Origin of the sequence: Rhodopseudomonas palustris (assembly GCF_007005445.1) — a bacterium.
GTDB classification, from domain to species: Bacteria; Pseudomonadota; Alphaproteobacteria; order Rhizobiales; family Xanthobacteraceae; genus Rhodopseudomonas; species Rhodopseudomonas palustris_G.
Genome location: NZ_CP041387.1, coordinates 3965347 through 4876364, shown reverse-complemented (window position 1 = coordinate 4876364; position 911018 = coordinate 3965347). Strand labels below are relative to the sequence as shown.

Genomic DNA, 911018 nt, shown 5'->3' with positions numbered 1-911018 from the left:
GGTGCAATACGGGCCGCCGAGCACGCGGGTGAGATCGATCACGCGCAATCCGGCGATCGCGCCGGGCATCGATGCAGGGGTCATACTGGCTTTCTTGGCGAAGCTTGAAGGGGAGGCGAACTTACCGTCCCCGACCGCATTTTGGCAAATGCCGCTCAGACTTCAGTGCCTGCCACGCGCATGCAGCTTCAGGTGCGGCCTGACCTGCTTGCAGAAGCTGGGCGACCATGTCGCATCAAGCAGATCGGGCGGGGAAGGAGTGGTGGAGCCAGGCGGGATCGAACCGCCGACCTCTTGCATGCCATGCAAGCGCTCTCCCAGCTGAGCTATGGCCCCTTACCCTGGGTGCGCGGCGCAAATCAAATTCGCCGCGCGGCAATCGTTGATCACATATCGGCGACGATCTCAAGTCTCCTCATCGCCAGAAACGTCACCAATGATGTCCGTGACGTCTTCATCCTCTTCTTCTTCATCGGCGATGAAGGTCGAATCGTCGTCATCGTCGTCGATCGTCTCGTCGATTTCGATGTCATCCTCGGATTCCGGCACCACGGCCTTGACCTTGCCGGTGTTCTCCTCGGCATCAGCCTCCTCGAGCGACACCAGCTCTTCGGCCTCCATCGCCTCCGGAGCCTCCGTATCGGCCGGGGCAGCGGCGCGCTGATCGGCACGCGTGCGCGGCGCCACGACCGGAGCGATCGGAACCACCTCGCCGGTATAGGGCGAGATCACCGGGGTCTTGTTCAGATCGTAGAACTTTTTGCCCGTCGTCGGGCAAATGCGTTTGGTTCCGAGATCGGATTTCGCCACTTGTGCAACCTTGGGATTTCTTGAAAAACGGTGCTTCACTTGGCTAGTTGGCACGCCGCTGTCAATAGCGGTTTGTGCCGAAGGCCGCGAAGCGGGACCGTGGCGCCGAGCCGAATCACCCGCAGCCGCAAGGGACCACCATCTTGACTGATTCGAACCAGCCGACGCCGCTGCAGGCGCGCAAGAGCGACGCATTGCGCGGCACCGCACGCGTCCCGGGCGACAAATCGATTTCGCACCGCGCGTTGATTCTCGGCGCACTGGCGGTCGGCGAGACCCGGATCTCGGGCCTGCTCGAGGGCGAGGACGTTCTCAACACCGCCAAGGCGATGCGCGCGCTGGGAGCCAAGGTCGAGCGCACCGGGGACTGCGAATGGTGCGTCCACGGCGTCGGCGTCGCGGGCTTTGCGACGCCAGAGGGCCCGCTGGATTTCGGCAATTCGGGCACCGGCTGCCGGCTGGCGATGGGCGCGGTGGCGGGATCTCCGGTCCTGGCGACGTTCGACGGCGACGCGTCGCTGCGCAGCCGGCCGATGCGGCGGATCGTCGATCCGCTGGAGCTGATGGGCGCCAAAGTGGTGTCGAGCAGCGACGGTGGCCGGCTGCCGCTGACCCTGCAGGGCGCCCGCGATCCGCTGCCGATCCTGTACCGCACCCCTGTGCCGTCCGCCCAGATCAAGTCCGCCGTGCTGCTCGCCGGCCTGTCGGCGCCTGGCATCACGACCGTCATCGAGGCCGAGGCCAGCCGGGACCATACCGAGCTGATGCTGCAGCATTTCGGCGCCACGGTCGTGACCGAACCGGAAGGCGCCCATGGCCGTAAGATTTCGTTAACCGGCCAGCCCGAATTGCGGGGCGCCCCGGTGGTGGTGCCGGCCGATCCGTCGTCGGCCGCCTTCCCGATGGTGGCGGCGCTGGTGGTGCCGGGCTCCGACATCGAATTGACCGACGTGATGACCAACCCGCTGCGCACCGGGCTGATCACGACGCTGCGGGAAATGGGCGCCTCGATCGAGGACAGCGACGTCCGGGGCGACGCCGGCGAGCCGATGGCCCGGTTCCGGGTGCGCGGTTCGAAGCTGAGGGGCGTCGAGGTGCCCCCGGAGCGCGCACCGTCGATGATCGACGAATATCTGGTGCTGGCAGTCGCCGCGGCGTTCGCCGAAGGCACCACGGTGATGCGCGGCCTGCACGAACTGCGGGTCAAGGAAAGCGACCGGCTGGACGCGACCGCCGCGATGCTGCGGGTCAACGGCGTCGCGGTCGAGATCGCCGGCGACGATCTGATCGTCGAGGGCAAAGGCCATGTGCCCGGCGGCGGCGTGGTCGCCACCCACATGGATCATCGCATCGCGATGTCGGCCCTGGTGATGGGACTGGCGGCTGGCCGTCCGGTGACGGTCGACGACACCGCCTTCATTGCCACCAGCTTCCCGGATTTCATCCCGATGATGCAGCGGCTGGGCGCTGAATTCGGCTGAGCCTCAGGTCGCTTCGACCGGCTGAAGGCCGACGATCCGGTCGGTTTCGTTCTGCGCGGCGGTCAGAGCTGCCTGCAGCCGCTCGGCGATCTCTGCGGTCGGCGAGCCGGCCTCGACGGTAATCGGCTCGCCGAACCGGATCGCAACCTTCGCGAACAATCCCGGCAGCATCAGCCGATCCCAGCTCCGAAGCAGCTTGTGACGAGACAGACTGACCGAGACCGGCAGGATCGGCAGCCCGGTCAGCCGCGCCATATCGAGAACGCCCTCGCTGTTGATGCGCATCCGCGGACCGCGCGGGCCGTCGGGCGTGACGAACAGACTGTGGCCGGACTTTCCAAGCCGCATCATTTCGCGCGCCGCCCGCATGCCGCCGCGCGAGGACGAACCGACCGCAGTCTGAATCCCGAACGCGGCCCCGACCCGGGAGATGATCTTGCCGTCGCGATGCCCACTGATCAGCGCGACCAGCGGCTTGCTCTTGGTCTGCAGCATCGGCGCCATGATCAGCCGCCCGTGCCACATCGCCAGAATGTAAGGCTCCGGGATCGGAGCGGCCTGCCGATCGTATCGGCCGGTCCACATCACGAACTTAAAATAGATCTTGGAAAAGTTGACGCCGAGCGACAGGACCGCATCCGATCGCGTAATGCGTTTGACGAAAGCGGGCGTGGCCATCCAGGAAGAGTCCGGGCAGAGATAGATAGGAAATTGCCAACGAGGCTGGCTTCGGCGGATCGCGGGTTTATACCCAGTCGTTCACGGCTGCAAACCACCGCGGGACCTCGTCGGGACGCCCCGCCGCCATACAGGCTCACCAAGCCAATTGGAATGCAAAAGAGAATGATCATCGCAATCGACGGACCGGCCGCATCGGGCAAAGGGACGCTCGCCAAGCGGCTGGCCGCACATTACGGCCTCGGGCATCTTGATACCGGCGTGATCTACCGCGCCGTCGCCAAGGCGATGCTGGACGCTGGCGCCGACCTTGCCGACGAGGCCCGCGCCGCCGAGGTCGCCCGCACGCTCGACCCGGCGCGGTTCGACGACCCGGCGCTGAAGAGTCAAACCGTCGGCGAGGCCGCCTCGGTGGTGTCGGCGCATCCGCGGGTTCGCGCCGCGCTGGTCGAGTTCCAGCAGCGCTTCGCGGCCACGCCGCCGGGCGCCGTGCTCGACGGCCGCGACATCGGCACGGTGATCTGCCCGGATGCCGAGGTGAAGATCTTCGTGGTCGCCTCGCCCGAGGTGCGTGCTCACCGCCGCTTCCTGGAAGCACAGTCCCGCGGCGAGCCCGCCGACGAGGCGGTAATCCTGGCCGACATCCTCAAGCGCGACGAACGCGACCAGAACCGCGCCGCAGCACCGCTCAAGCAAGCACCGGATGCAGTCTTGCTCGATAATTCCTATTTGGATATAGAAGGCGGCGTCCGGGCCGCCATCGACATTGTCGAGGCCGTTCGAGCGGGCCGGCGTCGGGTCTGAGGACCAAAACGGCGCCGTCATTGGAGGTTCGCCCGCTCCACCGCCACCGCCGCGATGGCCGGATGAAGACCGCGAGATCCGCTTCGGATTCATCGCGCCTTTCGCCGCCGGACGATCTGCTGGAATGCCCCAATCTGCGATCCGCTTCACCGCGGATCAACGTCTCGACCGTGCAGGCATGCTGCCGGCCCGCTCCGCACCGATGTGCAGGGCGGTCGTCAGGTTCGCGGACCCCTGACACTGCGCGCACGAGACGGCCCTCAACCGAACTGCCGGCGACATCCGCATCTGGAGAACAAATGGCTTCGACTGACACTTACAACCCGACCCGCGACGATTTCGCCGCGATGCTCGACGAGTCCTTCGCCGGCGGCAACCTGCAGGAAAGCTCTGTTATCAAGGGCAAGGTCGTCGCGATCGAGAAGGACATGGCCGTCATCGACGTCGGCCTGAAGACCGAAGGCCGCGTGCCGCTGCGCGAGTTCGCCGGTCCCGGCCGCGACAACGAGATCAAGGTCGGCGATACCGTCGAGGTGTTTCTCGATCGGATCGAGAATGCGCTCGGTGAAGCCGTGCTGTCGCGCGACAAGGCGCGCCGCGAAGAGAGCTGGGGCAAGCTCGAGAAGGCCTTCAACAACAACGAGAAGGTGTTCGGCGTCATCTTCAATCAGGTCAAGGGCGGCTTCACGGTCGACCTCGACGGCGCCGTGGCGTTCCTGCCGCGCTCCCAGGTCGACATCCGTCCGATCCGCGACGTCGCGCCGCTGATGAACAACTCGCAGCCGTTCCAGATCCTCAAGATGGACCGCCGCCGCGGCAACATCGTGGTGTCGCGCCGCACGGTTCTCGAAGAGACCCGCGCCGAGCAGCGCCAGGAGCTGGTGCAGAACCTCGAAGAGGGTCAGGTGATCGACGGCGTCGTCAAGAACATCACCGATTACGGTGCGTTCGTCGACCTCGGCGGCATCGACGGCCTGCTGCACGTCACCGATATCGCCTGGCGCCGGGTCAATCACCCGACCGAGGTGCTGACCATCGGCCAGACCGTCAAGGTCAAGATCATCAAGATCAACCACGAGACCCACCGCATCTCGCTCGGCATGAAGCAACTGCTGGACGATCCGTGGCAGGGCATCGAGGCCAAGTACCCGCTGAACGCGCGCTTCACCGGCCGCGTCACCAACATCACCGACTACGGTGCATTCGTCGAGCTCGAGCCGGGCATCGAAGGCCTGATCCACGTCTCCGAGATGTCGTGGACCAAGAAGAACATGCACCCCGGCAAGATCGTTTCGACCTCTCAGGAAGTCGAAGTGCAGGTGCTCGAGGTGGATTCGGTCAAGCGCCGCATCTCGCTCGGTCTCAAGCAGACCATGCGCAATCCGTGGGAAGTGTTCGTCGAGAAGCATCCGGTCGGTTCGACCGTCGAAGGCGAGGTCAAGAACAAGACCGAGTTCGGTCTGTTCCTGGGTCTCGACGGCGACGTCGACGGCATGGTCCACCTCTCGGACCTCGACTGGAAGCAGCCGGGCGAGCAGGTGATCGACAACTTCAAGAAGGGCGACATGGTCAAGGCCGTGGTGCTCGACGTGGATGTCGAAAAGGAGCGCATCTCGCTCGGCGTCAAGCAGCTCGAAGGCGACCCCTTCGCCGAGCCGGGCGACGTCAAGAAGGGCGCGGTCGTGACCTGCGAAGTGCTCGACGTGAAGGAATCGGGCATCGACGTGCAGATCGTCGGCACCGACTTCAACACCTTCATCAAGCGTTCCGAGCTGGCGCGCGACCGCAACGACCAGCGCAGCGACCGCTTCGCGGTTGGTGAGAAGGTCGACGCCCGCGTCATCCAGTTCGACAAGAAGGCCCGCAAGGTCCAGGTGTCGATCAAGGCGCTGGAAGTGGCCGAGGAGAAGGAAGCCATCGCGCAGTACGGCTCGTCCGATTCGGGCGCGACGCTGGGCGACATTCTCGGCACCGCGCTCAAGCAGCGCGACAAGTAAGCCTCTCGCTTAACTGACGAAATCGAAGGGCTCCGGCATCGCCGGGGCCCTTTTTCGTTGGCTGTCCGGGCACCACGCCGGCCGCGACGGATTTGCGACCATCCACCACCGATGGAACGGTCCATGTTTTCTTCATATTGGATTGCAATTGATGTAATCCGCTCACGGGACATCAACGATCCCGCCCGACAACCGCATGATGGCCGCCGACCGGAGAACCGCTGATGTCGCTTGATTCCGATGTGATCGTCGATCGCCGCCGGATGCGCAGAAAGCTGACGTTCTGGCGCGTCGCAGCGGTAGCCGTCGCGATCGTTGCGGTGGTGGCGATCGGCGTGATGGCGTCGCCGGCCGGACGCGGCACGCTCACCACCACCGGCTCGATCGCCCGCATCAAGATCGAGGGTCTGATCCGCAGCAACAACGATCGCGTCGAAGCACTCGACCGGCTCGGCAAGTCGTCCTACGCAGCCGTGATCGTGCACATCAATTCGCCCGGCGGCACCACGGCGGGCTCCGAGGAATTGCACGATGCGCTGGTGCGGTTGAAGGCGAAGAAGCCGATGGTAGTGGTCGTCGAAGGGCTCGCAGCCTCCGGCGGTTACATCGCCGCCCTCGCCTCCGAACACATCATCGCGCAGCAGACCTCGCTGGTCGGTTCGATCGGCGTGCTGTTCCAATATCCGAACCTGTCGGAGCTGTTGAAGACCGTCGGCGTCAAAGTCGAGGAGGTGAAATCGTCGCCGCTGAAAGCCGCGCCGAACGGTTTCGAGCCGACCAGCCCGGAGGCGCGCGCCGCGATCGAGTCGCTGGTGAGAGATTCCTACGCGTGGTTCCGCGGCATGGTGCAGCAGAGTCGCAAGATGACCGACGATCAGCTCAACGTCGTCGCCGATGGGCGGGTGTTCACCGGGCGCCAAGCTGTCGGCCTGAAACTGATCGACCAACTCGGCGACGAGAAGACCGCGATCGCCTGGCTGGAGACGGCGAAGAACGTCAAATCCGGTCTGCCGGTGCGCGACTACAAGCTGGCGCCGCAATTCGGCGATCTCACCTTCTTGCGCGCCGCCACCTCGATCGCGTTCGACGCCGCCGGACTGAGTGCTGTGGCGCGCCGTGTCGAACAGACCGGCGCAATGCAGTCGGTCGAACGGCTCGGCCTCGATGGCATGCTGGCGCTGTGGGCACCGTCCGCGGGTCAGTGATCTCTGCCCGCGGGGCGTGCAGCCCTTGCGGTATTTTGACCCTGAAAGCCGGTTCGCTGACGCCGCCAGGGCGCGCTTCCCGGTGCCGTCTGTCCGATTTAGCGTCTTGACAGTTCACGGCATTTTCACGGAAATGGCGGTCCGCACGCACGGACCAAATCCTCGATGATCAAATCCGAACTCGTTCAGCGTATCGCCGAGCACAACCCGCACCTGTATCAGCGGGACGTCGAGAACATCGTCAACGCGATCCTCGATGAAATCGTCGATGCGTTGGCGCGGGGTGATCGGGTGGAACTGCGCGGCTTCGGCGCATTCTCGGTGAAGCATCGTCCGGCACGGGCCGGGCGCAATCCGCGCACCGGGGCGCATGTACCGGTCGAGCAGAAAACCGTGCCGTTTTTCAAGACCGGCAAGGAAATGCGTGAGCGCCTGAACCGCGACAGCGGCGACGGCGCCCCAACCAGCGACACAGCGTAGCGCGACGCCCCATTGCCGAGCCAGGCGAGCGAATGACATGCAGAAATTCCTGACGGCCCTGGTGCTGATCCCGCTCGGTTTGATCCTCGTGGTGTTCGCGGTCGCCAACCGCCACATGGTCGACGTTTCGTTCGACCCGCTCGACCCCACCAATCCGCTCGGCCACATCCGGCTGCCGCTGTTCGTGGTGATCATCGCGGTGGCGATCATCGGCGTCATCGTCGGCGGCATCGCCACCTGGTTCGGACAACGGCGATGGCGTCGCGCCGCCCGCCGGCATCAGGCCGAAGCGATCGAAGCCCAGAACCAGCTTGCCAGCCTGCGCGCCGGCCTCGCCACACCGGCGCAGAGCGAGCCGCGCCGGCTGCTGCTCGAGAGCGGTTCCACCGGCTCCGGGCGCGACAAGTCCCGCGCGACGTTGTAAGACTGCGCATTCTCTGCGGCGCCTTGGCGCGCCGGCAACCCAGACTCAGCGCACACCCATGGCCACAATCGTGAAAATCTGCGGTCTGACGACCGCCGACACCCTTGAAGCAGCGGTCGAAGCCGGCGCCGACATGGTCGGCTTCGTGTTCTTTCCCGCTTCACCGCGCCACCTCGACATCGACTTCGCCGATGCGCTCGGCCGTCAAGTCCGCAGCCGCGCCGCCAAGGTCGCGCTCACCGTCGATGCCGACGACGACCTGCTCGACGCCATCGTCGAGCAGCTTCGGCCGAACTGGCTGCAATTCCACGGCAGCGAGAGCCCGGAGCGGGTGCGTTCGATCAAGCGGATCTACGGCCTGCCGGTGATGAAGGCGATCGCGGTGGCCGGCCCGGACGATCTGGCGGTGCTGCCGGACTACGCCGCAGTCGCCGACCGCATCCTGTTCGACGCACGGCCGCCGAAGGACGCCACCCGGCCCGGCGGTCTCGGCACCGCGTTCGACTGGAAGCTCCTCGACGGCGTCGATCTCAAACTGCCGTTCCTGGTCTCCGGCGGTATCAATGCCGGCAATGTCGCCGAAGCGCTGCGGGTGACGCGCGCCCACGGAATCGACGTCTCGTCGGGGGTGGAAACCTCACCCGGCGAAAAGGACCCGGATCTGATCCGCGACTTCATCCGCGCCGCCCGCGCGGCCTAACCCAAGAGCTGACATGAACCAAGCTTTGCCGAATTCCTTCCGGTCCGGCCCCGACGAGCGCGGGCATTTCGGCATCTATGGCGGCCGCTTCGTCGCCGAGACGCTGATGCCGCTGATCCTCGATCTGGAAAAGGCCTATGCGGAAGCCAAGGTCGACCCGGCATTCCGCGCCGAGATGGACAGCCATCTCAAGCACTATGTCGGACGTCCCTCGGCGCTTTATTTCGCCGAGCGGCTGACCGAGCATTTCGGCGGCGCCAAGATCTACTTCAAGCGTGAAGACCTCAACCACACCGGCGCCCACAAGGTGAACAACGTGCTCGGCCAGATCATGCTGGCCAAGCGCATGGGCAAGCCGCGGGTGATCGCAGAGACCGGCGCCGGCATGCACGGCGTCGCCACCGCGACGATGTGCGCCAAGTTCGGTCTCGAATGCGTGGTGTTCATGGGGGCGGTCGACGTCGAACGCCAGCAGCCCAACGTGCTGCGGATGAAGGCGCTCGGTGCCGAAGTCCGCCCCGTCACCTCCGGCGCCAATACGCTGAAGGACGCGATGAACGAGGCGCTGCGTGACTGGGTCACCAACGTCCACGACACCTTCTACTGCATCGGTACCGTGGCCGGTCCGCATCCCTATCCGATGATGGTGCGCGACTTCCAGGCGGTGATCGGCCAGGAAGTCCGCGAGCAGATCATGCAGGCCGAAGGCCGCCTGCCGGACTCGCTGATCGCCTGCATCGGCGGCGGCTCCAACGCGATGGGCCTGTTCCATCCGTTCCTGGACGATCCGGGCGTCGCGATCTACGGCGTCGAAGCCGCAGGCCACGGCCTCGACAAGCTGCATGCGGCCTCGATCGCCGGTGGCAAGCCGGGCGTGCTGCACGGCAACCGCACCTACCTGTTGATGGATGCGGACGGCCAGATCGAGGAAGCGCATTCGATCTCCGCCGGCCTCGACTATCCGGGCGTCGGCCCGGAGCATTCCTGGCTGAACGACGTCGGACGGGTCAAATTCCTGTCCGCCACCGACACCGAAGCGCTCGACGCCTTCAAGCTGTGCTGTCGACTGGAAGGAATCATCCCGGCGCTGGAGCCGAGCCACGCGCTCGCCAAGGTCGCAGACCTCGCGCCGAAGCTGCCGAAGGATCACCTGATGGTCGTCAACATGTCCGGCCGCGGCGACAAGGATCTCGCCTCGGTCGCCGAACATCTCGGGGGCCAATTCTGATGACCACCCGCATCGACACCCGCTTCACCGAGCTGAAGCAGCAGGGCCGCCCGGCACTCGTCACCTTCGTGATGGCGGGCGATCCCGATCTCGACACCTCGCTGCAGATCCTCAAGGCGCTGCCGGCCGCAGGCGCCGACGTGATCGAGATCGGCATGCCGTTCACCGATCCGATGGCTGACGGTCCGGCGATCCAGGCCGCCGGCCTGCGCGCCCTGAAGGCCGGCACCACGCTGAAGAAGACGCTGGCGCTGGTCCGCGACTTCCGCGCCACCGACAACGCCACCCCGCTGGTGCTGATGGGGTACTACAACCCGATCTACATCTACGGCGTCGATGCCTTCCTGGCGGATGCCAAGGCGGCCGGCGTCGACGGCCTGATCATCGTCGACCTGCCGCCGGAAGAGGACGAGGAGCTGTGCCTGCCGGCGATGAAGGCCGGGCTCAACTTCATCCGCCTCGCCACCCCGACCACCGACGAAAAGCGGTTGCCGGCGGTGCTCGCCAACACTTCGGGCTTCGTCTATTACGTCTCGATCACCGGCATCACCGGATCGGCCGCGGCGGACGCCTCGGCGGTCGGCGCAGCGGTGCAGCGGATCAAGCGTCACACCAACCTGCCGGTCTGCGTCGGCTTCGGCATCCGCACGCCGGATGCGGCGCAGGCGATCGCCGCGCAGGCGAACGGCGCAGTGGTGGGCTCGGCGCTGATCGATGCGCTCAAGGCCAGCCTCGACGCCGAAGGCCGCGCCACCAAGGCCACGGTCGGTGCGGTGGCGGATCTGGTCGCCTCGCTGGCGGCCGGCGTTCGCGGTGCGAAACAGGCTGCGGAATAGCAGCGATCGAAGCAGGACGGTGGTCTGGACGGGGCCGTGCCCCGCCGCCATATCCTGACAACGCCATGAACCCAGGCGGCGCCTTGTGGGCGACGCGCGGAGCACGTCATGAACTGGTTGACCAACGTCGTCCGTCCGAAGATCCGCAACATTCTGCGGCGCGAGACTCCGGAGAACCTCTGGATCAAATGTCCGGATACCGGGCAGCTCGTGTTCTACAAGGACGTCGAGCAGAACCAGTTCGTCATTCCCGGCTCCAACTATCACATGCGGATGGGCGCATTGGCGCGCCTGAAGTCGATCTTCGACAACGAGACCTGGTACGACGTCGCGTTGCCCGAAGTGGTGGCCGACCCGCTGAAATTCCGCGACGAGCGCAAATACGCCGACCGCATCAAGGACGCCCGGACCAAGACCGGCGCCCATGACGCGGTGCGCGTCGGCTTCGGCAAGCTCGAGACTTCGCCGGTCGTGGTCGCGGTGCAGGACTTCGACTTCATGGGCGGCTCGCTCGGCATGGCGGCCGGCGAAGCGATCATCCGCGGCATGGAGCTCGCCGTCGAAAAGCACGCACCCTTCATCATGTTCGCGGCCTCCGGCGGCGCCCGGATGCAGGAAGGCATCCTGTCGCTGATGCAGATGCCGCGCACCACCGTGGCGGTGCAGATGCTGCGCGAAGCCAAGCTGCCCTACATCGTGGTGCTGACCAACCCGACCACCGGCGGCGTCACCGCCTCCTACGCGATGCTCGGCGACATCCACATCGCCGAACCGGGTGCGCTGATCGGCTTTGCCGGCGCCCGCGTGATCGAACAGACCATCCGCGAGAAGCTGCCCGACGGCTTCCAGCGCGCCGAATATCTCAAAGACCACGGCATGGTCGACATGGTGGTGCATCGCCACGACCTGCGCTCCACGCTGGCGCGGCTGTGCCGGCTGCTGACCAAGTCGCCGGCGCTGACCGTCACCACCGCGGTCGAGACGCCGGCCGAAGCCGTCACCCAGGCCGAGCCGGAGGCCGAAGCCCCCGAGCAGAAGACCGCGGCTCCGGCGCCCACCGAGCCGCCGGCCCAGCCGGCCCCGCCGCAGGCGTGAGCGAAGGCACCGCGCCGCCGGCCTCGCTCGGCGAGTTGCGCGCGCGCCTGGCGCGGCTGCATCCGGTCGCGATCGACCTCACGCTCGGCCGGATCGAGCGGCTGCTCGCGGCGCTCGGCCATCCTGAGCGCAAGCTCCCGCCGGTCATCCATGTCGCCGGCACCAACGGCAAGGGCTCGACCGTCGCGTTTCTGCGCGCGATCCTGGAAGCCGCAGGACTGAAGGTCCACGCCTACACCTCGCCGCATCTGGTCCGCGTCAACGAGACCGTCCGGATTGCCGGGCGGCTGGTTCGCGACGACGAACTGCTGGCGGCACTGACGGATTGCGAGCGCATCAATGCCGGTGAGCCGATCACGCTGTTCGAGATCGAAACCGCGGCGGCGCTGCGGCTGTTCGCCCAGCATCCCGCCGATGTCACCCTGCTCGAAGTCGGCCTCGGCGGCCGGCTCGACGCCACCAATGTAATCGAGCATCCGCTCGCTTGCGTGCTGACGCCGATCAGCATCGACCACACCGAGTTTCTCGGGCCGACCGTCGCCGACATCGCGGCCGAAAAGGCCGGCATCCTGCGCCGCGGCGCGCCGGTGATCGTCGCCGAGCAGCGCGACGAGGCGATGGAAGTGATCGAACGTGAGGCCAAGCGGCTGCGCGCCCCGCTGTTCGCCTGCGGCCAGCAATGGCACGTCCAGCTCGAACATGGCCGGCTCGCCTATCAGGACGAACGCGGCCTGCTCGATCTCACCGCCCCCAAACTGTTCGGCCGGCATCAGATCGACAATGCCGGCCTCGCGATCGCGACGCTGCGGGCGCAATCGCACTTCACGATTCCGCAGAGCGCCTACCAGGCCGGGCTGCTGGCGGCGGAGTGGCCGGCGCGGATGCAGCGGATCACGTCCGGCAAACTGCTCGATGACGCACCGGCCGGCTGCGAACTTTGGCTCGACGGCGGCCACAATGCCGACGGCGGACGCGTCGCCGCCGCAGCGCTGGGCGACCTCGAAGAGCGGGTGTCACGGCCGCTGGTGCTGATCGCCGGCATGATGGCCAACAAGGACGCCGCCGCGTTCCTCGCCAACTTCACCGGGCTGACGCGTCACCTGATCGTGGTACCGATCCCGGACCGGGCCGGCGCGATGGCGCCGGAAGCGCTGGCAGACGCCGGCCGCACCCTCGACCTGCGGGTGGATCTCGCCGCCGACGTCCCGGCGGCGCTGCGGCGGATCGCGGCGCTGGCTTACGAACTGCCGCCGCGGATCCTGATCACCGGCTCGCTGTATCTCGCCGGTCATGTGCTGAGCCTCAACGGCACACCGCCGAGTTAGTCCACATCCGTCGTCATGGCCGGTCAGGACGAGTTGAGAAGCCGCTATCGGACCCAACCGCATTGCGAGCAAGGCGCGTACAAAAGCAAAACGGCCGGCGGATGCCGACCGTTTCAGAGCGTTCATCGTGCGCCTGAGTTCAGACCGCAGCGCTGATCCACTGCTGCAGCTTGGCCTTCGGCGCTGCGCCGACTTGTCGCGAGGCCATCTCGCCGCCCTTGAAGATCATCAGGGTCGGGATCGACATCACGCCGTACTTCGAGGCGGTAACCGGGCTCTCGTCGACGTTGAGCTTCACGATCTTGACCTTGTCACCCATCGCCCCGGCGATTTCGTCGAGCGCCGGCGCGATCATGCGGCACGGGCCACACCACTCGGCCCAGAAGTCCACCACCACAGGCCCCTGGGCGTTGAGAACCTCGTTTTCGAAATCGGCGTCTGACACCTTACCAACGGCCATGGGATACCTCGTGAAACCGGATGAAGAGCGGCGGCGGGAATCGCGCCGTGATGACGGGTGAACGTAGGAACGCACCGCGGTGCGGTCAAGCACGGCTCACGGCACCGTCAGATCGGCCTGCTCCGCGTCCAGCGCAGAGGCCGAAATCTCCATGATTTCAGCCGCTTCAGTCCAGAGCAGGGCGGCCCGGACGGTGCGCTGTGGATAGATCGCGCCGAGCACCGCGCGGTAGCGGGCGAGCTGGCGGACGTAAGCGCGCGGCGCCTCGGCCTCGACCCGCGGCGGAGCATGGTTGGTCTTGTAATCGACGATCAGGACCTCGGTCTCGGTCACCACCAGGCGGTCGATCTGACCGGACACCAGCACCGGGCCGCCCCGGCGCTGCAGCCGGCCGACGATCGGCACCTCGGCGCGGCTGCCGGGGCCGAACACTGCCGCGAACCTGGCATCGGCAATCAGCCCGAGCACCTGGGCGGCGAGCGCGTCGCGGTCTTCGCTATTCCAATCGGGTGCGTTGCGGGCGAGGAACCGGCCGGCCGCCGCGGAGCGATCGCCAGCGGCAATGTCCGGCAACGATTGCAGCAGCCGATGCACCAGCGTGCCGCGCTGCAGCGCGCGGCTGCGGCTGGCATCAGACTCCCCTGGGCGCAGCCGGCGCCGATCGTCGTCCTCGGCATCCGAGGGCCGCAGCACCTGCTCGGCGGACGGCAGACCGGGCGCCGGCCGGCGCAGCCAATCGGGCAGCGACGTAACCGTCGCCTCCTGGCTCGGCATCGCAGAGCCGGTTTCCTCGATCACATCCTCCGGGCGGCAATAGCGCTTGATTACGCCGTCCGGCGGGACCGACTGCATCGCCAGCCCGGACGATTCCAGCCCCTTGCTGATCAGGTCGTACCAGGAATGCGGGCGCACCTCGTTGCGGTTGCCCGGCATACAGCCGCCGACGATCAGCCGGTCGGCCGCGCGGGTCATCGCAACATAAAGCAGCCGGCGATACTCGTCCTCGGTCTCCTCGATCATCGCGCTGCGCGCCTGCTCGACGACGCTCGGATCGTCGGCCTTGCGGCCGGCCCACACCATCGCGGCGACCGAGCCCGGCGCGGCGTTGCCGCCGGGCAGCCGAATCAGATTGAGCCGCTGGGTGTCGGCCGGCGACGAGGTGGTGTCGATCAGGAACACCACAGGCGCTTCCAACCCCTTGGCGCCGTGCACCGTCATCACCCGGACTTCGTCGCGGGAGATCTCCATGTCGCGCTTGATCTCGGTGTCGGCCTCGCGCAGCCACGCCATGAAGCCCTGCAGCGACGGCGCCCGCTTCTGTTCGAAGCTAAGCGCCAGTTCGAGAAACTCGTCGAGCGCATCGTTGGCCTCCGGCCCGAGCCGGCGCAGGATTCGGGCGCGGCCGCTGTCGGCGCCATCGCCGCCGAGCAGCCAGGCGTAGAATCCGAACGGCGTTTCGACCTGCGCCCGCGCCGCGTAGCTTTCCAGCCGGCGCTGCACGGCCGCAAACTTCTGATCGCCCGCGGCATGATCGGCGAGCGCGGCACGGAGCGAACCCTTGCGCTGCCAGGCCAGCTTGAACAGGTCGTCGTCGTCGAGCCCGAACAGCGGACTTTTCAGCGCCACTGCGAGCGCCAGATCGTCCTGCGGCAGCAGCAGTGCGTCGGCGAGATTCATCAGGTCGATGATCGCGATGTGCTCGGTCAGCTTCAGCCGGTCGGCGCCCGCCACTGGGATGCCGCCGCGCTTCAATGCCTGGATCACCGCGTCGAACGCCGAGCCGCGCCGCCGCACCAGGATCAGCACGTCGCCGTAGCTCAGCGGACGGCGCTGGCCGACCGGCCCGGTCCGGGTGCCGCGGCCGATCAGTTCGCTGATTTCGCCTCGCACCTTGTCGGCAAGCCGAACCTCGGGACTGGTTTCGGACACCGCGTCGAACGGCGCCTGCCAACCTTCGATCTGCTGACGATCGTCCGGAACTTCCAGTGGCCACAGATCGATCAGGCTCGGTCCAGCATCTGCGAGCGACGCGTGGACTGGATAGTCGATATCGGCGTGGATGCTGCGATAGATCGCCGGATCGCGAAACACGTGATCGACCGACTGCAGGATCGCGGCGCCGGACCTGAACGAGTAGTTGAACGAAACCTTTTCGAAGGTCAGGCCGGCGCCGGTGAACCGCCGCTGCAACAGGTCACGCCACTCGGCGAACTCCTTCGGCACCGCGCCCTGAAAGGAGAAGATCGACTGCTTCTCGTCGCCGACCGCGAAGATGGTGCGTTTGATGCCATCGCGCGCGCCCTCGCCGGCGGTGAATTCGTCGATCAGCCGCGCCACGATCTTCCACTGCTTCGGCGAGGTATCCTGCGCCTCGTCGATCAGCACGTGATCGACGCCGCGGTCGAGCTTGAAATGCACCCAGCCGGCCGCGCCGCTGTCGAGCATTGCCAGCGTCTTGTCGATCAAATCGTCGTAGTCGAGCAGCCCGCGTTCGCGCTTTTCGCGCGCGATGTTGCCGGCGACCTGCGCGGCGATCACCAGCAGCGCCCGTGTGCGCTCGCGCAACGCCAGCGCGCGGCGTCGTTCGAGCAACCCGGCAAGCCGGGCGCCTTCGCGCTGCAGCCTTTCGGCGAGGCCGGGCGCGCCGTCACCGAGCTTCTTGGTAATCAGGCTTTTGCGCAGGCCGCTCTCCTTGGTGAAGAACACCTGGAGATAGGCCTCGATCTGCGCCGTATCCGCCAGCGCCAGCGCGGCGCGCAACCGCCTGCCCTGCGCCTGATCGTTCGCGCTGCCGCCTTCGAAGGTCGCCGCGACCGCAGCCCATTCCGATCGCGGCAGGTTCGGGCCATCGACGATGTCGCGATCGGCCGCCTCGCAGCTATCGTCCGGCGCAACGCCAAGCGTGGCGGACAATTGCGCCATCGCACGCTCGACGCTGCCGGCCTGCGCCACCCACGCCATGAAGCGGTCGCGGCTCATGCAGGCTTCCTGCACCACGTCGCGGAAGGTGACGTCGGCAGCGCTGGTCATCGCAAACGCCAGCGCGCGCCCGGCATCGCTGTCCGGCGCCGCAGCGGCGCGCAGCAGCACGTCGAGGCTGGCGCGCTGCATCAGCTCGGCCTGATCGCGATCGTCGAGCACGCTGAATCGCGCCGGCACGTTGGCCTCGAACGGAAACTGCTGCAGCAGCCGCGTGCACAGCGCGTGGATGGTCTGCACCTTCAGCCCGCCCGGCGTCTCCAGCGCGCAGGCGAACAGTTTCCGCGCCTGCGCCAACAGCGAAGGCCCGACCGTTTTGACCCCGGTAGCCCCGATCGCGGTTGTCAGCGCGTCGTCGTCGAGCTTCACCCAATGGCCGAGCGTGGTGAACACCCGCTCCGCCATGTTGGCGGCGGCCGCCTTGGTGAAGGTGATACACAGGATGCGCTCCGGCGAGACGCCGTCGAGCAGCAGCCGGATCACGCGCTGCACCAACACATGGGTCTTGCCGGAGCCGGCATTGGCGGAGACGAACACCGATGCCGACGGATCGGAGGCGATCTCCTGCCGGGCGCGGGCCTCGTTGGGAATGACGCGGCTCATGACGTCGCGTCTCCGCGACCGCCGGCCGCCGACCATTCCTTGATCCGCGCCAGATCATCATAGGTGCCGTAGCGCTGCGACCACATCGACAGCACCAGCGAACGATAGGGCTGCTTCTCGTCCTCGAAGCGGCGGACCAATCCTTCCAGCTTGGCACGGGCTTCATCGGCGGCATCGTCGGGGTGCTGTGGTTCGTCCTTGCGCTCGATCTTCAGCTCGAGCACGCGCTCATCACCCGGCGGCGTATTACCGCTCAGCTTGACGTAAGTGAGCTCGCTCACCGAGGCGGCCGCCGGAATATCCGCAAAGCCACCGTCGCGCAAAATCGCCGCTTCCAGTGTAAGCTGCGGCGACAGCCCCATCCGCACTTGTTTGCCGGTCGGCGGATGTCCGGTCTTGTAGTCGAGGATCGCGTAGCTGCCGTCATCGCGCCGTTCGATGCGGTCGGCACGCGCCGACAGTTCGAAATTGCGTTCGCCACCAAGCGGGATCGTCAGCGTGCCGCGGCGCTCCGCCTGTACCTGTACAACGCCGGTACGGCGCTGCTGCTCCCACGTAGCGAACCAGGTCGCGATCCGCAGGAAGCGCGGCCACCACAATGCGCGCGCCTCGGCATGCCCCATCAGCGGCGCGAAGTGTTTCTGGCCGATCTCGCGCAGCGCCGTCACCGGATCGTCCGGCAGCGCGTCCTGATAGCGTTCGGTGAATTCGCCGAGCGCCGCATGGATCGCCGAGCCGCGATCGGCACCCGACAGCGGCATGTCGACCGGATCGAGCGGCGACAGCCGCAGGATGTACTTGGCGTAGATCGTGTACGGATCGCGCAGCCAATCCTCGATCGCGGTGACCGGCAGTTTCAGCGGCCGCGCGATCCGCGGCGGCCTCGGTGCAGGCTGCGCGATCGGCGTCACGCTCTCGGGGCGATCGAGTTCGTGCGTGTAATCCAGATAGATCTGCCCGCGCGCCTTCATCGCCTTCCAGCGATCCTCGCCGGCGACCGCTTCGAGCCGGTGCAGGAAGCGCGACGCCACCGCGGGCGCACCGCCGACCTTGGCGGCGTGGGCAATGAACACTTCGTCGGCGCCGAGCGCCTGCGCGAAGTCGTGCGCCGACAGGCCGATGCGGCGCTCCGGCAGATCGAGCCCGAGTTCGTGCCGCATCGGCCGGCTCAGCCACGGGTCGATCCGCGGCGCCGGCGGCCAGACGCCCTCGACCAAGCCGCCGAGCACGACCCGGTCCTGCTGCGTCAGACGGGCTTCGAGCGGGCCATAGATCCGGATCGGCGCCTCGGCGAGTTCGGGACGGCGGACGACGCGATCGCCGAACGCGGTCTCGAACACTTCGCCATAGTCACGCGCAGCGACCAGCACGCCGCTCGCCGGCCCGACCGCGGCGAGATCGTCGAACGCTCGCAGCAGTGCCGAACCTTGCGGGCCTTCGAAGGCTTCGGCGATGCCGTCGTGATCGGCCGTCAACGCCTTCAAGACGTCGCGATGCCGCGCGCCGATCTCGCACAGATCGAGCGGGCTCGGTCCGAACGTCTCCAGCGGTGCGAGCGCGGCCTCGAGCTGCGCGATCAGCGCCTGCGCATCGTCGAGGCTCGGCTCCGACAATCGTGTGCGCGGCTCGGACGGATGCAGCGCGCTGGCCTCGCCGCGCTTCAGCTTGGCGAGTTCAATCCGAAAGATTGCGAACTCCTTGGCGAGCCCGTGGCAGCCGGCAGGCGGCCGCGGGCCGCGCAGCAGCGCCAGCTCCAGGGTTTCGATCGCGCGGCGCCAGCCATGATCAGCGCGGCCGAGCCGGAGCAGCGGATGCTTGAGCAGAGCCAGCAATGTCGCCGGCTCGCAGCCTTCAAGTGCAGCCTCGGCCGCAAGCCGCGCAAAAATGCCGGGCTGCGTCTCCATCAGCGAGTCGCCGCCGGAATCGTCGACCGGAAGATGCCAGCGGCCGAGTGCAGCGACCACGCGGCGCGCCAGCGCGCGATCCGGCGTGACCAGCGCGGCGGTCTTGCCCTGCTCCCGCGCCTCACGCAGCACCACCGCGATCGCCAGCGCCTCGGCTTCCGAATTCGGCGCTTCGATCAGCGTCAGCCCGCCGGTACCTTCGCCGATCAGGCGATCGACGTCGGCATCCTTCAGCCGATCGTGCCATACGGCGGTTGCCGATGACGGCCGCAACGCCTCGGAGGTGAGGAGTTCGCGGCCGTGCCGAGCGGGCGTACCGAGTTGCTGCACATCCCGACGTCCTACGCCCATCCGGTCGAGCAGGCTATGCATGGCGTATTGCGGATGGTTCGGCGATGGCGGTGTGACGAGCTTGCCCTGCCGGTCCCGGCTGCCGCCGATCAGATCCCATGCCGCATCATCGAGATCGACATCGAGGCCAGGCAGCACCACCGCGCCATGCGGCAATCGCGCGATCGCGGTGAGCAGCTTCGCGGTCGCCGGCATCGAGCCGGTCGAGCCGGCGGCGATCACCGGGCCGCTGCGCTGGGTCGCCAGCCGCTGCGCCTCGGCGTCGATCAGCCGGTCGCGGCGAGCCGCCGGTTCGATCCGGTCGGTCTCTTTCAGATGTTGCGGCCAGGTGTGGCCGGCGATCTTGAGGAAATCGAGCGTCAGGCTCCAGTAGCGATCGAACGCATCGGGCACCAGCGTGCCGAGCGCCGACCAATCGACGCCGCGGGTCGACATGTCGTCGATCAGCCGCGCCAGATCGTCGGCGAGCGCCAGCGCCGAGGCCGGTCCGCCGACCACCAGCGGCGCCTGCACCGGATCGTCCGGCTTCAGCCGCGCCGCCCAGCTTGCGATCAGTTGCGCCAGCAGCAGCCGGCGCGGCAGCCCGTCGAGCGCCGGCGGAATCTCGAGATCGGCGAGGCCGGATGCGGCCTGCGAAAACGCCAGCTCGTCTTCGTCGATATCGCCGAGCGCGACGATCCGCGGCAGCAACACCGCATCGGTGCCGAGCACGTCGAGGAAAATCTCGCGCGCCATCCGGCCGGCGCGGCGGGTCGGCAGATACAGCGTGGCGTCGGCGAGCCGCTCCGGCGCGCTACGCGCCTCGAAGCCGTCGACCAGCCGGCCGTCGACCAGGGCCGCGATGACCGTGCGCAGAAACGGCGCCGAAGATGGAACGCTGAAGACGTGCATCGATGTCCTGATTCGCTCGCGCCATCATGACACGGCCAATCCGGCGAAAGGAGGTGGCGGGCTCAGGCCACGCTGGCGAGATACGCCCGTTCCGCCGCCGTCACCGCCTCGGGCGTGCCGACATGCATCCACACCCCGTCGAGCCGCAGGCCGAACAGCCGCTGTTGTTCGGCAGCGCGATCGAACATCCTGGTCAGCGAGAATTCGCCCTGCGGCGCATCCTGGAAGATCGCCGGCGACATGATCGCGGCGCCCGCATAGACGAACGGCACCACCTCGGTCTCTTTCCGCTTGTGCAGGGTGCCGTCCGGGCTCATCGCGAAGTCGCCCTTGCCCGCATAGCCGATGCTGGCCGCAGTCGGCGCCATCAGCAGCAGGATGTCCATCCGTACCGGATCGAACGCTTCGGCGAGGCGCGCCAGGTTCGGCCGGACGCCGTCGATCCAGACCGTGTCGGCGTTGAGATGATAGAACGGCGCATCGCCGAGCAGCGGCAGCGCCTTGACCACCGCACCGCCGGTGCCGAGCACCTGACCGCGTTCGTCGGAAATCATCACCCGCGGGCTCTGCCGTCCCGCAACGTGGTCGATGATCTGGTCCGGCAGATAGTGGACGTTCACCACCGCTTCGGCGACGCCGACTTCGGCGAGCCGGTCGAGCACGTGGTCGAGCAGCGGACGGCCGGCGACTCGCACCAACGGCTTCGGCATGTGATCGGTGAGCGGGCGCATCCGCAGGCCGAGGCCAGCGGCCAGCACCATGGCTTTATGGGGACGAACCGTCATGTTCTCCGACTCGGAACGCGCCAAAACGGCGCGAATCGATTGTATCACGCTGCCCCGATCGGTCTATCGGAGGCGGTCACTGGGTAGTCTGCGATCATGACGACGATACGACGCGGGCGGTCCGTTCCGGCCCGATCGGCGAGCCGGCTCAGGCGTTCTCCACCTGTGCGGCCGGGCGCTTCTTTTTCTTGTCGAGACGCAGGAAGGTGACGCCGATCTGGTCGCCATTGATCCAGCTCAGCTCGCAGCGCCGATACGCCAACCCCGTCGACGACAGCAGCAGGAAGAATTCCTTCAAATTGAGGCCTTCGACCGAGCCTTCGATCGTCAGCTTGGCTCCGAGCTCGGAGACGTCTTCGATCAGACAGGGACGGCGCCAGGTGCCGTCGATCGCCATCATCTGAGCCCGCAACCCGCGATCGAACACGACGCGGCCGTCCTTATTGCGTTCGGCAACCATTCCATCGTCCTGCAGTTCGGTCTTGGCGCCGCTGGGCCGTGCCGCAGCGACCCCGCAACACTACGGGGCCGGCTCTAAAGATGCGTAAAGGAAATCCGCCGAATCAGAGCGGTGGCGGCACCTGGGCGCGGTACCAGGCCCGGACCTCGGCGAGCGCCGGATGGGCCAGCGAGCGTGCAAGATACGCCCACACCCGCGGCTGATGCTTCAGGTAGTGCGGCTTGCCGTCCCGCCGGTTGAGCCGGGCGAAAGTTCCGAGCAGCCGCGTATTTCGCTGCGCCGACATCACCGCATACAGCCGCGCAAAGCCGGCAGCGTCGAATTCAGAATCGGCCGCCAGCCGTGCTTTGACGTAGCGGCCGAGCAGCGACAATTCGACCGCTTCCGGCACGTCGATCCGGGCGTCCTGCAGCAACGAGACCACGTCGTAGGCGGCGGGCCCCAGTACGGTATCCTGAAAGTCGATGATCCCGACCCGCTCGATGCCGGGGCGGTCGCCGAGCCAGATCAGGTTGGGTGAGTGAAAGTCGCGCAGCACCCAGGTCCGTGCTTCGCGGGCAATGTCGGCCAGCAGCTTGCGCCACAACGCGACGAATTCGGCGCGCAGCGCCTCGGTCGGGATCACGCCGCGATCCGGCAGATACCACTCCGGCAGCAGCCCGACTTCGATCATCATGGCGTCTTCGTCGAAGGTCGGCACCGCGTAGCTTTCGCGCGGCGACAGCGGAAGATGATCAGGGAGCGGCTTGGCATGCAGCGCCGCCAGCATGTCGGTGGCGGCCTGATAGCGAGCCACCACCGGCGCCGGCGGATCACCCTCGACCACACCGACGCTGCCGAGATCCTCGGTGATCAGGAAGCCGGCATCGAGATCGGCATGATGAATGGCGGGGGCGGAAAAGCCGCGCTCGCGCAGGCCCTGACCGATCGCGACGAACGGCCGGACGTCCTCGGCCAGATGCACCGCAGCGCTGTAGCTCTTGCCGGCATACAGCGCCGGCCCATCGGGACGGCGCGGCGCGTTCATCAAAATCACGCTTTCGGTGCCGCGCTGCAGCCGGGCGTAGGAGCGCGTCGAGGCATCGCCCGGCATGTGCAGACGCTCGGCCTCGGCATAGCCGGCGGTCTCGATGAAGCTGCGCAGCGCGGCGAGCCGTTCGACCTGCTTCACGGCCTTGCCGTGGCCGGTGATTTCCGCCGCGCGCGCCGATGGGCCGAGCGCCGGACGATGACTGAGCGCGATGTCGATGCGGTCTTCCGGCAGCGCCGCGCCAGCGCGCTCGGGCCATTCGATCAGCGCCACGGTGCCGTCCGGCAGCGGCGACAGGCCGATCTCTTCCAGTTCCGACGGATCCTCGACCCGATACAGATCCGCATGCAGGAGCGGATAAGGCGGCAGATCGTAGGTCTGAACCAGCGTGAAGGTCGGGCTCGGCACTTCGAGCGTGTCGTCGGCCGCGAGATAGCGGATCATCGCCCGCGCCGCAGCGGTTTTGCCGGCGCCGAGATCGCCCGACAGGGTGACGACGTCGCCGGGACCGATCAGCAGCGCGACCTCGGCCATCAGCCGCGTGGTCGCCGCCTCGTTGGCCAGCGCGACTGAGAATGTCGCCGCCGCGCTCATTCGGCCGCGTGGCGTTGGGCGGACTGCTCGAGCGGAAACTCGCAGGTCACCGAGGTTCCGCGGCCGACCGTCGACTCGACTTCGACCTTGCCGCCGTGCAGTTCGACGAACGAGCGCACCAGTGACAATCCGAGGCCTGCGCCGCGATGCCGCGAGCCCTGCGGGTCGCTTTCGAACAGATCGAACATCCTGTCCTTGAACGCCGGCGCGATCCCCGGACCGGCATCTGCGACGGTGAACGCCACCCGGGTTTCGCCCCTGCGAACCGTCAACCGGACCGTCCCCTGCGGCGGCGAGAAGTCCACCGCATTGGCCAGCAGATTGTACAGAACCTGCACGACGCGCCGCTCGTCGCCGACGAAACGATCGATCTCCGGATCGACGTCGATCTGCAGCGCGATCTGGTCGCGGGCCAGTCGATCCTGAATCCCTTCCGCCGCGGCGTCGATCGCCTTGCGGATGTCGATCGGCCCCAGATTGAGCGTCATCGCCCCGGCATCGATGCTGGCGAGATCGAGGATGTTGTTGATGATCGCCATCAGCGCGTTGGTCGAGGTCGTGATGTAGTTCACGTACTCGGCTTGCTTGTCGGTGAGCGGCCCGGTCGAGGAATCGCTGAGGAAATGCGCGAAGCCGATGATCGTGGTCAGCGGCGAACGCAGCTCGTACGAGACGTGGTGGACGAAATCGATCTTGATCCGATCGGCGGTCTCCAGCGCTTCGTTGCGCTCGCGCAGCGCCCGCTCGACGTTCTCGGTGTCGGTGAGGTCCTGGAACGTCAGCATCGTGGCGCCGTCGGGCAGCGGCATCGTCTTGCAGGCCAGCACGCTGCCGTCCTTGCGCTCGAGCTTGAGCAGCACATGGCGGCGATCGTCGATGCCGGTGATGGCGCCGCGCAGCGCCTGCCAGAACACGTCGTCGTCGAACAGCGGCCGGCACCACGTCTCGATCGCCTCGATGTGCGGCTGGCTCTGCATCGCCTCGGCGGACAGGTTCCACATCCGCGCGAACGGCGGATTGAACAACTGCGCGCAGCCGTTGGAGCCGAACACCGCGACCGCCTCGGACAGGTTGTCCAGCGTCTCGCGTTGGACGTCGATCAGACCGCCGTAGCGGCGCTTGAGGTCGAGGCTCTCGGTGACGTCGTCGAACAGATAGGTGACGCCGCCTTCCGGATTGGGCGTGGTGATGATGCTGACGGCGCGGCCGTCCGGCAGATACCAGACGTCCTTGTCGGCCTCGACCGCCCGATAGGCTTCGTGCAGCTTGTTCTTCCACGCCTTGAAGTCACGCTCCTCCGGCAGCTTGCGCTCGGCGCGCAGCCGGTCGAGCACGGTGGAGTCGTCGGGATGGCTATCGAGGAAGATGCGGTCGAGGTCCCAGAGTTTGCGATAGGAGTCGTTGTAGAATTTCAGCCGCCGCTGCGCATCGAACACTGCGACACCGGACGAAAGCTGATCGAGCGTCCGGCGATGTGCATCCGCCATGCGCTCCAGCGCGACACCGAGCGCGGCGGTTTCAGTGGCATCGACCGCAATGCCGGCGCTGCCGCCGGGCACCTTGAGCGCCCGCACGTCGAAATAGCGGCGCTCGCCACCGACCACGATCGGCAACCGGCCAGTGAATTCGGCGCTGTCGCCGAGCGAGCGGGCCAGAGCGGCGCGGTCGCCGGTATCGAGCAGTTCGAGATTGCGGCCGATCGCATCCGCCGCATCGCTGGCATCGGTCGCGCGCGCGTAGGCGGCATTGGCGAAGCTGAGTGTACCGTCGGCGCGGCGGGTCCAGATCGGCCAGGGCGCCGCGGTGGCGAAGCCGCGCAGCATCTCGGTTTCTTCCTGCAGCGCTTTGAAGCGCCGCGTCATGTCTGCGAGCTCCCGGCGGACGCCACTCAGCTCGCGGATGCGGACGACGGCCTGACCGCCCACCGCACGCCCCATCGCCTCGATCGACCGGCCGTTCGAGGTGACGAGTTGCAACAGAAAGCCTTCACCCTTGTCGAGCAGCGCATCGACGGCGTGGTCCATCTGCAACGCCGGCTCCGGCGGCAGCCAGGTTCCGAAGGCGAGGATGCGCTGCGGCTGGCGACTCTGGGGCTCGGCGGGCAGAAACAGTGCGGTGTCGCCGCTGATCCGCGGCCGGCTGTCACCGGCGATCCAGGAGATCAGCACCTGCGGCTCGGCGAACAGCAACGCCTGGAAGCGATCCGACTCGGCCTGCAGTCCCTGCAGGTCGGCCCGCAGCCCGGCCTCGCGCGCCGCCGCGCGTTGCCGCGTCCGCACCAGCATGATCGCCGACATCACCGAAAAGCCGAGCGCCGCGAGCGCGATGATCAGCGTCATCATCTCGTGGCGGTTCAGATCCAGCAGCAGCGACGAGGTGATGGCGGCCAAGTGATCGTCTGCGGCTCGCGCCGGCGACGACGCGACCATCACTGCCGTCCCAGCCAAACCATGCACCAGGGAGGTGCACGACAGACTGGTCCGACGTATGGACCCCAATACGCCTGACATCGATTGCCCCAAACCGCACGGCGCAACTCACAAGCCGCGCCATAGCCGAATCAAGCGACATTATCGCCATCGCGACTCGGCGGGTAAGAGTCCAGACCGTGAACGGAGACGCGACCGTTCGTAAACGGACGGTTTATATTTTCCGACAGCAATTCCGGCCGCGCTTGACACTAAATCTAGTGGAGTCGCGGAAGTAGCACCTCAACGCAAATCGCTACTCAGCGGCCGGTCGAACCGAAACCGCCGGCCCCGCGATCGCTCTCGGGCAGCGCCTCGACCGCGACGAACTCGGCGCGGCTGACCGGCGCGATCACCATCTGAGCGATCCGCTCGCCGCGCCGGATGGTGAACGGCCCGCTGCCGTGATTGATCAGCAGCACGCCGATTTCGCCGCGATAATCGGCATCGATCGTGCCCGGCGCGTTCAGCACGGTGACGCCGTGTCTGGCGGCAAGGCCCGAACGCGGCCGAACCTGGGCCTCGTAGTTTTGCGGAAGCGCGATGGTGAGACCGGTGGGAACCAGTACGTAGCAGCCGGGCTGGAGCGTCAGCGGCGCATCCTGCGGGACGGCTGCGATCAGGTCGAGCCCGGCGGCATGCGCGGTCTGATACTCCGGCAGCGGCAGGCCTTCGCCGTGCGGCAGGTGGCGAATCGAAACGGTGATCACTTGGGTCATGCGGGAACTGCCATGGTTTGGACGATCCGAGCCACCAGCGCGGTCGCGACTTCGTCCTTGGTCATCAGCGGCCACGATTCGAGATCGGTGGCGGCACCGTGGCGTATCAGCAGATGCACGGTGTTGCGATCGCCGCCCATCACGCCGGTGGCCGGCGAGACGTCGTTGGCGACGATCCAGTCGCAGCCCTTGCGGGCCAGCTTTGCGGTCGCATTGTCGATCAGGTTTTCGGTCTCGGCCGCAAAGCCGATCACCAGCGGCGGCCGGCTTTCGGTCAGTTTCGAGATCGTCGCCAGGATGTCGGGGTTTTCGGTGAGCTGCAGCGGCGGCGGCCCGCCGGCGCCCTTCTTCAGCTTCTGCTCGCCTTCGGCCGCAACCCGCCAGTCCGCCACCGCGGCGGCGAAAATCGCCACATCCGCCGGCAACGCGGATTGGACGGCAGCAAGCATCTCGCGTGCCGACTCCACCCGGGTGAGATCAACATCTGCCGGCGCCCGCAATTCGACCGGACCAGAGATCAGAGCGACCTCCGCGCCGGCGGCGGCAGCAGCCGCTGCGATCGCGTAGCCCTGTTTGCCGGACGAGCGATTGGCGATGTAGCGCACCGGATCGATCGGCTCGTGGGTCGGGCCTGCGGTGATCAGCACGCGCTTGCCGAGCAGCGGCTTCGGCGGCCGCGGCCGCCACAGCGCTTCGGCCGCGGCCGCAATCTCGATCGGCTCCGCCATCCGGCCGACCCCCGCCTCGCCGCGCTCGGCCATCTCGCCGGCATTGGGGCCGACCATCGCGACGCCGTCCTGCCTGAGCTGAGCGACGTTGCGCCGGGTCGCGGCGTTGTTCCACATCAGCGGATTCATCGCCGGCGCCAGCAGGATCTGGCGATTGGTGGCGAGCAGGATCGCGGTCGCAAGATCGTCGGCATGGCCGCCGGCGATCTTGGCCATCAGGTCGGCGGTCGCCGGCGCGACGACGATCAGGTCGCAGTCGCGCGCCAGACGGATGTGTCCGGCATCGAACTCGCTCGCAGGATCGAACAGATCGGTGTAGCAGCGCTGATGCGACAGCGCGCTCGCGGTCAGCGGCGTGACGAATTGCTGCGCGGCCTTGGTCAGCACCACGCGGACATCGGCGCCGCGCTCCTTCAGCCGGCGGATCAGGTCCATCGACTTATAGGCCGCGATGCCGCCGCCGACGATCAGGGTCACCCGCGCCCCATCCGGCTGCGACTGGAGACGCGCGCCATCCGGCGGATCATCGGGCGCCGGGGCGGGGGGAACGGACAGCTCGGCGGAGGCGGGCTCCGCGAAGCCGAGCCGCTTGTGGCAGGCATCGCGCAGGATGACCCGAACCTCGTCTTCCATCGAACGGCCGTTGGCGGCCGCGCGCTGGCGCAGTTCGGCTTTGAGGAGATCGTCGAGCTTGCGGATCGTCAGATTGGCCATGGAGGAAGGCTAGTCGACGCTCGCATTGCATTCAAGAGATGAGTGCAATGCGGTCAGATCATCCGCGACAGCGCGATCAGGACGCCGATGAAGGTCGCGGCGATCACCCACAGCGCCACCGTCCGGCCACGGGTGCGCCCCCGCTCGGTGCGGCCGATCGCGGCGATGGTCTCCGGCGCCAGCACCAGGCCGTCCTTGGTCATCACCTCGAGCTGGTTCAGCACGGTGACCGCGCGCGACACGATGGTCGGCAGGCCGCTCAAGGTGTGGCCCAGCTCGCCGGCGCCGGCGAGCGCGCCCTCGACCTTGCCGATCGGACCCAGATTGCGCTGGATCCATTCGCGCACCACCGGGTCGGCCACCTTCCAGATGTCGAGCTTCGGATCGAACGACCGCGCCACGCCCTCGACCACCACCATGGTCTTCTGCAGCAGAATCAGCTCCGGCCGGGTCCGCATGTCGAACAGGCCGGTGACCTCGAGCAGCAGCGTCAGCAGCTTGGCCATCGAGATTTCTTCGGCCGTGCGATTGTGGATCGGCTCGCCGATCGCACGGATCGCTTGCGCGAAATTCTCCACCGAGTGATGCGGCGGCACGTAGCCGGCTTCGAAATGCACCTCGGCGACGCGGCGATAATTACGGGTGATGAAGCCGAGCAGGATTTCGGCGAGGAATCGCCGCTCGTTCGGCAACAACCGCCCCATGATGCCGAAATCGACCGCGACCAGGCGCCCGTCGCTGCCCAGGAACAGATTGCCGGGATGCATGTCGGCATGGAAGAAGCCGTCGCGCAGCGCGTGGCGCAGGAAGCTCTGGATCACCTTGCGGCCGAGCTCGACGGTGTCGACATTTGCGGCCTGGAGGCGGGCGTGATCGTTGAGCGGGATGCCGTCGATCCACTCCATCGTCAGCACGTTGTGGGTGGTGCGATTCCAGTCGACGGTGGGGACGCGGAAGTCCGGATCGTCCTTGGTGTTCTCGGCCATCTCGGACGCCGCGGCCGCCTCCAGCCGCAGGTCCATCTCCATCGCGACCGAGCGCGACATGGTGTTGATGACTTCGACCAGCCGCAGCCGACGCGCTTCGGCCGAATAGATTTCCGCCTTCTCGGCCACATAGAAGAAGTCGGACAGATCGCGCCTGAACCGCGCCGACACGTTCGGCCTCAGCACCTTGACGGCGACCTGCTTGCGCACCCCGTCGACCTCGATCTCGCCGCGATGCACCTGGGCGATCGAGGCGGCCGCGACCGGCGCGCTGAGGCTGACGAACACGTCACGAACCGGGCGTTCCAGCGAGGCGGCGATCGCCTGCTCGGCCTCCTCCTGCGAAAACGGCGGCAGCCGGTCCTGCAGGCTTTCCAGATCGCGCGCCATCGCCACACCGACCACGTCGGGACGGGTGGCGAGGAATTGTCCGAGCTTGAGATAGGCCGGGCCGAGGCGGGTCAGCGCCCGCGACAGCCGCGGCCCGGACTTGGCGCCGCCGCGCTCGATCAGCCGCGCCAGCCGCACCGGCACTTGGCCGGCCGGCGGAATCAAACCCGGATCGACAACGCCGAACACGCCCTCGCGCGCGAACACGAAGGCGGCGCGGCCGAGCCGCGCCAGATGAGTGAGTGCTGCGATCACAAACGCCAGCCCGAATGCAGCGCGACGATGCCGCCGCTCATCACCTGCCAGTTGGCGCGCGCGAAGCCGGCGTCACGCATCATCTCGGCGAAATCATACGGCTTGGGGAATTTGCGAATCGATTCGACCAGATACTGGTAGCTCTCGGCATCGCCGGTGACGACGCGGCCGATCTCCGGGATCACCTTGAACGAGAACAGATCGTACAGCTTCGACAGGCCCGGCACGTCGACCGACGAGAACTCCAGGCACAGGAAGCGGCTGCCCGGCTTCAGCACCCGATAGGCTTCCTTCAGCGCCAGATCGATCCGCGGCACGTTCCGGATGCCGAACGCGATGGTGTAGGCATCGAAGCTGCGGTCGTCGAACTGCAGGTTCTCGGCGTTGCCCTCGACGAAATCGACCTTGTCGTCGAGGTTCCGCTCGACCGCGCGCTGGCGGCCGACTTCGAGCATGTCGGTGTTGATGTCGCAGACGGTGGCGTGAAAGCCGGCGCCCGAGGCCTTGGCGGCACGGAACGAGATGTCGCCGGTGCCGCCGGCAACGTCGAGCAGCCGGAACGGCGTGTCGTCACGCGGCGGGTTGAGGGTCGTGATCATCACGTCCTTCCACAACCGGTGCATGCCGCCCGACATCAGATCGTTCATCAGGTCGTAGCGGCCGGCGACGCTGTGAAACACGTCGTTGACCAGCGTCTGCTTCTCGTCCAGCGGAACGTCGCGATAGCCGAAATGCGTGGTCTCGCCCGGCTCAGTCATGCCTTCAACTCCTGCGCGCGGACGGTTTTTCGGGCCGATTGCCGCCCGAAACACGAAAACGGCGGTCCGCGGCGGACCATATAGCGCGCTTGGTGCGGAGGCGCTATCACCTGAATGCCTTAACTGGCTGACGCCAAATGTAGAATGCAACGACGGCCGGCGCCGGCCGCAATCGCCGGGTTGTCGCCGCCATGCCTGAAATTCAAGCCAATCGAGTGGCTTAAAGCCCTTTCCGAGCGAACCCGATGCCCGAACTCCCCGAAGTCGAGACCGTCCGCCGCGGGCTGCAGCCGGCGATGGAGGGCTTTCGGATCGACCGCGCGGTGGCGCACCGGGAGAATTTGCGGTTTCCGCTGCAGAAGGACTTCGTCGCCCGACTCACCGGCCAGACCGTCACCGGCCTCGGCCGGCGCGCCAAATATCTGCTGGCGGATCTGTCGAGCGGCGACGTGCTGCTGATGCATCTAGGGATGTCCGGTTCGTTCCGGGTGGTCGAGGCGGACGGCGAGACCAAGCCGGGCGAGTTCCACTATCCGCGCAGCGAGGACCGCACCCACGATCATGTCGTGTTCGAAATGGCGTCCGGTGCCCGCATCGTGTTCAACGACCCGCGCCGTTTCGGCTTCATGAAGGTGTTTCCGCGAAGCGAGATCGACGCCGAACCCCATCTGAAGGGCCTCGGCCCCGAGCCGCTCGGCAACGCGTTCGACGCCAGCCTGCTGGCGAAAGCCTGCGTCGGCAAGAACACGTCTCTGAAGGCGGCGCTGCTCGACCAGCGCGTCGTCGCCGGACTCGGCAACATCTATGTCTGCGAAGCGCTGTTCCGCGCGCACCTGTCGCCCAAGCGCAAAGCCGCGACGCTGGCCAATCGCAAGGAGGAGCCGACCGACCACGCGGTGCGGCTGACCGAGGCGATCCGCGAGGTGCTGGGCGAAGCGATCAAGGCCGGCGGCTCGTCACTGCGCGACCATCGCCAGACCAGCGGCGAGCTCGGCTACTTCCAGCACGCGTTCAAGGTCTACGACCGCGAAGGCGAGCCGTGCCCGACCTGCGGCGGCACGGTGCAGCGCTTCGTGCAGAACGGGCGATCGACGTTCTGGTGCCCGAAGTGTCAGAAGTGATAGATATGAAGGGAATTCATTCAATCACTTCGGACGACGCTGGTAGTGAGTCCGCGGGGATTACTTCCGCACGCAGATCACCCGGACGACGCTCGCTTTGGCATCCTTGGCGCTGCCGTCGGCCAGCTTCACGCCGACGCTGGCAAGATAGCCGCGCACGGTGTCGGCCGAGATCAGCGCCGCCTGCGGCGCCGCGGCGCTGTCCGCCGGTCCTGCCACCAGCGGCAGACGCAGCGTCGTCAGTCCTGCGAAGCGCCCGTCCGCATCCCGTGCCGGCGCACCGGAAAAGCCGAGGCTCGGCGCCGGCGTCGCGGCCAGCCCACCGGCGCTGCCGGCCGGAGTGAGTTGGGCCTTGACCGTGGTGACGGCCGCGCCGCCGCCCTGGCTCTGCGGATCAGCAACGCCGGTGATCTCGACCGCTCCGGGCTTGGCGGAACCGCCGATCGGCAGCGGCTTCAGATCGGACGCACCGTAGATCCGCAGCAGCGCCAGCTCGTGCGCCTTGCTGCGATTGGCCAGATCCGCAGGACCGTAGCCGGCAACAACGATCGACAGACAGCCGTCGACCGCCTCGCGATCGGCCAGGATCGCGCCGTCGGCGCCGACGATGGTGCCGGTCGAGTACTCGACCTTCTTGCGCGGCGGCGGGCCGGCCTGCGCACCGGCCGGAAACGGATCGTAGGCACTCGACATCGCCACCACGATCGGCTGCATCGTGCCTTCGGTGGCCTGATCGTACAGCACGGTGAGCAGCCGCACCTCGGCATTCTTGAAGCTGCCGCGGATGTAGAACTTCTTCTGACCCTGGGTGCCCGACAGCACGAAGAAGTCGGGCCGGACCGCGCTGTACTCGATCTTGCGGCCTGGCAGCTTCTTCTCCTGCTCGGCGAGTTTGGCGATCGAGACGTCCGCCTCCTTGCGCCGCGAGGCCGCCACCTGGATCGTGCCGGTGGAGGAACTCCAGCGCGTCCCGCTGGCATCCGATGTCTGCTGCGGCACCAGTTTGCCGGGCACGCCGAGCCGTGCGCCGGTGACCGGATCGGCCACCAGCTTCCAGCCGACGCTGGCCTGCAGCTTGCGCGCCGCCGCGGCGAGTTGCCCGCGCTCCTGCGGATTGAGCACGCCAGTCGGCTTGTGACCCTGGTTGGTCTGGAACTGCTTGATCGCCGCGATCATCCGGTCGGACACCTCGCCGTTGATCAGGCCGTTGTAGTCGCCGGTCCAGGCGAGATCGGACTGGATCGCCTGACGCTCCGCCTGCGCCAGCGTTTTGGCCGTCTCCGCAGGCGTCTGCGGCGCGGGTGGTGCCGCCGTGGTCTGTTTCGGCGCAGCGTGCGCGCCATGCGCCGCCAGGGTGGCGGCACCGGCGACGATCAGGGTTGCAGCCAGCATCGATCTCATGACAATTCCCGAGCAACGTTGCGCCATGCACAAATAACCATAATCGCTTGGTCGGCGCCAACGCGGCGCCGGTTCGAGGCGTGGCACCCGCGCGACGGCTCGCCCGCCGGACAATTGCCCCTGACTGCGGGAAAGGATGAGCCGGATGCGCGTCGTCCAGATGACGGTGCTAACGCGAGCGCTGAAGTGAAGGATACCATCCGATCATGCTGAGTGCCGAAGAACTCGAACGCTATGCCCGCCACATCGTGCTGCGCGATGTCGGCGGTCCCGGACAGGCGGCACTGAAGAGTGCACGGGTGCTGGTGGTCGGCGCCGGCGGGCTCGGCGCGCCGGTGCTGATGTATCTCGCGGCCGCCGGGATCGGCACGCTCGACATCGTCGATGACGACATCGTCACGCTGTCGAACCTGCAGCGCCAGATCATCCACGCAACGCCGGACATCGGCGCCCGCAAGGCCGACAGCGCCGCGAACCGGATCATGGCGCTGAACCCGCACGTCCGCGTGGTGTCGCACCGGGTGCGGCTCGACGGCTCCAACGCGCTGGCGCTGATCGGCGGTTGCGATCTGGTGCTCGACGGCTCGGACAATTTTGCCACGCGCTATTTGGTGTCGGATGCCTGCTATCTGGCGAAAAAACCGTTGGTCACCGCGGCGCTCGGCCAGTTCGACGGATCGTTGACCACGATCCGCGCCCACGAACGCAACGCCGCGGGCGAGCCCAACCCGACCTATCGCTGCCTGTTTCCCGAACCGCCGCCAGCCGGCACGGTGCCGAGCTGCGAGGAGGCCGGGGTGATGGGGGCGCTCGCCGGCATGCTCGGCTCGATGATGGCCCTGGAAGCGATCCGCGAGATCGTCGGCTTCGGCGAGGGCCTGGTCGGACGGCTGGTGATGATCGACGCCCGCGCGATGCGGTTCGAAACGCTGCGCTACAGCCGCGACCCGCAAAATCCTCTGAATGGCGATGCGCCGACCATCGCCGATCTGAGCCAGCACCTTTGAGCTGCTGCTTGGTCTGAGACCTCCACCACGTTGGCTCTGGACAGTGCGAGCGCTTCGCAGGCATCACTGTTTCGAGCGTCGAAGAATCGGCGATGCGGCGAGGACGGCGGAGGGTCAGACCCAGATGGCGGGCACGGCGAAGCGCGGGCTGTTTTCCGGCGACGGGATCGCGGCGCCGCTGCGGCACGCGCTGTTCCGGCGGATCTGGCTGGCGAGCCTGCTGTCCAATCTCGGCCTGATGATCAACGGCGTCGGCGCCGCCTGGGCGATGACGCAGATGACCGCGTCCGCCGACAAGGTGGCGCTGGTGCAGACCGCCCTGATGCTGCCGATCATGCTGGTGGCGATGCCGGCCGGTGCGATCGCCGACATGTACGACCGCCGCCTGGTGGCGCTGGCAGCGCTCGGCATCGGCCTCGCCGGCGCCACCACGCTTGCGGTGCTGGCGCATCTCGGCCTGGTGACTCCGAACATTCTGCTGCTGTTCTGTTTCGTGATCGGCACCGGCATGGCGCTGTTCGGTCCGTCCTGGCAGGCTTCGGTCTCCGAGCAAGTTCCCGCCGAAACGCTGCCGGCCGCGGTGGCGCTCAACGGCATCAGCTACAACATCGCGCGCAGCTTCGGCCCGGCGGTCGGCGGCATCGTGGTGGCGGCGGCTGGCGCAGTGGCGGCGTTCGCCGCCAATGCGGTGCTGTATCTGCCGCTGCTGATCGTGCTGCTGCTGTGGCGCCGGGAGAGCGAACCGCCGCGGCTGCCGCCGGAGCGGCTGAACCGCGCGATCGTCTCCGGCGTGCGCTACATCACCAACTCGCCGGCGATCCGGATCGTGCTGACCCGCACGCTGGTGACCGGCATCGCCGGCTCTTCGGTGCTGGCCCTGATGCCGTTGGTGGCGCGCGACCTTTTGCACAGCGGAGCCGAGACCTACGGGTTGCTGCTCGGCGCCTTCGGCATCGGCGCGGTGATCGGCGCGCTCAATGTCGGGATCGCGCGGCAGCGCATGAGCAGCGAAGCCGCGGTGCGGCTGTGCGCGCTGATCATGGGCGTGGCGATGGCGGTGATTGCGATCAGCCGATCGCCGCTGCTCACCGCCGCCGCGCTGGTGATCGCAGGCGCAGTGTGGATGCTGGCGATCGCACTGTTCAACATCGGCGTGCAGTTGTCGGCGCCACGCTGGGTCGCAGGACGTTCGCTTGCGGCGTTCCAGGCGTCGATCTCGGGCGGCATCGCGATCGGAAGCTGGGGGTGGGGTCACGTCGCCGACTTGTCCGGCGTCGCGCCGTCGATGCTGCTGTCGGGACTGGCGATGCTGGCTTCTCCAGTGCTCGCCTTCCTGCTCCCGATGCCTCCGGTCGGTCCCCGCACCGAGGACGCCGAACTGCTCGCGGATCCGGAAGTCAAGCTGGCCCTGACGCCGCGCAGCGGACCAGTGGTGATCGAAATCGAGTACCGGATCGACGCCGACCAAGCCCGCGCGTTTCACAATTTGATGCAGGAGGTGCAGCTCAGCCGCCAACGCAACGGCGCTTATGGCTGGTCGATCGCGCGGGACATCGCCGATCCCGAATTGTGGACCGAGCGCTATCACTGCCCGACCTGGCTCGATTACTTGCGTCAGCGCAGCCGCTCGACGCAGGACGACCGAATCCTCCACCGCCGTGCGATCGCGTTACATCGCGGACCGGAGCCGATCCGCGTGCGCCGGATGCTGGAACGGCCGTTCGGCTCGGTGAGGTGGAAGGAAGAATCGCCGGACCGCGCCGCCACCGAAGTGCTTCCGGTCGCAGGCGTCAGCGGCGGATCGACGTGATCACAGCCCCGCGACGCTGTGCGAGCGAAGCGCCGCAATCGGTGGCATGCGACGGGGCCTGAATTGCTCCCTCGCGACGCTCTTACAATCCCATGACCGGCTCACTACTGCCCGTGGTCGGCAAGCACCTTGGCGCATTTGGCACTGAGCTTGGCGCGGTTCTGCTGCAGGCAGTTGAGAATCACGCCATCGGACTCGTTCATCACGGCGCGGCACAGCCTTGACACGTCGCGCCCGCAGCCTGGATCCGGCTGCCGTTGCGGTTGCGCTTCTGCGGAGCCGGCAATCAACGCCGCAGCGGCCATCGGGACGATGAACTTGAGCATGTTGGTTTTCCAAATCTGAGCAGATCGTCGAAGCATTTCCTCAATGCCGATCCACGCAACACCGTTCCCGACACGAACTAGCCGTCGCCCGGAACGATCACCTTCGGATGGGTCATCTCGACCACCTCCTTGGCCTGATCCGTCAGCACCCGGAATTGAGTCTGCAAAAACTCGGTCTGGATCCGGACGACGTCCTGGAAATCCTTGGCGTGCAGAAGCTGCTGGGAGAAATCGAACGTCGCCTGAACGTTGCGATCGACATAGCCCTTCAGCGCGGTGGCCTGACTGCTCTGGCCCAGAGGCACCACCGACATGCTCTTGCCGATGAACTCGAGGTAGTTGGTCATCGCGCCGCGCGTCTGCTCGAGGTTCTTGGTCATCATATTCAAGATGACGTCGGACGAGTTCTTGTCTGCCATCGCGACCTCCTAGACGCTCCCCGGCTACCCAAGTGGCAAATGGCGGATCGGCCGAAGCCCATTGCCCACCGTCTGCTCGCCGCAATGATCGCAAAATCTGCAGCGCCGTCCAGTACTAACTGAGCAGCCCTTAAATATGCCTAACCGCGCTCGCGCGAACGGCGGGCGTGGGGCCGCCCCACACCCGCCGTTCGCCGAACATCGTCTCGTGCGCGCGCCGGAAGATCGGCGCGGGCCGAATTAGTTGAACCGCGCGCGGTCGAGCTGATCCATGCCCTTCTGCGACCGGTAGATCTCGAGGCAGTACCATGCCAGCACGACCAGCGTGCCGATCCGCACCACCGAGGTCGGCAGCATCAGGCTGAGCGCGACGATCAACAGCGGCACCGCGGCGGCCTTCATCACCTTGGTCCGGTCGTCGAAGATCGGGAAGAACCAGACCTTGTTCTCCGCCGCCCAGAACGGCGGCTTGACGCGCTGCAGACCGTAGCGCGCCCAGGTGTCCTTGAAGCCGAGGTCGCGGGCCCACACCAGATACAGCGTGACCCAGAATGCCAGGAAGGCGACGACGACGGACATCGGTCCGGCGGCGAAGCCGATGAGCAGCAGCACCGCGACGGCGAGTGCGATGAACCAGTTTTGCATCGGAGAGACCTTTGAGACTGACGGGAGCCCGCGGTGCGTTGTCGGCCGCCGGCTCCCAGAAGCGAACTGCCTGCGTTATTTGCGCGCGCAGGACACCACGATGGTGGAGGAGCGCGGGCCGCAGCTCGCGGTCATCTGCCCGTTCTCCAGGGAAAGGTTGTCGCTGAATTTGGCACTGCTCGGCCCGATGCAGATCGCGGAGATCAGCGCTTCATCCGCTTCGCAGGAGGTCGGGCAACCGTTGGACGCGCAGGTCGACGACGTCACGGTGCGGAACGCGCTGACCGGCGGCGCGACCGGTGTCGCTGCAACGGCTGGCTCGATCAGCGTCGGATGGGGCACACCGCCTTGGTTCACAACCGACAGCGCGGCGACGAACGCGATGGCACCGAGAAGAATCATCGATGAGGAGCGCATACTACCTCCATACCTGTTGGAATGATCACCAGACGGTTGCAACTGCAGCATGTTATCAACGCCCCGGAATTTCAACAGGCGCAAGTTTCAGCACGCTTAAGGACGACGCAACGGCTACTAAGGGAGAGCATCGCGCGACCTCACCTGCGCGGCATCGACGCACCGGCCGCACCGCGAAGATCGCGTGCCCAGTTCCGTCCGCGATCCCGACAGTTTCCCGCGATCTTCAGGCTTAGATGTTACCGTCACGCATCAGGCTGTGCGAGTTGGTGATTTGCCGGACAAACGGAGCACCGAAAGAGCCGGCGGAGAACCGGCGGGCGCGCAGCGCCGACGGCGCGGCAACGCGACGCACCGGCGCATTCACCTCGTGGCGCGTCTGCTTCGGATCACCGATCCGTCGGGCCGTCCTGGCGACGCGCTCAGTGGCCGCACGTGATTCGGGATTTCCCGGACAGAGTGACAGTGCATACGCCGCAAATGGCCCGTCGCGCAGCGCCGAATCACCGAGGAGCGAATCAGACGACCGAACGAGGCAACGGCGCGTCGCCCGGTGGTCTCATCAAGGCGGGGAACGCCGATCCGACGTCGACGAGGCTCACCGTCGTCACGCGGATGGGCCGGGATTGCCCCGTCACCTCCGGGATCGCTGACGGCAATCACCGTGAACGGCACTCAAATACCTGCGGCAACATGGCTTTTAAATAAACTAAACGGTTTAGTTTTGTTGCCGGTCTGTCGGCGAACCGATAGGCTCAGACGGCTACACTCTACCTGTGCCATGCCGCACCCGTTGGTGATGAGTTCAATGCCCCGTCCCCGAAGACACCAAGCCATCGACCCGAGCGGCGAAAACCGGAAACTGCGGCAGGTGCTCGGCGCCGCGCGAAAACTTTTCACGACTCACGGCTTCGACGTCACCAGCATGGATGCGATCGCTCGCGAGGCCGGCGTCTCCAAGGCGACGTTGTACGTCCATTTCGCCAGCAAGGACGCGCTGCTGTCGGCGCTGGTCGACGACGAATGCCGCAGTATCGGGCCGCAGATGCTGTGGCAGCCGGACGGCAGACCAATCGAGCTGGAGCCGGCGCTGCGGGCCATCGCTCGTGACTACACTGCTTTCTTTCTCGACGACCGCGGGCTGAAGCTGCACCGGCTGGTGATGAGCAATGCCGCGCGGTTTCCAAAAATGGCCGAGGTGTTCATGGCGGCGGGGCCGCGCCGCTGCGAACAAGAGGTTGCGACCTTTCTCCGCGCCGCGGTGGCGCAGCAGTTGCTGCGCATCCCGGATATCGGCCTCGCCGCCACCCAGTTTCTCAGCCTCGTCCAGGGCCGGTTGCATTTGCAATGGGAGTTGCAGCTCGGCCGGCCCAGCGCGGACGACGTCGCAGCCCTGATCGACGGTGGAATTCGCGTATTCCTCGCCGCCTATCGCAACCCCGAAATTCGACCATGAACAACGTATTGCTTCTCAAACTGCACCGCTGGACCAGCCTGGTATTCGCGCTGCCGCTGCTCGCCGTCATCGTCACCGGCCTGATCCTGTCGCTCGAACCGATGCTGCAGTCCAGGGGCCTGCCCGCGGGCGTGATCGACGCCGCCCGTCTCACTGAGCTGATCCAACGTCACGATCCGGACGGCAAGGCGCGGGGTCTGGCGATCAACGCCACCGGCCAGCAGATGCGGCTGCTCGGCGTCGGCACAGGGCCGATCGATCTGGCCACCGGCGAAGCGGCGGCGAGCGATCCGACCGGCGACCTGCTGCTGTGGGCGCGGCGCACCCACGAACGGCTGCTCGGCTCCGAATGGCTGGTGATCGCCTCGACGATCGCGTTGACGATGCTGATGGCGATCGGCGTGCTGATGGGGCTGCCGCGGCTGCGCAACAGCGTCGCCGGCTGGCACAAGGGCGCGGCATGGTTCACGCTGCCGTTGCTGGTGCTCAGCCCGCTTACTGGCCTGTGCATCGCGTTCGGGCTGACTTTCAGCAGCGGTCCACCGCCGGCGCGGCTGACAGTCAAGCTGACCGACGCGGTCGAGCGAGTCGCGCAGTCGCACGACGTGTCGCGTCTGACGATGATCGCCAATCGCGGCGGACGGATGATCGCCCGGATCTACCAGGACGGCGAACTGCGCGCCTACACCTTCACGCCGGACGGCGTCACGCCGCTGCCGCGCAACTGGCCGCGGCTGCTGCACGAAGGGAACTGGTCGACCTGGCTGTCGGGCACGCTCAACGTCGTCACCTCGGTGGTGCTGCTCGGGCTGCTGATCACCGGCGTCTGGTTATGGACCCGGCGCAAGCTGCGGCGGCGGCGGCCTCCGTCTAGACACAGCGGCGGTCCGGCTGTCGCTGCACCGCTATAGAGCTCTTCCAATTCGGATCGAATCCGACCGCAGCTCACGTTGCCTATTCTGATGCATTGTCTTCAAGCGAATGGGCGCCTCCTTCGCTCGAAGACGCACTCCTTCCTGCCGCCCGTCCGGAGCTTGTTCATGTCGCCCGTTGTTCGCCGCCCCGTGCTCGCCCTCGTCGCGCTGCTCGCCGCCCCTCCTGCTTTGGCTCAGATGCCGGGCGGCGGGCCGCCGGCGGTCGGCACGATCACAGCCAGGCCGCAGGCGATCACCGAGACCACCGAGATCAACGGCCGGATTCAGGCGATCGGACGCGTCGACCTCACGGCACGCGTCACCGCCTATCTGCAGGAGCAGATGTTCGTCGAAGGCGCCGAGGTGAAGAAGGGCGACCTGCTGTTCCGGCTGGAGCAGCCGCCGTTCGAAGCCGATGCCGAGGCCAAGCGCGCCGCGGTCGATCAGGCCCAGGCCCAGCTCGACTACGCCGACCTGGCACTCGGCCGCGCCGAGCAGTTGCTGAAGAGCAATTCCGGCAGCCAGAGCACCGCCGACAACGCCCGCGCGGCGCAGCGCACCGCCGCGGCGCAGCTCCGCTCGGCGCAGGCGCAATTGCGCCAGGCCGAAATCAATCTCGGCTACACCGAAATCCGCTCGCCGATCGACGGCCGGATCGGCCGCATCCAGATAACGCCCGGCAACGTCGTCGGACCGTCGTCCGGCGCGCTCGCCACCGTGGTCAGCCAGGATCCCGCTTACGTCGTGTTCCCGATCTCGGTGAACCGGCTGCTGCAACTGCGCGAGGAATTCGCCGCGCAGGGCGGGCTCGAGGCGATGAAGATCAGGCTGCGGCTACCCGACGGCCGGCTGTATCGCGAGGTCGGCAAACTGCAATTCGTCGACGTCAGCATCGCCCGCGACACCGACACCATCATCCTGCGCGGCACCATCGCCAACCCGCCGCTGGCCGGCGGTGGCCGCGAACTCACCCACGATGAAATGGTCCGTGTGATTCTCGAAGGCTCCAAGCCGCGAGAGGTGCTGGCGATCCCGCGCGCCGCGATCCTCACCGACCAGCAGGGCAACTACATCTATGTGGTCAACAACAACAACGTCGCCGAGCGCCGCCGCATCAAGCTCGGACAATCGACCCCGCAGACCGCCTCCGTGATCGACGGACTGAAACAGGGCGAGCAGGTGATCGTCGAGGGCGTGCAGCGGGCGCGCCCGAACGCGCCGGTGACCCCGTCGCCTGCCGCCGCCGATGCTCTGCCGACTCCGAGATAAGCCATGATTGCCGATACCTTCATCGACCGCCCGCGACTCGCCGCCGTCATCGCGCTGGTGACCACGCTGGTCGGCGCCCTGGCGCTGCTTCGCATTCCGGTGGCCCAGCTCCCCGACATCGTGCCACCGCAGGTCCGGGTTTCGACCACCTATCCGGGCGCCTCCGCCGACGTGCTGGAAGCCACTGTGGCGCAGCCGATCGAGGCCAAGGTCGTCGGCGTCGACAAGATGATCTACATGAAGAGCTCGAGCGGCAACGACGGCTCCTACACGCTCGACGTCTCGTTCGCGCTCGGCACCAATCCCGACATCAACACCGTCAACGTCAACAACCGGGTGCAGAACGCGCTGTCGCAACTGCCGGCCGAGGTGCGGCTGCAGGGCGTCAACGTGCAGAAGCGCTCGTCGTCGATGCTGCAGGTGATCAACATGTACAGCGTCGGTCAGAAATACGATCAGTTGTTCCTGACCAATTACGGCCTGATCAACGTGCTCGACGAATTGTCCCGCGTCGCCGGCGTTGGCGAGGCGACGCTGTTCGGCCGTTACGCCTATTCGATGCGGATCTGGTTCGACATCGAGAAACTGTCGAGCCTTGGTCTGGTGCCGTCCGACGTCGTCGCGGCGATCAGCGCCCAGAACGTGCAGGCCCCGGTCGGCCGGATCGGCGCCCGTCCGGTGCCCGCAGACCAGCAGTTCCAGTTCAACCTGCAAACCCAGGGCCGACTCACCAAACCCGAAGAGTTCGGCGCCATCGTGCTCCGGGCCAATCAGGACGGTTCGGTACTGCGCGTCGCCGACGTCGCCCGCGTCGAGCTCGGTGCGCAGAACGCCGACACCTATGCGCGGCTGAACGGCGATCCGACCATCGGCATCGGCATTTTCCTGGCGCCGGGCGCCAACGCCATCAACACCGCCGCCGCGATCCGGGCCAAGCTCGACCAATTGCAGTCGCGGTTTCCGGAAAGTGTGGTGGCGCGGGTGGTCTACGACTCCACCGTATTCGTCAACGACACCATCCGGGCGGTGCTGCACACGCTGCTCGAGGCGTTCGTGCTGGTGGCGCTGGTGGTGTACCTGTTCCTCGGTAATTTCCGCGCAAGCCTGATCCCGATCATCGCGGTGCCGGTGAGCCTGGTCGGCACCTTCGCGGTGCTGACCGCGCTCGGCGCCTCGCTCAACACCGTGTCGATGCTGGCACTGGTGCTGGCGATCGGCATCGTGGTCGACGACGCCATCGTGGTGGTTGAGAACGTCGAGCGGGTGATGGAGGAGGAGCCGGATCTGTCACCGGCCGACGCCACCAAAAAGGCGATGGCCCAGGTCACCGCGCCGATCATCGCGATCACCTTGGTCCTGCTGTCGGTGTTCGTGCCGATCGGTTTCCTCCCCGGCATCATGGGCGAGCTGTTCCGGCAGTTCGCGGTGACGATCTCGGCCGCGATGCTGATCTCCGCGATCAACGCGCTGACGCTGTCACCGGCGCTGTGCGCCGTGTTCCTGCGCCACACCGGGCCGCGCCGCGGCTTCATGCAGAAATTCAGCCGCGGCATCGACACCGCACGCGACGGCTACACCTCGACGGTGCGGATCGCACTGCGCCGCCCGGCACTGTCGGTGCTGGCAGTGGCGGCGTGCGGCGCGGGGATATGGGGCCTGTCGTTGACGACGCCTTCGGGATTTCTGCCAGAGGAGGACCAGGGAGCCTTCTTCATCAACGTGCAACTCCCCGACGGCGCTTCGGTGGCCCGCACCGAGGCGACCGTGATCGAGGTCGAAAAGCTCGTCAAGCAGATGCCGGAAGTGCGCGACGTGCTGTCGATCGTCGGGCTGTCGCTGCTCGACAACTACTCGGCCTCCAACAACGCCTTCATGATCGTGCAGCTCAAGCCGTTCGCCGACCGCAAGGCCGCGTCGTCGTCGGCCCAGGCCCTGATCGGAAAGACCTTCGGCGCGACCCAGGCGGTGCGCACCGCCACAGTGCTGCCGTTCAATTTGCCGCCGGTCGTCGGACTGTCCACCGCCGGCGGCTTCCAGTACCAGCTCGAATCGCTGGAAGGCGCCGAGCCGGCGGCGATCGCCGGCGTCACCAACGGGCTGGTCGCCGCCGCCAACCAGAATCCGCTGCTGACGCGGGTGTTCTCGACCTACAACGCGAATGCGCCGTCGCTGTATCTCGACATCGACCGCGAGAAGGCGCAGTCGCTCGGCATCACCGTCAACGACATCTTCTCGGCGCTGCAGATTTCGCTCGGCGGGCTCTACATCAACAACTTCAACCTGTTCGGACGGACCTGGCAGGTCAACCTGCAGGGCGACGCGAGCGCGCGGCGTGACCTGCCCAACCTGTGGGACATCTACGTCCGCAACGCCAAGGGCGCGATGGTGCCGCTGCAATCGATCGCCAGCGTCCGCACCGTCACCGGCCCCGCGGTGATCACCCGCTACAACAACTATCGTTCGGTGACGATCAACGGTTCGCCCGCACCCGGCGTTTCCTCCGGCACGGCGATGGCCGCGATGGCCGAGGTATCGGCCAAGACGCTGCCGCCCGGCTACGCGTTCGAATGGACCGGCACCGCCTATCAGGAGCACGAGGCGGTCGGCAAGACCGGCTACATCCTGGCGCTCGCGGTGATCTTCGCCTACCTGTTCCTGGTGGCGCTGTACGAAAGCTGGGTGATCCCGGTGCCGGTGCTGCTGTCGGTGTCGATCGCAGTGCTCGGCGCCTTCGCCGGCATCCTGGTCGGCCGCGTCACCCTCGATCTCTACGCCCAGATCGGCCTGGTGGTGCTGATCGCACTGGCCGCCAAGAACGGCATCCTGATCGTCGAATTCGCCAAGGAGCAGCGCGAGGCCGGGCTGTCGATCAAGGCGGCGGCCGAGATGGGCGCCAAGCTGCGCTTCCGCGCCGTGATGATGACCTCGATCGCCTTCATCCTCGGCCTGGTTCCGCTGGTGTGGGCCGACGGCGCGGCAATGCTGGCCCGGCGCAACCTGTCGACCCCGGTGTTCGCCGGCATGCTGACTGCCAGCCTGATCGGCATCATCCTGATTCCGATGCTGTACGTGGTATTCCAGTCGCTGCGCGAGAAGGTCGCCGAGCCGGGCGTACTGACGCCGGTGTCGCTGAAACGTCTGCTGAAGCGATGAGAGCTGCGGTCGGCACCGATCCGTCGGGGTTGCGATTTGGTTACCGCGATCCGTCGAAAGATCGGGATGGTGGCAACGAATCGTTGCGGGGTGCGAGCGCTAACTTGAGGCTCGCACCTCGGAGCTCCAAGACCTCATGTCCGCCATCGCGTCGATTGCCGTCTCCGGCCTGAATGCGGCGACCCGCCGGCTGGAAGTCTCCGCCAGCAACATCGCCAATCAGCGGTCGACCGGCGCGCTGCCCGGCGCCAACGGCACGGTGCCGGCAGGTGCGCCGCAGGCCTACAAGCCGCTGCAGGTCAATCAGACCGACACATCGACCGGCGGCACTCAGACCAGCCTCGCCACGACCTCGCCCGCCACTGTTCCGGTATCCGACCCGCAGGCGCCATTTGCCGATGCCGACGGCATGGTGGCGGCGCCCAACGTCGATCTGGCGCAGGAATTCATCGGCCAGATGGTCGCCAAATACAGCTACGCGGCCAACCTCGCCTCGCTGCAGGCCGATCGCGACATGACCAAGGCGCTGCTCGACGCGAAGGTGTAGTCGTTCTGCCACCGACAAATCGCCACCGAGCGAACTAACCGACCGGCCCGTTCGCCACGCGCGGGGTGAAATCAGGTACGCCGATGTCGTCCTTTCGGTGACAGGCGGCGTAATGTTCGTGGCCGACCGCGTCGAGGAACGGCAGTTCCTCCCGGCAGCGATCGACCGCGAACGGGCAACGCTGCGCGAAGCGACAACCCGGCGGCGGATCGACCGGCGACGGCGGCTCGCCCTTGACCAGATACTTAGCCTTCAGCTCGTCACGCAGCGGACCGGGCGGCACCGCCGCCGACACCAGCGACCACGTGTAGGGATGGCGCGGCGCGGTGAACAGCGCCGAGGCTGGTGCCTGTTCGGCGATCTTGCCGAGATACATCACGGCGATCTCGTCGCAGAACTGCTGGATCACGCCGAGATCGTGCGAGATGAAGATGTAGGTGAGCCCGCGCTCGCGCTGCAGCTTCTTCAAGAGGTTCAGGATCTGCGCCTGGATCGCGACGTCGAGCGCGGAGACCGCCTCGTCGCAGACGATCAGCTCCGGCTCCGGCGCCAGCGCGCGGGCGATGCATAGCCGCTGGCGCTGACCGCCGGAGAACTGATGCGGAAACAGGTCGGCGGCTTCCGGCGGCAAGCCGACCTCGGCGAGCAGCTTGCGAACCCGCGCGTCGCGCTCGCTGCGGCTGCCGATCTCGAGCAGATCGAGCGGTTCGCGGATCTGATCACCGGCGCGGCGGCGCGGATCGAGCGCCGAGAACGGGTCCTGGAACACGATCTGCAGATGCTTGCGCGCCTTGCGCAGCGGCTCGCCGGTGAGCGGCATGATGTCCTCGCCGCGGAACACCACCTGCCCGGAAGTCGCCGCGACCAGCCGCATGATCGCCTGCGCGGTGGTGGATTTGCCGGAGCCGCTTTCGCCGACGATGCCGAAGGTGGTGCCGCGCTTGACGCGGAAGCTGACGCCGTCGACCGCATGGACGAACGACGGCTTGCCCCAGGGGCGCTTCCGCTGGGTGCGGAAATGCACCACGAGATCGTTGACGTCGAGCAAATAGGGACTGGCGTCGTCGGGTCGCAGGTCTTCGTGAATCATCATGCCGCGATCTCCTCGGCGCGCCAGCACGACACCGCGTGCCCGGCTTCGATGTTTCCGAGCGGCGGCTGCGGCTTCGAACGGCACAGCTCGGAGGCGTTGGCGCAGCGCGCCAAGAAGGCGCAATCGGGGCCGCGATTGCCAAGCCCCGGCACCATGCCGGGAATCTCGCCAAGGTCCGTCCACTCATCGGGCTTGGCGACGCCGACCGCAAGATGCGGCACGCAGGCGAGCAGGCCGCGCGTGTAGGGATGACGCGGCGCCGCGGCGATCTGATGCGCCGGCCCGGTCTCGATGCAGCGGCCAGCATACAGCACCGCGATTTCGTCCGCGAGCTCGGCGACAGCGCCGAGATCATGGGTGATCAGCACGATCGCCGTTTCGGTCTCGTCCTGAAGCTGGGCGAGCAGATCGAAGATCTGCGCCTGCACGGTGACGTCGAGCGCGGTGGTCGGTTCGTCGGCGATCAGCAGCTTCGGCCGGCACGCCAGCGCCATCGCGATCATCACCCGCTGCCGCATACCGCCCGACATCTGGTGCGGATAAGCCTTGGCACGCTGCTCGGCGGCAGGGATCTGCACCGCCTTCAGGAACTGCACCGCCTGTTCGGCGGCGTCCTTGCGGCTGAGCCGGCGGTGATAATACAGCACCTCGGCGATCTGATCGCCGACGGTGTAGAGCGGGTTCAGCGCCGTCATCGGCTCCTGAAACACCATCGAGATCTTGTCGCCGCGCAACGCGCGCATCCGCTTCGGCCGCGCAGTGAGCAGGTCCTCGCCGTCGAGCAGGATGCGGCCGCCGGTGATTACGAAGCCCTCCGGCAACAGCCGCATGATCGCCAGCGCGGTCATGCTCTTGCCGCAGCCGGATTCGCCGACCAGCGCGATGGTGCGGCCCTTTTGAACCGTGAACGACAGATTCTCCAGCACCGGCACCAGATCGCCGTCGCGATTGGTCATGCTGACGCTCAAGTTCTCGACCGAAAGAACCGGGGTCATCGTCACCTCCGTCGCAGCCGCGGATTGACCGCATCGTTGACGCCGTCGCCGACCAGGCTGACGGCGAGCACGGCCAGGAAGATCGCGGCGCCGGGGAACGTCACCGCCCACCAGGCATCGAGCACGTAGTTGCGGTTCTGGCCGATCATCAGACCCCAGCTCATGGTGTTGGGATCGCCGAGGCCGAGGAAGCTGAGGCCACCCTCGAACAGGATCGCGGTGCCGATTGCCAGGGTCGCCGACACAATGATCGGGGGCAGCGCATTCGGCAGCACCACCCGCAGGATCAAATGCAGATTGCCGGCACCGGCGGCGCGCGAGGCTTTGATGAAGTCCAGATCGCGCAGCCGCATGAACTCGGCGCGCGTCAGCCGCGCCGCCGACGTCCAGCTCACCGCGCCGATCGCCAGCGTGATGGTCGACAGTTTCGGGCCGAACAGCGTCACCAGCACCATCGCGAACAACAGCGGCGGCAGCACCTGGAAGAACTCGGCGATCTTTACCAGCAGAGCGTCGACCCAGCCGCCGAAGAAGCCGCTGAGGGCGCCGACGGTGACGCCGATCAGGATGGTGATCAGCGCCGCCACCGCACCGACCGTGAGCGTCGCGCGGCCGCCGTAGATCAGGCCGGCGAGCACGTCGCGGCCGAGATAGTCGGTCCCGAACAGCGCGTCGGCGTCCGGCGGCGCGAGTGGCATTCCGACGATGTCGAGCGGATCGACCGGATAAAGCCACGGCCCGATCGCGGTGCCGACCAGCAGCACCAGCAGCAGGATCGCGCCGGCGACGCCGGACGGGCTCTTGATGAACTGCCGCAGAGCGGCCTGAGCCGGCGACACCGCCTTCGGAACCTTGGCGACGCTGGGGGCGGGCTTCTGTGCCATCGCGAGCCTGGACTCCATCGTACTCATCGGGCACCTGCGCGGATACGAGGATCGATCAACCGGTACACCAGATCGGTGAGGATGTTGGCGGCGATCACCATCAGGGCGGAAAAGAACAGCACGCCCATCAGCGTCGGGTAGTCGCGGCGCAGGATCGAATCGAACACAAGCCGCCCCATTCCCGGCCAGGAGTAAACCGTCTCCACCAGCACCGCGCCGGCGAACAGATTGCCGAACTGCAGGCCGACGACCGTGACGATCGGGATCAAGGTGTTGCGCAGCGCGTGTTTGACCAGCACCACCGTCTCCGGCAGCCCTTTGGCGCGCGCGGTGCGGACGTAGTCGGCCGACAGCACGTCGATCATGTTGACGCGGGCGAGCCGCGAATATTGCGCGACGAACACCAGCCCCAGCGTCATCGACGGCAGCACCAGATGCTTGGCGACGTCGAGCCCGTAGGCGATGCCGGTCTTGCGGTCGACCACGTCGGTCATGCCGCTGACCGGCAGGATCGGCCACACCGAGCCGAACAGCAGCAACAGCAGCAGGCCGGTCCAGAAGATCGGCGCGGCATGGCCGGCCAGCGACAGCACGGTGACGCCGTGGCTGAGTAGGCCATTCGGTCGCCGCGCGCTGATCACGCCGAGCAGCGTTCCGATCAGAACGGCGAACACCAGCGACGCCGCGGCGAGGTACAGGGTCGCGGGCAGCCGCTGCAGGATCAGATTCAGCACCGGCTCGTTGAAATAGTAGGAATAGCCGAAATCGCCGTGCACGACCTTGCCGAGATAGGTGAACAACTGTTCCAGCAGGGTGTCGTCGAGGCCGTATTTGGCGCGCAGCGCGGCGATCACCTCCGGCGACGCCCCACCCATCTCGCCGGCGATCACCTGCACCGGGTCGCCCGGTGCGAGATGGATCAGGCAGAAATTCATCACCAGCACCGCCAGCAGCAGCGCGACGGCGTTGGCGAGTTTTCCGAACAGATGGGTGAGGAGTGCCATTGATGCTTCGTGCTTCGAGAGTGTCGGGTCAGTTCTTCGGCGGCGTGGCCCAGTGCAGCTCGTCGAGCGGCGAGGCGACACCCCAGATCGAGGTCGGCAGGCTGCCGAGCCCCTTGGCGAACGCGCTGTGGTACGGCGTCACGTTGATGTAGAAGATCGGCGCGTCGGCGACGACGATCTTCTGGAACTCCGAATACAGCGCCTTACGCTTTTCGGGCGAGGTCTCCTTGGCGGCCTGCTCGAGAATCTCGTCGACCTTCGGGTTGGCGTATTGCTGGGTGTTCGACCAGATGATGCCCTTGCGGATGTTGGAGCTGAGATAGGTGCGGTCGACGCCGATCACCGGATCGCCCCAGTTGAACACCGTGTCCATCGTCATGTCGAAGTCGAAATTGGCGACGCGCTGGGCCCAGGTCGGAAAGTCGGGCGCGGCGCGGACTTCGAGATTGATGCCGACCCGCTTCAGCGCCGAGCGCAGATATTCGGCGACGTTGCGCTGCTGTTCGTCGTTGCCGGGGATGTAGTCGATCGTCAGCGTGGTGCGGACGCCGTTGCCGTCCGGCTTCAGTCCGGCCTCGTCGAGCAGCTTGTTGGCCTTGGCGACGTCGAATTTGTACTGCTCGACATTCTTCTCTTCGAGCGGCGAGCCGGGCGCGATCGGCCCGGTCGACGCCATCGCCTTGCCGCCCATCAGCTTCTTGACGATGAACTCGCGATTGGCCGCATAGCCGATCGCCTGGCGGACGCGGACGTCGTCGAGTGGCTTCTTCTTGGTGTTGAAGGCGAGCCAGTTCAGCGCACCGATGCCGGCGAACCCCTTGTCGGTGACGACGATGTTCGGCGCCTTCTCCAGCCGTTCGATGTCGCGCACCCCGGTGAAGTAGGGCACCACGTGAACGTCGCCGCGCTCGGCCGACACCATCAGGGCGCTCGGGTCCGAGATCAGCCGCACCACGATCTTGTCGAGCTTCGGCCGGCCCGGAATGAAGAATTTGTCGAACTTCTCCAGCGTGTAGTAGTCGCCCTGCTTGTATTCGGCGAGCTTGTACGGCCCGGAGCCGACCGGCTTGAGATTGGCGGGGTGGGATTTCACGTCCTGGCCGTCGCCATAGACGTGCTTGGGCAGGATCGGCATCAATGCCGGCGACATCGCCAACAGCAGCGCCGGATGCGGGTGCGCCAGCTTGATCACCACGGTGTGCGGATCGGGCGCATCGACGCTGTCGACCGCCGCCAGCATGGTCTTGAACGGATGATTGGCCTTGATGGTCATGATCGAGAACGCGACGTCCTCCGACGTCACCGGCTTGCCGTCGTGGAAGGTAGCGTTCTTGACCAGCTTCAACGTCACCGTCAGGCCGTCCTTCGACACCTCCCAGGACTCGGCGAGATACGGCTGCGGATTCCAGTTGTCGTCGTAGCGCAGCGGGCTGGCGTAGATCTGGGTGCTCGGCAGCGCCGTTGCGATGCCGGACTGCACCGCGCCGTTGAAGTGCCGCGGCACCTGCGTCGAGCCGATCACCAGCGTGCCGCCGGAGGCGCCTTCCGCCCGGGTTTCGACCGGCAGGCCCATCATGGCGAGGCCGCCGAGGGCTCCGACTACAAAGGATCGCTTCGTCAACATCATCGGTCAGAACTCCGCTGCAGGATAAGGATGGGCGAGGCAGGACGGCGAAAGCCGGCGGCTTCCGCGGGGTGAACATCGCGCGCGGCGATCACGACACCGCTCCGGCGGGCGCGAGGGCGCGGTCGAGGATGGCGTCGAGTTCGGCCGGCGGCGGCATGTCGGCGGTGCCGACCCCGACCAGGACGATACCGGTCTCGGCCTGTGCGATGTCGGCAGGCGACAGGCTCCAGACGCTCTCGACCATCTGAAATACTTTGACGTCGTCTTCGTCGGCCAGCCGGCACGAACCCTTCAGCCGCAGCAATTGCGGCGGCAGCTTGTCGACCGCGCAGGCCAGCCGGGCGCGGTCGAACCGGCCCGCGCGGCGATACGCCCAGCTCTTGAAGGTGGTACTGTGATCGATCGCCGCCTCGACGGCGTCGGCCCGAAAGCCGCTCGCCGCAGCGGCCGTCTCCAGCGTCTCCAGCGTCGCCATCGCGCCTTGCGCGGCTTCGACGATGCGAACGTCCGGTCGCAGCCTCCGCACCGTCGCACGCGCGGCCGCCAGTGTCTCGCCCTCCACCAGATCGATCTTGGTCAGCAGCACGAGATCGCAGCGCTCGAACTGGCTGCGCACGGTGTCGCCGACCCGCGCATCGTCGATCAGTTGCGCGACCCGGCTGGCATCCGCCAGCACGATCACCCGGCCGAGCCGCAGCGACGGTTCGATCAGCGCGATCTCGGCGATCTTCCACGGGTCGCCGACGCCGGAGGCTTCGATCACGATTCGCTCGAACGGCACGGCGGCATCGAGCACCCTGCAGATCGTATCGATGAAGCTGGTGCCGATGCTGCAGCAGATGCAGCCGTTGGTCAGCGTCATCGTGGTGCCGTCGTGGCTTTCGATCAGCGTCGCGTCGACATTGACCTCGCCGAAATCGTTGACCAGTACGGCGGTGCGCGGACCGCCGCTGCGCAGCAGATGGTTGACGAAGGTGGTCTTGCCCGCGCCGAGAAAGCCGCCGATCACCGTGACTGGAATGGTCGCGGACGCTGCCGTCATGCGCGGGGCGCCTCCTTGACAAGCCCGCCGATCACAGTGCCCCAGACCGCGATATCCTTGAGCCGCTCCGGCGCCATAGACAGCGGATCGTCGTCGAGCACGACGAAGTCGGCGAACTTACCGGTTTCGATGCTACCGACCAGATGATCCATCTTCAAAGTATAGGCGGCGCCGATGGTGATTGCAGCAAGCGCCTGCTCTGTGGTGAGAGCTTCGGTATCCCGGCCCAGCACACGACCGCTCGAGGAGACGCGATTGACCGCGCACCAAGCCGTGAACAGCGGCGCCAGCGGCGTCACCGGCGCGTCGGAATGGATCGCGAACGGCACCCCGATCCGCTGCGCGGTCCCGGTGGCATCCAGCCGCGCCGCCCGCTCCGGCCCCATCGTCAGCTCGTAATGCGCGTCGCCCCAGTAGTACAGGTGATTGGCGAACAGATTGGCGCAGACGCCGAGGCTCTTCATCCGTCGGAACTGTGCGGCGCTGGCCATTTGGCAATGCTGCAGGGTGTGGCGGTGATCGGGACGCGGCGCGGCGGTCTGCGCCGCCTCGATCGCATCGAGCGCCACTTCGGTCGCCTCGTCGCCGTTGGTGTGGATGTGAAGCTGGACGCCGGCACGGTGATAAGCCTCCACCAGCCGCGGCAGCTCTTCGGGCGCGATGTACCACAACCCGTTGGCGGCGCCGTTGTGATAGCCGGGCCAGCGCAGCCGCGCGGTGAAGCCCTGGATCGAGCCGTCGACCACCAGCTTGACGATGCCGTAGTGCAGCTTGTCGCCGGCATGGCCGCGCAGGGTCTCAAGCTTGGCGATCGCCTGCTCGGGCGTATGCGACACCGCGGCCAGCGCCGGCACCAGGCGAACGCCGAAATCGGCCTGGCTGGTCACGCTGCGATAGACCTCGATGGTCGGATCGGCGAGATCGTTGTGCAAATCGGTGATGGTGGTGACGCCCTGCACGCAGCACGACGCCGCGTAGCGCCGCACGTCCGCCTCGGTGATGGTACCAGCGAGCGGATTGTGGCCGAGCGCACGGAACAGCCGCATCCGCGCCGGGATGCCCTGCAGCTCACCGCTGGCCAGTCCATCGGACCCGGCGACCACGCCCGAGATATTGGTGGCATGCAGCAGCTCGGCACGTTCCAAAGTCAGCGTATTGACGTTGTTGATATGGAACGAGGCGTGGACGACGAGCACCGGACGCTTGGTCGACACCCGGTCGAGATCCTGCCTAGTCAGCATCTTGCCGCCGATATGCAGCGGATCGAAGCCCCAAGCGTAGAGCGGCGAGCCGTCGTCCGGCATCTCGGCCTCAGCCTGCTGCAGCCGCGCGACGATCGCCTCGATGTCCGGCACGCCGGCGACCACCTTTCCTTCCGGCGACCGACGATCGAATGCGCCGACATAGGGCTGCTTCCACATCAGCCCTTCCATGATGTGGCTGTGGCCTTCGACGAAGCCGGGCATCAGCACCTTGTCGGCAAAGCGTGTATCGAGCCGGGCGCCGCTCACCATCAGTTCGTCGGCGGAGCCGGTGGCGACGATCCGCCCGTCTCGCACCGCAACATGCGTCGCGCTCGGCCGCGACGGGTTCATGGTGATAATCTTGCGGGCGGAATAAACGACCGTTTCAGGCGTCACGCTTAGTCTCCAAGCTTGCGACTGCGAGCGTGAAGCGATCGACCCGGCTGCACTAGCGCCAGATGCCGAGCACGAATGGAGCCAGGGCCATGCGTCAGTCGCGAGTCCTGCTGGCTCGCTTCTTGCAGCTCGGTGGCAAAGGCTTCATGCTTGGGATTACAGCCTTTTCGTGCGGTCGTGTCAGTCAGGGTATAGTCTTGGGAAAGCTAGCACAGCTTACATATCGGGAGTCCACCGTGGCCCGCGCGCCCAAGGCAGGTGCAATTGCCTCCCCGGATGCCGCAGCTTTAGGCAAAGACGAGTTGTTCTGGGGCGCGCTGTTCCGTGGCCTCAATCGCGGCGGCTCGTTTCTGCAACTACAGATCCGCCAGATCATCGTCACGGCGATCGAAGACGGCCGGTTGCCGCTCGGCATGAAGATGCCGTCGAGCCGCGATCTTGCGACCGTGCTGAAGGTTTCACGTAACACCGTGGTGATCGCTTACGAACAGCTCGTCGATCAGAATTTTCTGGTGTCGAGGCAACGCAGCGGTTACTTCGTGGCTGGCCTGCCGAAGAAATTCGCCACCGATCCTCCCGGCCTGCCGGAATTCACCAGCCGCGGCGACGATCACTGGGCCGACCGTTTCGCGGTGCGGCCGTCGGCGCATCGCAACATCGTCAAGCCGCTCGATTGGCAGACCCACCCCTACCCGTTCATCTTCGGCCAGTTCGATCCGAGCCTGTTTCCCACCAACGATTGGCGCGAAAGCGCGCGGGCTGCGCTCAGTGTTCCCGAAATTAACAATTGGGCGCGCGACCTGATCGACGGCGACGATCCGGCGCTGATCGAACAGTTGCAGCTCCAGGTGCTGCCGCGGCGCGGCATCCATGCCCGCGCCGACGAGATCATGATGACGATCGGCGCCCAGCATGCGCTGTATCTGATCGCGACGCTGTTCATCAACGGCCAGACCAAGGTCGGCATCGAAGAGCCCGGCTATCCGGACGCTCGCAACATCTTCCGGATGCTGACGCCCAACGTGGTGCCGCTTTCCGTCGACGCCGAAGGGCTGGTGCCGGACGCCACGTTCCAGAGCTGTGCGCTGGCCTACGTGACCGCCAGTCATCAGTGCCCGACAGCGGTGACGATGCCGCTGCCGCGCCGCGTCGAGCTGTTGAAAGCCGCCGCGGCCGGCGACGTGGTGGTGGTCGAGGACGATTACGAGGGCGAGCTGATGCCGGAGACGGCGACACTGCCGCCGCTGAAGAGCCTCGATCGCGCCAGCAACGTGCTCTATGTCGGCAGCCTGTCGAAGGCGCTCGCCCCCGGTCTGCGGCTCGGCTACGTGGTCGCCCCCGCTCCGGTGATCCGCGAACTCCGCGCGCTGCGCCGGCTGATGCTGCGGCATCCACCGCTCAACAATCAGCGCGTCGCCGCATTGTTCATCGGCCTCGGACATTATCGTGCGCATCTCGCCCAGGTCGGACGGGTCCTGCTCGAACGCGCCAAGCTGCTCGATCATCTGCTGCCGAAGTACCTGCCCGGCTGCAGTTTCTCACGAGGGCCGGGCTCGACCAACTTCTGGGTGAGCTGCCCGACCTCGATCGATGCCACCGCGCTGGCCGAAGCTGCGCTCGAACAGGGCGTCGTCATCGAGCCCGGCGCCGTGTTCTCGATGGACGAAACCGCGAGCCGGCACTGCTTCCGGCTCGGCTTCTCCTCGATCCGTACCGACCGCATCGAGGTCGGCATCGAACGGCTCGGCAAGGTACTGTCACAGCAACTCAAGAGCTGATCGGACGTCGCAGCCTCTCCGCGTCATTGCGAGGAGCGAAGCGACGAAGCAATCCAGAAGCTCCATGCTCGGCATTGGATTGCTTCGCTTCGCTCGCAATGACGGGGAGAGGCGCCTGCCTCACAACAGCTCGGACAGCCCCTTCGCGGCACTGAGCAGTGCGACGGCGCCGAGGCTGGCGATCGAGACCCGGCGATGCAGCCGCTCGCTGCCGCGGCGAAAGCCCTGCTCCCCGATCCAGGTGCCGAACACCATCACCGGCAGCGCCATCGCGGCCAGCCACAGCACGTTCACGGTGGCGAGGCCGACCAGCGCAATGCTGGTGAAACCGGCGATCGAGGTCGCAAGAAAGAACACCAGCAGCGAGGCCCGCACCGCGACCGCGCGGAACGGCCCCGACATGTAGTAAACGATCGCCGGCGGGCTCGGCATCGCGGCGAGGCCGTTGAACAGACCGCACAGCATCCCGACGCCGGTGGTCACAGGTGGCGACGGGATATTCTCGATGGCAAAGCCACGACCGAGTACCACCACCGCCGCCGCCGTAATGGTCGCGATCACGATCCGCGCCACCGGCGCCGGCGCAACGCTGAGCGCCAGCGCCCCGATCGGCGAGCCGATCACCGCGCCGACGATCAGCCAGCGCAGCGACGCCCAGTGACAGTCGCGATGATTGCGGCGGAGATCATTGAGCCCGCCGAGCAGTTGCAGCAGCACGGCGACCGGGACCGCTTTGGCCGGCGGCATGAACATGCCCATCAGCGGCACGGCGGCGAGCGCGAAGCCGAACCCGGTGAAGCCGCGCAGCAGCGCGGCCGCCAGGACCGCGCTGAGCACGCCGGCGATCGCCATCGGCGACGGCAGCGTGGACAGGAAACTCGCAGACGCCTCGGCGATCAGCTCGTGCATCGCCGTCGTTACCGCATATCGATGACGACTGTCTTCTTCTTGGTGAAGTGCTCGAGCATCGCCTCCAGCGACGCCTCCTTGCCGAGGCCCGACTTGCGGAAGCCGCCATAGCTCAGATTCGGCTGGATGGTGAGGTTCTGATTGACCTGGACGTAGCCGGCGTCGAGCCGCTGCACCGTGCGTAGCGCGCTGCGCAGATCGTTGGTCCACACCGTCGCGGCCAGTCCGAAGTCGCTGTCGTTGGCGCGCGCGATGACGTCGTCCTCGTCGTTCCACGGCTGCACGCAGACTACCGGTCCGAAGATCTCTTCGCGCATCAGCGGCGAATCCTCCGGCACGCCGGTGATGATGGTCGGCTGCAGGAACAAGCCGTCCTTCAGATGCGCCGCACCCGGTAGTTCGCCGCAGCGGTCGACCTTGGCGCCGGCGGTGCGCGCGCCGAGATCGATGTAGGACTCGACCTTGGCCTTCTGCCGCTGCGAGATCACCGTGCCGATATCGGTGGCCTCGTCCAGCGGATCGCCGATCTTCAGCTTGCTCACCGCTTCGCGCAGCGCCGCCACGAAAGCGTCGATCAGCTTTGTGTGAACGTAGATCCGGCTCGCCGCGGTGCAGCTCTGGCCCTGACGGGTGAACCGCATGCCGGCGATCGCACCGGCGACGACACGCGCCATGTCGGCGTCGGGATAGACGATCATCGGGCTCTTGCCGCCGAGCTCGAGGCTGACCGGAATGATCTTCTTGGCCGCCATCTGATAGATCAGCTCGCCGACCGCCTGCGAGCCGGTGAACGTGACCTTGGCGACCGCCGGATGCTCGACCAGCGCCGCGCCGCAGTCACGGCCGGTGCCGCAGATCACGTTGAGCACGCCGTCCGGCAGCAATTTCGCCATCAGCCGCGCCATTTCGATAGTCGCATACGGCGCCTCTTCGGAGGCTTTCACCACCACGGTGTTGCCCGCCACCAGAGCCGGGGCGATCTTCAGCATCATCAGCACCAGCGGCACGTTCCACGGCAGGATCGCGGCGACGACGCCGAGCGGCTCGCGGCTGGTGTAGGTGAGAATCTGCGGATCGAACGGCAGCGTCTCGCCCTTCAGCTCCGAAGCGAGGCCCGCATACATCGTGGTGATATCGACCGCGGTCGCGACCTCGCCGCGGCATTCGGTCCGGATCGCCTTGCCGGTTTCGAGCGCCAGCACTGTGGCGATGACGTCGCTCTGCTCGGCGATGGCGCGTGCCGCAGCCGCTATCAGCTTGCCGCGCTGCCGCGCCGGCGTCGCGGCCCAGCCGGGAAACGCGGCCGACGCAGCCGCAACCGCACGGGCGACATCGTCGCCGGTTGCGGCCGGCGCCTTGCCGATCACTTGCCCGGTCGCGGGATCGACGACGTCGAGCGTGGCGCCGGCGACGGACGGCACCAAGGCGTTGCCGATCAGGTGACGGGCCTGAAGTTGCGAGATCACCTCCGACACGGCGGGGGCGATGGCGGGATCGATGCGGGTGGCGATGTTGATCATCGCATCACCTTGGCGATCCCGCGCCCGCCGCGAAGGTCCAGGACGATCCAAGCCATTGGGCCAGACGCTAGTGCTTCGCGTCTGGTCCGCCGAGACCGCGCCATCTGGTTCTAAGGCACCGGCCGCAGCTCGTGACACGCTTCGCACGAAGCTGCCGGTGTGCCCGCGTCAATCACGGTCACGCTCGCGCGCCCACCATGATGGAATCGACATGTCCGATCTCGATACTCAGCGATTGCAGACGCTGCATCAGCTCTTCGATGCGTTCAACCGCCACGACGGCGCTGCGGTGATGGCCGCGATGACCGACGACATCGTGTTCGATGCCGCGGCCGGCCCCGAGGCTTGCGGTCGCCATATCGTCGGCACGGCCGATGTCCGCGCCGCGTTCGAGACGACGTTCGCCACGTTCCCGGATGTGAGCTGGGAGTGCACCCGCCACGCCGTGTTCGGCGACCGCGGCATCTCCGAATGGATCTTCCGCGCCACCACCAAGGACGGCAGCAGGATCGAGGCCGAAGGCGTCGATCTGTTCGGCTTCCGCGGCGACAAGATCTGCACCAAGAGTGCGTTCCGCAAGGATCGCCCGGTGCTGCCGGCGACGGGGGCATCGGCATGAACAAGCCCGTGAAGACTCCGCCGCTCGCCGCCTACGATCCGCACTACGACCCTCTCGTCAGCGAAGGCCCCGGCCGCAACCGCGACTACGCGCCGACCTACTGGACCGCAAATTGCGGTCCGCTCCCCGAAGACGACGGGCCGATCAGCCGCGACACCGACGTCGATGTCGCGATCGTCGGCTCGGGTTTCACGGGGCTCGCGTCTGCGGTGTTCCTGGCCCGCGAGCACGGCATCAAGGCTGCTGTCCTCGAAGCCAACCGTGTCGCGTGGGGCTGCAGCACGCGCAATGGCGGCCAGGGCCAGAACGCCGCCGGCCGGTTGACGCGCTCGCAATGGATCGCGCGCTGGGGCCGCGATGTCGCGCTGAAACTGCACGCCGAAGTCAGCGACGGCTTCGAAACCTTCGAGGAACTGATCCGGCAAAGCCCGATCGACTGCGAGCCGCAGCGCGGCGGACATCTCTACATCGCGCATCGGCAGCGCAATTTCGAGAAGATCTCCGCCGAGGCCAAGGTGCTGAGCGAGGTGTTCGGCGAACCGACCAAGGTGATCTCGGCCGATCAGCTCCGCAGCGATTACCTCAACGAAGCCGAAGCTGTCGGCGCCACGCTGGAGCCGCGCGGCACCGGCGTGCATCCGGCCAAGCTCGCCTTCGGCTATCAGCAGATGGCGCGCGAGCTCGGCGCCACCGTGCATCCGGGCAGCCCTGTGATCGAGATCACCGAGCGGGGCGGCGCGTACTATCTGCGCACTCCGGGCGGCACCGTGAAGGCGCGCGCGGTCGGCATCGCCACCGGCGCCTATACGGCGCCCGGCCTGACGCCGCTGCTGCGCGGCAGGTGCATGCCGATCCTGTCGAACTCGATCGTCACCCGGCCGCTGACTCCGGCCGAACTCGAAGCCACCGGCTTCAAGACCAAGCTGGTGCTGACCGATACCCGCACGCTGCGCTACTACTACCGGCTGCTGCCGGACAACCGCATCCAGATCGGCAGCCGCTCGTCGATCACCGGCGCCGATGCGGATCATCCCAAGCACCTGCAGCTCCTGATCGACGGCCTGCACCGCAAGTTTCCGGTGCTGCAGGGTATCGAGATCGATTACTCCTGGTGGGGCTGGGTCGACGTCAGCCACGACATGATGCCACGAATTTTCCAGCCCGACCCGTCGCAGAAGCTGGTCTACGCACTCGGCTACGGCGGCAACGGCGTGTCGTATTCGGCGCAGGCCGGGCGGCGCATGGCGCAGATGATCGCCGGACAGCGCTTCAAGGGTCAGGATCTGCCGATCTTCACCTCGCCGCTGCCGACCCACACCTTCTCGCCGTTCCGCCGGATCGGCCAGCGCATGCTGTATCGCTGGTATCACTACCGCGACGAAGCGGCGTAAGCCTTAAGGGTGGTGCTTGCCGGCCGGAGGCGAGGCCGAAACCGAACCGAACCGCCACGAAAAAATCCCGACAGGTCTGACCTGCCGGGATTTTTGTCATCAAAACCGAACCGGCATCACTCTGCCGGAGAAGCCGTGAGCCGATCAGGCGGCTTTCTTCAGAGGGCGCACCGTCGCCGGCTTGGCGCGGCGGACGTCGGTCGCGGGCTGCGAGGCTCGCTTGTCGAAAGCATCGCCGGCGGTCAGCACCACCAGGCCGGCGATTCCGGCGAACGCGCCGGCCACCGCCACGGTGATCACCAGCGGATAGCCGAACACGTAGATCAACGCAGCACCCACGACCACGGCGTTGAACAGGAAGAAATACGGCGCCTCCGGGCTGCCATGCTTGGCGTCCTTCACCAGCCAGCCGATCACAGGGATTTGGTAGAAGGCTTTGACCAGGAAGTTCACGGCGCTGCTCCTTTGACTGGATCGCTGCCATCTGGGACGAGGACCGAGAACGCCCTCGCGCAGAGCCCCGCAGCGAGGGCTCCGCACTACGAACTTTAGTCTATCGCAATGCAGAAATTGTCAATCACGAATGCAACGGATTCGCATTACTGCGCGACAGGAACCTGGAAGAATCGCAACTTTTCCGTGAACATACCGCTTTGCGGTATCCGAAGCCCACTTCGAGCACGCCAGCCCAGCTTGTGGGCGGGGCACCGCTGCTGACATCCCTGACCGTTTCAGCCGTATCCTTTGAGGGCGTGGCGATCCATGCGGGGGATCGCCGATTGCTGCCGGTTGCAACCGATCCGATGCTCCCGGCGGACTTGCCTGATCCAGCATAAGCTGCTGATTTCGGCAGCGGGGGCTGCCAGGTTCAGCGAGGACGACTGTCTTGACCGCTCTGCTCGATCGCCTGCGCACCCGGTTGCGCCGCCTGTTCCGGGCGCGCACGGTGCCGTTCGACGGCTTGACGCTGGTCGGCTACCGCCACGGCGTGCCGAAAGGCATGATCCATGCCCTGCTGTCCGGCGATTACGAGGCTCCCGAACGCGCTGCCGTCAAGGCCGTGGTCCGGCCCGGCGACCGCATCGTCGAGATCGGTGCCTGCATGGGCGTGGTGTCGTTGACAGCGGCGCGGATCGTCGGCGCCGCCAACGTCGTCGCGTTCGAGCCGAACCCTGCGGCGGCGGCGGTCGCGTCCGACAATTTCACCCTCAACCGCCTGCCGGTGAGGCTGGAGCGCGCTGCGGTCGGCTCGCAGGCCGGCACCGCGAGGCTGGCGATCGGCGAGGGAAGCTGGCTCGGTGCGGCGATCGGCGGCAGCCATCGAACCACTGTCGAGGTTCCGGTCCGGGCGATCGCGGAAGTGATCGCGACCTGCGACCCGACCGTGCTGGTCCTGGACGCCGAAGGCATGGAGGTCGACATCCTGCCGGCCTGTCCGATGCAGCATCTGCGCGCTGTGATTGCCGAATTTCATCTTGCCGGAGTCGACCCCGGCGTGATTCACGGATTGCGCCTGCATCTCGGCGCGCAGGGCTTCGCGCGCGATGCGGCGTTGAGTACCTGCGGCGAGATGGTCTGCACCGAAGTTTGGACCCGCGCCCAAGCCGCGACAGCCTCTGCCTGAAGCGAGACCGCACTGTGCCGAAGAAGCTCTCCGACTACACCCTCTCCGACTGGAAGCGGCTGCGGCCGCTGTCGCAGGGACTGAAAACCGCCCGCTACAACCGGATCGACCGGCGCTACCGGAGGCAGCCCGCCAAGCTCGGCGATCCTGCCGCGGTGGCGAAGGTGATCATCGGCCGGCGCGCGCTGTTCACCGTGGCATATCAGGACCCGCAGGCGATCGATCTGCAGATCCCGCTGATCCGGCTGTTCGTGCCGGATGCGTTGTACGTCGTGGTCGACAATTCGCCCGACGACGACCGCGCCGCCGAGATCGAACGGATCGCCGGCGACCACGGCGTGCCGTATCTGCGCGCGCCGGAGAATCCGTGGCAGAAAAGCAGCCGTTCGCACGGCATCGTGCTGAACTGGATCTGGCACAACATCATCCGGCCGGGCGCGCCGGAGATGTTCGGCCTGCTCGACCACGATCTGTTTCCGACCGCGCCGGACGATCCGTTCGCGCCGCTCGCCACCCAGAACGTCTATGGCTACGTCCGCACCACCGAACCGCCGAGCGAGCGCTGGTTTCTGTGGGCCGGCTTCACCATGATGCGGTTTGCCGCGGTGCGCGACCTGCCGCTCGACTTCGGCCAGGACTGGTTTCTCGGCCTCGATACCGGCGGCGGCAACTGGGGTCCGCTGTACAGCAAGCTCGACCTCGCCAAGCTCCAGCAATCCCCGTCGCGCTTCGTGCCGTACCGCGAGGGCCTCGCGACCTATGACGGGCCGTTCCAGTGGTGCGGCACCTGGCTGCACGAAGTCGGCCAGATGGGCGAGCCCGAGATCATGCGCGACAAGCGCCGGGTGGTAATGGAGCTGCTGGCGCCGCATCTGGAAGCTGCGCGAAACCTCACGGCCCGCTGAGGCACGTCAGAACGAGGCGCGGTGCAGCGCAACACTGTCGTGCAGCGAGAACAACGGCCCGTCATACATGAACGAGCACTGGTGGATGACGATGCGATCCGCCTCGACGCTGACATGGGCGTAGTCCGGCGGCTCGTGCGAGCCCGGGATGTGGCCCTCGGCGACGAGATCGAACGCGACCTGATGCGCCAGCCCGCGCTGGATGTGATACGGGATGCCGCGCCACACGCCCGAGATCGGCCGGTGCAGATGCCCCATGAACAGATAGTCCGGCTTGCGAGTGCGGGCGATCACCTCCCACTCTGCATCCGGATTGGCGAGACGGATCGTATCCATGTAGCGCAAGCCGGTGTCGAACGGCGGGTGATGCTGGAACAGCAGCAGCGGCCGGTCGGCCGGCGCTTCCGCCAGCGCGTGTTCGAGGAACGCCAGCCGCGCCTCGCACAGCAGGCCCTCGTGGTTCGGCGCGGCTTCATTCAGCGTGTCCAGCGTGACGATCGTCGCCGCCTCGAACACCTGCACGGTGTGCACGAAGCCGTTCGTATCGCGCGGCACGCCGGGAAAAAACTTGGCGAAGGCCTCGCGCTTGTCGTGATTGCCCATCATCAGGATCGTCGGCGCGCGCAATCCCGCCAGCACCGAAGCCAGATTGTCGTAAGCCGGCTCCTCGCCCCAATGCGCCAGATCTCCGGTGACGATCACGAAGGCGATGTCGGGATGCTCACGGTTGATCCGCGCCACCGCGGCGGTGAGCCGTTCGGCCGGATCGAGCCCGTAGATGCGGCGGCCGCGGGCGACGAAATGCGTATCGGTGAGAACGACGAACTTCATCGCAGCATGGTCTCCCTGTTCCAGGCGCTGTAGTCGGGCGAGCCCTCGACCCGGACCTCGCCGGTGTAGCCGAACTCGACCATGTGGACGGTGACGTAGTCGTCGCCGAAGAACACCACGCCGTAGGACTCCGGCAGGTCGGAAGCGCTCAGCAGCCGGCGCTCGGAGAACAGCGGATAGCTGGCATGGTTGGTGCCGCGCAGCGAGCTGACCGGCACGCCGGCGACCGAGCCGGCCAGCGGCAGATGGCAATGGCCGAAGAAGATGTGGCGGATGCGGTCGCGGTGCCGGCCGACGATCTGGCGAAACGCGCCCTCGTCCAGCAGCCCGATCTGGTCCATCGGGCCGAGATGCGTCGGCATCGGATTGTGATGCATGAACAGCAGGAACGGCCCGGGATGTTCGGCGAGCTGCCGGGTCAGCCACGCCCTGCGCGTGTCGCAATAGCGCCCCGCATGGGTGCCGGCCTCGGCCGTGTCGAGCAGCAGGCACCGACCGGCCGGCGTATCGACCACGCCCTGCGCCAGGCCATGCTCGTCGGCATAGTCCGGAAACACGCTGAGGAAATTCTCGCGGGAATCGTGATTGCCAATGCACAGCCGCACCGGAATCGGAAACGCGTCAAGCTGCGCCTTCAGCCAGCGATAGTCGTCAGCGTCGCCCCAATCCGACAGATCGCCGGTGATCACCATCAGTTCGGCATCGTGATGGTCGCGCAAGATATGGGTCAGCGCCCGCTCGAAATTCAGCCGCGGATTGCGGCCGCCGATCGTCGCGCCCGCCGTGGTGAGGTGGATGTCGCTGAGATGGATCAGTTTCATGGCCCGCTCCAGAACGTGACGCGACGGAGCGCGGCAAGCGCTCCGTCGCCGGGAGGTTCTTTCGTTACTTGGCGGCGCCGACGGTCTTCGGCAGCAGGTTCTGGACGTCGCGGGTCATGTCGGCCAGCACCGCATCCGGCTCCTTGGCGCGCGCGCCGGAGACGATCGAGTTGAGATGATCCTTGATCACGTCGGTGATCTTCAGGCCGTTGTCGCCGGGGAACGCATACCACTTGGTCAGTAGCGCAAGTTGGCTGACGGCAGTGTAGTTGTTCGGGTTGTTGGCGTAGAAGTCCTTCAGATAGACGTCATTGGCGACCTTGTTGGGCGGCATGTAGCCGGTGGTCTCGGCCATGATCGCCGCGCCCTTCGGGCCGGTCCAGAACTTCACCACTTGCCAGGCGGCGTCGCGCTTGGCCTTGTCCTTCGCGGTGATCAGCACGACGTTGCCGCCGGCCGGCAGCCGGCCGTTCGGCTTGACGACGTCCGGGAACGCGATCGTCTTCAGCGCGAACTTTCCGCCGATCATGTCGGTGGTCTTCTTCAGGTCGGAGGTCGAGGTGATGTGGATCCCGGTCTTGCCGGCCGCGAAGGTGGCGCGCATCGACGGCTGGTCGAGATTCGGCATGCCGCCCTCGGTGACCAGGCGGGCGATGGTGCGCATCGCGAACTGGCCTTCGGGGCCGTCGAACGCCACCTTGGTCTCGTCGGCATTGAGCATGGTGCCGCCGCGCGCGAACACCGGCGCCTGCCACAGCCAGTTGCCGGTGATGTCCCAGGCGTAGGTGATGCCGTTGGAGTCGGGGCCGAGCGCCTTGACCTTCTTGGCGAGGTCGAGCAGGCCGTCCCAGGTGGTCGGCAGGTTGTTCACATCGCCGCCGGCCTTTTTCACCAGGTCGAGATTGACGTAGACGATCGGCAGCGAGATCGCGAACGGCAGCGCATAGACTTTGCCGCTGGCGGTACCGATATCGTACATCGCCTGGTGGAAGCCCTGCTTGTCGAAGTCCTTCTCGGCCGCGATGTAGCCGTCGAGCGGCGCCGGGATGTTCTTGTCGACCAGCACGCGGATGCGGTTCAGGCCCTGGAAGGTAACGTCGGGCAACTGATTGGTCACCGCCTCGCGCAGCACCTTCTGGGTAGCCTCTTCATACGACTCGTAAGGCGCACGGAAGCTGACCTTGATCTCCGGATGCACCTTGGCGAATTCTTCGGCGATCCGCTTATGGGTCTCGGTGAACAGCTCCGGATACGGGAACTGCAGCACTACTTCGGTCTGCTGCTGGGCGTGGGCGATACCCGCAACCAGCGTCATCGCGGCTGCGGCGAACCATCTCTTCAGCATGTCGATCTCCTGTTGGGTTGGATTACTTGAGTCCGGTCAAAGTGATGCCTTCGATGAAGCGGCGCTGCGCGAGCAGGAAGGCGACGACGAGCGGGGTGATGATCACGATCGCGGCGGCCATCAGCGGGCCGTAGCTGGTGCCGGCCTCGGCGTTGCGGAAATGCGCGACCGCGAGCGGCGGCGTGTAATATTGCTGGCTGTTGAGCACGATCAGCGGCCAGAAATAATCGTTCCAGTGCGCCACCACCGAGAAGATGCCGAACGCGGTGACCGCGGGAATCGCGGTCGGCAGCATCACCCGCCAGACGATCGCGAACTCCGACATCCCGTCCATCCGCGCGGCGTCGAGCAGATCGTCCGGCACGGTCATGAAGAACTGCCGCATCAGAAAGATGCCGAACACCGAGATGGTGAACGGCAACACCAGTGCCGCGTAGCTGTCGAGCGCGCCGAGCTGATGCAGCAGCAGGAACACCGGGATCGCGGTCGCCTGCGGCGGGATCAGGATGCCGAACAAAACCAGCGCGAACAGCGTCTTGCGCCCGACAAAACGCAGCTTGGCGAGCGCATAGGCGGCCGGCAGCGCGATCAGCACCTGCAGCGCGAAGATCGACACCGTGACGATCACGCCGTTGAGCAGGAAGCGACCGAGATCAGCCTTGCCGAACGCGATGCGCAGATTGTCCCACAGCGCGAAATGATGCGGGATCAGATGCAGATCGCTGGAGTAGATTTCGTCCGGTGGCTTCGACGCGGTCGATAGCATCCAGACGAACGGCGCCAGCATCAGCACCGCGCCGAACATCAGAGCGGCGTGGCGGAGGCTGGAGCGGATCAGGCTTCGTCGCGCGGCGATCATGCGTAGTGCACCTGCTTGGCGGCGAGCCGCGACTTCACCAGGGTCAGCAACAGCACCAGGCCGAGGAACACCACCGTCACCGCGGCGGCGTAGCCGGAGCGGAAGAACTCGAAGCCTTCCATGTACATGGTGTGGATCAGCACCTCGGTGGACTTCGACGGCCCGCCCTTGGTGAGGACGTGGACGGTGTCGAACACCTGAAACGACCGGATGCCGGTGATCACCACCACAAACAGCGTCACCGGTCCGAGCATCGGCCACGTTACCAGCCGGAACCGCGACCACGCACTCGCGGCGCCATCGATCTCGGCAGCGTCATAGAGATGCTTCGGGATCGACATCAGCCCGGCCAGGAACAGCACCATGTTGAAGCCGACCGCCTGCCAGATCCCGATCACACACAGCGCGTACAGCGCGGTGCCGCGATCCTGCAGCCACGGATGCGGCGCGAAGCCGACCATCTTGATAAGCCCGTTCACCAGACCGAACTGCGGATGCAGCATGAACTCCCACACGATCGCCATCGCGATCAGGGTCGCCATCACCGGCAGGAAGTAGATGGTGCGATAGAAGCTGCGAAAGCGCGTGCCGCTCTCGATCAGCATCGCCACGCCGAGGCCGAGCGCGACCGAGCCCGGCACCACGATCACCGCGTAAGTCAGCGTGTTGGTGAGCGAGATCCAGAACACCCGGTCGGCGAACAGTTGCTGATAATTGGCAAGGCCGATCCAGGCGAACGACGGTGCGCCGAGCTGATAATCGGTGAACGACAGCGCGATCACGCCGGCGAGCGGCCCCAGCAGCATCAACATCATCAGCGTGAACGCCGGTGCGACCAGACCGTAGGCGACGGTGCCGCGACTACGGCGACGCGGCTTGGTCAAAGCGCGCACAGTTACAGGCGCGTCGAGATCGCGCAGCGCGACGGCGGCGTCGGACATGGTGACCTCAGACATGGGCGACCTCCCGGATCGTCTCGACCGATGCCTCGGCCCGGACCGTGATCCTCTTGCCGGCGGCGTCGAACAGCCGGATCGCCTCGGGCGCGAAGCCGAACCGCTGGGTGCTGCCGAAAGGAGGAAGCCGAAGCGGATCGTCGAGCCGGATCACCAACGGATCGGTCAGCCCTTCGCAGCCGAGATGCACGAAGGCTTCGGCCCCCATGTTCTCGACATGCACCACGACGCCGGACAGATCGCCGCCGCCGAGACTGATCCGCTCCGGGCGGACCGCGACGCGGCAGGGCCCGCCGCTCGCCGCGGCACGCGCTGCCAGCACGCGATCGAGCATCACGATGCGGCCGTCCGCCTGCACCGCGCCGGGCAGCACGTTGATCTTCGGGCTGCCGATGAACTCGGCAACCCGGATGTCGCGCGGATTGTCGTAGACGTCAGCCGGCGTGCCGACCTGAACCAGTTCGCCGCCGATCATCACGGCGATCCGGCCGGACATCGTCATTGCCTCGGCCTGATCGTGCGTGACGTAGACGAAAGTCGCTTTCAGCCGGCGATGCAGCTGCGCGATCTCGGCGCGCATATGCACCCGGAGTTTGGCGTCGAGGTTGGACAGCGGCTCGTCGAACAGGAAGCCGACCGGCTCGCGTACCAGCGCCCGGCCGACCGCAACACGCTGGCGCTGACCACCGGAGAGCTGCCCGGGCTTGCGGGCCAGAAGCGGCGAGATTTCGAGCTGCGACGCGACGCGCTCGACATCGGCACGGATGCCGCGCTCGACATGGTAACGGTTCGGCAGCAGCCGGCCCAGCAGCGGCGCGCGCTCCAGTGCCGACAACCGCTTCATCCGCAGCGGCACCGCGATGTTGTCGAACACCGACAGATGCGGGTACAGCGCGTAGGATTGAAACACCATCGCGAGATTGCGCGAACTCGGCCGGATGTGATCGACCGCGACGCCGCCGATCTTCACTTCGCCGGAGCTCTGCGGCTCCAGCCCGGCGATCACCCGCAGCAGTGTCGACTTGCCGCATCCGCTCGGGCCGACCAGCGACACGAACTCGCCGTCGTGGATCGACAGATCGACGCCCTTCAGGACTTCGGTGTCGCCGAACGATTTGCGGATCGCGCTGAGCTCGATCTTCGCCATCACCTGTCCCCTGACCTGGTTGCGATGCGGCACAGGGTTACGGGCGGCGTCTGACAGTCACATAACGGTCGCCAGCTTTGCTTATGGCTTTCACCAGGTTTCCTGGTGAGGCGGAGCAACGAGCCCGATGGCCCTGACTTCGGCGCGGGTGCGCGCCGTCAACGCCGTGTTCGATGCCGGCAGCTTTGCAGCCGCAGCGCGGCGGATCGGCGTGACGCAATCGGCGGTGGCACAATCGGTGCGCGAACTCGAAGGCGAATTCGGCGTGGCGCTGTTCGAGCGCCACGGCGCCAACCTGATTCCGACCTCGCTGTGCCGGCAGCTCTACGGCGCCACCAGCCGGATGCAGGCGATCGAGACCGACGCGCTATCGATCCTGTCGCAGCGCGAGGAGCTGGCCGGCGGCGAACTCCGCGTCGGGCTCGGCAACTCGATGCCCGGCATGGCGCTGATCGCAACCTTCAAGCAGATGTACCCCAAGGTGCAGATCGCGATCGAAATCGGAAGCTGGTCGGCGATCGTCGCCGCGGTGGTCGATCAGCGCGTCGACATCGGCGTGCTGCCGGACGTGCCGGCCGACCGCCGCTTCCGCCGCGAGATCTGCCTGGAGCAGCGCGTCATGGCGCTGTGCCATCCGAGCCATCCCCTGAAGAAGAAACCGCAGGTCACGATCGCCGAACTGATGCGCTATCCGCTGGTGTTCCGCACCCGCGATTCCTCGACCCAGCGCGCCGTCGATCGTGCATTCCGCACTGCCGGCCTGCGTCCGGTCCCGTCGATCGTGGTCAACACCCGCGAGGGCATGCTGGAGGCAGTCGCCAACCATCTCGGCGTCGGCTTCATGTGGGAGCACGGCTCGAGCAGAGTCGACCGCATCGCCAAGGTGCCAATCGCCGAGCTCGACGCCGAATCGCCGGAGTGCATCTTCGCGCTGGCCGGCAAGAAGGGGCGGCTGGTCGAACTGTTCTTCCTCGCCAATGGCGCGCACTCGCCGCCGCGCGAGTGAGACGGCGGCGGCGTCAACGCTCTGTCGATGCGGCCACGAAGGTTCGCACCACGTCGCTGACGGGATGGTGCGCGATCTCGGCCGGTGTGCCGAATTGCTCGATGTGGCCCGCAGACAGGATAGCGAGACGATCGCATTGCATCGCCTCAGGGCCGTCGTGGGTGACGATCAGCATCGTCAGGCCGCTGCGCGCATGGATGCCGCGCAGGATCCGCCACAGCTCGGCTCGCACCAGCGCATCGAGCGCGCTGAACGGCTCATCGCAGAGGAGCAGATCCGGCTCGACCACCAGCGCCCGCGCCAGCGCCACGCGCTGCCGCATCCCGCCGGAGAGCTGGCGCGGATACTTACCGGCATCGTCGCCGGAGAGGCCGACATTCGCGAGCATCGCCCGTGCGCGGTCGCCGCGCTCGCGCTTCTGCAGGCCGAGCGCGATCAGCGGAAGCGCCACGTTGTCGAGCGCGTTGCGCCATGGCAGCAACGCGGGATCCTGAAACACCATGCCGAGCCGCGTGCTGCGGCGGTGCACCGCGCCGGCGTCCGGCATCAAGAGCCCGGCGGCGAGCGCCAGCAGCGTGCTCTTGCCGCTTCCGGACGGCCCCATCACCGCGGTGATCGAGCCTGCCTCGACGTCGAAATCAATGCCGCGCAGCACCGGCGCCTGATAGCCGAACTGCACGCCGCGGAACTGCAGCAGCGGCCCGCTCATCGGCGACCGCTCCGCTCCTCGTCGCGCCATAGCCACAGCCGGCGTTGCAACGGCTGCAGCACGCTGGCATCGACCACGATCAGCACGCCGACCACGACCACCACCCAGGCCATGGTCTCTGCGGTGTCGACATGGGCGCGCGCGGTGGCCAGACCATCGCCTATCCCGCCGGCGCCGGCGAGCAGCTCGGCCATCACCGCGACCTTCCAGGACATCGCCAGCGTGGTGACCAGCGCGGGGAACAGATGGCTCAGCAGTTGCGGCCCATACACCTCGGTCAACCGCGCCGACAGCGGCACCTGGTACACCTGCGCCATCCGGGCCAGCGTGCCGTCGAGACTGCGCACGCCCTCCAGCGCCGCGGCGAACAGCATTGGACCGGTGGCGGCGGCGACCGTCACCACCACCGCCCAGCGGCCACCGAACCACAGCAGCGCCATCACCACCCAGGCGATCGCCGGCACCCCGAGCAGGATGATCGCGACCGGCTGCAGCGCACGCTGCGCCTCCTCGCGCAGACCCGCGAGCATCCCGGCACACGAGCCGATCAGCACGCCGATGATCCAGCCGACCCCGGCATTGCCGGCGGTCTCGAGCAGCGCCGGCCCGACCTGCCCGGCGCGGATCATCCGCCACAGCGTGGCTGCGGTGTCGCCGAGGCTGGGCAGTATCAGCGGCCCATATGCGCGATGCCCTGCCTCCCACAGTGCAAGCAGCAGCACGATGCCGACCAGGCTCCAGGCCCACGAGATCCGCGCGCTACCCCGCATAGAACGCCGCGTCCGGCAGCCGGCCGCCGACGATGCCGGGATCAAGCTCCATCAGGTTCTTGAAGTACACTTCGATGTCGTCACGCGCCTGTCGCGCCGGAACGACGTCGAGGCGGACATGCGGCAGCGACGCCGCGATCACTTCGGCGGACAGGCCGAGCGCCGGCGCGGCCAGCTCTGCGGCCTCGCGGGGGTGCGCGGCGATCCAGTTACTTGCTTCGACGCAAGCGGCCTGCACGGCGGCGACGACCTCGGGCTGAGTGTTCAACAGCTCGGGGCTGACCGCGAGGCCGACTTGCGGAATCCGAGGCCCGCGCCCGGTGTGGCGACCATAGAGTTCGGCGATATCCAGCACCCGATACACCGGCCTGCCGTCCTGCCTGGCGCGGAGCAGCGCAGTGGTCGCGGCAGGCTCGTGCAACACGGCGACGTCGCTGCGGCCGGCGAGAAACAGCGGCACCGCCTCGCCCGGCGAGCCGACATATTCGCAGCGGACGTCGCGGTCCGGATCGAGCCCGGCCCAGCGCAGCACCATGCGGAACAGCAGATCGGGCGCCTCGTTCTTGTTCGACAACAGTATGCTGCGGCCCGCCAGATCGGCCACGGAGGTGATCGCCAGATCGCGGGCCATCACGTAGAGCACGCCCCAGGTAACGACGTTCAGCATCCGCGTCCCGGCGCCGCGATTGAAGAAATTGGCGGCCGCGTAGGTCGAGGTCGCGAACAGCCGGAACTGTCCGGACGCGATGCCGGCGCGCATCTGGTCGGTGCTCTTCCAGAGCTGAAAGCGCGTTCCGGGCGCGATCTGTTGCAGCCGCTCCGACGTCACCGCGCGGACGAACAGCGCCGACGGCGTCGCCGGAATCCCCCACAGCGTCAGCGGCTCGGCCGCGAACGCCCGCGTCAAGTCCAGCGCCGGCAGCGCCGCCAGGCCGCACACGACCTCGCGACGATTGACCAGCGGGTGCTGAGGCGAAGTCATCACGAGCCCCCGTCAGTACAGGATCGTGCTCATGGTGAGATCGTCCCAGATCTCCTTGACGGTGTGCTGCAGCTCCCGCTTGCGCGAGGCATAGTGAGTGTGCAGCAGCCGGTGCGCGATCTCGGAATTCGGCGCCTGCAGCAGTTCGCGATAGAGCGCCTGGACCTGGGGATTTTTGTGCGACTGCCGGACCTTGGCGGCGCGGTCGACATTGTAGATGGTTTCGCGCCGCTTCAGCGCGAGCGGCAGATACTGCTTCTTCGAACGCAGCGATCCGCCGCCGTCGACGCAGCCGCCTGGGCAGGCCATCACCTCGATGAAATCGTAGTTCGCCTCGCCGCTCAGCACCGATTCCACCAGCCGGCGGGTATCTCCGAGGCCGTGCACCATCGCGACCTTGACCTCGCCGACCGGGCCGCCGAGATCGACACTCGCCTCGCGCAGGCCTTCAAAGCCGCGGAGCTGCATCAGCTCGATCCGGTCCAGCTCGCGGCCGTTGACCAGCGCGTAGATGGTCCGTACCGCCGCTTCCATCACGCCGCCGGTGGTGCCGAAGATCGCACCGGCACCCGAATAGGCGCTGAGGAACGGGCGATCGAACTGCGACGATGGCAGGTCCTTCAGGTCGATGCCCTCGCGCCGCAGCAGCCGGGCGAATTCGCGCGTGGTCAGCACCAGGTCGGTTTCGGGCCACCCGTCATGAACCATCTGCGGCCGAACCGCCTCGTCCTTCTTGGCGATGCACGGCATGATCGAGATCACCCGGATGCGCTCGGCGGGCACACCGAGCTGTTCGGGCAGATAGCTCTTGGCGATCGTCGACAGCACCTGCTGCGGTGACTTGGTCGAGGACAGCAGCGGCAGCACGTCCGGATAATGGATCTCGGCGAAGTTGATCCAGGCCGGGCAGCACGACGTGAAGGTCGGCCGCCGCCCCTGCTTCAACCGCGCCAGCAGCTCCGCGCCCTCCTCCATGATCACCACGTCGGCGGCGAAGTTGGTGTCGAGAACGACGTCGACGCCGAGCTTGCGGCAGGCGGCGATGATCTGGCCTTCGACATTGGTGCCGGCGGGCAGACCGAACTCTTCGCCGAACGCCACGCGTACGGCGGGCGCGAACTGCACCACGGTGACGACGTTAGGATCACAGATGTAGTCCAGCGCCCGGTCGGTCTCGTCGCGCTCGCCGAGCGCACCGGTCGGGCACACCAGCACGCACTGGCCGCAGGACACGCACACCGAATTCGGGTAGCCGTCGGCGTCGCGCAGCGCCACCATCCGCTCCAGCCCGCTGCCTTCGATCGCCAGCGCGTCGATCTTCTGGTGATAGCGGCAGATCGCGACGCAGCGCTGGCAGCGGACGCAGCGCCGCATATCGCGCACCATCGCTGGCGAGCTTTGATCGACCGGGCGCGACTCGGTCCGCTCGCGGTCGAAGAACCGGTTCTGCTGCAGCCCGACGAACTGCGCCAGATCCTGCAGCTCGCAACTGCCGTGGCGGATGCAGGTGGCGCAATCCTGCAGATGGTCGGCCATCAAGAGCTCGACCTGCAGGCGCTGCATGTCGCGCGCCTTCTTCGAGCGGGTCTGCACCTCCATGCCGTCGCGCACCGGCGTATTGCAGGCGGTGACGATCTGCGGCGTGTCCTTGCCGGCCTGCAGGATCTCGACCAGGCAGACCCGGCAGGCGCCGGGGGTGTGATCGATGTCCTCCAGTTCGCACAGCGTCGGGATGTAGACGTCGTAGCGCCGTGCGCAGGACAGGATGGTCTCGTTGGCGAAGCCGGCGCAGGCGACGCCGTTGATCGAGAGCGAGATCGTCGCTTCGTTGGGATCGCGGGCGGACTGGCTGACTTGATCGGACGTGCACATCGCTTCAAGCCGCTCCTTCCGGGATCGGATGCTTGGTGACGACGGAATAGACGCGATAACAGCGCATGCAGCGCTGGGTCTCCGCATAGGCGGCGCGGGCATCGATGGTCTGCTCGACCTCGCCGAACATGTGCTTGCGCAGCTCGGGATCGATTTCGGGATTGTGCACCCGATAGGCGTTGCGCACCGGGGCCGCCACGATCTCGTTGGCCATCATATGGTTGTCGGCGATCAGCTTGCGCATCCGCGAGCGCTTGAAGAACCGCACCGAGCCGCGCTGGATCCAGTCATCGATGTTGCGCGCCGCCTTCAGCCCGGCGGCCATCGCATAGACCAGCGTCGACGGACCGGTGACGCAATCGCCGCCGGCGAACACGCCGGGCCGCGAGGTGGCGAGCACCCGGTCGGTCGCGACGCAGCGCCAGCGGTCGAACGCGATGCCGTCGCTCTCGATCAGCGGCCCGTCCTCGACCTGCTGGCCGATCGCGGCGATCATCACGTCGCATCGCATCGCCGTCTCGCTGCCCGGGATCGGCTTCACCGAGCGCCGCCCGCCTGCATCGGGCTCACTCGCCTGCATCTTCGTCAGCACCACGCCGGTGACCTTGCCGTGCTCGGTGACGATCTCGGCCGGTGCGCTCAGGACATGGAACTCGACGCCTTCAGCGCGGGCGGCCTCGATCTCGGCCGGGTCGGCCGGCATGTCGGCGAGGGTGCGGCGATAGACGACGTGGACCTTGTCGGCGCCGAGGCGGATCGCCGACCGCACGCAATCCATCGCGACATTGCCGCCGCCGACCACCACCACTTCGCCGCTCAGCGCCAATGGCGCGATGCCGTCGACGTGGTCGTGAACCTTGAGCAGGAAATCGATGCCGCTGAAGTAACCGGCGTAGGCACTGTCCTCGCCGGCAACGCCGAGCCGGGCGCCCTGCTGACAGCCGAGGCCGAGGAACACCGCGCGGTAGCCGCGCGCGAACAAATCGTCGATCGAGAAGTCGCGGCCGAGGCGCTGATCGAACAGGAACCGGCCGCCGAGGTCGACAATGATGTCGGTCTCCAGCGCCAGCGTATCCTTGGGCAGCCGGTAGCTCGGGATGCCGATCTGCGCCATGCCGCCGGCCTGGCTGGCTTTGTCGAAGACGTCGACGTGATAGCCGCGCAGCAGCAGGTGATAGGCGCAGGAGATTCCCGCCGGGCCGGCGCCGACCACCGCCACCCGCATGCCGTCGGCGAGCGGCTTGCGGATCATGTCGCGGGTGAATTTCAGCGCGTGCGGACCGCTCTGCTGGTCGGCGACGTAGCGCTTCAGCGTCTTGATGCCGACCGCCTCGTCGACGAATTTACGCCGGCACGCCTGCTCGCAATAGCGCACGCAGACCCGGCCGCAGGTCGCCGCCATCGGGTATTTCTGCAGCAGGACGCCGAGCGAGCTCTCGGGCTTGCCGTCACGGATGTAGTCGATGTAGCGCGGCACGTTGATCTTGGAGGGGCACGCCTCAATGCACGGTGCGGTGACGTAGGCCATGCCGTGCTGAGCCGGGATCGGCCGGTGCGAGCCCAGCTCCCGTTCGACACGCGGCCGAAACTCCCGCAGCGCCGCCAGCAGCGCGACCGCGCAGGTCTGGCCCAGCCCACACAGCGAAGTCTGCCGGATCTGCTCGCCGAGCATCACGATGTCGTCGAGCGTCAGCGCGGCATCCATCCCCCGGCGCATCTGGTCCAGCGCATCCCGCACCAACACCGTGCCGACCCGGCAGGGGGTGCAGGCGCCGCAGGACTGCTCGGCGACGGTCTTTAGGTAGTGATAGAGTGCATCGACCAGCGACACCGTCGGGTCGAACACGAAGAACCCGCGGTCGGCGATGAAGGCGCGGATCGCATTGCCGTCGTCGAACTCATCGAAATTTGCCAACGCGTAGTCCGTGGCCCGTGCCTCGCCACCCTCGTCGGCTCGTGAGTCGTAGGTAACTCCGTCCCAGACCCCGTACACCACCTGCGTCATTCCGACCCCGCCCAGGGTATGCTCGCACCGATCAGCTCGATCAAAGCTGATTTGCGCCAAAGCCGTGATGACACAGATCAGAAATGAGCGATCGGCGGGCGCGGCGTCGCACGCGAGTCTGCTCTGACCGTGACAGATCCGGGGCCAGAGTTATTTGTTTGACGCATTTCCGTCACATGAGCCGGCTTCGACCTCGTTCGAAACGCTCCCTGAGCACTCGAGCGGTCAACTGCGTATCATCCCTCCCTCAGGGCAGCCGCACCCTCGGCAACCAGAGCAAGGGCCCCCCGTCAGCGAGCTTGTCCTCGACGGCCTGCTAAACCGATCGCGCCGAGACGACCTTGCCGGCGATTGCCGGTTCGGCAGCCACCGGCGGCCGCGACGGCTCGGCCTCGTGGTTCGCCAGCGCACGGCGGATCATCCTCGCCAGATCGCTGCGCCGGTACGGCTTCGACAGCAGCAGCACGTCGGAATCGATCCGGTCGTTGTGAATCAGCGCATTCTCCGAATAGCCGCTGGTGTAGAGAACCTTCAGCCCCGGACGCAGCTTGGCCATTTCGGCAGCGAGCTGAACGCCGTTCATCGGCCCCGGCATCACCACGTCGGTGAACAGCAGATCGAACACGGTGTCGCTTTCGCCGATCGAGAGTGCCGCGGTGGCATTGCCGACCGACAGCGTAGTGTAGCCCAGGCTCTTGAGCTGGGCGTTGACGTAGCTGCGCACCATCGCGTCGTCTTCGACCACCAGAATGGTCTCGGTGCCGCCGACAGCACTCTGCTCGATCGCCGGCTCCGCCTCGATGTCGGACTCGGCGCGCGCGCGCGGCAGGTACAGGCGGAACGTCGTGCCCTGCCCCTCCTCGCTGTCCAGGGTGATGTGTCCGCCGGACTGCTTGATGAAGCCGTACACCATGCTGAGGCCGAGGCCGGTTCCCTTGCCGACCTCCTTGGTGGTGAAGAACGGATCGAACACCTTGCTGCGGATCGCCTCCGGAATGCCGGACCCGGTATCGGCGATCGCGATCATCACATAGTCATCAGGCGCCAGATCACCGAGGCGCTTGCCGAGGTCGGAATCCACCACGACGTTGCAGCTCTCGATCGTGAGCTTGCCGCCCTTTGGCATCGCGTCGCGGGCGTTGACGGCGAGATTGACCAGCGCCGATTCGAGCTGACCGCGATCGACATAGATCGGCCAGGTATCAGGTGCGAGCATCGTCTCGACCTCGATCGGCTCGCCCAGCGTCGGACGCAGCAGGCTCTGCAATCCTGCGAGCAGCGCGTTGACGTCGGTTTCATCCGGCCGCAGCGGCTGCTTGCGGGCGAAGGCGAGCAGCAGCCGGGTCAGTTCGGAGCCACGATCGGCGGCCTCGCTGATCAGCTTGGCGATCGCCGCCAGATGCGGCTGATCGGCGACGCCGTCGCTGATGATGTCGATGGTGCCGGTGATCACCGTCAACATGTTGTTGAAGTCGTGGGCAATGCCGCCGGTCAACTGGCCGATCGACTCCATCTTCTGCGATTGCCGGAGCTGCTCCTCGAACGCGATCTTCTCGGTCAGGTCGCGCATGAACGCGTTGACGACGAACCGTCCCTCGACCGGCAGCGCCGCCATCGACACTTCCAGCGAGATCATCGAGCCGTCACGGCGCAGCGCCTCGACCTCGATCCGGTGTCCGTGGATGACCCCCATATCGTGCTCGATGGCGTCGATGAACCGTCGATATCCGGTCTTGATCTCGCTGCTCCGATCGGGTGCCAGGACCAGTTCGCCCAAGTCCTTGCCCAGCGCTTCCGCGCGGCTCCAGCCGAGCAGCGCCTCGGCATGCGGGCTCCAATCCGTAATCCGCCCCTGCACATCGAGCTGCACGAAGGCGTCGAGGGCGGTGTCGATGATCGCACGCGCCATCTGCTGGCTGCGGCGCAAGGCGTCCTCGGCCTTCTTGGTCTTGGTGATGTCGTGATACACCATCACGGCGCCCTGGATTTCGCCGGTTTCGCTGCGCAGCGGTCGCCCGTTGGCGATCAGATGGGAGCTCAGCCCGGAGCCGTTCGGCCGCACGGAGAATTCGAAGTTGACGATAGTTTCTCCGCGATAGGCCCGTAGCAGCGGCGACTGGTCCTGCGGCATCGGATTGCCGTCGGCATCGAACCGATCGAACGAACGGGTCGTGTTGAGGACGCCCACGCCGGACAACTGTCCAAAGATCTCGCGCGCGGCCGGATTGGTCAGGATCACCATGCCGCGGGCATCCGCGACCAGCACCGGATCGACCATGTTGTCGATGGTGTTCTGCAGGACATCGGCGATGCGGCTGCGCTCCTCGACCTCTCGGGCGAGCGCCGCCGCCTTGCGCTGGGATTCGGATGCCATCCGGGTGAAGGCGGCCGCCAGCACGTCGATTTCGTGACCACCGCCGGACTTCACCTCGACCGGCACGCCATTGCTGGCGAAAGCCTCGATCGAATTGGTGATCCGGACCAGCGGCCGGGTGAGCGACCGTGCCAGCGGGATCGCCATCAGCATCGCGACCAGAACCGCCACCGTGCCGCCGACGATGGTGGAATTGCGAACCGCCGTCTTCACCGAGGTCAGCGACGAATAGGGTCTGAGTTCGACAACCGCGATGCGAGGGCCCTGCGGGAGCTGGGCCCAATCCCAGCCGGCTCCAAACCGTTCGCCATTGCGATCGGTCACCAGGGCCGGCTCGGCGCCGGCGACCAGCCGCTCGGCCAGGCCCGGGAAGTCGTCCTGGATGCGGCTGCGCCGACCGAGATCGAAGCCGAACTCGCGCGACCGGTCGGGATGCAGCAAGTAGTCGCCGTCGCTGTTGACGACATAGATGATATTGCTGCCGTCGGCGCTCTCGCGGATCCGGTTCAGCAACGCGCGCAAATCGGTGTTCACCACCAGAAGACCGAGGCGGGTGCCGTCAGCGGCGTCGATCGGCGCCATGGTCCGCACCGTCGGCACATGCGGGGTTTCGAGCCCGGTCGCGGTCTTGTTGAGTTCGACCCTGGACATCGAAGCGCGGTTCGGCGGTAACGCCATGCCTTCCTTGAAGTATGCGCGGTCGCCGCGGCGGGTCAGCTCGTCCGGCGGCACCGCCCGAATGCCGCCGCCAGGACCGAGCCGGTCGACCCGAACCAGCTCACGGCCCCCGTCGTCCGGACTGATCACGCGTAGAATCGCGCAATTCGGCTTGGCAATCATTTCGCCGACGAACCGATCCTCGATCCGCTTACGCCAATCCGGCGGTTCCTGACCGGTGGTTCGGAGACTGTCGCGCCGCGCCGTCAACAGGTCCCGCAACGACGCGGACGATTGCGCCCCGACGGCGTCCGCGTGGGTGCTTCTGAGCGAGGTCTCGATCAGCAGCGCGTTGAGCTGTGCATGGGTGTGAAGCCGCATCAATGCCCGCGGCACCACCAGATCGACCACGTTCTGATAATTGAGAAATCCGAGGACCGCGGTGGTCACCAGGACCAGCGCAACCATGGCGAGGGTCAGCCGGGTCGACAGCTTCATGAAGGCCCCTGCGAAGGCGGCCGCACCGGCGCGCACCAAGGCGTCGGCGGCGGCTTATGCTGCGGCACGCGATCTGTTGGGCGATCCGACCGACGGTGAGAAGTTGTGCGATCCGCCGACCGCCCAGTCACCTCGGGAAAATACGTGATTCGGAAGAAGGTATACTCTTGGTCGCAATCCCGGGCGGCTCACGTGTGGCGACTTGCCCTGGTTTGGTTCGGGCAGGCGCTCGTGACCCGGCGCGGACGCACGACAAAACGGCCGGGTCGAACGACCCGGCCGCCGAGAGAAAAATTCGATCCTGCTGGCCGAGCGGCGATCAGCTCGCCGCGGCAACCGGCGCCGCAGCCGTCTTCTTGGCGATCGCGCGCTTCAGCTCCACCGCCTTCGGCGACAACTCGGCGTCGGAGGCCTTCAGCAGATAGGCGTCGAGGCCACCGCGATGGTCGACGCTCTTCAGCGCGTTGGTCGAGACACGCAGCCGCACCGAGCGACCAAGCGTATCCGACTGGAAAGTGACGTTGACCAGGTTGGGCAGGAAACGCCGCTTGGTCTTGATGTTCGAATGGCTGACCTTGTGGCCGACCTGGGCACCCTTGGCGGTCAGTTCGCAGCGCCGGGACATGGCGAAAAATCCTCTGTCATCCCCCGCCGGCCCACCAGCAGGCACGGGGCTTCATCATTCGTCCGTTTTCAGGAACCGCGGACCTATAAAAGGGCTGGGGCGCAGCGTCAAGCGACCGCCGCTCCGGAACCCGAAAATGGCCGAATCGGGAACCGCTGCAGCGGCCTCCTATGGGGCGCCGATCTGCACGTGCGGCCACGACTCTGGCACCATATAAAGGACGTATTCCGTTCCGACACCAACCGATCGGCACGCCGCACGTTGACCCATCGACGGCGCGACCGGCGCCACGCAGGACCTCGTTCGTGAACACCAGCATCCGCCGCCTTCTGCACAAGGCCGTCCCGACAATGATCCGGCGCGCCGGTTTGATCGGGCTGCTGGCCGGCTGCGCGATGGCTGCGGCGGCTCCTGCGGCGGCGCAGGGCAAACTCGATGCCCGCTACGAGGCGTCGCTCGCCGGCATCGAGGTCGGCAAGGGAGCTTGGGTGATCCAGGTCGACGACGATTTCTACTCTGCCTCGGCCACCGGCACCACGTCGGGCGTGATGCAGGCATTCTCCAGCGGCAACGGCCGCGGCGAGTCGCAGGGACGGGTGATCAACGGCCAGTTGGTGCCGGGCAATTACATGGCGAGCATCACCGGCGGCAAGAAGACCGAAACCATCCGGATGACGCTGGCCAACGGCAATATCAAGACCTCGACGATCGAGCCGGAGCCGCCGCCGGACGATGACCGCATCCCGGTGACCGAAGCGCACCGCCGCGGCGTGATCGATCCGATGACGGCCTCGTTCCTGCGCGTACCGGGGAGCGGAGACCTGCTCAGCCCGGACTCCTGCCGAGTGTCGACGCCGATCTTCGACGGCCGGATGCGCTACGATCTGCGGATGGAGTATAAGCGCACCGAAACGGTGAAGGCCGAAAAGGGCTATCGCGGACCGGCGTTGGTCTGCGCGGTGTATTTCAACCCAGTATCGGGATACATCCCGGATCGCGCCGCGATCAAATACCTGACCAAGCAGCGCGACATGGAAGTCTGGCTGGCCCCCATCGCCGGTACCCGCGTATTGGCACCGTACAAGCTGAAGATCCCGACCCCGGTCGGCAATGCGGTGCTGGAAGCGACCCAATTCGTCACCCTGGTGACCCCGGCAAAGGCGGCCTCCGGGCCGCAGTAATGCGAGACGCAGCGCTTTCGTCGGGCCGCCCGTCCTGAATCATGTTGACTCCGGCCGGAATCGCGGAACGCATGGGCTGGACGGAGACACCCCCGGCAAAAGGATTTCGGCCTGTTTTTTCACCTCATCTTGAGAGCGTGGCGGCGTTCGACACGAGATATTGCGCAGGCAGCATCGGACTCCGGCCGAGTCAGCGATTCGGCCGCGTTTCGTTCCGGACTCGTTCCAGCGCTTAATCGCGATTGCTGCGGCGTCGCAATGTGACACACATCTGACAGCGACCACGCAGAAATCCAGTCGAAATGCCCAACCTGCAATCTGAAGCGTTTACCAATGGCCGCGCGCCCGGTGCCGGCGTCACCGCGGTGCTGGGGCCGACCAACACCGGCAAGACGCATCTGGCGATCGAACGGATGGTCGCGCATCCGTCGGGCTTGATCGGTCTGCCGCTGCGGCTGCTCGCGCGCGAGGTCTACAACAAGATCGTCGATCGGGTCGGGCCGGACGCGGTGGCGCTCGTCACCGGCGAGGAGAAGATCAAGCCGTCGAAGCCGCGCTATTGGGTGTCGACCGTCGAAGCGATGCCGCGCGACCTCGACGTGTCGTTTCTGGCGGTCGACGAGATCCAGATCGCCGCCGACCTCGAACGCGGCCACGTATTTACCGACCGGATTCTGCGCCGGCGCGGTCGGGACGAGACACTTCTGCTCGGTGCCGCGACGATGCGGCCGATGATCGAGCGGCTGCTGCCCGGCGCCAGCATCGTCACCCGGCCGCGGCTGTCGCAGCTCGAATATGCCGGCGACCGCAAGCTGACCCGGCAGCCGCGACGCACCGCGATCGTGGCGTTTTCGGCCGACGAGGTCTACGCCATCGCCGAGTTGATCAAGCGCCAGCACGGCGGCGCCGCGGTCGTGCTGGGCTCGCTCAGCCCGCGGACCCGCAACGCCCAGGTGGCGATGTTTCAGTCCGGCGACGTCGATTACCTGATCGCCACCGACGCGGTCGGCATGGGACTCAATCTCGACGTCGATCACGTCGCCTTCGCCTCCGATCGCAAGTTCGACGGCTATCAGTTTCGCCGTCTCACCCCTTCGGAATTCGGCCAGATCGCCGGGCGGGCGGGGCGCGCCACCCGGGACGGCACTTTCGGCACCACCGGGCGCTGCGCGCCGTTCGAGCCCGAGCTGGTCAACGCCCTGCAAAACCACAGCTTCGAGCCGGTGAAGATGCTGCAATGGCGCAACGCCGAGCTGGATTTCGCCTCGCTCGGCGCGCTGCAGGTGTCGCTGGCCGAGGCGCCGCGGCACGAGGCGCTGACCCGGGCGCCGATCGCCGAGGACATGCGGGTGCTCGACCATGTCGCCCGCGACGGCGAGGTGCGCGAATTCGCGCAGGGCAAAGCCGCGGTCGAGCGGCTATGGGATGTCTGTCAAGTCCCGGACTATCGTAAGATCGCACCGGCTGCCCATGCCGAGCTGGTGATCACGCTGTACCGGTTTTTGATGCAAAAGGGGCGGATTCCAGATAGCTGGTTCGCCGCCCAGGTCGATCAGGCGGATCGCACCGACGGCGGTATCGACACGCTTTCCGCGAGAATTGCGCAAATCCGCACCTGGACCTTCGTCGCCAACCGGCCGGATTGGCTTGCCGACCCCGAACACTGGCAGGGCATCTCGCGCGACGTCGAAAATAAATTGTCAGATGCGTTGCACGAACGGCTCACGGAACGTTTCGTCGATCGCCGGACCAGTGTATTGATGCGCCGCCTGCGGGAAAACACGATGTTGAATACGGAAATTGGCAAGACTGGTGAGGTGATCGTCGAGGGCCACGTGATCGGCCGGCTCGATGGCTTCACCTTTGCGCCCGATTCGGCCGAGGCCGGCTCGGATGCAAAGGCGTTGCAGGCGACGGCGCAAAAGGCGCTGGCCGGCGAAATCGACGCGCGCGCCGAGAAGCTGTCGAACGCCCCGGACGATCAGTTCATCCTGACATCCGACGGGACCATTCGCTGGACCGGCGATGCGGTGGCACGGCTGGTCGGCTCCGACGACGTGCTGCGGCCGCGACTGCGGATCATCGCCGACGAGCGGCTCGCCGGCGCACCGCGCGAGGCCGTGCAGGCCCGTCTCGACCTTTGGCTCAAGACCCACGTCGAGAAGATCCTCGGGCCGCTGTTCGAGCTGGCCAAGGCGGAGGACGTCAGCGGCATCGCCCGCGGCATCGCATTCCAGCTCATCGAGTGCCTCGGCGTGATCGAACGTGCCAAGATCGCCGCCGAGATGAAGGATCTGGACCAGCCGTCGCGCGCCACCTTGCGCAAATACGGCGTGCGGTTCGGCGCCTATCACATCTACTTCCCGTCGCTGCTGAAGCCGGCGGCGCGGGCACTGGCGTCGCTGCTGTGGGCGCAGAAGCAGGACAATGTCGATCTGGCCGCTCTGTCCAGCGCGCAGCATCTGGCCGGCAGCGGTCGCACCTCGTTTCCGGCCGACAAGGCGCTCGACCGTGACGCCTATCGGACGCTCGGTTATCGGCTGTGCGGCGAGCGCGCCGTGCGTGTCGACATTCTGGAACGTCTGGCCGACCTGATCCGGCCCGCTCTGGCCTGGCGCGAAGGCGCCCCCGGCGAGAAGCCGGCCGGCGCGTTCGACGGCCGCAGCTTCGTGGTGACCCAGGCGATGACCTCGCTGACCGGCTCGGCCGGCGAGGACTTTGCTTCGATCCTGCGGGCGCTGGGCTACCGCATGGAAAAGCGGCCGCCGCTGCCGCCCGCCCCCAAGGCCGCGACGCCGGCCATCGCCGAACCGACCGAGTCCGCCGTCGCAACCGAGATGACCGCCGAGGATCAGGCGATCCTCGCCGGCGCGATCGCGTTCGAGCCGGCACCTGCGGCCGAGGCCGACGAAAGTGCCGAAGCCGCTCCGAGCGTCGATGAGCCGGCGCCCGCAGACGAGCCGGCGGCGGCGGCATCCGAGCCAGCACCGGAGTCATCCGCCACTGAGGCATCCGAGCAGCCCGCCGTCACGGCCGATGCGGCGATCGAGACACCCGCGACGGATGGCGAGGCCGCCGAAGCGACCTCCGACACGGCGAATGCGGAAGCCTCCCCGAAAGCGGAGCCGGACCTGATCGAGGTTTGGCGTCCGGGCGGACGCTCCGACGACCAGCGGCCGCGCCACGACCGCAACCGTCATCGCAATCGCCCGCAGCATGGGTCGGCGACCACCGCGACCGAGAGCGAGTCCGGCGAAGCCAAGGGCGACCGCGGCGGCCGCCGTGGCAAGGGCGATTTCCGCCGCGACCAGCGCAGGCCCGACGGCGAAGGCGTCAAGCGCGAGGCGTCCGGCGAGGGTCGCCCGCCGCGCGAACGCTTCAAGGGCCGCGACAAGTTCCAAGACAAGTATCAGGGCGGACCGAAGGGCGGCCGCGACAATCAGGGCGGCGGCTCGCACCGGCAGGTGCATTCCAGCGCCCCGCGCGAACGTGACCGGCCGATGGATCCGAATTCGCCGTTCGCCAAGCTCGCCGCGCTGAAGGAGCAACTCACCGCCGGCCGCAAGGACTAACGCCTGCCGGCACAGCCGATGGTTCGGGTTTGGAGCGTCAGCGTCTCGACAAATGGCTGTGGCACGCCCGCGTGGTGCGTGCGCGCAGCAACGCTGCTGCGCTGGTCGAACGCGGCCACGTCCGCATCAACGGTGTGCGCGAGACTTCCCCCGGACACGGCGTCAAGATCGGAGACGTGCTGACGATTGCGCTGGATCGTGGCGTGCGGGTGCTGAAGGTGGTTGGATTCACAGAGCGCCGCGGCGATGCCGAGTCGGTTACTGGACTTTATGCCGATCTCGGAATGCCACGGGAATAGGCATCTTCACTTGCGGCTGCGGTGCTCCTGCGGTACGCAAACACTCAAAATTAGAACCGTTCCGGAGCGTTGGGATGACTTACGTCGTCACTGAGAACTGCATCAAGTGCAAATACACCGACTGCGTTGAAGTCTGCCCCGTGGATTGTTTCTACGAGGGCGAGAACATGCTGGTCATCCATCCGGACGAATGCATCGACTGCGGCGTGTGCGAGCCGGAATGCCCGGCGGAAGCGATCAAGCCGGACACCGAGCCGGGCCTCGAGAAGTGGCTCGAGCTGAATGCCGAACACGCCAAGACCTGGCCGAACCTGACCCAGAAGAAGGACGCTCCGGCTGACGCCAAGGAGTTCGATGGTCAGGCCGGCAAGTTCGACAAGTACTTCTCGTCGGAGCCGGGCTCGGGCGACTAAGCCGAAGGTCTTGCGAGGCCGGCACTGCCGGCCCCATCCAGCTTAACCCTGTTGACGAGTTGCACCCCGGGGCGCCGCCCCGAATTGGGTGGAATCGTCATAAATCATTGATTTTTGCGGGGAATGTGCTATATTTGGCACATTCGTCAACTCCGGCTTGCCGCTTGGGTAGCCGGGAAGGGTTCCCCGTCAGAAGCAACGAACAGGGGCGTGGCGGTTCCACGCGCAGGCTGTGTCACAGAAAACGCGTAAAACGAGTGTTTCTTCGAAGGGTGCGAAGCGTGCATCCGCGGCCAGCCGCGGAGCCACAAAGAGCCGATCGAAGGCTCCTGTCAAGGACACCCGGACAGCCGCCAAAGCGACCGCCGCAAAGGCTTCTGTTTCCAAGACCCAGACCAAGGCGAGCGCCGGCAAAGCAAGCGCCAGCAAACTCGCTCCCGCAAAGGGGTCTGCTGCGAAGGCTTCGGCCTCCAAAGCTCCGGCCTTCAAGTCCTCGAAAACCAAAAGAAGTGAAATGCCAACCAAGTCTGCGAAAACTGCCGCCAAGCCGGCTGCCTCCAAGACCGCCGCCGCAACCAAGCCGGCGGCGAAGCCCGCCAAGGCTGCCGTCGCACCCCGGACTGAGGTGAAGGCTGAAGTGAAGGCCGCCAAGCCCGAGGTCAAGCAGCCGGCGGCCCCGGTGCAGGCGCGGGTCGAGGAGCCGAAGAAGGCCGTGACCCAGCGCCAGGGCTTCAAGGCCAACGAGTTCGTAGTCTATCCGGCGCACGGCGTCGGCCAGATCCTGGCGATCGAGGAGCAGGAGATCGCGGGCGCCAAGCTTGAGCTGTTCGTCATCAACTTCATCAAGGACAAGATGACGCTGCGCGTGCCGACCGCGAAGGTCGGCAATGTCGGGATGCGCAAGCTGTCCGACCCGGCGCTGGTGAAGAAGGCGCTGGAGACGCTGAAGGGCCGGGCTCGCGTCAAGCGGACGATGTGGTCGCGCCGGGCGCAGGAATACGAAGCGAAGATCAATTCGGGCGACATCGTCGCGATCGCCGAAGTGGTCCGCGACCTGTATCGTTCTGAATCGCAGCCGGAACAGTCCTACAGCGAGCGCCAGCTCTATGAAGCCGCACTCGACCGTCTGTCGCGCGAGATCGCGGTGGTGCAGCACATCACCGAGACCGAAGCCGTGAAGGAAGTCGAGAGCCAGCTCGCCAAGAGCCCGCGGCGCGGCGCAAAGGCCGAAGCGGAGAGCGAGGCCGAGACCGATTCCGACGTCGACGGCGATTCCGACGACGAGTCGGTGACCGACGAAGCTGCATAAGCAACAGCTTCCGGAGCAACAGCTTCCGGTTCGAATTGCGTCCGAGGCCCGGCCATCCAGCCGGGCCTTTTTCGTGGCAGCGATTCCGTTCTGGCGCTCAGTCGACGACGATCTTCACCAATTCGCGCGGCTTGACCTGGGCATGGGCATCGAGACCGTTGAGGATCCGAAACCGCTCCAGCGGCCGGTCCACCCCGGACATCCGCTGCGACAACGATTCCACGGTGTCGCCCGGCTGTACGGTAATCACCTTGATCCGCAGCGGCCGCGCCGCCTGGATTTCGTCGAGCGACAGCCGCCGGAACGAATTCACCGTGTCCCGGGCATTGCGGTCGCTTTCCCCGGTCCGCTGCCGGGTCGCGAAGATGAAGCGATAGACGTCGCTGCCGAACCGCAGCGCATACACCCGGAATTGCCATTGCTCGCCGCGCGCCGTCACCGACGCGGTCGGAAAGCCGTTGACGCTGGTTTCCTCGGTCGAGCTCTTGTCGACGTTCTCCATCCAGCCGGAATTCAGGTAGTCGGCGAGCGACTGCTCGGCCGGCACCCGCACCACGTCGAACCGCATTGCCTGATTGCCGCCCTCGCGCAGTCCGATCACCGCCTGTGCGGTGTTGTCGAGCGTGAACGAGTCCGGCACCTGGAAGGTGAAGCCGAGCTTCGGATGCAGGAACCGCCGGCCACGGACGAATCCCTCGCTCGGGTCTTCGCCGTACACGATGTTGTCGATTGCATTGAGATAGGCCTCGCGGTCGCGTTCGCCGCGTTCGCCGCGCCAGCCACCTTGCGGGGCGGTGTATTGCCGGGCGTTGTTCTGGGCGTTGCTGACGCGCTCCGGGTTCGCCGGATGCGATGACAGAAAGTCGGTGCGGCTGTCGCCGCTGCCGCGATTGGCCTTCAGGGCCGCGTTGCGCTCCATCGCTGAGAGGAAGCGCGCCGCGCCATAGGGATCGAACTGCGCCCGAGCCGAAATCCCGATGCCGATGCCATCGGCCTCCAGCTCCTGCTGCCGCGAGAAGCTCGCCATCGACAGCTTGGTCTTGGCCAGCGCCAGCGCGGTCAATCCGGGATCGTTGCCCATGTCGGTCACGACGCGGGTCACCAGCGCCGCCTGCCGCGCCTGGTCCTCGCGGATCGCGGCGTGCTTGGCGAGCACATGGGCCATTTCATGCGACAGCACCGACGACAGCTCCGAGGTATCGGTGGCGAGCGCGATCAGGCCGCGGGTGACGTAGAGCTGCCCGGTCGGCAACGCGAAGGCGTTGACCGCGCCGGAATTGAGGATCGTCACCTTGTAGGTGAGATCCGGCCGATCGGAGGCGGCGACCAGCCGGTTGACAATGCCGGAGATCAGCCCTTCGAGTTTCGGGTCGTCGTAGGCGCCGCCATAGGTTGCGAGAATCCTCTCGTGCTCACGCTCCGCGGCGGGCGACTGCACCGCAGGCCGCGGCGGCCTGGCCGGGGCCGCAGTCGTGATCGCGCCGGTTTCGAACCGGCTCGGATCGCCGCAACCGGCCAGCGTCAGCGCAGCGCTCAGCAGCAGCCACGCCGCCACCGGGCGGCGGCCCTTTCGCAAGTTGCGCCGTGCTGCACGCCAATTCACCTGAATGCTCTCTTTCGGGCCCTCAATCCCCGCCCGTCCGTTCGATCTGCCCCGCCTCGCGGACCGCGATGCTTGCTCCGGCCCGCTTTTCGACCCAGCCGCGAACCCGAATCCGTTGCCCTGTCAGAGACTTGGGCGCTAGCCCGGCGGCTTCCAAGCCCCCCACCATCCGCCTTGAAATAGTCACCGCAAAGCCACGAGTCCAGCGACCGGCAAAGTTCAGATAGACGGTCGAACCCACCTCCCGCACCGAATTGACCCTGCCCTCGACTACCGTGAACCGCCCGAGACGCGACAAGATATCGCCCGAATTTGCGGCGTTTTTTATGACGTCGATCCCCACCCAGGCACCGGCCGCGGCTGAGCGCCCTGCCGCTTCGGCTGCGCGCAATTGCTGCAGGCATTCCGCGCTCTCAACGCCGAGGCCGACCAGCGCCACGCCGGCGGACAGCAATCGGGCCTGCACCAGCTCGGCGCCGTCCGCCAGCAACACGTAAGCCGGCTGCCGGCCGTAGCGATCCGGCACGTCGTCGGCGCCGCGCAGCACGACGCGGTGGCCGAGCGCGGCGGAGCGCAGCATCGCGGCCCCGGCCTCGCGCTGCTCGTCGATCGGCTCCACGCCGGTGAGCCGGACCTCGCGGCCGTCCGCCAGCCGCAGCGTTCGGGCGTCGACCACCTCGGTCACCACGCCGTCGCCCTGCACCGGCAAGTCGGCGCATCCTGCGGCTTCCGCCCGCCCGTCCGGCATCACACCGAAAGCCACCGCTCCGATCGCCGCGAGCAGACTCCTCCTGAGTCGTCGAAATGACGTCATCGAACCCGCAGCGCTGATTCGCATCCCTGCCGATTCGCCAGAGTAGCGATCGCGGCGCTGCCGGCGAAGCCCGCTGCTGACTGCGAGTGACCAGCCCGTCCGGCAATTTCAACTCCGCGGACGATCAGCCAGCCACAACGCCGCGCCGTCACTCCGTGGCATCACACGATGCCGTGCGACGCGCATTCGGATCGTTCGACAACTAACCGGTCTGCGGCGACGCCGCGACGGCGCGTAGTAAGCCGACCGTGCGCTTCGTTGCGCTCATTCCACTCGCCGGAAATACCACCTCGCTTGCCGCATCGCGGAGGATGCGGCATGATCGCGCGCAATCATCAGAGGCGCCGCGATCAGAATCGGCGCTCGCCAGGGAGGATGTCTTGAAGCCATTCCGCACGACGCTGCTCGCATGTCTGTCGATCGCCGCGATCACCACCGCGAGCGCGCAACCACAGCCGCCGCTCAAACTCGGCGCGATCCTCGACATGTCGGGCCTGTATGCCGACATCACCGGAACGGGCAGCGAGACGGCGGCAAAGATGGCCGTGGAGGACTTCGGCGGCACGGTGCTGGGCCGCAAGATCGAGATCATCGCCGCCGACCATCTGAACAAGGCCGACAACGCCGCCAACATCGCGCGCGACATGCTCGACAACCAGGGCGTCGAAGCGATCATCGACGTCGCCGCCTCGGCTACGGCCCTCGCCGCCGGCGAGATCGCCAAGGCCCGCAACAAGATCATCATGTTCTCCGGCCCGGGCTCGATCCGGCTCAGCAACGAAGCCTGCGGCCCCTACACCGTGCACTACGTGTTCGACACCTTCGCGCAAGCGAACACCACCGGGCTCGCCGCGGTGAAGCAGGGACTCGACACCTGGTTCTTCCTGTCGGCCGACTACGCGTTCGGCCAGGACCTCGAGCGCGACACCACCAATGTCATCAAGGCGTCGGGCGGCAAGGTGCTGGGCAGCGTCAAGCATCCGCTCAACACTTCCGACTTCTCCTCGTTCCTGCTGCAGGCCCAGAGCTCAAAGGCCAAGGTGATCGGACTTGCCAATGCCGGAGGCGACACCATCACAGCGATCAAGCAGGGCGCCGAATTCGGCATCACCAAAGGCGGGCAGAAAATCTCGCCGCTGCTCGCCTTCATCTCCGACATCGACAGCGTCGGGCTGGAGACCGCACAGGGTCTGATCCTGGCGGAAGCGTTCTATTGGGACCTCAACGACGAAACCCGTGCATTCTCCAAGCGCTTCATGGAGCGCACCAAGCGGATGCCGACCTCGGCGCAAGCCGGTCTGTACTCCGAAACGATGCACTATCTGCAGGCCGTCAAGGCGGCCGGCACCACCGACGCGGCGGCGGTGACCAAGAAGATGAAGGAGATGCCGATCAACGACTTCTTCGCCAAGAACGGCAAGATCCGTGAGGACGGCCGGATGGTGCACGACATGTATCTGTTCGAGGTCAAGAAGCCGTCGGAATCCAAGGGCCGCTGGGACTACTACAAGCTGCTAGCGACCGTGCCGGGCGATCAGGCGTTCCAGTCGCTTGAGCAATCACGCTGCCCACTGGTGAAGAAGTAACACACGACAGCACCCTCACCCTGAGGAGCCCGGCGTAGCCCGAAGGGCGCAGCCGGGCGTCTCGAAGGGCGAGGGATGTTCATCCTCATGGTTCGAGACGGCGCTACGCGCCTCCTCACCATGAGGGTGCGGTGGTCGGCTCGGGTTCGATGACCAAAAGAACAACAACAGGGAAACGTTCAATGACCGACATCGTCCTGCAAACCCTCGACCGCGACCTGCTCACCATCACGATGAACCGCCCCGAGCGGCGCAATGCGCTCAATCAGGACATGATCCGCGGACTGGTCGAGGCGGCGCACCGCGCCAAGGACGATCCGGAGGTGCGCGCGGTGCTGCTGAAGGGCGCCGGCGGCACCTTCTGCGTCGGCGGCGACGTCAAGTCGATGGCCGCGGCCGGCGACCCGCCGCCGCTCGAACAGAAGGTGGCGAACCTCCGCCGCGGCATGGAGGTGTCCCGTCTGCTGTATCAGATGCCGAAGCCGGTGGTGGCGCAGATCGACGGCGCGGCGGCAGGCGCTGGCCTGTCGATGGCGCTGGCCTGCGATCTGCGGGTCGCGGGCGCCTCGGCCAAGATCACCACGGCGTTCGCCAAGGTCGGTCTCTCCGGCGACTTCGGCGGCACCTACTTCCTGACGCATCTGATCGGCGCCGCGAAGGCGCGCGAGCTGTATCTGACCTCGCCGGTGCTGACCGCCGAGCAGGCGCAGGCGCTCGGCATCGTCAGCCGGGTGGTGCCCGATGCCGAGGTCGAGGCCGCCACGCGGGAGCTTGCGCTGTCGCTGGCGCAGGGCCCGACCATCACGCTCGGCTACATCAAGACCAACATCAACAACGCCGAAAGCCTGTCGCTCGAAGCCTGCTTCGACGCCGAAGCGCTGCATCACTCGCGCTGCGCCGAGACCGCGGACCACAAGGAAGCAGCCGCCGCCTTCGTCGAGAAGCGCGCGCCGCACTTTCAGGGTCGCTGACGATGGCGCCGTTCCTTCGCCTGCGCCAGATCTGCCTGGTCACCGAGCCGCTTGAGCCCGCCGCGTCGCAGCTCGCCGCGATCCTCGGGCTGAACATCTGCTACCGCGATCCGCATGTCGGGAAATACGGCCTGGAGAACGTGCTGCTGCCGGTCGACACCACGCTGCTGGAGATCGTCGCGCCGACCCAGCCCGGCACCGCGGCAGGCCGCTTCCTGGCGAAGACCGGCGGCCGCGGCGGCTACATGGCGATCTTCTGTTGCAACGACCCCGATGCGCGCGGCCGCCACGCCGCGACCCTCGGCGTGCGCACCGCCAATGTGATCGACCACGCGCCATATCACGGCGTGCAGCTGCACCCGCGCGACTGCCGCGCCGCCTTCATCGAACTCAACCACACGGAAGGCAGCGACAATATCCGCGGCCCTTATCCGCCCGCGGGCCCCGACTGGGCCGCGGCGATCCGCACCGACACCACGCAGGCGCTGACCGCAGTCGAGATGCAAAGCCCCGACCCGGCCGATCTCGCCTCGCATTGGGGCCGGATTCTCGAACTGCCGGTCGATAGGGATGCAGATAGTGTCGCCGAACTCCGCCTGCCGAACGCCACGTTCCGGTTCGTACAAGGCGCGAGCGAAACGATGACGGCGCTGAAGTTCAAAGTGGCGGACGTGAATAAAGTTCGCGCGGCCGCAGAGGCGCAGGGTGTTGGTTGCACCGCCGACGGCTTCAACCTCGCCGGCGTCGAGTTCAGACTCACGAACTAACCGCGAGTCATTCCGGGGCGCTCCGCGAAGCGGAGCGAACCCGGAATCTCGCAGTTGTGGAAACGATTGAGCCGCAGAACGCTTCGTGATTCCGGGTTCACGCGCTACGCGCGTGCCCCGGAATGACCGCCCGGGGCTGGCGACGACTCGGGGCCGACGAGTAGTCGTAGCCCTACCGTCCCTTGAAATGCGCCGCGCGGCGTTCTTCGGTGGCTTTGACGCCTTCCTTGAAGTCTTCGGTGGCGCGCAGGCGGGTCTGTTCGGCGAGTTCGTGCTTGGTCGCCTGCATCACCCGGTCGGCGAGGTTCGCGCGCATCGTGGCACGGGTCGACAGCAGGCCGAGCGGCGAACATTCGGCGATTTCGCGGGCGAGCTTCAGCGCGCCACTGCGTACTTCGTTGATCGGCACCAGCACGTTGGCGAGACCCATCTGCACTGCTTCTTCGCCGGTGACGCGGCGCGAGGTGTAGAACATCAGCTCGGCGTTGTTCTTGCCGATCAGTTCCGGCAGCGTCACGGTGAGGCCGAAGCCGGGATGAAAACCGAGTTTGGTGAAGTTCGCCGAGAACCGCGCCTCCGCGCAGGTGACACGGAAATCCGCCGACACCGCGAGGCCGAGCCCGCCGCCGATCGCGGCGCCGTGCACCGCCGCGACGATCGGCTTCTTGGCGCGGAAGATCCGCACCGCTTCGTAGTACAGATGGCCGATCTCGCCGAGGCTGTCGGCCGGATCGCCCTTCGCGGCCGCCGGGTCGGCTTCCTGCCGGGCCGGATCGCCAAAATTGGCGCCGGCGCAGAACGCCTTGCCCTGCGCCGCCAGCACGGTGGCGCGCACTTGCGGATCGGCGTCGATCTCGTCCAGCGCATCGGCGATCTGCCGGATCAGCGAGATGTCGAAGAAGTTCAGCGGCGGTCGCTGGATCTCGATGGTGGCGACGTGACCGGTCTTCTCGACCGCGATATCGGTGTAGCTGCTCATGATTGATCCTCGATGGTTCGATGCGCGCCGGCGTCAGCGCAGGCCGAGCCCGCGGGCGATGATGCCGCGCAGCACCTCGGTGGTGCCCCCCTGAATGGTCAGCTTCGGCGCCAGCTTGGTGGCAAACGCCGTGAGCTCGTCGAGCGTGGCATGATTCGACGCCTCGCCGTCGACGAAGGCCGCGAGTTCGCGCACCCGGTGTGGCAGTTGCTGCTCCCAGATCGTGCCGATGTCCTTGACGATCGAGGCTTCCACCACCGGCTCCTTGCCGGCCTGCAGCATGCCGGCGACCGACACCGACATCCGCCGCATGGTGTGGAGCTGCGCCACCAGCCGGCCGATGCCCTCGGCGCCGCGGGTGTCCGGATCGGGGCCGAGCGCGCGGACCAGTTCGGTGAGCACGTAGTAGGTCTCCAGAAAACGCTCCGGGCCCGAACGCTCGTAAGCGAGTTCGGACGTCGCCTGCTTCCAGGCGCCGTCGACCTCGCCGAGCAGATGATCGTCCGGCACGAACACGTCGGTGAACACCACCTCGTTGAATTCGTACTGACCGGTGATCTGCGCGATCGGGTTCACCTTGATGCCGGGCGACTTCATGTCGACCAGGAACTGGGTGAGCCCGTGGCGGCGGTTTTCCCTGGTGGGCGGCGAGGTACGGAAAATCGCGATCATGTAGTCGGCGATGTGCGCCGAGGTAGTCCAGATCTTCGAGCCGTTGATCAGATAGCCGCCGTCGGTCTTGGTCGCCTTGGTCTTTGCGGCGAACAGATCGGAGCCGGAATTCGGCTCGCTCATGCCGATCGCGAAGCATAGTTCGCCGCGGCAGATGCGCGGCAGTATGTCCATCTTGATGTGCTCGGGGGCGTATTTCAGCAGCACCGGGCCGCTCTGGCGGTCGGCGACAAAGAAGCGGCGGGTCGGCGCATTGGCGATGCGCATTTCTTCGGTGACGACGTAGCGCTCCAGGAAGGTGCGCTCGTGGCCGCCGTATTGCTTAGGCCAGGTCATGCCGAGCCAGCCGCGCATCCCGACGCGGCGGGAGAATTCAGGCGCGTCGGAATCCTCGCGCTGCGGCTTGTGCGGATCGAAGGTGCCGGCAGCGATCTCTTCGGCGAGGAAGGCGCGGACTTCCTTGCGCAGTTCTTCGCAGACGGGCGGCAGGCGGATCGGATCGAAACGGAGGGCGGCGGTCATCGCATAATCTCGCTACGTTGAGGCGGTCAGCGCGAAGCGACCAGCGGCCACAAATCATCGGCACCACGCTTGGCCACCATGCGGCCGAGCTCGACCGCCCAATGGCTCTCGTTGCCGAAATCGTCGCGCCAGGCGAGCGCGCGCAGGCTGAAGCGATGCAGGATGTGCTCGGCCGTAAAGCCGATCGCGCCATGCACCTGATGGGCGATCGCCGCGCCCTTCTCAGCCGCTTCGGCGCAGCGGATCTTGGCCGCGGCGGCTTCGAGAAACAACGCGTCATCGAAGCCATCAGCGCTACTGATCGCGTCGGCCGCGGAGGTCGCGGCCGCGAGTGCAGCCGAGGTCTCGCCGGCGAGCTTCGCCAGATTGTGCTGCACCGCCTGGAATTTGCCGATCTTCTTTTCGAACGCGACGCGCTCGTTGGCGTAGGTGACGCTGCGGTCGAGCAGCGTTTCGAGCGCGCCGGCGATCTGCAGGCTGCGCGCAACCGCCCCCATCAACATCAGCGAAGTCTGATCGAGCCCCTGTGGCGCAGGCGCCGTGGCGATCGGCGCGACCTTGTCCAGAGTGACGACGTCCGACGCATCGCCGCCGACGCCGAGGCCTTTGTCGATCCGGCAGGCCGATGCCGGCACGAGCGCGATCGTGGCGCCGGCGGCGCTTTGCGCCAGCACGGCGATGTGCCGCACGCCCTGCGCGAACGGCACGCTGCGCGCGCGGCCCGACAACTTGCCGTCCGCATCGAGCGCGATGCGATCTTTCGGATGGGCCGGCGCGATCGTCATGGCGCCTTCGGGTGCCGCGATCTTGCCCTGGGCCAGCAGCCAACCGGCCAGCATAGTCTCGGCGAGCGGCACCGCGAGGCCGGCGCGGCCGGCGGCGTTGAGCACGCCGAAGCCCTCGGCGAGACTCGCGCCCGAGCCGCCGAACTCCTCCGGCACCCAGGACAGCAGCAGCCCGGATTCGCTCAGCGCCTGCCACAGCGGCGCCTTCCAGGTCTCGGCTTTGTCGGCGTTGATGGTTTGCGCATCGGCGAGGTCGGCGAAGATCTTCTCCGCAGTCTCGACGACGATATTGTCGGTCTCCGTCACGGCGTTTCCCGGTTGCGCACTCAGCACCCGGCGGATCGCCAAGCATGCGTGCTGGTCTTGTTGTTGCGCGGCATGATGCGGAAAAGCGGAAACGAACACAAGCGCAGCCGGCACGGGGCGGATTGCTCGCCGGACATGGTCGAAACGACTCACACGGCAGGCTTATTCCGCAACATGGGCTTTGCCGGCTTGCTCTCGATATCGCAACCGATATGGTTGCGGCGACGCGGCGAAGCCGGTTCGATGCAAAGGGAGTGAAGATGTCAGACGGACTGAACGTGATCGTCACCGGGTCGGCCTCGGGCCTCGGCGCCGCAACCGCCAAGATCCTCGCCAAGGACGGCGCGCGGCTGGTGATCAACTACGCATCGAGCAAGGACGACGCAGAAAAGACCGCCGAAGAGTGCCGCAAGCTCGGCGCCGCCGACGTGATCGTGGTGCAGGGCGACGTCGCCAAGGACGAGGACTGCAAACGCATCGTCGAAGCCGCTGCCTCCTGGGGCAAGCTCGACGCGCTGGTCAACAACGCCGGCACCACCAAGCACGTGGCGCATCATCTGCTCGATCAACTATCGGCCGACGATTTCCAGCGCATCTACGCGATCAACACCATCGGCCCGTACCAGATGGTTCGCGCGGCGCGCGAGCTGCTCGTCGCCGGCGCCAAGGCGGCCGACCGCGCTTCAGCGGTGGTGAACGTCTCGTCGGTCGCCGGTATCAGCGGTATCGGCTCGTCGATCGCCTACGCGGCCAGCAAGGGCGCGCTCAACACCATGACGCTGTCGCTGTCGCGCGCGCTGGCGCCGAACATCCGCGTCAACGCGATCTGCCCCGGCTACATCGACACGCCGTGGTTCACCAAGGGGCGCGGCGCCGAGGAAGCCAAGCAGGTGCGCGACATGGTGGTGTCGCGGGTGCCGCTGAAGATCGCCTCCAGTGCCGAAGACATCGCCGAGCTGGTGTGCTTCCTGGCGACGCCGAAATCGGCCAGCATGACCGGCGAGCTGGTGCGGATGGACGCCGGCATGCACCTCGCCGGCTGACTTTTCATCCGTACGATGCAGCATGCGGCCCGGCGACGCCGGGCCGCAAAGTGTCGGCGGGAATGTCAGCGCGGGTCGTATGGATAGCGATTGCCGGGGTCGGAGATCACCCGTCGCGCCACCAGCCGGTTCCAGATGAACAGCACCGCCACCGCGCCGACCGTCGCGGTGATGAAGCCGGCCCCCTGATTGGGGCCGTAGTGCCCGATCATCTGCCCGACCGCGGTAGCCAGAAACGCGCCAGCGATGCCGAGCACCGTGGTCAGAACGAATCCTTGCGGATTGTTCGGCCCCGGCGACAGCACCCGCGCGATGATCCCGGCAACAAAGCCGACCACGAGGATCCAGATCAGTCCGCCCATGTCAGGGTCCTTTCGACCATCAAGCGTTGCAGAACGTGCACGACGACAATTCGGTCGCGGCCGATCAGATCCAGCGCGAGGCTTCGTCGTCGGTGGGCAGTCGGCCGTCCGGCGTGAGCTGATCGACCACATCCGGCAGATACCGGCTGAGACCGTCGAGCAGCTCGTCGCGCGACATCCCGGTCTGGCGGGTCATCGCGTCGATCTGATCGGCGCCCAGCGCGCTGGCGAGGTCGTTCGGGCCGATCTGCTGGTTCGGACCACGGCCGACCCAGGAATCGGCGGCGTCGCCGAGCCCATTGTTCTGAAGCTGCCGCAGCAGATCGCCGAGCCCGCCTGACAGCACACTGCCGACCGCGCCGCCGAGCACCAGGCCTCCGAGACCGCCTTTCAGGAAGTCACCCCAGCCGCCACCGGTGTTTTCCGGCGGAGGCGCCGGCATCGGACGCGGCTGATTGGCGGGCGCGGTCTGCTGCTGGCCGCTGGTCATGTGGTTGTAGGCCTTCCACGCCAGCAGCGCGAGGATCGCCATGGTGAACTTGGACATGCCGCCGCTTTTGTCTTGCGGATCGGCCGGGCCCCGCGGGCCGTTCTGCATGCCGTTGAGGATGTCGAGCAAACCCATCGAGACCTCCTGTGTGGGCCGGCACGGCGCGACAAGGCGCAGGCTTCGGCCGGCATCACAACGTAGGAAGGGGCGATGGAGTTTCCAAGGCGGACCCGGTCGTCAGGCTGCGCCCGAAAGATGGAACGGCCGGTCAGCTCGTGATGCGGGCATCGGCGACCGCTCTTTTGAAAAGCGCGTTCATCGCCTCGGCGATGCCTTGGGTCGGGCTGACCTCGAAGTAGAAGCCCGGCGAGGCGCAGGCCTCCATGTTCTTTGCGATCTCGCTGTTCGCCGACGGGCCGTAGGGGCCGGCATTGAACGGCGCGATCCACTTCTTGTACCAGTCGTTGCTCGGCAGATCGAGATAGGTGGTGTAAAGCACCGCAACCCTGACGCCGCGATCCTTCAGGGTCTTGCACAGCGCCGGATTGATCGGCGATTGGCAGCGGTTGCCGGTCTTCGGCTTCAGGCAGGCGGGATTGTATTCGTCGGCGACGCCGTCCGAGACGAAGAACAGGTACTTCAACGGAGAACCGGCCGCGCCGGTTCCCGGGGCGGCGATCAGTTTGTCGATCGCCGGCAGGATCGCGGTGTATTGCGTGTCCTGATCGTTGTTGTCGTTCTGCCCCTTGACCGTCATCAGATCGATCGCGCCGGCGGCGGTCTTGGCGCTCGACAGACTGGCCGACAGCGCGAACAGATTGCGCAGGCCGGCGGTCTGGGCCGAGGCGCCGAAATCGTAAATCGCCATCCTGAACTGATTGGTGTAGGTCGCGGTGGCGGCGGCGGTGTCCATCAGTTGCTGGGTGGCGCTGCGCAGAACGTCGATCCGGGTGGTGATACCGAGCGCCTTCGCCAGATTGTAGTAGTTGTTCTTGTTGTTGACGTCATGGCAGGCGAACGCGCAGTGGTCGTCTGACGATTTGTTGGCCGTCGCCGCCACCATCGCGGCGACGTCGGTCGGCGTGGCGCCGACGCCCATCGACGGCGAATTGTCGAGCAGCAGATAGAAATCGATGTATTTCGGCATGCTGGCGGTGGCGGTGGAGGCCCCGCCGACGGTCATGCTCGACACCGCGACCGCCTTCATGAACATGGTCGAGATCTGCGCCGAGAACGTCACCTTCGACGTCACCGCCTCGCCGCTCTTGCTGACCGTGGCCGCCACGCTGTCGAGCGTATAGCCGGTGAGATTCGCCAGATTGCCGTTGAAGATCCGCAGCGCGTCGTCCGCGCCCGACGTGATCGCTCCGTCGGTCGACATCGAACCGGCGGCGATGTAGGCCGGCGAGGTTCGCGACACCGCACCGACCGAGGCGGCGTCCGCCGCCGCCTGGAGTTTGGTGCGCAGCGCATTGGCGCGACTGTAGTCGACCGCGCAGCCGATCGCCGAAATCAGCGGGATCAGCACGAGGGCGAAGATCACGGCAATATTGCCGCGCCTGTCACGATGAAACCGAGCAATCGCTTCTGCAAACGCCATGGGTCCGACCGGCCAACACAGTGGGCTGTGAGCCTAGCCGGGACGGCCTAAAGCAAGGTTTAAGGCTGGAACCAAATTGTGCGGCGAAGGCGCCGGCGCCCCGTGAGGTCTGGCACCGGTCCGCTCCAGCCGACTTCCGGGTGGCGATCGGACCGCCGCTCTGCTATGGGAGGCTCCTGCCAGCGGCCCTGCGCCGCAAGCCGGACGGTCCCGTAGCTCAGCCGGATAGAGCGGCGGTTTCCTAAACCGTAGGTCGGAAGTTCGAGTCTTCCCGGGATCGCCAGCTCCGCCCATTCGTCGATCGGACTTTGTCAGCCGAATAGTGTCAGCCGGAGACTCCCAACCGGACGGCGGCGAGCCGGACGACGTCCGGCCAGCCTGAGTGGAAGGCGGGGGACCAAGCCCGGCTCAGCTCATACCTTGACCATCCGCTTGCCACGATTTTCGCCGGCGAGCAGGCCGATCAGCGCGGCGGGGGTGTTCTCCAGGCCGTCGATGACGTCTTCCTGGACCTTGAGCTTGCCGCTGGCGACCCATTCCTGCAGCCTGGCGACCGCCTCGTCGCGCTGATCCATGTAGTCCATCACAATGAAGCCCTGCATGATCAGCCGCTTCACCACGATCAGCCCGGGGATGCCCCGCGGGCCGGTGGCCGAAGGGGTGCGGTCGTATTGCGAAACCGCGCCGCAGCAGGCGATCCGGCCCTTCAGGTTCATCTGCGGCAGGCAGGCTTCGAGAATGTCGCCGCCGACATTGTCGAAATACACGTCGATGCCGTTGGGCGCCGCTGCGCGCAGCGCCTTGAACAGCGCGCCGTCCTTGTAGTCGACCGCCGCATCGAAGCCGAGCTCGTTCACCAGCCAGTCGCATTTCTGCTTGCCGCCGGCGATGCCGACCACGCGGCAGCCCTTGATCTTCGCAATTTGCCCGACGATCGAGCCCACTGATCCTGCCGCGGCCGACACCGCCACGGTCTCGCCGGCGCGCGGCTTGCCGATGTCGAGCAGGCCGAAATACGCGGTCAGGCCGGCGATGCCGTAGACGCTGAGCAGATGCGTCATCGGCTCGACCTTGGGCAGCCTGGCAAGATGCTTGGCCGGCAGCGCCGCATAGTCCTGCCAGCCGGTGTCGGCGAACACCAGATCACCCGGCGACAGCCCAGGCGCCTTGGAACTCACCACTTCGGCGACGCTGCCGCCCGGCATCACGCTGTCGGTCTCGACCGCGGCCCGATAGGTCGCGCCCTGCATCCAGGCGCGGTTGGCGGCGTCGAGCGAAATGTAGCGGACCTTGACCAGCGCCTCGCCGTCCTTCGGCTCGGGCATCGGCGATTCCGCCAGACGGAAATGCTCCGGACCGAGTTTCTCCTTCGGCTTCTCGATCAGCAGGATCTGGCGGTTGACGGTCGCGGTCATGAGCTTCCTTGTTTGTTTGATGGGAATGCGGACGCGACGCGATCTTAGTTGATCCGCGCCGAAAGGAAATCGGCGCGCGCAGGCTGCGCCTTTAAGCCGGCAATGCCTGCATCACGCGGTCGAGCGCCCGGGTGTAGACCTGCTCGGCAAGGTCCGGAAATCGGCGGCTGAGCGATTCGATCATCACGCCGGAGTTGATCTCCAGCACGCGCGGTCCTTGCGCGGTCCACACCACATCGACGGCGCCGAAGCCGAGGCCGATCGCGTCGGCGGCCTCGGCGGCGATCGCCACGCACGCGGTGCGCAGCTCTCCATCGCCGATCAGTTCGGGCTCGGCGCCGAACTCCAGATTGTGCCGCCAGTCGAGCGGGAACTGTGCGCCGGCCGGCACCACCGCATCCAGCGCGGCGTGGCCCGCCGGCAGATTCGCCAGCACGGTGCCGAGCCGGTCCGCCGGCACCGCGCCGATCAGAAGCTGCAGCGCGCTGCGCTCGCCATCGCCGATGATCGCCGGGCGCTTTTTTTCGTAAACCACCAGCGGCGCCCGATCGAGCAGGATCACCCGGACTTCGCGGGCGATGTCGAAATACGGCGCGATCGCCAGATTCTGATTGGCGGCGAAGACCGCGGCCGCGGCGCGCTCCAGCTCCAGCTCGGTCGTCGCCTTGAATACCAGATGGCCGCAGGTGCCTTCGTTCGGCTTCAGCACCAGCCCGGCCGGATGGTCGCGCAGCATCTCCAGCATCGCCGACCAATGGCCTCTGTCCGGCACGTATTTGAAATGCTCGTGATTCATGAACAGCCGGTGCGGCACGCAGGCGATGCCCGCCGCGCCAAGGATGTCGGCGGTCGCCGCCTTGTCGTTGGCGAGGCGATGAGTCACCGAGCTGTTCAGCCCGAAATCGTAGCCATAGATGAAGTGCCGGGCGTCGCCCTTGGCGAGCACGATCAGCCAGCCGTCGAGCTCGAGCGTGACGTCGACGCCGCGCGCGCCGCAATAGGCTTCGACGATCCGGACGATCACGCGATCGGCATATTGCATCGGGGCTCTCGTCAACAGGCGGTGACCGGCGCAGCAAAGGGCCGCCGGCGGGCGCGCGGTGGATCGCTTCGGGGCGGCGAAATGTCAAGCCGAACCGCACCGCGCGGCGGCCCGGCGATAGGATTGCGACGTCTGCGTGACCGGATGATCGCGGAAGGCCCGAGGTTATCGAGGCCACTCGGCCGTGCTATACAGCGCGCCCGGTCGCCGCCGGTCGATGCGCGGGGCTTCCCGCTGCGGCTGATCGGACGTTGCGTCCTGCCGGTCCCGCGGGGATTCCATGGGTTTGCTGCTGCTTCCGCTCTCGCCGCGCTATATCGTTCTCACCGTCTGTTCCGTGATCACCGCGCTGCTCGCCGCGATCGCGGTGATCGACTTCCACACGCCGCTGTTCGCCGTGGTGCTGGCGCCGCTGCTGGTGTTCGGCGCCCTCACCGTTCTCGGCATCCACGACCTCTTGCAGACCAGCCACGCGGTGCTGCGCAACTACCCGATCGCCGCGCATCTGCGCTTCCTGCTTGAGGAGATGCGCCCCGAGATGCGGCAGTACTTCTTCGAGAGCGAGAAGGACGGAAAGCCGTTCAGCCGCGACACCCGCGCGCTGATCTATCAGCGCGCCAAGATGGAGCTCGACAAGCGGCCGTTCGGGACTCAGAAGGACGTCTATGGCGACGGCTATGAGTGGATGCACCATTCGGTGGCGCCGCGGCCGCACGCTGCCGAGCCGTTCCGGATCTCGATCGGCGGGCCGGATTGCGCCAGGCCTTATTCCGCCTCGGTATTGAACATCTCGGCGATGAGTTACGGCGCGCTGAGCCCCAACGCGATCCGCGCCCTCAACGCCGGCGCCCGAAAGGGCGGCTTCGCGCACGACACCGGCGAGGGCGGCGTCAGCCCTTATCACCGCGAGGCCGGCGGCGATCTGATCTGGGAGATCGGCTCCGGTTACTTCGGCTGCCGCACCCGCGACGGACGGTTCGATCCCGAGGCGTTCGCCCGCGTCGCGGCCGACGACCAGATCAAGATGGTCGAGCTGAAAGTCAGCCAGGGCGCCAAGCCGGGCCATGGCGGCGTGCTGCCGATGGCCAAGATCTCCGAGGAGATCGCGCAGATCCGCGGCGTCGGCATGGACGAAGATTGCGTCTCGCCGCCCTATCACAAGGCATTCTCGACGCCGATCGAGATGATGCGGTTCATCGCCGAGATGCGCCGCCTCGCCGGCGGCAAGCCGGCCGGCTTCAAGCTCTGCGTCGGCCATCCCTGGGAGTTTCTGGCGATCTGCAAGGCGATGCTCGCCACCGGAATCTATCCGGACTTCATCGTGGTCGACGGCAAGGAAGGCGGCACCGGCGCCGCGCCGCTCGAATTCATGGACCACCTCGGCATGCCGATGCGCGACGGCGTCAGCTTCGTCCACAACGCGCTGGTCGGGATCGGCGCCCGCGACCGCATCAAGCTCGGCGCCTCCGGCAAGATCGCCACCGGCTTCGACATGGCGCGCGCCATGGCGCTCGGCGCCGACTGGTGCAACTCGGCTCGCGGCTTCATGTTCGCCCTCGGCTGCATCCAGTCGCTGAGCTGCCACACCGATCGCTGCCCGACCGGAGTGACCACCCAGGAGCCGACGCGCTACCGCGCCCTGGTGGTGCCGCACAAGCTGGAGCGGGTTTACAACTATCACCGTGCGACGCTGCAGGCGTTGGGCGAGCTGGTCGCGGCAGCCGGCCTCGACCATCCGCGCGACATCCGCCCGTATCACTTCTCGCAGCGGACCTCGTCGTCCGACGTGGTGTCGCTGGCGCAGCTCTATCCGGCGCTGCGTTCGGGCGAATTGCTGAACGGCACCGACGATGCCCGTTTCAAACGGGCCTGGGCGATGGCCCGGGCCGAGAGCTTTGCACCGGTGTGCTGACCGGGCTCGTTCTACGTCATCGCGCGGAGCGAAGCCACCGACGCAGCATGCGGCCCTGGACTATTTGCCTCGCTCGCAACGCTGCTCAAACGCGCGGCGTGTTGCTGAGTGCGGCGAGGTCGAAGCGGTGGATGTCGTCCAGCAGCTCGCAGAATGCGCGGGCGCCGTGATCGAGCAACTGCCGCCCCTTTGCGGCGGTCGCGGCGGTGGCGTCGCCGATTGCGCCGCCCGGGTGCAGATCTTCGGCCGCCCAGGCGAACGGTGCCGGCCGCTGCGCCGACAACCAGCGATACTGCTGCTCCATCGCGACGCTGGCCGCACGAAACTCGGCGAGCCTGTCGGTGCGGACCAGCGCCGGCGCGTGCGCCAGCATGATCGAGGTCTCGACCGCGCCGCCGTGAATGCCGTGGCGCAGCTCGTCGGCGGTGAACAGTCCGTCCGGCACGCCGAACCGCGCCCAGCCAGTGGTCACCACCAGCATCCGGTGCCGCGCCCGCAGCTCCTGCGCCACCAGGCCCATCGCCGCGCTGTTGCCGCCATGGCTGGTCACCATCACCAGCTTGCGCACCCCGGCGCGGGCGACACTGTCACCGATCTCGGTCCAGACGCGGAGCGCGGTTTCCGCCGACAGCGTCAGCGTGCCGGGAAACGCCAGATGTTCGGTCGACAGCCCGATCGCCTGCAGCGGCAGGAAGCTCGCCGGCAGCTCCGCCGGCAAGAATTCGTGCACCCGCGCCAGATAGGCTTCGGCGATATCGACGTCGGTCGACAGCGGCAGATGCGGCCCGTGCTGCTCGGTCGCCGCCAGCGGCAGCACCGCGATCCAGCGCTCGGGTTGCGAATCGGCGATCTCCGGCCAGCGGATCGCGCACCAGTCACGCGGCGGCAGCGCGGTCATCGGCGGGACGTGACCCGGACAGGGAGTGGTTCAAATGCCCGCATTGTTTCGCTATCAATCCTGAAACGCTCGAATCCGTGCCGCCTGCGGCCGCATCATGGGCCAAAACGATCGAGGGAGTCCAATCATGCCCCCCGCCTTCCTGCTGCGAGCGTTAACCGGGGCTGTCGTCGTGGCTCTGTTGGCGCTGCCGGTCCACGCCTCACCGCCGCCTGCCGCGGAGAAGCCCGCTGCGGAAAAGGCTCCCCCGCCTCCGCCCCCGCCGAAGAAGCCGGCGCCCCCGAAGGTGCAGCCGGTGCGCAAGGTGCCGGAGGGCGGCTTCGACAAGATCTCGTTCGGCACCAACTGGGTCGCCGAGGCCGAGCACGGCGGGTTCTTTCAGGCGGTCGCCGACGGCACCTACAAGGCCTACGGCCTCGACGTGACCATCGTGCCGGGCGGACCCAACGTCAACAATCGCACGCTGCTGATCGCCGGCAAGCTCGATTTCTTCATGACCGCCAACACGCTGCAATCCTTGGACGCGGTCGCCAACAACGTGCCGGTGGTGGCGATCGCCGCGATGTTCCAGAAGGATCCGCAGGTGTTCGTCTCGCATCCGGAGGCGCGGGTCGAGACCATCACCGACCTGAAGCCGCTGACGCTGTTCGTCTCCAAGGAAGGCATCACCAGCTACTTCCAGTGGCTGAAGTCCGAATACGGCTTCAGCGAAGCCAAGGTGAAACCCTATACCTTCAACCCGCAACCCTTCATCATCGACCGGCGCAGCGCGATGCAGGGCTACGTCACCTCCGAACCGTTCACGGTCGAGCAGGCCGCCAAATTCAAGCCGAGCGTGCTGCTGCTCGCCGACTACGGGCTGAACGGCTACTCGACCCTGATCGAGACCCGCCGCGATCTGATCGACAAGAATCCCGACATGATCCAGCGCTTCGTCGACGCCTCGATCGTCGGCTGGTATCACTATTTGTACGGCGATAATTCCGCCGGCAATGCGATGATCAAGCAGCTCAATCCGGAAATGACCGACGAGATGCTGGCCTATTCGGTCGACAAGATGAAAGAATACGGCATCGTCGATTCCGGCGACGCCATCAAGAATGGGATCGGCGCGATGACCGACGCGCGCTACGCGTCTTATTTCGACAAGATGGCCCGCGCCGGGGTGGTGGCGCGCAATCTGGATTTCCGCAAAGCCTACACCCTGCAGTTCGTCAACAAAGGCGTCGGCGTCGATCTGCGCCCGAAGCAGAAATAGCCGGCCAGATGGCCTCGTCGCCGCGATCGTCCGTTGCGGATGCCGACGCCACCGGGCCGGCGATCGAACTTCGCCGCATCACCAAGACCTATCGCAGCGGCACGCTGGCGCTCGGCCCTGTCGATCTCGACATCGGCCGCGGCGAGTTCGTGTCGCTGCTCGGGCCGTCCGGATGCGGCAAATCGACGGCGCTGCGGATGATCGCCGGCCTCACACGCCCTTCTTCAGGGCGGATCGAGGTCGGGACTGCGTCGCCGCGCGGACGCGGCGAACACCCGGTCGGCTTCGTATTCCAGGAGCCGACGCTGATGCCGTGGGCGAGCGTCCGCCACAACGTCGCTTTGCCGCTGAAGCTGGCGCACGTCGCCGGCGCCGAGATCGACCGGCGGGTCGACGAGGTGCTGGCCCGGGTCGACCTGTCCGACTTCGCGGATGCATTTCCGCGTGAGCTGTCGGGCGGCATGAAGATGCGGGCGTCGCTGGCGCGCGCCCTCGTGACCAGACCCGACATCCTGCTGATGGACGAGCCGTTCGCCGCACTCGACGAGATCACCCGATTCCGACTCAATGACGACCTGCTGACGCTGTGGGACGAATTGCAGATGACCGTGGTGTTCGTCACCCATTCGGTGTTCGAGTCGGTGTATCTGTCGCAGCGCGTGGTGGTGATGACGCCGCGGCCGGGCCGGATCGCCGCCACCTTCGACATCGATGCACCGCGGTCACGCGGCGAGGAATTTCGGCTGTCGGCCGATTACGCGGCGCGATGCCGGGAGGTTTCACGCGCGCTGGCGTCGTCGAGCGAGCCCGCGCGGCCTTCCGCGGTGGCGCGGACGTGAGCGCCGTGCCCGCCTCGCGTGACGATGTACAGCCGCTTGGCGCCCGTGCCGGGCTGCGCGTGGTGCTGCCGGTCGTTGTCCTGCTCGCCGTGATCGTGGCGTGGGATCTGGTGGTGCGGCTCAATCAGATCCCGCCTTATGTGTTGCCGGGACCGCTCCTGGTCGCCTCGACGCTGATCCAGGACTGGCCGGTGCTGTTCGGCTCGCTGCTCACCACCCTGCGGACCACACTGGAAGGCTTCGTCGCCGCCGCGGCCGGCGGCATCGCGCTGGGGCTGCTGTTCAACCAGTCCCGGCTGCTCGAATTCTCGCTGTTTCCCTATGCGGTGGTGCTGCAGGTTACGCCGGTGATCGCGATCGCACCGTTGCTGCTGATCTATCTGCCGCAGGAAACCGCGGTGATCGTCTGCGCCTGGATCGTGGCGTTCTTCCCGGTGCTGTCCAACACCACGCTGGGACTGAATTCGGTCGACCGCAATCTGGCCGGGCTGTTCCGGCTGTACGGCGCCTCGCGCTGGCAGACGCTGCTGCGGCTGAAGCTGCCGGCGGCGCTGCCCTATATCCTCGGCGGCCTGCGCATCGCCGGCGGATTGTCGCTGATCGGCGCCGTGGTGGCGGAGATCGCCGCCGGTTCGGCCGGCGCCGGCTCGGGCCTCGCCTACCGGATTGCCGAATCCGGATACCGGCTCAACATTCCGCGCATGTTCGCAGCATTGCTGTTGCTGTCGACGGCGGGCATTGTGATCTATCTGCTGCTGGCGCTGGTGTCGCATCTGCTGCTCCGGCGCTGGCACGAAAGCGCGCTTGGAAAGGATAATTGATGCCGGGGGAAACGGATGCGTCCGGGCCGATCGATCTGCTCGTCTACGGTCCGCGCAAAGAGGTGATCGACCAGGGTTTCCCGGACGGCTATGTGCTGCACAAATGCGAGCGCGCGGACGATCTCGACGGCCTGAGCGAGGAGGTCCGCGGCCGCATCCGCGGCATCGCCGTCACCGGACTGGTGCCGACCGGCGCCGCGATGCTGGCGGGCTTTCCGAAGCTGGAGATCGTGGCGAGTTTCGGGGTCGGCTACGACCACGTCGATGCGGCCTGGGCGGCGCAACACGGCGTGGTCGTCACCAACACGCCCGACGTGCTCACCGAGGAGGTTGCCGACACCGCGCTCGGGCTGCTGATCGCCACCTTGCGCGAGTTCGTGCGCGCCGACAAATATGTCCGCGCCGGCCTGTGGCAGACGCAGGACTATCCGCTCAGCACCGGCTCGCTGCGCGACCGCAAGGTCGGCATCGTCGGGATGGGGCGGATCGGACAGGCGATCGCCCGCCGGCTCGACGCATCGCTGGTGCCGGTGGTGTATCACTCGCGCAATCCGGCGGCCGGCGTCGCCTACCAGCACTATCCGAACCTGATCGAGATGGCCAAAGAGGTCGATACCCTGGTGGTGATCACGCCCGGCGGTCCGGCGACAGCGAAGTTGATCAACGCCGACGTGCTCGACGCGCTCGGGCCGCGCGGCGTGGTGATCAACGTCGCGCGCGGCTCGGTGATCGACGAAGACGCACTGATCGCCGCGCTGAGATCCGGCAGGATCCTCGCCGCCGGTCTCGACGTATTCGCGGCCGAGCCGAACGTTCCGGAGGAGCTGCGGACCATGGCGAACGTCGTGCTGCTGCCGCATATCGGCTCGGCCTCGGTGGTGACGCGCAATGCGATGAACCAGCTCGTGGTCGACAACCTGAAAGCATGGTTCTCGGGCCGGCCGCCGCTGACGCCGGTCGCGGAAACACCGGTGAAAGGCCGCTGACGATGGGACGCGCGATCGGCACGGTGATCCTGACGGCATTGCTCGCGGCGACCGCGACGGCGCAAGACGCATCCAAGATGAAGCAGGACTTGGTCGGGCAGTGGGAGCTGGCGACCGCCGAGCGCAGCAAGACCTGCGTCGTCACGCTGGCGTCCGAACCGGTCGCCAAGGGGCTGAAGCTGACGCTGGAACCCGACTGCGCCAAGACCCTGCCGTTCACCAAGGAGATCGCCGCCTGGGACGTCAAGGGCCTCGACATCGTCCGGCTGCAAACCGCGGACGGCGAGCCGGTGATCGATCTCACCGAGGTCGAGAGCGGGATTTTCGAAGGCCACCGCAACGGCGAGGGGATCTACATCCTGCAGAATCTGGTCGCCGCCCGCTCGCTCGCCAAATCGATGGACCAGATGATCGGCGACTGGACCATGGTGCGCGGCAACGGCCGCCAGATCTGCGCCCTGACGCTGACCAACACCGAGGCCGGCACCGACAACTTCCAGGCGTTCCTGAAGCCGCGCTGCGATCCGCTAGTCTCCGGCTTCGGTCCGACGATGTGGCGGCTGGAGCACGGCGCGATGTTGCTGATCGCGCCGAACGGCACCACCTGGCGATTCGAGGCCGACGACAATGCGCAATGGCGCAGAATGCCCGATAGCGCCGATCCGCTGATCATGCTGCGGCAATAACCTCGTAGTACTACCAGCACTGTTTATCTCGACCGGCAGCGCCGCCGCGGCCAGCGGTTTGACATGCGTCATAGCTCGACGCCGGCCGAACTCAGCATCCTGCCCTCCTACGCAATCTGCGATACGTCGAGGGAGGACGGCACCATGGTTGGGTGGTTGAAGGCGATGTCGGCGGCCGCAACGGCCGCGCTGCTGCTGATGACGGCGCCCGCGCGATGCGAGCCGGCGCCGGTCTCCGACGAAGAGGCGCTGAGCCTCGGAATCGACGCTTACCTGTATTTTTATCCGCTGGTGACGATGGACCTCACCCGCAAGCAATCGACCAATGTCGAGGCCGGCAAGGAGTTCGGCAAAGGGCCGATGAACAGCTTCGTCAGCGTTCCGGCCTATCCGCCGGCCGATTTCAAAACGATCGTGCGGCCGAATTTCGACACGCTGTACTCGATCGCCTGGCTCGATCTGTCGCGCGAGCCGATGGTGGTGACGGCGCCCGACACCAACGGCCGCTACTACCTGCTGCCGATGCTCGATATGTGGACCGACGTGTTCGCCTCGCCCGGCTGGCGCACCACCGGTACCCAGGCGCAGAAATTCCTGGTCACCGCGCCCGGCTGGAGCGGCACGGTGCCGTCCGGGATGCAGCGGATCGAGGCGCCGACGCCGATTATCTGGATCATCGGCCGCACCAAGACCGACGGCCCGGCGGACTACGCCGCGGTGCACCAGATCCAGGCCGGCTACACCGCGACGCCGCTGTCGCAATGGGGCAAGCCGCCGGTACCGGCCCCTGCCTTCGTGCCCGATCCCGCGATCGACATGAAGACGCCGCCGAAGCAGCAAGTCGACGGCATGCCGGCCAGTCAGTTTTTCGCCTACGCGGCCGAGCTCCTGAAACAGAACCCGCCGCATATCACCGACCAGCCGATCATCGCGCGGCTGCGCCGGATCGGGCTGGAGCCGGGCAAGAGCTTCGATCTCGACAAAGCCGCCCCCAACGTACGCAAAGCACTGGGCGCAGCACCGGCCGAGGCGCTGAAGCTGATGAGCTGGAAGATGCCGACCATGGCCCGGGTGACCAATGGCTGGAGCATGAACATCGACACCATGGGGGTGTACGGCAATTACTACCTGAAGCGCGCGATCGTCGCCCAGTTCGGGCTCGGGGCCAACGTGCCGGAGGATGCGATCTATCCGGTCAACTTCGTCGACGACGCCGGCAAGCCGCTCGACGGCACCAGCAACTACGTGCTGCATTTCGGCAAAGGCGCGACGCCGCCGGTCGATGCGTTCTGGTCGCTGACGCTGTACGATCCCGACGGCTTCCCCGTCCCCAACCCGCTGCAGCGCCAGGCGCTGAGTAGCTGGATGCCGCTGAAGCACAACGCCGACGGCTCGCTCGACCTCTTGATCCAGAACGCCAGCCCCGGCACTGCGCACGAATCGAACTGGCTGCCGGCCCCGAAGGGGCCGTTCACGCTGACGATGCGAATGTATGCACCGAAGCAGGAAGCGCTGACCGGCCGCTGGGCGCCGCCGGCGGTGACGCGGGTGCAGCCGCCGATCCCGCTCGGCCAATAGCGAGGCCGAATGACGGCGCGTTATCCGGCGCGCCGTCGTTCGACCAAGCCGCCTCTCAAATCCCCGCCATCATCACGTATTTGATCTCGACATATTCTTCGATGCCGTGGTGCGAGCCTTCGCGGCCGAGGCCGCTCTCCTTGACGCCGCCGAACGGGGCGACTTCGGTGGTGATCAGGCCGGTGTTGACGCCGACCATGCCGCTCTCCAGCGCCTCGGCGACGCGCCACACCCGGCCGAGGTCACGGGCGTAGAAGTAGCTGGCGAGGCCGAACGGCGAGGCATTGGCGAGTTTGATCACTTCGGCTTCGTCCTTGAAGCGGAACACCGGCGCCAGCGGGCCGAAGGTTTCTTCATGCGCCACCAGGGCGTCGGGCCGGACATCGGCCAGCACGGTCGGCTCGAAGAAGGTGCCGCCGAGCGGATGACGTTTGCCGCCGGTGATAACCTTGGCGCCGTTCGACAGCGCATCCGCAATGTGCCGCTCGGTCTTCTCGACCGCGGCCTCGTTGATCAGCGGCCCCTGCGTCACGCCCTGCTCGGTGCCGTCACCGACCTTCATCGCCTTGACCTTGGCGGCGAGCTTCTCGACGAACGCGTCGTAGACGCCGTCCTGCACGTACAGCCGATTGGCGCAGACGCAGGTCTGGCCCATGTTGCGATATTTCGACACCATCGCGCCTTCAACCGCGGCGTCGACGTCGGCATCGTCGAACACGATGAACGGCGCGTTACCGCCAAGCTCGAGACCGAGCTTCTTCACCCCGACCGACGCCTGCTTGTAGAGGATCTTGCCGACTTCGGTCGAGCCGGTGAAGCCGACGAAGCGCACCGCCGGGTGTTCGCACAGCACCTTGCCGATTTCCGGCGCATCGCCGGTGAGGACGTTGAACACGCCCTTCGGCACCCCGGCCTTCTCGGCCAGCGCCGCCAGCGCGAAGGCGCTCAGCGGCGTCTCTTCGGCCGGCTTCAGCACCACGGTGCATCCCGCCGCCAGCGCCGGCGACACCTTGCGGGTGATCATCGAGCTCGGGAAATTCCACGGCGTGATCGCACCGCAGACGCCGATCGGCTGCTTGATGGCGATCAGCCGGGCATCGGGGCGCTGGGTCGGGATGGTTTCGCCGTAAACCCGCCGAGCCTCTTCGGCGAAGAACTCGACATAGGCGGCGCCGATATCGACCTCGCCGAGTGCTTCAGTGAGCGGCTTGCCCTGTTCGGAGGTCAGGATCAGCGCCAGATCCTCGCGATTGGCGATGATCAGCTCGAACCATTTGCGCAAGATATTGGAGCGCTGCTTGGCGGTGAGCTTGGCCCAGGCCGGGAACGCCTGCGCGGCGGCCTCGACGGCCTGGGTGGCTTCCGCGGCGCCGAGATGCGGCACCCTGGCAATCGTCTGCCCGCTCGCCGGATTGGTCACCGCGATCGTCGCAGCGCCCGACCAGGCGCCGTCGATGAAGCATTGCTCGCGCAGCAGCGACGGATCCTTCAGACGGTCGCGCAGCGAGGCGGCTCGATCGGCGGTGCGGGTGGCGGCGGTGGGGGACATCGGATGCTCCGGCATTGCAGGTGGATTGCAGGCGGGGCCGCGATGGCCCCTGTCGCCGGTCAATATAGGCAAAGATCGCGCGGCGCATAGCGCAGGCCGGGTATCGTGTCCTTCGTGTCACCGCGCTGCGGCGCAAATCACGCCCTCGCCGCGCACGATCAGGCCGCGCCTGCGATCCAGGTGCTGCGCAGATTGATCATCCGGTCGGCCGCGGTGCGGGCATGGGCCCGGGAAGCGGTGGCGCAGACCCGGTATTCGAGCTCGGGGAACGGTTGTGCGGCGCGGCGGCCGAACCACGACCCCGCCCGAGACCTCACCGGAAGTTGCGCCAGCGCGACCGCGAGATTGTCGACCGCCTCGAACCCGTACAGCGCGCCGGTCTGCGCGTAACGCACCTCATAAATCCCGGGACTGATCGGCGCCTCGATATTGCCGCCGCGGCCGGGCTGCGGATAGCGTTTCCAGTCACTCCAGGTCGGGATCATCTCGGTGCTCCGGGCGGGGGCGTCGCAACGTTGAATTGGACGTTTGCTGCCGCCGCGAGGTTCAACACTGCGGCGACTTTGTGAACGCCACGCCATACCGTTCGTTCCCGGCCTTTTTGTCGCTGGGCGCGCGCACCAATGCGAGACTTTGTCGCCCGGCCGCCATATCGCTTGCCGGGCGCAGCGTGCCGGTGAACAATCCGCCCGCTTTCAGAAACTGCCAATCAAACAAGGGAGGACGACGATGCAGAGCAGCAGCCAGATCGATCAAAGCTTGCGGCAGATGAGCGAGAACGGCGCCATTCCCGGCGTCGTGGCGATCGCCGGCAATGCGCAGGACGTGTTGTATCAGGGCGCATTCGGCAAGCGTGATCTGTCGAAACCACCGGCGATGACCACCGACAGCGTGTTCTGGATCGCGTCGATGACCAAAGCGATCACCGCCGCGGCGGCGATGCAGCTTGTCGAGCAGGGCAAGCTGTCGCTCGATGAGCCGATCGGCAAAGTGCTGCCGGATCTCGCCGATCCGCTGGTGCTCGACGGCTTCGACGCCGACGGCACGCCGAAGACACGGCCCGCCAAGTCTCCGATCACGTTGCGGCAATTGCTCACCCATACCGCCGGCTTCTGCTACGACATGTGGAACGCCGACATGGTGAAGTACATGGAGCGGCACGGCATCCCCGGCATCATCGGCTGCCAGGAAGCCGCGCTGAAGACGCCGCTCGCCTCCGATCCGGGCACGCGCTGGGAGTACGGCATCAACATCGACTTCGCCGGCAAGGCGGTGGAAGCGGCCAGCGGCATGAAGCTCGACGCGTATGTGCGCGATCATCTGTTCGCGCCGCTCGGCATGACCGACATCGGCTTCAAGATCACCGACGAACAGCGCAACCGGCTGGTCGCGGTGCATGCCCGCGGCGAGGACGGGTCGCTGTCGCCGATCCCGTTCGAGGTTGCGCAGGAGCCGGAATTCCACATGGGCGGCGGCGGCCTGTACGGCACCGCGGCGGACTATCTGAAGTTCACCCAGATGATCCTCAACAAGGGCCGCGGCAACGGCAACCAGGTGCTGAAACCTGAGACCGTGGCGATGATGGGCCAGAACCATATCGGCGATCTCAACGTCACCAGGCTGAACTCGGCGATCCCGTTCGCCACCAACGACGTCGACCTCTATCCCGGCATGGACAAGAAGTGGGGCCTCAGCTTCCTGATCAACACCGAGGCCACGCCCGAAGGCCGCAGCCCCGGCAGCCTCGCCTGGGCCGGCCTCGCCAATACCTATTACTGGATCGATCCGGCGCGCGACGTCTGCGGCGTGATCCTGATGCAGGTCTTGCCGTTCGCCGACGCCAAGTGCCTGGAGGCGTTCGCCGCCTTCGAACGCGGCGTCTATGCCGGCCTCGGCGCCGGCCAGCAGGCGGCCTGACAGGCTCTCGCGCCGCCGGCGGGGTCGCAATGCCTCGCCGGCGGCGTTATGCTTCGTGAAAAAAGGGTGACAAGCCCGCACGACGACGCCCCGGCGCGCAAGACTGTCCGGGCATACAGGCGAGGACCAAGGACGTGACCCCTGCGACCCCCAGCTATGTCTGCGGCGTCTCCGACGCGCCGCTACTTGGAATCACCATCGGCCAGGCACTCGACCGCGCGGTTGCGCTGTGGCCGGATCGCGAAGCCCTCGTCTCCCCCAGCCACGACACCCGCTGGACCTGGCGCAACTTCGCTGAGCGCGTGGATGCGCTGGCCGCCGGCTTTGTTGCGCTCGGACTGGAACGCGGCGCGCGCATCGGCATCTGGTCGATGAACCGGCCGGAATGGACGCTGACGCAGTTCGCCGCCGCCAAAGCGGGGCTGATCCTGGTCACGATCAATCCGGCCTATCGCCTGAGCGAGCTGGAATTTGCGCTCGCCAAGGTCGGCTGCGCCGCGCTGGTGACCGCCACCGCGTTCAAGACCTCGCACTACATGGAGATGCTCAACACGCTGATCCCGGAGTTGGCGACCTCGTCGCCGGGCGCGCTGCAATCGGCCAAGCTGCCGAAGCTGCGTAGCGTGATCCAGATCGGCGGGCCGAAGTGCCCCGGCACGATCGCGTTCGACGAAGTCGCCACGATGGGCGGCGCGCGGCATCGCGACCAGATCGCGGCGTTCGCCCACGAGTTGCAGTTCGACGATGCGGTCAACATCCAGTTCACCAGCGGCACCACCGGTTCGCCCAAGGGCGTGACGCTGACGCACCACAACATCCTCAACAACGGTTACTTCGTCGGTCGCGCGATGAAGCTGACCGAACAGGACCGGATCTGCATTCCGGTGCCGCTGTATCACTGCTTCGGCATGGTGATGGGCAACCTCGCCTCGGTCACCTGCGGCGCCGCCATGGTGTATCCCGGCGAAGGTTTCGATCCGCTGGTGACGCTGCAGACCGCGTCGCGCGAGAAATGCACCGCACTGTACGGCGTGCCGACGATGTTCATCGCCGAACTCGATCATCCGGAATTCGCCGGCTTCGATCTGTCGTCGCTGCGCACCGGCATCATGGCGGGCGCGCCGTGCCCGGTCGAAGTGATGCGCCGGGTCAACGATGCTATGAACATGCGCGAAGTCACGATCGCCTACGGCATGACCGAGACCAGCCCGGTCAGCTTCCAGAGCGCGGTCGACGATCCGGAAGACCGGCGGGTGTCGACCGTCGGCCGTATCCATCCGCATGTCGAGGTGAAGGTGGTCGATCTCGACGGCAAGATCGTGCCGCGCGGCACCCGCGGCGAACTCTGCACCCGTGGCTACAGCGTGATGCTGGGCTATTGGGACGAGCCGGAGAAGACCGCCGACGTGCTCGATGCCGCCGGCTGGATGCACACCGGCGACCTCGCCACCATCGACGACGAAGGCTTCTGCAACATCGTCGGCCGCATCAAGGACATGGTGATCCGCGGTGGCGAGAACCTGTATCCGCGCGAGATCGAGGAATTCCTGTATCGCCACCCGAAGATCCAGGACGTCCAGATCTTCGGCGTCGCCGACGACCGCTACGGCGAAGAACTCTGCGCCTGGGTCCGCCCGCGTCCCGGCGAAAGCCTGACCGCCGACGACGTCCGCGCGTTCTGCCAGGGCCAGATCGCCCACAACAAGATCCCGCGCTACATCGAATTCGTCGACGAGTTCCCGATGACGGTGACCGGCAAGATCCAGAAGTTCATCATGCGCGAGAAGGTCGAGGCCAAGCTCGGCCTGAAGGCGGCGAAGACGGCGTGATCTGTCGTTGCAAGTAACGACGTCATTCCGGGATGCGCGCGACAGCGCGCAGACCCGGAATCCAGACATGTTCTGCGAGACGGCGGTGCGACAAGCAGGAGATTCCGGGTTCGCGAACTTCGTTCGCGCCCCGGAATGACTCGGGGAGAGTTCTTACACCGGCAGCCCGTGCTGCTGCGCCAGTTCCTTCAGCGACACCTGCGGGCGGGCGCCGATGTGCTGGATCACTTCGGCCGCCGCCAGCGCACCGAGGCGGCCGGCGTTTTCGTAGCCGAGATCGCGGACCAGGCCGAACAGGAAGCCCGCTGCGAACAGGTCGCCGGCGCCGGTGGTATCGACCAGCTTTTCGATCGACGCCGCCGGCACCAGGGTGACGCCGTCCTTGTCGACCACCGCGCAGCCCTTTTCGCTGCGGGTGACGACCCCGAGCGCGACGTCCTGGGCAAGTTGGGTCAGCGCCGCGTCGAAATCAGAGGTCTGATACAGCGAATGCAGCTCGGCCTCGTTGGCGAAGATCAGGTCGACGGTCTTGGAGCGCATCAGCTCGAGGAATTCGCCGCGATAGCGGTCGACGCAGAACGCATCCGACAGCGTCAGCGCCACCTTGCGGCCGGCGCCATGGGCGATCTTGGAGGCCTTCAGGAACGCTTCCTTGGCCTGCGGCGGATCCCACAGATAGCCTTCCAGATAGATGATCGCCGACGCCGCGATCTTGGCCTCGTCGATATCGGCCGGCGACAGATCCTGCGCGGCGCCGAGATAGGTGTTCATGGTGCGCTGGCCGTCCGGCGTCACCAGGATGTAGGAGCAGCCGGTCGCCGGGCCGGCGGTCGCCGGCTTGGTGTCGAAGGTGACGCCCGCGGCGCGGATGTCGTGGCTGTAGAGCTTGCCGATCTGGTCGTCCTTGACCTTGCCGAGATAGGCGGTGCGGGCGCCGAACGAAGCCAGCCCGACGATGGTGTTGGCGGCCGAGCCGCCGGACATTTCGGTGGCCTGGCCCATGTCGGCATAGATCGCCGCGGCGCGGGCTTCATCGATCAGCGCCATGCCGCCCTTGGCCATGCCGTGCTTGACCAGGAAGTCCTCTTCGGTGCGGACCAGCACGTCGAAGATCGCGTTGCCGATGGCGAGGACGTCGTATTGGGCTGAGCTCATCGAGTTCGATCCATAGCGGGGAGGAATGAGGAAAATCCCGCGATTGTGCGGGTCGGACCGGTGCATGGCCGGCCGCGCGAAAGGCGCGCCGACCTATCATGTTCGGGTCGGCAGCGGCAAGCGGACCGGCCCGGATCAGCGGGACATCCGGGTTTGCCCGCAGCGCTGGGCCCGATCGACGAAGCGGCGCGGCCGCCGGTCAGGGGCCTCTTTACCACATGGATCAAAAGCTAATCGGCCCAGGCGCTTGAGCGCTCAACCGGGCTATAACCCGGCACATGCTTCGCCCACTGCTCACCGTCTCGGCAGGGACTTTGTCATCACGTTTGTTGGGATTCGTTCGCGACGCGCTGGTCGCGGCGTTGCTCGGCGCCGGCGTGGTGGCGGATGCGTTCCTGCTGGCATTTCAGCTCGTCAATGTGACGCGGCGGCTACTCACCGAAGGCGCGCTCAACGCCGCGCTGGTGCCGGCCTGGCTGAAAGTCCGCGAACACAACGGCGCGGCCGCGGCCGCAGCGTTCGCCGGGCGACTGCTCGGCACCATTGCGCTCGCGACCCTGCTGATGGCGATCCTCCTCGGGGTGTTCATGCCGCTGCTGATCGCCATGCTGGCGCCGGGCTTCGTCGGCCAGCCGGCGCTGCTGATGGCGACCCGCGATGCCCGGCTGATGCTGCCTTATCTGGCCTTCGCCGGTCCGGTCGCGGTGATGATGGGATTGTTCAACGCGCAAGGCAGAGTCGGCCTCACGGCGTTCTCCCCGCTCCTGTTCAACGTGTCGCTGATCGTCGTCACCGCCGCGCTGCTGATCGGACACGACGATCCCGCCACCGCAGCGCTGATCCTGTCCGGTACCGTCGGCGTCGCCGGCCTGTTGCAGCTCTCGATTCTGGCGTTCAACGGCCGCGGCGAGCGGTTGGCGTCGCCGCTGCGCGCCGGCTTCGACGCAGCGATGCGGACGTTCTTTGCCAAGGCGATCCCCGGCATGATCGCCAATTCCGGGCCGCAGCTCCTGATCGTCGCCGGTGCGATCATCGCTTCTGCGCAGCCGGCGGCGGTGTCATGGCTGTACTTCGCCAACCGGCTGATCGAGCTGCCGCTCGGCATCGTCGGCGTTGCGATGGGTGCCGTACTGGTGCCGGAACTGGCGCGGGCGGTGCGCGGCGGCGATCGGACCGCGCTGTCGGACGCCGCCTCGCGCGGGCTGGAACTGGCGGTCGGGGTGGCGCTGCCTGCGACTTTCGGACTGATCGTGCTGGCCGAGCCGACCGTGCGGCTGTTGTTCGAGCACGGGGCGTTCAGCGCCGCGGATTCGGCTGCGACCGCCCAGGCGCTGGCGGTGCTGGCGATCGGCCTGCCGGCGCAGGTGCTGGCGAAGAACTGGTCGGCCGCGTTCTTCGCCCGCGAAGACACCCACACTCCGCTGATGGCGACCCTGATTTCAGTGATGGTGGCGCTCGCAGCCGCGGTGGTGCTCGGGCGGCTGTTCGGGGCTTCCGGGGTTGCGACCGCGATCAGTCTCGGCGCCTGGAGCAATGCAGCCCTGCTGCTGGGACGCGGCGTGCAGCGCTTCGGCGTCACCATCGATGCGCCGGCACAGCGCCGGCTGATGCTGATCGTGCTCGCCGCCGGTGCGATGGGCGCCCTGCTGTGGCAGGCCTCCGGCTTCGTGCTGCCGATCGCGGCCGCGGGCTCCACTTTGGTCCAAGCCGCTGTGCTGGCGGTCCTGATCGGCGGCGGCGTGACGGTCTATGCGACCGCATTGATCCTGCTCGGGGTGGTCCGGCCGAATGCGGCGCTGCGCGCACTGCGGCGGCCGCGCGGCTTGCGCGACTAGCGGAGCTGTGCCACTTCACGGCGCCTTTTCCAGACCAAGCGCGGGAATCACGATCATGGCCATCACGCAGCGGGTATTCTCCGGCATCCAGCCGACCGGCAACCTGCATCTCGGCAATTACCTCGGCGCGATCGTGAACTTCGTGAAGATGCAGGAGACGCACAACTGCGTTTACTGCGTCGTCGATCTGCACGCGATCACCGTCCCGGTGACGGTCTGGGGCGGACCGGACGAGCTGCGCAAGAACATCCGCGAAGTGACGGCGGCGTTCATCGCATCGGGCATCGACCCGAAGAAGCAGATCATCTTCAACCAGAGCCAGGTCGCGGAACATTCCGAGCTGGCCTGGGTGCTGAACTGCATCGCGCGGCTCGGCTGGCTGAACCGCATGACCCAGTTCAAGGAGAAGGCCGGCAAGGATCGCGAGAACGTTTCGGTCGGTCTGTACGACTATCCGGTGCTGATGGCCGCCGACATTCTGGTGTATCGCGCCACCCATGTTCCGGTCGGCGAGGATCAGAAGCAGCACGTCGAACTGACCCGCGACATCGCCCAGAAGTTCAACAACGACTTCGCAGCCTCGATCGCCGCGCAGGGCTTCGGCGACGCTTACTTCCCGCTGCCCGAGCCGGTGATCACCGGACCGGCGACGCGGGTGATGAGCCTGCGCGACGGCACCAAGAAGATGTCGAAGTCGGATCCGTCGGATTACTCGCGCATCAACCTCACCGACGATGCCGACGCGATCGCGCAGAAGATCAGGAAGGCCAAGACCGATCCGGAGCCGCTGCCGAGCGAAGAAAAGGGGCTGGAGCCGCGACCCGAAGCCGACAATCTGGTCGGCATCTACGCCGCGCTCGCCGGCAAGCCGAAGGCCGAGGTGCTGACCGAGTTCGGCGGCGCGCAGTTCTCCGCATTCAAATCAAACCTGGTGGATCTCGCCGTCGCCAAGCTGTCGCCGATCGCCGGGGAGATGAAGCGGCTTTCTGCCGACCATGCGTATGTCGACTCGGTGCTCGCCGACGGCAGCGACCGCGCCCGCGCGATCGCCGCCGAAACCATGGTGGCCGTGAAAGACATTATGGGAATGGTGCGCAAGAAGGGCTGATATCGGTCCCAGCCCTCGTCGTGAGGAGCCCGGCGCACTCGGGCGTCTCGAACGACGAGCTTGTATCGCCATGGTTCGAGACGCGCAGCTTCGCTGCGCTCCTCACCATGAGGCTTGCCCTTGGAGGGCCTGCCCTTGTCCTTCCCGCTGTCGCCATGGCAGCATCGCGTCGGTGCGCGAGCGCGCGCTTGGGGAACTCCGGGGGCAACCATGAGCAGCCAGCGACGGAGCTACGAATCCGGCCACAAGCCGAAATGCCTGGTGATCGTCGACGACACCGCCGAGTGGGATCGCGCGGTGTATTACGGCAGCCGCTGGGCGGTGCGGGTCGGCGGCGGCGTGGTGATGCTGCGGGTGATCGAGATTCTCGACAAGAACCAGCAATGGCTCGGCGTCGCCGACGTGATGCGCGCCGAAGCGATCGAGACCGCCGAGCTCGCGCTCGACCGCGCCTCGGGCCGCGCCAACGGCGTCGCCGGGATTACGCCGGAGCGGGTGATCCGCGAGGGCGACACCATCGGCCAGGTCCGCGAGGCGATCGAGCAGGACGTCGACATCGTGATGCTGGTGCTGGCGGCGGACGACGGGCCGGATGGCCCCGGCCCGATCGTCTCGGCAATGGTCCGTCATCTCGGCACGTTTCCGGTGCCGGTGATGATGGTCGCCTCCAACCTGACCGACGACGACATCGACGCGCTCGCCTGAGCGCCCCCGAAAACGTGAGCGTTGTCAGCGACTTTCGACACCTTCCGGAGGCCCCCGCGGGTTGACCGTGCGTTTCCGGGAGCTATTTGCTAGGACACACCCTACGCACCGGCCTTGAACCGGCGACGATGGAGACATGCGATGTTCATTCAGACCGAACCGACCCCCAATCCGGCCACGCTCAAGTTCATTCCCGGCCGCAGCGTGCTCGACAGCGGCACGCTGGAATTCACCGATGCGGCCCAGGCGGCGCGTTCGCCGCTGGCGGCGCGGCTGTTCGACATCGACGGCGTCAGTGGCGTGTTCTACGGCGCCGACTTCGTGACCGTCACCAAGGACAAGGGCGAGTGGCAGCACCTCAAGCCGGCGATCCTCGGCGCCATCATGGAGCACTACATGTCGGGCGCGCCGATCCTGGCCGACGGCAAGTCGGACGGTGACGACGGCGACGACGACGAGTTCTACGCCGAGGGCGACGCCGAGACGGTCGAGATCATCAAGGATCTGATCGAAACGCGGGTGCGTCCGGCGGTCGCCAATGACGGCGGCGACATCACCTTCCGCGGCTTCAAGGACGGCATCGTCTATCTCAACATGCGCGGCGCCTGCGCCGGCTGCCCGTCGTCGACCGCGACCTTGCAGCACGGCATCCAGAATCTGCTGAAGCATTTCGTCCCCGAAGTGGTCGAGGTCCGTCCGCTGGCCTGAGCCAGCGATTGCCGCAGCGCTAGGCAAGCCCGACAAACAGGCATGACGCACCGCGCCATGCCGCCCATCCGAATAGTTGTCGATCGATCCGACCGGGACATGACGCAACTGTCGCATTGCTGATATGTTAGCCGGATGCTGATCCTCGCCATCGACACCGCTCTCGACGCCTGCGCAGCCGCGGTGCTGGACACCGAGGCCAACCGGCTGCTGGCCGGCGAATCGCAGGCGATGCAGCGCGGTCATGCCGAGGCCTTGATGCCGCTGCTCGGCCGGGTGATGGACGCCTCCGGAATCGGCTTTCTCGATATCGACCGCATCGCAGTGACCACCGGACCTGGTAGTTTCACGGGGCTCCGCGTCGGTCTGTCGGCCGCGCGCGGGATCGCGCTGGCCGCTGCCAAGCCGGTCGTCGGACTGACGACGCTGTCGGCCTTCGCGGCGCCGCTGGTGAGCGAGACCGACGACACCCCGATCCTGTCGGTGATCGACGCCCGGCACGACCACGTCTACTATCAACTCGTCGCCGGCAACGGCACGATGATCGTGCGGCCGCGAGTGGCGCCGATCGCCGAAGCGCTGGAAGCGGCGCGTTACGGCGCGCCGCGACTGGTCGGCAACGCCGCGCAGCTCGTCGCCGAGCGCTGGCCCGCCATGACGCCGCCGCCGCTCGCAGTCGATCAGCGGCCCGCGCCGGATATCGGCTGGCTGGCCTGGCTCGGTGCGGCCGCAACACCGGAAGCCGCGCCTGCCAAGCCGTTCTATCTGCGGCCACCCGACGCCAAACCGAAGCTCGACCCGATCGCGCAATCGGCGCAGCCCGCCGCATGATGCACCGCCGCAACAGCCATCTCCGCATGAACCGTCGCCACATGAGCGGTCGATGATGACGTGGCTGGCCGAGTTCTGGGGTTACGCCGATGCGGTCGTCGAGCAGGCGACGCTACGCGATGCGCCGAAGCTCGCAGAGCTTCACGCAGCCTCGTTTCATCGCGGCTGGGACGAGCAGGAGTTCGCTGATCTGCTCAGCGAGCGTAACACGCTGGTGCACCGGCTCCGGGTCGGCAGGCGAATCATCGGCTTCGTCGCCTCGCGGATCGGCGCCGACGAGGCCGAGATCCTGTCGATCGCGATCGCCGCATCCTATCGCGGCCGCGGCCTGTCGCGCGAAATGCTCCGAACTCACCTCGGCCACCTCGCCGGCCGCGGCGTCGCCACAGTGTTTCTCGAAGTGGAAGAAAACAATCAGCCGGCGCGGCGACTCTACGATCGTACCGGCTTTCGGGTGGTGGGGCGGCGCGAACGCTATTACCGGCAGCCGAACGGGGAACAATTGAACGCAATGATAATGCGTCGCGACTTGTCCTGATCGTCCTGCGGTGGCAGAACAATGCCTAAGAATGTCATTCACCCGCAACCACGTTGACGCCGATGTCCGAACCCAAGGCAACTGAAATCGAAGCCCGCTGCGCCGCCACCGGCATGCGCATGACGGAGCAGCGCCGCGTGATTGCACGTGTCCTCGCGGACTCGCAGGATCATCCCGACGTCGAGGAACTGTACACCCGCTGCGTCGCGATCGACGACAAGATCTCGATCTCCACGGTGTATCGCACCGTGAAGCTGTTCGAGGACGCCGGCATCATCGAGCGGCACGACTTCCGTGAGGGACGTGCGCGCTACGAACAGATGCGCGACAGCCACCACGATCATCTGATCAACCTGCGCGACGGCAAGGTGATCGAGTTCACCAACGAAGAGATCGAGAAGCTGCAGGCGGAGATCGCCCGGCGGCTCGGCTACAAGCTGGTCGATCATCGGCTCGAACTGTATTGCGTACCGCTGGAAGACGAAAAGTCCTGAGCCGCAGCAGCTCCTGCATCCATCGATCCGCCGCGAGCCGCCCGGTTCGCGGCGTTGTTAGTTCGAATCGCAGCCGGCCGCAGACGTGACCCCCGACCTCGTCATCTTCGATTGCGACGGCGTGCTGGTCGACAGCGAGCTGATCTCCTGCCGCGTTCACGCCGAGACCCTGACCCGCTACGGCTATCCGATCACGCCCGATCAGGTCGCGGCGCGTTTCCTCGGCAGATCGGGGCGCGAAGCGCGGCGTGAAATCGAAGCCGAGCTGGGCCGTCCGTTCGCCGACGATCTCGAAACCCATCTGCTCGACGAACTGCTCCGCGCCTTCGCCGAAACGCTGCAGCCGATACCGTTCGTCTCCGCTGCGCTCGACGCCCTGGGACGACCGTTCTGCGTCGCCTCGAGCGGCACGCTGGATCGCATCCGGGTAGCGCTGACCCATGCGGGCCTGCACGCCCGATTCGCGCCGCACCTGTTCTCGGCCGAGCAGGTCGCCCGCGGCAAGCCGGCGCCCGATCTGTTTCTGTTCGCCGCAGCCCGAATGGGGGCGCCGCCTGAACGCTGCGTGGTGATCGAAGACAGCGTGCCGGGGGTGCTGGGGGCCAAGGCGGCCGGCATGACGGTGCTCGGTTTTCACGGCGGCAGCCATTGCGTCGGCGCCACGGCAGCCGCCCTGCGCGCCGCCGGCGCCGACCGCTGCTTTGCCGACATGCGGCAATTGCCTAGAATCATTGAAGAAATCTGATCTTCGGGCGGGCCGGGCGCGGCAAATCGGCGGCCGCGGCTGGATTTCGGCGGGTTTCGCCTATAAGTCAGCAGCGCGCGCCAGACGCGCGTTTTTTGTTCCGGGCTCCCGCACACGATGTCTCCGCCGCGCAAGCTGCACATCAAGTCATACGGCTGTCAGATGAATGTCTACGATGCCCAGCGCATGGTGGACGCGCTGGCGCCGGAAGGCTTTGTCGAGACTGCGAACGTGGATGACGCCGACCTGGTGATCCTGAACACCTGCCACATCCGCGAGAAGGCGTCCGAGAAGGTCTATTCCGAACTCGGCCGGCTGCGGGTCGCGCGCGACGAGGCCGCCAGCCACGGCCGGCGGATGCAGATCGCGGTCGCGGGGTGCGTGGCGCAGGCCGAAGGCGAAGAGATCATCCGCCGCGCGCCGGTGGTCGACGTCGTGGTCGGACCGCAGAGCTATCACAACTTGCCGCAACTGCTGGCGCGGGCGAACCGCGACGGCCGCGCGCTGGAGACCGAGTTCCCGATCGACGACAAATTCGGCGTGCTGCCGCAGCCGGCGCCGGACGCGATCCGCGCCCGCGGAATCTCGGCATTCGTCACGGTCCAGGAAGGCTGCGACAAATTCTGCACCTTCTGCGTGGTGCCCTATACCCGTGGTGCCGAGATGTCGCGCCCGGTGGCGGCGATCATCGCGGACGTCCAGCGGCTCGCCGACCATGGGGTCCGCGAGGTCACGCTGATCGGCCAGAACGTCAACGCCTATCACGGCGACGGGCCGAACGGCGGCGCGTGGTCGCTGGGGCGCCTGGTGCGGCGCCTCGCCGAGATCCCGGGCATCGTCCGGCTGCGCTATTCGACCAGCCATCCCAACGACGTCGACGACGATCTTCTGACCGCGCACCGCGATCTGCCGGCGCTGATGCCGTTCGTGCATCTGCCGGTGCAATCCGGCTCCGACCGCATCCTGGCGGCGATGAACCGCAAGCACACCGCCGACGATTATCGCCGGGTGATCGACCGGTTCCGCGCCGCGTCCGACGCCATCGCGTTCTCGTCGGACTTCATCGTCGGGTTCCCCGGCGAAACCGAGCGGGATTTTTCGGCGACTCTCGCGCTCGTCGCACAAATCGGCTACGCTGGGGCGTATTCGTTCAAATACTCGCCGCGGCCCGGCACGCCCGCGGCGGAGATGCCGGAGATGGTGCCCGCAGCGGTCATGGACGAGCGGTTGGAGCGGCTCCAGCAATTGATCGACCAGCAGCAAGCGGCCTTCAACAAGGCCGCGATCGGACGGACCGTGGAGGTGCTGTTCGAACGCGCCGGCCGCAAGCCCGGCCAGATCGTCGGCCGCACCGCCTATCTTCAGCCGGCGCACGTGATGGCGCCCGACAGCATCGTCGGGCAGGTGCTGCCGGTCCGCGTCGACAGCCTCGAACGCTACAGTCTGCTCGGCGAACTCGCATCCGCAACCTCCCGGCCGGCCGATGCGATGGCCGCCACAGGAGCCTGAGCCCCCTTGGTCAGAAGCGCACCGGAATCGTCCTCGCTCGTTTCCCGCCGCAAACCCGATCGCGACAGCTTGAACCCGCCCGAAACCCAGGTCGTCATCGATTTCGACGACAACCGCGCCGCCTCGGCCCTGGTCGGTCCCTACGGCCAGAACCTCGCTCAGATCGAGCGCAAGCTCGGCGTGGTGGTGGATTCGCGCGGCAATCACATCTCCATCGGCGGCTCGCGGGAAGGCTGCGACGCCGCCCGGCGCGTGCTGGAGACGCTGTATGCGCAGGCGGTGTCCGGCCACGACCTGTCCCAGGGCGACGTCGAAGGCGCGATCCGCGCGGTGATCGCCCAGGGCTCGCTGTTCGAATTCGACACCAAGCAGCCGTCCGGCACGGCGTTCGAGGCGATCAACCTGCGCAAACGCCCGGTGCGGGCGCGCACCGCCGCGCAGGACTCCTACATCCGCGCCCTGAAGCGCCACGAACTGGTGTTCGGCATCGGCCCGGCCGGCACCGGCAAGACCTGGCTGGCGGTCGCCCAGGCCGCGCAATTGTTCGAACGCAAGGAAGTCGACCGCATCATCCTGTCGCGGCCGGCGGTCGAGGCCGGCGAGCGGCTCGGCTTTCTGCCCGGCGACCTGCGCGAAAAAGTCGATCCCTACCTGCGCCCGATCTACGACGCGCTGTACGATCTGATGGATGCGCGGATCGTCGAACGGGCGCTGCAATCCGGCGAGATCGAGATCGCGCCGCTGGCGTTCATGCGCGGCCGCACCCTGACCAACGCGGCGATCATCCTCGACGAGGCGCAGAACACCACCTCGATGCAGATGAAAATGTTTCTCACCCGGCTCGGCGAAAACAGCCGAATGATCATCACCGGCGACCCCAGCCAGGTCGACCTGCCGAACGGCCAGACCTCCGGCCTGTCCGAGGCGGTGCGGCTGTTGTCCGGGGTCGAGGGCATCGCCCAAGTGGAGTTCAGGGCCGAGGACGTGATCCGCCACGAACTGGTGGCGCGGATCGTCGCCGCCTATGAAGGAGCGCCGCAGAAGCCGGCGAATGGTAAGTCGTGATGTCGCACCCCCGCCTGGGCGCCGCCCGGATTGCAACGGGCCGACCCTGGACAGTAACTTCGTTCCAATGACCCGCACCGCCCATCCTGTCACCGAAGTCGTGATCGAAGCCGATTGCTGGCAGGCCGAATCCTCGGCCGAAGCCGTCGTCCTGCGTGCGATCGAAACCGCCGCGGAAGCGATCGATGCCGGGACCGGCGGCGCCGAGCTGGCGGTGATGCTGACCGACGACGAGCACATCCGGGCTTTGAACGCATCGTTTCGCGGCAAGGACAAGCCGACCAACGTGCTGTCGTTTCCGGCGGCTCAGCCCGAAGTACAGCCGGACGGCGCGCCGCGGATGCTCGGCGACATCGCGATCGCGTATCAGACCGTCCGCCGCGAGGCCGACGACGAAGGCAAGCCGTTCGGTCATCACCTCAGCCACCTCGCCGTGCACGGCTTTCTGCATCTTGTCGGCTACGATCACGAGACCGATCAGCAAGCCGACGAGATGGAAGACGCCGAGCGGACCATTCTCGCGCGGCTCGGGATTCCGGACCCCTATGCCGGCCAGGATCGGGTGAACTGACATGCCCGACGGCGACAGAGCCCCATCCGATTCGCAGCCCTCGTTGCAGGACACTGCGCGCGGCCAACTGCCCGCAGTGGTGCATCAGGGCGAGGTGCTGAATCCGCACGGCAGCAACTGGCTGATCCGCGCGATCCGTTCGCTGTTCGGCTGGAAGCCCGGCTCGGTGCGCGACGATCTGCAGGTGGTGCTCGACACCAGCCCGCCCGACGATACCGGCTTCTCGACGCTCGAGCGCACAATGCTGCGCAACATCCTCGGGCTGCACGATCGCCGGATCGCCGACGTGATGGTGCACCGTGCCGACATCGTCGCGATCAAGCAGGACATCCAGCTCGGCGAATTGCTGAGCCTGTTCCAGAACGCCGCTCATTCGCGCCTCGTGGTGTACAACGAGACGCTCGACGATCCGGTCGGCATCGTCCACATCCGCGACCTCGTCGCGTTCATGACCGCCAACGCCAAGGTACCGCCGGAGACCGTGGCCAAGCGCAAGAAGGCGCTGCCGGCCGGGCTGGACCTGCGCGCCATCGATCTGAAGATGCCGCTGACCGAAACCGGCATCATCCGCAAGCTGCTGTACGTGCCGCCGTCGATGCGGGCGATCGATCTCTTGGCACAGATGCAGGCGGCGCGCATCCATCTGGCGCTGGTGGTCGACGAATACGGCGGCACCGACGGATTGGTGTCGATCGAGGACATCGTCGAACAGATCGTCGGCGAGATCGACGACGAGCACGACTCGACCGAGCCGCCGGCGATCGTCCGTCAGGCCGACGGCTCGTTCATCGCCGATGCCAAGGCCAGTCTCGAAGACGTCTGTGCGATGATCGGTGATCAGTTCGTCACCGGCGAAGCAGGCGAGGACGTCGAGACGCTCGGCGGCTATCTGGTCAATCACGTCGGCCGGCTGCCGGTGCGCGGCGAGGTGATCGCCGGTCCCGGCAATTTCGAGTTCGAGGTGCTCGACGCCGACCCGCGGCGGGTGAAGCGGCTGCGGATCGGGCCGCGCAAGGAGCGCCCGGCGCCGCGATCGCGCGACAGCCGCCGCCGCGAGGCGGCAGCGCCGGATTCGATCGCTCAGGCGACCGAGAGCCCCGGCCCGACCCCGCCGACCGGCGACGGAACCGGCTCGCCGTGATGCGTCAGGGCGTGCTGAGCCGGATCGCCTCGGGCATCATCCTGGCGTGGGGCTGGAAGCGTGCGGTGATCGCGCTGCTCGCCGGGGCGCTGTCGTCGCTAGCGATGGCCCCCTTCAACGCCTGGCCGATCCTGTTCGTCACTTTCCCGGTCGTGGTGTGGCTGATCGACGGCGCCGCGGCCGGCAAGCGGCGCGGCGTCCCCGCGGCCGCGATGGCCGGGTGGTGGTTCGGGTTCGGTTATTTCGTGCCCGGCCTGTACTGGATCGGCTACGCGTTTCTGGTCGACGCCGACACCTTTGCCTGGCTGCTGCCGGTCGCGGTTTGCGGGCTGCCGGCCTATCTGGCGCTGTTCACCGCGCTCGGCTTCGCGGTGGCGCGGCTGCTGTGGCGCCCCGATGGTTTACGCATCCTGTCGCTCGCCCTCGGCCTGACGATCAGCGAGTGGCTGCGCGGCCATCTGCTGACCGGCTTTCCGTGGAATGCGTTCGGCTACGCACTGACCGAACCGCTGGCGCTGGCGCAGAGCATCTCGCTGATCGGACTGTGGGGACTGACCCTGCTGGCGGTGGCGATCTTCGCCTCGCCCGCGGTGCTGATCGACGGAGGCCCCGACGCCCGGCGGCGCTGGGCGGCTCCGGTCGCCGCACTGTGCGTGCTGGCGGCGATGACGGTTTATGGCGGCATTCGACTCAAATTGTCGCCGACCCAGCTCGTCGACAATGTCCGGCTGCGGATCATGCAGCCCAATCTGCCGCAGGATGCCCGCTTCAACTACTCCGCCAAGGCGGACGTGATGCAGAAATATCTGTCGCTGTCGGATCGCTCGACGGGACCGAAATCCACCGGCGTGCGCGATGTTTCGTTGCTGATCTGGCCGGAATCGGCGTTTCCGTTCTTCCTGTCGCGGGAAGCCGACGCAATGGCGCAGATCGCCGATCTGCTGCCGAAAGGCACGGTGCTGCTGACCGGCGCCGTCCGCCCGCCCGAGTTACCGCCGGGGCGCCGGATTACCCGCGCCTACAACTCGATCTACGCGATCGATCACGATGGCGGCATCCTGTCGATCTACGACAAGCTGCATCTGGTCCCATTCGGGGAATTTCTGCCGTACCAGAATCTGATGGAAAAGGTCGGCTTCGTTCAGCTCACCAAGGTGCAGGGCGGATTTTTATCCGGTGTGGCGCGTCACAATCTCGACCTGCCCAACGCCCCGCCGGTGCTGCCGCTGATCTGCTACGAGGCGATCTTTCCCGACGAGATCAGCGTCGGCACGCCTCGTCCCGGCTGGATGCTGAATCTCACGAACGACGGCTGGTTCGGCATTTCCAGCGGTCCGTATCAGCATCTGCAGCAGGCGCGGATGCGTGCGATCGAGCAAGGTCTGCCGCTGGTTCGCGCAGCGAACACCGGTGTTTCCGCGGTGATCGATCCGGTCGGGCGGATCGTCGCGGAGCTCGGCCTCGGCATCGAAGGGGTGCTGGATTCGGGGCTGCCGGCGCCGATCGCTCCGACGATCTATGCGCGGGTGGGCGAACTTCCTGCAGCCGTGCTGGTTGCGTTAGTGATGATGCTTGTACTATTACGAAAGCGCCCGGCGGGTTCGTGATAATACGCAGCCCGTTGACGCAACCAGAGATTAAGTTCGAGAAAATTCGCACTCTTGTAGGCCGCGAATTGTCCTCGGCGTAAATTAACGCCGAATCCCCGTCGGATTCCAAAGACATTTGACGACTCCAATATTTGAGGCGTATTCCAACCCGCATACGCTAACTGTTGGCGTATGCACGTGCCTGAGGAGTAAGTGAGATGTCGACTAAAGCGCCCAATCCTGTTGACAAATACGTCGGCAGCCGTGTGCGCATGCGACGCATCATGCTGGGCATGAGTCAGGAGAAGCTCGGCGAAGCGCTGGGTCTGACTTTTCAGCAAGTGCAAAAGTACGAGAAGGGGACCAACCGCGTCGGCGCCAGCCGCATTCAGCAGATCGCTGAAGTCCTGCAGGTCCCGGTATCCTTCTTGTTCGAAGGCGGCCCGAGCGGCGGCCTCGCCAACGGTAGCGGCTTCAGTGAGGCGCCGTCGCCTTCATACGTGTCCGATTTTCTCGCGACTTCCGAAGGTCTGGCGCTGACCCGCGCCTTTACCAAGATCACCGATGCCAAGCTTCGTCGCAGCATCGTCGATCTCGTCGAACGGATCGCCGCGCGCGAAGCGGACGAGACCAACTGATCGACCGACCTTCCATCGCGCCGGCCTCCGCCATGATATAAGCGGGGCCGGTTTTTCGTTCACGGTCGAACAAGACGGCGGCCCTGCATGCAGGGCGGCCTGCTGCAGAAGTGCGAGCACGGTCGCTTGATGTTCAATATTGATCAGCCGGACTCGGCACCAGATAGTGACGATCGCGACGGCGACGTCACAATGCACGATGGCACGATGCACGACGTCACGATGCACGGCCAGGGATCGTTCTTCGGCCGCCGCAAGGGCCACAAGCTGCGCGCCCATCAGGCCGACCTGATCGAGCATCTGCTGCCGCATCTGGCGCTGCAGATCGGCGGGCCGGCTCCCGAACCGCTCACCGCGCTGTTCGATCCGCCGATCGAACATGTTCGCCTCGAGATCGGCTTCGGCGGCGGTGAGCATCTGATCGCCGAAGCGCTGGCCCATCCGGACACCGGGTTCATCGGCGCCGAACCATACGTCAACGGCATGGCCAAGATCCTGGCGCGGATCGAGGCCGACAACATCCGCAACATCCGGCTGTTCGCCGGGGACGCCTCCGAGCTGCTGGCCTGGGTGCCGGCCGGCTCGCTGGCGCGGATCGATCTGATTCATCCCGATCCGTGGCCGAAGCGGCGGCACTGGAAGCGACGCTTCGTACAGGACGGCACCGTCACGGCGATGTCGCGCGCGCTGGCGCCGCACGGCGAATTCCGCTTCGTCAGCGACATCGACGGCTACAACGCCTGGACGCTGGCGCATCTGCTACGCGCACCCGATTTCGACTGGCTCGCCGAGCGCGCCGACGACTGGCGCAAGCCGTGGCCGAACTACACGATGACGCGGTACGGCCGCAAAGCTGAGCGCGAGGGCCGGCGCGCCAACTATCTGCGTTTCGAACGAGCCTGACCCGGCCGGCGATTAGTTCGCCGTCTGCGCGGCGCGACGAGCGTTGCGGACGTCGGTGGCCTCCCACACCATCCGCTTGCCGCGTTCACGGCCGAGCAGTTCGATCGGATCGTGATTGTCGATGTGGCCGAACTGACCTTTGTAGACGCTGTAACCGCACAGCTCCTGCAGCCGCCGCGGGAAGCGCTGCGCGATCTCTCTGGGAATTCCGAGCTGCAGGTTCTCCTGCTGCCGCATCCACCCCCAGCAATAGGCGCAGGAGAACGCAAAGCGGCGCGCCTCCGATGTATTGGGGCCGCCGCCGTGCCACAGCGCGCTGTCGAACAGCATCACGCTGCCCGCCGGCATCGTCGCGGTGATCGCGTCGTAGTCCTGGCCGTACACCGGCGAGGTCTCGTACTTATGACTTCCGGGAATGATCCGCGTCGCGCCGTTAGTTGCGGTGAAGTCCGACAGCGCCCAGATCGCGTTCAGCGTGATCGGAATGTGCGGCCGCGGCAGCGGAATGAGTTGGGTATCTTCGTGGATCGGCTGCGCCTCCTGGCCGGGCCCGAGCACCAGCGAGCAGAACGACGACAGCAGGCACTCCTTGTCGAGCACCGCTTCGACGATCGGCAGCACGCTACCGTGCAGCGGCACCTGCCAGAACACCTCGTCGTAGGTCAGCAGGTTGTTGACCCGCAGCGTCTTGAAGCCTTCGAACGACGTCTTTGCACAATCGAGCTGGTGGTCGCGCTCGATCCGTTCGACCGCCTCGATAAGCGCCGCCACCAATGCGGGATCGGCGGCCCGCTCGATCACGGTGTAGCCGTCATCGCGAATGCGCCGGGCATGCGTGGTGATTTCAGCCTCGCTGAGCATGATCGTCCTCCCTGGCCGGCGCTGTGGCGCGCCGTTGAGGCCAGCATAGGAGGAAATCGGCCACGCTGTCAGCCGGGCGCCGCTTCAGGCGTCGGCCTGCCGCATTTTCCAGAAGCCGAGCACTCGCTGCGCCGTCGACGGCGCCAGCCGCTCGAAATTGTGCTGCGCCTCCTCGACATCGGGGCAGACCACCGAGCGGTCCGGGCCTAGCCGCAGCCCGATCAACGCCCGCACCGTCGCCCAGCCGAACCCGAGCGCCTTGCCGAGGATCAGCACCGGATCGTGGCGCTCGCCCGACATCATTTGATCGAGCGTCGAGATCCGGGTGCCGGTCATCGCCGATAGCGCCGCAACGGTCTCTTCGTACTGATGCTCGCGGGCGAAGCCCAGAACGGTGGCCTCGTTCAGTTCGCCCTTGTTGTGCAGGCTGACCACCAGACGCTGCGCCGTGTCGAATTCGCGCTGGACCGAGGGCTGCCGGGATTCGCCGGCGAGTTCGCGCATCGCGCGGTTGATGGCGATCCGGGCGCTCGGCCGCGCGCTTTCGAACAGCCGGCGCCGCACCAGGTCGGTCGAGCACGCGAGGAGATCCTTCAGCCGCGGAGCCGACAGATCGTCCCGGGTACCGACCGCGATCGCCAGCACGCCGTCCTGCGCGGCGCGGCGGATCAGGCCGTTGAACCCGGTATCGGAGAACTGGGCGCCGAGATTGCTCGCGACTTTGCGCACCACGTCACGGTCGCCGCGCCGGACGATCACATCGGTGACCGGGGGCGCGATGGCGGAACGTTCCGAGATCGCCAGCAGATGGGTCTGGCCACGCTGCTTGGCGAGCTCGACCAGGGTCGAATCGTCGATCATCGCCGAACGCCGCAGCAGCGGCCCGGCAATTCCGATGTCCTGGTCGTGCACCAATTGCCGGATCAGTTGCGGCGGCGCGTTGCCGACTTCCGAGAACCGCCGCGCCAGCTCGCTGCGGACCTCGACGTCGATCTCCGGCACCAGCGTCAGCAGGATGCCGTCGAACAGCGCCACGTGATCGGGCCGAAAGCTGTCGGCTCCGCGCACGTAAAGGTCCGAAATGCGGCGCACGGCATCGGCGCGCCGGACAGGGTCGCCCTGCCTGACGATGTCGTCGAGTTCGGGAAGGAGAGAATTCGCGGCAGACATCCATCGTTCTCGCGGTCAGGCCGCATCGGTACAGCCGGAACCTAAAGACGCGGCGTGAACGAAGGGTTGAGCCGCCGCGTCGCATTTGCGCGGGCCGGACGTTCGCCGGCGGAGCGGCCGGCGCCGCTCGGCTCTTGTCGCTGGGCCCGAAAAGCGCTATATCGGCGTCACTTCGAAATTCTCATACGATCCGTATCGAGAGTGGGCCCTGCGGGACCCGCTCTTTTTTATTACCTGGATCGTCGGACTCGGACCGAAGCGCCGTGGGGCGCACGGCCTCATTCACCACCTAGATACCGCAAATCGGCGAGACTTTAGAACGCTTTGACCCAGGATATGACCGAACCGACCGCCGTAACACCGGACACCGATCTGCTGGCCGAACCGCGCCTGGTGATCGAGCCCGGCGTCGCAGCGCGGTTCTGCGCTGTCGCGGAGCCGGTCTTGTTGGCAATGGGGTACCGCCTGGTTCGGATCAAAGTGTCGGGCGAAGCCGGTTGCACGGTGCAGATCATGGCCGAGCGGCCGGACGGCACCATGTTGATCGACGATTGCGAAGCGGTATCGCGGGCGCTGTCGCCGGTGCTCGACGTCGCCGACCCGATCGACCGCGCCTACCGGCTCGAGATCTCCTCGCCGGGGATCGACCGGCCACTGGTCCGCCGTTCGGATTTCGCCCGCTACGCCGGGCACTTGGTCAAGGTCGAAATGGCCGTGGCGCATCAGGGCCGCAAGCGCTTCCGCGGCCTCCTCGACGGCGTCGAGGGTGACGCGGTGCGGATCCAGCGCGACGAAGCGCCCAAGGGCGAAGACCCGCTGGTGCTGCTGCCGATGCACGACATCGGCGATGCGCGGCTGGTGCTGACCGACGAGTTGGTCGCCGAATCGATGCGCCGCGGCAAACAGGCCGAGCGCGACCTGAAGCAGAGCCTCGGGCTGGCACCGGAGCCGCCGCCGCACGCCAAGCGCAGCGATCCGACTAAGAGCCAGGCACCCAAGCGCGGCGCCAAGGCCGCCAAGGCCGCGGCCAAGCCGAAACCGCAGAACACCAAGCAACACCGCCTCGCCGCCGACAGAGCGCGGCGCGGCGAGATCGACACCTCTGAGGGAGACTGACCATGGCCGTCAGCGCCAATAGGCTGGAACTGCTGCAGATCGCCGATGCGGTGGCTCGCGAGAAAACCATCGACCGCGGCATCGTGATCGCCGCGATGGAGGACGCGATCGCCAAGGCGGCGCGCGCCCGCTACGGCTCGGAGACCGATGTCCACGCCGAGATCGATCCGAAGAAGGGCGAGCTGCGGCTGTCGCGCCACATGCTGGTGGTCGAGCAGGTCGAGAACCCCGCCAACCAGATTTCGCTGAAGGACGCGCAGCGCGCCAATCCGGGTGCCCAGATCGGCGACACCATCGCCGACACCCTGCCGCCGCTCGAATACGGCCGCATCGCCGCGCAGTCGGCCAAGCAGGTGATCGTGCAGAAGGTCCGCGAGGCCGAGCGCGACCGCCAGTACATGGAATTCAAGGATCGCATCGGCGACATCGTCAACGGCGTCGTCAAGCGCGTCGAATACGGCAGCGTGATCGTCGACCTCGGCCGTGGCGAAGCGATCATCCGCCGCGACGAGATGCTGCCGCGTGAGTCGTTCCGCAACGGCGACCGCGTCCGCGCCTATGTGTTCGACGTCCGCCGCGAGACCCGCGGGCCGCAGATCTTCCTGTCGCGCACCCATCCGCAGTTCATGGCCAAGCTGTTCGCCCAGGAAGTGCCGGAAATCTACGACGGCATCGTCGAGATCAAGGCGGTCGCCCGCGATCCCGGCTCGCGCGCCAAGATCGGTGTGGTGTCGCGCGATTCGTCGGTCGACCCGGTCGGCGCCTGCGTCGGCATGCGCGGCTCGCGCGTGCAGGCTGTGGTGAACGAATTGCAGGGCGAGAAGATCGACATCATCCCGTGGTCGCCGGACATCGCCACCTTCGTGGTCAACGCCCTGGCGCCGGCCGAAGTCTCCAAGGTGGTGATCGACGAAGATCGCGAGCGGATCGAGGTTGTGGTTCCGGACACCAATAACCAGCTATCGCTTGCGATCGGCCGCCGCGGCCAGAACGTGCGTCTGGCCTCGCAGCTCACCGGCTGGGATATCGACATCCTCACCGAGACCGAGGAATCCGAACGCCGTCAGGCCGATTTCGAGAAGACCACCCGGGCCTTCATGGACGCGCTGAACGTCGACGAGGTGGTCGGCCAGTTGCTGGCCTCTGAAGGCTTCACCTCGGTCGAGGAACTGGCGCTGGTCGATCCGCGGGAGCTGGCCTCGATCGAAGGTTTCGACGAGGAGACCGCGGCCGAGCTGCAGACCCGCGCCCGTGAATATCTCGACCAGATCGAATCCGAGCTCGAGGCGCGCCGCACGGAACTCGGCGTCGAGGACGCGCTCAAGGACGTGCCCGGCGTCACATCGAAGATGCTGGTCAAATTCGGCGAGAACGACGTCAAGACGGTCGAGGATCTGGCCGGCTGCGCCACCGACGATCTGGTCGGCTGGACCGAGCGCAAGGACGGCGGCGAGCCGGTGAAGTATCCCGGCATTCTCGACGGCATGGAGCTGTCGCGCGAGGACGCCGAGCACCTGATCATGCAGGCCCGCGTCAAGGCCGGCTGGATCGACGAGTCGGAGCTTGCCTCCGACGAGGAACCTGCGGACGACGTGTCCGAAGCCGCGGCGGACTGACCCGCCGATGCCTCGCGACCCGAACCCGCGCAGCATGTGAGATGAAAGGTCCGCTGCACTTATGCTCGCTGCCGCTGCCGCTGCAGATCTCGACGACGGACCGCGGGCCAAAACGCCCGCGACCGAACGGATGTGCGCGGTCACACGGCAGGTCCGGCCGACCGGAGAACTGATCCGGTTCGTGGTCGGCCCGCAGGGCGAAGTGGTGGCCGATCTGAAGCGCAAGCTGCCCGGCCGCGGGCTGTGGGTGACGGCGTCGCGCGCGCTGGTGACGCAGGCGGTCCGCCGCCGCGTCTTCGCCAAAGGATTCAAGCGCGACGTCAAGGCGCCGGCGGATCTCGCCGACGCCATCGAGCGGCTGCTGGTGCGGTCGGCGCAGGATGCGCTGGCAATCACCGCCAAGGCCGGCCAGGTGGTCTGCGGCTTCGGCAAGGTCGAGACCGCGCTGAAGAACCGCGAGGCGGTCGCCCTGATCCACGCTGCCGACGGCGCTGCGGACGGAATCCGCAAGCTGGACGGGCTTTGTCGGCAAATCGACGGAGAGACCGCCGCAAGCCGCGATTTTCCTCGTCTCACCGCGCTCACATCCGAAGAATTGGATTTGGCATTGGGGCGGTCAAATGTGATACATGCTGCCGTGCTTGCGGGCTCGGCCGGACAAACATTCCTGTCGCGCTGCCAGATTCTGGTCCGATACCGGCTGGCGGATGACGGCGATGCCACTGCGGCTATTGCGGGAACGCCGATCAACACGCCGAAAGACGTTGCTGACGACGCCGCTGACGAAAGAGCTGCTGACGAAGTTCGTGCGAACGCGCACGACGTTGAAGGATTGGGACGACTGAATGGTTGATACGAAAACTCCTGGCGACAAGACTCTGACGATGCCGACCAAGACCTTGACGCTGAAGCCGCGCGTCGAGCAGGGCGTCGTGCGCCAGAGCTTCAGCCACGGCCGTAGCAAGCAGGTGGTGGTCGAAAAGCGCGGCAAGCGACGCATCGGCGGCGACGAGCCGGCCGCAGCGCCGGCGGCGCCCGAAGTGGCGAAGAAGCCCGCACCGGCGCCGGCTGCCCCGAGCCGGCAGCAGCAGTCGCGTCCGGCGCCGCAACAGTCGCGCAGCGGCATGGTGCTGCGAACCCTGACCGAGGACGAGCGCACCGCTCGCGCCACCGCGCTGGCCGACGCCCGCGTGCGCGAGATCGAGGAGCGCAAGCAGGCCGAGATCGAGGCGCAGCGCCGCGCCGAGCAGGAAAAGATCGACCGCGCCGAGCGCGAGGCCGCCGAGGCCCGCCGCAAGGCCGAGGAAGAGCGCCATCGCCACGAAGAGGAAGCCAAGCGCAAGGCCGAGACCGAGGCCAAGAAGCGGTTCGGCGACAGCGAGCCGGCCAAGAAGCCGGCCGACGCCACCGCCGCCTCGCCCGCCCGGCCCGCGACGACGACCGCGCGCACCACAACCACCACCACCGCGCGTCCGGCCACGCCGGGCGGTCGCCCGCCGGCGGTCGCCGCCGAAGCCGGCGACGACGACGAAGCGCCGCGGATGATCCGTCGTCCGGGCGGCCCCGCCCGTCCGGCGCCGCCGCCGAAGCAGCCCGCCGCCAAGCCGGGCGCCTCGAAGCAGCGCGGCCGCCTCACCGTCGTCACCGCGCTCAACGCGGACGACGTGCGCGAACGTTCGATCGCCTCGTTCCGTCGCCGGACCCAGCGGCTGAAGGGACACGCCTCGAACGAGCCGAAAGAAAAACTGGTGCGTGAAGTCGTCATTCCCGAAGTGATCGCCATCCAGGAACTCGCCAACCGCATGTCCGAGCGCGCGGTCGACGTGATCCGTCTGCTGATGAAGCAGGGCGCGATGCACAAGATCACCGACGTGATCGACGCCGATACCGCGCAGCTCATCGCCGAAGAACTGGGCCATACGGTCAAGCGCGTCGCCGCGTCCGACGTGGAAGAAGGCCTGTTCGACGTCGTCGACGATTCGACCGACACCGAGCCGCGCTCGCCGGTCGTGACCGTGATGGGCCACGTCGACCACGGCAAGACCTCGCTGCTCGACGCGCTGCGCCACGCCAACGTGGTGTCGGGCGAAGCCGGCGGCATCACCCAGCACATCGGCGCCTATCAGGTGACCTCGCCGGAAAGCGGCAAGAAGATCACCTTCATCGACACCCCCGGCCACGCCGCGTTCACCGCGATGCGCGCCCGCGGCGCCAAGGTCACCGACATCGTGATCCTGGTGGTGGCGGCCGACGACGGCGTGATGCCGCAGACCATCGAGGCGATCAATCACGCCAAGGCGGCCGGTGTTCCGATCATCGTGGCGATCAACAAGATCGACAAGCCGGACGCTCGTCCGGAGCGCGTCCGCACCGACCTGCTGCAGCACAACGTCCAGGTCGAATCGATGGGCGGCGATGTTGTCGACGTCGAGGTTTCGGCCAAGAACAAGATCAATCTCGACAAGCTGCTCGAGATGATCGCGCTGCAGGCCGAACTGCTCGAGCTGAAGACCAACACCCAGCGCCCCGCCGAAGGCACCGTGATCGAAGCCAAGCTCGACCGCGGCCGCGGCCCGGTCGCCACCGTGCTGGTCCAGCGCGGCACCCTGCGGGTCGGCGACATCATCGTGGCCGGCGCCGAGATGGGCCGGGTCCGCGCGCTGATCTCCGATCAGGGCGAGACCGTGCAGGAAGCCGGTCCGTCGGTGCCGGTCGAGGTGCTCGGCTTCAATGGCCCGCCCGAGGCCGGCGACCGCCTCGCGGTGGTCGAGAACGAAGCCCGCGCCCGTCAGATCACCGATTACCGCGCGCACCAGAAGCGAGAGAAGTCCGCAGCCACCACCTCCGGCATGCGCGGCTCGCTCGAGCAGATGATGACCCAGCTCAAGACTTCGGGCCGCAAGGACTTCCCGCTGATCGTCAAGGCGGACGTGCAGGGCTCGCTGGAAGCGATCCTCGGCTCGCTGGAAAAGCTCGGCACCGACGAGGTCGCCGCGCGTATCCTGCACGCCGGCGTCGGCGGCATCAGCGAGAGCGACGTCACGCTGGCGGAAGGCTTCAACGCCGTGATCCTCGGCTTCTCGGTCCGCGCCAACAAGGAGGCCGCTGCGGCCGCCAAGCGCAACGGCATCGAGATCCGCTACTACAACATCATCTACGATCTGGTGGATGATATTAAGAAGGCGATGAGCGGCCTGCTCGCGCCGACCCTGCGCGAAACCATGCTGGGCAACGCGCAGATCCTGGAGATCTTCAACATCTCCAAGGTCGGCAAGGTCGCCGGCTGCCGCGTCACCGACGGCACCGTCGAGCGCGGCGCCAATGTCCGCCTGATCCGCGACAACGTCGTGGTGCACGAAGGCAAGCTGTCGACCTTGAAGCGGTTCAAGGACGAAGTGAAGGAAGTCGTCGCCGGCCAGGAATGCGGCATGGCGTTCGAGAACTACACCGACATGCGGGCCGGCGACATCATCGAGTGCTACCGCGTCGAGACCATCCAGCGCTCGCTGTAAGTCCGATTCTTACAGGCGAGACGTAGCGGCTCATCTTTCGAGACGCCCGGCCGTGCTCTGCGAGCGCCGCCGGGCTGCTCGGGATGGGACAACGGCCTGAGACCAGGTGGCCCGATCCCAGGTGATCGGAGCCTCATCAATCACAGCCCTCATGGTGAGGAGCGCAGTCGTTTCGACTGCGCCTCGCCAGCCATGAGAATATTGGAAATCGAGCAATGTCGCGCCATCACCAGAAGAGCTCCCCGTCCGGCGGTTCGACCCGCTCGCTGCGCGTCGGCGAACTCGTGCGCCACGCCGTGGCGGAGATTCTCAGCCAGGGGGGCGTCCACGATCCGGTGCTTGAAAGCCACCTCGTGACCGTTCCCGAAGTGCGGATGTCGCCCGACCTCAAGCTCGCGACGATCTACGTGATGCCGCTCGGCGGTCGCGACGAGAAGCTGGTGCTGGACGCGCTCGAACACCACAAGCGCTTCCTGCGCGGCGAGATCGCCCACCGCGTCGCCCTCAAATTCGCCCCAGACATCCGCTTCCGCATCGACGAACGTTTCGCCGAGGCCGAGCGGATCGACCGGCTGCTGCGCTCGCCGGCAGTCCAGAAAGACCTCGAACCGGATTCGGACCAGGATTGATGACCGTGACCACCCCCGACGCTTTGCTTGCCCCGCACGACGCGCAGCAGGACGCCGCCGCCACCCCCACCGCGATGCCGGACCGCAAGCCGCGCGACAACAATGACCCGCGCAACGGCGGCCGCGGCGGCGGCAAGCAGCCGCGCCGCGACAAGCGCGACGTTCACGGCTGGGTGGTGATGGACAAGCCGATCGGCATGACCTCGACCCAGGCGGTCGCGGTGGTGAAGCGACTGTTCTCGGCCAAGCGCGCCGGCCACGCCGGCACCCTCGACCCGCTCGCCTCGGGCGGGCTGCCGATCGCGATGGGCGAAGCCACCAAGACGGTTCCGTTCGTGATGGACGGCCGCAAGCGCTACCGCTTCACGGTCGCTTGGGGCGAGGAACGGGATACCGACGACACCGAAGGCCGGGCAGTCGCGACCAGCGCCGAGCGGCCGACCGCAGAGGCGATCATGGCCCTGCTGCCGCGCTTCACCGGGGTGATCGAGCAGATTCCGCCGCAATATTCAGCCGTGAAGATCCAGGGCGAGCGCGCCTACGACCTGGCGCGCGACGGCGAGGTGGTGCCCCTTGTGGCCCGCCCGGTCGAGATTCACGAACTGACCCTGGTCGAGCACCATGATACCGGTCAATCGGTATTCGAAGCGGAATGCGGCAAAGGTACCTACGTCCGCGCGCTCGCCCGTGACATGGGCCGGCTGCTCGGCTGCTACGGCCATATCTGCGCCCTGCGCCGCACCCTGGTCGGTCCGTTCGACGAGGCGGACATGATTCCGCTGGAAGAATTGCAGGCTTTGTGCGATAGAGCCGCGTCCGGCGAGGGTAGCCTCGCCGACGCGCTGCTGCCCGTTGAGACCGCGCTGGACGACATCCCGGCACTGGCCGTCACACGGGCTGATGCGGCAAGACTCCATCGGGGTCAGGCCGTTTTGTTGCGCGGACGGGATGCGCCTCATTGTAGCGGCACAGTCTATGTCACGGTGGCAGGCCGGCTTCTGGCCCTCGCCGAAGTCGGCAATGGCGAGCTCATCCCCAAGCGCGTGTTCAACCTCACCGGGCTGACTGCCAGCCCGAGTCTCAAAGAAAGTCACTGACGATGTCGATTGCCGCAGAACGCAAAGCGGAAGTCATCAAGACCAACGCCACCAAGGCCGGTGATACCGGCTCGCCCGAGGTTCAGGTCGCGATCCTGTCGGAACGCATTGCCAACCTCACCGCGCACTTCAAGACTCACACCAAGGACAACCACTCGCGCCGTGGTCTCCTGAAGCTGGTGTCGACCCGCCGTTCGCTTCTCGACTACGTCAAGAAGAAGGACGAGGCGCGCTACAAGGCGCTGCTCGAGAAGCACGGTATCCGTCGCTGATCGACCGGTCGTCAGGCCGCGGCTGACGGATGCGCGACGACGCGTCCGCCAGCGCCCGGTCCAACTTTTCGTGCCGGCGAGTCTTCGTCCGCCGGTACGCTTTGCCCCAGCCGCACTCCGGCGGTTGGGCACGACACGGGCTCTATGCCCAGCCGCGCGGAATGCGAGACCAAAAAGGTCTGCTTCCGCACCCGGGAGGGTTGAACGCCATTTCCCACCTCGAGACCATGGCAGGATCGCCGGACGCTGCTCGCGCATAAATCGCCAGCGTCTCGCCGTCTTGGCATGGTCTTTTGGTATTTGGCGTCTGCTTTTTCCGGGATCCGATGAAAGAAGGATCCGATGTTCAATATCCATTCCGTGGAAATCGATTGGGGCGGGCGCCCCCTCAAGCTCGAGACCGGCAAGGTCGCGCGTCAGGCCGACGGCGCCGTCGTCGCCACCTACGGCGAGACCGTGGTGCTTGCCACCGTCGTCGCCGCCAAGGCGCCGCGCGAAGGCGTCGACTTCCTGCCGCTGACCGTCGACTATCAGGAGAAGGCCTACGCGGCCGGCCGGATTCCCGGCGGCTATTTCAAGCGCGAGGGCCGTCCGACCGAGAAGGAGACGCTGGTCTCCCGCCTGATCGACCGTCCGATCCGTCCGCTGTTCGCCGACGGCTGGCGCAACGAGACCCAGGTGATCGTGACCGTGCTGTCGCACGACATGGAAAACGATCCGGACGTGCTGGCGATGGTCGCCGCCTCGGCTGCGCTGACGCTGTCCGGAGCGCCGTTCCGGGGCCCGATCGGCGCCGCTCGCGTCGGCTTCATCAACGACGAATACGTGCTCAACCCGGTGCTCGACGAGATGGCCGAAACCCAGCTCGAGCTGGTGGTGGCCGGCACCGCCGACGCGGTGCTGATGGTCGAGTCGGAAGCCAAGGAGCTGTCTGAAGAGATCATGCTCGGCGCGGTGATGTTCGGTCACCGGCACTTCCAGCCGGTGATCGACGCGATCATCGAGCTGGCCGAAAAGGCCGCCAAGGAGCCGCGCGAGCTGATCGAGATCGACAATTCGGCGATCGAGAAGGAAATGCTCGGCCTGATCGAGCAGGAGCTGCGCGCCGCCTACGCGATTCCGGTCAAGCAGGAGCGCTACGCAGCGGTCGGCAAGGTCAAGGAAAAGGCGCTCGCGCACTTCTTCCCCGAAGGCCAGGAGCCGAAATACGACAAGCTGCGCATTGCGGGCGTGTTCAAGGAGCTCGAGGCCAAGATCGTTCGCTGGAACATCCTCGACACCGGCAAGCGCATCGACGGCCGTGACAGCAAGACTGTCCGTAGCATTCTGGCCCAGGCCGGCGTGCTGCCGCGCGCCCATGGTTCGGCGCTGTTCACCCGCGGTGAAACCCAGGCGCTGGTCGTGACCACGCTCGGCACCGGCGAAGACGAGCAGTATGTCGACTCGCTGGCCGGAACGTACAAAGAGACGTTCCTGCTGCACTACAATTTCCCGCCCTACTCGGTCGGCGAGACCGGCCGCCTCGGCGGCACCAAGCGCCGCGAGATCGGCCACGGCAAGCTGGCGTGGCGCGCGATCCATCCTGTGCTGCCGCCGCATCACGAGTTCCCCTACACCATCCGCGTCGTCTCCGAGATCACCGAGTCGAACGGCTCGTCCTCGATGGCGTCGGTGTGCGGCGCCTCGCTGGCGCTGATGGACGCGGGCGTGCCGCTGAAGCGGCCGACCGCGGGCATCGCGATGGGTCTGATCCTGGAAGGCGAGCGGTTCGCGGTGCTGAGCGACATCCTCGGCGACGAGGATCATCTCGGCGACATGGACTTCAAGGTGGCCGGCACCGAGCAGGGCATCACCTCGCTGCAGATGGACATCAAGATCGCCGGCATCACCGAAGAGATCATGAAGGTGGCGCTCGGCCAGGCCAAGGACGGCCGCATCCACATCCTGGGTGAGATGTCCAAGGCGCTCGACCGCGCCCGCGCCGAGCTCGGCGAACACGCGCCGCGGATCGAGACCTTCAAGATCCCGACCGACAAGATCCGTGAAGTGATCGGCACCGGCGGCAAGGTGATCCGCGAGATCGTCGAAAAGACCGGCGCGAAGGTCAACATCGAGGACGACGGCACCGTGAAGGTGGCGTCCAGCGACGGCGAATCGATCAAGGCCGCGATCAAGTGGATCAAGTCGATCGCTTCCGATCCGGAAGTCGGCGAGATCTACGAAGGCACCGTCGTCAAGGTGATGGAGTTCGGCGCCTTCGTGAACTTCTTCGGCGCCAAGGACGGTCTGGTGCACATCAGCCAGCTCGCCGCCGGCCGCGTGCAGAAGACCTCCGACGTCGTCAAGGAAGGCGACAAGGTCAAGGTCAAGCTGCTCGGCTTCGACGACCGCGGCAAGACCCGGCTGTCGATGAAGGTGGTCGATCAGGCCACCGGCGAAGACCTCGAAGCCAAGCAGAAGGCGGAAGCCAAGACCGAAGGCGACGCGCCCGCGCAGGCCGCCGGCGAATAATCGACTGCGGCGCGCTGCGCCGCAGCAGCTCGACCGAGAAGCGCAGGGGCGGCCGCAACGCTGCCCCTGTTTGTTTGTGCGGCCGACATTCTGGTTCGGCGGCCGACTCTGTGCGACTCTGCCGCACGGTAAGGCGTTTGCCGCTGGAACCTCCGCCTGTCCCCGCGCGTAGATTCGGCCGGCGCCGTTGCCGTTACGGAGGATCCCATGTCGTTGCTGTCCCGACGCCGTCTGATGATCGCCGCCACCGGATTGGTTGCAGTTGCAGTGGCCGCCGCCCCGCGGCTGGTGTTCGCCCAGGGTCCGGCCGCCCCCCCGGATGGGCCGTTCAAACTGCCGCCGCTGCCGTATCCGGCCACGGCGCTGCAGCCGCATATCGATGCCCGCACGATGGAGATCCACCACGGCAAGCATCACCAAGCCTACGTCACGGCGATGAACAACTTCGCCAAGGATCATCCCAAGCTGGCCGAAACCCCGGTGCCGGACCTGCTGGCAAGGCTCGGCGACGTGCCGGAGGCGATTCGCGCCGGCGTGCGCAACAATCTCGGCGGCCACGCCAACCACAGCATGTTCTGGCAGATCATGGGCCCGGACGGCGGCAAGCCGGCCGGCGAGGTGCTGGCCGCGATCGACCGCGATCTCGGCGGCATGGAGAAATTCCAGTCCGACTTCAACGCCGCCGGCGGCCGCCAATTCGGCTCCGGCTGGGTGTTCGTCACCGTGACCAAGGACGGCAAGCTCGCGATCGAGGCGCGGCCGAATCAGGATACGCCGCTGATGGACGGCAAGCGCGTGTTGCTCGGCAACGACGTCTGGGAGCACGCCTATTACCTGAACTACCAGAATCGCCGCGCCGACTATCTCAAGGCTTGGTGGAATACCGTGAACTGGACCAAGGTCGGCGAGCGCTACGCCGCCGCCAAAGCGGGCACCCTCGGCATCTGAGTCTCCCGATCGCACCGCCCGAACGGTCGATCCTTGAGGCGGACGCGACAAGAAAGCAGCTCAGGAAGAGGTGGTTCTCATTCCGGTTCCGATTCTATCAGAACAGGAATTCGCCTCTGGGCGGGGACGTTGGGTATGCGGGCGACGCTGGTATTCGGGCGCAAACGGCTCGGCCGTTCTTCATCGCGACTGAGTGTCGCGAATCGGCCTCGTACCATTCCGAGTGAGGGCGCACGCATGGCGTGCATGACCGCGGATGCGGCTGCAAAAATATCCTCGAGGTTGTATAGTCAGGCAGTTCAGTACCGCGAACGTCGAATTACTTAAATCGGCGAAACGGCGATGCGCAAACTGAGCGTCGATCGTGCGATTTGGACTAGCTGAAATTTAAACTTCGGACGTGAGATTGGTGCGGGCAGCGATTGATCTGCATTTGCAGGCGCGTGGCTCTCACACATCTCGTCCTAGTCCGACGTATCGAACCCGAGGTATCCAGCATGTTCTCGTTCTCCCGGCGCAGCGCCAGCACGGCTTCTCCAGCGGCGGTGCTCGATGCTCTGGACCGTTCGCAGGCGATGATCGAGTTCGACCTCGAAGGCAACGTGATCGACGCCAACGACAACTTCCTCGCCGCGCTGGGCTACTCGCTGGCGGAGATCAAGGGAAAACATCACCGGATGTTCGTCGATCCGGCCGAGCAAGGTAGCGCGGCCTATCGCGAGTTCTGGACCGCACTCCGCGCCGGACAGTTCCAGTCCGGCGAATTTCATCGCATCGGCAAGGGCGGCCGCGAGGTCTGGATTCAGGCGTCCTACAACCCGATCCTCGACAAGAGCGGCAAGCCGACCGGCGTCGTGAAGTTCGCAGCCGACATCACCGCAGCGAAGACCCATTCGCTGGAGGATGCCGGCAAGCTCACGGCAATCGACCGTGCGCAGGCGGTGATCGAATTCGCCATGGACGGCACCATCCTCACCGCCAACGACAACTTTCTCGCCGCGATCGGTTACTCGCTCGCCGAGATCAAGGGCAAGCACCACAGCATGTTTGTCGAGCCGGCGGTGCGTGAGAGCCGCGACTATCGCGAATTCTGGGAGCGGCTCAATCGCGGCGAGTACTTCCCCGGCGAATTCAAGCGGATCGGCAAGGGCGGCAGGGAGATCTGGATTCTGGCGTCCTACAACCCGATCCTCGATGCTCGCGGCAAGCCGTTCAAAGTGGTGAAATATGCCACCGATGTCACCGCGCAGAAGCTGAAGAACGCCGACTTCTCCGGCCAGATCGATGCGATCCGCAAATCGCAGGCGGTGATCGAATTCAGCATCGACGGTACGGTGCTGGACGCCAACGACAACTTCCTGCACGCGCTCGGCTACTCGCTGGCCGAGATCAAGGGTGGGCATCACAGCATGTTCGTCGATCCCGCCGAGCGCGAAGGCGCTGCGTATCGGGCGTTCTGGGCGGCGCTCGGCCGCGGCGAGTATCAGGCCGGCGAATACAAGCGGATCGGCAAGGGCGGCAAGGAAGTCTGGATTCAGGCGTCCTACAACCCGATCCTCGACCTCAACGGTCGCCCCTTCAAGGTCGTGAAATACGCCACCGACACCACCCGTCAGGTGCTCATCCGGATGGGCAATGAACGCGTCCGCGCCATGATGGAATCGGTGGCGGCCGGCGCGGAGGAACTGAACGCGTCGGTCCGCGAAATTTCCGAAGCAATGACCAAGTCGCGGCAGACGGCGCTGGCCGCGGTCGGCGAGGTCGACGCGGCCGATGCCCAGGCCAACCAGCTCAACGACGCCGCGCAGGCGATGAGCGGCATCGTCGAACTGATCAATCACATCACCGGCCAGATCAACCTGCTGGCGCTCAACGCCACGATCGAGTCGGCCCGAGCGGGTGAGGCCGGACGCGGCTTCGCGGTGGTGGCCGCGGAGGTGAAGAACCTCGCCAATCAGGCCAAGCAGGCGACCGACAAGATCGGCAGCGAGATCGGCAACCTGACCGGCATCTCGGGGGATGTCGTCGGCGCGCTCGGCAAGATCAAGAGTGCGATCCAGAACGTCAGCGAGTACGTCAATTCGACCGCCGCCGCCGTCGAGGAGCAGAGCACGGTGACCAATGAGATGTCGTCGAGCATGCAGCGTGCCGCCAATGAGGCGGCCGCGATCGCGGCCGGCTGAGCGAAGGACTCAGGCGACCGCCGCCTCGACCTGAGCCTCGCCGCAGATTCCCCGCTTCACCACCTCGCCGAACGCCTCGAAATCACCGCGGCGCGGCGAGGTCTTGCGGAAGATCAGGCCGACGCTGCGGCCCGGCTGCGGCCGCTTCAGCCGGAGGAATTTCACCCGCGAATCGCGCCACTCTACCTCGGCGGCGATCTGCGGGATCAGCGTGATACCATAGCCGCCGGCGACCATCTGGATCACCGTGGTGAGGCTGGAGGCGCCGAAGCTGGCGCTGCCGGCACTTCCCATCTGAATGCCGCGGTTGCGCGCGGTCGCGCAGAACGCCAGCGCCTGGTCGCGCAGGCAGTGACCGTCTTCGAGCAGGATCAGCCGCGACTGGTCGATCTCCTCGACCCCGATCGGCTCGTTTTCGGAGCGCGGATCGTCGGCCGGAACCGCGAGCAGGAATGGATCGTCGAACAGCGGCAGCGCGGCGAGATCGGAATGACCGGCGGGCAGCGCCAGCAGGGCGGCGTCGAGCACGCCACTGACCACGTCGGCGACCAGTTGCCGGGTCTGGCTTTCGCGCAGTTCCAGCCGCAATTCCGGGAAACCCTGCTGCAGCAGCGGCAGCACCTTCGGCAGCAGATATGGCGCCAGCGACGGGATCACCCCGAGGCTGAGCCGGCCGGTGAGCGGCCTGGACCGGTGGCGGGCGAAATCCACCAGGTCGCGGGTCGCCGCCAGCACCTCTTCGGCGCGGCGCGCGATTTCCCGGCCGATATCGGTGAGGAGCACCTCGCCGGGCCGGCGTTCGACCACCTTGATTCCCAGCGTCCGCTCCAGCTCGGCGATCTGCATCGACAGCGCCGGCTGGGTGACCGAGCAGGCATCGGCGGCGCGGCCGAAATGGCCGTGCCGCGCCAGGGCGGAAAGATAGCGAAGCTGACGCAGGGAGATCATACGATCAGTTTATCTGATCGCCTGGCAGAATCAAATCGACTGGACCTGATCGTAGAACTGATCCAAAGTTCGCAAGCCGGCCCGGGACGCAACTTCCGGGTGTGCAACGGCCAACACAACACATTCACCCCAGGAGCAACGCCGCGGGCGACCCCCGTGCCCGCGGCGTTCAACTTGATCGCGGCTCTGCCGGCGTCATGAAACCTTCCCAGGACGCCACCACACTGAGCCGGGAAGAAACTGCAAAGCGAGATCGGAGAAGACACCATGGACGCAAAGACGGATGACAAGGGCGCAGGCAAGTGCCCGTTCTCGGGCGGCAGCCGCGGCCACCGCAACCGTGACTGGTGGCCGGATCAGCTCGACATTTCGGTGCTGCACAACAACTCGAAGAAGTCCGACCCGATGGGTGCGGCGTTCGACTACGCCGAAGAATTCAAGAAGCTCGATCTGGAGGCGGTGAAGAAGGATCTTCACGCGCTGATGACCGATTCGCAGGAGTGGTGGCCGGCCGATTTCGGCCACTATGGCGGCCTGTTCATCCGCATGGCCTGGCACTCGGCCGGCACCTATCGGATCACCGACGGCCGCGGCGGCGCCGGCGCCGGACAGCAGCGCTTCGCGCCGCTGAACTCGTGGCCGGACAACGCCAATCTCGACAAGGCCCGCCGGCTGCTGTGGCCGATCAAGCAGAAATACGGCCGCAAGATCTCGTGGGCCGACCTGATGGTGCTGACCGGCAACGTCGCGCTGGAGTCGATGGGCTTCAAGACCTTCGGCTTCGCCGGCGGCCGCGCCGACGTCTGGGAGCCGGAAGAGCTGTATTGGGGCCCAGAGGGCACCTGGCTGGGCGACGAGCGCTATTCGGGCGAGCGACAGCTCTCCGAGCCGCTCGGCGCCGTGCAGATGGGTCTGATCTACGTCAACCCGGAAGGCCCGAACGGCAACCCCGATCCGGTCGCCGCCGCCAAGGACATCCGCGAGACATTCTATCGCATGGCGATGAACGACGAAGAGACCGTGGCGCTGATCGCCGGCGGCCACACCTTCGGCAAGACTCACGGTGCCGGCGATCCCTCGCTGATCGGACCGGCTCCGGAAGGCGGGCTGCTCGAGGAGCAGGGCCTCGGCTGGACCAGCAAGTTCGGCACTGGCTTCGGCGCCGACGCCATCACCGGCGGCCCGGAAGTGATCTGGACGACCACGCCGACCAAGTGGAGCAACAACTTCTTCTGGAATCTGTTCGGCTACGAGTGGGAGCTGGAGCAGAGCCCGGCCGGCGCCAAGCAGTGGCGCGCCAAGGGCGCGGGCGCGACGATTCCGGATCCGTTCGATCCGGAAAAGAAGCACGTGCCGAAGATGCTCACCACCGACCTGTCGCTGCGCTTCGATCCGATCTACGAGAAGATCTCGCGCCGCTTCATGGAGAATCCTGATCAGTTCGCGGACGCGTTCGCCCGCGCCTGGTTCAAACTGACGCATCGCGACATGGGGCCGCGCGTGCGCTACCTCGGCCCGGAAGTGCCGAAGGAAGAGCTGATCTGGCAGGATCCGATCCCGGCGGTCGACCACGAGCTGGTCAGCGACGCCGACATCGAAGCGCTGAAGGCGAAGATCCTCGCCTCTGGTCTGTCGGTATCACAGCTCGTCTCCACCGCGTGGGCGTCGGCTTCGACCTTCCGCGGCTCGGATAAGCGCGGCGGCGCCAATGGTGCGCGCATCCGGCTTGCTCCGCAGAAGGACTGGGAGGTCAACCACCCGGCCGAGCTGGCGCAGGTGCTCGGCAAGCTCGAAGCGATCCAGGCCGAATTCAACGGCGCGCAGCAGGACGGCAAGAAGATCTCGCTCGCCGACCTGATCGTGCTCGGCGGCGCCGCGGCTGTCGAAAAGGCAGCCAAGGACGCCGGCACCGCTGTCAAGGTGCCGTTCACCCCGGGCCGGATGGACGCCTCGGAGGAGCAGACCGACGCCGAGTCGTTCAAGGTGCTGGAGCCGCGGGCCGACGGCTTCCGCAACTACATCAACACCAAGCGGCACCAGTTCATGCATCCGGAAGAGGCGCTGGTCGACAGGGCTCAGCTCCTCACCCTCACCGGTCCGGAACTGACGGTGCTGGTCGGCGGCCTGCGCGTGCTCGGCGCCAACTACGAGCACTCGACCCACGGCGTGTTGACCGAGCGACCGGAGAAGCTGACCAACGACTTCTTCGTCAACCTGCTCGACATGGGCACGAAGTGGACCAAGGCGAGCGGCGAGGTCGAGATCTACGAAGGCCGCGACCGCAAGACCAACGAGCTGCGCTGGACCGGCACCCGGGTCGATCTGATCTTCGGCTCGCACTCCCAGCTCCGCGCCTTGGCCGAGGTGTATGCGTGCTCGGATGCGCAGGAGAAGTTCGTCGCCGACTTCGTGGCAGCCTGGACCAAGGTCATGAACGCCGACCGGTTCGACATCGTCGCCAACAAGCAGGCGGCCTGATCGACGCCGAGACAGCCATCAACGACCAGGAAAGGGCGCCCCTGGCAGGCTGTGTGAGAACTGAACGAGTCGGTTAGACTGGGCCGCATCGGCAACGGTGCGGCCTTTTCCATGAGCTATGTTCGCGGCGAAGATCGGATGCAGGCGTCGCTTGTGCCTGCGGCGGTGGAAGAATACGTGGCGGCAGACGCGCCGGTCCGGGTGATTGACGCCTTTGTCGACGGGCTGGATGTGAAGGGACTCGGGTTCGGCCGATCGGTGCCGGCGACGATGGGCCGCCCGTCTTACGATCCGCGGGACCTGCTGAAGCTCTATCTCCACGGCTACTTGAATGAGGTCCGCTCCTCGCGCCGGCTGGAAATGCCTGCTGGCAGCCGCCGCCCAGAACATCAAGAAGATTGCCCTCGCACTGACTCCCGGGCCGATTCCGGTGCCAGGCTGACACAGCCGGCGCTGCGCCACTCGCCAAAGACAAAACCCCGCCGAAAATCGACGGGGTTTGTCAGCGGTCTGAGGCTCCGGAAAACCGGAGCCTTCGACTTTTCACACGGCCTGCCGCAGGCCGCCCTTTTCGTTTGCCGTGTTGGCGCCCGGCGCCGGTGATTACTTCAGCGACGCCGTCTTGCCGGTCGCCACGGTCAGCACCGATCCGTCCTCCAGGCTGATCCGATAGATTTCGCGCAGCACGTTGCCGGCGAAGCCGATCTCGACGATCGACACGGTCTTGAAGGTGGTGTCGATGCCGTTCGGAAGGATCTGGTCGAACTCCTTCGCGGCCTGATTCATCTGCGCCTGCAGTTCGGGCGTGAACTTCGCCATGCTGTAAACCAGCGTGGTGTGCGGATTGTGCGAGCGCTGCTCCTTGCCGTCCTTGACGACGTTGACCCCGCTCACACCGACGGTGCGGACCAGATCCTTGGCGGCGTCGCCCATCGCCGCATAGACCGGGCCGGTGCAGCGCGGCAGCGGTCCGTCGCGCAGCGGCGTCAGCGCGGCGGTCGCGGTCGTGTTGAACGCCATCATCTGTTCGAAGCTGTCACCTTCCTTGACCACGCCGAGATCGAGCCACCACGGATGCCCGGCGCCCTTGGCCGCCTCGGTGGTGTAGAACTTCTTCAGCGTGACCTGCAGCACCGGGGGCAGCTTCGGCATCGCCGCCAGCATCTTTTCCGGCGTCGACGGGTCGGCGCTGTGAACGTGCACCACGGTCACGTGCGGGATGTTGAACGTCTGCGCCTCGGTATCGAGCTTGGCGATCAGCAGCTTCTCCTTCAGCGGTCCGCGGATCGTGGCGTCGAGGACGTCGTTGACGCTGGTCGGCAGTGTGTAGACCAGTCCGAAGGTCCGGGCATGGTCGCGGAAGCCCGATTTCGACAGGGAGCTGTTGTCGATCGGGCCGTCGGCCGCGGCCGCGAGGTTGATCGAGGCCGTCACCGCGATCAGAGCGGTGGCGAGCGAGGTCAGCAGGCTGTTGCGCATGAAGAGTTCCTTCGTCTGGTTGAGGCGATCGAGTCCTGCGATCGCAGGCAGCCGGCCGTTGGCCTCAGCCAGCGACCCGCATCGACCGTTGATGTGGATCAATCCAGGGCGGATTACCCGCGCAGCATGACAGGCTTGTTTCACGCCGCCGCCTCGGCGTGAGGCGCACTGTCGCAGTGCCGCGTCGTCCGAACGCGGCTCGCGACCTGCGGGACGGCGCGCCGTCGCGACACCGCCGCTTTTCGTGCCGATACCCATCGGGCCGAGACTGATCGGCGGATCGTCAGCGACGCGGGGGGATGGAATGATCAATCGGCGCACGATGGTTGGAGCGGCGGCCTGTCTGGCCGGCGTCTCGATGATCGGCCGCCGCGCGTCAACGGCCACCGAACCCGGCGATGCGATCGCTGCCAGATTTGCCGAGCTGGAAGCCCGCAGCGGCGGGCGGCTCGGCGTTTGTGTGCTCGACAGCTCGAATGGCCGGATGATCGGTCATCGTCTCGATGAGCGGTTTCCAATGTGCAGTACCTTCAAGGTGCTGGCCGCCGGTCTGGTGCTGGCACGGGTCGACCGCAAGCAGGAAAGCCTCGACCGCCGGGTTAGCTACACCAAGTCGGACCTCGTCACCTATTCGCCGGCGACCGAGACGCGCGTCGAGGGCGGCATGACGATCGCCGAGCTGTGCGAGGCGGCGATCACGCTGAGCGACAACACCGCCGGCAATCTGCTGCTGGGGAGCTTCGGCGGTCCGGCCGGGCTCACCGCGTTCGCGCGCTCGCTCGGCGACCAGACCACGCGGCTCGACCGCATCGAGACCGAGCTGAACGAGGCGCTGCCGGGCGATGCGCGCGACACCACCTCGCCGCGGGCGATCGCACAGGATCTGCACGCGCTGGCGCTCGGCGATGCGCTGACGCCCTCCTCGCGCGCCCTCCTGGTCGGCTGGATGAAAGCCAACACCACCGGGGGCGCACGGATTCGCGCCGGCGTGCCGTCCGGCTGGAGCGTCGCGGACAAGACCGGCACCGGCGAGCGTGGCACCGCCAACGACATCGCCGTGCTGTGGCCGCCGCAGCGCGCGCCGCTGATCGTCACCGTGTATCTCACCGGCGCGACGGTGTCGCGCGACCAGCAGAACAGGCTGATCGCCGCGGCCGGCGCCGAAGCGACGGCCGGTTGAGTCCGCATCGTCGCGCTTTGCCGGCGCTGAGGCCGTGGTGGTGCGGCCAATCCTTAACGATGCTTTAACCCGAAACAGTGTGGAGTGGAGCCGTCGAATTCCCGACGGCATGGAGTGCACGATGGGCGACATCCTCAGTGCAATCGCCACCGGCTACAGCCAGGCGGGGCTGCTCAATCCGTCGAGGACGCCGTACAAGAACGTCGATCCGGAAGCCTACAAAGGCACCTGGAGCGGCACCTATTCGAACACCAAGAAGTTCGCCATCACGGTGTCGAACGTCGAGGGCTTCCGCGCCCAGGTGAAGTATCAGAGCGAAGGCACGATCAAGTACCAGAGCGTGCTGATCAAGGACAACTCGTTCCGGATCGGCGATACCAAGTTCACCCTCGGCAGCAACGGCAGCGCCTCGATCCGCACCGCAGTCACCGATCCTGTGACCAATCAGGTCAGCCTGGTTCAGGGCACCGCCAAGCGTAGCTGAGCCGCGCGCGGTCGCCGCCGACAAAGAGCCCGGGCCAAACAAAAACCCCGCCGAAGCCGGCGGGGTTCGTCGTTATCAAGCCTGGGCGCGCTTGGCGCTCAGTGCGCGGCTTCCAGCGCCGCCTGTTCCTGGCGCGCGATGGTGCCCTTGACGGCGCTCTGCACCTTCTCGAACGCCCGCACTTCGATCTGGCGCACCCGCTCGCGCGACACGCCGAACTCGGCGGCGAGGTCTTCCAGCGTCATCGGCTCGTCGGCGAGGCGGCGGGCCTCGAAGATCCGCCGTTCGCGCGGGTTGAGCACCTGGATCGCGCCGTTGAGCGCGGCCCGGCGCTGGTCGAGCTCTTCGTGCTCGGCAAGCACCGCTTCCTGGCTCGGCGATTGATCGACCAGCCAGTCCTGCCATTCGCCCGGCTCGCCGTCGTCGCGGATCGGCGCGTTGAGCGAGGCGTCGCCGCCGAGGCGGCGGTTCATGTCGACGACGTCCTGCTCGGTGACGCCGAGCCGGCTGGCGATCAGCTTGACGTGATCGGGATGCAGATCGCCTTCGTCGAGCGCCGAGATCTTGCTCTTCGCCTTGCGCAGGTTGAAGAACAACTTCTTCTGGTTCGCGGTGGTGCCCATCTTCACGAGCGACCACGAACGCAGGATGTACTCTTGAATCGACGCCTTGATCCACCACATCGCGTAGGTGGCGAGGCGGAAGCCCTTCTCGGGCTCGAACCGTTTCACCGCCTGCATCAGGCCGACATTGCCTTCCGAGACGACCTCGGAGATCGGCAGGCCGTAGCCGCGGTAGCCCATCGCGATCTTGGCGACGAGGCGAAGGTGGCTGGTGACGAGTTGATGCGCGGCGTCGCGATCACCATGTTCGCGCCAGCGCTTGGCGAGCATGTACTCTTGCTCGGGCTCGAGCATCGGAAACTTGCGGATTTCCGCAAGGTAACGAGCGAGACCGGATTCCCCGTTAAGGACCGGGAGCGTAGCAGCACGGGCCATTCAGCGCCCTCCAATTGGGTTTCAGGCCCCCGATAGCGGGCGGCCAGGCAGGCGGATCGCTGTGTCAAAGCCGACCGGCCTGCGATGTTCCGCGTCGGGCCATCCCAACGCACCTGCAATATACAATACGTTGGTCGCGCAAGTTTAGTTACGGTCTTGTCACGTCGTTGTTACGCCGCAACAACTCGGTGAAATGATTTACGTTTTCTGACTTCGCCGCGTCATTCCGTCGCGATCAGCGCAGCCTGAAGATGGGCCAGATCGGCCGGCAGGGGCGATTCCCAGGTCAGGATTTCGCCGGTCGAGGGGTGCTCCAGTGTCAGCAGATAGGCGTGCAGCGCCTGCCGCCCAAGCTCCGCCAGTGCGGCGCGCGGCGCCGGGGCGAGCTGGTTCGCCTTGGTCTTGAAGTGCGGCCCATAGACGTCGTCGCCCAGCAGGGGGTGGCCGATATGGGCGAGGTGGACCCGGATCTGGTGGGTTCGTCCGGTCTCGAGCTGGCAGGCGATCAGCGCCGCGACCGGCTTGCCGTCCTTGCCGGCAAAGCTCTCCAATACCTCCCAATGGGTGATCGCCTCGCGGCCGCCCTGGCGCACCGCCATTTTCTCGCGCGCGTGCGGGTGGCGGTCGATCGGGGCGTCGATGGTGCCGTATTTGCGGCCCGGCCCCCCCCAGACGAAGGCGAAATAGCCGCGGCGCAGTTCCCCGGTGCGGCCGTGATCGGCGAATTGCGCGCTCAAGGATTGATGCGCCCGATCATTCTTTGCCACCACCATCAGCCCGGTGGTGTCCTTGTCGAGCCGGTGCACGATCCCGGGCCGCCGCACCCCGCCGATCCCGGACAGCGACGCCCCGCAATGCGCGATCAGGGCGTTGACCAGGGTTCCGGTCTCGTGCCCCGCGGCCGGGTGCACCACCAGCCCGCGCGGCTTGTTCAGCACGATGATGTCGGCGTCCTCGTAGGCGATGTCGAGCGCGATCGCCTCGCCGGCCGGCTCCGCCGGCGCCGGCGGCGGCACGTCGATTGTGATCGTCTCGCCCGGGGAGGCGTGATAAGCGGGGTCGCGGACCGGGTTGCCGGCGATCGCCACCCGGCCGTCGAGGATCAGCGCTTTCAGCCGCGACCGCGACAGCTCGGGGCAGCGCGCCGCCAGCACGCGGTCGAGCCGCGCCGAGCCCTCGTCGCCGGCGACCGTCACTTCCACCAGAGTCTGCGCCGAATCGTTCAATTTCGAGCCTTCCCAAAACGCCTTGCCAAGAGCCCTGCATGACCGACACCGCCACGCCCGAACCCACCCCCGAGCAGGCCGCGCTGTTTGCGCGGGTGCGGCGGATGATGCTGATCGCGGGCCTGACCACCACGCTGGCGGTCGCCGCGGTGTTGATCGCCATCGGCTATAAGCTTTTCCGCGCCGAGGGAAGCGCGCCGGCCGCCACCGAGCACACCCTGCGGCTGCCGAAGGGCGCCCGCGTGGTCTCCACCGCCTCGGCCGGCGACTATGTGGTCGTCACCCTCGACATCGGCGGCGCCACCGAACTGCGCACCTTCGAGGCCAAAACCCTGAAACCCACCGGCCGCCTGACCTTCGCGAGCGAGCCGTAGGCGGCGGGGGGGGGGCGTCGTTCGGGCACCGTTCGATTGGTGAGCCGACCGCTGCCCCATCAAAGCCGTCATGGCCGGGCTTGACCCGGCCATCCACGCCCACCCGCACCGCCGCAGACATGGATGCCCGGCACAAGGCCGGGCATGACGCCAGAAATTGCCCGCCCCCGATCTTGCGGCGGCGCGGTTTCGCGGCTATTGGTTCGGCCCTCACGCTCCCTTCGTCTAGCGGTTAGGACGCGGCCCTCTCAAGGCTGAAACAGGGGTTCGATTCCCCTAGGGAGCGCCATTTTGATTGACGTATTTTTGCCGACTTGTTCGTCGAGGGGCGAATTGAATCATAGGCTGGATCTCTCATTGTCCAGCCACCTACGTAGGGCAGCGGTTCGTTCTCGAACTCTCTCTTCTTTCTGCATTGCCCAAACCATAGGATACATCGAGCCGCCTTCTACTTCAGCGGCATGAAAGCTCGCGTCGGCGTCAGCAAAAACCTCCCAAGCTTTCTGAGCCGCGTCAAACTTAGAAGCGTCGCTCTGTTCCATCGGGCGTATTGACGCTAGCAGCTCCTCCAGTTCTCGCATCGCTAGTTCAAGCCTTTCGCCGGCGGTGATATTCATCGTCATCTGACTTCGTGGAACGGGACCTGTGGTTTCGCCGACAAATATCCAATCAGTTGCGGAGATGAAATCCTTAGTCGCTGTGAGAAACTCGGGAATTTCTTCAATCGAATAAGGGCGCTCTTGGGCCATCTCGTGAACTAAAATGTGGCGCACTTCGAAGATGCGTTTGATGGCCTTGAGTACAAGCTCGGCATTGCCAAGTATTGGCGGCGGGAGGCAGGATAGTTCGTGATCCTCGATCCAAAGTTCACGCGAATGAGGCAATTTCTCCCTGAATTTCGGGCATAGCGAATCACAAATGGAAAGGATGTGATCCAAGCTTGAGATCGGGATGGAATGGGAAACGATATCGCCCACGGATACGCGGCGGCCCTGCAAGCTCTTGAACATCACGAAGTCTAGTTTTGTGCCTCGCGTAAGAGACTCCGCCCGATCCAGATATTTTGGATCGGAGTCGATTAGATCTCGAACAGTCTCGCGAATGTAAACTTCCAGAATAGTAGCTAGTCTGATCGGGATGAAATCAGCCAGCTCTTGGGTTTGGGCTCCACATGTCCAGCTTTTAATGAGGTTGTCGACCTTCCACCCCAAGTCTGCGCCAAGCTTCGACTTCCCTTGCCGCTTTTTCAAATCCAGTATTTCATCCACAATGCTGCGCTTCGTCATCATTCGGAGCTCTCAAAAATGTTCTGAGCGGGCTGCATTCGTCGAAACGCCGTGTCTACTATATTTCGTTCAATCTCCCCAGGAGCCATGCTTTGAATCAGCAGGGTTATACTCGTACGGGGGCGTATGAGAATCTCGTTGCCACCGCGCGTCTGACGAGCGGTGCGGCAATTCGTTCTCGATGTTCGACGCATATATAGCCGCGAACTAAGCGCGCCTCGCCATCATCAGCTCAGCCTCCCGCTCGATCCCCTCCGCCACCACCACCGCCTCACCCGCCGCGACCGGCCGTGAAAACACGTAGCCCTGCACGAAATCGCAGTCGAACGCGGTGAGCAGGTCGACTTCGGCGGCGAGTTCGGCGCCTTCAGCCACCACGCTCATGCCGAGGCCGTGCGCCAGCGCGATGATGCCGCCGAGCAGTTTGCGCTTTTCGGGCACGGTCGCGATGCCGTCGACGAAGGTGCGGTCGATCTTCAGGCGATTGAACGGCAGGCGCGTCAGATAGCCGAGCGACGAATAGCCGGAGCCGAAATCATCGAGCGCGAGCTGGATGCCGAGCTTCGACAGCGCCGCGAGCGTGGTGCTGACTTTCTGCTTGGTATGATCGACGAACAGGTTTTCGGTCAGCTCCAGGCACAGCAGCTCGGGCGGCAGGCCGGTGTCGCCCAGCACCGTGGCCACCACCTTCTCGAAATCGCCGTTCCAGATCTGCGCCGGCGACACGTTCACCGAAATGGTCCTGGCCGGCAGTCCGGCGTCGAGCCAGCCGCGCATCTGCTTGCAGGCATCGCGCAGCACCCAATGGCCGAGATCGACGATCAGACCGGTGGTTTCGGCGATCGGAATGAACTCCGCCGGTGAAATCGGTCCGCGCTCGGGATGGCTCCACCGCAGCAGCGCTTCGAAACCGATGACCCGGCCGGTCTTCAGATCGATCTGGGGCTGGTAATGCGTTTCGAGGCCGCCGCTGTCGACGGCGTGGCGCAGGCGCCGGCCGAGGTCGAGCCGCTGGTCGACCGCCTCGGCGTAGATCGGTTCGAACAGCAGCGCCCGGCCGCGTCCGGCTTCTTTGGCCATGTAGAGCGCAAGGTCCGCGTTGCGCGAGGCCTTCTCGGCGGTTGCGCCGTGCTCCGGCAAGATGGCGATGCCGATGGTGGCGCCGATGCAGGCTTCGCCTTCGGCAAGCTCGACCGGGATCGACAGTTTCGCGATCAACCGATCGGCAAGGGCGGTCGTTGCTTCGGCAGACGTCGTTGGACTGTTGGTCAGTACCGCGAATTCGTCGCCGCCGATCCGGGCGATGAAGGCTTGCGGATCCAGCTCCTGCCGCAACACGCCCGCCACATGAATCAGCAAGGCGTCGCCGGTGGAATGGCCGAGGGAATCGTTGACCTCCTTGAATCGGTCGAGGTCTATCAGCAGCAGCGCGTTCTGTTCGCTTTCCGAAATGGGCTTCTCGAACAGATCCACGAGTTGGCGCTTGAACAGCGCCCGATTGGCGAGTCCGGTCAGAGGATCGGTATAAGCGAGCTGCTCCAGCCGCCGCTCGGCCTCCTTGCGCTCTGTGACGTCTTGAGCGGTGCCGATCAGGCCGGTGATCTTGCCGTTGGAGGTCTCGGCCTTGCAGATGATCGCCAGATCGCGCGGCGCGCCGTCGGTGTGCAGGACACGGATGTCCGTGGCTTCGGTCTTGCTGCTGCGCAGAACCCGCTTCTGGATCTTCAGTAACCGTTCGGCATCGTCGTCCAGAAAGTAAGCCTTCGTGCCGTCGTAGGTCGGCTCGAACGCATCAGGCTCCAAGCCGAGCAGTTGATAGAGCTCGGGCGACCAGACGGTTCGGCCGGTGTCCAGCCGATGATACCAGGTCCCAATCTTGCCGAGCCGATGAGCCTCTTCCAGAGCCCCCGTACGCTGGTCGAGCAAGGTTCGAGCAGCCTCGAGCTGGGTGATATCGCTCGCGGTGCCGCGATAGCCGAGGAATCTCCCGTCATCGGCAAAGATCGGCTTGCCGCTGGTGCAGATACTGACACGCGATCCATCGTTTCCAATCGATGTGTAGACAAAGTCACGGAAAGGGCGATGAGCTTCCATGTCCGCCCTGTGCGAGGCCATGGAGTCTTCTTCTTCGGGTGCGTAAGACAGCTCCCATCGCGCCCTTCCGCCGGACGCGACGGATTGCAGGGCTGCATTGCCATCGACTGATTTCGGATAAGGAAGCAGCCGGTGGTCGGGCCCGCTTTCCCAACACCAGTCCGAAGCGGTGCTGACGAAATCCGCCAGACGCTGTTCGCTCTCGGCGAGTTGCCGGAGAGCAGACGTTTCCGGCGTGACGTCCCGGACCACGCCGAACACCCGCTGGACCTGCCCGTTCGAATCGAATTCCGGTTCGCCGTGCACCACGCAATCAAGCGGACTGCCATCAGGCTTCGGAAGTTTCGTCTCCACCGCAAAGGGCCGCCCCTCTGCCCAGCATGCGGCGTAATGGGCCTGCAGAACATCGCGGCTTTCGGTCAGGTCACGTTCACGCATCGCCGCAATCGGAACGGACCCATCGGGCGTTTGGAAGTCGTAGAGGGAGGCGAATTCGGGCGACATCCAGAAGTCGGTCTCGGCGGCGCTGTGCGACTCCCAATACGCGACGCGAGCCATCCGCATCGCCCGGCGCAGCGACCACTCCTGATGCCACCCCCGCGGTTCTCGTGGGTATGGCTGCCGCAATGACGCTCCACGAACGGCCATCTTCCCCACCAAACACCAATCCACACCACGTAAAATGGTAACATGAAGCGGTTGGGTAGCAGAGCGGCAAGTTTCCACGGGATCGGAGCGCGCTGGATCGTGGTATAATTTGCGTGAACCTGAACCGAAACCGGATGGGGCCGCGTCCTGACGAAATCAGAATGCCGCCTCCGATTTCGCCACGTTCGAGTGTGCTTGGCCGGATCGCCCTGGGTCGCGTACTTCACAAAGCCCCCAGCAAATCCTCCCGCAGATCCTCGTAGTCCTCCAGCCCCACCGAGATTCGGATCAGCCCGTCGGTGAATCCGTGCCGGGCGCGTTCGGCTGGATCGTAGGTCGCATGCGTCATGCTGGCGGGATGCTGAATCAGCGTCTCGGCGTCGCCGAGACTCACCGCGCGGGTCGCGAGCTTCACCTTGTCCATGAAGCTGCGGCCGGCTGCTAATCCACCTGTGAGTTCCAGCGCGATCATGCCGCCGGGCTGGCGCATCTGCTGCTGCGCGAGCTTGCGCTGCGGATGACTGTCGAGGCCGGGGTAGTACACCGCGGTGACGGCGGGATGCGCCTCGAGGTCGTGCGCGAGCTTTGCGGCGGTGGCGCTGTGGCGGTCCATGCGGAGGTTCAGAGTCTTCAAGCCGCGCAGGATCAGGAAGGCGTCGAACGCCGAGATGCAGGCGCCGTTCAGCTCCTTGATGCCGACAAAGCGGAGCTGATCGATGATCTCCTTCTGCCCCACCACCGCGCCGGCCAGCAGATCGCCGTGGCCACCGAGATATTTGGTCGCCGAATGGGTGACCAGATCGGCGCCGAGGTCGAGCGGGCGTTGCAGATACGGCGTGCAATAGGTGTTGTCGACGACCAGGCGGATTCCGGCGCGCCGGCAGATCTCCGCGCAGGCGGCGATGTCGACCAGCCGCATGTTCGGATTGGTCGGAGTCTCGGTGAACACCAGCCGGGTGTTGGGCGCGAGCGCGGCCTGCAGGTTGGCGGGCTCGGTCAGGTCCGCGAACGTCACCTGAATGCCGAACCGCGGCAGGTGATGCTCGAACAGCCCGAAGGTGCAGCCATACAGCATCTGGTCGGCGACGATATGGTCGCCGGCCTGCAGCAGCGTCCAGATCAGCGCCGTCAGGGCGCCGACGCCAGACGACGTGGCGAGCGCGGCCTCGCCGCCCTCCAGCGCCGCCAGCCGGCTTTCCAGCACCGCCACGGTCGGATTGCCGACCCGCGAATACACAAAACCTTCGGCCTCGCCGGCGAACCGTGCGGCACCCTCGGCAGCGCTGGCGAAGGCGTAGGTCGAGGTGAGGAACAACGGCGGGTTCAGTGCGCCGTGATGCGCGAGCGGGTCGTAGCCGTGGTGGATCGCGGTGGTGGCAAAGCCGGGCGGGCGCGTGGGTTCGGTCATGGCGGGCTCCTTTGCGCGCAGTATGGCCCGAAACCCGCCGTCGAACTTGCCAATCATGCCACTTCAGGCGTAGCAATTGGCAATCTTCATCACTTTGCTGCGCAACATATGCAGAATTCTGCCAAGATTGCCTTGGACGCGATCGACCTCAAGATCCTCGCCGAGCTGCAGGCCGACGCCCGGATTCCCAACATCGTGCTGGCCGAGAGGGTCGGGCTGTCGCCGTCGCCGTGTTCGCGGCGGGTCAAGCTGCTGGAGCAGGCCGGCGTGCTGGCGAGCTACCGCGCGCTGGTCGACCGTGCCGCGGTCGGGCTGGCGGTCACGGCGTTCGCCTTCATTCGGGTCGAGCGGCATTCCCGCGACAATGCCGAGAGCTTTATTGCGGCGGTGCAGACCATGCCGGAGGTGATCGCCTGCCATCTGGTGTCCGGCGACAGCGACTTCCTGCTCGAAGTGGTGGTGCCGGATATCGCCAGCTACGAGGCCACCGTGCTGCGCGGCCTCCTGGCGCTGCCGACGGTGCGTGACATCCGCACCTCGTTTGCGATGCGCAGCTACAAGCTCAGCGGCCCGCTGCCGCTGCCGGCGGTCTGATCACGCCGGCAGATGCTGCCGCACCCAGCGCACGATCTGCTGTGCCGGCATCGCACCCGAGGTGCGGGCACGCTCGCGGCCGTTCTCGAACAGGATCATGGTCGGGATGCCCTGGATGCCGAGCCGGGCGGCGATCTGCTGCTCGTTGTCGGAGTTCAGCTTGATCAGGCGAACGTTCGGCTCCAGCTCGCGCGCCGCCTGCTCGTAGGCCGGCGCCATCGCCCGGCACGGGCCGCACCACGGCGCCCAGACATCGACCAGCACCGGCACGCTGCTGCGCGATACCTGCTTGTCGAACAGTTCGCCGCTGACGTCGGCCGGGTGGCCTTCGAACAGTTTGGCGCCGCATTTGCCGCATTTGCCGTCGAGCGCCGGGCGCTGCTCCGGCAGCCGGTTGACGCCGCCGCAATGCGTACACACCACCAGATGATCGGACATGATCGGAGCCTCCTCGCCGACAGATGTAGTGGTCGTCTGCGTCATTGCGAGGAGGCGAAGCCGACGAAGCAATCCGGCTCGGCGTGCGCGGCTGCTGGATTGCTTCGCTGCGCTCGCAATGAGGGGCGAGGCGTCGCTACGGCACCAGCACCGCCACACCGAGCAGTTCGCCGGCGCGGAGCTTGGTCAGAACCGCGTTGGCCTCACGCAGCGGAAAGGCGTGAGTCTCGGTCCTGATGCCGGCGCGTGCTGCGACGGCAAGAAAATCGACACCGTCCTGCCGGGTCAGATTGGCGACCGAGACGAGCTGGCGCTCCTCCCACAGCAGATCGTACGGAAAGCTCGGGATGTCGCTCATATGGATGCCGGCGCAGACCACGCGGCCGCCTTTGCGCACCGCTTTCAATGCGGCCGGCACCAAGCTGCCGACCGGGGCGTAGATGAGGGCGGCGTCGAGCGGCTGCGGTGGTAATTCCTCCGAGGCGCCGGCCCATGCCGCCCCTAAGCTGCGGGCGAAATCCTGCGCGGCGACATCGCCGCCGCGGGTGAAGGCGTAAACCTGCCGACCCTGCCAGCGCGCCACCTGTGCCACGATGTGCCCGGCGGCGCCGAAGCCGTAGATGCCAAGCCGCTCCGCCGGTCCGGCGATCACCAGCGAGCGCCAGCCGATCAGCCCGGCGCACAACAGCGGCGCGATCGCGACGTCGTCGCCCTGTTCGCCGAGCGGAAATGCGTAGCGCGCGTCGGCGATGGCGTGGCTCGCGAAGCCGCCGTCGCGAGTGTAGCCGGTGAACAGCGGCGCGTCGCACAGGTTTTCCATGCCGCTGAGGCAGTAGCGGCACACCCCGCAGGTGTGACCGAGCCAGGGAATGCCGACGCGGTCGCCGATCCGGTGGGTCGTGACGCCGGCGCCGACCGCTGCGACGCGGCCGACGATCTCGTGGCCCGGGATGATCGGATAGCGGATGTTGGGCAGTTCGCCGTCGACGACGTGCAGATCGGTGCGGCAAACGCCGCAGGCGCTCACCGTCACCAGCACTTCGCCGTCGCCCGGGTGCGGGGTGTCGCGCTGCTGCCATTGCAGCGGCGTGCCCGGCGCCGTCAGCACCATCGCATCCATCACGGGCCTCCCGGGTCGGAGATCGGATGCGTTCGGTTATATTGCGCTTGCGGGGATCGATCAAAGCGGAGCGGGGTCAGCTCCGCTCGCGTGCCACCCAGTTTTCGCCCTGCTTGCGGTATTGCTTCTTCACCGCGGCCCAGGCGACGCGATGTGCGGTGGCTTCCTGCTCGTCCGGCCCGCGGTCCTGGTATTCGGCGAAGGCGTTGTTGAAGGCCGCGATGTAGATCTCCTGCGCATGCAGCGGCAGCCGCACCTGCAACCCCGGCGGAAGATCGTCGGTGGATCCATAAGGCACGCGCGCCCTCCCTCGCGGCGCTGCTGCGGCGCCACCGATGTCACGCTCGCACCCGATTGCGGCAAGCTCGCGTCGTGTGGGATGACGTTGACGCCGGTCAATCGGTCCGCCGTTGCTCTCTCCTAGACTGCCCGCAGCCCGGCCGGTCAGGCTTGGCCAAGAGCAAGCAGAGGAGATGGCGATGACGTCTCCAGCTTCGGGAATCCCGCCGCCGCTGAACGGGCGATCGTTCGCGGTGCTGCGCGAGCTGATGGTCGAGCGCCAGATCGTTGCGCGCGGCGTGCATGATCCGCGGGTGCTCGCCGCGATGCGCAAGGTGCCGCGCGAAGCCTTCCTGCCCGAACCGATGCGCGATCTGGCGTACGAAGACGCTCCGGTGCCGATCGCCGGCGAGCAGACGATGTCGCAGCCCTACATCGTGGCTCTGATGATGGAAGCGCTGCTGCTGCAGGGCGGCGACAATGTGCTCGAGATCGGTACCGGCTCCGGCTACGCCGCTGCGGTGCTGGGCGAGATCGCCGGACACGTCGCCACGGTCGAGCGCATCGCCACGCTGGCGGATACTGCGGCGGCCAAGCTTGCCGAACTCGGCTACGTTGATGTCCACGTGCATCAGGGCGACGGCACCCGCGGCTGGCCGCCGGACGCCCCCTACGACGCCATCGTGGTCGCAGCCGGCGGACCGCAGGTGCCGGACTCACTGAAGGCGCAACTGAAGATCGGCGGCCGTCTGGTGATGCCGGTCGGAGCCGATCAGCACGCCCAGCAACTGGTACGGCTGACGCGGCTCGGCGAGGCCGACTTCAAGCGCGACCATCTCGGCGACGTCCGCTTCGTGCCGCTGCTCGGCGCCGAAGGCTGGCAGCGGGTCGAGCCCGCCGACAAAACGGCACGCGACAACGGATGACCACCACTGCGGAAGATCAGCATTGCCCGATCTTCATCGGTCTGGAACAAAGGCGGTGCTAAAGTTCGAAGATCGGCCGTCGGCGATCGTCACGGCCCCCTCACGACCAGTTCGAATCAAATCCAACAACAGGCAGCCGGGGAGCGCGACATGATCAAGGATCTCATCGTCAATCTTGAACGTAGCAAGGAGCGCCAGCAGATCACCGAGATTGCGATCGGCCTCGCCCGGATGTTCGACGCCCATGTGGCCGGCTGCTGCTTCGCCTATGATTCGCTGCCGAGCTTCACCATGCCGGACTTCCCGTCCGATGTGCTCAGCAAGATGTTGGCGGCGAGCGAAGAAGCGGCGGCCGCGGCGGTCGCGCAGTTCGAAGCCGCGTGCAAGCGCGAGGGCGTGTCCGCCGAGCATCATCTGCTCGAGACCGCCTACGGCACCTCGGGACGTTTCCCGAAGATGGCGCGACGGTTCGATCTGTCGGTGATCATGCAGTCCGACGCGGAGAACGGCGACAACGACATCCTGATCGAGCAGGTGCTGTTCGACTCGGGGCGTCCGCTGCTGATCCTGCCCTACATCCAGAAGAACCCGATCAAGCTCGACCGCGTAATCTGCGGCTGGGACGGCAGCCGCGCCGCGACCCGCGCCATCAACGACGCCAAGCCGTTCCTGCGCCGCGCCGGCCAGGTCGAACTGGTGATCGTGCGCGACCACAAGGTACGCGACCCCAACGAGCTGCGCGGCATCGAGATCGCCAATCATCTGGCGCGGCACGACGTCAAGGTCGACATCAAGACCATCACGGCGCCGGACATCGGCGTCGCCGCCACCATCCTGTCGCACGCCGCTGACACCTCCACCGATCTTCTGGTGATGGGTGGTTACGGCCACTCCCGCCTGCGCGAATTCGTGCTCGGCGGCGTCACCCGCGAGATGCTGGCCTCGATGACCGTCCCGGTGCTGATGTCGCATTGAGACTGAAACAAGAGCCCTCGCTCTCCGCGTCGTTGCGAGGAGCACTCGGATCGGCGCGTTCCGCGCCGTCCGAGCACAGGCTCCGCGACGAAGCCATTCAAGTCACCGTCATTCCGGGGCGCGCGTGGCGCGAACCCGGAATCCCGAGATTGTTGCGCACCAGGCCGTTTCCACGACGTCGAGATTCCGGGTTCGCGCAGCTTCGCTGCGCGCCCCGGAATGACCGCTTGGACCGCTCCGTCGCTGCTCGCCTCGCAATCACTGAGTGTGCGTGGCGAAGTAACCTACACACACTTTCGAATGTAGGGCCGATTGATCTCCCACAGCTCGTCGAGGATCTTCTCCGCCGCGACTGCCGAGTTGATCACCGGGTCGATCAGCAGCGCCTGCAGCGCCAGCTCTTTGGACGCGTGCACTGCGGCTTCGACGGCGAGTTGCTGGACGCTGGCCTGCATCAGCATCAGCTTGGCGATCGGGTCGGGCAGCGGGCCGAGCGACACCGGGTGCACGCCGGCCGCGTCCACCGTCACCGGGACTTCGACGGCGAGCTCCGCCGGCAGGTTGGGGATCACGCCGCGATTGAGCACGATGCCGGATTCGATGAAGCGCTTCTGGTCGTGCAGCATCGCGGCGATCACCGCCGCGCCGCGTTCGCCGGACGGCTCGGTCCACCATTGCGGGATCGGCATGGTGCCGCCCAGCACGCCGTCGAGCTGATTTAGAAATTCGCCGCGCCAGCGTTCGTCCTGGTCGAAATCGTAGCCGTTCTCGCCGGCTTCCCAGCCGTATGGCAGATACTCGCCGAGATGATCGTCGCTGCAGGTCAGCCAGTAGCCGAAGGCGCGATACAGCCGCCGCGTGAACCGCCAGGCATCCGGATCGAAGCTCTGCTCGGCGGCGCGAAACCGCGGATACAGGTCCTCGCCGGTGTCGCGATGGCGGATCTGCATCAGGCACTGGAAGTGATTGAGCCCGGCGCCCCAGACTTCGATCTCTTCGCGTGGCATCTGCATGATGTAGGCGATCGCGTCGCGGCCCATGAAGATGCCGTGGCACAGCCCGATGTGGCGCACCTTGGTGTAGCGGCCGAGCGCCAGAATGATCCGGCTCTCCGGATTGGAGTAGTTGAGGAACAGCGCGTTGGGGCACAGCTCCTCGATGTCGCGGATGAAGTCGAACACCAGCGGCAGCGTGCGCAGCGTGAAGAACAATCCGCCGGGGCCACCGTTCTCGCCGAGGGTGTGACGGATGCCGTGCTTCTTCGGCACCTCGAAATCCTGCTTCCAGAGCCGGTTGCGATCGATCGCAGTGGCGTTGATGACGAAGCCGGCGCCATCCAGCGCGGCGCGGCGGTCGGTGGTGTGTTCGATCACCAGTCCGGCGCCGGATCGCGCATTCAGGAGTTTTGCCAGCTCCGTCATTCGGCCGAGCGTTGCGGGATTGCGTCCGACCAGCGTCAGCGTCGAACCGGCCAGCACCGGCGATGCGAACAGGTCACGAAACATGCTGAGACCGAACGACGCACTGGAAGCGCCGAGGAAGACGATCTTGGTGGTCCTGGGCATCTGCATCGACTCCACCGGCAGGCGAGTTGCACGCGTTCGACGGGGGCATCAGGGCCGGCGCAACGCACGATGCTTCGTCGGCGCGGGGTGGTGGTCGACGCGACCGACTCGCAGTCAACCGCAACGGTGCGGCGGCGGTCTTGACGCCGATCAACGGCGTCGGCAAACCGCCACGCCAAACTCAATGTCCCGCCCCGCCTTTCGGCACTCCTCACAGCATCAAACCGGAGCGCGCCCCACGATGGCCGACATCGTCACCCTCACGCCCAATCCTGCGATCGACCTGTCGACGTCGGTCGAGCGTCTGGTGCCGAGCCGCAAGCTGCGCTGCGCCGCGCAAAAGCGCGATCCCGGCGGGGGCGGCATCAACGTCGCGCGGGTGGTGAGGCGGTTCGGCGGTGACGTCGAGGCGATCTTCCCGGCCGGCGGCTTCACCGGCAAGCTGCTCAAGCTGCTGCTCGACGAGGAGAGCGTCCCGAGCCGCATCGTCGAAGCGGTGGCGGAGACGCGCGAGGATTTCTCGGTCAGCGAAAACGCCACCGGCGAACAATACCGCTTCGTGCTGCCCGGCCTGCCGCTCGCCGAGCACGAATGGCGCGGCATGCTCGACACCTTGGCGGCGACCTCGCCGGCGCCGAAGATCGTGATCGGCAGCGGCAGCCTGCCGCCGGGCGTCCCGGTCGATTTCTACGCGCAGGCCGCCGCGGTGGCGAAGCAGCTCGGCGCCAAATTCTTCCTCGACACGTCCGGCAAGCCGCTGACCGCGGCGCTTGCCCAGGGCGTCACGCTGATCAAGCCGAACCTGCGCGAGATGCAGGAACTCGCCGGCCGCCCGCTGGGCTGCGAGAAGGAATGGGTCGACGCCGCGCGGGCGCATATCAGCGCCGGTCAGGTCGAGATCGTGGCACTGTCGCTCGGCCATCTCGGCGCGCTGCTGGTCACCAAGGACCAGGCACTGCGATCGCCGGCACTGCCGGTGACCCCGGTGTCGACGGTCGGGGCCGGTGACAGTTTCCTCGGCGCGATTGCGTATCGGCTGGCCCAAGGCGGCTCGATTGCGGATGCGTTCCGGCTCGGCCTTGCGGCAGGCTCGGCCACTCTGACGGTCCACGGCACGCAATTGTGCGGCCCGGATGAGGTCGAGCGGCTTTACGCCCAGGTGATCATCGAGCCGATCTGACGAAGCGCGAGGCCCCGCGCGGGTTTTGCCGCGCGGCACAGGAACTGTTCGCGGAACCCTTGGTTGACGTGCGCTAGGGCTGGCGGCGCGTTGCCAGGGAGTTCGCATGTCCCAAGACGAGTCCCGACTTCACGACACCGACATCCCCGATCGCCCCGACCGCACGGTTGCGTATGACGGCCCGGCCGGCGGCTGGGGCTCGCTGCAGGGGATCAGCCGGATCTTCGGCAAGGAGTGGAGTTCGCCGGCCGCGATCGAAACCCTGATGCGCCAGAACAAGCCGAAAGGCTTCATGTGCGTGTCGTGCTCCTGGGCCAAACCTGCCGACTATCATACCTTCGAATTCTGCGAGAACGGCGCCAAGGCGACGCTGTGGGAGCTGACCAGCGCACGCTGCACGCCGGAGTTTTTCGCCGAGCACAGCGTCACCGAGCTGCGCGGCTGGTCCGACTACGACCTCGAAATGCAGGGCCGGCTCACCCACCCGATGCGCTACGACGCCGCGACCGATCACTACGTGGCGTGCGAGTGGGACGAGGCGTTTCAGGCGATCGGAGAGCATCTGCGCTCGCTCGATCCGAAATCGGTGGTGTTCTACGCCTCCGGCCGGGCCAGCCTCGAGACGTCGTATCTCTACGCGCTGTTCGCGCGGCTGTACGGCACCAACAACCTGCCCGACAGCTCCAACATGTGCCACGAGACCACCTCGGTGGCGCTGAAAAAGCTGCTCGGCGTCGGCGTGGGCACGGTGGTGTTCGACGATCTGTCGAACTGCGATGCGATGTTCTTCTTCGGCCAGAACACCGGCTCGAACAGCCCGCGTTTTCTGCATCCGCTGCAGGAGGCGGCCAAGCGCGGCGTCGAGATCGTGACCTTCAATCCGGTGCGCGAAAAGGGCCTCGAAAGCTTCGTCAATCCGCAGAATCCGGCCGAGATGCTGACGGGACGCGAGACCCGCATCAGCAGCCAGTATCACCAGGTCAAGGCCGGTGGCGATGTCGCGGTGCTGATCGGGCTGTGCAAGCACGTGTTCGCGCGCGACGACGAGGCCAAGCGCGAGGGCCGCCGCGTGCTCGACGTCGATTTCATCGAAGCGCACACCCATGGGCTCGACGAATTCGAGACCAAGGTGCGCGCCACCTCGTGGGAGGAGATCGAGCGCGAGTCCGGTCTCAGCCGCGCGGCGATCGCAGCGGCCGGCGACGTCTATGTGAAGGCCGATCGGGTGATCGGCATCTACGGCATGGGGCTGACCCAGCACGCCCACGGCTTCCTCAACGTGGCGATGTTCGTCAATCTGCTGCTGCTGAAGGGCAACATCGGCCGCGACGGAACCGGAATCTCGCCGGTGCGCGGTCATTCCAACGTGCAGGGCCAGCGCACCGTCGGCATTTCCGAAAAGCCTGAGCTGGTGCCGCTGGACAAGATGGCCGAGCAGTTCGGTTTCACGCCGCCGCGCGACAAGGGCATGAACACGGTCGAAGCCTGCCACGGCATTCTGGAGGGCAAGGTCGGCGCGTTCATCGGCCTCGGCGGCAACTTCGTCCGCGCCATCCCCGAGCGCGACGCGATGGAAGCCGCCTGGACGCGGATGCAGCTCACCGTGCAGATCGCCACCAAGCTGAATCGCAGCCATCTCATCAACGGCAAGTCCGCCTACCTGCTGCCCTGCCTCGGCCGCACCGAACAGGACGTCCAGGCCAACGGCCCGCAGGCCGTGACGATGGAAGATACCTTCAGCCACATCCAGGGCTCGATCGGGCTGCGCAAGCCCGCGAGCGAACATCTCAAGTCGGAGCTTGCGATCGTCGCCGGCATCGCCAAGGCGACGCTGCCGGGCAACCCGAAGCTGAAATGGGACGACTGGGTCGGCGACTATGGCCTCGTCCGCGACCTGATCGAGGAGAGCTACCCGGAGATGTTCGGCGACTTCAACGCGCGGATGTTCACGCCCGGCGGTTTCTACAAGGGCAACGCGGCGCGCGAGCGGATCTGGAAGACCGAGAGCGGCAAGGCGGAGTTTACCACGCCGGACCGGCTGAATTCGATCGGCTTCGACGATGCGCCCGGCCGCTACCGGCTGATCACGATGCGCTCCAACGACCAGTTCAACACCACGGTCTACGGCATGAGCGACCGGCTGCGCGGCATCGAGGGTCGCCGTGACGTGCTGTTGATCAACCCGGACGAGATGGCGAGGGCCGGTCTGACCGAAGGCCAGACGGTTTGGCTCGAAGGTGACGCCGGCGATGGCGTGCATCGCGAGGCCGGGCCGCTTGTCGTGACGCCGTTCAAGCTGCCTGACGGCTGCTTAGGGGCCTATTATCCGGAGATGAACCCGCTGATCCCGGTGTGGCACCATGACGGTCCGTCAAAGACTCCGGCGGCGAAATCGGTGCCGGTGCGGATCAGGATCTGAGGCGGCATTCCGGCTTGATCCACGTCATCGCCTGTTCACGCCGTTCGATTAAGCCGCGGCAGGTGCGTCGTCGCACGCGCGTCATCCTGCCGGCTCGCGGATTGCTGCGATCGAATGATCGGGTTGCGTCTTCGCACGGCGGGGTGGCATTGCAAGCCTTGCACGCGTCGGCCACTATGTGGCGCTGCGACATCGCCGTCGTCTTGCGCAAGACATCGTCGTGCACAGTGGGAATGGCCGGCTTCCGGCCGCTGGAATGAGAGGCCGCATGAGTCAAGGTGTCACCGCTCCGTTCGCCCGTCATGCGATGGCTTACGTGCTGGCGGGAGGACGCGGCAGCCGGCTGATGGAGCTGACCGACTGGCGCGCCAAACCGGCGGTGTATTTCGGCGGCAAGTCCCGCATCATCGATTTCGCGCTGTCGAATGCGCTGAACTCCGGCATCCGCCGCATCGCAGTGGCGACGCAGTATAAGGCTCACAGCCTGATTAGGCATCTGCAGCGCGGCTGGAACTTCTTCCGCCCGGAGCGCAATGAGAGCTTCGACATTCTGCCGGCGAGCCAGCGCGTCTCGGAAGAGATGTGGTACCGGGGCACGGCCGACGCCGTCTACCAGAACATCGACATCATCGAGAGCTACGATCCGAAATTTATCGTCCTGCTCGCGGGCGATCACGTCTACAAGATGGACTACGAGAAGATGCTGCAGCAGCACGTCGAGCAGGGTGCCGACGTCACGGTCGGCTGCCTCGAAGTGCCGCGGGCTGAAGCCACCGCGTTCGGCGTGATGCATATCGACGAGAGCGATCGCATCATGTCGTTCCTGGAAAAGCCGGCCGATCCGCCGGCGATGCCCGGCAAGGCCGACAAGTCACTGGTCAGCATGGGCATCTACGTCTTCGAGACGAAATTTCTGCTCGACGAGCTGCGCCGCGACGCCGCCGATCCGAATTCGACGCACGATTTCGGCAAGGACATCATCCCCTACATCGTCAAGCACGGCAAAGCGGTGGCGCATCACTTCGACAAGTCGTGCCGCCGGTCGAGCTCCGAAGCGATCAGCTATTGGCGTGACGTCGGCACGGTCGATGCCTATTGGGCCGCCAATATCGATCTCACCGACATCGTGCCGGAGCTCGACCTCTACGACCGCGAATGGCCGATCTGGACCTATGGCGAGATCACGCCGCCGGCGAAATTCGTCCACGACAAGGAAGGCCGCCGCGGCGAAGCGGTGTCGTCGCTGGTGTCCGGCGGCTGCATCATCTCGGGTGCATCATTGCGACATTCGCTGCTGTTCACCGGCGTCCGCGTGCACTCGTTCTCGCATGTCGAGAACACCGTGGTGCTGCCTTACGCCGACATCGGCCGCTCGTGCCGGCTGAAGAACGTGGTGATCGATGCCGAGGTCAAGCTGCCGGTCGGTCTGGTGGTCGGTGAAGATCCGGAGCTCGATGCCAAGCGGTTCAGGCGCACCGAAAACGGCATCTGTCTGATTACCCGCGCGATGATCGAGAAGCTCGACGCATGACCACACTGGCGGTTCTCTCTGTTGCGTCGGAACTGTTTCCGCTGATTAAGACCGGCGGGCTCGCCGATGTGGCGGGCGCGTTGCCGGCCGCCCTGCGGGCCAACGACATCGCCGTCACCTCGCTGCTGCCGGGCTATCCGGCGGTGCTCGGCGGTATCGAGGATCCGCAGCAGGTCCATAGCTTCAACGAATTGTTCGGCGGCACCGCACGGCTGCTGGCGGCGCGCTGCGGCGATCTCGATCTGTTCGTGCTCGACGCGCCGCATCTCTATGTCCGGCCCGGAAATCCCTATGTCGGCCCGGACGGCAAGGATTGGCCCGACAACGGCCTGCGTTTTGCGGCGCTGGCGCAGGTCGGCGCCGCGATCGGCCAGGGCCTATTGCCGCACTACAAGCCGGACGTCCTGCATGCCCATGATTGGCAGACCGGTCTGTTGCCGGCCTATCTGAAATACAGCGGCCGGCCGGGACCGAAGACCGTCTTCACCATCCACAATCTGGCGTTCCAGGGGCGGTTTCCCTACGAGCTGCTCGCCAGGCTGGGCCTGCCGGAGCGCGCCTTCGGGCTCGACGGCATCGAGTATTACGGCGGCATCGGCTATCTCAAGGCCGGCCTGCAGCTTGCCGACCGCATCACCACCGTGTCGCCGACCTACGCGGCCGAGATCCAGGGTTCGGAAGCCGGCATGGGCCTCGACGGCCTGTTGCGGCTGCGCTCGAACCGGCTGTCCGGCATCCTCAACGGTGTCGACACCGACGTCTGGAATCCGGCCAACGATGCGTTGATCTCGGCCACTTACGACGTCGAAAGCATCGCAGCCCGCACCCGCAACAAAAAGGTGCTGCAAGCGCGGTTCGGTCTCAAGCCCGAGCCGGGCGCGCTGCTGTACGGCGTGATCAGCCGGCTGTCGTGGCAGAAGGGGCTCGACCTGTTGCTCGAAGCCCTGCCGCAATTGATCGGCGGTGGTGCCCAGCTCGCCCTGCTCGGCTCCGGCGATGCCGAGCTCGAGCAGGCCTACGCGGCCGCCGCCCGGAAATATCCCGGCCAGGTCGGCGCGGTGATCGGCTATGACGAAGGGCTGGCGCATCAGGTCCAGGCCGGTGCCGACGCGCTGCTGGTGCCGTCGCGGTTTGAACCCTGCGGCCTGACGCAGCTCTGCGCCTTGCGCTATGGCGCGGTGCCGGTGGTGGCGCGGGTCGGCGGTCTCGCCGACACGGTGGTCGACGCCAACGAGATGGCGACCGCCACCGGCGTCGCGACCGGCGTCCAGTTCGCACCGGTGACGACCGACGCGCTGATCAAGGCGTTCGGCAAAACCCGCGCGCTGTTCGCCGACGTCGTCGCCTGGCGCAATCTGCAGATCAACGGCATGACCACCGACGTGTCGTGGAAGAACCCGGCGCAGCACTACGCAAAGCTGTATCGCGATCTGGTGGCGGAGCGCTGAGCCGCTCTTCTCTTTTCTCGCAAAGCAACTGTCTTGATCGCGATCGCTGCTCGTGACAGCGATGTCGCATGACGATCCCGCCAAGGGACGCAAGGCGACAACAAAGGGAGAAACCCATGCCCAGCCAGGACACCGTCCGGATCGAGCGCGACGGTCCAGTCACCATCGTGACGATCGATCGCCCCGAACGCCGTAACGCCGTCGACGGCGCCACCGCCAAGAAGCTGTACGACGCCTTCCTGGCGTTCGATGCCGACGAGACCGCCTCGGTGGCGGTGTTCACTGGTGCCGGCGGCACGTTCTGCGCCGGGGCCGATCTGAAAGCGGTGGCGGCGGGCGATGCCGAAAAGAAGCGCGAGATCGCCGGCCACAACACGCTGGCGCCGATGGGCCCGAGCCGGCTGCGGCTGTCCAAGCCGGTGATCGCCGCGGTCGAAGGCTTCGCGGTGGCCGGCGGGCTCGAACTGGCGCTGTGGGCGGATATGCGCGTGGTCGCTGAAGACGCCACCTTCGGGGTTTACTGCCGCCGCTTCGGCGTGCCGCTGATCGATCTCGGCACCATCCGGCTGCCGCGGCTGATCGGCCATTCGCAGGCGATGGATCTGATTCTCACCGGCCGTCCGGTGGCGGCCGACGAAGCGCACCGTATCGGACTTGCCAACCGTCTGGTGCCGCGCGGCGAGGCGCTGCCGCGCGCGGTCGAGCTCGCCAAACAGATCGCGCAGTTCCCGCAGACCTGCCTGCGCGCCGACCGGCTGTCGGCTCTGCAGCAATGGGATCTGCCGGAAGAGGACGCGATCATGAACGAGATGCGCGGCGGGCTGAAAGTGATCCAGTCCGGCGAAACCCTGTCCGGCGCGACCCGCTTCGCGCAAGGCGAAGGGCGGCACGGAGCGTTCACGTCCTGACAACCGATGCCGATCGGCGGGATCAAGCACTTTCCACACGCACTTCGTCATCCTGAGGCGCCGCCGCGTAGCGGCTGCCCCGAAGGATGGGCCGCCGAGACTCGTAGCCGCATCATCCTTCGAGGCTCGCCCTTACGGGCGAGCGCCTTAGGATGACGATTCAACGAAGAAACGGCGTCGCTTCAAATCAGCTTCAGCCCCTTCAGGCTGGCGTGGCCGTTCTTGCCGACGATGATGTGGTCGTGCACCGCGATGCCGAGCGGCTCGGCGATCGCCACGATCGACTTGGTCATCTGGATGTCGGCCTGCGACGGCGTCGGATCGCCGGACGGGTGGTTGTGCACCATGATCACCGCGGTGGCCGACAATTCGAGGCCGCGTTTGACGATCTCACGCGGGTACACCGGCGTGTGGTCGACGGTGCCGACCTGTTGCAGCTCGTCGGCGATCAGTTGGTTGCGCTTGTCGAGAAACAGGATCCGGAACTGCTCCTTGTCGGCGAACGCCATGGTGGTGCGGCAGTAGTCGATCACCGCCGACCACGACGACAGCACGGTACGCTGCTTCACCTGCCCCTTGGTCACCCGCGCGGCAGCCGCGGCAATCAGCTTGACCTCGATGATGGCCGCCTCGCCCAGCCCGCTGACCTCGCGCAGCCGTTCGGCCGGGGCGTGCACCGCCTCGGCGAACGAGCCGAACCTGGCGATCAGCGCCTTCGCCAGCGGCTTGACGTCCCGGCGCGGCAGCGCCCGAAACAGCACCAGTTCGAGCAGCTCGTAGTCGGACAGCGCGTCGGCCCCGGCCTCGCGAAACCGCTCCCGCAGCCGTTCGCGATGGCCGTGATAGTGCGGCGCTTCGGCAAATCCCGGTTGCGGCGATCGCTCGGCGTCGTCCATCGGCAATTCCACCGCCGTGCATGGTCCCGTTGTCACAACCATGCCGCGCTGCGCGGCTTTTGCAACCGGAATTCCGTCGCCCCGCCCGCCGCTTAACAAGCTTTCGGTCGGCTGCTCAATCGGCGCTGGGCAGCCGCCGCATGGTGAATTCGATGGTGTCGCCGGGCAATTCGCGCCAGCTCTCGACGCTGCTCATATAGGCCGCCTTCGGCCACGCCTCGAGAAACGCCTTCGCCTTGGCGCGCGCGTCCGGGCGGGGCAGCACGTAGGTCTCGCGCAGGAAGCCGTCGGCCGGCGTGCTGCGCCGCGCCATCCGCGTCGCAAGATCACGTGGCAAATCCCGGGGACGATCGACCATGGCGGCGGCTCCGCTGCGCTCCTTGTGAGCAAGATAGTCGGTCCGGGGAACGAATCCGAGTCCTTCCGGCTTTGAGTCCGGTTCGAGTAGCAGTGGAGTATGCGTCATGGCCCCTCGCGCCAACTGGAAGGGCTTTCTCAGGTTGTCTCTGGTGACCTGCCCGGTAGCGCTCTACCCGGCCACCTCGGATTCCGAGAAGATCAGCTTCAACCAGATCAACCGCGCCACCGGGCATCGGATCAAATACCTGAAGGTCGATGCCGAGACCGGCGACGAGGTGCCGGCCGACGAAATCATGAAGGGCTACAAGGTCGATACCGACAGCTACATCGAAATCACCAGGGACGAGCTCGACAACATCGCGCTGGAATCCACCCGCACCATCGAAATCGATCAGTTCGTGCCGCGACCCGAGATCGACGATCTGTATCTGGTCCGCCCGTATTACCTGGTACCGGACGGCAAGGTCGGTCACGATGCCTATGCGGTGATCCGCGAGACCATCCGCAGCATGGACAAGGTGGCGCTGGCGCGGGTGGTGCTGACCAATCGCGAGCACGTCATCGCGTTGGAAGCGCGCGACAACGGCCTGGTCGGAATGCTGCTGCGCTATCCCTACGAGGTGCGCGACGCCGGCGATTATTTCGACGACATCCAGGACGTGAAGATCACCAAGGACATGCTCGACCTCGCCAAGCACATCGTCGAGCAGAAGTCCGGCCACTTCCAGCCGGATCTGTTCGAAGATCACTACGAAAGCGCCCTCACCGAACTGATCAACAGCAAGATGGCCGGACAGCCGATCAGGCCGCAGGCCCGGCCGCGCGGCGACAACGTCGTCGACCTGATGGACGCGCTGCGCCGAAGCCTCGGCAACGCGAAGTCGGCGCCGGCTGCTGCGCCCAAGAGCTCGGCTGCGGACAAACCCGCCGCCCCGAAACCTGCGAAGGCCAAGAAGCGCAAGACGGCAGCCGGCCAAAAGGAAATGCTGCTGCCGATCTCCGGCCAGGGTGCCGGCAAAGCGAAGGACGAGCCGGCGAAGGGAAAGAAGCCGGCGCGGAGCGTGGCGGGTAGTAAGGCCCGGAAGGCCGGTTAGTTCACCACAACCTCAGCGCCTGCGAGCACTGAGTTGAATCTCAAGCGTGGGCACGGCGCAAGGCGTCTTTGCCCACCCTACGCTTGCTTCGCGGAGCGAGGTCTCTCAGCGAGTCATTCCGGGGCGCGAGCATAGCTCGCGAACCCGGAATCTCTCTTCGCACCGACACATCAGGATTCCGGGTTCGCGCCTGACGGCGCGCCCCGGAATGACGACTGATCCGCTCAGCTCTGGAACGGCGGCTTGTCGAGGTTCTTCGGCGACAGCGTGAAGATCTCGCAGCCGTCTTCGGTGACGCCGATCGAATGTTCGAACTGCGCCGACAGCGAGCGGTCGCGGGTCACTGCGGTCCAGCCGTCGGACAGGATCTTCACGTACGGTTTGCCGAGATTGATCATCGGCTCGATGGTGAAGAACATGCCGGGCTTCAGCACCGCACCCTGCCCCGGGCTGCCGACGTGGATGATGTTCGGCTCGTCGTGGAACAGCCGGCCGAGACCGTGGCCGCAGAAGTCGCGCACCACGCTCATCTGCTGCGGTTCGACGAAGCTCTGGATCGCATGACCGATGTCGCCGGTGGTGGCGCCGGGCTTGACGGCCGCGATGCCGCGCATCAGCGACTCGTAGGTGACGTCGATCAGCCGCTCGGCTTTGCGGGCGACCGGGCCGACCGGATACATCCGGCTGGAATCGCCGTACCAGCCGTCGACGATATAGGTGACGTCGACATTGACGATATCGCCTTCCTTCAGCGGCCGATCGCCGGGCATGCCATGGCAGACCACGTGGTTCAGCGAGGTGCAGGTCGAATAGCGGTAGCCGCGGTACATCAGCGTCGCCGGATAGGCGCCATGGCTGAAGGCGAACTCGCGCACGAAGTCGTCGATCCGCGAGGTTGGAACCCCCGGCTTGACGATGTCGACCAGTTCGTCGAGGCAGCGCGCCACCAATTGGCCGGCCTTGCGCATCCCGGCGAAGCCGGCAGGGCCGTGCAGCTTGATCTGCCCGGTCTTGCGCAGGGCGGCTTCGGAGGCGTCCACGTAGCTCATAAGGATCGATCTTTTCAGGATGTCGGTGATTTGATCCCAATCTAGTGAGCGCGGCAGCCGGCAGCAAGCGCACGGGCCGGCCGTCTGGGTCGCCGGCCGGACATGGCCGCCGCGAAGGCCATCGGCCGGAATGCTCTCTTGGCGACGCAATCCGGCGACGTTAAGGATGCGGCAAGCGCACCTTCACCAAATCGCAGAGAGGCAATGGAGTCCCTCGACTCGGTCAGCATCGCCATTCTGCTCGGCTCGGTCCTGGTGATGGCGGGGATCCTGTCGAGCCTGCTGGCGCTGCGGTTCGGCGCGCCGCTGCTGCTGGTGTTTCTGGTCGTCGGCATTCTGGCCGGCGAGTCCGGCCCTGGCGGTCTCGCCTTCAACGATCTCGGCACCACCTATCTGGTCGGGTCGGTGGCGCTGGCGCTGATCCTGTTCGACGGTGGCCTGAAGACGCGGTTCTCCAGCATCAAGGCGGTGCTGGCGCCGTCGATGGGGCTGGCGACCGTCGGCGTGCTGCTGACGGCGCTGATCACCGCGCCGGTGGCGAAATACATGCTCGATCTGAGCTGGGTCGAGGCGCTGCTGGCCGGCGCCGTGGTCGCCTCCACCGACGCTGCCGCAGTGTTCCTGCTGGTGCATTCCCAGGGCCTGCGGCTGCGCCCGCGCGTCGGCGCCACGCTGGAGGTCGAATCCGGCACCAACGATCCGTTCGCGGTGTTCCTGACGCTGATGCTGGTCGAGCTGATCACCCATGGCGGTCAGGGCTCGATCTGGGACGTCGTGCTCGAATTGCTGCAGCAGGGCGTGCTCGGCGCCCTGATCGGCGTGGTCGGTGGTCGCATCGTGGTGATGGCGCTGAACCGGGTGGCGTTGCCGCAGGGCCTGCATGCGCCGTTCGTCACCACCGCCGCGCTGGTGGTATTCGGTGCGGCGCAGATCTCGCATGCGTCCGGCTTCCTGGCGGTCTATCTCGCCGGCATGATCATCGGCAATCAGCCGACCCGCGCGCACAATTCGGTGGTGGCGTTTCTCGACGCCGCGACCTGGCTGGCGCAGATCGTGATGTTCGTGCTGCTCGGCCTGCTGGTGTCGCCGCAGCGGCTGATGAGCAGCATCGGCCCCGCCGTGGTGATCGCGCTGGCCCTGATGCTGGTGGCGCGGCCGCTCGCGGTGTTCATCTGTCTGGCGCCGTTCCGGTTCAATTGGCGGGAGCGGCTGTTCATCGCCTGGGTCGGCCTGCGCGGTGCAGTCGCGATCTTCCTCGCCTCGATCCCGATGCTGGTCGGGCTGTCGAACGCTTACCAATATTTCGACGTCGCCTTCGTGGTGGTGCTGATCTCGCTGATGCTGCAAGGCTGGACGCTGGGGCCGGCAGCCCGCAAGCTGCACGTGGCGCTGCCCCGAACCGACCGCGGCCCGCGCCGGATCGAGCTGGATCTGCCCGGCCAGCTCGAGCAGCAGCTCGTCGGCTATGCGGTGCGACCGAAGAGCCTGTATCTGAAGCGCGGCCTGATTCCGTCATGGTCGAAGCCGACGCTGGTGATCCGTGACGAGCGTATCCTGACGCCCGAGGAGGCCGAGCCGGTCGCGCCCGGCGACTATGTCTATCTGCTGGCGCCGCCCGAAAAGGCCGCGGCGCTCGACCGCTTCTTCGTCGACATGCCGCCCTCGACCGCGCCCGACCCGCATCTGCTCGGCGATTTCATCGTCCCGGGCGAGACGTCGCTGGGCGATCTTGCCGCCGCCTACGGCGTCGGCGTGCCGCCCGGCCAGGAGGCGCTGACACTGGCCGATTACTTCGATATCCATCTCGATCAGGCGCCGGTGGTCGGCGCAACGCTGCCGCTGGACTCGATCGTGTTGGTGGCGCGCAGCCTCGGCGGTGGCCGCGTCAATGTAGTCGGCCTGCGGTTGCCGGAGGACGAGGATGACGCGCCGCCGCCGACCCGGTTCGCCAAGCTGAAGGCCAAGCTGTCGGAAATCTGGTCGCTGCTCGCAGGCGTCTAGCCCAGACCCTTTGGGAAACGGTCAGTCCGGCTTCTTGTCGGGCGCGTTCAGCACGGCTCGGCACTCGCCCGGCAGTTCCGCCAGCGTGAGCTGGTGCCGTGGCGGCGGGGGCTTGGTCGGCGGCTTCGGATGCAGCACCGCGTCGCTGAACCAATAGGCGAAGTCGGACGCGCTACAGCCCTCGCCGGAAGGCGGCTCTGGTTGCGATACGCAGCCGTCGACGCCCGGCGGGCAGCGCAGCCGGATGTGAAAGTGATAGTCGTGGCCGTACATCGGCCGCACCTTCTGCAGCCAGCCACGATCGCCTCTGGCTTCGCGGCACAGCGCCTTCTTGATCGCGGCATTGACGAAAATCCGGTCAACCGCCGGCTCCAACGCCGCGGCGCGGATCACCTTCCAATGCGATGGCGTCCAGGCCGAGGGCTCGATATCCAGCCGGTCCTTGCGAACCATCATCACCGCCGACATCTCCTCGCGCTCGTTGCGCGACAAGCGGCGGTCCGGCATCGGCGTCAGCCAGATGTCGGCATCGAGCCCGACCTGATGGCTGGCATGGCCGGTCAGCATCGGCCCGCCGCGCGGCTGCGACATGTCGCCGACCAGAATGCCCGGCCAGCCGGCCTGGGCGTGGGCCTTGTCGGCCAGGATCTGGATCAGCCTGACGGTGTCCGGCAGTGCCCAATTCCGATTGCGGGACAGCCGCATCACCTGCCAGGTCGGGCCGTCGATCGGCAGCGCCAGGCCGCCGGCCATGCAGCCCTTGGCGTAAAACCCGACAGGCTGCGGCAGCAACGCTGCCGGCCGCAGCTTGCGGGCGAACAGCTCGCGGGCCGCGAGCGCCGGGTCGTTCGGGTTGGCCAGCGGCGGCAGTGGCTTGGGATCGAGCCGGCCCTTGTCCTGCGCCTGGGCTACGGCCAGGAACGACACCGTGGTCGCCAGCAAAGCGGCGAACCACATCGGGGCGGCGAGGATCGTGTGGTGCATCTGGTGACTATACCTTACGCCGGCGATCGGCTCGATGGTCTTCACCGGTCGTTCACGGCCTGCCGGTTACCGCGACCCGACTCCTTAAGACCCTGCTAACTCTACCGGATTCTGGCGCAATTTGATGCGCCTTGGGCCGAATCGCTCAGCACTTGGGCAGCAGCCGACAGAATCCTCCGCGAATCCCCGACTCCACCCGCAAGACGGTCATTCGACACCGCGGGGCCTGCGGCGAATGCCTTTCCCGCAGGCAGACGAGGGCGTCGGCCAAGTCTGAGGCAGGCTGCTGGAACCGTGCGGTTATACAATTTTTTCAGACACTTATTGCACAACCAGGGCGTCATTTGCGTGATGAGGCGTGGTGGATGCCGCAAGTTCGGCTGAAGAAAAAGAAGACGGCGCGAAACCGTCCCGGGACCGGCAGCGGCAGGATGCACCGATGCGGCTGGACCGCGCCGAGGCTGGCGTCGAAGCCGCGTCGCCGCGCCAACGCCGCGGAGGTCGTGGCCGGAGAACGCGCCGTCGAAGCCGCGCTCGAAGAAGCCAGGCGGTCGCACGAGCGGTTGCGCGAAGCGATCGACCTGATTCCGCAAGGCATCGTGTTTCTCGATGCCGACGGCCGATACATCCTCTGGAACAAGCGCTACGCCGAGATCTACAAAGCCACGGCCGATCAGTTCAGAGCCGGTGCGCGGATCCAGGACACGATGCGGATCGGCATCGCGCGCGGCGACTATCCGGAAGCGATCGGCCGCGAGGAAGAGTGGATCGCCGAGCGGCTGCAGCGGATGTTCAATCCCGGTCACAGCCACGAACAGGTGCTGGCGGACGGCCGCTGCATCCAGATCGAGGAGCGAACCACGTCCGATGGCGGCATCATCGGGCTGCGCGTCGACATCACCGAGCTGAAGCAGCGCGAGGCGTCGTTCCGGCTGATGTTCGACAGCAATCCTGTGCCGATGATCGTTTGCGAGCTGAACGACGAACGGATTCTCGCGGTCAACGACGCTGCGGTCGAACATTACGGCTATTCGCCGTCGGAATTCGCCTCGCTGACCATCCGCCGGCTGCAGGCGTTCGACACCGAACTGCCGTGGTCCGGCGATCAGACCCACGAGGAGCGCACCGCGCGCACCTGGAAGCACGTCAAGGCCGACGGCTCGCTGATCGATCTGGCGATCTACTCGCGCCAGCTCACTTACAACGGCGAGCCGGCGGTGCTGCTGGCACTGATGGACATCACCGAGCGCAAGCGCGCCGAGATGCGGCTCGCCTTCATGGCGCATCACGACGGGCTGACCGGGCTGCCGAACCGCAACTCGTTGCGCAAGCGGCTGGACGATCTGTTGATCCAGACCCGCCGCACCGGCGAGAAGATCGCCGTGCTGTTCCTCGGCATCGACAATTTCAAGGCCGTCAACGACACGCTCGGCCACGCCGTCGGCGACAAGCTGCTGCGCGGCGTCGCCCGCCGGCTGCGTTCGACGCTGCGCGAGGAGGATCCGCTGGCGCGGCTCAACTCCGACGAATTCGCGGTGATCCAGACCGGCATCAAGCGCCCCGAGGATATCGTGCTGCTCGCCAAGCGGCTGCTGCACGCGGTCGCCGAGCCCTATCTGCTGCAGGGCCATTCGGTGGTGATCGGCGCCAGCATCGGCATCGCGGTGGCGCCGGGTGACGGCGACGATTCCGAGAAGCTGCTGATGAACGCCGACATGGCGCTGTCGCGGGCCAAGAAGGACACCCGCGGCACCTTCAGCTTCTTCGAGGTCGGGATGGACGCGCGCGCCCAGGCGAGGCGCAAGATCGAGACAGATCTGCGCGCGGCGCTGCAGCACGAAGTGCTGCGTCCTTATTATCAACCGCTGGTGCGGCTCGCCGACGGCCGCATCACCGGCAGCGAAGCGCTGGTGCGCTGGCCGCACCCGGAGCGCGGCATGATCTCGCCGGCCGAGTTCATTCCGGTGGCCGAGGACACCGGCCTGATCAATGCCATCGGCGCGCAGATCCTGCGCTCGGCCTGCATGGACGCGGCGCGCTGGCCCGACGACGTCCGCGTCGCCGTCAACCTGTCGCCGCTGCAGTTCCGGGTCGGCAACCTCTTGTCGGTGGTGATGGATGCGCTGAAGCAATCCGGCCTGCCGCCGCGTCGGCTGGAGCTGGAGATCACCGAGACGCTGTTGCTGGAAAAGAGCAGCCAGGTGCTGGCGACGCTGCATGCACTGCGCGCGCTCGGGGTGCGGATTTCGATGGACGATTTCGGCACCGGCTATTCGTCGCTGAGTTATCTGCGCAGCTTCCCGTTCGACAAGATCAAGATCGATCAGTCGTTCGTGCGCGGGCTGTGCGACAATCGCGAATCCCAGGCGATCGTTCGCGCCATCATCAGCCTCGGCAACGGCCTCGGCGTCACCATCACGGCCGAGGGCGTCGAGAGCGAGGCGGAGCTGAGCTGGCTGCGGGCCGAAGGCTGCCAGGAGGCGCAGGGCTTCCTGTTCAGCCACGCACGGCCGAACGCCGAAATCACCGGTCTGCTCGAGCTGCAGCAAAGCGGCGCCTCGGTCGGCACGCCATTCGCGATGGGGTCGGCGCGGGTGGCGTAGGCTCCGCGCCACCGCGGCCGCCTGCTACTTGGCGTCGGCGCCGAGCCCCAGCGCATCGGCCATCACCCGGAACAGGTCGGAATTCTCCAGCGCGCCGTGGACGCGGTCGCTGCCGGGGCCGGCGGCGGTGAGGATCACGTCCTCGCCGGAATGCACGCTGGCGTTCATCATCGCCGGCAGATTGCCGATTCTGAGCACCGCGCCGGGAACGCCCTTGTACTTGTCGTTGGCCTTGAAGGTGCCGGGCTTGTCGCCGGCCTCGGTCGGCTGGTTGGGGCCGTCGAGCTTCGGCCGCAGCGTCTCGTAGTGATCCGGCAGGCTGGCGGAGAAGATCGCGAGACGCCGGCTGACATCGACGCGCTCCGGATAGCCGTCCTGGTCGGGCGCCGGATAGTTCGGGAAGCCGGCGCGGTCGTACACGCCGATCCGTTCGCGCAGCGGCACGTCGTCGCCCTCGGCCAGATCGTCGCGCACCGTGCCGACCAGCGCGTTGGGATGATTGTGATCGGCAACCACCAGGATCAGCGTATCGTCGCCGCGCGCCTTGGCCCAGTCGCGGGTCTGGCGCACCGCGTTGTCGAGCATGATGGTGTCGTAGACCGCGCGCTCCATGTCGAGCGCATGGGCATATTTGTCGATCAGTCCGGATTCGACCATCAGGAAGAAGCCGGCGTCGTTTTTCGCCAGCACCTCGAGTGCGACCGCGACCTGCCGGGTCAGGTCGGGCTGGTCCGGGTTCTTGGCGACGCCACCGCCTTTCAGGAAGCGGCGGTCGAGCACGCCGTCCATGTTGCCCGGCGCGAACAGGCCGAGCAGTTTTGCCGGGCTTTGCTGGCCGACAGCTTCGAGCTCCGTCGCGGTGGTCGCGACCGAATAGCCGGCGTCGCGAAACTTCGCCAGGTAGTCGACATCGTCCTTGCGCTTGCCGCCAGCGCTCTTCGGCAGGAAGTAAGCGGAACCGCCGCCCATCAATACGTCCGGCTGCGCCGCATAGAACTGCGCCACGATGGCATCGTAGGCGGCGCGGCGGCGGGTGTGGGCGATCACCGCGGCCGGGGTCGCGTCCTGGACCTCGGTGTTGGTGACAATGCCGACCGCCAGCCCGAGCTTGCGCTTGGCCAGCGACGCCAGGGTCTCGACCTTGGGATCGTCGAACGGGTCGGGGGTGCGGTCGGCATAGACCCCCATCGCATTGACCGCCGCTTTGTGGCCGGTCGCGTAGGCGCTGGCGGCGTTGGCCGAATCGGTGATGATCGAGTCGCTGCCGGCGGTCGACACCAGCGCCATCTGCGGCATGTCGTCGATCGCCAGCTTGCCGCGGGCGCGGCCTTGGTCGATGCCCTTGGACAGGATGCGGGCGGCGACGCGGTGCGCCGGCGACATGCCGTCGCCGATGAACAGGATGACGTTCCTGGCCCGCCGCGGACCGGTGTCGTACACCGTCCAGCTCACGCTGCGACGCTCTGCGCCATCGCCGGCCTCGATGGTGTAGCGGCCGGGCCTATTCAGCGTCACGTCGCGCAGCAGCAGCGCCGATCGCGGCTGACCGGCCTCGCGCGCGATCAGCTCCGGGGCCTTGCCAAACACGCTCGCGGCGTCGGCTCCGTTGATGGTGAGGCTCGCTGTGTCGGCGGCGACCTCGCCGGCGAACTCGACCTTGAGATCGAACTTGGCGCCGGCCAGAAGCTCGGCGCGATCGATCGGATAAATGGTCTGAGCCGAAGCAGCCGAAACGAACATCAGCGACGCCAACGCCGCCGCGACAACATGCCTGATCATCATCACGGTCCTGATTGATGCGCGGGACCGTATGAGCGGCAAATGACGGTTGGATGACGGAGGCGCCGCGCCGTCATTCCGGGGCGCGCGCAGCGCGAACCCGGAATCCCGAACTGTTCTGCGTCCGACCGCCGGGTGCCCCGAATCTCGGGATTCCGGGTTCGCTCACTTCCGTGAGCGCCCCGGAATGACGTTGAGCTGCTATTAGCCCTTGTCGTTTTCCAGCTTCGGAATCGGGGTGCCTTCGCCGGACGACAGCAGGCCGGTCTTGGCGTAGAGGCCAAGTTTGGCGCGGGTGTCGGTGATGTCGAGGTTGCGCATGGTGAGCTGGCCGATCCGGTCGGCCGGCGTGAACGGCGCGTCCTCGACCTTCTCCATGCTCAGCCGCTCCGGCGCATAGGTCAGGTTCGGGCTGACGGTGTTGAGGATCGAGTAGTCGTTGCCGCGGCGCAGCTCCAGCGTCACCTCGCCGGTGACGGCACGGGCGACCCAGCGCTGCGCGGTCTCGCGCAGCATCAGGGCCTGCGAATCGAACCAGCGGCCCTGATACAGCAGCCGGCCGAGCTTCATGCCGTTGATGCGGTACTGCTCGATGGTGTCCTCGTTGTGGATGCCGGTGACCAGCCGCTCATAGGCGATGTGCAGCAGCGCCATGCCGGGCGCCTCGTAGATGCCGCGGCTCTTGGCCTCGATGATGCGGTTCTCGATCTGGTCGCTCATGCCGAGGCCGTGGCGGCCGCCGATCGCATTGGCCTCGTAGAATAGCGCGACCGGATCGGTGAAGGTCTTGCCGTTGAGCGCGACCGGCTGGCCTTCCTCGAACCGTACCGTGACGGTCTCGGCCTTCACCGCACAATCGTCGCGCCAGAACGGCACGCCCATGATCGGGACGACGATCTTGATGCCGCTGTCGAGGTGTTCGAGATCCTTGGCCTCGTGGGTGGCGCCGAGCAAATTGCTGTCGGTCGAATACGCCTTCTCGGCGCTCATCTTGTAGGCGAAGCCGTGCGAGGTCATGAACGCCGACATCTCGGCACGGCCGCCGAGTTCGTCGATGAACTGCTGGTCGAGCCAGGGCTTGTAGATCCGCAAGGCCGGATTGGTCAGCAGGCCGTAGCGGTAGAACCGCTCGATGTCGTTGCCCTTGTAGGTCGAGCCGTCGCCCCAGATGTTGACGCCGTCTTCCTTCATCGCCGACACCAGCATGGTGCCGGTGACGGCGCGGCCGAGCGGGGTGGTGTTGAAATACGCGATGCCGCCGGTCGAGACGTGGAAGGCGCCGGCCTGGATCGCCGCGATGCCCTCGTGCACGAGCTGGGTGCGGCAATCGACCAGCCGGGCCTTTTCGGCGCCGAACTCCATCGCCTTGCGCGGGATCGCGTCGTAATCGGCTTCGTCGGGCTGGCCGAGATTTGCCGTATAGGCGAACACCTTGGCGCCCTTCTGCTTCATCCACAGCAGCGCCGCGCTGGTATCGAGACCCCCTGAGAAAGCGATGCCGACGTTTTCGCCCTTGGGCAGGCTTTTCAAGATCGTAGTCATGGAAATCCCAATCGGTTGAAGCGGTTCGGCTGGGCGAATAGCAAACTTCGCGCGCCCGGGCACGCGTTTAATCGCGGGCCGAAGCTCGATTGCCGGTCAGGTGGTGGCCGGCGCGGGGCCGACATCGCGGCCGCGCCATTTCGAGCGCCAGCGGTATCCCGGCCAGAACGCCCGGGTCAGCGCGGCGTCGATCGCGGCGTCCGAGGTCCGGCTCCAGGCCCAGCGGTAGATCAGTGCGTAGAGCAGCCAGATCACCAGGAAGGTGACGAGGCCGGCGATCACCACGTCGGTGAAGAAATGCCCGCCGAACGCCATCCGCAGCCCGCTGGTGACGGTGCCGAACACGAAGGCCGCCGCGTAGGCGTAAGGCCGCACCGTGGGCGGCGTCAGCGCCGCCGGCGCGAAGGTCCAATAGGCGGTGGCGCCCTCCCCGGAGAAGAACGAGCAGTTCTTCGGGCAGGCGCCGGAATTGTCCCACCACGCCTTGAACTGCCACGGTCCGTTGAATTCGGTCACCGCGGCCGGCCGCGGCCGGCCCCAATGGCTCTTGAAGGTCATGTTGGTGAGGACGCCGGCCGACAGCGTGATGCTGATCAGCAGGAACGCCACGGTGCGGCCCGGCATCACCAGCGGAAGGTCGGGGCGGATCATCTTGTACACCAGCGCGAAAATCGACGGCGCCGCGATCGCCCAGGCGATCCACATCGCCAGATCGCGCACGAACTCCAGATCATCGACCGAGCGCAGCGGGAAGGTCTTGGTGGCGGAATCGTAGAACAGCCCCGCCAGCCACAGATCGAGCTCCGGAAACAGCCCGAACGTCAGTCCGATGCCGGCGAACAGCGCCAGCGCGATGAGAAGTCCGTTGCGGTTCATGGGGCGCGGTTTACCGGAGGCGGTGCGGGTTGGGAAGGCGGCAACGGCGCGCGCGGGCGCGGCGGATCGCGCCAGGCGCCGGCGTTGCGCCCGGCAATCAGCCAATACACCATGCCGCCGACGATGCCGGCACCGGTCATGATTTCGAGATGGCGGCGGATGATGCCGTCGAAATGCAGCGTCGCGGGGTCGAACGGCACCAGCCCGAGATAGCAGGCGACCCCGACCAGCGCCCCGCCGATCGCATAGGCCAGCGCGCTGCGGATCGAGAACGCCTCGGTGATCAGCACCACCACCAGCGCCGGCAGCAGCGCGAAACCGGATACGAAGATGAAGCCGAAGCCCATCATGATATTCAGCGCATCGGGGTCGATCGGCCCGTCGGCGATCTGGCTGAGCTCCGGAAACAGCAGCATCCCGACCACCACCAGACCGCCGGCGATCGAGGCGAACAGAAAGCCGATCGCGATCACGAACAGGCGGAAAAGCAGCGCCATCAGCGGGTTGCTCCGGAAGATTGCTGCGCCGCCATCCGCGCGCGGGTGTCGGAGTCGAGCTCAGCACGGATCGCACCGATCAGCGGGTGCACCGCGGTCTGCCTGGTGCCGTAGTCGAGATTGAACGCGTAATCGAACTCGGCCGGGTTGAGGCCCTGGGTGTGCTGCAGGATGGTCTCGAGCTTATCGAGCCCCTTGGCGAGCCGCCCTTCCGGCGTGGCTCCGGTCTCGTAGTCGTGCCACAGACCCAGAAGCTCGGCGCGGCGCTTATCGTCGAGCGGCTGCGTCAGAGTTTCGATATCGGCGCGCTCCCGTGCGGCTCTGTCGTCGCCCTCGACTTGTGCGACCGCCGGAACGTCGCCGTGCAGGGCTTCGCCGAGATCGTGGACGATGCAGATCTTCAACAGGCGCGCGACATCGATATCGCCGAGCCCGTCGGCGAGCAGCATCGCCATCAGGCACAGACGCCAGGTGTGCTCGGCGGTGCTCTCGGGCCGGCCGGTCGACGTGTACCCGCTGCGGATCACGCTCTTGAGTCGCTCGGCTTCCCGCAGGAAGGCGAGCACGCCCTGGATCTCGTCGGCGGGCAGCATGGATCAGTCCGTCATTGCCATCGCGCGCAGCGCGTCGCGTTCGCGCACCGAGAGCTTTTCGGTTTCGGATTTGAGCTGGCCGCAGGCGGCCAGAATGTCGCGGCCGCGCGGGGTGCGCACAGGCGACGAGTAGCCGGCGTTGAATATGTATTCCGAGAACTTCTCGATCTGGTCCCAATCCGAGCACTCGTATTTCGAGCCCGGCCAGGGATTGAACGGGATCAGATTGATCTTGGCCGGAATCCCCTTGAGCAGTTGCACCAGCTTGCGTGCATCGTCGATCGTGTCGTTGACGCCCTTCAGCATCACATATTCGAAGGTGATGCGGCGGGCGTTGGATGCGCCCGGATAGTCGCGGCAGGCCTGCAGCAGCTCCTTCAGCGGATATTTCCGGTTCAGTGGCACCAGCTCGTCGCGCAGGTCGTCGCGGACCGCGTGCAACGAGATCGCCAGCATGACGCCGATCTCGTCGCCGGTGCGCTTGATGTTCGGCACCACGCCGGAGGTCGACAACGTGATCCGCCGCCGCGAAATGCCGATGCCCTCGTTGTCGGAGACGATCAGCAGCGCGTCGCGCACCGCGTCGAAATTGTACAAGGGCTCGCCCATCCCCATCATCACGATGTTGGTGATCAGGCGGTTGCCGTTCGGCGTCTCGCGGTCGATCCAGTCATTCAGACGGTCGCGCGCCACCATCACCTGGCCGACGATCTCGCCGGCGGTCAGGTTGCGCACCAGCCGCTGGGTGCCGGTGTGGCAGAACGCGCAGTTCAGGGTGCAGCCGACCTGGCTCGAGACGCACAGCGTGCCGCGATCGGTTTCCGGAATGTAGACGCACTCGACCTCGTGAGCCTTCTGGCCGTCGCCGCCGCTCGGCAGCCGCAGCAGCCATTTGCGGGTGCCGTCGGCAGAAATCTGCTCGGCCACCACTTCGGGCCGGTCGACCGTGAAATGCTCCGCCAGCGTCGCGCGCATCTCTTTGGACACATTGGTCATTTCGGAAAAGTCGCGGGCGCCTCGGACGTACATCCAGTGCCAGAGCTGCTGCGCCCGCATCTTGCGCTGGGGCGGCGCTACGCCGATCTCGCCCAGCCGGTCGCACAATTGCGCCCGCGACAGCCCGATCAGCGACGGCTTGGCCGGCGGCACATAGGTTTCCAGCGGGGTCTTCTCGACCAGGGTCGAGGTGGCAGAAGGCGTCATCGCATCACGTCAGGTTGGTGGCCGGCATTCCGCGCCGGGCATGCAGGGCGGGCGAAAGTCGCCGGTCGCCGTGCATATAGGAACCTGCCGCCCGGTTGTCGCCGGCCGGCGGGTCGTGTCTGGCGGATTGCTTTACCTAACGGAGCGGCCGTCCTCAATAGCGGCGGCCGGTGGAGAGCTCCTTAGCTGCCGCAGGCCTGCGCCACCTTGTCGAGCGCTTGCGACAGGCCCTTCAGCGAGAACACGTCGGTGCTGGCGGTTCCCCTGGAGGACACGCCTTTCACGGTGATCTCGGCGCCTTTGCGCATCGCCTCGACCAGGCGATCCTCCTCGGCGGCGTTCTTGATCCAGATGCCGTCGCCCTGAGAGTACATCGCGAACGAGGCGCTGCCGACGTCGATGGTGGATTCCGAGCCCGGCTTCAGCGGGTAGCCGACCATCACCGAGACCTCGTTCACGACCTTTTCGGCCGGACGGGTGGAGATGAACGCATAGGCCGGATCGCGCGGCCGGTTTGGCGGGTTGGTCTTGGACGACGACGGCTTGGCAAGGGCGAAGCACACTTTCTTGCCCCCGGGCGCAGCCGTATAGGCGCCCCAACTGCCGAACTGGCCGATCAGCGTCGGCTCCGCGCCGCCGGATGCGGCCGCCGGCGTCGCGCCCGCCTTGCCCTTGGCCTCGCGCGCCACCGCAGCGTTGCCCGCCGCAACCAGCAATGAACCCGCCAACGCGGTCATCAGCATTCGCCTCAAGATCATGGGCAAGTCTGGTCCCTCATCATTGTGACTGCAACATGGCTTGCGCGGCTCGCCTGTTCACGCTGCCCGGAATAGCCGGGATGGCCGATTCTGTGAAGGCGTCAAAGCACCCGGCGGGCACCTTCCGGGTGCCGCATGTATCTGCTGTACAATCAGGATTTGGCGCGGGCCGCGCGATGCGCGGTCCATTGCTGATCGCTCCAATGCAGCAGGTCTTCGGCACCGGAACTGCGCAGATGCGCGCCGCCGTCCTGCACCACCATCTCGCCGTTGATGTAGCCGGCGTGATCCGAAATCAGGAAGCTGGCGAGATTGGCAAGCTCGTCGTGATTGCCGACGCGACCGAGCGGCACGCGGGCGGCCGGATCGGCCGCGCGGCCCTCGGGACTGAGCTGCGCGGTTGCGCCCGCGGTCGGAAACGCACCGGGCGCGATCGCCACCAGCCGGATCCGTTTCGGGCCCCACTCCACCGCGAGACTCTTGGTCATCGCCAGTACCGCCGACTTGGCCATCGCCGACGGCACCGTGAAGGCGCGGCCGGTGATCGTCGAGGTCGACAGGATGCTGAGCACCACGCCGGCGCGTCCGCCGTCGATCCAGCGCCGGCCGGCACCGAGCGTGCAGTACATCGCGCCGTGCAGCGTCGGCGCCAGGATCGCGTCGGCGGCGCGCGCCGACAGCCGTTCGGTCTGCGCGATGAAGGTCGCGGCGGCGTTGTTGATCAAGACATCGAGCGGCGCATCACGCCAGATGGCGTCGAGCATGCCTTCCACCGCTTGCGGATCGCGCACGTCGCAAACGATGGCGTCGACTTCGCCGCCATGCGACCGAATTCGCTCTGCGCTGTGCTGCAGCACCTCGGCGCGTCGCCCGCACAGTACCAGCGACGCGCCGAGTTCGGCGAAGCGTGCCGCCATCGCGGCGCCCAATCCGGAACCGCCGCCGGTAATCAGAATTCGTTTGTTCGCGAGCAGACCAGCCTCGAACATCGCACGGCTCCTTGATTGACCGCGTAGCGGAATTCGCGCGGGCGTAGTCCCGCACGCGGCGTCATGCCCGGACCCGATCCGGGCATCCATCATCTTTCGAGAACGGATGGATTGCCGGGTCAAGCCCGGCAATGACAACGCGGCAGAACGCTCGGCCCGAATCCGATTGTCCCTCGCGTGCAAATCCGGCAGAACGGCAGGCAATCACAAACCTCGTACCCGGGTGGATACATGAAGGCCATTCTCTGCCAGCAATATTGCGGTCCCGACGACCTCGTTTACGCCGACGTGCCCGATCCGGTCGCCGGGCCCGGCGAAGCGGTGATCGCGGTCAAGGCGGCGGCGCTGAACTTCTTCGACATCCTGATGATCCAGGGCAAGTACCAGATCAAGCCGCCGTTCCCGTTCTCGCCGTGTGCGGAAGTCGCGGGCGTGATCGAGAGCGTCGGTGAAGGCGTCACTGATCTGAAGGTCGGCGATCGCGTGGTGGCATCGTGCGGTCACAACGGTGCGCGTGAGAAGATCGCGCTGCCGGCGCAACAGATCGTCAAGATTCCCGACAATCTCGATTTCGATCGCGCCGCCGGCATCATCATCATCTACGGCACCGCGCTGCATGCGCTGGAAGACCGCGCCAGCCCGAAGCCGGGCGAGACACTGGCGGTGCTCGGCGCTGCCGGCGGCACCGGCCTCGCCGCCTGCGAACTCGGCAAGCTGATGGGCCTGAAAGTAATCGCCTGCGCCTCCTCGGAGGAGAAGCTCGAATTCGCCAAACAGCACGGCGCCGAGCTGACGCTGAACTACGCGACCGAAGATCTGAAAGAGGGGCTGAAGAAGCTCACGGGCGGCAAGGGCGTCGATATCGTGTTCGATCCGGTCGGCGGCGCTTACGCCGAAGCCGCGCTGCGTTCGATCGCCTGGGAGGGCCGCTTCCTGGTGATCGGCTTTGCGGCCGGCGACATTCCGAAGATGCCGCTCAACCTCGCGCTGCTGAAGGGCTGCGATATCCGCGGCGTGTTCTGGGGGGCGTGGACGCGGATCAATCCGGAGAAGAACCGCGCCAATCTCGAGAAGCTGGTCAAGTGGGCCGCCGAGGGCAAGATCTCCTCGCATGTCGACCGCACCTTCCCGCTGGCACAGACCGCCGACGCGCTGAAAGTGCTCGCCGGCCGGCAGGCTATGGGCAAGGTGATCCTGCATCCGTGAGAATGCTGAATCGCAGCGCGTAACCCACCGTTTCTCGTCGCCGCGCGAAGTGGGTGGGTTACGGCGCAACAGCGCCTAACCCACCCTTGTATCGGCGAGCTACGCGTGATCGCGTTACGCCGGCATCAACTCCGGCCTCGTAGCCGCGGCGGGCTCGCTTGCGGCCGGTTGCGCCCTCGCCAGCACGCCGGGCATCAGCGCCTCGGCGGCGTTGGCGCCGGAGATCACCACCGCTTCGACGCCGGCGCCGATATTGCCGCCGCCGGCGATCACCAGATTGCGCAGCGGCGTTTTCGAGCCTCGAAGCTGTCCCGCGGTCGACATCCCGTAGATCGAACCGAAGCTCGCCCAGTCGTAGCGCGCGTAGGTCACCGGGCTGGCGTCGGTGCGATACACAATGTGCCGCGCCAGGTTCGGGATCACGGTCTCGGCGGCGGCGATCATCCGGTCGCCGAATTCCCGCTTGCGCCGCAGATAGTCGTCCGAACGTCGCCAGACCTTGTAATCGTTGCCGTCGTGGTCGTGCGGAAACCAGCTCCGCGCCTCGGCGTGCGGCACCAGCGCGATCAGCGACAGGATCGCATGGCCCGGCGGCGCGGCGGAGGGATCGAGTTTCGACATCATCGCGATGCCGAGTTTGATCGGAGTCTGCAGATGCGTCGACGGGCCGAGGTCCGACACGCAATCGATCCCGAGATGCACGCTGAAGCACGAATTCGCCGGGGCCGCGTCGGCGACCTGGCTGCGGAACCGCCGCGGCAGCGCATCGGGCGGCACCAGTTCGAGCATCGTGCGCTTGAAGTCGGCATTCGACACCACCGCATGGGCGCGCACCGTCTCGCCGCCAGCGAGTATCACGCCGGCCGCGCGGCCCTGCTCGACCAGGATCTGCCGCACCGCCGTCTTCACCCGCACCTCGCCGCCGCGCGCCTCGATCGCCGCGACCAGTGCGTCGGTCACCATGCTCGATCCGCCTCGCGGATAGTAACCGCCGTGAAAGTAATAGCCGAAGATCGGCACCATCCTGGCGCAGCTCGGCCGCTCGCTGCCGTCGCCGATATAGCCGGACAGCCCGTCGATCACCGCCACCACGGCCGGATCGTCGACATGCGCCGCGACCAGTTCGGCGAACGGACGGTTCATCCATTTGTAGGCGTGCGGGTGCGCGCGCGGAAACGCCAGCAGTTCCTCGATCGTCGCCGGCGGACCGGGAATTCCGCCGCGGCCGGCGGCAGTGGCGAACATGTCGTCGAAGATCGCCTTGATCTCGTCGAACAGCGCCTGAATGCCTGCGGCGCTGCCCGGAAACCGCTCACCGAGCATCCGGACGTAGTCGCGCCAGTCCGGCGCCACGTCGATCACGCCGTGCTCGGTGTGGAAGCTCTGGGTCACCCGCTCCCAGACGATGCGGTCGGCGACGCCGAGCCGCCGCAGCAGCGTAGCGAACGGTCCGCCCGGCTGCACGCCGGAGAAATCGTGCGGGCCGGCGTCGAACCGGTACAGCACCGGCTCGTTCAGGTGATGCGCCTTGCGCAAGTAACTGTGGCAATAGCCGCCGGGAACGACGTGCTGGTCGAACACCTTCACTTTCAGCCCGGCATCGGCCAGCAGTGCCGCGGCGGTGAGGCCGCCGATTCCGGCGCCGATCACCACGACGTCGCAATCCTCTGGCTGGTCGGCAGCAAACGACGGTGCGGGCCAGCGATAGCTCTCCGGCGCATCAGCGAGTCGCTGCATCACGAAACGGATCGCCAGCTTCGGCCCGAAGATCGAGACCAGCGCGCCGACCGTGACGATCGCGCCGATCACTTCCGCCGGTGCGCCCAGATGGCGGCCGGCGGCGATCACCGCGAACAGCACCGCCCACAGCGCCGTGATCGCTGCGTTGATCATAAAGAATTGCGGCGTGCCGGCGTTGTCCGGATGGGCGGCGCGCGAATAGTCTGCGGTCCACGGCCGCCGCGCCGCGAGGCTGAGCACGCTGATGGTCGACAGCCCCGCGAACGACAGCCACAGCGCGTTGGCGACTGCGATCGCCGGTGCGACCAGATGCAGCGCCGCGAGGCCGGCGAACAGCACCAGCCCGCCGGCCTCGAGCACGAACAATTCGCGCCGGTGGCCGCGCCAGGCATTGCCCGCGAGCGACAGACCGAGGCCGAGCCAGATTGCCCAGGCGGGTTGATGGAGCGCCAGCAGGATCCAGAACACCGCAAACGGGACCAGGACCAGCTTCACCGTCAGGAAGGTCTTCATGCTGCCTCCGAGGCCTCCGGTCCGGCGAGCCGTTGCGGCGTTGACGTCGCCCCAGACTGCGGTACCATTCGGTACCAAACCATAGCACATCTGGTACCAATTGGTACCGGAATCTGTGCAGTCTGCGGACCGGCCACTAAGCAATGGACAAAAAACAAGAAAACACCGCCGACCCGCGCCGGGCGGCGATCCTTCAGGCGGCGTTCGAGGTGTTCGTCGAGAAGGGCTTCGATGCGGCGACGACGGCCGAAATCGTGCGCCGCGCCCGGATTTCGAAACGCACGTTGTATGAGTTCTTCGCCAGCAAGCAGGAGATTCTGACCGCGCTGGTGCGCTATGGCGCGGCCAAAATGCAGCCATCGCCCCAGCTTCCGGAGCCGCAGGACAAAGCGCAATTCCTGGCGGTGCTGGAGCAGTTCGGACGGATATTCCTCAGCGAACTGCTGCACGCCGAACGGACCGCGATGTACCGGCTGGCGATCGCTGAGGCGGGGCGCGGCGGCGGTTCGGTCGCCCGCGAGCTCGAGGCCAGCGGCAGGGGGCCGGTGACGCAGGCGGCGACGCGCTTCTTCGAGCACGCCGCGGCGCGCGGCATCATCCGGCGCGACGATATCGCGACGCTGATCAGCGTATTCTTCTCGGTGTTGATCGGCATCGCGCCATTGCAGGCGCTTCTCGGCGAGCCGCCGCTCAGCGCGGAGGCGATTGCGCAGCGGGCAAAGCTGGCCACGCAGGTGATGGCGCGGATGAGCGAGACGGCCTGACGCGCTGGGGCGGCGGCGTTAAGCCTCGTTCCCCAACCCGCGCTGCATCGCGACCCGGGCCGCTTCGCGATGCGGGGGCGTGATGTTGCCCGCCACCATCCTGATCGCGGCCGCCAGGATCGCCGCATCGTCGGTAAAGCCGAGTACCGGCAGGATGTCCGGCGCAAGATCAAACGGCAGGATGAAGTACGCGATCGCGCCGAGCAGCGCGATCTGCACATGTCGAGGGGTCTGCCGGTCAAACGCGCAGTAGTAAGCCGCCAAGATGTCCTCGGCGAACGGCAATCTGGCGGCGACGCCCTTGAGCTTGCGCCAGAACCGGCGGCGCACCTGTTCGGGATCCTGCGCCAGCCTGTCGGCGGGCTCGAACCCTACGCTGTAATCGCTCGTCATCGTCAGCACTCCGGCGAACCGCGGCGGTTCATCATTCGTCAGATCTGGGAATTTGTCGCTCCGCCCGCAAGGTTCTCCGTCATCCGGCGCCGAGCGGCCCTGCGATCGCATCGATGGCTTTCGCCAGTGCGACATCGCGAGCCGTCACGCCGCCGGCGTCGTGAGTCGTCAGCGTCACGTCCACGGTTTTATAGACGTTGCGCCAGTCCGGATGGTGATCGGCCTTCTCGGCGGCGAGCGCGACCCGCGCCATGAAACCGAACGCCTCGCTGAAATCCGCGAACACGAAGCTGCGGCCGATCGCCGCCCGGTCGGTGCATGCGCTCCAACCCGGCAAATCCTGCAATGCGGATCGTAGTTCCCCGGCCGACAACGGTTCCACCATGCGTGCTGTTCCTGCCTTGTCTGTCCTGCGCCTCGGTCCCGCAACCGGCGTCCGCGCCGCCAAGCGCGCTCCGCCGACCATAATGCGGCCAAACCGCTGCGATAGCCATCAGTTTCCCAGCCGTCTCGTCGGCGGAACTACACAGCTTCGATTGGACGGCCAAACCCGATGGGTCCGGATCACGGATGAACAGCGCGCGGCTATTGTCCCGGTCAATGGACGGACCCGATCCGGGGGAGGCCGTGCTGCAACCATCTCCGCGTTCGCCGCGGCGGAGAATGACGCTGATCCTGCTGGCGACGATTCTGGCGCTGATCGGGGCCGTCAGTGCAGGCTATTACTTCGCGATGCGCCCGGTGACCCTGAAAATCGCCGTCGGGCCGCAGACCGGCGACGACTACAAGCTAATCCAGGCGCTCGCCCAGGTGTTCGCGCGCGAGCGCAACACCGTCCGGCTGCGGCCGGTGGTGACCGACGGCCCGGCCGCCAGCGCGGTCGCCTTGAAGTCGGGCACCGTAGATCTCGCGGTGATCCGCGGTGATCTGCCGGTGCCGAAAGTGGCTCAGTCGGTTGCGGTGCTGCACAAGAACGTCGCGGTGCTGTGGGCGCTGGCGAGCGCCGAGCAGAAAGCCAAGCGCAAGTCCGGCAAGAGCAGCGCGATTGCCGGGATCACGGATCTGGCCGGCAAGCGCGTCGGCGTGGTCGGCCGCACCGAGGCCAACGCCGGGCTGCTCGGCGTGATCCTGCAGCAATACGGTGTCGATCCGGCGAAAGTGCAGAGCATTGCGCTGCCGGCCGGCGAGGTCGCCGAAGCGGTCCGCAGCCGCAAGGTCGATGCGCTGCTCGCCGCCGGCCCGCTCAACAGCAAGACGATCGCCGATGCCGTGCTGGCGACCGCGCATACCGGCCGTGAACCTGTGTTCCTGTCGGTCGACTCCGCCGAGGCGCTGGCCGCCAACCATCCGTCCTATGAGGCCACCTCGATTCCGGCCGGTGCGTTTGGCGGTGCTCCGGTGCGCCCGGACAACGAGATCAAGACTGTCAGCTTCTCCCACTACATCGTGGCGCGCGACGGCGCCTCGGACACCACGATCGCGACCTTCACCGAGCAGCTCTTCACCGCGCGGCAGATCGTGATGTCGGAAGTGCCGCTGGCGGCGAAGATCGAAACCCCGGATACCGACAAGGACGCTGTGATCCCGGTGCAGCCGGGCGCCGCCGCCTATGTGGACGGCGAGGAGCGGAGTTTTCTCGATCGCTACAGCGACCTGATCTGGTTCTCGCTGATGGGGCTGTCGCTGATCGGCTCGGCCGGCGCCTGGTTCGCCAGCTATCTGCGCAAGGACGAGCGCACCAGCACGGCGGCGCAGCGCCAGCGGCTGCTCGACATGCTGGCGACGGCGCGGCGGTGCAGCTCCGCCGAGGAGCTCGACACCATGCAGACCGAGGCCGACGCGATCCTGCGCGACACGCTCGACGCCTATGAGAACGGCGCGATCGACAGCGCCGCGCTCACTGCCTTCAGCATCGCGCTGGAGCAGTTCCACAACGCCGTCGCCGATCGCAAGCTGCTGCTGTCCGACGCTTCGCCGTTGCCGCCGGTGCGTGGTGCCCGGCCGCAGGCGGTGTGAGTGTAAGGTTCAACGCACCAGCCGCCGCCAGCCGATCACCACGCCGCTGATCGAGATCACCAGGCCGGCCAGCGACAGCGCGATCACCAGCAGATCCCATGCCGGCCGCCAGGCCAGCAGCACCGGGAAATCGAAACTGTGCAGCGCATTGAACAGCCAGCGATAGCTCCGCGCGCTGGTATCGCTGCGTCCGAGCAGTTCGCCGGTGGCCGGATCGAGGTGAACCCAGGTCGCGGCCGGATCGTTGAACCCGACCCGCAGCACCGGCAGCACGCGCTGGCGATGGTGCTGATACCAATAGACATCGTAGCGATCGAGCCGCTGGCGCAGGACCATCTTGTCATCCGGGAGCAGCCGCGCAGCCGCCGCGACGATCGCCTCCTCGGCCAGCCGCCTGGGTGTGCCGTCTTCCGGATCAGCGAGCGTCTGCCGTCCGTCGCGATGCGCCGCAAGCATCAGCGGTGTGCCGCCGATCCAGACGAAGCGGGCTTCGACGACGTCCGGCATCGCGGTCGCCGGCAGCCTGCCCGCGATCGTCGGGGCATCGTGACCGGCATAGCGTTGCAGCATGTCGCGACTCTCGCCGCGGCGGGCGAAGGCTTCGCCCGGATTCATCGACAGCCAGCCCGAGAACATCCAGGTCAGCACCACCACGCCGCCGATCAGCCCGGTGATGTGGTGCCACGCCATCCAGCCGCGATACGGCGTGATCCGGCCCGATGCGTAGCGCCGCCGCAGGCCGGCGCGCAGCAGGCCGATCCAGATGCCGCTGATCGCCACCAGCATCAGCACGCCCGAAACCCACAGCACCACCTGCCGCCACAGCGGCCCGTCCTGGCGCAGCACCGTGAAGTAGATCCAGTGCGGGATCGCGCCGAGCCAGTTCCAGACCCGCTCGCCCCGCGTGGTGTCGAGCACGATCTCGCCGCCGCGCGACCCGACATAGAGATCGGTCCCGGCAGCATCGCCGAGACCGATCAGATACAGCGGCCTGAACGGATCGTAGCGCGACGTCACGCTCCATTGGTCGCGATCGACCGTCTCGATCAGTCGCGGTGCGGCGGCGGCCGGATGATGCCGCGCGATTCCCAGCGCCTGATCGGCGCTGACCTGATCGATCTTGCGGCCATCGATCGCCGACACAGTGGTGCGCCGGCCGCTCCAGTCGAGCAGCCGGTACACCGGCTCGCTATCCAGCATCACCAGCCGCAGCTCGCGCGGGTAGTGCTGCAAGCCGGCGGCCTGCATCGCCTGGTCGGGTGACAGCGCGACGCTTTGCCAGGCGAGGTCGGGCAACGCCGCCCAGCGCTCCTGTTTGTCGAGATGCGGAAACGCGACGTACATCATCACCACGCCGGAGACGAACCACATCGCGAACAGCAGACACCCGGCGATGCCGAGCCAGCGGTGGCCGAGATACAGCCACCGCTTCGCGCGCCTGACGACGCTTCGCATCGCTCTAGAACTTCACGTTGTAGGACAGTTCCGCGGTGCGCGGCATCCCGAGGATCCACTGCGACGTGCCGCCGGACGTCGCATAGACGGTGTCGAACACGTTGTAGACGCGCAGCGCCAGCGTCTGCCGGGTGTCCGGCTTCCACATCAGGCCGGCATTGACCACGCTGTAGGCCGGCCGCACCAGCGTGTTGGCGTTGTCGGCCCAGGTGTCGCCGACGAGCTGCACGCCGGCGTTGGCCGACCAGCTCGGCGCGAACGCCCAGGTCGCCCAGATGTTGCTGACCACCTGCGGCACGTTGGCCGGAACGTTGCCGGCGTAGTTCACCACCTGTCCGCCGACCACCTGGGTGAAGTCGTCGTATTTGGCCCGCAGCCACGCGACGTTGGCGTCGAGCCGCAGCGTGTCGGTGACCTTGAGGCCAGCCGAGGCTTCGATGCCGCGCGACGATTGCTGGCCGATCTGCAGCGGGTTGGTGTTGGCGGGGTTCTGCGGATCGCGCGCCAGCAGGTTGTTCTTGACGATCTGATACGCCGACAGCGTCCATTCGGCGCGGCCGCCGGCGAGCTGCTGCTTGATGCCGACCTCGACCTGCTTGCCGGTCGACAGCGCGAAGTCGCGGTTCACGCCCGTCATGGTGATCAGGTTGGTGACCGGATCGACCGCGGTCGCATACTGGCCGTACAGCGACAGATCCGGAATCGGATTGTACACCACGCCGACCCGCCAGCTCGGCGCCGAGTAGGTCTTCTCGAAGCTGTTCGCCGGGGTGAGGAAATCGGTGCGCTCGACCGTCGGGTGATCGGAGCGGACGCCGCCGATCACCGCGAGCTGATCGGTCAGGCTGAGACGATTTTCGGCGAACAGGCCGTATTGCGTCGTCTGGGTGTGGAAGCTCGGCCGGGTCGAGCTGACCCACAGGAAGTTGCCCGGATCGAAGCTGTAGGGGTTCACCGACGAATTGCCGGCATAAGGCGAGTTGTTGGTGTGGGTGAAGGTGATGCGGTTGACGTCGAAGCCGGCGACGAACTGGTTGGCGAGGCCGAACAGGTGGCCCTTGAAGGTGGTGTCGAAGCGATTGCCGACCTGCTCCTGGTCGTGGAAGATCTCGATATAGGAGCTGCGGTTGATGTTGCCGGTGGTCGGGCTGTAGGCGTAGCTCTCGACGTCCTTCCAGTGCCGGTGGCTGCTGAGATAATAGGTGACGTTCTTCACCGAGACGCCTTCGGCGACGTCCCACTCGGTCTTGAACTGGGTCCAGTTGTCGCGATAGCGGATGCTGGAGTCGCCGACATTGTAGTTCTTGAAACGCAGCGACTCGTCGATCCGGCCGTTGACCAGCGGCGTGCCGAAATAACGCGACGGGCTGCGGTCGGCGTAGTCTTCGCTCAGCGTGAAGGCGAGATTGTCGGCGGCCTGCACCCGGACCGAGCCCGACACCGCGACGTTCGAGGTGGTGTCGCGATCGACCCAGCCGTCCGACATGTTGCCGATCGCCGCCAGCCTGTAGGTGACGTTCGGGCTGATCGGGCCGCCCGAGTCCACGGCTAGGCGCCGCAGCAGATTGGTGTCCAGCGAGATCTCGGCCTCGTTGCGCACCACGTCGAGCGGCTTCTTGGAGATCACGTTGATGGCGCCGCCGATCGCGCCTTCGCCGTACATCACCGAGGCCGGGCCGCGCAGCACCTCGATGCGCTGTGCCGTCCAGGTGTCGAACGGGAACGTCATGGTGCCCGAGCCGACATACATCCGGGTGCCGTCGTACAGCGACATCACGGTGCCGTTGCCGGTGAAGCCGCGGGTGGCGAAGGACAGGCCGCCATTGCCCGGGGCCGGGCTCGCGGTGAAGCCGGTGGCGTTCTGCGTCACCGCGTCGATCACGTTGTGCTGGCCACGCTCGGCGATGGTCTCGGCGCGAATCACTTCGACGCTGGCCGGTGTCTGCAGCGGCGTCAGACCGAGCCGGCTGCCGGTCGACGACGGCGTGCCGAGGTTGAAGGTGGGGGCAGTCGCCGCCCGGGTTGTGGCGGCTTCAGCCGGTGCGGGAGCGGGCGCCGCGGCGGGACGCGCTGCGGCGCGGCGCTGGCGCGACGATCCGGCATTGGCGGTCGCTCGTGGCTTGGCCGGCCGCGCGGTCTGGCCCTCGACCACGATCGGGTCGAGACCCCGCGGATTGGCCGAGGCGGTTTGAGCCAGGCCGTCGACCGGCCAGAGCAGAGGGACGAGGGCGACAGAGGACAGCAGGCGACGATTGCGCCCGAGAGGCAGAACGGCGGGAGTCATTTTCTTGGCTCGCGGCTAACGTGGCACGTCACCGCGAAACAGGTCTGCCGCAGCCTTCTTGCGGGCTACGGTTCGACACGCACCAGGACACCCCGCCCAATGTGTTCGCGTGTGACCACGACTGACGGCAGGTCTCCTGGCTCGCGGGTCGCCGCCATTCACCGCCTTCCCAGGACCAAAGCCCCAGTGGCGCGTGGCGAATGGCTCGCCGCTTACAGTTGCGGGGGCAGCCGCGGAATAGGGCCCGAAGACCCGCACCGCGTTCCCTATTGATCCCTTTCGGGAACCGTCGCTGAGCACGGTAGAAGACATCGGGCAACGCTGTCAACGAACCGGAAGAAAAAAATCTTATCGATCCGAGGGTTAGCGGCTGCACTATGGAATTACCTGCTCGAGCGACGATGAAGTAACGTTATAACATTACCATTCTGGGTCAAGCCCTCCCGGCTGCTGGTCAGTCAGCCGACGGCCGGTCCTCGACCACGCCCGCATCAAAGACGGTCTGTGCGGCCGCAACCGTCATTGTGATTTCGCGATTTCTGCGTATATTGCGTCGCAACGCGTGCTGGTGCCCGGTCCTGTTCGACCGGGCCTGTTTGTTGCGATTTCAGATTGCGATTGCCCGGCGCGTTTCAGACACAGGCTGGTTGCGGCGCGTCCTTTGGCGCATTCCGCGGTGTGCCTGTATCGCGCTGAATTCAGGCAACGCCCGCAGGACCGACAGAGAGCCATGACACTCCGCAATATTGCCATTATCGCCCACGTTGACCACGGCAAGACCACCCTGGTCGACAAGCTGCTGCAGCAGTCCGGTACCTATCGCGACAACCAGCGCCAGGTCGAACGGGCGATGGATTCGAACGATCTCGAACGCGAGCGCGGCATTACCATTCTGGCGAAGTGTACCTCGGTGGTCTGGGGCGACACCCACATCAACATCGTCGACACGCCCGGACACGCCGACTTCGGCGGCGAAGTCGAGCGCATCCTGTCGATGGTCGACGGCGTGATCGTGCTGGTCGACGCCGCCGAAGGCCCGATGCCGCAGACCAAATTCGTGGTCGGCAAGGCGCTGAAGCTCGGTCTCAAGCCGATCGTCGCGATCAACAAGGTCGACCGCTCCGACGCCCGCGTCACCGAAGTGGTCAACGAGGTGTTCGACCTGTTCGCCGCGCTCGACGCCACCGACGAACAGCTCGACTTCCCGATCCTGTACGGCTCCGGCAAGAACGGCTGGATGTCCGATAAGCCGGACGGCGACCACTCGGAAGGCATGAAGCCGCTGTTCGAGCTGGTGCTCAAGCATGTCCACGCCCCGGTGGTCGAGGAAGGCCCGTTCCGCCTGCTCGGCACCATCCTGGAAGCCAACCCCTATCTCGGCCGCATCATCACCGGCCGCATCGCGTCGGGCTCGGTGAAGCCGAACCAGGCCGTCAAGGTGCTGTCGCGCGACGGCAAGCTGGTCGAGCAGGGCCGCATCAGCAAGATCCTGGCGTTTCGCGGCCTCGAGCGCGTGCCGCTCGACATCGCCGAAGCCGGCGACATCGTCGCCATCGCCGGCCTGACCAAGGGTACCGTCGCCGACACCTTCTGCGACCCGGCGGTCGATACCCCGATCCAGGCCCAGGCGATCGATCCGCCGACCGTGTCGATGTCGTTCATCGTCAACAACTCGCCGCTCGCCGGCACCGAAGGCGACAAGGTGACCAGCCGCCTGATCCGCGACCGCCTGCTCCGCGAGGCCGAGGGCAACGTCGCGCTGCGCGTCGTCGAATCCGCCGACAAGGACGCGATGGAAGTGTCGGGCCGCGGCGAATTGCAGCTCGCGATCCTGATCGAGAACATGCGCCGTGAAGGCTTCGAACTCAGCGTGTCGCGTCCGCGCGTGGTGCTGACCCGCGACGAGAACGGCCAGCTCCTCGAGCCGGTCGAGGAAGTCGTCATCGACGTCGACGAGGAGTTCTCCGGCGTCGTCGTGCAGAAGATGAGCGAGCGCAAGGCCGAGATGATCGAGATGCGGCCCTCGGGCGGCAATCGTCTGCGCCTGGTGTTCTACGCGCCGACCCGCGGCCTGATCGGTTACCAGGGCGAACTGATGACCGATACCAAGGGCACCGCGATCATGAACCGGCTGTTCCACGACTACCTGCCGTATCGCGGCGAGATCCAGGGCCGCCGCAACGGTGTGCTGATCTCCAACGATCAGGGCGAGGCGGTCGCCTACGCGATGTTCAAGCTGGAAGATCGCGGCCCGATGATGATCGAGCCGGGCTGGAAGGTCTACAAGGGCATGATCGTCGGCGAGCACACCCGCGACAACGATCTCGAGATCAACGTGCTCAAGGGCAAGCAGCTCACCAACATCCGCACCACCTCGAAGGACGAAGCGGTGCGCCTGACGCCGCCGATCCGGATGACGCTGGAAAAGGCGCTGGCCTATATCGAGGACGACGAGCTGGTCGAGATCACCCCGAAGTCGATCCGGCTGCGCAAGCGCCTGCTCGATCCCAACGAGCGCAAGCGCGCCGAAAAGAGCAAGCAGGCGGTCGCCTGATCGTCTGCCTCATTCTCTGATTTCCGATGCCCGGCCTTCGTGCCGGGCATCGTCGTTTCAGGGGCCCTGACATCGAACCGCCGTCAGACCCGTGGTAGGATCGCGCATGCCGTCATCCAGCTTTCCGTCCTCGGTCGACATCGCGATCATCGGCGCCGGTGCGGCCGGCCTCGGCGCGGCGCGGGCGCTGGAGGGGGCGGGTGTCTCGGTGCTCGTGCTCGAAGCTCGGGACCGGATCGGCGGCCGGGCCTGGACCCGGATGGTGACGCCGGAGATCGCGTTCGACGTCGGCTGCGGCTGGCTGCATTCGGCCGACGAGAATTCCTTCGTCGGCATCGCCGGCCTGCTCGGCATCGGCATCGACAAGACCCATCCGCCGTGGAGCGAGGCGAGCTTCGGCGACGTGTTTCCGAAGCGCGACCGCGTCGCCTTCGGCAAGGCGCTCGATGCGTTCGACGAACGGGTCTGGCGTGCGGCCAAAAGGAAGAGCGACGTCGCTGCCGCCACCTTGCTGGAGCCGGGCAACCGCTGGAATCCGATGATCGATGCGGTGTCGACCTACGTCAACGGCGCCGAGCTCGATCGCATCTCGGTGCACGATCTCGAATCCTATCGCGACACCGGCATCAACTGGCGGGTCCGCGAGGGCTACGGCACGCTGATTGCGGCTTATGGCGGGCCCTGCCCGGTGGTGCTGACCTGCGTGGTCGAGCGGATCGATCACTCCGGCCGCCAGATCAAGCTGGAGACATCGCTCGGAACGCTGGTCGCCGGTCAGGTCATCGTCACGGTGCCGACCAACCTGATCGCAAGCGAGGCGATCCGGTTCGCGCCGGCGTTGCCGGACAAGCTCGACGCCGCGCGAAATCTGCCGCTCGGCGTCGACGACAAGGTGATGCTGAAGCTGTCGGACCCCAACGACTTTCCTGCCGACGGCAACTTACGCGCCGCCACCATGCGGAGCGCAATGGGGACGTATCACCTGCGCCCGTTCGGCCATGATTGTATTGAGGGTTTCTTCGGCGGCCGCTACGCGCGCGAATTGGAAGACGCCGGCGACGGCGCGTTCGCCGCGCAGGCGATCGACGAGATCGCCGATCTGCTCGGCAACAACATCCGCCGCAAGCTGTCGCCGCTGGCGGAGTCGCGTTGGGCTCACGATCCGTTCGCGCGCGGCGCCTATTCGCACGCGCTGCCCGGCCACGCCGGCGCCCGCGCCCTGCTGGCCGCGCCGGTCGACGGCCGTTTGTTCTTCGCCGGAGAAGCGACCTCGCCGCAGTTCTTCTCGACAGCCCACGGCGCGCGTGATTCGGGCGAGCGTGCAGCGCGGCAAGCGATCGATTGTCGCAGCGATGTCGGTTTCGCGGCGAACTAACCGTGATGACACCTGTCGCGCGTGCAGCAATTCGGTGCGAAAACCCGCAGCTCGGACCGGCGTTTGTCCGATTTCGGCACATTCCTGCCGTGGCTGGTGCAGAAAATCCACACGTTAACCGATAATTAACGTTGGAGCTTGAAGCCGGCGCCGCGACTTGCTTTGATCTGCCTATGAGCACGACCCTGATCGAGGTACGAGCGGCAAAGGCAGCGGATGCGTCCGCGGTCGCGGCCACCCATGACGAAGCCTGGCGGTCCGCTTATCAGGGCATCATCCCCGGCGCGGAGCTGGAAAAGCTGATCAACCGCCGCGGCCCGACCTGGTGGGATTCGGCGATCCGCAAGGGCAGCCGAATCAGCGTGCTGTGCTTCGGCGACAAGATCGCCGGCTACGCCAATTACGGTCGTAACCGCGCCCGCAGCCTGCAGTTCGAAGGCGAGATCTACGAATTGTATCTGCGTCCCGAGTTCCAGGGGCTCGGCTTCGGTCGCCGCCTGTTCGCCGCCGCCCGCCGCGATCTGGTGCAGAGCGGCCTGAAAAGCATGGTGATCTGGGCGCTGTCGGACAACGAGCCGGCGACCGAGTTCTATCGGGCTCTGGGCGGCCGGATGGTGGCGCGCTCGTCGGAGCGGTTCGGGCCGAAGTCGCTCGACAAGGTTGCGTTTGCCTGGAGCAACTGAGCCTTTTTTGCGCTGGCGAACACCGCGAGCGCAGGCTATTCGGGTAGTTCCTGAAATCAACTCACTCTGGAGCTCTTGATGCGCATCGACGCAATCCCCGTCGGCGTAAACCCTCCCTATGACGTCAACGTCATCATCGAGGTGCCGGTCGGCGGTGAGCCGATCAAGTACGAAATGGACAAGGCCGCCGGTACTTTGGTGGTGGATCGGTTCCTCTATACCTCGATGCACTATCCGGGGAATTACGGCTTCATCCCCCACACCCTGTCGGACGACGGCGACCCCTGCGACGTGCTGGTCGCCAACACCCGCGGCATCGTGCCGGGCGCGGTGATGAGCGTTCGCCCGGTCGGCGTGCTGTATATGAGCGACGAAGCCGGTCACGACGAGAAGATCATCGCAGTACCGTCGTCGAAGCTGACCCAGCGCTACGACCGCATCAAGACCTACTCGGATCTGCCGGAGATCACGCTGGCGCAGTTCCAGCACTTCTTCGAGCATTACAAGGACCTCGAGCCCGGCAAGTGGGTCAAGGTGCTGCGTTGGGGCGGCGCCGAAGAGGCCCACAAGCTGATCCTCGAGGGCCTGGATCGGGCCAAGCAGGCCAAGGGCTGAGCGGCCGGGAGAAGCGCCGGCGAACAGGAGTTCCGATGCGCCGGCTGCTTCGATGGATTCGTAACCTGGTCGCGATCGCTGTCCTGGCGGTCGCGGCTCTGGCCGGGGTGCTGGCCTACAACACCTTGCGGCACGGCTCGCGGCAGATCGACGTCGCCGCGGTGCCGCCGATCGCGATCGACGAGCAGGGTGCCGCGCAGCGGCTGTCGCAGTCGATCCGCTTTCCGACCATCTCCAATTTCCTCAATCCCGAGCAGGGCGCCGACGCGCTGCGGGACTTGCGCGCGCATATCGAATCCAGCTTCCCGGCGTTCCATGCCGCGGCGAAGCGCGAAATCGTCGGCGGCCACAGCCTGCTCTACACTTGGGAAGGCAGCGATCCGCAGGCCAAGCCGATCGGGCTATTGGCGCATCAGGACGTCGTGCCGATCGCGCCCAAGACGGAAGCCGACTGGCAGCAGCCGCCGTTCAGCGGCGCGATCGAAGGCGGCTACGTCTGGGGCCGCGGCTCGTGGGACGACAAGGGCAACCTCTACGCCATGCTGGAGGCCGCCGAGCTGATGGCCAAGCAGGGCTTCCGGCCGAAACGCACGATCTATTTCGCGTTCGGTCATGACGAGGAGGTCTCCGGCCTGCGCGGCGCCGCCAAGATCGCCGAGCTGCTCGCCTCGCGCAACGTGCGGCTGGATTTCGTGCTCGACGAGGGGCTGTTGATCACCGACGGGGTGCTGAAGGGGCTCGACAAGCCGGCAGCGCTGATCGGCGTCTCCGAGAAGGGCTACGCCACGCTGGTGCTGACGGCCCGCGGCACCCCGGGGCATTCGTCGATGCCGCCGCGCGACACCGCGATCGGGATGCTGGCGGCGGCGCTGACGCATCTGGAAGACAACCGGCTGCCGATGCGGATCCGCGGCTCGGTGGCCGAGATGTTCGACACCCTGGCGCCCGAGATGAGCGGCTTCAGCCGGGTCGCGCTGTCCAACCTGTGGCTGTTCCGGCCGCTGCTGCTGCGCGAATTCGCCAAGAGCGGCACCACCGCCGCGATGGTGCAGACGACGACGGCGCTGACCGTGTTCAACGCCGGCGACAAGGACAACGTGCTGCCCGGCGTCGCCGAGGCCAGCGTCAATTTCCGCCTGCTGCCGGGCGACACCCAGGCCAGCGTCACCGATCACGTCCGCAGCGTGGTCGCCAACGACAAGATCGCGATCCAGGGGTTCGACGGCAATTTCGATCCGCCGCCGGTGACCGGCACCAAGAGCGCGTCCTATCTGGCGCTGAATCGCACCATTCGCGAGGTGTTTCCGGACGTCATTGTCGCTCCCGGCCTGATGATCGCCGCGACCGACTCAAGGCACTACGCGCAGGTCGCCGACAACATCTTCCGGTTCTCGCCGGTCCGCGCCACGCCCGAAGACCTCAAGCGTTTCCACGGCACCAACGAGCGCATCAGCATCAAGAACTACGCCGACATGATCCGGTTCTACGTGCGGCTGATGCAGAGCACGGCGGGTTAGTGCGCGGTCGCGCGCCCTGGATCAGGCGCACCGCATGGCAGCACCAATAACTGTCGTCACCCGCGAAGGCGGGTGACCCAGTACGCCGAGACGTCTCGAAAACCATCTGCGCGCGGAATACTGGTTCGCCCGGTCAAGCCGGGCGATGACGGCTGGAGAATTAGACGCGCGACATCACACCGCCGGCTTCGGCAGGCCGTGGATCGCGCAGGCGGCGCGGACGGTGTTGACCAGGAGGCACGCCACCGTCATCAGGCCGACGCCGCCGGGGACTGGCGTAATCGCGCCGGCGACCTCCTTGGCCTCGTCGAACGCGACGTCGCCGAGCAGCTTGTCCTTGCCGCCGTCCTTGCCCGGCGTCCGGTTGATACCGACGTCGATCACGGTGGCGCCCGGCTTGATCCAGTCGCCCTTCACCATCTCGGCCTTGCCGACCGCCGCGAACACCAGATCGGCCTGGCGGCACAGCGCCGGCAGGTCGCGGGTGCGCGAATGCGCGATCGTCACGGTGGCGTTCTCGTTGAGCAGCAATTGCACCAGCGGCTTGCCGACCAGATTGGAGCGGCCGATCACCAGCGCGTTCATGCCTTCGAGCGAGGCGTGCACCGTCTTGGCCATGATGATGCTGCCGAGCGGCGTGCACGGCGTCAGCGCGAACAGGCCGGAGGCGAGCCGGCCGGCATTGGTCGGGTTGAGGCCGTCGACATCCTTGGCCGGATCGATGGCGTCGATCACCGCGTTGCTGTCGAGTCCCTTCGGCAGCGGCAATTGCACCAGGATGCCGTGCACCGCCGGATCGGCATTGAGCTTTGCGATCAACGCCATCAGCTCGGCCTGCGGCACGTCGGCGGGCAGCCGGTGCTCGAACGAGGCCATGCCGGCCTCCTGGGTCTGCTTGTGCTTGGAGCGGACATAGACCTCGGAAGCGGGGTCGTTGCCGACCAGCACCACCGCGAGGCCCGGCGTGATGCCGTGGTCGGTCTTCAGCCGCGCGACCTCGGCGGCGACGCGGGCGCGCAGCTCGGCCGAGATGATTTTTCCATCGATGATCCGGGCGGTCATGTCGTCCTCTTTGACTGGTCCAGCCGATGCGTCCGCATCGAAATGAAAAAGCCTCTCCGGAGCGGAGAGGCGAACGGTGGATCGCCCTCGCGGGCCTCCCGGGTGATTATTCGGCGGGCTTGGCCGCCACCAGGCGGCGCAACACCTCGCCGAGCTGTTTTGGATCGCCGTCGATCGCGATCTGCTTCTGCCGCGAGGTCGCGCCCGACAGTAGCCTGACATTGCGCTTCGGCACGCCGACCGCTTTGGCCAGCAGCTCCGTCACCGCCCGGTTGGCTTCGCCGCCATCGGCGATCGCCCGGACCCGCACTTTCAACACCGGCCGGCCGTCGGACAGCGTCTCCAGCCCGTCGATGTCGTCGCGGCCGCCGCGCGGGGTGACCCGCACCGCTACCGCGACGCCCTGAGCTGAATACCGCCAAGCTTCCATCGAAACTATGGAACGTTGGGGTAGATATACTCGACTATGTAGAGCTGGACGATCCAGAGACCGAAAAACACCACTAGCGGTGAGACGTCCAAGCCACCAAGATTGGGAAGTCTCTCGCGAATTGGCCTCAGAACAGGCTCAGTTATGCGATAGAGAAAGTCCGCAATCATGCCCACGAATTGATTGCGCGTGTTTACGACATTGAATGCAACCAGCCAAGACATGATCGCTGATGCGATCAACAGGTACATGTAAAGGTTGATAGCCTGAATCAGGACGAAAACGATAGGGCGCATGGCGACGAAACACTCGCGGGTTCGAGCGCGGGAGGGCTGTGCCGTAAATATCGTTTCGACCCCGCCCAAACAAGGGAACTCAAGGCAATTAAGCCGAGAGACGATGACGTGTTGTCACAATCCGCCATCACGTTCTTGACTTGGCGTTCGCCGGCACTGTAAATGGCGACGTTCGCTGATCGGTGCCCCGCGCACCGACCGCGGAGGGGCCATAGCTCAGCTGGGAGAGCGCGTCGTTCGCAATGACGAGGTCGGCGGTTCGATCCCGCCTGGCTCCACCACCGGAGTGCAAAGCTTCGTTTGGTGATATTTCCTAGGTTCCGCTCCTGCAGAAAAAGTCAGCTCTGTCTTGTATAGAACGTTCCCGGTCGAATGACGACCTTCTGGGATTTGATGTAGCGCAATTTCGACTTGCTGGCGCTTCCCTAATTTCCAACGCAACTCTTTCGAAAAGCTTCTACTGGGGAGCCGTCCCTTTGCTCTACGCTTTGGCTTTTTTCAGCGTCCCGCTCATATTTATCGTTCAGGTCGTTAGAGGCGTAATGTCTGAGCCGCGCACCCTGCACGGTGCACTGACCTCCACTCGATCAATTGCTGTCCCGATGAGCGTCCCGGTCCTTTTTCTAGGTGTTAGTGGACTGCGAGATTACCTTTTGTATGGAAGCATATTGCTAATGTTTGGTCTTGTTGCCAACAATATTATTGATTGGTACGCCGACAGCTCGGATAGTTACCGATCTCTCCGTTGGTGGGCGGGGCGACTAATTGTATGGACCATCGTGCCTTTCATGATCTGGATTGCGTGGATTAGTTTTCAATTTGGTCGGATGGGTTTTCGTCTATGATTTTTGGATTTCTGTACGCCTATCTTGGCATCATGCTTTTGCTGTTATGCGTTGCGCTTGTCGGATTGGTGCTCGCAGGGGTTGAATCGGGAACTTACAGTAGCTTAGCGGTTCTATCGGGCATCGGTTGCATGATAGTGGCGGGAGTGCTGCTCTTTCAAACACCAAGCTATGATGCAATTGATGGCCGTGTATATGTCGCTGCCGGTTTTGGTACATTTCTGTTCGTGACAGCTAAGCTTTCCGACCATTTTTTTCGGCAAGATTTGCGACGAGAAAGGCTCGCGGGAACAATATTTGCCGGCGGGTTGCTAGCTGCAACCCTTTATTTTTTTTGGTAGACGAGAGAACGTCGCTCTCTACGAATCCCATTAGTCCTCCGCTTGGATCCTTTGAGCTCTTAGTCAACACGACATTTTCAACGCCCTTCAGTAGAACGTGCAAGGTGTTGGCCGGAGTCCGACACCGCGGCCGTATTTTTGAGCTCCCGCCGGACGTCACCGTATGAACGACTTTGTCGCTCATGGCGAGCAAGCTGGCGGCACCGCTCGCATCAAGGAACGGTGCAGGCCGGTAAGCCTTCGCGACCATGCATCGAGACACTCGCGCCTGCCCTCGGGCGATCTGGGCACCCAAGATAGAGTTCTTCGGTCACATGCCGACTTCGCGCGACCCTCACGCGCTCTTAAACTGCGGCGGGCGCTTTTCGACGAAGCTGGCAACGCCTTCCTTGAAGTCGTCGCTGGCGAGCGAGATCGCCATCTCGCGATTGGCCTCGCTGGTCGCTTCCGCCAGGGTCTGGAACGGCACCTCGTAGAGCTGCCGCTTGATCACCTGCATCGACTTCGGCGCGACATTGTCGGCGAGGTCGCGGGCGTAGGCGTAGGTCTGTTCGCGGAGCTGATCGGCCGGATACAGCCGGTTCACCAGCCCCATCTGCAGTGCCTCGTCGGCCGAAACCCGGCGCGCCGACAGCAGCAGGTCGAGCGCGTTGGCGTGGCCGACGATCCGCGGCAGCATCCAGGAGATGCCGTGCTCGGCGATCAGGCCGCGCCGCGCAAAGGCGGTGGTGAACACCGCAGAGTCGGCGGCGAAGCGGACGTCGCAATACAGCGCGTGTACCAGACCGATGCCGGCGGTGGCGCCGTTGAGCATGCCGATGATCGGCTTACCAATCGACGGATAGAACGCGTAGCGGGTCTGCCAGTCGGCCCGGCGGTTCATATCGAACGGCGGCAGATCGGCGGCGCGGCGCACATCGGACGGATCGATCGTCTGCAGCACCTGCATGTCGGCCCCGGCGCAGAAGCCGCGGCCGGCGCCGGTCAGCACGATGACGCGGACCTCGCCGTCCGCGGCGGCCTGCTGCATCGCGGTCCGTACCTCGCGTTCCATCACCGGCGTCCACGCATTCATGCGGCCCGGCCGGTTCAGCGTGATGGTCGCGATCCGATTTTCGACCTCATACAGGATGTCCTGATAGCTCAACGGCGTCCTCCCTTTGTTGATTGTTGTTGGGCGCAAAGACTTAGTCCGTGCGCGTTGTCGCCCGCCGCGGGCGATAAATCTCAGTTCCGGCGCGAGCCTTTGGGCCGGGCCAGATAGTCCCGGGTTTCGGGGCGCTGCTGCAGCCAGCCGCTCCACTTGCGGAGGACTTTGGCCATCCGCTCCGGCGCGACGCCGAGCTGCGCCATCGCCACGCCGCCGTTCACAGACTCGCGGTACTCGGCGATCAGGCCGCCGCGCAGGACGAACCGGCTCATGCCGTCGATCACCACGCGTCGGCCTGCAAAGTCGGGCACCGTCGAGGTGAAGCTCGACAGCGACCAGGCGTAGCCGAGGTCGTGGTTGCAGACCGGATCGAACATTTCCCAGCGATAATCGGTCGCGTCGCGATGAAACAGATCCTGCATCATCGAGGCGATCTCGGCGCGGCCGCTGTGCGGGCCGTAGATGTAGTCGTGATACGTCGCGTCTTCGGTGAAATGGCCGGCGAACGCTGCGCCGTCGCCGGATTCCGCCGCGCGGGTCAAGCTCTCCAGCAGCCGCGCGAACTCCTCGCTCGTCATGCATCCCCCTGGCTGCCTCGGTCGTGAGCGCCGAGACTTGGCGGAGAGACTAGAGTGTTTTCGAGCGGGTTGGAAACCGGTTGGTCGAAGAAAACGCGTCGGACAGGTCATCCGGCTCGCCGGTTCTGGCTGTGTCAGAACCGGAGTTCATCTAGCGTCGACGCAACTGGAAGCGGCCGACCGCGGTGGCGATGAAGCCGCGCGGGAAGAACCGCAGCAGGAACGGCACGATCTTGACGCCGAGGCCGGGCAACACGATCCGCTTGTTGTGCATCAGCCCCTGATACGCCTGGCGCGCAACTTCCGCCGGCGAAACATTGAGCACGGCGCTGTCGAAGCCCGGCTCGAAGCCTGCCCGCTGCTGAAACTCGGTCGGCACCGGGCCGGGGCACAATGCGGTCACCCGCACGCCTTTCGGCCCGAGCTCCTGATGCAGCGCCTCGGTCAGCGACAGCACATAGGCCTTGGACGCGTAGTACACAGCCATGCCGGGGCCGGGCATGAAGCCGGCGATCGAGGCGACGTTGAGGATGCCGCCGCGCAGCCCGGCAATGCTGTCGGCAAAGCGGAACGACAGATCGGTCAGCATCCGGATGTTGAGGTCGATCATCCCGAGCTGGTCTTCGCGATCGAGCTCGACGGCGCGGCCGAACAGTCCGTAGCCGGCATTGTTGACGAGGTACTCGACCTCGACGCCGGCTGCTGCGAGCGTCGAGGCGATCTGCTCGGCGGCGTCCGGCTTGCCCAGATCGCAGGCAATCACGATCGGGTCCGGGCCGCCCTTGGCGCGGATGTCCGCCGCGAGGGTCTCGAGCCGCTCGCCGCGCCGCGCCACCAGGACCACGCGATGAGCATTGTCTGCAAAAATTTGCGCCAGTTCGGCACCGATTCCGGCCGAGGCGCCTGTAATCAAAGTCACTCGTTCAGTCACGACAGGAAACTCATGTTTCAGATTGGCCAAACGGCCCTCCGCGGAACAACCAAGGCCTTAGGCGGGAAGCAAGCAGCGTGCAAGACCCATGCTCGTCAGCGCCTCCTCTACCGGCCGTAGCCGGCAGTGGGACGGGTTCGACTGTTACTGCGCGGAACCGGACACCCGGTTAGTTGGCGGGATCGACCTCGGAGACCGTCTGCATGTCGTGCGCCGCGGCGACCTTCTGACGCAGATTGACGCGGTCACGGGTCGAGACGGCAAGCAGATCCGCGGCGCGCCACACTACGTTTTCCTCGAACTCGGTCACGGCGCCGTCGGCATAGACCAGCTCCCACATCATTTCGACGATCCGCAGCCGGCCCTGCTCGTTGACCGAACGCATGATCACGCTGGTGAAATGGTAAAGGTCGACGGCCTCGCCTTCGATCAGCGTCGCCGACGCGATCAACCGGGTCGCGGTCGCCGCATCGAGACCGAAGCGCTGTTCGAGCAGTGAATGCAGCTTCTGCTTTTCCACCTCGGACGGATCGCCGTCGATCGAGATGACATGAATCAGCAGCGCGGTTGCGGCGAGGCGGTAGCCGCCTTCGTCGAGCGTCAGTTCTTCCGGTGCGCTCGGGGCGACGACGTCGGTGATGAATTGGCGCAGTTTGTCCAGCATCGTCTCTCGTCTCTCGATGGGGGGCGACGGCTCGTCGTTCTATGGCGTGGAAAGGGAACGCCCGCAATGCTGACGCGGTTCCGGGGAGTTCCATGACGGTTGGGTAATGAACGACCGGCCTGGAGCCGTCGCCATGCTCAGCGTGGGGTCAGCCGGAACGACGGCGATCGATCCGGCTGGGTAGTGACGACCCCGATCGGCATCACCGGGGTAGTATCGATCAGCTCGATCCGGAACGTGCCGACGATCTTCGCCAGCGCCAGCGTCGCTTCGACCAGCGCGAAATGGGCGCCGATGCAGACCCGGGGACCGAGGCCGAACGGCAGATAGGCGAACCGGTCCGGCGGCGCGGCGCCCGGCAGGAACCGCGCCGGAACGAAGGCATCGGGCTCGTGCCAGAGTTTTTCATGCCGATGCAGCAGCCACGGCGCGATCAGCATCACGTCGTGCTTGCGGACGGCGAAGCCGGCGACCTGATCGGGACCGGCTGCTTCCCGCACGATCAGGAACGCCGGCGGATACAGCCGCAGCGTTTCGTCGAGCACCGCGCGGGTGAACGGCAGGCGCTCGATCTCCACCGCGCCGGGGCCGAGCCGGCGGACTTCCGCGGCGAGCCGGTCCTGCGCTTCGCGGTCCATCGCCAGCAGATACAAGGCCCAGAACAGCGCGGTCGCGGTGGTCTCGTGCCCGGCGAGAATCATGGTGGCGACCTGATCGCCGAGCTGGGCGTCGTTGAACGCCTCGCCTGTTTCCGGGTCGCGCGCCGCCAGCATCAGTTCGAACAGATCGCGCGGCGGCGCGTCCGCCGTCTTGCCCGAGGCGCGCCGCGCGGCGATCAGCTCGCCGACGAACCGGGTCCAGCGCCGGCGAAACCGTGCCCGCGCGATGTCCTGCGGGGTCGGCCAGCCGAGCGGCAGCAGCAGATCGAGAAACCGGGGGCTCGCCAGCCGGGTGCCGTAGTCGATCACGAAGCTGCGCAACGCCCGGCCGTGGGTGCCCATCTCGAACGAGAACATCGTCCGCCCGGCGATCTCCAGTGCCAGATGCTGCATTGCCTCGCGCAGATCCACCGGCGCGCCGGCATTGCGGTGCAGCCCGGCGATCGCCTCCTCGGTCGCGGACAGCATGTGCGGCACCAGCGTGGCGACCGCGCGCGGCGTGAAGGCGGGCGCCAGGGTCCGGCGCTGATGCTTCCAGGCGCGCCCTTCGGCGAGCAGCAGCCCGTCACCAAGCATCGGCCGCAGCACGCGGATGCCGGTCGCGGTGCGGCGATAATTGTCGGCGTTGTCGATCAGCACGTGCCGGATCGCGTCCGGCGCGTTGAGGATGTAGCTGGCGTGGGTGAAGAACCGGCCCTTGACGATATCGTCCTGGTAGGCCCGGTCGCCCCAGCTCGCGATCGCATTGTGACGAATCGCCGCGAGACGACCGAGCGCCGAGATGTCGTCCGGCGCGCGCGGCGGCGTCGGCGGGATCAGCGGCGCACGGGACGCCGGCCTGTCGTCGATGACGGCGATGCTCACTTGGCGCACACTCCCTGATCGTCACCCGACGAAGGTAGTGTGCGAAACGGGCGGCGAGAAGGCGTTGCGCGGAACCGACGCGCGAGGCGTTCGGCCGCAGCAAGGCGGCCGGGAACGCTTCAGAGCATCCCGGGCAGGACGCGATCCGGCGGCTTGTGATTATCCAGGAAGGTGCGGATGTTGATGATCACCTTCTCGCCCATCTCGACCCGGCCTTCGATGGTGGCCGACCCCATGTGCGGCAGCAGCACGACTTTGCCGTGCTTGGCGAGACGCACCAGCTTCGGGTTGACCGCGGGCTCGTGCTCGTAGACGTCGAGCCCGGCGCCGGCGATGTCGCCGCTCTCGATCAGCCGGGTCAGCGTCTCCTCGTCGATCACCTCGCCGCGCGCGGTGTTGACGATGAAGGCGTCCTTGCGGATCAGCTTGAGCCGCCGCGCCGACAGCAGATGGAAGGTCGCCGGCGTGTGCGGGCAGTTGACCGAGATGATGTCCATCCGGGCCAGCATCTGGTCGAGCGAATCCCAGTAGGTCGCCCCGAGTTCGTCGGCGATCCGCGGCGCCACCGGCTTGCGGTTGTGGTAATGGATCTGCAGGCCGAAGGCGCGGGCGCGCCGGGCCACCGCCTGGCCGATCCGCCCCATGCCGATGATGCCGAGCCGCTTGCCGCCGAGCCGGCGGCCGAGTATCCAGGTCGGCGACCAGCCGGGCCAGTCGCCGCCATCGGTCAAGAGCGCGGCGCCCTCGATCAGCCGGCGCGGCACCGCCAGGATCAGCGCCATGGTCATGTCGGCGGTATCTTCGGTCAGAACTTTCGGGGTGTTGGTGACGGTGATGCCGCGCGCATGCGCCGCAGCGACATCGAGATTGTCGATACCGTTGCCGAAATGCGCGATCAGCTTGAGCTGACAATCCGGCTGGTTCAGCATCTCGGCCGTGATGGTATCGGTCACGGTCGGCACCAGCACGTCGGCGGTGCGGGCCGCCTCGGCGAGTTGTTCGGCGGTCATCGGCACGTCGTCGAGATTCAGCCGGGCGTCGAACAGCTCGCGCATCCGGGTTTCGATCGAGTCCGGAAGCTTGCGGGTGACGACGACCAGAGGCTTTTTCTTAACCGACATTCCAACGCTCTCTGACGAGCTCAACGAGATCGTTTAGCCCCCGTTAACTCAGTCTGTTCGACACTCCCGCAGCAGCGTGACCACAGGGGCCGGTCCGACCGTGAGGTCCCTTCCCGTTCCTTGGGTTACCGGATGCCTTCCGGCCTTCTCTAGCAGAAGACCGCGCCAAGACAAGGACCCCTGGGTTTCGCCGGAGACGGCCGCGCCGCAAATCCCGCGACAAGAGGCGTGTCGATGACGATGAAATACCTGATGGCGGTAACGGCGTTCGCAGGTGCGATGACTTGTGCTGCCAGCTTCGCGCAGGCCGGCAAGGACTCGCCGTTGTCTGCGAGTGGACTGCCGGTGCCGCGATACGTCAGCCTTAAGTCGGATCACGTCAATGTCCGCGTCGGCCCGACCAAGGACAACGATGTCGCCTGGGTCTATACCCGGGCCGGGCTGCCGGTCGAGGTCACTGCCGAGTTCGAGAACTGGCGCCGGGTGCGGGATTCCGAGGGGGCCGAAGGCTGGGTCTATCACTCCCTGCTGTCGGGCCGTCGCACCGCGGTGGTAATCATGAAGGACAAGGACGAGCTGGCGCCGCTCTACGAGCGCGCCACTGCGGGCAGCGCCGTGGTGGCCCGGTTGCAGGCCGGCGTCGTGGCGCAGGTCAGGCGGTGCGACATGAAGTGGTGCAGGATCGTCGGCAGCGGCTTCGACGGCTGGATCGAGAAACTGCAATTGTGGGGCGTGTACGCCGACGAGCAGGTCAACTGATCGCGGCCGTGCCGCGGACAACGGCGCCTGCGCGCTGACGCGAAAAAGCCCGGGAGCTCACCGCTCTCGGGCCAAACCGTCACCAAGAATAGCTCCAAGCCGGGGCTTCAGCCGCGCTTACGCAGCCGCACCACGACGTCGACCCGCGCGATCTCGTAGCCGTCCGGAACTTCCGGCGTCGCCTTCAGCTCGAGATCGGCATTCGGAATGTCGATCAGCTCGTGGTTGTTCTCGAGATAGAAGTGCTGGTGCGCCGACACATTGGTGTCGAAATAGGTCTTGGTGCCGTCGACGCTGACCTGCCGCAGCAGGCCGACTTCAGTGAGCTGGTTCAGGGTGTTGTAAACCGTCGCCAACGACACCGGAACCTTGGCCTGGCTGGCCTCTTCGTACAGCATTTCAGCCGTGAGATGGCGGTCGCCCTTACCGAACAGCAGCCATCCCAGCGCCATCCGCTGCCGGGTCGGCCGCAATCCCACAGATTGCAGCATCTCGTTGACATCGTGCCAAGGACAGCCGTTCAGGCGGGGCTCTGCATGCGAATGAGCCTCCTGAGCCGGTTCCTCTCGCAGAAAAGCTACGTGCTCACCAATGTCCACGATTGCGTACCCCTGCTGCGCTACTATTTGCACTGCATCCTGTGATTATAGGAAGCATTCCTCAGTCGTGCAAGCGTCTCGCAACTGGCGGGGCTCGGTCGTTTTGCTTAAGGAGGATCCCGGAGGTGCCGCTAGGCGGGGCAATATGCCTATGTTACAGACCCGCGCATTCACCGGGCGCGCCTCGCGCACGCACTCAAAACCGGTCGCGTGAGGTGGCCAAATCCTCTCGATCGAACCAAGAAAAGGCATCGTCGCATGCGGGACCGTCGCTCCAGCTACGAATATGAAGACTTGCTGGCCTGCGGCCGCGGCGAATTGTTCGGGGCCGGCAACGCCCAATTGCCGTTGCCGCCGATGCTGATGTTCGACCGGATCACCACCATCACGGAGGACGGCGGCGAATTCGGCAAGGGCCACATTCGCGCCGAGCTCGACGTCAATCCGGACCTGTGGTTTTTCGCCTGTCACTTCAAGAACGATCCGGTGATGCCGGGTTGCCTCGGCCTCGATGCGATGTGGCAGATGGTCGGTTTCTTTCTCGGCTGGGTCGGCGGCGAAGGGCCGGGCCGCGCGCTCGGTCTCGGCGAACTAAAGTTCACCGGTCAGGTGCTGCCGCACATCAGCAAGATCGTTTACAATGTCGACATCAAGCGGGTGATGCGCTCGAAGCTGTGGCTCGGCATTGCCGATGGCTGGCTTTCGGCCGACGACGAGATCATCTACCGCGCAAAGGATCTGAAAGTCGGTCTGTTCAAGCAGACGGCGCAGCCGGTTGGTGGCTAGCGAGTTGGGCTGGTCGCGCGCCGTCGCGCCAGCCGCGAACGACCCTGGAATGAACGAGGCGATCACATGAGACGAGTTGTTGTGACGGGGATGGGGATCGTCTCGTCGATTGGTAACAACACGCAGGAAGTTCTGGCGAGCCTGTACGACGCCAAGCCGGGTATCTCTCGTGCCGAGAAGCACGCCGAGCTCGGATTCCGTTCGCAGGTGCAGGGCGCACCGACGCTGAATCCGGCCGATGTGGTCGATCGTCGCGCGATGCGGTTCCTCGGCGAAGGCGCGGCGTGGAACCACGTCGCGATGGAGCAGGCGATCGCCGATTCCGGGCTGGAAGAGTCCGAGATCTCGAACGAGCGGACCGGCATCGTGATGGGCTCGGGCGGCCCGTCGGCGCGCACCATCGTCGAAGCCGCCGACATCACCCGCACCAAGGGCCCCAAGCGCGTCGGGCCGTTCGCGGTACCGAAGGCGATGAGCTCGACCGCGTCGGCGACGCTGGCGACCTGGTTCAAGATCAAGGGCGTCAACTACTCGATCTCGTCGGCCTGTGCGACGTCGAACCATTGCATCGGCAACGCCTACGAGCTGATCCAGTGGGGCAAGCAGGACGTGATGTTCGCCGGCGGCTGCGAGGAGCTCGACTGGTCGCTGTCGGTGCTGTTCGACGCGATGGGGGCGATGTCGTCGAAGTACAACGATACTCCGGCCACCGCGTCGCGTCCGTACGATATCAGCCGCGACGGCTTCGTGATCGCCGGCGGCGCCGGCGTGCTGGTGCTGGAAGAGCTCGAGCACGCCAAGGCGCGCGGTGCCAAGATCTACGGCGAGATCATCGGCTACGGTGCGACCTCGGACGGCTACGACATGGTGGCGCCGTCGGGCGAGGGCGCCGAGCGCTGCATGAAGATGGCGCTGGCGACCACCGGCGGCATCAAGATCGACTACATCAACCCGCACGCGACCTCGACGCCGGCCGGCGACCCGCCGGAGATCAACGCGCTCCGCAACGTGTTCGGCGCCGGCGACAAGTGCCCGCCGATCTCGGCCACCAAGGCGCTGACCGGACATTCGCTCGGCGCCACCGGCGTGCAGGAGGCGATCTACTCGCTGCTGATGATGCAGAACGGCTTCATCTGCGAAAGCGCCAACATCACCGAGCTCGACCCGGTGTTCGCCGACATGCCGATCGTGCGCAAGCGGGTCGAAAACGCCAAGCTCGGCGCCGTGCTGTCGAATTCGTTCGGCTTCGGCGGCACCAACGCGACGCTGGTGTTCAAGCGGCTGGAGGCGTGACTTCTGCGGCTCTCGCCGGCCCGGCGAGATGCCATATCCATGTGCTACGCCCCTCATGGTGAGGAGGCGCCTGTTGGCGCCGTCTCGAACCATGAGTTGTTGACCGCTTCATCCTTCGAGACGCGCGCTGGCGCGCGCTCCTCAGGATGAGGCCCGAACCAGAGAGCGACGACAATGCAACAACTGATGCAGGGCAAGCGCGGGCTGATCATGGGCGTCGCCAACGACCATTCGATCGCCTGGGGCATGGCGAAGACGCTGGCGGCGCACGGCGCCGAGCTCGCCTTTACCTATCAGGGCGAGGCGCTGGCGCGCCGGGTCAAGCCGCTGGCGCAGTCGCTGAATTCCGACCTGGTGCTGCCCTGCGACGTCGAGGACATCGCCAGCGTCGACGCGGTATTCGAGACGCTGAAGGAGAAGTGGGGCAAGCTCGACTTCGTGATCCACGCGATCGGCTTCTCCGACAAGAACGAGCTGCGCGGCCAGTACATCGACACCAGCCGCGCCAATTTTTCGCGCACCATGGTGATCTCCTGCTTCTCGTTCACCGAGGTCGCCAAGCGCGCCGCGGCGCTGATGCCGGACGGCGGCGCGATGATCACGCTGACCTTCGGCGCGTCCGAGCGGGCGATGCCTAACTACAATGTGATGGGTCTCGCCAAGGCGGCGCTGGAAGCCAGCGTGCGCTATCTCGCCTGCGACCTCGGCCCCAAGGGCATCCGCGTCAATGCGGTGTCGGCCGGTCCGGTGCGGACGCTGGCCGGCGCCGGCATCGGCGACTCGCGCGCGATGTTCGGTTTCATGGAAAAACACTCGCCGCTCGGCCGCGGCGTCACGCTGGAAGAACTCGGCGGCTCGGCGCTGTATCTGCTCTCCGATCTTTCGGGCGGCGTCACCGGCGAAACCCACTACGTCGATTCCGGCTACAACATCGTGCTGATGCCGAAGCCCGACGCGCTGAAGGGCGGCGACAAGGCGGGCGAGTAGCTTCCTCGCCTATCGCTGCAGTCCCGCGCACATGCGAAAGGGCGGCCCCTGGCAGGCTGTGTGAGGACTGAACGCGTCGGTTGGACTGGGCCGCATCGGCGCGCCGGCTGGGAATGCGTGCTGGCAGCCGCCGCCCAGAACATCAAGAAGATTGCCCTCGCACTGCCCCCCGGGCCGATTCCAGTGCCAGGCTGACACAGCCGGCGCTGCGCCACTCGCCAAAAACAAAACCCCGCCGAAAATCGACGGGGTTTGTCAGCGCTCTGAGGCTCCGGAAAAACCGGAGCCTTCGACTTTTCACACGGCCTGCCAGGGGCCGCCCTTTGTATTTGAAGCGATCGTCGTCGAGCTTACTCGGCGGCGATCTTGACGTCCGGCGCGGCGGCGCGGACTTCTGCGTCGACCTGCGCTTCGAACTTGGCGAAGTTCTTCTGGAACATGCCGACCAGCTTGCGCGCGGTGGTGTCGAACGCCGCCTTGTCGGCCCAGGTCTTGACCGGGTCGAGGATCTCGCTCGGCACGCCCGGCAGCGCGGTCGGCACCGCGAAGCCGAAATACGGATCGGTGCGGAATTCGACGTTGCGCAAGGAGCCGTCCAGCGCCGCGGTCAGCAGCGCGCGGGTGACCTTGATCGGCATGCGGTGGCCGGTGCCGTAGATGCCGCCGGTCCAGCCGGTGTTGACCAGCCAGCAGTCGACATTGTGCTTGGCGATCAGCTCGCGCAGCATGTTGCCGTACACCGACGGATCGCGCGGCAGGAACGGCGAGCCGAAGCAGGTCGAGAATTCCGGGGTCGGCTCGGTGACGCCGCGCTCGGTGCCGGCGACCTTGGCGGTGTAGCCGGACAGGAAGTGGTACATCGCCTGCGCGGGGGTCAGCTTGGCGATCGGCGGCATCACGCCGAACGCGTCGGCGGCGAGCATCACCACGTTCTTCGGCTGGCCGGCGCGGCCGGTCAGCGACGCATTCGGGATCGACTCCAGCGGATAGGCGGAGCGGGTGTTCTCGGTCTTGGAGCCGTCGTCGAAGTCCGGCTTGCGGTCGATCTCGCCGAGCACGACGTTCTCGAGCACGGCGCCGAAGCGGGTCGAGGCGGCGTAGATTTCCGGCTCGTTCTCGGCCGACAGCTTGATGCACTTGGCGTAGCAGCCGCCTTCGAAGTTGAAGACGCCGTCCTTGCCCCAGCCGTGCTCGTCGTCGCCGATCAGCGTGCGGTTCGGATCGGCCGACAGCGTGGTCTTGCCGGTGCCGGACAGGCCGAAGAAGATCGCGGTGTCGCCGCTCGGGCCGACATTGGCCGAGCAGTGCATCGGCAGCACACCCTTCTCGGGCAGGTAGTAGTTCAGCGTGGTGAACACGCTCTTCTTCATCTCGCCGGCGTACTGAGTGCCGCCGATCAGCACGATCTTACGGGCGAAGTCGATCGCGACGACGTTCTCGGAGCGGCAGCCGTGGCGCGCCGGGTCGGCGCGGAAGCTCGGCAAATCGATCAGCGTCAGCTCGGGAACGAAGCTCTCCAGCTCGGCGCGCTCGGGACGGCGCAGCAGCGTGCGGATGAACAGCGAGTGCCAGGCGAGCTCGGTGTAAACGCGGGTCTTGATGCGGAAGGTCGGATCGGCGCCGCCGTACAGGTCCTGCGCGAACAGCGTCATGCCTTCGGCGTGCTTGAGGAAGTCCTGGTACAGCGTCTCGAACTGGTCGGCGGTAATCGACTGATTACCACCCCACCACATGGTATTTTCGGTGGTAGCGTCGCGGACCGTGAACTTATCCTTGGGGCTGCGGCCGGTGAACACGCCGGTGTCCGCGACCAGCGCGCCGTCCGACGACAACACCGCCTCGCCGTTCTTCAGCGCGTGCTCGTAGAGCTGGGGTGCACCGAAGTTCCAGTACACGCCTGTGAGATTTTTGAGGCCGAATTTGTCGGCGCCGTAAGCACCGTTATGCACGCCCGTCTCTTGCACGAATAGACCCTCCTGAAGAATCCGCGTTGTCTCGATCGCGCGATTGCCGCCAACGCGCATCACCGGCCGCGGTACACATCAGTATATACCTGCCGGCTCCGGTGGGGCGACTGAATAGTGGCGAACGAGGGCTTTGCCAACCCGGCCGGCAGTATTTCGTTTACCGCCGATCGACATTGCGCTGGCTCAAGTCATTCCGCTTTGCGGGCAATGTCAGCCATGCGTTTCAGCATGTCCCGCAATGCAACAGGATTTTCGACGCGGTCCGGAAAGTCGAGCCGCAGTGTCGCACGGCCGCATTGCAGATCGAGGCCTTCGGGATCGATTCCGGTGCACCGCCAGTCGGCTTCGGCGGCGCCGAGTAGCTGGGTGGCATACAGCTTCATCGTACCTGAATGATCCGCGTTGATGTGCGCGACCGCGGAGGCCTCCACGTCGAGCAGCGCTTCGGCACCGCGCAGGTCGGTCAGGTAGCGGTCCGGCGCGAGGTCGAGGATCCGGCCGAACCCGGCGACCAGATGAAGACCCGAGGTTTCGATTTTGAACAGCGAAAAGTCGGCGAAGTCGATGTAGCCCTCCGCCGCCGGATGCGCCGCGAGGTAGCGCCGCCGCCATAGCGGGCCATCGTCGGCGCCGGCCTCGACGGCGGTGCCGAGCAACATGATCCGTGCGCCCTCCAGCGGATCGCCGGCGGCGCGCTCGTCCAGCATCAGCGACACCCGCGGGTCCGCCAACAGGTTTCGGGTGTGAACCGCCAGCCGCGAGATCAGCAGCAATGGCGAGCCATCGGGATGGCTGGCGAGATTGACCAGCGAGCAATACGGCGCACCGCCGGACTGCATCAGCGTCGCCAGCGCCCCCTCGCGGCGGCGGCGCAGCAGCGATTTGGCGAGCTTCGGGGCGCTGAATTCGGAGGTCGGCTGCATCGAAACACCTGTCTGCTGGGGCTTAGTTTCTGCCAATGATTGGCTTCAAGCCCCTTTGCGGTCTGAAAATGCGGCATATATCAGCCCCCGCATGGGCCGATCGCGCGAATTCGGAACCGGCCACATTTCAGCCCAGCTTGCATTGCTGGTTGACTGTGCTTTCTGGGCCACCTCACACCGCGGATCGCCGAATCGTTTCGCTGTCTCGCCACGCCGTTTCGGAAAGAAGCTTCATGCCTACAATCGCTTTGGTCGACGACGACCGCAACATCCTGACCTCGGTGTCGATCGCGCTGGAAGCCGAAGGCTACCGGATCATGACCTACACCGACGGCGCCTCGGCGCTCGACGGCTTCCGCACCACGCCGCCCGACCTCGCCATCCTCGATATCAAGATGCCGCGGATGGACGGCATGGAGACGCTGCGGCGGTTGCGGCAGAAGTCCGATCTGCCGGTGATCTTCCTGACCTCCAAGGATGAGGAGATCGACGAGCTGTTCGGCCTGAAGATGGGCGCCGACGATTTCATCCGCAAACCGTTCTCGCAACGTCTGCTGGTCGAACGCGTCAAGGCGGTACTGCGGCGTTCGGCGCCGAAAGACCCCGCCGCCGCCCCGAAGGAAAACGACGCCAAGGCGCTCGACCGCGGTCCGCTGCGGATGGACCCGGAGCGGCATACCTGCACCTGGAAGAACGAGCCGGTGACCCTCACCGTCACCGAATTCCTGATCCTGCAGGCGCTCGCGACCCGGCCCGGCGTGGTGAAGAGCCGCAACGCGCTGATGGACGCCGCCTACGACGATCAGGTCTATGTCGACGACCGCACCATCGACAGCCACATCAAGCGGCTGCGCAAGAAGTTCAAGGCGGTCGACGACGAGTTCGAGATGATCGAGACGCTGTACGGCGTCGGCTATCGTTTCAAGGAAATCTGATCGGGGCGGCGTGCCGCCGGCGCTGCGGCTGACGATGTCGCCGCATTGCGCTACACTCCGCGACGCGCGCCATGCGCGTGTCGGCAACCATCGGGCTGATGGCCATTGCTAGATCGCACCTCGCCTGATCCAGATATGCGCGACACCGAGGACGCCTCCTCGTCGCGCGACGAGACTCCGGCGCGCGGCCGCCGCTGGCCGCGGCCGCTCGACTGGGTGCGCCGCACCGGGCAGTTCTTCTTCACGCTCAGCTTCTCCAGCCTGACGCGGCGAATTCTGTCGCTGAACCTCGCCGGCCTGCTCGCGCTGTCGACGAGCATCCTGTACCTGTCGCAATTCCGCGCCGGCCTGATCGACGCCCGCGCCCAGAGCCTGCTGGTGCAGGCCGAGATCATCGCCGGCGCGATCGCCGCGTCGGCCACGGTCGAAACCAACACCATCACCATCGATCCCGACCGGCTGCTCGACCTCAAGACCGGCGAAAGCTACGGCCCGCCGGACGAGTACGCGCTGCTGGACTTTCCGATCAATCCCGAGCGCGTCGCGCCGGTGCTGCGGCGGCTGATCTCGCCGACCAAGACCCGCGCCCGGATCTACGACCGCGACGGTGTGCTGATCCTCGACAGCCGCAGCCTGTACGGCCGCGGCGACGTGATGCGGTTCGATTTGCCGCCGCCGACGGCGGAGAAGCCCGGCATCGTCGAGCGGGCGATGATCGCGATCCGAACCTGGTTCAATCGCGGCGACCTGCCGCTGTATCGCGAGCTCGGGCCGGAGAACGGCAACGGCTATCAGGAGGTCGCGCAATCGCTCAAAGGCCACAAGAGCAGCATGGTGCGGATCAACGACCGCGGCGAGGTGATCGTCTCGGTGTCGGTGCCGGTGCAGCGCTTCCGGGCGATCTACGGCTCGCTGATGCTGTCGACCCAGGGCGACGACATCGACCAAATGGTGACCGCCGAGCGGCTGGCGATCCTCAAGGTGTTCGGCGTCGCCGCGGTGGTGATGTTCGTGCTGTCGGTGCTGCTGGCCTCGACCATCGCCGGCCCGGTGCGACGGCTGGCCGACGCCGCCGAGCGGGTCCGGCGCCGCATTCGCGCCCGGGTCGAGATTCCCGACTTCACCAAGCGCCGTGACGAGATCGGGCATCTGTCGGGCGCGCTGCGCGACATGACGGATTCGCTTTACAACCGCATCGAGGCGATCGAGCGGTTCGCCGCCGACGTGTCGCACGAGCTGAAGAACCCGCTGACCTCGCTGCGCTCGGCGGTGGAGACGCTGCCGCTGGCCAAGACCGACAACAGCCGGGCGCGGCTGCTGAGCGTGATCGAGCACGACGTCAAACGGCTCGACCGGCTGATCTCCGACATTTCCGACGCCAGCCGGCTCGACGCCGAATTGCAGCGCCAGGACGCCGCCCAGGTCGATCTGCGGAGGCTGCTGACGACGCTGACGCTGGTCGCCAACGAGACGAGGCTCGGCCACAGCACCATGGTCGAGGTCAAGTTCGACGGTCCGGCCTCCGACCAGTTCTCGGTGCCGGGCCATGACTCCCGGCTCGGTCAGGTGATCTCCAACCTGCTGTCCAACGCGCAGTCGTTTTCCTGCGAAGGCGGCAAGGTCCGCATCCTGTGCCGCCGCCGCAAGGCCGAGATCGAGATCATCGTCGAGGACGAGGGCCCCGGCATCCGCGAGGACGCGCTGGAGAAGATCTTCGAGCGCTTCTACACCGACCGGCCGCACCAGGGCTTCGGCCAGAATTCCGGCCTCGGCCTGTCGATCTCCAAGCAGATCGTCGAGGCCCATGGCGGCAGGATCTGGGCCGAGAACCGCGTCGGTCCGCGCGGCGAAGACGGCGAGCCGACCGTCGCCGGCGCCCGCTTCGTCGTGCGGCTGCCGGCCAAATGACCGCGGCGTCGCCCCGCACCGTCCACGCCTCGGCCGTCAAGGTCGGCGACCACGCCGTGGTGATTCGCGGCGCGTCCGGCTCGGGCAAATCCAGGCTCGCCTGGGCGCTGATCATGGCGGGCCGCGCCGGCCAGATCCCGCCAGCCGAACTGATCGGCGACGACCGGGTGGTTCTGGAGCCGGAGCACGGACGGCTGACGGTTCGTCAGGTGCCCGGGCTGGCCGGGCTGATCGAGATCCGCGGCCTCGGGCTACGACGGACCGCGGCCGCCGCAGCCGCCGTCGCCGGGCTGGTGGTCGATCTTCAGGCTGCGGATGCGTCGCGGATGCCCGAAGCTGCAGCGCTATGGACCGAAATCGGCGGCGTCCAATTGCCGCGGGTCGCGGTCGGCGCCGGCTACGATCCGCTACCCTTGGTGGTGGCCGCCCTGACGACAACCGACGCAACCGGCGACGAAGCCTGATTGCAGGTTTGTTCTCAGCGATTTAGTAACTATATCAGCCCAACAATCGTCACTGAACGGCCTTGCCGCAGCTCCTCAGCGCCTTGCCTTCGTCGGGGAATCGCGCAGACCCCCTTGCATAGGGGCTCTGGATGGTCAAAGTGACCGGTTCGCGCGGTGCACCAAAAGCACCCGCGAGGAGTTTCCGATGATTGGTCTGGTACTTGTGACCCACGGGCGCCTCGCCGACGAGTTCAAGGCAGCGCTGGAACACGTGATGGGGCCACAACAACAAATCGAAGCCGTCACGATTGGCGCCGAAGACGACGCCGATCTGTGCCGCAGCGACATTATCGAGGCGGTCAATCGCGTCGACAGCGGTGAGGGCGTGGCGATCCTGACCGACATGTTCGGCGGAACGCCGTCCAACCTGGCGATTTCCTGCATGAGCCGCCCGAAGGTCGAAGTGCTCGCCGGCATCAATTTACCTATGCTGGTGAAGCTCGCCAAAGTCCGTGAGGAGCGCTCGCTGCCCGAGGCGATCGCGCTGGCTCAGGAGGCCGGGCGCAAGTACGTCACCATCGCCAGCAGGGTGTTGGCCGGAAAATGATCGCGGACGCGCCCCAGCCCGGCTCCGAACCGGACCATGCCGCCGGCGCTTCCGCCGAAAAGATTTCCCGTGAGATTCCGGTCATCAACAAGCGCGGCCTGCATGCGCGGGCCTCCGCCAAATTCGTGCAGATGGCCGAGCGCTTCAACGCCGAGGTCTGGGTCACCCGCAACGGCGAGACCGTCGGCGGCACCTCGATCATGGGGCTGATGATGCTGGCGGCCGGGATCGGCACCACCGTGACAGTCTCGGCGAGCGGCCCCGAAGCCCGCCAGGCGCTGGACGCGATCACCGAGCTGATGGGCTCGAAGTTCGGCGAAGAAGAATAAGCCGCCCCTATTTGGCGCTCGTCCCCGCCGGCAGCACCAGAAAGAATACGTCGCTCACCCGCCCGCCGGGCTGGCCGAACAGCGGCCGGCTGAGCCACACCTTGCCGCGCAGGATCTGCGGCTGGCCGGCGACGATCCGCTCGGCGGTGGCGATGCAACCGCCATTGTCCGCCGGACACACCAGCACGGCACCATTCGCCTCGGCCCGCTGCTTCAGCGCCGCGACATCCGCCGTTTCGAAGCCCTTGGTGTCGGTGCGCAGATAAAAGGCGGTGTTGCCGGCCAGCACGGTTTCGCCTGCGACCAGCGGCACCGGCCGGTCGCTGTTCCGGCGCCATTCGCGCTCGACATGCTCGGCCAGCAGCGAGGCGTATTCGAACGGTCCCGGCGGATCGCTGAGATGAATCACCAGCGCCACCGCCGGCGACAGCGCCAGCGAGCCGAGCGACACCGCGGAGGCGACGATCAGGCCGCGCCGCACCGTCTCTCGCCCGACCGCGATCAGCGGCGAGGCCAACAGCACGATCGGCAGCAGCGTGTAGGCCGGCATCGCCCACAGCGGCACGATGCGGATGCCGGTGACGAGCGCCACCGGCACCGCGGCGACGATCAGCAGCACCTGCGCGATCAGGATGGTGCGACGCTGCGGATCGGCCGGCCAGGCGATGTCGGCCAGCGCCGCGCGCGACGGCCGCAGCAGCAGCGCCGCGACGATCAGCGCCACCGCCGCATAGCCGACGCAGCCGGCCAGATAGCCCAGCGTGTCGCGCAGATTGTCGGCGAAGCTGCCGGCCTCGTGCGCCTCCGCGTAGGACAGCGTCGGGAAGTCGTGGGCGTAGAGCCACCACAGATGCGGCGCCAGCACCGCGCCGCCGCACAGGATCATCAGCCACGGCGCCATTGATCCGAAGAACCGGCCGCGCCGCGGGTCGATCAGCGCCGCCAGCCCGAGCGCGACAACCAGCACGATCGACCAGTATTTGCCGAGCATCGAAGCACCGGCGAACACCCCCGCAAGCGCCGCCCACAGCGCGGCGCGGCCTTCCAGCGCCCGCAGGAAACAATGGATGGTCAGCGCCCACAGCGGCAGCAGCACCGCATTGGCGTTGTATTTCAGCGCAATGAAATTGAAGAACGGGATCAGCGTCAGCAGCGCCAGCCCGAACAGCGACTTGTCGGCGTCCATGTAGCGGCGCATCGTCCGCCAGGCGATGTACAGCGTCAGCGCGATATTGGCGGTCGCCAGCAGGTGAACCGACAGATCGGACGGCGGAACCAGCGTGAACCAGGCGCGCGCCACCCAGGCCGAGAACGGCGGGTGCTTGTCGGTACCGAGCGCCAGATCCCGCGACCAGCCGTACAGCTCGGTCTCGTCGGCATGCAGATCGCGCGGCCAGGTGGCGATGATCCGATAGGCCGTCCAGATCGCCATATAGGCAAGCAGCGTCCAGACGACGGTAAGCTCCTGCCGCTTGGGATCGAGCAGGGCATCGAGCCAGCGCGTCAGCGGGGCGAATGCGCGGCGGGGAGGGGACTTGGCGGACATCCGGGCCCTGGGCTGGAGGCGTAGCGCGGCGGACATCATCCGCTTCGGCCGGCCCCGTCAAGCGCGGCAAAACCGGCGGTTTTTCGGAGCTTTGCGCCGTCCGTTCGCCTTGCCGGGCCGGAGTCCGGGTGCTATCTCGCGGCCATGACCACCGTCCCGATCGACAACATCCGCAACTTCTCCATCGTCGCCCATATCGACCATGGAAAGTCGACGCTCGCCGACCGCCTGATCCAGATCACCGGCGGCATGTCCGACCGTGAAATGGCCGGCAAGGAGCAGGTGCTCGATTCGATGGACATCGAGCGCGAGCGCGGCATCACCATCAAGGCGCAGACCGTGCGCCTGAACTACCGCGCCAAGGACGGCAAGGACTACATCTTCAATCTGATGGACACGCCCGGCCACGTCGACTTCGCCTACGAAGTGTCGCGGTCGCTGGCCGCCTGCGAGGGCTCGCTGCTGGTGGTCGACGCCAGCCAGGGCGTCGAGGCGCAGACGCTCGCCAACGTCTATCACGCGCTCGACGCCAATCACGAAATCGTCCCGGTGCTCAACAAGGTCGACCTGCCGGCCGCCGAGCCGGAGAAGATCAAGCAGCAGATCGAGGACGTCATCGGCCTCGACGCCTCCGACGCGGTGATGATCTCGGCCAAGACCGGCCTCGGCGTGCCCGACGTGCTGGAGGCGATCGTCACCCGGCTGCCGCCGCCGAAGGGCGACCGCGAAGCGACCCTGAAGGCGCTGCTGGTCGATAGCTGGTACGACGTCTATCTCGGCGTCGTGGTGCTGGTGCGCGTGGTCGACGGCGTGCTCAAGAAGGGCCAGCGCATCCGGATGATGGGCACCGGCGCCGCTTACGACGTCGAGCGGGTCGGCTTCTTCACGCCCAAGATGGTCAATGTCGACGAGCTCGGCCCCGGCGAGGTCGGCTTCATCACCGCGGCGATCAAGGAAGTCGCCGACACCCGCGTCGGCGACACCATCACCGACGACAAGAAGCCGATCACCGAGATGCTGCCCGGCTTCAAGCCGGCGATCCCTGTGGTGTTCTGCGGCCTGTTCCCGGTCGACGCCGACGATTTCGAAACGCTGCGCGGCGCGATGGGCAAGTTGCGACTGAACGACGCCAGCTTCTCGTTCGAGATGGAAACCTCAGCCGCGCTCGGCTTCGGCTTCCGCTGCGGCTTCCTGGGCCTGTTGCATCTGGAGATCATCCAGGAGCGGCTGAGCCGCGAGTTCGATCTCAACCTGATCGCGACCGCGCCGAGCGTGATCTATCACATGAAACTCACCGACGGCACCGAGATGGAGATCCACAACCCGGTCGACATGCCGGACGTGGTCAAGATCGCCGAGATTCAGGAGCCGTGGATCGAAGCCACCATCCTGACGCCCGACGAATATCTCGGCAGCGTGCTGAAGCTGTGCCAGGACCGCCGCGGCAATCAGAAGGAACTGACCTACGTCGGCGCCCGCGCGATGGTGAAGTACGACCTGCCGCTCAACGAGGTGGTGTTCGACTTCTACGACCGGCTGAAGAGCGTGTCGAAGGGCTACGCCTCGTTCGACTATCACCTCACCGACTACAAGCCGGCAGATCTCGTCAAGATGCAGATCCTGGTCAACGCCGAGCCGGTCGACGCGCTGTCGATGCTGGTGCACCGGACGCGCGCCGAAGGCCGCGGCCGCGCCATGGTCGAGAAGATGAAAGAGCTGATCCCGCCGCACATGTTCCAGATCCCGATCCAGGCGGCGATCGGCGGCAAGGTGATCGCCCGCGAAACCGTCCGCGCCCTGCGCAAGGACGTCACCGCCAAATGCTACGGCGGCGACATCACGAGAAAGCGCAAACTTCTGGAGAAGCAGAAGGAGGGCAAGAAGAAGATGCGGCAGTTCGGCAAGGTCGACATCCCGCAAGAGGCGTTCATTGCGGCGCTGAAGGTGGATGGGTGAGGACTATTCAAGTTTTCCCACTCCCATCGCGCCAGTTCGTTTTTTGTTCTTGATCGTTTAGCGCGACTCGGCAACCCTTGCTTGCAATGACTAGGTCAACAGCAGGGCAGCGGTCATGTCTAAGTTTCGAATCAAGATGGAATTACAGGGCCTGAAGCTAGAGATAGAAGGTTCACGCGAAGACGCATCGGTTATGAGCCAAGCAATCGGCCAGCAGATTGCAGGGATGATGCGGCCGGTGGGCGCGATCATCGACGGCGAGTCGACATTTGATAGTGCACCATCACCGGTGGCAACCTTACCGACGACCAATCCGGCGCGGAGGGGCCGAAAGAAGGTCAATAGTAGTTCTCAGGCCGCTCCCAGTGAAGCACCTAAGGCAATCGACTTCAGGCATTCACCGGAGCAGTTCGGGAGCCCTAAACAACAATGGAAAACATCCCAAAAGGCGATTTGGCTGCTCTATGTGACTGGGGAAGTCGCGCAACAGAACGAACTCTCGAGCAGAATCATTTCAGAGACCTTCAATAAGCACTTCAAGCAAGCTGGGATGGTCCAAACGGGAAATGTCGGCCGAGATTTGGGCAAGCTAAAGGCGTCATCACCTGCTCCCGTTGGAGAGGACACGACGAAGACTCCCCCCGTTTGGTTTCTGACAGAAGAAGGCCGTCGACAAGCACAGAACTTGGTCGGCGAGGCTCTCGGCCAAACTTAATATCATATGGCATTAATTGAGAAGCAGCGATTACTAGCGGAGCTAAGCCCGCCACTCGATCGCCTGCTTTGCACTCAGTTGTTAGACGAGTTTGTCTCAGCTGAGCGTCGCTTCATTCAGCGTGACTGGGAACCGAGCCAGCTTGATGGCGGACAGTTCGCGGAGGTTGCTGGAAGAATTGTTTATTGTGTGGATTCAGGAAATGTCAGTCTTTCCAAAGGTTTCGACGACTGTGCGAAGTACGTAGAAAACGACACCAACACTCACAAGATCATTCCAAGGCATGACGCCTTGCACGTTATCAGAGTTCTTCGAACTGTTTACAAATTCAGGAGCCAGAGAGGCGCTGTTCATATATCGCCAACATATACCCCAAACCACATGGACTCGAAACTTGTTATCGAGTTAGTTCGTTGGGTAATGAACGAAATGCTGCGCCTTTTCTGGAGAGGCGATCGAGAGGTCGCAGCTAAGGCGATTAGAGAGCTTCTTCAGTTCGACGTTCCCGCCGTCGGTGTATTTGAAGACAAAATCCTCGTCCAACGAACTGACCTCACAGCAGACGAGGAAATTCTTATCATCCTTCACTACGGAGGTGAGCACGGCTTCTCCCGATCCAAAATTGGGCAGGCAGCTCAACTTTCTCCACCGTCAGTCACGAAGTCTCTTCAGAAGCTCTCTGCGCCAGATTGCCGGCAGGTGATTCAGCTTTCTAACGGAAATTACCGTTTAACCGATCTAGGATCGAGGCGAATTAGGGAGAATCTTGCTAGCAAACTCCTTCTTTAGAAGTAGATTTTGCAGCAAGTAGCAGAAAGTAGCCCGCATGAGCGCAGCGACATGCGGGAATGGACGCCCCTCCTATCGCGGTCATCCAGATAGCGGCGCGAGGCCAAGATCATGATTGATTCAAGCTATGATCCCAAGGCCGATGCGGTTTATATCACCGTCGGTAAGGGCACGTTCGCGGAAACGTTGGAAGCCGGGCCTTTCATCTACGACGTTGATGCGGAAGGGCGCGTCCTTGGCATCGAGATCTTGTCCGCCAGCAGGGTATTGGCGCCCGGAGACTGGAAAAAAGCCGGTCTGCCCAACAGATCCCGCAGCGCCGCGGCCGAATAGCCCAAGGTTTTCCGAGAGCGAGCTTGAGGACCTTCGGGCGCAAGCCAAGCTGATGGCGCGGCATCCTGAGAACGATGCGATCGACGACTGGATCGAGGCAAATTGCGACCTCGAGGGTTGGGTGTGGGACGGCGATTTCGACGATCCGCCGTAGCACTCTTGCCACTTTAGCCGCAACGACGCTTGGCGCGCTTCCTGCTATCCGGCGACGGATCGAATCGTTGCATGGTGATTCGTATGGCCAAGCTCGCTCGCTTGCTCGCTCCTGGTATCGTCGCACTCCTGCTCACCGCAACCTCCGCCCTCGCCGATCCGATCGCACCGGCCGGCAAGGCGATCGGCCAGGACGCGGGCGGTCGCACGATCTATCAGGTCGACGCCAACGGCATCTCGATCGGCTACAGGCTGATCGGCCAGGGCGCGCCGATGGTGATGATCATGGGGCTCGGCGGCACCGCCGAGAACTGGCCGCCCCAGGTGGTCGAGGCGCTGTCGAAGAACCATCAGCTGATCCTGATGGACAATCGCGGCATGGGGCACTCGACCGCCAACGACACCACCTTCAGCTATCCGTTGTTCGCCGCCGACGTGATCGGCCTGCTCGACGCGCTCAAGGTCGAACGCAGCGACGTGCTCGGCTATTCGATGGGCAGCACCATCACCCAGGAACTGCTGCTGGAATATCCCACCCGCTTCAACAAGGCGCTGATCCACGCCACCTCGACCGACGGCAGCAACGTCGCCAAGGCGCTGCACGGAAGGGTGCCGGCCGACCCGATCGTGGCGCGGCAGGTCGAAGCCACTACTCACTGGAAGACCCCGCTCGACAAGCTGCCGGCGATCCCCAATCAGGTGATGCTGGTGGTCGGCACCGCCGACGATGTGGTCGGCACCGACAGCTCGAAGACGATCGCCTCCGCGATTCCGGGAGCGTGGCTGGTCCAGTTCAAGGGCGCCACGCACCATCTGATGTACGAGACCCCCGACGGCTTCTCGGCAGCGGCGCTGACGTTCTTCGAGACCAACGAGACCGTGACCCCGAAGATCGAGCCGAACGCCTCCGTCGCTCCGCCACCCGCGCAGCCATGAGGCAGGCTGAAGCGGGGCGACGGCGTCATAGCTGTCGCACCCGGTGATATTGGAAGCCCAAAGACGTCACGCGGGCAGGCTGGACACCGCGCGGTTGCTGGTCCTCTGCCTCACCCGCTGATCGGCCAACCTCGGTCACTCAGACCGCTCGACTGCACGCCTAACCGCCCCGGCAGATTGTCGCATCCGTCTTTCGGCGGGGGGTGTTTTGCGTCAGATCACGCTTTGACGCGCCAAAGTCCCCATGATGGCCCAATCGCCCCGGTGGTTCGGTCCGGCGGCTGGCTGAAATGCTGGCGCCGGCGAGCCACCCGAGGCGCCAGATGACGAGATGCGCTGACCCCGCGACGCAATGACCGCCACCATTTCCCACCCCCGCGCCCGGCCGCTCGGCGCCGCCGAGATCGAGCACGCCACGCGGATCGCCGAGCCGGATTTCGATCTGCTCGACGCGCTGTACCGCACCGACGATCCCGACGATCAGGCGCGCCTCTTGGCGCGCGTGGTGCTGTCGGCGTTCGACAATTATTACGCGGTGTCGCGCCGGATTCCGGCGCTGGCGCAGGCCGCGTTCGAGGCGCGCGACTGGCCGGTGACGGTACGGCTGTCGAAGATCCGGATCGGGCTGTACACCGCCTGCATCGACCAGCTCGTGCCGCTGCTGAAGGCCGGGCTGCCGGAGCTGACCACCGACGAACAACTCTGGCCGGCCGCAGAGGCCGAACTGCTGGCTGCGATCGAGGGCCGCTACGAGGCCGATTTCGCCTTTGCGTTCTGGCAGTCGCTGCGCCGCAAGCTGGTGAGCGACGAATGGCGGCCGGTGTCCTACGACGCCGGCGCCACCGCGCGGCGCACCATTTCAGCCGCCGCGGTGCTGAAGACCACCACCACCACGCTGCCGATCACCGCCGAGGTGATCGCCGGGATTCTCGACGACGCCGGCTTCAGCGTACCGTGGCGCGATCGCGACGGCGACGCCGCGCTCGCCGCGCAGGCAATCGAGACGGCACTGGAGCCGCTCAGCCCGCGGCCCGGCGAGCCGGTCAAGATCGAGATTGCCGACTCCGGTTTCTTCCGCAATCGCGGCGCCTGCCTGGTCGGCCGGATCAAGCTGCGCGACCGCGGCGACATGCCGATGCGCAGCCTGCCGCTGTTGATCGCGTTGCTGAACGAGAAGGACGGGCTGGTCGTCGACGCGGTGCTGACCGACAGCGACGAGCTGCAATATGCGTTCTCGTCGACGCTGGCGAACTACCACGCCACCAATCCGCGCTACCACGAACTGGCCCGGCTGCTCCACGAGCTGATGCCGAAGCGGCCGCTCGGCACGCAATATTCCTGCATCGGCTTCCATCACCTCGGCAAGGTCGCGGTGATGGCCGAGATCCTGGCCGAGCACCGCAAGACCAAGGAGAAGCTCGCCACCGCCCCCGGCTTCAAGGGCACGGTGGCGATCGCCTTCACGATGCCGTCGTCGGCCTACGTGCTGAAGATCATCCGCGACCATCCGACCGACGACTACAAATTCGATTACTTCGACGGCCTCGACGAGGTTCTTCGCAAGTACAATCTGGTGCACGAGATCGACCGCGCCGGCTCGATGCTCGACAACATCATTTATTCCAACGTCAAGCTCGACCGCGCGATGTTCGCACCCGATCTGCTCGACGAACTGCTGGAAGCCGGAATCGGCACGGTGACGCTGGATCGCGGCGCACTGGTGTTTCGGCATCTGATCGTCCAGATCAAGCTGACGCCGCTGCCGCTGTACCTGGCCAACGCGTCCGCGGCCGAAGCCCGCGCCGCGGTGATCAATCTCGGCGACTGCATCAAGAACAACGCCGCGGCCGACATCTTCAACAAGGATCTCGACGGCCGCAATTACGGCGTCAGCCGCATCCGCAAGGTGTATCTGTTCGACTACGACGCGGTCGAACCGCTGACCTCGGTCACGGTGCGGCGCGACGGCGCGATTCCCGGCGAGTTCGACAACGGCATGGTGTTCCGTCCGCAGGAGATGCTGGAGGGGCTGCGGATCGACGATCCCGGCCTGCGCCGCGCCTTCCGCGACGCGCACCCCGAGTTGATGCAGCCCGACTATTGGGAAGGGATGCAGCAAGCGCTACGCGACGGCAAGGTGCCGAAGGTGATGAATTATCCGGCGTCGCGGCGGCTGCGGCGGTAGGCACGCCCGCCCCAGCGTTCCGGCCCTTGCCGAACATCGGTGCGGTCTCTACCTGTGCGAGGCTGTTTTTCCGGGACGAGGACGCCGCCATGCTCGACGCCGCCTTCAAGGCGCTCACCCAAATTCTGTCGCCGCCGATGCGCTCGATCCTGTGGCGCTCGGTCGGCTTTGCGCTGGCGTTGATCGCGGTGGCGGCGATCGGATTGCAGCGACTGCTGAGCTGGGCCGCCACATCGAGCGAGCTCTGGGCCGAGGCGGCGCTGGGCGGCTTCCAGACCCCGCTGAATATCCTGTCATGGGTGCTGTCGATTGCCGCCGGGCTTGGCATCGTGGTCGGCGCGGTGTTCCTGATGCCGGCCGTGACCTCGCTAGTCGCCGGCATCTTCGTCGACGAAGCCGCCGAGCAGGTCGAGCGCGCATCCTATCCGCATGAAGCTCCGGGCGTCGCGCTGCCGATCGGCCTCGCCACCTGGGAGACGGTGAAGACCGCGTTGCTGACCATTCTGGTCTACCTCGTGGCGCTGCCGTTTTTGTTCTTCGCGGGCGCCGGCGCGATCGTATTCTTCGTCGCCACCGCCTGGCTGCTCGGCCGGGAATATTTCGAGCTCGCCGCGATGCGCTTCCGTCCTGCGCCGGAAGCCAAGGCGATGCGGCGCGACAACGCCACCACGGTTTTCATCGGCGGTCTGATCATCGCCGCCTTCGTGTCGATCCCGATCGTCAACCTGGCGACGCCGCTGTTCGGCATGGCCTTCATGGTGCATCTGCACAAGCGGCTGTCGGGATCGCGCCCCGAAGTGATCGCGCCGGATCAGCGCAGCATGCTGCGCTGATCTGCACGGAGAGGCGACGGACCCTATTGGTTCTGCGGCACGTTCCGCAGCTTGCGGCGAACCGCGGACGACACCTCCTGCACCGCGCCGCCGACGATCATCATCAGGAAATTCGCAAGGTGAGACATCTTCATCGCTGAGCACTCCTGAGGGGAACCACGACACCGTGCGGGTCACCGAACGTCCTGAGAGCTGAAACCCGCACCGGATCGCGACGTTCCAAGCTGCGGTGAAGTATCAATTAGTTTGCGCAGCGCGGATACACGAAAGAACCCCTGGCGCGGCGCCGGCGCAGGTCGTGACGGGTATTGGACACGCCGCGGAAATCCGCTTCGCGAGGCGACCAACTGTCGGCCGCGCCTGACACCGGGTGTCAATGCGGTACGACGACCAAGCTGTTAGTTAGGCCCGTTGTCGCGCAGGCTTGACGTATCGACTGTCAACCTGGCATCGGCGCGCGGCCCAACTTGTTAGTTGCACGAGGCGGCCGGCGCCCGACTTATCTGCACCGATTACCTTTATGCAGCGTGGAGTGGTGAAATCCGGTCGGCGAAGGAACTCTTGGGCGGGACTGCGTTTGTCTCAATGGACCGCCATTCCTCGCGGCCCCATGGAGACGATCGGCTTGGTCCCTCATCCGGCGCACGACCCTCGTCAAACCTCGTCGTCGATGGCGACGGCGACAGTCCGGTCCGACCTCGGGCCCGATTGGGAGCGTGACGGACACGATTGGCCAAACCGCCACGGCAGCAGCTTCGTGCGTGCGGCCGGCTTGCGCTGGCACGTGCAGCAGATCGGCCATGGCCCCGCACTGCTGCTACTTCACGGCACCGGCGCGTCGACGCATTCGTGGCGGCACTTGGCGCCGCTGCTCGCCGAGCATTTCACGGTGATCGCGCCCGACCTTCCCGGCCACGGCTTCAGCGAAACGCCCGAGCGCGCCCGGATGTCGCTCGACGGGATGGCGTCGGGTCTCGCCGCGCTGCTGCACACGCTGGGGCACCGTCCGGTGGTGGTGGGCGGGCATTCGGCCGGAGCCGCCGTGCTGGCGCGGATGTGTCTCGACGGCGGCATCGCGCCGGCCGCGCTCGTCAGCCTCAACGGCGCGCTGCTGCCGATCGGCGGGCGCGCCGGGCGCTGGATGCTGCCGCTGGCGCGGCTGCTGGCGGCAAGCGCGATGGTGCCGCGCCTGGTGGCGCGGTTCGCCCGGACGCAGGGCATGGTGGAACGGATGATCGCCGACACTGGGTCGACGCTCGATCCGCAGGGCGTCGAGCTGTATCGCCGGCTGGTGTGCAGTCCGGGTCATGTCGCGGCGGCGCTGACCATGATGGCGGGATGGCGGCTGGAGCGGCTGGCCGCCGAGCTGCCGCAGCTCGCGCCGCGCCTGCTGCTGATCGCCGGCAGCAACGACAGGACCATCGCGTCGAGCGACGCCGAGCGAGTGAAGACGATGGTCCCCGGCGCCCGCACCGTAATCATGCCCGGGCTCGGCCATCTCGCCCATGAGGAACGCCCGCAGGATGTCGCCGGGCTAATCGTCGAGTTCGCCCGCGACCACGGCGCGCTGCCCCCGGAGCTCGCTGCGGCCGAGTGACGACGGCGGCACCTCGCCCGCACCGTCGCCAAACTGACGCAGTCCTGCGCTCAGAGTCGCCTCCGACCATTCGAGCCACCGATGCCCGACGCCGCGACGATGCCGGGCGTCGTCGAAGGAGACGCTGATGCCGCTGTCGACCCGCTCCGCCGTGCCCGCCGCTGTGCTGATCGCGGCGCTCGCGCTGCCGCCGCTGGGCCTGAACGCCGCAATCGCCCAGGAACAGCGCGCGGCGCCGCATGCCGACCGCGCCAAGCCCGGCTCGGAGCAGGCCGAGACCGCTCCCGGCAAAGCCGACGCCTCGCCGGCTCGCGCCGAGCTCAGCAGCCTGCCGCCCGACGTCACCACCAGGCACAGCCTCGTGCTGCCCGGCCGTACCCTGGCGTTCACCGCCACAGCCGGATCGATCCGGCTGTACAACGGCAAAGGCGAGCCGCAGGCCGATATCGCCATCACCGCCTACAAGCTCAACGGCGCCGATGCACGCACCCGGCCGGTGACCTTCCTGTTCAACGGCGGACCCGGCGCATCCTCGGCCTGGCTGCAGCTCGGCGCCGCCGGACCGTGGCGGCTGCCGATCGGCAACAGCGTGGTGGCGTCTTCGCCGCCGGTGCTGCAGGCCAATGCCGAGACCTGGCTGGACTTCACCGATCTGGTGTTCATCGATCCGGTCGGCACCGGCTACAGCCGTTTCGCTGCCAGCGGCGATGAGGTGCGCAAGCAATTCTATTCGGTCGACGGCGACATTTCGGCGATCGCGCTGGCGATCCGGCGCTGGCTGGAGAAGAACGACCGGCTGACCTCGCCGAAATACATCGCCGGCGAAAGCTATGGCGGCATCCGTGGTCCGCGCGTGGTGCGCAACCTGCAGACCAAGCAGGGCATCGGCGTCAACGGCCTGATCCTGGTGTCACCGGCACTCGATTTCCGCGACCTGTCGGGCAGCAGCCTGCTGCAATATGCGGCCCGGCTGCCGTCGCTGGCCGCGGTGGCGCGGCAACAGAAGGGCAAGGTGACCCGCGCCGACCTCGCCGACGTCGAAAGTTACGCGCGCAGCGAATTCATCACCGATCTGATCAAGGGCGAGGCCGACAAGGAAGCCACCACGCGGCTGGCCGACCGCGTCGCCGCGTTGACCGGGATCGACAAGACCGTGAGCCGGCGGCTCGCCGGCCGCTTCGATACCCGCGAATTCCAGCGCGAATTCGATCGCGACCGTGGGCGTGTCACCGGGCGGTTCGACGGCGCCAGACTGGGGCTCGATCCGTTCCCGGATTCAAGCGGCGCGCATTTCGGCGATCCGTCGGCGGATTCCCTGATCGCACCGCTGACCAGTGCGGCGGTCGATCTCACCCGCAACACGCTGAACTGGAAGCCCGACGGCTCCTACGAGCTGCTCAACGGCTCGGTCGCCGAACAATGGGATTTCGGCCGCGGCCGCCAGCCGCTGGAATCGACCACGCAGCTTCGTGAAATTCTCAGCGTCGACCCGAGCCTGCAGGTGCTGGTCACCGGCGGCCTGTTCGACCTCGCCGTGCCGTATTACGGCACGCAGATGATCCTCGATCAGTTACCACCGACGTTGGCGGACAAACGCGTGAAGTACATCGTCTATCCCGGCGGCCACATGTTCTACGCCGACGACACCGCCCGGCGATCGCTGCACGACGAAGTGAAGGCGATGATGAAGTAGTTCGGCGGCGGTCTCGTTATTGCGAAGAGAAAAGCGACGAAACAATCCCGGTCACCCTTCGCGACCTCTGGATTGCTTCGCTTCGCTCGCAATGACGGATAGGGCCCGGACACAGGACAGTCCGAACTAACTCACCGTCTTCTCCGGCCAGCGGCACAGATCGGCGATCAGGCAGACCTCGCAGCGCGGCTTGCGCGCGAGGCAGGTGTAGCGGCCGTGCAGGATCAGCCAGTGATGGGCGTGCTGCATGAACTCGGCCGGGATCACCCGTTCGAGTTCGAGCTCGACCGCGAGCGGCGTTTCGCCGGGTGCCAGCCCGGTGCGATTACCAACCCGGAATACATGAGTATCGACCGCCATGGTCGGCTGACCGAACGCCATGTTCAGCACCACATTGGCGGTCTTTCGGCCGGCGCCGGGCAGCGTCTCGAGCGCCTCGCGGGTGTCCGGCACCTCACCGCCAAAGTCGGTGATCAGTTTTTGCGACAGCGCAATCACGTTCTTCGCCTTGGTGCGAAAAAGCCCGATGGTCTTGATGTACTCGCGCAGCCGGTCCTCACCGAGCGCCAGCATCTTCTGCGGCGTGTCGGCGACCGCGAACAGCGGCCGCGTCGCTTTGTTGACGCCGGCGTCGGTCGCCTGCGCCGAGAGCACGACCGCGACCAGCAGCGTGAACGGGTTGAGGTGTTCGAGTTCGCCCTTCGGCTCCGGGTTGGCCTTGGCGAAGCGGCTGAACGCCTCGTGCACTTCGGCTGCACTCCAGCGGCGCGGGGACTTACCGCGGCGGGGCGCCGCCGGCTTGGCCGCTGGTTTCGGCTTGGCGGTGATGGCGCGCTTGGCGGATTTGGCAGGGGGCGTCGCAGGCGTCCTGGCGGCCGGCTTGGCGGGGCGGCGGGTGGTTTTCGGCATGGGTGAGGTATAATATTCCGCTATGGCGACAGAACCTGATCTTGGTCCGGATTCGAGAGAGCCGAAACTGTTTTCGGCGCGGCTGAAGCCGCACCGTGCCTTGAGTCACAACGGATTTCTGATCCTGATCGGGCTGGTCGGCACCGTGAGCTTCGCGGCCGGGCTGGCGTTCTGGATGATGGGCGCCTGGCCGGTATTCGGATTCTTCGGGTTGGACGTGCTGGCGCTCGCCATTGCGTTCAGGGTGAGCTTCGCCCGCGCCCGGGCCAGCGAGGAGATCTCGATGACCTGCAACGAACTGCGGGTCCGTCGCACCTCGGCGCGCGGCGAGGTGGCCGAATGGGTGTTGAACCCGCTCTGGGTGCGGCTGGAAAAGATCGTCCACCACGAGGCCGGGATCGAGCGGCTGTATCTGGTCTCCTCAGGGCGCCGGCTGGCGATCGCCGGATTCCTCGGTGCCGAGGAAAAGGCCAGCTTCGCCAATGCATTGATGGCGGCGCTGGATGCCGCGCGGCGCGGTCCGCTGTACCAGCCCTGAAGGCCAGGAAATCGGGTGGCGGCGGACGCCGCGATGGGTAACATCGGCGGTATGATGAACCTCGCCCTTGCCGACCACCACCTCGTCAAACCCGGCGCCCGCGATTCCGCGCTGGCCGATTACGACTGCGTGCGGCGCGCCATCGCCTTCATCTCGCAGAAGTGGAAGGCGCAGCCGACCATCGAGGCGATCGCCGACGCCGCCGGCCTGACGCCCGACGAGTTGCACCATCTGTTCCGGCGTTGGGCCGGGCTGACGCCGAAGGCGTTCATGCAGGCGCTGACGCTCGACCACGCCAAATCGCTGCTGCGCGATTCCGCCAGCGTGCTCGACGCCGCGCTGGCATCCGGCCTGTCCGGGCCGGGCCGGCTGCACGATCTGTTCGTCACCCACGAGGCGATGTCGCCAGGTGAATGGAAGGCCGGCGGCGCCGGGCTCGGCCTGCGCTACGGCTTCCATCCGTCGCCGTTCGGCACGGCGGTGATCATCGCGTCCGATCGCGGCCTGGCCGGTCTCGCCTTCGCCGATCCCGGCGAGGAGCAGACGGCGCTGGTCGATCTGCAGCAGCGCTGGCCGCGCGCGGTTTGCGTGCCGGATCAGGACACCACCGCGCCGCTGGCGCAGCGGATCTTCGATCCGGCGCACTGGTGCCCAGAACAGCCGCTGCGAGTGGTGCTAATTGGCACCGATTTCGAAGTGCGGGTGTGGGAGACGCTGCTGAAGATCCCGCTCGGCAAAGCGGTCTGCTATTCGGACATCGCCGCCAAGATCAGCCTGCCGAAAGCCTCGCGCGCGGTCGGCGCAGCGGTCGGCAAGAACCCGATCTCGTTCGTGGTGCCGTGCCATCGCGCGCTCGGCAAAGGCGGCGCGCTCACCGGCTATCACTGGGGCCTGACGCGCAAGCAGGCGATGATCGGCTGGGAAGCGGGACGACTCGGGGGCGAGTGAACCGCAGGGCCGATTGACGGGGGCGGGTGGCGACCATAGGTGTGGGGAGCGCTGAGGCGTCCCCCACATCCAGGAAAGTCGTTGCCATGCAGTCCCGTCGCCCCGTGATGCTCGTGATTCTCGATGGCTGGGGGTGGCGCGAGGACCCGGCCGACAACGCCGTGCTGCAGGCCAAGACGCCGACCTTCGACGCGCTGTGGGGCAACGGCCCGCATGCGTTTCTGCGCACGTCCGGCAAATCGGTCGGACTGCCAAACGGCCAGATGGGCAACTCCGAGGTCGGCCATCTCAACATCGGTGCCGGCCGCGTGGTGATGCAGGATCTGCCGCGGATCAGCGACGCCATCGCCAGCGGCGAGATCGAGCGGGCGCCGGGTTTGGTGACGTTCATCGAAAAATTGCGCGCCAGCGGCGGCACCTGCCACCTGATGGGCCTAGTCTCGCCCGGCGGCGTGCACTCGCACCAGGACCATGCCTGCGCCCTGGCCAAAATCTTGACCAAGGCCGGCGTGCCGACGGTGCTGCACGCCTTCACCGACGGCCGCGATACGCCGCCGAAATCCGCGGTCGACGACATCGTGCGGCTGCGCGCCGACCTGCCGCCGAATGTGCCGATCGCCACCGTCAGCGGCCGCTATTATGCGATGGACCGCGACAACCGCTGGGAGCGCGTGTCCAAGGCCTATGGGGTGATCGCCGATGCCGACGGGCCGCGGTTTGCGAACGCCGACGCGGTGATCGCGGACGGCTATGCGGCCGGGGTGAACGACGAGTTCATCGTGCCGGCCGTCGTCGGTGACTATCAGGGCATGCGCGATGGCGACGGCGTGCTGTGCTTCAACTTCCGCGCCGACCGGGTGCGCGAAATCCTCGCCGCCTTGCTCGACCCCGCTTTCGCCGGCTTCCCACGCAAGCAGGTGAAGAAGATCGCGGCCGCCGTCGGCATGACACAGTACTCGACCGCGCTCGATGCGCTGATGGGTACGATTTTCCCGCCGCAAAGCTTGGTGAATGGCCTCGGCCAAGTGGTCGCCGACGCCGGCCTGCATCAGCTTCGGATGGCGGAGACGGAGAAGTATCCGCACGTCACTTACTTCCTGAATGGCGGGGAGGAAGTGCCTTATCCGGGCGAAGACCGGATCATGGTGCCGTCGCCGAAGGTCGCAACCTACGATCTGCAGCCGGAAATGTCGGCGCCGGAGCTCGGCGATAAGGCCGTCGCGGCGATCGAATCCGGCAAATACGACCTGATCGTCCTCAACTTCGCCAATCCGGACATGGTCGGCCACACCGGCAGCCTGCCGGCGGCGATCAAGGCAGTCGAGACGGTCGACACCCAGCTCGGCCGTATCGTCGCGGCGATCCGCAACGCCGGCGGCGCGCTGCTGGTCACCGCTGACCACGGCAATTGCGAGATGATGCGCGATCCCGAGACCGGCGGGCCGCACACCGCGCACACCACCAATCCGGTGCCGGTGCTGCTGGTCGGCCACGACGGCCCGCTGTCCGACGGCCAGCTCTCCGATCTCGCCCCGACGCTGCTCAAGCTGATGGAGTTGCCGCAGCCGACCGAGATGACCGGCAAATCGCTGATCGGTTAGGATTAATTGAGCACAGCGCGCTGCCGAGGGCGGGCCGAACGGCCCCCTCAGGATGGCTCAACCAATCGGCGCAGACCTCAGATGTCGCCGAGGCCGAGCACATCGGCCATCGAGTACAGGCCGGGCTTCTGACCCCTGGCCCAGCGCGCCGCCGTCAGGGCGCCGTGGGCGAAGATCATGCGGTCTTCGGCCTTGTGGGTGAGTTCGATCCGCTCCGAGGCGCCGGCGAAGATGACAGTGTGATCGCCGGTCACGGTGCCGCCGCGCAGCGACGCGAAACCGATGTCACCGGGCTTGCGGGCGCCGGTGAGGCCGTCGCGGCCGCGCGCGGAGTGAGTGGCGAGGTCGATCTTACGGCCGGCCGCCACCGCTTCGCCGAGCAGCAGCGCCGTACCGGACGGCGCGTCGACCTTGGCGCGGTGATGCATTTCGACGATCTCGATGTCGAAGCTGTCGTCGAGCGACTGCGCCACGCGCTTGGCGATGGCGGCCAGCAGATTGACGCCGAGGCTCATATTGCCGGACTTCACCACCACGGCACGATTGGTGACGCTCTGGATCACCGCGTTGTCGGAGGCCGACAGTCCGGTGGTGCCGATGATATGGGCGATACCGCGCTGCGCCGCGATCGCCACATTGGCGATGGTCGCCTGCGGCACGGTGAAATCGACGATGCCGTCGGCATTCGCCGACAGCGACCACAGGTCGGCCGACAGCAGCACACCGTTGGCCGGCAGGCCGGCGAGGGTGCCGGCGTCCTGGCCGAGCAGCTCGGAATTCGGCGACTCGAGCGCGCCGGTCAGCACCACGCCGTCGGTCTCGCTGATGGCACGGGTCAACGCCCGGCCCATGCGGCCGCCGGCTCCGGCAACGATCAGGCGCATCTCGGACATCGGCTCAGCATCCTCATGTTGAACGCCGCCGTATAGCGGCCGGTCTGTGGCGCGGCAACTCGGAGACGGGCGGACAGCTCGGCTCCGCCGTGGGGATCAGGACGGCTGCGGACCGTCATACCCCTCGACGACGACGATCTCGCCTTCGGAGAATGGCGCCCGCGCTTTGATCAGCGCCTGATACTCCGGCGAGTTGTAGCAGGCCAGCGCGGTCTCGTAGTCCTTGAATTCGATCACAACGTTGCGGGACCGCGCCTGTCCCTCCTTGGCCTCGTAAGTGCCGCCGCGGGTCAGGAATTTGGCGCCGTATTTGGCGAACACCGCGCCGTTGTGGGCGACGTAATCGCGGCGGTAACCGTCGAGATCGTGCACATCGATCCGCCCCACCCAATAACCCTTCGGCATCTCTGAGCTCTCCCTTTGCCGTTCGTTATGATCCGCGTGCAGCGGCGATCTCGGCGACGATCGCATCCGCAGCGGCCTTGGGATCCGGCGCCTCCAGCACTGGCCGGCCGACCACCAGATGGCTGGCGCCGGCGGCGATCGCCCTGGCCGGCGTCATGATCCGCTTCTGGTCGCCCGCCGCGGCGCCGGCGGGGCGAATCCCCGGCGTCACCAGCGCCATCTCAGGCCCGACGATGCCGCGCAGATGGGCGGCTTCCTCCGATGAACACACCAGACCATCGACGCCGATCGCCAGCGCCTGCCGCGCCCGCGCTTCGACGAGATCCCGCACGCCGAACCGATAGCCGGCGTCGGCGAGGTCGTGGTCGTCGTAGGAAGTCAGCACCGTGACGGCGAGGATCTTGACCTTTGAGGAGCCGCGCGCTTCCACCGCGGCCTTCATGGTCTGCGGATAGGCATGGACCGTGAGAAAGCTGGCGCCGAGATGGCTCAGGCTTTCGACGCCGCGTGCGACGGTGTTGCCGATGTCGTGCAGCTTGAGATCGACGAACACTTGCTTGCCGGCGCCGACCAGCGCGCGGGCGAGCGGTAACCCGCCCGCATAAGCGAGCTGATAGCCGATCTTGTAGAAAGTGACGCTGTCGCCGAGACGGTCGACCATCGCCTCCGCAACGCGCAGATCGGGCAGATCGAGCGCGACGATCAGCCGGTCGCGGTCAGGGATGTCGGCTGTCGTCATGAACTCGTTACCTCATCATCTGCTGGGCGAAATCGATCAATTGCCGGACCATCGCCTGCAGGGCAGCGCTGTCGGCGGGGAGCTTGAGCCTGTCGTCGTCGTCGTAGGCCATGTGAGCGAACGACAGCGCGAGCTGATTGGGAATCACCGGTGCGCGGCAGCCGGTCAGAATCAGCCGCAGCGCGGCGAGGCAGCGGGCGCCGCCGAGCTTGCCTTCGGAAGCAGCGGCGAGCGCGAAGGCGCGGTCGCGAAATACCTGCCCCGGGGCTTCGTGCGGATCGGCGACCCGCGACACCCAGTCGATGGCATTTTTCAGCAGCGGCGGCGGCGCCGAATTATATTCGGGACTGACGATCAGCACGCCATGGTGCGCGCCGATCATCCGCTTCAGGCCGACGGCGTTCTTCGGCACGCCGGACTTTGCCTCGAGGTCGGCATCGTAGATCGGCAACGGATAGTCCGCGAGCGACAGCCACGTCGCGTCGACGTCGGCGCGCGCCAGTTCGCGCGCAGCGGCGGCGGCCAGCCGCACATTGTGCGAGCCGGTGCGCAACGAGCCGGGTATGATCAGGATCTTAACCGCGGACATGACCCGGTATCTCCCACTGCAAGCCTTCGATCAAGGCCGCCGGAATGATCTAGCGCCGGATGCTGTCAGGGAATGGAGGGGTAAGAGGAAGCGGAGCTGCCCGCGGCGCTCAGCGCTTGCGGTAAACCCAAACCCGCGCCGGCGGAACATTCATCCAGATCCGCTCGGAGGCTTCGGTGGCGACGCCGGACAGTGATTTCGGAATCGGAGGCGCAACCGAATAGGTGAACTGCACGAACGGCGCGCCGGGTTCGAGCAGATTGAAGGCATCGCGTATCAGTTTCATCCGCGTCAGCATCGGCTTGGTGACGAGCGGCAGCCCGGATACGACCGCAGTGGCGGGCACGTCGAGCGCATCCCACAGCGAGTCGCGCAGCCGATAGGCGTCGCCCTGCACCACCTTGGCCTGCGGAAACCGCTCACGCAGCAGTGCGCAGAACCCGGGATCGAATTCGAGCAGAACCAGACGCTTCTGGTCGACGCCATGCTCGACCAGAGCGCTGGTGATCGCCCCAGTACCCGGTCCGAGTTCGATCACCGGGCCGTTGGAATCGATATCGACGTAGCGCGCCATGGTGCGGGCCAACAGCCGGCCGGATGGCATCACGGCACCCATCCGCAACGGCTTCTCGATCCAAGAGCGCAGAAAGCGGACCTCGTCGTCGAGCGGACGGGCCGGCTTCTTGAACGCGCGAACGGACGACTGCAAAGCCATTCAGCTACCAACCGGGAAAACGCGGCCCAGTGTCAAATTTTTGTTACATCCACAAGTATAGGCCGCTTCCCAAGCGGTCAAGTTAGACGACCGTCAGGGAGCGCTCGCACGCGAGCCAAAGAATTCTTTGACCTTGGAGAAGAAACCCACGGCTTCGGGCTGGGTTTCACCCGACGACAATTTTTCGAACTCGGCCAGCAGTTCTTGCTGTTTCTTGGTCAGGTTCTGCGGGGTTTCCACCACCACCTGGACGTACATGTCGCCGACCTGCCGGGAACGCAGCACAGGCATTCCCTTGCCGCCGATCCGGAAGCGTCGCCCGGTCTGAGTGCCGCTCGGCACTTTGACCTTGGTCTTGCCGCGGTCGATGGTCGGGACTTCGAATTCGCCCCCGAGCGCCGCCGTGACCATCGAGATCGGCACCCGACAGTGCAGATCGGCGCCATCGCGCTGGAAGATGGCGTGATTGGCGAGCGACAGGAAAATGTAGAGATCGCCGGGCGGACCGCCGCGCAACCCGGCTTCGCCTTCCCCGGCGAGCCTGATCCGAGTGCCGTCTTCGACGCCCTGCGGAATGTTGACCGACAACGTCCGCTCCCGCGTGACCCGGCCGGAGCCGGTGCAGGACGGGCAGGGATCCTCGATGGTCTGGCCGCGGCCCTGGCAGCTCGGGCAGGTGCGTTCGAGCGTGAAGAAGCCCTGGGCCTGGCGAACCCGGCCGGCGCCGCCGCAGGTCGAGCAGGTCTTCGGTTTGGTGCCGGCCTTGGCGCCGGTGCCGGAGCAAGCCTCGCAGGTCACCGAGACCGGAATTTCGATCTGCGCGGTCTTGCCCTTGAAGGCATCCTCGAGCGTGATCTCCATATTGTAGCGCAGGTCGGCACCGCGCTCGCGCCCGGTGCCACGGCCGCGCTGGGAGGCCATGCCGAACAGATCTTCGAAGATGTCGGAGAACGAGGAGGCGAACCCCGTACCGAAGCCGGCGCCGCCGCCGAAGCCGCCCTGCTCGAAGGCGGCGTGTCCGTAGCGGTCGTAGGCGGCGCGCTTATCACCGTCCTTGAGCACTTCGTAGGCTTCGTTGATCTCTTTGAACTTGATCTCGCACTGCGGATCGCCCGGATTGCGGTCCGGGTGCCATTTCATCGCGAGCTTACGAAAAGCGCTTTTCAGCGTCGAATCGTCGGCGTTGCGCTCGACTTCGAGGGTTTCGTAGTAGCAACGCTTGGTGGTGGACATCCGTCAAACCTGCTGGAATTCGACCCGTTCAGCGCCGGGCTCGTGCAGCTTTCATGCCGGTGAAAGACGATCCGAGGGAGCGCCCGCCACGGCCGGCGACCAGCCCCGAACCGGGATCGGCACGCCTTACAAGACAACCCCCACCTGATGACCGCGGATGGCGTTCGTCAGATGGGGGCATGGTCCTCGTCGCGAAGTCTCCGTCGGAGGTGACTTACGCCGACTTCTTCTTGTCGTCGTCGACTTCGGTGAATTCCGCGTCGACCACGTCGTCCTTGCCGGCCTGCTGAGCGCCGCCGCCGGCTTCGGCCTGCTTGTACATCGCTTCGCCGAGCTTCATCGAAGCCTGCGCAAGGGTGTTGCTCTTGGCCTTGATTGCCTCGGCATCATCGCCCTTCAGCGCTTCACGCAGATCGCTGAGCGCGTCCTCGATGCTGCGGCGCTCGCCTTCGTCGATCTTCGAACCGTGCTCGGCCAGAGCCTTCTCGGTGGAGTGCACCAGCGCGTCGGCGTGGTTCTTGGCGTCGACCGCCTCGCGGCGCTTCTTGTCCTCGGCCGCGTTGGCTTCGGCGTCCTTGACCATCTTGTCGATCTCGGAGTCGGACAGACCGCCAGAAGCCTGGATGCGGATCTGCTGCTCCTTGCCGGTCGCCTTGTCCTTGGCCGAGACGTTGACGATGCCGTTGGCGTCGATGTCGAACGTCACCTCGATCTGCGGCATGCCGCGCGGTGCCGGCGGAATGCCCATCAGGTCGAACTGACCGAGCATCTTGTTGTCGGCCGCCATTTCACGCTCGCCCTGGAAGACCCGGATGGTGACCGCGTTCTGATTGTCTTCGGCGGTCGAGAACACCTGGCTCTTCTTGGTCGGGATCGTGGTGTTGCGATCTATGATGCGGGTGAACACGCCACCCAGCGTCTCGATGCCCAGCGACAGCGGGGTGACGTCGAGCAGCAGCACGTCCTTGACATCGCCCTGCAGCACGCCGGCCTGAATCGCCGCGCCGATCGCCACGACTTCGTCCGGGTTGACGCCCTTGTGCGGCTCCTTGCCGAACAACTGCTTCACCACCTCCTGGACCTTCGGCATGCGGGTCATGCCGCCGACCAGCACCACTTCGCTGATCTCACCGGCGGTGAGGCCGGCATCCTTCAGCGCCTTGCGGCACGGCTCGATGGTCTTCTGCACCAGATCGTCGACCAGCGCTTCGAACTTGGCGCGGGTCAGCTTCATGGTCAGATGCTTCGGACCGGACTGGTCCGCAGTGATGAACGGCAGGTTGATCTCGGTCTGCGTCGTCGACGACAGCTCAATCTTGGCCTTTTCGGCGGCTTCCTTCAGGCGCTGCAGCGCAAGCTTGTCCTTGCGCAGGTCGATGCCCTGCTCCTTCTGGAATTCGTCGGCGAGGTAGTTGACCAGACGCATGTCGAAGTCTTCACCGCCGAGGAAAGTGTCGCCGTTGGTCGACTTCACCTCGAACACGCCGTCGCCGATCTCCAGGATCGAGACGTCGAAAGTGCCGCCGCCGAGGTCGTACACCGCGATGGTGCCGGTCTTGGCCTTGTCGAGACCGTAGGCCAGCGCGGCCGCGGTCGGCTCGTTGATGATGCGCAGCACTTCGAGACCGGCGATCTTGCCGGCGTCCTTGGTGGCCTGGCGCTGGGCGTCGTTGAAGTACGCCGGAACGGTGATGACGGCCTGATCGACCTTCTGGCCGAGATGGGCTTCCGCGGTCTCCTTCATCTTCTGCAGAATGAAGGCCGAGACCTGCGAAGGCGAATAGGTCTTGCCGTCGGCTTCGACCCAAGCGTCGCCGTTCGAGGCCTTGACGATCTTGTAGGGGACGAGGCCCTTGTCCTTTTCGACCATCGGGTCGTCGTAGCGGCGGCCGATCAGGCGCTTCACCGCGAAGAAGGTGCGCTCGGGATTGGTGACCGCCTGACGCTTCGCCGGCTGGCCGACCAGACGCTCGCCGTCGTCGGTGATCGCGACGATCGACGGGGTGGTGCGCATACCCTCGGCGTTCTCGATGACTTTGGCAGACTTACCATCCATTACGGCGACGCACGAATTCGTGGTGCCAAGGTCGATACCAATGACCTTTCCCATGGTGTTCACATCCTTCTTTTTGCGGCGAGTTGGACGGGCCCTGACGGCGCACCGGTCCAAACCCCCAAGAAAATTCAATTGCTCGCGATTTGGCGGCGGTGAGCCTGATATAGGAGGGGGGGTCGGGTCCGCAAGGACCGTTGCGGCGTTTCGATCACGAAATCATGGGCTTTACGAATCGTTACGAAACACCGCGTTAGCGCGCTGCAGTGCAGCTTGCGGGGTCGGCGCCGGCAGCGCATCATCGAGGTTGCCGACCGACCGATTTGCCGCGCCCCGGCGGTCGATGCCCCACCAAACAACGGCCTCAATGCGGCCTCAGGACACTCGCCATGAGACAGATAGCGCGCCTGTTTGCGATTGCCCTGCTGTCGGTCGCCGCGACCCATGCGGTGGCTGCCGACACGGTCTACCCACGCGGCATCCGGGTCGGCATCGTGCCGATGCCAGGGCTGACCCAATCCAATGCCTTCCTGGGCTTTGAATCCGACGACCACGGCGTCAAGGTGCTGGTCTCGGAGCTGCCGGGCCCGGCCTTCGAAAAGGTCGATGCCGCGTTCAAAGCGGCGCCCGAGGGCTCGCTCGGCAACGTCAAGCCGGAGAAGATCGAGACTCCCGCCGGCAGCGGCTATTTCACCGCCGAGGACGCCGTGATCGGCCCCGACAAGGTCCGTCGCTACTCGATGATCGTGCCGGGCAGCAAGCTGTTTTCCGGGTACGTCGCGGTGCAGGTCGCCGCTGTCAAATCCGAGACGTATTCGGACGAGGCGGTCAAGAAGATGCTGGCATCGGTCTCGGTCCGCCAGCAGGTGCCGGCCGACGAGCAGATCGCCCAGATGCCGTTCAAGGTCCGCGAGCTCGGAGATTTCAAGACGGTGCGGACGCTGGCGCCCGGCGTCGCGCTGCTGCTGACCGACGGCAACGAGGAGGCGGTCGAGACCGGACCGTTCATGGTGCTGGGGTTGATCGGCTCGGTGCCTGAAAAGACCGACGACCGCGCCCGCTTCGCCCAGCAGGCCGCCGAAGCGATTCCCGGACTACGCGACGGCAAGATCACCATGTCGGAGCCGATGCGGATCGACGGCGCCCAGGGATTCGAGACCCGGATCACCGGCGTCAGCGGCAAGGACAATACGCCGGTGACCGTGGTGCAATGGCTGCGCTTCGGCAGCGCCAATGTGGCGATGCGGGTGATCGGTTCGTCACCGAAGGAGCAGTGGGCGGAGGCCTTTCCGCGCTTCCGCAAAGTGCGCGACGGACTGCAGCCGCGCTGATCGGCACCGAACGACGTACGCAACCGCGCGCCGTTTGTTCTCTCAGACCATTTGTTGAGCCTGGCGAGCGGTGCGGCTCCGGCACGGGCCGAAGCCGCGAATCGAATCAGCCGGCGTTGCCGGCCTCGGTGCCGCCGTCGCTTGGCGCAGCCTTGGCGCCGCCCTTGGCCACTCCGACCAGCGCCGGGCGCAGCACCCGTTCGCCGATCGTGAAGCCGGCCTGTACCACCTGCACAACGGTGCCGGCCGGCACCGACGGATCCGGCACTTCGTACATCGCCTGCTGGAAATTCGGATCGAACTTCTGGCCCTTAGGGTCGAACTTCTTGACGCCGTTTTTTTCCAGCGCGTTGAGCAGCGAGCGCTCGGTCAGCTCGACACCCTCGATCAGGGCCTTGAGGCCGGGCTCGGCGTTGGCGCGGGCGTCGGCCGGCACCGCATCGAGCGCGCGCTGCAGATTGTCGGCGATATCGAGCACGTCGCGCGCGAACGACGTTACCCCGTAGGTACGGGCGTCTGCGACCTCCTTCTGGGTCCGCCTGCGCAGGTTCTCCATCTCGGCCAGCGTGCGTAGCATCTTGTCGCGCGCATCCGCAGCCTCGCGCACCAGGGCCTCGTTCGATCCTTCTTCCGGGTCGTCCGGCATGATGTACGGCTTGGAAACGACCGGATCGGCGGCGGCCTGCGCCGTGTCCTGGTTGTTGTCCTTCTGTCCATCAGTCTCGGTCATCACGCTACCTTCTTGAAAAATCTCTGGATCGTTACGGGAGAGCTGGCCGGGATATCGTGGTTTGCGGCGCGAAAATCAAGTTTCGGAAAATCAGCCGCCCAGCATCCGGCTGACGATCCGCGCGGTGTAATCGACCATCGGGATCACCCGCGCATAGTTCAGCCGGGTCGGCCCGATCACGCCGAGCACGCCGACGATGTGGCCGGCCCCGTCGCTGTAAGGCGCGATGATGGTGGACGAGCCCGACAGCGAGAACAGCTTGTTCTCCGAGCCGATGAAGATCCGGACGCCGTCGGCGCTTTCGGCGCGGCCGAGCAGATCGATCACCCCGCGCTTGGTCTCGAGATCGTCGAACAATAGCCGCACCCGCTCCAGATCGTCGAGCGCATGCAGGTCTTCGAGCAGATTGGCGTGGCCGCGCACGATCAATTGCCGGTCGTCGCCGTCGCCGCCCGACCAGCTCGCGACGCCGGCCGCGATGACCTTCTGGGTGAGCTGATCCAGTTCAGCCTTGTTCTGGACCATCAGCGATTCGAGCTCGAGCCGCGCCTCCGCCAACGTCCGGCCCCGGATCCTCGCGTTAAGATAATTGGCGGCCTCCACCAGCGCCGACGACGGCACACCCGGCGGCAGCGTCAGCACACGATTTTCGACCTGACCGTCTTCGGCCACCAGAATCACCAGCGCCCGCTCCGGCTCCAGCCGAACGAATTCGATGTGCTTGAGCCGGACATTGGCCTTTGCGGTCAGCACCACCGCGGCGGCCCGCGTCAGGCCGGACAGCCGTGTCAACGCCTCGCCGAGCGCGGCTTCGACCGTGTGGGCCCGCCCCACTGACGAAAGCTGCGCCTGGATCGACTGCCGCTCCGGCTCGGTCAGGTCGCCGACCTGCATCAGGGCGTCGACGAAGAATCGCAGACCGAGTTCGGTCGGCAACCGGCCGGCCGAGGTATGCGGGGCGTAGATCAGGCCGAGCTGTTCGAGATCGGCCATCACGTTGCGCACCGAAGCCGGCGACAGCGGGACGGAAATCAGACGGGAAATGTTGCGGGAGCCGACCGGCTCACCGGTCGCGAGATAGCTTTCGACGATCTGACGAAATATCTCCCGCGAGCGCTCGTTGAGCTGGGCAAGGCCGGCATTGGGCGCGATCAGGCCGATCGGGTCGTGCTGAACCAAATTCTCCTCCGTGATCCGCTTAATCTGTCGTCGCTTCCGTCGAGTTACAAGCGGTCAGCGCCGGGTTGCCGGCCGCAACCCTTGCCGCTGCGGCTGCGGCCCCCTAAAAGCACCGCAACGTTGATTTTTCCCCCCGCAATAGATGGAGGTCCCCATGCGGCCGAGCCGCCGTGCGCCCGACGAATTGCGCGCCGTGTCGCTGGAACGCGGCGTGGTCAAATACGCCGAGGGCTCCTGCCTGGTGAAGTTCGGCGACACCCATGTGCTGGTGACCGCCACCCTGGAAGAACGGCTGCCGCCGTGGCTGAAGGGCCAGGGCCGCGGCTGGGTGACGGCCGAATACGGCATGCTGCCGCGTGCCACGCTGGAACGCACCCGGCGCGAGGCTTCGGCCGGCAAGCAGAATGGCCGCACCGTGGAGATTCAGCGCCTGATCGGCCGCTCGCTGCGCACCATCGTCGATCTTGAGGCGCTCGGAGAGCGCCAGATTACGGTCGATTGCGACGTGCTGCAGGCCGATGGCGGCACCCGCACCGCCTCGATCACCGGCGCCTGGGTCGCGCTCGCCGACTGCCTGAACTGGATGAAGGCTCGCAACATGATCAAGACCCAGGTGCTCCGCGACAATGTCGCGGCGATCTCCTGCGGCATCTACAACGGCACCCCGGTGCTGGATCTCGACTATGCCGAGGACTCCGAGGCCGAGACCGACGCCAATTTCGTGATGACCGGCGACGGCCGCCTGGTCGAGGTGCAGGGCACCGCAGAGCGCACGCCGTTCTCGCAGGACGAGTTCCTCAAGCTGATGGCGCTCGCCCAGAAGGGCGTCGCCAGGCTGGTGGATCTGCAGAAAATGGCGGTGGGGTGAGTCATTCCTGCAACCTCTTCGCAGCGCGCGCTGAGCTAGGCTGACACCGCTATGCATCGTCGAATCACCGGTAAGCTCATGATCGCCACCCATAATCCCGGCAAGCTGGCCGAGATGCGCGAGCTCTTGGCTCCTTACGGCATCGAAGCGATCTCCGCCGGCGAGCTCGGCCTCGCCGAGCCGGACGAGACCGGCGACAGCTTCCAGGCCAATGCCCGGATCAAGGCCGAAGCCGCCGCCAGGGCCGCGCAACTGCCGGCGTTTGCCGACGATTCCGGACTGGCAGTCGATGCGCTCGGCGGTGCCCCGGGAATATATTCCGCACGCTGGGCCGGCGAGACTAAGGATTTCGGCGCTGCCATGGCGCAGATCGAACGGCTGCTGCAGGAACGCGGCGCCACCGCGCCGGAGCGGCGCACCGCGCATTTCGTGTCGGCGCTGTGTGTGGCCTGGCCTGATGGGCACGTCGAGGAGGTCGAGGCGCACGCCGGCGGTACTTTAGTGTGGCCACCGCGTGGGACAGCCGGGTTCGGCTACGATCCGATTTTCCTGCCCGACGGGCACGACCGAACCTTCGGCGAGATGACCAGCGTCGAGAAGCACGGCCTGCCGCCGCTCGGCCTCGGCCTGTCGCATCGCGCCAAGGCGTTCGTCAAACTGGCGGAGATCTGCCTTGCGGGCTAGCCCCGATCCAGCTTTCGGCGTTTACGTGCACTGGCCGTTCTGCCTGTCGAAGTGCCCGTATTGCGACTTCAACAGCCATGTCCGCCACGCCGCGATCGACGAGGAGCGGTTCGCCCGCGGCTTCGCGCGCGAGATCGCCACCACCGCGGAGCGGATCGGTCCGCGCCAGGTCAGCTCGATCTTCCTGGGCGGCGGCACGCCATCCCTGATGCAGCCTTCGACCGTGGCGGCGATCCTCGACGCCATCGCCCGGCACTGGCACGTCGAACCGGATGCAGAAGTCTCGCTCGAGGCCAATCCGACCAGCGTCGAGGCGACGCGTTTTCGCGGCTATCGGGCGGCCGGCGTCAACCGGGTCTCGCTCGGCGTGCAGGCGCTCGACGACGCCTCGCTGAAGGCGCTCGGACGGCTGCATTCGGCCGAAGAAGCCATCAATGCGGTGGCGATCGCCAAGTCGGCGTTCGACCGCTACTCGTTCGATCTGATCTACGCACGCCCCGGCCAGACCGCGGCGATGTGGGAAGCCGAACTGCGCTATGCGATCGGCGAGGCCGCCGAGCATCTGTCGCTGTATCAGCTCACCATCGAGCCCGACACGCCGTTCTATTCCCTGCACAAGGCCGGCAAACTGCCGACGCCGGACGAGGCCGAAGCACGGGCGTTGTACGACGTCACTCAATCAGTGTGCGCGGAACTCGGCCTGCCGGCCTACGAGATTTCCAACCACGCCCGCCCGGGCGCAGAGTGCCGGCATAATCTGATCTACTGGCGCGGCCAGGAATATGCCGGGATCGGCCCCGGCGCCCACGGCCGGCTCGATATCGGCGCGGTGCGCTACGCCACCGCGACCGAGAAACGCCCCGAGAGCTGGCTGATGCGGGTGGAAGCCACCGGCCACGGGCTGATCGCCGACGAACGCCTCACCAGCGAAGAGCGCGCCGACGAATTTCTGCTGATGGGGCTGCGGCTCGCCGAGGGCATCGATCCGCGGCGCTATCAGGCGCTGTCGGGACGGCCGCTCGATCCATCGCGGATCGCGCTGCTGCGCGAAGAGGGCGCGATCGCGGTCGATGCCGACGGCCGGTTGCGCGTGACGCAAGAGGGCTTCCCGGTGCTCGACGCCGTGGTGGCCGATCTGGCGGCGTAGTCCGCACCCCAGGTGTGGTTCCCGGGGCGCACCGGCGAGGTGCGAACCCGGAACGAGATGAGACCGCGCTACGCTCCAAAACTCTTCGGCGAGCCGGCGACGGCCTGCGCGCCGCCGGTAGCGACCTTCATGACCGCCAAGCCGCGCTCGTTGGTACCGTCGGCCCTGAACCGGAACAGCCCATCGATGCCGGCGAAGCCGGACGGGTTCGTCAGCGTTTCGCTCGAGAACCGCTGCGGACCCTGGGTCCGTGACAGCGCCGCCACCAGCGCCACGCCGTCATAGGCGAGCGTCGCGGTGCGGACCGGATCCTGGCCGTAGCGGGTGCGATACCGGCCCGAAAACGCTCGGAAGCCGGACGGGTCGGGCGCCGCGAACAGGCCGCCCTGCAGCGCCGGGGTCGAGAACACCCGCGGATTGTCCCACAGCCCGGTGCCGAGAAGCTGCACGCGCTTCAAATCGGCCCCGGAGGCGGTCAGCGTCTCAGCGATGCCGGCCAGCGCGTCGCCGTCGTCGGCGAGCAGCAGTGCATCGGCATTGCCGAGCGAGGCGGCGATCGAGCGCGCCGGGCCACTGCGATCGGCGCCGTACTTCTCGAACGCGACGATCCTCCCGCCCTTCTGGTTGGCGATCTGCTTGAAGGCGGCCTCGACCACCGACCCGTAGGCATTGTCCGGCAGCAGCGCCGCGTAGGAACGCTTGCCGATGCTGCCGGCGTAACCGACGATCCGGTTGACGTCGGATTCCGGCAGGAAGCTCAGCAGATAGACGCCGCGGCCGGCAACGCTGGAATCGGTCGAGAACGCGATCACCGTGACGCCACGGGCCCGTGCCGCCTGCGCGGCCGCCGGAACCGATTGCGCGAACAACGGCCCGAGAATGATTTCGGCGCCTTCGTCGAGGGCCTGCTGGGTCGCCGACTGGGCGCCGAGCGGATTGCCGCCGTCGTCCTTGATCAGCAACTGAACGTCGGGATTGTGGAATTCAGCCAGCGCCATCTCGGCGGCATTCTTCATCGACTGGGCGGCGACACCGGCATTGCCGGGTGCCGACAGCGGCAGCACCAGCCCGACCTTGACCCGGCCGTTGCCGACCGCAGTCGGCTGCTGAGCGGGCCCGGTCGCCGGCTGCGACTGGCCGAACCGGTCGCTCAGGGTCTGCTGGACGCCGGAGCAGGCGCTCAGCAGCGGGGCCCCGAGGATCAGGCCCAGTGCGGCGCGGCGTGTGGTTCGCAACGGTTTCGTGTGTGGATCGTGCAAGCTTCCCATGCCATCTCTTGCGGCGGTCCGGCGCAGCGCCGGATCCCGTGTCGTCTTCCGAACGATCGGCCCGCGGGGGCTTTCGCCGGAGATTTCATCACAATGTCGGCCAATGATTAACCGGGCCAATAGGTCTATGCTGGTTAGCGGCGCCGGACAAATCACTGTGCCGTCGTTTTCGATCATCCCGCCTCGTTCATGCCCTCCAGGATGACCATCAAGCCGGTCCGATGCGCGTCAAACCACAGATCTCCGTCCCGTCGTCCGACCCATCGGAGCCCGACGCGCGAACCTTCCTGATCGCCGGGCAGCGTCTGGTCGCACCGCGCGCGACGCCCGGTCTGCATCTGGTGGCGACGCCGATCGGCCATCTCGGCGATATCACCTTGCGTGCGCTGGAAACACTGGCCGGCGCCGATCTGATCGCCTGCGAAGATACACGAATCACGCATCGCCTGCTCGAACGATATGGCATCTCGGCGCGGCTGAAACCGTATCACGAGCACAATGCCGCGCAGGCGCGGCCGAAGCTCCTCGAAATCCTAGGCCAGGGCGGTTCTGTCGCACTGGTGTCCGACGCCGGCACGCCGCTGATTTCCGATCCCGGCTACAAGCTGGTGCGCGACGTGTACGCTGCCGGACACCAAGTAATCAGTTTGCCGGGCCCCTCCGCCGTCATGGTGGCGTTGACGCTCGCCGGGCTGCCGACGGATCGGTTCTTCTTCGGCGGCTTCCTGCCGCCCAAACAGGGCGCTCGCCGCGCCCGCCTCGCCGAGCTTGCGGCGATCGACGCGACCCTGGTGCTGTTCGAAGCCGGCAGCCGGATTCAGAACGCGGTGCGCGACCTCGCCGATCTGCTCGGCGAGGCGCGCGAAGCGGCGATCTGCCGCGAACTCACCAAGCTGCACCAGGAGGTGCGCCGCGCGCCGCTGGCCGAACTCGCAGCGCTAGCCGACGAGATGGAGACCCGTGGCGAGTTCGTGGTGGTGATCGCGCCGCCCGATCCGGCCGCGCAGGTGATGAGCGACGACGCGCTCGATCGCTGGCTGGAGGAGGCATTGACTCGGCACAGCGTCAAGGATGCGGTGGCGCAGGGCGTCGAACTTTCGGGCCGGCCGCGGCGCGACATCTACGCGCGCGCGCTCGCCCTGGCACGACGCCGCGAGACCGACGATGGCTAAGATCGAGCCCTCGCGCCGGTCGGTCCTGGCGCGACTCGCCGCGTTCCGGACCGGGTTGTCGGCCGAAGCCAGCGCGGCCGATTATCTCGAACGGCAGGGCTACCGCATCCTGGCGCGTCGCTTCAAGGTCCGCTGCGGCGAGATCGACCTCGTCGCCCAGCGCGGCGCGCTGGTGGCGTTCGTCGAGGTCAAAGCGCGCCGCAATGTCGACGATGCCGCCTATGCGGTGACACCGCGGCAGCAGGCCCGCATCGTCGCGGCCGCCGAAGCGTGGCTGAGCCGCCATCCCGAACACGCGATGAGCGAGCTGCGCTTCGACGCCATTCTGATCTCGCCCGACACCGCGCCACGGCATCTGCCCGGCGCCTTCGACGCCACGCCGTGAGCCCGGCTGCTTGACCGGATCGCCGCGCCGCCGCATCGTCACCGCCCTGCCAACTCCGGAACACCCGACATGACATTGAAGGTCGCCGTCCAGATGGACCCCATCGCGCGGATCAACATCCGTGGCGATTCGACGTTCGCGCTGTTGCTCGAAGCACAGGCCCGCGGCCATTCGATCTCGTACTTCACGCCCGATAAATTGTCGCTGCGCGGCAACGAGGTGATCGCATCGGTGCAGAGCCTGAAGGTGCGCGATCAGGAGGGCGATCACTTCACGCTGGGCGAGCCTGCGCGCGTCGACATGCGCAGCTTCGACGTGGTGCTGCTGCGTCAGGATCCGCCGTTCGACCTTGCGTACATCACCTCGACGCATCTGCTCGAGCGCATCCACCCGCACACGCTGGTGGTCAACGACCCGGCCAGCGTCAGGAATGCGCCGGAGAAGCTGTTCGTGATGGACTTCACCGAACTGATGCCGCCGACGCTGATCAGCCGCGACAAGGACGAGATCAACGCGTTCCGGGCCGAGCACGGTGCGGTGGTGATGAAGCCGCTGCACGGCCACGGGGGCGCTGCGGTGTTTCGGGTGCTGCCGCAGGACATCAATTTCGGCTCGCTGTACGACATGTTCGCGGTCACCTTCCGTGAACCCTGGGTGATCCAGCGCTTCCTCCCGGAGGTGAAGCACGGCGACAAGCGCATCATTCTGGTCGATGGCGAGTTCGCCGGCGCCGTCAACCGCGTTCCGGCCGCCGACGATCTTCGCTCCAATATGGTCCGCGGCGGCGCCGCGGCGGCCACCGACCTGTCGCCGCGCGAGCAACAGATCTGTGCGGCACTTGGTCCGAAACTGCGCGAGCGTGGGCTGTTGTTCGTAGGTATCGATGTAATCGACGGCTACCTGACAGAGATCAACGTCACCTCGCCGACCGGAATCCGTGCAGTCGCCCGGCTCGGCGGCCCGGACATCGCAGCCAGGATCTGGGACGTCATCGCGGCGAAAAGGGCCTGACGGACCGGCGGGGGTGCGCGGCCTGGTTCGGCCCGGGCGCGCCGAACGTCCCTCTTGCCAGTCGGCCGCACTGGCCGCACAACTAAGCGGCGCGTCCACTATCCGAACAGCCGACGACTGCCGAGGCATCCGGCGCGTGGTGGATACCGCCGCGGTAAGCTATGGTGTGGTCGCTCGGTCGACGGCAGGCGAACCGGCCTCGCGCCCGGCAGTTATCGGATCGGAGGTTGCGGCAGCATGATCGTCGGCGAGGATCAGCTTTGGGGACGGCGCGCGCTCGAATTCGTCGATGCCGTCGAACGGCTGGATGCGCCGGCGCTGGTCAGCCAATTCGAGTCGCTGATCGCGAGCTGCGGCTTCACCGCCTACATCATAGCCGGACTGCCGTCGCGAAATGCCGGACTGCCGGAATTGACGCTGGCCAATGGCTGGCCGCGCGACTGGTTCGACCTCTACGTCAGCGAGAATTTCAGCGCGGTCGACCCGGTGCCGCGCCATGTCGCCAGCACGGTGCATCCGTTCGTCTGGTCGGAGGCGCCATACGACCGCGACCGCGATCCGGCCGCGCATCGGGTGATGACCCGCGCGGCCGAATTCGGCCTGGTCGAGGGCTATTGCATTCCGCTTCACTACGACGACGGCAGCGCCGCGATCAGCATGGCCGGCAAGGATCCTGATCTCAGCCCCGCGGCCCGGGGCGCGATGCAGCTCGTCAGCATCTACGCCCACAGCCGCCTGCGCACGCTCGGCCGGCCGAAGCCCGGCCGCCGCAACAAGCTCACCGCACGGGAATGCGAGATCCTGCAATGGGCCGCCCAGGGCAAGACCGCCTGGGAGATCTCGATGATCCTGTGCATCGCCGAGCGCACCGTGAAATTTCATCTGATCGAGGCGGCTCGCAAACTCGACGCGGCCAACCGCACCGCTGCGGTGGCCAAGGCGCTGACGCTTGGATTGATCCGGCTGTGACCTGTCCGATCGGACAGTAGTTCGGTTCCCGTTCGCACCTGCACAGTTCTCTCCCGCAGACCCCACTGCAGGAGGGAAAATCAGCATGCAGGTTCATGTCATCCGTCGGGAGAACCGGGCGCTCTACGCCGGTCTGCTCGACAATTATTTCCGGATTCGGCACCAGATCTACGTCGTCGAACGCGGCTGGAAAGAGCTGGCGCGGCCCGACGGCCGCGAGATCGATCAGTTCGACACCGAAGATGCGGTGTATCTGCTCGGCGTCGACAACGACGAGATCGTCGCCGGCATGCGAATGGTGCCGACCACCTCGCCCACGCTGCTCAGCGACGTATTTCCTCAACTGGCCCTCGCCGGCTCGGTTCACCGGTCGGACGCCTACGAGCTGTCGCGGATCTTCGTGGTGCCGCGCAAGCGCGGCGAACATGGCGGACCGCGCGCCGAGGCGGTGATCCAGGCGGCCGCGATGGAATACGGACTGTCGATCGGGCTGTCGGCGTTCACCATCGTGCTGGAAACCTGGTGGCTCCCCCGGCTGGTGGATCAGGGCTGGAAGGCCAAGCCACTCGGTCTGCCTCAGGACATCAACGGCTTCTCGACCACCGCGGTGATCGTCGACATCGATGACGAAGCCTGGGTCGGAATCTGCAGCCGCCGGTCGGTGCCCGGCCCAACGCTGGAATGGCGCGGTCTCGAGGCCGTGCGTCGCCAATCGCTTCCGGAATTTCAGGTGATCCGATGAACGCTTCGTCCAAGCCCCGCGCAGCGCGGCCGGTGGTTCTCAATGCGGCCAATGCGCCGATCAAACAGCAGGCGGTCAGCATCGACACGCTGGCGCTGACGATCAACCGCGCGATCGAGCAGGCCGAAGACCTCGGCATCCCTTCGGCCGTCCAGCTCCTGATGATGGCGCGGCTCGAGGTCGATCTGACCGAGATCGCGCTGGAAAGCCGGCACAAGACCAGCGCCTGACCCCGGACCGGCGGGCGATCCCTCGCCGGTTTGTTCTCTTAATGTTCTTGCGCGGGTTCTGCGCCCGCGCTAGCGTTTCGGACCGGGAGAGGCGTCATGGTCCAGCACGTGTCCACCGTGGCTTTTGAGGGCATCGAGGCGCGCAGCGTCGATGTTCAGGTCCAGGTGTCGCCCGGGCTGCCGGCCTTTGCGGTGGTCGGACTCGCCGACAAAGCGGTGTCGGAAGCGCGCGAGCGGGTGCGGTCGGCGTTGATCGCATCCGGGCTGGCGCTGCCGGCACGGCGAATTACCGTCAATCTGGCTCCTGCCGACCTCCCCAAGGAAGGCAGCCACTACGATCTACCGATCGCGCTCGGGCTGATGGCCGCGATCGGCGCCATTCCGGCCGACGCGCTCGAAGGCTTCACCGTGCTGGGCGAGCTCGGGCTCGACGGCTCGATCGCAGCGGTCGCCGGCGTGCTGCCGGCGGCGATCGCCGCCAACGGACGCGAGCACGGCCTGATCTGTCCGGCCGCCTGCGGCTCCGAAGCAGCCTGGGCCAGCCCCGATATCGAGATCATCGCGGCCGGCTCCCTGATCCAGATCGCCAATCACTTCAAAGGCTCGCAACTGCTCGGCCGGCCGCAGCCGCGGGTCCGGGAGGCGGAGCCGTCGAGGATCGACCTGCGCGACATCAAGGGCCAGGAGAGCGCCAAGCGGGCGCTCGAAATCGCCGCCGCGGGCGGACATCATTTGTTGATGATCGGCGCCCCGGGAGCCGGCAAGTCGATGCTGGCGTCGCGGCTGCCGTCGATCCTGCCGCCGCTGTCGCCGGCCGAACTGCTCGAAGTGTCGATGATCGCTTCCGTCGCGGGCGAAATCCGCGACGGCGCACTGACGTCGCGGCGGCCGTTCCGCGCGCCGCATCATTCCGCCAGCATGGCGGCGTTGACCGGCGGCGGCATCAAGGCGCGGCCGGGCGAGATCTCGCTGGCGCATCAGGGCGTGCTGTTTCTCGACGAGCTGCCCGAGTTCGATCCGCGGGTGCTGGATTCGCTGCGGGCGCCGCTGGAAACCGGCGAGGTCGCGGTATCGCGCGCCAATCACCGCATCACCTATCCGGCCCGGGTGATGCTGGTGGCGGCCATGAACCCCTGCCGCTGCGGCCAGGCGTTCGAGCCTGGGTTCGCCTGCAAGCGCGGCAGGATCGAGCGCTGTACGTCCGATTATCAGTCGCGCATCTCAGGCCCGTTGATGGACCGGATCGATCTGCGGATCGAGGTGCCGGCGGTGAGCGCCGCCGACCTGATCCTGCCGCCACCGACCGAAGGCTCCGCCGAAGTCGCCGCCCGCGTCGCTGCAGCGCGCGAGGTGCAGCGCGCCCGCTACGCCTCGATCGGCCTGCCACAGGTCCGTACCAATGCGGAAGCGCCGGCCGCGGTTCTGGAAACCACCGCGCAGCCGGATTCCGCCGGCCTCAAACTGCTGCACGAGGCCGCCGAAACCATGCGGCTGTCGGCGCGCGGTTATCACCGGGTGCTGCGGGTCGCCCGAACGCTCGCCGATCTCGACGGCTGCGACCGGATCGGGCGAGTCCATCTGGCCGAAGCGCTGTCGTATCGCGCGCTGGCCGACGACCTGCGCCGCGCGGCGTGAAAATCGATCGCGGGAGTTAACGCAACATCAACCCTTTTTGCAGCGCGGCTGCCCACCCGGACAGCCTTCAACCTGATTGCAGCACCCAAGGCGCCAGGATCGGCGTTGCCTAGGGCGGCAAATGCAGGAGCTACGATGGCAGGGAAGCTGCGGATCAGGTCGAGGCTGCGCCTGATGGCGCGCCGGCATCCGCGCATCGTGCTGGCGGGCCGGGCCGCCATGGCGTTTTCCGCCGGGTTCGGCGGCGCCTATGGATTGTTGCTCAGCAGCACGCCGGAGATCTCAGGATACGATCCGCACACGTTTGCGATCGGCGCCAGCTTCCTGTTCGCGCTGGCCTGTCTGGCACTCGCGATCCAGACGATGCGGCTGCGCCGGATGCGGAACCGCCTGCGAATGCTCACCGGCTCACATGGCGCATTGCCGGATCGGCCGATCAAGGACGGCAACCGGTCCGGCTCGAATGCGGCAGGCGACGACGATCCGGCAACCGGCGATCCAGCGAGCCGCGCCCGATCGCGGCTGCTGGCGATGGCGTCGCACGAAATCCGCACGCCCCTGAACGGCATCATCGGCATGAGCCGGTTGTTGCTCGACACCTCGCTGACCGCCGAGCAGACGACCTATGCCAGGGCCGTCAAAACCTCGGGCGAAGCACTGCTGGCATTGACCGACGAGCTGCTCGACAACGCGCGGGTCGAGGCCGGCAAGATCGAGCTCGATCGCCGCCCGTTCGTCCTCGGCAACCTGATCGAAGACGTCGTCGAACTGCTGGCGCCGCGGGCGCAGGCACGCGGATTGGAAATCGCGGCCGACATCGACGAGCGGCTGCCGGCATGTCTGATCGGCGATGCCGCCCGGTTGCGACAGGTGCTGCTCAATCTCTGCGGCAACGCCATCAAATTCACCGAAGCCGGCGGTGTGACGTTGACGGCCGAGCCCGGCGATCAAGCTGCCGAATTTCGTCTGATCGTCCGCGACACCGGGATCGGGATCGCGCCCGACGCGCAGGCGCGGATCTTCCGCGAGTTCGAACAGGCCGATGCCGACATCGCCCGTCATTTTGGCGGCACCGGCCTCGGCCTCAGTATCAGCGACCGCATCGTCGCGGCGATGGGTGGGCGGATCGCGCTCGACAGCACGCCGGGCCGGGGAACCACCTTCACCGTCACGCTGCCGCTGGTCGCAGCCGAAGACGCCGGCGCAGCCGCGACCTTGGAGCCGCCGGACCTGCGCGGCGCATCGGTGATGATCGTCGCGCCGCACGCCGTCGAAGCCTCGCTGATCGCCCGTCGCCTCGCGCGCTGGGGCGCAACGACCTGCACCTGCCACGACGCCGATGTCGCTGTCGCGCGATTGGCGGAACGGAGCTGGCACGCGGTGCTGATCGACCACGCGTTCGGTTCGGCGTCCCTCGAGACGCTGGCGCGACAGGCAGCGCTGCATGCGACGCATCGACTGGTGATGCTGACACCCGCGGCGCGGCACGAATTGTTGCCGAGCCTGCCAGCCGCGTTCACCGGCTATCTGGTGAAGCCGCTGCGCGCGGTTTCGCTGGCCACGCGGCTCGGCGCGCTCGCCGAAGTCGCAGCACCGAATATCGCCGATGGCGACCCACCGGACCTGCAGGACGCGCCGCCTGCCGTCCCGCAAGCCCGGCTCGCGATTCTGGTCGCCGAGGACAATGATATCAACGCGCTGCTGATCCGTGCGCTGCTGAGCCGGCTCGGGCATCGCGCCGAGATCGCCCGCGACGGCCGCAGCGCCGTCGCGTCGTGGCGAACCGCGAGGCAGGCAGGTACCCCGTTCGATCTGGTGCTGATGGATGTGCAGATGCCGGTCCTCGACGGGCTCGAAGCCGCCCGGCAGATCAGGCGATGCGAAGCCGGGCAGACGGGAACGCGGGTGCCGATCCTGGCGCTGACCGCAAATACGCTGGCGGAAGATCGCGACGCCTGCCGGACGGCCGGGATGAATGGCGTCCTGATCAAGCCGCTCGATCCCGACAGGCTCTCCGGGATTCTGGCCGACCTGGCGGCCACACGGCAAACTGCCTGACACGGCAAGTAGATACCGAACGACGCTGCTAACAACAAAGTCGGCGGCGATGTCATCGTTCGGCAATCATCGCGTCACACCGCTGTTGAACGGCCATGATTGTTGGTGCGATCAGGCCGCGGCGATTCCGTTCGGGACGGGTGCGGTCGCGAGGACGCCATGCACACCGACCATCTCGCCCGTTCGAAGAAATTCATCAAGCTGCTGCGCCCGGAGACCGCCGGAGCCGCCGCGCAAACCGCGATTACTTGGTTCAAGCCGGCGGCGAAGCTGGCTGAAACCGGCAAGCCACTGGGCTCGCCGTCGCCGGCGACGCTGGGCCGTCTCGGTCCGCTCGAAGTGCGGCTGGCGCAGACCAAGCAGGACGTCAAGCGCGCCCAAAAGCTGCGCTACCGCGTGTTCTACAAGGACGGCACCGCGATCGCCGACGCGCCCACCATGCTGGCGCGGCGCGACAAGGATGCGTTCGATCCGATCTGTGATCACCTCTTGGTGGTCGATCACGCCGCCAAGCCGTCGCTCAGCGGCAAGCAGCCGGTGGTCGGCACCTATCGGCTGCTCCGGCAGGATGTCGCCAACCGCAACGGCGGCTTCTACACCGAGAGCGAATTCGATATCGGCGGACTGATCGGCCGGCATCCGGAGCTGCGCTTCCTCGAACTCGGCCGCTCCTGCGTATTGCCGCCGTATCGCAACAAGCGCACGGTCGAGCTGCTGTGGCACGGCATCTGGACCTACGTGCGGCAACACGGCGTCGACGTGATGCTGGGCTGCGCCAGCTTCGACGGCACCGATCCGGACCGTCTGGCGATGCCGCTGTCGTTCCTGCATCACTACGCGCCGGCGCCGGAAGCCTGGCGCGCGCGCGCGCATCCGTCGCGCTATGTCGAAATGAACCGGCTGCCGAAGGAGGCGGTCGATCAGAAGGCCGCGCTGCGCGAGCTGCCGCCGCTGATCAAAGGCTATCTGCGGCTCGGCGCCACGATCGGCGAGGGCGCGGTGATCGACTATCAGTTCGGCACCACCGACGTGCTGATCATTCTGCCGGTGTCGGCGATCAGCGCCCGCTACATCGAACATTTCGGCGCCGATGCGTCGCGGCACGCGGCGTAGTCGTTCGGATTTCCTACGGTCATTCCGGGGCGCTCGCGCAGCGAGCGAACCCGGAATCTCTCTTCCTAACGACGAGATTCCGAGTCTCCGCGCCGTTGGCGCGGATCCCGGAATGACGGAGAGACTGCCGGCTACAACCTTCGCAGCGCCACCGACTCCACCACGTGATCGGCGCCCTTTTTCAGGATCAGGGTCGCGCGCGGGCGGGTCGGCAGGATGTTGTCTTCGAGGTTGGCCAAGTTGGTGCGTTCCCAGATCGCGATCGCAGTCGCAGTCGCCTCTTCGTCGGACAGCACCGCGTAGCGATGGAAGTACGACCGCGGATCATGGAACGCGGTGTCGCGCAGCGCCAGAAAGCGCCGGACGTACCAGTCGCGCAACACCGGCTCGTCGGCGTCGAGATAGACCGAGAAATCGAAGAAGTCGGACACCACCGGCACCGCCTGGCCGTCGCGCGGCAGGCGGCCGGTCTGCAGCACATTGACGCCCTCGACGATCAGGATGTCGGGACGGTCGATCACCGTGAATTTGTTCGGCACGATGTCGTAGGTGAGATGCGAGTAGATCGGCGCCTTGACCTTGCGGCGGCCCGACTTGATGTCGGACAGGAAGCCGAGCAGCGCCGGCAGGTCGTAGCTCTCCGGAAAGCCCTTCTTCTGCATCAGCCCGGCGCGCTCGAGATAGGCGTTGGGGTGCAGGAAGCCGTCGGTGGTGACGAGATCGACGGTCGGGCGCGGCGACCAGCGCGCCAGCAGCGCCTGCAAAACGCGCGCGGTTGTCGACTTGCCGACCGCCACCGAGCCGGCGACGCCGATGATGAACGGCATCTTGCGCTCGACCACGCCGAGGAAGCGGCGCTGCGCGTAGTAGAGCTGCTGCATCGCGGCGACGTGGATCGACAACAGCCGCGACATCGGCAGATAGATTTCTTCGACTTCGGTGAGATCGAGCCGGTCATGCATCGAGCGCAGCGCCGCGACCTCGGCGGCATCGAGCGTCATCGGCGTGTCTTCACGCATGCTCGCCCATTCCGACCGCGAGAACACCCGGTAGGGGTTGTAGTGATGCAGATCCGACCTTGCGTCCATCTCGCAGTCCCTTCGCCTTGGTTTTGATGGCGGGATTATTGTTGTTGCGGCCGCCGGGCGCGGCCGATGCCGATTCGGTTCAGTCGCGCTTGCGCGACGCCTTTTCCTCCAGGCCCGACATCGAGGTGCGCTGCGCCAGCGCCGCCTCGACCTCCTCGAGCTTCACCTCGCGCGACTTCAGCAGCACCAGCATGTGAAACAGCACGTCGGCGGCCTCCGAGATCAGGTGGCCGCGATCGTTCTCGACCGCTGCGATCACCATCTCGACCGCCTCTTCGCCGAACTTCTTGGCACAGTGCTCGGGGCCCTTGTCGAGCAGCTTCTTGGTGTAGGAGCTGTCGCCGCCGGAGGCCGCGCGGGCATCGACCGTCGCGGCGAGATCGTGGAGGGTGAAACGGGCCATACGCTGACTCTGCCGGTTCGTGGTGCGAGAGTACCGCCCCTCGCCGCGTAACGCTAGGGATCGAGCCGCATCGGCAGCCCGGCCTGGACCATATGATCCTTGGCCTGACGAATGGTGTACTCGCCGAAATGGAAGATCGAGGCCGCCAGCACCGCGGTGGCGTGGCCCTCGCGGATGCCGTCGACCAGATGGTCGAGATTGCCGACGCCGCCCGAGGCGATCACCGGGACGCCGACGCTGTCGGCGATCGCCCGGGTCAGCGGAATATCGAATCCGGACTTGGTCCCGTCGCGATCCATCGAAGTCAGCAGGATCTCGCCGGCGCCGAGCGACACCACTTCCTGGGCGAACTCGATCGCGTCGATGCCGGTGCCCTTGCGGCCGCCATGGGTGAAGATCTCCCAGCGGTCGCGGCCGGGCACGCGCTTGGCGTCGATCGCCACCACGATGCACTGATCGCCGAATTTCTCGGCGGCTTCCTTGACGAACTCGCGCCGCGCCACTGCGGCGGAATTGATCGAAACCTTGTCGGCGCCGGAGCGCAGCAGGGTCTTGATGTCGTCGACGGTGCGGACGCCGCCGCCGACCGTGACCGGCATGAAGCAGGCTTCAGCCGTCCGCCGCACCACGTCGAGCATGATGCCGCGGTTCTCATGGGTGGCGGTGATGTCGAGGAAGCAGAGTTCGTCGGCGCCCGCAGCGTCATAGGCGATCGCCGCCTCGACCGGATCCCCGGCGTCGCGCAGGTCGACGAAATTGACGCCCTTGACGACGCGGCCGTCCTTGACGTCGAGGCAGGGAATGACGCGGACCTTGAACATCGGATCGTCCTCAGGCCGCCTTGGCGGCGCCGATCAGCGCCAGCGCTTCGGCCGGATCGAGCCGGCCGTCGTACAGCGCCCGACCGGCAATCGCGCCTTCGAGTTTTCCGGCACGGGGGCTGAGCAGCGTCCGGACGTCCTCGATCGAAGCGAGGCCGCCGGAGGCGATCACCGGGATCGAAATTGCCTCGGCCAGCGCGATGGTCGCGTCCCAATTGATGCCCTTGAGCAGGCCGTCGCGGGCGATATCGGTGAAGATGATGGCGGCGACACCGGCATCTTCAAAGCGCTGCGCGATGTCGAGCGCGGTCACCTGCGAGCTCTCGGCCCAGCCCTCGACCGCGACGTTGCCATCGCGGGCATCGAGCCCGACCGCGACACGGCCGGGAAACGTCTTGGCGGCTTCCTTCACCAGCGCCGGATCGCGCACCGCAGCGGTGCCGATGATGACGCGGGCGATGCCCTTGGACAGCCAGGCTTCGATCGTCTTCAGGTCGCGGATGCCGCCGCCGAGCTGCACCGGCATCTTGACCACCTTCAGCATCGCCTCGACCGCGTGGGCGTTCATCGGCTTGCCGGCGAAGGCGCCGTCGAGATCGACGACGTGCAGGTACTGGAAGCCCTGGGCCGCAAAGCTCTGCGCCTGCGCGGCGGGATCGAGATTGAACACGGTGGCGCGCGCCATGTCGCCCTGTTCGAGCCGCACGCACTGGCCGTTCTTGAGATCGATCGCGGGGAAGAGAATCACGATGCAGCTTCGCTTTTCAGTTTCAGTTTTGGCCAGCGATTGTATCCAATGGAAGGGTCGTTCGACTTGAAATGTCTGATCCAACAAACTTCCTGCGCACTGACTTCGGCATCAGTAGCATCTTCCGACTTCCACAGGATTTCGCGCCGGATAGCAAAGTCTCGCCGCTGTTCTCGCGTGAAATCGGCGGCAATAAGTGCGCTCGCTGCGCTTCCAAAGTAGTTGATACTATCGGTTAGATCTTTGCCGACGTAGATCTTGCCGTTGGGATAGGTGACTTTGTAGATCACTTTCATCTCACGGCTTCCACTTCAAAAAGTTCGAGATCAGCGCCAGGCCGAAGCGCTGACTCTTCTCGGGGTGAAACTGAGTCCCGATCGCGGTGTCCTTGCCGACGACGGCGGTGACCGGCCCGCCGTAATCGGCGCGCGCCAGCACGTCGCCTTCGTGTTCGGCGGCGAGGTGGAAGGAGTGCACGAAGTAGGCGTGCAGCCCCTTCGAACCGAGCGGCAGCCGGTCCAGCACCGGATGCTCGCGGACCTGATCGAGCGTATTCCAGCCCATATGCGGGATCTTCAGATCGTCGCGATCGGGCGCGATCTTGACGACGTCGCCGGCGATCCAGTTCAGCCCGTCGGTGGTGACGTGCTCCTTGCCGCGGGTCGCCATCAACTGCATGCCGACGCAGATGCCGAAGAACGGCCGGGCCCTGACCCGCACGGTCTCGTTCAGCGCCTCGACCATGCCGTCGATCGAATCCAGCCCCTTGCGGCAGTCGGCGAAGGCGCCGACGCCCGGCAGGACCACGCGGTCGGCCCGGAAGACCTGGTCCGGATCGCGGGTCACCAGGATCGGCTCGGGATTCTCCATGCTCCGCGCCGCGCGCTCGAACGCTTTCGCCGCCGAATGCAGATTGCCGGAGCCGTAGTCGATGATCGCGACACTCACCGCGAACCTCCCGGGTTCGGGAACGAGCCGAAGATGTCGCCGTGGATCGACGAGGCCGGCAGCGGAATGTTGCGAGCCGGCGGCGGCGCGCCGCGGTCGACCGGCAGCGTAAAGCTGATCGGCTGCGGCTGCCCGGCGACCCAGCGATCGAAGAACCGCCGTTCGGCGATCTCGCGATCGTCACCGACCGCGACGCCGATCGGCTGCCAGCCGCGCCGCGCCAGGGTCCAGCGCCACAGGCTGCCGGCTTCCAACCCGAGCAGGCTGGCAAGCAGCAGCGCCACCAGGAAGCGGGTGCCGGCTCCGGCTTGCAGCGCTGTCAGTGCCACCGCGGAGGCGGCAATCACCACCAGATAGCCGAGCGTCGCCAGCCACAGCCGGCGGTACAGCAGCCACAACGGCCCGAACACGAAGGCCCAGACATAAAACCCGTCGCGGACGAAACGAAACTGATCGGGCGCAGCGCGCTGCGGTTCGTCGTCGTCCGCCCGCGGGGCATGAACAGTGAACACCGGCATAGACTTGTCTCCGCCGCCCGACGGCGTTTAGCCGCCGAGCTGACCCTTGGTCGAAGGCACTTCGCCGGCCGTCTTCGGATCGATCGCGACTGCGGCGCGCAGCGACCGCGCCAGTCCCTTGAAGCAGGATTCGGCGATGTGATGGCTGTTCTCGCCATATAGGGTCTCGACGTGCAGAGTCACGCCCGCGTTCATGGCGAAGGCCTGAAACCACTCGCGCACCAGCTCGGTGTCGAACTCGCCGATCTTGTCGCGGGGAAAGTCCGCCTTGAACACCAGGAACGGCCGGCCCGAAACGTCGATCACCACCCGGGTCAGGGTCTCGTCCATCGGCATCAGCACGCTGGCATAGCGGGTGATACCCGCCATATTGCCGAGCGCCTGTTTCACCGCCTGGCCGAGCGCGATGCCGACGTCCTCGGTGGTGTGGTGGAAGTCGACATGGAGGTCGCCCACCGCCTTCACGGTGATGTCGATGCGCGAATGCTTGGCGAGCAGATCCAGCATATGGTCGAAGAAGCCGATCCCGGTCGCGGCCTTGGCCACACCGGTGCCGTCGAGGTCGACCGTGACCTCGATGTCGGTCTCCTTGGTCTTGCGCTTGATCGTTGCCGTGCGCATGAAGCGGACTCTCCGGTAAAAACGCCGGTCTTTTAACAGGCCGGTGACACCTTCGCTACTGCGCCGGGTGCGGAGCGGGGGCGATCTTCGTCCTATGGTGAGCGGATTGGCCGCTGCGGCGGCGGCCCGCTCGGCGATTGCAACGCCGCCCGGCCGTGCCTAGATCAGCGCTCGCGAAAGGAACTCCATGGCACTGCATAGCTCTTCGGGAGACGCCGGACCTCCGGTCTGGCACGGCACCACCATTCTGACCGTGCGCAAGGGCGGCAAGGTCGTGATCGGCGGCGACGGCCAGGTCTCGATCGGACAGACCGTGATCAAGGCCAACGCCAAGAAGGTTCGCAAGCTCGGCAAGGGTGACGTGATCGGCGGCTTCGCCGGCGCCACCGCCGACGCCTTCACGCTGTTCGAGCGGCTCGAGGCCAAGCTCGAACAATATCCCGGCCAGCTCACCCGCGCCGCGGTCGAACTCGCCAAGGACTGGCGCACCGACCGCTATCTGCGCCGGCTGGAAGCGATGATGATCGTGGCCGACAAGGACGTGTCGCTGGTGCTGACCGGCACCGGCGACGTGCTCGAGCCGGAAGCTGGCGTGATGGCGATCGGCTCCGGCGGCAATTACGCGCTGGCCGCCGCCCGCGCGCTGATCGACACCGACCAGGACGCCGAGGCGATCGTCCGCAAATCGCTCGGCATCGCTGCCGATATCTGCGTCTACACCAACGGTAATCTGACGATCGAAACGCTGTGAACGGCTCGTCATTGCCAGCGACGCGCAGCAATCCAGGATCTCTGAGCACCAAGTCTGGATCGCTTCGTCGCGGAGCCTGTCCTCGGACGGCGCGAAAGGCCGATCCGAGCACTCCCCGCAATGACGGGAGCCAACGCCGAAAAAGAGAACCATGACCGACTTCTCCCCCCGCGAAATCGTTTCCGAACTCGACCGCTTCATCGTCGGACAGGCCGACGCCAAGCGCGCGGTCGCCATCGCGCTGCGCAACCGCTGGCGGCGGCTGCAGCTCGAAGGGGCTTTGCGCGAAGAAGTGCTGCCGAAGAACATCCTGATGATCGGGCCGACCGGCGTCGGCAAGACCGAGATCGCCCGGCGGCTGGCGAAGCTCGCCGGCGCGCCGTTCCTCAAGGTCGAGGCGACCAAGTTCACCGAAGTCGGCTATGTCGGCCGCGACGTCGAGCAGATCATCCGCGACCTGGTCGAAGTCGCCATCGCCCAGGTCCGCGAGAAGAAGCGCAAGGACGTCCAGGCGCGCGCCCAGATCGCCGCCGAAGAGCGCGTGCTCGACGCGCTGGTCGGACCCGGCTCGGGCCCGGCGACGCGCGATTCGTTCCGCAAGAAGCTGCGTTCGGGCGAACTCAACGACAAGGAGATCGAGATCGAGACCCAGGCCGGAGCCGGCTCGCCGATGCTGGAAATTCCCGGGATGCCGGGCGCCCAGATCGGCGCGATCTCTCTCGGCGACATCTTCGGCAAGATGGGCGGGCGTACCAAGACCCGGCGGCTCACCGTCGCCGATTCGCACGAAATTCTGGTCAACGAGGAAGCCGACAAGCTGCTCGACAACGATCAGCTCGTGCAGGAAGCGATCACGGCAGTCGAGAACAACGGCATCGTCTTCCTGGACGAGATCGACAAGATCTGCGTCCGCGACGGCCGCAGCGGCGGCGAGGTCTCGCGCGAGGGCGTGCAGCGCGATCTGCTGCCGCTGATCGAAGGCACCACCGTGTCGACCAAGCACGGCGCGGTGAAGACCGAGCACATCCTGTTCGTCGCCTCGGGCGCCTTCCACATCGCCAAGCCGTCCGATCTGCTTCCTGAATTGCAGGGCCGGTTGCCGATCCGCGTCGAACTCAATGCGCTCAGCCGCGACGACATGCGGCGCATCCTCACCGAGCCGGAGGCGTCGCTGATCAAGCAATATGTGGCGCTGATGAAGACCGAAGGCGTGACGCTGGAGTTCACCGACGACGCCATCGACGCGCTCGCCGATGTCGCAGTGGCGGTGAATTCGACCGTCGAGAACATCGGCGCGCGGCGACTGCAGACCGTGATGGAGCGCGTGCTCGACGAGATCTCGTTCGTCGCCCCCGACCGCCACGGCGAGACCTTCCGGGTCGATGCGGACTACGTGAAGACCAATGTCGGCGATCTGGCCAAGAACACGGATTTGAGCCGGTTTATTTTGTGAGCGGCAGTTTAGTTAGTGGCTGTTGATCGCCGTCCGCAAAGACAAGTAGTCCGAGGATGGAACGTATCCTCACACACAGACGTCATGCGCGGGCTTGACCCGCGCATCCATCTTTTCCGAAAGACGATGGATTGCCGGGTCAAGCCCGGCAATGACGGATTCTTATGTATGATACGCCACAAGGAACAACAGTCCTCACCCCATCACCTCACGTCATCGCCCGGCTTGTTGTCCGGGCGACCCAGTATTGCAGAGCGTCCGCGTCCAAGTAACAACCTCTCTGGGATACTGGATCACCCGCATGCGCGGGTGATGACGTTTGGAGACGGGGCCGCGTCGGCCGATGAACACCCCGTGCTTGGCTAACTAACCCCGCGTCCGCCGCACCCGCACATACAACGCGCCTTCGCCGCCGTGGCCGATGTGGGCTTCGTCGAAGCCGACCACATAGGCACGGAATTCGGGGAGCGCGAGCCATTGCGGCACCTGTCGGCGCAGGACGCCACGCTCGGCGTCGCCGCTCTTGCCCTTGCCGGTGATCACCAGCACGAAGCCGAGACCGTCGTGACTGGCGCGCTGCAGGAAGTGCAGCAGCGCGTGATGGGCGCGGGCCTGGGTCATACCGTGCAGATCGATCCGGGCGTCGATATCCTTGCGGCCGCGCGACAGATGCGCCCGCTCGCGCCGACCGAGGCTGGCGAGCGGCGGCGGCGCAACCGACGGCTTTGCGGCGCGCTTGAGCGGTTGCGGCGGCGCGGCCGGCGACGGCTTGATCGACGGAGATTCCGACAGCGGATCGGCGATCTCGGCTTTGATCGGGCGCGGCCGGCCGCGCAGCGGCTTGATCTGACGAGCGACGCCGTCCCACAGCGCCCGTTCGTCCTCGGTCAGACTTCGCTTGCGGCGCGACATCGGCGGGTCGAGCGGCGGGATGATGCGTTTCATCGAGGTCAGTGCGGGCGGCGATGATGCCGGTGGTGATGCGGGTGATGCCGCCGAGCCTGCGGCTGCGACGGCGTCGCGGCAGGCCGGGCCTCCGGCGTCGGGACGATCGCGGCTCCGTCCTTACCACCGGACTTCGCCGGCGTCGCCGCGGGCTTCCGGGCTTTTGCCGGCGGTCGTGGCTCGGGCAGCGGCAAGGTGCGGCCGCTCGCCACCGGATCGAGGCTGGTCGGCACCAGGATTGCAAACCCGATCGGATGGCGGATCCGACCCGCTACCGCACCGGCCTCGGCACCGGCACCGAAATACAAGTCGGCGCGCGCCGGACCGACGATCGCCGACCCGGTGTCCTGGCCGATCATCAACCGCCGGAACGGCGTCCTGGCGTTGACCGATTCGATCGGCAGTTCGCCCGAAATGAAGAACGGCGTGCCGTAGACGTGCAGCCCCTTGTCGACCGCGATCGAGCGCCACGGGGTCAGCGGCACCCCCTGGGCGCCGACCGCTTCGTCGTCATCGTTCAGGTCGACCTGCCGGAAAAACACATACGAGCGGTTCGCCCGCCGCAGCTCCTTGGCGCCGTCGGGATTGGCGTCCATCCATTCGCGGATGCGGTGCATCGACATTTCTTCGCGGGGGATAATGCCGCGTTCGATCAGGATGCGGCCGACCGGGGTGTAGGGATAGCCATTATGGGCGTCGTAATTGATGCGGACGACGCGGCCGTCGGGCAGCCTGATCCGGGCCGACCCCTGAATCTGGGCGAACAGCAGATCGGTCTGGCTTTTCAGCCAGCAGATCTCCAGGCCGCGCCCTTCGATCGCGCCATCTTCGATCGCGCCGCGATCGTAATACGGCACCAGCTTGCGTCGGCCGACCTTGCGAAACACCGGTCCGCCGTTCGGCAGTGCCGCCCCTTGCGTGTAGCCGCGGACGAACAGATTCGACGGGCGGCGATACACCGGCACGGTGTAGTCGTCCGTCTTGACCGGGGAGCCGTCGATCACCGGTTCGTAGTAGCCGGTGACGAAGCCCTGTGTTTCACCGAGCCGCGAAATCAGCAGCGGCACGAAGTGCCGTTCGAAGAACGCGCGGGCCGCCGGTTCTGTCGAGATCGCACTGGCGCGGGCGGCGCGGCACGGCTCGCGGAGCGAATCGCCGAGCGGCTTGGCATCGGCTCGGCCACGACCGGCCAGGATCGGGCGGCAGCTTGCGCGAAAGGTCTTGAACGCGGCCAGGTGATCGTCGTCCTCCCAGCCGGGAAGCTGATCCCAGCCGGCGGGAAGATACTGGCCGTCGGCGATCTGCAAGGGCCACAGCACATGGCGATGCCGCGGATGCGAGCCGGCATGGTGCGAGGATTTGGCGCCGTGGTGATGATGCAGGCTGCGCGCGTCCGATGTCGTGGGAACGAGCATCAGCGCGGCTGCGATCATGCAGCCGGCGATGGCGGCGCGGCGCGCGCCGCGTGCGTCAGGTGCCGCTGCCGGTGCCAACCAGCTTCCAGTTCGGATCGCGCGAGCTGGTGTCGCGGGCGAAGGTCCAGACATCGGTGATGTCGGTGACCTTGTCGGGCGAGCCGTCGACCACCGCACCGGTCTTGTCGCGGGTCGCGGAGATCATCTGCGACACGAATTTCAGCGTCAGCATCGCGGTGCGATCACGCAGCTCCGCGCTGATCAGCTCGGCCTTCTCGATCGCGACGAAGCGGGATTCGACCTTCAGGTCGTTCTTTTCACGATCCTTGATGGCGGCGTCGAAGCTCTCATAGACCTCGCTCGACAGCAGGTCGCGCAGCGAGCGGCGGTCGCCGTTGGCGAACGCCATCACGATCATCTCGTAGGCACTCTTGGCGCCGTCCACGAAGTGACGGGCATCGAACGAGGAATCGTGTTGAGCGATGGCGTTGAGGCCGTGTTCCAGCTCGGAATCCGGCTCGGCGATGCCTTTCCAGCGGTCGGAGGGCGGCACCACGTCGGCATTCGGCGCGATCGGAGCCTGATCGATCACGGTGCCGGGCATCGAAATCACGTTGTTGTCCTGCTTGCCCGAAATCATGTCGCGCGCCGCGGCGCGATCGAACGGGGGCCGTTCGTTGCCGGTGCGCTGGCCGAGCACATTGCGCAGACGCAGGAAGATGAACACCGCGAGCGCCAGGAAGATAATGGTGTAAATATCCACGTCGCATTCACTTTCTGATCGGGCCGGGGCCTGCCGGCGCGGCTTTGGTCTCCGGCCTCGTGGCGCCAACGCGGCAAGGCCGGTTTTCACCATGTAGGCATCAACCGCGGCACGCCAATGGCGCGTTTTGGCACAGCCATTGGGGTTCGCAAGCCCAAGCGCGATCTCTGGAGCAGTCGTCGCGCGAGCTTACGCGTTTCGGGCCGATCCGGAAACCGGGAGCGGCCCGAAACCTGGTCGGGCAACGGTTAACGAATGGTTTATCGATGCGGCCTCGGGAACAAGGCGACCAGATTGCCGGTATCTGACGAAGGGCTGGACCGGGATCCAGCAGAGGCGTCCGTCTACCTTGTGGAACGCCGCAGGCGTATGATAGCCACTCGCCCCAGCACCCGCCCATTGTTGCGACGCTCGCCGCCGGCCGGCGGTCGCCTTCAGTCCGCTTCCAGGAGATTCATCGATGACCAACGGTAACGGCACGCCTCCCGAGGGTGCTCCTCCGCAGCTCAATGTGTTGGCGCAATACACCAAGGATCTGTCATTCGAGAACCCGAACGCTCCGGCGTCGCTCGCGCCGCAGCAGCAGCAGCCGGCGATCAACATCCAGATCAATGTCGGCGCCAACAATGTCGGCGAGAACGAATTCGAAGTGACGCTGTCGATCGAGGGCAAGGCCGAATCGGGCAGCAGCGTGCTGTTCAGCTTCGAACTGGCCTATGCGGGCGTGTTCCGGGTTCTGAACGTGCCGCAGGAGAACCTGCATCCGCTGATCATGATCGAATGCCCGCGGCTGCTGTTCCCGTTTGCCCGCGAGATCATCGCCAGCGCCGTGCGGGACGGCGGGTTCCCGCCCCTGATGCTCGATCCGGTCGATTTCATCGGCCTGTATCGCCAGAACCTCGAGCGCGCCCAGCAGCAGGGCCAGCCGAGCTGATCCGCTCGCCGCTCACGTTCATGACTTCTGCAATGCCCGGCCGACGTGCCGGGCATTGTCGTTTCGGGAAGACAAATAGTCAGGCGCCAGCGGCCAAATAGTCCGGCCAGATCGCCTTCTCGCCCATGGTGGCGATGAAGTCGCGGTGGGCTTCGAGGTCGGCGTCGGTCAGCCGGTTCGGCAGCGGCGCGGGTCGCTGGCGGCGACGGTTCTCGCTGGCAGCTCCGACCACCTCGGCCGGCACATCGGCCAAAATGAGCTGCGACTGCCGGGCACCGATCAGGTCGATATAGACCTCGGCCAATAGCTCGGCGTCGAGCAATGCGCCGTGCTTGGTCCGGCGCGAATTGTCGATCGCGTAGCGCGAACACAGATCGTCGAGCCGGTTCGACACGCCCGGATGCTTGCGGCGGGCGAGCAGCAGCGTGTCGACCAGCCGGTCGCGCGGCACCGGCGCACGCGACAGCCGTGACAGTTCGGCATTGATGAAGCCGATGTCGAATGAGGCGTTGTGGATCACCAGCGGGTCATCACCGATGAATTCGAGGAACTCATCGGCGACCTGGGCGAACAACGGCTTGTCGGCGAGGAACTCGGCCGACAGTCCGTGCACCGCAAAGGCCTCGGCCGGCATGTCGCGTTCGGGATTGAGGTAGCGATGATAGGTGCGGCCGGTCGGCATCCGGTTGAAGATCTCGACGCAGCCGATTTCGACCAGCCGGTCACCGCGCAGCGGGTCGAGGCCGGTGGTTTCGGTATCGAGGACGATCTCGCGCATCGCTTCTGATCAGGTCGTTGTTGTCGGGGATCCGGCGAATCAATCGCGCCGGCGCGGCATTCTAGCAGCCGCCTCGAGGATTTCGCGGATCTGGGCCCGCACCGGGTCGAGTCCGTTGGACGTATCCACGACGAAATCCGCACGCTTGCGCTTTTCGGCATCGGGCATCTGCCGAGCCAGAATGGCGTCGAGCTTGTCGGGGGTCATGTTGTCACGCGCGAGAATCCGTTCACGCTGCACCTCCGGCGAGGTCGTCACCACCACCACCGCGTCGACACGCTTTTCGCCGCCGGTTTCGAACAAGAGCGGCACATCGACCACTGCGACCGCGGCGCCGGATGACTCGGCATCGTCGAGAAACTGCTGGTGATGGGCGCGCAGCATCGGGTGCACGATTGCTTCGAGCCGCTTCATCGCAGCCGGATCATGCACAACCTTTGCCGACAGCAGCGCGCGATCGACCTTGCCGCCGACCGTGGTGCCGGGAAACGCGGCTTCGATCGCCGGCACCGCTTCGTTCTCGTAGATCTTATGCACGGTCGCATCGGCGTCATAGACCGGCACGCCGGCTTCGGCGAACAGCTTGGCGGTGGTCGATTTGCCCATCCCGATCGAACCGGTCAGTCCGAGCACCAGCATTCCGTCGCCTCCGTCTTCGTCGCGAGACATTTCAGATCCGATTCCGATCGGTTCTGAGACTCGCTTTTTTTCTGGTTCGTCGTCCGCGCGTCAGACCGCCAGCAGGTTCTGGCTACGCAGAAAACCGAGCAACGGCAACAGCGGCAGTCCAAGGATGGTGAAATGATCGCCGTGGATGCCGTCGAACAGATGCACTCCGAGACCTTCGATCTGATAGGCGCCGACACTGGTAGTGGCTTTATCACCGACAACGTCCAGATAGGCATCGATCTCGGCTTCGGTCAGCGGCCGCATCGTCATGCGCGCGATCGAGACGTCGGCGAACAGCGTGATGCCGTTGCGCACCATCGCGATCGCCGAATGCAATTCGTGGCGGCGGCCGGCGAGCTCGCGGAGCTGCCTGGCGGCGGCGGCGCGATCGGCGGGCTTGTTGAAGCCGCGCGCACCGAGCGCCAGCGTCTGATCGGCGCCGAGCACCAGACGGCCCGGATGATGATTGCTGACGAACGCCGCCTTCTGCTCGGCCAGCAAAGCGGCGATCTCGCCCGGCGCGCTGAGACCCGACGCATCCGCGATGCCGCGTTCATCGATGTCGGCGGGAATCGCGTCGAACGGAATCCCGGCATTGGCGAGCACTGTCTGCCGGGCGCGGCTTTGCGAAGCCAGCACCAGCGGCTGCGGCCCGAGCCACAGCGTCATTCCGGGCCTCTCTGGCGCTGCCTGTCGGCCAGCAGCTTCATGATCGCCGCGGCGGTCTCCTCGATCGAACGGCGGGTGACGTCGAGCAGTGACCAGCCGTATTTGGCGCTGAGCTTGCGGGCCAGCAGCACTTCGTCGGTGACCGCCTGGCGATCGATATAGGAATCGTTGCCGGCGCCGGCGCCGAGACTCAGAAGCCGGTTCTGCCGGACCTGAATCAATCGTTCGGGCGACGCGTGCAGGCTGACCACCAGCGGCTTCTTCAAGGTCTCGAGCTGGTGCGGAATCGGAATGCCGGCCACCAGCGGCACATTGGCGGTGCGGATGCCGCGATTGGCCAGATAGATCGAGGTCGGGGTCTTCGAGGTGCGCGACACGCCGACCAGAACCACATCGGCTTCTTCAAGCCCTTCGACGTGCTGGCCGTCGTCGTGCATCATCGAATAGTTCAGCGCATCGATGCGCTGGAAATACTCGGCATTGAGGGTGTGCTGGGCGCCGACCCGGCCCATGGTCGAAGCGCCGAGGTAGGCCTCGAACAATTGCATCACCGGTCCGATGATCGACAGGCTCGGGCTGTTGATCTCCTGGCACTTCGCCTCGAGCCGGTTGACGAGCTCGGTCTCCAGCAGGGTGAACAGCACGATGCCGGGGGCTTCCTCGATTTCCTGCAGCACGCGATCGAGCTGCTTCTGGCTGCGCACCAGCGGATAGACGTGCTCGACCGGCGTGACGTTGGCGTATTGCGCGGTGACGGCACGCGACACCGTGATCAGGGTTTCGCCTGTCGAGTCGGAGACCAGATGAAGATGAAAATAGGAGCCGTCGGTCAGCATCGTGGCCCTGTGTAACCTGTGAACAACGGGGCGAGAACCGCACCAGGTCGGCCCCTCGGCCGTCGCGACCGGGATAACCCGGCTTTTTCTTCACAGGCGTCGGGTGAGAAGAGCATTTCGGGATCGGTTCGAGGTTAGCGGGTGAATGTGGATTTGTCTCTCGGTAATGCGGCGGCGAACCGGCGCAACCCTCTGATCCTGCAAGCACGTCCAAGGACGATGTCGGCTGGGGACGGCTGTGCAGATGTGGAGGGGCGCAGAACAACTCGACAATGCCGTTGGGTGAGTCAAATCCACGGCCACTTAGACTCAAACCTTAAGAATCTATAAATATTGATGAGAAGGCTGGCGCTTGCGGAAATCTCCGCATTCGAGCATTCGATCAACGCGCGATGCAGGTCCTGCGTTCCGGATCTCGTTGCAGCGTCTCGGCACAGCGGGATGGAAGTTCGAATGATCGAATGGATCTATGTCTATCCGTGGGTGAAGACCCTGCACGTGGTGGCGGTGATCTCCTGGATGGCCGGCATGCTGTATATGCCGCGACTGTTCGTCTATCACTGCACCGCCGAGGTCGGAACGAAGCAGTCCGAGACCTTCAAGATCATGGAGCGCCGGTTGTACCGTGCGATCATGAATCCGGCGATGCTGGTCGCCTGGGTCGCCGGGCTCGCGATTGCCTGGGAGCAGGACTACTTTGCGTCGGGCTGGTTCCACGGCAAGCTTGCCGCTGTGGTGCTGATGACGGTGATCCACCTGCTGCTCGGTCGCTATGTGCGCGATTTTGCCGCAGACCGGAATACGCGATCTCATAAATTCTATCGCGTTATCAACGAGATACCGACTGTTCTCATGGTTGCGGCGGTAATCTTCGTCATCGTCAAACCGTTCTGAGGGCGCAAATCCTCGTCCGGCACCGGGATCGTCTTGCGTGATTGCGACGGATTTCCTATAGTTGCGTCGTCCCACCTAAAGCAGGCGAATGTGGTTGCGATCTGGCTCCTTTTGGACCGGCCGCCGCATCGGGTCTGAAACCTCCCGCACCTTCCTTGCTCAAGACACCGTCGACCTGAAGACCTGCGGACCTCCGTTATTTCCTCCCGCTTTTTCTTCCGCTGACGAATCCCCAGTCTCGTTTCCACAGGACCACCCCCATGCGGGAAATCAAACTTCAAGACCTGAAGGCCAAGACGCCGGCCGAGCTCGTTTCGTTTGCAGAGGAGCTGGGGGTCGAGAACGCCAGCACGATGCGCAAGCAGGAGCTGATGTTCGCCTGCCTCAAGCAGCTATCGGCGAAGGAAACCGACATCATCGGGGAGGGCGTCGTCGAGGTGCTGTCCGATGGTTTCGGGTTTTTGCGATCACCGGATGCGAACTACCTTCCCGGTCCGGATGACATCTACGTCTCCCCCTCGCAGATCCGCCGGTTCGGGTTACGCACCGGAGACACCATCGAAGGCCATATCCGCAGCCCGAAGGAAGGGGAACGCTACTTCGCGCTGCTCAAGGTCAACTCGCTGAACTTCGAAGATCCCGAAAAGTCCAAGCACAAGGTTAATTTCGACAACCTGACGCCGCTGTTCCCGGACGAGCGTTTCCGGCTCGAGATCGACGATCCGACCCGCAAGGATCTGTCGGCCCGCGTGATCGACATCGTCGCGCCGATCGGCAAAGGCCAGCGCGCCCTGATCGTCGCGCCGCCGCGCACCGGTAAAACGGTGCTGATGCAGAACATCGCGCACTCGATCACTGCGAACCACCCCGAATGCTACCTGATCGTGCTGCTGATCGACGAGCGGCCCGAAGAAGTCACCGACATGCAGCGCTCGGTGAAGGGCGAGGTGATCTCCTCGACGTTCGACGAGCCTGCCGTCCGCCACGTCCAGGTCGCCGAGATGGTGATCGAGAAAGCCAAGCGCCTGGTGGAACACGGCCGCGATGTCGTCATCCTGCTCGACTCGATCACCCGGCTCGGCCGCGCCTACAATACGGTAGTGCCGTCCTCCGGCAAGGTGCTGACCGGTGGTGTCGACGCCAACGCGCTGCAACGGCCGAAGCGATTCTTCGGCGCCGCCCGCAACATCGAAGAGGGTGGATCGCTCACCATCATCGCCACAGCGCTGGTCGACACCGGCTCGCGTATGGACGAAGTGATCTTCGAAGAGTTCAAGGGCACCGGTAACTCGGAGCTGATCCTGGACCGCAAGGTCGCCGACAAGCGCACCTTCCCGGCGATCGACATCTCGCGGTCCGGCACCCGCAAGGAAGAGCTGATCACCGATCCGCAGCTCTTGAAGAAGATGTATGTGCTGCGCCGCATCCTCAACCCGATGGGTACAATGGATGCGATCGAGTTCCTGCTCGACAAGCTGCGCAACACCAAGAACAACTCGGAATTCTTCGACTCGATGAACACCTGAGCGAACCGGCCAACACCAGCGATCAAGGGCGTCCCGCGCGGGGCGCCCTTTTTGTTTGCGTTCGGAACAGCGCCTCGGCAAGACAGCGCCCATGCATCCGAGGGACCAGACCATTTTTGCTCTCGCGACCGGGCCGCTCCCATCGGCGATCGCGATCTTTCGAGTTTCCGGACCACAGGCTGGGAACGTGGTAACGGCGCTGACCGGATCGTTGCCTGCGCCGCGACGTGCGGTGCGTTGTGATCTCAGAAATCGCAGCGGCGAGATGATCGATGACGGCGTGGCGCTGTGGTTTCCGGGACCGGCGTCGGCCACCGGCGAAGACGTCGCCGAACTGCACATCCACGGCAGTCACGCGGTGGCGGCGGCGCTGATCAAGACGCTTTCCGCATTCGAAGGGGTGAGGCCGGCCGAGCCAGGCGAGTTCACCCGGCGGGCATTCGAGAACGGCAAGCTCGATCTGACCGAAGCCGAAGGTCTCGACGATCTGATCCACGCCGATACCGAGGTGCAGAGGCGGCAGGCTCTGCGGCAACTTCAGGGCGTGCTGGGCGACCGGGCGCGGCGTTGGCGCGACCAGATCATCGAAGCGCTGGCGCTGGTCGAGGCCGGGATCGACTTTTCCGACGAAGGTGACGTCGCCGCCGACCTGATGGCACCCGCGCGGGCGAAGATCGCCGCGCTGTCCGCGGAGATTGCGGAGGTCTTGGCCGAGCAGGGCCAGGGCGAAAAGCTCCGCGACGGGATGGTGGTGGCGATCGCCGGCCCGCCGAACGTCGGCAAGTCGACCCTGATCAATCGTCTGGCGCGGCGTGATGTGGCGATCGTGTCGCCTCATGCCGGCACGACCCGGGATGTGATCGAGGTTCATCTCGATCTCGGCGGCTATCCGGTGACGGTGATCGACACCGCGGGGTTGCGCGACAGCGACGATCCGATCGAGCAGGAGGGTGTGCGGCGGGCGCGGGCGCGCGCGGCGGCGGCGGATCTGGTGCTGTGGCTCAGCACGCCCACCGACGCTTCCGATCCGGATCTCAGCGGACCGGAGGTCTGGCGGGTGCGCAACAAGATCGATCTGGCGGAAACGGACGAGGGGCGGAAGAAGCGGTCTTCAGACGCTGATTTTCGTATTTCTGCGTCTAGCGGCGAGGGTGTCGCCGGTTTGCTGCGCGAACTCACGCAGTTTGCCGCGCAATATTTCGGCTCTGCGGAGGCCGGCTTGATCACCCGAGACCGCCATCGGCTGCTGCTTGCCGATGCCGGGGCAGCGCTGGGACGAAGTCTGGCACCGGGTCTGGCCGAGGAAATCGTCGCCGAGGAACTCCGCGCCGCTTGCCATGACCTGGGACGCTTGCTTGGGCGGGTCGATGTCGAGGACGTCCTCGGCGAGATCTTTGGCCGGTTCTGCATAGGGAAATAGGGAGGCCGCAATCGGCCGGCGGGTAAGACTTGGTTAACCATAGTCCTGCGGATGGCCGCTGTTTCACGTGAAACAGCGGAGTGCCTGCTTTGAAACCAAGATCGAAGACCCATTCGGCATCTGGCTATGGGAGGCGCGCCGGACAACGATTTGGTAACCATGCCACACCGATTGCCGCCGCCGCTGTTTCACTTGAAACAATGTGGTGAGCTTTGGCCGGTATCAGATTGGCGCGCCGCCTTCAAAGCTCCAAGGAGCTGAGCTAGAACCCCCTGATGCGCACTTCCTTCGACGTCATTGTTATCGGCGGCGGCCATGCCGGCTGCGAGGCTGCTGCTGCGGCTGCCCGGATCGGCGCCGCAACGGCGCTGGTCACGCATCGCTATGCCACGATCGGGGCGATGTCCTGCAATCCGGCCATTGGTGGGCTCGGCAAAGGTCATTTGGTCCGCGAAGTCGACGCTCTCGACGGCCTGATGGGCCGGGTCGCTGATGCCGGTGGCATCCAGTTCCGGATGCTCAACCGCCGCAAAGGTCCAGCGGTCCGCGGACCGCGGGCGCAGGCCGATCGCAAGTTGTATGCGGCTGCGATGCAGACCGCGATATTCGCCACACCGAATCTGTCGGTGATCGAGGGGGAGGCGGACGTCCTGTTGTGGCGGGACGGTCGGGTGATCGGCATTCGGCTCGGCGACGGCCGTGAGTTGGCTGCTGCTGCGGTTGTCATCACCACCGGAACGTTCTTGCGCGGCCTGATCCACCTCGGCGAGCGAAGCTGGCCGGCCGGCCGGATCGACGAAGCCCCGGCGATGGGACTTTCGGGCTCGTTCGAAGCACTCGGGTTCACCCTCGGTCGGCTCAAGACCGGCACGCCGGCGCGGCTCGACGGACGGACCATCGACTGGGGCGCGGTCGAGATGCAGCCCGGAGACGACCCGCCGGAGCCGTTTTCGGTCCTGACGCCGGCGATCACCACGCCGCAGATCGAATGCGGCATCACCCGGACGACGCCGGATACCCACGAGGTGATCCGGGCCAATGTGCACCGCTCGCCGATGTATTCGGGCCAGATCCAGTCGACAGGACCGCGCTATTGCCCCTCGATCGAGGACAAGATCGTCAAGTTCGGCGACCGCGACGGCCATCAGATCTTCCTGGAGCCGGAAGGGCTCGATGATCCGACGGTCTATCCCAACGGGATCTCGACCTCGCTCCCTGAAGAGGTGCAGCGCGCCATCCTGAAGACCATCCCGGGGCTGGAACTTACCGAAATGTTCCGTCCCGGATACGCGATCGAATACGACCACGTCGATCCGCGGGAATTGGAACCGTCGCTGCAGACCAGGCGGCTGCGCGGGCTGTTCCTGGCCGGGCAGATCAACGGCACCACCGGTTATGAGGAGGCGGCAGCCCAGGGGCTGGTGGCCGGGCTCAACGCGGCATTGGCCGCCGGGGGAGGCGATCAGGCGGTGTTCGATCGCGCCGATGGTTATCTCGGCGTGATGATCGACGATCTGGTGACCCGCGGTATTGCCGAGCCATACCGGATGTTCACCTCCCGGGCCGAATACCGCCTGACCCTTCGGGCCGACAACGCCGACCAGCGCCTCACCGACAAGGGAGTGTCGCTCGGCTGCGTTGGGGCGGAGCGATCGGCGTTCCACCGCGGCAAGATGGCCGCACTTTCCGAAGCGAGGGCGCTCGCCCAGTCGCTGGCGATCACCCCGAACGAAGCCGCCAAGCATGGACTGGCACTGAACCGGGACGGCCAGCGCCGATCGGCGTTCGACCTGTTGTCCTATCCGGAGATCGATTGGGCCCAGGTCCGCGCGATTTGGCCGGAGCTGGGAAAGGTCGATCCGGTGATCGCCACGCATGTCGAGATCGACGCCAAGTACCATGTCTATCTCGAGCGCCAGACCGCGGACGTCGAAGCATTTCGTCGGGACGAAAGTCTCCGGCTGACCGATGTCGACTACGCGGCCGTTCCCGGTCTCTCGAACGAGGCGCGTACCCGCCTCGAACGGCATCGGCCCCACACCGTGGGGCAGGCGGGTCGATTGGACGGTATCACGCCCGCGGCCCTCGGAATTCTCGCCGCCTATCTGCGGCGAGAGGAGCGGAAACGGAAGTCGGCAGGCTAGCGGAGCGGCCGGCGTTTCACGTGAAACAGTCACCTTCGGTTCCGAAAATGTTTCACGTGAAACCGATGCGCTCGATCGCAAAATCCATCGCCGGATTCGATGGCCGGAATCGGTTTGCAAGAATATAATCAATCATGGCCCCAGCCAGGGCCGTCACCGCCATGAAGTTCCATGCAGCGCGCTGCCAAACCTCTCGTTTCTTTCTCTGATCTCGACGCCGACAAAGCGGCGGCGCTGAGGCTCGTCTCGATCTCGCCGGCGCTCGAAGCCCGGCTCGATGCCTACGTCGCGCTGCTGCAGCAATGGCAGGCTAAGACCAATCTGGTCGCGCCCTCGACCTTGCCTCAGCTCTGGACCCGGCACGTCGCGGACTCGCTGCAGCTCGTCGGCCTGGTGCCGAATGCGCGGCGTTGGCTCGATTTCGGATCCGGCGGCGGATTTCCCGGCGTCGTGCTGGCCTGCGCGATGGCGGATGTCGGCGGGCACGTTACGTTAGTTGAGAGGATCGCAAAGAAGGCGGCATTCCTGCGCGAGGCGCTTCGCGTTGCCGGCGCGCCGGGCACAGTGATGCTGGCGGACATCGGGGATAACGTGGATAGATTCCCACAGGCGCTCGATTGCATCACCGCCCGCGCGGTCGCTCCGCTACACCAGCTCATCGGTTTCGCGGAACCTCTGATGACCCTAGGAACAACCAAAGCGTTGTTCCTCAAGGGTCAAGATGTAGAAGCGGAATTGACGGAAGCTACTAAATATTGGAAATTCCAGCCCAAGCTGCATGCCAGCGTGACCGGTGGCCAAGGCTGGATCGTCGAGATCGACCACATCGAACGACGCACATAACGCCACCGCGAGCCAAAGAACCTGCCATGACCGTAATTGACGAGATTTATCAAGGTGATAGGGCGAATTCACAGCCCGGGCGTCCGCGCATCATCGCGCTCGCCAACCAGAAGGGTGGGGTCGGCAAGACCACCACCGCGATCAATCTCGGCACGGCGCTGGCCGCGATCGGCGAGCGGGTGCTGATCGTCGATCTCGATCCGCAGGGCAACGCCTCGACCGGGCTCGGCATCGACCGCCGCGATCGCAACACTTCGACCTACGACGTGCTCGCCGGCGAAGCGCCGCTGCGCGATGCGGTGGTCGCCACCGCGGTGCCGCGGCTGCATATCGCCGCTTCGACGATGGATCTGTCCGGCCTCGAGCTCGAGCTCGGCCATCGCGGCGACCGCGCGTACCGGCTGCGCGACGCGATCGGCGTACTCAACAAGGACATCGATCCGCCGCTCGACTACACCTACGTGTTGATCGATTGCCCGCCGTCGCTCAACCTGCTGACTGTCAATGCGATGGCGGCGGCGGATGCGATCCTGGTGCCGCTGCAGTGCGAATTCTTTGCGCTCGAAGGTCTGTCGCAACTGCTGCAGACCGTCGAACAGGTCCGCGCCAATCTCAACCCAAGCCTGACGATCCACGGCATCGTGCTGACGATGTTCGACAGCCGCAATAATCTGTCGAGCCAGGTCGTCGCCGATGTCCGCCAGTTCATGGGCAAGAAGGTCTACGACACCATGATCCCGCGCAACGTGCGGATCTCGGAAGCGCCGAGCTACGGCAAGCCGGTGCTGGTTTACGATCTGAAATGCGTCGGCAGTGAAGCCTATCTGAAGCTCGCCACCGAAGTGATTCAGCGCGAGCGCGAACTCCGCACCACGCATTGAGGTGCCGGGCCGGCGGCGCGGACCAGGCCTCGTCATTGCGCGCGCAGCAATGCGATCCAGGGCCGGGCAGGGCGCCGGCCTGCTCGCGATGCGGTTCCGCAATGACGACGCGAACTAACAACTTTCATTTCATCAGTGCGGAGTAGCGACGTGAATCCAAGGGAGCTGGCGATGGCCGATGAGCACCGTTCGCGACTGGGACGCGGCCTGGCGAGCCTGATCGGCGATGTCGGCGGCGAAGCGACGCAGGCCGAACGGCCGCGTGCGCAGCGCAAGGTGCCGATCGAATTCATCAAGGCCAATCCGCGCAACCCGCGCCGCACCTTCACCGATGCCGAACTCGGTGAACTGTCCGACTCGATCAAGCAGCACGGCGTGATCCAGCCGATCGTGGTCCGCCCGGTGAAGGGTGCCGCCGATCGCTACGAGATCATCGCCGGCGAGCGGCGCTGGCGCGCGGCGCAGCGCGCCGGTCTGCACGAGGTGCCGATCGTTCCGGTCGACGTGTCGGACGCGCTCGCGCTCGAAATCGCCATTGTCGAAAACGTTCAGCGCGAAGATCTCAATCCGCTCGAAGAAGCGTTGGGCTATCAGGCGCTGGCGGCCGAGTTCAATCGCAGCCAGGAAGAGATCGCCAAGATCGTCGGCAAGAGCCGCAGCCACGTCGCCAACATGATGCGGCTGATCAAGCTGCCCGACGACGTCAAGTCGCTGATCGCATCGGGCGAACTCACCGCCGGTCACGCCCGGGCGCTGATCGGCCTGCCCGATCCGTCGGCGATCGCCAAACGGATCGTTGCCGAAGGTCTCAATGTCCGGCAGACCGAAGCGCTCGCCCATGAAGAAGGCGTGCCGGAGCGCAAGCCGCAGAAGCCGCGCGCCACGGCCGCCGCCAAGTCGGTGAAGGACGCCGACACGCTAGCGCTCGAGAAACGTCTCAGCGACGCACTCGGCATGAAGGTGACGATCGACGACCACGAAGGCGCTGGCGCCCTCCAGATCCGCTACGCCGACCTCGACCAGCTCGATGATATCATCCGGCGGCTCGAGGCGGGCGGTTAGTTCGCGTTATTGGTTGACGCCTTAAGCGGCTATCTCTCGTTCGTCATTCCGGGGCGCGCGTAGCGCGAACCTGGAATGACGAACGAAGGGGTGGCCGTGCTGCGAGATCCGGTTGATCTTCGCTTCGCCCAACACCGCCCCACGGATGGTAACAACTTGACTGGAGCAGTTCTGTTTTTCATAGAACCAGAGCTAGTCCGCACCGCCTGCCATACGCACAACCTCATGGTGAGGAGGCGCGCAGCGCCGTCTCGAACCATGCGCCGCAAGCCATGCGGCTCCTCATCCTTCGAGACGCCCGGCTTTGCCGGGCTCCTCAGGACGAGGACGTTAGGACCCAAGGCCAAGCCCTCTTCAATCAATCGATGAAGCGCTCTAACTCCGCCGCCTTGCACTGACCGCGATCGACAGCAGTGTCCGCTGGGCGATCGCAGCGCCGAGTGTAGCCTGGCGGCGGGTTTCGAGGGCGGCGCTGGCGAGCTGCTCGATGATCTGCGCCAGCCGCGTCGCCGAGAGATTGCGCAGCGCTGTCTCGGCTGCGGCCTTGCGGGAGAAGTGCAGCCGCGGGAATCCGGAATCGAGCACCATCGCGGCCGGCGTGCCGCCTTCGACCGCGAGGCTGGTCTTGTGCAGAAACGCCGCGTGGCGCTGCGCCGCGAGGATGATCTGACCCGGATAGGTTCCGGCCACCATCGCCTTGGCGAATTCTGTCTCGACGATGACGGGCTTGCCGGAAAACGCAGCATCGACGATCGCGTCGAGTTTCAGATCGGACGCATCCGACACGCAAGTGATCACGTCGTCGAGCGTGACTTCGCCTTTGCCATGCGCGTACAGCGCCAGCTTGCGCAGTTCGTTGCGCGACGCCTGGCGATCGCCGCCGAGCAGGGTGGTCAACACAGCCTTCGCGTCCTTGCCGATCTGCAGGCTCGATCCACGCAGCTCGTCGTCGATCAGCCGGGCGATATCGGCTTCGGCGTCCGGGTAGCAGCCGATCGCGACCGCACCGGTGGTCGCTTTTTCGCACGCCTTGCGCAGCGCGTTGTCCGGTTTGATATCGCCGGCCTCGATCACGACGCGGCATTCCTTCGGCGGCGAGGCGATCAAGGCTTCGACGCCGGCGACGAAGCTGCGCGAGCCGGCACGAACCCGGATCGCACGGCGGCCGCCGAACATCGGAATGGCGAGGGCTTCGTCGACCAGCCGCGACGGCTCGGATGCGAGTTCGTCGCCATCGAGCCGCACCAGCGCAAACGGGTCTTTGGCATCGTCGAGCGAGGCGGCGATCAGCGCATCGGCGCGTTCGCGCACCAGGCCGGCATCCGGTCCGTACAGCAATACGATCGGCCGGCCCGGATCCGGGCGGGCCAAAAACGAAGTCGCGTCTTTGCCGCGGAGAGCAACCATTCCTCAGCGCTCACGCCGAATGTGAAACGACACCGCTCGCCCGGCGCGATCGCGGTTCACATGCCGGCGTAGAAGAACGAGGCCAGCCGGGTGTTGATATTCTCGGCGATCTCCTGCACGGCGCGGTCTTCCGCATCGCGGCCGGCACGGGTGCGGGCGAAGCGCTGCGACTGGCCGGGCACGTCGTATTCGACGCGCGAGAAGGTGTTGCCGGTCGTCACGATCTTGCCGGTGGCGATGTCCTTGAGCTGGTAGCTGGCGTCGATCGCATAGTTCTCGATCGTCGGCAGTTGCGTGCTGGGATCGACGATCAGCGACGACCGGGAAGTCGTGATCGAGATCTTCAGCGTGTACAGCGGCGGGACGCCGGTGGCGCTGCCGTACAGCTTGAACATCAGCTTGTTGCGCAGTTCGACGCCGAGGCGGGAGTTGCGCGAGCCGTTCGGGATGTCGAGCGGCGGCACCTCGATGGCGGCGAGCTTGTCGCGCAAGGTCGGCGAACCGTCGCCGCGATCGGCGTACATCGGCTGGAAGCAGCCGGCCACCGGGGCGGCGAGCGCCACGGCGAGTGCCAACCTGACGACGAACTTCCTGAGCTCCGCGGGCTTAGCCGACGACATTCACGATCCTCTGCGGAACCACGATCACCTTGCGAACGGGCTTGTCGCCCAGGGCTTGTTTTACCGTATCGAGCGCCAAAACGGCAGCCTCAATTTCGTCGGTCGGAGCGTCGCGCGGCACCGTCACCTCGCCGCGCTTCTTACCGTTGACCTGAACCGGCAGGGTGATGCTGTCCTCGACCAGCAAATCGCGCTCGATCTGCGGCCACAGCGCCTCGGAGACCAGCCCGGTCTGACCGAGCACCGACCAGCATTCTTCGGCGAGATGCGGCATCATCGGGTGGAACAGTTGCACTAGGATCATGGTCGATTCGCGGATCGCCCAGGCGAGATCGGGGGAGGGCGTCTGTGATCGCGCCAGAACGTCGCCGAGGGTATTCGAGAACTCTCGAATGTGCGCCAGGCTGACGTTGAAGGCGAGCCGCTCGATGCCGGACAGCACCTTGTCGAGCGCACCATGCGCGGCCTTGCGCAAGCCGAGCGCGTCGGCGCCGAAGCTGGCCGGCCGTTCGGCCGGCGCCGCAGCGGCGATCGGGGCGGCATCATTCACCATGCGCCACAGCCGCTGCACGAACCGCGAGGCGCCCTTGACGCCTTCCTCGCTCCAGATCACGTCGCGGTCCGGCGGCGAGTCCGACAGCATGAACCAGCGCGCGGTGTCGGCCCCGTAAGTCCCGATGATGTCGTCGGGATCGACGGTGTTGCGCTTGGACTTCGACATCTTCTCGATCGGGCCGATCTCGACCGGACCGCCGCCCTCGATCAGCGTGGCGCGGCGCTGATCGCCGTCGACGGTGATCGCCACTTCGGCGGGCGAAGCGAAGTGACCATCCGCCTTGCGATAGGTCTCGTGCACCACCATGCCCTGGGTGAACAGGCCTGCGAACGGCTCGTCATGCTGGATGTCGATGTGTCCCGCCGCCTTCATCGCCCGGGTGAAGAACCGGCTGTACAGCAGGTGCAGAATCGCGTGCTCGACGCCGCCGATATACTGATCGACCGGCATCATCCGGTTGACGACGTCCGGCGTGGTCGGCGCTTCGGTGTTCCACGGATCGGTGAAGCGCGCGAAGTACCAGGACGAGTCCACGAAGGTGTCCATGGTGTCGGTCTCGCGCACCGCCTTGCCGCCGCACTGCGGACAGGTGACGTGCTTCCAGGTCGGATGATGGTCGAGCGCATTGCCCGGCTTGTCGAACGACACGTCCTCCGGCAGCACAACCGGCAGGTCGGCGGCCGGCACCGGCACCACGTCGCAGGTCGGGCAGTGGATGATCGGGATCGGGCAGCCCCAATAGCGCTGGCGCGAGATGCCCCAGTCGCGCAGGCGGAAATTGATCTTGCGCTCGCCGACCGGAGCGCCGCCGAGCTGCGCCGTCTCCAGCCGCTTGGCGACCTCTTCCTTCGCCTCGGCGATCGTCATGCCGTCGAGGAAACGCGAATTGATCAGGCGGCCGTCGCCGTCATAGGCGGTGTCGGTGATGACGAAGCTCGCCGGGTCCTGGCCTTCGGGGCAGACCACCGGGGTGTTGCCGAGCTGGTACTTGTTGACGAAGTCGAGGTCGCGCTGGTCGTGCGCCGGGCAGCCGAAGATCGCGCCGGTGCCGTATTCCATCAGCACGAAGTTGGCCACATAGACCGGCAGTTGCCAGTTCGGATCGAACGGATGCACGGCGCGGATGCCGGTGTCGATGCCCTGCTTCTCGGCGGTGTCGATTTCGGCCTGCGCCGTGCCGCGCTTCTTGCAGTCGTCGATGAACGCCGCGACCTTCGGGTCTTTCGCGGCGGCCGCCTGCGCCAGCGGGTGGTCGGCCGCGATCGCCATGAACTTGGCGCCGAACAGCGTATCCGGGCGGGTGGTGAAGATCTTCAGCTCGGTCTCGCCGGCCGGCGTGGTCGCGCCATCGAGCGCGAACCGCACCATCAGGCCCTCGCTGCGGCCGATCCAGTTGCGCTGCATCAGCCGCACCTTGTCGGGCCAGCGGTCCAGCGTATCCAGCGCGTCGAGCAGCTCCTGGGCGTATCTGGTGATCTTGAACACCCACTGGTTCATCTCGCGCAGTTCGACCACCGCGCCCGAGCGCCAGCCGCGGCCGTCGATCACCTGCTCGTTGGCCAGCACGGTCATATCGACCGGGTCCCAGTTCAGCTTGCGCTTCTCGCGCTCGACCAGCCCGACTTTGAGGAAGTCGAGAAACATCTTCTGCTGGTGCTTGTAGTAGGACGGATCGCAGGTCGCGAATTCACGCGCCCAGTCCAGCGACAGCCCCATGGTCTGGAGCTGTTTCTTCATCGCCGCGATGTTGTCGTAGGTCCAAGCCTTCGGGGCGACCTTGCGCTCGATCGCGGCGTTTTCGGCCGGCAGACCGAATGCGTCCCACCCCATCGGGTGCAGCACATTGTAACCGCGCGCCCGCATCGTCCGCGCCACCACGTCGCCCATGGTGTAGTTGCGGACGTGGCCCATGTGGATCCGCCCAGACGGGTACGGGAACATCTCCAGCACGTAATACTTCTTGCGCAGGTCGTCGTTCCGGGTGGCGAAGATCTTGGCCTCGTCCCATTTGGACTGCCATTTCGGCTCGGATTCGCGGGCGTTGTATCGTTCGTTGCTCATGAGATCAGGATTCGAAAGGTCAGAAGACGGCCGGCCGGTTCGAGCGCGGATCGGGGCGAAAAACAGGGCGCGGCCGAGGTCGCCAACCGGTGCGGGGGCTCGGGTCAAATCGCGCGCGAAGCGCGCGGAATAGGCCATGAAACACGGTGTCGGGTCAATGGGATGGCGCAAGCCCGGCGGCCTGCCGAACAGCCCTTCGCCGCGTCAGCTCGCGATCGCGACCGGGCCGTCGGTGACCCGGATGAAGCCGTGCTCGACGACGTTGTTGCGGCCGCGGTGCTTGGCTGCGTAAAGCGCCGCGTCGGCAGCCTCGATCAGCTCGGCAGGCGATGCCTGTTCGCTCGGCAGCGTACAGGCGACGCCGATGCTGACCGTGACCCGCTCGAACGGGCTGGTCCGATGCGGCAGCGTGAGCTGCTCGACGGTGGTGCGGACCATTTCGCCGACCTGGATGGCGCGGCCAATCCCGGCTTCGGGCAGCAGCAGGCAGAATTCCTCGCCGCCGTAGCGCGCCGCGAAGCCGCCGGTCTCGGCGGCGACCGCCGCCAGGGTCTCGCCGATCCGGCTCAGGCAGGCGTCGCCTTCGGGATGGCCGTAGGAATCGTTGAACAGCTTGAAATGGTCGACGTCGATCATCATCAGCGCCAGGCGTTGGCCGGTCTGCTGGCTCTTCATCCATTCGAAATCGAGCCGGCTCTGGAAACCGCGGCGATTGGCGAGGCCGCTCAGAAGGTCCATCGATGCCATGACGCTGAGACGGCTGTTGCTGGCCACCAGCTCCCGCTCGCGCTGGCCGAGCTGCGCCGCCATCGCGTTGAACGCCCGCGCCAGCGGCACGAATTCGGACGGCAGCCGTTTGCGCGCCACCCGCGCCGACCAATCGCCCTCGGCGAACCTGTTGGCGACCGCCGTCAGCACCGAGATCGGCTGCACGATCAGCCGTTCGGCGGCGAACAGCGCGCCGAGCAACACGAACAGACAAACCAGCGCAAGCTGCAGATAGGCGGTGCGGATGTCGTAGTTGATGCCCGCCGACACCTTGTTCTCGTCGACGGTGACGACCAGCCTGGCGCTGGTCCCCGGAATCCGGGTGACGGTCAACAGCCGTCCATCCTCGTCGCGGATACTGGCGGTTTCGCGGCCCTGCGACTTCTGAGCCATCGCCGGCAGCAGCGCCAGACGGTCGAGCTTCTTGCCGACCAGGCCGCGCTCGTCCGGCGGGGTCGCCAGCACGGTGCCTTCGCCGTCGATCAGCGCCGCGCTGACACCCGCCCGACCGGCGAGATTGCTCATCATGTCGGACAGCCAGTCGAGGTTCATGCCGGCGACGATCACCGCGTCTTCGCCGGTGTCGATCGCCGACACGGGGTAGGCGGCCAGGATGGTGCCCTTTTGGGTCTGCCGCCCGACCAGGAAGTCGCTGACGACGAAATCGTGTGTTTCCAATGCCTTGCGGAAATAGGCGCGATCGCTGATGTCGCTTCCGACGAACATCGAGGCGGTCGAGCAACGGACGATGCCGTCCCGATCTGCGACCATCAGCATCCGTATCGACGGCAGGTCGACCCGCAGGCTGGCGCGCAGGATGCTGCAGCTTCGTCCGGCCTGAGCGGCGGCGGCATGCACATAGGCGGCGGATTTGAGCACCGCCTCGACCGAAGAGATCACTTCGCGCTCGGCGTCGGCGGTACGCTGCGCCAGCGTCGACAGCTCGCTGGCCATCGCGGCGAGCTGATCAGTCCGGGTCTGTTCGAGCAGACGCACCCGATCCAGCATCAGCGGACAGACCAGAATCAGCGCCAGCACCACCAGCCGCGCCCGGATGCCCAACATGGCTCTGAGCTTGGCTTTCTTGCGGACGATCGCGATGCGTGACATCGTTGCCCCCTCGGCCCCCCGCAATGATCCTAGGTAGAAGGCTTCAAGAAGCCTTTCCCCGATTCATTACAATTTGAGCGAACCCGGAACCGTGAGCGAACCCGCCCGACATTTCACGTCGTTGACGTCCTCAACACGCCGTTTCTCTCATCTCCGAGCCGTGCCGCGATGAGCTCTGCCGCCAATCTGGCCGCGGTCGAGGCCGAGATCGCGCGCGCCTGCGCGGACGCACGGCGCGACCGGAGCGAGGTGACGCTGATCGCGGTGTCGAAGACCTTCGAGGCGGACGCGATCCGCCCGGTTCTGTCGGCCGGCCAGCGGGTGTTCGGGGAAAATCGCGTCCAGGAAGCCAAGGGAAAATGGCCGGTGCTGGTCGAGGAGTATCCTGGCACCGAGTTGCATCTGATCGGGCCGTTGCAATCCAACAAGGCCAAGGATGCTGTGGCGCTGTTCGATGCGATCCATTCGGTGGATCGCGACAGCTTGTGCGAAGCCTTGAGCAAGGCGCTGCCGCAGGCCGGCCGCAAGCTCGACCTGTTCGTGCAGATCAACACCGGCGAGGAGCCGCAAAAGGCCGGCATCGCCCCGCAGGACGCCGACGCCTTTCTGGTCGCCTGCCGGGAGCGCTGGGGGCTGACGATCTGCGGGTTGATGTGCATCCCACCGGTCGATGAGGCGCCGGCGCCGCATTTTGCGCTGTGCGCCAAGATCGCCAGGCGCAACGGGCTGTCGAAACTGTCGATGGGCATGAGTGCCGACTTCGATATCGCGATTCAGTTCGGCGCCACCCATGTGCGGGTGGGGTCGGCGATCTTCGGTCATCGATAGAGCATTGCGGCTGTCAACCGATTGCGATCCTCGTCCGCGGACCGAGCCGCGCCAGCAGCCGCATGAGGTTCGGCCGGGTCATCGCCACGCAGCCGGCGGTCGGACCGAAATTGTCACGGGCCAGATGCAGGAAGACCGCGCTGCCGCGGCCGGCGATGCGCGGCCGGGTGTTGTGGTCGATCTCGATGATCAGGTCGTAGAGGTGATCGTCGCGCATCAGCCGGTCGCCTTCCCCCGCAGACGACCGCCGGATCGGCCGGTTGTAGTGCCGGCTCGCCGGGTCTTCGCACCAGGCATCATCGGCGGTGATCGCCCGGATCGGCAGAGCGGTGCGCGGCCTGGGTCCACGATCGGCGCGCCACCACAGCCGCAGCGGGCGAAACGTGCCGCGCGGCGTGCCGCCGTCGCCCTCGCGCTTGTTGGCCAGAATGCCGCCGCGGCCGAGCGCGACCGGAATTGCCCTCCCGCCGGCGATCAGCCAGCCGCGGCTGACAGCGCCGGCGGCGCGGCGGACACGGACCAGCGGCACCGCTGCGGGCTGCGTCCATTGCTTCGATGGGGTTGATCTGGCTTGCTTTTTCATGAGTCCCTGGCAACGCTGGTAAGCATCATGGCGGCAAAATTCAGCCGCTGCAGTTAAATTCGGCAGAATCGATCCCTATCTGCTGATCTGCGATACAATCGCGCGTGATTTGCGAGCGCGCCCCGGTCGGGAGCGGCGCATCGCCAGACGACGGAAGGACCGCGCCATGCCGAACGCCCGCAAGATCCTGATCGTGGACGACGACAACGATCTGCGCGATGCCCTGGTCGAGCAATTGTCGCTGCACGAGGAGTTCGAGGCATCCGCGGTCGATACCGGCGCCAAGGGGGTGCAGACCGCCAAGGCGCTGTCGCCCGATCTGGTGCTGATGGACGTCGGGCTGCCCGACACCGACGGCCGCGAAGTGGTGCGGTCGTTGCGCAAGGGCGGCTTCAAGGCGCCGATCATCATGCTGACTGGCCACGATACCGATTCGGACACCATTCTGGGCCTGGAAAGCGGGGCCAACGACTACGTCGCCAAGCCGTTCAGATTTGCGGTTCTGCTGGCGCGGATTCGTGCCCAGCTTCGCCAGCACGAGGCGAGCGAGGACGCGGTGTTCGCGGTCGGGCCCTATTCGTTCCGCCCCGGCTCCAAGATGCTGACCGGCGCCAACGCCAAGAAGGTGCGGCTCACCGAGAAGGAAACCGCGATCCTGCGATTCTTGTACCGGGCCGGACAGGCGCCGGTGTCGCGCGAGACGCTGCTGCAGGAAGTGTGGGGCTACAATTCCGGCGTCACCACCCATACGCTCGAGACCCACATTTACCGGCTACGCCAAAAGATCGAGCGTGACGCAGCGAATCCGGAGATTCTGGTCACCGAGGCCGGTGGCTACAAACTCGTGCCGTGATACCAATAAGGGGCCGATTCACCCGTTGCCCGGTCCCGCATGTCGATCGAAGATGATGTTGCCCTGCTCGCGCGCGTCCCGACGCTGCGGCTGCTCGGCGAGCAGGCGCTGCGGATGCTGGCGATCGGCTCCGAGCAGCGCGACTTCGCCCGCGGCGACGTGATGTTCAATGCCGGCGAGGCCGCCGATGCCGGCTACGTCGTGCAGCGCGGCGCGTTTCAGATCACGATGGAAGACGGCGGGCTCCACGAGATGGTGGCGCGGCCGGGCGATCTGATCGGCGAACTGGCGCTGATCATGCCGATGCCGCGGCCGACCACCGCGGTGGCGCTGGAATATTCCTCGGCGATCCGGATCGCCCGCAGTCTGTTTCAGCGGGTGCTCGAAAGCGATCCCGGCGCGGCGCTGCGGCTGCGCGACGAATTCGCCGCCCGCACCACGCAGGTTGCCAGCGACATCGTCACGGTGGGCAGCAAGCTGACGTCGTAGTTACAGCTCCATCGTCATCGTCACCGGGACGTGGTCGCTCGGCCGATCCCAGCTTCGCGCATCGCGCAGGATCTTGAAGTCGGTGACGCGGTCCTTCAGCGCTTCCGACACCCAGATGTGGTCGAGCCGCCGGCCGCGATCGCCCACCGTCCAATCGGCAGCCCGATAGCTCCACCACGTATAGACCTTCTGATCGAGCGGGATGCGGTCACGCGCGACGTCGACCCAGTTGCCGGCGCGCAGCACCGCGAGCAGCTTGTCGCATTCGACCGGCGTGTGCGACACGACTTTGAGGAGCTGCTTGTGCGACCAGACGTCGTGCTCGTGCGGCGCGACGTTGAGATCGCCGACCAGAATGTGGCGCTGGTCGCCCGCCGGATGCAGCGGCTCGCACGCCTTCATCTCGTCGAGGAACGACAGCTTGTGCTTGAACTTCGGATTGACCGCAGGATCGGGAATATCACCGCCGGCCGGGACGTAGAAATTGTGCAGCACCAGCGGCGGGGCGTCGTCGGCGGTCTTCACCGAGACCGAGATGTGACGGCTGTCGATGATGTCGCAGAAGGTGCGGATGTCGGTGGCGGCAAACGGCAGCTTCGAAATCACCGCGACGCCGTGGTAGCCCTTCTGCCCGTTCAGCGCGATGTGGTCGTAGCCGAGCCGCTTGAATCGCTTCAGCGGAAACGCGTCATCCGGACACTTCGTCTCCTGCAGGCACAGGATGTCCGGGCGCTGGGCTTTGAGGAATTTCGCCACCAGGTCGATGCGAAGCCGCACCGAGTTGATGTTCCAAGTCGTGAGCGTGAGACGCATCTGCGCGACCTAGCGGATCGCAGCCAGAGGAGCAAGCCTGGGTCCGGCGGCTTCAACCGGATTTCGCCAGCCACACGGTGTGGCCGCCGCAGTCTGGATCATCGGCGCGGTGGGCTACGACCGTGAAACCGTGCCGGGCGAGCAACTGCCGATATTCGGCCGGAGCAAGGCTAGCATGATACAGCGGCTCGCCCTGATACGTGCCGATCGCCACGCCTTCGGCCGGACCTGAGGTGAACATCAGCGCCGCGCCGGGAGCCGCATGCGCGCGAAACACCGCGAACATCGCGCGCTGATCGTCGGGGGGCAGATGAAAGAAACTGTCCCAAGCCAGGATGCCGCCGAACCGGCGCTTCAGATCGGCGCGCCGCATATCACCCACGACCCAATGCTGATCTGGAAAGCGCTGCTGGGCCAGCTCGATCAAGCCGGGTGAGGCATCGAGCCCGGTGAGACCATGCCCCGCTGCGATCAAGAATCGGGCGATCGGTTCGCCCGAGCCGCAACCGAGGTCCAAGATGGCGGCGCCATCGCCGGCGCACCGGCGAAACTGTTCGAGCCAGGCGCGTTCGAAAAGTGTCCGGCCGCGCTCACGATCCCATTGCTGTGCGTGTCGTGTGTAAAGACCGATGATCGCATCCGCGGTCATGGTTTGGACGACTAGCCCGGCGGGGTCTGGTAGTTGGTGTAGTCGATCTTGAACATCGACGGGTCCGGCCGCCGGGAGGTGTCGAGATTGTACACCGCCACCGTGGTGTCGTAGCCCTGCGGATCGGTGACGGTCCATTGCTTGAGCTGGCCGTCCTTGGTGCCGAACATCAACAGCAACCGGCTGGTGCCGATGATCGCATTCTTCTCCTCGATGATGATGTTCGAATACAGATCGTCGGAGGTGATGCTGACCACGTTGGTGTCGCGCAACAGGTCGATACGGTCGCTCAGCAGATAGCGCAGCGGTGTCTGCGACAGCGGATAGACGTCCTGCGTCGCCAGCTTGCGATCACGCACCACCACCGATTGTCCATCGGCGATCATCGAGACCGGACTGGGCTCGTCGTACTCGAACCGGATCTTGCCGGGCTTCACGATGTAGAAATCGCCGGTGAGCTTGCTGCCGTCGGGCCCGACCTGGACGAATTGCCCGACCAGCGTTTGCAGCGACGACAGATAGGCGCTGACCTTGGCGGCCTCGGCCTTCTGTGCGGAATCGAAGGTGGTGAAGATCGACGCCGGCACGTTGCGCCGCGGATCGGGGATCACCGGTTCGGGCGGCGCGGTCAGCTTCGCGACCGGAGGCTGCGCCGGAACCTGCGGGTTGCGCTGCTTCGGCTCCGCGGCGCTGAGCTGGGTGGCGCGTGCCGACGGTTTCGGGGACGGGACCGGTTCGGCGCTGGCGGGCTGGACCGCGGCCCCGGCGATCGCGATCGCGGCCGCCGCGCAGAGCTGTCGCAGCCCGGTTCCGGTCATCTCGTTCTGCATCAAGTCGTTGAGTTGTTTGATCAAGCTCATGTCCTGCAAAGCCGGGACAGCTCCGCCGTGTTGCCCGTCTGCCGCTACAGGGACGCTGTGGCGATTTCGCGACCCCGCATCGGACCCCTGCATGACCCTGATCCCGCTCAAAAGTTGGAATCCTCTTCGGCCACCAGGATCTCGCGTTTGCCGGCGTGGTTGGCCTGGCCGACGATGCCTTCGAGCTCCATCCGCTCCATCAGCGACGCAGCGCGGTTGTAGCCGATCTGCAGCCGACGCTGAATATAGCTGGTGGAGGCCTTGCGGTCGCGCTTGACGATCGCGACCGCCTGCTGGAACAGATCGCCGCCGCCGTCGCCGCCCATGCCGGTGGCGTCGAACACTGCGCCATCCTCGCCCTCGGCCGGCTCCTCGGCGGTGACCGCCTCGAGATATTCGGGCGCGCCCTGCGCCTTCAGATGCTTGACGACTTTCTCGACTTCCTCGTCCGATACGAACGGGCCGTGGACGCGGCTGATGCGGCCGCCGCCCGCCATGTACAGCATGTCGCCCTGGCCGAGCAGTTGCTCGGCGCCCATTTCTCCCAGGATGGTCCGGCTGTCGATCTTCGACGTCACCTGGAAGGAGATGCGGGTCGGGAAGTTGGCCTTGATGGTGCCGGTGATGACGTCGACCGAGGGACGCTGGGTGGCCAGGATGACGTGCAGGCCGGCGGCGCGCGCCATCTGGGCAAGGCGCTGCACCGCGCCTTCGATGTCCTTGCCGGCGACCATCATCAGGTCGGCCATTTCGTCGACGATGATGACGATGTAGGGCAGCGGCTCGAGGTCGAGCTTTTCTTCCTCGTAGATCGCCTTGCCGGTCTCCTTGTCGAAGCCGGTGTGCACCGTACGGGTCAGCTCCTCGCCGCGCGCCTTCGCCTCGCCGAGCCTTGTATTGTAGCCGTCGATGTTGCGGACGCCGAGCTTGGCCATGCGCTTGTAGCGCTCTTCCATCTCGCGCACCGCCCATTTCAGGGCGACGACCGCTTTCTTCGGATCGGTGACGACGGGCGTCAAGAGATGCGGAATTCCGTCGTAGACCGACAGCTCGAGCATCTTCGGGTCGACCATGATCAGCCGGCACTGATCCGGCCGCAGCCGGTACACCAGACTGAGGATCATGGTGTTGATCGCGACCGACTTACCCGAGCCGGTGGTACCGGCGATCAGCAGATGCGGCATGCGGGCAAGGTCGACGATGATCGATTCGCCGCCGATGTTCTTGCCGAGGCACAGCGGCAGTTTGTGCACCGTCTCGTTGGAATCTTTGACGCTCAGCAATTCGCGCAGATAAACCTTCTCGCGATGCGCGTTCGGCAGCTCGATGCCGATCGCATTGCGACCCGGCACTACCGCGACGCGTGCCGACAGCGCGCTCATCGAACGGGCGATGTCGTCGGAGAGCCCGATCACGCGCGACGACTTGATGCCCGGCGCCGGCTCCAGCTCGTAAAGCGTCACCACCGGGCCCGGGCTCGCCTTGATGATCTCGCCGCGGACGCCGAAATCCTGCAGCACGCCTTCCAGCGCGCGCGAATTGGCTTCGAGCTCGGACTTGCTGAGCGGCTGCCGGTCCGAGGCCTTCGGGGCAGATAGAACGTTAACCGAGGGCAGGTCGAACCGCGCCTTTTTGGCGGCCGGTTTCGGCGCCGCTTTCTTGCGCGGCGCGCGGGCCACCGGAGGAGCTTCCTCCTCTTCGTCGTCCTCGTCTTCGATCTCGTCGACCGGCTCGGGTTCGTAGTCGTCGCGGTGATCGACCTCGGGAGCGATCGGCGGCGCGGCGCGGCCGCCGAGCCGCGGCTCCTGCCGCTCGAACGTCTGCTTGCCGGCGGCGGGCGCGCTGCTGACCAAGCCGCGATAGGACAGCTTCAGCAGCCGCCACAGCCGCGCCTTGGCGCTCAGCACCGCATGCACCAGCCAGCCGAGCGACACCGAGCCGCGGTCGGTTTCCTCTTCGTCCTCGAGTGGCAGATCGTCGTCGGCGGACGTCTCGTCGGGTTCGCGTTCGCGGGAGCCGAATCCGCTGGCGATCAGAAACGTCGCCAGCGTTGCAACGCCGAGGATGAAGCTGAGGATGACCCGGAAGATCAGGCCCGGGCCGAACACCAGCGACGGCGCCCGCACCAGCGCGTCGCCCACCACGCCGCCGAGCCCGGTCGGCAGCGGCCAGGCGGTGTCGTGCGGAAACGATGAGGCGAAGCCGGCGGCGCAGATCGTGCACAGGAACCAGGTGCCCATCCGCAGCGCGGTGCGATCGAACGGCCGGTGGTTGAGCATCCGCCAACCCCACACCGCGACCGGCATCAACAGTCCGATCGCGCCTAGACCGAGGATCTGCATCGCCAGGTCGGCGCCGATCGCGCCGGGATAGCCCAGCAGATTATGGATGCGCCGCGACGTCGCATGGCTGAGGCTCGGGTCCTGCACCGACCAGGTGGCGAGCGCAGCCGCCGCCACCGCGGCCACTGCGATCAGGCCGAAACCGGCGAGCTCGCGCAGCCGCCTCGCCAGGACCTCGCGTATCGAGGGCGGCAGGTGACCGACCAGGGGGAATGCTCGTTCGATCGCCGGCATGCTCATGGGGCCCTGCGCATCATCCGAGGATCCGCACCAAGCGATGCAGCGCCTCTGCCGTCGTTTCGCTGTCCTGCACCATCGCGATCCGGATATAACCCGCGCCCGGATTGCTGCCGTCGCTCTGCGTCCGCGCCAGATAGCTGCCCGGCACCACGCGGACGCCGCCGTCCTTGAACAGCTTCACCGCTGCGGCTTCGTCGCCGCCATGTGCGGACACGTCGAGCCACAGACAGAAGCCGCCGGCGGGACGCCGATAACCGTAACGTGCGCCGAGGATCTGATCGGCCAGATCGAATTTGAGCCGGTACAGACGCCGGTTCTCCTCGACATGGGCTTCATCGGAGTAAGCGGCGACCGCGACGTGCTGCAGCGGGATCGGCACCTGCGGCGCCGCGACGTTGCGCAGCTCGTGATAGGCTTTGAGAAAGCCCGCATCGCCGGCGACGAAGCCGACCCGCATCCCGGGCAGGTTCGATCGCTTCGACAGCGATTGGAAGACGACGACGTTGGAGAAGTCCGAACCCGCAGCCTGCAGCGCGCTGCAGGGCGCGATCTGGGTGTAGATCTCCGAGTAGCACTCGTCGCTGAGGATCATGAAGCCATAGCGATCGGCGAGCTGCTTCAGCCGCACGAAGTAATCGCGCGAGGCGACCGAGCCTTGCGGGTTCGCCGGTGATGCCAGATAGATCGCCACCGTGCGTTTCAGCGTCGCTTCGTCGAGCCCATCGAGATCCGGCAAGAAGCCGTTACCAAGCGTCGTCGGCAGGAACACCGCTTCGCAGCCGGCGGCGCGGGCGCCCGCCGCATAGGCCGGATAGAACGGATTGGGCATCAGGATCGCCGGCGTGCCGTCGCGCTTGGGCACGTAGCGCGCAGCCGCAATCGCGGCGAGAAACAACCCTTCGCGGCTGCCGTTCAGCACCAGCACTTCGCTCTCGGGATCGGGCGCGCGATCGAGCGCGAAGCGACTCGTCAGCCACGACGACGCAGCTTGTCGGAACGGCTCGATGCCTTTGGCGAGCGGATAGCGGCCGAATTCGGCGGTGTGACGCGCCAGCACCGCGCCGACGAAGTCGGGTACCGGATGTTGCGGTTCCCCGACCGACAGATTGATCAGGCTTTGGCCCGGCTGATACGGCGCCAGCAGTTCGGTCAGCCGCGCGAACGGCGAGCGCTCGCTCTGCCCGGTAGCGTCGACGCTGCCGGCCGCACGCGCCGGTGAGGTGGAAGCGGACAAAGCCATTCGAAATACGCCAGTTTTCACCGCGCCCGATCGGCAAGGCGGATCGAGCGGAAACAGATCAGCCACCATAGATACGGCGAGGTTAAGACGCGATTAACCATCGACGGGCGGCACGCGCTCTTCGATACGGACGCAGCTATACCGAGCGGGCAAGCTCTTCCGCCACCGCAGCTTTCAGCGCCGGCAGACCGCGGTGGATGGTGTCCCAGATCATCTGCGCCGCCACATCCTCGTAATCGTGCCGGTAGACGTTGCCCGATCCTGCAATTTGCTTCCAGGGAACCGAGGACGGTCGCTGCCTGACATCGTCGGATACGCGGCGGGACGCTTCCGAGATGATTTCGAGGCATCGCGTGACGGCATACACGGTCCGCAGATCAGCTTGAATTCAGCCTCCGTCAGACCGCCGGTGAATTCGATCGCGAGCTCGATGTGATGCCGGATGTCGCGAAGAGCAATCTCCGACGCATCAGAACGCATAGATCGCATCCGCCGTCGCGCTGGGCGCGACCCATGGCTTGAGCTGGTCACGATTCACGACGTCGACCGGATGGTCGAACAGGCCGGCGATGTAGTCCCTCAATTCCGTGTAGTCGAACACCGTGATGTGAGCAGCCGGATCGATTTCGACCAGAACATCGATATCGCTGTCGGGAAGGTTGGTACCACGCGCCATAGATCCGAACAGCGCCGCGCGCCGCACGCCGCGCGCACGTAACGGCGCCTCGGAGTTTCTCAGAATGGCGAGTGCGGTGCGGTGGTCCATAACCTCAGTATAGCAGACTTGCACTCGCGGTGCGTGCGTTCTGCTCCATAAAGAAAGGGGTCCCAGCTTGCGCTGGGACCCCTCGACGGTTCGGGCATTGCCGGGTATCTGCCCGAACCGTAGGTCCGGGCGCGGCGGTCAGGAGAACGCCGCGCCTTCGGGAGAACTTACATGTTGTAAGCGCGCTCGGTGTGCTCGACGAGGTCGAGGCCTTCGCGCTCGACTTCGACCGGGGCACGCAGTCCGACGATCACGTCGACGACCTTGAACAGGATCGCCGAACCGATGCCGGACAGCAGCAGCGTGGTGCCGACGCCCCAGCTCTGCGAGATCATCTGATTGGCGAAGTCGTATTCGCCGACCTTGCCGAGCGTGTAGTCGTACACGCCGGTGCCGCCGAGCGCCGGGTTCACCAGGATGCCGGTGCCGAGCGCGCCGATGATGCCGCCGACGCCGTGGACGCCGAACACGTCGAGCGAGTCGTCGTAGCCCAGCGCGTTCTTGATCACGGTGCAGAACAGCAGGCAGACCACGCCGGCGACGATGCCGAGCACGATCGCGCCCATCGGACCGGAGAAGCCGGCGGCCGGGGTGACCGCGACCAGACCGGCGATCGCACCGGACAGCGCGCCGAGAACCGAGGGATGACCCTTGAAGATCCACTCGGCGAACATCCAGGCCAGCGCCGCCGCCGCCGTGGCGACGAAGGTGTTGACCATGGCGAGCGCAGCACCGCCCGAGGCTTCGAGGTTCGAACCGGCGTTGAAGCCGAACCAGCCGACCCACAGCAGCGAGGCGCCGATCATCGTCATGGTCAGCGAGTGCGGAGCCATCAGCTCACGGCCGTAGCCGGTGCGCTTGCCGATCAGCAGGGCGCCGACCAGGCCGGTGATGCCGGCGTTGATGTGCACCACGGTGCCGCCGGCGAAGTCCAGCGCGCCCTTCTTGAACAGGAAGCCGCCGTCCGCCATGACTTCGTCGAGCTTGGCCTGCGCGGCCGCCTTGGCGGCTTCGTCGGTCGCGGCGGCGAGTGCCTTGACGGCGTCGTTGACCGCATCCGGACCGGCCCAGTACCAGACCATGTGCGCCATCGGCAGATAGATCAGGGTGATCCACAGCGGGATGAACAGCGCCACCGCGGCGAACCGGGTGCGTTCGGCGAAGGCGCCGACGATCAGCGCCGGGGTGATGGCGCAGAACGTCATCTGGAAGCAGACGAAGATCAGCTCGTTGATGTTGGCGTCGACGGTGAAGGTGCCGCCCATCGAATCGGTGGTGACGCCCGACAGGAAAGCCTTGGAGAAGCCGCCGATGAACTCCGAGCCGCCGGTGAAGGCCAGGCTGTAGCCGTACAGGGCCCAGATGATGCAGGCGACGCACACGGTGTAGAATACCTGCGCCAGCACCGAGAGCATGTTCTTGGAGCGGACCAGGCCGCCGTAGAACAGCGCCAGCCCGGGGATGGTCATCAGCAGCACCAGCACCGTCGAAGTCATCATCCAGGCGTTGTCGCCCTTGTTGATGGTCGGCGCCGCGAAGGCTGCGGTCGTCGCGAACGTGCCGGCGACGAGCACGGCCAATCCCGCGCCGTAGGGACGTTTGAACGTCATTTGTTGTCTCCTGAGTGAAGCAATGAAGGTGAGCGGGTCAGAGGGCGGCCGCGTCGGCTTCGCCGGTGCGGATGCGCACCGCGTGGTCGAGGCCGAGGACGAAGATCTTGCCGTCGCCGATCTGGCCGGTCTTGGCGGCGCTGGTGATCGCCTCGATGGTCTTCTCGACCTGCTCGTTGGCGATCGCGACCTCGATCTTGATCTTGGGCAGGAAGCTCACGGCATATTCGGCGCCGCGATAGATCTCCGTGTGACCCTTCTGCCGCCCGTATCCCTTCACTTCCGTCACCGTCAAACCGTGAACGCCAATGGCGGTCAGGGCGTCACGGACTTCTTCGAGTTTGAATGGCTTAATGATCGCCATAACAATTTTCATGGGTCCTATCCCCGCTAGGTCCCGACCGAAACGACCGGGAAATGATCTCGACTGAAATTCCCCACGCGGAGAGCATCACTACGCGGGCACAGCCGGCCAGCTAGAATCAAATGCCGTGCCAGTCGGTGCGGGCGTTGGAATCGTTTCGGAATCGACGCCTTTTTCGCCGCGCGGCACTGAGACACCGGCTGCGCTATTCCGTCGCGCCCAACGGATAGGCATATCTGATCAGGAATCGAGCACGCCAGCATCTCGACACAATGATTGCCCATCCCGAGGGCAGTGTGCGGTCCGAATGGCAGGTCGCGCGACGGCTCGCGTCGCGCGGCGCAATGGTTGCGTCAGAGCGCGTCGCTGTCGGTCTCGCCGGTGCGGATTCGCAGCGCGCGGTCGATCGGCGAGACGAAGATCTTGCCGTCGCCGATCTGGCCGGTGCGGGCGCCGCGGGTGATGACCTCGACCGCCTTGTCGGCGAGCGCGGAATCCACCGCGATCTCGATCCGCAGCTTCGGCAGGAAATTCACGATATATTCGGCGCCGCGATAGATCTCGGTGTGGCCGCGCTGGCGGCCGTACCCCTTCACCTCGGTCACGGTCATGCCGTGGACGCCGATCTCGGTGAGCGCCTGGCGCACCTCGTCCAGCTTGAAGGGTTTGATGATGGCGACGACGAGTTTCATGCGTTAGCCCCTGATTCGCGCATAGCTTTCCGACACCGCCGCAGCGGTGCTCTGCTCCCGTGTATATGCCGGGTTTCGCAGCAGCGCGCGCAGAAAATAGGCCGATTGACGGTGCGGAGGAGCGGCCGCGCCGCCACCTCAGCTCTTCGGCGGCTCGCGACGCTCGCGGATCGAGCCCTCCTGCACCACGGAGGCGACCAGGGTGCCGTCGGTCTTGAAGATCTGGCCGCGGGTCAGAGCGCGGCCGCCCTGGGCGGATGGGGAATCCTGCGCGTACAGCAGCCATTCGTCGGCGCGGAACGGGCGGTGAAACCACATCGCGTGGTCGAGGCTGGCCGGCATCATCCGCTTGTCGAACAGGGTGCGGCCGTAGCGCGCCATCGCGGCGTCGAGCAGCGAAAAGTCCGACGCATAGGCCAGCGCGCACATGTGCAGCGCCGGGTCGTCGGGCAGCTTGGCGGCGGTCTTGATCCAGACGTGGATCCGTCCGTCATCGATCTTCTGGCCGAAATAGCGCGACAGCTCCACCGGGCGCAGTTCGATCGGCCGATCCGATTCGTAATAGCGCTTGATGAAGTCCGGCATCTCCTTGAAGAACGGCTGCTTGATGATCTCCTCGGCCGACAGGGCGTCGGGCGGTGGCACGTCCGGCATCCTGTCCTGATGGTCGAAATTGGTCGGCTCGTCGTCATGGAACGACATCATCAGCGAGAAGATCGCATTGCCGTGCTGAATCGCGGTGACCCGCCGGGTGGTGTAGCTCTTGCCGTCGCGCAGCCGTTCGACCTGATAGATGATCGGCACCTGCGGGTCGCCGGGCAGAATGAAATAGCAATGCAGCGAGTGTGGCAGCCGGTTCTCGACGGTGCGGCACCCAGCCACCATCGCCTGGCCGATCACCTGGCCGCCGAAGACGCGCTGCCAGCTCGTCTTCGGGCTGGTGCCGCGAAACAGGTTCACCTCGATCGGTTCGAGATCGAGGATCGAAATCAGGTCGATCAGGCTTTTGGACACCGTGCGCTCCCATCAAGCGCCGGGCCGTGATTTCACACTGCCGGCGATGTCTGTTAGAACCCCCGACGTTCGACGGGGTTGTTCCTGAACCTGTTTCGCCCAGCTCCGACCATGGCGCAAGAGTGAGAAAAATGACGGCACCGCGAAGCATTGTCATCGGAGGCGGCGCGTTCGCCGGTCTGGCGCTGGCGCTGGCGCTTCGCCAGGGGCTCGGGCCGGAGGTGCCGGTGATCGTCGCCGATCCGGCGCTGGCGATGCGGCCGAGCAAGGATCCGCGCGCCACCGCGATCGTGGCTGCGTGCCGGCGGCTGTTCGAGGCGCTCGAGGTGTGGGACGAGGTGGCGCCGACCGCGCAGCCGATCGTCGACATGATCGTCACCGACAGCCATCTCGAAGATGCGACCCGGCCGGTGTTCCTGACGTTTGCGGGCGAAGTGCAGCCGGGCGAGCCGTTCGCCCACATGGTCGAGAACAAATATCTGGTCGAGGCGCTGGCCCGGCGCGCCGAGGCCGAAGGCGTCGAGCTGCGCGCCACGCCCGTCACCTCCTACGATGCGCGCCCCGAAGCGATCGGCGTCACCCTCGGCGACGGCAGCGTGATCGACGCCAGCCTGCTGGTTGCCGCCGACGGCGCCAGGTCGAAGCTGCGCCAGCGCGCCGGCATCGCCACCTATGGCTGGGACTACGACCAGTCGGGTATCGTCGTCACCGTCGAACACGAGCGCGACCACAATGGCTGCGCCGAAGAGCATTTCCTGCCCGCCGGTCCGTTCGCGATCCTGCCGCTCACCGGCCGGCGCTCGTCGCTGGTATGGAGCGAGAGCCGCCGCGATGCCGAGCGGATCGTCGCGCTGCCGGAGAAGGAATTCCAGCGTGAGCTGGAGAAGCGGTTCGGGCTGCGGCTCGGCGACGTCAAGCCGCTCGACAAGCCGAAGTCTTTTCCGCTCGGCTATTTCGTGGCGCAGTCGTTCATCGCGCCGCGGCTGGCGCTGATCGGCGACGCCGCGCATGTGATTCATCCGATCGCCGGGCAGGGCCTCAATATGGGTCTGCGCGACGTTGCGGCGCTGGCCGAAGTGGTGGTGGATGCGGCGCGTCTCGGGACCGATCCCGGGCAGGTCGACGTGCTGGAGCGCTATCAGCGCTGGCGGCGGTTCGACACCATGGCGATGGGCGTCGCCACCAACGGGCTGAATTTCCTGTTCTCCAACAATTCGCCGCTGTTGCGCGGAATTCGCGATATCGGCCTCGGCCTGGTCGACCGTCTGCCGCCGCTGAAGGGCGCGTTCATCCGCCAGGCTGCCGGCCTGACCGGCGAAATCCCGCGGCTGCTGAAGGGCGAAGCGCTGTAACCCGGCGCGGAAGCGGGGTCGACCCGCCACCTCCGCCGTCGTGGAAGGTCATCAGCCTCTCACCGAATCGCAAGCTCGGTCCCTCGCCCGCAGGCGAGCGAGGTGTGCTGTGCTCGGGCTGTCGCCCACCTCACCCGATCTTCCGCGCCTCTTCGGGGAGCATGATCGGGATACCGTCCCGGATCGGATAAGCGAGCTTGGCGCCGCGCGAGATCAGCTCCTGGCGGGCGGCATCGAATTCCAGCGGTCCCTTGGTGATGGGACAGACCAGAATGTCGAGCAGCTTGCGATCGACGGCATCGGGCCGCTCGGACGGCGAAAAGGTCATGGCTTCAGTCTCCAGAACAACGGGCTGGCTCGGGCTTGATCGGACAGCGGCACGGCGGCGTCAACGCGCGCGCGCAAATGCGGCGCCCTACTGCAACGGCGGGTCGCCGCTGGTGCGTTTCTTGGCAAGGTCCATTTCGGTGACGGCGATCAGGATCTCGGCCCGGGTCTTCAGGTCGGGCGCCTCCAGCAATGCCTGCTTCTCCGGCGGCCCGTAGGGCGACATCATCGCCAGCGCGTTGACCAGCGCCTCGTTCGGCGCGCTCTCGACGCCGTCCCAATCGACCTTCAGATTGTTGGCCTTGAGGAAGTCGGTCAGCACCGCGAGCAGCGTCTCACGATCGACCTCGTCTTCGCCCTTGCGCGCCACGAAGTCGTCGACGAACGGGAAATAGTCGACCTTGCACTGCCGGTACGGCGTCAGCACCTGGAGCTCCTCGACCACCTTGAAGCGCGACACCCCGGTCAGCTCCAGGATGTAGCGGCCGTCGCCGGACTCGGCGAGCTGGGTGATCCGCCCGACGCAGCCGACGCTGAACAGCGCCGGCTTCTCGGCGGCTTCCGAGGAATGCGCCGTGTCGGGCTGAATCATGCCGATCAGCCGATGGCCGTCGCGCAGCGCGTCGTCGATCATCGCCAGATAGCGGGGCTCGAAGATGTTCAGCGGCATCTGCCCGCGCGGCAACAGCAGTGCTCCCGGCAGCGGAAACACCGGTATCACCTCGGGGAGGTCGGCTGGACCGCGATAGGCGGCATTGATCGGCATCGCCGGCTCCGCGTTCGAGGATTGCGACTACGAGAACAGGATCGTCGACAGCCGCTTGCGGCCTTCGATGGTGGCGTCGTCGGTCGGACCCCAGGCTTCGAAGAACTGCACGAGCTGCTTGCGGGCGCCGTCGTCGTTCCATTTGCGGTCGCGCTTGACGATATCGAGCAGATGACCGGTCGCCTCCTCGCGCCGACCCGCCGCGTTGAGGGCGACGGCGAGGTCGAATCGCGCCTGATGATCGAGCGGATCGGCGGCGACCTTCTGTTCCAGCTCGGCGATCGGACCGAGCGATTCGGCCTGCTCGGCGAGGTCGATCATCGCTTGGACCGCCTTGACGGCGGCGTCCTCGCGACCGGCCTCCGCGACGAGGGCCAGCGTTTTCTTGGCCTGCTCGGTGGCGCCGGTCTGCATGTAGCAGCGCGCCAGCCCGGCGATCGCCGGAATGTTCGCGGCGTCGGAGCGCAGCACCTCGGCATAGATCGACGCCGCGGTCTGGACGTCGCCCTCAGCCAGGATCGCTTCCGCCTCCTGCAGCAATTCGGCCGCCGAAGGCGCCCCGCCCGGCATGCCGGCAGTCAGCTTTTCGATGAAGGCGTTGACCTGGCTTTCGGGCACTGCGCCCATGAAGCCGTCGGCCGGGCGGCCGTCGACGAAAGCGATCACTGCGGGAATCGACTGAATCCCCATCTGGCCGGGGATCGACGGATGCTCGTCGATGTTCATCTTGACCAGTTTGACCTTGCCGCTCGCGGCGCGGACGGCCTTTTCCAGCATCGGCGTGAGCTGCCGGCACGGACCGCACCACGGCGCCCAGAAGTCGATCAGAACCGGCTGCTGCTTGGATTCCTCGATGACGTCGCGGACGAAGCTCTGGGTCGTGGTGTCCTTGATCAGATCGGCGGCGGCCTGAGACGCCGCACCGCTGCCCTGCTCCATAATCGTCACGTGATCCCCTCGCTGCTGTCGGTCCGGTATTCGCCATTTTAGCACGGCCCCAGCTCTAGATGGCGCAGGAAGTTGGTTTTGCAACGGGAACCGGCCCCGGCGCTGCCGTTGAGATCGGCGCCGGCGCGGCTTCGGCGGCTGTTTCGCTGCGGGCCGCTCGGAGTCGGTCGCATTTAAGCCGAACGTCCCCGGTCCGGTCCTCTGACGGCAAAAAAGCCGGCACATGAAATGTCGAACGGCTGTTGCAATCGCCCGCGGCATTTGGCATAGGACTGCCCACGGTCGTGCCTACGGCGCGCCGTTTCTCGGATGCGGGTGTAGCTCAGGGGTAGAGCACAACCTTGCCAAGGTTGGGGTCGAGGGTTCGAATCCCTTCGCCCGCTCCAGAGACAAGCTGTCCGGTCAGCGTTCCTTTAGCCGACTATACTACCAGCGCAGTGCGGATGCTTGTGTCCGGGGCGACGGATTGTCGTCCGGGAACTTGAACCATTCGCGATTCCGGGGTCCGAAGGACAGCGCGTGTCTCTACAGAGTCGGATCGGCCAGACCTGGCTGGGCGAACGATGCGGAATCTGAAATAGGTCGGCCCCCGATCGCCAAGCAGAGCATCAGGAGCCAGCCGGTCCGCCTATGCTGTTCTACGACCCCCTGTTTCTGACCTGCTTTCCGCTGCTCTACGTGCTGTATTTCGCAGCCGACGCGGCGCGGACCAAGCGCTGGATCCTGCTGATCGGCAGCGGGCTGTTCTATCTCTGGGGCGAGCCGCTGTTCGTGCCGGTGGTGGTCGTCTCGGCGCTGATCGACCATCTGCTGGCGCGGCAGATCGTTCGCACCGAAAGCGCCGCGACCCGGCGCACGCTGCTGGCGCTCGGCGTGGTACAGAACCTCGCGATCCTGATCGTCTACAAATACACCAGCTTCGCGCTGGAGAGCCTGAACGTGCTGCTCGCCGCCGGCAAGCTCGGTGCGCTGCCGGTGTGGCAGATCGCGCTGCCGATCGGGGTGTCGTTCGTCACCTTCGAGAAGATCACCTATCTGGTCGATACCTATCGGGGCGTGTCGCAGCCGGCGCGGCGGTTCTCCGACTACTGCCTGTTCGTGTTCTTCTTTCCCAAGCTGCTGGCCGGACCGATCCTCAAATATCACGAGATCGATCGCCAGATCGCCGTGCCGCGCGGATTCGACTGGAACGATTGCGGCGCAGGCTTGGCGCGGTTCGCCCAAGGCGCGTTCAAGAAGCCGCTGATCGCCGATCCGCTCGGCCACTATGCCGATCAGGTGTTCGGCGCCGATCCGGCGACGCTGTCGATGGGAGCCGCGTGGCTCGGTACGGTCTGTTTCACGCTGCAGATCTATTTCGACTTCTCCGGCTATTCCGACATGGCGATCGGGATCGCCCGAATGCTCGGCTTCTCGCTGCGCGAGAACTTCAACATGCCGTATATCTCCCGCTCGATCACCGAGTTCTGGCGGCGCTGGCACATCTCGCTCACCACCTGGATCCGCGACTATCTGTACATCCCGCTGGGCGGCAACCGCGGCGGCGCGTTTCTCACCTATCGCAATCTCTGGATCTGCTTCCTGCTGTCGGGGCTGTGGCACGGCGCGAGCTGGAACTTCGTGCTGTGGGGCGCCTATAACGGACTGTTCCTGACGCTCGACCGGATGTTCCTCGAACGCTGGCTGCAACGCAGCGGCGCGGTGATCGCCACGGCGGCGACGCTGCTGATCGTGATGCTCGGCTGGGTGATCTTCCGCTCCCCGGATGCGGCGCATCTCGGTGGCTTCTTCGCCGCGCTCGCCGGCTTCGGTCAGGCGACCGCGTGGCTGCCGCCGCCGGTCTCGGTGCTGTGGACGGCGACACTCGGAATAGCGCTGAGCCTGATCCCGGCCCTTCCGGTCTTTGGCTCGCTGTGCGCGGCCTGGCGCAGCGTTAGTGTACTTCGGCTCGCCGGCTATGTCGGACTCGGCGCGCTGGGAACGATCGCGATCGCGCGGGCGGTGGCGATTCCGTTTCAGCCTTTCATCTATTTCCGGTTCTGATCATGGCGGCGCTCACCACATCACGGGGACGATGGCTGCGGCGGCTGGCAGCGGGCGCCTTCCTCGCGATGCCGGCGTGGACGCTGTGGAATCTCGCGGTGCCGTCGCACGCGGTTCGGATCGGGCCGGCGCTGGTCGGCGTCACGCAACAGCGGCCGCTCGACGTCTCGCTGCACGGCTTCCTCGACGGCGCATTGCAGAAGGTGGCGGCGCTGCGGATCGCGGACGCGATGCCGCTGCGGCGTACGCTGATCCGGCTCAACAACCAGATCGCCTATTCGCTATTCGGTGAGATCGTCGCGCCCGGCGTCCTGGTCGGGCGCGATGGCCAGCTCGTGCAGCGCAGCTATTTGGAAGAGTATTGCTCGCGCACGATCGGACAGGCCGACGCGATGGCGGACGCCGCGATTCCGCTGCTACGCGACATCCAGGCGTTTTATCGCGGCCGGGGCGGCGGGTTTCTCTACATCGTGACGCCGTCCAAGGTCGCCGATATGCCGGACAAGTTCACGCATCTGATGACGTGCCCGAGCACGCCCCAGGCGCGCGCCGAGCTCGTCCCCGCTTATGTGGCACGGCTGCGCGCCGCCGGCATCGAGGTCGTCGATGCTGCGTCCTCGACTCATGCGCGCCGGCACGGCGATGCCGTCGAGCCGTTCCCGCGCGGCGGTATCCATTGGAACGAACTGGCAATGGCGCGGGCGAGCCGGCAGATCGTCGACGCCGTCAACGCCCAGGTGGGGCGGGAATTGCTGCCGCCGTTCAGCTTTACCGCGCGGATCGTGCGGCCGGCGGAGGGGCGTGACCGCGATCTGGCGGAGCTTGCCAATCTCTTGGTGGCGCCGATCGATTACCCGGCGCCGAAGCTGACCTACAGCCATCCGCCATGTGCCGGCCGCGAGGCGACGCGAATCGACGCGGCGATCGTCGGCACCAGCTTTGTCGATCCGGTCAGCGAAGTCCTGACCGAACAGGCCTGCCTGACCCGGCTCGGGCAGTACTTCTATCTCAAGCTCGGCCGCTCCCGCGGCGGCGTGCGCCAGGACCATCTGTCCGAGGCCGACCTGCGCGAAGTCCGCGACGTCGATCTGATGCTGCTCGAAGAGAACGAAAGCCTGATCGGACGGCAGCAGTACTTGTCGCTGCTGCACCAGATCGTCACGACGCCCTGAGTTTGATCTTGCCGAAATGAAAGCGGGCCCCGCACGGGATGACGCCGCGCGGAGCCCGCTGCATCGCCGGCGCAGGGACCCGGCGACAACTGGTGGCCGTGCGGGATGCCGCACGACCGTTCCCGATCACTCCTCTCGCGCCCAGCTCGCCCGCCGGACGGCGCGTTCGCACAGGAAGTCGAGGGTGAAGCCGATCAGGCCGATGATCACCACGGTGGCGGCGAGCCGGTCGTATTCGAGCGTGTCGCGGGCGTCGTTGATGGCGTAGCCGAGCCCGGAGGTGACGCCGAGGAATTCGGCCGGCACCAGCACGATCCAGGCGACGCCGACGGCGAGGCGGATGCCGGCCAGCGAATCCTGCATGATTGCCGGCACGATGATGGTGAACAGCATGTGCCAGGGCCGGGCGCCGAGATTGCGCGCGACCTTGAACCAGGCGGGATCGATCCGCCGGAAGCCGTGCGCGGTCGAGAACAGGATCGGCCAGATCGCCGCGACGCCGATCAGGAACACGATCGCGCCGTTCCAGCTCGAAAACGCCATCACGGCGATCGGCATCCAAGCCAGCGGCGAGATCATCCGCAGGAACTGGAACGGCACCGAACTGGCCTGGCGCATGCCCTTGAACCGGCCGACCAGGATTCCCAGCGGCACGCCGAGCACGATTGCCCAGGCGAGCCCGCCGCCGATCCGCGCCAGGCTCGGCAGCGCCATCTTGGCCGCCTCGCCGGAGACCAGCATCGACCACAGCCGTTCGAAGGTGGGCAGCGGCGCGAAATCGGCGAAGCTGGCGGTCCGTGGATTGGCCGCGACGATCGCGCCGCCGATCCACCACACCGCGAGCAGCGTGGCGATGCCGAGCAGCACATAGCCGAAGCTGCGTGCCGGACCGGCGAGGCGTCCGCTCGTCCGCCGCGAAGTCGCGACTGCCGGGGCGTCGTCGAGGGTGAGGTCGAGACTCACAGCGCCAGCACCTCGGTACGGGTGAACGGATCGGCCGGATCGACGCTCGGCGAGGACTTCCAGTCCGGATACTTCATCATCGCCTGTTTGACGAAGTCGTAGTTCACCAGATCCTTGGCGACGAAATCCGGATCGAGCTTCTTCAGGAACGTGGTGTCGCCGGAGACGACGGTGTCGTTCATTGCCTCCACGATCAGCTTGGTGGCGGACGGATACGGCCATGGCTGGAAGTCGATCCTGCCGATCTTCCAATCCGGATGGGTGATGGCGCCGGTCTCGGCATAGGCTTTGTCGTCGTAGTAGGTCATCGCCCGTTCGATCACCGCGGCCGGCAGCGGCAGATAGCCCTCGCCGTCCTTCGAAAGCAGCCTGGCGACCTCCTTCTTGTTGGCGCTGGCGTAGATCTCGGCGCGAACCAGCGCGTTCAACACCTTCTGGGTCCACTCCGGCTTCTTCGTCGTCACCTCCTCGTTCATGCACAGCACGCAGCAGGGATGGTTCTTCCAGATGTCGCCGGTGAAGCGGAGCATCCGGCCGCCGGCCTTGGTCTCGCCGAGCGCATTGAACGGTTCGGCGACGATGTAGGCGTCGATCTTCTTGGCGGCGAGCGCCGGCGGCATGTCGGGCGGCGCCATCACCTGCAGATTGCATTCGTCGGGAGCAAGCTGTTCGCCCTGGCCCTTGATCACCGGCTTGATGCCGGATTTGCGCAGCGCGTATTGCAGCACGATGTTGTGCATCGAGTACCAGAACGGCACCGCGACCTGCCTGCCTCCGAGATCCTTGAACGACTGGATTCCGGTTTCGCCGCCGACCACCAGGCCCGAACCGTTGGTGTGCGCCCAGGCCATGATCTTGACCGGGAAGTTGTTGTTGTAGCGCATCCACACCGGGATCGGTTTGAGCAGGTGCACCAGGTTGAACTTGCCGGCCGCAAAACTCTCGACCAGCGGCGACCAGCCGCGGATCAGGGTCGGGCGCTCGGCTTCCAGCCCTTCGTCCTTGAAGTAACCCATGCCGTGCGCGACCAAGAGCGCGGTGGCGTCGGTGATCGGCAGGTAGCCGATCCGCACCACCTCGTCGTCGGCCGCGCGCGCGGCCTGGCCGAAGCCGCCCAGCATGGTGCCGAGCGCGGCAAGGCCGCCGGCCGCGAGCATATCCAGCGTCTGCCGCCGGGTGATCCTGAAGCGATCGTCTTCCGGGTGGACGACGTCATCTCCGCAATTGATGCACATAAGAGCTCTCCTGTTAGCGGGCGCCGGCGGCGACGATCTTGAGCGGTTCGGGGCGAGACGGTTCGGAAGCGGTCGTGCTGACGCCGCCGTGCAGCGGACGCCCGGTGGCGCGTTCGAACGCGGCTTGCAGTCTGGCCTGCGCGGTATGCACGCCGGCGGCGCGGCGCTCCGGATCGCTGTCGCGGCGGTCGAATTCGATCGCGACGGTTTCGGCGATCCGGCCGGGATCGGACGCCATCACCACGGCGCGATCGGCCATCGCCACCGCTTCGGGGATGTCGTGGGTGACGATCACCAGCGTGATTTTCATGTCTTCGGCGATGCGGCGAACGTCGCGCTGCAACGCGCGGCGCGTGACGGCGTCGAGCGCGGAGAACGGCTCGTCGAGCAACAGTACGTCGGGGTTGACGGCGAGCGATCGCGCCAGCGCGACGCGCTGTTGCTGACCGCCCGACAGCTCCTGCGCGTTACGGCCCGCATAGCCGTCGAGTTCGACCAGGTGCAGCAATTCGTCGACCCGCGCGGCGATCTCTTTTTTCGGACGACCGGCGAATTTCATGCCGAGTCCGACGTTCTGCGCCACGCTCATCCATGGATACAGATTCGGCTGCTGGAACATCACGATCCAGTTCGGCGACGGGCCTTCGACCAGCGCGCCGTCGATCCGGATCTCGCCGGAGGTCGGTTTGGTCAGGCCGGAGATGATGTGCAGCAGGGTCGACTTGCCGCAGCCGGAGCGGCCGACCAGCGCGATCTGCTCGCACGGCCTGATCTCCAGATCGATGCTGCTGAGCACATTGCTGGTGGAGCGGCGGTAGCGGTGGCTTATTCCCTGAATCGCGATGTGCGCCCCGGGCCACGACTTCTTCGACTGATATGCCGGCATGCGGGCCGCTTCTCCTCATATCGTGCTGATGGGGAAGGGACGGCACCGGCCAGCCATGGCGGCCGGTGCCGGGGCTCGATTACTCCGCCGCCATCAGCGGCTGAGCCGCGTAGGGCAGGCCCTGTTCGATCGGCAGCGACGGATCGCGCGACCATTCGTTCCAGGAGCCGAAATACAGGCTGACGTCCTTGATGCCGGCTTCCTTCAGCGCCACCAGCGTGTTGGAGGCGCGGGCGCCCTTGAAGCAGTACAGAACCACGGGCGTATCCGGCGTGATGCCGACGGTGGCGCATTCGGCGAGGATCTCGCTCGGCGACTTGAACATCGGACCGGCCGGCGACGGCTTCATCATGCGGTACCACTCGATCCACACCGCGCCGGGGATGCGGCCTTTGCGCGGGCAGAAATCCTTGCCGTAGGGCGAGGAGCTTTCGCCGACCCATTCGTCGACGTCGCGGGTGTCGAGCTTGACCTTGCTGGAATCGCCGACCGCCGCCTTCATGCCTTCGAGGTCGACCAGGATCGATGCGGCCGCCGGATCGACCTTGAAGGTCTTCGGCATCGGCGCCGGCACCTCTGTGGTGGTCGGCAGCCCGGCGGCGACCCAGGCGCTGGTGCCGCCGTGCAGGATCTTCACCTTCGGATAGCCGAGATAGCTCAACAGCACGTAGCCGCGGCAGGACTGGCCGAAGCCGGTGTTCATCGACTGCTCCGCGATCACCGCGGTCTCTTCGCCGGACAGGCCTGCGGCGCCGAAGATCGCCGCGAACTTGTCGCGCATCTCGGCGACGCCTTCGGGTGTCGAGGTGGCCAGATAGGTGAAGATGTCGTGGATGTTGACGGCGCCGGGAATGTGCCCGGCCGCGTAGGTGGCCGGATCGCGGGTGTCGATCACCACGGTGCCGCCGGCGGTGATCATCTCAGAGAGTTCGGCAGGCGTGACGAGAACTTTGTCGGTCATGGGTCGCTCCAGTGCTCGTTGTTGTTGCAAGACGGTTGGTCCGGCGTATCGCCCAGGGCGGTTCCCTGGGGCCGAGCTTATGAAGGGCGACCGCGACGGATCGCGGCCGCGTTGTTCGTCGTTGCGGCTAATGCGCCATGTCCGCGAGCATCTTGCGGAGCTGCTTGGTGGCCGGGGTGACGATGGCGACGAAGTAAGCCTCGCGCAGCCGCCGCTGTGCGGTGGCGCCGGCCACATAGCCGCGGGCGCCACAATGCAGCATCGCCGCATGAGCCGCCGCGACCGAGGCGTCGCCGGCGGCGAGCCGTGCCTCGATCACCGCACGCCAATAGCCGAGGTCGTCCTCGAACGGCGTGGCGGCGAGGCGGGCGACCTCGACCTCCATCGCTTCGAGCTGTTCGGCGATCGGCTCGGGCTGCACGTCGAGATATTTGTTGACGTGGCCGAGCGGTCCCTTGGTCTGCTCGATCAGCCGCAGGCAGTCGCGGATCAGGCCGAACGCCATGCCGGCCTGCAGCAGGATGAAGCCGGCGCGAATCCGCTTGATGAACGGATCGACCGGATCGGCCAGCACCCAGGCGTCGGGCACGACCACGTCGCGCATCTGCACCGCGAAGGTGCGGGTGCCGTCGAGCGCAGTAAACTTCGCGTTGTCGGCGAGGTTCACGCCTTCGGCGTTGCAGGGAATCACCGCCATCACGTTGCGGGTGCTGCCGCCGTCCTCGACCTCGAAGATCGCGCCGAAGTAATGATCGGCGCCGAGATTGGAGACGTAGGGCAACAGGCCCTTGACGACGTAGCCGCCGTCGCCGCGGCGGCCTTTCAGCCGCATCGGCTCGATTCCGAACAGCGACTTCATCGGGTTCGACAGCGCGGTGCCGCCGAGCGCCGCACCGGTTGCGATCTGCGGGCCGACGCTGGTCCGCAGATGCTGATTGTCGGACGCATAGATGTACCAACCCAGCGCGTCCTGGCACCACATGCAGAACGACGTCGACAGGCAGTGCTCGCCGGCCGCCGCCATCGCGTTGATCGCGGTCATCAGATCGACGTTCGGGCTCATCCCCGGCAGATGGTGCGCGTAGGCGCCGAGGCGCCCGAAGGCCCGCATCTGAGCTTCCGGATAGTGGCCGTCGACATCGATCGTATTGACCAGCGAAGGCAGTTCACGCGCCGCCAGCGCACGGACCGCCTCGACGACTTCGGCGCCGGGAAGCACCGTGCCGTCGCCTTTGCTCACTGACTGGACATCCAACATCGTTGTTCTCGTCCGTTCTGAAGGGGCTGGTCGGTCAGGCCATCGCGACGTCGAGATTGACCGGGCGGGAGAAGGTGTTGGCCACCGGCGACCACAGCCGCGCATGCGCGACCAACGCTTCCAGCTCTTCACGCGGCCGGTCGGCTTCGAAGCTCACCTTGGCGCGCACGTCGGTGAAGCCGACCGGCTTCTCCGACAGGTCGCCGGTGCCCCAGACGCCGGTGATGTTGAGGTCGCCTTCGAGCTCGATCTCGAGCTTGTAGACGGTGATGCCGCGGGCCACCGCGTTGGCGTGGATGCCGACGGCGAGGCAGGAGCCGAGCGCGGCGAGCGAGGCCTCGGACGGGTTCGGGGCGGTGTCATCGCCGAGCAGGCCCGGCGGCTCGTCGACGATGTAGGGCGGCAGCGTGCGGATGAAGTTGAGGTGGCGGAAGCGGCCCTCGGCGACGGTCTTGCACTTCAGCGTCTTGATCACCGTCGGGTCAGCCTTGCCCTTGGCGATCAGATCGTCGAGGCCGGCCTTGTCGATCGGCGCGAGGCAGCCGGTCAGTGCGGTCGGGCTGTCGGGGGTCAGGCAGGCGGTCACGGCGGTGGCGGCTTTTGTCATGGGATCTCCTCTGGCTGCCATTCGGTCGGCAGCGCTTTTGGCTACAGACCGTTCTGTATCAGCACGAAGTGTGCCAGAGTTCTGCATTGCAAAAAGCCGAGCAGATTCAACATCGGCGCCTCGCGCGCCGAGTGCTAGTTTCTTAGGCGTGGCGCAGATGCGATCATGTCGCGCGGCATTTGCCTCCTTCGGCGGCAAACCCGAGGCTGTGAACAGACCATTCGGTTTCCTCGATTGCGGATTTCCGAACGCCGCGGTATGTGCCGAAGCATGGCAGACGCTGCGAACCTCGTGATCGAACATCCCGCCGAGGCGAAGCTGTCGCCGCGCGACCGGCTGATCGACAGCGCCCGCAACCTGTTCTGCCGCTACGGCATCAACTCGGTCGGCGTCGATGCCATCATCGAACAGGCCGGTACCGCCAAGACCACGCTGTACAAGCTGTTCGGCTCCAAGGACGGTCTGGTCGAAGCCGTGCTGGAGCGCGAAGGCCAGAGCTGGCGGAGCTGGTTTCTGGAATCGATCGACGGCCCGGGCGGCACCGCGCGCGAGCGGCTGGGACGGATCGGTCCGGCGCTGAAGGATTGGTTCACCCGCGGCGACTTCTACGGCTGCCCGTTCATCAACGCGGTCGGCGAGTCCGACAAGAACGACGACCGGATGCGCAATCTGGCGATCGCCCACAAGACCATCGTACTCGATCGTCTCACCGCGCTGTGCGCCGAAGCCGGCATCGAGCATCCGACCGAGGTCGCCCATACCCTCGGCCTGGTTATCGACGGCGCGATCGTGATGGCGCTGGTGACGCGCGATCCGTCCGCGGCCGATGTCGCCGGCCGCGCCTGTGCGGCGGTTCTGCCGGCCTGACCGATCAGCGGCCGAGGAGCTCCTTCGCCACTTTCCTCACGAAAAACTGCGACGACGCGATGGTGAGATGGCTACCATCGAACGTCACCGGCGTGCCGTCGCCGGGCACGGCGAGCAGACAGCCCCGATCGTTGCAATAGACCGGTGTCGGGGAAATGAACTCGACGCCTTGCTCGGTGAAGAACCCGCGCAACCGCTCGTTGGCGTCCGCTTCCGAGCGGTCCAATCGCGGCGCGCCGTCTCGTGTGGGAATCTCGGCCGCGGTGATCAGGCCGGCGGCCTCGGCGCGGTAGGCCTGAGCGAGAATGCGCTTCGGCGGCGTTCGCCAGCTCGGAAACTTGCCGACTACCACGATACGTCGGATGCCAATGCTGCGCAGTTCGGCGAGGGTTGCCTTGATCATGGTGTCGATCGCCGCGGGATCACGGTCGGGACCGTCGTAATCGTGCCACTGCCGGGCCACCAGGACGACGGTGTCCGGTTTCAGCGCCTTCAGGCGTTCGCGCGCATTGTCGTTGGCGGCCGTGCAGCCCGGCGTCTGCGTGCTGACGTAACCGAAGATCGGTGGGCAGCCCGCGGTGGTGTATTGCGAAAGGCTGAAGCCGCCATCGCTTTGCTGCACGGCGCGCAAGCCGGGATACAGATGCGCCCCGTGCGAATCGCCCCACAGCGCGACCCGCGGGACACCGGGCGATGGGGCGTCGTTGCACTCGCGCGCGAAGCTCGACCCGGAGCCAAGGAAGCAGCTCCCGAGCCGAAACGCCGGCATCGCCTCGGCCTGGTGATCGCGGGTGACGATCTGCACGCCGGCGCTGAACCGCGACGGCACGCCGCCGGCGACGAAAATGCCGGCGCCGATCAGGCCGACCACGGCGACGCCGGCAAAGGCAGCGGCGGTCTTGGCGCGGGTCGGCCGATAGCGAATCTTCGGTTCGACGAACCGATAGGTGAGATCGGCCAGTGCGAATGCCACCAGCACCGCGATCAGCTTCATCAGCGGCGGCGGTTCCTCGCCGAGCCGAGCGATCCGGATCGCGGCCAGCACCGGCCAGTGCCACAGATACAGCGGGTAGCTGATCAGCCCGACATAGACCATCGCCCGGTTGCCGAGCAGCCGACGCGCCGTCCAGGTGCCGGGTCCGGCGGCGATCAGCAGCGCGGCGCCGAGCACCGGCAGCACCGCCCACCAGCCCGGGAACGCACGGCTGCGATCGATCAGCGCCGCACCGGCTGCGATCAGCGCGATGCCGGCGACGGCGCCGACGTTGCGCAGCGTGGTGGCGTGCCGCGCGAACATCGTGCGCAGCGGAGCATTTCCGCGCCGCGCAGGATCGGCCGCAACGATCGCCAGCAGGCAGCCGGTCATCAGCTCCCAGAATCGTGTCACCGGCAGATAGAACGCGGCGGACGGTTGCGTCGGCGTCAGCAGCAGATTGGTCGCGAACGATGCCAGCAGGATCGCGACCGCAACCACCACCGCGCCGTTCTTCCAGCGCCATGCCAGGATGATCACCGGCGGCCATAGCAGGTAGAACTGCTCCTCGACGCCGAGCGACCACAGATGCAGCAGCGGGTTCAGCTCGGAGGAGGTGTCGAAGTAGCCGGAATCGTGCAGCAGCGCGATGTTGGCCAGGAACGCGGCGCCGAACCCGATCGCCTTGCCGGCATCGCGATAGTCGACCGGAAACAGCAGAAACCAGCCGCCGATCGCGCAGGCCGCCAGCACCAATGCCAGCGCCGGAAAGATCCGGTTGATGCGGCGGGCATAGAAAGTTGCGAAGCTGAAGTCGCCGCGGTCCAGTGCCTGGCAGACGATCGAGGTGATCAGGAAGCCCGAGATCACGAAGAACACGTCGACGCCGATGAAGCCGCCGGTGACCGCCGCCGGAAAGGCGTGGAACCCGACCACCAGCAGCACCGCGATCGCGCGCAGGCCATCGATATCGCTGCGATAGACAGGTCTCATGGGAAATCGTCGTCCTGGTAGGAACAAGGTCGATCTGGACGCTGCGGGCTCCGTCAACGCGCAAAGGACGCAAGCAGCGCGTCATCGCGAAGCCGCCCGGTGCTGTCAAGTTATGGAGGTGCGCCTCTGCAAGCCGATCGCAGATCGCGCCTCGGCCTCGCCTGTGCGTTGCTCCCCGCTGGGCCCCGGGCTAACACTCTCTGGTTCCAGTCAGGACAACGCCATGCAGATTCAACGTCACCGCATCGAACTCGCCACCACCGCTCCGATCCAGCTCATCGACATCACCGATCAGGTCCGTCGCTTCGTCGCCGGCAGCGGCGTCAAGGAAGGTCTGGTCACGGTGAGCTGTCTGCACACCACCGCGCGGATCAACGTCAACGAGCGCGAGGAAAAGCTCGAGCGCGACATGCTGACGTTTCTCAAGCGCTTCGCGCCGCGCGACGGCGACTATCTGCACAATCTCGATCCGGTCGATGGCCGCGACAACGCGCATTCGCATCTGATCGGTCTGTTCATGAATTCGTCGGAGACGATCCCGATCGCGCACGGCTCGATGGTGCTCGGGGAGTGGCAGTCGGTGTTCTTCATCGAACTCGACGGTCCGCGCCAGCGCCGCGGCGTCGAACTGCAGATCATCGGGCAGGGCTGACGCGATGACGCCGGACGATATCGCGGGCTTCTATGCCCGCCGCAGCGAGCTCAATCTCGACGATTACATCGAGCTGGATTTCGATTTCGAATGCGCCGGAGATCCGCGCGAGGCCGCGGCGCATCTGTGCAGTGAGCAGTCGACCGCGCAGTGGCGCCGGGTTGGTTTCGACGAGGACTTCCGCCCGCGCTTCGCCGCCAAGGTGCTGGAGCTGTCGGCCGAGCCGCGCTCCTCGGGCTTCAGCACGCCGGTCGAATGTGCGGCGCGCGGCGAGGTGCACGCCTGCCGCGTCACCATCGCGCATCCGCACGGAAATTTCGGCGCCAAGATTCCGACGCTGCTGTCGGCGGTGTGCGGCGAGGGCGTGTTCTTCTCGCCCGGCATTCCGCTGATCCGGCTGCAGGACATTCGGTTTCCCGACGCCTATCTGGCTGCGTTCGACGGTCCGCGCTTCGGCATCGCCGGCCTGCGCGAGCGGCTGCAGGCGTTCGATCGCCCGATCTTCTTCGGCGTGATCAAGCCGAACATCGGGCTGCCACCGCAGCCGTTCGCCGAGCTCGGCTATCAGAGCTGGAGCGGTGGTCTCGACATCGCCAAGGACGACGAGATGCTGGCGGATGTCGAGTGGTGCCCGCTCGCCGAGCGCGCCGCGCTGCTCGGCGACGCTTGCCGGCGCGCGTCGGCGGAAACCGGCGTGCCGAAAATCTATCTGGCCAATATCACGGACGAGGTCGATCGGCTGACCGAGCTGCACGACGTCGCGGTCGCCAACGGCGCCGGCGCGCTGCTGGTCAATGCAATGCCGGTGGGCCTGTCCGCGGTGCGGATGCTGCGCAAGCACGCCACCGTGCCGCTGATGGCGCATTTCCCGTTCATCGCGGCGTTCAGCCGTCTGGCGAACTACGGCATCCACTCGCGGGTGATGACGCGGCTGCAGCGGCTCGCCGGTTTCGACGTCGTGATAATGCCCGGCTTCGGTCCGCGGATGATGACGCCGGAGCATGAGGTGCTCGACTGCATCCGCGCCTGCCTGGAGCCGATGGGGCCGATCAAGCCATGCCTGCCGGTGCCGGGCGGTAGCGACTCGGCGGCGACGCTGGAGAATGTCTATCGCAAGGTCGGCAGCGCCGATTTCGGCTTTGTGCCCGGCCGCGGGGTGTTCGGCCACCCGATGGGCCCGGCCGCGGGGGCCGCGTCGATCCGGCAGGCCTGGGACGCAATTGCCGCCGGCATCCCGGTCGCCGATCACGCGGCCGGCCATCCGGAGCTGGCGGCGGCGCTGCAGGCGTTCGGCGGGCGCTGACCGGCACCTGCCGCGGTGTGTCGGCGCCTCAGCGCGGCAGTTCGGTGAAGGTGACGATCACGGCGCTGCGCCGTCCCTGGCTCGGCGCACCGTCGCGGTGGATCCCGGCGGGATCGTAGATCGCAGCGTTGCCTTCACGGCTGGTCACCGCGACCTGGCTCTCGGCGATCGCCGCGGTGAAATTGCTGTCGGCGACCAGATCGGCTCCGAACGTCGCCTTGCGCTGCAGTCCGGCCGGCAGGGCGTAGAAGGTCTCGCGCGCGGCCGGCAGTGTCGACGACAGCCCGCACAGATCGTTGGCGCGGCGGATCATCGCATCCCAGAACCGGCGACCGGCGCGGTTGCTGCCCGCCACATAGGTCAGCGGTCCGTTCGCGGCACCGGTCTCGCCGAGATACACCACCATCTTGAGCACGTTGTAGCCGCTGTCGACCTTGAAGCCGTCGCACGGCGAAGCGTCGACGCTGACATCGGCGAACGGGCTCGACAGCGCGCCTCCGGATGCCTCGGTCACTTCGGCGGCGATCCGGCCGATGCCGACAGGGCGTTTCAGATAGCCGCTGGCTGCCTCGGTGACGCCGGCGTCGGCGGCCACCTGATTGAACCATCTGTACAGGTCGGGGGCGGCAGCCGGGTCGATCACCACCCGGGTCGAGTCCGGATCGCCGGGAATCGCGACACGATGTTCCAGCGTCTTGAAGGCGGCATCGAGCTGATTGCGCAGCTCGACGATCTTGTCGGACCCGAGCTGGACGGCGGCGAAGCCGTCGCGGGAGAGCGGTGCGAACACCGCCGAGCCGCGCTCGGTCTTCGGGGCGTAGGCCGAGCCGGCGCTGAAGCGGCCGAGCCGCTGCAACATGATCAGCCGCAGATAGGTCGGCAGGCTGCGCAACACCGCGGCGAAGCGATTGCCGGTCTCGGCGGGCGGCGGCAGATGTTCGGCGTCGATCATTCGCTGCGCGGTGGTCAGGAAGAATCCGTAACCGAAAATCGTGATCGCTTTCAGTCGCGCGCCGAGCATCGGCATCGACATCACGCGCCCATAGGCCGGGTGGGCGTCGTAGTCGATCATCGGCAGGTGATCGAACGGATAGGATTTCGTTTCGGATTGCATGACCAGCCCCTCTGAAGGCATCACCGATATCACGGAAGCAAGATTTGAATATGGCGGCGGTGCGCGAGTCGGGCGAGTTGGCAATCCGGCCAACACGCACCGCAGGCGCGCTCAACGAAACGGCCGCCTCGGGATCCGAAGCGGCCGTGAGATCGCGAACGGTACGGCGAAGATCAGATCCAGGCGAAGTTCGCGGCCGGACGCGCGGTGCGATTGAGCAGCGCGCGCATCAGGCAGCGCTCGATCTGCACCGATGAGATCGTCGCGGCGTCCGCCCCGACGAGAGCGACCGCATCGCTGCGTTCGGCGAACACGCGGCCGCTGGCGACCACCGCCAGCGCCGGATTGCGCGACGCGGCGCGCAGTTTGCGGATCGTCTCAGCGACCCGCGGCAGCCAATGCTCGCGGCGCAGCGACGGCGACAGCGAGATATTGACGGCGTCGAACCAGCCGCTGGCGACCAGATCCGCCAGCGCGCGATCGCTGTCGGGGAACTCGCTCACGGTATTCCAGCCGGCCTGACGCAGCAGCTCGGCATGCAGCGCCGCGCAGAACGAGTGCGGCTCGCCGGGCTGCGACACCAGCAGCACGCTGCGCGGCTGCGAGCGCGCGAGCGGGGCCGACAGCAGATCGAAGCTGATCCGGCGCATCGCAGTTTGCAGGTGGCAGAGCCCGATGGTGACTTCGAATTCGCTGCAGGCGTCTTCGCTCCACAGATTGCCGAGGCTGCGGGCGGTCGGTTCGAACAGGCCGGTGAACAAAGCGGTGGGCGACGCCGCCCGCGCCAGCGATTTGTCGATCAGGTCGAACGCGTCGGCAAGGTTCGGCGCGATCAGCAGCCGGGCGAGTTCCGCAGCCCGGATCTCCGCCGGATCCTGCGCGATGCGCGTCCGGGCGGTGGTGTGCTTGACGACGAGATGCGGAATAACAGTCGAGACAATGCTTTCGGTTTGCACGGCACGCACTCGATCTGGTTGCCCTCGAACATAATGACAGCGTGTTGAACGAGTGCGACGGGACCATGGCCGCTGCCGAGGGGAAAGCAGGGAGTGGATCGCCTCGCGCGACCATTGGCTCACCGGAAACCGGCAGCGCCGTTGCCGCGGTGCGAAGGGAGCCCGGAAACGGGGACTCGTCTTTGCTCTGGATCAAAACGGTGCGTCCGCATCGTCGCCGCAGCGCGGCACTGGCGGCCGATCGCGGACCAATCGCGCCAGCGGCATACGGTCGCGGCAGCCGGCGCGCCGGCCTGCGTGGGCCGTCCCGGCATCACCGCCGTTCGCCCGCGGGACCGACGACGACATCCGAGCTCTCGCGATCGACAAACAGCGAAGCTGCGCGGTTCGGGGCTGTTAGTCCGAGGCCGCCCCCGACCGAACAGGCGGTATCGGCGGACGCCATGCTGGTCCCTGAATTAGTAAACGAACACCGCCGGTTGCGGCTCGTCATCAAAGGACTGAAGCGGGCTTACTCCATTGTCGTAGAGCAAGCGCCGGGCCTGACTTCTCTATATGTTTACAGCCGCGCGAATCGGAGCAAAACTGATTCCAAGGATCGTGATTTGCTGAGCAACTACCTGTTTAATCAAAGAGTTAGACGGCTAATTGGCTCGACGTGATTCGCGATTCTCTAGAACGAGTGTCTGGTTACCAGTCGCTCGTTCACTGTTCCAGCGTGAGGCGTTTTCTTAAGCGTGGCCGAGGCAGGTCCACGCCGGAGTTAGCAAATCGTTAACGTTAATAAGTAAAGCGTTGTTCACGCTGTTCACCTTAGGGGGCAAGCCGCCCCTAATTGAAGAAAGCTGGAGAACTACCATGCAATTCGATCTGTCCAACCGGAACCTAGCCCAGAAGATCTCGATCCTCGTCTTGGGAATTACGCTGTTCGCTTCGGTCGCCATCGGTGGCGTCGGCGAAATGGTCTTGCACAAGGTGACCGATAGCCACGCCAAGCAGTCGGCGCGCGTCGCGTCGCTGGACCGTCTGGTCGGCCAAGGAGGGGCGACGCTGTCGCCGGTCCGTGCCGCCGACGGCAGCATCGTCGGCATGCTGGTGATGCAGCAGGATTCCGGACCCGTGGTGATGCCCGCCTCGTTCGAAGGTCAGGGTCTGGTCGTGCAGGCTTCCGAGACCGTGGTGACGTCCACTCCCGATTACGGCGTCGGCGCCGCTCGCACCATGCTGCTGCTCGCCGGCATCGCCGTGTTCGCGGTGGTCGGTCTGGTCGGCACCCGGATTTCTCGCGGCCTGCTGGCGCCGCTCGGCGAACTGGAAAAGGACGTGGAACGTCTCGCCTCCGGCGACACCAGCGTTCGTATCCACGCGCTGAGCCGCTCGGATGAAATCGGCCGGATCGCACGGTCGATCGCCAAGATCCAGCAGTCGCTGATCGAACTGGCGAAGCTGAAGAGCCATCGCGTACTCGACGGCACCAACGGCATTCTGGCCAATCTCAAGGAAATGTGGATGGATCTGAAGGGGGCGGTCAGTAATGCCCGCGAGATGCTGTTCACGGATGGACGGACGGTCAGCGAGACGCTGTCGAGGTCTTGGAGCAACTGGCTCCACAACGGCCTGGGCGTTCCGAAGCGCGCCTGATCGGCGCCTCGTTCCGCGACCCTGAACGCGCCTCCCGGAGTCATTGAAGGCGCGACGATCGAGACCACGCGTTGAGATCACGACATCGAGGCTCACCCAGGCGGGTGAGCCGGTCACACCAAAAGCCCGCGCATCGTCGCGGGCTTTTCTATTCCGGGCGGGTGAGCCGCTGTCCCGTCGTCTTGGTGTTTCGCTGCCCTGCTCGTTCGCCGAGCGTTGCGGCGCAGGCCGGGCGACCTGGTGCGGCCGATCCCCAATCAGCGGCAACTGATCCCTCCTCATCCCGGCTCGTCCCGGAGACCTCCGTCTCTGAGCCTGAATGGCCTTGAATGTGGATGCCGGCGACGGGCGTGGCCCGACCAGGAGAAGGCCGCGGCCGCTGCGATCGACGCCGCCCCATCAGCCAGTGTGGAGTGCCACCGGAAGCCCGCGGCGTTCGCGGGTAAGCTCGGTTCAGCGCATCATCAATCGACAGCGCGATGACGCATCGGCAAGCCGCGCGAGGCCGGACTGACGGGTGGCGAATCAAGAAGAAAGTGTGGTGCCGCAAGAGGGATTCGAACCCCCGACCCCGTCATTACGAATGACGTGCTCTACCAGCTGAGCTATTGCGGCGACCGCGGGCGCGCTCACGAAGCGACCCGAAAACGTCGGCTTCTGATATCGGGCGGCGGCCCGATTGGCAAGAACCTGAGAGCCGAACCGGCGGCCGGAACGTCCGCCGATCCCGTGTTTGGTAATTCCGAAATCTTGCGTTCCGGTTCAGCGGGGCGGCCGGTAGCCGCGCCAGCCGCTGCCCTGCCCGGCCGGCGCCGGCGTGCGTTCGGTGAACTCTTCGGGCGCGGCGTCGTCGTCGACGCCGGGATCGTCCGGAGCCCGCACGATCGGGATCACCGGGGCGGCTTCCTTGCGGCGGTGGAACAGCGGCGACGACGACGAAGCAGGCGCAGCCATCGTTTCGGCCGGAGCTTCGGCCGCCTTGGCGGGCTTGTCGGGCTTGGCCGGCTCTTCCGCCGCTACGGTCGGTTCCTTCGGTGTCACGATCGGCGCTTCGGGAGCCGCCTCGACCGTCACCGTCACTGCCTCCGACGTCTCGCTGGCGGGCAACGCCTCGGTCGTGGCGGAAGCGATCAGCGCGTCGTGGAACTTATCGTCGATCACCACCGCCTTGCTCGACGGCAGCGCCGACACCGGCACCTGCCACTGGAAGGCGTCGAGCCGGCCGGTGACCGGCGACACCGGCCGCCAGTGATCGGATACGTAGCCGTCGGCGGTCCACACCGGATCGTGCAGCGCGCGCACCGCGCGCAGCGTCCAGGCCCGTGCCTTGGCGGTGTCGCCGCGATCGCCATGTTCGATCTCGGCCATCAGCATCGCCACCCGCTGGGTCGGCATTTCCAGATACGGCTCGAGCGCGGCGCGGGCACGGCCGAAAGAGCCGGCGTCGATCGCGGCGCGGGCGATCGCCACCGCACTTTCGAGCTGCTGCGGTCCCTTGCCGACCAGGTTCTCGACCCGGCCGAGCCGCGCGGTCGCGGTGTCGCCCGGCTTGAGGTTGGCGTAGGTCGACGCCAGCTCGGGATGCGGCTGCGCCTGCCAGGCGGCCTCGATCACCTTCATGGCGCGGCGGACCTGATGTGCTCCGGCCAGATGCTTCGCCGCCAGCACTGCGGCCGGCACCAGGGTCGGCGCCAGCTTGTTGGCTTCCAGCGCGCTGTCGCGGGCGAGGCTCTCGTCGCTTTCTTCCAGATCGATCGCCCGCGCAGTCAGCAATACCGCGCGCTGCCGGCGGAACGCCTTCTTGTCGATCAGGCCGGCCGACAGATTGCGTTCGAGAATCTCCAGCGCGCCGGTCCAGTCCGATCTGGCGCAGCGGAAGCCGAGCACGGCCTGCGAGGCCCAGGCACAGTTCGGCTGCAGCCGCAGCGCCTCTTCGGCGATCGCCAGCGCCGCATATGGATCGTCGGCGCGCTGCGCTTCGATATACAGCCCGCGCATGCCGAGCGACTTGGTGTCCTTGCGGGAGGCCATCGCCAGGAAGGCGCGGCGTGCGCCTTCGCGATCGCCTTCGAGCTGCGCCGACTGCGCCTGCAGCAGCAGCGCCAGCGGATCGTGCGGCGCGTGCCGTCGCGCCGCATTGGCGTGAGCGCGGGCGGCGGCGCTGTCGCCATGGCCGACCGCGAGCAGGCCCTGAGTAATGGCGTTGCGGGCGCGCTCGCTGCGCCGCGAGCTGCGGCCGCGCTTCATCCAGCCGGGTGCCCGCACCGCCCCGAGGACGATCGCCCAGGCCAGCATTACGGCAACCACGCCGGCGCCGAGCGCCGCCGCGAACACCGGCAGCGTCATCGACGCCCGCCAGTCGTTCCAGGACAGCACCACCTCGCCGGGCTGTTCGGCCACCCAGGCAGCGCCCGCCGCCGCGAGCGCGATGATCACGAGAAACAGGACGATGCGCAGCATGGGCAGACCTATGGCGACGGTTTTTGCAGCGCCCCGAGCGCTGCGGTGGCGAATTGATGCGACGCGGCGAGGGCTTGGTCGCGCGCCTCGGCCTTGTCGATCCAGGATTGAACAGGAGCCCGGTCACCCGGCGCAAGCGCTTTCAGCTCCTTCAGCGCCGCGGCGATATCGCCCTGCTTGCCGGCTGCGGTCAGACGGCCGACGATCGCGGTGCGATCGATGCCTTCGACCGCGTCGGAGCGCTGGATCTTGACCAGCCGCTCGGCATTGGCCTGGAACCGGTCGAGGAAATTGGCATTCGCGCTGGTCTTGTCGGGCAGCAGCTTCGGCAGCAGATCGACGAGCTCGTGGCCGAGCGCGTGGGCGCTCGGGACGCCGGTGGCGGCGAACCGATCGAGCGGTTTCAGCGCTGCGGCATCGGGCGCCAGCGGGGTGGCGGCCTTCAGCAACGGCTGGAACGGTTGGCCCTGGGTGACGGCGAGGTCGAGCAAGGTGGCGGCGACCGCGCGGCGCAACGCGCTGTCCTCGGCGGGTGCCGGCTTCGGCGCCGGTTTCTCAGCCTCGGCTTTGGCGGCGGTCTCCAGGGCGCCGAGCCGCCGATCGATCGCGGCGAGTGCCGCGGTGGTCTGCTCCAGCGCGGCCGCGTTGTCGGGACCGGCGGCCGTGCCGGGCTTGGTGTCGTCGCTGCCCGCGCCGTTGGCCGGCAGCGTCTTCAGGTCTTTCACCGTCGCGGCGAGCTGATCGGCCTGGCCGCGCAGCGCCGTCAGATCGTCCCGCAGCGAAGCCACGGTCTTTTCCAGCGCGTCGATCGGGCCGGCGTCGGCGGGATCCGCCGCGGTTGGTGTACCGGCTGCTGGCTTCGGTTGGGCTTCGAGATTGGTGATCCGGATCGCCAGCGCTTCCAGCGCTGCGCTGTCGCCCGGCGTCGTGGCCGTTGCGCCGCCAGCCGCGGGAGCGGCTTCGAGCTTGGCGATCCGGGCGTTCAGCGCATCGAGTGCCGCAGGATCGGTCTGCGGAGCGCTGACGCTGGTCGACGACAGGAACTGCGGCAGCAGGCCCAACTGGGCGGCGCCGACGACGAGGCCGGTGGCAATCGCGATCGTCAGAACCGGCGGCAGCATCAGCGACGCGATGCTGCTCCGCGGCGGCGTTGAGCTTTGAGAAGTTGCCGACGCATCGGCCGTGGCGGTGGTGGTGGCGAATTCCGGCTCCGGCAGCCCGGCGGCCTGTTCGGCCTGCTCGCGCTGGTCGGCAGCGATATCGAACGCCTGCTCCGGTCCGCGTGCCGGCTCGGCGTCGGGTGTCGTTTCCGCCGGCGCATCCGCCTCGGTCCCGGGAGCCGCAGCGCTCGTCTCCTCGCCCGCGGGTTTGGAATGCCCGGCCGGTTCCGCAGCCTGTTCGTGTTCGGGCCTGTTCTCGACCATCCTTGGATTTTCCTCGTCGTTACCTGTCGGCGCCGGCGGTCCGGCGCCGCATCAATTCACTTTGGCCGGGCCGAGTGCCCGATCCAGCGCTTCGAGCAGCGCCTTTTCGTCCGGCTTGCGCGCCACCATCACCTGGTTGGCGCCGGCCTCGCGCACCACCTCGGAGACCGCCTCCGACAGGCAGCATTGCGCAATCGCCAGCGCCGAGATCTCGATGCCGGAGGTCCGCGTCGCGTCGATGAACGCCCGCGCGCTGCGCCGCGAATAGTGCAGCACCGCTTCGATCCGGTTGGCCGCGAAGGCCTCGCACACCTCCGCCGGCAGGGTCGGCACCGGCGCCATCCTGTAGGCGGTCTGCATCACCACCTCGAAGCCATCTTCGCGCAATTCGCCGGCGAGATCCCGCGACAGATCGGCGCCCGCCAGATACAGCAACGCGCCGGCCCGCTTGTCTGTCCCGCGCAGGCTGTCGCCGATCTTGATCCTGAGTCGGGCGGCGTCGCCATCGGCCACGATGATGTCGTTGAAACCGGCGTCCTGCGCCTTGCGGGCGGTGTGCTTGCCGACCGCGAACAACGGCAGCCCCAGAAGACGCGCCAGCACCGGCTGGTCCTCCAGTGCACGCAGCGCGTTGGCGCTGGTGACGATCACCCCGGTGTAGCGTGCGTCGGGATCGTCGGGGAACGGCACCGGCTCGAACCGCAGCATCGGCGCCAGCAACACGTCGTAGCCCTTCGCGCGCAGCGCCTTTGCGGTCGCGTCGCCGTCGGGTTGCGGGCGGGTGACGAGCAAAGCCACGCGTTACGTCCTCGCCTGTCGATTGATCAAAATGAATCCGAAGTAGCCCGGCCGCATGACCCTGAGCCGGCTGATCCTGGGCTGCGTGATAACCGGCCGCGTCCCAGCTCCCCGCATCGGTGCTCCCACGCAATCTGCCGGGGCCGCAGGGCGCCAAGGGGATGATTGCATTCCAAGACCCCGCAATGCTACGCGAGGCAAGGAGAACGCCGGTTCGGGCGCAAACGCAAGGGCTCAATTTGACTAGTGAACAAGCCTTGCTGGTGCTGGGGATCGAGACCACCTGCGATGAAACCGCAGCCGCCGTGGTCGAGCGCCGTGCCGACGGCAGCGGCAGGCTTCTCTCCAATATTGTGCGCTCCCAGACCGACGAACATGCGCCGTTTGGGGGCGTCGTACCGGAGATCGCCGCGCGCGCCCATGTCGATGTGCTGGATGGCATCATTGCGGCGGCGATGAACGAAGCCGGCGTGGCGTTCGCCGGGCTGTCCGGCGTCGCCGCGGCCGCGGGGCCGGGACTGATCGGCGGCGTCATCGTCGGGCTGACCACCGCCAAGGCGATCGCGCTGGTGCACGGCACCCCGCTGATCGCAGTCAATCACCTCGAAGCCCATGCGCTGACGCCGCGGCTGACCGATGCGGTCGAGTTTCCATATTGCCTGTTCCTCGCCTCCGGCGGCCACACCCAGATCGTCGCGGTGCTCGGTGTCGGTAACTACGTCCGGCTGGGGACCACGGTCGACGACGCGGTCGGCGAGGCGTTCGACAAGATCGCCAAGATGCTCGGCCTGCCATACCCCGGCGGCCCGCAGGTCGAACGTGCGGCCGAAGCCGGCGATCCCAACCGGTTCGCGTTCCCCCGCCCGATGCTGGGGCGGCAGGACGCCAACTTCTCGCTGTCCGGTCTGAAGACCGCGGTGCGCAACGAGGCCGGCAAGCTGACGCCGCTCGATCCGCAGGACATCGCCGATCTGTGCGCCGGCTTTCAGGCCGCGGTGCTGGACTCGGTGGCCGACCGGCTAGGCGCCGGCTTGCGGCTGTTCAAGGAGCGGTTCGGCCCGCCGAAGGCGTTGGTCGCGGCCGGCGGCGTCGCCGCCAATCAGGCGATCCGGCGGATGCTGCGCGAGGTCGCCGCGAAAGCGCAGACCACGCTGATCGTGCCGCCGCCGGCGCTGTGCACCGACAACGGCGCGATGATCGCCTGGGCCGGCGCCGAACGGCTCGCGCTCGGCCTCACCGACCCGATGGATACCGCGCCGCGCGCGCGCTGGCTGCTCGACGCTGGCGCCACCGCGCCGGCCAAATTTGCCAACACGCGCGCCGGCTTCTAAGGCCGGGCTCAAGTCGGTCGCTTGGATGATGTTGCGATGAGTTCGTTGAAATCGATTGCGGTGCTCGGCGGCGGCGCCTGGGGCACCGCGCTGGCGCAGACAGCCGCCCGCGCGGGCCGAAACGTGATGCTGTGGGAGCATGATGCCGGCAATGCCGAGCATCTGATCGCGGCGCGCGAGAGCCGGTTTCTGCCCGGCGTGCGGCTGGAGCCGTCGATCCAGGTGACGCGCGACCTCGCCGAGGCGGCGCGCGCCGACGCGCTGTTGCTGGTGGTGCCGGCACAGGTGCTGCGTCAAGTCGTGACCTCGCTGCAGCCGCTGATCGCGCCGAAGACGCCGCTGGTCGCCTGCGCCAAGGGCATCGAGCACGGCACCCACCGGTTCATGACCGAGATCATCGCCGAAGCGGCCCCGGCCGCGATCCCGGCGATCCTGTCGGGGCCGAGCTTTGCGGCGGACGTTGCGCGCGGCCTGCCGACCGCGGTGACGATCGCCGCCACCGATGCGGCCTGCGCGCAGGCGCTGGCGCAGGCGATGAATTCCGGCAGCTTCCGTCCTTATCATTCGACCGACGTGCGCGGCGTCGAACTCGGCGGCGCTACCAAGAATGTGCTGGCGATCGCCGCCGGCATCGTCGAGGGCCGCCAGCTTGGCGCGTCCGCGCTGGCGGCGATGACGACGCGCGGCTTCGTCGAACTGGTGCGATTCGGCAAGGCCTATGGGGCGCGAATCGAAACCATGCATGGCCTGTCGGGACTCGGCGATCTGACGATGTGCTGCTCGACGCCGCAGTCGCGCAATTTCTCATTCGGCATGGCGCTCGGCCGCGGCGAGCAGATCGAGACCGCCGCGCATGGCAAGCTCGCCGAAGGCTACTACACCGCGCCGGTGCTGCTGGAGATGGCGCAGGCCAAGGACATCGACATGCCGATCTCGACCGCGGTGGCGGCGGTGCTCAGCGGCAAGCTCAGCGTCGATGCCGCGATCGAAGGGCTGCTGACGCGGCCTCTCAAGGCGGAGGAATAGACGTGGCGTACTGGCTGGTGAAATCCGAACCGTCGGTGTGGTCGTGGGATCAGCAGGTCGCCAAGGGCGCCGCCGGCGAAGCCTGGACCGGCGTGCGCAATCACTCCGCCAAGCTCCATATGGTGGCGATGCGGCGCGGCGACCGCGCGTTCTACTATCACTCCAACGAGGGCAAGGAGATCGTCGGCATCGCCGAGATCATCCGCGAGGCCTATCCGGATCCGACCGATGCCAGCGGCAAGTTCGTCTGCGTCGACATCAAGGCCGACAAGCCGCTGAAAACCCCGGTGACGCTCGCCGCCGTCAAGGCCGAACCCCGCCTTGCCGAGATGGCGCTGCTGAAGTACTCGCGGCTTTCGGTGCAGCCGGTGACGGCCGAGGAATGGAAACTGGTCTGCAAGATGGGCGGGCTTTAGGGGACGGACAGCAGGACAGATCATGGTTCGAGACGCCCGGCTCCGCCGGGGTCCTCACCATGAGGGCCTTGCCTGGAGCCTAGGCACCTCATCCTGAGGAGCGGCCATTTGGCTGTGTCTCGAAGGATGAGGATGGTGATCGCTTTACATCTGTCCACCGCTCGCCCATCACCGCGCGATGAGCACCTCCGCCATTACCGATCCCGTCGCCTTCATCCATGCCAACACGCGGCTCCGCGCCGTGCCGCTGGTGCCGGAGGTGATGCTGCATGTCGCCGACGAGGCGCTGCCGCTGTGGAGCAAGACCGAAGAAGAGCTCGGCGAAGCCGGGTTGCCGCCGCCGTTCTGGGCGTTCGCCTGGGCAGGCGGACAGGCGCTGGCGCGCTACGTGCTGGATCATCCGCAGGACGTCGCCGGCAAGGACGTGATTGATCTCGCCTCCGGCTCGGGGCTGGTGGCGATCGCGGCGATGAAGGCCGGCGCGCGCAAGGTCACCGCGTTCGATATCGATGGTTTTGCCCGCGAGGCGATCCTGGTCAATGCCGCGGCCAATGGCGTCGCGATCGAGGTCTGCGACCATGATCTGCTCGCCGGGCCGCATCCGCTGCCGGCGCAGGCCGTGCTCGCCGGCGATATCTTCTATCAGCAGGACATCGCCGGGCTTGCGTTTGCGTTTCTGAAAAGCCGGGTGGCGCTAGGCGCGCGGGTGCTGATCGGCGATCCCGGCCGTTACTATCTGCCGAAGGACCAGCTCGTGCAGCTCGCGACTTATGGCGTGCCGGTGACGCGCGAACTGGAAGATTCCGAAATCAAACACACCGGGGTTTGGACGCTGAAGTAATTGGCGTCGCTATACGGTCAGCCGCGTGCCGTCGTGTCCGGTGATCCGCAAGCTCTGCACGTCGCCCGGCGTCGCGCCTGAAATCGCGACCGGGAGGAAGTGTTCGGTGCGGCCCTGCGTCGGGCTCTCGATCAGCACCGCGCGGGAGGCGCCGGTCTCCGCATCCAGCCGCCGCTGCAGCGCTGCATCGCCGGCTGCGCGCAGCCGGGCGGCGCGGGCGCGGATCACGCGGCCATCGAGCTGCGGCATCCGCGCCGCCGGCGTGCCGGGCCGCGGCGAATACGGAAACACATGCAGAAACGTCAGGCCGCACTCCTCGACGAGGTCGAGCGAGCGCTGAAACATCTCGTCGGTCTCGGTCGGGAAGCCGGCGATCAGATCGGCGCCGAGCGCGATGTCCGGCCGCAGTCGCCGTGTCTCGGCGCAGAACGCAATCGCATCGGCGCGGGCGTGCCGGCGCTTCATCCGTTTGAGGATCAGATCGTCGCCGGCCTGCAGTGACAGGTGCAGATGCGGCATCAGCCGCGGCTCGGTGGCGATCGCATCGATCAGGTCGCGATCGGCCTCGACCTGATCGATCGACGAGATCCGCAGCCGCTGCAGCTCCGGCACATGCCGTAACACTTTCTTAACCAGGGTGCCGAGCTTCGGCGTGCCCGGCAGGTCGGCGCCGTAGCTGGTGAGGTCGACCCCGGTCAGCACGATCTCGGCGTGGCCGCGCTCGGCCAATCGCCGCACCTGCTCGACCACTGCGCCGACCGGTACCGAGCGGGAATTCCCGCGGCCGTACGGGATGATGCAGAACGTGCAGCGATGGTCGCAGCCGTTCTGCACCTGCACGAACACCCGCGGCAGGCCGCTCTGGTAGCCGTCCAGCAGATGCGGCGCCATTTCGCGCACCGCCATGATGTCGGCGACCGCGATCTTCTGTTCGCTGTCGAGCCCGAAGCTCGGGCCTGCGTCGAGCGCGCCCTTGGCGGCGTGCCAGGCGTGGCTGCGGGTCTTGTCGTCGTTACCGATGACGCGGTCGACCTCTTGCATCGCCGCGAACGTCGCCGGCTCGGTCTGGGCCGCGCAGCCGGTGACGATGATCAGGGCCTCGGGGCGCGCGCGTTTCAGCTTGCGGATCTGCTGCCGCGCCTGGGCCACCGCCTCGTTGGTTACCGCGCAACTGTTGACCACGATGGTGTCAGCGAGGCCGGCGCCTTCCGCCTCGCGCCGGATCAGCTCGGACTCGAACGCGTTGAGGCGGCAGCCGAAGGTGACGACCTCGACGGCCATCAGGCGCCAGTCGGGTCGAGCGCGCCGGTGAACAGCGCCGGATCGAACCGGCCTTCGAACTCGAATTCGGCGCCGCCGGTCATCAGCACGTGGTTGTCGCTCTCGCGCCACTCGATGGTGAGCCGGCCGCCCGGCAACGTCATGTCGACCGTCCGTTCGGTGCGCTTCAGCCGCGCCGCCGCGACCGCGGTCGCGCAGGCGGCCGAGCCGCACGCCTTGGTCAGCCCTGCTCCGCGCTCCCAGGTCCGCATCGTGATGTGCTGACGATCGACGATATGGGCGAGCGTGATGTTGGCGCGCTCCGGGAAGATCGGATGGTTCTCGAGCAATGGTCCGAACCGGCCGAGATCGTAGGCGTTCACATCGTCGACCCAGAAGATCGCGTGCGGGTTGCCCATGCTGACGACCGACGGCGTGTGCAGCACCGGCGCGTCGATCGGACCGATCTGCAATTCGATCATCCGGGTGTCGCGGAATTCCTCGGCGAGCGGAATATCCTGCCAGCCGAACTTCGGCTCGCCCATATCGACGGTGTAGAAGCCATCGGCCGGGCCGCGCCAGCAATTGAGCAGGCCGGCGCGGGTCTCGAACGTCAGGCCGTTCTGGTCGCTGCCGGCGAACATCTGGCGCGCGACGCAGCGCATGCCGTTGCCGCAGGCGCCGGATTCGGAACCGTCATTGTTGTAGATCCGGACGAAGGCTTCGGTGCCGGGCAGCCGGGCCGGCTGCAGCAGCATCAGTTGGTCGTAGGGCACGTGCGCCGCCACCGCCCGCGCATCGGCCGGCGTCACCGGCGCCGGCTGGTCGCGCAAATCGACCACCACGATCTCGTTGCCGATGCCGTTCATCTTGGCGAACAGGCGGTTGTCCAGCGCGCTCATGCTCTCGTCCTCGCCGCGCCTATATGGCGAACCCCGCTCGGTTTGGCCAGTCTGCCGCCCACGCCGGCGCACGGCCACAGGGAAGCCACACCGCCATCGCATGGCTCGCCGGGACGGGACGAAATCCCGGATCGGATGTTATGAGAGGCCGCTCGACTCGGTGACTCGCGCGAAGTCCGATGCTGCGCCACGCGGGAAGGTCGGGCGAGGTTCGCGCTGGCCTTGGGAGAGATGGAATGGAACGCCCCTGCCTGTTTGGTCTTATGCGTGTCGGGCTGGTGCCGGCGCTGGTGCTGACGCTCGGCATCGCCGGTGCATCCGCCCAGACCGCCCCAGACGCCAGCAAGGACGCCAAGGACAAGCCGCTGGCCGCAGCACCGGCGCAGGCTCAGACACCACCGGCACAGCCGGCCCCGGCCCCGGCTCAGGCCGCGCCGACGCCTGCCACCGCTGCCCCAGCCACGCCCCCGGCCGCAAGCGAAACGCCGGCTGCGTCGCCTGCTCCCGCCACGCCCCCGGCTCCGTCAGCGACCCAGACCCCGGCGGCGCCGGTCGCTCCGGCGCCGGTGCAGACCGCCGATCCGTTCGGAGAAGAGAGCACGCTGGAGCCGAAGACGGTGGTGATCCTGAAGGGCAAGGCGAACTGGGACAACGCCTTCGACAGCCTGATGGATGCGTTCAAGGCGCTGACCGCGCTGCTCGACAAGCAGGGCATCGCGCCGAACGGCAACCCGATGATCGTCTACACCTCGACGGATGATTCCGGCTTCACCTTCCAGGCCCAAATTCCGGTGCCGCAGGAGCCGAAGAACCTCGCCAAGTCGATGAGCATCGGCAAATCGCCCGACGGCAAGGCGCTGAAATTCGTCCACCGCGGCTCCTACGACAACATGGACAACACCTACGAGGCGATCACCAACTTCCTCGACGACAAGAAGCTGGAAGCCAAGGACACCTTCATCGAGGAGTACGTCACCGACCCGCTGAAGACAGCCGAAGACAAGCTGGTGATCAACGTTTACGTGCCGATGAAATGAACATGCTCCGCTCGCTCTCCATCGCTGCTGCCTGCTGCCTGATCGTCGCGCTTCCGGCCCGCGCTCAGGACGCCCCGCCTCCGGGCATCGTCGTGCGCGGCGAAGCCCACAAATCGGTCGCGCCCGACACCGCCCTGATCGAAGCCGGAGTGTCGAACTTCGCCAAGTCGGCCCGCGCCGCGGCGGAAGCCACCAATCTGGCGATCGGCAAGGTGCTGCTGGAGTTAAAGAACGCCGGCATCGACGGCAAGGACATCCAGACCTCGCAATTGTCGCTGCAGCCGCAATATGCCGACCGTCCCGGCCCGAGCGAGGTCACCGGCTATGTGGCCAAGAATATCGTATCGGTGCGGGTCCGCGACATCGCGGCGGTGGCGGGCATTCTCGATCGGCTGGTGACGGCCGGCGCCAACGAGGTCCGCGGCATCAGCTTCACGGTCAGCAACGCATCGAAACTGCTCGATGAAGCGCGGACCGAAGCGGTCGCCGATGCGCGCCGCAAGGCCGAGATCTACGCCCGCGCCGCCGGTCTCGCGCTCGGCGCGCCGCAGTCCATCGCGGAAGATTCCGGCCCCGGCGTGATGCCGATGCGCAAGATGGCGGCCGACTTTGCCGCCGGTGCTCAGGTCGCGCCGGGCGAGCAAACCCTGAACGTGTCGGTCACGGTGAACTGGGGCATCAAGGCGCAGTAAGCGCGGCGCTCAAAGCTGGAACACCTGCCCCGGCTTCAGCACCGGAAACCGATCGCGCGGGATGCCGCCGGCGTCGAGCACCGCATACAGCGCCTGCTCGGGGGCATCGATCGCCTCGTCGGTGAGCTGGAAGGTGCCATGGTGATTGGCGAGCGCGCGTTCGGCGCCGCAATCGGTCAGTGCCTTCACCGCATCGGCCGGGTTCATGTGCTGATCCTGCATGAACCAGCGCGGCTCGTAGGCGCCGATCGGCAGGATCGCCAGCTTCAGCGGCGCATGAGCGTCGCGAACGCGGCGGAAATGCCGGCCGTCGCCATAACCGGAATCGCACACCACGTAGATCTTGCCGGCGGGCGTTTCGAGCACGAAGCTCGCCCACAGTGCGCGGTTGCGGTCGAACAGCCCGCGCGCGGTCCAGTGCCGGGTCGGCACCAGCGTCACGGCGACGCGATCATTCAGTTCGACGCGGTCGCTCCAGTCGTAGGCTTCGGCGCGGATCGTGGCATCGTGCGCCGTCATCGTCAGATCGTTGCCGAGCGGCGTGATCACCCGCGGCCCATGCGCAGCGGCAAGCCGCGACAGCGTAGCCAGGTCGAGATGGTCGTAGTGGCCGTGCGACACCAGCACCACGTCGATCTTCGGCAGGCGGTCGAACGCGACGCCTGGATCGTTGTGCCGTTTGGGCCCGGCGAAACTGACCGGCGACACCCGCTCCGACCACACCGGATCGATCAGGATGTTCAGGCCGGCGGTCTGGATCAGCCAGCTCGCATGGCCGACATAGACCAGTCTGACGCCGGCGCCGTCGACACGCGGCGGCGGAGTGTCGGCGAACGGGCTCGGAGCCCATTCGGGCCATTGCGCCGGCTTGTGGCTGAATCGCCAGCGCATCACCTCCCAGAAGCTCTTCGGCGGCGCCCCATCGGGATCGAAGAAGCGCGTGCCATCGAAATGGTCGGTGACCGGGCCTTGGTAGTAGCTCATGCGGAAGGTCCAGAAGGAGGAAAGCCCGGCCGTGGCGGCGAGGCCGGCGGCTGTCGCCAGCAGACGGCGGCGCGTGATCAGACTCATCCGCTCATGCGCCGACCAGGGCAACGCCTTCGGCGCTCGCCGCCCGGACCAATGCCGCGTCGAGCGTCGCAAGCCCGATCCGCTCGCGCTGCGCCAGCTCAAGATAGGCGGCGTCGTAGAAGCTGAGTTGATGGCGCCGCGCAAGCTGCATGACTGCGTCGCCGACAGGCAACGGCGCAACGCGGAGCGGGAGACTATCGAGGAATGCCAGGAATTGAGCCGACTGTTCCGGACTCGTTCGGCCGCGGCGCTCACCCTTCAAGAGCACCTGGCGGACCTCGAACCACCAGATTAGCGGGACAACCGCGCCCTCGTGCTCGAGCCTCGCAAGCGCCGCATCGGCGGTCGAGTTTCGCTCGTCCGGGAAATGCCAAACGGCCATGAGCGAGACATCGATCACGAATGGCATCGCTATTCGCGACCTTCATTCTTCCAAGCAATGATCTCGTCGATCGTCGCCCCAGCCGCGCCGCTCCGCAATGCGCGGATGCCTTCAATCGCTTGGCGAGCTGCCTCTCTTCGCTTCTCGTCGAACGGTGGCGCCAGTTCGGCCTCGCTGACACCCTCGCGGCTGATCGTGACGGTTTCGCCACGCTCGACCTCATCGAGCAGTTTCGCGATATTGGCCCGCGCATCTGCCAAGCTGACGTGCTTCATGACCTTGGACCTCGTTAAGCTCTCGAAATATAGCGTCTTTCCGCGTAGTCGGGAGTCCCACCAAGGCACCGGAGCGCCGGATTTCTTGACTTCGGGGGCCTCCGGCGTCTAGATGCGCGCGAAATCTCGAAAAGTGCTCTTTTCGATCCGCCGCCCGGTCCTGTGAGGCCGGAGGTCAACGTCCGACAGCGCGATGCGCCCTCGGGCGCCATAAGTGTTTGGTTTTGTAGGCCTTTCGCCGGAAGGCCGTCGCTGGAATTGGGCCGATGTTCGACAATCTGTCGGAAAAGCTGGGTGGCATTCTCGATCGGCTGACCGGGCGCGGTGCGCTCAGCGAGGCCGATGTCGACGCGGCGATGCGCGAAATCCGCCGCGCGCTGCTGGAAGCCGACGTCGCGCTCGAAGTGGTGCGCTCGTTCACCGAGCGGGTCCGCGAGCAGGCGGTCGGCGCCACCGTCGTCAAATCGGTCAAGCCCGGCCAGATGGTGGTCAAGATCGTCAATGACGAACTGATCGCCACGCTCGGTGCCGAGGTCCAGTCGATCGATCTGAACGCCGTGCCGCCGGTTCCGATCATGATGGTCGGTCTGCAGGGCTCGGGTAAGACCACCACCACTGCCAAGCTGGCGCGCCGCATGACCGAGCGCGACAAGCGCAAGGTGCTGATGGCCTCGCTCGACGTCTATCGCCCGGCCGCGATGGAGCAGCTCGCGGTGCTCGGCCGCGATCTGTCGATCGACACGCTGCCGATCGTCGCCGGTCAGCAGCCGCCGGATATCGCCCGGCGGGCGATGGAAGCCGGCAAGCTCGGCGGCTACGACGTCGTGCTGCTCGACACCGCCGGCCGTACCACGCTCGACGAAGAGATGATGACCGAGGCGGCCGAGATCAAAGCCGCCGCCAATCCGCACGAAGTGCTGCTGGTTGCCGACTCGCTGACCGGTCAGGACGCCGTCAACCTGGCCCGCGCGTTCGATCAGCGTGTCGGCCTCACCGGCATCGTGCTGACCCGAATCGACGGCGACGGCCGCGGCGGTGCCGCGCTGTCGATGCGCGCCGTCACCGGTAAGCCGATCAAGCTGATGGGCACCGGTGAAAAGACCGATGCGCTCGAAGACTTCCATCCGAGCCGGATCGCCAGCCGCATCCTCGGCATGGGCGATATCGTCTCGCTGGTCGAGAAGGCTGCGGCGACGCTGGATGCCGAAAAGGCCGCCGCCGTCGCCGAGAAGATGCGCAAGGGCAAGTTCGACCTGACCGACTTGCGCGATCAGTTGCTGCAGATGACCAAGATGGGCGGCATCGGCGGGCTGATGGGCCTGATGCCCGGCATCTCCAAGATGAAGAACCAGATCGCCGCCTCCGGGATCGACGACAAGGTGCTCAAGCGCCAGGTCGCGATCATCGATTCGATGACCCGCGAGGAGCGCAAGAACCCCGACATCCTCAAGGCCAGCCGCAAGAAGCGGATTGCCGCCGGCGCCGGCATCAAGGTCGAGGACGTCAACAAGCTGCTGAAGATGCATCGCAACATGGCCGACATGATGAAGGCCGTGGGTCGCGGCAAGGGTGGCCCGATGGCCGGCTTCGCCAAGGCGATGGGCTTCGGCGGCGGCCTGCCCTCGCCGGACGAGATCAAGGCGATGCAGGAAAAGATGAAGAGCGGCGACATGCCCGAGGGCCTGCCGGAGCTGCCGAAGGACCTGCCGGCCTCGCTGCGCGGCGGCATGCCCAATCTGCCCGGCCTCACCGGCCTGTCCGGCAAGCCGACGCTGCCCGGCCTCGGCGGCTTCCTCGGGAAGAAGAAATGAGCCCGAGCACTCCCTCGCTTTTGTCGTTCCGGGGCGCCGCGCAGCGGCGAACCCGGAATCTCTCTCGCAGAACAGCTCGGGATTCCGGGTTCGCGCTTCGCGCGCCCCGGAATGACGAACTAATCATTTAGTCACAATCACACACGAACCCCACCTAGGAGATCCGCAATGTCCGTCGTCATCCGCCTCGCGCGCGCTGGTACCAAGAAGCGCCCGTTCTATCACGTCGTCGTCGCCGACTCGCGCTTTCCGCGCGACGGCCGCTTCATCGAGCGTCTCGGCTACTTCAACCCGCTGATGGCGAAGGACAACGAAGCCCGCCTCAAGCTCGACCTCGACAAGGTCAAGGACTGGCTCGCCAAGGGCGCGCAGCCGTCGGACCGCGTGGCCCGCTTCCTCGACACCGCCGGTGTCCGCAAGCGTGAAGCCCGCAACAACCCCGAGAAGGCGGTGCCGCGCAAGGAGCGCAAGGCCGCCGACGGCAAGTAAGCGGGGCGGCTGATGCCGTCCGGGCTCACCTGCGTCGCCCGGCAAGTCTGCGTCGCCCGGATCGGCGCGCCGCATGGCGTGCGCGGTGCGGTGCGGCTGTGGAGCTTCACCGCCGATCCGTTCGCCGTCAGCGACTACGGTCCGCTTCTGACCAAGGACGGCGCGCGCCAGTTCGAGATCGCGAGCGCGCGCGAGGCCAAGAGCCATCTGGTGGTGACGCTGAAAGGCGTCACCACGCGTGACGAGGCCGAACGGCTCAACGGCGTCGAGCTCTATGTGGCGCGTGACAAGCTGCCGCCGACCGAGGCCGACGAGTATTACCACGCCGACCTGATCGGGCTCGCCGCGGTCACCACGACGGGCGATCCGCTCGGCAAGGTGGTGGCGATCCATAATTTCGGCGCCGGCGACATCATCGAAATCGCGCCGCCGTCAGGTCCGACGCTGCTGCTGCCGTTCACCAACGCCGTGGTGCCGACCGTCGACCTCGCCGCCGGCCAGGTGGTGATCGAGCCGCCGAACGAGATCGAAGGCGACACGCCGAACCATCCGGAGGCGTGAGCCTCCAGTCACAGCCGTCATGCCCGGCTTGTCCCGGGCATCCACGTCTGTGTTCGTCGCTATGCTGCAGAGTCGTGGATGGCCGGGACGAGCCCGGCCACGACGACGCATTGCCGAGATCATGACCTGGCGCACCACCGTCCTCACCCTGTTTCCGGAGATGTTTCCCGGCCCGCTCGGCGTCAGCCTGGCGGGGCGGGCGCTGGCGTCCGGGCTGTGGGGCCTGGAGGCGCGCGATATCCGGGACTCGGCCACCGACCGGCACCGCAGCGTCGACGACACTCCGGCGGGCGGTGGCCCCGGCATGGTGCTGCGCGCCGACGTGCTGGCGGCCGCGATCGATGCTGTGGAGGCTGCGGCGGACCGCCCGCGCCTCGTCATGAGCCCCCGCGGCCGGCCGTTGACGCAAAGTCGGGTTGCCGAGCTCGCCGCCGGCCCCGGGCCGCTGATCGTCTGCGGCCGGTTCGAAGGCATCGACCAGCGGGTGATCGACGCGCGGAGGCTCGAGGAGGTCTCGATCGGCGATTACGTGCTGTCGGGCGGCGAGATCGCCGCGATGGCCCTGATCGACGCCTGCGTCCGGCTGCTGCCGGGCGTGATGGGCAAGCTGGAATCCTCGACCGACGAGAGCTTTTCGGCCGGACTGTTGGAATATCCGCAATACACCCGGCCGCAGAGTTTCGAAGGGCGCCCGATCCCCGAGGTGCTGCTGTCGGGCGACCACGCCAAGGTGGCGGCGTGGCGGCTCGGCGAAGCCGAGGCCCTGACCAGGGCCCGGCGGCCGGATTTGTGGGCCGCCAGGCCGGCGCAAACCATTCGGGCAAAGGGCGAATCGCAAAAAACGCCAAAAAACAAGACGGACGGGTGACAAACCCCCAGGATTGCCGTATAGCACCGCCAAATCCGTGCAATGGCAGGACAATGGATCTTTGCGCAGCCCGCGCCGGGATGGTCGGGCGCGCCGCCGATGGAGAATTATCGATGAACCTGATTCAGACGCTCGAAAAAGAGCAGTTCGACAAGCTGTCGGCCGGCAAGACGATTCCGGAGTTCGGTCCCGGTGATACCGTGATCGTCAACGTGAAGGTCGTCGAAGGCGAGCGTTCGCGCGTGCAGGCCTACGAAGGCGTCTGCATCGGCCGCTCGGGCGGCGGCATCAACGAGAGCTTCACGGTGCGCAAGATCTCGTACGGTGAGGGCGTGGAGCGCGTGTTCCCGCTGCTGTCGCCGATGATCGACTCGATCAAGGTTGTGCGCCGCGGCAAGGTGCGTCGCGCCAAGCTGTATTACCTGCGCAACCTGCGCGGCAAGTCGGCCCGCATCGTCGAGAAGAAGCAGGACCGCACCGCTGCGGTTGCTGCCGCCGAGTAATCGGCTTCGACATTTCGGATTTCGAAAGCGCGGCCTTCGGGTCGCGCTTTTTTGTTGCGCCTGCGCTGTGCGCCTGTCTGCTCGGCGAAGCGTTGTGGCCCTGCCGTGACGTGCTATATGGATGGAATGTTTCCAAACCGCCGCCGCGCCTCGAAGATTGTGCTCGACGACCGCAGCCGCCTGCCGTGGCGGTTCTTCGGCCGGTTGACCACGGCCGCGCTGATTAGCTGATCGGCCGACGGCGCATTCGCGCCGCGCGATCCTGCTCACTTCGACAATTCAAAGATCCTTCCGAAGGACCGACACCATGTCCGCCAAGCCCACTACGCTGTACGACAAGATCTGGAACGACCATCTGGTGCACGAGGCCGAAGACGGCACCTGCCTGCTGTATATCGACCGCCATCTGGTGCACGAAGTCACTTCGCCGCAGGCGTTCGAAGGTCTGCGCACCGCGGGCCGCAAGGTGCATGCGCCGGAGAAGACGCTGGCGGTGGTCGACCACAACGTGCCGACCACGGATCGCTCCAAGCCCAATCCGGATCCGGAAAGCGCCGAGCAGATCGCCGCGCTGGCCGAGAACGCCCGCGACTTCGGCATCACCTACTACAACGAGTTCGACAAGCGTCAGGGCGTGGTGCACGTCATCGGCCCAGAGCAGGGCTTCACGCTGCCCGGCACCACCATCGTCTGCGGTGACAGCCACACTTCGACCCATGGGGCGTTCGGCGCGCTGGCGCACGGCATCGGCACCTCCGAGGTCGAGCATGTGCTTGCGACCCAGACGCTGATCCAGAAGAAGGCCAAGAACATGCGCGTGACGGTCGACGGCAAGCTGCCGGACGGCGTCACCGCCAAGGACGTGATCCTGGCGATCATCGGTGAGATCGGCACCGCGGGCGGTACCGGCTACGTGCTGGAATATGCCGGCGACGCGATCCGGTCGCTGTCGATGGAAGGCCGCATGACGGTCTGCAACATGTCGATCGAAGGCGGCGCCCGCGCCGGCCTGATCGCGCCGGACGAGCGCGCCTATGAGTTCCTGAAGGGCCGTCCGCTGGCGCCGAAGGGCGAGGCCTGGGACGCGGCGATGCGCTATTGGGACACGCTGCGCTCCGACGACGGCGCGCATTTCGATCACGAGCTGAAGCTCGACGCCGCTGCGCTGCCGCCGATCGTTACCTGGGGCACCAGCCCTGAGGACGTGATTTCGGTCACCGGCCGCGTGCCGAACCCGGCCGACATCGCCGATGAAGCCAAGCGGCTCTCCAAGGAGCGCGCGCTGGCCTATATGGGCCTGACTCCGGGCACCAAGATCACCGATATCAAGATCGACCGGATGTTCATCGGCTCCTGCACCAACGGCCGCATCGAAGATCTGCGCGCCGCCGCCAAGGTCGCCGAGGGCAAGACCGTCAACGCCAACGTCAACGCCATCATCGTGCCGGGCTCCGGCCTGGTGAAGGAGCAGGCCGAGGCCGAGGGGCTGGACAAGATCTTCATCAATGCCGGCTTCGAATGGCGCGAGCCGGGCTGCTCGATGTGTCTCGCCATGAATCCCGACAAGCTGGCGCCGGAAGAGCGCTGCGCTTCGACCTCGAACCGCAACTTCGAGGGTCGTCAGGGCTTCAAGGGCCGCACCCATCTGGTGTCGCCGGCGATGGCCGCCGCCGCCGCGATCGCCGGCCACTTCGTCGACATCCGCGACTGGCGCTGACACGATCCTCTCGCCGGCTGCGGGCGAAGGCCCGCGAGCTGGTTGGTGAGCAGCGACGCGCCGCCGGATGACGTCCGGCGGTGCTCAGCACCGTGCCGCGCTTACCACGACGGCCCGAGGCCCCAGCCGTAGCTGAACGGGAAGAACGGCGACACCGGGTCGGGCCGGTACCAATGCGGGTGGGCATTGTAGTCGTAGGCGCCGCGCGGCGCGTAAACATGGGTCCGGCGCGGTGCCGGAGACCGCCGGGCGTGGCGCCGCTGTTCGACCCGATGCCGCCGCTGCCGCGCGCCGACGTCGGTCGGTTGCGAGGCCGTCACCACCGGCACCTGGTCCGAAACCGATGGGCTTGCGTCGGCCGGGCTTGCCGCCCCGAGCGCCGCCGCCATAATGGCCGCTCCGATCCATGCTCGCATCGTCACCTCCATCGGTCGCAGGTGCGGATGATGCCGGCCTCCGCGGCGGAATTGCAACCTCCCCGACGACAACGGGCCCGTCCTGCGGGCCCGTTGGTAACTGTTCGGTGTCAGCGCCAGTGCCGGTGATGACGGTAGTGGTGGCGGTGATGCCGGTAGTGCCGCGGCGGAGCGTAGTAGCGCCGAACGTGATGGTGACGGTACGCGCGAGGGTGGTGCCGGTGGTAGTGACGATGGCGGCGGTACTGTACCTCGGTCACCTCCGGCATCGCGCCGCGTTGGACTGCGGTGGCAATGCCCGGGGTCGCCAGCGGCGCCGCCTGCGCGCGGTCGCCGGACGCCGCGATCAGCAACAGGCCGGCGATTGCAGCCAGGCCGGCGAATTTCCAGATTTTCATACGTGACTCCTTGGTTGGCGACGTGCGTCCTCCCGCCGGGCGGTCGGCGTGCGTGCCGCGAGGCATGACCCCCTGACGATCAGGCTGAAGGGCGCGACGTGAATGCGGAGTGAATGCGTCCCCGCGCGACGGCAATGCGCGATGTGCAGCCGGAGTTCCGAGCCGCGAGCGGCTTTGCTTGGTGCCTGGCGTACCGAATGACGGCTGGGATTGTGCCGCCGTCAGGAACCTGCGGCGCTCAGCCGCGCCGCCAGAAACAATTCATCCGCGGCACGATGACGGTGCCGCTCGGCCGATATTCCTGCACATAGGTGGCGCTGCAGTCGCGCACCGCGTTGCGGCCGGGATCGTAGCGCGGAATCACCCCGTCGCCGTCGTCGCGCGGATAGATCGGCAGGCGCCGCGGTGGCCGGGCACGCTCCTGCGCCGAAAAGTCGGTCGAGCGCTCGGCACGTGCCGGAGCGGCCTGTTGGGCCTGCGCCGAGGCGACCGTCGGCAGGCCCAAAGCCAGCGCCAGCCCGAGCGTTGCCGCCGCGATCGTGACCCGCTCCATCTCCACCCGATACATGCTGCCATCCGCCCCTTCGAAGCCCCGCGGCAACGTCCCCGATCGCGGCGCCGTCGTCAACCGCAAGCCGCTTGCCGCCCCCGGCCGATCGCGTACAACGGCGGTCATGTGGATCGCCGCCAAAGCCCCGTCGCTGGCCGAACTGGAACAGATGGCGCACGAGATGTTCGCCAAGCTGCCGGCCGAGTTCCGCTCGCTGTGTGAGGACGTCGTCATCAGAGTCGACGATTTCGCCACCGAAGAGGTGCTCGACGAGCTGGGGGCGGAAAGCGAATTCGATGTGCTCGGCCTGTTCCAGGGCATCGGCCTGCCGCAGCGTTCCAGCCAGGACGTCGCGCCGATGCCCAACATGATCTGGCTGTACCGCCGGCCGATCCTGGATTATTGGGCCGACCACGACGACAGCCTCGGGGAGATCGTCCGCCACGTTCTGGTGCACGAGATCGGCCACCATTTCGGCCTGTCGGACGACGATATGGAAGCGATCGAGGCCAATGCCGAAGGCTGATGGCGCCGGGCAGCATACCGTATCCGACGCTTGACCGCCCGTGACGGGGCGCTATGACCTTCCTCCAAATCCCGGAGACCTCACGATGGACAAGTTCACCACGCTGGAAGGCGTCGCGGCGCCGCTGAAGATCATCAATGTCGACACCGACATGATCATTCCCAAGCAGTATCTGAAGACCATCAAGCGCACCGGTCTCGGCAAGGGCCTGTTCTCGGAGCAGCGCTACAAGGACGACGGCAGCGAGAACCCGGATTTCATTCTCAACAAGCCGGCCTATCGCGGCGCCAAGATCCTGGTCGCCGGCGACAATTTCGGTTGCGGCTCGAGCCGCGAGCACGCCCCCTGGGCACTGCTCGATTTCGGCATCCGCTGCGTGATCTCGACCTCGTTCGGCGACATCTTCTACAACAATTGCTTCAAGAACGGCGTGCTGCCGATCCGTGTGTCGCAGGCCGATCTGGACAAGCTGTTCGACGACGCCGAGCGCGGCGCCAACGCCACGATGACGATCGATCTGCCGGCTCAGGAAATCCGCGGCCCGGACGGCGGTGCGATCAAATTCGAGATCGACCCGTTCCGCAAGCACTGCCTGATCAACGGCCTCGACGACATCGGCCTGACGCTGGAAAAGAAGCCGTCGATCGACGCCTACGAGACCAAGCTGAAGACCGAGCGCGCCTGGGCGTAACGCCTCGGTTCTCCCCGCCCGGTGTGGGAGACGTCCGCGGCGAGCCGCTGCGGCCGCTTTTGCTCGGTAGGACTGGTCGCGGATCAAGCTTTGTGATGGCCGGGCTCGACCCGGCCATTTTCGTCTTTGTCCGAACGTCGGACTCGAGGCGTGGAGTCTCGGGTTCAGGCAGCACCATCGAGTTGGTCTGTGCTCGACATCGTTGGTTGAGTTTCAACCAGGCCCTTAGGCTCCCTGGAGCGGCACGGCGCCGGCTAACCTGCGCGCTACGCGACCACGCAATTGCGTCTGCGCTTACTTCAAGGTTCTTCCGCGACGCCGACGACTGCATCGGACTGAGGCGCTGCCTCGATTCTGATCGTTTGCAATGACGATGCCATGTGTGACGCGGATTCGATTCGCGATCGTGCCACGATGGTCGTATGGACTCCCGCGCCGCATCGTCGCAATCCATGCCGTGCTACGCGGCTCGAAGGCCGCAAGCGGCGGCGCGCGCGTGACCCGATCTCGCCGGGAACTAATCGCTCGGAAGTATGCCGCAACTCTTGCGAACTAGAAGTAATCGAACGGCGACGCCGCATCTTCGATGCGGCCCTGTTCGTGCGCCTGTGACATGAGGAAATCTGTCGGTCGCACGTAGAATCTTCGCGTCTCGATTTGGCTTGGCGTAACGTCGTCTTAAGCCGGCGGAACTAATCCGATCGAAATCCGATCCTCCCGAGACGAACGTCATGAAAATCCGTCTGTCGATCACGACGATGATCGTCACTTTCGCCGTGGTTGTTCTGGTCAGCATCACGGCGATGCTGTCAGTCAATCTGCTGGCGCTGAATCAGTTACGTATCGGCGGGCCGCTGTATTCGCAGATCAAGCTCGGCAACGATCTGGTCGCCGACATCCTGCCGCCGCCGGCCTATGTGATCGAAGCCTATCTCGAAACGACGCTGGCGCTGCGCCGACCGGCCGAATGGAGCGCGCATGCGTCAAAGCTCGAACAGCTTCGCCGCAATTATCTGGACCGGCACAGATACTGGTCGGCCTCCGGGCTCGAACCTACGGCGAAGGCACGGCTGACCGTCGATTCCGACGCCGAGGTGCAGAAGTTCTGGACGGTGGCCGAGCAGGAGCTGATCCCGGCGCTGCGCGCCGGCGACCAGGCGGCCGCGGAAGCCGCCTATGCGAAGCTGGAAAAGGCCTACGCGGCTCACCGCGCCATCATCGACGACATCGTCGAGCGCGCTCACGCGGCAAATGCCGAACTGGAAACCGAAGCTGCTCGCCAGGTCGGGAGTTACTCGACCATCGTTTGGAGTCTGTCCGGCTTTGCAGTGCTGCTGATCGGGCTCGGGGTCGCCGGATTGGCGTTCGGCATGGTCCGGCCGCTGGTGCGGCTCACCGCCGCCATGCAGGCGATGGCTGCCGGCGTCCGCGATGTGGTGATCCCGGGTGCCGGGCGCAGCGACGAAATCGGCGGGATGGCAAAGGCGATCGCCGCGATCAAGACCAACGCCGAGCACAAGGCCGGCGAAGAGGCCGCCGAAAAGAGTCGGCAGGAGCACCTTGCCGCCGAGCGGCGCAGGGCCGATATGGCGCGGCTCGCCGACGGCTTTGAAGACGCGGTCGGCGAGATCATCAAGACGGTGTCGGCTGCCGCAAACGAGCTGGAGGCGGCTGCGCACTCCCTGTCCTCCACTGCGGCGCGCTCGCTCGATCTCGCGGCCGGCGTCGCGGAGTCGTCGCAGGAGGCGTCCGCCGGCGTGCAGTCGGTGGCGTCCGCCAGCGAGGAACTGACCGCGTCGGTACACGAGATCGGGCGGCAGGTGCAGACTTCTGCCACGGTAGCCAATGAAGCCGCCGATCAGGCGCGCCGGACCAATGAACGGGTCGGCGAATTGTCGGCGGCCGCGGCGCGGATCGGCGACGTCGTCGAGCTGATCAGCACGATCGCGGGCCAGACCAACCTGCTGGCGCTCAATGCCACCATCGAAGCGGCGCGGGCCGGCGACGCCGGCCGTGGCTTCGCGGTGGTCGCGGCGGAGGTCAAGGCTCTGGCCGAACAGACCGGCAAGGCGACCGGCGAGATCGGCCAGCAGATCACCGGCATTCAGGCGGCGACCGGCGAGTCGGTTGCGGCCATCAAGGAGATCTGCTCGATCATCGGCCAGATGTCCGAGATCTCCTCCTCGATCGCGTCCGCGGTCGAAGAGCAGGGCATGGCCACCAAGGATATCGCCGTCAACATCCAGCACGCGGCCCACGGCGCTTCGCAGGTCGACGCCGATATCGCCCGCGTTCAGGCCGGCGCCCGCGAGACCGGCGCGGCCTCGGTCCAGGTGCTCTCCGCGGCGCAATCGCTGTCGAGCGAAAGCAGCCGCCTGCGCGCCGAGGTCGGCAATTTCCTGGCCTCGGTGCGGGCGGCCTGATCTGAAGCCTTTGCCACGCACTCCGTCATTCCGGGGCGCCGCGCAGCGGCGAACCCGGAATCTCGAAATGCGGGGCACGAGCTGACCGCAACAATCTCGGGATCGTAAGTCTCGGGTGACCTCGGGATAGTCTAAGAGGTCATCGGGGCGGGCGTAACGAGTTCTCGGGAAGGTCGTTGGCGACCGTCGGAATCTCGTTCCCCGCCTCGTTTGGTCGAAAAGGCCGGACACCCGGACGGTAGTAAGTGCTGGCCGCACGATAGACGATCCAGGCGCCGGCCTTGCCTCGTGGAACAAGGCAGGGACATCATGACAGCCTCCTCTTCGTCGGACAACATCTTCATCGGCATCGACGTCGGCGGCGCGAGCCTCGACGTGGCATGGCATCGAGGCGGTCGCGCTCATTACGCGAACCGCCCGGACGCGATCTCAGAGCTGGTTCAGCGTCTTGGCGCCGGGCCGCAGTTGACGCGGATCGCGGTCGAACCGACCGGCGGCTATGAGAAGCCGCTGGTCAAGGCGCTGCGCCAAGCGGGTCTGCCGGTCGAGATCGTGCACACGTCGCGGTTCGCAGCCTATCGCACGCTGATCGGCCAGAACGCCAAATCGGATACGTCGGACGCGCGCCTGCTCGCGGCATATGCGGCGAGCCCCGACGAAATCCGAGGCCGCAAGCCCGATCACGTCGAACTCGAGGAAAATCCGGTCCGGGAGGCGCTTCATGAATGCGCCAGCCGCCGCGACCAGCTCAAACAGATGATCCACGCCGAGAGTTGCCGGCTGGCGACGACGCGGCTCGCCGAGATCCGGCAGGCGATCGAGCAGCACCTCGACATGCTTCGGGCCGAAGACAAATCACTCCAGCAGAGGATGCAGACCCTGCTCCGCCAGAGCGCCGACCTGGTCGCGGCCCAACGCCTGCTCACCACCATCAAAGGCATCGGCGTCACCTCGGCGATGACCCTGATCGCCATGGTGCCCGAGCTCGGCCGCGTCGACAACAAGGCCGCCGCAGCGCTGGTCGGCGTGGCGCCGTTCGTTCGCCAAAGCGGTACGATGACCGCTCCGGCCCGCATCCGCGGCGGCCGTGCGGCCGTCCGACACATCCTCTACATGGCGGCCGTCGCCGCCAGCCGGCACAATAAAATCCTGCGACCGTTCTACGAACGCCTGATCGCCGACGGCAAGCCAGTGAAGGTTGCACTCATCGCTGTGCTCCGCCGGCTCGTCGTGTTCGCCAATGCTGTTCTGAGGTCCGGACAGCCCTGGAAAGGCGCATCACTGACTTGACAGGAGACACGGTAGATTCCGGGTTCGCGAGCTATCGCTCGCGCCCCGGAATGACCATCAGCTATATGAGCCGCTCGCGGCCTTAATGGCCCGCCGTTTCGATCGCATCCGCGATCGCAATCGTCTTCCTGGCGATCTCGGCGTGCAGCCGTTCGACCATGCGGCCGTCGAGCTGGATCGCGCCGCGGCCCTGGTTCTCCGGGCGCTCGAACGCGGCGAGGATCTTGCGGGCCTGCGCGACGTCTTCCGCCGGCGGCGTAAAGGCGGCGTTGCAGGCGTCGATCTGGCCGGGATGGATCAGCGTCTTGCCGTCGAACCCGAGATCGCGGGCCTGCGCGCACTCTTCGGACAGGCCGTCGACATTGCCGATGTCGCTGTACGGACCATCCAGCGCGATCAGGCCGTGAACCCGGGCGGCGAGCACGCAACGCGTGATCATCGGCAGCATGGTGGAACGCCCGGGCAGCATCCGGATGCCGGTCTCGCGCGAGATGTCATTGGGGCCGAACACGAAGCCTTCCAGCCGGGACTTGGCATCGTGCTTCTGCGCCGCCAGTTCCTCGGCGTGCAGCACGCCGCGCGCGGTCTCGATCATGATCCAGACCCGGATCGACGGATCGGCGCCGAGTTCGGCGAGCCTGTTGCCGACGGTGGCGATGTCCTCGATGGTCGAGACCTTCGGCACCAGAATGCCGTCGGGCCCGGCCTTTGCGGCCATCGCGACGTCGTCCTGCCACCACGCGGTGTCGAGCGCGTTGATCCGCACCAGCACCTCGCGCTTGCCGTAGCCCTTGGCCGCCACCGCAGCGGCGATCTGGTCGCGCGCGACATCCTTGGCGTCCGGCGCCACCGCGTCTTCGAGGTCCAGGATCAGGCCGTCGGCGGGCAGCAGCCGGGCTTTTTCGAGCGCTCGCGCGTTCGATCCCGGCATGAACAACAGGCTGCGGCGCGGTCGGATCATGGTTCCCCCCTGGCGATACGAAAATCGCCCGAGGCGATAGCATCCCGGCCGCCGGGCCGGAAGGCTTGTTCGCGGTCGCATCCTGTGATTATCGGTGCGGGATCAGGCGCGCGCGTATCCTGGTCGCATCGCATCCCGCTCGCATACGCGCCATTGTCCACCATGGAGAGACCGCGCCGATGACCTCTTTTCCGACGTCCCTGATCTCGGGCTACGAAGCGTTCCGAAGCCAGCGGCTGCCGACCGAGCAGAGCCGCTATCGCGAACTCTCCGAGCGCGGTCAGTCGCCGGAGGTGATGGTGATCGGCTGCTGCGACAGCCGCGTCTCGCCGGAGGTGATTTTCGACGCCGGGCCGGGCGAGATCTTCGTGGTCCGCAACGTCGCCAATCTGGTGCCGGTGTACGAGCCCGACGGCGGCGCCCACGGCGTTTCGGCGGCGCTGGAATTCGCCGTGCAGGTGCTCAAGGTGAAGCACATCGTGGTGCTCGGCCACGCCCAATGCGGCGGCATCAAAGCCTTCACCGACAAAACCCCGCCGCTGACCGAGAGCGATTTCATCGGCCGCTGGATGCAGATGTTCACCAAGCCCGGCGAAGTCGTCGAAAAGCGCGACCACGAAACCGTGCAGGACTTCCGCACCCGGATCGAGAAGGCCGCGGTGTTCCGCAGCATCGAGAATCTGATGACCTTCCCCTGTATCCAAATATTGGTCGAGCGCGGCCGGCTGCAGCTCCACGGCGCCTATTTCGGCGTCGCCGACGGCGAGCTCTACGTGCTCGATCAGGACAGCAAGCAGTTCGTGCCGGTCGTGAAGGTGGTGTGAGACGGAACGCGACGTCATTGCCGGGCCTCGACCCGGCAATCCCTCACCCTTCGCAGAATGTCCGCCGCGCGCTGAGACGCGCAGGATGGATGCGCGGATCGCGCCCGCGCAAGAGGGTTCGAGCGCGAGCATGCTCGCGTCGGCGGCCTAGTGGCCGCCCTTGTCGTCGCTGTGACCCCAGCGGTCGGACAGCGCCATGATCAGGGTCGAGATCACGAACACCAGATGGATGCCGATCAGCCAGGCCAGCTTGGTCTGGTCGTAGCTGTCGATGTTCATGAACGCCTTCAGCACCTGGATCGCCGAGATCGCCACGATCGAGGCCAGCAGTTTTTGCTTCAGCCCGGCGAAGTCGACCTTGGTCATCCATTCGGGCCAATCGGGGTGATCGCCGGGGTCGATCCGCGACACGAAGTTTTCGTAGCCGGAGAACACCACGATTAGTACCAGATTGCCGGTCAGTGAGACGTCGATCAGGCTGAGCACGCCGAGGATGATGTCGGATTCCTTGGCGAGGGTGGCGTGCAGGATCAGTTCGGCGAGCAGCACCACGAATTTGTACAGCAGCACCAGCAGGCTGATCACCAGCCCGAAATAGAACGGAGCCATCAGCCAGCGGCTGTTGAACAGCACGGTCTCGAAGCCGCGCTCGACGCGCTTGGTGGCGGAGGACGAGGTCGGCGGATCGGGCTGGTCGGTCATGGCAGGTCCGTCGGCGATGGAGCTGCGTCAGCCTAGCGCGGCTGCGGCCTTTCGTCAGTACCATTGCGCACCATGAACGCAAATGGCCGGGGACGAGCCCCGGCCATCAGCAATCAGTACCGATCTGCGGCGGACTATGCCGCCTGCTTCTTGGCGGTGATCAGCTTGCGGTTGATCAGCGCCTCGGCGATCTGGATCGCGTTCAGCGCCGCGCCCTTGCGCAGGTTGTCGGACACGCACCACAGCACCAGGCCGTTCTCGACCGTCGCATCCTCGCGGATGCGGCTGATGTAGGTGGCGTCTTCGCCGGCGGCTTCGTACGGCGTGACGTAGCCGCCCGGCTCGTGCTTGTCGATCACCAGGCAGCCCGGCGCCTTGCGCAGGATTTCGCGCGCCTCGTCGGCGGTGATCGGGTTCTCGAACTCGATGTTGACCGATTCCGAATGGCTGACGAACACCGGCACCCGCACGCAGGTCGCGGTCAGCTTGATCTTGGGGTCGAGGATCTTCTTGGTCTCGACCATCATCTTCCACTCTTCCTTGGTAAAGCCATCTTCCATGAAGACGTCGATCTGCGGGATGAGGTTGAAAGCGATCCGCTTGGGGAACTTCTTATTCACCAGCTCGTCGTTGGTGTAGACGGCCTTGGTCTGCGAGAACAGTTCGTCCATCGCGTCCTTGCCGGCGCCCGACACCGACTGATAGGTCGACACCACCACGCGCTTGATCTTGGCGTGATCGTGCAGCGGCTTCAGCGCCACCACGAGCTGCGCGGTCGAGCAGTTCGGATTGGCGATGATGTTCTTCTTGGTGAAGCCGGCGGCGGCCGCGGCGTTCACTTCCGGCACGATCAGCGGCACGTCCGGATCCATCCGCCACGCCGACGAATTGTCGATCACGACCGCGCCCTGCTGGCCGATCTTCGGCGACCACTCCTTCGACACCTCGCCGCCCGCCGACATCAGGCAGATGTCGACGTCGCTGAAGTCGTAGTGCTCGAGCGCCTTGCATTTCAGGGTTTTGTCGCCGTAGCTCACCTCGACGCCGACCGAGCGGCGCGATGCCAGCGCCACCACCTCGTCGGCCGGGAACTTGCGTTCGTCCAGAATGGCGAGCATCTCACGCCCGACATTGCCGGTCGCACCCACTACCGCGACTTTGTAACCCATCGTTCACTCTCCGAAGGAATTTGCTCCGCTGCGGCAGGCCGCAGCAAGGAGAAGTCAGCGCTTCTATGCGAGAAACGCCGCTGACACAACGTATTACCCTTTCGAGCCCGCGCCAATGCGAAGCAACCCGGCCCTCCGCGCCGCTGCCCATCCGTCCCGGATTCACCCGGCGCTGCGCAGTTTCGCCGACGAATGCCGCGACACCGTGCTGCGGATGCTGGCCTATGTCGGCGCGCTGGCGCTGATCGGCCTGATCGTGTTCTACAGCGCCAATCCGTTGACCGACGCCGCGATCACCGCGGCGGTCACCGCCGAGCCTGAGCCGGGCTGGAGCGTGGCGCCGCGCTCCTCTCCGGCGTTCGCGGTCAGCCAGCTCGATTGGCCGGGAAAATCCGACAGCACCGAAATCCTTCGCCACCCCGACGGCGGCCGCAAGGACGTGGTGCGGATTGCAGCGCCCGGCGAGCCGGTGGCGGCCGAGATCGAGGTCTACCGGATCGGCAGCGAGGCATCCCGGCTGGCGCCTGAAGTGGAGCTGGCGGCGCGGATGGACCCGGGCGGCACCGCCGCGCTCGAGGCCGCCGGGGTGATCGAAACCAAATTCGGCCCGGTGCCGCTGTTCGGAACGGCCGGCGGCGATCGTCCGGCTGGCGCCTGTCTCGGCTTCGTCAAGCCGATCGAGACGGCCGGCCTGCGGATCTCGGGCTTTTCCTGCCGTGGTGACACCGGGCCGCAGCGCCGGGCCGCGGTTGCCTGCCTGCTCGACCGGCTGGTGCTGCTGAGCGGGGACGCCGCCACCGCGGCCGCGTTCGCGCAGGCCGAGCTGCGGCGGGAACGCTGCGCGCCGAATCAGCTTCCGGCCGCGTCGGCCTCCGCCGATTGGGTGACCGGCGTGCAAGACCCGGTGCTGCGGGGGCGGCTGTGATCGCCGGGGCCGCTCCGTGCCGGCTAACGCGCTGGAGTTGATGCAACATTTCGGCCTCGCGCGGATTGAATGATTGTCACGCGGTGTTGCCGGATTGACCTTGTGGCCGGCGTGCGGCGACGGCTACAAAGGACGAACCTGGAATGCGCCTGCCGATGGGGACCCCGATGCTCGTGAAATCCACTGCCGCCAGACTGTTGCCGGTGCTGCTCGCGGCAGCCGCCGTTGCCTTGATCGGCACCAGCACTGCCGATGCCGCGCCGAAGAAGAAGCGGGTTTACAGCACCTCCGACCAGATCCGCTACGGCGCCCGCGGCCCGAACGTGGTTTATCAGTCCGGTCCGCGTACCCGGGTTTACGTCACCAAGCGGTCCTGGCTCGATGCCGGCACCGAGGTGCTGCCGGGCGACCGCAAGTTCAGCGACTACGCTTTCCCGCCGGGTTATTCGTTCGCCCGCGAGAACGGTCAGCGTCCGCTCGACCGCTGGCCGCTCAACCCGGCGTCCGACCTCGGCGGCTATCCGACCGCTTTCCCGCTGTACTGATCGGCGCGTCCTGTCAGAAACACGAACGCCCGGCGTGAGCCGGGCGTTTTGTTTGAGCCTTAGCCGGCGATCAAAGCGCCCGCCGGCGCCCGATCCTGAGGCGCCGGGCGAGGCTCGAAGAGCCTGGCCGCGGCGTCTCGAAGGATGCGGCAACACCTCAGCCGTGCAGCGCCTGCATCTCGGCGACGATCGCTTCGCCCATCTGCGAGGTCGACACCACGGTGGTGCCTTCGCTCTTGATGTCGGCGGTGCGCAGGCCCTTGGCCAGCACCGCGGCGATCGCCTGATCGAGCTTGTCGGCGAGCGCGCCCATGTCGAGCGAATAGCGCAGCGCCATGCCGAACGAGGCCAGCATCGCCACCGGATTGGCCATGCCCTTGCCGGCGATGTCCGGGGCCGAGCCGTGCACCGGCTCGTACATCGACTTGCGCTTGCCGGTCTTGGTGTCGACCGCGCCGAGCGAGGCCGACGGCAGCATGCCGAGCGAGCCGGTCAGCATCGCGGCGATGTCGGACAGCATGTCGCCGAACAGGTTGTCGGTGACGATGACGTCGAACTGCTTCGGCCACTTGACGAGGTTCATGCCGCCGGAATCGGCGAGCTGGTGCTCGAGCTGCACCGACTTGTATTCGCGGTCGTGCACCTGGGTCACCACCTCGTTCCAGAGCACGCCCGTCTTCATGACGTTGCGCTTCTCCATCGAGGTCACCTTGTTGCGGCGTTTCTGCGCCAGGTCGAAGGCGACGCGAGCGATGCGCTCGATCTCGTAGGTGTCGTAGACCTGGGTGTCGATCGCGCGCTTCTGGCCACCTCCGAGGTCGGTGATGGTCTTCGGCTCGCCGAAATACACCCCGCCGGTCAGCTCGCGGACGATCATGATGTCGAGGCCCTCGACCACGTCGCGCTTCAGGCTGGAGGAATCCGCCAGCGCCGGGTAGCAAACCGCCGGGCGCAGATTGGCGAACAGGCCGAGATCCTTGCGCAGCCGCAGCAGGCCGGCCTCGGGGCGGGCGTCGTACGGCACGCCGTCCCACTTCGGACCGCCGACCGCGCCGAAGATCACCGCGTCGGAGGCGTGCGCCAGCGCCATCGTAGCGTCGGTGATCGCCACCTTGTCGGCATCATAGGCGGCGCCGCCGACCAGCCCGTGCTCGGTCTCGAAGCTGGCAATGCCGGCCTTGTTGAGCCAGTCGATCAGCCGGCTGACCTCGGCCATCACTTCGGTGCCGATGCCGTCCCCGGGAAGAAGAAGCAGTTTGTGCGTTGCCATATGAGCCTCGATATCAATGGAGGTCGTCATGCCCGGGCTTGACCCGGGCATCCATCCGTCTCGCAAGAAGCTGGATTGCCGGGTCGAGCCCGGCAACGACGCCGTGAGGAATTCGCGGGGCCGAGTGCTAGATCGCCGGTGCGGGCTTGGCAAGACAGTGTTGCGCAGCGGCTGCTTGCCGGTCGGGCGGGGCGGCTGCCAGAATGGCGGCGGGAGAAACGCTTGACACTGCTCGACCGCACCGAGGCGGCGCCTGCTCATCCGGCGCGCCTGATCCTGATCCTGTCGCTTGCGCCGACCGTGGGGCTGGGCATCGGCCGCTTTGCCTATTCGCTGCTGCTGCCGGACATGCGCGACAGCCTCGCCTGGTCGTATTCGGCGGCAGGATTCATGAATACCATCAATGCGGCCGGCTATCTCGTCGGCGCGCTGGTGACGTCCCGGCTGGTCGCGCGGTTCGGCATGGCGGCGATCGTCCGGGCCGGGACGCTGGCCTGCGTGCTTTCGCTGGCCTTGTGCGCGATCTCGGGGAATTTCGCGGTGCTGTCGGGAGCCCGGCTGATCGCCGGGGTCGGCGCGGCGCTGGCATTCGTGGCCGGGGGAGCGCTCGCCACCACGATCGCCCAGGCGCAGCCGGCGCGCTCGGCATTCCTGCTCAGCCTGTTCTACGCCGGCCCCGGCATCGGCATCCTGTCATCGGGGCTGATCGCGCCGTTTCTGCTGCAGGCGGCCGGACCGGGCTCGTGGTGGCTGGGATGGCTGGTGCTTGCCGCGCTGTCGGCCGCGATGACGCTGCCGGTGCTGCTGGCGCCGATCGGGGTCGATGCCGGGCTCGGCGGCGGCCGCGCCGCGCCGTTCCGGATCGCGCCGGTGCTGATCTATCTGGCCGGCTACTTCATGTTCGGTGCCGGCTACATCGCCTACATGACCTTCATGATCGCCTATGTGCGCGACGCCGGCGGCGGCGCAGCGGCCCAGAGCGCGTTCTGGTGCCTGATCGGGATCAGCGCCTTCGTCACGCCCTGGGTGTGGCGCCGGGTGATGGCGCTGCATCGCGGCGGGCTGTCGACCACCATCATCCTGGCGGTCAATGCGGTCGGCGCGGTGCTGCCGCTGTTCAGCCTGTCGCCATTGATGCTGGCGACCTCGGCGCTGGTGTTCGGGGTGTCGTTCTTCGCGGTGGTGGCCTCGACCACCGCCTTCGTCCGCTTCAACTATCCGCAGGCGGCCTGGCCCGGCGCGATCGCCGCGATGACGATCGCGTTCGGCATCGGTCAGACCCTCGGCCCGCTGGTGGTCGGCGCCATCACCGACGCGATCGACTCGCTGTCCTCGGCGCTCGCCGTCTCGGCCGCGACGCTGGCGCTGGGGGCGCTGCTGTCGGCGTTTCAACGACCGCTGCGGTGCGCGAGTTGATTCCACGAGGTGTCATTCCGGAGCGCGGGCGCAGCTCGCGAACCCGGAATCCCGACGTTCAGGGCACCCGGCGGGGCCGTTCGCAGGGCTGCTCTGGATTCCGGGTTCACGCGCTTTGCGCGTGCCCCGGAATCACCGGCGAGGGGAGAGTGCGCTACAATCCGCTGAACGAGTTGTAGCCCTGGTCTTCCCAATAGCCGCCCTTGTAGTCGTTGGTGACTTCCATCGACACGACGTATTTCGGATTCTTGAAGCCGAGCTTGGTCGGGATCCGGATCTTCATAGGGTAGCCGTAGGCGCGCGGCAGCATCTCGCCGCCGAACTTGAAGGTCATCTGGGTCTGCGGATGCAGCGCGGTCGGCATGTCGATCGGCGAGGTGTAATCGTCGGCGCAGCGGAACCAGACGTAGTTCGCCTTGGTGTCTGCGCCGATCAGCTCGAGGAAATCGCGCAGCCGCACGCCGCTCCACTGGCCGATCGCGCTCCAGCCTTCGACGCAGACGTGACGGGTGATCTGCGACACCTCGGGTAGCTGCGTCAGCTCCTGCAGCGTCCAGCTCTTGTTGTTCTGGACCAGGCCGGACACTTCCAGCTTCCAGTCGCCGCCGTCGATCGTGGGCGCCTGGTCGAGCGCGTAGTAGGCGTTGAACGGGAACGGCCGGGTGATGTCGCTTTCGCTGAAGGTCGGCGCCAGCGTGTTCGGATTGAAGATCGCTGCCTGCACGGCGTCGTTGAACTTCGACACCTTGGCGAGCAGCGTCTCGGCCGAGGCGCCATCGACGACGTCGCATCCGGTCAGCAGCGTCAGCGCGCCGAGGCTGGCGCCGCCGGCGAGGAAGCGTCGCCGCGACACGTCGGGCATCAGCCTGGCGGCGTCGCGAACCAGCAGCTTCTTGTCGACGCCCGGGATCAGCAGTCTGTTGATGCGCAGCATGGGAGAGATCCTGGTGTCGTCAGCGTCCGATAATCATCGCCCGCAGTGCCTTGGGCACGAGGGCGGCGAGCACGATGTGGATCGCCGAGAACGCGACAATCGCGCTCATCGCGAAAAAATGCACGTAGCGTGCGGCATCGTAGCCGCCGAGCAGCGACGTGAGGGTCTGGAACTGCACCGGCTTCCAGATCGCCAGCCCCGACGCCACCGATACCAGGCCGACCAGCAGCACGCCGACATACAGGAGTTTCTGCACCGAATTGTAGCGGCCGAGATCGTCGTGCGACAGCCGCAAGCGGACTGCCTGCGACAGGTCGGAGACTACACCCGACAGCGTGATCGGCCACAGCCTGCGCCGGAATCGGCCGGTGGCGAAACCGAGCATGACGTACAGCACGCCGTTGATCACCAGCACCCACATCGCCGCGAAGTGCCACAGCAGGCCGCCGCCGAGCCAGCCGCCGAGCGTGATCGTGCGTGAAAACTGGAAGTCGAACAGCGGTGCGGCGTTGTAGATCTGCCAGCCGGACATGATCATCGCCAGCAGCGCGGCGGCGTTGATCCAGTGCATCACCCTCACCCACAGCGGCTGCAGCACGGCGCCGGTTTCGGCGAGCGCTGGAGTGGCCGGGGCAGGATCGGTCAGGGTGGTCGCCATCGGCCCTCTTCCTGAAAGACAGCGGTTGCACCGGACATTACGGGCAATGCGCCGATTTCGTTACTGCCGATTATCGATCGTCTGTCGACCGACGCGCAACTGCGCGCGAGAGCGGGATCACGAAAGCGCGAGCCGGTCCCCGGCCCGCGCCTTCGTTCGCGGCAGCTTGCCGCAGCCTTCGCCGCGCCTGGGGGACATCAAGCGCCGCGGAGGCGAGTCGCCGTTACGACGGCATCAGCACGGTATCGATCACGTGGATCACGCCGTTGGACTGGTTGACGTTCGGAATCGTCACGGTCGAGCTGCCGCCCTTGGTGTCGATCAGCATCACCTGGTCGCCCATCCGCTTCACCGTCAGGGTCTCGCCTTCGACGGTCTTGAGCTTCTTGCCATCGGTGAGATCGGCGGCCTCGAGCTTGCCGGGCACCACGTGGTAGGTGAGGATCTTGGTGAGCTGCTTCTTGTTCTCCGGCTTCACCAGCGTGTCGACGGTGCCGGCCGGCAGCTTGTCGAACGCCATGTTGGTCGGCGCGAACACGGTGAACGGGCCCTTGCCCTCCAGCGTCTTGACCAGGCCGGCGGCCTTCACGGCGGCCACCAGCGTGGTGTGATCCTTGGACTTGGCGGCATTCTCGACGATGTTTTTCGACGGATACATCGGCGCGCCGCCGACCATCACGGTGTCGCCGGAACTCTTCATCATCTTGCCGGATTCGGCGGAGGCGGGGGCCGTCACGGTGCCGGCGAGCGCCAGAGCGCTGAAGGCGGCGGCGGTCAGCAGAGCAATTCGCTTCGTCATGGTTGGTCTCCCGAGAGTGATGGCTGCCCGCGATCGCCGCGGGCGAGGTTGAGTGACGCTGGCGTGCACCTTCGAGGGCTCGGCGCCTCGTCGCGGCGAGCTACGGGAGTTTTTCGGCGCCGTTTCAGAAATTCTTTTTTGTCGCAGGGTGAAACCGAAACCGGTTCTGTTCGTTCAGGCGCGCCGCGGTCCGGTTCTGGCGTTGCGCTGGCCTGAGCGTTCTTGCTAATCAACGGCGCTTTCCCGACAACCTGATGCGCCCGGAACACCGACATGAACGCCAATCTGTTCGCCCGCCTGTTCGACAGCCTCGACGACCCGCACAAGCTCGCGATCGAAACCGCGGCCGGCGACAAGATCAGCTACGCCGATCTGGTGGCGCGGGCAGGGCGCGTCGCCAACGTGCTGGTGGCGCGGGGGCTGAAGGTCGGCGACCGTGTTGCGGCGCAAACCGAGAAGTCGGTCGAGGCGCTGGTGCTGTATCTCGCCACGGTGCGGGCAGGCGGCGTGTATCTGCCGCTCAACACCGCCTACACGCTGCACGAGCTCGATTACTTCATCACCGACGCCGAGCCGAAGATCGTGGTGTGCGATCCGTCCAGGCGCGACGGCGTCGCGGCGATCGCCGCCAAGGTCGGCGCCACGGTGGAGACGCTCGGGCCGGACGGGCAGGGCTCGCTCACCGACGCGGCCGCCCAGGCCAGCGAGGCGTTCGCCACGGTCGAACGCGGCGACGACGATCTCGCGGCGATTCTGTACACCTCGGGCACCACCGGCCGCTCCAAGGGCGCGATGCTCAGCCACGACAATTTGGCGTCGAACTCGCTGACACTGGTGGAATTCTGGCGCTTCACGCCGGACGACGTGCTGATCCACGCGCTGCCGATCTATCACACCCACGGGCTGTTCGTGGCCAGCAACGTCACGCTGTTCGCGCGCGGATCGATGATCTTCCTGCCGAAGTTCGATCCCGACAGGATCCTCGACCTGATGGCGCGCGCTACCGTGCTGATGGGCGTGCCGACGTTCTACACCCGCCTGCTGCAAAGCCCGCGGCTCACCAAGGAGACCACCAGCCATATGCGGCTGTTCATCTCCGGCTCGGCGCCGCTGCTCGCCGACACCCACCGCGAATGGTCGGCGAAGACCGGCCACGCCGTGCTCGAACGCTACGGCATGACCGAAACCAACATGAATACCTCGAACCCGTATGACGGCGACCGCGTCCCCGGCGCGGTCGGCCCGGCGCTGCCCGGCGTGTCGGCGCGCGTGACCGATCCGGAAACCGGCCGCGAATTGCCGCGTGGCGAGATCGGCATGATCGAGGTGAAGGGCCCGAACGTGTTCAAGGGCTATTGGCGGATGCCGGAGAAGACCAAGTCGGAGTTCCGCGACGACGGCTTCTTCATCACCGGCGACCTCGGCAAGATCGACGAGCGCGGTTACGTCCACATCCTCGGCCGCGGCAAGGATCTGGTGATCACCGGCGGCTTCAACGTCTATCCGAAGGAAATCGAGAGCGAGATCGACGCCATGCCGGGCGTGGTCGAATCCGCGGTGATCGGCGTGCCGCACGCCGATTTCGGCGAAGGCGTCACCGCCGTCGTGGTGCGCGACAAGGGCGCCAGCATCGACGAAGCGCAGGTGATCAAGGGGCTCGACGGCCAGCTCGCCAAGTTCAAGATGCCGAAGAAGGTGATCTTCGTCGACGACCTGCCGCGCAACACCATGGGCAAGGTCCAGAAGAACGTCCTGCGCGAGACCTACAAGGACATTTACAAGTAATCGCGCGCCGCGCCGTCACTTTCCACTCGCGCCGTCATTCCGGGGCGCGCGCAGCGCGAACCCGGAATGACAGTCGATGGCGGCCGAACTAACTACGGCTTTGATGGTGCGAGGCGCTGATTGAGCCCCTCCCCCTTGCGGGGAGGGTCGGCCGAGCGCAGCGGAGGCCGGGGTGGGGGTGCCGCGAGCACAGTGCCCGTGGCCCCCCACCCCCGACCCCTCCCCGCAAGGGGGAGGGGAGCTACGGGCTCCTTGCCTCACAAATGGTCCCGATCAGCGACGACGTCGTTTGCAGGGATCTACACCACGTGATCCGGCGCCAGCGCACACACGGTGTCGGGGTCGGTCTCGATCTGCACCGTGGTGTGGGCGATGCCGAAATCGTGCTGCAGTTCGTGGGCGAGGTCGACCAGGAACGGATCGCCCGGCGCGCCGCCGGGCATCACCAGATGGCAGGTGAGCGCGACTTCGGTGGTCGACATCCCCCAGATATGCAGGTCGTGAACCTGCGTCACGCCGGGGAGCTTCGACAGGAAGGTGCGTACCGCCGCCGGATCGATGCCGCGCGGCACCGCGGCGAGCGACAGCGCGGTGGAGTCGCGGAGCAGCCCCCAGGTGCCCCACACGATCACCACGGCGACCAGCAGGCTCACAGCCGGATCAATCCAGTACCAGCCGGTAACCAGGATGATCACGCCGGCCACCACCACGGCGGCCGACACCGCGGCATCCGCCGCCATATGCAAGTAAGCGCCGCGGATGTTGAGATCGCTGTGGCGGCCGGACGCGAACAACCAGGCGGTGGCGGCATTGATGACGATGCCGATCCCGGCGACGATCATCACCGTAGTACCTGCGACCGGCTCGGGTGCGAACAGCCTTACGATCGCCTCCCAACCGATCGCGCCGACTGCGAGCAGCAGAAAGATCGCGTTGAACAGCGCCGCCAGGATCGAGGAGCCGCGCAGGCCGTAGGTATAGCGCGCCGACGGCGGACGCTTCGACAGCCCGGCGGCGATCCACGCCACCACCAGCCCGGCGACGTCGGACAGATTGTGGCCTGCGTCGGCGATCAGCGCCATCGAGTTGCTGAAGTAACCGAATGCCGCCTCGGCGATCACGAAGCCGACGTTGAGCGCGATGCCGATCGCGAAAGCGCGGCCGAAATCCTTCGGCACGTGGTCGTGACCGCCGACGTCGTGAGCCGCGCCCGGCCCGTGGTGGTGGTGGTGGTGGTCGTGACTCATTGCAACAGTGCGGTGGTGGACTGCGGAATCAAAAATACTGGCGAGGCCGGCCAAACTGTCGCACGCTGCCAAAAGTCGCGAAAGTCGCGCCGCGGGTTGTCGATCAGAATTCGTCCAGTTCGCACCAAGCCGGCACCGCCGGTCTTGGCGACAGCCGGCGGACAGGGTCCGCTGGTTGTGAATCGAACTTCAGCGCCGAACCCGCCCCGGTCGCCGGGGATGGCTCGCAAGGATTTGCATCGACGGGACTTCAAGAAATGAATTCAACTTCTGTCAATGTCATTTCATCGTTGCGCTGATTGAACGGGCTTCGTAAATAGAGGCACCTTCGCGAGCCTCTCCCCGGGGCCCTGTCCGCTCGCCGCCAACCGATTGAGCCGATGACCGCCAGGATCGAACGACCACTTTCGCCCCACATGCAGGCTTACCGCTGGAGCCTGACGATGACGATGTCCATCGTTCATCGCGCCACCGGCATTGCCCTGTATTCCGGAACCCTGTTGCTGGCTTGGTGGCTGATCGCCTGCGCCGCCGGCCCGGCGGCCTATGCCAACGTCCAAGCCTTTACCGGGAGCTGGATCGGCCGGCTCATCGTGTTCGGCTATACCTGGGCGCTGATGCACCATCTGCTCAGCGGCGTACGGCATTTCGTCTGGGACCTCGGCTACGGCTTCAAGACCGCCGACCGCGAATGGCTGACCTGGGCGGCACTGATCGGCGGCATCGTACTGACGGTGCTGCTCTGGGTGATCGCCTACTCGATGGGGGTGGCGCGATGAGCGGCGACGCGCACGGCGCGCGCAAGCCGACCTCGATGCGGACCCCGATCGGCAAGGTGCGCAAATTCGGCCCCGCCGGTTCCGGAACCTCGGATTTCTGGCGCCAGCGCATCACCGGCGTGGCGATGACGCTGCTGATCCTGCCGACCATCGTGGTGATCATGATGCTGCTCGGCCGTAATCAGGCCGCCGCCGCCCAGATCCTCGGCTCGCCGCTGATCGCGCTGGTCATGATCCTGTTCATCATCGCCTCTGCGATCCACATGAAGATCGGCATGCAGGTGGTGATCGAAGACTATATCCAGAACGAAAAGCTCAAGCTGGTCACGGTGATGGCCAACAACTTCTTCTCGATCGCCGTGGCGCTCGCCGCGATCTTTGCGATCTTCAAAATGGCATCCGGAGTTTAAGGCATGGCGGTGAGCGGCAACGGCGCTGCGGCGGCGGGCGGTACCGCCTATCCGATCGAGGACCACACCTACGACGTCGTGGTGGTTGGCGCCGGCGGCGCTGGCCTGCGCGCGGTGGTCGGCTGCAGCGAGGCGGGACTGCGCACCGCCTGCATCACCAAGGTGTTCCCGACCCGGTCGCACACCGTGGCGGCGCAAGGCGGCATCTCGGCCTCGCTCGGCAACATGCACAAGGACGACTGGCGCTGGCACATGTACGACACCGTCAAGGGGTCGGACTGGCTCGGCGACCAGGACTCCATCGAATACATGGTCCGCAACGCGCCGGAAGCCGTGTACGAGCTCGAGCATTGGGGCGTGCCGTTCTCGCGCACCGAGGACGGCAAGATCTATCAGCGGCCGTTCGGCGGCATGACGATGGAATTCGGCAAGGGCCAGGCGCAGCGCACCTGCGCGGCTGCCGACCGCACCGGCCACGCCATGCTGCACACGATGTACGGCCAGGCGCTGCGGCATTCGGCGGAGTTCTACATCGAGTTCTTCGCCATCGACCTGATCATGGACGATCAGGGCTGCTGCCGCGGCGTCGTGGCGCTGAAGCTCGACGACGGCACCATCCACCGCTTCAAGGCGCAGACCACGATTCTCGCCACCGGCGGCTACGGCCGCGCCTACGCCTCCTGCACCTCGGCGCACACCTGCACCGGCGACGGCGGTGCGATGGCGCTGCGCGCCGGCCTGCCGCTGCAGGACATGGAGTTCGTCCAGTTCCACCCGACCGGCATCTACGGCTCGGGCTGTCTGGTGACCGAAGGCGCCCGCGGTGAGGGCGGCTATCTGGTCAATTCCGAGGGCGAGCGCTTCATGGAGCGCTATGCGCCGTCCGCCAAGGATCTCGCCTCGCGCGATGTGGTTTCGCGGGCGATGACCATCGAAATGCGCGAAGGTCGCGGCGTCGGCAAGAAGAAGGACCACATCTTCCTGCACCTCGACCATCTGGCGCCGGAAGTGCTGCACGAACGACTGCCGGGCATCTCGGAATCGGCGCGGATCTTCGCCGGCGTCGACGTCACCCGCGAGCCGATCCCGATTCTGCCGACCGTGCACTACAACATGGGCGGCATCCCGACCAACTTCCACGGCGAGGTCGTCACCAAGAAGGATGGCGACGACAACGCGGTGGTGCCGGGCCTGATGGCGATCGGCGAAGCCGCTTGCGTGTCGGTGCACGGCGCCAACCGCCTCGGCTCCAACTCGCTGATCGACCTCGTGGTGTTCGGCCGCGCCGCGGCGCTGCGCTGCGCCGAGAAGCTGGTGCCGAACGGCAAGCAGCCGGAGCTGCCCGCGGACTCGGCCGAGATGTCGCTGGGTCGCCTCGACAAGTATCGCTACGCCAAGGGCGGCACTCCGACTGCCAAGCTGCGCGAGCGGATGCAGCACGTGATGCAGAACAACTGCGCGGTGTTCCGCACCGGCGAAGTGCTCGCCGAGGGCAAGGAGCTGATCGCCAACGTCTATGGCAGCGTCGGCGATGTCGGCGTGTCGGATCGTTCGCTGGTGTGGAATTCGGATCTGGTCGAGACCCTGGAATTCGACAATCTGATCGTCCAGGCGGTGGTGACGATGAACTCGGCCGCCAACCGCACCGAGAGCCGCGGCGCTCACGCCCGCGAGGACTTCCCGGACCGCGACGACGCCGCCTGGATGAAGCACACGCTGGCCTGGATCGGCGACAAGGGCGACGTGACGATCGATTACCGGCCGGTGCACGACTACACGATGACCAACGACGTCCAGTACATCCCGCCGAAGCCGCGGGTGTATTGAGACGACTACGCTAACATGCCCCGTCATTCCGGGGCGTGCGCGGCACGCGCACGAGCCCGGAATCCCGAGCGGCACCGACGGACCGAGATTCCGGGTTCGCGCTTGGCGCGCCCCGGAATGACGAGAGGGTGAGACGAGATGGTTGAATTCGCACTTCCGAAGAATTCGAAGATTGTCGGCGGCAAGACCTGGCCGAAGCCGGAAGGCGCGACCGAGGTTCGTGAGTTCCGCGTCTATCGCTGGAATCCGGACGACGGCAAGAACCCCAGCGTCGACACCTACTACGTCGACAAGCACGATTGCGGCCCGATGGTGCTCGACGGCCTGATCTGGATCAAGAACAACATCGATCCGACGCTGACCTTCCGCCGCTCCTGCCGCGAAGGCGTCTGCGGCTCGTGCGCGATGAACATCGACGGCGAGAACACCCTGGCCTGCACCAAGGCGATGGACGACGTGCGCGACGACGCGGTGAAGGTGTCGCCGCTGCCGCACCAGCCGGTGGTCAAGGATCTGGTTCCCGACCTCACCAATTTCTACGCGCAGTACGCTTCGATCCAGCCCTGGCTGCAGACCGTGACGCCGACCCCGCAGAAGGAATGGCGGCAGAGCCACTCCGATCGCGAGAAGCTCGATGGCCTGTACGAATGCATCCTGTGCGCCTGCTGCTCGACCTCGTGCCCGAGCTACTGGTGGAACTCGGACCGCTTCCTCGGCCCGGCCGCGCTGCTGCAGGCGACCCGCTGGGTCGAAGACAGCCGCGACGAAGCCACCGGCGAGCGGCTCGACAATCTCGAGGATCCGTTCCGGATTTATCGCTGCCACACCATCATGAACTGCGCCAAGGCCTGCCCGAAGGGTCTCAACCCGTCGGAAGCGATCGCCAACCTCAAGCTCAAGCTGGTCGAACGCCAGATCTGACGCGCGCAACTCGGCGCTGATACCAACGGCCGGGCTTTCGCCCGGCCGTTTTGTTTTGACTACCGATCTCACCCCGTCATTGCGAGCGAAGCGCAATCCAGCGACGCGTGCACCGAGCACGGATGGCTTCGTCGCTTGCGCTCCTCGCATGACGGTGCAGGCCTCATTGCCTCGCCGCCCGCGGAACATCGCCGCAAAGCGATCGTTATCGCCGCTGACGAACACGGGAGAGCGACATGGCGGTGACGAGGAACGAGGGCAATGCGCAGCACGCCTGGGATCTGATGAAGAAGATCACCTTCGCGATGCTGGCGACGCGCGACGGCGAAAAGATCCGCTCCCGGCCGATGGCCGCCTATGTGCGGCCCGAGGAAGAGGCGATCTATTTTCTGACAGACGCGCGCCGGCACAAGGACGAGGAGATCGCCAACGATCATCACGTCAATCTCGGCTTCGCCAACGCCAGCGCGCAAAAATACGTCTCGGTCACCGGCTATGCGGCGATCAGCAACGACCGCGCCAAGATCAGGGAGCTGTTCGGCACCGAAGCCAAGGCGTGGTGGGACAGCCCGGATGATCCGAATATCCGCGTTCTTAAAGTAACACCCGAGGAAGCCGAGTATTGGGACTCGCCCGGAACGCTGGTGAGCTACGCCAAAATGATGGTCGCTGCCGCGACCGGAGGCCGGCCCGACCTCGGCGACAACGCCAAGGTGGCGATCTAGATGTCGCCCGGCGAGCCCCAAGAGGTGCCGAACGATCCGGGTCCGTCGACGCCGCCGCCGGAGGTGCCGCCGAGCACGCCCGGCACGCCGACCGAGCCGCCGCTGGAGCAGCCTCCCGGCAATCCCAATCCCGACATCCCGCCGCCGATCGAGGAGCCGGGCGCGCCGCCGCAGCCGAACGAACTACCCGGGCAGACGCCGGATGAAGTGCCGGTGCGGTCGCCGCCCGGGCCAGGAGCTCCCAATCCCGGCGTGGCATGAACTCGGCGTTCGATGCGAGTCAGGTCGTCACGGCGCGCGTGTTAGTACGCGGCGTACCAACACGACGTCTGTCGCCGTATTGCTTGTCCCGGTCCTGAACCGGTGATGAATACCGCCGCGTTCGACGCTCGAACGCGGCGGAATTATTTCTCCTCGGCTGAAGCCGGTTGCCACAATTGAGCCTCACGCCTTGTCGTTGATCGGAACACGGCGGATCAACGTTCGACTGCGTCGCGCGACATCCGCCTGCTCCATTGAGGGTCTGTTTGATGACGAAGCTGAATGTTGCACTGCTCGCGACCACGGCGCTAACGCTCGGGTCGCTGATCGGTCATCCCGCGGCGGCCGAGAGCGCGTCCGCGCCGATGCTGCTCGCGCAGGCGGTGCAGGGCGGCCCAGCGCCGGCCCCGTCCGAGGAAAAGAAGAAGGAAGCGCCGCCGCCCGGCCCGCGCCCCGCGCCAGCGCCGCCCAAGGCCGCTCCGCCCCCGCCGCCACCTCCACCGGCTGCCGCTCCGCCCCACGCTGCTCCGCCGCCCCCGCCGCCGCCCGCCCCGCCGAAGGCTGCGCCGCCGCCGCCTCCTCCTCCGCCGGCTGCCGCCCCGGCGCCCGCGCCCAAGCGCGCCGAGCCGCCGCCGCCTCCGCCGGCTCCGAAGCCCCTGGCGCCGCCCGCGGCCGCGCCGGCAGAGCGTCCGGCTGCGCCGCCGCCCGCCGCTGCTCCAGGCCGTCCGCCGGCACCGCCCGCCGGGGAGGCTCCGCAGCGTCGTGGCCCGCCCCCCGGTGCGACACCGCCGAACGCGGCTGCGCCGGATGCCGCCAAACAGACTCCGGGCGAGGCCCCGCAGCGCCGTGGTCCGCCTCCCGGTGCGCAGGGCGCGACGCGACCGAATGCGGCTGCGCCGGGCATGACCCCGCCGCCGGGCGAAGCGCCCCGCCGTGGCCCGCCGCCACCGCCCGCTTCTGCCAATCCGCCGCCGCCCGCTGCGCCGGCGCAGGCTCCGTCGGCTCAGCCGCAAGCAGCGCCGACATCGCCGAATCCGTCGGGTCCAGCCGTTGCGCCGGGCGCTCGTCCGCCGGGAGAACGAGGCCCGCAACCGGGCGCCCCCGCAGGTGGTCCGCCGCCCCGGCCGCAAGCCGGTCCCGGTGCCGGCCCGGCTGTCGCACCGCCGCCAAGCCAACCGCAGCCAGGCCAACCGCAGCCGGCCCAGCCGCCAGCCGGGCCCGCGGTCGCTGCGCCCACACCGCCCCCGCCTCCGCCCCCGGCCGTGACTGCGCCGATCCCGCCGGCGCCTCCGCCGCCGCAGGCGTTGACCCCGCTTCCGCAGGGCGCAGCGCCACAAGGGCCGCGTAACATCTCGGACTTCCGCAACCAGCGGCGCGAGGTGCAGCAGAACGGACGGATCGTGATCACCGAGCCGGGTCGCATCATCGTCCGCGATCCGAGCGGGCAGGAGTTCATCCGCCACAACGAGGTGGATCGCTTCCGCTATGGCGCGCGCGACATCCGGGTCGACGATCGCGGCGACGAACGCCGCACCATCGTGATCCGGCCCGACGGCAGCGAGATCATCAATGTCACCGGGCGCGACGGTCAGTTGCTGCGGCGGATCCGCCGCGACCGCGACGGCCGCGAGATCATCATCATCGACAACAGCTACGGTCCGCGCGACCGGGCGAATTTCTACGTCGACCTGCCGCCGCCGGTGATCCGGATTCCGCGCGATCGCTACATCGTCGATTACGACGATGCCTCGCCGGAGCTGATCTACGAAACCCTGGAAGCTCCGCCGGTCGAACGGATCGAGCGTCGCTACACCATGGACGAGATCCGCTACAGCCCGGCAGTGCGGCAACGGATGCCGTCGATCGATCTCAACACCATCAACTTCGACACCGGCTCATGGGACATTCCCCCGGATCAGGCGGCGAAGCTGCAGGTGATTGCGGATGGTCTCAACCGGGCGATCCAGCGAAACCCGCGCGAGGTGTTCCTGATCGAGGGACACACCGACGCGGTCGGCAACGACACCGACAACCTGTCGCTGTCGGACCGGCGCGCCGAATCGGCCGCCGCTCTGCTCACCCAGCAATTCGGAGTCCCGGCTGAAAACCTGACTTCGCAGGGTTACGGCGAGCAGTATCTGAAGGTGAACACCCAGGCGGCGGAACGGCAGAACCGCCGTGTCACCATCCGCCGCATCACCCCGCTGCTCAATGGCGGTCAGGCGTCGCTGCCGCCGCCGCCCCCGGGCGTCGCGCCGCCCCGCTGAGCGGACTTCGCTTTACCACGACAACAAGAAGCCGCGGCCCCCTCCGCGGCTTTTCCTTTGCAGATGCGGCATCGATGTGGATGCGGCCCGATGCCGTCAGCGCATCACCACCACCTGAGTGCCGACCGGGACGCGCTCGTACAGATCGGTGATGTCGTCATTCAGCATCCGGATGCAGCCGTAGGACACGAAGCCGCCGATCGACTGCGGCCGGTTGGTGCCGTGAATCGCGTACTCGCCGCCCTCCAGCGTCATCGCCGCCACGCCCATCGGATTGGCGGGCGATCCGCCCGGAATCACGTCCGGAATCGCGGGGACATCGCGTTTGACGTCGGCCGGCGGCGCCCATGCTGGATTGCGGTATTTGCCGTCGATCTTGGTGATCCCGGCCCATTGCTTACCGGCCTTGCCGACGCCGACCGGATAACGCACCGCGTGCCCCGGCTCGACCACCAGATACAGCTGCCGCTCGGCGGTCCTCACCACGATCGTCCCCGGCGAGTAGTCGCCGCGGAAGACAACCAGGTCGGGCCGCGCCTCGGCCCGCGGCGCGGTCAACACGCCGGCGCCCGCCAAAGCCGCGACCGCCATCGCCCATTTCGCCGAACGAAGTCCAAAAGACATTCAGTCTCTCCAGTTTCCTCGCACCGGTCAGCTTCGCTCCGGCGCCCTCAGCGCCCGCGATGGTCGCAGCGTGAACTAACCAACCGGTGTGTGCTGGACGACCGAAGTGAACGCGGGCGTACCATTGAAGGAAAATCCGGGGAACAAAGTAAATGTCCGCCAAACAACACCAGCCGGCAAAACCGTCCGACAGCCCTGATCGTCCTCGGATGTGATCGAATCAGCACAGCTCACGGACGAAGGCGGCAAGCCGCAGGCAACCTCGTAGCAACGAACAGGCGACGGCGGGGCGTGGTGCGCGTCAAACGCGAAGGGCCCCGCCTCCGTTTCGGAGGCGGGGCCCTCAGACCGCTGACAAACCCCGTCGATTTTCGGCGGGGTTTTGTTTTTGGCGAGTGGCGCAGCGCCCGGTGTCTCAGCCTGGCGCGGGAATTGGCCCGGTGGCCAGTGCGAGGGCTATCTTCTTGATGTTCTGGGCGGCGGCTGCCAGCAGGCACTGGCATTTGACGGCCACCAGGCCTCTGAAGCGCGCGTAGCGGTGGCCATGGAGCTGTTTGGCGTCGGCAAAGGAACGTTCGACCGTCTCCTTGCGGCGTTTGTAGATGCGCTTGCCCCAGGGCGTTAGACGGTTGGCGTCGGTGCGCTCGCGGGCCTCGGCCCAGACGTGGCGGGTGATCAGACGAACCGCGTTGCGGCTCGACGTGCACGAGGCGAGCAGCGGACAGTCTTTGCAGATCGCAGGATCGCTCTTGTAGTGGCGGTAGCCGGTGCGATCGGTGGTGGAGTAGCTGAGTAACTGTCCCTGCGGGCAACGATAGCTGTCCAGCTCCGCTTCATAGGCGAAGGCCTTGTTCGGCATCATGCCGGGCCGCGGCGGGGTTGGCCGGCGATAGCCGATGACGCCCGGAATGTTGCGCTGTTCCAGGCCGTGGGCGATTCCTGAGGTGGCATAGCCGGCGTCGAGGCCGACGGCGGCGACATCAAAGCCGAAGCGTTGCCGTTGGCGATCGAGCCGGCCGAGATAGACGATCGAGTCGTGGACGTTGGCCGGCGTGGCGTGTGTATCGGTGATGATCCCGAGCCGGCCGTCGACGGTGCGGTGGTCGAGGTAGAAGAATCCCTTCGGCTTGCCTTCGCGCACCATGTAGCCGGCATCCGGATCGGTCCGCGACACCTTGGTCTCCTTCTCGACCGGCTGTCGCTCTTTCTCCGGGAGGGGTTTCTTGCCGTGGGCCGCGCGATCCGCCTCGATCGCGGCGTCCAGATCATCCCAGTAATCGGCCCGCGATTTGGCGACCACTGCGGTGTCGTAGCGGTTCTTGTTGGCGTTGGCCTTCAGATGCGTGGAATCGGTGTAGAGCACCGTGCCATCGACCAGCCCCTTGGCGATCGCCTGGGTCACGATCGCGTCGAAGATGTCCTGCGCGACCGCAGTGTCGTTGTAGCGGCGCCGCCGGTTCTGGCTGAGCGTCGAGGCGTCGAACACCGGATCGGTCAGCTTCAACCCCAGAAACCACCGATAGGCGACGTTGACCTCGATCTCGCGCACCAGCTGCCGCTCGGAGCGGATGCCGAACAGGTAGCCGATGAACAGCGCCTTGAACATCAGCGTCGGATCGAGCGGCGGCCGGCCGTTGTCTGGGCAATACAGCCCGGCGACCCGATCGTGGATGAACGAAAAATCGATCACCGCGTCGATCTTGCGAAGCAGGTGATCCTTCGGAACCAGACCGTCGAGACTGACCATCTCGATCGAAGTCTGTTGCGGTGAGGGTTTGCGAAGCATCACCCATGGAATCAAAACTCCCCGCCAATGGCGAGGAGTTTGTCAGCAGTCTGAGGGCCCCGCCTCCGTTTCGGAGGCGGGGCCCTGGAGGATGCTCACTGGCCGCGGCTGGACTGCGATGGCGCCCTCGGGCCGGCTCAGCCCGCCTTGTGGTGCTTGTTCTGGCGATGCTCGACCAGATCGTCGACCACCGCGGGATCGGCCAGCGTCGAGGTGTCGCCGAGCGAGGACGGCTCGTCCTCGGCGATCTTGCGCAGGATGCGGCGCATGATCTTGCCGGATCGGGTCTTGGGCAGGCCGGGCGCGAACTGGATCAGGTCGGGCGAGGCGATCGGACCGATGTCCTTGCGGACCCAGGCGACCAGCTCCTTGCGCAGCTCCTCGGTCGGCTCCTCGCCGGCCATCAGGGTCACATAGGCGTAGATGCCCTGGCCCTTGATGTCGTGCGGATAGCCGACCACGGCCGCCTCGGACACCTTCGGATGCGCCACCAGCGAGGATTCGACCTCGGCGGTCCCCATGCGGTGGCCCGAGACGTTGATGACGTCGTCGACCCGGCCGGTGATCCAGTAGAAGCCGTCGGCATCGCGCCGGCAGCCGTCGCCGGTGAAATATTTGCCCTTGTAGGCCGAGAAGTAGGTCTGCTCGAACCGGGCGTGGTCGCCGTACACGGTGCGCATCTGGCCCGGCCACGAGCGGGCGAGGCAAAGATTGCCGGTGCATTCGCCGTCCAGCACGTTGCCCTCCGGATCGAGGATCTCGGGCACCACGCCGAAGAACGGCCGGGTCGCCGAGCCGGGCTTCAGCTTGGTGGCGCCGGGCAGCGGCGTGATCAGGATGCCGCCGGTCTCGGTCTGCCACCAGGTGTCGACGATCGGGCAGCGGTCCTCGCCGACGACGCGGTGGTACCACTCCCAGGCTTCCGGATTGATCGGCTCGCCGACCGAGCCGAGCAGGCGCAGCGACTTGCGCGAGGTCTTCTTCACCGGCTCGTCGCCGGCCTGCATCAGCGCGCGGATCGCAGTCGGCGCGGTGTAGAAGATGTTGACCTTGTGCTTGTCGATCACTTCCCAGAATCGGGAGTTGGTCGGGTAGTTGGGCACGCCTTCGAACATCAGCGTGGTGGCGCCGTTGGCGAGCGGGCCGTACAGAATGTAGCTGTGGCCGGTGACCCAACCGACGTCGGCGGTGCACCAGTAGATGTCGCCGTCGTGATAGTCGAACACGTACTGGTGGGTCATCGACGCGAACACCAGGTAGCCGCCGGTCGTGTGCAGCACGCCCTTGGGCTGGCCGGTCGAACCCGAGGTGTAGAGGATGAACAGCGGGTCTTCGGCGTTCATGTGCTCGACCGGGCACTCGGTCGTCACCATCTCGGCCGCTTCGTGGTACCAGAAGTCGCGGACGTCATCCATCTCGACGGCGGCGCCGGTGCGCTTCACCACCATCACCCAATCGACACCGTCGCACTTCTTCAGCGCCGCATCGACATTGGCCTTCAGCGGCACCTTGCGGCCGCCGCGCAGACCTTCGTCGGCGGTGATCACGATCTTGGACTGGCAGTCGTTGATGCGGCCGGCGAGGCTATCTGGCGAGAACCCGGCGAACACCACCGAATGGATCGCGCCGATCCGGGCGCAGGCCAGCATCGCAAACGCAGCCTCCGGAATCATCGGCAGATAGATGGTGACGCGGTCGCCCTTGCCGACATTGCGGTTGCGCAGGATGTTGGCGAACTTGCAGACCTCGTCGTGCAGCTCCCGATAGGTGATGCTGCGCGACTGCGAGGGATCGTCGCCTTCCCAGATGATCGCGACCTGGTCGCCGCGCTTGTCGAGGTGGCGGTCGATGCAGTTGTAGGCGGCGTTGAGGACGCCGTCCTCGAACCATTTGATCGAGACGTTGCCCGGGGCATACGACCAATTGTCGATCTTGGTCGGTGCCTTGATCCAGTCGACGCGCTTGGCGTGCTCCGCCCAGAACCCTGTCGGGTCCGTCACCGAGCGATCGTACATCTGCCGATATTTGGCATCGTCGACGAAGGCGCGGCTCGCCCATTCTGCGGGCACGTCGTAGATCTTGTCGGACATTCGTTCCTCCACAAAAACGCGGCCGATGCCGCACCCGCCGTCGGTGCTCGACCGCAACCCCGCTGCAACCGGCGACTCACCCGCCAACGAGTTTGTCTCCGCCCGATCGTTGATCCTGCGATCCGGGCGAAGTCATGGAAACGCTGCGGGGGAGCATCGCCGGTGAAGAGACGTGCGAGCGTCCCAGCCTCCGGCTGTTGTTGTTGGCGCAATTATGCGTCGGCCCGGCCGGCCACGACAAGCGGTGCGGTCATCCGACTTTCGGCGCTGATCGCGCGCATGTGCAGGGCTGTGATCGCGGTGCGTGCGCTGCGGCGAACCGGCGAAGAACGCGTTCGGCGCCGGCTCCGCCGTCAGGCGGCGCCGGTCCAGCCGCAGGCCGAAAGCCGCGGGTGCATATGCGCCGGCGGCGGTGCGGTCACCACCACCGGCGGCTTGTTGCGCGATAGCGGGATGACGATCTCGCGGGCATGCAGATGCAGCCGCGGCTCGCCGAACCGCGGACCGTTGCCGTAGATGTTGTCGCCGAAGATCGGCCACCCCATCGCGGCGCAATGCACGCGGAGCTGATGGGTCCGGCCGGTGATCGGCTCGAGCGCCAGCCAGGTGAGCTGCGCCGGCGGCGGCGCGCCGGATTTGGCGCCCGGCTTTCGAGCCAGATCGTCACACTCTCCCCCAGCACTGAGAACCCCCTCTTCCGCTTGCGGGAGAGGGGTGGGGTGAGGGCGCCCCAAGGATGGCGTCCCGTTATGGACCCCCACCCCCGACCCCTCCCCGCAAGCGGGAGGGGAGGACCGCCCCATCACCCGCCATTTCGTCAGCGACGGCAGCCCGTCCGGATCGACCTTTTGCCACCAGCCACGTTCGGCATTGAGGCGGGCGATCGGCAGGTCGATCTCACCTGAGTCTTCGATTGGGCCGCCCTCGACGATCGCCCAATAGGTCTTGGAAATCCGTGAGTGCTTGAACAGCAACCCGAGCGTGGCGGTGGCCTTGCGATGGCGGCCGAGCACCAGGCAGCCGGAGGTGTCCCGATCGAGCCGATGCGCCAGCACCGGGGGGCGCGGCAATCCGTAGCGGAGCGCGTCGAACGAGGCTTCCAGGTTCGGGCCGCCCTTGGGGCCGCGATGCACCGGCAAACCGGGCGGTTTGTCGATCACCAGCATCAGCCCGTCGCGATACAGCACGCGCGCCTGGATCTCGTCCGCGGTCAGTTCCGGCACGTCGAATTGATCGGGGTGGCTTTCGTTCATGGCACGAAACGGCTAACACAGCGCCCTGATGAGCGACACTCCGGAAAATTCGAAACAGAGCTGGTGGCGGCGGCTGTCCAGCGGCTTGAAGCGCACCTCGAGTTCGATCGGGACGGCGCTGTCGGAATTCGTTTCCAAGCGCAAGCTCGATCGGGCGATGCTCGAGGAGATCGAGGACGTCCTGCTGCGAGCCGATCTCGGCGCCGAGGTAGCGTCGCGGATCGCCAGCGCGGTCGGCGAGGGCCGCTACGACAAGATGATCTCGGCCAGCGACGTCAAAGAGATCGTCGCCGCGGAGGTCGAGAAGGTGCTGGCGCCGGTGGCGCAGCCGCTCGTCGTCGATGCCGGGAAGAAACCGTTCGTGGTGCTGATGGTCGGGGTCAACGGCTCCGGCAAGACCACCACCATAGGCAAGCTGTCGGCGCGGTTCGCGTCCGAGGGCCACAAGGTGATGCTGGCCGCCGGCGATACCTTCCGGGCTGCGGCGATCGATCAGCTCAAGGTCTGGGGCGAGCGCACCGGCACGCCGGTTGTGGCGGGCGCGCAGGGCTCCGACGCGGCCGGTCTGGCCTTCAACGCGCTGACGGCGGCGAAGGAGCAGGGCCGCGACGTGCTGCTGATCGACACCGCCGGGCGGTTGCAGAACCGCACCGAGCTGATGAGCGAGCTCGAAAAAGTGGTGCGGGTGATCAAGAAGGTCGATGCGACCGCGCCGCACGCGGTGCTGCTGGTGCTCGACGCCACCGTCGGCCAGAACGCGCTGTCGCAGGTCGAAGCATTCACCAAGACCGCCGGCGTCACCGGGCTGGTGATGACCAAGCTCGACGGCACCGCCCGCGGCGGCATCCTGGTGGCGATCGCCGAGAAGCACAAACTGCCGGTGCATTTCATCGGCGTCGGCGAAGGGGTCGACGACCTGTCGCCGTTCACCGCGCGCGATTTCGCCAAGGCGATCGCCGGCACGGAGGCCGCATGAGCGACGAGCTCCTCGAGAAGAACCGGCCGCATCCGCTGTTCAAACTGGCGACCGAGCTCGGCCCGCTGCTGGTGTTCTTCGTCGTCAACGCCAAGTTCAATCTGTTCGCCGCCACCGGCGCCTTCATGGTCGCGGTGGTGGCCGCGATGATCGCGTCCTATGCGGTCACCCGGCACGTTCCGGTCATGGCGCTGGTGACCGCGGTGGTGGTGCTGGTGTTCGGCACCCTGACGCTGGTGCTGCACGACGAGACCTTCATCAAGATGAAGCCGACCATCGTGTACGCGCTGTTCGCTGCGGTGCTCGGCGGCGGCCTGCTGTTCGGCCGCTCGTTCATCGCCATCATGTTCGATCAGGTGTTCAACCTGACGGCGCAGGGCTGGCGCAAGCTGACGCTGCGTTGGGCGTTGTTCTTCTTCGCCATGGCCCTGCTCAACGAAGCGGTCTGGCGGACGCAGTCGACCGACTTCTGGGTCAATTTCAAGGTATTCGGCATGGTGCCGCTGACCATGCTGTTCGCGATGACGCAAATGCCGCTGATCAAGCGCTACGCGGCCGAACCGGCGACGCTCGAACAGAGCGCCGCCGGCGAAGGCGACGTGTCGGGGCGCTGACCGCGATCCCCTCTTCCCGGCTTCGCCTCGCTTACTTCTGCTTGGCGATGATCTTGTCCTTGATGCCGTCGTAGGTCTTCTGCGGCACGATCTTCTTGTGCACCAGTTCGTCCTTGCCCTTGTAGGGCCGGCCCTTGATGATTGCGGCCGAGTACGCCTTGCCGACGCCGGGCAGTGCATCGAGCTGTTCGGCGGTCGCTGAATTGATGTCGAGGGGCTCGGTCTTCTCGGACTTCGCCGGGGCTGCCGCCTTGCTGTCGGCTTTCGGCGGAGGGGTCATCTTGTCGGATTTGGCGGTCGGCGGCGTGGCCGGCTGAGGCGCCTGCGCCATCGCGGGCGCGGCGGCGAACAGGCCGAGCGCGACGGCGGCGGCGAGCGGGGCGAGCGTGAGACGACGCAAAGTCGAAATACTCATCGGATGTCCCTCCAGAGGACGTTGTTAGTAACGTCCGAAAGCTCATCCGGATTCGTGGCGCCGCAATGGCGCTGCGATGAACGGCCGATAAACGGTCCGATTTATTTCTCGGAGGGTATTCGGCCGTGCTAACAGGCCGATCAGCTCTGCGGCGCCGCGAGCGCCTTGGCGATCTCGGGCTTCAAGACCTTCTCGAGGTTGTCCGGAGTGATCGGGCCGACCAGCTTGTAGGCGATCCTGCCGTCGCGGCCGACCACGAAGGTTTCCGGCACGCCGTACACCCCCCATTCGATCGCGGCGCGGCCGGAGACGTCGACCCCCACCGCGGCGAACGGGTTGCCGTAGCGGCCGAGGAAGCGGCGGGCGTTGTCCGGCTTGTCCTTGTAGTCGATCCCGACGAGCTGAATCCGGCTGTCTTCCGCCAGCGTCATCAGCAGCGGCGCCTCGTCGTGGCAGGGCACGCACCAGGACGCCCAGACGTTGACGACGCTGACCCTGCCCTTGAACATCGCCGGATCGAGACCGGCGACCTGGGTGCCGTCGCGGCTCAGGCCTTCCAGCGGCGGCAGCGGGGTCTGCGGCGCCGGCCGGCCGATCAGCGCCGACGGGATCCGCGATACGTCGCTGTCGCCGAGCCGAAACCAGAACAACACCGCCAGCCCGGCGAACAGCAGCGCCGGCAGCACCACCAGCCAGGAACGGCGCTTCGACGAGGCGGGGTCGAGGGTGTCGGTCATGATGATCCGTCGGGTTCAGTGGTCGGTGGCGCTGCGGCCGGAACGGCGCACGGCGCCGCGCGCTTCGAGGTCGCGCAGCCGCGCCTTCTGCTTGCGATAGTCGAGCACCACCCAGCCGATCAGCAGCAGCACCACGATCGCGGTCGCGGCGTAGGACGAGACGATGAAGTCCGCGTATTTGCCGAACATCACGCCGCCTCGGCCCGGCTGGCCTGCAGCATCTGCAGCGAGCGGACTCGCCGTCGCAGGATTTCGTTGCGCATCGCCGCCAGATGCAAGGTCAGAAACAGCAGCGAAAATCCGATCGCGGTGACCAGCAGCGGGATCAGGAACGCCTTGTCGAGCGTCGATCCGCCCATCCGCACCACCGAGGCCGGCTGGTGCAGCGTATTCCACCAGTCGACGGAGAACTTGATGATCGGCAGGTTGATGGCGCCGACCAGGGTCAGCACCGCCGCGGCGCGCGCCGCGCGCGACGGATCCTCGACCGCGCGCCACAGCGCGATCAGGCCGAGATACATCAGAAACAGCACCAGCATCGAGGTCAGCCGGGCATCCCATTCCCAATAGGTGCCCCACATCGGCCGGCCCCACAGCGAGCCGGTGACCAGCGCCAGAAACGTGAAGGCCGCGCCGATCGGCGCCGCAGTCTTGGCGGCGACGTCGGCGAGCGGATGCCGCCACACCAGGGTGCCGAGCGCGGCGATGCTCATCACCCCCCAGACGGCCATCGCCAGCCAGGCGTTCGGCACGTGCACGAACATGATCTTGACGGTGGCGCCCTGCTGGTAGTCGTCCGGCGCCAGCATCGCCTGGGTGAGGCCGGCCGCCAACGCCAATGCGGTCGCGGCCGCCAGCCACGGCAGCAGGCGCCCTGCCAGCGTCAGGAACCGGGTCGGATTGGCGAGTTCGGTCAGCTTCATGACGTCCCTGATAATGTCCGGGACCGGCGCAGGCAATGACGTGGGTCAGATCAGGGGCGACTTCCGAAGGAGTTGATCGGCGGTGAAGCGCCTGCGCGCGGGTGCGAATCCGGCGTGTCGCGGGTCCGAACCGACGGCATCGGCACCGAACCAACGACGCTGCGCCTGTTCTAGTCCAGGCCCTGCCTCAGGCTGGCGGCAGCGGCGAACGGGCCGATCACCAGGCTGAGCAGCGAGATCGCGCACAGGATCGAAAACGGCGTGCCGAACGACACCGGGCCGACGATCGCCGCCTGGGAGGCCGAAACGCCGAAGATCAGCACTGGGATCGACAGCGGCAGCACCAGAACGGCCAGCAGCAGGCCGCCGCGGCGAAGCGTCACCGCCAGCGCGGCGCCGATCATGCCGGTGAAGGTCAGCGCCGGGGTGCCGGCCAGCAGCGTCGCCATCACGGCCAGCGATGCGCTGCCGTCGAGGTTGAGCAGCAGGCCGAGTACCGGGGTCGCGACGATCAGCGGCAGCCCTGCCGCCAGCCAATGCGCCAGCGCCTTGGCGGCGCAGGTCAGCTCCAGCGGCGTGCGGCTCATCACGATCAGGTCGAGAGAGCCGTCCTCGGCGTCGGCGGTGAACAGCCGGTCGAGCGTCAGCAGGCTGGCGAGCAGCGCGCCGAGCCACAGGATCGCCGGCCCGAGCCGCTTCAAGAGCGCAAGGTCCGGGCCGACCGCGAACGGCATCAGCACCACCACGGTGAGGAAGAACAGCACCCCGATCAGCGCGCCGCCGCCGACCCGGAGCGCGATCCTGATATCGCGGCGAATGATGGCGCCGAGCGCGGTCATGCAGAGGCTCCGATCCGCTGCTCGCGCACCGGAATGCCGAGAGGCGTGTGGGTGGCGGCGACGATGATGCCGCCGCCGGCGAGGTGATCCTGCATCAAGCCGACAAACAGCTCCTGGCCTTTGACGTCGAGCGCGGAGGTCGGCTCATCCAGCAGCCAGATCGGCCGCCGGACCACCAGCAGCCGGGCGATCGACAATCGCCGCCGCTGCCCTGCGGACAGATACGCCGCCGGCAGCTCGGCCGCGTGGCCGAGCCCGACCGCCTTGATGGCGGAGCTGAGGTCGGTGCGGTCGCCGCCGAGAAAGTCGCGCCAGAACCCGAGATTTTCGGCGACGCTGAGCGACGGCTTGAGCGCGTCGCGGTGGCCGAGATAGTGCGCCTGTTCGGCGACCGGCGTATCCGGTTCCCCGCCGTCGAGCGTGATGGTTCCGGCCTCCGGTGTCAGCAGCCCGGCGATCAGCCGCAACAACGATGTCTTGCCGGCGCCGTTGTGGCCGACCAGCGCCAGTGCCTCGCCGCCGCTTGCATCGAAGGCGAGCCCGGCGAATACCTCGCGGCCACCTCGTACACATCGTAAGTCGCGCCCCGACAGCCGCATGCATCCCAACCTGTTCCGCCCCGGGATCGGAACGGCCTGCTCACAAATCGATGCGCTCGCCTGTCATTGTCGAACTGGCGGCGCAATTGGAAAGGTTCTATAAGCCGGAACTTGATGCAGCACACGATCGGCGCCTGCAAGCCGGACGGCCTGCCCCTCCGGAGCCAGCATACAAGCTCGCCCCATCGACAACGATAATCTGGGACCCGCCTTACATGACCTCGCTCGACAGCTTCAAATGCCGGAAGATCCTCAAGGTCGGCAGCAAGTCTTACGTCTATTACAGCCTGCCCACCGCCGAGAAGAATGGTCTGAAGGGGATTTCCCGTCTGCCCTATTCGATGAAGGTGCTGCTGGAAAACCTGCTGCGCAACGAGGACGACCGCACCGTCAAGAAGGCCGACATCATGGCGGTCGCCAAGTGGATGCGGAAGAAGGCGCTGGAGCACGAGATCGCCTTCCGCCCGGCGCGCGTGCTGATGCAGGACTTCACCGGCGTGCCGGCGGTGGTCGATCTGGCGGCGATGCGCAACGCGATGCAGAAGCTCGGTGGCTCGGCCGAGAAGATCAACCCGCTGGTACCGGTCGATCTCGTCATCGACCATTCGGTGATCGTCAACTTCTTCGGTAACAACCAGGCTTTCAAGAAGAACGTTGCCGAGGAGTACAAGCAGAACCAGGAGCGCTACGAGTTCCTGAAGTGGGGTCAGAAGGCGTTCTCGAACTTCTCGGTGGTGCCGCCCGGCACCGGCATCTGCCACCAGGTCAATCTCGAGTACCTGGCGCAGACGGTCTGGACCAAGAAGGAGAAGATGACCATCGGCCGCAAGACCGGCACCTTCGAGGTCGCCTATCCGGATACGCTGGTCGGTACCGACTCGCACACCACCATGGTCAACGGTCTCGCCGTGCTCGGCTGGGGCGTCGGCGGCATCGAGGCGGAAGCTGCGATGCTCGGCCAGCCGCTGTCGATGCTGTTGCCCGAAGTGGTCGGCTTCAAGCTCAAGGGTGCGCTCAAGGAAGGCGTCACCGCCACCGATCTGGTGCTGACCGTCACCCAGATGCTGCGCAAGCAGGGCGTGGTCGGCAAGTTCGTCGAGTTCTTCGGCCCGGGCCTCGATCATCTCTCGGTCGCCGACAAATCGACCATCGCCAACATGGCGCCGGAATACGGCGCGACCTGCGGCTTCTTCCCGGTCGACAGCGAAACCCTCGACTATTTGAAGACCTCCGGCCGCGCCTCGGCGCGCGTCGCGCTGGTCGAGAAATACGCCAAGGCGCAGGGCCTGTTCCGCACCGCCAAGTCGCCGGACCCGGTGTTCACCGTGACGCTGACGCTCGACCTCGCTGACGTGGTGCCGTCGCTGGCCGGACCGAAGCGTCCCGAGGGCCGCGTCGCGCTGCCGGCGGTAGCGGAAGGCTTCACCACGGCGATGGACGCCGAATACAAGAAGGCGCTGGACGGCGCCCGCTACAAGGTCGAAGGCCGTAATTTCGACCTCGGCCACGGTGATGTGGTGATCGCAGCGATCACGTCCTGCACCAACACCTCGAATCCGAGCGTGCTGATCGGTGCCGGCCTGCTGGCGCGCAACGCCGCCGCCAAGGGCCTCAAGGCGGCGCCGTGGGTGAAGACTTCGCTGGCGCCCGGTTCGCAGGTCGTCGCCGAGTACCTCGCGAATTCCGGTCTGCAGAAGGATCTCGACAAGGTCGGCTTCAACCTCGTCGGCTTCGGCTGCACCACCTGCATCGGCAATTCCGGCCCGCTGCCGGAGGAGATCTCGAAGTCGATCAACGACAACGGCATCGTCGCTGCGGCCGTGCTGTCGGGCAACCGCAACTTCGAAGGCCGCGTCTCGCCCGACGTGCAGGCGAACTACCTCGCTTCGCCGCCGCTGGTGGTGGCCTACGCGCTGGCCGGTTCGGTCACCAAGAACCTCGCGGTCGATCCGATCGGCACCGGTCGCGACGGCAAGCCGGTGTACTTGAAGGACATCTGGCCGACCACCAAGGAGATCAACGCCTTCGTCAAGAAGTACGTCACCTCCAAGGTGTTCAAGGCGCGCTACGCCGACGTGTTCAAGGGCGATACCAACTGGCGCAAGATCAAGACGGTCGAGAGCGAGACCTACAAGTGGAACATGGGCTCGACCTACGTGCAGAACCCGCCGTATTTCGAGGGCATGACCAAGCAGCCCGAGCCGATCACCGATATGGTCGACGCCCGCATCCTTGCGCTGTTCGGCGACAAGATCACCACCGATCACATCTCGCCGGCCGGTTCGATCAAGCTGACCTCGCCTGCCGGCAAGTACCTGACCGAGCATCAGGTGCGTCCGGCCGACTTCAATCAGTACGGTACCCGCCGCGGCAACCATGAAGTGATGATGCGCGGCACCTTCGCCAACATCCGCATCAAGAACCACATGCTGAAGGGCGCCGACGGCAACATTCCGGAAGGCGGCCTGACCAAGCACTGGCCGGACGGCGAACAGATGTCGATCTACGACGCCGCCATGAAGTACCAGGAAGAGAAGGTGCCGCTGGTGGTGTTCGCCGGCGCCGAATACGGCAACGGTTCGTCGCGCGACTGGGCCGCGAAGGGCACCCGGCTGCTCGGCGTCCGTGCCGTGATCTGCCAGAGCTTCGAGCGCATCCATCGCTCCAACCTCGTTGGTATGGGCGTGCTGCCGCTGACCTTCGAAGAGGGCACCTCCTGGGCCTCGCTCGGCCTCAAGGGCAACGAGAAGGTCACGATCCGGGGGCTCGAGGGCGACCTCAAGCCGCGGCAGATGCTCGAAGCCGAGATCACCTCGGCCGAAGGCAAGCGCAAGCGCGTGCCGCTGCTGTGCCGCATCGATACGCTCGACGAGCTCGATTACTATCGCAACGGCGGTATTCTGCACTACGTGCTGCGCAAGCTCGCGGCCTGAGCCAGGATCGCGGCCGGCGCGATCTCAGCCAATAGGCGCAGAAGCCTCACTGCGAAGTGAGTGGTAGGTGAACGGAAGGCGGCCTATGCAAAGGGCCGCCTTTTCGTTTTAAGGCTCCTCGATGGACGGCGGCGTGCTGCCGTCCCGAAGCACTCGGCAAAGGCGGTTCGGCAAACGACGATGGATGGTGTTGGTGGATTTTCGCGGTGGTCCGGCGCACTCGGCTTGTGCGTGACGATCGCGACGGCGAACCTTGCTGCCGCCGAGCCGCGCGCCGTGGTCGAACTGTTTACTTCGCAAGGCTGCTCGTCCTGTCCGCCCGCCGACAAGATCATCGGCGAACTCGCCCGCGATCCGTCGGTGATCGCCCTCAGCCTGCCGATCGACTATTGGGACTATCTCGGCTGGAAGGATACCCTGGCCGACCCTCGCTTCAGCGCCCGCCAACGTGCTTACTCGCAAGTGCGGGGCGATCGCGACGTGTTCACCCCGCAGGTCGTCGTCAACGGTTCGGCGCATCTGGTCGGCAGCAATCGCGCCGGCATCGACGCGGCGATCAGGACCACCGACAAGTTGGCGGGCGTGATGGCGGTGCCGGTGTCGCTTGCGGTCGAGGGCAACGAGATCAAGGTCTCGGTTGCGGCCGCGCCTCGAGGTCAGACCGCCAAAAGCGGTGAGGTCTGGATTTGTGCGGTGTCAAAAGCGGTCCCGATCGAGATCGGGCGCGGCGAGAACCGCGGCCGGCAAATCACCTACCACAACGTGGTGCGCAATCTGCTGAAGGTCGGCGACTGGAGCGGCGCGGCGGAGCATTGGGCGGTGCCGCTCGAGAACGTCGTCGGCGACGGCGTCGACGCGGCTGCCGTATACATCCAGAACGGTACGCGGGAGAAGCCGGGCGCGATGCTCGGCGCCGCGTTCACCTCCCTGAACTGACCCCTCCCCAACTCGATCAAGTTCGGTGGCGGGCGAAGTTCCAGCGCCGGGCGGCGAGAACCCGCCACGATGGCCGTGCGACGCGGACCCCAATCGAGGCGGCGGCACAAACAAAAAAGGACCAACTTGCGTCGGCCCAGGAGGGGGATTGAGGTTCTGCGTACAGGCCCGATCCCAACTGCTTCGGGGGGCTGGGGGCTGAGGAATCCGAAACCGAGGGGACCGGGCCAACGCAGTGATGGTGTTATCGCAACCGGGCTTGGCGCGCGGTTGGCGAAAATCGGGCGGCAATAAGAATTCGGCTAACGAAGCCGTGAGATCGGTTCGGCGATCGGCTGGTTTGCGAGCGTGCTGCTTTCGATCCCCTTGCGGCCGTGCGCGGCCGGCGCAATCATGTCAGCGTCGTGACAGGAGGCGCCGATGGATCTGATTTCCGGGGAGGCTGATCCCAGCGAGAGCCGCGCAGCGGAGCGCTCAGGCGCAGCTCCGCTGCAGGGACGGGTGACCTTCAACCGCCTGGAGCTCAATCGCATCCTCAATCTCTACGGCCGGATGGTGGCTGCGGGCGAGTGGCGCGATTACGCCATCGACTTCCTGAAAGATCATGCGGTGTTCTCGATCTTTCGGCGCGCGTCGGAAGTTCCGATCTACCGCATCGTCAAGGATCCGCGGCTGGCACGCAAGCAGGGGGCCTATTGCGTGATCGGCGCCTCCGGCCAGATCCTGCGCCGCGGCCACGAACTCGATCGCGTGCTGCTGGTGATCGATCGCAAGCTGGCGCTGGTGTGACCTCCCTCCGTCATTCCGGGGCGGAGCGTAGCGGCGAACCCGGAATCTCGATCGTTGCTGACAACCTCTGGATTCCGGGTTCGCTCACTTTCGTGAGCGCCCCGGAATGACTCCCTTGGATCAGGCTTCCGGCACCGTCCTGCCGCCGTCCCCCAGCGTCCGCTGCATCAGCACCGAATCCAGCCAGCGACCGAACTTGAACCCAACGTCGGTGTGGGTGCCGATCGGCACGAACCCGGCCTTGCGGTGTAGCGCGATCGAGGCCGCATTGGCGGAATCGCCGATCACCGCGATCATCTGCCGGAAGCCGCGGCTGGTACAGATCGCGACCAGATCGTCCAGCAGCGCGCTGCCGATGCCGCGGCGGTGCGCCGCCGGCTCGAGGTAGATCGAATTCTCCACCGTGAACCGATACGCCGGCCGCGGCCGGTATGGCCCCGCATAGGCGTAGCCGGCGATCGCGCCGTCGGCTGCCGCAACCAGATAGGGAAAGCCGGCGCCGGTCAGGGCTTCGAACCGCCGGGTCATCTCGGCGAGGTCGGGCGGCGTCAGTTCGAAGGTCGCGGTGCCGAACCGGACGGCCTGCTCGTAGATCGCAGTGACGGCGGGCAGGTCGGCGGACGTCGCCGGGCGGATCAGGACATTGGACATCGGCTGTCTCGGGCGGTCGCGACAGGGTGAGGCGGCGCCGTCATACGCTCCGTGCGGGCGCGTGGCCACCGTCTCTCGCGCAATGCTTATCGTCCAAAACAAAAGCCCCGGCGCAGGGCCGGGGCTTCGATCCGTCGGGGTCTCCGTCGGAGACCGTTATTCCTTCTGTCCGAGCAACTGCAACAGCAGCGTGAACAGGTTGATGAAGTTCAGGTACAGCGACAGCGCGCCGGTGATGGCGGCCCGCTCGGCGACTTCTCCGCCCATCGAGCCCGCGCCGTAGATGTAGTCGTTCTTCAGCCGCTGGGTGTCCCAGGCGGTCAGGCCGGCGAACACCAGCACGCCCACCACCGACACGATGAACTGCAGCATCGACGAGGCGACGAACAGGTTCACCAGGCTGGCGATCACGACGCCGATCAGGCCCATGATCAGGAACGAGCCCATCCCGGTCATGTCACGCTTGGTGGTGTAGCCGTAGAGGCTCAGCGCACCGAACGCCGCCGCGGTGATGAAGAACACCCGGACGATCGAGGTGTGGGTGTAGACCAGGAAGATCGACGACAGCGAGATGCCCATCAGCGCCGAGAACGCCCAGAACAGAAGCTGTGCGGTCGCCGGCTTGAGCCGGTTGATGCCGAAAGAAATGACGAACACCATCGCAAGCGGGGCGAGGATGAACACCCACTTCAGCGGGCTGACGAACATCGCCACGCCGAACGAGGTCAGCATGGTGTTGCCGACACGGGCGGCGGCTGCGCCGGCGTCCGTGGTCACTGCGCCCATATAGACGCCGAGCGCGGCCAGACCGGTGATGGCCAGGCCGATCGTCATGTAGTTGTAGATGCGCAGCATGTAGGCGCGCAGGCCGGCGTCGACGGTCGCGGTTTCGACGCGTCCGGCGGCCCGGCCGAAGGGAGAAGCGTAGTTGCGGTCCAAGTCCGACATGGTCGAGATCCCGAGTTTTGTCTGGCCGGTCGCGAAGGGTGGCGAGCGCCAGTACTAATTTATCCCGGACGGCGATCGAGCAAACTGCGCGGACTTCGAGGTCGACCCAAAATCGAGGTTGAACCCAAAATTAACGCCTGTTCATCGGGCCGTCCGACCCATGCTGATATGTGGGAAACTAACACGGACCGGGCAAGCTTTAATGCGCGGCTGAATGTCGCTCCGCTCCGGAGGGTAAAGAAAACGGCGTCCGACCTTGGTCGAAAGTGGCCGTTTCAAGCCTGTTACAGGCCGCCCGGAGCGGTGCGCCAGCGCGCCGCGCAGCCCGATGCCGCGCCGCTGCATACTCACAAATTTCGCAAAACGGAAGCTGGTTTCTGGTTGAGGGCCAGCAGCGTCCCGATCAGTCCCAGACCGACGGTGACGACCAGCGCCGCCGCCACCACCCCGGCGGCCGATCCGGCCTGCCAGACGAAGCTGAGCGTCATCAATCGTGTGACAATCAGCCACGCAGCCGCCGACCCGGCGATCACCGCAAAGCCCGCGGTGGCCAGCCCGATCAACGCATATTCGAGCGCGAAGGCCCCGATCAGACGTGCCCGGGTGGCTCCGAGCGTCTTCAGGATCACCGCGTCGTAGACCCGATGGCGATGCCCGGCGGCCAGCGCCCCGCCGAGCACCAGGATCGCCGAGATCAGGGTCACGGCGCTGGCGCCCCGCACCGCCAGCGCCAGATTGGACACCACCCCGCCCACCGTCTCCAGCGCCTCGCGGACCCGGACGCTGGTCACCATCGGGAATTTGTCGGCGACCTGCTTGATCAGCGCAGCGTCGCTCTGCGGCGTGCTCCCGGTCTCGGTCAGCGTGGCGACGTGGGTGTGCGGCGCGCCGCGGAAGGTGTCGGGCGAGAACACCAGGACGAAGTTGATCCCGAGGCTCTGCCAGTCGATGCTGCGCAGGTTGGAGATCGTGGCGGTGATGTCACGCCCGAGCACGTTGACGGTGACCTTGTCGCCGATCGTCAGGCCGAGGCCCTGCGCCAGCTTCCTGTCGAACGACACCAGCGGCGGGCCGCCGTAGTCCTTCGGCCACCAGCGCCCTTCGACCACCTTCGAGCCGGCCGGGATCTCGGTCGCATAGGTCAGGCCGCGGTCGCTTTGCAGCACCCATTCGGCGTCGGCCGCCGGCTTCAGCTCCTCGGCGCGGACGCCGCGCGCCGCGACGATCCTGCCACGGAGCATCGGCACGTCCTCCAGCGTCGCGCTCGGGGCGATCTGGCGCAGGAAGGCGCTGAACGCCTCGGTCTCGCCGGAAGGGATATCGATGAAGAAAAAGGTCGGTGCCTTTTCCGGCAGCGCGGCGCTGAACTGCCGCCGCAGGTTGCCGTCGATCTGCGACACCGTGACCAGCACCGCCAGCCCCAGGCCGAGCGACAACACCACCGACGGCGTCAAGGCGCCGGGGCGATGGATGTTGGCGACCGCCAGCCGCAGCATGGTGATGCGCGACCTCGGCAGCCGCCGGGCGATCGCCATCAGGGCGGCGGCGACGCCGCGCAGCAGTACGAATACCGCGAGCGTCGCACCGACCACCGCAACGGCGACCCGCTTGTCGTAGGCCAGGCCGATCACCAGCGCCAGCAGCGCAGCGATCACCACCCCCATCCAGGCCATGTGGGTCCAGCGCGGCCAGTGGCCGGCTGCGGTCGACGCCTCCCGGAACAGCGTCGCCACCGGAACGTCGCGGACCTGGGCCAGCGGCCACAGCCCGAACGCCAGCGCGGTCAGCAATCCGTACATCAGCGACAGCGCCAGTTCGCCGGGATGCAGTGCCGCGACCACCGGCAGCGGCAGCATCTGGCCGAACAGGCCGACGATCGCGAACGGGATCGCAGCGCCCAGCGCCAGTCCGATCACCGCGCCGATCGCGGCCAGCACGATGACCTGGGTGAGATAGATCGCGAACACGTCCCCGCCGGTCCCGCCGACCGCCTTCAGCGTCGCGATCACGTCGCGGCGGCGGTCGATATGGCTCTTCACCGCGTTGGCGACGCCGACGCCCCCGACCACCAGGGCGGCGAGCCCGACCAGGGTCAGGAACTGGGTGAACCGCGTGATGCTGCGTTCGAGTTGCGGCGAGGCGTTGCTGCGGGTCCGGATTTCCCATCCGGCTTGCGGCAGCGCCGCGCGGGTGTCGTCGGCCAGGCGCTGCGCTGCGCGGTCGTCGGTGCCGTTGTCCGGAAGCCGGACCCGATAGGTCCAGCGCACCAGGCTGCCGGGCTGCAGCAATTGCGTGGCGCGCAAGCCGTCCTCGCTGATCAGCAGCCGCGGACCGAAGCCGATATTGCCGGACAGCTTGTCCGGCTCGGCGGCGACTGCGCTGCGGATCTGCAGGTTGACGCTTCCGACCTGGATCGTGTCGCCGATCTTCAGATCGAGCCGCGCCAGCAGCGCGGCGTCGGCGGCGGCGCCATAGGTGTCGCCGCGCCGGGCCAGGACGTCGGCGAGCGGCAGCGACGGCTCGAGCTTCAACTCGCCGAGCAGCGGATAGGCGCTGTCGACGGCCTTGAGCTCGACCAGCGCCGAGCGACCGTCGTCGGTGCGGGCCATCCCGCGCATCGTGGCGGCGACCGAGACCTCGCCGCGGCTGCGCAGGAATTCCACTTCGTTCGGGGCGGCTTCGCGTTGGATCAGCGCGAACGCCGCATCACCCCCCAGCAGGGTCCGGCCCTCGCGGGCGAGACCGTCGCCGAGACTGGCGGCGACCGAGCCGACGCCGGCGATCGCCATCACCCCGAGCGCGATGCAGGCGATGAACACGTAGAATCCGTTCAGCCCGCCGCGCATCTCGCGCAGCGCGTAGCGCAGCGGAAGCATCCGGGAGCGTGCACGGGCAGGGCGCCCGGTGGCGAGGGCGGTCATCGATCAGGCCGATCGCGCGCGGGCGGCGGCGCCCGGCTGCATCGTGTCGATCCGCCCGGAACGCAGCCGCACCACCCGGTCGCAGCGTTGCGCCAGCGCCGCGTCATGGGTCACCAGCACCAGCGTCATGCCGCGCTCGACGTGCTTGGCGAACAGCAGGTCGACGATCTGCTTGCCGGTGGCCTCGTCGAGATTGCCGGTCGGTTCGTCCGCGACCAGGATGGCCGGGTCGGGCGCCAGCGCCCGGGCCAGTGCCACCCGCTGTTGCTCGCCGCCGGAGAGCTGCGCGGGATAATGATGCAGCCGTTCCCCGAGCCCGACCGACGCCAGTTCGCGGGCGGCGCGATCCGCGGCATCGGCCTGGCCGGCCAGCTCCAGCGGCACCGCCACGTTTTCCAGCGCCGTCATGGTCGGAATCAGATGGAAGGACTGAAACACGATTCCGATCTGCCGGCCGCGGAAGCGGGCCAGCGCGTCCTCGTCCAAACCATTGAAAGCGGTGCCGTCGACCACCACCTCACCGCTGTCGGGCCGCTCCAGCCCGGCCATCACCATCAGCAGGGTGGATTTGCCGGAGCCGGACGGGCCGATCAGCCCGATCGCTTCGCCGCCGGCGACGCTCAGGCTGATGTCCTTGAGAATGTGCACCCGCGCGGCGCCGCTGCCCAGCGACAGGTTGACGTTGGAGATCGCAATGGTGTCCGGCGCGCCGCCGGCCGATGACGAGGGTTCAATGAGACTGTCCATGGCTGCCTCATATGGCTATTCATTCGCGGCGGTCGAGGGGTGGGCGCGCAGGATCGCGCTGGTACTGGGCGTCTGTATGATAACGGCGCTGATCCCGGGCCAGGGCGCGCAAGCGGAAGCGACCATCAAGCCGCTGAAGGTGGTGGTGCTCGGCGATTCCCTGACCGCAGGCTACGGTCTGCCGGCCGCCGACGCGTTTCCGGCCAAGCTGCAAAAAGCGTTGAAGGCCAAAGGCATCGAGACCGAGATGGTGAATGCCGGGGTGTCCGGCGATACCGCCAGTGGCGGGCTCGCGCGGCTCGATTGGTCGGTGCCGCCCGATGCCGATGCGGTGATCGTCGAGCTCGGCGCCAACGATGCGCTGCGCGGCACCGATCCCAAAGTCCCGCGCAAGGCGCTCGACGAGATTTTGAAGCGACTGCAACAGCGCAAGATGCCGGTGCTGCTCGCCGGCATGCTGGCGCCGCCGAATTACGGCAAGGACTATGCTGCGCAGTTCAACGCGATTTATCCGGAGCTCGCCGCGACATACGACGTGCCGCTGTATCCGTTTTTCCTCGACGGGGTCGCGGCAGTTTCGAACCTCAACCAGCCCGACGGTATTCACCCCACCGCCGCAGGGGTCGACGTCATCGTCGAACGCATTCTGCCCATGGTGGAGGCGTTGCTCCGCCCGCTCCTCGGGCAGCGAAGCTGAGAAAACGGCAATTCGAACCTAAGGGCCGGATTGCCCTCAGCTTTTTGGATCCTGCGCGGGCTCCGCTGTAGCGCTGTTACACAAACGCGCTACACAATCGTATCGTTGATTCGCCGGACGTTTTGCGGACTGCCGTGTCCCGCGCGGGACGGTCCCACGATCGGGGCAGGCAGCCGCAATCGGGCCTCAGGTTCGAGGGTGTGCCGATGCCGCGTTTGTTTACGGGACTGGAGATTCCGGCCGAGATCAGCCAGACCCTGTCGAGTTTACGTGGTGGACTACCAGGGGCGCGCTGGGTCGATCCGGACGACTATCATCTCACCTTGCGGTTCATCGGCGACATCGACGGCGTCACCGCCAACGAGATCGCCTCGACGCTTTTCCGGGTCAATCGCAAGCCGTTCGAAGTGACATTGCAGGGCCTGTCCAGCTTCGGCGGCAAGAAACCCCGCGCGGTGGTCGCTTCGGTGGTACCGTCGAAGCCGCTGATCGAGCTGCAGGCCGAGCTGGAGCGGCTGATGCAGCGTGTCGGGCTCGATCCCGAGGGGCGGAAATTCACCCCGCACGTCACCCTGGCGCGGCTGCGCGGCGACGTCTCAAGCCGGGACGTGGCGGACTATCTGTCGATCCGCGGCTACTTCCCGTCCAAGGTGTTCAGGGCGGAGCGGTTCGTCCTCTACTCCGCGCGCGCCTCGACCGGTGGCGGTCCCTATATCGTCGAGGCGCCCTACGAGCTGACCCCCTGACCGGGTAGCTCCTCCGCCGCCACGCATGGCCCTCCGTCTGATTCTCGGCTTGCATTTTGCCGCCCGATCAGGCGGTAAAAGGTCGCATGTCCTCGCCGCTCTCGCTCCGCCAGCAATATCAATCCCTGATCGCCTCCGGCAGCATCGAAGCCGACCCGGCGCAGGCCCGCGCGGTGCAGGCCTTCACCCTGCTCAACGAGACGCTGGAAGGCTACAAGCCACCGAAAAAGCAAGGCTTTTTTGGCCGTCTGTTCGGCGGTGGGGATGCCGTCCAACAGCCTCCGCAGGGGCTGTACATCCACGGCGAGGTCGGCCGCGGCAAGACCATGCTGATGGACCTGTTCTTCGACGCGAGTCCGATCGCGCTGAAGCGGCGGTCGCATTTCCACGAGTTCATGGCCGAGACTCACGATCGCATCAACGGCTTTCGCCAGGCGATCAAGCGCGGCGACATTCCGGATTCGGACGTGATGGAGCTGACCGCGGCGTCGATCCTCGACGACGCCTGGCTGCTGTGCTTCGACGAGTTTCACGTCACCGACATCGCCGACGCGATGATCCTCGGCCGGCTGTTCACCAGGCTGTTCGAACTCGGCACCGTGGTGGTGGCCACCTCCAACGTCGCTCCCGACGATCTTTATAAAGGCGGCCTCAACCGCTCACTGTTCATGCCGTTCATCGGCCAGGTGAAGCGGCATATGCGAGTGCTGCGGCTCGACGCGCGAACCGATTACCGCCTGGAGAAATTCGCCGGCATGAAAGTCTGGCTGACGCCCGATGATGCCGAAGCGACCGCGACGATTGATCGGGCCTGGCAGCGGATCACCGGCACCAGCCGAGGCGAGCCGCGCGATATTTCGATCAAGGGGCGTATCCTGCATATTCCGCAGGCCGATCATCACGTCGCCAGGTTCTCATTCGCCGATCTGTGCCAGAAGCCGCTCGGCGCCGGCGATTACCTGCGGCTCGCACATGAATACCACACGCTGATGATCGACCATGTGCCGGTGATGGAATATGCCGATCGCAACGCCGCCAAGCGTTTCATCGCGCTGATCGATACGCTGTACGACAACTCGGTGAAGCTGATGGCTTCCGCCGCGGCCGAGCCTGCACGGCTCTACCGCGCCACCGACGGCTTCGAGGCGATGGAATTCAATCGCACCGTGTCGCGGCTCACCGAAATGGGCTCTGAATCCTATCTGGCGCTGCCGCACGGCCGGCGCGACTCCACCGCGACCGGCGAAACCACCGGACTGGTCGAAACCTAGGTCTGTTCCCGGCCCCCTGCGTTCGCAGGATAGCCGGCCCAACAAATGGGCGTTCGCCGACTTGAACGCATGGGGCGAAAGCGATAACCACCCAAGCGGATTTCCCACCCTCCCCACCCACGGGCTCAAAGGACTGCTTTCCCATGGCGCGCGATAAGATTGCTTTGATTGGCTCCGGCCAGATCGGCGGTACGCTGGCACACATGATCGGGCTGAAAGAGCTCGGCGACGTGGTGCTGTTCGACATCGCCGAGGGCGTGCCGCAGGGCAAGGCGCTGGACATCGCGGAGTCCTCGCCGGTCGACGGTTTCGACTCCAAGCTGACCGGTGCCAACTCCTACGAGGCGATCGAAGGCGCCCGCGTGGTGATCGTCACCGCCGGCGTGCCGCGCAAGCCGGGCATGAGCCGTGACGATCTGCTCAGCATCAACCTCAAGGTGATGGAGCAGGTCGGCGCCGGCATCAAGAAGTACGCGCCCGATGCGTTCGTGATCTGCATCACCAACCCGCTCGACGCGATGGTGTGGGCGCTGCAGAAGGCCTCCGGCCTGCCGGCCAAGAAGGTCGTCGGCATGGCCGGCGTGCTCGACTCGGCGCGGTTCCGTTACTTCCTGGCCGACGAATTCAACGTCTCGGTCGAAGACGTCACCGCCTTCGTGCTCGGTGGCCACGGCGACACCATGGTGCCGCTTGTGAAGTACTCGACCGTCGCCGGCATTCCGCTCCCCGACCTGATCAAGATGGGCTGGACCTCGCAGGCCCGCCTCGACGAGATCGTCGACCGCACCCGCAACGGCGGCGCCGAGATCGTCAACCTGCTGAAGACCGGCTCGGCGTTCTACGCCCCGGCGGCGTCGGCGATCGCGATGGCCGAGAGCTATCTGAAGGACAAGAAGCGGGTGGTGCCGGTCGCGGCTCACCTCAACGGCGAATACGGCGTCAAGGACATGTATGTCGGCGTGCCGGTGGTGATCGGCGACAAGGGCGTCGAGCGCATCGTCGAGATCGAACTGGCCGGCAAGGACAAGGAAGCGTTCGACAAGTCGGTCGCTGCCGTTCAGGGCCTGGTCGACGCCTGCAAGAAGATTGCACCCGATCTGCTCGGGCGCTGAGGAACGTCTAACCCAACTGGCTGCGCCGGCCCGGCGAGGGTCGGCGCAGCGTCGCGGTTCAACCGGCCGGAAGCGATCTGGCGAGGGGCAATTCCATGAATATTCACGAATACCAGGCCAAGGCGGTGCTGCGCGAGTTCGGCGTCCCGGTGGGGCACGGCTTCCCGATCTTCAAGGCGTCCGAGGCGGAAGCTGCCGCCAAGCAGCTCGGCGGTCCGGTCTGGGTGGTGAAAAGCCAGATCCACGCCGGTGGCCGCGGCAAGGGCAAGTTCAAGGAAGCCTCCGCGGGCGACAAGGGCGGCGTCCGCCTCGCCAAGTCGATCGACGAGGTCAAGGACTATGCCAAGCAGATGCTCGGCGCCACGCTGGTGACGGTGCAGACCGGAGCCGACGGCAAGCAGGTCAATCGCCTGTACATCGAGGAAGGCTCCGACATCGACAAGGAATTCTACCTGTCGCTGCTGGTCGATCGCGCCACCTCGCGGATTTCGTTCGTGGTCTCGACCGAGGGCGGCATGTCGATCGAGGACGTCGCCCACGAGACGCCTGAAAAGATCGTGTCGTTCACTGTCGATCCGGCGACCGGCATCATGGGTCATCACGGCCGCACCGTCGCCAAGGCGCTGAATCTGAAGGGCGATCAGGCCAAGCAGGCCGAGGCGATGGTGGCCAAGCTGTACGCCGCGTTCGTCGCCAAAGACATGGACATGCTCGAGATCAACCCGCTGGTGCTGACCAAGCAGGGCGATCTGAAGTGCCTCGACGCCAAGATTTCGTTCGACGGCAACGCGCTTTACCGCCACATCGACATCCAGGCGCTGCGTGACGAGACCGAGGAAGACGCCAAGGAGATCGAGGCGTCGAAATACGACCTCAACTACGTCACCCTCGACGGCACCATCGGCTGCATGGTCAACGGCGCCGGCCTCGCCATGGCGACGATGGACATCATCAAGCTGTACGGCATGGCCCCGGCCAACTTCCTCGACGTCGGCGGCGGCGCCAGCAAGGAGAAGGTGACGGCGGCGTTCAAGATCATCACCGCCGATCCCAACGTGAAGGGCATCCTGATCAACATTTTCGGCGGCATCATGAAGTGCGACGTGATCGCCGAGGGCGTGGTCGCGGCGGTCAAGGAAGTCGGCCTCGACGTGCCGCTGGTGGTCCGTCTCGAAGGCACCAACGTCGAAGCCGGCAAGAAGATCATCAAGCATTCCGGCCTCAACGTGCTGCCCGCCGACAATCTCGACGACGCCGCCCAGAAGATCGTCGCCGCCGTGAAGGGAGCCTGAGGCCGCTTCTCGGCCTCTCCGCCGCCTCCGACCATTCCGTTCGACCGCGAAAGCATCACCGACCATGTCCATTCTGATCGACAGCAACACCCGCGTTATCTGCCAGGGCTTCACCGGCAAGAACGGCACCTTCCATTCCGAGGCGGCGATCGCCTATGGCACCAAGATGGTCGGCGGCACCTCGCCGGGCAAAGGCGGCTCGACCCATCTCGGCCTGCCGGTGTTCGACACCGTCCGTGAGGCGCGCGAGAAGACCGGTGCCGACGCCTCGGTGATCTATGTGCCGCCGCCGGGCGCTGCGGACGCGATCTGCGAAGCGATCGACGCCGAGATCCCGCTGATCGTCTGCATCACCGAGGGCATCCCGGTGCTCGACATGGTGCGGGTGAAGCGCTCGCTGAACGGCTCGAAGTCCCGGCTGATCGGGCCGAACTGTCCGGGCGTGATGACCGCCGGCGAGTGCAAGATCGGCATCATGCCGGCCAACATCTTCAAGCCGGGCTCGGTCGGCATCGTGTCGCGCTCCGGCACCCTGACCTATGAGGCGGTGTTCCAGACCTCTGCCGAAGGCCTCGGCCAGACCACCGCGGTCGGCATCGGCGGCGACCCGGTCAAGGGCACCGAGTTCATCGACGTGCTGGAGATGTTCCTGGCCGACGACAAGACCGAATCGATCATCATGATCGGCGAAATCGGTGGCTCGGCCGAAGAAGACGCCGCCCAGTTCCTGATCGACGAGGCCAAGCGCGGCCGCAAGAAACCGACGGTGGGATTCATCGCCGGCGTCACCGCTCCTCCCGGCCGCCGCATGGGCCACGCCGGCGCGATCATTTCGGGCGGCAAGGGCGATGCAGCCTCGAAGACCGCCGCGATGGAAGCGGCCGGCATCACCGTGTCGCCGTCTCCGGCGCGGCTCGGCAAGACGCTTGCCGAAAAATTGAAGTCATAATTCAGACCTTGTGTCGTTCCGAGCTTACATTTCCCTAGAATAGGATAAAAGGTGCACTATGTTGCTGATCCGGTAACCGGATCAGCTTATCGCGACTAAGTCGCGATCTCATAATCAGGAAGCAATCATGTCTCGCCAGGACGCGAATGCCGCTTTCGCCCTGTCTTCCTTTCTACAGGGCGCCAACGCCACCTATATCGACGATCTGTACTCTCGGTACGAAGCTGATCCGTCCTCGGTCGATGCCGACTGGCAGGCATTCTTCCAGAGCCTGAAAGACACTCCCGGCGACATCCAGAAGAACGCCGAGGGGCCGTCCTGGGAACAGGCGAACTGGCCCCTGACCCCGCAGGACGAGCTGACCTCGGCGCTCGACGGCAACTGGAACCAGGTCGAGAAGGCGGTCGGCCAGAAGCTGCAGGCGAAGGCGCAGAGCCGCGGCGTCGCGCTGTCCTCGGCGGATGTCCATCAGGCCACCCGCGACTCGGTCCGCGCCCTGATGCTGATCCGCGCCTACCGCATGCGCGGCCATTTCCACGCCAAGCTCGACCCGCTCGGCCTGTCGCCGGCGAAGGACCACGAGGAACTCGACATCCGGTCCTACGGCTTCACCGAGGCCGATCTCGACCGCAAGATCTTCCTCGATCACGTTCTCGGCCTCGAATACGGCTCGCTCCGCGAGATCGTCGCAATCTGCGAGCGCACCTACTGCCAGACCATGGGCATCGAATTTCTGCACATCTCCAATGGTGCGCAGAAGGCGTGGATCCAGGAGCGGATCGAAGGTCCGGACAAGGAGATCAGCTTCACCCGCGAGGGCCGTCGCGCGATCCTGATGAAGCTGATCGAAACCGAGGGATTCGAGAAGTTCTGCGACCTGAAGTTCACCGGCACCAAGCGGTTCGGTCTCGACGGCGGCGAAGCGCTGATTCCGGCGCTGGAGCAGATCATCAAGCGTGGCGGCAATCTCGGCGTCCGCGAGATCGTGCTCGGCATGCCGCATCGCGGCCGTCTGAACGTCTTGACCCAGGTGATGGCCAAGGCGCACCGGGCGCTGTTCCACGAGTTCAAGGGCGGCTCGGCCAACCCCGACGAAGTCGAGGGCTCGGGCGACGTCAAGTATCACCTCGGCGCCTCGTCGGACCGCGAATTCGACCACAACAAGGTCCACCTGTCGCTGACCGCCAACCCGTCGCATCTCGAGATCGTCGATCCGGTGGTGCTCGGCAAGGTGCGCGCCAAGCAGGACCAGCACGGCGATCTGCCCGAGGAGCGGGTTTCGGTGCTGCCGCTGCTGATGCATGGCGACGCCGCGTTCGCCGGCCAGGGCGTGGTCGCCGAGTGTTTCGCGCTGTCGGATCTGAAGGGCTACCGCACCGGCGGATCGATCCACTTCATCGTCAACAACCAGATCGGCTTCACCACCTATCCGCGCTATTCGCGCTCGTCGCCGTATCCGTCGGACGTGGCGAAGATGATCGACGCGCCGATCTTCCACGTCAACGGCGACGATCCGGAAGCGGTGGTGTTCGCCGCCAAGATCGCGGTCGAGTACCGGCAGAAGTTCCACAAGCCGGTGGTGATCGACATGTTCTGCTACCGGCGGCACGGCCACAACGAAGGCGATGAGCCGTCGTTCACCCAGCCGCTGATGTATCGCAAGATCGCCGGCCATCCGACGACGCTGGAGATCTACTCCAAACGCCTGATCGCCGATGGCGTCATCACCGAGGGCGAAGTCGAGAAGGCGCGGGCCGACTGGCGCGCCCGGCTCGATGCCGAGTTCGAGGCGGCGTCGAGCTATCGGCCGAACAAGGCCGACTGGCTCGACGGCAAGTGGGCCGGCTTCAAGTCGGCCGACCAGGAGGAGGAGCCGCGCCGCGGCATCACCGGCGTCGACCTGCCGTCCCTCAAGGAGATCGGCCGCAGGATCACCAAGGTTCCGGAAGGCTTCAGGCTGCACCGCACGGTGCAGCGCTTCCTCGAAAACCGCGCCAAGGCGATCGACAGCGGCAACGGGATCGACTGGGCGACCGGCGAGGCGCTGGCGTTCTGCACCATGCTGCTGGAAGGCCATCGCATCCGACTGTCGGGTCAGGACTCCGAGCGCGGCACCTTCTCGCAGCGCCATTCGGTGCTGATCGATCAGGAAGACGAGACCCGCTACACCCCGTTCAATCACCTCTCGCCGGATCAAGGCCACTACGAGGTGATCAACTCGCTGCTGTCCGAAGAAGCGGTGCTCGGATTCGAATACGGTTATTCGCTGGCCGAGCCGAACGCGCTGACGCTGTGGGAGGCCCAGTTCGGCGACTTCGCCAACGGCGCCCAGGTGCTGTTCGACCAGTTCATCTCGTCCGGCGAACGCAAGTGGCTGCGGATGTCCGGCCTGGTCTGCCTGCTGCCGCACGGTTACGAGGGGCAGGGGCCGGAGCACTCCTCGGCCCGGCTCGAGCGCTATCTGCAGATGTGCGCCGAAGACAATATGCAGGTGGTGTATCCGACCACCCCGGCCAACTACTTCCACGCGCTGCGCCGTCAGCTGAAGCGCGAGATCCGCAAGCCCTTGATCCTGATGACGCCGAAGTCGCTGCTGCGCCACAAGCGTGCGGTTTCGCGGCTCGACGAGCTCGGCCCCGATACCAGCTTCCACCGCGTGCTGCTCGACGACGCGCAGACGTTGCCGGAGGAGAAGATCAAGCTGGTGCCGGATGCCAAGATCCGGCGCGTCGTGGTGTGCTCCGGCAAGGTCTATTACGACCTCTACGAGGAGCGCGAGAAGCGCGGCATCGACGACGTCTACCTGCTGCGCATCGAACAGCTCTATCCGGTGCCGCTGAAGACGCTGGTGCACGAGCTGTCGCGCTTCAAGGATGCGGAGCTGGTGTGGTGCCAGGAAGAGCCGCGCAACATGGGCGGCTGGCACTTCATCGAGCCGTATCTGGAGTGGGTGCAGAACCAGATCGAAGCCAAGCATCGCCGGCCGCGTTACGTCGGCCGCGCCGCCTCGGCGGCGACCGCGACCGGCTTGATGTCGAAGCACCTGGCGCAGCTCAAGGCCTTCCTCGACGACGCGTTGCGTTGACGCATCGGCCGCCGCATGGCGGCGGCCTTCGTTTTTCCTGAGTTTGGATCACGGGCGGGCGCCGGCGCGACAGCCGCGACGCCGAAGAGGACGAAAACGATGACTGAAATTCGCGTTCCGACGCTCGGCGAATCGGTGACCGAGGCGACCATCGGCCGCTGGTTCAAGCAGCCGGGCGAGGCGGTGGCGGTCGACGAACCGCTCGTCGAGCTCGAGACCGACAAGGTGACCATCGAGGTGCCGGCTCCGTCGGCCGGCACGCTGGGCGAGATCGTCGCCAAGGACGGCGAGACCGTCGCTGTCGGCGCGCTGCTCGGCCAGATCACCGATGGCGCCGCCCCGGCCAAGCCGGCGGCTGCCGCTCCCGCCAAGGCCGCGCCGGCGCCCGCCGCGCAGGCTCCGGCGCCCGTTGCGCCCGCCGCCAAGACCCCGCCGTCAGATGCGCCGCTGGCGCCGTCGGTGCGCCGGCTGTCGACCGAAAGCGGCGTCGACGCATCGACCGTGCCGGGCTCGGGCAAGGACGGCCGCGTCACCAAGGGCGACATGCTGGCGGCGATCGAGAAGGCGGCGTCTGCGCCGACCCCGGTCAATCAGCCCGCGGCCGCCGTACAGGTCCGGGCGCCGTCGCCGGCCGACGACGCCGCGCGCGAAGAGCGGGTCAAGATGACCCGGCTGCGCCAGACCATCGCGCGCCGGCTGAAGGAAGTGCAGAACACCGCCGCGATGCTGACGACCTTCAACGAGGTCGACATGACCAACGTCATGGCGCTGCGCGCGCAGTACAAGGACGTGTTCGAAAAGAAGCACGGCGCCAAGCTCGGCTTCATGGGATTCTTCACCAAGGCTTGCGTCCAGGCCCTGAAGGACATCCCGGCCGTCAACGCCGAGATCGACGGCACCGACCTGATCTACAAGAACTACTACCACGTCGGCGTCGCGGTCGGCACCGACAAGGGTCTGGTGGTGCCGGTGGTGCGCGACTGCGACACCAAGTCGATCGCCGAAATCGAAACCTCGATCTCCGACTTCGGCCGGCGCGCCCGTGACGGTCAGCTCAAGATCGAAGAGATGCAGGGCGGCACCTTCACCATCACCAACGGCGGCATCTATGGCTCGCTGATGTCGACCCCGATCCTGAACGCGCCGCAGTCCGGCATCCTCGGCATGCACAAGATCCAGGAACGCCCGGTGGTGGTCGGCGGCAAGATCGAGGTGCGGCCGATGATGTATCTGGCGCTGAGCTACGACCACCGCGTCATCGACGGCAAGGAAGCGGTGACCTTCCTGGTCCGCGTCAAGGAAAGCCTGGAAGATCCGGCCCGGCTGGTGCTGGATCTCTGATACCAAGCAATCCGGCGGCGCGGCACGGGCGCGCCGCCGCCTAGTTCACGGGAGGCGATGCCGCGATGCCGGTCGAAATCACGGTGCTTGGCTGGGGTGTGGTGCTGCTGATCGTGCAGATGCTGCTGGCCTCGATTCCGACCACGATGGAGCTCGGCGGCGACTATCAGGCCGGTCCGCGCGACGAGCCGCGGGCGCCGAAAGGCCGCTTCGCCGGTCGCGCCGGCCGGGCCTACCGCAATCTTCTCGAGACCTTTCCGGCCTATGTGGCGATCGCCCTGGCGTTGGCCGTCACCGGCAAGACCGGCGGCTACGCGGCCACCGCCGCGATCGTCTGGCTGGTGGCGCGGGTATTGTACGTGCCGCTGTACATCGTCCACATCCCGTTTGCGCGCAGCATCGCCTGGCTGGTCGCCCTGCTGGCGCTGGTCGCGATGCTGGTCAGGCTGCTGAGCTGAGAGCCCCATGAGCGACCGCGTCGTCATCATCACCGGAGGCAGCCGCGGCATCGGCCGTGCCACCGCGCTCGCCTGCGCCAGGCGCGGCTTCAAGGTCGTGATCGGTTACGCCAGCAACGCCGCCGCGGCGAGCGAGGTGGTGGCGGAGATCGAAGCCGTCGGCGGCAAGGCGATCGCGGTGAAATGCGACGTCGGCCTCGAGGCCGAAATTCTGTCGCTGTTCGCCGCCGCGGACGCCTTCGGCCCGCTCGGCGCGCTGGTGAACAATGCCGGCATCGTCGGCCCGACCGCGCGCGTGGACGAGATGTCGGCCGAACGCATCCAGCGCATCATGGCGGTCAACGTCACCGGCAGCATCCTGTGCGCCCGCGAGGCGGTGAAGCGGATGTCGACCCGGCACGGCGGCCAGGGCGGCGTCATCGTCAATCTGTCGTCGGTCGCGGCCAAACTCGGCTCGCCGAACACCTATGTCGACTATGCGGCCTCCAAGGGCGCGGTCGATTCCTTCACAGTCGGGCTCGGACACGAGCTCGCCGGCGAAGGCATTCGGGTCGCGGCGATTCGGCCGGGGCTGATCGACACCGAGATCCATGCGTCCGGGGGTGATCCGGAACGCGCCCATCGGCTGAGCGTCAACGTGCCGATGAAGCGCGTCGGCCGCGCCGAAGAAATCGCCAACGCCGTCGTCTGGCTGCTGTCCGACGAGGCCTCCTATGTCACCAGCGCCATCCTCGACGTGTCGGGGGGACGGTAGTCGCGCCGGCGCCAACTCACAGGATTGATCTATGGCCACCTACGATCTCGTCGTCATCGGCACCGGCCCCGGCGGCTACGTCTGCGCGATTCGCGCGGCTCAGCTCGGACTCAAGGTCGCGGTGGTCGAGAAGAACGCCACGCTCGGCGGCACCTGCCTGAACGTCGGCTGCATGCCGTCCAAGGCGCTGCTGCACGCCTCCGAACTGTTCGAGGAAGCCGGGCACTCTTTCGCCAAGATGGGCATCGGCGTCCCGGCGCCGAAGCTCGATCTGCCGGCGATGATGAACTTCAAGCAGCAGGGCATCGACGGCAACGTCAAGGGCGTCGAATACCTGATGAAGAAGAACAAGATCGACGTGCTGGCCGGCAGGGGCAAGATCCTCGGCGCCGGCAAGGTCGAGGTCACCGGCGCCGACGGCAAGGCGCAAACCGTCGACACCAAATCGATCGTGATCGCCTCGGGTTCGGCGGTGGCGCAGCTCAAGGGCATCGAGATCGACGAGAAGCGCGTGGTGTCGTCGACCGGAGCGCTGTCGCTCGACAAGGTGCCGGGCAAGCTGATCGTGGTCGGCGCCGGGGTGATCGGGCTCGAGCTCGGCTCGGTGTGGCGCCGGCTCGGCGCCGAGGTCACCGTGGTCGAATTCCTCGACCGCATCCTGCCGGGCATGGACGCCGAGGTGGTCAAGCAGTTTCAGCGCATCCTCGAAAAGCAGGGCTTCGCGTTCAAGCTCGGCGCCAAGGTCACCGGCGTCGACAGCTCGGGCGCTAAGCTCGCCGTCAAGGTCGAAGCGGCGGCCGGCGGCAATCCGGAGACGCTGGAAGCCGACGTCGTGCTGGTCGCGATCGGCCGCGTCCCCTACACCGAGGGGCTGGGGCTGAAAGAGGCCGGCATCGCGCTCGACGAGCGTGGCCGGGTGGTGATCGACGATCACTTCGCCACCAGCCTCAAGGGCGTCTACGCGATCGGCGACGTGGTGCGCGGCCCGATGCTGGCCCACAAAGCCGAGGACGAAGGCGTTGCGGTCGCCGAGCTGATCGCCGGAAAGGCCGGCCACGTCAACTACGAGGTGATTCCGGGCGTGGTCTACACGACGCCGGAAGTGTCCTGCGTCGGCAAGACCGAGGAAGACCTCAAGCAGGCCGGCGTCGCCTACACGGTCGGCAAATTCCCGTTCACCGCCAACGGCCGCTCCAAGGTCAACCAGACCACCGACGGCTTCGTGAAGATCCTGGCCGATGCCAAGACCGACCGCGTGCTCGGCGTCCACATCATCGGCCGTGAGGCCGGCGAGATGATCCACGAAGCGGCGGTGCTGATGGAGTTCGGCGGTTCGGCCGAGGATCTGGCCCGCACCTGCCACGCCCACCCGACCCGCTCGGAAGCCATCAAGGAAGCCGCCCTTACGGTCGGCAAGCGCGCCATCCATATGTGACGGAAGGCCGGCGTGAGGTCGGCGTGATGGATGGTGGCGTGATGAAGCGTCGGCTGTTGCAGCCCCTGTGGGTGCTGCTGGCGGTTCTGTTCCTGATCGAGGCGTGGTTCTGGGACCACGTCGAGCCGCTGGTCGCGCGCATCGTCGCGCTGATTCCGCTGCGCGAGCTCAAAGAGCGGCTGGCGCGCTGGGTCGAGCATCTGTCGCCGGCGATGACGCTGCCGGTGTTTCTGGTGCCGGTCGCGCCGCTGTATCCGCTGAAGCTGTTCGCGCTGGCGCTGCTCGCGCAGGGCCACTGGATCGCCGGACTTTGCATCTTTGCGGCCGCCCAGGTGTTCGGCCTCGGCGTCGCGGCCTTCATCTTCGACGTCACCAAGCCCAAGCTGCTGCAGCTCCGCTGGTTCGCCGCGACCTATCGCTGGGTGATCGAGCTGCGCGCCAAGGCGCACGCGATCGTCGCGCCGATCATGGCCCGCATTCGAGCCAGGCTCGCCGAGCTGCTGAAGGGGGACGGCGACGGCTGGGGTGCGAAGATGCTGCGCCGGATCGGCGCATTGCGACGGCGAATCCGCGCGGCGCGCTGATCCGTCCGCGGCCCCGGCGGACGACCGAGCGAAGGCGCTTGATCGCCGTCATGGCGGCGCGCGGCTGCGCCTAGGACACCAGCACAGGCAGGCGGGGAACGGCGGATGCGGTGGGACGCGATCGACTGGCGGCGGCTCGGCGCCATTCTGTTCGGCTTCGCGCTGCTCGCACTGACATTGGTGATTCCGCCACCCGCCGGCATGAAGCTCGAGGCGTGGCGGGTCGCCGGCGCCGCCGCGCTGATGGCGACCTGGTGGATCAGCGAAGCGGTGCCGCTGCCGGTGACCGCGCTGCTGCCGCTGGTGGCGTTCCCGCTGCTCGGCGTCGTGCCGATCCGCGAGGCGGCGGCGCCCTATGCCGACCCGATCATCTTCCTGTTTCTCGGCGGCTTCGTCCTTGGAGTCGCGATGCAGCGCTGGTCGCTGCACAAGCGCATCGGATTGGGCGTCGTCGCACTCGCCGGGGTGTCGCCGGCACGCCTGTGCGCCGGTTTCCTGCTGTCGACCGCGCTGCTGTCGATGTGGATCAGCAATTCGGCCACCGCGATCATCATGCTGCCGGTGGCGACCTCGGTGCTGGCGCTGCTCGATCGCGACACAGGAATCGTCCCACACGCCCGGCGTCACCTCGGCCTCAGCCTGATGCTGTCGGTGGCGTATGGCGCCAGCGTCGGCGGCCTCGGAACGCTGATCGGCACCCCCGCCAATGCGATGCTGGCTGCCTATCTCCGGCGCGAACACCAGCTCGACATCGGCTTCGCAGAATGGATGGCGATCGGGGTGCCGATGGCCGCCGTGCTGCTGCTGGCGGCCTGGCTGCTGCTGACCCGGATGTTTCCGGTGCCGGTCGCGCTGACCGAGCGCGCAGCCGACACCGTCGCCGCAGAGCTGAATCGGTTGGGCCCGATCAGCGGTCCGGAAGCGCGGGTTGCGGTGGTGTTCGGGCTGACCGCGGCGGCGTGGATGCTGCGGCCGCTCTACGCCGCCTGGGTGCCCGGCATCGACGACACCTCGATCGCGGTCATCGGCGCACTGCTCCTGTTCCTGCTGCCGTCGGGCGACGCCGACAAAGGACGGCTGCTCGGCTGGGCCGACTTCAGGTCGTTGCCGTTCGATGTCCTGATCCTGTTCGGCAGCGGGCTCAGCCTGGCCGCCGCCATCAGCGTGTCGGGTCTGGCACAGTGGATCGGCGAGGCTCTGGGTGGGCTGGCCGCCTGGCCGCCGCTGCTGCTGGTCGTGACCGCGACCTTCGCGATGCTGTTTCTCACCGAACTGACCAGCAACACCGCCAGCGCCGCGACCTTCATCCCGATCGGAGGTGCGATCGCGGTCGGGATCGGACTCGATCCGGTGCTTCTGGCGTTGCCGCTGGCGCTGGCAGCATCCTGCGCCTTCATGCTGCCGGTGGCGACGCCGCCGAACGCGATCGTGTTCGCGTCCGGTCACATCACCGTCCGGGAAATGGCTCGGGTCGGATTATGGATGAACCTGATTTCGGGCGTCGTGATCGTGGCGCTGACCTATGCGCTCGCAGGCATGCTGCGCTGATCAGATCAGAACAGATGCACCGCATGCGGCGCGAACAGGCCGATCGCCATGAAGCCGAGCCCGCCGACTGCGAGCAGACCGGAGATCCAGGCCAGCACGATCATGCCGGTGATGATCGTCGCCGATGCCAGCACGATGCCGATCTGGAAGGCAGCCGAAGCGACTTCGTAGTGATGGTAACGAGCCATCGCCAGATCGCGGTCGTGTTCGGCGTGCTTGGCGCGGGCGGCGAGCTGTTCGGAGCCTTCGCCGGTTTCCGGCTCCGAGCGATAGCGGGCCGCGGTTTTCTGCCAGTCTTCGATCTGCTTCTGCAGCGCCGCCTTGGTGGCCTCGTCCGGCACGGTGCCGAGACTGAGCTTGGCGTGTTCGGAGACGGCCTGCACGGTGGTGCGGCGGATGCTCTTGGCCTGGAAGAACGCCCACAGATTCGAGGCCTCGACGTTCTTGGCGAGTGCTTCGGTCTGCGCACCTTTGCCGAGCGTTTCAGAGAACGCCAGGAACAGCGCGATCACTGAAATCAGCAGCGCGATGCCCTTGTTGGAGCCCGATGCATGCTCGGCATGCTCCGCGTGCTCCATGCTTTCGTGCGCCCCCATCGTCCGGAATCTCCTGTCACCGCAATCATCGCGCCTGCGTCGCGCAGACCTTGTAGCACCGCGATCTTGTCAGTTGGATAAATGGCGGGGTCAAGGCCGCCGGCACCGGACTAACAGCTTAGCCGGCGCGTTTCCGCTGCTCAGGCCCGGGGATGGGCGCTGTTGTAGACCTCGAGCAGCCGCTCGGTATCGATGCCGGTATAGACCTGCGTGGTCGACAGCGAGGCGTGACCGAGTAATTCCTGGATGGCGCGCAGGTCGCCGCCGCGACTCAGCAAATGCGTCGCAAACGAATGCCGCAGCGCGTGGGGCGTCGCGCTGTCGGGCAGGCCGAGCCCGCCGCGCAGCCGCTCCATCGCGAGCTGAATGATTCGCGGGCTGAGCGGCCCGCCGCGTGCGCCGACGAACATCGGTCCGTCCGGCGGCAGGTTGTAGGGGCAGGCTGCTGCATATTCGGCGATCTGCTCGAGCACGTTCTGCAGCACCGGCACCATCCGGGTCTTGTTGCCTTTGCCGTGTACGATCAGGGTGTCGCCCTTGCCGGGCGCCGGCACGTCACGGCGCTTCAGGCCGAGCGCTTCGGAGATGCGCAGGCCCGAGCCGTACAGCAACGCCATCACGGCGGCGTCGCGAATCAGCACCCAGGTCTCGCGCTCCTCGCCGGCGCGCTCGTCGGCATCGGCGAGGCGTTTGGCGGCCGCGATCGGCAGCGGCTTCGGCAGGCTCTTCCTGATCTTCGGCGCCCGCACCGAGGCCAGCGCCCCGACCCGGCCCTTGCCTTCGCGTTCGAGAAAGCGCCCGAACGAACGCAGCCCCGCAAGCGCGCGCATCAGCGAGCGCCCCGCGATGTCGTCCGCCCGCCGCGCCGCCATGAAGGCGCGGACATCGGTCGCCTCCAGCCGCGCGAACCGGCCGAGCGTGACTTCGCCGCCCCAATGCCCGGCCAGGAATTGCAGAAACTGCCGGACGTCGCGCGCATAGGCTTCCAGCGTCTTGCCGGACAGCCGCCGCTCCGCCCGCAGATGCGACAGCCATTTCGCCATCTCGGCGGTGAGATCGGCGGCCGCGCCGGCGAGTTCGAGAGGCGGAGGCGCGGGCTTGGAAGAGACCATTGGCAGTTCATCTTCAGTGGATGATGAGCCACCGCCGTCATTGCGAACGAAGCGAAGCAATCCAGGAGCTCAGCGCATCGGGCCGCTGGATTGCTTCGTCGCTTCGCTCCTCGCAATGACGCGATGAGGATCCGGCAATCATAGCCGATTTCCTTTCCCATTGATGAAAGCCGGCTTTGGCGGCACACCGGGGCGATGGATGAGTTTCCGACCAGCCGCCCGGCCGCCAACGGCCCCGCCAGCGTCGTCGACGTGCTGGTGCCGGTCGCGATCGATCAGGCCTATTCGTACCGGGTGCCGCGTGGGCTTGCGCTCAAGCCCGGCGACGTCGTCGCGGTGCCGCTGGGGGCCCGCGAAGTTCTCGGCGTGGTCTGGGCGGAGAATCCCAGTCCCGATCCGCGGCTGCACAACCGGCTCAAGGACGTCGCCGAAAAGCTCGACGTGCCGCCGCTGCGCGACGAGCTGCGGCGGATGGTCGACTGGGTCGCGACCTACACGCTGTCGGCGCGCGGCATGGTGCTGCGGATGTGCTTGCGGATGGGCGAGCATCTCGGCCCGGAACGGCAGCGCATGGGGGTGCGCCTCGTCGGCCCGCCGCCGCAGCGGATGACGCCGGCCCGCCGCCGCCTGCTCGAGATCCTGTCGGACGGCCTGCTGCACGGCAAATCCGATGTCGCCAAGGAAGCCGGCGTCAGCCCCGGCGTGATCGACGGCCTGGTCGACGAGGGTACCCTTTCGGTCGAGCCGATGCCGCGCGAAAGCCCGGCGCCGGAGCCCGACCCGGATTTCGCGCCGGCGGATTTTTCGCCGGAGCAGGCCCGCGCGGCCGAGACGATGCGCGGCCTGGTGACCGCCGGCGGCTTTCAGGCGGCGCTGATCGACGGCGTCACCGGCTCCGGCAAGACCGAAGTGTATTTCGAGGCGGTCGCCGAGGTGATCCGGCAGGGCCGGCAGAGCCTGATCCTGATGCCGGAAATCGCGCTGACCGGGCAGTTTCTCGATCGCTTCGCCCAGCGATTCGGGGTGCGGCCGCTGGAGTGGCACTCCGAACTGACGCCGCGGACCCGCGCCCGCAATTGGGCGGCGATCGCCGCGGGCGAGGCCCGCGTCGTGGTCGGCGCGCGCTCGGCGCTGTTTCTGCCCTATGCGGATCTCGGGCTGATCATCGTCGATGAGGAGCACGATCAGGCCTATAAGCAGGAAGACGGCGCGCATTATCACGCCCGCGACATGGCGGTGGTGCGGGCGTCGATCGCGAAAATTCCGATCGTGCTGGCGTCGGCGACACCGTCGGTCGAGACCGAGGTCAACGCCCGCAAGGGCCGCTATCAGCGCATCCCGCTGCCGTCGCGATTCGGCGGTCAGCACATGCCGCAGATCGAGGCGATCGATCTGCGGCGCGAGCCGCCGATGCGCGGCCGCTTCATTTCGCCGCGGCTCGCCGAGCAGATCGGTTTTGCGATCGAACGCCGCGAACAGGCGCTGCTGTTTCTCAATCGCCGCGGCTACGCGCCGCTGACGCTGTGCCGCGCCTGCGGCCACCGCTTCGCCTGCACGATCTGCGACGCCTGGCTGGTCGATCACCGCTTCCGGCAGCGCCTGGTGTGCCACCATTGCGGGTTCTCGATGCCGCGGCCGCCGGCCTGCCCGCATTGCGGCGCCGAGGGCTCGCTGGTCGCGGTCGGTCCCGGCGTCGAGCGGCTGCAGGAGGAGGCGGCGAGCCTGTTTCCGAACGCCCGCACCATGGTGCTGTCGAGCGACCTGATCACCTCGATCGAGACCATGCGCAGCGAGCTGAACGAGATCGCCGAGGGCCGGGTCGACATCATCATCGGCACGCAACTCGTGGCCAAAGGCCACAACTTCCCGCGGCTCAATCTGGTCGGCGTGGTCGACGCCGATCTCGGCCTGTCCAACGGCGACCCGCGCGCCGCCGAGCGGACCTTCCAGTTGCTCAATCAGGTGATCGGCCGCGCCGGTCGCGAGCAGGGCCGTGGCGTCGGCTTTCTGCAAACGCATCAGCCCGAGCATCCGGTGATGAAGGCGCTGGTCGCCTGTGACCGTGAGGCGTTCTATGCCAGCGAGATCGATATCCGCGAGCGCACGCTGTATCCGCCGTTCGGCCGGCTCGCGAGCCTGATCATCTCGGCCGGTGATCGGCCGACCGCCGAGAGCTTCGGCCGCCAGCTCGCCGGCGCCGCGCCGTTCGACGAGCGCGTGCAGGTGCTGGGCCCTGCCGAAGCGCCGCTCGCGGTGATCAAGGGACGCTATCGATTCCGGCTGCTGGTGAAATCGGTCCGCGGCTTCGATCTGTCGAATTACTTGCGCTCATGGCTGGCGCGCGGCCCGAAGACCAAGGGAAATCTCAAGCTCGAAGTCGACGTCGATCCGCAGAGCTTTCTGTGACTGTCGATCGTCGCCAGGCGCACAAAAGAAAAGCCCGCCGTCGCGCTCAACGGCAGGCTTTGTCAGGACGTGGGAGCGGCTCGCGTTTTTGTTGGCGAACCAAATCCCAGGTCAGGCGTTGATCGTCAGCAGCGGAAACGAGGACTGCTGAGGGTGGACCGCCGAGGCGGTCACATCACTTCCGCGACCACTCGTCCGACGCCGCGGCTGGTGAGGCCGATCGCCTGCGCGGCGCCGCGCGAAAGATCCAGTACTCGGCCCCGGATGAACGGGCCGCGATCGTTGATGGTGACGACGACGCTGCGGCTGCCATGGGTGACGCGCAGCTTGGTGCCGAACGGCAGAGACCGGTGTGCTGCGGTCATCGCGTGCTGGTTGAAGCGCTGGCCCGAGGCGGTGCGGCTGCCGGATTCGTTGCCGTAGAACGACGCCATGCCCGAGAAGCTGCGGCCACTGCTGCGATCGACCGACGCGTTGGCGGAGCGCCAGTCGCTCTGGTGGCTATGGTGATGGTGGTGGTGGCGTTGCTGCCGGCTCTTCGCGGAGGCTTCGCCGACCGATCCACCAAGGAAGACAGAGGCGACGATCATCGCCGCGGCCGTGGCCGGCCCGGTGGTGAGCAGCGCCGGTGTTTTCTTTCGAACCATATCCTATCCTTAAGTCGAGTATTGCCTCACATGCGGCAAGTGGAACCCCCGTCCCTGTGTCCGTGTCCGAACGAGTGGTCTTGTAATGAGGCTGAATATTGACGGTCAATCCGCCGAATTTCGCGCTGCAATATTAGGTGATCTATCCGGGTATAGGATGGTATCCCGATATTAACAGAAATTTTACTTCATTATTACTTTGTGAGACTAGCCATTACTGTATTGAGAAGGTTTCGTGATGGCCGCGCGCGAATCGGCCAAGTAATCATTTGTTAAGCTGGCGCGGCTGTGGCCGGCGGCGTTCTGCAACTAAAAGCCGAGGAGCTGCGACCTGTGCGACTGGCGCCATGCGCAGCGCGAAGGGGCGCGGGCGGCCGGTTCGCGGGGCTTGGCCGCGACGCGAGGGGTGCGGCGGGCGGTCGCGGCCCGTGAGCCCGGCGCCTGAATCCGGCAAGGGTGATGTCTGCAGAATCTGTCCGGCGATGCGTTTGCTACGATCTGCAACAAGGCGCCGCGGGCTCGTGCCATCGTGTTGCACCTGCGCGCGCGCTATGTTAGCAAAGCCGCGATTTTAAGGGCCGCCGGACCATCGTGCCGGTCAGAAATCGAAGTCCAGCTTGAATTCCAAGGGCTTAAATCGGGGGCGCCGCGTCGTGGCGACGGTTTTTTCCTTGGCCGTTCGACAGCAAGAAGAGCGCACTCGTGGCATCTGAAGATCCATCGGTTTCCGGAGTCTCCGGTCGTTACGCGACCGCTTTGTTTGAACTGGCCCGCGACGAAAAATCCATCGATGCGGTCACTGCCGATCTCGACAAGTTCAGTGCGATGCTGGCGGGCAGTCCGGACCTGGTTCGTCTGGTCCGCAGCCCGGTGTTCGCCTCCGAGGTGCAGGGCAAGGCGCTGGCCGCGGTGCTCGACAAGGCGGGCATCACCGGCATCAGCGCCAATTTTCTGAAGGTGCTTGCGGCGAACCGCCGTCTGTTCGTGGTCGCGGACGTGATCCGCGCCTACCGTGCGCTGGTCGCCAGGTTCAGGGGCGAGGCGACTGCCGACGTCACCGTGGCCGAGCAGCTCAGCGACAAGAATCTCGAAGCGCTGAAGGCGGCGCTGAAGTCGGTCACCGGCAAGGATGTCGCCCTCAATATCAACGTCGATCCGGCGATCATCGGCGGGCTTGTCGTCAAGCTCGGCAGCCGCATGGTCGACAGTTCGCTCCGCACCAAACTCAATTCGATCAAGCACGCGATGAAAGAGGCAGGCTGATGGACATCCGCGCCGCGGAAATTTCCGCGATCCTCAAGGACCAGATCAAGAATTTCGGCCAGGAAGCCGAAGTCTCCGAGGTCGGACAGGTGTTGTCCGTCGGCGACGGTATCGCCCGCGTCTATGGCCTGGACAATGTGCTCGCCGGTGAAATGGTCGAGTTCGAGAACGGCACCCGCGGCATGGCGCTGAACCTCGAAACCGACAACGTCGGTGTCGTGATCTTCGGCGCCGACCGCGAGATCAAGGAAGGCCAGACCGTCAAGCGCACCCGTTCGATCGTGGACGCGCCGGTCGGCAAGGGGCTGCTCGGCCGCGTCGTCGACGCGCTGGGCAATCCGATCGACGGCAAGGGGCCGATCCAGGCGGTCGAGCGCAAGCGCGTCGACGTCAAGGCGCCCGGCATCATTCCGCGCAAGTCGGTGCACGAGCCGATGGCCACCGGCCTGAAGTCGATCGACGCGCTGATCCCGATCGGCCGCGGCCAGCGCGAGCTGATCATCGGCGACCGTCAGACCGGCAAGACCGCGATCGCGCTCGACACCATCCTGAACCAGAAGCCGCTGAACGTCGAAGGCGCGCCGGAGAGCCAGAAGCTGTACTGCGTGTACGTCGCGGTCGGTCAGAAGCGCTCCACCGTCGCCCAGTTCGTGAAGGTTCTGGAAGAGCAGGGCGCGCTGGAATACTCGGTCGTCGTCGCCGCCACCGCGTCGGATCCGGCGCCGATGCAGTACATTGCGCCGTTCACCGGCTGCACCATCGGTGAGTACTTCCGCGACAACGGCATGCACGCCGTGATCATCTACGACGACTTGTCCAAGCAGGCCGTCGCCTACCGTCAGATGTCGCTGCTGCTGCGCCGCCCGCCGGGCCGCGAAGCCTATCCGGGCGACGTGTTCTACCTGCACTCCCGCCTGCTCGAGCGCGCCGCCAAGCTCAATGACGACCAGGGCAACGGCTCGCTCACCGCGCTGCCGGTGATCGAAACCCAGGCCAACGACGTGTCGGCCTACATTCCGACCAACGTGATCTCGATCACCGACGGTCAGATCTTCCTGGAAACCGACCTGTTCTTCCAGGGCATCCGCCCGGCCGTGAACGTCGGTCTGTCGGTGTCGCGCGTCGGTTCGTCGGCGCAGACCAAGGCGATGAAGAAGGTCGCCGGCAAGATCAAGGGCGAGCTCGCGCAGTACCGCGAAATGGCGGCGTTCGCGCAGTTCGGCTCCGACCTCGACGCCGCGACCCAGCGCCTGCTGAACCGCGGCTCGCGCCTGACCGAGCTCCTGAAGCAGCCGCAGTTCTCGCCGCTGAAGATGGAAGAGCAGGTCTGCGTGATCTGGGCCGGCACCAACGGCTATCTGGACGCGCTGCCGCTGAACAAGGTGCGCCTGTTCGAGGACGGCCTGCTGGCGCTGCTGCGCGGCAAGGAATCGGCCATCCTGGAGGCGATCCGCACCAGCCGCGATCTCTCCGACGACACCGCCGCCAAGCTCAAGGCGGTGGTCGAGAGCTACGCCAAGACGTTCGCTTGATGCTGTCATGGCCGGGGTCTTCCCCGGCCATCCACGTCCTCGACGTGGCTATTCGACATCGTGGACGCCCGGGACGAGCCCGGGCGTGACGAATGTGAGGTTTGCGGTCGGATCGTGGATCGGATCGCCGGGGTGGACTGAGAATGGCTTCACTTAAAGACATGCGCGTCCGCATCGCCTCGACCAAGGCGACGCAGAAGATCACCAAGGCGATGCAGATGGTGGCAGCCTCGAAGCTGCGCCGCGCCCAGATGGCGGCGGAAGCCGCGCGGCCCTACGCCGAGAAGATGGACGCGGTGATCTCCAATATCGCCGGTGCCGCGGCGGGCTCTCCCGGCGCGCCGGTGCTGCTCGCCGGCAACGGCAAGGATCAGGTTCATCTGCTGCTGGTGTGTACCGGCGAGCGCGGCCTGTCCGGTGCGTTCAACTCCTCGATCGTCCGTCTCGCCCGCGAGCGCGCATACGAGCTGATGGGGCAGGGCAAGACCGTCAAGTTCTTCTGCGTCGGCCGCAAGGGCTACGAGCAGCTCCGCCGCAACTTCGAGAAGCAGATCATCGACAATGTCGAGCTCCGCTCGGTGCGTCAGATCGGCTTCGTCAACGCCGAGGACATCGCCCAGAAAGTCATCGCCCGCTTCAACGCCGGCGAATTCGACGTCTGCACGCTGTTCTATTCGCGCTTCAAGTCGGTGATCTCGCAGATCCCGACCGCCCAGCAGCTCATCCCGCTGGAAGTGACGGCGCCTGCCGCCGGCACTGTGGCGACGTCCTACGAATACGAGCCGGAAGAGGACGAGATCCTTTCGGGCCTGCTGCCGCGCAATCTCGCGGTGCAGATCTTCCGCGCGCTGCTCGAGAACAACGCGTCGTTCTACGGCGCGCAGATGAGCGCGATGGACAACGCCACCCGCAACGCCGGCGAGATGATCCGCAAGCAGACGCTGGTCTACAATCGCACCCGCCAGGCGATGATCACCAAGGAACTGATCGAGATCATCTCGGGCGCCGAGGCGATCTGACGACGTTACACAAGTTTACATCCGGTCGACCGACCGTGGTTTGGATTTCGGACTTCAGGGAGACAGTTTAAATGGCTACACCCGCCAATCAGACCGGACGCATCACGCAGGTCATCGGCGCCGTCGTCGACGTTCAGTTCGAAGGGCACCTGCCGGCCATTCTGAACGCCATCGAAACCAAGAACGGCGACAACCGCCTGGTGCTCGAAGTCGCGCAGCATCTCGGCGAATCGACCGTCCGCACCATCGCGATGGACACCACCGAAGGTCTGGTCCGCGGCCAGGAAGTCACCGACACCGGCGCGCCGATCTCGGTGCCGGTCGGCGACGGCACGCTCGGCCGCATCATGAACGTGATCGGCGAGCCGGTCGACGAGCAGGGCCCGATCAAGTCGGAAGGCCTCCGCGCCATCCACCAGGAAGCCCCGGCCTACACCGACCAGTCGACCGAAGCGGAAATCCTCGTCACCGGCATCAAGGTCGTCGACCTGCTGGCGCCTTACGCCAAGGGCGGCAAGATCGGCCTGTTCGGCGGCGCCGGCGTCGGCAAGACCGTGCTGATCCAGGAGCTGATCAACAACGTCGCCCGCGCCCACGGCGGTTACTCGGTGTTCGCCGGCGTCGGCGAGCGGACCCGCGAAGGCAACGACCTCTATCACGAGTTCATCGAATCCGGCGTCAACAAGAAGGGCGGCGGCGAAGGCTCCAAGTGCGCCCTGGTGTACGGCCAGATGAACGAACCGCCGGGCGCCCGCGCCCGCGTCGGCCTGACCGGTCTGACCGTCGCCGAGCACTTCCGCGATCAGGGCCAGGACGTGCTGTTCTTCGTCGACAACATCTTCCGCTTCACCCAGGCCGGCTCGGAAGTGTCGGCGCTGCTCGGCCGTATTCCGTCGGCGGTGGGTTATCAGCCGACGCTCGCGACCGACATGGGCGCGCTGCAGGAGCGCATCACCACCACCACCAAGGGGTCGATCACCTCGGTGCAGGCGATCTACGTGCCGGCCGACGACTTGACCGACCCGGCGCCGGCGACCTCGTTCGCGCACTTGGACGCCACCACCGTGCTCAACCGTGCGATCTCGGAAAAGGGCATCTACCCGGCGGTGGACCCGCTCGACTCGACCTCGCGCATGCTGTCCGCCTCGATCGTCGGCGAAGAGCACTACACCACCGCGCGCATGGTCCAGCAGATCCTGCAGAAGTACAAGTCGCTGCAGGACATCATCGCCATCCTGGGCATGGACGAACTGTCCGAAGAGGACAAGCTGACCGTGGCCCGCGCCCGTAAGATCGAGCGCTTCCTGTCGCAGCCGTTCTTCGTCGCCGAAGTGTTCACCGGCTCGCCGGGCAAGTTCGTCGACCTCGCCGACACCATCAAGGGTTTCCGCGCAATCTGCGAAGGCAAGTACGACCACCTGCCGGAAGCGGCGTTCTACATGGTCGGCACCATCGAAGAAGCGGTCGAGAAGGGCAAGAAGCTCGCCGCCGAGGCGGCCTAACCAAACGAACCTCACCCTGAGGAGCCGGCCGCAGGCCGGCGTCTCGAAGGGTGTCGACCATCATCTCATCCTTCGAGACGCGCGTAATCGCGCGCTCCTCAGGATGAGGGCAGCGGATGAGACGAGATATGTCCACCTTCCACTTCGATCTGGTTTCGCCCGAAATGGTCGCCTTCTCCGGTGAAGTCGATCAGGTCGACATTCCGGGCGCCGAGGGTGACTTCGGTGTGCTCGCCGGCCACGCGCCGGTGGTGGCGGTGATCCGTCCCGGCATCCTCACCGTGACGGCGGGTGCCGCCACGCAGAAGATCGTGGTGCTCGGCGGCATCGCCGAAGTGTCCGAGAAGGGCCTGACGGTGCTCGCCGACGTCGCCACCCCGGCGCCGGACGTGGACCTGCAGGACTTCGCCGCCACCATCCAGACCATGGAGCAACAGCTCCCCGGCAAGGTCGGTGACGAACTCGACAGCGCCATCGAGCGCCTGGATCACTTCAAGAGCATCCAGCAGCAACTCAACACCACGGCGATGCACTGACGCCGCAGTCAGGTGTTCTGAGGTTTCGATTGGCCGGGCATTGTCCCGGCCATTTGTTTTTTGAGTCTCCGCAGTCATTCCGGGGCGCGGGCGAAGCCCGCGAACCCGGAATCTCGTCGTTGCTGGCCTTCATCCAATCACCTCTAGATTCCGGATTCGCGAGCCGATCGCTCGCGCTCCGGAATGACGCGTGGAGGCGACTACACGAACCGAGCAAACCGCCGGGCAACCTCGCGATACACCTCGCGCCGGAACGGTACGACGAAGTCCGCGACCCGGTCGAGGCGCTCCCAGCGCCAGGCGTCGAATTCCGGCGGCATGCCGTTGCGGACGGCGAGCGGGTCGATCTCGGCGTCGCTGCCGGTGAACCGCAGCGCAAACCACTTCTGGCGCTGGCCGCGAAACACCGCGAGGCGATGGGCAGGGCCGTCGTATGGCGGGAAGTCGTAGCTGACCCAGTCGGTCTCGCCGAGGATCTCGGCGCTCGTGACGCCGGTCTCCTCCCACAGCTCCCGCATCACCGCGATCCGCGGCTCCTCGCCTTCGTCGATGCCCCCTTGCGGCATCTGCCATTCGAGGCCCGGCAGAATGATCTCGGGGCCGTCGTCGCGAAACCGCCGCCCGATCAGGATGCGGCCATCGCCGCCGAACAGCGCGATGCCGACGTTGCGGCGATAGGGCAGCGTTTCGAGGGGCGGGCGGGCGGTCACGACGCCATCAGGGTGCGGAAGTAACCGATGGTCTCCTTAAGACCGTCGGCGAGCGGCACCTTCGGCTCCCAGCCCAGCTCGCGCCGCGCCAGCGAGATGTCGGGCTGGCGCTGCCGTGGATCGTCCGACGGCAGCGGCATCAGCACCAGCTTCGACTTCGAATCGGTCATTTCGATCACCATCTCGGCGAGCTGGCGGATAGTGAACTCGACCGGATTGCCGAGATTGACCGGACCGATGAACTCGTCCCCGGTCGCCATCAGTTTCGCGAAGCCGTCGAGCAGGTCGGTGACGTAGCAGAACGAGCGCGTCTGGCTGCCGTCGCCGTAGATGGTGATGTCGTTGCCGGACAGGGCCTGGACAATGAAATTCGAGACCACCCGGCCGTCATTGGGATGCATCCGCGGCCCGTAAGTGTTGAAGATCCGCGCGACCTTGATCTTCACCTTGTGCTGGCGGTGATAGTCGAAGAACAGCGTCTCCGCGGCGCGCTTGCCCTCGTCGTAGCAGGCGCGAATCCCCAGCGGATTGACGTGGCCCCAATAGCTCTCCGGCTGCGGGTGCACGTTCGGGTCGCCGTACACCTCGCTGGTCGAAGCCTGGAAGATCTTGGCGCGGGTACGCTTGGCGAGACCGAGCATGTTGATCGCGCCGTGCACGCTGGTCTTCAGCGTCTGCACCGGATCGTGCTGATAGTGCACCGGCGAGGCCGGGCAGGCGAGATTGTAGATGTCGTCGACTTCGACATAGAGCGGGAAGGTGACGTCGTGGCGCATCACCTCGAAGCGCGGGGTGCCGACCAGATGTTCGATGTTGCGCCGCCAGCCGGTGAAATAATTGTCGACGCACAGCACTTCGTGGCCTTCGGCGAGCAGCTTGTCGCAAAGGTGCGAGCCGATGAAGCCGGCGCCGCCGCTCACGAGAATTCGTCGGGACAATCGCATTGCTGGGTCCTGGACAGGGGCGGGTTCGGACGCGCCTCAGTCGCGGGAACGGGTGCCCATTTGGGTCGAACAGACGGCCGCGCGCCATCGCGGCGGCCGCTCTCCGCCGCATTGAATGGCAAGAAACCCCATGCTAGGCAAGCGCCGAAACCGGCCCTGCGCCGACGTCCGGGGCGCCTCGCGCCTGCCCGCGATCCCACGCCAGGCGATTTCGCCCCATGACCGCGCCCGTCGATACCTCCAAGCTCCGCATTCTCGAAATCGGCGGCGGCTATTTCAAACTGCAATATCCCGAGCGAACCACCTGTCTGTGGACCTGGACCAAGCTGACCGGCGATTTCGGCAAGCTCGACGGCTTCTCGACGCCCGACCGCGTGCTGCGCGAATTGCGCGCCGCCGACCGCGGCGAATACGATGTCGTGGTGGTCAACAGCCTGCGCTACTCGCCGTGGCATCCGCGCTATTGGGCGCGCGGCATCTTCTACACCCCGGCCAATCCCTGGGCGGCGCTGACCCGGCAGTTCGGCCCCAGCATGTTCCGCTGGGTGAAGTCGCCGGTGCCGCTTGTCGCGGTCGAGATGGACGATCACTTCGCGATCTCGAAGAGCAGCGTCTTCCTGCTCGACAAGGCCCAGGCGTATTTCAAGCGCGAGCTGCCGTGCGACAAATGGCAGGCGCTGGCTGGCACGGTGCATCCGCATCTGCCGACGCTGCGCTATCGCCGCAGCGAGAAATGGCAGCGACGGATCGACAGGCTGCAGCCGATCTCGTTGCCGCAGTTCCGGTTCGACGCACGCTGGCGCGACGCGCCGTTTCCCGAGAAGACCCACGACATCTTCTTCATCGGCTCGGTCGACGGCAATTCGACGGTGCGGCGGGACGGCCTGCCGGAGCTGGAGCGGCTGCGGGCGGCGGGGGTGCGGATCGATCAGCCGACCGAGCGGCTGCCCTACGACGCCTTCATGGAGCGGATGTCGCATTCCTGGCTGGCGTGGTCGCCGGAAGGCATGGGCTGGGACTGCTACCGGCACTACGAAGCGCCGATCGTGCAGTCGGTGCCGCTGATGAACAACCCGACCATCCTGCGCTACGCACCGCTGCTCTCCGGTGAGCACGGCGTGTACTACGACATCGAACCGGGCGGGCTGGAGCGTGCCGTCACCTCAGCGCTGGCGGACAAGGGCAAGCTGCGCCGCATGGCATTGGCTGCCCGCGACCACGTCTTCGCCCATCACACCGTGAAGGCGCACTGCGACCACATCCTGCAGGCCGCGATCGCGGCGAGGTGACGGCCCCGCTGCCGCCGAGCCCTGGATTGCTGCGCTCGCAATGACGAACGAAGGTCGTCGGTCGCCTCACACCGCCGCGGCGAGCTGGGAGAATTCCTTGACGACGCGCTCATAGACCGGGCGCTTGAACGGCACGATCAGCTCCGGGAGATTGTGCATCGGCTCCCAGCGCCAGCTCGTGAACTCCGGCTTGTGCCCGCCGCCGGGGTGGGCGACGTTGATTTCGGAATCCGTCCCGATGAAGCGAGCCGCGAACCATTTCTGGCGCTGACCGCGGTAGCGCCCCTTCCAGGCGCGGCCGGCCACGGTGCGGGGGATATCGTAGATCAGCCAATCCGGCACCTCGGCGAGTTTCTCGACCGAATGGACGCTGGTCTCTTCGTACAGCTCGCGCTTGGCGGCTTCCCAGGTGTCTTCGCCCGGATCGACGCCGCCTTGCGGCATCTGCCAGACATGGGTGTCGTCGACGTGTTCGATGCCGCCGGCGCGGCGCCCGATGAAAACGAGACCCTCCCGGTTGATCAGCATCACGCCGACGCAGGTTCGATAGGGCTGGTCTTCGTAGCGGGCCATTCCGTCAGTGCCTTCCGCATCCCCAAGAGCAGGGTGGTCTCAACTTGATTTTGATTTCAGCATCGCTGTTGTCAATGGCACCAGGACGATGCCCCGACTCTCCAAGCTCTTGCTCCAGTTGACAATTCGTTCAATCGTCACGGGAAGCGCAGAAGCCATGCCGATGGCGCTGCCGCGCTCCTTGGCGATGCTCTCAAGCCGTGTCAGCGCCTTGTCGATGTCGGCGCCGGCGGGTACCTGATCGATCGTGAGGTCGGCCCTCGCGAACGGGATCGCCAGCGAGTTCGCCAAGGTTCCGGCGACGCTGCGCGGAGCGGTGCCGTCGTCCAGATAGCCGAGGCCGCGTTTGGCGGCGTCGCGAATGATCGCCTGCATCGCCGGCTCGGTGGCGACGAACCGCGCGCCCATGAAATTCGACAGGCCGACATAGCCCTGGATCCGGCTGAGATGCCAATTCAGCCGGTCGAGATTCTGCTCCGGCGCGCTGGAGGTCAGCAGCGTCTGCGGTCCGGGGTCGTTGTCCGGATAATCGAACGGCTCCATCGGGATCTGCAGAATGATCTCGTGACGCTTGGCCCGCGCCTCGGTCGCCAGCTTCCCGGGATCGGAGCCGTAGGGCGTGAAAGCGAGCGTCACCGGCGCCGGCAGCTTCATCACCGCGTCGTTGGTGCGCGCCGCGCCGATCCCCAGGCCGCCGACCACGATCGTCACCGTCGGCATCCGCTCGGCCTTGGCGCGCTCGGCGTCCGTCGCCATGGCGTAGGCATTGAACGGCTTCAGGCCCCCGGCCATCACCGGGATCATGCCGTAGCGCGACTGTTCCAGCAGTTTCGGGTTGATGCCGTCGGCCGCAACCGCGCTCGCGCCGCCCGGCGGCTCCGATTTGTCCGCCGTGTCGGCTCCGACCACGACGTCCTGCCGGGTGCCCTTGGAGCCGTCGATGATGGTGATGGTCTTCTGCCCCGGTGCGGCTTGCTTGCCGCCGTGCTGGTCCGGGCCGGCGGCGGGGGCGTTCTCCGCCTTGCCGTCCGGGGCCTTTGCCGGCGCGGCGGCCGCCTGCTTCGGGGCATCGGCCGCAGGCGGGATCTCGAGGCGGACCACCGGCTCGCCACCGAGCGGATCGTGGCTGAAGATCGCGAAGCCGAGGAAGGCGAGGACAAAGACGCCGAGCAGCGTCGCGATCGCCTGCGTCGCGTTGAACGGCAGCCGATAGTGGCGCAGTCGCTGCCAGCGGCTGCGCTTCTGACCCAGCGGGGTGCTCAGTTCGTCCGCCGCCACTACCAACGATCTCCCGAATCAGTCGCTGCGACGATAGCACGACACGGCGGCGCTCGACGTCGCCCGCCGCCGGCACGCGAGCCGGGCAGCAAAAAGGGGGACCGAGGGGGACGATTCCTCACCCGGGGCCGCCAAAAGGTCAGCAACGAAGCCGCCCTCAGCGTCCTCGCCTACAATATCCTGCGCGCCATCAATCTCGTCGGCGCCGCCACTTTGCGAACCAGCCTCGCCTGAGCCAACAACCATCTCGCCAAAGAAAAAGGCCCCGGAAAACCGGAGCCTTCGACTTTTCACACGGCCTGCCAGGGGCCGGCCTTTCAGCAAACGAATGAAGCCGGAAACGCCGACCGATCAGTTCGCCGCCTTGTTGCCGGCCGGCTTGTCGACCGCGGCCTTGTCGCCGTTGGTCTGCTTGTCCGCCACCGGCGCGGTCGCGTTGACCTTGATGCCGTGGAGCATGTCGGCCGCGGCCTTCAGCGCCTTGTCGTCCTTGGCTTCCGGCGGCACGTAGGATTGCGAGCCGGTCTTCTCGTCGCCATCGGCGCCCTTCAGGTGGCCGCGCAGCGAGGCTTCGCCCTTGGTGTCGGTCCGCGCCTTGATGTCGGCGGGCACGTCCTGCATCACCTCGATGTCCGGGGTGATGCCCTTGGCCTGGATCGACTTGCCCGACGGCGTGTAGTAGCGCGCCGTGGTCAGCCGCAGCGCGCCGTTGCCGGAGCCGAGCGGAATGATGGTCTGCACCGAGCCCTTGCCGAACGACCGGGTGCCGACCACGGTGGCCCGCTTGTGATCCTGCAGCGCGCCGGCGACGATTTCGGAAGCCGAAGCCGAGCCGCCGTTGATCAGCACGATCACCGGCTTGCCCTTGGTCAGGTCGCCCGCATGGGCGGAGCGGCGCTGGGTTTCTTCGGCATTGCGGCCGCGGGTCGAGACGATCTCGCCGCGATCGAGGAACGCGTCGGAGACGGTCACCGCCTCCTCGAGCAGGCCGCCCGGATTGTTGCGCAGATCGAGGATGAAGCCCTTCAGCTTGTCGGCACCGATCTGATTGGTGAGGTTGGTGATCTCCTTCTTGAGCCCCTCGGTGGTCTGCTCGTTGAAGGTGGTGATGCGGATGTAGCCGATGTCGCTGTCCTCGACCCGGGCCCGCACCGAGCGGACGCGGATGTTGTCACGCACCAGCGTCACTTCGATCGGAGCGTCCTGGCCCTTGCGGACGATCTTCAGCCGGATCTTGGTGTTGACGGGGCCGCGCATCTTCTCGACCGCCTGGTTCAGCGTCAGGCCCTGCACCGCTTCGTCGTCGAGATTGGTGATGATGTCGTTGGCCAGGATGCCGGCCTTGGATGCCGGGGTATCGTCGATCGGTGATACCACCTTGATCAGGCCGTCTTCCATCGTGACTTCGATGCCCAGACCGCCGAACTCGCCGCGGGTCTGCACCTGCATGTCACGGAAGCTCTTGGCGTCCATGTAGCTCGAATGCGGGTCGAGTCCGGTCAGCATGCCGCTGATCGCGGATTCGATCAGTTTGGAGTCGTCGGGCTTTTCGACGTAGTCGCTGCGCACGCGCTCGAACACGTCGCCGAACAGGTTGAGCTGGCGATAGGTGTCGGAGGTGGCGGCACGGGCGCTGGCGCCCATCAGCATCGTGCGCGGCTGGGTCACGAAGAGCGTCAGTGCGGCACCGGTGACGGCACTGAGGAGGATTACCGAAGTCTTGCGCATCATCCGCGAACCTTCTCGCCTTCATTTGCGGCCCACCATGGACCTGGATCGATGGGAGTGCCGTCTTTACGGAACTCGACGTAGAGCACGGGCTGACTGGCGTTGGCTGCGAGGATCGAGGCGACCCGCGAGGTCGACCCCATGGTCGCGACCGGCTCTCCCGTGAGCACGAACTGGCCGATATTGACTGAAATGCGCTCCATCCCGGCGATGAGGACATGATACCCGCCACCGGCATTGAGGATCAAGAGTTGTCCATAGGAGCGAAATGGGCCGGCATAGACCACCCAGCCGTCGCAGGGTGTGGTGATCTGCGCGCCCGGCCGCGTCGACAACGAGATCCCGCGCTCGACGCCGCCGACCCCGTCCGGGCGTCCGAAATCACGGATCTTGGCGCCGTTCACAGGAAACGGCAGCATGCCCTTGGCCGAAGCGAAGGCGATTGCCGGGCTGAGCCGGCCCGGATCCTTCAGCGCGGCGAGATCCGGCTTGCCGCCCGGCGAGGTGGGGGCGCCCTTCTGTCCGGCGACCGCTGCGGCCTTGGCGGCGCTCTTCAGGTCCTGTTCCATTTTGGCGATCAGGCCCTGCAGGCTGTCGACCTGGCGCGACAATGTCAGCGCCCGGCCGCGCTCGGCGTCGATGTCCCTTTCGACCGCGCTCTGCTGCCGCTGTCGTTCCTCGACCAGCGCGGCGAGGCGGGTCTGGTCCGAGCCCAGCCGGCTGCGGTCGGCGGCGAGCTGATCGCGTTCGGCGGCGATCTTCTGGCGCACGGCGATCAATTCGCCGAGGTCGGTGGCGAGCCGTTCGGCACGGGTTCGCAATTCCGGTACTACGGCACCTAACAGGATCGCGGTGCGCAGCGACTCCAATGCATCCTCCGGCCGCACCAGCAGCGCCGGCGGGGCGCGTCGGCCGGCGCGTTGCAGCGCCGCCAGCACTTCCCCGATCTCGTCGCGGCGCTGATCCAGGGAGCTGCGGATCTCGTTTTCGCGGGCGTCCAGCGGCCGCAACCGGGCTTCGGCGTCGCTGATCCGGGTTTCGATCGTGCGTACCTTGGCGGCGACGTCGATCAGTTCCTGATTGAGCTTGGTGCGGTCGGCCCCGATCGCGGCGAGATCGGCCTTGAGCCGGTCCTGCTGCTCGGCTGCGCTCTTCTGCTGCGCCCGCGCCGCCTCGAGTTCCTGTTCGTGCTGCTTGATCAGGTCGGCCATCGAGGGCGAGGCCGTGGTCGCGGCCGGTGCCGTCTGTGCCTGGGCTGCGGCGATCAACGCGGCCTGCCGGGGCGCAAGGCCGTGCGCGAGCAGGCCGCCCGCCGCAAGGCCAGCAGACAACAGCGCCGCTCGTCCCCAGGGGCCGGCAGCCGATCTGTCCCTCGCAGCCCTGTGGCGCGGTGCATGCATCGGTTCACTACGGCGTCGATTACGCACGATGATAAGGATGTCCCGCCAAGATCGTCGCGGCCCGATAGATCTGCTCCAACAGCAGCACGCGGACCAACTGGTGCGGCCAGGTCGCAGCGCCGAACGACAGGCTCAACTTTGCCTTGCGCCGCAATTCGGGCGAAAGTCCGTCCGCACCGCCGATCACGAAAATAGTACCGGGCACCTGCTCGTCCCGCCACCGCCCGAGCTGGGTGGCGAAGGCCGTGCTGCCGAGGCTCTGGCCACGCTCGTCGAGCGTCACCAGCACGGCGCCGTCGGGGACATGGCCGGTGATTGCCGAGGCTTCCTCCGCCATCCTGGCCGGCGCCTCGCGGGCGCGGCTTTCAGCGATTTCATGAACATCGAGGCCACGGAAGCCGAGCTTGCGGCCGAGATCATCGAACCGCGCGCGATAGCGTTCCGCCAGCTCCCGCTCCGGCCCCTGTTTCAGTTTTCCGACCGCAAGGATCATCAGTCGCATCGGCTCACGCGCCCCTTGCGCGAGAGCCGCGCTCCTCATCCGTCAGACACCCGTCGTCAGCCGCGCCGCCCCCCAAAAGAGGGGGTGCGATGGCTACAGCGTCTTGGCCGGCGCCGGTCCCTGAGTCCACAACCGCTCGAGGTTGTAGAATTCGCGGACCTCGGGACGGAAGACGTGCAGTACGACGTCGCCGCTGTCGATCAGCACCCAATCGCAATTCGGCAAGCCTTCGACGTGCGGGGCGGCGATGCCGGCCTGCTTGAGCGCCTTGACGACGTTCTCGGCGATCGCGCCGACGTGACGATTAGCTCGCCCGCTGCTGACGACCACGTAGTCGAACATCGCGGATTTGCCGCGGAGGTCGATCGTTACCGTTTCTTCCGCCTTCATGTCGTCGAGGCGGGAGAGGATCAGTTTCAGCGTCGCTTCCGCATCCGGCGCAGCCTTGACTGGCGCCGCATCCGAAAGGATCGCCTCGGGGATCGGTCCTGGCGCAGTCCTGGTTGACGCGGACCGCGATGCCTTTGCCGCGACCGATTTCGGCAAAGCCGACGTGGACAATACAGACGTGGTCAGGGACCTTTCCTTTCACTGTATCGTGGGTGCCGACTCCCGGTGCCCACAGGTCATTCTAGAGCAATTTCCAGCAAAGTGGAATCGGCGCAACCGTAAGCACCCGCAGCGCCGCCGCGCAGTCGCGCAAATGTCACACGTCCGATGTGGGGAGCGCCGCGCCTGGAGTCCAGCGGGCGCGGTCATCATGCTTTCCAGCTTCCATCGGGGTTCCGCAACGCCGTCGATGACACCGGCGATTTCAGCCCGGTGAGAAACACCCAGGCTGGAGGCGGATGATCGGCCAGCGTCGTTGCCGCGTCGGCAGGAAGTCGCATGCGCATCAGACGCTGCGCAGCGGGAGCCGCCAGGGCGCGCAGGCTGGTCGGCGGACGGTCGATCACCGCAATCGGAATCTCGGCGGCGATCTGCTGCCACTGCTGCCAGCGATGGAACTGAGCCAGATTGTCGGCGCCCATGATCCAGACAAAGCGAGCGCCGGGACAATGCCGGCGCAGATAGCGAAGAGTGTCGGCAGTGTAGCGGGTGCCGATGACGGCTTCGAGACGGCTGACCTGGATCCGCGGATCGTCCGCGATCGCCTGCGCGGCGGCCACGCGGGCGTCGATCTCGCGTAGCCCGGAGACGTCCTTCAGCGGATTGCCGGGCGACACCAGCCACCACACCCGGTCGAGCCCCAGCCGCTTGATCGCGAACTGGCTGATCGCGCGATGCGCCAGATGCGGCGGATTGAACGAGCCGCCGAGCAGCCCGATCCGCATCCCGGGCGTGAACGGCGGAATCGCGCGGCGCGCCGCGGCGAGATCCGGCGTCACCTCAGCCTCGGCGGCGCGGCGGCATCACGGCCGGGTCTGCCCGCTGCCGTGGATGCGATACTTGAAGGTGGTGAGCTGCTCGGCGCCGACCGGCCCGCGGGCGTGGAATTTGCCGGTGGCGATTCCGATCTCGGCGCCGAAGCCGAACTCACCGCCGTCGGCGAACTGCGTCGAGGCGTTGTGCAGCACGATCGCAGAATCGACCTCGCTGAGAAACTTCGCGGCGGCCTGCGTATCCTCGGCGACGATCGCGTCGGTGTGGTGCGAGCCGTGATCGTGGATATGGGCGATCGCCGCATCGACGCCGTCGACCAGCTTGGCGGCGATCACTGCATCGAGATACTCGGTGTCCCAGTCCTCGTCGCTCGCCGGCTTCACCCGGGGATCGACCTGTTGCACCGCCTGATCGCCGCGCACTTCGCACCCTGAGTCGATCAGCATCGTCACCAGCGGCGCCAGATGCGTCGCAGCGCCGGCGCGATCGATCAGCAGCGTTTCGGCCGCGCCGCAGACGCCGGTGCGGCGCATCTTGGCGTTGAGCACGATCGCCTTGGCCATCGCCGGATCGGCACTGCGATCGACATAGACGTGATTGACGCCTTCGAGATGCGCGAACACCGGCACCCGCGCCTCGCTTTCGACGCGCGCCACCAGACTCTTGCCGCCGCGCGGCACGATGACGTCGACCGCGCCATCGAGGCCGGCGAGCAGCAGCCCCACCGCGGCGCGGTCGCGGGTCGGCACCAAACTAATCGCCGCGTCCGGCAGCCCGGCTTCGCGCAGGCCCTGCACCAGGCAGTCGTGAATCGCACGGCCGGAGCGGAAGCTCTCGGAGCCGCCGCGCAGGATCACGGCATTGCCGGACTTCAGGCACAGCACGCCGGCGTCGGCGGTGACATTGGGGCGGCTCTCATAAATCACCGCGACGACGCCGAGCGGCACCCGGACGCGTTCGATGGTCATGCCGTTCGGCCGCTGCCAGCTCTCGGTGACGGCGCCGATCGGGTCGGGGATGCCGCGCACCACCGCGATGCCTTCGGCCATCGCCTCCACCCGCGCGGGCGTCAGCGTCAGACGGTCCAGAAATGCCGAGGTGGTACCGGCCGCTTTGGCGTCGGCGACATCCTCGGCATTCGCCGCCAGGATCTTGTCGGCATGGGTGCGGATCGCCCGCTCCATCGCTTCCAGCGCGCGGTTCTTCTGCTCCGGCGGCGCCAGCGCCAGGATCCGGGCCGCGGCGCGGGCCCGGCGGCCCAGGTCGGTCATCAGCGTCGTCAGTTCGGCGCTGCCGTCGATGGCTTTGAGCGAGGCGGTCATGGGCTGGAGCCTGAAAAATCCGAGTTACGTCATGTAAATAGGAGGAAAATGCCGGTACGCCAAGCCGGTTGCAGGGAAACCGGGTGATCCCTATCCTTCTGAAATCTGCTCAAGGAGGCTCCCATGGCCGGCAGCTACACCCTCGACGAGCACTCCGCGGCGTTCGTCGACAGCCTGGTCGAAAGCGGTCGCTACGAGACCGCGGGCGACGTCGTGCGGGAAAGCCTGCGCCAGATGCAGGCGCGCGAAGCCAAGCTCAAGGCGCTCCGGGCGGAGATCCAGAAGGGGCTGGACAGCGGGCCGGGCGAGGAGTTCGACGCCAAGACCTTGGCTGAGGATGTGAAGCGACGTGGACGGGAGAGGCTCGCTGCTGCGCGCGCAGCAGCCTCCAAAGGTGTTTCTTAATCGTCGCCTAAGTCCACGCGCGCGCACCGACCTCGACCAGATCTGGTCATTTATTGCAACTGATAACGAACACGCTGCTGATGCAGTGATCGAATTGATCACCCAAACGTTCGACCTGCTCACGCCGAATCCTGGTGCAGGTCGGCGGCGCCCGGAACTGTCACCAACGGTCCGGAGTTTTCCTGTCGGTAGTTACCTGGTCTTCTACGGCCGAGGCGGGAGCCATTCGGATTGCGCGTGTGCTGCACGGGCGCCAGGACATTACGCCCAAGGATATCGCGCCCTGATCACGCCGGCGCCGTCCCGACCACCAGGTCGTCGCGATGGATCATCTCGGCGCGGCCGGTGATTCCGAGAATCATCATCACGTCGGGGGACGACCGGCCTTTGATCTTCTCGGCATCCTCGGCGTCGTACGCGACCAGGCCGCGGCCGATCTCGTGAGTATCCGGCCCGCGCACGATCACCGCATCGCCGCGCGAGAACTGGCCGTCGACCCGGATCACGCCGGCCGGCAGCAGGCTCTTGCCGGCACGTAGCGCGCTGACCGCGCCGGCGTCGATCGTCAGCGTTCCTTTCGGCTCCAGCGATCCGGCGATCCAGCGCTTGCGCGCCGTGACCGGATTGGCGGGGGTCAGGAACCAGGTGCACTTGCCGCCCTCGGCGATCGCCTTGAGCGGGTGATCGATCTTGCCGGAGGCGATCAGCATATGCGTCCCGGCGGAGGTCGCGATCTTGGCCGCCTCGATCTTGGTGCGCATGCCGCCGCGCGAAAGCTCCGAACCGGCCGCCCCGGCCATCCCTTCGATCTCGGCGGTGATCGCTTCGACCACCGGGATCAGCGTGGCGTCGGGATCACTGCCGGGCGGTGCGGTGTACAGCCCGTCGATGTCGGACAGCAGGATCAGCAGATCGGCGCTGGCCATCGTGGCGACCCGGGCCGCGAGCCGGTCGTTGTCGCCGTAGCGGATTTCGGTCGTCGCGACGGTGTCGTTCTCGTTGATCACCGGCACCGCGTGCCATTCCAGCAGCTTGCCGATGGTCGAGCGGGCGTTGAGGTAGCGCCGTCGCTCTTCTGTGTCCTGGAACGTCACCAGGATCTGGCCGGCGCCGATGCCGTGGGCGCCGAGCACTTCGGACCAGGTTCGTGCCAGTTCGATCTGGCCGACCGCGGCGGCGGCCTGGCTTTCCTCGAGTTTCAGCGGGCCGCGCGGCAGCTTCAGGCGGCTGCGGCCCAACGCGATCGAGCCGGACGATACCACCATCACGTCGCGGCCGCCGCGATGCAGCTCGGCGATGTCGGCGGCCAGCGCCGCCAGCCATCCGGCCCGCACCTCACCGGCGGCAGAATCGATCAGCAGCGACGAGCCGACCTTGACGACGATACGGCGGAAATCGCGAAGTTTGGGGCTGGCCATGGGAGTATATCGATCACAGCGTCGCGGGGCGCTAAAGCGCGGCGACTGGCGGGAAGAGGCTCGTTTTGCAGCACGGCGCCGGCTCGCGCAAGCCGTGCGAACGGACCGGCAGAGCTGTCGTCACCGGGGCTTGCGGTGGTCCGGATGGCGGGGCCGCTCAGGCGTCCTGGGGCGCCCACGGTTTGGCTTCGGCCGGATTGTCGGCGGTGCCGATCGCCTTGTCGGAGACCGGCGCTTCGCCGATCACCGCGACCAGCGCCCGCAGCGCCTCCGGCACGCCCCGGCCGGTGACGCCGGACAGCAGCAGCGGCGTCTTCTTGGCGGCCCGCTTCAGCCGGTCCTTCTGCTTCTTCAATTCGTCCGGATCGACCGCGTCGATCTTGTTCAGCGCGACGATCTCGATCTTGTCCGTCAGCGCGTCGGCATAGGCTTCCAGTTCGCCGCGCACCGTCTTGTAGGCCTTGCCGGCGTGTTCGCAGGTGGCGTCGATCAGGTGCAGCAGCACCCGGCAGCGCTCGATATGGCCGAGAAAACGGTCGCCGAGGCCGGCGCCCTCATGGGCGCCTTCGATCAGGCCGGGAATATCGGCAAGAACGAATTCGCGGCCGTCGCTGTTCACCACCCCAAGCTGCGGATGCAGCGTCGTGAACGGATAGTCGGCGATCTTCGGCTTGGCGGCGCTGACCTTGGACAGGAAGGTCGATTTGCCGGCATTCGGCAGGCCGACCAGGCCGGCATCGGCGATCAGCTTCAGCCGCAGCCAGATCCAGCGCTCCTCGCCGGGCAGGCCGGGGTTGGCGTGGCGCGGCGCGCGGTTGGTCGAGGATTTGAAATGGGCGTTGCCGAAGCCGCCATTGCCGCCCTTCGCCAGCACGAACCGCTCGCCGACCTTGGTGAAGTCGTAAATCAGCGTTTCCTTGTCCTCGTCGAAGATCTGGGTGCCGACCGGCACCTTCATCACGACGTCCTTGCCGCCGGCTCCGTGGCGGTCGCTACCCATGCCGTTGCCGCCTTTCGGCGCCTTGAAATGCTGCTGGTAGCGGTAGTCGATCAGCGTGTTGAGGCCGTCGGCCGCCTCGACGATGATGTCGCCGCCGCGGCCGCCATTGCCGCCATTGGGGCCGCCGAACTCGATGAACTTCTCGCGGCGGAACGCCACGCAGCCGTTCCCGCCGTCGCCGGAGCGAATGTAAACCTTGGCTTCATCGAGGAATTTCATGGGCCATCCGTATCGTAAGGTCGGGGGGCGCGGCAATACTTCGATCATCGCCGGCCGCTGCCGCAGTCTGAAAGTCGAAGCGACGCTGCGACGCCTTGCGTCGGTTCGCGCAGCGGCGCGATAAGCGCCGGTCATGACCGACAGGGCAGATATGGGGCTGTTCGCCAAAATCACCACCGCATCCGATCCGCGCACCGCGCGGATCGCCGGCATCCTGCTGATGCTGCTGGCGATGCTGGCGTTCTCGTTCTCCGACGCGGCCGGCAAGACCGTGGTGGCGACCTATTCGGTCGGACAATTGCTGCTGCTGCGGGCGCTGGCCGGGCTGCTGGTGCTGTCGCCGCTGATCTGGCGTCAGCGCAAGGCGTTCGCGCGGCTGGAGCGGCCGGGCCTGCAACTGGCGCGGACGTTGATCGCCGCCTGCGAAGTCGCGGTGTTCTATCTGGCCACCGTCTATCTGCCGCTCGCCGACGTCATCACCTTCTATCTCGCCTCCTCGCTGTTCGTCTCCGTCGGCGCTGCGCTGTTTCTCGGCGAGCCGATCGACAAGCCGCGGGCGATCGCGATCGTGATCGGCTTCGTCGGCGTGCTGATCGCGCTGCAGCCCTCGGCCCAGACCGTGAGCTGGCCGGCGCTGATCGCGATCCTCGCCAGCGTGCTGTTCGCAGGGCTGCTGCTGCTGACGCGGTTCTTGCGCCAGACCCCGGACATGGTGCTGGCCTCGCAGCAATTCGCCGGAACGCTGCTGCTCGGCCTCGTTCTGGCTCCGTCGGGCTGGATGACGCCGCCCCCCGGCGATCTGGTCTGGTTCGCGATTTCGGGTGCGGTGTCGGCGGTCGGTCTGCTGTGCGTCAACCGATCGCTGCGGCTGGCGCCGGCGAGCGTGGTGGTGCCGTATCAGTACACGATGATCATCTTCGCCGCCGCGTTCGGCTGGCTGCTGTTCGGCGATGTCCCGTCGCATGCGCTGATGGTGGGCGCGGCGATCATCGTCGGCTCCGGGCTTTATCTCGGCTGGCGCGAGCGTGCGGCCCGTCCGCCGGCCGTGTGACTACTCGCTGACGCGCAGCGTCAGGCCGTTGAACCTCTCGCTGAGCACGCGCGCACGTTCGCGGCGCTCCTCGATCAACAGCTTGCGCTCGGTCGCCTCGAACGCGTCGAGGTCGGCACGGAATTCGTCGCGCACGTCGCGGACGGCGACGGCCTGGTCGGGCGAAACGGGCATCTGGACCTCCCTGGTCGAACTGACGCCTGACTACACGTAGTTGATGAAGATCGCGTATGCGTGAAGTTGGAGGCGGCGCGATCAGCCGGCGATGGTTAAACGCCGATTGAACGCGCCCTGTCCGCCAGGATCAGATACCGAACCGGCGGTCTAGATCGACGAAGCGGAAGCTGAGCTGTTCGGTCCGCTCGCGATGCTGATCGGCCTCCGCGGCGCGGTCGGCGGCGCGTTCGATCTGATCGATCGTCGCGGGCGCGAGCGGCTTGATGTCTTCGGCGAGGTCGCGGGCGAGGACGGCTTGGATGTAGCGATGAGCGGACATTTGGAACTCCCTGTTTGGAAGTCCGTCCTACGCAGCTTGCCCGCCCCGCTGAACTCGGTTCCGACCGAGGTCGGTTGCTTCTCCTCCGGCGGTGGTTAAGCGGTGGGTAACAGCAAAGGTGAGGCTTGATACGACTGTCTCGGAAACAGCATCGGCCGGGGCGCGGCCCGGCCGATGCGTACACTCTCCCGACGACGTCTGCGTCAGCACCGCCGCTTGGTCGTGCCCCACTTCTTCAGCGACGACCACACCCCGCGGGTCAGGCGGAAGCAGTCGACGGGGCTCGATGACGCGATCGCGTCGAAGCGGTGCAGCTCGACACCGGTCCATTGAAAGCCGCACTTCTCCAGCACGTTGCGCGACGCCGGATTGATGACGCGGGCACCGGAGATCATCTGCCTGGCGCCGTGCACTTCGAACGTGAAGTCGATCACCGCTCGTGCAGCTTCAGTGGCGTAGCCGTTGCCCCAATGCTGCACGCCGAGCCAATAGCCGAGCTCCGGCGCATCGCGGTCGCTCCAGTCGACGCCGACCAGGCCGATCGGCTCCAGGTCTTCGGCCTCGATCAGGAACACGCTGTCGTTGCCCTTGGGCAGCGCGGTGACGAAGCGCGCGGCGTCGTCGCGGGTGTACGGGAACGGCATCCGCCGGGTCATCTCGACGACACGGCGATCATTGGCGAGCGAAGCGATGGCCTGAACGTCCGCGAGCACCGGTTTGCGCAGCGTCAGCCGCTCGGTCTCGAGGACGCAAGGTCTCGCCTCGCGCAACGAGGGCGTGGTGGTCGGGATCTCCTGCAACATGGCGGGCTCCTGAAGATGCGCCGTAGAACTACGCAAAGAAAAAGGGGAGGCCGGTTATCCCGCCTCCCCTGGAGCCCTTAGGTGTGCTCCGCCGGTTTGACAGGACCCGGCGGACACATATTTTCGGTCCACCGTCTATTCGGCCGCCTGCATCGCAATCGGGAGTACCGATACGTAGGTGCGGCCGTTGGCTTTGGCGCGGAATTCGACGTGGCCTTCCACCTTGGCGAACAAGGTATGATCAGTGCCCATGCCGACGTTGAGGCCGGGATGCCACTGGGTGCCGCGCTGACGCGCAATGATGTTGCCGGGAATCACGCGCTCGCCGCCGAACGCCTTGATGCCAAGACGCTTGCCTGCGGAATCACGTCCGTTGCGCGAGGAACCGCCCGCTTTTTTATGAGCCATGGCTCGTCTCCAAAATCCGAAATGCCTTTTAGATGAATCCCGTTACGGAATCATCCCGCTTTTTTGTCACGCCTGCTGCGCGCCGACTTACTCGGCAGCTTCCGCAGCCGGGGCCGCCTTGGCGCGCTTGGGGCGGGGACCGACCGAAGGCTGCTTGCCGTCGGCGAGGATCTCGGTGATCCGCAGCACGGTGATTTCATCGCGATAGCCGCGCTTGCGCTTGGAGTGCTTGCGGCGGCGCTTCTTGAACGCGATCACCTTCGGACCGCGCTTGTGGTCCAGCACTTCGGCCGCCACGGTGGCGCCGGCCACGGTGGGCGCGCCGAGAACCGGGGTGTCGCCGCCCAGCACCAGCACTTCGCCGAGCTGGATGATGGTGCCGACGTCGCCGTCGAGCTTGCCTACTTCGAGCACATCTTCCGGAACGACACGGTACTGCCGGCCGCCGGTTTTGATGACTGCGAACATCTTTTTGTTCCTTCGTGTTCGAACCCGGCCTCGGGTGAACCCGGGCCGGCTTTTTGGTCAGTCGATGACGGGGTGCGACGACGAAAGCGCCGCGGCTTCGGTGCGGACGGACTTGAGCCGGGCGAAAACACGCCTCTGGCCGCACAAAAACAATCCGGCGCGAGACCTGCCCGCGCCGGTGCGTGACTTATACCCGCCGGGTCACTGCCGTCAAGGCGGCGCGGCCGCGAATCTGCCGGCGGCGGACGGCCCGGCAGGCGGAGCCGGAGCGGGCATGCAACCAACCGGTTCCGGGATCGTTGTCGATCGGTTCGAACGGGGGGCTCCAGATGGCTGAGGATACCGCCACCAATGCCGGCATCGCCGGGCATGGCGCGACGCGCCTGCCTTCGGTCGAGATCGACAGCTACAATATCGAGATCAAGGACGACGACGGGTTTCTCGGCGACCGCGCGTGCCGGGGCGCATTCCAGCGCCTGCTCGACGATTGGCGCAAGCCGCTGCGCGAGGCGGGCGACGATCCTTTTGGTCGGCGGGACACCAAGAAGATCGCCAAAGGCGCGCTCGACGAGGCTCTGACCAGCGACGACGTCGCCGCCGCGGCGGTGGTGCACAGCGCGATCGAGGATTTCGCCCAGGAGCTTGCCTATGTCACCAAGCGCTTCCTGCGCACCAAGGCCTGGGCCGACACCGAGTGTATCGTGGTCGGTGGCGGCTTCCGCCAGAGCCGGGTCGGCGAATTGGCGATCGCCCGCACCGACATTCTGCTGAAGGCGGAGGGCCACGCGGTCGATCTGGTGCCGATCCGGTTTCATCCCGACGAGGCCGGGCTGATCGGCTGCCTGCATCTGGCGCCGTCGTGGATCTTCGAGGCGCACGACAGCATCCTGGCGGTCGATATCGGCGGCTCCAACATCCGCTGCGGCGTGGTCGAGACCGCCTGGAAGAAGGCGCCGGACCTGTCGAAAGCCTCGGTCTGGAAGTCCGACCTGTGGCGCCACGCCGAGGACGAGCCGACCCGTGAGGGCGCGGTGAAGCGGCTGACGCGGATGCTGAAGGATCTGATCGCGCAGGCCGAAGACGAAGGCTTCAAGCTGGCGCCGTTCATCGGCATTTCCTGTCCGGGCGTGATCAACGCCGACGGCAGCATCGAAAAGGGCGCCCAGAACCTGCCCGGCAATTGGGAGAGCAGCAAGTTCCACCTGCCGCGCAGCCTGCTCGAAGGCATCCCGATGATCGGCAAGCACGACACCGCGATCCTGATGCACAATGACGGCGTTGCCCAGGGCCTCAGCGAAGTGCCGTTCATGCAGGAATTCGAGCGCTGGGGCGTGCTCACGATCGGCACCGGCCTCGGCAACGCCCGCTTCACCAACCGCCGCGACAAGGACAAGGCGAAGAAGGAACGCGAGAAGGACAAGGAGAAAGACAAGGACAAGGGCAAAAAAGACAAGGATAGCAAGGAGAAGGCCTGATCTCCCGCGGCTCCCGGCGCCGCGCGGGGGCGGCGATCTGGCGTTCTCCGGTCGATTCCGGAGAGAAATCCGCCGCACCCCGCCTTGTCTATCCGCCGCTCCTCGCCTAGAACACGCCCCAACCACCGGGCGTGAATCGCCCGCTTTGGCACCAAGGAGAGGTGGCAGAGTGGTTGAATGCACCGCACTCGAAATGCGGCATAGGTGCAAGCCTATCGGGGGTTCGAATCCCTCCCTCTCCGCCATCGCCCTTATAAGCTATTGAAACTGCTCAAATCATTGAGCTGTAAGGACTTTTAAATCGCCGATTGGTACACAACGGCGGTACATATGGTCCTTCGCATGTCGCGTCCAATTCGTCATTCCTCTGGCATCTACTGGTATCGAAAGCGCGTTCCGAAAGCGCTCCGATCACTCGTCGGCAAACTGGAAGAGAAGATCTCGCTGAGAACCCGCGATCCCGCGGAGGCCAAGATCGCCCATGCGCGAGTGTCGGCAGAGGTCGAGGAACGATGGCATCGGCTCCGTCAGGGAACGCAATCTCTGTCTCATCGGCAGGCCGAAGCTATCGCAGGTGAAATCTATCGATCGCTGATGGATGAGCACCACGATGATCCGCAGAATGCGAGCATCGGCCCGCTTCTCATCGACCAAGCTTTCCACGGGAAGGCAAAGATGGCTTTCGCAGGCAAAGACCAGAAGGCGACCGCGGCTCTCATCGAGAAGTTGCGGACCTCGCGCAATGCCAAGCGCATCGAGGGATGGTTATCCGCCCACGGCTATATCCTGACACTCGAAAGTCGGGAGCTGGTTGGAAAGGCCGTGGATAAGGCCGTCCTGCAGGCCCGCGAGCAGCTCCATCGCATGCGTGATGGCGACTATCGCCCCGATCCGAACGAAGGTCGATTTCCTCCTTTGGAAATCCAAACGGCGTCAGTAGCGCCAGCCGGCGACTTTCATCTGCTCAAGGTTTTCGACAGATATGCGAGCGAAGCTAACCTAGGCGCGGGTACAATCAAGAAGTGGCGGCCCATCATGGCGAAGATCGCTGATGAGGTGCCAGATATCCGGAATTTGACGCGTACATGGTGCATCGCTTGGAAGGATCGCCAGGTCGCCCGTGGCATAGCGATGAAATCGGTCAGGGAGACGTATATCGCCTCTATTAAAGCCGTGTGCGAGTGGGCTATCAGCAATGGCATACTGGATGAGAATCCAGCATTGCGGATCAAGGTCAAAGTCCCGAAAGAAACAGGTAAGAGAGGGTACACGGAAGGCGAAGCCACGCTGATCTTGCGTGCATCGTTGATCCCCATGTCTGATCGAGCAGGAGCTGAGCACCGCGCCGCGCGGCGATGGATTCCGTCGCTGTGTGCGTATACCGGTGCCAGAGTCGGTGAAATGGCTCAGCTTCGCAAGCAGGACGTCCGCAAAGTTGACGGCGTTTGGATGCTGCGAATAACGCCAGACGCTGGCACTGTTAAGGGAGGCGGCGAGCGCGAAATCGCAATCCATCCTGAGCTAGTCCGCCAAGGCTTCGTTGATTTTGTACTGAAATCCTCGGGGCCCTTGTTCTGTGCGAAGAAATCCCCGCGTAAGGGATCAGATCAGAACCCAACTTTTCGGAAGGTGGGCGAGCGGATCGCGGCATGGGTCCGTCAGGAAGTTGGGATCAAGGACAAAAACATCAGCCCGAATCACGCATGGCGGCATCGTTTCCGCACCATCGCGGAGGAAGTCGATATGAGAGAATCGATCCTCGACTATGTTCTAGGTCATGCGCCGGCCACCGTTGGAAGGAAGTACGGAGAAAGAAAACCTCAGTCGCAGTATCGCGAGATATCGAAAATTCCAGTGATAGATATCGGGGCAGGGAAGAATCCAGGGCACTGGTTGACCAAAAAGCCGAAGGCTCCAGCGATCGTCACCCCCGCAGGGGAACGTAAACCTGCTCGAAGGAATATGGTGGCGTCGTCGATGTGAAATGTCGGAAACGCTCCCTCCATTGCAGCTACGTTGGCCTACGCGGCGATTGCCTCAATATCCAAATCGGCCGCGCGCCGTTTTGCCTGCCGCTCCTTGGCATACGATTGCCACTCTCGATACAGATGCAGTGCTTTCCTCAGATCAGATCTCGTTCCTGTCGGAAGACATAAGAACCCTTCAGTTGCTTCCAACATTGCAATTTCTATTGAAGCATTCGCAAAAGTTCTTCCGTCGAGCAAGCGACGGGCACGATTGAGTCTCGTCTTCGCGTTCCGGACGACGGCCTTTGAGAAACCATGCTGCTGGCGGAGCCATTGCCCGAACTGCCCCTGTATTTCAGGAATCGTGTCTCCCGCCTCGCGCGCGAGGATAACCCGGCCAATGGCCTCCGCGAGCGGAGCAGGCACTGCGTTCGCGATCATCTGATCGGTGTCTCGTGACCCTGCCGAAGACCAGTCCCACTCGATGGGAAATCCCTGGATTCTCGACACCTGCTTTTGCGTCAGAACTGCAGCCGTCGCAGCGGGCACAGGATCGGCAGGATGAGGATTTGCGAGATAATGCGGACGCGGACGTTCGCGCGTTGTCCGGATTACGGCCGGCGCAGGCTCGTCGAGTGTCCGCACCCCTCGACCCTCGTAGTAGGGTCGCGTGTAGAATGCCCCCGCTTCGATCAGTACGGAATCGGTTGGATGCGGTCGATAATTCGGCGGGATCGACCGTCTCGAATCACGGCAGATCGTCGGTGCGGGGCCATCCGTAGTCCAGATTCCACGGGTTCCCGATACGCAGGGTTGGAAATGGCAGGCATCGCCGAGCGCGTCTCCAATCATATCCCTGATCGTCATCGACCTTGGCGATCGCGCAGCCGCCAATGCGGATTCGAGAAAGCCATCCTGTTCGCCAAGCCGACCAATCACGAAAAGACGCCGTCGGCGCTGCGGGACACCATAATAGCTGGCGTCGAGTTTTGCCTCGGTCAGACCGTACCCCGCTTTCACTAGCATCGCGCGGGCGTCTATCCACGCCTGCGAACGGGCGGCAAGTGGGACATTCTCCATGACAAACCATCGAGGTCGGACGATCGCGACGAGCATTGCAAATGCCCTCGTCAACGCTGCCCGCTCCCCTTCGACACGCTCACCGGCTGCAGAGAAATCCTGGCACGGCGGGCCTCCTATCAGGATGTCGGGCGCGAGCGTCGCCAGCATCGGGCCGATCCGGAAGATATCCTTCAGGTCCGCCTGCCAGACACTGCCGCCGAGGTTTCGACGATAGATCTCCACCGCCTTGTCCCAGGAATCGTATGCCTGAACCAGCTCAAAACCGGCACGTTTGAAACCGAGGGACATGCCGCCAGCACCGCAAAAAAGTTCAACAGTCCGCACTTCAACCATTCCAAAACGTAACTGACTTCTCAGTTACGTTTTGAGGGGTTGAAAATTGGTTATGGTGGGTCGTTTCGAGACCGCATGACGCTCGAGGGGCTCCTGTCTCGGCAGCGGGGATGTAGCACGCGTCTTGTCACCCGCAAGTTCTCGACCGAGCATTTTCCATGCGGCCGTTAGCACGGGTGCCATGGAGAGATGCAGTTGAACGCGATGTCTGGAGGTCTGAGCGCGCCGAAACCGTCGCCGACAAAGGCGGCGAAGGCCATTGCTGGCCGGCTGCAGAGGCTTGGCTTCGAGCCCTTTCAGTCGGATCGTGAGCGATATCTCGTCCGGCTCGACGACCATTCTGGCGAGATCGTCGAGCTTGGTCGTCCGCTGCGCACATCTCGGCTGTTCAAGAAGTCAGTGCTTCCTCGCGATATCGAGACCGTCCGCAATATCGAAGCGTTCGTGAAAGAATCTGGATACGACGATTTGCTGTACTGGGGAGTCGGGCTGACAGGGGCGAAAGCCGACGTCGGTGGTCTGGTCGAAGCGAATGTCGAGTTCAATCGCCTCATCAACATTCATTTCAGCGAGATGCGGCGCCGCAATCGGTTCGAATTGATCCTTTTGGTCATCCATCCGAGGTTCGATCCAGTTAGCCGTCGTTTTGATCTCCACGCCCATTTCATCTGCCGTGTCCCGCGCGAACACAGGGAAGCCGCCAGCCGGCGGCTTCTCACCGCCTTCTCGAAAGCCCACGTTCCGCAGGAGCCTGTTCGCAAAGTAGCAGCGTGCGCCACTTACATGTTGTGGGGCATCTGCCCTCCCGAAGAAACCGTCCTACTTCCCGACGAGGCTCTGTCGGACCTCTGGCGCCTGTCTCAATCGAAAGCGCGTCTCGTCCGAAAAGGTCGCCTGTTTGGGAAATGGACCCGCCAAGACGTCGTAACCATCGACGAACACGAACGCGAGCGGCGTGAACGCATCAAAAAGAACAGGTTGGAGACCGCAGACCCGCGTCCGCAGCCTGCGTGGCGGGACCGTCTGCTTGCAAGGGTGAAGGCCACCATCAACGGAAGCAAGATTTCCGCTCTGTTGTTTGAAGAACGACGGGGGATGTCGGAGGACGGTGCTAAGGAGGAATCCAGAAGTCGAGTAGACTCGTCTTCAGCGACTGTCGCCACAATTCAGGACTCGGCAGACGGCACCATCTTCGATGCCGCCGAGACGATCGATGTGCCGGAAACGGACGCCCCCGCCAAAGCGCCAGAACGGGCCAAGGACGGGGGACAATGGGATGGCGCGAGAAAGTTGGTCAGAGCGGCAACCGCGATCGTAGCACGTGCGCTCCGTGTTTCTACGATGCGGCTTGGCGAATTCGCACGTCGCCTGTCGTGTCGGTGCCGCGGATCGCCTGGATGATCCTCTGGCCGTCAGGGCGAACCGATCCATCTGGACCAACATGGCGATACAGCGTCTGACGGGAAACACCGAGCTCACGGCACAAATCGGCGACGTTGGTCTCAGGCTTGCCCATCGCGGCCTGTGCGAGGCGGACCTTCGCGCATGTCATCGCCGCTTTCCGTCCGCCAACACGTCCACGGGCACGCGCCGACGCCAATCCGGCAATAGTCCTTTCCCGGATCAGCTCGCGTTCGAACTCGGCCAGCGTGGCAAAAATGCCGAACATCAATTTGCCCTGCGCCGTCGTCGTGTCGATGGCGCCGTGGCCTGTCAGCACGCGAAGACCCACACCACGTCGAGCCAGATCATCGACGGTGGTCACCAGATGTCGGAGATCGCGGCCGAGACGGTCGAGTTTCCAGATCACGAGCGTGTCTCCGGAACGCAATGCCTTCAGGCAATGCTCCAGGCCGGGACGGTCATCACGGCTTCCAGACACGTGATCCTGATAGATCATTTCAGGACTGATGCCCGCAGCCATCAACGCATCGCGCTGCAGATCGACGACTTGCGATCCGTCTGCTTTGGAAACACGGACATATCCGATCAACTCACCCATGGTCTTCTCCCCTGTCACGCAAACGACCGTTTGCGTGACAAATGGTGAGTCGAGGATTCACCGGCGGCAAGGCGTCACTTAATCCGTCACGAATTCTTTGTGTCGCAAACCATCGCCGACCGAGATTCGAGACACGAGGGTGGAAGTGCCGATCCCCGAATTGGGCAGCATCACTCCCCGTTGATCAGACTTGTCGTATTTCCGCCGGCGCCAGAACAATTGAGAGCCAGCAATAGTTTGTGGCTCCGCACAAACAACTGGCCAAGGGCTTTGCCCCGTGGAACCCATGGAGACATCGAATGTCTAGCTCGAACGTTCGGCAGAAAACCACGACCACGACATTCCGGATGACGCCTGTCGAGCGCGCAGCCGTCGTTGCGGCTGCGGATGCCGTCGGCATGGGACCATCAACCTTTGCCCGCACTACCGTTCTTCGTGCCGTTGGCCGTGACGCCCCCGTCCGTAAACGCCGCGACGCCATTGCCGTCGTGATCGCACCGGCCCTGGGTCAACTCGGCAAGATCGGCAACAACCTGAACCAATTGACGCGGCATGCCCATGTCGGAGGCCGCGTGGACTCGGAATCCCTGGTCGATCTTCGCGACGAGACCGAGCGCCTAACACTTGCGGTACTCGCTCTCCGGAACGAGCCGCCCGCATGATCGTCACCACCAGGCGACACGGCAGGACACGCCGAGATATCCGGAAGCTACTCCAGCACCTCGATAAGCAAGCCGGGCAAACGTCCCGCGTCGTCACCATCGGCAATGTGCCGCTCGGCAGCGTCGATGACGTCATGCACTACATGGAGACTTTGCGCGATGCGTCTCGGGCAACAGTTTCCTGCCACCATATCTCCCTCTCGCCGAGGAATCGATTGTCGGATGCGCAGCGCGACGAAGCCGTCCGCCGGATCCTCGTTGCGATGGGAGCCGAAGATCATGCCTTCACTGTCTGGGAGCATTCCGGGAAACCCCGCGCCGACGCCGACGTCGCCGATGATCATTACCACGTCGTTGTGGCGCATGTCGGTCCCAATGGCCGAGCCCTGTCGGATCGGAACTCCTATGTCCGCCTTGAAGCTGCTGCGCGAACCCTGGAAGCCGACTTCGGGGAGCAGATCACGCATTCCCGGAAAACGAAATCGGTCGCGGACGAACTTTGCAGAATTGGACGCGGTGATGTCGCCGCGATGATGACCGTGCCGGCGATACCGCCCATGAGTGCGATGTCATCGGAAACGCGCGCCCGAGCCGAACGCGCGGGACTAGATCTTCCAAAGATACACGCTGTCGTCCGTACGGCGTGGACCAACTCTGGCGGGGGAGCGGCGTTCAGGAGCGCGCTCCAGGATGAAGGGTTCGAACTCGTTCGCGGAAAAAAGCCCGGCGTCTTCATGGTGACGACATCGGGCATCGAGATCGGCGCACTCGACAGGATCGTTCGCGAAAAACGCGCAGACGTCGCAGCGCGCATGACACAGGAGGAAGACAATGACCGACAATCACAAGAAGGCCCGCTCTCCGGGAGAAGCGATCTATCTGGAAGCGCGAGGAGCCAGAACAACCTCAGAACAACTCCTGCCTCTGTTGGCCCTGCTAAAAGAGAACGAGACCGAGGACCGTCGGCCGTTGGACGAATTGATGGACGTTCTCCATGCGATCATCGAGGGATTGCGATACCAAAACGGAATCCTCGAACGGCTCGACGCCGCGTGCGTGAGCGCGTCGTCGTCGCCGACCTCGGGCGTCTCGACCTCAACCGACTGATGGCGGCGGCCCATGCGGTGGCCGCCGGCGGCGGTTCGATTCATAGTGATCGAGGTTCACTACGGGGACGACGCGGCATGACCAAGAAATCGGACGATCAGAGCAAGATCGATTTCAAGAGTAAATTAGTCTGCGCAGCGGCACCGCAAGGCTTCAACATCACGCCGTTTGCGGCCGATCTTCGGATGATAGAGGTGCCGACCCCCACGAATCCCGTGACCAAAATTCTCTTGCGCGACGGCGGTTGGGTCGAGATCGACCCACGGACGCGATCCGTTCGCTTTTGGGGCACGCCTGGTCGCGCAATTATGCTTGCCTCAGCTATTTCGGATGCAGGAGGTTGGCAAATAAGCGAACTGAAACACACAGCAACCTTTGTTCGGAAGGCCACCGCCTCGCCTGCCGGCCGTCACGTCGATAGTCATAAACCCGATCTCGTCACGTGGTGGCAGGAACGGGGATACACCGCGACGGCTGCCCCTGATGGAACGTGGGTTCACGTCGGTGGCGCTCGAATCCGAGACATGGGCGATCTGATGGAGGTCCACGGTCCAGTGTCGGGCGATATCGCCATTGCGATCATCACCAAGGCTAAGCTTGCTTGGGATGGTGGTGTCCGTCTTCATGGGGAATGGACCCAGATTGAAAAGGACATGGTCTGGCTCGAAGCAAAGCGGCAGGGCGTGGCGGTCGAGAACTGCGAACCGTCCTCCGTTGCCATCGATCTTTGGAAGAAGGAAAAGGAAAAGTCCGTCCGTCGTGTCGAAACCGTCGGAAAGATCCGGTCGGCCGTTCAGGATGCCGCCGATCTGCTTGGTGCTGCGCGAGGTAATCAGGAAGCGCTTATCCGTCTTCCGGAAGATCTCCGGATGTTCGTGATGTCGTATCTGGACGATAATCAACGGGCCGAATTCTCGACATACGACGTCGTTAACGTAATCCCGGAATTGGCTCGCTTCCGGAAACTGGGAGCGGCCGAAATTGCCAGGATCAAGGGAATGGGTGGGCCGCTGCCAACGCCCCCTGTTCCAGAAACTTCGCTTACGCCCAGCGATCCCCAGAATCCGAAACCCACCTGAAGATGACACTGTCTCCAGCAGTCGTCTTGCTACGGCGATACGTTCTCGAACGCGCCTCTGAACGCTTCCCGTGCAAGGAATTTGCGCGGTATGACTTCAATATCGGGGCGTGGGTTCGTTGTGACGAGGCTACGGCCCGCGCCTCGGAGCATTGGCGCCGCCTTCGTCGGTCGTCGGCAGCGTGGTGCCCCGTTCTCGGTTCTCGAACCGACGTCTTAACCGACGATGCTTTACAAGCCTTCTTCCTCACGATTTCGGAGGACGAATGGCAGCGTCTTGCCACCCGAGTGGGAAAACGGCCAAAGGCGTGCCTGCGGGACTGGAGGGAAGCTGGCCGGCGCATCCTCAGTGCAGTCTCGAACGATCATCCTGAAAGTGGGGCGTCTCCCGGAAAACTCGCAGGATGGCCCACAGCGCGCGGAACGGGGCGTCGCGGCCTTCAGGCGTGCTGATGTAGGGGGGCTTTCTTGGCGCGGACAAGCTTCCGAGCCACATCAATCAAGGGTTTAAAACCACCGCGCGAACGCGAAATCCTATTTCAAGCTTTGCGAGGCGCCCCCGCATCGACCGATATCGGGCAGGTTTCCACTTCACCAATATGCCGATTCCCTAATCCTCAGGGCATTGGCTTCGTCTGAAAAACACCTCCTTTCGCGGGGCTTGCTGTCCCATTGCCGCGGGTATAGTCAGGGTTATTAAGACTTTGGATTGAATACTGCCGATGGACAATTGGGCGTGGTCGTTAGGAGACATCGAACGGCGTGGATCGTTGCCGTCCCGACGGCGAAGGTCATGACATTATCGGCTGATGCCGACTGCGACGTTCGGAGCGTTTGAAGATGCCTGGTGCCCGGAGGTCCCAAGCTCGTGGCGGTCGTCCGGTCGCGTTGAGCGGGGTCCCGTTTCAAACGCGCGCGCGCACAATCGATCACTTGGGAAGGGGCCAGATTGCAGATGCGCCAACTGCGGTCAGCGAGCTCTGGAAGAACTCTTACGACGCATACGCGCGCGACGTGGCGCTCCACATTTTCGACGGTCATCCGGAGATAGGTCTCGTCACGGATGATGGCGGCGGAATGTCAATCGCCAACTTTCGGGAGCGATGGCTGGTCATCGGTACGGAGTCGAAGATTGAGTTCGGCGAGGATGAGAAGCCAGAGACGTTCGGGCTGAGCGAGCGCGTCCGACAAGGCGAGAAGGGTATCGGCCGATTGTCCGCGGCGTTTCTCGCGCCGATCTCCTTCGTCGTTTCGAAGACGACCAAGGACAAGTTCGCTGGCGTACTTGTCGATTGGCGCCTATTCGAGAATCCTTTTCTGCTGATTGAAGACATTCGAATTCCTACCGTTGAATTCGATCGGGCGGACGACATCCTCGAATTGACCGACGGGATGATCGAAATCATCTGTTCGAACTTCGGCGTGTCGAAGGCGGAGGCCCGGCGCGATCCCGACTCGCGCGTTGCCCGGCTCTATGAAGGTTGGCGCCGCTTTTCCGAGTACGAAGAGGCACAGAAACTCACCACGACCACGCACGACGAGATCCAAGCGTCTTGGACCGGCGGACTGGCGATTGAAGAGCGCCACCTCGCAGAGTGGCCAGTCTATTCCGGTCTCGGGAAGCACGGCACCGCTCTCTTCATGGTCGGACTTCATCACGACCTTGCGCACTGGGTTCGCCCAGGGCCGAAGGAGGACAGCGCAAAGGAAGATCCGGCGGAATTGCTGCGGCGGACGTTGACCGGATTTATCGATCCGTACAGCAAGAGACCCATCGACTTCAACTATGAGGTGCTACTCCACAACGAAGGCCGAACGTCGAGAATCATCTCCTCGCAGGACGTTTTCGGCTATGACGAGCTTCTCGGACTGGAGCATGTAATCGATGGCGCCTTCGATGCTCGCGGAAGGTTTAAGGGCAGGGTTATCGCCTTCGGGAAGGATCTCGGCATCCAAGAATACGCCCCGCGGCGCCCGCCGCCAGCTTCTGGACGCGACCACGTCGGTCCTTTCCGGTTTTGCATAGGCACATTCGAACAGTTGGAAAAGAACACTACCCACTCCGATCGTCAGCTCGACGGTCTTTTCGAGCGGGCGAAGATGTACGGGGGGCTAGCGGTTTATCGGGACGGTCTGCGCGTCATGCCGTATGGAAGGCCCGACAGCGATTTCTTCCGATTGGAGGAGCGGCGGAGCCAACATGCAGGGCGGTATTTCTTTTCGTTCCGGCGCGTATTCGGACGCGTCGCAATATCCAGAAACACAAATCCTTATCTAAAGGATAAGGCAGGCCGCGAAGGGCTCGTCGAGAACCGGGCGAGGGCAGAACTTCGTACGTTGGTCATAGATCTATTGATCGAGTTCGCGGCTCGATACTTCGGATCGGATGCTCCTTTACGCCAAGATCATCTTGCGGAGATCGAGAAGCGCGCCGCAAACGCCCGTGAAACGACCGAAAAGATTCGCGTCGATCAAAGGAGTGCCGTGCGCTCCTTCGTAAAGAACAACACGAAGGCAGTCGCTGCTGCAAAGAAGCGTGTAGAGCAGTTACGCTCACGCGTCGCGGAGATCGTGAAGAAGAGGGATCGCGCCGAGGTATCGGTCGTGACTTCAATCGTTCGTAACATGCACCGCGAGCTGGAGGAACTTCGACCGCCGCCACCTCCGCGAAAGCTCGGAAATTTCGAAGACGATTACCGACAGTATCGCGATGCTTTCTCGGAGGTGTCGGAGTCGGTCGAGAAGCTTCGTGCTGACTTGGCCGATGCCGAAGCCAAATTCGGCGCGGAGTCGCCGCAAGTGCTCGTCAAAAAACGCGCCGAAGCCAATTCCGCCGCGATCGCCGAATTTCTGAAGGAGATGCGCGTCAAGCTATCAAGCCGCTTCGGTGCCCTTCAATCCGAGTGGACGAATGCGGTCCATGCCGATTTCGGACGATACGATGAAGCGGCTGCGCCCCTCATCAAGGGGAAGACGAGCGAGATTGCGCTCGCCTCGACCTTGAATCTGCTCGACATGAAGCGGTCCGACATTGAAGGCGACCTCCGCAATCGATACGGGGCGCTGATTCGGGCGCTCGACCGCCTGAAGGAAGGCCTCGATCTCGAAGAAGCGCTGTCGGTGATCGACGACGATCGCGCTGAACTGGAAGACCGTCTGAAGGACATCTATCAGGTCGCTCAGCTCGGTATCGCCGTCGAGATTATCGGTCACGAACTGGAAACGCTCGATGCGGAGGTCCGGCGCAATCTAAGCAAGCTGCCGGAGGAGGTGAAGGCACTGCGGGCGTTCAAACTCGCATTTGACGCCCATGCCGCGCTGACCGACAAGCTGAGGTTCCTCTCGCCGTTGAAAGTTGCGGGCTACAGGAACCGAGAGGTCATCACGGGAGCCGAGATCGCCGACTACGTCGAAGAGTTCTTTCGCCGCCGTTTCCGTCAAGAAAAAATTTCGTTCACTGCCACGAAGCAATTCAGAGCGATTTCGTTCAACGACCTCAGATCGCGTATCTATCCAGTTTTCATTAATTTGATGAACAACTCGCTGTACTGGCTTTCGTTCGTGAACGACCGCCGTGTCATTTTCGATTTCGTTGATGGCAAAGTGGTCATCGCGGATTCTGGGAAGGGCGTCGATCCGGACGATGTCGGCCGGCTGTTCCAACTGTTCTTCACCAAGCGATCGAAAGGTCGAGGCCTCGGCCTGTTTCTCAGCCGCGCCAATCTCGCCGTTGCCAGACATCAGATCAGGTACGCGTCAGGTGCCGACCCCCGCGTGCTCGACGGAGCCAATTTCATTATCGAGTTTCAGGGCTTGAGCAAATGAGTGCAGTTTACGACAAGGCGGTAGGGAAGACGTTTGTGGATGGCCTGCGCAGCGTCTTTCTGGTGGATGATGCCTTTCCGAACTTCGGGGACATGTTCAAAAGCGAGCGGACTCTCAGGCGGTTCAAGGAGAAGGAGCGAGCTGCCGCGCTTTACGGCGAGTTCAGGAAGCGGCAGCTTCCGTGCGACATCGAGAACACTTTCCGCAAGGGCGACATCAAGATGGTCGAGCGTATGCGAAAATGTGATCTCATCGTTCTCGATTTCCATCTTGATGCCGATGATTTGGACAATACGAAGTCGATCGAGATACTTCAGCGTCTGGCCGAAAGCCGTCATTTTAACACCGTGGTCGTCTACACGAAGGCCGACGACCTCGTAGATGTTTGGTTGGACATCGCCGCCAATCTGCGGTCCGATCTCGCCTTTGACGGGTTCCTGGACGGGCATGAGGCGGAGCTCGATTGGTGGAAGGCTGCTGACTCAAAGGATTGGGATCGACCGACCGCCGAGGTCATGGCTCAGTTCATGACGGGCGGGCTGGCGGGAGTTTCCAAAGATGCCAGGACCGAAATCATCAAGGGGCTCTCGATCAAGGGCGGCGGGATAGATCGCGACCTTCTGGCGGAAGCTTGGCTCAGGCAAAACGTCGCGAAGAGACAGAATCCTCCGACCGAAGAGCTTGAGACTGATCAGGGTGGCAATCACGGATTACAAGGGAAGTTCACCAGGAATGGTCCTCACTGGATCCAATGCCGCGGATGCTTCATCGCGATCATCAAGAAGCAGGATGCCAACGAAGTTCGGCACTTAATGTCCGGACTACACGCGGCGCTGCTCGACTGGAAGCCGAACTTTCTTCAGCTGCTTGTGTCCGAAATTCAGAATAACCTCGAATTAGAGTCGTTCGCCGCCGATCCCAGATTGTTTTCGGATTTGGAGAGACAAATCGGCCTCAGTCACTACCTCCTCTCCGAGCTCGAAGAAGACGGCGATCAGACGGCCGCGGTCGAGTCCGTCATCGACCGCATGGTAGAGACGCTCCGGCATCGAATTTCCAGCGACACGCAGCTTCGAGGATTCGCAGGAAAGGTGCTTACTGACATCAGGGCCGATCTCGGCGATGGGATCAAGTCTGCGGACACGCTGGAAAACGCTCGTGTGCTTGCCCATACGGACCTCAAGTTTGATCCCACGCGCGTGATGTTCCTGCTGAACTCCTTTCTTTCGACGGAGCATTTTTCCAAATCTAGAATCACGACCGGCACCGTGTTTCGTGACGGAGCGGATTATTGGATGGTTACGTCTCCTGCATGCGATCTCACCGCCAGGAAGGCAGGCTCCGCCTCTACGTGGGCGAGCAGTTTGCATCCTGTTAAGGCGATGATGGCTATCAAGCTCGATCTTGTTGACGAAGCGAAGTCACTCAAGAACGCGACACAGGGTAGGCACGCCTTTATCGTGAAGGATAAAGAGTTCTTTCCACTCCGGATTTTCGACGAGCAGACCTCCCAACCCGCTCCGGAAATGTTCTTCACGCTCGATGCCGGCAAGACGCGATTCGTGCCGGGGAAAATGGCAACCTTCAAGGCGGTTCGCATCGCGCGTACCGATTTGACGAAATTTCCGAAGCTCGTCGGCCAGCAGGAATTCGCTGTCGTTGGCCAGCTACGCGCGAATTATGCCAGCCGTGTCCTTCAATTGACCGGGGCGCATTTCGCACGTATCGGCATCGATTTCTTTAAGGGAGCTTGACATGGCGCGAGCAATTTCCACACGCGTCAACGGCCCAACGAGAAAGTCGATTGCCTCGAAGTCCGCGATCAGGATGCCCGCATTCCTCGCGATCGACATGTTCTGCGGTGCAGGCGGAACCACGCGCGGACTGCTGGACGCTGGCGGATACGTCATCGCCGGGATCGATAAGGACCCGAAATGCGAGCGGACGTACACGGAGAACAATGGCAACTTCACGTTGGACCGGAAACCGCCGTACTTCTTCTGCCGAGACATCTTCCCTAAATCGGAGCAGCACCCGGAGGGGCAGCAACTGAAGCTCAGAAAGGAACTGGGTGCGCTCATAGAACGCTATCGCCGCCTTGCGCCAGGCGTCCCGTTGATGTTCGCGATCTGCGCTCCATGCCAGCCGTTCACGACGCTTGCCCGCAAGGAACTTTCGCAATCGCGTATTGCGCGTCGGCGCAACGACAGGAATCTTCTCTCAGAAGCGCTCAAGTTCGTGCGCGAATTCTCGCCGGACATCGTCTTGTCTGAGAACGTGGCTGGGATCTCCGATCCCAAGTTCGGAGGCATCTGGGCCGACTTTTCCTCGGGGCTACGAAGGGCGAACTATGCGGTCGGTAGCGAAGTCGTTTGCGCGTCTCGGTTCGGAGTCCCACAGTACCGAAAACGGTCCATCCTTGTGGCGGTACGGAAGGACAAGGCCAAGTGCGGATTGGCGAAGGAGCTCACATTGAGGCTTCCGACATCCGATCCTCTTCGGACTGAGGTCGCGGTCAAGGCCGCCATTGGCCATTTTCCAAGTCTTGAGGCTGGGGAGCTTCACGATCGAATTCCGAATCATCGCGCGCGCGCTCTCAGTCCAGTGAACCTCCAGCGGATCGCTTCGGCCCCGCCGGGCGCGAGCAATAGCTACCTAGCGACGACCAAATTCGGAGACCTTTCGCTCCCCTGCCATCGCAGGGCTGCGAAGAAACTAAAGGTCTCGTGCTTCACGGACGTCTACACACGGATGAGCCCCGACAGGCCGTCGCCGACCATTACGACGAAATGCCATTCCATTTCCAATGGCCGCTTCGGTCACTACGACGTATCGCAGAATCGCGGGATCTCGCTCCGGGAGGCCGCAGTGCTTCAGTCGTTCCCGGAAGACTACGTCTTCCATCCTATGCATGAAGTCGAAGGAGTGGCCAGGATGATAGGAAACGCGGTCCCGCCGCTGCTGGCGCGTTCGTTCGCGGAGTTTAGCCTGAAGCTGCTGGACCGACGATCATTCCGGGCTAGACTAAGAAGCCCCGCCTGAACGCCTCGACGCGAAACGCCGAAGCGATGGAATCCGCGATACGGCCTCTGTAGCCGCGCGCAGGTCGGGGATTTGACATTGCCACACCACCGCGACGTGCCACCCCCCTCGCTCCAACGCTTCTTGGTTCCGCCGATCCCGTTCGACATTTCCCTTGAGCTTCTGGGACCAGAATTCGAAGTTGGACGACGGCAGCTTCGCTCGAGAGCAGCCCGCGTGGCCATGCCAGAAACAACCATGAACAAAAACCGCGGTGCGATACCTTGCAAACGTGAGATCTGGTCGTCCTGGAAGATCCTGCTTGTGAAGCCGAAACCGGAGCCCCATCGCATGGGCGGCGCGCCGAACCAGCATTTCCGGACCCGTATCCTGGCTTTTTACCGCTCTCATGTTTGCCGAGCGTTGAGCCCTTGAAATTCTGTCCATTTGGGATTTCGCGATCGTTTTGAAGTTCGAAAACTCAAGCTTCTATTGACAGCGCTACGGAGGCATTTTTAGGTACACGAGATTGGTACACACAACCGATGGGTGATTGCTAGAAGTCCTTGTTTATCAAGCGCTTATATAGCGAATGGGCGGAATCCCTCCCTCTCCGCCATTAGACCTGAATAGCGAAAAATTCTTCAAATTCCGTCGGTTTTCGGTCCGTCGATGATGCCCCTTGTCGAAGGGGCTGGCTGCGGGTCGCCGGCGATGGCCGGGGGGCGGTCCTGCCAACCGGCTCTTATTCGGCTGTCACGAAGCTCGGCACTTCGGCTATCACCTGCTCATAGCGAGGCCTTACTTGACCCCAGCGTCAAGAAGCAGGCGAACACGCGTCTGGACGGCCGATTGAACGGAAGCAGCGACTTGCTCTGGAAAGCCGGTGGGCAGCTTCGCTAGCAGGGCATCGGTTGTTGCCACCGCACGAGCCGCGATCTGCTCGAACAGACCGCGCATCAGCCGGGCGCCGACACCGGCAAGGGCCGCAGTCTGCATGAAATGACGCGGCACGATCTCCTTGACGTGATAGCGGCGGTTCTTTCCGACCGACATTGCGAGCTTGAAGGCCTTCTGCTGGACCTGACCCGCGTCGAGGCTGGGTTGGGCGCTCAGCACGTCATAGAGTGGCGTGAGACGGAAGCGCCCACCGGGGCTGATGGCAATACTGAAGTTCTTGGCGTGGCCGTCGGTGGCGCCGAACATCCAGAACAGGATGCAGGCGCGCATGAAGGTGGCGATATCCTCGTCCGGTTTGTCGCTGCCCTTCAGCAGTTCGATGATATCACGCATACTGGGACCGCCGTCGGATTGATACTTGCGCGTGGGCGGCACCGAGAGGGCCTGGCACATATCCTCCTGCGGCAGCCGCAGCAGGCGCCCGTCCTTGGTCCAGCGCCGGTCGAACCGTTCGACGACCAGCGTCCGCCGTCCCCCGAAATCAGCGATCTCGGCGTGGGCGGTCGGCACGTCGAGGGCGGCGAGCAGCTTGAGGCAGAGGTATTCATTCTCGACGCTGTTCGACAGATCGACGCCGTTCGGCAGTCGCCCGATTTGGGGCTTGAGGATGTGGGTGGTGGCCGCGGCGCGGTGCGGTTTGAGCCACTGGCCCTCGACGCGTAGCAGTGCGGTCTTCTCCTGAGCGCCAGCGATGGAGATGCGGAAGTCCTCATCCTCCCCCATGCCGAGCGGCGAGCTGGCCAGATTGTTGATGATGGTGGCCACTTCGTCATCGCTGACGGGAGTGCCGTTGGTGGCGCCGGGCGAACCCGGATCGACGCCGTCGGGCAGGAATTGCAGCGCGCCCACACAATCATGGCCCAGCGCGGCCAGCAGGCTGTAGGCGTCGATTCCGTCGACGCCGACGCGCTCGGCGACGCGCCTGCGGATCGCGTCGCTGTCGGGGAGCAAATTGTCGAACACATTGATCGCCGGCGCGCCGATATAGCGGTCTTCCCGCAGCGGAAGCGACAGCGACACCGGAAACGTGTTGTCCCAATCCAGCCATTCGCGCCCGTATTGGAAGTCGATGGCGCCCGTCGAATCGCGACGCAGGATGCCGACGAGACGGCCGTTCAGGAAAACGTTGAGCGGCACATGCGTGCGGCTTCGCGCCATCTCAGAACAGATCCTCGATGTCCGCGGCCGCGGCCTTGCTCCGGGGCCGGACGACGAGTTCGAGATCAAGGGCAGACAGCGCGGCCATCAGGGTGCGTAGCTGGATCGCGGGTTCTCCGGCCTCGAGGCGGGACACCGTGGCTTGGCGCAAATGGATATGCTCGCCGAGCGAGCCCTGGGTCAGGCCGGCCTGTTTTCTGGCGCGGCGCAGGATGGCGCCAAGTTGCTTCTCGTTGCGAGCGATCTGGTCGGGCATCAGGATCTCTCCAGAGAGTCAGAGAGATACGCGATAGCGTGTATTCTGTCAATATACTCACTTGCGTATATGTCAGTCTTATACCGCATTGCGTATAATACAAAATTATACGGCTTCGCGTATGCCGAAAGGGCAAAAAGTTCGTGCTTGCGGCCGGTCCGCGACCGTCCCTAGATTCCGGGGCAACGACAACTGAAATGCAAAAGGGGGGCATCGGCATTGGGCACCTTCGACGTGCTGTGGCTGCAGGCGGCGAGTTGCGGCGGCTGTACCATGGCCGCCCTGGAGGCCGGACATGCCGGCTGGTTCGCCGAGCTTGCCCGGTTCGGCATCGATCTGATCTGGCATCCCTCGGCGAGCGAAGAGACCGGCGGTCAGGCCGTCGCGATCCTGGATCGCCTCGTCGCCGGCGAGCAGCGGCTCGATGCGCTGGTCATCGAAGGCGCGTTGCTGTGCGGGCCGAACGGCACCGGCCGCTTCAATATGCTCGGCGGCACGGGCCGCCCGGTGCTGCACTGGGTCGAGGCCCTCGCGCGGCGCGCCGGCTACGTCGTCGCGGCGGGAAGCTGCGCCGCTTTCGGCGGCGTGCCGATGGCCGGCGACAATCCGACCGATGCGACCGGCCTGCAATTCGCGGGGCCGGCCCGCGGTGGAGCGCTCGGCGCCGAGTTCCGCTCCGCCGCCGGATTGCCGGTGATCAACATCGCCGGCTGCGCGCCGCATCCCGGCTGGATCGTCGAAACGCTGGCGTCGCTGGCGCTCGGCGGACTGGGACCGGACGGGCTCGATCGCTACGGCCGGCCGCGGTTCTTTGCCGATCACCTCGCCCATCACGGCTGCGCCCGCAACGAGTTCTACGAGTACAAGGCCAGCGCCGAGGAGCTGTCGCAACAGGGCTGTCTGATGGAACATCTCGGCTGCAAGGCGACCCAGGCGGTCGGCGATTGCAACCAGCGCGGCTGGAACGGCGGCGGCTCCTGCACCAGCGGCGGCTACGCCTGCATCGCCTGCACCTCGCCGGGCTTCGAGACCTCGCAGGGCTTCATGGAGACAGCCAAGCTCGCCGGCATCCCGGTCGGCCTGCCGCTCGACATGCCGAAAGCCTGGTTCGTCGCGCTCGCGGCGCTGTCGAAATCGGCGATGCCGAACCGGGTTCGCGCCAACGCGGCGGCCGATCACATCGTGGTGCCCCCGCGCAGCTATCCCGGCCGCCGGCCATGACGAGGCGGATTACGGTCGGCCCGTTCAATCGCGTCGAGGGTGATCTGGAAGTGCGGCTCGACATCGACGGCGGCGTCGTAGTGTCGGCTGAAGTCACCGCACCGCTGTATCGCGGCTTCGAGCAGATCCTGCGCGGGCGATCGGCGATGGATGCGCTGACGCTGGTGCCGCGGATCTGCGGCATCTGCTCGGTGTCGCAGTCGATGGCCGCAGCGGCCGCGCTACGCGCGGCTGGAGGCGTGCGGCCGGCGCGTAACGGCGTGCTCGCCGCCAATCTGGCGCATGCGGCCGAAAACGCCGCCGATCATCTGACGCACTTCTATCTGTTCTTCATGCCGGACTTCGCGCGCGATGCCTATGCGGAGCGGCCGTGGCATCCGGAGCTCGCGGCCCGCTTCAAGGCGGTGCAGGGCAGTGCGGCGCAGGCGATGCTGCCGGCGCGGGCGCGATTGCTGCAGATCATGGGCCTGCTCGCCGGCAAATGGCCGCACAGTCTGGCGTTTCAGCCGGGCGGCACGACCTGCGCGATCGATCTCGGCGAGCGGGTGCAACTGCTGTCGATCATCGGCGACTTCCGCGACTTTCTCGAACGCACCGTGTTCGGCGACAGCCTCGACAACGTGCTGGCGGTCGACAGCGCTCGAGCACTCGAAACCTGGCGCGATGGCCGCGGCGGCGATTTCGCCCGCTTTCTCGCGGTGGCCGACGATCTGGCGCTGCATCGGCTCGGGCGGATCGCGCTGCCGCTGATGAGCGTCGGCGCCTATCACGGCGACGACGCGCCGCTGTTCGCTGCCGGCGTGTTCGATCCATCCAGCGCGGAGCGCGCTGCATTCGATCCGGCCGCGATCACCGAGGACGTGGCTCACGCCTGGATGCGCGACACTGCATTGTCGCCGATGGAAGCCGACACCGTCCCCGATGCGGACAAGCCGGCCGGCTATAGCTGGTGCAAGGCGCCGCGGCTCGGCGGCGGCCCGGCCGAAGTCGGCGCCCTGGCACGACAGGCGGTCGACGGCGATCCGCTGATCCGCGATTGTCTCGGCCGCTTCGGCCCCTGCGTCACCACGCGGGTGATCGCGCGGTTGCGCGAGACCGCGCGGCTGGTGCTGGCGATGCAGCAATGGGCGCGGCAGCTCGATCTTGCCGAGCCGTTTTTGGAGCGGGGCGAGCGCGGCCGCGACGGAAGCGGCATCGGCCTTGTCGAAGCCGCCCGCGGCAGCCTCGGTCACTGGATCGAACTGCGCGGCGACAGCATCCGCCGCTACCAGATCATCGCGCCGACCAGTTGGAATTTCTCGCCGCGTGATCAGGGCGGCGTTCCCGGCCCGCTCGAACAAGCGCTGGTCGGCACGCCGGTCGGCGATTCCGGCGCGCGAGCGGTCACCATCCAGCACGTCGTGCGCTCGTTCGATCCCTGCATGGTGTGCACTGCACACTAACTGCTTCGCTGATCGCACCTGCGGTCACTCGGTTGTCAGCGCCGCAACCGGCTTATCACCTCGTCGTTTCCCGAAGCTCACGGGCCTCACCCGAGCGCGTCGCGCTTTACCGTTCGTATCAAGCACTTGGTGCACCGCATCATTCCTTCGCGTTGCTGGCATGGTTCTTGCGAACTCTCGTGAAGTTGCGAAGTCCGTCCAGAGACTTCGAGAGGGCGGGACACCGGGAGCCATCATGGGTGCAGTGACGGAAACCTTTTACGAGGTGATCAGGCGGCAGGGCATCACGCGGCGCAGCTTCGTGAAATTCTGCAGCCTCACCGCCACCAGTCTCGGCCTCGGGCCGATTGGCGCCACCCAGATCGCGCAGGCGCTGGAAACCAAGCCGCGCGTGCCTGTGATCTGGATGCACGGGCTGGAATGCACCTGCTGCTCGGAGAGCTTCATCCGTTCGGCGCATCCCCTGGTGAAGGATGCGGTGCTGTCGATGATCTCGCTCGACTACGACGACACCATCATGGCGGCGGCCGGCCATCAGGCCGATGCGATCCTCGAAGAGACCCGCAAGAAGTACAAAGGCCAGTACGTGCTGGCGGTCGAAGGCAATCCGCCGCTGAACGAAGACGGCATGTTCTGCATCGACGGCGGCCGTCCCTTCGTCGAGAAGCTGAAGGAAATGGCCGAGGACTCGATGGCGGTGATCGCCTGGGGGAGCTGCGCCTCGTGGGGCTGCGTGCAGGCCGCCAAACCGAACCCGACCAACGCCACCCCGATCGACAAGGTGATCCGCAACAAGCCGGTGATCAAGGTGCCGGGCTGCCCGCCGATCGCCGAAGTGATGACCGGCGTCGTCACCTACATCATCACCTTCGGACGACTGCCCGAGCTCGACCGCCAGGGCCGGCCGAAGATGTTCTATTCCCAGCGCATCCACGACAAATGCTATCGCCGGTCGCATTTCGACGCCGGTCAGTTCGTCGAGGAATGGGACGACGACGGCGCCCGCAAGGGGTATTGCCTGTACAAAATGGGCTGCAAGGGGCCGACCACCTACAACGCCTGCTCGACGGTGCGCTGGAACGGCGGCGTGTCGTTCCCGATCCAGTCGGGCCACGGCTGCATCGGCTGCTCGGAAGACGCGTTCTGGGACAAGGGGTCGTTCTACGACCGGCTCACCACCATCAATCAGTTCGGTATCGAGGCCAACGCCGACCAGATCGGCGCCACGGTCGCGGGCGTGGTCGGCACCGCGATCGCCGCGCACGCCGCGGTGACCACCGTGCGCAATCTGTCCCGCCGCAAGGAAGTCCCGAACGGCAACGGCACCTCCAACGGCAAGTCGGCTTAAAGCCCAGGACGCAGCATCATGACCAACGTCACGACTCCCAACGGCTTCAAGCTCGACAATGCCGGCCGCCGCGTCGTCGTCGATCCGGTGACCCGGATCGAAGGGCACCTGCGGGTCGAGGTCAATGTCGATTCGAGCAACGTGATCCGCAACGCGGTGTCGACCGGCACGATGTGGCGTGGCATCGAGGTGATCCTCAAGGGCCGCGATCCGCGCGACGCCTGGGCGTTCACCCAGCGGATCTGCGGCGTCTGCACCGGCACGCACGCGCTGACCTCGGTGCGCGCGGTCGAGAACGCGCTGAACATCAGCGTGCCGGAAAACGCCAACACCATCCGCAACATCATGCAGCTCGCGCTGTATGTGCACGACCATCTGGTCCACTTCTATCATCTGCACGCGCTCGACTGGGTCGACGTGGTGTCGGCCCTGAAGGCCGATCCGAAAGCCACCTCGGCGCTGGCGCAGTCGATCTCGTCGTGGCCGATGTCGTCGCCCGGCTATTTCAAGGATCTGCAGATCCGCCTGACCAAATTCGTCGAGAGCGGCCAGCTCGGTCCGTTCAAGAACGGCTATTGGGGTCATCCGGCCTACAAGCTGCCGCCCGAAGCCAATCTGATGGCGGTGGCGCATTATCTCGAGGCGCTCGATTTCCAGAAGGAAATCGTCAAGATCCACACCATCTACGGCGGCAAGAACCCGCATCCGAACTGGCTGGTCGGCGGCGTGCCGTGCTCGATCAATGTCGACGGCACCGGCGCGGTCGGCGCGATCAACATCGAGCGGCTAAATCTGGTGTCGTCGATCATCGACCAGACCGTCGCCTTCGTCGAGCAGGTCTATGTGCCGGATCTGGTGGCGATCGCCGGGTTCTATAAGGACTGGCTGTACGGCGGCGGCCTGTCGTCGAAGTCGGTGATGTCCTATGGCGACCTGCCGGAATACGCCAACGACTATTCCGACAAGAGCCTGATGCTGCCGCGCGGCGTGATCATCAACGGCAATCTGAACGAGGTGCTGCCGGTCGATCTGAGCGCGCCGGACCAGATCCAGGAATTCGTCACCCACTCCTGGTACAAATACGCCGACGAGGGCAAGGGCCTGCATCCCTATGACGGCGTCACCGAGCCGAACTTCGTGCTCGGCCCCAACACCAAGGGCACCCGCACCAACATCGAGGCGCTGGACGAGTCCGCCAAATACTCGTTCCTCAAGGCGCCGCGCTGGAAGGGCCACGCCGTCGAGGTCGGTCCGTTGGCGCGCTACATCATCGGCTATGCCCAGGGCAAGCCGGAGTTCAAGGAGCCGACCGAAAAGCTCCTGAAGACGCTCGACGTGCCGGTCACCGCGCTGTTTTCGACGCTGGGCCGCACCGCGGCGCGCGGCCTGGAATGCCAGTGGGCGGCGCGCAAGCTGCGCGCGGCGCAGGACAAGCTGATGGCCAGCATCAAGGGCGGCGATCTGTCCACCGCCAACACCGACAAGTGGCACCCGTCGAGCTGGCCGAAAGACGTCAAGGGCGTCGGCTTCACCGAGGCGCCGCGCGGCGCGTTGGCGCACTGGGTCAGGATCAAGGACACCCGGATCGACAATTATCAGTGCGTGGTGCCGACCACCTGGAACGGCAGCCCGCGCGATCCGCAAGGCAATATCGGTGCATTCGAGGCGGCGCTGCTCGACACCCCGATGGCCGATCCGAACCAGCCGCTGGAGATCATCCGCACGCTGCATTCGTTCGATCCGTGCCTCGCCTGCTCGACCCACGTGATGAGCGAGGACGGTCAGGAAATGGCGCGGGTCAAGGTGAGCTGACGCAACGGAGGCGACGATGACCACGGAAATCGCGCGAGTCCAGGGCGCCATCGACTCGGCCGGAGAACGCGCCCGGTCGTTGCAGACGGTCTATGTCTATCAGGCGCCGGTGCGGCTGTGGCACTGGGTCAACGCGCTGCTGATCGTGGCGCTGTGCGTCACCGGCTATCTGATCGGCTCGCCGCCGCCCTCGGTGCCGGGCGAGGCGATCGCCAGCTTCCAGATGGGCTACATCCGCTTCATCCATTTCGCGGCGGGGCAGACGCTGCTCGTGTTCTTTCTGCTGCGGGCCTATTGGGCGATCGTCGGAAACAAATATTCCAAGCAGCTCTTCTACATGCCGGTCACCAACCGGACCTGGTGGTGGGGCATGTTGTACGAGTTCAAATGGTACGCCTTCCTGGTCAAGGATCCGAAAAAATACATCGGCCACAATCCGCTGGCGCATGTGGCGATGTTCACCTTCATGCTGTTCATGATCTTCATGATCTGCAGCGGCATGGCGCTGTACGCCGAGGGTCAGGGCATCGATAGCTGGCAGTACAAGCTGTTCGGCTTCATGTTCTGGATCTTCCCGAACAGCCAGGATCTGCACACCGTGCATCATCTCGGAATGTGGGCGATCGTGGTGTTCGTGATCGTGCACATCTATGCCGCGGTGCGCGAGGACATTCTCAGCCGTCAGAGCATGATCTCGTCGATCGTCTCCGGCGAGCGCCTGTTCCGCGACGATCTGCCGGATTGAGGTTGGTTGAAGTGGGTTTCTCCCCGTCATTGCGAGCGCAGCGAAGCAATCCAGAGGTGCGGTGCATGGAGCTGGATTGCTTCGTCGCTTCGCTCCTCGCAATGACGCATTGAAACGTGAGAACTCCATGACAGATGCGCCCCGCGTCCTGATCCTCGGTATCGGCAACATTCTGTGGGCCGACGAAGGCTTCGGCGTCCGCGCCGTCGAGGCGTTTCATCGCGCCTACGACGTGCCGGCCAACGTCACCGTGCTGGATGGCGGCACCCAGGGGCTGTATCTGGTCAACTTCCTGCAGGACCACGACCACCTGCTGGTGTTCGACGCGATCGACTACGGCCTCGAGCCCGGCACCCTGAAGCTGGTGCGCGGCGACGAGGTGCCGAAATTCACCGGCGCCAAGAAGATGAGCCTGCATCAGACCGGGTTTCAGGAGGTGCTGAGCGCCGCCGATCTGCTCGGCGCGGCGCCGCGCGAGCTGGCGCTGATCGGCTGTCAGCCGCTCGATCTGGAAAACTGGGGCGGGGCACTGACCGAGCCGGTGCGCGCCCGTATCGCTCCGTCGCTGGCGATGGCCTGTGCTATTCTGGCGGAGTGGGGCATCGCGGTGGCGCGTCGCGCCGAACCGCTGCCGGAGGGCGCCGCGCTGCTGGCCAACGATCTCGACCACGACCATTACGAACGGCGCGACGCCGCCGCATCTCCCACGATCTGAGCGAGGAAACCGCATGACCCATCTGCTCCGCGCCGGTGCCGCCCTGATTGCGCTGCTCGGCCTGTCCGGCTTCGCCGAGGCTCACACCGGCGTCCACCCGATGGCGGCGGACGGCTTTGCCGCCGGCTTCGTGCATCCGTTCAGCGGCCTCGATCATCTGCTGGCGATGGTCGCGGTCGGCCTGTGGGCGTGGTCGCTCGGCGGCGCGGCGCGCTGGAGCGTACCGGCGAGCTTCGTGGCGCTGCTGGCCATTGGCGCGACGCTTGGCGCGTCCGGCGTCTCGCTGCCGGCGGTCGAGCCGATGATCGCGCTGTCGGTGATCGCGCTCGGCGTGCTGGTGGCGCTGTCGGTGCGGGTGCCGACGGCGGCCGCGGCCGCGATGGTGGCGCTGTTCGGCCTGTTCCACGGCTATGCCCACGGCGCCGAAATGCCGGCGCTGGCGCAGCCGCTCGCTTATGGGGCCGGCTTCGTCGCCGCCACCGCGCTGCTGCACGGGCTCGGCCTCGCGCTCGGCGCCACTCTGCCGCGGTTCGCGCCGGCGCGGTCGCTGCGTTTTGCCGGCGGCGCGATCGCGGCCGCCGGTGTCGCGCTCGCTCTGCCGTTGTGATCGCTCGGCGAGCTTGCTGCGATGTGCGTCGGTCTTCCCATGACGGTGATTTCGACCGAGGAGGGCAGCGCGCTGTGCGTGCGCCGCGGCGAGCATCGCAGCGTCTCGACCATGCTGATCGGCGAGGTCGCGCCGGGTGATCAGCTTCTGGTGTTCATCGACAGCGCGATCCGCCGGCTCGACCCCGAAGAGGCGCGGCTGATCGACGACGCGCTGGACGGCGTCGCCGCCGCGCTGGAGGGCAGACCGTTCGAGCATCTGTTCGCCGACCTGATCGATCGCGAGCCCGAACTGCCCGCACATCTGCGCCGCGACCCGCAGTAGTTGCGATCCGTTCGCGCAGCAATGCGCGTCATCTGCAAGTCTACTTCCCGTCTGCCGGTTACTATGTTTCCATAGGCCCACCTCGGCAGCGGGCGATTGGTCAGAACCGATCGCAAAATGGTTAGTTTGCTGCCAATTCGAGGCAATCTCCGGCTGGCACGTCGCTTGCTCAATCAGCGACGGCGATAACAACAAGCGCCGGAACGGGAGTGGAGGAAACATGAGCGGCTCGCTCGCGCACGCGGCTGCGCGGCCAAATCCACCGGCATTGGTGGACGAAGCCGGCGTCGACGACTTCATCGCCCGCTCCGGCAGGATCGTCGTGCTGTTCTTCCGCGGCGATGCCGCGCGCTTTCCGGAGGCCGCGGATCTCGCCGTGGTGCTGCCGGAACTGATCAATGCGTTTCCGGGCCGGCTGGTCGCGGCCGAAATCGCCGCCGAGGCCGAACGCGGCCTGATGGCGCGGTTCGGCGTCGCGGTGTGCCCGAGCCTGGCGGTGGTGCAGCCGGGGCGCACCCTCGGGGTGATCGCCAAGATCCAGGATTGGTCCAGCTATCTGGCGCAGATCGGCGCGATGCTGGCCGAGGTCGATCGGCACGGCGAAGCGGAGCTGCGGTCATGAGAGTGGGCTACTCGGCCAAGCCGGACAGCGACGACATCGAAATGACGCTGCTGCCGATCGGCGCGGGCGACGCCGGGCGGTTCGGCGTCACCGGCGCCGGCGCGATCGCCGCATTGGCGACCCGCGGCGGCGAGGAATTGACGCGGCAATGCCCGCTGCTCGCCGGCACGCTGACGCAGCTCGCCGAGGCGCTCGCGGCGCAGCGCGTCGAAGGCCCGACCACGCTGCTATCGATCGATCATCTGTCGCAGGCCGAGCGCAGCCTGCTCGACGACATCCTCGGCGAAGGTGAGGTCTCCGGCATCGTCGCGCTGCCCGATCGCCGGGTCGCGCAGGTGCAGGAATCGGTGCTCGCCGGGCTGTGGCGGGTGCGGATCGAGGGCGACGCCGACGGACCGGCGCGCGATTACCTGGAAATTGGCTCGATCCCGGCGATCGTCAGCCGTGCCGCGCAGGATTTCCCGGCGACCGACATCGCCATCACCGCGCCGCCGGCCGGCGCGATGAACGTGCAGCCGGTGCTGGCGGAAATCCGCGAGCGGATGGCGGCGCACCAGATCGGCCAGCCGTCGCACGTCATCAACTTCACGCTGCTGCCGATGAACGAAGCCGACATGGATCACCTCGCCACCACACTCGGCAATGGCGCGATCCAGCTATGGTCGCGCGGCTATGGCAGCTGCCGGGTGCTGGCGACCGGCGCGCGCCATGTCTGGTCGGTGCAGTTCCTCAACGCGATGGACACGCCGATCCTCGACACCATCGAGATCGGCGACGTGCCGGCCGCGGTGCGGGCCGCCGACGAAGACTTCCACGACTCCGCCGAACGCCTCGGCGAGATCATCGAGGCGTATTTCCGATGACCGAGTTCGCCACGTCGCACGACAGCGAAACAGACCCGCGCACCCGGATGGAATGCGGGGTGTGCTGGACGGTGTACGACCCGGCCGAAGGCGATCCGCTCGGCCGCGCCGCGCCGGGCACGCCGTTCGCGGCGCTGCCCGACGACTGGTGCTGCCCGACCTGCGATGCGCCCCCGGCCAAATTCCTGAGGCTGGACGATGACCACTGAGCCGACCGAGCCGCGCGATGCCGAAGCCCGCGCCGCCGGCGAGGCGGTGGCGGCGATCTACCGCGCGGCGGTGCCGGCGATGCGCGACCTGCCGGTGTTCAATCCCGCGCTCGACGTCGCCGCGATCGGTTTTCGCGCCCGCCGAGACGTCGCGTTCGGGGTGATCGTCACGCCGTGGTTCATGAATCTGGTGCGGATGCCGCTCGATCCCGGGGCTGCTGCCACACAAGGCCAGGGCGAGGCGGTGACGCACGTGCTGCCGGTCGGCGCGCTGGAGTTCACCATCGGACGCCTCGACGGCTTCGGCGGAATCGAAAGCTGCTCGCTGTTCTCGCCGATGTTCGGCTTCGCCGATCAGGCGGCGGCGGAAGCGGCTGCGGCGGCCGCGCTCGCCGCGGTGCTCGAGCCCGAACAGGCCGCTGATGAGACGCCGCCGCCGCAAGCTCCGGGCAAGATGGCGACGACGCTCGATCGCCGCGGCCTGCTGCGCGGGGCCTGGATGGAGCGGCGGCCATGACCGCGGCGCCGGGCGAGGATCGCATCGAGGTCGGAATCGTCCGCCGCGGCGATCGCGTCGTTCGGCTCGACATCACCGCGCGGCGACCGATCGGCATCGGCCGGCTGGCGCAGGGCAAATCCGGCGAGACGGTCGTCGCGCTGGTGCCGCGGCTGTTTGCGCTGTGCGCATCGGCGCAGGGCGTCGCCGCGGCCCAGGCTCTCGCGGCGGCACGCGGCATTTCGCCGTCGCCGGCGATCGTTGCGGCGCAGGCCAGCGCGGTGCTGGCGGAACGCATGATCGAGCTGTTGCGCGGCACCGTGCTGCTGCTCGGCGGCGGCGGATCGCTGTCGCTGACCCATCACCTGCGCGATCTGACGATCGCGGCGCGGCCGCGCGATCCGGCCGCTCCGCTCGACGACGACGCGATTAGCCGCATCGCGCAGGGACTCGAAGCACTCGGGCTGGCGCCGCGTTCGTTCGCCGATGCTGGCGCCTGCCGGCGCTGGCTCGGATCGGACGCATTGCTGGCCAGGCTGCACCGGCCGTTGCTCGCCGCGGCCGAATTCGGCATGGCGGTGATCGATCCGCTCACCGCAGCGGACGATGCGGCGATCGGCGAGCGGCTGATCGCGTTGGGACCGTCCTTCGCGGTGCGTCCTGATCTGGCGGGCCGTGTACCGGAGACCGGCGCCGTCGCGCGCAACGCGGATCACCCGGTGATCGCTTCGTTCGGCGGTGGCCTCGGCGGCCGGCTGCTGGCCCGGCTGATCGAGATCGCCGCGACGCCCGAGCTGCTGCGCGCGGTGCGGCGCGGGAACGTGGACACCGCCACCGTCGTGCAGAGCGCGCCACTCGGCGCAGGCATCGGCCTTGCCGCCGTCGAATCTGCCCGCGGCCGCCTGCATCACCTGATTGCGCTCGATGCCGGCGGGGCGATCCGGCAGTTCGACATCCTGGCCCCCACCGAGTGGAATTTCCATCCGGAAGGTCCGCTCGCTCGCGGGCTCGTCGGCACGAATCTGCGAGCCACCGAGCCCGACCGGCAGCGCGTCGCGGCGCTGGTCGCGGCATTCGATCCTTGCGTCGGCTACGACGTGCGCTTCCGCGAGGCCGCCGATGCATGAAATGGCGCTGTGCGAAGGGCTGATCGAGATCATCGAGCGCGAGGCGCGCGCGCAGAATTTTGCGCGGGTGCGGACGGTCTGGGTCGAGATCGGGGCGCTCAGCCATGTCGAGCCGGAGGCGATGCGGTTCTGCTTTTCTGCGGTCGCCGATGCGGGGATCGCGGCCGGTGCGCGCTTCGAGGTCGTCACCGTGCCGGGCGAAGCCTGGTGCATGAGCTGCGCCAAGACGGTGCCGCTGGCGCAGCGCGCCGAGCCGTGTCCGGACTGCGGCGGTTATCAATTGCAGGTCACGGCGGGTGACGAGTTGCGGATCAAGGAATTGGAGGTCGATTGATGTGCACGGTTTGCGGATGCGGAGACGGCAGCGTGGCTCCCGGCCAGGCGCACGGCCATGCCCACCATCACGGTCATGACCACAGCCACGATCAAAGTCATGATCACAGTCACGACCATGATCATGCGCACGATCACGATCATCATCACGATGATCACGGTCATGGCCACCACCACGCGCATCACCACCATGATCATCATCATGATCATGGTCATCACGACCACGATCAGGCCCCTGCGGCCGCGGATGGCAGCATCGATTTCGGCGGCGGCATCGCCGGCGTCCATGTGCCCGGCCTGACGCAGGCGCGCGTGGTGCAGATCGAGCGCGATATTCTGTCCAAGAACGACGGCTATGCGGCCGAGAACCGAGCCCGCGTCGCCGCCGCCGGCTGTTTCGTGCTCAATTTCGTCTCCAGTCCCGGCTCCGGCAAGACCACGCTGCTGGTGAAGGCCATCACCGATCTGAAGGATCAGCATCCGATCGCGGTGATCGAAGGCGATCAGCAGACCGCCAACGACGCCGAGCGGATCCGCGCCACCGGCGCACCGGCGATCCAGATCAACACCGGCAAGGGTTGCCACCTCGACGCCCATATGGTCGGCCATGCGCTCGATCAGTTGCCGCCGGCGCAGGGCGGCCTGTTGTTCATCGAGAACGTCGGCAATCTGGTCTGCCCTGCGGCGTTCGATCTCGGCGAAGCTCACAAGGTGGTGGTGCTGTCGATCACCGAGGGCGAGGACAAGCCGCTGAAATATCCGCATATGTTCGCGGCGTCCGATCTGTTGCTGTTGAACAAGATCGACCTGCTGCCGCATCTCGATTTCGATCTTGCGGCGACGATCGAATACGCCCGCCGCGTCAATCCGAGGATCGAGGTGCTGACGGTGTCGGCCAGGACGGGCGAGGGGATGCCGGCGTTCTATGCCTGGATCGCCAAGCGCGCCGCGGCCGCCCGCGCTGCCGCGACCGCGGCCGAGTAGTTGCAATGCAGCCGGCCATGCCTGTTTCCGCTTCGGCCGCGCGCGCCCGGGTGCGCGTGCGCGGCGCGGTGCAGGGCGTCGGCTTCCGTCCGTTCGTGTACCATCTGGCGCAGCGCTACCGGCTCGGCGGCTTCGTCGCCAACGACGCCGAGGGCGTGCTGATCGAGGTCGAAGGCGCGGCGCTGCCGGAGTTCATCGCGGCGCTGCGCAGCGAGGCGCCGCCGCTGGCGCGGGTCGACGCGATCGAGACCGAAGCGCTGCACGCCCGCGGCGACCGCGATTTCGACATCGCCGAAACCCGCGGCGGTGCGGTGACGACGCGGATCGGCGCGGATGCGGCGACCTGCGAGGCGTGTCTCGACGAGCTGTTCGATCCGGCGAGCCGCTTCCACCTCTATCCGTTCGTCAACTGCACCCATTGCGGGCCGCGCTACACGCTGACGCAGCGCCTGCCTTACGACCGTGCCAACACCTCGATGGCGAAATTCGCGCTGTGCGCCGATTGCGCGCGCGATTATCGCGATCCGGCCAACCGCCGCTTCCACGCCGAGCCGGTCGCCTGCCCGGCCTGCGGGCCGCGGCTCGATCATTCGATCGCCGGGATCGTCGCGCGGCTGCGGGCCGGCGGCATCGTCGCGCTGAAGAGTCTCGGCGGCTATCATCTGCTGTGCGACGCGGCCAACGAGATGGCGGTCGCCGAGCTGCGCCGCCGCAAGGGGCGCGACGCCAAGCCGTTCGCCGTGATGGTGGCCTCCGAGGCGTCGCTGGATCGTCTCGTCGAGGCGAGCGCCGCCGAGCGGGCCTTGCTGAGTTCGGTCGAACGGTCGGTCGTGCTGATGAAAAGCCGCGGCGTCCTGGCGCCGTCGGTGGCGCCGGGGCTCGGCGCGCTCGGCGTGATGCTGCCATATACGCCGCTGCATCATCTGATCTTCCACGCTGCCGCCGGCTCGCCTGCCGGGCGTGACTGGCAGCGCGCGCCGGTCGATCTGGTGCTGGTCGCGACCAGCGCCAATGGCGGCGGGGATCCGATCGTGATCGACGATGCCGAACGCAAGCTCGCCGGCGTCGCCGATCTGATCGTCGGGCATGACCGCGCCATCGTGGTGCGCGCCGACGACAGCGTTGCGGCGATCATTGACGGCGCGCCGTCCTTCGTGCGCCGGGCGCGCGGCTTCGCGCCGCAGCCGGTCGCGCTGCCGCACGCGGTGCCGCCGGTGCTGGCGGTCGGCGCTTACTTGAAAAATACGGTTTCGCTGACGCGCGGCCGCGAGGCGTTCGTATCGCAGCACATCGGCGATCTGGCGACCGCCGACACCGTGCGGTTCTTCGAACACACTGTCGAGCACCTGACGGATCTCGTCGGCGTGACCCCTGCGGCGATCGCCCATGATCTGCATGCCGATTTCGCCTCGACCCGCTTCGCCGAGAGTCTCGGATTGCCATTGATCGCCGTGCAGCATCACCACGCCCATGTCGCATCGATCGCGGCCGAGCATGGCGTTGCCGCGCCGCTGCTCGGGATCGTGCTCGACGGCCACGGCGCCGGCAGCGACGGCGGCAATTGGGGCGGCGAGCTGCTGCGCGTCGACGGCGCGCGCTTCGCCCGGCTCGGCCATCTCCGGCCTTTGGCACTGCCGGGCGGCGACGCCGCGGCGCGCGAGCCGTGGCGGATGGCGGCGGCGGCGCTGCATGCGCTGGGGCAGGGCCGGGAGATCGCCGCACGCTTCGCCGATCAGCCGCGCGCGGCGGCGCTGGCCGCGATGCTCGCCAATCACGGTTGCGCGACCACCACCAGTGCCGGACGGCTGTTCGATGCCGCCGCCGGCCTGCTCGGGGTCTGCGCGACGCAAAGCTACGAAGGCCAGGCGGCCATGCAGCTCGAAGCGCTGGTGAAATGCCCGCGCGTGCTGGGCGGCGGCTGGGAGATCGGCGCCGGCACGCTCGATCTCTCGCCGCTGCTCGCGCACCTCGCCGGGCGGCCGGCCGCGCAGGACGGCGCCGAGCTGTTCCACGGCACGCTCGCCGCCGCGCTCGCCGACTGGGCCGTGCAGGCCGCGGAGCAGACCGGACTCACCACGATCGCGCTCGGCGGCGGCTGTTTCCTCAATCGGGTGCTGAGCGAGGATCTGGCCGCGCGGCTGCGTGCAAACGGGCTGGTGCCGCTGCTGGCACGGCAGGTGCCGCCGAACGACGGCGGCCTCAGCCTCGGCCAGGTCTGGATCGCCGGCCAATTGATGGCCGAAAGGGAGCTGCGCTGATGTGCCTTGCCATCCCCGCCGAAGTGATCGAGCTGCTGCCGGACCAGATGGCACGGGTGTCGCTGGGTGGTGTCGGCAAGGTGATCTCCGTCGCGCTGGTCGAGGGCGTGGCGGTCGGCGACTACGTCGTGGTCCATGTCGGCTTCGCGCTGACGCGGATCGATCCGGAGGAGGCTAGGCAGACGCTGGCGCTGCTCGCCGAGATGGGGCAGCTCGCGGAGGCGGCGCGATGAAATATGTCGACGAATATCGCGACGGCGCGGTCGCGCGAAGGATCGCCGCCGCGATCGCCAAGGCGGCCGATCCGGCGCGCAGCTATCACTTCATGGAGTTCTGCGGCGGCCATACGCACGCGATCTCGCGCTACGGCCTCGAAGATCTGCTGCCGGCCAATGTCCGAATGGTGCACGGCCCGGGCTGTCCGGTCTGCGTGCTGCCGGTCGGCCGCATCGACATGGCGATCCAGCTCGCGCTGCGGCCGGAGGTGACGCTGTGTACTTACGGCGATCTGATGCGGGTGCCCGGCTCGCACGGCGCCTCGCTGCTGCGCGCCAAGGCGGCCGGCGCCGATATCCGCATGGTGTATTCGACGCTGGATGCGCTGGCGATCGCTGCAGCCGAGCCGGAGCGCGAGGTGGTGTTCTTCGCCATCGGGTTCGAAACCACCACGCCGCCGACCGCGCTGGCGATCAAGCTGGCCAGGGCGCGGGGGCTCGCCAATTTCACCGTGTTTTGCAACCACGTGCTGACGCCGCCGGCGATCCGCGGCATCCTCGAACATCCCGATCTCGACGGTGTGCCCGGCCCGCGGCTCGACGGCTTCGTCGGCCCGGCGCATGTCAGCGCGGTGATCGGCTCGGAAGCGTTCGCGCCGTTCGCCCGCGAGTTCGAACAGCCGGTGGTGGTGGCCGGCTTCGAACCACTCGACGTGATGCAGGCGATCCTGATGCTGATCCGCCAGGTCAATGACGGTCGCCAAGAGGTCGAGAACCAGTACATCCGCGCGGTGACGCCGGAGGGCAATGTGATCGCCAAGGCCGAGGTCGCCGAGGTGTTCGAACTGCGCGACAGTTTCGAATGGCGCGGCTTCGGCGCAGTGCCGCTCAGCGGACTGCGGCTGCGCGACGCCTATCGCGATTTCGACGCCGAGCAGCGCTTCGCGATGGCGGAGATCTCCGCCGCCGACAATCCGGCCTGCGAATGCGGCACCATCCTGCGCGGCATCAAGCGGCCGACCGACTGCAAATTGTTCGGCACGCTGTGCACGCCGGAGACCCCGATGGGCTCCTGCATGGTGTCGTCGGAAGGCGCCTGTGCGGCGCACTGGACCTATGGCCGGTTCCGCGACCATGCGCGGAGGAACGTGGCATGAGCAGCGAAATCCGGCGGCGCAAGCTCGACCTCAAGAACGGCCGGGTGGATCTGTCGCACGGCGCCGGCGGCCGGGCGATGGCGCATCTGATCGGCGAGATCTTCCACGCCGCGTTCGACAATCCGATGCTGCGCGCCGGCAACGATCAGGCGGCATTCGACGTCGATGCCGGCCGGATGGTGATGACCACCGACGGCTACGTGGTGTCGCCTCTGTTCTTTCCCGGCGGCGACATCGGCTCGCTGGCGGTGCACGGCACCATCAACGATGTCGCGATGGCCGGCGCGCGGCCGCTGTATCTGTCCGCCGGCTTCATCGTCGAGGAGGGCTTTGCGCTGGCCGATCTGAAGCGGATCGCCGACAGCATGGCGGCGGCGTCCCGCGCCGCCGGCGTGCCGATCGTCACCGGCGACACCAAGGTGGTGGAGCGCGGCAAGGCCGACGGCGTGTTCATCACCACCACCGGCATCGGCGTCGCGCCGCGCGATCTGGTGCTGTCGTCCGATCAGGCGCGCCCCGGCGACAAGGTGCTGCTGTCCGGCTTCATCGGCGACCACGGCGTTGCGGTGATGTCGCAGCGGCAGAACCTCGCGTTCGAAACCACGGTTCAATCGGACAGCGCCGCGCTGCACGAACTGGTCGCCGCGATGGTGGCGGCGGCGCCGCAGGGCTTGCGGGTGATGCGCGATCCGACCCGCGGCGGGGTGGCGGCGACGCTCAACGAACTGGCCCAACAATCCGGCGTCGGGTTCCGGCTCGACGAGGATGCCGTACCCGTCCGGCCGCAAGTGGCGGCGGCGTGCGAACTGCTCGGGCTCGATCCGCTCTATGTCGCCAACGAAGGCAAGCTGATCGCCATCGTCGCGCCCGAAGCGGCCGGGACCGTGCTGGCCGCGATGCGTGGGCATCCGCTCGGGCGCGACGCGGCGCTGATCGGCGAGGTGATCCTCGACGATCATCACTTCGTGCAGATGATTACCTCGTTCGGCGGCGGGCGGATCGTCGACTGGCTGGCCGGCGAGCAATTGCCGCGTATTTGTTGAAGGCGCTAGATTGATCGTGGGTGTGATGGGACGAGGTCGATGAGCGGTCAGGCGACGGTTTTGGTAGTCGATGACGAGATCCGGTCGCTGGAGTCGCTGAAGCGCGTGCTGAGCGACGAGTTCGAGGTGATCTGTGCGCGCGACCCCGGCGAGGCGCGGCGCGTGCTGGAAAGCGAGATCGTCCACGCCATCCTGTGCGATCAGCGGATGCAGTACGAGACCGGCGTCGACTTCCTCAAGCATGTCCGCGAGACCTGGCCCGATCCGGTGCGGATGATCATCTCCGGCTATTCGGACTCCGAGGACATCATCGCCGGCATCAACGAGGCGGGGGTGTATCAGTACATCGCCAAGCCGTGGCATCCCGACAAGCTGCTCGACACCGTGCGCGGCGCCGTCGAGCTGTTCCGGCTGCAGAAGGAAACCGAGACCGCCAATATCGACGTCAAGCTGACGCCGGAGCGGGTGCAGCGCGTCGTCACCGAAAAGCGCGGCGCGGCCCGCAAGCTGTACGATTTCGACCGCATCGTGCACGCGCCCGACAGCCCGCTCGCCGAGGTGATCGAACTCGGCAAGCGTGCCGCCGAATTCGACATCTCGGTGCTGATCACCGGCGAGAGCGGCACCGGCAAGGAGCTGCTGGCGCGTGCGATCCACTACGGTTCGGCGCGCAACGGCAAGGCGTTCGTGGTCGAGAATTGCGGCGCGCTGCCGGACGAGCTGCTCGAAAGCGAATTGTTCGGCTGCAAGAAGGGCGCCTTCACCGGCGCTTATCAGGACCGCGTCGGATTGTTCGAAGTCGCCGATGGCGGCACGATCTTTCTCGACGAGATCGGCGAGACCTCGCCGGCGTTTCAGGTCAAGCTGCTGCGCGTGTTGCAGGAGAGCGAGATCCGTCCGCTCGGCGCGCAGCGCGTCCGCAAGGTCGACGTCCGCATCGTCGCCGCCACCAATCGCGACCTCGAAGCCGAGGTCCGCGCCGGCCGCTTCCGCCGCGATCTGTTCTATCGGCTGGCGGCGTTCCCGCTGCACATGCCGTCGCTGCGCGAGCGTCCGATGGACGTGCCGCTGATTGCCGCCAAGGTGCTGGCCGACGTCGCCAAATCCTACGGCCGCGCCGTCAACGGCTTCACCCCCGGCGTGCTGGCCCGGATGCGGCATTATGACTGGCCCGGCAATGTTCGCGAACTCCAGAACGAAATCCAGCGTATGGTGGTGCTGACCCAGGACGGCTGGTTGCAGGAGGCCGATCTGTCGGCGCGGATCCGGCAGGGCAACGAGCCGATCCGGCTGCAATCCTCGCATCACGGCAGCGCCACCCTGAAGACCAATATCGAGGCGCTGGAGCGGCACATGATCATCGAGGCGCTCGATCGCCACGGCGGCAATATCAGCCGCGTCGCCGGCGAACTCGGCCTGTCGCGCGTCGGCCTGCGCAACAAGCTGGGCCGCTACGATCTGCGCAAGGGCCTCGACGACGATGCCTGATCGCATCGCCCCCGGCGAGCGCCTGATCGACCGCGTCGGTTCGCATCTGCTGTCGCCGCTCGAAGGCGATCAGGAGGCCGCGTGGATCGAAGTGATCCGCAAGATGGACGAGGTCTATGCCGACCTGCTCCGCTACGAGACCGACCTCGAAGAGAAGAACACCGCGCTGGAGGAAGCGCAGGCCTTCATCTCCAGCGTCATCGAGTCGGTTTCCGATATCCTGATCGTTTGCGACCGCAACGGCATCGTACTTCAGATCAATCCGGCCGCGGTGCGGCTGCTGGCGACGCCGGCCGCCGCGGTGGTCGAGCGCCCGCTCGGCGAACTGGTCGATGCCGCCGACCGGGCCCGGATCGAGGAGCTGCTGCGGGCGCCGTCGTCCTCGGAGATCGCGCTGGAAATCCGCTTCGTCACCGCGCACGGTCTATCCGATCTCTACGCCATCAACGGCGCGACGCGCTGCGATCAGGCCGGCCATCGCGTCGGCACGGTGCTGACCGGCAGGCCGATCGGCGAGCTGCGCCGCGCCTACGAGGCGCTGCACACCGCGCACAGCGAATTGCAGCGCGCCCAGCGCCAGCTCGTCGAGCAGGAGAAGATGGCGAGTCTCGGCCGCCTGGTCGCCGGCGTGGCGCACGAACTCAACAATCCGATCAGCTTCATCTACGGCAACATCCACATGCTGGACCGCTACCGCGAGCGGATGGCGGCGTATCTGGCGGCGATCCACGGCGGCGCCGATCCGGCCGAGATCGATGCGCTGCGCCGGCGATTGAAGATCGACGCGCTGCTCGCCGACTACGCGTCGCTGATCGAGGGCACGCTGGAAGGCGCGATGCGGGTCTCGGACGTGGTGAAGAACCTGCGTCGCCTGAGCTTTCCGCGAACCGGCGAGACCCAGCCGATCGACGTCGACCGCATCGTGCGGACGGCGGCGCGCTGGGCGGTGCGCGCCAAGCCCGGCCATGTCGATCTCGCCTTCGACATCGTGCCCGACCTCACGGTGGTCGGCAATGAAGGCCAGTTTCATCAGATCATGGTCAATCTGGTCGACAACGCGATCGATGCGGTGCGCGGCCGGCCCGAGCCGCGGATCGAGATTTCGGCCAGGCGGCAGGACGGCGAGGTGACCATTACGGTCGCCGACAACGGTCCGGGTTTGCCCGACGGCATGATCGACAAGATCTTCGAGCCGTTCTTCACCACCAAGCCGGTCGGCGAAGGCACCGGACTCGGCCTGTGGATCAGCTACGGCATCGTTCGCGAGCACGGCGGCACGCTCGCGGCGGCGAACCGCGACGAAGGTGGCGCAGCGTTCACCGTGACGCTGCCGGCGTCGTAGGCCCCGCTCGTAAGCCGCAAGCCGAGACCTGCGGCATCATCGAGACCGCGGCCTGCCGTCCCGCTGCGATGATCCAGCTCCCGCTCCGCCATCCTGCTCGTCCGCGATCGGGATGAGGAAACGCACGGCGCGTGCCGCGTGGCTCAAGACATCAGGTTGCGGCTGTCGTGGCATCGGGCGGCGCGGTCCTGATCCATCACGGTCCTGATCCATCAAGACCGGCGCTGCTTCAAAACAGCTCGAAGTCGCAATCGCTTGCAACGGGCGCCTGCTGTTTGGCGGCGAGCCCGAACTGCTGCAGGAAGCGGCGATGGACGTCGCGCTCGCGCTCCATCGTGTAGCGCGCGTAGAGTTCGTCGAGGACGGCTTCGTCGTGGGGGCCGACAGCCGTGCGTCCGAGGTCTCCGCCGGCTTGTTCCAGATCCTTCGCCACGGCCGGGAGCGCCGAGGCGCTGGATTCGAGCGAGGTCATCTGCTCGCGGGCGCCGTTCATCACGGCGTCGAACTTGGCGCCTTCGTCGATAAGGCGACCGATCAGTCCGCCGAGCCGGTCGTTGCCGGCCTCGACGTGCTGCAGGGTTTGCAGGATCGACGCCTCCATGCCGGACAGCGTCGCCGGATCGCTGCTCTCCCGTGTCTTGCGCAGATCGTCGCCGACCTTGCCGATCTCGGACAGCAGCGGCCTGAGCCGGGACGCGGCTCCGGTCATCTGATCGGCCGTGACCTTCATTTCATGAGCGATCACCACGAAGGCGCGGCCCTTGGCGCCGAGATGGCCGGCGCGGAGGCCGGCGTTCATCCCGATCAGCGAGATGTCGACCACCGAGTCGGACAGGTTGGCGATGGCGTCTCGGAATCGTTCCAGCGTGTTCTCGACCACGCTCAGGGCTTCGTCGATCGAGCGGCCGCCGTCTTCGCACATCCCGATCAGGCTGGACGCCTGCGCCAGGGTCTGTCTCACCTGGAACAGAAACGACGACGAGCCGCCCTCGCGGCCGCCGTGCAGCGAACGGCCCTTTTCGACCAGCGTTGCCACCTCGGCCAGAATCGTCGACAGCGCGCGGACGACGTCACCGATGTCGCTGTTGAACTCCTGCTGCGCGTCGCGCAGTTGCACCGCTTCGAGATGGACCAGAAGCTGCGGCAGCGCGCCGGCCTCGCCGATTTCCGGCACCAGGCTCGGCTCCGGAACGGCGGCGCGCCGCAGTCCTTCGCAGACGTGCTCGAGCCGCTGCCGGGTGCTGTCGCCGGCCTGCAGCGACACGATCGATCGCCCGACCACTTCGCTGATCGTCCGGGCGCTGCTGCCGGCCAGTTCGGCGACGCCGACGCTGTCGTTGCGCTGCCGGCCGAGATCGGCGAACGCCGTCATCAGGGCGGTCCCGGAGGCGCCGAGCTGCGGCCGGTTGCGGCGTTCGAATTCGCTCTGGCGGCCCCAGGTGGTTTCCACCGCGGCCGCCAGCAATTGCTGATCCCGGACGCAGGCTTCGATCGAGGCCTGGACCGCCTTGCCGAGTTCATAGGCCTCCCGCGTGAACGCGATGAAGCCCTCGCGGTCGCCCTCCAGCGAGGCGGATTCGATCCGCGCGCTGCGGGCGATGGTGGTGATCATCTCGACGTGCTTGAGGAGCTGCTTCAGCAGCGAGCCGGCCTCGGCGACGTTGCGGCGGAGCTGGTCGAGCAGCGCGCTTTCGGCCGGCAGCGCGTCGGCGAGGCTGTTCAGCCGGCCGGCGATGTCGCGCAGCGCGCCGGACGCGCCTTCGATCTGCGCGGAGGACAATTCGCGGGCGAGATCGGCGAGGGCTTCGTTGAGCCCCTGGAAGATGCCGTGGCCTTCGCCGAGCTGACCGCCGACCTGGGCGAAGCTGGCCTCGATCCGCGACGCGACCAGTTCGATCGACGCGACGGCGTCGGCAATCGGATGTTTCAATGACGACACGACGCGATCAATCCGCTGCGACCGGTTGCTTGGCCTGCTGCCAGGCCATGATCTCGCGCGGGATCTGGGTCAGCGACACCACCTTCTCGACCGCCCCGCAGGCGATCGCTTCCTTCGGCATGCCGAACACCACGCAGCTCTCCTCGTCCTGCGCGCAGGTGGCGGCGCCGAGCTTGCGCATTTCAAGGAGGCCGCGCGCGCCGTCGTCGCCCATGCCGGTCATGATGATGCCGAGCGCGTTGGCGCCGGCATATTGCGCGGCCGATCGAAACAGCACGTCCGCCGACGGGCGATGCCGCGACACCGGCGGGCCGTCCTTGATGGCGATCTGATAGCGCAGGCCGCTGCGCACCAGCAGCATGTGCCGGGCGCCGGGCGCGATATAGGCCCAGCCCGGCAGCACCGGATCGCCGTCCTCGGCTTCCTTGACGTTGATCCGGCAGCCGGCGTTGAGCCGTTTGGCGAAGGCGGCGGTGAAGCCCTGCGGCATGTGCTGGACGATCAGAATGCCGGGGCAGGTCGGCGGCAGCACTTCGAGCACGTCGTACAGCGCCTCGGTGCCGCCGGTCGACACGCCGATACACACGATCCGCTCGGTGGTCGGGCGCGAGCGTCCGGCGACCGGCGGCGGGATGATGGCGTCGGCGGTCAGCTTCTGCTCGATCACCTTGCGGGCCGCGCGCGGGCGGACCCGGGCGCGCGCCGCGGACTTGATCGCTTCGCGCAGCCGGCCGGAGCTCTCCATCAGCGCCTGCCGGGTATCGACCCGCGGCTTCGGCACGATGTCGACGGCGCCGGCCTCGAACGCCTCGAACATCAGGTCCGAGCCCTCCGGCGTCAGCGACGAGCAGATCACCACCGGGATCGGATGCTGCGCCATGATCTTGCGCAGGAAGGTGATGCCGTCCATCCGCGGCATCTCGATGTCGAGCAGGATGACGTCGGGCAGTTCGTTCTGCAGCCGCTTGGCCGCCACGAACGGATCGGACGCGGTGGCGATCACCTCGATCTCGGGGTCTTCGCCCAGGATGGTGCCGAGCACCTGTCGCACCGAGGCGGAGTCGTCGACGATCAGGACCCGGACCTTCTGCTTCGCCATCTGATGCGCTCCGATCATCCCTACAGCTTAAAGACGGTTGGTTGAACCTGCCTTAACTTCGGCAGGGCGCTGTGGATCATCGATTCGGAGTGGCCGACCAGCAGGTAGCCGCCCGGCCGCAGATGCGAGCACAACTGCTCCACCACTTTGCGCTGGGTGTCGCGATCGAAATAGATCAGCACGTTGCGGCAGAAGATCACGTCGACGTCGCGGTCCACCGGATAGGACGCGTCCATCAGGTTCATGCGGGTGAAGTTGGTCAGCCGCCGCAGCTCCGGCACCACCCGCACCTCGCCGCGGCTGCGGTCGCGCGAGGTCAGGAAGTAACGGCCGACGAACGGCGCCGGCACCGGCGCGATCGCCTCGCGATTGTAGATCGCCGACTTGGCGAGCCGCAGCACGGCGGTCGAGATGTCGGTGCCGAGAATCCGGAACTGGAACCGCGACCCGGACTGCACCATGTCGTCCAGCACCATCGCGGTGGTGTAGGCTTCCATGCCGGTCGAGCAGGCGGCGCTCCAGATCTTCAGATCGTTGGACTTGCGGTCGGGCAGCTTCAGCAGCTCCGGCACCGCCACCGTTCTGAGAAATTCGAAATGCTGCGGCTCGCGAAAGAAGTCGGTCTTGTTGGTGGTGACGACGTCGATCAGATGGGTGAGCTCGTCGTCGAGGATCTGCCTGTCGAACAGGTGATCGACGTATTCGGTCACTCCGGAGAAATTCAGCGCCCGGACGCGCTTGTGCAGCCGTCCTTCCAGCATCACGCGCTTGGCGCTCGGCATCTTGATGCCGACCTGGCCTTCGATCAGCTCGGCGATCGAACGGAATTGCCTGTCCGATAGCTGGCGGCTGGACGGCTGGCGATTGGCATGGACCATGAGGATACTCGTCGTTCGGGCCCGTCGGACCGCGTCGCGCAGTCTACGCCGGCCCCGCCGCGGTGTTTCGCGACGGACCGGCGTCCGTGAAGGCGAACGCCGGTCGCCGGCGTTCCCTGGTTTTGCAGGGGGCGCGGATTCGTCCCGCGCGCTCAGCGCTGGAAGTCGGCGTCGCGATCGTCCTCGCCGTCGCCGAGCGCGAAGGCGAAGCCGCCGCCGCCGCCCGCCGCCTTGAGCTGGCGCTGCGGCTTGGCAGGTGCCGGCCGCTTGGCGCCGCGATCGATCGAGGCCATCTGGGAGGCCTTGGCGCGGAGCTGGCCGACCGCCTTGTCGAGCGGCGCGGCATGCGGGTTCGACGCCCCTTCCTCGATGCGGAAGAACGCGATGGTCGACTGCAACTGCTCGGCCTGCGAGGCGAGTTCTTCGGAGGTCGAGGAGACCTGCTCGGAGGCGCTGGCGTTCTGCTGACCGACCTTGTCGAGCTGCTGGATCGCCTGGTTGACCTGCGACGATCCGACGTCCTGCTCACGGCAGGCCGACGAAATCTCCTGCACCAGCTCGGCGGTGCGCTTGATGTCGGGCACCAGCTTGGCGAGCATCTCGCCGGCTTCCTGCGCGACCTTCACGGTCTCGCCGGACAACTCGCCGATTTCCGTCGCCGACGCCTGGCTGCGTTCGGCGAGCTTGCGGACCTCGGAGGCGACCACCGCAAAGCCCTTGCCGTGTTCGCCGGCGCGGGCCGCCTCGACCGCGGCGTTGAGCGCCAGAAGGTCGGTCTGCCGTGCGATTTCCTGCACGATGGTGATCTTCTCGGCGATCGTCTGCATCGCCTGCACGGCGCGGCCGACGGCGGTCCCGCTGGCTTCGGCGTCCTTGGCCGACTGCGCGGCGATCTTCTCGGTCTGGCCGGCGTTCTCGGCGTTCTGCTTGATGTTGGCCGCCATCTCTTCCATCGACGAGGAGGCTTCCTCGGCCGACGACGCCTGCTCGGTGGCGCCCTGCGAGAGCTGTTCGGCGCTGGCCGACAGTTCCTGGCTGCCGGCGGAGACGTTCTGCGCGGCGGTGAGCGCTTCCGACACGATCTGCCGCAGCTTGTGGATCATCTGCTCCAGCGCGATGCCGAGAGTGTCCTTGTCGGACAGGCGCTTGGCGTCGGCGGTGAGATTGCCCTTGGCGATCTCGTTGGCGACCGCCGCCGTGGCGTTGAGGTTGGCGGTCATCGCATTCAGCGACTTCACCAGGTCGCCGACCTCGTCGTCACTGGAGACGTCGATGGTCTGGCTGAGATCGCCGATCGCCACCGCGTCCGCGAGGCCGACCGCGCGGGCCAGTCCGCGGCTGATGTTGAGCGCGATCCAGATCGCAGCGATCAGCGCGATCACCAGCGACGCGACGACCAGACTGATCATCATGAGCTGAGCGCGCGCACCGTCCTCCTTGGCCTGCTCCGACCGGTCGTACATCACCTTTCGGACATAGGTGACGTACTCGTCGAGAGCGGCCGTCGCCTCGCCGACCTCCTTGCGAACCTCGGTGGCCGACAACTCGGTCGCCTTGGCCTTGTCGGACTTCGCCAGACGGAGAGCCTGGTCTTCGCTGGCGTTGACGCGCAGATACACGCCCTGGAACTTGTCCAGGATCCTCTTGCCGTTCTCGGTGGCGACGGCGTGGATCTCGTCCCGCGATCGCATCAGATTGGCGCGTATGCCGGCGATTTCCGCAACATAGCGGTCCACCTCAGTCTCGGAGACCGACAGAATGGCGTTCTTTTCGGCGCGAACCTGCTGCAGCAGAAACTCTTTGAGATGACTGGCCTTGTCCATCCGCTCCGCCGCTTGCGACAGAACCGACGTCGTCGCGGCCATTTCGTTCAGCTTGAAGTATCCGAGCGCACCAGCGACAGCGGACAGCAGGATCACGACGCCGAAGGCGCCGGCCAGCTTTGCTTTGACAGTCAGTCTCATTTCGAGATTCCTTAGGATCGAAGGTTTGGGCTTAACTCACGCAACAACAGGTTCGGATCGGGCGGTTCAGGCCGCCAACTCGTTGGATGGGGCCGCGCCGGCCGAAACCTCGGTGCCGGCCATCAGGCGCGCCAGATCGAAGATGATGACGAAGCGATCGCCCTTGCGGCCGATTCCGGCGATGTAGTCCGACTTCCATTTGCCGCCGACATCGGGCACCTGCTCCAGCGAGCTCTCCTCGATATCGGTGACCTCGTAGACGCAGTCGGCGACGAAGCCGACGCCGACGACGCGGTCTGCGACCGGCACGTCGAGAATGATGATGCGGGTCGCCTCGGTGGCGGGCACCGCCGGCAGATCGAGCTTCAGCCGCAGATCGAGAATCGGATAGCCGGTGCCGCGCACGTCGATCATGCCGAGCATGAACTCCGGGGCGTGCGGCAGCCGGGAGATCGGCCGCATGTCGAGGATTTCCCGCACGTTGCGGATCGACATGCCGAACGTCTCGCCGGCGAGCCCGAGCGTCAGATATTGCGCCGTTTCGGCCATGTCTTCCTCACTTCAGCGTAGGTTGGCGGCAGGCACTGCCGGATGTCGGACCGGGGACGCTCAATTCAGAATCCGTTCCATGTTGGGGACGACGACGAACTCGTCGCGCCATTTGGTGATGAAGCGGATGTATTCCGGCTTCCAATGCATGCCGACGCGCGGCGTCTGCTGGACATCGGTGCGGGAGATCTCGGTGACCTCGTAGACCTTGTCGGCGCTGACCCCGACCAGCACCGGATCGCCGTCGATCCGGACCTCGACCACGACGATCCGCGTATCGACGGTTTCGCACGCCGCCGGCATCCCGAAGCGGATCCGCAGATCGGCGTAGGGAATGACGTTGCCGCGGACGTTGATCACGCTCGGGACGAACGCCTTGGCGCCCGCCACCTTGGTGGCCGGAATCGGATCGATGATCTCGCGCACCAGACCGGCGTCGAGCGCGAATTTCTCCTCGCCCAGCCCGATCATCACCACCTGCATCGCGCTGCCGCCGTCAGTCGTGTCTTGAACCCGATCGCTGCTCATCAGGCCGCCTCGCTCATCTGTTTTTCCGCTTGCGCCTGGGCGAGGCCGACGAGCTGCACCACGTCGAGGATCAATGCGGCGGTCCCGTCGCCGAGGATGGTGGCGCCCGAGAACGTCGTGACGTTGGAGTGCAGCTTCGACAGCGACTTGATCACGGTCTGGTGGTTGCCGATGATCTGATCGGCCACCAGGCCGACGCGGGTCTCGCCGGTCGAGATGATGATCGTCTTCTGGTGCTGGTCCGGCTCGCCGTCGGCATCGAAGATGTCGCGCAGCCGCAGGAACGGCACGAGGTTGCCGCGGACGTTGAGGAAGTTGCGGCTGCGCGAGCGCTCGTCCTCAGCGGTGAGTTCGACGCATTCTTCCACCGCCGACAGCGGAATGATGTAGCGGCCACTGCCGACCCGGATCAGCAGGCCCTCGATGATCGCCAGCGTCAGCGGCAGACGCAGCGTGACGGTCGCGCCCTCGCCGGGCACGGTGGACAGCTCGATCGAGCCGCGCATGTTCTCGATGGTGCGCTTGACCACGTCCATGCCGACGCCGCGGCCGGACAGCGCCGAGATCGTCTGCGCGGTCGAGAAGCCGGGGTGGAACAGAAACTGATGGATCTCCTGGTCGGACGCCGAAGCGCCCGGTGCGATCAGCCCCTGTTCTTCGGCCTTGGCGCGGATCCGGGCGGTGTTGAGCCCGCCGCCATTGTCCTTCACGGTGACCAGAACCTGGGCGCCGCAATGCTGTGCCGCCAGCTCGATGCGGCCCTGTTCGGGCTTGCCGGCGGCGATGCGCGCGGACGGCGGCTCGATGCCGTGGTCGATGGCGTTGCGGATCAGGTGAACCAAAGGATCGGCGAGGCACTCGATCATCGTCTTGTCGAGTTCGGTGTCCTCGCCGACGGTGATGAATTCCACCGGCTTGCCGAGGTCGCGGGACAGATCGTGCACCAGGCGCCGGAAGCGGCCGAACAGCGAGCCGATCGGCACCATCCGGGCGCCCATGGTAGTGTCGCGCAGGCTGGAGGCGAGGCGTTCGATCTCTTCGGCGATCAGCTTGATCGAGATGTCGGTGCCGGAAGCGGCGAGCTGGGAGAGGCGGGCCTGGGCGATCACCAGTTCGCCGACTCGATCCATCAGTTCGTCGAGTCGCTCGGCCTGAACCCGGACCGTGGCGATGCCACGGTCTTCGGCGCGGCGCGGCTCGCCGCTGCGGCGCTCGGCGGAAGCCGCGGCCACCGCCGGTGGCGCGGAGCTCGTCTCCTCCACACTCTGCGGCGGCTCGGGCGGCAGGATCGAAACGTCGGGCAGCTCCAGCATCGGCACCGGCTGCGGAGCCTCGCCCTCGAACAGCGGCTCCAGGGAGAGCTGCATCTCGTCCTGGACGAACATGAAGACGTCGTCGATCGCGTCCTTGTCGCAATCCGAATGCAGCGAGACGTCCCATTTCAGGTAGCAATCCTCGGGCACCAGTTCGTCGAGGAACGGGATGCCGTCGGTCAGCGGCGTCGCGAAGCAGGAGCCGAGCTTGGCGAGGTCGTCGAGCAGGTCGAGCGGGTTGGATCCGTTGCGCAGGATCTGGGAGTCGAATTCGAAGCGGAGGTGCCAGCCGACCCGGCGGCGTTCCTGGGACGGTGCGTCCATGGTCTCGGTGGTCGACACGAACCGGCTGAGGTCGGCCAGGATCGCCTCGCCGATGATCGCGTCGGTGTCGTCCGGAGTCTCGATCAGCGCGCGGATGAAGTCCTTGGCGGCGAGCGCCACCGAGACCAGATCCAGCGTCGGCCTGATCTCGCCCTTGCGGACCCGTTCGAACGCGGTCTCGAATTCGTGGGTGAAGCTGGCGACCTTGTCGAACCCGAACATCGCGCCCGATCCCTTGATCGTGTGCAGGGCGCGAAACGCGGAGTCGACCAGTTCGCGGTCGTCGGGGTTTTGGCCGAGGTCGAGCAGCGCCGCTTCCAGCACCTCGAACAGTTCGGCCGCTTCCTGGCGGAAGACTGCTGCCGGATCGATCGTGGTCATGACCGCACCAGCTTGCTCACCACTGCGAGCAGTTGCTCAGGCTTGAACGGCTTGGTGATCCAGCCGGTGGCGCCGCAGCTCTTGGCTTCCTGCTTGACCGCGTCGTTGGACTCGGTGGTCAGGAACACGATCGGCAGGCCGACCAGGTTGGGCTGCTTGCGCAGCGCCTTGATCAGTTCGAGCCCGTTCATCACCGGCATGTTGAGGTCGGTGATGACGAGATCGACCTTGGTGGCCTGGGCCTTCGACAGGCCCTGGGCGCCGTCGCCGGCCTCGAGCACGCTGTGGCCGGCCGGCTCGAGCGTCACCTTGATCATCTGGCGAATGCTCGGGGAATCGTCGACGGTGAGGATCGTGGCCATTACGAGCCACCTTTCTTCTGCGGGAAATGCTTGTCGATCATCGCGTCGCCGGCGAAGCCGGCGCGCTGCAGGGTGTCGCGGAGGACGTCGGAGAGCTCGGTGAGCACCACCGGGCGGCCCTGGGCCTCGCCGGTCTTGGCGGTCGACAGCAGGAGCTGAATCGAGGTGAGATCGGCCCTGTTCACGTTTGAACAGTCGATCTCCAGTGGGCCTTGGCGGCCGAGCGCGTCCTGAATGGTTTCGTGGATGCTGCGGATGGAAGAGATACTACAGTCGGAGGGAAGCCGAAGCGCGGCTCCCGCTTCGGTGGGATCAAACGTCATTGCAGTCCCCAGTCGCGAGGCGATCGATCGTCGCGGCGCGAATAACTTGGCGATACGGGAAAGCGTGACGTTCAAACATTAAGATAGTGTACTACGCGTCGCTAAACTGCTTATCGGCAAAGCCCCGAGCCGGAATCGCATAGCTCGGTCGTGCTGATAGGGTGAACTACCCGGCAATTCCTCATTTTAGCATTAGATCAAATGATATGACGGCCCACAGGCCTTAGTTCAGATTTAATAGGTAGCTGTTAGCGTCGGCTTTTGGCGGACTCACTAAGAGTTGTGCAGAATGTTGATTCAAGCATTGGTTGTGGACGACAGCCGGTCGGCTCTGGATTACTTGACGCGGACGATCGAGGCAGACGGTCAGGTGCACGTAATCGCGTTCACCGAGCCGGTGCTGGCGCTGGCTTCGGCCCGCAACCTCGATATCGACATCGTCTTCGCCGACTACGAGATGCCGAACATGGACGGCATCAGTCTGATCCGGCGGCTGCGGTCGCTGCCGAAGTTCTCCGACATCCCGATCGTGATGATCACCTCGGTCGAGAGCGACGAGGTTCGCCTGCGTGCCCTCGACGCCGGCGCCACCGACTTCCTGCCGAAACAGCCGAAGAGCCTGGAGACCCAGGTCCGGCTGCGCAACATGATCCGGCTCGGCCTCGCCGTGCGCAAACTGAACGACCGCGCCGCCCTGTTGGCGAGCGAAGTCGCGCGCGCCACCCACGAGCTGCAGGAGCGCGAGGAGGAGATCATTCTGCGGCTCGCGCTGTCGGTCGAGTATCGCGACAACGACACCGGCGATCATACGCTGCGGGTCGCCAAGTACAGCCGGATGATCGCCGAAGGTCTGGGACTGCCGGACCGGCTGTGCCGCGACATCTATCTGGCGGCGCCGCTGCACGATGTCGGCAAGGTGGCGACGCCCGACCATATCCTGCTCAAGCCCGGGCGGCTGACGCCGGACGAGATCGCGATGATGCAGACCCACACCACGGTCGGCGGCTCGATCCTGGCCGGCAGCCGCTGCGAACTCATTCAACTCGCCGCCGATATCGCCATCGCCCACCACGAGCGATGGGACGGCACCGGCTATCCGAACCGGCTGAAGGGCGAGGCGATTCCGGTCGCGGCACGGATCGTCGCGGTGGCCGACGTGTTCGACGCGCTCGCGACCAAGCGGCCGTACAAGGAGGCGATGCCGCTGCCGGTGGCGCGCAAGCACCTCGAGGACGGCCGCGGCCAGCACTTCGATCCGGCCTGTGTCGATGCCTTCCTGGCCCGATGGGACCAAGTCGTGGCGATCGCGACGGATCGAATTCTGGGCTCCCGGCAGGACGCCGCGCCGCTGCAGCCGCAACTCCAATCGGAAGCCGCGCGGTCCGCAGTCACGGCGCCGAGCGCCTGACGGATCGCCGCGGAGCCGTCCTCACAGGCACGGCGTCACGGCCGGGATCGCCACTCCGGTCCAGACGGTGGCGGCCAACGCAGCGACGGTCGATCCGATCGCCGCCCGCCGCAGAAAGCCGAAGGTCCGGTCGGCGGAGCGGTGCCTCAACTGCACGCAATAGATCAACAGCACGATCAGCGCTGCCAGATGCACCAGCCAGACCGCGAGAAGAACCAGCCGCACCAGCGTCATTCCGGCGATCACTTCGCTTTGCCACCCGGCGACGCAGCCGAGCGACAGCACCGCATACAGCAGGGTGAAGGCGGACGCCCAGATCACGAAGCCGGCGGGGATCAGGAGCAGCGGGAGCCGGGGCTTCATCGCACCGTTCCCATCACCAGCGGCAGCCCGAACACCAGCAGCAGCGCCGCAGCACCGAGCGCAGCGGTGTAGCTCGTCCAGATCGCCCCGAGCCTGAGATCGATCCGGCGGACCGGGGAGACGAAGCCGGCGCGGCTGCGCCAGATGCCGAAGCCGGCGAACACCAGCCCGATCGCCACATGCAGGCCGGCATACAGCAGCATCACCAGCACCACCGCCGCATAAGCGTGCCGCGTCGGAGCGGGCGTCACCAGGACGATCGCCCCGATACCGGTCAGCGCGACGATGTGGCCCGACGCTGCGATCGCCAGCAGCGCTTCCCGCCACGGCGCGCGGGCGACGACCCTCCGCATCGCCGCCACATTGGCGGCCAGCAGCGCGATGGCCAGACCGGCCGCGGTCAGCGCGGCGCCGAGCGGCGACCATTGCAGCCATTCGGGCGGCGGCCAGTTCGGCGCCACGACCCACAGGAACAGCAGCCCGAAGCCGAGCGACGCAAACGCGGTCGCATCGGCGGCGAGCGCCAGCCAGATCGCCCACAACGACGGCGGCGACGCGGCTTCGCTGTGCAGCACCGCCGACTCGCCGTTGCCGATCGGCAGCGCGCCGCGATCCTGGCGTTCGCCGGAGTCCGGGGTCCACATCAGCGCCGCCGCCACCACGGCGACCAATGCGATCAGCGCCAGAACGTAGAGTTTGAACAGCACCGCGACGAAGAACAGGCCGGTGATCACCGCCGTCACCAGCGGAATGAAAGTGCGGTTCGGCAGCCGGACGATCTGTTCGACCCGGCCGGTCACGGCCTCGACGCCGAGCGTTTCCAGCCATTGGTGACGGACGAAGCCGAGATAGCCGTCGCCTGCGGCGAGCCGGTTGCCGAGATCGGGGCGGTCGGCGAGCGGAGCGCGCGAGGCGATCTGCGGCAGCGACGCGAAATTGTAGCTCGGCGGCGGCGTCGCGGTGGCCCATTCCAGCGTGCTGGCGCCCCAGCGGTTGCGGTCGCAGCGCTTGCCGTGCCGCCAGTGCATCAGGACGTCGATGGCGAACAATGCGAAGCCGATCGCCATGGTGAAGCTGCCGATCGACGACAGCAGGTTCGGCCATTCCCATCCGGTCTCGGGCCCGTATCCGGTGATCCGGCGCGGCATGCCGAGCAGCCCGGTCCAGTGCATCACCAGGAAGGTGAGATTGAAGCCGATCATGATCAGCCAGAACGCGGCGGTGCCGAGGCTGTGGCGCGGCACGCGGCCGGTGAAATGCGGCAGCCAGTAATACGCCGCCGCCAGCATCGGAAACACGAAGCCGCCGACCAGCACGTAGTGCAGATGCGCGACCACGAAATGGGTGTCGTGCGCCTGCCAGTTGAACGGCACGATCGCCAGCATCACGCCGGTCAGTCCGCCGATCACGAACACCGAGAAGAAGCCGAGCAGGTACAGCATCGGCAGTTTGAGCTGCGGCCGCCCAGCCGCCAGGGTGCCGATCCAGGCGAAGATCTGCACCGCGGTCGGCACCGCCACCGCCGTACTGGCCGACGAGAAGAACGCCAGAGCGAGGTGCGGAATTCCGACCGTGAACATGTGGTGCACCCACAGCCCGAAGCTGAGGAACGCCAGCGCCACCACGCTGACCACGATCCAGCCGTAGCCGATGATCTCGCGCCGGGCGAGCGTCGGCAGGATGGTCGAGACCATGCCGGCGGCCGGAAGGAAGATAATGTAGACTTCGGGATGGCCGAACAGCCAGAACAGGTGCTGCCACAGCAGCGAGTCGCCGCCGCGCGTCGGGTCGAAGAACGGCAGCGAGAACGCCCGCTCCAGTTCGAGCAGGACCGAGCCGAGGATCAGCGGCGGGAAGCCGAACAGCATCATGAAGGCGGTGACCAGCAGATACCAGGCGAGCAGCGGCATCTTGTCGATCGACATGCCGGGCGCGCGGGTCTTCAGCACCGTGGCGATGATCTCGATCGCCGCCGAGATTGCCGACACTTCGACGAAGGTGACGCCGATCAGCCAGATGTCGGCGTTGATGCCGGGGCTGTAGGTCTTCGAGGTCAGCGGCGTGTACATGAACCAGCCGCCGTCCGGCGCCAGCCCGAACGCCAGCGCGATCAGCAGGATCGACCCGCCGAACAGGTAGCACCAATAGCCGTAGGCGCCGAGCCGGGGAAACGCCATGTCGCGGGCGCCGAGCAGCTTCGGCAGAAGATAGATCGCAAAGCCCTCGAACATCGGGATCGCGAACAGGAACATCATCACCGTGCCGTGCATGGTGAAGATCTGGTTGTAGATCTCCGGCCCGAGGAAGGCGCTGCGCGGCGTCGCGAGCTGGGCCCGAATCAGCATCGCCAGTACGCCGCCGATGCCGAAGAACACGAATGCGGTCAGGATGAAGCGGCGGCCGACCACGTTGTGGTTCACCGCCGACAGCCGCGCCCAGCCGGGCGGCGTGCCCCATACGGCTTCCAGCCGCTTGTGCAGTCGGATCGCGCTGACCGGCGGATGGCGGGAATCCGGGGTGTCTGTCGTCATGGCCGGTCCCGCGGCAGCTCGCGCAGCCGGTCCTCGTAGCTGTCGTCGGAATGCGCCTCGACCCGGAAGTCCATCGCGGTATGGCCGCCGCCGCAGAATTCGGCGCAGACGCCGCGATACACGCCGGGCCGATCGGCGCTCAGCCGGATCACGTTGATGTGCCCTGGAATGGCGTCGATCTTGCCGCCGAGCCGCGGAATCCAGAAGCCGTGGATTACGTCGGCGCTGCCGACGTGAAGATCGACCGGCCGCCCCGCCGGCAGATGCAGTTCATTGACCGACATCCGGGGGCCGCCGGCTGCGGCCGGATAACGAAAATTCCATTGCCACTGCCGGGCCTCGACCTCGATCCGCGTCACCTCGGCGGCGCGCGGATGCGCCAGCAGCCGCTCGCCGGTCAGCAGCCCGTAAGCGAGCAGCGGCGTCAGGACCAGCGCCGGCAGAACCAGTCCGCCGCCGGCGAGCCACAGCTTCGGCCGCGGCGACGACGGGTGCGCGTTCGCCCGGAGGAACGTCCACAGCAGCAGCGTCATCACCAGACCGAACAGCGCAATCGATCCGGCGAGCATCGCCCACCACAGCTCCGCGATCGCGGCCGCCGATGGGCCGGCGGGATCGAGCGTCGACAGCGGCCCGCTGCACCCGGCCAGCGGCATCGTGACGACGGCCGCGATGCAACCGGCCCGGCCTCGCCGCATTACCGAGCGAAGAGGTGCGCAATGCCGAAGACTGTCATCGAGGAAATCAACGAATACGACACCAGTTCGGTGGTGGCGTTCGCCGGCCATCCGGTCCACGCGATGCTGGTGTCGTTTCCGATCGCGCTGGTGATCTCCACGCTGGGCTGCGACGTGTTCTATTGGTGGAGCGCCGATCCGTTCTGGGCGCGCGCCGGACTGTGGGCGAGCGGCTTCGCGTTCTGGTTCGGCGTCGCCGCCAGCATCGCCGGGACGGCGGAGCTGCTGCTGGTCGAGGGCATCCGCCAGCGCACGACGAGCTGGACCCACGCGGTCGCCGGGGTGACGCTGGTGTCGATCGCCGGCGCCAATTGGGGGTGGCGGCTGGTGCAGGACGATCCGGTGCTGCCGGTCGGGCTGATGATCTCCGCCCTCGGCACCGTGTTCGTCGGCCTGGCCGGATGGCACGGCGGCAAGCTGGTGTTCGATCACGGCGTCGGCTTGATGGTCTCGACCAAGGAGTGAAGCCCGCCCGGCCGGGTCATCCAGTCCGGCAGGTTCAGCGGCGCCAGCACCGGCTTGGCCAGCACCAGCGTCAGGATACCGGCGATGGTGCACAGGGTCGCGGCCGTCATGGTCCAGCGCCGCCAGGCGGCGTAGTGCCCCTCGGGTCCGAACAGGTTGAGGATCTGGTGACCGCCGCGGACATGGATCACCACCAGGACGCCGACCACCACCAGCTTCAGCATCATCCAGGTGGTGAAGACATCGCGCATGAACAGCAGCACGGTGCCCGCCACCACCGCCACGAACGCCGCCGGCGAGGTGATCTTGATGAACAGCGTCCGGGTCAGCCGGTGCAGTTCGGCCGCTTCGGCATCCGCCAGCCGGCTGCGGTGGACGAACAGGCCGGGCAGCGCCAGCAGCCCCGCGCACCACACCATCAGCGCCAGGATATGAACGAGTTTCAGCCACGCGATCATCGGACCGGTTCATTGGCGGCGATCGGCCGGTCGAGCCGGCGCCCGAGCAGCACCAGCGCCACCGCCAGGTAGGGCAGCGCGCCCGGAACCCACATCACCAGGCCGGCGAGCTGCTGGTCCTGAAGCGCAGACAGCCCCCAAGCCGTCGTCACCCCCAGATGGGCATCGTACAGCGGCGCACGGGCGAAAGTGATCACCGCGCCCAGCATGCCCATCTGCACCACCGACCCCAGCAAAAGCGCCAAACTCCGCCCAATCGCCCCGGCCGGGGCGAGAACGGCGAGCCATAGCGCGACCGCGCTGCCGAGCAGGCTCAGTTCCATCGCCCAGAACACAGCCGGATCGGCGAGCGCCGCCGCATAAGGTGCGGGCGCGTGCCATAGCCACAGCAGCACGGTGTGCACCATGAACATCGCCGAGCCGGCGCGCGTGAGTGCGGAGGCCGTCGCGGTGCGGCGCAGCGACAGCGCCAGCAGCGGCGCCGCGACGGCCACCATCACGACATGGTGGCCGACCCGCACCGAAAACAGCGCCGAGGTCAGCGCGCATAGCGGCGACACGAACAGCACTGCCAGAATCGCCCATCCCAGCGCAGCCGCCCAACACGCACCACGCCGCGCCACCCAAACCCCACCCCCCACCGCCAACCCGACCAGCAGCGCCGGATCGAAATTCCAGCGGACGAACAGGTCCGCCGGGAGCGGTGCCGATCCGCAATACGGCTCAATCATCGCGTCTCCCCAGGACTGCAGTCGAACGTTCCGGCCGGAACTGGTGATGGCCCGGGCGGAACGGGCCATCATGTCGCAAGGCAACCCCGCTGCCCTGCCGGCTTCGATCGAGGCAACGTGCTGGTTCGACCAGAGATGCTATCGGGCCGCGGCGGCAAATCGCCACGCGGGCGGTTCGGCAGTGGCGATGTAGTGCCGGGTCGTCCGATGCAGGCCTCGCTCCGGCGAAGCGAAACTGCTCAGGCGCGTGAGGAAGGTTGTCGTGATCACCGGAGCATTTCCGGCTCTGATTCGATCAAACAGGACTAATCTCGTGTCGATGTGTGCGTCACACGAACGGTGCCCGATTTGCCCGGCACGCTCCATGTTCAGGTTGTCCAGGCTCAATCCGGGATCAGGCTGAACTGCAGCAGCAGCGTTCGCTGCAGCATCGAGAAATTGTCGTCCGACAGCATCGTCAGCACGATCGCGCCCTCTTCATCGAGATGGACGTCGAGGGCCTCCATGTTGTCGATCTCATGGCCGAGATCGGCTTCAAAGATCGCGGGCCCGTCGACTGTTGCCCCTGGTACGATGGCGCGAAGCGCGATCCGCCGAATCCGAATATGGACGCCTTCGATCCAGGAGAATTTGCGCTCCAGGATCAGCAAGTCGCCGTCGGGCAGCAGCGCCGCGTCGGCGATGTCGTAGTTCGCGGTGCGATGGATCGCGAACTGGCCGGGCGTTCTGCCGCCGATCAGGAAGCCGATGGTGTTGCGCGCCGCATCCAGGCCCCGTTCCGAGACGGCGATCAGCGTCCCGCTGAGCGGATGTGGCCTCGGCACCATGACCAAGGCCTCGATACCCTTGTTGTTCGGGAGTTTGCGCAGCGCCGGCGGGATGGCGATCGGCTGCCCGCGGGATCGCACCCCGCCGTGGCCGAACTCGAATTTGACGATCTGGTTGACGCGCTCGAAGCCCACATAGGCGGTGCCGCCGTCGAACGCGAGCGACTCACTATCGTACCATTTTCGGGCGCGGAACGGTGCCCCATCGGCAGCCAGCAGCGGCGCGGCCTCGACGTCGGCAAGCCCGGTCATGACCGATCCGGCATAGACGATGCGGCCGGTGAACCAGGTTGCCTTATCGCTGATTGCGACGAAGCGTTCGCCGCGCGGATCGAGCCGTAGGCCGGATAGCCCGCCGAAGCCGCGGGAGGACGAGGTCAGGATCAGGCCGCTACGAAACTGCAGCACGCCGAACTGGCGGCGGGCACGGTCTCGCAGATCGAAATGCTCGATGGGGCGTGCTCGTACTTCGATCGAGCGAGGCGCCGGCGGCGTCAGTTCGTCGGCTCCTGGCTGTCTGCCCTGCGCCAGTGCGTTCGCCGGCGCGAACGACGCCAGCGCCGCGGCGGCGCCGAACGACAGGCCACCCGCGATCAGGCGGCGGCGCGTCGTGGCGCCGACGTCCGGTGGGGACGCGCACGCGTCGACCGTGTGGTCGCGCTGCTGTCCAGCATCGCCCCGCAGAGCGCTCATCGGCTCATCTCAGCCTGAAGCGCTCACGAATGCAGCCGGCGGCGATGCGGACCCGGCGCGGCGGCGGGCGCCGCGGTTTCGCTGAACAGCTCGGCGAGCTTTTCGGTGATCGCGCCGCCGAGTTCTTCCGCATCGACGATTGTAACAGCACGGCGATAGTAGCGCGTGACGTCGTGGCCGATGCCGATCGCGATCAGCTCGACCGGCGAGCGGGTCTCGATCTCCTCGATGATGTGGCGCAGATGCCGTTCGAGGTAGTTGCCGGGATTGACCGACAGCGTCGAATCGTCGACCGGAGCGCCGTCCGAGATCATCATCAGGATCTTGCGTTGCTCGGGGCGGCCGAGCAGCCGCTTGTGCGCCCAGTCCAGCGCTTCGCCGTCGATGTTTTCCTTGAGCAGGCCCTCGCGCATCATCAGCCCGAGGTTCTTGCGAGCCCGGCGCCACGGCGCGTCCGCCGACTTGTAGATGATATGGCGAAGGTCGTTGAGCCGGCCCGGGTTGGCCGGCTTGCCGGCAGCGAGCCAGGCCTCGCGCGATTGTCCGCCCTTCCAGGCACGCGTGGTGAAGCCGAGGATCTCGACCTTGACGCCGCAACGCTCCAGCGTGCGCGCCAGAATGTCGGCGCAGGTCGCCGCCACCGTGATCGGACGGCCGCGCATCGAGCCGGAATTGTCGAGCAGCAGCGTCACCACGGTGTCGCGGAAGGTTGCTTCCTTCTCGCTCATGAACGACAGCGGATGGAACGGGTCGATCACCACGCGCGACAGACGCGCCGGATCGAGAATGCCTTCTTCGAGGTCGAAGTCCCAGGCGCGGTTCTGCTGCGCCATCAGCCGGCGCTGCAGCCGGTTGGCGAGGCGGGCCACGATCCCCTGCAGATGCGCCAGCTGCTTGTCCAGATAGCTGCGCAGCCGCTCCAGCTCGTCGTGGTCGCACAAATCTTCGGCGGCGACGATCTCGTCGAACTTCGGCGCGAAGGCGTGATATTCCGGGCCGCGCGGCTCGTTGGCGCCGCGATTGTGCGGCCGAGTCGCTTCGCCCGGCGTCTCGTCCTCGCCCATTTCGGAATCGTCGAAAGCGTCGGAGGCGGAGGCCTGAGCGCTTTCCATCTGGCTGTCGCTGACGTCGTCGGTGGTTGCCTCGGCCTGCTCCGCGCTCATTTCTTGCGCGGATTCGCCTTCCGGCTGCCCCTCGGCGCCGCCCTGGTCGTTTTCGCCTTCCTGCTTGTCGTCCTGGTTGTCTTCCTCGTCGGTCTCGGTGTCGCGGTCGTCACCGAGCTCGAGCGCGTCGAGCATGTCGTGGATCACATCGCCGAACTTCGCCTGATTGTCCGCGAAGCGTTCGATCTGATCCAGCCGCGGCCCGAGCTTGTCTTCCAGCACCGGTCGCCACAAGTCGACCAGCTTCTTGGCGGCCGTGGGTGGCGCCAGCCCGGTCAGCCGTTCGCGCACCAGCATCGCCAGCGCGTCCGACAGCGGCGCGTCGGCACGGTCGGTGATTTCGTCGAACTTGCCGCGATGGAAATGATCGTCGAGCATCGCGGTGAGGTTCTTGGCGACGCCGGCCATCCGCCGCGCACCGAGCGCTTCGACCCGCGCCTGCTCGACCGCCTCGAACACGCCGCGCGCCTGCGGATTGCCCGGCATCAGTTTGCGATGCACTTTCGGATCGTGACAGGCGAGCTTCAGCGCGATCGAATCGGCGTGGCCGCGCACGATCGCAGCGTCGCGCTTGCTCATCTTCCGGGCCGGTTCGGGGAGCCGCGCCTTGCCCGGTGCAAGGCCTGGGCGCTCGGCCGCGAAGCTGACTTCCAGGTCCGGCGCCTTGGCGATCGCGCGCAAGCACGAGGTCACCGCGCGCTTGAACGGCTCGGTCGGTGCTTCCTTCGATCCGGTGCGGATTTTGGTGTTCTGGGTGGTCATGCTGATCAATGCCGGCGTGGTGATTGCAGTTCGTCGTGCTCGATCACGCGTTCTACGATGGCGCGCCAATCGTAGGGACAAGTCGCGGGAAAAGCCGTTTCGGTCAGTCCTGTTTCCTTCACGGCATCGTCCATAGCGTCCTCATAGGCCTCGGCGATCCCGTCGGATATGCGCGGCTGCAGGCTTGGGTTGTCCCGCAAGAGACGCCCAATCCGCCTGCGATGCTCCCGGACGGACAGCACCCAGCTCCGGGATCGCCGTTCCGGTTGATGGTCCCACTTCAGCAGATGCAACAGGACGACTCGGATGGCGCTTTGCAGCTTGTCGTACTCTGTCCTGCCCACGTCGCCCAACTCGTCCGCGATGTTGACTGCGTCGATTTCCGACAGCCGCCCCGCTTTGAGGAGAGCGACTTGATCCTGGACCCAGCCGTACAGATCTTCCCGGTGCCGCCGCGACGGCTTTGGCGTCGCCGGCTCGATCGGATCACTGCGCAGCTTCGACTTGGTCGTTGTCATCGCCTGCCTTCCGCCTCTCCTCGCGCGCAAGGAGAGGCTGTTGGGGTCAGCTCATCGCGATGTTGACCGAACTCTCCGGCAGCTCGGCGTTGAAGCAGCGCTGATAGAATTCCGCCACCAGCGGGCGCTCCAGCTCGTCGCATTTGTTGAGAAAGGTGACGCGGAACGCGAAACCGATGTCGCCGAAGATCTCGGCGTTCTCCGACCAGGTGATCACCGTGCGCGGGCTCATCACCGTCGACAGATCGCCGTTAGCGAAGGCGTTGCGGGTCAGATCGGCGAGCCGCACCATCTTGTTGACGGTGTCGCGGCCTTCGGCGTTCCGATAGTGCTTCGCCTTGGCGAGCACGATCTCGACTTCCTCGTCGTGCGGCAGATAGTTCAGCGTGGTGACGATCGACCAGCGGTCCATCTGGCCCTGATTGATCTGCTGCGTGCCGTGATACAGGCCGGAGGTGTCGCCGAGGCCGATGGTATTGGCGGTGGCGAACAGTCGGAACGCCGGATGCGGCTTGATGACCTTGTTCTGGTCGAGCAGCGTCAGTCGTCCGGAGATTTCCAGCACGCGCTGGATCACGAACATAACGTCGGGACGGCCGGCGTCGTATTCGTCGAACACCAGCGCGACATTGTGCTGCAGCGCCCAGGGCAGGATGCCGTCGCGGAATTCGGTGACCTGCTTGCCGTCGCGGACCACGATCGCGTCCTTGCCGACCAGGTCGATTCGGCTGATGTGGCTATCGAGGTTGACGCGGACGCACGGCCAGTTCAGCCGCGCCGCGACCTGCTCGATATGGGTGGATTTACCGGTGCCGTGGAAGCCGGTGACCATGACGCGGCGGTTCTTGGCGAAACCGGCCAGAATGGCGAGGGTGGTGGCGCGATCGAAGCGGTAATCCGGATCGACGTCCGGTACGTGGGGGTCGACCTCGGAATAGGCCGGAACTTCAAGATCGCTGTCGATGCCGAAGACCTGCCGGACCGACACGTTCATGTCGGGAAGGCCGGCGATCTCCGGAGCAGTGGTCGTAGCGGCGGTCATCAATCCTCCGTGGTCCCGGACGCGCCCGAAACCCGATCTTCGTGGTGGATGCGGTTGAGTGCGGAATTGAACCTAGCAGACAGCCGCGATCCGCAGAAGCCCGCCGCGCGATCAAAGTTCCGTCGATGTTTCATTGAGATAAGAGCGCGGCGCGGTTTTGGGAAGGCAGCGTTGCGAATCCGGCGGGCGAACCGGCAAGCCGCGCAACTTTTCAGCAGGTACAGGCGCCGTAAGCTTGCCGCCATCGTCGACCGATCAGCCGGAGCAAGACGCGCCTTGAGTTCATTCCTCGATTCGCTGGTCGCATTCGCTGCGGCCCATGCCGGCTGGGCCTATCTGGTGTTGTTCCTGGCTGCGCTGCTGGAAGCGGTACCGGTGCTTGGCTCGCTGGTGCCGGGCTCCACGGTGATTCTGGCGCTGAGCGCGCTGATTCCCGGTGGCGAGCTGAATCCGGTCGGCGTTCTTGCCTCGGCGATCGCCGGCGCGCTGATCGGCGACGGCGCCGCATACTGGACCGGCCACCGGGCGCAGCGCCGGATTCTCAGTGCCTGGCCGCTGTCGACCTATCCAGATCTGGTGGCGCGGGCCGAGAGCTTCTTCCGACGCTGGGGAGTCTGGGCGGTACTGTTCGGCCGCTTTGTTCCGCCGATCCGGGCGTTCGTGCCGGTCACCGCGGGTGCGCTGCAGATGACGCCGCAGCGCTTCTTCGCGGTCGACGTGCCGGCGATCCTGATCTGGGCGCCGGCTCACGTGCTGCCGGGCGTGCTGGCGGCCACCGTGCTCGAGCGCGACCATGCGACGCTGCATCACTGGCTGCCGGTGGTGGCCGGTGTCGCCGGAATGGCGGTGCTGGGCGTTTGGGCGTATCGGCGCCGGCGCTCCGGCACACAAGCCCGTTAGAGTAGAGAGCTTCATCGATTGGTTGAAGCGGACCTGACCGTTCGGGAGCCCGCAGCCCGGATCCTGAGGATCGGGTGTGATCCTGATCCCGTCAAAAACAAACGGCCGTAGCGCCGCATCAGCTCCGGACCACCGTCTTCAGATAGTTGTAGGCCTTGATGATTTCGATCAGGCGGTCTTCGGTCGAGCGGTCGCCACCATTGGCGTCGGGGTGATGCTGTTTGACCAGCGCCTTGTACTTGGCCTTGACCACTTCGAGCGTAGCGTCGCTGTCCAGGCCCATCACCTGCAGCGCCTTGCGTTCGGCGTTGAACACCTTGCGCGGCTCGGCGCGCACCTCCTCGGCGGGATCAGGTCCGCGGCGCCGGCGGCGGCTGCCGGTGAATTCGTTGAACACGTTGAACGGATCGGCGGCGCCTTCGAGATCCTCGGGGCTGCGCGCGCGGCTGCGGGCACCGTTCTGCCCCATCTTCCAGGTCGGGCGATGGCCGGTCAGCGCGTCCTTCTGGTAGCGGGCGACGTCATCAGGATTCATCCCTTGGAAGAAATTATAGCCCTGGTTGAATTCCCGGACATGATTGAGACAGAAATGCCAATAGTCCTTTTCGTGGCCGCGCCCCTTCGGCGCGCGGTGCGCGGCGCGGCTGGTGCAGCCCGGCGCATCGCACATCCGCACCTGTTCGCGCGCGGCTTCGCGCGCCACTTCCGCGGCCCGCGGCTTGACGCGGATCTTGTCGAAGAATTTGGACGAGTCGATTGGCATGGGCGGACTTTGACTACGCAACGCTTCGGGCTTCAAGTCTTGACATTCCGAGCGACCCCCGGGTTGATGCGTCGCAGACGTGTTTGACGAAATAACGGCCGACGGTGGGCATCGGGCATGGGCACTCAGGACACTATCACGCAGAAGTTGCGCGAAGCTTTCACGCCGGAAAGCCTCGACGTCGTCGACGAATCCAATCTGCACGAAGGGCACGCGGGGCACGCCGGCCGCAGCGAGACTCATTTCCGGGTCAATATCGTGTCCGCCGCGTTCGCCGGCAAGAGCCGGCTCGATCGCCATCGCATGATCAACGAACTCCTCGCCGCGGAACTGACGGGCGGCGTCCACGCGCTGGCGATCAAGGCCAAGGCACCCGGCGAAGCCTGAAGCTCACACCCGGTCGAGCTGTCTCCGTCGACGCGTCTTCTTCACGCGCACCGGCCTCCTCGTCGCTCGAAAATGCTCCGAGCGCAGCGCCGGCCTACGCCGATCCGGCCCGTGTCTTCCGGTTGCTCGTTTCGATCAGTTCGGCCTCGCCCTCGCGCGGCACCGGGGAGATGCGTAGTGCGGTGATGCGGTTGCGCTCGCGGCGCAGCACGCGAAACCGGAATCCGTGGAAGGTGAAATTCTGGCCGCGCTCCGGAATCGACCGTGCCTCGTGGATCACAAGGCCGGCGACGGTGGTGGCTTCCTCGTCCGGCAGGTTCCAGTCCATCGCGCGGTTGAGGTCGCGGATCGGCACCGAGCCGTCGACCACGACCGAGCCGTCCGGCTGGGTACGGACGCCTGCGACCACGACGTCGTGTTCGTCGGAAATATCACCGACGATTTCCTCGAGGATGTCCTCGAGTGTCACCATGCCTTCGACTTCGCCGTATTCGTCGACCACCAGCGCGAAGTGAGTCTTGCGGGTGCGGAACGCCTTGAGCTGTTCCGAGACCGGGCGCATTTCCGGTACGAACCACGGCGGAAGCGCGATCTTGCCGACCTCGATCTTGGATGCGTCGCCGTCGGCGGCGCGCAAAGCACGCAGCAGATCCTTGGCGTGCAGCACGCCCATGATGTTCTCCGGCTTGTCGCGCCAAAGCGGAATCCGGGTGTATTCGGTGGCCAGAACCTCGCGGACCAATTCGTCGGGCGGCAGGTCTGCGTTGACCATCACCATCTCGGTGCGGTGAACCATCACGTCGGAGACCTGCAACTCATTGAGGTCGAGCAAGCCGCCGAACATGTCGCGATCGTGCTTGGCGACGCCGCCCTCGTGGTGAATCAGCTCGACCGCGCCGCGCAGCCGTTCGGTTGCCGACAGCAGCGACTGGTTGGCGCCGAGCTTGATGCCGAGCAGCCGCATCAGCACACGCACCAGGGCCTCGATCACCACGAGCACGGGACCGAGCACCAGCACCATCAGCCGCATCGGCTTGGCGACCAACAGTGCGAAGCGATCCGGTGCCGAGATCGCGATGGTCTTCGGCATCACCTCGGCGAAGATCACCACCAGCGCGGTCATCACCGCGGTGGCGTAGAGCACGCCCAGCTCGCCGAACCATGCGGTGAACAGGCCGGTCGCCAGCGCGGACGCGCCGATATTGAAGACGTTGTTGCCGAGCAGCAGCGCGCCGATCATCCGCTCGCGCATCCCCAGGAGCCGGCCGACGATGCCGGCGTTGCTGCTACCCTGCTTGGCCAGCCGCATCATGTTGGCGCGCGAGGCTGCCGTCAGTGCGGTCTCGCTGGCCGAGAAGAACGCCGAGCCGAACAGGCAGGCGATCACGATGCCGAACGTGACCCACTCCATGAGGTCGCGCTCGCTCACGATCTGTGCGCGAGCTGGCTGGCGAGGAAGTCGCGCACCGGCGCAGGTTCGACCTTGTTGGCGATCACTGCGCGGCCGATGCCTTCCATCAGGATGAAGGTGAGTTCGCCGCGCTTGACCTTCTTGTCTTGCGCCATCAGCGCCATCAACTGGTCGGCGTCGGCAAGGCCTTCCTGGATGAAGCCGGCAATGTCCTGCAGCCGCGTCGGCAGGCCGACGTCGGCGAGATGCTTGGCCAGCCGCTGCGCGTCGGCCGCCGGCATCATGCCGCGCTCGACGGAGAATTCCGCTGCCAGCACCATGCCGATTGCCACGCCCTCGCCGTGGAATAGCCGGTCCGAGAATCCGGTCGCCGCTTCCAGCGCGTGGCCGAAGGTGTGGCCAAGATTGAGCAGCGCGCGGTCGCCGGTCTCGCGTTCGTCGCGGGCGACGATCGCGGCCTTGGCCCGGCACGAGGTGGCCACCGCGTGCTCGCGCGCGGCGCCGCCGCTGAACAGCTCGGCATGGTTGGCTTCGAGCCAGGCGAAAAACGCCTCGTCGCCGAGCGCGCCGTATTTCGCCACTTCGGCATAGCCGGCGCGGAATTGCCGCGGCGACAGCGTATCGAGGATTGCGGTGTCGGCCAGCACCAGCACCGGCTGATGGAACGTGCCGATCAGGTTCTTGCCCTGCGGCGAGTTGATGCCCGTCTTGCCGCCAACCGAGGAGTCGACCTGCGCCAGCAGTGAGGTCGGAACCTGCACGAAATCGACGCCGCGGCGCAGCAGCGAGGCCGAGAAGCCGGCAAGATCGCCGATCACGCCGCCGCCGAGCGCGATCACCAGATCATTGCGCTCGATCTTGGCGGCGATCAGCGCCTCGCACACCTGCTGGAGCCCCGCATAGCTCTTGGAGCTTTCGCCTTCGCCGACGATCACCGAGGCATGTGCGATGCCGGCCTGGTCGAGCACCTCTTCGGCGCGTTTCAGCCAGGTCTTCGCCACGGTGCGATCGGTGACGATCGCGGTGCGTGCGCCGGGGCGCAGCTTGGCGATCCGTTCGCCCAGCGAGGCGATCACGTCGCGGCCGATCACGATGTCATAGGCGCGGTCGCCGAGGGCGACTTCGACGGTGATCGGGGCGGAGTGTTTCTGCGGGGCGTTCATGAAGTCTCGCTCATGGTTGGGGCGGGCGCGCCGCATAGATAGTGGTGGAGCGCGGCGACGCATTCGTCGACGATCTTCTCGTGTGGCACGTCGCGCGATGCGATGGTGATGTCGGCTTCGCGATACAGCGGATAGCGCTCGGCAATCAGCCGGGCGATGGTGCCGGCCGGATCGGGGGTCTTCAGCAACGGGCGATCAGCACGGCGCTTGACCCGTCGCAGGATCACGTCGGCCTCTGCTTCCAGCCACAGCGAGATTGCCTTGTCGCGAATCCGGTCACGCGTCTCCTCGCGCATGAATGCACCGCCGCCGGTCGCCAGCACCTTGGTGCCGCCGTCCAGCAGCCGGGCGATCACCCGCGCCTCGCCGTCGCGGAAATGCGGCTCGCCGTGGGTCTGGAAGATCTCCGGAATGGTCATCGCCGCGGCTGTTTCAATCTCGGTGTCGGCATCGAGAAACGGCAGCCCGAGCCGTAGCGCCAGACGCCGTCCGACGGTGGATTTGCCAGCACCCATCATGCCGATGAGCACGACCGGGCGATCGCCCAGCGCCGCGACGATCGCGGCTTCCTCGGGCGACCTGCCGGCAGCAGCCGTCGGTACGGTTTCAGACATTCGCGGCATCCGTGGGACTGAAAGGGCCAGCTATACTACCCCGGTCGCCGCGCAGGCCAGTGTCTCTTGCAAGGACTCGGCGAACATGGTCGTAGTCCCCCGTCCGATTGCAACGCCGCCGCCGAGATCCGCGCATGCCCACCTTGTTTCGGTTCCTCACGGTGATCGCCGTGGTCGGCGGTATCATCTACGGGACGATCTTTGTGCTGGCGCATTTCGTCAGCCCGAACACCCGGGAAATGACCGTGACCATCCAGCCGGACAAGTTTCTCAAGAAATAGACGCTAGGCTGGTCGGATGCGACGACCGCGAACCATCTCCAGGACCACCGTGCAGCCCGAGTCAGAAGCTCAGGCCGCTCCGCTCCGCCCGACCTCGTATTCCGACGCCGGGCTGACCGAGCTGTTCCTCGACATGATCGCGGCCGAGCAGGGCGCCTCCGCCAACACGCTCGACGCCTATCGGCGCGATCTGGCCGACCTGTCGCACTTTCTCTCCCGCCGCCGGCTCAGCATCGGGGCTGCCGACACCTCGGCGCTGCGCGGCTATCTGGCGGACCTCGACAAGCGGGGCTTCGCCACTTCCAGCGTTGCCCGTCGGCTGTCGGCGCTGCGGCATTTGTTCCGGTTTCTGCTCAGCGAGCGGATTCGCGCCGACGATCCGGCCGCGATCCTGGCCGGGCCGAAGCGCGGTCGCAGCCTGCCCAAGGTGCTGTCGATTGCCGATGTCGACCGGCTGCTCGCTTGCGCCCGCCAGGAGGCCGACGCCGCACAGGGAGCCGCGCGGCTGCGTGCGGCCCGGCTGAATTGTCTGCTCGAAGTGCTGTACGCGACCGGCCTGCGTGTCTCCGAGCTGGTCGCGCTGCCGCTGTCGGCGGCCCGGCGCGACGCCCGGATGATCGTGGTACGCGGCAAGGGCGACAAGGAACGGCTTGTGCCGCTCAATGCCGGTGCCAAGCAGGCGATGGCGCGCTATCTCGAAGAAGTCGCGGCTGTCGCCAAAGACCCCAAGAACGCCTCCTCGAAATGGCTGTTTCCGTCCTTCGGCGACAGCGGACATCTCACCAGGCAGCATTTTGCAAGGGATCTGAAGGATTTGGCAGCGCGCGCCGGGCTGTCGCCGCGGCTGGTCAGTCCACACGTGCTGCGCCACGCCTTCGCCAGCCATTTGCTGCACAACGGCGCCGATCTGCGCATCGTGCAAACGCTGCTCGGCCACAGCGATATCTCGACCACCCAGATCTACACCCACGTGGTCGAGGAGCGTTTGAAGAGTCTGGTGCGCGACCTGCACCCTTTGTCCAACCGGTCCTGACTAGACGAACCGACGGGCCTGTCTTGTGGGTCCAAGATATATCATGGACGATCTTGATGCGGTCCATTGATGATATATCTTGAGTGTGTCTTAAGCGATGAGGCTGACACGAATGTTTGGGTTTCACAAAGAGATGCAGTTTTCTGGCCGGCACGGCCGTTCCGGCCGCGGTCACGGCCATCATGCGCAGGCGTTCCACGCTGGACCGCGCCGGGGCGGCGGATGGGAGGACGAGATCGGCGGGTTCGGTCATCCCGGACATGGTCGCCGGGGCGGCGGCCGGCGGATGTTCGATGGCAGCGAATTGCGGCTGCTGCTGCTCAAGCTGATCGCTGACAAGCCACGTCACGGTTACGATCTGATCCGGGCGATCGAAGAGCGCACCGGCGGTGCCTATGCGCCGAGTCCGGGTATCGTCTATCCGACGCTGACGATGCTCAGCGAAATGGGATTGATCGAAGAGCAACTCACCGAAGGCGCTCGCAAGCAGTTCGCCGCGACGGCGGAGGGCGCCGCGCATCTCGCCGCCCACGCCGCCGAACTCGCCGCGATCATCGCCCGGCTCGATGCGTTGGGCGCGATGCGCGAGCGGATCGATGCGGCTCCAGCCCGGCGTGCGATGCAAAATCTGCGCAGCGTGCTGCAGAACCGCCTTGGCGAAGGTCTCGACAAGGCCAAGCTGCACGAAGCGGTGGCCCTGATCGACGAGGTCGCCAGCCGGATCGAGCGGCTGTAATCATCAAGCCGTGAGGCGGTGCCGGCGGCGGATCGGCCCGCCATGCCGGCCGTCGGGCTCATGCTCGTGTCGCCGGCGACGCGACGCATTCGCATCCGCCGCGCCGGTGGATGCGAAGCGCGGCTTGTCCCATCCGCTTGACTTGGCTCCCGGATGGCTTGAAAAGCCGGGCGGCCCCTATCGGCCGCAGCTTTCCTCCCCATATCGCTCTAGTCATGTCCGGGCCCATGCGCAGCTATCTCGACTTCGAAAAGCCGGTGGCGGAACTCGATTCCAAGATCGACGAACTGCGGACGCTTGCGGCCTCAGGCAGCGACATCCACGAGGAAGTCGAGAAGATCGAGGAGAAGGCGCAGCAGGCGCTGCACGATCTCTACGCCGCGCTGACGCCCTGGCAGAAGACTCAAGTGGCTCGCCATCCGCAGCGGCCGCATTGCGTCGACTACATCGAAGCGCTGATCACCGAATTCACGCCGCTCGCCGGCGACCGCAAGTTCGGCGATGACGAGGCGCTGGTCGGCGGCTTCGGCCGCTTCCGCGGCGAAAGCGTCTGCGTGATCGGCCAGGAGAAGGGGTCGACCACGGAGACCCGGCTACGGCACAATTTCGGCATGGCGCGGCCGGAAGGCTATCGCAAGGCGGTGCGGCTGATGGAAATGGCCGACCGGTTCGATCTGCCGGTGCTGTCGCTGGTCGACACCGCGGGCGCCTATCCGGGCATCGGCGCCGAAGAGCGCGGTCAGGCCGAGGCGATCGCGCGTTCGACTGAGGCCTGCCTGCAGCTCGGCGTGCCCAATGTCGCCGTAGTGATCGGCGAAGGCGGCTCCGGCGGTGCGATCGCGATCGCCACCGCCAACAAGGTGCTGATGCTGGAGCACGCGGTGTACAGCGTGATCTCGCCGGAAGCGGCATCTTCGATCCTGTGGCGTGACGGCACCAAGGCTCAGGAGGCGGCGAACTCGATGAAGATCACCGCCCAGGACCTGCTGAAGTTCGGGGTGATCGACCAGATTCTCGCCGAGCCGAAGGGCGGCGCCCATCGCGATCCGGCGGCGATGATCGCCACGGCGGGCGACGCCATCGCGGCGGCTTTCGCCGAGCTGAAGGGGCAGGGCCGCGATGCGATCCGCGCTCATCGCCGGCAGAAATTCCTCGACATCGGCCGAAAACTGGCCTGATCGCGTCCTCGCTGCGAGGGTCGACGAATTGGTCAAATCTTAACCAAGTCAGCGGCGCTGGTGCGAATTTCGGCGGTCGGCCGCAGTTTCGCCGCGGCCCGGCGATTCAATGTTCCTTGACCATGATGTCTGGAGCGCCCCATCGCTGCCCTCATCGGCTTGCGACCCCAAGGGCTTAAGGATAATCTTGTAACAATTCCGCGGTGCCGAGGCCTTGGCGCCGATGGCTCGCAGAGTTTGGTAAATGCGAACGGTCGAATCCGCTGGAAGTCGCAAGATTTTCGGTCGTGGATGCGCTGTCGCGGAAGCTGGACGGCCGGGGTGACTCGAATGTGGGGTGCGGGTTGGCCTGTCGTCGGGGGAGCTTCGTGGTGACGAAAAGCCCGCTTGTACGCGCGTTGCTTGTGACGGCTGCGCTGGCGACGATGCCGCTGCTCGCCGGCTGCAACAGCGATCAGATGGCGCTGGCGACCAATGCAAAGGCCAGCCAGCCGGTGCCGCCCAAGTTGGTTGCGGCGATGCAGGAAAAGAACATGGACCTGCAGTCGCCGATCCTGGTGCGGCTGTTCAAGCAGGAAGCCGAACTCGAGGTCTGGAAGCAGGACCGAACCGGCATCTTTCAATTGCTGAAATCCTATCCGATCTGCCGCTGGTCCGGCGATCTGGGTCCGAAGATCCGCGAAGGCGACCGGCAGGCGCCCGAAGGGTTCTATTCGATCTCTCCGGGTCAGATGAACCCGCAGTCCTCGTACTATCTGTCGTTCAACACCGGCTATCCGAACGCATTCGACAAATCGCTCGGTCGGACCGGCTCGCAACTGATGGTGCACGGCGACTGCTCGTCGCGCGGCTGCTACGCGATGACCGACGAGCAGATCGCCGAGATCTACGCGCTCGGGCGCGAGTCGTTCTTCGGCGGCCAGCGCGCCTTCCAGCTCCAGGCCTATCCGTTCAAGATGACGCCGGCCAATTTCGCCAAGCACCGCAACAATCCGAACATGCCGTTCTGGAAGATGCTGAAGCAGGGCTACGATCATTTCGAAGTGACGCGGCAGGAGCCCAAGGTCGATTTCTGCGAGCAGAAGTACGTGTTCGACGCGGCGCCGCCGCCGGGCTCGACCAAGCCGTTGCAGTTCAACGCCTCGGCCAAATGTCCGGCCTACGAGGTGCGTCCCGACATCGCCCAGGCGGTGCGCGAGAAAGACAGGCAGGACAGCGTCAAGATCGCCGAGCTGATCGCCAAGGGGACGCCGGTGGCGCGCCTCAATACCGGCATCGACGGCGGCATGAACCACGTGTTCGCATCGAAGATTCCCGAGGCCTCGACCGGCCTGTCCGACACGCCCGAATCGACGACGCTGGCGTCGTTCGATCGTGCGCCCGGCACGATCCCGCCGACCGTCAACCCGCCGCGTCCGTCCGACAATCTGCTGATTGCAGCTCCGGCTGAATCGAGCGGAGGCGCTGCGAAGGCGCGTGTCGCCTCGGCGTCCAAGGACGATATCGGCAGTCTGCTCGCCGGCAGCCACAAGCCCGGCAACGAGTCGGCCACGTCCGCCCGGCCGGTGCCGTCGGCACCGGTCAGCACCGCGACGCGCCACGAGCCAGCGCCGCGTCCGCAAGGCGCCGCGCCGAAGGCTTCCGAGACCAAGCAGGCCGCTGCGTCGCGTCCGCCGTTGAAGCCGAGCGTCGATGCCGCCGAAACCACCTCGTCGGCCTCAGCCAGGCCGTCCGGCATGATCTCCGGCGGCGCCCCCGTGGTTTCGTCGAATTCGTTCGACAGCCGCTTCTCGGCGTTCCGCTGAGGCGGCGCGCTCTTTCTTCGGAGAGCTATCATTCAGTCATTCCGGGGCGCAGGCGCAGCCTGCGAACCCGGAAATCTCGCCGTTCGGGACCCCAGCAGGATTTCAACAATCCCGCGATTCCGGGTTCGTGCAGCATTGCTGCGCGCCCCGGGATGACCGCTGCGGGTTCGAATTCCAGACAGCAAAATGCCCGGCCTGAGGCCGGGCATTGCGAGTGTCTTGATCAGGCCTGCAGCTCTTTACGCGTAGCGGCCGTGGCAGTGCTTGTACTTCTTGCCGGAGCCGCAGGGGCAGTCCTCGTTGCGGCCGACCTTGCCCCAGGTCTCCGGCTTGTTCGGATCCCGAGCGGCCTTGTCGGCCGCCTGGGCCGGAGCAAGCGAGACGCTGGCAAGCGCCATTTCGTCTTCGCCCGTATCGGGGTCCATTTTATGGACCTCCATCGGCGGCAGCTCCTGCGGCTGATCCGGCGGAATGATCTCGACCCGCATCAGTTGTGCGGTCACCGCCTCGCGCAGGTGTGAGCTCATCTCCTGGAAGAGATTGAACGCTTCGGATTTGTACTCTTGCAGCGGATCGCGCTGGCCGTAGCCGCGCAGGCCGATCACCTGGCGCAGATGGTCGAGCATCACCAGATGCTCGCGCCACAGATGGTCGAGCGTCTGCAGCAGGATGCTCTTTTCGGCGTAGCGCATCACGTCGGTGCCCCACTGCCCGACCTTGGCGGCCATGTGCTCGTCGAACACCCGTTCCAGCCGGGTCATCAGCTCCTCGTCGGCGATGCCTTCTTCCTTCGCCCATTCGTCGACCGGAATGTCGAAGCCGACCACGCGCTGCAATTCCGCCTTCAGTCCGGCGACGTCCCACTGCTCGGCATAAGCGTGCTCGGGCACGTACTTGGAAACCAGATCCTCGATATAGGTGTGGCGCATGTCGGTGACCGTCTCGGCCACGCTGTCTTCTTTCATCAGCTCGACGCGCTGGTCGAAGATCACCTTGCGCTGGTCGTTCTGGACGTCGTCGAACTTCAAGAGGTTCTTGCGGATGTCGAAGTTGCGCGCCTCGACCTTCTGCTGCGCCTTTTCCAGCGCCTTGTTGATCCAGGGATGGATGATCGCCTCGCCTTCCTTCAGGCCGAGGCGGGTCAGCATGGTGTCGAGCTTGCCGGAGCCGAAGATCCGCATCAGGTCGTCTTCCAGCGACAGGAAGAACTTGGAGCGACCCGGGTCGCCCTGACGTCCGGAACGGCCGCGGAGCTGGTTGTCGATGCGGCGGCTTTCGTGGCGCTCCGAGCCGATAATATACAGACCGCCGGGGCGTTTGGCGGTCTTGGCCGGCTTGTTGCCCTTGGCGGGCTCGATCTCGATCTCGTCCTCGGCGTTCAGCACCATGGTGCGGAAGCGCTCGATGTCGGCCTTGATCTCGGCAATCTTCGCCGCCTTCTCGGCTTCGTCGGTGATGTGCGCGGCTTCCTGCTGAATCCGCATCTCCAGCGATCCACCGAGTTTGATGTCGGTGCCGCGACCCGCCATGTTGGTGGCGATGGTGATCGCGCCCGGCACGCCGGCTTCGGCGACGATATAGGCTTCCTGTTCATGGAAGCGCGCGTTCAGCACTGCGAACAGCTTTGCCGGCTTGCCCGCGCGCGCCGCCGCATACAGCTTGTCCATTCCCTTCGGGTCGGTGAAGTCGATCTGCTTGTACCCGTTCTTCTTCAGATACTCGGCCAGCACCTCGGACTTTTCGATCGAGCCTGTACCGACCAGCACCGGCTGCATCCGCTTGTTGGCGCGCTCGACCTCGGCCAGGATCGCGGCGTATTTTTCTCCCTGGGTACGATACACCTCGTCGTCTTCGTCGAGACGGGCGATCGGCAGGTTGGTCGGGATCTCGACCACTTCGAGCTTGTAGATGTCGAAGAACTCGTCGGCCTCGGTGGCCGCCGTACCGGTCATGCCGCCGAGCTTGTCGTACATCCGGAAATAGTTCTGGAAAGTGATCGAAGCGAGCGTCTGGTTTTCCGGCTGGACGGTGACGTGCTCCTTGGCTTCCAGCGCCTGGTGCAGGCCTTCGGAATAGCGCCGGCCCTGCATCATGCGGCCGGTAAACTCGTCGATGATCACCACCTCGTCGTTGCGAACGATGTAGTCCTTGTCGCGGTGGAACAGGGCGTGGGCGCGCAGCGCCTGGTTGACGTGGTGCACCACCGAGACGTTCTCGATATCGTAGAGCGACTCGCCCCGGAGCTGGCCGGCGTCACGCAGCAGCGTCTCGATCTTCTCCATGCCGCCTTCGGTCAGCGTCACGGTGCGCTGCTTCTCGTCGACGTCGTAATCCGACTTGTCGAGCCGCGGGATGAAGGTGTCGATGGTGTTGTAGAAGTCGGAGCGGTCGTCGAGCGGGCCGGAGATGATCAGCGGGGTGCGGGCTTCGTCGATCAGGATCGAGTCGACTTCGTCGACGATCGCGAAATGATGCCCGCGCTGGACCATGTCCTCCAGCCGGTACTTCATGTTGTCGCGCAGATAATCGAAGCCGTATTCGTTGTTGGTGCCGTAGGTGATGTCGCAGGCATAGGCGGCCTGGCGCTGGCTGTCGTCGAGACCGTGCACGATCACGCCGGTGGTCATGCCGAGGAAGCCGTAAATCTGGCCCATCCAGCCGGAGTCGCGGGTGGCGAGGTAGTCGTTGACTGTGACGACATGCACACCCTTGCCCGGCAGCGCGTTGAGATAGACCGCCAGGGTGGCGACCAGCGTCTTGCCTTCGCCGGTCTTCATCTCGGCGATGTCGCCCTCGTGCAGCACCATGCCGCCGATCAACTGCACGTCGAAATGGCGCTGGCCCAGCGTGCGCTTGGCCGCCTCGCGGACGGTGGCGAAGGCAGGGACCAGGAGGTCGTCGAGAGTCTTGCCGGCGGCCAGCTCGGCGCGGAATTCGGCCGTACGGGCGCGCAGCGCCTCGTCCGAAAGCTTGGACAATTCCGGCTCGAGCGCATTGATTGCGGCGACCCGCGACTGGTAACCCTTGACCCTGCGGTCGTTAGCGGAGCCGAAGAGTTTGCGGGCGAACGCGCCGATCATGCCAGCTTCCTGTTGTTGCGGTGTGACTTCGCAGCCGTAATGCCGTTCGCTCGAGCCACTATCAACTCATCGTGACGCTCGGGCACCTATCAGAATACAGGTGCTCGCGCGAAATGATTGGTAATCCAGCAATCCGAGGGCCGGCTGCTCGGGGCGCGGTCGCGCGACGACCGCCCGACCCGAGCCTGTGGCGGCACAGATATGGCTGGGCCTGGGGGTTGTCAACGCGCCGACCTTTCAGGGATTTCATCATTTTGACAGAGTTTTCGCGTTGCCAAGGTGCCGCGATTGGGTGACTCTCCGGGCGCCCCGACACCCCGGCTTTCAAGACAAGGATTTTCCATGACACCTGCGTCCAACGCAGTCTCATCCGGCCTGCGCGCCGGCCTCCTCAGCGCGGCTGTGACAGGTTGTCTCGCATTTGCGCTGCTGGCCGCCCCCGCGGTGCGCGCCGAAGATGCCAACCCGGTCCTCGCCAAGGTCAACGGTGCCGAAATCCGCCAGAGCGACGTCGATCTCGCCGAGCAGGAGCTCGGCCCGAGCCTCGCCCAGATGGATCCGGCGAGCAAGAAGGAAAACGTGCTCGCCTTCCTGATCGACATGAAGATCGTCGCCAAGGCTGCCGAGGACAAGAAGATCCAGGACAGCGCCGATTTCAAGAAACGGCTGGATTTCGCCCGCAATCGCCTGCTCATGGACGACGTGCTCGCCGCCGAGGGCAAGGCCGCGACCACCGACGAGGCGATGAAGAAGGTCTACGAGGAGGCCGCCAAGCAGATTTCCGGCGAGCAGGAAGTCCACGCGCGGCACATTCTGGTCGAGACCGAGGACGAGGCCAAGGCGGTCGCCGAGGAGCTGAAGAAGGGCGCCGATTTCGCCGAGCTGGCGAAGAAGAAGTCCAAGGATCCGGGCGCGTCGGATGGCGGCGATCTCGGCTTCTTCACCAAGGACCAGATGGTGCCGGAATTCTCCGCGGTGGCGTTTGCGCTGGAGCCGGGCAAGATCTCGGACCCGGTGAAGAGTCAGTTCGGCTGGCACATCATCAAGGTCGAAGAAAAGCGCAACCGTAAGCCGCCGAGCTTCGACCAGGTCAAGGCTCAGATCGAGCAGTACGTCGCCCGCAAGGCGCAGTCGGATTACGTCAGCAAGCTGCGCCAGGCCGCCAAGGTGGAGCGGATGGACCAGGCGCCGGCGAAGCCGGACGCGGCCAAGCCGGCGGATGCCGCCAAACCGGCCGCCCCGGCGCCGGCGAAGAAATAAATTTTTCAAAGAGTTATGTGTTGAAATGGCCGGGGCTCGCCCCGGCCATTTTGCTGTCCGTCCCGATTGAGCGCCTGACGCAGGCCGGACGTCAGTTCGCGCTCGGCAGCTTGGCCTTGAGCGCATACAGCGCGTCGAGCGCTTCGCGCGGTGTCATCTCGTCGGGGTGTAGCGCCTTGAGCGCCTCGATCAAAGGCTCCGCCTCGCTCGGCGGGGCGGCTTCGGCCGGCGCGAGGGCGGTAATGGCGAACAGCGGCAGGTCGTCGATCAGCGTCTTTGGCTGGCCGCGATCGTTGGCCTCCAGCTTGGCCAGTACCGTCTTGGCCCGCGCCACGACGCTCGCCGGCAGGCCGGCGAGCTTAGCGACCTGGATGCCGTAGGAGCGGTCGGCCGAGCCCGGCAGCACTTCGTGCAGGAATACGACCTCGCCGCGCCATTCCTTGACCCGCACCGTGGCGTTGAACAGCCGCGGCAGCTTGGCCGACAGCGCGGTCAGCTCGTGGTAGTGCGTCGCGAACAGCGTGCGGCAACGATTCTGTTCGTGCAGATGCTCGATCGCCGCCCAGGCGATCGATAGGCCGTCGAAGGTCGCGGTGCCGCGGCCGATCTCGTCGAGAATTACCAGCGCCCGCTCGGAGGCCTGGTTGAGGATGGCGGCGGTCTCGACCATCTCGACCATGAAGGTCGAGCGGCCGCGGGCGAGATCGTCGGCGGCGCCGACGCGCGAGAACAGCCGGTCGACCACGCCGATCCGGGCCCGGCTCGCCGGCACGAAGCTGCCGACCTGGGCGAGCAGCGCGATCAGCGCGTTCTGGCGCAGGAAGGTCGACTTACCGGCCATGTTCGGGCCGGTCAGCAGCCAGATCTGGCCGTTCTTCTGCGCCGGCCCGGGCGACAGATCGCACGCATTGGCGATGAACGGCTCGCCGGCGCGCTTCAGCGCCTGCTCGACCACCGGATGCCGGCCGCCTTCGATGGCGAAGCTCAGCGACTCGTCGACCTCCGGCCGCACGTAGTTGTCGTCAGACGCCAGCTTGGCCAGCGCGGTGGCGACGTCGAGCAGCGCGAAAGCGTGCGCTGCGGCGCGCAGATCGTCGCCGGCGGCATCGATCATTGCTGCCAGCCGGTCGAAGATTTCCAGCTCGAGCCCGAGCGCGCGGTCGCCCGCATTGGCGATCTTGGCCTCGATCTCGCCGAGCTCGGCGGTGGTGAAGCGGACCTGGCCGGCCAGCGTCTGGCGATGGATGAAGGTGGCGTTGAGCGGCGGCGCCATCAGTCTGTCGCCGTGCTGCGCCGAGACTTCGACGAAGTAACCGAGCACGTTGTTGTGCCGGATCTTCAGACCTTTGATGCCGGTGTCGTCGGCATAGCGCGCCTGCATCGAGGCCACGACAAGACGCGAGGCGTCGCGCAGCTTGCGGGTCTCGTCGAGCGCCGGCTCGTAGCCGTCGCGCACGAAGCCGCCGTCGCGCTTCAATAGCGGCAGATCGTCGGCGAGCGCGCGGCCGAGCTCGGCGCACAGCTCGCGCGAGGGGCGCTGCAGCGCCGCGATCGCGGCCGAGATTTCCTGCGGCGGCGTGGCGAGCTGGCCGAGCTGCGTCAGCACCTCGTCGGCAGCACGGATGCCGTCACGCAAGTTCGCCAGATCTCGCGGCCCGCCGCGGCCGAGCGACAGTCGCGCCAGTGCACGCGCCATGTCGGGCGCCGCGCGGAGCGAGCTGCGGATCTGTTCGCGAAGCCCGGAATCTGCCGCGAAAGCCTCGACCGCATCGAGCCGGCGCGCGATCGCAGCCGCATCGGTCAGCGGCGCGGCGAGCCGCTGCGCCAGCAGCCGCGACCCGGCGGCGGTGACGGTGCAATCGATCGCGTCGAGCAGCGAACCTCGGCGTTCGCCGGCAAGCGTGCGGGTCAGTTCGAGGTTGGCGCGGGTCGCCGGGTCGATCGCCATCGTGGTGCCGGAGGCTTCGCGCGCTGGCGGCGACAACGGCGGGCGCTTGCCGAGCTGGGTGCGGTCGACATAGGTGACGCAGGCCGCCGCCGCGGTCGCCTCCAGCCGTGACAACGCGGCGAGGCCGTCCATGGTGGCAACGGCGAAGTAATCGCACAGCCGTCGCTCGGCGGTGGCTGAATCGAACACGTCGCGGGTCAGCGGCGTGACGGCGGCGAGCTCGCGCAGGGTCGGGGCGAGTTCAGCGTCGCCATAGAGCGCGTCCGGCACGATCGCTTCGTTCGGATTGATCCGCGCCAGCGTCGCGGCGAGTTCGCCGGTCGAACACTCGGTGACGCAGAATTCGCCGGTCGAGATGTCGATCCAGGCGAGACCGATGCGGTCGGCACCGGACGAGCCGCGCGCGCGGGCGATCGCCAGCAGATAGTTGTTGGCGCGGGCGTCGAGCAGGGTGTCTTCGGTCAGCGTGCCGGGCGTGATCAGCCGCACCACGTCCCGCCGCACCACGCTTTTGCGGGCGCGGGCCGCGGCCGGATCCTCGGTCTGTTCGCACACCGCGACACGGTGGCCGAGTGCGATCAGCCGGTGCAGATAATCGTCGGAGCGCTCCACCGGCACGCCGCACATCGGAATGTCGGCGCCCAGATGCTTGCCGCGCTTGGTCAGCGTGATGCCGAGCGCCCGCGAGGCGATCTCGGCGTCCTCGAAGAACAGCTCGTAGAAATCCCCCATCCGGTAGAACAGGAGCAGGCCCGGATTGGCGGCCTTGATCTCGTGGTACTGCTCCATCATCGGCGACATTTTGGCCGGCGCCTCGGCGGGCAATGCGGGTTCGGGCGGCGGAGCGATGTCGGGTCGGATGGTCATGGCCGATGCATAGCAAAATTCGCCCCGGGCTTCCTACCGCGCGGCGCCGGCCATGCACGGGTTTCGCGTATGCCGCGCACATTGACCGCGCCCGGCCGGCTTCCTACAACTCGCCCCCAAGTCCGGCACTCAGCCCGGGTCATGCCAACAAGGGAGAATCTGATGGCCGACGTGTTCATCTGCGACGCTGTGCGCACCCCGATCGGCCGGTACGGTGGGTCGCTCGCCAAGGTTCGGACCGACGATCTCGCGGCGGTGCCGATCAAGGCGCTGATGGCCAGGCACCCCGACATGGACTGGAGCGCGGTCGACGAGGTGTTCTTCGGCTGCGCCAACCAGGCCGGCGAGGACAACCGCAACGTCGCCCGGATGGCGGCGCTGCTGGCCGGCCTGCCGGATTCGGTGCCCGGTCAGACCCTGAACCGGCTGTGCGCCTCCGGGCTCGATGCGGTCGGAGCCGCGGGCCGTGCGATCCGCGGCGGCGAAATCGATCTGGCGATCGCCGGCGGCGTCGAGTCGATGACCCGCGCGCCGTTCGTGCAGGGCAAGGCGACCGAAGCATTCGCCCGCACCGCCGACATCTTCGACACTACGATCGGCTGGCGCTTCATCAATCCGCTGATGAAGCAGCAATACGGCGTCGATTCGATGCCGGAGACCGGCGAGAACGTCGCCGAGGAGTTCCAGATCTCGCGCGCCGACCAGGACGCGTTCGCGATCCGCTCCCAGCAGCGCGCCGGCGCGGCGATCGCGGCCGGCTATTTCGCCGAGGAGATCGCGCCGGTGACCTATACGGGCGGCAAGGCCGGGCCGATCACCGTCGACAAGGACGAGCATCCGCGCCCCGAAACCACACTGGAAGGCCTCGCCAAGCTGAAGCCGATCGTGCGCAATCCCGGCACGGTGACGGCCGGCAATGCCTCGGGCGTCAATGACGGCGCTGCGGCGCTGCTGATCGCCTCCGAAGCCGCCGTCAAGAAATACGGCCTGACGCCGCGCGGAAAAATCCTCGGTCTCGCCTCCGCCGCTGTGCCGCCGCGGATCATGGGCATCGGCCCGGTGCCGGCCACCAGGAAGCTGATGGAACGGCTCGGGCTCAAGATCAGCGACTTCGATCTGATCGAGCTGAACGAAGCGTTTGCCTCCCAGGGCATCGCCTGCCTGCGCCAGCTCGGCGTCCAAGACGACGCCGACCTCGTCAATCCGCACGGCGGCGCGATCGCGCTCGGCCATCCGCTCGGCATGAGCGGCGCCCGCCTGGCGCTGACCGCGGTGCACGGCATGGAGAAGCGCGGCGGCAAGCTCGCGCTCGCCACGATGTGCGTCGGCGTCGGCCAGGGCGTCGCGATGGCGATCGAGAAGGTGAATTAAGGATCACCCGGTCATTCCGGGGCGCTCACGCCAGTGAGCGAACCCTGAATCTCGATCCGTGTACATCACCTCGGGATTCCGGATCGCCGCTGCGCGGCGTCCGGAATGACGGCCGGGTTCAATTGCTCGGCCATCCGGCCTCTTCCCGCGCGGGGAGAGCTGAATAAGCTACTCCATCACCGCCGCATGATCCGCTGCGGCTTCGCCCTGCTTGCGCAGCGCGGCCTTAGTCGAGCCGATGATGATTGCCATCGGCACCGCGGCGGCGGTCAGGAACATCACCATCGCGTAGTCGTGCGAGAACGCGATGATCTGCGCCTGCATGGTGACGATCGCGTCGATCGTCGCCTTGCCGGTGGTGGTCGACAGGTCGATCATGCCGGTGACGTTCGGCATCTGGAGCGCGTCGTTGAACGGGTTGATATGCTCGGACAGTATGGCGTGTGCCGTGGTGGTGCCCGACGACAGCTTGGCGATCACCACCGAGATCCCGACCGAGCTGGCGACGTTGCGCACCAGCGTCAGCATCGCGGTGCCGTCGGTGCGCAGATGTCCGGGCAGCGTCATGAACGCCACCGTCGACAGCGGCACGAATACCAGGCCGAAGCCGAAGCCCTGGATGATGCTGGTGACGACCACGGAGGGCACGCTGGTCTGGTCGGTCCAGCCGGTCATCACGTAGAGCGACGCGCAGGTCAGCGACAGGCCGGTGGCGATCAGGGTGCGCGCCTCGATGTGGCGCATGATCCGGCCGACGATCATCATCGCCACGAAGGTGCCGCAGCCGCGGGAGGCGAGCAGCAGGCCGGCGGTCATGATCGGATAGCCCTCGACATTCTGCAGGAACGGCGACGACAGCGCCATCGTCGAGAACAGCACCAGCCCCATCACCGTCATGAAGATCACGCCGCCGATGAAGTTGCGGTCTTTGAAGATCGCGAACTGGATGAACGGACGTTCGGTGGTGAAAGAGTGCGCGAAGAAGTAATAGAACCCGACCACGGAGACGATCGACTCGATGACGATCTCCGGCGAATTGAACCAGTCGAGCTGTTCGCCGCGGTCGAGCGCGAGCTGCATCGCGCCGATACCGACCGCGAGCGCTGCGAAGCCGAACCAGTCGAACTTGAGCTCCTGGTTCGTGTCGGTCTCTTCCATGAACATCGCCAAGCCGAGCACCGTGATGGCGCCGAACGGCAAATTGACGAAGAACACCCAGTGCCAGGAGTAGGTTTCGGTCAGCCAGGCGCCGAGCGACGGGCCCATGATCGGTCCCATCATCACGCCCATGCCCCAGATCGACATCGCCTTGGCGCGCTCGTGCAGCGCGTAGCTGTCGAGCATCACCGCCTGCGACAGCGGCACCAGCGCGGCGCCGAACACGCCCTGCAGCAGTCGGAACGCCACCATCTGGGTGATGTCCTGGGCGAGGCCGCACATCACCGAGGCGACGGTGAAGCCGGCCGCGCAGATGATGAAGATGCGCTTGCGTCCGAATCGGTTGGCGATCCAGCCGACCGGCGCCGTCATGATCGCGGCGGCCACGATATAGGACGTCAGCACCCAGTTGATCTGGTCCTGCGACGCCGACAGCGAGCCCTGCATATAGGGCAGCGCGACGTTGGCGATCGTGGTGTCGAGCGCCTGCATGATCGTCGCCGTCATGGCGCAGATCGTCACCATGTTCCGGCGGAAGCCGGGGACCGCGTGGGATTGTGCGGCGCCCGCCATCGGTCAGTGGTGCTCCGGCTGGGCCGCGGCGGCGCGGCCGAAGCCGAGCAGGCCTGCCAGCGAACGCCGGTGATTGGTGTCGATCGACACGTTCACGCTCATGCCCGCCTTCAACCGGCGCACCATCGCGTCGGTTTCGTCGAACGCGATCCGCAGCGGCACGCGCTGCACCACCTTGACGAAGTTGCCGGTGGCGTTCTGCGGCGGCAGCACCGCGAATTGCGCGCCGGTGCCCGGCGACAGCGACGTCACCCGGCCCTTGAACGGGTGATCCGGGAAGGCATCGACGTCCAGCGTCACGGTCTGACCCACCGCCACATAGGTGAAATCGCTTTCCTTCGGATTGGCGTCGACCCAGGGCTGCGAGGTGTCGATGACGCTGAACACCGGCGTGCCGGCGGCGACGAAGCGGCCGAGCTGAATGTTGTCCACCTGGGTGGCGGTGCCGCGCATCGGCGCCCGCACCGTGGCCAGTCGCAGGTTGCGTTCAGCGTCTTCGAGCGCCGCCTTGGCCTGGGCGTAGGCGGGAAACTTCTCCAGCGGCAGTTCGGGATCGCCGAGCAGTTGATTGAGCGCGGTGGACTGTTGCTGTTTGACGAGTTGCAACTGCGCCTGCGCCGTCACCAGCGCGGCGGTGGAGTTGTCGAGGTCGAGCTGTGAGCCGGCGCGGCTCTGCACCAGCGAGGTCTTGCGTTCGACGTCGCGCTGCTTCAGCGCGATGCCGGCGTTCACCAGCTCGATGGTGTGGCCGTACAGCTTGACGTTGGCCACCAGATTGGCGTGGCTGGTCTTGGCGTCGGCGAGCTTGGCCTGGGCCTGGGCCACCATGAGACGGAACGGCACCGGATCGATCTGGAAGAGCTCGTCGCCGGGCTCGACATGCTGGCCTTCCTTCACCGTCACCTCGACGATCTTGCCGGCGACGTCCGGCGTGATCAGCACCTTCTGAGCGCCCACATAGGCGTCGTCGGTGGTGACGTAGCGGCCGCCCTCTAGGTAGAAGGTGATGCCGCCGATCAGCGCCACCAGCGGCAGCACGATCAGCAGCAGCGGCCGGCGATAGCGGCGCAGTCTCGCTCCGAGGCCGCGCGGTCCGCCAGCGGCAGCGAGGGCCGGACCGGGCGATGCATCCTTCTGTTCGGTTGGGAATTTCAGGGCCGGTTCAGCCATAGCGTTCCTCCCGTTTGTTATTGTTCGCGGTGGCAATTGTGCTGGATGGCGCCGCGCAGATTTTCCTTGATGATTTGCATCTGCCCCACCAGGCGCTGCGCATCGTCCGGAGCGAGCCCGGCGAGCGCAGTGGCGGTGAGTTCGGCGCGCAGGCCGGCGAGTTCGGCGAGCAGCGGCCGCGCCGCTTCGCGCAAATGAAGGCGCTTGCAGCGGCGATCGGTGTCGTCGTTGCGGCGTTCGAGCCAGCCGCGGTCGCACAGCTTGTCGATGAGCCGGGTCAGGGTGATCGGCTGTAGCTCCATCATCTCGGCGAGTTCGGATTGCTTCAGCCCTTCGGCGCGCTCCACCTTGGCGAGCACGGCCCATTGGGCGCGGGTGATGCCGTGCCGCGCCGCCTGCCGATCGGCATAAGCTCGGATCAGCCGCTGCACCTCGGCGAACACGAAGATGAAGTCCTGGTCAGGCTGACCGGAGGTCATGGGCGTCTCCTAAGCATGGGATAAGATAAGCTTGCTTATTATTATGCAAGCTACGGGAACTGCATGCGACCGATCCAAATGCGCATGCCTCGCAAATCCAAGCCGCCCGCAAGACTTGACCGACCCGTCGTAGTAGAGTGGCGGCTCGCACAAGCAGGCCGGCCTCATAGGGTCTGCTCCTCACAGGTGACGATTGACCGGATGACCGCACTGAAGCCGACATTCCCTGCGCCGGGTCACGACCACGACCGCTGCACTGCCGAAGGAATTGCGCATGCCGAGCGGGTCTGCGCCGGCCGTTCGCAGAATCTGACTCCAATCCGGCGCAATGTGCTGCAGGCGTTGCTGTCCAGCCACCGGCCGCTCGGCGCCTACGAGGTGATCGAGGAACTGGCCCGGGTGATGCCGCGGCCGGCGCCGATCACGGTGTATCGAGCTCTGGATTTCCTGATGCAGAACGGGTTGGTGCACCGGATCGAGAGCCGCAACGCATTCCTCGCCTGCGGCCACGACCACAGCGACACCGCAACGGTGGCGTTCCTGATCTGCGAGTGCTGCGGATCGGTCGGGGAAGTGTCGGCGTCGGAAGTGACGGAAATCCTCAACGAGGCGGCGCGTCAAACCGGCTTCACGCCGAAGATGTCGGTGGTCGAGATCACCGGCGTGTGCGGGCATTGCCAACCCGCCTGACGCGGTTTACGCCTTGAAGGATGGGAGGAGCGAGGCGCGCCAGCGCCCGCCACAACACGGCGAAAAGCCGGAGGCAATAATGTCGAGTCTGCCGTTCCGCCCGCGTGCGCCGGGCAGTTCCAACCCGCCGAATCAGTCGTCGCGACGGCCGCGGTGAGCGGCACCATGGGGCGTTCGCTGAGCGCCGGCGCGATCGCGCTGATGCTGCTGTGCTGTCTGTCGTGGGGCTTCAACCAGATCGCGGTGAAGCTGGTGCTGCCGGACATCCCGCCGTTCCTGCAGGCGGCGATCCGCTCGGCCGGCGCGCTGATCGTCATCCTGATCATCGCCAGATCACGCCGGGTCAAGCTGTTCCAGCGCGACGGCACGCTATGGGCCGGGCTGTCGGCCGGTGTGCTGTTCGGGCTCGAATTCGTGCTGATCTATCGCGGCCTCACCCTGACCACTGCGTCCCGGGCGGTTGTGTTCCTGTACACCGCGCCATTCTTTGTCGCGCTCGGCTCGTACCGGTTGCTCGGCGAGCGGCTGCGCAGGCTGCAATGGGCCGGGCTGGGGCTGAGTTTCGCCGGGGTGGCGTTGGCGATCGGGGTGCCCCAGGCCGATGTCGACACCAGCGTCCTGGTCGGCGACCTGATGCTGGTCGGCGGGGGAGCGCTGTGGGCCGCCACTACCCTGATCGTCAAGTCGACCCGGCTGCAGCGTGCCCCGGCCGAGAAGGGGTTGGCCTATCAGGTGGCGGTTTCGGTCCCGATCCTGGCCGCCGCGGCCGCCCTGTCAGGCGAGACCATCACCAAAATGCCGTCTCCGTTGTCGCTCGGTCTGATGGCCTATCAGACCATCTGGGTGGTCGGCCTGACGTTCCTGCTGTGGTTTGGGCTGGTGAAAACCTACTCGGCCAGCAAATTGTCGGCTTTCACCTTCATTACCCCTTTATTCGGGGTGGCGGCCGGTTATCTGATCATGCACGACCCGCTGACCCCGGCATTCGGCGCCGCGGCGGTGCTGGTGATCGCCGGCCTTTATCTCGTCAACCGGCCGGCTCCGGTTCCTGCACCCAACGATCCATTGCTGAATGTCACAAAAACCTGATATTCGGACCGCCATGAACAAGCTCGAAAATCCGCTGCAGGACGACGTCGCCGGCCCCGCGCCGCGGCACCAAACCACCCAGGTCATGGTCGGCGATGTGGCCGTCGGCGGCGGCGCGCCGATCGTCGTGCAGTCGATGACCAATACCGACACCGCGGATGTCGAGGGCACCATCAAGCAGATCGCCGCGCTGGCCCGGGCCGGTTCGGAGATGGTCCGGATCACCGTCGACCGCGAGGAGGCGGCCGCCGCCGTCCCGCACATCCGCGACGGCATCCGCAAGCTCGGCCTGACCACGCCGATCATCGGCGACTTCCACTACATCGGCCACAAGCTGCTCGCCGAGTACCCGGCCTGCGCCGAGGCGCTCGACAAGTACCGGATCAATCCGGGCAATGTCGGCTTCAAGAACAAGCGTGACACGCAGTTCGCCGACATCGTCGAGATCGCGATTCGGAACAACAAGGCGGTCCGCATCGGCGCCAATTGGGGCTCGCTCGACCAGGAGCTGCTGACCAAGCTGATGGACGAGAACGCCGCCAGCGCCTATCCGCGCGACGTCCGCGCCGTCACCCGAGAGGCGATGGTGCAGTCGGCACTGCTGTCGGCGGCGCGCGCCGAAGAGATCGGCTTGCCCAAGAACAAGATGATCCTGTCCGCCAAGGTCTCGGCGGTGCAGGACCTGATCGCCGTGTACCAGGATCTGGCCTCGCGCTCCGACTACGCGATCCATCTCGGCCTCACCGAAGCCGGCATGGGCAGCAAGGGCATCGTGGCGTCGTCCGCGGCGCTCGGCATCCTGCTGCAGCAGGGCATCGGCGACACCATCCGGATTTCGCTGACCCCCGAGCCGGGCGGTGATCGCACCCGTGAGGTCCAGGTCGCGCAGGAACTGCTGCAGACCATGGGCTTCCGCACCTTCGTGCCGCTGGTCGCGGCCTGCCCCGGCTGCGGTCGCACCACCTCCACGACCTTCCAGGAGTTGGCGCGCTCGATCCAGGACTTCATCCGCGACGAGATGCCGGAGTGGCGCAGCCGCTATCCGGGTGTCGAGAACCTGAACGTCGCGGTGATGGGCTGCATCGTCAACGGCCCGGGCGAAAGCAAGCACGCCAATATCGGTATCTCGCTGCCCGGCACCGGCGAGTCGCCGGCCGCCCCGGTGTTCGTCGACGGCCAGAAATTCCGCACCCTGCGCGGCGACACCATCGCGTCCGACTTCAAGGCGCTGGTGATCGACTACATCGAGCAGCGTTACGGCGCGACGCCGAAGCCCGGCGCCGCCCAGATGGTGCCGGCGGCGGAGTAAGTCCCGGCCTGCGGCACGCGCTCTCATTCGGAGCGCGTGGGATCGCGTCCTGCTATGCGTCTGACGCTGAGGATGACGACTTCATCCTTGGCTTCATCCACCCTGTGAAAGATAGCGCTCGTAAGCTCGTCAGAGCGGTGGCGTGGCCGGCGGGAGGAAACTCGTCCAGCATCCGCGTTCGTTCCCAGAGCAGATTCGCAATCGCCTGAGCGGCGGATCAGACGCGAGATTAAAACGCTTCGCTGGCCCGCAGCATGCAGGGCAGCAGCATTGGCGCGGCGGGTCAGACGCGACGCGCATCTTTGCGGAAGTCCTGATCGGAAAGGCCTTAGCAGAATACGCATCAGGCGCCGTGCTTGGTGGAAATACGTTCGACTTTCGTCTCAAACGCCTGCCATTCAACTAACCAGCGATTTACCGTCGCTGCGGCGGTCTGGTGGTAATTATGCATTTGGCAATACTCCCGGCGTCTTGTTCACGGTTATGGGGGTAGTCTCAGTCATTCGGACGGTCGATCTGCTGGAGCCACAGGTGAGCGGGAGCGCTCCGGGGGGGGCGGTGGATCACGATCCGTCGCAGCGCACCGCGCAGTTGACGCTGTCGGCGTTCATGGCGATCGACATCGGGCTGGCGCTGATCTCGCCGGACGGTGAGATCGCGCTGACCAATCCGATGTTCGACCTGGCGTTCGGCGCGATTCCCCGCGAACAGCTCCTGTTGCGGTTCGGTTTCGATCCCAACCGCGAGGGCGGCAAGGCGTCGCGCCCGATCATTTTCCCGGACGAACGGATCTACTGGATCGACATCACGGCATTTCCGGGCGGCTGGCTGATCAGCGCCGCCGACATCAGCGAGCGTCTGCGCCAGGGTATCGTCGGCGCCGAGCTTGTGCGCACCGATCGTCTGACCCAACTCCCGAACCGACTGGTGTTCCGCGAACGTCTCGGCGATCTGCTGGCGCAGCCTCTCGATATCCGCCGCGATGCCGCGGTGCTGACGGTCGATCTCGATCGCTTCAAGGCGATCAACGACACGCTCGGGCGAACCATCGGTGATGCGCTGCTCTGCTTGGTCGCCAAACGCATCAGCTCGGCGCTGACGCCGAGCGACGTGCTCGCCCGGCTCGAGGCCGACGAATTCGGCGTGATCCAGACCGGGCGCGATCAGCCCGAAGCCGCGGTGATGCTGGCCAAACGCCTGGTCGATCTGCTCGGTCGGCCGTATCTGCTCGAAGGTCAGCTCATCAATGTCAGCGCGTTCGTCGGCATCGCGCTGCTGACCGACGACGACCTCGACGTCGACGCCGTGTCGAAGAACGCCGATCTGGCGCTGCACCGCGCCAAGCAGGAGCGCTACGCCGGCTATCGCGTGTTCGAATCCGCCATGGACGAGAGCATGCGGGCGCGACGCGCGCTCGAAACCGATCTGCGGCGGGCGTTGGCGCTGCGCGAGTTCTCGCTGGTGTATCAGCCGCAAGTGAATCTGCAGAGCCGGCGGGTGAGTGGCTTCGAGGCGTTGCTGCGCTGGCGCTGCCCGACGCGGGGCCCGGTGTCGCCGCTCGACTTCATTCCGATCGCCGAGGAGACCGGGATCATCGGTCCGATCGGCGAGTGGGTGCTGCGCACCGCCTGCCGCGACGCTGCCGCCTGGCCGGGCGACTACATGGTCGCAGTCAACATTTCGGCGATCCAGTTCGCCAACCGGTCGCTGGTGGCGACCGTCGTCTCCGCGCTCGCCGACAGCGGGCTCGACCCGCGGCGGTTGGAGCTGGAGATTACCGAAAGCGTGATGCTCGATTCGCGCGGCAATGCGCTCGCGGTGCTGCAACAACTCCGCGGCCTCGGCGTCCGGGTATCTCTGGACGATTTCGGCACCGGCTATTCGTCTCTCGGTTACTTGCGCAGCTTCCCGTTCGACAAGATCAAGATCGATCAGTCGTTCGTGCGCGCGGCATCGGAAGATCCCGGAAACCGCGCGATCGTGCGGGCAATCGCCTCGCTCGGTGCCAGCCTCGGCATGGCGACGGTGGCTGAAGGCGTCGAAACCGAGGACCAGCTCGCGCGGGTCGCGGCCGACGGCTGCACCGACGTGCAGGGCTATCTGATCAGCCGGCCGATCCCGCCCGGAGACATCGAGCACTTCCTCGCCGAAAGCCGCAACGTGATCGACGCTGCGACTGAAGTCAGCCTCTGACCTGGAATCGTCCGCCGATGTCGAGCCGGCTCTTCCGCTGCGTGTACTACAGCAAGAATCTGATCGCCGGCGGTCCGGTTCGGATCGCCGAGGAGGTCGATTCGATCCTGGCGGCCGCGCGCCGCAACAATCCGCCGCTTCAGATCACCGGCGCGCTGGTGTTCAACCGCGGCCTGTTCGCCCAGGTGCTGGAAGGCCCATGCCCCTCGGTCGAACGGCTGTTCGAGAAGATTCTGCGCGACGAACGCCACGGCGATATTCAGGTGCTCGCCTTCGGCGCAGCCGAGGCGCGGCTGTTCAGCAACTGGTCGATGGCGTTCCTCGGGCGATCGCGCGAGGACGAGAATCTGTTCGGCCATATCGGCCGGCAGACCGGCTTCAGTGCCGAGCGGATCGAAGGTGATCGCCTGCTCGACATCGTCCGCAACCTCGCATTCGAGGAAGAAGCCCGCGCGGCATGAGCCGCCCGGATCAGTTCTTCCGCTCCGCCACGAAGCGGGCGGCGGCGCGAAGTACGTCGCCGCGTTCGCCGAACGGCGCCAGCGCCTGATCGGCCCGCGCAATCAAGTCGCGCAGCCGCTGCTTGGCGCCGTCGATGCCGAGCTGGGTGACGAAGGTGGTCTTGCCGAGCGCGGCATCGGCGCCGGCCGGCTTGCCGAGCGCTTCCGCGTCGCTCTCGACGTCGAGCAGGTCGTCGGCGATCTGGAATGCCTCGCCGAGCGCACGGCCGTAATCGTCGAGCGCGCGATACTGCTCGGCGTTGGCTTGGCCCAGGATCGCGCCGGCGACGCAACCGTAGCGGAGCAGGGCGCCGGTCTTCATCTGTTGCAGCTTCGCGACGTCGACCGGCTCGCGGTCACCGAACCGGCCTTCTCCGGCGAGATCGAGCATCTGGCCGCCGACCATGCCGCCGAGCCCGGCGCAGCGCGCCAGTACCCGCGTCAGCATCAGCCGCACGGTCGGATCCGTGTGCACCTCGTCGCGAGTGACGATATCGAACGCGAAGGTCAGCAGCGCGTCGCCGGCGAGGATTGCGGTGGCATCGTCGTAAGCCTTGTGCAGCGTCGGCCGGCCGCGACGCAGGTCGCTGTCGTCCATCGCCGGAAGGTCGTCGTGGATCAGCGAGTAGCAGTGGATGCACTCCAGCGCGGCGCCGACCAGAAGCGCGGCGTCGCGATCGATGCCGAACACCGCCGCGCTTTCGACTGCGAGAAATGGCCGCAGTCGCTTGCCGCCGCCGAGAGTAGAGTACCGGATCGCCTCCATCAGCCGGCGCGGCCGGGCGATCTCGTCCGTCATCAATTCGTCGGACAACAGTCGGCCGAGCAGCGCTTCGGTGTCTTCGGCGGTGCTATCGAGCCGCTTGGCAAAGTCGATCGTGGACGTGGCGGTGGCCATTCGGAAGTGCTCCAGATAAAATTCGGCCGGACCATTCATCATGGCACCGGCTTCGTCAATTCGGCGGAGGGCAAGGGGGCCGCCATCACCGGGAGCGATCGTGTCTGATCCCGTTGCGTCTCCGCTTCGCGCCAAGCGCGTGGTTCGCATGGTCGTTCTGGCGGTGCTCGCACTGCTGGCCCTGCCTTATCTGCTCACCGTTCTCTATGCGGCCGGAGGTCAGCCGGGCTCGACCCTGATGCTGGGGCGCTGGCTCACCGGCGCCCCGGTGAGCCGGAGCTGGATCGATATCGAGACGATCTCTCCGGCGCTGCCGCGCTCCGTGGTGGCCGCCGAAGACGCCAAGTTCTGTAGTCATCGCGGCATCGATTGGGATGCGGTGCGCGATGTCCTCGACGACGACAGCACCAGCCGCGGCGGCTCGACCATCACCCAGCAGGTGGCGAAGAACCTGTTCCTGTGGCCGGGCCGCAGCGTGATCCGCAAGGCGCTGGAGGCGCCGCTGGCGTTATGGATCGATCTGGTGATGTCGAAGCGTCGGATCCTCGAAATCTACCTCAACATCGCCGAGTGGGGGCCGGACGGCCAGTTCGGCGCGATGGCCGGCGCCGACTACGCCTTCGGCCGCTCCGCGGCTCAATTGTCGGCCAAAGAGGCAGCATTGCTGGCGGCGATTTTGCCGAACCCGCGGATTCGCAGCGCCAAGGCGCCTGGTCGCGGCGTGCGGCGGCTTGCCGCGACCTACGTCGCCCGCGCCCGCTCGGCCGAGCTGCGGCAGTGCTGGCAGCAAAATCGCGAATCCTGACCGCGGGTTGGGGCGAAATTTGCCGATCCGTTGCCCTAGCATTCCGGTCCGGCTTCCGTTATAAGCCCGGCCTTACGCATTTCGCCTGCGCGCAAGCGGGCCGTCCCAGTGTGGACGCCGACACCGATTTCGCCAGGGAACCTCCGTCAAGGATTATCGATATGGCCGTTCCGAGAAGAAAAACTTCGCCCTCGCGGCGTGGCATGCGTCGGTCTGCGGACGCGCTGAAGCGTCCGACCTATGCCGAGGACAAGGACTCTGGCGAACTGCGCCGTCCGCATCATCTCGATCTCAAGACCGGGATGTACAAGGGCCGTCAGGTGCTGAAGAAAAAGGATTCCTGAGCGCTCCGCTCGGGTCCTGTCGGCGCGGCACGCCCGCGTGTTCGGTGAACACGCCGCCGCCGCGCCAGATCTTACGGGATGGACGCGATCGTCGGCCGCACGGATGCGGCGCTCGGTGCGAACGCGTTCCGGCACGGCTGAAGTCGTGAGAAGTCCTGATTTCGTGCCAAGTGTTGCGTTAGCGAGTTGACGTCCGCGTCCGGACGATCGCAGGGACGCATCTGTTTGTCGTGAACCACAGGCTTCACCGATGTCGATTATCGGTTTCCCGCTGCTGCTGATCCCCGTCGCGATCTGCAACATCATCGTCTTCCTGATGCCGGGGCTGGGGTTCGACGCGGCGCTGGCTCGCGTGGCGCTGCCCTCCGGGGCGACCTGGACGATCGCGCTCGGCGACGTGCTGATGGCGCTCGGCGTTCTGCTGCTGTTGCCCGAGGTGATGAAGGCGGCGCGGCCCGGCGCCAAATATCTCACCGATCATCTGCTGTCGCTTCTGGTGCTCGGCGGAACCGTGGCGGAATTCGTGATGCTGCCGCAGTTCGCCAACCAGACGGTGTTCGTGCTGGCGATGTTGGCGCTGGTCGATTTCCTGAGCGGCGTTGCGCTGCGCAGCCGGCACCAGAGTGCGGCAAGGGCCGGTCAGCCGGCGAAGCGTCGCGGCAAGGCCGTTCAACCGATCGCTCTGCCGGAAGACACGACGGAAGCGCCTGCGCCCGCGCTGCCGGCTAGCGAACTGTCGCCCCAAACCGCAGAGCCGACCTCGGCCGCGACGACCGCGGCCTCGATCGCCGAAGCGGTTCTGCTCGATCGCCCCGAGCCGGTGAAGGCCGCCGGGTCGCAGGCCGTCGCCGAATTGGCGAAGGCAGAGGAAAAGTCGCCAGCGCGTTGAGAGACGTCGACCGGGGGCGATCAGGACATTCGCTGGGTGCGAAGGCCAGACGACGGTGCCGCGTAGGCGTGACCGCCGGTCGAGCGGTAGGCGGCGTTGGCTTGTCCGGGCTCGGCGCGATTGCAGTCCCGGGTCTGCGGATAGCCGCCGTCGATCGCCATCAATTGTGCCACGAAGTTCGAGGATGGCCGAACCTGACGGTCGGTGTAGCGGGTTCGCATCGGCGGCGGCGTCACCGGGACCGGCAGAGGCTCGATCAGCTCGGCCTCGGCGCAATCCGGCTCCGCTGAGGCGCCGTGGAGATCGCTTCCGTCCTCGATCCAGACCTTTGCCATAATCGCACCCACGTTCACTTGTCTCGTTTCGGGACGGGTTGCCCTGTCCTGACGGCGTCGTCGCAAGTCGTGTGCCGGAAGGCTTGCCTAGTAGTATGCCGAGGCCGGGGCTTCCGTTCCTGTCCCGAAATCGGAATTGGTTTCCAATTTCTTAATATTATCGACCTAGCGTGTGGAGGGTCGGCCGACCTATCCTGCACAGGAGAATCACCTGACAGCGTCCCGAAACGAGGCAGTCGTGTCGTCCGCCGCTCCTGCGCCCCGCCCGTCGACCGCGCAGACCGCGACCGCGTCTGATCCGTCGCTGCTGTCGCTGCTCGGCCAAGCCACCTTTGTCTGGGATCTCGCTTCGGATGCGCTGAACTGGACCGGCCGGATCGCCGAGCTGTTTCAGGATATTCCGGCCGAAACGCTGGCCACCGGCGCGAGCTATGCGGCGATGCTGGAGCCGTCCCGTGCCGTCCGGTCCGAAGCGCTGCTCAACGCCGCCGCCGCGGCCGGGCCCGGCTGCGTACCGTACCGGATTGAATACGGCATCCGCGCCTCGACCTCGGCGCCGGTATGCTGGATCGAGGAGACCGGGGTCTGGTTCGCAGGCCTGGATGGCCGGCCGGCGCGGGTCGAGGGCATCGTCCGCATCAACAACGAGCGTCACGCCCGCGACGAGCAGCTCCTCAAACTGTCGCAACATGATCCGCTCACCGGTGAACTCAACCGCACCCATCTGATCGCCGCGCTGGCAGAGGCGATCGAGGAGGCGTCACGGTTTCGCACCAGCCTGTCGTTCATGCTGGTCGGTCTCGACCATCTGTCGCGCGTCAACGATTCGTTCGGCTTCGACGTTGCCGACGAGGTGATTTCGACCATCTCCGGCCGGATCCGCAGCCGGCTGCGGTCCGGCGATCAGCTCGGCCGGTTCTCTGGCAACAAATTCGGTCTGGTGCTGAAGAACTGCACGGTCGACGACGCCCATATCGCGGCCGAGCGGTTTCTCGCCGGGGTTCGCGACGAAATCGTGCCGACCAAGTCGGGCCCGGTGTCGATCACCGCCTCGATCGGCGCGGTGAGTGCGCCGCGCCACGCCCGCACGGCGGATGAAGCCATCAACCGTGCCCAAGAGGCATTGGCCGCCGCCAAGCATCGGCGCAGCGGTTCGTTCTCGATGTGGCGCCCGAATGTCGAGCGCGACACCCAGCGCCGGGTCAACATCCGGGTCACCGACAAGATCGTCACCGCGCTGAACGAGCGTCGCATCGTGCTGGCCTACGAGCCGGTGGTCGCGGCGGCGTCGCGGGCGCCGGCATTCCACGAATGCCTGGTGCGGATGAAGACCGACGACGGCCAGGTGCTGCTTGCGCCCGACATCGTGCCGGTGGCCGAGCGGCTCGGGCTGATCCGTCTCGTCGATCATCGCGTGCTCGAACTGGTGGTGGCCGAACTCGCCGCAGCGCCGGGCGTGACCCTCAGTCTCAACATCTCGCCCGACACCACGATCGATGCCGATTGGTGGGCCGGAATCGAATCCTTGATGCTGGCGCATCCCGGCATCGCCGAACGGTTGATCGTCGAGATCACCGAGACGGTGGCGATCCCCGACCTCGATGAGGTGCGCGGCTTCGTCAACCGGCTGAAGACGCTCGGCGCCAAGATCGCGATCGACGATTTCGGCGCCGGCTACACCTCGTTCCGCAATCTGCGCGCGCTCGGCGTCGACATCGTCAAGATCGACGGCGCCTTCGTGCAGAACATCGTGCGCTCGGCCGACGACCGCGCTTTCGTGCAGACGCTGATCGATCTGGCGCGCCGGCTCGGTATCAAGACCGTGGCCGAATGGGTGCAGGACGAAGACTCCGCGCAGCTCCTGTGCGACTGGGGCTGCGATTACATTCAAGGCCGGCTGATCGGCCTGGCGTCGCAGCAGCGGCCGTGGCCGCTCGCCGCCGGGGCGGCGGCTGCGAGCGCCCTCGGTCAAGGCGCTCAGTAAGATGGCCGGGACGAGCCCGGCCGTCACGACAGCGGTGAACGAACCTCGCGACTAACGAAATGATCACTGCGCCTGAACCAATTATCGCTCAGGCTCCGAGAAGCTCGGTAAAGCCGGGCGGCCCGAAGGAGGAGCAGCCGTAGCGGCTGCGGCGCATGGCTGGAGACTGCGCTTCGCGCATCCTCACCACGAGGTTCTGCCTGTGGTGAGCGAGTGCGTCGAAGCGCGGCCGAGATTCCATCAACGCAGAACCGCTCTATTCGTCCTTCTTCGGCTGCTCGAGCGACATCCGCTCCAGCCGGTCCTGCATCTCTTTCATCTGCCGACGCAGATCGTCGATGCTGTCCGCGCTGCCGCTCGTTTCTGCCGGTGCATCGTCGGGCGATTCGTGGCCCGGGTTGCGCGGCACGAACATCGAGAAGGTCTGCTGAAACAGCTCCATGTTGCGGCGGACGGTTTCCTCCAGCGGGGCGAACGGCGTCATGCTGAAGGTCGACGCCATCTGCTTGCGGAATTTTTCCTGCTCGCGCGTCAGCGAATCGATCGATTGCTCCAGATACTTCGGCACCACCATCTGCATGCTGTCGCCGTAGAAGCGGATGAGTTGCCGAAGGAAGGTGGTCGGCAGAAGATTCTGCCCGGCCTTGTTCTCTTGCTCGAAGATGATCTGCGCGAGCACGCTGCGGGTGATGTCGTCGCCGGTCTTGGCGTCGTAGACGAGGAAATCCTCACCGTTCTTCACCATCGCGGCGAGATCTTCGAGGGTCACGTAAGTACTGGTGCCGGTGTTGTAGAGTCGCCGGTTCGCGTATTTTTTGATCGTGGTCGGTTGGTCTGATTTCGCCATGTCACCCACACACACGGAGGATAAGGAACCCGCCGCCTCCCGACAGCAGGCTGAGACGCAATGCAATAAAGTAAGCACTTTCAATGCACCTCGGCTACCGTTTTGTGCGTTGCCGCCGGCCAGGGTGAATTTAGCGCCATCGCAGCACCAAGATGCGTGTGCCGGATTGACACGCCGCCGCCGGCTTCACAGGATGTGCGCCGACACCGGCACGCCAACCCAGGCCCCGCCGTCCAAGAGCCCGTCAAAAACCCAAGCCCAGGAGATGTCCATGTCGGACGATGTCGTCATCGTCAGCGCTGCTCGCACCGCTGTCGGAAGTTTCAACGGCGCCTTCGCCACCACCCCGGCGCACGAGCTCGGCGCTGTCGCGATCAAAGCCGCGCTGGAGCGCGGCGGCATCGATCCGGCGCAGGTTTCTGAAGTGATCATGGGGCAGATCTTGACGGCCGGCCAGGGCCAGAACCCGGCGCGGCAGGCGTCGATCGCTGCCGGTATTCCGGTCGAAAGCCCGGCGTGGGGCATCAACCAGCTTTGCGGGTCGGGTCTTCGCTCGGTCGCGCTCGGCTACCAGGCGCTGATGAATGGTGACTCCGACATCGTCGTTGCGGGCGGTCAGGAATCGATGAGCATGGCGCCGCATGCGCAATATTTGCGCGGCGGCGTGAAAATGGGCGCGGTCGAACTGGTCGACACCATGCTCAAGGACGGCCTGTGGGATGCCTTCAACGGTTACCACATGGGCAACACCGCCGAGAACGTTGCGCGGCAGTGGCAGATCACGCGCGCTCAGCAGGACGAATTCGCCGTCGCTTCGCAGCAGAAGGCCGAAGCTGCGCAGAAGGCCGGCAAGTTCAAGGACGAGATCGCGCCGGTGACGATCAAGACCCGCAAGGGCGACATCGTGGTCGACACCGACGAGTATCCGCGCCACGGCGCCACGATCGAAGCCATGGCCAAGCTGAAGCCGGCGTTCGAGAAGGACGGCACCGTGACGGCCGGTTCTGCTTCGGGCATCAACGACGGCGCCGCTGCGGTGGTGCTGATGACCGCCAAGCAGGCCGAGAAGCTCGGCAAGAAGCCGCTGGCCCGAATCGTGTCGTGGGGCCAGGCCGGCGTCGATCCGAAGATCATGGGTAGCGGTCCGATTCCGGCGTCGCGTGCGGCGCTGAAGAAGGCCGGCTGGTCGGTCGGCGATCTCGATCTGATCGAAGCCAACGAAGCCTTCGCGGCGCAGGCCTGTGCGGTGAACAAGGATCTCGGCTGGGATACTTCTAAGGTTAACGTCAATGGTGGTGCGATCGCGATCGGTCATCCGATCGGTGCGTCGGGCGCGCGCGTCCTTGTGACGCTGTTGCACGAGATGCAGAAGCGCGATTCGAAGAAAGGTCTTGCCACGCTTTGCATCGGCGGTGGCATGGGCATTGCGATGTGCCTCGCGCGCGATTGATCGCGCGTGTCGCGACGATGTCGCGATACACGGACTGATCAGTTGCAGTGCAAGAACGATTGTTCAAACGCCCGGCAGATTGCCGGGCGTTTTTGCTTGATGTTCACGAGCGGCCATCCTTTTATTCGAAAAGACACAATCGCGTTCTAGACAAAAAAGGAATTGTGGGAGGAGTTTTGCAATGGCGCGGGTGGCGTTGGTGACGGGGGGAACGCGTGGAATCGGTGCAGCAATCAGCAAGGCGTTGAAGGCGGCGGGCAATGAGGTTGCTGCGTCTTATGCCGGCAACGATTCGGCCGCGGAGAAGTTCAAGAACGAGACGGGTATTCCGGTATTTAAATGGGACGTGAGTTCGTTCGATGCCTGCGCCGAGGGCGTCAAGAAGGTCGAGGCCGAACTCGGGCCGGTCGACATTCTGGTCAACAATGCCGGCATCACCCGCGACGGCGCCTTTCACAAGATGACGCTCGAGCAATGGAATGCGGTGATCAACACCAATCTCGGCTCGCTGTTCAACATGACTCGGCAGGTGATCGAAGGCATGCGTGCGCGCAAGTTCGGCCGCATCGTCAACATCTCGTCGATCAACGGTCAGAAGGGACAGTTCGGCCAGGTCAACTATTCGGCCGCGAAGGCCGGCGACATCGGTTTCACCAAAGCGCTGGCGCTGGAGAATGCCCGCGGCGGCATCACGGTGAATGCGATCTGTCCCGGCTACATCAACACCGAGATGGTGCAGGCGGTGCCGAAGGACGTGCTGGAAAAAGCGATCCTGCCGCTGATCCCGTGCAACCGGCTCGGCGAAGCCGAGGAAATCGCGCGCGCGGTGGTGTTCCTCGCCGGCGACGAGGCCGGCTACATCACCGGATCGACCCTGACCATCAACGGCGGTCAATACATGGTGTGAGGCGCGGTGCGTTGGCCGTGGTCGTGCGGGGCGATTGCGGCGGCGTCGCGATGTGCCGTAGCTGCGGAGCGCTGCAGTGACGCCGCGCGTCGCCACGCTGATCGGGCTGTCGGCGATCCTGATGTGGTCGCTGCTCGCGGTGATGACGGTCGCGACCGGCACCATTCCGCCATTCCAGCTCGCCGCGATGACGTTTGCGATCGGTGCGGCTGCCGCAGCGGTGGGATGGATCGCGCGGCCGCAGGCGGTGCGCGCGTTGCGCCAGCCGCCGCTGGTGTGGGCGGTCGGTGTCGGCGGTCTGTTCGGCTATCACGCGCTGTATTTCGTTGCGCTGCGGCTGGCGCCGCCGGCCGAGGCGGGGCTGCTGAACTATCTGTGGCCGCTGCTGATCGTGCTGTTCTCGTCGCTGCTGCCGGGCGAGCGGCTGATGCCGCATCACCTGGCCGGTGCGCTGCTGGGGCTCGCCGGTACCGTGCTGCTGTTCACCGGCAACGGCGCGGCGCTCGAGCGGGCCTATCTGCCGGGTCTCGCCGCCGCTTTCGTCGCGGCTTTCGTTTGGGCGAGCTATTCGGTGCTGTCGCGCCGGCTGAGTGCGGTGCCGACCGATGCGGTTGCCGGTTTCTGCTTCGTCACTGCGCTGCTCGCCGCGGCGGTCCATGTGCTGATCGAAGCGACGGCGTGGCCGGAAACTGCCCTGCAATGGGTCGCGATCGTGGCGCTCGGCATCGGTCCGGTGGGGGCTGCGTTCTATGCCTGGGATATCGGCATGAAGCGCGGCGACATTCGCGTGCTCGGGGCTGCGTCCTACGCCACGCCGCTGCTGTCGACCGCCTTTCTGATCGTCGCCGGCTATGCCCGGCCGACCGCGACGCTCGCGGTGGCGGCGCTGCTGATCGCCGGCGGCGGATTGCTGGCAGCCAAGGACATGCTGAAACGCGGCTGAGGGTGCTTGCGCCGGAACGGTAGAGTTTGCCGGGAGCCTATTGCTCGAGCACCATCCGGCCGTCCGCATAGGCGAACCGCTTCAGCCGCGACAGATACGACAGACCGAGCAGATTTTCCGACAGCGCCTCGTCGGGTAGCACCAGCGCATCGACGTCGCGCACGATCAGTCCGCCGATGTCGAGCATCGCGATCCGGGCGCGCGCGGCTTTGACCTGGCCGTTCGCCGTCGACACCTGCGTGGTGTAGTCGCCGCGCGACGGACGCAGGCCGAACCGTGCCGCCGAGCTCTCGTTCAACGCCACCGCAGATGCGCCGGTGTCGACCATGAAGGTCAGCCGCTGCCCGTCGATTCGTCCGTCGGTGCGGAAATGGCCGCGCGGATCGCGGGCGATGCTGAGGTTGCGGCGACCGCCGTCGGAGGCGGCCAACATGCCGATGGTGCCGGGGGGCGCGGCGTGCGCCTGCGCCGGGGCCGGAGCGATCCGGTCGGCGATTTGGGCCATCACGGTGCCGAGCACCACGAGAGCCGCGGCGAAAATCAAAATGCTACGCATGACGCCTACTCACACCGTCCGTCACCGCGCCGATTGGATCACGCGCGGATGCCGAGCGCGACCGAGGCGCCCGATGCATCAGGCTGTTTTTAGCCAAAACGGTGAGCGAAGGATTAATGCCGGCGCCGGCTCAGGTGCCTTTCGGCTTGGCTCGGCGGGTCGGCGGCGCCGAGGCCGGGTCTTCCGGCCATGGATGGCGCGGATAGCGGCCGCGCAGATCGGTCCGCACGCCGGCGTAAGAGCCGCGCCAGAAGCCGGGCAGGTCGCGCGTGACCTGCACCGGGCGATGCGCCGGCGAAAGCAGCTCCAGCACGAGCGGCACCGCGCCGCCGGCGACCGAGGGATGGATGGTCAGCCCGAACAATTCCTGCAGCCGCACCGCGATGGTTGGGCCCTGTTCGGCCTCGTAATCGATCGGCAGCTTCGAGCCGGTGGGCGCCTCGAAATGCGTCGGCGCCTCGCGCTCGAGCCGGACGCGCAGGTCCCACGGCAGCAGGTTCATCAGGGCGTCGGACAGGTCGGAAGCGGAAAAATCCTTCAGCCCGGTCTTGTCGAACAGCGCAGGCACCAGCCAGTCTTCCCGCGTGTCGGCGAGGGCGGCATCCGACAAATCAGGCCAGGGTTCGCCCTCGGCCTTGCGCAGGAACATCACCCGGCCGCGCCATTGCTGAAGCTGCTTCGACCATGGCAGCCGGTCGAGCCCGGCGGCAATCAAACCATCGGCCAGCACCCGGGCGGTGCCCTCAGACGGCGCCAGCGCCAGCGGCGCTTCGGACAGCGTGATGGCGTGCAGCGCCCGGCGGCGCCGCGCCCGCAGCGTCATCGCGGAGCGGTCGAAACTCACCTCGTCGGCATCGGTGATCTGATCGCCGAAATGCAGCTCGATCTCGGAAAGCGTGATCGGCGCAGCCAGCAGAATCCGTCCCTGCGCCGCAGTACCGGTGAGTTCGCCGACCGCCAGATACGGCGCACGCGCCAGCCCAGAGGTCTGCTCGATCGCGGCGCCGCGGCCGTTGGCGAGCGTGAAGCTGCCATTGCCGCGGTTCTTGGCGACGCGATCGGGGAAGGCGAAAGCGAGGAGGACGCCGGTACTTAGCTCCCCTCCCCCTTGCGGGGAGGGGTCGGGGGTGGGGGTGCTCCGAATCGCAGCCGTGCCCGTTGCCCCCCCACCCCGACCCTCCCCCGCAAGGGGGGAGGGAGAAGACGGGGCTGCGTTTTGCGGCGAAGCGGGTGAAGGCGTGCCGCGATTGTCCGCCTGCCGCGCCCATCGCTCCGTCATCTGCCGCGCGCTCATCGCGCGCTGCGAGCGGTCGCGGCGGAAATTGTCGCGGCGGGCGTCGAGGTCGGCGCTGTCGCCGCCGAGCCCGCGTTCGGTCAGGATCGCGGCGATTTCGGCAGCGTCGTCGGCGCAGCCGTGGCGGGCGGCATCGACGATCATTCGCGCCAGCCGCGGCGGTAGCGCCATCGCCCGCAGGCTGCGGCCCTCGTCGGTGATGCGCCCGTCCGGGTCGAGCGCGCCGAGCTCGCCGAGCAGCTCGCGGGCTTCCTTCAGCGCCGGCTGCGGCGGCGGATCGAGGAAGGCCAGTGACGACGGATCGGCGACGCCCCATTGGGCGAGATCGAGCAGCAGTGACGACAGATCGGCGGACAGGATCTCCGGCTGCGTATAGGGCGGCAGCGATGCGGTCTGCGGCTCGTCCCACAGCCGGTAGCAGACGCCGGGTTCGATGCGGCCGGCACGGCCGCGGCGCTGGTCGACGGCGGCGCGTGATGCCCGCACCGTCTCAAGCCGGGTCAGGCCGAGATCCGGCTCGTAGCGCGGCACCCGCGATAGCCCGCAATCGACCACGATGCGGACGCCTTCTATGGTCAGCGACGTTTCGGCGATCGACGTCGCCAGTACCACCTTGCGCTTGCCCTTGGCTGCCGGCTGGATGGCGCGATCCTGAACCGCGGCGTCGAGCGCGCCGAACAGCGGTACGATCTCGACCGAACGGTCCTGCACCCGCTCGGCCAGCATCGTCTCGGTGCGGCGGATCTCGGCTGCGCCGGGCAGAAACGCCAGCACCGAACCGGGCTCGCCACGCAGTGCCTGTGCGATCGCCTCGGCCATTTGCCGCTCCAGCGGCGCATCGGCCTTCCGGCCGAGATAGCGGGTTTCGACCGGAAATGCCCGGCCGAGACTTTCGACCACCGGCGCATCGCCGAGCAACCGGGCGACGCGGGCGCCGTCGATGGTTGCCGACATCACCAGAATGCGCAGGTCTTCGCGCAGGCCCTGCTGGGCGTCGCGGGCCAGTGCAAGGCCCAGATCGGCGTCGAGCGAACGTTCATGAAACTCGTCGAACAGCACCGCGCCGATGCCGGTCAGTTCCGGATCGTCGAGAATCTGGCGGGTGAAGATGCCTTCGGTGACGACCTCGATCCGGGTCGTACGCGACACCTTGGAGCCGAACCGGACCCGGTAGCCGACCGTCTCGCCGGCGTTCTCACCCAGCGTCCTGGCCATCCGCTCCGCGCTGGCGCGGGCGGCGATCCGCCGCGGCTCCAGCACGATGATCTTTTGGTCCTTCAGCCACGGGGCGTCGAGCAGCGCCAGCGGCACGCGGGTGGTCTTGCCGGCGCCGGGCGGCGCCACCAGCACCGCAGTATTACTCGCCTCGAGCGCGCCGGAGAGATCGTCCAGCGCGTCATCGATCGGAAGCGGAATGTCGAAAGTGCGGGTCAAAAGGCGGCTCGAACGGTGCAGGGCGCGGATGGTTAACAGAAACCATACCCAGCGGCAAAACGGCTCACCGGTGCTCACAATTCCGAAAATGCGGCACATTCGGTGCTGAGGGCAACACTAACGCAACCGATCTGGCGGAAGATGATGCCGTCCGCATCAGACGGGAACAACCATGACGGCGAACGGCACACACGTTCCGCGTATGCACGCCGGCCGGGTCGATTGGGTCGACTACGCCAAGGGCATCTGCATCATCATGGTGGTGATGATGCATTCGGTGCTCGGCGTCGAGGCCGCCGCCGGCCAGATCAGTTTCATGCACTACGTGGTCGAGTTCGCTCGGCCGTTCCGAATGCCCGACTTTTTTCTGATCTCCGGCCTGTTCCTGGCGGTGGTGATCGACCGTGATTGGCGCACCTATCTCGACCGCAAGGTGGTGCATTTCGCCTACTTCTATGTGCTGTGGGTGACGATCCAATTCGCCTTCAAGGCGCCTAGCTTCGCGGCCGAGATCGGCTGGGCGGGGGTCGCCAAACTGTACGCGCTGTCGTTCATCGATCCGTTCGGCACGCTGTGGTTCATCTATCTTTTGCCGATCTTCTTCGTCGTCACCAAGCTGACAAGGCGCGTCCCGTCGCTGCTGGTCTGGGGCATCGCGGCGGTTTTAGAGTCGCTGCACATCTCCACCGGCTGGATGGTGCCCGACGAGTTCTGCAGCAAGTTCTTCTATTTCTATACCGGCTATCTGTTCGCCCGGCAGGTGTTCGCGCTGTCGGACGCGGCGCGCGGGCGGCCGGTGCTGGCACTGGCCGGGCTGGCGTCGTGGGCGGTGATCAACGCCGCGGTCGTATTCCTCGGATGGGCGGACCTGCCGTTGGTGTCGCTGCTGCTCGGGCTCGCCGGTGCCTGCGCCATCATCACGGCGGGCACTCTGCTGGCGGAGAAGCGCTGGCTCGACGGCGTGCGGTTCTGCGGCGAGCATTCGATCGTGATCTATCTGGCGTTCTTTCTGCCGATGGCGATCAGCCGCACGCTGCTGCTGAAGTTCGCACCGTTCCTGGACCTCGGCGTGATCGCGATCCTGGTCAATGTCGCCGGGGTGATCGGCGCGCTGATCGTCTGGAAACTGGCGATGAAGAGCGGCGCGACGTTCCTGTTCGAACGCCCCGACGCGTTCTGGATCGCCCCGCGCAAGAAGGCCGCGCGGCTGCAGCCGGCGGAGTGATCGCCGCTTCGTAACGGGCACCTCCTCATTCTGAGGAGCCGCGCATCGCACGGCGTCTCGAAGGATGGGCCACGATCACCTGACAGCTCATCCTTCGAGACGCGGCCTCACGGCCGCTCCTCAGGATGAGGGGCCGGATTCGGTTATCTGCTCACCGCCAGGCGTCGGCCTGCACCACCGCATCGTCGCGCCAGGCTTCGCGCGCAGCCTTGTTGGCCATCCAGTTCGGCAGGAAGGTCAGCGCTTCGTCGAGAATATGCGGGGTGTGCAGGCCCGGCGAATATTCCAGCGCGCGCTTGAAGTATTCCTTCAGCGCCGGCCGGAAGGTCGGATGCGCGCAGTTCTCGATGATCACCTTGGCGCGCTGCTTCGGCGACAGGCCGCGCAGATCGGCGAGGCCCTGCTCGGTCACGATCACCTGGACGTCGTGCTCTGTATGGTCGACATGCGAGGCCATCGGCACGATGCAGGAGATCTTTCCGCCCTTCGCCGCCGACGGCGTCATGAAGAACGACAGATAGCTGTTGCGGGCGAAGTCGCCGGAGCCGCCGATGCCGTTCATGATGCTGGTGCCCATCACGTGGGTCGAGTTGACGTTGCCGTAGATGTCGGCCTCGATCATGCCGTTCATCGCGATCACGCCGAGCCGCCGGATCACTTCCGGGTGGTTGGAAATCTCCTGCTGTCGCAGCACGATGCGCTCGCGGTAGAAGTCGAGATTACGCAGGAATTCGTCGTAACCGTCCGGCGACAGCGACAGTGCGGTCGCCGACGCATGGGTCAGCTTGCCCTTGCGCAACAGGTGAAGCATGCCGTCCTGCAGCACTTCGGTGTAGGCGGTGAGGTTGTCGAACGGGCCGTCTTCGAGGCCGGCCATCACCGCATTGGCGACGTTGCCGACGCCCGATTGCAGCGGCAGCAGATTGTGCGGCAGCCGGCCCTTCTTTACCTCGTGGCCGAGAAAATCCAGGATGTGCCCGGCGATCGCCTGCGAGGTGTCGTCTGGCGGCGAGAACGCCGAGTTGCGGTCGGGCAGGTTGGTCTCGACGATGGCGACGATTTTGGCCGGATCGCAGCGCAGATACTGTTCGCCGATCCGGTCGCCGGACGCGAGGATCGGGATCGGCTTGCGGTTCGGCGGCAATTGAGTGCCGTAGTACACGTCGTGCATGCCTTCGAGGCGGATATCCTGCCAGGCGTTGACTTCGAGGATCACCTTGTCGGCGAGGTCGAGCCAGGTCTTGTTGTTTCCGATCGACGATGACGGGATCAGGCTGCCGTCCTCGCGGATGCCGGCGACCTCGACCACCGCGATGTCGAGCTTGCCGAGGAAGCCGAACCAGGCGTGCTGCGCGACGTGCGACAGATGGATGTCGATGTACTCCATCCGCCCGGCATTGATGCGCTTGCGGCAGGTCGGATCGGATTGATACGGCAGCCGCATCTCGATGCCGTCGACCTTGGCGAGCGCACCATCGAGCTCGGGCGCCGTCGAGGCACCGGTCCAGACGCTGACCTTGAACTTCTGTCCGCGCGCGTGATGCGCATTGATGCGCTCGGCAAGCGCCAGCGGCAGCAGCTTGGGATAGCCGGCGCCGGTGAAGCCGCTCATGCCGACATGCGCGCCGGACGGAATCAGCGCGGCAGCGTCGGTTGCGGTCATGACCTTGGAACGGAGGGAGGGAGCAAGGATGCGGTCGGCGTTGACCATCAACGGCTCTTTCTTGCTAGGAGCGGCGGGAAAATGATGCGATTCGTCTAGTCGCTGGGCGGTAGAGAGCCCATGCAACCAATGGCGAAGGAGGTATGCGGCCCGCGCCGCCAGCCTCGTCCCGGCCGCATCCGATTGCGTCACCGCGATCGGATCGTAGCGCCAGATGATTGATTTCTCAACGAATCCAAGGAGCAACCGGCAGGATCGCACATCTGCTTGCGGGCGATCGCCGGACGGGGGTGTCCGGCATGCTGGTTTTGCAGGGCAGGGTCGCGATTATTCCGTCTCACGGTACGGGCGGCGGGTCGGGTGGTTCATGCCTCGAGTGCTTCGCCGGCGTCCCCGAAAAACGAAAACCTCCGGCAGGGCATTGCCGGAGGTTTTCTGGAGGTTGTCCATGAAGGAAACCGAAATCTCTTTCCTCTCCTTCGGGCCACCGACGGTCACCCGCTGACCCTGAACGGAAGTATATGAGAATTTTTCCTGACTACAACAGGTAATTTACTCAGTGAATTGGGTGCGACGATCGCGAATCCGAGGCCGCGCAGCTCCGCTGCTGCCGCAGTTTCGGGCGATGCCGATTGTTACCATGTGAGGCATGCGATCTGCTGCATCGTTCGGTCGGAGCCGCGGATCCGTCAGTCCGTTGCGCCCTCAACCAGCACTCCGAAATGAAAACCCCGGCGGTTGCCCGCCGGGGTTGATCAGATACTCGCTTACGAAGCGAGGATCAGAAGTTGCGCTGAACGCGGAGGTTGCCGCTCCAGACGCCCTGGTCCTTGAACTCGTAGAACGCGGCCGGCTTGGTTCCGGCGGCGGTCAGCGGCAGGATGCCCGAGGACGCCTGATCGAGATAGGTGTACATCACTTCGCCCGACAGGGTCAGACCCTTGACCGGAGTCCATCGGGTGACGGTACCGACCTGCGCGATCGCGAAGTCCGGGTTGCAGGTGAAGCCGGCCACATTGGCGCCGAGACCTGTGCAGATCAGAGCGGTCGCAGTGCCGTTGTAGTCGAGCTTGGTGTAGGCGCCGAACAGCGAGGTCGACCAGTTCGGGTTCCAGTTGTGGTTGAACGCACCACGGACGCCCCACGCAGAGGTCTTCTCGATGCCGGTGCCGTTCAGGTTGTTGGTGCCGGCGAACACGCCGTCGGCCGCAACGCCGAACGCGACGCTCTGGTAGGTGCCCGGCACCGAGTTGTTGCCGTAGATTCCGAACGAGTTCGGGCTCACGCCGCCGAGCACGTAACGAGTCGCGCCGTTCGAGTAGGTCGCCGTGATGTTGATGCTGTCGCCGGGGCCGGTCGGCAGGTTCTTGAGCGACAGAGCGCCCTGGACCGCGTAGCCCCAAGTGTCGCTCGGATGACCCGAGGTCTCGAGAGCCTGGTTGTAGTAGCTGGCGCGAACCTGATGCGCGGCGGCCGAAACCTGGAACAGACCCCAGGCCTGATCGACGCGGATCTTGCCGACGATGTCGGGGATCGAGGTGCCGGCGTAGGAGTTGGTGCCGTAGGCCAGGAAGGTCGAGGCGCCGGAGGTGTTGTACAGCGCCGACTGCAGGTAGGACGACTGATCTTCCAGCGAGATCGAGGCCGACACGCCGTTGCCGAATTCCGCGGTGTACGAAACCTGGTTGATGCCGGTGACGTCGTCGTAGCCGCCGAGCAGGAACGAGGTGTTGTTGCCCGGATAGCCGGTCCACGGCGTATCGAACTGCGACACCGCCTTACCGAAGGTGAAGCCGGCGAACTGGATGAACGCGTAGTACACGCCGAGCGAACCGTTGGCGATCGTATCGCTGCCGGTGGTCCAGTTGAAGGTCGCATCGAAGAAGGTGCGGACCACGCCGTACTCGGTCGCGGTGCGGGTATCGATGTTGATGTCCTGGCGAGACCGGAAGATGTAGTCGTTGGTAAGCCGGTTCTTCTGGCCGGAATTGCCGTTCCACGCCGGCATGTTATAGCCGCCGCCGCCACCGATCGTCACGTCGGCGCGCAGATAGCCGCCGAGCTTGATGCAGGTGTCGGTGCCCGGGATGTAGTAGAAGCCGGCGCCGTAGATCGAGCAGACCTTCACGTATTCGACGGCTTTCGCCTTCAACGGCAGGTCAGCGGCCTGGGCGCCGCCGACGGCGATCACCGCCGCAGCCGTTCCCAGTGCCAGTTGCTTGATGATGTTCATTGCAACCCTCCAAGGTCAACAAAGTGGATGGAGCCGGTTCCTGCGGGGCGTTTGCCCGAGGTGGCCCTGTGACGCGAAGTTCGCCGGCGCCGCGGCGCGACAGACCTCTCGACGGGACGACTTGTGTTGCCCCACCCCGTCTGCCGCGGATCATGGTTGATTTCATCACGTTAGCAAATTCATTTATCTACTCAGCAATATGATTGCCGTCCTACGTTGCATTTGTGCAACAAGTTCATGGCAGCGCACAATTCGAGAGGAATTCCAGATCGTCGGGTGTTGCATGGGAAGCCCAGCGGTGTGCCGACGCGCCGCACGTGCGCACGCCGCGGCGATGCCCCGAGCCTGAGCTGGGGCACCGGGCCGGGCGGGGCTTCTGCCGTTTTGGCCCGACGGCCCGGGCGTTTCGCGGCTCATGGCCGAACTATGGGTTTTTTACGGCCGGCGCGCGGATTCGGGGCCGGCGCTTCGAGCGAAGCTGATGTCGGCTCGCATGAAGAAGGCAAGCCGAAACAGAGAATTACAGCGCGGCCTCCGGTTCTTTCGAAGCCCTGCTGGTCCAGGATGACGTGGCCGGCCCGGCGACAGCCGAACTCCGGAGCTGGTCCGTGTTTTGGACACGTTTCTTCATCAGACAATGTGTCCAAGAGGCTCGAAAACGCTCTATATGTCTGGATATGTCGGGTGTCGCCGGGCCGGAGACTGGCCGCTCCGGAGCGCGCGACACGCCGGGATGTATATGATCGATTGAGCAATCGGTGTACACTGGCGCACTGGTTGCACGAACAGCTATGCACGAGCAGCGGCGCTCGTGCGGGATGCGTACCGAACAATGCAGACGAAGAGCAAAGCCGAAAGCCGCACGTCGCGGAATTTGGCGATCGATCCCGATATCGCCAGGCGGTTCGCGGCGACTGTGGCCAGCGTTGCGGTCTTTCTGGACGACATCAGGCAGTTCAGGGCGAAGGCGATGGGCATCAGCGGACCGCAGTTCGCGCTGTTGATGGCGGTGATGGATCTCGAGCAGGGTGACGGCGTCTCGGTTCGGCACGTCGCCAAGGCGGTTCACGTCGATCCCTCGTTCATCACCACGCAGTCGAAGCTACTGGAGAAGAAGGGGCTGATCCGACGGCAGGTCGACGACCACGACGCACGGGTGGTGAAGCTCTCGCTGTCCGACAAGGCCTACAAGCAGATCGCAGGCCTGGCGCACGATGAGCGGGATCTGAACAGCTTCATCTACGAACAGATCGGCGGCGACGGTCTCGAGCGTTTGACTTCGCAGCTTGCCGATCTGAAGGCGCGGCTCGAAAAGGCGACCGTCAAGCTCGCCAGCGGCCTATAGCCGCGAGCCGAGGCGGCGAATGCCGGCTTCCGCGCAGTCGGCCGCGAGGCGCCCGGCGAGCCAGTCGAACACGAAGTCCGCCACCAGGATCGGGTCGTAGCCGCCGACGCTCCAGGGCGCGTTGCCGTTTTCGCCGAACACCTTCAGCAGAATGTCCCGGTTGCCCGGATGGTGCTCGGCCAACAGGTCGCGGGCGTGGGCCGGCTCGATGCCGTCGCCCGCCAGCAGCGGCACCAGCAGCGGACAGGCGACCGCCGGCGCGCGGGCACAACCGTGCATCATACCGAGCGCGGCGCCACGAGCGCCGGTCTGCCGCGCTTCCCAAAGATCCCACAGCCCGCCATCACAGACGGCGGCTGCGGCCCGGCCGTCGAGCGCAACGCCGCAGGCGACCACCGAGGACGGGCTGCCGTCACCAATGACGGCGATCCGCGCCGGATCGACGCCGCGGGTGTCGATCAAGTAGTCGAGGATCGCGGCGATTCCCGTCTCCGCCCGGATTCGGCCCAGCGACTGATCGTCGCCCGAGCCGGGCAAGCCGACGCACAGCAGGGCCATTCCGCGCTCGCGGGCGGAGCGCAGCACCAGCGAGAGAAGCTCCTCCTTGGTACGCCGGGTTTCGGCAATGCACACCACCACCGGCGCTGGGACGCCGCCGCGCGCCGCGATCGGCAGGTAGACCCCTTCGAGCGAACGATGCTCGAGCCACGGGATCGTGACCCTCTCGCCCCGCGGGTCCAGATTCTCCAGATAGTGGTGAAGGCAGGTGCGCGCCAGAAAACCCAGCGTCGGCTCTGCGCCGTCGGGACAGCTTTCGATCGCCGCGGCCATGAAGTAGTTCGCCGCGTGCAGCCAGCTCTTCTGAGCCTTGGCGTGATTGCCGGATCGGCGCGCCTGCTCGGCGCGGTGCAGGTGCGATCGTGCCAGGTCGTCCCAAGTGCGCCGCCAGCCAGGCCCGCCGCTGGAGCGGATCCGACCCGCCGCCGCTACACATTCGGAAAAGGTGACGCCGTCGCTCTGCGCGACGCACAGCAATCTGCTGAATTCGGCACTGTACTCGTGGTGGTCGAGCAGCCCTCGAACGTCGCGATGATCCTGAATGCCGTTGTCCAGCCGCAAGACCGCCAGCCCCCTTCCTGATTCTCCCGATCGACTTCGTTTAACTACTAAGCTGATTCAATAACGGAACCGCCGCCGAGTGTCACTCGCGAATAAGTCCGATCAGCGGAAGTTGCATGGTGCGTCGCACGCCGGATGCTGCAGCGCAGGTTGCGCCGCGCGCGGGCCGCGCCGCCAAATTGGTGCCCCTGGCCGGGATCGAACCAGCACTCCTTGCGGAACTCGATTTTGAGTCGAGCGCGTCTACCAGTTCCGCCACAGGGGCCCGCGCGGCTTTGGTGTTCCGGCCGCGAAGCGCGCGGACTATAGCGCCCCGGGAATCGGGGTCAACCCGACACCGGGCGCGATGCCGCCACACCACTGTTTGATCGGATGGCGTCTCGACAGCGCCTCGGCCGCGCGATACGACCCCGCCGCATCCTGGAGACCGACGTGACCGCCGATCCGATCAACCATCGAGGCATCGCTTCCGAGCCGGGCCGTCCGGCGCGGATCGCCGGAGGCGTGGCGTTGACGGTGGTCGTCGTCGCGCTCGTCGCGCTTGCCGCCGGCTGGTTCGCCCAGCTTGTGCTGGAAATGGCGCCGTGCAAACTCTGTCTGGAGCAGCGCTACGCCTATTATCTCGACATCCCGATCGGCCTTCTGGTGGCGTTCGCCGCTTGGCGCGGTGCGCCGGTCTGGCTGCTGGCGTCGGGGCTGGCGGTGCTGGGGTTGATGGCGTTCGGCAATGCCGGGCTGGCCGCCTATCACGCCGGCGTGGAATGGCAATTCTGGGCGGGGCCGTCGGATTGTTCGGGGCCGATCCTCGACCTCAGCAAAGCCGGCGGCCTGCTGGCCCAGCTCGACACGGTCAAGGTGGTGCGCTGTGACGAGGTGCAGTGGCGGTTCCTCGGCCTGTCCTTCGCCGGCTACAACGTGCTGATGTCCCTGGCGCTCGCCGGACTCTGCGGCTGGGGCCTCGCGCGGATCCGTCGCTGAGCAGGCCGCACGCGAGCGCCAAACCCCGCTAGCGCTCGGGGAACCAAACTCCATCCGGCGCGTTGTCAGGTGTCGTCACTCAGGCGGTTGGTACGAAAGCTCATCACAGCTTTCGTGTATGGCTGACAACTTGCGCCCCGTGACCGCTCCAGAATCGACAGCTACATGCCTACCGAACAGAGGCCGGTTTATCCGACAGCCTCCGATATCTCGCACGATTATCTCCAAGACGAACTTCCCTACCGTCGGCGTCAGCAAGCTCTCTTGCGCGAATTCGGAACGGCCGCGCTTCAGACGCGCGATTTTCAGCAGATTCTGCAGCAGGCGGCCAATCTCAGCGCGCGTGGCCTGGGATGCGCCTACGCAAAGGTTCTTGAATACGATCCGGGCGGAAAGCGTCTGGTGGTGCGTGCCGGGATCGGCTGGCCCGCCGGCACGATAGATCACGTGTCGCTCGGCGCCGACATCGAGTCGCCCGCCGGCTACGCGTTCCAGACAGGGCAGTCGGTTATTTCCAATCATCTGCAGAAAGAGACGCGTTTCCGGACGCCGAAACTTTTGGCCGACCACGGCATCCGGCGTGCCATCAACGTGCTGATCCGACGGGGCGGCGAGGGCAACACGCCGTTCGGGATTCTCGAGGCCGACAGTCCCGATCCGGGGCAGTTCGACGATGCCGATGCAGATTTTCTCGCCGGCTTCGCCGGTCTGCTCGGCATTGCCATCGAACGCCAGCATGCCGATGCCAAGCTTCAGGCCGCGCTCGACCACGAGGCTTTGCTGACGCGCGAGATGAGCCATCGGGTAAAGAACAGCCTGACGTCGGTGGTCGGCCTGCTCCGCGTCCAGGCCCGCAGCTCGGACTCGGCCGACGTCAAAAGCGCGCTGGAAAATGCAGCCATGCGCGTCGCCTCGATCGCGGAGGTGCACGATCATCTCTGGCGGGGCAGCAAGGTCGGCTTCGTCGATCTATCCGATTTCGTCGGCCATCTTTGCAAGAATCTGCAGAATTCAGCGCCGGAACATACGCTTCAATCCCGGTCCGACCCGATCATCCTGTCCGCCGACAAGGCGATTCCACTGGGTCTGCTGGTCAACGAGCTGGTCACGAACGCCGTCAAATATGCCTATGTCGACGGGCCGGGAGTGATCCGGATGGACGCCCGCGAGATCAACGGCCACCTGCTCGTCGAGATTTCCGATGAAGGCGCCGGTCTGCCCGACGGATTCGACATCAATCAGCCGCGCAAGAGCCTCGGCTTCCGGGTCATCATCGGCCTGGTGCGGCAATTGATGGGCGAACTCACGATCTCGAAGAACATCCCCCAGGGTGCGCTCTTCACAATCAAATTTCCACTCGACCCGCCGTGAGGAACACGTGATGCGCGAACGCACTTTACTTCCGAGGCCGAGCCATCCGCCAATTCTTGTGAGTCCCCATTTGATGCCTTTTAGCCCACCCAGAATCCGCATTCTCGTCGTCGAAGATGAAACGTTCATTCGTATGGACGTAGTCGAGATGTTGATCGAGGCGGGGTTCGACGTCGTGGAAGCGGTCAGCGCGGACGAAGGCATCCGCACGCTCGAGCGCGATCCCGATATCCGGCTGATGTTCACCGACATCGATATGCCAGGCGCCATGAACGGGCTGAAACTCGCCGCCGCGGTTCGGGAACGGTGGCCGCCGATCAGGATCATCGCGACGTCGGGACAGTTCAAGCTGCAGGATGGGGATCTCCCGCCGGACGCGCGGTTCTTCGTCAAACCCTGTCAACCGGCGCAGATCATCGACGCCATTCGCGAGCTGACCGGCGGTACTTGACGCCCCGCCGCCTCGCCGGATCTCGGCCGCGCGCTGCGCAGCCTCCGCTGCCATGCCCGAAGCTCGGGCTAGAAAGAACGGCTCTCCATGACGATCGGACGAATAATGATGGCGGCTGCGATGTTCAGCGCCGTCGGCATGACGCAAGCGCTGGCCGAGTGCGAACTCGCGGATGCCCGGCTGGAGGAAGCAATCCAGAACAATCCGCGACTTCGGGGGCCGGCGAATAGTCAGTCGGTCCGCGATCTGAGGAGTCTGCGCGACGCCGCCCTGACGCTTCGGTCCTATGGCCGCCACGAAGACTGCGAGCGTCTCCTCGCCAATATTCGCGAACTCATCGCCGGACCGCCGATGGGATCGCTGGGCGACAATGACGAGGAGCAGGCCGATATTCAAAATGCCGCACGCGAGCCGAAGGTCCGACACGGTGCGCCGTTGGGCAGCCGTGACAAGAAGGGCGCCAAACCGCTGGTCCGGATCGACCAGCTGACGCCCGGATTGCGAACTGATCAGATGATCGGGGCGGAAGTCCGCAGCGCCGACGACAAGATCGTCGGCGAGGTCCGCAACATCGTGTTCGGCACCAAGGACGGCCGGGACTACGCGATCGTCGCGTCGGGCGGTTTCTTCACCACCGGCAAGGACAGCATCGTCGTCCCGATCAAGTCACTCAAGGTGACGCAGGATCGATTGAGCTTCTTCCTGCCAATAGCCAAGGACGTCATGCAGAAGGTGCCGCTGATGCCCGATCAGGACTACAACTGGCTCTCCGATCAAGCTTGGCGCACCCGCAACGACGCATTCTTTGCTACGCCCTGAGCGGTCGTGTCGCTGTGCTGAACCCGGCGCCGGCGCTGATCGTCAGTCGTCGACGTCGTCCGGACTGCGCCCGAACCAGTGCACGATCCCGGGCGTCACGATCGAGACGTAAATGAAGCGCGACAGATGATGCGCGCCGACGAACACCGGGTCGATGTGCAGGGTCAGCGCCAGCGCCATCATCGCGTCCATCGCGCCTGGCGAGAACGCCACCACCAGGTCGTTCAACTTGACCGGCGTGGTCAGCATGATGGCGACCACGAACACCGCCGAAATTGCGATCGCGACCGCGAACGATCCGAGCGCCGCCCCGATATAGCTGACGATGGTGCGCGGCTTGATCGCGCCGAATCGCGCACCGATCAGCGTCCCGATCCCGACCAGGGCTGCCAGATAGGCCCATTCCGGCAGGGTGCCTTCGACCCAGCCGGTGCCGTGCAGCACCGACGAGCCGAGCATCGCGCCGAACATCCAACTCGCCGGGAAGTTCACCAGCCGCAACAGGAAGGCGACGCCGACCGCGACCGCGATCAGGATCGCCAGAACCAGCGGGGTCGCTTCGGGTCCGCGCGACGGCAGCGCGCCGTGGCCGGCCATGCCGATCAGCGCCAGCACCATCGGCACCGCGCTGGTCAGAATGATCACCCTCATGACCTGGACGACGGCGATCCCCGGCACGTCGGCTTTGCGCTCGGTGGCCAGCATGATGATCTGAGACAGCGCGCCGGGACTGCCGGCGAGCAGCGCCGAGGTCCGGTCCCAGCCGTGGACCCGCTGCAGGTAGATGCTGCTGCCGAAGGTGGCGCAGAGCGTCGCCACCGCGAGCAGCCCGATCGTCACCGGATAGGAGGAGAGATTGTGCACCATGGCGGGCGACACCACCGAACCGAGCGAGACGCCGAGCGCCATCAGCACGATGTGCGACAGCGGCGGCGGCAGCCCCATCTTGCGGCCAGCCAGACCGGCGGCGCCGACCGCGATCATCGCGCCGGTGATCAGGCCGCCCGGAAGCTGCGCCCAATAGAACAGCGCACCGCCGGCACAGCCGATCGCGATGGTCTCGACGACATGGAGGGTGGTGGGCAGCCAGCTCGTGGCGGCCGGCGCTGAATCTGTAGGCACGTGATCTTATTGCAAATCAATATACCGTCGGCAATTGCGCCCGGCGCGCGGCGCCATGCCGGCGACGCCTGCGCTGATCGCCCCGGAGTCACTGGTAATCGGATCGCAATTGTAAGTTGTAAGTCGCGAGATACAATGCCGCCGGTTGGCACACCAGGGAGACGGGACATGAGGGTTCTGAAGTACGAGACCGGTGCGGCGCTGCTGACGGCCGCGGCTCTATTGACATGGTCCGCCGCAACGCCCGCACAGGCGATGACCGCGCAGGAGTGCAGCGCCAAGTATCAGGCCGCCAAGGCCGACGGGACCTTGGACGGGCAGGGCTGGAACGACTTCCGCAAGGCACATTGCGGGGCGGCAGCGGCGAGCGGCGACAGCGCGGCGGCGGAGGCCAAGCCGTCAGACGCCAAGCCGGCAAACGCAAAGCCAGAAACAAAGCCGGATGCCAAATCTGATGCGAAATCCGGTGCAAAGCCCGAGAGCAAATCCAGAGCCAAGGCCGCCGCCGCGCCCGCGGTGCAGCAGGGCCCCGCCGTGTATCCCACCGCGATCGACGCCAAGTTTGCCCAGGAGAAGCCCACGCGCGCGAGGCTCCACACCTGCGCCCAGCAATGGAAGGCCAACAAGGCGGCCAACACCACCGGCGGTCTGCGCTGGATCCAGAAGGGCGGCGGTTACTGGAGCGAGTGCAACAAGCGTCTGAAGGGCTGATCAAGGATCGGCCGGCAACGTCGCGGCCCGACCGCTACCGCCTGATGGCGACGGTACTGGCCGCATGGCAGCCGCTCTGCTGTTGCGATTGACAGGTTCCGGCGGAGTCCGCATCGGTGCGCGCGATTTTTCCGCGTGAGGGAACCTATGATCGCCAGTATCGGCCTGATCCTGCTGTGCCAGCTCGCCGGAGAAGTGATCGCCCGCGGGCTCGGTCTGCCGCTGCCGAGCCCCGTGCTCGGATTGTTGCTGCTGTTCGTCCTGTTGGTCGCGCGCGACTACATCAAGCCGCTGGCGCGCGGACCGCTCGGTAACGGCGGGGTGGAGGAGGCGTCCAAGGGCATGCTGGCGCATCTGTCGCTGTTGTTCGTCCCGGCGGGGGTGGGGGTGATCCAGCAGCTCGACATGATCACCGCCCACGGCGTCGCGATCATGCTGGTGCTGGCCGGCTCGGTGCTGATCACCCTGGTGGTCACGGTGGTGACGTTCGTGGTCGTGGCGCGGCTGCTGTCGATGTGGGTGCCGCGATGAACGCCGATCCGTTCTCGCTGTGGGTGTATCTGTCGCAGACCCCGCTGCTGTGGCTGACCGTGACATTGCTGGTCTATGCGGCGACCGATGCGGTGTCGCAGGCGACCGGGCGCAATCCGCTGGTCAATCCGGTTCTGCACGCGATGTGGATCATCGGCGTGTTCCTGTGGGCGACCGGAACCTCCTACACCACCTATTTCGGCGGCGCGCAGTTCGTGCATTTCCTGCTCGGCCCCGCCACCGTGGCGCTGGCGGTGCCGCTGTACGAGAACCGCAAGCTGGTACTGGCCGCGATCCTTCCGATGGCGCTGGCGCTGGTCGTCGGCTGCGTCACCGCGATCGTCTCGGTGGTCTGGCTGGCGCAGCTCGCCGGGCTGCCCGAAACCGTGGTGCTGTCGCTGGCGCCGAAATCGGTCACTGCGGGCGTCGCGATGGGTATCAGCGAATCGCTGCGCGGCGATCCGTCGCTGACCGCGGTCGCCGTGATCCTGACCGGCATTCTCGGCGCCATCATCGTCTCGCCGCTGATGAACCGGCTCGGGATACGTGACTACCGGGCTCGTGGCTTCGCGGTCGGTTTGGCTTCGCACGGCATCGGCACCGCGCGAGCGTTCCAGGTCGATGCCATCGCGGGCGTGTTCGCCGGCATCGCGATGAGCCTGAACGCCCTGATCACCGCGCTGCTGGTCCCGGTCCTGGTCACTCTGCTGGTGCGCTGAGCTCGGCGCGCGCCGTCGCCGCAGTGTGATTTGCCGTCGTCACAACCGCCGCGTTACGCTTGTGCGCCAATCATCCGCCGAGGAGGTCGCCGATGTCCGATGTTTCAGTTGGGCCAGCCTCGTATGTCGTGGTCCCGCCGCTGCCCTGGTCGATGCCGCGCCCTGTCGTGGCGATTGCGGCCGCGCTGATCGCGGTTGCGGCGGCGGTCCTCACCGCGCCCGATTCGGCCACCGCCGCGCGGGCCCAGAGCGATGCCGAACTGGTGCTGCTGCTGCGCTTCATGGCCGGCGTGAAGGCTTTGATGGCGCTGGCCGCGCTTGCCGCGGTGCTGTGGCGGCTCGGCTATCCTGTTTCGCCGGTGTTGAGTGCCGCCTACGTGCTGGCGCCCGCACTGATGGTCGCGGCGCCGCTGCTGATCTGGCAGATCGCCCCGACCGCGCTCGGCGCCGGGCTGTTTCATGGCGGCTTGGCGCTGTTGCTGCTGGCTCTGTTCGCCGACCGCAGCCAGACTTCGAAGCTGATCCGGAGCAAACTGTCGGCTCGGCGTTCGGCCTGAGCGCTACGCCGCCGGCACCTTCAGCCAATCCAAGAGAGCGACATTTGCCTCGCGTGGGTAGCTGTGACTGAGGTCGGCGATCTCGCGGTAGCTGACGTCAGCGCCGGCCGAGACCAGCGCCTCGTGGGCCTGCCGGGCCACCTCCACCGGAAACATCCAGTCGTGGCGGCCGTGCACGATCTGGATCGGCAGCCCGCGCAGCCGCGCGGAATCCGCCGCGCCGGCGAGCAGCGGATGAAAGCTCGCGGCGATCGGCGCCAGATGGGTGAACGGCGAGTCGCTGGCCAGGCCCGAGACATAGCAGAAGGTGCCGCCGTCGCTGAGCCCGGTCAGCAGCAGCCGTGACGGATCGACCCGCCAATGCCCCCGCACCTCGTCGAGGATGCAGGCCAGATTGGGCGAATCGACATCCTCGCCCATCAGCGCCCAGGTTCGTCCGGTCGCGGTCGGCGCCACCACGATGGCGCCGCGGGCGCGGGCGTCACGCAGCCAGCTCCACAGGAACAGCCGGCCGTGGCCGCTGCCGCCGTGCAGCGCCATCACCAGCGGCCACTCCCGGTCGGGGTCGTAGTACTCCGGCACATAGAGCGAATAGCCGCCATGGCTCGCTGCCTCGTTCAGGCGGTGGAACACGCCGCTGTCCGGATGTTTCGGCTGCGCCAGCCGAGCCAGCAGCGCCTCGTCCTGCTGGGTTTCGGGGGCGAGGAAGAAGCTCGACACCGGCGGCAGTGTCGCGGCCAGCGGATACAGCGCTTCCAGCGCCTGCGGCAGATGTCGCAGTGCGCGAAACACGTCGGTCAGATCGCCCTGGCCGGCCTCCACCGCTCGCAGCGCCGCAAATGCAGCGAGCGCCTGATCGCTCGCGCCTCGCAACGGCTCGCGCAGATGCGCGAATGTCTCCGGCCAGCCCGCCAGTCGCGGCAGTTCGGCACGCAGCGCCTCGTCCGGCGTGCCTGTGAGCTGCATCAGCGCACCAAATTCCGGCGGATGCAGATAGCGCGCGACGAAGCCGACCGACTCCAAGGTCTGCAGCAGCGGCGGCAGCAATGCCACGATGTCGTCGACGACCGCTTCGCTCATCGTGTTCCTTTCCGGCTTCCCGCGCATCGTCGGACAGTGTCAGGGATCGGCACGGCCGCAAACCGCAAACAGCATCGACTCTGCTGCGGCGGGGCTCGAATTCGCCCGAAAACCCTTTACTGTGCCGAGGAGCCAAAGCCCGGCGGGATCGTTGCTGCTGGTGAGGCAGGGGGAACTGGATGCCGGCATCCGAGAACAAATTCTTCATTCTGCTGCTGGTGACGGTGACCGGCCTGTTCGGATGGATCCTGTGGCCGCTGTACAGCGCGGTGCTGTGGGGCATGGTGATCGCGATCCTGTTTGCGCCGCTGAACCGCTGGCTCAATCAGGCCTTCGGCTTCCGGCGCAATCTGGCGGCGTTGACGTCGGTGACGATCATCGTGCTGATGGTGCTGTTGCCGCTGTCGCTGCTCGGGGCCGCGTTGGCGCGGGAAGCAGCGGGGATGTACACGAAAATCGAGTCCGGCAACCTCGATCTGCTCAATACGCTGCGCGAACTGCTGGCGGCGCGGCCGGACTGGATCGGCGATCTGCTCGGCCGGTTCGGGGTCGGCAATCTGGCGGACCTGCAGCAGCGGCTGTCGGCGGTCCTGCTGCGCGGCAGCCAGTATCTGGCGGGGCAGGCGCTCGGCATCGGTCAGAGCACCTTCGACTTCACCGTCAATCTGTTCGTGATGGTGTATCTCTTGTTCTTCCTGCTGCGTGACGGCGATCTGGTCGCCGGGCGGATCCGGCGAGCGACGCCGCTCGGCGTCGATCATCAGACCCGGCTGCTCGACAAGTTCACCGTGGTGATCCGTGCGACGGTGAAGGGCAACATGTTGATCGCCCTGATCCAGGGCTCGCTCGGCGGCCTCGCCTTTTACGTGCTCGGCATCAGCGGCGCCCTGATGTGGGCGGTGGTGATGGCGTTTCTGTCGCTGCTTCCCGCAGTCGGTGCCGGTCTCGTCTGGCTGCCGATGGCGCTGTACCTGATCTTCACCGGCTCGATCTGGCACGGGATCGGACTGATCGTCTGGGGCGCGCTGGTGATCGGCATGGTCGACAATGTCCTGCGTCCGATTCTGGTCGGCAAGGACACCCGGATGCCGGACTACGTGGTGCTGATCTCGACCCTCGGTGGTCTCGAAGTGTTCGGGCTCAACGGCTTCGTGGTCGGGCCGGTGATTGCCGCGATGTTCATCGCCGCCTGGGACATCTATTCGACCTCCCGAGAGGAAGCCGGCGACACGCCGCCGATCGGCGCCAGTGCCGGCCCGGTGGAGGTCGAGCCGCCACCTGCGGCGGCGGCCCGTAACGACCGCGGTGTACCGCCCGCTGCCTAGATCCCGAACCAGGGCTGCAACAGCCGGGCGAGCCTGCTCTTGAATCGCAGCGGGGCGTCGGTGACGGCGAGGCAGATGCAGTCGCCGTCCGGGCCGGCCTGGGGTTGATGCTCGGTACGCTCGTCGGTTTCCGCGACGTCGCCGCGGCGCATCACCGCCGTGCCGTCGCACAGCGTTCCGTGCAGCACCAGCGTCAGCTCGCGCCCGGAATGGCCGTGCTCCAGCACCCGCGTGCCGGCCTCGAACCGCAGCATTCGGGCGCGAGGGCCGCAGCCCGGTATATCGATGCTGATCTGCTGGACCCACGGCGCCAGCCGAGTCCAGCGCAAGCCGGCCAGATCGGTACCGAGATAGCTGCGCAGCGGCTCGGGAATCACGATGTCGGAGCGAGGCCGCAGCGCAGATGCGGGCATGGCCGAGGCCAATTCCGGCTCGGTCTGGGTCCGTGCCACTACGTTTCGCCACAGGTCAGGCGTCACCTCCGCGGCCGGCAGCGCATCGAGCATCTGTCCGCCGAGCGCATCGGCGGCCGCGGCTCGGATGCGGCAATGCGGACACAGCGCCAGATGGGTAGCGACCAGCAGGCTCGAGGCTTCGTCCAGCGTGCCGGCGGCGTAGCTCAGCAGCAGATCGTCGCTGATGTGATGGCGGACCGTCATCGCAGGTCTCCCGCCGGCAGCTCCAGCGCCGCCCGCAGCTTGCCGAAGGCGAGCCGGATCCGCGACTTTACCGTGCCGACCGGCAGGCCGAGCTGTTTGGCGATCTGGCCGTGGGATTGGTTTTCGTAGAACGACAGCATCAGTACGCTCTTCTCGTTGGACGACAACGTCTCCATCACCTCGCGCACGCGTTGCTCGGTCTCGGTGCGCTCCAGCCTGCGGTCGGGCGGCTCCTCTTCATCGGGCACAAATGCCGGATCGTGCGGGTCGAAACCCGGCCGCTTCGCCTGCCGCAGCCGGTCGATCCCGAGATTGCGCGCGATGGTGAAGATCCAGGTCGAGGCCGACGCCTTTGCCGGATCGAACTGCGCAGCGTTGCGCCAGACCGAGACCAATGTCTCCTGGGTGATCTCTTCGGCCAGCACCGGATCGCCGCAGCGCCGGGCAAAGTACGATTTCAGCCGCGGCGCGAAGTGTCGGAACAGAGTCTCGAACGCGGCACGGTCCTGCGCGGCCGCGATGCGGACAATACAGTCCGACATCTCCGCCGACGGCGGAGGTGGACCGTCGCGCAGTTGATCCATGACGACCGCTCCGTGTCCGGGCGAGTATCGATCCGGCGCATCGCCGTGATGCACGCACTCCGAGCCGCGCAGCCTAGCGCGCGACCTCATGATCCGCAGCACGCCATCTGTCGCGCTCACATGCGCGCGAGTAGTAATCAGGTAGTCGCAGTTGGGGACTGAGTCGGGTGTGCGGAGGATCATGACGAGCCAAAGCGCGATCGGATCGATTGCATTTTGTCTGATACGAACCAGCCGACCATTTGGATCACATCGTCGCCGCAGAAATGCCTTGCGGCAATTTGCGCAGCAGGTCGATGGCGAATCACGCGGCTGTGATGATGCGGGTGTGATCCGACGCGTCCGGTGCGTCGTAAACAGCGTGCTAACAGCCAACGGGAGGTCTGGTGATGTCGATGTTTCGGAAGTTGAACGGGATGGAAGCTGCTGCGATCGGCGGTGCGCTGCTGATGACGCTCGCCCCGCTGGTGCCGTACGCGATGCTCGGCTGATCGTCGGGCAAGGAAAGCGACGGATCGCACGCGAGTCCAGCGATGGTCGTGGGGCCTGCCGGCTATGTCGGCGGGCCTCCGGCTATATTTCCATCGACTGGCAATCAGTTTCTGCGCCGAAACGTCGCGAACTGAAAACGCTGTTCGGCGCCCCACGGCGTTGCATGAATGTCGCGGCGGCTGTCGGTCATCTCGAACTCCGGCGCAAACTGACTTTGCAGACCGTCGGCGTCGTAGCGCGCCACGGGCAGGCCGCTGCAACGCTCGGGGCCGTCGAACGCGAAGGTGCCGACGACCGCATAGCCATCCGGCGCCACCGCGCGGAGCAGCCGGTCTCGGTAGGCCGCGCGATCGGCCTCAGCGGTGAGAAAGTGGAAGGCGGCGCGGTCGTGCCACACCGCGTAGCTGCGCTCCGGCGTCCATCGGGTGACGTCCGCAACGATCCATCTGATTGCTGCGGCACGCGGGCCGAGCCGGTCACGCGTGGTCGCGAGCGCGGCCTCGGACAGGTCGAGCACCGTCAGGTCGCGGCGGCCGAGATCGAGCAGATGATCGACCAGCCGCGACGCACCGCCGCCGACATCGAGGATCGCCGCTTCCGGCGGCAACGACAGCGCTGCGATCAGGTCGAGCGAGATCGTCGGCGTATCCTGGAACCACGATACGTCCTGCTCGCCCTTGGTGGCGTAAACGTTCTGCCAGTGGTCTGTCATCAGGTCTCCTTGCCGGACAGCGTCTGCACCAGGGTGATGAACTGATGCGCCAGCGGGTTGTTGGCGCCCGTCGACAGCGCATGAACATCGGCCGAAATCGGCTGCCCCGCAATCGGCCGATACACGACGTCGGGGTGCGCCAGCTTGCTGACGAATTCCGGGATGATGGCGATGCCGAGACCCGCGGCGACCAGGCTCGTCAGCGACGTCGACTCGATCGTCTGATGGGTGACGCGCGGCGCGTAGCCGGCCTCGAAACAGCACTGCCACAGGTACTTCGCAAACAGCGAGTCCTCGAGCCGCAGAAACACGAAGCTCTCGTTCCGGAGATCCGCCAGCGTCACTTTCCTGGCCGCCAGCGGATGACCTTTCGGCAGCACCAGCCGGACCGATTCCCGCCACGCCAGTTCGCTGGCGATCTCGGCATCCTGCGGCGGACAGCGCAGGAAGCTCACATCGGTCTGGCCGGATTTCAGCGCCGCGATCTGTCGGTCGGGCGACATTTCGTGGATGCGCAGATCGACGTTCGGATAGTTGAGCGCAAACTGCTGGATCGCCCGTCCGAGCGGGCCGGTCAGCACTGACCCGGTCAGCCCGACATTGAGAATGCCGGCGGTGCCGGCGCCGATCGAGCGGGCGCGCTGCACGGCGGTTTCGGCTCGCTCCAGAATCGCGAGCGCCTGTTTCAGAAAATCCTCACCGGCGCGGGTCAGCGCGACGCGGCGCGTCGTCCGCTCGAACAGCGGGGTGCCGATTTCGGCTTCCAGATCCCTGATCTGCTGGCTGAGCGGCGGCTGGGCAACGCCGAGGCTGTCGGCGGCCGCGGTGAAATTCAGGTGCCGCGCCACGGCGGCGAAGTAGCGGAGATGGCGGATTTCCATCCTCAAATCATATGCCAAACGTATCAATCGAGACATATGAAATATTTGACGTCTAGAAACTCAGCAGTGATTGTTTCTCAGGCTCCAGATCCGGGAACATTCCGATGAAGCGGTTTTTCGCATCGCTGTTTGGGCAGGTGGTCACCGCCCTCGTGCTTGGTGTGGCCCTCGGTGCGCTGTGGCCCGAGGTCGGGGTCGCGCTGAAGCCGCTCGGCGACCTGTTCATCAAACTGATCAAGTTCGCGATCGCCCCGCTGGTGTTCGGCGTGGTGGTCAACGGCATCGTCGGCGCCGGCGACCTGAAGAAGGTCGGGCGGGTCGGGCTGAAATCGCTGATCTACTTCGAGGCAGTGACGACGGTCGCGCTCGCGCTCGGCATCGTGCTGGCCTACGTGTTCCAGCCCGGCGCCGGCATGAATGTCGATACCGCGACGCTCGATGGCTCGGCACTCGCCGGCTACAGCAGCCACGTCAAGGAAGTCACCGGCTTCACCGACTTCATTATGCGGCTGGTGCCGACCACCTTCGTCGACGCCTTCGCCAAGGGCGACGTGCTGCAGGTGCTGATCATCGCGATCCTGTTCGGCGCCGGGCTGTCGCTGCTCGGTGAGCGCGGCAAGCCGCTGGCCGACAGCATCGAGCGCATCACCGAGGTGCTGTTCAAGATCATCGGCATCATCGTCAGGCTGGCGCCGCTCGGCGTGCTCGGCGCGGTGTCGTTCACGGTCGCCAAATACGGCATCGGATCGCTCAAGCAGCTCGGCCTGCTGGTCGGCCTGTTCTATGCCGGCGTTGCGCTGTTCGTGTTCGTGATCCTCGGCGGCATCATGCGGCTGGCGGGCTTCAGCCTGTTCAAGCTGCTGGCCTATTTGCGCGAAGAACTGACAGTGGTGGCCGGCACGGCGTCGTCGGACAGCGTACTGCCGCAGGTGATGCGCAAGCTGGAGCGGCTCGGCATCAAGGACTCCACGGTCGGTCTGGTGATTCCGACCGGCTACTCGTTCAACCTCGACGCGTTCTCGCTGTATCTGACGCTGGCGACGGTGTTCATCGCCCAGGCCACCAATACGCCGCTGTCGTTCGGCCATCTGCTGGTGATCCTCGGCATCGCGCTGCTCACGTCGAAGGGCGCCCACGGCGTTCCCGGATCGGCGATCGTGGTGCTGGCCGCGACGCTGTCGGCGGTGCCGGATATTCCGCTGATCGGCCTGGTGCTGGTGTTGTCGGTCGACTGGTTCGTCGGCATCGCCCGGGCGCTCGGCAATCTGGTCGGCAACTGCGTGGCGACCGTGGTGATTGCCGCATGGGAGGGCGATATCGACCGGGCCCAGGCGAAACGCGTGCTGAACGGCGAAGTGACCACCGACACCGCGGCGATCCTCGACGCGCCGATCGCCGAAGCCTCTGCCTGACCGCCTAGCCTGATACCAAGAAACGCAGGGAGACCGCGATGAACGCCCCGATCTACAACCCGGCTTGCGGCGGGCTGCCGCCGCAGAGCGCGCTCCACACCGGCCGCGCGGTGTTCACCGAGGCCTATGCGGTGATCCCGCATGGCGTGATGAGCGACATCGTCACCAGCCTGCTGCCGGGCTGGACCAAGACCCGTGTCTGGATTCTGGCGCGGCCGCTGTCCGGTTTCGCCGAGACCTTCGCGCAATATCTGGTGGAGGTCGCGCCCGGCGGCGGCAGCGATCATCCGGAGCCGGATCCGCAGGGCGAAGGCGTCGTCTTCGTGGTCGGTGGTACGCCGAGCCTCGAGCTCGACGGCAAGTCCCATGCGCTGCGCCCCGGCAGCTACGCCTATCTGCCGCCCGGCTGCGGCTGGCGGTTGCACAACGCCGGCAGCGAGCCGGCGCGCTTCCACTGGATTCGCAAGGCCTACGAACCCGTCCCCGGTCTTGCTGCGCCTGACGCCTTCGTCACCCATGAGTCCGAGATCGAGCCCGCCGGCATGACCGGCACCGGGGGCGCCTGGGCGACGACGCGGTTCGTTTCCCCAGAGGATCTGCGCCACGACATGCACGTCAACATCGTCACCCTGCAGGCCGGCGCCTCGATTCCATTCGAGGAAACCCATGTGATGGAGCACGGGCTGTTCGTGCTCGAAGGCAAGGCGGTGTATCGGCTCAACCGCGACTGGGTCGAAGTCGAGGCCGGCGATTTCGTGTGGCTGCGCGCGTTCTGCCCGCAGGCCTGCTACGCCGGCGGTCCCGGCCGCTTCCGCTATCTGCTGTACAAGGACGTCAACCGCCACCCGGCGCTCGGCCGCCGCGGGCTCGGACGATGACCGCGACCGCGCGAAAGATCGTGGCGCAGCCGCTGAGGACGGCGGCGTTCGCGCCGTTCGGCCAGGTGATCGATACGGCGCAGGCCTCTTCGCGTCCGATGAATGCCGGCATGGCAAGGCGCTTCCACGATCTCGCCGAGATCGAGGTGATCGGCGACGGCGCGCGCGTCGTGGTCGGCCTGGTCGAGGCACAGCCTTACGCGATGCCGCTGTGGCTCAATCTGGTCGAGCGCCATCCGCTCGGCGCCCAGGCGTTCGTGCCGCTGAACGCCGCGCCGTTTCTGGTGGTGGTCTGCCCGGACGAGGACGGCAGGCCCGGCGCGCCGCAAGCCTTTGTCACGGCCCCGCATCAGGGCATCTGCTACGCCCGCAACGTCTGGCACAGCGTGCTGACGCCGTTCGGCGCAGCGCAGGATTTCGTGGTGATAGATCGTGGCGGGCCGGGGGTGAATCTCGAAGAGCACGTGTTCGACGAACCTTGGACCGTGCACCTTCCTGCGGGCCGCTGACGACCTGCCGCTCGGCGATCGCCACGCAGTCTCCGCAACCGGACTAGGGCCGTTCAAACGTGATGCTGTAGCCGAAGACGTTGCCGACGCAGCGCAGCTCACGAAATCCCGCGGCCGAGACCTGCTGGCGCACGCGGCGGCGGGAGACGTAGTGCGGATCGAAGATGCTCTCGGCGACCAGCAGCCGGCCGCCGGGGCGCAGCATGCGATGCACCGACGGAAAGATCTCGGTGCCGCGCGGAAATTCGCCGAGTGCCATCACCATGACGGCGGCGTCCAGCGCGCCCGCGGGGATCGCCGCGTTCCGCACGTCGGCGCGAAGCGGCTGAATATTCGTCAGCGCTTCGGCCTCAGCCTTGGCGGCCACCTTCGCCAGCATGCCGTCCTGAATGTCGAGCGCGGTCACCCGGCCATGCGCTCCGACGGCGCGCGCCAGCGGGATCGTCACCCGTCCGGGACCGCAACCGATGTCGATCGCATGGTCGCCCGGCCGCAACTGCAATTGCGCCACGACCTGTTCGGAGCGCGTGGCGCGCGCCAGCGGGTTTTCCATTTCCACCAGCCAGGCGATCTCCGACGGGCACGGCAGCACCGTCCGCCTGGACGCCATACGCCAGCCGATCCAGACGGCCGGCGGCAATAGTAGAAGAAAATAACCCGACATCACCGATCCATTCGCGAGCGACTTCGAACGCAGCAGTGCAGCCTGTCGGAGGCGGTGTAAAGCGAGCAGGGAAGCTGTGGCGAGGCGACGAGACGGAGTGGTTTCGCCGCGGGTGGACTATGGATCCAGCTCGGTGTCCCAATACAAATAATCGAGCCAGCTCTCGTGCAGATAGTTCGGCGGGAACAGCCGGCCGTTGCGGTGGAGCTCATGGACCGTGGGGGCGAAGGCGGTCTGGCGCGGGAACATCCTGGCCTGTTCGGGCGTCAGGTTGCCCTTGCGCAAATTGCACGGCGAGCAGGCGGCGACGACGTTCTCCCAGGTGGTCTGGCCGCCCTTCGAGCGCGGAATGATGTGATCGAAGGTGAGATCGTCCGGCGCGCCGCAATATTGGCAGACGAACCGATCGCGCAGGAACACGTTGAACCGGGTGAAGGCCGGATGCGTGGTCGGCTTGACGAAAGACTTCAGCGACACCACGCTCGGAAGCTGGAAGTCGAGGTTCGGACTGTGGACCGCGCGGTCGTAATGGGCGACAATATTGACGCGATCGAGGAACACCGCTTTGACCGCGTCCTGCCACGACCAAAGCGATAGCGGATAGTAACTGAGCGGCCGGAAATCCGCGTTGAGCACCAATACCGGCCAACCGCCATGCGAGACATGCGCGTTCAAGAAACGCTCCTGACCCCCGTCGATCGACGCTGCGAAGCAGCATGCGAAGGCATACTACAGTCAGCGTGACGGCCTTGTGAAGGGCGATGCAGAAATGTCCGCTCCGCAAGGTGGGATTTTCGCCCAAGCCAGCACGTTGGCACAGCAAGCGTATTCCAGAAACCCGGCGCTTCGGAGGTGATTGTTCCATTTTTACCAGCCGCGTTGACGGGGTCGCGGCGGGCTAGCAGATTGACCCGGACAGTTCCCTGAAATCCGCCAATCCAAGTGAGGAGGCGTCATGTCCAGCACAGCAACCGCATCGATCAAAGCCGTCGCAGATGCGCCCGCCCATCGTCCCGGCCGCGGTCGGGTGTACGAGTCGATCGCCGACGCGTATGGCGATACGCCGCTGGTACGTCTGAACCGGCTGCCGCAGCAGCACGGTGTCAAAGCGACGATCTACGCCAAGCTCGAATACTTCAATCCGGCCAGCAGCGTGAAGGATCGTATCGGAGCGGCGATGATCGCGGCGCTGGAGCAGGAGGGGATCATCAAGCCGGATACCGTGCTGATCGAGCCGACCTCCGGGAACACCGGTATCGCGCTGGCGTTCGTGGCCGCTGCCAAGGGCTACCGGCTGAAGCTGGTGATGCCGGAATCGATGTCGGTCGAGCGCCGCAAGATGCTGGCCTTCCTCGGCGCCGAACTGGTGCTGACCGAAGCCGCCAAGGGCATGAAGGGCGCGGTCGCCAAGGCCGAAGAGCTGGTCGCGGCGACCCCCAATGCGGTGATGCCGCAACAGTTCAAGAATCTCGCCAACCCGGCGGTGCATCGCCGCACCACCGCGGAAGAGATCTGGAACGACACCGACGGCGCGGTCGATATCTTCGTCGCCGGCGTCGGCACCGGCGGCACCGTCACCGGCGTCGGCCAGGTGCTGAAGCCGCGCAAGGCGTCGCTGCAGGTAGTGGCGGTCGAGCCGGAGGAAAGCCCGGTGCTGTCGGGTGGTGCGCCCGGCCCGCACAAGATCCAGGGCATCGGCGCCGGCTTCGTGCCGGACATCCTGGATCGGTCGGTGATCGACGAAGTGGTCAAGATCCCGAGCGCCACCGCGATCGAAACCTCGCGGGCGCTGGCCCGGCACGAAGGCATCCCAGGCGGCATCTCGTCGGGCGCGGCGATCGCCGCGGCGATCGAACTTGGCAAACGGCCGGAAAACGCCGGCAAGACCATCGTGGCGATCGTGCCGTCGTTCTCGGAGCGCTACCTGTCGACGGTGCTGTTCGAAGGCGTCTGATCGGCCGGGCCGCGACGCTACAGCCGGATTGCGGGAGCGTGCCCGCGATCCGGCGCGGAGCGGCTTGAAATTATGTCACCACCAGCTCGGTGCCGGTGAGCAGGCGGTAGGCCTTGAGATAGCGCTTCGAGGTCGCCTCCACGATCTCGGCCGGCAGCTTCGGCGGCGGTGCTTCGCCGTTCCAGCGGCCGGCGCGGCGTTCGGCGTCGAGATAGTCGCGCAATGGCTGCTTGTCGAATGACGGCTGCGGACGGCCGGGGGTGTAGGTATCGGCTGCCCAGAACCGCGAACTGTCCGGCGTCATCACCTCGTCGATCAGGATGATGCGGCCGTCTTGGTCGCGGCCGAATTCGAATTTGGTGTCGGCGATGATGATGCCCTGCTCGCGGGCGATCTCTTCGCCCTGGGTGTAGACCGCGCGCGTCATGCTCTCAAGCGTGTAGGCGTCGTCGTCGCCGATGATCTCGCGCATCCGCGCGATCGTGATGTTCTCGTCGTGGCCGGTCTCGGCCTTGGTGGCCGGCGAGAAGATCGGCGGCACCAGCCGCTCGCTCTCCGTCAGCCCCTCGGCCAGCTTCTCGCCCGCCAGTGTGCCGGAGGCGGCGTATTCCTTCCAGGCCGAGCCGGTGATGTAGCCGCGGATCACGCATTCGATCGGGAACACGGTGGTGCGCCGGCACAGCATCGTCCGGCCTGCGATCACGGCGCGATGCTCGCTCAACGCCGGGACTGCGGCGATGATCTCGTCGGTGTCGGCGCTGATCATGTGATGCGGCACCACGCCGCCGAGCTGATCGAACCACCACGCGCTGATCTGGGTCAGCACCGCGCCCTTCATCGGAATGGTCTCGCCCATCACCACGTCGAAGGCGCTGATCCGGTCGGTGGTGACGAGCAGCAGCCGGTCGTCGTCGACGGCGTAGATGTCGCGCACCTTGCCGCGGCCGATCTTGGTCAGCGGGAGGTCGCTCGAGAGCATCGTGGTCATGGGCGGTGTTCCAGGCAGAGGTGGCCGTCGGCGCAGCCGGCAGCACAGGTCGATTTGAGCCCGCAGTCTATCATTCCGGCAGCGGAATGAACTCGCTCTCGTTCGGGACCGCGTCAAAACGGCCGGTTTTCCAGTCCTGTTTGGCCTGTTCGATGCGCTCTTTGCTGGACGAGACGAAATTCCACCAGATGTGACGCGGTCCCTCCAGCGCGTCGCCGCCGAGCAACATCATCCGCGTGTCCGTCTTCGCCCGGACAGTGATGCGGTCGCCGGGGCGGAAAATCAGCAGGGTCGGGCCGACATGGCGGTCGCCGGCGATCTCGACCTCGCCGTCGACCAGATAGATCGCCCGCTCCTCGTGGTCCGGATCGAGCGGCACCGCGGTGCCGGCCTTGGCGTTGACCTCGACATAGAACCACGGCGACACCATCGTCACCGGCGAAGTCTTGCCGAACGCCGAGCCGGCGATCACCCGGGCGGTGAAGCCGGTGTCCTGCACCATCGGCAGCGTCGCCGCGGCGAAATGCTGGAAGCTCGGCGCGATCTCTTCGGAAGCCTGCGGCAGCGCGATCCAGCTCTGCAGGCCGAGCATCGACTGGCCGTCTTGGCGCTCGACGTCGGGCGTGCGCTCGGAATGCGCGATGCCACGGCCGGCGGTCATCAGGTTCATCGCGCCCGGAGCGATCTCCTGAATATTGCCCTCGCTGTCGCGGTGCATGATCTTGCCGTCGAACAGATAGGTGACGGTGGCGAGCCCGGTATGCGGATGCGGCCGCACGTCCATGCCCTTGCCGGCGATGAACTGCATCGGCCCGAAATGATCGAAGAAGATGAACGGGCCGACCATCTGCCGTTTGCCGTGCGGCAGTGCCCGACGCACCGCGAAGCCGTCGCCGAGGTCGCGGGTCCGCGGCACGATGATCAGGTCCAGCGCGTCGCAGGTGGTCGGATCGCCGAGCACCGGATCGTTAGTTGGCATCCAGCTCATGAGACGAACTCCTCCACGTTTGAGACCGTCATTGCGAGCGAAGCGAAGCAATCCAGGAGCCTCGTGTACCAAGCTGGATGGCTTCGTCGCTTCGCTCCTCGCAATGACTGGGTGAGGCCAATGCAAGATGCGGCAGGCATGCCGTCGTTCCTCACGCCGTCGGCGCGGCCTGCGGGGCGCTGGCAGTTTTTCCGTTGCTCTTGCGCGGCTCGCTGGTCACCGGCTTGGTCGGAACCAGCTTGCGCACCGCGGAGGCGGCGGCGATCTGGCCGCGTTCGAACAGCGCCTCGTGGTTGGCCTCGATGTCGCCGAGTGCGTACAGGTAGTTGACCATCAGGCCGTGCGACTGGCGCATGCCGTTCGGCGAACGATCGCCGAGGAAGTTCAGCCGGTCGAGCCGCGCGCCGTTGCCGAGATGGAAGCGCGCCACCGGATCAAGCGGACGGCCATTCGGACCCTTGGCCTGCAGGAAGTAAGCGGCCGCGAGCTGCATGACGATCGGCTTCAGCCGATCGGCGGTGTCCGCATCGTCGAACCAGTTCTCGGTTTCGAGCACTTCGAGCGCGTCGCGGGCGGAGGCATCGAGCAGCGCCGAGTCCGGATTGTCGCGCTCGCGTTTCAGCCATTTGGCGAAGCCCGGCACCGGCGACAGCGTCACGAAGGTCTGCACGTTCGGCAGTTCGCGTTTGATCTCCTCGACTACCTGCTTGATCAGGAAATTGCCGAACGAGATCCCGGCGAGACCTCGTTGGGTGTTGGAGATCGAGTAGAACACCGCAGTGGTGGCGTCGCTGGCCGGCATCGGCTCGCGGTCGAGATCGAGCAGCGGTGCAATCGCGGCCGGACTGTCCTCGGTCAGCGCGACCTCGACGAAGATCAGAGGCTCGTCGATCAGTCGCGGATGGAAGAAGCCGTAGCAACGCCGGTCGGGAGGCGCCAGCCGTGCGCGCAGATCGTCCCAGTCGTGGATGGTGTGGACCTGCTCGTAGCGGATGATTTTTTCCAGAATATTGGCCGGCGTGGTCCAGTCGATCCGCTGCAGCACGAGGAAGCCCCGGTTGAACCACGAGGTGAACAGATGCACGAAATCGTCGTCGACGTGGCGAAGCTGAGGGTGGTCGCGCAGATGCGACAGCACCGCTTCGCGCATCTTCACCAGCGCGGCGGTGCCGCCCGGCGCATGGTTGAGGCGGCGGATCAGCTCCTGCCGGCGCGGTTCGGCGGCGTGCATCAGTTCGCCGGTGGCCTCCGACGTGGGGTCGGCGCGGAACGCCTCGATCGCGGCGTTGAGTTCGGCGAGGTCGGGCCCGAACTGTTCGGCGAGCGCATCGAGAAACGCCAGCCTGTCGTCCTCGGCGGCAGCCTCGTAGCCGTCCAGTAGCGACGCCGCCAGTGCGACTCCGGAGGCTTCACCGCGCCGGGACAGCAGCGTCTCGCCGAGCCCGATCAGTTCGTCTTTGGTCATCGGCTGAGTGCCGGCCCGGCCGAACAGGCTGCGGCCGCGCTCGGTCAAGCTGTTGAACAGGCCGCCGAGAAACTCCGAGGCGCGGTCTACGGTGGCTGTCGGCATCGCTCATCCCCAGGCTTTTGGAAACCGGCTGCTTTGCGTGCCCGCGCGGCGTGCGGTATTTTGGAACCATAGACGTTCCAGGCGACGCCTTCCAGACGCACGAGCGGGCGGATGGTTTCTCCACGGCTTCGTGACCGGGGCCGAGGGTCGCCGAAAGGTATTTGAATGGTGCGGTGCGCGCCTAAGGTGCACTGACGCGGGTGCGTCAATCCGCCAGCACTTCGGCGGTGACGTCTTCGATGGTGTGCAGCAGGCAGATCAGGCGGCCGTCTAGATCCTGCACCGGCGTGCTGATCGATTGCCAATAGCGTTCGACGAACACCCCGTCGGCGTTGCGAACGTCGTAGCGCTGCACCGCGAGGGCGTGCGGCTGGCCGGTCTCAACCACGGTCCGCAGCGATTCGTAGAGGTTGCTGACACCATCGGCCGTCACGATGGCCGGATTGTCCGGAAAGATCTCGAACAACGACATGCCGACGACGGTGTCGCGCGTCGTGAAGGTGGCGCGCGCATAGGCGTCGTTGATGTCGAAGATCTTCAGGCCGGGGCCGGGGTCGATCAGCAGGCAGGGATGATCGGATGCGTCGAAGCTGGCTCGAAGCCGCGCAAGCGCCGCTGCGATATCGCCGGCCGGCTTGCGATACCCCAGCGGCGACAGATCGGCGCCGGAAATCTGCGAATTCAGCAGCGCCAGCTCGCGCTTGGCGGACGACAACAGGCCGAGCAGCGTGCGGCGCAGCTTGTCGTCCTCTGCGGTCTCCAGCAGGCGCTGGAAATGAGCAATGTTCTGTTCGCAGACGAAGCGTTGCATCGGTCGCCCCGTTTCTGGAGAAGATCGGCTCATCTGCTACGTCAGATTGCAAGTATGTCAATACCGCAGATCGTCCCGGTCAGCGCCCGAGTGCGGTGACCTCGCTCACCTTGGCGAAACGCTCCAGCGTCAGCACCGCATCGGCAAAGCTCTGCGCCCGGCCGTCCAGCACCGGGCTGGCGAGTTGCAGGAATTTCTGCGCCATCGCCTGGTCGCTCGGGAACGAGGTTGGCTCGCCGGACGGATCGGCGTAAATCCGCTCGTGCACACCGTCCTCGGTGGTGATCGAAACGCGGGCGCCGAACGGGTGAGTTTTGCCTTCCAGCCGTTCGTCCCGCACCACGTCGAACTTGTCTGCGAGAGCATCGATCGCCGGATCTCCTAGCCGGGCGTAGTCGTCCCAGCCGAAGCTGCCCTGCTCCAGCGCCAGCCCGCCGGTGAAGAACATCGAAAACTGGCCGCCGACGATCGAGCGCGGATGCCGCTTGGTCGATGCATCGCCGGTCAGCGTAATGCCGTTCTGATGCAGCCCGACCTCGACCCGCTTGATCTGCGCCGGTGTCAGATTGTGCTCGCGGCGCATCGCGATCAGCGCGTCGATCGCAGCGTGGGTGTAGCGGCAGCTCGGATACGGCTTCACGCCGATCTTCATGGTCTCGTAGACCTTGCCGAGGTCGGCGACCGCTTTGTCGTGATGCGGGGTGTCGGTGTAGCCGACCAACAGGCCATGAATGCCTTCGACCGACTCGGTCGAACCGACGAAGCCGTTCTTGGCCAGCGTCGCGGCGATCACGCCGTTCATCGCGGCAGCGCCGACCTGATAGCGCTTATTCCACGCACCGTTGACCAGGAATTGCAGGGAGCCCGCGGCCTGGCTGCCGGAGACGCCGAACGCCGCGACGATCTGGTCCTGCGACAGGCCGAACAGTTTGGCAGCGGCCGCTGCGGCGCCGTAGGTGCCGGCAGTTGCGGTCGGGTGGAAGCCGCGCGCGTAGTGCGAGGTCGGATCGAGCGCGTTGCCGAGCCGGCAGCACACTTCATAACCGGCGACGATCGCAGTCAGCACGTCGCGGCCCGAGGCGCCGACCAGTTCGCCGACCGCGAATGCGGCCGGCACCACCGGCGCGGATGGATGCAGTGACGAATCCGCGTGAGTGTCGTCGAAATCGAGCGAGTGACCGAGCGCGCCGTTGAGCAGCGCCGCCACCGCCGGGGTCCAGCGCTTGTCGTCGCCGAACACCGTGGCTTCGCCGGCCGCATCGAGCGACAGCGCCTGCAGCGTCTGCAGGATCGCCGGTGTCGATTCGGCCTCGCGCCGGGCGCGGATCGCGCTGCCGAGGAAGTCGAGCGTCAAGAGCTTGGCGCGCGCCAGCACGTCCTGCGGAATGTCGGTGAATTGCAGCGCGGCGACGTAGCCGGCGAGCGTGGCGGTTTCGTTGGCCATTAGGGCTCCCTCTTTTGCGCCGCACGTTAGGCGGGGCACGCACACGGTTCAAGCCGCGCTGCCGCAGGCCCCACCCGCATCGATGCGGATTTGCGCGGTTCGCAGCGCCGTGCTCTCTGACGCCGACGATTCCGCGCCAGACGGTGCAACCTCAACGATTGCGGCCGCCGATGACATCCCTCAGGACACGCTTACTCTCGCAATGGAAACCGCGCCGGCCGCATTGGGGGCTGGCACTGCGGATCACGCTCGCGGCGCTGCTGGCGCTCGGCTTCGCCCAGAGTCTCCATTTGCATCTGCCGCTATGGGCCGTGCTCACCGCGATCATCGTGACGCAGACCAGCGTCGGAAGGTCGTTGAAAATGGCGGGAGACTATTTCGTCGGCACTATCGGCGGGGCGATCTACGGCGGCGCCATCACCATTTTCGTGCCGCATCACAGCGAACTGGCGCTGCTGGGTGCGCTGGCGCTGGCGGTTGCGCCGCTGGCGCTGCTCGCCGCGATCAAGCCCAGCCTCAACGTCGCCACCGTCACGGCGATCATCGTGCTGCTGGTTCCGACCATCACCAAGGTCGAACCGCTGGCGTCGGCGATCGATCGCGTGCTCGAAGTCGCGGTCGGGGCGGCGGTCGGGCTGGCGGTATCGTTCGTGGTGCTGCCGTCGCGGGCGCAGGGGCTGGCGCTGGCTGCGGCGGCGCGCTCGCTCGAATTGATGGCGGACGCGCTCGGTGCGCTGCTCGCCGGCTTGACGAAGGGACTCGACAACGACGCGCTGCACCGGCTTCAGGACGGCATCGGTGCCTCGCTGGTGACGCTGGCGGAGATCGGCGCCGAGGCGCAGCGCGAGCGCAACGCCGGGCTGTCGCGCGGCCCCGATGTTGCGCCGCTGGTGCGCACCCTGCTGCGGCTGCGCCATGATCTGGTGATGGTCGGTCGCGCCGTCACCGCGCCGTTGCCGCCGACGCTGCAGGACCGGCTCGGCGGCACCGTGGACGCACTGCGGGGCGCAGCAACGTCGCATCTGTCCGCTTGCGCTGCGGCGCTGCGTGGTCGCCACGCCCCGCCGCCGCTCGGGCCGATGGAACAGGCGCTCGCCGCTTATGCGGCCGAGGTCGCGGCGGTGCGACGCGACGGTCTGATCCGAGCGTTGCCGGGCGATCAGGCCGAGCGGTTCTTCGCGCTCGGCTTTGCGATGGAACAGTTGCACCAGAATTTCCGCGACCTCGAAATGCGGGTTACGGAATGGGGACTGCCCGGAAAGCCGACCGCACGGGTCGCGTAGTGCCCGATCAGATCTTGTAGACCATCACGAACACCGCCGCGACCAGCGGGACGGTGGCGATGATGCCCCAGATCAGCCAGGTCTTGGCGTCGCGCCAGTATTGTGCCGGGATCTCGCTGCTCTCGGCGAAGCTGCGGGCAAGACGTGCCTGCCGGATTTGTAGTGGTATCAAAATGCCGAGCCACATCAGCCCGGAGATCACGAACAGGATCTGCCCCGCCACCAGCCAGAACGAGCCGAACAGTGGAATGTCCTTGATCAGCGCGGCCCCGTAGCCGCCGATGATGATCAGCGCAATACCGGTCAGTGTGAAGATGAAGTCCGACACCGTGACGCCCCGCTGCGCGTGCGCTACGATCTTCGGATCGCGGGTCATGTCGGAGAACGCTTTCCAGAAGGCGGTGATGGTGACGTTGCCGACCAGCACGACTACGCCGACAACATGGAGGAATTTGAACACATCATACATCGGGTCTGTTCCGCGCCTGTGCCGTCGTGACCAGCACTCCGCCGCGCCACTGCTCGATTTTTCGCTTTGTGCTCGGGGTTTCGTCGGGGTTTGTCAAATCGACCTTGGTCGCTGTACCGCCATTGCGGGTCGGCGTTGACGACCGCATCTGCCAGACCCGCACGCTGCGCAGCGGTCCGGACCTACCATATTGCGATGCAGCAATTATATGCCGGGTGCGGGCAGGGGCCCAGACCAGGAGCGACCGTGTCACTGAAAGATCAAATCGATTTCCTCGGGCAGCTCCGAAAAATGCACGCTTTCAACGGCTTGGGCCACAACGAAGGCACCGCCGACAGTCGCCTGACCGAGACTGCCGGGTTCGGTCCCAACCCGGGCGCTCTGCGGATGTTCTCGTTCGTGCCGGATGGGATCCCGCAGAGAATGCCGCTGGTGGTCGTTCTGCACGGCTGCACGCAGAATGCCGCCGGCTACGAGATCGGTGCCGGCTGGTGCACGCTGGCGCAGCGCTATGGCTTCGCGCTGCTGCTGCCGGAGCAGACCCGCGCCAACAACCCCAACACCTGCTTCAACTGGTTCGCGCCCGATGACATCCATCGCGGCAGCGGCGAGGTCGCCTCGATCCGGCAGATGGTCGCGCACATGGTGGACCACCACTCCATCGACCGCGCTCGGATCTTCGCTACCGGCCTGTCGGCCGGCGGGGCGATGACGGCGGCACTGCTCGCCAGCTATCCTGAGGTGTTTGCAGGCGGCGCCGTGATCGCCGGACTGCCCTATGGCGTCGCGCTGAATGTGCGGCAGGCGCTCAAGGAAATGCGCCACGCGTCGCCACGCACCGGCCGTCAGCTCGGCGACCTCGTGCGCGGTGCGACCGCCCACAAGGGGCCATGGCCGAAGCTGGCGGTGTGGCACGGCGATGCGGACCGGACCGTCGATCCGGCGAACGCCGATGCGCTGGTGCGGCAATGGTTAGATCTGCACGGCCTGCCAGAGGCGCCAATGGCGCAAAACAGGGTCGACGGCTATCCACGCCAGGTGTGGCGGAATTCGAGCGGTGAAACCGTGGTGGAATCCTACACGATCACCGGGATGGCGCACGGCACGCCGCTCGGTGCCGGCGCCGGCGAGCAGCGCTACGGCGTCGCCGGTGCTTATCTGCTCGATGTCGGGATCTCGTCGTCCTATCACATCGCGCAGTTCTTCGGCCTGACTGGCCGGGTTTACCAGCCGCGGTCGGCCCACCACACTGCGGTGTCGAGACGCGCCGCGGACGCAACTCACGGCGCCGCTCCCAAGTCCGGCCAGGAGGGAGCCTCCGCCGAATCCCGCTCCGGCAAGCGCGGGCTGGACGTCGGCGCGGTGATCACACGCGCCCTCACGGCTGCTGGATTGATGAAGTAGGCATCCGGTTCCGCCGGCGTCCTGCAAGGATCATCAGCAAGCCTCGGTGCAGCGGAGTACGGAACAGATCGCCGAATTCGGCTTTGTCAGACCACCTTTCATCACACGGGAGTCTGACCATGATCAATCGCTTCGCTGGAACCGCCATCGTCGTCCTGGCGCTCGCCGCGCCCGCCGTTGCCAACGCCCAGGGCGTTCCCGGCGGGATCGAACGCGGGGCGCGGGATGGGGAGCGTGCGGCCGGACCGGTCGGAGCGGTCGTCGGCGGCACGATCGGCGGCGTTGTCGGCGGCGTAGCCGGCATCCTGGGTGTCGATGACCGACCGCAGTTCCGTCACTACGTCGTCGAGCAGCGCCATCCGTCGTACCGCTACCGCGACGAGGTTCGCGTCGGCGTGGTGCTGCCGTCCGACGGCGTGACCTATTACGAGGTGCCGGATCGCTTCGGCCGGGCCAGCGAGTATCGCTACACCGTGGTCAACGACCGGACCGTGCTGGTCGACCCGCGCACCCGCAAGGTCGTGGAAATCATCGAGTAACCGATCGGCCTCGGCCGTCCCGGTCTGAACGACGGGCCGTCCCGGCAACGGGGCGGCCCGTTCTCCGTCGGCTCAGGGCCGTGAGCGTTGCAGCGTCTCGGACGGCTTCTCGCCGAACATGTCGCGATAGTCCCGGGCGAAATGCCCCAGGTTGGAGAAGCCGCAGGACAGCGCCGCCGCCGTCACGGTGGTCGGGGCCGCACCATCAGCCAGCAGATTGTGGGCGTGCTGCAGCCGAACCCGCTTGGCGAAGGCCATCGGCGAGTAGCCGCGGCTGCGCTGGAACGCCTTGAAGATGCCCCGCGAGCTGATCCCGGTGAGCGCCGTCAGCTTCTCGATGGTGATCGGCCGCATCCAGTTGGCCTCGATGTATTCCTCGACCTGCCGGACGTGCTTGGGCGCGATGCCGTGCGATTCCCGCTCAAGCTGCCGGCTGTAATTGTGCCGGAAAGCGTTGAGAAACAACAGCGTGATCGCCTCCTGCAGCTCCGCCAGCACCACGTGCGGCAGCGGGCTGCAATTGAGCTGATTGGCCAGGAAACACAGCAGGCGCCGCAGATTGACCACCTGCGGCGCCTCGTTGTTCGCCGCCGGCTCGAACTCCAGCGCGGCTTTCGGCTTGCAGCCGAGCAGCGAGCCCAGCTTGCGCTCGAGCGCGCTGCTCTGCACGCGCAGCAGGCTGAACTTGTAGGTCTGCCCATACTCGGTGCGGGCGCTCCGCCCCGGCGAGATGATGCCCGACTGCCTGGCATTGATCGCGGTGGTCGATCCGCCACTGCGGGTGACGAACTGGCCGGCCAGCGCGATCTGCAGCCGCGCGCATTCGCCTTCAGGGAATTCCACGGTGATCGCGCCGATCCCGACCCCGAAGCCGAGCGCGACGTCTTCGAGCTGAACGAAGTTGCTGCGAACCTGAAAATCGGCCGCCGCCGGGGCGTCCACCAGCCGGGCTCCATAGACGGCCTGCAGGGCCTGTCTCAGTTCTTCGGGATCAGTGGTGTCGAATGCGGGGTAACGGGAGAGAGGTTCGTTGAGAAGCTCGACTGTCATCTCTGATCACGCCTCCGGTCCCACACATTACGCGGCCGATCCTGGTATCAGAACGAGGGAACCAGATGTCACTCGTAGGATTCCGAGGTATTGTCCGAAAATTGGACGCATCAGAGAGCAATTGGTTCAATGCAATGATCAGGACACCGCCCGCCCATGGGTGAGCGGCACATCGCCGAGCGGCGTGCGGTCCGGCAGGTGATCGAAGGCGGAGCAGGTGAGGCGGAGGCGCGGTCAGGCTTCGCCGGTCAGGAACGGGTTGGTGAGCCGCTCCTGACCGAAGCTGGAGCCGGGGCCGTGCCCGCAGATGAAGCCGATGTCATCGCCGAGCGGCAGCAGCTTCCGGGTGATCGAGTCGATCAGCGTGGCGTGGCTGCCGCCGGGCAGGTCGGTGCGGCCGACCGAGCCGGCGAACAGCACGTCGCCGACCAGCGCGAACCGCATCGCCTCGCTGAAGAACACCACGCTGCCCGGCGAGTGACCCGGGCAGTGCAAGATCTGGAAGGTCAGCTCGCCGACGCGGACGCTGTCGCCGTCGTCGAGCCAGCGGTCGGGGGTGACGTCGCGCACGCCGCCGATACCGAAGCTGCGGCCGGAGTTGACGACGTTGTCGAGCAGAAACTGATCGTCGCGGTGCGGCCCGATGATCTCGACCTTGAGGGCGTCGCGCAGGTCTGCGGCGCCACCGACATGATCGATATGGCCGTGGGTCAGCCAGATCGCCTCGACCGCGACTTTGGTGTTTTCGATCGCGGCCAGGATCTCCGGGACGTCGCCGCCGGGGTCGACCACCACCGCCTTGCGGGTGGTGTCGCACCACAGCAGCGTGCAGTTCTGCTGAAACGGCGTGACGGGAATGATCGCGGCGCCGGCTTTCGCCTTGCTCTCGGTCTGGGTATTCATGGCCTCGACAATGCCGCGTCCGCGAGGACGAGTCAAAGCGCTGTTCGCCCTCGCGGATGTTGTCGGCGCTACCGTTTCAACTGCGCCTTCAGGGTCGCTTCGACCTCGCGGTCGAACGAGGAGGCCGGCTTCGGCTGTTTGTCGCGCTGCGCGGTCAGATAGGTGTCGCGCTGCTTCACCAGCGCCGCGAGCCTGTCGTTGAGCGCCTTGCGCGCGATCATCTGCGCTTCCAGTCGGGCGGCGCGCTGCTCGGCCGGCAGCGCGCGCAGCTCCTGCGGCAGGTCCTCGTCCTTGACCCGGTCGAGCTTCTGCCGGCCGGCCAGCACGTCGCTGACCAGATCACCGCCGCCGGTCACCGCCTCGGACGAATTGCGGGCGCGCTTGTTGATGTAGCTCGCCATGTCCGATGCGGCCGCCGGTGCCGAGGCAGCCACCTTGGCGAGCTGCCCGGTCTTCTCCTCGGTGCGGCGCTGCAGCGGGGCCGGCCCGTAGGGGATCACCGTGCCGTTGATCTGCTTCTGCAGGATGATGATGTCGTCGTCGTAAGGCGTCTCGATCACCACCACCTGTCCGCCGTCCTGCGGAATCGGGATGTAACGGCCGCGGCCGCCCTCGGCGATCTCGTGCCACACTCGCGCAGTATCGCGGGCGCTGCCGGCCTGCACGGCGTTGACGATGATGTCCTTCTGCCGCGCCACCGCGAGGGTCTCGGGATACTTGGTATCCTGCGCGTAATCCATGTGCGGCGGCGCATCGCCGACGACGAACACGATGCGGCGGCTGTCGCCGCCCTGCCGCCACTGCAGCTTGTTGATCGCGGTATCGAGCGCCTCGTTGACGCTCTCCGGCCAGTCGCCGCCGCCGCGCGCCTGCAGTTGCAGGAGCTGACCGTAGAGATCCTGGATGTCGGTGGTGAGATCGACGCTGCGGACCACGTAGTCGTCGCCGATGTCCCGATAGGCGACCAGCCCCATCCGGATTTCGGCGTCGGGATTGTCGTCGAGGATCGCGGTGGCGATCGACCAGATCTTGCGCTTGGCGCCTTCGATCAGGCCGCTCATCGAGCCGGTGGTGTCGAGCACGAAGGCGACTTCGACGGTCGGCCGTGCATGCGCCGCCGGCGCGAGGGGGAGCGAAAGCGCCAGCGCGGCGACAGCCAGCGCGCTTGTGATGGTGATACGTTTCATCGTGATGATCTCCGGCGCCCCCGCCAAGCCCACGCTCAATGCTCCGCCTTGCGGCACCCGACCGAGGTGCCCCCGCAACGGTTCTGCGGCCGCGCTCGGAACCGCGTGACCGCTTGGGCACCTGCTCCGACTTCGGCTAGACTTGGACGCGATGGAAACGAATGCCGTTCAAATGATTCTGCCGCGCGATTTGCGGCAGTCGGAGACCGCGCTGAACATTGCGCGCGGCACGCAGCGGCTGCTGCGTTCGCTCGGCTTCGCCTGCGTCAGCGAACTGCCGCTGCCATCCGGCCGGCGCGCCGATCTGGTGGCGCTGAACGAGCGCGGCGAGATCTGGATCGTGGAGATCAAGTCGTCGGTGGAGGATCTGCGGGCCGATCACAAATGGCCCGACTACCGGGCGCATTGCGACCGGCTGTTCTTCGCCTTCACCCAGGATCTGCCGTGCGAAATTTTTCCGGCCGATACCGGGCTGATCGTGGCCGACGGTTATGGCGCCCACCTGCATTGCGAAGCGCCGGAACACAAGCTGCCGGCGGCCACCCGGAAGCTGATGCTGCTGCGCTTCGCGCTTGCCGCCGCCCAGCGCCTCGGCCGCCTCGGCGACCCGCAGGGATTTTCCGAAGGATAGTCGGTCCGGGGCGCCGCGTAGCGGCGACCCGGACTCGCGATGGATTGTTCGCGTGTCGGATTCCGAGTTCGCGAACTTCGTTCGCGCCCCGGAATGACCGCTGATAGTCAGAAGGGAGAGCTGTGCTTACCGCGGGGCGCGCTTGGCGAGGATCCGCTGCAGGGTGCGGCGGTGCATGTTGAGGCGGCGCGCAGTCTCCGAGACGTTGCGGTTGCACATCTCATAGATGCGCTGGATGTGCTCCCAGCGCACGCGGTCGGCCGACATCGGGTTCGGCGGCGGCTCGGATTTTTCGCTGTCGGTCGACAGCAGCGCGGCAACGACGTCGTCGGCGTCGGCCGGCTTCGACAGATAGTCGACCGCACCCATCTTTACTGCCGTCACCGCCGTGGCGATGTTGCCGTAGCCGGTCAGCACGATGGCGCGGCAATCCGGGCGCTCGCGCTTCAGCGCAGAGACCACGTCGAGGCCGTTGCCGTCGCCGAGCCGCAGGTCCACCACCGCGAAGGCCGGCGCCGCCTTGCCGATCTGGGCAAGTCCGCTGGAGACGCTGTCGCAGGCCGTGACGGCAAAACCGCGGGTTTCCATCGCCCGCGCCAAGCGGTCGAGAAACGGCTTGTCGTCCTCCACGATCAGCAGCGAGCGATCGGTATGGTCGGTCAGTTCGGGAATGACGTTCACGGCGGGGCTCCTCGTCGAGTGCATCAAGATATGGGGAGGCGGCGCCGTGCTGCCAAGGGAGGTGACCTGCGACCGGACCGCGCGCCCCGGCCTAACCCTCTGCCTTTTCGGTATTTTCGACCATCTCGAAGCGGTTCCTGGGCCAGCTCAGTTGCACGATGGCGCCATGGTCGGGGAAAGTCTTGTTGCGAAACTCGACCTTGGCGCCGGTTCGCTCCAGCAGCGTGCGGGCGATGAACACTCCGAGGCCGAGCCCGGAACGCTCACGGTTGGGGTCGTCCGGGCTGCGGCGGCGCGACAGATACGGCTCGCCGATCCGGCGCAAAACGTCGGGCTTGATGCCCGGCCCGTCGTCGGAAATCACGATCTGCACGGTGTCGGCGTTCCACCAGGCGTTCACCTCGACCGCGGTGCGGGCAAAATCGACCGCGTTCTCCAGGATGTTGCCGATGCCGTAAAGGATCGCGGGATTGCGCATCACCACCGGCTCGGGCTCCCCCGGCTGGGCCAGCCGGATCTTGATCGCGATGCCGAAATCGCGATGCGGCGCGACGGCCTCCTCGATCAGCGTCGACAGCGGCATGCGGTCGAACGGCGCCCCGGCCGACGAGAGCTGGGCGATCTTGCCGAGGATTTCGCGGCAGCGCTTGGCCTGCTCGCGCAGCGTCCGCAGGTCGGAGGCCATCTCCGGCGGGGCACTCTTTTCCAATTCGCGCGAGATCAGGAAGATGGTCGACAGCGGGGTGCCGAGCTCGTGGGCGGCGGCGGCGGCGAGGCCGTCGAGTTGGGTCAGATGCTGTTCGCGTTCCAGCACCAATTCGGCGGCGGACAGCGCGTCGGCGAGCTTGCGCGCCTCTTCGGTGACCTGGAACGTGTACAGGCTGGTGACGCCGATCGCGAGTAGGATCGAAAGCCAGACGCCGACCAGATAGATCTGCGGCAGCGCCACCGGCTCGTCGCCGGCCCAGGGCAGCGGCAGATGGCTGTAGCCGAGAAACGCCGCGCAGCCGGTCGCAAAAATCCCGAGCGAGATCGTCATGCGCGTCGGCAGCGCGGTCGCACTGATCAGCACCGGCCCGAGGAACAGGAAGGCGAACGGATTCTGCAGCCCGCCGGTGAAATACAGCAGTCCGGCCAGTTCCGAGATATTGAGCGCGAGCAGCAGGGCCGCGTAGATCGGCTCCATCCGCTGCATCGGGTTGAAGGCGATCTGCAGTGCCAGGTTGACCAGCCCGGACGCCGCGATGATGACGATGCACGGCATCACCGCGAAATCGAATCCGAGCCCTTCCGAAACCACGAAGATCGCGGCGAGCTGGCCGAGTGCCGCAAGCCAGCGCAGCCGCAGGATGGTATCGAGACGGACGTGACGGCGCGGATGGCGGAAGTCGGCGGAAATCAGATCGTCGGACATGCGCCGGACAGTAGCGTCGGCCGCCGAAGATCACAATTCGGCCGGCCGCGGCGGATTGCGCCGGCCACGCGCCCACGGTCACGCTGTGGCTCGCGTTCTGTTTCGCACTTTAGAGCATTTCCGATTCGGGGCGCAGAACAGCCGGATCTCGATCTGTCCGATGTTTGATGGGGATTCTTCAGGCCAACCGGTATCAGGTTCGCGTAGCCGCGCCCGCGCTCCCAGTCGGGCCCGCACTTGCACTTGCGCCCCGCAATCGTCAAACAGGCGCCCATGACGGTGATCGACAGCCTCGACCGGCCGGATGTCCCGGCGATGCAAGCGTCCGCGTCCGCGGCGATCGAGGTCTCGCATCTCGTCAAGGTCTACAAGACCGCCCGCGCCGTCGACGACATCTCGTTCGCGGTGCCGCGCGGCAGCGTCACCGGGCTGCTCGGCGGCAACGGCGCCGGCAAGACCACGACGATCGCGATGATCATGGGGCTGGTGCTGCCCACTGCGGGGCGGATCAGCGTTCTCGGCCATCCGATGCCGCAGCAGCGCGCCGACGTCCTCGGCCGGATCAATTTCGAGAGCCCCTATGTCGATATGCCGTCGCGGCTGACGGTGCGGCAGAACCTCACGGTGTTCGGCAGGCTGTATGCGGTGCCGGACCTGCAGGGCAGAATCGCCGAGCTCGCCGCCGATCTCGATCTGACCGACTTTCTCGATCGGGCGTCCGGCAAGCTGTCGGCCGGCCAGAAGACCCGCGTCGCGCTGGCCAAGGCGCTGATCAACCGCCCCGAATTGTTGTTGCTCGACGAGCCGACCGCCTCGCTCGATCCCGACACCGCGGATTGGATCAGGTCGCACCTGGAACGTTACCGCAAGCGACGCGGCGCCAGCATCCTGCTCGCCTCGCACAACATGCTCGAAGTCGAACGGATGTGCGACCGGGTCGTGATCATGAAGCGCGGCCGGATCGAGGACGACGACACTCCGGCCGCCATCATGGCGCGCTACAACCGCGAGTCTCTCGAGGAGGTGTTTCTCGATGTCGCCCGCGGCCGGGCACGGGATGCTGAATCATGAGGAGTTTGATCGTCGGCCTAGAACTCGGTCACGGCATCGCCTGGCACCGGATCAGCGCGATGGTGCTGCGCTATTGGTACCTGCTGCTGTCGTCCTGGCCGCGGCTGTTCGAGCTGGTGTACTGGCCGGTGCTGCAGGTGATCACCTGGGGCTTCCTGCAGAGCTACGTGGCGCAGAACGCCGGCTTCTTCGCCCGCGCCGGCGGCACGCTGATCGGCGCGGTGATTCTATGGGACATCCTGTTCCGCGGCCAGCTCGGATTTTCGATCTCGTTCCTGGAAGAGATGTGGGCGCGCAATCTCGGCAACCTGATGATGAGCCCGCTGAAGCCGATCGAGTTCCTGATCGCGCTGATGATCATGAGCCTGATCCGGCTCGCGATCGGTGTGGTGCCGATGGTGCTGCTGGCGATGATCTTGTTCGACTTCAATCTGTTCGGGTTCGGCCTGCCGCTCGGCGCGTTCTTCTGCAACCTGATCTTCACCGCATGGGCGCTCGGCATCTTCGTCTCCGGGCTGGTGCTGCGCCACGGCCTCGGCGCCGAGAGCATCGTCTGGAGCCTGATGTTCGGCGTGATGCCGCTCGCCTGCGTGTACTATCCGGTCTCGGTGCTTCCGCACTGGCTGCAACTCGTCGCCTGGACGCTGCCGCCGACCTACGTGTTCGAAGGCATGCGGGCGTTGCTGATCGAGCAGCAGTTCCGCGCCGATCTGATGCTGTGGGCGCTGGCGATCAACGTGGTGCTGTTCGCGGCCGCGTTCGTCAGCTTTCTGGCGATGCTCAATAGCGCCCGGCGGCACGGCTCGCTGATTCAGAGCGGCGAGTAGGTCGTTTCCCGGACGCGCCTGTGGGACGTCCGTGCTTACTTTTTACGCGGCGGAGCGCATATTTCGATCTTGTGATTGACGCGCCATGACCCAGCCGCCAGTATATTGCGCTGCACGGGGTACGAAGGACACAACGCGATGCCGGTCGTCATTGGTGAATTTGGTCGCCCGCCGGAGATGCCTGCGGAAGTCAGTCCGGCGCTGACCACGCCGATGTACTGGTTCTACGAGATGGCGCACGCCTCGCTCAATCCGGCGCGGGCGATGTCGGATGCGACCAAGCTCGCGTTCAAGAATCCGCTCAACCCGTGGAGCCACACCGAGTTCGGCAAGTCGGTGGCTGCTGCCTGCGAAGTGTTCGAACGCACCACCCGGCGCTACGGAAAGCCCGAATGGGGGCTGGACGACACTGAAGTCAACGGCATGCGGGTTCCGGTCGAAATCCACAGCGTGTGGGAGAAGCCGTTCTGCCGCCTGCTGTATTTCGAGCGCAAGCTGGAGCATCCGCTGCGCCATCCGCATCCGCGGCTGCTGATCGTGGCCCCGATGTCGGGTCACTACGCGACGCTGCTGCGCGGCACCGTCGAGGCGTTCCTGCCGACCCACGAGGTCTACATCACCGACTGGTCCGACGCACGGATGGTGCCGGTCGCCGCCGGCCGGTTCGATCTCGACGACTATGTCGATTACGTCATCGAGATGCTGCAGATGCTGGGCGGCAACGTCCACGTCATGGCGGTGTGCCAGCCATCGGTGCCGGTTCTGACCGCGGTGTCGGTGATGGAAGCCAATGGCGATCCCTTCGTGCCGCTGTCGATGACGCTGATGGGCGGCCCGATCGACACCCGCCGCAACCCGACCGCAGTCAACAATCTGGCCGCCGAGAAGGGGATCGACTGGTTCCGCAACCACGTCATCACCAAGGTGCCGTTCCCGCACCCCGGCTTCATGCGCGACGTCTATCCGGGATTCCTGCAGCTCAACGGCTTCATCAGCATGAATCTCGATCGGCACATGGACGCCCATCGCAACCTGTTCAACCATCTGGTTCAGGGCGACGGCGATCTCGCCGACAAACACCGCGAATTCTATGACGAGTATCTGGCGGTGATGGACCTGACGGCGGAATTCTATCTGCAGACGGTCGATCTGGTGTTCGTCAAACACGCGTTGCCGAAGGGCGAGATGACCCATCGCGGCAAGCTGGTCGAGCCTTCGAAAGTCACTCGCGTGGCACTGATGACGGTCGAGGGCGAGAACGACGACATCTCAGGTCTCGGACAGACCGAAGCGACGCACGGGCTGTGTAGCTCGATCCCCGACCACCGCCGCGTTCACTACGTCCAGAAGGGCGTCGGTCACTACGGCGTGTTCAACGGCTCGCGTTTCCGCTCCGAGATCGTGCCGCGGATCAGCGATTTTCACGCCTCGGCGGCGAGCGACGTGCCGGCGCGCGCGGCGGAGTAATTAGTACGCGTCGTCGGTCGGCGTCTGCTGTGGATGATGCGTCGGCTGATGATGAGTTTGTGCTGCGGAATCAAGCGCAAGCCGAGTCGTCAGAGGTGCAGGAGCGCTGGGGGAATCTGGATTCACGGGTTCCACAAGTAGTGAGGACTGAGTCACCTCTCAGGTCATGCTTTTGAATCAAAATTCGCGGAATTTTCGGGTTCCGGGGCCCATCACTTAGGGGTGCGACACGCGCTTTGCCCTGTATATTGGGCAAATGATTTGTTTTTGCGCCGAGCGCTTCCCATGGCGGCGGTTATGGCAGATTCCAGGGGACCTTCTGTTTCCTGGACCTGCAGACATGGCACGCGCACTTCTCTATCGGCGGCCCACCGAGCCGTCGACGATCCCTGTTCGGCACGGCTCACAGTTCTTTGCCGTTCGCATCCGGCGTCACCGCCGGGCCCGACGATACACCTTGCGGATTCATCCGAGCGATCGCGAGGCGATCCTGACGATGCCGCCGCGCGGGACGCTCGCCGACGCCAAGGAATTCGCCCAGCGTCATGGTGCGTGGATCGCGGCGCGTCTCGGCCGGCTGCCGAAGGCGGCGCCGTTCCTGCCCGGCACGGTGCTGCCGTTGCGCGGCCAGGACCACAAGATCGTGCACCGCGCCGGCCGCGGGACGGTATGGACCGAGGTGCGCGACTCCGGCGAGAAGATCCTGTGCGTCGCCGGCGAAACGCAGCACATCGAACGCCGGGTACTGGATTTTCTGAAGCGCGAGGCGCGCAAGGATCTGCAGAAGGCGTGCGATCGCTACGCCCCGGAACTGGGCGTCAAGGTCACCCGGCTGTCGCTGCGCGATCAATCGAGCCGCTGGGGATCGTGCACTTCGGCGGGCTCGCTGTCGTTCTCGTGGCGACTGATCCTGGCGCCGCCTTACGTGCTCGATTATCTCGCCGCTCATGAAGTCGCGCATCTGGTGGAGATGAACCATTCGGCGCGGTTCTGGCGGGTCGTAGGCCGGATCTGCCCGCAGATGGAGCGCGCCAAGACCTGGCTCGACACCTGTGGCAACGACCTGCACCGGTACGGCATTAGCGACTGAACGCTTTGATTGCGAGCGCGCCTGCACGCGTCGCCCTCTCCCCGACCCTTCCCGCAAAGCGGAGAGGGGATCGTCTCCCGCTGGTTGAGGTCGCACCCTCACAGATGTCGACGCTCACAGAGCCGTCGTCGGATGACGAGGCGCGCTGTGTGACCCGCAGCGGCGCGACGAGTGCGGCTCGCTCCCCTCTCCCCGCTTGCGGGAAGGGGTGAGGTGAGGGCTGCCGCGCATCCTGAGGCTTGCTACCAACCGCTCAGATCAGTGCGAGCCATTACCGTCCGAACAGCCGGTCCATCAGCCAGCCATCCAGTCCCGCGTCCGCTTCTGGCCGTACATTGGCGCGCGTCGGGGGCGGCATGCGACCCGCGCCTGGTGGTGGAGGCATGTCGGTGACCTGAGCTTCGCCGCGCGGGCCGGGTTGGGCGATAGTGCCGCCTGTCGGCGCCGCGCCGCTGAGGAAGCCGCCGATCGCACCGCCGATGCCGGAGCCCGATGCGGCGCCGGTGGCGCCGCTCGTCACCAGCGGGCCGCCGCTCCCGCCGCCGGGGAGCGGCTGCGGGGTGGTGCCTTTCAGCGCTTCGCGCATGAACCGCGTCCACACTTCGACCGGCAATCCGCCGCCGGTCGCCTTCCTGGTCGGCGAATTGTCGTCATTCCCGAGCCAGACCCCGGTGACCAGCGTCCCGGTGTAGCCGAGGAACCAGGCGTCGCGGAAATCCTGGCTGGTGCCGGTCTTGCCGGCGGCGATCCAGCCGGGCAGATCGGCCTTCTGCGCGGTGCCGGAGCGCAGCGTCTCCTGCATCATCGCATTCATCATCGCCGCCGCCCGCGGATCCATCACGCGGCTGGCGGTCTCGTTGCTGCGGGCGTACAGCAACTTGTTGCCTTGCGCGGTGCGGATCCGCTTCACCACATGGGGCGACGCCAGCAACCCGCCATTGGCGAATGCGGCGTAGGCGCCGACCAGCTCGGTGAGCGTCACCTCCGAAGTGCCGAGCGCGATCGACGGGTTCGCGTCGAGCTTGGAGGCGATGCCGAGCCGGTGCGCGGTCCGCACCACGTTCTTCGGCCCGACCTCGAGTCCGAGCCGCACCGCCACGGTGTTCAGCGACATCGCCAGCGCCTGTGTCAGCGTCACCGCGCCGAAATATTCGTGGGAGTAGTTCTCCGGCTTCCAGCCCTTGAGGTCGAGCGGGGCGTCCTGTCGAATCGTCTCCGGCGTCATCCCGGCCTCGACCGCTGTCAGATAGACGAACGGCTTGAACGCAGATCCCGGCTGCCGCTTGGCGGTCACCGCGCGGTTGAACTGGCTGTCCGCGTAGTTGCGCCCGCCGATCATCGCCCGCACCGTGCCGTCCGGCGTCATCGCCACCAGCGCGCCTTGCGTCACTTTGTACTTGACGCTCTTGGCCGCCAGCTCGTCGATGATGGCTGCCTCGGCGACCGACTGGAGCCTCGGATCGATCGAGGTTTCGACGATGATCGACTGGTCGATCTGCCCGACCAGATCGTCGAGCACTTCGCCGATCCAGTCGGCCACGTAGTTGATGGTGCCGGCGCCGGTCGGTTTGACGGTGTAAACGGGGTTGGCGATCGCGGCCTGGGCCTGCTTGGCGGTGACGAAGCCGGCTTCCGCCATCGCCGCCAGCACGATCTGAGCGCGCTTCTCGGCGCCTTCCGGATTGCGGTTCGGCGCCAGCCGCGACGGCGACTTGACCAGACCGGCCAGCATCGCGGCCTCGACCAGGGTGACCTCCTTGGCCGATTTGCCGAAATACTTCTGCGCTGCGGCCTCGACCCCGTAGGCACCGGAGCCGAAATACACCCGGTTGAGATACAGTTCGAGGATCTCGGCCTTGGAGTGCTTGCGCTCCAGCCACAGCGCCAGTTCGACCTCCTGCAGCTTGCGGGTCAGGGTGCGGTCCTGGGTCAGAAACAGGTTCTTGGCGAGCTGCTGCGTCAAGGTCGAGCCGCCCTGAGCCACGCCCCGGTGCAGCACGTTGGCGACCGCGGCGCGGCCGATGCCGAGCGGATCGACGCCGAAATGCGAATAGAATCTTCGGTCCTCGATCGCGATGAACGCTTTCGGCAGATATGGCGGCAGATCCTTCAGCGCCACATTGGTTCCGGCCTGCTCGCCGCGCACCGCCATGGTCGAGCCGTCGTCGGCCACGATGGTGATGGTCGGCGGCCGTTTCGGGATTTCCAGCGACTGGATCGGCGGCAGATGCGCACCGACCCAGACCATGACGCCGACCACCGCAAGCACCGCCCAGATGCCGGCGACCGCGCTCCAATACACCACGCGGCCGATCGCCCGGCGCACCGACGCGATCACGCCCTTGCGCGGCTTGCGCTTGCTCCGCGCCCCGCCGCCGGGCTTGCCGGCGGACTTCTTCTTCGGCTTGTCGTCGGCCAAATTCACCCGATCCTGCGGCGTCAGGCGCATGTCGGTGAGCGATTCACCGGCGCCGAATGTAGGCTCTCGCCTTTCGCCGGCTGTTTTCCTGCCCCACGCCATCGCATCGTCCACGCCGACCGTTGCGGCGGACGCTAGCGGAGCCGGTTTAAGGCCCGGTAAAGCGAAGGTTAAACCGCGGTTCCCAATTTGCCGAAAACGTCGCAGCTTGAGCCGCCGCGATCCATCGGGCTACACACTGTCGGCGCGGGATGCGGTTGCCGGCAGTTCGGAAAGGATCGGGCGATGACCAGGGTGTTGAGGACGGTGGCGGAGATCGAGGCGCTGCTGTTGCAGGACGTCCGCGGTCAGCGTCATTGTGACAAGGTCGAGGCGATCCGGATCCGGGCCTGCCAGCCCAGCGACGACAGCAACGGCGCCAACTGGAAGGTCGCCACGGTCGACCCGGGCCAAGCCAGCCGCGAATTCGCCGGCGCCGCGGTGATGACCGCGATGGATCGGCTGCAGCGCGAAGTCAGCGCCGTCTCCTGGGAGTGAGGGCGCAGCCCGTTCCGGCGCCCGGCGATCGGCGTCAATGATAGTCGCGTCGATGCGGCGCCGCGCCGATCTCGCCCATCAGCCAGCTCTTCATCTTGGCTCGGCTGGCAAACCGCTTGGCCTCTTCGAGCAGTTCGTCGCGCTCCTCGCCGGCCGGGGTCAGCGCCGCCTCGATGTATTTGGCGACCGCCAGCTCCTCGAGCTGTTCGACGGTGAAATAGCGATTGCTGTTGTGGTCTGCTCTCATGCTGATCCGCCGCCGCCGGCAGCGCCTCCACTCAACGGCCTTCACTCCCGTCTCCTGCCCGCATTCGATCCCGATTCGGGCATACTGTCTGTGCAGAATTGGTCGGTCCCCGGCGACGTATCAGGGTGTGCACGCGACCGCCGCGACGGCGGCGGCCGCTCCAGCTACCGACTGATCGGGGTCGTTACATCGCGGCGTCGTCCTCGATGATCGGGCCGAACAATTCCCAGCGCTCGCCGTTGAACTTCATCATCCGGAGCTGCTTGTTGACGCGGAAATCGGTCGGCGAGGTGTTGACCGACATGCCCGGCAGCGACAGGTCGCCGACGACGTTCTTCAGGCTGGCGGCCTGCTTCATGACGTTGTCGCGAGTGAGGTTGTCGCCGCACTGCTTCAGGATGGTGACCAGCAGCTCCGCCGTGGAGTAGCCGTAGCTGTTGACGGTGTTCATCTTGTCGCCTTCCGGATAATATTTGTCCATGAAGGCGAAGTACTTTTTCACGCCGGGATCGTCGGCCCATTGCGGATCGGCGGGATCCTTGCCGTAGTTGACGCTGATGATCCCCTTGGAGATGTCGAGGCCGGCCGGCTTCAGCGTCGCCGACACCGGGCTGGCGTTGATGTCGAGGATGTGCACCGGATTCCAGCCGAGATCGGCGACCTTCTTGATCGCCTGTGCGGCGAAGCGCGGCGTCGAGGCGTTGTACAGCAGCGTGGCGCCGGCGGACTTCAGCTTGACGATCTGCGAATCGACGGTCGGGTCGGTGAGTTCGTAGGACGCCTCCGCGACGATCATCTTGTCGGCCTTGTCGCCGAGGCCGGCCCTGAGCCCGGTGACGTAGTCGCGGCCGAGATCGTCGTTCTGGAACAGGATCCCGATCTTGGCGTCGGGATGGTTCTGCAGGATGTAACGCGCGTAGATCCGTCCCTCGGTCTGGTAATTCGGGTTGTAGCCCATCGTCCAGGGGAAGTTCTTCGGATCGGTGAAGCGCGTCGCGCCGGTGGCGGCGAGAAGCTGCGGGACTTTCTTGGCGTTGAGATATTTCTGCACCGCGGCGTTGGACGGCGTGCCGATGATCTGGAAGGTCAGCAGCACCTCGTCGCTTTCGACCAGCTTGCGCACCTGCTCGACCGCCTTCGGCGGCGAATAGGCGTCGTCGTATTGAATGAGGTTGACCTTGCGGCCGTTGATGCCGCCCTGGTCGTTGATCATCCGCATATAGGCGGCCTGGGTCTTGCCGATGCCCGCATAGGCCGACGCCGGACCGGAGAACGGCACGGTCTGGCCGATCTTGATCTCGGTGTCGGTGGCGCCGGTATCGTATTTCTTCTGTGCCGCGGCCGGGGCGGCAGTGAGCGCAATCGCAGTAACAGCCGCCGCGGCGGCCTGAACCAGGCTCTTCATCGGTCGTCGACTCCCTGTGGCTCGTGACCGGCGGTCTTCGCTGAGCCGCCGTTAGCAGGGAGTGTGGATCAGCACCGCGGCTCTGGCAATGGCGCTGCGGCGCCCGCCCTGTGTGCGGCGCAACCGGCCGGATATCAGGCCAGCCGGGCGACGATCAGCGCCAGCAGCGCCGGCACGGCCTGCACGAACAGGATGCGGCGGCTGACGCTCCAGGCGCCATACAGGCCGGCGACGATCACGCAGCCGAGGAAGAAGGTCGCGAGCTGGCGTGCCACCGCGGCGTCGGGATGCAGCAGGCTCCAGATCAGGCCGGCGGCGAGAAAGCCGTTGTAAAGCCCCTGGTTGGCGGCCAGCACTGCGGTAGAGGCGGCCTTTTCCGGCGTGTTGCGGAAGGTCTTCAGCCCGAGCGGTTTCGTCCAGAGAAACATCTCCAGCATCAGGAAATAGACGTGCAGCGCAGCGACCAGCGCGATCAGCGTGTTGGCGACAGCGTTCACGGGGCTCCTCCGGATGCAGACACCAGCGTCGGCCGTGTGATAGTAGCACGGGTAATCAAGATCAACGCAATGGGGGACGCATGACCGGGCATATCGATCCGACCAAGGAGGTGTTCGCGCAGTTCCGCGCCAACGATCGCGAGGGACCGATCCACATGCTCAATCTGGTGCGGCTGAGGCCGCGCGCCGCGTATCCGGACGGTCGCGAAGCGACCGGCGCCGAGGCCTATGCGGCGTACGGATGTGAATCCGGGCCGGTGTTCGAACGGCTCGGCGGGAAGGTGGTGTGGCAGGGCCGGTTCGAACTGATGCTGATCGGTCCGCAGGACGAGCATTGGGACCACGTGTTCATCGCCGAATACCCGAGCGTTGCGGCATTCGTGGAGATGATTCGCGATCCGGTGTATCGCGAGGCGGTGAAACATCGTCAGGCTGCGGTCGAGGATTCCAGGCTGATCCGGCTCGCGCCGCTGAAGCCCGGCAAGGGCTTCGGCGAGATCCCGACGTGATTGCGCTGCATCGGCCCTGGTGACCGCGGTGGCGCGGCTTCAACGCTTCCTATAGGTTGGAAATCCGTCCGCGTTCCTTCCCGGAGATTCGATCGATGCGCTTGTCGGTGCGCCTGACCCTGGCGATGACCGCACTGGTGGCGTGTACGGTGGCGGCGATCGGAGTGCTCGCTTACTACAATATCGGCCGGGCGGTGGTGCCGTCAGGTCTGACCCGGCTCGCTTATCAGGCCAAGGCGCGGCTCGGCGCCTACGAATCGGTGCTGCGCATCGTCCGCAACGAGGTGCTTTCGGCGCGGCTGCTGCCGGCCCACAGCGGTATCATTCGCGCGCAGCGCAACGGCGGCATCGACCCCGCGGGCGGGCTGTCCGAGGCGCAATGGCGGCAGCATCTGGCCGAGGCCTATGCCGGCAGCATGCAGGTCAAGCCCGGTATTCTCGCCTATCGCCTGGCCAGCCTCGCCGGCGACGGCCGCACGCTGATCGAGGTCGCCCGCAGCGGCGCGGGCGGCGCCATCCGCGTGATTCCGGATGCCGAACTGCCGCGCGCCGCCGACCGGGCGTTTCGCGGGGCAGTCGATCTGACCGGGGACGCCGTGTACTTCTCCCCGCTTCGTATCGTGCAGGGCGATGATCGCGACGGCGGCGTCTCGTATCCGCAGATCATGGCCGCGGCGCCGGTTCGCGACGCGGGCGGCACGGTGTTCGCAGTGCTGACCATCGAGCTTGACCTGCGGCCGGTGTTCGAACGCATTCGCGACGTTCTGGACAACGATACCGACGTGTATTTCGTCGATGCCGATGGCGGCTATCTGATGACCTACATGGCTGGACGGATCGTGCCGGCGGAACCCGAACGGCGCTGGCACGATGATTTTCCGGGGCTGGCGGCCGCGCTCGGCGACAAGCCCGGGACCGCCACCGTGATCTCCGGGCCGGACGGGCGTCGCTTGGCGGTGGCGATCGTCGTGGCGCCGCTGTCGAGCGGCGTGCGCACCGGGGTGATCGAAACCGAGCCGCTGGAACGGATCATGGCGCCGGCGACCGCGCTGCAAACGCCGGGCCTGATCGTCGGGCTCGCTGCGCTGCTCGGCGCGGTGCTGCTGTCGGCCCTGCTGTCGCGCTCGCTGGCCAAGCCGATCGCGCAGCTCACTCGCGCGGTGACGGCGTTCTCGCGCAGCGGGCGGCTGGTGGTGCCGGCCGGGCTGCACGGCGAAAGCCGGATTCTCGGCGACGCTTTCGTCGAAACCGTCGCCAGGATCGATGCGGCCAATGCGGCGCTGCGCAGTAAGTCCGAACTGCTCGACAAGACCATCGCCAGCATGGCGGACGCGGTCGCGGTGCTCGACGCCCATGGCAAGCGGGTGTTCGCCAATCCGACCTGCGTGGCGCTGTTCGGCGCCGCCGAGGAGATCGGCTCCGATCCCTGGAAGCTGAAATACAAGCGCTTCCTTGCCGACGGCGTGACGCCGATGCCGGACTACGACAGCCCGGCCGCGCGCGCCCGCCGCGGCGAGAGCTTCGACAACGTCGAACTCGGCATCCGTCGCGGCGACGATCCGGTGGTACAGCTCGCCGCCAGCGCGCGGCGGATCGAGAATCCCGACGGCTCGTTCGCCGGCGCGGTGATCGTGTATCGCAACGTCACCGCGTTCAAGGAGTCCGAACGCCAGCTTCGCCAGGCGCAGAAGATGCAGGCGATCGGCCAGCTCACCGGCGGCGTCGCGCACGACCTCAACAACATCCTCACCGTGATCACCGGCGGCATCGAGATCATCGCAGACGGCGTCGCCGACCGGCCGGCGCTGAAAGATGTCGCGGCGATGATCGACCAGGCGACGATCCGCGCCTCGGACCTCACCCACAGTCTGTTATCGTTTTCGCGCAAGCAGCCGTTGCAGCCGCGCAGCATCGACGTCAACGCGCTGATGCTCGACACCGTCAAACTGTTGCGGCCGACGCTCGGCGCCGGCATCGAGATCGATGTCGAGCCTGCGCCCGATCTGCGGCCGGCGCTGGCCGATCCGTCGCAGCTCGGCAGCGCGCTGATCAACCTTGCGATCAATGCCCGCGACGCGATGCGCGGCAACGGCAAGCTGCTGCTGGAGACCGGCAACGTCGATCTCGATCAGGCCTATGCGGCACAGCACGACGAAGTCAGCGCCGGACGCTACGTGATGTTGGCTGTGAGCGACACCGGCTGCGGCATTCCGGCGGCGATCCGCGACCGGGTGTTCGAGCCGTTCTTCACCACCAAGGCGGTCGGCGAGGGTACCGGGCTCGGACTCAGCATGGTGTACGGCTTCGTCAAACAATCGGGCGGTCACATCGAGCTGTACAGCGAGGAGGGCCATGGCACCACCATTCGGCTGTATCTGCCCTATGCTGCCGCGACAGTCGATGCCGGGCTCGACAGTGCCGCGCCGCCGCTGGCGCAGGGCGGTCGCGAATCGGTGCTGGTGGTCGAGGACGACACGCTGGTGCGCAGCTACGTGATGACGCATCTGAAGGCGCTCGGCTACACCGCGCATTCGGCGGCCTCCGCCGCGGAGGCGATGTCGATGGTGTACGACGATGTCGAGTTCGATCTGCTGTTCACCGATGTGATGCTGTCCGGCGGGATGAACGGGCCGCAGCTCGCCGACGAGCTGCGCAAGTACAAGCCGGATCTGAAGGTGCTGCTGACCTCCGGCTATACCGAAAACGCGATGCAGCATCACGGCCGGCTCGATCCGGCCATGCAGCTACTGCCGAAGCCGTATCGCCGCGCCGATCTGGCCCGGATGCTGCGCCGGGTGCTCGACGCCGAAGTCGCTGCTCCGGCGAAATAAACCGGCGTTTTCAACAGGGAACACGACGAATCGATTTGGTCCGGTGCCGTGCTCCGGGGGTTATGCACACGTGGTCCTCCGGCCGGTCATGCGTGCTGCATCTCGGCCGCAAGATCGCGTAGGTTGCCTTCGATTCGCCGCGCCGCCGTGGCCGAGTCCCCTCCTTCGAATCTGCCAAAGAGACTCCCAGTGCCGAACATCGCGTCCGTCATCGCATCCGAACTCGCCGTCCGTGAGCAGCAGGTCCAGGCCGCCATCGACCTGCTCGACGGTGGATCGACCGTGCCGTTCATCGCCCGCTACCGCAAAGAGGCGACCGGCATGCTCGACGACGCCCAGCTTCGCACGCTCGAAGAGCGGCTGCGTTACTTGCGTGAGATGGAAGCGCGCCGAACCGCGATCATCGACAGCATCAAGCAGCAGGGCAAGATGACGCCGGAGCTGGAAGCGGCGCTGCTGAAGGCCGACAGCAAGGCGCGGCTCGAGGACATCTATCTGCCGTTCAAGGAGAAGCGCCGGACCAAGGCGCAGATCGCGCGCGAGGCCGGGCTCGAACCGCTCGCCGACCTCCTGCTGCAGAACCCCGACAAGGATCCGCAGGCCGAGGCGGCGGCCTATGTGAAGACCGATGGCGAGCATCCGGTAGCCGACATCAAGGCCGCACTCGAAGGTGCCCGCGCCATCCTGGTCGAGCGCTTCTCCGAACACGCCGATCTCACCGGCTCGCTTCGTGAAGCGATGTGGAGTCGCGGCGCTCTGAAGGCGAGCGTGCGCGAGGGCAAGAATGCCGCGGGCGCCAAATTCGCCGATTACTTCGACTTCTCCGAGCCCTACGAGAAGTTGCCGTCGCACCGTATTCTGGCGCTGCTGCGCGGCGAGAAGGAAGAGGTGCTCAGCCTCGATTTCGGCGACGGCGAAGATCCGGAGTCGAAGGAGCCGACGCAGTACGAGAGCCGCATCGCCGCCACCTTCGGCATTTCCCGCAAGGGTCGGCCGGCCGACGGCTTCCTGTCAGACTGCGTGCGCTGGGCATGGCGGACGCGGATCAAGACGGCGCTGGCGCTCGATATGCGGATGCGGCTGTGGCAGCAGGCCGAGGTCGAGGCGGTGCGGGTGTTCGCGGCGAATCTGCGCGATCTGTTGCTCGCCGCGCCGGCCGGCGGCCGCGCCACGCTAGGGCTCGATCCGGGCTACCGCACCGGCGTCAAGGTCGCGGTGATCGACCGTACCGGCAAGCTGGTCGACCACGCCACGATCTATCCGCACGAGCCGGCGCGCAAATGGAACGAGAGCATGCTGACGCTGGCGCAGCTCTGCGTGAAGCACCGCATCGAGCTGGTGGCGATCGGCAACGGCACCGCCTCGCGCGAAACCGAAAAACTGGTCGCCGATCTGATGAAGGCCAAGCCCGATCTGAAGCTGACCAAGGCGATCGTGTCGGAGGCCGGCGCGTCGGTGTACTCGGCCTCGGAATTCGCCTCCAAGGAATTCCCCGATCTCGACGTCTCGATCCGCGGCGCGGTGTCGATCGCGCGGCGGCTGCAGGATCCGCTCGGCGAACTGGTGAAGGTGCCGCCGCAGTCGATCGGCGTCGGCCAGTATCAGCACGACCTCAATCAGCACGCGCTGGCGCGTGCGCTGGACGCCACGGTCGAAGACTGCGTGAACGCGGTCGGCGTCGATCTCAACACCGCGTCGGCGCCGCTGCTCGCCCGGGTGTCGGGTATCGGCGAGACGCTGGCGACCAACATCGTGGCGCATCGCGACGCCAACGGTCCGTTCCCGAGCCGCGACAAGCTGAAGGAAGTGCCGCGGCTGGGGCCGAAGGCGTTCGAGCAGTGTGCCGGCTTCCTTCGGATTCGCGATGGCGACAACCCGCTCGACGCCTCCGGCGTGCATCCGGAATCCTATCCGATCGTCAAGAAGATCCTGGCCGCCACCAAGAGCGACATCAAGGCGCTGATCGGCCAGACCAAGGTGCTGCAGGGGCTGAAGCCCCAGGCGTTTGCGGACGAGAAGTTCGGTATCCCGACCGTCAGCGACATCCTGAAGGAGCTGGAAAAGCCCGGCCGCGACCCACGCCCCGAGTTCAAGACCGCGACCTTCCAGGAAGGGGTCGAGAAGATCACCGATCTGAAGCCCGGCATGATCCTGGAAGCGACGATTACCAACGTCGCGGCGTTCGGCGCCTTCGCCGACATCGGCGTGCATCAGGACGGCCTGATCCACATCTCGGCGATGTCGGAGCGCCGCATCAACGATCCGCGCGAAGTGGTGAAGCCGGGCCAGGTGGTAAAGGTCAAGGTGCTCGAGGTCGACGTGCCGCGTAACCGCATCGGCCTGACGCTGCGGATGTCCGACCCGATCCCGGCCCCCGGCGAACGCCGCACCGGCGGTGGCGGCGGCGGTGCCAGCGCCAAGCTGGTCGACCGCTACAAGCCGAAGCAGGAAGCTCCGAGCGGCGGCGGCGCGTTCGCGGCGGCGCTGGCCAAGGCCGCGGAGAAGGGCCGCAGCAAGGGGCGGTGAGCGCGCTTTCGATCCAAGAGCAGCCCGGCCGAGCCGGGCGTCTCGAGGATGAGAACGCCCATGGTCCGGGTTGATGGTGGCTGCGCCGCTCCGGCGGCGTCGGTCGTTGCCTGGATATCGATTTCTCGTGCTGAACGAGGCTGTCCAAGGTTGATCGGCGGAAGGGACGGCCGTTCCTGTCCCTGCCCCATGCCGTGCTGGCGAAGGCTGCGGAAGCCAGGCACGGACCCGGCAGGTCGTTGCCGCCGCGGCGTGCGTCACGAAATCAGTCGTGCGCCGCGCTGGTAGGTCATGTACTCCCACATCCAGTTCGCCAGGACGGCAATCCGGTTGCGGCCCCCCATCATGAAGTAGACGTGAACGAGGCCCCAGAACATCCAGCCGGGAAAGCCCTTGAGCTTCAGTCCGCGAACCGACACCACGGCGGATTTCCGCCCGATGGTGGCGAGGTCGCCCTGGTGACGATACACGAACGGCTTTTCGACCGCTCTCCCGGCGGTCTCGGCGGCGATCAATGCGCCGACGAATCGGCCCATCTGCTTGGCGGCGGGAGCGAGGCCCGGAACCGGTTGTCCATCGCTCTGCGCCGCGGCGATATCGCCGATCGCGAACACGTTGCGGTGCGACGGCACCCGCAGGAATTCATCGACGATCAGCCGCCCGGAGCGGTCGGCATCCGCCGCCAGCCACTCTGCGGCCGGCGTCGCGCGCACGCCTGCCGCCCACAACATGCAGCCGGTCTCGATCCGGCGCCCGTCGGACAGCGTCACCGCGTCACGGGCGCAGTCGGCCACCGACACCCCGGTCAGCACTTCGACACCCATCCGCCGCAGCGATCTCGCCGCATAGTCGGAGAGCTGGGCATCGAACGTCGGCAACATTCGTTCACCGGCCTCGATCAGCACGATTCCGGCGGCGCGTGGATTGATCCGGCGAAAGTCGCGCGCCAGCACATTGTGAGCGATGTCGGCGATCGAGCCGGCGAGTTCGACCCCGGTCGGCCCGCCGCCGACGACCACGAAGGTCATCGCGCTGCGCCGCGCGGTGTCGTTATCGGCGCATTCGGCCTGCTCGAAACAGGTCAGGATCTGCGTCCGGATTCGCGTCGCGTCTTCGATCGTCTTCAGACCAGGGGCGACCGCAGCCCACTCGGGATGGCCGAAGTAGGAGCTGTTCACGCCTGCGGCGACGACAAGATAGTCGAACGGCACCGTCGGACCATTGCGGGTCAAGACCCGCTTGCTCTCGACGTCCACGCCCTCGACCTCGGCCATCAGCACGGTGACGTTGTCCTGATCGGACAGGAGCGACCGGATCGGCCAGGCGACGTCCGCCGGTGACAGGGCCGCGGTCGCGACCTGATACAACAGCGGCTGGAAACAATGATGATTCCTGCGGTCGATCAATGTGATATTGACCTCGGCGTGCGCCAGCGCGCGCACCGCTTCAAGGCCGCCGAAGCCGGCACCGATCGCCACGACCGAAGGGCGCCGCACCTCGGACGCCATCACTCAGAGCCCGCATAACAGCGTGCCGGCCAAGCGGTTGTACGCACGTCCTTGGCTGCTCCGCATTGCTTTTGCCTCCTTCGCCCGGCCGACCGGCTGAACGCCGCTCCGGTCAACGAAGGACTCGCAAATGCGGCGTCGCGTTCCCGAGGCAAATCCGCGCGCGCCACGATCTCGTTCTTAGCGCAGCAGTGCGCCGGTCACCCCCGCCGCCGCGCTGAACGCTACTACCAGCAGCGGCGGGGCGCGCCAGATCGTCAGCAGCGCAAAGCCGGTCAGCGCGATCGCGACGTCGGCGGTGCCGTGAATCGTGCTGGTCCACACCGGGTTGTACAGCGCGGCGCCGAGCAGTCCGACCACCGCGGCATTGACGCCGCGCATCATCGCCTGCGCGGCCGGATAGTGCCGCAGCCCGTGCCAGAACGGCAGAACGCCGAGCAGGATCAGGAACCCAGGCAGAAAGATGCCGATCAGGCCGATCGCGGCGCCTGTCAGCCCTGACGCAGGCGCGGCGATTGCGCCCAGATAGGCCGCGAAGCTGAACAGCGGTCCCGGCACCGCCTGGGCCGCGCCGTAGCCGGCCAGGAACGCGTCGTCGCTGACCCATCCCGGTCCGACGAAGCCATCGCGCAGCAGCGGCAGCACCACATGGCCGCCGCCGAACACCAACGCGCCCGCACGATAGAACGCATCGAACGCCGCAATGATCGAAGAGCCGGTGATTGATCCGAGCAGCGGTAGGCCGAGCAGCAGCACCACGAAGCCGAGCAGCGCGGCGATGCCGGCCGGCCGCGACACCCGCGCGCCGACGTCGCCGAAACGCTGCAGCGCATCGCTGCGGCACCATACGAGGCCGGCGAGCCCGCCCAGCGCGATCGCCCCGAGCTGGGCCATCGGTTCCGAGCTGAGCAGCACCACCAGCGCCGCCGCCACCGCGATCGTGGCGCGCTGGCGATCCGGACAGAGCTGCCGCGACATCCCCCACACCGCCTGGGCGACGATTGCCACCGCCGTCAGCTTCAATCCGTGCAGCAGGCCGGCGCCGATCGGACCGTCGAGCGCCGCGGCCCCATAGGCGAACAGCACCAGGGCGGTCGCCGACGGCAGCGTGAAGCCGGCCCATGCCGCCAGCGCACCGAGATAGCCGGCGCGCTGCAGCCCGAGCGCGAAGCCGACCTGGCTGCTGGCGGGACCGGGCAGAAACTGGCACAGCCCGACCAGGTCGGCATAGGCCTGCTCGTCGATCCAGCGGCGTCGCACCACGAACTCGTCGCGGAAATAGCCGAGATGCGCGATCGGGCCGCCGAAGCAGGTGAGCCCGAGCCTGGAGAAGACCTGCAGCACTTCAAGGGGCGTGCCGCCGCTCGGGCGCTCCACGGTCGATGGCTCGGTCTGTGTCGTCACGGTGCCTCGCCGCCAATGCTGGCTTGTGACTGCGCCAGCCCGGTCATCCGCTCGCTGATCGCCCATAGTCGCCGGTTCGCCTCCGGGTCGCGCGCCTGCGCCGGCGCGGGAATCGTCTTGCGGTCGGCGAAATACTTTCCGCTCACGCCCGCCAGCTCCGGGGCGTTCGCCAGATACAGCACGCGCCGGGCAGCGCTCTCGGCCGTCGGAATCGCCCAGCCGCCGAGCTTGATCAGCAGCTTCCAGAACAGGCCCTGGGCGCCGTCGGTGCCGCCGAGATTGGACTTGAAGACGCCCGGGAACACGCAATTGACGGTGACGCCGCTGCCTTCGAGGCGACGCGCCAGCTCGAAGGTGAAGTGCAGGTTGCCCAGCTTGGACTGGCCGTAGCCCTTCATCATGCCGTAGGGCCGCTTGTCCCAGGCGAGGTCGTCGAAATCGATCGCGGCCTCGATCCGGGTGCCGACATTGACGATCCGCGCCGGTGCACTGGCTTTGATCAGGTCGATCAGCAGATTGGTCAGCAGAAACGGGGCGAGGTGATTGACCGCGAGCGCGCATTCGATGCCCTGCGGGCTCAGCCGCCGCTCCGGGAAGGCGGTGCCGGCGTTGTTGAGGAGCAGATGCAGCCGGTCGAACCGATCGTGCACCGCCTGGGCCAGCGCCCGGACCGAGACCTGATCGGCGAGGTCGGCGACGAACAGATGCAGGTCGCCATTGCCGGTCGCTGCACGAATTTCGGCCAGCGCCGCTTCGCCGCGGCTGCGGTCGCGCGCCACCAGACCGACGCGCAGGCCGTCCGCCGCCAGCGCGCTGACGATCGCCTTGCCGAGGCCAGAATTGGCGCCGGTGACCAGCGCAGTACGTTTGCCATCGGCGGTCGTGCTCATCGGGGCGTCCTCCTGGCCACACGCCGAATGTGGCCGATCCTGTCCGCGCGTCAAAGGGCGGTCGAGGCGATTTCGATCGTTGGCCCGCTTTACCGTCCGCATCGTCTCGCCGTGATGACGGCGATACCGAAAGTTGAGGATGAGCTAGCGCCTGCCGAGGGGGCGGCGATTGTCGGGTTCTTTCGCGCCGGCCTCCGCCCGGGCCCGCATCGGGGCTGCGAGGCAAGCAAGTGTGGTTCGCACCAGTTCGTCGCGCAACGCGCCGAATCCCGCCGGCGGCATGCCACGGATCAAGGCGTGGGCGAACATGCCGTACAGCAGTGTGAAAACCGGCAGGGCGGCGTCGGCGGCGGAGCGGTCGGCCGGCCAGTCGGAGGCGTCTTCGAGCAGCGCCTCCCATTCCTTCAGGAACAGGTCATAGGCCTCGAGATAGTGGCTGCGCTCGCTCTTGTGCCGTTCCAGCATGAAATGCTGCATCCATTCGCGCGGCGCTTGCGCATAGATTTCGGCCTGCGCGGTTATCGCAGCCCTGACGCCGGTGGCGAGGTCGTAGCTGCCGAGCGCGGTGCGGCGGCGGCGCAGCGCCAGCAACAGATCCTTGGTCCGCAGATGCACGCAGGCGCGTGCCAGCTCGTCCTTGCTGGAGAAATATTCGTAAAAGGTGCCGAGCCCGACGCCGGCGACCAGCACGATCTCGCGGATCGTCACCTCACTGAACGGCTTTTCGTCGAGAAGCCGAACAAATGCGTCGCGGATCGCCCGCGAGGTTTCGTGCGAGCGCGGCTGCACCGGCCTTCGCCGTGATTTTGCTGGAGTTTCCGCGCGCTTCGCCATCCAGGCCCAATCCGAACACCTGCCCGATGCAGCTTGCCTATGATGCCTCCTGAACCATCGCAAGCGCCACAGGCGCCGCTCCGGGAGGACTGAAATTGCTCAACGCCGCCATCGCCGACAGCTACGGCGCCGTCACCCATGAGGTGATCAACCAGCCGGTCGAACTCGCCGACTACAATCTGTTCAGCGCCGACCGGCCATTGGTCGAGGCGGTGACGCGCGAGGGCGCCGGATGGGCCGCCAACGATATCGCCGATTTCGGCGCCCGGATCGGTACCGCCGACTATCTCGAACTCGGCGCGCTCGCCAACCGGCATCTGCCGGAATTCGACACCCATGATCGCTACGGCCGCCGCACCGATCTGGTTCGCTTCCACCCCGCCTATCACCGGCTGATGCAGACCTCGATCGAGCAGGGCTTGCATTCCTCGCCGTGGACCGATCCGCGCAAGGGTGCGCACGTCGCCCGCGCCGCGCGGTTCTATCTGCACAGCCAGATCGAGGCCGGCCACGGTTGCCCGATCAGCATGACGTTCGCGGCGGTGCCGTGCATAAGCCTGCAACCCGACGTCGCCAAACAGTGGCTGCCGAAGATTCTGGCGCGCAGCTACGATGCGCGCAACGTGCCGGCCGAGCAGAAGCAGGGCATCACCATCGGCATGGCGATGACCGAGAAGCAGGGCGGTTCGGACGTTCGCGCCAACACCACCCGGGCGATCCCGATCGGCGCCGGCGGCCCCGGCGGCGAGTACGAATTGGTCGGCCACAAATTCTTCGTCTCGGCGCCGATGTGCGATGCCTTTCTGGTGCTGGCGCAGGCGCCGGGCGGGTTGTCGTGCTTCCTGGTGCCGCGCTGGAAACCGGACGGCACCAAGAACCCGCTGCAGGTGCTGCGGCTCAAAAAGAAGATGGGCAACGCCTCCAACGCCTCCAGCGAGACCGAACTGCGCGGCGCGCTCGGCTGGATGATCGGGCCGGAAGGCCGCGGCGTCGCCACCATCATCGAGATGGTGGCGATGACCCGGTTCGATTGTATGATCGGCTCGTCGGCGATCATGCGGGCGGCACTGTCGCAGGCGATCGACCATTGCCGGCAGCGCAAGGCTTTCGGTCGGCTGCTGATCGATCAGCCGATCATGCAGAACGTGCTGGCGGATCTTGCTCTCGAAACCGAGGCGGCGCTGGCGCTGACGATGCGGATCGCCCGCGCGCTCGATCACCGCGGCGACGAGCACGAGGCGCACTTGATCCGGATCGGGTCGGCGATCGGGAAGTACTGGATCTGCAAGCGCACGCCCGGTCTCACTGCCGAGGCGATGGAATGCATCGGTGGTTCCGGCGTGATGGAGGATGGGCCGATGCCGCGTCACTTCCGCGAAAGTCCGGTCAATGCGATCTGGGAAGGCTCCGGCAACGTGCAGTGCCTCGACGTGCTGCGGGCGATGACCCGCACGCCGGAGACGCTCGAGGCGTATTTCGCCGAGGTCGAGCAGGCCAAGGGCGCCGACGTCGCGTTCGACCGCCACATCGCGGCGCTGAAGGACGACATGCGCGATGCATCGGACTTCGAGGAACGCGCCCGCGATCTGGTCGACCGTCTCGCGACCGGGCTGCAGGCCAGCGTGCTGATCCGGCACGCGCCGGACGAGGTCACCGAAGCGTATTGCGCATCACGTCTGGCGCAGCGCGGCGCGCATCATTACGGCGCGCTGCCCAAGGGGATGAATTTCGCCGCGATCATCGACCGCGCCCGGCCGCGGTGATCGTCGATGCCGGGTGAGAGCGGCGGACGTCCGCCGCTCTCACGATCGGTGGCAGCCTGGTGCGCTTACTGCACCTGGCCCTTACTTCGGCGACGCATCCTTCTTCAGGTAAGCGAACGCGGCGTTGAGCTGGGCGTCTTCAGGCTTGCCGATCAGGTCGGCCTTGATCGGCGCGGACGTGGCGGCCTTGGTCTTGTCGTCGGTAGGCTCGCCGGTCTTCGGCGTCGCCTTGGTGGCGCCGGCGTCCGTCTTGCCGAGCTGGCCCGGATTGGCGATCGCGCCGTGCAGCGCGCTTTCGCGGATCAGCGGGCCGCCGCTGATCTGCTGATCCTTCGGCGCCTCCTCGATCACGTCCGGCACGATGCCTTCGTCCTGGATCGAGCGGCCGGCCGGCGTGTAGTACAGCGCCGTGGTCAGCCGCACCGCGCCGTGGCCCTTGATCGGGATCACCGTCTGCACCGAGCCCTTGCCGAAGCTGGTGGTGCCCATCACGGTGGCGCGCTTGCGGTCCTGCAGCGCGCCGGCGACGATTTCCGAGGCCGACGCCGAGGCGCCGTTGATCAGCACCACGATCGGCACGCCGGGCAGCTTGTCGCCCCGCGACGGCGCCGAGAACACCCGCTGGTCATCAGCCTGGCGGCCGCGGATCGACACCACGGTGCCGCCGTCGAGCAGGTCGCCGGCGACCGAGACCGCGGCATTGAGCAGCCCGCCCGGGTCGTTGCGCAGGTCGATCACCAAGCCCTTGAGGCCGTCCTTGGCGTCGCCCTTGAGCTTCTTGAGCGCGGCGGTGAAACCGTCGGAGGTGTCCTGGCCGAACTGGCTGATGCGGATATAGCCCATACCGTCCGGCTTCATCTCCGATTTGACCGAGGCGACCTTGATGATTTCGCGGGTGAGGGTGACGTCGAATGGGTCGTCCTTGCCGCGCAGGATGGTGATGGTGACCTTGGTGCCGGGGGAGCCGCGCAGCATGTCGACGACATTGCGCAGGCTCATGCCCTGTGTGCTGGCGGTGCCGACCTTGATGATCAGGTCGCCGGGCTCCAGCTTGGCGCGCGCCGCCGGGGTGCCGTCGATCGGCGATACCACCCGCGGAATCCCGCCCTGGGCCGAAATCTGCATGCCGAGGCCGCCGAACTGGCCCGACATGTCGGTCTGCATGTCGTTGAATTCCTTCTCGTCCATGTAGTCCGAATGCGGATCGAGCCGGTTCAGCATGCCCTTCAGCGCATCCTTGGTCAGCGCGTCCGAGGCGATCGGATGGACGTAGGCGCGCTGCACCAGTTGGATCACGCCGCCGATCAGGCCGAGGTCGGCTGGCGCGGTCTGCTCGCGCTGCAATGCGAGCGCGGAGACTACAGGAACCGCGACGATGCCGAGAACGGCAAGGGAGCGAACGACGACTTTGCGCATGGGCGAACTCATATGAAGAGGCGGATGACGGCCGCCGTGGCGTTGCGGAACCAGAACCGACCGCGGTCGCGATCGGTTCCTGCGAGGGGGACACCGGCGCCCGGATAGGACGCCTGATCAGATACGCGCGAAGCTGGCGCGATCAAGGCGCCGAAGCCTTTCACGCGGCCGGCTTTTCGGCGGCGTCGCCGTTGGCGAGCAGGTGCACCAGCGCACGCTTGATCGCGGCCTGCCGGGTCGGGGCGGTGATCTGCGCACCTAACAGATCGGTCACGTAGAACACGTCGCGGGCACGTTCGCCGAAGGTCGCGACGTGCGCCGAGGCGATGTTGAGGTTGAGCTTCGAGATCGCCGTGGTGAGCTGGTACAGCAGACCCGGCCGGTCGAGTCCGCTGACCTCGATCACGGTGTAGCGGTCCGACCAGTTGTTGTTGATCTCGACCTCGGGCTCGACCACGAAGGCGCGCAGCTTGGCCTTGCTGCCGTTGGTCGCCCGGCGCGCCACCGCTTCGGGCAGCCGTAGCTTGCCTTCCAGCACTTCTTCGATGGTTTCGCCGATCCGGGTGGCCCGGCGGCCCTCGTCCTCGTCGCGATCGTATTCGCGGCTGATCGAGATGGTGTCGAGCGCGCGGCCGTCGGTGGTGGTGTAGATCTGGGCGTCGACGATGTTGGCGCCGGCGGCTGCGCAGGCGCCGGCAATCACCGACAGCAGCCACGGATGGTCGACTGCCAGGATCGTCAGCTCGGTGACGCCGCGGGCCTCATCGAAGCCGACATTGATTGCGAGCTTGTGGCCGGCCTGTTCGGACGCCCGCAGGAAGCGGGCTTGGCGGATCTTGCGCTGCAGATCGACCTTCAGCCAGTAGGCCGGATAGTGCCGCGCCACATAGGCGTTGAGTTCTGCCTCCGACCATTCGGTGAAAGCGGCGCGGAATTCGGCTTGGGCGGCACGGATCCGCTCCGCGCGGTTCACTTCCGAGAAGCCGCCGGTCAGCACCGGCTCGGTCTCGTAATACAAGGTGCGGATCAGCTGCGCCTTCCAGCCGTTCCACACGCCCGGACCGACGCCGCGAATGTCGGCGGTGGTGAGGATGGTGAGCAGCTTCATCTGCTCGACGGTCTCGACCACCGCGGCGAAGTTCTCGATGGTCTTGCGGTCGGACAGATCGCGCGACTGCGCCACCGTCGACATGACGAGATGCTGCTCGATCAGCCACGCCACCAGCTCGGTGTCGGCGGCGCTGAATCCGAACCGTGGGCACAGCCGCCGCGCCACCTTGGCGCCGGCGGTGGAGTGATCCTCGGGCTGGCCCTTGGCGATGTCGTGCAGCAGCACCGCGACGTACAGCACCACGCGATGATCGGGGCGGATCTTGCGCATCAGTTCGGACGACAGCATGAACTCGTCGTTGCCGCCGCGCTCGATCTCCTGAAGATTTCCGACGCAGCGCAGCAGGTGCTCGTCCACCGTGTAGCTGTGGTACATGTTGAACTGCATCATCGACACGATGCGGCCGAAGGCGCGGATGAAGCGGCCGAGCACGCCGGTCTCGTTCATCCGCCGCAGCACCGGCTCGGCGTTGTCGGAGGTCAGGATCTCGACGAACAGCCGGTTGGCTTCGGGATTGTCGCGGAGCTGCGGCGTGATCAGCGACAGCGAGCGCGTCACGATCCGCATCGCGTCCGGGTGGAACGCGAGGCTGTTCTTCTGCGCCAGCCGGAATATCCGGATCAGATTGACCGGATCGTGCTTGAACACGTCCGGCACCGCCAGATTGATGCGGTTGTTGTCGACGACGAAGTCGTCACTCTCCGGCACCCGGCGGCGCTTGGCGGCGGGGCGCAGCCGCGCCATCATCCGGCTCAGCGCCGGCGCCGCCTTGGCCTGCTGATCCTCCAGCTTGGCGCACAGGATCGCGGTGAGGTTGCCGACTTCCTTGGCGATCAGGAAGTAGTGCTTCATGAAGCGCTCGACGTCCTGCATCCCCGGATGCGACGTGTAGCCGAGCCGCACCCCGATCTCGCGCTGCAGGTCGAACGACAGCCGGTCCTCGGCGCGCTTGGTCACGAAGTGGATGTTGCAGCGGACCGACCAAAGGAAGTCTTCGCAGCGGCGGAAGGTGCGGAGCTCGGCCGGGTCGAACACGCCGCGCTCAGAAAGCTCGCTGGTCTCGCGCACCCGGTAGACGTATTTGGCGATCCAGAACAGGGTGTGCAGGTCGCGCAGACCACCCTTGCCGTCCTTGACGTTGGGCTCGACCAAATAGCGCGACTGGCCGGAGCGGCGATGGCGCTCCTCGCGCTCGGCGAGCTTGGCGGCGACGAATTCGGCCGCCGTGCCCTCGACCACGTCCTTGTCGAAGCGCTCGACAAGTTCGGCGTACAGCGCCTCGTCGCCGGCCAGAAACCGCGTCTCCAGGATCGCGGTGCGGATCGTCATATCGGCGCGGGCCTGGCGGATACACTCGTCGACCGACCGGGTGGCGTGGCCGACCTTCAGCCCGATGTCCCACAGGCAGTACAGGATGACTTCGGCGACCTGCTCGCCCCAGGCGGTCTGCTTGTAGGGCAGGATGAACAAGAGATCGATGTCGCTCTCCGGCGCCATCAGACCGCGTCCGTAGCCGCCGGTGGCCACCACCGTCATCCGCTCCGAGCTCGACGGCGTTGGGCTGTTGTATAGGTATTCAGTTGCGGCGTTGAACAGCAGCCGGATGATCGCGTCCTGCACGAAGCACAGCCGTTCGGCGCAGCGCCGGCCGTGGCGGTCGCGCAGCAACTGCGCCTCGGCCTCGGTGCGGGCCTTCGCCAGCTCCGCCTTCATCAGCATCGCCAGCGCGGTGCGGAACGCCGCGTCGTTGCCGGCGTGCTGCTCCGCCAGCGTTGCGATCTCGGCGGTGACCCGGGCGCTGTCGAAGCGCTCGTCGGCGGCGGGGCGGGAAGGTGACACGACTTTGTCCATGGCTGTTTCCGGATATCGGACGGCACCGCGACTGTCACGGAATTCTGCGCAAAGGGTGACCAAGGAGAGATGCCGGTCCGGCCAGCATAGGCCCCCGCAACGGTTTGTGACGATGGGATTTTCGTCAGTTGTCCGCGAATTCTCCTTCTCATCGTCGCGAGCTTGTGAGACAGGGGAACGCCGCTCCCGCGCCGGCGGGGGTACAACCTGCCGAAAGCGCACGATGTCCAGCAAAGTCTCCCCGCTCGCCCCCACCGACGTTCCCGCCATGCCGATGATCGCCGGCGTGCGCCTCGCCACCGCCGCGGCCGGCATCCGCTACAAGGGCCGCACCGACGTGTTGCTGGTGGAGATGGAGAAGGGCACCACGGTCGCCGGGGTGTTCACCACCTCGAAATGCGCCTCGGCGCCGGTGGAATGGTGCCGCGACAAGCTGAAGGGCGGCAGCGCCCGTGCGCTGGTGGTCAATTCCGGCAATGCCAACGCCTTCACCGGCAAGACCGGCAAGCAGGCCACCGCGCTGACCGCCCAGCTCGCCGCCAAGGCGATCGGCTGCAAGCCGGCTGAGGTGTTCCTGGCTTCGACCGGGGTGATCGGCGAACCGCTCGACGCCACCAAGTTCGACGGCGTGCTCGACGCGATGGCGCTCGACGCCGGACCGGACGGTTGGCTGGACGCCGCCAAGGCGATCATGACCACCGACACCTTCCCGAAGGTCGCGACCGCCACTGTCAAGCTCGGCAAGGCCAAGGTGACGATCAACGGCATGGCCAAGGGCGCCGGCATGATCGCGCCCGACATGGCGACGATGCTGTCGTTCATCTTTACCGACGCGCCGCTGTCGGCCTCCTGCCTGCAGGCGCTGCTCAAGGCCGGCGTCACCGACACCTTCAACGCGGTGACGATCGACGGCGATACGTCGACCTCGGACACGCTGCTTGCCTTCGCGACCGGTGCGGCGGCCGAGAACGGCGCGCCGAAAATTTCGCGCGCCTCGGACCCGCGGCTGAAGGCGTTCGTCAAAGCGTTCAACGCGGTGCTGGCCGACCTGTCCGAACAGGTCGCGCGCGATGGTGAGGGCGCCCGCAAGCTGGTCGAGATCATCGTCGAAGGCGCCAAGACCAAGGTGTCGGCTCGCAAGATCGCGCTGTCGATCGCCAATTCGCCGCTGGTCAAGACCGCGATCGCCGGCGAGGACGCCAATTGGGGCCGGGTGGTAATGGCGGTCGGCAAGGCCGGCGAGCCGGCCGATCGCGACAAGCTGTCGATCTCGTTCAACGGCATCCGCGTCGCCAAGGCCGGCGCGCGCGATCCGTCCTACAACGAAAAAGAAGTTTCGGCGCAGATGAAGAAGCCGGAAATCCAGATCAAGGTCGCGCTCGGCCTTGGTAAAGGCCGCGACCGCGTGCTGACCTGCGACCTCACCAAGGAATACGTCGCAATCAACGGCGACTACCGGTCGTGATCGGCGGGGCCTTCAGGCGGTCGAATGTGAAAGCGGCGTCGCCACACCTCCAGCCGTCATCGCCCGCGCAGGCGGGCGACCCAGTACGCCGTGCCGCCGGTTGTTTGGCCGAAGCGCTCTGGAATACTGGGTGCCCCGCCTTCGCGGGGCATGACGTTGTTAGTGGGAAAGTCGCCGTGCGTCCCATCGGGGGCGCGGCATGAACCTCCTGCTCGTCGTCGCCGTGGCGCTGATCGATGCCGATAATCGCGTGCTGATCGCGCAGCGGCCGAAGCACAAGCAGCTCGGCGGCTTGTGGGAGTTTCCCGGCGGCAAGCTCGATCCCGGTGAGCGCCCGGAGGCGGCGCTGATCCGCGAGCTCGACGAAGAGCTCGGCATCACCGTGAAAGAAGCGTGCCTCGCGCCGCTGACCTTCGCCAGCCATGCCTACGAGGACTTTCACCTGCTGATGCCGCTCTACGTCTGCCGGCGCTGGGAAGGCCTGGCGATGCCGCGCGAGGGCCAGGAGCTCGCCTGGGTCCGCGCCAACAAGCTGCGCGATTACCCGATGCCGCCGGCGGATCTGCCGCTGATCCCGCCGCTGATCGAATTGCTGATGTAGGGCGCCGGCCAAATTCGATGTGTCATGCGCGGGCTTGACCCGCGCATCCATCGTCCCGACGTCATTCCGGGATGCGCCGCGCCTGCGGCGCAGACCCGGAATCCAGAGGTTCAGGGCACCTCGAGATTCCGGGTTCGCGCGTTCCCGCGCGCCCCGGAATGACTGATCCGCGTCAAGGCCCGGGCAACGACGGATGAAGCTCGCGCAGTTCAGCGCTTCCCCTTGATCGCCTCTTCCAAACTCGCTTTCGCCGAGCCCGGCTTCAGCGGCTGCTGCTGGCTTTCGTGCGGGGACCAGCCGGACAGCCAGACGATCTCGAAGGTGGCGCGGATGCGGCCGTCGGGATCGCTGAAGCGGTCGGCGTAGATCTGGGCCATGCGGCTTAGCGTGGCGCGGCGCAGCGGCGTCTTGCGGCGTTCGATCAGCAGATTAGTGGCGCCCATTCGCCGCAGGTCTTGCATCAACGCGAACGCATGATCGTAGCGCACCACCACGCGGTCGACGTCGGTGACCGGCAGCGCGAAGCCGGCGCGTTGCAAGAGTGCGCCGAGGTCGCGCAGATCGGCGGCCGGTGCAACGCGAGGCGACACCCCGCCTTCGATCTCGGTCTCGGCTTCGGCGAACGCCTGGCGCAGCTCGGTCAGGGTGTCGCCGCCGGTCAGTGCGGCGAGCAACAGGCCGTCCGGTTTCAGTGCGCGGCGGACCTGCGCCAGCACGCCCGGCAGGTCGTTGGCGAATTGCAGCGCCAGCGCCGAGACCACCAGGTCGAGCGAGCCGGGCGCGAACGGCAGCGTTTCGTCGCCGGACGAAGCGACGGCGATATGTTGCAAGTTGGGGAACCGCGGCAGGTTCAGCCCGCCGGGCGTCCAGAGATCGGCGACGTCGCCGAACTCGCGCAGCACGGCGTGCAGCCGCTCGTCGATCTCGTCGGCGACGCGGTCGAGCAGGAAGCTGGCGGGGCCGAGCAGGGCGGCGCGCTGCAACCGCGCCGCCAGCAAGGTGCGATCGAACAGGATCGGCGTGGAACCGTTCATGGCCAATTCGAAGTCGTCTGCGTGATCAGTTCAGCTTGGAGGCCGCGGAGGACGGCCCCTGCTGCGAGGCTTCGAACATCTTCAGCACCGCATCCAGCGCGTTGCGCAAGTGTAGCGCGCCGGCCTGGCTGCAGCGCAGCCGCGCGGTGGTGACGAATTTGACCTCGACCGAACCATCAGCCAGCGGGTTCAGCGTGCGTGCCGCCAGTTCGACCTCGACGCCGTTGGCGATCACCCCGTGCGCCGGAGCGATGTCGAAATACAGATGCGGCGCGGTCGGAATATCCAAGTAGGTAATGTCGGTGGATTTGTCGGTGGGTTCGGACACGGCGATCTCCCGAGTAAGGACTGGCGGTGTTGTGCGCTTTTTCAGCGGCCGGCACTACCCGGCCGGTCTTGACGGTTGTGGATCCGGCGCTAGCCTCGCGCCATGCGTGCAGGGGCGATCGGACGGACCAGGGGGCAGGCGGTCGGCGGTGCGACCGCCGCGCTCGGCGGTCTGCGCCGGGTCTGGACCCGAGCTGCCCAGGCCGTGCTCGATCTGGCGCTGCCGACGCTGTGTGTCGCCTGCCGCGAGCCGGTCGCCGGCGACGGGTTGTGCGCGCGGTGCTGGTCGCAGCTCTCGTTCATCGCCCCGCCCTATTGCGAAAAGCTCGGGATTCCGTTCGTCTACGATCCGGGGCCAGGGATGCTGTCGATGCAGGCGATCGCCGATCCGCCGGCCTATTCCCGCGCCCGCGCCGCGGTGCGTTACGACGAGATCGCAAAAGCGCTGGTGCACGGCCTCAAGTTCCACGACCGCACCGATCTGGCGCCGACGATGGGGCGGTGGATGGCTCGTGCCGGAGCGCCGTTGCTGACGGACGCCGATCTGCTGGTGCCGGTGCCGCTGCATTGGCGGCGCGGTTTCTCGCGCCGCTACAATCAATCCGGCGTGCTCGCGCAGGTGATCGGCCGGCAGGCCAAGCTGCCGGTGGCGGTCGAGGCGCTGCAGCGGGTGCGGCCGACCGCGCATCAGATCGGGTTGTCGCGGTCCGAGCGAGCCGCCAATGTGCAGGGAGCGTTCAAGGTTCCGAAGCACCGTAAGGCCGAGATTCACGGGCGGCGGATCGTGCTGATCGACGACGTGCTGACCTCGGGCGCCACCGTCGATGCCTGCGCCCGCGCGCTGCTCCGGGCGAGGGCGGTCTCGGTCGAGGTGCTGGTCTTCGCGCGGGTTGTCGATACGCTGAAATCCCCCATATAATCCGCTCCTTGCGCCCATCCTCGGCAACCAACGGAGCCTGAATGCCCGCAGCGATCGAAATCTTCACCCGCCCCGGCTGCGGCTATTGCAGCGCTGCCAAGTCGTTGCTCGACCGCAAGAAGGCGGCCTTCACCGAGTACAATGTCGCGGCCGATCCGGGCTACAGGGTGAAGATGGACGAGCGCGCCGGCCCCGGCGCGACCTATCCGCAGATCTTCATCGGCGACACCCACGTCGGCGGCTGCGACGATCTCTACGCGCTCGATCGCGAGGGCAAGCTCGATGCGCTGCTCGCCGGCGAAAAGGCAGCGACATGACCGAAGCGGTGCCGTTCAATGCCGCCCTGGTGCAGATGCGCAGCGGCCTCACCCCCGAGCCCAATCTCGAGCAGGGCATCCGGCTGATCCGCGAGGCGGCCGCGGCCGGCGCCGACTACGTGCTCACCCCCGAGGTGAGCAACATGATGCAGCTCAACCGTGAAGCGCTATTTGCCCAGCTCGCTGACCAAGACAGCGACGCTTCGTTGAAGGCGTATCGCGAGCTGGCACGCGAGCTGAACATCCATCTGCACATCGGCTCGCTGGCGCTGCGCGCCTCGCCGGAACGCGCGGTCAACCGCTCGTTCCTGATCGGCCCGGACGGCACGATCCTGGCGAGCTACGACAAGATCCACATGTTCGACATCGATCTCGGCAATGGCGAGAGCTACCGGGAGTCGGCGAACTACCAGCCCGGCGAGACCGCGGTGATCTCCGATCTGCCGTGGGGCCGGATCGGCCTGACGATCTGCTACGACGTGCGGTTTCCAGCGCTATACCGGGCGCTGGCGGAAGCCGGCGCCTCGTTCCTCACGGTTCCGGCGGCGTTCACCAAGCCGACCGGCGAGGCGCATTGGCACGTGCTGCTGCGGGCCCGCGCGATCGAGAACGGCTGCTTCGTGTTCGCCGCGGCGCAGGGCGGCCTGCACGAGAACAAGCGCGAGACCTTCGGTCATTCGCTGATCATCGATCCGTGGGGCGTGGTGTTGGCCGAAGGCGGCATCGAGCCCGGCTTCATCATGGCGCGGATTGATCCGGCCGAGGTGACGAAAGCGCGCGGCAAGATCCCGTCGCTGCAGCACGGCCGCCGCTTCACCGTCGCCGATGGCAATGCGGGCACCGGCCATCTGCATCTGGTCCGGCAGTCATGATCCGCTACAGCCTGCGTTGCGACAAAGGGCATGTGTTCGAGAGCTGGTTTCAGAGCTCGTCGGCCTACGATTCCCAGGTTCGGCGCAAGCTGGTGAGCTGCCCGCAATGCGATTCGGTGAAAGTCGAAAAGGCGATCATGGCGCCGCAGATCGTCGGCAAGAAAGGCCGCGGCCGCGCGCCCGAGCCGGCTGCCGCCGACCCCGCCGCGACCAACCTTCCGGCCGAGGCCGCTTCTGCAAATTCGCCGACGCCGCTGCTGATGGCGCAGGAGCGTGAACTGCGCGCCAAGCTGAAGGAACTCCGCGACCACATCGTCAAGACCGCCGACAATGTCGGCGAACGCTTCCCCGAGCAGGCGCGCGCCATGCACTACGGCGATATCGAGCACCGCCCGATCTACGGCGAGGCCTCGCCGACCGAGGCCAAGGCGCTGATCGACGAAGGCATCGAGGTCGCGCCGCTGCCGGTGCTGCCGGACGATCGGAACTAACCGCAATGAGGTGCGCCTCTCGCCAGGAAGGCGCGCGACTTAACCTCTCCCCGCGTGCGGGGAGAGGTCGGTTCGCATCGTTAGATGCGGACCGGGTGAGGGGGCGTCTCCGCATAGTCGAGAGACAGCCATGCGTGTCGCCCCTCACCCCAGCCCTCTCCCCGCAAGGGCGGGGCGAGGGAGCGCGCTCCCGACGTGGCATGTGCACCGAACGATTTCGCCGATGAATCCCGACACCCTCCTCTCCTGGCAATTCTGGGCGGTGCTGTCGGCGGTGTTCGCGGCGCTGACGGCGATCTTTGCCAAGGTCGGCGTGGCGGACATCAATTCGGATCTCGCCACTTTCATCCGGACCGTGGTGGTGCTCGTGGCACTCGGCGGGTTGCTGGCGGCAACCGGAAAGCTGGTCACGGACGGGCCGATCAGTGGCAAGACCTGGCTGTTCCTGATCCTGTCCGGGCTGTGCACCGGGGCGTCGTGGCTGTGCTACTTCCGGGCGCTGAAGCTCGGGCCTGCCAGCCTGGTGGCGCCGATCGACAAGCTCAGCGTGGTGCTGGTGGTGGTGTTCGGCGTGCTGTTTCTCGGCGAGCGGCCGTCCGGCACCGAATGGATCGGGATCGTGCTGATCGCCGCCGGCGCGGTGATCATCGCGCTGAAGTAATCACACCGCGACCAGCAGCGCGACGCCGAGCACGATCAGGACGATGCCGATGATCTCGCGTGGCGCTGCCGGCTGCTTGAACGAGTAGTAGGCTACGGCCTGCGCGAACAGCACCTCGATCAGCGCCAATGTGCGGACATTGGCGGCGGCAGTGAGCGCAAACGCCAGGAACCAGAACTGCGACGCTGCCGCGCCAATGAAGCCGGCCAGCATCGACGGTCGCCACAATCTGAGGATGTCGCGCAGCACCTGCGGCGCGCGCGCCAGCAGGTAGATGGTCAGGACCAGCGTCTGGACCCCGAGCGCGAACACCAGCGTGAAGGTCGCGGCGGTGACGAAGGTGACATTCGGCACCACGATGATCGCGCCGCGAAACCCGACTGCCGACAGCGCAAAGGCCGCCGCAGCGCCCAGCCCGAGCAGCGTCGGCCGCAGGCTGACGAGGCCGCGGGCGGCGCCCGGGCGCAGCGCTGTGACGACGACGCCGACGGTCGCGATCAGGATCGCCACGACCTTCCACAGGTTCAGGTGATCGCCGAGAAACACGAAGCCGAAGATCGCGGTCTGGATCGCCTCGGTCTTCAGATACGCGGTGGTGACCACGAACGAGCGCTCGTTCATCGCCGCCAGCATCATCCCGGTGGCGGCAATCTGCGACAGTGCGCCGAGCAGCAGCCATGGCCAGAAATCGAGGCCCGGCCACGGCATCGCATCGCCGGTCGCCGCCAATACGCCGGCGAAGAACAGCAGCGAGAACGGGAAGCCGAACAGGAACCGGATATTGGTGGCGCCCCAGGTGCCGAGCGGTCCGGTCAGCGAACGCTGCATCGCGTTGCGCGCGACCTGGCCGAGCGCAGCGACGAGCGTGAAAGGAATCCAGAGCGAGACGACGGTGAACATGGCACGGGTGGCAGGAGGGACGCCGCACCCTCGGCGATCCGGTCCGCAGCGGTCAACCGGAACCCGCTCATGCCTGCATTGCGGGATGCCGGTTTGCCGCTACACTCCGCGAGCAGGTCGCAAGGACGATCGTCGCAACGGCTTCCGAGGGAGCATCGCATGACGCGGACCTTGAAGTGGATCGTGGTCGCGCTGGTTGCCGCCTTGGGATCGGCGGTGGCCGCTTCGGCGCAGGACGGCTTTCGCGGCAGCGAGTGTCTGGCGATGGCGCAGGCGCCGCTGCGGGCGACACCGGTCAGTCTACGGCGGGCCGCATCGGCCGAGCAGGTGCTGATCACCTATCGCGGCCATTCGACCTACACGATCGAGACCCCGGGCGGGGTGATGGTCGCGACCGACTACAGCGGCAGCTACGATACCGGGCGCACTCCCGACGTCGTCACCATGAACCGGGCGCATTCCACCCACTACACGCTGACCCCTGATCCGGCGATCACCCACGTGCTGCACGGCTGGGGCGAGAACGGTCAGGCTGCAAACGTCCGGCTGCGGGTCGGCGACATGCTGATCCGCAATGTGACCACCGACATCCGCCGCTTCCGCTTCGACGACGGTTCCGGCGGCATGATCAAGGACGGCAATTCGATCTTCATCTTCGAGGTCGCCGGGCTGTGCATCGGCCATCTCGGCCATCTGCACACCACGCTCGACGACAGCCACATCGCCGCGATCGGCCGGCTCGACATCGTGATGGTGCCGATCGACGGCAGCTACACGCTGTCGCTCGAAGGCATGTCGGAGATCACCCGGCGTCTGCGCGCCTCGGTGGTGCTGCCGATGCACCGCTTCATGACGCCGCTGGAGGACTTCGTGCAGCGGATCGGCGGCTCATTCGCGATCGATCAGCGCAGCGAACGTAGCTTTCGGATCTCGCGCGACACGCTGCCGGGCACGCCGACAGTGATCATCCTAAAGGGTGTGTGAGGATCGTAGGGTGGGGCAGGCGCGTAGCGCCGTAACCCACCCTCTTCGGATCGCGGTGTGGAATCGGTGGGTTACGCGCTGCGCGCTAACCCACCCTATGGTTTCTACGGCGCCGGCTCGGCGACCATCATGTAGTTCACGTCCATGTCGGGCGACAGCTTCCAGCGGTCGGCGAGCGGATTGAAGACCAGGCCGGACTGTTCGGTGACGGTGAGCTTGAGCCGGTTGAGGTGCTGCTCCAGTTCGGCGGGAGTGACGAACTTGTCCCATTGATGGGTGCCGCGCGGCAGCCAGCGCATCACATATTCGGCGCCGACGATGGCGAGCGCGAAGCTCTTCCAGTTGCGGTTCAGCGTCGCCACCACCATGATTCCGGTCGGCTTCACCAGCGCGGCGCAGCGCGACAGGAACGCGCCGACGTCGGTGACGTGCTCGATCACCTCCATCGCCAGCACGATGTCGAAGCGCTCACGCGGGTCGATGTCCTCGACCATGACGTTGCGGTAGTCGATCGCCAGATGCGACTTGTCGGCGTGCAGTCTGGCGGCCGCGATATTGGTGGCGGAGGGGTCGATCCCGATCACCTGGGCGCCGAGCCGGGTGAACGGTTCGCAGAGCAGGCCGGCGCCGCAGCCGATATCCAGCATCCGCAGCCCCTCGAGGCAGCTCAGGCTCTTGGCGTTGCGCTCGAATTTGCGGCAGGCGGCGTCGCGGATGAAGCTGATCCGCAGCGGGTTGATCCGGTGCAGCGGCGCCATCCGCCCCGTGGGGTCCCACCACTCGGCCGACAGTTTTGAGAATTTCGCGATCTCGGCCGGATCGACGGTCGAGGCCGGCTGGCCGGTGGACTCGGGTTGCAGTGCCATGGGGTGCGCGGTGCTCCTCAATGTCCGTGCCTGTATGTCCGTGCCTGTCCGCCCCCGGCAGACGCCCGGGGCGGGTTGCGCAGGTTCCGCGGCTGCAATGCCCTTGCTTGCCCGAAACCGCGCCGCTGTGTATACGCGCCACGCGGCTCCCGCCTGACGGATTCCGCGCCATCAATACTCGTTGTCTGCAAGGATTGCACTATTCGTCATGGGCCGGCTGGTGATGAAATTCGGCGGCACGTCCGTCGCCAATATCGAGCGCATCCAGAACGTCGCGCGCCATGTCAAACGCGAGGTCGACGCCGGCCATGAGGTGGCCGTGGTGGTGTCGGCGATGTCCGGCAAGACCAACGAGCTGGTGGCCTGGTGCACCGAAGCCTCGCCGTTGCACGACGCCCGCGAATACGACGCGGTCGTGGCGTCCGGCGAACAGGTGACGTCGGGGCTTCTTGCAATTGCGCTGCAATCGCTCGGTATTCAGGCCCGGTCCTGGCAGGGCTGGCAGATCCCGATCCGCACCAGCGACGCCCATGCGTCGGCCCGGATCGTCGAGATCGACGGCAGCGAAATCATCAAGCGCTTCACCGAGCGCAAGGAAGTGGCGGTGATCGCCGGTTTCCAGGGCATCCACGCCGAAACGTGCAGAATCACCACCCTCGGCCGCGGCGGCTCCGACACCTCGGCGGTGGCGATCGCGGCGGCGCTGAAGGCCGATCGCTGCGACATCTACACCGATGTCGACGGCGTCTATACGACCGATCCCCGCGTGGTGCCGAAGGCGCGCCGGCTCGACAAGGTGTCGTTCGAAGAGATGCTGGAGTTGGCCTCGCTCGGCGCCAAGGTGCTGCAGGTCCGCTCGGTCGAGCTCGGCATGGTGCACAACATGCCGATCTTTGTCCGCTCCAGTTTCGACAAGCCCGAAGATATCGATCCGCACGGCACGCCGCCGGGCACGCTGATCAGCAGCGAGGAGGACTCCATGGAGAACCACGTCGTCACCGGCATCGCCTTTTCCAAGGATGAGGCGCAGATCTCGGTGCGCCGGATCGAGGACAAGCCGGGCGTGGCGGCGTCGATCTTCGGACCGCTGGCGGATGCCAACATCAACGTCGACATGATCGTCCAGAACGTCTCCGAAGACGGCAAGACCACCGACCTGACTTTCACGGTGCCGGCCTCCGACTTTGCTCGCGCCAAGCAGACCATCACTTCGGCGCAGGACAAGATCGGCTACGCCCGATTCGACAGCGAGACCGACGTCGCCAAGGTGTCGGTGATCGGGTCGGGGATGCGCAGCCATGCCGGCGTTGCCGCCCAGGCGTTCGCGGCGCTCGCCGCCCGCAACATCAACATCCGCGCCATCACCACCTCGGAGATCAAATTCTCGGTGCTGATCGACGCCGCCTACACCGAACTGGCGGTGCGGACGTTGCATACGCTCTATGGGTTGGATCAAGCTTAGAATAATTTTTCGGTGATTTAGAAGCGCGTGCGGCGGTTTTGTCGGGCGCGGCTGGCAGGCGTTTTGCTTGGCAAATCAAGCCTCAATTCGCTATACGGCCTGAACGGCGCGTGCGCCGACGGGGCGGCTGGCAGAGCTGGTCTTGTTGCGTTTGCGAAGGCTCGGCGGCGGCTGTCCGAATGTCGGGTTCGGCCGTTCGTGCGGGTTCGGCCGGGGCCGGGGCGATCGGCGACCGGCCCGGCCCGACATCGGGCGGTGAATATCTTTAGAGCTTTTCCGCTGGCGCTGCGGCGCGCCCGAGGGCAAGGCTCGCAGAGGAGATTGCGACACATGCGGAGCACGTCGGGTGGTCCCCGCGTCTTGCTGAGACGGCTCCGCGAAACCATGGCGGAGCAGGTCTCCGCGCAGGAACGCCTCGACAAGATCGTGGTGCTGATCGCGGCCAACATGGTGGCCGAAGTGTGCTCGGTCTATGTGCTGCGCATCGACAACACTCTCGAGCTCTACGCCACCGAAGGTCTGAACCGCGAAGCGGTGCACCAGACCGTGCTGAACGCCCACGAAGGTCTGGTCGGCCTGGTCGCCTCGGAGGCGACGCCGCTCAACCTGTCGGATGCGCAGAGCCATCCGGCGTTCTCGTTCCGACCGGAGACCGGCGAAGAAATCTACCACTCGTTCCTCGGCGTGCCGATCCTGCGCGCCGGCAACACCCTCGGCGTGCTGGTGGTGCAGAACCGCGCCAAGCGCACCTATGTCGAGGAAGAGGTCGAGGCGCTGCAGACCACCGCGATGGTGCTGGCGGAGATGATCGCCTCGGGCGAACTCTCGGCGCTGGCCCAGCCCGGCGCCGAGCCGGCCGCGCGGCACTCGATCCACAAGACCGGGGCGGTGCTGTCCGACGGCATCGCGCTCGGCCATGTCGTGCTGCACGAGCCGCGCGTGGTCATCACCAATTACATCGCCGAAGACCTGCCGAAGGAGATCAAGCGGCTCGACACTGCGCTGGCGAAGCTGCGCGCCGACCTCGACCGGATGCTGGAGCGCGGCGACTTCGCCGAAGGCGGCGAACATCGCGACGTGCTCGAAGCCTATCGGATGTTCGCCAACGACCACGGCTGGTCGCACAAGCTGCACGAGGCGGTCGCCACCGGCCTCACGGCCGAAGCCGCAGTCGAGCGCGTGCAATCGGACACCCGCGCGCGGATGCTGCGCTCGACCGATCCGTATTTGCGCGACCGGCTGCACGACCTCGAAGACCTCGGCCACCGGCTGATGCGCCAGCTCGTCGGCCAGGATCATGCGCCATCGCGCGAGCAGCTTCCCGACAACGCCATCCTGATCGCGCGCTCGATGGGCCCGGCGGCGCTGCTCGACTACGACCGCAAGCGATTGCGCGGCCTGGTGCTGGAAGAGGGGACCGCCAACTCGCACGTCTCGATCGTGGCGCGTGCCCTCGGCATCGCCGCGGTCGGCGAGGTGCCGAACGCGCCGGGCATCGCCGACCCGGGCGACGCCATCATCGTCGACGCCACCTCCGGCTCGATCTATGTGCGCCCCTCGGCGGAGATCGAATCGGCCTATGCCGAGCGGGTGCGTTTCCGGGCTCGGCGTCAGGCGCAGTATTCGGCGCTGCGCGATCTGCCCTGCGCCACCAAGGACGGCCAGCCGATCGACCTGATGATCAATGCCGGCCTGACCATCGACCTTCCGCATATCGAAGACACCGGCTCGTCGGGCATCGGCCTGTTCCGAACCGAGCTGCAATTCATGGTCGGGCAGAGCCTGCCGCGCTCATCCGATCAGCTTGCGCTGTATCGCGCCGTGCTTGACGCGGCCGGCACCAGGCCGGTGACTTTCCGCACCCTCGACATCGGCGGCGACAAGGCGCTGCCCTACATGGAAACGGTGGTCGAGGAGAACCCGGCGCTGGGCTGGCGCGCGATCCGGCTCGGGCTCGACCGGCCCGGCCTGCTGCGCAGCCAGATTCGGGCGCTGCTGCGGGCCGCCGCCGGGCGTTACCTGCGGGTGATGTTCCCGATGATCTCGGAGGTCGCCGAGTTCGACGCCGCCAAGAGCATCGTCGAGCGCGAGCTGACCTATCTGCGCCAGCACGGCCATACGCTGCCGGAACGGGTGGACGTCGGCACCATGCTGGAAGTCCCGGCACTGCTGTATCAGCTCGACGAGCTGTTCAAGCGCGCCGACTTCGTCTCGGTCGGGTCCAACGACTTGTTCCAGTTCCTGTTCGCGGTCGATCGCGGCAATTCGAAAGTGTCGGAGCGGTTCGACACGCTGTCGGCGCCGATTTTGCGGGCGCTGCGCGATATCGTTCGCAAGGCGCGGGCCGCGAAGCGCTCGCTGTCGCTGTGCGGCGAGATGGCGTCGCAGCCGCTGGCGGCGCTGGCGCTGATCGCGATCGGCTACCGCTCGCTGTCGGTGTCGGCGCTGGCGCACGGCCCGGTCAAGGCGATGATCCTCGGCCTAGACCTCGCCAAGGCGGAGGCGATGATCGGGCCGCTGCTCGACGCGCCGGCCGGCAGCGTCTCGATCCGCGACAAGCTCGTCGAATTCGCCGAGGCGCATCAGCTCGCCTTGTAGCGAAGCGGCGTCCGCCGCCGCTTTGTCGTCTCACGCGTTGATCCGAGATCGTCCATGTCCTCACTGCCCGAAGCCAAGCTCGACGTCCTCCTCGCGCATCACGCCGCGCTCGAAGCGCAGTTGATGGCGCAGGTCGGCGCCGAGGATTACGTCCGCATCACCCGCGAATTGTCCGAGCTCAATCCACTGGTCGAGGCGGTGAAGAGCTATCGCCAGGTCCGCGACGAGCTCGGCGAGATCGACGAATTGCTGGAAGACCCGGCGACCGAACCGGAGATGCGGGCGATGGCCGAGGCCGAGCGCGACGCGCTCGACGCCCACCGCGACGAACTGATTCAGCAAATCCGCATCGCGCTGTTGCCGAAGGATGCGATGGACGAGCGCAACGTGATGCTGGAAATCCGCGCCGGCACCGGCGGCGACGAGGCCTCGCTGTTCGCCGGCGACCTGTTCCGGATGTACGAAAAGTTCGCCGCGCTTCAGGGCTGGAGCGTCGAAGTGATCTCGGCCAGCGAAGGCACTGTCGGCGGCTTCAAGGAAATCATCGCCGAGGTGAAGGGCCGCGGTGCGTTCGCCAAGCTCAAATTCGAATCGGGCGTGCACCGCGTGCAGCGCGTGCCCGATACCGAGACCCAGGGGCGCATTCACACCTCCGCCGCGACCGTCGCGGTGCTGCCGGAGGTCGAGGACGTCGACGTGGACATCAAGCAGGAAGACCTGCGGATCGAGACGATGCGGGCACAGGGCGCCGGTGGTCAGCACGTCAACAAGACCGAGTCGGCGATCCGCATCACCCATCTGCCGACCGGCATCGTGGTGATGATGCAGGACAGCCGATCCCAGCACAAGAACCGCGCCTCGGCGATGAACATCCTGCGGTCGCGGATCTACGACGCCGAGAGACAGCGCGTCGATGCGGCGCGCTCGGCCGAGCGCAAAGAAAAGGTTGGCTCCGGCGATCGCTCCGAACGGATCCGGACCTACAATTTCCCGCAGGGCCGCGTTACCGATCACCGCATCAATCTGACACTCTACAAGCTGCCGCAAGTGATCGCCGGCGAAGCCCTTGGCGAACTGATCGACGCGCTCACCACCGAGCACCAGGCGGCGCAGCTCGCCGAGCAGGGCGCCGCGGCGTGAGCGACGCACCGACGATCACATCCGCGCGTCGTCGTCTGGCCCGGCAGTTTCAGGATGCGGCGTTGGAATTCGCCGCGCTCGACGCCCGGCTGCTGGTCGGCGAGGTCACCGGTCTCGATCTCACAGGGCTCCTCGTCCAGGCCGAGCGACCGCTGACGAAGGACGAAAGCGAGCGGCTGCGGACGTTCGCGGCGCGGCGGCTCGCCGGCGAGCCGGTGGCGCGCATCCTCGGGGTGCGTGAGTTCTGGGGACTGCCGTTCGAGCTGTCCGCCGACACGCTGGTGCCGCGGCCGGATACCGAGACAGTGGTCGATGCGGCGCTCGCCGTCCTGGGCGAGCGCGATGCGCCGGCTCCGCGGATTCTCGACATCGGCACCGGCAGCGGTGCGATCCTGCTGGCGCTGTTGTCCGAGCTGCCCGGCGCGGGCGGCGTCGCCACCGATATCAGCCTCGGCGCACTACGCACCGCGCGCCGGAACGCGGAGCGTCTCGGGCTCGCCGGCCGTGCCCGCTTCGTCGCTTGCGACTACGCTTCGGCGCTGCGTGGCCCGTTCGACCTGATCGTCTCCAACCCGCCTTATATTCCAGTTACTGAGATTGCGGAGCTTGACCGCGAGGTTCGCGAGCACGATCCGCGCCGAGCGCTCGACGGCGGTGCCGATGGGCTGGACGCCTACCGGAAAATTATCCCCGAATCGGCCGGGTTGCTGCAACCAGACGGTGCGTTGGTGGTTGAAATCGGACAGGGCCAGGAGACCGATGTGAGTGCCCTGATGCAGGCTGCCGGGTTAACCGTATCCGACCCGTTCCGGGCTGATTTGTCAGGGATTTTCCGGGCGGTGACAGGGCGGCTCGCGCCCCGGTGACGTCGGAACAAATTGCAAAAAACCGCTTGGAATATCGACCGAGAGCGACTACGTTCCGCTCCAGATGTCGGTCGGGACGGTCGGCCCCGCGGAAGTGCGGGGAGTATATGTTCTCCACGAGAGCCCCTGACTGAAAAGGTTCCATACGGCGGTTTCGATCAAGCGCGACAGGCTGGGACAGCCGCGCAGCTTTCGACCGCGAAGCGAACGAAAGCCTGACGATTCACGCTTGAAGAATTCACGCGCGAGAAGCTGAGCCTCGTTGCACAGGCTCGTTGATTTGGTCCGGCCAGCGGCGCGACCGCCCGCCGGGGTTGGGGAACGCGTCTTTGCTGAGCGCGACACACGGCAATAGCGGCAAGAGACTAAGGGACTGGTCGGACGGGCACGGAGACGCCTGCGTCAGGCGCAGCCATGCCTTGCAAAATGAGGTTCGGTAAGAAGGTAGGACATGAGAAACGGGCAGAACAACAAGCGGCTGCGTAACCGGAACAACAACAGCGGCAATAACAACAATAATCGGCGCGGCCAGAACCCGATGACCCGGGTGTTCGAATCGAACGGCCCCGATATCAAGATCCGCGGTACCGCCTCTCACATCGCTGAGAAATACGTCCAGCTCGCTCGCGACGCCCGTTCCTCGGGCGATCCGGTGGCGGCCGAGAACTACTACCAGCACGCCGAGCACTATTTTCGTTTGATCGCGGCTGCCCAGGAGCAGTTCCGGCAGAATCAGCCGCAGCCGCGGATCGACAACGACACGTTGGACAACACCGACGACGGCGAGGACGGCGAGTTCTCCAATTTCGGCGCCGAGCCCGGCCTGGTGCCGGTGCAGCAGCCGCAGCCTTATCAGCAGCGCGAGCAACCGCAGCCCTATCAGCCGCGCGAACAGCCGCAGCCGCGTGAGCACCGGCCCCAGCCGCAATTCGTGCCGCGCGAGCAGCCGCAGCCGTCGTCCGAGGGAGTCGACCGGCTGCCGTCCTTCATCACCGGCCCGCAGCCGCAGCTCGGACCCGGCGCGTTCGAGGGCAATACCGGCGGCGGTGAACGTTTTCCGCCCCGCCGTCGGCGCCGCCCGCGTGGTGAGCCTGCGGCCGCTCAGGCCGCTGCCGCTCCGGCCCCGTCTGGCGAGGATGCCGGCGCTGGCGATTGAACCGGTGTCCAGACGCCGGTTCGAGATGCCCTACAAAAATACCTACTAGAACAAGGCCGCGCCCGGTGGGTGCGGCCTTGTCGATTCAGGGGCCTCTGACGATTCAGGGCGTCCGCCGTCTTACTGTGTGCTGGCTCGGTCGTGCCGGTTCAGCGCGCCAGCGGCGGCGCATCGGACTCGTCGGCCTGCAGCGGCGTCGGCGACGGGACCAGCGATGGCTCCAGAGCGGGGATCAGCCGGGTGCGCTCACGTTTGACCGTCTGCGGCCGCACCACCTGTTTGGTGGCCTCGACCATGTGCACGCCGGCGAGCGGCAGCGAGGCGGCGGCGCCGACCCGCTCCCAGGCCGGGGCCGAACGCAACAGCCAGCCCTGCGCCAGCGGCGGTACGAACAGCGCTTCGCCCCAACCCGTCGGCGTGAACCAGGTTCGCCGCAGCAGATCGGCGATCTGCGGCCGCGAATAGGGCCGGCCATGGCCGAACGGGGTGTTGTCCAGGCGCGCCCACACCCCGCGCCGGTTCGGCACGATCGCCAGCAGTCGGCCCGCCGGCGCCAGCACCCGCCACACTTCGCGCAGCAGCCGTTCGGGATCGTCGGACATCTCCAGCGCGTGGACCAGCAGGATGCGGTCGACAGCGGCGTCCGGTAGCGGCAGCGCGTGCTCGTCGACCAACGTCGACAGGGTCGGCCGCGCCGTCGGCCATTTCAGCACGCCCTGAGCCGCCGGCATGAACGCGATGCAGCGCTCGCTGCTGTCGCGGAACAGGCCGAGATAGGGTGTCGGATAGCCAAACCCGAGCACACGGTCGCCGCGCGCATCCGGCCATCGCCTCTGGATGCTGCGATTGATCAACCGGCGCGCCACGATGCCGAGCCGGCTACTGTAGAACCCCCGCAGATCCACGACGTCCATCATCATGATCGACATTTACCACGGCGCCGCACCGTCCGGCAAAGCCACAACCTGCCTGGTTTACGGGGACGTGACCGCTTCATTTCGTCCCGGTCGGCCACCATGTTAGAATTCAATCTGCGCGACGCCGTCGCCCGAAGCGGCGCGCGCTCTTGCCGCCTTCAAGTCCCGGAGATCTCATGCCCGCCGACATCCGCATCGTTCCGTGCCTCACCGACAATTTCGGCTATCTGGTCCATGATCCGTCGACCGGCGCGACCGCCTCGATCGACGCGCCGGAGGCCGCGCCGCTGATCGCCGCGCTGGAGAAGGAAGGCTGGAAGCTGACGGACATCCTCGTCACTCATCATCATGGCGACCACGTCGGCGGCATCGCCGAGCTGAAGAACAAGTATCATTGCCGCGTCCATGCACCGCACGACGCCAATGCCAAGATCGCCGACGCCGACGTCAGGGTGGAGGAGGGCGACGTGGTGCGGATCGGCAGCCTCACTGCGCGGGTACTGGAGACCCCCGGTCACACCCTCGACCACGTCTCCTATGTGTTCGACGACGATCGCGCACTGTTCGCAGCCGATACGCTGTTTTCGATCGGTTGCGGCCGCGTGTTCGAAGGCACCTATCCGATGATGTGGGAATCGCTGCTGAAGCTGCGGGCTCTGCCGGACGACTTCAGACTGTATTGCGGACATGAATACACCGCCTCCAACGTCAAGTTCGCGCTCGGGATCGAACCCGGCAACGCCGATCTGCAGGCCCGGGCCAAGCAGGTCGAAGCGCTGCGCGCCGACGGCAAGCCGACGATTCCGGTGACGCTCGGCGAAGAAAAGAAGGCCAACGTGTTCCTGCGTGCCGACGTGCCGTCGGTCGCAGATGCGGTCGGATTGTCGGGTGCGCCCGCGGCCGAGGTGTTCGGCGAGATCCGCGAGCGCAAGAACAACGGGTGAGCGCCGTGTCTCTCAACGCCGCCGAGGTGATCGCGCGGCTCGGCCTGCAGCCGCATCCTGAAGGCGGACACTATCGCGAGACGTTTCGCGATCCCCGCTGCGACGCCGGCGGCCGCAGCTATTCGACCGCGATCCACTTTCTGCTGCGTGCGGGCGAACGCTCGCATTGGCACCGGATCGACGCGGCCGAGGTTTGGCACTACTACGCGGGCGCCGCCTTGAGGCTGGAGATCGCCGGCGACGACGGTCGCCGCGCCGCTACGCTCGGTCCCGATCTCGGCGCCGGGCATATGCCGCAAGCGATCGTTCCGCCGCACGCCTGGCAGGCGGCAACGTCGACCGGCGAGTGGACGCTGGTCGGCTGCACCGTGGCGCCAGGCTTCGATTTCGTCGGCTTCGAACTCGCGCCGCCCGGCTGGGAGCCTTAGAAATGAAGCTGTCGCGGGGCTGGTTTCTGCCGATGCGGAGCTGATCGCCGGCGCGCCCAATTGGTTCGCAGGACGGTCGAGCCGAAGGCGAAACCCCGTCGATGGCGACGGCAGAGCGATGGGTTACGGCGCAAGAGTGCCTAACCCATCCTCCCCCCCCCCCACCCATCTCCAGACTCAGAGCGCGCCCACCGGGGATTTCGCCAGCAGGTCGTCGACTTCGGCGCGGGTCGGGCAGGCGAAGGCGCCGCCCGGGCGGGTGCATTTCAGGGCCGCCGCTGCGGAGGCGAAGCGTAGCGCGTGGGCGATGTCCTGGCCTTCGCCGAATGCCACCGTGAAGCCGCCGTGGAAGATGTCGCCGGCGCCCAGAGTGTCGACCGAATGCACCGGAAATGCCGGGGTCTCGCGGAACTGCTGCTTGTCGTCGAGCCACAGCGTACCTTTCGGGCCGCGCGTCACCGCCACGAACGCCTTGGTCAGCCGAGCAAGCTTTTTCAGCGCCTCTTCGTCGTCCTGGGTGCCCGCGGTGGCGTGCAGGGCCTCGGCCGAGCAGATCAGATGTGAGGCTGCTGTCAGCAGCCCCTCGTTCATCGCCATTGCGTTGTCGACGTCGACCACCACCGGAATTCCCCGTCGCGTCGCCTCGGCGCACAGCGGCGTGACGAAGCTGGAGCAGCGGCTTTCGGTGAGGATGGCGTCGCAGTGCTGCAGCAGCATGTCGGCGTCCGGCAGCGCGACCTTCCACAGACCATGATCGCGGAAGGTGACGATGGTACGCTCGCCGGTCGGATCGACCAGCACCGCAGAAATCGGCGTCACCAGCCCGGGCATGTGAACGAGGTGATCCGAGCCGATGTTCTCTTCGGCCAGCTTGTCGAAGATGAACCGCGCCGCGGCCTCTTCGGCGTCGCCCATCGGGCCGCACATCTGCGCCTGACCGCCGAGCCTGGCGATGCCGATCGCGGCGTTGAGCGCGTTGCCACCGCAGATCTCGCCGAAAGCGCTCGCGGGCACCTTGTTGCCGCGGCCCGGCACCGCCTCGACCCGGAAAGTAAGATCGCGCACCGGAATCCCGACGCACAGCACACGCGGCGCGTGCTTGGCAGTGTCGCTCATGATTGTTCCTCCAACCAGCGGCCGAGCAGATGGTGCGCGATCGCGAACGGATGCGGTCCGACCAGCCCGTCCGGATGCGCGCGCTTCAACATCTGCGCCGCCTCGTCACGGGAAAACCACCGCGCGTCTTCCAGTTCCGTGAGATCCACGGTGATGGCCTCGGTGGTGGCGATCGCGGTGCAGGCGATCATCAGCGACGACGGATACGGCCATGGCTGCGTCATGTAGTAGCGCACGTCGCTGCACAGAATGCCGGACTCCTCGACGATCTCGCGGCGCACCGCGTCTTCGATGGTTTCAGCCGCCTCGACAAAGCCGGCGAGGCACGAATACATCCCGGTCGGGAATTGCTTCTGCCGGCCGAGCAGGCAGCGATCGCCGTGCGTCACCAGCATGATCACCACAGGGTCGGTGCGCGGGAAGTGCTCGGCCTTGCAGGACGGGCAGTCGCGTTTCCAGCCGCCCTGCGCCATCGCGGTGCGGGCGCCGCAATTGGCGCAATAGCCGTGGCGCTGGTGCCAGTTGACCAGCGACTTCGCCATCGCGATCGCCGAGAGTTGCTCGACCGGCAGAACTCCCTGCATCGCAAGACCGCGCAGCTCGGCGAGACCGGCGTCCGGCCGCCCCGCGAGCCTGTCTGCGGCCGGGGCGCCGATCCCCATGCCGAACACGGCAGCGCCGTTGCGCAGGCCGAGGAAGATCGTGCCGGGGTTGGCGCCGAGTGCCAGCGCCTCTTTGATCGTCAGCTCGGCCCGCGGACCGGCGGGTTCGTGCTTGACCAGCAGCGAATCGCGATGAACCACAAAGGCGCGGGTGTCGCCACGCTCCTCCATCGCCATCAGCTTGGCGTCGTTGCCGCGCAGATGCGCGGCGCGGTCGAGCACGTGAGTGACGAAAGCGGGCTGGCCGAGCGGAAACGAGGTGCTCATCGGCTCAGCTCAGCCAGATCTTGCGGCGGAGCAGGTTGATGAACTGCTGCACCTCTTCGGGATCATGCGCCAGAGGCGGCATCACGCCCCACACCGGCCGTGGCCAGGCGGCGTCGCTGGAGCGGCGTGCGATGATGTGAATGTGGAGCTGCGGCACCAGATTGCCCAGCGCCGCGACATTGAGCTTGTCGCATTTGGAGACTTCCTTGAGCGCGCGGCTCACGCGGGAGATCTCGGTCATCAGTTGCGCCTGCGCCACCTCGTCCAGGTCGATGATCTCGCTCGCGCCTGCCCGCCGCGGTACCAGCAGGAGCCACGGATAATTTGCGTCCTTGATCACCAGCACGCGGCTGAGCGGCAGATCGCCGATATTGATGGTGTCTTGTTCGAGCCGGGAGCTCAGCGACCAGTCGGAGGGGGACATTGCGGTTCCATCGGCCCGTTAGCGGAGCGTGGGCTCTTGTCTGTGGCGGGGACGGCCGCGAGGCCGCCTCGCAGTCATACCAAGCCGTCCGGACCGGCGGAAGCGCCAGCTAGCCGAAGGTCCAAGGCGGCGACCTGCGACTTGCATTCGGTTCGGTTTGGCGCCAAATAGGCACCGGGAGATTGGCGGTGGACGAGCCTCTCGCCAACCGGGTCAGGTCCGGAAGGAAGCAGCCCTAACGAGGTCTGGATCGGGTCGCTCGTCAGTCTCCTACCTTATCTTTCGGCCGTGCTGCCCTCGGATATGGGGCGCTGCGGCCGGACCAGGGTGGATCAGGACCGGCGGATGCCGGTCCGGTGCGAGGGGTGTTCCGGGCCAGCCGCATGATCCTGCCCCGTCCCCAGCGCCCCGTTTGTTTCCGCAATCCGGCGCCACAGACACAGCATTGCGGACCGACCGATGAGTGACACTGGCCTTTCTGCGAGGCCGCCCGCCGCTCCCGAGCAGCCGGCCAGCGTGAGCACGCCGGGCGGTGCCTATCGGGTGCTGGCGCGGAAATATCGCCCCAACAGCTTCGAGGATCTGATCGGCCAGGAAGCGGTGGTCCGCACCGTCTCCAACGCGTTCGATACGGGCCGGATTCCGCAGGCCTGGATTCTCACCGGCGTCCGCGGGGTCGGCAAGACCACCACGGCGCGCATCCTGGCGCGGGCGCTGAACTACGAATTGCCGGACGGCTCGGTGAAGGGGCCGACCATCCACATGCCGGTGCACGGCGTGCACTGCAAGGCGATCATGGAAAGCCGGCACATGGACGTGCTGGAGATGGACGCCGCCTCGCACACCGGTGTCGACGACGTCCGCCAAATCAACGACAGCGTGCGCTATGCGCCGGCTTCTGCGCGCTACAAGGTCTACATCATCGACGAAGTTCACATGCTGTCGACGGCGGCGTTCAACGCCTTCCTGAAGACGCTGGAGGAGCCGCCGGAGCACGCCAAATTCGTGTTCGCCACCACCGAGATTCGGAAAGTCCCGGTGACGGTGCTGTCGCGTTGCCAGCGCTTCGACCTGCGCCGGGTCGAGGCCGATGTGCTGATGAACCACCTGTCGAACATCGCCCAGAAGGAAGGCGTCGAGGTCGAGCCGGAAGCGCTCGGCATCGTGGCCCGCGCCGCTGAAGGCTCGGTGCGCGATTCGCTATCGCTGTTCGATCAGGCGATTGCGCATGCCGCGGGCGTGGTGCGGGCGGATGCCGTGCGGCAGATGCTCGGGTTGGCCGACCGGACGCGAGTGATCGAATTGTTCGATGCGCTGGCGCGCGGCGACATCGCTGCCGCGTTTGCCGAATTCCGCGACCAATACGACACCGGCGCTGACCCGGTGGTGGTGCTTTCCGATCTCGCTGAGTTCGTCAATTTCGTCACCCGCGTGAAGATCGTGCCGGCGATCGCCGACAATGTCGCGTTCGGCGAAACCGAGAGGGTGCGCGGGCGCGAGTTCGCCGCCAAGCTGTCGATGCGGGTGCTGTCGCGGATGTGGCAGATGCTGCTGAAGGGTGTCGCCGAGGTGCAGGGCGCGACCCGCCCGGCCGCCGCCGCCGAGATGGTGCTGGTGCGGATCGCCTATGCGGCCGATCTGCCGACCCCGGAGGAAGCGCTGCGGATGTTGCAGCAGAGCGGCGGCGGCGATGCGCCGGCGATTCCAGGCGGTGGCGGCACGCGCGGCGGCTCGTCCGCGCCGGTGGCGTCGGCGGCCTCGCTCTCCGCCCCGAGCGCGGCGGCGTTGCCGCGCAGCGCCCCCACGATGAGTGTGGGTGGTGCGCCGACGATGCTGCGCGGCGGTCTCGACAATGCGGCGCGCTCCCCGGTCAGCGCGCCGGCGCCCGAGCCCGAACCACCGGCGCTGAAGATCACCACGTTTCCGCAGCTCGTCGCGCTGGCGTCGGAGAAGCGCGATGTGATGACCCGTCTGGCGCTCGAAGCCGACGTGCGGCTGGTGCGGATCGAGGACGGGCGGCTCGAACTGGCGCTGGAGCCCACCGCGTCGCGCAGCCTGATCAACGAACTCGGGCGCAAGCTCGAGCAATGGACCGGCCGGCGCTGGACGGTGATCGTCTCCAACGCGCCCGGCCAGCCGACGCTGCGCCGGCAGAGCGAGGCGCAGCAGAACGAGCGTGAGCGGGCGGCGGAGAACGATCCGCGGGTGCAGGAAGTCCTGGCGCGGTTTCCCGGCGCCAAACTGACGGTGCGGCGGCTCGCCTCCGAGCCGGTGGAGATCGAGTCTGATATGGACGATCCCTCCGAGCGAATCGACGAAGACGACTAGCGATCTGAAAGGAATCCGATCATGGCTGACTTTCTCGGCATGATGAAACAGGCGGCGCAGCTTCAATCGAAGATGAAGGCGATGCAGGCCGAACTCGACCAGATCGAGGTCGAAGGGCTGTCCGGCGGCGGCCTCGTCAAGGTGCGGATGAGCGCCAAGATGGAGGTGCGTGGCATCTCGATCGACCCGTCGCTGATCAACCCCGAGGAGCGCGAAGTCCTCGAAGATCTTCTGGTGGCGGCGCATGGCGACGCCCATCGCAAAGCGGAAGCGGCGATGCAGGAGAAAATGCAGGCGCTGACCGGGGGCCTCGGCCTGCCGCCTGGACTCGGCCTGGGTTAGTCTTTTCCGGCCTTTCGATTCGCCCCACCAAACGCCCGTCTCCGTGACGAGACCGGCGGAAGCCGTGCGTCGCGCGTCCGACCACCGAACGGAGACGAATTCCCGATGGCCAGTTCGGTCGCAGGCCCCGAGATCGAACGTCTGATCCAGTTGCTGGCGCGGCTTCCCGGATTGGGGCCGCGGTCGGCGCGCCGCGCCGCGCTGCATCTGATCAAGAAGCGCGACGCGCTGATGGCACCGCTCGCCGCGGCGCTCCAGGTCGCGATCGACAAGATCCAGGTGTGTACAACCTGCGGCAACATCGACACGCAGAATCCCTGCACGGTATGCACCGATCCGCGGCGCGATTCCTCGATCATCGTGGTGGTGGCCGACGTCGCCGATCTGTGGGCCCTCGAACGCGCGTCCGCCACAAACGGCCGATACCACGTTCTCGGCGCGACGCTGTCGCCGCTCGACGGCGTCGGCCCGGATGATCTGACGATCGACGCTTTGGTGAAGCGCGCGCACGATCCCGGCGTCGCCGAGATCATCCTGGCGCTGAACGCGACTGTCGACGGCCAGACCACCGCACATTACGTCACCGACCTTTTGCAGGACGCAGGCGTCAAGGTGACCCGGCTGGCTCATGGCGTACCGGTCGGCGGTGAACTCGACTATCTCGACGAAGGAACGCTGTCGGCGGCGATGCGACAGCGTACCTTGTTCTGACCTAACCGGATTGGACCTAATGACTCGATTCCGCTTCCCGTTCTTGACGATCGCCGCGCTCGCCGTCACGCTCGCCGCCCCCGCGGCATCGGCGAATGATGCGCCACAGGGCGGCCAGGCGCAGGCGGCGCTGCCGAAGCCCACCGCGCTGCGGATCGGCGACCTGCTCAGCGGCGAACTCAACGCGCTGAAGACGCGGGCGAGGGGCAAGGCCGGCCCGGTTTATCAGCTCGTCAGCGATCCGCGTCGGCTGCCGGCGCCGTCCGGGCTCTGCAACCTCGAAAACGGCCCCGAGACGTTCCAGATCGTTCCGGCGGACGAAGCCCAGGCATCGCAATTGAAGTCTCACCGCGGCAAACAGGTCGCGCTGAAGGTCGGGTCGGTGGCGTGCGCCAGCGAGCCCGGCCAGATCAGCGAAGCGGTCGTGACCAAATGGAGTCTGGTGAAGTAAGCCGCAGCCACTCGCGTTCGTGGGGAGCGAGCGTTTGCTACGCCTTCGCCGGCCGGAGCGTGGCGAAGTGGTCGCGGCGTTGCAGAAAGGCCAGCAGCACCAGGCTCGGGACGGCCACTGCGACGCTGATGATGAAGAATGCCGGCCAGCCGGTCGCCTGTGCCACGTAGCCGGCGCCGGCGGACAGATAGGTGCGACCGACCGCGGCCAGCGCGGTGAGAAGCGCGTACTGCGTTGCGGTATGTAGCGGGTTCTGGCACAGCGCCGACAGGTACGCGACGAAGATCACCGTGCCGATCGCGCCGGTGAAATTCTCCACCGAGATCGCCATCGCCAGCGCCCATTGATTGACGCCGACGGTCGACAGCCAGGCGAACGCCAGATTCGACACCGCCTGCAGCACCGCCCCGATCCACAGGCTGGTGACCAGCGAATAGCGCCGGGCCAAATAGCCGCCGGCGAAGCCGCCGATCAGCGTTGCCGCCAGCCCGACTCCCTTGACGATCGCCGCATAGTCGTTGCGCGAATAGCCGAGATCGATCACGAACGGCGCCGTCATGGTGCCGGAGAACGCGTCGGTGAACTTGAACAGCACCACGAAGGCGAGGACGGTGAGCGCATCCTTGCGGGTGAGAAATTCGGTGAAGGCGCCGAGCGCCGCGTGGAACACCCGCTTGAAGCTGCTTTCGCCGCTGGTCGCCGCTTCGGCGCGGCGTGACTGCTCCGGCTCGGTGGCGACCAGCGCCGTGACGGTGCCGATCAGCACCATTGCGGCCATCGTCACATAGCCCCACATCCACGCGGTGTTGCGCGTCAGTCCAGTGCTCTCATAAGCGCTGACCAGGAACAGCACGCCAGCGGTCGAGATTAACATGCCGATCCGGTAGGCGGCCACATAGGACGCCATACCGGCAGCCTGCTCGTCTTCCGGAAGGCTCTCCACGCGGAAGGCGTCGATGACGATGTCCTGGGTCGCCGAGGCGGCGGCGACCAGCAACGCGCCGATTGCCACATACAGCGGCGACTTCGCCGGATCGGTGAGCGCCAGCAGCAGGATTGCGGCGATCAGCAATAGCTGCGCGAACACCAGCCAGCCGCGACGGCGGCCGAAGGCGCGCGTCAGCAGCGGGACATGCAGCGCATCGACCAGCGGCGCCCAGATGAACTTCAGCGTGTAGGGCGTGCCGACCAGCGCGAACAGCCCGATGGTGCCGAGATCGACGCCGGACTCCCGCATCCAGACCAGCAGCGTCGAGCCAGACAGTGCCAGCGGGAGCCCCGACGCGAACCCGAGAAACAGCACCACCAGCACGCGGGGCTGCAAATACACCGCCATCGCGTCGCGCCAGCCCGGCTTGGCGGGACTCTGCGGAGCGGCGGGATCGGCCTGTGGCAGGCCGGAAGCGGGGCTAGTCATGGGGTGAATCTATCCGATTCGGCGGCGCCAAGCGGGCGGCCGCGGTGATGATGGCCGGAGCCCTGCTTCGTCAGCTCCGCGTCATTTCGTCGATGCGGAAGCTCGCTGCGGCGAACAGGTCAGCGCGGTCGGGCGCCAACGGCGCTTCGGGCGCGGAAGCCGCTGCAGGGGCGGCCGGGTCGCTGAAGTCCAGCTCCTCGATCCGAGCGGCGCGGCGCTCGATCTTGTCGGCCGAGATCAGGATCTGGCGGACGTCGTCGTTGACCTGGCCGAAATGGGTCTGCAGTTTGGTGACGCGCTCGCGCAAGCGAGCCAGATCGTCGGACAGGCTGAGCACTTCGGTGCGGATCTGGTCGGCGGCGTCGCGCATGCGCGCGTCCTTCAGGATCTGCTGCATCACCTGGATCGCCAGCATCAAGAGCGACGGCGACACCAGCACGACGCGGGCACGATAGGCCTTCTGAATCACGTCGTCGAAACCGTCGTGGATTTCCGCATAGACCGACTCCGACGGCACGAACATCAGCGCGGTGTCCTGGGTCTCGCCCGGGATCAGATATTTCGACGCAATGTCGTCGACGTGGCGCATCACGTCGATGCGCAGCCGCTGCGAAGCGGACTTTCTCTCCTCGTCGGTCCGCGCCTCGCGCAGCGCTGTGACGGCTTCGAGCGGGAACTTGGCATCGATGCACAGCGGCGGCTGATCCGGCATCAGCACCACGCAGTCCGGCCGCTTGCCGGTCGACAGCGTGTATTGGAACGCGAACGAGCCCTTCGGCAGCCCGTCCTGCACGATCGTTTCCATCCTGGCCTGGCCGAACGCGCCGCGCGCCTGCTTGTTGGCGAGCACGTCGCGCAGGGTCGTCACCTGATCGGTCAATTCGGTGAGGTTGTCATGGGCACGGTCAATGATGCCGAGCCGCTCGTGCAGCGCCTGCAGGCTCTGCATGGTGTAGCGGGTCGACTGGGTCAGCGACTGGCCGAACCGGTGGGTGACGCTGTCGAGCCGTTCGCTCATCGCCCGGGCCATCTCGGCCTGGCGGCCGGCGAGCGCCCGGCCCATCGCATCGACCCGGCCGTTGGCCTCGTGCTGGGCCCGCATCAACAGTGCCAGCCGCTGGTCGATCTCTGCGGTCCGCCGCGCGGCGCTGCCCCGGGCCACCAGCACGGCGATGATCGCGAGCAGCGCCAGTGCCACGACTGCAATAGCCCCGCCGGCCATTCCGACGCTGACCGGGAGGTCGCCGAACCTGAACAGGATCTGATCCATCGCCGCCGGTGTCGCAGATTGCACACTCATGGGGAACGAAGATAGAACAGGGCGCTGAACAGACCTTTAAGCCCGAACGCGCCGAAAGTGGCAGAGGCTCCGTTCGGTCCCGGATTGACCGCAACGTCGGCGCCGCTTAAATCGCCGCCATGGCCCTGCGCGAAATCATCATCCTGCCCGACAAGCGGCTACGTGAAATCTCCAAGCCCGTCGCCGAGGTGACGACCGAGATCCGCAAGCTCGCCGACGATATGTTCGAGAGCATGTACGAGGCCCCCGGAATCGGGCTGGCGGCGATCCAGATCGCCGAGCCGGTGCGGCTGATCACGATGGATATCGTCCGCAAGGAGGGCGACGGCAAAAGCGATCCGCGCGCCTTCATCAATCCTGAGATCGTCGGCGCGTCCGCTGAGATGAACGTCTATGAGGAAGGCTGCCTGTCGATCCCGGAATACTACGCCGAGGTCGAGCGCCCGAAGACGGTGCGGATCCGCTACACCGATCTCGACGGCAACGTCCGGGAAGAGGACGCCGACGGTCTGTTCGCGACCTGCATCCAGCACGAGATCGACCACCTCAACGGCGTGCTGTTCGTCGATCACCTGTCGAAGCTGAAGCGCGCGATGGTGATTCGCAAGTTCGAGAAGGCTGCCAAGCGCGGCATCAAATACGTCTGAGCGCTCGCGCAGGTGACCGGCGGGCGCGTTGCGGCCGCTCGGCCTCCATCGCCAGATCTGTCCAGGACTTATGTCATGCCGCTTCGCCTCGTCTTCATGGGCACGCCCGAATTCGCGGTGCCGACGCTGCTGGCGCTGTCGGCCTACGGGCACGACATTGCCGCGGTTTACACGCGCGAGCCGAAACCGGCCGGTCGCGGCATGAAGCTGCAGGAGACGCCGGTGGCGCTCGCGGCACATCGGCTGCAGGCGCCCGTGCTGACGCCGAAGACGTTGCGCACCGAGGAGGCGCTGGCGAATTTTCGCGCCCACGAGGCGGATGCGGCCGTCGTCGTCGCTTATGGCATGATTCTGCCGCAGCCGATTCTCGATGCGCCCGCACTTGGCTGCTTCAATCTGCACGGCTCGCTGCTGCCGCGCTGGCGCGGCGCCGCGCCGCTCAATCGCGCCATCATGGCGGGTGACGCCGAAACCGGCGTGATGGTGATGAAGATGGACGCTGGCCTCGACACCGGCGACGTCGCGATGGCCGAGCGGATCGCCATTACCGACGCCATGACGGTCACCGACGTGCACGATCAGCTCGCCCGGCTCGGCGCCGACCTGATGGTGCGGGCGATGGCGGCGCTGGAGCGCGGCGGGCTGCAGCTCACCAGGCAGCCCGAAGATGGCGTCACCTACGCGGCCAAGATCGACAAGGCCGAAGCCAGGATCGACTTTTCGCAGCCGGCGCGCGCGGTGCTGCGCCACATCCACGGCCTGTCGCCGTTCCCGGGCGCGTGGTGCGAATTGCCGATCGAAGGTCAGCCGGTGCGGATCAAGGTGCTGCGCTGCGCGCTCGCCGAGGGCCGCGGTACGCCGGGCGAAGTGATCGGCGATGATCTCACGATTGCTTGCGGCGACGGCGCGATCCGGATCGCGCAATTGCAGCGCGCCGGCAAGCAGCCGATGACCGTCGAGGAGTTTTTGCGCGGCACCCCGATCGCGAAGGGCGTGCGGGTGGCTTAGGGTTCTATCCGAGCCGCTACCCCAATCGTCGGCCGTCACCACCCGCGCATGCGGGTGGCCCAGTATCCCAGAGCGTTCGTGATCTGTTACTGACGCTCTGCAATACTGGGTCGCCCGGTCGAGCCGGGCGATGACGACAGAATTCGGGGCTACGCCGCGCCCTAAAGATGAGTCGCATGCCCCGCTACAAACTCACCATCGAATATGACGGCGCGCCGTTTTGTGGCTGGCAGTTGCAGCCGAAGCTTCCGTCGGTGCAGGGCGCGCTGGAGGCGGCGGCACTAGCGACGTGCGGCGAGGCGGTGCGGGTGCACGGCGCCGGCCGCACCGACGCGGGCGTCCACGCGCTCGGGCAGGTGGCGCATCTCGACATCGCCAAGCCGTTCCGCGCCGACAAACTCCGCGACGCGCTGAACGCCCATCTGCGGCCCAATCCGGTCGCGGTGCTGGCGGCCGAGATCGTGCCGGAGACGTTCGAGGCGCGGTTCTCGGCAGTGCGGCGGCACTATCGCTATCGCATCGCCAACCGCCGCTCCAACCTGGCGCTCGATCTCGGCAAGGTGTGGCGGGTGCCGAAGTCGCTCGATACCGACGCGATGCACCGCGCCGCGCAGGTGCTGATCGGCAAGCACGACTTCACCACATTCCGCGACACCGAGTGCCAGGCGGCCTCGCCGGAGAAGACCCTCGACCTGCTCGACGTGATCCGCGACGGCGACGCCGTCGATATCGTCACGAATGCGCGCTCCTACCTGCACAGCCAGGTCCGCTCGATGGTCGGCTCGCTGGTTTGGGTCGGCGAAGGCCGCTGGACCGCAGATGATCTCGCCGCCGCACTTGCCGCGCGTAAGCGCTCCGCCTGCGGCCCGGTCGCACCGCCGGAGGGGCTGTATCTGGTGCAGGTGGATTACTGAGCGCCCACACTCGTCATTCCGGGGCGCGCGTAGCGCGAACCCGGAATCTCGATGTTGTAGCGAACGCAGCGGTGAACTGAATCTCGAGATTCCGGGTTCGCTCGCTTTGCGAGCGCCCCGGAATGACGGGTCGTTGTGATTACTTGAAATACCGCTCCAGCACGCCACGATAGATCGCGGTCAGCTTGTCGAGGTCGCTCACCGGCGTGCGTTCGTCGATCTGGTGCATGGTCTGGCCGACCAGGCCGAATTCGACAACCGGGCAGAACTTGGCGATGAAGCGCGCGTCGGAGGTACCGCCGCCGGTGTTGAGATTGGGCGTCCGGCCGGTCACTTCCGCGATTGCGGCGCCGACCAGATCGGTGAAGGTGCCGGGCTTAGTGACAAACACATCGGCGTTCGACGGCAGCCACTCGATCCGGGCGCGGATGCGGTTGCCGCACGCGGCCGCGAGCCGCTGCTCGACCAGCGCCTTCAACGTGTCTTGCGTGTGGTGATCGTTGAAGCGGATGTTGAACTTGGCACGGGCCTGCGCCGGGATCACGTTGGTGGCCGGATTGCCGACGTCGACCGAGGTGAATTCGAGATTTGACGGCTGGAACTGCGCCGAGCCGGCGTCGAGCGGCTCGTCGTTCAGCGCGGTGATCAGTCTGGCAATGTCCGGCACCGGATTGGCGGCGCGGTGCGGGTAGGCGACGTGACCCTGCGTGCCGTCGACGATCAGCACGCCGGATTGCGAGCCACGCCGGCCGATCTTGATGGTATCGCCGATCGCCTCGACATTGCTCGGCTCGCCGACGATGCAGTGATCGAATTGCTCGCCGCGCTCGGCCGCCCATTGCAGCAGCTTGACGGTGCCGTTGACGGCGACGTCTTCCTCGTCACCGGTGATCAGGAACGAGATCGAGCCTTTGGGCTTGCCCTCGTTCGCCGCCAGATAGTCCAGCGTCGCCGCCACCGCGCAGGCGATTCCGCCCTTCATATCGACCGCGCCGCGGCCGTACAGCAGGCCGTCCGCGACGTCACCGGAAAACGCGTCGTGAGTCCATGCGCCCGTATCGCCCGCCGGCACCACGTCGGTGTGGCCGGCGAAGCAGAGATGCGGCGCGCTGGTGCCGATCCGTGCATACAGATTGTCGATGTCGGCGGTGCCCGGCTCGCTGAATGTGACGCGATGCACGTCGAAGCCGGCGCCCGTCAGCAGCGTTTCCAGCACGCCGAGCGCGCCGGCATCGGCCGGCGTCACCGACGGACAGCGCAGCAGCGCCTGCGCGATCTCGAGCGCGGTCGCGGTCACGGTGCGGTCAGTCCCGCAGCAGTTCGTTGATCGAGGTCTTGGAGCGGGTGCGCTCGTCGACGCGCTTGACGATCACCGCGCAGGCGGTCGCCGGGCCGGGAGCGCCGTTCTTGAGCGGCTTGCCGGGCAGCGTGCCGGGTACCAGCACGGCATATTCGGGCACTTCGCCGATGAAAGTTTCGCCGGTCTCGCGGTCGACGATCTTGGTCGAGGCGCCGAGGAACACGCCCATCGCCAGCACCGCGCCCTTGCGCACGATCACGCCTTCGGCGACCTCGGAGCGGGCGCCGATGAAGCAGTCGTCCTCGATGATCACCGGGCCGGCCTGCAGCGGCTCGAGCACGCCGCCGATGCCGGCGCCGCCGGAGATGTGGACGCGCTTGCCGATCTGGGCGCAGGAGCCGACGGTGGCCCAGGTGTCGACCATGGTGGATTCGTCCACATAGGCGCCGAGATTGACGAAGGACGGCATCAGCACCGCGTTCTTGGCGATGAAGGCGGAGCGGCGGACGATCGCACCCGGCACCGCGCGGAAGCCGGCCTCACGGAAGCGGTTCTCGCTCCAGCCTTCGAACTTCGACGGCACCTTGTCCCACCAGTTGGCGCCGCCGGGGCCACCGGCGATCACGCCCATGTCGTTGAGCCGGAACGACAGCAGCACCGCTTTCTTCAGCCACTGATTGACCGTCCAGGCGCCGGAGGCGTCGCGCTGCGCCACCCGCACCTTGCCCTGGTCGAGCAGATCGAGCGCATCGTTGACCGCCTCCCGAACCTCACCCTGGGTCGCAGGCGTGACGGTGTCGCGGGCGTCGAAAGCGGCGTTGATGGTAGATTCCAGGGCAGTGAGCGGCATCGACGGGTCCTTGGACGGATTTGTTCGGGGAATTTCGTGCAGTGTTTGTCCGGATTCGGCCCAGGAGAGTCAAGGCGGCGCCGGCCGCGTCGTCCGGGCGATCCCATATTCAATAGCATTGGATGGATCGCGGACGCCCCGGAATACTGGTTCGCCAGCCTGCGCGGGCGATGACGGCTGTGGATGTGGTGGCGCCGGTTTCCATTCTCTCGCGTCATCGCCCGGCTCGTCCGGGCGATCTAGTATCCCAGAGCGCTCGACTATTGGGGAGGCCGCCGATGCCGCGGCAGTTCTACGTCTATATCCTCGCCAGCCGGATAGGTGGCACGATCTACGTCGGCGTCACCAACGACCTCGTCCGCCGCATCGCCGAACACAAATCCAAGGAGGTCGAGGGTTTCACGCTGCGCTACGGCGTCGATCGGCTGGTGTATTTCGAGGTGTTCGACGATGCCGAGAATGCGATCCGCCGTGAGAAGCGGCTGAAGAAGTGGCCGCGGGAGTGGAAGGTCAGGCTGATCGAACAGCACAATCCGGATTGGAATGATCTGTACCCGGAGATCGCCGGTCCTGCCTAACTGGCGCACTGGAATACTGGTTCGCCCGCCTGCGCGGGCGATGACGGCTGGGGAGTGGCCGCGGCGTCGCTCCCACCCTCCCACGTCGTCGCCCGGCTTGTCCGGGCGATCCAGTATGCCAGAGCATAGGAGGGGAGGTCGCGGCCTCTCTGGAATACTGGATCGCTCGCATGCGCGGGCGATGACGTCGTTATTGGGGAGGCGCGGTGCCTTGCTTCGCGGCGCTCAGCGTCTTCAAAAATCCCGTCAGATCGTCCGTGACGTGATCGACATAGGCGGCGTCGCGGCCTTCCAGCTCCCAGTCTTCACGCACCACCTCCTGGCTTCCGTCGGGCACGACCAGCACGGTGGTCATGCCGAGCTGGTGCGGCACCGTGAGGTTGCGGGCGAGGTCTTCGAACATCGCGGCGCGCGCCGGGGCGACGCCGTGGCGGTCGAGGAAGCGGCGGTAGGTCTGAGGCGCCGGCTTCGGCTCGAGGTCGGCAGCGACGATGTCGAACACCGCCTCGAAATGATGCCCGATGCCGAGCCGCTCCAGCACCTTGCCGGCGTGCGCCACCGAGCCGTTGGTCAGGATCAGCTTGCGCCCCGGCAGCCGCTCGATTGCGTCGCCCATCGCCGGATTGGGCTCGAGCGGCGAATGGTCGATGGCATGAACGTAAGCGAGGTAGTCGTCGGCATGGACGCCGTGCTCTGTCATCATCCCGCGCATCGTGGTGCCGTAGCGCTTGTAGTAATCCTTCTGGATGCGGAAGGCCTCCTCCGGAGTCACTTTCAGCCAGGCGGCGACGAAGTCGCGAATCCGCGCATCGACCTGCTGCCACAGATTGAGGTGATGCGGATACAGCGTGTTGTCGAGGTCGAACACCCAGGTTTCGACGTGGTCGAAGTTGCGTTTACCGAGCTGCATCATGGTGTCGTGAACCTGAGTGGCTTGCCGTCGGAAAGATCGACCGCAGCAAAACCTGTGGCGGTGAGGCCGCGCCCGGCGCAGTCACCCTGTTCGCCGATCTCGAACTTGCTGTCGCGGGTGCACAGCAAGGTGCCGCCTCCCCAGTTCAGTGCGCGGCCCTTGATGCTGACCGGGCGGCCGCTGCCGTCGACCGCTTCGGCAAAGCTGAACACCCGTTTCGGCTGCGTACCGAGATCGGGACGCTGACATTGTCCGGGCGCGATGCCGTACCAGCCGCGGCTGGTGATCGTCTTGCCGTCGTCCTCGGCAACCGCCGCCATGATCTTGTACCTGGTGTCGTTGCACCAGGTCAGCCCGCCGCCGGACGGCTGCTGTACCGCCTTGATGATCACGTCGAAGAAATCCGGAGCGTCGACGATCTCCGGTTTCAGCCCCCGGCTTTTGAGGAAGGCGGACAGCGCCGCTCGCGTCTTCGGGCCGTCGACGCCGTCGATCGGCGAGGCATCGTAGCCGGCGATCAGCAGCAGCCGTTGGATCGCGGCCAGCTTGGCCTGCTCGTCGTCGTAGTCGGAATCCTCGGCCAGATACGCGATCTTGTTGCCGTCCTCGGTGTCGGTCGGCTTGATCTCGGTGAAGGCGGCGAGCGTCTGGCTGCCGCGGCACTGACGGGCGGCGGCGATGACGAAATTGTCCTCGGCGACGCACAGGCGGTCGGTACCGTTCTGCGGCAGCGGCGAGGCGCCGTACAGCGGCAGCACGCGTGCGTTCAGCATGATGCGGTCGGCATTGAGCGCGCCCGGCACCACGACGCGACATTGCGCCGGATCGATCCGCAGCCAGCCCCGCGTCGCCGTGGCGCCGCTCGAATCCACCCCGATCGCCGCCTCGACCACGTAGCTCATGCGGTTGCAGATCTTGAGGTCGGCGTGGGCGGCGGAGGTGAGGGCGAGGGTGGTGACAAAGGTGGCGAGGGCGCGCGATCTCCACCCCGTCATGCCCGGCCTTGTGCCGGGCATCCACGTCTTGCTGAGAAAACCGCCGGAAAGACGTGGATGGCCGGGACGAGCCCGGCCATGACGGATGTTATCGCCGCCGCCCCGCATCACTTGTGGATCAGCGTACCGGTGCCCTGGTTGGTGAACAGTTCGAGCAGCACCGCGTGCGGCACCTTGCCGTCGAGGATGACGACGCCTTCGACGCCCTGTTCGAGCGCGTAGATGCAAGTCTCGACCTTCGGAATCATGCCGCCCGAAATGGTGCCGTCGGCGATCAGCTTGCGGGCGTCCTTGATCGACAGTTCGGGGATCAGCTTCTTGTTCTGGTCGAGCACGCCGGGCACGTCGGTCAGCAGCAGCAGGCGCTTCGCCCGCAGAGCGCCGGCGACCGCGCCCGCGAAGGTGTCGGCATTGACGTTGAAAGTCTGGCCCGAGGCGGAGGTCGCCAGCGGCGCCAGCACCGGGATCAGCTCGTGCCCGATCAACTGGTTGAGCAAGGTCAGGTCGACTTTCTCGGGCTCGCCGACGAAGCCGAGATCGATCACTTCCTCGATCCGTGAATCCGGATCGACCATGGTGCGGGTCGCCTTGCTGGCGGACACCATGTTGCCGTCCTTGCCGCACAGGCCGACCGCCTTGCCGCCGGCTTCGTTGATGTAGCCGACGAGCTGCTTGTTGATCGAACCGGCCAGAACCATCTCGACGATCTCGATGGTGGCTGCGTCGGTGATGCGCAGCCCGGCGGCGAATTCCGACTTGATCCCGAGGCGCTTGAGCATCTGCGCGATCTGCGGCCCGCCGCCATGCACCACCACCGGGTTCACCGCGGTCTGCTCCAGGAGCACGATGTCGCGCGCGAACGCCTTGGCGGTGTCCTCGGCGCCCATGGCGTGGCCGCCGTACTTGATGACGATGGTTTCCTCGTCGTAGCGCTGCATGTGCGGCAGCGCTTCGGACAGTATCCGGGCCTGATCGAGCGGGCTGATGACGGGCGCGTCGGTCATGAAGCGGTCTTTCGAGCTGAAGGGACGGTCTGAACGAGCAATTCCGGGGCCGTTGCGGCGGGACAGATCGCTAGCACTTCGGCGCGGCCGATCCTAGAGGCCGCGGCCGCGGATCAGGGCCTGCGCCGCGGCCACAGCGCGGCGACCGCCAGCAGCAGCCAGCTCCCGATCAGGATCGAGCCGCCGGTCGGCGCGGCCATCGGAAACAGGCCTTGGCCGGTAAACTGTAGCATCGTCAGCGCGCCGGCAAACAGCGCGGTGCCGAACACGAAGCCGAACGTCGCCGCCAGCCCGGGAATCCGGTGAGCGATGCCTCGCTCGGTCAGCAGCACCGCCGCCGCGATTGCGCAGGCGTGAAACAGCAGCATCGACGATGCCGGGCCGAGCCGGCCGGCGTCCGGCACATGGGCGGCCGCGGCGGCGAGCGCCACGCCGGCGGCCCCGTACAGGCCGGCGATCGCAATCAGGAGGCGGAGGGCGGCGTGCATCAGCGGCGCTCGTCGAGCAGGCGGATCATCGCGGCGCGCAGCTCCGGCATTCCGGCGCCGGTGCGCGAAGAGGTGGTCAGCACCTCGGGGAATGCGGCCGGATGCTTGGTCAGTGCCGCGACGGTCGCGGTCACCCGCTCGGAGAGCTCGGCGGCTTTGACCTGGTCGGCCTTGGTCAGAACGATCTGGTAGCTGACCGCGGCCCTGTCGAGTGTCTTCAGGATGTCGAGGTCGACATCCTTCAGACCATGGCGGCCGTCGATCAGCACATAGACCCGCGCCAGCGTGGCGCGGCCCTGCAGGAAATGATGGATCAGCGAGGTCCAGGACGCCACCTTGGCCTTGGAGGCGGCGGCGTAGCCGTAGCCCGGCATATCGACCAGCCGCAGCCCGGCATTGGGCGGACCTTCGAAGAAGATCAGCTCCTGGGTACGGCCCGGCGTGTGCGAGGTCCGAGCCAGCGCATTGCGGCCGGTCAGCGCGTTGATCAGGCTCGACTTGCCGACATTGGAGCGGCCCGCGAACGCGATTTCTACGCTGCCCATCGGCGGCAATGTCTCGATCGACGGCGAGGCCCAGATGAAATGCCAGTCGCCTGCGAACATCTTGCGGCCGCGTTCGATCAGAGCTGGATCGATGGTGTCGGTCATTGAGCTTCCAAGTCCGGGGCACGGCCGCGCCCCAGGCACGGTCGTCATTCCGGGGCGCGCGCGCTTGCGCGCGAACCCGGAATCTCTGTGCGCGACAACCTCTGGATTCCGGGTTCGCCAGCTAGGCACGCGCCCCCGGAATGACGGCCCGTGTGAAAGGTCAGGCCGTCTTTTTCTTTTTACTGAACGACGATTTCAGGTTGTCGAACAGCTCCACCTTCACGCCGTTGCGACGCATGATGTAGGCCTGCTGGATCACCGACAGCAGGTTGTTCCAGGCCCAGTAGATCACCAGACCGGCCGGGAAGTGCGCCAGCATGAAGGTGAAGATCACCGGCATCCAGGCGAAGATCATCTGCTGGGTCGGATCCGGCGGCTGCGGGTTCAGCTTCATCTGGAACCACATCGTGAAGCCCATCACCAGCGGCCAGGCGCCGAGCACCAGATAGTGGCCGAGCACCGGGATCGCGGTCGGATCGTAAGGGATCAGGCCGAACAGGTTGAACAGGTTGGTCGGATCCGCCGCCGACAGGTCGTGAATCCATCCGAAGAACGGCGCATGCCGCATTTCGATGGTGACGAACAGCACCTTGTACAGCGAGAAGAACACCGGAATCTGCAGCAGGATCGGCAGACACCCGGCGACCGGATTGATCTTCTCCTTGCGGTAGATCTCCATCATCTCCTGCTGCTGCTTCACCTTGTCGTCGGGGTGACGCTCCTTGAGCGCGAGAAGCTGCGGCTGGATCGCCTTCATCTTCGCCATCGAGGCGTAGGATTTGTTGGCGAGCGGCAGGAAGATCAGCTTGATCAGCACCGTGACCAGCAGAATTGCGACGCCGAAATTTCCAACCAGATGGAAGAAGAAGTCGAGCGCCAGGAACATCGGTTTGGTGATGAAGTAGAACCATCCCCAGTCGATCAAGAGGTCGAAATGGTTGAGGCCGAGCTGGCGGTCGTATCCGCCGAGGCCGGCGAACGGGAAGTTGATGCCGACCACGCGGGCTTCCTTGGCGCCGGCGAACAGCCGGGCGTTGGCGCTCACCGTCCCGCCGATCGGAACCGTGCGGGCGTCTTCGAGATAGTCGGTCTGATAGGTGGTGACGTTGCCGGCCTTGTTGGCCGAGAACCGCGCCTGAAGCTGCGCGGTGTTGTCGGGCAACAGCGCCGAAGCCCAGTATTTGTCGGTTATGCCGAGCCAGCCGTTGGTCGCCTTGAAGCCGACTGACTTGGCTTCGTCGATCTTGCTGTAGCTGTATTCCTGCAGGCCGTGCTCGCCGAGATAACCGATCAGGCCTTCATGGAGGATGTAATAGCCCTCGACGTGGGGCGTGCCGTGGCGCGAGATCAGTGCGAACGGATACAGCGTCACCGGGGCGGCGCCGGTGTTGGTGACGTCGTCCTTGACGGTGAACAAATAGCGATCGTCGACGGCGATCTGGCGGCGGAAGGTCAGGCCCTCGCCATTGTCCCATTTCAGCGTGACCGGATTGGCCGGCGTCAGCGCGCCCGAGCCTTCCTGGGTCCAGACCGTGTTGTGGTCCGGCAGCTTGACGTTGGCGCCGGCTGCGCCGACCCAGCCGAACTCGGCATAATACGGCCGGGCGCTGCCCGACGGCGAGAACAGCTCGATCGGCGGCGACTTCGGGTCGACCGTTTCGCGATACTGCGTCAGCGCCAGATCGTCGATCCGTGCACCCTTCAGCGCGATCGAACCGGATAGCTGCGTGGTTTCGACCTTGATGCGCGGGGTGGCGGCAAGTGCGGCTTCGCGGCTGACGGTCGGGGTGGCAGCGGCCTGAGGATTGGCCGGAGAGGGCGCGCCCGGGGCCGACGGAGTGCCCGGCGCAGGCGTGGCAGACGGCGTTCCCGAGGGCGCAGTGCCGGGAGAGGTGGTCTGGGGCTGCTGCTGGGCCTGCTGGGCCTGTTGGGCGGCGCGCTGCTTTTCCATCTGCGGGATATTGATGAAATATTGCCAGCCGAGCAGCACGAGGCCCGACAGAACGACGGCGAGAATGGTGTTGCGATTGTCGGACATCGTCGGTTCTCGTCACTCACGCGGGTTTGGGCGATCGCCGCGCCGCCCGCTCGAGCGCGGTGCGCAGATCGCCGAGCATGACGGCAAAGTCGCGGCTCAGCGCCGCGCGGCGTCCGACCAGCACATAGTCGCTGTGCGGCAGCAGAAAACCGCGATCCGTCCGCTTCACCAATTCGCGCAGTCTGCGGCGAATTCGATTGCGTTCGGTCGCGGTGCCGATCTTCTTGGTCACGGTGAAGCCGACCCGGATCGGGCCCTGATCTTCGCGCCGCAGGCTCTGCAGCACGAAGGCAGGTCCGTTGATCCGCAGCCCGCCGGCAACGGCGATGAAATCCGCCCGCTGCCGCAACCGCTCCATCAACAGGTCCCGGGCGAGCCCGCTCAGGCGCTCAGACGCTTGCGTCCGCGAGCGCGGCGAGCCGCCAGCACCTTGCGGCCGCCGGTGGTGGCGAGACGGGCACGAAAGCCGTGACGGCGCTTGCGCACCAGTTTGCTGGGTTGATAAGTCCGCTTCACGGGCCGTTCTCCGTTGCCGGGTCAGTTATTCATTAAGTGGTGGGTAAGCCCGGAGATGTCGGCTCACAGATGAGCCGGATGCAGCCCAAAAATGAACCGCCCCGGGCAAAGCCGGGTCATCGCGGACAGTTGGCGCGGCTTATACGGGAGCGTCTTGGTCTCGTCAATTGCGCGCGGCGGCGGTTTTGCGCCGCGCCGGCCGTGTCGAATCCGCGCGCTCGTCTTCACGGATGAGAAAACGGTAATTTGACCTGCTTCTCGCAAAGGAGCATCTTGACATTAGATAATGTCGCGATTCCGGCCCGGGGGCCGGCGGTGAGGAGCGGACCGGAGCGAGGCGCGGTGCAGACAGCGGACAAACAGCCGGAAACGCACGCCTGGCGGCGCGGTCTGGAGCCCAAGATCGGGCTGTCCGGCAAGCTGTTGCTGCTGACGATTCCGCTGATCCTGATCGCCGAAATCCTGATCTACGTGCCGTCGATCGCCAATTACCGATTGAACCGGCTGAACGACCGCCTCGCGGCCGCGAACACCGCCGTGCTGGTGCTGGATGCGTCTCCGTCGGGCCGGGTGCCCGATTCTCTTGCGCAGCAGATCCTGGATTCGATCGAGGCCCGCGCGGTGGCGATCAAGATGGGGCAGCAGCGCCGGCTGCTCGCCAGCTCCAATCTGCCGACCACGATCGATCACGTCGTCGACATGCGCAAGGTCACGCCATGGGGCGCGATTCTCGATTCCTTCGTGGTGATGCTGGAGAGCGGCAATTCGGCGATCCGGGTGGTCGGCCCGGGCGAGGGCAATGCCGAATTCATCGAGGTGGTGATCGACGCCGCGCCGCTGCGCATTGCGATGTACCGGTTCTCCAGCAATCTGTTGCTGGTGTCGCTGACCATCACCAGCCTGACCACGGCGCTGATCTATCTGGCGCTGCATTTCCTGTTCGTGCGGCCGATGCGGCGGCTGACCGCCAATATGGTGAATTTCCGTCGCGATCCGGAAAGCCCGGCCTCGATCGTGGTGCCGGGGCCGCGCGGCGACGAAATCGGCCTCGCCGAGCGCGAATTGTCGGACATGCAGCGCGATCTGGTGTCGATGCTGCATCAGAAGAGCCGGCTCGCCGCGCTCGGCCTCGCGGTGTCCAAGATCAACCACGATCTGCGCAACCTGCTGGCGTCGTCACAGCTTCTGTCGGACCAGCTCTCCAGCGTGCCGGACCCGCGGGTGCAGCGCTTCGCGCCCAAACTGGTGCGCTCGCTGGAGCGGGCGATCGCGTTCTGCCAGTCGACGCTTTCTTACGGCCGCGCCCAGGAGGCGGCGCCGGATCGCCGCAGCATCCTGATCGAGCCGCTGGTCAACGATGTCCGCGAAACCGCCGGGCTCGCCGATGATGCGTCGATCACCTGGGTGGCGGCGATCGAGCGCGGCCTGACCATCGATGCCGACCCCGACCAGTTGTTCCGCGTGCTGCTCAACCTGGTGCGCAACGCCGCGCAGGCGCTGGAAAGCCTGCCGCGCGGCGATGCCAATCTGCTGCAGATCCGCATCACCGGCCGCCGCGAGGGATCGGTGACGGTGCTCGAAGTCTCCGATACCGGCCCCGGCGTGCCGCAGAAGGCCCGCGACCACCTGTTCGAGGCGTTTCACGGCTCGGTCCGCGCCGGCGGTTCGGGACTCGGCCTCGCCATCGCGGCCGAGCTGGTGCGGGCCCATGGCGGCGACATCAAGCTGGTCGAGGGCACCATCGGCGCGACCTTCCGGATCTCGATCCCCGACCGCCCCGTCGATCTGCACAGCCTGCGCAGCGAACGCGCCCGCGCCTGACCCCGGCCTGCCTTTTCGAGCTGAATCGCCGTATCCGTGCGGAATCCAAGCTGTTCGCGCCGGCAAGCTGCGCCGTCGCGATCCGGAGCCGCCTCCGCACCGGCAGTTTAGCGCACGGTGCGGGCCACCTCCGGCGCCGAGGCCGGCGGGTTTTCCCCGCGGGAATCGCGGCGCGGCGGGCGTCGTCGTCGATCCGTCAGAAAAGAGCATCCGCGGCGCTTGCCAATCCGGATCGGAGCCGCTAGCTATGGCGGCCTTCGCAGCGCTTCGCCGCTGCGGACCGCCGGCGGCTCAGGGCTTGACCCGACGAGACCCGCGGCAGACGCGCCCGTAGCTCAGCTGGATAGAGCACCAGACTACGAATCTGGGGGTCAGAGGTTCGAATCCTTTCGGGCGCGCCATTAGCATATTAATTCTTCAGACGTTTTCGTTTATCATTCTCAATGAGAATGCGTCCGCCGCCCTCAATAACAGTCCCATACCAATCACATACCATCCCGCAGCTTCTGATTGGAGGAAGCGGTGGAGCGTTCGCCCCGGCCCCGATTGGAAGTCGGCTTCCTAGCTTTCGCAATCCGCAAGCCCACGTTTTTCGTTGGTTGATCCGCTTTGACGGAGTCCAGAATGTCGACGCGACCTTCCAACAAGTGAACGATCACTGGGAGCGCGCCCGCGACAAGTTCGACCTCTCAAGCTTGAACCGGTACCTGCAACTCGTGAAGCTGCGGCAGCCTACTGCGCTCTGAAGCAAATAGGCCGCATAGGCTGGGCCGAATTGTTAAGCCCAAACACGATCATCTGCATTGAACGCGCGGGCATATAGTAGCAACATTTCACTCTCGATGCCGTCGCGCACTCTTTGCTCACTCATGTCAGCCCCCAAATCAGCCAACGATCGGTGGGGCAACAATCAAGTCCATCGTAATAGCCAAACTGCACTTTGGTTTGAACGAACATGACTACACCTGCAGATAACGAGCCGTTTAGCAGAATACTCGACGAAATCGTGCGCGTCCGAGAAAAGGTAGCCATTCTTGCGGATGGCGCCGAAAAGGAGCAGGCGCGTCGTTCCACAAAAGCTTACAGTATCATCTGCAAGCTTCGGGACCATTGGGTCACACAGGCTGTTCTTTTATCTGGCGCAATTGGCGGGATTCTCTCTGTATGGAATTACTTAAGAGAAACCGATAATAGGCATATCGACAGAGTAGTGAGCGCTTGGCAGCTCTTAGCTCAGCCCGGCGGGGGCAATCTTGGAAAGAAGGATGCGCTCGAATATCTAAATACACATGACTGCTTGCTTGGTCGCGCCTTTGGATCGTCGTCCTGGCTGTCTAAGCTAAGTTACTGGGGTTCTGCACCACGGTGCATCTACAATCTAACTTCTACACCTGATCAAATCAGCAAGACGGATTTTTCGGGGCTTGATCTTGCGCCGAAGCAAAAAGGCGCCTTCGTAAGCTTAGCTGGCGCGACTCTTCACAGTCCGATGTTTGACCGGTCTGATCTGTCGGCGGTTGATTTCGGTGGCGCAACTCTGGTCGATGCTCGCTTTGAGAACACCATGCTCAGCGGCGCATCCCTCAGCTCATCCAATCTGAAGAATTTATTTTTCAGCGGAGACGCGAACTGCCTAGCCTTAAACGGGGCCACAGTTCTCGACTCTTCGTTCTTTGGAAGCCTGAGGCGCGCCGAGATACTTGGAACCAATTTCAAGAACTTCCAACTATCTCGCATGGACGCGCAACGTTCCTTAGTATCTGAATCCCGCTTCATTAAGGGAGAGCTATTCTTCGTAGACCTTACGTCAGCTGTGATTGACCGAACTAAATTTGAGAATGTGCGGATTATCAACTCCGCTTTTACCGCGGCAGACTTGTCAGGATCCTCGTTTTTACGTGCTCACTTCGGCGTTCTAGATCGAGAAAAATACGGCTGGAAGGCATCACACAGTCATCCCTTTCGTGATGCAAATTTGACCAATGCGCACTTCGAAGAGACGAGCTTTGATGATGTCGACCTTGAAGGCTCCTACTATTGCTTGAATGGCTCTCGCCCGGTCATTCCCGCTTCGTACTCTGGACCGATGCCGCAGCCAAGAGACTGCTCTGTCGTCACCCCTTCGATCTCCTACGAACGATGGCACGCCCCAGAGGGGGCGACATACTTAGATGGGACGAAAGCTGAAGATTGGCTAACTCGGAAGTGGCAAGATGAAGATTACAAAGACTGCAGGATTGAAACTATTGTGTCAGCCAAGACCAAATGGCGAGGATAAAGCGCTTCTCTCAAGGTAGATATCGCGGATGAAGCCGAGAGGACGGCGCTAGATCGCCTCCGACCATCATCAGTCAAGTCGGGACGATCCTGTCCTTTTCGCCGCCGCGCCGCGTGAGAAAGAGGAAGGATAGCGAGAAGGAGACCGAAGCGGACTACCGCTTCGGTTTTTTCGCGTTCAAATATGCGAGGGTGATTTCGCCCACGATTAACAGCGCGAGAGCCGCAAGGCTCCAGATGTCGTTCACAGCAATGATGATGGCGGCCCAGGTTGCGGACTTCATAGACGATCCCTGCCGGCCAGTGGCTGGCCGTTGCGAATTGCGGGGATCGCTTTGCGTCGCCTAGGCCCGCGGCGCGGTGCTTGTCACGGCACCAGAGATCATGTCGCCATTTAACGTCCGGCAGGACGGGGCATCACCCCAGTAGATTCTTTGATCCTAGACCCAAGTCCCGTAATCGGCGTCGTGGGCGCGCGCCGGGTGACTGGCTATATACATATGACTGTCGTGCCAGACCGCAAGGCGTTCTTTCAACCGAGAGATTTCAATGACCAATGTCCATATCGACCTGCTCGGCCCTACCGGAATGACCGAAGCCCGAACCGCCGCGATCAGCGCCTACGGCTGGTTCACCCATGCCCGGACCTCGGATCAGTTTGCGACGATCCAGACGGACGGCCTGAAGCCGACGTGGCCGCAGTCGCACATAACGCCGCAGGAGGTGATCGACGCCATCGGCGACGACGGCAAGAACATCATTTGCCTATCGTCATATCCCAAAAAGACGCCCCTCCTACTGAACAAGGGCGGCAAGTCTGCGTTCAAGCTCGCAGTGCACGCCAACAAGCTGCCCGCGCGCGTCGGCGTTGACTGGTCGTTCGGTGGTACCTGGGATTTGACCATCAGCAATCACCGACACATGAATGGCGCGCCGCTCGGACAGGTCTTCCTCTCGGTCCTTCGAAGCCGCGAGGTGATCATTTCCTACGACGCCATCCCGGCAGCGGATCTGAAGGTCTGTACCGAGGCGCTGCGTGACAAGCCGCCGTCCGACTGGCCCGATCTGGTCGACACAGATTTCACGCACGTGGCAATCTTCGGGCCAGACGACTTCGGCAACATCGCACTTTAGGCGGCGGCTAGGCGCGTCCGGGTATCGCCGCAGCAGGCCCTCGTGAACCGAGCCCGCGGCGTCTCGACCATCTGGCTTCGATTCCAAGCGCAACACAATGTCTCAAAAGGTCCTCTGGGCCGAGCGAGATGGACTCTCGCCGCTCAGAGTTCATGCAACATCGACCTGGCTCACCAATGGCGGGGCAACGCGTCCCGGATATTTATATTGCAATTTCAATTACATAAGAGTTCGCAGTTTTATTCTGAATGGCGCGCCATTTCAACGGACAGGCTTGGAGATTGGGCGGCCTCATCGCGCGACCTCGCGCTGAGCCGGTTTGCGGGTCCGACGCCGGCGCCTTGCCGATGTCTGGCCAGTACAGCGCATCGCTGGTCGGGCGCGGTCCGAAGATCGCCTGGCCGACCCGCACCACGTCGGCGCCTTCCTCGATCGCGATCTCGTAGTCGCCCGTCATGCCCATCGACAATTGCGTCACGCCGGGATGGACCGCCGGCCGCGCGGCCGCGCAGCTCGCGCAACAGCCGGAAGCAGTTCCGCACCCGCGGCGGATCGGGGCTCAGGATCGCCAGCGTCATCAGTCCGCGCGGCTTCAGCCGCGGGTAGTCCGTCAGGCGCTCGACGAACGGGATCAGCTCGTCGGGCTGCAGGCCGTATTTGCTGGCTTCGCCGGAGGTGTTGACCTGCACGAAGACGTCGAGATCGCGGCCCTGGGCGTCGAGGCGCCGGTTCAATTCCTCGGCCAGCCGGACGCTGTCGAGCGCATGAAACTTCGAGGCGAGCTGAACCAGATACTTCACCTTGTTGGTTTGCAGATGGCCGATGATGCTCCAACTGATCGCCAGATCAGCGAGGGCGGCGCGCTTGTCGCGCGCTTTTTCTCGCCGAAATCGGTGATGCCCGCGGCGAACGCCAGCCGCAGCACCTGCGCCGGGACTGTCTTGGTGACGGGAAGCAGCCGCACGTCTTCCGGCCGGCGGCCTGATCGACGGCAGGCGGCCGCAATGCGCTCCTGCACGGTCCGCAGGTTGGCGGCGAACATGCGCGCCGGATCGCTGCCGAACCGTGCGATGTCGTCGCCCGTCAGTCGATCTGCGACAGCCATTCCTCGAACATCCGCTGCGCGGCGAGATGCGCTTCACGTGGGATGCTCATCGCCTGCGCCCTCAATGCGCGCGGATCGATGCCGGCTGCCGACAGCTCCGCCGCGTGTCCGGTGAGCCAGCGCTCGATGCCGCGATCGACCTCGACTTCCGGGTGAAACTGCAAGCCCAGAACGGTGCGGCCGATCGCAAAGCCCTGAGTGGCGCACAGCGCCGTGGCGGCGAGGTTTTCGGCGCCGGCGGGAATCTGGAAGGCGTCGCCGTGCCAATGCAGCACCGGGACGCCGTCGAGATGCCGGAGCGGCCCGCGCCGCCCCGCATCGGTCAGCGTCAACGGCCCGAACCCGATTTCCTTGTGGCCCATCGGCGCGACGTCGGCGCCGAGCGTCGCGGCGATCAGTTGGGCGCCGAGGCAGATGCCGAAGGTCGGCCGATTCGCGGCGAGACGCGCCGCCAGAATCCGGCGCTCGTCGAGCAGATACGGATAGGCCTCCACTTCGTAGACGCCGATCGGTCCGCCGAGCACGATCAACAGATCCGGCTGTTCGGGACTCAGCGCCGATAGCGGTGCCTGATCGAGATCGACATAGCGGATGTCGTAGCCGGCCGCGGTGAGCACAGGTGCGAAGTAGCCGAGATCTTCGAAGACGACGTGCCGGATCACGACAGCGGTCTTCGAACGGGGCGGGTTGGTCATCGTGCACTCCGCACCACGTCTCGTACGAGTGACGCGTGCTGATCGAATGATTGTCCGAAACGGACATGTCGTCGCTCAGCATCACGCCATCGGCGGCCCCGATGTCAAGCCGCCGCGGCCATTGCGCTGCGCCGGCCGCGGTGAGAAATGCTGCCGGTTGAATGAGATCACTTCAGTTTCATGACGCGAAGCGCCGCGTATGATCGGAGTCAGGCGGGCACCATGGCACCAGTGATCATCCTTCCGGGTATCAGCGGCTCCGGAGAGTCGCACTGGCAAAGTCATTGGCAGTCCGCCACCCCCTCCTTCACGCGATTTCGCCCGGCGGATTGGGACGCGCCCGATCTCGCCGACTGGACACGGGCGCTGCGCGCCGCGCTGGCCAATGCGCCGCAGCCGGCGGTTCTGGTCGCCCACAGTCTGGCCTGCCTGCTGGTCGCGCATGCGGCCGAGCAGATCCGAGACCGTGTGCGGGGCGCATTTCTGGTCGCGGTGCCTGATCCAGACGCTGCGGCGTTTCCGGCCGAAGCCGCGAGCTTCGGCAATCCGCCGGCGCGGCCGTTGCCGTTTCCGGCGCTGATTGTCGCCAGCGCCGACGATCCCTACGGCTCGCTCGACGACGCACGGCGACGAGCCCGCGAATGGAACGCCGGCTTGGTGATCGCCGGCGCTCACGGCCACCTCAACGGCGCAAGTGGTCTCGGTGAGTGGCAGCAGGGGCGGCTGCTGTTCGATGCGTTCTGCGCCGGCTTGGGAGTTTGAGATGGATTGGGTGTCTGCGATCGCCGCGTTTTCCGTCGCCGCCGCACTGCTGACCATCACGCCGGGGCTGGATACCGCGCTGGTGCTGCGGACCGCCACGGTCGAAGGCGGTGCTCAGGCGATGAAGGCGGGCGCCGGCGTGGTGAGCGGGGTGCTGGCGTGGGGACTGCTGGCATCGGTCGGCCTCGGCGCCGTGCTCACCGTGTCGGAGATCGGCTACCGAATTCTTCAGTATGCCGGAGCCGCCTATCTGGTCTGGCTCGGCGCCCAGATGGTCCGCGCCGCCTTCCGACCGGCGGCGGTGCCGGAGCCGGCCGCGGATGCTGCGCTGCCGGAACCTTCAGCGAAACGTTCGTCCGGCTGGTTCGTGCGCGGCCTGATGACCAATCTGCTCAATCCGAAAGTCGGCGTGTTCTACGTCAGCTTGCTGCCGCAGTTCATTCCGCAGGGCGCTCCGGTGGTGGCCTTCAGCGTCGGCCTCGCCGGCATTCACGCCGCGATGGGCCTGATCTGGTTCGCGGCGATCACGGCGGCGACGCGGCCGCTCGCCAGGCTGGTCCGCAATCCCGCGTTCACGCGCGGGATCGACGGCCTGACCGGTTCGGTGCTGATCGCCTTCGGGGTGCGGCTGGCGTTCGATCAGCGCAACTGAACGACGTCGGCGCAGGATCAGCGCAGCGCCGACGAGGTGTCGCCGCTGCGGACAGCTATCCGGGCGATGATCGCGTTGATGGCGCTGAGTGCTTTCTCGAGATCCGCCCGTGGCGGCGCGCCGATACACAGACGAATGCCGGCGCTGATGCCGCCCACCGAGGTCGAGGACGGCGGCGTCACCAGAATGCCGATCGCCTTGGCGGCGGCATCGACTGCTTCTGCTTCCGCGGACGAAAGCGGAAGCCAGACGTGGTAGCCGATATGCGCGGGTTGATGCATCGCGGCGCCGAGCAACTCTGTCGCGATGATGCGGCGCCGGCCGGCCTCTTCCTGGATCGCGGCGCTCACCGCGTCGGCGGTGCCGTCGAGCAGCCATTGCTCCATCACCGAGCAGCTCAGCGGACTGATCATCAGCCCGCTGGCGTGCAATGCCGCCTCGGCGCGGGCGAACCAGGCGGCGGGCACCACCAGGCCGCCGATCCGTAGCGCCGGGTTCAGCGTCTTCGACAGGCTGTTGATGTAGAACACCCGATCGGGCGCCAGACTCGCGATCGGCGGATAGTCCGGGTCGGGACGCAGCGCATAGACGTCGTCTTCGATCACCACGATGTCGTGCCGGCGGCAGACCGTGGCGATCACCTCGCGCCGGCTCCTGCTCATCGAGCCGGTGGTCGGGTTCTGCATCGTCGGCGTCAGATAGACCGCGGCGGGGCGGAGCTGCTGCGTCGTCAGCTCGCGGTCGAGTGCCTCCGGCAGCATCCCTTCCTGATCCATTGCAACGGGGATGAGCGTCACGCCGAGATGACGGGCGAGGCCGATGATCCCCGGATAGGTCTGCTGCTCGACGAACAGCGTGCCGGCCGGGCCGCACAGCGTCGACAGGCTGACGGCGAGCGCGTGCTGGGCGCCGTTGGTCAGCAGCAGATGCGCCGGGTCGGCGTCCATCCCGAGCCGGCGAAACCATCGCGCCAGCTCGTTGCGGAATCGGATGTGGCCGATCACCGGCGGATAGGCGTTGAACACGTCGGCGTCGACGCGTTTGGCGATCGCGGTCAGCGACCGCGCGATCAGCCGTTCGCTCACAGCCGACGGCGGGGCGTTGCGCGACAGGTCGATCACGTCGCCGGTGCGGGACTCGGTGACGGCTACGAAGGTGCCGCGCCCGGTGACCGAGCGGACCAGCCCGCGCCGCTCGAGGATGCCGTAAGCCTTGGTGACCGTGCCGAGCCCGATACCGAGCTTCCAGGCGAGGTCGCGGTGTGCCGGCAGCCGGGCGCCGACCTCCAGCCGCCCAATCCCGATGTCTTCCGACAACGCCGAAACCAGCCGGTCGCACGGCGACTCGGCGCCTTCGGCCAGGCGAGGGTGCCACGGGGACTGCAGACGCATGCGTTCGCCTCGAAGTGTAATGTGACGCTTTATATTTTGCGTAAAGTGTCACGTCCACTAGGATCGGAGCCGGGAAGACACTCTGTTCCAATGGTAGGCATGGACGAGAATCGACCAGCTTTCGGGGGCGCCGACCGGAGCGCTGCCGCAGCAGCGCCGCCGCCGTCGGTCGCCGCTGCATTGTCGCCAGATCGCGTCGTGGCGCGATTGAACAAACGTCAGGCCAGATTGCGATCGGTTCGGCCGGGCTGCGACGAGCCGATCGCCAGCCCGAACCCTGCCGCCATCCCGGGCCGCGAGGCGAGCGGCGTGACCGAAGCGAGGCGGCTCGGCGTTCCGTTGAACGCGCTGCGGGCGTTCGAAGCGGCGGCGCGCCACATGTCGATCAAGGAGGCGGCGGTCGAAATCGGCGTGACGCCGTCGGCGGTCAGCCATCAGCTTCGCATCCTGGAAGAGCTGCTGGGCGTCGAGCTGATGCGCCGGATCGGGCCGCGGCTTGAGCTGACGGAAACCGGCAGGCTGCTGTCGCCGGAATTGACCGCCGGCTTTGCCCGGATCACCGGCGCAGTCGGGCGCCTCAAGAACGACCGCAAGCTCGGTCCGCTGCGGCTGTCGATGCTGCCGACCTTCGCGGTGCATTGGCTGTCGCCGCGCCTGACGTCCTATCCGTTCGCACGGGCGGGATTCGAACTCTTGATCTCGACCACCCAGTCGGTCGTCGATCTCGGCGCCGGTGTGGCCGACGCTGCCGTTCGCCACGGCCGCGGAATCTGGCCGGGCGTTCTGTCCGAGCTTCTGTTCGAGGAGAACGTCGCCCTGCTCGGGCGGGCAGCCGACTGGCAGTCGGGCGATGAAGCGGGTTCACGAAAGGCGATCTCTCGCACGAATCTGTTTCTGTCGCAGCACCGGTGGGAGAATTTCAAGCGGTGGAACGACAGCCTGCCCGGCGGTCCGATCAAGCCGGCGGCGATCACCATGGTGGATACGTCCGGGCTCGGGCTGAAGGCCGCGATCGACGGAGCGGGCATCACCTTCGCCGGCGTCGAGATCGCGGCTTGCGACATCACGTCGGATCGTCTGGTGCCGATCCTCGGCCATCACGTCCCGGCGAATGCCGGTTACTATCTCTGCTATCCTCCGGCGCTGGAACGCGACCGCCGGATCAGGAACGTTCGCGCCTGGATGCTGAGCGAAGCCGCACGACCGGCCGGACCGGCCTGACGACAGCGTCCTTGGCGACTGCCGAGCCGTCACGGCTCGCCGTCCCAATAGTCGACCGCGCCGGCTTTCTTCACCGTCAGTTCGAGCCGCCGTGCGGCCTTGTCGCCGCCGGGGGCGGCCCCGACGAACACCGCCACCTTGCCGCCGTCGGGATACTCCAGAACATCGGGCTCGTGCATGCTGCCGACAGCAAGATATCTCAGCGGCTCGTCGCCCTCGGCGATGAGCTGGTGTGCCGTCTCCTCGCCGCCTGCAGGGCAGACCACGACGTCTCCGGACTGCACCGGATGGCGTTGCTTCCCGTAACGCAGCACGCCGCGGCCGCCGAGAATTACGAACAGCTCATCGTTGGCATGGTGGCAATGGTGCGGCCATGCCTTCTTGCCGGGCGGGACTTCGACATAGCGGGCACCGATGCGGAGTGCCCCGAGCGGCGCGGCGACGGCCGCGATCCGCGCCTCGAAGGACTCGCCATGGGATTGGGTCTGGAGCGAAAGCTCCTGCAGGCGGATGATCGGTCGCATCGCGTCAGCCGAGCCCTTGGATCAGTACGACGTTGCCTGTCGTCGCGGCGCGCCGATCGACCGCGATGGTCTCGTAGTCGGGCGAGGTCTCCCAGGCCCGGAACGTCGCCTCGTCGGGAAACGCCAGCAGGATCACCTTCTGGCAGGTCGGCGATCCCTCCACCTGCCGGGCTTCTCGTCGGCGGCGAGCAGCCGCCCGCCATACGGCTGCAACGTCGGCAAGAACCGCGCGGCGTAGCGTTCGTAGCGAGCGCGGTCGTGAATCATGATCTGGGCGATGGCATAGACCGTCATCGTATCGCTCCTTTGCAAGCGGCGGCACCGGCGCTCGTAGTTTCGACCGCGCTCATGCGGGCACCTGCGACACGTCGGCACCATAGAACGCCTCGCCGTAGACCTGCCGGCCATTCTCGAACCGCATCAATTCGCAGGCGCGCAACGTCCGTCCGCCGGCGTGTGACACGTAGTGGACGAGTACAGTTTGGGCGGCTTCGTCGCAGACCGCGGATTCGAACTTGAAGACGAGATCCGGGACCGCATCGAGCGCCTTGATCCAATAGGCGTAGAGCGCGTCGCGGCCCTGCACGGTGGCGTCGCCGGTCACGGTCGCGGCGCGCGGGCTGACGAACACCGCGTCCGCCGCGAACGGCTCGATCACAGCGCCGACATCGTGACGATTCCATGCCTCGATCCAGGTCGTCGCGTGATGCTCGAGGTCGCTGCGAGACAGACGTGTCATAGCCAGAACAAATCCTCCTCAATGGCCGAAAGGGCCGTCATGGTTCGGTCGATGAAGCGAGCATCGCCGATCATCCCGGCGCGATGCACATCACGAAAGCGTAGAGCGCGAGCGCCGTCAGCGTCTTGGTCTCCCTCGCCCGCGATCCCTCATGGCTGCGCACGCCGCGTCAGAATTGCCACGGTGACGGCGGCGGCGCTGCTGAGATTTCATCAGGCGAGGATGAGTCCGGCTCCGGCGAGGACGAGAATTTCTCAACGTGGTGCAGCAGTTTTTCACTCCGGCCACGGAGCCTGCTCCCGCTAGACTCGGCGGCAGAGCGAACAGAAGCGACGAGTCAGGGAGAGACGATGAAGGGCAAAATCGGAACAGCGGTCGATCCGGCGCTGGAACGGCGGATCCGCGACAGCTTCGGCCGTCAGGGCTTGATGCAGCATCTCGGCGCAGCCATTCACGAGGTGCGGCTCGGACTGGTGACGATCCGGATGCCGTTCCGGGCGGAGCTGTCGCAGCAGCACGGTTACTTCCACGCCGGCGGCACCTCGGCGATCGCGGATTCGGCCGGCGGCTACGCCGCCTATACGATGTTCCCGGAAGACAGCTCGGTGCTCACCGTGGAGTTCAAGGTCAATCTGCTCAACCCGGCGCGCGGCGACGCGCTGGAAGCGATCGGCAAGGTGGTGAAATCGGGCAGGACGCTGACGATCTGTCAGCTCGAAGTATTCGCCGATGGTTCGGAAGGCCGCTCGCTGGTTGCGATCGGTCAGGCGACGCTGATCTGCTTGGCGGGCCGGCCCGATACGGCGGAGACCGCGCGCTGACTCGCCGTCGATGCGGCACGGCCCGGACGCCCGATTAGTTCGACGTGACGTTCCCATTAGACCTTTGTCGGAGGCTGCCCGCCGCAAAGCCGGGCGGCCGTCGCATGTCGGCCATGCGCGGGCCTCGCGTGCGCCCACAACCGGACATTTCTACGTGATCGGGCGTGCGGCGCCGGACCGGACATGACCGAAGTCAAATCAATTTGGCGCTCCTTGGCTATTTTGAGCCGCTTTCCCGTCATCTCTCGATGCCGCCCGCCGGCCTCGAACCAATCTGTGCTGACATCATGTATCGTATTGTGCGACGCGAGCAGTTCTCGGACGCGACTTTCCTGTGGGACGTCGAGGCACCGGATATCGCCGCTTCCGCCGAGCCCGGCCATTTCGTGATGCTCCGTCTCTACGACGGCGCCGAGCGCATTCCGCTCACCGTCGCCGATTTCGATCGCGACAAGGGGCTGGTGACCGTCGTGGTCCAGGCGCTCGGCAAGACCACGCGCGAGATGCGCGACAAGTTCAAGGAAGGCGAGGCGTTCGAGGACTTCGTCGGTCCGCTCGGTTTGCCGCAGCACATCGACAAGGTCGATCACGTGGTGTTCGTCGGCGGCGGCCTCGGCGTCGCGCCGATCTTCCCGCAGCTTCGGGCGTTCAAGCAGTCCGGCGCGCGCACCACCGCGATCATGGGTTTCCGCACCAAGGATCTGGTGTTCTGGGAAGACAAGTTTCGCGAATTCGCCGACGAACTGATCATCTGCACCGATGACGGCAGCTACGGCGAGCCCGGCCTCGTCACCGCGGCGCTGGAGCGGGTGATCACGCAGCAGAAGCCCGACAAGGTGGTGGCGATCGGCCCGATGCCGATGATGCACGCCTGCGTCGAGACCACCCGCCCGCACGGCGTCAAGACCATGGTGTCGCTCAACACCATCATGGTCGACGGCACCGGGATGTGCGGTTCGTGCCGGGTCACGGTCGGCAATGAAGTGAAGTTCGCCTGCGTCGACGGCCCGGATTTCGACGGCCACAAGGTCGACTTCCACGAGCTGCACGCCCGCCAGAAGCGTTTCAAGACCGAGGAAGACAAGGCGAACGAACACTTCGCCCATGTCTGCAATCTCGAAAAGCAGCTCATCGTCGAGGGCAAGCGCAACTACAAGAAGCTGGCGACGCTGCCGCCGCATCAGACGCCGATGCCGGAGCGCGACGCTCACGAGCGCGCCACCAATTTCAAGGAAGTCAATCTCGGCTATTCGGTCGAGGAGGCGCTACAGGAGGCCGAGCGCTGCATCCAGTGCATCACGCCGACCTGCGTCGCCGGCTGTCCGGTCGGGATCGACATTCCGGTGTTCATCCGCAACATCCTGTTCCGGGACTTCGATGCTGCGCTGGAGACGATCTATCAGTCGAGCATCTTCCCGTCGATCTGCGGCCGGGTCTGCCCGCAGGAGACGCAGTGCGAAGCGCAGTGCATCATCCGCAAGTACAAGAAGCACGAGCCGGTCGCGATCGGCCGCCTCGAGCGCTTCATCGGCGACAATGCCAGAGCGCCGAAGAGCAAGCCGATCGATCTGTCCAAGACGATCGGCAAGGTCGCGATCGTCGGCTCCGGCCCGGCGGGCCTTGCCGCCGCGGCCGATCTCACCCGCTACAATGTTGAGACCACGGTGTACGAGGCGCTGCACGTGCTCGGCGGCGTGCTCCAGTATGGCATTCCGTCATTCCGGCTGCCGCGCGACATCATCGACCGCGAAATCCAGCGGCTGAAGGACATCGGCGTCAAGTTCGAGACCAACAAGGTCGTCGGCAAGACTTTCACGATTGAGCAGTTGATGAACGGCCGCGGCTTCGATGCGGTGTTCGTCGCGGCCGGCGCCGGTGCGCCGACCTTCCTGGGTATTCCCGGCGAGTTCGCCGGCCGGGTCTATTCGGCCAACGAATTCCTCACCCGCATCAACCTGATGGGCGGCGATCGCTTCCCGTATCTCGACACGCCGGTCAGCGTCGGCAACAGCGTGATCGTGATCGGCGCCGGCAACACCGCGATGGACTGCCTGCGCGTCGCACGCCGTGTCGGCGCCGAGACGGTGCGCTGCGTCTATCGCCGGTCGGAGGCAGAAGCGCCGGCGCGCATCGAGGAAATCCGCCACGCCAAGGAGGAGGGCGTCGATTTCTTCTTCCTGCATTCGCCGGTGGAAATTCTCGTCACCGAGAGCGGCGACGTCCGCGCGGTGCGGCTGCAGAAGATGGAGCTCGGCGAGGCCGACGAGCGCGGCCGCCGCAAGCCGGTGCCGCTCGACGAGTTCATCGAGCTGGAATGCGATACGGTGATCTACGCGCTCGGCACCAAGCCGAATCCGATCATCGGCCAAGCGACGCCCGGCCTCGCGCTCAACAAGTGGGGCAACATCGCGGCCGACGACGACACCCAGTCGACCAACATGCCGGGCGTGTTCGCCGGCGGCGACATCGTCACCGGCGGTGCGACCGTCATCCTGGCGATGAGCGCGGGCCGTCGCGCCGCGAAATCGATCGCCGCCTGGCTGCGGCTCAACAAGGCCAAATGGCCCATCACGGCGCAGGATGCCGACGATTTTGTCGCCGGCAAGCTGGCGCCGCCGATCGAGGAGGATGGCGTGGCGCATTGCCCGAAGTGTCACCAGCCGCTGGAAGGCTCGGAGGAGTACATCTGCTGCGCCGGCTCGGAGCTGCAATGGCGCTGCGACGACTGCGCCAAGGTCAGCGAAGGCTTCGCGTTCCCCTACGGCATGTGCCCGCACTGCGGCGGCAAGCTGCAGCCGCTCGACCGCGCCGGCGTCAGCGACGAGGCCGGGCTGGCGGCGATCCGTACCGCATTCGAGATCGAGCTCGGCGGCCGCGCGTTCTATGCCCGCGCCGCCAAGGAGACCTCCGATTCCACGTTGCAGGAACTGTTCCTCAGCTTCGCCGAGATGGAAGAGGAGCACATGACGACGCTGGCCAATCGCTATCACGTGGCGATTCCGCAGGCGACCGAAGGCTTCCACCTCGGCACCGCGGCGATCATGGCCGGCGTCAAAGGCCGGATCGGCGATCCGACCACGCTGTTCGAAGCCGCGATCGAGTTCGAGCGGCGTGCCGCCTCGTTCTTCAAGACCCGGGTCGGCGAGACGCCGGACGGATCGGTCGAGCGCCAGCTCTATCGCGAACTCGCCGCCGAAGAGGACGAGCACGTCTCGGTGCTGCAGACCGAATTCGCGCGCTGGAAGGAAGGCAAGCGCGGGCTGCTGACGTAAGCTCGCGACTTGCTGCGGCGGCGGTTATTTGACCAGCCGCACGCCCTTGGTGGTGAAGCGCTGCGGCTTCGGTCCGTCGCCGCGAATGGGGCGGCGGGTGCCGGCGGCTTTGCCGGTGCCGGGCGGCTGATGCGCCGGCACGAGCTGATCGGGGCGCGAGCCGATCAGGTCGGCGCGGCCCATCGCTTTCAACGCCTCGCGCAGCACCGGCCAGTTGTCCGGATCGTGATAGCGCAGGAACGCCTTGTGCAGCCGGCGCTGGCGCAGGCCCTTGATCGCCTCGACCGGCTCGCTGGCGCCGTGGCGCACGCCGCGCAGCGGATTGACGCCGCTGTGATACATCGCAGTCGCGGTCGCCATCGGCGACGGCAGGAAGGTCTGCACCTGGTCGGCGCGGTAGCGATTGCGTTTCAGCCACAGCGCGAGGTTCATCATGTCCTCGTCGGACGTGCCCGGATGCGCCGCGATGAAGTACGGGATCAGATAGTACTGCTTGCCGGCCTGCTTGGCGGCCGCCTCGAACATCTGCTTGAAGCGGTGATAGGTGCCGATGCCCGGCTTCATCATCTTGTCGAGCGGGCCGCGCTCGGTGTGCTCCGGCGCGATCTTCAGGTAGCCGCCGACGTGGTGGCTCACCAGCTCCTTGATGTAGGCCGGGCTCTTCACCGCGAGATCGTAGCGTACGCCCGACGCCACCATCACCTTCTTGATGCCCTTGACCTCGCGCACCTTGCGATACAGCCGGATCAGGTCGTCGTGCGAAGTATTCAGGTTCGGGCAGATGTCGGGAAACACGCAGGACGGCTTGCGGCACGAGGACTCGATGTTCGGATCCTTGCATGCCATCCGGTACATGTTGGCGGTCGGCCCGCCGATGTCCGAGATCACGCCGGTGAAGCCCGGCGTCTTGTCGCGGATCTTCTCGATCTCCTGCAGGATCGAGGCTTCCGACCGGCTCTGGATGATGCGGCCTTCGTGCTCGGTGATCGAGCAGAAGGTGCAGCCGCCGAAGCAGCCGCGCATGATCGTCACCGAAGTCTTGATCATGTCCCACGCCGGGATCTTGGCGTCGCCATAGGACGGATGCGGCGCGCGGGCGTAAGGAAGATCGTAGACCGAATCCATCTCGTCGGTGGTGAGCGGGATCGGCGGCGGATTGAGCCACAGGTCGCGGTCGCCGTGGCGCTGCACCAAAGGCCGCGCGTTGCCGGGATTGCTCTCCCGGTGCAGCACGCGCGAAGCGCGGGCATAGGCTTCCTTGTCCTGCTCGACCTGCTCGCAGGAGGGCAGCCGAATCACGACGTCGCCCGCCACCTGCCGCGCGCCTTCGTCGGCGGCATCGAGGTCGTCGGCGTGTAGTTCCGTGTAGTTCTCCGGTACGCGGCGGAACAGCGCGACGCCGCGGATGTCGTCGAGTTCGCGCGGTGCCTCGCCGCCAGCCAATCGATGCGCGACTTCGACGACAGCGCGTTCGGCATTGCCGTAGAGCAACAGGTCGGCCTTGGCGTCGGCCAGCACCGAGCGGCGCACCTTGTCGGACCAGTAGTCGTAATGCGCGATCCGGCGCAGCGAGGCTTCGATGCCGCCGAGAATGATCGGCACGTCCTTGAAGGCTTCGCGGCAGCGCTGCGCATAGACCAGGGTGCAGCGGTCCGGCCTTTTGCCGCCTTCGCCGTTCGGCGTGTAGGCGTCGTCGTGGCGCAGCCGTCGGTCCGCGGTGTAGCGGTTGACCATCGAGTCCATGTTGCCGCCGGTCACGCCGAAGAACACCCGCGGCTTGCCGAGCGCACGGAACGGCTCGGCGGACTGCCAATCCGGCTGCGCGATGATGCCGACGCGGAAGCCCTGGGATTCGAGCAGGCGGCCGATGATCGCCATGCCGAAGCTCGGATGATCGACGTAAGCGTCGCCGGTCACCAGGACGATGTCGCAGGCATCCCAGCCGAGCTTGTCCATCTCGGCGCGGCTCATCGGCAGGAACGGCGCAGGCTTGCGCGGCGCCGCAGCGGGGCGGAACCGGGTCATCAGCGGCGGGATGGTATCGATGGTGGTCTGCATCGCCCAGCCATAAGACCGGGGGGCGGTAAGTTCAACGGCAAGGGCCGTGCCGTCTCGCCGCTGTGATCACTCCGGCAGCGGCGGCAGATCGCCGACCGCAAGGTTCCGTGCTTCCTCGCGCGACACCCCGAGGCCCACCAGCACCCATTCCACAGTCTCGGCAGCCGCGTCGACCCAAGTGCGGTGGCCGTCGAGACTTGTAAAGATGGCGCCCAGGATCGCGCCCGAGATGAAATTAGCAGCCGAGGCGATCTGAGCGGGATCAAGGCTGTGGCCGCGTTGCGACAGGCCGGAGGCGAGGTCGTCGAGCGGCCGTCCGTCCCAGACCACCCGCAGCGTCGTCGGGCTCATACCGAACCGGCAGACGAACCGCCCGAGCCGCGGTTCCTCATGAGCCTGACGGATCAATAGCCGCATCCAGGTGGCGAGCCGCCGCACCGGCTCGTGACTATCCGCCAGCGCCACGGTCAGCCGCGGATTCAGTTCGGTGGCCAAATTGGTAACCACCAGGTCGAACAGGCCGGTGAGGTCGCCGAGGTTATTGTAAACTGTGCCCCGCGCGACACCGGCCGCCTGGGCCAGATCGGTTACGCTGATCTGCGTCAGGCCGCGCTCAGCGAACAATTGCATCGCCGCCAGATAGATCTGCCGTTGCGCCGGGCTGGACACAATCTTGGACACACTTGATCTGATTTGAACAATTGTGTTCAATACCGCGAACGAGCTTCGCGGACAATCCGTTTCGACGCGGAATTGGCCTTTAACGAGCGGAGGGATAGCTGAGGCGGGGGCGCTCACTGTTCAGTCCGTGATTCCGGAGCCGTATGATGACCATCTTCCACCCGACCCGCCGTGGTGTCCGGCTGTTCAGCGCCCTGTGTCTCGGAGCCGGCATTTTGGTCGGCCCGCTTCCGGCACACGCCGACGATAAATTCGACAAGCTGATCCAGAAGCTGATGCCGAAGCGGTTGCCCGAGGGCTTCGCCTCGGCCAACGGCCGGCTTGAATCCGAACAGGTCGAGATCGCCACCAAGCTGGCGGGCCGGATCGCCGAAGTGCTGGTCAAGGAAGGCGACGAGGTCGAGAAGGGCCAGCTTCTGGTGAAGATGGATGTCTCGGACATTCAGGCCCAGCTCCGCGCCGCGGAAGCGCAGGAGCGCCGCGCCGTGCAGAGCAAGGCGGTGGCTGAGGCGCTGCTGCTGCAGCGGGAGAGCGAGCAGAAGCTCGCCGCGCAGCAGCTAGGCCGCGCCGAAGCGCTGTTCGAGAAGGGCTTCTCGACCGCGGAAATTCGCGACCAGCGTCAGGCTGCGCAGAACGTCGCCGATGCCGCGCTGATCGCGGCGAAGGCCAACCTCAACGACGCGGCGGCGGCGATCGACGCGGCGCGGGCCGAGGTGGCGCGGATCAAGACCGTGCTCGACGACATGGAGCTGAAGGCGCCGCGGCGCGGCCGCATCCAATACAAGCTGGCGCAGGCCGGCGAAGTGCTCGGTGCCGGCTCGCGCGTGCTGACTCTGGTCGACCTCACCGACGTCTACATGACCGTGTTCGTCCCCGCCAAGGTCGCCACCTATCTCGCCTATGGCGACGACGCCCGGCTGATTCTCGACGCCATTCCGCAATACGTCGTGCCCGCCAAGGTCACTTTCGTCGCCAGCGAAGCGCAGTTCACCCCGAAGGCCGTCGAAACCAAGGACGAGCGCGAGAAGCTGATGTTCCGGGTCAAGCTGACGCTGCCGCCGGACCTGCTGCGCAAATACGAGCGCGAGGTGAAGACCGGCGTGCGCGGCATGGCTTACTTGCGCACGCTGCGCGACAAGCCATGGCCGAACAATCTGCAGGTGAAGCTGCCGCAATGACCGGCTTCGCCGCGCGCCTGACGCATGTCACTCACGCCTATGGCAAGACACATGCGCTGGACGACGTCACGCTGGAATTGCCCGCCGGCAAGATGGTCGGACTGATCGGCCCCGATGGCGTCGGCAAGTCGACGCTGCTGGCGCTGATTGCCGGCGTCCGCCGGATCCAGAGCGGCGAGGTACTGGCGCTGGACGGCGACATGCGCGACGCCCGCCACCGCGCCGCCAGTGCGGCGCGGATCGCCTATATGCCGCAAGGGCTCGGGCGCAACCTCTACCCGACGCTGTCGGTGTTCGAGAATCTGGATTTCTTCGGCCGGCTGTTCGGTCAGGGGACGGCCGAGCGCAGGGCGCGGATTGGCGAACTGCTGCGCGCCACCGGGCTGTCGCCGTTCGGCGATCGGCCGGCCGGCAAACTGTCCGGCGGCATGAAGCAGAAGCTGTCGCTGTGCTGCGCGCTGATTCACGATCCGGACCTGTTGATCCTCGACGAACCGACCACCGGCGTCGATCCGCTGTCGCGGCGTCAGTTCTGGGAACTGATCGACCGCATTCGCGGGCGCCGGCCGCAGATGAGCGTGCTGGTCGCCACCGCCTATATGGAAGAGGCCGAGAGGTTCGACTGGCTCGCCGCCCTCAACGACGGCAAGATCATCGGCGCCGGGACGCCGGCCGAACTGCGGGCACAGACCAAGCAACCGACACTCGATGCCGCCTTCATCGCGCTGCTGCCGGCCGAGATGCGCGGCGACTACGCCGACGTTGTGTTGCCGCCGCTGCCGGACAGCGGCGACGGCTACGCGATCGAGGCCGAGAACCTGACCTGCCGGTTCGGCGATTTCACCGCGGTCGATCACGTCAATTTCCAGATCAAGCGCGGCGAGATATTCGGCTTTCTCGGCTCGAACGGCTGCGGCAAGTCGACCACGATGAAGATGCTGACCGGGCTGCTGACTCCGACCGAAGGCGAGGCGCGGCTGTTCGGCGAGGTACTCGACGCCTCCGACATGACGACCCGCAAGCGCGTCGGCTACATGTCGCAGAGCTTCTCGCTGTATTCCGAATTGACGGTACGGCAGAATCTGCTGCTGCACGCGCAATTGTTCGAGCTACCGAGCGCGCAGATCCCGGATCGGGTCGCCGAGATGCTGGCGCGGTTCGATCTCGCCGACGTCGCCGATTCCCGACCCGAAAGTCTGCCGCTCGGTCTGCGCCAGCGGCTGCAGCTCGCGGTCGCGGTGATCCATCGCCCCGAGGTTCTGATCCTCGACGAGCCGACCTCCGGCGTCGATCCGGTGGCGCGGGATTCGTTCTGGCGGATGTTGATCGCGCTGTCGCGCGAGGACGGCGTCACCATCTTCATCTCGACCCACTTCATGAACGAGGCCGAGCGCTGCGATCGAATTTCGCTGATGCACGCCGGCAAGGTGTTGGCGGTCGGCGCGCCGCACGAGCTGGTCGAGCGCCGCGGCGCCGCCGATCTCGAACAGACCTTCATCGCCTATCTGGAGGAAGCCACCGGCGCGCAGCGCGACGGTGACGAGACCAGCCTGGCGGCGCCGCGTGACGCCGCGACCAGGCAGCGCCGGTTCGATCCGGCGCGGCTGTGGGCCTATGCCCGCCGCGAGACCATGGAGATTCTGCGCGACCGGCTGCGGCTCGCGTTTGCGATTCTCGGACCGCTGGTGCTGATGATGACGTTCGGCTTCGGTATCTCGTTCGACGTCGAAAACCTGACCTATGCGGTGTACGATCAGGACAACACGCTGGAGAGCCGCGAACTGCTGGAGAGCTTTTCCGGCTCGCGCTACTTCAAGCAGGCCCCCGACATCGCCTCCGCAGCCGACATCGACCGGCGTCTGGCCAGCGGCGAACTCAAGCTGGTGATCGAAGTACCACACGGTTTCGGCCGCGACTTGCTGACCAGCAAGTCTCCGGAAGTCGCGGTGTGGATCGACGGCTCGATGCCGTTCCGCGCCGAGACCATCCGCTCCTACGTCACCGGACTGTCGCAGGCCTATCTCGCCGAGCAGTATCGGCGCCATGCGATGGCCTCGCCGACGTCGCCGATCAACATCGAAACCCGGTTCCGCTACAATCAGGCGTTCAAGAGCGTGTATTCGATCATCCCGGGTGTGATCACGCTGATCCTGATGCTGATTCCGGCGATGCTGACCGCGGTCGGCGTGGTGCGCGAGAAGGAAGTCGGCTCGATCACCAATTTCCGTTCGACGCCGGTGACCGCGACCGAATTCCTGCTCGGCAAGCAGGTTCCTTACGCGCTGCTGTCGTTCTTCAGCTTCGTACTGCTGCTGATCGGCGCGATGGTGATCTTCGGCGTGCCGGTGCGCGGATCGTGGACGGCTTTGATCGGCGGCGCGCTGCTCTACGTGTTCTCGACTACCGCGCTCGGCGTGCTGTTCTCCTCGTTCCTGCGCACCCAGATCTCCGCGATCTTTATCGTCGCGATCATCTCGATCATCCCCGCGGTGAATTTCTCCGGGCTGCTGGTGCCGGTATCGTCGCTGTCGCAGACCGGGCGGGTGTTCGGCGAGGCGTTTCCCGCCGCCTGGTTCCAGGAGGTCAGCATCGGCGCCTTCACCAAGGGCATGAGCTTCTGGATGCTGGCGCCGAACCTGTTGGTGCTGTTCGGTTTCGGTCTGATCTATCTGATCGGTGCGATCTTGGTGCTGCGCAAGCAGGAGGCGTGACGATGGGCTCGATGCTGCGACACATCTATCGTCTGACCGGCAAGGAACTGCGGAGCCTGTGGGCCGACCCGATCCTGCTCGGCTTCATCGTCTACGTGTTCAGCGTCGCGATCTACACGATCGCGACCGGCGCCAAGCTGGAAGTCGAAGCCGCGCGGGTCGCGGTGGTGGACGAGGATCACTCCGAGCTGTCGCGCCGGATCGCCGCCGCGATGCTGCCGCCGCTGTTCCGCGCCGCCGAGCAGATCACTCCGTCCGAGATCGATTCGGCGATGGACACCGGCCGCTACGTGTTCGTCGTCGAGATTCCGCCGAAATTCGAATCCGACGCGCTCTCCGGCAAGACCCCCACGATCCAGGTCAACGTCGACGCCACCGCGATGGCGATCGCCGGCAACGGTGCGGTCGACATCCAGAACATCGTGCTGCGCGAGACGGCCGCTTACCTGCGCAAGGATTCCGGCACCAGCGCCACGCCCGTCAACCTGGTGATGCACGCCAAGTTCAATCCGAACCTGAACTCGGCCTGGTTCACCTCGGTGATGCAGGTGATCAACAACATCGCGACGCTGTCGATCATCCTGACCGGCGCCGCGCTGATCCGCGAACGCGAGCGCGGGACTATCGAGCATCTGTTGGTGATGCCGGTGCGGCCGCTCGACATCATGCTGTCGAAGATCATCGCCAACGGCGCGGTGATCGTGGTGGCGGCGCTGTTGTCGCTGCAGTTCATGGTCAAAAGCGTGCTGGGGGTGCCGATCATCGGCTCGGTGCCGTTGTTCACCTTCGGGATGGTGCTTTTCATGTTCTCGGTGACGGCACTCGGCCTGCTGCTGGCGACCTATGCCCGCACCATGCCGCAGTTCGGCTTGCTGGCGATCCCGGTGATCGTGATCCTGTATCTGCTGTCCGGCGCCAGTACCCCGATCGAGACCATGCCGCAATGGCTGCAATTCGTGATGCAATTCACGCCGAACACGCAGTTCGTCGCGTTCGCCCAAGCCGTGCTCTACCGCGGCGCCGGTGTCGATCTGGTGTGGCCGCAACTGCTGGCGATGCTGGCGATCGGCGGCGTGACGCTCGGCATCTGCCGCGTCCGCTTCGCCAAGACCATCTCGGCGCAGGACTGAGCGTCGTTACTCCGCCGGAGCCAGTCGGGCGCCGGATGCGGCCTGCCGGCTGCGCTTGGTCGCGAGCCGCGCGCGGCGCTTGCGCGCCCAGATCACCACGCCGGTGACCGACAGCGCCGCCACCACCAGGCCCATCGCCGAGATCAGGATCCGGCCGGGCAGGCCGAGGATGCGGCCGGAATGCAGCGGAAGCTGCATCTGCACGAACACGTCCGCGGCGGTGCCGACCCAGGGCAGCCGATCGCCGAGATAGCGGCCGTCCTCGCTGTCGTAATAGAGCTGCGCCGGGCCGACCCCGGCAGCGCCGTGCTCTTCGCCCGGCTTGAAGAACGCCGCCGCGAACACGCCGTGCGCCGGGCCGTAGAACAGCGAGCCGAGCGGCTCGGTGAAGCCGCGCGCCTTGCCGTCCGCGGTGGCGCGCGCCGCGATCTCGGCAAAGCTCATCTTCGGCTCGATCGGGTGGTCGAGGTCACGATACGGGCGCTGCTCGTAGGGCGTCGGCGTGTAGTTCGACACCGTCTTCATCAGCGGCGAAAACACCTCGAAATACAGGTTCAGCGAAAACGCCGTGAATGCGACGATGAACAGCACCCCCCAGGTCCACAGGCTGAAGGCGCGGTGAATGTCGAAATTGATCCGGTAGGCGCTGCCCGAAGTCTTGATCTTCCAGGCCGGCGCCCACCGCGCCCAGAACCCCTTGCCGAGCTGGCGCTTCACCGCCGGCGCCTGTCCGCCCCGGAGCAACTTTCGCGCCGGCAGCGTCAGGTAGAAGCCGACGAAGCAATCGATCGTCCAGATGATTGCGACGATACCGAGCAGCCGCGCACCCCAGCGATCGCTGCCCCAGAACTCGGGCACGTGCATGGTGTAGTGCAGCTTGTACAGAAACGAGACGAAGTTCTCGCGCGTGATCGGCCACACCGCGCCCCAATAGCGCCGGCCGAGTTCCGCGCCGGTGTTGGGGTCGAGAAACACCTGATTGTAGTCGAGCGTGTAGCGCTTGCCTGTCGCCGGATCGATCCGCGGCAGCACGAAGAACGACAGCGAGTGGCCTTGTTCCGGCGTCATCGAGAAGAAGATGACGCGGGCTCGCGGATCGCGGTGCTCGATGCGCTGGGCAAGCTCGATCGAGGGAATCGCCGGTCCGGTGGTCGCGACGTCGAACAGCCGGGCGTTGATGGTCTCGTCGATTTCGTGATCCCACGAGATCACCGCGCCGGTGACGCCGGAGAAAAACAGAAATGCCGCGGTAATCAGCCCCGCCCAGCGGTGAAGGCGCCCAAACATCAGTCTCATGACTATCCGTGTACCGCGTGGAATGCGCGATGCCAGAGGGCGCTTTTTGGAATCGTTTCAAACTGACGCGGCGCGGGCTTTGATCCCGCCTAGCTCACGGTTTATCGCGATGCCCGCCACCCGCTGCGGCAATCTGCCTCGCGCGGTGCTCGGTTCCAAGAACCGTGGCGAAGTCGCGAGTTCACGCCGACCAGCAGTCCTGCTCTTCGCGGTACGCCTGTTCGTTGAGCCGCTGGGCGATCTCGTCGGCGAGCTTCCTGGTCTTTGCTTCGGCGATGGTTTCCCCATCCGTTGTCTTCAGCGATTTGCTCTCCGCCTCGATCGGGAAATCGGTCGGATGCAGATGCTCGTCTTTGCGGTCGGTCATGGCGGGGTTCCTCCAATTGAACGACAACGCGCGAACTGGGCTGGCGGTTGCCCGGGCCCGGAACACCGCGTCCACATATTGGACGATTATTTGCGGCGGCTGCAATTTGTTGGACAGGGTCGGAATTATTCCCGCATAATTCGATGATGACCGGCGCAACTCGGATCCGTCCGACCTTCATGCCCACCCCGTCTGCGGAGGCTGTACTGGCCGACAGTGCCGGCGACGCCGCGTTCGCCACGACTCTGGCCAAAGGGCTGGTGGTGCTCGAGGCGTTCGAAGGCGCGAAGCTGTTGGGCAATATGGAGCTCTCGGTCCGCACCGGACTTCCGCGACCGACCGTCGCGCGGCTGACCCACACGCTCGCCGAGCTCGGCTATCTGACCTACGACCCCCGCGTCGCCAAATACGCGGTCGGCGCCCGCGCGCTGCGGATGCTGCACCCGCTGCTCGCCGGCATGCCGTTCCGCCAGCTCGCCCGGCCGCTGATGCAGGATCTCGCCTATAGCGTCCGCGGCACGGTCTCGATCGGTCTGCTCGACGGATCGTCGATGGTGTATGTCGAGACCGCGCGCTCCGGCGACGTCGGCCCGCATACGCCAGACATCGGCATGCCGATTCCGGTGGTTCGTACCGCGATGGGGCGCGCTGCGGCGTCGATGCTGCCGGAAGCGGAAGCCGCACGGCTCGAACGGCAGCTCGAGGCTGCCGACGGCGCGATGTGGAGCGGCTATCGCGATCTGTATCGCGACGGCCTGCGGCAATGCGCCGAGCGCCAATTCTGCACCTGCTTCGGCGACTACATGCCGGCGATCCACGCCATCGCCGCGCCGCTGTTCCGGCTGCGCGAGCGCTGCTTCGCGATCAATTGCGGGATTCCGGCGTTTCGATTGCAGCAGGGGCAGCTCGAACACGGGATCGGCCCGCGCGTTCGTGCGCTGGCCGAGAGCATTCGTGTGCTGGTCGCGCGCCCCGATTCCGCCGAGCCAGGAAGCCGAGGGGCCAAGACACAAACGAGATGACAGGCTGCGATCGTGGGGCTGCATGCGCAGCACCAGCCGGGGCGGCGACGTCACTTTGCAGGGGAGAGACCAATGGCGCCGCCGAGCGATCGAAGCCGGCTGCGCCCGTTGTCGGGCCGACGCCGCGTTTGGCGGCACTGGAGCAACAGGAGGACGCCATGCCGATCACCCGCCGCATGCTGCTCGCGAGCGCCGCTGCCGCTTTCGCGGCGCCGTCGTCGAATCTGGCCGCAGCCGACGATTGGCCGGTCCGCGTCGTCAAGACGGTGTCGCCCTACGGCGCCGGCGGTGCCAACGACATCTCCTTGCGGATCCTCAACGAGTTCTTCGAACGCGAGCTCAAGCAGCAATTCATCGTCGAGAACAAGCCGGGTGCCGGCACCCGCATCGCCAACGAGATGGTCGCGCGAAGTCAGCCCGACGGTTACACCTTCCTGTACGCGGCGGCGCCTTACGCTACGGCGGAAGCGTTGTTCGGCAAGCTGAACTATCAGCGCAGCGAGCTGCGGCCGGTGGCGATGGCGGCGTTCGCGCCGATCTTCCTGATCGTGAACGCCAAGTCCGAATTCAAGACGCTGCCGGAGCTGATCGCCTATGGCAAAGCGAAGCCGGAGGGGCTGACATTCGGCTCGCCCGGGCCGGGCTCTCAGCCGCATCTGGCCGCCGAGCTGCTGTTCAAGATCGCGGGCGTCAAGGGACTGAACGTACCGCTACGCGGCGATGCGGCCGCCTACACCGAACTGCTCGCCGGCCGCGTCGACGCCACGTTCACGGCGATCAGCTCGGCGCTGCCGCACATCAAGGCGGGCAGTTTCCGCGTGCTCGGCTCCGGTTCGGCGCAGCGGAGTGCGATCTACCCCGAGGCGCCGACTCTGGCCGAACTCGGCTATCCGCAGATCGTCGCCGCCGGTTGGTACGGCTTTATGGCGCCGGCCGCGACGCCATCGCCGATTGTCGAGCGGCTGCAGGATCTCGTGCTGCGCGCACTCGGCGATTCCAACGTGAAGAACAAGCTGCTCGCCCAGGGCCTCGAAGCGCACGGGCTGAAGGGCTCCGAATTCGCGGCCTTCATCGACGCCGAAACCGCGAAGTGGAGCCGGGTGATCGAGGATGCCGGGCTGCGAGAGAAGTGATCCGAAGTGCCTCGCGCGGCGTCGGAGCGTCATGTTCGGGTGTTCGCGCGCCGATGACTGCGATCGTGGAGCCTACCACATCGACGCCTTGGCGCGTTCCGGCCAGGCGCGGTCGTAGTCTGCGCCGCCGACGCGGCCTTCGGTCATCGCAGCGAGGATTTCGCCGGGCGTCGGCAGCGTCTCCTGTGCGACCTGCTTGCTCGGATCCCACAGGCCGGAGCGGATCAGCGCGCGGCCGCATTGGAAATAGATTTCCTCGACCGTCATCACGATCACGGTGCGCGGCGCCTTGCCTTCGACGTCGAACGACATCCGCAAGGCCTCGTCGGCGGTGACGTAGCCGCGGCCATTGATGCGCAGCGCGTTGATCGAGCCGGGGATCAGCAGCATCAGCGCGACCCGCGGGTCGCGCACGACGTTGCGCAAGGAGTCGATCCGGTTGTTGCCGCGGCGGTCCGGGATTAGCAGCGTAGTGTCGTCGTGGACGCGGATAAAGCCCGGCACGTCGCCGCGCGGCGAGCAATCGAGTCCTTCAGGCCCGACGGTGGCGAGCGCGGCGAACGGCGATTTCTCGATCAGCGTGCGATACGGCGGCGTGATCCAGTGCGCCACCTTCTCGGTCGACGCATCGTTCGGCACGCCGTAGATCGCCTCCAGCGCCTCGACAGTGTCGAGCGCAGGGAAGGCGGTGCGGGGATCGTCAGGGCTGCGGGCGTCCATGGCGGATGATCTCCAACAAGTTTCGGGCGTGGGCGATTGGGTCGCCGACATTGCTCACGGTGAAGTTCGGAGTTGCGTCGACGCTGCGCCCGACGCGGTCGGTGATGCTGCCGTCGCTGGCGCGAGCCCGCGCCGCGATCCGGGCCGCCAGCACCTCGGCGGGCGCCGTGATCAGCACGACGACGACATTGGCATAAGCGCTGCGCGCGGGCTCGATCACCATCCGCGACACGTTCGCCACCACGGTGCGTCCGGCACGGATGTCGTCGTCGAGGCTGCGCGGCAGACCGTAGGCGTGGCCATGGGCACGCCAACACAGGGCGAAGTCGCCGGCTGTCTCCAGTCGTTCGAATTCCGCCGGCGTCACCGAAAGATTGTCTTCCGCCGCTGAGGCTTCGCGGGTGACGACGCGGCGCGCAAACACGATCGCCGGATCGCCGGCACAGAGCGAGCGGGCGGCATTGATCAGCGTGTCCTTGCCGGCGCCGGACGGGCCGACCACCAGCACCAGCCGACCCGGGCCGATCAGTTTCGTCGTCTGCTCCGCCACCGCGATATCGGTCATGCCACGCGCTGTCCTTCGCGCCAGACGCTGCGCACCGCCGGCACGTCGTGCGCGACGTGGACGCGGATCAGGTCGGCGCGCTTGCCCTTGGAAATTTCGCCGCGATCGTTGAGGCCGACCGCCTCGGCCGGTGCCTTGGTCACGGTGCGGATCGCCGCGGCGAGGTCGATCGCCGGCGCGCGCGTCGGCAATTGCAGCGCGGCGATCAGCAGGCTCGACGGGATGTAGTCCGACGACAGGATATCGAGCAGGCCCTCGTGCGCCAGATCGATCGCCGCGATGTTGCCGGAATGCGAGCCGCCGCGCACCACGTTGGGCGCACCCATCAGGATGTCGATGCCGGCCTGGTGCAGTTCGCGCGCCGCTTCCAGCGTGGTCGGAAACTCGGCGACCGCAACCCGGTCGCGGACCGCGTCGGCGACATTCTCCGGCGTAGTGTCGTCGTGGCTCGCGAGCGGAATCTCGTAGCGGTGCGCCAGTTCGACGATCGCCCGCATATTGGCGTCGGCGTAGGTTTCCTTGCAGTACAGCCGGCGAGCGAACATCACGTCGAGATCGGCATCGGTCATGCCGGCGCCCTTGCCGCGGTAGTAGTCGCGCAGCTTCTCCTCGTCGCGGAACTGGCGCTGGCCCGGCGTGTGATCCATCAGCGACATCAGCCGGATGTCGGGGCGGTCGATCAGCTCCTTGGCCTCCGCCACCACGTTCGGCATCGGGATTTCACAGCGCAGATGCAGAAAGTGATCGGCGCGCAGCAGTTGCGCGTCGCGCGCCGTCGAGATCGCGCCGGCCAGTACGATCGCCTGGCCGTCGACCTCCTCGGCGCCTTCCTCGCGCCACACCCGGAGCGAGTCGAGCACCGTGGTGATGCCGCAGGTCGCGAGCTGGCCGTCATACGACACCACGGCGGCGACCGGATTCCACTGCACCTTCGGTCGCGGCGTGTAGTGCGCTTCGAGGTGGTCGGTGTGCAGCTCGACGAGGCCCGGCATCACCAGATCGCCGTGCATGTCCTTGGCGCCGTTCGGCGCGTCGCCTTCGCCGATTTCCGCGATCACACCGTCGGCGATCGCGACCCAGCCGTGCTCGATCACCCGGTCGGCCAACACCAGCCGGGCATTGCCCAGCACCATCTCCTGTGAATCGTTCATGGTCTCGTTCATTCTGTTGGTCATGCGGCGGCGGCAAACGAGGTCACGTCGACGATGCGGTCCGCGATGATCTCACGGATCTCGTCGTCGTGCACGATGGCGATGATCGCGGCGCCCTGCGCCTTGGTCTCCGCGATCAGCTCGACCACCACGGCGCGATTCTTGGCGTCGAGCGACGCGGTCGGCTCGTCGAGCAGCAGGATCGGCGTGTGCGAGATGAAGCCGCGGGCGATGTTGACGCGCTGCTGCTCGCCGCCCGAGAAGGTCGCCGGAGGCAGCGTCCACAGCCGCTCCGGAATGTTGAGCCGGCGCAGCAGCACGCCGGCCTGTTCGCGCGCCGCCTCGCGAGCCGTGCCCTGCACGATCAGCGGCTCGGCCACGACGTCGAGCGCGGCGACGCGGGGGACGGCGCGCAAGAACTGGCTGACGTAGCCGATGCTGGCGCGGCGCGCGGCGAGGATCTGCCGCGGCTGCGCGGTGGCGATGTCGAGCGTCGTGCCCTCATGGGCGATACAGATCGCGCCGGAGTCGCAGCGATAATTGCCGAATATCATTTTCAGGATCGACGATTTGCCCGCGCCGGAGGGGCCGGACAGCACGACGCATTCGCCGGGCTGAACACGGAAACTGACGCCGCGCACCACCGGCAGCGTCACGCCGCCCTGCAGGTGCATGACGAAACTCTTTTGCGCATTGTCGACGACGAGAGCGGGAGCTTGGGTCATGGTCATCACGCCGGCAGGATCGAGGAGACGAGCAGTTGCGTATAGGGTTCGCGCGGATCGTCGAGCACTTGGTCGGTCAGCCCGGTCTCGATGACGCGGCCGGATTTCATCACCAGGATGCGATGCGACAGCAGCCGCGCCACCGCCAGATCGTGGGTGACGACGATCGCGGCGAGCCCAAGTTCGGCCACCAGGCTGCGGACCAGATCGAGCAGCCGCGCCTGCACCGAAACGTCGAGTCCCCCGGTCGGCTCGTCCATGAAGACGAGGCGCGGATCGGTGACCAGGTTGCGAGCGATCTGCAGCCGTTGCCGCATGCCGCCGGAATAAGTGCGCGGCGCATCGTCGATGCGGCCGGTGTCGATCTCGACGCGCTCCAGCCAGTCGCTGGCGACGCTGCGGATCTTGCCGTAGTGATTCCAGCCGATTGCCATCAGCCGTTCGCCGACATTGGCGCCGGCCGAGACCGCCATGCGCAGCCCCTGTGCGGGATCCTGATGCACGAAGCCCCAATCGGTGCGCAGCAGCAGCCGGCGTTCGGCTTCGCCGAGTTCGGCGAGATCGCGCAAGATGCCGTCGCGCATCCGGTAGGACACGCGACCGGCGCTCGGCGTCATCTGTCCCGACAGCATCTGCAGCAGGGTCGATTTGCCGGAGCCGGATTCGCCGACGATCGCCAGCACTTCGCCAGGGAAGAGCTCGAACGACACGCCGCGGCAGGCATCGATCCGGCCGTAGCGTTTCGACAGGCCATCGGCGATCAGCAGCGGCTGATCGGCCGCGGTGAAGGCGTCCGGTGCGGTGGACGAGACGCGATCAAGCATGGTCGCTCTCCATCGGTGCGGTTTCGCTGCCGGTGTGACCCTCGGCGCGGCGGCCTTCGCAGTAATCGGTGTCGGAGCACACGAACATCCGGGTGCCGGCGTTGTCGGTGACGATCTCGTCGAGATAGGAATCATCGGCGCCGCACAGCGCGCAGCAGCCGTCCTGGCGATAGCGCGTGAACGGATGGTCCTCGAAATCCAGCGACACCACCTGCGTATAAGGCGGGATCGCGTAGATCCGTTTCTCGCGGCCGGCGCCGAACAGTTGCAGCGCCGGGCAATTGTCCATCTTCGGATTGTCGAATTTCGGCGTCGGCGACGGGTCCATCACGTAGCGGCCGGCGACCTTCACCGGGTAGGCATAGGCGGTGGCGATGTGGCCGAACTTGGCGATGTCCTCGTACAGCTTGACGTGCATCAGGCCGTATTCGGCGAGCGCATGCATACGCCGCGTCTCGGTCTCGCGCGGCTCCAGAAAGCGCAGCGGCTCCGGGATCGGAACTTGATACACCAGCACCTGGCCTTCACGCAGCGGCGTCTCCGGAATCCGGTGCCGGGTCTGGATCACGCTCGCGTCCGGCGTTGCCGTCGTGGTCGCGACGCCGGCCGTCTTGGCGAAGAATTTCCGGATAGAGATCGCGTTGGTGGTGTCGTCGCTGCCCTGGTCGATCACCTTCAGCGTATCGTCCGGGCCGAGGATCGACGCCGTCACCTGCACGCCGCCGGTGCCCCAGCCATAAGGCATCGGCATCTCGCGGCTGGCGAACGGCACCTGATAGCCGGGGATCGCGATCGCTTTCAGGATCGCCCGGCGGATCATCCGCTTGGTCTGCTCGTCGAGATAAGCGAAATTGTAGGTCGCCTCGGTCATTCCGCAGCCTCGCGCAGTTCGGGTTGGTCCTGGTTGAATTCGGCGCGCAGCTTGCGCAGCAGGCCGAGCTCGGACTGAAAGTCGACGTAGTGCGGCAGCTTCAGGTGCTCGACGAAGCCGGTCGCCTGGACGTTGTCCGAATGCGACAGCACGAACTCCTCGTCCTGCGCCGGCGCCTTGACGTCCTCGCCCAGCTCTTGGGCGCGTAGCGCGCGATCGACGAGTGCCATCGACATCGCCTTGCGCTCGCTCTGGCCAAAGGCGAGGCCATAGCCTCGGGTGAAGCGCGGCGCTTCGGTCGCCGAGCCTTTGAACTGATTGACCATCTGGCACTCGGTCAGCGCCACGCTGCCGAGCGGCACCGCGAAGCCGGCATCTTCGGCCTCGAAGAACACCTCGACTTCGCCGAACCGGATTTCGCCGGCGAACGGATGGTTGCGGCCGTAGCCGCGCTGAGTGGAATAACCGAGCGCCAGCAGGAAGCCCTCGTCGGCGCGGGCGAGATTTTGCAGCCGCAGGTCGCGTCCGGCCGGAAAGTTCAGCGGCTCGCGGGTGAGGTCGCCGACCGCGCTGTCGTCCTCGGCAACCGGCGACTCTTCGATCAGCCCGTCCTGCCGCAGAATGTCGGTAACCCGCGGCGTCGGCGCGTCATTGGCTTCCGCCGTCGCCGGCTCGGCGGGATCGCCGCCTTCGGCAAGCTGCGGATCGAGCAGCCGGTGGGTGTAGTCGAAGGTCGGGCCGAGGATCTGGCCGCCCGGAATGTCCTTGAAGGTCGAGGAAATGCGCCGGCGGACCGCCATTGCGCCGGTGTCGACCGGCTCGGATGAGCCGTACCGCGGCAGCGTGGCGCGGAATGCCCGTACCAGGAAGATCGCTTCGATTAGATCGCCGCGTGCCTGCTTGATCGCCAGCGCCGCAAGCTCGCGATCGTACAGCGAGCCTTCGCTCATCACCCGATCGACGCCGAGCGCGAGCTGCTCGGAAATCTGGTCGAGCGTCAGCTCCGGCACGCTACGATCGCCGCGGCGGGCATCGGCGAGCAGCCGGTGGGCATTGTCGATGGCGCGTTCGCCGCCTTTGACTGCGACATACATCGGTCAGCTCCCTTGGCTGAGGCGCGTGGTGCGCGGGATCGCCACCATTTGATCGCCGCTTACCAGCACCACGTCGAGGCCGCGTGGAAACAGCGCTGCGTTGATACTCAGGCGATCGAACAGGTCGGCGGGCTGCAGCGATGCCTGCAGCAGCGTCTCGCCATCGATGCCGGGTCCGTGCAGCCGGAAGCCGTCGCCGGAGCCGAGCGCCTGCACTTGAATAATGAGTGTGGTCGACCGGTCCGGATATTCTGGCGTGCCGAGCGCGAACCGGTCGAGCGGCAGCAACGCCGAGCCGTCACCGATCAGCGCGAATGCCGCGGAGGAGGGATCCCCGGTCAGCGGCGCGCCTGTGTGAAATTTCAGCCACTGCGCCACGGTGCCGTCCGCCGCGATGGTCTCGTCGAGCCAGATCGGCGTGTCGTGATCGAACAGCGTCAGCGCCAGTGCGGCGCTGCCGTGCATCAGCGGCGCCGGTGTGCCGGCTTCGACGCTGATGCGTTGGATGCGGCCGGGCCGCGCCATCGCTTCCATCACGGCGCGGAAGGTCGATTGCGCCCCGAGCACCTTGTCGGCAAAGCCGGCGGCAAGTTCGGTGGTGGTCATGGTCAGCCCTCGCCTCGCACCAGCGTGTAGAAATCGACCTTGGTGGCAGCCGTCTGGGCGGCCTTTTCGGCGCGTGCCGTCTCGACCTCAGTGCGCAGCGGCGCGATCACCTCGGCCTCGACCGCAGCCGAATAGTCCGCCGATTGCAGCATCGCGTCGCACAGCGCGATCAGCTTTGCTTTGGTACGATCTCGGCCCAGCGTGTAGCCGAACCCGACCTCGCCGCTGGCGAGCCGCACCGCGGCGCGCGACACCGTCGCCTCGCCGACATTGAAGGCAGCGCCATCGCCGCCGATCCGGCCCCGCAGCATCACCAGTCCCTGTTCCGGCTCACGGAGCAACGTGAACGGCGGCGGCGCCAGGGCACCGACGCGCGCGTCGATCGCTGCGGTATCCGACGCAGCCAACACCGCCATCGCGGCGCGACGGCGCGCGATCGCGGCTTGTTCGGGGAGGTTCGTGGTTTCGGCGTGCATCGCCATTGCCCAGTTCAAGTTGTCTATGTTAATAGACAACTTGATAGAGGCACAATGTGAAAACTCGATGACGACGAATTCCGTGGCGATGATCACGAAAGCGTTCCTGTCATGACCGCCGAGGCACTCTCTTCAGGCGTCGCGCTGTGGCGTCAGGTTGCCGACGGCATCGAGCTGGCGATCGCCGACGGCCGCTATCTGCCCGGCGGCAAGCTGCCGGGGGAGACCGAGATCGCCGAGAACTACGGCGTCAACCGCCACACCGTGCGGCGCGCGCTCGCGGCGCTCGCCGAGCGCGGACTGGTGCGCGCCGAGCGCGGCAGCGGCACCTTCGTCCGCAGCCGCCGCATCGCCTATCCGCTGCGGACCCGGACGCGGTTTTCCGAGATCATCAATGCCGGTGGCCGCGAACCGCGCGGGCAATTGATCGTCGCCGAGCGTGAGGCTGCGACCGGCGCGCTGGCTGGTCAGCTCGATCTCGAAATCGGCGCACCATTGTTCAGGATCGAGGCGTTGCGATCGGCGGACGGCGTGCCGATCAGTCGCGGCACCACCTGGCTGTCGGCGGCGCGGTTTCCCGATGCGCCCAAGGTGTTCGCGGCGAAACGCTCGATGACCAAGGTGCTGGCGCACTACGGCATCAGCGATTATCGCCGGCTGTCGACCCGGATTACCGCCTCGGTGGTCGATGCCGCCGATGCGGCCCGGCTCGATCTGGCGGCCGGGCGGCCGGTGTTGGTGGTCGAGAGTATCGACGTCGCCGCCGACGGCACCCCGCTGCTGACCTCGCGGGCCCGCTTTGCGGCAGAGCGGGTCGAGTTCGTGATCGAGCCGGATTAGGGCCCGCCCTGCGCTCACGTCATCGCCCGCGCAGGCGGGCGAACCAGTATTGCAGAGAGTTCGCGGCAGAGCACGGACGCTCTGGAATACTGGATCCTCCGCTTGCGCGGAGGATGACGGTTGAGAGTGCGATGATCGCCGCGCCTTAAGCGACCGCCTTTCGCCCAATGATCGCAAACCGCAGCTTGCTGGAGATCCAGTCGATCGCCGCCACGGTGACCAGGATCATCAGGATCAGGAACGACACCTTCTGCCACTCCAGCACCCGGATCTGCTCGGCGAGCTGCAACCCGATGCCGCCGGCGCCGACGATGCCGATGATGGTGGCGGAGCGGGTGTTGGATTCGAAGAAGTACAGCACTTGGCTGGCGAGGATCGGCACCACTTGCGGCAACATGCCGAAGCGGACGCTGTGCAGATGCGAACCGCCGGTCGCCTTGACGCCTTCGCTCGGTTTGTCGTCAGCGGCCTCGAAGGCTTCGGAGAACAGCTTGCCGAAATTGCCGAAGTCCGAGCACATCACCGCCAGAATGCCGGCGAACGGGCCGAGACCGACGACGCCGACCCAGATCAGCGCCCAGATCAGGGTGTCGATGCCGCGCACCGCGTCGAGCAGGCGGCGTGTCAGCAATTGCAGCGGACGGATGCGTAGCACGTTGCGGGCCGCCAGGAACGATACCGGAAACGCCAGCAGCGCGCCGCCGAGCGTGCCGAGAAACGCGATTGCCAGGGTTTCGCCCATCGCATGCAGATAGATTTGGGCGAGCTGCCACGACCCCGGATCCGGCGGCAGCATCAGGCCGAGAAATTCGATCAGCCGTCCAGTGCCGCTGAACAGCCGGTCGAACGGGATCTCGAGCCGGATCAGGCCGAATAGGAAGATGGCTGCAGCCAAAGTCAGGCCGCCGATCAGCTTTCCGCGCCTGACCCAGTCGGCGCGGAACTGTTCGGGGAAGCGGGCGACGATGCCGGCCTCGTCGCCGAAGCTCAGGGTGCGGCGGGCGGTACTCATCGTCGCTCCTGACCGATCAGGCGGCGGCGCACGCCTTCGGTGAAATAGTCGATCGCCATCACGGTGACGATGATCAGCAGCAGGATGGCGCTGACGTCGCTGTAGTAGAACTTGCGCACCGCCTCGATCAAATCCTGGCCGATGCCGCCGGCGCCGACGAAGCCCATCACGGCGGCGCCGCGGACGTTAACCTCGAACCGCAGCAGCGCGTAGCTGACGAAGTTCGACAGCACCTGCGGCACGACCGCAAACCGTACCATCTCGAGCCAGTCGCCGCCGGACGACACCACGCCTTCCAGCGGCCTGTCGTCGATGTTCTCGACCACCTCGGCGAACAGCTTGCCGAGTGCGCCGGTGGTGTGGATCGCGATGGCCAGCACGCCCGGCAGCGGGCCGAGCCCGAACGCCAGCACGAACAGCAGCGCGAACACGATCTCCGGCACGGTGCGGCAGAATTCGAGGAAGCGGCGGGTGACGAACACCAGCGTCTGCGACTGCACCAGATTGGCCGAGGCGAGAAAGCACAGCGCGAAGCCGGCGATCGCGCCGAGCAGCGTGCCCACATAGGCGATCAGGATGGTGTCGAGCAACAGCCCGGTCCAGCGCTTGATGCCCCAGAACCAGTCGGAGAGGTCCGCCCACAGCGTGGCCAACGCCAATTTTGGCGTGATCGAGATGAAATACGACGGAAACCGCCAGAAATTCTCGGCGAACTTCTTCGGATCGACCTCGCCCATCCAGGCCGCTGCGGCGATCGCGGCGATCAGGATCGCGCCGCCCAGCGCCAGCCGCCGCCGCTTCGCCGCCACCGCCGCGTCGTAGTGATCGGCGAGGGCGCGGAGCTGGGGCTCGGGAAGTTCTGTGACGGCTGCCTGCATTCGATTGTCCGACATGACGACGTGGGCGGCCGTTAGGTCGCCCACGTCCGATGAGGTGCGGTGATGGATCAGGACTTCGACTTGCGCAGGCTGTCGACGAACTTGATCAGCTCGACGACCGGCTCGTAGTCCTTGTGGCTGGTCGCGGCGTAGGGCAGGGCCTTGCCTTCATAGATCTTGTTGAAGGCTTCCGGATCGTTGGTGGCGAGATCGAGCACTGCCTTGCGGATCGCCGCCTTGAGGTCGTCCGGCAGGTCCGACAGATAGGCCATCGGCGAGTTCACGATCAGGTCCGACTTCAGGATGATGCGGAAGTCGGCGGCCTTGGCCATGCCCTTGCGATCCATCCGGAGCAGGTTGCTCTCGTCCTCGGTGTTCCACCAGTTGAATGCCGCGTCGCAAGTGCCCTGCGCGACGCCGATCACCGCGTTCTCGTGGCTGCCGGCGTAGATCACCTTGGCGAAGAACTTGTCGGGATCGATCGACATCTTGTTCATCATGAAGCGCGGCACGTTGTTGCCGGAGGTCGAATTCGGATCGACCAGGCAGAGGTTCTTGCCCTTGAGATCTTCGATCTTCTGGTAGGGCGAGTCCTTCTTCACATACAGCACCGAGTGATAGCCCTTGGAGCCGTCGCCGTTGACCTCGATCGCGAACGGCTCGACCTTGGCGCCGACCAGATAGGCGCGGGCGTAGGACGCCGGCCCGTACATGCCGATGTGGATGTTGCCGGCGCGCTGACCTTCGATCACCGCGGCGTAGTCGTTGGCGATGCGGAGCTTCACCGGAACGCCGAGCTGCTTGGTGAGGTAGTCGGTCAGCGGGGTCCAGCGGGTGGTGGTGCCCGAGGCGTTCTCGTCCGGGATCTTGCCGAACACCAGCTCGGGATATTTCGCTTTCCAGTCCTGCGCCGGCGCGGCGTGCGCAGTGAACGCCAGCGCGGCAGCGGCGGCGACGAGGGTACGGAGCTTGATCATGACGGTTCCTGTCTCTTCAAGTCGATGAACGGTCGGAACACGGCAACCGCGCGCGGGCGAGCCGCGGGCGGTGCCGGATAGGGAAGACGGCGAACGATTGCCGTCGGGATCAGGCCACGGCGACGCTCGCCAACGCGGGCGCGGGAAGGCCGTGCGGCACGTGCGGCGCGGCCCCGAGCACTTCGTCGGCTTCGAGGTCGTAGAGTTCTCGGGCGATCTGGTCGGTGAGCGCGGCCGGCGCGCCGTCGAACACCACCCGCCCCGAGGCCATGCCGATCAGCCGATCGCAATAGCTGCGGGCGAGATCGAGCGAGTGCAGATTGCACAGTACGGTGATGCCGAAGTGCTTGTTGATGCGCAGCAGCGCGTCCATCACGATCTTGGTATTGCGCGGATCGAGCGAGGCGATCGGCTCGTCGGCGAGCACGATGTCGGGCTGCTGCACCAGCGCACGGGCGATCGCGACGCGCTGCTGCTGACCGCCGGAGAGCTGGTCGGCGCGCTGCGCCGCGTAGGACGCCATATCGAACTGATCGAGCGCCGAGATCGCGAGCGCGCGATCCTGCTCAGGCCACATCTGCACCAGCGAGCGCCACGACGGCACTTCGGACAGCCGGCCCATCAGCACATTGGTCAGCACGTCGAGACGGCCGATCAGGTTGAACTGCTGAAAGATCATCGCCGAGCGTGCGCGCCATTGCCGCAATTCGCGGCCCTGCAGCGCGGTCACATCGACGCCTTCGAACAGGATGCGGCCTTCGGAGGGCTCCGCCAGCCGGTTCAGCATTCGCAGCAAGGTCGATTTGCCGGCGCCGGAGCGGCCGATCACCCCGACGAAACTGCCGCGCTCGACCGAAAATGACGCGTCGTCGACCGCGGCTTTGCTGCCGAAACGGCAGGTCAGACCTTCAACTACCAGCATGCGCTGCTCCCGAAACAGGTTCGGGGGAATCGCTACCGCCGTTGTTTTGCAGCCGTGTGACAGAGCGTGTAGTTCTGCCGCCACATCAAGGTGTTCGCTCCGTCATCGATGCGTCACGATGACGTCATGAACGGCGTCGATGACAGGCCTCACACCCATCACCGCTCGTGAGAATCCCACCCATGGCCGCGAAATTGCTATCGGTCGCGCCGACCGTCGATCCGACCGCCAAGCTGCACGACGTCACGCTCGGCGCCTATTGCGAAGTCGGTGCCCGCACCATCCTGAACGAAGTGGCGATTGGCGACTACTCCTACGTCGTCAACGACTCGCAGATCACCTACACCGGCATCGGCAAGTTCTGCTCGATCGCGGCCATGACCCGGATCAACCCCGGCAATCACCCGATGCAGCGCGCCACGCAGGCGCACTTCACCTACCGGGCCAGCACCTATTTCGAGGGCGAGAGCGACGACGCCGAGTTCTTCGCCTGGCGGCGGTCGCATCACGTCGAGATCGGCCACGACGTCTGGATCGGTCACGGCGCCATCGTGCTGCCGGGCCGCAACATCGGTACCGGTGCGGTGGTTGCAGCAGGCGCGATCGTCACCCGGGACGTGCCGGCCTACACCATCGTGGCCGGCAATCCGGCGCGGCCGATCCGCCGCCGCTTCTCCGAGGCGGTGGCCGAGCGGCTGGTCGCGCTGGCGTGGTGGGACTGGAGCCACGACGCGCTGCGCAATGCACTGCCGGACTTCCGGAAACTGTCAGTGGAAGACTTCCTCGACAAATATGAAGCCACGGCCATGACGCAACGGGCGGCGGGCCGGGAGCCGGCAGCAGAACAGCAGGTGACGGGATGAGCGAGATCGCGATCGAAGGCGGCCGGACGCTTATTGGCGACGAGATTGCCGAGGCTTCGCTGCAGATCGCTGGCGGCGCCATCGCGGCGGTCGGCTCCACCAGCGGCAACGCCGCGATCCGGATCGATGCGCGCGGCCTGCTGGTGCTGCCCGGTATCGTCGATCTGCACGGCGATGCGTTCGAGCGGCAGATGATGCCGCGGCCCGGCGTCGATTTTCCGATCGACGTGGCGCTGATCGACAGCGACCGTCAGGCGATCGCCAACGGTCTGACCACGGTGTTTCACGCTGTCACCTGGTCTTGGGAGCCCGGCCTGCGCAGCGCCGAGAACGCCCGGCGAATGCTCGACGCGATCGATCTGACCAAGCCGCGACTGTCGGCCGACACCCGCATCCATCTGCGCCACGAGACCTTCAATCTCGATGCGGTCGACGAGATCGCGCAGTGGATCGGCGACCGCCGCATCGACCTGTTCGCTTTCAACGATCACATGGATTCGACGCTGGCCAATCTCGCCAAGCCGCAGAAGCGCAACCGGATGGTCGAGCGCACCGGCCTCAGCGACGAGGCATTCGACCGGTTGGTCGAGCGCATCGCGGCGCGCGGCGACGAAGTGCCGCAGGCCAATCGGCGTCTCGCCGCTATCGCGCGCGAGGTGTCGATGCCGATGCTGTCGCACGACGACGATACTCCGGCGATGCGGCAGGGCTATCGTGATCTCGGCGTCGGCATCGCCGAATTTCCCACCACCGAGGAGACCGCGCGCGACGCAGCGCTGCACGGCGACTTCATCGTGTTCGGCTCGCCGAACGTGGTGCGCGGCGGCAGTCACACCGGCTGGACCAAGGCGGCCGACATGATCGCCAAGGGGCTGTGCTCGGTCCTGGCCTCCGACTACTACTATCCGGCGCCGCTGCTCGCCGCGTTCCGCCTGGTGCATGACGGCATCCTGCCGCTGGAACAGGGCTGGAAGCTGATCTCGGAGAATCCAGCGCGCGCCGCCGGGCTCGCCGAGCGCGGCACGATCGCGAGCGGCCAGCGCGCCGACGTGCTGCTGGTCGACGATCGCGTCGCGCTGCGGCCGCGGATCGTCGCGGTGATCGCCGGCGGCCGGCTGGTGCATGTCGACGATCCGGAGCGGTTCGTGATCACGCGCAAACTGCCGCACCCGGCTGGCGTCGCCGCATGATCTGACGCTATCATCATTCCCGATGTCGAATTTTCCACGCTACGCGATTTATTATCTGCCCGCCGCGGGCAGCGCTCTGGCGCAGTTCGGGGCGGCGATGCTCGGTTACGATGTCGTCTCCGGCGAGGACGTGCCGTTCGCTGCGCCGACTGCGGCGATCACGGACTGGCGAGACGTCACCGCAGACCCGAGGGGCTACGGCTTTCACGCCACCCTGAAGGCGCCGTTCGGGTTGATCGGTGGCCGCAGCGAGAGCGAATTGCTGTGGGCCTGTGCGACCTTCGCCGAAACGCCGCGGGCGATTCCGCAGATTGCCCCGGTGATCAGGTCGATCGGTGGGTTCATCGCGCTGGTGCCGGAAGCGCCGTCCGAGTCGCTGCAGCAGCTCGCGGCCGATTGCGTGCGCGACTTCGATGAATTTCGGGCGCCGCTGTCGGCGGAGGATCGCGCCCGGCGCAAGCCGGAACGGCTGACGCCTGCGCAGGTCGGGTATCTCGACCGATGGGGCTATCCCTATGTGATGGACGAGTTCCGGTTTCACATGACGCTGACCGGTTCGCTCGATCCGGCCCGCCACGACGAATTGCTGGCGCTGCTGCGCGAGCAGTTCGCGGCGACCGGCATCGACCGCATCGCGATCAATCGGATCGCGGTGCTGCGCCAGGACGCGCGCGGGGCGCGGTTCAAGAGCATTGCGCAGTTCGAACTGCGCAGCGCCGACTATTAGCCGCTGACTATTAGCCGCCGAGGATTGAGCCGAGCCAGTCGCTGACCGCCTCGGGCATCGCGGTGACCCGGCCCGGCCACGGACCGGTGGCGAAGCCGACATGACCGCCTTGCTCGGGCTGCCATAGCGTCACCATCGCGCCGGCTTCGTCCGGGGTCGGCAGCGAGGCGGCCGGCACGAACGGATCGTTGCGCGCGTTCACCACCAGCGCCGGGATCTTGATCGTGTGCAGATGCGGCTTGGAGGAGGCGCGGGTCCAGTAGTCGTCGACGCCGGCGAAGCCGTGCAGCGGCGCAGTGAAGGCGTCGTCGAATTCGCGCAAGGTCGTGGCACGCTGAACCCGTTCGCGATCGAACAGTCCGGGGTGCTGCTGCCATTTCGCCAGCGCATTCGGGATCATCGTGCGCAGGAAGTGCCGGGTGTAGAGCAGGCGGTTGATGCCGCTGTCGATCGCTGCACCGGCGGCCACGAGATCGAGCGGCGCTGAGACCGCCGCCACTGCGCGTGCGATCTCTGCAGCGCCGCTGCCGGCTTCTTCGGCCCAGCGCAGCAGCGCGTTGCCGCCGAGCGAGACCCCGGCGGCGAGTACCGGCGCGTCGGCGCGGTCGCGAATTCGCGCCAGCAGCCAGCCGACTTCCTGAAAGTCGCCGGAGTGGTACGAGCGTGGCGCCAAATTGAGTTCGCCCGAGCAGCCGCGGAAATGCGGGATCGACAGCCGCCAGCCGCGCGCCACAGCGCCCTGCGCGAACGCGATCGCGTAGCGGCTCGTCGACGATCCTTCGAGTCCGTGAAACAGCACCAGCCACGGCGCATGATCGGGCCCCGGCAGATGATCGATGTCGATGAAGTCGCCGTCGGGCGCCCGCCAGCGTTCGCGGATGAGCTTGATGGCTTGCGAGGCCCGCGGCTGCGCGAACAGCGTCGGCCAGATGGTTTGCAGATGGCCGCCGGGCAACCACCACGGCGCGCGATAGGATCGCAGGTCAGTCATGTCGAGCAGAATCGAAGGAGGGATGAATACACACAAAGCTAGGACGAGCGACACGCAGCTATCCACCGCGATGGTGTCCACTGCAACCGAGCGCGTCAACATCGCATTGGCGTTGCATTTGCAACTAGCGTTTTGCGATGGCCGCATATGTCGCAGTTGTTGTCGGGCCGGCATCGCCCTAAGCTGATCTCCATAACGACAAGCGATCGAAGCCGAAGCAGCCGGATCGCCCCTATGAGGAAATCGCCATGAAGGTCGCCGACCCAGCTCCCTTCCGCAACCTGTCGCCCGACGAGTTGGAATGGCTCGCCGCCGCCGAATGGGCACACGCCGAATCCCTCAGCGACACGCCGAAGGGATTGGTGATGCAGTCAGCTACCGAGATGCACGCCCGCGCCAAGCTGAAGCGCATGCTGCTCAGTCAGGTTCCGACCAAGCATTAGCGAAATCCATCACGTGCACACTTGACCTGCTCGAACTGGCGGGCGCAGATCGGAGGCGATGACCGTCGCCGCGCACACCGCCTGTCCGCCCGGCCCCGGCGCCTATGTGGTGGCGATCGCGGTCGCGGCGCCACTCGCGGTCCGGCTCGGCGGCGGGGTATCTGCCCGGCTCAGGCCGGGCCGCTATCTGTATTGCGGGTCGGCCTATGGGCCGGGCGGTCTGCCGGCGCGGCTCGGCCGGCATTTCCGCAAGGACAAATCGATCCGCTGGCACGTCGATCAATTGACCACGGCCGGCGAGGTCAGAGGCGCCTGGGCGATCCCGGGCGGCGACGAATGCGAGATGGTGGCACGGCTTGGGTTTCTCCCGCTGCCGATCGAGGGATTCGGCGCCAGTGACTGCGCGCACTGCCGCAGTCACCTGCTGCGCTGGCCGTCGCGCGTATCAGCGCGCGCCATTCGTGCCGCGCTCGCCGCGGACGGCGAACCGCCGGTGTGGCTACGGGGAAGCGCTACGCGCCGGTCTCCCGCCTGATCCAGCCGAGATATTTCTCGGCGCCCGCGGTCACCGGGAGCTGGATGATCTCCGGGGTATCGTAGGAGTGCAGCGAGGTGATCAGGTCGCGCAAGGCAGCGAATTTCGCCGGCAGGGTCTTGAACAACAGCAGTTGCTCGGTGTCGCTGGTGATCTTGCCGTCCCACCAATAGTGGCTGGTGATGGCCTGGATTTGGACGCAGGCGGCGAGCCGGGCCTCGAGTGTTGCGACTGCCAAGCGTTCCGCTTCCTCCTTGCTCGGCGCGGTGACCATAACCACGCAGGCCTCGCCCTGATCCATCGCGTCGCTCCTTGGCTTCGATTTGATCCGACGCGTTGCAGGCCGCGCCGGTTGTTTGCTAGGCGCAAGTGGTTCCCAGTCAGCTTCGGAAGGTCCGTCATGCCGATTTACGGCTTCGTCTGCAACAAATGCGGTCACCAGTTCGAGACCCTGCTGTTCTCCGGTGACACCGCGGTGTGTCCGGCCTGCGAAAGCACCAGCCTCGACCAGCAATTGTCGCTGATCGCCAAGCCGGCCAAGGGCGGGCCGGAAGCTCCGATGTGCGACGGCAAGGGTGGCTGCGGCGGCTGCTGCATGCCGGACGTCTGCGCATAGGACTGCGGCCTCACTGCCTGCCACCGCGACCGTTCCGCAAGGAACGATCGCGCGTCTCGCGTCGTTTGCCCGCCAACGAGCACTCTTTCGAGGCAGGCGAGACATGACGCAGATTTCCCGGACCTTCGACAGCGCCGCACAGGCCAAGGCCGCAGTCGCCGAACTGAAGCAGGAAGGCTTGCACCGGGTCGAACTGATCGAGGTGCCCGACCGCCGCGGCCCGAGCGGCGGCGGCGCGGTGGTGCGGGTCGAGCCGCCGTTCGGTTCGGCGCTGGCCGCCACGGCCATTCTGGATCGCCATCGCGGCAAGGAGGCCGCAGCCGGCGCAGCGAAACCGCAACCCGTTCCGGCAGCCTCGCCGCCGCAGCAGCCGGCGAAGGCGGACACTCCGTCGGCGCCCGGCCCCACCAGACAAGCCGCCCCGTCTGCTGCGGCGCCGTCGCGCGCCCCGTCGCCCCAGGAACCGCGTCAGGAATTGCGCACCGGCCCGCGGACCCTGTCGGAATGGCTCGGCATTCCGCTACTGATCGACTCCAACACGTTCTTCTCGGGCTTCCCGCTGCTGCTGCGGCCATCCCGCAAGACGCCGACAGCGAAGCCCGAGTGATCGGGCGGATTTGCCGCCAGAATCTGGCGGTGCCGCCGCTTCCGTCTGTCTGTCGGGCTTGCTAGCATCCGGCCGCCACGCCGATCGGCGAGGACCACGACATCAGCGACCCGATGACGTGCCCTGCGCGCCAGCCGGCGTGCGGCGCGCGCATGCGGCAGGAGTGCAGGCCATGAAGCTCACCAGTCCCGACATCGCCGAAGGCGCCACCATTGCGCACGAGCAATTGTTCAACAGCTTCGGCTGTACCGGCGCCAACGTGTCGCCGGCCCTGAGCTGGAGCGATGCGCCGGCCGGAACCAAGAGTTTCGCGGTGACGATGTACGATCCCGATGCACCGACCGGCAGCGGCTGGTGGCACTGGGTGGTTTTCAATATTCCGGCCACGACGACGTCGCTGCCGAAAGGCGCGGGCGATGTCGCGAAGGGGTTGATGCCCGAAGGCGCGATCCAGGGGCTGACGGATTTCGGCGTGCCCGGTTACGGTGGTCCATGCCCGCCGCCGGGCGACAAGCCGCATCGCTATCAGATCACCGTGTTTGCGGTCGACGTCGAAAAGCTGCCGAACGCCGGCGCGGCCGCGATGCCGGCGCTGGTCGGTTTCGATCTCAATTTCCACACCCTGGCAAAGGCGACGATCACCGGTCTGTTCGGACGCTGAGTCCCGGACGTTCAGCCCGGGATCTCGCCCCCGTCGCGAAGATGGCCGATTCGGTCTGCCATCTGTCGCGGCGGGCGTGGTCGGGGATCGTACCCGGCGGCGCTGGCGTTGTGATTAGTTGCTGGCTTCGGCGCTCTGCGGCGCACGCCGCGCCGGCATTGATGCAGCGCCCGCCGAGACGCAAGGGATCGGGCGCCACGAGCCATCGGGCGCGCGCTCATACGACGTGCATCCCGAGCTGGCTGCGGTTTCGCTGGCGTTACGCTGGTCCTGCTGGCCGCGAGCCAGTGCCGGTGCGGCAGCGAAGCTCGACGCGATCAACGCACCGGCAACCACAGCAGTCGTCAAAGAGTTGATCATTCGCATGTCCGGTCCTCCATTTTCGGAAACGCGGACGGAGTCCTGACGGGCGAATGTGACGATTTCTTGCAAATTGTGGCTGTTGCCGCGATCTTGCCTTAACGATCCGCAAACGGCGTCATCGTGAGTACGTTCACGCACATTGATGCAGGATTTCAGCGCGACAACACGATCCGGCCCGCTGCGGTGCGGTCCTGCCAATGATGCCGCACCAGTTCGGGATCGACGTGATGCTCGACCGGCCAGCCGACGCACAGATAGGCGATGAACTTCCAGTCCGATGGAACTTCGAGATCGGTGCAGATCGACTGCGGATCGAGGATCGACACCCAGCCCACCCCGAGCCCGAGCGTCCGCGCGGCGAGCCAGAAGGTCTCGATCATCGCCACAACGGAATAATCCAGCGCTTCGGGCATGGTCTGGCGGCCGACGCCGAGGCCCTGTGCGGTCGCGCGATCGCAGAACAGCGCGAACTGCCGCGGCGCGACGTCGATGCCTTCGAGTTTGAGTTTAGCGTACAGCGCCGCACGGTCGCCCTGATACGCGCTCGCTGCCACCTCGTTGCAGCGCAGGAAGTTGGCGCGGATCCGCGCCCGCGTCTCGGCCGAGTCGACGCTGATCCAGCGCCAAGGCTGGCTGTTGCCGACCGAGGGGGCAAGCTGGGCCAGATCGAGCAGTTGTTCGATCAGCTCCGGCGCCACGGAATCGGTCTTGAAGCGGCGGACGTCGCGGCGCCACGCGATCAGTTCGGCGAATTTGTCGCGAAACGCTTCATCGAACACCGGCGGATTGGCGTTGGCGGCGGCGATCTCGGCCGGATCGGTCATCGCCACCAGTCTGTTCAGCGTCGAGCTCATAGTTTGCCTGCGAGCACGTCGGAGAGATCGGCGACGTCGGTGAGCAGCCGCGAAGCGGCGCGCAGCAGCGGCACCGCAAGGATCGCCCCGGTGCCTTCGCCGAGCCGCAGCCGCAGATCGAGCAGCGGCGCGGCATCCATCGCCTGCAGCGCGAGATCGTGGCCGCGCTCGGCGGAGCGGTGGGCGAATACGCAATAGTCGCGGGCTTCCGGCGCCAGCCGCACCGCGACCAGCGCCGCGGCGGTGGCGATGAAGCCGTCGACGATCACCGGACGGCGCTGGGCGGCGGCGCCCAGCACCGCGCCGGCCATCATGGCGATCTCCAGCCCGCCGAATTCGGCCAGCACTTCGAGCGGTGCGGTGGCGGTGCTGCGCATCGCCGCCTTTTCGATCGCCGCCTTCTTCTTGACCATCCCGTCGGCGTCCTGGCCGGCGCCGATGCCGATGCTCTGGTCGAGCGGGGCCGGACCGAGCCGATGCAGCAGCAACGACGATGAAGCCGTATTGCCGATCCCCATTTCGCCGAGCGCGATCACGTCCGCGCCCGCAGCGATCTCGGCACGCGCCAGCTCGGCGCCGCGATCGAGCGCCTGGCAGGCCTCCGCGATGCTCATCGCCGGCTGACGCGCCGCGTTGGCTGTTCCCATCCGGATCTTGGCGTCGATCAGGTCGGGATGTTTCGGCAGTTGGGCGGCGACGCCGGCATCGATCACCCGGACATCGACATGGTTGGCCGCCGCGAACGCATTGGCGGTGGCCTTGCCGGCCAGATAGGTCATCACCATCGCCACCGTCACGGCGGACGGATATTGCGACACGCCTTCTTCGGTCAGGCCGTGGTCGCCGGCGAACACCATCAGCACCGCGTTGTCGGCGCGCGGCGGCTGCGGATGTCGCATCAAAGCCAGCTCGATCGCGAGGTCTTCGATCCGCCCGAGCGAGCCGAGCGGTTTGGCCTTGCCGTCCACCCGCGCCCGCAAGGTTGCTTTCAGCGTCGGGTCGACCGGGGTGATCGAGGGCGGCTGCCAAGTGACGAGGGTGTCGGTCGGCATCGGATGGTCCTTTGGTTCGGCAAGGCGCGCAACTGACGTAACCGCGCAAGCCCGGTCAACACCACCTTCGCGTTGTTGACCCGCAACAGCGTCGCAGCTAGCGTGCGCCGCGATGGTCCTTCCGTAAGGAAGGTGAAAAGGGAAGCCGGTGGGAGACGCGGTGCGTCTCGATCCCGGAGCTGCCCCCGCAACTGTAAGCGACGAGCCATCGCCGAGGCCACTGGGAAATCCTGGGAAGGCGGCGAATGGCGGCGACTCGCGAGCCAGGAGACCTGCCATCGCGTATTGTGCTTTGAAGGCGTCGTCGGGGCGGGGTGCACCGGACGGAAGCAGTGCGGACGGCAAAGGCCTCTCCCGCGCGTTCCGACAAAGCTCGATAGCTGACGCGATGATTCGAGCCCGATGGATTCCGAGCCCCATGCCGATGTGAGCGCCGATCCGCCGCGCGTGCTGCCTGGCGCGCCGGTGATGGTCAGCGTCTGCACCACCTGCAAGACGATCGACGGCGTCGCCGTCGGTGCGCCGATGCTGGAGGCGGTCCGCGCCGCGCTGGCGGACGCCGGTTCGGTGCAGGTGCGCGCCGTGCAGTGTCTGTCCGCGTGCAAGCGCGCTGCGACCGTCGCGGTGTCGAGTGCGGGCGGCTACACCTTCGTGTTCGGCGATCTCGACGGTACCAGCGGCGCCGACGCGGTGGCGGCGTTCGTCGCCTCCTATCAAGACAGTCACTACGGTCTGGTGCCGTGGCGGCAGCGACCTGAAGTCCTGCGCAAGGGCACCGTCGTCCGCCTGCCGCCGCCGCAATGGACTCCCGACGATGGGCGGGCGCCGGCATGAGCGCGCTGATCTCCACCCTGGTGCTTGGCGGCGCGCGCTCCGGCAAATCGGTGTTCGGCGAACGGCTGGTCGCCGAGAGCGGCTTGGCCAGGATCTATCTCGCGACCGCCACCGCCAGCGACGACGAAATGTCCGATCGCATCGCGCATCACCGCGCCCGCCGCGGCGAGGGCTGGACCACGATCGAGGAGCCGCTCGGCTTGGTCGATGCGCTGACCCAGCACGCTGGCCGCGGCCGCGCGGTGCTGGTCGATTGCCTGACGCTGTGGCTGTTCAACCTGATGGAAGCCGGTCGCGATCCCGAGGTCGAGGCGAGGCGGCTGGCGCGCTTTCTCGGCGTCGCCGCCGGCCCGATCGTGCTCGTCTCCAACGAAGTCGGCCTCGGCCTAGTGCCGGAGACGCCGCTCGGCCGCGCCTTCCGCGACGCGCAAGGCCGCCTCAATCAGACTATCGCTGCCGCCGTGCCCAACGTCGCCTTCATCGCCGCCGGCCTGCCGCTGTGGCTGAAACGCCAGACAGGAGAGTAGTTCATGACCGCTCGCGTTCCCGTCACGGTGCTCACCGGTTTTCTTGGCGCCGGCAAGACTACGCTGCTGCGCGCGCTGCTCAATCAGTCGAGCGGCCGCCGCATCGCGGTGATCGTCAATGAATTCGGCGATGCCGGTTTCGACGGCTCGCTGGTCGAGGATTGCGGCGCGTCGGTGTGCGCACCGGGCGACATCGTCGAGCTGACCAACGGCTGCATCTGCTGCACCGTGGCCGATGATTTCATCCCGACCATGGAGAAGCTGCTGAACCGAGACACGCCGCTCGACGCGATCGTGATCGAGACCTCCGGACTGGCGTTGCCGCAGCCTCTCCTCAAGGCGTTCGCCTGGCCGGCGGTGAAGACCCGCGCCACCGCCGACGGCGTCGTCACGGTGGTCGACGCGCTGGCGCTCAGCGAAGGCCGGGTGCCGCTCGACGACGATGCGGTGAAGGCGCAGCGCGACGCCACGCATGACGACCCGATCGAGGAAGTGTTCGAGGATCAGCTCGCCTGTGCCGATCTGGTGGTGCTGTCGAAGAGCGATCTGGTCGCTCCCGACGAGCTCGCCGCGCTCGAAGCCAAGCTGGCGAGCCGGGTGCGGCCGAACGTCCGCATCGTGCGCTCGCACGGCACGCTGGCGCCGTCGGTGCTGATCGGGCTCGATGCCGAAGCCGAGAATGATCTCGCGTCCCGCGCCGGCCATCACGCCGAAGGCGAGGAACACGATCACGATGATTTCGACTCGTTGGTGATTACCCCACAGCCGGCGGAGACGCTCGACGCCATGAAGGCCCGCGTCGGCGATGCGCTCGGGCTTGAGGGCGTGCTGCGCGTCAAGGGCCATGCCCGTGTCGCCGGCAAGCCGGCCCCGGTCGTGGTGCAGGCGGTCGGCTCGCGCATCGATCTCGCCTTCGCCCGCCCCGATGCTGAGCGTCCCGACCATCTGGTGGTAATCGGCCTCAAAGGCTTCGACGCCGCCGCCGCGCGGCGCGCACTGGCGGGTTAGCCCTATGCCCCTCCCCGTCATTGCGAGGAGCGAAGCGACGAAGCAATCCAGGAGCTCCGGACCGGGAGCTGGATTGCTGCGCTTCGCTCGCAGTGACGTTGAGAGGTCGGTCGTGCAGCAACGGTGCTGCAGATGCACCTGAAGCTCGACACCAGCGTCAGCATCGACGACGGCGACGTTGCACGCGATCTCGGGCAAGCGACGGCCGATATCGTGGTGCTGTCGGCGGCCGACAGCGATCTCGCCGCGTTCGGCGCGGCGCGCGCCGCGATGCCGGACGACTATCCGACCCTCCAGCTCACCAATTTCCTGGCGCTCGGCCATCCGGCTTCGGTTGATCTGTATGTCGAGCGCACGCTGGCGAAGGCCAAGCTGGTCATCCTGCGAATGCTCGGCGGCGAAGCCTATTGGCCGCACGGCGTCGACAGCCTGCGGCGCGACGCGCTGGCTCGCGGCGCGCAGTTCGTCTGCGTTCCGGGCGAGATGGAGTGGAACGCGGAGCTGGCGGCGCGCAGCACCGCCGATCTCGACGACGCCCACGCGCTGTGGCGCTATTGCAGCGAGGGCGGCACCGACAACATCCGCCTGGCGCTGCGCTACGCCGCATGGATGATCCTGCGCGACGACTGCCCGCCGCCGCCGCGGCCGATGCCGGCCGCCGGGTTCTGGCCGGCCGAGTCTCGGTCCTCGCAAGGCCGACGCGCGCTGGTGATCTTCTATCGGGCCCTGGCGGCGAGCGGCGACACCGCGGCGATTGCGGCGCTACGCGATGCGCTGGCCGCGCGTGGGCTCGATCCTGTTTGCATCTTCGTCACCAGCCTTAAGGACGCGCGCTCGATCGCGTTCCTGCGCAGCGTGCTGGCGGCGACGCCGCCGGAGGTCATCGTCAATGCCACGGCGTTCGCGACCGCCACCGCGACCGACGAATCCGGCGTGCTGGCGTCTGCCGATTGTCCGATTCTGCAGGTGGCGCAGGCCGGGGTGACGCGCGAGCATTGGGAGCAATCCGGCCGCGGTCTCAATCCGCGCGACCTCGCCATGCATGTCGTGCTGCCCGAGGTCGATGGCCGTGTCTTCGCCGGCGCGGTGGCGTTCAAGCAGCGCGGCGGCGACGCCGAATTCGCTCCCACCGTGTATCAGCCGCTGCAGGACCGGATCGACGCGGTGGCGGACCTGGCGCAGGCCTGGGTGCGGCTGCGGCACCTGACGCGCGACCGGCGCCGCGTCGCCATCGCGCTCGCCAACTATCCGAACCGCGACGGCCGGCTCGGCAACGGGGTCGGCCTCGATACGCCGCAATCGCTGCAGGATCTGCTGGTCACGTTGCGGGCCGAGGGCTACGCCACCGGGGAACTCCCGGCCGATACCGCAGCGCTGATGGAGCGGTTGCAGAGCGGCCCGACCAACGAGCTGGACGACCGTGCCACGCGGGTCGGAGGTGTGAGCTGGCCGGTGGCAGACTATGCGGCGGCGTTCGCCGAACTGCCGCAGGCGGTGCGCGAGGCGGTGACTACGCGGTGGGGCGCGCCGGAGCACGATCCGCATGTCGCGTACGGCGCTTTCCGTCTCGGCCTGCATCGCTTCGGCAACATCCTGGTCGGCGTGCAGCCGGCGCGCGGCTATGCGATCGATCCGAAATCCAGCTTCCATGATCCGGAGCTGCCGCCGCCGCACCACTACGTGGCGTTCTATCTGTGGCTGCGGCAGGCATTTGGCGCCGATGCGGTGATTCATCTCGGCAAGCACGGCAATCTCGAATGGCTGCCGGGCAAGAGCGCCGGGCTGTCCCGCGACTGTTTTCCCACCGCGCTGCTCGGGCCGCTGCCGCATCTCTATCCGTTCATCGTCAACGATCCCGGCGAGGGCATCCAGGCCAAGCGGCGCACCGCCGCGGTGATCGTCGATCATCTCACGCCGCCGATGACCCGCGCCGAACTGCACGACGAGATGGCGCGGCTGGAAGCGCTGGTCGACGAATATGCGATGGCGGCCGATCTCGATCCGACGCGCGCGGACGCGATTGCTGAGGACATCATCTCGCTGGCGCGGGCGACGCGGCTCGATGAAGATGTCGCGATCGACCGTGATACCGCGACGCTCGACGCACTGCGGGCGATCGACGCGCATCTGTGCGATCTGAAGGAAATGCAGATCCGCGACGGCCTGCACGTGTTCGGCCGTTCGCCGCTGGCCGCGCAGCGCGATGAGCTGCTGGTGTCGATCGCGCGGCTGCCGCGTTCCGAGCTGAAGCCACAGGACGCGTCGCTGCATCGCGCGCTAGCGCGCGACCTCGGACTAATCAACCCCGACGGTACCGAATTCGATCCGCTGACCCGCGATCTGGCTGCGCCCTATGCCGGCCCGCGCCCAGCCATCCTCGCCGCGCTGAGCGATCGGCCGTGGCGGACGAGTGGCGACACCGTCGAGCGCCTCGAAGCGCTCGCGTTGCGGCTGGTGGCGGGCGACTCTGCGTCCTCCGAATGGCCCCAAGCGGGCCCGGTGCTCGACTGGATCGCGACGTCACTCCGCCCGGCGATCGAGGCGTCCGGCGGTGCCGAGCGCGACGCGCTGCTGCGCGGGCTCGACGGGCGGTTCATTCGGCCGGGGCCGTCCGGCGCGCCGACCCGCGGTCGTCCCGATGTACTGCCGACCGGGCGCAATTTCTTCGCGGTCGATGTTCGCGCGGTGCCGACGCCGTCGGCGTGGCGGATCGGCCAGCTCGCCGCCGAGCGGCTGATCGAATCCTATTGGCAGGAAGCCGGCGAATGGCCGCGCTCGATCGCGCTTTCGGCGTGGGGCACCGCCAATATGCGCACCGGCGGCGACGACGTGGCGCAGGCGCTGGCGCTGATCGGCGCGCGGCCGACCTGGGAGGACGCCACCGGCCGCGTCACCGGTTTTGCGATCGTGCCGCTGTCGGAGCTGCGCCGGCCACGTGTCGACGTCACGTTCCGCGTCTCCGGGCTGTTCCGCGACGCCTTCCCGGTGCAGATGGATCTGATCGCCAGCGCGGTGGCGGCGGTGGCGGCGCTCGACGAACCTGCCGACGCCAATCCGATCGCCGCGCAGGTGCGGGCCCGCAGCGAACAATTAGTTCGCGCTGGCGTCGATCCCGAGCTGGCGACCAAACAGGCCGGCGCGCGGGTGTTCGGCGCGAGGCCCGGCGCTTACGGAGCCGGGCTGCAGGCGATGATCGACGACGGCGGCTGGAATAGCCGCGATGATCTCGCGGGCGCCTACCTCGCTTGGGGCGGCTATGCCTATGGGGCAGGGCAGGAGGGGGCCGAGGCGCGTGACGAATTCGCGGCGCGGCTGACGCAGATCGATCTGGTGGCGCAGGCGCAGGACAATCGCGAGCACGACATTCTCGATTCCGACGATTACTACCAGTTCATCGGCGGCCTGTCCGCGACGGTCGAAAACCTGCGTGGACAGGCGCCGCGGATCGCCCATGTCGACACGTCGCGGCCCGAAGCGCCGCTGCCGCGGACGCTGGCGCACGAGATCTCGCGCGTGGTCCGGGGCCGCGCCGCTAATCCCAAGTGGATTCAGGGCGTGATGCGCCACGGCTACAAGGGCGCCTCCGAGATTGCCGCCACGGTGGACTATCTGTTCGGCTTCGCGGCCTCGACCGACGCCGTCGGCAACCGCCATTTCGATTTGCTGTTCGCCGCCTATCTCGAGGACGATGCCGTGCGCCAGTTTCTGCAGGACGCCAATCCGGCGGCGCTGCGCGACATCGTGGCGCGGTTCGACGAGGCGATCCGGCGCGGGCTGTGGATGCCGCGCTCTAACCGCGCCGCCGATCTACTCGCCGAATTTCTCACTCCGAAGGAAGCTGCATGACCGATCCATTGTCCGACCGCGATGAAAACGCCCGCCACGCCGAGAAGGCGAAGAAGCGGAAGGCCGCGCACGACAAGAAGCTGTCAGGCATGACCGACAGCAAGGGCCTGATCATCGTTCACACCGGCACCGGCAAGGGTAAGACCTCGGCGGCGCTCGGCATGGTGTTCCGCCACATCGGCCACGGCATGCCGGTCGGCGTGGTGCACTTCACCAAGTCGGAGAAATGGAACACCGGCGAGGCCAAGCTGCTGGCGAAATTTCCCGAGCTGGCGACGCTGCACATCATGGGCGAGGGCTTCACCTGGGAAACCCAGGACCGCGAACGCGACATCGCCGCGGCGCGCGCCGGCTGGGACCGCGCCAGGGAGTTGATCCGCGACGATCGTCATCGCATGGTGCTGCTCGACGAATTGAACATCGTGCTGCGCTACGACTATCTGCCGATCGAGGAAATCGTCGCGGTGCTGCTCGACGAGAAACCGGCCGACAAGCACGTCGTGATCACCGGCCGCAACGCCCACCCGGCGTTGATCGAAATTGCCGACCTGGTGACCGAAATGACTCTGGTGAAGCACCCGTTCCGTTCCGGCGTGAAGGCGCAGAAGGGTGTGGAGTTTTGATGCCGACCTCAGCGTTTGTCATTCCGGGGCGCCGCGCAGCGGCGAACCCGGAATCTCGACATTTTAAAACACCTCGGGATTCCGGGTTCGCGCCTGTCGGCGCGCCCCGGAATGACGGCCAAGTGGTGAGCAAGGCGCGATGACTGTGACCCCCGCCCTGATGATCCAGGGCACCTGCTCCAATGCCGGCAAGTCGACGTTGGTGGCGGGGCTGTGCCGGGCGCTGGTGCGGCGGGGGCTGAAGGTCGCGCCGTTCAAGCCGCAGAACATGTCGAACAACGCCGCAGTGACAGTCGATGGCGGCGAGATCGGCCGGGCGCAGGCGGTGCAGGCGCGCGCCGCGAAGCTGCCGCCCACCGTGCACATGAACCCGGTGCTGCTGAAGCCGGAGACCGACACCGGCGCGCAGGTGATCGTGCAAGGCAAGCGTTTCGGCCGGCTCGGCGCGCAGCACTTCCTCGACAAGAAAGCGGCGCTGCTGCCGCACGTGCTCGACAGCTTCGCGCATCTGGCGCGCGAGGCCGACATCGTTCTGGTCGAAGGCGCCGGCTCGCCGGCCGAAATCAACCTCCGCGCTGGCGATATCGCCAATATGGGTTTCGCGCAGGCCGCGAACGTGCCGGTGGTGATCGCCGGCGATATCGAACGCGGCGGCGTGATCGCGAGCCTCGCCGGCACGCATCTGGTGCTCGACGAGGCCGAGCGGGCGCTGATGCAGGGCTATCTGATCAACAAATTCCGCGGCGACGTGCGGCTGTTCGACCATGGCCTGACGGCGATCACCGAGCTGACCGGCTGGCCGTCGCTCGGCGTGGTGCCGTGGCTGCCGTCCGCCGCCTTGCTACCTGCCGAGGACGCGGTCGATCTCGACCGGGCGCAGGCCTCGGCGGCAAAGCGCATCATCGCCGTGCCGATGCTGGCGCGGATCGCCAATTTCGACGATCTCGATCCGCTCGGGATGGAGCCCGGCGTCAAGCTGGTGTTCGTGCCGCCGGGCACGCCGATCCCGGCTGAGGCCGACGTGGTGATCATTCCCGGCAGCAAGTCGACGATCGGTGATCTTGCGTTTCTGCGTGCACAGGGCTGGGATATCGATATCGCCGCGCATGTCCGCCGCGGCGGGCATCTGCTCGGGCTGTGCGGCGGCTATCAGATGCTCGGGCGCAGCATCGCGGATCCGGACGGCGTCGATGGCGCGTCCGGCACGGTCGAAGGGCTCGGTCTGCTCGACACGGTCACCATCATGCGGGGCGACAAGTCGACCACGCTTGTCCGCGGCGCTCATGTTGCCACCGGCGCGCCGGTCGATGGCTACGAGATTCATCTCGGCCGCACCGAGGGACCGGACTGCGCGCGGCCGGTGGTGACGATCGGCGGCCGGCCGGATGGCGCGATCTCGCGCGACGGCCGGGTGCAGGGCACTTATTTGCACGGCCTGTTTACCAACGACGAGTTTCGTCGTGCCTGGCTCGCCGGTCTCGGCATCGCCTCGCAGCTCGCTTACGAATCCCAGATCGAAGCCGCTCTCGATGCGCTGGCCGATCATCTCGAAGCGCATCTCGACGTCGAGCGGATGATTGCAATCGCGCGCAGCCGTCAGAGCACCAATGCCAGCGCCGCGTAGATCGCCGCCTGCAGAGCACAGGCTGCGATCATCACCCGCAGTGCGCGGCCGATATCGGCCGGCGTCGCCTCGCTGCGCGCTTCGGCGTTGAGATAAGGATCGTCCGTGATCTTGCCGCCGTAGCTGCGCGGGCCGGCGAGCGCGACGCCGATCGCCGCAGCCATCGCCGATTCCGGCCAGCCGGCATTGGGCGAACGATGCTTGCCGGCGTCATGCCGCATCACCGTGATCGCTTGCCTGACCGAGCCGCGGACGATCGGTGCGACCAGCGCGATCAGCAGACCCGACAGCCGTGCCGGAATCAGATTCAGCACGTCGTCGAGTCGCGCTGCGGCCCAGCCGAACGAACGGTGCAGCGGCGTCAAATGGCCGATCATCGAATCGGCCGTATTGATCGTCTTGTAGATCAGCAGGCCCGGCAGCCCGAGAAGCGCCAGCCAGAACACCGGCGCGACCACGCCGTCGGAAAAATTCTCGGCACTGGATTCGATGGCGGCGCGGCAGACACCGGCTTCATCCAGCGTCTGCGGATCGCGGCCGACGATCAGTGACACTTTCTCGCGGGCTTCCTTCAGGCTGCCGGACGCGAAAGCGTCGCGGACGCGTGCGACGTGATCGTACAGGCTGCGCTGTGCGATCAGCGTCGCGGCCAGCACGGCCGCGATCACCCAGCCGCCGGGCAGTTGCTGCAGCGGCGCTTCGAGCAACATCCCGACCAGTCCTGCGACCGCGATCAGGAACAGCACCGCGACGATGCCGGCGATCTTCTTGGTCCGCTCCGACCAGTCGTCGCGATTGAGCGTGCGGTCGAGCCAGCCGATCATCGTGCCGAGCAGCACCACCGGATGCGCCAGCCGCTTCCAAAGCCAGTCAGGATCGCCGATCAGCGCGTCGAGCACGAGTGCGACCACGACGATCAGCAGCGCGTGGGAATCCAACAGCATGTCATCGCTCCACGCGGGTGAGTTCTTCGGTCAGCCGGTCGAGTGCGTCCGCGAGCATCGGCCCGCCGCACACGGTCAGCCGCTCCGGCACCGTAATGCGCTTCGACGGCGGATAGAAGCGCTGCAGCGCCGGATGCAGCACGAAGGCGCGGCCCTCGTCCTCGGCGAAATCGCTGTCGTCCGTGATCAGCAGAAAGTCCGGTCGTAGCGCCACCACCGCTTCGAGCGAGGTGAAACCGCCGTTTCTGAATCCGAGCCCGCCGGCGGCGTTGCGCAGACCGACGATGTCGAGCAGCGACGAGATCAGGCTGTCACGGCCCGACACCCAGCCGCGCCGCGCCAGCGGCAGAACGGTGAGTCGCGTCCGCGACGCGGCCTGTTTGGCGCGCGTCACCGCAGCGTCGATGCGGGTGATCGATGCCTCAGCCCGCTCAGGATGGCCCAGAAGATCGGCCATCTGCCGGATCTGCGCTTTGGACTCCTCGATCGTCTTCACCGAATCGAACTCGACGATGCGCTGGCCCATCTGCTTCAACAGCTCGCGCGTCGCGCGTTTGGTGTATCGGCCGCCGACCACGAAGTCAGGCTTCAGCATCAGCACCTCTTCGGCCTCGCCCGACAGTTGCGGAAAACGCGCCGCCGCGGCGGCGAGGAACGAGCGATCGGCATCGCGTGCATAGGGGCTCAGCCCGAGGATCTGATCGGGATCTGCGAGCGTCAGCAGCAATTGATCGGTGCAGGCGTTGATCGACACCACCTTGGGTGCCGCGGCTGCGCTCGCAGCATTTGCGACACTGGCAACTAACAGTATCATCAATCCGGCTAAAACACCGCCGAGCCTCTCGCGCTTTGGTCGCGATGGTGGCAAGACACGGTGATGAAGCACGGCGGCGATCTCACAGCGGCGATGGCACGGCACGGCGGCGATGCTGCCGACTGGCTCGATCTCTCCACTGGCATCAATCCGCGTCCCTGGCCTATCCCAGACGTTGCCGCGGATGCTTGGGAGCGTCTGCCGTCGCAGGCCGACGAGACCGCGCTGTACGACGCAGCCCGCCAAGCCTACGAGGTGCCCGATGAGTCCGGCATCGTCGCTGCCGCCGGCACCCAGGCACTGATCCAATGGCTGCCGCATCTCGCCGCACCGGGCGGCGTCGCGATCGTCGGGCCGACTTATGCGGAGCACGCCCTGGCCTGGCGTAACGCCGGGCGCGAGCTGGTCGGCGTCGCTTCGCTCGATGACATTCCGGAGCAAGCCCGCCACGCGGTGGTGGTGAATCCGAACAATCCCGACGGCCGCGTCGTCGAACCAGAGGCCTTGCGCCGCGCCGCGGCGGAACTGCGCCGGCGCGGCGGTTGGCTGGTGATCGACGAAGCCTTCGCCGATGTCGATCCGTCGTTGACTGCGGCAGCGCTCACGCCCGAGCTGCCGATCGTGGTGTTGCGCTCGTTCGGTAAATTCTACGGCCTTGCCGGCGTGCGGCTCGGATTTGCGATCGCGGGTGAGGCGACGGCGCGGCGGATCGCATTGGCGCTCGGGCCGTGGAGCTGTTCCGGGCCGGCGCTGCGGATCGGCGCCGCGGCGCTGCGCGATCGGGCCTGGGCGATCGAGACCCGCGACGAACTGCGCGAGCAGGCGGCGCGGCTCGACGAGGTGCTGCGCGGCGCCGGCCTCGACACCGTCGGCGGCACGCCGCTGTTCCGGCTGGCGCGTCACCCCGAGGCGCATCGGTTGCATGAGGTTTTGGCGGAGCAGCGGATCTGGTGTCGAAGGTTCGACTGGGCGGACGATCTGCTCAGGTTCGGCCTGCCCGCCGATACCGCCGGGCTCGATCGACTCGCCGCGGCGCTCGCCGCACCGCTGTAGTGGCGGCACCGTCAGGTTCCGGACCACGGCAGGATCACGCCAGTGTCCTGATACTGTGCCCGGTAGGCGCTGACGCGAAACACCTGCTGCATGATCTCGTCCGACAAGGCTTCGCTCGGCGCGCCATGGGCGGCGAGCCGGCCGCTCGCCATCACCAGCACGGTATCGGCAAAGCGCGCGGCGAGGCCGAGATCGTGGGTGACGACGATCACCAGCGTGCCGGCGTCGGCGGTGCTTCGCAAGGTCTGCATCACGTCGAGCTGATAGCGCGGGTCGAGCGAGGCGGTCGGTTCGTCGGCGAGCACCACCGGCGCCTCGACCGCCAGCACCCGGGCGAGCGCGACGCGGCTGCGCTCGCCGCCGGACAGCTCGGTAACGATGCGGTCCGCGAACTGGGCGACGTCGGTTTCCGCCATCGCCCGCGCCACCGCCTCGGCGTCATGCGGCGACAGCCAGGCCGGATCGGTGGCGCCGTGCGGAAACCGGCCGAGCGCGACGACGTCGCGCACCGGCAGCGGCCAATGCACCAGATGGCCCTGCGGCAGATAGCCGAACCGTTTGGCGCGCTCGCGCAGCGGCATCGTCGCCAGCGCCTCGCCGCCGATGGTGATCTCGCCCCGCGCCTCGACCAGGCCGGCGAGGGCGCGCAGCAGCGTGGTCTTGCCGGCACCGTTCGGGCCGACCAGCGCCACCAAATGCCCGCGGGTCAGCGACAGCGACACCCCACGCAGCACTTCGCGGCCGGAGAGCGAGACGGCGAGGTCGTGCGCGGTGAGGAAGGCGGCACTCATGCGACGCCTCCACCGAGCGCGCGACGTTCGCGCACGATCAGATACAGGAAGAACGGCACGCCGATGATCGAGGTCAGCACGCCGACCTTTATGTCGGTGCTGGCCGGGATCAGCCGCACCGCGATGTCGGCGGCGAGCAGCAGCGCCGCGCCGGCGAGCGCGCTCGGCAGCAAGACGCGGGCCGGATCGTGGCCGATCAGGGGGCGCACCAGATGCGGCGCGACCAGGCCGATGAAGCCGATCGTGCCGGACACCGAGACGGCGCCGCCGACGCCGAGCGCGGTGCCGGCGATCACGATCAGCCGCAGCCGGCCGACGTCGATGCCGAGGCTCTGCGCTGTCTCCTCGCCGAGGCTGAGGGCTCGGAACGCGGCACGCTGGCTGAACAGCAGCACGCCGCCGGCGACGATGAACGGCAGCGCCAGCATGACGTGACGGAAGCTGCGGTCTTCCAGCGAGCCGAGCAGCCAGAACGCGATCTCGAGGCTGGCGAACGGATTGGCCGACAGGTTCATCACCAGCGCGGTGGCGGCGCCGGCGAGGGCGGAGATCGCGAGGCCGGCGAGGATCAGCAGCAGCAGGCTGGCATTGCGGCCGGCCACCGCGAGCAGCACGAACACCGAGACGAACGCCATCGCGATCGCCGCCACCGGCAGCGCGAACGAGCGGACGTCGGCGAGCCCGAGCGCGATGATCAGCACCGCGCCGAACGCGGCCGATTGCGGCGCGCCGAACAGCGACGGCGACGCCAGCGGGTTGCGCAGCAGGCCCTGCAGCGCCGCGCCGGACAGTCCCAGAATGCCCCCGATCGCCAGCGCCAGGATGGTGCGCGGCAGCCGGATCTCCTGCACGATGATCTGCTGCACCTCGCCGCCGAGCCCGACCAGCGCCTGCACCACGGTGAGCGGCGACAGCTTGACCGGACCGACCGCCAGCGATCCGATCGCCAGCACGGCGACGAGCACCGCCAGCGCAGCGGTCACCGCGGCTGCGCGCGCATTCGGTCCGGAACGTTGGGTCATGCCAGGCTCATTTCTGCACGGCCGCGGCACCCTGGTCGAGCCGGTGATAGCCGTTGAGGCGATAGATGATGGTGGAGACGATCCAGCTCGCCACGAACAGCGCCACGATGCCGTAGCCGAGCGCGCCGAAATTCTCGTTGAGGTCGGCGATCCACTCCCAGAACGCGCCCTCGAGATGGAAGCGCCCGGCGAGCAGCCCGAGCGTCTCGATGCCGCCGATCAGCAGCGCCACCAGCACCGAGACCGTCGTGATGGTCATGTTGTAGTACAGCTTGCGCACCGGGTTGCGATACGCCCAGCCATAGGCGCCGAGCATCAGCACGCCGTCGAGGGTGTCGACCAGCGTCATGCCGGCGGCGAACAGCGCCGGGAACACCAGGATCGACCAGTGCGAAATGTTTCCAGACGCGTTCGCGGCCAGCCCGAACAGGCTGATCTCGCTGGCGGTCTCGAAGCCGAGCGCGAACAACAGCCCGATCGGAAATAGCTGCCAGCTCTTGGAGACGAAGCGGAACAGCGGCCGGAACAGCCGCGCCAGCCAGCCGCGCTGCTGCAGCAGCTCGTTGATGTCGTCGTCGTGCACGATCTCGCCGGCCTTGGCCTTCTTGAACGCGCGATACACGCCGCTCAGCACCGACAGATTGGCGATGGCGATCGCGAACAGAAACAGCGCCGACGCCGAGGTGCCGATCACGCCGCCGATCTCGCGATAGCCGGAGAACCGCTCGGTCAGCGAATTGGCCGCGATCGCGATCGCCAGCGACGCCACCAGCACCACGGTGGAATGGCCGAGGGCAAAGAACAGCCCGACCGTGACCGGCCGCTTGCCCTCCTGCATCAGCTTGCGGGTGACGTTGTCGATCGCCGCGATGTGGTCGGCGTCCAGCGCATGGCGCAGGCCGAGACTGTAGGCCAGCACCGCTGTGCCGATCAGCACCGGCTCGCCCGCGAACGCAGTCAGCGCCCAGGCCCAGGCGGCGATATTGGCGAGCACCAGGCCGCCGAGCACGGCGATCAGGCGGAAGCGGAATCCATCGGAAGAAGCGGGCAGAACGAGTTCGGTCATGGCGGTCTCCGGCCGGTGAGCAGCATCCTGTCACCTGTGCGGCGGACCGCTCCAGCCGCGCGCGCCGCACGGTGGAAGATGACGCGCTCAGGCCGGTCTCCTGGCTCACGGGTCGTCGCGATCCTTCGCCTTCCCGGGCAAGTGCCGCCCAGTGGCCGATTGAAGGATCGCTCGCCGCTCACAGTTGCGGGCGCAGCGCCGGATTTGGGTTTGCGGCCATAAGCTTGGGCCCGCACCGGCTTCCCTGTGCCGGACGATTCCCGGCACACCTGAACGGGCGCGATCAAATGGAAGCGGGTGGGCTTTGTCAATCGCCGCCTTGGTCGGGCGGTATGCTGTTCACGCCGGCGTGCTGAGCTTCAGCCCGATCATGCCGGCCACGATCATCGACAGGCACAGCACCCGGACGCCGCTCGCCGGCTCGCCGTACAGCGTCATCCCGACCACAATGCTGCCGGCAGCGCCTATTCCGGTCCACACCGCGTAGGCGGTGCCGAACGGCAGCGATTTCAGCGCGATGCTCATCAGCCAGAAGCTGGCCAGGATGGCCGCCAGGGTCACGACCGCGGGCCAGAACCGGGTGAAGCCCTCGGAATGCTTCAGCCCCAGCGCCCAGACGATCTCCATCAGGCCCGCGGCAAACAGCGCGAGCCAACCGGTCATGGCTTGTTGCGCGGCGGCAGCGTCAGCACGGCGGCTTGCGCATAGCCGCGATACGGCCGCTCGAACCGCAGGCCGGCGCCGGTGCGGGTCGCGACCTGCATCAACACGGCTTCCAGGCTGTCGCGCGGGGTGACGTCGAACAGCGTCAGCCAGCGCCGCAACAGGTTGCGCGCCACCGAAGGCAGGCCGCGCTGGTCGCCGAAATCGACGATGTGCAGCTTGCCGCCCGGCTTCAGATTGGCCACGGCGCGATCAATCACCGCGGTCCAGTCCGGGATCATCGACAGGCTGTAGGAGATCATGACGTGGTCGAAGGCGACCGCCTGGCCGAACACCGCCTGTGCGGTGAACGCGGTGGCGTCGCCATGCGCGACCTTCACCCGCGCCATCAGCCCGGCGCCTTCGATCGAACTGATCGCCGAGGTCAGCATCTCGGTCGAAACGTCGAGGCCGAAGAATTTCGCCTCGTGGTATCGCGTCGCCGCCTGGATCAGGTTGCGGCCGGTGCCGCAGCCGACCTCAAGCACGGTTTCGCCCGCCTTCGGTTGCAGCTCGGCGATCAGTTGGTCGCGGCCGAGAAGATAATACCGGCGGGTCAGATCGTAGATGTGGCGCTGATAGCGGTACATCCGATTCATGCGCGAGGTCGCGTCGACCGGCCACGCCGGATCGGCAATGAGTTCGGGGTGCGTCAGCTCGGTGCGCGGAAGATCGGTGCGAGTGAGCGTCGTCATGGCCTGCCACCCTGGTTCGGCATCATCCGCCTTCCATCGCGATTTCAGGCGACAGGGTGATGACAAAGGCGGCGGCACTGATCAGTTCCACGCTGTCGCAAAACTGCAGTGTTGCGCAGCTAATTTGGATCGATTGCCGAGTCGAGGATTTGATGAACACGCAGCAACTGATCGCGGACGCCGTCCGCAACAGCAAGGATCGCAGCGAGTCGACGCTGTGGGACGCTTTGTTTTCGATCTGGTTTCGCCGCCTGGTCTATACCCAGATCTGGGAAGATCCCGAGGCCGACCTCGCGGCTCTGCAATTGCCGATCGGCTCGACCATCGTGACAATCTCGTCGGGCGGCTGCAACGCGTTGTCCTACCTCACCGCCAAGCCGGCGCAGGTGTTCGCGGTCGATCTCAACGAGGCGCATCTGGCGCTGCTCGAGCTGAAGCTCGCAGGCCTGCGCGCGCTGCCGGACTACGCGTCGTTCTGGCAGTTCTTCGGCGAAGGGACCGCGGCCGACAATGCCGATGTGTATCGCCGGCGGCTGCGCCCGGCGCTCGACCGCGACGCGCGCGGCTACTGGGACGAGCGCGATTTTCGCGGCCGGCCGCGCTACCGCTATTTCACCGACGGGTTCTATCGCCACGGCGCGCTCGGCCATTTCATCGGCTTCGCGCATCTGCTGGCGCGTCTGGCCAAGATCGATCTCGACGTGCTGCTGAAGGGCGCGCCGGATTCGCCGGAGCGGCAGGCGGCGCTGCAGCGCGTCGACCGGCTGTTCCATTCGCGATTCGCCCGCATGCTCACAGGGACGCCGGCGTTGCTGTTCAGCCTCGGCATTCCGCCGCAGCAGCGCGAACTGCTCGGCGGCGACCAGCCGCTCAACGAAGTGCTGCATCAGCGGCTGCTGCGGCTGATCGACGTCTATCCGAACGAGACCAATTACTTCGCCTGGCAGGCGCTGAGCCGGAGCTATCCCGGCCCCGGCGACCGCTGCCTGCCGCTGTATCTGCAGGAGAGCCGCTATCAGCAGATGCGCGCCGGCGCCGGCCTGGTGATCCCGGTGCACGAAAATCTGCGGGTGTTCCTGGAGAGCCTGCCGGCCCGCCAGATCGACGCCGTGGTGCTGCTCGACTCGCAGGACTGGATGGCGCCGGACGAAATCCGCGCGCTGTGGGATGCGATCGATCGCGCCGGCAAGGAGCAGGTGCGGGTGATCTTCCGCACCGCCGGAGCCGAATCCCCGCTGGAGACCGAACCGCTCGCCCCGCTGCAACAGACCTGGCAGCGCGACGCCACCCGCAGCGCCATCGGCTTCGACCGCGACCGCTCGGGGATCTACGGCGGCTTCCACTGCTACATGCGGCGGAGCGGCAGCGTCGGCTGAACCGCCGCCGGTGTGTTCGCGCGCCGGTTCGCTCAGCTTGATCCATCTCAATCCGCATCCCCGCCAATCAGTTAGCGTGCTGATGACGAAGCGTGGTGCGGATGGTTCGTGCTTCCCGCGCCGGCAGCGTCTCTCCCCAGACTGGCCCCGCGCTCCCGATGCGCAACCGGGAGGCGGGGTTATTGTTGCCTGAGAGCCCGCAACGGCGTGGCCGCCAGGCCGCCTTGCCGATTGCGTCCTGATCGGGCAAGACTCTCGAAATTCACCAGAGTTTCCAAGAGGCCGGTTTGATCGACAAGTTCGAGCTGCTACTCGCGCTCGCCAAGGAGCGGCATTTCGGCCGAGCCGCGGAAGCCTGCGGCGTGACCCAGCCGACGATGTCGACCGGCATCAAGCAGCTCGAAGAGATTCTGGGCGTGATGCTGGTGCAGCGCGGCTCGCGGTTTCTCGGCTTCACGCCGGAGGGCGAGCGCACGCTGGAATGGGCCCGCCGCATTGTCGGCGACAGCCGCGCGATGCGCCAGGATATCGGCGCAATGAAGGGCGAATTGTCCGGGGAACTGCGGATCGCCGCGATCCCGACCGTGCTCGGCATGGTGGCGCAGCTCACCACACCGTTCCGCGCCAGGCATCCCAACGTCCGCTTCAGCATCCTGTCCTGCACCTCCTCGGAAGTGCTCGGCCTGCTCGAAAACCTCGAAGTCGACGCCGGGCTGACCTACACCGAGAACGAGCCGGTCGGCAAAGTCCGCAGCGTGCCACTGTATCAGGAAAGCTACCGGCTGATCACGTCGCCTGACGGGATGTTCGGCGATCGCGATCAGGTGACCTGGCGCGAGGTCGGCCAGGTGCCGCTGTGCTTGCTGACGCCCAACATGCAGAATCGCCGCATTATCGACCGGGCGCTTCGCGCCGCCGGCACCAGTGCGCAGCCGACGCTGACCTCGAATTCGATCATCGTGCTGTACACCCACGTCAAGACCGGGCGCTGGGCCAGCGTGATGCCGGCCAAGCTCGCCGAGACGCTCGGGCTCGGCGACGAAGTTCGCACCATTCCGATCGTCGAGCCGATGGTCGCCTACAGTATCGGCCTCGTCGTGCCGCCGCGTGAGCCCTACACGCCGCTGGTCGCGGCCCTGATGCAGGTGGCCCGCGAAGTCGCGCCGACGCTGCAGAGCTGATCGGCGTCCGGTTCGTTGTTGCGAGGCGCGAAGCGCCGAAGCAATCCAGAAGCTCAGTGCAAACCGACCGGTTTGGCGTGCAGTCGCCTCCACGCGTCATTCCGGGGCGCTCACGAAGTGAGCGAACCCGGAATCTCCTGGCGCAAACAACCTCCGAATTCCGGGTTCGCCGCTGCGCGGCGCCCCGGAATGACGGAGAGGGCGATGGCTGCACCTTGTGGTTATGACTGGCCCTTGTCGTTGCGAATTCCTTATCGCAGCATTGGACAGCTTTATTGATCTTTTGAACAATTCTTATTCTCATCCGGCGATCCACGACGACGAAGAGCGCCGATGCAATACGAACCATGGGAACCCGCCCGCGCGAGCGAGATCATCGCCGGGCTGACGCACAAGGAAGGCGCGACGCTGCTGATGCTGCAGGCGTTGCAGGAAGCGTTCGGCTATGTGCCGCAGGGCGCCGAGCCGATGATCGCGCAGGCGCTGAACCTGTCGCGCGCCGAAGTCCACGGCGTCCTGACCTTCTATCCGGATTTCCGCCGCGCCCCGCCGGGCCGCCATGTGCTGAAGCTGTGCCGCGCCGAAGCCTGCCAGGCCGCCGGCGGCGACGCGCTGGCGGCGCATGTCGAGACCCGGCTGGGCGTCACCTTCGGCGCCACCACCGCGGACGGCGCGGTGACGCTGGAGCCGGCCTATTGCCTCGGCCTGTGTGCCACGGCGCCCTCGGCGATGATCAACGAGCGCGTGGTCGGCCGGCTCGATGCCGGCAAGCTCGATGCTCTGTTGGCGGAGGCGCAGCGATGAGTTTGCGCGTCTTCATCCCGCGCGATTCCGGTGCGCTCGCGGTCGGCGCCGACGAAGTCGCGGCCGCGCTGCTCGAACACGCGCATGCGCGCGATCTGCCGGTCGATCTGGTCCGCCCCGGTTCGCGCGGGCTGTATTGGCTCGAACCCATGCTGGAGGTGGACACGCCCGAGGGCCGCGTCGCCTACGGGCCGGTGACGCCGGCCGATGTGCCGGCGCTGCTCGATGCGATTCTGAGCGATGGTACGCATCCGCTGAAGCAGGGGCTCACCGAACAGATCCCGTGGCTGAAGCGGCAGACCCGGCTGACCTTTGCGCGCTGCGGCATCGTCGATCCGCGCTCGATCGACGATTATCGCGCTCATGGCGGCTATCGCGGGCTCGAACGCGCGCTGAAGATGAGCTCGGACGCGATCATCGACGACGTCGTCAAGTCCGGCCTGCGCGGCCGCGGCGGCGCGGGCTTTCCGACCGGCACCAAATGGCGCACCGTGGCCCAGGCCGGGCGTGGCCAGAAATACATCTGCTGCAACGCCGACGAGGGCGACAGCGGCACCTTCGCAGACCGGATGCTGATGGAGGGCGATCCCTTCATGATCATCGAGGGCATGACGATCGCCGGCATCGCGGTCGGCGCCACGAAGGGCTACATCTACATCCGCTCGGAATATCCGCATGCGGTCGAGGCGATGAACGCCGCGATCGAGGCGGCGCGGCGCACCGGCTATCTCGGCGAGCACATCTGCCACTCGACCGATTCGTTCGACATCGAAGTCCGGGTCGGCGCCGGCGCCTATATCTGCGGCGAAGAAACCTCGATGCTGGAAAGCCTCGAAGGCAAGCGCGGCACGGTGCGCGCCAAGCCGCCGCTGCCGGCGCATAAAGGCCTGTTCGGCCGGCCGACGGTGATCAACAACGTGCTCACCTTCTCGGCGGTGCCCTACATTCTCGACGGCGGTGCGCAGGCCTATGCGGATTGCGGCATGGGCAAGTCGCGCGGCACCAAGCCGATCCAGCTCGGCGGCAACGTCAAGCACGGCGGGCTGTTCGAGGTGGCATTCGGTATCACGCTCGGCGAACTGGTCGACGAGATCGGCGGCGGCACGCTGAGCGGCCGGCCTGTGCGCGCGGTCCAGGTCGGCGGCCCGCTCGGGGCTTACTTCCCGCGCGCGCTGTTCGATACGCCGTTCGACTACGAGGCGTTCGCCGCGCGGAGCGGCATGGTCGGGCATGGCGGCGTCGTGGTGTTCGACGACACTGTCGACATGGCCAAGCAGGCGCGGTTTGCGATGGAATTCTGCGCCCACGAATCCTGCGGCAAGTGTACGCCGTGCCGGATCGGTTCGACCCGCGGCGCCGAGACCGTCGACAAGATCATCACCGGCGACCGGCCCGCGGCGAACATCGCCGTGCTGGAAGACCTCTGTAACACCATGAAGTTCGGCTCGCTGTGCGCGCTGGGCGGCTTGACGCCGATCCCGGTGCTGAGCGCGCTGACGCACTTCCCTGAAGATTTCGGCCTCGCGCCGCGCCGCCTGCAGGCCGCGGAATAAAGGACGATCGATATGGCTCTGGTCCAGGAAACCGACTACGGCACGCCGCGCTCGCTGTCCGAGAACACGGTGACGCTGACGATCGACGGCCGCAGCGTCTGCGTGCCCGAGGGCACCTCAATCATGCGCGCCGCGATGGAGATCGGCACCGCGATCCCGAAGCTCTGCGCCACCGACATGGTGGACGCGTTCGGCTCATGTCGGCTGTGCCTTGTCGAGATCGACGGCCGCAGCGGCACGCCGGCGTCGTGCACCACGCCGGTTGCCGACGGTCTTGTCGTCCATACTCAGACCGAGCGCCTGAAGCAGATCCGCAAAGGCGTGATGGAGCTGTACATCTCCGATCACCCGCTCGACTGCCTGACCTGCTCGGCCAATGGCGATTGCGAGCTGCAGGACATGGCCGGCGCGGTCGGCCTGCGCGACGTGCGCTACGGTTACTCCGGCGAGAAGCATCCCAATCCGGGCCTCGACGAGTCCAATCCGTACTTCACCTACGATGCGTCGAAGTGCATCGTCTGCTCGCGCTGCGTCCGCGCCTGCGAGGAAGTGCAAGGCACCTTCGCGCTGACCATTGCCGGCCGCGGCTTCGACTCTGTCGTGTCGCCTGGCATGCAGGAGAGTTTTCTCGGTTCGGAATGCGTGTCCTGCGGCGCCTGCGTGCAGGCGTGTCCGACCGCGACGCTGAACGAGAAGAGTGTGATCGAGATCGGCACGCCGGAGCGCTCGGTGGTCACCACCTGCGCGTATTGCGGCGTCGGCTGCACCTTCAAGGCCGAGATGCGCGGCGAAGAGCTGGTCCGCATGGTGCCGTACAAAGACGGCAAGGCCAATCGCGGCCACTCTTGCGTCAAGGGCCGCTTCGCCTGGGGCTACGCCAACCACAAGGAACGCATCCTCAACCCGATGATCCGCTCCAGCATCAGCGAGCCCTGGCGCGAAGTGAGTTGGGACGAAGCGTTCAGCTACGCGGCCTCAGAACTGAAGCGCATCCAGGCCAAATATGGCCGCGACTCGATCGGCGGCATCACCTCATCGCGCTGTACCAATGAGGAAACCTTCCTGGTGCAGAAGCTGATCCGCGCCGGCTTTGGCAACAACAACGTCGACACCTGCGCCCGCGTCTGCCACTCGCCGACCGGTTACGGCCTGTCGACCGCGTTCGGCACCTCCGCCGGCACGCAGGATTTCGACTCGGTCGAGCACGCCGACGTGGTGATGATCATCGGCGCCAACCCGACCGATGGTCACCCGGTGTTCGGTTCGCGCCTGAAGAAGCGGCTGCGACAGGGCGCCAAGCTGATCGTGGTCGATCCGCGCCGGATTGACCTCGTTCGCTCGGCCCATATCGAGGCTGCGCAGCATCTGCCGCTGAAGCCCGGCACCAACGTCGCGGTCCTGACCGCGCTGGCCCACGTCATCGTCACCGAAGGCCTTGCTAATGAGGCCTTCGTGCGCGAGCGCTGCGACTGGAGCGAGTACGAGCACTGGGCTGCGTTCGTGTCCGACGAGCGCCACAGTCCGGAAGCGACTGCCGCCTTCACCGGCGTCGATCCGCACAGCCTGCGCGAAGCGGCGCGGCTGTACGCCACCGGCGGCAACGGCGCGATCTATTACGGCCTCGGCGTCACCGAGCACAGCCAGGGCTCGACCACCGTGATGGCGATCGCCAATCTGGCGATGGCCACCGGCAATCTCGGCCGGCCGGGCGTCGGCGTGAACCCGCTGCGCGGCCAGAACAACGTGCAGGGCAGTTGCGACATGGGCTCGTTCCCGCACGAATTGCCGGGCTATCGGCATATCTCGACGGATTCAGTGCGCGAGAGCTTCGAGGCGTTGTGGAACGTCAAGCTCGACAACGAGCCGGGCCTGCGCATCCCCAACATGCTCGACGCCGCGGTCGACGGCTCGTTCAAGGCGCTGTACGTGCAGGGCGAGGACATCCTGCAGTCCGACCCCAACACCAAGCACGTTGCCGCCGGCCTCGAAGCGATGGAATGCGTCATCGTCCATGACCTGTTCCTCAACGAGACCGCCAACTACGCCCACATCTTCCTGCCGGGCTCGACCTTCCTGGAGAAGAACGGCACCTTCACCAATGCCGAGCGCCGCATCCAGCGGGTGCGCAAGGTGATGTCACCGAAGAACGGCCTTGAAGATTGGGAAGTCACGCTACGGCTCGCCGAGGCAGTCGGCTACACCATGAACTACACGCATCCGTCGCAGATCATGGACGAGATCGCCGCGCTGACGCCGACCTTCACGGGTGTGTCCTACGACCGGCTCGAACAACTCGGCTCGATCCAGTGGCCGTGCAACGAGCGCGCGCCCGAAGGCACGCCGGTGATGCATGTCGATCACTTCGTCCGCGGCAAGGGCAAGTTCGTCATCACCGAATATGTCGCGACCGACGAGCGCACCGGACCAAGATTCCCGCTGCTGCTGACGACGGGGCGTATTCTGTCGCAATACAATGTCGGGGCGCAGACGCGGCGCACCGCCAATACGGTATGGCACGACGAGGACCGGCTGGAGATCCATCCGCACGACGCCGAGCAGCGCGGCGTGCGCGACGGCGATTGGGTGCGGCTCGCCAGCCGTGCCGGCGAGACCACGCTGCGGGCGCTGATCACCGACCGCGTCGCGCCGGGCGTGGTCTACACCACGTTCCATCATCCGGATACGCAGGCCAATGTCGTCACCACGGAGTACTCGGACTGGGCCACCAACTGCCCGGAATACAAGGTGACGGCCGTGCAGGTGGCGCCATCGAACGGCCCGTCGGAGTGGCAGCGCTCCTACGAGCAGCAGGCCACCGCGGCGCGGCGGATCGCGGCGCCGGCCGAAGCGGCGGAGTGACGATGAAGCCGACGGTTCACACCGGCAACACCAAGGTCTGGCGCAACGGCCGGATGCAGGATGGCACGCGTGCGATCCCCGAAGAGACGCCGGTCGCGATCAGCTACAACGGCTCGACCCAGGCGGTGATGATGGCGACGCCGGCTGATCTGGAAGACTTCGCGATCGGCTTCAGCCTGAGCGAGGGCGTGATCGAACGGCCTGAGCAGATCGAGAGCGTCGAGATCGTGCCGCATGATGACGGCGTCGAGCTGCGGATGTGGCTCGGCGGCGATGTCGCCGCACGCTTGCAGCAGCGCCGCCGCCATATCGCCGGGCCGACCGGCTGCGGGCTGTGCGGCGTCGATTCGATCGCCGAGGCGGTGCGTCCTGTCGCCACCGTCGGCAAGGGCCGCAGCTTCTCGCCGCAACAGATCATTGCCGCGATCGAGGCGATGCCGCCGCTACAGACCCTCAACGTCGCGACCCGCGCGGTGCACGCCGCTGCTTATTTCACGCCGGAGCGCGGCATCGTGCATTTGCGCGAGGACGTCGGCCGCCACAATGCGCTCGACAAGCTCGCCGGCGCGCTGGCGCGCGATCGTATCGCTGCAGCAAACGGCATCGTGCTGCTCACCAGCCGGGTCTCGGTCGAGATGGTGCAGAAGACCGCGGCGATCGGCGCGGCGGTGCTGGTTGCAGTCTCGGCGCCGACCGCGCTGGCGGTGCGGATGGCGGAATCCGCCGGCATCACGCTGGCGGCGATCGCCCGCTCGGACGGCTTCGAAATCTTCACGCATCCGCAGCGCATCGTCGAGACCGATCGCAACGGAGCTGCCGATGTCGCCTGACCGGCTGGTGTACATGGCCAATCAGATCGGCGCGTTCTTTCGCAGCCAGGGGCCGGACAACGCGGTGCCGGGAATCACCGAGCATCTGAAGAAATTCTGGGAGCCACGGATGCGCCGGGCGATCATCGCGCATCTGGACGCCGGAGGGGACGGGCTCGCGCCGGAGGTGCGGGCCGCAGTGGAGGCATTGAAAACGGCAGCTTAGCAAGCGCAGGCGACGACGGTCAGTCCGAAAACGGACGACCGCAACAGGGGAAGGAAACCACATGACCACGTTGGATGGTGCCGGACGGCTGTCCGGCGCACGGCCGGGTATTTTCGATCGCGAACGGATTATCGCCACTGCGGGCTACAATCGATGGCTGGTGCCGCCCGCCGCACTGTGTATTCACCTCTGCATCGGCATGGCCTACGGCTTCAGTGTGTTCTGGCTGCCCCTGTCGCGCGCGGTCGGACTGTCGGCGCCGAAAGTCTGCACCGACATGACGATCGTGCAGGAGCTGTTCACCACCACCTGCGACTGGCGCGTCGCCTCGATGGGCTGGATGTACACGCTGTTCTTCGTGCTACTCGGCGCTTCGGCCGCGGTGTGGGGCGGCTGGCTGGAGCGGGTCGGCCCGCGCAAGGCCGGCTTCGTCTCGGCGGTGTGCTGGTCGGGCGGTCTCGTGCTCGGGGCTCTCGGCATCTATCTGCATCAGCTCTGGCTGCTGTGGCTCGGCTCCGGCGTGATCGGCGGCATCGGGCTCGGGCTCGGCTACATCTCGCCGGTGTCGACCCTGGTGAAGTGGTTTCCGGACCGCCGCGGCATGGCGACCGGCATGGCGATCATGGGCTTCGGCGGCGGCGCGATGATCGGCGCCCCGCTCGCCAACATGCTGATGAACTACTTCCGCACCCCGACCGATGTCGGCGTGTGGCAGACCTTCCTGGCGATGGGGCTGATCTACTTCGTGTTCATGACCATCGGGGCGTTCTCCTATCGGCTGGCGCCGCCGAACTGGCGGCCGGACGGCTGGACCCCGCCTGAGAAGAACAACGCTTACATCACAGCACATCAGGTGCACCTGAAGGACGCCCACAAGACCAGGCAGTTCTGGCTGATCTGGGCGGTGCTGTGCCTCAACGTCTCGGCCGGCATCGGCGTCATCGGCATGGCGTCGCCGATGTTGCAGGAGATCTTCGGCGGCAAGCTGATCGGCCTGCCGGACCTGTCGTTCAATCAGTTGTCAGCCGAGCAGAAGACCGTGATCGCCGGCATCGCCGCCGGCTTCGCCGGGTTACTGTCGCTGTTCAACATCGCCGGACGGTTCTTCTGGGCGTCGCTGTCGGATCACATCGGCCGCAAAAACACTTATTACGTGTTCTTTCTGCTCGGCATCGTGCTGTATGCGCTGGTTCCGACGCTCGCCGCGATGGGCAGCAAGGCGCTGTTCGTGCTCGCCTTCGGCGTCATCCTGTCGATGTACGGCGGCGGCTTCGCCACGGTGCCGGCGTATCTGGCCGACATCTTCGGCACCCAGTTCGTCGGCGCAATCCATGGTCGGCTGCTGACCGCCTGGGCGACCGCGGGCATCATCGGCCCGGTGGTGGTCAACTACATCCGCGAGGCGCAGATCGCGGCCGGCGTCGAGCGGGCGCAGGTCTACGACTTCACCATGTACATCCTCGCCGGGATGCTGGTGATCGGCCTGATTTGTAACGCGATGGTCAAGCCGCTCGCCGACAAATGGTTCATGAAGCCGGAGGAAGTGGCGGCGCTGCAGGCCAAGGGCGCCGCCGCCAATGCCGGCGGCGGCTCCTACGGCATCGGCAAGGGTGGCCTCGACGCCCGCGCCGCGGCGTTCTGGCTGTTTGTCGGCATTCCGCTCGCCTGGGGCGTTTGGATCACGCTGCAAAACGCTGTGAAGATCTTCTGAGCCGCGCCAACTGCGATACTAAGTTGGGGGACTCTCCACGTCATGCCCGGCCTCGTGCCGGGCATTGTCGTTTTCCGACCGAAGCCTCTCAACAGGCACGGACTCCTCGTCCTTAGGAGCCCGGCGAAGCCGGGCGTCTCGAAGGATGAGGAGCCACATCGCCTGCGGCGCATGGTTCGAGACGGCGCTTTGCGCCTCCTCACCATGAGGTTGGGTTTGTGACTGCCGTGATGGCTCTGAGTAAGCGGCTTGACTGCATTGCGCCGCATCGATTGCAGCGCAGCGAACTGATCGCGTCGCCTCTATTGCGATTCATCATCAATCATCTTCTCTCCTGCCGCGGTTGTGTTAGCCTTTGGCCGCTGGCGCACGAACGCCGCTGACGACGCATCAGACGTCGCATAACGAAATAGCGGCTGCGTTGACGGCCGCGGCGAGGGAGTGAACGCGATGAAGTCGGTCTTCATACGATCCGTTGGTGCCTGCGCCATTGCATTGGCGGCCGCCGCGATTTCGCAAGCCGGCGCGCAGGGGCTGAAGAAGTACGAATCCGGCACCAAGGAGTTCTGGACCAACCCGCCGTCCGACTGGTTCCTCGGCGACGAGACCGAAGCGCAGAAGGGCCTGGCGCCGCCGGCCGGTCCGCCGACCGGCTCGTCCGACGCCGAACTCGCGGCGATCATGAAGAAGATCAAGCTGCCGCCCGGCTTCAAGATCGAGGTCTATGCCTCCGGCGTGCTGTCCGCGCGGCAGATGGCCTGGGGTGACAACGGCACGCTGTTCGTCGGCTCGTTCGGCGTCGGAAGCGTTTACGCGATCACCGACAAAGACGGCAAGAAACAGGTCAGGACCATCCTGAAGGGCCTGAAGATGCCGACCGGCGTCGCGTTCCGCGATGGTGCGCTGTATGTGATCGATATCGACAAGCTGATCCGCTACGACAATGCCGAGGCCAATCTCGACAATCTCGGCTCGGGCAAGGTCGTGTACGACGACATGCCGCCCTACGTCGCGCATGGCTGGAAGTATCTGGCCGCCGACAAGGACGGCTGGTTCTACGTGCCGTTCGGCCCGCCCTTCAACATCGGCATCCCTCCGACCTCGTTGTCGCAGATCCGCCGCGTCGATCCCAAAACCGGCAATGCCGAACTGGTCGCCCTCGGCGTCCGCAACTCGGTCGGCGGCGACGTCGATCCGCGTACCGGCAAATACTGGTTCACCGAGAACGCCCGCGACTGGGTCAGCGACGACTTGCCGAGCGACAAGCTCAACATGATCACGAGGCTCGGCGAGCATTTCGGCTATCCGTATTGCCATCAGGGCGACATGCCGGATCCGAAATTCGCGATGGGCCACAAGTGCTCGGAATTCACCCCGCCGGTACTGAATCTCGGCGCCCACGTCGCGCCGCTCGGCATGAAGTTCTACACCGGCGACCAGTTTCCGGCAGAATACAAGAACAACATCTTCATTGCCGAACACGGCTCGTGGAACCGGCACAAATATCAGGGCGGACTGATCAAGCGGGTGATCGCCGATCCGGACGGCAAGAACGCCAAGCAGGAAGATTTCGCCACCGGTTGGATCGAAGGCGGCCAGGGCTATCTCGGCCGACCCGCCGACATCGTGCTGGCCAAGGACGGCTCGATGCTGGTGGCCGACGACTGGGCCGGTGCGATCTATCGCATCAGCTACAGCAAGTGAGCCTGTGCTGAGCTCACGCACTCCACGTTCGTCATTTCGGGACGCCGCGCAGCGGCGAGCCCGGAATCCATACTCCCGGGGCCCGTTGTCAGGCACGACCACCGTCTTGGCGATTCACCGCGAGCACAGTGGTTATGGATTCCGGGCCTTCGTTCCGGCCGGCTGCGCCGACCGCGACGAATCCCGGAATGACGAACTCCAATCATAACTCTGAGCCAACAGAGGCCCCTTGCATGACTCGCCTGCTTGCCGCGCTGTCGTTCTGCTTCAGTCTGTTTGCGTCTCCGCTTCTCGCCGGCGACATTCAGGCCGGTAAGGCCAGGGCCGGCGTCTGCTCGTTCTGCCATGGAGCCGACGGTGTCTCCAAAATGGAGTACACGCCGTCGCTCGCCGGCCAGCCCGACCTCTACATCCAATGGCAGCTTGTGTTCTTCCGCGCCGGAACCCGGGAGAACGCCAATATGAAAACCATCGTCGAAGAACTGACCAACGAGGACATCCGCAATCTCGGCGCCTATTACGCCTCGCTACCGCCGATGAAGAACCCGAAGCCGGACGAAAAACCGGAGCTGTCGCGCAAGGGCGCCGAGGCCGCCGTGGGGCGGCGCTGCGCTTCGTGCCACACCGACAATTTTGCCGGCACCAAGGCCACCGCGCGGCTCGCCGGTCAGCGCGAGGAATACCTGATCAAGGCGCTCAACGAATACAAATCCGGCCAACGCTCCGGCGGCGCGATGGCGGCGATGGCCGACGTTGCCTATCAGCTCAGCGAAGAAGAGATCTACGCGCTGGCGCATTATCTGGCGCATTTGAATTAGGACCGGATTGGGAGACGGCCAAGCAGGCCTTCTCACCGTCGTTGGGAGGCCGAGTACGCGCCAAAATGGTCATTCCGGGGCGCGCGTGAAACGCGCGAACCCGGAATCTCGATTTAGCGGATCCACCCCACGATAACCTCTGGATTCCGGGTTCGCTCACTGGCGTGAGCGCCCCGGAATGACGGGTGTGGGCGCTGACCTGCGACTTGATGACAGAACAGGATCACGACCTCTTCTGCCCGCTCGTTTCATCCCAGGAACCAATCCGCGTTCACGCCGTAGTCCAGCGGCGGACGGCTCTCTCGCATCAGTTGGAACGATACGGCAGCGATGGTTTCGATCGCCGCGAGGGCTGCGCCGCTCGTCACTCTGTCCTACTGCGCGCGAGGTTCCATGGCCGACAAGCATCCCGAACTGAAATCCGCCAAGCTGGCCGACGCATCGATCCATCGCGGGCCCGGCGGCGAAACCCATCAGGTTGCCAGCGGCGATATGCCGGCGCTCACCAGCCGCCAGGGCATTCCGATCAGCGACAACCAGAACAGCCTGAAGACCGGCCGGCGCGGGCCGACGCTGATGGAAGATTTTCTGTTCCGCGAGAAGATCTTCCACTTCGACCACGAACGTATTCCGGAGCGCGTCGTCCACGCCCGCGGTTTCGGCGCGCACGGCTTCTTCGAAACCTATGAGTCGCTGTCGGACATCACCGCCGCCGATATCTTTCAGCGCGCCGGCGAGCGCACGCCGGCTTTCGTGCGATTTTCCACCGTCGCCGGCAACAAGGGCTCGTCGGATCTGGCGCGGGACGTCCGCGGCTTCGCCGTCAAGCTCTATACCCGCGAGGGCAACTGGGACATCGTCGGCAACAACATTCCGGTGTTCTTCATCCAGGACGCGATCAAGTTTCCAGACCTGATCCATGCCGCCAAGCAGGAGCCGGATCGCGGCTTCCCGCAGGCCCAGACCGCGCACGACAATTTCTGGGACTTCATCTCGCTGATGCCGGAATCGATCAACATGGCGCTGTGGATCATGTCGGATCGGACCATCCCGCGCTCGTTCCGGTTCATGGAAGGCTTCGGCGTCCACACCTTCCGGCTGATCAATGCCGACGGCAAATCGACCTACGTCAAGTTTCACTGGAAGCCGAAGCTCGGCATGCAGTCGGTGGTGTGGAACGAGGCGGTGAAGATCAACGGCGCAGACCCGGACTTCCACCGCCGCGATCTGTGGGATGCGATCCAGGCCGGCGACTATCCGGAATGGGAGCTCGGCCTGCAACTGTTCGACGACGCCTTCGCCGACGAATTCGAGTTCGACATTCTCGACGCCACCAAGATCATTCCGGAAGAGCGCGTGCCGATCCGCCGCGTCGGCCGGCTGGTGCTCGATCGAACCGTGGATAATTTCTTTGCCGAGACCGAGCAGGTGGCATTTCACACCGCCAACATCGTGCCTGGCGTCGATTTCACCAACGACCCGCTGCTGCAGGGGCGCAACTTCTCGTATCTCGACACCCAGTTGAAGCGGCTCGGCACCACCAATTTCACCGACCTGCCGATCAACGCGCCGAAATGCCCGTTCCACAGCTTCACGCAGGACGGCCACATGGCGTTCAACAATCCGCGCGGCCGCGTCAACTACGAGCCGAACAGTTGGGGCACAGGTCCGCGCGAGACGCCGAAAGGCTTCCGCAGCTTCCCGGCCGAAGACGCCGGCGAGAGGCGCCGCGCCCGCGGCGAGCTTTTCGCCGATCACTACAGTCAGGCGCGGCAGTTCTACGTCAGTCAGAGCGAGATCGAGCAGACCCACATCAAGGACGCGTTTGTGTTCGAACTCAGCAAGGTGGAGACGCCGGAGATCCGCGCCCGGGTGGTGTCGCATCTGGTCAATGTCGAAAAGACGCTGGCCCAGATGGTCGCCGACGGCCTCGGCATCAAGCTGCCGACGGCCGCCGAGCCGGCCCGCAAGGTGATCACAGATTTGCCGCCGTCGCCGGCGCTCAGCATCGTCAAGAATGCGCCGGGCAGCTTCAAGGGGCGCAAGCTCGGCATTCTGGTCAGCGACGGTGCCGACGCCAAGTTGCTGGCGGCGCTGGAGGCTGCCGCCATACAGCAGGGCGCAATGGTCGAACTGATCGCCCCGAAGGTCGGCGGCTTCACCGCGTCCGATGGTAAGCAGCGGCCGGCGAAGCAGAAGGTCAATGGCGGTCCGTCGGTGCTGTACGATGCGGTCGCGGTGCTGCTCTCACAGGAGGGGGCACTTCAACTGCAGCAGGAGGCGACCGCGCGCGACTTCGTCGCCGACGCCTTCGCCCATGCCAAGTTCATTGCAGTTACTAAGGATGCGGCGCCGCTGCTGGAGAAGGCCGGCGTCGAACCCGACGGCGGTGTGATGAGTCTCGGCGGTCCGAAGGACGCCGAGCGCTTCCTGGAGCTGTGTACCCAATTGCGGTTCTGGGAGCGCGAGCCGAAGGTTCACGCAGTTTAACTACGCGGGATACGGTGATCGGCCGCTTCGGCGCAGATCTGGTCTCGATGATAGGTGGCGCGCGGCGAGGTTGGCTTCGCCGCGCGCCGCATTCCATTTGCCGGAATACAACAAACACTCGCCGCCGCCGCGGGCTTGTTCTACACACGGAGCCATGAGTGAGCTTCGAACACCGGGCGCGCCAGGCGCGACCCTCGGGACGACAGAGGCGGCGACAGCGGCGGTCGCCGAACGCATCGCGCGCTGGCGGGCGCTGACCGCGGATCGACCCGGCGACGATCCGTTTGCGCCGATGGCGCAGGCCGGCCTGTTCGAGATCGGCCTTCCCGGCTGCGATGGGCGGCTCGACAGCTATGGGGCGATCGCGCAAGCCGAGCAGGCGATCGCAGCGGCGACCGGCGAACTCGGCCTCGCCACGGCGTTCGCCGGCCGGCAACTGATCGCGCGTTTCTTCATCGCCGGCTTCGCGGATGCTGCGCAGCGCGGCGAGCTGTTGCCGCGGATCGCTTCGGGGCGCGGCTGGGCCGCGGTGGCGATCTCCGAGCCCGGCGCCGGCGCGCATCCGAAACATCTGCAAACGACTGCCGAACTGCAGGGCGACGGTTACGTCGTCAACGGCCGCAAGGCGTGGATCACCAACGGGCCGGTCGCCGATCTGTTTCTGGTGCTGGCGATCACCGATATCGATCAGGGGCGCAAGCGCTATGGCTTGTTCCAAGTGCCACGCGACACCGCGGGGCTGACGCTGACCCCGATGCCGTCGCTCGACGTGCTGAAGCCGGCGTCGCATTGCGAACTGAGCTTCGAGAACTGCGTCGTGCCGGCCTCGGCGCGGATCGGCACGATACCCGACGCCTATCCGGCGATGGCACTGCCGTTCCGCGACCTGGAGGACACGGTCGCGACCGCGACCACTGTCGGCTACCTCGATTGGCTGCTGCACACGGTCGCGGCGCGGGTCGAGCGCAGCGAGGATCACGCGCTCACGCTCGGTCGCCTCGCCGGGCTGTTGTCGCTGGCGCAGGCGGCAAGCGCCGCCGCGGTGCGGGCGCTGGACAGCGGCGAGCCGCCCAATGGCGCGCGCGTGATCGGCGTCCGCAGCCTGGCGCGTATGCTCGTCGAAGAGTTGCGCGCGCTGTTGCCGCTGGATCGGATCGACGATCAACTCACCCGATCGCTGGCGGCGTTCGATGTGCTGGCTAATGTGGCGCGCGAGCCGCGCAAGCAGCGGCAGATCGCCCTCGGCCAATCTCTCTGGAGCACTCAACAGCAATGACCGCGAATCTGCCGATGCAATCCATCGAGGCCGTCACCGCTGGGCTGGCGTCGGTCGGCTATATCGCCAGCCGCCAGATCGCCACAGCGGTGTATCTGGCCGAAAAGATCGAGAAGCCGATCCTGGTCGAAGGCCCCGCCGGCGTCGGCAAGACCGAACTGGCCAAAGCGCTGGCGAGCTGGCGCGGCCTGCAGATGATCCGGATGCAGTGCTACGAGGGGCTCGACGAAGCCAAGGCGCTGTATGAGTGGAAATACGCCAAGCAGCTTCTCTACACGCAGATCCTCAAGGACAAGCTCGGCGAAGTGCTCGGCGGCGCGCAGACGCTGACCGATGCGCTCGGCCGGCTGCACGATTTCGGCGACGTGTTCTTCTCCAAGGAATTCGTCGAGCCGCGACCTCTGCTCAAGGCGCTGGAGCAGCCGCAGGGCTGCGTGCTGCTGGTCGACGAGATCGACAAGTCGGACGCCGAATTCGAATCCCTGCTGCTCGAAATCCTGTCCGACTATCAGGTGACGATCCCCGAGCTCGGCACCATCAGCGCCACGGTGAAGCCGCTGGTGCTGCTGACCTCGAACGGCGAACGCGATCTGTCGGACGCGCTGAAGCGGCGCTGCCTGCACCTGCATATCGGCTTCCCCGAACAGAAGCTGGAGGAGCGCATCGTCGAGAGCCGCGTGCCCGGCGCCGGCGAGACGCTGCGCAAGCAGATGGTCGGCTTCATCAACCAGATCCGCGCGCTCGATCTGAAGAAGCTGCCATCGGTCAGCGAGACGATCGACTGGGCACGGGTGCTTGTGCTGCTGCAGGCGAGCGAGCTCGACCACCAGACCGTGAAGGACACGCTCAACGTGCTGCTGAAATACGAGGCCGACATCGAAACGGCGCTGCCCCAGGTCGCCGGCTTCGTCGCCAAGTCCGGGCGCGAGGGTGTGTTCGGCTGATGCGCGAGGAGCTGCACCGCTTCTTCCGGGCGGCGCGCGGCGCCGGCGTGCGGGTGTCGCCGGCCGAGAGCATCGACGCGATGCGGGCGGTGTCGGAGGTCGGCTTCGCCGATCGCGGCCTGCTCCGCGACACCCTTCTGGTGACGCTGGCCAAGACCCAGGACGAGAAGCAGGCGCTGGCGCAGTGTTTCGATCTGTTCTTCAGCCGGCCCGAACCGAAGAGCAATGCGGATGCCGCCGACGCCGCCGATCAGCAGGCGGACAGCGGATCTTCGCCGTCGCAGCCGAGCGGCAGCGGCGCGCCGGGGCAGGGTGGCGGCGAAGGCTCGGCGCCGCCGGAGCTCGGCGAGTTGGCGCAGATGCTGCTGGCGCAGGATCGCAGCGCGGTGGCCGCGGCGCTGGCCGGTGCGGCGAATGAAGCCTCGCTGTCCAACATCCGGTTCTTCACCCAGCGCGGGCTGTTTCAGAGCCGGATGATGGAGGCGCTCGGCATCGGCCGGTTGCGCGACGATCTCGACCGGCTCAAGGCCGATGATCCGGCGCAGGCCGAACGGCTCGCCGCGGCGCTCGACGGGCTGCGCGACAGCGTGCGCGAAATGGTGGCGCAGGCGCTGCTGCTGTACGGCCGCGAGGAGGCGGAGAACCTGCGCCACGAGGTGCTGCGCAACGCACCGATGATGCGGTTGGAGCGACGCCAGGTCGAGCAGATGAAGGAGCTGATCCGCGCCATCGCGCGGCGGCTGCGCGAGCGCTACAGCAAGCCGCGCAAGCGGCAGCGCCGCGGCCATCTCGACGTCCGCCGCACCATCCGCCGCAACGCCGCCTGGGGCAACATCCCGTTCCTCACCGCCTGGAAGCGCCGGCACCGCGACCGGCCGCAGATCGTGGCGCTGTGCGACGTCTCCGGCTCGGTGGCGCAGGTGTCGGATTTCTTCCTGCTGCTGATCCACAGCCTGCACGAGGTGGTCGACGACGTCCGCTCGTTCGCGTTCTCCGGCCACCTGATCGAGGTCAGTGATATCCTCGCCAAGCAGGAGCCGGAAGCTGCGATGCGCGAGATCATGTCCAAGGTCGGGTTCGGCTCGTCCGACTACGGCGCGTCATTCGCCGACTTCGAGAAGCGCTGGCTGCGCAGCGTGACGCCGAAGACCACGGTGATCGTGCTCGGCGATGCCCGCAGCAACAATCTCGATCCGCGCACCGACATCCTGCGCACCATCTCGGAGCGCGCCAAGCGCGTGGTCTGGCTCAATCCCGAAGGACGGATGGGTTGGGGCTGGGGCGATTCGGAAATGTTCCGCTACGCGCCGTTCTGTAATTTGGTCAGGCAATGTTCGAACGCCAAACAGCTCGAGCGCGCGGTCTCGGACATCGTCGCCGCCTATCAGTAGCGGCTCTGTCTTGCGCCGAGCGGCCGCGCGCAAGGCTCAATTTCGCGGCAATTAGTTGCGCCGCACAAGATGCGGCGATTGACTTCCCGCCGGGCCGCGCCTTCACTCCCCTGGTCGAGACGGCCGTCAAGAGCCGCCGACCTTCCGAGGGAGAAAACCGATGAGCTTCGCTTACTTCGACTGGATCGCCCATCACGCCGAGGTCCGCCCGGAGCGGATCGCGGTGGTTGATCTCGCCACCAGCCGCAACATCAGCTACCGGGCAATGGACGGGCGGGTTGACCGGCTGGCGGCGCATCTGTCGACCCTCGGCGTCGGCCGCGGCGACCGCGTCGCGGTGCTGGCGCTGAACACGGTGGAGACGCTGGAGGTGCAGTTCGCCTGCTTCCGGCTCGGCGCGGTGTTCGTGCCGCTCAACGTGCGGCTCACCGTACACGAACTGTCCTACATCGTCGGCGACGCCGCACCGCGCGTGCTGGCGCATGACGATGAGCTGGCGCCGATGGCGGCGGAGTTGAAGGCCGCCTGCGGCGTGCCGCATCTGCTGGCGTTCGGCCCGGCCTATGAGGCGGCGCTGGCCGCATCGCCGCGCCTCGGTGCCGCCGAGCCGGTGACGCTCGATGACGTCTCCACCATCATGTACACCTCCGGCACCACCGGAAAGCCGAAGGGCGCCATGATCACCCATGGCATGACCTTCATCAACGCGGTCAATCTCGGCATCCCGATCTTCGTGTCGCAGCGAACCGTGTTTCTCTGCGTCCTCCCGCTGTTCCACACCGGCGGGTTGAACTGCTACACCAACCCGGTGCTGCATGCCGGCGGCACCACGCTGCTGATGCGAACCTTCGATCCGGGTATCCAGTCTTGCAGTGAGGCTGCGGTGAATAACGGGCGCTCTGGAGTCCTGGGTCGCCCGCCTCCGTAGGCGATGACAATCTCGCGCGGTGGCGCAGCGTGGCCTGCGCGAACGGTGATTACCGCGTCGTCTTCGGAGCGGAGCGGCGGCGATCGCCGACCGGCTGATAGGCGATGCGCGAGTGATGCGCGCAGTACGGCAGACCCGGCAGCGACTTGCCGCCGCAGAAGAAGAATTCGGGGCTCGACGGATCGCCGACCGGCCAGTGGCAGGTGGCTTCGTTGAGTTCCAGCAGCGACAGCCGCTGGTTCATCGGCACCACGTTGTCGAACGCGATCGGATCTGGCTCGGCCTCGACCTCGAAGGCGTGCGCCAAAGCGGTGTTGCCGCGCGCGACCGGGCGCGTGACCCTCATCATCTGCTGCACAGGGCGGGCCTTGCGCTGCCGCGGCGCCGCCGAGGTCGGGCTCTTGGCCCGGCCCGACAGGCCGAGGCGGTGGACCTTGCCGATCACGGCATTGCGGGTGACGTTACCCAGCTCAGCGGCAATTTGACTCGCCGACAGCCCGCCCTCCCACAATTTCTTCAACTGCTCGACGCGCTCGTCGGTCCAGGTCAATGCCGTCATAGTTCTATCCCTTCCTGCCAGCGGGCGCCGAGACTGGGGCGCGGAACCGCGGCTGTGAGGTCGTCAAAATCTCTGCTGTCAGAATCCCTTAGCGCTCGCCGGACGACCCCTGCCGCCCCGGCGTTACGCCTCGTTCGAGAACACGAAATGGATTACAAACCGCGCACGAGATGTCGTACCCGACAGGCAAAAGGCTACAATATGCCGTGACTCGGGCGCAAGAGTCCGACCCGGTGCGTCCACACCTTCTCCTGTGAGTGAGTCCGCGAAGCCACAACAAACAGCAGCGCTGATGCTTTCCGGCAGCACTTCGTCGAAGCTCCGTGTTGACAGTGAGTTCGACGCTTCTAGAATAATCCCACGTGCCGCCTGGAAAGGCGGCACGTTTCGTTTCCGGGGTACGTTGTCCCAGACTGCGTTCGTGTCATGCGCGTGACGCGTCCGGCCGGCGGCCCGTTTTTTCCGATCGGATCGGCCATGTCTCAGAGCGCTGCAACGTCCCATCTCCTCCCGGTTTTCGCCAGAGCGGATGTCGCGTTCGAGCGCGGCGAAGGTGTCTGGCTGCACGGGACCGATGGTGAGCGCTACCTGGATTTCACCAGCGGCGTCGCGGTCAACGCGCTCGGTCATTGCCATCCGCATCTGGTCGAAGCCTTGCAGCAGCAGGCGACCAGGCTGTGGCACATGTCCAACCTGTTCAAGAGCCCGGACGGCGAACGGCTGGCGGCTCGACTGTGCGAGCACAGCTTCGCCGACATGGTGTTCTTCTGCAATTCGGGCGCCGAGGCGGTGGAGTGCGCGCTGAAGATGGCGCGGCACTATCACTTCTCCAAAGGCGCGCCGGAGCGCACCCGGGTGATTACTTTCGAAGGCGCGTTCCACGGCCGCACCCTCGGCACCCTCGCCGCCACCGGCGCGGCGAAATACCTGGAAGGTTACGGCCCCCCGCTCGAAGGCTTCGATCAGCTCCCGCTCGGTGATCTCGACGCGGTGAAGACTGCGATCGGTCCGCACACCGCGGCGATCCTGATCGAGCCGTTGCAGGGCGAGGGCGGCGTGCGGTCGCCGGAGCCGTCGTTCTTCCGCGCCTTGCGCGAGCTGTGCGACGCCCATGGCCTGCTGCTGATTTTCGACGAGGTGCAGACCGGGATGGGCCGCACCGGCGAGCTGTTCGCTCACAATCGGTTCGGTGTCGCGCCCGACATCATGGCGCTGGCGAAAGCGCTCGGCGGCGGCTTTCCGATCGGCGCCTGCCTGTCGACCGCGGAAGCCGCCAGGGGCATGGCGCCGGGCGCGCACGGCTCGACCTTCGGCGGCAATCCGCTGGCCGTCGCGGTCGCCAATGCGGTGCTCGACGTGATGCTGCAGCCGGGCTTCTTCGACGACGTCAAACGATCCTCGCTGCTGCTGAAGCAGAAGCTCGCCGGAGTGGTCGACCGCCATCCGCAAGTCCTCAGCGAGGTGCGCGGCGAGGGGCTGCTGCTCGGCCTCAAGGCGGTGGTGCCGTCGCCGGAGCTGATCGCGGCGCTGCGGGCGGAAAAACTGCTCACCGTCGGGGCCGGCGACAACGTGGTGCGGCTGCTGCCGCCGCTGATCGTCAGCGAGGCCGAGATCGACGAGGCTATCGGGCGGCTGGAGCGCGCCTGCGTCGTGCTTGCCGGTCAGGCGGCGCAGAAGGAGGCGGTGTGATGAGCAGCGCCATCAAGACGCCGCGGCACTTTCTCGACCTCACCGAGCTGCCGACCTCTGAGCTGCGCAGCATGCTGGCCGCCGCCGTCGCCATGAAGGCGAAGCGCAAGGCCAATGCCGAAGCCGACAAGCCGCTCGCCGGCAAGACCCTGGCGATGATCTTCGACAAGCCGTCGACCCGTACCCGGGTGTCGTTCGACGTCGGCATGCGCCAGCTCGGCGGCGAGTCGATCATGCTCACCGGTCAGGAGATGCAGCTCGGCCGCGGCGAGACCATCGCCGACACCGCGCGGGTGCTGTCGCGCTTCGTCGACATCATCATGATCCGCATCCTCAATCACGAGGCGCTGCTGGAGCTCGCCGCCAACGCCACCGTGCCGGTGATCAACGGCCTGACCCGCAAGTCGCATCCGTGCCAGGTGATGGCCGACGTGATGACGTTCGAGGAGCATCGCGGCCCGATCAAGGGCCGCACCATCGCCTGGACCGGCGACGACAACAACGTGCTGGCGTCGTTCGCGCATGCCGCGGCGTGCTTCGACTTCAAGCTCAACGTCGCCACCCCTCCGCAGCTCGCGCCCAACAAGGCGCTGCGCGACTGGATCAAGGCCAGCGGCGCCGCGATCACCATCGGCACCGATCCGGAGCAGGCCGTTCGCGGCGCCGACTGCGTCGTCACCGACACCTGGGTGTCGATGGGCGACAAGGACGGCGAGCATCGCCACAATCTGCTCAAGCCGTATCAGGTTAACGCCAAGCTGATGTCGCTCGCCCACAAGGACGCGATCTTCATGCACTGCCTGCCGGCGCATCGCGGCGAGGAGGTCACCGACGAGGTGATCGACGGCCCGCAATCGGTGGTGTTCGACGAAGCCGAAAACCGCCTGCATGCGCAGAAGGGCATCCTGGCCTGGTGCCTCGGCGCGGTGGCGTAGTTACTCCTCCATTTTGAGCGGAGCGCTCGCGATCCCCCTCCCCCTTGCGGGGAGGGTCGGCCGAGCGAAGCGGAGGCCGGGGTGGGGGTACCCCGAGCACTGAGCGTGTGGCTACCCCCACCCGACCGGCCTTACGGCAAAGCCGATGCAAAGCATCGGCGTGTCTTTCTTAAGACGGCGGCCGGAGGCCGCCTTTGCACCCTCCCCGCAAGGGGGAGGGGGATTAAAGCCTGCCCCTTGGCATCGCTGCCATTCGCCTTCCAGCCCGGCCCTTTCTATCTTCGCCCTTGGCCCCCAGATAAGCGCTCATGACCTCACACAGCCCTGATCTCCGCATCACCGACAATCCTCCCGAGCGCGCGCCGTCGGCGGTGCCGATCGACGACAGCGTGCTGCCGTTCGAGGTCGGCGCGCTCGATCTGCGCGGCCGGCTGACCAAGCTCGGCCCGGCGCTCGACGCGCTGCTCGCCAAGCACGCCTATCCGGCACCGGTCGCCAAGCTGCTCGGCGAGGCGATCGTGCTGGCGACGCTGCTCGGCTCGTCGCTGAAGTTCGACGGCCGCTTTATCCTGCAGACTCAGACCGACGGCCCGGTGTCGTTCCTGATCGTCGATTTCCAGGCGCCCGATCGCCTGCGCGCCTACGCGCGCTACGACGCAGCCCGGCTCGAACCCGGGCTCGGCTCCGGCGCGCTGCTCGGCAACGGCCATCTGGCGATGACGATCGATCAGGGGCCGGACATGCGCCGCTATCAGGGCCTGGTGGCGCTCACCGGTGCCGGTCTGGAGGAGGCTGCGCACGAATACTTCCTGCGCTCCGAACAGATCCCCACCCGGGTTCGTCTCGCGGTCGGCGAGGAATGGCGCGGCGGCGAGGGCGGCCGGCATCACTGGCGCGCCGGCGGCATGCTGCTGCAATTCCTGCCGAAGTCGCCGGAGCGCGCGCGCCAGGCCGATCTGCATCCCGGCGACTCGCCGGAAGGCACCCAGGCCCACACCGTCGATGAGGACGACGCCTGGGTCGAAGGCCAGTCGCTGATCGCCACCGTCGAGGACGTCGAGCTGATCGATCCGGATCTGTCCGGGGAGCGGCTGCTGTACCGGCTGTTCCACGAGCGCGGCGTCCGGGTGTTCTCGTCGCTGCCGATGCGCGCCGAATGCTCGTGCTCGCGCGAGGCCGTCGCCGGCATGCTGTCCCGCTTCGCTCCCGCCGACCGCGCCGACATGGTCAAGGACGGCAAGGTCGTGGTGACCTGCGAGTTCTGCTCATCGGTGTACGAGTTCACGCCGGAGGAGGCGGGGGTGGAGTGATCGTAGGGTGCGTCGAGCCGAAGGCGAAACGCACCTTCCTGCGCAGCCTTCCCGGTTTTCGCTGCGCTCATCCCAGGCTACGAACTGTCGATTAGTTCAACGTCCGTTTCCCCTCCGGGCTGTCCAGCGAGAAGGTCGGGACGTCGATCTCGAAGGTCTCGCCGGTTTCGCTTTCCATCTGGTAGCGGCCGGCCATGAATCCGGAGGCGGTGGGGAGGGGGACGCCGCTGGTGTATTCGAACCGCTCGCCGGGCGCGAGCACCGGCTGTTCGCCGACCACGCCTTCGCCGCGCACTTCCTGGGTCCGACCGGAGGCGTCGGTGATCACCCAATGCCGGGTGCGGAGTTGGACGGTTTCCTCGCCCGAATTGGTGATCACCACGGTGTAGGACCAGAAATACTGCCGGTTCTCCGCCGAGGAGCGCTCGGGCAGATAATTCGGCTCGACGGTCACTTCGATCCGGCGGGTGACGGCACGGTACATGGCTCGATTTCCAGCTCTTGGCCTAAATATAACGAAAATCAGCGTTGAAACCAGTCGTTCGGAACGAGTTTCAGGTTGTCGCGCCGGCGTCTCCGCGGTTTCAACATAGTTCGGGGCTAGCCATCCTCGGCTTCGAACAGCGCCTTTGGGGGCTGCGGCAGAATGCCGGCCGTGCCGCCAGCCGCTTCGCCGGTGGCGCGCCGGCTGCTATAGCAACGACGAGCGTGCAGTGCGCCATCGCAGAGCCACATGACTCCTCCCGTCACCACCATTGCCGAACCGGTCACCGGCGCGCCGCCCGCAGGCGGGCCGCCGACCGAGCCGGCTGCGCCGCCACCGCGGACGGCCCCCCCGCCGCCGCGCAAGCCGGCGCCGAAACGGGAATTGCGGCTGGATCTGTTCCGCGGCCTGGCGCTGTGGCTGATCTTCATCGATCATCTGCCGGCCAACGTGCTGACCTGGTTCACGCTGCGGAATTACGGCTTCTCCGACGCCACCGAGATCTTCATTTTCATTTCCGGCTACACGGCGGCGTTCGTCTACGGCAGGGCGATGACCGAGCTCGGCTTCGTGGTAGCGGCGGCGCGCATCCTGAAGCGGGTCTGGCAGATCTACGTCGCCCACGTGTTCCTGTTCACGATCTTCCTGGCCGAGATCTCCTACGTCGCCACCAGTTTCCAGAACCCGCTGTATTCCGAGGAAATGGGCATCCTCGACTTCCTCAAACAGCCCGACGTCACCATCGTCCAGGCGCTGCTGCTGCGGTTTCGTCCGGTCAATATGGACGTGCTGCCGCTGTACATCGTGCTGATGTTCTTCCTGCCGCCGATCCTGTGGCTGATGCGGCGCTGGCCGGACGTGACGCTCGGGCTGGCGACCCTGCTCTATGCCGCCACCTGGCAGTTCGACCTTCACCTCACCGCCTATCCGAGCGGCGCCTGGGTGTTCAATCCGTTCGCCTGGCAGCTTCTGTTCGTGTTCGGCGCCTGGTGCGCGATGGGCGGGGCGGAACGGCTGTCGCGGGTGCTGGCCTCGAAGCTGACGCTGTGGCTGGCGGCGATTTATCTGGTGGCCGCATTTTATGTCACACTGACTTGGTACACCCCGCAATTGTTCCACACCCTGCCGAAATGGCTCGAGCAGTGGATGTATCCGATCGACAAGCCCAACCTGGACGTGTTGCGGTTCGCGCATTTTCTGGCGCTGGCGGCGCTGACCGTCCGGTTCATCCCGCGGGACTGGCCGGCCTTGAATTCGCTCTGGCTGCGACCGCTGATCCTGTGCGGCCAGCATTCGTTGGAGATCTTCTGTATTGGTATTTTCCTTGCTTTCGCCGGATACTTCGTGCTGGCGGAGGTTTCCGGCGGCGCCTTGATGCATTTCTTCGTCAGCTTGACCGGTATCTTCATCATGTCGGCCGCCGCTTGGCTGTTCTCGTGGTACAAAAATGTGGCGAGCAAGTCCGGGTCGCGGCCACCGCCCGACGCCGACCTCGCGGGGGGCGATGCATGAAGGCCACGGCGATGGCCGGGTTGGGTCTGGCACTGGCCGTGGCGCTGCTCACGGCGATCGGCCTGTCGGCGCCGGCCGCGGCCGAGCAGAACGGCCAAAGCTGCGTCCCGCCGGCCTATCTGCTGGCGACCGAGGCCAGGCTGAAGGGCGTCGCCGCCGCGATCAAAACCAGCCGCAAGATCGACGTTCTGGTGGTCGGCAGCCGCTCCTCGACCATCCTGTCGGCGGAAAACAGCGCCTATCCCGGACGATTGCAGGCGCTTTTGCGCGACAAGCTGCCGGGCGTCGAGGTCAACGTCATGGTCGAGATGCGGTCGAAGCGGACCGCCGCCGATGTCGCCGCCGGGCTCTCGGCCCTGGTCGCCGAGCGCAAGCCGGGGCTCGTAATCTGGCAGACCGGAACCTTCGACGCGATCCGGTCGATCGATCCGGACGAGTTCCGCACCGCCCTCGGCCAGGGCATCGCCGCCGTGAAGCAGGCGGGTGCTGACATCGTGTTGATGAATTTGCAGTATAGTCCCCGCACGGAGACGATGATCAATCCGGCGCCGTATCTCGATGCGATGCGGGTCGTCGCGCAGGAATACGAAGTTCCGCTGTTCGACCGCTTTGCGCTGATGCGCCACTGGAACGAGACCGGCGAGTTCGATCTGTTCAGTCCCGCGCCAGGGATCGATATGGCGTTGCGGATGCACAACTGTCTGGCGCGGGCGCTGTTGGCGTTCGTGATGGAGGCGGCGCAGATCGACCCGGCGGAGGTGAGGAATAAGCGTTGATGAGAGTATCCGACCGCTCCAAATCCGCCGCCGCGGCGCTATTGGCGACGACATTCGTTCTGTCTGCTGCTCCGGACGAGAGGGCGCAGGCCCAGACCGTGCAGACCCAGACTGTGGAGGCTCAAACTGTGCAGGCTCAAACTGCGCAGACCCAGGCCGGGCCTGCAGCCGGGGAGGCCGCGCCCGGCGAAGCCGAGCCCCACATCGTTCCGGCCGATCGCAGCAAGACCGTTGCCGGCACCGCCCTCGACAAGATCAAAGGCGTCGCCAAACAGGCCGGCGACATCCTCGGCCGGGTGCCCTGCTTGCCGCCGAAGGGCGGCGCCAAGTCGATCGGTTCGCTGCCACGCGTCGCGCGCAAGCTCGCCGACCGCCGGCCGGTGGTGATCGTCGCGTTCGGCTCGTCCTCGACCCAGGGCTATGGGTCGAGTTCGCCGGCGTTCACCTATCCGAACCGGCTCGCCGCGATGCTGAGGCGCCATTATCCGCACTCCGACATCACCGTGGTCAACAGCGGCAAGGGCGGCGAGGACGCGCCCGAAATGATGCAGCGGCTGAAGACCACCGTGCTCGACGCCCAGCCCGATCTGGTGATCTGGCAGGTCGGCACCAATGCGATCCTGCGCGACCTCGATCCGGCCGACACCGGCAGGCTGGTCGACGACGGCATCAGGGCGATCCAGTCCGCCGGGGCCGATATCGTGCTGGTCGATCCGCAATACGCGCCGCGGGTCAACGAGCGGCCCGAGCATGCCGGCAAGATGATCAAGGCGCTCGGCCGGCTCGCTGAGCTGCGCCATGTCGGCATCTTTCCGCGGTTCGAAGTGATGAAGGAATGGCACGAGCAGCAGGCGATTCCGTTCGACAAGTTCGTCATCGCCGACGGGCTGCACATGAACGATTGGGGCTACGCCTGCTTCGCGCAACTGCTCGGCGACGGCATCATCCGCTCGGTCGATCAGGTTCGGCTCGGCACCGCCGGACCGGGCGACGTCACGGCATTTCGGCCGATGTAGTCATCGCACCACCACCTTGGCGCCTTTCGGCACGCGGGCGTAAAGGTCGATCACGTCCTGATTGAGCATCCGGATGCAGCCTGACGACACCGCCTTGCCGATCGTCTCCGGCTCGGTGGTGCCGTGAATCCGGAACAGCGTATCCTTGCCGTTCTTGTACAGATACAGCGCCCGGGGCCCGAGCGGATTGGTCTCGCCGCCCTCCATGCCCCTGGCCCATTTGCCGTAACGCTCCGGCTCGCGCGCGATCATGTTCCGCGTCGGCGTCCAGTGCGGCCACTCGGCCTTGCGGCCGACCTCCGCCGTGCCGGTGAATTCCAGCCCGGCCTTGCCGACCCCGACGCCGTAGCGCAGCGCCTTGCCGCCTTCGAGCACCAGATAGAGAAACCGGTTGCGCGGATCGACCACCACCGTCCCCGGCGGCTCGGCGGTCCGGTAGTCTACCAGTTGCCGGACGTAGGCGGGATCGAGCTGTTCGGCTTCGACGGCGGCGATCGGGTGTCTGTCGGTGTCGATCGCGGCGTAGCGCGCAGCAACTGCAGGAGCGACCGTCGCTGCCGGTCCCTTGATGTCGGTCGTCGAGTTGGTGACGCAGCCGCCGAGCGCGAGCGCGGCAGCCGCAAGAACGAGGATCGGGCGGATCGTCATCGGATGCAACGGACGCCGGCTCACTTCGCGCCCTGGGATCCGCGCACCTGCGCCACCACCTTCCTGAACGCGTCGGCGTCGAGCGCCGCGGCGACCTTGTAGGGCCCGACCAGATAGACCGGCGTACCCTGCAGGCCGATCGCTTCGGCCTGCGATTGCGTCCGCCGCATCAGCGCGGTGATCGCATCGCCATGGGTATCGAGGTCGCTTTGCAGCTTCGCCATGTCGACGCCGGAGGCCGCGACCGCATCGCGCATCTGGTCCTTCGAGATGCCGCGTCCGGGGATCGCCATCAGGGCGTCGTGGGCGATCTGATACTTGCCCTGATACTTGGCGCCGAGCGCCATCTGCGCGCCGTACACCGACGCTTCGGTCAGGATCGGCCAGTCCTTGTACACCAGCCGGATCTTGCCGTCGCTGCGGACCACCTTCTTCAGGTCCGGTTCGGACTTCTTGCAGAACGGACAATTGTAATCGAAATAGGTGACGATGGTGACGTCGCCCCTGGGATTGCCGGCCTCCGGAGCGTCCGGATCGCGCAGGATCGCATCGACATCGACGCCTTCGGCCCAGGCCTGCGGCGCGCCGAACGACCTCAGCAGCGGCACGGCGGCGATCGCGCCGAGGATCAGAAGGGATTGTCTGCGGTTCATCGTCATTCTCCAGTCTGGCGGTGATCAGGACCGCGCGTCCAGGCGCTTCAGGGTCAGGGTGCGCGGGCGTCGAGAAACACCATGGTCGGCGGGCCGACTACGTCGAAGCGCTGCATCAGCGCCGCGGTCTCGGCATTGGTGGCGGTGACGTCGGCGCGAATGACGGTGAGGCCGGCGAGACGGCGCTGCACTTCCGGCGCGGCGAACACATTGCGCTCCATGGTCTTACAGGCGGTGCACCAGTCGGCCGAGAAGTCGATCATGATCGGCTTGCCGCGATCGCGGCCGTCGGTGATCGCCGCATCCAGTGCGGCGACCGACGTCACCGTCCGCGCGTCGTGCAGAGGCTGCGCGGTGCGGCTGCTGCTACCGAACACCGCGAGCGGCCGCAGCGGATCGTCGGCTCCGCCGGCCGCGCCCACGATCAGGGCGCCGCCGTAGACGAACAGCGCCAGCCCGGCCGCCTTGCCGAGCCGCGGCACCGCTCCGCCGGGCCGGCCGATCCGGTCGAACGCGCCGAAGAACACCGCGGTCCCGATCGCCAGCGCGGCCCACAGCATCATGCTGACCGAAGCTGGTACGAGGCGCCCGAGCAGCGCCGTCGCGATCGCCAGAAAGACGACGCCGAACAGCTTGCGCACGCTCACCAGCCACGGGCCGGAGCGCGGCAGGACGCCGCCGCCGAAGGCGCCGACCAGCATCAGGGGAAACCCCATGCCGAGGCCGAGCGCGAACAGCGCCGCAGCGCCGCGCGCGGTGTCGCCGGTCTGCGCGGCATACAGCAGAGCTGCGGCGAGCGGCGGCGTCACGCACGGGCCGACGATCAGCGCCGAGGCGAAGCCGAGCGCCGCGGCTCCGAGCAGCGGCCCGGCACGGCTGCTGATCCGGCCGGTCAGCGCATCGCCGAACCGTGCGGCGGGAAGCTGAAGTTCGAACAGGCCGAAGCTCGACAGCGCCAGCGCGACATACACCGCCGCCATTGCTGCGAGCGCGGCCGGCATCTGCAGTACGGCTTGCAGGTTCTGTCCGGACCAGGCCGCGGCGATGCCGAGCGCCGCATAGGCCGTCGCCATGCCCAGCGTGTAGATCAGCGCCAGAGCGAAACCGCGGACCGGCGTGATGTCGCGGCCCGCGCGGGTGAGCATGCCGGCGACGATCGGCACCATCGGCAGCACGCACGGCGTGAACGCCAGCAGCAGACCGAATCCGGCAAAGGCGAGCAGCAGCGGCAGCCAGGCCTGGGTCATCGACGGCAACACCGACGCGGCGGACCCGCCGATGTCCGGCGACGCTGCGATGCTGCGCGGCTCGGCGCCCGGCAGTGCCGGCGGCAGATCGGGCCAGGCGATCTGCGGCGTGGCGCCGGCGGTGCCGGCGATCGTCACCGCGGCGCTGCCGAGGTCGACGGCCGCGGTCACCGGCGGATAGCAGATGCCGCGTTCGGCGCAGCCCTGGTAGCCGACGCTGAGCCGCGCGACGCCGTTCAACGCGCCCGCCGGGATCGTGACGGCGAGGCTGCGGTGATACACTTCGGTGATGCCGAAGTTGGGATCGTCCTTGGTGGTGCCTTGCGGCAGTTCCGGGCGCAGCCGGGTGCCGTCCAGTGCTCGCACCACGATCTTGTCGCGGTACAGGTAGTTGCCCGGTGCAATCGTCCAGTTGAGGATCACGCCGTCGGCGGCGGGATCGACCGTAAGCCGGAACGGCTGTTCTCTGGATGCGGCAGTTGCGGTGTTCCCCGCGGACATTCCCGCCCCCGCCACGACCAGCAGGGCGATGATACGTAACAGACGAATGGCCATGATTCCCCGGCGCTTGCGAACCGGGGGCAGTCTGGCCGCCCAGCTTAAGCCAGCCTTAAGCCTGAGGCAGCAAGCCGTGATGAGGAGGTGACGGGCCGATGCGAATTCTGGTGGTCGAGGACGATGCGATGATCGCGGACGGCATCCGTGCCGGGCTGTCGCTCGCCGGCGCCAGCATCGACTGCGTCAGCGGTTGCGAAGACGCCCGTGCGGCGCTGGCGGCGAACGAATTCTCGGCCGTCGTGCTCGACATCATGCTGCCGGACGGCAGCGGCGTCGATCTGCTGCGCGCCATCCGTGCCGCCGGCGACACGACCCCGGTGCTGCTGCTGACCGCGCTCGACGAAACGCCCGACCGCATCGCCGGTCTCGACGCCGGCGCCGACGATTATCTCGGCAAGCCGTTCGATCTCGATGAACTGTCGGCGCGGCTGCGCGCGATCATCCGCCGCCGCGACGGCCGCGCAGCCACCTGCCTCGAACACGGTCCGGTCCGGCTGTATCCGGCGGAAGGCAATGCCACGCTGGACGGCGTATCGGTGGCGCTGTCGCGCCGGGAATTTGCCGTGCTGCACGCGCTGATGGAGCGGCCCGGCGTGGTTCGCTCGCGCGCCGAACTCGAGGAGCGGCTGTACGGTTGGGGCGACGAAGTCGACAGCAACGCGATCGAGGTCCACATCCACAATCTCCGCGCCAAGCTCGGCCGCAGCGCGATCGAGACGATGCGCGGCCTCGGCTATCGGATGGCGCCGCGATGATCGGCTCGCTGCGGCTGAGGTTGTTCTTCGTGCTGCTCGGCGCCACCGGCGCGGTGTGGATCGCCGCGGTGGCGTGGATCTATGCGTCCAGCCAGCGCGAGCTGGAACACGTGCTCGACACCCGCCTGCAGGAAGCCGCGCGGATGGTGGTGTCGCTGGTCGGCAGCATGGAGGGCCGGCTGCCCGAAAAGCTGCCGAGCCTGCGGCCTGCGGCCACGGGCGGCAACTACGAGCGCCAGCTCTCCTGTCAGGTATGGTCGCTGCAAGGGACGATGATCGCACGGTCGAGCGGCGCGCCGGAGCAGCGGCTCAGCGACCAGCCGAGTGGGTTTTCCGAACGCCTGATCGACGGCGAGGTCTGGCGGATCTACGCGACGGAGGACGAAGCCAAAGGCTTCAGGGTGCTGGTCGGCGATCGACTCGGTCTGCGCGACCGCCTGGTCACCGACCTGATCAAGGGACTGCTGTGGCCGGCGCTGCTGATCGCGCCGCTGCTCGGGGTGCTGATCTGGGTCAGCGTCCGCCGCGGCCTGCGGCCGTTGCAGGCGATCGCGTCGGATCTGGTCGGCCGCGGCGCCGACGATATGCGGCCGGTCGACGCCAGCCGCGCGCCGTCGGAGGTGAAGCCGTTGACGCTGGCGCTCAACGCGCTGTTCGAAAAGGTCGCGCTGGCGCGCCGGCACGAGCGGGAAATCACCGCATTCGCCGCGCACGAGCTGCGCAGTCCGCTCACCGCGCTGAAGACCCAGGCGCAGGTCGCGCTCGCGGCGAACGACCCGGTGGTGTCGCGGGCGGCGCTCCAGCAGATTCTGCTGGCGGTCGATCGCGCCACGCGGCTGGTGCGGCAATTGCTGACGCTGGCCCGGCTCGACGCGCATGCCGAGATCGACGATCGCACCCGCGTTCCGATGCGCCCGCTGATCGAGGAGGTGGTTCGCGCCACGCCGCGGGCCGGCGGCATCGAGGTGACGATCGGCGACGATCTCCGCGACGTGGTGTGGAATGGGAATCGCGAGTGTCTCGAGCTCGCGATCCGTAATCTGCACGAGAACGCGGTGCAGTACATGCCGGGCGGTGGCGAAGTCCGCTGGCGGACCGGGGAGTCGCCGCGCGACATCGTGGTCGAGGATACAGGACCAGGAGTCGCGGCGGACGAGCTCGACAAGATCGGTCAGCGCTTCTTCCGCGGCCGCAACAAGTCGGTGGTCGGTAGCGGTCTCGGTCTCGCGATCGCTTCGCTCGCGGTCGAGCGCAGCGGCGCCGGCCTGCATCTCGGCAACCGCACCGACCGCTCAGGCTTCCGCGCCGAGATCAGGCTCCGGTCCGATCGATAGTTTCGCGCCGAGCTCCACGCAATGACGACACGGGGCCTTGATCGCTCATACCTTCTCCAGCGCCGCGACCAGATCCTCGATCAGATCGTCTTTGTGTTCGAGGCCGGCCGACAGCCGGATGAAGCCTTCGCTGATGCCGAGCTCGGCGCGGGCTTCCGGTTTCAGCCGCTGATGCGTGGTCGTCGCCGGGTGGGTGACGAGGCTCTTGGCGTCGCCGAGATTGTTGCTGATCTTCACCAGCCTCAGAGCGTTGAGGAAGCGGAACGCTTCGGCCTTACCGCCCTTCACTTCGAAGCCGACCAGCGTCGAGCCGGCCCCCATCTGCTTCTTCACCGTCTCGGCCTGCGGATGGTCGGCGCGGCCGGGATAGACCAGCCGCGGCACCTTCGGGTGGCCGGCCAACGCATCGGCGATCGCGGCGGCGTTGGCGGTCTGCTTCTCGACCCGGATCGACAGCGTCTCCAGACCCTTCAGCAGCACCCAGGCGTTGAACGGCGACAGCGACGGCCCGGTTTGGCGCAGGAAGATCTGGATGTGCTCTTCGATGAACGCCTGCGACGACAGCACCACGCCACCGAGGCAGCGACCCTGGCCGTCGATGTGCTTGGTGGCCGAATACACCACGACGTCGGCGCCGAGCTGCAGCGGGCTCTGCCAGATCGGGGTGGCGAACACGTTGTCGACCACGAGGCGCGCGCCGCCGGCATGGGCGACTTCGGCGATCGCGCCGATGTCGAGCACGTCGAGCGTCGGGTTGGTCGGGCTTTCCAGGAAGCAGGTCCTGGTGTTCGGCCGCATCGCGCGCTGCCACTGGCCAAGATCGAGACCGTCGACCAGCGTCGACTCGATGCCGTAACGCGGCAGCAGATCCTCGACGATGTAGCGACACGAGCCGAACATCGCTTTGGAGGCGACCACGTGGTCGCCGGCCCGCAAGGGCGCGAGAATCGCGGCGGTGACCGCCGCCATGCCGGTCGCAGTGGCGCGCGCCGATTCGGCGCCCTCAAACTCCGCCATCCGCTGTTCGAAGCTGAACACCGTGGGGTTGGAGAACCGCGAATATTGGAAGCCGGCGTCATCGCCAGTGAAGCGCGCCTCACACTGCTCGGCGCTGTCGTAGACGAAGCCTTGCGTCAGAAACAACGCCTCGGAGGTCTCGCCGAATTGCGAACGCAAGCTGCCGGAATGCACCAGCCGGGTCTCGCGGCGGAAGTGAGCGGTGGCGGGAACGGGAATCGTCGGTTTGGACTCGGACATGTGGTCTCCAGCGCGCCCACATCGGACGATGCGGGCACAAAAAAACCGGCCTGGGGATCAACCCTCGGGCCGGGACCACAACGTCCCCGGCCTGTTTAGCGACTTGTTTAACGTGGCTGCAAGCCGGCCGGCTCAAATCACCACGGGATAAGTCGGGCTCTTAATCCTCCGTACTCTTCCCGTCAAGCCGGGCTTCGGCTAGCGGTGAACACTCGTATCTGAGTTTCCCGGAGGGCATGGCTGCGCTCCGAAGGATGACACCGTGCCGTTCACCCTGCCGCCCGACGCCGACGGAATTCTGCCCGACCGCATGATCGCGGCGATGACGGAATCGGGCCTGATCCTGCCGGAATATCCGTTCGTCGAGAGCCAGATCCAGCCGGCCAGCCTCGACCTGCGGCTCGGACCGATCGCCTATCGGGTGCGCGCCAGCTTCCTGCCGGGGCCGGACTGCACCGTGGCGGAGCGGATCGACGAGCTGAAGCTGCACGAGATCGACTTGTCGGACGGCGCGGTGCTGGAGACCAACTGCGTCTACATCGTGCCGCTGCTTGAGAGCTTGGCGCTGCCGCGCCATATCGTGGCCGCCGCCAATCCGAAAAGCTCGACCGGCCGGCTCGACGTGTTCACCCGGGTGATCGCCGACGGCACCCGCCGCTTCGACATGATCGGCGCCGGCTATCACGGCCCGCTCTATGCCGAGATCAGCCCGAAGACTTTCCCGGTGCTGCTGCGCGAAGGCTCGCGGCTGTCGCAGGTCCGTTTCCGCGTCGGCCAGGCCACGCTGGAGCAGGACGAGCTCGACGCGCTGCACGACGCCGAGCGGCTGGTCGATGCCGACGACGCCGACCTCGCTGGCGGCGTCGCGCTCAGTGTCGATCTGTCGGGCGAGAACTCCGAGGGCTTCGTCGGCTATCGCGCCAAGCGCCACACCGGCGTGGTCGATATCGATCGTCGCGGCGGCTATGCGGTCGGCGAGTTTTGGGAGCCGATCGCGGCCCGCCCCGACGGCACGCTGATCCTCGATCCCGGCGAGTTCTACATCCTGGCCTCGAAGGAAGCCGTCCAGGTGCCGCCGGACTACGCGGCCGAGATGGTGCCGTTCGATCCTTTGGTCGGCGAATTCCGCGTGCACTACGCCGGCTTCTTCGATCCCGGCTTCGGCTACGAAGGCGCCGGCGGCTCGGGCGCCCGCGCGGTGCTCGAAGTGCGGTCGCGCGAGGTGCCGTTCATCCTCGAGCACGGCCAGATCGTCGGCCGCCTGATCTACGAAAAGATGCTGTCGCGCCCCGACGCGATGTACGGCCAGCGCATCGGCTCGAACTACCAGGCCCAGGGCCTGAAGCTGAGCAAGCACTTCAAGGCGTGAGGCGGACTATCCCGCTCCTTCACCGCCTTGGCGGTGTTCGAGCCGGATGCTATCGTTCTGGCATGAAGACATTGCCGGTCACGCAGGTCAGTGCCGAGCAGTTTCTCGCCTGGGTGGCCGGGCAGGAACAGCGCTACGAGCTGGTCGAAGGCGAAATCGTGGCAATGGCCGGGGCTGGCCGTCGCCACGACGCAATCGTCGTGAATCTGACGGCCGCGATTCATGGTCAGGTGCGCGGCGGTCCCTGCCAAACCTTTACGGGTGACACTTACGTCGCGACCTCGCCGTCGACCCGCCGAATGCCGGATCTCGGCGTCGACTGTGGCCAACCTGTCGAAGAGTCGCTGGTCGCCGATCAGCCGTTGCTCGTTGTCGAAGTGCTGTCGCCGACAACGAGTGGTTTCGACGTGACCGTCAAGCTTGCGGAGTACCAATCACTTGTGTGCCTCGAGTATATTCTGCTGATCGACACCGAGATGGCGAGTGCGCATCTCTATACCCGGGGCGAGGACCGGCAGTGGAGCAACGAGGTTCTGAAAGGCCTCGGCGCCGAATTTGAATTGCCGAAGCTGAAAGTGCGGTTGTCCTTGGCCGAGGTGTATGACGGCCTCCAGTTTCGGGAGCGTCCACGATTGGTCGCGCAGGACTCCAGTCTCTCCGAATGACCGCGATCGAACCCGCTCCAGTCGATTTGCGGCTGTTCAATTGGACGCTGCCTCAGTACCCGCCGGGGTCACCCGCCAGATCGCGTTGCCGACGTCGTCGGCGACCAGCAGCGCGCCGCGCTGGTCCAGCGCGACACCGACCGGGCGGCCCTGCGCCTGTTGGTCGGCGTTGAGGAAGCCGGCCAGAACGTCGCGCGGCGGCCCGGACGGTTTGCCGCCTTCGAACGGGATGAAGATCACCTTGTAGCCGGAGTGCGGCTTGCGATTCCACGAGCCGTGCTGGCCGACGAAGGCACCGCCCTTCATCGCGTCGGGAAACAGATCGCTGGTGTTGAAGGCGAGTCCGAGCGAGGCCGTGTGGTTGCCCAGCGCGTAGTCCGGCACGATCGCTTTCTCGACCAGATCCGGCCGCGGCGGCTTGACGCGGTCATCGACGTGCTGGCCGAAGTAGCTGTACGGCCAGCCGTAGAACCCGCCGTCCTTCACCGAAGTCATGTAATCGGGCACGAGGTCGCTGCCGATCTCGTCGCGCTCGTTGACGACGACCCACAATTCGCCGGTCTCGGGATGGAAAGCCGGACCGTTGGGATTGCGCAGCCCGGATGCGAACAGCCGCGTCGCGCCGCTCTGCCGGTCGACCTCGATCACGGCGGCGCGGTTTTCCTCGACCGCCATGCCGTGTTCGGCGGCGTTGCTGTTGGAGCCGGAGGTCGCGTACAGCTTGCTGCCGTCCGGGCTGGCGACGAGATCCTTGGTCCAGTGATGATTGAGCGGGCCGGCCGGCAGATCGGCCAGCTTTTCGCCCGCTGCGGTGATCCGGGTGTCGCCCGGATTGTAGGGGAAACGCACGATCGCGTCGGTGTTGGCGACGTAGAATTCGTTGCCGACCAGCGCCATGCCGAACGGCGAATTGAGACCCTCGAGGAACGTCTCGCGGATCTCGGCGACGCCGTCGCCGTCGGCATCGCGCAGCAGGGTGATGCGGTTTGCGCTCGGCGTTCGGGCGCCGGCTTGCCCCATGACGTACTCTGCGACCCGGCGCTTGAGGCCCTTGCCCTCTTCGGGGCGTTCCGGCGCGTTGGTTTCGGCCACCAGCACGTCGCCGTTCGGCAGCACGTGGATCGTGCGCGGGTGATCGAGCCCCCTCGCGAACGCCGTCACCGCAAGTCCCTCGGCCGGTTTCGGCGTGGCGCCCTCCGACCAGCCCACCGCCTTGGCGATGTTGACCGTCGGCAACAGCGTGTTCGCCGGCTCCGGCAGCTTCGGCGAGGGGCCGAAATCCTCGCCCTGTGCCAGATTGGACTGATCGCCGCAGGCCGCGAGCGGCAGCACCAGGGCGAGGCACAGGGCGAGCCGGCTGGTCGGAAGCGATCGGCGCATCGACAAATCTCCACTGGAGGAACTGAACAATGGCAATGTCGGAAGCGGGGTTGTGTTCAATTCCCACCCGTGAAAATCAGTGAGACGGCTGGTCGCAGGGCGGCCGCGGCAGAAACCACGAACAAGAACGACAACGGGAAGAGAGCCCATGGGAGAAGCGTCCGAAGCCGGGCAGGCGGCGCCGTCGCGCGCGTGGCGCGGCGTTGCCGATCTGTATCATGCAGTGTTCACCGGCCTGGTCCTGACGCTGGTCAGTCGCCGCGGCACGGCCGATGCCGCCGAATTCGTGTTCCGGGTGTTTCGTCGCCAGCAGCAGGAACGCTTCGTCGCCGGGCTCGCCAAGCTCGGCCTCGATCATCTGCCGCCGGCGGTGGCGGCGGCGCAGTATCACTATCTGTCGAACTGGATCGGCGGCGTGCACGTCGAATACATGTACGAGAACGATCGCAAGGCGTGGATCCGCTATCCGCCGCCGCGCTGGATCTGGCGCGGCACCGCGATCTGCGGCGTCCCAGGCGAGGTGTCGAAAGCGATGCTGCGCGGCTGGCATGCCAACAACGGCGTCGCGCTCGGCAATCTCAGGCTCGGCTTCGTCTGCACCAAGCAGAGCGTCGACGGCCAGGACGGATTGGAAGGCTACTACTACGAGGCCGATGACGTCCTCGAGCCGGATCAGCGGCTGCAATTCGCCCGCCACCTCGATGCGCCGCTGTTCGATCCGGCGGCGGCGCCGGCGCTGCCGGTCGAGAGCTGGCCGAAGCGGCGGCTGGAGAAAGCCCACCGTAACTACGCGATGGAATATGTTCGCACGGCGGCGCCGGTCGTGGTGCAATTATTCGGCCCGCTCGACGGCGGCCATCTGCTGCATCTCACCGGCAAGTTGATCGGGATGCAGTCCTATGACGATCTAGCGCCGACGCTCGGTGCGACCGGCCGCGACGCCGCCGGTTTCGCCGCCTTGCTGCGGGCGCTGCTCGCGGCGCAGGATGACGACGCCGGGCTGCGCGAGACCGGCGGCGGATACGAGCTGCGGCAGATCGGCTGGAAGCTGATGGATGGCGTCGCCGACGCCCACCCGGCCTGCGTTCGCGTGCTCCAAGGACTGGTCGAGGGCCTCGCTGCCGGCTGCGGCCGTCGCATCGCGGTCAGTCTGGCCGGCGATCACCACGCAGCGCCGCTGGTTTGGACGGTGCGCTGACCTTCCGGTCGGTGCGCTCCGATCTGCCCGCGGGCGGCCATGCGTGGCGCGGGCATCGCGTCCCTCTGGAACGGTGATAGAGACAGGGACGCTCGGCCGAGATCGGGCCTCGGGGGAAACGCATGTCCGATATCGCCGTGGCGGAGCTGCCGCCGGTCGCGCAAGGCGCACCGGCTCCGCCTGCCCCGTCACCGCCCCCTCCGAAGAATCCGCTGCTCGACGACGGCATCCTGCGCACGCTGCTGCGGCTGTCGTGGCCGAACGTGGTGGCGCTGACCGCCGGCACCTGCGTGGCGGTCGCCGAGACGTCCTATGTCGGACGGCTCGGCACCGAAGCGCTGGCCGCGATGGCGCTGGTGTTTCCGTTCGTGATCCTGACCATGACTATGTCGGGCGGCGCGATGGGGGGAGGCGTCGCCTCGGCGATCGCGCGGGCGCTCGGCTCCGGCGACGACGAGCGCGCAGCCGCGCTGGCGATGCACGCGCTGCTGATCGGGCTGTGCTTCGGTCTGATGTTCACGGTCGGCATGCTGATTTTCGGAGAGCGGGCGCTGGAACTGCTGGGCGGCCGCGGTGCGGTGCTCAGCCAGGCAGTCGGCTACACCCACATCTTCTTCGCCGGCGCGGTGGTGCCGTGGCTGATGAACACCTTCGCGGCGATCCTGCGCGGCACCGGCAACATGAAGCTGCCGTCGCTGATGATCCTCAGCTCGGCGATGCTGCAGATCGTGCTCGGCGGCGTGCTCGGCCTCGGCTTCGGGCCGATCCCGCGGTTCGGCATGCCGGGCGTCGCCGCCGGCACATTGGTGGCGTTTTCGATTGGTGCTGCGGTGATGGCCTGGGTGATCTTCTCCGGCCGCGCCGGGGTGACGCCGCGTCTGAAAGGACTGCGGATCGAACGTGGGATGTTCTTCGATATTCTCAAGGTGGGTGCAGTGTCGTGCTTCTCGCCGCTGCAGTCGGTGCTGACCATCACCATCTTCACCCACATGCTGGCGCATTTCGGCACCGCGGTGCTGGCCGGCTACGGCATAGGCGGGCGGCTCGAATTCATGCTCACCTCGATCGCTTTCGCAGTCGGCATCGCCTCGGTGCCGATGATCGGCATGGCGATCGGCGCCGGCCGGGTGAAGCGGGCGCGGCGGATCGCCTGGACGGCCGGACTGGTGTCGTTCCTGTTTGTCGGGGTGTTCGGCACCGGGATCGCGATCATGCCGCATCTGTGGGTCGACCTGTTCACCGACGATGCCGCGGTGCGGCTCGCCGGCGAGCAATATCTGCGCGCCGCGGGGCCGATGTACGCGTTCATCGGGCTGGCGATCTCGATGTATTTTTCGGCGCAGGGCGCCGCCAGGGTGCTGGGGCCGGTGCTGGCCCAGACCGGACGGCTACTGTTCGTCGTCGTCGGCGGCTGGCTGCTGATCGAGCACCACGGCAGCGTCGGCAGCTTCTATCTGCTCGCCGCCGGCTCGATGGTGCTGCTCGGGCTGACGTCGGCGCTCAGCGTGCTGGTGACGCGCTGGGGGCCGAAGCCGCCGGCCGTGCCGGTGGCGCGCTAGCGGTCGGCCTGCCTCGGGGCAAACGGCAGCAGCACATCCAGCAGGGTCGGCCCGCTGGTCGCCAATGCGCCTTCGAGCGACAGCAGGCGCCGCCGGGTAATGGCTCCGCCGTTGGCGCAGGTGCCGCCGGCGTCTCCGGCGGTGGCCAGGGCGCGATGGCAGGGAACGATCAGGGCGAACGGATTGCGGCGGATCGCCTGCCCCACGGCGTGGACCGCGCCCGAGCTGCGAATCTGCCTGGCGATGTCGGCGAAGGTTGCGGTCTCGCCCCGCGGAATCGTGCGAACCGCCGCATAGACCCGGCAGTCGAATGTCGGAATACCGCCGAGATCGAGCCCGACATCGGAGAAATCCCACGGCTCGCCCGCCAATGCTGCGACGATGCCGTCGATCACCGGCTCGATCCAGACCGCGGGTTTGCTCTCCCGGGCGTCCGGGCACAGCCGCAGCAGCCTGCGGCGGGTGTCGATCTCTCGGCCTTCGGCAAGCTGCACGGCGAGCACGCCCCCGACGTCCCATGCGATCCCGCATCGGCCCATCATGGTGTCGAAGATCGTGTAGGCAGCCCCCGCCATAGGTGAACTATACCAGCGAAACTACGCTTGGCATTCAGAAAGTAAACAGCCTGTTAACGGGACCGTGGCGCATGTTGCGATGCAGTAAACTGCGGCGTCGTGCGCCGTCCGTTTCCGAGATGGCCTCTTGGCGGATCGCGCCGTCTCGGCTAGATCAAGGGACGCCGCCGCGTCGTCGCGGCCCGGCGCGGGCGTAGTTCAATGGTAGAACGGCAGCTTCCCAAGCTGCATACGAGGGTTCGATTCCCTTCGCCCGCTCCAGATCTCCCGCTCAGCACGGCGAGCTTCAGACTCTCTCGCCTTCGCCTTCGCGCCTGCTCTGCGCGGAGCGCAATGCTGTCCGCTCCGGGCGGGTGTTGCGGTTGATCGGCGTCAACGCCGCCTCGTGGCTTCGGCGCGAAGCTTACTCACTGCTTCGCTGCAGGGGGATATGGCGATGACGAGCACCATGATGACTTTCGACATCCTGCTGTTGGCTGCGGCCGCGGCGTCGACGGTGCTGATCCTGTTCGGCGTGGTGATCGCGAGCGGTCACCAGGGCGCGCACCAGCACGCCAAAGCCAGACTGATCCCGCGTCACCACGACTGAGCACGAGCCTGGAGCATTTCCGGTCTGATGGATCCGGAACCGGCGCTCCAGTTGTTAGTGGCAACGCGCTCGCTTCACGCCGGCTCCCGCTTCGCTCGGCAACGCTTCAGCGTCCGAGCGCCGCCATGGCGCCTTTCAAGGCTTGCCAACCGAGTCGTTGAGATCGCGCTTGATGGTCTCCAGGAGCGATGCCAGCGCGTCGTGGCGCGTCGCCGCGGCGGCCGGCGCATGACGCGGGCTAGCCGTTGCGGAATCCGCAGACGGCAGCTTGATGCCGGGCGCCGCCGTGATGGCTGCCGGCACCGCGCTCTGTGCCGGCATGGCGGCGGTTGCGGTTGGTAGTCGCGAAAGGGGCGATGCATCCGGCAGGAAGGTTGTCCTTGCGGGTGTCTTCCGCGCGGCAGTCTTCCGCGGCGCAGTCTGCAGCATAGACTTGATATCGACCGGCGGTCCCTGCGCCGGCTCGACGCTCGTTCGCGGCGCGGCGCTGTCGGAGGGGTTGACGAAATGGCCGTACAATACATCCTCATGCCGGCCCATCCACCACAGCGCCGTCCAATACAGCGCCGCAAGTCCGATCACGCCGATCAGGCTCAGCTCGAGCATCACCTGCCCCCGAGTTCAGGGGCGTAGGCAAGGGCGACGTAAGCAAGGGCGGCACAAGCAAGGGTGACGTAAGCCGGCAAGGCAGCAGCGGGCCTTGCCGTGACGAAGCCCCGCTCGTGGAGCGTCTCAGTGATCGGCAATTCACCAAGGACGGTCAATCGGCGCATGACCCGCATCGCAGTCTCCGGAACTGATCGATTGATTCCGGAAGCTCACTGTACGCGCAAGTCGCTTCAGCGCACTCGCAAGTGGCGACGCAAAAAGGGCGCCGGCAAAGCCGGCGCCCTCGACGCGAACGATCAGTGAGGAGAAATGCTCAGCGGCCGGCGAGCACCGGCAGCCCCAGCATCGACGAGAACGGCGCCGGATTGTTGATCAGTTGCGCCGACGCCTTCTGATTGCTGGCCAGCGACGACCAGGCGTCCTGGCTCTTGGCCAGGCTCGACCACGGCTTCTGGCTCGACGCCAGCGATGACCACGGCTTCTGCGACGCCGCCAGCAGCGGGCCGAACATCGACGACAGGAAGAAGTTCGGGCTGGTCAGCTCCGGGAAGATGCCGCCGAGCGTGGTGCGGGAGTCGGTCAGACGCGGCGCGCCGGTCAGCCGGGCGGACGAGTCCGTCAGCGAGGCGCTGCCATAGCCGCTGGTGTCACGGCTCGGACCGTGGCGGTTGAGAATGGCGTCGGCCTGGCCGCCCTTGCCGAACGGCGGGTCGACCGTGACCACGGTCCCGTCCTTGCTGGTGGAGGCGATCGCGGCGTTGCTGAACGAGGCGGCTTTCAGCTCCGCGACGGCCGCCTGAGCCTTGCCGGCGTCCTGATAAACCTTGGTGATCTGCGTCATTCTTACCTTCCTCTATAGCGATGTGTTAGTTTGAATTTCAGTCTTTGACCGACAATTCTTGGCAACCCACCCGGTTCCCAGCTTGGCATAGTTTTGCAGCGCGACAAGTCTTTGAACCACCAGGCTACCGGCGGCATCGCGCCGCAGCAGAACCTGCGTTCCTGCAGTAAATAATCACTTGCGATCAAGACAGTTCGAGGGGCTTCGGCCGGCTTGGTCATTCACGAATGCGTGGATGGTAGCTTGGTGTGGTCTGTCGGTCGAGATCGCTGTGCCTGCGCGACCCTCGGGCGCGCGTCCGGCCATCGCCGCTGCCCGACGCCAGGCGCCGATTTCCGCTTCGGTCAAGCGGGCACGAGTCCCGCGCGGTGCTTCACGGCGCTGACGCATCCTTGTGCGACAGCGTGGTCTATTCGGCTGCGCCCGGAACAAAGCCGCGCACTGTCGCGTCTGAGACCGAAATGGGAAAGGCGAGAACTGATGCAAACCGTTGCGAGCGTGTCGTGGTGGGCGGCGGGTGTGCTGTACCAGATCTATCCGCGCTCGTTTCAGGACAGCAATGGCGACGGCATCGGCGATCTGCGCGGCATCATCGACCGGCTGGGCTATCTGTCCGATCTCGGGGTCGATGCGATCTGGCTGTCGCCGATCTTTCCGTCCCCCATGGCGGATTTCGGCTACGACGTTGCCGACTATGTCGGCATCGACCCGATCTTCGGCACCATGGACGATTTCGACGCGCTGGTGCTCACCGCGCATGCCCGCGGTCTCAAGGTCATTCTCGACCTGGTGCCGAACCATTCGTCCGACCAGCATCCCTGGTTCATCGAGAGCCGGTCGTCGCGCGACAATCGGAAGCGCGACTGGTACATCTGGCGCGATCCTGCACCGGACGGCGGGCCGCCGACCAACTGGCTGTCCGAATTCGGCGGCAGTGGCTGGGAGTACGACGAAGCCACCGGCCAATATTACTATCACGCCTTCCTGAAACAGCAGCCCGACCTCAACTGGCGCAATCCGGAGGTGCGAGCCGCGATCTGCGAGGCGATGCGGTTCTGGTTGCGCAAAGGCGTCGACGGCTTTCGCGTAGACGTGATCTGGCACCTGATCAAGGACGACCAGTTCCGCGACAACCCGCCCAATCCGGACTTCCGCCCCGGCATGCCGCCGCACGCGGCGCTGATCCCGCAGTATTCCGCTGACCGGCCGGAGACGCAGCAGGTCGTCGCCGAACTGCGCAGCGTGATCGACGAATTCGATCACCGTCTCCTGATCGGTGAGATCTATCTGCCGATCGAGCGGCTGGTGGCTTATTATGGGGCCGACCTGAACGGCGCACAATTGCCGTTCAATTTTGCGCTGTTGTCGACGCCCTGGCACGCCCGCGACATTGCCGCCCTGATCGATCGCTACGAGCAGGCGTTACCCGCCGGTGCGTGGCCGAACTGGGTGCTCGGCAACCACGATCGCCCGCGGGTGGCGAGCCGGGTCGGACCGGCGCAGGCACGCGTCGCCGCAATGCTGCTGCTGACGCTGCGCGGCACACCGACCATGTATTACGGCGACGAACTCGGCATGGAGCAGGTCGAAATCGCGCCGGAGGACGTGCAGGATCCGTTCGAGAAGAACGTGCCGGGCATCGGTGTCGGCCGCGACGGCTGCCGCACCCCGATGCAATGGGACGCCTCCGCCCATGCTGGCTTCTCCGACGTCCGGCCGTGGCTGCCGCTGGCGCCCGACGCGATCCAGGACAACGCCGCCAATCTGCGGGCCGATGCGCAGTCGATCCTGAACCTGTATCGCGCGCTGCTGCGGCTGCGGCGGCAGTTGCCGCAGCTCTCGGTCGGCGACTATCAGCCGCTCGCCGCGGACGGCGATCTGCTGCTGTATCGCCGGCACCATCGGGGGCAATCGGTGCTGATCGCGCTCAATCTCGGGTCCGATCCGATCTCGGCGGCGTCCGACGCGATCGGACTCGACGGCGAGGTGCTGCTGTCGACGATGCTGGATCGCGCCGGCGAACGCATCGGCGCAACGCTCGATCTGCGCGGCCACGAGGGCATCATCGTCGGCCGCGCGCCGGAAGAGGTCGTCTAGTGGGCGGGGCGGGGGCGCCCCCGCCTTACGTCAGCGCCACGCCGTAGTAGTCGTCGACCTTGTTGGCGCCGCGCCAGTCCCATTCGGAGCCGCGGCCGTATTTCGGCGCGCGCTCGAGCTGATCGACCGTGACCATCACCTGATAGCCACCGAGGTCGACATTGTACTTCAACGCCGGCCAGGGCAGCGGATAATGATCGTCGCCGATGCCGAGGAAGCCGCCGAACGACAGTACCGCGTAGGACACCCGCCCGCTCACCTTCTCGATCATTACCCGTTCGATCGAACCGATCTTCTCGCCGTCCGGCCCGTACACCGCGGTTCCCTGCACCTTGTCGCTGCCGATCAGCTTGAGGGTCTCGTTGGCTTCTGGGTTCATGCTGGTCTCCCTGTAAAGCAGGGCCAACGAGCGGAGCGAGAACCTGTTCCGCCCCCGAGTGCCGGTCGTAGGCTCTTCACAAACTGCAGAATCGTACTTATCCTCTCTTCATCGGAAACAACGGAAGGAGGTGATCCAGTGTCTCACTCGAAACGCTGTCACCTCGCTGGGGACGCCCGCTGAGGTTGGCTGACTGAGCATCATTGCGGCGGGCACTAGACCGCTCGTCGTGGATGATGCACCCAGCAGTGAGCCGCTCGGCCGAGGCGCCCCTCAGCGCCTGGGAACCAGCGAGTTACGAGGCGCGCGTCGGCGGTCAACGTCGGCGCGCGTTTCTCGTTATGGGCTATCACTCATTCTGGGCTATCGCTCGGTCTGGGCTATCATTCGTTGTGGGCTGTCGGTGGTCGTGGCGCGGCGACGCGACATCCGGGATCTTTTGAAATCCGGGATTTTCTCGGATCGTTCCGGAACGTCGCCGCTGCATGCGTGCCAAATGTCGTACGATCAGAACGTCCCTGCCAATGTCAGCCGCACAGCCAGCGGTTCCACCGGATGGACGTGGCGGTCGCCGACACCGCCCAGCGGCTCGCCCGGCAATCGGGACAGGTAGTAGTATTCGATCTGATTGGTCTTGGCGTCGAACAGGTTCAGCACGTCGAGCTGCACCCGCACGCCGTTGTCGAAGCGATAGCCGGCGCGAGCGTTGAAGATCAGCGACGACAGCGAGCGCACGCTGTCGTCCTCGATCAGCGGCCGCGGGCCGAAGTAGCGGCCTTTCAGCGCACCGAACCAGCCGCGCTGCTCGCCGAGCGTGATGCCGGCGCTCGCCACCCAGGCCGGTGCGCCCGGGATGAAGTCGCCGGCCGGGTCGAAATCCGTGAACCGCGCTTTCGTATAAGCAACGTCGAGATCGACGCCGAGCCAGGATAGCGGCCGATACTGGCTGGTCCATTCGACGCCGACCCGGCGGCTCGGCCGGCTCGCTTCGGTGGTGCCGGCGTCGCCGACGAACAAAAGCTCGGAGTCGAAATCGAGCAAGAACACCGCCAGCGATGTCGTCAGCCCGGGGATCGATCTGTTGCGGATGCCGAGTTCGGCGCCCTTGGAGCGCACCAGCAGCGGCACGCGGCTGACCGGATCGCCGCTGTTGGGGTCGACCGTGATGGTGGCGCCGCGGATGTCGTTGCTGTGCAGCCCGGTGCCGGCATTGCCGTAGAACTCGGTGCCGATCCACGGGCCGAGCACGATGCCGGCCTTCGGGCTGGTCATCGACGCCGAGGCGTTGCCAGAATTCGCCGGATTGTCGCTGATCACCCGGCCGGTGAAGAAGTCCTGCCGCACGCCGGCGGTGGTGCGCAGCCAGTCGGTCCAGCGCACCGTGGTGTCGGTCCACAGCCCGAGCGACTGCTCGGAGACATCGTCGGCCCGCACCGTCGACAGCCAGTCGCGTCGCAGCGTCTTGTCGAGGCCGAGATCGATATTGTCGGCGCGGCTCTGCAGCCCAATTCGTGTCTCGACCGGCAGCCCGGCGAACCGATAGTCGAAGCGCTGCGTGCCGTTCAGGCCGAGCACGGTGCGGCGGTCGTATTGGTTGAACTGGTCGCCGTTCACCGGATCGTCGAGGAAGTAGGTGAAGTTGTTGTAGAGCTGCAGCGACGAGCGGATCACATAGGCATTGACGTCGGTCTGGCCGATGTCGCTGGATTGCGCGAAGCGGCCGGACAGGCTGTAGCGGCTGGAAATGCCGCCATCGGTCGGATCCAGCGAGCCGTAGCGGCCGATCAGGCCCTGGTCGATCGCGCGCTGCGCCACCTGATCGGTCGAGGTCCAGCGGTTGGAATAAGCCATCCCGGTCAGCGAGAAGCCGTCGGTCGCGGTGCCCTGGCTGTAGCGCAGCACGCCGTTGAGCTTGCTGACGTTGTCCGGCACGTCCCAGGGGCCGTTGTAGGTGCTGGCCTCGAACGCGGCCAGCCAGGTGCCGTCGCCGACGCGGGTCGAGCCGGCGCCGAGCAGCCGCCGATAGCCGAAGCTGCCGACGGTTACCTGAGCGAGGTTCTGGGGCATCGCCCGCAAGTACTCGATGCCGAGCGCGCCGGCCGAGCCGAAGTCGCCGACGTCGGCGAAATACGGCCCCTTGCGCACCGTCATGGTGCTGATCAGCTCGGGAATCAGGAAGTTGACGTCGGCGTAGCCCTGGCCGTGGCCGTGGGTCGGCATGTTCACCGGCATGCCGTCGATGGTGATGGCCAGATCCGTGCCGTGGTCGAGGTTGAAGCCGCGCAGGAAATACTGATTGGCCTTGCCTTCGCCGGAATGCTGGGTGACCACCAGCCCGGGTGCGGCTTCCAGCGCCTCGCCGGGCCGCATGAACGGCAGTGCGTTGATCTCGGCGCCGGTGATGACGCGGCTGCTCGCGGTCTGGTTCTGCGCCGCGCTCATCGCGGCCGCGGACGGGCTCGCGCTCGGTGCAGTTGAGGGCGAGGAGGCGTCAGGTGCCGGCGCCGGGACTGCCCGGCCCTGACGGGAGCTCGCCTCGCGGCTGTGATGCGGCTTCGGCTTTGCCTGCGCCGGGGCATCGATCGTGACCTGCGGTAGCGCCTGCTCGGCCCGCGCCGTCCCGATGACCGCAACAAAATTCAACACGATGCAGCCGGCCGCACAGCCGCGCATCACCTCTCGCCGGACACTCGTCACGCACACCCCCTCGTGTCCTGCATCGCTGCAAGACGCGTCCACCCTGAATCTGTTATCGCAGGCGGTCCCGGCAGAGCGCCAACCATCGCAGCGTGCCCGGTGAGTATGATGAAGTCAATCAAACTTCATACTGACAACCCGGTAACCAGCAAGAGGGCTTTCGATGCACCGCGTCACCATCACGCTCGACGACGATCTGATGGAGAAGCTCGACGCGATCATCGCGGCGCGCGGCTACCAGAACCGCTCCGAGGCGATCCGCGATCTGGCGCGGATCGGCATCCAGCAGACCGCGGCGGAGACCACCAGCGGGCATTGCGTCGGCGCGATGGTCTACACCTACGATCACGCCAAGCGCGACCTGCCGCGCAAGCTGACGCAGAGTTTCCACCATCATCACGATCTGTCGCGGGCCACGATGCACGTGCATCTCGACCACGATCAATGTCTTGAAGTGACGATCCTCGACGGCAACGCCAGCGAGCTGCAACACTTCGCCGACCACATCTTCGCCGAACGTGGCGTCCGCTACGGAAGGCTGGTGACGATTCCGGCGGAGCCGCCGGCAGAGGATCGCGAGCATCCTCATGAGCACGACTCGTGATCTGAAAGGCGGGTCAAAAGTCCGCTCCTGACAGGAAAGACTCTCGACGTCATTGCGAGCCGAAGGCGAAGCAATCCAGGGGCTCCGTGCACCTACCCCTGGATTGCTGCGTCGCTTCGCTCCTCGCAATGACGGAAGCTTTCAGCGCGAGGGTGACTTCCGGGCGCGAGGCGTCTTTGCCGCGGCTTTCTTCGTCACGACTTTCGCCGCCTTGTCGTTGCCGATCACGCCCTCGCGCCGCTTCACCGCGTGGTAGTAGGCCCACCACAGATGCGCGGCGGCGCCGCGCAGCGGGCGCCAGGGTTCGGCGAGCGGCGCCATCTGTTTCACGGTCGGGCGCGCTTTGAGGCCGAGGCCGATCCGCATCGCCTCCTGCACCGCGAGGTCGCCGGCCGGCCAGGCATCGCCGTGGCCGAGGCAGAACAACAGATAGATGTCGGCGGTCCATGGCCCGATGCCGTGCAGCGCGGTCAGCGTGGCGTGCGCGGCGTCGGCGTCTTCTTCGGCCAGCACATCGAGGTTGAGCCGTTCGGCGGCGAGCTCCTTGGCGAGCGCCTTCAGCGTCTTGATCTTCGCGGTCGACAGCCCGAGCCGCGCCAGCCGGTCGGCCCGCGCCCGCTTGATCGCGCCGTGCTCGAACGGATCGAACGCCGCCGACACCCGGCCCCAGATCGCCGCCGCCGAGGCAGTCGAAAGCTGCTGGCCGCAGACGATTGCGGCGAGCCCGGCAAAGCCCGGCTCGCGCCGGCGCAGCGCCGGCATCCCGGCCACCTCGAGCACCGGCTTCAGCCGCGGGTCCCGCTTCACCAGCGCGGTGATGGCGTCGTCGAGGTCGGCCTGGCTGTCGAGATGAATGGTCATCAGGTGGTTCGGCTTTCCGGCGTCATGCGCGGGCTTGACCCGCGCATCCATCCGCTATCGTAGAAGAGTCTCTCATCCGATGGATTGCCGGATCAAGTGCGGCAATGACGTCAGGGGTTCAATGCCGCCACCCGTTTTCCGATTTGCCCCGAGCCCGAACGGCTATCTGCATCTCGGCCACGCTTTCTCGGCACTGCTGAATGCCGATCTGGCGCGGGCGAGCGGCGGCAAGCTGCTGCTGCGCATCGAGGACATCGATCGCACCCGATGCCGGCCGGCGTTCGAACAGGCGATCTACGAAGATCTGTCCTGGCTCGGCCTCGCCTGGGACGGCGAGGTGCGGCGGCAGTCGGACCATCTCGCGCTGTACCACGGCGCGGTCGAGCGGCTGTCCGCGCTGGGGCTGATCTATCCGGCGTTCGAAAGCCGCGCCGAAATCGCCCGGCTGGTCGCCGTGAAGGAAACCGCGGCGCCTTGGCCACGCGATCCCGACGGGGCGCCGCTGTATCCGGGGCTCGGCAAGCAGCTTTCCGCGACGAAACGGGCCGACCTGATCGCCGCCGGCGTGCCGTATGCGCTGCGGCTCGACATGACGGCGGCGATTGCGCTGGCCGGCGAGCTGAGCTGGCAGGAACTCGGCAGCGGCCCGGACGGTGAGACCGGCTCCATCGCGGCGCGCCCGGAGGCGTGGGGCGACGTGATCATCGCGCGCAAGGAAACCCCGACCAGCTATCACCTATCGGTGGTGATCGACGATGCGCTGCAAGGCATCACCGAGGTGGTGCGCGGCGCCGACCTGTTCTGGTCGACCTCGGTGCACCGGCTGCTGCAGCACCTGCTCGGCCTGCCGGCGCCGGTGTATCGGCACCATGCGCTGCTGCGGGACGCGGAGGGCCGCAAGCTGTCGAAATCGACCGGCTCGACCGGCCTGCGCGAGCTGCGGGCCGCGGAGGTGTCGCCGGCCGACATCCGGACGATGGTGGGGCTTGGCTCCGCGCTCTGAGCGCTGCTTGATGCAGGCGTTTTTGCTACGGCCGTGGGGCTTCCCGGCGTGACTCGGTCGCCTCGGGCGTGGCAATGTGGACCGGACGGCTCGGGGGACACATGGCGGTGAAATCGCGCGCGTTGCGCAGCGGGCGGACGCAGGTCAAGCGGACGCCGCCGAAGCGTGTCCGCCGCAAGAAGCCGGCCACGCCGGGCATGATCGAGACCGTGCTGGCGACCTTCGCGCACGAGGTTCGCACCCCGCTCACCGGTATCCTGGCTGTCAGCGAATTGCTGGCGACCTCCGACCTCGGCGAGCGCGAGCGGCGCTGGGTCGACACCATCAAGGCCGGCGCCGAGCACCTGTCCGGCCTCGCCACGCTGTTCGTCGACGCCGCGCGGCTCGGCACCACCGGGCTCGGGCTGCGCTCGGAATTCTTCGATCTGCGGGCGCTGGCCCGCCATGCCGGGGACTCGCTGTCCGGCCGGGCCGCTGCCAAGGGGCTGCATGCCACGGTGACGATCTCGCCGCGGCTGCCGGGGTTTGCGATCGGCGATGCGGTGCGGCTGCGCGCCGCGCTGGAGAACCTGATCGACAACGCGGTGAAATTCACCGAACGCGGCGACGTTTCGCTGAAGGTCGCCGCCGCGGCCGCAGGCCGCGGCAAGGCGCAGGTGTCGTTCGCGGTGTCCGACAGCGGCATCGGTCTGTCGCTCGCCGAGATCAAGCGGCTGTTCCGGCCTTTCTCCCAGGCCAATGTCAACATCGCGTCGCGGTTCGGCGGCGCCGGGCTCGGATTGTCGTCGGTGCGTCAGATCGCCCGGGCGCTGGGCGGGGACGTCACGGTGGCGCAGCGGCCGCGCGGCGGCACAGTGTTCACCCTGACGGTGACGCTGGACCGGGCCAAGCCGCCGCAGATGGCGACGTCGGACGGCGCGGTGCGCGCCACCGGCGGCGGGCGGCTGCGGATCCTCAGCGTCGAGGACAATCCGTTCGGGCGGGTGGTGCTCAACGCCATCCTCACCGAACTCGGCCATCAGTGCGATTTCGTCGGCAGCGGCGAGGCGGTTGCGGAGCGGCTGGCCAAGGCCGAGTTCGACGCGGTGCTGATGGACATGGTGCTGCCCGGGATAAGCGGGGTCGAGGCGATCCGGCGGATTCGGGCGCTGCCGCGACCGCTCGGCAAGATCCCGGTCATCGGCGTGTCGGGACGCGATCAGGATGAGCCGGCGGCGCGCAAAGCGGGAGCCGACGCCTTCCTACTCAAGCCGGTTTCGCCCCGGGCGCTCGCAACTGCGCTTCTTGCAGCGTCGTCCCCTCGGGCAGCCGCGACTTGATGATCGCGGCGTTGAGTTCGCCGCCGTAAACGAAGATCGCGGCGATGAAGTACAGAAACACCAGGGCGATGATCACCGAGCCCAGCCCCGCATACATCGTCACGTAGTTGTTTGCGAAGCGCGCCAGATACATGCCGAACGCGACGCCCGAAATCAGCGAGGCCGCGATGGTGAAGACGATGCCGGGCAGGATCTGCTTGAACGAACGCCGCCCCGCCGGCAGGTAGGCGTGCAGCAGGAACAGCGCCACGGTCAACGCCGTGATGGCGATGCCGTAGCGGGCGATCGTCAGCAGCGGCTCGTTGTTCTGGACCAGCACCGGCACGTAGTGTCGGGCCGTGGCCAGGATCAGCGGTCCGAGCACGATCAGGAACCCCATCGCCAGCGCGGTAAACGCCGCCACCAGGGTGTAGCCGATCGACTCCAGCCGCAGCAGGTACCACGGCCGCGGCTCGACCACCGCGTAAGCGCGGTTGAGGCCGACCCGCAGACTCTCGACGCCGTTGGAGGCGAAATACAGGGCCAGCAGCAGGCCGATCGTCAGCACGCCGCCCCGGGTGGTGGTCAGCACGTCGTGGATTTCACCCGACAACGTGCTGGCGACCTGGGCCGGCCAGACGTCGAGCAGCAGCTCGGCGGCCTGGTCGGCCAGCTCGCGCGAGCCGATGAAACCGGCCAGCGACGTCAGCACGATCAGGAACGGAAACAGCGCCATCAGCGTCGACAGCGCGATATGGCTGGCGATCGCCCATCCATCGTCCGCCAGGAACGTATAGAACGCGTCGACTGCGACCGCATAGGCGGTGCGGATCTGCCTCACGGGTCACCTTGTCACGAGTTGCTGCCGACGGGCACGGTGGAACCATAGCATCCGCTACTAACCGGCTCCACCCGGGTTCGTTGCGCCGGGCGCCGCCACGGGGATAGCGCGGGATCAGCAGCGGTGCTATGAAACCTAGATGGCAACCTTCCTCAGTTCAATCGCCCTGCCGGTCGCGCTCTGCGCCGTCGCTGTTGTGCTGATGCTCGGGCTGATCAACATGATGCGGGGCGGCTCGCCGAACCGGTCGCAGACCCTGATGCGCTGGCGGGTGTTGCTGCAATTCGTCGCCATCGTCATCACCATGCTTGCGATCTGGGCGCTGGGTCGTTAGCTGCCAAAAAGCCCGATTTCACCTGATCTTTCCGCCGCAGGAATCCCGCGCGATGGTCGTTCTCAATCGAATCTACACCCGCAGCGGTGACGACGGCACCACCGCCCTCGGCACCGGCGAGCGGCGGCCGAAATCAGATCTGCGGATCGCGGCTTACGGCAGTATCGACGAAACCAACGCTGCGCTCGGCGTGGTGCGGCTGCATCTGTCCGAGCTGCCGGATCTCGACGCCATGATTGGCCGGATTCAGAATGATCTGTTCGACCTCGGCGCCGATCTCGCGGTGCCGGAGCGCGACGGTAAGGCCGAGCGGCTGCGGGTGCTGTCGAGCCAGGTCGAGCGCCTCGAGCGCGAGATCGATCAGCTCAACGACCGCCTCGCGCCGCTGACCTCGTTCGTGCTGCCTGGCGGCAAGCCAGCAGCCGCTTACCTGCATGTGGCGCGGACAATATGCCGCCGTGCGGAACGCGCGATGGTGGAACTCGCCGCCCGCCCGCACGAGAAGGTCACTCCGGCGGCCGTCCAGTACGTCAACCGTCTGTCCGACTTCCTGTTTGTCGCCGCCCGCACGGTAAACGACGGCGGGCAAGGCGACGTGCTTTGGGTGCCCGGCCAGAACCGCTAGGGCTTTTCGAGCCAACTGAAAGCCGGTTCGCGTCGAGAACACGGGTCAGAAACAAACAGCCGCAGCTCCGGTTCTGATCTGATGAGAACTGGAAATGCTCCCGGGAACCGGGCGGTTTTTGGCTTTGCCGCGTTGACCCCGGTTAGGAGGGGCTTTAGGTTCCGCCGCCAACAAACGATTACCCACCGCAACACGAAAGAGGATCGATGAAGGTTCTGGTGCCGGTCAAGCGCGTGGTCGACTACAACGTCAAGATCCGCGTCAAGAGCGACGGGTCGGGCGTTGAACTCGCCAACGTCAAGATGTCGATGAATCCGTTCGACGAGATCGCCGTCGAAGAAGCGCTGCGCCTCAAAGAGGCCGGCAAGGCGACCGAAGTCGTCGTCGTCTCGATCGGACCGGCGCAGGCGTCGGAAACCCTGCGCACCGGCCTCGCCATGGGCGCCGACCGCGGCATCCTGGTCAAGGCCGACGGCGTGGTCGAGCCGCTGGCGGTCGCCAAGATTCTCAAGGGCGTGGCCGACGAAGAAAAGCCCGGACTGATCATTCTCGGCAAGCAGGCGATCGACGACGATTCCAACCAGACCGGCCAGATGCTGGCAGCGCTGCTCGGCTGGGCGCAGGCGACCTTTGCCTCGAAGCTCGAAGTCGACGGCTCCGACTTTACCGTGGCGCGTGAAGTCGACGGCGGTTCGCAGACCGTCAAGCTGAAGGGCCCGGCGATCGTCACCACCGATCTGCGGCTGAACGAGCCGCGCTACGCCAGCCTGCCGAACATCATGAAGGCCAAGAAGAAGCCGATCGCGGAGAAGACCGCGGCCGACTACGGCGTCGACGTTTCGCCGCGCCTGGAAGTTCTGAAGACCGTCGAGCCGGGCGGCCGCAAGGCCGGCGTCAAGGTCAAGGACGTCGCCGAACTGGTCTCGAAGCTCAAGAACGAAGCGGGTGTAATCTGATGACCACGCTGCTGATTGCCGAACACGACAACGCTCAGCTCAAGGACGCCACCAACAAGGCGATGACCGCCGCCGCCGCGCTCGGCGGCGAGGTGCACGTGCTCGTCGCCGGCCAGGGCTGCAAGGCCGCGGCCGATGCCGCCGCCAAGCTGCAGGGCGCCGCCAAGGTGCTGCTCGCCGAAGCGCCGGCCTATGAGCACGATCTCGCCGAGCCGCTGGCCGCGCTGATCGTCTCGCTCGCCGGCAGCTACGACGCGATCGTCGCTCCGGCCACCTCGCGGTTCAAGAACGTGATGCCGCGCGTCGCCGCGCTGCTCGACGTGATGCAGGTGTCGGAGATCATCAAGGTGGTGGCGCCCGACACCTTCGAGCGTCCGATCTATGCCGGCAACGCGATCCAGACCGTGAAGTCCAAGGACGCCAAGAAGGTCATCACCGTCCGGACCTCGACCTTCCAGGCGGCCCCGGGCGAGGGCGGCAGCGCTGCGATCGAGACCGTCGCTGCGGCGGCCGATCCCGGCCTGTCGAGCTTCGTCGGCGAGGAAGTCGCCAAGAGCGACCGTCCCGAACTGGCCTCCGCCAAGATCATCGTGTCGGGCGGCCGTGCGATGCAGAGCCGCGAGAACTTCACCAAGTACATCGAGCCGCTTGCCGACAAGCTCGGCGCCGGTGTCGGCGCCTCGCGCGCCGCGGTCGATGCCGGCTACGCCCCGAACGACTGGCAGGTCGGCCAGACCGGCAAGGTTGTGGCCCCGGAGCTGTACGTCGCGATCGGCATTTCCGGCGCGATCCAGCATCTCGCCGGCATGAAGGACTCCAAGGTGATCGTCGCGATCAACAAGGACGAAGACGCGCCGATCTTCCAGGTTGCGGATTACGGTCTGGTCGCCGACCTCTACCAGGCGGTGCCGGAGTTGACCGAAGAGCTGGGCAAGCTCGGCAAGTAAACGCCTTCGCGGGCGGACGAACCCGGCCCGAGGGCCGGGTTCGTTGCAGAAGCCTTAAGCGTTCACCGGCTAACTGTCCGGGCGCCGGACACGGACAGCGGCGCGGGAATGTGCGAAGATGCACCGGCCGCGCGACGCGGCTGTGCTCCGAACGAGATGAGAGATGGCGGCAGCAATCAAGAAAGTCGGCGTAATCGGCGCGGGGCAGATGGGCAACGGCATCGCCCATGTGATCGCTCTCGGCGGGATCGACGTGGTCCTGAACGATCTCTCCGCCGACCGGCTGAAGTCGGCGATGGCCACCATCAACGGCAATCTCTCGCGGCAGATCGCCAAGAAGATCATCACCGAGGACGCCCGCAAGGCTGCGCTGGCGCGGATCACCGCGACCGAGAAGCTGGACGGACTGTCCGACTGCGACCTCGTGATCGAGACCGCGGTCGAAAAGGAAGAGACCAAGCGCAAGATCTTCAACGAGCTGTGCGCATCCTTGAAGCCGGAGGCGATCATCGCCTCCAATACCTCGTCGATCTCGATCACCCGTCTGGCCGCCTCGACCGACCGGCCGGAACGCTTCATCGGCATTCATTTCATGAATCCGGTGCCGGTGATGGAGCTGGTCGAGCTGATCCGCGGCATCGCCACCGACGACGCCACCTTCGAGACCGCCAAGGCGTTCGTCACCAAGCTCGGCAAGCAGATCGCTGTGTCCGAGGATTTCCCGGCGTTCATCGTCAACCGCATCCTGTTGCCGATGATCAACGAGGCGATCTACACGCTGTACGAAGGCGTCGGCAACGTCGAGGCCATCGACATGGCGATGAAGCTCGGCGCGCATCATCCGATGGGCCCGCTGGAGCTTGCCGATTTCATCGGCCTCGACACCTGTCTGTCGATCATGCAGGTGCTGCACGAAGGCCTCGCCGACTCCAAGTACCGGCCGTGCCCACTGCTGGTGAAATATGTCGAAGCCGGCTGGCTCGGCCGCAAGACCCAGCGCGGTTTCTACGACTACCGCGGCGACAAGCCGGTGCCGACCCGCTGATCGGATCGCTCGACCGTTCTCATTCGATCCCCGGCACGGTCCGGATCTGCTCCGCCAAAAAATCGATCAGCAGCCGCACGCGCGCGATCCCGGCGCGCTCCGGCACGATCAACAGATTGAGCGGCACCGGCGACAGCCGGTACTCCGGCAGAATGATTTCGAGCCTGCCGGCGGCCAGCAGATCGTCGACCAGCCAGCGATGGGCTGCGGCGATGCCGCGGCCGGCGATCATCGCCTCGCGTGCTGCCAGCCCATGATCGACCCGGAGCCGGCCGCCGAACGGGACGCGGTGGGTCTGCTGATCCGGTCCCTGGAGCATCAGCATGTCGCTGCCCGCCACATTGACCATGCGGATACCCTGATGGCTCGACAGATCCTGCGGGACCGCCGGCCTGCCGTGCACCGATAGATAGTCCGGCGAGGCCACCAGCAGGCGCTGGCTGTCGCCGAGCGGTCGCAGTTTCAATGTGCTGTCAGTCAGCGGAGCCAGCCGGATCGCCAGATCGACGCCCTCGCGCACCAGATCGACCCGCTGATCGGTCAGGCCGAAGTCGATGCCGATCTCCGGATAGCGGTCCTGAAACGCGAACATCAGCCGGCTGGCGTGCAGCACGCCGAACGAGGCGGTGCAGGAGATTCGGATGGTGCCGGCGGGAGCCCCGGAGGCGCCCAGCGCTTCGTCACCGGCCTGGTCGAGCAGCCGCAGGATCTGGACGCAACGCGCGTAATAGCGGCTGCCTTCCGCGGTCAGGGTCACCCGGCGGGTGGTGCGGCTCAACAGCGGCGCGCCGATCGCGGTCTCGAGCTCCTGCAACTGGCGGGTGACGGTGGACTGGCCGACATTGAGATCGCGCGCAACCGCCGACAGGCTGCCTCGCTCGGCGATACGCACGAAGGTCCGGATGCGTTCGATCGTGACTGCTGATCTATCCATTCTACAGAACAATCATATCGAAGATCGATGTCTACCGGAATAATCGGGGCAGGGATAGCAGAAGACTCTGATCCATTTCAGGGAGTCCGACCGTGAAAGTCCTTCTGGTATTCGCCCATCCCGAGCCGCGCTCGCTCAACGGGGCACTGCGCGACGTCGCGGTCGCGGAACTGCGAGGCCTCGGCCACGAGGTCCAGGTCTCCGACCTCTACGCCCAGGGCTGGAAGCCTGCGGTCGACCGCGCCGATTTCCCGGGACTCGCGTCCGGCGAGCGGCTGCTGCCTTCGGTCGCATCCAAGGCGGCGTTCGACGCAGGAGAGCTGACCCAGGATGTCCGCGACGAGATCGACAAGCTGCTCTGGGCCGACGCCGTGATCCTGCAATTCCCGCTGTGGTGGTTCACCATGCCGGCGATCCTGAAAGGCTGGGTCGAGCGGGTGTTCGCCTGCGGCTTCGCCTATGGGGTCGGCGAGCACAGCGACAAGCGCTGGGGCGATCGCTACGGCGAGGGCCGTCTGGCCGGCAAGCGCGCGATGCTGATCGTGACCACCGGCGGCTGGGAGCAGCACTACGGCCCCCGTGGCATCAACGGGCCGATCGACGACCTGCTGTTTCCGATCCATCACGGCATTCTGTTCTATCCGGGCTGCGAGGTGCTGCCGCCTTATGTGCTGTATCAGGCCGGCCGGCTCGATTCGGCCGGGTTCGAAGCGGAGGCCGAGCGGCTCCGGGCTCGGATGCGAACGCTCGCCGAGACGCCGCCGATCCCGTATCGGCGCCAAAACGGCGGCGACTACCTGATCCCTGCGATGGAGCTGCGGCCGGAACTCGGCGATCCGAACGGAACCGGCTTTGCGGTCCATCTCAGCGACGCTGCGGGCTCCAGGGTTTAAACGCCGCCGTCTGTCTCGACGGCGGCTCTCACAGGCGGCGGTGCGATCGATGCTATTTCATCGAATGCGCCCGCCTTGCTCCGGATTGTTAACGATTTGCTGCCAGACTGCGGCGATGGACATGAGCATGATCAGCGCGGCGCTCGCCATGCAGGCCAGCAGCACGCAGATGCAGATCGCGACGACGATTCAGGCGTCGGCTTCGCGCATGGAGCGCGACACGGTGCAGACGCTGCTCGGCACCGGACAGGGCGGCTCGGCGTCGCTCGCCAATGTCGGCCCCGGCGTCGGCGGCAATCTCGACATCAGCGCCTGATCGCCGGCCCGCCGCTACACCAGCTTCTTGAACCCGCCGTAGAACATCCGCTTGGTGTCGAACGGCATCGTCTTGGGGTCCATGCCGTTCAGTCGCGGGTCCTGCATCGCCTTCGCCATCACCTTGTCGCGCTGCTTGCGCGATTTGTAGACGATGTAGGCGAACACCACGACCTCGTAGGGCTTCAGCTTCACGCTACGCGGAAACGAGGTCCGCTTCCCGGGCGAGACGTCGTCGGCGACCCACTCGCGATAATCGACGGCGCCGTGCTCGCGAAACACCTTGTCGGCCTTGCGCGCCAGCTTGAGGTAGTCGGCGAGCCGGGCCTTGGGCACCGGCACCACGAATCCATCGACATAGGACATCCGTCGTCTCCCCCGTTGATCGGCCGGCACATCATGCGGCTTTCCGGAGGACGGTCGAGCGGTTCGCGCGCCGACATCCGGCGACGGGTCCATTTGTCGCGGCGGCTATTTGGGCAGCGCGCCCTTCACCAGCGCCAGTGCGTCGGCGCTGTCCCATTCGGCCGGACCGGCAATGGTGCCGATCTCGCAGCCGTTGCCGTCGACCAGCACCGAGGTCGGCATGCCGAGCGCGCGCCCGACCGATTTGAGATCCTGAAACACCTTGGCGGTGGCGTCGGCGAAATAGCTCAGCCGGGTCAGCTTCTCCTCGTCGAGAAATTTCTTCGGCTTGGCGGGATCGCGGGTGTCGATGTTGATCGCCACCACCTCGAACCGGTCGCTGCCGAGCTGCGCCTGCAGATTGTCGAGCGCCGGCATCTCCTTGCGGCACGGCACGCACCAGGTCGCCCACAGGTTCACCAGCACGGTCCGGCCGCGGAAGTCCGACAGTCTCTTGGGCTCGCCGGCGCTGTCGGTGAAGGCGAGGTCCGGCAGTCGCAGCGGCGACGACGCCATCGTCACCGCCGCCACCTCGCCGCGCACCAGCGGCTTGAGCTGCTGCGCCAGTGCCACCGCCGGCCGGCACACCGGATCGCCGCCCGCATTGCGCTGCAGCCCGCCAATCCCGTATATCCCGGCGGCGCCAGCGACGACGAGCACGGCAATCGTGGCCAGCAGGATGGTCAGGCGGCCGGCACGGCGCGGCGGGGCGGAATTCGGCTGGGATTCGGTCATCGAACAATCTGGGATCGGCAGGCCGCGCAGGTTCGCGGGCGGCTGCTGGTGATGAAATGTGATTGAGACGCGAGCATGATCGTGAGCGGCGACAGATGAGCAACAAAATGTGGGGCGGCCGATTCACCGATCGCCCCGACGCGATCATGGAAGAGATCAACGTCTCGATCGACGTCGACCGCCATCTCTACGCCCAGGACATCACGGCGTCCAAGGCGCATGCGGCCATGCTGGCCGCGCAGGGCATCATCACCGCGAACGATGCGAAAAATATCGGCAAGGGTCTAGACACGATCTTGTCAGAGATCGGTGCCGGCAAATTCACCTTCAAGCGTGCGCTCGAGGACATTCATATGAATGTCGAGAGCCGGCTCGCCGAGCTGATCGGCCCGGCCGCCGGGCGTTTGCACACCGCGCGCTCGCGCAACGACCAGGTCGCGACCGATTTCCGGCTGTACGTCCGCGATGTGTTGGACGAAACCGATGCGGCGCTGGCGGCGCTGCAGCAGGCGCTGGCAGAGCGGGCGCTCGAGCAGGCCGATACCGTGATGCCGGGTTTCACCCATCTGCAGACCGCGCAGCCGGTGACCTTCGGTCATCATCTGATGGCCTATGTCGAGATGGTGGCGCGCGATCGCGGCCGGTTCCAGGATGCCCGCAAGCGGCTCAACGAAAGCCCGCTCGGCGCCGCGGCGCTGGCCGGCACCTCGTTCCCAATCGACCGCCACGCCACCGCCGCCAGGCTCGGCTTCGACCGGCCGATGGCCAATTCGCTCGATGCGGTGTCGGACCGCGACTTCGTGCTGGAGACGTTGTCGGCGGCGTCGATCTGCGCCGTGCATCTGTCGCGCTTCGCCGAAGAGATCGTGATCTGGACCTCGCCGCTGGTCGGCCTGATCCGGCTGTCGGACAAGTTCACCACCGGCTCCTCGATCATGCCGCAGAAGCGCAATCCGGACGCTGCCGAGCTGGTCCGCGCCAAGACCGGCCGGGTGATCGGCGCGCTGAACGGCCTGTTGATCGTGATGAAGGGCCTGCCGCTCGCCTATCAGAAGGACATGCAGGAAGACAAGCAGGGCGCGATGGAAGGCTTCGCCGCGCTGTCGCTGGCGATCCGCGCGATCACCGGCATGGTTCGCGACCTCGAGCCGGAGCCGGAGCGGATGAAGGCGGCCGCGGGCGAGGGCTATGCCACCGCCACCGATCTGGCCGACTGGCTGGTGCGGACGCTGAAGATGCCGTTCCGCGAGGCGCACCACGTCACCGGCCGGATCGTCGGCCTCGCCGCCAAGAAGGGGGTGGCGCTGCACGAACTGCCGCTCGCCGAGATGCAGGGGATCGAAAAGCGCATCACCAAGGACGTGCTGGCGGTGCTCAGCGTCGAATCCTCGGTCAAGAGCCGCACCTCCTACGGCGGCACCGCGCCGAAGAACGTCCGCAGCCAGGCCAACGCCTGGCTCAAGCGGCTCGCCAAGGGCCGCAAATCTCGCTGAGGCGGCGGCCGTCCGGCGGTTTTTCGGGGGCTCGCCAGCGCGGCGCAATCTCGGTATGGTGCCGCGCCAATTGGGGATATTCGACGTGAATCGCGTGACCAGCCCATCGCGATGGGCGCTTCTGGTGATTGTGGCGGCGACGCTGGCATTGTCGGGCTGCGGCCGTAAAGGCGGCCTCGATCTGCCGCCGGGCGCGGCCGACACCCCGTCGGCGGCGCCGGCGAGCACGCCGGAGGCCAAGGGCGACGTGTTCGACTCGTCCTACGGCACCAACGCGCCGCCGTCCGCCGCCAAGGGGCGGAAGCGAAGCACCATTCTCGATCCGCTGCTGGACTAAGCGCCAAGATGCGTCATTTCGACTATCGCGACGGCGTGCTGCACGCCGAAAGCGTCAGCCTTGCGTCGATCGCCAAGGACGTCGGCACGCCGTTCTATTGCTACTCCACCGCCACGCTGGAGCGACACTACCGGGTATTCACCGAGGCCTTCGCCGGCCTCGATGCGCTGGTGTGCTACGCCATGAAGGCGAATTCCAATCAGTCGGTGCTGCGCACGCTGGCGAGGCTCGGCGCCGGCGCCGACGTGGTGTCGGGCGGCGAATTGCAGCGCGCGCTGGCTGCCGGGATTCCGCCGGGCAAGATCGTGTTCTCCGGCGTCGGCAAGACCGAGGCCGAGCTGCGCGCCGCGCTCGCCCACGACATCAAGTGCCTCAACGTCGAATCCGAACCCGAGCTCGAACTGCTGTCGCGGCTCGCGGTCGAGACCGGCCGCACCGCGCGGATTTCGCTGCGGGTCAATCCGGACGTCGATTCCGGCACCCACGCCAAGATCTCGACCGGCAAGTCCGAGAACAAGTTCGGCATCCCGATCCGTCACGCCCGCGAAGTCTATGCCCGCGCCGCCAGGCTGCCGGGCATCCAGGTCACCGGCGTCGATGTCCATATCGGCAGCCAGATCATCGATCTGGCGCCGATGGAAGCGGCGTTCCGCAAGGTCGCCGAATTCGTTCACGTGCTGCGCGGCGACGGCCACACCGTCAGCCACGTCGATTTCGGCGGCGGGCTCGGCATCCCGTACTACGAGGACCGCGACGCGCCGCCGGAGCCGTTCGCCTATGCGGAGATGGTCAAGCGCGTCACCCACAATCTCGGCTGCGCGCTGCTGTTCGAGCCGGGGCGGATGATCGTCGGCAACGCCGGCATCCTGGTCGCACGCGTAATCTACGTGAAGCACGGCGACGGCAAGACCTTCGTGATCATCGATGCGGCGATGAACGACCTGATCCGCCCCACATTGTACGAGGCGTATCACGAGATCGTCGCCGTGCAGCAGCCGGCGCCCGGCGCAGCCAGCATGGTGGCGGATGTCGTCGGCCCGGTGTGCGAGACCGGTGATTACCTTGCGCTCGACCGCAAGCTGCCGGAGCTGAAGGCCGGCGATCTGATCGCCATCATGACCTCGGGCGCCTATGGCGCGGTGCAGGCGTGTACTTACAACACCCGTCCGCTGGTGCCGGAAGTGCTGGTGAAGGACGATCAGGTCGCGGTGGTGCGTCCGCGCATCACGGTCGAGCAACTGATCGCGATGGACCAGCCGGCACCTTGGCTGTGAGTTGGCCTCTCGCCGGAGAGAGGGGTGGGACCGCCAGACGCGGCGTACAAAAATATCCTGGCGGTCCCGATCGCGCTTGAAATCCGCGGCGGTGAACATGCGGCTTCACCGACCGACGCGCGCGACGGGTCGACCGTAGCGATCCGGTGAATTCGAGCAATTTGAACTGTTTTTTAACCTAACCACTCAACCTTAACGCGGCGATCCGCGCCGCCGCGCCGGTTGGCGAGTACCAATTATCCGGCTCAACCCTTGTCGATCTCTGCGAATACTTCGCGGGCGATCCGGAAGCTGTCGACGCCCGCCGGAATTCCGGCGTAGCAGGCGACCTGCATGAAGATCTCGCGGATCTCGTCCTTGGTGACGCCGTTGGTGAGCGCGCCTTTGATATGGGCGCGCAGCTCGTGCGGGCGGTTGAGGATCGCGATCATCGCCAGGTTCAGCATGCTGCGGGTCTTCTTCGGCAGCCCGTCGCGCCCCCAGATCGCGCCCCAGCAATATTCGGTGACGAGTTCCTGGAACGGCTTGTTGAAGTCGTCGGCGTTGTTCAGCGCGTTCTCGACATAGGCCTCGCCCAGTACCGCCTTGCGGATCTCCAGGCCCTTGTCGTGCGTCGTCTTGTCCATTGCGCGTCCTCTGCTGGGAAGTTCGCCGGAACACTACGGGCAGTGGCCATCGCCGTCACGCGTTCGTGTCGCAGCGTGATGCGCGCCGCGCCACGCCAGGGCGGTGCCTCATTGCCGCCGCTGTGCTACGCTGCTGTGAGCAGCAACCCGGAGAGACGGTTGAGCCGCAGCATTCCCGATCCGTCGCAGGCCCCGCTCGATGAAGAGGCGGTCGCGCGGCTGCACCTGGACAAGGCGATCCGGCGCGCGGCGCTGGCGATCGGCTGGGAACGGGCGTGGCCGCATCTGGCCCGCGTTATCAGTGTCGTCGGGCTGTTCCTGGCGCTGTCCTGGGCGGGGCTTTGGCTGGCGCTGCCGTTTTCGGGGCGGATCGTCGGCCTGATGGCGTTCGCGGCGCTGGCGCTCGCCGCGCTGATCCCCGCCCTCCGCTTCCGTTGGCCGAGCCGCGACGATGCGCTGGCGCGGCTCGACCGCAATACCGGCCAGAAGCACCGCCCCGCCACGGCGCTCGGCGACACCCTGGCTTCCAGCGATCCGGTCGCCCGGGCGTTGTGGCAGGCGCAGCGCGAGCGCACCCTGGCGACGATCCGCGGGCTGAAGCCCGGACTGCCGTCGCCGCGGCTGCCGATCCACGATCCCTGGGCGTTGCGGGCGCTGGTGGCGATCTTGTTGGTCGCGACCTTCATCGCCGCCGGCGAGGAGCGCACCCCGCGGGTGATGGCGGCGTTCGACTGGAACGGCGCGATGGCGCCCTCCAATGTCCGGGTCGATGCCTGGGTGACGCCGCCGCTCTACACCAACAAGCCGCCGATCATTCTCACCGCCGCCAACAACCGGGATCTCGGCACCCCGGGCAGCGGTGCGCTGCCGGTGCCGGTCGGCTCGACCCTGCTGGTGCGCTCCAGCGGCGGCGAGCTCGACGTCACGGTCGGCGGCGGTCTGGTCGAGATCAAGCCGGACAGCGAAGCCCCGAGCGGCACCAGCGAACGGCATTTCCGCATCACCGCCGACGGCACCGCGCGGGTGCGGGCGCCGTCCAGCGAGGCGCCGTGGAGCTTCACCGCGACGCCGGATCGGCCGCCGGGCATCGCCCTCGCCAAGGAGCCGCAGCGTCAGGCGCGCGGCTCACTGCAACTGTCCTACAAGCTCGAAGACGATTACGGGGTGACCGAGGCCGAAGCGCAGTTCGCCGCGGTTCCCGCCGCCAAGCCCGGCGCCGCCGCAGCGGAGGCGCCGCGACCGTTGTTTGAGCCGCCGCAGGTCAAGCTGGTGCTGCCGAATGCCCGTACCCGTGCCGGCGTCGGCCAGACCGTCAAGGACTTCAGCGAGGATCCTTATGCGGGTGCCGAGGTGACGCTGACGCTGACCGCCAAAGACGAGGCCGGCAACGAAGGCCGCAGCGAGCCGTTCGCGATGCGGCTGCCGGAACGGCTGTTCACCAAGCCGCTGGCGCGGGCCCTGATCGAGCAGCGCCGCATTCTGGCGCTCGATGCCGGCGCCAACAAGCAGGTCCACACCGCACTCGACGCGCTGCTGATCGCCCCCGAAGTGTTCGCGCCCGACGCCGGGCAGTATCTCGGTCTGTACACCGTCGCCGATCAGCTCGAACGCGCCCGCACCGACGAGGCGCTGCGCGAGGTGGTCGGCAATCTGTGGTCGCTCGCGGTATCGATCGAAGACGGCGACGCATCGGACGCCGAGAAGGCGCTGCGCGCCGCGCAGGACGCGCTGAAGGATGCGCTGGAGCGCGGCGCGCCCGACGACGAGATCAAGCAGCTCACCGACAAGCTGCGCGCGGCGCTCGACGCCTATATGCGCCAGCTTGCCCAGCAGCTCCGCAACAATCCGCAGCAGCTCGCCCGCCCGCTCGATCCGAACACCAAGGTGATGCGCCAGCAGGATCTCGAGGCGATGATCCAGCGGATGGAGCGGCTGTCGCGCTCCGGCGACAAGGATGCCGCCAAGCAACTGCTCGATCAGCTCGCGCAGATGCTCGAGAACCTGCAGATGGCGCAGCCCGGCCAGGGCGGCGGCGACAACGACATGGAGCAGGCGCTGAACGAGCTCGGCGACATGATCCGCAAGCAGCAGCAGCTCCGCGACAAGACCTTCAAGCAGGGCCAGGATCAGCGCCGCGACCGAATGCGCGGCGACGACGGCGAGCCGAATCTCGGCGATCTACAGCAGGATCAGCAGAGCCTGCACGACCGGCTGCGCAAGCTGCAGCAGGAACTCGCCAAGCGCGGCCTCGGCCAGAGCCCGCGCGGCGAAAAGGGGCAGCAGGGCCAGCAAGGCCAGCAGGGCGAGGGCGGCCTCGATCAGGCCGATTCGGCGATGGGCGATGCCGAAGGCCGTCTCGGCGAGGGCAATGCCGACGGCGCGGTGGATTCGCAGGGCCGTGCGCTGGAGGCGCTGCGCCAGGGCGCGCAGAAACTCGCCGAGGCGATGCAGCAGGGCGATGGCGAAGGCGACGGCCAGGGCAACCGTCCCGGCCGCCAGCAGAGCGGCGCCAACCAGACCGATCCGCTCGGCCGCCCGCTGCGCGGCCGCGATCTCGGCGACGATCTCACCGTGAAGATCCCCGGCGAAATCGACGTCCAGCGCGTCCGCCGCATCCTCGAGGAACTCCGCCGTCGCCTCGGCGATTCGGCCCGGCCGCAGCTCGAACTTGACTACATCGAGCGGCTGCTGAAGGATTACTAAGCGATCAGCCTGCCCCGAGCACGGCGCAACCTCGCCCGCCTGCGGGAGAGGTCGACGCGCGTAGCGCGGCGGGTGAGGGCACTCCTATCAGCGACGAGCTAACTCACTACCCGTGTCGCCCTCACCCCAGCCCTCTCCCGCAGGCGGGAGAGGGGGCGCGCAGCGTCTTGGGGCAGGCGTCGATCTTCCGTCGCGAAGGGGGTCAACTACTACTCTTCTTCGCCGACAGCGCGTCCGCGACGGCGGTGCGGATGTCGGCGACCGAGAACGGCTTGGTGACGACGTCGTGGACGATGGCGTCGAGGCCGAAAGCGCGTTCGCGCTGATCGGCGAAGCCGGTCATCAACAGGATCGTCAGCTCGGGGAAGTCGCGCGCGACCGCCAGCGCCAGCGCGATGCCGTCCATGATCGGCATCTTGATGTCGGTCAGTAGCAGGTCGAACTTGCCGTTCTGGCTGGTGAGGATCTCCAACGCTTCGCTGCCGTCTTCGGCCGTGACGGTCTCGTGGCCGTCCAGGCCGATGGCGCGCGCCACCAGAAGGCGCATCGATTCTTCGTCGTCGGCGATCAGGATGCGCGCCATCGTCTCACTTCCCTCGTCGCGGCTGGCGCCGGGCCGCGTCCGGCCGCAATCATCATGGCTTCAGGCACCACCGGCGGCAATGTCGCGCCGGTTGAAGAAGCGCACGTCGATCGCGCGCGCCTCCGCCGGAGGCGAGGCCAGTCGCGTCCGGAACCAGGCGGCTTCCCCGAGCCGCAGCACCTGCTGTTCCAGCACGGCGTTCCAGGCGTAGATCTCGGTGCCGCTGCCGTCGCGTAGCGAAAACCGCAGCCGCGGCAAGTCCACGGCTCGGTTGACTTCACCGACCACGACGCCCTCGATCACCAGGACCGGCTTCGCATCGACGGTCTCGCGCATGAGCTTGACGTTCCGGATCGCCAGCCCGCGCAGGTTCACGTCAAATCCGATCGTCCGGTAGAACGCGGCGGTCTGCGGCATCAGCCGGACGATCTCGGCACGCCAGATCAGCAGGCCGAGTGCCACCGAGCCGAACACCGCGACGGCCATTTGGGCGGTCAGCAGCGACTTGACGGTCTTGATCGGATCCTGGCGCAGCGCCGCCAGCCGTTCCTTGAAGCTCGGCCGCCGCCGCCGGGCACCGAACGAAGTCTTGCGCTTGCGCCGTGGCGGCAGTTCGACATCTTCTCCGGGCTCGGGTTCGGCCGCGAGCGCGCGTGCGAACGGATCGTGGTCGCCTTGTCCCGGCAGGTCGGCGGTGATCGGCGGGCTCTCGACGACCGGCGTGTCCTGTTCGTCCTCGGTGACGCCCCAGCCTGGATCGTTGGCGAGATCGCTACCGGCCGGCTGTTCCTCGACCGTCATCGCCGCGACGCGGACGTCGCTCTGCACGTCTTCGGGCCGGGCGAGCCAGACTTCCTTGCAGCGGGAACAGCGCACCGTCCGGCCGGAATCTCCCAGTTTGGCCGGATCGATCGCATAGGATGTCGTACAATGCGGGCAGACGATATGCATGGCGAATCGCTGACTAGAAGGTTCGTCCGATCGTACCGTCCGTCCGTTAACGAATCGGAAACCATAGCCGCCTCACAACGGCGGCACGGGCAGATGGCGTGGCGTGCCCTTTCTCCCCGCGCCGATCGAAATCGGAGCTGAACGTGGTCCGCTTCGAAAATGTCGGCCTGCGCTACGGGCTCGGTCCGGAGATCCTCCGCGACCTCAATTTTGCAATTCCGGCGCATTCGTTCCAGTTTCTCACCGGCCCGTCCGGCGCAGGCAAAACCTCGCTGCTCAGGCTGCTGTTCCTGTCGCTGCGGCCGACCCGCGGCCTGGTCAATCTGTTCGGCAACGACGTCTCGCTGCTCGGCAAAGAGGAGATCGCGGCGCTGCGGCAGCGCATCGGAATCGTGCTGCAGGACTTCCGCCTGCTCGACCACATGACCACCTATGAAAATGTGGCGCTGCCGTTCCGGGTCACCGGGCGCGACGAGTCGAGCTATCGCAAAGAGGTGATCGACCTACTAAAGTGGGTCGGGCTCGGCGACCGGATGGACGCGCTGCCGCCGGTGCTGTCGGGCGGCGAGAAGCAGCGCGCAGCGATCGCCCGGGCGGTGATCGGCCGGCCGCATTTGCTGCTCGCCGACGAGCCGACCGGCAATGTCGATCCGACGCTCGGACGCCGGCTGCTTCGGTTGTTCATCGAACTCAACAAATCCGGGACCGCGGTGGTGATCGCGACCCACGACATCAACCTGATGGATCAATACGAAGCGCGCCGGCTGGTGCTGCACCAGGGACGGCTGCACGTTTATGAATAGGCAGGGGCCGTTGCGCAGAGCCGACGAACGCGACGTCATGGTCGACCTCGGGCACGAACGCCCGCAGGTGCCGCCGAAGGCGCGCAACGCCTCGCCGATCGTGCCGCGGGCATCGATCTCCGGTCGCGCGCTGGTCGCCGTGGTGGCGATCATGACGTTTCTGGCAGCGATGACCACCGGCGTGGTGATGCTGGTCAGCGCATCGGCGGCGGAGTGGCAGTCCGAGGTGTCCAGCGAGCTGACCGTGCAGGTTCGCGCCGGCCGCGGCCGCGACCTCGATCGCGATGCCGACCGGGTCGCCGAGGTGGTGAACAGCCAGCCCGGCATCGTCGAGGTCCGGACTTTCACCAAGGAGGAATCGGCGCGGCTGCTGGAGCCGTGGCTCGGTACCGCGCTATCGCTCGACGACCTGCCGGTGCCGCGGGTGATCGTGGCGCGCAGCGCGCCCGGACGTGGGCTCGACCTCGGCGAACTGCGCCGCCGCGTCACCGAGGCCGTGCCGAGCGCGACGGTCGACGACCACCGGGCCTGGATCGAACGGATGCGGTCGATGACCGGCGCCACCGTGGTGGCCGGCATCGGCGTGTTGGCTCTGGTGATCGTCGCCACCATCATTTCGGTGTCGTTCGCCACCCGCGGCGCGATGGCGGCGAACCGGCCGATCGTCGAGGTGCTGCATTTCGTCGGCGCCAGCGACCGCTACATCGCCAACCATTTCTTCCGGCACTTCCTGCTGCTCGGCCTGCAGGGCGGCCTGATCGGCGGCGGCGCGGCGATCTTCGTGTTCGGCTTTTCGGAATCGGTGGCGATGTGGTTTTCCGGCACGCCGGTCGGCGACCAGTTCGCGGCGCTGCTCGGCACCTTTTCGCTGCGCCCGACCGGCTATCTGGCGCTCGCCGGCATGGCGGTGCTGATCGCCGGCATCACCGCGCTGGCGTCGCGCCGCACCCTGTTCAGCACGCTGAACTCGATCGAATGAGCCGCACATGACCGGAGCGTTACCTCCGCACCGCGCAGGGCGTTCGACCATCCGGCGGACTCCCTTTCGCCCGAAATCGCATTAGAGTCCGGGGCGTCTTCCGCCGCCGCTGCCGACGGCGGAACGCGCGTCAATCGAGGTCAATCGCAGTCCTATGGAGTCGTCTTCCGATCGCAGCCCGATCTCCCCGTCGCCGGACCGTCCGGTCCGACGACGGGGACGGCTGCGCGCCACCATCGTGGCGGTGCTGGCGCTCGGCTTCGTGGCTGTGGCGGGCGGGTTCGTGGCGTTTCTGGCGCAGCTCCATAGTGCCGAGCTGCAGCCCCGCCGCAATGCCGAGGGCATCGTGGTGCTGACCGGCGGCTCGTCGCGAGTGTCGGACGCGGTCGAATTGCTGGCGGCGGGCTATGGCCGGCGGCTGTTGATTTCCGGCGTCCACCGCACCAACGGAGCCCGTGACATCTCGCGCTCGGTGCCGGAGAGCAGCGACTGGTTCAGTTGCTGCGTCGACCTCGATCGTTCGGCGGTCGACACCCGCAGCAACGCCGCTGAAACCCGGCGCTGGGTGCGGGAGCGCGGCTTCCGCTCGCTGATCGTGGTCACGTCGAATTACCACATGCCGCGGGCGATCGCCGAAATGTCCGATGCCATGCCGGATGTCGAATTGATTCCGTTCGCGGTGATCGGCGACAAGTGGCGCGACGAGCCGTGGTGGACCAGTGGCGGAACGCTGCGGCTCTTGCTATCCGAATACGCCAAATATCTCGCGGTCGAGCTGCGGGTGCGCCTGTCGAAGCTCGGCATCGAGCTGATGCCCGAACCGGCCGAACAGGCCGACCCGACCGGCGCCCGCAAACCGGCGACCGCCCTCGTCAATTGATCGGACCAGCCCGATGTTCGTGATCTTCCTGCGTTCGTTGATCTTCAACGTGCTGTTCTACGTGGTGCTGGTCGGCTGGGTGCTGGCCGCCACGGCGGCGGCGCTGTTTTCCGGCCGGGCTGTGGTCAAGGTCGCCAAGCTGTGGGGCCAGAACAGCATCTGGCTGATGAGGGTGATCTGCGGCACCAAGGTGGAGTTTCGCGGACTGGAGAAGATCCCGGAGGGACCGCTGATCGTCGCGCCCAAGCATCAGTCGATGTGGGAGACGTTCGCGCTGCTGCAGTTCTTCGACCAGCCGCTGTACATCCTCAAGCGCGAGCTGACCTGGATTCCTGTGTTCGGCCAGTTGCTGCTGCGCGGCGGCATGATTGCGATCAACCGCGCGGCGGGCGTCAAGACCCTGGTGGAGATGGCGCGCCGCGCCCGCGAGGAAGTGCGCCGCGGCCGGCAATTGATCATCTTTCCGGAAGGCACCCGGACCCCGGTCGACGCCCCGCCGAACTACAAGACCGGCGTCGGCCAGATCTACGTCGATTGCGGCGTGCCGTGCCTCCCGGTGGCGCTGAATGCCGGGCTGTTCTGGCCGCGGCGCCAGTTCATGCGCTATCCCGGCACGATCGTGGTCGAATTCCTCGATCCGCTCCCGGCCGGCCTCGACCGCCGCGAGTTCCTCCGGCAGCTCAGCGGCGTGGTCGAGACCGCCACCAACCGCCTGGTCGCCGAGGCGCGCCAAGAGCAGGCGGAGCTGTTCGGCCGGGTGCCGAGCGCCAAGCCGCATCGCGTCAAATCTGCCGCCAAGCCGGAAAGCGGCAAGGCCGGCTGATCGGCTGCGACTTCCGCGTCAACGCGGCGCCGGCGCCTCATCGCGCAGCGCTTCGGCGAGTTGGTGCAGCGGCACGTCGCGGCAGCCCTGGGTTTCCAGCGCCTTTACGGTGGCGATCACGTAATCGCGGTTCGGGCCGGAGCGGCCGTGGCCCTGGCGCACGTGGCGCAGCCGTTCGGCGTAAGACAGCCGGCCGGCATATTGCGCGTGGCCGCGGTCGACCACGTAAGTGAGCGCGCTGATCCGGCGCCGGGCGTCGTCCTCCAGCCACACCGAGCGCTTGACCTCGCGATACACGCTGGTGACCTGCTCGCGTTCACGCAAGTAAGCCACCGTCGCCATCCGGTGCGCATCGGCGACGCGGAACGCGATGCCGCGGCAGGCGCCGCCGCGATCGAGCCCGAGCACCAGGCCGGGCTGTTCCGGCGTGCCGCGGTGGACGAACGAATACACGCACAGCGCCCGGTGCTCGCCGATCAGCCGCGCCGGCACCCGCTCGACGAAGTCGAAGCCGGGATTCCACATCAGCGAGCCATAGCCGAACACCCAGAGGTCGCCCTGGGTCAGGTCGGAGTCGGTGAGCGTTTTGGCGGACATGCGTGCAGGCGGGGCTATCGTGCAAATGACAAATTCAGTCCTTACCGCATCACGCTACGAAGCGTGAGCGGTTTGCCGCGCGGGTCGGCCGCGTTCGCGGCATGGCGTGCGGCAGCCGGTCGCGGATTCCCTTTTCGGGCTTCTCCCCTTAAGTAGGCGCGATGGCAGATTCCCCAATTTCCCCCCGCCGCCCGCTATGGCCGGTGCTGTTGCTCCCCGGCGTGGTGGTGCTGGCGGCGCTCGCCTGGAGCGCATTCTGGCTGTTCTCGGCAAGCCAGGTCGACCGCATCGTCGATGAATGGCGGGCCCGCGAAGCCAAGGCCGGCCGCAGCTATGATTGCGGCCAGCGCTCGGTGGCGGGCTTTCCGTTCCGCCTCGAGGTTCGCTGCGAGAATGCCAGCGTCGCGCTGACCTCGCAGACCGCGCAGCAGGCCGCGACCCAGACCCCGGTGACCGCCAAGCTCGGCGAGATCCTGGTGGTGTCGTCGCTGTATCAGCCGAGCCTGCTGATTGCCGAGTTCAAAGGCCCGGCGAGCTTCGCCGATCGCGGCCAGCCGGTGTCGATGGAGCTGAACTGGAAGACCGCGCGCAGCAGCGTCGCCGGGCTGCCGGCCGCGCCGGAGCGCGTCGCGTTGGTGTTCGACGAGCCGGTGCTCGACGGATTGAGCGGCGCGACCCGTGTGCCGCTCGCCCGTGCCCGTCATGCCGAGCTGCACGGCCGGCAGCGCGAGGCCGCCGGCGCCGAGCCGCGCCAGCTCGAAGTCGATCTCAAGCTCGACGGCACTTCGGTGCATGATCTGCACCCGCTGCTCGCCGATCCGTTCGACGCGCATCTGCGCCTCTTGCTCAGCGGCCTGAAGGATTTCCGCCCCAAGCCGTGGCCGCAGCGCTTCCGCGAGATCCAGGCCGCCGGCGGCCGCATCCGGTTCGAGCAGGCGCGGATCCAGCAGGGCGACATGGTGGCGGTCGCGACCGGCTCGCTTGGGCTGACGCCGCAGGGCTATGTCGACGGTGAATTGCAGATGGTGGCCACCGGGCTCGACCAGGTGATCCCCAAGCTCGGCATCGACAAGATGCTGGAGCAGGGCGTGTCGCAATCGACGCTCGACCGGCTGGCGCCCGGCGTCCGCGCCAAGGATGTCAACAATGTGCTCGGCGCGCTCGACCGCGCCATTCCGGGCCTCGGCCAGGTGGTGCGCAAGAACGCCAATGTCGCGGCCGTCGCCGGCATCGACGCGCTCGGCCAAGAGACCACGCTGGAAGGCCGTCCCGCCCGCGCCTTCCCGCTGCGCTTCGTCGAAGGCGCCGTGATGCTCGGCCCGCTGAAGGTGGGGCAGACCAAGCCGCTGTTCTGAGGCGACGTGGCTCCATATCGCTAAGCGTCATGGCCGGGCGCGACCCGGCCATCCATCGTCTTTGCAACGACTGTTTGAAGACGCGCGCGGCGCTTGATGGATGCGCGGGTCAAGCCCGCGCATGACGGCGTTGTTGGGGCGACTGCTTAATGCAGCCCCGGCGCCTCGTGCCCGGTGCGGGCAACGTATTCGGTGTAGCCGCCGCCGTATTTGTGGACGCCTTCGGGGGTCAGCTCCAGCACGCGGTTCGACAGCGCGGCCAGGAAGTGGCGGTCGTGCGACACGAACAGCATGGTGCCTTCGAAGTCGGCGAGCGCCTTGATCAGCATTTCCTTGGTGGCGATGTCGAGGTGGTTGGTCGGCTCGTCGAGCACCAGGAAGTTCGGCGGGTCGTACAGCATCTTGGCCATCACCAGCCGGGCCTTCTCGCCGCCGGACAGCACCCGGCACCTTTTCTCGACGTCGTCGCCGGAGAAGCCGAAGCAGCCGGCGAGCGCGCGCAAGCTACCCTGGCCGGCCTGCGGGAACCACTCTTCCAGCGACTGGAACACGGTGAGTTCGCCGTCGATCAGATCCATCGCGTGCTGGGCGAAGTAACCCATCTTGACGCTGCCGCCGATGGTGACGCTGCCGTCGTCGGGCGCGGTGGCGCCGGCGACCAGCTTGAGCAGCGTCGACTTGCCGGCGCCGTTGATCCCCATCACGCACCAGCGCTCGCGGCGGCGGATCGCGAAGTCGAGATCCTCGTAGATCACGTGATTGCCGTAGGCCTTGCGGACATGGCTGAGGCTGGCGACGTCTTCGCCGGAGCGCGGCGCCGGCAGGAAGTCGAACGCGATGATCTGGCGGCGGCGCGGCGGCTCCACCTTCTCGATCTTCTCCAGCTTCTTGACCCGGCTCTGCACCTGGGCGGCGTGCGAGGCGCGCGCCTTGAAGCGCTCGATGAACGCCACTTCCTTGGCCAGCATCGCCTGCTGCCGTTCGAATTGCGCCTGCTGCTGCTTGTCGGCCAGCGCGCGCTGCCCCTCGTAGAACTCGTAGTCGCCGGTGTAGCTGGTCAGCGTGCCGGCATCGATCTCGACGATCTTGTTGACGATGCGGTTCATGAAGGCGCGGTCGTGCGAGGTCATCAAGAGCGCGCCCTCGAAGCCCTTGAGGAACTGCTCGAGCCAGATCAGGCTTTCGATGTCGAGGTGGTTCGACGGTTCGTCGAGCAGCATCACGTCCGGCCGCATCAACAGAATGCGGGCGAGCGCCACGCGCATCTTCCAGCCGCCCGACAGATTGCCGACGTCGCCGTCCATCATCTCCTGCGAGAACGAGAGACCTGCCAGCACCTCGCGGGCGCGGCCTTCGAGCGCGTAGCCGTCGAGCTCCTCGAAGCGGTGCTGGACCTCACCGTAACGCTCGAGGATCTGCTCCATCTCGTCGGCGCGGTCCGGGTCGGCCAGCGCGTGCTCCAGTTCCTTCAGCTCGGCCGCGACCTCGCTGACCGGGCCGGCGCCCTCCATGGTCTCGGCGACCGCGCTGCGGCCGCTCATCTCGCCGACGTCCTGGCTGAAATAGCCGATGGTCAGGCCGCGATCGACCGACACTTGGCCCTCGTCCGGCTGTTCCTGGCCGGTGATCATCCGGAACAGCGTGGTCTTGCCGGAGCCGTTCGGCCCGACCAGCCCGATCTTCTCGCCCCGCAGCAGCGTCGCGGAGGCTTCGATGTAGAGGATCTGGTGGCCGTTCTGCTTGGAGATGTTGTCGAGACGGATCATGGGCTCACGCGGGGGGAGAAATGCTGCGGCGCGTTTAGCGGAAACAGACGCAATGCGCCAGACACGGCCAATCCAAGCCGGTCATTCCGGGGCGCGCAGCGAAGCTGCGCGAACCCGGAATCCCGAAGAGTTCTGCGATTCTGTCGTTCCACAACTGCAAGATTCCGGGTTCGCTTGCTAGCGCAAGCGCCCCGGAATGACGAACGCGGAGAGGGCTCTCACCCCGGAATGACCATCGCGGGGAGGGCCCTCATCCCTCCGGCAGCACCGCGTTGGTCGGGGTCACCCGGTCGGTGATCTGCATGCCGAACAGGCTGCCGATGAGTTCGACCGCGACGCGGGCGGTGCGACCGCGTTCATCGAGGAACGGGTTGAGTTCGACGATGTCGACCGAGCGGACGAGGCCGGAGTCGTGCAGCAGCTCCATCACCAGATGCGCTTCGCGATAGGTGGCGCCGCCCGGCACGGTGGTGCCGACGCCGGGCGCGACCGCGGGATCGAGCACGTCGACGTCGAACGACAGATGCAGCACGCCGCCGGCTTTGCTGACGCGGTCGATGACGCGGCGGATCAGCACCCCGACGCCGAATTCGTCGATTCCCCGCATGTCGACGATTGGAATCGTGCGCGCGCGCACCAGCTCTTTCTCGAGCGGATCGATCGAGCGGATGCCGAACAGGTCGAGCCGGCTCGGCGGAACAGAGACCCGCGGCTCTTCGCCGAGCAGATGGTCGAGCCCCGGCTCGCCGCACAGGAACGCCGCCGACATGCCGTGCATGTTGGCGGTCAGCGTCGTCGCCGGGGTGTTGTAGTCGGCATGAGCGTCGAACCACAGCACGAACAGCGGCTTGCTTTGCTCTTGCCAGTAGCGCGCCACGCCGTTGACCGAGCCCATCGACAGGCTATGATCGCCGCCCATGAACAGCGGCACCGCGCCTGATCTCGCCAGCTCATAGGCGCGCGCCGAAATCGCGCCGACCCAGCTCTTCACCTCGCTGTAGTAATTGGCGTTGGCCGGCACCGGATCGTTGCCGCCATCGAATGCAGGCCGCGTCATGTCGCCGTGATCCTCGACCGCAAAGCCGAGCTGATCGAGCACGCGGCCGATACCCGCGGTGCGCAGCGCGGCGGGTCCCATCAGCGTGCCGCGCAGGCCGGCGCCGATCTCGATCGGCACGCCGAGCAGCGCGACGCGCCGTGCGGACTCGCTGTGAGCGGCTTCGGTCTGCGACATGGCGGTGACGCCCCTTCAAACGCGCGCGACGCGCGCCGGAGCGCTGCGCCAACTCAGGCCTTGAAATAGGTGATCTGATGCGTGGTCGCCAGCAGCCGACCGCTCGGCGACCACAATTCGCCGGTCTGGTCGGAGAAGCTTTTGTGAAACACGTTGGCGTCGGCGACGCCGAGCACCGCGGTGATCGACTCGGCGGCGAGATCGGCGGCGTCGACGTGGAAATACGTCGTCATCGACACCGTGCCGATCGGCAATAATTCGCCGCGGACGTGGAAGATCCGCGCGAAGAACGCATCCGCGATCGCCGACAGCGACAACAAATCGAGCGTGCGCGGCACGGCGTGGCCGATCCACGCCTTGGTGTGCGGGCTTGCCGGTTCCGGCAGCGGGCCGCCGCCGAAGTTCGGCTCGTTCTCGACGAAGCGAAACTCGAACTGACGGATCCATGACGCCGCCACGCCGCCGCGTACATAGACCGGGGCTTCGTCATAGGCCGCAGTCTTCGGCATCTCGGCCGGGCGGTGCGTCCAGGTCTCGCGACGCTGCGCAAACACCGCGGTGGCGAATACTTCGACGCCGGCGTCGCCTTGGCTGAGTTCGATGCCCCAATGCTGGGTCGAGCGCGTCGCCTTGATCAGCCGCGGCGTCAGCTCGAAGCTGCCGGCGCTGATCGGCGCGCAGAAATTGACTGTGAAAGCCAGCGGATCGCCGGCGCGCTCCGGCTGCTGCATCAGGGCGCGCAGCAGCGTCGCCGCGGTGGCGCCGCCGAACTGGCCGACGAAGGCATGGTAATCGTCGCTGGTCGCGCCCTGCCAGCGCCCGCCATCGAAATCCACGCGCGTCGCGGCGTCGAACGGATGCGGCGTGTGCTCGACCTTGGCGTCCATGGTGCGCTTCCCGTGTTGTTGCTCTTGTTGTGGCGCCGCAAGCTTGCACTGCGGCGAGGCCATGCGCAATGGCTGTCGGCCATCATGTGATGGTGCCGAGCCGGCCCACGGCCCGCACGCACGTCATTCCGGGGCGCGCGTGAAACGCGCGAACCCGGAATCTCGCAGGTGTTGGAAAACAGTGCCCTGAATCTCGGGATTCCGGGTTCGCTCGCTGGCGCGAGCGCCCCGGAATGACGGGCTTGGGGCGGAGTGCGCGCGCTCCGCAGTGTGTCGGCTATCCCGCCTGCCGCGCCGGCGACGGCTGCGTCGCGGGCTTGGTCGGCACGTTCCAGATCTCTTCGGCGTATTCGCGGATGGTGCGGTCGGACGAGAACCACGCCATCCGGGCGACGTTGAGGATGCCGGCGCGGGTCCAGGCCGGGCCAGCGCGCCAGCGCGCGTCGATGCCGCGCTGGGCTTCGTAGTAGCTGTCGAAGTCGGCGCTGACCATGTAGTGGTCGAGATGCCGCAGCGCATGCGCGACAGACGCGAACCGCGCCCGGTCGTCGGGCGAGAACGCGCCGGAGTCGATCGCGCGGATCGCGTTGGCGAGCGCCGGCGAGCGGTTGATGACGTCGGTGGCATCGAGCCCCTGGGCACGGCGCGCCACCACTTCCAGCGCTTCCATGCCGAAGATCGCGATGTTCTCCGGGCCGACCAGATCGCGGATCTCGATATTGGCGCCGTCGAGCGTGCCGATCGTCAGCGCGCCGTTCAGCGCCAGCTTCATGTTGCCGGTGCCGGAGGCTTCCATGCCGGCGGTCGAAATCTGTTCCGACAGGTCGGCGGCCGGAATGATCACCTCGGCGAGGCTGACATTGTAGTCGGCGAGGAACACCACTTTCAGCTTGCCGCCGATCGAGGCGTCGTTGTTCACCACCTCGGCGACGTCGTTGATCAGCTTGATGATCAGCTTGGCGTAGCGATAGCTCGCTGCCGCCTTGCCGGCGAAGATCTTGACCCGCGGCACCCAGTCGCGGTTCGGCTCGTCCTTGATCGCCTGGTACAGCGCGATGGTCTCGAGCACGTTGAGCAGTTGCCGCTTGTATTCGTGGATGCGCTTGATCTGGACGTCGATCAGCGCGCTGGGGTCGATCCGGATGTTGTTGCGCTCGCCGATCAGCCGCGCCAGCGCCACCTTGTTGCGATGCTTGACGGCGCGGAACTGCTGCTGGAACGCGCTGTCGCCGGCGAAGGCTTCGAGCCGCTCCAGCCGGGTCGGATCGTCCAGCACCTCGTCGCCCGCGACCGAGCGGATCAGATCGGTCAGGCCCGGATTGGCCAGCGTCAGCCAGCGCCGGAAGGTGATGCCGTTGGTCTTGTTGGTGATGCGGCCGGGGTAGAGGAAGTTGAGATCGTGGAACACGGTCTCCTTCATCAGGTCGGAATGCATCGCCGAGACGCCGTTGATGCGGTGCGAGCCGATGAAGGCGAGGTGACCCATCCGCACCCGGCGGCCGGCCTTCTCGTCGATCAGCGACACCGAGGCGCGGAATTCGATATCGCCGGGGCTGCGCGCCTCGGCGAGGCCGAGATGCGCCTCGTTGATCCGGTAGATGATTTCGAGGTGGCGCGGCAGGGTGCGCTGGAACAGGTCGAGCGGCCAGGTCTCCAGCGCCTCGGGCAGCAGCGTGTGGTTGGTATAGCTCAGCGTCGCCACGGTGATCTGCCAGGCGTCGTCCCAGCGCAGGCCGTGGACGTCGACCAGGAGCCGCATCAGTTCGGCCACCGCGAGGCTGGGGTGGGTGTCGTTGAGCTGGATCGCCGCCTTCTTGGCGAGGTTGCGGATCTGGCCGTCGGAATCCAGGTGCCGCTTGATCAGGTCCTGCAGCGAGGCGGAGACGAAGAAATATTCCTGGCGCAGCCGCAGCTCGCGGCCCGCAGGGCTCTCGTCGTTCGGATACAGGAATTTGCAGATCGCCTCGGCGCGCGCCTCGTGCGCGGTGGCGCCGAGATAGTCGCCGGTGTTGAACACGTCGATCAGCAGCGGGTCCGGGGCGCGCGCCGACCACAGCCGCAGCGCGTTGACGTGCTGGCCGCGCCAGCCGACGATCGGGGTGTCGTAGGCGATCGCCTGCACGGTCTCGCCCGGCGTCCACACCGCGCGGGTGTAGCCTTTGCCATCGGTGACTTGGTCGACATGGCCGCCGAACTTGACCTGATAGACGACTTCCGGCCGCTGCAATTCCCACGGGTTGCCGAAGCTCAGCCACTCGTCGGGGAATTCCTGCTGCCAGCCGTGATTGATGATCTGGCGGAACAGACCGTAATCGTAGCGGATGCCGTAGCCGTAGGCCGGGATCTCCAGCGTCGCCATGCTTTCCATGAAGCAGGCGGCGAGCCGGCCGAGGCCGCCATTGCCGAGCGCGGCGTCGGGCTCGCATTTGCGCAAGTCGTTGAGGCCGACGCCGAGATCGCCGAGCGCGGCGGCGAACTGCGCCAGCAGGCCCATATTGTTCAGCGAGTCGGTGAACAGCCGGCCGATCAGGAATTCGAGCGACAGGTAATACACCCGCTTGCGGCCGGCGTCGTAGCTCTCCTTCTCGGACACCAGCCAGCGGTGCACGATCCGGTCGCGCAGCGCCAGCGCCGACGCCTTGTACCAGTCGTGCTTGGTGGCGTGCGCCGCCTCCTTGCCGATCGCCAGCGTCAGCTTGGCGAGGATCGCGCTCTTGATCTCGGCGAGCGCCAGCTCATCCAGATGTGCCGGCTGGGAGGAATTTTTTTCTGGCAACGACTGCACGGGCAAGTGACCATTCCAAGCGGATCGGACCGCAACCATACAAACAATAGTCCCGGATCGAAACCCATGACGAGGGCATCGTTGCGGCGCGATGCCCGGCTTTTGTGCAAAAACGCGCGAACCAGGGTGCCTGCCCGCGAGGCGGCGTGGCGGTTTCTGGAGCGGAACCGCCGGATTGGAGCCGGTTGCGCCGGATCGCTACAGGAGTTCGGCAGGCCCGATAAGAACAAATTTAGAACATTGTGCAAGGTCTTGAGTTATCATTCCGATTCGGCGCGGCGCGCCGTCTATATCTATGGTCTGTGCAAGCTTCCGAGGACGAGATGTCCACCATCGCCTTTGATCAGACGGCGCTCACCCGGATCGCCGATTTCGCCCGCTCGCTGTCGCGGCTGCATCAGCTAGCTCGCCGGCAATGGATCGATGACGACCAGCTCGACCGCGAGTTCAACGCGGTGTGCGTGTCGATCTGGGGTTACTGCCCGGACGATCTGGTCGACGAGATGTTCGATCCTGCTGATCTGAGCTGGCTCGATACGCTGGATGAGGGAACCGCGCGGATCTTCGCGGCCGAGCACGGCTACGATCTGGTCGACGACACCGGCATGCTCACCGACTGGTGGGGCTATTGCTGGATGATCCTGGCCGAAGCCCGCGGCCTGCTGACCGCCGAAAACCGCGCCGCCGCCCGCGCCCACCTCGAAGAATCCTACCGCGCCGCCCCGAACGTGATCGGGGTGATCGTCGGCAGGTAGGCGTCGAGGCTCCTCGTCGTCCGAGTCTCTCCGGCGCGCGAATCCCTCAAGCCCCAAGATGTCATTCCGGGGCGCGAGCGACAGCTCGCGAACCCGGAATCCCGAAGTTATTTGGCCGAGAAGTCTCCCCGATCTGCGCTCCGAGGTGCCCCGAATCTCCGGATTCCGGGTTCGCGCTTTCGCGCGCCCCGGAATGACGGTGGGGCGTCAGAACGGCGGGTGCTTGAGAGAGGCTCACTCGATCCCGGCGCGGCGGCCGTGGGGGATGGGCTTTGGGGTCTCGACCGGCAGTGAGACGTCGCGGCCGAGCGCCGGGGGCGCCTGTTCGGCGATCTGTTCGTTGACCGGCGCGACCTTCATCTCGCCGAGGCGGGCGCGCAGGGTGGGAGTCAGGCCCGGATAGTCGGCGACCGGGGTGAAGTCCGGCGTCTGCTCGACGCCGAGACGCACGCCCGTATAGGCGGCGAGGCCATCGGCGGTGGCGACGATGTCGCCGGCACGCAGCGAGGTGTCCTGCGACAGGTCGATCTGCGCGAGGCCGGCCGGATCGCGGCCGTTGCAGGTGCAGTCCGCCTTCAGCGCCTTGCGATAGGCGAACGCATTCGGCGAGTCGGCATAGCGCTCGCCGCTCGCCGAGCGGGCGCCGTCGATCTGGCTGCCGTAGTACACCTTGGCGTTGCCGGCCGGGCAGAACGCCTGGCACATCTGCGCCGGGCTGGCGCCGGCGCGGAGCTGCAGCGGGAAGTACTTGCCGTCGCAGCTGCGCACGCAGAACGCCGGGCCGCCGCCGGCGGAAGCCTGGCGCTGCGGTTGCGGCTGCTGGTTTTGCTGATTGAGGCCGAACGGGTCGGCGAAAAAGTTGGCCTGGGCCGGGGCGCCGTGCTGCGGCCGTTGTGGGCCGGCGCCGCCGAACAGGAACTCCAGCAGGTTCTGTGCCGAGGCGATCTCAGGAGCGGCGAGCAGCGGCAGCGCCAGCACCGCGCCGAGAGCGAGAACGCGGCGCCGCAGGCGTGAACTGGTAAGCACTTGACGCAAACGCCCACTCCACCGACGCAACCACCCGCGGCAAGCCCGCTGTTGGTCGCGACTTTAGGATGGGATGGTAAACGCCGGGTTTCCGGCGGCGTCCGCGGCGCTCAGGTGTTGAGGAACTCGCTGGCCTTGTACAGCGACCGGAACGGCAGCCCGGCCTCGGCGAAAGCTTCGGTGGCGCCTTCCTCGCGGTCCACCATGGTCAGCACCAGCACGATCTCGGCGCCGGATTCCTTCACCGCCTCGACCGCCTTGATGGCCGAGCCGCCGGTGGTGGTGACGTCCTCGACGATGACGCAGCGCTTGCCGGCCAGGCTCTCGCCCTTGGCCAGACCTTCGACCGACAGCCGCGCGCCATGCTCTTTCGGCTTCTTGCGCACGAAGAACGCCGCGATCGGATGGTTCTTCAGCCATGATAGCTGCGCGATCGCGCCGGCCAGCGGCACCGCGCCCATCTCCAGCCCGCCGACATAGTCGACCTTCTCGTCGCGCAGCGCCTCGTAGGTCAATTCGGCCAGCAGCGCCGCGCCTTCGGGATCGAGCATCGTCGGCTTCAGGTTGAAGTAGAAGTCGCTCTTGCGCCCCGACGCGAGCGTGATCTCGCCCCGGCCGAACGAACGGGTGCGGATGATGTCGGCAAGGCGGGCGCGGGACGCGGATTTGGACACGGGCGAACTCTCTGGCTGTCGGAAGTTGCTGCAATCTAATCGCCTCGCCGCTGCGATTCCAGCGGTGCGGTGATGGTATTATCGATCGCTCAGTGCGCCTCGTCCCAATTGTCGGCGGCGCGGGCGTCGACTTGCAGCGGGACGTTGAGGATCACTGCCGGGAACGGCGCGTCCTGCATCACGCTGCGCACGACCGGCAGCGTCGCTTCGACCTCGGCTTCCGGCACTTCGAAGATCAGTTCGTCGTGGACCTGCAGCAGCATCTGGGCGCTGAGCTTCTTCTCAGCCAGCGCGTCCTCCATCCGCACCATGGCGCGGCGGATGATGTCGGCGGCGGAGCCCTGCAGCCGGGCGTTGATCGCGGCGCGTTCGTTGAACGCGCGGATTGACGGGTTCGAGGCCTTGATGTCCGGGTAGTGGCATTTGCGGCCGAACAGCGTGGTGACGTAGCCGTGGGTCCGGCAGAAGTCGCGGGTCTCGTCCATATAGGCGCGGATGCCCGGGAAGCGTTCGAAGTAGCGCTTGATGTAGGCGCCGGCTTCCTCGCGCGGGATGCCGAGCTGATTGGCGAGGCCGAACGCCGAGATGCCGTAGATGATGCCGAAATTGATCGCTTTGGCGCGGCGGCGGATTTCCGACGGCATGCCTTCGACCGGGACGCCGAACATCTCCGACGCGGTCATCGCGTGAATATCGATGCCGTCCTGAAACGCTTTTCGCAAAGCCGGGACGTCGGCGACTTCGGAGAGCAGGCGCAGTTCGATCTGCGAGTAGTCCGCCGACACCAGTTTGTGTCCCGGCGTCGCCACGAAGGCGCGGCGGATTTTTCGCCCGTCCTCGGTCCGCACCGGGATGTTCTGCAGGTTCGGCTCGTTCGACGACAGCCGCCCCGTCGTGGTGGCGGCGAGCGCATACGTCGTGTGGACGCGGTGGGTCTGCGGATGCACGTAATTCGGCAGCGCATCGGTGTAGGTCGAGCGCAGCTTGCTGACCTGCCGCCACCCCAGAATCTTCTTCGGGAATTCGTGGCCCTGCTCGGCGAGCTCGTCGAGCACCTGCGCCGAAGTCGACCACGCGCCGGTCTTGGTCTTGCTGCCGCCCGGCAGGCCCATCTTGCCGAACAGGATGTCGCCGAGCTGCTTCGGGCTGCCGATGTTGATGTCTTCGCCGGCGAGCTCGCGGATCTCGGCCTCGATCCGCGCCGCGGTCTGGGCGAAATCGGATGACAGCCGCGACAGCACCTGCCGGTCGATCGAGATGCCGCGCCGCTCCATCCGCGCCAGCACGCCGACCAGCGGGCGTTCGAGCGTCTCATACACCGCGGTCATGCCGCCGGCGACAAGGCGCGGCTTCAGCACGCGCGCCAGCCGCAAGCTCACGTCGGCGCGTTCGGCCGCATAGGCGGTGGCGCGATCGATTCCGACCTGATCGAAGCCGATCTTGTTTTTGCCGGTGCCGGTCAGCTCGGTCAGCGTGTGCAGCGTATGGCCGAGATTGCTCTCGGACAGCGCATCGAGCCCATGGCTGCCGCGGCCGGCATCGAGCGCGTAGGACATCAGTTGCGGATCGTCGATGTTGCGCAAGGTCAGGCCATGCTGCGCCAGCAGCACTGCGGCAAACTTGATCGCGAAGCCGACCTTGGCGATTCCTGCGGATTCGAGGACCGGCTTCAACGCATCGAGCGCGTCGCGGGTGCCGAGCTGATCGGGCGCGAGGCCGGCGGCGAACAGACCGTCGCCATCGCCGGCCTGCTTATGCGCGAGCGGGATATAGCAGGCATCATTCGGGCCGAGCGCCAGCGCCAGCCCGATCAGCTCCGCCTGCATCGGATCGATCGAGGTTGCGGCTGCCTCCAGCGCCACCACGCCGGTGTCGTGGATGCGGGCGATGACAGCGTGGAGCTCGTCCAGCGTGCGCAGCGTCTTGTAGGCGGTGCGGTCGACCGGGACCTTGCGGGCGGCTTCCGCCCGCGCGGCCACCAGCGCTTCCGGCGACAGCACGACGCCCGGCTTGCCGTCGCGCCCGCGGCCCGCATTCAGCGGACCACTTTGCCCCGCTTGCGGCGCGCTTCCTCCCCCGCTTGCGGGGGAGGGCTGGGGTGAGGGCTCTTGCCCCGCAAACAAATCGCCGCTCGTGGCAACGCCGCTCCTCGCCAGCGGCGGAATGGCCGACTTGAGCGCCGTCTCCGCCTCGACATCCGACGGATCGATCTGCGCATATTCGGCAACGCGCCGCGTCAGCGTGGTGAACTCCATCGCCTTGAGGAACGCCACCAGCTTGCGCGCGTCCGGCTCGTGCACCGCGAGCTCGGCGAGCGGCACGTCGAGTTTCACATGGTCGTCGAGCAGCACCAGCTTGCGCGAGATCCGCGCCTTCTCGGCGTTCTCGATCAGCGCCTCGCGCCGCTTCGGCTGCTTGATCTCGGCGGCGCGCGCCAGCAGCGTGTCGAGGTCGCCATATTCGTTGATGAGCTGCGCGGCGGTCTTGATGCCGATGCCCGGCACGCCCGGCACGTTGTCGACGCTATCGCCAGCCAGTGCCTGGACCTCGACGACCTTGGCCGGCGGCACGCCGAACTTCTCGATCACCTCGGGCACGCCGATGCGGCGGTCCTTCATGGTGTCGTACATCACCACGCAGTCGGTCACGAGCTGCATCAGATCCTTGTCGGACGACACGATCGTCGCCGTGGCGCCGGCCTCGCAGGCCTCGCGCACGTAAGTGGCGATCAAATCGTCGGCCTCGAAGCCGGACTGTTCCAGGCACGGCAGATCGAACGCCCGCACCGCTTCGCGGATCAGGGCGAATTGCGGGATCAGATCGTCCGGCGCCGGCGGCCGGTGCGCCTTGTATTCGGGGTAGAGCGCGTTGCGGAAGGTGACTTCCGACTTGTCGAAGATGATGGCCAGATGCGTCGGCCGGTTCTCCGGCGGCATGTCGCGCAGCAGCTTCCACAGCATGTTGCAGAAGCCGAGCACGGCATTGACCTGCAGCCCGTCGGATTTCCGGTTCAGCGGCGGCAGCGCGTGATAGGCGCGGAAGATGTAGGACGAGCCGTCGACCAGGAACACATGGTCGCCCTTGCCGGGCGGCTTGACGCCGACCGGGGCAGGGGACGGGACGGACGAAGCGGCAGGCGTCGCGGCTGCGGACTTGGGCGTTTTCGGCATGGCCGCAACTTAAGGGGTCCGGAGGCGTTTGGCACCCCTTTCGACGGCTCCCATTCATGGGGCTTCCAGAATTGAGCCGTCATGGCCGGGCTTGTCCCGGCCATCCACGCCTTAGCACGCGACGAAGTCCAAAAACGTGGATGCCCGGGACGAGCCCGGGCATGACGTGGTTGGGGATGCGTAGAACGGCGCGCTTACGCGAACCCGTGCTTCTTTTTGCTCTCCAGCTCCTGCGTCTTGAACTGGTTGAAGCGGGGCAGGAACTTGTCCCAGTCGATGATGTGGGCGTCGATTTCCGGGCCGTCGATGCAGGCGTGCTTGCGCACCATCTTGCCGTCGATGGTCACCGGCACCATGCAGGCGCCGCACATGCCGGTGGCATCCACCATGATCGAGTTGAGACTCGCCACGGTCTTGACGCCATAGGGCTTGGTGAGGTCGCTCACCGCCCGCATCATCAGCGGCGGGCCGATCGCCACCACCTCGGCGATCTTGCGGCCTTTGCCTTCCTGGTTGGCCTTCATCATCTCTTCGAGCGGGCCGGTGACGAAGCCTTTGACGCCGTAGGAGCCGTCATTGGTGGTGTAGATCAGCGAGAGCTGGTCGCCGAATTCCTGCTTGAGCTTGCCGACGCGCTCGTCGTCGCCGGTCCAGAACAGGAACTCCTTGGCGCGGAAGCCGGAGATCAGCGTCACGTGGTTTCCGAGCCGCAGATGCTCGCGCATGATCGGATACACCGGCGGCAGGCCGACGCCGCCTGCGCAGAACACCACGGTCTGGTTGCCCTCGTAGCGGTGCAGCTCGCTGGCGCGGCCGAGCGGGCCGGCGATGCCGGAGAACGCATCGCCGATCGCCATCCGGTTGATCTCGAGCGACGAGGTGCCCATGCCCTGCACCACCAGGTCGATGGTGCCTTTGTCCGCGTCCCAATCGGCCAGCGTCAGCGGGATCAGTTCGCCCTTTTCCCACGGCAGCACGCGGACAAACTGTCCGGCCTGCGCCGAGCGCGCCACCATCGGGGCCCGCACGGTGAACTCGACGATGCCGCCGGCGAGCGGCACCTTGTTGACGATGGTCTGCGCCACCTGGCCGAGCTCGGTGTACTTAGCGGCGCGTTCGACGCGGTCCTTGATCTCGGCCGGCGTGAACGGAATCTCGCCGACGATTTCGCGCGCCGCCGCCTGGCCGTCGCCGGCCGCACGGATCGCGGTGGAGCCGCCGCGGGCGGCGTCGCCGCCGGTGTAGACGTCCTTGATCGAGGTTCGCTGCGAGCCTTCTTCGACCTCGATGGTGCCCCATTTGTTGGTCTTCAGGCCGGGCTCGGCGTCCTTCATGATCGGGTTGGCGGTGTTGCCCAGCGCCATGATCACGAGGTCGACCGGCACCCGCTCGATCTGCCCGGTCGGCTTCGGGCTGCGGCGGCCGGACTTGTCCGGTTCGCCGAGCTCGTTGACGTCGAGCAGCGCGTGGGTGACGAAGTGGGTGTGGTCGTCGCCGATGAATTCGCGCGGCGCGCGCAGCACCGCGAGATTGATCTCTTCTTCCAGCGCATGATGCAGTTCCTCGACGCGGGCCGGCATCTCGCTCTTGGTGCGGCGATACACGATGGTGACGTTGCCGCCGAGCCGCTTGGCGGTGCGCGCCGCATCCATCGCGGTGTTGCCGCCGCCGATCACGAACACGTTCTTGCCCTTCACCTCAGGCAACGGCGTCTCGTAACGGTCGTCCAGCCCGCGCATCAGGTTGACGCGGGTCAGGAACTCGTTGGCCGACATCACGCCGAGCAGATGCTCGCCGGGCACGTTCATGAAGGTCGGCAGGCCTGCGCCGGTGCCGACGAAGATCTTCCAGAAGCCTTCGGCCTTGAGGTCTTCGAGCGTCGCAGTCTTGCCGACCACGAAATTCTTCACGAAGCGGCCGCCGAGCAGGATGATCTTTTCGACGACGTCGTCGATCAGCGTGTTGGGCAGGCGGAATTCCGGAATGCCGTAGCGCAGCACGCCGCCGAGGTCGTGGAATGCCTCGAAGATCGTGACCGGGAAGCCTTCGACCGCCAGCAAGTACGCGTTGATCAGGCCGGACGGGCCGGAGCCGACCACCGCGATCGGCGGCTTCACCGCCGCGGCCCACGGTGAAATCCGGCCGGCGAACCGCTCATTGGCGTTCGGGTTGGTGAGCTTCTGATGCTCGGGCAAATACCATTCGAGCTGACCGATCTCGATCGGCCGCTTGGTATGGGTGCAGACGCCTTGGCACTGCAGTTCTTGCGGGCAGACGCGGCCGGTGACGTTCGGCAGCGGGTTGCAGCTCTCGATCAGCTCCAGGGCTTCGCGATGCTTGCCGTTGCCGAGCAGGTCCAGCATCTCGGGGATGTGGATCTTCACCGGGCAACCGCCCTTCGGCTCCTTCTTGCCCTGGATCAGCACGCCGAGTTCGCACGGCTTGTCGTCGCACTGCTTGTCGCGCATCACCTCTAGCCAGACGAACAGCTCGCACTCGCGCAAGGAGTAGCCGATCGACTGGTAGCCGAGATAGCCCTGGTTCACGAGTTCGAAGTCGATCGCGCGCTCTTCCGCCGGACGGATGTAGGGCGGGATGAACGCTTCGCCGGGCCAGCCTTCCGACAGGTTCTCGAACATCGGGTAGCGACCGCGCAGGTGCACGTCGATCGCCTTGATGAACTTGCGCTTGAACTTCAGCGGCAGCGCCCAGATGAAGCGCTGCAGAATCGTCGACATGTCGTCGCCGCGGGCGAGCAGATTCCACAGCGTGGTGGTGAAGGCTTCACCCAGCTCCGGCTGCTGGAATTCCCAGATGATGGCCTGGGTGCCGTCGGCGATGAACATGTTGCGCAGTGACGCCGGGTCGTTGACCAGGCGCTTCTGCAGCAGTGCGAGCTGCTTCTGGAAGACGCCGACAGCCTCGCTGTTCTGCAGCTCTTCCAGTTCGCTCTTGGAGCTTTCCAGCGTGCTGCGCGCCTGCTGGTAGCGCAGCACGTCGCTGGAGACCGTTCCGGTGACCTCGCTCATCGAATGATCTCCGCATCGCAGTTGGCCGCCGCGCGGCTCAGTTTGGCCGACAGTTCAGGCGTCACCTTGAGTTTGCTGAACACGCCCGGGATGACGTGGGCGACGTCCTTCGGGGCGCCGTCGACGACGATCTTGGTGAGTTCGAACACTTCCGGCACGTCCTGGTAGCAGCTCTTGCAGTTGGTGCATTTGCCGAGGTCCGCATCGTCGATGTGGATCGGCTCGGCGCCGTTGCCGCCTGCCGCCTTTGCGCCGTTGGTCGGCGCTGCAGCCGCCGGAGCCGCCGCAAAGCCGTTCATCAGCGCGCCGAAGCCGCCTGTCGCCGGCGCGTTGGACGAGGCCGCCAGTTCGCTCATGCCGCGCGCGATCTGATCGAGCGAGCTTTCGCGAGCCTTGACCTGTTCGTCGTACTGGTGCTGCAGCGCCTCGAGTTCGGCGCGGTGGCTGTCGTCGAGCGCACGGACGTCGAATCCGGCCAGCACCTGCAGGGTGCGCCAGTATTTACGCCGCTCTTCCACCAGCGCCACCACGGTCTCGCCGACCGACAGCTTGATCAGCTTCTTGTCGGTGTCGGTGGCGTAGATGAACGGCGTCTTGCCGGCACGCGCGGCCGGATCGAGCGCGACGTATTCGTCGATCGGCAGCGCGCCGTCGTCCTTGTTCAGCGGCTTGAACTGCTTGCGGAAGCGGACCTCGGTATGGGCGAAGTCGGCCGGCGTCTGCTTGGTCTTCAGAAGCTGCAGCTTGCCGCCCTCGTCGACATATTCGATCGTCTTGGTCGCCCAGTCCTGATCGGCCTCGGGGTTGCCGTCGAGATTGAAGGCGCGTTCCAATTTGCCGACCTTGCGCGGGTCGTGGACGAACACCGGATTCATCCGGCTTTCGACCGCAAGACGCGCCTGGCGGTTGGCGACGGCGTCGCCGATGCCGTGCTCGGCCTGGCACGGCGTGTAGACGTCGAGCACCGCCGGCGACGAGGTGTGGTTCAGGAACTCCATCACGTTCTTCAGGAAGTGGCCCTGCAGCGCGGTCGCGGTCTGCACCACGAACACGCTCGGATGGAACGAGGCGATCAGGCCGAGTTCCTTGCGGGATTCCTGCTTGCCGTGCTGGGCGATGCCGAACCGCGACAGGTCGCTGTCCTGGCCGGTGAGGCTCGCCGTCGAGGTCTGGCCGCCGGTATTTGAATAGGCGCCGGTGTTCAGCACCACCACCTTGATCGGGGTCTTGGTGGCGAGCAGACGCGACAGCGCGCCGAAGCCGATGTCGTAGGTGGCGCCGTCGCCGCCCATGCTCAGCACGGTCGGCAGCATCGCCCGCTCTTCCGGCGTGAATTCGCTCCAGCCGAAGTAGCGGAAGTAGCCGTCGTGCCTGGCCGCATCATAGGCGTCGGCCAGTTCGAGCTTGGCGATGCGCAGCGCCCGGAAGTCCTCGGACGCTTTGGCGGTGAGACCTTCGAAGATGCCCTTGGCGACGGCAGGCGTGTCCTGGAACAGGCTGTTCACCCACGGATCGGTGTAGGGGTTGAACGGGAAGGTCGACGCATAGACGCTCGAGCAGCCGGTGGCGTTGGCGATCACCATGCCGGACGGACCGTTGCCGGTCGGGCCGCTCTCATAGAGATACAGCCGCTTCTCCAGCGTCTTCAGGGTCTGGTCGATCCGGGCGGCGCGGGCATCGTCGCCGGCGACCAGCGCCCGCTTGGCGTTGAGCTGATCGATCAGGGTCTCCAGCTCGCGGATGTGGTCCTTGCGGCGCTTGTCGTGGATGGCGTGGTTGGTCGAGGTGACCAGACGGATCGCGGTGACTTCGCCGCAGCCGCGGCAGGCGCCGTGGCCGCCGGTGGTCGCGTAGTAATTGGCGCGATCGAGCATCAGGCGCTTGGTCTCGCCTTCCGGCTTGGTCGCGCTTTCGGTGAACCGCGCCGGGGTGTTCGGGGTGCGGCTGAGGAATTCGAACCGCGCCTGGAGCTGCTCCAGCATCGGTTCGTCCTGCTCACGATCGATCAGCGCGCCGGGGCCGCAGACGTCGATACATTCGAGACAGCCCGAGCACTTCCACGGGTCGACGCTCACCGAATACAGGCCGCCGGTGCCCGGCTGGCTCTTCTCCATTGCGTCGAAGAACGGCCGGGTGCGGGCCACCGGATACACCGACAGCGCCGCCGACAGCTTGCCGAAGTTGCGGTTCAGCGTCGCATTGTCGAGCTGCAGCGCCTCCGCGGCCTGCGCGACGATGTCAGCGAACGGCTTGTCGTCCTTGCCGCCGCGATAGACTTCGCGGATCGCTTCGGTCAGCGCCGGCACCTTCTCCCGCAGCGCGTCTTGCTGAGCGGGCGCGATGTCGAGCTGCTTGATCGCGGTCAGCAGCAGTTCATGGATGTCGTGCACCGCGTTGGGGATCGCGGCATCGGGGCAGACCAGCGCGCATTCCATACAGCCGGTGCAGAGGTCGGCGTTGAACTCCGGCACGTTGCGGCGGAACAGGCCCTTGTCCTTGGCGGCGGCGGAGCCGGCCGGCATGAACATGCCGATGCCCGGCAGCACCGGCGCTTCCGCAATGGTGCCGTCGCGGAACGGGCCGGCCAGCACGTCGTCGTAGTACTGCGGATCGAGGAAGCCGGACGCCGAGGCCGGCGCGGCGGCGCGGCACATCGATGCCGAGATCGAAGCGTCGCGCTTGGCCTTCGGGGCGGCCTTGATGGCGTCCTCGCTGAATTCCGGAGCGTCGACATCGACCTGGTGGGTGGCCTCCAGACCCTCGCGGATCACCGCCATGTTGCCTTCGACGATGTCGCCGCCCTTGGCGCCGAACTTCTTGCTGATTTGCTGGCGGATCTTGTTCAGCATCGCCTCCTGCGAGGCGTCGGCGACCACGCGGTCGACATTGCCGCAGACCGCGCCGATGAAGGCGATGCCCATCATCCGGGTTTCGAGTTCGGCGGTCGGGGCGTGGCGCTTGGCCACCGCGAAGGCGTCGATCACATAGAACTTGATCTTCTTGTCACGGATGGTCTGGCGGGCCTTCGCCGGCAGATCACGCCAGGCTTCGAGCGGCGTCAGGTTGGTCTGCAGAATGAAGGTGCCGCCCTCGACCAGGCCGCGCAGCGGGTTGGTGTGCACGAACACCTTGTGGTCCGGCGAGATCACGATCTCGACGTCTTCCAGCTCGGCGTTGGTGATCTTCACCGGCTCCGGCGACAGCGTGATGTAGTAGTTGGTCGGCGCGCCGCTCTTCTCCGAACCGTATTTCGGCGCGGACTTGGAATGCATGTCGAGCGCGCCGGCCAGGATGTCGGTGAGCAGCTTGCCCGACGCGATGGTGCCGTAGCCGCCGATCGAGTGGAAGCGGATGCGGAACGCCGACGGCGGCAGCAGGTTCGGGTTCTTGCCGGTCTCCAGCGCCATGAACTGGGTTTCCGGATACGCCGCCTTCAGCCGGTTCTGCAGCGCTTCCATGCGCGGCGACGGGGTCTCGGTGAAGAACTTGGTGCCGAGATACACGAACGGTGCCGAGTCCTGCTTCTCCATGTTGGCGTAGCAGGCGATCAGGTCGCGCGGCTGCAGATCGTGGCCGCCGAGACCGAAAATCGCGGTGGTGATCTTCGGCAGCTTGGCGAGCGCCGGGATACCGGCATGACGGATGCCGGCGTCGCCGTTTTCGCGCGCCTTGCACAGCGCCTGGGTGACCAACTGAGTCAGCGCGGTGACGTCCGAGCGCTCCAGCACGGTGACGGCGGTCTTGCCGGCCAGCGCTTCGACCAGTTCGGCTTCCGGGAACGGCTGCAGCATCTTGATCGACACCACGCCGACCTTCTTGCCCTGCGAGCGCAAATACGCCGCGACCGCTTCGGCATCGTCGGTGACCGAGCCGAGGCCGACCACGACGTGCTCGGCATCGTCGCACATATAGGTCATCACCGGCTTGTATTCGCGTCCCGTCAGCGCGGCGTATTCGGCCATCGCTTCCTTGACGAAGCGCGGCACCGCATTGGCGAAGTGGGTGCGGTGATCGACCGCGCCGGCCTGGAAGTCGGGCTGGTTCTGCACGCCGCCGGTCAGGCCCGGATTGTCGATGTCGACCAGCGCCGGCACGAGCTGCCGGGTGCCCTTCTCGGGCGCGTTGATCCACTGCCGCTTCCACTGTCCGCGCAGTTCTTCCGGCACGTAGGCCAGCGTCTCTGCCACGATGGTGCCGGCGTTATCGGTCTCGATCGTGTCGGCGTTGTCGTCGAGGAACTTCTTGAGCGAGGCGAGGTCGGCGGGCATGAAGTCGGCCTCGTGCCGCAGCAGATACTGCTTAAGCTGGAAGACGCGGCCCTTGGCGCCGAACAGCATCTCCTGCGCCACGGTCGGGCACTTGATGCGGCCGGCCGGGTCGCCGAGGAATTCGCGCAGCAGCTCCGGCTCCGGCATCAGCGCTTCGGACAGCATGTGCGAGGTCGCAAAGCCGTCCATCGCATTGGCGACCGGGATCAGCGAGGTCGCGGCGACTTTATAGGAGATCGCCGCGAGGTCGGCGGCTTCCTGCGGATTGGAGCCGAACAGGATGGTGTAGCCCGACGACAGCAGCGCATAGACGTCGTCATGGCCGGCCATCACGTTGAGCGAATGCTTCGACACCACGCGGGCGGCGACCTGCAGCACAAAACCGCCGACCTTCTTGCCGACGGTGACGTAGTGGGACTCCAGGCCGTACAGGATGCCCTGGCTCGACGAGGCGTTGGAGATGAACTTGCCACCGGTCAGCGCCGCGCCGAGCGCGCCGGACTGCGCCGAGTGCTCGCCTTCCGGCTCGAAGAAGAACGGGTGCTTGCCCCAGACGTTGCAGCCGCCGGACGAGCGGAACGCCTCATAGATTTCCGAGATCTCGGTCGAAGGCGTGATCGGGTAGCCGATGACGCCGCCGCAGACATGCCCCATCACCTGCGCCACCGCGCCGTTGCCGTGGATCACTGAGGGAATGCCAGGATATTTTGCGTTCATGGGGTCCGTCCGTTCTTGCGTGTCTGCGTTGGATCGGCGGAGCGAACCCGCCGTGTTGTGTGGCCATGTCTGGGGAAAGGTGTGTCGATGCCGGGCGGCTGCTGAGCAGCGGCCGGGCAGAACCTCCTCGTGGCCTTTAGATTGACTGCTCGCGAGGTATCGGGGGCCTCGCCGGCAGAGACGTTGCGTTGTGTGCGGTGCAGTAGCACGCAGGGGGAACCCCTGATTTGACGCGCATCAAAGCGCAAAAAATATGGATCAACGAGCAATAAAATTACGCATCGCTCAAAGAGTAGGCGGCGATAGTTGCTTTTGCATACGATCTTCGATCGCATCCTCTCCATTGGTCCGAAAGCAAAATTTCTGCTGGCGCGGGCTCGTTGTATACTATCATATACAACGATAGCGGAGCGCAGAGGTGTCTGCCCGCCGCTCGTGCTCACTCGACAGCGGAGCGCCGCCAGACTGCGGCGATGGGCCGATGACCTTCGACTCTCAATGCGATCTGGCTGCTCTGGTCTATGAGCGCGGCGAGGACCCGGATCGGGTGCTAGGCGAATTCGCCGCCGATCTCAATTCGCGGGGATACCGCGCAGTCGGTCTGGTCCAGATCGGGCCGCGCGGGGACGACACCCGCGGGCTGTCCGCACGGCTTGTGCATTCCGGCGAGCAAGTGACGTTGTATCAGGATCTCGGGCCGCTGGCGCAGGGTTGCCGGCTCGATCCCGGGCGGCTGCTGGATGCGGGCGCGCGCGTGGCGGGCGCGATGGCCGGCGGCGCCGATCTGCTGATCATCAATCGGTTCGGCCAGCAGGAAAGCGAAGGCAAAGGGCTGTTGCACCTGATTGTCGAGGCGCTCAGCGCCGACATCCCGCTGGTGATCGCGGTGCCGAGCCATCGCTTCGACGCCTGGATCAGGTTCGCCGACGGCATGAGCGTGCGGCTACGCTGCGATCGGCGTGCGCTCGATCTCTGGTGGGAGAAGCTGCACGGCCGCGGCTTGCGGCGCGGAGCCCGCCCCCCTGTCAGCGTCTGCGAGGCGCTGAAATGAGAGGCGGGCGCGACGTGATGTCGCTGTGGTCGCCCCTGGAGGCGTCAGTCGACGGCGACCAGGACGTCCGAAGCCTTGATCACCGCCACCGCCGCCTGACCCTTGGCGAGCTTCAGTTCATCGGCGGATTCGTTGGTGATCGAAGCCGTTACGATCGCGCCGCCGCCGATGTCGATGCGGACATGCGAAGTGGTCGCACCCTTCACGACGTCGACGATGGTGCCCTTGAGCTGATTGCGGGCGCTGATTTTCATAGCTGTGGTCTCCTTAGTTGAGGTTGGCCGGATCAGTTTTACCGTTATATAGTTCTGACACATGACGACTAGCTCGACGAAATGACGAGGGCGTTTGGAATGTCGATCGAGGCCACTGTCACGCTGAAGACGAAGGAGATCTCCGGAGTCGGGCGCGACCGTATTCGGCTACTCCAGGCCGTCGCCCGCGAGGGCAGCATCACGGCTGGCGCGAAGGCGGCGGGCCTCAGCTACAAGGCGGCCTGGGATGCGCTCGACGCGATGACCAACCTGTTCGGTCGTCCGCTGCTGGAAACCCGCACCGGCGGCAAGGCCGGCGGCGGCGCCCAGCTCACGCCGACCGGCATCAAGGTGATCGAAGCGTTCGGGCGGCTCGAAGCCGAGATGACCCGGGTGTTCCGCAACCTCGAACCCGAACTCGCCGGCAGCGGCATCACCCCGATCAATCTCGTCTCCGGATTCTTCATGAAGACCAGCGCCCGCAACGCCCTCCGCGGCGTCATCTCGGACATCAAGGCCGATACGCTCAGCGCCGAAGTCGCCGTAACGGTGTCGCCCGACACTACGATCTATGCACTTCTGACCGCAGAGAGCGTGCGTAGCCTCGGCCTCGTGGTCGGCCGCGAAGCGATCGTGCTGATCAAGGCGCCGTTCGTGATGATCGCGCCCGGTCACCAGCCGCCCCTGGTGTCGGCGCGCAATTGCGTGTGCGGCATCGTCCGCCGCGCCGACGTCTCGGCCGTCAATGCCGAGATCGTGCTCGACATCGGAGGCGACAAGACGCTCGCGGCCTCGGTCACCGCGCGCAGCGCCGGCGACCTCAAGCTGGCCCCCGGTGATCCGGCCTGCGCGGTGTTCGACGCTGCGCACGTCATCGTCGCCATCGACTGAGCGCGCGCATGATCTATCCGGCATCATTGCGAGGAGGCGAAGCCGACGACGTCGCGAAGCGCCGATCCGGGTGTTCGCAATGAAGAAAACCAATTGAGCAACTAATAGGAGTCATCCCTTGAAGACCATCGTCACTCTCAGGCTCGCCCTGTTCGGCGCAGCTTTCGCCGCCGGCCTCGCATCTACCCCGGCGTTCGCCGATTCCGCCAAGGTGGCGGTCGCCGCGAACTTCACCGAGCCGGTGAAGGAGATCGCCGCTGCGTTCAAGGCCAAGACCGGCCACGAGCTGGTGCTGTCGTTCGGCGCCAGCGGCCAGTTCTACACCCAGATCACCCAGGACGCGCCGTTCGAAGTGTTCCTGTCGGCGGATTCGGCGCGGCCGAAGAAGCTCGCCGACGAAGGCTTCGGCGTGAAGGACACCGTGTTCACCTATGCGGTCGGCAAGCTGGTGCTGTGGAGCAAGTCGCCGGGCGTGGTGAAGGGCGAAGAAACCCTCAAGCAGGCGACGATCGCCAAGGTGTCGATCTGCAATCCCACCGCCGCGCCCTACGGCGCCGCCGCGGTCGAGACCATGCAGGCGCTGAAGCTGTACGACGAGCTGAAGCCGAAGCTGGTCGAAGGCGCCAACATCACCCAGGCCTATCAGTTCGTGCAGACCGGTAACGCCGAGATCGGCTTCGTGGCGCTGTCGCAGGTGATCAATGACAAGGACGGCTCGCGCTGGATGGTGCCGCAGAATCTGTACAAGCCGATTACCCAGGACGCGGTGCTGCTGAAGAAGGGCGAAAACAGCGCCGCCGCCAAGGCGTTCCTCGACTTCCTCAAGGGCCCGGAGTCGCGCGCGATCATCGAGAAGTTCGGCTACGAAGTCACCACGCCGAAGGCGAGCTGACGTTCGCAATGCGCTCTCTCCCGTCATTGCGAGCGCAGCGAAGCAATCCAGCTCCAAGCACGGGGCTGGATTGCTTCGTCGCTTCGCTCCTCGCAATGACGGTTGGATAGGCCATGACCAATCTTCCCCCCGACATCTGGCAGCCGGTGTGGCTCACCATCGAGCTGGCGGCGATCACCACGGTGATCCTGCTGATCGTCGGAACGCCGATCGCATGGTGGCTGGCGCGCTCCAAGGTGTGGTGGAAGGAAGGCGTCGCCGCGGTGGTGGCGCTGCCGTTGGTGCTGCCGCCGACCGTGCTCGGCTTCTATCTGTTGGTTTTGATGGGGCCGGACGGGCCGGGCGGCGCGCTGGCGTCGCTGTGGGGCGGCCGCACCCTGGCGTTCACTTTCGGCGGTCTGGTGTTCGGCTCGGTGATCTATTCGATGCCGTTCGTGGTGCAGCCGATCCGCAACGCGTTCGATGCGATCGGCGATCGTCCGCTCGAAGTCGCCGCGACGCTGCGGGCCTCGCCGCTGAAGGCGTTCTGGACGGTGGCGGTGCCGCTGGCCCGGCCGGGCTTTCTGGCCGGTGCGGTGCTCGGCTTCGCCCACACCGTCGGAGAGTTCGGTATCGTGCTGATGATCGGCGGCAACATCCCGGGCAGCACCAAGGTGCTGTCGGTGGCGATCTACGATTACGTCGAGACTTCGCAGTGGCGCGAGGCCAACATCCTGGCCGGCGGTATGGCGGCGTTTGCCTTCGTGGTGATCCTCACCATGATGATGCTGGAAAAGCGAACCGCACGGATCAGAGGATGAGGGTGCTGTCACCTCCCAGCATTCGGGCGGCGTTTCACGGCCAGCTCGGCGGCTTCACGCTGGATGCCGCCTTCACGGTGCCGGCCACCGGAATCACCGGACTGTTCGGGCCGTCCGGCTGCGGCAAATCCAGCGTGCTGCGCTGTCTGGCCGGGCTGCAGCATCTGCCCGGCAGTCGCTGCGAAGTCGGCGGCGAAGTGTGGCAGGACGACGCGACGTTCCTGAAGCCGCATCACCGGCCGATCGGCTACGTGTTTCAGGAAGCCAGCCTGTTTCAGCATCTGTCTGTCAAGGCCAATCTGCTCTACGGCGCGCCGCCGGAATTCGGCAAAGCTCACGTCGGCGCGGTCGGCTTCGACGAGGTGATCGAGCTGCTCGGCCTGGCGAAGCTGCTCGAACGGTCGCCGCGCAATCTGTCCGGCGGCGAGCGCCAGCGCGTCGCGATCGGGCGGGCGCTGCTGTCGCAGCCGAAACTGCTGCTGATGGACGAACCGCTGTCGGCGCTCGATCGGCTGACCAAGGACGAGATCCTGCCGTTCCTGGAGCGGCTGCACGCACGGCTGTCGCTGCCGGTGATCTATGTCAGCCACGACATCACTGAAATCGAACGGCTCGCCGATCATCTGGTGCTGATGCAGTCCGGCAAGGTCATGGCGGTCGGCCCGCTCACCGAGCTGCAGAGCGATCCGAAGCTGCCGCTGGCGGTCGCGCGCGATGCTGCGGTGAATTTCGACGCCGCGGTCGAGAGCTACGACACCGACTACGGCTTGGTGACGCTGCGGATCGCGGGCGCGCGGCTGCTGGTGCCGTCGCCGCCGGTCTCGCTCGGCGAAAGACGGCGGGTGCGGATCGCAGCCAGCGACGTCAGCCTGGCGCGCCAACCGCCGCAGGCAAGCTCGATCCTCAATGCGGTCGCGGCGCGGATCGTGGACACCTCGCCGATCGGCGGCAATGAAATGCTGGTGGTGTTGATGCTCGGCCGGGACGGCGACGGCGGCCGGTTACTGGCCCGGCTGAGCCGGCGGTCGTGGGACCAGTTGCGGCTCGCCGCAGGCGTCGATGTCTATGCCCAGATCAAGGGCGTTGCGCTCGCGCCGGGGCGCGACGGCCACGCGTAGTCGGCGGCGATGACGTGCCGCGAGCCGGCACGAACTTCGCATTCTTTCTTACGATCGCTGCAAAGGCGGCGCTGGAAACTACGCGACTACCAGTCGTGTCGGGTCAGCGACCACGTGCGTCCGCATCCCCTGAAGGAGAATCGACAATGTCGTTCGAAAGTAATCAATCGATGCCGATCGCGGCGCTGCGCGGCGGACCGGGCACGCCGGCCGCCGACGTGCTGACGGCGTTCGCGCTGCGCCGCAAGGCCGAAGGCGTCGATGTCGTCGGCGTGGTCGTGCCGCTGGAAGACAGCGGCCATCACGGCCATGGCGGCGGCCATGAAGGCTGCGAATGCCGCAGCGAGCTGATCGATATCGCCACCGGCGATCGCTATTCGATGCACCAGGATCTGGGCTCGGGGTCGCAGGCCTGCAATCTCAACTCGTCGTCGCTGGCGCTGGCCGCGGGCGCGGTCGAGCGGGCGGTGGCACGCAAGCCGGCGCTGGTGGTGCTGAGCCGGTTCGGCGGCCAGGAGGCGGTGCGCGGCGGGCTGATGTCGGCGTTCCAGGCGGCGATCGCGGCCGGCGTGCCGGTGGCCTGCGTGGTGACGCCGAAGGCCGAAGACGTCTGGAACGACTTCGCCCAGGGGCTGTCGGTGTCGCTGCCGCCGGAGGCGGAGGCGCTGGAAGCGTGGTGGCGCGATCACGCCCGGGGACGGAACGCGGCGTGATCCGACCGGATCGCGCCCGCCTGGGCGCGATACCAGGTTTCGAACAGGCTGGACGCGTAGGCGCCCTCGTAGCGCCCGGTGAGGTAGGCGGCTGCCGTCTCCAGGCTCTTGCGGCCGGTCCAGGTCGCCGGGTATCCGGATCCGCCGAGCGCGCCCCGCGGGGTCGCGGTCATCCGGATCGCCTCGGCGACGGCGCCGGGATCGCGCGCTCTGCCCGCCCGGTACAGCACGCCCAACAGCACCGCAGCCACCCCCGCCACCATCCCCGCCGCAACATTCGGGCTGCTTCGCTGTACGATCCTTCCCTCCAGGGCGGCGCCCGTCACGCTGGTGCCGGGAATGGCGATTCCAATGTCACCGAGGTCGCGGCACTGGCCGCCGAGGAGCTGGCCGACGCTGTCGAGGGCTGCGACCGGCAGCAAGTTCGAGGTGCCGCAACGGCGCAGCAGCGTGGTGCAGCCCTGGCTGCCGGCGCTGGTGACGATCAGCGCTTTGCGGGCATTACACTTGGCGACTGCGTCCGCCAGAGCGGGGCCCGGATACCAAGGGCGTTCGAACGATCCGTCACCAATCAAGATGATGTCGGCGCCATGATCCAGTGCCCGAGCGATTGCGTCGGCAAGATCGGCTTGTCTGCACGCCTGCCGACCACTGCTGAAGATCGGCGCCAGCAAACCGCTGCACATCGGTGCGATGCCCTCGACGGACCGGCAAGGCTGCCCGAAAAGGAGACTGGCCAAATGGGTGGCTTGCGCGCTCGCGGGGGCGTCTTCGCCGGCGCGCTGGGCTGCTGCGGAGTTGAGGGGCTTGAGGGGCGCGCCGATGAAACAGTCATGGGTGCGGTCGACCAATCCGTCGAGCAGCGCCACGGTAACATCGCGCTCGCCGCCGCCGAACGCGAACAGAAGCTCCTGGTGGAGCTCGCTTCCAGACACGCCAACCATAACCCCGCCCGCATCTTCCGTCAGCCACATGCGATGCGTTCGCATGTCGTTGCCTGCACTGCCCGTTGCAACTGACGGTTTATGCCTCGTTATTTCTCGATTTTTCAATCGGTCAAGAGGCATCTCGCATAATCCCTTATTGGGTCTGGTTCCGCTCCCTTATCGATGGGTCTCCAGCGTGAAAATGGCGTGATAGCACCGTGAAAAGTGCTATTTTGAGCGCAGCGACAGGAAGGACACGGGATGACGGCGGCGGCACATTCGGAGCGATATGCGCTTCGGCTGCTCGGCCCCTTCGAGTTCACCGCGCCGGGCGGGCGCCGGATCGAGATCACCAGCAAGAAGGGCATTGCCGTTGTCGCAATGCTCGCTTTGTCGCGTGATGGCGCGCGGACCCGCGGCTGGCTGCAGGATCGGCTGTGGGGCAGCCGGCGCAAGGCCGAAGCCGCCGGCAGTCTGCGCCGCGAGCTGTCGAATCTGCGCAAGCTGCTGAACGCGGACGCCGCCGAGCTCTTGCTCAGCGATCGTGATCGTGTGCGCCTGCGGACCGATTTGATCGACATCGACCTGTTTGCCGCGCGCCCGGGCCGGGCGGTCGGAGAACTGCTGGAAGGCCTCGAAATTCCAAGTGAGCGAGGCTTCGGCGAATGGCTGCGTGAACAGCGCGGCGCGCTGGTGCCGCCTGCCAACGACATCTCGGCGGTGGCAGGTGGCGGAACGACGCTCCCGACCCATATCGTCGACACTTCGGCGCCGCCGGTAGGGTTTGCAGGCCGGCCGGCGATCGCGGTGCTGCCGTTCGCCAACGCCACCGGAGACGAAACGCTGGACTACGTCGCCGAAGGCATCGGCGAGGAGCTGATCGTCGGGCTATCGCGGATCCGCTGGCTGCCGGTGATCTCGCGCAATTCCAGCTTTTCATTCAGTGAGAGCGACGATCGCAAACTGATCGGCCAGCGCCTCGGCGCGCAGTACCTCGTCGACGGCCGGCTGTATCGCGCCTATCAATCCTATGGCGTGTCGGCGTCGCTGGCCGAGGCGGTGACCGGCTATTCGCTGTGGTCGCGACGATTCACGCTGCAATCGCCGGCAGCGCGCGACGAGCTCGAGCAGTTCGTCAATGAACTGGTGGCGCAGCTCGAAAGCCGGATCGAACACGCCGAGCAGATCCGCATCCGCGGCAAGCGACAGGATCGGCTCGGCGTTTCCGATCTGATCTGGCGTGGGCGCTGGCATCTCAACCGGCTGACGCGCGCCGATTCCGAGATGGCGCAGAAGCTGTTTGCCGAAGCGCTGGCGCTCGATCCGGATTCGCCCGAAGCGCTGATTCAGGCGACGGCGGCACTGGCCTGGTCGATCTGGGCCGGACGCCAGCCGCAGGATCAGATCCTGCGGATGCGCAAGCTGGCGCAACAGGCGATGCTGGCCGATCCCGACGACGGCCGTGGCTTCATGCTCGCTGGGATCGCCGAGATGTGGCTGCGGCATCCGCTCGAAGCGAAGGGCCTGCTGAAGCAGGCGATCGCGCTCACGCCGAGTCTGGCGCTGGCGCACGCTCAACTCGGCGGCTGCTTCAATCTCGCAGGTCAGCCCGATCAGGCGATCGTGCACCTCAAGACCGCGCTGCGGCTGTCGTCGAACGATCCCAACATTTTCTATTCGCTGGGCGAACTGGCGCTCGCCTATACCCAGCTCGGGCAGTGGCCCGACGCGATCGAGCACGCCACGCTGGCACTGGCGCGCCGCCCGGCCTATTGGTACGCGCACGTTCTCAAGGTCAACGCGTTGGCGCGGATTGGCCAGCTCGATGCCGCGCGCCTCGCCTGCGACGAGTTCGTCGCCGCCACGCCGCATTTCTCCAAACGCTTTCTGGATTGGCTGCCGTTCGTCGACCGCACCTGGATCGACCACCTCGTCGGAGGGCTGAAGATGGTGCCCGGTCGGCCGCAGGATTGGCCGGAGCGGGACAGTCAGGAAACCGCCGCTTAGGATCAGTCGAATCGGGCGTCGCTATCGGATGCGCGGCCAACGGTCCGGCTTCCCCCGTCAGATCTGCTGTGCGACCTGTTCCAGGCCCATGGTGCGGGCGAGCTTGCGTACTTCCTGCTTCTGGTCCTCGCGGAGCTGGAACAGCAACGGCATCGCGGCGAATTTGAGCTGCTGCACTTCGGCGCTGTCGGGATCGATCGGCGGCGCGCCATCGCCGCGGCCGCGCGACGCCGCATGCAGCTTGCGGCCGATCGCGCGGAGCGCCTGCTCCACCGACGGCCAATAGTATTCTTGCGACGACGACAAATTGAGCCGGGTTTTGATCTGCGCAATTTGGCCGTCGCTGAGCAGGGCTTCCTTCGCGGCAGGCTTTGGCTTCGGCTTCTGAACCGGCGTGGTGGCAATCACCGGTGGCAGCTTGGTCACCGGTTTTGCCGCCGAGCTCGGTCCCGACGGGGACGCCTCGGGAATCGCCGCGACCGGTGGTTCGTCGGTCGCATAGGCGAGCCGCACAGGCCCGGTCGTCGTCGTGGTGTCCGCAGCATCGGCTTCGGAAAGCGCTGTCGCTCGATCGGTGGCCTCGAAGTCGGCGGCCTCGAAGTCGCCGAGCTCGGGCTCGCTCGCAGCGAGCTGTGGCCGGGCTATGCCGAGCTTGTCGGCCTTGACATCGCGATTGGCGACCGGGCGCTCGATCGCAGCGGCACCGGCAGAGCCCGCCGCCGGGACGCTGGCGCGGGATAGAATGCTGGCCGCAGACGCGCTCGCCAGGAGCACACACGCCAGCGCAGAAAGGGTGATGGCCTTGGTCAAGCTGGTCTCCGTCGGCGACGAACGGCTGCTGGTATCGCGCAAGAATGCAGACGAAATATGGCTGTTAGTGGTAACTATAGTCGGTTCCTCGGGGCGTTCGGTTCCGCGCCCAAGGCCGCACGTTCAGGCTGTCTGTTCAGGCCGCCGCGTACATCTGTATCTCGGCCAGCTCGTAGGCTTCCTGGATGTCGGCGATGATCTCGGAGGCTTCCCACAGTGCGTCGGGCGCGACCGACTGGATACTAATCGTCCAGTTGCCGCCTTTGCGGGTGCGCGGCGTCGCGACGATCTCGAACCGGACGTCGCGGCACAGCGGATTGCGCTGCAGCGCGCGAGCGACCCGGATGCGGAGTTCCTGGAGAGTCGCGGAAGTCTTTTCGACATGCAGCATGGCGACGTCCACTTCGGCTGTGGTGTGCGCCTACGATGCAGGGGCGGTCGTCGAGAGAGCCCCGCGTCGCGGCGGCCCTATTGATGTGCCGAGGATGGTTAATGGGGTATTAAGCGGCTCCCGCGTCTCGACCGCCAGGTACAAATACGTGGAGTGATCCCTGCTATCCACAGCCCCGAGCTCTCCGGCTCAGCGCTGCTCGACCACCAGATTCTGGATCGCGCGACCGAAATAGCCGTGCACATCCGCCAGCTTCGACGACGCGATGCCGGCACCGTCGGGCCCCAACCACATTTCGGAATTCAGCAGCACCCAGTCGCCGACCGGCTGCCGCGCGAAGAACACGTTGAGGTCGGCGTTGATGAAGGTCCAGTGTTTGAAGTCGAGGATCGACGATGTGGCGTTGCTGAAGTCTGCGGCGACCACTGCGCGCATCGCCTGCGATGTCGGCTGCCCTTCGACAAGCGCGCGGTCGGCGCGATACCAGGTTGCGCCGGGACCAATCTCACCGAAGCCGCCATAGACCTTGCGCAGCGACATTCCACCGACGAACGGATTGCGGGTGAAGCCTGGGTCGAGCACCGGGCAATCGTCGGGATGCGGTACGTCGAGCGGCGGGTGCTCGATATCGTCGGGCAGATCGGGCGGGGTGATGCGAATCTTCAGCACCGTGGCGCCGACCACGACGACGCCCTTCGACAGCAGCCGCACGGCGCAGAGCTGGATCTTGCGGCCCTCGCGCAGCACCTCGGTCTGGTAGGTCAGCGGTCCCACCGGCACCGGACGCAACAGATCGACGGTGACGCGCGCGATCTGCATCGGCGATGGCGTTGGGACCTGCTCGGCCAGATAGGTCACGAGCGCCGACGGCGGCGAGCCGTGCTGCATCGTCGGATCCCACGGCCCGGCCGCGTTCGGACTGGTTTCGATATCGGTGCCGTCGATACGGTAAATGGAGTCCATGAGGCGGCGTCCAGAAATTGAGCTGACGAGATCGGAGCGTTCCCCCTCATTGCGAGCGAAGCAAAGCAATCCAGGGCCGGCGCACGGAGCTGGATTGCTTCGTCGTTGCACTCCTCGCAATGACCGGGTGAGCAGAGGAGACGACGGTTATCGCCTCACAGCGGCGGGTCGATCGCCTCGTCGTATTCCTTCTTGAAGCGGGCAATCAGTTCGCCGGCGGGCAGCACTTCGTTGATGCTGCCGATGCCCTGGCCTGCGCCCCAGATCTCCTTCCACGCCTTCGGTTTGGCGCGTTCTCCGGCTTCGTCGGTGCCGAAGTTCATCTTCGACGGATCGGATTGTTCGAGGTTGTCCGGGTCCATCCCCGCCGCGACGATCGACGGCTTCAGATAGTTGCCGTGCACGCCGGTGAACAGGTTCGAGTACACGATGTCGTCGGCGCCGGAGGTGGTAATCATCTCCTTGTAGCGCTCGACCGCGTTGGCTTCCTTGGTGGCGATGAAGGCCGAGCCGATATAGGCGAAGTCGGCCCCGAGCACGCGGGCGGCACGGATCGCGCGGCCATTGGCGATCGCGCCCGACAGGGCGATCGGACCATTGTACCAGGCGCACGTCTCGGTGACGAAGGCGAACGGCGATTGCGTACCAGCATGGCCGCCGGCGCCCGCCGCGACCAGGATCAGGCCGTCGGCGCCTTTCTCGACAGCCTTGTGGGCGAACTTCTGATTGATGACGTCGTGGAAGACGATGCCTCCCCAATTGTGCGCGGCCTGGTTCAGCTCCTCGCGGGCACCGAGCGAGGTGATCAGCATCGGCACCTTGTGCTTTTCACACAGCGCGAGGTCGGCATCGAGCCGGTTGTTGGATTTGTGCACGATCTGGTTGACGGCGAACGGCGCCGACGGACGCTCCGGATGAGCCTTGTCGTAGGCGGCGAGTTCTTCCCTGATCTGGTGCAGCCATTCGTCGAGCAGCGCGGCCGGGCGCGCATTCAGCGCCGGAAACGACCCGACCACGCCGGCCTTGCATTGTGCGATCACCAGCTCGGGACCCGAGATGATGAACAGCGGTGAGCCGATCACCGGAACCGACAGGCGGCCCTTGAACAATGCAGGCATGGGCATTCGAGTTTCTCCTTGTTTGTTGTGTTTGGCGGCGCGGCCGCGGCGACACAAAAGCAAGCGAGGAACCGGCCTGCAAGCTACGATTTGCCGAATTCGCAGCGTTTCGACGCAAGCGTGCGTTTCGTCGCAGGAATCGGGCGCCGCCTATTGGCACCATGCCCGTGTGACGAAATTTTCGGTGCGGCAATCGCCCGGCTCGCGCGGCCGTCCGGGGATCAGCACCTTAGCCGAGCACTTCTCTGTGGAATCGACGCCGAGGCTGTTGCCGAGGCGATAGCCCTTTGATCGGCACAGGATGTCGGCGGCCGCTTGGCAGTTTGGTCCGCTGCCAGGGACCACCGGACAGACCTGATGCCCGCTGACCATCGCCGGCACCATTGGCGAGGATTGTGTTGGGGGCGGTGTCGGCGAAGCCGAGGGCGCGGAAGCTGAAGGCGGCGGAAGTGATGGCGGCCCTGCTTGCGGCGGCGAACCTGGCGGACTCTGCTGGGGCGCCGGACTGGCGGGCGCCGGCTGCGGCGAGTCTTTGTTGTCGCTTCCAAACGATGGCAGCAGCGAGGTCGACGGCAGGAGCGACGAGGGAGCCTTCAGGAGCTTTTGGATTTCGTCGACCAGACCGGGATTGTCCGACTGCGACGGAGGAGACGGTGGCGCCCGGTCGGCTGGCGGCGCCGCGGAAAGCTGCGCCGCTGCGGGCGCGCTGGCGAGGGTCGCGAGCAGCACCGCGGCTGCGGCAACGCAGATGCATCGCGCCGCCAGACGCCGGCGCAACATGCGGTTCAATACAAGCATGTCCCAGCCTACGCCGATGTGCCGGCGGAGAGAAGACGGGTCACCGGAACCGTTGCTAGACCAGCTTGAGAGCGACCACGAAGCCGAGCACCAGCACGACCGCGCCGATCGTCACCCACAGGCCGAGCCGCTTTTCGATCTGCTCTCGGATCACCACGCCGTAGCGGTTCAGCACGATGGCCACGACGAAGAACCGGCCGCCGCGAGCGATGATCGAGAACAGGATGAACGACCAGATGTCGTAGCCGGCGAAACCGGAGGTGATCGTCACCAGCTTGTAGGGGATCGGTGTCAGGCCCTTGAGCAGGATGATCCAGGCGCCCCATTGCGCATAGCCGGCGCGAAAGGCCTCGACCTTGTCGCCGTAGCCATAGAGCTGGATCAGCCAATGGCCGACCGAATCGTACAGCACGGCGCCGATCAGATAGCCGACCACGCCGCCCGCGACCGAGGTGATGGTGCACAGCCCGGCGTAAAACCATGCCCGTTCCGGCCGTGCCAGCGACATCGGAATCAGCATGACGTCCGGCGGGATCGGGAAGAACGAACTCTCCGCGAAGGAGACCATTCCGAGGATCCACAGAGCGTAGGGCTTGTGGGCGGCGTCGATGCACCAGTCGTAGATTTTGCGCAGCATGACGCGCGATCAACCACTCCATCGACCGTTTGTCCATGGCGCAAAAAGCACAGATGCTGGAGAACGGTTTTAGCGGCGCTTGCGCACCGCCTGCTGGGCGACGGGACGGCGGGGCGGGCGGGCGATCGGCGGCTTGGCGATCTCGACCCGCGACTTCGGCAGCTTCTCGGCGATGCCGAGCAGATTCTCCCGGCGCCGCATTTCGTCCCAGACGTCCTCGGGGCGGACGCCGGCCGAAGCCCACAGCACCGTGAGATTGTACAGCAGATCCGCGCTTTCGCGGATCACTGCCTCGCGATTGCCGTTGACGGCGTCGATCACCACTTCGATCGCCTCTTCGGCCAGTTTCTTGGCCATCTTGCCGGAGCCGCGCTGAAACAGCCGAGCCGTTCGCGACGTCGCAGGATCGAGATCCCGCGCCGCCAGCACGGCCTGATACAGGCGCTCGAGCGAATCAGTCATTGAAACAGCCTAGTTCAAATCGATGTCAGACGTGTAAACGCAACTCGGCTGCGCCGTCCCTCTTTAGAAGGGACGGCGGCGTCATCGGTCTGCGTCAAGTCTGCTCAGTAGCCGTAATAGTACGGTCGTGGGCCGTAGGGTGCGCCATATAACGTGGCCCCCCATAGTAACCCGGCCCGCCATAGTAGGCCGGACCTGGGCCATAGTAATAGCGGTAGCGGCTCTCATAGGCGTCGCGCCTGGCCTGAGCAGCGGCGATTGCGCCGATGGTGCCGACAATCCCGACAAAGGCCGCGGCAGCGGCCGCATTGCCACTGTTTCCGCCGCGCCGGACATGGCGACGCTTCTTGGCGGCACTGAAGTCGGTGAGCGGTTCGGCCACGGGGAAGGCGGTCTGCAATTTGGTGGGAGTCGCGGCCAAGGCCGCCGCGGGCTGCAGCGTCGGGACCGCCATCGCGACGGCAACCAGAATCGCAACGGCACGGCCGCCCAACGGCAACAGGGATTTGCGCTTGTGCATCGTCATCCTCCGCCTGACGGGTTGTCTGGTCGATCGGCGAGACAACCGCTGCCATTCAACTAAGGTTCCGCCTCGGAAACACAAGGGTCGGCGGCTCGCTGCGGCGCAGGGATGCTCGCGCGGAAAAAGCAAATGGCCGGGGTGGGCCCGGCCATTCGGTCGCGAGGAAGCCGACAGGGCGGCAGCGGAATCAGCCCTTGGCGAGATGCTGATCGAGATCGTGCAGCACCTGGTAGCACGGCAGCACCTGGGCGACGCTGGCATTGGGTTCACGGCCTTCGCGGATCGCGGCGAAGAACTCGCGGTCCTGCAGCTCGATGCCGTTCATCGAGACGTCGACCTTGGAGACGTCGATCTTCTCTTCCTTGCCGTTCACCAGATCGTCGTAGCGGGCGATGTAGGTGCCGTTGTCGCAGATGTAGCGGAAGAAGGTGCCGAGCGGCCCGTCGTTGTTGAACGACAGCGACAGCGTGCAGATCGCACCGTTTTCTGCCTTGAGCTGGATCGACATGTCCATCGCGATGCCGAGATCGGGATGGATCGGGCCCTGCACGGCGTTGGCCTTCACGATCTTTGATCCGGCCTGATAGGCGAACAGATCGACGGTGTGGGCGGCGTGGTGCCACAGCAGGTGGTCGGTCCAGCTCCGCGGCTGGCCGAGGGCGTTCATGTTGGTGCGGCGGAAGAAGTAGGTCTGCACATCCATCTGCTGGACGTTCAGCTCGCCGGCCTTGATCTTGTTGTGCACGTATTGATGGCTCGGATTGAACCGCCGGGTGTGGCCGCACATCGCCACCAGCCCGGTCTGCTTCTGCAGATCGACCACCGCCTGCGCGTCAGCCAGCGAATCCGCCAGCGGGATTTCGACCTGGACGTGCTTGCCGGCGCGCAAACAGTCGATGCCCTGCTGCGCATGCATCTGGGTCGGCGTGCAGAGGATGACGGCATCGACCTCTTTGATCGCCAGCGCGTCGGACAGTTCGGTCGAGACGTGCTCGATGCCGTACTTCTTGGCGACTTCCTGGGTCGGCTCCAGCCGGCGGCCGATCAGCGACACCACCTCGACGCCGTCGATGTTCTTGATGCCGTCGAGATGCTTGATGCCGAACGCACCCGCTCCCGCGAGGGCGACCTTGATCGTCTTTGCCATGTCAGGCGTTCTCCAGAATGAGGTGGCCGACCGCAGTGTTGCTGGCCGGGACGTGGTAGAAACGGTGGGCGACCTTGGGTTTGGGGCCGCCGGCGACATCGCTCATCGCGCCGCGCGCGATCAGCCACATCACCAGCTCGATGCCTTCGGAGCCAGCCTCGCGGACGTAGTCGATATGCGGCTTCTTCGACAGCCCATCGGGGTCATTGATCAGCAGATCGAGGAAGGCGTTGTCCCATTCGCGGTTGATCAGGCCGGCGCGCGGCCCCTGGAGTTGGTGACTCATGCCGCCAGTGCCCCAGATCTGCACGTTGATGTCTTCGTCGTAGGACCGGATGGCGCGGCCGATCGCCTGGCCGAGCATGTAGCAGCGCCGGCCCGACGGCACCGGATATTGCACGACGTTGACGGCGAACGGGATCACCGGGCAGGGCCAGGCCTGCGGCTCGCCGCACATCAGGCTGAGCGGGACGGTGAGGCCGTGGTCGACGTCCATCTTGTTGACGATGGTGAGATCGAAATCGTCCTGGATCACCGACTGGGCAATATGCGCGGCGAGCCGCGGATGGCCGATCACCTTCGGCACCGGGCGCGGCCCCCAGCCTTCGTCAGCCGGTTGATATTCCGTCGCGGTGCCGATCGCGAAGGTCGGGATCAGGTCGAGGCTGAAGGCGGTGGCGTGATCGTTGAACACCAGGAAGATCACGTCGGGCTTCTGATCCTTGAGCCACTCTTTGGAGAACTCGTAACCCTTGAACACCGGCTTCCAGTAGTCTTCGCCGGTCTTCTGCATGTCGATCGCGGCGCCGATGGCCGGGACGTGCGAGGTGTAAACGCTGGCGGTGATGCGGGCCATTACTTCTTCTCCCCGACGTAGCGGTTGCCGTCGATCGGACGGCCGCCGCCGACCATCATGTTGCGATATTCCTCTTCGGTCATCCCGGTCATCGAGCCGGCCATCTGCTGGAAGCTCTTGCCGTCGGTCGCGCCGATCTTGGCGAGGAAATAGATGTTGCCGCCGAGCGCGATGCAGCGGTTGAGATCGCGATCGAGCACCGCCTGTTTCTGCTCCTCGGTCATCGGCCACTCGTCGAGATAGGCGCGCTCGTCCGCCTTGAAGCGGGTGCGGTTCTCGGCCTTCATCAGCGACATACAAAACTGGTTCAGATGATAGCCCTGGCGCGACATGTCGGCATCGAAGATCGTGGTGCCGGGCACATCCTTGTAGGGTTTTTCGAGGGGCATGGCGGGGTCTCCTCTGTGTTCCATGTTATTAGCTCGTCATGGCCGGGCTTGTCCCGGCCATCCACGTTCTTGTTGCGGAGCGTCCGCTTTCGTGGATGCCCGGGACAAGCGCGGGCATGACGGTGTTACTTCTCCTCCGGCCAGTATAGCCGCATCGGGTTGTCGACCAGTAGTTTGCGTTGAAGTTCCGGCGTGGTCGCGATGTGCGGGATGAAGTCGACCAGCAGGCCGTCGTCGGGCATGTGGTCCTTCAGGTTCGGATGCGGCCAGTCGGTTCCCCACAGCACGCGATCCGGGAAGGTCTCGACGATGCGGCGGGCGAACGGCACCACGTCGCGATAGGCGTTCTGTTGGCCGTGCAAAGCCGGCGGGCCGGACACCGACAGTCGCTCCGGGCAGCTCACCTTCGACCAGACGTTATGGTGCTCGCGCATGAAACGGACGAACAGCTCGAACTCCGGACCGTCGACCGGCTTGGTGACGTCCGGCCGCCCCATGTGATCAACCACCACAATGGTCGGCAGCGCGGTGAAGAAGTCCCACAGTTCCGGCAGGTCGATCGCCTCGAAATAGATCACGACATGCCAGCCGAACTGCTTGATCCGCTCGGCGATCTCGATCAGTTCGTCCTTCGGGGTGAAGTCGACCAGCCTTTTCACGAAGTTGAAGCGCACGCCGCGCACGCCAGCATCATGCATCGATTTCAATTCGTCGTCGGTGGCGCTGCGGCGAACCGTCGCGACACCGCGGGCCTTGCCGTTCGAATGGATCAACGCGTCGACCATCGCCCGGTTATCGGCGCCGTGGCAGGTCGCCTGCACCACGACGTTGCGGGAAAAGCCAAGATGGTCGCGCAGCGCATAGAGTTGTTGCTTCGACGCATCGCACGGCGTGTATTTGCGCTCCGGCGCGAACGGAAACTCGTCGCCCGGCCCGAACACATGGCAATGCGCGTCCACTGCGCCCGCCGGCACCTTGAAGGTCGGCTTCGAGGGGCCTTGGTACCAGTCCAGCCATCCCGGGGTCTTTTCGAATTTCATTCCGTTACTCGTCTCAATAAGCGTCGGTTCGAGTCAGCGCTATTCAAGTGAGCGCTCGTTGAAGTCATTGTGTGTTCAGCCTCGGCCTCTCATCTCCCCTCCCCCTTGCGGGGAGGGGTCGGGGGTGGGGGTCCACGAGCACTGCGACTCGTGGACCCCCACCCCGGCCTCCGCTTCGCTCGGCCGACCCTCCCCGCAAGGGGGAGGGGGACCAGGAGCGCTTCGGTTAATTAGTAAGACCGCTTCGCCGCCAATCCTGCGGAATTACGTCTTCGTCTCGTTCTTCGCCTTCGCCAGAATCCGATCAGCCTCGATCCGCCAGTCGCTACTTCGCGCGAACGCCTTATCCCCGCGCGCACCAAACAGACCTTCATCCGCCAGATCCGCCACCCAGGCCTGCCGCTCTGCGGTGCCCTGCGCCGACCACGGCGTCAGGCCGGCCTCGCGCACTGTCTCGGCGACCTCGCGGACTTCCTCGGCGCGGCGGCGTCCGTGTTCGATGACGCGCTGGAAGAAGTAGGCACCCTGCTTCTCCCAATCGATCTGCGGAAACGTCTCGGCAAGCGAAGCGATCACCGCGTCCTCGACGCCGTAGGCGCGGGCGGTGGTGAAGCTCTCGATCACCATGGCCTCCAGCCCCTTGATCATGATGCTGCGGCACATCTTGGTCGCCGAGGCGACGCCGAGTTGGTCGCTCGCCGGCGTGGCGGCGAAGCCGAGCGCGCCCAGCAGCGGCGCCAGTTCGGCCGCATGCGCGCCGCCGAGCAGCAGCGGCACCTTGATCCGATAGGGCGGCACCGAGGTCATCACTGCGCCTTCGACGTAGCGGCCCTGTTCGCCGTCGATCAGCGCCGCTGCGCGCTGCTTGGCGCCGGGCGACGCCGAGTTGAAGTCGAGAAACCAGGTGCCTTGATTGAGCGCCGCCGCGCAGGCTTCAGCGACCGCCACCGTTTGGCTCGCCGTCACGGCGGAGATCAGGAAGTCGGTGCGCGCCGCCAGATCGGCGTGCGACGTCGTCAGCGTCACGCCGTGGCGGCTGGCATGCTCGCGCAGCGGCCCGCCGCGGTCGTCGGCGAGCTTGACGTCATAGGCCGCGACCTTGACGCCCTGGGCGCGCAGATCCTCGGCGAGAATCTTGCCGACCTCGCCATAGCCGACGATCCCGATGCGCCACTGTTTCGGATCGCTGCTCATCAGTCGATGTACTTCAGGCCGGCTTGTTCCAGCGGTTCGCGCATTTTGTACATGTCGAGGCCGAGCACGCCCGACGCCAGCTTGGCGCGCTTGTCGGCTTCGTTGGCCTCGCGGGCTTCGGCGGCGTCAGCCGCCATCTGCGCGACCGCGGCCGGCACCACCACGACGCCGTCGTCATCGGCGATCACCACATCGCCCGGCGTGACATGCGCGCCGGCGCAAACCACCGGAATGTTGACCGAGCCGAGCGTCGCCTTGACGGTGCCCTTGGCGTGGATCGCCTTCGACCAAACCGGGAATTTCATTTCGGTGAGATCGCGGACGTCGCGCACGCCGGCGTCGATGATCAGGCCGAGCGCGCCGCGGGCGCGGAAGCTGGTGGCCAGCAGGTCGCCGAAGAAGCCGTCGGTCGAATCCGCCGTGCAGGCCGCGACCACGACGTCGCCGGGCTGAATCTGTTCGGCGACGACGTGCATCATCCAGTTGTCGCCCGGCTGCAGCAGCACGGTGACGGCGGTGCCGCAGATATGCGCGCCGGAATAGATCGGGCGCATGTACGGTGCCATCAGGCCGACGCGGCCCATCGCCTCGTGCACGGTAGCGACGCCGAAGCGCGACAGCTTCGTGGTCGCCGCCTTGTCGGCGCGGCCGATGTTGCGCTTGACGATGCCGAGATCGTTCATCCGCATGGTCATTGTTACTTACCCTTCGCCTTGAGCGCGGCATCGAGCCGCGGATAGACGCGGCGGGCGTTGCCTTCGTAGATCTGCTGCTTCTCTTCCGGCGTCAGAATGGTCGACGCCTCGATGTAGCGCTTGGTGTCGTCGTAATAGAAGCCGGTCCGCGGATCGATGCCGCGCACCGCGCCGATCATCTCCGAGGCGAACAGCACGTTGTCGACCGGAATCACGGTGTTGAGGAGGTCGATGCCCGGCTGGTGATACACGCAGGTGTCGAAGAAGATGTTGTTGAGGACATGGTCCTCGAGCAGCGGCTTCTTCATCTCCTGCGCCAGGCCGCGGAAACGGCCCCAGTGATACGGCACCGCGCCGCCGCCGTGCGGAATGATGAATTTCAGCTCCGGGAAATCCTTGAACAGGTCGCCGGCGACGCACTGCATGAAGGCGGTGGTGTCGGCGTTGAGATAATGCGCGCCGGTGGTGTGGAAGCAGGCGTTGCAACTTGTGGAGACGTGGATCATCGCCGGGATCTGCAGCTCGACCATCTTCTCGTAGATCGGATACCAGACACGGTCGGTCAGCGGCGGCGAGGTCCAGTGCCCGCCCGACGGATCGGGATTGAGGTTGATGGCGACGAAGCCGTACTCCTTGACGCACTTTTCAAGCTCGGGAATGCAGGTCTTCGGGTCCACGCCCGGCGACTGCGGCAGCATCGCGGCGCCGATGAAGTTGTCGGGGAAGAGTTGCGAGACGCGGTAGCACAGCTCGTTGCAGATCGCCGCCCAGGTCGACGAGACGTTGAAGTCGCCGATGTGGTGCGCCATGAACGAGGCGCGCGGCGAGAACACCGTCAGGTCGCTGCCGCGCTCCTGCATCTTCTTGAGCTGGTTGTCTATGATCGAGGCGCGCAGCTCGTCGTCCGAAATCTTCAGCTCGGACACTTTCGGCATCACGGACGGATCCTTGATGCCGGCGATCTGCCGGTTGCGCCAATCCTCCAGCGCCTTCGGCGCGGTGGTGTAGTGGCCGTGAATGTCGATGATCATCGGGTGTCCTAACTGCTTGTTCTTCGTCATTGCCGGGCTTGACCCGGCAATCCATCGCTCTTCTGAAGATGGATGCGCGGGTCAAGCCCGCGCATGACGCCTGTTGTTTATGCCCCGCTCGCTAACTCAGCGAGCATCGATACGCGTTCCAGTTTCGTCGTTGTTTCACCCCGCGCGCCGCAGCGCTGCGTCGCTGGTCTGCGTCCCGCCCCACACCGAGCCCGGCACCATCGCTTCGCCGCGCATGATCAGACGTGCGGTGCGCAGCAGGGCGGCGCGGGTGACGTTTTGCGGATTGTCCGGATCGACCTCGATCTCGACCGAGAACTCGCCGGTCGGATGCTCGACCGAGATCTGCTTGACGCTGCCGTCGGGTACCTGCGCGATGCCTTCGGTGACGCTGCCTTTCAGCACGCAGGCGGTCGCCACCGTCACGGCGGCGAGCACGCCGATCGCGTCGTGGCAGACGTGCGGGATGAAGCTGCGGGTCGAGATGCTGCCGCCGGCGCGCGGCGCCGAAATCAGCGTCATCTTCGGATAGTTCTTGGACGTGACGTCGCCGAGCTGCATCGCGTGGCCGCAGGCGATCCGCAGCTTCTCCAGCCGCGCCTTGAGATCGGTGTCGGCGTTGAGCTGGGCGACGCCCTCATAGCCGGTGCGGCCCACCGCTTCGGCCCGAAACATCACCAGCGGCATGCCGTTGTCGATGCAGGTCACTTCGACGCCGTCGATGACGTCGCGGACATTGCCGGTCGGCAGCAGGCCGGGCGCGACCGAGCCCGCGGTATCGAGAAAGTTGATCTTGATCGGCGCCGAGGTGCCCGGCGCGCCGTCGATCCGCGCATCACCGTCGTAGGAGACGTGGCCATCCGGGGTCTGCACCGTGATGTCGCACTGCATGTCGGTGTTCAGCGTCAGCACCCGCAGCGTGGTGGTGTCTCCCTGCGGCTTGATCATGCCGGTTTCGAGCGCGAATGGGACGACGGCGGCCAGCATGTTGCCGCAGTTCGGCGTGGTATCGACCGTGTCTTTGTCCGGCTGCAACTGTGCGAAAAGGAAATCGAGATCGACGCCGGGCTTCGATCCTTTGGAAACGATGCCGACCTTGCTGGTGAGCGGATGGGCGCCGCCGAGCCCGTCGATCTGACGGCGATCGGGCGAGCCCATCACCGCGAGCAGCACCTTGTCGCGGGAGGCGATGTCGTTCGGCAGGTCGGCTGCATTGAAGAAGGGGCCGCGTGAGGTCCCGCCGCGCATGAACAGGCAGGGAATGGCGGTTTGCATTCGTTTCCTTCCGGATTGTTGTTGCTATTTTGGCCGGGCGGCCTGACCGGCGCCACGGCGGGTGGTCTATAACAGCTATCGGCTTCCGGCATGGCAAGCGTCCGCGCCGAAAACCGTGAGCCGAAATCAGGTCGGCAGCGCCCGCACCAGATCGGTCAGCACCCGCATGGCGTGCTGCGCGAGCGGAGTCGGCCGCCGCGTCGCCGATACCACCAGGCACAGCGCGCTTGCCGGTGCCGGATCGACCAGCGGACGCATCACCAGTTCGGCCGCGCGCGGCGAGGCCGCGACGCCGCTCCGTGTCAGCACCGCGTGTCCGTGCCCGGCGCACACCAGCTCGATGATCGACGGCACGCTCGACACCTCCCAGGCTATGTCGAGCTTGACCCCTGCGAGCGCCGCCTCGTTCTCCAGCAGCCGGCGCATCGCGTGCACCCGTTCGGGGACGATCAGCGGATATTTCGACAGATCCTCGAACGGAAGCGGTGCCGCGGCAATGCGGCGCTTGCCGGCCGGCGCGTAGCTGACCAGCCCGAGCGGTTCCTGCAGCAGGGGCGTGATCTCGATGCCGGATTGGGCGTCCGGATTGTAGACCAGACCGACATCGGCGCGGCCGGTGGTGACCCATTCGATGATGTGCGACGACAGTCCCTCGACGATCGCCAGCCGGGCCGCCGGCAGCGCGCGTTTGAAATGCTCGATCAGGGGCAACGTGAGCTGGCGGGCGATCGAGGGAGGCAGACCGATGGTGACGCGGCCGACCGGCGCGTCGCGGCTGGCGCCAAGGTCTTCGCGCGCGTGGGCGACCATCTGCATGATCGCGACCGAATGGTCGAACAGCCTGCGCCCGGCTTCGGTCAGCGCCACGCCGCGGCCGTTGCGCAAGAACAGTTGCTGGCGCAGCTCGGTCTCCAGCCCGCGCACCTGCCTGCTCAGCGCCGGCTGGGCGACGTCCAGCACCATCGCGGCCTTGCTGAACGAGCCCAGCTCGGCGACGTGCATGAAATATTCGAGCTGCTTGAGGTTCATCGCCTGATTGCGGGCCCCGCCGCTATTGCCGTTCGATCCCCGACTGCTCGATCACCACGCGCCATTTGTCTATATCGGTGCGCAGCCGTGCCGCGAGCTGCTCCGGCGTCGAGGGCTTGGCGTCGATGCCGAGCTCGAGCAGCTTCTTCTTCAGGGCCGGCTCGGCCAGGATTTCCTGGAGCGCGGTGTTCAAGGCGCTGATCACCGCAGGCGGCGTTCCGGCCGGCGCGAACAGCCCGTTCCAGGATTCGATGCTGGCCTCGATGCCGCTTTCACGCAACGTTGCGATGTCGGGCGTGATCTTGGAGCGCAGCGGTCCGGTCGCCGCCAGCGCCCGGATCTTGCCGTCGGCGAGGTTGCCCTTGAGTGCCGAATAGCTGTCGATCGTCAGGTCGACGGAGCCTTGCAGCAGCGACACCATCACGTCGGGAGTTCCGCGATACGGCATGATCATGAAATCTGCACCGGCTGCGGTCTTGAACAGCTCGGCGGCGAGATTTTGCGTGCTGCCGGCGTTGATGATGCCGACATTGAGCGCGCCAGGTTTCTGCTTCGCCGCCTTGATGAACTCGTCCAGCGTCTTGAACTTTGAATCGGCGCGGACGGCGAACAGGAAATCAAACGTTCCCAGCGTGGAAATCGGCACGAAATCCTTGATCGGGTCGAACGGCAGCTTCTTGAACAGCGACACGCTGATCGCCGTGCCGTTCGACAGCAGCGCCAGCGTCGTGCCGTCCGGCGGCGCCGAGATCACCGTGCGTGCCGCGGCGATCCCGCCCGCGCCCGGCTGGTTCTCGACGTAGAACCGCTGGCCGAGCTTGGTGCCGAGCCGATCGGCGATCAGCCTGGCGGTGATGTCGGCGACGCCGCCGGCGGCGAACGGCAGCACGATCCGCACCGGGCGGCTCGGATACAAGCCTTCGGCGCCCACAGCCGGTGCAGCCAGCGGTGCGGTCAGAATGCCGACGGCGACCGTCAGGACAGCCCGGCGGGACAAAACAATGCGACGGATCAAGCTCATGGCGCGACGATAGTCCAAACGCGCGGGATTTCACAGCGGCCACCGGCAATTGACCTGATCCTGCCGGATCGTCAGAATCGATCCCAACGAACGGGACGGTCCGGCGCTGAGCCGTGAAGCCGCCCGACTGAAGAAGTCTTTCGAGGAACGTTGTGGAGTCCTGATGTCATTGCCGCCGCTGTTTCGTCCGATCACCCTGCGCGGCATCACCGCGAAAAACCGCATCCTGATCTCGCCGATGTGCCAGTACTCCGCGGTCGATGGGGTGGCTAGTGATTGGCATCTGGTGCATCTGGGCAAATTCGCCCAGGGCGGCGCCGGAATCGTGATGGTCGAGGCCACCGCGGTCACCGCCAACGGCCGCATCACCCACGGCGATCTCGGGTTGTGGAACGACGACCAGATCCGGCCGCTGGAGCGCATCGCCGCCTTCCTGCGCGACAACGGTGCGGTGCCGGCGATCCAACTCGCCCACGCTGGCCGCAAGGCGAGCATGCAGCGGCCGTGGTACGGCAACGCCGCTCTGACCGCCGAGGACGCCGCCCGCGGTGACCAGCCGTGGGATATCGTGGCGCCGAGCGCGATCCCGATGGACGACGGCTGGCTGACGCCGCAGGAGTTGACTGATCGCGATCTCGATCATCTGCTCGACGCCTGGCGCAGCGCGACCCTGCGGGCGGTCGAGGCTGGGTTCGAGATGCTCGAAGTGCATTGCGCCCACGGTTACCTGTTGCACTCGTTTCTGTCGCCGTTGTCGAACCAGCGCACCGACGCCTATGGCGGCGATCGCGCCGGGCGGATGCGGTTTCCGCTGGAAGTGCTCGGGACGGTGCGGGCCGCCTGGCCCGACACGCTGCCGCTGGCGGTGCGGGTATCGTCGGTCGACGGCGTCGAAGGCGGCATCGAACTGCAGGATTCGGTGGTGTTCGCGCGCGAGGCCAAGGCGCGCGGCGCCGACATCATCGATTGTTCGTCAGGCGGACTACTCGGATCGGCGACCGCCAACCGGATTCCCCGCGGCTACGGCTTCCAGGTGCCGTTCGCCGAAACCATCCGGACCGAGGCCGAGATCCCGACCATCGCGGTCGGGCTGATCGTCCATCCGGATCAGGCGGAGAATATCGTCGAGCAGGGGCAGGCCGATCTGATCGCGATCGGCCGCGAGGCGCTGTTCGACCCGAATTGGGCGCTTCACGCCCAGCTCGAACTCACCGAAGGCGACGAGGCGTTCGCCGACTGGCCGAAGCAATACGGCTGGTGGCTGGAACGGCGCGAGCCGGGGCTGCGCAGGCTCGACGGACCGAAGCTGCCGTTCCGGCGAAGCTGAGAGAGCGGGCGGGCCGGCTCGCACGTCAAGGGCCGGGGCTCGTTGTCCCGGCCGCGACATTGCGATTGCGAGTGCCGCGGCGCGTAGCGCTAGTCGCTACGACATCACCGCGAGCCGTTACCAGCCGCAGCCGCCGCAGCGCGGGCGCACCGGCGCGTAGTAGCTGTAGCCCGGCGACACTATCTCGACCCGCTCGCGGGTTGCGAATTGCGGCGGAATGCGTTCGTAGGCGACACCGCCGGGCGACACCATCACGGTCTTCGGCACCATCACGGTGCGGTACTGCGGCGGGACGCGATGAGCGACGACGCGGCCGGGCGCCACCATCACGGTCTCCTCGACGGTGCGGTACTCCGGAGCTACGTATTGCTGCTGATAGCAGCCGTAACACGGCGGGGGCGCGCAGCCGTAGCAAGCGGAGGCGGCGGTCGGGAGCGCGACGGCCGCGCCGGCGACGACGGCGGAAGCGAGTAAAGCGGCGGACAAGCGAGACATTGACGTTCCTCAGCGCCTGAAATGACTATCGCCGGATGATTGGTTGCAATCGCGACGCCCGTCAACGACCGAGCAGAATCAACCTTTACGAAGTTCATTAACGCCGCGGCGTGGTAACCACTTGGTCATCAATCGGCAGTGCGGCGTCGACTACGCCGCTCGCACCGTTCGGAGGAAGCGGGCGACCTCGTCCTTCAGCCGGGTGCTGTCATGGGCCAGCGATTGCGCTGCCGTGAGCACTTGCGCCGAAGCGGAGCCGGTGGCTGTGGCGCCGTGCTGGACCTCGACGATGTTCACCGACACCTGATGGGCGCCTTCGGCGGCGTGATGCACGTTGCGCGAAATCTCCTGGGTCGCGGCTCCCTGTTCTTCTACTGCGGATGCGATGGTCGCGGCGATTTCCGACATCCGCGCGATGGTGTCGCCGATCTGGCGGATCGCGGTCGCGGACTGATCGGTTGCGCTCTGGATGCCGCCGACCTGCTGACTGATCTGTTCGGTGGCCTTGGCGGTCTGTTCGGCGAGTTGCTTGACCTCGGCCGCGACCACGGCGAAGCCGCGGCCGGCCTCGCCGGCGCGCGCCGCCTCGATGGTGGCATTGAGTGCCAGCAGGTTGGTCTGCGAGGCGATCGAGTTGATCAGTTCGACGACGTCGCCAATCCGCGCCGCGGCTTCGGACAAGTGGCTGACCCGTTCATTGGTGGCCTCGGCCTGGGTGACCGCCTCGCTGGCGATGCGGGCCGATTCTTGCACCTGCCGACTGATCTCGTTGACCGACGACGCCATTTCCTCGCTCGCCGAGGCGACCGATTGCACGTTGGTGGACGCCTCTTCGGAGGCCGCGGCGACCAGGTTGGTGAATTGCTGGGCGTGGTCGGCGGTCGAGGTCAGCGTCGTGGCCGAGGCTTCGAGTTCGGTCGAGGCCGACGACACCGTCTCGACGATTTCGCCGACCGCGCTTTCGAACTGGTCGGCCAGCGCGATCATCTCGCGCTTGCGCTGCTGCGCCGCCAGCCGGTCCTGTTCGGCCTGGGCTGCAGCCTCGGCTGCGGCACGCTCCTGTGCCTTCAGCTTGCAGGATTCCACTGCGCGGGCCATGTCGCCGATTTCGTCGCTGCGCTGCAGGGCCGGCAACACCAGATCGAGTTCGCCGTCGCCGAGCCGGCGGATGCCAGTGTTCAGCCCGCTGAGCGGCTTGGTTATCGAGCGTGCGATCCAGATGCCGAGCACCATCACGGCCAGGATGATGGCGATGATCGCGAGCTGCATCCGGTGTTCGGTCGTCTGGCGCGCCGTCAGCGCCATCGTCTTGGCGCGTTCGGCCTGCTGCCGCACCGTGCTGAACAGGTCGTCGAGCGCCGGCTGCAGCGATCGATAGGTCTTCACCATTTCGTTCTCGGCACGATCCAGCGCGAGGGCGCCCTCCATCCAGGACGAGAAGTCGCGCTGATATGCGGCGAGCTTCCTGGCGATCTCTGCCTTGGCCGCCTCGGGCAGATCGGAGGCCGCGAGCTCCCTGGTGAATTCGGCGGAGCGCTTCTTCATTTCGTCGCCGTATTTCGGGTTGCGGCGAAGCATGAAGTCCTTTTCGTGCCGGCGCATCATCAGCATCGTCACCATCAGCGACGGCGAGTCGAAGCTGCCGATCGCCTTTTCGACGTCATGGACCGAGCTCCGCAGGCTGCCCTCCAGACCAGCGTCTTCCTTGAGGCCGAGCTTCACGGTCGCATCGGCGAGTGTGCCGAACTGGCGCTGATACGTCTCGAACCCGGCCTGCACCGCCCGCAAGCTCCGGGTCAGCTCGCTCTGGCCGGTCGCCTCGGTCTGCCGGATCATGTCGGCCAGCGTGTCGGCGGCGGCCCGCCCGCTCTGCTGAAACAGCCCGAGATATTGCTCGTCCTTGCGCAGCATGAAGTTCTTCTCGGCGCGACGTTGCTCGAGCAGGGCGATCTGCAGTTTCGCGTTGCTGTCGCCGAGCGTGCGCGCGCGTTCATCAATCAAGTTGGCGGCATCCTGCGAGGACGTCCCGACCATATACAGCACGCCGAAGGCGAGAACGCCGGCGATGCCGACCAGGGCGATCGAGTTGATCTTGGGCGTGAGACCGAGACGAAGAGACATGGAGAATCCCGAGGGTTCGATTGTTGGAGAACGATGATCTGAGATGTTGCGGTGGCTGGCCAACAGCGAGCCGCTGTATGGCGTTTGGTCTGTGTCGTCGCGGCGCTGTCGGATGGCTGTCGACCGCTCCGTCCGAAGTCTCTCCGGATTCGAATACCGTCCTGTCGTAATGAACTAAGCATGGACCACCTGGTGCTAAGGTTGCCTTAAATTCTCACGCAATACGGGAATTCCGGTAGTTGTCCGAAGTCGGACGATTAGTTTTCGCGAGAGCGTCGCAACAGCCATTATGACGGTTCCATGACCGTGAACTAATTGGCCTCCCTTCGACGCAAGTGTCGGGCTCCGCCGCGCTACTAACTCAAATCGGGTGGTGGCTCGTCGGGCGGGGACGGGATCGGATCGAGCGGACGTCGGGGCCGCGCGCTGCCTTCCCCGCCGGTCACCTGTTCAGGCCGGTCCCGGATCTGCTCATTCGGATTCGGGCTGGATGGACCGACGACTCTTCCGAGGCCGCGCGACGCCGAGACGGAACCTTGGGGGGCGTGTTCCATGCCCGGGCTTGCGCTGTTTCAGTTTGGGACCTCGCGAAGCCTCAGTGCATCCTGCGGGCAACACTCGTTCTGAAATTGCCCCCGAGTCCGCCGTCGATCTGGACAAAGCTCTGATCGGAAATCACCCTGCCGTTGTTGCGAGGTCGCGCGGTCTGCGGGTTCGTGGCGGGGATCGGTGGGGGAGCCATGAGACTGTTCACGGGGATGCTCGCGGCCGTGCTGCTGCTGGCCGGCGTGGCGTCGAGCCAGGCGATGGTGCGAATCGCCGACGATCGTGGTGGCCGAATCGGAACCTATGTCGACAAATACCAGTCGCTGCGCAGCTCCGGCGAAACCGTCATGATCGACGGGCTCTGCGCGTCGGCCTGCACCATCGTGCTAGGTGCGGTCCCGCACGATAAGATCTGCGTGACGTCTCGGGCCAATCTCGGTTTCCACGCGGCATGGGATCTCGGCTCCAACGGCAACGCCGTCACCAACGCCGAGGCGACGCAGATGCTGTACACGATGTATCCGGTCAACATCCGCCGTTGGATCTCGAAGCGGGGCGGCCTGACGCGCCACATGATCTTCCTGCGCGGCAAGCAATTGATGTCGATGTACCGCCCCTGTTACATGGACGCGCAGGCGCAAGCCGGCCGCTGACGTCTCTGCGCCGACGCCCCTTTCTCGTCCCCTCCGGCCGTGGCGGCTCGTTCTCCGCATGACGTGATCTGCGCGGCGGGGCGGCGGCTTGCCCGCCGCTGCCGGGCGCTCTATTGGGGGCAGCAGTGCGGTTCGATCCGCACCTCGCTCCGGCCCGGCAGGCACGCCGCCACCTCGGCCGGTCCGAGTTCGGAAGGACACTGCCGATGTCTGCACAAGCCAAATCCATCCGTCCGCTCGTGATCGTCGCCGCCTTCGCCGGCAGCCTGATTGTCGGTCTCGTGGTCGTGCTGTGGCTGCTCGGTGGCTTGCAGAAGATTTCGGCGCCGGCGACGATCGGCGGCCCATTCCGGCTTACCGATCACAACGGCCAGATCGTCACCGAACAGAGCATGAAGGGTAAGCCGACGCTGATCTTCTTCGGTTTCACCCGCTGCCCCGACGTCTGTCCGACCTCGTTGTTTGAACTGTCGCAGGTACTCGCTGCGATGGGCAGCGACGCCGATCGAATCAACGCCTATTTCGTCTCGGTCGATCCCGAGCGCGACACGCCACAATCGATGAAGGACTATCTGTCGAGTTTCGATCCGCATCTGAAGGGGCTGGTCGGAACGCCGGAGGCCATCGAGAAGATCGAAAAGGGCTATCGGGTCTATGCCAAGAAAGTTCCGCTCAAGGACGGCGATTACACGATGGATCACACCGCGCTGATCTATCTGATGGACAAGTCCGGCAATTTCGTCGCGCCCTTCAACATCAAGCGCAAGCCCGAGGAGGCTGCGGCCGATCTGAAGCGGTATCTGTAGCGGCCTCTGAACGCCGCCATCGACGCCGCCAGGCAGATGCCTTCGGTGCCAGCGGGTGCGGACGGCTGGCGACGCCATGTTGGGTCTTGTCCCATCGGTATGGGCACCAGACGTAGTGCGCGAGCGCCCGCCAGGCGGCGATCGACAGGCACAGCCAGTACAGCGGCGTCAACATCAGCACGCCGGCATGCCGCCATTGTCGCCGACGCACCAGACCGAGCAGGCCGACCACGATAGTCGATGCCACGCCGGACGAGATTGCAAGCCAGTGCAATGCCGTGGGCGTGTCCGCAGCCAGCCAGTTCGGCGACGAATCCGCCCAATCTGCCGCAGGCATCAGCCCGATCATCAGGAGCAGCGGATAGGCCAGCGCCGACAGCACGTTGCCGCCGAGCAGCAGGTTGAGGGCGAGGACGCCGCGGATGCCGGTCTCGCGCCACAGCCGCAGAGGGTGGCGCATGTGCACCTCCCAGGTCTGGATCCAGCCCTTCATCCAGCGCGAGCGCTGCCGAAGCCAATTGCCGAACGTGAGCGGCGCCTCTTCATATGTGGTCGATGCGAAGGTGCCACAGCGATAACCGAGCCGGGCGAGCCGGAATCCCAGATCGGCGTCTTCAGTAACATTGTGCGGATCCCAGGCACCGATGGCCCGCAGCACGTCGGTGCGGAAATGATTCGAGGAACCTCCGAGCGGCAGCGGCAGGCCGAGCGCGGCGAGGCCGGGCAGAAACAGATCGAACTGGCCGGCATATTCGGCCAGAAAGGTGCGCGACAGCCAGCTATGGGTTAGATTGTCGATGCACAGGCTGGCCTGCACGCAGGCGGTCTCGCGGCCGGCGCCGTCGAACGCTGCGAGTGCCGCACGCAACTGACCCGGGTCCGGTCGGTCCTCGGCGTCGAACACTGCGATGAAGCTGCCGCGCGCGAACGCCAGCGCATAGTTGAGAGCCTTGGGTTTGGTCTTTGGCTCGACCGCAGGCGCGATGAGCACCCGCAGATGCGGTCGCGGCTTTAGCCGTGCCAGAGCCGCACGAGTGAAAAGGTCGTCGGGCTCGATCACCAGAATCAGATCGAGCTTTTCGGGCGGATAGTCGAGCGCTTCGAGTGCCTCGACCAGCGGTCCGACCGAGTCGGCCTCGCGATACAGCGCCGCCACCACGGTGTAGACCGGCAGGTCGGCGTCGGGGCGCCGCACGGAGATCGGCGGAGCCCGACGCGGCCACAGGCTGGCCAGCAGCCGCAGGCCGGCGAAGCCGATGAACCAGATTGCCAGAAAAGCCGTGGTGACCTCCGGGTCCAGGCACAGCGGCAGGACCATCACGGCGGCCACGCAGCCGCCGCGTTGCAGGCGCTGCCGCCACAGCGGTGTGTGCGGCGGCGCTGCCGACAGGGCCGGAAACCGCCGCTGCAACTCGGCACAAGAAGTTTCAGTCAGCGCCGATGCGCCGTACTTGGCGAGGAAGTTCTGTTGGGCGACGGCCGAGGATAGTCGCAGCCTCGGCCGCGTTTCCGGAAACCTCGCCAGCAGCAGGCACAGTCCGCGGCTCGTCAGGCGCTGCGGAGCCAGCACCCAAACCAGATCGCCGTTCAGGCGCAGCGGAGTGATCCCGGCGGCCGCCGCGGCGGGGATCTGTGCGTCGCTCAGCGGGCAGTCGGCGCGGCGGCGCTCGTCGAACTCCTCGATATCGAGGCTGAGCGCGTGGGACAAATGCCGCAGATACGATCCCTCGTCGATCAGCCCGTGGTGGATCAGAACGCGATCGGCACCGATCTGGAGATCGTATCCGCGCCGCGCCGCCGCTTGCAGCAGCGCAGGGGCCAGCACGTGGCGCAGGCAGTCGAGTTCCGGCGTCGTATCGTCCCGCGAGCCGACGCTGTCGGTCGGGCCGCCGCCGCGATCATCGCGGTGATCACCACCGCAATCGTTGCCGGGATCATCATCATGCCCGCTGAATCCGGTCGGCCGGGCCACCGGGAAGCGGAGCCGTTCGGGCCATGACGGCGTCGCCCCATCATCGCCGCGCCGCCCCGTCATCGTATCGTGCAGTCCGGCGCGGTCGGTCACGACCATGGCACGCCCTTACGCAAACGACACTCGCCTCCCGCGTCGGATGGTCTATAAGACCGCCGGTGCGGAACCCTTGATTATGCAACCACAGATTGTTTTTTTCGGCAATAGTCGACTCGCCGCATCGCGCACGCGCCTTGCGGCGCTGGCGTATGCCGTGACGATCGCGTTGCTGGCGCCGATGCCTGCGCGTGCCGCCCAGACCAGTCCGGAGGCGAAGGCGGTTGCCAACGCCACCGCCCATGCGGTGCCGGGGTTCTGGGATCCGCGCCGGCGGCCGGAGCGGCCGGACATGTCGCGCCTGACCATGATCCGGTTCCTCACCGAGGTCGACTACCCGCCGTTCAACTTCACCGGGGCTGACGGCAATCCGGCGGGGTTCAACGTCGATCTGGCGCGCGCGCTGTGCGAGGAGATCAAGGTCACCTGCACGGTGCAGATGCGCAAGTTCGAGACCCTGCTGGACGCGCTTTCCAGCAACCGCGGCGATGCGATCATCGCGTCGCTGGCGGTGACGCCGCAAACCCGCACCAAGCTGGATTTCACCGATCCGTATTATCGCACGCCGGCCCGGTTCGTCGCCCGCAAGGACGCGGTGATTCCGGAGATGCGCCCCGAATATCTCGAGGGTCGCAAGATCGGTGCGGTCGCGGGCTCGGCGCACGAAGCCTATCTGAAGGCGATGTTCACCGACGCCGAGCTGCATTCCTATCAGAATGCCGAGGCGCTGCGCGCGGCGCTGAAGCGCGGCGAGGTCGACTTCATCTTCGGCGATGCGATTTCGCTGGCGTTCTGGATCAACGGCACCGATTCGGAGAATTGTTGCGCCTTCGCCGGCGCGCCGTTTCTGGAAAGCCGCTATTTCGGCGAAGGCGTCGGCATCGCTGTGCGCAAGGGCAACGACACGTTGCGCCAGGCGCTGAATTGGGCGCTGTTCCGGGTTTGGGACAAGGGCCAGTACACCGATCTTTGGTTGCGGTATTTTTCCGTCAGCCCGTTTTGAAAGACCCGCCTTCAAAGGCGGCTGGAGACCCGAATGACCACGATCGACCTTCCGAGCGCTTCCGAGCTGCGCACCCTCGCCGAACAATCCAACGCCTGGCCGTTCGAGCAGGCGCGCGCGCTGGTGAACCGGCTGAAAAAGCATCCGAAGGACGAGGTGCTGTTCGAGACCGGCTACGGACCGTCGGGCCTGCCGCACATCGGCACCTTCGGCGAGGTCGCGCGCACCACGATGGTCCGCCACGCCTTCCGGGTGCTGACCGACGACAAGATCAAGACCAAGCTGCTGGCGTTCTCGGACGACATGGACGGTCTGCGCAAGGTGCCGGACAACGTGCCGAACAAGGAGCTGCTGGAGAAGAATCTCGGCAAGTCGCTGACCAGCGTGCCGGATCCGTTCGGCACCCACGATTCGTTCGGCGCCCACAACAATGCGCGGCTGCGCGCCTTTCTCGACACTTTCGGATTCGACTACGAATTCGCCTCGGCAACCGACTACTACAAGTCCGGCCGGTTCGACGCGACGCTGCTCAAGGTGCTGGAGCGGCTCGACAAGGTGATGGCGATCATGCTGCCGAGCCTGCGCGAGGAGCGCGCCGCCAGCTACTCGCCGTTCCTCCCCGTCTGCCCGCGCACCGGGATCGTGCTGCAGGTGCCGATCGTCGAGCATGATGTCAAGGCCGGCACGGTGTCGTACGACGATCCGGAAACCAGCGAGCGCGTCACCGTTCCGGTCACCGGCGGGCATTGCAAGCTGCAATGGAAGCCGGACTGGGCGATGCGCTGGACCGCGCTCGGCGTCGACTACGAAATGGCCGGCAAGGATCTGATCGACTCGGTCAAGCTCTCAGGCAAGATCGCCCAGGCGATCGGCGGCACGCCGCCGGAGGGCTTCAACTACGAGCTGTTCCTCGACGACAAGGGGCAGAAGATCTCCAAGTCGAAGGGCAACGGCCTGACGATCGAGGAGTGGTTGCGCTACGCCTCGCCGGAATCGCTGTCGCTGTTCATGTACCGCGAACCGAAGGCGGCGAAGCGGCTTTATTTCGACGTGATTCCGCGCAACGTCGACGACTATCAGCAATTCCTCGACGGCTACGCCCGCCAGGATCTGAAGCAGCGGCTCGCCAACCCAGTCTGGCACATCCATTCCGGCCAGCCGCCGAAGGCCGACATGCCGGTGACGTTCCAGCTCCTGCTGACGCTGGTATCGTCGTCCAATGCCGAGAACGCCGAGACGCTGTGGGGTTTCATCGGCCGCTACCGGCCGGGCGTCACCCCCGAAACGCATCCCAAGCTCGACGCGATGGTCGGCTACGCGATCAACTACTATCGCGACTTCGTGGCGCCCACCAAGGTGTTCCGCGATCCGACCGATCAGGAGCGCGCGGCGCTGCAGGACCTGCGCGATGCGCTGTCGCAATTGCCGGCGGACGCCACCGCCGAGGCGATCCAGGACGTCGTCTACGAGATCGGCCGCCGCGAGCCGTTCCTCGATCACAAGAAGGCCGCCAAGGACGGCAAGCCAGGCGTGTCGCTCGACTGGTTCAACATGCTGTACCAGGTGCTGCTCGGCCAGGAGAAGGGGCCGCGGTTCGGTTCGTTCGTGGCCGTCTACGGCGTCGGCAATGCGGTGGCGATGATCGACGGCGCGCTGGCGCGCAGCGCGTAACTCACAGTCGCCACCCGGATCATTCATTGCATCATCAGTGCGCTATTCACGATACTGATCGTGAGTGGCGCGCTGATACCTGTTATCGACGTGATCAACCCTGATTGCGTCCCCGCCGCGTTGAAATGACGCGGCCTTTCGCGTTGCACTCTTGATTTCAAACAAAGTTTGTTGCGCCGCGTCTTCCGCACAGTTCACGCAACGATATTCCCTCGTCGGGTCGCCGCTCGAACGGCGCCGTGAGTTTGCTCGTCAGCTCCAAAGGGAAAGACAGTGCCATTTCCCACATCAAGTCTCATGGAGGAAAGACATGTCCGGACTGGCTGGGCTGCCCTACGACGCCAATATGCAGGTGATCGTCTGGTCGATGTATCTGGTTGCCGCTGTGCTGTATTGCGCGCCGATGCTGATCGCGTTTGCGCGCAACGTCGAATACAAATGGGGACTTTATGCCGGCAATCTGTTGCTCGGCTGGACCGGGGTCGGCTGGGCCTACGCGTTGTACTACGCGGTCTTCGCCGACAAGGAGGGGACGCATCGGGAGCGTCTGTCGCTGGCGCGGGTGGCTGGACCGCACAGCGCCCGCGGCTGATCGTCGGGGCGTCCGATCGCCGAGGGCGCTTCGGCTGCTATTTGGTCGAAGCGCCGGAGGTCAGGACCGGCCGCACCGCGTCGCCTTCGCGAAGCTGGGCGCCAGCACGCTCCACCACGATATCGCCTTCCTTCAGGCCGTCGCGGATCTCGACATTGCCACCCGCCATCAGCCCGATCTCGACCCGTCGGGTTTCAACGGTTTGACGCCGGACGACCTGCACGACGGTGCCGACAGGGTCGTAGATCACGGCGGTGAGCGGCACCGAAATGCCGCAGCTCTCACCGGTCTTGATGGCGGCACGGCCGGATGCGTTGGCGAGCAGACGCTTGTCCGAACCGATGCCGACGAACACGTTGCCGAGCTGGGTCTTCGGCTCCACCGTCGCGGAAACGCGGCGCACCTTGCCCTGCATCTCGTTGGCGTCGCCGACCACCTTGACGGTCGCGGCCTGTCCGGCCGCGAGGCGCGGCATGTCGCGGGTCGGCACCTGGCCGACCAGATCGAACTCACCCCGGGTGACGATGGTGAACAGCGCTTCGCCCTTCGACGACGCCGGCGCACCGATCATGGCGGTCGACGCCGACACCAGCCCGGCGACCGGCGCCTGCACGGCGCTGCCGCCCTCCAGCCTGGCCAGTGTCTGGCCCTGGGTTACGGTCTCGCCGGCGTCGATCAGGACGTCCGTGATCTTGGCGTTCGGCCGGTCCGGGCGCACCGAGACTTCGTCGCGCGGGATCAGGAAGCCGGAGACTTCGACGATGGCCGGAAAGCAGGCCTTGGCGGCCACCAGCACCGTCACGGCCTGGGCGCCGACCTCACTCTGCTGAGCAACGGCCGGCTGCACCTGCCCGCAGGCCGCCGCCAGCATCAGGAGCGCTGTTGCGAAGCGCGGCCGTTGTCGGCCGTGCCGAGGCAGAGCGAGGCTCGCCGTCATTGTCGCTCCTCGTCCAGACCGCGATCGCTCACGGGCACGGCGCGCCGGTCCGATCCCCGTATTATTTCGATCCCCGTATGATGTATCTGCTATCTGCTGCATCGGATCGTCACCGTCCGAACAATTGCTTGATGATCGCATTCGCGGCGGCGCCGGGGTCGTCGCCATGAGGATCGGTTGCGTCTGCGGCGCCATGATTGGGTGGGCTGCTCCCGAGCAGACCGAACAGACCACTGCCGATCCGGCGCAGGCGCTGGTACGCGGCGTCCGGATCGTCGAGCATTCCGGCGATGTCAGGGAAGATTCGCGGCGCCGTCCAAGGCCCTTCGATCTTCACCGGGACACCGAGGCCGATCGGTTCCGCGCCCGGTCCGCCGGCGCCTCGCGTCAAGCTGTTCTGGCCTGGGGTCGCCAGCACCAGTTTCGGTTCGGCCGCGAGTGCCAGCGTCTTGGCGGGCAGGTCGATGGTGCCCGCGCCGGTCATCCGCACCAGCGGACCGGCGAACTGGAGGTCGGAGGTCACGGCCTGACCTTGCACGATCCGGAACGACGCCGCGAACTCGCTCAGATCGGTGGCGTCGGTGGGAGCGGTCTGCCAGCCGTCCTGCGGGTGCGCGGTCAGGTTGCGGATCATGCGGGTGATGTCGATGCCGCGGATCGCGCCGTCGCGGAGTCCGATCGCGGCGCTGCCGTTCAGGCCGGATGCGATCGCGCGGGCGCTGCCGCCGCTGCTGCGCAGCGCCAGCTTCGCCTGCATCTTGCCGTCGAGCCGGTCGAAATCGGTCAGCCCGTCGAGCAGCGGTAGGGCCTGAACACCATCGATGTCGCATCGCAGATTGAACGACGGCTCCGTGTTGGATGCGTCGATCGTCAGCGTCCCGGTCGCTTCGCCGCCATAGGCGCCGAGACGGCTCGCCCGCACCGACAGCACGCCGCTGGCCAGCCCGGCGTCGGCGGACGCCGGCGCGATCCGCGCCGGGCCGATGTTCAGCTCGGCGGCGGACAGCCGGATCTCTGCATCGACGTAGTTCAAGCCGACGAAGTCGAGCGGCGCCTCGCTCCACGGTGCGCCCGGCGGGACGGAGCGGGTGATGGCGACGAGATCGAGACGCCGGAAATCGAGATCGAGCTTCACCCGCGGCTTGCCGGCAACGTCGACCGCCGCCCAGCCGTTGAATGGGGCGTCGCCGAGTTTGCCGCTGATGCCGTTGATCGACAGCGTGGCGTCGCGCAGCCTGGCCTCCGCTCTCGCTCTCAGCCGCGACGTCAGCAGCCCCGGTGCGTCGAGCGTGACGTCGACCAATATCGGCTGCCGGTCGTCGGATGGCGGCGTCGCGGTCAGTTCGAACGACAGCGGCGACCGGCCCAGCGCCGCCGAGCCGCTTGCGGTAATCGGACCTCTGGCGTCGTCGCGCTCGACGTCGGCCTGAATGCCGCCGATCCGTCGCTCGATGCGATCGGCAGCGCTGGTCATCACCACCGCGCCGTCCTGGATGACGATGCGTTCGATCTCGGCCAGCCCGGCGTCGGCCTTGCGCGCGGACGCAGGCGTGGCTGCCGCGTCGCCGCGCCGGCGCAGCAGCGGCAGGTGGAGCTCGGGACTGATCAGCGTCAGTTCGGTGATGCGCGGCGTCGCGGATACCAGGCTGGTCAGCGGCAATTCGGCGCGGACGGTGGCGATCTTCAGCCTCGGATCCGCTGGGCCGCCTTCCGGCGTTTCCGCGGTCACATCGTGCAGAGTGAGCGCCACTGCGGGGAACAGCCGCACCGTCCCGGTCCCGGCGATCGTGACCCGGTAGCCGGTGTCGCGCTCGATCCGACTCTGGATTGCTGTGGTCAGTGCACCGGCCGGAATCCCGATCGCGATCAGCAGCGCGGCCGCGACGACGAGCAGGGCCGCAATGGCGCCTGCGATCCTGATCGGCTTCATCTCGGCTCCTCACTCATGCGGCGAACCCATCTGGTCCTGCGGCCACAATGTCATTCGCGCCGGAATGACGGCTTGTCGGCGGGCGGCGTGGGCTCCGTACCGGCGGATGGTGCGGGCGCCGCCTCGGCCGCCTCGCGGGCGCTGCCGCTCAGCAGCTTCTTGCCCACGGCCCAGAAGCCACGGCCGACGTCGTCCATCATCATGAACACCGCCGGCACGAAGATCAGCGACAACACCGTGGAGAAAATCAGGCCGCCGATCACCGCCAGCGCCATCGGCGAGCGGAACTCGCCGCCGGCTCCGAACGCCAGCGCGCTCGGCGTCATGCCGGCCACCATCGCGATCGTGGTCATCACGATCGGGCGGGCGCGCTTCTGGCCGGCGTCGATGATCGCGGCGTCGCGGCTCTTGCCGTCACGCATCGCCTCCATGGCGAATTCGATCAGCATGATGGCATTCTTGGTGACGATGCCCATCAGCATCAGGATGCCGATCCAGACCGGCGTGGTGAGCTGCTTGCCGGCCAGCAGCAGCGCGGCGATCGCGCCGCCGATCGACAGCGGCAGCGAGAACAGGATGGTGATCGGCTGCAGAAAGGTGCCGAACAGCAGCACCAGCACCGCATACACCATCATCAGTCCGCCGCTGATTGCAGTGGCGAAGCCGTCCGACAGTTCGGCGAGGTTCTCGGCATCGCCCGAGGGGCTGACCTTCACGCCCTTCGGCAGTGACTTCATCACCGGCAGCTCGTTGATCTGCTTGGTGGCGTCGCCGAGCGCCGAATTGCCGACCAGATCGGCCGCGACGGTCGCCTGGCGCAGCCGGTCGTAACGATTGATGCTGGTCGGGCCCTGATCGAATTTGACGTCGGCGACCACCGACAGCGGCACCGCGCCGCGACCGCCGTAGATCGGGACTTGAAGCTGTTCGAGAGTGGCGAGTTCGCCGCGCGCGGATTCTTCGAGCTGCACCCGGATCGGCACCAGCCGGTCGCCGGCGTCGAACTTGGCGAGCGCCGGGCCGACGTCGCCAATGGTGGCAACGCGAATGGTCTCGGACAGGCTCTCGGTCGAAACGCCGAGCCGGGCGGCGAGATCGGCGCGGGGCCGGATCCGCAGCTCCGGCCGGTCCAGCGCAGTCTCCGAAATGACGTTGGAGATCAGCGGAATCCGCTTCATCTGCGAAGCCAGCTCCTGGGCGACGTTGTCGACCACGGCGCTGTCGTTTCCGGTCACCACCAGCGCGATCGCCCGCAGGCCGTTCTCGTCGAGGAACCAGTAGCGAATGTCCGGCACCTGATCGAGCTGCTTGCTGATTTCATGCTCGAGCTCACGCTGGGTGATCGAGCGATCGCTCTTCGGGGTGTAGTTGATGATGAGCGAAGCGCGGCGGACTTCCTGCACGCCGGGCGGCACCCGGCCGCCGTCGACGAACACGCTTCGGACCTCGGGCCGTTCGCGCAGCAGCTTGACGATCGCCTCGGTGGTCTTCTCGGTTGTCCCGATCTGGGTGCCGGGCGGCAGTTGCATCGCCAGCACCGAGCGCGCGGTGTCCTGCGCCGGCAGGAAGCCCTGCGGCAGCAGCACGATGCTCCAGATCGAGGCGGCGAAGGTGCCGAGTCCGATCAGCACCGTGATGTAGTAGTGCTGCACCGACCAGGTGACGATGCTCGTATAGGTCCGGAGTATTGTGCCGGGCGGCTTTTCGACGTGCGGGTGGTCCTTGAGGAAATACGCCGCCAGTACCGGCGTGACGAACCGCGCCGCCAGCAGCGAGAAGAACACCTGCACCGAAACCGTGATGCCGAACTGCTTGAAGAACTGCCCGGCGATGCCGGACATGAAGCTTGCGGGCGCGAAGATCGCGATGATGGTCAGCGAGATCGCGATCACCGCCAGCCCGATCTCGTCGGCGGCCTCGATCGCCGCCTGATACGGCGACTTGCCCATCCGCATGTGGCGGACGATGTTTTCGATCTCGACGATGGCGTCGTCGACCAGGATGCCGGTCGACAGCGTGATGGCGAGGAAGCTGACTAGGTTCAGCGAGAACCCCAGCATGTCCATCGCCCAGAACGCCGGGAAGATCGACAGCGGCAGCGAGATCGCCGCGATCACGGTGGCGCGGAAATCACGCAGGAACAGGAACACCACGATCACGGCGAGGATCGCGCCCTCGAACAGGGTCGAGATCGCCGCCTCGTAATTGCCTTTGGTGTAGTCGACCGAAGTGTCGATCAGCTTCAATTCGACATCGGGATATTGCGCGGCCAGCGCATCGATCCGCTTCTGCACGGCTTCGGCGACCACGACGTCGCTGGCGCCCTTGGAGCGCTTGATGCCGAGTGCGACCACCGGCTCGCCGTTGAAGCGGGCGAAGGTGCGCCGCGCCGCGATGGTGTCGGTCACGGTGCCGAGATCGTCGAGCCGCACCTCGCCGCCAGCGTTCAGGCTGATCATGGTGCCGGCGAGGTCGTTCAGCGCCCGGGCGCCGGCCAGCGTGCGGATCGCCTGATCGTTGTTGCCGATCTCCGCGCGGCCGCCGGCGAGATCGACATTGGTGCCGCGCAGCCGCCGCGAGACGTCGAGCGCGGTCAATCCCGCCGCGCGCAGCCGGTCGGGATCGAGCGATACCAGGATCTCGCGTTCGACGCCGCCGATCCGCTCGACCTGGGCGACGCCGCGCACGCCCTGCAGGGCACGTTTGACCACGTCGTCGACGAACCAGGAGAGCTGCTCCGGCGTCTTGCCGGGCGAGATCGCCGCATAGGTGACGATCGGCAGGCCGATCACGTCGACGCGCTGGATCAGCGGCTCGTTGATGTTCTGCGGCAGGTTGGCGCGGACCCTCGTCACCGCGTCCTTGACGTCATTGAGTGCGCGGTCGGTGTTGGTTTCCAGCGCGAACTGGATCGTCGTCACCGACAACCCGTCGGTGATCGAGGAAGCGATGTGGCGCACGCCTTCGACGCCGGAGACGCCGTCCTCGATGGTCTTGGTGACCTGCGCTTCCAGCTCGGCCGGCGCCGCGCCGAACTGCGACACCGCCACCGAAATCACCGGGATGTCGGCGCTCGGCAGCCGCGTCACCGCCAGCTTGGTGAAGCTGATCCAGCCCAGCGCCAGCAGGATGATCGAGAACACGATCGAGGGCAGCGGGTGCCGGATCGACCAGGAGGAAACGTTGAGGCCCATCAGCGCGCTTTCGATCGCTCGGTGTCGTCGGGGAATATCGGCTTGACGCGGTCGCCGTCCTGCAGCGAGGTGCCGGCGTCGGCCACCACGATTTCACCCTCGCGCACCCCTTCGACGATCTCGATCGCGCTATCGGAAGTCAGCCCGACCTTGACCGAACGGGTTTCGACGACGTTGTCCGTCACCACCTGTACGGTGGAATGGTCGATCGCCGACCGCGGGATCGCGACGCCGCAGCTCCGCCGCGCGTCGATGGTGATGCGGGCAAACATCCCGACCTTGAGCGCGGGCGACGCGGCGAGCGCGATCCGCACCTGACCGAACTGGGTCTTGCGGTCGATCTGCGGCGCGCCGAGCCGCACCGTGCCGGTGAGTTCGGTGCCGTCGTCGCGGCTGATCCGCGCCGCGGCACCGGGCCTGACCTTGAGGGCGTGAATGCTCGGCACTTCGGCGTCGATCTCGAGTTCATTGCCGACGGCGATCCGCAGCATCGGTCCGGCCAGCGGCGAGGCCGGCGCGCCGGCGGCGGTCCGCACCTCGGTGATCAGCCCGGCCGCCGGCGCCTTCAGCGTCCTGCTGCCGCCGGGTCCGCTGACGCGGATCAAATCCTGATTGTCGGTGACGATGTCGCCCTCGCGCACCAGCACGTCGGTGACGCGGCCGTCGCTGTCGGCGATCACCACCGCATCCCTGCGTGGCACCACGAAGCCGGTGACCCGGACCATGTCGGAGAAGCAGGCGTTGGCGGCTTTGGCGACCACGACCTGAACGCCTGCATTGGTCGCGGCCTGATCCGCGCGGACCATCGTGACCATGGTGCAGAGCAGCCCGGCGACGATCGCAGCGCGTGCCGGCAACAGGTTCGGGCGGGTCCACGCATCGATCATCTCTGTACTCGCCGAACTGTCGAAATGCCTGACGTCACCCCGGTTCTCGCGCTCGCGCACGCCGGGGATTCTATACACCGCCCAATAGTGACAAAACAGCGAAGGCGTCCCGCGGAGCGGAACGCCTCGAAGCATAGCCGGTATCGGTTGGAATGCCGATCATTTGGCAGAAGCGCTCTGGTCCGACATGTTGACCACCTGCACCCGGCGATTGACGCCGCTATCGGGGTGCGCCGGATCTTTCAGCCGGCTCTCGCCGTAACCGACGGTGACGAGGTCGGCGCCCGCAATGTCGTACTTTTCGACCAGTACCCGCTTGATGGTATCGGCGCGGCGTTCCGACAGCTCCTGATTGAAGCCTTCGCCACCGACGCTGTCGGTATGGCCGGCGACCACGAAGGTCGCTCCTTTGAGATCGGGACTGGACAGCGCCTTGCCGAGCGCTTCGACTGCCGGTGCCGCCTGACGGCTGATATTGGCGGAGTTGTATTCGAAGGTGATTTCGAGATCGATATTCGGCTTGTCCTTGGTGATCTCGGCGATCTGGGTCCGTTCAGCGGACGACAGTGACCGGGTCGGCCGGTTGCGCAGGCCATCGACGAACTTGGCCTGAATTGGGTCGGCGGCCGTGGCGGCCGGCTGAGCGGCCGACAGGCTGCGGGTCAGCGGCTTGTTCGGTGTCAGCGCCCGCACGATCTGGTCGGATGTGACCTCACCGGCCGATGCGGCGACGAACGGGAGGACTGCGCTGAGGCCGAGGATGAGGGCGCCGAGCACGGCGCGGTGTTGGGCTGCGGGCATCCAGGTCATCGTTCGTTCTCCTGCGATTGGGCGACCGCTTTGCTGGCGAAGGATCGGCATCGCCTCGTCGTTCTGATCGTCGCGCCATCGCGGCGGCAGGTTCAACGCGGCGCGACGTGACCGTCACGCCTATTGCACGCCGTAGCCGGCGAACTCTTTGCCGATGTTCGGATCGAGCTTTCTGGCGGTGGTCAGGTCGATCTCGCCCTCGGAGGCCAGCCCGATCCGTTTGCGCGCCAGTCCGCGGCCGTACAGCGACGAAGTCAGCCGCGGATTGATCTCGAGCGCGGCGTCGAAGTCGGTGATCGCCGCCTTGTCGCGGCCGCTCTTCAGGTGCAGCAGACCGCGGCTGTCGAGCGCATCGACGAAATTGGGGCGGAGCTGTAGCGCCTGGTCGCAGTCAGGCAGCGCGGACTCCAGCTCGCCGATGACGGTGCGAACCCAGCAGCGATTGTTGTAGGCTTCGACGTCCTTGGCGTTCAGGCGGATCGCTTCGTCGAAGTCCTTGATCGCGGTCCGATATGCGCCCTTGCTGGCATAGACCTGACCGCGCCGGTAATACGCATTGCCGTCGGACGGCTTGTCCGCAATCTGAGCGCTCAGCGATTTCACCGTGGGATCGCCGGCGAGCGCCAGCGCCAGTCTGTCGTCGTCGCGGCCACCCGCCGGCTTCGCTGCCGCGGCCTCCGGTGGCTTGGTTTCGGGCGGCGCTGTCGCCGGTTTTGCGATCTCCGCAGGAGCGGCGGCGGCTGGTTTCGCCGGCCCGGCAGCAGCGATCGGCTTGTCCGCCTCGGCCCCGGGGACGAAGACGAAGTCCTCGGCCAGAGAGGATGAGATCCACGGTACCTGCTCGCCGCCCGAGGCACGGGTGACGGCGGTCCGGGTGCGATTGAGCGCCTCCTCGGCGGATATGCCGGGTGCGCGGATCTCGCCGCGCAAAGCATCGGCGAATGGGCTGCGCGCGCGCGTATTATCTGTGACGACGGCGCTCAATGCGGCGGCGTACATCACCAGCGAGCCGTTCGGCGCGATCACCGGTGCGAGGCCGGCGGAGAAACTGCGAAAGCGTCGCTCGAACGGATTGCGGCGCGAAGCGTCGATCAGGGCAATCTTGACCGATGCGCCACGACTGTTCAGCTCATTGAGAACGGTCTCGAGCGCGATGCCGTCTCGCCGGACGTCAGGCTCGGTCCAGATCTGCGCATCGACCGGGATCAGGTAGCTCTGCCGTCCCGACTGGATGCCGAAACCGCTGAAGAACACCAGCGCGGCTGCGCCTGGTTTGGTCCGCTGATACAGCCGGTCGAACGCGCGGCGCATCGCATCGCCGCTCAGGTCCTCGCCGAGCTCTGCATCGAAGCCGGCGCGCTTCAGGTCGTCGGCGAGTTCGCGGGCATCGCTGACCGCCTGACTGAGCGGCTTGTCGGCATCGGGATATTTACTGTTGCCGATCACCAGCGCGACCCGTGGCGCCGACCTATCTGCGGCATGGGAATGCGGCGCCGCGACGATCGCGGCGAGCACGAGCACGAGCAAGCCGAGACGGACCTTCATGCGATGCCGGACCTGCAGAGGCGGGGCCCTGGAGCTGGGCCGATCAACTCAGACTTTGTGCACCGCATCTCACCCCGCCGTCGTCGTACCTGTCAATCGCCGCCCGCTGCGGCGCCTATCGTGGTAGCATTCCCGAGTTTCCGGCTCGCGACTCGGCGCCGAACGACCGACTACCCGATGGAAGCCGGCGCCTTCGCCGGTGCCGTCTCGGAATGGTCGTGGCTGGCCTGGATCAGGTTCAGATGTCGCTCGATCTTGCCGAGGGCGGCGGCCAGTTGCTCCCGCTCCCGCTCCGTCAGGCAGGACAGGATCTCCTGTTCCTTGCGCTTCAGCCGCGGCACCAGCTCGTGATATAGATTGCGACCCTTCTTGGTGAGCCGCAGCCGAAACTCGCGGCGATCGTCCTCGTTCTCGACCCGTTCGATCAGTTCGCGCTCGAGCAGGCCGGTCACTGCCCGGCTGATGGTCGATTTGTGCGTGCGTGTGCACTGCGCAATGAACTGCGCCGTGCAGGCGTCGTTGCGGAAGCCGAGCGTGGCGAGAATGCGCCAGCCCGGAATATCCAGCCCGTAGCGCTGCTGATACTCCTCCGACAGAGCGGCGCTGACTTCCGCGGCCAGCCGGTTGAGCTGGAACGGCACGAACGAGAACAAATCGAGCTTCGGCAAAAATTTCTCCAGGGCCGGGTTGCGCGGCGCGACGATCGCGGCTTAGATAGTTGCAAATGAAACTATCACGCAGGAGGACGCCTTGACCAGCGCTTTGCACGGGACGGGTCGGCAGGGCTGAGGCCGATGGCCCATCAGGAGCATTTTCAGTTCGGCTATCGCCGGCACGCGGATCAGGATCGTCAGGAACCCGCGCGCCATCCGGTCGTGGTGGTCGGCGCCGGTCCGGTCGGGCTGTCGCTGGCGATCGATCTGGCGCAGCGGGGCCAAAACGTCGTGCTGCTCGACGATGCCGATCGGATCGGCGAAGGCTCGCGCGCGATCTGCTTCTCCAAGCGCGCGCTTGAAGTCTGGGACCGGCTCGGCGTCGGCACGCAGATGGTCGAGAAGGGCGTCGTCTGGCAGGTCGGCAAGATCTTTCGCCGCGACGAGATGGTGTACCGCTTCGACCTGCTGCCGGAGACCGGCCACAAGATGCCGGCCTTCATCAATCTGCAGCAATACTACGCCGAGGCGTTCCTGGTCGGCCGGGTGCAGCAACTGCCGGGAATCGACCTGCGCTGGCGCAACAAGGTGACGGCGCTCGCCCAGCACAACGATCATGCCGAGCTGACGATCGAGACACCGGATGGGCCGTATCGGCTGGCGGCCGACTATGTGGTCGCCTGCGACGGCGCCCGCTCGGCGCTGCGCGGCATGGTCGGCGCCGAGTTCGCCGGCGAGGTGTTCGAGGATCAGTTCCTGATCGCCGACGTGAAGATGACGGCGGAGTTTCCGACCGAGCGCTGGTTCTGGTTCGATCCGCCGTTCCACTCCGGCCAGTCGGCATTGCTGCATCGCCAGCCCGACGATGTCTGGCGGATCGACCTGCAGATCGGCCCCGAGGCCGATGCCGCGGTCGAGCGGCAGCCGGAGCGGGTGCGGCCGCGGATCGAGCGGATGCTCGGCCATGGCGATTTCAGCTTCGAGTGGATCTCGATCTACAAGTTCCAGTGTCGGCGGATGCAACGCTTTCTGCACGAGCGGGTGATCTTCGCCGGCGATTCGGCGCATCAGGTATCGCCGTTCGGCGCGCGCGGCGCCAATTCGGGTCTGGAGGACGGCGAGAACCTCGCCTGGAAGCTCGATCTGGTGCTGCGCGGGCAGGCAACGGCGAGCCTGCTCGACAGCTACGATATCGAGCGCAGCCAGGCCGCCGACGACAACATCCGTCACTCCACCCGCTCGACCGATTTCATCGCGCCGCATTCGAAGCAGGAACGCCGGCTGCGCGACGCGGTGCTGGCGCTGGCGCACGATGTCGAGTTCGCCAAGCGGATGGTCAATGCCGGCCGGCTGTCGACGCCGTCGGTGTACGATAGCCCCCTGTCCACGCCGGATGTCGATGGCTGGGCCGCCGGTCCACGCCCAGGCGCCGCGCTGATCGATGCGCCGCTATGTTCCGCCGAAGGTGAGCCGCTGTTTCTCACCGATGCGTTCACACAGGCGGGCCGTAATTTCGTGCTGCTCGAAAGCGCCAATGGCGTGCGCGCGCCGCTGCCCGACGGAGTCGCAAGTCTGCGCATCGGCGACGACGCGCCGCTGCGCGACCAGCAGGGCGCCTTCGCGCAGCGCTACGATGCGGCGCCGGGCTCGGCCTATCTGCTGCGCCCCGACGGCTACGTCGCCGCGCGCTTCCGGCACCCGACGACAGATGCAATCGATGCGGCGCTGGCGCGGGCGTGCGGGAGGGCTGCGCCATGAGTGCCGTGCTGTCGACCAAAAGCAATTTCGCCGATCCCGATGCTGCCTACCGGCTGATCGTCGAGACGCATCGCGGGCTCAGCGACGAACAGAGCGCGGCGCTCGACGCGGCGCTGGTGCTGATCCTCGCCAACCACATCGGCGACCTCGACCTGCTGCGCGAAGCGACGGCGCTGGCGAAGCGGAGCGTGGTGGAGGGGCAACGGGAGTGACCGGCGTCAACGAAACCGCGCGGCGCAAGCACATCGTCCCAAGGTTCGTCATTCCGGTGCGCGCCGCGAGGCGCGAACCCGGAATCTCGAAGTGATGGTGCGAAGCGGCGGTCGCAGAACAGCTCGGGATTCCGGGTTCGCTCGCTGCGCGAGCGCCCCGGAATGACCAACTAAAAACAGAGTAAGGAATACACATGGCCAAAGGCTTCGCCTCCACCACCGACCTCGCCGAGAAGAAGGTGACGTTTTCCGAGATCGGTCCCGATCTGTACGCATTCACGGCGGAGGGTGATCCGAATTCGGCGGTGATCGTCGGCGACGATGGCTGTCTGGTGTTCGACGCGCAGGCGACGCCGGCGATGGCCGGCAAGGTGATCGAGCGCGTCCGCAGCGTCACCGACAAGCCGATCAAATACGTGGTGCTGTCGCACTATCATGCGGTGCGCGTGCTCGGCGCGTCGGCCTATCAGGCGCAAGGCATCATCGCGTCGCAGGAGACCTACCGACTGATCGAGGAGCGCGGCCAGCAGGATTGGGATTCGGAATACGGCCGGTTTCCGCGGCTGTTCCAGGATGCCGAGAGCATTCCGGGGCTGACCTGGCCGACGCTGGCGTTCGACGGCGAGATGTCGGTTTTCCTAGGCAAGCGTGAGGTGCGGCTGATGCAGCTCGGCGCCGGCCACACCTCGGGTGACATCGTCGCCTGGGTGCCGGACGCGCAGGTGATGTTCACCGGAGACCTCGTCGAGTATCACTCGGCCTGCTATTGCGGCGACGCGTATTTGCGCGAATGGCCGGCGACGCTGAATGAGATCCGCGAGTTCAATCCGAAGGCGATCGCGCCCGGGCGCGGCGACGCGCTGAAGGGGCTGGAGACCACGCGCGAGGCGATCGCGATGACGCGCGATTTCGTCGGCACGCTGTACGGCGCTGCCGAGGTCTCGGTCGCCAAGGGCCGCAGCCTGAAGGAGACCTGGGACGCCACCCGCGAGGTGATGGACCCGAAGTTCGCGTCCTTCGCGATCTACGAGCACTGCCTGCCGTTCAACGTGTCGCGGGCGTTCGACGAAGCCTCGGGCATCGATGATCCGGTGATCTGGACCGCCGAGCGCGATCGCGAAATGTGGGCCGCCCTGCAGGGCGGTTAGTCCGAACCGCGAGCGCGGCTTCGGCCGCGTCCCTCGCCAACCGATCGGAGGACGACCATGAACATCAATGCCGCGCCGCAGATCATCGGCAACTCCTCGCAAGGCATCACGCCCGGCTACATGTCCGGCTTCGGCAATTCGTTCGAGACCGAGGCGCTGCCCGGCGCGCTGCCGGTGGGGCGCAACTCGCCGCAGCGCTGCGCCTATGGTCTCTACGCTGAGCAGTTGTCCGGTTCGCCCTTCACCGCGCCGCGCGGCGCCAACGAGCGATCGTGGCTGTATCGCATCCGTCCCTCGGTGAAGCACTCCGGCCAGTTCGCCAAGGCCGAGATGGGCCTGTGGCGCTCGGCGCCGTGCTTCGAGCACGACCTGCCGATCGCGCAACTGCGCTGGGATCCGCCGCCGATGCCGCAGGACAAGCTGACCTTCCTGCAGGGCGTGCGCACCATGACCACCGCCGGCGACGTCAACACCCAGGCCGGGATGGCGACGCATCTCTATCTGATCACCGAGTCGATGGTCGATCAGCATTTCTACAATGCCGACGGCGAGATGATGTTCGTGCCGCAGCAGGGCAGCCTACGCCTCGTCACCGAGTTCGGAATCATCAGCATCGAGCCGGCCGAGATCGCGGTGATCCCGCGCGGCGTCAAATTCCGGGTCGAGCTGGTCGACGGCCCGGCGCGCGGCTATCTATGCGAGAACTACGGCGGCGCCTTCACGCTGCCGGAGCGCGGCCCGATCGGCGCCAACTGCCTCGCCAATTCGCGCGACTTTCTCACCCCGGTCGCCGCTTACGAGGACAAAGACACGCCGACCGAGCTGTATGTGAAATGGGGCGGCGCGCTGTACGTGACGCAGCTTGCGCATTCGCCGATCGACGTCGTCGCCTGGCACGGCAATTACGCGCCGTACAAATACGATCTGCGGACCTATTCGCCGGTCGGCGCGATCGGCTTCGATCATCCCGATCCGTCGATCTTCACGGTGCTGACCTCGCCGTCCGAGACGCCCGGCACCGCCAATATCGACTTCGTGATCTTCCCCGAGCGCTGGATGGTGGCCGAGAACACCTTCCGGCCGCCGTGGTATCATATGAACATCATGTCGGAGTTCATGGGGCTGATCTACGGCGTGTATGACGCCAAGCCGCAGGGCTTCGTGCCCGGCGGCGCATCGCTGCACAACATGATGCTGCCGCACGGGCCTGACCGCGAGGCGTTCGATCATGCCAGCAACGGCGAGCTGAAGCCGGTGAAGCTGACCGGCACGATGGCGTTCATGTTCGAGACCCGCTATCCGCAGCGCGTCACCGAATATGCGGCGAACTCGGGCCTGCTGCAGGACGACTACGCCGACTGCTGGAACGGCCTCGAAAAGCGCTTTGATCCGAACCGGCCATGACCAAAGCTCAGGATCACGACGCTGCGGTGCTGTACGGCTATTTCCGTTCCTCCGCGGCCTATCGGGTCAGAATCGCGCTGAACCTGAAGAACATCATCGTGGCGCAGCGCTACGTGCATCTGCGCGACGGCGAGCAGAACCTCGAGGCCTATCGGTGGATCAATCCGGCCGGCCTGGTGCCGTACTGGAGCGAGGGCGAGTTCAACCTCGGCCAATCGCTGGCGATCATCGAATATCTCGACGAGACTCATCCCGAGCCGCCGCTGCTGCCGAAAGATCCGAAGGCTCGCGCCATCGTCCGCGAGATCGCCTATGCGGTGGCTTGCGATATCCATCCAATCGGTAACCTCCGAATCCTGAAACGGCTGAGCGAACTCGGCGTCGACGAGATCGACCGCGCCCGTTGGTCGAAAGAATGGATCGAACAAGGTTTTGCGGCGATCGAGGCGCGGCTGGCGCAGACGCCGGGGCCGTTCGCCTACGGCGACCGGCCGACGCTCGCGGACATCTGCATCGTGCCGCAGGTGTTCAACGCCCGCCGCTTCGACGCCGACCTCGCCCCGTTCGAACGCATCCGCCAGATCGAAGCCGAAGCAATGAAGATCGACGCTTTCGTCGCCGCGGAGCCGGGCCGTCAGCCGGATGCGGAGTAGTATCTTCGTCATTGCGAGGAGCGGAGCGACGAAGCAATCCAGCTGTTTTGGTACGACCCATCAACCTGTCATGCCCGGGCTCGTCCCGGGCATCCACGTCTTGCTGCATAGATCGCGAGGAAGGCGTGGATGGCCGGGACAAGCCCGGCCATGACGAAGTTCGAGTACGACGGCATCGAAGCTAACGAAATCCAGGACCCTTAATGCACCCCAACGACCCGCGCCTGCGCTCCTTCATTGAGGTGAAGGCTGACTCCGACTTCCCGATCCAGAACCTGCCTTACGGCGTGTTCTCGACCGCAGATCATCCATCGCCCCGGGTTGGTGTCGCGATCGGTGAGCTCGTGCTCGATCTTTCAGCATTGCAGGCTGCGAAGCTGCTCGATCTGCCGGAAGGCGTGTTCGCGCAAGGCTCGATCAATGCCTTCATGGCGCTCGGGCCGAACGTCTGGCGCAGCACGCGGGCGCGGATCAGCGCGCTGCTGCGGCACGACAATCCCGAGCTGCGCGACAACGCGGAGTTGCGCGCCAGGGCGCTGCTGCCGATGCGCCGGGTGAAGCTGCATCTGCCGCTCCGCGTCGAAGGCTTCACCGATTTCTACTCGTCGAAGGAACACGCCACCAATGTCGGCACCATGTTCCGTGACAAGACCAATCCGCTGCTGCCGAACTGGCTGCATATCCCGATCGGTTACAACGGCCGGGCCTCGACTGTCGTGGTCAGCGGCACCAAGATCCACCGCCCCCGCGGCCAGCTCAAGCCGCCGTCGGCGGAGCTGCCGAGCTTCGGACCTTGCAAGCGGCTGGATTTCGAACTCGAGATCGGCGTGGTGGTCGGGCAGTCCTCGGTGATGGGCTCGATGCTCACCGAAGCGCAGGCTGAAGACATGATCTTCGGCTTCACGCTGCTCAACGACTGGAGCGCGCGCGACATCCAGCAATGGGAGTACGTGCCGCTCGGGCCGTTCCAGGCCAAGGCGTTCGCGACCTCGATCAGCCCGTGGATCGTCACCCGCGAGGCGCTGGAGCCGTTTCGCGTGACCGGGCCGGTGCAGGACCCGGCGCCGCTGCCGTATTTGCAGCAGAAGGGCGTCAACAATTACGACATGGCGCTGGAAGTCGCCTTGCGGACGCCAGCGATGCAGCAGCCGGCGCGGATCAGCGCCACCAATTTCAAATACATGTACTGGTCGTCGGTGCAGCAGCTCGTGCACCACGCCTCGAGCGGCTGCGCGATGAGCGTCGGTGATCTGCTCGGCTCCGGCACGGTGTCGGGCCCGCAGAAGGATCAGCTCGGCAGTCTGCTGGAATTGAGCTGGAACGGGACGGAGCCGCTGCAATTGCCCAGCGGCGAGAGCCGCAGCTTCCTCGAAGACGGCGACAGCCTGGTGATGCGCGGCTGGTGCCAAGGCGACGGCTACCGCGTCGGCTTCGGCGAAGTCGAGGGCACGGTGCTGGCGGCGAGCGAGTAGTTCCTTGCACCGTCATTCCGGGGCGCGAGCGTAGCTCGCGAACCCGGAATCCCGAGGTGCTCTGAACTGCTGGATTCCGGGTTCGCTCGCTGCGCGAGCGCCCCGGAATGACGTGACGACTTGTTAATTCCCGCCCCAGGCCTTCACCACCTCGCCGATCTGCGAATGCACCGGCGGGCGGGCGGCCGAGGGGGTGCGGGAGAAGCGGGGGGCGGGGGCCGGCTGGGTGTGGCCCTCGTGATTGATGAACACCTCGCGCGCCACCATGTGCGGATGCTTGGTGGCTTCGGACATCGTCAGCACCGGGGCGAAACAGACGTCGGTGCCTTCCATCAGCTTGCACCATTCGTCGCGGCTCTTGGTCTTGAACACCGCGGCGAGCTTCTGCTTCAGCGCCGGCCATTGCTTGATGTCCATCTGGGCGTCGTAGTCGGCGTCGGTCAGCCCGGCGATCTGGCGCAGCAGAGCGTAGAACTGCGGCTCGATCGAGCCGATCGAGATGAACTGGCCGTCGGCGCATGCATAGGTGCCGTAGAAGTGCGCGCCGCCATCGAGCATGTTGCTCTCGCGGCCTTCCTTCCAGCGGCCCGCCGCGGTCATGTCGAAGAACATCGTGATCAGCGAGGCGGCGCCGTCGCACATCGCGGCATCGACCACCTGGCCCTTGCCGGACTTGGAGGCTTCGAGCAACGCGGCGAGGATGCCGACCACCAGATACAGCGAACCGCCGCCGAAATCGCCGACCAGATTGAGCGGCGGGACCGGCTTGTCGGCCGGGCCGATCGCTGCGAGCGCGCCGGTGATCGAGATGTAGTTGATGTCGTGGCCGGCGGCCTGCGCCAGCGGGCCGGTCTGGCCCCAGCCGGTCATCCGCGCATAGACCAGCTTCGGATTGCGCGCCATCACCACGTCGGGGCCGAGGCCGAGGCGCTCCATCACGCCGGGGCGATAGCCTTCGATCAGCGCGTCAGCGCCGTCGAGCAAATTCAGCACCTCGGCGACCGAGGCCTTGTCCTTCAGGTCGACGGTGACGACGGTGCGGCCACGCGCGGCGGCGCCCTGCGGCTTCTGGCCGGCGCGCACCAGCGTGATCACCTCGGCGCCCATGTCGGCGAGCAGCATCGAGCCGAACGGGCCGGGCCCGATGCCGGCGAATTCGACGATGCGGGTACCGGAGAGCGGGCCGCTGACGTTGGCTTTCGTGGTTGGCTTGGGGGAGGCGGTCACTGTGTCTTGCACCTTGGGTGTCCATTGTTGTTGTCCGCGCGCGGCGCGGAGCGGTTGTTGTCAGGATCAATCATCATGCCCGGTGTGCTCCGGGCAAGTGACTTTTCGTCCCAGCGCCGCATGCCGCCATGCTGCGGCACCGCACAAAAACAAAGCGGCGCGCCACCGGCGCGCCGCCTGCCGTGGAGTGGAATTACTCAGCCTGCGGCCTGGACCGCGCGCTGCGCCATCACCTTGATCAGGTTGGCGCGGTAGTCCGAGGTGCCGTGGATGTCCTCGATCAGGCCATCGTCGGATACCTTGATGCCGTCCAGCGCCGACGCCGACCAATTCGCCTTCAATGCGTCTTCGATCACCGGCACCCGCATCACACCGTCCTGCGAGGCGCCGGTGGCGGCGGCGCGGATCTCGCCGCTCTTCAGCTTGGCGACGAACACGCCGGTCAGCGCGAAGCGCGATGCCGGATTGCGCATCTTGGCGTAGCCGGCCTTCTCCGGCACCGGGAACGAGATCGCGGTGATCATCTCGTTGTCGTCGAGCGCGGTCATGAACAGTCCCTTGAAAAACTGATCGGCCGGGATTTCGCGCTTGTTGGTCTTCACCGTCGCGTTCAGCGCCAGGATCGCGGCCGGATAGTCCGCCGCCGGATCGTTGGTGGCGACCGATCCGCCGATCGTGCCGCGATAGCGCACCGCCGGATCGCCCAGCACCGAGGTGAGATGCGCGATCGCCGGGATCATGCGCTTCACGTCGGCATTGTGCATGATGTCGTAATAGGTGGTCGCCGCCTTGATGGTCAGCGTTTCGCAGCTGGCCTCGATCCCGATCAGCGCCGGGATCTTGGCGATGTCGACGAGATCGCCCGGCGCTGCGAGCCGCTGCTTCATCACCGGCAGCAGCGTGTGGCCGCCGGCCAGGAATTTGGCGTCGCTGCCCTTGGCGATCAGCGCCACGGCTTCGTCGACCGAGGAGGCGCGGTGATAGTTGGTGGAATACATGGGTATCTCCTGTCAGAGATCGATTGTTTGTCTGTCCAACAAGCTCTCCGCCATTGCGAGAAGCGAAGCCTCTGGATTGCTTCGCGGAGCCTGTGCCCGGACCGCGCGACGCGCGGATCCGGGTGCTCGCAATGACGGTCTTATTCGGCCGCCTGTTGCAGTTGCATCGCGTGCCACACCCGGTCCGGCGTCGCCGGCATTTCCAGCCGGTTGTTGCCGATCGCGTCGGTGATGGCGTTGATCACCGCTGCCGAAGCACCGATCGCGCCGGCCTCGCCGCAGCCCTTGACGCCGAGCGGATTGCCCGGACACAGCGTCGTGGTGTGCGAGATCTGGAACGATGGCACGTCGTCGGCGCGCGGCATCGCGTAGTCCATGAACGACGCGGTCACGAGCTGACCGCTGTCGTCGTAGATCGCGTTTTCCAGGATCGCCTGGCCGATGCCCTGCACCAGGCCGCCATGCACCTGGCCCTCGACGATCATCGGATTGATCAGCCGGCCGAAGTCGTCGACCGCGACGAAGTTGACGAACGAAGTCTTGCCGGTGCCCGGATCGACCTCGACTTCGCAGATGTACGAGCCGGCCGGGAAGGTAAAGTTGGTCGGATCGTAGAACGCGCTTTCCTTCAGGCCGGGCTCCATGCCGTCCGGCAAATTGTGCGCCGTATAGGCGGCGAGCGCGACCATCGGCAGCGCGATTGCCTTGTCGGTGCCGGTGACTTTGAATTCGCCGTTCTCGATGACGATGTCGTTCTCGCTCGCTTCGAGCTGATGCGCCGCGATCTTCTTGGCCTTGGCTTCGACCTTCTCCATCGCCTTGAAGATCGCCGACATGCCGACCGCCGCCGAGCGCGACCCGTAGGTGCCCATGCCGAACTGCACCTTGTCGGTGTCGCCGTGCACGATCGACACATGGTTGATCGGGATGCCGAGACGGTCGGCGACCAATTGGGCGAAGGTGGTCTCGTGGCCCTGGCCGTGGCTGTGCGAGCCGGTCAGGATCTCGATGGTGCCGACCGGGTTGACGCGCACTTCAGCAGATTCCCAAAGGCCGACGCCGGCGCCGAGCGAGCCGACCGCCTTGGACGGCGCGATGCCGCAGGCCTCGATGTAGCAGGACAGGCCGATGCCGCGCAGCTTGCCTTCGCTCTTGGCCTTGGCCTTGCGGCTTGCGAAGCCGGCGTAGTCGATCGCCTTCAGCGCGGCGTCGAGCGACGCGTTGAAGTCGCCGGTGTCGTAGGCCATGATCACCGGGGTCTGATGCGGGAACTGGGTGATGAAGTTCTTGCGCCGCAGTTCGGCCGGATCGACCTTGAGCTGCCGCGCCGCGGTCTCGACCAGTCGCTCCAGCAGATAGCAGGCCTCGGGCCGCCCGGCGCCGCGATAGGCGTCGACCGGCGTGGTGTTGGTGTAGACGCCCACCACCTCGGTGTAGATCGCCGGGATGTTGTACTGGCCGCTCAGCAGCGTCGCGTACAGATAGGTCGGCACCGACGACGAGAACAGCGACATATAGGCGCCGAAATTGGCGTAGGTCTTGACCCGCAGCCCGAGCATCTTGTTGTCGGCGTCGAACGCCATCTCGGCTTTCGACAGATGATCGCGGCCGTGCGCGTCGGTGACGAAGGCTTCGTTGCGGTCACCGGTCCACTTCACCGGGCGGCCGGTTTTCTTCGAGGCCCACAGCGCCACCATCTCTTCCGGATAGATGAAGATCTTGGAGCCGAAGCCGCCGCCGACATCGGGCGCCACCACCCGCAGCTTGTGCTCGGGGGCGATGTTGTAGAACGCCGACAGCACCAAGCGCGCGACATGCGGGTTTTGCGAGGTGGTGTAGAGCGTGAAGTGCTCTTCGGCCGGATTGTATTCGGCGACCGCCGCGCGCGGCTCCATCGCGTTCGGCACCAGCCGGTTGTTGGTGAGCTCGATCGAGACGACGTTGGCGGCCTTGCTGAACGCCTCGTCGGTTGCCTTCTGATCGCCGATCTCCCAGTCGTACACGATGTTGCCGGGCGCTTCGGGGTGAAGCTGCGCCGCACCATCCGCAATCGCCGCCTTGATGTTGGCGACCGCGGGCAGCTCTTCGTAGTGCACCACTACGGCCTCGGCGGCGTCGCGGGCGAGGTTCTTGCTCTCGGCGATCACCACCGCGACCGCCTGGCCGACAAAGCGCACTGTCTCCGGCGCCATCGCCGGCCACGCGCCCATCTTCATCGCCGAGCCATCCTTGGAGTGGATCGCCCAGCCGCAGATCAGGTTGCCGACCTTGTCGTCGACGATCTGCTGGCCGGTGAGCACGTCGATCACGCCCGGCATCGCCTTGGCTGCGTCGAGCTCGATGCCGGTGATCTTGGCGTGCGCGTGCGGGCTGCGCACGAAATGCGCGTAGGTCATGCCCTGCAGCTTGATGTCGTCGACATAGCGGCCGCGGCCGGTGATGAAGCGGCGGTCTTCCTTGCGCGCGACGCGCGCGCCGATACCCTCGATGCCCATGTGCAATTCTCTCCCTTCGACTGCTTCAGCCGCGCGGATTCGGAACGTCGCGGCTCGCAGCCATCATTCAGCAGCCATCATTTAGACGTGTGGTCGGCGACGAAACGGCGGGCGGGCAGGCGGCCTATTCGGCGGCCTGCGCCACATTCATGCGGGAGGCGGCGTCGAGCACCGACTTGACGATGTTATGATAGCCGGTGCACCGGCAGATGTTGCCTTCGAGTTCGTGGCGCACGATCTCTTCGTCGAGGTTGCCGCCGTAGCGGTGCACGATGTCGATCGCCGACATGATCATGCCGGGCGTGCAGTAGCCGCACTGTAGACCGTGATTGTCGCGGAACGCCGCCTGCATCGGATGCAGTTCGTCGCCCTTGGAGATGCCTTCGATCGTGGTGATGTTGGCGCCGTCGACCTGGCCGACCAGCGTCGTGCACGACTTCACCGCACGGCCGTCGATATGCACCACGCAGCAGCCGCATTGGCTGGTATCGCAGCCGACATGGGTTCCGGTCAGGCCGAGGTGATCGCGCAGCAGATGCACGAGGAGCGTTCGATCCTCGACGTCCGCCGTCACGAGTTTTCCGTTGACGGTCAGTGAGACTTTGGACACGCGTCAGTCCTCCCGATGAATTTTTAATTGTTCCAATTAGAAGCGCGGCAGCCGGACTTTGCAACTGGGATTTTCGAGGCTTGGATGGCCGCGACTGTCAATCGTTGATGACGGTTTGGTGACCGACTGAACTAAGCAGTCTGCCGCGGGGGCTGGAATGCCCTGGCAATGCGGCTCTCTCCTAAATCGAAAGCAGTTTCCGATCGGCAGGTGTTACGTTGCGGCGCAGCAGCGAGGATCCGGAACTTGCGTCGGCGCTGGTGGGGATTCAGCCCGACGCCGCTCTTCAGCGTCCAAGGTCGGGCCTTGATCGCCACGTGCAGAAGCGCACGACCTTCATGCGGCGCGATTTCAACATGAAACGGGGGCTGAGCTTCGTTCGCCGGCGCCAGCAACCACGCCTGTTGCGAGCCTTGTCGCTGCCGGCCGAAGGCAATCGATTTAGAAATGTGGCGCTGGCCTGCGGCCATGCCAGTCCGAGTGCCGTTTCGGCGATTTACCGGCGCATCTTCGGAAGATCACCAACTGAGTACTTCGGGCCTGTTGGACTAAAGTCGGCACTTCGAATTCCGCTCCCCGGTTTACGCAGCTTTAGACAATGCCGCGTAGTTTTCGAGTACCCGGTTCGGTTCCGGGATTGGCGCTTGGACGGGGTACATCAAGTGAACATGACGACTGCCGCCGCAGCGCGGGCCAAATCCGCGGCGCTGCCGGCTTTGCGTTTTCGCGGCAAGGTCACGCTCGGCTTTGCAGTGGTGCTCGGCATCACGGCGATCAGCATGGGGCTGGCTTACCTCGGGTTTGAGCAAGTTTCGGACGGCGTGGTCGCCTACCGCGACGGGGTTCGGCAGTCGGATCTCGCCCGTAATATCGACCGCGAGATGGTCGGCTACGAGGCGCGGGCGCGCTATTACGTGCTCACCGGCAAGGACGAGGACGCCAAGGCTGCGCTCGCGGCTGAAACTCGGCTTAAAGGTGCGATTGCCGAATCCCTGCAGGGCGCCACCAAGCCGGCGCAGCGCGAGGCGCTGACCCGGCTGTCGGGCGAATTCTCGACCTTCACCAACCTGTTCGCCGATATCGTGGCGCTGAAAACCAACAGCGCCCTGGTGATTCAGAACGGGTTGACCCGCGGCGGCCTCAACCTGCGCTACAAGTTCGACGATCTGGTGAGCACGGCCAGCGACCGCGAGGATTCGAGCGCCGAACTCGGCGCGAAGCGCGCCTCCGAGCAGTATGCTGCCGCGATGACGTTGGCGAACACCTTCGCGCTCAATTCCAGCGTTCCTGTCGCCGACAACGCCCTGGCGCGTCTCAAATTCGTCGAGAACTCGCTGAACATCGTCAAGTCCGGCGACGCCGAGATCTCGGCTGCGGTGAAGGAAATCTTCACCATGCTGGAGGCGTACCGGCAGGCGTTGATCAAGCTCTCGGACAACGTCAAGGCGATCGACGCCAAGGTCACGACCATGATCGGTGCTGCGGCGGCGATCGTCCGCGATTCCGAAGCGATCAAGGCCGACCTGCTGTCCGATCAGCAGCGGCTGGAGCGCGAATCCGACGCCACCGTCACCGCCACCGAACGGATGGTGGCGGCGCTGGGAATCGGCGGCTTCCTGCTCGGCGCGGTGCTGGCGGGGTTGCTCGGCCGCGGCATCTCGCGCCCGATGCTGGCGATGTGCGCCGCGATGCGCAGGCTGGCCGGCGGCGATTTCAACGTGGTCCTGCCGGGACTCGGCCGCCGCGACGAAATCGGCGAGATGGCGGCTGCGGTCGAAGAGTTCAAGGTTCAGGCGGCCCGCAAGGCCGAGCAGGACGCGATTGCCCGCGAGGCCGAGGCGGCCGCCGGCCGCGAGGCGAGGCGCGCCGAACTGATCGGCTTTGCCAGCGAGTTCGAGACCGCTGTCGGCGCCATCGTGGCGCACGTCTCGGATGCTGCGGCGCAGCTCGAAAGCGCCGCTGCGACGCTCACTCGCACCGCAGAGACCACGCAGGGGCTGTCGGGACAGGTTGCCGGCGACTCGCAGCAGGCGTCGTCGGGGATGCAGGCGGTCGCCTCCGCCACCGAGGAACTGTCCGCCTCGGTCGGCGAGATCGGCCGCCGGGTCGGGCAGTCGAGCGAGATCGCCGAAGCCGCAGTCGAACAGGCTCACGAGACCGACGGCCGGATCGGCAAGCTGACCCAGGCGGCGCAGCAGATCGGCGAGGTGATGCAGCTCATCACCACGATCGCCGAGCAGACCAACCTGCTGGCGCTCAATGCCACTATCGAGGCGGCGCGGGCCGGGGAGGCCGGTCGTGGCTTCGCGGTGGTGGCCGCCGAGGTGAAATCGCTGGCGACCCAGACCGCGAAGGCGACCGACGAGATTTCGTCTCAGGTCGCCGAGATGCAGGAAGCGACCCGCGATTCGGTGACCTCGATCCAGAAGATCGGCAGCACGATTTCGGAGATTTCGACGATCTCGGCCTCGATCGCGAGCGCCGTCACTCAGCAGGAGGCCGCGACGCGGGAGATCGCTGCCAGCGTGCAGAGCGTCGCCCAGGGAACTCACCGGGTCGCGGGCAACATCGCCGAGGTCAATCGCGGTGCGGCCGAGACCGGCGCCGCCTCGGCGCAGGTGCTGCAATCGGCCCGCAGCCTGTCGGCCGAGAGCGCGCGGCTTCGTACCGAGCTCGATCGTTTCATGGCGAACATCCGCGCCGCCTGAGCGTGCACCGCCGCATTTCGCGGCGGCGGTCGAACGGAACCACGATGTCCGGCCGCGGGGTTGGCACGCCAGGTGGAACCGATCGGGGTCCCGGCCCGTTAGGCTCACTTAATTCGGTCCGTCTGTTGTCGATGGATCGCCACGATCGGCGCCGGCTGCGTGACAGCGCAACCGGAGTGGGAGTCCCATGGCCGACAGCGTCAGTGCCGAAACGTCCGAACCGCCGCGGTCCCGGATCATGGTGGACCGGGATGGCGGCGCGCGAGTGATCGAAACCGATATCCCGGCAAGACTCGACGGGCTGCTGTGGAGCGGGTTCCACACGCGGGTCGTCACAGCGCTCGGAATCACCTGGATTCTGGATGGTCTCGAAGTCACCCTTGCCGGCGCTTTGGCGGGGGCGCTGAAGGACAGTCCGACCCTGCGGTTTTCCAATCTCGACGTCGGCCTCGCCAACAGCGCCTATCTGGCGGGCGCCGTGATCGGGGCGCTCGGGTTTGGTTGGCTGACCGATCGGATCGGCCGCAAGAAACTGTTCTTCATCACCCTTTCGCTGTACCTCACCGCCACTGCGGCGACCGCGCTGTCCTGGGATCTCGCCAGCTACGCGCTGTTCCGATTCCTTACCGGCGCCGGGATCGGCGGTGAATACACCGCGATCAATTCGGCGATCCAGGAGCTGGTGCCGGCGCGCTATCGCGGCTGGACCGATCTGGTGATCAACGGCAGTTTCTGGATCGGTGCGGCACTCGGAGCGGTCGGGGCGATCGTTCTGCTCGATCCGTCGGTGATCGACCCCGATTCCGGTTGGCGCCTGGCCTATCTGACCGGTGCGATCCTCGGTCTGGTGGTGTTCGCGATGCGCTGGTGGATTCCTGAGAGCCCGCGCTGGCTGATGATCCACGGACGGCCCGAGCGAGCCGAAGCGATCGTCGCTGAAATCGAGCGAAGCGCGCGCCATGCCGCCGACCGCCCGCAGCTACTGCCGAAGATCCGGCTGCGCATGCGCAGTCACACCCCTTTGCTGGAGGTGGCGCGGACGCTGCTGGCGACCTATCGACGGCGCTCGCTGGTCGGGCTGGCGCTGATGGTCGCGCAGGCGTTCTTCTACAACGCGATCTTCTTCACCTACGCGCTGATCCTGACCGACTTCTTCGGTATCCCCGCCAATCATGTCGGCTGGTACATCCTGCCGTTCGCGGCCGGCAACTTCCTCGGGCCGCTGCTGCTCGGGCGGCTGTTCGATACGCTCGGCCGCCGCACCATGATCTGCTTCACCTACGGTGTGTCGGCGATCCTGCTGGCGCTGTCCGGCTATCTGTTCTCGATCGGCGCGCTCAGCGCGCAGACCCAGACGATCGCCTGGATGGTGATCTTCTTCTTCGCCTCGCCCGCCGCGAGCGCCGCTTATCTCACCGTCAGCGAGACGTTTCCGCTCGAGGTGCGGGCGCTGGCGATCGCGATCTTCTATGCGATCGGCACCGGCATCGGCGGTGTGGCGGGCCCGGTGCTGTTCGGCGCGCTGATCGATACGGGGTCGCGTGGCAGCGTGTTCGCGGGTTATCTATTCGGATCGTTCCTGATGCTGGCCGCTGCGGTGATCGGCTGGCGGTACGCCGTCGCGGCCGAACGTCGGTCGCTGGAACACGTCGCGCGGCCGCTGGCCGCAACAGAGGATCATCGATGACCACCAAGCTTGTTCAACCCTCATCGCAAACCATCGCTTCGTCGGTTCCGGTGCCTAAAGCGCTGGTGCCGCATCTCGATCAGTGCGCGCTGCTGCTCGACATCGATGGTACGCTGCTGGACCTCGCGCCGACACCGCGCGAAGTCTGGGTGCCGCCGGAACTGGAGCAGACTCTGAAAGACCTTCTGATCAGGACCTCCGGCGCGCTCGCCCTGGTCAGCGGCCGGTCGATCAACGACATCGACCTGATCTTCGCGCCGCTGCGGCTGCCGGCGGTCGGCGGTCATGGCGCCGAGATGCGGCTGGCGGGCAGCGGCGAAGCGGTGGCCACCCATGCGCCGCCGCTCGATCCCGAGCTCAAGAGCCGGCTGGCGGCGATCGCCCGCATCAGCCCCGGTATTCTGCTGGAGGATAAGGGTTACTCGCTGGCGCTGCACTATCGTCTGGCACGGCACACTGAGAAGGCGATCTACGAATCGGTTGCGGCGATCCGCGCCGAACATCCCGATGCGCCGTTGGAAGTCCTTCCCGGCAAATCAGTCTGCGAGATCAAGCATGCCGGCTTCACCAAGGCGACCGGCGTTCTGGAGCTGATGAAGCACACGCCGTTCCGGGGACGGCGCCCGATCTTCCTCGGCGACGACGTCACCGACGAGACGGTATTTGCAATCATGCCGGATCTCGACGGGCTGGCGTTTTCGGTGGGGCGGCACAGCGAACTCACCGCCGGCCACTTCGACGAGCCGCGTGATGTTCGCAACTGGCTTGCCGGGCTGCTTGCGCCACCGCTTAGTTGAGTACGGTTCCGGACGAAAAACCCAACGAAACGCCTTGTTCCCGGAAAAGTTCCGAAGTTGCCATGGAACGATCACGATGAATGGATGTTAATCTCCGCAGCGTCGAACAGACGCACCAGACAATGGGGAGTCGGAGGGAGACGTGAACCTGATCGTGGTTTCGAACCGAGTTGCCCGGGCGTCGGGGAACGAGCCGATGACGGGCGGATTGGCGGCAGCGCTGCTGCCGGTGGTGGAAAAATCCGGGGCGATATGGGTCGGGTCGAGCGGCCGGGTTCGTGACGGTGTCCATCGCGAACCTTTTGCCGAGATCGAGCCGCTCGGCGCCGGCGCGCTCGCGATGCTCGATCTGCCCGCCGCACATTACGGCGGTTACTACGAGGGCTTCGCCAACTCCGCGTTGTGGCCTGCGCTGCATTCCCGCCCGGATCTGATCCGGGTCTCGCACGACGATTATCGCTCCTATCGCGAAGTCAACGCGTTCATGGCGCGGGCGCTGCTGCGCTTTCGCAAGCCGGACGCCGCCTTCTGGATCCAGGACTATCACTTCCTGGCGCTCGGCGCCGAGCTTCGCCGGCTCGGCGTCGATCATCCCCTCGGGTTCTTCCTGCATACCCCGTGGCCGTCGCGCGCCACCATCGGCTGCGTGCCGCATCACCGCGAACTGATCGAGGCGATGCTGGCCTACGACCTGATCGGATTCCAGACCGAAGAGGATCGTGGTAATTTTCTCGGCTACGTCGCCTCCGAACTCGGCCTGAAGGTCGCCGATGGGGTGGTCTCGACCGGGCATGGAGCGACCCGCTGCGAGGTGTTCGCGATCAGTATCGACGCCGGCGCATTCGCCCAGCAGGCCCAGAAGGCGATGACCCATCCGGAAGTGTCGCGCCTGCGCAAGAGTCTCAATGGCGAGAAGCTGGTGATCGGCGTCGATCGGCTCGACTATTCGAAGGGACTGATCAATCGGGTCAAGGCGTTCGACAAGATGTTGTCGGACCGGCCCGCATTGCTGCGGACGGTGTCGCTGTTGCAGATCGCGACGCCGTCGCGCGGGACCATCGAGGCTTACGGCAATCTGCAGGGCGATCTCGCCAAGCTGGTCAGCGACGTCAACGGCCGGCTCGGCGAGGTCGACTGGACCCCGATCCGCTATCTCAACAAGGGCTATCGCCAGAGCGTGCTGGCCGGGCTGTACCGGTCGGCGCAGGTCGGGCTGGTCACGCCGCTGCAGGACGGCATGAATCTGGTGGCGAAGGAATACGTCGCGGCGCAGAATCCTGTCGACCCGGGCGTACTGGTGCTGTCGAAGTTCGCCGGCGCCGCCAACGAGCTGGACACCGCCCTGCAGGTCAATCCGCACGACATCGACGGCATGTCGCGGGTGATCGCCGCCGCGCTGGCGATGCCGCTGACCGAGCGGCGGCTGCGCTGGGAGGCGATGATGGCCAGGCTGCGCGACAACAGCATCCAGCGCTGGTTCGGCGATTTCGTCGCGGCGCTGGAGCGGGCTCATGCCGGCAATCGCAGTGTCGGTCCGGTCCAGCTTGCCCCCCCGGCGCAGCCATCGACCATCATGCTGGCCGGCGGCTGGTCGCGCCGGTCACCCCGGGCTGCAGGCGGCGCGGTGCTTCAGTAAGGCGCCGGACTTCGGACGGCCGGGCTGCCGATCGGCCGTCGGCGGCCGGTCAGGCCCGGCGGTCGCCCGCCAGAAGCCGAATCCGGGAGGAATTTCCCCAGCGGGCGGCGCAATCGCTTGCCAAATCCGCTCGACGCGGTCATGAGAGGGCTACCCGGAGAGGTGGCCGAGTGGTTGAAGGCGCACGCCTGGAACGCGTGTGTGCGGGAAACCGTACCGTGGGTTCGAATCCCACTCTCTCCGCCAGACCTGACCGAAATGTCGCGGTCGGTATTTCGGTGCGTTCCAAGAACAGCAAAATCGACGCGAAACGGCTTCACCGAAGTCGCTGCACCGAACCTCGGGTCGATCTCATCGCCGAGCTTTGTTCTTGATCGACCTATGGCAAGCCGCCCGGCCGCAATGCCGGCAATGGAAACGGTGCCGGACGCGCGGCCGCCTCAGCGCTGGAGAGGACGGCGGATGAATGGGCCGAGCCCATATTGGCTCCACCTGGCCTGGGCGCTAATCGCTGCGCTGAAGAGACCGGCGACTGAGCCGCGTGCCGAAACGTCGAGCGAACAGGCGGCGCGGGTTCGCTCTGCAAGGCGGACGAAGGTGTCCGAGGGAAAGTATCCATCCGTCGCCGCCGGCACCACCCAGCCCTCGTCGTAGCTCGCCATCAACTGACTCATCTCGGCAGTTTCTTCGCACAACACCAATTCCAACTGTGCGAACCCGCCCGAGTCGGCGGCGAATGCCGACGCGAGCGACTGGAGCGCGGCACAGGCGCTGCCCTGTGGCGCGTCGCGGTGCGCGGAAATCACCACGATGACTGGCTGCCGGCGCGGCTCAGGGCTCTTCATGATCAGTGCGGGCTCCGGCGCCCGCGGCCGGCCGAACCGGTGAGCGATCCGCGGATAGCGCCCCGCGCAGATCACGGTATCGTCGAAGACAGGCGGCACTCTGAGCGTAGCGGCACGTATCGTCGGATCGGCTTCGCAGTAGCTTTGCGGCAGCGATGCCGTCTCCAGCGGGGTCTGCGCGGTGGTCAGGATCCAGGCCTGATCGAACACGAAGCTCTCGGGAAGATCGGGACAGGCAAGACTCAGCTTGCGCCATACCTGCAGCAGAGCGCGCGTCGCCTCGGTCGGGCGAAACACCATCACCCGTGGGTCCACGACGCCGTTCGCGCGCCGATGAAACGCCAAGTCGCAATCGAGCGCCTGCGCCAGAACCGGGTATCGCTTCACCGAGACGTCTGGCGCCAACCACAGCAGCGGCAGATCCCGCTCGTCGAGCTGGTCGATAATGAAATCGATCTTCCAGGTGCCGTAACCGACCTCTGCGCGCGGCAGCTCGGCGACCATTCCCGTCAGCCCGAACAGGTCGATTTCCGACCGCAGCCGCGCCAGCGTGTCATCGGGTTGCGTCCCGGCCAGGCAGCAGGACGCCAGCACGATGCCATCGGGTCGGTAGATGCCGGTCTGCGGTGCGAGCGATCTGCGACCGCCCCACCAGAATTGATGCGGCGAGGCGGCTCCGTCGGTCCCGATCACGCCGTGCGCTTTGAGCCTCGCCTTGAGCGGGTCGAATGCAGGGCTGGCGCCCGTGGGAATAACGACGACCGACGTCTCGTCCAGTGAGTCGACCAGCGTTTCGGCGCGAAGCGCGTCGATCGGCTCCGGCACGATCACCAGTGTGCCCGGCGCCACGGTCGTGGTGGCCTTGTCCCAAAAGACCGTCCCGGTGCAGCGCTCCGCGAGCTGCCGGAGGCGCGCACGCTGTGCTTCACCCAGACGCGGCATCGCGGAGTAGGAAGGCAACTCATTCACAAGGATCATCGCCGAGTCTTTCAGACTATGTCGACAATGGTACGGCCGAACGCTCGATTTCGGGCGGCGATGTTGTGGAGCGAGCCGTCGTTCGACGACGATCACTTCGATTCGTTGCTGAGTTTGTCTGTCGTATTTCTGGTCGTTACCACATCTGCGTTGAACGCAACCCGCGCTCGCGGCGTCACGACATAATGCATGACTGGTCCTTTCTCTTAACTATCGATCGGTGCATCTGCGATAGCGTCGACCACGTCGAATCGGAAAGTACTCCCGAGTGCCGCGCGAGACAGTGATCGCAACGATGAGAACGATCTGGAGCGACCGGTCCGGTCGCAGACGCGGACGGTGGATGACGTTCGATGGATTTCAGTGGTGGTTCCGTCACCGCTCGTTCGTCGTCGCCACGGTCGACGTTTCAGGTTACGCCAACGCTCCTGCGCGGCACCTTGGAGTCGGCAAATATTGCCGCCGACCCGGCAAAATATTCCGCCTAAGTCATTGGTCAATCGATGAAATTCGTCCGCCTGGTTTCGCCCGCGAGCCCGTTTCAATCTTCGACGCCGTCATAAGCTCGGCACAACGGGTCGGGAGATAGGAATGGCCTATGCGCTCGATATCAGCATTCCGGTCGAGGTCGCACAGCAGATGACCTCGCCTGCGATCGACATGCCGATCACCGGCGCGCGCCCGCGCGACGAAGACGACGAACTGCTCGATAGGCTCGCGAACGACGACGAGGGCGCGTTTCGCCGTCTCGTCGAGCGCCACATCGATCGAGCTTTCAGCGTTGCGCTGCGGATTCTGGGCAATCGCGACGATGCCGAGGACGTCGTGCAGGACACCATGCTGAAAGTCTGGACGCGGCGCGGACAGTGGGAGCACGGCCGCGCCAAGTTCTCCACCTGGCTTTATCGCGTGGTTACCAATCGCTGCATCGACCTGCATCGCCAGCCGCGCACCGACAATGTCGAAGCCGTGCCAGAGCCCGCCGACACCCAGCCCGACGCGGTCTCGACGATCCAGCGCGACGAGGTCACCATCCTGCTGGAACGCGCGATGCAGCAGCTCCCCGAGCAGCAGCGCATCGCGGTGATTCTTTCGTACCACGAGAACATGAGCAATCGCGAGATCGCCGACGTGATGGAGACCACGGTGTCCGCGGTGGAGTCCCTGCTCAAGCGCGGCCGACAGCAACTACGCGATCTGCTGCGCCGGAACGAACGCGACATTCGGCACATCTTCACCGATTACTAACCATACTTCGTCCGCCGTCATCGCCGTCCGCCTGATCGGCGGGGGCCGTCCGTTGTACGCAGCGGACGAGGGGCGCCCCGCGTCCGGGAGTGTCCCCGACAGGCGGCAGGCGCCGCCGCATCATCCGAAGGAGCGAGCAGATGCCCGTCATCTCCACCAACACAGCCGCCAACACCGCGGTGCGTTTCCTCAACGTCAACTCCGCACAGGAGTCGAGCTCGCTGGCAAAGCTGTCGAGCGGCTCGCGGATCAACAAGGCTTCCGACGACGCCGCAGGCCTCGCAATCTCGACCCGAATCTCTTCCGACATCACCACGCTGCAGCAGGCCGCCACCAACGCCTCGCAGGCCACCTCGATCCTGCAGACCGCCGACGGCGGCGCCTCCAACATCAGCGACATCCTGGCGCGCATGAAATCGCTGGCGACCCAGGCGTCGTCCGGCAACGTCACCGATGACAGCCGCGGCTACATCCAGTCGGAATTCTCGCAGTTGATCTCGCAGATCGACAGCATCGCCAGCGGCACCCGCTACAGCGGGACCAGTCTGCTCAACGGTGACTTCACCACCACCTCGATCATGGTCGGCACCTCGACCACGGACACTATCTCGGTGTCGCTCAGCGACCTCACTTCGGCGACGCTCGGCGTCAACGCGCTGAGCGTGGCTACCCAGGCCGGCGCCACCACGGCGCTGACCGCGCTCGACGCCGCGATCGACACCGTGTCCTCGGCGCGGGCCTCGATCGGTGCGCTGGAGTCGCGCTTCAATTTTTCGTCGGACTCGATCTCGACCCAATCGGAGAACCTCGAAGCCGCCAATTCGGCGATCGCCGACGTCGACATCGCCTCCGAGCAGGCCAAGCTGGCTTCGGCCGAAGTCAAGGTCCAGGCTGCGGTCGCCGCCGAGTCCGCAGCCAACCAGATGCCGCAGTATCTGCTCAAGCTGCTCAACTGATCGCAGCTCCACGACCGAAAGCGGGCCGCCCGGTGCGGTCCGCTTCACTCCAGCGGAGCATCATCGCATGACGTCCGTCAGCAGCAGCACCAGCAGCGCCGCTTCGATCGCCAACTCCGCCACCATCACCACCACCGGGACCAGCAACTCGACCAGCATCAATTGGGACACGCTGATCGAAGCCGCTGTCGGCGCCAAAACCGCGCGGGCGGACAGCATCGAAACCAAGATCACCGCCAACGAGGCCAAGGTCACGGCCTATCAGGAGCTCCAGGGTCTCCTGGACACGCTGGCGACCAACACCAAGAGTCTCGCCAGCTCGATCATCAATTCGCTGTCCGGCAGCGCGTTCGCCGCGCGCGCCGCCACCATCAGCACGACCGGCGACGTTTCTGCCAGCTCGGTGTTGTCGATGTCGATCGACGACGGTGCAGTGACCGGCGATCACACGCTGACCATCACTCAGGTCGCGACCGCCCACAAGGTGCTCGGCACCAGCGTCGCCGACAAGACAGTAGCTCTCGGCTACAGCGGCGTGTTCTCGATCGGCGTCGAAGGCGGAGACAGCGTCGACATCAGCGTCACCGAGGGCATGTCGCTGGCCGACATCGCCAGCGCGATCAATGCCCAAAGCGCGACCACCAACGTCCAGGCCTCGGTGATCAAGGTGTCGAGCACGAGCTACGAGTTGCTGCTTTCGGCCTCGGTCGACAACGCGGCGATCGAGACCAGCGTGGTGTCCGGGACCGACGCGATGACCGCGCTCGGGATCACCGACGAGTCCGGGGCGTTCGCCAACGAGATCCAGCAGCCGCAGCCGGCGATCATCACCCTCGACGGCATTACGATCAGCCGCGACAGCAATGATATCGACGACGTGCTCGACGGCGTCACTTTCAATCTGTTGCAGGCTACCCCGAGCGGAGCGTCGATCAACTTCGACATCGAGCCGGACGCCGACGCCATCGTCGCAGCCATCGAACAATTCGTCACTGACTACAACGCCGTGCGCGAATTCATCGTTGGACAGCAGGCGACCAGTAGCGACGGCACCGCCAGCGACGAAGCCGTGCTGTTCGGCGATAGCACACTGCGCGATCTGATGACGCAGATCTCGGCGGCACTGAACGCGACGGTCGGGGGGCTGTCCCTGGCCGATCTCGGCCTGACGTTCGACAGCAGCAACGAATTGTCGCTGGACAGTTCGACGCTGGCCTCGACGCTGTCGAGCAACCTCGACGGCGTGATCGCGCTCCTGAGCACGCAGTTGACACCGTCATCCAGCAGCCTGAGCGTGATCAACACCAATGTCTCACCGCCCTCCTCGTTCACGCTGGACATCGAGGTCGACAGCAGCGGGGCAGTGAGCTCGGTCTCGGTCAACGGCGACAGCAGCCTGTTCACCATCAGCGGCAAATCGATCATCGGCGCCGCCGGCACCGACTACGCCGGCATTGCGTTCACCTTCCGGGGCACCAGCTCGGAGTCGATCACGGTGACCGCCTCGACCGGCATCGCGGCGATGCTGACTTCGATCGCCAGCAACGCCTCGAACAGTACATCGGGGAGCCTTCAGACGCTGATCAGCGATCTGCAGAGCCAGAACGATACGCTGCAGGAACGTGCCGATACCATCAAGTCGGCCGCCGCCACCTTTGAAGAGAACCTCCGGCTCCGCTACGCCAAGTATCAGGCTGCGATCGAGTCCGCGAACTCCACGTTGGACTACCTCAAAGCCCTCCTCAACGCCAGCAGCGACTGATTATGGCCTATCCGAACACACAACTCGCCACCCAGCTCTACCAGCGCGCCGCAGTGACGGTTCCGCCGCTGCAGGCCGTGATCATGCTGATCGACGGGACGATTCTGTCGTTGCGCCGGTCCGTGCTCGCCGCGGAGCAGAAGCGTTTCGAGGAATGCCACGCGCATTTGATGCGGGCGGTCACGATCCTGCGCGGGCTCAGCCATCACCTCGACCTGAACCGCGGCTCCGCGGTGGGCGAGCGGCTGTTCACCGCCTATCACGCGCTGATCATGGCCAGCCTGACGTCCTACGGCCGTCCCGACGCCAAGGCGCGCTACGATCGGATCATCACCGGACTCACCGAGCTTCGCGATGCGTGGCGGGCGGTGGCGGCCGGCCCCGACCGTGCGCCGCCGCAGCGCTGACCCCGTGGAGGTACGGACTTTTTTCGCGGCCCGGCTTGCTTAAGATTCCGTCAATCGCGATCTGCTAAATCTCTGCACATTGGTGACCCGAACCGGTCACAAATCCTCCCCAGAATGGGATGCAGATGATGGACGCTGCGGATTTCCAGAATCTGCTCGATCGACTTGGCGATGATCTGTCGCGCTGGCCCGACCAGCAGCGTCAGGACGCCGAATTGCTGCTGCGCGACTCTGAACCCGCCCGCGCCGCGCTCGCCGATGCGCAGCGGCTGCGACGCCTGCTGAGCCCCTCGCCGGTCGCCGCGCCCGACGGTCTGGTCGACCGCATCATGGATCGCGTTCGCCGCGAACGCAGCGATTCGTCCGCAACCCCGAATGCGCTGTCGCCGCGCCGCACCGATCGGGATCCGGGTTGAGCGGTTCCGACACTTTCCCAAAGCAACGTTTCTGAATCGATCGCCGCCGCGCTGCCGTGAGGCATCGCGCGAGGCGCCGGGCGTGCAGCGCCGGATGTCGCCGCTCGCAATTTCCCGGCGGCCGGCGCGCAGAAAACCTGCCTGATCTCGCGCGCCCATCCGTTTCAATCTCGAACGGGTTCTCCATTCACGACATCAACCGATTGCCGATCCGGCACAGCGTGCCGGTGCGCGCCGGAGCTTGCCATGAGCGTCGCTGCCACAACCTCGTCCGCCTACGCGAGCACGAGCGCCACCACGACATTGTCATCGACCGCCTCGTCGACGCTGACCTCCAATGACTTCCTCACTCTGCTTGTGACCCAGCTACAGAATCAGAATCCGCTGGAGCCGACCGATACCAACGATTTCGTCTCGCAACTCACATCGTATGCTAATTTCGAACAACAGCAGGCCCTGAACAGCAATCTCAGCTCGCTCACGGCATCGTTGAACAGCCTGCTGACGCTGAATTCGTCGAACTACATCGGCCAGACGGTCACCGCCAAGGCGGACTCGGGGACGTTGGAGAACGGCTCGATCACCTTCGGCTACTCGCTGAATTCGGCGGCCTCCAGCGTCAAGCTCCAGATATCGGACTCCTCCGGCAACGTCGTCTGGTCCGGCGACGGCACCACTGCGGCCGGTAGTAACAGCTTCACCTGGGACGGCACCACGACGTCCGGCACGCAGCTCGCGGACGGAGGTGCGTACTCGCTGGCGGTGACCGCCACCGATTCATCCGGCAACTCGGTCTACGGCTACACCACCGTGACCGGCACCGTCACCGGGATCGACAGCTCGTCCGGCACCGCGATGCTGAAGATCGGCAACACCTCCGTCGCCGTCTCCAGCGTCATCGGCGTCTCCTCGTAATCAGTTCGGAGTCTCGAGATGAGTCTGACCGGAGCCCTGTCGTCCGCAATCTCCGCGCTCAACGCGCAGAGCCAGTCGCTGGCGATGATCAGCGACAACATCGCCAATTCCCAGACCGTCGGCTACAAGACGACCTCGGCGTCGTTCAGCCAGTTGGTCACCGCCGCGTCCGGCGCCAGCACCTATTCGTCCGGCGGCGTCACGGTGTTGGCCAGGTCCAACATCACCACGCAGGGGCTGCTCACCACCACCACCAGTTCGACCGATATCGGCATTTCCGGAAACGGTTTCTTTCCGGTGACGACGGCGGTCACGGGCGGCACCACGCTGTACACCCGCGGTGGCTCGTTCACGCTCGACAACAGCGGCTATCTGGTCAACGCCTCCGGCGCTTATCTGCTTGGCTGGCGCACCGACGCCGACGGCAACGTGGTGGGCGGCGCCAGCGCCGACACGATGGTGCCGATCGACACCAGTGTCGCAGCCACCAGCGGCAGCGCCACCACGACGACCACCGTCGCCGCCAACCTTCCGGCCGACGCCGCGGTCAACGACACCTTCACCACGTCGATGTCGCTGTACGATTCGCTCGGCACGGCGAATTCGATGCAGATCACCTGGACCAAGACGGCGGAGAACAGCTGGACGGCGACCTTCGCCAATCCCACCCTCGCCTCGAACACCGCGACCGCGACCGGAACGGTGTCGGGATCAATCGCCGTCAGCTTCAACAGCGACGGCTCCTTGGCGAGCACCAACCCGAGCCCGGCGACGATCAGCGTGACCGGCTGGACCAACGGCGCGGCCGACAGCGTCATCACCATGGATCTCGGCACTGCTGGTGGCACCGACGGTCTCACTCAGTACTCGTCCGGTGCAACCACCCCGGCCGTCGACCTCACCAGCATCGAATCCGACGGCATGGCTTACGGCAAGCTGTCGAGTATCGCGATCGGCGACGACGGTACGGTCAGTGCAACCTACTCAAACGGCAAGACCACCACGATCTACAAGGTGCCGGTCGCCACCTTCGCTGCGGCTGACCAGCTCGAGGCCAAGGACAACGGCATGTACGCTGCGACTCTGGCGTCGGGGACCGCCGTGGTTCAGCTTTCCGGGACCAACGGCGCCGGCAGCATCGAGGGCGGCGTGCTGGAAGCGTCGACGTCCGACACCAACACCGAATTCAGCAGCATGATCTCGGCGCAGCAGGCGTATTCGGCAGCGTCGCAGGTGATCTCGGCGGTGAACGAGATGTACGACACCCTGATCTCGGCCATAAGGTGAGGCATGTTCGCGCGCGAAGACGACGATCGGTTGCTGCGACGATTGCGGCGCGCCACCACCGCAGCAGCAGCGATGACGCGCGATGACGACCAGCGCCTGCTTCTGGCGCTGGAAAGCGAGATCGGCGGGCTCCGCGCCGCCATCGTCGCCCGCCGCGATCATGTGCTGGCCGAGATCAACGGCGCCCGCGCCCGATCCGGCGCCGTCACCGCCTATGCGCGCTGCGCCGCACTGAGGCCGCGCCACGCTCCACAAGCAAACGCCAGGACAAGTGAGGACGTGACATGACGCCGGAACAAGTGCGGCTGACCAGCGACGCCGAGAGCGCGCAACGGATCGAGGAACTGATCGAGCTGATCGATGCTCTGATCGACGTGATCGCCGCCGAGAACACCGCCCTCGCGATCGGCCTGCCGGCGTCGCAGTCGCGCCACACCGAGGTGAAAACCCGGCTCGCCGATTATTTCGAGCTGTGGGTGGGCGAAGTCGCGGCGCGGCGTCTCCGGCTTCCGGCGAACAATGCGGCACTGCAGGCGAAGTTCACGGCGCGGATCGAATGCCTGCGGCAATCGATGGACGAGAACTTGATCCGGCTGCGCGCCGCGATCGAGGCCAGCCAGCACCGCATCGAGATGGTGATGTCCGCGATCCGCGAGCAGATGGCCGGGACGTCGCCCTACGGAGCCGGCGGCCGCGTCGTCCAGCGCAGCGCCTCCTGCGGCACCAACATCCGGGCCTGACGCCCCGAAGGTGAGGTCGACGTGTCGCTCAATATCGCAAGCAGCATCGCACTCGGCAGCCTGATGACGACGCAGGTGCAGATCAGCGTCACCTCGTCGAACATCTCCAACGCGTCGACCACGGGCTACACCGTCAAGACCGCGAATCAGTCCGCCACCGTCACTGGCGGCGTCGGCACCGGCACCACGATCACCGGGATCACCAGCACCGTCGACAAGCTGCTCTTGAAGTCGCTGGTCCAGGCGACGTCGGCACTCGGATCGGCGACCACCACCAACAGCTATCTCGACCAGTTGCAGGCGCTGTACGGCACCAGTGGCGACAGCTCCAATACCTCGCTGGCCGACACGCTGACGACGCTGGAGCAGGCGCTGTCGTCGCTGAGCAGCGATCCGAGCAGTTCGTCGCTGAAGGCCAACGTGATCAGCGCGCTGGACACGCTCGCCACCCGGCTTCGCGACACGTCGAGCGGTATTCAGGATCTGCGCAGCGACGCCGACCAATCGATCGACGCTGCGGTCGACGTCGTCAACGAGCAGCTCAATCTGATCGCCGGCCTCAACGCCCAGATCAGGCTCGCCGCCGCGTCCGGACAGGCCACCGGCGACCTCGAAGACCAGCGCAACACCGCGGTGCAAGAGATCGCCAGCCGGATGAACGTCAGCTACTTCATCTCGTCGAGCGGCGACATGCAGATCTACACCGGGTCCGGTCGGGCGCTGCTCGACAGCACGGTGCACGAATTGTCGTACACGCCGGCCGCGACGGTGACGTCGTCAACCACCTACAGCGCATCGTCGGCGGGCGGCTTCTCCGGCATCACCGTCGACGGCGTCGATGTCACCGGCCAGATCTCGTCCGGATCGATCGGCGCACTGATCGTGCTGCGCGATACGACACTGCCGGCGGCCCAGGCGCAGCTCGATCAGCTCGCCACCGAGCTGGCCGACAGCCTGAACGCGGTTTCTAATCTCGGCTCCGCGCTGCCGCCGAAATCGACGCTGACCGGCACCACGGCGGTCACGGCGTCGGATGCGCTGAACGGCACCGGGACGGTGCGCATCGCGGTGACCGATCAGAAGGGGGCGCTGGTCAGCTACGGCGACCTCGATCTCGCGAACTATGCGACGGTCGGCGATCTGGTCAATGCGGTCAACGGTATCTCCGGCCTGTCGGCGTCGATCGACTCGTCCGGTCACGTTGTGATCGTGGCCTCCAGCTCCAGCAACGGCATCGCGATCGCCAATATGACCGGATCGGTCGGCGACGACAGCCTCGGCCTGTCCGACTACCTCGGCCTCAACGACGTCGTGACCGCAACCAGCGCCGCGGACTTCAAGGTCGCGGCGGGACTTCTCGCCGACTCCTCTAAACTGCCGACCTCGTCGCTGTCGTCGGCCTCCAGCCTGACGGCGGGGAGCACCGTGCTGAGTGCCGGCTCGTCGACCGTCACCGACGCGCTGTATTCGGCGCTCACGGGGACGACCAGCTTCGCGGCGGTTGGCGGGCTCGGAGCCAGCGACAGCTCGTTCGCCGACTACGCCGCAGAAATCATCGCCCACGTCGCCACCATCGCCAGCGCTGCGGAGGACGCCTACACCGCCAAGCAGACCGCGCAGTCGACGCTGTCGAGCGCGCTGTCGTCGCAGAGCGGCGTCAACGTCGACGAGGAGACCGCCAAGCTCAGCAATCTGCAGAACCAGTATGCGGCGGCCGCGCAACTGATCCAGGCGATCAACGAGATGTTCGACGCGCTGCTCTCCGCGGTGCAGAGCGCGGGCTGAGGGAGACCGCCATGACGATGCGTGTCGCCACCTTCGCGGCCAGCCAGCAAATGATCGCCGCTGCGCTCAAGGGTCAGGCGACGATGACCACGATGCAGATGCAGGAGGCGTCGGGCGTCGTTTCCACCGATTTCGGCGGCTACGGCTCGGGGGCCAAGCAGATCGTCAACCTGCAGGTCTCGGTCGCCCGCGCCCAGACCTATATCGACACCGCGACCCAGGCCGGCAGCAAGATCGAGGTGATGTATGCGTCGGTGAATTCGATCGCCGACCTGCTGTCGAGCTTCCGCAGCACGTTGACCGCGGCGAGCAACACCGCCAGCACGGATTCATCCAGCGTGATCCAGTCCGCACAGGACGCGCAGAATCAAATGGCCGCGCTGCTGAACAGCAAATACGGCGCTCAATATCTGTTCGGTGGCGCCCGCACCGATACCGCCCCGGTCGACGTGTCCAGCGCCACCTACCCGGCCGCGACGACGCCGTCCAGCGCCGACACCTCGTACTACCGGGGCGACGACGAACGGGCGTCGGCGCGGGTATCGGACACCCAGACGGTGACCTACGGCGTCACCGCGGACGATCCGGCGTTCGAGCAGGCGATGCGGGCGATGAACCTGATCGCCAACGCTTCGTCGCTGTCGTCCGACACGCTCGAGGAGGCGCTCGATCTGGTCACCAGCGCCACCGATGCGATCGGCATCGTGCAAAGCCGGATCTCCAATTCGGCGGCATCGATCGAGCGCGCCAGCACGGTCCAATCCGACTATCAAGCGTTCGCACAATCGCTGGCCACCGACCTGACCAGCGTCGACGTCGCGGCGGTCACCGCCGCGCTGTCGACCTATCAGGCGCAACTGACGGCGTCATATTCCGCGATTGCCACCGTGCAAAGCCTGAATCTCGCGAGTTACCTGAGATAGAACGTCGGCTGCTGATACCGAGCGCCCCCCTGAAACGAACGGCGATGTCGACAAACCCGGAGTCGGGGGAAAGCTGCGCGGCTGGATCTGTCGCCGCGCGATCATTCGGGTCGCGCGGCCTCGGCCCGATCACGCCTGATCCTCACAGATTCCGCTGCACGAAGCCGTCGATCTCGGCGGCGATCAGATCCTTGTCGTTGTCGATCGTGGCGACGTGGTAGGAGTTGTCCAGCCACCGCAGTTCGATCCGGCTGGAGCCGACATGGCTCGCGATGACGGTGGCGTTGGTCGGCGACAGCACGTGGTCGACGCGCGAATTGATCACCAGGGTCGGGCACTTGATCTTCGGCAGCAGCGCGCGGGCGGTGGCGGCCAGCCCCATCACTTGCTTGACGCAGGTCACCGGCACCTGGTCGTAGGCCAGCTCCTTGGTGGTGGTGTCGACCATGTCCGAGCCGATCCCGGGGACGAATTCCGGCAGGCCGCGGGCGTAAGCCAGCCCGGCGAGGTCGGGCGAGTCGATCTGCACCGCGGCGTTGATCGGGATCACGCCGGCGACCTTGTCCGGATGCAGCGCCGCCAGATACAGCGACAGCGTGCCGCCCATCGACAGCCCGGCCACGAAGGTCTTGTCGCATCTGGCGGACAGCTCGAGCAGTGCGTCCTCGGCGCAATCGACCCAGTCGCTCGCGGTGGTCTCGGCCATCGCGGCCGGGGAGACCCCGTGTCCGGGCAGCCGCGGGCCGAGAATCGAATAGCCGCGCTCCCCGAGCCGTTCGCCGAGATAGCGCATGCTCTGCGGGCTGCCGGTAAATCCGTGCACCAGCAACACGCCGGTCTTGCCGCCGTCGAACGCGAACGCCTCCGCGCCGGCCATCACTGCTTCGCTCATGTGGTTTCCCCCGGTAAAATGGCGGCGCCGTCGCGCGCATCGCTCCGGTCGCTCAACCATCTGTTTTGGTTCAGTTTTCCTATGTCCCCAGAAATCGCCGCGAGCGTCAAGAGAGCCGCGATGCGCGTTTTCGCGCCTCGCGGCAGCGGCAAAGACCCGCTAGGGCTGTGGATGCCCTGCTGTTCTAAAGTATAAGAATGGCGAGTCTCCTGCCCGATGGGAGCCAAATCCTCCGATCGGAGGCTTCCACTTCTGATCTAAATCACGGCGGCCTTCGACTAATTGTGCAGAATGCACGCCGCGCCGCCATTATCCGGTAACCAAATACAGGGTAGCGGCGCTCTATATAAAAATTCCTTTGGTGGTACCAAGGAAAATGCAATTTCTCTTATGTGATCGATCGGCTCACAAGCTCCGCGCAACGGAGCCCGCGAGAGCCAATCGGCCGCGCTGCGTTGTGGGGGAGTCATCATGGATCAGGGCCAAACGCTCTCAGTTCTCTTGGATTCATACGCGGTCGATCCGCAGCGAAAGGCTGTCGCCGCCGCGGTCGGCGCGATCGCCGCGGCGTCGGTCGAAATCTCCGAGCTGATCGGGCAGGGGGCTCTGGCCGGGATCACCGGCGCCGCGCACGGCGGCAGCAATGCCGACGGCGACGTGCAGAAGGATCTCGACGTCAAGGCCGAACAGATCATCGTCGCGTCGCTGAAGGACGTGCCGTATGCGTCGCTGGCCTCCGAGGAGTCCGACACCCTGCTCGACGGCGATCCGGATGCGCTGATCTCGATCGCATACGACCCACTCGACGGCTCGTCCAACATCGACACCAACATGACGGTCGGGACGATCTTCTCGATCATCCCGAACCAGCCCGGCGTGAAGCCGTTCACCGCCCCCGGCTCCTGTCAGATCGCGGCGGGGTTCGTGGTGTACGGGCCGCAGACCTCGCTGGTGCTGACGCTCGGAGACGGCGTCGACATCTTCACGCTCGACCGCAAGGCCAAGGTGTACCGGCTGATCCGCGAGCGAGTCACCGTGCCGGCCGACACCGCCGAATACGCCATCAACGCTTCCAATCATCGCCATTGGGAGCAGCCGATCCGCGACTTCGTCGACGAGTGCATCGCCGGCGCCGACGGCCCGCGCGCCAAGGACTTCAACATGCGCTGGATCGGCTCGCTGGTGGCCGAGGTGTATCGCATCCTCACCCGCGGCGGCGTCTTCCTGTATCCGGGCGACAACCGTCCCGGCTACGGCAACGGCCGGCTCCGGTTGCTCTACGAAACCCATCCGATGTCGTTCGTGATGGAGCAGGCCGGCGGCGCCGCTTCGACCGGGCGCGAGCGGGTACTCGATCTCACCGCCAAGACGATCCACCAGCGCTCGCCGCTGATCATGGGGTCGATCGACAAGGTCAAGCGCATCGAACTGCTGCACACCGATCCGAGTGCGGCCTCGCGTTCGGCGCCGCTGTTCGCCCGCCGCGGCCTGTTCCGCGTCTGACGTCGTCTCCCCCGGTTGGAATTGGAAGTACCTCCTCATGTCCCGTAAGCATCCGATCATCTCCATCACCGGCTCCTCCGGCGCCGGCACCACTTCCGTGAAGAAGACGTTCGAGCAGATCTTCCGCCGCGAGAACGTCAACGCCGCGTTCATCGAGGGCGATGCGTTTCACCGCTACAATCGCGTCGACATGCGCAACAAGATGGCGGAGGAAGCCGAGCGCGGAAACCGCCACTTCAGCCATTTCAGCCCCGAGACCAACCTGTTCGAGGAGCTGGAGCAGACCTTCAAGAGCTATGCCGAGACCGGCACCGGCCGCACCCGCAACTACGTCCACGACGACGAGGAAGCCGCGCTGCACGGCGTCCCGCCCGGCAATTTCACCGGCTGGCGCGACCTCGATCCGCAGTCCGACCTGTTGTTCTACGAAGGCCTGCACGGCGCGGTGATCACCGAGAAGGTCAACGTCGCCCAGCACGCCGACCTCAAGATCGGCGTCGTGCCGGTGATCAACCTCGAATGGATTCAGAAGCTGCACCGCGACCGCGCGGCGCGCGGCTATTCGACCGAGGCGGTGACCGACACCATCCTGCGCCGTATGCCGGACTACGTGCACTACATCGTGCCGCAGTTCGCCGAGACCGACATCAACTTCCAGCGGGTGCCGACCGTCGACACCTCGAACCCGTTCATCGCGCGCTGGATCCCCACCGCCGACGAATCGATGGTGGTGATCCGCTTCAAGAACCCGCGCGGCATCGACTTCGCGTATCTGCTGTCGATGATCCAGGGCAGCTTCATGTCGCGCGCCAATTCGATCGTGATCCACGGCGCCAAGCTCGATCTGGCGATGCAGCTCATCCTGACGCCGCTGATCATGCAACTGATCGACCGCAAGCGAAGCGTGAAGTAATGCCCAACATCTGTAGAAATCTGGGGAGGCCGGTTTGAACGTTCCCGCACGCGACATCCACGACAAGGTCACGCATCGCGACATGGCGAATGCGATCCGCTTTCTCGCCATCGACGGCGTCGAGAAGGCGAAGTCCGGCCACCCGGGCATGCCGATGGGTATGGCCGACGTCGCCACCGTGCTGTTCACCCGCTTCCTGAAGTTCGATCCGGCCGATCCGGCCTGGGCCGACCGCGACCGCTTCGTGCTGTCGGCCGGCCATGGCTCGATGCTGCTGTACGCGCTGCTGCATCTGACCGGCTATCCGGAAATGACGATCGATCAGCTGAAGTCGTTTCGGCAGTGGGGCTCGAAGACTCCGGGCCATCCGGAATACGGCCACACCCAGGGCGTCGAAACCACCACCGGCCCGCTCGGCCAGGGGCTTGCGACCTCGGTCGGCATGGCGCTCGCCGAGCGCATGATGAACGCGCGCTACGGCGATGCGCTGGTCGATCACTATACCTATGTGATCGCCGGTGACGGCTGCCTGATGGAAGGCGTCAGCCACGAGGCGATCTCGCTGGCCGGCCACCTCAAGCTGAGCAAGCTGATCGTGCTGTGGGACGATAATCACATCTCGATCGACGGCGACACCTCGCTGTCGTGCTCGGACGATCAGCTCGCGCGCTTCGCCGCGTCGGGCTGGGCTACCACCCGCGTCGACGGCCACGATCCGGAAGCGGTCGCGGCTGCGATCGAGCAGGCCAAAAAGAGCGACCGTCCGTCGCTGATCGCCTGCCGCACCACCATCGGCTTCGGCTCGCCGAAGGTGGCGGGCACCGAGAAGGCGCATGGTGCACCGCTCGGCGCCGAGGAGGTCGAGAAGACCCGCGCTGCGCTGAACTGGCCGTATCCGCCGTTCGAGATCCCGGATGCCATCCTGGCGCGCTGGCGTGAAGCCGGCGGCCGCGGCAAGGCGGCGCACGAGGCCTGGACCCAGCGGCTGGCGGCGGCCGACGCTGCGACCCGCACCGGCTTCACCGATGCGCTCGCCGGCAAGCTGTCGGCGGACTACGAAGGCGCGCTGCAGGGCCTGATCGCCAAGTTCGATGCCGACAAGCCGACCATCGCCACCCGTCAGGCGTCGCAGCTCACCATCGATGCGATCGTGCCGGCGTCGCCGAACATCCTCGGCGGCTCGGCCGACCTGACGCACTCCAACCTGACCCACGCCAAGGGCACCACGTCGGTCAAGCCCGGCGCGTTCGGCGGCAACTACCTGCACTACGGCATCCGCGAATTCGGCATGGCGGCGGCGATGAACGGCATCGCGCTGCACGGCGGCTTCGTGCCGTTCGGCGGCACCTTCCTGGTGTTCGCCGACTACAGCCGTCCGGCGATCCGCCTCGCGGCGCTGATGGGCGTGCGCGTCATCCATGTGATGACCCACGATTCGATCGGTCTCGGCGAAGACGGTCCGACCCATCAGCCGGTCGAGCACGTCGCCTCGCTGCGCGCGATCCCGAACCTGCTGGTGTTCCGCCCCGCAGACGCGATCGAGACCGCGCAGGCCTGGGACTGCGCGCTGAAGCAGACCTCGCGCCCTTCGGTGCTGGCGCTGTCGCGTCAGGGCCTGCCGGCGCTGCCGCGTCCGAACGGTGCGGCCGGCAATCCGGTCGCCCGCGGCGCCTATGTGGTCATCGATCCGCCCAAGCGTGACGTCACCCTGATCGCCACCGGCTCGGAAGTGTCGCTGGCGCTCGAAGCCGCCAAGAAACTCGGCGAAGCCGGCGTCAAGGCGGCGGTGGTTTCGGCCCCGTGCTTCGAACTGTTCGCCGAACAGGACGACGCCTACCGCGCCAGCGTGCTCGGCACCGCGCCGCGGGTTGGCATCGAAGCGGCGCGCGACATCGATTGGCGCCGCTGGATCGGCGATACCGGCGCGTTCGTCGGCATGACCGGGTTCGGTGCCTCGGCGCCGGCGCCGGTGCTGTACCAGAAGTTCGGCATCACCGCGGATGCGGTGGTGGAAGCTGCCAAGGGCGCGATCGCCCGCGGCAAGCACTGAGCCCGATTTTTGAACATCAGGACGACCCTGTCGTCACACAGTCAGTTTGAGGAGACATCATGGCGCGTATCACCCTGAGGCAATTGCTGGATCACGCCGCCGAGCACGGCTACGGCGTGCCCGCGTTCAACATCAACAACATGGAGCAGGGCCTCGCGATCATGGAGGCGGCGGCTGCGGTCGACGCGCCGGTGATCATCCAGGCGTCGCGCGGCGCCCGCTCCTATGCCAACGACATCATGCTGGCGAAGATGATCGACGCGCTGGCCGAGATGTATCCGGACATCCCGCTGTGCATGCATCAGGACCACGGCAACGACGAGGCCACCTGCGCCACCGCGATCAAATACGGCTTCACCTCGGTGATGATGGACGGCTCGCTCAAGGCCGACGCCAAGACCGCCGCCGACTACGAGTACAACGTCGACATCACCCGCCGCGTCGTCGACATGGCGCACTGGGTCGGCGCCTCGGTGGAAGGTGAGCTCGGCGTGCTCGGTTCGCTGGAGCATGGCGGCGGCGAGCAGGAAGACGGTCACGGCGTCGAGGGCAAGGTCAGCCGCGAGCAGCTCCTGACCGACCCGGACCAGGCGGTCGAGTTCGTGCGCGCCACCAAGGTCGACGCGCTGGCGATCGCGATGGGCACCTCGCACGGCGCCTACAAGTTCAGCCGCAAGCCGGACGGCGACGTGCTGGCCATGAAGGTGGTCGAGGAGATCCACCGCCGTCTGCCGAACACGCACCTCGTGATGCACGGCTCGTCGTCGGTGCCGCAGGATCTGCAGGACATCTTCAACGAGTTCGGCGGCGCGATGCCGCAGACCTTCGGCGTTCCGGTCGAGGAAATCGTCCGCGGCATCAAGCACGGCGTCCGCAAGGTCAACATCGACACCGACTGCCGTCTGGCGATGACCGGCGTGTTCCGGAAAGTGGCGACCCAGAACAAGGCGGAGTTCGATCCGCGCAAGTTCCTGAAGCCCGCGATGGATGCGATGCGCGACATCTGCAAGCTGCGCTTCGAGCAGTTCGGTACCGCCGGCAATGCCGGCAAGATCAAGGTCGTGCCGATGTCGGAAATGGCCAAGCGCTACAAGTCCGGCGCACTCGATCCGCAGATCGGCCAGGTCGCCCGCGCCGCGGAGTAACCGGGATTAATCCGCGGCGGCCAGCGCGCCGCCGCGCCTCGCATTGCAGGAGATCACCATGGACCAGTCGAACCGCTACGCCAACCTCAACCTCAAAGAGAGCGAGCTGATCGCGGGCGGACGGCATGTGCTGTGCGCCTACATCATGAAGCCGAAGGCCGGCTTCGGCAACTTCATCCAGACCGCCGCGCACTTCGCCGCCGAATCCTCGACCGGCACCAACGTCGAAGTCTCCACCACCGACGACTTTACCCGCGGCGTCGATGCGCTGGTGTACGAGATCGACGAGGCCAAGGGCCTGATGAAGATCGCGTACCCGATCGAGCTGTTCGATCGCAACGTGATCGATGGCCGCGCCATGATCGCCTCGTTCCTCACCCTGACGATCGGCAACAACCAGGGCATGGGCGACGTCGAATACGCCAAGATGTACGATTTCTACGTGCCGCCGGCGTATCTCAAGCTGTTCGACGGCCCGTCGACCACGATTCGGGATCTGTGGCGCGTGCTCGGCCGGCCGGTGATCAACGGCGGCTTCATCGTCGGCACCATCATCAAGCCGAAGCTCGGCCTGCGTCCGCAGCCGTTCGCCAATGCCTGCTACGATTTCTGGCTGGGCGGCGACTTCATCAAGAACGACGAGCCGCAGGGCAACCAGGTGTTCGCGCCGTTCAAGGATACGGTGCGTGCCGTCTCCGAGGCGATGCGCCGGGCGCAGGACAAGACCGGCGAGGCCAAGCTGTTCTCGTTCAACATCACCGCCGACGATCACTACGAGATGCTGGCGCGCGGCGAGTTCATTCTCGAGACCTTCGCCGACAATGCCGACCACGTCGCCTTCCTGGTCGATGGCTACGTCGCCGGCCCGGCGGCGGTGACCACCGCACGCCGCGCGTTCCCGAAGCAGTACCTGCACTATCATCGGGCGGGCCACGGTGCGGTGACCTCGCCGCAATCGCAGCGCGGCTACACCGCCTTCGTTCTGTCCAAGATGTCGCGACTGCAGGGCGCCTCGGGCATCCATGTCGGCACCATGGGGTTCGGCAAGATGGAAGGTGAAGCCTCCGATCGGGCCGCGGCCTTCATGATCACCGAGGATGCGGCCGACGGTCCGTACTTCCACCAGGAGTGGCTCGGTATGAACCCGACCACCCCGATCATCTCCGGCGGCATGAACGCGCTGCGGATGCCGGGCTTCTTCGACAATCTCGGCCATTCCAACCTGATCATGACGGCGGGCGGCGGTGCGTTCGGCCACGTCGATGGCGGCGCGGCGGGCGCCAAGTCGCTGCGTCAGGCCGAACAGTGCTGGAAGCAGGGCGCAGACCCGGTCGAGTTCGCCAAGGATCACCGCGAGTTCGCCCGCGCGTTCGAGAGCTTCCCGCAGGACGCCGACAAGCTGTATCCGAACTGGCGCGCCAAGCTGAAGCCGCAGGCGGCGTAAGCTTCTCGCAGACCGACACGATCTTCTCACGGCCCGCGCTCCGGCGCGGGCCGTTTGCTTTGGCCTCGCAGTACGTCGAGCCTTGGGATGACGAATTCGTAGATCCGTTGCATTCGCCGTTGAATTGATCTCAACCGCACCGGAAGCATCAACTGAAAAGAAACGATCGGCGCCGGTTCGGCGGTGACGGCTTGCGTTTCCGGCCGCCCGTGCAATGCTGGGCTGTAGTCACGGGTCAATTCGCGTCGGCGTTCTGCTGGTTTCGGCGGGCGCCGTAACGTCGGAGAACACAGATGACTCACACTCGCTCCGGTCCGTATCAGTTTCAGATCGCCGTCAACGGTGTGAACTACGCGAGTACGTTCGTGCTGATCGACAACCGTCTGATCACCGTGACGGCGGCGGGCCTGAAACGCACAGCGCTGCTCGGCATGATGCCGCCGCTGGCCCTGGCGGAGTTCCTTGCTGGCGAGCTCGTTCGTGACCATCTCGCCCGCGCGGCTGCGGCGGCCGCCCATCCGCATCTTGAAGAAGACGACGAATCGCCGGCTTCCGCCTCGGAAGCTGCCGAAGTCGGGGAGGCAGCGCCTCCCCCGGAACCACACGAGGCGCACAGGGGGTGGTTCGGCAGGCACCTGTTGCGCTGGGTCGGTGCTGATTCCGTGCATCCGGGCGCGGAGTTCTCCCGTCGTTAGGACGTTGGCGACAATTCTACGTAGTTGTACGCATCGCCAAATTAAGAAACCCGCAAGCGGCGAGACTCAGAGTGGCCGCGGTGCAGGAGCGCAGTCTTATCGGCTGATTCACTGATTGCGAATCCGGTTCGACGCCTGGACTTCGTCAGGTGACGGTGTGCGCCGTGGTCTTTCTCACAGGATGATGTCGATGCTCGCCAAGCTGTCCATTCGTATCAAAATCGTGACGCTCGTCGCCATGCTGCTGATCGCGCTGTCGGGGCTCGGTGCCCTCAGCGTATTCAAGCTGAGCTCGATGAACGCCAATACCGTCGAGATCACCACCAACTGGCTGCCGACGGTGACGGCTCTGGGCGAGATGCGGGCGCAGGTCCTGTCCTATCGAATGAAGCTGCGCGATCACCTTCTTGAAACCAGCGACGACCGGATGGTGGCTATCGAAAAGCAGATCGAGGCGATCGATGGCAGGATCAAGGACGCCCAGAAGCGCTACGAAGTCCTGATATCCTCGCCCGAGGAGAGGCAGATCTACCAGAGCTGGGTCGCGAACTGGGACAAGTACAGGGCCGTTGTGCCGAAGCTGATTGAGCTTTCGCGCAAGGCCAACAGCGGGCAGATCTCGGTCGAGGGAGCGAGCTTGCTCGCGGGGACGTTGACGCCGCTCGCCGATCAGATGGACACTTACCTTCAGAAAGACATCGACCTGAACAACAAGGGGGCGGCCGACGCCAGCAGCGCGGCGGCTGAGACTTACAGCTCTGCGTTCTTCATTGTCGTCGCGATCCTGGCTCTTGCGATCGTGGGCGGTGTCTTTGCCAGCGTGCTGGTGATCCGCGACATCACCCTGGCGATTGCGTCGATCATCGCGCCGATGCAGGACCTCGGCAAGGGCGATCTCGCCGCCGACGTGCCGCATCGCGGCGAGGCGACCGAAATCGGCCGGATGGCCGACGCGCTGCAGATCTTCAAGGAGGCGTTGATCGCCAAGCGCGACGCCGATGCCGCCGCGGCCAAGGAGGCCGAAGAGAAGATCGCCCGCGCCCAACGGGTCGACAGCGCAACCCGGCAGTTCGAGCGCGCCATCGGCGAGATCGTCGACACTGTGTCCTCGGCGTCCACCGAGCTCGAAGCCTCGGCCAGCACCCTGACCTCGACCGCCGAGCGATCCCAGGAACTTGCGACGTCGGTCGCCGCAGCCTCCGAGGAAGCCTCGACCAATGTGCAATCGGTGGCGTCGGCGACCGAGGAGATGACTTCGTCGATCACCGAGATCAGCCGTCAGGTTCAGGAGTCGGCGCGCATCGCCAACGATGCGGTCGATCAGGCCCGCAAGACCAACGAGAGCGTCAGCACGCTGTCGCACGCCGCGGCGCGGATCGGTGACGTCGTCGAACTGATCAACACCATTGCCGGCCAGACCAACCTGCTCGCGCTGAACGCCACTATCGAGGCGGCGCGCGCCGGTGAGGCCGGACGCGGCTTCGCCGTGGTCGCTGCCGAGGTCAAGGCGCTGGCCGAGCAGACCGCAAAGGCGACCGGCGAGATCGGCCAGCACATCGCCGGCATCCAGAGTGCGACCGGCCAGTCGGTCGATGCCATCAAGGAGATCGGCCAGACCATCGGGCGGATGTCGGAAATCGCATCGACGATCGCATCTGCGGTCGAAGAGCAGGGCGCCGCGACCCAGGAAATCTCGCGCAACGTCCAGCAGGCGGCGCATGGCACTCAGCAGGTGTCATCCAACATCACCGACGTTCAACGCGGCGCCACCGAAACCGGCTCGGCGTCCTCGCAGGTGTTGTCGGCGGCGCAATCGCTGTCGCAGGACAGCAACCGGCTGAAAGTCGAAGTTACTAGATTCCTCGACACGGTGCGGGCCGCCTGAGCGGCGGCCGAACGTGTGCGGTGTCGCCTGAGCGGCTTGCGGCGCAAGGCTCCCGCCCTTGAGGCTCCCGCCCTTGAACGCAATTTCTTCCTGGCCGGGCGCGTCCCGGTGAGCGACGATCTGCGTGCGGTGCAAGACGCAGTCCGGAGTTGAATGCTCCATCGAGCGCTACCAAGACGGGCGCTGGTAGTTCGACGAATTCGGTAGTTCTACGGGGCGGCGCTTTAACACCCTCTCAATACGCATAGCTGCAAGTTGGTTCCACCGATCGTTCCTTCGTCCGGCTCCATCCCCCTGCGGGATGAATCGGACGCGACGGCCACAACCTGTCCGACCATCTTCCCTCAGGCGAGTAGAAGCCGATGTTGTCCAGTCTCTCGATTCGTACCAAGATCATCGCGCTTGTGGCGCTTCTCCTCGTGGCGACGGCGGGAATTGGCGGCCTCGGCCTGCTCAAGATGCGAACCTTGAACAACTCGACGGTCGACATCGCCACCAATTGGCTGCCGAGCGTGCGTGTCCTCGGTGATATTCGCACCACCATGGCGATGTACCGGGTGACGCTGCGCGCCCACGCGATGGAAGTGACGGCGGAAGGCAAGGCCACCGCGGCGAAGCGGATCGCAGGCGTCGAAGAGGTGCTGAACAAGCAGATCGCCAGCTATCAGAAGATGATCACGTCGCCTGAAGAGAAGGCGCTGTATGATCAGCTCGACAAGGAGCTGAAGGTCTATCTCGACGGCGCCAAGAAGGCGGTGGAGATGTCGCAGCAGAGCCTCGGGCAATCGACCGCGGAACTGGGCGTGTACCTCACCAAGACGCTCGGGCCGATCGGGGGGCGGGTCGATGCCGTGCTCCAGAAGAGCGTCGACCTGAACAACAAGGGCTCCGATCAATCCACAGCCGCGGCGGAGGCTGCCTACAGTTCGGCGACCATGATCGTGGTCGGCATTCTGGCGCTGGCGGTCGCCTTCGGGGTCGTCGCGAGCTATCTGGTGATTCGCGACATCAGCCGCGGCATCGCCTCGATCATTTCGCCGATGCAGGCCCTTGGTCGAGGCGATCTGGCGGCCGAAGTTCCGCACCGTGGCGAGTCGACCGAGATCGGCGCGATGGCCGATGCGCTGCAGATCTTTAAGGAGGCGCTGATCGCCAAGCGCGACGCTGACGCGGCCGCGGCGCGCGAGGCCGAGGAGAAGATCGCGCGCGGTCAGCGTGTCGACGCCGCGACCCGGCAGTTCGAGCGCGCGATCGGCGAGATCGTCGAAACGGTATCGTCGGCCTCGACCGAGCTCGAAGCCTCGGCCGGTACCCTGACCTCGACCGCCGATCGGTCCCAGCAATTGGCGACCTCGGTTGCTGCCGCGTCCGAGGAAGCGTCGACCAACGTTCAGTCGGTCGCCTCGGCGACCGAGGAAATGTCGTCTTCGATCACCGAAATCAGCCGTCAGGTGCAGGAATCCTCCCGGATCGCCTCGGAGGCGGTGGAGCAGGCCCGCAAGACCAATGACAGCGTCGGCGATCTGTCGGAGGCTGCCAGCCGGATCGGCGACGTGGTCGAGCTGATCAACACCATTGCCGGCCAGACCAATCTGCTGGCGCTCAACGCCACGATCGAGGCGGCTCGCGCCGGCGAGGCGGGGCGTGGTTTTGCGGTGGTGGCCGCGGAGGTCAAGGCGCTGGCGGAACAGACGGCGAAGGCAACCGGCGAGATCAGCCAGCATATTACGGGAATTCAGTCGGCCACCAACGAGTCGGTCGATGCGATCCGTGAGATCGGCCTCACGATCGGCCGGATGTCGGAGATTTCGTCCGCCATCGCGGCCGCTGTCGAGGAGCAGGGGGCCGCGACCCGCGAAATCTCCCGCAACGTCCAGATGGCTGCGCGGGGAACCCAGGAAGTGTCGTCCAACGTCACCGATGTGCAGCGCGGCGCCACCGAAACCGGCTCGGCGTCGTCTCAGGTGCTGTCGGCCGCGCAGTCCCTGTCACAAGAGTCCAGCCGCCTGAAGATCGAAGTCGCCAACTTCCTCGATACGGTTCGGGCGGCCTGATCGGGTCTGCCGCAAGCGCCCGCCGCGAAGGCGGCGGGCACGAGGCCCCGCGAATGTCGCTGATGTGGCCGGCGTTCCGATCGTAGCGCTGCTTCGTTCGGTCAGACGAACCGTTTGGCGATCAGCAGGCAGAGCAGCACCGATCCCGATGAAGCCAGCACCGTCGCCATATTGGTCAGGTTCCGGGTCAGCACCCTGAACCACGAGTCGCCGGCCGAAGCGGCCGGCCTCCGTCGTTTTGTCTTGGTGGTCTTGGCTGACATCGTGCTTTCCGGTGGGAGCTGCGATCGTCTCTCGCGATTCGGCCGTGAAGCGATCGGGGGAGATTTTGTGCTGATTGTCGCGCGCGGCGTTGGCTGAAGCCTTAACGGGACATGTGGGCGACCGTCGATCGCGCTCCATGGTTACGGATCCCGGCACCGCCCGCGCTCCGGGCTTTTGCTCAAGGCGAGGCAATACGCACCGGCGTGCTCGGCCTTCGCCGATTGAATCGGCCGTCGCGGCCGCCGATTTGTGCGAAATCAAACCAATTTCCGGCGCTTTCTTGTTAGATGCGAATGATAGCGCCTGTTACAATCGTTCTAAATTCCCAACGGCGCCGGCTTCACTGTCTTGACCTTCGCGGCGCCGATTGGAAAAACAAATAATGACCAACAGTCCCTCTCAGAACGGCCACAGCCTCAACCAGCCCATCCTGCTGGGGAATGCGCGTCGCGGCGATCGCGGCGTCGTGCAGGCGATCGATCCGCAGCGTGGAACGTCGTCGTTGCAGCCGATCGAGCTGGAGAGCCGACTGATCGAGTTCGGCTTCGTCGAGGGCGCCAAGGTCGAGGTTCTGCACGAGGGTATCATCGGCCGGGATCCGATCGCGGTCCGGGTCGACAACATCACCATCGCCGTCCGCCGGCGCGAGGCGATGGCCGTCGTGTTGATGTGACGCGCTGATTGCAGATTGATGTGGCGATTGCGCGATGAGTTCTATCGAATCCCAGCCGTTCAACCTTGCGTTGGTTGGCACGCCGAATAGCGGCAAGACCTCCCTTTTCAATGCACTGACGGGTAGCCGCCAGAAGGTCGCGAACTACCCGGGCGTGACGGTCGAGCGCAAAACCGGCCTGTTCACGACCCCCGGCGGTCGTGTCGTCAGCCTGGTCGACCTGCCCGGCACCTATTCGTTGCGCGGGCGCAGCCCGGACGAAGAGATTACCCGCGACGTCGTGCTCGGCCGCAAGCCCGGCGAGACGGTGCCCGATCTGGTGCTGTGCGTTGCCGACTCAACCAATCTGCGGCTGACCTTCCGGCTGATGCTGGAACTGAAGGCGACCGGCCGGCCGCTGATGCTCGTGCTCAACATGTACGACATCGCGATGCGCCGCGGCGTCACGGTCGATGTCGAAAAGCTGTCGGCGCAGCTTGGTGTTCCGGTGGTGACCTCGATCGCGGTCCGCAAGGGCGGGACCGCGGAGCTGCTGAAGCGGACCGATGAATTTGCCGCCCAGGCGCCCGCGCCCTCCGTCGGGGATCACTGGCGACCGCTGACCACCAGCGAGCTGCGCGCGTTGCAGCGCGAGGCGGACCGGATCATTGGCGAATGCGTCAGCCTGCCGGCGCGGCCGCATACCCTCACGGCCCAGGTCGACCGTGTCGTGCTGCACCCGGTGGCCGGTCTGTTGATCCTGATCCTCATCCTGTTCGTGATGTTCCAGGCGGTGTTTTCCTGGGCGCAGCCGATCATGGAACTGATCTCCGGCGGGTTCGAGGCGCTCGGCGCGTTCGTGCAGGCCAACATGCCCGAAGGGCTGTTGCAGAGCTTCCTGCAGAACGGCGTGATCTCCGGCGTCGGCAGCGTCATCGTGTTCCTGCCGCAGATCATCATCATCTTCCTGTTTATCCTGCTGCTGGAAGATCTCGGCTACATGGCCCGGGCCGCATTCCTGATGGATCGCATCATGGGCGGTGCCGGGCTGCACGGCCGCGCCTTCATTCCGCTGCTGTCGAGCTTCGCCTGCGCGATTCCGGGCATCATGGCGACCCGGGTGATCGACAACAAGCGCGACCGCCTGACCACCATCCTGATCGCGCCGCTGATGACCTGCTCGGCGCGCATCCCGGTCTACACCCTGATCATCTCCGCCTTCGTCCCGGCCGAACAGGTGTTCGGCTGGGTCAATCTGCAGGGGCTGGTGATGTTCGGCCTCTACACCGCGGGTATCGCCAGCGCGCTGGCGGTGTCGGCGCTGGTCAAGTTCTTCATGTGGCGCGACTACGAGCCGGCACCGTTCATGCTGGAACTGCCGGACTACAAGATGCCGCGGCTGAAGAGCGTGGCGATCGGCATCTACACGCGCGCCAAGATGTTTCTGCAGCGCGCCGGTACCACCATCTTCTCGATGATGGTGCTGATCTGGTTCCTGGCGTCGTTCCCGCGTCCGCCGGCCGGGGCGACGGAACCGGCGATCGACTACAGTCTGGCGTCGATCATCGGTCACGCGATCGAGCCGGTGCTCGCGCCGCTGGGCTTCAACTGGCAGATCGCGGTCGCGCTGATCCCCGGCATGGCGGCGCGCGAAGTAGCGGTGGCAGCGCTCGGCACCGTCTATGCGATCGAGGGCGGTAAGGAAGCCGCCGAGCAGATCGGCCAGGTGCTGGCCTCGAAATGGAGCTTTGCCACCGCGCTGTCGCTGCTGGCTTGGTTCGTGTTCGCGCCGCAATGCGCCTCGACGCTGGCGGTGATCAAGCGCGAAACCGGAAGCTGGCGCTGGATGGGCGTCACCTTCATCTACATGTTCGCCCTCGCCTATATCGCCAGCCTGATCACCTACAACGTCGCAGTCGCGCTCGGCGCCGGCTAGCGCCGGCGCCGATCCGGGCGTGACAATCCGGAACCGATAGCGGCCAGTCGCTCGGCCTAGAACGCTGAGAGCGGCTGCGCAGTGCGGTTGGTGCGGGCGTCGATCTGCGGCTGCACGGCGCGCAGGACCGCATTGGCAATCCCACGGCCGCGATCGTCGATCCCGGTCCATTGCGCATGGCGGCCGCGGGAGTCGACTTCCATCAGCTTGACGCCTTGCGGCACGTCCTGGCCGTCGCGGACCACGCCACGCAGGATGCCGTCGCACGGCGCGCGTACCGGGATGCCGCCGAGATGGCCGACCGGAAAGCCGTTGAACACTCGGCTGCCGATCTCGACCGCGGTTCGCCATTTTCCGCCGGCCTGCGAATACTGGAAGCGTTCGGCGCCGACGCCGCCCAGCGGACTGGCGATGCCGTCGGCCGCATCGGTCCAGCCGGCGCCGATGACGACGCCGCTGCGGCCGGGGCGGGTTTCGATCGCGACGTCGCAATTCGCGGACGTCGAGAAGCCGGGGCCGAGGCCGACGCTGACGCGCGCCAGCCGCCGCAGGTCAGGGGTAACGCGGTGCTTCTGCATCCGCGCGTCGACAAGGATGTCGATCGGGCCGATCGGCAGCAGGTCGGCAAGTGCCAGCCAGGTCACCAGCACGCTGTCGGACTGCCGCAGCGCCTGGAAGATCTCGGTGCCGTGGTCGACGCGTGCGCCGCGGACGCCTTCGATTGTGACCTCGTCGCCGTACAGTGCGTCGTGGAACGCCATCTTGCGGCGGATCACAGGCGGAAACGGATCGTGGGACATCACCACACAGCGGCCGGCGCGATGCAGATGAACCGCCACGGCGGAGGCGATCTCGTTGGTCCCGAGTACGACCGCAAAGCCGCCGGCGCCGAGCTGGAGAAACTGCGTCATCACCACCACGCTGTGTCCATTGTTCGGAATGGCTTGAAGCAAGAGCCGGACCAGAGCGGTGGATCGCTGTCAGTGGTACCCAGTAGCGGGATGTGATGTCGGAAAGCCAACGTTGTGTCGGATGCGCGGCGCGGCTGGTGTCGCTCTGATGACATCCCTTGGCAACTGGACGTGATCTATCAGCCTAAATCAAAGGTCGTAGCGGTTGGCCCGGTTCATGCAAGCTCAACTGCAACGAAATCACTGGAGACCGTCCCGTGCACCCAGAACCACTGCACGCCGAGCGGCCCGATTCCGCACCGTCATCGCATCCAGCTACGCGTCCTGCCGAGATGCCGCCCGGTATGCCGGCAGGAATGCCGGCCGCCGCCGGCGGCGCCTGCCCGTTTCACAACGATCAGCGCGAGGCGCGTACCGGTAAGCAGAAGACCCTGGTGCTGACCGGCGCATCGCGTGGCATCGGCCATGCCACCGGCAAGCTGTTCTCGGACGCCGGCTGGCGCATCATTACCTGCTCGCGGCAGCCGTTTGCTGATGATCGCTGCCCGTGGGCGACCGGCCTCGAGAACCACGTCGCGGTCGAGCTTGCCGATCACCGCGCCGTGCCAAGGGCGATCGACGAACTGAAGGAGAAGCTGGCCGGCGGTCCGCTGCATGCGCTGATCAACAACGCCGCAATCTCGCCCAAGAGCGCCGAGGGCGAACGGCTGACCTCGTTGAACACGCCGGTCGGCACCTGGATGAGCGTGTTCCACGTCAACCTGCTGGCGCCGGTGATGCTGGCGCAGGGACTGTTCGACGAACTGCGCGCCGGCCAGGGCTCGATCGTCAACGTCACCTCGATCGTCGGTTCGCGGGTGCATCCGTTCGCCGGCAGCGCCTATGCGACTTCGAAAGCGGCGCTGACCTGTCTGACCCGGGAGATGGCGCACGACTACGCGCCCTACGGCATCCGGGTGAACGCTATCGCGCCCGGCGAGATCAAGACCGACATTCTGTCGCCGGAAACCGAGGCGATGCTGGCGCCGACGATTCCGATGCGGCGGATCGGAACCCCGGAGGAGGTCGCCAAGGTGATGTTCTTTCTGTGCTCCGATGCGGCCAGCTATGTCACGGGCGAGGAAATCCATATCAATGGCGGGCAGCATGTCTGACACGTCAGCCGTGGCGAGTAGTCAGCCGTTAGTCTGCAACTGATTGGCAATCACTCGCGCCGTGTGCCGGCTGCCGATCTTTTGGTCGATCTATTTTGCGCTGCGTCAATGCGGTACCGGCGCCGGACTGGTGCTAGAGTAGTAATCAGTTGATTATCAGCATTTTCGCCGGTGGTAACGAACTAAGCAGAGCTAGCCATAACTTCCGCAGCGATGCAGCCAAGATGAGCACGACATCTGGTTGGAATTCATCCACAATCTCGAAACGCTCCGGATCTGACGGGGGAAGGCTCGGGAGCGATGGAGACGAGCTATGGCTCAGCGCGAAATCCGCCTTGTCGAAAACGAGTATCCGTCGCAATCGATGACCCATCCCCCAATACCGCTGAGTGATATCGCGCTCACCGGCATTTTCGAGATTTCGAAAATCCTCACATCCCCGGCGCGGCTGGAGATTACTCTCGCCAACGTCGTCAACCTGCTGCAGTCGTTTTTGCAGATGCGTAATGGCGTGGTGTCGCTGCTCGCCGACGATGGCGTGCCCGATATTACCGTCGGCGTCGGCTGGAACGAGGGCAGCGACAATCGCTACCGCGCCCGGTTGCCGCAGAAGGCGATCGACCAGATCGTCGCGACCGCGGTCCCGCTGGTCGCCGACAATGTCTCCAGCCACCCAATGTTCACCGCCGCCGACGCGCTGGCGCTCGGCGCCACCGACGAGATCCGGGTGTCGTTCATCGGGGTGCCGATCCGGATCGATTCGCGGGTGGTGGGCACGCTGAGCATCGATCGCGTCCGTGACGGCCGGTCGCATTTCCGGATGGACGCCGACGTCCGCTTTCTCACCATGGTGGCCAACCTGATCGGCCAGACCGTGAAGCTGCATCGGGTGGTGACGCGCGATCGCGAGCGGCTGATGGCGGAAAGCCACCGGCTGCAGAAGGAACTGTCCGAGCTGAAGCCCGAGCGCGAGCGCAAGCGGGTCAAGGTCGACGGTATCGTCGGCGAGAGCCCGGCAATCAGGAAGTTGCTGGCCAAGGTCAGCATTATTGCGAAGTCGCAGTCACCGGTGTTGCTGCGTGGCGAGTCCGGCACCGGCAAGGAGCTGATTGCCAAAGCGATCCACGAATTGTCGGCGCGCGCCAACGGTCCATTCATCAAGATCAACTGCGCGGCGCTGCCGGAATCGGTGCTGGAATCCGAACTGTTCGGTCACGAGAAGGGGGCGTTCACCGGTGCGATCGCCTCGCGCAAGGGGCGGTTCGAACTCGCCGACAAGGGCACGCTGTTTCTCGACGAGATCGGCGAGATTTCGGCCTCCTTCCAGGCCAAGCTGCTGCGCGTGCTCCAGGAACAGGAATTCGAGCGGGTCGGCGGCAATCAGACCATCAAGGTCAATGTCCGGATCGTTGCCGCCACCAACCGCAATCTGGAAGAAGCGGTGGCGCGCAAGGAATTCCGCGCCGACCTGTACTACCGCATCAACGTGGTGCCGATGATCCTTCCGCCGCTGCGCGACCGGCCCACCGACATTCCGCTGCTGGCGACCGAATTCCTGAAGAACTTCAACAAGGAGAACGGGCGCGAGCTGTCTTTCGAGCAGCACGCGCTGGATCTGCTGAAAGCCTGCTCGTTCCCCGGCAATGTCCGCGAGCTGGAGAACTGCGTGCGCCGGACTGCGACCCTCGCAGTGGGCCCCGACATTCGCGACAGCGATTTCGCCTGTCATCAGGACGAATGCCTGTCGGCGATCCTGTGGAAGGGGCACACCGAGCCCGTGCCCGAACGCCCCCGCCCGGAGATTCCGTTGCAGGTATTGCCGCGCAAAGCTCCGGTGGAGATCGTGCATCCGCGCGAGCCGGTCGCATCAACGGATGATTTTGCGCCGACGCCGGTCCGCTCGGAGATGCCGTCCGACGAATCGAACATGTCGGAGCGCGAGCGGCTGATCAATGCGATGGAGCGTGCCGGCTGGGTGCAGGCGAAGGCCGCCCGCATTCTCGGCCTCACGCCGCGCCAGATCGGCTACGCGCTGAAAAAGCACAACATCGAGCTCAAGCACTTCTGACGCGCGTTCCACGCGATCATCGGCTGAACGCGCGACGCTCCTCAGCGCCGCGCGTTTGTCTGTCCGTGCCCATTTCAGCGCGGACCTCTGTCGCGTGAGACGCGGCCCGAAGACGGGTCAGGATGCCTGTCAGACTTGCGACAAGTGTCGGGGGCCTTACACCGGCACGGCCTTCAGGGGCGCGAAAAAATCCTTTAAAATCAATCGTCAGGCATCTGGCACGCGGCTTGAAAGACAACCTGTCAGCAGCACTCTGCGAACCAGGAGCCGACCATGGCCTACAAGATTGTTACCTCCCAGTGCACCGTCTGCGGTGCGTGTGAATTCGAATGCCCGAACGCCGCGATCAGCATGAAGCGCGGCACCTATGTGATCGACGCGACCAAGTGCACCGAGTGCGAAGGTCAGTTCGACAAGCCGCAGTGCGTCTCGGTCTGCCCGGTCGACAACACCTGCGTGCCGGCCTGACGCGTGGTCTTGCAAGGCGGCCGACGCCTTGACCGTCGGATACCGTCTTCAACGGATCGCCGCGCCCGCGGATTATGTCTGATCTTCGCCGGCTCGGTTGCAGCACCATCACCCACCGCCAAGCCGCCTGTCGTGCGGCGATCGAACGAGGCCCGGATATGAGCAAGCTGCTGCAACTCCATGATTTCGGTGCGCCGGGAGCGACTTCGTTCGACGAACTGCGCAAGAGCGCGGCGTCGTCTGGCTGCAGCAGCAAGGGCGGCGCCGGCAAGACCGGCTGCGGCTCGGCCGCGGGCCCCAGTGATCTGCCGCCGGAAATCTGGGAGAAGGTTAAGAACCATCCCTGCTACAGCGAGCAGGCGCATCATCACTTCGCCCGTATGCACGTCGCGGTCGCGCCCGCGTGCAACATCCAGTGCAATTACTGCAATCGCAAATACGATTGCGCCAATGAATCCCGCCCCGGCGTGGTCAGCGAGAAGCTGACCCCGGAGCAGGCGGCGCGCAAGGTCGTCGCGGTCGCCTCGACCATCCCGCAGATGACCGTGCTCGGCATCGCCGGCCCGGGCGATGCGCTCGCCAATCCGGCCAAGACTTTCAAGACGTTCGAGCTGGTCACCGAGACCGCGCCCGACATCAAGCTGTGCCTCTCGACCAACGGCCTGATGCTGCCCGACTATGTGGAGCAGATCGCCGCCATGAAGGTCGATCACGTCACCATCACCATCAACATGATCGACCCCGAAGTCGGTGCGAAGATCTATCCGTGGATCTTCTACAATCACCGCCGTTACACCGGCGTCGAGGCCTCGAAGATCCTCAGCGAGCGGCAGTTGCTCGGCCTGGAGATGCTGGTCGCGCGCGGCATTCTGGTGAAGGTCAACTCGGTGATGATCCCGGGCATCAACGACCAGCACCTGATCGAGGTCAACAAGGCGGTGAAGTCGCGCGGCGCCTTCCTGCACAATATCATGCCGCTGATCTCGGAAGCCGAGCACGGCACCGCGTTCGGCCTGGCGGGACAGCGCGGTCCGACCGCGCAGGAGTTGAAGACGCTGCAGGACGCCTGCGAAGGCGAGATGAACATGATGCGGCACTGCCGGCAGTGCCGTGCCGACGCGGTCGGCCTGCTCGGCGAGGACCGCAGCGCCGAGTTCACCACCGAAAAGGTGATGGCGATGGACGTCGAATACGATCTCGCCGCGCGCCAGGCCTACCAGGCCAAGGTCGAGGCCGAGCGCGACGCGATCGCGGTCGCCAAGCAGCGCGAACTGGAGAAGCTCGAAGGCGAGACGGCGACCATCAAGATCCAGGTGGCGATCGCCACCAAGGGTGGCGGCGTGATCAACGAACATTTCGGTCATGCCCACGAATTTCAGATCTACGAAGTGTCGACCGCCGGTGCGAAGTTCGTCGGCCATCGCCGCGTCGATCTGTATTGCGAAGGCGGCTACGCCAGCGAGACCGGCATCGATCCGATCCTGCAGGCGCTGAACGACTGCACCGCCGTGCTGGTCGCCAAGATCGGCATGTGCCCGAAGGATTCGCTCGCCGGCGCCGGCATCGAGGCAGTCGAGACCTACGCGTTCGAATACATCGAGCAGTCGGTGATTGCCTACTTCAAGGACTACCTCGAGCGCGTCGGCAAGTCGGAGATCCGTCACGTCGCCCGCGGCGACGCCACGATCCGCCAGGGCGCTTTCACCGAGGCATAGGACGAGGCGACGAAGGGGAACGGCCATGGCCTACAAGATCGTCGCATCGCAATGCACCGGCTGCTCCGCTTGCGAGCCGCAGTGCCCGAATGTCGCGATCTTCGAGAAGGCCGGAACCTTCGCGATCGACCCTTCGAAATGCTCGGAGTGCACCGGCCACTACGACGAGCCGCAATGTGTCGCGGTGTGTCCGGTCGACGGTACCTGCGTGATCGACAACTCGGTCCCGCGCTATCAGGCTGCATGAGGCGATTCCGATGGATATGAGCTTCACCCCCTCGGCCGAAAAGTTCATTCGCCGCATGCTGCGGTTCAGCGGCGGCGCCGGTGGTTTCCGCCTGGTGGTCAGCGCCGGCGGCTGTTCCGGCTTGTCGGCGCAGTTCGATATCGCCGGCGCGCCGCACACCGGGGACGCGGTGGTCGACCGCGGCGACTACAAGCTGTTTCTGCCGGAATCGAGCCTGAAACTGCTCGAAGGTGTGGTGATCGACTTCATGGAGACGCCGACCTCCAGCGGCTTCCTGTTCCACGATCCGAAGGCGTCGAACTGCCAATGCGCCGGCGACGGCCCCAAGCCGTCCGCCGGTCTGCACCAGTTGCGGGAGCTGTGAACCATGCCCGACCTGATGCACAGCGAACTGACGATGTCCGGCCCGGAGCAGTCGCTTCTGACCGGAGCCCTGCTCGGCGCCGGTCTGCCGGCGGATGCGCATCGGCATCTCGAACTGGCGGGACGCGACTATCAGAGCGAGGCGCTCGCCGAACAGCACCTGCGCGAGGCTCATCTGCTGGCGCCCGACCACGCCGCAGTGCTGATCGGGCTGTACCGGTTCTATTTCTACAAAGGCCGACTCGGCGAGGCGCTGGAAGTGGCCCAGGCCTGTCTGTGCAAGGCTGCGCGCGACAATGGCCTCGTCGCCGATTGGCGCAAGGTGCGGCGCAGCGATGCCGAATTCTCCAGCTATTCGGCGGTGCTGCCGCGGTTCTACCTGTTCGCGCTGAAGGCCTACGCCTATTTGCAGATGCGGCTCGGGCAGCTCGACGAAGGTCATGCGGCGGTCGAAAAGCTGCTCGAGCTCGATCCGACCGACAAGGTCGGCGCCGCCGTGCTGCTCGACGTGTGGCGGCGGATAGGGCAGGACGATGACGACTGACATCGACGAAGCCCGCGATTGGCAGGGCAACGAGGTCGATTGCGCGTCGTGCCCGCATCGCGAGTTGCTGTCCGCCGGGCTGTGCGAATTGAAGAAGGCTTGCGTCCAGGACCGTTATGCGCGGCGGCTGGAACGGTTCTTCCGGCAGAATCGTGCGCTGGCCGACGGCTATCTCGACCATCCGTATTTCGAGACGCGTGCGGTCGCTGCCGGCTACGCCACGGTGTTCCTGTTGCCGAAATTGCTGCAGGACACCGACGAGACGGTGCGCTGGAGCGCGGCGCGGCGGCTGCCGAAGCGCTATCTGCTGGGGCTGCGCACTGACCCGCATCGCGAGGTGCGGATCCGTGTCGCCTCGGTGCTCAGCGACGACGAACTGCGCCCGATGGCGAGCGACGAGGACTACTATGTCCGCCAGATCGTGGCGCGGCGGGCTTCGCCCGGCCTGCTGCCGCTGTTGGTGCTCGATCCCGATCCCGGCGTGCGCCGGGAGGTGGCGCGGCGGATCGGCCCGGAATGGCTGGCGCAGATCGCGATGGACAAGGACGGCGAGGTTCGTCTCGAAGCCGCCAGGCGGATGACGCCCGGCCGGCTGCTGGCGATGCTCGGCGATGCCGATTGGCGGGTTCGCTACGAAGTCGCCAGCCGGGTCGACGCCTACGAACTGGCGCCGCTGCTCGACGACCCCGATCCGCTGGTGCGCGAGCTTGCGCGCAGCCGCAGCGGCTTCACCGAACCTGCCCAGCTCAAACCCGCAACGGAGCCTTCCCCATGAACATCG

General features: G+C 66.2%; 830 protein-coding genes, 11 tRNA genes, 1 other RNA gene, 5 pseudogenes and 4 riboswitches (2 of these 851 only partly in view). Of the genes and pseudogenes, 447 read left to right on the top strand and 400 right to left on the bottom strand.

Annotated elements, in window-relative coordinates; all coding sequences use genetic code 11:
* From FLL57_RS22475 to FLL57_RS22465, 3 genes are all read right to left on the bottom strand, one after another.
* On the bottom strand, window positions 1-84 hold the beginning of the coding sequence (locus FLL57_RS22475) for a CaiB/BaiF CoA transferase family protein (protein ID WP_047307637.1). The gene continues 1122 nt to the left of window position 1, outside the view; 84 of the gene's 1206 nt are visible here — the first part of the coding sequence; the start codon lies at window positions 82-84; the stop codon falls past the left edge of the window.
* Window positions 85-260: 176 nt separating this feature from the next.
* A tRNA-Ala gene (locus tag FLL57_RS22470) sits at window positions 261-336 on the bottom strand.
* 69 nt (window positions 337-405) lie between these two features.
* Window positions 406-810 (bottom strand): TIGR02300 family protein, encoded by a 405-nt coding sequence (locus FLL57_RS22465; RefSeq protein WP_013499908.1) that lies wholly within the window; start codon window positions 808-810, stop codon window positions 406-408.
* A 143-nt stretch (window positions 811-953) separates the two neighbouring features.
* Between FLL57_RS22465 and aroA the strand changes: the two genes are divergently transcribed.
* Window positions 954-2291 carry a 3-phosphoshikimate 1-carboxyvinyltransferase gene (aroA, locus tag FLL57_RS22460; RefSeq protein WP_142884063.1) on the top strand — a complete coding sequence of 446 codons (1338 nt, stop codon included), beginning with the start codon at window positions 954-956 and terminating at the stop codon, window positions 2289-2291.
* Window positions 2292-2294: 3 nt separating this feature from the next.
* Here aroA and FLL57_RS22455 read toward each other — a convergent pair whose 3' ends face one another.
* A complete protein-coding gene (locus FLL57_RS22455) occupies window positions 2295-2969 on the bottom strand; it encodes a lysophospholipid acyltransferase family protein (RefSeq protein ID WP_047307638.1) in 675 nt (224 codons plus the stop codon).
* 165 nt (window positions 2970-3134) lie between these two features.
* On the opposite strand from FLL57_RS22455, the gene cmk reads away from it, so the two are divergent.
* From cmk to FLL57_RS22405, 10 genes and pseudogenes are all read left to right on the top strand, one after another.
* Window positions 3135-3773 (top strand): (d)CMP kinase, encoded by a 639-nt coding sequence (cmk, locus tag FLL57_RS22450; protein WP_142884268.1) that lies wholly within the window; start codon window positions 3135-3137, stop codon window positions 3771-3773.
* Window positions 3774-4072: 299 nt separating this feature from the next.
* Entirely contained in the window at window positions 4073-5770 is a 1698-nt protein-coding gene (gene rpsA, locus FLL57_RS22445; RefSeq protein WP_013499912.1) for a 30S ribosomal protein S1, read from the top strand.
* A 224-nt stretch (window positions 5771-5994) separates the two neighbouring features.
* Complete coding sequence (sppA, locus tag FLL57_RS22440) at window positions 5995-6975, top strand: signal peptide peptidase SppA (protein ID WP_142884062.1); 981 nt, start codon at window positions 5995-5997, stop codon at window positions 6973-6975.
* A gap of 162 nt (window positions 6976-7137) precedes the next feature.
* Window positions 7138-7455: pseudogene (locus FLL57_RS22435) on the top strand (integration host factor subunit beta); the annotation flags it as partial.
* Between the two features lie 37 nt (window positions 7456-7492).
* The gene (locus FLL57_RS22430) at window positions 7493-7879 is read left to right on the top strand and encodes a lipopolysaccharide assembly protein LapA domain-containing protein (RefSeq protein ID WP_013499915.1); all 387 of its coding nucleotides are present in this window, start codon (window positions 7493-7495) and stop codon (window positions 7877-7879) included.
* Window positions 7880-7937: 58 nt separating this feature from the next.
* Window positions 7938-8579 carry a phosphoribosylanthranilate isomerase gene (locus tag FLL57_RS22425; protein ID WP_142884061.1) on the top strand — a complete coding sequence of 214 codons (642 nt, stop codon included), beginning with the start codon at window positions 7938-7940 and terminating at the stop codon, window positions 8577-8579.
* Between the two features lie 13 nt (window positions 8580-8592).
* The gene (gene trpB, locus FLL57_RS22420; RefSeq protein WP_013499917.1) at window positions 8593-9807 is read left to right on the top strand and encodes a tryptophan synthase subunit beta; all 1215 of its coding nucleotides are present in this window, start codon (window positions 8593-8595) and stop codon (window positions 9805-9807) included.
* Window positions 9807-10643 carry a tryptophan synthase subunit alpha gene (gene trpA, locus FLL57_RS22415; RefSeq protein WP_013499918.1) on the top strand — a complete coding sequence of 279 codons (837 nt, stop codon included), beginning with the start codon at window positions 9807-9809 and terminating at the stop codon, window positions 10641-10643. The genes trpB and trpA overlap by 1 nt, the downstream gene beginning before the upstream one ends.
* A 108-nt stretch (window positions 10644-10751) precedes the next feature.
* Window positions 10752-11738: an acetyl-CoA carboxylase, carboxyltransferase subunit beta gene (gene accD, locus FLL57_RS22410; protein WP_142884060.1), complete on the top strand. Its 987-nt coding sequence runs from the start codon at window positions 10752-10754 to the stop codon at window positions 11736-11738.
* Entirely contained in the window at window positions 11735-13063 is a 1329-nt protein-coding gene (locus tag FLL57_RS22405) for a bifunctional folylpolyglutamate synthase/dihydrofolate synthase (RefSeq protein ID WP_047307643.1), read from the top strand. Before accD ends, FLL57_RS22405 begins: the two co-directional genes overlap by 4 nt.
* Window positions 13064-13202: 139 nt before the next feature.
* Here FLL57_RS22405 and trxA (FLL57_RS22400) read toward each other — a convergent pair whose 3' ends face one another.
* From trxA (FLL57_RS22400) to ubiE, 11 genes are all read right to left on the bottom strand, one after another.
* Window positions 13203-13523 carry a thioredoxin gene (gene trxA / locus FLL57_RS22400; RefSeq protein ID WP_011155644.1) on the bottom strand — a complete coding sequence of 107 codons (321 nt, stop codon included), beginning with the start codon at window positions 13521-13523 and terminating at the stop codon, window positions 13203-13205.
* A 96-nt stretch (window positions 13524-13619) separates the two neighbouring features.
* A complete protein-coding gene (addA, locus tag FLL57_RS22395) occupies window positions 13620-17105 on the bottom strand; it encodes a double-strand break repair helicase AddA (protein ID WP_047307656.1) in 3486 nt (1161 codons plus the stop codon).
* The gene (addB, locus tag FLL57_RS22390) at window positions 17102-20251 is read right to left on the bottom strand and encodes a double-strand break repair protein AddB (protein ID WP_047307644.1); all 3150 of its coding nucleotides are present in this window, start codon (window positions 20249-20251) and stop codon (window positions 17102-17104) included. The genes addA and addB overlap by 4 nt, the downstream gene beginning before the upstream one ends.
* A 62-nt stretch (window positions 20252-20313) precedes the next feature.
* On the bottom strand, window positions 20314-21036 hold the full coding sequence (locus tag FLL57_RS22385) for a nucleotidyltransferase family protein (RefSeq protein ID WP_047307645.1): 723 nt from the start codon (window positions 21034-21036) through the stop codon (window positions 20314-20316).
* Between the two features lie 148 nt (window positions 21037-21184).
* Window positions 21185-21496: a hypothetical protein gene (locus FLL57_RS22380; protein ID WP_013499924.1), complete on the bottom strand. Its 312-nt coding sequence runs from the start codon at window positions 21494-21496 to the stop codon at window positions 21185-21187.
* Window positions 21497-21599: 103 nt separating this feature from the next.
* Window positions 21600-23120, bottom strand: a complete 1521-nt coding sequence (gene tsaE, locus FLL57_RS22375; protein WP_047307646.1) for a tRNA (adenosine(37)-N6)-threonylcarbamoyltransferase complex ATPase subunit type 1 TsaE — start codon at window positions 23118-23120, stop codon at window positions 21600-21602.
* The gene (locus FLL57_RS22370) at window positions 23117-25630 is read right to left on the bottom strand and encodes a sensor histidine kinase (protein WP_047307647.1); all 2514 of its coding nucleotides are present in this window, start codon (window positions 25628-25630) and stop codon (window positions 23117-23119) included. Before FLL57_RS22370 ends, tsaE begins: the two co-directional genes overlap by 4 nt.
* Window positions 25631-25848: 218 nt before the next feature.
* Complete coding sequence (dut, locus tag FLL57_RS22365) at window positions 25849-26307, bottom strand: dUTP diphosphatase (RefSeq protein ID WP_047307648.1); 459 nt, start codon at window positions 26305-26307, stop codon at window positions 25849-25851.
* Window positions 26304-27749, bottom strand: a complete 1446-nt coding sequence (gene coaBC / locus FLL57_RS22360) for a bifunctional phosphopantothenoylcysteine decarboxylase/phosphopantothenate--cysteine ligase CoaBC (RefSeq protein ID WP_047307649.1) — start codon at window positions 27747-27749, stop codon at window positions 26304-26306. The genes dut and coaBC overlap by 4 nt, the downstream gene beginning before the upstream one ends.
* Window positions 27750-27802: 53 nt before the next feature.
* Window positions 27803-29380 carry a 2-polyprenylphenol 6-hydroxylase gene (gene ubiB / locus FLL57_RS22355; protein ID WP_047307650.1) on the bottom strand — a complete coding sequence of 526 codons (1578 nt, stop codon included), beginning with the start codon at window positions 29378-29380 and terminating at the stop codon, window positions 27803-27805.
* On the bottom strand, window positions 29377-30138 hold the full coding sequence (ubiE, locus tag FLL57_RS22350) for a bifunctional demethylmenaquinone methyltransferase/2-methoxy-6-polyprenyl-1,4-benzoquinol methylase UbiE (RefSeq protein WP_013499930.1): 762 nt from the start codon (window positions 30136-30138) through the stop codon (window positions 29377-29379). Before ubiE ends, ubiB begins: the two co-directional genes overlap by 4 nt.
* A 245-nt stretch (window positions 30139-30383) precedes the next feature.
* Here ubiE and mutM point away from each other — a divergent pair, with 245 nt between their 5' ends.
* Window positions 30384-31259, top strand: a complete 876-nt coding sequence (mutM, locus tag FLL57_RS22345; RefSeq protein ID WP_142884059.1) for a bifunctional DNA-formamidopyrimidine glycosylase/DNA-(apurinic or apyrimidinic site) lyase — start codon at window positions 30384-30386, stop codon at window positions 31257-31259.
* Window positions 31260-31319: 60 nt separating this feature from the next.
* Here the strand turns inward: mutM and FLL57_RS22340 are convergent, their stop codons facing one another.
* A complete protein-coding gene (locus tag FLL57_RS22340; RefSeq protein WP_142884058.1) occupies window positions 31320-32660 on the bottom strand; it encodes a peptidoglycan-binding protein in 1341 nt (446 codons plus the stop codon).
* 206 nt (window positions 32661-32866) lie between these two features.
* On the opposite strand from FLL57_RS22340, the gene FLL57_RS22335 reads away from it, so the two are divergent.
* Complete coding sequence (locus tag FLL57_RS22335) at window positions 32867-33667, top strand: HesA/MoeB/ThiF family protein (protein WP_013499933.1); 801 nt, start codon at window positions 32867-32869, stop codon at window positions 33665-33667.
* Window positions 33668-33791: 124 nt separating this feature from the next.
* Window positions 33792-35477 (top strand): MFS transporter, encoded by a 1686-nt coding sequence (locus tag FLL57_RS22330; protein WP_142884057.1) that lies wholly within the window; start codon window positions 33792-33794, stop codon window positions 35475-35477.
* A gap of 104 nt (window positions 35478-35581) precedes the next feature.
* Here the strand turns inward: FLL57_RS22330 and FLL57_RS22325 are convergent, their stop codons facing one another.
* From FLL57_RS22325 to FLL57_RS22310, 4 genes are all read right to left on the bottom strand, one after another.
* Complete coding sequence (locus FLL57_RS22325; protein ID WP_013499935.1) at window positions 35582-35803, bottom strand: hypothetical protein; 222 nt, start codon at window positions 35801-35803, stop codon at window positions 35582-35584.
* A 77-nt stretch (window positions 35804-35880) separates the two neighbouring features.
* Complete coding sequence (locus FLL57_RS22320; protein ID WP_013499936.1) at window positions 35881-36222, bottom strand: phasin family protein; 342 nt, start codon at window positions 36220-36222, stop codon at window positions 35881-35883.
* Between the two features lie 240 nt (window positions 36223-36462).
* Window positions 36463-36867 (bottom strand): hypothetical protein, encoded by a 405-nt coding sequence (locus FLL57_RS22315; protein WP_013499937.1) that lies wholly within the window; start codon window positions 36865-36867, stop codon window positions 36463-36465.
* A 75-nt stretch (window positions 36868-36942) separates the two neighbouring features.
* Entirely contained in the window at window positions 36943-37284 is a 342-nt protein-coding gene (locus tag FLL57_RS22310) for a hypothetical protein (RefSeq protein ID WP_142884267.1), read from the bottom strand.
* Window positions 37285-38092: 808 nt separating this feature from the next.
* On the opposite strand from FLL57_RS22310, the gene FLL57_RS22305 reads away from it, so the two are divergent.
* From FLL57_RS22305 to FLL57_RS22285, 5 genes are all read left to right on the top strand, one after another.
* The gene (locus tag FLL57_RS22305) at window positions 38093-38740 is read left to right on the top strand and encodes a TetR/AcrR family transcriptional regulator (protein WP_041806916.1); all 648 of its coding nucleotides are present in this window, start codon (window positions 38093-38095) and stop codon (window positions 38738-38740) included.
* A complete protein-coding gene (locus tag FLL57_RS22300; protein ID WP_142884056.1) occupies window positions 38737-39651 on the top strand; it encodes a PepSY-associated TM helix domain-containing protein in 915 nt (304 codons plus the stop codon). The genes FLL57_RS22305 and FLL57_RS22300 overlap by 4 nt, the downstream gene beginning before the upstream one ends.
* 129 nt (window positions 39652-39780) lie before the next feature.
* Window positions 39781-40923 (top strand): efflux RND transporter periplasmic adaptor subunit, encoded by a 1143-nt coding sequence (locus FLL57_RS22295; RefSeq protein WP_142884055.1) that lies wholly within the window; start codon window positions 39781-39783, stop codon window positions 40921-40923.
* Between the two features lie 3 nt (window positions 40924-40926).
* Window positions 40927-44076 carry an efflux RND transporter permease subunit gene (locus FLL57_RS22290; protein WP_142884054.1) on the top strand — a complete coding sequence of 1050 codons (3150 nt, stop codon included), beginning with the start codon at window positions 40927-40929 and terminating at the stop codon, window positions 44074-44076.
* Window positions 44077-44212: 136 nt separating this feature from the next.
* On the top strand, window positions 44213-44623 hold the full coding sequence (locus FLL57_RS22285) for a flagellar basal body rod protein FlgC (RefSeq protein ID WP_142884053.1): 411 nt from the start codon (window positions 44213-44215) through the stop codon (window positions 44621-44623).
* A gap of 34 nt (window positions 44624-44657) precedes the next feature.
* Here FLL57_RS22285 and FLL57_RS22280 read toward each other — a convergent pair whose 3' ends face one another.
* The 7 genes from FLL57_RS22280 to FLL57_RS22250 all read right to left on the bottom strand — a co-directional run bounded on the left by FLL57_RS22280 (window position 44658) and on the right by FLL57_RS22250 (window position 52908).
* Window positions 44658-45716: an ABC transporter ATP-binding protein gene (locus FLL57_RS22280; RefSeq protein ID WP_142884052.1), complete on the bottom strand. Its 1059-nt coding sequence runs from the start codon at window positions 45714-45716 to the stop codon at window positions 44658-44660.
* The gene (locus FLL57_RS22275) at window positions 45713-46711 is read right to left on the bottom strand and encodes an ABC transporter ATP-binding protein (RefSeq protein WP_142884051.1); all 999 of its coding nucleotides are present in this window, start codon (window positions 46709-46711) and stop codon (window positions 45713-45715) included. The genes FLL57_RS22280 and FLL57_RS22275 overlap by 4 nt, the downstream gene beginning before the upstream one ends.
* A 2-nt stretch (window positions 46712-46713) precedes the next feature.
* A complete protein-coding gene (locus tag FLL57_RS22270; RefSeq protein ID WP_142884050.1) occupies window positions 46714-47622 on the bottom strand; it encodes an ABC transporter permease in 909 nt (302 codons plus the stop codon).
* The gene (locus tag FLL57_RS22265; protein ID WP_047310115.1) at window positions 47619-48599 is read right to left on the bottom strand and encodes an ABC transporter permease; all 981 of its coding nucleotides are present in this window, start codon (window positions 48597-48599) and stop codon (window positions 47619-47621) included. The genes FLL57_RS22270 and FLL57_RS22265 overlap by 4 nt, the downstream gene beginning before the upstream one ends.
* A gap of 28 nt (window positions 48600-48627) precedes the next feature.
* Window positions 48628-50226 (bottom strand): ABC transporter substrate-binding protein, encoded by a 1599-nt coding sequence (locus FLL57_RS22260; RefSeq protein WP_142884049.1) that lies wholly within the window; start codon window positions 50224-50226, stop codon window positions 48628-48630.
* A gap of 88 nt (window positions 50227-50314) precedes the next feature.
* Complete coding sequence (locus FLL57_RS22255; protein ID WP_142884048.1) at window positions 50315-51268, bottom strand: CobW family GTP-binding protein; 954 nt, start codon at window positions 51266-51268, stop codon at window positions 50315-50317.
* Window positions 51265-52908, bottom strand: a complete 1644-nt coding sequence (locus tag FLL57_RS22250; protein WP_142884047.1) for an amidohydrolase — start codon at window positions 52906-52908, stop codon at window positions 51265-51267. The genes FLL57_RS22255 and FLL57_RS22250 overlap by 4 nt, the downstream gene beginning before the upstream one ends.
* 236 nt (window positions 52909-53144) lie before the next feature.
* Here FLL57_RS22250 and FLL57_RS22245 point away from each other — a divergent pair, with 236 nt between their 5' ends.
* Complete coding sequence (locus FLL57_RS22245; protein WP_142884046.1) at window positions 53145-54686, top strand: PLP-dependent aminotransferase family protein; 1542 nt, start codon at window positions 53145-53147, stop codon at window positions 54684-54686.
* A gap of 120 nt (window positions 54687-54806) precedes the next feature.
* Here FLL57_RS22245 and FLL57_RS22240 read toward each other — a convergent pair whose 3' ends face one another.
* Together FLL57_RS22240 and FLL57_RS22235 are read right to left on the bottom strand one after the other, a co-directional pair.
* The gene (locus FLL57_RS22240) at window positions 54807-55595 is read right to left on the bottom strand and encodes a sulfite exporter TauE/SafE family protein (RefSeq protein WP_142884045.1); all 789 of its coding nucleotides are present in this window, start codon (window positions 55593-55595) and stop codon (window positions 54807-54809) included.
* An 8-nt stretch (window positions 55596-55603) separates the two neighbouring features.
* Window positions 55604-57115, bottom strand: coding sequence for an aldehyde dehydrogenase family protein (locus FLL57_RS22235; RefSeq protein ID WP_142884044.1), 1512 nt, complete (start codon window positions 57113-57115; stop codon window positions 55604-55606).
* Window positions 57116-57326: 211 nt separating this feature from the next.
* Between FLL57_RS22235 and FLL57_RS22230 the strand changes: the two genes are divergently transcribed.
* On the top strand, window positions 57327-57734 hold the full coding sequence (locus FLL57_RS22230) for a nuclear transport factor 2 family protein (RefSeq protein ID WP_142884043.1): 408 nt from the start codon (window positions 57327-57329) through the stop codon (window positions 57732-57734).
* Window positions 57731-59125, top strand: coding sequence for an NAD(P)/FAD-dependent oxidoreductase (locus FLL57_RS22225; RefSeq protein ID WP_142884042.1), 1395 nt, complete (start codon window positions 57731-57733; stop codon window positions 59123-59125). The genes FLL57_RS22230 and FLL57_RS22225 overlap by 4 nt, the downstream gene beginning before the upstream one ends.
* 144 nt (window positions 59126-59269) lie before the next feature.
* Here FLL57_RS22225 and FLL57_RS22220 read toward each other — a convergent pair whose 3' ends face one another.
* The gene (locus FLL57_RS22220) at window positions 59270-59578 is read right to left on the bottom strand and encodes a hypothetical protein (protein WP_013499958.1); all 309 of its coding nucleotides are present in this window, start codon (window positions 59576-59578) and stop codon (window positions 59270-59272) included.
* A gap of 433 nt (window positions 59579-60011) precedes the next feature.
* Here FLL57_RS22220 and FLL57_RS22215 point away from each other — a divergent pair, with 433 nt between their 5' ends.
* Both FLL57_RS22215 and FLL57_RS22210 read left to right on the top strand, forming a co-directional pair.
* Window positions 60012-60749 carry an FkbM family methyltransferase gene (locus FLL57_RS22215; protein ID WP_013499959.1) on the top strand — a complete coding sequence of 246 codons (738 nt, stop codon included), beginning with the start codon at window positions 60012-60014 and terminating at the stop codon, window positions 60747-60749.
* Window positions 60750-60763: 14 nt separating this feature from the next.
* Window positions 60764-61654: a hypothetical protein gene (locus FLL57_RS22210; RefSeq protein WP_142884041.1), complete on the top strand. Its 891-nt coding sequence runs from the start codon at window positions 60764-60766 to the stop codon at window positions 61652-61654.
* A gap of 6 nt (window positions 61655-61660) precedes the next feature.
* Here the strand turns inward: FLL57_RS22210 and FLL57_RS22205 are convergent, their stop codons facing one another.
* The 6 genes from FLL57_RS22205 to FLL57_RS22180 all read right to left on the bottom strand — a co-directional run bounded on the left by FLL57_RS22205 (window position 61661) and on the right by FLL57_RS22180 (window position 67613).
* Window positions 61661-62485: a phosphodiesterase gene (locus FLL57_RS22205; protein ID WP_142884040.1), complete on the bottom strand. Its 825-nt coding sequence runs from the start codon at window positions 62483-62485 to the stop codon at window positions 61661-61663.
* Window positions 62482-63306, bottom strand: a complete 825-nt coding sequence (locus tag FLL57_RS22200; RefSeq protein WP_142884039.1) for a phosphodiesterase — start codon at window positions 63304-63306, stop codon at window positions 62482-62484. The genes FLL57_RS22205 and FLL57_RS22200 overlap by 4 nt, the downstream gene beginning before the upstream one ends.
* Window positions 63307-63370: 64 nt before the next feature.
* Complete coding sequence (locus FLL57_RS22195; RefSeq protein ID WP_142884038.1) at window positions 63371-64651, bottom strand: ABC transporter substrate-binding protein; 1281 nt, start codon at window positions 64649-64651, stop codon at window positions 63371-63373.
* A 22-nt stretch (window positions 64652-64673) separates the two neighbouring features.
* Window positions 64674-65510, bottom strand: coding sequence for a carbohydrate ABC transporter permease (locus FLL57_RS22190; RefSeq protein ID WP_047310126.1), 837 nt, complete (start codon window positions 65508-65510; stop codon window positions 64674-64676).
* On the bottom strand, window positions 65507-66466 hold the full coding sequence (locus tag FLL57_RS22185) for a carbohydrate ABC transporter permease (RefSeq protein WP_013499967.1): 960 nt from the start codon (window positions 66464-66466) through the stop codon (window positions 65507-65509). The genes FLL57_RS22190 and FLL57_RS22185 overlap by 4 nt, the downstream gene beginning before the upstream one ends.
* Window positions 66459-67613, bottom strand: coding sequence for an ABC transporter ATP-binding protein (locus FLL57_RS22180; protein WP_142884037.1), 1155 nt, complete (start codon window positions 67611-67613; stop codon window positions 66459-66461). Before FLL57_RS22180 ends, FLL57_RS22185 begins: the two co-directional genes overlap by 8 nt.
* A gap of 127 nt (window positions 67614-67740) precedes the next feature.
* Here FLL57_RS22180 and FLL57_RS22175 point away from each other — a divergent pair, with 127 nt between their 5' ends.
* Entirely contained in the window at window positions 67741-68619 is an 879-nt protein-coding gene (locus FLL57_RS22175; protein WP_142884036.1) for a LysR family transcriptional regulator, read from the top strand.
* A gap of 13 nt (window positions 68620-68632) precedes the next feature.
* Here the strand turns inward: FLL57_RS22175 and FLL57_RS22170 are convergent, their stop codons facing one another.
* The 6 genes from FLL57_RS22170 to FLL57_RS22145 form a co-directional block, all read right to left on the bottom strand.
* Window positions 68633-69328, bottom strand: coding sequence for an ABC transporter ATP-binding protein (locus tag FLL57_RS22170; RefSeq protein WP_142884035.1), 696 nt, complete (start codon window positions 69326-69328; stop codon window positions 68633-68635).
* Window positions 69325-70098: an ABC transporter permease gene (locus tag FLL57_RS22165; protein ID WP_142884034.1), complete on the bottom strand. Its 774-nt coding sequence runs from the start codon at window positions 70096-70098 to the stop codon at window positions 69325-69327. The genes FLL57_RS22170 and FLL57_RS22165 overlap by 4 nt, the downstream gene beginning before the upstream one ends.
* Window positions 70088-71080: an ABC transporter substrate-binding protein gene (locus tag FLL57_RS22160; protein WP_142884033.1), complete on the bottom strand. Its 993-nt coding sequence runs from the start codon at window positions 71078-71080 to the stop codon at window positions 70088-70090. The genes FLL57_RS22165 and FLL57_RS22160 overlap by 11 nt, the downstream gene beginning before the upstream one ends.
* A 12-nt stretch (window positions 71081-71092) precedes the next feature.
* Entirely contained in the window at window positions 71093-72952 is a 1860-nt protein-coding gene (locus FLL57_RS22155; RefSeq protein WP_142884032.1) for a 2Fe-2S iron-sulfur cluster binding domain-containing protein, read from the bottom strand.
* 4 nt (window positions 72953-72956) lie between these two features.
* Window positions 72957-74957 (bottom strand): FAD-dependent oxidoreductase, encoded by a 2001-nt coding sequence (locus tag FLL57_RS22150; RefSeq protein WP_142884031.1) that lies wholly within the window; start codon window positions 74955-74957, stop codon window positions 72957-72959.
* 316 nt (window positions 74958-75273) lie between these two features.
* The gene (locus FLL57_RS22145; protein WP_142884030.1) at window positions 75274-78486 is read right to left on the bottom strand and encodes a PAS domain S-box protein; all 3213 of its coding nucleotides are present in this window, start codon (window positions 78484-78486) and stop codon (window positions 75274-75276) included.
* On the opposite strand from FLL57_RS22145, the gene FLL57_RS23425 reads away from it, so the two are divergent.
* Window positions 78485-78634: a hypothetical protein gene (locus tag FLL57_RS23425; RefSeq protein ID WP_155413361.1), complete on the top strand. Its 150-nt coding sequence runs from the start codon at window positions 78485-78487 to the stop codon at window positions 78632-78634. The two genes, FLL57_RS22145 and FLL57_RS23425, sit on opposite strands and share 2 nt — an antisense overlap.
* A gap of 171 nt (window positions 78635-78805) precedes the next feature.
* On the opposite strand, the gene rpmB is transcribed toward FLL57_RS23425, so the two are convergent.
* Window positions 78806-79111, bottom strand: a complete 306-nt coding sequence (rpmB, locus tag FLL57_RS22140) for a 50S ribosomal protein L28 (protein ID WP_013499976.1) — start codon at window positions 79109-79111, stop codon at window positions 78806-78808.
* A gap of 350 nt (window positions 79112-79461) precedes the next feature.
* On the opposite strand from rpmB, the gene FLL57_RS22135 reads away from it, so the two are divergent.
* The 5 genes from FLL57_RS22135 to FLL57_RS22115 all read left to right on the top strand — a co-directional run bounded on the left by FLL57_RS22135 (window position 79462) and on the right by FLL57_RS22115 (window position 85885).
* Window positions 79462-80292, top strand: coding sequence for a DUF3108 domain-containing protein (locus tag FLL57_RS22135; protein ID WP_047310142.1), 831 nt, complete (start codon window positions 79462-79464; stop codon window positions 80290-80292).
* A 302-nt stretch (window positions 80293-80594) separates the two neighbouring features.
* Window positions 80595-83864 carry a helicase-related protein gene (locus FLL57_RS22130; protein WP_047310136.1) on the top strand — a complete coding sequence of 1090 codons (3270 nt, stop codon included), beginning with the start codon at window positions 80595-80597 and terminating at the stop codon, window positions 83862-83864.
* Between the two features lie 29 nt (window positions 83865-83893).
* Window positions 83894-84163 carry an RNA-binding S4 domain-containing protein gene (locus tag FLL57_RS22125; protein WP_047310137.1) on the top strand — a complete coding sequence of 90 codons (270 nt, stop codon included), beginning with the start codon at window positions 83894-83896 and terminating at the stop codon, window positions 84161-84163.
* 74 nt (window positions 84164-84237) lie between these two features.
* Window positions 84238-84576, top strand: coding sequence for a ferredoxin FdxA (gene fdxA / locus FLL57_RS22120; RefSeq protein WP_013499980.1), 339 nt, complete (start codon window positions 84238-84240; stop codon window positions 84574-84576).
* Between the two features lie 232 nt (window positions 84577-84808).
* Entirely contained in the window at window positions 84809-85885 is a 1077-nt protein-coding gene (locus FLL57_RS22115; protein WP_142884028.1) for a CarD family transcriptional regulator, read from the top strand.
* 97 nt (window positions 85886-85982) lie between these two features.
* On the opposite strand, the gene FLL57_RS22110 is transcribed toward FLL57_RS22115, so the two are convergent.
* Together FLL57_RS22110 and FLL57_RS22105 are read right to left on the bottom strand one after the other, a co-directional pair.
* On the bottom strand, window positions 85983-87440 hold the full coding sequence (locus FLL57_RS22110) for a M48 family metalloprotease (protein ID WP_013499982.1): 1458 nt from the start codon (window positions 87438-87440) through the stop codon (window positions 85983-85985).
* A gap of 70 nt (window positions 87441-87510) precedes the next feature.
* Window positions 87511-88302 (bottom strand): thermonuclease family protein, encoded by a 792-nt coding sequence (locus FLL57_RS22105; RefSeq protein WP_013499983.1) that lies wholly within the window; start codon window positions 88300-88302, stop codon window positions 87511-87513.
* A gap of 380 nt (window positions 88303-88682) precedes the next feature.
* On the opposite strand from FLL57_RS22105, the gene FLL57_RS22100 reads away from it, so the two are divergent.
* From FLL57_RS22100 to FLL57_RS22090, 3 genes are all read left to right on the top strand, one after another.
* Entirely contained in the window at window positions 88683-89888 is a 1206-nt protein-coding gene (locus FLL57_RS22100) for an ABC transporter substrate-binding protein (RefSeq protein ID WP_013499984.1), read from the top strand.
* 182 nt (window positions 89889-90070) lie between these two features.
* Window positions 90071-90859 carry an enoyl-CoA hydratase gene (locus FLL57_RS22095; protein WP_142884027.1) on the top strand — a complete coding sequence of 263 codons (789 nt, stop codon included), beginning with the start codon at window positions 90071-90073 and terminating at the stop codon, window positions 90857-90859.
* A gap of 2 nt (window positions 90860-90861) precedes the next feature.
* The gene (locus FLL57_RS22090; RefSeq protein WP_142884026.1) at window positions 90862-91626 is read left to right on the top strand and encodes a hypothetical protein; all 765 of its coding nucleotides are present in this window, start codon (window positions 90862-90864) and stop codon (window positions 91624-91626) included.
* 172 nt (window positions 91627-91798) lie between these two features.
* On the opposite strand, the gene FLL57_RS22085 is transcribed toward FLL57_RS22090, so the two are convergent.
* Genes FLL57_RS22085 through FLL57_RS22075 form a run of 3 tightly spaced genes read right to left on the bottom strand, consistent with a single transcriptional unit; the run spans window position 91799 to window position 94890 of the window.
* A complete protein-coding gene (locus FLL57_RS22085; protein WP_047309514.1) occupies window positions 91799-92605 on the bottom strand; it encodes an enoyl-CoA hydratase/isomerase family protein in 807 nt (268 codons plus the stop codon).
* A 33-nt stretch (window positions 92606-92638) separates the two neighbouring features.
* The gene (locus tag FLL57_RS22080; RefSeq protein ID WP_142884025.1) at window positions 92639-93799 is read right to left on the bottom strand and encodes an acyl-CoA dehydrogenase family protein; all 1161 of its coding nucleotides are present in this window, start codon (window positions 93797-93799) and stop codon (window positions 92639-92641) included.
* 26 nt (window positions 93800-93825) lie between these two features.
* A complete protein-coding gene (locus tag FLL57_RS22075; protein WP_142884024.1) occupies window positions 93826-94890 on the bottom strand; it encodes an acyl-CoA dehydrogenase family protein in 1065 nt (354 codons plus the stop codon).
* 260 nt (window positions 94891-95150) lie between these two features.
* On the opposite strand from FLL57_RS22075, the gene FLL57_RS22070 reads away from it, so the two are divergent.
* Window positions 95151-95933 (top strand): SDR family NAD(P)-dependent oxidoreductase, encoded by a 783-nt coding sequence (locus tag FLL57_RS22070; protein WP_142884023.1) that lies wholly within the window; start codon window positions 95151-95153, stop codon window positions 95931-95933.
* A gap of 65 nt (window positions 95934-95998) precedes the next feature.
* Here the strand turns inward: FLL57_RS22070 and FLL57_RS22065 are convergent, their stop codons facing one another.
* The 3 genes from FLL57_RS22065 to FLL57_RS22055 all read right to left on the bottom strand — a co-directional run bounded on the left by FLL57_RS22065 (window position 95999) and on the right by FLL57_RS22055 (window position 98385).
* The gene (locus FLL57_RS22065; RefSeq protein ID WP_013499991.1) at window positions 95999-96295 is read right to left on the bottom strand and encodes a GlsB/YeaQ/YmgE family stress response membrane protein; all 297 of its coding nucleotides are present in this window, start codon (window positions 96293-96295) and stop codon (window positions 95999-96001) included.
* Window positions 96296-96359: 64 nt separating this feature from the next.
* Window positions 96360-96920, bottom strand: coding sequence for a YidB family protein (locus tag FLL57_RS22060; RefSeq protein ID WP_142884022.1), 561 nt, complete (start codon window positions 96918-96920; stop codon window positions 96360-96362).
* 133 nt (window positions 96921-97053) lie between these two features.
* Window positions 97054-98385 carry a TadE/TadG family type IV pilus assembly protein gene (locus FLL57_RS22055; protein WP_142884021.1) on the bottom strand — a complete coding sequence of 444 codons (1332 nt, stop codon included), beginning with the start codon at window positions 98383-98385 and terminating at the stop codon, window positions 97054-97056.
* A gap of 206 nt (window positions 98386-98591) precedes the next feature.
* On the opposite strand from FLL57_RS22055, the gene FLL57_RS22050 reads away from it, so the two are divergent.
* Window positions 98592-98668, top strand: a tRNA-Arg gene (locus FLL57_RS22050).
* 130 nt (window positions 98669-98798) lie between these two features.
* Here the strand turns inward: FLL57_RS22050 and FLL57_RS22045 are convergent.
* Both FLL57_RS22045 and FLL57_RS22040 read right to left on the bottom strand, forming a co-directional pair.
* Window positions 98799-99800, bottom strand: a complete 1002-nt coding sequence (locus FLL57_RS22045) for an NADP-dependent oxidoreductase (RefSeq protein WP_142884020.1) — start codon at window positions 99798-99800, stop codon at window positions 98799-98801.
* Window positions 99801-99891: 91 nt separating this feature from the next.
* The gene (locus FLL57_RS22040) at window positions 99892-100842 is read right to left on the bottom strand and encodes a hypothetical protein (protein WP_142884019.1); all 951 of its coding nucleotides are present in this window, start codon (window positions 100840-100842) and stop codon (window positions 99892-99894) included.
* Window positions 100843-101122: 280 nt separating this feature from the next.
* Here FLL57_RS22040 and FLL57_RS22035 point away from each other — a divergent pair, with 280 nt between their 5' ends.
* Window positions 101123-102754, top strand: coding sequence for an FMN-binding glutamate synthase family protein (locus tag FLL57_RS22035; protein WP_142884018.1), 1632 nt, complete (start codon window positions 101123-101125; stop codon window positions 102752-102754).
* 85 nt (window positions 102755-102839) lie between these two features.
* On the opposite strand, the gene FLL57_RS22030 is transcribed toward FLL57_RS22035, so the two are convergent.
* Window positions 102840-103652: a creatininase family protein gene (locus FLL57_RS22030; RefSeq protein WP_142884017.1), complete on the bottom strand. Its 813-nt coding sequence runs from the start codon at window positions 103650-103652 to the stop codon at window positions 102840-102842.
* A 127-nt stretch (window positions 103653-103779) separates the two neighbouring features.
* Here FLL57_RS22030 and FLL57_RS22025 point away from each other — a divergent pair, with 127 nt between their 5' ends.
* The 6 genes from FLL57_RS22025 to FLL57_RS22000 all read left to right on the top strand — a co-directional run bounded on the left by FLL57_RS22025 (window position 103780) and on the right by FLL57_RS22000 (window position 109820).
* Entirely contained in the window at window positions 103780-104910 is a 1131-nt protein-coding gene (locus tag FLL57_RS22025) for an ABC transporter substrate-binding protein (protein WP_142884016.1), read from the top strand.
* Window positions 104911-104918: 8 nt separating this feature from the next.
* Complete coding sequence (locus FLL57_RS22020; protein ID WP_142884015.1) at window positions 104919-105749, top strand: ABC transporter ATP-binding protein; 831 nt, start codon at window positions 104919-104921, stop codon at window positions 105747-105749.
* Window positions 105746-106570: an ABC transporter permease gene (locus FLL57_RS22015; RefSeq protein WP_041807605.1), complete on the top strand. Its 825-nt coding sequence runs from the start codon at window positions 105746-105748 to the stop codon at window positions 106568-106570. The genes FLL57_RS22020 and FLL57_RS22015 overlap by 4 nt, the downstream gene beginning before the upstream one ends.
* The gene (locus tag FLL57_RS22010) at window positions 106570-107556 is read left to right on the top strand and encodes a 2-hydroxyacid dehydrogenase (protein ID WP_142884014.1); all 987 of its coding nucleotides are present in this window, start codon (window positions 106570-106572) and stop codon (window positions 107554-107556) included. The genes FLL57_RS22015 and FLL57_RS22010 overlap by 1 nt, the downstream gene beginning before the upstream one ends.
* Window positions 107557-107558: 2 nt before the next feature.
* The gene (locus tag FLL57_RS22005) at window positions 107559-108242 is read left to right on the top strand and encodes a protease inhibitor Inh/omp19 family protein (protein WP_142884013.1); all 684 of its coding nucleotides are present in this window, start codon (window positions 107559-107561) and stop codon (window positions 108240-108242) included.
* A gap of 144 nt (window positions 108243-108386) precedes the next feature.
* The gene (locus FLL57_RS22000) at window positions 108387-109820 is read left to right on the top strand and encodes a DUF1254 domain-containing protein (protein ID WP_142884012.1); all 1434 of its coding nucleotides are present in this window, start codon (window positions 108387-108389) and stop codon (window positions 109818-109820) included.
* 55 nt (window positions 109821-109875) lie between these two features.
* Here FLL57_RS22000 and FLL57_RS21995 read toward each other — a convergent pair whose 3' ends face one another.
* Both FLL57_RS21995 and FLL57_RS21990 read right to left on the bottom strand, forming a co-directional pair.
* Window positions 109876-111369: an NAD-dependent succinate-semialdehyde dehydrogenase gene (locus FLL57_RS21995; RefSeq protein WP_142884011.1), complete on the bottom strand. Its 1494-nt coding sequence runs from the start codon at window positions 111367-111369 to the stop codon at window positions 109876-109878.
* 158 nt (window positions 111370-111527) lie between these two features.
* Complete coding sequence (locus tag FLL57_RS21990; protein ID WP_013500005.1) at window positions 111528-111854, bottom strand: hypothetical protein; 327 nt, start codon at window positions 111852-111854, stop codon at window positions 111528-111530.
* 244 nt (window positions 111855-112098) lie between these two features.
* Here FLL57_RS21990 and FLL57_RS21985 point away from each other — a divergent pair, with 244 nt between their 5' ends.
* A complete protein-coding gene (locus tag FLL57_RS21985) occupies window positions 112099-113286 on the top strand; it encodes a serine hydrolase domain-containing protein (protein WP_142884010.1) in 1188 nt (395 codons plus the stop codon).
* Between the two features lie 134 nt (window positions 113287-113420).
* Window positions 113421-115115, top strand: coding sequence for an AMP-binding protein (locus FLL57_RS21980; RefSeq protein WP_142884009.1), 1695 nt, complete (start codon window positions 113421-113423; stop codon window positions 115113-115115).
* Window positions 115116-115268: 153 nt separating this feature from the next.
* Here the strand turns inward: FLL57_RS21980 and FLL57_RS21975 are convergent, their stop codons facing one another.
* Window positions 115269-116270 (bottom strand): adenosine kinase, encoded by a 1002-nt coding sequence (locus tag FLL57_RS21975; RefSeq protein WP_142884008.1) that lies wholly within the window; start codon window positions 116268-116270, stop codon window positions 115269-115271.
* 278 nt (window positions 116271-116548) lie between these two features.
* On the opposite strand from FLL57_RS21975, the gene murJ reads away from it, so the two are divergent.
* The 15 genes from murJ to FLL57_RS21900 all read left to right on the top strand — a co-directional run bounded on the left by murJ (window position 116549) and on the right by FLL57_RS21900 (window position 130650).
* Window positions 116549-118105 (top strand): murein biosynthesis integral membrane protein MurJ, encoded by a 1557-nt coding sequence (murJ, locus tag FLL57_RS21970; protein WP_142884007.1) that lies wholly within the window; start codon window positions 116549-116551, stop codon window positions 118103-118105.
* A 55-nt stretch (window positions 118106-118160) separates the two neighbouring features.
* The gene (gene trpS / locus FLL57_RS21965) at window positions 118161-119213 is read left to right on the top strand and encodes a tryptophan--tRNA ligase (protein WP_013500010.1); all 1053 of its coding nucleotides are present in this window, start codon (window positions 118161-118163) and stop codon (window positions 119211-119213) included.
* A gap of 210 nt (window positions 119214-119423) precedes the next feature.
* Window positions 119424-119918, top strand: coding sequence for a universal stress protein (locus tag FLL57_RS21960; RefSeq protein ID WP_013500011.1), 495 nt, complete (start codon window positions 119424-119426; stop codon window positions 119916-119918).
* Between the two features lie 141 nt (window positions 119919-120059).
* The gene (locus FLL57_RS21955; protein WP_142884006.1) at window positions 120060-120626 is read left to right on the top strand and encodes a NifU family protein; all 567 of its coding nucleotides are present in this window, start codon (window positions 120060-120062) and stop codon (window positions 120624-120626) included.
* 135 nt (window positions 120627-120761) lie between these two features.
* Complete coding sequence (gene tsaB / locus FLL57_RS21950) at window positions 120762-121457, top strand: tRNA (adenosine(37)-N6)-threonylcarbamoyltransferase complex dimerization subunit type 1 TsaB (RefSeq protein ID WP_047309131.1); 696 nt, start codon at window positions 120762-120764, stop codon at window positions 121455-121457.
* Window positions 121458-121509: 52 nt separating this feature from the next.
* Window positions 121510-121995 carry a ribosomal protein S18-alanine N-acetyltransferase gene (gene rimI, locus FLL57_RS21945; protein WP_013500014.1) on the top strand — a complete coding sequence of 162 codons (486 nt, stop codon included), beginning with the start codon at window positions 121510-121512 and terminating at the stop codon, window positions 121993-121995.
* A gap of 62 nt (window positions 121996-122057) precedes the next feature.
* Window positions 122058-122489: a Fur family transcriptional regulator gene (locus FLL57_RS21940; protein WP_013500015.1), complete on the top strand. Its 432-nt coding sequence runs from the start codon at window positions 122058-122060 to the stop codon at window positions 122487-122489.
* An 85-nt stretch (window positions 122490-122574) separates the two neighbouring features.
* Window positions 122575-123234, top strand: a complete 660-nt coding sequence (locus FLL57_RS21935; RefSeq protein ID WP_013500016.1) for an HAD family hydrolase — start codon at window positions 122575-122577, stop codon at window positions 123232-123234.
* Between the two features lie 117 nt (window positions 123235-123351).
* Entirely contained in the window at window positions 123352-124743 is a 1392-nt protein-coding gene (gene miaB, locus FLL57_RS21930) for a tRNA (N6-isopentenyl adenosine(37)-C2)-methylthiotransferase MiaB (protein ID WP_013500017.1), read from the top strand.
* A gap of 69 nt (window positions 124744-124812) precedes the next feature.
* Window positions 124813-125808, top strand: coding sequence for a PhoH family protein (locus tag FLL57_RS21925; RefSeq protein WP_041806924.1), 996 nt, complete (start codon window positions 124813-124815; stop codon window positions 125806-125808).
* Window positions 125809-125875: 67 nt separating this feature from the next.
* On the top strand, window positions 125876-126379 hold the full coding sequence (gene ybeY, locus FLL57_RS21920; protein ID WP_013500019.1) for an rRNA maturation RNase YbeY: 504 nt from the start codon (window positions 125876-125878) through the stop codon (window positions 126377-126379).
* A 1-nt stretch (window position 126380) separates the two neighbouring features.
* On the top strand, window positions 126381-127520 hold the full coding sequence (locus tag FLL57_RS21915) for a hemolysin family protein (RefSeq protein ID WP_142884005.1): 1140 nt from the start codon (window positions 126381-126383) through the stop codon (window positions 127518-127520).
* Window positions 127517-129127: an apolipoprotein N-acyltransferase gene (lnt, locus tag FLL57_RS21910; RefSeq protein ID WP_041806926.1), complete on the top strand. Its 1611-nt coding sequence runs from the start codon at window positions 127517-127519 to the stop codon at window positions 129125-129127. Before FLL57_RS21915 ends, lnt begins: the two co-directional genes overlap by 4 nt.
* A gap of 200 nt (window positions 129128-129327) precedes the next feature.
* On the top strand, window positions 129328-129747 hold the full coding sequence (locus tag FLL57_RS21905; RefSeq protein WP_047309128.1) for a helix-turn-helix domain-containing protein: 420 nt from the start codon (window positions 129328-129330) through the stop codon (window positions 129745-129747).
* Between the two features lie 192 nt (window positions 129748-129939).
* The gene (locus tag FLL57_RS21900; RefSeq protein ID WP_041807609.1) at window positions 129940-130650 is read left to right on the top strand and encodes a tRNA (guanine(46)-N(7))-methyltransferase TrmB; all 711 of its coding nucleotides are present in this window, start codon (window positions 129940-129942) and stop codon (window positions 130648-130650) included.
* Window positions 130651-130662: 12 nt separating this feature from the next.
* On the opposite strand, the gene FLL57_RS21895 is transcribed toward FLL57_RS21900, so the two are convergent.
* Together FLL57_RS21895 and FLL57_RS21890 are read right to left on the bottom strand one after the other, a co-directional pair.
* Complete coding sequence (locus tag FLL57_RS21895; protein WP_047309127.1) at window positions 130663-131511, bottom strand: phytanoyl-CoA dioxygenase family protein; 849 nt, start codon at window positions 131509-131511, stop codon at window positions 130663-130665.
* 84 nt (window positions 131512-131595) lie between these two features.
* The gene (locus FLL57_RS21890; protein WP_013500025.1) at window positions 131596-132681 is read right to left on the bottom strand and encodes a DUF2336 domain-containing protein; all 1086 of its coding nucleotides are present in this window, start codon (window positions 132679-132681) and stop codon (window positions 131596-131598) included.
* Window positions 132682-133017: 336 nt separating this feature from the next.
* On the opposite strand from FLL57_RS21890, the gene rimP reads away from it, so the two are divergent.
* The 10 genes from rimP (at window position 133018) to FLL57_RS21840 (ending at window position 146565) form a co-directional block, all read left to right on the top strand.
* Window positions 133018-133797 carry a ribosome maturation factor RimP gene (gene rimP / locus FLL57_RS21885; RefSeq protein ID WP_047309126.1) on the top strand — a complete coding sequence of 260 codons (780 nt, stop codon included), beginning with the start codon at window positions 133018-133020 and terminating at the stop codon, window positions 133795-133797.
* A 2-nt stretch (window positions 133798-133799) separates the two neighbouring features.
* Window positions 133800-135413, top strand: a complete 1614-nt coding sequence (gene nusA, locus FLL57_RS21880; protein ID WP_142884004.1) for a transcription termination factor NusA — start codon at window positions 133800-133802, stop codon at window positions 135411-135413.
* Between the two features lie 61 nt (window positions 135414-135474).
* Window positions 135475-136266 carry an RNA-binding protein gene (locus FLL57_RS21875; protein WP_142884003.1) on the top strand — a complete coding sequence of 264 codons (792 nt, stop codon included), beginning with the start codon at window positions 135475-135477 and terminating at the stop codon, window positions 136264-136266.
* Window positions 136259-138925: a translation initiation factor IF-2 gene (infB, locus tag FLL57_RS21870; protein ID WP_013500029.1), complete on the top strand. Its 2667-nt coding sequence runs from the start codon at window positions 136259-136261 to the stop codon at window positions 138923-138925. Before FLL57_RS21875 ends, infB begins: the two co-directional genes overlap by 8 nt.
* Before the next feature lie 215 nt (window positions 138926-139140).
* Window positions 139141-139554: a 30S ribosome-binding factor RbfA gene (rbfA, locus tag FLL57_RS21865; RefSeq protein WP_013500030.1), complete on the top strand. Its 414-nt coding sequence runs from the start codon at window positions 139141-139143 to the stop codon at window positions 139552-139554.
* Window positions 139554-140651 (top strand): tRNA pseudouridine(55) synthase TruB, encoded by a 1098-nt coding sequence (gene truB / locus FLL57_RS21860; RefSeq protein ID WP_013500031.1) that lies wholly within the window; start codon window positions 139554-139556, stop codon window positions 140649-140651. The genes rbfA and truB overlap by 1 nt, the downstream gene beginning before the upstream one ends.
* A gap of 2 nt (window positions 140652-140653) precedes the next feature.
* The gene (gene rpsO, locus FLL57_RS21855) at window positions 140654-140923 is read left to right on the top strand and encodes a 30S ribosomal protein S15 (RefSeq protein WP_013500032.1); all 270 of its coding nucleotides are present in this window, start codon (window positions 140654-140656) and stop codon (window positions 140921-140923) included.
* 342 nt (window positions 140924-141265) lie between these two features.
* Window positions 141266-143434 (top strand): polyribonucleotide nucleotidyltransferase, encoded by a 2169-nt coding sequence (gene pnp / locus FLL57_RS21850; RefSeq protein ID WP_142884002.1) that lies wholly within the window; start codon window positions 141266-141268, stop codon window positions 143432-143434.
* A gap of 207 nt (window positions 143435-143641) precedes the next feature.
* A complete protein-coding gene (locus tag FLL57_RS21845; protein WP_142884001.1) occupies window positions 143642-144382 on the top strand; it encodes a superoxide dismutase in 741 nt (246 codons plus the stop codon).
* 497 nt (window positions 144383-144879) lie between these two features.
* Window positions 144880-146565 carry a methyl-accepting chemotaxis protein gene (locus FLL57_RS21840; protein WP_142884000.1) on the top strand — a complete coding sequence of 562 codons (1686 nt, stop codon included), beginning with the start codon at window positions 144880-144882 and terminating at the stop codon, window positions 146563-146565.
* A 9-nt stretch (window positions 146566-146574) separates the two neighbouring features.
* Here FLL57_RS21840 and FLL57_RS21835 read toward each other — a convergent pair whose 3' ends face one another.
* Entirely contained in the window at window positions 146575-147513 is a 939-nt protein-coding gene (locus FLL57_RS21835; protein ID WP_142883999.1) for a LysR substrate-binding domain-containing protein, read from the bottom strand.
* A 267-nt stretch (window positions 147514-147780) separates the two neighbouring features.
* Here FLL57_RS21835 and katG point away from each other — a divergent pair, with 267 nt between their 5' ends.
* The gene (katG, locus tag FLL57_RS21830) at window positions 147781-149991 is read left to right on the top strand and encodes a catalase/peroxidase HPI (protein WP_142883998.1); all 2211 of its coding nucleotides are present in this window, start codon (window positions 147781-147783) and stop codon (window positions 149989-149991) included.
* A 111-nt stretch (window positions 149992-150102) separates the two neighbouring features.
* Window positions 150103-150312, top strand: a pseudogene (locus FLL57_RS23710) (IS5/IS1182 family transposase); the annotation flags it as partial.
* 282 nt (window positions 150313-150594) lie between these two features.
* Here the strand turns inward: FLL57_RS23710 and FLL57_RS21820 are convergent.
* On the bottom strand, window positions 150595-151470 hold the full coding sequence (locus FLL57_RS21820; RefSeq protein ID WP_013500038.1) for a hypothetical protein: 876 nt from the start codon (window positions 151468-151470) through the stop codon (window positions 150595-150597).
* Window positions 151471-151792: 322 nt separating this feature from the next.
* On the opposite strand from FLL57_RS21820, the gene bla reads away from it, so the two are divergent.
* Together bla and FLL57_RS21810 are read left to right on the top strand one after the other, a co-directional pair.
* Complete coding sequence (bla, locus tag FLL57_RS21815) at window positions 151793-152650, top strand: class A beta-lactamase (RefSeq protein WP_433962623.1); 858 nt, start codon at window positions 151793-151795, stop codon at window positions 152648-152650.
* A gap of 121 nt (window positions 152651-152771) precedes the next feature.
* A complete protein-coding gene (locus FLL57_RS21810) occupies window positions 152772-153134 on the top strand; it encodes a hypothetical protein (RefSeq protein WP_013500040.1) in 363 nt (120 codons plus the stop codon).
* A 98-nt stretch (window positions 153135-153232) separates the two neighbouring features.
* Here FLL57_RS21810 and rpoH read toward each other — a convergent pair whose 3' ends face one another.
* Window positions 153233-154132 (bottom strand): RNA polymerase sigma factor RpoH, encoded by a 900-nt coding sequence (gene rpoH, locus FLL57_RS21805; RefSeq protein WP_013500041.1) that lies wholly within the window; start codon window positions 154130-154132, stop codon window positions 153233-153235.
* Between the two features lie 221 nt (window positions 154133-154353).
* Window positions 154354-155358, bottom strand: coding sequence for an RluA family pseudouridine synthase (locus FLL57_RS21800; protein WP_235677180.1), 1005 nt, complete (start codon window positions 155356-155358; stop codon window positions 154354-154356).
* A gap of 38 nt (window positions 155359-155396) precedes the next feature.
* Here FLL57_RS21800 and FLL57_RS21795 point away from each other — a divergent pair, with 38 nt between their 5' ends.
* Both FLL57_RS21795 and FLL57_RS21790 read left to right on the top strand, forming a co-directional pair.
* Window positions 155397-155732 (top strand): hypothetical protein, encoded by a 336-nt coding sequence (locus FLL57_RS21795; protein ID WP_142883995.1) that lies wholly within the window; start codon window positions 155397-155399, stop codon window positions 155730-155732.
* A 214-nt stretch (window positions 155733-155946) separates the two neighbouring features.
* A tRNA-Glu gene (locus FLL57_RS21790) sits at window positions 155947-156021 on the top strand.
* 49 nt (window positions 156022-156070) lie between these two features.
* On the opposite strand, the gene FLL57_RS23575 is transcribed toward FLL57_RS21790, so the two are convergent.
* The 3 genes from FLL57_RS23575 to megL form a co-directional block, all read right to left on the bottom strand.
* Complete coding sequence (locus FLL57_RS23575; protein WP_142883994.1) at window positions 156071-157021, bottom strand: lysozyme inhibitor LprI family protein; 951 nt, start codon at window positions 157019-157021, stop codon at window positions 156071-156073.
* A gap of 204 nt (window positions 157022-157225) precedes the next feature.
* The gene (locus FLL57_RS21780; protein ID WP_235677179.1) at window positions 157226-159670 is read right to left on the bottom strand and encodes a sensor domain-containing protein; all 2445 of its coding nucleotides are present in this window, start codon (window positions 159668-159670) and stop codon (window positions 157226-157228) included.
* Window positions 159671-159983: 313 nt separating this feature from the next.
* A complete protein-coding gene (gene megL, locus FLL57_RS21775) occupies window positions 159984-161168 on the bottom strand; it encodes a methionine gamma-lyase (protein WP_013500052.1) in 1185 nt (394 codons plus the stop codon).
* A gap of 108 nt (window positions 161169-161276) precedes the next feature.
* Between megL and FLL57_RS21770 the strand changes: the two genes are divergently transcribed.
* A complete protein-coding gene (locus FLL57_RS21770) occupies window positions 161277-161762 on the top strand; it encodes an Lrp/AsnC family transcriptional regulator (protein ID WP_013500053.1) in 486 nt (161 codons plus the stop codon).
* Here the strand turns inward: FLL57_RS21770 and trxC are convergent, their stop codons facing one another.
* From trxC to FLL57_RS21755, 3 genes are all read right to left on the bottom strand, one after another.
* Window positions 161763-162200, bottom strand: a complete 438-nt coding sequence (gene trxC / locus FLL57_RS21765; RefSeq protein WP_142883992.1) for a thioredoxin TrxC — start codon at window positions 162198-162200, stop codon at window positions 161763-161765.
* A gap of 136 nt (window positions 162201-162336) precedes the next feature.
* On the bottom strand, window positions 162337-163320 hold the full coding sequence (locus tag FLL57_RS21760; RefSeq protein ID WP_142883991.1) for a zinc-dependent alcohol dehydrogenase family protein: 984 nt from the start codon (window positions 163318-163320) through the stop codon (window positions 162337-162339).
* A 76-nt stretch (window positions 163321-163396) separates the two neighbouring features.
* The gene (locus FLL57_RS21755) at window positions 163397-163618 is read right to left on the bottom strand and encodes a ChaB family protein (RefSeq protein ID WP_047308573.1); all 222 of its coding nucleotides are present in this window, start codon (window positions 163616-163618) and stop codon (window positions 163397-163399) included.
* A gap of 181 nt (window positions 163619-163799) precedes the next feature.
* Here FLL57_RS21755 and FLL57_RS21750 point away from each other — a divergent pair, with 181 nt between their 5' ends.
* Together FLL57_RS21750 and FLL57_RS21745 are read left to right on the top strand one after the other, a co-directional pair.
* Entirely contained in the window at window positions 163800-164525 is a 726-nt protein-coding gene (locus FLL57_RS21750; RefSeq protein ID WP_142883990.1) for a protein-L-isoaspartate(D-aspartate) O-methyltransferase, read from the top strand.
* A gap of 150 nt (window positions 164526-164675) precedes the next feature.
* Window positions 164676-165500 (top strand): universal stress protein, encoded by an 825-nt coding sequence (locus FLL57_RS21745; protein WP_142883989.1) that lies wholly within the window; start codon window positions 164676-164678, stop codon window positions 165498-165500.
* A gap of 284 nt (window positions 165501-165784) precedes the next feature.
* Here the strand turns inward: FLL57_RS21745 and FLL57_RS21740 are convergent, their stop codons facing one another.
* Window positions 165785-167065 (bottom strand): alpha-glucosidase/alpha-galactosidase, encoded by a 1281-nt coding sequence (locus FLL57_RS21740; protein ID WP_142883988.1) that lies wholly within the window; start codon window positions 167063-167065, stop codon window positions 165785-165787.
* 241 nt (window positions 167066-167306) lie between these two features.
* Here FLL57_RS21740 and FLL57_RS21735 point away from each other — a divergent pair, with 241 nt between their 5' ends.
* The 5 genes from FLL57_RS21735 to FLL57_RS21715 all read left to right on the top strand — a co-directional run bounded on the left by FLL57_RS21735 (window position 167307) and on the right by FLL57_RS21715 (window position 174551).
* Window positions 167307-168245, top strand: a complete 939-nt coding sequence (locus tag FLL57_RS21735) for a 1-phosphofructokinase (RefSeq protein WP_013500060.1) — start codon at window positions 167307-167309, stop codon at window positions 168243-168245.
* A 106-nt stretch (window positions 168246-168351) separates the two neighbouring features.
* Window positions 168352-170664: an FdhF/YdeP family oxidoreductase gene (locus tag FLL57_RS21730; RefSeq protein ID WP_142883987.1), complete on the top strand. Its 2313-nt coding sequence runs from the start codon at window positions 168352-168354 to the stop codon at window positions 170662-170664.
* Between the two features lie 268 nt (window positions 170665-170932).
* Window positions 170933-172195, top strand: coding sequence for a glucose-1-phosphate adenylyltransferase (glgC, locus tag FLL57_RS21725; protein WP_107353943.1), 1263 nt, complete (start codon window positions 170933-170935; stop codon window positions 172193-172195).
* Window positions 172192-173643: a glycogen synthase GlgA gene (gene glgA, locus FLL57_RS21720; protein WP_142883986.1), complete on the top strand. Its 1452-nt coding sequence runs from the start codon at window positions 172192-172194 to the stop codon at window positions 173641-173643. Before glgC ends, glgA begins: the two co-directional genes overlap by 4 nt.
* 116 nt (window positions 173644-173759) lie before the next feature.
* Complete coding sequence (locus tag FLL57_RS21715) at window positions 173760-174551, top strand: crotonase/enoyl-CoA hydratase family protein (RefSeq protein ID WP_013500064.1); 792 nt, start codon at window positions 173760-173762, stop codon at window positions 174549-174551.
* Window positions 174552-174733: 182 nt separating this feature from the next.
* Here FLL57_RS21715 and radC read toward each other — a convergent pair whose 3' ends face one another.
* Both radC and FLL57_RS21705 read right to left on the bottom strand, forming a co-directional pair.
* A complete protein-coding gene (gene radC, locus FLL57_RS21710; RefSeq protein WP_013500065.1) occupies window positions 174734-175447 on the bottom strand; it encodes a RadC family protein in 714 nt (237 codons plus the stop codon).
* Between the two features lie 115 nt (window positions 175448-175562).
* Complete coding sequence (locus tag FLL57_RS21705; RefSeq protein ID WP_142883985.1) at window positions 175563-175805, bottom strand: hypothetical protein; 243 nt, start codon at window positions 175803-175805, stop codon at window positions 175563-175565.
* Between the two features lie 106 nt (window positions 175806-175911).
* Between FLL57_RS21705 and FLL57_RS21700 the strand changes: the two genes are divergently transcribed.
* Window positions 175912-176901 (top strand): Ku protein, encoded by a 990-nt coding sequence (locus FLL57_RS21700; RefSeq protein WP_142883984.1) that lies wholly within the window; start codon window positions 175912-175914, stop codon window positions 176899-176901.
* 224 nt (window positions 176902-177125) lie between these two features.
* On the opposite strand, the gene map is transcribed toward FLL57_RS21700, so the two are convergent.
* Window positions 177126-177950, bottom strand: a complete 825-nt coding sequence (gene map, locus FLL57_RS21695; RefSeq protein WP_047308176.1) for a type I methionyl aminopeptidase — start codon at window positions 177948-177950, stop codon at window positions 177126-177128.
* Window positions 177951-178154: 204 nt separating this feature from the next.
* Between map and FLL57_RS21690 the strand changes: the two genes are divergently transcribed.
* Window positions 178155-179951: a potassium/proton antiporter gene (locus FLL57_RS21690; protein WP_142883983.1), complete on the top strand. Its 1797-nt coding sequence runs from the start codon at window positions 178155-178157 to the stop codon at window positions 179949-179951.
* 21 nt (window positions 179952-179972) lie between these two features.
* Here FLL57_RS21690 and mepA read toward each other — a convergent pair whose 3' ends face one another.
* Window positions 179973-180935: a penicillin-insensitive murein endopeptidase gene (gene mepA, locus FLL57_RS21685; RefSeq protein WP_142883982.1), complete on the bottom strand. Its 963-nt coding sequence runs from the start codon at window positions 180933-180935 to the stop codon at window positions 179973-179975.
* 365 nt (window positions 180936-181300) lie between these two features.
* On the opposite strand from mepA, the gene FLL57_RS21680 reads away from it, so the two are divergent.
* Window positions 181301-183538, top strand: coding sequence for a putative bifunctional diguanylate cyclase/phosphodiesterase (locus tag FLL57_RS21680; protein ID WP_142883981.1), 2238 nt, complete (start codon window positions 181301-181303; stop codon window positions 183536-183538).
* Between the two features lie 24 nt (window positions 183539-183562).
* On the opposite strand, the gene FLL57_RS21675 is transcribed toward FLL57_RS21680, so the two are convergent.
* The 8 genes from FLL57_RS21675 to FLL57_RS21640 form a co-directional block, all read right to left on the bottom strand.
* Entirely contained in the window at window positions 183563-185320 is a 1758-nt protein-coding gene (locus FLL57_RS21675; protein ID WP_013500072.1) for an alkaline phosphatase, read from the bottom strand.
* Between the two features lie 201 nt (window positions 185321-185521).
* Window positions 185522-186859: an argininosuccinate synthase gene (gene argG / locus FLL57_RS21670; protein ID WP_013500075.1), complete on the bottom strand. Its 1338-nt coding sequence runs from the start codon at window positions 186857-186859 to the stop codon at window positions 185522-185524.
* A gap of 96 nt (window positions 186860-186955) precedes the next feature.
* Window positions 186956-187735, bottom strand: a complete 780-nt coding sequence (locus FLL57_RS21665) for a phosphatase PAP2 family protein (RefSeq protein WP_013500076.1) — start codon at window positions 187733-187735, stop codon at window positions 186956-186958.
* A complete protein-coding gene (locus FLL57_RS21660) occupies window positions 187732-188232 on the bottom strand; it encodes a hypothetical protein (protein WP_013500077.1) in 501 nt (166 codons plus the stop codon). The genes FLL57_RS21665 and FLL57_RS21660 overlap by 4 nt, the downstream gene beginning before the upstream one ends.
* Window positions 188232-188825 carry an HD domain-containing protein gene (locus FLL57_RS21655; protein WP_142883980.1) on the bottom strand — a complete coding sequence of 198 codons (594 nt, stop codon included), beginning with the start codon at window positions 188823-188825 and terminating at the stop codon, window positions 188232-188234. The genes FLL57_RS21660 and FLL57_RS21655 overlap by 1 nt, the downstream gene beginning before the upstream one ends.
* Before the next feature lie 3 nt (window positions 188826-188828).
* Window positions 188829-190028 carry a 23S rRNA (adenine(2503)-C(2))-methyltransferase RlmN gene (rlmN, locus tag FLL57_RS21650; protein ID WP_047308009.1) on the bottom strand — a complete coding sequence of 400 codons (1200 nt, stop codon included), beginning with the start codon at window positions 190026-190028 and terminating at the stop codon, window positions 188829-188831.
* Window positions 190029-190210: 182 nt separating this feature from the next.
* Entirely contained in the window at window positions 190211-190786 is a 576-nt protein-coding gene (locus tag FLL57_RS21645; protein ID WP_041806933.1) for an invasion associated locus B family protein, read from the bottom strand.
* A 152-nt stretch (window positions 190787-190938) separates the two neighbouring features.
* Window positions 190939-191775 carry an SDR family oxidoreductase gene (locus tag FLL57_RS21640; RefSeq protein WP_142883979.1) on the bottom strand — a complete coding sequence of 279 codons (837 nt, stop codon included), beginning with the start codon at window positions 191773-191775 and terminating at the stop codon, window positions 190939-190941.
* A gap of 231 nt (window positions 191776-192006) precedes the next feature.
* Here FLL57_RS21640 and FLL57_RS21635 point away from each other — a divergent pair, with 231 nt between their 5' ends.
* The gene (locus FLL57_RS21635; RefSeq protein WP_047308006.1) at window positions 192007-192981 is read left to right on the top strand and encodes an NADPH:quinone oxidoreductase family protein; all 975 of its coding nucleotides are present in this window, start codon (window positions 192007-192009) and stop codon (window positions 192979-192981) included.
* Window positions 192982-193095: 114 nt separating this feature from the next.
* On the opposite strand, the gene FLL57_RS21630 is transcribed toward FLL57_RS21635, so the two are convergent.
* Window positions 193096-195234 (bottom strand): phytoene desaturase family protein, encoded by a 2139-nt coding sequence (locus tag FLL57_RS21630; protein ID WP_142883978.1) that lies wholly within the window; start codon window positions 195232-195234, stop codon window positions 193096-193098.
* A gap of 143 nt (window positions 195235-195377) precedes the next feature.
* On the opposite strand from FLL57_RS21630, the gene FLL57_RS21625 reads away from it, so the two are divergent.
* Entirely contained in the window at window positions 195378-195998 is a 621-nt protein-coding gene (locus FLL57_RS21625) for a TetR/AcrR family transcriptional regulator (protein ID WP_013500084.1), read from the top strand.
* Window positions 195999-196016: 18 nt separating this feature from the next.
* Here FLL57_RS21625 and FLL57_RS21620 read toward each other — a convergent pair whose 3' ends face one another.
* Entirely contained in the window at window positions 196017-196391 is a 375-nt protein-coding gene (locus FLL57_RS21620; RefSeq protein ID WP_142884265.1) for a YkvA family protein, read from the bottom strand.
* Between the two features lie 79 nt (window positions 196392-196470).
* Window positions 196471-196773 (bottom strand): 4a-hydroxytetrahydrobiopterin dehydratase, encoded by a 303-nt coding sequence (locus tag FLL57_RS21615; RefSeq protein ID WP_185966229.1) that lies wholly within the window; start codon window positions 196771-196773, stop codon window positions 196471-196473.
* 188 nt (window positions 196774-196961) lie between these two features.
* Here FLL57_RS21615 and FLL57_RS21610 point away from each other — a divergent pair, with 188 nt between their 5' ends.
* Complete coding sequence (locus FLL57_RS21610) at window positions 196962-198407, top strand: TAXI family TRAP transporter solute-binding subunit (protein ID WP_142883977.1); 1446 nt, start codon at window positions 196962-196964, stop codon at window positions 198405-198407.
* A gap of 9 nt (window positions 198408-198416) precedes the next feature.
* Here FLL57_RS21610 and FLL57_RS21605 read toward each other — a convergent pair whose 3' ends face one another.
* Window positions 198417-199862 (bottom strand): PepSY domain-containing protein, encoded by a 1446-nt coding sequence (locus FLL57_RS21605; protein ID WP_142883976.1) that lies wholly within the window; start codon window positions 199860-199862, stop codon window positions 198417-198419.
* A 4-nt stretch (window positions 199863-199866) separates the two neighbouring features.
* Complete coding sequence (locus tag FLL57_RS21600) at window positions 199867-202146, bottom strand: TonB-dependent receptor (RefSeq protein WP_142883975.1); 2280 nt, start codon at window positions 202144-202146, stop codon at window positions 199867-199869.
* A 109-nt stretch (window positions 202147-202255) separates the two neighbouring features.
* Window positions 202256-202452: riboswitch (cobalamin riboswitch) on the bottom strand.
* 424 nt (window positions 202453-202876) lie between these two features.
* Here FLL57_RS21600 and typA point away from each other — a divergent pair.
* From typA to FLL57_RS21575, 5 genes are all read left to right on the top strand, one after another.
* Entirely contained in the window at window positions 202877-204700 is a 1824-nt protein-coding gene (gene typA, locus FLL57_RS21595; RefSeq protein ID WP_013500090.1) for a translational GTPase TypA, read from the top strand.
* Between the two features lie 106 nt (window positions 204701-204806).
* Window positions 204807-206075, top strand: coding sequence for a flavin monoamine oxidase family protein (locus tag FLL57_RS21590; protein ID WP_142883974.1), 1269 nt, complete (start codon window positions 204807-204809; stop codon window positions 206073-206075).
* A 173-nt stretch (window positions 206076-206248) separates the two neighbouring features.
* Complete coding sequence (locus FLL57_RS21585) at window positions 206249-206758, top strand: GNAT family N-acetyltransferase (RefSeq protein WP_013500092.1); 510 nt, start codon at window positions 206249-206251, stop codon at window positions 206756-206758.
* A 78-nt stretch (window positions 206759-206836) separates the two neighbouring features.
* Window positions 206837-207373, top strand: coding sequence for an inorganic diphosphatase (gene ppa, locus FLL57_RS21580; RefSeq protein WP_013500093.1), 537 nt, complete (start codon window positions 206837-206839; stop codon window positions 207371-207373).
* Window positions 207370-208890, top strand: coding sequence for a M20 family peptidase (locus FLL57_RS21575; RefSeq protein ID WP_283811145.1), 1521 nt, complete (start codon window positions 207370-207372; stop codon window positions 208888-208890). Before ppa ends, FLL57_RS21575 begins: the two co-directional genes overlap by 4 nt.
* Before the next feature lie 174 nt (window positions 208891-209064).
* Here FLL57_RS21575 and folD read toward each other — a convergent pair whose 3' ends face one another.
* The 3 genes from folD to FLL57_RS21560 form a co-directional block, all read right to left on the bottom strand.
* The gene (folD, locus tag FLL57_RS21570; RefSeq protein ID WP_047307998.1) at window positions 209065-209952 is read right to left on the bottom strand and encodes a bifunctional methylenetetrahydrofolate dehydrogenase/methenyltetrahydrofolate cyclohydrolase FolD; all 888 of its coding nucleotides are present in this window, start codon (window positions 209950-209952) and stop codon (window positions 209065-209067) included.
* Window positions 209953-210058: 106 nt separating this feature from the next.
* Entirely contained in the window at window positions 210059-210382 is a 324-nt protein-coding gene (locus FLL57_RS21565) for a DUF167 domain-containing protein (protein ID WP_142883972.1), read from the bottom strand.
* Window positions 210383-210387: 5 nt separating this feature from the next.
* Complete coding sequence (locus tag FLL57_RS21560; protein WP_142884264.1) at window positions 210388-210678, bottom strand: YggT family protein; 291 nt, start codon at window positions 210676-210678, stop codon at window positions 210388-210390.
* Window positions 210679-210883: 205 nt separating this feature from the next.
* Here FLL57_RS21560 and FLL57_RS21555 point away from each other — a divergent pair.
* Together FLL57_RS21555 and FLL57_RS21550 are read left to right on the top strand one after the other, a co-directional pair.
* A tRNA-Ala gene (locus tag FLL57_RS21555) sits at window positions 210884-210959 on the top strand.
* A gap of 560 nt (window positions 210960-211519) precedes the next feature.
* Window positions 211520-211864, top strand: coding sequence for a hypothetical protein (locus FLL57_RS21550; protein WP_142883971.1), 345 nt, complete (start codon window positions 211520-211522; stop codon window positions 211862-211864).
* A 334-nt stretch (window positions 211865-212198) separates the two neighbouring features.
* On the opposite strand, the gene FLL57_RS21545 is transcribed toward FLL57_RS21550, so the two are convergent.
* The 6 genes from FLL57_RS21545 to FLL57_RS21520 all read right to left on the bottom strand — a co-directional run bounded on the left by FLL57_RS21545 (window position 212199) and on the right by FLL57_RS21520 (window position 217831).
* Window positions 212199-213011, bottom strand: coding sequence for an enoyl-CoA hydratase (locus FLL57_RS21545; protein ID WP_142883970.1), 813 nt, complete (start codon window positions 213009-213011; stop codon window positions 212199-212201).
* Window positions 213012-213091: 80 nt separating this feature from the next.
* Complete coding sequence (locus FLL57_RS21540) at window positions 213092-213592, bottom strand: nuclear transport factor 2 family protein (RefSeq protein WP_142883969.1); 501 nt, start codon at window positions 213590-213592, stop codon at window positions 213092-213094.
* 151 nt (window positions 213593-213743) lie between these two features.
* On the bottom strand, window positions 213744-214523 hold the full coding sequence (locus FLL57_RS21535) for an SDR family NAD(P)-dependent oxidoreductase (RefSeq protein ID WP_047308014.1): 780 nt from the start codon (window positions 214521-214523) through the stop codon (window positions 213744-213746).
* A gap of 169 nt (window positions 214524-214692) precedes the next feature.
* A complete protein-coding gene (locus FLL57_RS21530) occupies window positions 214693-215187 on the bottom strand; it encodes a TerB family tellurite resistance protein (protein WP_013500101.1) in 495 nt (164 codons plus the stop codon).
* Between the two features lie 137 nt (window positions 215188-215324).
* Window positions 215325-216710 carry a cytochrome P450 gene (locus FLL57_RS21525; protein WP_142883968.1) on the bottom strand — a complete coding sequence of 462 codons (1386 nt, stop codon included), beginning with the start codon at window positions 216708-216710 and terminating at the stop codon, window positions 215325-215327.
* 119 nt (window positions 216711-216829) lie between these two features.
* The gene (locus tag FLL57_RS21520) at window positions 216830-217831 is read right to left on the bottom strand and encodes a 2-hydroxyacid dehydrogenase (protein WP_142883967.1); all 1002 of its coding nucleotides are present in this window, start codon (window positions 217829-217831) and stop codon (window positions 216830-216832) included.
* Window positions 217832-218083: 252 nt separating this feature from the next.
* On the opposite strand from FLL57_RS21520, the gene FLL57_RS21515 reads away from it, so the two are divergent.
* Window positions 218084-218590 carry an SH3 domain-containing protein gene (locus tag FLL57_RS21515; protein WP_085977246.1) on the top strand — a complete coding sequence of 169 codons (507 nt, stop codon included), beginning with the start codon at window positions 218084-218086 and terminating at the stop codon, window positions 218588-218590.
* Between the two features lie 107 nt (window positions 218591-218697).
* Here FLL57_RS21515 and irrA read toward each other — a convergent pair whose 3' ends face one another.
* Complete coding sequence (gene irrA, locus FLL57_RS21510; RefSeq protein WP_283805243.1) at window positions 218698-219162, bottom strand: iron response transcriptional regulator IrrA; 465 nt, start codon at window positions 219160-219162, stop codon at window positions 218698-218700.
* A 285-nt stretch (window positions 219163-219447) separates the two neighbouring features.
* Here irrA and fabA point away from each other — a divergent pair, with 285 nt between their 5' ends.
* The 3 genes from fabA (at window position 219448) to fabI (ending at window position 222255) form a co-directional block, all read left to right on the top strand.
* Window positions 219448-219975 carry a bifunctional 3-hydroxydecanoyl-ACP dehydratase/trans-2-decenoyl-ACP isomerase gene (gene fabA, locus FLL57_RS21505; RefSeq protein ID WP_013500106.1) on the top strand — a complete coding sequence of 176 codons (528 nt, stop codon included), beginning with the start codon at window positions 219448-219450 and terminating at the stop codon, window positions 219973-219975.
* Between the two features lie 66 nt (window positions 219976-220041).
* On the top strand, window positions 220042-221268 hold the full coding sequence (gene fabB / locus FLL57_RS21500; protein WP_013500107.1) for a beta-ketoacyl-ACP synthase I: 1227 nt from the start codon (window positions 220042-220044) through the stop codon (window positions 221266-221268).
* 174 nt (window positions 221269-221442) lie between these two features.
* A complete protein-coding gene (gene fabI / locus FLL57_RS21495) occupies window positions 221443-222255 on the top strand; it encodes an enoyl-ACP reductase FabI (RefSeq protein ID WP_013500108.1) in 813 nt (270 codons plus the stop codon).
* A 350-nt stretch (window positions 222256-222605) separates the two neighbouring features.
* Here the strand turns inward: fabI and FLL57_RS21490 are convergent, their stop codons facing one another.
* Together FLL57_RS21490 and FLL57_RS21485 are read right to left on the bottom strand one after the other, a co-directional pair.
* Window positions 222606-224219: a phosphoenolpyruvate carboxykinase gene (locus FLL57_RS21490; protein WP_013500109.1), complete on the bottom strand. Its 1614-nt coding sequence runs from the start codon at window positions 224217-224219 to the stop codon at window positions 222606-222608.
* Between the two features lie 191 nt (window positions 224220-224410).
* Window positions 224411-225145, bottom strand: a complete 735-nt coding sequence (locus FLL57_RS21485) for a HugZ family protein (protein WP_013500110.1) — start codon at window positions 225143-225145, stop codon at window positions 224411-224413.
* Between the two features lie 233 nt (window positions 225146-225378).
* Between FLL57_RS21485 and FLL57_RS21480 the strand changes: the two genes are divergently transcribed.
* The 5 genes from FLL57_RS21480 to FLL57_RS21460 all read left to right on the top strand — a co-directional run bounded on the left by FLL57_RS21480 (window position 225379) and on the right by FLL57_RS21460 (window position 229370).
* On the top strand, window positions 225379-226080 hold the full coding sequence (locus FLL57_RS21480) for a response regulator transcription factor (RefSeq protein WP_011155926.1): 702 nt from the start codon (window positions 225379-225381) through the stop codon (window positions 226078-226080).
* A 105-nt stretch (window positions 226081-226185) separates the two neighbouring features.
* Entirely contained in the window at window positions 226186-227988 is a 1803-nt protein-coding gene (locus FLL57_RS21475; protein ID WP_080964180.1) for a sensor histidine kinase, read from the top strand.
* Window positions 227985-228452 (top strand): HPr kinase/phosphorylase, encoded by a 468-nt coding sequence (locus FLL57_RS21470; protein WP_013500112.1) that lies wholly within the window; start codon window positions 227985-227987, stop codon window positions 228450-228452. Before FLL57_RS21475 ends, FLL57_RS21470 begins: the two co-directional genes overlap by 4 nt.
* A gap of 187 nt (window positions 228453-228639) precedes the next feature.
* Window positions 228640-229041 carry a PTS sugar transporter subunit IIA gene (locus FLL57_RS21465; RefSeq protein WP_011155923.1) on the top strand — a complete coding sequence of 134 codons (402 nt, stop codon included), beginning with the start codon at window positions 228640-228642 and terminating at the stop codon, window positions 229039-229041.
* Complete coding sequence (locus FLL57_RS21460; protein WP_013500113.1) at window positions 229038-229370, top strand: HPr family phosphocarrier protein; 333 nt, start codon at window positions 229038-229040, stop codon at window positions 229368-229370. Before FLL57_RS21465 ends, FLL57_RS21460 begins: the two co-directional genes overlap by 4 nt.
* Window positions 229371-229377: 7 nt before the next feature.
* Here the strand turns inward: FLL57_RS21460 and FLL57_RS21455 are convergent, their stop codons facing one another.
* A complete protein-coding gene (locus tag FLL57_RS21455; RefSeq protein ID WP_142883966.1) occupies window positions 229378-230916 on the bottom strand; it encodes a glycosyltransferase family 39 protein in 1539 nt (512 codons plus the stop codon).
* Between the two features lie 144 nt (window positions 230917-231060).
* Here FLL57_RS21455 and lepA point away from each other — a divergent pair, with 144 nt between their 5' ends.
* The 9 genes from lepA to FLL57_RS21410 all read left to right on the top strand — a co-directional run bounded on the left by lepA (window position 231061) and on the right by FLL57_RS21410 (window position 242106).
* Window positions 231061-232872 carry a translation elongation factor 4 gene (lepA, locus tag FLL57_RS21450; protein ID WP_142883965.1) on the top strand — a complete coding sequence of 604 codons (1812 nt, stop codon included), beginning with the start codon at window positions 231061-231063 and terminating at the stop codon, window positions 232870-232872.
* A gap of 115 nt (window positions 232873-232987) precedes the next feature.
* Window positions 232988-233587 (top strand): hypothetical protein, encoded by a 600-nt coding sequence (locus tag FLL57_RS21445; RefSeq protein ID WP_142883964.1) that lies wholly within the window; start codon window positions 232988-232990, stop codon window positions 233585-233587.
* A 6-nt stretch (window positions 233588-233593) separates the two neighbouring features.
* Window positions 233594-234376 (top strand): hypothetical protein, encoded by a 783-nt coding sequence (locus FLL57_RS21440; RefSeq protein ID WP_142883963.1) that lies wholly within the window; start codon window positions 233594-233596, stop codon window positions 234374-234376.
* Window positions 234377-234487: 111 nt separating this feature from the next.
* Window positions 234488-234709 (top strand): DUF2283 domain-containing protein, encoded by a 222-nt coding sequence (locus FLL57_RS21435; protein ID WP_185966169.1) that lies wholly within the window; start codon window positions 234488-234490, stop codon window positions 234707-234709.
* Window positions 234710-234946: 237 nt separating this feature from the next.
* Entirely contained in the window at window positions 234947-235798 is an 852-nt protein-coding gene (locus FLL57_RS21430) for an alpha/beta fold hydrolase (protein ID WP_235677178.1), read from the top strand.
* 352 nt (window positions 235799-236150) lie between these two features.
* Window positions 236151-237983, top strand: a complete 1833-nt coding sequence (gene aceK / locus FLL57_RS21425; protein ID WP_142883961.1) for a bifunctional isocitrate dehydrogenase kinase/phosphatase — start codon at window positions 236151-236153, stop codon at window positions 237981-237983.
* Window positions 237984-238072: 89 nt separating this feature from the next.
* Window positions 238073-238816 carry a sulfate transporter family protein gene (locus FLL57_RS21420; RefSeq protein ID WP_142883960.1) on the top strand — a complete coding sequence of 248 codons (744 nt, stop codon included), beginning with the start codon at window positions 238073-238075 and terminating at the stop codon, window positions 238814-238816.
* A gap of 670 nt (window positions 238817-239486) precedes the next feature.
* Window positions 239487-240413 carry an alpha/beta fold hydrolase BchO gene (gene bchO / locus FLL57_RS21415; RefSeq protein WP_185966168.1) on the top strand — a complete coding sequence of 309 codons (927 nt, stop codon included), beginning with the start codon at window positions 239487-239489 and terminating at the stop codon, window positions 240411-240413.
* Window positions 240414-240540: 127 nt separating this feature from the next.
* Complete coding sequence (locus tag FLL57_RS21410; protein ID WP_142883958.1) at window positions 240541-242106, top strand: S10 family peptidase; 1566 nt, start codon at window positions 240541-240543, stop codon at window positions 242104-242106.
* A gap of 126 nt (window positions 242107-242232) precedes the next feature.
* Here FLL57_RS21410 and nth read toward each other — a convergent pair whose 3' ends face one another.
* Window positions 242233-243015: an endonuclease III gene (gene nth, locus FLL57_RS21405; protein ID WP_047308257.1), complete on the bottom strand. Its 783-nt coding sequence runs from the start codon at window positions 243013-243015 to the stop codon at window positions 242233-242235.
* 22 nt (window positions 243016-243037) lie between these two features.
* Between nth and FLL57_RS21400 the strand changes: the two genes are divergently transcribed.
* The 3 genes from FLL57_RS21400 (at window position 243038) to gpmI (ending at window position 246102) form a co-directional block, all read left to right on the top strand.
* Window positions 243038-243553 carry a DUF2244 domain-containing protein gene (locus FLL57_RS21400; protein WP_047308258.1) on the top strand — a complete coding sequence of 172 codons (516 nt, stop codon included), beginning with the start codon at window positions 243038-243040 and terminating at the stop codon, window positions 243551-243553.
* 51 nt (window positions 243554-243604) lie between these two features.
* Complete coding sequence (locus tag FLL57_RS21395; protein ID WP_142884262.1) at window positions 243605-244501, top strand: methylated-DNA--[protein]-cysteine S-methyltransferase; 897 nt, start codon at window positions 243605-243607, stop codon at window positions 244499-244501.
* Between the two features lie 86 nt (window positions 244502-244587).
* On the top strand, window positions 244588-246102 hold the full coding sequence (gpmI, locus tag FLL57_RS21390) for a 2,3-bisphosphoglycerate-independent phosphoglycerate mutase (protein WP_142883957.1): 1515 nt from the start codon (window positions 244588-244590) through the stop codon (window positions 246100-246102).
* 77 nt (window positions 246103-246179) lie between these two features.
* Here gpmI and dapB read toward each other — a convergent pair whose 3' ends face one another.
* The 7 genes from dapB to dnaK all read right to left on the bottom strand — a co-directional run bounded on the left by dapB (window position 246180) and on the right by dnaK (window position 252786).
* Window positions 246180-246995, bottom strand: a complete 816-nt coding sequence (dapB, locus tag FLL57_RS21385) for a 4-hydroxy-tetrahydrodipicolinate reductase (protein ID WP_013500129.1) — start codon at window positions 246993-246995, stop codon at window positions 246180-246182.
* 96 nt (window positions 246996-247091) lie between these two features.
* Entirely contained in the window at window positions 247092-247400 is a 309-nt protein-coding gene (locus FLL57_RS21380; protein ID WP_013500130.1) for a DUF1330 domain-containing protein, read from the bottom strand.
* 25 nt (window positions 247401-247425) lie between these two features.
* Window positions 247426-248139, bottom strand: coding sequence for an orotidine-5'-phosphate decarboxylase (pyrF, locus tag FLL57_RS21375; RefSeq protein ID WP_013500131.1), 714 nt, complete (start codon window positions 248137-248139; stop codon window positions 247426-247428).
* Window positions 248140-248146: 7 nt separating this feature from the next.
* Window positions 248147-248728 (bottom strand): NADPH-dependent FMN reductase, encoded by a 582-nt coding sequence (locus FLL57_RS21370; protein WP_047308261.1) that lies wholly within the window; start codon window positions 248726-248728, stop codon window positions 248147-248149.
* A 109-nt stretch (window positions 248729-248837) separates the two neighbouring features.
* Window positions 248838-249443, bottom strand: a complete 606-nt coding sequence (locus FLL57_RS21365; protein WP_013500133.1) for a class I SAM-dependent methyltransferase — start codon at window positions 249441-249443, stop codon at window positions 248838-248840.
* Window positions 249444-249536: 93 nt separating this feature from the next.
* Window positions 249537-250676 (bottom strand): molecular chaperone DnaJ, encoded by a 1140-nt coding sequence (gene dnaJ, locus FLL57_RS21360; protein ID WP_013500134.1) that lies wholly within the window; start codon window positions 250674-250676, stop codon window positions 249537-249539.
* A 214-nt stretch (window positions 250677-250890) separates the two neighbouring features.
* Complete coding sequence (dnaK, locus tag FLL57_RS21355; RefSeq protein ID WP_013500135.1) at window positions 250891-252786, bottom strand: molecular chaperone DnaK; 1896 nt, start codon at window positions 252784-252786, stop codon at window positions 250891-250893.
* 332 nt (window positions 252787-253118) lie between these two features.
* Between dnaK and FLL57_RS21350 the strand changes: the two genes are divergently transcribed.
* Window positions 253119-254060, top strand: a complete 942-nt coding sequence (locus FLL57_RS21350; protein WP_013500136.1) for a hypothetical protein — start codon at window positions 253119-253121, stop codon at window positions 254058-254060.
* Window positions 254061-254166: 106 nt separating this feature from the next.
* Here FLL57_RS21350 and grpE read toward each other — a convergent pair whose 3' ends face one another.
* Window positions 254167-254790, bottom strand: coding sequence for a nucleotide exchange factor GrpE (gene grpE, locus FLL57_RS21345; RefSeq protein WP_013500137.1), 624 nt, complete (start codon window positions 254788-254790; stop codon window positions 254167-254169).
* A 90-nt stretch (window positions 254791-254880) separates the two neighbouring features.
* Window positions 254881-255969: a heat-inducible transcriptional repressor HrcA gene (gene hrcA, locus FLL57_RS21340; RefSeq protein ID WP_013500138.1), complete on the bottom strand. Its 1089-nt coding sequence runs from the start codon at window positions 255967-255969 to the stop codon at window positions 254881-254883.
* Window positions 255970-256123: 154 nt separating this feature from the next.
* Between hrcA and rph the strand changes: the two genes are divergently transcribed.
* Genes rph through hemW form a run of 3 tightly spaced genes read left to right on the top strand, consistent with a single transcriptional unit; the run spans window position 256124 to window position 258668 of the window.
* Window positions 256124-256837: a ribonuclease PH gene (gene rph, locus FLL57_RS21335; protein ID WP_047308263.1), complete on the top strand. Its 714-nt coding sequence runs from the start codon at window positions 256124-256126 to the stop codon at window positions 256835-256837.
* Window positions 256838-256888: 51 nt separating this feature from the next.
* Entirely contained in the window at window positions 256889-257521 is a 633-nt protein-coding gene (rdgB, locus tag FLL57_RS21330; RefSeq protein WP_142883956.1) for an RdgB/HAM1 family non-canonical purine NTP pyrophosphatase, read from the top strand.
* Window positions 257511-258668 (top strand): radical SAM family heme chaperone HemW, encoded by a 1158-nt coding sequence (gene hemW, locus FLL57_RS21325; protein ID WP_142883955.1) that lies wholly within the window; start codon window positions 257511-257513, stop codon window positions 258666-258668. The genes rdgB and hemW overlap by 11 nt, the downstream gene beginning before the upstream one ends.
* Before the next feature lie 68 nt (window positions 258669-258736).
* Here hemW and FLL57_RS21320 read toward each other — a convergent pair whose 3' ends face one another.
* Window positions 258737-259936 (bottom strand): penicillin-binding protein activator, encoded by a 1200-nt coding sequence (locus tag FLL57_RS21320; protein WP_142883954.1) that lies wholly within the window; start codon window positions 259934-259936, stop codon window positions 258737-258739.
* 221 nt (window positions 259937-260157) lie between these two features.
* Here FLL57_RS21320 and rsmI point away from each other — a divergent pair, with 221 nt between their 5' ends.
* The 9 genes from rsmI (at window position 260158) to FLL57_RS21275 (ending at window position 269251) form a co-directional block, all read left to right on the top strand.
* Complete coding sequence (rsmI, locus tag FLL57_RS21315; RefSeq protein WP_142883953.1) at window positions 260158-261108, top strand: 16S rRNA (cytidine(1402)-2'-O)-methyltransferase; 951 nt, start codon at window positions 260158-260160, stop codon at window positions 261106-261108.
* Window positions 261101-261493, top strand: coding sequence for a YraN family protein (locus FLL57_RS21310; protein WP_013500144.1), 393 nt, complete (start codon window positions 261101-261103; stop codon window positions 261491-261493). The genes rsmI and FLL57_RS21310 overlap by 8 nt, the downstream gene beginning before the upstream one ends.
* 69 nt (window positions 261494-261562) lie before the next feature.
* The gene (gshB, locus tag FLL57_RS21305) at window positions 261563-262504 is read left to right on the top strand and encodes a glutathione synthase (protein WP_142883952.1); all 942 of its coding nucleotides are present in this window, start codon (window positions 261563-261565) and stop codon (window positions 262502-262504) included.
* 237 nt (window positions 262505-262741) lie between these two features.
* Window positions 262742-263473 (top strand): LuxR family transcriptional regulator, encoded by a 732-nt coding sequence (locus FLL57_RS21300; RefSeq protein ID WP_013500146.1) that lies wholly within the window; start codon window positions 262742-262744, stop codon window positions 263471-263473.
* An 85-nt stretch (window positions 263474-263558) separates the two neighbouring features.
* The gene (gene rpaI, locus FLL57_RS21295) at window positions 263559-264215 is read left to right on the top strand and encodes a 4-coumaroyl-homoserine lactone synthase (RefSeq protein WP_142883951.1); all 657 of its coding nucleotides are present in this window, start codon (window positions 263559-263561) and stop codon (window positions 264213-264215) included.
* Window positions 264212-264445: a hypothetical protein gene (locus FLL57_RS21290; RefSeq protein WP_013500148.1), complete on the top strand. Its 234-nt coding sequence runs from the start codon at window positions 264212-264214 to the stop codon at window positions 264443-264445. Before rpaI ends, FLL57_RS21290 begins: the two co-directional genes overlap by 4 nt.
* Window positions 264446-264541: 96 nt before the next feature.
* The gene (locus FLL57_RS21285; RefSeq protein WP_142883950.1) at window positions 264542-266080 is read left to right on the top strand and encodes a YifB family Mg chelatase-like AAA ATPase; all 1539 of its coding nucleotides are present in this window, start codon (window positions 264542-264544) and stop codon (window positions 266078-266080) included.
* 135 nt (window positions 266081-266215) lie between these two features.
* A complete protein-coding gene (locus FLL57_RS21280) occupies window positions 266216-268138 on the top strand; it encodes an ATP-binding protein (RefSeq protein ID WP_142883949.1) in 1923 nt (640 codons plus the stop codon).
* A 159-nt stretch (window positions 268139-268297) separates the two neighbouring features.
* Complete coding sequence (locus FLL57_RS21275) at window positions 268298-269251, top strand: GNAT family N-acetyltransferase (protein WP_013500151.1); 954 nt, start codon at window positions 268298-268300, stop codon at window positions 269249-269251.
* Window positions 269252-269382: 131 nt separating this feature from the next.
* On the opposite strand, the gene coaA is transcribed toward FLL57_RS21275, so the two are convergent.
* The 8 genes from coaA to hisB all read right to left on the bottom strand — a co-directional run bounded on the left by coaA (window position 269383) and on the right by hisB (window position 274398).
* A complete protein-coding gene (coaA, locus tag FLL57_RS21270) occupies window positions 269383-270339 on the bottom strand; it encodes a type I pantothenate kinase (protein ID WP_013500152.1) in 957 nt (318 codons plus the stop codon).
* A 79-nt stretch (window positions 270340-270418) separates the two neighbouring features.
* Complete coding sequence (locus FLL57_RS21265; RefSeq protein WP_142883948.1) at window positions 270419-270742, bottom strand: phosphoribosyl-ATP diphosphatase; 324 nt, start codon at window positions 270740-270742, stop codon at window positions 270419-270421.
* A 53-nt stretch (window positions 270743-270795) separates the two neighbouring features.
* Complete coding sequence (hisF, locus tag FLL57_RS21260; protein ID WP_011155881.1) at window positions 270796-271563, bottom strand: imidazole glycerol phosphate synthase subunit HisF; 768 nt, start codon at window positions 271561-271563, stop codon at window positions 270796-270798.
* Window positions 271564-271573: 10 nt separating this feature from the next.
* A complete protein-coding gene (hisA, locus tag FLL57_RS21255) occupies window positions 271574-272311 on the bottom strand; it encodes a 1-(5-phosphoribosyl)-5-[(5-phosphoribosylamino)methylideneamino]imidazole-4-carboxamide isomerase (protein ID WP_142883947.1) in 738 nt (245 codons plus the stop codon).
* Window positions 272308-272607: a GIY-YIG nuclease family protein gene (locus FLL57_RS21250; RefSeq protein ID WP_142883946.1), complete on the bottom strand. Its 300-nt coding sequence runs from the start codon at window positions 272605-272607 to the stop codon at window positions 272308-272310. Before FLL57_RS21250 ends, hisA begins: the two co-directional genes overlap by 4 nt.
* A gap of 1 nt (window position 272608) precedes the next feature.
* Window positions 272609-273259 carry an imidazole glycerol phosphate synthase subunit HisH gene (gene hisH, locus FLL57_RS21245; RefSeq protein ID WP_142883945.1) on the bottom strand — a complete coding sequence of 217 codons (651 nt, stop codon included), beginning with the start codon at window positions 273257-273259 and terminating at the stop codon, window positions 272609-272611.
* Window positions 273256-273777 (bottom strand): DUF2628 domain-containing protein, encoded by a 522-nt coding sequence (locus FLL57_RS21240; protein ID WP_013500158.1) that lies wholly within the window; start codon window positions 273775-273777, stop codon window positions 273256-273258. The genes hisH and FLL57_RS21240 overlap by 4 nt, the downstream gene beginning before the upstream one ends.
* A gap of 27 nt (window positions 273778-273804) precedes the next feature.
* Entirely contained in the window at window positions 273805-274398 is a 594-nt protein-coding gene (hisB, locus tag FLL57_RS21235; protein ID WP_013500159.1) for an imidazoleglycerol-phosphate dehydratase HisB, read from the bottom strand.
* Between the two features lie 187 nt (window positions 274399-274585).
* Between hisB and hslV the strand changes: the two genes are divergently transcribed.
* Both hslV and hslU read left to right on the top strand, forming a co-directional pair.
* Window positions 274586-275149: an ATP-dependent protease subunit HslV gene (hslV, locus tag FLL57_RS21230; RefSeq protein ID WP_013500160.1), complete on the top strand. Its 564-nt coding sequence runs from the start codon at window positions 274586-274588 to the stop codon at window positions 275147-275149.
* Window positions 275150-275300: 151 nt separating this feature from the next.
* Window positions 275301-276602 (top strand): ATP-dependent protease ATPase subunit HslU, encoded by a 1302-nt coding sequence (gene hslU, locus FLL57_RS21225; RefSeq protein WP_013500161.1) that lies wholly within the window; start codon window positions 275301-275303, stop codon window positions 276600-276602.
* A 366-nt stretch (window positions 276603-276968) separates the two neighbouring features.
* Here hslU and FLL57_RS21220 read toward each other — a convergent pair whose 3' ends face one another.
* The 3 genes from FLL57_RS21220 to FLL57_RS21210 are packed head-to-tail and all read right to left on the bottom strand — an operon-like array spanning window position 276969 to window position 279725.
* On the bottom strand, window positions 276969-277547 hold the full coding sequence (locus FLL57_RS21220; RefSeq protein ID WP_142883944.1) for a Smr/MutS family protein: 579 nt from the start codon (window positions 277545-277547) through the stop codon (window positions 276969-276971).
* A gap of 5 nt (window positions 277548-277552) precedes the next feature.
* Complete coding sequence (gene mltA, locus FLL57_RS21215) at window positions 277553-278980, bottom strand: murein transglycosylase A (RefSeq protein WP_142884261.1); 1428 nt, start codon at window positions 278978-278980, stop codon at window positions 277553-277555.
* A 37-nt stretch (window positions 278981-279017) separates the two neighbouring features.
* The gene (locus FLL57_RS21210; RefSeq protein WP_041806945.1) at window positions 279018-279725 is read right to left on the bottom strand and encodes a Tim44/TimA family putative adaptor protein; all 708 of its coding nucleotides are present in this window, start codon (window positions 279723-279725) and stop codon (window positions 279018-279020) included.
* Window positions 279726-280185: 460 nt separating this feature from the next.
* Between FLL57_RS21210 and secB the strand changes: the two genes are divergently transcribed.
* Window positions 280186-280659: a protein-export chaperone SecB gene (secB, locus tag FLL57_RS21205; protein ID WP_013500165.1), complete on the top strand. Its 474-nt coding sequence runs from the start codon at window positions 280186-280188 to the stop codon at window positions 280657-280659.
* 79 nt (window positions 280660-280738) lie between these two features.
* Here secB and dnaQ read toward each other — a convergent pair whose 3' ends face one another.
* From dnaQ to FLL57_RS21185, 4 genes are all read right to left on the bottom strand, one after another.
* Entirely contained in the window at window positions 280739-281437 is a 699-nt protein-coding gene (gene dnaQ, locus FLL57_RS21200; RefSeq protein ID WP_142883943.1) for a DNA polymerase III subunit epsilon, read from the bottom strand.
* 39 nt (window positions 281438-281476) lie between these two features.
* A complete protein-coding gene (gene coaE / locus FLL57_RS21195; RefSeq protein WP_013500167.1) occupies window positions 281477-282076 on the bottom strand; it encodes a dephospho-CoA kinase in 600 nt (199 codons plus the stop codon).
* A 90-nt stretch (window positions 282077-282166) separates the two neighbouring features.
* Window positions 282167-282775 (bottom strand): Maf family protein, encoded by a 609-nt coding sequence (locus tag FLL57_RS21190; protein WP_142883942.1) that lies wholly within the window; start codon window positions 282773-282775, stop codon window positions 282167-282169.
* On the bottom strand, window positions 282772-283611 hold the full coding sequence (locus FLL57_RS21185) for a pyruvate, water dikinase regulatory protein (RefSeq protein ID WP_013500169.1): 840 nt from the start codon (window positions 283609-283611) through the stop codon (window positions 282772-282774). The genes FLL57_RS21190 and FLL57_RS21185 overlap by 4 nt, the downstream gene beginning before the upstream one ends.
* 453 nt (window positions 283612-284064) lie before the next feature.
* Here FLL57_RS21185 and hemJ point away from each other — a divergent pair, with 453 nt between their 5' ends.
* The 7 genes from hemJ to FLL57_RS21150 all read left to right on the top strand — a co-directional run bounded on the left by hemJ (window position 284065) and on the right by FLL57_RS21150 (window position 292381).
* Window positions 284065-284505 carry a protoporphyrinogen oxidase HemJ gene (hemJ, locus tag FLL57_RS21180; protein ID WP_142883941.1) on the top strand — a complete coding sequence of 147 codons (441 nt, stop codon included), beginning with the start codon at window positions 284065-284067 and terminating at the stop codon, window positions 284503-284505.
* Window positions 284506-284765: 260 nt separating this feature from the next.
* Entirely contained in the window at window positions 284766-286031 is a 1266-nt protein-coding gene (rho, locus tag FLL57_RS21175) for a transcription termination factor Rho (protein ID WP_013500171.1), read from the top strand.
* 91 nt (window positions 286032-286122) lie between these two features.
* Window positions 286123-287451 carry a tRNA uridine-5-carboxymethylaminomethyl(34) synthesis GTPase MnmE gene (gene mnmE / locus FLL57_RS21170; RefSeq protein ID WP_142884260.1) on the top strand — a complete coding sequence of 443 codons (1329 nt, stop codon included), beginning with the start codon at window positions 286123-286125 and terminating at the stop codon, window positions 287449-287451.
* A 275-nt stretch (window positions 287452-287726) separates the two neighbouring features.
* A complete protein-coding gene (mnmG, locus tag FLL57_RS21165; protein ID WP_142883940.1) occupies window positions 287727-289595 on the top strand; it encodes a tRNA uridine-5-carboxymethylaminomethyl(34) synthesis enzyme MnmG in 1869 nt (622 codons plus the stop codon).
* A gap of 171 nt (window positions 289596-289766) precedes the next feature.
* A complete protein-coding gene (rsmG, locus tag FLL57_RS21160) occupies window positions 289767-290438 on the top strand; it encodes a 16S rRNA (guanine(527)-N(7))-methyltransferase RsmG (protein ID WP_142883939.1) in 672 nt (223 codons plus the stop codon).
* A gap of 26 nt (window positions 290439-290464) precedes the next feature.
* Window positions 290465-291319, top strand: a complete 855-nt coding sequence (locus tag FLL57_RS21155; RefSeq protein ID WP_013500175.1) for a ParA family protein — start codon at window positions 290465-290467, stop codon at window positions 291317-291319.
* Between the two features lie 171 nt (window positions 291320-291490).
* Entirely contained in the window at window positions 291491-292381 is an 891-nt protein-coding gene (locus FLL57_RS21150; protein WP_013500176.1) for a ParB/RepB/Spo0J family partition protein, read from the top strand.
* Between the two features lie 375 nt (window positions 292382-292756).
* Here FLL57_RS21150 and holA read toward each other — a convergent pair whose 3' ends face one another.
* From holA to FLL57_RS21125, 4 genes are all read right to left on the bottom strand, one after another.
* Window positions 292757-293788 (bottom strand): DNA polymerase III subunit delta, encoded by a 1032-nt coding sequence (gene holA, locus FLL57_RS21140; protein WP_047307981.1) that lies wholly within the window; start codon window positions 293786-293788, stop codon window positions 292757-292759.
* 56 nt (window positions 293789-293844) lie between these two features.
* Window positions 293845-294408 (bottom strand): LPS assembly lipoprotein LptE, encoded by a 564-nt coding sequence (gene lptE, locus FLL57_RS21135; RefSeq protein ID WP_013500179.1) that lies wholly within the window; start codon window positions 294406-294408, stop codon window positions 293845-293847.
* Complete coding sequence (gene leuS, locus FLL57_RS21130) at window positions 294395-297025, bottom strand: leucine--tRNA ligase (protein ID WP_142883938.1); 2631 nt, start codon at window positions 297023-297025, stop codon at window positions 294395-294397. The genes lptE and leuS overlap by 14 nt, the downstream gene beginning before the upstream one ends.
* Before the next feature lie 204 nt (window positions 297026-297229).
* On the bottom strand, window positions 297230-298903 hold the full coding sequence (locus FLL57_RS21125; RefSeq protein ID WP_013500181.1) for a diguanylate cyclase domain-containing protein: 1674 nt from the start codon (window positions 298901-298903) through the stop codon (window positions 297230-297232).
* A 168-nt stretch (window positions 298904-299071) separates the two neighbouring features.
* Between FLL57_RS21125 and FLL57_RS21120 the strand changes: the two genes are divergently transcribed.
* Window positions 299072-299731, top strand: coding sequence for a YggS family pyridoxal phosphate-dependent enzyme (locus FLL57_RS21120; protein WP_142883937.1), 660 nt, complete (start codon window positions 299072-299074; stop codon window positions 299729-299731).
* Window positions 299732-299744: 13 nt separating this feature from the next.
* Here FLL57_RS21120 and FLL57_RS21115 read toward each other — a convergent pair whose 3' ends face one another.
* On the bottom strand, window positions 299745-300314 hold the full coding sequence (locus tag FLL57_RS21115; RefSeq protein ID WP_013500183.1) for a L,D-transpeptidase family protein: 570 nt from the start codon (window positions 300312-300314) through the stop codon (window positions 299745-299747).
* A gap of 166 nt (window positions 300315-300480) precedes the next feature.
* On the opposite strand from FLL57_RS21115, the gene FLL57_RS21110 reads away from it, so the two are divergent.
* Window positions 300481-301167: a response regulator transcription factor gene (locus FLL57_RS21110; protein ID WP_013500184.1), complete on the top strand. Its 687-nt coding sequence runs from the start codon at window positions 300481-300483 to the stop codon at window positions 301165-301167.
* A gap of 39 nt (window positions 301168-301206) precedes the next feature.
* On the top strand, window positions 301207-301656 hold the full coding sequence (locus FLL57_RS21105) for a cyclic nucleotide-binding domain-containing protein (protein ID WP_013500185.1): 450 nt from the start codon (window positions 301207-301209) through the stop codon (window positions 301654-301656).
* On the opposite strand, the gene FLL57_RS21100 is transcribed toward FLL57_RS21105, so the two are convergent.
* The 11 genes from FLL57_RS21100 to tesB form a co-directional block, all read right to left on the bottom strand.
* Entirely contained in the window at window positions 301657-302469 is an 813-nt protein-coding gene (locus FLL57_RS21100) for an exodeoxyribonuclease III (protein ID WP_142883936.1), read from the bottom strand.
* A gap of 52 nt (window positions 302470-302521) precedes the next feature.
* Window positions 302522-303118, bottom strand: a complete 597-nt coding sequence (locus FLL57_RS21095; RefSeq protein WP_013500187.1) for a class I SAM-dependent DNA methyltransferase — start codon at window positions 303116-303118, stop codon at window positions 302522-302524.
* An 11-nt stretch (window positions 303119-303129) separates the two neighbouring features.
* Window positions 303130-304071: an outer membrane lipoprotein carrier protein LolA gene (locus tag FLL57_RS21090; RefSeq protein WP_013500188.1), complete on the bottom strand. Its 942-nt coding sequence runs from the start codon at window positions 304069-304071 to the stop codon at window positions 303130-303132.
* Window positions 304072-304085: 14 nt separating this feature from the next.
* A complete protein-coding gene (locus tag FLL57_RS21085) occupies window positions 304086-306560 on the bottom strand; it encodes a DNA translocase FtsK (RefSeq protein ID WP_013500189.1) in 2475 nt (824 codons plus the stop codon).
* A gap of 13 nt (window positions 306561-306573) precedes the next feature.
* The gene (locus tag FLL57_RS21080; RefSeq protein ID WP_013500190.1) at window positions 306574-307800 is read right to left on the bottom strand and encodes an aminotransferase class I/II-fold pyridoxal phosphate-dependent enzyme; all 1227 of its coding nucleotides are present in this window, start codon (window positions 307798-307800) and stop codon (window positions 306574-306576) included.
* Window positions 307801-307936: 136 nt separating this feature from the next.
* Window positions 307937-308167, bottom strand: a complete 231-nt coding sequence (locus tag FLL57_RS21075) for a HepT-like ribonuclease domain-containing protein (RefSeq protein WP_185966167.1) — start codon at window positions 308165-308167, stop codon at window positions 307937-307939.
* Between the two features lie 102 nt (window positions 308168-308269).
* Window positions 308270-308566, bottom strand: coding sequence for a nucleotidyltransferase family protein (locus FLL57_RS21070; protein WP_142883935.1), 297 nt, complete (start codon window positions 308564-308566; stop codon window positions 308270-308272).
* A 167-nt stretch (window positions 308567-308733) separates the two neighbouring features.
* Window positions 308734-310176 carry an ammonium transporter gene (locus tag FLL57_RS21065; protein ID WP_013500193.1) on the bottom strand — a complete coding sequence of 481 codons (1443 nt, stop codon included), beginning with the start codon at window positions 310174-310176 and terminating at the stop codon, window positions 308734-308736.
* Window positions 310177-310213: 37 nt separating this feature from the next.
* Entirely contained in the window at window positions 310214-310552 is a 339-nt protein-coding gene (locus tag FLL57_RS21060) for a P-II family nitrogen regulator (protein ID WP_013500194.1), read from the bottom strand.
* A 341-nt stretch (window positions 310553-310893) separates the two neighbouring features.
* Entirely contained in the window at window positions 310894-311232 is a 339-nt protein-coding gene (locus tag FLL57_RS21055) for a P-II family nitrogen regulator (RefSeq protein ID WP_013500195.1), read from the bottom strand.
* 138 nt (window positions 311233-311370) lie between these two features.
* Entirely contained in the window at window positions 311371-312246 is an 876-nt protein-coding gene (tesB, locus tag FLL57_RS21050; protein ID WP_013500196.1) for an acyl-CoA thioesterase II, read from the bottom strand.
* Between the two features lie 131 nt (window positions 312247-312377).
* On the opposite strand from tesB, the gene FLL57_RS21045 reads away from it, so the two are divergent.
* The gene (locus tag FLL57_RS21045; protein WP_142883934.1) at window positions 312378-313598 is read left to right on the top strand and encodes a ubiquinone biosynthesis hydroxylase; all 1221 of its coding nucleotides are present in this window, start codon (window positions 312378-312380) and stop codon (window positions 313596-313598) included.
* A gap of 130 nt (window positions 313599-313728) precedes the next feature.
* Here FLL57_RS21045 and FLL57_RS21040 read toward each other — a convergent pair whose 3' ends face one another.
* From FLL57_RS21040 to trxA (FLL57_RS21030), 3 genes are all read right to left on the bottom strand, one after another.
* The gene (locus FLL57_RS21040) at window positions 313729-313926 is read right to left on the bottom strand and encodes a Trm112 family protein (protein WP_142883933.1); all 198 of its coding nucleotides are present in this window, start codon (window positions 313924-313926) and stop codon (window positions 313729-313731) included.
* 87 nt (window positions 313927-314013) lie between these two features.
* Entirely contained in the window at window positions 314014-314691 is a 678-nt protein-coding gene (locus tag FLL57_RS21035; RefSeq protein ID WP_013500199.1) for an LON peptidase substrate-binding domain-containing protein, read from the bottom strand.
* 27 nt (window positions 314692-314718) lie between these two features.
* Window positions 314719-315639, bottom strand: a complete 921-nt coding sequence (trxA, locus tag FLL57_RS21030) for a thioredoxin (RefSeq protein WP_142883932.1) — start codon at window positions 315637-315639, stop codon at window positions 314719-314721.
* A 311-nt stretch (window positions 315640-315950) separates the two neighbouring features.
* On the opposite strand from trxA (FLL57_RS21030), the gene FLL57_RS21025 reads away from it, so the two are divergent.
* From FLL57_RS21025 to FLL57_RS21015, 3 genes are all read left to right on the top strand, one after another.
* Window positions 315951-316025 (top strand) — tRNA-Gly (locus tag FLL57_RS21025).
* Window positions 316026-316269: 244 nt separating this feature from the next.
* Complete coding sequence (locus FLL57_RS21020; protein ID WP_142883931.1) at window positions 316270-317682, top strand: MBOAT family O-acyltransferase; 1413 nt, start codon at window positions 316270-316272, stop codon at window positions 317680-317682.
* 2 nt (window positions 317683-317684) lie between these two features.
* Entirely contained in the window at window positions 317685-318854 is a 1170-nt protein-coding gene (locus tag FLL57_RS21015; protein ID WP_142883930.1) for an alginate O-acetyltransferase AlgX-related protein, read from the top strand.
* A 126-nt stretch (window positions 318855-318980) separates the two neighbouring features.
* Here the strand turns inward: FLL57_RS21015 and FLL57_RS21010 are convergent, their stop codons facing one another.
* The 6 genes from FLL57_RS21010 to FLL57_RS20985 form a co-directional block, all read right to left on the bottom strand.
* Window positions 318981-319817, bottom strand: a complete 837-nt coding sequence (locus tag FLL57_RS21010; protein WP_142883929.1) for an ABC transporter permease — start codon at window positions 319815-319817, stop codon at window positions 318981-318983.
* Window positions 319814-321052, bottom strand: coding sequence for an ABC transporter substrate-binding protein (locus tag FLL57_RS21005; protein ID WP_013500204.1), 1239 nt, complete (start codon window positions 321050-321052; stop codon window positions 319814-319816). The genes FLL57_RS21010 and FLL57_RS21005 overlap by 4 nt, the downstream gene beginning before the upstream one ends.
* A gap of 13 nt (window positions 321053-321065) precedes the next feature.
* The gene (locus tag FLL57_RS21000) at window positions 321066-321938 is read right to left on the bottom strand and encodes an ABC transporter ATP-binding protein (RefSeq protein WP_142883928.1); all 873 of its coding nucleotides are present in this window, start codon (window positions 321936-321938) and stop codon (window positions 321066-321068) included.
* A gap of 79 nt (window positions 321939-322017) precedes the next feature.
* On the bottom strand, window positions 322018-322899 hold the full coding sequence (locus tag FLL57_RS20995) for a sulfurtransferase (protein WP_047309995.1): 882 nt from the start codon (window positions 322897-322899) through the stop codon (window positions 322018-322020).
* A gap of 127 nt (window positions 322900-323026) precedes the next feature.
* Window positions 323027-324157, bottom strand: a complete 1131-nt coding sequence (locus tag FLL57_RS20990) for an acyl-CoA dehydrogenase family protein (RefSeq protein ID WP_142883927.1) — start codon at window positions 324155-324157, stop codon at window positions 323027-323029.
* 34 nt (window positions 324158-324191) lie between these two features.
* Complete coding sequence (locus FLL57_RS20985) at window positions 324192-324764, bottom strand: OsmC family protein (RefSeq protein WP_114360451.1); 573 nt, start codon at window positions 324762-324764, stop codon at window positions 324192-324194.
* 270 nt (window positions 324765-325034) lie between these two features.
* Here FLL57_RS20985 and FLL57_RS20980 point away from each other — a divergent pair, with 270 nt between their 5' ends.
* Window positions 325035-325631 carry a TetR/AcrR family transcriptional regulator gene (locus FLL57_RS20980; RefSeq protein ID WP_041806948.1) on the top strand — a complete coding sequence of 199 codons (597 nt, stop codon included), beginning with the start codon at window positions 325035-325037 and terminating at the stop codon, window positions 325629-325631.
* 4 nt (window positions 325632-325635) lie between these two features.
* Here FLL57_RS20980 and FLL57_RS20975 read toward each other — a convergent pair whose 3' ends face one another.
* Entirely contained in the window at window positions 325636-327597 is a 1962-nt protein-coding gene (locus tag FLL57_RS20975; protein WP_142883926.1) for an acyltransferase family protein, read from the bottom strand.
* A gap of 223 nt (window positions 327598-327820) precedes the next feature.
* Between FLL57_RS20975 and FLL57_RS20970 the strand changes: the two genes are divergently transcribed.
* On the top strand, window positions 327821-328249 hold the full coding sequence (locus tag FLL57_RS20970; protein ID WP_013500211.1) for a secondary thiamine-phosphate synthase enzyme YjbQ: 429 nt from the start codon (window positions 327821-327823) through the stop codon (window positions 328247-328249).
* 4 nt (window positions 328250-328253) lie between these two features.
* Window positions 328254-329552 carry a RuBisCO large subunit C-terminal-like domain-containing protein gene (locus FLL57_RS20965; protein ID WP_142883925.1) on the top strand — a complete coding sequence of 433 codons (1299 nt, stop codon included), beginning with the start codon at window positions 328254-328256 and terminating at the stop codon, window positions 329550-329552.
* Between the two features lie 28 nt (window positions 329553-329580).
* Here FLL57_RS20965 and FLL57_RS20960 read toward each other — a convergent pair whose 3' ends face one another.
* Window positions 329581-330666 (bottom strand): hypothetical protein, encoded by a 1086-nt coding sequence (locus FLL57_RS20960; protein WP_142883924.1) that lies wholly within the window; start codon window positions 330664-330666, stop codon window positions 329581-329583.
* Window positions 330667-330839: 173 nt separating this feature from the next.
* On the bottom strand, window positions 330840-331622 hold the full coding sequence (locus FLL57_RS20955; protein WP_234713417.1) for a cobalamin B12-binding domain-containing protein: 783 nt from the start codon (window positions 331620-331622) through the stop codon (window positions 330840-330842).
* Between the two features lie 858 nt (window positions 331623-332480).
* Between FLL57_RS20955 and FLL57_RS20950 the strand changes: the two genes are divergently transcribed.
* The gene (locus tag FLL57_RS20950) at window positions 332481-333263 is read left to right on the top strand and encodes a HAMP domain-containing protein (protein WP_013500215.1); all 783 of its coding nucleotides are present in this window, start codon (window positions 332481-332483) and stop codon (window positions 333261-333263) included.
* 539 nt (window positions 333264-333802) lie between these two features.
* On the opposite strand, the gene FLL57_RS20945 is transcribed toward FLL57_RS20950, so the two are convergent.
* From FLL57_RS20945 to FLL57_RS20930, 4 genes are all read right to left on the bottom strand, one after another.
* Window positions 333803-333878 (bottom strand) — tRNA-Thr (locus FLL57_RS20945).
* A 147-nt stretch (window positions 333879-334025) separates the two neighbouring features.
* Complete coding sequence (locus tag FLL57_RS20940; protein ID WP_142883923.1) at window positions 334026-335723, bottom strand: heme biosynthesis protein HemY; 1698 nt, start codon at window positions 335721-335723, stop codon at window positions 334026-334028.
* Window positions 335724-335731: 8 nt separating this feature from the next.
* Window positions 335732-337147 (bottom strand): COG4223 family protein, encoded by a 1416-nt coding sequence (locus FLL57_RS20935; protein ID WP_142883922.1) that lies wholly within the window; start codon window positions 337145-337147, stop codon window positions 335732-335734.
* Between the two features lie 51 nt (window positions 337148-337198).
* Window positions 337199-337945: a uroporphyrinogen-III synthase gene (locus tag FLL57_RS20930; protein WP_142883921.1), complete on the bottom strand. Its 747-nt coding sequence runs from the start codon at window positions 337943-337945 to the stop codon at window positions 337199-337201.
* 257 nt (window positions 337946-338202) lie between these two features.
* Between FLL57_RS20930 and tsaD the strand changes: the two genes are divergently transcribed.
* The 4 genes from tsaD to FLL57_RS20910 all read left to right on the top strand — a co-directional run bounded on the left by tsaD (window position 338203) and on the right by FLL57_RS20910 (window position 341559).
* On the top strand, window positions 338203-339276 hold the full coding sequence (gene tsaD, locus FLL57_RS20925) for a tRNA (adenosine(37)-N6)-threonylcarbamoyltransferase complex transferase subunit TsaD (RefSeq protein WP_041806951.1): 1074 nt from the start codon (window positions 338203-338205) through the stop codon (window positions 339274-339276).
* Window positions 339277-339312: 36 nt separating this feature from the next.
* Window positions 339313-340302 carry an NAD(P)H-dependent glycerol-3-phosphate dehydrogenase gene (locus tag FLL57_RS20920; RefSeq protein ID WP_142883920.1) on the top strand — a complete coding sequence of 330 codons (990 nt, stop codon included), beginning with the start codon at window positions 339313-339315 and terminating at the stop codon, window positions 340300-340302.
* A 2-nt stretch (window positions 340303-340304) separates the two neighbouring features.
* Window positions 340305-340718, top strand: a complete 414-nt coding sequence (locus FLL57_RS20915; RefSeq protein ID WP_013500221.1) for an EVE domain-containing protein — start codon at window positions 340305-340307, stop codon at window positions 340716-340718.
* A gap of 178 nt (window positions 340719-340896) precedes the next feature.
* Window positions 340897-341559, top strand: a complete 663-nt coding sequence (locus tag FLL57_RS20910; protein ID WP_142883919.1) for a class I SAM-dependent methyltransferase — start codon at window positions 340897-340899, stop codon at window positions 341557-341559.
* A 9-nt stretch (window positions 341560-341568) separates the two neighbouring features.
* Here FLL57_RS20910 and mtaB read toward each other — a convergent pair whose 3' ends face one another.
* A complete protein-coding gene (gene mtaB, locus FLL57_RS20905) occupies window positions 341569-342840 on the bottom strand; it encodes a tRNA (N(6)-L-threonylcarbamoyladenosine(37)-C(2))-methylthiotransferase MtaB (protein ID WP_142883918.1) in 1272 nt (423 codons plus the stop codon).
* On the bottom strand, window positions 342840-343721 hold the full coding sequence (gene dapF / locus FLL57_RS20900) for a diaminopimelate epimerase (RefSeq protein ID WP_142883917.1): 882 nt from the start codon (window positions 343719-343721) through the stop codon (window positions 342840-342842). Before dapF ends, mtaB begins: the two co-directional genes overlap by 1 nt.
* Before the next feature lie 236 nt (window positions 343722-343957).
* Between dapF and FLL57_RS20895 the strand changes: the two genes are divergently transcribed.
* Window positions 343958-344758, top strand: a complete 801-nt coding sequence (locus FLL57_RS20895; protein ID WP_142883916.1) for a GyrI-like domain-containing protein — start codon at window positions 343958-343960, stop codon at window positions 344756-344758.
* A complete protein-coding gene (locus tag FLL57_RS20890) occupies window positions 344755-345450 on the top strand; it encodes an SIMPL domain-containing protein (protein ID WP_142883915.1) in 696 nt (231 codons plus the stop codon). The genes FLL57_RS20895 and FLL57_RS20890 overlap by 4 nt, the downstream gene beginning before the upstream one ends.
* 9 nt (window positions 345451-345459) lie before the next feature.
* Here FLL57_RS20890 and FLL57_RS20885 read toward each other — a convergent pair whose 3' ends face one another.
* From FLL57_RS20885 to FLL57_RS20875, 3 genes are read right to left on the bottom strand one after another with little or no spacing between them, the layout of a single operon-like run.
* A complete protein-coding gene (locus FLL57_RS20885) occupies window positions 345460-346521 on the bottom strand; it encodes an MBL fold metallo-hydrolase (protein WP_047309982.1) in 1062 nt (353 codons plus the stop codon).
* 4 nt (window positions 346522-346525) lie between these two features.
* The gene (locus FLL57_RS20880) at window positions 346526-346930 is read right to left on the bottom strand and encodes a type II toxin-antitoxin system VapC family toxin (RefSeq protein WP_142883914.1); all 405 of its coding nucleotides are present in this window, start codon (window positions 346928-346930) and stop codon (window positions 346526-346528) included.
* Window positions 346931-346932: 2 nt separating this feature from the next.
* Window positions 346933-347178 carry a type II toxin-antitoxin system Phd/YefM family antitoxin gene (locus FLL57_RS20875; RefSeq protein ID WP_013500229.1) on the bottom strand — a complete coding sequence of 82 codons (246 nt, stop codon included), beginning with the start codon at window positions 347176-347178 and terminating at the stop codon, window positions 346933-346935.
* Between the two features lie 266 nt (window positions 347179-347444).
* Here FLL57_RS20875 and ffh point away from each other — a divergent pair, with 266 nt between their 5' ends.
* The 6 genes from ffh to leuC all read left to right on the top strand — a co-directional run bounded on the left by ffh (window position 347445) and on the right by leuC (window position 353127).
* Window positions 347445-348989, top strand: coding sequence for a signal recognition particle protein (gene ffh / locus FLL57_RS20870; RefSeq protein WP_142883913.1), 1545 nt, complete (start codon window positions 347445-347447; stop codon window positions 348987-348989).
* A gap of 168 nt (window positions 348990-349157) precedes the next feature.
* A complete protein-coding gene (gene rpsP / locus FLL57_RS20865; RefSeq protein ID WP_011155812.1) occupies window positions 349158-349478 on the top strand; it encodes a 30S ribosomal protein S16 in 321 nt (106 codons plus the stop codon).
* A gap of 12 nt (window positions 349479-349490) precedes the next feature.
* Window positions 349491-350039, top strand: a complete 549-nt coding sequence (gene rimM / locus FLL57_RS20860) for a ribosome maturation factor RimM (RefSeq protein WP_142883912.1) — start codon at window positions 349491-349493, stop codon at window positions 350037-350039.
* Window positions 350040-350160: 121 nt separating this feature from the next.
* Entirely contained in the window at window positions 350161-350907 is a 747-nt protein-coding gene (gene trmD / locus FLL57_RS20855; RefSeq protein ID WP_142883911.1) for a tRNA (guanosine(37)-N1)-methyltransferase TrmD, read from the top strand.
* A 113-nt stretch (window positions 350908-351020) separates the two neighbouring features.
* Entirely contained in the window at window positions 351021-351410 is a 390-nt protein-coding gene (rplS, locus tag FLL57_RS20850; protein WP_011155809.1) for a 50S ribosomal protein L19, read from the top strand.
* A gap of 307 nt (window positions 351411-351717) precedes the next feature.
* On the top strand, window positions 351718-353127 hold the full coding sequence (gene leuC, locus FLL57_RS20845) for a 3-isopropylmalate dehydratase large subunit (protein ID WP_142883910.1): 1410 nt from the start codon (window positions 351718-351720) through the stop codon (window positions 353125-353127).
* Window positions 353128-353228: 101 nt separating this feature from the next.
* Here leuC and FLL57_RS20840 read toward each other — a convergent pair whose 3' ends face one another.
* The 3 genes from FLL57_RS20840 to FLL57_RS20830 form a co-directional block, all read right to left on the bottom strand.
* The gene (locus FLL57_RS20840; protein ID WP_041807637.1) at window positions 353229-353543 is read right to left on the bottom strand and encodes a hypothetical protein; all 315 of its coding nucleotides are present in this window, start codon (window positions 353541-353543) and stop codon (window positions 353229-353231) included.
* A gap of 110 nt (window positions 353544-353653) precedes the next feature.
* Window positions 353654-353941, bottom strand: a complete 288-nt coding sequence (locus FLL57_RS20835) for a hypothetical protein (RefSeq protein WP_142883908.1) — start codon at window positions 353939-353941, stop codon at window positions 353654-353656.
* A gap of 238 nt (window positions 353942-354179) precedes the next feature.
* Complete coding sequence (locus tag FLL57_RS20830) at window positions 354180-354509, bottom strand: hypothetical protein (RefSeq protein ID WP_142883907.1); 330 nt, start codon at window positions 354507-354509, stop codon at window positions 354180-354182.
* 106 nt (window positions 354510-354615) lie between these two features.
* Between FLL57_RS20830 and FLL57_RS20825 the strand changes: the two genes are divergently transcribed.
* The 4 genes from FLL57_RS20825 to FLL57_RS20810 all read left to right on the top strand — a co-directional run bounded on the left by FLL57_RS20825 (window position 354616) and on the right by FLL57_RS20810 (window position 359421).
* Complete coding sequence (locus FLL57_RS20825) at window positions 354616-355017, top strand: metallopeptidase family protein (protein WP_013500237.1); 402 nt, start codon at window positions 354616-354618, stop codon at window positions 355015-355017.
* Between the two features lie 85 nt (window positions 355018-355102).
* A complete protein-coding gene (leuD, locus tag FLL57_RS20820) occupies window positions 355103-355708 on the top strand; it encodes a 3-isopropylmalate dehydratase small subunit (RefSeq protein ID WP_013500238.1) in 606 nt (201 codons plus the stop codon).
* A gap of 731 nt (window positions 355709-356439) precedes the next feature.
* A complete protein-coding gene (locus tag FLL57_RS20815) occupies window positions 356440-358131 on the top strand; it encodes a methyl-accepting chemotaxis protein (RefSeq protein ID WP_142883906.1) in 1692 nt (563 codons plus the stop codon).
* Between the two features lie 309 nt (window positions 358132-358440).
* Window positions 358441-359421 carry an IS110 family transposase gene (locus FLL57_RS20810; protein WP_142884228.1) on the top strand — a complete coding sequence of 327 codons (981 nt, stop codon included), beginning with the start codon at window positions 358441-358443 and terminating at the stop codon, window positions 359419-359421.
* A gap of 82 nt (window positions 359422-359503) precedes the next feature.
* Here FLL57_RS20810 and FLL57_RS20805 read toward each other — a convergent pair whose 3' ends face one another.
* Window positions 359504-360382 carry an HpcH/HpaI aldolase/citrate lyase family protein gene (locus FLL57_RS20805; RefSeq protein WP_013500240.1) on the bottom strand — a complete coding sequence of 293 codons (879 nt, stop codon included), beginning with the start codon at window positions 360380-360382 and terminating at the stop codon, window positions 359504-359506.
* A 179-nt stretch (window positions 360383-360561) separates the two neighbouring features.
* Between FLL57_RS20805 and FLL57_RS20800 the strand changes: the two genes are divergently transcribed.
* Complete coding sequence (locus tag FLL57_RS20800; protein ID WP_013500241.1) at window positions 360562-361206, top strand: carbonic anhydrase; 645 nt, start codon at window positions 360562-360564, stop codon at window positions 361204-361206.
* 147 nt (window positions 361207-361353) lie between these two features.
* On the opposite strand, the gene FLL57_RS20795 is transcribed toward FLL57_RS20800, so the two are convergent.
* Entirely contained in the window at window positions 361354-361908 is a 555-nt protein-coding gene (locus FLL57_RS20795; RefSeq protein WP_047310020.1) for a TIGR00645 family protein, read from the bottom strand.
* 134 nt (window positions 361909-362042) lie between these two features.
* Entirely contained in the window at window positions 362043-363077 is a 1035-nt protein-coding gene (locus FLL57_RS20790) for an aspartate-semialdehyde dehydrogenase (protein ID WP_142883905.1), read from the bottom strand.
* 115 nt (window positions 363078-363192) lie between these two features.
* Here FLL57_RS20790 and FLL57_RS20785 point away from each other — a divergent pair, with 115 nt between their 5' ends.
* Both FLL57_RS20785 and FLL57_RS20780 read left to right on the top strand, forming a co-directional pair.
* Window positions 363193-364002: a hypothetical protein gene (locus FLL57_RS20785; protein ID WP_142883904.1), complete on the top strand. Its 810-nt coding sequence runs from the start codon at window positions 363193-363195 to the stop codon at window positions 364000-364002.
* Between the two features lie 143 nt (window positions 364003-364145).
* Complete coding sequence (locus FLL57_RS20780; RefSeq protein ID WP_013500245.1) at window positions 364146-364547, top strand: hypothetical protein; 402 nt, start codon at window positions 364146-364148, stop codon at window positions 364545-364547.
* A 157-nt stretch (window positions 364548-364704) separates the two neighbouring features.
* On the opposite strand, the gene leuB is transcribed toward FLL57_RS20780, so the two are convergent.
* A complete protein-coding gene (leuB, locus tag FLL57_RS20775; RefSeq protein WP_047310023.1) occupies window positions 364705-365817 on the bottom strand; it encodes a 3-isopropylmalate dehydrogenase in 1113 nt (370 codons plus the stop codon).
* A 222-nt stretch (window positions 365818-366039) separates the two neighbouring features.
* On the opposite strand from leuB, the gene FLL57_RS20765 reads away from it, so the two are divergent.
* Window positions 366040-367233 (top strand): YbfB/YjiJ family MFS transporter, encoded by a 1194-nt coding sequence (locus FLL57_RS20765; RefSeq protein WP_142883903.1) that lies wholly within the window; start codon window positions 366040-366042, stop codon window positions 367231-367233.
* A 154-nt stretch (window positions 367234-367387) separates the two neighbouring features.
* Here the strand turns inward: FLL57_RS20765 and FLL57_RS20760 are convergent, their stop codons facing one another.
* The 3 genes from FLL57_RS20760 to FLL57_RS20750 form a co-directional block, all read right to left on the bottom strand.
* On the bottom strand, window positions 367388-368167 hold the full coding sequence (locus FLL57_RS20760) for a molybdopterin-dependent oxidoreductase (protein WP_142883902.1): 780 nt from the start codon (window positions 368165-368167) through the stop codon (window positions 367388-367390).
* A 19-nt stretch (window positions 368168-368186) separates the two neighbouring features.
* The gene (locus FLL57_RS20755; RefSeq protein WP_013500251.1) at window positions 368187-368825 is read right to left on the bottom strand and encodes a cytochrome b/b6 domain-containing protein; all 639 of its coding nucleotides are present in this window, start codon (window positions 368823-368825) and stop codon (window positions 368187-368189) included.
* Window positions 368826-369048: 223 nt separating this feature from the next.
* Window positions 369049-369624 (bottom strand): fasciclin domain-containing protein, encoded by a 576-nt coding sequence (locus FLL57_RS20750; protein ID WP_013500252.1) that lies wholly within the window; start codon window positions 369622-369624, stop codon window positions 369049-369051.
* 273 nt (window positions 369625-369897) lie between these two features.
* Between FLL57_RS20750 and FLL57_RS20745 the strand changes: the two genes are divergently transcribed.
* On the top strand, window positions 369898-371409 hold the full coding sequence (locus tag FLL57_RS20745; RefSeq protein ID WP_142883901.1) for a malonate--CoA ligase: 1512 nt from the start codon (window positions 369898-369900) through the stop codon (window positions 371407-371409).
* A 299-nt stretch (window positions 371410-371708) separates the two neighbouring features.
* Here the strand turns inward: FLL57_RS20745 and FLL57_RS20740 are convergent, their stop codons facing one another.
* Window positions 371709-372656 carry a cation diffusion facilitator family transporter gene (locus tag FLL57_RS20740; RefSeq protein WP_142883900.1) on the bottom strand — a complete coding sequence of 316 codons (948 nt, stop codon included), beginning with the start codon at window positions 372654-372656 and terminating at the stop codon, window positions 371709-371711.
* 380 nt (window positions 372657-373036) lie between these two features.
* Here FLL57_RS20740 and sdhC point away from each other — a divergent pair, with 380 nt between their 5' ends.
* From sdhC to FLL57_RS20705, 7 genes are all read left to right on the top strand, one after another.
* Entirely contained in the window at window positions 373037-373435 is a 399-nt protein-coding gene (sdhC, locus tag FLL57_RS20735) for a succinate dehydrogenase, cytochrome b556 subunit (protein ID WP_013500255.1), read from the top strand.
* Window positions 373432-373845: a succinate dehydrogenase, hydrophobic membrane anchor protein gene (gene sdhD / locus FLL57_RS20730; protein WP_013500256.1), complete on the top strand. Its 414-nt coding sequence runs from the start codon at window positions 373432-373434 to the stop codon at window positions 373843-373845. Before sdhC ends, sdhD begins: the two co-directional genes overlap by 4 nt.
* Before the next feature lie 3 nt (window positions 373846-373848).
* Complete coding sequence (gene sdhA, locus FLL57_RS20725) at window positions 373849-375672, top strand: succinate dehydrogenase flavoprotein subunit (protein ID WP_013500257.1); 1824 nt, start codon at window positions 373849-373851, stop codon at window positions 375670-375672.
* A 138-nt stretch (window positions 375673-375810) separates the two neighbouring features.
* Window positions 375811-376593, top strand: coding sequence for a succinate dehydrogenase iron-sulfur subunit (locus FLL57_RS20720; RefSeq protein ID WP_013500258.1), 783 nt, complete (start codon window positions 375811-375813; stop codon window positions 376591-376593).
* 236 nt (window positions 376594-376829) lie between these two features.
* Window positions 376830-377318, top strand: a complete 489-nt coding sequence (locus tag FLL57_RS20715) for a pyridoxamine 5'-phosphate oxidase family protein (protein WP_142883899.1) — start codon at window positions 376830-376832, stop codon at window positions 377316-377318.
* Complete coding sequence (locus FLL57_RS20710; protein ID WP_142883898.1) at window positions 377319-377579, top strand: hypothetical protein; 261 nt, start codon at window positions 377319-377321, stop codon at window positions 377577-377579.
* Between the two features lie 269 nt (window positions 377580-377848).
* Window positions 377849-379846, top strand: a complete 1998-nt coding sequence (locus FLL57_RS20705) for an OmpA family protein (protein WP_142883897.1) — start codon at window positions 377849-377851, stop codon at window positions 379844-379846.
* 96 nt (window positions 379847-379942) lie between these two features.
* On the opposite strand, the gene FLL57_RS20700 is transcribed toward FLL57_RS20705, so the two are convergent.
* From FLL57_RS20700 to FLL57_RS20685, 4 genes are all read right to left on the bottom strand, one after another.
* Entirely contained in the window at window positions 379943-380470 is a 528-nt protein-coding gene (locus tag FLL57_RS20700; protein WP_142883896.1) for a L,D-transpeptidase, read from the bottom strand.
* 415 nt (window positions 380471-380885) lie between these two features.
* Window positions 380886-382256, bottom strand: a complete 1371-nt coding sequence (locus FLL57_RS20695) for an IS1182 family transposase (RefSeq protein WP_142881867.1) — start codon at window positions 382254-382256, stop codon at window positions 380886-380888.
* 137 nt (window positions 382257-382393) lie between these two features.
* On the bottom strand, window positions 382394-384346 hold the full coding sequence (acs, locus tag FLL57_RS20690; protein WP_047309371.1) for an acetate--CoA ligase: 1953 nt from the start codon (window positions 384344-384346) through the stop codon (window positions 382394-382396).
* A gap of 353 nt (window positions 384347-384699) precedes the next feature.
* Window positions 384700-385599, bottom strand: coding sequence for an RluA family pseudouridine synthase (locus tag FLL57_RS20685; RefSeq protein WP_142883894.1), 900 nt, complete (start codon window positions 385597-385599; stop codon window positions 384700-384702).
* Between the two features lie 28 nt (window positions 385600-385627).
* Here FLL57_RS20685 and ftsY point away from each other — a divergent pair, with 28 nt between their 5' ends.
* Together ftsY and FLL57_RS20675 are read left to right on the top strand one after the other, a co-directional pair.
* A complete protein-coding gene (ftsY, locus tag FLL57_RS20680) occupies window positions 385628-386575 on the top strand; it encodes a signal recognition particle-docking protein FtsY (protein ID WP_013500266.1) in 948 nt (315 codons plus the stop codon).
* The gene (locus FLL57_RS20675; RefSeq protein ID WP_013500267.1) at window positions 386572-387189 is read left to right on the top strand and encodes a septation protein A; all 618 of its coding nucleotides are present in this window, start codon (window positions 386572-386574) and stop codon (window positions 387187-387189) included. The genes ftsY and FLL57_RS20675 overlap by 4 nt, the downstream gene beginning before the upstream one ends.
* Before the next feature lie 31 nt (window positions 387190-387220).
* On the opposite strand, the gene FLL57_RS20670 is transcribed toward FLL57_RS20675, so the two are convergent.
* The 6 genes from FLL57_RS20670 to ccmA all read right to left on the bottom strand — a co-directional run bounded on the left by FLL57_RS20670 (window position 387221) and on the right by ccmA (window position 390702).
* On the bottom strand, window positions 387221-387604 hold the full coding sequence (locus FLL57_RS20670; protein ID WP_185966166.1) for a ComEA family DNA-binding protein: 384 nt from the start codon (window positions 387602-387604) through the stop codon (window positions 387221-387223).
* A gap of 140 nt (window positions 387605-387744) precedes the next feature.
* Window positions 387745-388341, bottom strand: a complete 597-nt coding sequence (locus FLL57_RS20665; RefSeq protein WP_013500269.1) for a DsbE family thiol:disulfide interchange protein — start codon at window positions 388339-388341, stop codon at window positions 387745-387747.
* Window positions 388342-388356: 15 nt separating this feature from the next.
* The gene (ccmD, locus tag FLL57_RS20660) at window positions 388357-388530 is read right to left on the bottom strand and encodes a heme exporter protein CcmD (RefSeq protein ID WP_013500270.1); all 174 of its coding nucleotides are present in this window, start codon (window positions 388528-388530) and stop codon (window positions 388357-388359) included.
* On the bottom strand, window positions 388530-389264 hold the full coding sequence (locus FLL57_RS20655) for a heme ABC transporter permease (protein ID WP_013500271.1): 735 nt from the start codon (window positions 389262-389264) through the stop codon (window positions 388530-388532). The genes ccmD and FLL57_RS20655 overlap by 1 nt, the downstream gene beginning before the upstream one ends.
* A gap of 170 nt (window positions 389265-389434) precedes the next feature.
* The gene (ccmB, locus tag FLL57_RS20650) at window positions 389435-390103 is read right to left on the bottom strand and encodes a heme exporter protein CcmB (RefSeq protein ID WP_047309608.1); all 669 of its coding nucleotides are present in this window, start codon (window positions 390101-390103) and stop codon (window positions 389435-389437) included.
* Window positions 390100-390702: a heme ABC exporter ATP-binding protein CcmA gene (gene ccmA / locus FLL57_RS20645; protein ID WP_142883893.1), complete on the bottom strand. Its 603-nt coding sequence runs from the start codon at window positions 390700-390702 to the stop codon at window positions 390100-390102. The genes ccmB and ccmA overlap by 4 nt, the downstream gene beginning before the upstream one ends.
* A gap of 215 nt (window positions 390703-390917) precedes the next feature.
* On the opposite strand from ccmA, the gene acnA reads away from it, so the two are divergent.
* The 3 genes from acnA (at window position 390918) to FLL57_RS20630 (ending at window position 395360) form a co-directional block, all read left to right on the top strand.
* Window positions 390918-393635: an aconitate hydratase AcnA gene (acnA, locus tag FLL57_RS20640; protein ID WP_013500274.1), complete on the top strand. Its 2718-nt coding sequence runs from the start codon at window positions 390918-390920 to the stop codon at window positions 393633-393635.
* Window positions 393636-393815: 180 nt separating this feature from the next.
* Window positions 393816-394571, top strand: coding sequence for a DUF1223 domain-containing protein (locus FLL57_RS20635; RefSeq protein ID WP_142884258.1), 756 nt, complete (start codon window positions 393816-393818; stop codon window positions 394569-394571).
* A gap of 420 nt (window positions 394572-394991) precedes the next feature.
* Window positions 394992-395360, top strand: coding sequence for a DUF2794 domain-containing protein (locus FLL57_RS20630; protein ID WP_013500276.1), 369 nt, complete (start codon window positions 394992-394994; stop codon window positions 395358-395360).
* A gap of 120 nt (window positions 395361-395480) precedes the next feature.
* Here FLL57_RS20630 and FLL57_RS20625 read toward each other — a convergent pair whose 3' ends face one another.
* The 4 genes from FLL57_RS20625 to FLL57_RS20610 all read right to left on the bottom strand — a co-directional run bounded on the left by FLL57_RS20625 (window position 395481) and on the right by FLL57_RS20610 (window position 400627).
* Window positions 395481-396011, bottom strand: coding sequence for a GNAT family N-acetyltransferase (locus tag FLL57_RS20625; RefSeq protein ID WP_142883892.1), 531 nt, complete (start codon window positions 396009-396011; stop codon window positions 395481-395483).
* A gap of 156 nt (window positions 396012-396167) precedes the next feature.
* Complete coding sequence (locus FLL57_RS20620) at window positions 396168-396959, bottom strand: Bax inhibitor-1/YccA family protein (RefSeq protein ID WP_013500278.1); 792 nt, start codon at window positions 396957-396959, stop codon at window positions 396168-396170.
* Between the two features lie 347 nt (window positions 396960-397306).
* Window positions 397307-399880, bottom strand: a complete 2574-nt coding sequence (locus FLL57_RS20615) for an ABC transporter permease (RefSeq protein WP_185966165.1) — start codon at window positions 399878-399880, stop codon at window positions 397307-397309.
* Window positions 399881-399883: 3 nt separating this feature from the next.
* On the bottom strand, window positions 399884-400627 hold the full coding sequence (locus FLL57_RS20610; RefSeq protein ID WP_142883891.1) for an ABC transporter ATP-binding protein: 744 nt from the start codon (window positions 400625-400627) through the stop codon (window positions 399884-399886).
* Window positions 400628-400703: 76 nt separating this feature from the next.
* Between FLL57_RS20610 and FLL57_RS20605 the strand changes: the two genes are divergently transcribed.
* From FLL57_RS20605 to FLL57_RS20545, 13 genes are all read left to right on the top strand, one after another.
* Complete coding sequence (locus FLL57_RS20605; protein ID WP_142884256.1) at window positions 400704-401324, top strand: arylesterase; 621 nt, start codon at window positions 400704-400706, stop codon at window positions 401322-401324.
* Between the two features lie 206 nt (window positions 401325-401530).
* Entirely contained in the window at window positions 401531-402070 is a 540-nt protein-coding gene (gene thpR / locus FLL57_RS20600) for an RNA 2',3'-cyclic phosphodiesterase (RefSeq protein WP_013500282.1), read from the top strand.
* 86 nt (window positions 402071-402156) lie between these two features.
* Entirely contained in the window at window positions 402157-403341 is a 1185-nt protein-coding gene (gene zapE, locus FLL57_RS20595) for a cell division protein ZapE (protein ID WP_013500283.1), read from the top strand.
* A 143-nt stretch (window positions 403342-403484) separates the two neighbouring features.
* Entirely contained in the window at window positions 403485-404453 is a 969-nt protein-coding gene (gene mdh / locus FLL57_RS20590; protein ID WP_142883890.1) for a malate dehydrogenase, read from the top strand.
* Window positions 404454-404548: 95 nt separating this feature from the next.
* The gene (sucC, locus tag FLL57_RS20585; protein WP_047307247.1) at window positions 404549-405745 is read left to right on the top strand and encodes an ADP-forming succinate--CoA ligase subunit beta; all 1197 of its coding nucleotides are present in this window, start codon (window positions 404549-404551) and stop codon (window positions 405743-405745) included.
* Between the two features lie 64 nt (window positions 405746-405809).
* Window positions 405810-406694, top strand: coding sequence for a succinate--CoA ligase subunit alpha (gene sucD / locus FLL57_RS20580; protein ID WP_013500286.1), 885 nt, complete (start codon window positions 405810-405812; stop codon window positions 406692-406694).
* A 127-nt stretch (window positions 406695-406821) separates the two neighbouring features.
* Window positions 406822-409779 carry a 2-oxoglutarate dehydrogenase E1 component gene (locus tag FLL57_RS20575; RefSeq protein ID WP_013500287.1) on the top strand — a complete coding sequence of 986 codons (2958 nt, stop codon included), beginning with the start codon at window positions 406822-406824 and terminating at the stop codon, window positions 409777-409779.
* Window positions 409780-409878: 99 nt separating this feature from the next.
* Complete coding sequence (gene odhB / locus FLL57_RS20570) at window positions 409879-411120, top strand: 2-oxoglutarate dehydrogenase complex dihydrolipoyllysine-residue succinyltransferase (RefSeq protein ID WP_142883889.1); 1242 nt, start codon at window positions 409879-409881, stop codon at window positions 411118-411120.
* Between the two features lie 65 nt (window positions 411121-411185).
* Window positions 411186-411578 (top strand): MAPEG family protein, encoded by a 393-nt coding sequence (locus FLL57_RS20565; RefSeq protein WP_047307246.1) that lies wholly within the window; start codon window positions 411186-411188, stop codon window positions 411576-411578.
* A 7-nt stretch (window positions 411579-411585) separates the two neighbouring features.
* Complete coding sequence (locus FLL57_RS20560; RefSeq protein WP_142883888.1) at window positions 411586-412332, top strand: SDR family oxidoreductase; 747 nt, start codon at window positions 411586-411588, stop codon at window positions 412330-412332.
* Window positions 412333-412363: 31 nt separating this feature from the next.
* The gene (lpdA, locus tag FLL57_RS20555) at window positions 412364-413767 is read left to right on the top strand and encodes a dihydrolipoyl dehydrogenase (RefSeq protein WP_013500291.1); all 1404 of its coding nucleotides are present in this window, start codon (window positions 412364-412366) and stop codon (window positions 413765-413767) included.
* 41 nt (window positions 413768-413808) lie between these two features.
* Entirely contained in the window at window positions 413809-414351 is a 543-nt protein-coding gene (locus FLL57_RS20550) for a hypothetical protein (protein ID WP_142883887.1), read from the top strand.
* A 105-nt stretch (window positions 414352-414456) separates the two neighbouring features.
* On the top strand, window positions 414457-415899 hold the full coding sequence (locus tag FLL57_RS20545; protein ID WP_142883886.1) for an SLC13 family permease: 1443 nt from the start codon (window positions 414457-414459) through the stop codon (window positions 415897-415899).
* Window positions 415900-415904: 5 nt separating this feature from the next.
* Here the strand turns inward: FLL57_RS20545 and FLL57_RS20540 are convergent, their stop codons facing one another.
* Window positions 415905-416495 carry a DUF4337 domain-containing protein gene (locus FLL57_RS20540; RefSeq protein ID WP_013500294.1) on the bottom strand — a complete coding sequence of 197 codons (591 nt, stop codon included), beginning with the start codon at window positions 416493-416495 and terminating at the stop codon, window positions 415905-415907.
* A gap of 140 nt (window positions 416496-416635) precedes the next feature.
* A complete protein-coding gene (locus tag FLL57_RS20535; RefSeq protein WP_013500295.1) occupies window positions 416636-417607 on the bottom strand; it encodes a tyrosine recombinase XerC in 972 nt (323 codons plus the stop codon).
* 195 nt (window positions 417608-417802) lie between these two features.
* On the opposite strand from FLL57_RS20535, the gene FLL57_RS20530 reads away from it, so the two are divergent.
* Complete coding sequence (locus FLL57_RS20530; RefSeq protein ID WP_142883885.1) at window positions 417803-420013, top strand: primosomal protein N'; 2211 nt, start codon at window positions 417803-417805, stop codon at window positions 420011-420013.
* 170 nt (window positions 420014-420183) lie between these two features.
* Here the strand turns inward: FLL57_RS20530 and FLL57_RS20525 are convergent, their stop codons facing one another.
* Window positions 420184-420660 (bottom strand): septal ring lytic transglycosylase RlpA family protein, encoded by a 477-nt coding sequence (locus tag FLL57_RS20525; RefSeq protein ID WP_013500297.1) that lies wholly within the window; start codon window positions 420658-420660, stop codon window positions 420184-420186.
* 702 nt (window positions 420661-421362) lie between these two features.
* Here FLL57_RS20525 and FLL57_RS20520 point away from each other — a divergent pair.
* The 5 genes from FLL57_RS20520 to FLL57_RS20500 all read left to right on the top strand — a co-directional run bounded on the left by FLL57_RS20520 (window position 421363) and on the right by FLL57_RS20500 (window position 426512).
* Entirely contained in the window at window positions 421363-421923 is a 561-nt protein-coding gene (locus FLL57_RS20520) for a F0F1 ATP synthase subunit delta (protein ID WP_013500298.1), read from the top strand.
* Window positions 421923-423455: a F0F1 ATP synthase subunit alpha gene (gene atpA, locus FLL57_RS20515; protein WP_047307241.1), complete on the top strand. Its 1533-nt coding sequence runs from the start codon at window positions 421923-421925 to the stop codon at window positions 423453-423455. Before FLL57_RS20520 ends, atpA begins: the two co-directional genes overlap by 1 nt.
* A gap of 143 nt (window positions 423456-423598) precedes the next feature.
* Window positions 423599-424474, top strand: a complete 876-nt coding sequence (locus FLL57_RS20510; protein WP_013500300.1) for a F0F1 ATP synthase subunit gamma — start codon at window positions 423599-423601, stop codon at window positions 424472-424474.
* A 71-nt stretch (window positions 424475-424545) separates the two neighbouring features.
* Window positions 424546-425976: a F0F1 ATP synthase subunit beta gene (gene atpD, locus FLL57_RS20505; RefSeq protein ID WP_013500301.1), complete on the top strand. Its 1431-nt coding sequence runs from the start codon at window positions 424546-424548 to the stop codon at window positions 425974-425976.
* A gap of 128 nt (window positions 425977-426104) precedes the next feature.
* Window positions 426105-426512: a F0F1 ATP synthase subunit epsilon gene (locus FLL57_RS20500; protein ID WP_047307240.1), complete on the top strand. Its 408-nt coding sequence runs from the start codon at window positions 426105-426107 to the stop codon at window positions 426510-426512.
* Between the two features lie 200 nt (window positions 426513-426712).
* Here FLL57_RS20500 and FLL57_RS20495 read toward each other — a convergent pair whose 3' ends face one another.
* Both FLL57_RS20495 and FLL57_RS20490 read right to left on the bottom strand, forming a co-directional pair.
* On the bottom strand, window positions 426713-427222 hold the full coding sequence (locus FLL57_RS20495) for an RNA pyrophosphohydrolase (RefSeq protein WP_142883884.1): 510 nt from the start codon (window positions 427220-427222) through the stop codon (window positions 426713-426715).
* Window positions 427219-428166 carry a UDP-glucuronic acid decarboxylase family protein gene (locus FLL57_RS20490; RefSeq protein ID WP_142883883.1) on the bottom strand — a complete coding sequence of 316 codons (948 nt, stop codon included), beginning with the start codon at window positions 428164-428166 and terminating at the stop codon, window positions 427219-427221. The genes FLL57_RS20495 and FLL57_RS20490 overlap by 4 nt, the downstream gene beginning before the upstream one ends.
* Before the next feature lie 218 nt (window positions 428167-428384).
* On the opposite strand from FLL57_RS20490, the gene FLL57_RS20485 reads away from it, so the two are divergent.
* On the top strand, window positions 428385-429455 hold the full coding sequence (locus FLL57_RS20485) for a glycosyltransferase (RefSeq protein ID WP_142883882.1): 1071 nt from the start codon (window positions 428385-428387) through the stop codon (window positions 429453-429455).
* Between the two features lie 66 nt (window positions 429456-429521).
* On the opposite strand, the gene FLL57_RS20480 is transcribed toward FLL57_RS20485, so the two are convergent.
* The 8 genes from FLL57_RS20480 to FLL57_RS20445 all read right to left on the bottom strand — a co-directional run bounded on the left by FLL57_RS20480 (window position 429522) and on the right by FLL57_RS20445 (window position 437641).
* Window positions 429522-430028: an RNA pyrophosphohydrolase gene (locus FLL57_RS20480; protein ID WP_142883881.1), complete on the bottom strand. Its 507-nt coding sequence runs from the start codon at window positions 430026-430028 to the stop codon at window positions 429522-429524.
* Window positions 430029-430067: 39 nt separating this feature from the next.
* Complete coding sequence (locus FLL57_RS20475; RefSeq protein WP_013500307.1) at window positions 430068-431306, bottom strand: divergent polysaccharide deacetylase family protein; 1239 nt, start codon at window positions 431304-431306, stop codon at window positions 430068-430070.
* Between the two features lie 351 nt (window positions 431307-431657).
* The gene (locus FLL57_RS20470; protein WP_013500308.1) at window positions 431658-433037 is read right to left on the bottom strand and encodes a S41 family peptidase; all 1380 of its coding nucleotides are present in this window, start codon (window positions 433035-433037) and stop codon (window positions 431658-431660) included.
* A complete protein-coding gene (locus tag FLL57_RS20465) occupies window positions 433034-434434 on the bottom strand; it encodes a murein hydrolase activator EnvC family protein (RefSeq protein WP_013500309.1) in 1401 nt (466 codons plus the stop codon). The genes FLL57_RS20470 and FLL57_RS20465 overlap by 4 nt, the downstream gene beginning before the upstream one ends.
* Window positions 434435-434453: 19 nt before the next feature.
* Entirely contained in the window at window positions 434454-434936 is a 483-nt protein-coding gene (gene rlmH / locus FLL57_RS20460) for a 23S rRNA (pseudouridine(1915)-N(3))-methyltransferase RlmH (protein WP_041806963.1), read from the bottom strand.
* Between the two features lie 93 nt (window positions 434937-435029).
* Entirely contained in the window at window positions 435030-435419 is a 390-nt protein-coding gene (gene rsfS, locus FLL57_RS20455) for a ribosome silencing factor (RefSeq protein ID WP_041807647.1), read from the bottom strand.
* A gap of 275 nt (window positions 435420-435694) precedes the next feature.
* The gene (locus FLL57_RS20450) at window positions 435695-436324 is read right to left on the bottom strand and encodes a nicotinate-nucleotide adenylyltransferase (RefSeq protein WP_013500312.1); all 630 of its coding nucleotides are present in this window, start codon (window positions 436322-436324) and stop codon (window positions 435695-435697) included.
* Window positions 436325-436348: 24 nt separating this feature from the next.
* Entirely contained in the window at window positions 436349-437641 is a 1293-nt protein-coding gene (locus FLL57_RS20445) for a glutamate-5-semialdehyde dehydrogenase (RefSeq protein ID WP_142883880.1), read from the bottom strand.
* 123 nt (window positions 437642-437764) lie between these two features.
* Between FLL57_RS20445 and FLL57_RS20440 the strand changes: the two genes are divergently transcribed.
* On the top strand, window positions 437765-438046 hold the full coding sequence (locus tag FLL57_RS20440; protein WP_142883879.1) for a type II toxin-antitoxin system ParD family antitoxin: 282 nt from the start codon (window positions 437765-437767) through the stop codon (window positions 438044-438046).
* Window positions 437991-438395 (top strand): type II toxin-antitoxin system RelE/ParE family toxin, encoded by a 405-nt coding sequence (locus FLL57_RS20435; RefSeq protein ID WP_349627444.1) that lies wholly within the window; start codon window positions 437991-437993, stop codon window positions 438393-438395. The genes FLL57_RS20440 and FLL57_RS20435 overlap by 56 nt, the downstream gene beginning before the upstream one ends.
* Here the strand turns inward: FLL57_RS20435 and proB are convergent.
* On the bottom strand, window positions 438334-439464 hold the full coding sequence (proB, locus tag FLL57_RS20430; RefSeq protein WP_013500315.1) for a glutamate 5-kinase: 1131 nt from the start codon (window positions 439462-439464) through the stop codon (window positions 438334-438336). The two genes, FLL57_RS20435 and proB, sit on opposite strands and share 62 nt — an antisense overlap.
* A gap of 157 nt (window positions 439465-439621) precedes the next feature.
* Window positions 439622-440683: a GTPase ObgE gene (obgE, locus tag FLL57_RS20425; protein WP_013500316.1), complete on the bottom strand. Its 1062-nt coding sequence runs from the start codon at window positions 440681-440683 to the stop codon at window positions 439622-439624.
* Between the two features lie 151 nt (window positions 440684-440834).
* Between obgE and FLL57_RS20420 the strand changes: the two genes are divergently transcribed.
* On the top strand, window positions 440835-441734 hold the full coding sequence (locus tag FLL57_RS20420; protein WP_047308173.1) for a DMT family transporter: 900 nt from the start codon (window positions 440835-440837) through the stop codon (window positions 441732-441734).
* On the opposite strand, the gene FLL57_RS23420 is transcribed toward FLL57_RS20420, so the two are convergent.
* The 5 genes from FLL57_RS23420 to rplU all read right to left on the bottom strand — a co-directional run bounded on the left by FLL57_RS23420 (window position 441735) and on the right by rplU (window position 443909).
* Window positions 441735-441908, bottom strand: coding sequence for a hypothetical protein (locus FLL57_RS23420; RefSeq protein ID WP_185966164.1), 174 nt, complete (start codon window positions 441906-441908; stop codon window positions 441735-441737). It abuts the gene before it with no gap.
* Window positions 441909-442038: 130 nt separating this feature from the next.
* Entirely contained in the window at window positions 442039-442230 is a 192-nt protein-coding gene (locus FLL57_RS20415) for a hypothetical protein (RefSeq protein WP_142883878.1), read from the bottom strand.
* 203 nt (window positions 442231-442433) lie between these two features.
* Window positions 442434-443033, bottom strand: a complete 600-nt coding sequence (locus FLL57_RS20410; RefSeq protein ID WP_142883877.1) for a GNAT family N-acetyltransferase — start codon at window positions 443031-443033, stop codon at window positions 442434-442436.
* A gap of 135 nt (window positions 443034-443168) precedes the next feature.
* Window positions 443169-443441, bottom strand: a complete 273-nt coding sequence (gene rpmA / locus FLL57_RS20405; RefSeq protein WP_013500321.1) for a 50S ribosomal protein L27 — start codon at window positions 443439-443441, stop codon at window positions 443169-443171.
* An 87-nt stretch (window positions 443442-443528) separates the two neighbouring features.
* Entirely contained in the window at window positions 443529-443909 is a 381-nt protein-coding gene (gene rplU, locus FLL57_RS20400; protein WP_047308166.1) for a 50S ribosomal protein L21, read from the bottom strand.
* A 329-nt stretch (window positions 443910-444238) separates the two neighbouring features.
* Here rplU and FLL57_RS20395 point away from each other — a divergent pair, with 329 nt between their 5' ends.
* The 3 genes from FLL57_RS20395 (at window position 444239) to FLL57_RS20385 (ending at window position 447367) form a co-directional block, all read left to right on the top strand.
* Window positions 444239-445384, top strand: coding sequence for an ROK family protein (locus tag FLL57_RS20395; protein ID WP_047308165.1), 1146 nt, complete (start codon window positions 444239-444241; stop codon window positions 445382-445384).
* A 155-nt stretch (window positions 445385-445539) separates the two neighbouring features.
* Window positions 445540-445629: transfer RNA gene (locus FLL57_RS20390), tRNA-Ser, on the top strand.
* 97 nt (window positions 445630-445726) lie between these two features.
* Window positions 445727-447367, top strand: coding sequence for a DUF6538 domain-containing protein (locus FLL57_RS20385; RefSeq protein ID WP_185966163.1), 1641 nt, complete (start codon window positions 445727-445729; stop codon window positions 447365-447367).
* A gap of 38 nt (window positions 447368-447405) precedes the next feature.
* Here the strand turns inward: FLL57_RS20385 and FLL57_RS20380 are convergent, their stop codons facing one another.
* Window positions 447406-448767, bottom strand: a complete 1362-nt coding sequence (locus tag FLL57_RS20380; protein WP_142883875.1) for a DNA cytosine methyltransferase — start codon at window positions 448765-448767, stop codon at window positions 447406-447408.
* A 189-nt stretch (window positions 448768-448956) separates the two neighbouring features.
* On the opposite strand from FLL57_RS20380, the gene FLL57_RS20375 reads away from it, so the two are divergent.
* A complete protein-coding gene (locus FLL57_RS20375) occupies window positions 448957-450168 on the top strand; it encodes a hypothetical protein (RefSeq protein WP_142883874.1) in 1212 nt (403 codons plus the stop codon).
* Here the strand turns inward: FLL57_RS20375 and FLL57_RS20370 are convergent.
* Window positions 450104-450769: a recombinase family protein gene (locus FLL57_RS20370; RefSeq protein ID WP_142883873.1), complete on the bottom strand. Its 666-nt coding sequence runs from the start codon at window positions 450767-450769 to the stop codon at window positions 450104-450106. The genes FLL57_RS20375 and FLL57_RS20370 overlap by 65 nt on opposite strands.
* 299 nt (window positions 450770-451068) lie before the next feature.
* Between FLL57_RS20370 and FLL57_RS20365 the strand changes: the two genes are divergently transcribed.
* The 5 genes from FLL57_RS20365 (at window position 451069) to FLL57_RS20340 (ending at window position 460483) form a co-directional block, all read left to right on the top strand.
* A complete protein-coding gene (locus FLL57_RS20365) occupies window positions 451069-451431 on the top strand; it encodes a plasmid mobilization protein (protein ID WP_142883872.1) in 363 nt (120 codons plus the stop codon).
* Window positions 451428-453617 (top strand): relaxase/mobilization nuclease domain-containing protein, encoded by a 2190-nt coding sequence (locus FLL57_RS20360; RefSeq protein WP_142883871.1) that lies wholly within the window; start codon window positions 451428-451430, stop codon window positions 453615-453617. The genes FLL57_RS20365 and FLL57_RS20360 overlap by 4 nt, the downstream gene beginning before the upstream one ends.
* 839 nt (window positions 453618-454456) lie before the next feature.
* Entirely contained in the window at window positions 454457-457441 is a 2985-nt protein-coding gene (locus FLL57_RS20350) for an ATP-binding protein (protein ID WP_142883869.1), read from the top strand.
* Window positions 457438-459195, top strand: a complete 1758-nt coding sequence (locus tag FLL57_RS20345) for a response regulator receiver domain (RefSeq protein ID WP_142883868.1) — start codon at window positions 457438-457440, stop codon at window positions 459193-459195. The genes FLL57_RS20350 and FLL57_RS20345 overlap by 4 nt, the downstream gene beginning before the upstream one ends.
* Before the next feature lies 1 nt (window position 459196).
* Window positions 459197-460483 carry a DNA cytosine methyltransferase gene (locus FLL57_RS20340; RefSeq protein ID WP_142883867.1) on the top strand — a complete coding sequence of 429 codons (1287 nt, stop codon included), beginning with the start codon at window positions 459197-459199 and terminating at the stop codon, window positions 460481-460483.
* On the opposite strand, the gene FLL57_RS20335 is transcribed toward FLL57_RS20340, so the two are convergent.
* The 3 genes from FLL57_RS20335 to FLL57_RS20325 all read right to left on the bottom strand — a co-directional run bounded on the left by FLL57_RS20335 (window position 460466) and on the right by FLL57_RS20325 (window position 462836).
* Entirely contained in the window at window positions 460466-460909 is a 444-nt protein-coding gene (locus tag FLL57_RS20335; protein ID WP_142883866.1) for a very short patch repair endonuclease, read from the bottom strand. The genes FLL57_RS20340 and FLL57_RS20335 overlap by 18 nt on opposite strands.
* 354 nt (window positions 460910-461263) lie before the next feature.
* Window positions 461264-462580 (bottom strand): type II toxin-antitoxin system HipA family toxin, encoded by a 1317-nt coding sequence (locus tag FLL57_RS20330; RefSeq protein ID WP_013500324.1) that lies wholly within the window; start codon window positions 462578-462580, stop codon window positions 461264-461266.
* A 1-nt stretch (window position 462581) separates the two neighbouring features.
* Window positions 462582-462836 (bottom strand): helix-turn-helix domain-containing protein, encoded by a 255-nt coding sequence (locus FLL57_RS20325; RefSeq protein ID WP_013500325.1) that lies wholly within the window; start codon window positions 462834-462836, stop codon window positions 462582-462584.
* A 219-nt stretch (window positions 462837-463055) separates the two neighbouring features.
* Here FLL57_RS20325 and FLL57_RS20320 point away from each other — a divergent pair, with 219 nt between their 5' ends.
* The 21 genes from FLL57_RS20320 to FLL57_RS20220 all read left to right on the top strand — a co-directional run bounded on the left by FLL57_RS20320 (window position 463056) and on the right by FLL57_RS20220 (window position 483187).
* The gene (locus FLL57_RS20320) at window positions 463056-464057 is read left to right on the top strand and encodes a HupU protein (RefSeq protein WP_142883865.1); all 1002 of its coding nucleotides are present in this window, start codon (window positions 463056-463058) and stop codon (window positions 464055-464057) included.
* Entirely contained in the window at window positions 464054-465499 is a 1446-nt protein-coding gene (locus FLL57_RS20315) for a nickel-dependent hydrogenase large subunit (protein WP_142883864.1), read from the top strand. The genes FLL57_RS20320 and FLL57_RS20315 overlap by 4 nt, the downstream gene beginning before the upstream one ends.
* Window positions 465500-465734: 235 nt before the next feature.
* Complete coding sequence (locus FLL57_RS20310; RefSeq protein WP_142883863.1) at window positions 465735-466847, top strand: hydrogenase small subunit; 1113 nt, start codon at window positions 465735-465737, stop codon at window positions 466845-466847.
* Between the two features lie 18 nt (window positions 466848-466865).
* On the top strand, window positions 466866-468659 hold the full coding sequence (locus FLL57_RS20305; protein WP_142883862.1) for a nickel-dependent hydrogenase large subunit: 1794 nt from the start codon (window positions 466866-466868) through the stop codon (window positions 468657-468659).
* 16 nt (window positions 468660-468675) lie between these two features.
* Window positions 468676-469404 carry a Ni/Fe-hydrogenase, b-type cytochrome subunit gene (cybH, locus tag FLL57_RS20300; protein ID WP_013500330.1) on the top strand — a complete coding sequence of 243 codons (729 nt, stop codon included), beginning with the start codon at window positions 468676-468678 and terminating at the stop codon, window positions 469402-469404.
* 127 nt (window positions 469405-469531) lie between these two features.
* On the top strand, window positions 469532-470119 hold the full coding sequence (locus FLL57_RS20295) for a HyaD/HybD family hydrogenase maturation endopeptidase (RefSeq protein WP_013500331.1): 588 nt from the start codon (window positions 469532-469534) through the stop codon (window positions 470117-470119).
* Between the two features lie 13 nt (window positions 470120-470132).
* Complete coding sequence (locus FLL57_RS20290) at window positions 470133-470726, top strand: HupE/UreJ family protein (RefSeq protein ID WP_142883861.1); 594 nt, start codon at window positions 470133-470135, stop codon at window positions 470724-470726.
* 21 nt (window positions 470727-470747) lie between these two features.
* A complete protein-coding gene (locus tag FLL57_RS20285; protein ID WP_013500333.1) occupies window positions 470748-471050 on the top strand; it encodes a HypC/HybG/HupF family hydrogenase formation chaperone in 303 nt (100 codons plus the stop codon).
* 220 nt (window positions 471051-471270) lie between these two features.
* On the top strand, window positions 471271-471672 hold the full coding sequence (locus tag FLL57_RS20280) for a hydrogenase accessory protein (RefSeq protein ID WP_142883860.1): 402 nt from the start codon (window positions 471271-471273) through the stop codon (window positions 471670-471672).
* Complete coding sequence (locus tag FLL57_RS20275; RefSeq protein ID WP_142883859.1) at window positions 471669-472535, top strand: hydrogenase expression/formation protein; 867 nt, start codon at window positions 471669-471671, stop codon at window positions 472533-472535. Before FLL57_RS20280 ends, FLL57_RS20275 begins: the two co-directional genes overlap by 4 nt.
* Complete coding sequence (locus FLL57_RS20270; protein ID WP_142883858.1) at window positions 472532-472744, top strand: rubredoxin; 213 nt, start codon at window positions 472532-472534, stop codon at window positions 472742-472744. Before FLL57_RS20275 ends, FLL57_RS20270 begins: the two co-directional genes overlap by 4 nt.
* Entirely contained in the window at window positions 472734-473261 is a 528-nt protein-coding gene (gene hybE, locus FLL57_RS20265; protein ID WP_142883857.1) for a [NiFe]-hydrogenase assembly chaperone HybE, read from the top strand. Before FLL57_RS20270 ends, hybE begins: the two co-directional genes overlap by 11 nt.
* On the top strand, window positions 473258-474367 hold the full coding sequence (locus FLL57_RS20260; RefSeq protein ID WP_142883856.1) for a nickel-dependent hydrogenase large subunit: 1110 nt from the start codon (window positions 473258-473260) through the stop codon (window positions 474365-474367). Before hybE ends, FLL57_RS20260 begins: the two co-directional genes overlap by 4 nt.
* Entirely contained in the window at window positions 474360-474701 is a 342-nt protein-coding gene (gene hypA, locus FLL57_RS20255) for a hydrogenase maturation nickel metallochaperone HypA (protein WP_142883855.1), read from the top strand. Before FLL57_RS20260 ends, hypA begins: the two co-directional genes overlap by 8 nt.
* A complete protein-coding gene (gene hypB / locus FLL57_RS20250) occupies window positions 474701-475684 on the top strand; it encodes a hydrogenase nickel incorporation protein HypB (protein ID WP_142883854.1) in 984 nt (327 codons plus the stop codon). The genes hypA and hypB overlap by 1 nt, the downstream gene beginning before the upstream one ends.
* Window positions 475685-475689: 5 nt before the next feature.
* Window positions 475690-477942, top strand: coding sequence for a carbamoyltransferase HypF (gene hypF, locus FLL57_RS20245; protein ID WP_142883853.1), 2253 nt, complete (start codon window positions 475690-475692; stop codon window positions 477940-477942).
* Window positions 477942-478175, top strand: a complete 234-nt coding sequence (locus tag FLL57_RS20240; protein WP_142883852.1) for a HypC/HybG/HupF family hydrogenase formation chaperone — start codon at window positions 477942-477944, stop codon at window positions 478173-478175. The genes hypF and FLL57_RS20240 overlap by 1 nt, the downstream gene beginning before the upstream one ends.
* A complete protein-coding gene (gene hypD / locus FLL57_RS20235; protein ID WP_142883851.1) occupies window positions 478172-479314 on the top strand; it encodes a hydrogenase formation protein HypD in 1143 nt (380 codons plus the stop codon). Before FLL57_RS20240 ends, hypD begins: the two co-directional genes overlap by 4 nt.
* Complete coding sequence (gene hypE / locus FLL57_RS20230) at window positions 479311-480357, top strand: hydrogenase expression/formation protein HypE (RefSeq protein ID WP_047308151.1); 1047 nt, start codon at window positions 479311-479313, stop codon at window positions 480355-480357. The genes hypD and hypE overlap by 4 nt, the downstream gene beginning before the upstream one ends.
* A 39-nt stretch (window positions 480358-480396) precedes the next feature.
* Window positions 480397-481845: a sigma-54-dependent transcriptional regulator gene (locus tag FLL57_RS20225; protein WP_142883850.1), complete on the top strand. Its 1449-nt coding sequence runs from the start codon at window positions 480397-480399 to the stop codon at window positions 481843-481845.
* A complete protein-coding gene (locus tag FLL57_RS20220) occupies window positions 481838-483187 on the top strand; it encodes a sensor histidine kinase (RefSeq protein ID WP_013500346.1) in 1350 nt (449 codons plus the stop codon). The genes FLL57_RS20225 and FLL57_RS20220 overlap by 8 nt, the downstream gene beginning before the upstream one ends.
* Window positions 483188-483416: 229 nt before the next feature.
* Here the strand turns inward: FLL57_RS20220 and FLL57_RS20215 are convergent, their stop codons facing one another.
* The 9 genes from FLL57_RS20215 to FLL57_RS20175 all read right to left on the bottom strand — a co-directional run bounded on the left by FLL57_RS20215 (window position 483417) and on the right by FLL57_RS20175 (window position 492847).
* Complete coding sequence (locus tag FLL57_RS20215; RefSeq protein ID WP_013500347.1) at window positions 483417-485126, bottom strand: methyl-accepting chemotaxis protein; 1710 nt, start codon at window positions 485124-485126, stop codon at window positions 483417-483419.
* 7 nt (window positions 485127-485133) lie between these two features.
* On the bottom strand, window positions 485134-486225 hold the full coding sequence (locus FLL57_RS20210; protein ID WP_013500348.1) for a protein-glutamate methylesterase/protein-glutamine glutaminase: 1092 nt from the start codon (window positions 486223-486225) through the stop codon (window positions 485134-485136).
* A 20-nt stretch (window positions 486226-486245) separates the two neighbouring features.
* Complete coding sequence (locus FLL57_RS20205; RefSeq protein WP_142883849.1) at window positions 486246-487103, bottom strand: CheR family methyltransferase; 858 nt, start codon at window positions 487101-487103, stop codon at window positions 486246-486248.
* A gap of 152 nt (window positions 487104-487255) precedes the next feature.
* Window positions 487256-489067: a methyl-accepting chemotaxis protein gene (locus FLL57_RS20200; RefSeq protein WP_142883848.1), complete on the bottom strand. Its 1812-nt coding sequence runs from the start codon at window positions 489065-489067 to the stop codon at window positions 487256-487258.
* A 66-nt stretch (window positions 489068-489133) separates the two neighbouring features.
* On the bottom strand, window positions 489134-489616 hold the full coding sequence (locus FLL57_RS20195) for a chemotaxis protein CheW (RefSeq protein WP_013500351.1): 483 nt from the start codon (window positions 489614-489616) through the stop codon (window positions 489134-489136).
* A gap of 60 nt (window positions 489617-489676) precedes the next feature.
* Window positions 489677-490144: a chemotaxis protein CheW gene (locus FLL57_RS20190; RefSeq protein ID WP_047308145.1), complete on the bottom strand. Its 468-nt coding sequence runs from the start codon at window positions 490142-490144 to the stop codon at window positions 489677-489679.
* Window positions 490144-492162 (bottom strand): chemotaxis protein CheA, encoded by a 2019-nt coding sequence (locus FLL57_RS20185; RefSeq protein WP_142883847.1) that lies wholly within the window; start codon window positions 492160-492162, stop codon window positions 490144-490146. The genes FLL57_RS20190 and FLL57_RS20185 overlap by 1 nt, the downstream gene beginning before the upstream one ends.
* Window positions 492159-492524 (bottom strand): response regulator, encoded by a 366-nt coding sequence (locus FLL57_RS20180; RefSeq protein WP_013500354.1) that lies wholly within the window; start codon window positions 492522-492524, stop codon window positions 492159-492161. Before FLL57_RS20180 ends, FLL57_RS20185 begins: the two co-directional genes overlap by 4 nt.
* Window positions 492524-492847, bottom strand: a complete 324-nt coding sequence (locus FLL57_RS20175) for an STAS domain-containing protein (protein WP_142884255.1) — start codon at window positions 492845-492847, stop codon at window positions 492524-492526. The genes FLL57_RS20180 and FLL57_RS20175 overlap by 1 nt, the downstream gene beginning before the upstream one ends.
* A 289-nt stretch (window positions 492848-493136) precedes the next feature.
* Here FLL57_RS20175 and FLL57_RS20170 point away from each other — a divergent pair, with 289 nt between their 5' ends.
* Complete coding sequence (locus tag FLL57_RS20170) at window positions 493137-494255, top strand: HD-GYP domain-containing protein (RefSeq protein WP_142883846.1); 1119 nt, start codon at window positions 493137-493139, stop codon at window positions 494253-494255.
* A gap of 21 nt (window positions 494256-494276) precedes the next feature.
* Here the strand turns inward: FLL57_RS20170 and FLL57_RS20165 are convergent, their stop codons facing one another.
* Genes FLL57_RS20165 through coxB form a run of 3 tightly spaced genes read right to left on the bottom strand, consistent with a single transcriptional unit; the run spans window position 494277 to window position 497847 of the window.
* Window positions 494277-494618, bottom strand: coding sequence for a hypothetical protein (locus FLL57_RS20165; protein ID WP_142883845.1), 342 nt, complete (start codon window positions 494616-494618; stop codon window positions 494277-494279).
* Complete coding sequence (gene ctaD, locus FLL57_RS20160) at window positions 494615-497149, bottom strand: cytochrome c oxidase subunit I (RefSeq protein ID WP_142883844.1); 2535 nt, start codon at window positions 497147-497149, stop codon at window positions 494615-494617. Before ctaD ends, FLL57_RS20165 begins: the two co-directional genes overlap by 4 nt.
* Window positions 497146-497847 carry a cytochrome c oxidase subunit II gene (gene coxB / locus FLL57_RS20155; protein ID WP_142883843.1) on the bottom strand — a complete coding sequence of 234 codons (702 nt, stop codon included), beginning with the start codon at window positions 497845-497847 and terminating at the stop codon, window positions 497146-497148. Before coxB ends, ctaD begins: the two co-directional genes overlap by 4 nt.
* Before the next feature lie 21 nt (window positions 497848-497868).
* Between coxB and FLL57_RS20150 the strand changes: the two genes are divergently transcribed.
* Window positions 497869-498351, top strand: coding sequence for a DUF2231 domain-containing protein (locus FLL57_RS20150; RefSeq protein ID WP_013500360.1), 483 nt, complete (start codon window positions 497869-497871; stop codon window positions 498349-498351).
* Here the strand turns inward: FLL57_RS20150 and FLL57_RS20145 are convergent.
* From FLL57_RS20145 to cobS, 6 genes are all read right to left on the bottom strand, one after another.
* Window positions 498315-498809: a CopD family protein gene (locus FLL57_RS20145; RefSeq protein WP_013500361.1), complete on the bottom strand. Its 495-nt coding sequence runs from the start codon at window positions 498807-498809 to the stop codon at window positions 498315-498317. The genes FLL57_RS20150 and FLL57_RS20145 overlap by 37 nt on opposite strands.
* Window positions 498806-499540, bottom strand: a complete 735-nt coding sequence (locus FLL57_RS20140) for a cytochrome c oxidase assembly protein (protein WP_142883842.1) — start codon at window positions 499538-499540, stop codon at window positions 498806-498808. Before FLL57_RS20140 ends, FLL57_RS20145 begins: the two co-directional genes overlap by 4 nt.
* Before the next feature lie 383 nt (window positions 499541-499923).
* Window positions 499924-501060 (bottom strand): esterase-like activity of phytase family protein, encoded by a 1137-nt coding sequence (locus FLL57_RS20135; RefSeq protein WP_142883841.1) that lies wholly within the window; start codon window positions 501058-501060, stop codon window positions 499924-499926.
* 23 nt (window positions 501061-501083) lie between these two features.
* Entirely contained in the window at window positions 501084-502985 is a 1902-nt protein-coding gene (cobT, locus tag FLL57_RS20130) for a cobaltochelatase subunit CobT (RefSeq protein ID WP_142884254.1), read from the bottom strand.
* A 5-nt stretch (window positions 502986-502990) separates the two neighbouring features.
* Entirely contained in the window at window positions 502991-503503 is a 513-nt protein-coding gene (locus tag FLL57_RS20125; protein WP_013500365.1) for a DUF29 domain-containing protein, read from the bottom strand.
* Window positions 503504-503549: 46 nt separating this feature from the next.
* Entirely contained in the window at window positions 503550-504545 is a 996-nt protein-coding gene (gene cobS, locus FLL57_RS20120; protein WP_013500366.1) for a cobaltochelatase subunit CobS, read from the bottom strand.
* 276 nt (window positions 504546-504821) lie between these two features.
* Here cobS and FLL57_RS20115 point away from each other — a divergent pair, with 276 nt between their 5' ends.
* Entirely contained in the window at window positions 504822-505445 is a 624-nt protein-coding gene (locus FLL57_RS20115; RefSeq protein WP_142883840.1) for a DedA family protein, read from the top strand.
* A 118-nt stretch (window positions 505446-505563) separates the two neighbouring features.
* Here FLL57_RS20115 and FLL57_RS20110 read toward each other — a convergent pair whose 3' ends face one another.
* The gene (locus tag FLL57_RS20110; RefSeq protein ID WP_013500368.1) at window positions 505564-506208 is read right to left on the bottom strand and encodes a J domain-containing protein; all 645 of its coding nucleotides are present in this window, start codon (window positions 506206-506208) and stop codon (window positions 505564-505566) included.
* 117 nt (window positions 506209-506325) lie between these two features.
* Here FLL57_RS20110 and FLL57_RS20105 point away from each other — a divergent pair, with 117 nt between their 5' ends.
* Window positions 506326-506595, top strand: a complete 270-nt coding sequence (locus tag FLL57_RS20105) for a BolA family protein (RefSeq protein ID WP_013500369.1) — start codon at window positions 506326-506328, stop codon at window positions 506593-506595.
* Between the two features lie 94 nt (window positions 506596-506689).
* Here the strand turns inward: FLL57_RS20105 and FLL57_RS20100 are convergent, their stop codons facing one another.
* The 3 genes from FLL57_RS20100 to FLL57_RS20090 are packed head-to-tail and all read right to left on the bottom strand — an operon-like array spanning window position 506690 to window position 509783.
* The gene (locus tag FLL57_RS20100) at window positions 506690-508006 is read right to left on the bottom strand and encodes an HlyC/CorC family transporter (RefSeq protein ID WP_013500370.1); all 1317 of its coding nucleotides are present in this window, start codon (window positions 508004-508006) and stop codon (window positions 506690-506692) included.
* A gap of 14 nt (window positions 508007-508020) precedes the next feature.
* Window positions 508021-509169, bottom strand: a complete 1149-nt coding sequence (gene aroB / locus FLL57_RS20095) for a 3-dehydroquinate synthase (RefSeq protein WP_013500371.1) — start codon at window positions 509167-509169, stop codon at window positions 508021-508023.
* Complete coding sequence (locus tag FLL57_RS20090) at window positions 509166-509783, bottom strand: shikimate kinase (protein WP_047308142.1); 618 nt, start codon at window positions 509781-509783, stop codon at window positions 509166-509168. Before FLL57_RS20090 ends, aroB begins: the two co-directional genes overlap by 4 nt.
* Before the next feature lie 134 nt (window positions 509784-509917).
* Here FLL57_RS20090 and FLL57_RS20085 point away from each other — a divergent pair, with 134 nt between their 5' ends.
* The 5 genes from FLL57_RS20085 to FLL57_RS20065 all read left to right on the top strand — a co-directional run bounded on the left by FLL57_RS20085 (window position 509918) and on the right by FLL57_RS20065 (window position 514816).
* Window positions 509918-510064: a hypothetical protein gene (locus FLL57_RS20085; protein ID WP_013500373.1), complete on the top strand. Its 147-nt coding sequence runs from the start codon at window positions 509918-509920 to the stop codon at window positions 510062-510064.
* 16 nt (window positions 510065-510080) lie between these two features.
* Window positions 510081-511097 (top strand): site-specific tyrosine recombinase XerD, encoded by a 1017-nt coding sequence (gene xerD, locus FLL57_RS20080; RefSeq protein ID WP_142883839.1) that lies wholly within the window; start codon window positions 510081-510083, stop codon window positions 511095-511097.
* Window positions 511098-511230: 133 nt separating this feature from the next.
* Complete coding sequence (locus FLL57_RS20075) at window positions 511231-511833, top strand: PadR family transcriptional regulator (RefSeq protein ID WP_235677176.1); 603 nt, start codon at window positions 511231-511233, stop codon at window positions 511831-511833.
* 215 nt (window positions 511834-512048) lie between these two features.
* A complete protein-coding gene (locus FLL57_RS20070) occupies window positions 512049-513011 on the top strand; it encodes an acetyl-CoA carboxylase carboxyltransferase subunit alpha (protein ID WP_142883837.1) in 963 nt (320 codons plus the stop codon).
* Window positions 513012-513382: 371 nt separating this feature from the next.
* Window positions 513383-514816, top strand: a complete 1434-nt coding sequence (locus FLL57_RS20065; RefSeq protein ID WP_142883836.1) for a L,D-transpeptidase family protein — start codon at window positions 513383-513385, stop codon at window positions 514814-514816.
* Between the two features lie 239 nt (window positions 514817-515055).
* Here the strand turns inward: FLL57_RS20065 and secA are convergent, their stop codons facing one another.
* A complete protein-coding gene (gene secA / locus FLL57_RS20060) occupies window positions 515056-517896 on the bottom strand; it encodes a preprotein translocase subunit SecA (RefSeq protein WP_013500378.1) in 2841 nt (946 codons plus the stop codon).
* Window positions 517897-518238: 342 nt separating this feature from the next.
* Between secA and FLL57_RS20055 the strand changes: the two genes are divergently transcribed.
* Window positions 518239-519156 (top strand): peptidylprolyl isomerase, encoded by a 918-nt coding sequence (locus FLL57_RS20055; RefSeq protein ID WP_013500379.1) that lies wholly within the window; start codon window positions 518239-518241, stop codon window positions 519154-519156.
* Between the two features lie 91 nt (window positions 519157-519247).
* Here the strand turns inward: FLL57_RS20055 and mutS are convergent, their stop codons facing one another.
* Window positions 519248-521971, bottom strand: coding sequence for a DNA mismatch repair protein MutS (mutS, locus tag FLL57_RS20050; RefSeq protein WP_142883835.1), 2724 nt, complete (start codon window positions 521969-521971; stop codon window positions 519248-519250).
* 162 nt (window positions 521972-522133) lie between these two features.
* Between mutS and pcaF the strand changes: the two genes are divergently transcribed.
* Window positions 522134-523342 (top strand): 3-oxoadipyl-CoA thiolase, encoded by a 1209-nt coding sequence (gene pcaF, locus FLL57_RS20045; RefSeq protein WP_142883834.1) that lies wholly within the window; start codon window positions 522134-522136, stop codon window positions 523340-523342.
* 168 nt (window positions 523343-523510) lie between these two features.
* On the opposite strand, the gene FLL57_RS20040 is transcribed toward pcaF, so the two are convergent.
* From FLL57_RS20040 to FLL57_RS20030, 3 genes are read right to left on the bottom strand one after another with little or no spacing between them, the layout of a single operon-like run.
* Window positions 523511-525073: a DHA2 family efflux MFS transporter permease subunit gene (locus FLL57_RS20040; RefSeq protein WP_142883833.1), complete on the bottom strand. Its 1563-nt coding sequence runs from the start codon at window positions 525071-525073 to the stop codon at window positions 523511-523513.
* A gap of 3 nt (window positions 525074-525076) precedes the next feature.
* Window positions 525077-526243: an HlyD family secretion protein gene (locus tag FLL57_RS20035; RefSeq protein ID WP_142883832.1), complete on the bottom strand. Its 1167-nt coding sequence runs from the start codon at window positions 526241-526243 to the stop codon at window positions 525077-525079.
* Between the two features lie 17 nt (window positions 526244-526260).
* Window positions 526261-526722 (bottom strand): MarR family winged helix-turn-helix transcriptional regulator, encoded by a 462-nt coding sequence (locus tag FLL57_RS20030; RefSeq protein ID WP_013500384.1) that lies wholly within the window; start codon window positions 526720-526722, stop codon window positions 526261-526263.
* 201 nt (window positions 526723-526923) lie between these two features.
* On the opposite strand from FLL57_RS20030, the gene FLL57_RS20025 reads away from it, so the two are divergent.
* The 5 genes from FLL57_RS20025 to FLL57_RS20005 all read left to right on the top strand — a co-directional run bounded on the left by FLL57_RS20025 (window position 526924) and on the right by FLL57_RS20005 (window position 532464).
* Window positions 526924-527412: a Fur family transcriptional regulator gene (locus FLL57_RS20025; protein ID WP_013500385.1), complete on the top strand. Its 489-nt coding sequence runs from the start codon at window positions 526924-526926 to the stop codon at window positions 527410-527412.
* Window positions 527413-527577: 165 nt separating this feature from the next.
* Window positions 527578-528501 carry a DMT family transporter gene (locus FLL57_RS20020; protein ID WP_142883831.1) on the top strand — a complete coding sequence of 308 codons (924 nt, stop codon included), beginning with the start codon at window positions 527578-527580 and terminating at the stop codon, window positions 528499-528501.
* Window positions 528502-528514: 13 nt separating this feature from the next.
* Window positions 528515-529810 carry a flavodoxin-dependent (E)-4-hydroxy-3-methylbut-2-enyl-diphosphate synthase gene (gene ispG, locus FLL57_RS20015; RefSeq protein ID WP_047309688.1) on the top strand — a complete coding sequence of 432 codons (1296 nt, stop codon included), beginning with the start codon at window positions 528515-528517 and terminating at the stop codon, window positions 529808-529810.
* Window positions 529811-530293: 483 nt separating this feature from the next.
* Complete coding sequence (locus FLL57_RS20010; protein WP_142883830.1) at window positions 530294-532003, top strand: putative bifunctional diguanylate cyclase/phosphodiesterase; 1710 nt, start codon at window positions 530294-530296, stop codon at window positions 532001-532003.
* Between the two features lie 17 nt (window positions 532004-532020).
* Complete coding sequence (locus FLL57_RS20005) at window positions 532021-532464, top strand: BLUF domain-containing protein (protein ID WP_013500390.1); 444 nt, start codon at window positions 532021-532023, stop codon at window positions 532462-532464.
* 10 nt (window positions 532465-532474) lie between these two features.
* On the opposite strand, the gene FLL57_RS20000 is transcribed toward FLL57_RS20005, so the two are convergent.
* Window positions 532475-533401: a polyprenyl synthetase family protein gene (locus FLL57_RS20000; protein ID WP_013500391.1), complete on the bottom strand. Its 927-nt coding sequence runs from the start codon at window positions 533399-533401 to the stop codon at window positions 532475-532477.
* 100 nt (window positions 533402-533501) lie between these two features.
* On the opposite strand from FLL57_RS20000, the gene mtgA reads away from it, so the two are divergent.
* The 3 genes from mtgA (at window position 533502) to FLL57_RS19985 (ending at window position 535439) form a co-directional block, all read left to right on the top strand.
* Window positions 533502-534206 carry a monofunctional biosynthetic peptidoglycan transglycosylase gene (mtgA, locus tag FLL57_RS19995; RefSeq protein ID WP_013500392.1) on the top strand — a complete coding sequence of 235 codons (705 nt, stop codon included), beginning with the start codon at window positions 533502-533504 and terminating at the stop codon, window positions 534204-534206.
* Between the two features lie 161 nt (window positions 534207-534367).
* Window positions 534368-534550 carry a 50S ribosomal protein L32 gene (rpmF, locus tag FLL57_RS19990; RefSeq protein ID WP_013500393.1) on the top strand — a complete coding sequence of 61 codons (183 nt, stop codon included), beginning with the start codon at window positions 534368-534370 and terminating at the stop codon, window positions 534548-534550.
* Window positions 534551-534800: 250 nt separating this feature from the next.
* Window positions 534801-535439, top strand: a complete 639-nt coding sequence (locus tag FLL57_RS19985) for a hypothetical protein (RefSeq protein WP_047308902.1) — start codon at window positions 534801-534803, stop codon at window positions 535437-535439.
* Between the two features lie 20 nt (window positions 535440-535459).
* On the opposite strand, the gene FLL57_RS19980 is transcribed toward FLL57_RS19985, so the two are convergent.
* A complete protein-coding gene (locus tag FLL57_RS19980) occupies window positions 535460-535774 on the bottom strand; it encodes a hypothetical protein (RefSeq protein ID WP_142883829.1) in 315 nt (104 codons plus the stop codon).
* A gap of 238 nt (window positions 535775-536012) precedes the next feature.
* Between FLL57_RS19980 and FLL57_RS19975 the strand changes: the two genes are divergently transcribed.
* Complete coding sequence (locus FLL57_RS19975; protein ID WP_142883828.1) at window positions 536013-537758, top strand: bifunctional diguanylate cyclase/phosphodiesterase; 1746 nt, start codon at window positions 536013-536015, stop codon at window positions 537756-537758.
* Window positions 537759-538014: 256 nt separating this feature from the next.
* On the opposite strand, the gene phaR is transcribed toward FLL57_RS19975, so the two are convergent.
* Window positions 538015-538605 carry a polyhydroxyalkanoate synthesis repressor PhaR gene (phaR, locus tag FLL57_RS19970; RefSeq protein ID WP_013500397.1) on the bottom strand — a complete coding sequence of 197 codons (591 nt, stop codon included), beginning with the start codon at window positions 538603-538605 and terminating at the stop codon, window positions 538015-538017.
* Between the two features lie 271 nt (window positions 538606-538876).
* Between phaR and FLL57_RS19965 the strand changes: the two genes are divergently transcribed.
* From FLL57_RS19965 to yddG, 3 genes are all read left to right on the top strand, one after another.
* Window positions 538877-540055 (top strand): acetyl-CoA C-acetyltransferase, encoded by a 1179-nt coding sequence (locus tag FLL57_RS19965; protein ID WP_013500398.1) that lies wholly within the window; start codon window positions 538877-538879, stop codon window positions 540053-540055.
* A gap of 181 nt (window positions 540056-540236) precedes the next feature.
* Window positions 540237-540962, top strand: a complete 726-nt coding sequence (gene phbB, locus FLL57_RS19960; RefSeq protein ID WP_013500399.1) for an acetoacetyl-CoA reductase — start codon at window positions 540237-540239, stop codon at window positions 540960-540962.
* A gap of 76 nt (window positions 540963-541038) precedes the next feature.
* Complete coding sequence (gene yddG, locus FLL57_RS19955) at window positions 541039-541905, top strand: aromatic amino acid exporter YddG (protein ID WP_142883827.1); 867 nt, start codon at window positions 541039-541041, stop codon at window positions 541903-541905.
* Between the two features lie 37 nt (window positions 541906-541942).
* Here the strand turns inward: yddG and FLL57_RS19950 are convergent, their stop codons facing one another.
* Both FLL57_RS19950 and hrpB read right to left on the bottom strand, forming a co-directional pair.
* Entirely contained in the window at window positions 541943-542461 is a 519-nt protein-coding gene (locus FLL57_RS19950) for a TIGR02281 family clan AA aspartic protease (RefSeq protein WP_047308905.1), read from the bottom strand.
* A 130-nt stretch (window positions 542462-542591) separates the two neighbouring features.
* Window positions 542592-545189 (bottom strand): ATP-dependent helicase HrpB, encoded by a 2598-nt coding sequence (hrpB, locus tag FLL57_RS19945; protein WP_142883826.1) that lies wholly within the window; start codon window positions 545187-545189, stop codon window positions 542592-542594.
* 172 nt (window positions 545190-545361) lie between these two features.
* Here hrpB and FLL57_RS19940 point away from each other — a divergent pair, with 172 nt between their 5' ends.
* On the top strand, window positions 545362-546414 hold the full coding sequence (locus tag FLL57_RS19940; RefSeq protein ID WP_142883825.1) for an acyltransferase family protein: 1053 nt from the start codon (window positions 545362-545364) through the stop codon (window positions 546412-546414).
* A 151-nt stretch (window positions 546415-546565) separates the two neighbouring features.
* Here FLL57_RS19940 and FLL57_RS19935 read toward each other — a convergent pair whose 3' ends face one another.
* Window positions 546566-548125: an acetyl-CoA hydrolase/transferase family protein gene (locus FLL57_RS19935; protein WP_047308489.1), complete on the bottom strand. Its 1560-nt coding sequence runs from the start codon at window positions 548123-548125 to the stop codon at window positions 546566-546568.
* 733 nt (window positions 548126-548858) lie between these two features.
* Window positions 548859-550310, bottom strand: coding sequence for a porin (locus tag FLL57_RS19930; protein WP_142883824.1), 1452 nt, complete (start codon window positions 550308-550310; stop codon window positions 548859-548861).
* 832 nt (window positions 550311-551142) lie between these two features.
* On the opposite strand from FLL57_RS19930, the gene FLL57_RS19925 reads away from it, so the two are divergent.
* A complete protein-coding gene (locus FLL57_RS19925) occupies window positions 551143-551655 on the top strand; it encodes a MarR family winged helix-turn-helix transcriptional regulator (RefSeq protein ID WP_142883823.1) in 513 nt (170 codons plus the stop codon).
* Here FLL57_RS19925 and FLL57_RS19920 read toward each other — a convergent pair.
* Window positions 551650-552690: an alpha/beta hydrolase family protein gene (locus FLL57_RS19920; protein WP_235677175.1), complete on the bottom strand. Its 1041-nt coding sequence runs from the start codon at window positions 552688-552690 to the stop codon at window positions 551650-551652. The two genes, FLL57_RS19925 and FLL57_RS19920, sit on opposite strands and share 6 nt — an antisense overlap.
* Before the next feature lie 264 nt (window positions 552691-552954).
* Window positions 552955-553039 (bottom strand) — tRNA-Leu (locus FLL57_RS19915).
* Window positions 553040-553206: 167 nt separating this feature from the next.
* Between FLL57_RS19915 and FLL57_RS19910 the strand changes: the two genes are divergently transcribed.
* The 4 genes from FLL57_RS19910 (at window position 553207) to FLL57_RS19895 (ending at window position 556393) form a co-directional block, all read left to right on the top strand.
* Window positions 553207-553752, top strand: coding sequence for a disulfide bond formation protein B (locus tag FLL57_RS19910; protein ID WP_013500417.1), 546 nt, complete (start codon window positions 553207-553209; stop codon window positions 553750-553752).
* Between the two features lie 165 nt (window positions 553753-553917).
* A complete protein-coding gene (locus FLL57_RS19905) occupies window positions 553918-555123 on the top strand; it encodes a sensor histidine kinase (protein ID WP_013500418.1) in 1206 nt (401 codons plus the stop codon).
* 73 nt (window positions 555124-555196) lie between these two features.
* Window positions 555197-555574 carry a response regulator gene (locus FLL57_RS19900; RefSeq protein WP_013500419.1) on the top strand — a complete coding sequence of 126 codons (378 nt, stop codon included), beginning with the start codon at window positions 555197-555199 and terminating at the stop codon, window positions 555572-555574.
* An 87-nt stretch (window positions 555575-555661) separates the two neighbouring features.
* Complete coding sequence (locus tag FLL57_RS19895; RefSeq protein WP_142883821.1) at window positions 555662-556393, top strand: PRC-barrel domain-containing protein; 732 nt, start codon at window positions 555662-555664, stop codon at window positions 556391-556393.
* Window positions 556394-556435: 42 nt separating this feature from the next.
* Here the strand turns inward: FLL57_RS19895 and FLL57_RS19890 are convergent, their stop codons facing one another.
* Window positions 556436-557515, bottom strand: a complete 1080-nt coding sequence (locus tag FLL57_RS19890) for an AbrB family transcriptional regulator (protein WP_142883820.1) — start codon at window positions 557513-557515, stop codon at window positions 556436-556438.
* 168 nt (window positions 557516-557683) lie between these two features.
* On the opposite strand from FLL57_RS19890, the gene FLL57_RS19885 reads away from it, so the two are divergent.
* From FLL57_RS19885 to FLL57_RS19870, 4 genes are all read left to right on the top strand, one after another.
* Window positions 557684-558226: a hypothetical protein gene (locus FLL57_RS19885; RefSeq protein ID WP_142883819.1), complete on the top strand. Its 543-nt coding sequence runs from the start codon at window positions 557684-557686 to the stop codon at window positions 558224-558226.
* 147 nt (window positions 558227-558373) lie between these two features.
* Complete coding sequence (locus FLL57_RS19880; protein ID WP_013500423.1) at window positions 558374-558757, top strand: CidA/LrgA family protein; 384 nt, start codon at window positions 558374-558376, stop codon at window positions 558755-558757.
* A complete protein-coding gene (locus tag FLL57_RS19875; RefSeq protein ID WP_142883817.1) occupies window positions 558754-559476 on the top strand; it encodes an LrgB family protein in 723 nt (240 codons plus the stop codon). Before FLL57_RS19880 ends, FLL57_RS19875 begins: the two co-directional genes overlap by 4 nt.
* A gap of 92 nt (window positions 559477-559568) precedes the next feature.
* Entirely contained in the window at window positions 559569-560033 is a 465-nt protein-coding gene (locus tag FLL57_RS19870) for a hypothetical protein (protein ID WP_142883815.1), read from the top strand.
* A gap of 3 nt (window positions 560034-560036) precedes the next feature.
* On the opposite strand, the gene FLL57_RS19865 is transcribed toward FLL57_RS19870, so the two are convergent.
* Complete coding sequence (locus FLL57_RS19865; RefSeq protein WP_142883814.1) at window positions 560037-561113, bottom strand: phospholipase; 1077 nt, start codon at window positions 561111-561113, stop codon at window positions 560037-560039.
* Window positions 561114-561292: 179 nt separating this feature from the next.
* On the opposite strand from FLL57_RS19865, the gene FLL57_RS19860 reads away from it, so the two are divergent.
* Entirely contained in the window at window positions 561293-562438 is a 1146-nt protein-coding gene (locus FLL57_RS19860) for an AI-2E family transporter (protein WP_013500427.1), read from the top strand.
* Here the strand turns inward: FLL57_RS19860 and FLL57_RS19855 are convergent.
* From FLL57_RS19855 to FLL57_RS19840, 4 genes are all read right to left on the bottom strand, one after another.
* Window positions 562435-563097 carry a ChrR family anti-sigma-E factor gene (locus FLL57_RS19855; RefSeq protein ID WP_142883812.1) on the bottom strand — a complete coding sequence of 221 codons (663 nt, stop codon included), beginning with the start codon at window positions 563095-563097 and terminating at the stop codon, window positions 562435-562437. The two genes, FLL57_RS19860 and FLL57_RS19855, sit on opposite strands and share 4 nt — an antisense overlap.
* Window positions 563094-563681, bottom strand: coding sequence for a sigma-70 family RNA polymerase sigma factor (locus FLL57_RS19850; RefSeq protein WP_142883810.1), 588 nt, complete (start codon window positions 563679-563681; stop codon window positions 563094-563096). Before FLL57_RS19850 ends, FLL57_RS19855 begins: the two co-directional genes overlap by 4 nt.
* A 595-nt stretch (window positions 563682-564276) precedes the next feature.
* A complete protein-coding gene (locus tag FLL57_RS19845) occupies window positions 564277-564885 on the bottom strand; it encodes a class I SAM-dependent methyltransferase (RefSeq protein ID WP_142883808.1) in 609 nt (202 codons plus the stop codon).
* A complete protein-coding gene (locus FLL57_RS19840; protein WP_142883807.1) occupies window positions 564885-565766 on the bottom strand; it encodes a LysR family transcriptional regulator in 882 nt (293 codons plus the stop codon). The genes FLL57_RS19845 and FLL57_RS19840 overlap by 1 nt, the downstream gene beginning before the upstream one ends.
* Before the next feature lie 104 nt (window positions 565767-565870).
* Between FLL57_RS19840 and FLL57_RS19835 the strand changes: the two genes are divergently transcribed.
* Genes FLL57_RS19835 through FLL57_RS19825 form a run of 3 tightly spaced genes read left to right on the top strand, consistent with a single transcriptional unit; the run spans window position 565871 to window position 568565 of the window.
* Window positions 565871-567178 (top strand): dicarboxylate/amino acid:cation symporter, encoded by a 1308-nt coding sequence (locus FLL57_RS19835; protein ID WP_142883805.1) that lies wholly within the window; start codon window positions 565871-565873, stop codon window positions 567176-567178.
* A 38-nt stretch (window positions 567179-567216) separates the two neighbouring features.
* Window positions 567217-568056, top strand: coding sequence for a bifunctional allantoicase/(S)-ureidoglycine aminohydrolase (locus tag FLL57_RS19830; RefSeq protein ID WP_142883803.1), 840 nt, complete (start codon window positions 567217-567219; stop codon window positions 568054-568056).
* A complete protein-coding gene (locus FLL57_RS19825; RefSeq protein ID WP_142883801.1) occupies window positions 568053-568565 on the top strand; it encodes an ureidoglycolate lyase in 513 nt (170 codons plus the stop codon). Before FLL57_RS19830 ends, FLL57_RS19825 begins: the two co-directional genes overlap by 4 nt.
* A 43-nt stretch (window positions 568566-568608) precedes the next feature.
* Here the strand turns inward: FLL57_RS19825 and FLL57_RS19820 are convergent, their stop codons facing one another.
* Complete coding sequence (locus tag FLL57_RS19820; RefSeq protein ID WP_235677174.1) at window positions 568609-569175, bottom strand: class I SAM-dependent methyltransferase; 567 nt, start codon at window positions 569173-569175, stop codon at window positions 568609-568611.
* 171 nt (window positions 569176-569346) lie between these two features.
* Window positions 569347-569904 carry an HNH endonuclease gene (locus FLL57_RS19815; protein ID WP_013500437.1) on the bottom strand — a complete coding sequence of 186 codons (558 nt, stop codon included), beginning with the start codon at window positions 569902-569904 and terminating at the stop codon, window positions 569347-569349.
* A gap of 280 nt (window positions 569905-570184) precedes the next feature.
* On the opposite strand from FLL57_RS19815, the gene cysK reads away from it, so the two are divergent.
* Window positions 570185-571183 carry a cysteine synthase A gene (cysK, locus tag FLL57_RS19810; RefSeq protein ID WP_013500438.1) on the top strand — a complete coding sequence of 333 codons (999 nt, stop codon included), beginning with the start codon at window positions 570185-570187 and terminating at the stop codon, window positions 571181-571183.
* 70 nt (window positions 571184-571253) lie between these two features.
* Here the strand turns inward: cysK and FLL57_RS19805 are convergent, their stop codons facing one another.
* The 5 genes from FLL57_RS19805 to FLL57_RS19785 all read right to left on the bottom strand — a co-directional run bounded on the left by FLL57_RS19805 (window position 571254) and on the right by FLL57_RS19785 (window position 576984).
* Window positions 571254-572171, bottom strand: coding sequence for a phosphoribosylaminoimidazolesuccinocarboxamide synthase (locus FLL57_RS19805; RefSeq protein WP_142883797.1), 918 nt, complete (start codon window positions 572169-572171; stop codon window positions 571254-571256).
* A gap of 70 nt (window positions 572172-572241) precedes the next feature.
* Window positions 572242-573159, bottom strand: coding sequence for a pirin family protein (locus tag FLL57_RS19800; RefSeq protein WP_142883795.1), 918 nt, complete (start codon window positions 573157-573159; stop codon window positions 572242-572244).
* 151 nt (window positions 573160-573310) lie between these two features.
* The gene (locus FLL57_RS19795) at window positions 573311-574729 is read right to left on the bottom strand and encodes a malonyl-CoA decarboxylase (protein WP_142883793.1); all 1419 of its coding nucleotides are present in this window, start codon (window positions 574727-574729) and stop codon (window positions 573311-573313) included.
* A gap of 205 nt (window positions 574730-574934) precedes the next feature.
* Window positions 574935-575540 (bottom strand): PAS domain-containing protein, encoded by a 606-nt coding sequence (locus FLL57_RS19790; protein ID WP_013500442.1) that lies wholly within the window; start codon window positions 575538-575540, stop codon window positions 574935-574937.
* A 79-nt stretch (window positions 575541-575619) separates the two neighbouring features.
* A complete protein-coding gene (locus FLL57_RS19785) occupies window positions 575620-576984 on the bottom strand; it encodes an MmgE/PrpD family protein (RefSeq protein WP_142883791.1) in 1365 nt (454 codons plus the stop codon).
* 170 nt (window positions 576985-577154) lie between these two features.
* Between FLL57_RS19785 and FLL57_RS19780 the strand changes: the two genes are divergently transcribed.
* Window positions 577155-578267, top strand: coding sequence for an FUSC family protein (locus FLL57_RS19780; RefSeq protein ID WP_013500444.1), 1113 nt, complete (start codon window positions 577155-577157; stop codon window positions 578265-578267).
* Window positions 578268-578274: 7 nt separating this feature from the next.
* Here FLL57_RS19780 and FLL57_RS19775 read toward each other — a convergent pair whose 3' ends face one another.
* The gene (locus FLL57_RS19775) at window positions 578275-578736 is read right to left on the bottom strand and encodes a DUF2269 family protein (RefSeq protein ID WP_013500445.1); all 462 of its coding nucleotides are present in this window, start codon (window positions 578734-578736) and stop codon (window positions 578275-578277) included.
* 246 nt (window positions 578737-578982) lie between these two features.
* On the opposite strand from FLL57_RS19775, the gene FLL57_RS19770 reads away from it, so the two are divergent.
* On the top strand, window positions 578983-580140 hold the full coding sequence (locus tag FLL57_RS19770; protein ID WP_142883790.1) for an extracellular catalytic domain type 1 short-chain-length polyhydroxyalkanoate depolymerase: 1158 nt from the start codon (window positions 578983-578985) through the stop codon (window positions 580138-580140).
* Window positions 580141-580259: 119 nt separating this feature from the next.
* Window positions 580260-580679, top strand: coding sequence for a DUF1236 domain-containing protein (locus FLL57_RS19765; RefSeq protein WP_013500447.1), 420 nt, complete (start codon window positions 580260-580262; stop codon window positions 580677-580679).
* 72 nt (window positions 580680-580751) lie between these two features.
* On the opposite strand, the gene FLL57_RS19760 is transcribed toward FLL57_RS19765, so the two are convergent.
* The 3 genes from FLL57_RS19760 to FLL57_RS19750 form a co-directional block, all read right to left on the bottom strand.
* Window positions 580752-581729, bottom strand: a complete 978-nt coding sequence (locus FLL57_RS19760; RefSeq protein WP_013500448.1) for an AraC family transcriptional regulator — start codon at window positions 581727-581729, stop codon at window positions 580752-580754.
* A 234-nt stretch (window positions 581730-581963) separates the two neighbouring features.
* A complete protein-coding gene (locus FLL57_RS19755) occupies window positions 581964-582632 on the bottom strand; it encodes an MBL fold metallo-hydrolase (RefSeq protein ID WP_047307391.1) in 669 nt (222 codons plus the stop codon).
* Between the two features lie 68 nt (window positions 582633-582700).
* A complete protein-coding gene (locus FLL57_RS19750) occupies window positions 582701-583819 on the bottom strand; it encodes a vWA domain-containing protein (RefSeq protein ID WP_142883789.1) in 1119 nt (372 codons plus the stop codon).
* 151 nt (window positions 583820-583970) lie between these two features.
* Between FLL57_RS19750 and FLL57_RS19745 the strand changes: the two genes are divergently transcribed.
* On the top strand, window positions 583971-584450 hold the full coding sequence (locus FLL57_RS19745; protein WP_142883788.1) for an MmcB family DNA repair protein: 480 nt from the start codon (window positions 583971-583973) through the stop codon (window positions 584448-584450).
* Between the two features lie 126 nt (window positions 584451-584576).
* On the opposite strand, the gene FLL57_RS19740 is transcribed toward FLL57_RS19745, so the two are convergent.
* Window positions 584577-585131, bottom strand: coding sequence for an ActR/PrrA/RegA family redox response regulator transcription factor (locus tag FLL57_RS19740; protein ID WP_013500452.1), 555 nt, complete (start codon window positions 585129-585131; stop codon window positions 584577-584579).
* Between the two features lie 91 nt (window positions 585132-585222).
* Entirely contained in the window at window positions 585223-586545 is a 1323-nt protein-coding gene (locus FLL57_RS19735; protein ID WP_013500453.1) for an ActS/PrrB/RegB family redox-sensitive histidine kinase, read from the bottom strand.
* Window positions 586546-586818: 273 nt separating this feature from the next.
* Between FLL57_RS19735 and FLL57_RS19730 the strand changes: the two genes are divergently transcribed.
* The 4 genes from FLL57_RS19730 to FLL57_RS19715 all read left to right on the top strand — a co-directional run bounded on the left by FLL57_RS19730 (window position 586819) and on the right by FLL57_RS19715 (window position 591000).
* Entirely contained in the window at window positions 586819-587616 is a 798-nt protein-coding gene (locus tag FLL57_RS19730; protein ID WP_142883787.1) for an ABC transporter ATP-binding protein, read from the top strand.
* Window positions 587613-588443, top strand: coding sequence for an ABC transporter permease (locus tag FLL57_RS19725; RefSeq protein ID WP_142883786.1), 831 nt, complete (start codon window positions 587613-587615; stop codon window positions 588441-588443). The genes FLL57_RS19730 and FLL57_RS19725 overlap by 4 nt, the downstream gene beginning before the upstream one ends.
* A 138-nt stretch (window positions 588444-588581) precedes the next feature.
* Window positions 588582-589910: a polyhydroxyalkanoate depolymerase gene (locus tag FLL57_RS19720; RefSeq protein ID WP_013500456.1), complete on the top strand. Its 1329-nt coding sequence runs from the start codon at window positions 588582-588584 to the stop codon at window positions 589908-589910.
* A 256-nt stretch (window positions 589911-590166) separates the two neighbouring features.
* Window positions 590167-591000, top strand: a complete 834-nt coding sequence (locus FLL57_RS19715) for a M48 family metallopeptidase (protein ID WP_013500457.1) — start codon at window positions 590167-590169, stop codon at window positions 590998-591000.
* Between the two features lie 271 nt (window positions 591001-591271).
* Here the strand turns inward: FLL57_RS19715 and FLL57_RS19710 are convergent, their stop codons facing one another.
* Window positions 591272-593521: a transglycosylase domain-containing protein gene (locus FLL57_RS19710; RefSeq protein ID WP_142884253.1), complete on the bottom strand. Its 2250-nt coding sequence runs from the start codon at window positions 593519-593521 to the stop codon at window positions 591272-591274.
* 183 nt (window positions 593522-593704) lie between these two features.
* Between FLL57_RS19710 and FLL57_RS19705 the strand changes: the two genes are divergently transcribed.
* Window positions 593705-593956: a hypothetical protein gene (locus tag FLL57_RS19705; RefSeq protein WP_013500459.1), complete on the top strand. Its 252-nt coding sequence runs from the start codon at window positions 593705-593707 to the stop codon at window positions 593954-593956.
* Window positions 593957-593990: 34 nt separating this feature from the next.
* On the opposite strand, the gene FLL57_RS19700 is transcribed toward FLL57_RS19705, so the two are convergent.
* The 3 genes from FLL57_RS19700 to FLL57_RS19690 all read right to left on the bottom strand — a co-directional run bounded on the left by FLL57_RS19700 (window position 593991) and on the right by FLL57_RS19690 (window position 596105).
* Window positions 593991-594203 carry a hypothetical protein gene (locus tag FLL57_RS19700; protein WP_013500460.1) on the bottom strand — a complete coding sequence of 71 codons (213 nt, stop codon included), beginning with the start codon at window positions 594201-594203 and terminating at the stop codon, window positions 593991-593993.
* Window positions 594204-594387: 184 nt separating this feature from the next.
* On the bottom strand, window positions 594388-595608 hold the full coding sequence (locus FLL57_RS19695; RefSeq protein WP_013500461.1) for an ABC transporter substrate-binding protein: 1221 nt from the start codon (window positions 595606-595608) through the stop codon (window positions 594388-594390).
* 134 nt (window positions 595609-595742) lie between these two features.
* Window positions 595743-596105: a DUF1304 domain-containing protein gene (locus FLL57_RS19690; RefSeq protein WP_142883784.1), complete on the bottom strand. Its 363-nt coding sequence runs from the start codon at window positions 596103-596105 to the stop codon at window positions 595743-595745.
* Between the two features lie 80 nt (window positions 596106-596185).
* Here FLL57_RS19690 and FLL57_RS19685 point away from each other — a divergent pair, with 80 nt between their 5' ends.
* From FLL57_RS19685 to FLL57_RS19675, 3 genes are all read left to right on the top strand, one after another.
* Window positions 596186-596614, top strand: coding sequence for a DUF1330 domain-containing protein (locus FLL57_RS19685; protein WP_142883782.1), 429 nt, complete (start codon window positions 596186-596188; stop codon window positions 596612-596614).
* 95 nt (window positions 596615-596709) lie between these two features.
* A complete protein-coding gene (locus FLL57_RS19680; RefSeq protein WP_142883780.1) occupies window positions 596710-599445 on the top strand; it encodes an ATP-binding protein in 2736 nt (911 codons plus the stop codon).
* A gap of 189 nt (window positions 599446-599634) precedes the next feature.
* Window positions 599635-601971 (top strand): Tex family protein, encoded by a 2337-nt coding sequence (locus FLL57_RS19675; RefSeq protein ID WP_142883778.1) that lies wholly within the window; start codon window positions 599635-599637, stop codon window positions 601969-601971.
* A 257-nt stretch (window positions 601972-602228) separates the two neighbouring features.
* Here the strand turns inward: FLL57_RS19675 and FLL57_RS19670 are convergent, their stop codons facing one another.
* From FLL57_RS19670 to FLL57_RS19655, 4 genes are all read right to left on the bottom strand, one after another.
* Window positions 602229-603479 (bottom strand): NAD(P)/FAD-dependent oxidoreductase, encoded by a 1251-nt coding sequence (locus tag FLL57_RS19670; protein WP_142883777.1) that lies wholly within the window; start codon window positions 603477-603479, stop codon window positions 602229-602231.
* 180 nt (window positions 603480-603659) lie between these two features.
* On the bottom strand, window positions 603660-604883 hold the full coding sequence (chrA, locus tag FLL57_RS19665) for a chromate efflux transporter (protein WP_142883776.1): 1224 nt from the start codon (window positions 604881-604883) through the stop codon (window positions 603660-603662).
* Complete coding sequence (locus FLL57_RS19660; RefSeq protein ID WP_142883775.1) at window positions 604880-605773, bottom strand: SDR family oxidoreductase; 894 nt, start codon at window positions 605771-605773, stop codon at window positions 604880-604882. The genes chrA and FLL57_RS19660 overlap by 4 nt, the downstream gene beginning before the upstream one ends.
* Before the next feature lie 144 nt (window positions 605774-605917).
* On the bottom strand, window positions 605918-606562 hold the full coding sequence (locus tag FLL57_RS19655) for a TetR/AcrR family transcriptional regulator (RefSeq protein WP_235677173.1): 645 nt from the start codon (window positions 606560-606562) through the stop codon (window positions 605918-605920).
* Window positions 606563-606702: 140 nt separating this feature from the next.
* Here FLL57_RS19655 and FLL57_RS19650 point away from each other — a divergent pair, with 140 nt between their 5' ends.
* Window positions 606703-608370, top strand: coding sequence for an isovaleryl-CoA dehydrogenase (locus tag FLL57_RS19650; protein WP_142883773.1), 1668 nt, complete (start codon window positions 606703-606705; stop codon window positions 608368-608370).
* A gap of 81 nt (window positions 608371-608451) precedes the next feature.
* On the opposite strand, the gene FLL57_RS19645 is transcribed toward FLL57_RS19650, so the two are convergent.
* Both FLL57_RS19645 and FLL57_RS19640 read right to left on the bottom strand, forming a co-directional pair.
* Window positions 608452-609786, bottom strand: a complete 1335-nt coding sequence (locus FLL57_RS19645) for a S41 family peptidase (protein ID WP_142883772.1) — start codon at window positions 609784-609786, stop codon at window positions 608452-608454.
* Between the two features lie 160 nt (window positions 609787-609946).
* Window positions 609947-612748 carry a [protein-PII] uridylyltransferase gene (locus FLL57_RS19640; RefSeq protein ID WP_142883771.1) on the bottom strand — a complete coding sequence of 934 codons (2802 nt, stop codon included), beginning with the start codon at window positions 612746-612748 and terminating at the stop codon, window positions 609947-609949.
* 223 nt (window positions 612749-612971) lie between these two features.
* On the opposite strand from FLL57_RS19640, the gene argJ reads away from it, so the two are divergent.
* Together argJ and FLL57_RS19630 are read left to right on the top strand one after the other, a co-directional pair.
* Window positions 612972-614213 (top strand): bifunctional glutamate N-acetyltransferase/amino-acid acetyltransferase ArgJ, encoded by a 1242-nt coding sequence (gene argJ / locus FLL57_RS19635; protein WP_013500472.1) that lies wholly within the window; start codon window positions 612972-612974, stop codon window positions 614211-614213.
* 199 nt (window positions 614214-614412) lie between these two features.
* Window positions 614413-614814, top strand: a complete 402-nt coding sequence (locus tag FLL57_RS19630; RefSeq protein ID WP_011156162.1) for a (deoxy)nucleoside triphosphate pyrophosphohydrolase — start codon at window positions 614413-614415, stop codon at window positions 614812-614814.
* A gap of 209 nt (window positions 614815-615023) precedes the next feature.
* Here the strand turns inward: FLL57_RS19630 and FLL57_RS19625 are convergent, their stop codons facing one another.
* Window positions 615024-615848, bottom strand: a complete 825-nt coding sequence (locus FLL57_RS19625; protein ID WP_013500473.1) for a methyltransferase domain-containing protein — start codon at window positions 615846-615848, stop codon at window positions 615024-615026.
* A 25-nt stretch (window positions 615849-615873) separates the two neighbouring features.
* On the bottom strand, window positions 615874-616176 hold the full coding sequence (locus FLL57_RS19620; RefSeq protein ID WP_013500474.1) for a hypothetical protein: 303 nt from the start codon (window positions 616174-616176) through the stop codon (window positions 615874-615876).
* A gap of 102 nt (window positions 616177-616278) precedes the next feature.
* Here FLL57_RS19620 and FLL57_RS19615 point away from each other — a divergent pair, with 102 nt between their 5' ends.
* From FLL57_RS19615 to FLL57_RS19595, 5 genes are all read left to right on the top strand, one after another.
* Complete coding sequence (locus tag FLL57_RS19615; protein WP_013500475.1) at window positions 616279-617094, top strand: ComF family protein; 816 nt, start codon at window positions 616279-616281, stop codon at window positions 617092-617094.
* A gap of 41 nt (window positions 617095-617135) precedes the next feature.
* On the top strand, window positions 617136-617411 hold the full coding sequence (grxC, locus tag FLL57_RS19610) for a glutaredoxin 3 (RefSeq protein ID WP_013500476.1): 276 nt from the start codon (window positions 617136-617138) through the stop codon (window positions 617409-617411).
* On the top strand, window positions 617408-618283 hold the full coding sequence (locus tag FLL57_RS19605) for a carbon-nitrogen hydrolase family protein (RefSeq protein WP_142883770.1): 876 nt from the start codon (window positions 617408-617410) through the stop codon (window positions 618281-618283). The genes grxC and FLL57_RS19605 overlap by 4 nt, the downstream gene beginning before the upstream one ends.
* On the top strand, window positions 618280-618774 hold the full coding sequence (locus tag FLL57_RS19600) for a DUF1178 family protein (RefSeq protein ID WP_013500478.1): 495 nt from the start codon (window positions 618280-618282) through the stop codon (window positions 618772-618774). Before FLL57_RS19605 ends, FLL57_RS19600 begins: the two co-directional genes overlap by 4 nt.
* A gap of 223 nt (window positions 618775-618997) precedes the next feature.
* Window positions 618998-619435, top strand: coding sequence for an EamA family transporter (locus tag FLL57_RS19595; RefSeq protein ID WP_041807002.1), 438 nt, complete (start codon window positions 618998-619000; stop codon window positions 619433-619435).
* On the opposite strand, the gene FLL57_RS19590 is transcribed toward FLL57_RS19595, so the two are convergent.
* Complete coding sequence (locus FLL57_RS19590; RefSeq protein WP_013500480.1) at window positions 619436-620335, bottom strand: EamA family transporter; 900 nt, start codon at window positions 620333-620335, stop codon at window positions 619436-619438.
* A gap of 159 nt (window positions 620336-620494) precedes the next feature.
* On the opposite strand from FLL57_RS19590, the gene FLL57_RS19585 reads away from it, so the two are divergent.
* A complete protein-coding gene (locus FLL57_RS19585; RefSeq protein WP_142883769.1) occupies window positions 620495-621319 on the top strand; it encodes an MBL fold metallo-hydrolase in 825 nt (274 codons plus the stop codon).
* A gap of 104 nt (window positions 621320-621423) precedes the next feature.
* Here FLL57_RS19585 and ubiG read toward each other — a convergent pair whose 3' ends face one another.
* Window positions 621424-622185, bottom strand: a complete 762-nt coding sequence (ubiG, locus tag FLL57_RS19580; RefSeq protein WP_013500482.1) for a bifunctional 2-polyprenyl-6-hydroxyphenol methylase/3-demethylubiquinol 3-O-methyltransferase UbiG — start codon at window positions 622183-622185, stop codon at window positions 621424-621426.
* 208 nt (window positions 622186-622393) lie between these two features.
* Between ubiG and FLL57_RS19575 the strand changes: the two genes are divergently transcribed.
* From FLL57_RS19575 to FLL57_RS19555, 5 genes are all read left to right on the top strand, one after another.
* The gene (locus FLL57_RS19575; protein WP_013500483.1) at window positions 622394-623647 is read left to right on the top strand and encodes an aspartate kinase; all 1254 of its coding nucleotides are present in this window, start codon (window positions 622394-622396) and stop codon (window positions 623645-623647) included.
* 330 nt (window positions 623648-623977) lie between these two features.
* Window positions 623978-626245 (top strand): phosphoenolpyruvate--protein phosphotransferase, encoded by a 2268-nt coding sequence (gene ptsP, locus FLL57_RS19570; protein ID WP_013500484.1) that lies wholly within the window; start codon window positions 623978-623980, stop codon window positions 626243-626245.
* Between the two features lie 54 nt (window positions 626246-626299).
* Window positions 626300-627385, top strand: a complete 1086-nt coding sequence (gene prfA, locus FLL57_RS19565) for a peptide chain release factor 1 (RefSeq protein ID WP_013500485.1) — start codon at window positions 626300-626302, stop codon at window positions 627383-627385.
* Window positions 627382-628251, top strand: coding sequence for a peptide chain release factor N(5)-glutamine methyltransferase (gene prmC / locus FLL57_RS19560; RefSeq protein WP_047307363.1), 870 nt, complete (start codon window positions 627382-627384; stop codon window positions 628249-628251). Before prfA ends, prmC begins: the two co-directional genes overlap by 4 nt.
* Window positions 628252-628702: 451 nt before the next feature.
* Entirely contained in the window at window positions 628703-629407 is a 705-nt protein-coding gene (locus FLL57_RS19555) for a DUF4167 domain-containing protein (protein WP_013500487.1), read from the top strand.
* 149 nt (window positions 629408-629556) lie between these two features.
* Here FLL57_RS19555 and FLL57_RS19550 read toward each other — a convergent pair whose 3' ends face one another.
* Window positions 629557-630327 carry a class I SAM-dependent methyltransferase gene (locus tag FLL57_RS19550; protein ID WP_041807660.1) on the bottom strand — a complete coding sequence of 257 codons (771 nt, stop codon included), beginning with the start codon at window positions 630325-630327 and terminating at the stop codon, window positions 629557-629559.
* A 173-nt stretch (window positions 630328-630500) separates the two neighbouring features.
* On the opposite strand from FLL57_RS19550, the gene gloB reads away from it, so the two are divergent.
* Together gloB and FLL57_RS19540 are read left to right on the top strand one after the other, a co-directional pair.
* Window positions 630501-631268: a hydroxyacylglutathione hydrolase gene (gene gloB, locus FLL57_RS19545; RefSeq protein WP_013500489.1), complete on the top strand. Its 768-nt coding sequence runs from the start codon at window positions 630501-630503 to the stop codon at window positions 631266-631268.
* Window positions 631265-631696 (top strand): cupin domain-containing protein, encoded by a 432-nt coding sequence (locus FLL57_RS19540; RefSeq protein WP_142883768.1) that lies wholly within the window; start codon window positions 631265-631267, stop codon window positions 631694-631696. The genes gloB and FLL57_RS19540 overlap by 4 nt, the downstream gene beginning before the upstream one ends.
* Before the next feature lie 177 nt (window positions 631697-631873).
* Here FLL57_RS19540 and FLL57_RS19535 read toward each other — a convergent pair whose 3' ends face one another.
* The 3 genes from FLL57_RS19535 to FLL57_RS19525 are packed head-to-tail and all read right to left on the bottom strand — an operon-like array spanning window position 631874 to window position 634165.
* Window positions 631874-632812, bottom strand: a complete 939-nt coding sequence (locus tag FLL57_RS19535) for a sugar kinase (RefSeq protein ID WP_047307360.1) — start codon at window positions 632810-632812, stop codon at window positions 631874-631876.
* Window positions 632809-633741: an NAD(+) diphosphatase gene (nudC, locus tag FLL57_RS19530; protein ID WP_142883767.1), complete on the bottom strand. Its 933-nt coding sequence runs from the start codon at window positions 633739-633741 to the stop codon at window positions 632809-632811. The genes FLL57_RS19535 and nudC overlap by 4 nt, the downstream gene beginning before the upstream one ends.
* A gap of 4 nt (window positions 633742-633745) precedes the next feature.
* A complete protein-coding gene (locus tag FLL57_RS19525) occupies window positions 633746-634165 on the bottom strand; it encodes an HIT domain-containing protein (protein ID WP_142883766.1) in 420 nt (139 codons plus the stop codon).
* A gap of 177 nt (window positions 634166-634342) precedes the next feature.
* Between FLL57_RS19525 and ffs the strand changes: the two genes are divergently transcribed.
* The 5 genes from ffs to FLL57_RS19500 all read left to right on the top strand — a co-directional run bounded on the left by ffs (window position 634343) and on the right by FLL57_RS19500 (window position 637997).
* An RNA gene (ffs, locus tag FLL57_RS19520) (signal recognition particle sRNA small type) lies at window positions 634343-634439 on the top strand.
* Window positions 634440-634624: 185 nt separating this feature from the next.
* On the top strand, window positions 634625-636493 hold the full coding sequence (locus tag FLL57_RS19515; protein WP_142883765.1) for a DNA polymerase III subunit gamma/tau: 1869 nt from the start codon (window positions 634625-634627) through the stop codon (window positions 636491-636493).
* A gap of 21 nt (window positions 636494-636514) precedes the next feature.
* Window positions 636515-636835 carry a YbaB/EbfC family nucleoid-associated protein gene (locus FLL57_RS19510; RefSeq protein ID WP_013500495.1) on the top strand — a complete coding sequence of 107 codons (321 nt, stop codon included), beginning with the start codon at window positions 636515-636517 and terminating at the stop codon, window positions 636833-636835.
* Between the two features lie 105 nt (window positions 636836-636940).
* A complete protein-coding gene (gene recR / locus FLL57_RS19505; protein WP_047307357.1) occupies window positions 636941-637546 on the top strand; it encodes a recombination mediator RecR in 606 nt (201 codons plus the stop codon).
* A 19-nt stretch (window positions 637547-637565) separates the two neighbouring features.
* Entirely contained in the window at window positions 637566-637997 is a 432-nt protein-coding gene (locus FLL57_RS19500; protein ID WP_013500497.1) for a hypothetical protein, read from the top strand.
* A gap of 37 nt (window positions 637998-638034) precedes the next feature.
* Here the strand turns inward: FLL57_RS19500 and FLL57_RS19495 are convergent, their stop codons facing one another.
* Together FLL57_RS19495 and FLL57_RS19490 are read right to left on the bottom strand one after the other, a co-directional pair.
* Complete coding sequence (locus tag FLL57_RS19495) at window positions 638035-639414, bottom strand: AmpG family muropeptide MFS transporter (protein ID WP_047307355.1); 1380 nt, start codon at window positions 639412-639414, stop codon at window positions 638035-638037.
* Between the two features lie 70 nt (window positions 639415-639484).
* Complete coding sequence (locus FLL57_RS19490; protein WP_142884252.1) at window positions 639485-640684, bottom strand: DNA recombination protein RmuC; 1200 nt, start codon at window positions 640682-640684, stop codon at window positions 639485-639487.
* A gap of 149 nt (window positions 640685-640833) precedes the next feature.
* On the opposite strand from FLL57_RS19490, the gene def reads away from it, so the two are divergent.
* From def to truA, 3 genes are all read left to right on the top strand, one after another.
* Window positions 640834-641361, top strand: coding sequence for a peptide deformylase (gene def / locus FLL57_RS19485; protein ID WP_047307353.1), 528 nt, complete (start codon window positions 640834-640836; stop codon window positions 641359-641361).
* 75 nt (window positions 641362-641436) lie between these two features.
* Complete coding sequence (gene fmt / locus FLL57_RS19480) at window positions 641437-642369, top strand: methionyl-tRNA formyltransferase (RefSeq protein WP_142883763.1); 933 nt, start codon at window positions 641437-641439, stop codon at window positions 642367-642369.
* A 176-nt stretch (window positions 642370-642545) separates the two neighbouring features.
* Window positions 642546-643283, top strand: a complete 738-nt coding sequence (gene truA, locus FLL57_RS19475; protein WP_142883761.1) for a tRNA pseudouridine(38-40) synthase TruA — start codon at window positions 642546-642548, stop codon at window positions 643281-643283.
* A gap of 139 nt (window positions 643284-643422) precedes the next feature.
* Here the strand turns inward: truA and dapE are convergent, their stop codons facing one another.
* Together dapE and dapD are read right to left on the bottom strand one after the other, a co-directional pair.
* Window positions 643423-644580 (bottom strand): succinyl-diaminopimelate desuccinylase, encoded by a 1158-nt coding sequence (dapE, locus tag FLL57_RS19470; RefSeq protein ID WP_142883759.1) that lies wholly within the window; start codon window positions 644578-644580, stop codon window positions 643423-643425.
* A 7-nt stretch (window positions 644581-644587) separates the two neighbouring features.
* Window positions 644588-645433 carry a 2,3,4,5-tetrahydropyridine-2,6-dicarboxylate N-succinyltransferase gene (dapD, locus tag FLL57_RS19465; RefSeq protein WP_142883757.1) on the bottom strand — a complete coding sequence of 282 codons (846 nt, stop codon included), beginning with the start codon at window positions 645431-645433 and terminating at the stop codon, window positions 644588-644590.
* Between the two features lie 278 nt (window positions 645434-645711).
* On the opposite strand from dapD, the gene FLL57_RS19460 reads away from it, so the two are divergent.
* The gene (locus FLL57_RS19460; RefSeq protein WP_142883755.1) at window positions 645712-646011 is read left to right on the top strand and encodes a GIY-YIG nuclease family protein; all 300 of its coding nucleotides are present in this window, start codon (window positions 645712-645714) and stop codon (window positions 646009-646011) included.
* Between the two features lie 190 nt (window positions 646012-646201).
* Here FLL57_RS19460 and FLL57_RS19455 read toward each other — a convergent pair whose 3' ends face one another.
* The 8 genes from FLL57_RS19455 to rpmH form a co-directional block, all read right to left on the bottom strand.
* Entirely contained in the window at window positions 646202-646924 is a 723-nt protein-coding gene (locus tag FLL57_RS19455) for a pyrimidine 5'-nucleotidase (RefSeq protein ID WP_142883753.1), read from the bottom strand.
* Window positions 646921-647940, bottom strand: coding sequence for a DUF1036 domain-containing protein (locus tag FLL57_RS19450; RefSeq protein ID WP_433962605.1), 1020 nt, complete (start codon window positions 647938-647940; stop codon window positions 646921-646923). The genes FLL57_RS19455 and FLL57_RS19450 overlap by 4 nt, the downstream gene beginning before the upstream one ends.
* 86 nt (window positions 647941-648026) lie before the next feature.
* Window positions 648027-648923, bottom strand: a complete 897-nt coding sequence (gene argB, locus FLL57_RS19445) for an acetylglutamate kinase (RefSeq protein ID WP_011156197.1) — start codon at window positions 648921-648923, stop codon at window positions 648027-648029.
* 113 nt (window positions 648924-649036) lie between these two features.
* Entirely contained in the window at window positions 649037-649411 is a 375-nt protein-coding gene (locus tag FLL57_RS19440) for a DUF423 domain-containing protein (RefSeq protein ID WP_013500507.1), read from the bottom strand.
* The gene (yihA, locus tag FLL57_RS19435) at window positions 649411-650061 is read right to left on the bottom strand and encodes a ribosome biogenesis GTP-binding protein YihA/YsxC (protein WP_047307140.1); all 651 of its coding nucleotides are present in this window, start codon (window positions 650059-650061) and stop codon (window positions 649411-649413) included. Before yihA ends, FLL57_RS19440 begins: the two co-directional genes overlap by 1 nt.
* 160 nt (window positions 650062-650221) lie before the next feature.
* Window positions 650222-652099, bottom strand: a complete 1878-nt coding sequence (gene yidC / locus FLL57_RS19430) for a membrane protein insertase YidC (protein WP_013500509.1) — start codon at window positions 652097-652099, stop codon at window positions 650222-650224.
* Between the two features lie 16 nt (window positions 652100-652115).
* On the bottom strand, window positions 652116-652457 hold the full coding sequence (gene rnpA, locus FLL57_RS19425; RefSeq protein WP_013500510.1) for a ribonuclease P protein component: 342 nt from the start codon (window positions 652455-652457) through the stop codon (window positions 652116-652118).
* Window positions 652458-652480: 23 nt separating this feature from the next.
* On the bottom strand, window positions 652481-652615 hold the full coding sequence (gene rpmH / locus FLL57_RS19420) for a 50S ribosomal protein L34 (protein ID WP_006609582.1): 135 nt from the start codon (window positions 652613-652615) through the stop codon (window positions 652481-652483).
* 342 nt (window positions 652616-652957) lie between these two features.
* Between rpmH and FLL57_RS19415 the strand changes: the two genes are divergently transcribed.
* The 3 genes from FLL57_RS19415 to FLL57_RS19405 all read left to right on the top strand — a co-directional run bounded on the left by FLL57_RS19415 (window position 652958) and on the right by FLL57_RS19405 (window position 656714).
* A complete protein-coding gene (locus FLL57_RS19415; RefSeq protein ID WP_013500511.1) occupies window positions 652958-654436 on the top strand; it encodes a sensor histidine kinase in 1479 nt (492 codons plus the stop codon).
* Between the two features lie 324 nt (window positions 654437-654760).
* A tRNA-Arg gene (locus tag FLL57_RS19410) sits at window positions 654761-654837 on the top strand.
* A 554-nt stretch (window positions 654838-655391) separates the two neighbouring features.
* Window positions 655392-656714 (top strand): pentapeptide repeat-containing protein, encoded by a 1323-nt coding sequence (locus FLL57_RS19405; protein WP_013500512.1) that lies wholly within the window; start codon window positions 655392-655394, stop codon window positions 656712-656714.
* 154 nt (window positions 656715-656868) lie between these two features.
* On the opposite strand, the gene FLL57_RS23640 is transcribed toward FLL57_RS19405, so the two are convergent.
* A complete protein-coding gene (locus tag FLL57_RS23640; RefSeq protein ID WP_013500513.1) occupies window positions 656869-656997 on the bottom strand; it encodes a hypothetical protein in 129 nt (42 codons plus the stop codon).
* A 265-nt stretch (window positions 656998-657262) separates the two neighbouring features.
* Here FLL57_RS23640 and FLL57_RS19400 point away from each other — a divergent pair, with 265 nt between their 5' ends.
* Entirely contained in the window at window positions 657263-657847 is a 585-nt protein-coding gene (locus tag FLL57_RS19400; RefSeq protein WP_013500514.1) for a hypothetical protein, read from the top strand.
* A 346-nt stretch (window positions 657848-658193) separates the two neighbouring features.
* Here the strand turns inward: FLL57_RS19400 and FLL57_RS19395 are convergent.
* Window positions 658194-658952 (bottom strand): annotated as a pseudogene (locus FLL57_RS19395) (YggS family pyridoxal phosphate-dependent enzyme); the annotation flags it as partial.
* Window positions 658931-659647, bottom strand: coding sequence for a glutamine amidotransferase (locus tag FLL57_RS19390; RefSeq protein ID WP_013500515.1), 717 nt, complete (start codon window positions 659645-659647; stop codon window positions 658931-658933). The pseudogene FLL57_RS19395 and the gene FLL57_RS19390, both read right to left, overlap by 22 nt.
* Window positions 659648-659869: 222 nt before the next feature.
* Between FLL57_RS19390 and FLL57_RS19385 the strand changes: the two genes are divergently transcribed.
* Together FLL57_RS19385 and FLL57_RS19380 are read left to right on the top strand one after the other, a co-directional pair.
* On the top strand, window positions 659870-660409 hold the full coding sequence (locus FLL57_RS19385; protein ID WP_142883749.1) for an RBBP9/YdeN family alpha/beta hydrolase: 540 nt from the start codon (window positions 659870-659872) through the stop codon (window positions 660407-660409).
* Window position 660410: 1 nt separating this feature from the next.
* Window positions 660411-661061 carry a LysE family translocator gene (locus tag FLL57_RS19380; RefSeq protein ID WP_013500517.1) on the top strand — a complete coding sequence of 217 codons (651 nt, stop codon included), beginning with the start codon at window positions 660411-660413 and terminating at the stop codon, window positions 661059-661061.
* A 17-nt stretch (window positions 661062-661078) separates the two neighbouring features.
* On the opposite strand, the gene FLL57_RS19375 is transcribed toward FLL57_RS19380, so the two are convergent.
* Complete coding sequence (locus FLL57_RS19375; protein WP_013500518.1) at window positions 661079-662452, bottom strand: PLP-dependent aminotransferase family protein; 1374 nt, start codon at window positions 662450-662452, stop codon at window positions 661079-661081.
* A 309-nt stretch (window positions 662453-662761) separates the two neighbouring features.
* Here FLL57_RS19375 and FLL57_RS19370 point away from each other — a divergent pair, with 309 nt between their 5' ends.
* A complete protein-coding gene (locus tag FLL57_RS19370; RefSeq protein WP_142883748.1) occupies window positions 662762-663673 on the top strand; it encodes a LysR family transcriptional regulator in 912 nt (303 codons plus the stop codon).
* A 29-nt stretch (window positions 663674-663702) separates the two neighbouring features.
* Here FLL57_RS19370 and FLL57_RS19365 read toward each other — a convergent pair whose 3' ends face one another.
* From FLL57_RS19365 to FLL57_RS19355, 3 genes and pseudogenes are all read right to left on the bottom strand, one after another.
* Window positions 663703-664197, bottom strand: coding sequence for a cupin domain-containing protein (locus tag FLL57_RS19365; protein ID WP_142883746.1), 495 nt, complete (start codon window positions 664195-664197; stop codon window positions 663703-663705).
* A 4-nt stretch (window positions 664198-664201) separates the two neighbouring features.
* Window positions 664202-664464, bottom strand: a pseudogene (locus FLL57_RS19360) (DUF1330 domain-containing protein).
* Between the two features lie 79 nt (window positions 664465-664543).
* A complete protein-coding gene (locus FLL57_RS19355; protein ID WP_142883745.1) occupies window positions 664544-664936 on the bottom strand; it encodes a nuclear transport factor 2 family protein in 393 nt (130 codons plus the stop codon).
* A 350-nt stretch (window positions 664937-665286) separates the two neighbouring features.
* On the opposite strand from FLL57_RS19355, the gene FLL57_RS19350 reads away from it, so the two are divergent.
* Both FLL57_RS19350 and gltA read left to right on the top strand, forming a co-directional pair.
* Entirely contained in the window at window positions 665287-665757 is a 471-nt protein-coding gene (locus FLL57_RS19350) for a PaaI family thioesterase (protein WP_142883743.1), read from the top strand.
* A gap of 287 nt (window positions 665758-666044) precedes the next feature.
* Entirely contained in the window at window positions 666045-669029 is a 2985-nt protein-coding gene (gltA, locus tag FLL57_RS19345) for an NADPH-dependent glutamate synthase (protein ID WP_142883741.1), read from the top strand.
* A 24-nt stretch (window positions 669030-669053) separates the two neighbouring features.
* Here gltA and FLL57_RS19340 read toward each other — a convergent pair whose 3' ends face one another.
* A complete protein-coding gene (locus tag FLL57_RS19340; protein WP_142883739.1) occupies window positions 669054-671087 on the bottom strand; it encodes a YgiQ family radical SAM protein in 2034 nt (677 codons plus the stop codon).
* A gap of 66 nt (window positions 671088-671153) precedes the next feature.
* Window positions 671154-671768 (bottom strand): TetR/AcrR family transcriptional regulator, encoded by a 615-nt coding sequence (locus FLL57_RS19335; protein WP_235677172.1) that lies wholly within the window; start codon window positions 671766-671768, stop codon window positions 671154-671156.
* A 146-nt stretch (window positions 671769-671914) separates the two neighbouring features.
* On the opposite strand from FLL57_RS19335, the gene FLL57_RS19330 reads away from it, so the two are divergent.
* Genes FLL57_RS19330 through FLL57_RS19320 form a run of 3 tightly spaced genes read left to right on the top strand, consistent with a single transcriptional unit; the run spans window position 671915 to window position 676787 of the window.
* The gene (locus FLL57_RS19330; protein ID WP_013500527.1) at window positions 671915-672946 is read left to right on the top strand and encodes an HlyD family secretion protein; all 1032 of its coding nucleotides are present in this window, start codon (window positions 671915-671917) and stop codon (window positions 672944-672946) included.
* Window positions 672943-675657, top strand: a complete 2715-nt coding sequence (gene rbbA, locus FLL57_RS19325; protein WP_142883737.1) for a ribosome-associated ATPase/putative transporter RbbA — start codon at window positions 672943-672945, stop codon at window positions 675655-675657. The genes FLL57_RS19330 and rbbA overlap by 4 nt, the downstream gene beginning before the upstream one ends.
* 2 nt (window positions 675658-675659) lie before the next feature.
* Window positions 675660-676787, top strand: coding sequence for an ABC transporter permease (locus tag FLL57_RS19320; protein ID WP_013500529.1), 1128 nt, complete (start codon window positions 675660-675662; stop codon window positions 676785-676787).
* A gap of 6 nt (window positions 676788-676793) precedes the next feature.
* Here the strand turns inward: FLL57_RS19320 and FLL57_RS19315 are convergent, their stop codons facing one another.
* Both FLL57_RS19315 and FLL57_RS19310 read right to left on the bottom strand, forming a co-directional pair.
* Complete coding sequence (locus FLL57_RS19315) at window positions 676794-678083, bottom strand: PepSY-associated TM helix domain-containing protein (protein WP_142883736.1); 1290 nt, start codon at window positions 678081-678083, stop codon at window positions 676794-676796.
* 181 nt (window positions 678084-678264) lie between these two features.
* Window positions 678265-678450, bottom strand: coding sequence for a hypothetical protein (locus tag FLL57_RS19310; RefSeq protein ID WP_142883735.1), 186 nt, complete (start codon window positions 678448-678450; stop codon window positions 678265-678267).
* Window positions 678451-678629: 179 nt separating this feature from the next.
* Between FLL57_RS19310 and FLL57_RS19305 the strand changes: the two genes are divergently transcribed.
* Window positions 678630-679472, top strand: a complete 843-nt coding sequence (locus FLL57_RS19305) for an IclR family transcriptional regulator (protein ID WP_433962604.1) — start codon at window positions 678630-678632, stop codon at window positions 679470-679472.
* A gap of 158 nt (window positions 679473-679630) precedes the next feature.
* Complete coding sequence (locus FLL57_RS19300; protein WP_142883733.1) at window positions 679631-680605, top strand: Bug family tripartite tricarboxylate transporter substrate binding protein; 975 nt, start codon at window positions 679631-679633, stop codon at window positions 680603-680605.
* A gap of 72 nt (window positions 680606-680677) precedes the next feature.
* Here the strand turns inward: FLL57_RS19300 and FLL57_RS19295 are convergent, their stop codons facing one another.
* From FLL57_RS19295 to phnG, 9 genes are read right to left on the bottom strand one after another with little or no spacing between them, the layout of a single operon-like run.
* Window positions 680678-681325, bottom strand: a complete 648-nt coding sequence (locus FLL57_RS19295; protein ID WP_013500534.1) for a pyridoxamine 5'-phosphate oxidase family protein — start codon at window positions 681323-681325, stop codon at window positions 680678-680680.
* Window positions 681306-681890, bottom strand: a complete 585-nt coding sequence (phnN, locus tag FLL57_RS19290) for a phosphonate metabolism protein/1,5-bisphosphokinase (PRPP-forming) PhnN (RefSeq protein WP_013500535.1) — start codon at window positions 681888-681890, stop codon at window positions 681306-681308. The genes FLL57_RS19295 and phnN overlap by 20 nt, the downstream gene beginning before the upstream one ends.
* Window positions 681887-683041 (bottom strand): alpha-D-ribose 1-methylphosphonate 5-triphosphate diphosphatase, encoded by a 1155-nt coding sequence (locus FLL57_RS19285; protein WP_142883732.1) that lies wholly within the window; start codon window positions 683039-683041, stop codon window positions 681887-681889. Before FLL57_RS19285 ends, phnN begins: the two co-directional genes overlap by 4 nt.
* Before the next feature lie 20 nt (window positions 683042-683061).
* Window positions 683062-683772, bottom strand: a complete 711-nt coding sequence (gene phnL, locus FLL57_RS19280) for a phosphonate C-P lyase system protein PhnL (protein WP_047307126.1) — start codon at window positions 683770-683772, stop codon at window positions 683062-683064.
* Entirely contained in the window at window positions 683772-684590 is an 819-nt protein-coding gene (gene phnK / locus FLL57_RS19275; RefSeq protein WP_142883731.1) for a phosphonate C-P lyase system protein PhnK, read from the bottom strand. Before phnK ends, phnL begins: the two co-directional genes overlap by 1 nt.
* The gene (locus FLL57_RS19270; RefSeq protein ID WP_142883730.1) at window positions 684583-685461 is read right to left on the bottom strand and encodes an alpha-D-ribose 1-methylphosphonate 5-phosphate C-P-lyase PhnJ; all 879 of its coding nucleotides are present in this window, start codon (window positions 685459-685461) and stop codon (window positions 684583-684585) included. The genes phnK and FLL57_RS19270 overlap by 8 nt, the downstream gene beginning before the upstream one ends.
* Window positions 685458-686555, bottom strand: a complete 1098-nt coding sequence (locus tag FLL57_RS19265) for a carbon-phosphorus lyase complex subunit PhnI (RefSeq protein ID WP_142883729.1) — start codon at window positions 686553-686555, stop codon at window positions 685458-685460. Before FLL57_RS19265 ends, FLL57_RS19270 begins: the two co-directional genes overlap by 4 nt.
* Window positions 686556-686558: 3 nt before the next feature.
* Window positions 686559-687161 carry a phosphonate C-P lyase system protein PhnH gene (gene phnH, locus FLL57_RS19260; protein ID WP_047307123.1) on the bottom strand — a complete coding sequence of 201 codons (603 nt, stop codon included), beginning with the start codon at window positions 687159-687161 and terminating at the stop codon, window positions 686559-686561.
* 2 nt (window positions 687162-687163) lie between these two features.
* Window positions 687164-687637 carry a phosphonate C-P lyase system protein PhnG gene (gene phnG, locus FLL57_RS19255; protein ID WP_047307142.1) on the bottom strand — a complete coding sequence of 158 codons (474 nt, stop codon included), beginning with the start codon at window positions 687635-687637 and terminating at the stop codon, window positions 687164-687166.
* Between the two features lie 111 nt (window positions 687638-687748).
* Here phnG and phnF point away from each other — a divergent pair, with 111 nt between their 5' ends.
* Complete coding sequence (gene phnF / locus FLL57_RS19250; RefSeq protein ID WP_047307122.1) at window positions 687749-688477, top strand: phosphonate metabolism transcriptional regulator PhnF; 729 nt, start codon at window positions 687749-687751, stop codon at window positions 688475-688477.
* Window positions 688478-688622: 145 nt separating this feature from the next.
* Here phnF and phnE (FLL57_RS19245) read toward each other — a convergent pair whose 3' ends face one another.
* The 4 genes from phnE (FLL57_RS19245) to phnC all read right to left on the bottom strand — a co-directional run bounded on the left by phnE (FLL57_RS19245) (window position 688623) and on the right by phnC (window position 692266).
* Complete coding sequence (gene phnE, locus FLL57_RS19245) at window positions 688623-689489, bottom strand: phosphonate ABC transporter, permease protein PhnE (protein ID WP_013500544.1); 867 nt, start codon at window positions 689487-689489, stop codon at window positions 688623-688625.
* Complete coding sequence (gene phnE / locus FLL57_RS19240) at window positions 689486-690367, bottom strand: phosphonate ABC transporter, permease protein PhnE (RefSeq protein ID WP_142883728.1); 882 nt, start codon at window positions 690365-690367, stop codon at window positions 689486-689488. The genes phnE (FLL57_RS19245) and phnE (FLL57_RS19240) overlap by 4 nt, the downstream gene beginning before the upstream one ends.
* Window positions 690368-690435: 68 nt before the next feature.
* Window positions 690436-691344 carry a phosphonate ABC transporter substrate-binding protein gene (phnD, locus tag FLL57_RS19235; RefSeq protein ID WP_013500546.1) on the bottom strand — a complete coding sequence of 303 codons (909 nt, stop codon included), beginning with the start codon at window positions 691342-691344 and terminating at the stop codon, window positions 690436-690438.
* A 109-nt stretch (window positions 691345-691453) separates the two neighbouring features.
* Window positions 691454-692266 carry a phosphonate ABC transporter ATP-binding protein gene (gene phnC, locus FLL57_RS19230; RefSeq protein ID WP_013500547.1) on the bottom strand — a complete coding sequence of 271 codons (813 nt, stop codon included), beginning with the start codon at window positions 692264-692266 and terminating at the stop codon, window positions 691454-691456.
* 182 nt (window positions 692267-692448) lie between these two features.
* Here phnC and FLL57_RS19225 point away from each other — a divergent pair, with 182 nt between their 5' ends.
* Genes FLL57_RS19225 through FLL57_RS19215 form a run of 3 tightly spaced genes read left to right on the top strand, consistent with a single transcriptional unit; the run spans window position 692449 to window position 695046 of the window.
* Window positions 692449-693129, top strand: coding sequence for an acetyltransferase (locus FLL57_RS19225; RefSeq protein WP_013500548.1), 681 nt, complete (start codon window positions 692449-692451; stop codon window positions 693127-693129).
* On the top strand, window positions 693126-694319 hold the full coding sequence (locus tag FLL57_RS19220; protein ID WP_142883727.1) for an alpha-D-ribose 1-methylphosphonate 5-triphosphate diphosphatase: 1194 nt from the start codon (window positions 693126-693128) through the stop codon (window positions 694317-694319). The genes FLL57_RS19225 and FLL57_RS19220 overlap by 4 nt, the downstream gene beginning before the upstream one ends.
* A 22-nt stretch (window positions 694320-694341) precedes the next feature.
* Window positions 694342-695046 carry a DUF1045 domain-containing protein gene (locus FLL57_RS19215; RefSeq protein WP_142883726.1) on the top strand — a complete coding sequence of 235 codons (705 nt, stop codon included), beginning with the start codon at window positions 694342-694344 and terminating at the stop codon, window positions 695044-695046.
* Window positions 695047-695056: 10 nt separating this feature from the next.
* Here the strand turns inward: FLL57_RS19215 and FLL57_RS19210 are convergent, their stop codons facing one another.
* Window positions 695057-696037 carry a YheT family hydrolase gene (locus FLL57_RS19210; protein WP_142883725.1) on the bottom strand — a complete coding sequence of 327 codons (981 nt, stop codon included), beginning with the start codon at window positions 696035-696037 and terminating at the stop codon, window positions 695057-695059.
* Between the two features lie 248 nt (window positions 696038-696285).
* Here FLL57_RS19210 and FLL57_RS19205 point away from each other — a divergent pair, with 248 nt between their 5' ends.
* Window positions 696286-696480: a hypothetical protein gene (locus FLL57_RS19205; RefSeq protein WP_047309930.1), complete on the top strand. Its 195-nt coding sequence runs from the start codon at window positions 696286-696288 to the stop codon at window positions 696478-696480.
* A 58-nt stretch (window positions 696481-696538) separates the two neighbouring features.
* Entirely contained in the window at window positions 696539-697015 is a 477-nt protein-coding gene (locus FLL57_RS19200; protein WP_142883724.1) for a GIY-YIG nuclease family protein, read from the top strand.
* Here the strand turns inward: FLL57_RS19200 and cutA are convergent.
* Complete coding sequence (gene cutA, locus FLL57_RS19195) at window positions 696993-697316, bottom strand: divalent-cation tolerance protein CutA (RefSeq protein ID WP_142883723.1); 324 nt, start codon at window positions 697314-697316, stop codon at window positions 696993-696995. The two genes, FLL57_RS19200 and cutA, sit on opposite strands and share 23 nt — an antisense overlap.
* Before the next feature lie 99 nt (window positions 697317-697415).
* Between cutA and FLL57_RS19190 the strand changes: the two genes are divergently transcribed.
* From FLL57_RS19190 to FLL57_RS19180, 3 genes are all read left to right on the top strand, one after another.
* Entirely contained in the window at window positions 697416-697631 is a 216-nt protein-coding gene (locus FLL57_RS19190) for an FmdB family zinc ribbon protein (RefSeq protein ID WP_013500555.1), read from the top strand.
* A 103-nt stretch (window positions 697632-697734) separates the two neighbouring features.
* Window positions 697735-698238 carry a hypothetical protein gene (locus FLL57_RS19185; RefSeq protein ID WP_047309927.1) on the top strand — a complete coding sequence of 168 codons (504 nt, stop codon included), beginning with the start codon at window positions 697735-697737 and terminating at the stop codon, window positions 698236-698238.
* 172 nt (window positions 698239-698410) lie between these two features.
* On the top strand, window positions 698411-698899 hold the full coding sequence (locus FLL57_RS19180; protein ID WP_142883722.1) for a YbhB/YbcL family Raf kinase inhibitor-like protein: 489 nt from the start codon (window positions 698411-698413) through the stop codon (window positions 698897-698899).
* A 515-nt stretch (window positions 698900-699414) separates the two neighbouring features.
* Here the strand turns inward: FLL57_RS19180 and bluB are convergent.
* A complete protein-coding gene (bluB, locus tag FLL57_RS19175) occupies window positions 699415-700086 on the bottom strand; it encodes a 5,6-dimethylbenzimidazole synthase (protein ID WP_425327021.1) in 672 nt (223 codons plus the stop codon).
* 26 nt (window positions 700087-700112) lie between these two features.
* Window positions 700113-701168 (bottom strand): nicotinate-nucleotide--dimethylbenzimidazole phosphoribosyltransferase, encoded by a 1056-nt coding sequence (gene cobT, locus FLL57_RS19170; protein WP_142883721.1) that lies wholly within the window; start codon window positions 701166-701168, stop codon window positions 700113-700115.
* Between the two features lie 96 nt (window positions 701169-701264).
* A riboswitch (cobalamin riboswitch) is annotated at window positions 701265-701462 on the top strand.
* 108 nt (window positions 701463-701570) lie between these two features.
* Between cobT (FLL57_RS19170) and FLL57_RS19165 the strand changes: the two genes are divergently transcribed.
* The 6 genes from FLL57_RS19165 (at window position 701571) to FLL57_RS19140 (ending at window position 709630) form a co-directional block, all read left to right on the top strand.
* On the top strand, window positions 701571-702002 hold the full coding sequence (locus FLL57_RS19165; RefSeq protein ID WP_142883720.1) for a DUF1636 domain-containing protein: 432 nt from the start codon (window positions 701571-701573) through the stop codon (window positions 702000-702002).
* Window positions 701999-702529 carry a bifunctional adenosylcobinamide kinase/adenosylcobinamide-phosphate guanylyltransferase gene (gene cobU / locus FLL57_RS19160; protein WP_142883719.1) on the top strand — a complete coding sequence of 177 codons (531 nt, stop codon included), beginning with the start codon at window positions 701999-702001 and terminating at the stop codon, window positions 702527-702529. The genes FLL57_RS19165 and cobU overlap by 4 nt, the downstream gene beginning before the upstream one ends.
* A gap of 3 nt (window positions 702530-702532) precedes the next feature.
* Window positions 702533-703537, top strand: a complete 1005-nt coding sequence (cobW, locus tag FLL57_RS19155; protein ID WP_142883718.1) for a cobalamin biosynthesis protein CobW — start codon at window positions 702533-702535, stop codon at window positions 703535-703537.
* A gap of 132 nt (window positions 703538-703669) precedes the next feature.
* Entirely contained in the window at window positions 703670-707383 is a 3714-nt protein-coding gene (gene cobN, locus FLL57_RS19150; RefSeq protein ID WP_013500563.1) for a cobaltochelatase subunit CobN, read from the top strand.
* Window positions 707380-708006: a cob(I)yrinic acid a,c-diamide adenosyltransferase gene (gene cobO / locus FLL57_RS19145; RefSeq protein WP_013500564.1), complete on the top strand. Its 627-nt coding sequence runs from the start codon at window positions 707380-707382 to the stop codon at window positions 708004-708006. The genes cobN and cobO overlap by 4 nt, the downstream gene beginning before the upstream one ends.
* 139 nt (window positions 708007-708145) lie before the next feature.
* A complete protein-coding gene (locus FLL57_RS19140; RefSeq protein WP_142883717.1) occupies window positions 708146-709630 on the top strand; it encodes a cobyric acid synthase in 1485 nt (494 codons plus the stop codon).
* On the opposite strand, the gene cbiB is transcribed toward FLL57_RS19140, so the two are convergent.
* Window positions 709603-710574: an adenosylcobinamide-phosphate synthase CbiB gene (cbiB, locus tag FLL57_RS19135; RefSeq protein ID WP_142883716.1), complete on the bottom strand. Its 972-nt coding sequence runs from the start codon at window positions 710572-710574 to the stop codon at window positions 709603-709605. The two genes, FLL57_RS19140 and cbiB, sit on opposite strands and share 28 nt — an antisense overlap.
* 1 nt (window position 710575) lies before the next feature.
* On the bottom strand, window positions 710576-711388 hold the full coding sequence (locus FLL57_RS19130; protein ID WP_142883715.1) for an ABC transporter substrate-binding protein: 813 nt from the start codon (window positions 711386-711388) through the stop codon (window positions 710576-710578).
* A gap of 63 nt (window positions 711389-711451) precedes the next feature.
* Here FLL57_RS19130 and cobD point away from each other — a divergent pair, with 63 nt between their 5' ends.
* Window positions 711452-712441, top strand: coding sequence for a threonine-phosphate decarboxylase CobD (gene cobD / locus FLL57_RS19125; protein WP_142883714.1), 990 nt, complete (start codon window positions 711452-711454; stop codon window positions 712439-712441).
* An 11-nt stretch (window positions 712442-712452) separates the two neighbouring features.
* On the opposite strand, the gene FLL57_RS19120 is transcribed toward cobD, so the two are convergent.
* The 5 genes from FLL57_RS19120 to FLL57_RS19100 all read right to left on the bottom strand — a co-directional run bounded on the left by FLL57_RS19120 (window position 712453) and on the right by FLL57_RS19100 (window position 716717).
* Window positions 712453-713232, bottom strand: a complete 780-nt coding sequence (locus tag FLL57_RS19120) for an ABC transporter ATP-binding protein (protein ID WP_142883713.1) — start codon at window positions 713230-713232, stop codon at window positions 712453-712455.
* A complete protein-coding gene (locus FLL57_RS19115) occupies window positions 713229-714254 on the bottom strand; it encodes a FecCD family ABC transporter permease (RefSeq protein WP_142883712.1) in 1026 nt (341 codons plus the stop codon). The genes FLL57_RS19120 and FLL57_RS19115 overlap by 4 nt, the downstream gene beginning before the upstream one ends.
* A 7-nt stretch (window positions 714255-714261) precedes the next feature.
* Window positions 714262-715320, bottom strand: a complete 1059-nt coding sequence (locus FLL57_RS19110; protein ID WP_142883711.1) for a HoxN/HupN/NixA family nickel/cobalt transporter — start codon at window positions 715318-715320, stop codon at window positions 714262-714264.
* A 73-nt stretch (window positions 715321-715393) separates the two neighbouring features.
* Window positions 715394-715608, bottom strand: a riboswitch (cobalamin riboswitch).
* A 51-nt stretch (window positions 715609-715659) separates the two neighbouring features.
* The gene (locus FLL57_RS19105; protein ID WP_142883710.1) at window positions 715660-715983 is read right to left on the bottom strand and encodes a DMT family transporter; all 324 of its coding nucleotides are present in this window, start codon (window positions 715981-715983) and stop codon (window positions 715660-715662) included.
* A complete protein-coding gene (locus FLL57_RS19100; RefSeq protein ID WP_142883709.1) occupies window positions 715980-716717 on the bottom strand; it encodes a class I SAM-dependent methyltransferase in 738 nt (245 codons plus the stop codon). Before FLL57_RS19100 ends, FLL57_RS19105 begins: the two co-directional genes overlap by 4 nt.
* 152 nt (window positions 716718-716869) lie before the next feature.
* Between FLL57_RS19100 and FLL57_RS19095 the strand changes: the two genes are divergently transcribed.
* The 15 genes and pseudogenes from FLL57_RS19095 to FLL57_RS19025 all read left to right on the top strand — a co-directional run.
* Window positions 716870-718093, top strand: coding sequence for a DUF3419 family protein (locus tag FLL57_RS19095; RefSeq protein ID WP_142883708.1), 1224 nt, complete (start codon window positions 716870-716872; stop codon window positions 718091-718093).
* A gap of 287 nt (window positions 718094-718380) precedes the next feature.
* Window positions 718381-719274 carry a LysR family transcriptional regulator gene (locus tag FLL57_RS19090; protein WP_142883707.1) on the top strand — a complete coding sequence of 298 codons (894 nt, stop codon included), beginning with the start codon at window positions 718381-718383 and terminating at the stop codon, window positions 719272-719274.
* A gap of 333 nt (window positions 719275-719607) precedes the next feature.
* Window positions 719608-720078: a formate dehydrogenase subunit gamma gene (locus FLL57_RS19085; protein WP_142883706.1), complete on the top strand. Its 471-nt coding sequence runs from the start codon at window positions 719608-719610 to the stop codon at window positions 720076-720078.
* Complete coding sequence (locus FLL57_RS19080; protein ID WP_142883705.1) at window positions 720075-721631, top strand: formate dehydrogenase beta subunit; 1557 nt, start codon at window positions 720075-720077, stop codon at window positions 721629-721631. Before FLL57_RS19085 ends, FLL57_RS19080 begins: the two co-directional genes overlap by 4 nt.
* A gap of 12 nt (window positions 721632-721643) precedes the next feature.
* Complete coding sequence (fdhF, locus tag FLL57_RS19075) at window positions 721644-724490, top strand: formate dehydrogenase subunit alpha (protein ID WP_142883704.1); 2847 nt, start codon at window positions 721644-721646, stop codon at window positions 724488-724490.
* 2 nt (window positions 724491-724492) lie between these two features.
* Window positions 724493-725320 carry a formate dehydrogenase accessory sulfurtransferase FdhD gene (gene fdhD / locus FLL57_RS19070; protein ID WP_142883703.1) on the top strand — a complete coding sequence of 276 codons (828 nt, stop codon included), beginning with the start codon at window positions 724493-724495 and terminating at the stop codon, window positions 725318-725320.
* Window positions 725310-725525, top strand: a complete 216-nt coding sequence (locus FLL57_RS19065) for a formate dehydrogenase subunit delta (RefSeq protein WP_013500579.1) — start codon at window positions 725310-725312, stop codon at window positions 725523-725525. The genes fdhD and FLL57_RS19065 overlap by 11 nt, the downstream gene beginning before the upstream one ends.
* Window positions 725526-725586: 61 nt before the next feature.
* Window positions 725587-727236 carry an OFA family MFS transporter gene (locus FLL57_RS19060; RefSeq protein WP_047308328.1) on the top strand — a complete coding sequence of 550 codons (1650 nt, stop codon included), beginning with the start codon at window positions 725587-725589 and terminating at the stop codon, window positions 727234-727236.
* Window positions 727237-727686: 450 nt separating this feature from the next.
* Window positions 727687-728940 carry a PQQ-dependent sugar dehydrogenase gene (locus FLL57_RS19055; protein WP_142883702.1) on the top strand — a complete coding sequence of 418 codons (1254 nt, stop codon included), beginning with the start codon at window positions 727687-727689 and terminating at the stop codon, window positions 728938-728940.
* 233 nt (window positions 728941-729173) lie between these two features.
* Window positions 729174-729758 carry a c-type cytochrome gene (locus FLL57_RS19050; RefSeq protein WP_047308326.1) on the top strand — a complete coding sequence of 195 codons (585 nt, stop codon included), beginning with the start codon at window positions 729174-729176 and terminating at the stop codon, window positions 729756-729758.
* Window positions 729759-730151: 393 nt separating this feature from the next.
* Window positions 730152-732248, top strand: a complete 2097-nt coding sequence (locus FLL57_RS19045; protein ID WP_142883701.1) for a catalase — start codon at window positions 730152-730154, stop codon at window positions 732246-732248.
* A 70-nt stretch (window positions 732249-732318) separates the two neighbouring features.
* Window positions 732319-733524 (top strand): acyl-CoA dehydrogenase family protein, encoded by a 1206-nt coding sequence (locus FLL57_RS19040; RefSeq protein ID WP_235677171.1) that lies wholly within the window; start codon window positions 732319-732321, stop codon window positions 733522-733524.
* Window positions 733521-734468, top strand: coding sequence for an AAA family ATPase (locus tag FLL57_RS19035; protein WP_142883700.1), 948 nt, complete (start codon window positions 733521-733523; stop codon window positions 734466-734468). The genes FLL57_RS19040 and FLL57_RS19035 overlap by 4 nt, the downstream gene beginning before the upstream one ends.
* A complete protein-coding gene (locus FLL57_RS19030) occupies window positions 734468-735859 on the top strand; it encodes a vWA domain-containing protein (protein ID WP_142883699.1) in 1392 nt (463 codons plus the stop codon). Before FLL57_RS19035 ends, FLL57_RS19030 begins: the two co-directional genes overlap by 1 nt.
* Window positions 735860-736019: 160 nt before the next feature.
* Window positions 736020-736718 (top strand): annotated as a pseudogene (locus tag FLL57_RS19025) (AMP-binding protein); the annotation flags it as partial.
* Window positions 736719-736836: 118 nt separating this feature from the next.
* Here FLL57_RS19025 and FLL57_RS19020 read toward each other — a convergent pair.
* Window positions 736837-737346: a GcrA family cell cycle regulator gene (locus FLL57_RS19020; protein WP_142883698.1), complete on the bottom strand. Its 510-nt coding sequence runs from the start codon at window positions 737344-737346 to the stop codon at window positions 736837-736839.
* Between the two features lie 477 nt (window positions 737347-737823).
* Here FLL57_RS19020 and FLL57_RS19015 point away from each other — a divergent pair, with 477 nt between their 5' ends.
* From FLL57_RS19015 to FLL57_RS19005, 3 genes are all read left to right on the top strand, one after another.
* Window positions 737824-739035 (top strand): aspartate aminotransferase family protein, encoded by a 1212-nt coding sequence (locus FLL57_RS19015; protein ID WP_142883697.1) that lies wholly within the window; start codon window positions 737824-737826, stop codon window positions 739033-739035.
* Complete coding sequence (argF, locus tag FLL57_RS19010; protein WP_013504593.1) at window positions 739035-739970, top strand: ornithine carbamoyltransferase; 936 nt, start codon at window positions 739035-739037, stop codon at window positions 739968-739970. The genes FLL57_RS19015 and argF overlap by 1 nt, the downstream gene beginning before the upstream one ends.
* Window positions 739971-740278: 308 nt before the next feature.
* A complete protein-coding gene (locus tag FLL57_RS19005) occupies window positions 740279-741280 on the top strand; it encodes an Hsp33 family molecular chaperone (protein WP_142883696.1) in 1002 nt (333 codons plus the stop codon).
* A gap of 91 nt (window positions 741281-741371) precedes the next feature.
* On the opposite strand, the gene apaG is transcribed toward FLL57_RS19005, so the two are convergent.
* A complete protein-coding gene (apaG, locus tag FLL57_RS19000; RefSeq protein WP_047308973.1) occupies window positions 741372-741764 on the bottom strand; it encodes a Co2+/Mg2+ efflux protein ApaG in 393 nt (130 codons plus the stop codon).
* Window positions 741765-742013: 249 nt separating this feature from the next.
* Here apaG and FLL57_RS18995 point away from each other — a divergent pair, with 249 nt between their 5' ends.
* The 3 genes from FLL57_RS18995 to FLL57_RS18985 are packed head-to-tail and all read left to right on the top strand — an operon-like array spanning window position 742014 to window position 745068.
* Window positions 742014-743276 (top strand): OpgC domain-containing protein, encoded by a 1263-nt coding sequence (locus tag FLL57_RS18995; RefSeq protein WP_142883695.1) that lies wholly within the window; start codon window positions 742014-742016, stop codon window positions 743274-743276.
* Complete coding sequence (locus tag FLL57_RS18990; protein ID WP_142883694.1) at window positions 743273-744052, top strand: SGNH/GDSL hydrolase family protein; 780 nt, start codon at window positions 743273-743275, stop codon at window positions 744050-744052. The genes FLL57_RS18995 and FLL57_RS18990 overlap by 4 nt, the downstream gene beginning before the upstream one ends.
* A complete protein-coding gene (locus tag FLL57_RS18985) occupies window positions 744052-745068 on the top strand; it encodes an SGNH/GDSL hydrolase family protein (RefSeq protein WP_142883693.1) in 1017 nt (338 codons plus the stop codon). The genes FLL57_RS18990 and FLL57_RS18985 overlap by 1 nt, the downstream gene beginning before the upstream one ends.
* On the opposite strand, the gene FLL57_RS18980 is transcribed toward FLL57_RS18985, so the two are convergent.
* The 3 genes from FLL57_RS18980 to dsbD are packed head-to-tail and all read right to left on the bottom strand — an operon-like array spanning window position 745069 to window position 748171.
* Window positions 745069-745716: a L,D-transpeptidase gene (locus FLL57_RS18980; protein ID WP_013504586.1), complete on the bottom strand. Its 648-nt coding sequence runs from the start codon at window positions 745714-745716 to the stop codon at window positions 745069-745071.
* Between the two features lie 20 nt (window positions 745717-745736).
* Window positions 745737-746369 (bottom strand): DsbA family protein, encoded by a 633-nt coding sequence (locus FLL57_RS18975; RefSeq protein ID WP_047308977.1) that lies wholly within the window; start codon window positions 746367-746369, stop codon window positions 745737-745739.
* A 53-nt stretch (window positions 746370-746422) separates the two neighbouring features.
* Complete coding sequence (dsbD, locus tag FLL57_RS18970) at window positions 746423-748171, bottom strand: protein-disulfide reductase DsbD (protein WP_235677170.1); 1749 nt, start codon at window positions 748169-748171, stop codon at window positions 746423-746425.
* A gap of 98 nt (window positions 748172-748269) precedes the next feature.
* Between dsbD and FLL57_RS18965 the strand changes: the two genes are divergently transcribed.
* Window positions 748270-748929, top strand: coding sequence for a response regulator (locus FLL57_RS18965; protein ID WP_013504583.1), 660 nt, complete (start codon window positions 748270-748272; stop codon window positions 748927-748929).
* A complete protein-coding gene (locus tag FLL57_RS18960) occupies window positions 748926-750263 on the top strand; it encodes a sensor histidine kinase (RefSeq protein ID WP_013504582.1) in 1338 nt (445 codons plus the stop codon). The genes FLL57_RS18965 and FLL57_RS18960 overlap by 4 nt, the downstream gene beginning before the upstream one ends.
* Before the next feature lie 45 nt (window positions 750264-750308).
* Here the strand turns inward: FLL57_RS18960 and FLL57_RS18955 are convergent, their stop codons facing one another.
* A complete protein-coding gene (locus tag FLL57_RS18955) occupies window positions 750309-751520 on the bottom strand; it encodes an O-succinylhomoserine sulfhydrylase (protein WP_142883692.1) in 1212 nt (403 codons plus the stop codon).
* Window positions 751521-751594: 74 nt separating this feature from the next.
* Window positions 751595-751674, bottom strand: a riboswitch (SAM riboswitch).
* 108 nt (window positions 751675-751782) lie between these two features.
* Here FLL57_RS18955 and FLL57_RS18950 point away from each other — a divergent pair.
* Together FLL57_RS18950 and FLL57_RS18945 are read left to right on the top strand one after the other, a co-directional pair.
* A complete protein-coding gene (locus tag FLL57_RS18950; protein ID WP_142883691.1) occupies window positions 751783-752889 on the top strand; it encodes a 2'-deoxycytidine 5'-triphosphate deaminase in 1107 nt (368 codons plus the stop codon).
* Between the two features lie 62 nt (window positions 752890-752951).
* Window positions 752952-753554 carry a Uma2 family endonuclease gene (locus tag FLL57_RS18945; protein WP_047308968.1) on the top strand — a complete coding sequence of 201 codons (603 nt, stop codon included), beginning with the start codon at window positions 752952-752954 and terminating at the stop codon, window positions 753552-753554.
* 36 nt (window positions 753555-753590) lie between these two features.
* On the opposite strand, the gene FLL57_RS18940 is transcribed toward FLL57_RS18945, so the two are convergent.
* Complete coding sequence (locus FLL57_RS18940) at window positions 753591-754934, bottom strand: PQQ-dependent sugar dehydrogenase (RefSeq protein ID WP_047308967.1); 1344 nt, start codon at window positions 754932-754934, stop codon at window positions 753591-753593.
* A gap of 148 nt (window positions 754935-755082) precedes the next feature.
* Between FLL57_RS18940 and FLL57_RS18935 the strand changes: the two genes are divergently transcribed.
* Window positions 755083-756132, top strand: a complete 1050-nt coding sequence (locus FLL57_RS18935) for a hypothetical protein (RefSeq protein ID WP_013504577.1) — start codon at window positions 755083-755085, stop codon at window positions 756130-756132.
* A 122-nt stretch (window positions 756133-756254) separates the two neighbouring features.
* Entirely contained in the window at window positions 756255-757691 is a 1437-nt protein-coding gene (locus tag FLL57_RS18930; RefSeq protein ID WP_142883690.1) for an MATE family efflux transporter, read from the top strand.
* On the opposite strand, the gene FLL57_RS18925 is transcribed toward FLL57_RS18930, so the two are convergent.
* Complete coding sequence (locus FLL57_RS18925) at window positions 757688-758266, bottom strand: methylated-DNA--[protein]-cysteine S-methyltransferase (protein WP_047308964.1); 579 nt, start codon at window positions 758264-758266, stop codon at window positions 757688-757690. The genes FLL57_RS18930 and FLL57_RS18925 overlap by 4 nt on opposite strands.
* A 187-nt stretch (window positions 758267-758453) precedes the next feature.
* Here FLL57_RS18925 and FLL57_RS18920 point away from each other — a divergent pair.
* Both FLL57_RS18920 and FLL57_RS23415 read left to right on the top strand, forming a co-directional pair.
* Window positions 758454-758527 (top strand) — tRNA-Gly (locus tag FLL57_RS18920).
* Between the two features lie 175 nt (window positions 758528-758702).
* Window positions 758703-758855 (top strand): hypothetical protein, encoded by a 153-nt coding sequence (locus FLL57_RS23415; protein ID WP_013504574.1) that lies wholly within the window; start codon window positions 758703-758705, stop codon window positions 758853-758855.
* Between the two features lie 135 nt (window positions 758856-758990).
* On the opposite strand, the gene FLL57_RS18915 is transcribed toward FLL57_RS23415, so the two are convergent.
* Window positions 758991-759461, bottom strand: coding sequence for a hypothetical protein (locus tag FLL57_RS18915; protein WP_142883689.1), 471 nt, complete (start codon window positions 759459-759461; stop codon window positions 758991-758993).
* Window positions 759462-759777: 316 nt separating this feature from the next.
* Window positions 759778-760305, bottom strand: a complete 528-nt coding sequence (locus tag FLL57_RS18910; protein ID WP_013504571.1) for a hypothetical protein — start codon at window positions 760303-760305, stop codon at window positions 759778-759780.
* A gap of 480 nt (window positions 760306-760785) precedes the next feature.
* Between FLL57_RS18910 and FLL57_RS18905 the strand changes: the two genes are divergently transcribed.
* Window positions 760786-762402: an alpha-amylase family glycosyl hydrolase gene (locus FLL57_RS18905; protein WP_013504570.1), complete on the top strand. Its 1617-nt coding sequence runs from the start codon at window positions 760786-760788 to the stop codon at window positions 762400-762402.
* Window positions 762403-762427: 25 nt separating this feature from the next.
* Here the strand turns inward: FLL57_RS18905 and FLL57_RS18900 are convergent, their stop codons facing one another.
* Complete coding sequence (locus FLL57_RS18900; protein ID WP_013504569.1) at window positions 762428-762781, bottom strand: PRC-barrel domain-containing protein; 354 nt, start codon at window positions 762779-762781, stop codon at window positions 762428-762430.
* 507 nt (window positions 762782-763288) lie between these two features.
* The gene (locus FLL57_RS18895; RefSeq protein ID WP_142883688.1) at window positions 763289-765454 is read right to left on the bottom strand and encodes a TonB-dependent receptor; all 2166 of its coding nucleotides are present in this window, start codon (window positions 765452-765454) and stop codon (window positions 763289-763291) included.
* 187 nt (window positions 765455-765641) lie between these two features.
* Between FLL57_RS18895 and nikR the strand changes: the two genes are divergently transcribed.
* The gene (nikR, locus tag FLL57_RS18890) at window positions 765642-766082 is read left to right on the top strand and encodes a nickel-responsive transcriptional regulator NikR (RefSeq protein WP_013504567.1); all 441 of its coding nucleotides are present in this window, start codon (window positions 765642-765644) and stop codon (window positions 766080-766082) included.
* Between the two features lie 141 nt (window positions 766083-766223).
* On the opposite strand, the gene FLL57_RS18885 is transcribed toward nikR, so the two are convergent.
* A complete protein-coding gene (locus tag FLL57_RS18885; protein WP_142883687.1) occupies window positions 766224-766943 on the bottom strand; it encodes a DNA-3-methyladenine glycosylase family protein in 720 nt (239 codons plus the stop codon).
* Between the two features lie 121 nt (window positions 766944-767064).
* On the opposite strand from FLL57_RS18885, the gene gluQRS reads away from it, so the two are divergent.
* Window positions 767065-767946 (top strand): tRNA glutamyl-Q(34) synthetase GluQRS, encoded by an 882-nt coding sequence (gene gluQRS, locus FLL57_RS18880; RefSeq protein ID WP_142883686.1) that lies wholly within the window; start codon window positions 767065-767067, stop codon window positions 767944-767946.
* A 101-nt stretch (window positions 767947-768047) separates the two neighbouring features.
* On the top strand, window positions 768048-769265 hold the full coding sequence (locus FLL57_RS18875; RefSeq protein ID WP_142883685.1) for an ATP-binding protein: 1218 nt from the start codon (window positions 768048-768050) through the stop codon (window positions 769263-769265).
* Here FLL57_RS18875 and FLL57_RS18870 read toward each other — a convergent pair.
* Window positions 769192-770085 (bottom strand): YihY/virulence factor BrkB family protein, encoded by an 894-nt coding sequence (locus tag FLL57_RS18870; RefSeq protein WP_013504563.1) that lies wholly within the window; start codon window positions 770083-770085, stop codon window positions 769192-769194. The two genes, FLL57_RS18875 and FLL57_RS18870, sit on opposite strands and share 74 nt — an antisense overlap.
* A gap of 139 nt (window positions 770086-770224) precedes the next feature.
* On the opposite strand from FLL57_RS18870, the gene FLL57_RS18865 reads away from it, so the two are divergent.
* From FLL57_RS18865 to FLL57_RS18845, 5 genes are all read left to right on the top strand, one after another.
* Complete coding sequence (locus tag FLL57_RS18865; protein ID WP_013504562.1) at window positions 770225-770419, top strand: twin transmembrane helix small protein; 195 nt, start codon at window positions 770225-770227, stop codon at window positions 770417-770419.
* A gap of 52 nt (window positions 770420-770471) precedes the next feature.
* Window positions 770472-771044 (top strand): cob(I)yrinic acid a,c-diamide adenosyltransferase, encoded by a 573-nt coding sequence (locus FLL57_RS18860; protein WP_013504561.1) that lies wholly within the window; start codon window positions 770472-770474, stop codon window positions 771042-771044.
* A gap of 206 nt (window positions 771045-771250) precedes the next feature.
* Window positions 771251-772000 carry an electron transfer flavoprotein subunit beta/FixA family protein gene (locus FLL57_RS18855; RefSeq protein ID WP_013504560.1) on the top strand — a complete coding sequence of 250 codons (750 nt, stop codon included), beginning with the start codon at window positions 771251-771253 and terminating at the stop codon, window positions 771998-772000.
* A complete protein-coding gene (locus FLL57_RS18850) occupies window positions 772000-772947 on the top strand; it encodes an electron transfer flavoprotein subunit alpha/FixB family protein (RefSeq protein WP_013504559.1) in 948 nt (315 codons plus the stop codon). The genes FLL57_RS18855 and FLL57_RS18850 overlap by 1 nt, the downstream gene beginning before the upstream one ends.
* Window positions 772948-773110: 163 nt before the next feature.
* Complete coding sequence (locus FLL57_RS18845) at window positions 773111-773992, top strand: 3-hydroxybutyryl-CoA dehydrogenase (RefSeq protein WP_013504558.1); 882 nt, start codon at window positions 773111-773113, stop codon at window positions 773990-773992.
* A gap of 19 nt (window positions 773993-774011) precedes the next feature.
* On the opposite strand, the gene FLL57_RS18840 is transcribed toward FLL57_RS18845, so the two are convergent.
* Window positions 774012-774926: a LysR family transcriptional regulator gene (locus FLL57_RS18840; RefSeq protein WP_142883684.1), complete on the bottom strand. Its 915-nt coding sequence runs from the start codon at window positions 774924-774926 to the stop codon at window positions 774012-774014.
* A gap of 92 nt (window positions 774927-775018) precedes the next feature.
* Here FLL57_RS18840 and FLL57_RS18835 point away from each other — a divergent pair, with 92 nt between their 5' ends.
* A complete protein-coding gene (locus FLL57_RS18835; protein WP_142883683.1) occupies window positions 775019-775819 on the top strand; it encodes an NAD(P)H-dependent oxidoreductase in 801 nt (266 codons plus the stop codon).
* A gap of 115 nt (window positions 775820-775934) precedes the next feature.
* A complete protein-coding gene (locus FLL57_RS18830; RefSeq protein ID WP_185966160.1) occupies window positions 775935-776135 on the top strand; it encodes a hypothetical protein in 201 nt (66 codons plus the stop codon).
* A gap of 14 nt (window positions 776136-776149) precedes the next feature.
* Here the strand turns inward: FLL57_RS18830 and FLL57_RS18825 are convergent, their stop codons facing one another.
* Window positions 776150-776500 carry a DUF1428 domain-containing protein gene (locus FLL57_RS18825; protein WP_142883682.1) on the bottom strand — a complete coding sequence of 117 codons (351 nt, stop codon included), beginning with the start codon at window positions 776498-776500 and terminating at the stop codon, window positions 776150-776152.
* A gap of 105 nt (window positions 776501-776605) precedes the next feature.
* A complete protein-coding gene (tlpA, locus tag FLL57_RS18820; RefSeq protein ID WP_013504553.1) occupies window positions 776606-777274 on the bottom strand; it encodes a thiol:disulfide interchange protein TlpA in 669 nt (222 codons plus the stop codon).
* 95 nt (window positions 777275-777369) lie between these two features.
* On the opposite strand from tlpA, the gene argH reads away from it, so the two are divergent.
* Genes argH through lysA form a run of 3 tightly spaced genes read left to right on the top strand, consistent with a single transcriptional unit; the run spans window position 777370 to window position 780378 of the window.
* Window positions 777370-778767: an argininosuccinate lyase gene (gene argH, locus FLL57_RS18815; RefSeq protein ID WP_142883681.1), complete on the top strand. Its 1398-nt coding sequence runs from the start codon at window positions 777370-777372 to the stop codon at window positions 778765-778767.
* Window positions 778768-778822: 55 nt separating this feature from the next.
* Window positions 778823-779104 (top strand): LPS translocon maturation chaperone LptM, encoded by a 282-nt coding sequence (lptM, locus tag FLL57_RS18810; protein WP_013504551.1) that lies wholly within the window; start codon window positions 778823-778825, stop codon window positions 779102-779104.
* A gap of 8 nt (window positions 779105-779112) precedes the next feature.
* Window positions 779113-780378, top strand: coding sequence for a diaminopimelate decarboxylase (lysA, locus tag FLL57_RS18805; protein ID WP_142883680.1), 1266 nt, complete (start codon window positions 779113-779115; stop codon window positions 780376-780378).
* Between the two features lie 245 nt (window positions 780379-780623).
* Here the strand turns inward: lysA and FLL57_RS18800 are convergent, their stop codons facing one another.
* Window positions 780624-781004: a carboxymuconolactone decarboxylase family protein gene (locus FLL57_RS18800; protein ID WP_142883679.1), complete on the bottom strand. Its 381-nt coding sequence runs from the start codon at window positions 781002-781004 to the stop codon at window positions 780624-780626.
* 159 nt (window positions 781005-781163) lie between these two features.
* On the opposite strand from FLL57_RS18800, the gene FLL57_RS18795 reads away from it, so the two are divergent.
* Window positions 781164-783707 carry a TIGR02302 family protein gene (locus FLL57_RS18795; protein ID WP_142883678.1) on the top strand — a complete coding sequence of 848 codons (2544 nt, stop codon included), beginning with the start codon at window positions 781164-781166 and terminating at the stop codon, window positions 783705-783707.
* Between the two features lie 202 nt (window positions 783708-783909).
* On the opposite strand, the gene FLL57_RS18790 is transcribed toward FLL57_RS18795, so the two are convergent.
* Both FLL57_RS18790 and FLL57_RS18785 read right to left on the bottom strand, forming a co-directional pair.
* Window positions 783910-784290, bottom strand: a complete 381-nt coding sequence (locus FLL57_RS18790; RefSeq protein ID WP_142883677.1) for a response regulator — start codon at window positions 784288-784290, stop codon at window positions 783910-783912.
* A 60-nt stretch (window positions 784291-784350) separates the two neighbouring features.
* On the bottom strand, window positions 784351-785241 hold the full coding sequence (locus FLL57_RS18785; RefSeq protein WP_013504546.1) for an MJ0042-type zinc finger domain-containing protein: 891 nt from the start codon (window positions 785239-785241) through the stop codon (window positions 784351-784353).
* Window positions 785242-785384: 143 nt separating this feature from the next.
* On the opposite strand from FLL57_RS18785, the gene ftsE reads away from it, so the two are divergent.
* The 4 genes from ftsE (at window position 785385) to FLL57_RS18765 (ending at window position 788726) form a co-directional block, all read left to right on the top strand.
* Window positions 785385-786044, top strand: a complete 660-nt coding sequence (gene ftsE / locus FLL57_RS18780; RefSeq protein WP_013504545.1) for a cell division ATP-binding protein FtsE — start codon at window positions 785385-785387, stop codon at window positions 786042-786044.
* On the top strand, window positions 786037-787023 hold the full coding sequence (locus FLL57_RS18775; protein WP_013504544.1) for a cell division protein FtsX: 987 nt from the start codon (window positions 786037-786039) through the stop codon (window positions 787021-787023). Before ftsE ends, FLL57_RS18775 begins: the two co-directional genes overlap by 8 nt.
* 154 nt (window positions 787024-787177) lie before the next feature.
* The gene (locus FLL57_RS18770; RefSeq protein ID WP_013504543.1) at window positions 787178-787903 is read left to right on the top strand and encodes a YdcF family protein; all 726 of its coding nucleotides are present in this window, start codon (window positions 787178-787180) and stop codon (window positions 787901-787903) included.
* 13 nt (window positions 787904-787916) lie between these two features.
* Window positions 787917-788726 carry a lysophospholipid acyltransferase family protein gene (locus tag FLL57_RS18765; protein WP_142883676.1) on the top strand — a complete coding sequence of 270 codons (810 nt, stop codon included), beginning with the start codon at window positions 787917-787919 and terminating at the stop codon, window positions 788724-788726.
* A gap of 18 nt (window positions 788727-788744) precedes the next feature.
* On the opposite strand, the gene FLL57_RS18760 is transcribed toward FLL57_RS18765, so the two are convergent.
* Complete coding sequence (locus FLL57_RS18760) at window positions 788745-789323, bottom strand: gamma-glutamylcyclotransferase (protein WP_142883675.1); 579 nt, start codon at window positions 789321-789323, stop codon at window positions 788745-788747.
* A 161-nt stretch (window positions 789324-789484) separates the two neighbouring features.
* Here FLL57_RS18760 and FLL57_RS18755 point away from each other — a divergent pair, with 161 nt between their 5' ends.
* Window positions 789485-790678 (top strand): DUF2125 domain-containing protein, encoded by a 1194-nt coding sequence (locus tag FLL57_RS18755; RefSeq protein ID WP_142883674.1) that lies wholly within the window; start codon window positions 789485-789487, stop codon window positions 790676-790678.
* Window positions 790679-790824: 146 nt separating this feature from the next.
* Here the strand turns inward: FLL57_RS18755 and FLL57_RS18750 are convergent, their stop codons facing one another.
* The 4 genes from FLL57_RS18750 to FLL57_RS18735 all read right to left on the bottom strand — a co-directional run bounded on the left by FLL57_RS18750 (window position 790825) and on the right by FLL57_RS18735 (window position 797389).
* The gene (locus tag FLL57_RS18750; RefSeq protein WP_011160262.1) at window positions 790825-792444 is read right to left on the bottom strand and encodes an ABC-F family ATP-binding cassette domain-containing protein; all 1620 of its coding nucleotides are present in this window, start codon (window positions 792442-792444) and stop codon (window positions 790825-790827) included.
* Window positions 792445-792694: 250 nt separating this feature from the next.
* Window positions 792695-793678, bottom strand: a complete 984-nt coding sequence (gene rocF, locus FLL57_RS18745) for an arginase (protein WP_142883673.1) — start codon at window positions 793676-793678, stop codon at window positions 792695-792697.
* Window positions 793679-793731: 53 nt separating this feature from the next.
* Window positions 793732-794565: an acyl-CoA thioesterase gene (locus FLL57_RS18740; RefSeq protein WP_142883672.1), complete on the bottom strand. Its 834-nt coding sequence runs from the start codon at window positions 794563-794565 to the stop codon at window positions 793732-793734.
* A gap of 277 nt (window positions 794566-794842) precedes the next feature.
* A complete protein-coding gene (locus tag FLL57_RS18735) occupies window positions 794843-797389 on the bottom strand; it encodes a glycogen/starch/alpha-glucan phosphorylase (RefSeq protein ID WP_235677169.1) in 2547 nt (848 codons plus the stop codon).
* A gap of 284 nt (window positions 797390-797673) precedes the next feature.
* On the opposite strand from FLL57_RS18735, the gene FLL57_RS18730 reads away from it, so the two are divergent.
* The gene (locus FLL57_RS18730) at window positions 797674-798105 is read left to right on the top strand and encodes a hypothetical protein (protein ID WP_142883670.1); all 432 of its coding nucleotides are present in this window, start codon (window positions 797674-797676) and stop codon (window positions 798103-798105) included.
* Window positions 798106-798339: 234 nt separating this feature from the next.
* On the opposite strand, the gene FLL57_RS18725 is transcribed toward FLL57_RS18730, so the two are convergent.
* The 5 genes from FLL57_RS18725 to FLL57_RS18705 all read right to left on the bottom strand — a co-directional run bounded on the left by FLL57_RS18725 (window position 798340) and on the right by FLL57_RS18705 (window position 810989).
* Entirely contained in the window at window positions 798340-799140 is an 801-nt protein-coding gene (locus tag FLL57_RS18725) for a DUF2865 domain-containing protein (protein WP_433962603.1), read from the bottom strand.
* Between the two features lie 101 nt (window positions 799141-799241).
* Window positions 799242-799805 (bottom strand): orotate phosphoribosyltransferase, encoded by a 564-nt coding sequence (pyrE, locus tag FLL57_RS18720; RefSeq protein WP_013504533.1) that lies wholly within the window; start codon window positions 799803-799805, stop codon window positions 799242-799244.
* An 89-nt stretch (window positions 799806-799894) separates the two neighbouring features.
* Window positions 799895-802975 (bottom strand): DNA polymerase I, encoded by a 3081-nt coding sequence (gene polA, locus FLL57_RS18715; protein ID WP_142883669.1) that lies wholly within the window; start codon window positions 802973-802975, stop codon window positions 799895-799897.
* Between the two features lie 194 nt (window positions 802976-803169).
* Window positions 803170-806004 (bottom strand): sulfide/dihydroorotate dehydrogenase-like FAD/NAD-binding protein, encoded by a 2835-nt coding sequence (locus FLL57_RS18710; protein ID WP_142883668.1) that lies wholly within the window; start codon window positions 806002-806004, stop codon window positions 803170-803172.
* On the bottom strand, window positions 806001-810989 hold the full coding sequence (locus tag FLL57_RS18705; protein ID WP_142883667.1) for a 2-oxoacid:acceptor oxidoreductase family protein: 4989 nt from the start codon (window positions 810987-810989) through the stop codon (window positions 806001-806003). The genes FLL57_RS18710 and FLL57_RS18705 overlap by 4 nt, the downstream gene beginning before the upstream one ends.
* Before the next feature lie 481 nt (window positions 810990-811470).
* On the opposite strand from FLL57_RS18705, the gene FLL57_RS18700 reads away from it, so the two are divergent.
* On the top strand, window positions 811471-812040 hold the full coding sequence (locus tag FLL57_RS18700; RefSeq protein WP_013504528.1) for a DUF2478 domain-containing protein: 570 nt from the start codon (window positions 811471-811473) through the stop codon (window positions 812038-812040).
* Between the two features lie 44 nt (window positions 812041-812084).
* Here the strand turns inward: FLL57_RS18700 and FLL57_RS18695 are convergent, their stop codons facing one another.
* The gene (locus tag FLL57_RS18695; protein ID WP_013504527.1) at window positions 812085-812294 is read right to left on the bottom strand and encodes a TOBE domain-containing protein; all 210 of its coding nucleotides are present in this window, start codon (window positions 812292-812294) and stop codon (window positions 812085-812087) included.
* A 99-nt stretch (window positions 812295-812393) separates the two neighbouring features.
* Between FLL57_RS18695 and FLL57_RS18690 the strand changes: the two genes are divergently transcribed.
* The 5 genes from FLL57_RS18690 to FLL57_RS18670 all read left to right on the top strand — a co-directional run bounded on the left by FLL57_RS18690 (window position 812394) and on the right by FLL57_RS18670 (window position 816708).
* Window positions 812394-813185 (top strand): TOBE domain-containing protein, encoded by a 792-nt coding sequence (locus FLL57_RS18690; RefSeq protein ID WP_013504526.1) that lies wholly within the window; start codon window positions 812394-812396, stop codon window positions 813183-813185.
* A gap of 118 nt (window positions 813186-813303) precedes the next feature.
* Entirely contained in the window at window positions 813304-814077 is a 774-nt protein-coding gene (modA, locus tag FLL57_RS18685) for a molybdate ABC transporter substrate-binding protein (RefSeq protein WP_047308878.1), read from the top strand.
* 113 nt (window positions 814078-814190) lie between these two features.
* Window positions 814191-814877: a molybdate ABC transporter permease subunit gene (gene modB, locus FLL57_RS18680; RefSeq protein ID WP_047308885.1), complete on the top strand. Its 687-nt coding sequence runs from the start codon at window positions 814191-814193 to the stop codon at window positions 814875-814877.
* Window positions 814874-815995: a molybdenum ABC transporter ATP-binding protein gene (gene modC, locus FLL57_RS18675; protein WP_047308886.1), complete on the top strand. Its 1122-nt coding sequence runs from the start codon at window positions 814874-814876 to the stop codon at window positions 815993-815995. The genes modB and modC overlap by 4 nt, the downstream gene beginning before the upstream one ends.
* Window positions 815996-816141: 146 nt before the next feature.
* The gene (locus tag FLL57_RS18670) at window positions 816142-816708 is read left to right on the top strand and encodes a DUF2478 domain-containing protein (protein ID WP_047308887.1); all 567 of its coding nucleotides are present in this window, start codon (window positions 816142-816144) and stop codon (window positions 816706-816708) included.
* Here FLL57_RS18670 and FLL57_RS18665 read toward each other — a convergent pair.
* Window positions 816681-817682: a S8 family serine peptidase gene (locus FLL57_RS18665; protein ID WP_234713362.1), complete on the bottom strand. Its 1002-nt coding sequence runs from the start codon at window positions 817680-817682 to the stop codon at window positions 816681-816683. The two genes, FLL57_RS18670 and FLL57_RS18665, sit on opposite strands and share 28 nt — an antisense overlap.
* Window positions 817683-817895: 213 nt before the next feature.
* Between FLL57_RS18665 and FLL57_RS18660 the strand changes: the two genes are divergently transcribed.
* Window positions 817896-819641 (top strand): tetratricopeptide repeat protein, encoded by a 1746-nt coding sequence (locus FLL57_RS18660; RefSeq protein WP_013504520.1) that lies wholly within the window; start codon window positions 817896-817898, stop codon window positions 819639-819641.
* A gap of 57 nt (window positions 819642-819698) precedes the next feature.
* On the opposite strand, the gene FLL57_RS18655 is transcribed toward FLL57_RS18660, so the two are convergent.
* The 17 genes from FLL57_RS18655 to FLL57_RS18570 all read right to left on the bottom strand — a co-directional run bounded on the left by FLL57_RS18655 (window position 819699) and on the right by FLL57_RS18570 (window position 835029).
* On the bottom strand, window positions 819699-820451 hold the full coding sequence (locus FLL57_RS18655; protein ID WP_142883666.1) for a hypothetical protein: 753 nt from the start codon (window positions 820449-820451) through the stop codon (window positions 819699-819701).
* 136 nt (window positions 820452-820587) lie between these two features.
* On the bottom strand, window positions 820588-820842 hold the full coding sequence (locus tag FLL57_RS18650) for a hypothetical protein (protein ID WP_013504518.1): 255 nt from the start codon (window positions 820840-820842) through the stop codon (window positions 820588-820590).
* A 189-nt stretch (window positions 820843-821031) separates the two neighbouring features.
* Window positions 821032-821805, bottom strand: coding sequence for a thioesterase family protein (locus tag FLL57_RS18645; RefSeq protein WP_142883665.1), 774 nt, complete (start codon window positions 821803-821805; stop codon window positions 821032-821034).
* Between the two features lie 155 nt (window positions 821806-821960).
* On the bottom strand, window positions 821961-822929 hold the full coding sequence (locus tag FLL57_RS18640) for an NAD(P)H-dependent flavin oxidoreductase (protein WP_142883664.1): 969 nt from the start codon (window positions 822927-822929) through the stop codon (window positions 821961-821963).
* A gap of 847 nt (window positions 822930-823776) precedes the next feature.
* Window positions 823777-824358 (bottom strand): YqaA family protein, encoded by a 582-nt coding sequence (locus FLL57_RS18630; protein WP_013504514.1) that lies wholly within the window; start codon window positions 824356-824358, stop codon window positions 823777-823779.
* 69 nt (window positions 824359-824427) lie between these two features.
* Window positions 824428-824820 carry a phosphoribosyl-ATP diphosphatase gene (gene hisE / locus FLL57_RS18625; protein WP_047308892.1) on the bottom strand — a complete coding sequence of 131 codons (393 nt, stop codon included), beginning with the start codon at window positions 824818-824820 and terminating at the stop codon, window positions 824428-824430.
* 94 nt (window positions 824821-824914) lie between these two features.
* Window positions 824915-825340, bottom strand: coding sequence for a hypothetical protein (locus tag FLL57_RS18620; protein ID WP_235677168.1), 426 nt, complete (start codon window positions 825338-825340; stop codon window positions 824915-824917).
* 190 nt (window positions 825341-825530) lie between these two features.
* Window positions 825531-826490 carry a Gfo/Idh/MocA family oxidoreductase gene (locus tag FLL57_RS18615; RefSeq protein WP_142883663.1) on the bottom strand — a complete coding sequence of 320 codons (960 nt, stop codon included), beginning with the start codon at window positions 826488-826490 and terminating at the stop codon, window positions 825531-825533.
* Between the two features lies 1 nt (window position 826491).
* Window positions 826492-827346: a class III extradiol dioxygenase subunit beta gene (locus tag FLL57_RS18610; protein WP_142883662.1), complete on the bottom strand. Its 855-nt coding sequence runs from the start codon at window positions 827344-827346 to the stop codon at window positions 826492-826494.
* Window positions 827346-827735 carry a protocatechuate 4,5-dioxygenase subunit alpha gene (ligA, locus tag FLL57_RS18605; protein ID WP_142883661.1) on the bottom strand — a complete coding sequence of 130 codons (390 nt, stop codon included), beginning with the start codon at window positions 827733-827735 and terminating at the stop codon, window positions 827346-827348. The genes FLL57_RS18610 and ligA overlap by 1 nt, the downstream gene beginning before the upstream one ends.
* Before the next feature lie 125 nt (window positions 827736-827860).
* The gene (locus tag FLL57_RS18600) at window positions 827861-828775 is read right to left on the bottom strand and encodes an amidohydrolase family protein (protein ID WP_142883660.1); all 915 of its coding nucleotides are present in this window, start codon (window positions 828773-828775) and stop codon (window positions 827861-827863) included.
* Window positions 828776-829039: 264 nt separating this feature from the next.
* The gene (locus tag FLL57_RS18595; RefSeq protein WP_142883659.1) at window positions 829040-829969 is read right to left on the bottom strand and encodes a DUF1932 domain-containing protein; all 930 of its coding nucleotides are present in this window, start codon (window positions 829967-829969) and stop codon (window positions 829040-829042) included.
* Window positions 829969-830664, bottom strand: coding sequence for a 4-carboxy-4-hydroxy-2-oxoadipate aldolase/oxaloacetate decarboxylase (gene ligK, locus FLL57_RS18590; RefSeq protein ID WP_142883658.1), 696 nt, complete (start codon window positions 830662-830664; stop codon window positions 829969-829971). The genes FLL57_RS18595 and ligK overlap by 1 nt, the downstream gene beginning before the upstream one ends.
* Before the next feature lie 2 nt (window positions 830665-830666).
* A complete protein-coding gene (locus FLL57_RS18585) occupies window positions 830667-831695 on the bottom strand; it encodes an amidohydrolase family protein (protein ID WP_142883657.1) in 1029 nt (342 codons plus the stop codon).
* A gap of 165 nt (window positions 831696-831860) precedes the next feature.
* Complete coding sequence (locus tag FLL57_RS18580; protein WP_142883656.1) at window positions 831861-832979, bottom strand: 4-oxalomesaconate tautomerase; 1119 nt, start codon at window positions 832977-832979, stop codon at window positions 831861-831863.
* A gap of 126 nt (window positions 832980-833105) precedes the next feature.
* A complete protein-coding gene (locus FLL57_RS18575; RefSeq protein ID WP_142883655.1) occupies window positions 833106-834008 on the bottom strand; it encodes a LysR family transcriptional regulator in 903 nt (300 codons plus the stop codon).
* 22 nt (window positions 834009-834030) lie between these two features.
* Window positions 834031-835029, bottom strand: a complete 999-nt coding sequence (locus FLL57_RS18570) for a Bug family tripartite tricarboxylate transporter substrate binding protein (RefSeq protein WP_142883654.1) — start codon at window positions 835027-835029, stop codon at window positions 834031-834033.
* A gap of 163 nt (window positions 835030-835192) precedes the next feature.
* Between FLL57_RS18570 and FLL57_RS18565 the strand changes: the two genes are divergently transcribed.
* Complete coding sequence (locus FLL57_RS18565) at window positions 835193-836356, top strand: NADH:flavin oxidoreductase/NADH oxidase (protein WP_142883653.1); 1164 nt, start codon at window positions 835193-835195, stop codon at window positions 836354-836356.
* 117 nt (window positions 836357-836473) lie between these two features.
* On the opposite strand, the gene FLL57_RS18560 is transcribed toward FLL57_RS18565, so the two are convergent.
* Both FLL57_RS18560 and FLL57_RS18555 read right to left on the bottom strand, forming a co-directional pair.
* Window positions 836474-836851 (bottom strand): hypothetical protein, encoded by a 378-nt coding sequence (locus FLL57_RS18560; RefSeq protein WP_142883652.1) that lies wholly within the window; start codon window positions 836849-836851, stop codon window positions 836474-836476.
* 150 nt (window positions 836852-837001) lie between these two features.
* A complete protein-coding gene (locus FLL57_RS18555) occupies window positions 837002-838972 on the bottom strand; it encodes a methyl-accepting chemotaxis protein (protein WP_142883651.1) in 1971 nt (656 codons plus the stop codon).
* A 740-nt stretch (window positions 838973-839712) separates the two neighbouring features.
* On the opposite strand from FLL57_RS18555, the gene FLL57_RS18550 reads away from it, so the two are divergent.
* Window positions 839713-840171 (top strand): hypothetical protein, encoded by a 459-nt coding sequence (locus FLL57_RS18550; RefSeq protein ID WP_013504498.1) that lies wholly within the window; start codon window positions 839713-839715, stop codon window positions 840169-840171.
* A 206-nt stretch (window positions 840172-840377) separates the two neighbouring features.
* On the top strand, window positions 840378-840977 hold the full coding sequence (locus FLL57_RS18545) for an SCO family protein (RefSeq protein WP_142883650.1): 600 nt from the start codon (window positions 840378-840380) through the stop codon (window positions 840975-840977).
* Here the strand turns inward: FLL57_RS18545 and FLL57_RS18540 are convergent.
* Window positions 840928-843048 (bottom strand): glycosyltransferase family 2 protein, encoded by a 2121-nt coding sequence (locus FLL57_RS18540; RefSeq protein ID WP_142883649.1) that lies wholly within the window; start codon window positions 843046-843048, stop codon window positions 840928-840930. The two genes, FLL57_RS18545 and FLL57_RS18540, sit on opposite strands and share 50 nt — an antisense overlap.
* 76 nt (window positions 843049-843124) lie before the next feature.
* Between FLL57_RS18540 and FLL57_RS18535 the strand changes: the two genes are divergently transcribed.
* The 3 genes from FLL57_RS18535 (at window position 843125) to FLL57_RS18525 (ending at window position 846311) form a co-directional block, all read left to right on the top strand.
* Complete coding sequence (locus tag FLL57_RS18535; RefSeq protein ID WP_433962602.1) at window positions 843125-844048, top strand: transporter substrate-binding domain-containing protein; 924 nt, start codon at window positions 843125-843127, stop codon at window positions 844046-844048.
* Window positions 844049-844081: 33 nt separating this feature from the next.
* Entirely contained in the window at window positions 844082-845719 is a 1638-nt protein-coding gene (locus tag FLL57_RS18530; RefSeq protein ID WP_013504494.1) for a lysine--tRNA ligase, read from the top strand.
* A 310-nt stretch (window positions 845720-846029) separates the two neighbouring features.
* Window positions 846030-846311, top strand: a complete 282-nt coding sequence (locus FLL57_RS18525) for a superinfection immunity protein (protein WP_013504493.1) — start codon at window positions 846030-846032, stop codon at window positions 846309-846311.
* Window positions 846312-846348: 37 nt separating this feature from the next.
* Here the strand turns inward: FLL57_RS18525 and FLL57_RS18520 are convergent, their stop codons facing one another.
* From FLL57_RS18520 to FLL57_RS18490, 7 genes are all read right to left on the bottom strand, one after another.
* Complete coding sequence (locus tag FLL57_RS18520) at window positions 846349-847248, bottom strand: efflux RND transporter periplasmic adaptor subunit (RefSeq protein ID WP_142883647.1); 900 nt, start codon at window positions 847246-847248, stop codon at window positions 846349-846351.
* 109 nt (window positions 847249-847357) lie between these two features.
* A complete protein-coding gene (locus FLL57_RS18515) occupies window positions 847358-849178 on the bottom strand; it encodes an AsmA family protein (protein ID WP_142883646.1) in 1821 nt (606 codons plus the stop codon).
* Between the two features lie 50 nt (window positions 849179-849228).
* A complete protein-coding gene (locus tag FLL57_RS18510) occupies window positions 849229-852372 on the bottom strand; it encodes an efflux RND transporter permease subunit (protein ID WP_142883645.1) in 3144 nt (1047 codons plus the stop codon).
* Complete coding sequence (locus FLL57_RS18505; RefSeq protein ID WP_013504489.1) at window positions 852372-853259, bottom strand: efflux RND transporter periplasmic adaptor subunit; 888 nt, start codon at window positions 853257-853259, stop codon at window positions 852372-852374. The genes FLL57_RS18510 and FLL57_RS18505 overlap by 1 nt, the downstream gene beginning before the upstream one ends.
* Before the next feature lie 159 nt (window positions 853260-853418).
* Window positions 853419-854069 (bottom strand): OmpA family protein, encoded by a 651-nt coding sequence (locus tag FLL57_RS18500; RefSeq protein ID WP_013504488.1) that lies wholly within the window; start codon window positions 854067-854069, stop codon window positions 853419-853421.
* Between the two features lie 120 nt (window positions 854070-854189).
* The gene (locus FLL57_RS18495) at window positions 854190-855614 is read right to left on the bottom strand and encodes a caspase family protein (protein ID WP_142883644.1); all 1425 of its coding nucleotides are present in this window, start codon (window positions 855612-855614) and stop codon (window positions 854190-854192) included.
* A 170-nt stretch (window positions 855615-855784) separates the two neighbouring features.
* Entirely contained in the window at window positions 855785-856282 is a 498-nt protein-coding gene (locus tag FLL57_RS18490; RefSeq protein WP_142883643.1) for a MarR family winged helix-turn-helix transcriptional regulator, read from the bottom strand.
* Window positions 856283-856408: 126 nt separating this feature from the next.
* On the opposite strand from FLL57_RS18490, the gene FLL57_RS18485 reads away from it, so the two are divergent.
* The 6 genes from FLL57_RS18485 (at window position 856409) to fahA (ending at window position 862914) form a co-directional block, all read left to right on the top strand.
* The gene (locus FLL57_RS18485) at window positions 856409-858025 is read left to right on the top strand and encodes an FAD-dependent oxidoreductase (protein ID WP_142883642.1); all 1617 of its coding nucleotides are present in this window, start codon (window positions 856409-856411) and stop codon (window positions 858023-858025) included.
* Complete coding sequence (locus tag FLL57_RS18480; protein ID WP_142883641.1) at window positions 858022-858237, top strand: DUF2783 domain-containing protein; 216 nt, start codon at window positions 858022-858024, stop codon at window positions 858235-858237. The genes FLL57_RS18485 and FLL57_RS18480 overlap by 4 nt, the downstream gene beginning before the upstream one ends.
* A 194-nt stretch (window positions 858238-858431) precedes the next feature.
* Window positions 858432-859385 carry an MBL fold metallo-hydrolase gene (locus FLL57_RS18475; protein WP_142883640.1) on the top strand — a complete coding sequence of 318 codons (954 nt, stop codon included), beginning with the start codon at window positions 858432-858434 and terminating at the stop codon, window positions 859383-859385.
* A gap of 57 nt (window positions 859386-859442) precedes the next feature.
* Window positions 859443-860789 carry a homogentisate 1,2-dioxygenase gene (gene hmgA, locus FLL57_RS18470; RefSeq protein WP_142883639.1) on the top strand — a complete coding sequence of 449 codons (1347 nt, stop codon included), beginning with the start codon at window positions 859443-859445 and terminating at the stop codon, window positions 860787-860789.
* Entirely contained in the window at window positions 860786-861442 is a 657-nt protein-coding gene (gene maiA / locus FLL57_RS18465; RefSeq protein WP_142883638.1) for a maleylacetoacetate isomerase, read from the top strand. Before hmgA ends, maiA begins: the two co-directional genes overlap by 4 nt.
* 203 nt (window positions 861443-861645) lie before the next feature.
* A complete protein-coding gene (gene fahA / locus FLL57_RS18460; protein WP_142883637.1) occupies window positions 861646-862914 on the top strand; it encodes a fumarylacetoacetase in 1269 nt (422 codons plus the stop codon).
* Between the two features lie 123 nt (window positions 862915-863037).
* Here fahA and FLL57_RS18455 read toward each other — a convergent pair whose 3' ends face one another.
* The 4 genes from FLL57_RS18455 to FLL57_RS18440 form a co-directional block, all read right to left on the bottom strand.
* Window positions 863038-864153, bottom strand: coding sequence for a CaiB/BaiF CoA transferase family protein (locus tag FLL57_RS18455; RefSeq protein ID WP_142883636.1), 1116 nt, complete (start codon window positions 864151-864153; stop codon window positions 863038-863040).
* Window positions 864154-864338: 185 nt separating this feature from the next.
* The gene (locus FLL57_RS18450; protein ID WP_142883635.1) at window positions 864339-865139 is read right to left on the bottom strand and encodes an FAD binding domain-containing protein; all 801 of its coding nucleotides are present in this window, start codon (window positions 865137-865139) and stop codon (window positions 864339-864341) included.
* A 140-nt stretch (window positions 865140-865279) separates the two neighbouring features.
* Window positions 865280-867634: a xanthine dehydrogenase family protein molybdopterin-binding subunit gene (locus FLL57_RS18445; RefSeq protein WP_142883634.1), complete on the bottom strand. Its 2355-nt coding sequence runs from the start codon at window positions 867632-867634 to the stop codon at window positions 865280-865282.
* A gap of 124 nt (window positions 867635-867758) precedes the next feature.
* Window positions 867759-868244 (bottom strand): (2Fe-2S)-binding protein, encoded by a 486-nt coding sequence (locus FLL57_RS18440; RefSeq protein ID WP_142883633.1) that lies wholly within the window; start codon window positions 868242-868244, stop codon window positions 867759-867761.
* 218 nt (window positions 868245-868462) lie between these two features.
* Between FLL57_RS18440 and FLL57_RS18435 the strand changes: the two genes are divergently transcribed.
* From FLL57_RS18435 to FLL57_RS18415, 5 genes are all read left to right on the top strand, one after another.
* Window positions 868463-870952, top strand: a complete 2490-nt coding sequence (locus tag FLL57_RS18435; RefSeq protein WP_142883632.1) for a methyl-accepting chemotaxis protein — start codon at window positions 868463-868465, stop codon at window positions 870950-870952.
* 187 nt (window positions 870953-871139) lie between these two features.
* Window positions 871140-872639 carry an MFS transporter gene (locus tag FLL57_RS18430; protein ID WP_047308405.1) on the top strand — a complete coding sequence of 500 codons (1500 nt, stop codon included), beginning with the start codon at window positions 871140-871142 and terminating at the stop codon, window positions 872637-872639.
* Window positions 872636-873436 carry a trehalose-phosphatase gene (gene otsB, locus FLL57_RS18425; protein WP_142883631.1) on the top strand — a complete coding sequence of 267 codons (801 nt, stop codon included), beginning with the start codon at window positions 872636-872638 and terminating at the stop codon, window positions 873434-873436. Before FLL57_RS18430 ends, otsB begins: the two co-directional genes overlap by 4 nt.
* 142 nt (window positions 873437-873578) lie before the next feature.
* Window positions 873579-875072, top strand: coding sequence for an alpha,alpha-trehalose-phosphate synthase (UDP-forming) (otsA, locus tag FLL57_RS18420; RefSeq protein WP_047308403.1), 1494 nt, complete (start codon window positions 873579-873581; stop codon window positions 875070-875072).
* A gap of 156 nt (window positions 875073-875228) precedes the next feature.
* Window positions 875229-875318: transfer RNA gene (locus tag FLL57_RS18415), tRNA-Ser, on the top strand.
* Window positions 875319-875512: 194 nt separating this feature from the next.
* Here the strand turns inward: FLL57_RS18415 and FLL57_RS18410 are convergent.
* Window positions 875513-876895 (bottom strand): hypothetical protein, encoded by a 1383-nt coding sequence (locus FLL57_RS18410; RefSeq protein WP_047308388.1) that lies wholly within the window; start codon window positions 876893-876895, stop codon window positions 875513-875515.
* Between the two features lie 591 nt (window positions 876896-877486).
* Here FLL57_RS18410 and FLL57_RS18405 point away from each other — a divergent pair.
* From FLL57_RS18405 to FLL57_RS18355, 11 genes are all read left to right on the top strand, one after another.
* Entirely contained in the window at window positions 877487-878143 is a 657-nt protein-coding gene (locus tag FLL57_RS18405; protein ID WP_013504470.1) for an RNA polymerase sigma factor, read from the top strand.
* Window positions 878144-878283: 140 nt separating this feature from the next.
* A complete protein-coding gene (locus FLL57_RS18400; protein ID WP_013504469.1) occupies window positions 878284-879099 on the top strand; it encodes a flagellin in 816 nt (271 codons plus the stop codon).
* A 67-nt stretch (window positions 879100-879166) separates the two neighbouring features.
* Entirely contained in the window at window positions 879167-880861 is a 1695-nt protein-coding gene (gene fliD / locus FLL57_RS18395) for a flagellar filament capping protein FliD (protein ID WP_142883630.1), read from the top strand.
* Window positions 880862-880863: 2 nt separating this feature from the next.
* Window positions 880864-881268 carry a flagellar export chaperone FliS gene (gene fliS, locus FLL57_RS18390; RefSeq protein ID WP_142883629.1) on the top strand — a complete coding sequence of 135 codons (405 nt, stop codon included), beginning with the start codon at window positions 880864-880866 and terminating at the stop codon, window positions 881266-881268.
* Between the two features lie 128 nt (window positions 881269-881396).
* On the top strand, window positions 881397-881684 hold the full coding sequence (locus FLL57_RS23445; protein ID WP_235677167.1) for a hypothetical protein: 288 nt from the start codon (window positions 881397-881399) through the stop codon (window positions 881682-881684).
* A 246-nt stretch (window positions 881685-881930) separates the two neighbouring features.
* Window positions 881931-882599: a flagellar hook assembly protein FlgD gene (locus FLL57_RS18380; protein ID WP_047308385.1), complete on the top strand. Its 669-nt coding sequence runs from the start codon at window positions 881931-881933 to the stop codon at window positions 882597-882599.
* Window positions 882600-882617: 18 nt separating this feature from the next.
* A complete protein-coding gene (gene flgE / locus FLL57_RS18375; protein ID WP_142883627.1) occupies window positions 882618-883886 on the top strand; it encodes a flagellar hook protein FlgE in 1269 nt (422 codons plus the stop codon).
* 3 nt (window positions 883887-883889) lie between these two features.
* Window positions 883890-884174, top strand: a complete 285-nt coding sequence (locus tag FLL57_RS18370; RefSeq protein WP_047308383.1) for a hypothetical protein — start codon at window positions 883890-883892, stop codon at window positions 884172-884174.
* Window positions 884171-884626 carry a flagellar protein FlgN gene (locus FLL57_RS18365; RefSeq protein ID WP_142883626.1) on the top strand — a complete coding sequence of 152 codons (456 nt, stop codon included), beginning with the start codon at window positions 884171-884173 and terminating at the stop codon, window positions 884624-884626. The genes FLL57_RS18370 and FLL57_RS18365 overlap by 4 nt, the downstream gene beginning before the upstream one ends.
* Window positions 884627-884647: 21 nt before the next feature.
* Window positions 884648-886411, top strand: coding sequence for a flagellar hook-associated protein FlgK (gene flgK / locus FLL57_RS18360; RefSeq protein ID WP_142883625.1), 1764 nt, complete (start codon window positions 884648-884650; stop codon window positions 886409-886411).
* Window positions 886412-886422: 11 nt separating this feature from the next.
* Window positions 886423-887334 carry a flagellin gene (locus FLL57_RS18355; RefSeq protein WP_142883624.1) on the top strand — a complete coding sequence of 304 codons (912 nt, stop codon included), beginning with the start codon at window positions 886423-886425 and terminating at the stop codon, window positions 887332-887334.
* A 142-nt stretch (window positions 887335-887476) separates the two neighbouring features.
* On the opposite strand, the gene FLL57_RS18350 is transcribed toward FLL57_RS18355, so the two are convergent.
* Window positions 887477-888226: an alpha/beta hydrolase gene (locus tag FLL57_RS18350; protein ID WP_013504460.1), complete on the bottom strand. Its 750-nt coding sequence runs from the start codon at window positions 888224-888226 to the stop codon at window positions 887477-887479.
* A gap of 471 nt (window positions 888227-888697) precedes the next feature.
* Between FLL57_RS18350 and FLL57_RS18345 the strand changes: the two genes are divergently transcribed.
* The 8 genes from FLL57_RS18345 to FLL57_RS18310 all read left to right on the top strand — a co-directional run bounded on the left by FLL57_RS18345 (window position 888698) and on the right by FLL57_RS18310 (window position 899915).
* Complete coding sequence (locus FLL57_RS18345) at window positions 888698-889729, top strand: class 1 fructose-bisphosphatase (RefSeq protein WP_047308378.1); 1032 nt, start codon at window positions 888698-888700, stop codon at window positions 889727-889729.
* 37 nt (window positions 889730-889766) lie between these two features.
* Window positions 889767-890642, top strand: coding sequence for a phosphoribulokinase (locus FLL57_RS18340; RefSeq protein ID WP_013504458.1), 876 nt, complete (start codon window positions 889767-889769; stop codon window positions 890640-890642).
* A gap of 34 nt (window positions 890643-890676) precedes the next feature.
* Complete coding sequence (gene tkt, locus FLL57_RS18335) at window positions 890677-892692, top strand: transketolase (RefSeq protein WP_142883623.1); 2016 nt, start codon at window positions 890677-890679, stop codon at window positions 892690-892692.
* 59 nt (window positions 892693-892751) lie between these two features.
* Window positions 892752-893837, top strand: coding sequence for a class II fructose-bisphosphate aldolase (gene fba, locus FLL57_RS18330; protein ID WP_047308376.1), 1086 nt, complete (start codon window positions 892752-892754; stop codon window positions 893835-893837).
* Window positions 893838-893895: 58 nt separating this feature from the next.
* Window positions 893896-895281, top strand: coding sequence for a ribulose-bisphosphate carboxylase (locus tag FLL57_RS18325; protein ID WP_047308411.1), 1386 nt, complete (start codon window positions 893896-893898; stop codon window positions 895279-895281).
* Between the two features lie 293 nt (window positions 895282-895574).
* Entirely contained in the window at window positions 895575-895976 is a 402-nt protein-coding gene (locus tag FLL57_RS18320; RefSeq protein WP_013504454.1) for a hypothetical protein, read from the top strand.
* 190 nt (window positions 895977-896166) lie between these two features.
* A complete protein-coding gene (locus FLL57_RS18315; RefSeq protein ID WP_047308410.1) occupies window positions 896167-897861 on the top strand; it encodes a methyl-accepting chemotaxis protein in 1695 nt (564 codons plus the stop codon).
* A 362-nt stretch (window positions 897862-898223) separates the two neighbouring features.
* Window positions 898224-899915 (top strand): methyl-accepting chemotaxis protein, encoded by a 1692-nt coding sequence (locus FLL57_RS18310; RefSeq protein WP_013504453.1) that lies wholly within the window; start codon window positions 898224-898226, stop codon window positions 899913-899915.
* 101 nt (window positions 899916-900016) lie between these two features.
* On the opposite strand, the gene FLL57_RS23405 is transcribed toward FLL57_RS18310, so the two are convergent.
* Window positions 900017-900178 carry a hypothetical protein gene (locus tag FLL57_RS23405; RefSeq protein WP_013504452.1) on the bottom strand — a complete coding sequence of 54 codons (162 nt, stop codon included), beginning with the start codon at window positions 900176-900178 and terminating at the stop codon, window positions 900017-900019.
* A 383-nt stretch (window positions 900179-900561) separates the two neighbouring features.
* Between FLL57_RS23405 and FLL57_RS18305 the strand changes: the two genes are divergently transcribed.
* Together FLL57_RS18305 and feoB are read left to right on the top strand one after the other, a co-directional pair.
* Window positions 900562-900852: a FeoA family protein gene (locus FLL57_RS18305; protein WP_013504451.1), complete on the top strand. Its 291-nt coding sequence runs from the start codon at window positions 900562-900564 to the stop codon at window positions 900850-900852.
* A 34-nt stretch (window positions 900853-900886) separates the two neighbouring features.
* Window positions 900887-902767 (top strand): ferrous iron transporter B, encoded by a 1881-nt coding sequence (feoB, locus tag FLL57_RS18300; protein ID WP_047307722.1) that lies wholly within the window; start codon window positions 900887-900889, stop codon window positions 902765-902767.
* Between the two features lie 56 nt (window positions 902768-902823).
* Here the strand turns inward: feoB and FLL57_RS18295 are convergent, their stop codons facing one another.
* Window positions 902824-903678, bottom strand: coding sequence for a xanthine dehydrogenase (locus tag FLL57_RS18295; protein WP_142883622.1), 855 nt, complete (start codon window positions 903676-903678; stop codon window positions 902824-902826).
* A gap of 344 nt (window positions 903679-904022) precedes the next feature.
* On the opposite strand from FLL57_RS18295, the gene FLL57_RS18290 reads away from it, so the two are divergent.
* The 9 genes from FLL57_RS18290 to FLL57_RS18250 form a co-directional block, all read left to right on the top strand.
* The gene (locus FLL57_RS18290) at window positions 904023-904832 is read left to right on the top strand and encodes an SDR family NAD(P)-dependent oxidoreductase (RefSeq protein WP_013504448.1); all 810 of its coding nucleotides are present in this window, start codon (window positions 904023-904025) and stop codon (window positions 904830-904832) included.
* A gap of 313 nt (window positions 904833-905145) precedes the next feature.
* The gene (gene nifA, locus FLL57_RS18285; protein WP_047307720.1) at window positions 905146-906900 is read left to right on the top strand and encodes a nif-specific transcriptional activator NifA; all 1755 of its coding nucleotides are present in this window, start codon (window positions 905146-905148) and stop codon (window positions 906898-906900) included.
* Between the two features lie 273 nt (window positions 906901-907173).
* Entirely contained in the window at window positions 907174-907368 is a 195-nt protein-coding gene (locus FLL57_RS18280; RefSeq protein ID WP_011160163.1) for a 4Fe-4S binding protein, read from the top strand.
* A 158-nt stretch (window positions 907369-907526) separates the two neighbouring features.
* Window positions 907527-909083 carry a nitrogenase cofactor biosynthesis protein NifB gene (gene nifB, locus FLL57_RS18275; RefSeq protein ID WP_047307719.1) on the top strand — a complete coding sequence of 519 codons (1557 nt, stop codon included), beginning with the start codon at window positions 907527-907529 and terminating at the stop codon, window positions 909081-909083.
* A gap of 25 nt (window positions 909084-909108) precedes the next feature.
* On the top strand, window positions 909109-909330 hold the full coding sequence (locus tag FLL57_RS23675; protein WP_013504445.1) for a 4Fe-4S binding protein: 222 nt from the start codon (window positions 909109-909111) through the stop codon (window positions 909328-909330).
* Between the two features lie 10 nt (window positions 909331-909340).
* Entirely contained in the window at window positions 909341-909694 is a 354-nt protein-coding gene (locus tag FLL57_RS18265; RefSeq protein WP_013504444.1) for a HesB/IscA family protein, read from the top strand.
* A 3-nt stretch (window positions 909695-909697) separates the two neighbouring features.
* Window positions 909698-910237, top strand: a complete 540-nt coding sequence (locus tag FLL57_RS18260; RefSeq protein WP_013504443.1) for a hypothetical protein — start codon at window positions 909698-909700, stop codon at window positions 910235-910237.
* A complete protein-coding gene (locus FLL57_RS18255; protein WP_013504442.1) occupies window positions 910227-911012 on the top strand; it encodes a 4Fe4S-binding leucine-rich repeat protein in 786 nt (261 codons plus the stop codon). Before FLL57_RS18260 ends, FLL57_RS18255 begins: the two co-directional genes overlap by 11 nt.
* Window positions 911009-911018, top strand: partial view of a nitrogen fixation protein NifZ gene (locus tag FLL57_RS18250; protein WP_013504441.1) — the beginning only. The gene runs 290 nt beyond the window's last position; only the first 10 of its 300 coding nucleotides appear in the window; it begins with the start codon at window positions 911009-911011; the stop codon falls past the right edge of the window. The genes FLL57_RS18255 and FLL57_RS18250 overlap by 4 nt, the downstream gene beginning before the upstream one ends.

Bases quoted from the DNA above. Each gene is read 5' to 3' on its own strand.
- FLL57_RS19790 (WP_013500442.1), bottom strand. From the start codon at position 575,540: ATGCAACGCTTCGTCTGCGAACAGAACATTGCTCATTTCCAGCGCCTG.
- FLL57_RS20985 (WP_114360451.1), bottom strand. From the start codon at position 324,764: ATGACAAAAGCCGCCACCGCCGTGACCGCCTGCCTGACCCCCGACAGC.
- FLL57_RS22030 (WP_142884017.1), bottom strand. From the start codon at position 103,652: ATGACCGCGCTGCCGCCGCGTGACTGGTGCGCGATCCGCTGGCCGGAG.
- FLL57_RS21715 (WP_013500064.1), top strand. From the start codon at position 173,760: ATGCCCAGCCAGGACACCGTCCGGATCGAGCGCGACGGTCCAGTCACC.
- FLL57_RS20825 (WP_013500237.1), top strand. From the start codon at position 354,616: ATGTGGATCGCCGCCAAAGCCCCGTCGCTGGCCGAACTGGAACAGATG.
- FLL57_RS19355 (WP_142883745.1), bottom strand. From the start codon at position 664,936: ATGACACGTCTGTCTCGCAGCGACCTCGAGCATCACGCGACGACCTGG.
- FLL57_RS20325 (WP_013500325.1), bottom strand. From the start codon at position 462,836: ATGCCCGACCAGATCGCTCGCAACGAGAAGCAACTTGGCGCCATCCTG.
- FLL57_RS18475 (WP_142883640.1), top strand. From the start codon at position 858,432: ATGGCCAAAGGCTTCGCCTCCACCACCGACCTCGCCGAGAAGAAGGTG.
- FLL57_RS22035 (WP_142884018.1), top strand. From the start codon at position 101,123: ATGGGTTTGCTGCTGCTTCCGCTCTCGCCGCGCTATATCGTTCTCACC.
- FLL57_RS22135 (WP_047310142.1), top strand. From the start codon at position 79,462: ATGATCCGGCGCGCCGGTTTGATCGGGCTGCTGGCCGGCTGCGCGATG.
- FLL57_RS21110 (WP_013500184.1), top strand. From the start codon at position 300,481: ATGCCGAACGCCCGCAAGATCCTGATCGTGGACGACGACAACGATCTG.
- FLL57_RS19405 (WP_013500512.1), top strand. From the start codon at position 655,392: ATGACTACACCTGCAGATAACGAGCCGTTTAGCAGAATACTCGACGAA.
- FLL57_RS20225 (WP_142883850.1), top strand. From the start codon at position 480,397: ATGAGCGGTCAGGCGACGGTTTTGGTAGTCGATGACGAGATCCGGTCG.
- FLL57_RS20410 (WP_142883877.1), bottom strand. From the start codon at position 443,033: ATGTTGCAGGAGATCCCGACCACCACGCCCTCGTTGCGCGAGGCGAGA.
- rpsP (WP_011155812.1), top strand. From the start codon at position 349,158: ATGTCCGTCGTCATCCGCCTCGCGCGCGCTGGTACCAAGAAGCGCCCG.
- FLL57_RS20125 (WP_013500365.1), bottom strand. From the start codon at position 503,503: ATGACAACGACCAAGTCGAAGCTGCGCAGTGATCCGATCGAGCCGGCG.
- nikR (WP_013504567.1), top strand. From the start codon at position 765,642: ATGCACCGCGTCACCATCACGCTCGACGACGATCTGATGGAGAAGCTC.
- FLL57_RS19015 (WP_142883697.1), top strand. From the start codon at position 737,824: ATGTCTCAGAGCGCTGCAACGTCCCATCTCCTCCCGGTTTTCGCCAGA.
- FLL57_RS18990 (WP_142883694.1), top strand. From the start codon at position 743,273: ATGAAGGCCACGGCGATGGCCGGGTTGGGTCTGGCACTGGCCGTGGCG.
- maiA (WP_142883638.1), top strand. From the start codon at position 860,786: ATGACCAAAGCTCAGGATCACGACGCTGCGGTGCTGTACGGCTATTTC.
- FLL57_RS20885 (WP_047309982.1), bottom strand. From the start codon at position 346,521: ATGAGTCTGATCACGCGCCGCCGTCTGCTGGCGACAGCCGCCGGCCTC.
- FLL57_RS18575 (WP_142883655.1), bottom strand. From the start codon at position 834,008: ATGAACCTCAAGCAGCTCGAATATTTCATGCACGTCGCCGAGCTGGGC.
- rplU (WP_047308166.1), bottom strand. From the start codon at position 443,909: ATGTTCGCAGTCATCAAAACCGGCGGCCGGCAGTACCGTGTCGTTCCG.
- FLL57_RS18710 (WP_142883668.1), bottom strand. From the start codon at position 806,004: ATGAGCGAGGTCACCGGAACGGTCTCCAGCGACGTGCTGCGCTACCAG.
- bluB (WP_425327021.1), bottom strand. From the start codon at position 700,086: ATGACCGATCCGGCCGAGATCGCCGCCGCCAACGCCAATCCGCCGGTG.
- fba (WP_047308376.1), top strand. From the start codon at position 892,752: ATGGCGCGTATCACCCTGAGGCAATTGCTGGATCACGCCGCCGAGCAC.
- FLL57_RS20800 (WP_013500241.1), top strand. From the start codon at position 360,562: ATGACCTCTTTTCCGACGTCCCTGATCTCGGGCTACGAAGCGTTCCGA.
- FLL57_RS20975 (WP_142883926.1), bottom strand. From the start codon at position 327,597: ATGAGACCTGTCTATCGCAGCGATATCGATGGCCTGCGCGCGATCGCG.
- FLL57_RS20360 (WP_142883871.1), top strand. From the start codon at position 451,428: ATGATCGTCACCACCAGGCGACACGGCAGGACACGCCGAGATATCCGG.
- FLL57_RS22370 (WP_047307647.1), bottom strand. From the start codon at position 25,630: ATGTCAGGCGTATTGGGGTCCATACGTCGGACCAGTCTGTCGTGCACC.
- FLL57_RS18355 (WP_142883624.1), top strand. From the start codon at position 886,423: ATGACGATGCGTGTCGCCACCTTCGCGGCCAGCCAGCAAATGATCGCC.
- FLL57_RS22130 (WP_047310136.1), top strand. From the start codon at position 80,595: ATGCCCAACCTGCAATCTGAAGCGTTTACCAATGGCCGCGCGCCCGGT.
- FLL57_RS18960 (WP_013504582.1), top strand. From the start codon at position 748,926: ATGATCGGCTCGCTGCGGCTGAGGTTGTTCTTCGTGCTGCTCGGCGCC.
- FLL57_RS21705 (WP_142883985.1), bottom strand. From the start codon at position 175,805: ATGGTCGATCGTCCCCGGGATTTGCCACGTGATCTTGCGACGCGGATG.
- argF (WP_013504593.1), top strand. From the start codon at position 739,035: ATGAGCAGCGCCATCAAGACGCCGCGGCACTTTCTCGACCTCACCGAG.
- ppa (WP_013500093.1), top strand. From the start codon at position 206,837: ATGCGCATCGACGCAATCCCCGTCGGCGTAAACCCTCCCTATGACGTC.
- hisE (WP_047308892.1), bottom strand. From the start codon at position 824,820: ATGACTGATTCGCTCGAGCGCCTGTATCAGGCCGTGCTGGCGGCGCGG.
- FLL57_RS18570 (WP_142883654.1), bottom strand. From the start codon at position 835,029: ATGAGCTTGATCCGTCGCATTGTTTTGTCCCGCCGGGCTGTCCTGACG.
- FLL57_RS19845 (WP_142883808.1), bottom strand. From the start codon at position 564,885: ATGACAGACCACTGGCAGAACGTTTACGCCACCAAGGGCGAGCAGGAC.
- FLL57_RS18905 (WP_013504570.1), top strand. From the start codon at position 760,786: ATGCAAACCGTTGCGAGCGTGTCGTGGTGGGCGGCGGGTGTGCTGTAC.
- nusA (WP_142884004.1), top strand. From the start codon at position 133,800: ATGGCCGTCAGCGCCAATAGGCTGGAACTGCTGCAGATCGCCGATGCG.
- pcaF (WP_142883834.1), top strand. From the start codon at position 522,134: ATGGCCGACGTGTTCATCTGCGACGCTGTGCGCACCCCGATCGGCCGG.
- mnmE (WP_142884260.1), top strand. From the start codon at position 286,123: ATGCATCCGAGGGACCAGACCATTTTTGCTCTCGCGACCGGGCCGCTC.
- FLL57_RS20940 (WP_142883923.1), bottom strand. From the start codon at position 335,723: ATGCTGCGCATCGTCCTGTTTCTCGTGATCATCGCGCTCGCGGCGGCG.
- FLL57_RS22000 (WP_142884012.1), top strand. From the start codon at position 108,387: ATGGTTGGGTGGTTGAAGGCGATGTCGGCGGCCGCAACGGCCGCGCTG.
- FLL57_RS18535 (WP_433962602.1), top strand. From the start codon at position 843,125: ATGCAACCACAGATTGTTTTTTTCGGCAATAGTCGACTCGCCGCATCG.
- FLL57_RS19515 (WP_142883765.1), top strand. From the start codon at position 634,625: ATGAGTGACACTGGCCTTTCTGCGAGGCCGCCCGCCGCTCCCGAGCAG.
- tsaB (WP_047309131.1), top strand. From the start codon at position 120,762: ATGCTGATCCTCGCCATCGACACCGCTCTCGACGCCTGCGCAGCCGCG.
- FLL57_RS19080 (WP_142883705.1), top strand. From the start codon at position 720,075: ATGAGTTTGCGCGTCTTCATCCCGCGCGATTCCGGTGCGCTCGCGGTC.
- FLL57_RS18825 (WP_142883682.1), bottom strand. From the start codon at position 776,500: ATGTCCTATGTCGATGGATTCGTGGTGCCGGTGCCCAAGGCCCGGCTC.
- argG (WP_013500075.1), bottom strand. From the start codon at position 186,859: ATGACTACGATCTTGAAAAGCCTGCCCAAGGGCGAAAACGTCGGCATC.
- FLL57_RS19030 (WP_142883699.1), top strand. From the start codon at position 734,468: ATGCGCGAGGAGCTGCACCGCTTCTTCCGGGCGGCGCGCGGCGCCGGC.
- FLL57_RS20190 (WP_047308145.1), bottom strand. From the start codon at position 490,144: ATGAGCAGCGATCGGGTTCAAGACACGACTGACGGCGGCAGCGCGATG.
- FLL57_RS19390 (WP_013500515.1), bottom strand. From the start codon at position 659,647: ATGACCAACCCGCCCCGTTCGAAGACCGCTGTCGTGATCCGGCACGTC.
- FLL57_RS21565 (WP_142883972.1), bottom strand. From the start codon at position 210,382: ATGGAAGCTTGGCGGTATTCAGCTCAGGGCGTCGCGGTAGCGGTGCGG.
- FLL57_RS19840 (WP_142883807.1), bottom strand. From the start codon at position 565,766: ATGGAAATCCGCCATCTCCGCTACTTCGCCGCCGTGGCGCGGCACCTG.
- rpmB (WP_013499976.1), bottom strand. From the start codon at position 79,111: ATGTCCCGGCGCTGCGAACTGACCGCCAAGGGTGCCCAGGTCGGCCAC.
- FLL57_RS20465 (WP_013500309.1), bottom strand. From the start codon at position 434,434: ATGCATGCACCGCGCCACAGGGCTGCGAGGGACAGATCGGCTGCCGGC.
- FLL57_RS20575 (WP_013500287.1), top strand. From the start codon at position 406,822: ATGTCTCGCCAGGACGCGAATGCCGCTTTCGCCCTGTCTTCCTTTCTA.
- FLL57_RS23640 (WP_013500513.1), bottom strand. From the start codon at position 656,997: ATGAAGTCCGCAACCTGGGCCGCCATCATCATTGCTGTGAACGACATC.
- FLL57_RS20000 (WP_013500391.1), bottom strand. From the start codon at position 533,401: ATGGCCACCGCCACGTCCACGATCGACTTTGCCAAGCGGCTCGATAGC.
- FLL57_RS20605 (WP_142884256.1), top strand. From the start codon at position 400,704: ATGATAACGGCGCTGATCCCGGGCCAGGGCGCGCAAGCGGAAGCGACC.
- FLL57_RS20100 (WP_013500370.1), bottom strand. From the start codon at position 508,006: ATGGAGTGGGTCACGTTCGGCATCGTGATCGCCTGCCTGTTCGGCTCG.
- FLL57_RS21400 (WP_047308258.1), top strand. From the start codon at position 243,038: ATGGCGACAGAACCTGATCTTGGTCCGGATTCGAGAGAGCCGAAACTG.
- FLL57_RS22290 (WP_142884054.1), top strand. From the start codon at position 40,927: ATGATTGCCGATACCTTCATCGACCGCCCGCGACTCGCCGCCGTCATC.
- FLL57_RS19550 (WP_041807660.1), bottom strand. From the start codon at position 630,327: ATGATGATGGACGTCGTGGATCTGCGGGGGTTCTACAGTAGCCGGCTC.
- FLL57_RS18345 (WP_047308378.1), top strand. From the start codon at position 888,698: ATGGATCAGGGCCAAACGCTCTCAGTTCTCTTGGATTCATACGCGGTC.
- trxC (WP_142883992.1), bottom strand. From the start codon at position 162,200: ATGTCCGATCATCTGGTGGTGTGTACGCATTGCGGCGGCGTCAACCGG.
- aroB (WP_013500371.1), bottom strand. From the start codon at position 509,169: ATGAACGCCCCGCAGAAACACTCCGCCCCGATCACCGTCGAAGTCGCC.
- FLL57_RS20995 (WP_047309995.1), bottom strand. From the start codon at position 322,899: ATGACCGACAAAGTTCTCGTCACGCCTGCCGAACTCTCTGAGATGATC.
- FLL57_RS19625 (WP_013500473.1), bottom strand. From the start codon at position 615,848: ATGAACGGTTCCACGCCGATCCTGTTCGATCGCACCTTGCTGGCGGCG.
- FLL57_RS20705 (WP_142883897.1), top strand. From the start codon at position 377,849: ATGACGAAGCTGAATGTTGCACTGCTCGCGACCACGGCGCTAACGCTC.
- cmk (WP_142884268.1), top strand. From the start codon at position 3,135: ATGATCATCGCAATCGACGGACCGGCCGCATCGGGCAAAGGGACGCTC.
- lepA (WP_142883965.1), top strand. From the start codon at position 231,061: ATGACCACCGTCCCGATCGACAACATCCGCAACTTCTCCATCGTCGCC.
- FLL57_RS19320 (WP_013500529.1), top strand. From the start codon at position 675,660: ATGGGCTCGATGCTGCGACACATCTATCGTCTGACCGGCAAGGAACTG.
- FLL57_RS19460 (WP_142883755.1), top strand. From the start codon at position 645,712: ATGCCGCGGCAGTTCTACGTCTATATCCTCGCCAGCCGGATAGGTGGC.
- FLL57_RS20030 (WP_013500384.1), bottom strand. From the start codon at position 526,722: ATGACCTCCGGTCAGCCTGACCAGGACTTCATCTTCGTGTTCGCCGAG.
- FLL57_RS18940 (WP_047308967.1), bottom strand. From the start codon at position 754,934: ATGCGCCGATCGCTTCCGACCAGCCGGCTCGCCCTGTGCCTCGCCCTG.
- FLL57_RS18510 (WP_142883645.1), bottom strand. From the start codon at position 852,372: ATGGGCCTCAACGTTTCCTCCTGGTCGATCCGGCACCCGCTGCCCTCG.
- FLL57_RS19735 (WP_013500453.1), bottom strand. From the start codon at position 586,545: ATGTCCGACGATCTGATTTCCGCCGACTTCCGCCATCCGCGCCGTCAC.
- FLL57_RS20830 (WP_142883907.1), bottom strand. From the start codon at position 354,509: ATGTATCGGGTGGAGATGGAGCGGGTCACGATCGCGGCGGCAACGCTC.
- cobT (WP_142883721.1), bottom strand. From the start codon at position 701,168: ATGCCGACCGACACCCTCGTCACTTGGCAGCCGCCCTCGATCACCCCG.
- aceK (WP_142883961.1), top strand. From the start codon at position 236,151: ATGACCGCCACCATTTCCCACCCCCGCGCCCGGCCGCTCGGCGCCGCC.
- phnE (WP_013500544.1), bottom strand. From the start codon at position 689,489: ATGAGTACCGCCCGCCGCACCCTGAGCTTCGGCGACGAGGCCGGCATC.
- FLL57_RS20010 (WP_142883830.1), top strand. From the start codon at position 530,294: ATGGGGGTAGTCTCAGTCATTCGGACGGTCGATCTGCTGGAGCCACAG.
- FLL57_RS20395 (WP_047308165.1), top strand. From the start codon at position 444,239: ATGGCTGAGGATACCGCCACCAATGCCGGCATCGCCGGGCATGGCGCG.
- FLL57_RS19895 (WP_142883821.1), top strand. From the start codon at position 555,662: ATGACGATCGGACGAATAATGATGGCGGCTGCGATGTTCAGCGCCGTC.
- FLL57_RS18565 (WP_142883653.1), top strand. From the start codon at position 835,193: ATGTCATTGCCGCCGCTGTTTCGTCCGATCACCCTGCGCGGCATCACC.
- hmgA (WP_142883639.1), top strand. From the start codon at position 859,443: ATGAACATCAATGCCGCGCCGCAGATCATCGGCAACTCCTCGCAAGGC.
- gluQRS (WP_142883686.1), top strand. From the start codon at position 767,065: ATGCCGCCACCCGTTTTCCGATTTGCCCCGAGCCCGAACGGCTATCTG.
- FLL57_RS19820 (WP_235677174.1), bottom strand. From the start codon at position 569,175: ATGGCGTCCAGGCGGACGGTGCTGCCGTGCCCGTCGGAGATCGCCTGG.
- FLL57_RS19825 (WP_142883801.1), top strand. From the start codon at position 568,053: ATGACCGCGACCGCGCGAAAGATCGTGGCGCAGCCGCTGAGGACGGCG.
- secA (WP_013500378.1), bottom strand. From the start codon at position 517,896: ATGATCGGCGCGTTCGCCCGCAAACTCTTCGGCTCCGCTAACGACCGC.
- FLL57_RS20720 (WP_013500258.1), top strand. From the start codon at position 375,811: ATGGTTGAATTCGCACTTCCGAAGAATTCGAAGATTGTCGGCGGCAAG.
- FLL57_RS21900 (WP_041807609.1), top strand. From the start codon at position 129,940: ATGCACGATGGCACGATGCACGACGTCACGATGCACGGCCAGGGATCG.
- FLL57_RS19660 (WP_142883775.1), bottom strand. From the start codon at position 605,773: ATGAGCACGACCGCCGATGGCAAACGTACTGCGCTGGTCACCGGCGCC.
- lptE (WP_013500179.1), bottom strand. From the start codon at position 294,408: ATGTCGTCGGCTAAGCCCGCGGAGCTCAGGAAGTTCGTCGTCAGGTTG.
- hslU (WP_013500161.1), top strand. From the start codon at position 275,301: ATGACCGACTTCTCCCCCCGCGAAATCGTTTCCGAACTCGACCGCTTC.
- ctaD (WP_142883844.1), bottom strand. From the start codon at position 497,149: ATGACGACAGACACCCCGGATTCCCGCCATCCGCCGGTCAGCGCGATC.
- FLL57_RS22150 (WP_142884031.1), bottom strand. From the start codon at position 74,957: ATGACGCAGGTGGTGTACGGGGTCTGGGACGGAGTTACCTACGACTCA.
- FLL57_RS18775 (WP_013504544.1), top strand. From the start codon at position 786,037: ATGAATAGGCAGGGGCCGTTGCGCAGAGCCGACGAACGCGACGTCATG.
- FLL57_RS19700 (WP_013500460.1), bottom strand. From the start codon at position 594,203: ATGAGAGCAGACCACAACAGCAATCGCTATTTCACCGTCGAACAGCTC.
- FLL57_RS22330 (WP_142884057.1), top strand. From the start codon at position 33,792: ATGGCGGGCACGGCGAAGCGCGGGCTGTTTTCCGGCGACGGGATCGCG.
- FLL57_RS20070 (WP_142883837.1), top strand. From the start codon at position 512,049: ATGTCCGGGCCCATGCGCAGCTATCTCGACTTCGAAAAGCCGGTGGCG.
- FLL57_RS18800 (WP_142883679.1), bottom strand. From the start codon at position 781,004: ATGGACAAGACGACGCACGACAAGGGCCTGGAGATCCGCAAGGCGGTA.
- lpdA (WP_013500291.1), top strand. From the start codon at position 412,364: ATGGCCACCTACGATCTCGTCGTCATCGGCACCGGCCCCGGCGGCTAC.
- FLL57_RS20295 (WP_013500331.1), top strand. From the start codon at position 469,532: ATGACAGATGCGCCCCGCGTCCTGATCCTCGGTATCGGCAACATTCTG.
- FLL57_RS20510 (WP_013500300.1), top strand. From the start codon at position 423,599: ATGGCTTCACTTAAAGACATGCGCGTCCGCATCGCCTCGACCAAGGCG.
- nifA (WP_047307720.1), top strand. From the start codon at position 905,146: ATGGCTCAGCGCGAAATCCGCCTTGTCGAAAACGAGTATCCGTCGCAA.
- FLL57_RS18755 (WP_142883674.1), top strand. From the start codon at position 789,485: ATGGCAGATTCCCCAATTTCCCCCCGCCGCCCGCTATGGCCGGTGCTG.
- FLL57_RS18650 (WP_013504518.1), bottom strand. From the start codon at position 820,842: ATGCTGCATGTCGAAAAGACTTCCGCGACTCTCCAGGAACTCCGCATC.
- FLL57_RS18405 (WP_013504470.1), top strand. From the start codon at position 877,487: ATGGCCTATGCGCTCGATATCAGCATTCCGGTCGAGGTCGCACAGCAG.
- FLL57_RS20805 (WP_013500240.1), bottom strand. From the start codon at position 360,382: ATGATCCGACCGCGCCGCAGCCTGTTGTTCATGCCGGGATCGAACGCG.
- FLL57_RS20055 (WP_013500379.1), top strand. From the start codon at position 518,239: ATGACACCTGCGTCCAACGCAGTCTCATCCGGCCTGCGCGCCGGCCTC.
- rlmN (WP_047308009.1), bottom strand. From the start codon at position 190,028: ATGACGCCTTCTGCCACCTCGACCCTGGTCGAGAAGACCCCGCTGGAA.
- FLL57_RS18915 (WP_142883689.1), bottom strand. From the start codon at position 759,461: ATGCTCGAGCTGAGCCTGATCGGCGTGATCGGACTTGCGGCGCTGTAT.
- FLL57_RS18765 (WP_142883676.1), top strand. From the start codon at position 787,917: ATGTTCGTGATCTTCCTGCGTTCGTTGATCTTCAACGTGCTGTTCTAC.
- FLL57_RS20965 (WP_142883925.1), top strand. From the start codon at position 328,254: ATGACGCCGGACGATATCGCGGGCTTCTATGCCCGCCGCAGCGAGCTC.
- trpA (WP_013499918.1), top strand. From the start codon at position 9,807: ATGACCACCCGCATCGACACCCGCTTCACCGAGCTGAAGCAGCAGGGC.
- FLL57_RS19900 (WP_013500419.1), top strand. From the start codon at position 555,197: ATGCCTTTTAGCCCACCCAGAATCCGCATTCTCGTCGTCGAAGATGAA.
- phnN (WP_013500535.1), bottom strand. From the start codon at position 681,890: ATGACCGATATCGCGGTGGCGGAGCAGACGACGAAACTGATCGGCCCG.
- mnmG (WP_142883940.1), top strand. From the start codon at position 287,727: ATGCGCACTTCCTTCGACGTCATTGTTATCGGCGGCGGCCATGCCGGC.
- FLL57_RS22165 (WP_142884034.1), bottom strand. From the start codon at position 70,098: ATGCGGGGTAGCGCGCGGATCTCGTGGGCCTGGAGCCTGGTCGGCATC.
- ptsP (WP_013500484.1), top strand. From the start codon at position 623,978: ATGCGGAGCACGTCGGGTGGTCCCCGCGTCTTGCTGAGACGGCTCCGC.
- FLL57_RS18370 (WP_047308383.1), top strand. From the start codon at position 883,890: ATGTTCGCGCGCGAAGACGACGATCGGTTGCTGCGACGATTGCGGCGC.
- murJ (WP_142884007.1), top strand. From the start codon at position 116,549: ATGCTTCGCCCACTGCTCACCGTCTCGGCAGGGACTTTGTCATCACGT.
- FLL57_RS19780 (WP_013500444.1), top strand. From the start codon at position 577,155: ATGACATCCCTCAGGACACGCTTACTCTCGCAATGGAAACCGCGCCGG.
- FLL57_RS20280 (WP_142883860.1), top strand. From the start codon at position 471,271: ATGAGCGGCTCGCTCGCGCACGCGGCTGCGCGGCCAAATCCACCGGCA.
- FLL57_RS21905 (WP_047309128.1), top strand. From the start codon at position 129,328: ATGTCGACTAAAGCGCCCAATCCTGTTGACAAATACGTCGGCAGCCGT.
- FLL57_RS21605 (WP_142883976.1), bottom strand. From the start codon at position 199,862: ATGCGAAGCGTCGTCAGGCGCGCGAAGCGGTGGCTGTATCTCGGCCAC.
- FLL57_RS19585 (WP_142883769.1), top strand. From the start codon at position 620,495: ATGACGCGGACCTTGAAGTGGATCGTGGTCGCGCTGGTTGCCGCCTTG.
- FLL57_RS22380 (WP_013499924.1), bottom strand. From the start codon at position 21,496: ATGGTTGCCGAACGCAATAAGGACGGCCGCGTCGTGTTCGATCGCGGG.
- FLL57_RS21620 (WP_142884265.1), bottom strand. From the start codon at position 196,391: ATGACGAGCGATTACAGCGTAGGGTTCGAGCCCGCCGACAGGCTGGCG.
- typA (WP_013500090.1), top strand. From the start codon at position 202,877: ATGACACTCCGCAATATTGCCATTATCGCCCACGTTGACCACGGCAAG.
- FLL57_RS18485 (WP_142883642.1), top strand. From the start codon at position 856,409: ATGGCCCATCAGGAGCATTTTCAGTTCGGCTATCGCCGGCACGCGGAT.
- FLL57_RS21240 (WP_013500158.1), bottom strand. From the start codon at position 273,777: ATGCCGGTGTTCACTGTTCATGCCCCGCGGGCGGACGACGACGAACCG.
- rnpA (WP_013500510.1), bottom strand. From the start codon at position 652,457: ATGGAGCGGTTGCGGCAGCGGGCGGATTTCATCGCCGTTGCCGGCGGG.
- FLL57_RS19685 (WP_142883782.1), top strand. From the start codon at position 596,186: ATGACCGGGCATATCGATCCGACCAAGGAGGTGTTCGCGCAGTTCCGC.
- FLL57_RS22060 (WP_142884022.1), bottom strand. From the start codon at position 96,920: ATGGGTTTGCTCGACATCCTCAACGGCATGCAGAACGGCCCGCGGGGC.
- FLL57_RS20615 (WP_185966165.1), bottom strand. From the start codon at position 399,880: ATGACCGCCCTCGCCACCGGGCGCCCTGCCCGTGCACGCTCCCGGATG.
- dapD (WP_142883757.1), bottom strand. From the start codon at position 645,433: ATGCCGCTCACTGCCCTGGAATCTACCATCAACGCCGCTTTCGACGCC.
- FLL57_RS21380 (WP_013500130.1), bottom strand. From the start codon at position 247,400: ATGCCGAAGGGTTATTGGGTGGGGCGGATCGATGTGCACGATCTCGAC.
- FLL57_RS20810 (WP_142884228.1), top strand. From the start codon at position 358,441: ATGACAGCCTCCTCTTCGTCGGACAACATCTTCATCGGCATCGACGTC.
- fabB (WP_013500107.1), top strand. From the start codon at position 220,042: ATGAGACGAGTTGTTGTGACGGGGATGGGGATCGTCTCGTCGATTGGT.
- ligK (WP_142883658.1), bottom strand. From the start codon at position 830,664: ATGACCATGCGGATGAACGATCTCGGCATCGTCAAGCGCAACATCGGC.
- FLL57_RS18665 (WP_234713362.1), bottom strand. From the start codon at position 817,682: ATGTGGCTGACGGAAGATGCGGGCGGGGTTATGGTTGGCGTGTCTGGA.
- FLL57_RS19305 (WP_433962604.1), top strand. From the start codon at position 678,630: ATGCCCACCCCGTCTGCGGAGGCTGTACTGGCCGACAGTGCCGGCGAC.
- FLL57_RS19705 (WP_013500459.1), top strand. From the start codon at position 593,705: ATGACCAGGGTGTTGAGGACGGTGGCGGAGATCGAGGCGCTGCTGTTG.
- FLL57_RS18280 (WP_011160163.1), top strand. From the start codon at position 907,174: ATGGCCTACAAGATTGTTACCTCCCAGTGCACCGTCTGCGGTGCGTGT.
- hypB (WP_142883854.1), top strand. From the start codon at position 474,701: ATGTGCACGGTTTGCGGATGCGGAGACGGCAGCGTGGCTCCCGGCCAG.
- FLL57_RS20420 (WP_047308173.1), top strand. From the start codon at position 440,835: ATGGGGCTGTTCGCCAAAATCACCACCGCATCCGATCCGCGCACCGCG.
- ispG (WP_047309688.1), top strand. From the start codon at position 528,515: ATGAACAAGCTCGAAAATCCGCTGCAGGACGACGTCGCCGGCCCCGCG.
- FLL57_RS21410 (WP_142883958.1), top strand. From the start codon at position 240,541: ATGCCGCTGTCGACCCGCTCCGCCGTGCCCGCCGCTGTGCTGATCGCG.
- FLL57_RS18865 (WP_013504562.1), top strand. From the start codon at position 770,225: ATGGCAACCTTCCTCAGTTCAATCGCCCTGCCGGTCGCGCTCTGCGCC.
- FLL57_RS20610 (WP_142883891.1), bottom strand. From the start codon at position 400,627: ATGGACAGTCTCATTGAACCCTCGTCATCGGCCGGCGGCGCGCCGGAC.
- FLL57_RS20445 (WP_142883880.1), bottom strand. From the start codon at position 437,641: ATGACCGCCTCGCTCAAAGCCATCGACGGCAGCGCCGAACTGACGACG.
- FLL57_RS21190 (WP_142883942.1), bottom strand. From the start codon at position 282,775: ATGACGCTGTGGCTCGGGCCGCAGCCGCTGGTGCTGGCTTCGCAAAGC.
- sdhC (WP_013500255.1), top strand. From the start codon at position 373,037: ATGACCGCCAGGATCGAACGACCACTTTCGCCCCACATGCAGGCTTAC.
- FLL57_RS21630 (WP_142883978.1), bottom strand. From the start codon at position 195,234: ATGAAGACCTTCCTGACGGTGAAGCTGGTCCTGGTCCCGTTTGCGGTG.
- fahA (WP_142883637.1), top strand. From the start codon at position 861,646: ATGCACCCCAACGACCCGCGCCTGCGCTCCTTCATTGAGGTGAAGGCT.
- FLL57_RS20165 (WP_142883845.1), bottom strand. From the start codon at position 494,618: ATGAAGCCCCGGCTCCCGCTGCTCCTGATCCCCGCCGGCTTCGTGATC.
- FLL57_RS19630 (WP_011156162.1), top strand. From the start codon at position 614,413: ATGAACCTCCTGCTCGTCGTCGCCGTGGCGCTGATCGATGCCGATAAT.
- FLL57_RS20195 (WP_013500351.1), bottom strand. From the start codon at position 489,616: ATGGCCGAAACGGCGCAATATCTGACGCTCGGGCTCGCCGGCGAGACG.
- FLL57_RS20260 (WP_142883856.1), top strand. From the start codon at position 473,258: ATGACCGCGGCGCCGGGCGAGGATCGCATCGAGGTCGGAATCGTCCGC.
- FLL57_RS20210 (WP_013500348.1), bottom strand. From the start codon at position 486,225: ATGGCGAAGCAGAAGGTCCGGGTCCTGATCGTCGACGACTCCGCCTCG.
- FLL57_RS18980 (WP_013504586.1), bottom strand. From the start codon at position 745,716: ATGACGATCCGCCCGATCCTCGTTCTTGCGGCTGCCGCGCTCGCGCTC.
- FLL57_RS20440 (WP_142883879.1), top strand. From the start codon at position 437,765: ATGGCCGGCAGCTACACCCTCGACGAGCACTCCGCGGCGTTCGTCGAC.
- FLL57_RS21730 (WP_142883987.1), top strand. From the start codon at position 168,352: ATGTCCCAAGACGAGTCCCGACTTCACGACACCGACATCCCCGATCGC.
- hypF (WP_142883853.1), top strand. From the start codon at position 475,690: ATGCAGCCGGCCATGCCTGTTTCCGCTTCGGCCGCGCGCGCCCGGGTG.
- FLL57_RS22335 (WP_013499933.1), top strand. From the start codon at position 32,867: ATGCTGAGTGCCGAAGAACTCGAACGCTATGCCCGCCACATCGTGCTG.
- FLL57_RS23405 (WP_013504452.1), bottom strand. From the start codon at position 900,178: ATGTCAGCCAAGACCACCAAGACAAAACGACGGAGGCCGGCCGCTTCG.
- FLL57_RS19605 (WP_142883770.1), top strand. From the start codon at position 617,408: ATGACCGAAGCGGTGCCGTTCAATGCCGCCCTGGTGCAGATGCGCAGC.
- FLL57_RS19105 (WP_142883710.1), bottom strand. From the start codon at position 715,983: ATGACCGGTTGGCTCGCGCTGTTTGCCGCGGGCCTGATGGAGATCGTC.
- FLL57_RS21460 (WP_013500113.1), top strand. From the start codon at position 229,038: ATGATCGCGGACGCGCCCCAGCCCGGCTCCGAACCGGACCATGCCGCC.
- FLL57_RS18515 (WP_142883646.1), bottom strand. From the start codon at position 849,178: ATGAAGCCGATCAGGATCGCAGGCGCCATTGCGGCCCTGCTCGTCGTC.
- hypE (WP_047308151.1), top strand. From the start codon at position 479,311: ATGAGCAGCGAAATCCGGCGGCGCAAGCTCGACCTCAAGAACGGCCGG.
- FLL57_RS18735 (WP_235677169.1), bottom strand. From the start codon at position 797,389: ATGGTTGCGGTCCGATCCGCTTGGAATGGTCACTTGCCCGTGCAGTCG.
- FLL57_RS19065 (WP_013500579.1), top strand. From the start codon at position 725,310: ATGTCGCCTGACCGGCTGGTGTACATGGCCAATCAGATCGGCGCGTTC.
- FLL57_RS19350 (WP_142883743.1), top strand. From the start codon at position 665,287: ATGAAGGGCAAAATCGGAACAGCGGTCGATCCGGCGCTGGAACGGCGG.
- FLL57_RS18785 (WP_013504546.1), bottom strand. From the start codon at position 785,241: ATGCATATCGTCTGCCCGCATTGTACGACATCCTATGCGATCGATCCG.
- proB (WP_013500315.1), bottom strand. From the start codon at position 439,464: ATGGCCAGCCCCAAACTTCGCGATTTCCGCCGTATCGTCGTCAAGGTC.
- FLL57_RS22200 (WP_142884039.1), bottom strand. From the start codon at position 63,306: ATGAAACTGATCCATCTCAGCGACATCCACCTCACCACGGCGGGCGCG.
- FLL57_RS22325 (WP_013499935.1), bottom strand. From the start codon at position 35,803: ATGCTCAAGTTCATCGTCCCGATGGCCGCTGCGGCGTTGATTGCCGGC.
- FLL57_RS19190 (WP_013500555.1), top strand. From the start codon at position 697,416: ATGCCGATTTACGGCTTCGTCTGCAACAAATGCGGTCACCAGTTCGAG.
- odhB (WP_142883889.1), top strand. From the start codon at position 409,879: ATGACTGAAATTCGCGTTCCGACGCTCGGCGAATCGGTGACCGAGGCG.
- sdhD (WP_013500256.1), top strand. From the start codon at position 373,432: ATGAGCGGCGACGCGCACGGCGCGCGCAAGCCGACCTCGATGCGGACC.
- FLL57_RS18645 (WP_142883665.1), bottom strand. From the start codon at position 821,805: ATGGACTCCATTTACCGTATCGACGGCACCGATATCGAAACCAGTCCG.
- FLL57_RS22230 (WP_142884043.1), top strand. From the start codon at position 57,327: ATGTCCGATCTCGATACTCAGCGATTGCAGACGCTGCATCAGCTCTTC.
- FLL57_RS22385 (WP_047307645.1), bottom strand. From the start codon at position 21,036: ATGACGGTTCGTCCCCATAAAGCCATGGTGCTGGCCGCTGGCCTCGGC.
- atpA (WP_047307241.1), top strand. From the start codon at position 421,923: ATGGACATCCGCGCCGCGGAAATTTCCGCGATCCTCAAGGACCAGATC.
- FLL57_RS19115 (WP_142883712.1), bottom strand. From the start codon at position 714,254: ATGACCCAACGTTCCGGACCGAATGCGCGCGCAGCCGCGGTGACCGCT.
- FLL57_RS22055 (WP_142884021.1), bottom strand. From the start codon at position 98,385: ATGGCGTTTGCAGAAGCGATTGCTCGGTTTCATCGTGACAGGCGCGGC.
- FLL57_RS18995 (WP_142883695.1), top strand. From the start codon at position 742,014: ATGACTCCTCCCGTCACCACCATTGCCGAACCGGTCACCGGCGCGCCG.
- FLL57_RS20875 (WP_013500229.1), bottom strand. From the start codon at position 347,178: ATGAAGCACGTCAGCTTGGCAGATGCGCGGGCCAATATCGCGAAACTG.
- FLL57_RS18860 (WP_013504561.1), top strand. From the start codon at position 770,472: ATGGTCGTTCTCAATCGAATCTACACCCGCAGCGGTGACGACGGCACC.
- FLL57_RS21610 (WP_142883977.1), top strand. From the start codon at position 196,962: ATGAACAGCGCGCGGCTATTGTCCCGGTCAATGGACGGACCCGATCCG.
- ffh (WP_142883913.1), top strand. From the start codon at position 347,445: ATGTTCGACAATCTGTCGGAAAAGCTGGGTGGCATTCTCGATCGGCTG.
- FLL57_RS22175 (WP_142884036.1), top strand. From the start codon at position 67,741: ATGGCCCTGACTTCGGCGCGGGTGCGCGCCGTCAACGCCGTGTTCGAT.
- FLL57_RS20675 (WP_013500267.1), top strand. From the start codon at position 386,572: ATGAGCGACGAGCTCCTCGAGAAGAACCGGCCGCATCCGCTGTTCAAA.
- sucC (WP_047307247.1), top strand. From the start codon at position 404,549: ATGAATATTCACGAATACCAGGCCAAGGCGGTGCTGCGCGAGTTCGGC.
- FLL57_RS22160 (WP_142884033.1), bottom strand. From the start codon at position 71,080: ATGACTTCGCCTCAGCACCCGCTGGTCAATCGTCGCGAGGTCGTGTGC.
- FLL57_RS19285 (WP_142883732.1), bottom strand. From the start codon at position 683,041: ATGAACGATTCACAGGAGATGGTGCTGGGCAATGCCCGGCTGGTGTTG.
- argJ (WP_013500472.1), top strand. From the start codon at position 612,972: ATGTCCAGCAAAGTCTCCCCGCTCGCCCCCACCGACGTTCCCGCCATG.
- FLL57_RS19055 (WP_142883702.1), top strand. From the start codon at position 727,687: ATGAAGTCGGTCTTCATACGATCCGTTGGTGCCTGCGCCATTGCATTG.
- FLL57_RS21395 (WP_142884262.1), top strand. From the start codon at position 243,605: ATGATGAACCTCGCCCTTGCCGACCACCACCTCGTCAAACCCGGCGCC.
- FLL57_RS18700 (WP_013504528.1), top strand. From the start codon at position 811,471: ATGACCTTCGACTCTCAATGCGATCTGGCTGCTCTGGTCTATGAGCGC.
- FLL57_RS21995 (WP_142884011.1), bottom strand. From the start codon at position 111,369: ATGTCCCCCACCGCCGCCACCCGCACCGCCGATCGAGCCGCCTCGCTG.
- FLL57_RS22080 (WP_142884025.1), bottom strand. From the start codon at position 93,799: ATGACCGCCGCCCTCCGTTTCGATCCGATCCGCCTGCCGCCCGTCTGC.
- FLL57_RS19880 (WP_013500423.1), top strand. From the start codon at position 558,374: ATGATCGCCAGTATCGGCCTGATCCTGCTGTGCCAGCTCGCCGGAGAA.
- mepA (WP_142883982.1), bottom strand. From the start codon at position 180,935: ATGCACCACACGATCCTCGCCGCCCCGATGTGGTTCGCCGCTTTGCTG.
- ubiE (WP_013499930.1), bottom strand. From the start codon at position 30,138: ATGACTGAGCCGGGCGAGACCACGCATTTCGGCTATCGCGACGTTCCG.
- FLL57_RS20175 (WP_142884255.1), bottom strand. From the start codon at position 492,847: ATGACGTTTGATCCCACCGAAGCGGGAGCCGCGCTTCGGCTTCCCTCC.
- FLL57_RS20200 (WP_142883848.1), bottom strand. From the start codon at position 489,067: ATGAGACTGACTGTCAAAGCAAAGCTGGCCGGCGCCTTCGGCGTCGTG.
- FLL57_RS20180 (WP_013500354.1), bottom strand. From the start codon at position 492,524: ATGGCCACGATCCTCACCGTCGACGATTCCCCGAGCATTCGCCAGATG.
- FLL57_RS20110 (WP_013500368.1), bottom strand. From the start codon at position 506,208: ATGCCAATCGACTCGTCCAAATTCTTCGACAAGATCCGCGTCAAGCCG.
- FLL57_RS21795 (WP_142883995.1), top strand. From the start codon at position 155,397: ATGACCGACACCGCCACGCCCGAACCCACCCCCGAGCAGGCCGCGCTG.
- fdhF (WP_142883704.1), top strand. From the start codon at position 721,644: ATGGCTCTGGTCCAGGAAACCGACTACGGCACGCCGCGCTCGCTGTCC.
- pyrF (WP_013500131.1), bottom strand. From the start codon at position 248,139: ATGACGACAGCCGACATCCCTGACCGCGACCGGCTGATCGTCGCGCTC.
- cysK (WP_013500438.1), top strand. From the start codon at position 570,185: ATGTCCAGCACAGCAACCGCATCGATCAAAGCCGTCGCAGATGCGCCC.
- FLL57_RS18340 (WP_013504458.1), top strand. From the start codon at position 889,767: ATGTCCCGTAAGCATCCGATCATCTCCATCACCGGCTCCTCCGGCGCC.
- FLL57_RS20880 (WP_142883914.1), bottom strand. From the start codon at position 346,930: ATGCCATTCGTGATCGATGTCTCGCTCATGGCCGTTTGGCATTTCCCG.
- FLL57_RS20780 (WP_013500245.1), top strand. From the start codon at position 364,146: ATGCGCCTGCCGATGGGGACCCCGATGCTCGTGAAATCCACTGCCGCC.
- FLL57_RS18895 (WP_142883688.1), bottom strand. From the start codon at position 765,454: ATGCGCGGCTGTGCGGCCGGCTGCATCGTGTTGAATTTTGTTGCGGTC.
- FLL57_RS22285 (WP_142884053.1), top strand. From the start codon at position 44,213: ATGTCCGCCATCGCGTCGATTGCCGTCTCCGGCCTGAATGCGGCGACC.
- FLL57_RS18670 (WP_047308887.1), top strand. From the start codon at position 816,142: ATGTCGTTCGAAAGTAATCAATCGATGCCGATCGCGGCGCTGCGCGGC.
- FLL57_RS20150 (WP_013500360.1), top strand. From the start codon at position 497,869: ATGCCGAAGACTGTCATCGAGGAAATCAACGAATACGACACCAGTTCG.
- FLL57_RS20145 (WP_013500361.1), bottom strand. From the start codon at position 498,809: ATGATCGCGTGGCTGAAACTCGTTCATATCCTGGCGCTGATGGTGTGG.
- FLL57_RS20185 (WP_142883847.1), bottom strand. From the start codon at position 492,162: ATGACCACGATCGATCCGGCAGCAGTCTTCCGCCAGGAAGCGGCCGAA.
- FLL57_RS21655 (WP_142883980.1), bottom strand. From the start codon at position 188,825: ATGCTGCCCGCCGACGAGATCCAGGGCGTGCTCGCCTTCCTGCGGGAA.
- acnA (WP_013500274.1), top strand. From the start codon at position 390,918: ATGACCTCGCTCGACAGCTTCAAATGCCGGAAGATCCTCAAGGTCGGC.
- FLL57_RS19165 (WP_142883720.1), top strand. From the start codon at position 701,571: ATGGATTCCGAGCCCCATGCCGATGTGAGCGCCGATCCGCCGCGCGTG.
- FLL57_RS20630 (WP_013500276.1), top strand. From the start codon at position 394,992: ATGGATCTGATTTCCGGGGAGGCTGATCCCAGCGAGAGCCGCGCAGCG.
- FLL57_RS19180 (WP_142883722.1), top strand. From the start codon at position 698,411: ATGAAGCTCACCAGTCCCGACATCGCCGAAGGCGCCACCATTGCGCAC.
- mutM (WP_142884059.1), top strand. From the start codon at position 30,384: ATGCCCGAACTCCCCGAAGTCGAGACCGTCCGCCGCGGGCTGCAGCCG.
- otsB (WP_142883631.1), top strand. From the start codon at position 872,636: ATGACCACCAAGCTTGTTCAACCCTCATCGCAAACCATCGCTTCGTCG.
- infB (WP_013500029.1), top strand. From the start codon at position 136,259: ATGGTTGATACGAAAACTCCTGGCGACAAGACTCTGACGATGCCGACC.
- megL (WP_013500052.1), bottom strand. From the start codon at position 161,168: ATGACCGAACCCACGCGCCCGCCCGGCTTTGCCACCACCGCGATCCAC.
- ccmB (WP_047309608.1), bottom strand. From the start codon at position 390,103: ATGACCGCGCTCGGCGCCATCATTCGCCGCGATATCAGGATCGCGCTC.
- FLL57_RS18845 (WP_013504558.1), top strand. From the start codon at position 773,111: ATGGCGGCAGCAATCAAGAAAGTCGGCGTAATCGGCGCGGGGCAGATG.
- FLL57_RS21115 (WP_013500183.1), bottom strand. From the start codon at position 300,314: ATGAAAAAGCAAGCCAGATCAACCCCATCGAAGCAATGGACGCAGCCC.
- FLL57_RS19310 (WP_142883735.1), bottom strand. From the start codon at position 678,450: ATGACCGACCGCAAAGACGAGCATCTGCATCCGACCGATTTCCCGATC.
- dnaK (WP_013500135.1), bottom strand. From the start codon at position 252,786: ATGGGAAAGGTCATTGGTATCGACCTTGGCACCACGAATTCGTGCGTC.
- FLL57_RS21985 (WP_142884010.1), top strand. From the start codon at position 112,099: ATGCAGAGCAGCAGCCAGATCGATCAAAGCTTGCGGCAGATGAGCGAG.
- FLL57_RS20135 (WP_142883841.1), bottom strand. From the start codon at position 501,060: ATGAGCGCTCTGCGGGGCGATGCTGGACAGCAGCGCGACCACACGGTC.
- FLL57_RS19045 (WP_142883701.1), top strand. From the start codon at position 730,152: ATGGCCGACAAGCATCCCGAACTGAAATCCGCCAAGCTGGCCGACGCA.
- FLL57_RS19835 (WP_142883805.1), top strand. From the start codon at position 565,871: ATGAAGCGGTTTTTCGCATCGCTGTTTGGGCAGGTGGTCACCGCCCTC.
- FLL57_RS22270 (WP_142884050.1), bottom strand. From the start codon at position 47,622: ATGAGTACGATGGAGTCCAGGCTCGCGATGGCACAGAAGCCCGCCCCC.
- FLL57_RS21285 (WP_142883950.1), top strand. From the start codon at position 264,542: ATGGTCCAGCACGTGTCCACCGTGGCTTTTGAGGGCATCGAGGCGCGC.
- FLL57_RS19600 (WP_013500478.1), top strand. From the start codon at position 618,280: ATGATCCGCTACAGCCTGCGTTGCGACAAAGGGCATGTGTTCGAGAGC.
- fdxA (WP_013499980.1), top strand. From the start codon at position 84,238: ATGACTTACGTCGTCACTGAGAACTGCATCAAGTGCAAATACACCGAC.
- phnD (WP_013500546.1), bottom strand. From the start codon at position 691,344: ATGATCAAGCTCCGTACCCTCGTCGCCGCCGCTGCCGCGCTGGCGTTC.
- FLL57_RS20275 (WP_142883859.1), top strand. From the start codon at position 471,669: ATGAGAGTGGGCTACTCGGCCAAGCCGGACAGCGACGACATCGAAATG.
- FLL57_RS21645 (WP_041806933.1), bottom strand. From the start codon at position 190,786: ATGATCTTGAGGCGAATGCTGATGACCGCGTTGGCGGGTTCATTGCTG.
- hypA (WP_142883855.1), top strand. From the start codon at position 474,360: ATGCATGAAATGGCGCTGTGCGAAGGGCTGATCGAGATCATCGAGCGC.
- FLL57_RS18530 (WP_013504494.1), top strand. From the start codon at position 844,082: ATGACCACGATCGACCTTCCGAGCGCTTCCGAGCTGCGCACCCTCGCC.
- FLL57_RS18875 (WP_142883685.1), top strand. From the start codon at position 768,048: ATGGCGGTGAAATCGCGCGCGTTGCGCAGCGGGCGGACGCAGGTCAAG.
- FLL57_RS19375 (WP_013500518.1), bottom strand. From the start codon at position 662,452: ATGCGTCTGCAGTCCCCGTGGCACCCTCGCCTGGCCGAAGGCGCCGAG.
- secB (WP_013500165.1), top strand. From the start codon at position 280,186: ATGACCAACGGTAACGGCACGCCTCCCGAGGGTGCTCCTCCGCAGCTC.
- FLL57_RS19315 (WP_142883736.1), bottom strand. From the start codon at position 678,083: ATGAGACTGATGTTTGGGCGCCTTCACCGCTGGGCGGGGCTGATTACC.
- FLL57_RS19535 (WP_047307360.1), bottom strand. From the start codon at position 632,812: ATGAGCGACACTGCCAAGCACGCGCCGCGTGTGCTGTGCGTCGGGATT.
- mtaB (WP_142883918.1), bottom strand. From the start codon at position 342,840: ATGGCCGTCGAGGTCGTCACCTTCGGCTGCCGCCTCAACGCGTTCGAG.
- FLL57_RS18615 (WP_142883663.1), bottom strand. From the start codon at position 826,490: ATGGCAAAGACGATCAAGGTCGCCCTCGCGGGAGCGGGTGCGTTCGGC.
- FLL57_RS19855 (WP_142883812.1), bottom strand. From the start codon at position 563,097: ATGACGGTCCGCCATCACATCAGCGACGATCTGCTGCTGAGCTACGCC.
- dnaJ (WP_013500134.1), bottom strand. From the start codon at position 250,676: ATGTCCACCACCAAGCGTTGCTACTACGAAACCCTCGAAGTCGAGCGC.
- gpmI (WP_142883957.1), top strand. From the start codon at position 244,588: ATGCAGTCCCGTCGCCCCGTGATGCTCGTGATTCTCGATGGCTGGGGG.
- FLL57_RS19095 (WP_142883708.1), top strand. From the start codon at position 716,870: ATGAACACGCAGCAACTGATCGCGGACGCCGTCCGCAACAGCAAGGAT.
- FLL57_RS21820 (WP_013500038.1), bottom strand. From the start codon at position 151,470: ATGCGCAACAGCCTGCTGACCTCGCTCGCCACCGCTCTGATCGCGGTG.
- FLL57_RS21090 (WP_013500188.1), bottom strand. From the start codon at position 304,071: ATGCAGGGGTCCGATGCGGGGTCGCGAAATCGCCACAGCGTCCCTGTA.
- FLL57_RS20315 (WP_142883864.1), top strand. From the start codon at position 464,054: ATGACGAGGCGGATTACGGTCGGCCCGTTCAATCGCGTCGAGGGTGAT.
- FLL57_RS21320 (WP_142883954.1), bottom strand. From the start codon at position 259,936: ATGGGAAGCTTGCACGATCCACACACGAAACCGTTGCGAACCACACGC.
- FLL57_RS18965 (WP_013504583.1), top strand. From the start codon at position 748,270: ATGCGAATTCTGGTGGTCGAGGACGATGCGATGATCGCGGACGGCATC.
- FLL57_RS18265 (WP_013504444.1), top strand. From the start codon at position 909,341: ATGGATATGAGCTTCACCCCCTCGGCCGAAAAGTTCATTCGCCGCATG.
- FLL57_RS19670 (WP_142883777.1), bottom strand. From the start codon at position 603,479: ATGGCGTCCGAGGTGCGGCGCCCTTCGGTCGTGGCGATCGGTGCCGGC.
- nth (WP_047308257.1), bottom strand. From the start codon at position 243,015: ATGCCGAAAACCACCCGCCGCCCCGCCAAGCCGGCCGCCAGGACGCCT.
- FLL57_RS18290 (WP_013504448.1), top strand. From the start codon at position 904,023: ATGCCGGCAGGAATGCCGGCCGCCGCCGGCGGCGCCTGCCCGTTTCAC.
- FLL57_RS21045 (WP_142883934.1), top strand. From the start codon at position 312,378: ATGACGGCACCGCGAAGCATTGTCATCGGAGGCGGCGCGTTCGCCGGT.
- FLL57_RS21250 (WP_142883946.1), bottom strand. From the start codon at position 272,607: ATGAAAGTGATCTACAAAGTCACCTATCCCAACGGCAAGATCTACGTC.
- cutA (WP_142883723.1), bottom strand. From the start codon at position 697,316: ATGGATCAGGGCGAGGCCTGCGTGGTTATGGTCACCGCGCCGAGCAAG.
- feoB (WP_047307722.1), top strand. From the start codon at position 900,887: ATGAGTTCTATCGAATCCCAGCCGTTCAACCTTGCGTTGGTTGGCACG.
- sucD (WP_013500286.1), top strand. From the start codon at position 405,810: ATGTCCATTCTGATCGACAGCAACACCCGCGTTATCTGCCAGGGCTTC.
- FLL57_RS21665 (WP_013500076.1), bottom strand. From the start codon at position 187,735: ATGAACCGCAACGGACTTCTCATCGCGCTGGCGCTGTTCGCCGGCATC.
- FLL57_RS19455 (WP_142883753.1), bottom strand. From the start codon at position 646,924: ATGATGCAGCTCGGTAAACGCAACTTCGACCACGTCGAAACCTGGGTG.
- FLL57_RS23675 (WP_013504445.1), top strand. From the start codon at position 909,109: ATGGCCTACAAGATCGTCGCATCGCAATGCACCGGCTGCTCCGCTTGC.
- FLL57_RS19575 (WP_013500483.1), top strand. From the start codon at position 622,394: ATGGGCCGGCTGGTGATGAAATTCGGCGGCACGTCCGTCGCCAATATC.
- FLL57_RS21550 (WP_142883971.1), top strand. From the start codon at position 211,520: ATGATTTTTGGATTTCTGTACGCCTATCTTGGCATCATGCTTTTGCTG.
- FLL57_RS23415 (WP_013504574.1), top strand. From the start codon at position 758,703: ATGACGAGCACCATGATGACTTTCGACATCCTGCTGTTGGCTGCGGCC.
- leuB (WP_047310023.1), bottom strand. From the start codon at position 365,817: ATGGCAACGCACAAACTGCTTCTTCTTCCCGGGGACGGCATCGGCACC.
- cobO (WP_013500564.1), top strand. From the start codon at position 707,380: ATGACCGATCCATTGTCCGACCGCGATGAAAACGCCCGCCACGCCGAG.
- truA (WP_142883761.1), top strand. From the start codon at position 642,546: ATGCCCCGCTACAAACTCACCATCGAATATGACGGCGCGCCGTTTTGT.
- FLL57_RS22185 (WP_013499967.1), bottom strand. From the start codon at position 66,466: ATGTCTGAGGTCACCATGTCCGACGCCGCCGTCGCGCTGCGCGATCTC.
- FLL57_RS20480 (WP_142883881.1), bottom strand. From the start codon at position 430,028: ATGGCCCGCTACGAAGACCAGCCCTATCGAACCTGCGTCGGCGTGATG.
- FLL57_RS19645 (WP_142883772.1), bottom strand. From the start codon at position 609,786: ATGCGCAAAGTCGTCGTTCGCTCCCTTGCCGTTCTCGGCATCGTCGCG.
- FLL57_RS19850 (WP_142883810.1), bottom strand. From the start codon at position 563,681: ATGGATCAACTGCGCGACGGTCCACCTCCGCCGTCGGCGGAGATGTCG.
- FLL57_RS19185 (WP_047309927.1), top strand. From the start codon at position 697,735: ATGACGCAGATTTCCCGGACCTTCGACAGCGCCGCACAGGCCAAGGCC.
- FLL57_RS19695 (WP_013500461.1), bottom strand. From the start codon at position 595,608: ATGAAGAGCCTGGTTCAGGCCGCCGCGGCGGCTGTTACTGCGATTGCG.
- FLL57_RS21105 (WP_013500185.1), top strand. From the start codon at position 301,207: ATGTCGATCGAAGATGATGTTGCCCTGCTCGCGCGCGTCCCGACGCTG.
- FLL57_RS19035 (WP_142883700.1), top strand. From the start codon at position 733,521: ATGACCGCGAATCTGCCGATGCAATCCATCGAGGCCGTCACCGCTGGG.
- FLL57_RS21070 (WP_142883935.1), bottom strand. From the start codon at position 308,566: ATGGACCACCGCACCGCACTCGCCATTCTGAGAAACTCCGAGGCGCCG.
- FLL57_RS23575 (WP_142883994.1), bottom strand. From the start codon at position 157,021: ATGATGACGAAGCGCAGCATTGTGGATGAAATACTGGATTTGAAAAAG.
- mutS (WP_142883835.1), bottom strand. From the start codon at position 521,971: ATGACCATCCGACCCGACATCGCTCCGCCGCCCGAACCCGCATTGCCC.
- sppA (WP_142884062.1), top strand. From the start codon at position 5,995: ATGTCGCTTGATTCCGATGTGATCGTCGATCGCCGCCGGATGCGCAGA.
- FLL57_RS20685 (WP_142883894.1), bottom strand. From the start codon at position 385,599: ATGAACGAAAGCCACCCCGATCAATTCGACGTGCCGGAACTGACCGCG.
- FLL57_RS18365 (WP_142883626.1), top strand. From the start codon at position 884,171: ATGACGCCGGAACAAGTGCGGCTGACCAGCGACGCCGAGAGCGCGCAA.
- FLL57_RS19785 (WP_142883791.1), bottom strand. From the start codon at position 576,984: ATGGCCAACGAAACCGCCACGCTCGCCGGCTACGTCGCCGCGCTGCAA.
- FLL57_RS18380 (WP_047308385.1), top strand. From the start codon at position 881,931: ATGAGCGTCGCTGCCACAACCTCGTCCGCCTACGCGAGCACGAGCGCC.
- FLL57_RS20310 (WP_142883863.1), top strand. From the start codon at position 465,735: ATGGGTGCAGTGACGGAAACCTTTTACGAGGTGATCAGGCGGCAGGGC.
- pnp (WP_142884002.1), top strand. From the start codon at position 141,266: ATGTTCAATATCCATTCCGTGGAAATCGATTGGGGCGGGCGCCCCCTC.
- FLL57_RS20920 (WP_142883920.1), top strand. From the start codon at position 339,313: ATGAGTTCGTTGAAATCGATTGCGGTGCTCGGCGGCGGCGCCTGGGGC.
- FLL57_RS21515 (WP_085977246.1), top strand. From the start codon at position 218,084: ATGGCGGTAACGGCGTTCGCAGGTGCGATGACTTGTGCTGCCAGCTTC.
- FLL57_RS20005 (WP_013500390.1), top strand. From the start codon at position 532,021: ATGTCGAGCCGGCTCTTCCGCTGCGTGTACTACAGCAAGAATCTGATC.
- FLL57_RS19385 (WP_142883749.1), top strand. From the start codon at position 659,870: ATGGCACCAGTGATCATCCTTCCGGGTATCAGCGGCTCCGGAGAGTCG.
- gshB (WP_142883952.1), top strand. From the start codon at position 261,563: ATGACATTGAAGGTCGCCGTCCAGATGGACCCCATCGCGCGGATCAAC.
- FLL57_RS20075 (WP_235677176.1), top strand. From the start codon at position 511,231: ATGCAGTTTTCTGGCCGGCACGGCCGTTCCGGCCGCGGTCACGGCCAT.
- FLL57_RS20485 (WP_142883882.1), top strand. From the start codon at position 428,385: ATGACCGCGCCCGTCGATACCTCCAAGCTCCGCATTCTCGAAATCGGC.
- FLL57_RS19905 (WP_013500418.1), top strand. From the start codon at position 553,918: ATGCCTACCGAACAGAGGCCGGTTTATCCGACAGCCTCCGATATCTCG.
- FLL57_RS18500 (WP_013504488.1), bottom strand. From the start codon at position 854,069: ATGACCTGGATGCCCGCAGCCCAACACCGCGCCGTGCTCGGCGCCCTC.
- FLL57_RS19865 (WP_142883814.1), bottom strand. From the start codon at position 561,113: ATGAGCGAAGCGGTCGTCGACGACATCGTGGCATTGCTGCCGCCGCTG.
- FLL57_RS23420 (WP_185966164.1), bottom strand. From the start codon at position 441,908: ATGCCCGTTTCGCCCGACCAGGCCGTCGCCGTCCGCGACGTGCGCGAC.
- FLL57_RS20790 (WP_142883905.1), bottom strand. From the start codon at position 363,077: ATGGGTTACAAAGTCGCGGTAGTGGGTGCGACCGGCAATGTCGGGCGT.
- trmD (WP_142883911.1), top strand. From the start codon at position 350,161: ATGACCTGGCGCACCACCGTCCTCACCCTGTTTCCGGAGATGTTTCCC.
- FLL57_RS20560 (WP_142883888.1), top strand. From the start codon at position 411,586: ATGAGCGACCGCGTCGTCATCATCACCGGAGGCAGCCGCGGCATCGGC.
- FLL57_RS21065 (WP_013500193.1), bottom strand. From the start codon at position 310,176: ATGACGTTCAAACGTCCCTACGGCGCGGGATTGGCCGTGCTCGTCGCC.
- FLL57_RS23445 (WP_235677167.1), top strand. From the start codon at position 881,397: ATGGACGCTGCGGATTTCCAGAATCTGCTCGATCGACTTGGCGATGAT.
- FLL57_RS21020 (WP_142883931.1), top strand. From the start codon at position 316,270: ATGCTGTTCTACGACCCCCTGTTTCTGACCTGCTTTCCGCTGCTCTAC.
- FLL57_RS18640 (WP_142883664.1), bottom strand. From the start codon at position 822,929: ATGCCCATGCCTGCATTGTTCAAGGGCCGCCTGTCGGTTCCGGTGATC.
- bla (WP_433962623.1), top strand. From the start codon at position 151,793: ATGGTTGGAGCGGCGGCCTGTCTGGCCGGCGTCTCGATGATCGGCCGC.
- coaBC (WP_047307649.1), bottom strand. From the start codon at position 27,749: ATGGCCAATCTGACGATCCGCAAGCTCGACGATCTCCTCAAAGCCGAA.
- FLL57_RS21960 (WP_013500011.1), top strand. From the start codon at position 119,424: ATGAGCAGCCAGCGACGGAGCTACGAATCCGGCCACAAGCCGAAATGC.
- FLL57_RS18505 (WP_013504489.1), bottom strand. From the start codon at position 853,259: ATGATCGATGCGTGGACCCGCCCGAACCTGTTGCCGGCACGCGCTGCG.
- FLL57_RS22225 (WP_142884042.1), top strand. From the start codon at position 57,731: ATGAACAAGCCCGTGAAGACTCCGCCGCTCGCCGCCTACGATCCGCAC.
- FLL57_RS21675 (WP_013500072.1), bottom strand. From the start codon at position 185,320: ATGATGATCAGGCATGTTGTCGCGGCGGCGTTGGCGTCGCTGATGTTC.
- FLL57_RS20655 (WP_013500271.1), bottom strand. From the start codon at position 389,264: ATGAAGCTGACCGAACTCGCCAATCCGACCCGGTTCCTGACGCTGGCA.
- FLL57_RS18450 (WP_142883635.1), bottom strand. From the start codon at position 865,139: ATGTATTCCACCAACTATCACCGCGCCTCCTCGGTCGACGAAGCCGTG.
- tlpA (WP_013504553.1), bottom strand. From the start codon at position 777,274: ATGACCGAATCCCAGCCGAATTCCGCCCCGCCGCGCCGTGCCGGCCGC.
- ubiG (WP_013500482.1), bottom strand. From the start codon at position 622,185: ATGGCACTGCAACCCGAGTCCACCGGCCAGCCGGCCTCGACCGTCGAT.
- FLL57_RS22205 (WP_142884040.1), bottom strand. From the start codon at position 62,485: ATGAAGTTCGTCGTTCTCACCGATACGCATTTCGTCGCCCGCGGCCGC.
- FLL57_RS21000 (WP_142883928.1), bottom strand. From the start codon at position 321,938: ATGCCGGCATATCAGTCGAAGAAGTCGTGGCCCGGGGCGCACATCGCG.
- FLL57_RS21915 (WP_142884005.1), top strand. From the start codon at position 126,381: ATGCCCGACGGCGACAGAGCCCCATCCGATTCGCAGCCCTCGTTGCAG.
- FLL57_RS21280 (WP_142883949.1), top strand. From the start codon at position 266,216: ATGGCAGGGAAGCTGCGGATCAGGTCGAGGCTGCGCCTGATGGCGCGC.
- FLL57_RS18595 (WP_142883659.1), bottom strand. From the start codon at position 829,969: ATGAGCAGCGATCCGAAACAGTGGCGCATCGGGATCGTCGGCTATGGC.
- FLL57_RS20380 (WP_142883875.1), bottom strand. From the start codon at position 448,767: ATGGTTGAAGTGCGGACTGTTGAACTTTTTTGCGGTGCTGGCGGCATG.
- gltA (WP_142883741.1), top strand. From the start codon at position 666,045: ATGTATCGTATTGTGCGACGCGAGCAGTTCTCGGACGCGACTTTCCTG.
- FLL57_RS21895 (WP_047309127.1), bottom strand. From the start codon at position 131,511: ATGCTCAGCGAGGCTGAAATCACCACGCATGCCCGGCGCATTCGCGAT.
- trpS (WP_013500010.1), top strand. From the start codon at position 118,161: ATGGCCATCACGCAGCGGGTATTCTCCGGCATCCAGCCGACCGGCAAC.
- rimP (WP_047309126.1), top strand. From the start codon at position 133,018: ATGACCGAACCGACCGCCGTAACACCGGACACCGATCTGCTGGCCGAA.
- FLL57_RS18560 (WP_142883652.1), bottom strand. From the start codon at position 836,851: ATGTCTCGCTTGTCCGCCGCTTTACTCGCTTCCGCCGTCGTCGCCGGC.
- FLL57_RS18945 (WP_047308968.1), top strand. From the start codon at position 752,952: ATGAAGACATTGCCGGTCACGCAGGTCAGTGCCGAGCAGTTTCTCGCC.
- FLL57_RS21150 (WP_013500176.1), top strand. From the start codon at position 291,491: ATGGCCGATGAGCACCGTTCGCGACTGGGACGCGGCCTGGCGAGCCTG.
- FLL57_RS21600 (WP_142883975.1), bottom strand. From the start codon at position 202,146: ATGACTCCCGCCGTTCTGCCTCTCGGGCGCAATCGTCGCCTGCTGTCC.
- FLL57_RS22195 (WP_142884038.1), bottom strand. From the start codon at position 64,651: ATGCTGAAGAGATGGTTCGCCGCAGCCGCGATGACGCTGGTTGCGGGT.
- FLL57_RS22070 (WP_142884023.1), top strand. From the start codon at position 95,151: ATGTCAGACGGACTGAACGTGATCGTCACCGGGTCGGCCTCGGGCCTC.
- FLL57_RS19450 (WP_433962605.1), bottom strand. From the start codon at position 647,940: ATGCCCGGCACAAGGCCGGGCATGACGGGGTGGAGATCGCGCGCCCTC.
- FLL57_RS20370 (WP_142883873.1), bottom strand. From the start codon at position 450,769: ATGGGTGAGTTGATCGGATATGTCCGTGTTTCCAAAGCAGACGGATCG.
- FLL57_RS20785 (WP_142883904.1), top strand. From the start codon at position 363,193: ATGCGAAGCAACCCGGCCCTCCGCGCCGCTGCCCATCCGTCCCGGATT.
- map (WP_047308176.1), bottom strand. From the start codon at position 177,950: ATGAGCTACGTGGACGCCTCCGAAGCCGCCCTGCGCAAGACCGGGCAG.
- FLL57_RS21480 (WP_011155926.1), top strand. From the start codon at position 225,379: ATGCCTACAATCGCTTTGGTCGACGACGACCGCAACATCCTGACCTCG.
- FLL57_RS20025 (WP_013500385.1), top strand. From the start codon at position 526,924: ATGACCGCACTGAAGCCGACATTCCCTGCGCCGGGTCACGACCACGAC.
- yidC (WP_013500509.1), bottom strand. From the start codon at position 652,099: ATGTCCGACAATCGCAACACCATTCTCGCCGTCGTTCTGTCGGGCCTC.
- FLL57_RS19760 (WP_013500448.1), bottom strand. From the start codon at position 581,729: ATGACAGTCGAGCTTCTCAACGAACCTCTCTCCCGTTACCCCGCATTC.
- FLL57_RS19870 (WP_142883815.1), top strand. From the start codon at position 559,569: ATGTCCGATGTTTCAGTTGGGCCAGCCTCGTATGTCGTGGTCCCGCCG.
- FLL57_RS18400 (WP_013504469.1), top strand. From the start codon at position 878,284: ATGCCCGTCATCTCCACCAACACAGCCGCCAACACCGCGGTGCGTTTC.
- lptM (WP_013504551.1), top strand. From the start codon at position 778,823: ATGGTGCCGCGCCAATTGGGGATATTCGACGTGAATCGCGTGACCAGC.
- FLL57_RS20795 (WP_047310020.1), bottom strand. From the start codon at position 361,908: ATGACCGACCAGCCCGATCCGCCGACCTCGTCCTCCGCCACCAAGCGC.
- FLL57_RS18850 (WP_013504559.1), top strand. From the start codon at position 772,000: ATGACCACGCTGCTGATTGCCGAACACGACAACGCTCAGCTCAAGGAC.
- FLL57_RS18790 (WP_142883677.1), bottom strand. From the start codon at position 784,290: ATGGCGCGCATCCTGATCGCCGACGACGAAGAATCGATGCGCCTTCTG.
- FLL57_RS20890 (WP_142883915.1), top strand. From the start codon at position 344,755: ATGAACATGCTCCGCTCGCTCTCCATCGCTGCTGCCTGCTGCCTGATC.
- FLL57_RS21485 (WP_013500110.1), bottom strand. From the start codon at position 225,145: ATGCAGCCGACCTCCGAATTCAGCGCCCCGAAGCTCGCCAAATCGCTG.
- FLL57_RS20085 (WP_013500373.1), top strand. From the start codon at position 509,918: ATGCCCACCTTGTTTCGGTTCCTCACGGTGATCGCCGTGGTCGGCGGT.
- FLL57_RS19935 (WP_047308489.1), bottom strand. From the start codon at position 548,125: ATGGTCAACGCCGACCGCATCCTTGCTCCCTCCCTCCGTTCCAAGGTC.
- def (WP_047307353.1), top strand. From the start codon at position 640,834: ATGGCCCTGCGCGAAATCATCATCCTGCCCGACAAGCGGCTACGTGAA.
- FLL57_RS20490 (WP_142883883.1), bottom strand. From the start codon at position 428,166: ATGCGATTGTCCCGACGAATTCTCGTGAGCGGCGGCGCCGGCTTCATC.
- hybE (WP_142883857.1), top strand. From the start codon at position 472,734: ATGACCACTGAGCCGACCGAGCCGCGCGATGCCGAAGCCCGCGCCGCC.
- FLL57_RS22010 (WP_142884014.1), top strand. From the start codon at position 106,570: ATGCCGGGGGAAACGGATGCGTCCGGGCCGATCGATCTGCTCGTCTAC.
- FLL57_RS18955 (WP_142883692.1), bottom strand. From the start codon at position 751,520: ATGTCCGAGTCCAAACCGACGATTCCCGTTCCCGCCACCGCTCACTTC.
- polA (WP_142883669.1), bottom strand. From the start codon at position 802,975: ATGCCGAAAACGCCCAAGTCCGCAGCCGCGACGCCTGCCGCTTCGTCC.
- rho (WP_013500171.1), top strand. From the start codon at position 284,766: ATGCGGGAAATCAAACTTCAAGACCTGAAGGCCAAGACGCCGGCCGAG.
- FLL57_RS18430 (WP_047308405.1), top strand. From the start codon at position 871,140: ATGGCCGACAGCGTCAGTGCCGAAACGTCCGAACCGCCGCGGTCCCGG.
- rpmA (WP_013500321.1), bottom strand. From the start codon at position 443,441: ATGGCTCATAAAAAAGCGGGCGGTTCCTCGCGCAACGGACGTGATTCC.
- FLL57_RS22280 (WP_142884052.1), bottom strand. From the start codon at position 45,716: ATGATGATTCACGAAGACCTGCGACCCGACGACGCCAGTCCCTATTTG.
- rph (WP_047308263.1), top strand. From the start codon at position 256,124: ATGCGGCCGAGCCGCCGTGCGCCCGACGAATTGCGCGCCGTGTCGCTG.
- FLL57_RS20740 (WP_142883900.1), bottom strand. From the start codon at position 372,656: ATGAGTCACGACCACCACCACCACCACCACGGGCCGGGCGCGGCTCAC.
- FLL57_RS18910 (WP_013504571.1), bottom strand. From the start codon at position 760,305: ATGACGCAGATCACCAAGGTTTATCAGGACGCCGGCAAGGCTCAGGCG.
- obgE (WP_013500316.1), bottom strand. From the start codon at position 440,683: ATGAAATTCCTCGATGAAGCCAAGGTTTACATTCGCTCCGGCGACGGC.
- FLL57_RS19775 (WP_013500445.1), bottom strand. From the start codon at position 578,736: ATGTATGATGTGTTCAAATTCCTCCATGTTGTCGGCGTAGTCGTGCTG.
- FLL57_RS19295 (WP_013500534.1), bottom strand. From the start codon at position 681,325: ATGGACGCCCGCAGCCCTGACGATCCCCGCACCGCCTTCCCTGCGCTC.
- FLL57_RS20470 (WP_013500308.1), bottom strand. From the start codon at position 433,037: ATGATGCGCAAGACTTCGGTAATCCTCCTCAGTGCCGTCACCGGTGCC.
- FLL57_RS21680 (WP_142883981.1), top strand. From the start codon at position 181,301: ATGCCGCAAGTTCGGCTGAAGAAAAAGAAGACGGCGCGAAACCGTCCC.
- FLL57_RS19980 (WP_142883829.1), bottom strand. From the start codon at position 535,774: ATGGCAAAGGTCTGGATCGAGGACGGAAGCGATCTCCACGGCGCCTCA.
- phnL (WP_047307126.1), bottom strand. From the start codon at position 683,772: ATGACCATGACCCAAGCTCCCGCTCTCGTCGTCGACAATGCGCAAAAG.
- FLL57_RS21430 (WP_235677178.1), top strand. From the start codon at position 234,947: ATGGCCAAGCTCGCTCGCTTGCTCGCTCCTGGTATCGTCGCACTCCTG.
- FLL57_RS19490 (WP_142884252.1), bottom strand. From the start codon at position 640,684: ATGGATCAGATCCTGTTCAGGTTCGGCGACCTCCCGGTCAGCGTCGGA.
- cobD (WP_142883714.1), top strand. From the start codon at position 711,452: ATGAAGCACGGCGGCGATCTCACAGCGGCGATGGCACGGCACGGCGGC.
- FLL57_RS18985 (WP_142883693.1), top strand. From the start codon at position 744,052: ATGAGAGTATCCGACCGCTCCAAATCCGCCGCCGCGGCGCTATTGGCG.
- FLL57_RS18900 (WP_013504569.1), bottom strand. From the start codon at position 762,781: ATGAACCCAGAAGCCAACGAGACCCTCAAGCTGATCGGCAGCGACAAG.
- FLL57_RS20745 (WP_142883901.1), top strand. From the start codon at position 369,898: ATGAACGCCAATCTGTTCGCCCGCCTGTTCGACAGCCTCGACGACCCG.
- FLL57_RS21275 (WP_013500151.1), top strand. From the start codon at position 268,298: ATGCACACCGACCATCTCGCCCGTTCGAAGAAATTCATCAAGCTGCTG.
- FLL57_RS21520 (WP_142883967.1), bottom strand. From the start codon at position 217,831: ATGTCGGTTAAGAAAAAGCCTCTGGTCGTCGTCACCCGCAAGCTTCCG.
- FLL57_RS20270 (WP_142883858.1), top strand. From the start codon at position 472,532: ATGACCGAGTTCGCCACGTCGCACGACAGCGAAACAGACCCGCGCACC.
- argH (WP_142883681.1), top strand. From the start codon at position 777,370: ATGAGCAACAAAATGTGGGGCGGCCGATTCACCGATCGCCCCGACGCG.
- FLL57_RS19755 (WP_047307391.1), bottom strand. From the start codon at position 582,632: ATGAATACCCAGACCGAGAGCAAGGCGAAAGCCGGCGCCGCGATCATT.
- FLL57_RS19510 (WP_013500495.1), top strand. From the start codon at position 636,515: ATGGCTGACTTTCTCGGCATGATGAAACAGGCGGCGCAGCTTCAATCG.
- FLL57_RS19765 (WP_013500447.1), top strand. From the start codon at position 580,260: ATGATCAATCGCTTCGCTGGAACCGCCATCGTCGTCCTGGCGCTCGCC.
- grpE (WP_013500137.1), bottom strand. From the start codon at position 254,790: ATGACCGAGACTGATGGACAGAAGGACAACAACCAGGACACGGCGCAG.
- FLL57_RS19680 (WP_142883780.1), top strand. From the start codon at position 596,710: ATGCGCTTGTCGGTGCGCCTGACCCTGGCGATGACCGCACTGGTGGCG.
- FLL57_RS19950 (WP_047308905.1), bottom strand. From the start codon at position 542,461: ATGCGTAGCATTTTGATTTTCGCCGCGGCTCTCGTGGTGCTCGGCACC.
- FLL57_RS21455 (WP_142883966.1), bottom strand. From the start codon at position 230,916: ATGTCCGCCAAGTCCCCTCCCCGCCGCGCATTCGCCCCGCTGACGCGC.
- FLL57_RS21635 (WP_047308006.1), top strand. From the start codon at position 192,007: ATGAAGGCCATTCTCTGCCAGCAATATTGCGGTCCCGACGACCTCGTT.
- FLL57_RS18525 (WP_013504493.1), top strand. From the start codon at position 846,030: ATGTCCGGACTGGCTGGGCTGCCCTACGACGCCAATATGCAGGTGATC.
- mltA (WP_142884261.1), bottom strand. From the start codon at position 278,980: ATGATCGCAGCCGCGCTGATGCTCGTTCCCACGACATCGGACGCGCGC.
- FLL57_RS18555 (WP_142883651.1), bottom strand. From the start codon at position 838,972: ATGTCTCTTCGTCTCGGTCTCACGCCCAAGATCAACTCGATCGCCCTG.
- FLL57_RS19555 (WP_013500487.1), top strand. From the start codon at position 628,703: ATGAGAAACGGGCAGAACAACAAGCGGCTGCGTAACCGGAACAACAAC.
- rpmF (WP_013500393.1), top strand. From the start codon at position 534,368: ATGGCCGTTCCGAGAAGAAAAACTTCGCCCTCGCGGCGTGGCATGCGT.
- FLL57_RS20545 (WP_142883886.1), top strand. From the start codon at position 414,457: ATGCGGTGGGACGCGATCGACTGGCGGCGGCTCGGCGCCATTCTGTTC.
- prfA (WP_013500485.1), top strand. From the start codon at position 626,300: ATGTCCTCACTGCCCGAAGCCAAGCTCGACGTCCTCCTCGCGCATCAC.
- cobS (WP_013500366.1), bottom strand. From the start codon at position 504,545: ATGACCGCCGCTACGACCACTGCTCCGGAGATCGCCGGCCTTCCCGAC.
- FLL57_RS21560 (WP_142884264.1), bottom strand. From the start codon at position 210,678: ATGCGCCCTATCGTTTTCGTCCTGATTCAGGCTATCAACCTTTACATG.
- hisB (WP_013500159.1), bottom strand. From the start codon at position 274,398: ATGCGCACGGCAACGATCAAGCGCAAGACCAAGGAGACCGACATCGAG.
- fdhD (WP_142883703.1), top strand. From the start codon at position 724,493: ATGAAGCCGACGGTTCACACCGGCAACACCAAGGTCTGGCGCAACGGC.
- holA (WP_047307981.1), bottom strand. From the start codon at position 293,788: ATGGTTGCTCTCCGCGGCAAAGACGCGACTTCGTTTTTGGCCCGCCCG.
- miaB (WP_013500017.1), top strand. From the start codon at position 123,352: ATGTCTCCGCCGCGCAAGCTGCACATCAAGTCATACGGCTGTCAGATG.
- FLL57_RS20240 (WP_142883852.1), top strand. From the start codon at position 477,942: ATGTGCCTTGCCATCCCCGCCGAAGTGATCGAGCTGCTGCCGGACCAG.
- argB (WP_011156197.1), bottom strand. From the start codon at position 648,923: ATGACCGACGCGCCCGTCATCAGCCCGCTCGATCAGGCCCGGATACTG.
- FLL57_RS22095 (WP_142884027.1), top strand. From the start codon at position 90,071: ATGACCGACATCGTCCTGCAAACCCTCGACCGCGACCTGCTCACCATC.
- FLL57_RS20750 (WP_013500252.1), bottom strand. From the start codon at position 369,624: ATGACGAAGCGAATTGCTCTGCTGACCGCCGCCGCCTTCAGCGCTCTG.
- thpR (WP_013500282.1), top strand. From the start codon at position 401,531: ATGCCGCGTTTGTTTACGGGACTGGAGATTCCGGCCGAGATCAGCCAG.
- FLL57_RS21005 (WP_013500204.1), bottom strand. From the start codon at position 321,052: ATGTGCATCAATTGCGGAGATGACGTCGTCCACCCGGAAGACGATCGC.
- FLL57_RS21095 (WP_013500187.1), bottom strand. From the start codon at position 303,118: ATGACCGCGGATGCGATCATCGGTCTTTACACACGACACGCACAGCAA.
- FLL57_RS19200 (WP_142883724.1), top strand. From the start codon at position 696,539: ATGACCGTCGCCGCGCACACCGCCTGTCCGCCCGGCCCCGGCGCCTAT.
- ccmD (WP_013500270.1), bottom strand. From the start codon at position 388,530: ATGTTCGGCAAATACGCGGACTTCATCGTCTCGTCCTACGCCGCGACC.
- FLL57_RS21470 (WP_013500112.1), top strand. From the start codon at position 227,985: ATGACCGCGGCGTCGCCCCGCACCGTCCACGCCTCGGCCGTCAAGGTC.
- FLL57_RS21125 (WP_013500181.1), bottom strand. From the start codon at position 298,903: ATGTCACGCATCGCGATCGTCCGCAAGAAAGCCAAGCTCAGAGCCATG.
- sdhA (WP_013500257.1), top strand. From the start codon at position 373,849: ATGGCGGTGAGCGGCAACGGCGCTGCGGCGGCGGGCGGTACCGCCTAT.
- FLL57_RS18295 (WP_142883622.1), bottom strand. From the start codon at position 903,678: ATGACGCAGTTTCTCCAGCTCGGCGCCGGCGGCTTTGCGGTCGTACTC.
- FLL57_RS22190 (WP_047310126.1), bottom strand. From the start codon at position 65,510: ATGATCGCCGCGCGACGAAGCCTGATCCGCTCCAGCCTCCGCCACGCC.
- leuD (WP_013500238.1), top strand. From the start codon at position 355,103: ATGGACAAGTTCACCACGCTGGAAGGCGTCGCGGCGCCGCTGAAGATC.
- FLL57_RS20895 (WP_142883916.1), top strand. From the start codon at position 343,958: ATGGAACGCCCCTGCCTGTTTGGTCTTATGCGTGTCGGGCTGGTGCCG.
- FLL57_RS19020 (WP_142883698.1), bottom strand. From the start codon at position 737,346: ATGACGGCATTGACCTGGACCGACGAGCGCGTCGAGCAGTTGAAGAAA.
- phnK (WP_142883731.1), bottom strand. From the start codon at position 684,590: ATGCTTGATCGCGTCTCGTCCACCGCACCGGACGCCTTCACCGCGGCC.
- FLL57_RS21735 (WP_013500060.1), top strand. From the start codon at position 167,307: ATGGCCGACATCGTCACCCTCACGCCCAATCCTGCGATCGACCTGTCG.
- FLL57_RS19640 (WP_142883771.1), bottom strand. From the start codon at position 612,748: ATGGACAAAGTCGTGTCACCTTCCCGCCCCGCCGCCGACGAGCGCTTC.
- FLL57_RS19750 (WP_142883789.1), bottom strand. From the start codon at position 583,819: ATGAAACGTATCACCATCACAAGCGCGCTGGCTGTCGCCGCGCTGGCG.
- FLL57_RS19795 (WP_142883793.1), bottom strand. From the start codon at position 574,729: ATGCCGACAGCCACCGTAGACCGCGCCTCGGAGTTTCTCGGCGGCCTG.
- radC (WP_013500065.1), bottom strand. From the start codon at position 175,447: ATGGACGACGCCGAGCGATCGCCGCAACCGGGATTTGCCGAAGCGCCG.
- FLL57_RS21740 (WP_142883988.1), bottom strand. From the start codon at position 167,065: ATGCCCAGGACCACCAAGATCGTCTTCCTCGGCGCTTCCAGTGCGTCG.
- FLL57_RS19930 (WP_142883824.1), bottom strand. From the start codon at position 550,310: ATGAACATCATCAAGCAACTGGCACTGGGAACGGCTGCGGCGGTGATC.
- FLL57_RS19205 (WP_047309930.1), top strand. From the start codon at position 696,286: ATGAAGGTCGCCGACCCAGCTCCCTTCCGCAACCTGTCGCCCGACGAG.
- FLL57_RS20700 (WP_142883896.1), bottom strand. From the start codon at position 380,470: ATGTCTTTTGGACTTCGTTCGGCGAAATGGGCGATGGCGGTCGCGGCT.
- nudC (WP_142883767.1), bottom strand. From the start codon at position 633,741: ATGAGCACCTCGTTTCCGCTCGGCCAGCCCGCTTTCGTCACTCACGTG.
- phnH (WP_047307123.1), bottom strand. From the start codon at position 687,161: ATGACCACCACCGAACTTGCCGCCGGCTTTGCCGACAAGGTGCTCGGG.
- ligA (WP_142883661.1), bottom strand. From the start codon at position 827,735: ATGCCCCTCGAAAAACCCTACAAGGATGTGCCCGGCACCACGATCTTC.
- FLL57_RS21220 (WP_142883944.1), bottom strand. From the start codon at position 277,547: ATGAAACGCATCATCCCGCCGCTCGACCCGCCGATGTCGCGCCGCAAG.
- FLL57_RS19225 (WP_013500548.1), top strand. From the start codon at position 692,449: ATGGCCGCGAAATTGCTATCGGTCGCGCCGACCGTCGATCCGACCGCC.
- leuC (WP_142883910.1), top strand. From the start codon at position 351,718: ATGTCCGCCAAGCCCACTACGCTGTACGACAAGATCTGGAACGACCAT.
- FLL57_RS18620 (WP_235677168.1), bottom strand. From the start codon at position 825,340: ATGCACAAGCGCAAATCCCTGTTGCCGTTGGGCGGCCGTGCCGTTGCG.
- rsmI (WP_142883953.1), top strand. From the start codon at position 260,158: ATGCGCGTCAAACCACAGATCTCCGTCCCGTCGTCCGACCCATCGGAG.
- FLL57_RS18260 (WP_013504443.1), top strand. From the start codon at position 909,698: ATGCCCGACCTGATGCACAGCGAACTGACGATGTCCGGCCCGGAGCAG.
- FLL57_RS22085 (WP_047309514.1), bottom strand. From the start codon at position 92,605: ATGAGCAGCTACACCGATATCGCGGTCGAGAAGACCGGTCACGTCGCC.
- FLL57_RS21420 (WP_142883960.1), top strand. From the start codon at position 238,073: ATGCTCGACGCCGCCTTCAAGGCGCTCACCCAAATTCTGTCGCCGCCG.
- FLL57_RS21840 (WP_142884000.1), top strand. From the start codon at position 144,880: ATGTTCTCGTTCTCCCGGCGCAGCGCCAGCACGGCTTCTCCAGCGGCG.
- modC (WP_047308886.1), top strand. From the start codon at position 814,874: ATGAGGGTGCTGTCACCTCCCAGCATTCGGGCGGCGTTTCACGGCCAG.
- FLL57_RS20285 (WP_013500333.1), top strand. From the start codon at position 470,748: ATGTGCGTCGGTCTTCCCATGACGGTGATTTCGACCGAGGAGGGCAGC.
- FLL57_RS22340 (WP_142884058.1), bottom strand. From the start codon at position 32,660: ATGAGATCGATGCTGGCTGCAACCCTGATCGTCGCCGGTGCCGCCACC.
- rdgB (WP_142883956.1), top strand. From the start codon at position 256,889: ATGCATCGTCGAATCACCGGTAAGCTCATGATCGCCACCCATAATCCC.
- FLL57_RS20040 (WP_142883833.1), bottom strand. From the start codon at position 525,073: ATGGCGGGCGCCGCACAATCCCACGCGGTCCCCGGCTTCCGCCGGAAC.
- FLL57_RS18540 (WP_142883649.1), bottom strand. From the start codon at position 843,048: ATGGTCGTGACCGACCGCGCCGGACTGCACGATACGATGACGGGGCGG.
- FLL57_RS21625 (WP_013500084.1), top strand. From the start codon at position 195,378: ATGGACAAAAAACAAGAAAACACCGCCGACCCGCGCCGGGCGGCGATC.
- FLL57_RS20760 (WP_142883902.1), bottom strand. From the start codon at position 368,167: ATGCTGCGCATCAACAGACTGCTGATCCCGGGCGTCGACAAGAAGCTG.
- FLL57_RS19730 (WP_142883787.1), top strand. From the start codon at position 586,819: ATGACGGTGATCGACAGCCTCGACCGGCCGGATGTCCCGGCGATGCAA.
- FLL57_RS21975 (WP_142884008.1), bottom strand. From the start codon at position 116,270: ATGAGCTCAGCCCAATACGACGTCCTCGCCATCGGCAACGCGATCTTC.
- FLL57_RS20840 (WP_041807637.1), bottom strand. From the start codon at position 353,543: ATGCGAGCATGGATCGGAGCGGCCATTATGGCGGCGGCGCTCGGGGCG.
- FLL57_RS19925 (WP_142883823.1), top strand. From the start codon at position 551,143: ATGCAGACGAAGAGCAAAGCCGAAAGCCGCACGTCGCGGAATTTGGCG.
- FLL57_RS20535 (WP_013500295.1), bottom strand. From the start codon at position 417,607: ATGGTCTCTTCCAAGCCCGCGCCTCCGCCTCTCGAACTCGCCGGCGCG.
- FLL57_RS19140 (WP_142883717.1), top strand. From the start codon at position 708,146: ATGACTGTGACCCCCGCCCTGATGATCCAGGGCACCTGCTCCAATGCC.
- FLL57_RS18855 (WP_013504560.1), top strand. From the start codon at position 771,251: ATGAAGGTTCTGGTGCCGGTCAAGCGCGTGGTCGACTACAACGTCAAG.
- katG (WP_142883998.1), top strand. From the start codon at position 147,781: ATGGACGCAAAGACGGATGACAAGGGCGCAGGCAAGTGCCCGTTCTCG.
- FLL57_RS21690 (WP_142883983.1), top strand. From the start codon at position 178,155: ATGGAGTCCCTCGACTCGGTCAGCATCGCCATTCTGCTCGGCTCGGTC.
- tsaE (WP_047307646.1), bottom strand. From the start codon at position 23,120: ATGAGCGCGGCGGCGACATTCTCAGTCGCGCTGGCCAACGAGGCGGCG.
- addA (WP_047307656.1), bottom strand. From the start codon at position 17,105: ATGAGCCGCGTCATTCCCAACGAGGCCCGCGCCCGGCAGGAGATCGCC.
- rimM (WP_142883912.1), top strand. From the start codon at position 349,491: ATGCCGTCCGGGCTCACCTGCGTCGCCCGGCAAGTCTGCGTCGCCCGG.
- FLL57_RS21835 (WP_142883999.1), bottom strand. From the start codon at position 147,513: ATGATCTCCCTGCGTCAGCTTCGCTATCTTTCCGCCCTGGCGCGGCAC.
- rplS (WP_011155809.1), top strand. From the start codon at position 351,021: ATGAACCTGATTCAGACGCTCGAAAAAGAGCAGTTCGACAAGCTGTCG.
- FLL57_RS20715 (WP_142883899.1), top strand. From the start codon at position 376,830: ATGGCGGTGACGAGGAACGAGGGCAATGCGCAGCACGCCTGGGATCTG.
- FLL57_RS21530 (WP_013500101.1), bottom strand. From the start codon at position 215,187: ATGCTGGACAAACTGCGCCAATTCATCACCGACGTCGTCGCCCCGAGC.
- hslV (WP_013500160.1), top strand. From the start codon at position 274,586: ATGGCACTGCATAGCTCTTCGGGAGACGCCGGACCTCCGGTCTGGCAC.
- FLL57_RS19050 (WP_047308326.1), top strand. From the start codon at position 729,174: ATGACTCGCCTGCTTGCCGCGCTGTCGTTCTGCTTCAGTCTGTTTGCG.
- FLL57_RS21585 (WP_013500092.1), top strand. From the start codon at position 206,249: ATGAGCACGACCCTGATCGAGGTACGAGCGGCAAAGGCAGCGGATGCG.
- ybeY (WP_013500019.1), top strand. From the start codon at position 125,876: ATGACCCGCACCGCCCATCCTGTCACCGAAGTCGTGATCGAAGCCGAT.
- modB (WP_047308885.1), top strand. From the start codon at position 814,191: ATGACCAATCTTCCCCCCGACATCTGGCAGCCGGTGTGGCTCACCATC.
- FLL57_RS21745 (WP_142883989.1), top strand. From the start codon at position 164,676: ATGATCAAGGATCTCATCGTCAATCTTGAACGTAGCAAGGAGCGCCAG.
- fliD (WP_142883630.1), top strand. From the start codon at position 879,167: ATGACGTCCGTCAGCAGCAGCACCAGCAGCGCCGCTTCGATCGCCAAC.
- FLL57_RS22170 (WP_142884035.1), bottom strand. From the start codon at position 69,328: ATGAGCGGGCCGCTGCTGCAGTTCCGCGGCGTGCAGTTCGGCTATCAG.
- FLL57_RS19120 (WP_142883713.1), bottom strand. From the start codon at position 713,232: ATGAGTGCCGCCTTCCTCACCGCGCACGACCTCGCCGTCTCGCTCTCC.
- trpB (WP_013499917.1), top strand. From the start codon at position 8,593: ATGAACCAAGCTTTGCCGAATTCCTTCCGGTCCGGCCCCGACGAGCGC.
- FLL57_RS21940 (WP_013500015.1), top strand. From the start codon at position 122,058: ATGTCCGAACCCAAGGCAACTGAAATCGAAGCCCGCTGCGCCGCCACC.
- FLL57_RS22315 (WP_013499937.1), bottom strand. From the start codon at position 36,867: ATGCAAAACTGGTTCATCGCACTCGCCGTCGCGGTGCTGCTGCTCATC.
- FLL57_RS22275 (WP_142884051.1), bottom strand. From the start codon at position 46,711: ATGACCCCGGTTCTTTCGGTCGAGAACTTGAGCGTCAGCATGACCAAT.
- FLL57_RS18255 (WP_013504442.1), top strand. From the start codon at position 910,227: ATGACGACTGACATCGACGAAGCCCGCGATTGGCAGGGCAACGAGGTC.
- FLL57_RS22455 (WP_047307638.1), bottom strand. From the start codon at position 2,969: ATGGCCACGCCCGCTTTCGTCAAACGCATTACGCGATCGGATGCGGTC.
- FLL57_RS20345 (WP_142883868.1), top strand. From the start codon at position 457,438: ATGAGTGCAGTTTACGACAAGGCGGTAGGGAAGACGTTTGTGGATGGC.
- coaE (WP_013500167.1), bottom strand. From the start codon at position 282,076: ATGCTGGTGCTCGGACTGACCGGTTCGATCGGGATGGGCAAATCGACC.
- FLL57_RS19615 (WP_013500475.1), top strand. From the start codon at position 616,279: ATGCGTGCAGGGGCGATCGGACGGACCAGGGGGCAGGCGGTCGGCGGT.
- FLL57_RS20140 (WP_142883842.1), bottom strand. From the start codon at position 499,540: ATGATTGAGCCGTATTGCGGATCGGCACCGCTCCCGGCGGACCTGTTC.
- rlmH (WP_041806963.1), bottom strand. From the start codon at position 434,936: ATGCGACTGATGATCCTTGCGGTCGGAAAACTGAAACAGGGGCCGGAG.
- FLL57_RS21350 (WP_013500136.1), top strand. From the start codon at position 253,119: ATGAGACAGATAGCGCGCCTGTTTGCGATTGCCCTGCTGTCGGTCGCC.
- FLL57_RS20305 (WP_142883862.1), top strand. From the start codon at position 466,866: ATGACCAACGTCACGACTCCCAACGGCTTCAAGCTCGACAATGCCGGC.
- FLL57_RS19715 (WP_013500457.1), top strand. From the start codon at position 590,167: ATGATTTGTTTTTGCGCCGAGCGCTTCCCATGGCGGCGGTTATGGCAG.
- FLL57_RS19380 (WP_013500517.1), top strand. From the start codon at position 660,411: ATGGATTGGGTGTCTGCGATCGCCGCGTTTTCCGTCGCCGCCGCACTG.
- FLL57_RS23425 (WP_155413361.1), top strand. From the start codon at position 78,485: ATGAAGGCCCCTGCGAAGGCGGCCGCACCGGCGCGCACCAAGGCGTCG.
- FLL57_RS19130 (WP_142883715.1), bottom strand. From the start codon at position 711,388: ATGATACTGTTAGTTGCCAGTGTCGCAAATGCTGCGAGCGCAGCCGCG.
- mdh (WP_142883890.1), top strand. From the start codon at position 403,485: ATGGCGCGCGATAAGATTGCTTTGATTGGCTCCGGCCAGATCGGCGGT.
- FLL57_RS21465 (WP_011155923.1), top strand. From the start codon at position 228,640: ATGATTGGTCTGGTACTTGTGACCCACGGGCGCCTCGCCGACGAGTTC.
- FLL57_RS20620 (WP_013500278.1), bottom strand. From the start codon at position 396,959: ATGTCGGACTTGGACCGCAACTACGCTTCTCCCTTCGGCCGGGCCGCC.
- FLL57_RS21440 (WP_142883963.1), top strand. From the start codon at position 233,594: ATGGCATTAATTGAGAAGCAGCGATTACTAGCGGAGCTAAGCCCGCCA.
- FLL57_RS20980 (WP_041806948.1), top strand. From the start codon at position 325,035: ATGGCAGACGCTGCGAACCTCGTGATCGAACATCCCGCCGAGGCGAAG.
- FLL57_RS21875 (WP_142884003.1), top strand. From the start codon at position 135,475: ATGCTCGCTGCCGCTGCCGCTGCAGATCTCGACGACGGACCGCGGGCC.
- FLL57_RS18730 (WP_142883670.1), top strand. From the start codon at position 797,674: ATGTCCACCATCGCCTTTGATCAGACGGCGCTCACCCGGATCGCCGAT.
- fabI (WP_013500108.1), top strand. From the start codon at position 221,443: ATGCAACAACTGATGCAGGGCAAGCGCGGGCTGATCATGGGCGTCGCC.
- FLL57_RS21540 (WP_142883969.1), bottom strand. From the start codon at position 213,592: ATGACGAGCGAGGAGTTCGCGCGGCTGCTGGAGAGCTTGACCCGCGCG.
- FLL57_RS18600 (WP_142883660.1), bottom strand. From the start codon at position 828,775: ATGAAATTCGAAAAGACCCCGGGATGGCTGGACTGGTACCAAGGCCCC.
- FLL57_RS19595 (WP_041807002.1), top strand. From the start codon at position 618,998: ATGAATCCCGACACCCTCCTCTCCTGGCAATTCTGGGCGGTGCTGTCG.
- FLL57_RS21990 (WP_013500005.1), bottom strand. From the start codon at position 111,854: ATGATCCCGACCTGGAGTGACTGGAAACGCTATCCGCAGCCCGGCCGC.
- hypD (WP_142883851.1), top strand. From the start codon at position 478,172: ATGAAATATGTCGACGAATATCGCGACGGCGCGGTCGCGCGAAGGATC.
- FLL57_RS20035 (WP_142883832.1), bottom strand. From the start codon at position 526,243: ATGGCTGAACCGGCCCTGAAATTCCCAACCGAACAGAAGGATGCATCG.
- FLL57_RS18705 (WP_142883667.1), bottom strand. From the start codon at position 810,989: ATGAACGCAAAATATCCTGGCATTCCCTCAGTGATCCACGGCAACGGC.
- FLL57_RS21185 (WP_013500169.1), bottom strand. From the start codon at position 283,611: ATGCTGACCGACGGCTCCTATTTTCATCTTCATCTGGTCTCCGACTCG.
- FLL57_RS18445 (WP_142883634.1), bottom strand. From the start codon at position 867,634: ATGGGCATCGAGGGTATCGGCGCGCGCGTCGCGCGCAAGGAAGACCGC.
- FLL57_RS20340 (WP_142883867.1), top strand. From the start codon at position 459,197: ATGGCGCGAGCAATTTCCACACGCGTCAACGGCCCAACGAGAAAGTCG.
- FLL57_RS18750 (WP_011160262.1), bottom strand. From the start codon at position 792,444: ATGATCCGTCTCGACAACATCTCCAAGCAGAACGGCCACCAGATCCTC.
- FLL57_RS21080 (WP_013500190.1), bottom strand. From the start codon at position 307,800: ATGGCTTTGTCCGCTTCCACCTCACCGGCGCGTGCGGCCGGCAGCGTC.
- FLL57_RS20205 (WP_142883849.1), bottom strand. From the start codon at position 487,103: ATGGTCCATGCCAATCGCCAGCCGTCCAGCCGCCAGCTATCGGACAGG.
- FLL57_RS19875 (WP_142883817.1), top strand. From the start codon at position 558,754: ATGAACGCCGATCCGTTCTCGCTGTGGGTGTATCTGTCGCAGACCCCG.
- rpsA (WP_013499912.1), top strand. From the start codon at position 4,073: ATGGCTTCGACTGACACTTACAACCCGACCCGCGACGATTTCGCCGCG.
- FLL57_RS19800 (WP_142883795.1), bottom strand. From the start codon at position 573,159: ATGAGCTGGATGCCAACTAACGATCCGGTGCTCGGCGATCCGACCACC.
- FLL57_RS20710 (WP_142883898.1), top strand. From the start codon at position 377,319: ATGTCGCCCGGCGAGCCCCAAGAGGTGCCGAACGATCCGGGTCCGTCG.
- FLL57_RS22180 (WP_142884037.1), bottom strand. From the start codon at position 67,613: ATGGCGAAGATCGAGCTCAGCGCGATCCGCAAATCGTTCGGCGACACC.
- FLL57_RS22300 (WP_142884056.1), top strand. From the start codon at position 38,737: ATGAACAACGTATTGCTTCTCAAACTGCACCGCTGGACCAGCCTGGTA.
- FLL57_RS22040 (WP_142884019.1), bottom strand. From the start codon at position 100,842: ATGCAATATGCCGATCGCGTGATCGTCCGGATCGTCGAAGCCTATTGC.
- cybH (WP_013500330.1), top strand. From the start codon at position 468,676: ATGACCACGGAAATCGCGCGAGTCCAGGGCGCCATCGACTCGGCCGGA.
- FLL57_RS20415 (WP_142883878.1), bottom strand. From the start codon at position 442,230: ATGTCCGCTCATCGCTACATCCAAGCCGTCCTCGCCCGCGACCTCGCC.
- FLL57_RS20990 (WP_142883927.1), bottom strand. From the start codon at position 324,157: ATGTTGGATGTCCAGTCAGTGAGCAAAGGCGACGGCACGGTGCTTCCC.
- FLL57_RS18975 (WP_047308977.1), bottom strand. From the start codon at position 746,369: ATGAACCGCAGACAATCCCTTCTGATCCTCGGCGCGATCGCCGCCGTG.
- folD (WP_047307998.1), bottom strand. From the start codon at position 209,952: ATGACCGCCCGGATCATCGATGGAAAAATCATCTCGGCCGAGCTGCGC.
- FLL57_RS20385 (WP_185966163.1), top strand. From the start codon at position 445,727: ATGTCGCGTCCAATTCGTCATTCCTCTGGCATCTACTGGTATCGAAAG.
- FLL57_RS22255 (WP_142884048.1), bottom strand. From the start codon at position 51,268: ATGACGGCAGCGTCCGCGACCATTCCAGTCACGGTGATCGGCGGCTTT.
- cobN (WP_013500563.1), top strand. From the start codon at position 703,670: ATGCACCTGAAGCTCGACACCAGCGTCAGCATCGACGACGGCGACGTT.
- FLL57_RS19745 (WP_142883788.1), top strand. From the start codon at position 583,971: ATGGAAACGAATGCCGTTCAAATGATTCTGCCGCGCGATTTGCGGCAG.
- FLL57_RS21370 (WP_047308261.1), bottom strand. From the start codon at position 248,728: ATGTCCGCGGTTAAGATCCTGATCATACCCGGCTCGTTGCGCACCGGC.
- FLL57_RS20090 (WP_047308142.1), bottom strand. From the start codon at position 509,783: ATGTCTGAAACCGTACCGACGGCTGCTGCCGGCAGGTCGCCCGAGGAA.
- FLL57_RS18585 (WP_142883657.1), bottom strand. From the start codon at position 831,695: ATGATCATCGACATTCACGGCCACTACACCACCGCGCCGAAGGCGCTG.
- FLL57_RS18520 (WP_142883647.1), bottom strand. From the start codon at position 847,248: ATGACGGCGAGCCTCGCTCTGCCTCGGCACGGCCGACAACGGCCGCGC.
- FLL57_RS22430 (WP_013499915.1), top strand. From the start codon at position 7,493: ATGCAGAAATTCCTGACGGCCCTGGTGCTGATCCCGCTCGGTTTGATC.
- FLL57_RS18925 (WP_047308964.1), bottom strand. From the start codon at position 758,266: ATGGCGGGGGCTGCCTACACGATCTTCGACACCATGATGGGCCGATGC.
- ftsY (WP_013500266.1), top strand. From the start codon at position 385,628: ATGAGCGACACTCCGGAAAATTCGAAACAGAGCTGGTGGCGGCGGCTG.
- cobU (WP_142883719.1), top strand. From the start codon at position 701,999: ATGAGCGCGCTGATCTCCACCCTGGTGCTTGGCGGCGCGCGCTCCGGC.
- acs (WP_047309371.1), bottom strand. From the start codon at position 384,346: ATGTCCGACAAGATCTACGACGTGCCCGCAGAATGGGCGAGCCGCGCC.
- fabA (WP_013500106.1), top strand. From the start codon at position 219,448: ATGCGGGACCGTCGCTCCAGCTACGAATATGAAGACTTGCTGGCCTGC.
- FLL57_RS18310 (WP_013504453.1), top strand. From the start codon at position 898,224: ATGTTGTCCAGTCTCTCGATTCGTACCAAGATCATCGCGCTTGTGGCG.
- FLL57_RS20835 (WP_142883908.1), bottom strand. From the start codon at position 353,941: ATGAAAATCTGGAAATTCGCCGGCCTGGCTGCAATCGCCGGCCTGTTG.
- FLL57_RS21640 (WP_142883979.1), bottom strand. From the start codon at position 191,775: ATGTTCGAGGCTGGTCTGCTCGCGAACAAACGAATTCTGATTACCGGC.
- FLL57_RS22240 (WP_142884045.1), bottom strand. From the start codon at position 55,595: ATGCACGAGCTGATCGCCGAGGCGTCTGCGAGTTTCCTGTCCACGCTG.
- grxC (WP_013500476.1), top strand. From the start codon at position 617,136: ATGCCCGCAGCGATCGAAATCTTCACCCGCCCCGGCTGCGGCTATTGC.
- FLL57_RS20540 (WP_013500294.1), bottom strand. From the start codon at position 416,495: ATGGGGGCGCACGAAAGCATGGAGCACGCGGAGCATGCCGAGCATGCA.
- apaG (WP_047308973.1), bottom strand. From the start codon at position 741,764: ATGTACCGTGCCGTCACCCGCCGGATCGAAGTGACCGTCGAGCCGAAT.
- FLL57_RS19330 (WP_013500527.1), top strand. From the start codon at position 671,915: ATGACCATCTTCCACCCGACCCGCCGTGGTGTCCGGCTGTTCAGCGCC.
- FLL57_RS20220 (WP_013500346.1), top strand. From the start codon at position 481,838: ATGCCTGATCGCATCGCCCCCGGCGAGCGCCTGATCGACCGCGTCGGT.
- dnaQ (WP_142883943.1), bottom strand. From the start codon at position 281,437: ATGCGCGAGATCGTCCTCGATACCGAAACCACCGGCCTCGACCCGCTG.
- phnF (WP_047307122.1), top strand. From the start codon at position 687,749: ATGACCGCCGAGGCACTCTCTTCAGGCGTCGCGCTGTGGCGTCAGGTT.
- FLL57_RS19860 (WP_013500427.1), top strand. From the start codon at position 561,293: ATGCCGGCATCCGAGAACAAATTCTTCATTCTGCTGCTGGTGACGGTG.
- FLL57_RS19985 (WP_047308902.1), top strand. From the start codon at position 534,801: ATGTCGATTATCGGTTTCCCGCTGCTGCTGATCCCCGTCGCGATCTGC.
- FLL57_RS18495 (WP_142883644.1), bottom strand. From the start codon at position 855,614: ATGAAGGTCCGTCTCGGCTTGCTCGTGCTCGTGCTCGCCGCGATCGTC.
- FLL57_RS22090 (WP_142884026.1), top strand. From the start codon at position 90,862: ATGGCGCCGTTCCTTCGCCTGCGCCAGATCTGCCTGGTCACCGAGCCG.
- FLL57_RS18695 (WP_013504527.1), bottom strand. From the start codon at position 812,294: ATGAAAATCAGCGCCCGCAATCAGCTCAAGGGCACCATCGTCGACGTC.
- rocF (WP_142883673.1), bottom strand. From the start codon at position 793,678: ATGTCGCAGACCGAAGCCGCTCACAGCGAGTCCGCACGGCGCGTCGCG.
- FLL57_RS22265 (WP_047310115.1), bottom strand. From the start codon at position 48,599: ATGGCACTCCTCACCCATCTGTTCGGAAAACTCGCCAACGCCGTCGCG.
- FLL57_RS18660 (WP_013504520.1), top strand. From the start codon at position 817,896: ATGACGGCGGCGGCACATTCGGAGCGATATGCGCTTCGGCTGCTCGGC.
- FLL57_RS21780 (WP_235677179.1), bottom strand. From the start codon at position 159,670: ATGGCTCGCGTCGCGTATTGGGAGTCGCACAGCGCCGCCGAGACCGAC.
- FLL57_RS20530 (WP_142883885.1), top strand. From the start codon at position 417,803: ATGGATGAGTTTCCGACCAGCCGCCCGGCCGCCAACGGCCCCGCCAGC.
- FLL57_RS20170 (WP_142883846.1), top strand. From the start codon at position 493,137: ATGTTGATTCAAGCATTGGTTGTGGACGACAGCCGGTCGGCTCTGGAT.
- FLL57_RS20815 (WP_142883906.1), top strand. From the start codon at position 356,440: ATGAAAATCCGTCTGTCGATCACGACGATGATCGTCACTTTCGCCGTG.
- coaA (WP_013500152.1), bottom strand. From the start codon at position 270,339: ATGGACGCAAGGTCGGATCTGCATCACTACAACCCCTACCGGGTGTTC.
- FLL57_RS21955 (WP_142884006.1), top strand. From the start codon at position 120,060: ATGTTCATTCAGACCGAACCGACCCCCAATCCGGCCACGCTCAAGTTC.
- dapF (WP_142883917.1), bottom strand. From the start codon at position 343,721: ATGAGCGCGCTGGACAACCGCCTGTTCGCCAAGATGAACGGCATCGGC.
- FLL57_RS19525 (WP_142883766.1), bottom strand. From the start codon at position 634,165: ATGTCCCCCTCCGACTGGTCGCTGAGCTCCCGGCTCGAACAAGACACC.
- rbbA (WP_142883737.1), top strand. From the start codon at position 672,943: ATGACCGGCTTCGCCGCGCGCCTGACGCATGTCACTCACGCCTATGGC.
- FLL57_RS18410 (WP_047308388.1), bottom strand. From the start codon at position 876,895: ATGATCCTTGTGAATGAGTTGCCTTCCTACTCCGCGATGCCGCGTCTG.
- coxB (WP_142883843.1), bottom strand. From the start codon at position 497,847: ATGCGGCGAGGCCGGGCCGGTTGCATCGCGGCCGTCGTCACGATGCCG.
- FLL57_RS18630 (WP_013504514.1), bottom strand. From the start codon at position 824,358: ATGCTGCGCAAAATCTACGACTGGTGCATCGACGCCGCCCACAAGCCC.
- addB (WP_047307644.1), bottom strand. From the start codon at position 20,251: ATGCACGTCTTCAGCGTTCCATCTTCGGCGCCGTTTCTGCGCACGGTC.
- FLL57_RS21750 (WP_142883990.1), top strand. From the start codon at position 163,800: ATGACGTCTCCAGCTTCGGGAATCCCGCCGCCGCTGAACGGGCGATCG.
- FLL57_RS19210 (WP_142883725.1), bottom strand. From the start codon at position 696,037: ATGACTGACCTGCGATCCTATCGCGCGCCGTGGTGGTTGCCCGGCGGC.
- FLL57_RS19005 (WP_142883696.1), top strand. From the start codon at position 740,279: ATGACCTCACACAGCCCTGATCTCCGCATCACCGACAATCCTCCCGAG.
- FLL57_RS21085 (WP_013500189.1), bottom strand. From the start codon at position 306,560: ATGAGCATGCCGGCGATCGAACGAGCATTCCCCCTGGTCGGTCACCTG.
- FLL57_RS21290 (WP_013500148.1), top strand. From the start codon at position 264,212: ATGAACGCTTCGTCCAAGCCCCGCGCAGCGCGGCCGGTGGTTCTCAAT.
- FLL57_RS22425 (WP_142884061.1), top strand. From the start codon at position 7,938: ATGGCCACAATCGTGAAAATCTGCGGTCTGACGACCGCCGACACCCTT.
- dsbD (WP_235677170.1), bottom strand. From the start codon at position 748,171: ATGGCCATTCGTCTGTTACGTATCATCGCCCTGCTGGTCGTGGCGGGG.
- FLL57_RS21055 (WP_013500195.1), bottom strand. From the start codon at position 311,232: ATGAAACTCGTCGTCGCCATCATCAAACCCTTCAAGCTGGACGAGGTG.
- FLL57_RS21265 (WP_142883948.1), bottom strand. From the start codon at position 270,742: ATGGCCCGTTTCACCCTCCACGATCTCGCCGCGACGGTCGATGCCCGC.
- phnE (WP_142883728.1), bottom strand. From the start codon at position 690,367: ATGCAGGCAGCCGTCACAGAACTTCCCGAGCCCCAGCTCCGCGCCCTC.
- FLL57_RS22005 (WP_142884013.1), top strand. From the start codon at position 107,559: ATGGGACGCGCGATCGGCACGGTGATCCTGACGGCATTGCTCGCGGCG.
- cobW (WP_142883718.1), top strand. From the start codon at position 702,533: ATGACCGCTCGCGTTCCCGTCACGGTGCTCACCGGTTTTCTTGGCGCC.
- FLL57_RS19590 (WP_013500480.1), bottom strand. From the start codon at position 620,335: ATGTTCACCGTCGTCTCGCTCTGGATTCCTTTCACGCTCGTCGCTGCG.
- FLL57_RS19805 (WP_142883797.1), bottom strand. From the start codon at position 572,171: ATGACCACGATGCTCTCGAGCGACCTCCCGCTGACCAAGATCGGCCGC.
- FLL57_RS19495 (WP_047307355.1), bottom strand. From the start codon at position 639,414: ATGACTAGCCCCGCTTCCGGCCTGCCACAGGCCGATCCCGCCGCTCCG.
- FLL57_RS21310 (WP_013500144.1), top strand. From the start codon at position 261,101: ATGGCTAAGATCGAGCCCTCGCGCCGGTCGGTCCTGGCGCGACTCGCC.
- FLL57_RS22260 (WP_142884049.1), bottom strand. From the start codon at position 50,226: ATGATGTTGACGAAGCGATCCTTTGTAGTCGGAGCCCTCGGCGGCCTC.
- FLL57_RS20695 (WP_142881867.1), bottom strand. From the start codon at position 382,256: ATGCTTCGCAAACCCTCACCGCAACAGACTTCGATCGAGATGGTCAGT.
- FLL57_RS20525 (WP_013500297.1), bottom strand. From the start codon at position 420,660: ATGGTTCGAAAGAAAACACCGGCGCTGCTCACCACCGGGCCGGCCACG.
- hisF (WP_011155881.1), bottom strand. From the start codon at position 271,563: ATGTTCAAGGTCCGCGTCATTCCCTGCCTCGACGTCAAGGACGGCCGC.
- FLL57_RS22045 (WP_142884020.1), bottom strand. From the start codon at position 99,800: ATGACCGCGACCGTCAACCGCCAGATCCTGCTGATCGAGAAGCCGAAG.
- FLL57_RS18740 (WP_142883672.1), bottom strand. From the start codon at position 794,565: ATGGACGCCAAGGTCGAGCACACGCCGCATCCGTTCGACGCCGCGACG.
- glgC (WP_107353943.1), top strand. From the start codon at position 170,933: ATGAGTCAAGGTGTCACCGCTCCGTTCGCCCGTCATGCGATGGCTTAC.
- FLL57_RS19830 (WP_142883803.1), top strand. From the start codon at position 567,217: ATGAACGCCCCGATCTACAACCCGGCTTGCGGCGGGCTGCCGCCGCAG.
- hemJ (WP_142883941.1), top strand. From the start codon at position 284,065: ATGATCGAATGGATCTATGTCTATCCGTGGGTGAAGACCCTGCACGTG.
- fliS (WP_142883629.1), top strand. From the start codon at position 880,864: ATGGCCTATCCGAACACACAACTCGCCACCCAGCTCTACCAGCGCGCC.
- FLL57_RS18315 (WP_047308410.1), top strand. From the start codon at position 896,167: ATGCTCGCCAAGCTGTCCATTCGTATCAAAATCGTGACGCTCGTCGCC.
- FLL57_RS18690 (WP_013504526.1), top strand. From the start codon at position 812,394: ATGTCGATCGAGGCCACTGTCACGCTGAAGACGAAGGAGATCTCCGGA.
- xerD (WP_142883839.1), top strand. From the start codon at position 510,081: ATGCGACGACCGCGAACCATCTCCAGGACCACCGTGCAGCCCGAGTCA.
- FLL57_RS22310 (WP_142884267.1), bottom strand. From the start codon at position 37,284: ATGCGCTCCTCATCGATGATTCTTCTCGGTGCCATCGCGTTCGTCGCC.
- FLL57_RS22145 (WP_142884030.1), bottom strand. From the start codon at position 78,486: ATGAAGCTGTCGACCCGGCTGACCCTCGCCATGGTTGCGCTGGTCCTG.
- FLL57_RS19965 (WP_013500398.1), top strand. From the start codon at position 538,877: ATGTCGGACGATGTCGTCATCGTCAGCGCTGCTCGCACCGCTGTCGGA.
- leuS (WP_142883938.1), bottom strand. From the start codon at position 297,025: ATGAGCAACGAACGATACAACGCCCGCGAATCCGAGCCGAAATGGCAG.
- FLL57_RS20960 (WP_142883924.1), bottom strand. From the start codon at position 330,666: ATGCAATCCGAAACGAAATCCTATCCGTTCGATCACCTGCCGATGATC.
- yihA (WP_047307140.1), bottom strand. From the start codon at position 650,061: ATGACCGACACCATCGATCCAGCTCTGATCGAACGCGGCCGCAAGATG.
- phnG (WP_047307142.1), bottom strand. From the start codon at position 687,637: ATGCACGCCGAAACCACGAACCTCCCCGAACAAGCCGCGATCGCGCGC.
- FLL57_RS21300 (WP_013500146.1), top strand. From the start codon at position 262,742: ATGATCGTCGGCGAGGATCAGCTTTGGGGACGGCGCGCGCTCGAATTC.
- FLL57_RS21155 (WP_013500175.1), top strand. From the start codon at position 290,465: ATGACCGTAATTGACGAGATTTATCAAGGTGATAGGGCGAATTCACAG.
- nifB (WP_047307719.1), top strand. From the start codon at position 907,527: ATGAGCAAGCTGCTGCAACTCCATGATTTCGGTGCGCCGGGAGCGACT.
- FLL57_RS21120 (WP_142883937.1), top strand. From the start codon at position 299,072: ATGAGCTCTGCCGCCAATCTGGCCGCGGTCGAGGCCGAGATCGCGCGC.
- FLL57_RS19100 (WP_142883709.1), bottom strand. From the start codon at position 716,717: ATGACGACGCTCACTCGCACCGATCTTCCGCGCACCGAGCTGACGCAC.
- FLL57_RS22320 (WP_013499936.1), bottom strand. From the start codon at position 36,222: ATGGCAGACAAGAACTCGTCCGACGTCATCTTGAATATGATGACCAAG.
- FLL57_RS19215 (WP_142883726.1), top strand. From the start codon at position 694,342: ATGTCGAATTTTCCACGCTACGCGATTTATTATCTGCCCGCCGCGGGC.
- FLL57_RS22020 (WP_142884015.1), top strand. From the start codon at position 104,919: ATGGCCTCGTCGCCGCGATCGTCCGTTGCGGATGCCGACGCCACCGGG.
- truB (WP_013500031.1), top strand. From the start codon at position 139,554: ATGACCGTGACCACCCCCGACGCTTTGCTTGCCCCGCACGACGCGCAG.
- FLL57_RS18770 (WP_013504543.1), top strand. From the start codon at position 787,178: ATGGAGTCGTCTTCCGATCGCAGCCCGATCTCCCCGTCGCCGGACCGT.
- cobT (WP_142884254.1), bottom strand. From the start codon at position 502,985: ATGACCACCCAGAACACCAAAATCCGCACCGGATCGAAGGAAGCACCG.
- FLL57_RS18930 (WP_142883690.1), top strand. From the start codon at position 756,255: ATGTCCGATATCGCCGTGGCGGAGCTGCCGCCGGTCGCGCAAGGCGCA.
- trxA (WP_011155644.1), bottom strand. From the start codon at position 13,523: ATGGCCGTTGGTAAGGTGTCAGACGCCGATTTCGAAAACGAGGTTCTC.
- FLL57_RS22305 (WP_041806916.1), top strand. From the start codon at position 38,093: ATGCCCCGTCCCCGAAGACACCAAGCCATCGACCCGAGCGGCGAAAAC.
- FLL57_RS20550 (WP_142883887.1), top strand. From the start codon at position 413,809: ATGAAGCGTCGGCTGTTGCAGCCCCTGTGGGTGCTGCTGGCGGTTCTG.
- FLL57_RS22105 (WP_013499983.1), bottom strand. From the start codon at position 88,302: ATGACGTCATTTCGACGACTCAGGAGGAGTCTGCTCGCGGCGATCGGA.
- FLL57_RS19500 (WP_013500497.1), top strand. From the start codon at position 637,566: ATGACTCGATTCCGCTTCCCGTTCTTGACGATCGCCGCGCTCGCCGTC.
- FLL57_RS19710 (WP_142884253.1), bottom strand. From the start codon at position 593,521: ATGGCGTGGGGCAGGAAAACAGCCGGCGAAAGGCGAGAGCCTACATTC.
- FLL57_RS22295 (WP_142884055.1), top strand. From the start codon at position 39,781: ATGTCGCCCGTTGTTCGCCGCCCCGTGCTCGCCCTCGTCGCGCTGCTC.
- FLL57_RS18550 (WP_013504498.1), top strand. From the start codon at position 839,713: ATGAGACTGTTCACGGGGATGCTCGCGGCCGTGCTGCTGCTGGCCGGC.
- FLL57_RS19270 (WP_142883730.1), bottom strand. From the start codon at position 685,461: ATGACCGAGGCGACCTACAATTTCGCTTATCTCGACGAGCAGACCAAG.
- phnC (WP_013500547.1), bottom strand. From the start codon at position 692,266: ATGCTGGTAGTTGAAGGTCTGACCTGCCGTTTCGGCAGCAAAGCCGCG.
- FLL57_RS20755 (WP_013500251.1), bottom strand. From the start codon at position 368,825: ATGGCGACCACCCTGACCGATCCTGCCCCGGCCACTCCAGCGCTCGCC.
- rpoH (WP_013500041.1), bottom strand. From the start codon at position 154,132: ATGGCCCGTGCTGCTACGCTCCCGGTCCTTAACGGGGAATCCGGTCTC.
- FLL57_RS21015 (WP_142883930.1), top strand. From the start codon at position 317,685: ATGGCGGCGCTCACCACATCACGGGGACGATGGCTGCGGCGGCTGGCA.
- FLL57_RS19365 (WP_142883746.1), bottom strand. From the start codon at position 664,197: ATGCGACCGATCATCCGCCTGCAGGAGCTTTCGCTCCAGACCCAATCC.
- bchO (WP_185966168.1), top strand. From the start codon at position 239,487: ATGGCGACGGCGACAGTCCGGTCCGACCTCGGGCCCGATTGGGAGCGT.
- FLL57_RS20375 (WP_142883874.1), top strand. From the start codon at position 448,957: ATGCAGTTGAACGCGATGTCTGGAGGTCTGAGCGCGCCGAAACCGTCG.
- FLL57_RS19340 (WP_142883739.1), bottom strand. From the start codon at position 671,087: ATGCAGACCACCATCGATACCATCCCGCCGCTGATGACCCGGTTCCGC.
- FLL57_RS18580 (WP_142883656.1), bottom strand. From the start codon at position 832,979: ATGCAAACCGCCATTCCCTGCCTGTTCATGCGCGGCGGGACCTCACGC.
- flgE (WP_142883627.1), top strand. From the start codon at position 882,618: ATGAGTCTGACCGGAGCCCTGTCGTCCGCAATCTCCGCGCTCAACGCG.
- rpsO (WP_013500032.1), top strand. From the start codon at position 140,654: ATGTCGATTGCCGCAGAACGCAAAGCGGAAGTCATCAAGACCAACGCC.
- FLL57_RS19725 (WP_142883786.1), top strand. From the start codon at position 587,613: ATGAGGAGTTTGATCGTCGGCCTAGAACTCGGTCACGGCATCGCCTGG.
- FLL57_RS19060 (WP_047308328.1), top strand. From the start codon at position 725,587: ATGACCACGTTGGATGGTGCCGGACGGCTGTCCGGCGCACGGCCGGGT.
- FLL57_RS20330 (WP_013500324.1), bottom strand. From the start codon at position 462,580: ATGGCGCGAAGCCGCACGCATGTGCCGCTCAACGTTTTCCTGAACGGC.
- FLL57_RS20910 (WP_142883919.1), top strand. From the start codon at position 340,897: ATGAGCACCTCCGCCATTACCGATCCCGTCGCCTTCATCCATGCCAAC.
- FLL57_RS18885 (WP_142883687.1), bottom strand. From the start codon at position 766,943: ATGACCATTCATCTCGACAGCCAGGCCGACCTCGACGACGCCATCACC.
- FLL57_RS18480 (WP_142883641.1), top strand. From the start codon at position 858,022: ATGAGTGCCGTGCTGTCGACCAAAAGCAATTTCGCCGATCCCGATGCT.
- glgA (WP_142883986.1), top strand. From the start codon at position 172,192: ATGACCACACTGGCGGTTCTCTCTGTTGCGTCGGAACTGTTTCCGCTG.
- FLL57_RS21445 (WP_142883964.1), top strand. From the start codon at position 232,988: ATGTCTAAGTTTCGAATCAAGATGGAATTACAGGGCCTGAAGCTAGAG.
- FLL57_RS18325 (WP_047308411.1), top strand. From the start codon at position 893,896: ATGGACCAGTCGAACCGCTACGCCAACCTCAACCTCAAAGAGAGCGAG.
- zapE (WP_013500283.1), top strand. From the start codon at position 402,157: ATGTCCTCGCCGCTCTCGCTCCGCCAGCAATATCAATCCCTGATCGCC.
- FLL57_RS21760 (WP_142883991.1), bottom strand. From the start codon at position 163,320: ATGGATGCGATGGTGCTGACGGCGCCGGGCACGCCGCTGCAATGGCAG.
- cbiB (WP_142883716.1), bottom strand. From the start codon at position 710,574: ATGCTGTTGGATTCCCACGCGCTGCTGATCGTCGTGGTCGCACTCGTG.
- fmt (WP_142883763.1), top strand. From the start codon at position 641,437: ATGCCGCTTCGCCTCGTCTTCATGGGCACGCCCGAATTCGCGGTGCCG.
- FLL57_RS21365 (WP_013500133.1), bottom strand. From the start codon at position 249,443: ATGGCTTTGCAGTCGTCCGTTCGCGCGTTCAAGAAGCCGGCCCGTCCG.
- FLL57_RS20335 (WP_142883866.1), bottom strand. From the start codon at position 460,909: ATGGACAGAATTTCAAGGGCTCAACGCTCGGCAAACATGAGAGCGGTA.
- FLL57_RS20950 (WP_013500215.1), top strand. From the start codon at position 332,481: ATGCAATTCGATCTGTCCAACCGGAACCTAGCCCAGAAGATCTCGATC.
- phaR (WP_013500397.1), bottom strand. From the start codon at position 538,605: ATGGCGAAATCAGACCAACCGACCACGATCAAAAAATACGCGAACCGG.
- dut (WP_047307648.1), bottom strand. From the start codon at position 26,307: ATGACCCAAGTGATCACCGTTTCGATTCGCCACCTGCCGCACGGCGAA.
- FLL57_RS20625 (WP_142883892.1), bottom strand. From the start codon at position 396,011: ATGTCCAATGTCCTGATCCGCCCGGCGACGTCCGCCGACCTGCCCGCC.
- FLL57_RS20970 (WP_013500211.1), top strand. From the start codon at position 327,821: ATGCAGATTCAACGTCACCGCATCGAACTCGCCACCACCGCTCCGATC.
- FLL57_RS20350 (WP_142883869.1), top strand. From the start codon at position 454,457: ATGCCTGGTGCCCGGAGGTCCCAAGCTCGTGGCGGTCGTCCGGTCGCG.
- FLL57_RS21845 (WP_142884001.1), top strand. From the start codon at position 143,642: ATGTCGTTGCTGTCCCGACGCCGTCTGATGATCGCCGCCACCGGATTG.
- FLL57_RS21890 (WP_013500025.1), bottom strand. From the start codon at position 132,681: ATGTCTGCCGCGAATTCTCTCCTTCCCGAACTCGACGACATCGTCAGG.
- gloB (WP_013500489.1), top strand. From the start codon at position 630,501: ATGCCCGCCGACATCCGCATCGTTCCGTGCCTCACCGACAATTTCGGC.
- FLL57_RS19220 (WP_142883727.1), top strand. From the start codon at position 693,126: ATGAGCGAGATCGCGATCGAAGGCGGCCGGACGCTTATTGGCGACGAG.
- rpaI (WP_142883951.1), top strand. From the start codon at position 263,559: ATGCAGGTTCATGTCATCCGTCGGGAGAACCGGGCGCTCTACGCCGGT.
- FLL57_RS18545 (WP_142883650.1), top strand. From the start codon at position 840,378: ATGTCTGCACAAGCCAAATCCATCCGTCCGCTCGTGATCGTCGCCGCC.
- FLL57_RS22065 (WP_013499991.1), bottom strand. From the start codon at position 96,295: ATGGGCGGACTGATCTGGATCCTCGTGGTCGGCTTTGTTGCCGGGATC.
- FLL57_RS18610 (WP_142883662.1), bottom strand. From the start codon at position 827,346: ATGGCCCGCATCACCGCCAGCGTTTACACCTCGCACGTCCCGGCCATC.
- atpD (WP_013500301.1), top strand. From the start codon at position 424,546: ATGGCTACACCCGCCAATCAGACCGGACGCATCACGCAGGTCATCGGC.
- FLL57_RS20500 (WP_047307240.1), top strand. From the start codon at position 426,105: ATGTCCACCTTCCACTTCGATCTGGTTTCGCCCGAAATGGTCGCCTTC.
- FLL57_RS21035 (WP_013500199.1), bottom strand. From the start codon at position 314,691: ATGCCGATCAATGCCGCCTATCGCGGTCCAGCCGACCTCCCCGAGGTG.
- FLL57_RS18350 (WP_013504460.1), bottom strand. From the start codon at position 888,226: ATGAGCGAAGCAGTGATGGCCGGCGCGGAGGCGTTCGCGTTCGACGGC.
- FLL57_RS20665 (WP_013500269.1), bottom strand. From the start codon at position 388,341: ATGACCGACACCCTCGACCCCGCCTCGTCGAAGCGCCGTTCCTGGCTG.
- FLL57_RS20105 (WP_013500369.1), top strand. From the start codon at position 506,326: ATGGGCACTCAGGACACTATCACGCAGAAGTTGCGCGAAGCTTTCACG.
- FLL57_RS20565 (WP_047307246.1), top strand. From the start codon at position 411,186: ATGCCGGTCGAAATCACGGTGCTTGGCTGGGGTGTGGTGCTGCTGATC.
- FLL57_RS22025 (WP_142884016.1), top strand. From the start codon at position 103,780: ATGCCCCCCGCCTTCCTGCTGCGAGCGTTAACCGGGGCTGTCGTCGTG.
- FLL57_RS20290 (WP_142883861.1), top strand. From the start codon at position 470,133: ATGACCCATCTGCTCCGCGCCGGTGCCGCCCTGATTGCGCTGCTCGGC.
- FLL57_RS21770 (WP_013500053.1), top strand. From the start codon at position 161,277: ATGCAGAATTCTGCCAAGATTGCCTTGGACGCGATCGACCTCAAGATC.
- FLL57_RS21590 (WP_142883974.1), top strand. From the start codon at position 204,807: ATGCCGTCATCCAGCTTTCCGTCCTCGGTCGACATCGCGATCATCGGC.
- FLL57_RS21660 (WP_013500077.1), bottom strand. From the start codon at position 188,232: ATGGCGCTGCTTTTCCGCCTGTTCGTGATCGCGATCGGCTTTCTGTTC.
- FLL57_RS22235 (WP_142884044.1), bottom strand. From the start codon at position 57,115: ATGATCAACATCGCCACCCGCATCGATCCCGCCATCGCCCCCGCCGTG.
- FLL57_RS18305 (WP_013504451.1), top strand. From the start codon at position 900,562: ATGACCAACAGTCCCTCTCAGAACGGCCACAGCCTCAACCAGCCCATC.
- accD (WP_142884060.1), top strand. From the start codon at position 10,752: ATGAACTGGTTGACCAACGTCGTCCGTCCGAAGATCCGCAACATTCTG.
- FLL57_RS21060 (WP_013500194.1), bottom strand. From the start codon at position 310,552: ATGAAAATTGTTATGGCGATCATTAAGCCATTCAAACTCGAAGAAGTC.
- phbB (WP_013500399.1), top strand. From the start codon at position 540,237: ATGGCGCGGGTGGCGTTGGTGACGGGGGGAACGCGTGGAATCGGTGCA.
- FLL57_RS18935 (WP_013504577.1), top strand. From the start codon at position 755,083: ATGGGAGAAGCGTCCGAAGCCGGGCAGGCGGCGCCGTCGCGCGCGTGG.
- FLL57_RS21435 (WP_185966169.1), top strand. From the start codon at position 234,488: ATGATTGATTCAAGCTATGATCCCAAGGCCGATGCGGTTTATATCACC.
- lysA (WP_142883680.1), top strand. From the start codon at position 779,113: ATGCGTCATTTCGACTATCGCGACGGCGTGCTGCACGCCGAAAGCGTC.
- FLL57_RS19265 (WP_142883729.1), bottom strand. From the start codon at position 686,555: ATGTATGTCGCAGTCAAAGGCGGCGAACGCGCCATCGACAATGCCCAC.
- FLL57_RS18840 (WP_142883684.1), bottom strand. From the start codon at position 774,926: ATGGATAGATCAGCAGTCACGATCGAACGCATCCGGACCTTCGTGCGT.
- rbfA (WP_013500030.1), top strand. From the start codon at position 139,141: ATGTCGCGCCATCACCAGAAGAGCTCCCCGTCCGGCGGTTCGACCCGC.
- FLL57_RS19110 (WP_142883711.1), bottom strand. From the start codon at position 715,320: ATGACCGAACTCGTTCTGCCCGCTTCTTCCGATGGATTCCGCTTCCGC.
- FLL57_RS19300 (WP_142883733.1), top strand. From the start codon at position 679,631: ATGCCGATCACCCGCCGCATGCTGCTCGCGAGCGCCGCTGCCGCTTTC.
- FLL57_RS20020 (WP_142883831.1), top strand. From the start codon at position 527,578: ATGGGGCGTTCGCTGAGCGCCGGCGCGATCGCGCTGATGCTGCTGTGC.
- FLL57_RS19885 (WP_142883819.1), top strand. From the start codon at position 557,684: ATGAGGGTTCTGAAGTACGAGACCGGTGCGGCGCTGCTGACGGCCGCG.
- FLL57_RS21040 (WP_142883933.1), bottom strand. From the start codon at position 313,926: ATGACCTTTTCGCCGTCCGAGCGGCCCGATGCCGTCGATCGCAAGCTG.
- FLL57_RS19400 (WP_013500514.1), top strand. From the start codon at position 657,263: ATGACCAATGTCCATATCGACCTGCTCGGCCCTACCGGAATGACCGAA.
- FLL57_RS19720 (WP_013500456.1), top strand. From the start codon at position 588,582: ATGCCGGTCGTCATTGGTGAATTTGGTCGCCCGCCGGAGATGCCTGCG.
- FLL57_RS20365 (WP_142883872.1), top strand. From the start codon at position 451,069: ATGTCTAGCTCGAACGTTCGGCAGAAAACCACGACCACGACATTCCGG.
- rsmG (WP_142883939.1), top strand. From the start codon at position 289,767: ATGCAGCGCGCTGCCAAACCTCTCGTTTCTTTCTCTGATCTCGACGCC.
- FLL57_RS18320 (WP_013504454.1), top strand. From the start codon at position 895,575: ATGACTCACACTCGCTCCGGTCCGTATCAGTTTCAGATCGCCGTCAAC.
- FLL57_RS21100 (WP_142883936.1), bottom strand. From the start codon at position 302,469: ATGCGTCTCACGCTCACGACTTGGAACATCAACTCGGTGCGGCTTCGC.
- FLL57_RS19085 (WP_142883706.1), top strand. From the start codon at position 719,608: ATGCAATACGAACCATGGGAACCCGCCCGCGCGAGCGAGATCATCGCC.
- recR (WP_047307357.1), top strand. From the start codon at position 636,941: ATGGCCAGTTCGGTCGCAGGCCCCGAGATCGAACGTCTGATCCAGTTG.
- rimI (WP_013500014.1), top strand. From the start codon at position 121,510: ATGATGACGTGGCTGGCCGAGTTCTGGGGTTACGCCGATGCGGTCGTC.
- FLL57_RS18760 (WP_142883675.1), bottom strand. From the start codon at position 789,323: ATGTCCGCCAAAACGCTCACCGACTCCGACCTGACCCAGGGCGACCTC.
- FLL57_RS19440 (WP_013500507.1), bottom strand. From the start codon at position 649,411: ATGCACGCCGCCCTCCGCCTCCTGATTGCGATCGCCGGCCTGTACGGG.
- FLL57_RS20935 (WP_142883922.1), bottom strand. From the start codon at position 337,147: ATGGTCGAGAACAGGCCCGAACACGAACAGGCTGCGGAACCGGCCGGG.
- FLL57_RS19940 (WP_142883825.1), top strand. From the start codon at position 545,362: ATGACGGCGAACGGCACACACGTTCCGCGTATGCACGCCGGCCGGGTC.
- FLL57_RS20635 (WP_142884258.1), top strand. From the start codon at position 393,816: ATGGATGGTGTTGGTGGATTTTCGCGGTGGTCCGGCGCACTCGGCTTG.
- FLL57_RS22155 (WP_142884032.1), bottom strand. From the start codon at position 72,952: ATGTGCACGTCCGATCAAGTCAGCCAGTCCGCCCGCGATCCCAACGAA.
- dapB (WP_013500129.1), bottom strand. From the start codon at position 246,995: ATGTCCGAGATGCGCCTGATCGTTGCCGGAGCCGGCGGCCGCATGGGC.
- FLL57_RS18830 (WP_185966160.1), top strand. From the start codon at position 775,935: ATGGACATGAGCATGATCAGCGCGGCGCTCGCCATGCAGGCCAGCAGC.
- ccmA (WP_142883893.1), bottom strand. From the start codon at position 390,702: ATGCGGCTGTCGGGGCGCGACTTACGATGTGTACGAGGTGGCCGCGAG.
- FLL57_RS21700 (WP_142883984.1), top strand. From the start codon at position 175,912: ATGGCCCCTCGCGCCAACTGGAAGGGCTTTCTCAGGTTGTCTCTGGTG.
- FLL57_RS20670 (WP_185966166.1), bottom strand. From the start codon at position 387,604: ATGAGTATTTCGACTTTGCGTCGTCTCACGCTCGCCCCGCTCGCCGCC.
- FLL57_RS21810 (WP_013500040.1), top strand. From the start codon at position 152,772: ATGGGCGACATCCTCAGTGCAATCGCCACCGGCTACAGCCAGGCGGGG.